The 909,314-nt window shown below is 66.8% G+C and carries 892 protein-coding genes, 6 tRNA genes, 14 pseudogenes and 2 riboswitches (2 of these 914 cut by a window edge); of the genes and pseudogenes, 402 read left to right on the top strand and 510 right to left on the bottom strand.

The window, feature by feature from the left end; translation table 11 throughout:
- A protein-coding gene (locus tag JF52_RS0110415) for a pyridoxal phosphate-dependent aminotransferase (protein ID WP_033106082.1) crosses the window boundary here: on the top strand, positions 1-708 show its 3' portion. 507 nt of this gene lie to the left of the window's left edge; 708 of the gene's 1,215 nt are visible here — the last part of the coding sequence; its start codon lies off the left edge, out of view; it ends in the stop codon at positions 706-708.
- A 6-nt stretch (positions 709-714) separates the two neighbouring features.
- Here JF52_RS0110415 and JF52_RS0110410 read toward each other — a convergent pair whose 3' ends face one another.
- The 51 genes from JF52_RS0110410 to JF52_RS0110160 form a co-directional block, all read right to left on the bottom strand.
- A complete protein-coding gene (locus tag JF52_RS0110410; protein WP_033106081.1) occupies positions 715-1,125 on the bottom strand; it encodes a VOC family protein in 411 nt (136 codons plus the stop codon).
- A 54-nt stretch (positions 1,126-1,179) separates the two neighbouring features.
- Complete coding sequence (locus JF52_RS0110405) at positions 1,180-2,325, bottom strand: UDP-N-acetylmuramate dehydrogenase (RefSeq protein WP_033106080.1); 1,146 nt, start codon at positions 2,323-2,325, stop codon at positions 1,180-1,182.
- Positions 2,326-2,338: 13 nt separating this feature from the next.
- A complete protein-coding gene (locus JF52_RS0110400; RefSeq protein WP_033106079.1) occupies positions 2,339-2,737 on the bottom strand; it encodes a MaoC/PaaZ C-terminal domain-containing protein in 399 nt (132 codons plus the stop codon).
- Positions 2,734-3,195 (bottom strand): FAS1-like dehydratase domain-containing protein, encoded by a 462-nt coding sequence (locus JF52_RS0110395; protein WP_033106078.1) that lies wholly within the window; start codon positions 3,193-3,195, stop codon positions 2,734-2,736. Before JF52_RS0110395 ends, JF52_RS0110400 begins: the two co-directional genes overlap by 4 nt.
- Before the next feature lie 45 nt (positions 3,196-3,240).
- A complete protein-coding gene (locus JF52_RS0110390; protein WP_033106580.1) occupies positions 3,241-4,047 on the bottom strand; it encodes a sulfite exporter TauE/SafE family protein in 807 nt (268 codons plus the stop codon).
- 145 nt (positions 4,048-4,192) lie between these two features.
- Positions 4,193-4,906 (bottom strand): 50S ribosomal protein L17, sunset domain variant, encoded by a 714-nt coding sequence (gene rplQ, locus JF52_RS0110385; RefSeq protein ID WP_033106077.1) that lies wholly within the window; start codon positions 4,904-4,906, stop codon positions 4,193-4,195.
- Between the two features lie 34 nt (positions 4,907-4,940).
- Entirely contained in the window at positions 4,941-5,930 is a 990-nt protein-coding gene (locus JF52_RS0110380) for a DNA-directed RNA polymerase subunit alpha (protein ID WP_033106076.1), read from the bottom strand.
- A 127-nt stretch (positions 5,931-6,057) separates the two neighbouring features.
- A complete protein-coding gene (gene rpsK / locus JF52_RS0110375) occupies positions 6,058-6,456 on the bottom strand; it encodes a 30S ribosomal protein S11 (RefSeq protein WP_033106075.1) in 399 nt (132 codons plus the stop codon).
- A 30-nt stretch (positions 6,457-6,486) separates the two neighbouring features.
- Positions 6,487-6,861, bottom strand: coding sequence for a 30S ribosomal protein S13 (rpsM, locus tag JF52_RS0110370; RefSeq protein ID WP_033106074.1), 375 nt, complete (start codon positions 6,859-6,861; stop codon positions 6,487-6,489).
- A gap of 155 nt (positions 6,862-7,016) precedes the next feature.
- A complete protein-coding gene (gene rpmJ, locus JF52_RS0110365) occupies positions 7,017-7,133 on the bottom strand; it encodes a 50S ribosomal protein L36 (RefSeq protein ID WP_033106073.1) in 117 nt (38 codons plus the stop codon).
- Positions 7,134-7,192: 59 nt separating this feature from the next.
- Positions 7,193-7,414 (bottom strand): translation initiation factor IF-1, encoded by a 222-nt coding sequence (gene infA, locus JF52_RS0110360; RefSeq protein WP_017201569.1) that lies wholly within the window; start codon positions 7,412-7,414, stop codon positions 7,193-7,195.
- Positions 7,415-7,571: 157 nt separating this feature from the next.
- On the bottom strand, positions 7,572-8,234 hold the full coding sequence (locus tag JF52_RS0110355; protein WP_033106072.1) for a DsbA family protein: 663 nt from the start codon (positions 8,232-8,234) through the stop codon (positions 7,572-7,574).
- Positions 8,235-8,428: 194 nt separating this feature from the next.
- Complete coding sequence (locus JF52_RS0110350) at positions 8,429-9,439, bottom strand: hypothetical protein (protein WP_033106579.1); 1,011 nt, start codon at positions 9,437-9,439, stop codon at positions 8,429-8,431.
- 208 nt (positions 9,440-9,647) lie between these two features.
- On the bottom strand, positions 9,648-10,496 hold the full coding sequence (map, locus tag JF52_RS0110345) for a type I methionyl aminopeptidase (protein ID WP_033106071.1): 849 nt from the start codon (positions 10,494-10,496) through the stop codon (positions 9,648-9,650).
- A 13-nt stretch (positions 10,497-10,509) separates the two neighbouring features.
- Complete coding sequence (locus JF52_RS0110340) at positions 10,510-11,106, bottom strand: adenylate kinase (RefSeq protein WP_033106070.1); 597 nt, start codon at positions 11,104-11,106, stop codon at positions 10,510-10,512.
- Positions 11,103-12,425, bottom strand: a complete 1,323-nt coding sequence (gene secY / locus JF52_RS0110335) for a preprotein translocase subunit SecY (protein ID WP_033106069.1) — start codon at positions 12,423-12,425, stop codon at positions 11,103-11,105. The genes JF52_RS0110340 and secY overlap by 4 nt, the downstream gene beginning before the upstream one ends.
- A 103-nt stretch (positions 12,426-12,528) precedes the next feature.
- The gene (gene rplO / locus JF52_RS17810) at positions 12,529-13,221 is read right to left on the bottom strand and encodes a 50S ribosomal protein L15 (protein ID WP_084595744.1); all 693 of its coding nucleotides are present in this window, start codon (positions 13,219-13,221) and stop codon (positions 12,529-12,531) included.
- The gene (gene rpmD, locus JF52_RS0110320; RefSeq protein WP_033106068.1) at positions 13,221-13,406 is read right to left on the bottom strand and encodes a 50S ribosomal protein L30; all 186 of its coding nucleotides are present in this window, start codon (positions 13,404-13,406) and stop codon (positions 13,221-13,223) included. Before rpmD ends, rplO begins: the two co-directional genes overlap by 1 nt.
- A complete protein-coding gene (gene rpsE, locus JF52_RS0110315; protein ID WP_152594856.1) occupies positions 13,406-14,098 on the bottom strand; it encodes a 30S ribosomal protein S5 in 693 nt (230 codons plus the stop codon). Before rpsE ends, rpmD begins: the two co-directional genes overlap by 1 nt.
- Before the next feature lie 20 nt (positions 14,099-14,118).
- On the bottom strand, positions 14,119-14,478 hold the full coding sequence (rplR, locus tag JF52_RS0110310) for a 50S ribosomal protein L18 (RefSeq protein WP_033106066.1): 360 nt from the start codon (positions 14,476-14,478) through the stop codon (positions 14,119-14,121).
- Positions 14,479-14,480: 2 nt separating this feature from the next.
- Positions 14,481-15,017, bottom strand: a complete 537-nt coding sequence (gene rplF, locus JF52_RS0110305; RefSeq protein WP_033106065.1) for a 50S ribosomal protein L6 — start codon at positions 15,015-15,017, stop codon at positions 14,481-14,483.
- Between the two features lie 6 nt (positions 15,018-15,023).
- Complete coding sequence (rpsH, locus tag JF52_RS0110300; RefSeq protein ID WP_033106064.1) at positions 15,024-15,422, bottom strand: 30S ribosomal protein S8; 399 nt, start codon at positions 15,420-15,422, stop codon at positions 15,024-15,026.
- Positions 15,423-15,564: 142 nt separating this feature from the next.
- Positions 15,565-16,155 (bottom strand): 50S ribosomal protein L5, encoded by a 591-nt coding sequence (gene rplE, locus JF52_RS0110295; RefSeq protein WP_033106063.1) that lies wholly within the window; start codon positions 16,153-16,155, stop codon positions 15,565-15,567.
- A complete protein-coding gene (rplX, locus tag JF52_RS0110290) occupies positions 16,155-16,514 on the bottom strand; it encodes a 50S ribosomal protein L24 (protein WP_033106062.1) in 360 nt (119 codons plus the stop codon). The genes rplE and rplX overlap by 1 nt, the downstream gene beginning before the upstream one ends.
- 2 nt (positions 16,515-16,516) lie before the next feature.
- Positions 16,517-16,885 carry a 50S ribosomal protein L14 gene (gene rplN / locus JF52_RS0110285; protein WP_033106061.1) on the bottom strand — a complete coding sequence of 123 codons (369 nt, stop codon included), beginning with the start codon at positions 16,883-16,885 and terminating at the stop codon, positions 16,517-16,519.
- A gap of 26 nt (positions 16,886-16,911) precedes the next feature.
- Complete coding sequence (rpsQ, locus tag JF52_RS0110280; RefSeq protein WP_036324786.1) at positions 16,912-17,220, bottom strand: 30S ribosomal protein S17; 309 nt, start codon at positions 17,218-17,220, stop codon at positions 16,912-16,914.
- Positions 17,220-17,537 (bottom strand): 50S ribosomal protein L29, encoded by a 318-nt coding sequence (gene rpmC, locus JF52_RS17805; RefSeq protein WP_033106060.1) that lies wholly within the window; start codon positions 17,535-17,537, stop codon positions 17,220-17,222. Before rpmC ends, rpsQ begins: the two co-directional genes overlap by 1 nt.
- Positions 17,537-17,956, bottom strand: a complete 420-nt coding sequence (gene rplP, locus JF52_RS0110270) for a 50S ribosomal protein L16 (protein ID WP_033106059.1) — start codon at positions 17,954-17,956, stop codon at positions 17,537-17,539. The genes rpmC and rplP overlap by 1 nt, the downstream gene beginning before the upstream one ends.
- Positions 17,956-18,705 carry a 30S ribosomal protein S3 gene (gene rpsC, locus JF52_RS0110265; RefSeq protein WP_033106058.1) on the bottom strand — a complete coding sequence of 250 codons (750 nt, stop codon included), beginning with the start codon at positions 18,703-18,705 and terminating at the stop codon, positions 17,956-17,958. The genes rplP and rpsC overlap by 1 nt, the downstream gene beginning before the upstream one ends.
- Positions 18,705-19,103, bottom strand: coding sequence for a 50S ribosomal protein L22 (gene rplV / locus JF52_RS0110260; protein WP_033106057.1), 399 nt, complete (start codon positions 19,101-19,103; stop codon positions 18,705-18,707). The genes rpsC and rplV overlap by 1 nt, the downstream gene beginning before the upstream one ends.
- 25 nt (positions 19,104-19,128) lie before the next feature.
- Complete coding sequence (gene rpsS / locus JF52_RS0110255; protein WP_033106056.1) at positions 19,129-19,410, bottom strand: 30S ribosomal protein S19; 282 nt, start codon at positions 19,408-19,410, stop codon at positions 19,129-19,131.
- Positions 19,411-19,422: 12 nt separating this feature from the next.
- Positions 19,423-20,262 carry a 50S ribosomal protein L2 gene (rplB, locus tag JF52_RS0110250; RefSeq protein WP_033106055.1) on the bottom strand — a complete coding sequence of 280 codons (840 nt, stop codon included), beginning with the start codon at positions 20,260-20,262 and terminating at the stop codon, positions 19,423-19,425.
- 21 nt (positions 20,263-20,283) lie between these two features.
- Positions 20,284-20,607 carry a 50S ribosomal protein L23 gene (gene rplW / locus JF52_RS0110245; protein WP_033106054.1) on the bottom strand — a complete coding sequence of 108 codons (324 nt, stop codon included), beginning with the start codon at positions 20,605-20,607 and terminating at the stop codon, positions 20,284-20,286.
- Positions 20,604-21,266, bottom strand: coding sequence for a 50S ribosomal protein L4 (gene rplD, locus JF52_RS0110240; RefSeq protein WP_033106053.1), 663 nt, complete (start codon positions 21,264-21,266; stop codon positions 20,604-20,606). Before rplD ends, rplW begins: the two co-directional genes overlap by 4 nt.
- A gap of 3 nt (positions 21,267-21,269) precedes the next feature.
- Complete coding sequence (gene rplC, locus JF52_RS0110235; protein ID WP_033106052.1) at positions 21,270-21,929, bottom strand: 50S ribosomal protein L3; 660 nt, start codon at positions 21,927-21,929, stop codon at positions 21,270-21,272.
- A gap of 8 nt (positions 21,930-21,937) precedes the next feature.
- On the bottom strand, positions 21,938-22,246 hold the full coding sequence (rpsJ, locus tag JF52_RS0110230) for a 30S ribosomal protein S10 (protein ID WP_030147986.1): 309 nt from the start codon (positions 22,244-22,246) through the stop codon (positions 21,938-21,940).
- A 703-nt stretch (positions 22,247-22,949) separates the two neighbouring features.
- On the bottom strand, positions 22,950-23,162 hold the full coding sequence (locus tag JF52_RS0110225) for a hypothetical protein (protein WP_033106051.1): 213 nt from the start codon (positions 23,160-23,162) through the stop codon (positions 22,950-22,952).
- 275 nt (positions 23,163-23,437) lie between these two features.
- Positions 23,438-24,628, bottom strand: coding sequence for an elongation factor Tu (gene tuf / locus JF52_RS0110220; RefSeq protein ID WP_033106050.1), 1,191 nt, complete (start codon positions 24,626-24,628; stop codon positions 23,438-23,440).
- A 184-nt stretch (positions 24,629-24,812) separates the two neighbouring features.
- The gene (gene fusA, locus JF52_RS0110215; RefSeq protein WP_033106049.1) at positions 24,813-26,927 is read right to left on the bottom strand and encodes an elongation factor G; all 2,115 of its coding nucleotides are present in this window, start codon (positions 26,925-26,927) and stop codon (positions 24,813-24,815) included.
- Between the two features lie 97 nt (positions 26,928-27,024).
- Positions 27,025-27,495 (bottom strand): 30S ribosomal protein S7, encoded by a 471-nt coding sequence (gene rpsG / locus JF52_RS0110210; protein ID WP_033106048.1) that lies wholly within the window; start codon positions 27,493-27,495, stop codon positions 27,025-27,027.
- A gap of 5 nt (positions 27,496-27,500) precedes the next feature.
- Entirely contained in the window at positions 27,501-27,869 is a 369-nt protein-coding gene (gene rpsL, locus JF52_RS0110205; RefSeq protein ID WP_033106047.1) for a 30S ribosomal protein S12, read from the bottom strand.
- Between the two features lie 209 nt (positions 27,870-28,078).
- Positions 28,079-31,981 carry an SCO7613 C-terminal domain-containing membrane protein gene (locus JF52_RS0110200; RefSeq protein WP_033106046.1) on the bottom strand — a complete coding sequence of 1,301 codons (3,903 nt, stop codon included), beginning with the start codon at positions 31,979-31,981 and terminating at the stop codon, positions 28,079-28,081.
- On the bottom strand, positions 31,981-32,220 hold the full coding sequence (locus JF52_RS0110195; protein WP_033106045.1) for a helix-turn-helix domain-containing protein: 240 nt from the start codon (positions 32,218-32,220) through the stop codon (positions 31,981-31,983). Before JF52_RS0110195 ends, JF52_RS0110200 begins: the two co-directional genes overlap by 1 nt.
- On the bottom strand, positions 32,220-32,696 hold the full coding sequence (locus JF52_RS0110190; protein WP_033106044.1) for a DUF2975 domain-containing protein: 477 nt from the start codon (positions 32,694-32,696) through the stop codon (positions 32,220-32,222). The genes JF52_RS0110195 and JF52_RS0110190 overlap by 1 nt, the downstream gene beginning before the upstream one ends.
- A 204-nt stretch (positions 32,697-32,900) precedes the next feature.
- On the bottom strand, positions 32,901-33,548 hold the full coding sequence (locus JF52_RS0110185; RefSeq protein WP_033106043.1) for a hypothetical protein: 648 nt from the start codon (positions 33,546-33,548) through the stop codon (positions 32,901-32,903).
- Positions 33,549-33,592: 44 nt separating this feature from the next.
- Positions 33,593-34,027, bottom strand: a complete 435-nt coding sequence (locus tag JF52_RS0110180; RefSeq protein WP_052166968.1) for a hypothetical protein — start codon at positions 34,025-34,027, stop codon at positions 33,593-33,595.
- A gap of 71 nt (positions 34,028-34,098) precedes the next feature.
- Positions 34,099-35,136, bottom strand: coding sequence for an MFS transporter (locus JF52_RS0110175; protein WP_033106041.1), 1,038 nt, complete (start codon positions 35,134-35,136; stop codon positions 34,099-34,101).
- Between the two features lie 100 nt (positions 35,137-35,236).
- On the bottom strand, positions 35,237-35,398 hold the full coding sequence (locus JF52_RS17630; protein ID WP_200880986.1) for a hypothetical protein: 162 nt from the start codon (positions 35,396-35,398) through the stop codon (positions 35,237-35,239).
- A gap of 93 nt (positions 35,399-35,491) precedes the next feature.
- Positions 35,492-36,388 carry a sugar ABC transporter permease gene (locus tag JF52_RS0110170; RefSeq protein ID WP_033106040.1) on the bottom strand — a complete coding sequence of 299 codons (897 nt, stop codon included), beginning with the start codon at positions 36,386-36,388 and terminating at the stop codon, positions 35,492-35,494.
- A gap of 1 nt (position 36,389) precedes the next feature.
- Positions 36,390-38,006, bottom strand: a complete 1,617-nt coding sequence (locus tag JF52_RS0110165; RefSeq protein ID WP_033106039.1) for an ABC transporter permease subunit — start codon at positions 38,004-38,006, stop codon at positions 36,390-36,392.
- 63 nt (positions 38,007-38,069) lie between these two features.
- Complete coding sequence (locus JF52_RS0110160; protein ID WP_033106038.1) at positions 38,070-39,299, bottom strand: sugar ABC transporter substrate-binding protein; 1,230 nt, start codon at positions 39,297-39,299, stop codon at positions 38,070-38,072.
- Positions 39,300-39,529: 230 nt separating this feature from the next.
- On the opposite strand from JF52_RS0110160, the gene JF52_RS0110155 reads away from it, so the two are divergent.
- Positions 39,530-40,018, top strand: a complete 489-nt coding sequence (locus JF52_RS0110155; RefSeq protein ID WP_033106037.1) for a YajQ family cyclic di-GMP-binding protein — start codon at positions 39,530-39,532, stop codon at positions 40,016-40,018.
- Positions 40,019-40,034: 16 nt separating this feature from the next.
- On the opposite strand, the gene JF52_RS0110150 is transcribed toward JF52_RS0110155, so the two are convergent.
- On the bottom strand, positions 40,035-40,685 hold the full coding sequence (locus JF52_RS0110150) for a response regulator transcription factor (RefSeq protein WP_033106036.1): 651 nt from the start codon (positions 40,683-40,685) through the stop codon (positions 40,035-40,037).
- A complete protein-coding gene (locus tag JF52_RS0110145) occupies positions 40,673-42,367 on the bottom strand; it encodes a sensor histidine kinase (protein WP_052166882.1) in 1,695 nt (564 codons plus the stop codon). Before JF52_RS0110145 ends, JF52_RS0110150 begins: the two co-directional genes overlap by 13 nt.
- 221 nt (positions 42,368-42,588) lie before the next feature.
- Here JF52_RS0110145 and JF52_RS0110140 point away from each other — a divergent pair, with 221 nt between their 5' ends.
- Together JF52_RS0110140 and JF52_RS0110135 are read left to right on the top strand one after the other, a co-directional pair.
- Entirely contained in the window at positions 42,589-43,863 is a 1,275-nt protein-coding gene (locus JF52_RS0110140) for a serine hydrolase domain-containing protein (protein ID WP_084595742.1), read from the top strand.
- 26 nt (positions 43,864-43,889) lie between these two features.
- A complete protein-coding gene (locus JF52_RS0110135; RefSeq protein WP_033106035.1) occupies positions 43,890-45,185 on the top strand; it encodes a serine hydrolase domain-containing protein in 1,296 nt (431 codons plus the stop codon).
- On the opposite strand, the gene JF52_RS0110130 is transcribed toward JF52_RS0110135, so the two are convergent.
- From JF52_RS0110130 to JF52_RS0110110, 5 genes are read right to left on the bottom strand one after another with little or no spacing between them, the layout of a single operon-like run.
- Positions 45,116-46,237 carry an alpha/beta hydrolase gene (locus JF52_RS0110130; protein ID WP_052166880.1) on the bottom strand — a complete coding sequence of 374 codons (1,122 nt, stop codon included), beginning with the start codon at positions 46,235-46,237 and terminating at the stop codon, positions 45,116-45,118. The genes JF52_RS0110135 and JF52_RS0110130 overlap by 70 nt on opposite strands.
- Positions 46,238-46,295: 58 nt before the next feature.
- The gene (locus JF52_RS0110125; RefSeq protein ID WP_033106034.1) at positions 46,296-47,690 is read right to left on the bottom strand and encodes an FAD-dependent oxidoreductase; all 1,395 of its coding nucleotides are present in this window, start codon (positions 47,688-47,690) and stop codon (positions 46,296-46,298) included.
- A gap of 37 nt (positions 47,691-47,727) precedes the next feature.
- Positions 47,728-48,789: a polyprenyl synthetase family protein gene (locus JF52_RS0110120; RefSeq protein ID WP_033106033.1), complete on the bottom strand. Its 1,062-nt coding sequence runs from the start codon at positions 48,787-48,789 to the stop codon at positions 47,728-47,730.
- Positions 48,790-48,809: 20 nt separating this feature from the next.
- A complete protein-coding gene (locus tag JF52_RS0110115) occupies positions 48,810-49,523 on the bottom strand; it encodes a ubiquinone/menaquinone biosynthesis methyltransferase (protein WP_084595800.1) in 714 nt (237 codons plus the stop codon).
- Between the two features lie 50 nt (positions 49,524-49,573).
- Positions 49,574-50,158 (bottom strand): hypothetical protein, encoded by a 585-nt coding sequence (locus JF52_RS0110110; protein ID WP_033106032.1) that lies wholly within the window; start codon positions 50,156-50,158, stop codon positions 49,574-49,576.
- Positions 50,159-50,442: 284 nt separating this feature from the next.
- On the opposite strand from JF52_RS0110110, the gene JF52_RS0110105 reads away from it, so the two are divergent.
- Both JF52_RS0110105 and JF52_RS0110100 read left to right on the top strand, forming a co-directional pair.
- Positions 50,443-51,714 carry an IS110 family RNA-guided transposase gene (locus tag JF52_RS0110105; protein WP_033106031.1) on the top strand — a complete coding sequence of 424 codons (1,272 nt, stop codon included), beginning with the start codon at positions 50,443-50,445 and terminating at the stop codon, positions 51,712-51,714.
- Between the two features lie 57 nt (positions 51,715-51,771).
- Positions 51,772-53,058, top strand: coding sequence for an isochorismate synthase (locus JF52_RS0110100; RefSeq protein ID WP_033106030.1), 1,287 nt, complete (start codon positions 51,772-51,774; stop codon positions 53,056-53,058).
- A 116-nt stretch (positions 53,059-53,174) separates the two neighbouring features.
- On the opposite strand, the gene JF52_RS0110095 is transcribed toward JF52_RS0110100, so the two are convergent.
- The 3 genes from JF52_RS0110095 to JF52_RS0110085 are packed head-to-tail and all read right to left on the bottom strand — an operon-like array spanning position 53,175 to position 56,062.
- Positions 53,175-54,029 (bottom strand): polyphosphate kinase 2 family protein, encoded by an 855-nt coding sequence (locus JF52_RS0110095; RefSeq protein ID WP_033106029.1) that lies wholly within the window; start codon positions 54,027-54,029, stop codon positions 53,175-53,177.
- An 18-nt stretch (positions 54,030-54,047) separates the two neighbouring features.
- Entirely contained in the window at positions 54,048-55,718 is a 1,671-nt protein-coding gene (gene menD / locus JF52_RS0110090; RefSeq protein ID WP_033106028.1) for a 2-succinyl-5-enolpyruvyl-6-hydroxy-3-cyclohexene-1-carboxylic-acid synthase, read from the bottom strand.
- Entirely contained in the window at positions 55,715-56,062 is a 348-nt protein-coding gene (locus JF52_RS0110085; protein ID WP_033106027.1) for a PLD nuclease N-terminal domain-containing protein, read from the bottom strand. The genes menD and JF52_RS0110085 overlap by 4 nt, the downstream gene beginning before the upstream one ends.
- Before the next feature lie 73 nt (positions 56,063-56,135).
- Here JF52_RS0110085 and JF52_RS16545 point away from each other — a divergent pair, with 73 nt between their 5' ends.
- A complete protein-coding gene (locus JF52_RS16545) occupies positions 56,136-56,852 on the top strand; it encodes a 4'-phosphopantetheinyl transferase family protein (protein ID WP_052166878.1) in 717 nt (238 codons plus the stop codon).
- On the opposite strand, the gene JF52_RS0110075 is transcribed toward JF52_RS16545, so the two are convergent.
- The 4 genes from JF52_RS0110075 to JF52_RS0110060 all read right to left on the bottom strand — a co-directional run bounded on the left by JF52_RS0110075 (position 56,755) and on the right by JF52_RS0110060 (position 63,907).
- On the bottom strand, positions 56,755-58,071 hold the full coding sequence (locus JF52_RS0110075) for a M1 family metallopeptidase (protein ID WP_033106026.1): 1,317 nt from the start codon (positions 58,069-58,071) through the stop codon (positions 56,755-56,757). The two genes, JF52_RS16545 and JF52_RS0110075, sit on opposite strands and share 98 nt — an antisense overlap.
- Complete coding sequence (locus JF52_RS0110070; RefSeq protein WP_033106025.1) at positions 58,068-61,997, bottom strand: Pls/PosA family non-ribosomal peptide synthetase; 3,930 nt, start codon at positions 61,995-61,997, stop codon at positions 58,068-58,070. The genes JF52_RS0110075 and JF52_RS0110070 overlap by 4 nt, the downstream gene beginning before the upstream one ends.
- 8 nt (positions 61,998-62,005) lie before the next feature.
- A complete protein-coding gene (locus JF52_RS17625) occupies positions 62,006-62,719 on the bottom strand; it encodes a hypothetical protein (protein WP_200880985.1) in 714 nt (237 codons plus the stop codon).
- Positions 62,720-62,932: 213 nt separating this feature from the next.
- Positions 62,933-63,907, bottom strand: coding sequence for a helix-turn-helix transcriptional regulator (locus JF52_RS0110060; RefSeq protein ID WP_033106024.1), 975 nt, complete (start codon positions 63,905-63,907; stop codon positions 62,933-62,935).
- A 108-nt stretch (positions 63,908-64,015) separates the two neighbouring features.
- Here JF52_RS0110060 and JF52_RS0110055 point away from each other — a divergent pair, with 108 nt between their 5' ends.
- Positions 64,016-64,966 (top strand): alpha/beta fold hydrolase, encoded by a 951-nt coding sequence (locus tag JF52_RS0110055; protein WP_052166876.1) that lies wholly within the window; start codon positions 64,016-64,018, stop codon positions 64,964-64,966.
- Positions 64,967-65,055: 89 nt separating this feature from the next.
- On the opposite strand, the gene JF52_RS0110050 is transcribed toward JF52_RS0110055, so the two are convergent.
- The 6 genes from JF52_RS0110050 to trxB (JF52_RS0110020) all read right to left on the bottom strand — a co-directional run bounded on the left by JF52_RS0110050 (position 65,056) and on the right by trxB (JF52_RS0110020) (position 70,062).
- Complete coding sequence (locus JF52_RS0110050) at positions 65,056-65,445, bottom strand: VOC family protein (protein ID WP_033106022.1); 390 nt, start codon at positions 65,443-65,445, stop codon at positions 65,056-65,058.
- 790 nt (positions 65,446-66,235) lie between these two features.
- Positions 66,236-66,658: an arsenate reductase ArsC gene (locus JF52_RS0110040; RefSeq protein ID WP_033106020.1), complete on the bottom strand. Its 423-nt coding sequence runs from the start codon at positions 66,656-66,658 to the stop codon at positions 66,236-66,238.
- Entirely contained in the window at positions 66,655-67,656 is a 1,002-nt protein-coding gene (locus JF52_RS0110035) for a metalloregulator ArsR/SmtB family transcription factor (protein WP_033106019.1), read from the bottom strand. The genes JF52_RS0110040 and JF52_RS0110035 overlap by 4 nt, the downstream gene beginning before the upstream one ends.
- Positions 67,653-68,765 carry an ACR3 family arsenite efflux transporter gene (gene arsB, locus JF52_RS0110030; RefSeq protein ID WP_033106018.1) on the bottom strand — a complete coding sequence of 371 codons (1,113 nt, stop codon included), beginning with the start codon at positions 68,763-68,765 and terminating at the stop codon, positions 67,653-67,655. Before arsB ends, JF52_RS0110035 begins: the two co-directional genes overlap by 4 nt.
- Positions 68,762-69,088, bottom strand: coding sequence for a thioredoxin (trxA, locus tag JF52_RS0110025; protein WP_033106017.1), 327 nt, complete (start codon positions 69,086-69,088; stop codon positions 68,762-68,764). Before trxA (JF52_RS0110025) ends, arsB begins: the two co-directional genes overlap by 4 nt.
- The gene (gene trxB, locus JF52_RS0110020; RefSeq protein WP_033106016.1) at positions 69,085-70,062 is read right to left on the bottom strand and encodes a thioredoxin-disulfide reductase; all 978 of its coding nucleotides are present in this window, start codon (positions 70,060-70,062) and stop codon (positions 69,085-69,087) included. The genes trxA (JF52_RS0110025) and trxB (JF52_RS0110020) overlap by 4 nt, the downstream gene beginning before the upstream one ends.
- A 128-nt stretch (positions 70,063-70,190) precedes the next feature.
- Here trxB (JF52_RS0110020) and JF52_RS0110015 point away from each other — a divergent pair, with 128 nt between their 5' ends.
- Positions 70,191-70,595 carry an arsenate-mycothiol transferase ArsC gene (locus tag JF52_RS0110015; RefSeq protein WP_033106015.1) on the top strand — a complete coding sequence of 135 codons (405 nt, stop codon included), beginning with the start codon at positions 70,191-70,193 and terminating at the stop codon, positions 70,593-70,595.
- 57 nt (positions 70,596-70,652) lie between these two features.
- Here the strand turns inward: JF52_RS0110015 and JF52_RS0110010 are convergent, their stop codons facing one another.
- On the bottom strand, positions 70,653-71,960 hold the full coding sequence (locus tag JF52_RS0110010; RefSeq protein ID WP_152594855.1) for an FAD-dependent oxidoreductase: 1,308 nt from the start codon (positions 71,958-71,960) through the stop codon (positions 70,653-70,655).
- An 83-nt stretch (positions 71,961-72,043) separates the two neighbouring features.
- Here JF52_RS0110010 and JF52_RS0110005 point away from each other — a divergent pair, with 83 nt between their 5' ends.
- The 7 genes from JF52_RS0110005 (at position 72,044) to JF52_RS16540 (ending at position 78,064) form a co-directional block, all read left to right on the top strand.
- Entirely contained in the window at positions 72,044-72,385 is a 342-nt protein-coding gene (locus JF52_RS0110005; protein ID WP_084595741.1) for an ArsR/SmtB family transcription factor, read from the top strand.
- Positions 72,382-73,554, top strand: coding sequence for an MFS transporter (locus JF52_RS0110000; RefSeq protein ID WP_033106013.1), 1,173 nt, complete (start codon positions 72,382-72,384; stop codon positions 73,552-73,554). The genes JF52_RS0110005 and JF52_RS0110000 overlap by 4 nt, the downstream gene beginning before the upstream one ends.
- A gap of 143 nt (positions 73,555-73,697) precedes the next feature.
- Positions 73,698-74,663 carry a PstS family phosphate ABC transporter substrate-binding protein gene (locus JF52_RS0109995; protein ID WP_234001306.1) on the top strand — a complete coding sequence of 322 codons (966 nt, stop codon included), beginning with the start codon at positions 73,698-73,700 and terminating at the stop codon, positions 74,661-74,663.
- Between the two features lie 23 nt (positions 74,664-74,686).
- Positions 74,687-75,643 carry a phosphate ABC transporter permease subunit PstC gene (gene pstC, locus JF52_RS0109990; RefSeq protein WP_033106011.1) on the top strand — a complete coding sequence of 319 codons (957 nt, stop codon included), beginning with the start codon at positions 74,687-74,689 and terminating at the stop codon, positions 75,641-75,643.
- A 74-nt stretch (positions 75,644-75,717) separates the two neighbouring features.
- The gene (pstA, locus tag JF52_RS0109985) at positions 75,718-76,557 is read left to right on the top strand and encodes a phosphate ABC transporter permease PstA (protein WP_234001305.1); all 840 of its coding nucleotides are present in this window, start codon (positions 75,718-75,720) and stop codon (positions 76,555-76,557) included.
- Between the two features lie 89 nt (positions 76,558-76,646).
- Positions 76,647-77,378: a phosphate ABC transporter ATP-binding protein PstB gene (gene pstB, locus JF52_RS0109980; protein WP_084595799.1), complete on the top strand. Its 732-nt coding sequence runs from the start codon at positions 76,647-76,649 to the stop codon at positions 77,376-77,378.
- Positions 77,375-78,064, top strand: a complete 690-nt coding sequence (locus JF52_RS16540) for a winged helix-turn-helix domain-containing protein (protein ID WP_052166875.1) — start codon at positions 77,375-77,377, stop codon at positions 78,062-78,064. Before pstB ends, JF52_RS16540 begins: the two co-directional genes overlap by 4 nt.
- On the opposite strand, the gene JF52_RS0109970 is transcribed toward JF52_RS16540, so the two are convergent.
- From JF52_RS0109970 to JF52_RS17270, 3 genes are all read right to left on the bottom strand, one after another.
- Positions 78,046-78,999, bottom strand: coding sequence for an arsenate reductase ArsC (locus tag JF52_RS0109970; RefSeq protein ID WP_234001304.1), 954 nt, complete (start codon positions 78,997-78,999; stop codon positions 78,046-78,048). The genes JF52_RS16540 and JF52_RS0109970 overlap by 19 nt on opposite strands.
- Entirely contained in the window at positions 78,996-79,313 is a 318-nt protein-coding gene (locus tag JF52_RS0109965; RefSeq protein ID WP_033106009.1) for an ArsR/SmtB family transcription factor, read from the bottom strand. Before JF52_RS0109965 ends, JF52_RS0109970 begins: the two co-directional genes overlap by 4 nt.
- Before the next feature lie 74 nt (positions 79,314-79,387).
- Positions 79,388-79,460, bottom strand: a tRNA-Met gene (locus JF52_RS17270).
- 109 nt (positions 79,461-79,569) lie between these two features.
- Between JF52_RS17270 and JF52_RS0109960 the strand changes: the two genes are divergently transcribed.
- Positions 79,570-79,905 (top strand): DUF4229 domain-containing protein, encoded by a 336-nt coding sequence (locus JF52_RS0109960; RefSeq protein WP_033106008.1) that lies wholly within the window; start codon positions 79,570-79,572, stop codon positions 79,903-79,905.
- A 4-nt stretch (positions 79,906-79,909) separates the two neighbouring features.
- On the opposite strand, the gene JF52_RS0109955 is transcribed toward JF52_RS0109960, so the two are convergent.
- Positions 79,910-80,878 (bottom strand): 1,4-dihydroxy-2-naphthoate polyprenyltransferase, encoded by a 969-nt coding sequence (locus JF52_RS0109955; protein WP_033106007.1) that lies wholly within the window; start codon positions 80,876-80,878, stop codon positions 79,910-79,912.
- Between the two features lie 129 nt (positions 80,879-81,007).
- Positions 81,008-81,463, bottom strand: coding sequence for an Lrp/AsnC family transcriptional regulator (locus JF52_RS0109950; protein WP_033106006.1), 456 nt, complete (start codon positions 81,461-81,463; stop codon positions 81,008-81,010).
- Between the two features lie 70 nt (positions 81,464-81,533).
- Here JF52_RS0109950 and JF52_RS0109945 point away from each other — a divergent pair, with 70 nt between their 5' ends.
- From JF52_RS0109945 to JF52_RS0109935, 3 genes are all read left to right on the top strand, one after another.
- On the top strand, positions 81,534-82,979 hold the full coding sequence (locus JF52_RS0109945) for a DUF6421 family protein (RefSeq protein ID WP_033106005.1): 1,446 nt from the start codon (positions 81,534-81,536) through the stop codon (positions 82,977-82,979).
- Positions 82,980-83,108: 129 nt separating this feature from the next.
- Complete coding sequence (locus JF52_RS0109940) at positions 83,109-83,747, top strand: SDR family oxidoreductase (RefSeq protein WP_033106004.1); 639 nt, start codon at positions 83,109-83,111, stop codon at positions 83,745-83,747.
- A gap of 171 nt (positions 83,748-83,918) precedes the next feature.
- Positions 83,919-84,986: a threonine aldolase family protein gene (locus JF52_RS0109935; protein ID WP_033106003.1), complete on the top strand. Its 1,068-nt coding sequence runs from the start codon at positions 83,919-83,921 to the stop codon at positions 84,984-84,986.
- A gap of 6 nt (positions 84,987-84,992) precedes the next feature.
- Here JF52_RS0109935 and JF52_RS0109930 read toward each other — a convergent pair whose 3' ends face one another.
- On the bottom strand, positions 84,993-85,592 hold the full coding sequence (locus JF52_RS0109930; protein ID WP_033106002.1) for an NUDIX hydrolase family protein: 600 nt from the start codon (positions 85,590-85,592) through the stop codon (positions 84,993-84,995).
- A gap of 77 nt (positions 85,593-85,669) precedes the next feature.
- Between JF52_RS0109930 and JF52_RS0109925 the strand changes: the two genes are divergently transcribed.
- Positions 85,670-86,323 carry an alpha/beta hydrolase gene (locus JF52_RS0109925; RefSeq protein WP_235272354.1) on the top strand — a complete coding sequence of 218 codons (654 nt, stop codon included), beginning with the start codon at positions 85,670-85,672 and terminating at the stop codon, positions 86,321-86,323.
- Here the strand turns inward: JF52_RS0109925 and JF52_RS0109920 are convergent.
- The 4 genes from JF52_RS0109920 to JF52_RS16960 form a co-directional block, all read right to left on the bottom strand.
- The gene (locus JF52_RS0109920; RefSeq protein ID WP_200880984.1) at positions 86,312-86,563 is read right to left on the bottom strand and encodes a hypothetical protein; all 252 of its coding nucleotides are present in this window, start codon (positions 86,561-86,563) and stop codon (positions 86,312-86,314) included. The genes JF52_RS0109925 and JF52_RS0109920 overlap by 12 nt on opposite strands.
- A gap of 68 nt (positions 86,564-86,631) precedes the next feature.
- Positions 86,632-87,891, bottom strand: coding sequence for an endonuclease/exonuclease/phosphatase family protein (locus JF52_RS0109915; RefSeq protein ID WP_033105999.1), 1,260 nt, complete (start codon positions 87,889-87,891; stop codon positions 86,632-86,634).
- 155 nt (positions 87,892-88,046) lie between these two features.
- Positions 88,047-88,991: a cation diffusion facilitator family transporter gene (locus JF52_RS0109910; RefSeq protein ID WP_033105998.1), complete on the bottom strand. Its 945-nt coding sequence runs from the start codon at positions 88,989-88,991 to the stop codon at positions 88,047-88,049.
- On the bottom strand, positions 88,991-89,275 hold the full coding sequence (locus tag JF52_RS16960; RefSeq protein ID WP_084595740.1) for an ArsR/SmtB family transcription factor: 285 nt from the start codon (positions 89,273-89,275) through the stop codon (positions 88,991-88,993). Before JF52_RS16960 ends, JF52_RS0109910 begins: the two co-directional genes overlap by 1 nt.
- 217 nt (positions 89,276-89,492) lie before the next feature.
- On the opposite strand from JF52_RS16960, the gene JF52_RS0109905 reads away from it, so the two are divergent.
- From JF52_RS0109905 to JF52_RS0109890, 4 genes are all read left to right on the top strand, one after another.
- Positions 89,493-94,250, top strand: a complete 4,758-nt coding sequence (locus tag JF52_RS0109905; RefSeq protein ID WP_033106565.1) for an Lhr family ATP-dependent helicase — start codon at positions 89,493-89,495, stop codon at positions 94,248-94,250.
- Between the two features lie 94 nt (positions 94,251-94,344).
- Positions 94,345-95,091: an EI24 domain-containing protein gene (locus tag JF52_RS0109900; protein ID WP_084595739.1), complete on the top strand. Its 747-nt coding sequence runs from the start codon at positions 94,345-94,347 to the stop codon at positions 95,089-95,091.
- Entirely contained in the window at positions 95,084-95,857 is a 774-nt protein-coding gene (locus tag JF52_RS0109895) for a DNA-formamidopyrimidine glycosylase family protein (protein WP_033105996.1), read from the top strand. Before JF52_RS0109900 ends, JF52_RS0109895 begins: the two co-directional genes overlap by 8 nt.
- 100 nt (positions 95,858-95,957) lie before the next feature.
- Entirely contained in the window at positions 95,958-96,365 is a 408-nt protein-coding gene (locus tag JF52_RS0109890; protein ID WP_033105995.1) for a transferase, read from the top strand.
- An 11-nt stretch (positions 96,366-96,376) separates the two neighbouring features.
- Here JF52_RS0109890 and JF52_RS0109885 read toward each other — a convergent pair whose 3' ends face one another.
- From JF52_RS0109885 to JF52_RS0109875, 3 genes are read right to left on the bottom strand one after another with little or no spacing between them, the layout of a single operon-like run.
- Positions 96,377-98,206 (bottom strand): PhnE/PtxC family ABC transporter permease, encoded by a 1,830-nt coding sequence (locus JF52_RS0109885; protein ID WP_052166873.1) that lies wholly within the window; start codon positions 98,204-98,206, stop codon positions 96,377-96,379.
- Positions 98,203-99,099, bottom strand: a complete 897-nt coding sequence (phnC, locus tag JF52_RS0109880; RefSeq protein ID WP_052166872.1) for a phosphonate ABC transporter ATP-binding protein — start codon at positions 99,097-99,099, stop codon at positions 98,203-98,205. The genes JF52_RS0109885 and phnC overlap by 4 nt, the downstream gene beginning before the upstream one ends.
- A gap of 39 nt (positions 99,100-99,138) precedes the next feature.
- Complete coding sequence (locus tag JF52_RS0109875) at positions 99,139-100,083, bottom strand: PhnD/SsuA/transferrin family substrate-binding protein (protein WP_033105994.1); 945 nt, start codon at positions 100,081-100,083, stop codon at positions 99,139-99,141.
- Between the two features lie 168 nt (positions 100,084-100,251).
- Between JF52_RS0109875 and JF52_RS0109870 the strand changes: the two genes are divergently transcribed.
- Both JF52_RS0109870 and JF52_RS0109865 read left to right on the top strand, forming a co-directional pair.
- Positions 100,252-100,983 carry a substrate-binding domain-containing protein gene (locus JF52_RS0109870; protein WP_084595797.1) on the top strand — a complete coding sequence of 244 codons (732 nt, stop codon included), beginning with the start codon at positions 100,252-100,254 and terminating at the stop codon, positions 100,981-100,983.
- Positions 100,984-101,003: 20 nt separating this feature from the next.
- Positions 101,004-101,720, top strand: coding sequence for a glutamine amidotransferase-related protein (locus tag JF52_RS0109865; RefSeq protein ID WP_033105993.1), 717 nt, complete (start codon positions 101,004-101,006; stop codon positions 101,718-101,720).
- 25 nt (positions 101,721-101,745) lie between these two features.
- Here the strand turns inward: JF52_RS0109865 and JF52_RS0109860 are convergent, their stop codons facing one another.
- The 3 genes from JF52_RS0109860 to JF52_RS0109850 form a co-directional block, all read right to left on the bottom strand.
- On the bottom strand, positions 101,746-104,286 hold the full coding sequence (locus tag JF52_RS0109860) for an ATP-dependent Clp protease ATP-binding subunit (protein ID WP_033105992.1): 2,541 nt from the start codon (positions 104,284-104,286) through the stop codon (positions 101,746-101,748).
- Between the two features lie 70 nt (positions 104,287-104,356).
- A complete protein-coding gene (locus JF52_RS0109855; RefSeq protein WP_033105991.1) occupies positions 104,357-104,818 on the bottom strand; it encodes a hypothetical protein in 462 nt (153 codons plus the stop codon).
- Positions 104,815-106,023, bottom strand: a complete 1,209-nt coding sequence (locus JF52_RS0109850; RefSeq protein WP_033105990.1) for a cation:proton antiporter — start codon at positions 106,021-106,023, stop codon at positions 104,815-104,817. Before JF52_RS0109850 ends, JF52_RS0109855 begins: the two co-directional genes overlap by 4 nt.
- Before the next feature lie 97 nt (positions 106,024-106,120).
- Between JF52_RS0109850 and purU the strand changes: the two genes are divergently transcribed.
- Positions 106,121-106,972, top strand: coding sequence for a formyltetrahydrofolate deformylase (purU, locus tag JF52_RS0109845; RefSeq protein ID WP_033105989.1), 852 nt, complete (start codon positions 106,121-106,123; stop codon positions 106,970-106,972).
- A gap of 24 nt (positions 106,973-106,996) precedes the next feature.
- Here the strand turns inward: purU and JF52_RS16955 are convergent.
- The 3 genes and pseudogenes from JF52_RS16955 to JF52_RS0109835 form a co-directional block, all read right to left on the bottom strand.
- Positions 106,997-107,128 (bottom strand): annotated as a pseudogene (locus tag JF52_RS16955) (transporter substrate-binding domain-containing protein); the annotation flags it as partial.
- 40 nt (positions 107,129-107,168) lie between these two features.
- The gene (locus JF52_RS0109840; protein ID WP_033105988.1) at positions 107,169-107,564 is read right to left on the bottom strand and encodes a type II toxin-antitoxin system VapC family toxin; all 396 of its coding nucleotides are present in this window, start codon (positions 107,562-107,564) and stop codon (positions 107,169-107,171) included.
- Positions 107,565-107,695: 131 nt separating this feature from the next.
- Complete coding sequence (locus JF52_RS0109835; protein WP_033105987.1) at positions 107,696-108,730, bottom strand: NAD(P)H-dependent flavin oxidoreductase; 1,035 nt, start codon at positions 108,728-108,730, stop codon at positions 107,696-107,698.
- Between the two features lie 45 nt (positions 108,731-108,775).
- Here JF52_RS0109835 and JF52_RS0109830 point away from each other — a divergent pair, with 45 nt between their 5' ends.
- Both JF52_RS0109830 and JF52_RS0109825 read left to right on the top strand, forming a co-directional pair.
- On the top strand, positions 108,776-109,063 hold the full coding sequence (locus JF52_RS0109830; RefSeq protein ID WP_033106561.1) for a DUF6412 domain-containing protein: 288 nt from the start codon (positions 108,776-108,778) through the stop codon (positions 109,061-109,063).
- An 89-nt stretch (positions 109,064-109,152) separates the two neighbouring features.
- Complete coding sequence (locus tag JF52_RS0109825; RefSeq protein ID WP_033105986.1) at positions 109,153-109,902, top strand: YidC/Oxa1 family membrane protein insertase; 750 nt, start codon at positions 109,153-109,155, stop codon at positions 109,900-109,902.
- Here JF52_RS0109825 and JF52_RS0109820 read toward each other — a convergent pair.
- The 4 genes from JF52_RS0109820 to JF52_RS0109805 form a co-directional block, all read right to left on the bottom strand.
- Positions 109,889-110,977: an alcohol dehydrogenase catalytic domain-containing protein gene (locus JF52_RS0109820; protein ID WP_052166871.1), complete on the bottom strand. Its 1,089-nt coding sequence runs from the start codon at positions 110,975-110,977 to the stop codon at positions 109,889-109,891. The genes JF52_RS0109825 and JF52_RS0109820 overlap by 14 nt on opposite strands.
- Before the next feature lies 1 nt (position 110,978).
- Positions 110,979-111,689 (bottom strand): phosphonatase-like hydrolase, encoded by a 711-nt coding sequence (locus JF52_RS0109815; protein WP_033105985.1) that lies wholly within the window; start codon positions 111,687-111,689, stop codon positions 110,979-110,981.
- Positions 111,686-112,846 carry a TIGR03364 family FAD-dependent oxidoreductase gene (locus JF52_RS0109810; protein WP_033105984.1) on the bottom strand — a complete coding sequence of 387 codons (1,161 nt, stop codon included), beginning with the start codon at positions 112,844-112,846 and terminating at the stop codon, positions 111,686-111,688. The genes JF52_RS0109815 and JF52_RS0109810 overlap by 4 nt, the downstream gene beginning before the upstream one ends.
- A gap of 489 nt (positions 112,847-113,335) precedes the next feature.
- Positions 113,336-114,478 (bottom strand): sensor histidine kinase, encoded by a 1,143-nt coding sequence (locus JF52_RS0109805; RefSeq protein ID WP_033105983.1) that lies wholly within the window; start codon positions 114,476-114,478, stop codon positions 113,336-113,338.
- Positions 114,479-114,706: 228 nt separating this feature from the next.
- On the opposite strand from JF52_RS0109805, the gene JF52_RS0109800 reads away from it, so the two are divergent.
- The 8 genes from JF52_RS0109800 (at position 114,707) to JF52_RS0109765 (ending at position 125,844) form a co-directional block, all read left to right on the top strand.
- Positions 114,707-115,366, top strand: a complete 660-nt coding sequence (locus JF52_RS0109800) for a response regulator (RefSeq protein ID WP_033105982.1) — start codon at positions 114,707-114,709, stop codon at positions 115,364-115,366.
- Between the two features lie 53 nt (positions 115,367-115,419).
- A complete protein-coding gene (locus JF52_RS0109795) occupies positions 115,420-116,715 on the top strand; it encodes a M18 family aminopeptidase (protein ID WP_033105981.1) in 1,296 nt (431 codons plus the stop codon).
- Between the two features lie 156 nt (positions 116,716-116,871).
- A complete protein-coding gene (locus JF52_RS0109790; protein ID WP_033105980.1) occupies positions 116,872-118,530 on the top strand; it encodes an HNH endonuclease signature motif containing protein in 1,659 nt (552 codons plus the stop codon).
- A gap of 36 nt (positions 118,531-118,566) precedes the next feature.
- Positions 118,567-120,012: a purine-cytosine permease family protein gene (locus JF52_RS0109785; RefSeq protein ID WP_033105979.1), complete on the top strand. Its 1,446-nt coding sequence runs from the start codon at positions 118,567-118,569 to the stop codon at positions 120,010-120,012.
- Positions 120,013-120,017: 5 nt separating this feature from the next.
- Complete coding sequence (locus tag JF52_RS0109780) at positions 120,018-120,569, top strand: cysteine hydrolase family protein (protein WP_033106559.1); 552 nt, start codon at positions 120,018-120,020, stop codon at positions 120,567-120,569.
- An 85-nt stretch (positions 120,570-120,654) separates the two neighbouring features.
- The gene (gene betT / locus JF52_RS0109775; RefSeq protein WP_200880983.1) at positions 120,655-122,796 is read left to right on the top strand and encodes a choline BCCT transporter BetT; all 2,142 of its coding nucleotides are present in this window, start codon (positions 120,655-120,657) and stop codon (positions 122,794-122,796) included.
- A complete protein-coding gene (locus JF52_RS0109770) occupies positions 122,793-124,265 on the top strand; it encodes an aldehyde dehydrogenase family protein (protein WP_033105978.1) in 1,473 nt (490 codons plus the stop codon). Before betT ends, JF52_RS0109770 begins: the two co-directional genes overlap by 4 nt.
- A 16-nt stretch (positions 124,266-124,281) precedes the next feature.
- On the top strand, positions 124,282-125,844 hold the full coding sequence (locus JF52_RS0109765; RefSeq protein ID WP_033106557.1) for a GMC family oxidoreductase: 1,563 nt from the start codon (positions 124,282-124,284) through the stop codon (positions 125,842-125,844).
- On the opposite strand, the pseudogene JF52_RS16315 reads toward JF52_RS0109765, so the two are convergent.
- Positions 125,845-126,552: pseudogene (locus JF52_RS16315) on the bottom strand (MBL fold metallo-hydrolase). It lies immediately after the preceding gene.
- A 32-nt stretch (positions 126,553-126,584) separates the two neighbouring features.
- On the opposite strand from JF52_RS16315, the gene JF52_RS0109755 reads away from it, so the two are divergent.
- The 5 genes from JF52_RS0109755 to JF52_RS0109735 all read left to right on the top strand — a co-directional run bounded on the left by JF52_RS0109755 (position 126,585) and on the right by JF52_RS0109735 (position 131,406).
- On the top strand, positions 126,585-127,076 hold the full coding sequence (locus JF52_RS0109755) for a TetR/AcrR family transcriptional regulator (protein WP_152594853.1): 492 nt from the start codon (positions 126,585-126,587) through the stop codon (positions 127,074-127,076).
- A gap of 117 nt (positions 127,077-127,193) precedes the next feature.
- A complete protein-coding gene (locus JF52_RS0109750; RefSeq protein ID WP_084595737.1) occupies positions 127,194-128,279 on the top strand; it encodes an alpha/beta hydrolase in 1,086 nt (361 codons plus the stop codon).
- A 67-nt stretch (positions 128,280-128,346) separates the two neighbouring features.
- Positions 128,347-129,234: a tryptophan 2,3-dioxygenase gene (locus tag JF52_RS0109745; RefSeq protein ID WP_084595736.1), complete on the top strand. Its 888-nt coding sequence runs from the start codon at positions 128,347-128,349 to the stop codon at positions 129,232-129,234.
- Positions 129,234-130,193, top strand: coding sequence for an amidohydrolase family protein (locus JF52_RS0109740; RefSeq protein ID WP_052166869.1), 960 nt, complete (start codon positions 129,234-129,236; stop codon positions 130,191-130,193). Before JF52_RS0109745 ends, JF52_RS0109740 begins: the two co-directional genes overlap by 1 nt.
- A gap of 1 nt (position 130,194) precedes the next feature.
- On the top strand, positions 130,195-131,406 hold the full coding sequence (locus JF52_RS0109735) for a kynureninase (RefSeq protein WP_033105977.1): 1,212 nt from the start codon (positions 130,195-130,197) through the stop codon (positions 131,404-131,406).
- A 161-nt stretch (positions 131,407-131,567) separates the two neighbouring features.
- On the opposite strand, the gene JF52_RS0109730 is transcribed toward JF52_RS0109735, so the two are convergent.
- Positions 131,568-132,053 (bottom strand): FBP domain-containing protein, encoded by a 486-nt coding sequence (locus JF52_RS0109730; RefSeq protein ID WP_033105976.1) that lies wholly within the window; start codon positions 132,051-132,053, stop codon positions 131,568-131,570.
- Positions 132,054-132,243: 190 nt separating this feature from the next.
- Entirely contained in the window at positions 132,244-135,753 is a 3,510-nt protein-coding gene (locus JF52_RS0109725; protein WP_033105975.1) for a proline dehydrogenase family protein, read from the bottom strand.
- 146 nt (positions 135,754-135,899) lie between these two features.
- Here JF52_RS0109725 and JF52_RS0109720 point away from each other — a divergent pair, with 146 nt between their 5' ends.
- Both JF52_RS0109720 and JF52_RS0109715 read left to right on the top strand, forming a co-directional pair.
- A complete protein-coding gene (locus JF52_RS0109720) occupies positions 135,900-136,790 on the top strand; it encodes a LysR family transcriptional regulator (protein WP_033105974.1) in 891 nt (296 codons plus the stop codon).
- A 92-nt stretch (positions 136,791-136,882) separates the two neighbouring features.
- Positions 136,883-137,239 (top strand): hypothetical protein, encoded by a 357-nt coding sequence (locus JF52_RS0109715; protein ID WP_033105973.1) that lies wholly within the window; start codon positions 136,883-136,885, stop codon positions 137,237-137,239.
- A gap of 143 nt (positions 137,240-137,382) precedes the next feature.
- Here JF52_RS0109715 and JF52_RS0109710 read toward each other — a convergent pair whose 3' ends face one another.
- On the bottom strand, positions 137,383-137,784 hold the full coding sequence (locus JF52_RS0109710; RefSeq protein ID WP_033105972.1) for a hypothetical protein: 402 nt from the start codon (positions 137,782-137,784) through the stop codon (positions 137,383-137,385).
- Positions 137,785-137,925: 141 nt separating this feature from the next.
- On the opposite strand from JF52_RS0109710, the gene JF52_RS0109705 reads away from it, so the two are divergent.
- Positions 137,926-139,317 carry an MFS transporter gene (locus JF52_RS0109705; protein WP_372959108.1) on the top strand — a complete coding sequence of 464 codons (1,392 nt, stop codon included), beginning with the start codon at positions 137,926-137,928 and terminating at the stop codon, positions 139,315-139,317.
- Between the two features lie 10 nt (positions 139,318-139,327).
- Here the strand turns inward: JF52_RS0109705 and JF52_RS0109700 are convergent, their stop codons facing one another.
- The 5 genes and pseudogenes from JF52_RS0109700 to JF52_RS0109680 all read right to left on the bottom strand — a co-directional run.
- Positions 139,328-139,834 (bottom strand): MarR family winged helix-turn-helix transcriptional regulator, encoded by a 507-nt coding sequence (locus JF52_RS0109700; RefSeq protein ID WP_033105971.1) that lies wholly within the window; start codon positions 139,832-139,834, stop codon positions 139,328-139,330.
- Between the two features lie 79 nt (positions 139,835-139,913).
- Positions 139,914-140,369 carry a MarR family winged helix-turn-helix transcriptional regulator gene (locus JF52_RS0109695; RefSeq protein WP_033105970.1) on the bottom strand — a complete coding sequence of 152 codons (456 nt, stop codon included), beginning with the start codon at positions 140,367-140,369 and terminating at the stop codon, positions 139,914-139,916.
- Between the two features lies 1 nt (position 140,370).
- Positions 140,371-142,086 (bottom strand): MFS transporter, encoded by a 1,716-nt coding sequence (locus JF52_RS0109690; RefSeq protein ID WP_084595735.1) that lies wholly within the window; start codon positions 142,084-142,086, stop codon positions 140,371-140,373.
- 149 nt (positions 142,087-142,235) lie between these two features.
- Positions 142,236-142,625, bottom strand: coding sequence for a YidH family protein (locus tag JF52_RS0109685; protein WP_033105969.1), 390 nt, complete (start codon positions 142,623-142,625; stop codon positions 142,236-142,238).
- Positions 142,622-143,071 (bottom strand): annotated as a pseudogene (locus JF52_RS0109680) (formylglycine-generating enzyme family protein); the annotation flags it as partial. The pseudogene JF52_RS0109680 and the gene JF52_RS0109685, both read right to left, overlap by 4 nt.
- Positions 143,072-143,213: 142 nt before the next feature.
- Between JF52_RS0109680 and JF52_RS0109675 the strand changes: the two are divergent.
- Positions 143,214-144,533: a VCBS repeat domain-containing M23 family metallopeptidase gene (locus JF52_RS0109675; RefSeq protein ID WP_033105968.1), complete on the top strand. Its 1,320-nt coding sequence runs from the start codon at positions 143,214-143,216 to the stop codon at positions 144,531-144,533.
- On the opposite strand, the gene JF52_RS0109670 is transcribed toward JF52_RS0109675, so the two are convergent.
- Together JF52_RS0109670 and fdhD are read right to left on the bottom strand one after the other, a co-directional pair.
- A complete protein-coding gene (locus JF52_RS0109670; RefSeq protein ID WP_033105967.1) occupies positions 144,478-146,853 on the bottom strand; it encodes an FdhF/YdeP family oxidoreductase in 2,376 nt (791 codons plus the stop codon). The two genes, JF52_RS0109675 and JF52_RS0109670, sit on opposite strands and share 56 nt — an antisense overlap.
- A complete protein-coding gene (gene fdhD / locus JF52_RS0109665; protein ID WP_033105966.1) occupies positions 146,837-147,730 on the bottom strand; it encodes a formate dehydrogenase accessory sulfurtransferase FdhD in 894 nt (297 codons plus the stop codon). The genes JF52_RS0109670 and fdhD overlap by 17 nt, the downstream gene beginning before the upstream one ends.
- A 50-nt stretch (positions 147,731-147,780) precedes the next feature.
- Here fdhD and JF52_RS0109660 point away from each other — a divergent pair, with 50 nt between their 5' ends.
- The 6 genes from JF52_RS0109660 (at position 147,781) to JF52_RS0109635 (ending at position 152,455) form a co-directional block, all read left to right on the top strand.
- Positions 147,781-148,983: a molybdopterin molybdotransferase MoeA gene (locus tag JF52_RS0109660; RefSeq protein ID WP_033105965.1), complete on the top strand. Its 1,203-nt coding sequence runs from the start codon at positions 147,781-147,783 to the stop codon at positions 148,981-148,983.
- A complete protein-coding gene (gene mobA / locus JF52_RS0109655; RefSeq protein WP_234001281.1) occupies positions 148,980-149,594 on the top strand; it encodes a molybdenum cofactor guanylyltransferase in 615 nt (204 codons plus the stop codon). Before JF52_RS0109660 ends, mobA begins: the two co-directional genes overlap by 4 nt.
- Complete coding sequence (locus JF52_RS0109650) at positions 149,587-149,847, top strand: DUF6457 domain-containing protein (RefSeq protein ID WP_033105964.1); 261 nt, start codon at positions 149,587-149,589, stop codon at positions 149,845-149,847. The genes mobA and JF52_RS0109650 overlap by 8 nt, the downstream gene beginning before the upstream one ends.
- 98 nt (positions 149,848-149,945) lie before the next feature.
- A complete protein-coding gene (gene fdhA / locus JF52_RS0109645; RefSeq protein WP_033105963.1) occupies positions 149,946-151,172 on the top strand; it encodes a formaldehyde dehydrogenase, glutathione-independent in 1,227 nt (408 codons plus the stop codon).
- On the top strand, positions 151,169-151,570 hold the full coding sequence (locus JF52_RS0109640; protein ID WP_033105962.1) for a GlcG/HbpS family heme-binding protein: 402 nt from the start codon (positions 151,169-151,171) through the stop codon (positions 151,568-151,570). Before fdhA ends, JF52_RS0109640 begins: the two co-directional genes overlap by 4 nt.
- A gap of 57 nt (positions 151,571-151,627) precedes the next feature.
- Positions 151,628-152,455 carry a helix-turn-helix transcriptional regulator gene (locus JF52_RS0109635; RefSeq protein WP_033105961.1) on the top strand — a complete coding sequence of 276 codons (828 nt, stop codon included), beginning with the start codon at positions 151,628-151,630 and terminating at the stop codon, positions 152,453-152,455.
- A 43-nt stretch (positions 152,456-152,498) separates the two neighbouring features.
- Here JF52_RS0109635 and JF52_RS0109630 read toward each other — a convergent pair whose 3' ends face one another.
- Complete coding sequence (locus JF52_RS0109630; RefSeq protein ID WP_052166868.1) at positions 152,499-153,500, bottom strand: GlxA family transcriptional regulator; 1,002 nt, start codon at positions 153,498-153,500, stop codon at positions 152,499-152,501.
- A 75-nt stretch (positions 153,501-153,575) separates the two neighbouring features.
- On the opposite strand from JF52_RS0109630, the gene JF52_RS0109625 reads away from it, so the two are divergent.
- The 4 genes from JF52_RS0109625 to JF52_RS0109610 all read left to right on the top strand — a co-directional run bounded on the left by JF52_RS0109625 (position 153,576) and on the right by JF52_RS0109610 (position 157,988).
- Complete coding sequence (locus JF52_RS0109625) at positions 153,576-154,208, top strand: isochorismatase family protein (RefSeq protein WP_033105960.1); 633 nt, start codon at positions 153,576-153,578, stop codon at positions 154,206-154,208.
- Positions 154,209-154,363: 155 nt separating this feature from the next.
- Positions 154,364-155,392, top strand: a complete 1,029-nt coding sequence (locus tag JF52_RS0109620; protein ID WP_033105959.1) for an iron ABC transporter substrate-binding protein — start codon at positions 154,364-154,366, stop codon at positions 155,390-155,392.
- Positions 155,393-155,469: 77 nt separating this feature from the next.
- The gene (locus JF52_RS0109615; protein WP_033105958.1) at positions 155,470-156,945 is read left to right on the top strand and encodes an ABC transporter permease; all 1,476 of its coding nucleotides are present in this window, start codon (positions 155,470-155,472) and stop codon (positions 156,943-156,945) included.
- A complete protein-coding gene (locus JF52_RS0109610) occupies positions 156,942-157,988 on the top strand; it encodes an ABC transporter ATP-binding protein (RefSeq protein WP_033105957.1) in 1,047 nt (348 codons plus the stop codon). The genes JF52_RS0109615 and JF52_RS0109610 overlap by 4 nt, the downstream gene beginning before the upstream one ends.
- A 30-nt stretch (positions 157,989-158,018) precedes the next feature.
- Here JF52_RS0109610 and JF52_RS0109605 read toward each other — a convergent pair whose 3' ends face one another.
- Both JF52_RS0109605 and JF52_RS0109600 read right to left on the bottom strand, forming a co-directional pair.
- A complete protein-coding gene (locus JF52_RS0109605; protein ID WP_033106547.1) occupies positions 158,019-160,634 on the bottom strand; it encodes an AMP-binding protein in 2,616 nt (871 codons plus the stop codon).
- Positions 160,635-161,110: 476 nt separating this feature from the next.
- Positions 161,111-162,376 (bottom strand): IS1096 element passenger TnpR family protein, encoded by a 1,266-nt coding sequence (locus JF52_RS0109600; RefSeq protein WP_033105956.1) that lies wholly within the window; start codon positions 162,374-162,376, stop codon positions 161,111-161,113.
- A 93-nt stretch (positions 162,377-162,469) separates the two neighbouring features.
- On the opposite strand from JF52_RS0109600, the gene JF52_RS0109595 reads away from it, so the two are divergent.
- Both JF52_RS0109595 and JF52_RS0109590 read left to right on the top strand, forming a co-directional pair.
- Positions 162,470-163,039 carry a type IV toxin-antitoxin system AbiEi family antitoxin domain-containing protein gene (locus tag JF52_RS0109595; RefSeq protein WP_033105955.1) on the top strand — a complete coding sequence of 190 codons (570 nt, stop codon included), beginning with the start codon at positions 162,470-162,472 and terminating at the stop codon, positions 163,037-163,039.
- Positions 163,026-163,967 carry a nucleotidyl transferase AbiEii/AbiGii toxin family protein gene (locus JF52_RS0109590; RefSeq protein WP_033105954.1) on the top strand — a complete coding sequence of 314 codons (942 nt, stop codon included), beginning with the start codon at positions 163,026-163,028 and terminating at the stop codon, positions 163,965-163,967. Before JF52_RS0109595 ends, JF52_RS0109590 begins: the two co-directional genes overlap by 14 nt.
- A 560-nt stretch (positions 163,968-164,527) precedes the next feature.
- Here JF52_RS0109590 and JF52_RS0109585 read toward each other — a convergent pair.
- The 7 genes from JF52_RS0109585 to JF52_RS0109555 form a co-directional block, all read right to left on the bottom strand.
- A complete protein-coding gene (locus JF52_RS0109585) occupies positions 164,528-165,337 on the bottom strand; it encodes a hypothetical protein (protein WP_052166960.1) in 810 nt (269 codons plus the stop codon).
- Positions 165,334-165,909: a hypothetical protein gene (locus tag JF52_RS17265; protein WP_033105952.1), complete on the bottom strand. Its 576-nt coding sequence runs from the start codon at positions 165,907-165,909 to the stop codon at positions 165,334-165,336. Before JF52_RS17265 ends, JF52_RS0109585 begins: the two co-directional genes overlap by 4 nt.
- 932 nt (positions 165,910-166,841) lie before the next feature.
- Positions 166,842-166,931 (bottom strand) — tRNA-Ser (locus JF52_RS0109575).
- 272 nt (positions 166,932-167,203) lie between these two features.
- Positions 167,204-168,850, bottom strand: a complete 1,647-nt coding sequence (cydC, locus tag JF52_RS0109570) for a thiol reductant ABC exporter subunit CydC (RefSeq protein WP_033105951.1) — start codon at positions 168,848-168,850, stop codon at positions 167,204-167,206.
- Positions 168,847-170,691, bottom strand: a complete 1,845-nt coding sequence (locus JF52_RS17800) for an ABC transporter ATP-binding protein/permease (RefSeq protein WP_033105950.1) — start codon at positions 170,689-170,691, stop codon at positions 168,847-168,849. Before JF52_RS17800 ends, cydC begins: the two co-directional genes overlap by 4 nt.
- Positions 170,688-171,728: a cytochrome d ubiquinol oxidase subunit II gene (gene cydB / locus JF52_RS0109560; protein ID WP_033105949.1), complete on the bottom strand. Its 1,041-nt coding sequence runs from the start codon at positions 171,726-171,728 to the stop codon at positions 170,688-170,690. Before cydB ends, JF52_RS17800 begins: the two co-directional genes overlap by 4 nt.
- A 15-nt stretch (positions 171,729-171,743) precedes the next feature.
- On the bottom strand, positions 171,744-173,156 hold the full coding sequence (locus JF52_RS0109555; RefSeq protein WP_033105948.1) for a cytochrome ubiquinol oxidase subunit I: 1,413 nt from the start codon (positions 173,154-173,156) through the stop codon (positions 171,744-171,746).
- A gap of 224 nt (positions 173,157-173,380) precedes the next feature.
- Between JF52_RS0109555 and radA the strand changes: the two genes are divergently transcribed.
- Entirely contained in the window at positions 173,381-174,763 is a 1,383-nt protein-coding gene (gene radA / locus JF52_RS0109550; RefSeq protein ID WP_033105947.1) for a DNA repair protein RadA, read from the top strand.
- A gap of 181 nt (positions 174,764-174,944) precedes the next feature.
- Here the strand turns inward: radA and JF52_RS0109545 are convergent, their stop codons facing one another.
- From JF52_RS0109545 to JF52_RS0109530, 4 genes are all read right to left on the bottom strand, one after another.
- The gene (locus JF52_RS0109545) at positions 174,945-175,361 is read right to left on the bottom strand and encodes a hypothetical protein (RefSeq protein ID WP_033105946.1); all 417 of its coding nucleotides are present in this window, start codon (positions 175,359-175,361) and stop codon (positions 174,945-174,947) included.
- A gap of 285 nt (positions 175,362-175,646) precedes the next feature.
- Positions 175,647-176,297: a hypothetical protein gene (locus tag JF52_RS0109540; RefSeq protein ID WP_052166866.1), complete on the bottom strand. Its 651-nt coding sequence runs from the start codon at positions 176,295-176,297 to the stop codon at positions 175,647-175,649.
- Positions 176,297-176,797 (bottom strand): amino-acid N-acetyltransferase, encoded by a 501-nt coding sequence (locus JF52_RS0109535; RefSeq protein WP_033105945.1) that lies wholly within the window; start codon positions 176,795-176,797, stop codon positions 176,297-176,299. The genes JF52_RS0109540 and JF52_RS0109535 overlap by 1 nt, the downstream gene beginning before the upstream one ends.
- Positions 176,798-177,042: 245 nt before the next feature.
- Entirely contained in the window at positions 177,043-179,571 is a 2,529-nt protein-coding gene (locus JF52_RS0109530; RefSeq protein ID WP_033105944.1) for an ATP-dependent Clp protease ATP-binding subunit, read from the bottom strand.
- A 262-nt stretch (positions 179,572-179,833) separates the two neighbouring features.
- Between JF52_RS0109530 and JF52_RS0109525 the strand changes: the two genes are divergently transcribed.
- The 4 genes from JF52_RS0109525 (at position 179,834) to JF52_RS0109510 (ending at position 183,821) form a co-directional block, all read left to right on the top strand.
- Entirely contained in the window at positions 179,834-180,124 is a 291-nt protein-coding gene (locus JF52_RS0109525; protein ID WP_152594851.1) for a hypothetical protein, read from the top strand.
- A 260-nt stretch (positions 180,125-180,384) separates the two neighbouring features.
- Positions 180,385-180,459 carry a helix-turn-helix domain-containing protein gene (locus JF52_RS16935; RefSeq protein ID WP_084595794.1) on the top strand — a complete coding sequence of 25 codons (75 nt, stop codon included), beginning with the start codon at positions 180,385-180,387 and terminating at the stop codon, positions 180,457-180,459.
- Between the two features lie 48 nt (positions 180,460-180,507).
- A complete protein-coding gene (locus JF52_RS0109515; RefSeq protein ID WP_033105941.1) occupies positions 180,508-182,391 on the top strand; it encodes a hypothetical protein in 1,884 nt (627 codons plus the stop codon).
- A gap of 74 nt (positions 182,392-182,465) precedes the next feature.
- Complete coding sequence (locus JF52_RS0109510) at positions 182,466-183,821, top strand: hypothetical protein (RefSeq protein ID WP_033105940.1); 1,356 nt, start codon at positions 182,466-182,468, stop codon at positions 183,819-183,821.
- A gap of 246 nt (positions 183,822-184,067) precedes the next feature.
- Here JF52_RS0109510 and JF52_RS0109505 read toward each other — a convergent pair whose 3' ends face one another.
- Positions 184,068-185,768 carry an HNH endonuclease signature motif containing protein gene (locus JF52_RS0109505; RefSeq protein ID WP_033105939.1) on the bottom strand — a complete coding sequence of 567 codons (1,701 nt, stop codon included), beginning with the start codon at positions 185,766-185,768 and terminating at the stop codon, positions 184,068-184,070.
- A gap of 68 nt (positions 185,769-185,836) precedes the next feature.
- Here JF52_RS0109505 and JF52_RS0109500 point away from each other — a divergent pair, with 68 nt between their 5' ends.
- On the top strand, positions 185,837-186,073 hold the full coding sequence (locus JF52_RS0109500; protein ID WP_033105938.1) for a DUF2191 domain-containing protein: 237 nt from the start codon (positions 185,837-185,839) through the stop codon (positions 186,071-186,073).
- Positions 186,070-186,519 (top strand): TA system VapC family ribonuclease toxin, encoded by a 450-nt coding sequence (locus JF52_RS0109495; RefSeq protein WP_033105937.1) that lies wholly within the window; start codon positions 186,070-186,072, stop codon positions 186,517-186,519. The genes JF52_RS0109500 and JF52_RS0109495 overlap by 4 nt, the downstream gene beginning before the upstream one ends.
- A gap of 35 nt (positions 186,520-186,554) precedes the next feature.
- Here JF52_RS0109495 and JF52_RS17935 read toward each other — a convergent pair whose 3' ends face one another.
- Complete coding sequence (locus JF52_RS17935; protein ID WP_152594850.1) at positions 186,555-187,052, bottom strand: BRCT domain-containing protein; 498 nt, start codon at positions 187,050-187,052, stop codon at positions 186,555-186,557.
- Here JF52_RS17935 and JF52_RS0109485 point away from each other — a divergent pair.
- A pseudogene (locus JF52_RS0109485) lies at positions 187,027-187,971 on the top strand (dicarboxylate/amino acid:cation symporter); the annotation flags it as partial. The gene JF52_RS17935 and the pseudogene JF52_RS0109485 overlap by 26 nt on opposite strands.
- Before the next feature lie 99 nt (positions 187,972-188,070).
- Here JF52_RS0109485 and JF52_RS0109480 read toward each other — a convergent pair.
- A complete protein-coding gene (locus tag JF52_RS0109480) occupies positions 188,071-189,837 on the bottom strand; it encodes a cation:proton antiporter (protein ID WP_033105935.1) in 1,767 nt (588 codons plus the stop codon).
- Between the two features lie 73 nt (positions 189,838-189,910).
- Between JF52_RS0109480 and JF52_RS0109475 the strand changes: the two genes are divergently transcribed.
- Together JF52_RS0109475 and JF52_RS0109470 are read left to right on the top strand one after the other, a co-directional pair.
- Positions 189,911-190,966 (top strand): LLM class flavin-dependent oxidoreductase, encoded by a 1,056-nt coding sequence (locus JF52_RS0109475; RefSeq protein WP_033105934.1) that lies wholly within the window; start codon positions 189,911-189,913, stop codon positions 190,964-190,966.
- An 89-nt stretch (positions 190,967-191,055) separates the two neighbouring features.
- Positions 191,056-191,283, top strand: coding sequence for a methyltransferase (locus tag JF52_RS0109470; protein ID WP_235272352.1), 228 nt, complete (start codon positions 191,056-191,058; stop codon positions 191,281-191,283).
- A gap of 285 nt (positions 191,284-191,568) precedes the next feature.
- Here the strand turns inward: JF52_RS0109470 and pheA are convergent, their stop codons facing one another.
- Positions 191,569-192,519: a prephenate dehydratase gene (gene pheA, locus JF52_RS0109465; protein ID WP_033105933.1), complete on the bottom strand. Its 951-nt coding sequence runs from the start codon at positions 192,517-192,519 to the stop codon at positions 191,569-191,571.
- A gap of 74 nt (positions 192,520-192,593) precedes the next feature.
- On the opposite strand from pheA, the gene pgm reads away from it, so the two are divergent.
- The 3 genes from pgm (at position 192,594) to JF52_RS18015 (ending at position 195,191) form a co-directional block, all read left to right on the top strand.
- Positions 192,594-194,255: a phosphoglucomutase (alpha-D-glucose-1,6-bisphosphate-dependent) gene (pgm, locus tag JF52_RS0109460; RefSeq protein WP_033105932.1), complete on the top strand. Its 1,662-nt coding sequence runs from the start codon at positions 192,594-192,596 to the stop codon at positions 194,253-194,255.
- A 358-nt stretch (positions 194,256-194,613) separates the two neighbouring features.
- On the top strand, positions 194,614-194,898 hold the full coding sequence (locus JF52_RS17790; RefSeq protein WP_033105931.1) for a hypothetical protein: 285 nt from the start codon (positions 194,614-194,616) through the stop codon (positions 194,896-194,898).
- Complete coding sequence (locus JF52_RS18015; protein ID WP_374058527.1) at positions 194,889-195,191, top strand: hypothetical protein; 303 nt, start codon at positions 194,889-194,891, stop codon at positions 195,189-195,191. The genes JF52_RS17790 and JF52_RS18015 overlap by 10 nt, the downstream gene beginning before the upstream one ends.
- 26 nt (positions 195,192-195,217) lie before the next feature.
- Here the strand turns inward: JF52_RS18015 and JF52_RS0109450 are convergent, their stop codons facing one another.
- Complete coding sequence (locus JF52_RS0109450) at positions 195,218-196,213, bottom strand: LacI family DNA-binding transcriptional regulator (RefSeq protein ID WP_033106543.1); 996 nt, start codon at positions 196,211-196,213, stop codon at positions 195,218-195,220.
- Positions 196,214-196,480: 267 nt separating this feature from the next.
- Between JF52_RS0109450 and galT the strand changes: the two genes are divergently transcribed.
- Both galT and galK read left to right on the top strand, forming a co-directional pair.
- The gene (gene galT / locus JF52_RS0109445) at positions 196,481-197,572 is read left to right on the top strand and encodes a galactose-1-phosphate uridylyltransferase (protein ID WP_234001375.1); all 1,092 of its coding nucleotides are present in this window, start codon (positions 196,481-196,483) and stop codon (positions 197,570-197,572) included.
- On the top strand, positions 197,569-198,765 hold the full coding sequence (gene galK / locus JF52_RS0109440; RefSeq protein ID WP_033105929.1) for a galactokinase: 1,197 nt from the start codon (positions 197,569-197,571) through the stop codon (positions 198,763-198,765). The genes galT and galK overlap by 4 nt, the downstream gene beginning before the upstream one ends.
- Before the next feature lie 114 nt (positions 198,766-198,879).
- Here the strand turns inward: galK and JF52_RS0109435 are convergent, their stop codons facing one another.
- A complete protein-coding gene (locus JF52_RS0109435) occupies positions 198,880-200,445 on the bottom strand; it encodes a nucleobase:cation symporter-2 family protein (protein ID WP_033105928.1) in 1,566 nt (521 codons plus the stop codon).
- A gap of 254 nt (positions 200,446-200,699) precedes the next feature.
- Between JF52_RS0109435 and galE the strand changes: the two genes are divergently transcribed.
- Positions 200,700-201,677 carry a UDP-glucose 4-epimerase GalE gene (galE, locus tag JF52_RS0109430; RefSeq protein WP_033105927.1) on the top strand — a complete coding sequence of 326 codons (978 nt, stop codon included), beginning with the start codon at positions 200,700-200,702 and terminating at the stop codon, positions 201,675-201,677.
- 188 nt (positions 201,678-201,865) lie between these two features.
- Here galE and JF52_RS0109425 read toward each other — a convergent pair whose 3' ends face one another.
- From JF52_RS0109425 to JF52_RS0109415, 3 genes are read right to left on the bottom strand one after another with little or no spacing between them, the layout of a single operon-like run.
- Positions 201,866-203,206 carry an MFS transporter gene (locus JF52_RS0109425; protein WP_033105926.1) on the bottom strand — a complete coding sequence of 447 codons (1,341 nt, stop codon included), beginning with the start codon at positions 203,204-203,206 and terminating at the stop codon, positions 201,866-201,868.
- Between the two features lie 32 nt (positions 203,207-203,238).
- Entirely contained in the window at positions 203,239-204,165 is a 927-nt protein-coding gene (locus JF52_RS0109420; RefSeq protein WP_033105925.1) for a polysaccharide deacetylase family protein, read from the bottom strand.
- Positions 204,162-205,301 (bottom strand): ROK family transcriptional regulator, encoded by a 1,140-nt coding sequence (locus JF52_RS0109415; protein WP_033105924.1) that lies wholly within the window; start codon positions 205,299-205,301, stop codon positions 204,162-204,164. Before JF52_RS0109415 ends, JF52_RS0109420 begins: the two co-directional genes overlap by 4 nt.
- A gap of 113 nt (positions 205,302-205,414) precedes the next feature.
- Here JF52_RS0109415 and JF52_RS0109410 point away from each other — a divergent pair, with 113 nt between their 5' ends.
- Positions 205,415-206,881, top strand: a complete 1,467-nt coding sequence (locus JF52_RS0109410; protein WP_033105923.1) for a carboxylesterase/lipase family protein — start codon at positions 205,415-205,417, stop codon at positions 206,879-206,881.
- Positions 206,882-207,055: 174 nt separating this feature from the next.
- On the opposite strand, the gene JF52_RS0109405 is transcribed toward JF52_RS0109410, so the two are convergent.
- From JF52_RS0109405 to JF52_RS0109380, 6 genes are all read right to left on the bottom strand, one after another.
- A complete protein-coding gene (locus JF52_RS0109405; RefSeq protein WP_033105922.1) occupies positions 207,056-207,583 on the bottom strand; it encodes a gluconokinase in 528 nt (175 codons plus the stop codon).
- Positions 207,573-208,811, bottom strand: coding sequence for a D-mannonate dehydratase ManD (gene manD / locus JF52_RS0109400; RefSeq protein ID WP_033105921.1), 1,239 nt, complete (start codon positions 208,809-208,811; stop codon positions 207,573-207,575). Before manD ends, JF52_RS0109405 begins: the two co-directional genes overlap by 11 nt.
- 179 nt (positions 208,812-208,990) lie before the next feature.
- Positions 208,991-209,965 (bottom strand): DNA-methyltransferase, encoded by a 975-nt coding sequence (locus JF52_RS0109395; protein WP_052166865.1) that lies wholly within the window; start codon positions 209,963-209,965, stop codon positions 208,991-208,993.
- Positions 209,944-210,993, bottom strand: coding sequence for a lipoyl protein ligase domain-containing protein (locus JF52_RS0109390; RefSeq protein ID WP_033105920.1), 1,050 nt, complete (start codon positions 210,991-210,993; stop codon positions 209,944-209,946). The genes JF52_RS0109395 and JF52_RS0109390 overlap by 22 nt, the downstream gene beginning before the upstream one ends.
- A 9-nt stretch (positions 210,994-211,002) precedes the next feature.
- Entirely contained in the window at positions 211,003-211,878 is an 876-nt protein-coding gene (locus JF52_RS0109385) for an alpha/beta fold hydrolase (RefSeq protein WP_033105919.1), read from the bottom strand.
- Positions 211,879-211,975: 97 nt separating this feature from the next.
- Positions 211,976-212,719, bottom strand: a complete 744-nt coding sequence (locus JF52_RS0109380) for a copper homeostasis protein CutC (RefSeq protein ID WP_033105918.1) — start codon at positions 212,717-212,719, stop codon at positions 211,976-211,978.
- Positions 212,720-212,761: 42 nt separating this feature from the next.
- Between JF52_RS0109380 and JF52_RS0109375 the strand changes: the two genes are divergently transcribed.
- Genes JF52_RS0109375 through JF52_RS0109365 form a run of 3 tightly spaced genes read left to right on the top strand, consistent with a single transcriptional unit; the run spans position 212,762 to position 216,473 of the window.
- On the top strand, positions 212,762-213,202 hold the full coding sequence (locus tag JF52_RS0109375; protein ID WP_033105917.1) for a MarR family winged helix-turn-helix transcriptional regulator: 441 nt from the start codon (positions 212,762-212,764) through the stop codon (positions 213,200-213,202).
- A 5-nt stretch (positions 213,203-213,207) separates the two neighbouring features.
- Complete coding sequence (locus tag JF52_RS0109370) at positions 213,208-214,533, top strand: MFS transporter (RefSeq protein WP_084595792.1); 1,326 nt, start codon at positions 213,208-213,210, stop codon at positions 214,531-214,533.
- Positions 214,534-214,571: 38 nt separating this feature from the next.
- Positions 214,572-216,473, top strand: a complete 1,902-nt coding sequence (locus tag JF52_RS0109365) for a BCCT family transporter (protein ID WP_084595732.1) — start codon at positions 214,572-214,574, stop codon at positions 216,471-216,473.
- 212 nt (positions 216,474-216,685) lie between these two features.
- Here JF52_RS0109365 and rocD read toward each other — a convergent pair whose 3' ends face one another.
- The 7 genes from rocD to JF52_RS0109330 all read right to left on the bottom strand — a co-directional run bounded on the left by rocD (position 216,686) and on the right by JF52_RS0109330 (position 225,051).
- A complete protein-coding gene (rocD, locus tag JF52_RS0109360) occupies positions 216,686-217,897 on the bottom strand; it encodes an ornithine--oxo-acid transaminase (protein ID WP_033105915.1) in 1,212 nt (403 codons plus the stop codon).
- Positions 217,894-218,808 (bottom strand): dimethylargininase, encoded by a 915-nt coding sequence (gene ddaH / locus JF52_RS0109355; RefSeq protein ID WP_033105914.1) that lies wholly within the window; start codon positions 218,806-218,808, stop codon positions 217,894-217,896. The genes rocD and ddaH overlap by 4 nt, the downstream gene beginning before the upstream one ends.
- Positions 218,809-218,979: 171 nt before the next feature.
- On the bottom strand, positions 218,980-219,981 hold the full coding sequence (locus JF52_RS0109350; protein ID WP_084595731.1) for an NAD(P)-dependent alcohol dehydrogenase: 1,002 nt from the start codon (positions 219,979-219,981) through the stop codon (positions 218,980-218,982).
- Between the two features lies 1 nt (position 219,982).
- On the bottom strand, positions 219,983-220,198 hold the full coding sequence (locus tag JF52_RS0109345; RefSeq protein WP_033105913.1) for a helix-turn-helix transcriptional regulator: 216 nt from the start codon (positions 220,196-220,198) through the stop codon (positions 219,983-219,985).
- Positions 220,198-220,632: a hypothetical protein gene (locus JF52_RS0109340; RefSeq protein WP_033105912.1), complete on the bottom strand. Its 435-nt coding sequence runs from the start codon at positions 220,630-220,632 to the stop codon at positions 220,198-220,200. The genes JF52_RS0109345 and JF52_RS0109340 overlap by 1 nt, the downstream gene beginning before the upstream one ends.
- Before the next feature lie 95 nt (positions 220,633-220,727).
- The gene (locus JF52_RS0109335) at positions 220,728-224,399 is read right to left on the bottom strand and encodes a proline dehydrogenase family protein (protein ID WP_033105911.1); all 3,672 of its coding nucleotides are present in this window, start codon (positions 224,397-224,399) and stop codon (positions 220,728-220,730) included.
- Positions 224,400-224,490: 91 nt separating this feature from the next.
- Entirely contained in the window at positions 224,491-225,051 is a 561-nt protein-coding gene (locus JF52_RS0109330) for an acyl-CoA thioesterase (RefSeq protein ID WP_033105910.1), read from the bottom strand.
- Between the two features lie 109 nt (positions 225,052-225,160).
- On the opposite strand from JF52_RS0109330, the gene JF52_RS0109325 reads away from it, so the two are divergent.
- Positions 225,161-225,667, top strand: coding sequence for a GNAT family N-acetyltransferase (locus JF52_RS0109325; protein ID WP_033105909.1), 507 nt, complete (start codon positions 225,161-225,163; stop codon positions 225,665-225,667).
- A 25-nt stretch (positions 225,668-225,692) separates the two neighbouring features.
- Here the strand turns inward: JF52_RS0109325 and JF52_RS0109320 are convergent, their stop codons facing one another.
- From JF52_RS0109320 to JF52_RS0109305, 4 genes are read right to left on the bottom strand one after another with little or no spacing between them, the layout of a single operon-like run.
- Positions 225,693-226,556: an alpha/beta fold hydrolase gene (locus tag JF52_RS0109320; RefSeq protein ID WP_033105908.1), complete on the bottom strand. Its 864-nt coding sequence runs from the start codon at positions 226,554-226,556 to the stop codon at positions 225,693-225,695.
- Positions 226,556-228,394, bottom strand: coding sequence for a cytochrome b/b6 domain-containing protein (locus JF52_RS0109315; protein ID WP_084595730.1), 1,839 nt, complete (start codon positions 228,392-228,394; stop codon positions 226,556-226,558). The genes JF52_RS0109320 and JF52_RS0109315 overlap by 1 nt, the downstream gene beginning before the upstream one ends.
- 2 nt (positions 228,395-228,396) lie before the next feature.
- Positions 228,397-229,371 carry an electron transfer flavoprotein subunit alpha/FixB family protein gene (locus JF52_RS0109310; RefSeq protein ID WP_033105907.1) on the bottom strand — a complete coding sequence of 325 codons (975 nt, stop codon included), beginning with the start codon at positions 229,369-229,371 and terminating at the stop codon, positions 228,397-228,399.
- Entirely contained in the window at positions 229,371-230,147 is a 777-nt protein-coding gene (locus JF52_RS0109305) for an electron transfer flavoprotein subunit beta/FixA family protein (RefSeq protein WP_033105906.1), read from the bottom strand. The genes JF52_RS0109310 and JF52_RS0109305 overlap by 1 nt, the downstream gene beginning before the upstream one ends.
- 155 nt (positions 230,148-230,302) lie before the next feature.
- Here JF52_RS0109305 and JF52_RS0109300 point away from each other — a divergent pair, with 155 nt between their 5' ends.
- Both JF52_RS0109300 and JF52_RS18010 read left to right on the top strand, forming a co-directional pair.
- A complete protein-coding gene (locus tag JF52_RS0109300; RefSeq protein ID WP_033105905.1) occupies positions 230,303-230,839 on the top strand; it encodes a MarR family winged helix-turn-helix transcriptional regulator in 537 nt (178 codons plus the stop codon).
- A 167-nt stretch (positions 230,840-231,006) separates the two neighbouring features.
- Positions 231,007-231,090, top strand: a complete 84-nt coding sequence (locus tag JF52_RS18010; protein ID WP_084595729.1) for a YdeI/OmpD-associated family protein — start codon at positions 231,007-231,009, stop codon at positions 231,088-231,090.
- A 186-nt stretch (positions 231,091-231,276) separates the two neighbouring features.
- On the opposite strand, the gene JF52_RS0109295 is transcribed toward JF52_RS18010, so the two are convergent.
- The 13 genes from JF52_RS0109295 to JF52_RS0109235 form a co-directional block, all read right to left on the bottom strand.
- Positions 231,277-232,053 carry an enoyl-CoA hydratase gene (locus JF52_RS0109295; RefSeq protein WP_033105904.1) on the bottom strand — a complete coding sequence of 259 codons (777 nt, stop codon included), beginning with the start codon at positions 232,051-232,053 and terminating at the stop codon, positions 231,277-231,279.
- A gap of 25 nt (positions 232,054-232,078) precedes the next feature.
- Positions 232,079-232,450, bottom strand: a complete 372-nt coding sequence (locus JF52_RS0109290; protein ID WP_235272388.1) for a type II toxin-antitoxin system VapC family toxin — start codon at positions 232,448-232,450, stop codon at positions 232,079-232,081.
- A 17-nt stretch (positions 232,451-232,467) separates the two neighbouring features.
- Positions 232,468-232,737 (bottom strand): type II toxin-antitoxin system VapB family antitoxin, encoded by a 270-nt coding sequence (locus JF52_RS0109285; RefSeq protein WP_033105902.1) that lies wholly within the window; start codon positions 232,735-232,737, stop codon positions 232,468-232,470.
- Between the two features lie 46 nt (positions 232,738-232,783).
- Entirely contained in the window at positions 232,784-233,668 is an 885-nt protein-coding gene (gene mmsB, locus JF52_RS0109280) for a 3-hydroxyisobutyrate dehydrogenase (RefSeq protein ID WP_033105901.1), read from the bottom strand.
- The gene (locus JF52_RS0109275) at positions 233,665-234,810 is read right to left on the bottom strand and encodes an acyl-CoA dehydrogenase family protein (RefSeq protein WP_372460292.1); all 1,146 of its coding nucleotides are present in this window, start codon (positions 234,808-234,810) and stop codon (positions 233,665-233,667) included. The genes mmsB and JF52_RS0109275 overlap by 4 nt, the downstream gene beginning before the upstream one ends.
- Positions 234,811-234,860: 50 nt before the next feature.
- Positions 234,861-236,363, bottom strand: a complete 1,503-nt coding sequence (locus JF52_RS0109270; RefSeq protein WP_033105900.1) for a CoA-acylating methylmalonate-semialdehyde dehydrogenase — start codon at positions 236,361-236,363, stop codon at positions 234,861-234,863.
- Positions 236,364-236,465: 102 nt separating this feature from the next.
- Positions 236,466-236,912, bottom strand: a complete 447-nt coding sequence (locus tag JF52_RS0109265) for a hypothetical protein (RefSeq protein ID WP_033105899.1) — start codon at positions 236,910-236,912, stop codon at positions 236,466-236,468.
- A gap of 323 nt (positions 236,913-237,235) precedes the next feature.
- Complete coding sequence (locus tag JF52_RS0109260; protein WP_033105898.1) at positions 237,236-238,630, bottom strand: hypothetical protein; 1,395 nt, start codon at positions 238,628-238,630, stop codon at positions 237,236-237,238.
- Positions 238,631-238,693: 63 nt separating this feature from the next.
- Positions 238,694-239,617, bottom strand: coding sequence for an aldose 1-epimerase family protein (locus tag JF52_RS0109255; RefSeq protein WP_033106537.1), 924 nt, complete (start codon positions 239,615-239,617; stop codon positions 238,694-238,696).
- A 23-nt stretch (positions 239,618-239,640) separates the two neighbouring features.
- Entirely contained in the window at positions 239,641-241,155 is a 1,515-nt protein-coding gene (gene araA, locus JF52_RS0109250) for an L-arabinose isomerase (RefSeq protein WP_033105897.1), read from the bottom strand.
- Between the two features lie 25 nt (positions 241,156-241,180).
- Positions 241,181-242,764, bottom strand: coding sequence for a xylulokinase (locus JF52_RS0109245; RefSeq protein WP_033105896.1), 1,584 nt, complete (start codon positions 242,762-242,764; stop codon positions 241,181-241,183).
- On the bottom strand, positions 242,761-243,495 hold the full coding sequence (locus JF52_RS0109240) for an L-ribulose-5-phosphate 4-epimerase (RefSeq protein ID WP_033105895.1): 735 nt from the start codon (positions 243,493-243,495) through the stop codon (positions 242,761-242,763). Before JF52_RS0109240 ends, JF52_RS0109245 begins: the two co-directional genes overlap by 4 nt.
- Before the next feature lie 119 nt (positions 243,496-243,614).
- On the bottom strand, positions 243,615-244,625 hold the full coding sequence (locus JF52_RS0109235; RefSeq protein WP_033105894.1) for a LacI family DNA-binding transcriptional regulator: 1,011 nt from the start codon (positions 244,623-244,625) through the stop codon (positions 243,615-243,617).
- Positions 244,626-244,708: 83 nt separating this feature from the next.
- Between JF52_RS0109235 and JF52_RS0109230 the strand changes: the two genes are divergently transcribed.
- The 6 genes from JF52_RS0109230 to JF52_RS0109205 all read left to right on the top strand — a co-directional run bounded on the left by JF52_RS0109230 (position 244,709) and on the right by JF52_RS0109205 (position 251,886).
- Complete coding sequence (locus tag JF52_RS0109230; RefSeq protein ID WP_033105893.1) at positions 244,709-245,755, top strand: LacI family DNA-binding transcriptional regulator; 1,047 nt, start codon at positions 244,709-244,711, stop codon at positions 245,753-245,755.
- A 107-nt stretch (positions 245,756-245,862) separates the two neighbouring features.
- The gene (locus tag JF52_RS0109225) at positions 245,863-247,200 is read left to right on the top strand and encodes an extracellular solute-binding protein (RefSeq protein WP_033105892.1); all 1,338 of its coding nucleotides are present in this window, start codon (positions 245,863-245,865) and stop codon (positions 247,198-247,200) included.
- Entirely contained in the window at positions 247,197-248,165 is a 969-nt protein-coding gene (locus JF52_RS0109220) for a carbohydrate ABC transporter permease (protein WP_084595727.1), read from the top strand. Before JF52_RS0109225 ends, JF52_RS0109220 begins: the two co-directional genes overlap by 4 nt.
- A complete protein-coding gene (locus JF52_RS0109215; protein WP_033105891.1) occupies positions 248,165-249,076 on the top strand; it encodes a carbohydrate ABC transporter permease in 912 nt (303 codons plus the stop codon). Before JF52_RS0109220 ends, JF52_RS0109215 begins: the two co-directional genes overlap by 1 nt.
- 38 nt (positions 249,077-249,114) lie before the next feature.
- The gene (gene arfA, locus JF52_RS0109210; protein ID WP_033105890.1) at positions 249,115-250,650 is read left to right on the top strand and encodes an arabinosylfuranosidase ArfA; all 1,536 of its coding nucleotides are present in this window, start codon (positions 249,115-249,117) and stop codon (positions 250,648-250,650) included.
- Between the two features lie 81 nt (positions 250,651-250,731).
- Complete coding sequence (locus JF52_RS0109205; protein WP_033105889.1) at positions 250,732-251,886, top strand: AI-2E family transporter; 1,155 nt, start codon at positions 250,732-250,734, stop codon at positions 251,884-251,886.
- A gap of 15 nt (positions 251,887-251,901) precedes the next feature.
- On the opposite strand, the gene JF52_RS0109200 is transcribed toward JF52_RS0109205, so the two are convergent.
- The gene (locus JF52_RS0109200) at positions 251,902-253,086 is read right to left on the bottom strand and encodes a thiolase family protein (RefSeq protein WP_033105888.1); all 1,185 of its coding nucleotides are present in this window, start codon (positions 253,084-253,086) and stop codon (positions 251,902-251,904) included.
- A 185-nt stretch (positions 253,087-253,271) separates the two neighbouring features.
- On the opposite strand from JF52_RS0109200, the gene JF52_RS0109195 reads away from it, so the two are divergent.
- From JF52_RS0109195 to cofC, 5 genes are read left to right on the top strand one after another with little or no spacing between them, the layout of a single operon-like run.
- A complete protein-coding gene (locus JF52_RS0109195) occupies positions 253,272-254,279 on the top strand; it encodes a putative F420-0 ABC transporter substrate-binding protein (RefSeq protein WP_033105887.1) in 1,008 nt (335 codons plus the stop codon).
- The gene (locus JF52_RS0109190; RefSeq protein WP_372959181.1) at positions 254,276-255,343 is read left to right on the top strand and encodes a putative F420-0 ABC transporter permease subunit; all 1,068 of its coding nucleotides are present in this window, start codon (positions 254,276-254,278) and stop codon (positions 255,341-255,343) included. Before JF52_RS0109195 ends, JF52_RS0109190 begins: the two co-directional genes overlap by 4 nt.
- A complete protein-coding gene (locus JF52_RS0109185; RefSeq protein WP_084595726.1) occupies positions 255,340-256,224 on the top strand; it encodes an ABC transporter ATP-binding protein in 885 nt (294 codons plus the stop codon). The genes JF52_RS0109190 and JF52_RS0109185 overlap by 4 nt, the downstream gene beginning before the upstream one ends.
- Positions 256,225-256,266: 42 nt before the next feature.
- A complete protein-coding gene (locus JF52_RS0109180; protein ID WP_033105886.1) occupies positions 256,267-257,127 on the top strand; it encodes a TIGR03620 family F420-dependent LLM class oxidoreductase in 861 nt (286 codons plus the stop codon).
- Positions 257,117-257,767: a 2-phospho-L-lactate guanylyltransferase gene (gene cofC, locus JF52_RS0109175; protein WP_033105885.1), complete on the top strand. Its 651-nt coding sequence runs from the start codon at positions 257,117-257,119 to the stop codon at positions 257,765-257,767. Before JF52_RS0109180 ends, cofC begins: the two co-directional genes overlap by 11 nt.
- On the opposite strand, the gene cofD is transcribed toward cofC, so the two are convergent.
- The 9 genes from cofD to JF52_RS0109130 all read right to left on the bottom strand — a co-directional run bounded on the left by cofD (position 257,752) and on the right by JF52_RS0109130 (position 269,993).
- Positions 257,752-258,771 (bottom strand): 2-phospho-L-lactate transferase, encoded by a 1,020-nt coding sequence (gene cofD / locus JF52_RS0109170; protein WP_235272351.1) that lies wholly within the window; start codon positions 258,769-258,771, stop codon positions 257,752-257,754. The genes cofC and cofD overlap by 16 nt on opposite strands.
- Before the next feature lie 40 nt (positions 258,772-258,811).
- Complete coding sequence (locus JF52_RS0109165) at positions 258,812-259,804, bottom strand: LLM class F420-dependent oxidoreductase (protein WP_033105884.1); 993 nt, start codon at positions 259,802-259,804, stop codon at positions 258,812-258,814.
- Positions 259,805-259,876: 72 nt separating this feature from the next.
- Complete coding sequence (locus tag JF52_RS0109160; RefSeq protein WP_200880980.1) at positions 259,877-263,083, bottom strand: DEAD/DEAH box helicase; 3,207 nt, start codon at positions 263,081-263,083, stop codon at positions 259,877-259,879.
- Positions 263,084-263,288: 205 nt separating this feature from the next.
- Positions 263,289-264,305, bottom strand: coding sequence for a glucose-6-phosphate dehydrogenase (coenzyme-F420) (fgd, locus tag JF52_RS0109155; RefSeq protein ID WP_033105882.1), 1,017 nt, complete (start codon positions 264,303-264,305; stop codon positions 263,289-263,291).
- A 29-nt stretch (positions 264,306-264,334) separates the two neighbouring features.
- Positions 264,335-265,117, bottom strand: a complete 783-nt coding sequence (gene cofE, locus JF52_RS0109150) for a coenzyme F420-0:L-glutamate ligase (protein WP_033105881.1) — start codon at positions 265,115-265,117, stop codon at positions 264,335-264,337.
- A 13-nt stretch (positions 265,118-265,130) separates the two neighbouring features.
- A complete protein-coding gene (locus tag JF52_RS0109145; protein ID WP_033105880.1) occupies positions 265,131-266,153 on the bottom strand; it encodes a TIGR03557 family F420-dependent LLM class oxidoreductase in 1,023 nt (340 codons plus the stop codon).
- 390 nt (positions 266,154-266,543) lie between these two features.
- Entirely contained in the window at positions 266,544-267,881 is a 1,338-nt protein-coding gene (gene accC / locus JF52_RS0109140) for an acetyl-CoA carboxylase biotin carboxylase subunit (protein WP_235272387.1), read from the bottom strand.
- Positions 267,882-267,948: 67 nt separating this feature from the next.
- Positions 267,949-268,464 (bottom strand): acetyl-CoA carboxylase biotin carboxyl carrier protein, encoded by a 516-nt coding sequence (gene accB / locus JF52_RS0109135; RefSeq protein ID WP_033105878.1) that lies wholly within the window; start codon positions 268,462-268,464, stop codon positions 267,949-267,951.
- Between the two features lie 5 nt (positions 268,465-268,469).
- Positions 268,470-269,993 carry a pyruvate carboxylase subunit B gene (locus tag JF52_RS0109130; protein WP_033105877.1) on the bottom strand — a complete coding sequence of 508 codons (1,524 nt, stop codon included), beginning with the start codon at positions 269,991-269,993 and terminating at the stop codon, positions 268,470-268,472.
- 105 nt (positions 269,994-270,098) lie between these two features.
- Here JF52_RS0109130 and JF52_RS0109125 point away from each other — a divergent pair, with 105 nt between their 5' ends.
- On the top strand, positions 270,099-270,842 hold the full coding sequence (locus tag JF52_RS0109125; protein WP_052166864.1) for an IclR family transcriptional regulator: 744 nt from the start codon (positions 270,099-270,101) through the stop codon (positions 270,840-270,842).
- A gap of 58 nt (positions 270,843-270,900) precedes the next feature.
- Here the strand turns inward: JF52_RS0109125 and JF52_RS0109120 are convergent, their stop codons facing one another.
- Together JF52_RS0109120 and JF52_RS0109115 are read right to left on the bottom strand one after the other, a co-directional pair.
- Positions 270,901-271,956 (bottom strand): zinc-dependent alcohol dehydrogenase, encoded by a 1,056-nt coding sequence (locus JF52_RS0109120; RefSeq protein WP_235272350.1) that lies wholly within the window; start codon positions 271,954-271,956, stop codon positions 270,901-270,903.
- Positions 271,925-272,527: an SDR family oxidoreductase gene (locus JF52_RS0109115; RefSeq protein WP_235272349.1), complete on the bottom strand. Its 603-nt coding sequence runs from the start codon at positions 272,525-272,527 to the stop codon at positions 271,925-271,927. Before JF52_RS0109115 ends, JF52_RS0109120 begins: the two co-directional genes overlap by 32 nt.
- Before the next feature lie 94 nt (positions 272,528-272,621).
- On the opposite strand from JF52_RS0109115, the gene JF52_RS0109105 reads away from it, so the two are divergent.
- Positions 272,622-274,072, top strand: a protein-coding gene (locus tag JF52_RS0109105) for an IS3 family transposase (protein WP_223309011.1) whose coding sequence is annotated in 2 segments (ribosomal slippage) — positions 272,622-272,997 and positions 272,997-274,072 — 1,452 coding nt in all. Because the reading frame shifts where the segments join, the coding sequence is not laid out codon by codon here.
- A gap of 13 nt (positions 274,073-274,085) precedes the next feature.
- On the opposite strand, the pseudogene JF52_RS0109100 reads toward JF52_RS0109105, so the two are convergent.
- The 7 genes and pseudogenes from JF52_RS0109100 to JF52_RS0109070 all read right to left on the bottom strand — a co-directional run.
- Positions 274,086-274,733, bottom strand: a pseudogene (locus JF52_RS0109100) (PEP/pyruvate-binding domain-containing protein); the annotation flags it as partial.
- A gap of 37 nt (positions 274,734-274,770) precedes the next feature.
- Positions 274,771-275,594 (bottom strand): annotated as a pseudogene (locus tag JF52_RS16310) (pyruvate, water dikinase regulatory protein).
- Positions 275,595-275,718: 124 nt separating this feature from the next.
- Positions 275,719-276,903 carry a thiolase family protein gene (locus tag JF52_RS0109090; RefSeq protein ID WP_033105874.1) on the bottom strand — a complete coding sequence of 395 codons (1,185 nt, stop codon included), beginning with the start codon at positions 276,901-276,903 and terminating at the stop codon, positions 275,719-275,721.
- Positions 276,903-278,093, bottom strand: coding sequence for a bifunctional 2-methylcitrate synthase/citrate synthase (locus JF52_RS0109085; protein ID WP_033105873.1), 1,191 nt, complete (start codon positions 278,091-278,093; stop codon positions 276,903-276,905). The genes JF52_RS0109090 and JF52_RS0109085 overlap by 1 nt, the downstream gene beginning before the upstream one ends.
- A 134-nt stretch (positions 278,094-278,227) precedes the next feature.
- Positions 278,228-279,127 carry a methylisocitrate lyase gene (gene prpB, locus JF52_RS0109080; RefSeq protein ID WP_033105872.1) on the bottom strand — a complete coding sequence of 300 codons (900 nt, stop codon included), beginning with the start codon at positions 279,125-279,127 and terminating at the stop codon, positions 278,228-278,230.
- 136 nt (positions 279,128-279,263) lie between these two features.
- Positions 279,264-280,808, bottom strand: a complete 1,545-nt coding sequence (locus JF52_RS0109075) for an MmgE/PrpD family protein (RefSeq protein ID WP_033105871.1) — start codon at positions 280,806-280,808, stop codon at positions 279,264-279,266.
- Positions 280,805-281,524 carry a GntR family transcriptional regulator gene (locus JF52_RS0109070; protein ID WP_052166863.1) on the bottom strand — a complete coding sequence of 240 codons (720 nt, stop codon included), beginning with the start codon at positions 281,522-281,524 and terminating at the stop codon, positions 280,805-280,807. The genes JF52_RS0109075 and JF52_RS0109070 overlap by 4 nt, the downstream gene beginning before the upstream one ends.
- Before the next feature lie 114 nt (positions 281,525-281,638).
- On the opposite strand from JF52_RS0109070, the gene JF52_RS0109065 reads away from it, so the two are divergent.
- Positions 281,639-282,097, top strand: coding sequence for a nucleotidyltransferase domain-containing protein (locus JF52_RS0109065; RefSeq protein ID WP_033105870.1), 459 nt, complete (start codon positions 281,639-281,641; stop codon positions 282,095-282,097).
- A complete protein-coding gene (locus tag JF52_RS16535; protein WP_052166861.1) occupies positions 282,094-282,468 on the top strand; it encodes a HepT-like ribonuclease domain-containing protein in 375 nt (124 codons plus the stop codon). Before JF52_RS0109065 ends, JF52_RS16535 begins: the two co-directional genes overlap by 4 nt.
- Positions 282,469-282,527: 59 nt before the next feature.
- Here the strand turns inward: JF52_RS16535 and JF52_RS0109055 are convergent, their stop codons facing one another.
- Together JF52_RS0109055 and JF52_RS0109050 are read right to left on the bottom strand one after the other, a co-directional pair.
- Positions 282,528-282,893: a VOC family protein gene (locus JF52_RS0109055; protein WP_033105869.1), complete on the bottom strand. Its 366-nt coding sequence runs from the start codon at positions 282,891-282,893 to the stop codon at positions 282,528-282,530.
- A 39-nt stretch (positions 282,894-282,932) separates the two neighbouring features.
- Complete coding sequence (locus JF52_RS0109050; RefSeq protein WP_084595723.1) at positions 282,933-283,997, bottom strand: EamA family transporter; 1,065 nt, start codon at positions 283,995-283,997, stop codon at positions 282,933-282,935.
- A 39-nt stretch (positions 283,998-284,036) separates the two neighbouring features.
- Between JF52_RS0109050 and JF52_RS0109045 the strand changes: the two genes are divergently transcribed.
- Entirely contained in the window at positions 284,037-284,567 is a 531-nt protein-coding gene (locus tag JF52_RS0109045) for a CGNR zinc finger domain-containing protein (protein WP_033105868.1), read from the top strand.
- A 377-nt stretch (positions 284,568-284,944) separates the two neighbouring features.
- Here JF52_RS0109045 and JF52_RS0109040 read toward each other — a convergent pair whose 3' ends face one another.
- Complete coding sequence (locus JF52_RS0109040; RefSeq protein ID WP_084595722.1) at positions 284,945-285,553, bottom strand: glucose-6-phosphate isomerase family protein; 609 nt, start codon at positions 285,551-285,553, stop codon at positions 284,945-284,947.
- A 98-nt stretch (positions 285,554-285,651) separates the two neighbouring features.
- On the opposite strand from JF52_RS0109040, the gene xylB reads away from it, so the two are divergent.
- The 4 genes from xylB to JF52_RS0109020 are packed head-to-tail and all read left to right on the top strand — an operon-like array spanning position 285,652 to position 290,103.
- Positions 285,652-287,259, top strand: coding sequence for a xylulokinase (gene xylB / locus JF52_RS0109035; RefSeq protein ID WP_084595721.1), 1,608 nt, complete (start codon positions 285,652-285,654; stop codon positions 287,257-287,259).
- Entirely contained in the window at positions 287,259-288,221 is a 963-nt protein-coding gene (locus JF52_RS0109030; protein WP_084595720.1) for an NAD(P)-dependent oxidoreductase, read from the top strand. Before xylB ends, JF52_RS0109030 begins: the two co-directional genes overlap by 1 nt.
- Positions 288,218-289,144, top strand: coding sequence for a shikimate dehydrogenase family protein (locus JF52_RS0109025; protein ID WP_033105866.1), 927 nt, complete (start codon positions 288,218-288,220; stop codon positions 289,142-289,144). Before JF52_RS0109030 ends, JF52_RS0109025 begins: the two co-directional genes overlap by 4 nt.
- Positions 289,144-290,103 carry a phosphotriesterase family protein gene (locus tag JF52_RS0109020; RefSeq protein ID WP_200880979.1) on the top strand — a complete coding sequence of 320 codons (960 nt, stop codon included), beginning with the start codon at positions 289,144-289,146 and terminating at the stop codon, positions 290,101-290,103. Before JF52_RS0109025 ends, JF52_RS0109020 begins: the two co-directional genes overlap by 1 nt.
- A 341-nt stretch (positions 290,104-290,444) precedes the next feature.
- Here JF52_RS0109020 and JF52_RS0109015 read toward each other — a convergent pair whose 3' ends face one another.
- From JF52_RS0109015 to JF52_RS0109005, 3 genes are all read right to left on the bottom strand, one after another.
- Positions 290,445-291,449 (bottom strand): ABC transporter substrate-binding protein, encoded by a 1,005-nt coding sequence (locus JF52_RS0109015; RefSeq protein ID WP_033105865.1) that lies wholly within the window; start codon positions 291,447-291,449, stop codon positions 290,445-290,447.
- A gap of 67 nt (positions 291,450-291,516) precedes the next feature.
- Positions 291,517-292,548 (bottom strand): ABC transporter permease, encoded by a 1,032-nt coding sequence (locus JF52_RS0109010; RefSeq protein ID WP_200880978.1) that lies wholly within the window; start codon positions 292,546-292,548, stop codon positions 291,517-291,519.
- Positions 292,548-294,050, bottom strand: a complete 1,503-nt coding sequence (locus tag JF52_RS0109005; RefSeq protein WP_033106523.1) for a sugar ABC transporter ATP-binding protein — start codon at positions 294,048-294,050, stop codon at positions 292,548-292,550. Before JF52_RS0109005 ends, JF52_RS0109010 begins: the two co-directional genes overlap by 1 nt.
- A 193-nt stretch (positions 294,051-294,243) precedes the next feature.
- Between JF52_RS0109005 and JF52_RS0109000 the strand changes: the two genes are divergently transcribed.
- Complete coding sequence (locus JF52_RS0109000) at positions 294,244-295,116, top strand: sugar phosphate isomerase/epimerase family protein (protein WP_033105864.1); 873 nt, start codon at positions 294,244-294,246, stop codon at positions 295,114-295,116.
- A 125-nt stretch (positions 295,117-295,241) separates the two neighbouring features.
- Here the strand turns inward: JF52_RS0109000 and JF52_RS0108995 are convergent, their stop codons facing one another.
- The 3 genes from JF52_RS0108995 to JF52_RS0108985 are packed head-to-tail and all read right to left on the bottom strand — an operon-like array spanning position 295,242 to position 297,928.
- Positions 295,242-295,661 (bottom strand): RbsD/FucU family protein, encoded by a 420-nt coding sequence (locus JF52_RS0108995; protein WP_033105863.1) that lies wholly within the window; start codon positions 295,659-295,661, stop codon positions 295,242-295,244.
- 22 nt (positions 295,662-295,683) lie between these two features.
- Positions 295,684-296,646 carry an aldo/keto reductase gene (locus JF52_RS0108990; protein WP_033105862.1) on the bottom strand — a complete coding sequence of 321 codons (963 nt, stop codon included), beginning with the start codon at positions 296,644-296,646 and terminating at the stop codon, positions 295,684-295,686.
- Positions 296,633-297,928, bottom strand: coding sequence for an L-fuconate dehydratase (locus JF52_RS0108985; RefSeq protein WP_033105861.1), 1,296 nt, complete (start codon positions 297,926-297,928; stop codon positions 296,633-296,635). The genes JF52_RS0108990 and JF52_RS0108985 overlap by 14 nt, the downstream gene beginning before the upstream one ends.
- Positions 297,929-298,053: 125 nt before the next feature.
- Here JF52_RS0108985 and JF52_RS0108980 point away from each other — a divergent pair, with 125 nt between their 5' ends.
- Complete coding sequence (locus tag JF52_RS0108980) at positions 298,054-298,914, top strand: fumarylacetoacetate hydrolase family protein (RefSeq protein ID WP_033105860.1); 861 nt, start codon at positions 298,054-298,056, stop codon at positions 298,912-298,914.
- A complete protein-coding gene (locus tag JF52_RS0108975) occupies positions 298,911-299,681 on the top strand; it encodes an SDR family NAD(P)-dependent oxidoreductase (RefSeq protein WP_033106522.1) in 771 nt (256 codons plus the stop codon). Before JF52_RS0108980 ends, JF52_RS0108975 begins: the two co-directional genes overlap by 4 nt.
- A 157-nt stretch (positions 299,682-299,838) precedes the next feature.
- On the opposite strand, the gene JF52_RS0108970 is transcribed toward JF52_RS0108975, so the two are convergent.
- Complete coding sequence (locus JF52_RS0108970; RefSeq protein ID WP_052166860.1) at positions 299,839-300,729, bottom strand: amidohydrolase family protein; 891 nt, start codon at positions 300,727-300,729, stop codon at positions 299,839-299,841.
- Between the two features lie 47 nt (positions 300,730-300,776).
- On the opposite strand from JF52_RS0108970, the gene JF52_RS0108965 reads away from it, so the two are divergent.
- Positions 300,777-301,475: a FadR/GntR family transcriptional regulator gene (locus tag JF52_RS0108965; protein WP_033106520.1), complete on the top strand. Its 699-nt coding sequence runs from the start codon at positions 300,777-300,779 to the stop codon at positions 301,473-301,475.
- Between the two features lie 148 nt (positions 301,476-301,623).
- Here JF52_RS0108965 and JF52_RS0108960 read toward each other — a convergent pair whose 3' ends face one another.
- Positions 301,624-302,292, bottom strand: coding sequence for a transaldolase family protein (locus JF52_RS0108960; RefSeq protein ID WP_033105859.1), 669 nt, complete (start codon positions 302,290-302,292; stop codon positions 301,624-301,626).
- Between the two features lie 102 nt (positions 302,293-302,394).
- Here JF52_RS0108960 and JF52_RS0108955 point away from each other — a divergent pair, with 102 nt between their 5' ends.
- The 6 genes from JF52_RS0108955 to JF52_RS0108930 are packed head-to-tail and all read left to right on the top strand — an operon-like array spanning position 302,395 to position 306,457.
- Positions 302,395-303,339 carry a ribokinase gene (locus JF52_RS0108955; RefSeq protein WP_033105858.1) on the top strand — a complete coding sequence of 315 codons (945 nt, stop codon included), beginning with the start codon at positions 302,395-302,397 and terminating at the stop codon, positions 303,337-303,339.
- Positions 303,340-303,359: 20 nt separating this feature from the next.
- Positions 303,360-303,758, top strand: a complete 399-nt coding sequence (rbsD, locus tag JF52_RS0108950; RefSeq protein WP_033105857.1) for a D-ribose pyranase — start codon at positions 303,360-303,362, stop codon at positions 303,756-303,758.
- A complete protein-coding gene (locus JF52_RS0108945) occupies positions 303,759-304,595 on the top strand; it encodes a GntR family transcriptional regulator (protein ID WP_052166859.1) in 837 nt (278 codons plus the stop codon).
- 27 nt (positions 304,596-304,622) lie between these two features.
- Positions 304,623-304,874, top strand: coding sequence for a hypothetical protein (locus JF52_RS0108940; protein ID WP_033105856.1), 252 nt, complete (start codon positions 304,623-304,625; stop codon positions 304,872-304,874).
- Positions 304,871-305,932: an L-cysteine desulfhydrase Cds1 gene (gene cds1 / locus JF52_RS0108935; RefSeq protein ID WP_033105855.1), complete on the top strand. Its 1,062-nt coding sequence runs from the start codon at positions 304,871-304,873 to the stop codon at positions 305,930-305,932. Before JF52_RS0108940 ends, cds1 begins: the two co-directional genes overlap by 4 nt.
- Positions 305,933-305,950: 18 nt before the next feature.
- Positions 305,951-306,457 (top strand): glycine cleavage system protein R, encoded by a 507-nt coding sequence (locus tag JF52_RS0108930; protein ID WP_033105854.1) that lies wholly within the window; start codon positions 305,951-305,953, stop codon positions 306,455-306,457.
- A 311-nt stretch (positions 306,458-306,768) separates the two neighbouring features.
- Here the strand turns inward: JF52_RS0108930 and JF52_RS0108925 are convergent, their stop codons facing one another.
- Together JF52_RS0108925 and JF52_RS0108920 are read right to left on the bottom strand one after the other, a co-directional pair.
- A complete protein-coding gene (locus tag JF52_RS0108925; protein ID WP_033105853.1) occupies positions 306,769-307,782 on the bottom strand; it encodes an aldo/keto reductase family protein in 1,014 nt (337 codons plus the stop codon).
- A gap of 59 nt (positions 307,783-307,841) precedes the next feature.
- Positions 307,842-308,522: a FadR/GntR family transcriptional regulator gene (locus JF52_RS0108920; protein WP_033105852.1), complete on the bottom strand. Its 681-nt coding sequence runs from the start codon at positions 308,520-308,522 to the stop codon at positions 307,842-307,844.
- Positions 308,523-308,709: 187 nt separating this feature from the next.
- On the opposite strand from JF52_RS0108920, the gene JF52_RS0108915 reads away from it, so the two are divergent.
- The 4 genes from JF52_RS0108915 to JF52_RS0108900 are packed head-to-tail and all read left to right on the top strand — an operon-like array spanning position 308,710 to position 313,131.
- Positions 308,710-309,930, top strand: a complete 1,221-nt coding sequence (locus JF52_RS0108915) for an aminotransferase class V-fold PLP-dependent enzyme (RefSeq protein WP_033105851.1) — start codon at positions 308,710-308,712, stop codon at positions 309,928-309,930.
- 44 nt (positions 309,931-309,974) lie between these two features.
- Entirely contained in the window at positions 309,975-311,288 is a 1,314-nt protein-coding gene (locus JF52_RS0108910; protein WP_033105850.1) for an ABC transporter substrate-binding protein, read from the top strand.
- Between the two features lie 2 nt (positions 311,289-311,290).
- Positions 311,291-312,241, top strand: a complete 951-nt coding sequence (locus JF52_RS0108905; protein WP_033105849.1) for a carbohydrate ABC transporter permease — start codon at positions 311,291-311,293, stop codon at positions 312,239-312,241.
- Positions 312,238-313,131: a carbohydrate ABC transporter permease gene (locus tag JF52_RS0108900; protein WP_235272347.1), complete on the top strand. Its 894-nt coding sequence runs from the start codon at positions 312,238-312,240 to the stop codon at positions 313,129-313,131. Before JF52_RS0108905 ends, JF52_RS0108900 begins: the two co-directional genes overlap by 4 nt.
- 16 nt (positions 313,132-313,147) lie before the next feature.
- Here the strand turns inward: JF52_RS0108900 and JF52_RS0108895 are convergent, their stop codons facing one another.
- Positions 313,148-314,698 (bottom strand): DUF4407 domain-containing protein, encoded by a 1,551-nt coding sequence (locus JF52_RS0108895; protein WP_033105848.1) that lies wholly within the window; start codon positions 314,696-314,698, stop codon positions 313,148-313,150.
- 170 nt (positions 314,699-314,868) lie between these two features.
- Positions 314,869-316,134, bottom strand: a complete 1,266-nt coding sequence (gene rlmN, locus JF52_RS0108890) for a 23S rRNA (adenine(2503)-C(2))-methyltransferase RlmN (RefSeq protein WP_033105847.1) — start codon at positions 316,132-316,134, stop codon at positions 314,869-314,871.
- Positions 316,135-316,249: 115 nt separating this feature from the next.
- Between rlmN and JF52_RS0108885 the strand changes: the two genes are divergently transcribed.
- Together JF52_RS0108885 and JF52_RS0108880 are read left to right on the top strand one after the other, a co-directional pair.
- Complete coding sequence (locus tag JF52_RS0108885) at positions 316,250-316,888, top strand: bifunctional 4-hydroxy-2-oxoglutarate aldolase/2-dehydro-3-deoxy-phosphogluconate aldolase (protein ID WP_033105846.1); 639 nt, start codon at positions 316,250-316,252, stop codon at positions 316,886-316,888.
- 2 nt (positions 316,889-316,890) lie between these two features.
- Positions 316,891-317,637 carry a sulfite exporter TauE/SafE family protein gene (locus JF52_RS0108880; RefSeq protein WP_033105845.1) on the top strand — a complete coding sequence of 249 codons (747 nt, stop codon included), beginning with the start codon at positions 316,891-316,893 and terminating at the stop codon, positions 317,635-317,637.
- A gap of 155 nt (positions 317,638-317,792) precedes the next feature.
- On the opposite strand, the gene JF52_RS0108875 is transcribed toward JF52_RS0108880, so the two are convergent.
- Both JF52_RS0108875 and JF52_RS0108870 read right to left on the bottom strand, forming a co-directional pair.
- Positions 317,793-318,626, bottom strand: a complete 834-nt coding sequence (locus JF52_RS0108875) for an SDR family oxidoreductase (RefSeq protein WP_033105844.1) — start codon at positions 318,624-318,626, stop codon at positions 317,793-317,795.
- A gap of 25 nt (positions 318,627-318,651) precedes the next feature.
- The gene (locus JF52_RS0108870; protein WP_033105843.1) at positions 318,652-319,431 is read right to left on the bottom strand and encodes an SDR family NAD(P)-dependent oxidoreductase; all 780 of its coding nucleotides are present in this window, start codon (positions 319,429-319,431) and stop codon (positions 318,652-318,654) included.
- Between the two features lie 97 nt (positions 319,432-319,528).
- Between JF52_RS0108870 and JF52_RS0108865 the strand changes: the two genes are divergently transcribed.
- Both JF52_RS0108865 and JF52_RS0108860 read left to right on the top strand, forming a co-directional pair.
- On the top strand, positions 319,529-319,888 hold the full coding sequence (locus tag JF52_RS0108865) for a DUF488 domain-containing protein (protein WP_033105842.1): 360 nt from the start codon (positions 319,529-319,531) through the stop codon (positions 319,886-319,888).
- Positions 319,885-320,610 (top strand): aminoglycoside 3'-phosphotransferase, encoded by a 726-nt coding sequence (locus JF52_RS0108860; protein WP_033105841.1) that lies wholly within the window; start codon positions 319,885-319,887, stop codon positions 320,608-320,610. The genes JF52_RS0108865 and JF52_RS0108860 overlap by 4 nt, the downstream gene beginning before the upstream one ends.
- 61 nt (positions 320,611-320,671) lie before the next feature.
- On the opposite strand, the gene JF52_RS0108855 is transcribed toward JF52_RS0108860, so the two are convergent.
- From JF52_RS0108855 to JF52_RS0108845, 3 genes are all read right to left on the bottom strand, one after another.
- Complete coding sequence (locus JF52_RS0108855) at positions 320,672-321,463, bottom strand: energy-coupling factor transporter transmembrane component T family protein (RefSeq protein ID WP_033105840.1); 792 nt, start codon at positions 321,461-321,463, stop codon at positions 320,672-320,674.
- Positions 321,460-322,917 carry an ABC transporter ATP-binding protein gene (locus tag JF52_RS0108850; protein ID WP_084595719.1) on the bottom strand — a complete coding sequence of 486 codons (1,458 nt, stop codon included), beginning with the start codon at positions 322,915-322,917 and terminating at the stop codon, positions 321,460-321,462. The genes JF52_RS0108855 and JF52_RS0108850 overlap by 4 nt, the downstream gene beginning before the upstream one ends.
- A 2-nt stretch (positions 322,918-322,919) precedes the next feature.
- The gene (locus tag JF52_RS0108845; RefSeq protein ID WP_033105839.1) at positions 322,920-323,561 is read right to left on the bottom strand and encodes an ECF transporter S component; all 642 of its coding nucleotides are present in this window, start codon (positions 323,559-323,561) and stop codon (positions 322,920-322,922) included.
- A riboswitch (TPP riboswitch) is annotated at positions 323,552-323,663 on the bottom strand. (Overlaps the previous gene by 10 nt.)
- Positions 323,664-323,767: 104 nt before the next feature.
- Between JF52_RS0108845 and JF52_RS0108840 the strand changes: the two genes are divergently transcribed.
- Positions 323,768-325,423: a D-alanyl-D-alanine carboxypeptidase family protein gene (locus JF52_RS0108840; RefSeq protein ID WP_033105838.1), complete on the top strand. Its 1,656-nt coding sequence runs from the start codon at positions 323,768-323,770 to the stop codon at positions 325,421-325,423.
- A gap of 25 nt (positions 325,424-325,448) precedes the next feature.
- On the opposite strand, the gene JF52_RS0108835 is transcribed toward JF52_RS0108840, so the two are convergent.
- The 3 genes from JF52_RS0108835 to JF52_RS0108825 form a co-directional block, all read right to left on the bottom strand.
- Positions 325,449-327,593 (bottom strand): ABC transporter ATP-binding protein, encoded by a 2,145-nt coding sequence (locus JF52_RS0108835; RefSeq protein ID WP_084595718.1) that lies wholly within the window; start codon positions 327,591-327,593, stop codon positions 325,449-325,451.
- Positions 327,590-329,317, bottom strand: coding sequence for an ABC transporter ATP-binding protein (locus JF52_RS0108830; RefSeq protein WP_033105837.1), 1,728 nt, complete (start codon positions 329,315-329,317; stop codon positions 327,590-327,592). Before JF52_RS0108830 ends, JF52_RS0108835 begins: the two co-directional genes overlap by 4 nt.
- 161 nt (positions 329,318-329,478) lie before the next feature.
- Positions 329,479-330,540: an enoyl-CoA hydratase/isomerase family protein gene (locus JF52_RS0108825; protein WP_033106515.1), complete on the bottom strand. Its 1,062-nt coding sequence runs from the start codon at positions 330,538-330,540 to the stop codon at positions 329,479-329,481.
- A gap of 108 nt (positions 330,541-330,648) precedes the next feature.
- On the opposite strand from JF52_RS0108825, the gene JF52_RS16920 reads away from it, so the two are divergent.
- Positions 330,649-332,343 carry an ATP-binding cassette domain-containing protein gene (locus tag JF52_RS16920; RefSeq protein ID WP_033105836.1) on the top strand — a complete coding sequence of 565 codons (1,695 nt, stop codon included), beginning with the start codon at positions 330,649-330,651 and terminating at the stop codon, positions 332,341-332,343.
- A gap of 125 nt (positions 332,344-332,468) precedes the next feature.
- Here JF52_RS16920 and JF52_RS0108815 read toward each other — a convergent pair whose 3' ends face one another.
- The 11 genes from JF52_RS0108815 to hemE form a co-directional block, all read right to left on the bottom strand.
- On the bottom strand, positions 332,469-332,918 hold the full coding sequence (locus tag JF52_RS0108815) for a hypothetical protein (RefSeq protein WP_033105835.1): 450 nt from the start codon (positions 332,916-332,918) through the stop codon (positions 332,469-332,471).
- 213 nt (positions 332,919-333,131) lie between these two features.
- The gene (locus JF52_RS0108810; RefSeq protein ID WP_033105834.1) at positions 333,132-334,454 is read right to left on the bottom strand and encodes a glutamate-1-semialdehyde 2,1-aminomutase; all 1,323 of its coding nucleotides are present in this window, start codon (positions 334,452-334,454) and stop codon (positions 333,132-333,134) included.
- A gap of 11 nt (positions 334,455-334,465) precedes the next feature.
- Positions 334,466-335,443: a porphobilinogen synthase gene (hemB, locus tag JF52_RS0108805; RefSeq protein WP_033105833.1), complete on the bottom strand. Its 978-nt coding sequence runs from the start codon at positions 335,441-335,443 to the stop codon at positions 334,466-334,468.
- Complete coding sequence (locus tag JF52_RS0108800; RefSeq protein ID WP_033105832.1) at positions 335,440-336,240, bottom strand: uroporphyrinogen-III synthase; 801 nt, start codon at positions 336,238-336,240, stop codon at positions 335,440-335,442. The genes hemB and JF52_RS0108800 overlap by 4 nt, the downstream gene beginning before the upstream one ends.
- Complete coding sequence (gene hemC / locus JF52_RS0108795) at positions 336,240-337,247, bottom strand: hydroxymethylbilane synthase (RefSeq protein ID WP_033105831.1); 1,008 nt, start codon at positions 337,245-337,247, stop codon at positions 336,240-336,242. The genes JF52_RS0108800 and hemC overlap by 1 nt, the downstream gene beginning before the upstream one ends.
- Positions 337,248-337,253: 6 nt before the next feature.
- Entirely contained in the window at positions 337,254-337,931 is a 678-nt protein-coding gene (gene hemQ / locus JF52_RS0108790) for a hydrogen peroxide-dependent heme synthase (RefSeq protein WP_033105830.1), read from the bottom strand.
- A gap of 51 nt (positions 337,932-337,982) precedes the next feature.
- On the bottom strand, positions 337,983-338,258 hold the full coding sequence (locus JF52_RS0108785) for a hypothetical protein (protein ID WP_033105829.1): 276 nt from the start codon (positions 338,256-338,258) through the stop codon (positions 337,983-337,985).
- The gene (locus JF52_RS0108780) at positions 338,245-338,652 is read right to left on the bottom strand and encodes a phage holin family protein (RefSeq protein WP_033105828.1); all 408 of its coding nucleotides are present in this window, start codon (positions 338,650-338,652) and stop codon (positions 338,245-338,247) included. Before JF52_RS0108780 ends, JF52_RS0108785 begins: the two co-directional genes overlap by 14 nt.
- 1 nt (position 338,653) lies before the next feature.
- The gene (locus JF52_RS0108775; RefSeq protein ID WP_052166858.1) at positions 338,654-339,094 is read right to left on the bottom strand and encodes a hypothetical protein; all 441 of its coding nucleotides are present in this window, start codon (positions 339,092-339,094) and stop codon (positions 338,654-338,656) included.
- Between the two features lie 123 nt (positions 339,095-339,217).
- Positions 339,218-340,702, bottom strand: coding sequence for a protoporphyrinogen oxidase (gene hemG, locus JF52_RS0108770; protein WP_033105827.1), 1,485 nt, complete (start codon positions 340,700-340,702; stop codon positions 339,218-339,220).
- A complete protein-coding gene (gene hemE, locus JF52_RS0108765) occupies positions 340,699-341,739 on the bottom strand; it encodes a uroporphyrinogen decarboxylase (protein WP_033105826.1) in 1,041 nt (346 codons plus the stop codon). The genes hemG and hemE overlap by 4 nt, the downstream gene beginning before the upstream one ends.
- Positions 341,740-341,822: 83 nt before the next feature.
- On the opposite strand from hemE, the gene JF52_RS0108760 reads away from it, so the two are divergent.
- From JF52_RS0108760 to JF52_RS0108750, 3 genes are all read left to right on the top strand, one after another.
- Positions 341,823-343,124, top strand: a complete 1,302-nt coding sequence (locus tag JF52_RS0108760) for a glutamyl-tRNA reductase (protein ID WP_033105825.1) — start codon at positions 341,823-341,825, stop codon at positions 343,122-343,124.
- Between the two features lie 200 nt (positions 343,125-343,324).
- Positions 343,325-343,573, top strand: coding sequence for a type II toxin-antitoxin system Phd/YefM family antitoxin (locus tag JF52_RS0108755; protein ID WP_033105824.1), 249 nt, complete (start codon positions 343,325-343,327; stop codon positions 343,571-343,573).
- Positions 343,574-343,591: 18 nt separating this feature from the next.
- Positions 343,592-343,849: a type II toxin-antitoxin system RelE family toxin gene (locus JF52_RS0108750; RefSeq protein ID WP_033105823.1), complete on the top strand. Its 258-nt coding sequence runs from the start codon at positions 343,592-343,594 to the stop codon at positions 343,847-343,849.
- Between the two features lie 80 nt (positions 343,850-343,929).
- Here the strand turns inward: JF52_RS0108750 and JF52_RS0108745 are convergent, their stop codons facing one another.
- Entirely contained in the window at positions 343,930-345,114 is a 1,185-nt protein-coding gene (locus JF52_RS0108745) for an IS30 family transposase (RefSeq protein ID WP_052166658.1), read from the bottom strand.
- A 480-nt stretch (positions 345,115-345,594) separates the two neighbouring features.
- Here JF52_RS0108745 and JF52_RS17255 point away from each other — a divergent pair.
- Positions 345,595-345,690: pseudogene (locus JF52_RS17255) on the top strand (HhH-GPD-type base excision DNA repair protein); the annotation flags it as partial.
- Positions 345,691-345,762: 72 nt separating this feature from the next.
- Here the strand turns inward: JF52_RS17255 and JF52_RS0108735 are convergent.
- Together JF52_RS0108735 and JF52_RS0108730 are read right to left on the bottom strand one after the other, a co-directional pair.
- Positions 345,763-346,146 (bottom strand): type II toxin-antitoxin system VapC family toxin, encoded by a 384-nt coding sequence (locus tag JF52_RS0108735; protein ID WP_033105822.1) that lies wholly within the window; start codon positions 346,144-346,146, stop codon positions 345,763-345,765.
- Positions 346,143-346,367 carry a FitA-like ribbon-helix-helix domain-containing protein gene (locus tag JF52_RS0108730; protein ID WP_033105821.1) on the bottom strand — a complete coding sequence of 75 codons (225 nt, stop codon included), beginning with the start codon at positions 346,365-346,367 and terminating at the stop codon, positions 346,143-346,145. Before JF52_RS0108730 ends, JF52_RS0108735 begins: the two co-directional genes overlap by 4 nt.
- 164 nt (positions 346,368-346,531) lie before the next feature.
- Between JF52_RS0108730 and JF52_RS17250 the strand changes: the two are divergent.
- A pseudogene (locus JF52_RS17250) lies at positions 346,532-346,627 on the top strand (HhH-GPD-type base excision DNA repair protein); the annotation flags it as partial.
- Positions 346,628-346,666: 39 nt separating this feature from the next.
- Here the strand turns inward: JF52_RS17250 and JF52_RS0108725 are convergent.
- Together JF52_RS0108725 and JF52_RS0108720 are read right to left on the bottom strand one after the other, a co-directional pair.
- Complete coding sequence (locus JF52_RS0108725; RefSeq protein WP_033105820.1) at positions 346,667-347,017, bottom strand: HepT-like ribonuclease domain-containing protein; 351 nt, start codon at positions 347,015-347,017, stop codon at positions 346,667-346,669.
- A complete protein-coding gene (locus JF52_RS0108720) occupies positions 347,014-347,457 on the bottom strand; it encodes an XRE family transcriptional regulator (RefSeq protein WP_084595717.1) in 444 nt (147 codons plus the stop codon). Before JF52_RS0108720 ends, JF52_RS0108725 begins: the two co-directional genes overlap by 4 nt.
- 120 nt (positions 347,458-347,577) lie before the next feature.
- Between JF52_RS0108720 and JF52_RS0108715 the strand changes: the two genes are divergently transcribed.
- From JF52_RS0108715 to JF52_RS0108700, 4 genes are all read left to right on the top strand, one after another.
- Entirely contained in the window at positions 347,578-348,150 is a 573-nt protein-coding gene (locus JF52_RS0108715) for an HhH-GPD-type base excision DNA repair protein (protein WP_033106512.1), read from the top strand.
- Between the two features lie 76 nt (positions 348,151-348,226).
- Positions 348,227-348,694, top strand: a complete 468-nt coding sequence (locus JF52_RS0108710; protein WP_033105819.1) for an SRPBCC family protein — start codon at positions 348,227-348,229, stop codon at positions 348,692-348,694.
- Positions 348,691-350,157 carry a phytoene desaturase family protein gene (locus JF52_RS0108705; protein ID WP_033105818.1) on the top strand — a complete coding sequence of 489 codons (1,467 nt, stop codon included), beginning with the start codon at positions 348,691-348,693 and terminating at the stop codon, positions 350,155-350,157. The genes JF52_RS0108710 and JF52_RS0108705 overlap by 4 nt, the downstream gene beginning before the upstream one ends.
- 14 nt (positions 350,158-350,171) lie before the next feature.
- Positions 350,172-350,594 (top strand): DUF1801 domain-containing protein, encoded by a 423-nt coding sequence (locus JF52_RS0108700; RefSeq protein WP_033105817.1) that lies wholly within the window; start codon positions 350,172-350,174, stop codon positions 350,592-350,594.
- A gap of 7 nt (positions 350,595-350,601) precedes the next feature.
- Here the strand turns inward: JF52_RS0108700 and JF52_RS0108695 are convergent, their stop codons facing one another.
- The 7 genes from JF52_RS0108695 to JF52_RS0108665 all read right to left on the bottom strand — a co-directional run bounded on the left by JF52_RS0108695 (position 350,602) and on the right by JF52_RS0108665 (position 356,998).
- A complete protein-coding gene (locus JF52_RS0108695) occupies positions 350,602-351,420 on the bottom strand; it encodes a serine hydrolase domain-containing protein (protein WP_084595716.1) in 819 nt (272 codons plus the stop codon).
- A 5-nt stretch (positions 351,421-351,425) separates the two neighbouring features.
- A complete protein-coding gene (locus JF52_RS0108690; RefSeq protein WP_033106510.1) occupies positions 351,426-352,811 on the bottom strand; it encodes a glycine--tRNA ligase in 1,386 nt (461 codons plus the stop codon).
- A gap of 87 nt (positions 352,812-352,898) precedes the next feature.
- Positions 352,899-353,564, bottom strand: coding sequence for a YdeI/OmpD-associated family protein (locus JF52_RS0108685; protein WP_052166856.1), 666 nt, complete (start codon positions 353,562-353,564; stop codon positions 352,899-352,901).
- Positions 353,565-353,666: 102 nt separating this feature from the next.
- On the bottom strand, positions 353,667-354,077 hold the full coding sequence (locus tag JF52_RS0108680; protein ID WP_033105816.1) for a type II toxin-antitoxin system VapC family toxin: 411 nt from the start codon (positions 354,075-354,077) through the stop codon (positions 353,667-353,669).
- Positions 354,074-354,337 (bottom strand): ribbon-helix-helix domain-containing protein, encoded by a 264-nt coding sequence (locus JF52_RS0108675; RefSeq protein ID WP_084595715.1) that lies wholly within the window; start codon positions 354,335-354,337, stop codon positions 354,074-354,076. The genes JF52_RS0108680 and JF52_RS0108675 overlap by 4 nt, the downstream gene beginning before the upstream one ends.
- 48 nt (positions 354,338-354,385) lie before the next feature.
- Positions 354,386-355,075, bottom strand: coding sequence for a GNAT family N-acetyltransferase (locus JF52_RS0108670; protein ID WP_033105814.1), 690 nt, complete (start codon positions 355,073-355,075; stop codon positions 354,386-354,388).
- Positions 355,076-355,177: 102 nt separating this feature from the next.
- Complete coding sequence (locus JF52_RS0108665; RefSeq protein ID WP_200880977.1) at positions 355,178-356,998, bottom strand: glycoside hydrolase family 35 protein; 1,821 nt, start codon at positions 356,996-356,998, stop codon at positions 355,178-355,180.
- 141 nt (positions 356,999-357,139) lie between these two features.
- Here JF52_RS0108665 and JF52_RS0108660 point away from each other — a divergent pair, with 141 nt between their 5' ends.
- Entirely contained in the window at positions 357,140-358,582 is a 1,443-nt protein-coding gene (locus JF52_RS0108660; RefSeq protein ID WP_084595714.1) for an MFS transporter, read from the top strand.
- 187 nt (positions 358,583-358,769) lie between these two features.
- Here JF52_RS0108660 and JF52_RS0108655 read toward each other — a convergent pair whose 3' ends face one another.
- Complete coding sequence (locus JF52_RS0108655; RefSeq protein WP_033105812.1) at positions 358,770-359,393, bottom strand: NADPH-dependent F420 reductase; 624 nt, start codon at positions 359,391-359,393, stop codon at positions 358,770-358,772.
- Positions 359,394-359,490: 97 nt separating this feature from the next.
- Here JF52_RS0108655 and JF52_RS0108650 point away from each other — a divergent pair, with 97 nt between their 5' ends.
- Entirely contained in the window at positions 359,491-359,964 is a 474-nt protein-coding gene (locus JF52_RS0108650) for a MarR family winged helix-turn-helix transcriptional regulator (RefSeq protein WP_033105811.1), read from the top strand.
- Positions 359,965-359,974: 10 nt separating this feature from the next.
- On the opposite strand, the gene JF52_RS0108645 is transcribed toward JF52_RS0108650, so the two are convergent.
- Positions 359,975-361,072 (bottom strand): PucR family transcriptional regulator, encoded by a 1,098-nt coding sequence (locus JF52_RS0108645; RefSeq protein WP_033105810.1) that lies wholly within the window; start codon positions 361,070-361,072, stop codon positions 359,975-359,977.
- Between the two features lie 172 nt (positions 361,073-361,244).
- On the opposite strand from JF52_RS0108645, the gene JF52_RS0108640 reads away from it, so the two are divergent.
- Together JF52_RS0108640 and JF52_RS0108635 are read left to right on the top strand one after the other, a co-directional pair.
- Entirely contained in the window at positions 361,245-362,543 is a 1,299-nt protein-coding gene (locus JF52_RS0108640) for a cytosine permease (RefSeq protein WP_033105809.1), read from the top strand.
- A complete protein-coding gene (locus JF52_RS0108635; RefSeq protein ID WP_033105808.1) occupies positions 362,540-364,081 on the top strand; it encodes an amidohydrolase family protein in 1,542 nt (513 codons plus the stop codon). Before JF52_RS0108640 ends, JF52_RS0108635 begins: the two co-directional genes overlap by 4 nt.
- Positions 364,082-364,174: 93 nt before the next feature.
- Here JF52_RS0108635 and JF52_RS0108630 read toward each other — a convergent pair whose 3' ends face one another.
- The 3 genes from JF52_RS0108630 to JF52_RS0108620 form a co-directional block, all read right to left on the bottom strand.
- Positions 364,175-365,110 carry a serine hydrolase gene (locus JF52_RS0108630; RefSeq protein ID WP_052166855.1) on the bottom strand — a complete coding sequence of 312 codons (936 nt, stop codon included), beginning with the start codon at positions 365,108-365,110 and terminating at the stop codon, positions 364,175-364,177.
- Positions 365,111-365,225: 115 nt separating this feature from the next.
- Positions 365,226-367,208: a M13 family metallopeptidase gene (locus JF52_RS0108625; protein WP_033106506.1), complete on the bottom strand. Its 1,983-nt coding sequence runs from the start codon at positions 367,206-367,208 to the stop codon at positions 365,226-365,228.
- A gap of 113 nt (positions 367,209-367,321) precedes the next feature.
- Complete coding sequence (locus tag JF52_RS0108620; RefSeq protein WP_033105807.1) at positions 367,322-367,882, bottom strand: DnaJ family domain-containing protein; 561 nt, start codon at positions 367,880-367,882, stop codon at positions 367,322-367,324.
- Between the two features lie 184 nt (positions 367,883-368,066).
- Between JF52_RS0108620 and JF52_RS0108615 the strand changes: the two genes are divergently transcribed.
- The 3 genes from JF52_RS0108615 (at position 368,067) to JF52_RS0108605 (ending at position 370,663) form a co-directional block, all read left to right on the top strand.
- A complete protein-coding gene (locus tag JF52_RS0108615) occupies positions 368,067-369,389 on the top strand; it encodes an MATE family efflux transporter (RefSeq protein ID WP_033105806.1) in 1,323 nt (440 codons plus the stop codon).
- Between the two features lie 113 nt (positions 369,390-369,502).
- Complete coding sequence (locus JF52_RS0108610) at positions 369,503-369,694, top strand: hypothetical protein (protein ID WP_084595787.1); 192 nt, start codon at positions 369,503-369,505, stop codon at positions 369,692-369,694.
- A 30-nt stretch (positions 369,695-369,724) separates the two neighbouring features.
- The gene (locus tag JF52_RS0108605; protein ID WP_033105804.1) at positions 369,725-370,663 is read left to right on the top strand and encodes a hypothetical protein; all 939 of its coding nucleotides are present in this window, start codon (positions 369,725-369,727) and stop codon (positions 370,661-370,663) included.
- Here the strand turns inward: JF52_RS0108605 and JF52_RS0108600 are convergent.
- Positions 370,629-371,246 carry a TrmH family RNA methyltransferase gene (locus tag JF52_RS0108600; RefSeq protein WP_033105803.1) on the bottom strand — a complete coding sequence of 206 codons (618 nt, stop codon included), beginning with the start codon at positions 371,244-371,246 and terminating at the stop codon, positions 370,629-370,631. The genes JF52_RS0108605 and JF52_RS0108600 overlap by 35 nt on opposite strands.
- 37 nt (positions 371,247-371,283) lie before the next feature.
- Here JF52_RS0108600 and JF52_RS0108595 point away from each other — a divergent pair, with 37 nt between their 5' ends.
- A complete protein-coding gene (locus tag JF52_RS0108595) occupies positions 371,284-371,916 on the top strand; it encodes a metal-dependent transcriptional regulator (RefSeq protein WP_033105802.1) in 633 nt (210 codons plus the stop codon).
- Positions 371,901-372,767 (top strand): SDR family oxidoreductase, encoded by an 867-nt coding sequence (locus tag JF52_RS0108590; protein WP_033106505.1) that lies wholly within the window; start codon positions 371,901-371,903, stop codon positions 372,765-372,767. The genes JF52_RS0108595 and JF52_RS0108590 overlap by 16 nt, the downstream gene beginning before the upstream one ends.
- 87 nt (positions 372,768-372,854) lie before the next feature.
- On the opposite strand, the gene JF52_RS0108585 is transcribed toward JF52_RS0108590, so the two are convergent.
- Positions 372,855-374,138, bottom strand: coding sequence for a type III PLP-dependent enzyme domain-containing protein (locus JF52_RS0108585; protein WP_033105801.1), 1,284 nt, complete (start codon positions 374,136-374,138; stop codon positions 372,855-372,857).
- Between the two features lie 137 nt (positions 374,139-374,275).
- On the opposite strand from JF52_RS0108585, the gene JF52_RS17475 reads away from it, so the two are divergent.
- Positions 374,276-374,416 carry a hypothetical protein gene (locus tag JF52_RS17475; RefSeq protein ID WP_160175049.1) on the top strand — a complete coding sequence of 47 codons (141 nt, stop codon included), beginning with the start codon at positions 374,276-374,278 and terminating at the stop codon, positions 374,414-374,416.
- A 71-nt stretch (positions 374,417-374,487) separates the two neighbouring features.
- Here JF52_RS17475 and JF52_RS0108580 read toward each other — a convergent pair whose 3' ends face one another.
- Positions 374,488-375,819 carry an HNH endonuclease signature motif containing protein gene (locus JF52_RS0108580; protein WP_052166853.1) on the bottom strand — a complete coding sequence of 444 codons (1,332 nt, stop codon included), beginning with the start codon at positions 375,817-375,819 and terminating at the stop codon, positions 374,488-374,490.
- Between the two features lie 247 nt (positions 375,820-376,066).
- Between JF52_RS0108580 and JF52_RS0108575 the strand changes: the two genes are divergently transcribed.
- Positions 376,067-376,858, top strand: a complete 792-nt coding sequence (locus JF52_RS0108575) for an HAD-IIA family hydrolase (RefSeq protein WP_033105800.1) — start codon at positions 376,067-376,069, stop codon at positions 376,856-376,858.
- A gap of 4 nt (positions 376,859-376,862) precedes the next feature.
- Positions 376,863-377,030 (top strand): hypothetical protein, encoded by a 168-nt coding sequence (locus tag JF52_RS17620; protein ID WP_200880976.1) that lies wholly within the window; start codon positions 376,863-376,865, stop codon positions 377,028-377,030.
- A 6-nt stretch (positions 377,031-377,036) separates the two neighbouring features.
- Here JF52_RS17620 and JF52_RS0108570 read toward each other — a convergent pair whose 3' ends face one another.
- The 3 genes from JF52_RS0108570 to pyrE form a co-directional block, all read right to left on the bottom strand.
- On the bottom strand, positions 377,037-378,206 hold the full coding sequence (locus JF52_RS0108570) for an anhydro-N-acetylmuramic acid kinase (RefSeq protein ID WP_033105799.1): 1,170 nt from the start codon (positions 378,204-378,206) through the stop codon (positions 377,037-377,039).
- 217 nt (positions 378,207-378,423) lie between these two features.
- Positions 378,424-379,326: an ROK family protein gene (locus JF52_RS0108565; RefSeq protein WP_033105798.1), complete on the bottom strand. Its 903-nt coding sequence runs from the start codon at positions 379,324-379,326 to the stop codon at positions 378,424-378,426.
- Between the two features lie 10 nt (positions 379,327-379,336).
- On the bottom strand, positions 379,337-379,897 hold the full coding sequence (gene pyrE / locus JF52_RS0108560; RefSeq protein ID WP_033105797.1) for an orotate phosphoribosyltransferase: 561 nt from the start codon (positions 379,895-379,897) through the stop codon (positions 379,337-379,339).
- A gap of 88 nt (positions 379,898-379,985) precedes the next feature.
- Between pyrE and JF52_RS0108555 the strand changes: the two genes are divergently transcribed.
- The 6 genes from JF52_RS0108555 to JF52_RS0108530 all read left to right on the top strand — a co-directional run bounded on the left by JF52_RS0108555 (position 379,986) and on the right by JF52_RS0108530 (position 384,310).
- A complete protein-coding gene (locus tag JF52_RS0108555) occupies positions 379,986-380,522 on the top strand; it encodes a YbhB/YbcL family Raf kinase inhibitor-like protein (RefSeq protein ID WP_234001439.1) in 537 nt (178 codons plus the stop codon).
- 28 nt (positions 380,523-380,550) lie between these two features.
- Positions 380,551-381,396 (top strand): exodeoxyribonuclease III, encoded by an 846-nt coding sequence (locus JF52_RS0108550; protein ID WP_033105796.1) that lies wholly within the window; start codon positions 380,551-380,553, stop codon positions 381,394-381,396.
- A gap of 241 nt (positions 381,397-381,637) precedes the next feature.
- Positions 381,638-382,900, top strand: coding sequence for a sensor histidine kinase (locus JF52_RS0108545; protein WP_033105795.1), 1,263 nt, complete (start codon positions 381,638-381,640; stop codon positions 382,898-382,900).
- A complete protein-coding gene (locus JF52_RS0108540; protein WP_033105794.1) occupies positions 382,897-383,562 on the top strand; it encodes a response regulator in 666 nt (221 codons plus the stop codon). Before JF52_RS0108545 ends, JF52_RS0108540 begins: the two co-directional genes overlap by 4 nt.
- A gap of 78 nt (positions 383,563-383,640) precedes the next feature.
- Positions 383,641-383,895: an AbrB/MazE/SpoVT family DNA-binding domain-containing protein gene (locus JF52_RS0108535; RefSeq protein WP_033105793.1), complete on the top strand. Its 255-nt coding sequence runs from the start codon at positions 383,641-383,643 to the stop codon at positions 383,893-383,895.
- 1 nt (position 383,896) lies between these two features.
- Positions 383,897-384,310 carry a PIN domain-containing protein gene (locus tag JF52_RS0108530; RefSeq protein ID WP_052166852.1) on the top strand — a complete coding sequence of 138 codons (414 nt, stop codon included), beginning with the start codon at positions 383,897-383,899 and terminating at the stop codon, positions 384,308-384,310.
- Between the two features lie 53 nt (positions 384,311-384,363).
- Here JF52_RS0108530 and JF52_RS0108525 read toward each other — a convergent pair whose 3' ends face one another.
- On the bottom strand, positions 384,364-384,936 hold the full coding sequence (locus tag JF52_RS0108525; RefSeq protein ID WP_033105792.1) for an NADPH-dependent FMN reductase: 573 nt from the start codon (positions 384,934-384,936) through the stop codon (positions 384,364-384,366).
- Between the two features lie 183 nt (positions 384,937-385,119).
- Between JF52_RS0108525 and JF52_RS0108520 the strand changes: the two genes are divergently transcribed.
- Together JF52_RS0108520 and JF52_RS0108515 are read left to right on the top strand one after the other, a co-directional pair.
- Positions 385,120-386,016 carry an ABC transporter ATP-binding protein gene (locus tag JF52_RS0108520; protein WP_033105791.1) on the top strand — a complete coding sequence of 299 codons (897 nt, stop codon included), beginning with the start codon at positions 385,120-385,122 and terminating at the stop codon, positions 386,014-386,016.
- Positions 386,013-387,131: an ABC transporter permease gene (locus JF52_RS0108515; protein ID WP_033105790.1), complete on the top strand. Its 1,119-nt coding sequence runs from the start codon at positions 386,013-386,015 to the stop codon at positions 387,129-387,131. The genes JF52_RS0108520 and JF52_RS0108515 overlap by 4 nt, the downstream gene beginning before the upstream one ends.
- A gap of 269 nt (positions 387,132-387,400) precedes the next feature.
- Here the strand turns inward: JF52_RS0108515 and JF52_RS0108510 are convergent, their stop codons facing one another.
- Entirely contained in the window at positions 387,401-387,991 is a 591-nt protein-coding gene (locus tag JF52_RS0108510; RefSeq protein WP_033106501.1) for a TetR/AcrR family transcriptional regulator, read from the bottom strand.
- A 150-nt stretch (positions 387,992-388,141) separates the two neighbouring features.
- Here JF52_RS0108510 and JF52_RS0108505 point away from each other — a divergent pair, with 150 nt between their 5' ends.
- The 3 genes from JF52_RS0108505 to paaZ are packed head-to-tail and all read left to right on the top strand — an operon-like array spanning position 388,142 to position 391,775.
- Positions 388,142-388,885: an enoyl-CoA hydratase/isomerase family protein gene (locus JF52_RS0108505; RefSeq protein WP_033105789.1), complete on the top strand. Its 744-nt coding sequence runs from the start codon at positions 388,142-388,144 to the stop codon at positions 388,883-388,885.
- Positions 388,886-388,911: 26 nt separating this feature from the next.
- Positions 388,912-389,724: a 3-hydroxyacyl-CoA dehydrogenase family protein gene (locus JF52_RS0108500; RefSeq protein WP_052166946.1), complete on the top strand. Its 813-nt coding sequence runs from the start codon at positions 388,912-388,914 to the stop codon at positions 389,722-389,724.
- A complete protein-coding gene (paaZ, locus tag JF52_RS0108495) occupies positions 389,721-391,775 on the top strand; it encodes a phenylacetic acid degradation bifunctional protein PaaZ (protein WP_033105787.1) in 2,055 nt (684 codons plus the stop codon). The genes JF52_RS0108500 and paaZ overlap by 4 nt, the downstream gene beginning before the upstream one ends.
- Here paaZ and JF52_RS0108490 read toward each other — a convergent pair.
- Positions 391,764-393,887, bottom strand: coding sequence for a RecQ family ATP-dependent DNA helicase (locus JF52_RS0108490; RefSeq protein WP_033105786.1), 2,124 nt, complete (start codon positions 393,885-393,887; stop codon positions 391,764-391,766). The genes paaZ and JF52_RS0108490 overlap by 12 nt on opposite strands.
- A 223-nt stretch (positions 393,888-394,110) precedes the next feature.
- On the opposite strand from JF52_RS0108490, the gene JF52_RS0108485 reads away from it, so the two are divergent.
- Positions 394,111-394,377 (top strand): hypothetical protein, encoded by a 267-nt coding sequence (locus tag JF52_RS0108485; protein ID WP_033105785.1) that lies wholly within the window; start codon positions 394,111-394,113, stop codon positions 394,375-394,377.
- Positions 394,374-395,468 carry a zeta toxin family protein gene (locus tag JF52_RS16525; RefSeq protein ID WP_052166851.1) on the top strand — a complete coding sequence of 365 codons (1,095 nt, stop codon included), beginning with the start codon at positions 394,374-394,376 and terminating at the stop codon, positions 395,466-395,468. Before JF52_RS0108485 ends, JF52_RS16525 begins: the two co-directional genes overlap by 4 nt.
- A gap of 8 nt (positions 395,469-395,476) precedes the next feature.
- Here the strand turns inward: JF52_RS16525 and JF52_RS0108475 are convergent, their stop codons facing one another.
- Both JF52_RS0108475 and JF52_RS18005 read right to left on the bottom strand, forming a co-directional pair.
- On the bottom strand, positions 395,477-395,752 hold the full coding sequence (locus JF52_RS0108475) for a hypothetical protein (RefSeq protein ID WP_033105784.1): 276 nt from the start codon (positions 395,750-395,752) through the stop codon (positions 395,477-395,479).
- A 78-nt stretch (positions 395,753-395,830) separates the two neighbouring features.
- On the bottom strand, positions 395,831-396,064 hold the full coding sequence (locus tag JF52_RS18005; protein WP_372460294.1) for a M23 family metallopeptidase: 234 nt from the start codon (positions 396,062-396,064) through the stop codon (positions 395,831-395,833).
- 50 nt (positions 396,065-396,114) lie between these two features.
- Here JF52_RS18005 and JF52_RS0108470 point away from each other — a divergent pair, with 50 nt between their 5' ends.
- The 7 genes from JF52_RS0108470 (at position 396,115) to JF52_RS0108440 (ending at position 401,180) form a co-directional block, all read left to right on the top strand.
- Positions 396,115-396,312, top strand: a complete 198-nt coding sequence (locus JF52_RS0108470; RefSeq protein ID WP_200880974.1) for a hypothetical protein — start codon at positions 396,115-396,117, stop codon at positions 396,310-396,312.
- A gap of 87 nt (positions 396,313-396,399) precedes the next feature.
- Positions 396,400-397,368 carry a 1,2-phenylacetyl-CoA epoxidase subunit PaaA gene (gene paaA, locus JF52_RS0108465; protein WP_033105782.1) on the top strand — a complete coding sequence of 323 codons (969 nt, stop codon included), beginning with the start codon at positions 396,400-396,402 and terminating at the stop codon, positions 397,366-397,368.
- Entirely contained in the window at positions 397,368-397,670 is a 303-nt protein-coding gene (paaB, locus tag JF52_RS0108460; RefSeq protein ID WP_033105781.1) for a 1,2-phenylacetyl-CoA epoxidase subunit PaaB, read from the top strand. The genes paaA and paaB overlap by 1 nt, the downstream gene beginning before the upstream one ends.
- Positions 397,667-398,743: a 1,2-phenylacetyl-CoA epoxidase subunit PaaC gene (gene paaC, locus JF52_RS0108455; RefSeq protein WP_235272346.1), complete on the top strand. Its 1,077-nt coding sequence runs from the start codon at positions 397,667-397,669 to the stop codon at positions 398,741-398,743. Before paaB ends, paaC begins: the two co-directional genes overlap by 4 nt.
- Positions 398,737-399,255 carry a 1,2-phenylacetyl-CoA epoxidase subunit PaaD gene (paaD, locus tag JF52_RS0108450; RefSeq protein ID WP_033105780.1) on the top strand — a complete coding sequence of 173 codons (519 nt, stop codon included), beginning with the start codon at positions 398,737-398,739 and terminating at the stop codon, positions 399,253-399,255. Before paaC ends, paaD begins: the two co-directional genes overlap by 7 nt.
- A complete protein-coding gene (gene paaE, locus JF52_RS0108445; RefSeq protein ID WP_033105779.1) occupies positions 399,255-400,373 on the top strand; it encodes a 1,2-phenylacetyl-CoA epoxidase subunit PaaE in 1,119 nt (372 codons plus the stop codon). The genes paaD and paaE overlap by 1 nt, the downstream gene beginning before the upstream one ends.
- Before the next feature lie 36 nt (positions 400,374-400,409).
- Positions 400,410-401,180, top strand: a complete 771-nt coding sequence (locus tag JF52_RS0108440) for an enoyl-CoA hydratase/isomerase family protein (protein ID WP_033105778.1) — start codon at positions 400,410-400,412, stop codon at positions 401,178-401,180.
- Positions 401,181-401,206: 26 nt separating this feature from the next.
- Here the strand turns inward: JF52_RS0108440 and pntB are convergent, their stop codons facing one another.
- The 4 genes from pntB to coaBC form a co-directional block, all read right to left on the bottom strand.
- Positions 401,207-402,637, bottom strand: coding sequence for a Re/Si-specific NAD(P)(+) transhydrogenase subunit beta (gene pntB, locus JF52_RS0108435; RefSeq protein ID WP_052166849.1), 1,431 nt, complete (start codon positions 402,635-402,637; stop codon positions 401,207-401,209).
- Positions 402,634-404,199, bottom strand: a complete 1,566-nt coding sequence (locus JF52_RS0108430; protein ID WP_033105777.1) for a Re/Si-specific NAD(P)(+) transhydrogenase subunit alpha — start codon at positions 404,197-404,199, stop codon at positions 402,634-402,636. The genes pntB and JF52_RS0108430 overlap by 4 nt, the downstream gene beginning before the upstream one ends.
- A gap of 171 nt (positions 404,200-404,370) precedes the next feature.
- Positions 404,371-406,527, bottom strand: a complete 2,157-nt coding sequence (locus JF52_RS0108425; RefSeq protein ID WP_084595709.1) for an ATP-dependent Clp protease ATP-binding subunit — start codon at positions 406,525-406,527, stop codon at positions 404,371-404,373.
- A 56-nt stretch (positions 406,528-406,583) separates the two neighbouring features.
- Positions 406,584-407,786, bottom strand: coding sequence for a bifunctional phosphopantothenoylcysteine decarboxylase/phosphopantothenate--cysteine ligase CoaBC (coaBC, locus tag JF52_RS0108420; RefSeq protein WP_033105776.1), 1,203 nt, complete (start codon positions 407,784-407,786; stop codon positions 406,584-406,586).
- A gap of 62 nt (positions 407,787-407,848) precedes the next feature.
- Here coaBC and JF52_RS0108415 point away from each other — a divergent pair.
- Both JF52_RS0108415 and JF52_RS0108410 read left to right on the top strand, forming a co-directional pair.
- Positions 407,849-409,102, top strand: a pseudogene (locus tag JF52_RS0108415) (peptide MFS transporter); the annotation flags it as partial.
- A 38-nt stretch (positions 409,103-409,140) separates the two neighbouring features.
- The gene (locus JF52_RS0108410; RefSeq protein ID WP_033105775.1) at positions 409,141-409,860 is read left to right on the top strand and encodes an NRDE family protein; all 720 of its coding nucleotides are present in this window, start codon (positions 409,141-409,143) and stop codon (positions 409,858-409,860) included.
- A gap of 5 nt (positions 409,861-409,865) precedes the next feature.
- On the opposite strand, the pseudogene JF52_RS17775 reads toward JF52_RS0108410, so the two are convergent.
- From JF52_RS17775 to JF52_RS0108400, 3 genes and pseudogenes are all read right to left on the bottom strand, one after another.
- A pseudogene (locus tag JF52_RS17775) lies at positions 409,866-409,970 on the bottom strand (AraC family transcriptional regulator); the annotation flags it as partial.
- Between the two features lie 59 nt (positions 409,971-410,029).
- Entirely contained in the window at positions 410,030-411,307 is a 1,278-nt protein-coding gene (locus tag JF52_RS0108405) for a glycosyltransferase family 4 protein (protein ID WP_033105774.1), read from the bottom strand.
- Between the two features lie 2 nt (positions 411,308-411,309).
- On the bottom strand, positions 411,310-412,551 hold the full coding sequence (locus tag JF52_RS0108400) for a glycosyltransferase (RefSeq protein WP_033105773.1): 1,242 nt from the start codon (positions 412,549-412,551) through the stop codon (positions 411,310-411,312).
- Between the two features lie 137 nt (positions 412,552-412,688).
- Here JF52_RS0108400 and JF52_RS0108395 point away from each other — a divergent pair, with 137 nt between their 5' ends.
- The 4 genes from JF52_RS0108395 to JF52_RS0108385 all read left to right on the top strand — a co-directional run bounded on the left by JF52_RS0108395 (position 412,689) and on the right by JF52_RS0108385 (position 415,774).
- Positions 412,689-413,276: a hypothetical protein gene (locus JF52_RS0108395; RefSeq protein ID WP_033105772.1), complete on the top strand. Its 588-nt coding sequence runs from the start codon at positions 412,689-412,691 to the stop codon at positions 413,274-413,276.
- Between the two features lie 101 nt (positions 413,277-413,377).
- Positions 413,378-414,736 carry a DUF2252 domain-containing protein gene (locus JF52_RS0108390; protein ID WP_033105771.1) on the top strand — a complete coding sequence of 453 codons (1,359 nt, stop codon included), beginning with the start codon at positions 413,378-413,380 and terminating at the stop codon, positions 414,734-414,736.
- A gap of 110 nt (positions 414,737-414,846) precedes the next feature.
- On the top strand, positions 414,847-415,014 hold the full coding sequence (locus JF52_RS17770) for a magnesium transporter (protein ID WP_234001573.1): 168 nt from the start codon (positions 414,847-414,849) through the stop codon (positions 415,012-415,014).
- A gap of 106 nt (positions 415,015-415,120) precedes the next feature.
- Positions 415,121-415,774 (top strand): Pr6Pr family membrane protein, encoded by a 654-nt coding sequence (locus JF52_RS0108385; RefSeq protein WP_234001572.1) that lies wholly within the window; start codon positions 415,121-415,123, stop codon positions 415,772-415,774.
- Here the strand turns inward: JF52_RS0108385 and JF52_RS0108380 are convergent.
- The 6 genes from JF52_RS0108380 to JF52_RS16910 all read right to left on the bottom strand — a co-directional run bounded on the left by JF52_RS0108380 (position 415,731) and on the right by JF52_RS16910 (position 425,454).
- Positions 415,731-417,107 (bottom strand): flavin monoamine oxidase family protein, encoded by a 1,377-nt coding sequence (locus JF52_RS0108380; protein ID WP_235272345.1) that lies wholly within the window; start codon positions 417,105-417,107, stop codon positions 415,731-415,733. The two genes, JF52_RS0108385 and JF52_RS0108380, sit on opposite strands and share 44 nt — an antisense overlap.
- 82 nt (positions 417,108-417,189) lie before the next feature.
- Positions 417,190-420,180, bottom strand: a complete 2,991-nt coding sequence (locus JF52_RS0108375) for an alpha-mannosidase (RefSeq protein ID WP_033105769.1) — start codon at positions 420,178-420,180, stop codon at positions 417,190-417,192.
- Between the two features lie 105 nt (positions 420,181-420,285).
- A complete protein-coding gene (locus JF52_RS0108370) occupies positions 420,286-421,920 on the bottom strand; it encodes a fucose isomerase (protein ID WP_033105768.1) in 1,635 nt (544 codons plus the stop codon).
- Positions 421,921-421,939: 19 nt separating this feature from the next.
- A complete protein-coding gene (locus JF52_RS0108365; protein WP_033105767.1) occupies positions 421,940-423,532 on the bottom strand; it encodes an FGGY-family carbohydrate kinase in 1,593 nt (530 codons plus the stop codon).
- Positions 423,533-423,634: 102 nt separating this feature from the next.
- A complete protein-coding gene (locus JF52_RS0108360) occupies positions 423,635-424,618 on the bottom strand; it encodes a LacI family DNA-binding transcriptional regulator (protein ID WP_033106494.1) in 984 nt (327 codons plus the stop codon).
- A 347-nt stretch (positions 424,619-424,965) separates the two neighbouring features.
- Positions 424,966-425,454 (bottom strand): nucleotidyltransferase domain-containing protein, encoded by a 489-nt coding sequence (locus tag JF52_RS16910; protein ID WP_033105766.1) that lies wholly within the window; start codon positions 425,452-425,454, stop codon positions 424,966-424,968.
- A gap of 51 nt (positions 425,455-425,505) precedes the next feature.
- On the opposite strand from JF52_RS16910, the gene JF52_RS0108350 reads away from it, so the two are divergent.
- Positions 425,506-426,534, top strand: a complete 1,029-nt coding sequence (locus tag JF52_RS0108350) for a lactonase family protein (RefSeq protein WP_033105765.1) — start codon at positions 425,506-425,508, stop codon at positions 426,532-426,534.
- A 28-nt stretch (positions 426,535-426,562) separates the two neighbouring features.
- On the opposite strand, the gene JF52_RS0108345 is transcribed toward JF52_RS0108350, so the two are convergent.
- The 5 genes from JF52_RS0108345 to JF52_RS0108325 all read right to left on the bottom strand — a co-directional run bounded on the left by JF52_RS0108345 (position 426,563) and on the right by JF52_RS0108325 (position 431,402).
- A complete protein-coding gene (locus tag JF52_RS0108345; RefSeq protein ID WP_033105764.1) occupies positions 426,563-427,432 on the bottom strand; it encodes a dihydrodipicolinate synthase family protein in 870 nt (289 codons plus the stop codon).
- On the bottom strand, positions 427,429-429,078 hold the full coding sequence (locus JF52_RS0108340) for a tripartite tricarboxylate transporter permease (RefSeq protein ID WP_033105763.1): 1,650 nt from the start codon (positions 429,076-429,078) through the stop codon (positions 427,429-427,431). The genes JF52_RS0108345 and JF52_RS0108340 overlap by 4 nt, the downstream gene beginning before the upstream one ends.
- Entirely contained in the window at positions 429,075-429,602 is a 528-nt protein-coding gene (locus tag JF52_RS0108335) for a tripartite tricarboxylate transporter TctB family protein (protein WP_033105762.1), read from the bottom strand. Before JF52_RS0108335 ends, JF52_RS0108340 begins: the two co-directional genes overlap by 4 nt.
- Before the next feature lie 54 nt (positions 429,603-429,656).
- Positions 429,657-430,625, bottom strand: a complete 969-nt coding sequence (locus JF52_RS0108330; RefSeq protein WP_033105761.1) for a tripartite tricarboxylate transporter substrate binding protein — start codon at positions 430,623-430,625, stop codon at positions 429,657-429,659.
- A gap of 111 nt (positions 430,626-430,736) precedes the next feature.
- The gene (locus tag JF52_RS0108325; RefSeq protein ID WP_033106493.1) at positions 430,737-431,402 is read right to left on the bottom strand and encodes a GntR family transcriptional regulator; all 666 of its coding nucleotides are present in this window, start codon (positions 431,400-431,402) and stop codon (positions 430,737-430,739) included.
- A gap of 114 nt (positions 431,403-431,516) precedes the next feature.
- Here JF52_RS0108325 and JF52_RS0108320 point away from each other — a divergent pair, with 114 nt between their 5' ends.
- A complete protein-coding gene (locus JF52_RS0108320) occupies positions 431,517-432,839 on the top strand; it encodes a cytochrome P450 (RefSeq protein WP_033105760.1) in 1,323 nt (440 codons plus the stop codon).
- Positions 432,840-432,856: 17 nt separating this feature from the next.
- Here JF52_RS0108320 and JF52_RS0108315 read toward each other — a convergent pair whose 3' ends face one another.
- From JF52_RS0108315 to JF52_RS0108295, 5 genes are all read right to left on the bottom strand, one after another.
- On the bottom strand, positions 432,857-433,282 hold the full coding sequence (locus JF52_RS0108315) for a heat shock protein transcriptional repressor HspR (RefSeq protein WP_033106492.1): 426 nt from the start codon (positions 433,280-433,282) through the stop codon (positions 432,857-432,859).
- Between the two features lie 177 nt (positions 433,283-433,459).
- Positions 433,460-434,446 carry a DnaJ C-terminal domain-containing protein gene (locus JF52_RS0108310; RefSeq protein WP_033105759.1) on the bottom strand — a complete coding sequence of 329 codons (987 nt, stop codon included), beginning with the start codon at positions 434,444-434,446 and terminating at the stop codon, positions 433,460-433,462.
- A gap of 6 nt (positions 434,447-434,452) precedes the next feature.
- Positions 434,453-435,133: a nucleotide exchange factor GrpE gene (locus JF52_RS0108305; RefSeq protein ID WP_033105758.1), complete on the bottom strand. Its 681-nt coding sequence runs from the start codon at positions 435,131-435,133 to the stop codon at positions 434,453-434,455.
- A gap of 2 nt (positions 435,134-435,135) precedes the next feature.
- Positions 435,136-437,019 carry a molecular chaperone DnaK gene (gene dnaK, locus JF52_RS0108300; protein ID WP_033105757.1) on the bottom strand — a complete coding sequence of 628 codons (1,884 nt, stop codon included), beginning with the start codon at positions 437,017-437,019 and terminating at the stop codon, positions 435,136-435,138.
- 145 nt (positions 437,020-437,164) lie between these two features.
- A complete protein-coding gene (locus JF52_RS0108295; RefSeq protein WP_033105756.1) occupies positions 437,165-437,626 on the bottom strand; it encodes a DUF3817 domain-containing protein in 462 nt (153 codons plus the stop codon).
- A gap of 239 nt (positions 437,627-437,865) precedes the next feature.
- Between JF52_RS0108295 and JF52_RS0108290 the strand changes: the two genes are divergently transcribed.
- Genes JF52_RS0108290 through JF52_RS16905 form a run of 7 tightly spaced genes read left to right on the top strand, consistent with a single transcriptional unit; the run spans position 437,866 to position 443,846 of the window.
- Positions 437,866-438,585 (top strand): DUF1684 domain-containing protein, encoded by a 720-nt coding sequence (locus JF52_RS0108290; RefSeq protein ID WP_033105755.1) that lies wholly within the window; start codon positions 437,866-437,868, stop codon positions 438,583-438,585.
- Positions 438,586-438,642: 57 nt separating this feature from the next.
- Positions 438,643-440,133: an ABC transporter substrate-binding protein gene (locus tag JF52_RS0108285; RefSeq protein ID WP_033105754.1), complete on the top strand. Its 1,491-nt coding sequence runs from the start codon at positions 438,643-438,645 to the stop codon at positions 440,131-440,133.
- 58 nt (positions 440,134-440,191) lie between these two features.
- Positions 440,192-441,154: an ABC transporter permease gene (locus JF52_RS0108280; RefSeq protein ID WP_033105753.1), complete on the top strand. Its 963-nt coding sequence runs from the start codon at positions 440,192-440,194 to the stop codon at positions 441,152-441,154.
- The gene (locus tag JF52_RS0108275) at positions 441,151-442,014 is read left to right on the top strand and encodes an ABC transporter permease (RefSeq protein ID WP_033105752.1); all 864 of its coding nucleotides are present in this window, start codon (positions 441,151-441,153) and stop codon (positions 442,012-442,014) included. Before JF52_RS0108280 ends, JF52_RS0108275 begins: the two co-directional genes overlap by 4 nt.
- Entirely contained in the window at positions 442,011-442,865 is an 855-nt protein-coding gene (locus JF52_RS0108270) for an ATP-binding cassette domain-containing protein (RefSeq protein ID WP_084595707.1), read from the top strand. The genes JF52_RS0108275 and JF52_RS0108270 overlap by 4 nt, the downstream gene beginning before the upstream one ends.
- A complete protein-coding gene (locus JF52_RS0108265) occupies positions 442,862-443,632 on the top strand; it encodes an ABC transporter ATP-binding protein (protein WP_033105751.1) in 771 nt (256 codons plus the stop codon). Before JF52_RS0108270 ends, JF52_RS0108265 begins: the two co-directional genes overlap by 4 nt.
- A 40-nt stretch (positions 443,633-443,672) precedes the next feature.
- Positions 443,673-443,846, top strand: a complete 174-nt coding sequence (locus tag JF52_RS16905; protein WP_234001555.1) for a helix-turn-helix domain-containing protein — start codon at positions 443,673-443,675, stop codon at positions 443,844-443,846.
- On the opposite strand, the gene JF52_RS17610 is transcribed toward JF52_RS16905, so the two are convergent.
- The 4 genes from JF52_RS17610 to JF52_RS0108245 form a co-directional block, all read right to left on the bottom strand.
- The gene (locus tag JF52_RS17610) at positions 443,789-444,013 is read right to left on the bottom strand and encodes a hypothetical protein (protein ID WP_033105750.1); all 225 of its coding nucleotides are present in this window, start codon (positions 444,011-444,013) and stop codon (positions 443,789-443,791) included. The two genes, JF52_RS16905 and JF52_RS17610, sit on opposite strands and share 58 nt — an antisense overlap.
- Before the next feature lie 29 nt (positions 444,014-444,042).
- On the bottom strand, positions 444,043-444,270 hold the full coding sequence (locus JF52_RS0108255; RefSeq protein WP_033105749.1) for an MFS transporter: 228 nt from the start codon (positions 444,268-444,270) through the stop codon (positions 444,043-444,045).
- 134 nt (positions 444,271-444,404) lie between these two features.
- Positions 444,405-444,803, bottom strand: a complete 399-nt coding sequence (locus tag JF52_RS0108250; RefSeq protein ID WP_033105748.1) for a PIN domain-containing protein — start codon at positions 444,801-444,803, stop codon at positions 444,405-444,407.
- A complete protein-coding gene (locus JF52_RS0108245; protein WP_033105747.1) occupies positions 444,788-445,039 on the bottom strand; it encodes a type II toxin-antitoxin system Phd/YefM family antitoxin in 252 nt (83 codons plus the stop codon). The genes JF52_RS0108250 and JF52_RS0108245 overlap by 16 nt, the downstream gene beginning before the upstream one ends.
- Positions 445,040-445,141: 102 nt before the next feature.
- Between JF52_RS0108245 and JF52_RS0108240 the strand changes: the two genes are divergently transcribed.
- Positions 445,142-446,512 (top strand): MFS transporter, encoded by a 1,371-nt coding sequence (locus JF52_RS0108240; protein ID WP_033106490.1) that lies wholly within the window; start codon positions 445,142-445,144, stop codon positions 446,510-446,512.
- Positions 446,513-446,533: 21 nt separating this feature from the next.
- On the opposite strand, the gene JF52_RS17765 is transcribed toward JF52_RS0108240, so the two are convergent.
- Positions 446,534-447,091 carry a MarR family winged helix-turn-helix transcriptional regulator gene (locus JF52_RS17765; RefSeq protein WP_235272344.1) on the bottom strand — a complete coding sequence of 186 codons (558 nt, stop codon included), beginning with the start codon at positions 447,089-447,091 and terminating at the stop codon, positions 446,534-446,536.
- An 88-nt stretch (positions 447,092-447,179) separates the two neighbouring features.
- Between JF52_RS17765 and JF52_RS0108230 the strand changes: the two genes are divergently transcribed.
- Positions 447,180-447,962, top strand: coding sequence for a MarR family winged helix-turn-helix transcriptional regulator (locus tag JF52_RS0108230; RefSeq protein ID WP_033105745.1), 783 nt, complete (start codon positions 447,180-447,182; stop codon positions 447,960-447,962).
- 97 nt (positions 447,963-448,059) lie between these two features.
- On the opposite strand, the gene JF52_RS0108225 is transcribed toward JF52_RS0108230, so the two are convergent.
- Both JF52_RS0108225 and dcd read right to left on the bottom strand, forming a co-directional pair.
- Positions 448,060-448,710: a hypothetical protein gene (locus JF52_RS0108225; protein ID WP_033105744.1), complete on the bottom strand. Its 651-nt coding sequence runs from the start codon at positions 448,708-448,710 to the stop codon at positions 448,060-448,062.
- Between the two features lie 60 nt (positions 448,711-448,770).
- Positions 448,771-449,376, bottom strand: coding sequence for a dCTP deaminase (gene dcd, locus JF52_RS0108220; RefSeq protein ID WP_033105743.1), 606 nt, complete (start codon positions 449,374-449,376; stop codon positions 448,771-448,773).
- A 115-nt stretch (positions 449,377-449,491) separates the two neighbouring features.
- On the opposite strand from dcd, the gene JF52_RS0108215 reads away from it, so the two are divergent.
- A tRNA-Gly gene (locus JF52_RS0108215) sits at positions 449,492-449,565 on the top strand.
- Between the two features lie 17 nt (positions 449,566-449,582).
- Here the strand turns inward: JF52_RS0108215 and JF52_RS17470 are convergent.
- Positions 449,583-449,756, bottom strand: coding sequence for a hypothetical protein (locus JF52_RS17470; protein ID WP_160175048.1), 174 nt, complete (start codon positions 449,754-449,756; stop codon positions 449,583-449,585).
- Between the two features lie 8 nt (positions 449,757-449,764).
- Between JF52_RS17470 and JF52_RS0108210 the strand changes: the two are divergent.
- Positions 449,765-450,127 (top strand): annotated as a pseudogene (locus JF52_RS0108210) (zinc-binding dehydrogenase); the annotation flags it as partial.
- A gap of 18 nt (positions 450,128-450,145) precedes the next feature.
- Here the strand turns inward: JF52_RS0108210 and JF52_RS0108205 are convergent.
- Both JF52_RS0108205 and JF52_RS0108200 read right to left on the bottom strand, forming a co-directional pair.
- Complete coding sequence (locus tag JF52_RS0108205) at positions 450,146-450,682, bottom strand: PaaI family thioesterase (protein ID WP_033105742.1); 537 nt, start codon at positions 450,680-450,682, stop codon at positions 450,146-450,148.
- Positions 450,679-451,290, bottom strand: a complete 612-nt coding sequence (locus tag JF52_RS0108200) for a TetR/AcrR family transcriptional regulator (RefSeq protein ID WP_033105741.1) — start codon at positions 451,288-451,290, stop codon at positions 450,679-450,681. The genes JF52_RS0108205 and JF52_RS0108200 overlap by 4 nt, the downstream gene beginning before the upstream one ends.
- Positions 451,291-451,455: 165 nt before the next feature.
- Between JF52_RS0108200 and JF52_RS0108195 the strand changes: the two genes are divergently transcribed.
- Together JF52_RS0108195 and JF52_RS0108190 are read left to right on the top strand one after the other, a co-directional pair.
- The gene (locus JF52_RS0108195) at positions 451,456-452,166 is read left to right on the top strand and encodes an SDR family oxidoreductase (protein WP_033105740.1); all 711 of its coding nucleotides are present in this window, start codon (positions 451,456-451,458) and stop codon (positions 452,164-452,166) included.
- 92 nt (positions 452,167-452,258) lie between these two features.
- Positions 452,259-453,197, top strand: a complete 939-nt coding sequence (locus JF52_RS0108190) for an SMP-30/gluconolactonase/LRE family protein (RefSeq protein ID WP_052166846.1) — start codon at positions 452,259-452,261, stop codon at positions 453,195-453,197.
- Here the strand turns inward: JF52_RS0108190 and JF52_RS0108185 are convergent.
- Positions 453,159-454,769 carry a molybdopterin-dependent oxidoreductase gene (locus tag JF52_RS0108185; protein WP_033106487.1) on the bottom strand — a complete coding sequence of 537 codons (1,611 nt, stop codon included), beginning with the start codon at positions 454,767-454,769 and terminating at the stop codon, positions 453,159-453,161. The genes JF52_RS0108190 and JF52_RS0108185 overlap by 39 nt on opposite strands.
- Positions 454,770-454,931: 162 nt before the next feature.
- Between JF52_RS0108185 and JF52_RS0108180 the strand changes: the two genes are divergently transcribed.
- From JF52_RS0108180 to JF52_RS0108155, 6 genes are all read left to right on the top strand, one after another.
- The gene (locus tag JF52_RS0108180; protein ID WP_033105739.1) at positions 454,932-456,125 is read left to right on the top strand and encodes a MalY/PatB family protein; all 1,194 of its coding nucleotides are present in this window, start codon (positions 454,932-454,934) and stop codon (positions 456,123-456,125) included.
- Positions 456,126-456,156: 31 nt separating this feature from the next.
- On the top strand, positions 456,157-457,248 hold the full coding sequence (locus JF52_RS0108175) for a PQQ-dependent sugar dehydrogenase (RefSeq protein ID WP_084595704.1): 1,092 nt from the start codon (positions 456,157-456,159) through the stop codon (positions 457,246-457,248).
- Between the two features lie 147 nt (positions 457,249-457,395).
- Positions 457,396-458,322, top strand: a complete 927-nt coding sequence (locus tag JF52_RS0108170) for an ABC transporter ATP-binding protein (protein ID WP_033105738.1) — start codon at positions 457,396-457,398, stop codon at positions 458,320-458,322.
- On the top strand, positions 458,319-459,131 hold the full coding sequence (locus tag JF52_RS0108165) for an ABC-2 transporter permease (RefSeq protein WP_033105737.1): 813 nt from the start codon (positions 458,319-458,321) through the stop codon (positions 459,129-459,131). Before JF52_RS0108170 ends, JF52_RS0108165 begins: the two co-directional genes overlap by 4 nt.
- Before the next feature lie 41 nt (positions 459,132-459,172).
- On the top strand, positions 459,173-460,444 hold the full coding sequence (locus tag JF52_RS0108160) for a sensor histidine kinase (protein ID WP_033105736.1): 1,272 nt from the start codon (positions 459,173-459,175) through the stop codon (positions 460,442-460,444).
- The gene (locus JF52_RS0108155; protein WP_033105735.1) at positions 460,441-461,094 is read left to right on the top strand and encodes a response regulator; all 654 of its coding nucleotides are present in this window, start codon (positions 460,441-460,443) and stop codon (positions 461,092-461,094) included. Before JF52_RS0108160 ends, JF52_RS0108155 begins: the two co-directional genes overlap by 4 nt.
- Before the next feature lie 86 nt (positions 461,095-461,180).
- Here the strand turns inward: JF52_RS0108155 and JF52_RS0108150 are convergent, their stop codons facing one another.
- The 8 genes from JF52_RS0108150 to JF52_RS0108115 all read right to left on the bottom strand — a co-directional run bounded on the left by JF52_RS0108150 (position 461,181) and on the right by JF52_RS0108115 (position 469,207).
- Positions 461,181-462,347 carry a thiolase family protein gene (locus JF52_RS0108150; RefSeq protein WP_033105734.1) on the bottom strand — a complete coding sequence of 389 codons (1,167 nt, stop codon included), beginning with the start codon at positions 462,345-462,347 and terminating at the stop codon, positions 461,181-461,183.
- Positions 462,348-462,416: 69 nt separating this feature from the next.
- On the bottom strand, positions 462,417-463,124 hold the full coding sequence (locus tag JF52_RS0108145; protein WP_200880973.1) for a substrate-binding domain-containing protein: 708 nt from the start codon (positions 463,122-463,124) through the stop codon (positions 462,417-462,419).
- A complete protein-coding gene (locus JF52_RS0108140; RefSeq protein WP_052166845.1) occupies positions 463,121-464,080 on the bottom strand; it encodes an aldo/keto reductase in 960 nt (319 codons plus the stop codon). Before JF52_RS0108140 ends, JF52_RS0108145 begins: the two co-directional genes overlap by 4 nt.
- Positions 464,081-464,091: 11 nt before the next feature.
- Positions 464,092-465,054 carry a Gfo/Idh/MocA family oxidoreductase gene (locus tag JF52_RS0108135; protein ID WP_200880972.1) on the bottom strand — a complete coding sequence of 321 codons (963 nt, stop codon included), beginning with the start codon at positions 465,052-465,054 and terminating at the stop codon, positions 464,092-464,094.
- Between the two features lie 33 nt (positions 465,055-465,087).
- Positions 465,088-466,494 (bottom strand): protocatechuate 4,5-dioxygenase subunit alpha/beta, encoded by a 1,407-nt coding sequence (locus JF52_RS0108130; protein ID WP_052166844.1) that lies wholly within the window; start codon positions 466,492-466,494, stop codon positions 465,088-465,090.
- A gap of 2 nt (positions 466,495-466,496) precedes the next feature.
- Entirely contained in the window at positions 466,497-467,471 is a 975-nt protein-coding gene (locus JF52_RS0108125) for an amidohydrolase family protein (protein WP_235272343.1), read from the bottom strand.
- 1 nt (position 467,472) lies between these two features.
- Positions 467,473-468,165, bottom strand: a complete 693-nt coding sequence (gene ligK / locus JF52_RS0108120) for a 4-carboxy-4-hydroxy-2-oxoadipate aldolase/oxaloacetate decarboxylase (protein WP_033105732.1) — start codon at positions 468,163-468,165, stop codon at positions 467,473-467,475.
- Between the two features lie 10 nt (positions 468,166-468,175).
- A complete protein-coding gene (locus JF52_RS0108115; protein WP_033105731.1) occupies positions 468,176-469,207 on the bottom strand; it encodes an amidohydrolase family protein in 1,032 nt (343 codons plus the stop codon).
- Positions 469,208-469,339: 132 nt separating this feature from the next.
- Here JF52_RS0108115 and JF52_RS0108110 point away from each other — a divergent pair, with 132 nt between their 5' ends.
- Positions 469,340-470,254 carry a LysR family transcriptional regulator gene (locus JF52_RS0108110; RefSeq protein WP_033105730.1) on the top strand — a complete coding sequence of 305 codons (915 nt, stop codon included), beginning with the start codon at positions 469,340-469,342 and terminating at the stop codon, positions 470,252-470,254.
- On the opposite strand, the gene JF52_RS0108105 is transcribed toward JF52_RS0108110, so the two are convergent.
- The 4 genes from JF52_RS0108105 to JF52_RS0108090 form a co-directional block, all read right to left on the bottom strand.
- Positions 470,245-471,120 (bottom strand): Fic family protein, encoded by an 876-nt coding sequence (locus tag JF52_RS0108105; RefSeq protein WP_033105729.1) that lies wholly within the window; start codon positions 471,118-471,120, stop codon positions 470,245-470,247. The two genes, JF52_RS0108110 and JF52_RS0108105, sit on opposite strands and share 10 nt — an antisense overlap.
- Positions 471,121-471,185: 65 nt before the next feature.
- Positions 471,186-471,614, bottom strand: a complete 429-nt coding sequence (locus tag JF52_RS0108100) for a MarR family winged helix-turn-helix transcriptional regulator (RefSeq protein ID WP_160175047.1) — start codon at positions 471,612-471,614, stop codon at positions 471,186-471,188.
- Positions 471,615-471,830: 216 nt separating this feature from the next.
- Positions 471,831-473,735, bottom strand: a complete 1,905-nt coding sequence (locus JF52_RS0108095; RefSeq protein WP_033106480.1) for an FAD-dependent monooxygenase — start codon at positions 473,733-473,735, stop codon at positions 471,831-471,833.
- Positions 473,736-473,834: 99 nt separating this feature from the next.
- A complete protein-coding gene (locus JF52_RS0108090) occupies positions 473,835-474,485 on the bottom strand; it encodes a nucleotidyltransferase domain-containing protein (RefSeq protein ID WP_033105728.1) in 651 nt (216 codons plus the stop codon).
- Positions 474,486-474,557: 72 nt separating this feature from the next.
- Here JF52_RS0108090 and JF52_RS0108085 point away from each other — a divergent pair, with 72 nt between their 5' ends.
- Positions 474,558-475,307: an IclR family transcriptional regulator gene (locus JF52_RS0108085; RefSeq protein ID WP_033105727.1), complete on the top strand. Its 750-nt coding sequence runs from the start codon at positions 474,558-474,560 to the stop codon at positions 475,305-475,307.
- Positions 475,308-475,416: 109 nt separating this feature from the next.
- A complete protein-coding gene (locus JF52_RS0108080; RefSeq protein WP_033105726.1) occupies positions 475,417-476,616 on the top strand; it encodes a 4-hydroxybenzoate 3-monooxygenase in 1,200 nt (399 codons plus the stop codon).
- 77 nt (positions 476,617-476,693) lie between these two features.
- Here the strand turns inward: JF52_RS0108080 and JF52_RS0108075 are convergent, their stop codons facing one another.
- From JF52_RS0108075 to JF52_RS0108060, 4 genes are read right to left on the bottom strand one after another with little or no spacing between them, the layout of a single operon-like run.
- Positions 476,694-477,260 (bottom strand): Dps family protein, encoded by a 567-nt coding sequence (locus JF52_RS0108075; protein ID WP_033106479.1) that lies wholly within the window; start codon positions 477,258-477,260, stop codon positions 476,694-476,696.
- Positions 477,261-477,320: 60 nt separating this feature from the next.
- Complete coding sequence (locus JF52_RS0108070; protein WP_033105725.1) at positions 477,321-479,873, bottom strand: glycoside hydrolase family 2 protein; 2,553 nt, start codon at positions 479,871-479,873, stop codon at positions 477,321-477,323.
- Positions 479,870-480,724 carry a tryptophan-rich sensory protein gene (locus JF52_RS0108065; protein ID WP_200880971.1) on the bottom strand — a complete coding sequence of 285 codons (855 nt, stop codon included), beginning with the start codon at positions 480,722-480,724 and terminating at the stop codon, positions 479,870-479,872. The genes JF52_RS0108070 and JF52_RS0108065 overlap by 4 nt, the downstream gene beginning before the upstream one ends.
- Positions 480,725-480,754: 30 nt before the next feature.
- Positions 480,755-482,038 carry a serine hydrolase domain-containing protein gene (locus JF52_RS0108060; RefSeq protein WP_033105724.1) on the bottom strand — a complete coding sequence of 428 codons (1,284 nt, stop codon included), beginning with the start codon at positions 482,036-482,038 and terminating at the stop codon, positions 480,755-480,757.
- Positions 482,039-482,137: 99 nt separating this feature from the next.
- Here JF52_RS0108060 and JF52_RS0108055 point away from each other — a divergent pair, with 99 nt between their 5' ends.
- Complete coding sequence (locus JF52_RS0108055; protein ID WP_033106477.1) at positions 482,138-482,449, top strand: DUF2470 domain-containing protein; 312 nt, start codon at positions 482,138-482,140, stop codon at positions 482,447-482,449.
- Between the two features lie 221 nt (positions 482,450-482,670).
- The gene (locus tag JF52_RS0108050; RefSeq protein WP_033105723.1) at positions 482,671-483,318 is read left to right on the top strand and encodes a biliverdin-producing heme oxygenase; all 648 of its coding nucleotides are present in this window, start codon (positions 482,671-482,673) and stop codon (positions 483,316-483,318) included.
- Here JF52_RS0108050 and JF52_RS0108045 read toward each other — a convergent pair.
- Positions 483,315-484,724 (bottom strand): ATP-dependent DNA helicase, encoded by a 1,410-nt coding sequence (locus JF52_RS0108045; protein ID WP_052166843.1) that lies wholly within the window; start codon positions 484,722-484,724, stop codon positions 483,315-483,317. The two genes, JF52_RS0108050 and JF52_RS0108045, sit on opposite strands and share 4 nt — an antisense overlap.
- A 92-nt stretch (positions 484,725-484,816) precedes the next feature.
- Between JF52_RS0108045 and JF52_RS0108040 the strand changes: the two genes are divergently transcribed.
- Complete coding sequence (locus JF52_RS0108040; protein ID WP_033105721.1) at positions 484,817-485,875, top strand: hypothetical protein; 1,059 nt, start codon at positions 484,817-484,819, stop codon at positions 485,873-485,875.
- A 4-nt stretch (positions 485,876-485,879) separates the two neighbouring features.
- Here JF52_RS0108040 and JF52_RS0108035 read toward each other — a convergent pair whose 3' ends face one another.
- The 17 genes from JF52_RS0108035 to JF52_RS0107955 form a co-directional block, all read right to left on the bottom strand.
- Positions 485,880-487,886, bottom strand: coding sequence for a cytochrome c oxidase assembly protein (locus JF52_RS0108035; RefSeq protein ID WP_084595698.1), 2,007 nt, complete (start codon positions 487,884-487,886; stop codon positions 485,880-485,882).
- A gap of 98 nt (positions 487,887-487,984) precedes the next feature.
- A complete protein-coding gene (locus JF52_RS0108030; protein ID WP_033105720.1) occupies positions 487,985-488,272 on the bottom strand; it encodes an HU family DNA-binding protein in 288 nt (95 codons plus the stop codon).
- Positions 488,273-488,753: 481 nt separating this feature from the next.
- Entirely contained in the window at positions 488,754-489,059 is a 306-nt protein-coding gene (gene rpsN, locus JF52_RS0108025) for a 30S ribosomal protein S14 (protein ID WP_033105719.1), read from the bottom strand.
- A gap of 2 nt (positions 489,060-489,061) precedes the next feature.
- On the bottom strand, positions 489,062-489,232 hold the full coding sequence (rpmG, locus tag JF52_RS0108020; protein WP_033105718.1) for a 50S ribosomal protein L33: 171 nt from the start codon (positions 489,230-489,232) through the stop codon (positions 489,062-489,064).
- Positions 489,232-489,468: a 50S ribosomal protein L28 gene (gene rpmB, locus JF52_RS0108015; protein ID WP_033105717.1), complete on the bottom strand. Its 237-nt coding sequence runs from the start codon at positions 489,466-489,468 to the stop codon at positions 489,232-489,234. The genes rpmG and rpmB overlap by 1 nt, the downstream gene beginning before the upstream one ends.
- Before the next feature lie 149 nt (positions 489,469-489,617).
- A complete protein-coding gene (locus JF52_RS0108010; protein ID WP_033105716.1) occupies positions 489,618-490,280 on the bottom strand; it encodes a DNA-3-methyladenine glycosylase in 663 nt (220 codons plus the stop codon).
- 4 nt (positions 490,281-490,284) lie between these two features.
- Complete coding sequence (locus tag JF52_RS0108005) at positions 490,285-491,988, bottom strand: TolB-like translocation protein (RefSeq protein WP_052166842.1); 1,704 nt, start codon at positions 491,986-491,988, stop codon at positions 490,285-490,287.
- Positions 491,978-492,781: a TIGR03943 family putative permease subunit gene (locus JF52_RS0108000; RefSeq protein ID WP_052166841.1), complete on the bottom strand. Its 804-nt coding sequence runs from the start codon at positions 492,779-492,781 to the stop codon at positions 491,978-491,980. The genes JF52_RS0108005 and JF52_RS0108000 overlap by 11 nt, the downstream gene beginning before the upstream one ends.
- Complete coding sequence (locus JF52_RS0107995; protein ID WP_235272383.1) at positions 492,774-493,712, bottom strand: permease; 939 nt, start codon at positions 493,710-493,712, stop codon at positions 492,774-492,776. Before JF52_RS0107995 ends, JF52_RS0108000 begins: the two co-directional genes overlap by 8 nt.
- Positions 493,713-493,813: 101 nt before the next feature.
- Entirely contained in the window at positions 493,814-494,233 is a 420-nt protein-coding gene (locus JF52_RS0107990; protein ID WP_033105714.1) for a Fur family transcriptional regulator, read from the bottom strand.
- Positions 494,234-494,242: 9 nt separating this feature from the next.
- Entirely contained in the window at positions 494,243-495,115 is an 873-nt protein-coding gene (locus JF52_RS0107985; protein ID WP_052166943.1) for a metal ABC transporter permease, read from the bottom strand.
- Between the two features lie 160 nt (positions 495,116-495,275).
- On the bottom strand, positions 495,276-496,106 hold the full coding sequence (locus JF52_RS0107980; protein ID WP_084595697.1) for a metal ABC transporter ATP-binding protein: 831 nt from the start codon (positions 496,104-496,106) through the stop codon (positions 495,276-495,278).
- Positions 496,103-497,020 carry a metal ABC transporter solute-binding protein, Zn/Mn family gene (locus JF52_RS0107975; protein WP_033105712.1) on the bottom strand — a complete coding sequence of 306 codons (918 nt, stop codon included), beginning with the start codon at positions 497,018-497,020 and terminating at the stop codon, positions 496,103-496,105. The genes JF52_RS0107980 and JF52_RS0107975 overlap by 4 nt, the downstream gene beginning before the upstream one ends.
- 179 nt (positions 497,021-497,199) lie before the next feature.
- Positions 497,200-498,879: a glycoside hydrolase family 13 protein gene (locus JF52_RS0107970; RefSeq protein ID WP_033105711.1), complete on the bottom strand. Its 1,680-nt coding sequence runs from the start codon at positions 498,877-498,879 to the stop codon at positions 497,200-497,202.
- A 113-nt stretch (positions 498,880-498,992) separates the two neighbouring features.
- On the bottom strand, positions 498,993-499,871 hold the full coding sequence (locus JF52_RS0107965) for a carbohydrate ABC transporter permease (RefSeq protein WP_033105710.1): 879 nt from the start codon (positions 499,869-499,871) through the stop codon (positions 498,993-498,995).
- Positions 499,871-500,764, bottom strand: coding sequence for a carbohydrate ABC transporter permease (locus JF52_RS0107960; RefSeq protein ID WP_152594868.1), 894 nt, complete (start codon positions 500,762-500,764; stop codon positions 499,871-499,873). The genes JF52_RS0107965 and JF52_RS0107960 overlap by 1 nt, the downstream gene beginning before the upstream one ends.
- A 59-nt stretch (positions 500,765-500,823) precedes the next feature.
- Positions 500,824-502,119: an ABC transporter substrate-binding protein gene (locus tag JF52_RS0107955; RefSeq protein ID WP_235272342.1), complete on the bottom strand. Its 1,296-nt coding sequence runs from the start codon at positions 502,117-502,119 to the stop codon at positions 500,824-500,826.
- Positions 502,120-502,251: 132 nt separating this feature from the next.
- Here JF52_RS0107955 and JF52_RS0107950 point away from each other — a divergent pair, with 132 nt between their 5' ends.
- Positions 502,252-503,472 carry an ROK family protein gene (locus JF52_RS0107950; protein ID WP_033105709.1) on the top strand — a complete coding sequence of 407 codons (1,221 nt, stop codon included), beginning with the start codon at positions 502,252-502,254 and terminating at the stop codon, positions 503,470-503,472.
- A 13-nt stretch (positions 503,473-503,485) separates the two neighbouring features.
- Here JF52_RS0107950 and JF52_RS0107945 read toward each other — a convergent pair whose 3' ends face one another.
- The 6 genes from JF52_RS0107945 to rhuM all read right to left on the bottom strand — a co-directional run bounded on the left by JF52_RS0107945 (position 503,486) and on the right by rhuM (position 509,384).
- A complete protein-coding gene (locus tag JF52_RS0107945; RefSeq protein WP_033105708.1) occupies positions 503,486-503,677 on the bottom strand; it encodes a hypothetical protein in 192 nt (63 codons plus the stop codon).
- Positions 503,678-503,718: 41 nt separating this feature from the next.
- The gene (locus JF52_RS0107940) at positions 503,719-505,050 is read right to left on the bottom strand and encodes a dihydrolipoamide acetyltransferase family protein (RefSeq protein WP_033105707.1); all 1,332 of its coding nucleotides are present in this window, start codon (positions 505,048-505,050) and stop codon (positions 503,719-503,721) included.
- 109 nt (positions 505,051-505,159) lie between these two features.
- The gene (locus JF52_RS0107935; RefSeq protein WP_033105706.1) at positions 505,160-506,140 is read right to left on the bottom strand and encodes an alpha-ketoacid dehydrogenase subunit beta; all 981 of its coding nucleotides are present in this window, start codon (positions 506,138-506,140) and stop codon (positions 505,160-505,162) included.
- Entirely contained in the window at positions 506,137-507,270 is a 1,134-nt protein-coding gene (locus tag JF52_RS0107930) for a thiamine pyrophosphate-dependent enzyme (RefSeq protein WP_033105705.1), read from the bottom strand. The genes JF52_RS0107935 and JF52_RS0107930 overlap by 4 nt, the downstream gene beginning before the upstream one ends.
- Positions 507,271-507,355: 85 nt before the next feature.
- Positions 507,356-508,423 carry a histidinol-phosphate transaminase gene (locus JF52_RS0107925; RefSeq protein ID WP_052166840.1) on the bottom strand — a complete coding sequence of 356 codons (1,068 nt, stop codon included), beginning with the start codon at positions 508,421-508,423 and terminating at the stop codon, positions 507,356-507,358.
- Between the two features lie 4 nt (positions 508,424-508,427).
- Entirely contained in the window at positions 508,428-509,384 is a 957-nt protein-coding gene (gene rhuM, locus JF52_RS0107920; protein ID WP_033105704.1) for a RhuM family protein, read from the bottom strand.
- A 94-nt stretch (positions 509,385-509,478) separates the two neighbouring features.
- On the opposite strand from rhuM, the gene JF52_RS0107915 reads away from it, so the two are divergent.
- Entirely contained in the window at positions 509,479-509,880 is a 402-nt protein-coding gene (locus JF52_RS0107915) for a phage holin family protein (RefSeq protein WP_033105703.1), read from the top strand.
- Between the two features lie 10 nt (positions 509,881-509,890).
- On the opposite strand, the gene JF52_RS0107910 is transcribed toward JF52_RS0107915, so the two are convergent.
- Positions 509,891-511,177 carry a hypothetical protein gene (locus JF52_RS0107910; protein WP_033105702.1) on the bottom strand — a complete coding sequence of 429 codons (1,287 nt, stop codon included), beginning with the start codon at positions 511,175-511,177 and terminating at the stop codon, positions 509,891-509,893.
- Positions 511,174-511,437 carry a hypothetical protein gene (locus JF52_RS0107905; RefSeq protein ID WP_033105701.1) on the bottom strand — a complete coding sequence of 88 codons (264 nt, stop codon included), beginning with the start codon at positions 511,435-511,437 and terminating at the stop codon, positions 511,174-511,176. The genes JF52_RS0107910 and JF52_RS0107905 overlap by 4 nt, the downstream gene beginning before the upstream one ends.
- Before the next feature lie 129 nt (positions 511,438-511,566).
- Between JF52_RS0107905 and JF52_RS0107900 the strand changes: the two genes are divergently transcribed.
- Together JF52_RS0107900 and purB are read left to right on the top strand one after the other, a co-directional pair.
- Entirely contained in the window at positions 511,567-512,103 is a 537-nt protein-coding gene (locus tag JF52_RS0107900; protein WP_033105700.1) for a low molecular weight protein-tyrosine-phosphatase, read from the top strand.
- Positions 512,104-512,129: 26 nt separating this feature from the next.
- Positions 512,130-513,512 carry an adenylosuccinate lyase gene (gene purB / locus JF52_RS0107895; RefSeq protein WP_033105699.1) on the top strand — a complete coding sequence of 461 codons (1,383 nt, stop codon included), beginning with the start codon at positions 512,130-512,132 and terminating at the stop codon, positions 513,510-513,512.
- A 23-nt stretch (positions 513,513-513,535) separates the two neighbouring features.
- Here purB and JF52_RS0107890 read toward each other — a convergent pair whose 3' ends face one another.
- Positions 513,536-513,913, bottom strand: coding sequence for a hypothetical protein (locus JF52_RS0107890; RefSeq protein WP_033105698.1), 378 nt, complete (start codon positions 513,911-513,913; stop codon positions 513,536-513,538).
- Complete coding sequence (locus JF52_RS0107885; RefSeq protein ID WP_033105697.1) at positions 513,910-514,569, bottom strand: acyl-CoA synthetase; 660 nt, start codon at positions 514,567-514,569, stop codon at positions 513,910-513,912. Before JF52_RS0107885 ends, JF52_RS0107890 begins: the two co-directional genes overlap by 4 nt.
- 297 nt (positions 514,570-514,866) lie before the next feature.
- Between JF52_RS0107885 and JF52_RS0107880 the strand changes: the two genes are divergently transcribed.
- From JF52_RS0107880 to JF52_RS0107850, 7 genes are all read left to right on the top strand, one after another.
- Positions 514,867-515,769 (top strand): hypothetical protein, encoded by a 903-nt coding sequence (locus JF52_RS0107880; protein ID WP_084595695.1) that lies wholly within the window; start codon positions 514,867-514,869, stop codon positions 515,767-515,769.
- Positions 515,770-515,966: 197 nt separating this feature from the next.
- On the top strand, positions 515,967-517,112 hold the full coding sequence (locus JF52_RS16900) for a LacI family DNA-binding transcriptional regulator (RefSeq protein WP_160175046.1): 1,146 nt from the start codon (positions 515,967-515,969) through the stop codon (positions 517,110-517,112).
- Complete coding sequence (locus tag JF52_RS0107870; protein ID WP_033106469.1) at positions 517,109-518,719, top strand: FAD-dependent oxidoreductase; 1,611 nt, start codon at positions 517,109-517,111, stop codon at positions 518,717-518,719. Before JF52_RS16900 ends, JF52_RS0107870 begins: the two co-directional genes overlap by 4 nt.
- Before the next feature lie 48 nt (positions 518,720-518,767).
- Positions 518,768-520,075 (top strand): ABC transporter substrate-binding protein, encoded by a 1,308-nt coding sequence (locus JF52_RS0107865; RefSeq protein WP_052166838.1) that lies wholly within the window; start codon positions 518,768-518,770, stop codon positions 520,073-520,075.
- A gap of 6 nt (positions 520,076-520,081) precedes the next feature.
- On the top strand, positions 520,082-521,056 hold the full coding sequence (locus tag JF52_RS0107860; RefSeq protein ID WP_084595693.1) for a carbohydrate ABC transporter permease: 975 nt from the start codon (positions 520,082-520,084) through the stop codon (positions 521,054-521,056).
- Positions 521,046-521,984 (top strand): carbohydrate ABC transporter permease, encoded by a 939-nt coding sequence (locus JF52_RS0107855; protein WP_200880970.1) that lies wholly within the window; start codon positions 521,046-521,048, stop codon positions 521,982-521,984. The genes JF52_RS0107860 and JF52_RS0107855 overlap by 11 nt, the downstream gene beginning before the upstream one ends.
- A gap of 99 nt (positions 521,985-522,083) precedes the next feature.
- Positions 522,084-523,562, top strand: coding sequence for an HNH endonuclease signature motif containing protein (locus JF52_RS0107850; RefSeq protein ID WP_033105695.1), 1,479 nt, complete (start codon positions 522,084-522,086; stop codon positions 523,560-523,562).
- Between the two features lie 39 nt (positions 523,563-523,601).
- Here JF52_RS0107850 and JF52_RS0107845 read toward each other — a convergent pair whose 3' ends face one another.
- Both JF52_RS0107845 and JF52_RS0107840 read right to left on the bottom strand, forming a co-directional pair.
- Positions 523,602-524,444 (bottom strand): sulfurtransferase, encoded by an 843-nt coding sequence (locus JF52_RS0107845; protein ID WP_033105694.1) that lies wholly within the window; start codon positions 524,442-524,444, stop codon positions 523,602-523,604.
- Positions 524,445-524,679: 235 nt separating this feature from the next.
- Complete coding sequence (locus tag JF52_RS0107840; RefSeq protein ID WP_327036962.1) at positions 524,680-526,104, bottom strand: coiled-coil domain-containing protein; 1,425 nt, start codon at positions 526,102-526,104, stop codon at positions 524,680-524,682.
- A gap of 217 nt (positions 526,105-526,321) precedes the next feature.
- On the opposite strand from JF52_RS0107840, the gene JF52_RS0107835 reads away from it, so the two are divergent.
- Positions 526,322-527,293 carry an acetylxylan esterase gene (locus JF52_RS0107835; protein WP_033105693.1) on the top strand — a complete coding sequence of 324 codons (972 nt, stop codon included), beginning with the start codon at positions 526,322-526,324 and terminating at the stop codon, positions 527,291-527,293.
- A gap of 3 nt (positions 527,294-527,296) precedes the next feature.
- On the opposite strand, the gene JF52_RS0107830 is transcribed toward JF52_RS0107835, so the two are convergent.
- From JF52_RS0107830 to JF52_RS0107810, 5 genes are all read right to left on the bottom strand, one after another.
- Positions 527,297-527,698 carry a (R)-mandelonitrile lyase gene (locus JF52_RS0107830; RefSeq protein WP_033105692.1) on the bottom strand — a complete coding sequence of 134 codons (402 nt, stop codon included), beginning with the start codon at positions 527,696-527,698 and terminating at the stop codon, positions 527,297-527,299.
- Between the two features lie 24 nt (positions 527,699-527,722).
- The gene (locus JF52_RS0107825) at positions 527,723-528,742 is read right to left on the bottom strand and encodes a zinc-dependent alcohol dehydrogenase family protein (RefSeq protein WP_033105691.1); all 1,020 of its coding nucleotides are present in this window, start codon (positions 528,740-528,742) and stop codon (positions 527,723-527,725) included.
- Between the two features lie 36 nt (positions 528,743-528,778).
- Positions 528,779-529,537 (bottom strand): SDR family oxidoreductase, encoded by a 759-nt coding sequence (locus JF52_RS0107820; protein WP_200880969.1) that lies wholly within the window; start codon positions 529,535-529,537, stop codon positions 528,779-528,781.
- Between the two features lie 542 nt (positions 529,538-530,079).
- Positions 530,080-530,952: an aldo/keto reductase gene (locus tag JF52_RS0107815; RefSeq protein ID WP_200880998.1), complete on the bottom strand. Its 873-nt coding sequence runs from the start codon at positions 530,950-530,952 to the stop codon at positions 530,080-530,082.
- A 2-nt stretch (positions 530,953-530,954) separates the two neighbouring features.
- Positions 530,955-532,460, bottom strand: a complete 1,506-nt coding sequence (locus JF52_RS0107810; RefSeq protein WP_084595689.1) for an MFS transporter — start codon at positions 532,458-532,460, stop codon at positions 530,955-530,957.
- A gap of 100 nt (positions 532,461-532,560) precedes the next feature.
- Here JF52_RS0107810 and JF52_RS0107805 point away from each other — a divergent pair, with 100 nt between their 5' ends.
- Both JF52_RS0107805 and JF52_RS0107800 read left to right on the top strand, forming a co-directional pair.
- Positions 532,561-533,436, top strand: coding sequence for a helix-turn-helix transcriptional regulator (locus JF52_RS0107805; RefSeq protein WP_033105689.1), 876 nt, complete (start codon positions 532,561-532,563; stop codon positions 533,434-533,436).
- 58 nt (positions 533,437-533,494) lie between these two features.
- Positions 533,495-533,965 (top strand): acyl-CoA thioesterase, encoded by a 471-nt coding sequence (locus tag JF52_RS0107800; RefSeq protein WP_084595687.1) that lies wholly within the window; start codon positions 533,495-533,497, stop codon positions 533,963-533,965.
- Between the two features lie 101 nt (positions 533,966-534,066).
- Here the strand turns inward: JF52_RS0107800 and JF52_RS0107795 are convergent, their stop codons facing one another.
- Positions 534,067-534,681 (bottom strand): LysE family translocator, encoded by a 615-nt coding sequence (locus tag JF52_RS0107795; protein ID WP_033105688.1) that lies wholly within the window; start codon positions 534,679-534,681, stop codon positions 534,067-534,069.
- 119 nt (positions 534,682-534,800) lie between these two features.
- On the opposite strand from JF52_RS0107795, the gene JF52_RS0107790 reads away from it, so the two are divergent.
- The 3 genes from JF52_RS0107790 (at position 534,801) to JF52_RS0107780 (ending at position 536,244) form a co-directional block, all read left to right on the top strand.
- Complete coding sequence (locus tag JF52_RS0107790) at positions 534,801-535,256, top strand: Lrp/AsnC family transcriptional regulator (protein ID WP_033105687.1); 456 nt, start codon at positions 534,801-534,803, stop codon at positions 535,254-535,256.
- A gap of 72 nt (positions 535,257-535,328) precedes the next feature.
- Complete coding sequence (locus JF52_RS0107785) at positions 535,329-535,691, top strand: helix-turn-helix domain-containing protein (protein ID WP_033105686.1); 363 nt, start codon at positions 535,329-535,331, stop codon at positions 535,689-535,691.
- Between the two features lie 82 nt (positions 535,692-535,773).
- Positions 535,774-536,244 carry a hypothetical protein gene (locus JF52_RS0107780; RefSeq protein WP_200880968.1) on the top strand — a complete coding sequence of 157 codons (471 nt, stop codon included), beginning with the start codon at positions 535,774-535,776 and terminating at the stop codon, positions 536,242-536,244.
- Positions 536,245-536,251: 7 nt separating this feature from the next.
- Here the strand turns inward: JF52_RS0107780 and JF52_RS0107775 are convergent, their stop codons facing one another.
- The 4 genes from JF52_RS0107775 to JF52_RS0107760 all read right to left on the bottom strand — a co-directional run bounded on the left by JF52_RS0107775 (position 536,252) and on the right by JF52_RS0107760 (position 539,959).
- The gene (locus JF52_RS0107775) at positions 536,252-536,842 is read right to left on the bottom strand and encodes a ClpP family protease (RefSeq protein WP_033105685.1); all 591 of its coding nucleotides are present in this window, start codon (positions 536,840-536,842) and stop codon (positions 536,252-536,254) included.
- The gene (locus tag JF52_RS0107770) at positions 536,839-537,483 is read right to left on the bottom strand and encodes a ClpP family protease (RefSeq protein WP_033105684.1); all 645 of its coding nucleotides are present in this window, start codon (positions 537,481-537,483) and stop codon (positions 536,839-536,841) included. Before JF52_RS0107770 ends, JF52_RS0107775 begins: the two co-directional genes overlap by 4 nt.
- Before the next feature lie 131 nt (positions 537,484-537,614).
- A complete protein-coding gene (locus tag JF52_RS0107765; RefSeq protein ID WP_033105683.1) occupies positions 537,615-538,670 on the bottom strand; it encodes an NAD(P)-dependent alcohol dehydrogenase in 1,056 nt (351 codons plus the stop codon).
- 38 nt (positions 538,671-538,708) lie between these two features.
- Positions 538,709-539,959 (bottom strand): trans-sulfuration enzyme family protein, encoded by a 1,251-nt coding sequence (locus JF52_RS0107760; RefSeq protein WP_052166837.1) that lies wholly within the window; start codon positions 539,957-539,959, stop codon positions 538,709-538,711.
- Positions 539,960-540,071: 112 nt separating this feature from the next.
- Here JF52_RS0107760 and JF52_RS0107755 point away from each other — a divergent pair, with 112 nt between their 5' ends.
- The gene (locus JF52_RS0107755) at positions 540,072-540,536 is read left to right on the top strand and encodes an Lrp/AsnC family transcriptional regulator (protein WP_033105682.1); all 465 of its coding nucleotides are present in this window, start codon (positions 540,072-540,074) and stop codon (positions 540,534-540,536) included.
- Between the two features lie 114 nt (positions 540,537-540,650).
- Here JF52_RS0107755 and JF52_RS0107750 read toward each other — a convergent pair whose 3' ends face one another.
- From JF52_RS0107750 to idi, 13 genes and pseudogenes are all read right to left on the bottom strand, one after another.
- Entirely contained in the window at positions 540,651-542,123 is a 1,473-nt protein-coding gene (locus tag JF52_RS0107750) for an MATE family efflux transporter (protein ID WP_033105681.1), read from the bottom strand.
- Between the two features lie 132 nt (positions 542,124-542,255).
- Positions 542,256-542,636, bottom strand: a complete 381-nt coding sequence (locus JF52_RS0107745; RefSeq protein WP_033105680.1) for a hypothetical protein — start codon at positions 542,634-542,636, stop codon at positions 542,256-542,258.
- Positions 542,637-542,775: 139 nt separating this feature from the next.
- Entirely contained in the window at positions 542,776-544,035 is a 1,260-nt protein-coding gene (locus tag JF52_RS0107740; RefSeq protein ID WP_052166835.1) for a ferrochelatase, read from the bottom strand.
- Complete coding sequence (locus tag JF52_RS0107735; RefSeq protein WP_033105679.1) at positions 544,032-544,511, bottom strand: pyrimidine dimer DNA glycosylase/endonuclease V; 480 nt, start codon at positions 544,509-544,511, stop codon at positions 544,032-544,034. The genes JF52_RS0107740 and JF52_RS0107735 overlap by 4 nt, the downstream gene beginning before the upstream one ends.
- Positions 544,508-546,010, bottom strand: coding sequence for an SDR family oxidoreductase (locus JF52_RS0107730; protein WP_033105678.1), 1,503 nt, complete (start codon positions 546,008-546,010; stop codon positions 544,508-544,510). The genes JF52_RS0107735 and JF52_RS0107730 overlap by 4 nt, the downstream gene beginning before the upstream one ends.
- Complete coding sequence (locus JF52_RS0107725; protein ID WP_152594840.1) at positions 546,007-546,897, bottom strand: prenyltransferase; 891 nt, start codon at positions 546,895-546,897, stop codon at positions 546,007-546,009. The genes JF52_RS0107730 and JF52_RS0107725 overlap by 4 nt, the downstream gene beginning before the upstream one ends.
- Positions 546,890-547,249, bottom strand: coding sequence for a lycopene cyclase domain-containing protein (locus tag JF52_RS0107720; protein ID WP_033105677.1), 360 nt, complete (start codon positions 547,247-547,249; stop codon positions 546,890-546,892). The genes JF52_RS0107725 and JF52_RS0107720 overlap by 8 nt, the downstream gene beginning before the upstream one ends.
- On the bottom strand, positions 547,246-547,578 hold the full coding sequence (locus JF52_RS0107715) for a lycopene cyclase domain-containing protein (protein WP_033105676.1): 333 nt from the start codon (positions 547,576-547,578) through the stop codon (positions 547,246-547,248). Before JF52_RS0107715 ends, JF52_RS0107720 begins: the two co-directional genes overlap by 4 nt.
- On the bottom strand, positions 547,575-549,098 hold the full coding sequence (gene crtI / locus JF52_RS0107710; protein WP_327036968.1) for a phytoene desaturase family protein: 1,524 nt from the start codon (positions 549,096-549,098) through the stop codon (positions 547,575-547,577). Before crtI ends, JF52_RS0107715 begins: the two co-directional genes overlap by 4 nt.
- Positions 549,087-549,158 (bottom strand): annotated as a pseudogene (locus JF52_RS17950) (hypothetical protein); the annotation flags it as partial. The pseudogene JF52_RS17950 and the gene crtI, both read right to left, overlap by 12 nt.
- Positions 549,131-550,012, bottom strand: a complete 882-nt coding sequence (locus JF52_RS0107705; RefSeq protein ID WP_033105674.1) for a phytoene/squalene synthase family protein — start codon at positions 550,010-550,012, stop codon at positions 549,131-549,133. The pseudogene JF52_RS17950 and the gene JF52_RS0107705, both read right to left, overlap by 28 nt.
- Positions 550,009-551,073, bottom strand: a complete 1,065-nt coding sequence (locus JF52_RS0107700) for a polyprenyl synthetase family protein (RefSeq protein ID WP_033105673.1) — start codon at positions 551,071-551,073, stop codon at positions 550,009-550,011. Before JF52_RS0107700 ends, JF52_RS0107705 begins: the two co-directional genes overlap by 4 nt.
- The gene (gene idi, locus JF52_RS0107695) at positions 551,066-551,602 is read right to left on the bottom strand and encodes an isopentenyl-diphosphate Delta-isomerase (protein WP_033106457.1); all 537 of its coding nucleotides are present in this window, start codon (positions 551,600-551,602) and stop codon (positions 551,066-551,068) included. Before idi ends, JF52_RS0107700 begins: the two co-directional genes overlap by 8 nt.
- A gap of 72 nt (positions 551,603-551,674) precedes the next feature.
- Between idi and JF52_RS0107690 the strand changes: the two genes are divergently transcribed.
- The 11 genes from JF52_RS0107690 (at position 551,675) to JF52_RS0107640 (ending at position 563,856) form a co-directional block, all read left to right on the top strand.
- Positions 551,675-552,217 (top strand): MarR family winged helix-turn-helix transcriptional regulator, encoded by a 543-nt coding sequence (locus JF52_RS0107690; protein WP_234001036.1) that lies wholly within the window; start codon positions 551,675-551,677, stop codon positions 552,215-552,217.
- Between the two features lie 44 nt (positions 552,218-552,261).
- Positions 552,262-553,068 carry an alpha/beta fold hydrolase gene (locus JF52_RS0107685; protein WP_033105671.1) on the top strand — a complete coding sequence of 269 codons (807 nt, stop codon included), beginning with the start codon at positions 552,262-552,264 and terminating at the stop codon, positions 553,066-553,068.
- A 52-nt stretch (positions 553,069-553,120) separates the two neighbouring features.
- On the top strand, positions 553,121-554,170 hold the full coding sequence (locus JF52_RS0107680; protein WP_033106456.1) for an NAD(P)-dependent alcohol dehydrogenase: 1,050 nt from the start codon (positions 553,121-553,123) through the stop codon (positions 554,168-554,170).
- A gap of 49 nt (positions 554,171-554,219) precedes the next feature.
- Complete coding sequence (locus JF52_RS0107675; RefSeq protein WP_033105670.1) at positions 554,220-554,852, top strand: TetR/AcrR family transcriptional regulator; 633 nt, start codon at positions 554,220-554,222, stop codon at positions 554,850-554,852.
- 103 nt (positions 554,853-554,955) lie between these two features.
- Positions 554,956-557,151: a beta-glucosidase family protein gene (locus JF52_RS0107670; protein ID WP_052166834.1), complete on the top strand. Its 2,196-nt coding sequence runs from the start codon at positions 554,956-554,958 to the stop codon at positions 557,149-557,151.
- A 64-nt stretch (positions 557,152-557,215) separates the two neighbouring features.
- Complete coding sequence (locus tag JF52_RS0107665; protein ID WP_160175045.1) at positions 557,216-558,490, top strand: MFS transporter; 1,275 nt, start codon at positions 557,216-557,218, stop codon at positions 558,488-558,490.
- 318 nt (positions 558,491-558,808) lie between these two features.
- Positions 558,809-559,846 (top strand): LacI family DNA-binding transcriptional regulator, encoded by a 1,038-nt coding sequence (locus JF52_RS0107660; RefSeq protein ID WP_033105669.1) that lies wholly within the window; start codon positions 558,809-558,811, stop codon positions 559,844-559,846.
- Positions 559,843-561,111 (top strand): extracellular solute-binding protein, encoded by a 1,269-nt coding sequence (locus JF52_RS0107655; RefSeq protein WP_033105668.1) that lies wholly within the window; start codon positions 559,843-559,845, stop codon positions 561,109-561,111. The genes JF52_RS0107660 and JF52_RS0107655 overlap by 4 nt, the downstream gene beginning before the upstream one ends.
- Positions 561,112-561,115: 4 nt before the next feature.
- The gene (locus JF52_RS0107650) at positions 561,116-562,012 is read left to right on the top strand and encodes a carbohydrate ABC transporter permease (RefSeq protein WP_033105667.1); all 897 of its coding nucleotides are present in this window, start codon (positions 561,116-561,118) and stop codon (positions 562,010-562,012) included.
- On the top strand, positions 562,009-562,851 hold the full coding sequence (locus JF52_RS0107645) for a carbohydrate ABC transporter permease (RefSeq protein ID WP_084595682.1): 843 nt from the start codon (positions 562,009-562,011) through the stop codon (positions 562,849-562,851). The genes JF52_RS0107650 and JF52_RS0107645 overlap by 4 nt, the downstream gene beginning before the upstream one ends.
- Positions 562,852-562,881: 30 nt before the next feature.
- On the top strand, positions 562,882-563,856 hold the full coding sequence (locus tag JF52_RS0107640) for a glycoside hydrolase family 130 protein (RefSeq protein WP_033105666.1): 975 nt from the start codon (positions 562,882-562,884) through the stop codon (positions 563,854-563,856).
- 25 nt (positions 563,857-563,881) lie between these two features.
- Here JF52_RS0107640 and msrA read toward each other — a convergent pair whose 3' ends face one another.
- A complete protein-coding gene (msrA, locus tag JF52_RS0107635) occupies positions 563,882-564,427 on the bottom strand; it encodes a peptide-methionine (S)-S-oxide reductase MsrA (protein WP_084595680.1) in 546 nt (181 codons plus the stop codon).
- A 145-nt stretch (positions 564,428-564,572) separates the two neighbouring features.
- On the opposite strand from msrA, the gene JF52_RS0107630 reads away from it, so the two are divergent.
- The gene (locus JF52_RS0107630) at positions 564,573-565,490 is read left to right on the top strand and encodes a DUF808 family protein (protein WP_033105664.1); all 918 of its coding nucleotides are present in this window, start codon (positions 564,573-564,575) and stop codon (positions 565,488-565,490) included.
- A 220-nt stretch (positions 565,491-565,710) separates the two neighbouring features.
- Here the strand turns inward: JF52_RS0107630 and JF52_RS0107625 are convergent, their stop codons facing one another.
- Positions 565,711-566,298 carry a protein-L-isoaspartate O-methyltransferase family protein gene (locus JF52_RS0107625; protein WP_033105663.1) on the bottom strand — a complete coding sequence of 196 codons (588 nt, stop codon included), beginning with the start codon at positions 566,296-566,298 and terminating at the stop codon, positions 565,711-565,713.
- Between the two features lie 247 nt (positions 566,299-566,545).
- On the opposite strand from JF52_RS0107625, the gene JF52_RS0107620 reads away from it, so the two are divergent.
- The 3 genes from JF52_RS0107620 to JF52_RS0107610 all read left to right on the top strand — a co-directional run bounded on the left by JF52_RS0107620 (position 566,546) and on the right by JF52_RS0107610 (position 570,268).
- Positions 566,546-568,303 carry an HNH endonuclease signature motif containing protein gene (locus tag JF52_RS0107620; protein ID WP_033105662.1) on the top strand — a complete coding sequence of 586 codons (1,758 nt, stop codon included), beginning with the start codon at positions 566,546-566,548 and terminating at the stop codon, positions 568,301-568,303.
- Positions 568,304-568,431: 128 nt separating this feature from the next.
- Positions 568,432-568,560: riboswitch (FMN riboswitch) on the top strand.
- Between the two features lie 74 nt (positions 568,561-568,634).
- Complete coding sequence (pnuC, locus tag JF52_RS0107615; RefSeq protein ID WP_033106452.1) at positions 568,635-569,351, top strand: nicotinamide riboside transporter PnuC; 717 nt, start codon at positions 568,635-568,637, stop codon at positions 569,349-569,351.
- Complete coding sequence (locus tag JF52_RS0107610; protein ID WP_033105661.1) at positions 569,351-570,268, top strand: J domain-containing protein; 918 nt, start codon at positions 569,351-569,353, stop codon at positions 570,266-570,268. Before pnuC ends, JF52_RS0107610 begins: the two co-directional genes overlap by 1 nt.
- A gap of 27 nt (positions 570,269-570,295) precedes the next feature.
- Here the strand turns inward: JF52_RS0107610 and pucL are convergent, their stop codons facing one another.
- From pucL to JF52_RS0107570, 9 genes and pseudogenes are all read right to left on the bottom strand, one after another.
- Positions 570,296-571,246 (bottom strand): factor-independent urate hydroxylase, encoded by a 951-nt coding sequence (pucL, locus tag JF52_RS0107605; protein ID WP_235272340.1) that lies wholly within the window; start codon positions 571,244-571,246, stop codon positions 570,296-570,298.
- A gap of 4 nt (positions 571,247-571,250) precedes the next feature.
- Positions 571,251-571,595, bottom strand: a complete 345-nt coding sequence (uraH, locus tag JF52_RS0107600; RefSeq protein ID WP_033105660.1) for a hydroxyisourate hydrolase — start codon at positions 571,593-571,595, stop codon at positions 571,251-571,253.
- Positions 571,592-572,089, bottom strand: coding sequence for a 2-oxo-4-hydroxy-4-carboxy-5-ureidoimidazoline decarboxylase (gene uraD / locus JF52_RS0107595; protein WP_033105659.1), 498 nt, complete (start codon positions 572,087-572,089; stop codon positions 571,592-571,594). The genes uraH and uraD overlap by 4 nt, the downstream gene beginning before the upstream one ends.
- A gap of 147 nt (positions 572,090-572,236) precedes the next feature.
- The gene (gene bcp / locus JF52_RS0107590; RefSeq protein ID WP_033105658.1) at positions 572,237-572,713 is read right to left on the bottom strand and encodes a thioredoxin-dependent thiol peroxidase; all 477 of its coding nucleotides are present in this window, start codon (positions 572,711-572,713) and stop codon (positions 572,237-572,239) included.
- Complete coding sequence (gene allB / locus JF52_RS17465) at positions 572,710-574,143, bottom strand: allantoinase AllB (RefSeq protein ID WP_052166935.1); 1,434 nt, start codon at positions 574,141-574,143, stop codon at positions 572,710-572,712. The genes bcp and allB overlap by 4 nt, the downstream gene beginning before the upstream one ends.
- Before the next feature lie 18 nt (positions 574,144-574,161).
- A pseudogene (locus tag JF52_RS17760) lies at positions 574,162-575,265 on the bottom strand (glycerate kinase); the annotation flags it as partial.
- Position 575,266: 1 nt separating this feature from the next.
- Entirely contained in the window at positions 575,267-577,063 is a 1,797-nt protein-coding gene (gene gcl, locus JF52_RS0107580) for a glyoxylate carboligase (protein ID WP_033105657.1), read from the bottom strand.
- A gap of 119 nt (positions 577,064-577,182) precedes the next feature.
- Positions 577,183-578,061, bottom strand: a complete 879-nt coding sequence (locus JF52_RS0107575) for a 2-hydroxy-3-oxopropionate reductase (RefSeq protein WP_033105656.1) — start codon at positions 578,059-578,061, stop codon at positions 577,183-577,185.
- Between the two features lie 51 nt (positions 578,062-578,112).
- Positions 578,113-578,916, bottom strand: coding sequence for a hydroxypyruvate isomerase family protein (locus JF52_RS0107570; RefSeq protein ID WP_033105655.1), 804 nt, complete (start codon positions 578,914-578,916; stop codon positions 578,113-578,115).
- A 367-nt stretch (positions 578,917-579,283) separates the two neighbouring features.
- On the opposite strand from JF52_RS0107570, the gene JF52_RS16510 reads away from it, so the two are divergent.
- Complete coding sequence (locus JF52_RS16510; RefSeq protein WP_160175044.1) at positions 579,284-580,159, top strand: endonuclease domain-containing protein; 876 nt, start codon at positions 579,284-579,286, stop codon at positions 580,157-580,159.
- A gap of 179 nt (positions 580,160-580,338) precedes the next feature.
- Here the strand turns inward: JF52_RS16510 and JF52_RS0107560 are convergent, their stop codons facing one another.
- From JF52_RS0107560 to aceB, 3 genes are read right to left on the bottom strand one after another with little or no spacing between them, the layout of a single operon-like run.
- Positions 580,339-581,181 (bottom strand): bifunctional allantoicase/(S)-ureidoglycine aminohydrolase, encoded by an 843-nt coding sequence (locus tag JF52_RS0107560; RefSeq protein WP_152594839.1) that lies wholly within the window; start codon positions 581,179-581,181, stop codon positions 580,339-580,341.
- A 24-nt stretch (positions 581,182-581,205) separates the two neighbouring features.
- Entirely contained in the window at positions 581,206-582,474 is a 1,269-nt protein-coding gene (locus JF52_RS0107555) for a DUF6986 family protein (protein WP_033105653.1), read from the bottom strand.
- Positions 582,471-584,093, bottom strand: a complete 1,623-nt coding sequence (gene aceB, locus JF52_RS0107550; protein ID WP_033105652.1) for a malate synthase A — start codon at positions 584,091-584,093, stop codon at positions 582,471-582,473. The genes JF52_RS0107555 and aceB overlap by 4 nt, the downstream gene beginning before the upstream one ends.
- Positions 584,094-584,232: 139 nt before the next feature.
- Between aceB and JF52_RS0107545 the strand changes: the two genes are divergently transcribed.
- The 5 genes from JF52_RS0107545 to JF52_RS0107525 all read left to right on the top strand — a co-directional run bounded on the left by JF52_RS0107545 (position 584,233) and on the right by JF52_RS0107525 (position 590,658).
- On the top strand, positions 584,233-584,988 hold the full coding sequence (locus JF52_RS0107545; protein ID WP_033105651.1) for an IclR family transcriptional regulator: 756 nt from the start codon (positions 584,233-584,235) through the stop codon (positions 584,986-584,988).
- A gap of 211 nt (positions 584,989-585,199) precedes the next feature.
- Positions 585,200-586,666, top strand: coding sequence for a xanthine dehydrogenase small subunit (locus tag JF52_RS0107540; RefSeq protein ID WP_033105650.1), 1,467 nt, complete (start codon positions 585,200-585,202; stop codon positions 586,664-586,666).
- Positions 586,663-589,044: a xanthine dehydrogenase molybdopterin binding subunit gene (gene xdhB, locus JF52_RS0107535; protein ID WP_033105649.1), complete on the top strand. Its 2,382-nt coding sequence runs from the start codon at positions 586,663-586,665 to the stop codon at positions 589,042-589,044. The genes JF52_RS0107540 and xdhB overlap by 4 nt, the downstream gene beginning before the upstream one ends.
- 11 nt (positions 589,045-589,055) lie before the next feature.
- A complete protein-coding gene (xdhC, locus tag JF52_RS0107530) occupies positions 589,056-589,901 on the top strand; it encodes a xanthine dehydrogenase accessory protein XdhC (protein WP_033105648.1) in 846 nt (281 codons plus the stop codon).
- Complete coding sequence (locus JF52_RS0107525) at positions 589,894-590,658, top strand: SDR family oxidoreductase (protein ID WP_033105647.1); 765 nt, start codon at positions 589,894-589,896, stop codon at positions 590,656-590,658. Before xdhC ends, JF52_RS0107525 begins: the two co-directional genes overlap by 8 nt.
- Here the strand turns inward: JF52_RS0107525 and JF52_RS0107520 are convergent.
- The 3 genes from JF52_RS0107520 to JF52_RS0107510 all read right to left on the bottom strand — a co-directional run bounded on the left by JF52_RS0107520 (position 590,642) and on the right by JF52_RS0107510 (position 594,284).
- The gene (locus JF52_RS0107520) at positions 590,642-591,820 is read right to left on the bottom strand and encodes an MFS transporter (protein WP_052166831.1); all 1,179 of its coding nucleotides are present in this window, start codon (positions 591,818-591,820) and stop codon (positions 590,642-590,644) included. The two genes, JF52_RS0107525 and JF52_RS0107520, sit on opposite strands and share 17 nt — an antisense overlap.
- Positions 591,821-592,226: 406 nt before the next feature.
- A complete protein-coding gene (locus JF52_RS0107515; RefSeq protein ID WP_084595676.1) occupies positions 592,227-593,741 on the bottom strand; it encodes an NCS2 family permease in 1,515 nt (504 codons plus the stop codon).
- 12 nt (positions 593,742-593,753) lie between these two features.
- The gene (locus JF52_RS0107510) at positions 593,754-594,284 is read right to left on the bottom strand and encodes a nucleoside deaminase (RefSeq protein ID WP_084595674.1); all 531 of its coding nucleotides are present in this window, start codon (positions 594,282-594,284) and stop codon (positions 593,754-593,756) included.
- A gap of 234 nt (positions 594,285-594,518) precedes the next feature.
- Between JF52_RS0107510 and JF52_RS0107505 the strand changes: the two genes are divergently transcribed.
- From JF52_RS0107505 to moaA, 5 genes are read left to right on the top strand one after another with little or no spacing between them, the layout of a single operon-like run.
- Positions 594,519-594,926 (top strand): TOBE domain-containing protein, encoded by a 408-nt coding sequence (locus tag JF52_RS0107505; RefSeq protein ID WP_033105646.1) that lies wholly within the window; start codon positions 594,519-594,521, stop codon positions 594,924-594,926.
- Positions 594,923-595,732 carry a molybdate ABC transporter substrate-binding protein gene (gene modA / locus JF52_RS0107500; RefSeq protein ID WP_235272339.1) on the top strand — a complete coding sequence of 270 codons (810 nt, stop codon included), beginning with the start codon at positions 594,923-594,925 and terminating at the stop codon, positions 595,730-595,732. The genes JF52_RS0107505 and modA overlap by 4 nt, the downstream gene beginning before the upstream one ends.
- The gene (locus JF52_RS0107495; RefSeq protein ID WP_084595672.1) at positions 595,729-596,580 is read left to right on the top strand and encodes an ABC transporter permease; all 852 of its coding nucleotides are present in this window, start codon (positions 595,729-595,731) and stop codon (positions 596,578-596,580) included. Before modA ends, JF52_RS0107495 begins: the two co-directional genes overlap by 4 nt.
- Entirely contained in the window at positions 596,577-597,707 is a 1,131-nt protein-coding gene (locus tag JF52_RS0107490; protein ID WP_052166830.1) for a sulfate/molybdate ABC transporter ATP-binding protein, read from the top strand. The genes JF52_RS0107495 and JF52_RS0107490 overlap by 4 nt, the downstream gene beginning before the upstream one ends.
- Before the next feature lie 36 nt (positions 597,708-597,743).
- The gene (moaA, locus tag JF52_RS0107485) at positions 597,744-598,838 is read left to right on the top strand and encodes a GTP 3',8-cyclase MoaA (RefSeq protein ID WP_052166829.1); all 1,095 of its coding nucleotides are present in this window, start codon (positions 597,744-597,746) and stop codon (positions 598,836-598,838) included.
- A gap of 9 nt (positions 598,839-598,847) precedes the next feature.
- Here the strand turns inward: moaA and JF52_RS0107480 are convergent, their stop codons facing one another.
- Together JF52_RS0107480 and JF52_RS0107475 are read right to left on the bottom strand one after the other, a co-directional pair.
- A complete protein-coding gene (locus tag JF52_RS0107480) occupies positions 598,848-599,261 on the bottom strand; it encodes a molybdenum cofactor biosynthesis protein MoaE (protein WP_033105645.1) in 414 nt (137 codons plus the stop codon).
- Positions 599,258-600,451 carry a ThiF family adenylyltransferase gene (locus JF52_RS0107475; protein ID WP_084595670.1) on the bottom strand — a complete coding sequence of 398 codons (1,194 nt, stop codon included), beginning with the start codon at positions 600,449-600,451 and terminating at the stop codon, positions 599,258-599,260. The genes JF52_RS0107480 and JF52_RS0107475 overlap by 4 nt, the downstream gene beginning before the upstream one ends.
- Before the next feature lie 92 nt (positions 600,452-600,543).
- Between JF52_RS0107475 and JF52_RS0107470 the strand changes: the two genes are divergently transcribed.
- The 7 genes from JF52_RS0107470 (at position 600,544) to JF52_RS0107440 (ending at position 605,194) form a co-directional block, all read left to right on the top strand.
- Entirely contained in the window at positions 600,544-600,792 is a 249-nt protein-coding gene (locus tag JF52_RS0107470) for a MoaD/ThiS family protein (RefSeq protein ID WP_033105644.1), read from the top strand.
- A 7-nt stretch (positions 600,793-600,799) separates the two neighbouring features.
- The gene (locus tag JF52_RS0107465; protein WP_033105643.1) at positions 600,800-602,089 is read left to right on the top strand and encodes a molybdopterin molybdotransferase MoeA; all 1,290 of its coding nucleotides are present in this window, start codon (positions 600,800-600,802) and stop codon (positions 602,087-602,089) included.
- Positions 602,082-602,552 (top strand): cyclic pyranopterin monophosphate synthase MoaC, encoded by a 471-nt coding sequence (gene moaC, locus JF52_RS0107460; RefSeq protein ID WP_033105642.1) that lies wholly within the window; start codon positions 602,082-602,084, stop codon positions 602,550-602,552. The genes JF52_RS0107465 and moaC overlap by 8 nt, the downstream gene beginning before the upstream one ends.
- Complete coding sequence (locus JF52_RS0107455) at positions 602,549-603,028, top strand: MogA/MoaB family molybdenum cofactor biosynthesis protein (protein WP_033105641.1); 480 nt, start codon at positions 602,549-602,551, stop codon at positions 603,026-603,028. The genes moaC and JF52_RS0107455 overlap by 4 nt, the downstream gene beginning before the upstream one ends.
- 117 nt (positions 603,029-603,145) lie before the next feature.
- Entirely contained in the window at positions 603,146-603,742 is a 597-nt protein-coding gene (locus JF52_RS0107450; RefSeq protein ID WP_033105640.1) for a dihydrofolate reductase family protein, read from the top strand.
- A 218-nt stretch (positions 603,743-603,960) separates the two neighbouring features.
- Positions 603,961-604,188: an RNA-binding S4 domain-containing protein gene (locus JF52_RS0107445; protein ID WP_033105639.1), complete on the top strand. Its 228-nt coding sequence runs from the start codon at positions 603,961-603,963 to the stop codon at positions 604,186-604,188.
- Positions 604,189-604,342: 154 nt separating this feature from the next.
- A complete protein-coding gene (locus JF52_RS0107440; RefSeq protein WP_033105638.1) occupies positions 604,343-605,194 on the top strand; it encodes a sugar nucleotide-binding protein in 852 nt (283 codons plus the stop codon).
- 12 nt (positions 605,195-605,206) lie between these two features.
- On the opposite strand, the gene JF52_RS0107435 is transcribed toward JF52_RS0107440, so the two are convergent.
- Positions 605,207-605,692: a MarR family winged helix-turn-helix transcriptional regulator gene (locus JF52_RS0107435; RefSeq protein WP_033105637.1), complete on the bottom strand. Its 486-nt coding sequence runs from the start codon at positions 605,690-605,692 to the stop codon at positions 605,207-605,209.
- An 88-nt stretch (positions 605,693-605,780) separates the two neighbouring features.
- Between JF52_RS0107435 and JF52_RS0107430 the strand changes: the two genes are divergently transcribed.
- The 3 genes from JF52_RS0107430 to JF52_RS0107420 are packed head-to-tail and all read left to right on the top strand — an operon-like array spanning position 605,781 to position 608,696.
- Positions 605,781-606,893 carry an LLM class flavin-dependent oxidoreductase gene (locus tag JF52_RS0107430; RefSeq protein ID WP_084595784.1) on the top strand — a complete coding sequence of 371 codons (1,113 nt, stop codon included), beginning with the start codon at positions 605,781-605,783 and terminating at the stop codon, positions 606,891-606,893.
- Between the two features lie 37 nt (positions 606,894-606,930).
- The gene (locus tag JF52_RS0107425) at positions 606,931-608,016 is read left to right on the top strand and encodes an LLM class flavin-dependent oxidoreductase (protein WP_033105636.1); all 1,086 of its coding nucleotides are present in this window, start codon (positions 606,931-606,933) and stop codon (positions 608,014-608,016) included.
- Positions 608,013-608,696, top strand: a complete 684-nt coding sequence (locus tag JF52_RS0107420) for an NADPH-dependent F420 reductase (protein WP_033105635.1) — start codon at positions 608,013-608,015, stop codon at positions 608,694-608,696. Before JF52_RS0107425 ends, JF52_RS0107420 begins: the two co-directional genes overlap by 4 nt.
- Before the next feature lie 68 nt (positions 608,697-608,764).
- Here the strand turns inward: JF52_RS0107420 and JF52_RS0107415 are convergent, their stop codons facing one another.
- Complete coding sequence (locus JF52_RS0107415; protein ID WP_052166828.1) at positions 608,765-609,265, bottom strand: mycothiol transferase; 501 nt, start codon at positions 609,263-609,265, stop codon at positions 608,765-608,767.
- A 74-nt stretch (positions 609,266-609,339) separates the two neighbouring features.
- On the opposite strand from JF52_RS0107415, the gene JF52_RS0107410 reads away from it, so the two are divergent.
- The 3 genes from JF52_RS0107410 to JF52_RS0107400 are packed head-to-tail and all read left to right on the top strand — an operon-like array spanning position 609,340 to position 611,362.
- A complete protein-coding gene (locus tag JF52_RS0107410; protein WP_235272338.1) occupies positions 609,340-610,377 on the top strand; it encodes an aminoglycoside phosphotransferase family protein in 1,038 nt (345 codons plus the stop codon).
- Positions 610,378-610,379: 2 nt separating this feature from the next.
- Entirely contained in the window at positions 610,380-610,865 is a 486-nt protein-coding gene (locus JF52_RS17755) for a type II toxin-antitoxin system TacA family antitoxin (protein ID WP_235272337.1), read from the top strand.
- The gene (locus JF52_RS0107400) at positions 610,862-611,362 is read left to right on the top strand and encodes a GNAT family N-acetyltransferase (protein WP_033105632.1); all 501 of its coding nucleotides are present in this window, start codon (positions 610,862-610,864) and stop codon (positions 611,360-611,362) included. Before JF52_RS17755 ends, JF52_RS0107400 begins: the two co-directional genes overlap by 4 nt.
- A 92-nt stretch (positions 611,363-611,454) precedes the next feature.
- On the opposite strand, the gene dnaB is transcribed toward JF52_RS0107400, so the two are convergent.
- On the bottom strand, positions 611,455-612,828 hold the full coding sequence (gene dnaB, locus JF52_RS0107395) for a replicative DNA helicase (RefSeq protein ID WP_033105631.1): 1,374 nt from the start codon (positions 612,826-612,828) through the stop codon (positions 611,455-611,457).
- A 528-nt stretch (positions 612,829-613,356) separates the two neighbouring features.
- Between dnaB and JF52_RS0107390 the strand changes: the two genes are divergently transcribed.
- Together JF52_RS0107390 and JF52_RS0107385 are read left to right on the top strand one after the other, a co-directional pair.
- Positions 613,357-614,385 carry a hypothetical protein gene (locus JF52_RS0107390; RefSeq protein WP_152594838.1) on the top strand — a complete coding sequence of 343 codons (1,029 nt, stop codon included), beginning with the start codon at positions 613,357-613,359 and terminating at the stop codon, positions 614,383-614,385.
- A 102-nt stretch (positions 614,386-614,487) separates the two neighbouring features.
- The gene (locus JF52_RS0107385; RefSeq protein ID WP_033105629.1) at positions 614,488-615,711 is read left to right on the top strand and encodes a chaplin family protein; all 1,224 of its coding nucleotides are present in this window, start codon (positions 614,488-614,490) and stop codon (positions 615,709-615,711) included.
- 189 nt (positions 615,712-615,900) lie between these two features.
- Here JF52_RS0107385 and rplI read toward each other — a convergent pair whose 3' ends face one another.
- The 10 genes from rplI to JF52_RS0107335 form a co-directional block, all read right to left on the bottom strand.
- Positions 615,901-616,353 carry a 50S ribosomal protein L9 gene (gene rplI, locus JF52_RS0107380; RefSeq protein ID WP_033105628.1) on the bottom strand — a complete coding sequence of 151 codons (453 nt, stop codon included), beginning with the start codon at positions 616,351-616,353 and terminating at the stop codon, positions 615,901-615,903.
- 11 nt (positions 616,354-616,364) lie between these two features.
- Positions 616,365-616,619 carry a 30S ribosomal protein S18 gene (rpsR, locus tag JF52_RS0107375; RefSeq protein WP_017829850.1) on the bottom strand — a complete coding sequence of 85 codons (255 nt, stop codon included), beginning with the start codon at positions 616,617-616,619 and terminating at the stop codon, positions 616,365-616,367.
- A gap of 59 nt (positions 616,620-616,678) precedes the next feature.
- A complete protein-coding gene (locus tag JF52_RS0107370; RefSeq protein ID WP_033105627.1) occupies positions 616,679-617,188 on the bottom strand; it encodes a single-stranded DNA-binding protein in 510 nt (169 codons plus the stop codon).
- Positions 617,189-617,193: 5 nt separating this feature from the next.
- Positions 617,194-617,562: a 30S ribosomal protein S6 gene (rpsF, locus tag JF52_RS0107365; protein WP_033105626.1), complete on the bottom strand. Its 369-nt coding sequence runs from the start codon at positions 617,560-617,562 to the stop codon at positions 617,194-617,196.
- Between the two features lie 149 nt (positions 617,563-617,711).
- Positions 617,712-617,915 (bottom strand): PIN domain-containing protein, encoded by a 204-nt coding sequence (locus JF52_RS0107360; protein ID WP_152594837.1) that lies wholly within the window; start codon positions 617,913-617,915, stop codon positions 617,712-617,714.
- Positions 617,916-618,066: 151 nt separating this feature from the next.
- A complete protein-coding gene (locus tag JF52_RS0107355; protein WP_152594836.1) occupies positions 618,067-619,488 on the bottom strand; it encodes a DUF6716 putative glycosyltransferase in 1,422 nt (473 codons plus the stop codon).
- Positions 619,485-620,357, bottom strand: a complete 873-nt coding sequence (locus JF52_RS0107350) for an N-acetylneuraminate synthase family protein (RefSeq protein ID WP_033105623.1) — start codon at positions 620,355-620,357, stop codon at positions 619,485-619,487. The genes JF52_RS0107355 and JF52_RS0107350 overlap by 4 nt, the downstream gene beginning before the upstream one ends.
- 71 nt (positions 620,358-620,428) lie before the next feature.
- Positions 620,429-621,877, bottom strand: a complete 1,449-nt coding sequence (locus JF52_RS0107345) for an acylneuraminate cytidylyltransferase (RefSeq protein ID WP_084595669.1) — start codon at positions 621,875-621,877, stop codon at positions 620,429-620,431.
- Complete coding sequence (locus JF52_RS0107340) at positions 621,874-623,301, bottom strand: polysialyltransferase family glycosyltransferase (RefSeq protein WP_033105622.1); 1,428 nt, start codon at positions 623,299-623,301, stop codon at positions 621,874-621,876. The genes JF52_RS0107345 and JF52_RS0107340 overlap by 4 nt, the downstream gene beginning before the upstream one ends.
- Entirely contained in the window at positions 623,298-624,278 is a 981-nt protein-coding gene (locus JF52_RS0107335; RefSeq protein ID WP_033105621.1) for a glycosyltransferase family 2 protein, read from the bottom strand. The genes JF52_RS0107340 and JF52_RS0107335 overlap by 4 nt, the downstream gene beginning before the upstream one ends.
- Before the next feature lie 148 nt (positions 624,279-624,426).
- Between JF52_RS0107335 and JF52_RS0107330 the strand changes: the two genes are divergently transcribed.
- Complete coding sequence (locus tag JF52_RS0107330) at positions 624,427-625,590, top strand: hypothetical protein (protein ID WP_033105620.1); 1,164 nt, start codon at positions 624,427-624,429, stop codon at positions 625,588-625,590.
- 70 nt (positions 625,591-625,660) lie between these two features.
- Here the strand turns inward: JF52_RS0107330 and JF52_RS0107325 are convergent, their stop codons facing one another.
- From JF52_RS0107325 to JF52_RS0107315, 3 genes are read right to left on the bottom strand one after another with little or no spacing between them, the layout of a single operon-like run.
- Positions 625,661-626,680 (bottom strand): LLM class flavin-dependent oxidoreductase, encoded by a 1,020-nt coding sequence (locus JF52_RS0107325; protein WP_033105619.1) that lies wholly within the window; start codon positions 626,678-626,680, stop codon positions 625,661-625,663.
- Positions 626,677-627,360 carry an alpha/beta hydrolase gene (locus JF52_RS0107320; protein ID WP_033105618.1) on the bottom strand — a complete coding sequence of 228 codons (684 nt, stop codon included), beginning with the start codon at positions 627,358-627,360 and terminating at the stop codon, positions 626,677-626,679. The genes JF52_RS0107325 and JF52_RS0107320 overlap by 4 nt, the downstream gene beginning before the upstream one ends.
- Entirely contained in the window at positions 627,357-628,271 is a 915-nt protein-coding gene (locus JF52_RS0107315) for a VOC family protein (RefSeq protein ID WP_052166827.1), read from the bottom strand. Before JF52_RS0107315 ends, JF52_RS0107320 begins: the two co-directional genes overlap by 4 nt.
- A 186-nt stretch (positions 628,272-628,457) precedes the next feature.
- Between JF52_RS0107315 and JF52_RS0107310 the strand changes: the two genes are divergently transcribed.
- Together JF52_RS0107310 and JF52_RS0107305 are read left to right on the top strand one after the other, a co-directional pair.
- Positions 628,458-628,808, top strand: a complete 351-nt coding sequence (locus JF52_RS0107310; protein WP_033105616.1) for a PadR family transcriptional regulator — start codon at positions 628,458-628,460, stop codon at positions 628,806-628,808.
- Positions 628,808-629,851 carry a DUF1700 domain-containing protein gene (locus JF52_RS0107305; RefSeq protein WP_052166826.1) on the top strand — a complete coding sequence of 348 codons (1,044 nt, stop codon included), beginning with the start codon at positions 628,808-628,810 and terminating at the stop codon, positions 629,849-629,851. Before JF52_RS0107310 ends, JF52_RS0107305 begins: the two co-directional genes overlap by 1 nt.
- A gap of 24 nt (positions 629,852-629,875) precedes the next feature.
- Here the strand turns inward: JF52_RS0107305 and JF52_RS0107300 are convergent, their stop codons facing one another.
- Positions 629,876-631,174 carry a glycosyltransferase gene (locus tag JF52_RS0107300; RefSeq protein WP_033105615.1) on the bottom strand — a complete coding sequence of 433 codons (1,299 nt, stop codon included), beginning with the start codon at positions 631,172-631,174 and terminating at the stop codon, positions 629,876-629,878.
- Positions 631,175-631,238: 64 nt separating this feature from the next.
- Here JF52_RS0107300 and JF52_RS0107295 point away from each other — a divergent pair, with 64 nt between their 5' ends.
- Positions 631,239-631,874: a TetR/AcrR family transcriptional regulator gene (locus JF52_RS0107295; protein ID WP_033105614.1), complete on the top strand. Its 636-nt coding sequence runs from the start codon at positions 631,239-631,241 to the stop codon at positions 631,872-631,874.
- A 15-nt stretch (positions 631,875-631,889) separates the two neighbouring features.
- On the opposite strand, the gene JF52_RS0107290 is transcribed toward JF52_RS0107295, so the two are convergent.
- From JF52_RS0107290 to JF52_RS0107280, 3 genes are all read right to left on the bottom strand, one after another.
- The gene (locus JF52_RS0107290; RefSeq protein WP_033105613.1) at positions 631,890-632,279 is read right to left on the bottom strand and encodes a DUF779 domain-containing protein; all 390 of its coding nucleotides are present in this window, start codon (positions 632,277-632,279) and stop codon (positions 631,890-631,892) included.
- Between the two features lie 69 nt (positions 632,280-632,348).
- A complete protein-coding gene (gene exaC, locus JF52_RS0107285) occupies positions 632,349-633,899 on the bottom strand; it encodes an acetaldehyde dehydrogenase ExaC (RefSeq protein ID WP_033105612.1) in 1,551 nt (516 codons plus the stop codon).
- 101 nt (positions 633,900-634,000) lie between these two features.
- Positions 634,001-635,329: a GAF domain-containing protein gene (locus JF52_RS0107280; RefSeq protein ID WP_033105611.1), complete on the bottom strand. Its 1,329-nt coding sequence runs from the start codon at positions 635,327-635,329 to the stop codon at positions 634,001-634,003.
- Positions 635,330-635,437: 108 nt separating this feature from the next.
- On the opposite strand from JF52_RS0107280, the gene JF52_RS0107275 reads away from it, so the two are divergent.
- Positions 635,438-635,776 carry a FitA-like ribbon-helix-helix domain-containing protein gene (locus JF52_RS0107275; protein WP_033105610.1) on the top strand — a complete coding sequence of 113 codons (339 nt, stop codon included), beginning with the start codon at positions 635,438-635,440 and terminating at the stop codon, positions 635,774-635,776.
- Positions 635,763-636,161 (top strand): PIN domain-containing protein, encoded by a 399-nt coding sequence (locus JF52_RS0107270; RefSeq protein ID WP_033105609.1) that lies wholly within the window; start codon positions 635,763-635,765, stop codon positions 636,159-636,161. Before JF52_RS0107275 ends, JF52_RS0107270 begins: the two co-directional genes overlap by 14 nt.
- A 39-nt stretch (positions 636,162-636,200) precedes the next feature.
- Here JF52_RS0107270 and JF52_RS0107265 read toward each other — a convergent pair whose 3' ends face one another.
- The 5 genes from JF52_RS0107265 to JF52_RS0107245 all read right to left on the bottom strand — a co-directional run bounded on the left by JF52_RS0107265 (position 636,201) and on the right by JF52_RS0107245 (position 641,776).
- Entirely contained in the window at positions 636,201-637,628 is a 1,428-nt protein-coding gene (locus JF52_RS0107265; protein ID WP_033105608.1) for a CCA tRNA nucleotidyltransferase, read from the bottom strand.
- Positions 637,629-637,720: 92 nt separating this feature from the next.
- Positions 637,721-638,005, bottom strand: coding sequence for a hypothetical protein (locus JF52_RS0107260; RefSeq protein WP_033105607.1), 285 nt, complete (start codon positions 638,003-638,005; stop codon positions 637,721-637,723).
- A gap of 25 nt (positions 638,006-638,030) precedes the next feature.
- Complete coding sequence (locus JF52_RS0107255) at positions 638,031-639,083, bottom strand: LLM class flavin-dependent oxidoreductase (RefSeq protein ID WP_033105606.1); 1,053 nt, start codon at positions 639,081-639,083, stop codon at positions 638,031-638,033.
- Positions 639,084-639,135: 52 nt separating this feature from the next.
- Entirely contained in the window at positions 639,136-640,680 is a 1,545-nt protein-coding gene (locus JF52_RS0107250; RefSeq protein ID WP_200880967.1) for a DUF7059 domain-containing protein, read from the bottom strand.
- Between the two features lie 19 nt (positions 640,681-640,699).
- Positions 640,700-641,776 carry an IS30 family transposase gene (locus JF52_RS0107245; RefSeq protein WP_033105604.1) on the bottom strand — a complete coding sequence of 359 codons (1,077 nt, stop codon included), beginning with the start codon at positions 641,774-641,776 and terminating at the stop codon, positions 640,700-640,702.
- 167 nt (positions 641,777-641,943) lie between these two features.
- Between JF52_RS0107245 and JF52_RS0107240 the strand changes: the two genes are divergently transcribed.
- From JF52_RS0107240 to trxA (JF52_RS0107230), 3 genes are all read left to right on the top strand, one after another.
- Positions 641,944-644,034, top strand: a complete 2,091-nt coding sequence (locus tag JF52_RS0107240) for a DUF6049 family protein (protein ID WP_084595664.1) — start codon at positions 641,944-641,946, stop codon at positions 644,032-644,034.
- Between the two features lie 131 nt (positions 644,035-644,165).
- Positions 644,166-645,137, top strand: a complete 972-nt coding sequence (gene trxB / locus JF52_RS0107235) for a thioredoxin-disulfide reductase (RefSeq protein ID WP_033105603.1) — start codon at positions 644,166-644,168, stop codon at positions 645,135-645,137.
- A gap of 63 nt (positions 645,138-645,200) precedes the next feature.
- A complete protein-coding gene (trxA, locus tag JF52_RS0107230; protein ID WP_033105602.1) occupies positions 645,201-645,524 on the top strand; it encodes a thioredoxin in 324 nt (107 codons plus the stop codon).
- 109 nt (positions 645,525-645,633) lie between these two features.
- Here trxA (JF52_RS0107230) and JF52_RS0107225 read toward each other — a convergent pair whose 3' ends face one another.
- From JF52_RS0107225 to JF52_RS0107205, 5 genes are all read right to left on the bottom strand, one after another.
- Complete coding sequence (locus tag JF52_RS0107225) at positions 645,634-645,969, bottom strand: hypothetical protein (protein WP_033105601.1); 336 nt, start codon at positions 645,967-645,969, stop codon at positions 645,634-645,636.
- A gap of 9 nt (positions 645,970-645,978) precedes the next feature.
- On the bottom strand, positions 645,979-647,421 hold the full coding sequence (locus tag JF52_RS0107220; RefSeq protein ID WP_052166825.1) for a sugar porter family MFS transporter: 1,443 nt from the start codon (positions 647,419-647,421) through the stop codon (positions 645,979-645,981).
- A 68-nt stretch (positions 647,422-647,489) separates the two neighbouring features.
- Positions 647,490-648,467, bottom strand: coding sequence for a ParB/RepB/Spo0J family partition protein (locus JF52_RS0107215; protein ID WP_033105600.1), 978 nt, complete (start codon positions 648,465-648,467; stop codon positions 647,490-647,492).
- Entirely contained in the window at positions 648,467-649,390 is a 924-nt protein-coding gene (locus JF52_RS0107210; RefSeq protein ID WP_033105599.1) for a ParA family protein, read from the bottom strand. The genes JF52_RS0107215 and JF52_RS0107210 overlap by 1 nt, the downstream gene beginning before the upstream one ends.
- Positions 649,391-649,491: 101 nt before the next feature.
- Positions 649,492-650,760: an IS110 family RNA-guided transposase gene (locus tag JF52_RS0107205; RefSeq protein WP_033104887.1), complete on the bottom strand. Its 1,269-nt coding sequence runs from the start codon at positions 650,758-650,760 to the stop codon at positions 649,492-649,494.
- A gap of 495 nt (positions 650,761-651,255) precedes the next feature.
- Here JF52_RS0107205 and JF52_RS0107200 point away from each other — a divergent pair, with 495 nt between their 5' ends.
- On the top strand, positions 651,256-651,789 hold the full coding sequence (locus JF52_RS0107200; RefSeq protein WP_033105598.1) for a hypothetical protein: 534 nt from the start codon (positions 651,256-651,258) through the stop codon (positions 651,787-651,789).
- Positions 651,790-652,363: 574 nt separating this feature from the next.
- Here JF52_RS0107200 and rsmG read toward each other — a convergent pair.
- Genes rsmG through rpmH form a run of 6 tightly spaced genes read right to left on the bottom strand, consistent with a single transcriptional unit; the run spans position 652,364 to position 655,439 of the window.
- On the bottom strand, positions 652,364-652,990 hold the full coding sequence (gene rsmG / locus JF52_RS0107195; RefSeq protein ID WP_033105597.1) for a 16S rRNA (guanine(527)-N(7))-methyltransferase RsmG: 627 nt from the start codon (positions 652,988-652,990) through the stop codon (positions 652,364-652,366).
- A gap of 31 nt (positions 652,991-653,021) precedes the next feature.
- Entirely contained in the window at positions 653,022-653,528 is a 507-nt protein-coding gene (locus tag JF52_RS0107190; protein ID WP_033105596.1) for a Jag family protein, read from the bottom strand.
- A complete protein-coding gene (gene yidC / locus JF52_RS0107185) occupies positions 653,525-654,595 on the bottom strand; it encodes a membrane protein insertase YidC (protein ID WP_033105595.1) in 1,071 nt (356 codons plus the stop codon). The genes JF52_RS0107190 and yidC overlap by 4 nt, the downstream gene beginning before the upstream one ends.
- A 3-nt stretch (positions 654,596-654,598) precedes the next feature.
- Positions 654,599-654,949, bottom strand: coding sequence for a membrane protein insertion efficiency factor YidD (gene yidD / locus JF52_RS0107180; protein ID WP_033105594.1), 351 nt, complete (start codon positions 654,947-654,949; stop codon positions 654,599-654,601).
- A complete protein-coding gene (gene rnpA / locus JF52_RS0107175) occupies positions 654,946-655,296 on the bottom strand; it encodes a ribonuclease P protein component (protein ID WP_084595662.1) in 351 nt (116 codons plus the stop codon). The genes yidD and rnpA overlap by 4 nt, the downstream gene beginning before the upstream one ends.
- Positions 655,297-655,301: 5 nt before the next feature.
- Positions 655,302-655,439, bottom strand: a complete 138-nt coding sequence (gene rpmH, locus JF52_RS0107170; RefSeq protein ID WP_033105593.1) for a 50S ribosomal protein L34 — start codon at positions 655,437-655,439, stop codon at positions 655,302-655,304.
- On the opposite strand from rpmH, the gene dnaA reads away from it, so the two are divergent.
- From dnaA to JF52_RS0107135, 7 genes are all read left to right on the top strand, one after another.
- Positions 655,438-657,153 (top strand): chromosomal replication initiator protein DnaA, encoded by a 1,716-nt coding sequence (gene dnaA, locus JF52_RS0107165; protein WP_372460273.1) that lies wholly within the window; start codon positions 655,438-655,440, stop codon positions 657,151-657,153. The two genes, rpmH and dnaA, sit on opposite strands and share 2 nt — an antisense overlap.
- 422 nt (positions 657,154-657,575) lie before the next feature.
- Positions 657,576-658,718 carry a DNA polymerase III subunit beta gene (gene dnaN / locus JF52_RS0107160; RefSeq protein ID WP_033105591.1) on the top strand — a complete coding sequence of 381 codons (1,143 nt, stop codon included), beginning with the start codon at positions 657,576-657,578 and terminating at the stop codon, positions 658,716-658,718.
- A gap of 51 nt (positions 658,719-658,769) precedes the next feature.
- Entirely contained in the window at positions 658,770-660,014 is a 1,245-nt protein-coding gene (recF, locus tag JF52_RS0107155) for a DNA replication/repair protein RecF (RefSeq protein ID WP_084595660.1), read from the top strand.
- On the top strand, positions 660,007-660,498 hold the full coding sequence (locus JF52_RS0107150) for a DUF721 domain-containing protein (protein ID WP_033105590.1): 492 nt from the start codon (positions 660,007-660,009) through the stop codon (positions 660,496-660,498). Before recF ends, JF52_RS0107150 begins: the two co-directional genes overlap by 8 nt.
- Before the next feature lie 119 nt (positions 660,499-660,617).
- Positions 660,618-662,690 (top strand): DNA topoisomerase (ATP-hydrolyzing) subunit B, encoded by a 2,073-nt coding sequence (gyrB, locus tag JF52_RS0107145; RefSeq protein ID WP_033105589.1) that lies wholly within the window; start codon positions 660,618-660,620, stop codon positions 662,688-662,690.
- A 61-nt stretch (positions 662,691-662,751) separates the two neighbouring features.
- Entirely contained in the window at positions 662,752-665,292 is a 2,541-nt protein-coding gene (gene gyrA / locus JF52_RS0107140) for a DNA gyrase subunit A (RefSeq protein ID WP_033105588.1), read from the top strand.
- Complete coding sequence (locus tag JF52_RS0107135; protein WP_033105587.1) at positions 665,289-665,693, top strand: DUF3566 domain-containing protein; 405 nt, start codon at positions 665,289-665,291, stop codon at positions 665,691-665,693. Before gyrA ends, JF52_RS0107135 begins: the two co-directional genes overlap by 4 nt.
- Positions 665,694-665,755: 62 nt before the next feature.
- Here JF52_RS0107135 and JF52_RS0107130 read toward each other — a convergent pair whose 3' ends face one another.
- Positions 665,756-666,466, bottom strand: a complete 711-nt coding sequence (locus JF52_RS0107130; RefSeq protein WP_033105586.1) for a VIT1/CCC1 transporter family protein — start codon at positions 666,464-666,466, stop codon at positions 665,756-665,758.
- Between the two features lie 104 nt (positions 666,467-666,570).
- Between JF52_RS0107130 and JF52_RS0107125 the strand changes: the two genes are divergently transcribed.
- From JF52_RS0107125 to JF52_RS0107085, 9 genes are all read left to right on the top strand, one after another.
- Complete coding sequence (locus tag JF52_RS0107125; protein WP_084595658.1) at positions 666,571-667,875, top strand: sensor histidine kinase; 1,305 nt, start codon at positions 666,571-666,573, stop codon at positions 667,873-667,875.
- Positions 667,876-667,927: 52 nt separating this feature from the next.
- Positions 667,928-668,623, top strand: coding sequence for a response regulator transcription factor (locus JF52_RS0107120; RefSeq protein ID WP_033105585.1), 696 nt, complete (start codon positions 667,928-667,930; stop codon positions 668,621-668,623).
- On the top strand, positions 668,620-669,618 hold the full coding sequence (locus JF52_RS0107115) for a DUF4097 family beta strand repeat-containing protein (RefSeq protein ID WP_200880966.1): 999 nt from the start codon (positions 668,620-668,622) through the stop codon (positions 669,616-669,618). Before JF52_RS0107120 ends, JF52_RS0107115 begins: the two co-directional genes overlap by 4 nt.
- Before the next feature lie 53 nt (positions 669,619-669,671).
- Positions 669,672-669,745, top strand: a tRNA-Ile gene (locus JF52_RS0107110).
- Between the two features lie 27 nt (positions 669,746-669,772).
- A tRNA-Ala gene (locus JF52_RS0107105) sits at positions 669,773-669,845 on the top strand.
- A gap of 52 nt (positions 669,846-669,897) precedes the next feature.
- Positions 669,898-670,287 (top strand): helix-turn-helix domain-containing protein, encoded by a 390-nt coding sequence (locus JF52_RS16885; protein ID WP_152594835.1) that lies wholly within the window; start codon positions 669,898-669,900, stop codon positions 670,285-670,287.
- Between the two features lie 90 nt (positions 670,288-670,377).
- Complete coding sequence (locus JF52_RS0107095) at positions 670,378-670,764, top strand: hypothetical protein (RefSeq protein ID WP_033105583.1); 387 nt, start codon at positions 670,378-670,380, stop codon at positions 670,762-670,764.
- Positions 670,764-671,477, top strand: a complete 714-nt coding sequence (locus JF52_RS0107090; RefSeq protein ID WP_052166824.1) for an RES domain-containing protein — start codon at positions 670,764-670,766, stop codon at positions 671,475-671,477. The genes JF52_RS0107095 and JF52_RS0107090 overlap by 1 nt, the downstream gene beginning before the upstream one ends.
- 245 nt (positions 671,478-671,722) lie before the next feature.
- Positions 671,723-671,998 carry a hypothetical protein gene (locus JF52_RS0107085; RefSeq protein WP_033105582.1) on the top strand — a complete coding sequence of 92 codons (276 nt, stop codon included), beginning with the start codon at positions 671,723-671,725 and terminating at the stop codon, positions 671,996-671,998.
- 101 nt (positions 671,999-672,099) lie between these two features.
- Here the strand turns inward: JF52_RS0107085 and JF52_RS0107080 are convergent, their stop codons facing one another.
- The 5 genes from JF52_RS0107080 to ectA form a co-directional block, all read right to left on the bottom strand.
- A complete protein-coding gene (locus JF52_RS0107080) occupies positions 672,100-673,167 on the bottom strand; it encodes a 3-deoxy-7-phosphoheptulonate synthase (RefSeq protein WP_033105581.1) in 1,068 nt (355 codons plus the stop codon).
- A 230-nt stretch (positions 673,168-673,397) separates the two neighbouring features.
- Positions 673,398-674,297, bottom strand: coding sequence for an ectoine hydroxylase (thpD, locus tag JF52_RS0107075; protein WP_033105580.1), 900 nt, complete (start codon positions 674,295-674,297; stop codon positions 673,398-673,400).
- A 146-nt stretch (positions 674,298-674,443) separates the two neighbouring features.
- The gene (locus tag JF52_RS0107070; protein WP_033105579.1) at positions 674,444-674,836 is read right to left on the bottom strand and encodes an ectoine synthase; all 393 of its coding nucleotides are present in this window, start codon (positions 674,834-674,836) and stop codon (positions 674,444-674,446) included.
- Entirely contained in the window at positions 674,833-676,179 is a 1,347-nt protein-coding gene (ectB, locus tag JF52_RS0107065) for a diaminobutyrate--2-oxoglutarate transaminase (RefSeq protein WP_234000669.1), read from the bottom strand. Before ectB ends, JF52_RS0107070 begins: the two co-directional genes overlap by 4 nt.
- An 85-nt stretch (positions 676,180-676,264) precedes the next feature.
- Positions 676,265-676,711 carry a diaminobutyrate acetyltransferase gene (gene ectA / locus JF52_RS0107060; protein WP_235272378.1) on the bottom strand — a complete coding sequence of 149 codons (447 nt, stop codon included), beginning with the start codon at positions 676,709-676,711 and terminating at the stop codon, positions 676,265-676,267.
- A gap of 300 nt (positions 676,712-677,011) precedes the next feature.
- Here ectA and JF52_RS0107055 point away from each other — a divergent pair, with 300 nt between their 5' ends.
- Genes JF52_RS0107055 through JF52_RS0107045 form a run of 3 tightly spaced genes read left to right on the top strand, consistent with a single transcriptional unit; the run spans position 677,012 to position 680,228 of the window.
- The gene (locus JF52_RS0107055; protein ID WP_033106428.1) at positions 677,012-678,142 is read left to right on the top strand and encodes an aminotransferase class V-fold PLP-dependent enzyme; all 1,131 of its coding nucleotides are present in this window, start codon (positions 677,012-677,014) and stop codon (positions 678,140-678,142) included.
- A 24-nt stretch (positions 678,143-678,166) separates the two neighbouring features.
- On the top strand, positions 678,167-679,774 hold the full coding sequence (locus JF52_RS0107050) for an amidohydrolase (protein ID WP_033105577.1): 1,608 nt from the start codon (positions 678,167-678,169) through the stop codon (positions 679,772-679,774).
- A 31-nt stretch (positions 679,775-679,805) separates the two neighbouring features.
- The gene (locus JF52_RS0107045; RefSeq protein WP_033105576.1) at positions 679,806-680,228 is read left to right on the top strand and encodes an NUDIX hydrolase; all 423 of its coding nucleotides are present in this window, start codon (positions 679,806-679,808) and stop codon (positions 680,226-680,228) included.
- Position 680,229: 1 nt separating this feature from the next.
- On the opposite strand, the gene JF52_RS0107040 is transcribed toward JF52_RS0107045, so the two are convergent.
- Together JF52_RS0107040 and JF52_RS0107035 are read right to left on the bottom strand one after the other, a co-directional pair.
- On the bottom strand, positions 680,230-680,691 hold the full coding sequence (locus JF52_RS0107040; protein ID WP_033105575.1) for an aminoacyl-tRNA deacylase: 462 nt from the start codon (positions 680,689-680,691) through the stop codon (positions 680,230-680,232).
- Positions 680,692-680,744: 53 nt separating this feature from the next.
- Entirely contained in the window at positions 680,745-681,242 is a 498-nt protein-coding gene (locus JF52_RS0107035; protein ID WP_033105574.1) for a hypothetical protein, read from the bottom strand.
- Positions 681,243-681,398: 156 nt separating this feature from the next.
- On the opposite strand from JF52_RS0107035, the gene JF52_RS0107030 reads away from it, so the two are divergent.
- Both JF52_RS0107030 and JF52_RS0107025 read left to right on the top strand, forming a co-directional pair.
- Positions 681,399-681,956 carry a peptidylprolyl isomerase gene (locus JF52_RS0107030; RefSeq protein WP_033105573.1) on the top strand — a complete coding sequence of 186 codons (558 nt, stop codon included), beginning with the start codon at positions 681,399-681,401 and terminating at the stop codon, positions 681,954-681,956.
- A gap of 34 nt (positions 681,957-681,990) precedes the next feature.
- The gene (locus JF52_RS0107025) at positions 681,991-682,887 is read left to right on the top strand and encodes a rhomboid family intramembrane serine protease (RefSeq protein WP_033105572.1); all 897 of its coding nucleotides are present in this window, start codon (positions 681,991-681,993) and stop codon (positions 682,885-682,887) included.
- Between the two features lie 193 nt (positions 682,888-683,080).
- Here JF52_RS0107025 and JF52_RS0107020 read toward each other — a convergent pair whose 3' ends face one another.
- Positions 683,081-683,320, bottom strand: coding sequence for a cell division protein CrgA (locus tag JF52_RS0107020; protein WP_033105571.1), 240 nt, complete (start codon positions 683,318-683,320; stop codon positions 683,081-683,083).
- Between the two features lie 78 nt (positions 683,321-683,398).
- Here JF52_RS0107020 and JF52_RS0107015 point away from each other — a divergent pair, with 78 nt between their 5' ends.
- From JF52_RS0107015 to JF52_RS0107005, 3 genes are read left to right on the top strand one after another with little or no spacing between them, the layout of a single operon-like run.
- On the top strand, positions 683,399-684,190 hold the full coding sequence (locus tag JF52_RS0107015) for a class E sortase (RefSeq protein ID WP_033105570.1): 792 nt from the start codon (positions 683,399-683,401) through the stop codon (positions 684,188-684,190).
- A 10-nt stretch (positions 684,191-684,200) separates the two neighbouring features.
- The gene (locus JF52_RS17605; protein ID WP_033105569.1) at positions 684,201-684,356 is read left to right on the top strand and encodes a hypothetical protein; all 156 of its coding nucleotides are present in this window, start codon (positions 684,201-684,203) and stop codon (positions 684,354-684,356) included.
- Positions 684,353-684,988 (top strand): anthranilate synthase component II, encoded by a 636-nt coding sequence (locus JF52_RS0107005; RefSeq protein ID WP_033105568.1) that lies wholly within the window; start codon positions 684,353-684,355, stop codon positions 684,986-684,988. Before JF52_RS17605 ends, JF52_RS0107005 begins: the two co-directional genes overlap by 4 nt.
- Positions 684,989-685,009: 21 nt before the next feature.
- Here the strand turns inward: JF52_RS0107005 and pknB are convergent, their stop codons facing one another.
- From pknB to JF52_RS0106970, 7 genes are read right to left on the bottom strand one after another with little or no spacing between them, the layout of a single operon-like run.
- Positions 685,010-686,752, bottom strand: coding sequence for a Stk1 family PASTA domain-containing Ser/Thr kinase (pknB, locus tag JF52_RS0107000; RefSeq protein WP_200880965.1), 1,743 nt, complete (start codon positions 686,750-686,752; stop codon positions 685,010-685,012).
- 39 nt (positions 686,753-686,791) lie between these two features.
- A complete protein-coding gene (locus JF52_RS0106995; RefSeq protein WP_084595649.1) occupies positions 686,792-688,513 on the bottom strand; it encodes a serine/threonine-protein kinase in 1,722 nt (573 codons plus the stop codon).
- Positions 688,510-689,967: a peptidoglycan D,D-transpeptidase FtsI family protein gene (locus JF52_RS0106990; RefSeq protein WP_033105567.1), complete on the bottom strand. Its 1,458-nt coding sequence runs from the start codon at positions 689,965-689,967 to the stop codon at positions 688,510-688,512. Before JF52_RS0106990 ends, JF52_RS0106995 begins: the two co-directional genes overlap by 4 nt.
- Positions 689,964-691,349: an FtsW/RodA/SpoVE family cell cycle protein gene (locus JF52_RS0106985; protein WP_033105566.1), complete on the bottom strand. Its 1,386-nt coding sequence runs from the start codon at positions 691,347-691,349 to the stop codon at positions 689,964-689,966. Before JF52_RS0106985 ends, JF52_RS0106990 begins: the two co-directional genes overlap by 4 nt.
- Positions 691,349-692,668 carry a PP2C family protein-serine/threonine phosphatase gene (locus JF52_RS0106980; protein WP_052166823.1) on the bottom strand — a complete coding sequence of 440 codons (1,320 nt, stop codon included), beginning with the start codon at positions 692,666-692,668 and terminating at the stop codon, positions 691,349-691,351. The genes JF52_RS0106985 and JF52_RS0106980 overlap by 1 nt, the downstream gene beginning before the upstream one ends.
- A 7-nt stretch (positions 692,669-692,675) precedes the next feature.
- Positions 692,676-693,182, bottom strand: a complete 507-nt coding sequence (locus JF52_RS0106975) for an FHA domain-containing protein FhaB/FipA (RefSeq protein WP_033106424.1) — start codon at positions 693,180-693,182, stop codon at positions 692,676-692,678.
- A 5-nt stretch (positions 693,183-693,187) separates the two neighbouring features.
- Positions 693,188-693,880, bottom strand: a complete 693-nt coding sequence (locus tag JF52_RS0106970; RefSeq protein ID WP_033105565.1) for an FhaA domain-containing protein — start codon at positions 693,878-693,880, stop codon at positions 693,188-693,190.
- A 244-nt stretch (positions 693,881-694,124) separates the two neighbouring features.
- Here JF52_RS0106970 and JF52_RS0106965 point away from each other — a divergent pair.
- Positions 694,125-694,207 (top strand) — tRNA-Leu (locus tag JF52_RS0106965).
- Between the two features lie 175 nt (positions 694,208-694,382).
- On the opposite strand, the gene JF52_RS0106960 is transcribed toward JF52_RS0106965, so the two are convergent.
- On the bottom strand, positions 694,383-695,753 hold the full coding sequence (locus JF52_RS0106960; protein WP_052166822.1) for an aminotransferase-like domain-containing protein: 1,371 nt from the start codon (positions 695,751-695,753) through the stop codon (positions 694,383-694,385).
- A gap of 194 nt (positions 695,754-695,947) precedes the next feature.
- Here JF52_RS0106960 and JF52_RS0106955 point away from each other — a divergent pair, with 194 nt between their 5' ends.
- The 9 genes from JF52_RS0106955 (at position 695,948) to JF52_RS0106915 (ending at position 705,997) form a co-directional block, all read left to right on the top strand.
- The gene (locus JF52_RS0106955) at positions 695,948-696,796 is read left to right on the top strand and encodes a nitrilase-related carbon-nitrogen hydrolase (RefSeq protein ID WP_033106422.1); all 849 of its coding nucleotides are present in this window, start codon (positions 695,948-695,950) and stop codon (positions 696,794-696,796) included.
- Positions 696,797-696,801: 5 nt separating this feature from the next.
- Positions 696,802-698,223, top strand: coding sequence for a dihydropyrimidinase (gene hydA / locus JF52_RS0106950; RefSeq protein WP_152594867.1), 1,422 nt, complete (start codon positions 696,802-696,804; stop codon positions 698,221-698,223).
- Between the two features lie 67 nt (positions 698,224-698,290).
- Positions 698,291-699,307, top strand: a complete 1,017-nt coding sequence (locus tag JF52_RS0106945) for a TIGR03842 family LLM class F420-dependent oxidoreductase (RefSeq protein WP_033105564.1) — start codon at positions 698,291-698,293, stop codon at positions 699,305-699,307.
- Between the two features lie 13 nt (positions 699,308-699,320).
- A complete protein-coding gene (locus JF52_RS0106940; protein ID WP_033105563.1) occupies positions 699,321-700,244 on the top strand; it encodes an ABC transporter permease in 924 nt (307 codons plus the stop codon).
- Positions 700,241-701,077 (top strand): ABC transporter ATP-binding protein, encoded by an 837-nt coding sequence (locus JF52_RS0106935; RefSeq protein WP_033105562.1) that lies wholly within the window; start codon positions 700,241-700,243, stop codon positions 701,075-701,077. Before JF52_RS0106940 ends, JF52_RS0106935 begins: the two co-directional genes overlap by 4 nt.
- The gene (locus tag JF52_RS0106930) at positions 701,074-701,841 is read left to right on the top strand and encodes an ABC transporter permease (RefSeq protein ID WP_033105561.1); all 768 of its coding nucleotides are present in this window, start codon (positions 701,074-701,076) and stop codon (positions 701,839-701,841) included. Before JF52_RS0106935 ends, JF52_RS0106930 begins: the two co-directional genes overlap by 4 nt.
- Before the next feature lie 75 nt (positions 701,842-701,916).
- Positions 701,917-703,068: an ABC transporter substrate-binding protein gene (locus tag JF52_RS0106925; protein WP_033105560.1), complete on the top strand. Its 1,152-nt coding sequence runs from the start codon at positions 701,917-701,919 to the stop codon at positions 703,066-703,068.
- A gap of 63 nt (positions 703,069-703,131) precedes the next feature.
- On the top strand, positions 703,132-704,463 hold the full coding sequence (locus JF52_RS0106920) for an aspartate aminotransferase family protein (RefSeq protein ID WP_033105559.1): 1,332 nt from the start codon (positions 703,132-703,134) through the stop codon (positions 704,461-704,463).
- A gap of 40 nt (positions 704,464-704,503) precedes the next feature.
- Entirely contained in the window at positions 704,504-705,997 is a 1,494-nt protein-coding gene (locus tag JF52_RS0106915; protein WP_033105558.1) for a CoA-acylating methylmalonate-semialdehyde dehydrogenase, read from the top strand.
- Between the two features lie 70 nt (positions 705,998-706,067).
- On the opposite strand, the gene JF52_RS0106910 is transcribed toward JF52_RS0106915, so the two are convergent.
- The 3 genes from JF52_RS0106910 to JF52_RS0106900 are packed head-to-tail and all read right to left on the bottom strand — an operon-like array spanning position 706,068 to position 708,815.
- A complete protein-coding gene (locus JF52_RS0106910; protein WP_033105557.1) occupies positions 706,068-706,994 on the bottom strand; it encodes a hypothetical protein in 927 nt (308 codons plus the stop codon).
- Between the two features lies 1 nt (position 706,995).
- A complete protein-coding gene (locus tag JF52_RS0106905) occupies positions 706,996-707,598 on the bottom strand; it encodes a response regulator transcription factor (RefSeq protein WP_033105556.1) in 603 nt (200 codons plus the stop codon).
- Positions 707,595-708,815: a sensor histidine kinase gene (locus tag JF52_RS0106900; RefSeq protein ID WP_033105555.1), complete on the bottom strand. Its 1,221-nt coding sequence runs from the start codon at positions 708,813-708,815 to the stop codon at positions 707,595-707,597. Before JF52_RS0106900 ends, JF52_RS0106905 begins: the two co-directional genes overlap by 4 nt.
- A 157-nt stretch (positions 708,816-708,972) precedes the next feature.
- Between JF52_RS0106900 and JF52_RS0106895 the strand changes: the two genes are divergently transcribed.
- Both JF52_RS0106895 and JF52_RS0106890 read left to right on the top strand, forming a co-directional pair.
- A complete protein-coding gene (locus tag JF52_RS0106895; protein ID WP_033105554.1) occupies positions 708,973-709,533 on the top strand; it encodes a hypothetical protein in 561 nt (186 codons plus the stop codon).
- Positions 709,534-709,631: 98 nt separating this feature from the next.
- The gene (locus JF52_RS0106890; RefSeq protein WP_033105553.1) at positions 709,632-711,677 is read left to right on the top strand and encodes an MMPL family transporter; all 2,046 of its coding nucleotides are present in this window, start codon (positions 709,632-709,634) and stop codon (positions 711,675-711,677) included.
- Positions 711,678-711,680: 3 nt separating this feature from the next.
- On the opposite strand, the gene JF52_RS16880 is transcribed toward JF52_RS0106890, so the two are convergent.
- Positions 711,681-711,854, bottom strand: coding sequence for a CsbD family protein (locus JF52_RS16880; protein WP_084595647.1), 174 nt, complete (start codon positions 711,852-711,854; stop codon positions 711,681-711,683).
- Between the two features lie 656 nt (positions 711,855-712,510).
- Here JF52_RS16880 and JF52_RS0106885 point away from each other — a divergent pair.
- Complete coding sequence (locus JF52_RS0106885) at positions 712,511-712,717, top strand: cold-shock protein (protein WP_033105552.1); 207 nt, start codon at positions 712,511-712,513, stop codon at positions 712,715-712,717.
- A 71-nt stretch (positions 712,718-712,788) separates the two neighbouring features.
- Here JF52_RS0106885 and JF52_RS0106880 read toward each other — a convergent pair whose 3' ends face one another.
- The 3 genes from JF52_RS0106880 to JF52_RS0106870 are packed head-to-tail and all read right to left on the bottom strand — an operon-like array spanning position 712,789 to position 715,449.
- Positions 712,789-713,457: an HAD hydrolase-like protein gene (locus JF52_RS0106880; RefSeq protein WP_033105551.1), complete on the bottom strand. Its 669-nt coding sequence runs from the start codon at positions 713,455-713,457 to the stop codon at positions 712,789-712,791.
- A 57-nt stretch (positions 713,458-713,514) separates the two neighbouring features.
- Positions 713,515-714,210, bottom strand: a complete 696-nt coding sequence (nucS, locus tag JF52_RS0106875; RefSeq protein ID WP_033105550.1) for an endonuclease NucS — start codon at positions 714,208-714,210, stop codon at positions 713,515-713,517.
- A gap of 9 nt (positions 714,211-714,219) precedes the next feature.
- Positions 714,220-715,449: an MFS transporter gene (locus JF52_RS0106870; protein WP_033105549.1), complete on the bottom strand. Its 1,230-nt coding sequence runs from the start codon at positions 715,447-715,449 to the stop codon at positions 714,220-714,222.
- A gap of 57 nt (positions 715,450-715,506) precedes the next feature.
- Here JF52_RS0106870 and JF52_RS0106865 point away from each other — a divergent pair, with 57 nt between their 5' ends.
- The 8 genes from JF52_RS0106865 (at position 715,507) to JF52_RS17230 (ending at position 723,934) form a co-directional block, all read left to right on the top strand.
- Positions 715,507-716,577, top strand: coding sequence for a LacI family DNA-binding transcriptional regulator (locus tag JF52_RS0106865; protein ID WP_033105548.1), 1,071 nt, complete (start codon positions 715,507-715,509; stop codon positions 716,575-716,577).
- 120 nt (positions 716,578-716,697) lie between these two features.
- Complete coding sequence (locus JF52_RS0106860) at positions 716,698-719,643, top strand: Na+/H+ antiporter subunit A (RefSeq protein WP_033105547.1); 2,946 nt, start codon at positions 716,698-716,700, stop codon at positions 719,641-719,643.
- Positions 719,643-720,227 carry a Na(+)/H(+) antiporter subunit C gene (locus JF52_RS0106855; RefSeq protein WP_084595645.1) on the top strand — a complete coding sequence of 195 codons (585 nt, stop codon included), beginning with the start codon at positions 719,643-719,645 and terminating at the stop codon, positions 720,225-720,227. The genes JF52_RS0106860 and JF52_RS0106855 overlap by 1 nt, the downstream gene beginning before the upstream one ends.
- Complete coding sequence (locus JF52_RS0106850) at positions 720,224-721,777, top strand: Na+/H+ antiporter subunit D (RefSeq protein WP_033105546.1); 1,554 nt, start codon at positions 720,224-720,226, stop codon at positions 721,775-721,777. Before JF52_RS0106855 ends, JF52_RS0106850 begins: the two co-directional genes overlap by 4 nt.
- Positions 721,774-722,382 (top strand): Na+/H+ antiporter subunit E, encoded by a 609-nt coding sequence (locus JF52_RS0106845; RefSeq protein WP_033105545.1) that lies wholly within the window; start codon positions 721,774-721,776, stop codon positions 722,380-722,382. Before JF52_RS0106850 ends, JF52_RS0106845 begins: the two co-directional genes overlap by 4 nt.
- Entirely contained in the window at positions 722,379-722,648 is a 270-nt protein-coding gene (locus JF52_RS0106840; protein WP_033105544.1) for a monovalent cation/H+ antiporter complex subunit F, read from the top strand. Before JF52_RS0106845 ends, JF52_RS0106840 begins: the two co-directional genes overlap by 4 nt.
- Complete coding sequence (gene mnhG, locus JF52_RS0106835; RefSeq protein ID WP_033105543.1) at positions 722,645-723,034, top strand: monovalent cation/H(+) antiporter subunit G; 390 nt, start codon at positions 722,645-722,647, stop codon at positions 723,032-723,034. The genes JF52_RS0106840 and mnhG overlap by 4 nt, the downstream gene beginning before the upstream one ends.
- A gap of 57 nt (positions 723,035-723,091) precedes the next feature.
- Positions 723,092-723,934, top strand: coding sequence for a DUF2510 domain-containing protein (locus JF52_RS17230; protein WP_033105542.1), 843 nt, complete (start codon positions 723,092-723,094; stop codon positions 723,932-723,934).
- A 17-nt stretch (positions 723,935-723,951) separates the two neighbouring features.
- Here JF52_RS17230 and JF52_RS0106825 read toward each other — a convergent pair whose 3' ends face one another.
- Positions 723,952-724,716, bottom strand: coding sequence for an alpha/beta fold hydrolase (locus JF52_RS0106825; RefSeq protein ID WP_033105541.1), 765 nt, complete (start codon positions 724,714-724,716; stop codon positions 723,952-723,954).
- Between the two features lie 109 nt (positions 724,717-724,825).
- Here JF52_RS0106825 and JF52_RS0106820 point away from each other — a divergent pair, with 109 nt between their 5' ends.
- Complete coding sequence (locus tag JF52_RS0106820; protein ID WP_052166821.1) at positions 724,826-726,121, top strand: MFS transporter; 1,296 nt, start codon at positions 724,826-724,828, stop codon at positions 726,119-726,121.
- A 68-nt stretch (positions 726,122-726,189) separates the two neighbouring features.
- Here the strand turns inward: JF52_RS0106820 and ehuA are convergent, their stop codons facing one another.
- From ehuA to ehuB, 4 genes are read right to left on the bottom strand one after another with little or no spacing between them, the layout of a single operon-like run.
- Positions 726,190-726,951 carry an ectoine/hydroxyectoine ABC transporter ATP-binding protein EhuA gene (ehuA, locus tag JF52_RS0106815; RefSeq protein ID WP_033105539.1) on the bottom strand — a complete coding sequence of 254 codons (762 nt, stop codon included), beginning with the start codon at positions 726,949-726,951 and terminating at the stop codon, positions 726,190-726,192.
- Positions 726,952-726,988: 37 nt separating this feature from the next.
- Positions 726,989-727,654 carry an ectoine/hydroxyectoine ABC transporter permease subunit EhuD gene (gene ehuD / locus JF52_RS0106810; RefSeq protein ID WP_033105538.1) on the bottom strand — a complete coding sequence of 222 codons (666 nt, stop codon included), beginning with the start codon at positions 727,652-727,654 and terminating at the stop codon, positions 726,989-726,991.
- On the bottom strand, positions 727,651-728,385 hold the full coding sequence (ehuC, locus tag JF52_RS0106805) for an ectoine/hydroxyectoine ABC transporter permease subunit EhuC (RefSeq protein ID WP_052166820.1): 735 nt from the start codon (positions 728,383-728,385) through the stop codon (positions 727,651-727,653). The genes ehuD and ehuC overlap by 4 nt, the downstream gene beginning before the upstream one ends.
- Positions 728,386-728,395: 10 nt before the next feature.
- Positions 728,396-729,286, bottom strand: coding sequence for an ectoine/hydroxyectoine ABC transporter substrate-binding protein EhuB (ehuB, locus tag JF52_RS0106800; protein ID WP_033105537.1), 891 nt, complete (start codon positions 729,284-729,286; stop codon positions 728,396-728,398).
- 238 nt (positions 729,287-729,524) lie between these two features.
- Here ehuB and JF52_RS0106795 point away from each other — a divergent pair, with 238 nt between their 5' ends.
- Entirely contained in the window at positions 729,525-730,286 is a 762-nt protein-coding gene (locus JF52_RS0106795; RefSeq protein ID WP_160175043.1) for a GntR family transcriptional regulator, read from the top strand.
- Between the two features lie 12 nt (positions 730,287-730,298).
- On the opposite strand, the gene JF52_RS0106790 is transcribed toward JF52_RS0106795, so the two are convergent.
- The 7 genes from JF52_RS0106790 to JF52_RS0106760 all read right to left on the bottom strand — a co-directional run bounded on the left by JF52_RS0106790 (position 730,299) and on the right by JF52_RS0106760 (position 738,611).
- Entirely contained in the window at positions 730,299-732,959 is a 2,661-nt protein-coding gene (locus JF52_RS0106790; protein ID WP_084595643.1) for a penicillin acylase family protein, read from the bottom strand.
- 208 nt (positions 732,960-733,167) lie between these two features.
- Entirely contained in the window at positions 733,168-735,036 is a 1,869-nt protein-coding gene (locus tag JF52_RS0106785) for a YhgE/Pip family protein (RefSeq protein ID WP_033105536.1), read from the bottom strand.
- Positions 735,033-735,701 carry a hypothetical protein gene (locus JF52_RS0106780; RefSeq protein ID WP_200880964.1) on the bottom strand — a complete coding sequence of 223 codons (669 nt, stop codon included), beginning with the start codon at positions 735,699-735,701 and terminating at the stop codon, positions 735,033-735,035. Before JF52_RS0106780 ends, JF52_RS0106785 begins: the two co-directional genes overlap by 4 nt.
- Before the next feature lie 17 nt (positions 735,702-735,718).
- Complete coding sequence (locus JF52_RS0106775; RefSeq protein WP_033105535.1) at positions 735,719-736,339, bottom strand: TetR/AcrR family transcriptional regulator; 621 nt, start codon at positions 736,337-736,339, stop codon at positions 735,719-735,721.
- A 132-nt stretch (positions 736,340-736,471) separates the two neighbouring features.
- Entirely contained in the window at positions 736,472-737,905 is a 1,434-nt protein-coding gene (gene argG / locus JF52_RS0106770; RefSeq protein WP_033105534.1) for an argininosuccinate synthase, read from the bottom strand.
- A 75-nt stretch (positions 737,906-737,980) separates the two neighbouring features.
- Positions 737,981-738,418 (bottom strand): PIN domain-containing protein, encoded by a 438-nt coding sequence (locus JF52_RS0106765; protein WP_268238572.1) that lies wholly within the window; start codon positions 738,416-738,418, stop codon positions 737,981-737,983.
- The gene (locus tag JF52_RS0106760; protein WP_229702722.1) at positions 738,381-738,611 is read right to left on the bottom strand and encodes an AbrB/MazE/SpoVT family DNA-binding domain-containing protein; all 231 of its coding nucleotides are present in this window, start codon (positions 738,609-738,611) and stop codon (positions 738,381-738,383) included. The genes JF52_RS0106765 and JF52_RS0106760 overlap by 38 nt, the downstream gene beginning before the upstream one ends.
- 62 nt (positions 738,612-738,673) lie before the next feature.
- On the opposite strand from JF52_RS0106760, the gene JF52_RS0106755 reads away from it, so the two are divergent.
- Complete coding sequence (locus tag JF52_RS0106755; protein ID WP_033105532.1) at positions 738,674-739,378, top strand: ZIP family metal transporter; 705 nt, start codon at positions 738,674-738,676, stop codon at positions 739,376-739,378.
- Between the two features lie 557 nt (positions 739,379-739,935).
- On the opposite strand, the gene JF52_RS0106745 is transcribed toward JF52_RS0106755, so the two are convergent.
- Genes JF52_RS0106745 through JF52_RS0106715 form a run of 7 tightly spaced genes read right to left on the bottom strand, consistent with a single transcriptional unit; the run spans position 739,936 to position 746,328 of the window.
- A complete protein-coding gene (locus tag JF52_RS0106745) occupies positions 739,936-741,033 on the bottom strand; it encodes a hypothetical protein (RefSeq protein WP_033105530.1) in 1,098 nt (365 codons plus the stop codon).
- Positions 741,027-741,815 (bottom strand): hypothetical protein, encoded by a 789-nt coding sequence (locus JF52_RS0106740; RefSeq protein ID WP_033105529.1) that lies wholly within the window; start codon positions 741,813-741,815, stop codon positions 741,027-741,029. The genes JF52_RS0106745 and JF52_RS0106740 overlap by 7 nt, the downstream gene beginning before the upstream one ends.
- Complete coding sequence (locus tag JF52_RS0106735) at positions 741,812-742,999, bottom strand: vWA domain-containing protein (protein ID WP_084595641.1); 1,188 nt, start codon at positions 742,997-742,999, stop codon at positions 741,812-741,814. Before JF52_RS0106735 ends, JF52_RS0106740 begins: the two co-directional genes overlap by 4 nt.
- A complete protein-coding gene (locus JF52_RS0106730; RefSeq protein ID WP_033105528.1) occupies positions 742,996-743,982 on the bottom strand; it encodes a VWA domain-containing protein in 987 nt (328 codons plus the stop codon). Before JF52_RS0106730 ends, JF52_RS0106735 begins: the two co-directional genes overlap by 4 nt.
- Positions 743,973-744,464: a hypothetical protein gene (locus JF52_RS0106725; RefSeq protein WP_033105527.1), complete on the bottom strand. Its 492-nt coding sequence runs from the start codon at positions 744,462-744,464 to the stop codon at positions 743,973-743,975. The genes JF52_RS0106730 and JF52_RS0106725 overlap by 10 nt, the downstream gene beginning before the upstream one ends.
- Complete coding sequence (locus tag JF52_RS0106720; protein WP_033105526.1) at positions 744,451-745,353, bottom strand: DUF58 domain-containing protein; 903 nt, start codon at positions 745,351-745,353, stop codon at positions 744,451-744,453. Before JF52_RS0106720 ends, JF52_RS0106725 begins: the two co-directional genes overlap by 14 nt.
- Positions 745,354-745,362: 9 nt before the next feature.
- Positions 745,363-746,328 (bottom strand): AAA family ATPase, encoded by a 966-nt coding sequence (locus JF52_RS0106715; RefSeq protein ID WP_052166818.1) that lies wholly within the window; start codon positions 746,326-746,328, stop codon positions 745,363-745,365.
- A 333-nt stretch (positions 746,329-746,661) separates the two neighbouring features.
- On the opposite strand from JF52_RS0106715, the gene JF52_RS0106710 reads away from it, so the two are divergent.
- Together JF52_RS0106710 and JF52_RS0106705 are read left to right on the top strand one after the other, a co-directional pair.
- Positions 746,662-747,186: a PadR family transcriptional regulator gene (locus tag JF52_RS0106710; protein WP_033105524.1), complete on the top strand. Its 525-nt coding sequence runs from the start codon at positions 746,662-746,664 to the stop codon at positions 747,184-747,186.
- Positions 747,183-747,938, top strand: a complete 756-nt coding sequence (locus JF52_RS0106705; protein WP_033105523.1) for an alpha/beta fold hydrolase — start codon at positions 747,183-747,185, stop codon at positions 747,936-747,938. Before JF52_RS0106710 ends, JF52_RS0106705 begins: the two co-directional genes overlap by 4 nt.
- A 2-nt stretch (positions 747,939-747,940) precedes the next feature.
- On the opposite strand, the gene JF52_RS17600 is transcribed toward JF52_RS0106705, so the two are convergent.
- The 3 genes from JF52_RS17600 to JF52_RS0106690 form a co-directional block, all read right to left on the bottom strand.
- On the bottom strand, positions 747,941-748,843 hold the full coding sequence (locus JF52_RS17600) for a hypothetical protein (RefSeq protein ID WP_200880963.1): 903 nt from the start codon (positions 748,841-748,843) through the stop codon (positions 747,941-747,943).
- A 111-nt stretch (positions 748,844-748,954) separates the two neighbouring features.
- The gene (locus JF52_RS0106695; RefSeq protein ID WP_033105521.1) at positions 748,955-749,680 is read right to left on the bottom strand and encodes a Pr6Pr family membrane protein; all 726 of its coding nucleotides are present in this window, start codon (positions 749,678-749,680) and stop codon (positions 748,955-748,957) included.
- A gap of 142 nt (positions 749,681-749,822) precedes the next feature.
- Positions 749,823-750,899 (bottom strand): IS30 family transposase, encoded by a 1,077-nt coding sequence (locus tag JF52_RS0106690; RefSeq protein WP_033105520.1) that lies wholly within the window; start codon positions 750,897-750,899, stop codon positions 749,823-749,825.
- Positions 750,900-751,060: 161 nt separating this feature from the next.
- Here JF52_RS0106690 and JF52_RS0106685 point away from each other — a divergent pair, with 161 nt between their 5' ends.
- From JF52_RS0106685 to JF52_RS0106645, 9 genes are all read left to right on the top strand, one after another.
- Positions 751,061-752,347 carry an adenylosuccinate synthase gene (locus tag JF52_RS0106685; protein WP_033105519.1) on the top strand — a complete coding sequence of 429 codons (1,287 nt, stop codon included), beginning with the start codon at positions 751,061-751,063 and terminating at the stop codon, positions 752,345-752,347.
- Between the two features lie 91 nt (positions 752,348-752,438).
- Positions 752,439-753,680 carry a lactonase family protein gene (locus tag JF52_RS0106680; protein ID WP_052166817.1) on the top strand — a complete coding sequence of 414 codons (1,242 nt, stop codon included), beginning with the start codon at positions 752,439-752,441 and terminating at the stop codon, positions 753,678-753,680.
- 305 nt (positions 753,681-753,985) lie between these two features.
- On the top strand, positions 753,986-755,410 hold the full coding sequence (locus JF52_RS0106675; protein ID WP_033105518.1) for a dihydrolipoyl dehydrogenase family protein: 1,425 nt from the start codon (positions 753,986-753,988) through the stop codon (positions 755,408-755,410).
- 115 nt (positions 755,411-755,525) lie between these two features.
- Entirely contained in the window at positions 755,526-755,825 is a 300-nt protein-coding gene (locus tag JF52_RS0106670) for a DUF427 domain-containing protein (protein ID WP_033105517.1), read from the top strand.
- A 28-nt stretch (positions 755,826-755,853) separates the two neighbouring features.
- Positions 755,854-756,723, top strand: a complete 870-nt coding sequence (locus JF52_RS0106665; RefSeq protein WP_033105516.1) for an ABC transporter ATP-binding protein — start codon at positions 755,854-755,856, stop codon at positions 756,721-756,723.
- Positions 756,720-757,406 (top strand): ABC transporter permease, encoded by a 687-nt coding sequence (locus tag JF52_RS0106660; RefSeq protein WP_033105515.1) that lies wholly within the window; start codon positions 756,720-756,722, stop codon positions 757,404-757,406. Before JF52_RS0106665 ends, JF52_RS0106660 begins: the two co-directional genes overlap by 4 nt.
- Positions 757,403-758,182, top strand: a complete 780-nt coding sequence (locus JF52_RS0106655; protein ID WP_052166816.1) for an ABC transporter permease — start codon at positions 757,403-757,405, stop codon at positions 758,180-758,182. Before JF52_RS0106660 ends, JF52_RS0106655 begins: the two co-directional genes overlap by 4 nt.
- Positions 758,183-758,227: 45 nt before the next feature.
- Positions 758,228-759,148 (top strand): ABC transporter substrate-binding protein, encoded by a 921-nt coding sequence (locus tag JF52_RS0106650; protein WP_033105514.1) that lies wholly within the window; start codon positions 758,228-758,230, stop codon positions 759,146-759,148.
- A 134-nt stretch (positions 759,149-759,282) separates the two neighbouring features.
- Positions 759,283-759,657 carry a hypothetical protein gene (locus tag JF52_RS0106645; RefSeq protein ID WP_033105513.1) on the top strand — a complete coding sequence of 125 codons (375 nt, stop codon included), beginning with the start codon at positions 759,283-759,285 and terminating at the stop codon, positions 759,655-759,657.
- On the opposite strand, the gene JF52_RS0106640 is transcribed toward JF52_RS0106645, so the two are convergent.
- Positions 759,654-760,889, bottom strand: coding sequence for an AI-2E family transporter (locus JF52_RS0106640; protein WP_033105512.1), 1,236 nt, complete (start codon positions 760,887-760,889; stop codon positions 759,654-759,656). The genes JF52_RS0106645 and JF52_RS0106640 overlap by 4 nt on opposite strands.
- 91 nt (positions 760,890-760,980) lie before the next feature.
- On the opposite strand from JF52_RS0106640, the gene JF52_RS0106635 reads away from it, so the two are divergent.
- Together JF52_RS0106635 and JF52_RS0106630 are read left to right on the top strand one after the other, a co-directional pair.
- A complete protein-coding gene (locus tag JF52_RS0106635) occupies positions 760,981-761,280 on the top strand; it encodes a chorismate mutase (RefSeq protein WP_033105511.1) in 300 nt (99 codons plus the stop codon).
- 4 nt (positions 761,281-761,284) lie between these two features.
- Entirely contained in the window at positions 761,285-762,352 is a 1,068-nt protein-coding gene (locus tag JF52_RS0106630) for a Gfo/Idh/MocA family protein (RefSeq protein ID WP_033105510.1), read from the top strand.
- 20 nt (positions 762,353-762,372) lie between these two features.
- On the opposite strand, the gene JF52_RS0106625 is transcribed toward JF52_RS0106630, so the two are convergent.
- From JF52_RS0106625 to JF52_RS0106605, 5 genes are read right to left on the bottom strand one after another with little or no spacing between them, the layout of a single operon-like run.
- Complete coding sequence (locus JF52_RS0106625) at positions 762,373-763,281, bottom strand: carbohydrate ABC transporter permease (RefSeq protein ID WP_084595633.1); 909 nt, start codon at positions 763,279-763,281, stop codon at positions 762,373-762,375.
- Positions 763,278-764,303, bottom strand: a complete 1,026-nt coding sequence (locus tag JF52_RS0106620; protein WP_327036960.1) for a carbohydrate ABC transporter permease — start codon at positions 764,301-764,303, stop codon at positions 763,278-763,280. Before JF52_RS0106620 ends, JF52_RS0106625 begins: the two co-directional genes overlap by 4 nt.
- Entirely contained in the window at positions 764,300-765,718 is a 1,419-nt protein-coding gene (gene ngcE, locus JF52_RS0106615; RefSeq protein WP_033105509.1) for an N-acetylglucosamine/diacetylchitobiose ABC transporter substrate-binding protein, read from the bottom strand. The genes JF52_RS0106620 and ngcE overlap by 4 nt, the downstream gene beginning before the upstream one ends.
- Positions 765,719-765,754: 36 nt before the next feature.
- On the bottom strand, positions 765,755-766,507 hold the full coding sequence (locus JF52_RS0106610) for a sugar isomerase domain-containing protein (protein WP_052166815.1): 753 nt from the start codon (positions 766,505-766,507) through the stop codon (positions 765,755-765,757).
- On the bottom strand, positions 766,504-767,448 hold the full coding sequence (locus JF52_RS0106605; protein ID WP_160175042.1) for a MurR/RpiR family transcriptional regulator: 945 nt from the start codon (positions 767,446-767,448) through the stop codon (positions 766,504-766,506). The genes JF52_RS0106610 and JF52_RS0106605 overlap by 4 nt, the downstream gene beginning before the upstream one ends.
- A 119-nt stretch (positions 767,449-767,567) precedes the next feature.
- Here JF52_RS0106605 and JF52_RS0106600 point away from each other — a divergent pair, with 119 nt between their 5' ends.
- The 6 genes from JF52_RS0106600 to JF52_RS0106575 all read left to right on the top strand — a co-directional run bounded on the left by JF52_RS0106600 (position 767,568) and on the right by JF52_RS0106575 (position 773,169).
- Positions 767,568-768,536, top strand: coding sequence for an N-acetylglucosamine kinase (locus tag JF52_RS0106600; RefSeq protein WP_160175041.1), 969 nt, complete (start codon positions 767,568-767,570; stop codon positions 768,534-768,536).
- A gap of 92 nt (positions 768,537-768,628) precedes the next feature.
- On the top strand, positions 768,629-769,531 hold the full coding sequence (locus JF52_RS0106595; protein ID WP_033105508.1) for an SIS domain-containing protein: 903 nt from the start codon (positions 768,629-768,631) through the stop codon (positions 769,529-769,531).
- A gap of 8 nt (positions 769,532-769,539) precedes the next feature.
- Positions 769,540-770,556, top strand: a complete 1,017-nt coding sequence (locus tag JF52_RS17750) for an ROK family protein (protein ID WP_084595782.1) — start codon at positions 769,540-769,542, stop codon at positions 770,554-770,556.
- Positions 770,553-771,503: a 1-phosphofructokinase family hexose kinase gene (locus JF52_RS0106585; RefSeq protein WP_052166812.1), complete on the top strand. Its 951-nt coding sequence runs from the start codon at positions 770,553-770,555 to the stop codon at positions 771,501-771,503. Before JF52_RS17750 ends, JF52_RS0106585 begins: the two co-directional genes overlap by 4 nt.
- Positions 771,500-772,402 carry a class II fructose-bisphosphate aldolase gene (locus tag JF52_RS0106580; protein ID WP_033105507.1) on the top strand — a complete coding sequence of 301 codons (903 nt, stop codon included), beginning with the start codon at positions 771,500-771,502 and terminating at the stop codon, positions 772,400-772,402. The genes JF52_RS0106585 and JF52_RS0106580 overlap by 4 nt, the downstream gene beginning before the upstream one ends.
- Positions 772,399-773,169: a DeoR/GlpR family DNA-binding transcription regulator gene (locus tag JF52_RS0106575; protein ID WP_033105506.1), complete on the top strand. Its 771-nt coding sequence runs from the start codon at positions 772,399-772,401 to the stop codon at positions 773,167-773,169. The genes JF52_RS0106580 and JF52_RS0106575 overlap by 4 nt, the downstream gene beginning before the upstream one ends.
- 225 nt (positions 773,170-773,394) lie before the next feature.
- Here the strand turns inward: JF52_RS0106575 and JF52_RS0106570 are convergent, their stop codons facing one another.
- The 5 genes from JF52_RS0106570 to JF52_RS0106550 all read right to left on the bottom strand — a co-directional run bounded on the left by JF52_RS0106570 (position 773,395) and on the right by JF52_RS0106550 (position 780,317).
- Complete coding sequence (locus JF52_RS0106570; RefSeq protein WP_033105505.1) at positions 773,395-775,869, bottom strand: CHAT domain-containing protein; 2,475 nt, start codon at positions 775,867-775,869, stop codon at positions 773,395-773,397.
- A 156-nt stretch (positions 775,870-776,025) separates the two neighbouring features.
- On the bottom strand, positions 776,026-777,603 hold the full coding sequence (locus tag JF52_RS0106565) for a S8 family peptidase (RefSeq protein WP_033105504.1): 1,578 nt from the start codon (positions 777,601-777,603) through the stop codon (positions 776,026-776,028).
- Positions 777,604-777,647: 44 nt separating this feature from the next.
- Positions 777,648-778,106: a hypothetical protein gene (locus JF52_RS0106560; RefSeq protein ID WP_235272336.1), complete on the bottom strand. Its 459-nt coding sequence runs from the start codon at positions 778,104-778,106 to the stop codon at positions 777,648-777,650.
- Positions 778,090-778,719 carry an RNA polymerase sigma factor gene (locus JF52_RS0106555; RefSeq protein ID WP_235272335.1) on the bottom strand — a complete coding sequence of 210 codons (630 nt, stop codon included), beginning with the start codon at positions 778,717-778,719 and terminating at the stop codon, positions 778,090-778,092. Before JF52_RS0106555 ends, JF52_RS0106560 begins: the two co-directional genes overlap by 17 nt.
- Positions 778,720-778,889: 170 nt before the next feature.
- Positions 778,890-780,317 carry an MFS transporter gene (locus JF52_RS0106550; RefSeq protein ID WP_033105502.1) on the bottom strand — a complete coding sequence of 476 codons (1,428 nt, stop codon included), beginning with the start codon at positions 780,315-780,317 and terminating at the stop codon, positions 778,890-778,892.
- Between the two features lie 75 nt (positions 780,318-780,392).
- Here JF52_RS0106550 and JF52_RS0106545 point away from each other — a divergent pair, with 75 nt between their 5' ends.
- Complete coding sequence (locus JF52_RS0106545; protein ID WP_235272334.1) at positions 780,393-781,103, top strand: ArsR/SmtB family transcription factor; 711 nt, start codon at positions 780,393-780,395, stop codon at positions 781,101-781,103.
- A 103-nt stretch (positions 781,104-781,206) separates the two neighbouring features.
- Here the strand turns inward: JF52_RS0106545 and JF52_RS0106540 are convergent, their stop codons facing one another.
- From JF52_RS0106540 to JF52_RS0106530, 3 genes are read right to left on the bottom strand one after another with little or no spacing between them, the layout of a single operon-like run.
- Positions 781,207-781,893 (bottom strand): hypothetical protein, encoded by a 687-nt coding sequence (locus tag JF52_RS0106540; RefSeq protein ID WP_033105501.1) that lies wholly within the window; start codon positions 781,891-781,893, stop codon positions 781,207-781,209.
- On the bottom strand, positions 781,893-782,798 hold the full coding sequence (locus tag JF52_RS0106535; RefSeq protein ID WP_033105500.1) for an ABC transporter ATP-binding protein: 906 nt from the start codon (positions 782,796-782,798) through the stop codon (positions 781,893-781,895). Before JF52_RS0106535 ends, JF52_RS0106540 begins: the two co-directional genes overlap by 1 nt.
- Positions 782,795-783,190: a GntR family transcriptional regulator gene (locus JF52_RS0106530; RefSeq protein ID WP_033105499.1), complete on the bottom strand. Its 396-nt coding sequence runs from the start codon at positions 783,188-783,190 to the stop codon at positions 782,795-782,797. Before JF52_RS0106530 ends, JF52_RS0106535 begins: the two co-directional genes overlap by 4 nt.
- Before the next feature lie 353 nt (positions 783,191-783,543).
- Between JF52_RS0106530 and JF52_RS0106525 the strand changes: the two genes are divergently transcribed.
- From JF52_RS0106525 to JF52_RS0106505, 5 genes are all read left to right on the top strand, one after another.
- A complete protein-coding gene (locus JF52_RS0106525; protein WP_033105498.1) occupies positions 783,544-783,795 on the top strand; it encodes a DUF4242 domain-containing protein in 252 nt (83 codons plus the stop codon).
- A gap of 36 nt (positions 783,796-783,831) precedes the next feature.
- Entirely contained in the window at positions 783,832-785,118 is a 1,287-nt protein-coding gene (locus JF52_RS0106520; RefSeq protein ID WP_033105497.1) for a class I SAM-dependent methyltransferase, read from the top strand.
- A gap of 335 nt (positions 785,119-785,453) precedes the next feature.
- Positions 785,454-786,839, top strand: coding sequence for a quaternary amine ABC transporter ATP-binding protein (locus JF52_RS0106515; protein ID WP_084595780.1), 1,386 nt, complete (start codon positions 785,454-785,456; stop codon positions 786,837-786,839).
- Complete coding sequence (locus JF52_RS0106510) at positions 786,839-787,801, top strand: ABC transporter permease (protein ID WP_033105496.1); 963 nt, start codon at positions 786,839-786,841, stop codon at positions 787,799-787,801. Before JF52_RS0106515 ends, JF52_RS0106510 begins: the two co-directional genes overlap by 1 nt.
- Before the next feature lie 52 nt (positions 787,802-787,853).
- The gene (locus JF52_RS0106505) at positions 787,854-788,777 is read left to right on the top strand and encodes a glycine betaine ABC transporter substrate-binding protein (protein ID WP_033105495.1); all 924 of its coding nucleotides are present in this window, start codon (positions 787,854-787,856) and stop codon (positions 788,775-788,777) included.
- Positions 788,778-788,920: 143 nt separating this feature from the next.
- Here the strand turns inward: JF52_RS0106505 and JF52_RS0106500 are convergent, their stop codons facing one another.
- Entirely contained in the window at positions 788,921-790,030 is a 1,110-nt protein-coding gene (locus JF52_RS0106500) for an MFS transporter (RefSeq protein WP_052166810.1), read from the bottom strand.
- A gap of 23 nt (positions 790,031-790,053) precedes the next feature.
- Between JF52_RS0106500 and JF52_RS0106495 the strand changes: the two genes are divergently transcribed.
- Complete coding sequence (locus JF52_RS0106495) at positions 790,054-790,386, top strand: tyrosine-type recombinase/integrase (protein ID WP_327036959.1); 333 nt, start codon at positions 790,054-790,056, stop codon at positions 790,384-790,386.
- A gap of 12 nt (positions 790,387-790,398) precedes the next feature.
- On the opposite strand, the gene JF52_RS0106490 is transcribed toward JF52_RS0106495, so the two are convergent.
- Positions 790,399-791,849, bottom strand: a protein-coding gene (locus tag JF52_RS0106490) for an IS3 family transposase (RefSeq protein ID WP_235272333.1) whose coding sequence is annotated in 2 segments (ribosomal slippage) — positions 790,399-791,474 and positions 791,474-791,849 — 1,452 coding nt in all. Because the reading frame shifts where the segments join, the coding sequence is not laid out codon by codon here.
- Positions 791,850-791,983: 134 nt separating this feature from the next.
- On the opposite strand from JF52_RS0106490, the gene JF52_RS0106480 reads away from it, so the two are divergent.
- From JF52_RS0106480 to JF52_RS17220, 8 genes and pseudogenes are all read left to right on the top strand, one after another.
- Positions 791,984-792,310, top strand: a complete 327-nt coding sequence (locus JF52_RS0106480; RefSeq protein WP_152594833.1) for a helix-turn-helix domain-containing protein — start codon at positions 791,984-791,986, stop codon at positions 792,308-792,310.
- Between the two features lie 329 nt (positions 792,311-792,639).
- On the top strand, positions 792,640-793,881 hold the full coding sequence (locus tag JF52_RS0106475; RefSeq protein WP_200880960.1) for an integrase catalytic domain-containing protein: 1,242 nt from the start codon (positions 792,640-792,642) through the stop codon (positions 793,879-793,881).
- A gap of 1,929 nt (positions 793,882-795,810) precedes the next feature.
- Positions 795,811-796,143 (top strand): hypothetical protein, encoded by a 333-nt coding sequence (locus JF52_RS0106465; protein WP_033105491.1) that lies wholly within the window; start codon positions 795,811-795,813, stop codon positions 796,141-796,143.
- Between the two features lie 125 nt (positions 796,144-796,268).
- Positions 796,269-796,784, top strand: coding sequence for a hypothetical protein (locus JF52_RS0106460; protein WP_152594832.1), 516 nt, complete (start codon positions 796,269-796,271; stop codon positions 796,782-796,784).
- Positions 796,785-796,919: 135 nt separating this feature from the next.
- Entirely contained in the window at positions 796,920-797,957 is a 1,038-nt protein-coding gene (locus tag JF52_RS0106455) for a peptidoglycan-binding domain-containing protein (protein WP_235272332.1), read from the top strand.
- Positions 797,954-798,610, top strand: coding sequence for an ABC transporter ATP-binding protein (locus tag JF52_RS0106450; RefSeq protein ID WP_327036958.1), 657 nt, complete (start codon positions 797,954-797,956; stop codon positions 798,608-798,610). Before JF52_RS0106455 ends, JF52_RS0106450 begins: the two co-directional genes overlap by 4 nt.
- On the top strand, positions 798,607-799,701 hold the full coding sequence (locus JF52_RS17595; protein WP_200880959.1) for an ABC transporter permease: 1,095 nt from the start codon (positions 798,607-798,609) through the stop codon (positions 799,699-799,701). The genes JF52_RS0106450 and JF52_RS17595 overlap by 4 nt, the downstream gene beginning before the upstream one ends.
- 66 nt (positions 799,702-799,767) lie before the next feature.
- Positions 799,768-800,709, top strand: a pseudogene (locus JF52_RS17220) (lipase maturation factor family protein); the annotation flags it as partial.
- A gap of 32 nt (positions 800,710-800,741) precedes the next feature.
- Here the strand turns inward: JF52_RS17220 and JF52_RS0106435 are convergent.
- The gene (locus JF52_RS0106435) at positions 800,742-801,548 is read right to left on the bottom strand and encodes a hypothetical protein (RefSeq protein WP_033105488.1); all 807 of its coding nucleotides are present in this window, start codon (positions 801,546-801,548) and stop codon (positions 800,742-800,744) included.
- Between the two features lie 134 nt (positions 801,549-801,682).
- On the opposite strand from JF52_RS0106435, the gene gnd reads away from it, so the two are divergent.
- Entirely contained in the window at positions 801,683-802,738 is a 1,056-nt protein-coding gene (gnd, locus tag JF52_RS0106430; RefSeq protein ID WP_033105487.1) for a phosphogluconate dehydrogenase (NAD(+)-dependent, decarboxylating), read from the top strand.
- A gap of 145 nt (positions 802,739-802,883) precedes the next feature.
- Here gnd and JF52_RS0106425 read toward each other — a convergent pair whose 3' ends face one another.
- Entirely contained in the window at positions 802,884-803,747 is an 864-nt protein-coding gene (locus tag JF52_RS0106425) for a helix-turn-helix transcriptional regulator (protein WP_033105486.1), read from the bottom strand.
- Positions 803,748-803,847: 100 nt separating this feature from the next.
- Between JF52_RS0106425 and JF52_RS0106420 the strand changes: the two genes are divergently transcribed.
- On the top strand, positions 803,848-804,615 hold the full coding sequence (locus tag JF52_RS0106420; protein ID WP_033105485.1) for an SDR family oxidoreductase: 768 nt from the start codon (positions 803,848-803,850) through the stop codon (positions 804,613-804,615).
- A gap of 40 nt (positions 804,616-804,655) precedes the next feature.
- Here JF52_RS0106420 and JF52_RS17460 read toward each other — a convergent pair whose 3' ends face one another.
- From JF52_RS17460 to JF52_RS0106385, 9 genes are all read right to left on the bottom strand, one after another.
- A complete protein-coding gene (locus JF52_RS17460) occupies positions 804,656-804,820 on the bottom strand; it encodes a hypothetical protein (RefSeq protein WP_160175040.1) in 165 nt (54 codons plus the stop codon).
- Positions 804,821-804,901: 81 nt separating this feature from the next.
- Positions 804,902-805,255, bottom strand: coding sequence for a TraR/DksA family transcriptional regulator (locus JF52_RS0106415; RefSeq protein ID WP_235272330.1), 354 nt, complete (start codon positions 805,253-805,255; stop codon positions 804,902-804,904).
- Positions 805,256-805,488: 233 nt separating this feature from the next.
- The gene (locus JF52_RS0106410; protein ID WP_052166809.1) at positions 805,489-807,168 is read right to left on the bottom strand and encodes a SulP family inorganic anion transporter; all 1,680 of its coding nucleotides are present in this window, start codon (positions 807,166-807,168) and stop codon (positions 805,489-805,491) included.
- Positions 807,165-807,533 (bottom strand): ArsR/SmtB family transcription factor, encoded by a 369-nt coding sequence (locus JF52_RS0106405; protein ID WP_033105484.1) that lies wholly within the window; start codon positions 807,531-807,533, stop codon positions 807,165-807,167. The genes JF52_RS0106410 and JF52_RS0106405 overlap by 4 nt, the downstream gene beginning before the upstream one ends.
- A gap of 122 nt (positions 807,534-807,655) precedes the next feature.
- Entirely contained in the window at positions 807,656-808,381 is a 726-nt protein-coding gene (locus JF52_RS0106400; protein ID WP_033105483.1) for a DUF2786 domain-containing protein, read from the bottom strand.
- Positions 808,382-808,700: 319 nt separating this feature from the next.
- Positions 808,701-808,850 (bottom strand): hypothetical protein, encoded by a 150-nt coding sequence (locus tag JF52_RS17455; protein WP_160175039.1) that lies wholly within the window; start codon positions 808,848-808,850, stop codon positions 808,701-808,703.
- Positions 808,847-811,177, bottom strand: coding sequence for a phosphoribosylformylglycinamidine synthase subunit PurL (purL, locus tag JF52_RS0106395; RefSeq protein WP_033105482.1), 2,331 nt, complete (start codon positions 811,175-811,177; stop codon positions 808,847-808,849). The genes JF52_RS17455 and purL overlap by 4 nt, the downstream gene beginning before the upstream one ends.
- A 78-nt stretch (positions 811,178-811,255) precedes the next feature.
- Positions 811,256-812,629 (bottom strand): plasmid pRiA4b ORF-3 family protein, encoded by a 1,374-nt coding sequence (locus JF52_RS0106390; protein WP_033105481.1) that lies wholly within the window; start codon positions 812,627-812,629, stop codon positions 811,256-811,258.
- A 104-nt stretch (positions 812,630-812,733) separates the two neighbouring features.
- Positions 812,734-813,327 carry a biotin transporter BioY gene (locus tag JF52_RS0106385; protein ID WP_033105480.1) on the bottom strand — a complete coding sequence of 198 codons (594 nt, stop codon included), beginning with the start codon at positions 813,325-813,327 and terminating at the stop codon, positions 812,734-812,736.
- Positions 813,328-813,414: 87 nt separating this feature from the next.
- Between JF52_RS0106385 and JF52_RS0106380 the strand changes: the two genes are divergently transcribed.
- The gene (locus JF52_RS0106380; RefSeq protein WP_052166808.1) at positions 813,415-814,017 is read left to right on the top strand and encodes a TetR family transcriptional regulator; all 603 of its coding nucleotides are present in this window, start codon (positions 813,415-813,417) and stop codon (positions 814,015-814,017) included.
- 3 nt (positions 814,018-814,020) lie between these two features.
- On the opposite strand, the gene JF52_RS0106375 is transcribed toward JF52_RS0106380, so the two are convergent.
- Positions 814,021-814,449 (bottom strand): type II toxin-antitoxin system VapC family toxin, encoded by a 429-nt coding sequence (locus tag JF52_RS0106375; protein ID WP_033105479.1) that lies wholly within the window; start codon positions 814,447-814,449, stop codon positions 814,021-814,023.
- Positions 814,446-814,682, bottom strand: coding sequence for a FitA-like ribbon-helix-helix domain-containing protein (locus JF52_RS0106370; protein WP_033105478.1), 237 nt, complete (start codon positions 814,680-814,682; stop codon positions 814,446-814,448). Before JF52_RS0106370 ends, JF52_RS0106375 begins: the two co-directional genes overlap by 4 nt.
- 237 nt (positions 814,683-814,919) lie before the next feature.
- Between JF52_RS0106370 and JF52_RS0106365 the strand changes: the two genes are divergently transcribed.
- Both JF52_RS0106365 and JF52_RS0106360 read left to right on the top strand, forming a co-directional pair.
- Positions 814,920-815,144, top strand: coding sequence for a DUF2188 domain-containing protein (locus tag JF52_RS0106365; RefSeq protein ID WP_033105477.1), 225 nt, complete (start codon positions 814,920-814,922; stop codon positions 815,142-815,144).
- Positions 815,145-815,368: 224 nt separating this feature from the next.
- A complete protein-coding gene (locus JF52_RS0106360; protein ID WP_052166807.1) occupies positions 815,369-815,905 on the top strand; it encodes a hypothetical protein in 537 nt (178 codons plus the stop codon).
- Positions 815,906-816,072: 167 nt separating this feature from the next.
- On the opposite strand, the gene JF52_RS0106355 is transcribed toward JF52_RS0106360, so the two are convergent.
- Together JF52_RS0106355 and JF52_RS0106350 are read right to left on the bottom strand one after the other, a co-directional pair.
- A complete protein-coding gene (locus tag JF52_RS0106355; RefSeq protein ID WP_033105476.1) occupies positions 816,073-816,453 on the bottom strand; it encodes a type II toxin-antitoxin system VapC family toxin in 381 nt (126 codons plus the stop codon).
- Positions 816,450-816,713, bottom strand: a complete 264-nt coding sequence (locus JF52_RS0106350; RefSeq protein WP_033105475.1) for a type II toxin-antitoxin system Phd/YefM family antitoxin — start codon at positions 816,711-816,713, stop codon at positions 816,450-816,452. Before JF52_RS0106350 ends, JF52_RS0106355 begins: the two co-directional genes overlap by 4 nt.
- Before the next feature lie 114 nt (positions 816,714-816,827).
- Here JF52_RS0106350 and JF52_RS17590 point away from each other — a divergent pair, with 114 nt between their 5' ends.
- Positions 816,828-817,004 (top strand): hypothetical protein, encoded by a 177-nt coding sequence (locus JF52_RS17590; RefSeq protein WP_033106391.1) that lies wholly within the window; start codon positions 816,828-816,830, stop codon positions 817,002-817,004.
- Between the two features lie 10 nt (positions 817,005-817,014).
- On the opposite strand, the gene JF52_RS0106340 is transcribed toward JF52_RS17590, so the two are convergent.
- Positions 817,015-818,538, bottom strand: a complete 1,524-nt coding sequence (locus JF52_RS0106340; protein WP_033106390.1) for an ATP-dependent DNA ligase — start codon at positions 818,536-818,538, stop codon at positions 817,015-817,017.
- A 302-nt stretch (positions 818,539-818,840) separates the two neighbouring features.
- Here JF52_RS0106340 and JF52_RS0106335 point away from each other — a divergent pair, with 302 nt between their 5' ends.
- Positions 818,841-820,520: an RNA-binding domain-containing protein gene (locus JF52_RS0106335; RefSeq protein ID WP_033105474.1), complete on the top strand. Its 1,680-nt coding sequence runs from the start codon at positions 818,841-818,843 to the stop codon at positions 820,518-820,520.
- Here the strand turns inward: JF52_RS0106335 and JF52_RS0106330 are convergent.
- The 7 genes from JF52_RS0106330 to JF52_RS0106305 all read right to left on the bottom strand — a co-directional run bounded on the left by JF52_RS0106330 (position 820,517) and on the right by JF52_RS0106305 (position 826,323).
- Positions 820,517-821,251, bottom strand: a complete 735-nt coding sequence (locus tag JF52_RS0106330; protein ID WP_052166806.1) for an SGNH/GDSL hydrolase family protein — start codon at positions 821,249-821,251, stop codon at positions 820,517-820,519. The genes JF52_RS0106335 and JF52_RS0106330 overlap by 4 nt on opposite strands.
- A gap of 127 nt (positions 821,252-821,378) precedes the next feature.
- Positions 821,379-821,549, bottom strand: a complete 171-nt coding sequence (locus tag JF52_RS17450) for a hypothetical protein (RefSeq protein WP_160175038.1) — start codon at positions 821,547-821,549, stop codon at positions 821,379-821,381.
- A gap of 49 nt (positions 821,550-821,598) precedes the next feature.
- On the bottom strand, positions 821,599-822,084 hold the full coding sequence (locus JF52_RS0106325; RefSeq protein WP_033106388.1) for a pyridoxamine 5'-phosphate oxidase family protein: 486 nt from the start codon (positions 822,082-822,084) through the stop codon (positions 821,599-821,601).
- 306 nt (positions 822,085-822,390) lie between these two features.
- A complete protein-coding gene (locus JF52_RS16505; RefSeq protein ID WP_052166805.1) occupies positions 822,391-823,131 on the bottom strand; it encodes an HIRAN domain-containing protein in 741 nt (246 codons plus the stop codon).
- A complete protein-coding gene (locus JF52_RS0106315; RefSeq protein ID WP_033105473.1) occupies positions 823,106-824,023 on the bottom strand; it encodes a HipA domain-containing protein in 918 nt (305 codons plus the stop codon). Before JF52_RS0106315 ends, JF52_RS16505 begins: the two co-directional genes overlap by 26 nt.
- Positions 824,024-824,212: 189 nt before the next feature.
- Positions 824,213-825,175, bottom strand: coding sequence for an alpha/beta hydrolase fold domain-containing protein (locus JF52_RS0106310; RefSeq protein WP_235272329.1), 963 nt, complete (start codon positions 825,173-825,175; stop codon positions 824,213-824,215).
- Between the two features lie 203 nt (positions 825,176-825,378).
- Positions 825,379-826,323, bottom strand: a complete 945-nt coding sequence (locus JF52_RS0106305) for a zinc-binding dehydrogenase (RefSeq protein WP_033105472.1) — start codon at positions 826,321-826,323, stop codon at positions 825,379-825,381.
- Positions 826,324-826,500: 177 nt separating this feature from the next.
- Here JF52_RS0106305 and JF52_RS0106295 point away from each other — a divergent pair, with 177 nt between their 5' ends.
- On the top strand, positions 826,501-827,121 hold the full coding sequence (locus tag JF52_RS0106295; protein WP_235272328.1) for a cupin domain-containing protein: 621 nt from the start codon (positions 826,501-826,503) through the stop codon (positions 827,119-827,121).
- Positions 827,122-827,217: 96 nt separating this feature from the next.
- Entirely contained in the window at positions 827,218-827,397 is a 180-nt protein-coding gene (locus JF52_RS0106290) for a winged helix-turn-helix transcriptional regulator (protein WP_084595621.1), read from the top strand.
- Positions 827,398-827,446: 49 nt separating this feature from the next.
- Here the strand turns inward: JF52_RS0106290 and JF52_RS0106285 are convergent, their stop codons facing one another.
- Positions 827,447-828,472, bottom strand: coding sequence for a LacI family DNA-binding transcriptional regulator (locus JF52_RS0106285; protein ID WP_033105471.1), 1,026 nt, complete (start codon positions 828,470-828,472; stop codon positions 827,447-827,449).
- A gap of 262 nt (positions 828,473-828,734) precedes the next feature.
- Between JF52_RS0106285 and dpdE the strand changes: the two genes are divergently transcribed.
- The 7 genes from dpdE (at position 828,735) to dpdD (ending at position 846,016) form a co-directional block, all read left to right on the top strand.
- On the top strand, positions 828,735-831,974 hold the full coding sequence (gene dpdE / locus JF52_RS0106280) for a protein DpdE (RefSeq protein WP_033105470.1): 3,240 nt from the start codon (positions 828,735-828,737) through the stop codon (positions 831,972-831,974).
- A complete protein-coding gene (dpdF, locus tag JF52_RS0106275) occupies positions 831,961-834,510 on the top strand; it encodes a protein DpdF (protein WP_033105469.1) in 2,550 nt (849 codons plus the stop codon). The genes dpdE and dpdF overlap by 14 nt, the downstream gene beginning before the upstream one ends.
- A gap of 867 nt (positions 834,511-835,377) precedes the next feature.
- Positions 835,378-838,383: a protein DpdH gene (gene dpdH, locus JF52_RS0106265; protein ID WP_200880957.1), complete on the top strand. Its 3,006-nt coding sequence runs from the start codon at positions 835,378-835,380 to the stop codon at positions 838,381-838,383.
- A gap of 13 nt (positions 838,384-838,396) precedes the next feature.
- Positions 838,397-839,056 (top strand): hypothetical protein, encoded by a 660-nt coding sequence (locus tag JF52_RS0106260; protein WP_033105466.1) that lies wholly within the window; start codon positions 838,397-838,399, stop codon positions 839,054-839,056.
- Positions 839,053-843,441: a protein DpdJ gene (dpdJ, locus tag JF52_RS0106255; RefSeq protein WP_033105465.1), complete on the top strand. Its 4,389-nt coding sequence runs from the start codon at positions 839,053-839,055 to the stop codon at positions 843,439-843,441. Before JF52_RS0106260 ends, dpdJ begins: the two co-directional genes overlap by 4 nt.
- 14 nt (positions 843,442-843,455) lie before the next feature.
- Positions 843,456-843,962: a phospholipase D-like domain-containing protein DpdK gene (gene dpdK, locus JF52_RS18000; RefSeq protein WP_033105464.1), complete on the top strand. Its 507-nt coding sequence runs from the start codon at positions 843,456-843,458 to the stop codon at positions 843,960-843,962.
- Positions 843,959-846,016: a protein DpdD gene (gene dpdD, locus JF52_RS0106245; RefSeq protein ID WP_033105463.1), complete on the top strand. Its 2,058-nt coding sequence runs from the start codon at positions 843,959-843,961 to the stop codon at positions 846,014-846,016. The genes dpdK and dpdD overlap by 4 nt, the downstream gene beginning before the upstream one ends.
- A gap of 20 nt (positions 846,017-846,036) precedes the next feature.
- On the opposite strand, the gene dbpB (JF52_RS0106240) is transcribed toward dpdD, so the two are convergent.
- Genes dbpB (JF52_RS0106240) through dbpB (JF52_RS0106230) form a run of 3 tightly spaced genes read right to left on the bottom strand, consistent with a single transcriptional unit; the run spans position 846,037 to position 849,525 of the window.
- Positions 846,037-847,167, bottom strand: coding sequence for a DGQHR domain-containing protein DpdB (dbpB, locus tag JF52_RS0106240; protein WP_033105462.1), 1,131 nt, complete (start codon positions 847,165-847,167; stop codon positions 846,037-846,039).
- Positions 847,160-848,398 carry a tRNA-guanine transglycosylase DpdA gene (gene dpdA, locus JF52_RS0106235; RefSeq protein WP_033105461.1) on the bottom strand — a complete coding sequence of 413 codons (1,239 nt, stop codon included), beginning with the start codon at positions 848,396-848,398 and terminating at the stop codon, positions 847,160-847,162. Before dpdA ends, dbpB (JF52_RS0106240) begins: the two co-directional genes overlap by 8 nt.
- A complete protein-coding gene (dbpB, locus tag JF52_RS0106230) occupies positions 848,395-849,525 on the bottom strand; it encodes a DGQHR domain-containing protein DpdB (RefSeq protein ID WP_033105460.1) in 1,131 nt (376 codons plus the stop codon). Before dbpB (JF52_RS0106230) ends, dpdA begins: the two co-directional genes overlap by 4 nt.
- Positions 849,526-850,501: 976 nt before the next feature.
- Here dbpB (JF52_RS0106230) and queC point away from each other — a divergent pair.
- Genes queC through JF52_RS0106205 form a run of 5 tightly spaced genes read left to right on the top strand, consistent with a single transcriptional unit; the run spans position 850,502 to position 853,629 of the window.
- The gene (gene queC, locus JF52_RS0106225; protein ID WP_033105459.1) at positions 850,502-851,197 is read left to right on the top strand and encodes a 7-cyano-7-deazaguanine synthase QueC; all 696 of its coding nucleotides are present in this window, start codon (positions 850,502-850,504) and stop codon (positions 851,195-851,197) included.
- Positions 851,197-851,832, top strand: a complete 636-nt coding sequence (queE, locus tag JF52_RS0106220; protein ID WP_033105458.1) for a 7-carboxy-7-deazaguanine synthase — start codon at positions 851,197-851,199, stop codon at positions 851,830-851,832. Before queC ends, queE begins: the two co-directional genes overlap by 1 nt.
- The gene (gene queD / locus JF52_RS0106215; RefSeq protein WP_033105457.1) at positions 851,829-852,212 is read left to right on the top strand and encodes a 6-carboxytetrahydropterin synthase QueD; all 384 of its coding nucleotides are present in this window, start codon (positions 851,829-851,831) and stop codon (positions 852,210-852,212) included. The genes queE and queD overlap by 4 nt, the downstream gene beginning before the upstream one ends.
- Positions 852,212-853,024, top strand: a complete 813-nt coding sequence (locus JF52_RS0106210) for a GTP cyclohydrolase I FolE2 (RefSeq protein WP_084595619.1) — start codon at positions 852,212-852,214, stop codon at positions 853,022-853,024. Before queD ends, JF52_RS0106210 begins: the two co-directional genes overlap by 1 nt.
- Positions 853,025-853,026: 2 nt before the next feature.
- Positions 853,027-853,629, top strand: a complete 603-nt coding sequence (locus tag JF52_RS0106205; RefSeq protein ID WP_200880955.1) for a VUT family protein — start codon at positions 853,027-853,029, stop codon at positions 853,627-853,629.
- A 106-nt stretch (positions 853,630-853,735) separates the two neighbouring features.
- Here JF52_RS0106205 and JF52_RS16295 read toward each other — a convergent pair whose 3' ends face one another.
- Positions 853,736-854,941 carry a hypothetical protein gene (locus tag JF52_RS16295; RefSeq protein ID WP_052166804.1) on the bottom strand — a complete coding sequence of 402 codons (1,206 nt, stop codon included), beginning with the start codon at positions 854,939-854,941 and terminating at the stop codon, positions 853,736-853,738.
- A 114-nt stretch (positions 854,942-855,055) separates the two neighbouring features.
- Here JF52_RS16295 and JF52_RS0106195 point away from each other — a divergent pair, with 114 nt between their 5' ends.
- Complete coding sequence (locus JF52_RS0106195; RefSeq protein ID WP_018023038.1) at positions 855,056-855,958, top strand: IS982 family transposase; 903 nt, start codon at positions 855,056-855,058, stop codon at positions 855,956-855,958.
- 12 nt (positions 855,959-855,970) lie between these two features.
- Here JF52_RS0106195 and JF52_RS17445 read toward each other — a convergent pair whose 3' ends face one another.
- Positions 855,971-856,525, bottom strand: a complete 555-nt coding sequence (locus tag JF52_RS17445) for an alpha/beta hydrolase family protein (RefSeq protein WP_033105456.1) — start codon at positions 856,523-856,525, stop codon at positions 855,971-855,973.
- A 201-nt stretch (positions 856,526-856,726) separates the two neighbouring features.
- On the opposite strand from JF52_RS17445, the gene JF52_RS17440 reads away from it, so the two are divergent.
- Entirely contained in the window at positions 856,727-857,566 is an 840-nt protein-coding gene (locus tag JF52_RS17440; RefSeq protein ID WP_052166803.1) for a restriction endonuclease, read from the top strand.
- A gap of 135 nt (positions 857,567-857,701) precedes the next feature.
- Here JF52_RS17440 and JF52_RS0106180 read toward each other — a convergent pair whose 3' ends face one another.
- From JF52_RS0106180 to JF52_RS0106170, 3 genes are read right to left on the bottom strand one after another with little or no spacing between them, the layout of a single operon-like run.
- Positions 857,702-859,273 (bottom strand): SIR2 family NAD-dependent protein deacylase, encoded by a 1,572-nt coding sequence (locus JF52_RS0106180; RefSeq protein ID WP_033105455.1) that lies wholly within the window; start codon positions 859,271-859,273, stop codon positions 857,702-857,704.
- 7 nt (positions 859,274-859,280) lie between these two features.
- Positions 859,281-859,586, bottom strand: a complete 306-nt coding sequence (locus JF52_RS17435; RefSeq protein WP_033105454.1) for a hypothetical protein — start codon at positions 859,584-859,586, stop codon at positions 859,281-859,283.
- Complete coding sequence (locus JF52_RS0106170) at positions 859,583-861,067, bottom strand: ADP-ribosylglycohydrolase family protein (RefSeq protein WP_033105453.1); 1,485 nt, start codon at positions 861,065-861,067, stop codon at positions 859,583-859,585. The genes JF52_RS17435 and JF52_RS0106170 overlap by 4 nt, the downstream gene beginning before the upstream one ends.
- Positions 861,068-861,165: 98 nt before the next feature.
- Here JF52_RS0106170 and JF52_RS0106165 point away from each other — a divergent pair, with 98 nt between their 5' ends.
- A complete protein-coding gene (locus JF52_RS0106165; protein ID WP_033105452.1) occupies positions 861,166-861,777 on the top strand; it encodes an NUDIX hydrolase in 612 nt (203 codons plus the stop codon).
- Positions 861,778-861,919: 142 nt separating this feature from the next.
- On the opposite strand, the gene JF52_RS0106160 is transcribed toward JF52_RS0106165, so the two are convergent.
- The 3 genes from JF52_RS0106160 to JF52_RS0106150 all read right to left on the bottom strand — a co-directional run bounded on the left by JF52_RS0106160 (position 861,920) and on the right by JF52_RS0106150 (position 864,765).
- The gene (locus tag JF52_RS0106160; protein ID WP_033105451.1) at positions 861,920-863,086 is read right to left on the bottom strand and encodes a GTPase family protein; all 1,167 of its coding nucleotides are present in this window, start codon (positions 863,084-863,086) and stop codon (positions 861,920-861,922) included.
- Positions 863,083-863,721, bottom strand: a complete 639-nt coding sequence (locus JF52_RS0106155) for a hypothetical protein (protein WP_152594830.1) — start codon at positions 863,719-863,721, stop codon at positions 863,083-863,085. The genes JF52_RS0106160 and JF52_RS0106155 overlap by 4 nt, the downstream gene beginning before the upstream one ends.
- A 195-nt stretch (positions 863,722-863,916) precedes the next feature.
- Complete coding sequence (locus JF52_RS0106150) at positions 863,917-864,765, bottom strand: hypothetical protein (protein WP_033105449.1); 849 nt, start codon at positions 864,763-864,765, stop codon at positions 863,917-863,919.
- Between the two features lie 307 nt (positions 864,766-865,072).
- On the opposite strand from JF52_RS0106150, the gene JF52_RS0106145 reads away from it, so the two are divergent.
- Positions 865,073-865,600, top strand: coding sequence for a helix-turn-helix domain-containing protein (locus JF52_RS0106145; RefSeq protein WP_084595615.1), 528 nt, complete (start codon positions 865,073-865,075; stop codon positions 865,598-865,600).
- A complete protein-coding gene (locus tag JF52_RS0106140) occupies positions 865,597-866,148 on the top strand; it encodes a PIN domain-containing protein (RefSeq protein WP_033105448.1) in 552 nt (183 codons plus the stop codon). The genes JF52_RS0106145 and JF52_RS0106140 overlap by 4 nt, the downstream gene beginning before the upstream one ends.
- A 51-nt stretch (positions 866,149-866,199) precedes the next feature.
- Here the strand turns inward: JF52_RS0106140 and JF52_RS17430 are convergent, their stop codons facing one another.
- Complete coding sequence (locus tag JF52_RS17430; protein WP_160175036.1) at positions 866,200-866,373, bottom strand: hypothetical protein; 174 nt, start codon at positions 866,371-866,373, stop codon at positions 866,200-866,202.
- Positions 866,374-866,402: 29 nt separating this feature from the next.
- Here JF52_RS17430 and JF52_RS0106135 point away from each other — a divergent pair, with 29 nt between their 5' ends.
- On the top strand, positions 866,403-866,681 hold the full coding sequence (locus JF52_RS0106135; protein WP_033105447.1) for a LysR family transcriptional regulator: 279 nt from the start codon (positions 866,403-866,405) through the stop codon (positions 866,679-866,681).
- Positions 866,682-866,691: 10 nt separating this feature from the next.
- Here the strand turns inward: JF52_RS0106135 and JF52_RS0106130 are convergent, their stop codons facing one another.
- Positions 866,692-867,774 carry a Fic family protein gene (locus tag JF52_RS0106130; protein ID WP_235272327.1) on the bottom strand — a complete coding sequence of 361 codons (1,083 nt, stop codon included), beginning with the start codon at positions 867,772-867,774 and terminating at the stop codon, positions 866,692-866,694.
- 532 nt (positions 867,775-868,306) lie between these two features.
- On the opposite strand from JF52_RS0106130, the gene JF52_RS0106125 reads away from it, so the two are divergent.
- The 14 genes from JF52_RS0106125 to JF52_RS0106060 all read left to right on the top strand — a co-directional run bounded on the left by JF52_RS0106125 (position 868,307) and on the right by JF52_RS0106060 (position 884,071).
- A complete protein-coding gene (locus JF52_RS0106125) occupies positions 868,307-870,550 on the top strand; it encodes a putative transposase (protein WP_033105446.1) in 2,244 nt (747 codons plus the stop codon).
- 21 nt (positions 870,551-870,571) lie between these two features.
- Positions 870,572-870,811, top strand: a complete 240-nt coding sequence (locus JF52_RS0106120) for an HtaA domain-containing protein (RefSeq protein ID WP_033105445.1) — start codon at positions 870,572-870,574, stop codon at positions 870,809-870,811.
- A gap of 277 nt (positions 870,812-871,088) precedes the next feature.
- The gene (locus tag JF52_RS0106115) at positions 871,089-871,835 is read left to right on the top strand and encodes a Rossmann-like and DUF2520 domain-containing protein (RefSeq protein WP_033105444.1); all 747 of its coding nucleotides are present in this window, start codon (positions 871,089-871,091) and stop codon (positions 871,833-871,835) included.
- A complete protein-coding gene (panC, locus tag JF52_RS0106110; RefSeq protein ID WP_033105443.1) occupies positions 871,832-872,674 on the top strand; it encodes a pantoate--beta-alanine ligase in 843 nt (280 codons plus the stop codon). Before JF52_RS0106115 ends, panC begins: the two co-directional genes overlap by 4 nt.
- Positions 872,674-873,117 carry an aspartate 1-decarboxylase gene (panD, locus tag JF52_RS0106105; protein WP_052166801.1) on the top strand — a complete coding sequence of 148 codons (444 nt, stop codon included), beginning with the start codon at positions 872,674-872,676 and terminating at the stop codon, positions 873,115-873,117. Before panC ends, panD begins: the two co-directional genes overlap by 1 nt.
- Positions 873,114-873,986 (top strand): 3-methyl-2-oxobutanoate hydroxymethyltransferase, encoded by an 873-nt coding sequence (panB, locus tag JF52_RS0106100; RefSeq protein ID WP_033105442.1) that lies wholly within the window; start codon positions 873,114-873,116, stop codon positions 873,984-873,986. The genes panD and panB overlap by 4 nt, the downstream gene beginning before the upstream one ends.
- Positions 873,987-874,088: 102 nt before the next feature.
- On the top strand, positions 874,089-874,544 hold the full coding sequence (locus JF52_RS16495; protein WP_052166800.1) for a nucleotidyltransferase domain-containing protein: 456 nt from the start codon (positions 874,089-874,091) through the stop codon (positions 874,542-874,544).
- Positions 874,541-874,900 (top strand): HepT-like ribonuclease domain-containing protein, encoded by a 360-nt coding sequence (locus JF52_RS0106090; protein WP_052166799.1) that lies wholly within the window; start codon positions 874,541-874,543, stop codon positions 874,898-874,900. The genes JF52_RS16495 and JF52_RS0106090 overlap by 4 nt, the downstream gene beginning before the upstream one ends.
- Before the next feature lie 9 nt (positions 874,901-874,909).
- Complete coding sequence (locus JF52_RS0106085; RefSeq protein ID WP_052166798.1) at positions 874,910-875,950, top strand: PfkB family carbohydrate kinase; 1,041 nt, start codon at positions 874,910-874,912, stop codon at positions 875,948-875,950.
- Between the two features lie 123 nt (positions 875,951-876,073).
- Complete coding sequence (locus JF52_RS17995) at positions 876,074-877,330, top strand: ATP-binding protein (protein ID WP_033105441.1); 1,257 nt, start codon at positions 876,074-876,076, stop codon at positions 877,328-877,330.
- Between the two features lie 190 nt (positions 877,331-877,520).
- The gene (locus tag JF52_RS0106075) at positions 877,521-878,948 is read left to right on the top strand and encodes a DUF3375 domain-containing protein (protein WP_033105440.1); all 1,428 of its coding nucleotides are present in this window, start codon (positions 877,521-877,523) and stop codon (positions 878,946-878,948) included.
- 19 nt (positions 878,949-878,967) lie between these two features.
- Positions 878,968-879,558 (top strand): DUF4194 domain-containing protein, encoded by a 591-nt coding sequence (locus JF52_RS0106070; protein ID WP_033105439.1) that lies wholly within the window; start codon positions 878,968-878,970, stop codon positions 879,556-879,558.
- Positions 879,555-882,926, top strand: a complete 3,372-nt coding sequence (locus tag JF52_RS0106065; protein ID WP_033105438.1) for an ATP-binding protein — start codon at positions 879,555-879,557, stop codon at positions 882,924-882,926. The genes JF52_RS0106070 and JF52_RS0106065 overlap by 4 nt, the downstream gene beginning before the upstream one ends.
- Positions 882,923-884,071: a Wadjet anti-phage system protein JetD domain-containing protein gene (locus JF52_RS0106060; RefSeq protein ID WP_033105437.1), complete on the top strand. Its 1,149-nt coding sequence runs from the start codon at positions 882,923-882,925 to the stop codon at positions 884,069-884,071. Before JF52_RS0106065 ends, JF52_RS0106060 begins: the two co-directional genes overlap by 4 nt.
- 19 nt (positions 884,072-884,090) lie before the next feature.
- Here JF52_RS0106060 and JF52_RS0106055 read toward each other — a convergent pair whose 3' ends face one another.
- Positions 884,091-885,323, bottom strand: a complete 1,233-nt coding sequence (locus tag JF52_RS0106055) for an MFS transporter (protein ID WP_033105436.1) — start codon at positions 885,321-885,323, stop codon at positions 884,091-884,093.
- Between the two features lie 123 nt (positions 885,324-885,446).
- Here JF52_RS0106055 and JF52_RS0106050 point away from each other — a divergent pair, with 123 nt between their 5' ends.
- Both JF52_RS0106050 and JF52_RS0106045 read left to right on the top strand, forming a co-directional pair.
- Positions 885,447-885,752, top strand: a complete 306-nt coding sequence (locus JF52_RS0106050) for an ArsR/SmtB family transcription factor (protein ID WP_033105435.1) — start codon at positions 885,447-885,449, stop codon at positions 885,750-885,752.
- Positions 885,753-885,782: 30 nt separating this feature from the next.
- Positions 885,783-886,988 (top strand): MFS transporter, encoded by a 1,206-nt coding sequence (locus JF52_RS0106045; protein ID WP_033105434.1) that lies wholly within the window; start codon positions 885,783-885,785, stop codon positions 886,986-886,988.
- 56 nt (positions 886,989-887,044) lie between these two features.
- Here JF52_RS0106045 and JF52_RS17585 read toward each other — a convergent pair whose 3' ends face one another.
- Complete coding sequence (locus JF52_RS17585; RefSeq protein WP_200880954.1) at positions 887,045-887,551, bottom strand: hypothetical protein; 507 nt, start codon at positions 887,549-887,551, stop codon at positions 887,045-887,047.
- Between the two features lie 353 nt (positions 887,552-887,904).
- Positions 887,905-888,534 (bottom strand): hypothetical protein, encoded by a 630-nt coding sequence (locus JF52_RS0106035; RefSeq protein WP_152594829.1) that lies wholly within the window; start codon positions 888,532-888,534, stop codon positions 887,905-887,907.
- Between the two features lie 227 nt (positions 888,535-888,761).
- Between JF52_RS0106035 and JF52_RS0106030 the strand changes: the two genes are divergently transcribed.
- The 4 genes from JF52_RS0106030 to JF52_RS0106015 all read left to right on the top strand — a co-directional run bounded on the left by JF52_RS0106030 (position 888,762) and on the right by JF52_RS0106015 (position 892,681).
- Positions 888,762-890,105, top strand: a complete 1,344-nt coding sequence (locus tag JF52_RS0106030; RefSeq protein ID WP_033105432.1) for an HNH endonuclease signature motif containing protein — start codon at positions 888,762-888,764, stop codon at positions 890,103-890,105.
- A gap of 186 nt (positions 890,106-890,291) precedes the next feature.
- Entirely contained in the window at positions 890,292-890,477 is a 186-nt protein-coding gene (locus tag JF52_RS0106025) for a DapH/DapD/GlmU-related protein (protein WP_372460252.1), read from the top strand.
- A gap of 107 nt (positions 890,478-890,584) precedes the next feature.
- On the top strand, positions 890,585-891,151 hold the full coding sequence (locus JF52_RS0106020) for a TetR/AcrR family transcriptional regulator (RefSeq protein ID WP_033105431.1): 567 nt from the start codon (positions 890,585-890,587) through the stop codon (positions 891,149-891,151).
- Between the two features lie 87 nt (positions 891,152-891,238).
- On the top strand, positions 891,239-892,681 hold the full coding sequence (locus tag JF52_RS0106015) for a DHA2 family efflux MFS transporter permease subunit (protein ID WP_234000317.1): 1,443 nt from the start codon (positions 891,239-891,241) through the stop codon (positions 892,679-892,681).
- Between the two features lie 168 nt (positions 892,682-892,849).
- Here JF52_RS0106015 and JF52_RS0106010 read toward each other — a convergent pair whose 3' ends face one another.
- The 6 genes from JF52_RS0106010 to JF52_RS0105985 all read right to left on the bottom strand — a co-directional run bounded on the left by JF52_RS0106010 (position 892,850) and on the right by JF52_RS0105985 (position 899,353).
- Positions 892,850-893,146 carry a DUF503 domain-containing protein gene (locus tag JF52_RS0106010; protein WP_033105430.1) on the bottom strand — a complete coding sequence of 99 codons (297 nt, stop codon included), beginning with the start codon at positions 893,144-893,146 and terminating at the stop codon, positions 892,850-892,852.
- 18 nt (positions 893,147-893,164) lie between these two features.
- Positions 893,165-893,917 carry an SDR family NAD(P)-dependent oxidoreductase gene (locus JF52_RS0106005; RefSeq protein ID WP_033105429.1) on the bottom strand — a complete coding sequence of 251 codons (753 nt, stop codon included), beginning with the start codon at positions 893,915-893,917 and terminating at the stop codon, positions 893,165-893,167.
- Positions 893,918-894,064: 147 nt separating this feature from the next.
- Positions 894,065-896,152: a glycoside hydrolase family 2 protein gene (locus JF52_RS0106000; protein ID WP_052166794.1), complete on the bottom strand. Its 2,088-nt coding sequence runs from the start codon at positions 896,150-896,152 to the stop codon at positions 894,065-894,067.
- A 2-nt stretch (positions 896,153-896,154) separates the two neighbouring features.
- Complete coding sequence (locus JF52_RS0105995; protein ID WP_084595613.1) at positions 896,155-897,069, bottom strand: carbohydrate ABC transporter permease; 915 nt, start codon at positions 897,067-897,069, stop codon at positions 896,155-896,157.
- Between the two features lie 2 nt (positions 897,070-897,071).
- Entirely contained in the window at positions 897,072-897,986 is a 915-nt protein-coding gene (locus JF52_RS0105990; RefSeq protein ID WP_033105428.1) for a carbohydrate ABC transporter permease, read from the bottom strand.
- Positions 897,986-899,353, bottom strand: a complete 1,368-nt coding sequence (locus tag JF52_RS0105985; protein WP_033105427.1) for an ABC transporter substrate-binding protein — start codon at positions 899,351-899,353, stop codon at positions 897,986-897,988. Before JF52_RS0105985 ends, JF52_RS0105990 begins: the two co-directional genes overlap by 1 nt.
- Before the next feature lie 112 nt (positions 899,354-899,465).
- Between JF52_RS0105985 and JF52_RS0105980 the strand changes: the two genes are divergently transcribed.
- Positions 899,466-900,479 carry a LacI family DNA-binding transcriptional regulator gene (locus tag JF52_RS0105980; RefSeq protein ID WP_033105426.1) on the top strand — a complete coding sequence of 338 codons (1,014 nt, stop codon included), beginning with the start codon at positions 899,466-899,468 and terminating at the stop codon, positions 900,477-900,479.
- 48 nt (positions 900,480-900,527) lie between these two features.
- Here JF52_RS0105980 and JF52_RS0105975 read toward each other — a convergent pair whose 3' ends face one another.
- Positions 900,528-901,013, bottom strand: a complete 486-nt coding sequence (locus JF52_RS0105975; RefSeq protein ID WP_033106368.1) for a single-stranded DNA-binding protein — start codon at positions 901,011-901,013, stop codon at positions 900,528-900,530.
- Between the two features lie 190 nt (positions 901,014-901,203).
- Here JF52_RS0105975 and JF52_RS0105970 point away from each other — a divergent pair, with 190 nt between their 5' ends.
- The 3 genes from JF52_RS0105970 to JF52_RS17930 all read left to right on the top strand — a co-directional run bounded on the left by JF52_RS0105970 (position 901,204) and on the right by JF52_RS17930 (position 903,831).
- A complete protein-coding gene (locus tag JF52_RS0105970) occupies positions 901,204-901,803 on the top strand; it encodes a PadR family transcriptional regulator (RefSeq protein ID WP_033105425.1) in 600 nt (199 codons plus the stop codon).
- Positions 901,804-901,860: 57 nt separating this feature from the next.
- Positions 901,861-903,585, top strand: a complete 1,725-nt coding sequence (locus JF52_RS0105965; RefSeq protein WP_033105424.1) for an ABC1 kinase family protein — start codon at positions 901,861-901,863, stop codon at positions 903,583-903,585.
- Positions 903,586-903,702: 117 nt separating this feature from the next.
- A complete protein-coding gene (locus JF52_RS17930; protein WP_268746244.1) occupies positions 903,703-903,831 on the top strand; it encodes a hypothetical protein in 129 nt (42 codons plus the stop codon).
- Here JF52_RS17930 and JF52_RS0105960 read toward each other — a convergent pair.
- Together JF52_RS0105960 and JF52_RS0105955 are read right to left on the bottom strand one after the other, a co-directional pair.
- The gene (locus tag JF52_RS0105960; RefSeq protein ID WP_033105423.1) at positions 903,825-906,002 is read right to left on the bottom strand and encodes a heavy metal translocating P-type ATPase; all 2,178 of its coding nucleotides are present in this window, start codon (positions 906,000-906,002) and stop codon (positions 903,825-903,827) included. The two genes, JF52_RS17930 and JF52_RS0105960, sit on opposite strands and share 7 nt — an antisense overlap.
- Before the next feature lie 20 nt (positions 906,003-906,022).
- On the bottom strand, positions 906,023-906,235 hold the full coding sequence (locus JF52_RS0105955) for a heavy-metal-associated domain-containing protein (protein WP_033105422.1): 213 nt from the start codon (positions 906,233-906,235) through the stop codon (positions 906,023-906,025).
- 443 nt (positions 906,236-906,678) lie between these two features.
- On the opposite strand from JF52_RS0105955, the gene JF52_RS0105950 reads away from it, so the two are divergent.
- The 3 genes from JF52_RS0105950 (at position 906,679) to JF52_RS0105940 (ending at position 908,768) form a co-directional block, all read left to right on the top strand.
- The gene (locus JF52_RS0105950) at positions 906,679-907,065 is read left to right on the top strand and encodes a DUF6153 family protein (RefSeq protein ID WP_152594828.1); all 387 of its coding nucleotides are present in this window, start codon (positions 906,679-906,681) and stop codon (positions 907,063-907,065) included.
- Positions 907,066-907,163: 98 nt separating this feature from the next.
- Positions 907,164-907,766 (top strand): DUF305 domain-containing protein, encoded by a 603-nt coding sequence (locus tag JF52_RS0105945; protein WP_033105420.1) that lies wholly within the window; start codon positions 907,164-907,166, stop codon positions 907,764-907,766.
- Positions 907,767-907,913: 147 nt separating this feature from the next.
- Positions 907,914-908,768 (top strand): F510_1955 family glycosylhydrolase, encoded by an 855-nt coding sequence (locus tag JF52_RS0105940; RefSeq protein WP_033105419.1) that lies wholly within the window; start codon positions 907,914-907,916, stop codon positions 908,766-908,768.
- A gap of 244 nt (positions 908,769-909,012) precedes the next feature.
- Here the strand turns inward: JF52_RS0105940 and JF52_RS0105935 are convergent, their stop codons facing one another.
- Positions 909,013-909,213 carry a hypothetical protein gene (locus JF52_RS0105935; protein WP_033105418.1) on the bottom strand — a complete coding sequence of 67 codons (201 nt, stop codon included), beginning with the start codon at positions 909,211-909,213 and terminating at the stop codon, positions 909,013-909,015.
- A 47-nt stretch (positions 909,214-909,260) separates the two neighbouring features.
- Here JF52_RS0105935 and JF52_RS0105930 point away from each other — a divergent pair, with 47 nt between their 5' ends.
- On the top strand, positions 909,261-909,314 hold the start of the coding sequence (locus JF52_RS0105930; protein ID WP_052166793.1) for an ArsR/SmtB family transcription factor. It continues 354 nt past the right edge of the window; the window shows 54 of its 408 coding nt (coding positions 1-54); the start codon lies at positions 909,261-909,263; its stop codon lies off the right edge, out of view.

Below are 909,314 nucleotides of genomic sequence, written 5' to 3'. Positions count from 1 at the left end.
ACCGCGCTCGTGTTCGTCTCGCCGTCCAACCCCACCGGCGCGGTCTACACGGCGGAGGAGACGAAGGCGATCGGCGAGTGGGCCCTCGAGCACGGCATCTGGATCGTCTCCGACGAGATCTATCAGAACCTCACTTACGAGGGCGTCAAGGCGACGTCGATCGTAACGGCTGTTCCGGATGCCGCAGCGCAGACGATCCTCGTGAACGGCGTGGCCAAGACGTACGCGATGACCGGCTGGCGCGTGGGTTGGATGGTCGGCCCCGCCGACGCGATCAAGGTCGCCGGCAACCTGCAGTCGCACCTGAGCAGCAACGTGAACAACGTCGCCCAACGGGGCGCGATCGCCGCGCTGAACGGCCCGCAGGATGAGTCGGAGCGCTTCCGCGAGGCGTTCGACCGTCGCCGGCGCCTGATCGTCGCAGAGCTCTCCAAGATCGACGGCGTGCGCGTGCCGAACCCGCTCGGCGCGTTCTACGTGTACCCCGACGTGCAGGGTCTGCTGAACCGCACGTGGCCCACTCGAACAGGGGGCGGCGTCACCCCGACGACGTCACTCGAACTCGCGGATCTGATCCTGGACCAGGCCGAGGTCGCGGTCGTGCCCGGCGAGGCCTTCGGCCCGTCCGGCTACCTGCGTCTGTCGTACGCGCTCGGAGATGACCAGCTGCTGGAGGGCGTGCAGCGCCTGCAGCGCCTGTTCGCGTAGTCCGCTCTACTCGCCGGCCGGTTGCTCCTGATATCCGACGAGCCAGCGGATGCCGTAGCGATCGGTCACCTGACCGTCGAAGTCGCCCCAAGGGCGCTTCTGCAGCGGGTCGACATCCGTGCCCTTCTCGGACAGCTGCGCGAACCACTGCTGCAGCACGGCAGGCTCCGCGGTGCCCAGAAGCGAGAACGTCGCACCGACGATGTGCACGGCATCCTGATCGGGGCCGGCATCCGAGCCGAACAGCTCGACGGCGCCCGAGAGCATCCCGTGCGCGATCGCATCGCCGGGTCCGTCGGTGCGGCTGAACTGCTCGTACGTGAACAGCGACAGGTCACCGCCGAACACCTCGTGGTAGAAGGTCAGCGCTTCGCGGGCGTTGCCGGGGAAGAACAGGTACGGGACGAGTCCACTCATGCGGGCGAGTGTAGCGCGACGCTCCGACGGCGCGACGCGCGACGGTCGGCGCCCTCAGAGATCGACGTCGATCAGCACCGGCTCAGGCTGCAGCAGCAGACCGAACTCCGACTGGACCCGCGCCTGGATGAATCGGGCGAGCTCGGCCAGTTCGGCGGCGGTCGCCCGTCCCCTGTTGGTCAGGGCCAGAGCGTGCTTGGTCGACACTCCCGCACGAGAGCGCGGTAGGCGGAACCCCTTCGAGATGCCGGCGTTCTCGATCAGCCACGCGGCGCTCACCTTCACGTCGCTGCGCGCGGATCGCGTCGGCGCGATGAAACCGTCGTATGCGCCGAGCGGGATGACGGTCACGGCATCCAGATCAGGCGTGACCGGCCATCTCGGACACTCGGGCGGCAGTTGGAGCGCGACCGATTCCGGCACGATCGCGTTCTGGAAGAACGATCCGGCACTCGCGGTGTCTGGATCGTCGGGGTTCAGCAGCATCCCCTTCTCCGCACGGATCCACAGGATCTGCTCGCGCACCCACTCGAGAGGCACCGGCTGCTCGGCCGCGTCGCCCGAAAGCCCGAGCGCACGCCGCAGCTGCTCGCCGCTCACCACCCGCCCGGCGGAGCCGACGTCTGCGAGGTCCACCGTCACGGACAGGATCACGGCACGTCGAAGCGGCACGCCGCCGTGGTGGTGCTTGAGCACGGACGTGCGGAAGCCGAGTCCGAGCTCGGCCGCCGGCACGGTCGAGACATCGCCGGTTGACTCGTCGATCAGCTCGACCTCGACGAGCGTCGATTGGATCTCCTGTCCGTACGCTCCGACGTTCTGCACAGGTGCAGCACCGACTGTGCCTGGGATGCCGCTCATCGCCTCGATGCCGGCGAGCCCGTGCTCGACCGTGTAGGCGACCAACCCGTCCCAATCGTGCCCGGCCTGCACACGCACGCGCGCGCGGCCCTCGTGCGGCGAAGGAAGCCGTTCGATGCCGGAGGTCAGCACCCTGATGACCACGCCGTCGAACGGCTCGTCCCCGGCGAACAGGTTCGACCCGCCGCCGAGCACGAACCACTCCTCACCGCGCGACCAGGTATCGCGCAGCGCGTCGATGAGCTCGGGCGTCGTCGTCGCATCCAGCATCTGCTCCGGTGCGGCGCCGGTGCGCAGCGTCGTCAGTTGCGCGAGCGGGATGGGAGTGATCTCGGTCATGTCGTCCCGCGCGTCAGAGCGCGATGCGCAACTGGGCTTTGACGAGGACTGTCGTGTCGGCGTGCTTCACCGTGAGGTCGATGCGCACGGTCTGCTCATCGACCGCTCCGACCTTGGCGAGCACCGAGACGTCGGCGCCGGTCTCAGGGTCGACCACGACCGGGCGGGTGAACCGGACGCCGTAGTCGGTGATCTTCGACGAATCGCCGAGAGCCGCCACGACCACTGATGACGCGAGGCCCATCGTCAGCATGCCGTGCGCGAGCACGCCGGGCAGACCGACGGATGCCGCGACGTCGTCACGGTAGTGGATCGGGTTGAAGTCTCCCGAGGCCCCGGCGTAACGGACCAGCGACTCGCGGGTGAGGTGGACGGTGCGCTCGGCGATGACGTCTCCGATGGTGTAGCTCACGCTGCGTCCTCGCTCTCGTCCGAACCGACCAGCAGCACACTCGTCGCCGTGACGACGTGCTCGCCGGCAGCATCCGTGATCTCCGCTTCGCTGGTGATCATCGCGTTGCCGGCCATCATTCGGATGCCGGTGACCTTGAGGCGCCCGGAAAGCTCATCGCCCGCGACGATCGGCCGCGTGTAGGCGAAGCGCTGCTCGGCGTGGATGATGCGCGCCAGCTCGATCCCGGAGTCCGGCTCTGCCAGCAGCTGCTGCAGAGTCTGATCCTGGATGACCATCGCGAACGTCGGCGGAGCCACCACGTCGGCGTAGCCGAGCGCGCGTGCCGCGTCGACGTCGGTGTGCAGCGAGGCATCGGCGAAGACGGCGCGCGCGAACTCGCGCACCTTCTCGCGACCGACCAGATAGGGCGGGGTCGGCGGGAATTCGCGGCCGACCAGTTCGGAGTTCACAGGCACGGTCCGATTCTACCGACCGGAACCCGCGGCCCGGCACTGCTGCAGTCAGCGCCGCCGCGATCGGAGGGCCTTGACCGCCATCTGCACGGCGATCACCACGAGGTATGCCGCGAACAGCATGTTACCGAGGAACGGGTCGATCAGCGTCGCAAGCCACGCGCCGAGCGCGGTCGTGGTACACGCCGAGACGCCGACGACGCCGGCTGCGAGCAGGTCGACGTTGCGGTGGCGGAGGTTGCCGATCGTGCCGGAGATCGCGGTGGGGATCATCATGAGCAGCGAGGTGCCCTTCGCCTCGAGATCGCTCGTGCCGAACACGAGCATGAGCACGGGGACGACGATCACGCCGCCGCCGACGCCGATGAGGCCGGCGATGATCCCGGTGAGCACGCCGACGACAGCGAGTCCTGCGCCGTTCAGCCAGCCGAGTTCGAAGACGGCTGCCCGCGAGGGGATGACGAGGAACAGGCTGATGATGACCAGCACGAGGAAGCCGACGAAGCCCCAGCGCAGCGCGCTCTGGGAGATGCGGGGCAGCAGCCGTGTGCCGATCTGAGCGCCGATCACGGCGCCCGCGGCGAGGATGAGGGCGGGAATCCAGGCCACGGATCCGGATGCGGCGTAAGAGATCACTCCGATGCTCGCAGTCGGAACAATGGCTGCGAGTGAGGTGCCGGCGCCGAGCCGCTGGTCGAAGCTCAGCAGCAGCACGAGCAGCGGAACGATGACCGTCCCGCCCCCGACGCCGAAGAGCCCGGACAGAAGGCCGGCGAGAAGGCCGATGGCGACGAAGGTCACATAGGCACGGGGGCCGCGGATTCGTGGAGCGAGTTCTTCAGAGGTTCCGGGCACCACGTCAGACTATCGCGCGCGCTGCCGGCATCTGGCATCCGGCATCCAGCCGACCGGCATCCGGCCGATGTCGCAGCGCGAGAAGGCCCGCCTTCCCTGAACGGGATGGCGGGCCTTCTCTGCGGAAGAATTCCGGGGCGGCGTGTTACTTGCCTGCCTCGACGAATCCTGCGGCCTCAGCAGCCTCGGCGGTGCGGAACCAGACCTCGGCGACCGTCGCGTCGTACCACTGACCGTCGGGACGGTGGAACTTCATCGAGTCCTTGTTGCCCTTGATGTCGAAGCCCTCAGGTGCGGAGCCGTCCTCGTTCGGAGCGGCGGAGTCGGCACCGAAGCCACCGTCGACGAGTGCAGCGGCGGCGGCAGTCTCAGCGGCTGCGCCCTCCTCCTGCGACTCGGCACCGGCGGCGGCAGCGTCATCGGCCTTCGGGGTCTCTTCGGCCTTGGGAGCCTTCTCGGCCTTCGGCTCAGCCTTGGCGGTCGCCTTCTTCTTCGGAGTGACGGGCTCGAGGACGAGCTCGATCACTGCCATGGGGGCGTTGTCGCCCTTGCGGTTTCCGACCTTCGTGATGCGGGTGTAGCCGCCCTCACGGTCGGCGACCAGCGGTGCGATCTCGGTGAAGAGGGTGTGAACGACCTGCTTGTCGCCGATGATCGACAGCACCCGGCGACGGGCGTGCAGGTCGCCGCGCTTGGCGAACGTGATCAGGCGCTCAGCGAGCGGACGAAGGCGCCTGGCCTTGGTCTCGGTCGTCTTGATCGACTTGTGGGTGTAGAGGGCCGCGGCAAGGTTGGCAAGCAGCAGACGCTCGTGGGCGGGGCCGCCTCCGAGGCGGGGACCCTTTGTGGGCTTAGGCATATTGATCTAACTCCTGGTCAGAATTTCGGGAAGGTCAGAAGGACTCGTCTTCGCCTGCGCCGTAGAAGTGGGCGCCGTCGAAACCGGGCACCGAATCCTTGAGCGACAGACCGAGCGAGATGAGCTTGTCGCGCACCTCGTCGACCGACTTCTGGCCGAAGTTGCGGATGTTCATGAGCTGCGTCTCGGACAGTGCCACGAGCTCGGACACCGTGTTGATGCCCTCGCGCTTGAGGCAGTTGTACGAGCGGACCGACAGGTCGAGGTCCTCGATCGGCATCGACAGTTCGCTGGAGAGCACGGGCTCAACAGGTGCCGGACCGATCTCGATGCCCTCGGCCTCGACGTTCAGCTCGCGAGCCAGACCGAACAGCTCGGTCAGGGTCTTCGCTGCCGACGCGACGGCGTCACGCGGAAGCATGCTGTTCTTCGTCTCGACGTCGAGGATCAGCTTGTCGAAGTCGGTGCGCTCACCGGCACGAGTCGCCTCGACGCGGTAGCTGACCTTGAGAACGGGCGAGTAGATCGAGTCGACGGGGATCTGCCCGGCCTCGGCGTACTCGTTGCGGTTCTGGGTCGCCGACACGTAGCCGCGGCCACGCTCGATCGTGAGCTCGAGCTCGAACTTCGCGGTGTCGTTGAGCGTGGCGATGACGAGCTCGGGGTTGTGGACCTCGACACCGGCCGGAGCCGAGATGTCAGCGGCGGTCACTTCACCGGCACCGGTCTTGCGCAGGTACGCCGTGATCGGCTCGTCGCGCTCCGACGAGACGACGAGCTGCTTGATGTTGAGGATGATCTCGGTGACATCCTCCTTCACGCCGGGGATGGTGCTGAACTCGTGCAGCACGCCGTCGAGGCGGATGCTGGTGACAGCAGCGCCGGGGATCGACGAGAGAAGGCTGCGACGCAGTGCGTTTCCGATGGTGTAGCCGAAGCCGGGCTCGAGCGGCTCGATGATGAATCGGCTGCGGTCCTCGGCGATCTTTTCCTCGGTCAGTGTGGGACGCTGTGCAATGAGCACTCTGTGTTCCTTTCGATCACATGCCCGCTATATGACATGTGGTGGGGTGAGGTGTTGAGTTTTTGAAGTCAGGTGCCCGCGAACGGGCTGTGCGAGGGATGCCGAAGCATCCCTCGCAGCAACCGGATCAGACGCGACGGCGCTTCGGCGGGCGGCAACCGTTGTGCGCCTGCGGGGTGACGTCCTGGATCGAACCGACCTCGAGGCCTGCGGCCGTGAGCGAGCGGATCGCGGTTTCGCGGCCGGAGCCCGGACCCTTCACGAAGACGTCGACCTTCTTGACGCCGTGCTCCTGCGCCTGGCGGGCGGCCGACTCTGCGGCCATGCCTGCGGCGTACGGGGTCGACTTGCGCGAGCCCTTGAAGCCCACTCCACCGGACGATGCCCAGCTGATGACAGCGCCGGACGGGTCGGTGATCGAGACGATCGTGTTGTTGAACGTCGACTTGATGTGGGCCTGGCCCAGCGCGATGTTCTTCTTTTCCTTGCGGCGCGGCTTGCGCGCGGCGGCCTTGGGTGCAGCCATGAAAGTGTTCTCCTATTCCCTGGCCGCTGCTTAGCGGGCCTTCTTCTTGCCGGCGACGGTGCGCTTCGGGCCCTTGCGGGTACGGGCGTTGGTCTTGGTGCGCTGACCGCGCACCGGCAGGCCACGACGGTGGCGGATGCCCTCGTACGAGCCGATCTCGACCTTGCGGCGGATGTCGGCGGTGACCTCGCGGCGCAGGTCACCCTCCACCTTGTAGTTGCCTTCGATGTGATCGCGAAGCGTGATCAGCTGCTCGTCGCTGAGGTCCTTGACGCGGATCGACTCGTCGATCTCGGTCGCCTTGAGGATCTCGACGGAGCGGGTACGGCCGATGCCGTAGATGTAGGTAAGGGCGATCACCACGCGCTTGTCGCGCGGGATGTCAACGCCGGCAAGACGTGCCATGCGGTTCTCCTGGGATGTGTAGAGGTGTGGAGCAGGATGTGGACCCGGGCCTCTCTCCCGAGGTGTCAGCTTGTTCGGTCCCTGAGCTTGTCGAAGGGCCGTCGAAGCGTCTTGATCCTGCCTTTATGTGTTCAGTTGTGAGTCGGATCCGGAGATCAGCCCTGGCGCTGTTTGTGGCGCGGGTTGCTCTTGCAGATGACCATGACGCGGCCGTGACGGCGGATCACCTTGCAGTGATCGCACATGGGCTTGACGCTGGGGTTGACCTTCATTGTGTTCCTGTTCGCTGTCTTCGTGCACGCCCGGTGGCGCGCCGTTACTTCTCGACCGATCAGCGGTAGCGGTAGACGATACGGCCGCGAGTCAGGTCGTAGGGGCTGAGCTCCACGACCACGCGGTCTTCGGGGATGATGCGGATGTAGTTCTGCCGCATCTTTCCGGAGATCGTTGCAAGGACCTTGTGCCCGTTGCTGAGCTCAACGCGGAACATCGCGTTGGGCAGAGCCTCGGAGATCACGCCCTCGATCTCGATGACACCGTCTTTCTTAGCCATAGCCTCGCTGACGCTTCTGCAGACCGGTCGATCTGCGGTGGATGAGTGATGTGGTGACGCACCGGACGGACATGCCGAGGCACGGCGCAAGGCACCAACGGTCTATCTTATCGATCCGGATGCGATCCGGCAACTTGAGCTGCGTGGGGGGCGGATCTCAGCCGAGCAGCTTCTCCATCTCGGTGATCTCGCCCGCCTGCAGGTCGAGGCGCTTGCCGTTGACCTCGACGGTCGGCGTGCCCTGGATGTCGTGGGCGTTCGTCTGCGCATCGACGAAGTCCATGTAGGTGCCGTCGGCGATGCACTCGGCCGCGGCGCCTGCTCCGGCTTCTTCGGCCAGAGCGGCGAGCTCGTCGTCAGAGAGGCCTGCCGAGTTCTCTTCAGGCTGGTTCGCGAACATCGAGTTGAAGAAGTCCAGTGTGGAGTCAGGGGCTTCTGCGGCGACGCAGTACATCGCGCTGCCGGCGCGGGTGGAGAACTCGGTGTTCTGCGACAGCCGGTTCAGGATCGACACGGGGTGGATGTTCAGCGTGATGTCGCCGTTGGCCGCCGCCGTCTGCAGCTGCTCGCCGTACGACTGCTCGAAGTCGCCGCAGATCGGGCACATGAAGTCGACGTACGTGTCGACGGTGTCCTCGCCGTCGCCGAATACGATGGCCCCGGTCTCCTCGTTGACGATCGCACTCTGCGGCGCGGTGCCTGGGTCATTGGCCTGGTTGTTGAGGATGACCACGAGTGCGCCGAGCGCCACGAGAACGACGACGACCGCGATCGAGATGCCGATCGCGAACCAGTTGGTGTTGCTCTTTGCTGCTGCCATTGCTGTTCGTTCTCCTGGTGCTGGATGCCACGGGCGCGGAAAAATGCTGTGGGGGACGCTTCTATCGTCCCTGCAAAGTCTATGCACCCGTTGTGAGCGCCCCCTCCCCCCACCCCTCACCTCGCCTCCCCGCCCAGCCCACCCAGCGACGAGACCGAGTTCGCGGCATGAGACCGAGCCGGCCCACATCGGTCTCATTCCGCTGGGTCGGTCTCGCGCGTCGCAGAACGCCATGGCTTTGCCCGCGACCGAACCCTGAGCGTGGCGAGCATCGCTGGCACCGGCGGCCGAACCATGCGCACGCCTGCGCCGTCCAGCGCGGCACGGAGCGGACTCACCTTCCAGGCGTCGCCAAGATCCCAGCGGCCCATTGGATGCTGATGGCGACGCAGCCTGTCTTCCCGACGCTTCTCGTCCCTGAGACGCCGGGCGGCCTCGGCCGGGTCGTCAAGTTCGTACTTGCCCCATCCGTCAGCTTCGCCGATCGCACCGTTCGACCGGAAGTAGAAGTCGCAGCGGTCGACATGACCCTCATAGCGGAATTCGCGCTGCAGTTCGGGCATCTCATACCCGCTCCACATGATGACAGCGCGGCTGATGCTCTCCGCGGGCGACTCGGACAATGCATTCGCGTGACCCCAGACCCACCGCATCCTTGCGCGGCCACGCGGATCCTCGAGCTCGCGGCCGCGTTCGATCAGAGCATCCAGACGCAGCGATCCGCCCTGAACGGCCGAGATCGACGCATCGGCGACGGCCAGAGCATCCGCGGGGTTCATCACCCGCGCCAGGTCGACCACGGTGTCGAGCAGCGATGTGACAAGGGTGGCACCGATCCGAACCACCCGGCGTGGGTCTCGGCTGGTGTGCACCCTGATATCGCCGTAACGCTGCGATGCCATGGCCCGCGGGTCATAGACATGGATGAACCTGCCCTCGCCGAACTGCGGAAGACCGTGGATCACTCCCGCCGACTCCAGGCAGAGGATGGCATCCGGATGGAGGCGAAGGTACGCGTGCACGCAGACCGCGTACTTCTGCCAGTCGTTGAGCGCCAGGTACTGCTTCTTGTCGACGTGAACGCCCTTGCGTACGCGATGCCACCGCGGCGCCTCCAGTCGAAGACCGAGCATCCTCGCGTCTTCACGGGTGTAGAGCGGCAGCGGGGAGAGTAGTTGTGCACGACCGGACAGCGTGTATGCCATGCGCACAGCTTGGATGCGCGGCATCCCTGCCATTGGCCGCCAACCCAGCACCTCTGCACAACTCGCCCGCCTGCGATTGCGTGCAGGCAGAGTTACTCGCGCCGAGTTCGCCCACGAAACCGAGTCTTCAGTGTGAGACCGAGTTCACGCGGCTCGGTTTCGCGCCGCCAACTCGGTCTCGGCGAAATCGTCCCGGGCGGGGCGGGGGCTACGCCAGGGGCGTGGGGGTCACGCCGAAGGGGGCGAGGCCGGCTGCACCGCCGTCGGGCGCCGTCAGCACCCAGATGCCGTCCGCGTGGCGGGCGACGCTGTGCTCCCAGTGGGAGCCGTCACTGCCGTCGACGGTCGAGACGGTCCAGTCGTCATCCTCGATGTACGTCGCCTCGCCGCCGGCTGTGACCATGGGCTCGATCGCCAGCACCAGTCCGGGCTTGACGTCCGGTCCGGGGTCGGGCGTGCGGTAGTTGAAGACGCTCGGCGCCTCGTGCATCTTGCGTCCGATGCCGTGGCCGACGTACTCGCGCAGGATGCCGTAGGTCTCCCCCGAGACCTCCGAGTCGCCCTGCGCCTCGATGTACCCCTGGATGGCCGCGCCGATCTCGCCGATGCTCCCGGCGGTCGCCATGGCTGCGATGCCCGCCCACATCGACCCCTCGGTCACGCGCGACAGCTCCTCGCGCATCGCGACCAGGGAGGGACGGGTCTCATCCGGAACGACCACCGTGATGGCGCTGTCGCCGTTCCAGCCCTGGAACTGCGCTCCGCAGTCGACCGACACGATGTCGCCGGCCTGCAGCACGCGATCACCGGGGATGCCGTGCACCACCTCGTGATTCACCGACACGCAGACCGTGTGGTGGTACCCGCGCACCAGCTGGAAGTTCGACTCCGCCCCGCGCGCACGGATGGTGCGGTTCGCGATCGTGTCGAGCTCGAGCGTCGTGACACCCGCCCGAATCAACGGCCGTACGGCGTCGAGCGCCGCAGCGGTGATGAGCCCCGGCTCGACCATGGCCTGCAGCTGCGCAGGCGTCTTGTAGATGGATCGGCGGAACATGGCGGTCAGGCGATCAGGCGGCGACGGCGAGGCCGCGGGCGGCCAGTGCAGCGAAGATGCGCTCCGTGATCTCGTCGAGCGATCCGACACCGTCGATCCGGTCGACGATGCCTCGCTCGCCGTACACGTCGAGGATCGGAGCCGTCTCCTTCTCGTAGATGTCCAGGCGGTGCGCGATGCCTTCGACGGTGTCATCCGCCCGGCCCTGCTCGTGCGCGCGCAGCTGCAGGCGTCCGATGCTCTCCTCGCGGGGGACATCCAGCAGGATGACCGCATCCAGCGACTCGCCGCGGTCGCCGAGGAACGTGTCGAGGTGACCGACCTGCACGGCGTTGCGCGGGTAGCCGTCGAGCACGAAGCCCGACGCCGCGTCGTCCTGGGAAAGCCGATCGCGCACGATCTCGCTCGTCAGCTCATCCGGCACGAGGTCGCCGCGAGCGGTGATCTCGCTGACCTGCGCTCCGAGGGTGGTGCCGCCCTTGATGTTCGCACGGAAGATGTCACCGGTGGAGACCACCGGGACATCGAACGCCTCTGCGATGCGCACGCCCTGCGTGCCCTTGCCTGAGCCCTGGGGCCCGACGATGAGAATTCGAGCGGATGCTGTCAACGGAGAAGCCCTTCGTAATGGCGCTGCTGGAGCTGAGCGTCGATCTGCTTGACGGTCTCCAGCCCCACACCCACGATGATGAGGATCGAGGCGCCGCCGAACGGGAAGTTCTGGTTGGCGCCGACGGTGGCCAGAGCGATCAACGGGATGAGTGCGATCAGGCCGAGGTAGATCGACCCGGGGAACGTGATGCGGGTGAGCACGAAGTCCAGGTACTCGGCGGTCGGACGACCGGCACGGATGCCGGGGATGAATCCGCCGTACTTCTTCATGTTGTCTGCGACCTCGACCGGGTTGAACGTGATCGCGACGTAGAAGTAGGTGAAGCCGATGATCAGCAGGAAGTACGCCGCCATGTAGAGCGGCTGATCGCCCGTGGTGAAGTTCTGCGAGACCCACACGACCCAGGCAGCCGGCTCTGAGCCGTCCTGCGGGGTGTTGAACTGCGCGATGAGCATCGGGATGTACAGCAGCGAGGACGCGAAGATGATCGGGATCACGCCCGCCATGTTCACCTTGATCGGGATGTACGTGTTCGTACCGCCGTAGGTGCGGCGTCCGACCATGCGCTTGGCGTACTGCACGGGGATCCGTCTTTGAGATTGCTCGACGAAGACCACGAGGCCGGTGACGACGATGCCGACGGCCAGGACCAGCAGGAACACTTCGAAGCCGTTCGACTCGAAGATCGCCCACATGGCCGCGGGGAACGTCGCGGCGATCGAGGTGAAGATCAGCAGCGACATGCCGTTGCCGATGCCGCGCTCGGTGACGAGCTCGGCGAACCACATGATCAGGCCGGTACCGGCGGTCATCGCGATGATGATCAGCAGCTGCGCCCACCAGACGTCGTTGGTCAGCAGCTGCTGACATGCGGCGATGTCGGTCGTTCCGAACAGCTGACCGCTGCGGGCCACGGTGACGAGAGTCGTCGACTGCAGCAGCGCGAGGGCGATCGTGAGGTAACGCGTGTACTGGGTCAGGCGGGCCTGTCCGGCCTGGCCTTCCTTGTGCAGCGCCTCGAAGTGCGGGATGACGACTCGCAGCAGCTGCGTGATGATCGTCGCGGTGATGTACGGCATGACGCCGAGCGCGAAGATCGACAGCTGCAGCAGAGCGCCGCCGGAGAACAGGTTGACCAGACTGAGCAGACCCTCGGTGCCGGCGTTGAGGCGCAGGCACTCCTCGACGTTCGGGAAGTTCACGAACGGGGCGGGCACGTGCGATCCGAGCCGGTAGATGGCGATGATCGCCAGTGTGAAACCGATCTTCCGACGCAGGTCGGGCGTGCGGAAGATCCGCGCGATAGCGCTAAACAAAGGCGTTCCTCCTGAAAGGTTGCCGTTCCGCGGAGGAAAGGCTGAAAGACCAGGGTAACGCACGAGAGGGGCCGGAGAATCTCCGACCCCTCTTGCGCAGTGGTTACTTGACGGATCCGCCCGCAGCCACGATCTTCTGCTCGGCAGAACCCGAGACCTTGTCGACCGAGACGGTGAGCTTCACGGCGATGTCGCCGTTTCCGAGAACCTTGACCTTCTCGTTCTTGCGAACAGCACCCTTGGCGACCAGGTCGCCCACGGTGACATCGCCACCCTTCGGGTACAGTTCCGCGAGCTTCTCCAGGTTCACGACCTGGTACTCGACGCGGAACGGGTTCTTGAACCCGCGCAGCTTCGGAGTGCGCATGTGCAGAGGCATCTGCCCACCCTCGAAGCCGACGCGAACGGTGTTGCGGGCCTTGGTGCCCTTGGTGCCACGACCGGCCGTCTTGCCCTTGGAGCCCTCACCGCGACCGACACGGGTCTTCGCGGTGTTGGCGCCGGGGACCGGACGCAGGTGGTGGACCTTGAGCACACCGGGACGGGATGCCGGAGCATCCGCCTTCGGCGCAGCCTTCTTGCTCTTGGGAGCAGGCTTCTTGGCAGCAGAGTCAGCCTTCGCGTCGGAGGCAGCGGTCTTGGCCGGTGCCTTCTTCGCAGCAGGCTTCTTCTCGGCAGCATCCTTGGACGCGGCAGCCTTCGGGGCAGCCTTCTCAGCCGCAGCCTTGGGAGCGGCAGCCTTCTTGGCGGGGGCCTTGGCGGCCTTCTCCTCGACGGCGTCGTTCTTCTCAGCCATTAGTCGATCTCCTCAACCTTGACGAGGTGTGCGACGGTCTTGACGTAACCGCGCGTCTGCGCGTCGTCGGGGCGGACGGTGCTGTCGCCGATCCGCTTCAGACCGAGGCTGCGCAGCGTGTCACGCTGATACTGCTTCTCGCTCACCTTGGACTTGATCTGGGTCACCTTGAGACGCTCGGCCATCAGGCACCTACCTTCGCTGCGGCCGCAGCTGCGGCCTTGGCCTCGTTGCGGATGATGATGTCCGGAACGACGGCGTCGTACTCGAGGCCACGGCGAGCCGCGACTGCACGAGGCTCTTCGAGGCTCTTCAGGGCCGCGACGGTCGCGTGCACGATGTTGATCGTGTTCGACGAGCCGAGCGACTTCGAGAGGACATCGTGGATGCCGGCGCACTCGAGGACGGCGCGCACCGGACCACCGGCGATGACACCGGTACCGGCAGCAGCCGGACGCAGCAGCACGACACCGGCAGCAGCTTCGCCCTGCACCGGGTGCGGAACCGTGGTTCCGACGCGCGGTACGCGGAAGAAGTTGCGCTTGGCCTCTTCGACACCCTTGGAGATGGCCAGGGGCACCTCGCGGGCCTTGCCATAGCCGACACCGACCAGACCGTTGCCGTCGCCGACGACCACGAGAGCGGTGAAGCTGAACCGGCGTCCACCCTTCACGACCTTCGAGACGCGGTTGATGGTGACGACGCGCTCAAGGAACTGGTTGTCGCCGCGATCGCGCGAGTTGCGATCACGACCACCCTGGTTGCGGTCACGGCCGCCGCGACGACCTTCGCGTGCGGGCTCTGCCTGAGTCGTGCCGGCAGCCGTCTCGGAGACGACAGCGGCCGTCTCGGGAGCGGCAGCAGCCGTTTCGGTCACTTCGTTCTCCTTGTTGTCACTCACAGTGCCAGCCCTCCTTCGCGGGCGCCGTCGGCGATGGCCGCAACGCGGCCCGCATAACGGTTGCCACCGCGGTCGAAGACGACCTCGGAGAAGCCGGCGGCCTTCGCGCGCTCAGCGAGGAGCTCGCCGACCTTGCGGGCCTTGGCGGTCTTGTCGCCCTCGAACGAGCGCAGCTCGGTCTCGAGCGTGGATGCAGATGCAACCGTGATGCCCTTGCTGTCATCGACCAGCTGGACGAAGACGTGACGAGCCGAACGGTTGACGACCAGACGCGGACGCGCTTCGGTGCCGACGACCTTCTTGCGAAGGCGTGCGTGACGACGCGCGCGGGCGTCAGACTTTGACTTGAGAGCCATGGTTACTTACCACTCTTTCCGGCCTTGCGACGCACGATCTCGCCGGCGTAACGCACGCCCTTGCCCTTGTACGGCTCGGGCTTGCGGATCTTGCGGATGTTGGCAGCTGCCTCACCGACAGCCTGCTTGTCGATACCACTCACGGTGACCTTGTTGTTGCCTTCGACCGTGAAAGTGATGCCGGCGGGCGGGTCGACCAGCACGGGGTGCGAGAAGCCGAGAGCGAACTCGACCGAGCTGCCCTTCTGCTGCACGCGGTAACCGGTGCCGACGACCTCAAGACCCTTGGTGTAGCCCTGGGTCACGCCGATGATGTTGTTGTTGATGAGCGTGCGGGTCAGGCCGTGAAGCGACCGCGACTCGCGCTCGTCGTCGGGACGGGAGACAACCACCTGGTTGTCCTCGACCGCGACCTCGATGGGGCTGGCCACGTTCAGGGTGAGTTCACCCTTGGGGCCCTTCACCGCGACCGCGCGACCGTCGACCGAGATGGTGACGTCCGAGGGGATCGAGATGGGAAGTCGTCCAATACGCGACATTTCGAATTACCACACGTAGGCGAGAACTTCTCCGCCCACGCCCTTCTGCTCAGCCTGACGGTCAGTGAGAAGACCGGAGGAAGTGGACAGGATGGCCACGCCGAGGCCACCGAGGACCGTAGGCAGCTCCGTGGACTTCGCGTAGACGCGAAGGCCGGGCTTCGACACGCGCTTGATGCCCGCGATCGAACGCTCACGGTTGGGGCCGTACTTCAGCGTGAGGGTGAGGTTCTGGCCGACGCGAGCATCGGTGACCTCCCAGCCGGCGATGTAGCCCTCCTGCTGGAGGATGTCGGCGATGTGCGTCTTGAGCTTGCTCGACGGCAGGGACACGGAGTCGTGGTGTGCCGAGTTCGCGTTGCGCAGACGGGTCAGCAAGTCTGCGACCGGGTCTGTCATTGTCATGGGTGTTTTCCTTTGTTCATGAGGTTTCGGCTGCCGTTACACGACAGACGACCTTCTATGATTCGCAATCTTCAATTGTAAGCGCATGCGGGACCCCCGCCCGCCCTTCGACAGGCGCAGGAAACGGCGGGGGTCCTGAGCATCACGCCTTGGCGTCGTCAGCCGTGAAGGGGAATCCGAGGTGACGCAGCAGAGCGCGACCCTCGTCGTCCGTCTTCGCCGTGGTCACGACAGTGATGTCGAATCCACGGACACGGTCGATCTTGTCCTGGTCGATCTCGTGGAACACGCTCTGCTCCTGGAGACCGAACGTGTAGTTGCCGTTGCCGTCGAACTGCTTGCCCGACAGACCGCGGAAGTCGCGGATGCGGGGCAGCGCGAGCGACACGAGGCGGTCGACGAACTCCCACGCGCGGTCACCACGGAGGGTGACGTGCGCGCCGATGGCCTGACCCTCACGCAGCTTGAACTGCGCGATGGACTTGCGGGCCTTCGTGACGATCGGCTTCTGGCCGGTGATCTTGGTGAGGTCCTCGACCGCGCCATCGATCACCTTGCTGTCGCGAGCCGCCTCACCGACACCGGTGTTGACGACGACCTTGACGAGGCCGGGGATCTGCATCACGTTCTTGTAGCCGAACTCGTCCTGCAGCTTCTGCTGGATCTCGGCCTTGTACTTCTGCTTCAGGCGCGGCTGGATCTTGCCAGCCTGCGCGGCAGTGTCGGTGCTCATCAGAGGTCCTTACCGCTCTTCTTCGCGTAACGCACGCGGACGGTGCGCTTGACGCCGTCCTTGGTCTGCTCCTCGACCCGGTGACCGACACGAGTCGGCTTCTTGGTCTCGGGGTCGACGACTGCGACGTTCGAGATGTGGATGGGGGCTTCGATGGTCTCGATGCCGCCCGTCTTGGTGCCACGCTGCGTCTGGCCGACGCGGGTGTGCTTGGTGACGTAGTTCACGCCCTCGACGATGACGCGGTTGCGCTCAGCGAGGACCTCGAGGACCTTGCCCTGCTTGCCGCGGTCGCCGCCGCGCTCGGGCTTGGCGCCCGAGATGACCTGAACCAGGTCGCCCTTCTTGATTTTCGCCATGATCAGATAACCTCCGGCGCGAGCGAGACGATCTTCATGAACTTCTTGTCGCGAAGCTCACGACCGACCGGTCCGAAGATACGGGTGCCACGGGGCTCCCCGTCGGTCTTCAGGATGACGGCGGCGTTCTCGTCGAACTTGATGTAGGAGCCGTCCGGACGACGGACTTCCTTCTTGGTGCGGACGATGACCGCCTTGACGACGTCGCCCTTCTTGACGTTGCCGCCCGGGATCGCGTCCTTGACCGTGGCGACGATGGTGTCACCCAGACCTGCGTAACGACGGCGTGAGCCACCGAGGACGCGGATCGTGAGCAGCTCCTTCGCGCCGGTGTTGTCGGCGACCTTGAGGCGGGATTCCTGCTGAATCACTATTACTCCTTCAGTAAGCCGGAGGCTTACTTGGCCTTCTCGACGATCTCGACCAGACGCCAGCGCTTGGTGGCGCTGAGCGGACGGGTCTCACTGATGACAACGAGGTCGCCGATGCCCGCCGAGTTGGTCTCGTCGTGCACCTTGCGCTTCTCGGTACGGCGGATGACCTTGCCGTAGAGCGGGTGCTTCACGCGGTCCTCGACCTCGACGACGATGGTCTTGTCCATCTTGTCGCTGACGACGTAACCACGCTGCGTCTTGCGGTAACCGCGAGCGTTCTCGTCGCGCACGTCGTGCGAGACGGGAGCTTCCGCTTCCTTCTTGGTGGCCATTACTCAGCCTTCCCTTCGGCGTCAGCCGAGGCATCCTCGGACTTCTTCGCCTTCGACTTGGACGCCTTCTTGGCCGGAGCCTCGACGGGAGCAGGCGTCGCACGGATGCCCAGCTCGCGTTCGCGGATCACGGTGTACAGGCGCGCGATGTCGCGCTTGACGGCGCGGATGCGGCCGTGGCTCTCCAGCTGGCCGGTGGCCGACTGGAAACGGAGGTTGAAAAGCTCCTCCTTGGCCTTACGCAGCTCCTCGACGAGGCGCTGGTCTTCGAACGTGTCGAGCTCTGCCGGAGCGAGCTCCTTGGTGCCGATCGCCATTACGCGTCGCCCTCCTCGCGCTTGATGATGCGTGCCTTGAGAGGCAGCTTGTGAATGGCTCGGGTCAGTGCTTCGCGAGCAAGTTCCTCGCTGACGCCTGCGACCTCGAAGAGGACGCGACCCGGCTTGACGTTGGAAACCCACCACTCAGGCGAACCCTTACCGGAACCCATGCGGGTTTCGGCCGGCTTCTTCGTGAGCGGACGGTCCGGGTAGATGTTGATCCACACCTTTCCACCGCGCTTGATGTGACGCGTCATCGCGATACGAGCTGCCTCGATCTGACGGTTGGTCACATAAGCGGGCGTGAGGGCCTGGATGCCGTATTCGCCGAAGGAGACCTTCGTGCCGCCGGTAGCGTGCCCGGTACGACCCGGGTGGTGCTGCTTGCGGAACTTGACCTTACGGGGGATGAGCATTATGCCGACGCTCCTTCTGCAACAGGTGCTTCGCCCCGCGGGCCACGACGACGGTCGCCGCCACGGTCGCGCGAAGGCTTCTGGTTGGCCTGCTCGCGAGCAAGCTCCTTGGCGGTGAGATCGCCCTTGTAGATCCAGACCTTCACGCCGATGCGGCCGAAGGTGGTCCGTGCCTCGTAGAAGCCGTAGTCGATGTTCGCGCGCAGCGTGTGCAGCGGCACACGACCCTCGCGGTAGAACTCCGAGCGGCTCATCTCGGCGCCGCCGAGGCGGCCGGAGACCTGGATGCGGATGCCCTTGGCGCCAGCGCGCTGCGCGCCCTGGAGACCCTTGCGCATCGCACGACGGAACGCCACGCGAGCAGAGAGCTGCTCGGCGATGCCCTGTGCGACGAGCTGAGCGTCAGCCTCGGGGTTCTTGACCTCGAGGATGTTCAGCTGGATCTGCTTGCCCGAGAGCTTCTCGAGGTCGCCACGGATCCGCTCGGCTTCTGCACCACGACGACCGATCACGATGCCCGGACGGGCGGTGTGGATGTCGACGCGGACGCGGTCACGGGTGCGCTCGATCTCGATGTTCGAGACACCGGCGCGGTCGAGCTGCGTCTTGAGCAGGTTACGGATCTTGATGTCCTCAGCCACGTAGTCGGCGTAACGCTGACCAGGCTTCGTCGAGTCCGAGAACCAACGCGAAACGTGGTCCGTGGTGATTCCGAGGCGGAAGCCGTACGGGTTTACCTTCTGTCCCATTACTTGCTCGCCTTCTTCTTGCTTTCGCCGTCGGCTGCCGTGGCAACCTCAGGCGTCGAGAGCACGACCGTGATGTGGCTCGTGCGCTTCTTGATCTGGAAAGCGCGACCCTGTGCACGGGGGCGGAAACGCTTGAGCGTCGTGCCCTCGTCTACGTACGCGTTGACCACGTACAGGTCCTGCTCGTCGAGGTACTCGCCGTCACGATCCGCCTTCACCTGCGCGTTGGCCATGGCCGACGCGACAAGCTTGTAGATCGGCTCACTGGCGCTCTGTGCTGCGAACTTCAGGATCGCAAGAGCCTCCTGGGCCTGCTTGCCCTTGATGAGCGCGACGACACGACGAGCCTTCTGAGGGGTCACGCGGATGTGTCGCACGCGTGCGATGGACTCCACCATTTCTCTCTCCTCTATCGTCCCCGCGTCAGCGGCGACGGCCCTTCTTGTCGTCCTTCTCGTGGCCGCGGAAGGTGCGGGTGGGCGCGAACTCGCCCAGCTTGTGACCGACCATGGTCTCGGTGACAAACACAGGAATGTGCTTGCGACCGTCGTGGACCGCGATCGTGTGACCCAGCATGGCCGGGATGATCATGGACCGGCGAGACCAGGTCTTGATGACGTTCTTGGAACCGGCTTCGTTCTGCACGACGACCTTGCGAAGCAGGTGCTCGTCGACGAAGGGGCCCTTCTTGAGACTCCGTGGCATCTTCTTCTACTCCTACTTACGCTTCTTAGACGCGGTGCGACGACGAACGATGTACTTGTCGCTTTCCTTGTTGGCGTGACGGGTACGACCCTCTGCCTGGCCCCAGGGGGTGACAGGGTGACGACCACCGGAGGTCTTGCCCTCTCCACCACCGTGCGGGTGATCGACGGGGTTCATGGCCACACCGCGCACGGTCGGGCGGATGCCCTTCCAGCGGTTACGGCCGGCCTTGCCCCAGTTGATGTTCGACTGCTCGGCGTTGCCGACCTCGCCGATCGTGGCGCGGCAGCGGGCATCGACGTTGCGGATCTCGCCCGAGGGGAGACGCAGCTGCGCGTAGATGCCGTCCTTGGCGACGAGGCGCACCGAGGCGCCTGCCGAACGGGCGAGCTTCGCGCCGCCACCCGGACGGAGCTCGATCGCGTGGATCACAGTACCGGTCGGGATGTTCTTCAGAGGCAGGTTGTTGCCCGGCTTGATGTCAGCCGATGCACCCGACTCGACGACGTCGCCCTGGTTCAGCTTGTTCGGCGCGATGATGTAACGCTTCTCGCCGTCGAAGTAGTGCAGCAGTGCGATGCGTGCGGTGCGGTTGGGGTCGTACTCGATGTGAGCGACCTTGGCGTTGACGCCGTCCTTGTCATTGCGACGGAAGTCGATGACACGGTACTGGCGCTTGTGGCCACCACCGATGTGACGGGTCGTGATGCGGCCCTGGTTGTTGCGACCACCGGTCTTCGAGAGCGGGCGCAGCAGCGACTTCTCCGGCGTCGATCGAGTGATCTCGGCGAAGTCAGCCACCGACGAGCCGCGGCGACCCGGGGTCGTGGGCTTGTACTTGCGAATAGCCATGATTGTCCTTTATCCCCCGGATCAGCCGATTGCCGTGAAGATGTCGATGGTGCCCGACTTCAGGCTCACGATGGCGCGCTTGGTGTCCTTGCGCTTTCCCGTGCCGAAGCGGGTGCGACGGGCCTTGCCGACGCGGTTGATCGTGTTGACCGACGCGACCTTGACGCCGAAGATCTTCTCGATGGCGAGCTTGATCTCGGTCTTCGTAGCACGCGGGTCGACGAGGAAGGTGTACTTGCCTTCGTCGATCAGCGAGTAGCTCTTCTCAGAGACGACCGGCTTCAGGATGATGTCGCGGGGGTCCTTGTTGAACGCCGACTGGAGGGCGCCTACCTGCTCGGTCATGCCGAGACCTCCTCGGTTGTGCCGGTCTTCGAGGCGATGAAGCCCTCGAGCGCGGCCTTGGTGAAGACGATGTCGTCAGAGACGAGCACGTCGTACGCGTTGAGCTGGTCGAACGTCAGCACGTGGATGTTCGCAAGGTTGCGAATGCTCTTCGTGGTGATGTCGTCGCCTCGTTCGATCACGAGGAGCACGTTCTTCGACGTGACGACCGTCGTGAGGAAGCTCACGGCAGCCTTCGTCGAAGGTGCACCGTCGATGCCGAAGGACTCGATGGCGTGCAGACGGTCACCGCGGAAGCGGTCGCTGAGCGAGCCCAGGAGGGCGGCCGCGATCATCTTCTTGGGCGTGCGCTGCGAGTAGTCACGCGGCTTCGGGCCGTGGACAATGCCACCGCCGGTCATGTGCGGCGCGCGGATCGAGCCCTGACGGGCGTTACCCGTGCCCTTCTGCTTGAAGGGCTTGCGGCCAGCACCGGAAACCTCACCGCGACGCTTGGTCGAGTGGGTGCCCTGGCGAGCCGCCGCGAGCTGCGCGACGACGACCTGGTGGATGAGCGGAATGTTCGTCTTGACGTCGAAGAGCGCGGCGGGCAGCTCGATCGAGCCTGCCTTCTTGCCGTCGGCCTTGAGGACGTCGAGCGCGAGAGACGAGTCAGCCATGGACTAGGCCCCCTTCACTGCGTTGCGGACGTAGACGATGCGGCCACGAGCACCGGGAACGGCGCCCTTGACGAGCAGCAGCCCCTTGTCGGTGTCGACGGCGTGGACCGTCAGGTTGAGAACGGTCACGCGCTCGCCGCCCATACGGCCGGCCATGCGCATGCCCTTGAAGACGCGGCTCGGGGTCGAGGACGCGCCGATCGAGCCGGGCTTGCGGTGGTTGCGGTGCGAACCGTGGGATGCCGAGACGCCCTTGAAGTTGTGGCGCTTCATGACACCCGCGGTGCCCTTGCCCTTGCTGGTGCCGACGACGTCGACCAGCTGGCCTGCCTCGAAGAGGCCGTCGACCGTGAGTTCCTGACCGAGCGAGTAGTCAGCAGCATCCGCAGTGCGGATCTCGGTGACGTGACGGCGCGGCGTGACGCCGGCAGCCTCGAAGTGGGCCGTGAGGGGCTTGTTGACCTTGCGCGGGTCGATCTGACCTGCCGCGATCTGAACGGCGTTGTAGCCGTCCTTCTCGGGGGTGCGGATCTGGGTGACCACGTTCGGTGCCAACTCGATGACGGTGACGGGGACGAGCTTGCCGTCCGCGTTCCACACCTGGGTCATGCCGAGCTTGGTGCCCAGCATCCCCTTTGAATTCTTTGCGTTGATGTCAGCCATGTCGATCCTCAGAGCTTGATCTCGATGTTGACGTCAGCCGGAAGGTCGAGACGCATCAGCGAGTCGACTGCCTTGGGCGTCGGGTCGACGATGTCGATCAGACGCTTGTGGGTGCGCATCTCGAAGTGCTCGCGGCTGTCCTTGTACTTGTGGGGCGACCGGATGACGCACACGACGTTCTTCTCGGTCGGAAGCGGCACCGGGCCGACGACAGTCGCGCCCGCACGGGTCACGGTGTCTACGATCTTGCGCGCCGACGAGTCGATGACCTCATGGTCATACGACTTCAGGCGAATGCGGATTTTCTGTCCCGCCATTGTCTGTTCACTCTCTTTAAGGCGTCTTACCGTCCTGGGCCGGGTGACCCAGGGGCATTGGACGCACGTCGACGCTGTTCGCGCCGGGCACCACTGTTCTTCTGTCAACCCGCGCGTATTTCTACGCACGGCAGAACCTCCGTGAGGAGGTGGTTGCTGTTCTGCCACCCGCGGCCTAGGTCCCTGCGCGCGATCTCCGAGGAGATGACGCCGCCTATGCACTGCCCTGGTAGTGATCCGATGGGCACACAAAGTGCACCGCCGGAATGTGGAACCTGTCTATTCTGCCAGCCGGATTTCACTTACGCAAACCCGGGCGTGTCGCGCGGTTTCGGAGGCCCGCCGAGCACAGCAGAAACGGGGTGAGGCATCCCCATGCCCCACCCCGTCTTGGGGAGTGTTCAGCGCGAGGGGGCGCACCGAACACGAGGGCTCCGGTGCGAAGGGACACCGGAATCCTCGTCGAAGGCGCGGCGGATCGACCGCCGCGGATGCGGGGCGAAGCATCGACGCTCAGATGGCGTACGACGCGTGATGGTCCCCAAGATCGTTCCCCAGTTCCTGCTCACAGCCGGAGCTGTGCATTTCAGTTCGTCGAACCCCTTCGACGAACCCGACCGCGAGATCCCCAGGCGGTTGTCCTCATAGTACACGGAAGGGACGACGCACCCGTGGTGCGCCGTCCCTTCCGGTGAAACTGCGTCTACTCGTTGCCGACGGCCTTGTCGGCGCCGTCGCGGATCTCGTCGATCTTGTCAGCGGCACCCGGTGCGAGCTTCTTGGCGAAGTCGGCGACGCCGTCGAGGACCTTGTCGCTCACGTCCTCTGCCTGCTCGCTCTTGACGACGTCAGCGATCTTGTCCTTGTTCTGCTCGTACAGGTCTTTGCCCTTGTTGACCATGTCGTCGATTCCCATTGCGGGTCCCCCTTGAGGTTGTGACGCCGGCCGAGTATGCCGACATCTCTTATTCTGCACGGCATCCGGCGCGAAGGGAACCCTGCGCTGCGCGCACCGACGACAAAGCAGCGCGCACCGACGACAAGGCTGCGCGCACCGACGACAAAGGGGCCGAGCCCGAAGGCTCGCCCCCTTTGCGAAGTGGTCAGGATGAGAGAGGTTTCGACTCGCTCCGCTCGCTCAACCTGAGTCGATGCCGCGTCAACGCGCTTCGCGCATTGACCCGGCCCGACTCACTTGATGATGCTCGTGACCGTACCGGCGCCCACGGTGCGTCCACCCTCACGGATGGCGAAGCCGAGGCCCTCTTCCATGGCGATCGGCTGGATCAGCTCGACCGTCATGTCGGTGGTGTCACCGGGCATGACCATCTCGGTGCCCTCGGGCAGCGAGATGACGCCGGTGACGTCGGTGGTGCGGAAGTAGAACTGCGGGCGGTAGTTCGTGTAGAACGGGTTGTGACGGCCGCCCTCTTCCTTCGACAGGATGTACGCGGTGCCCTGGAAGTTCGTGTGAGGGGTGACCGAACCCGGCTGAACGACGACCTGGCCGCGCTCGACGTCCTCACGCTTGAGACCGCGAAGCAGCAGACCACAGTTCTCGCCGGCCCACGCCTCGTCGAGCTGCTTGTGGAACATCTCGATACCCGTGACCGTGGTCTTCTGGGTGTTGCGGATGCCGACGATCTCGACCTCGGAGTTGATCTTGAGCGTGCCACGCTCGGCGCGGCCGGTGACGACCGTTCCACGACCGGTGATCGTGAAGACGTCCTCGATCGGCATGAGGAAGGGCTTGTCACGGTCGCGCTCCGGGTCCGGAACGCTGTCGTCGACAGCCTGCATGAGCTCGAGGATCTTCTCGACCCACTTCTCATCGCCCTCGAGCGCCTTGAGTGCCGAGACCTGGACGACAGGTGCGTCCTCGTCGAAGCCCTGGGCTGCGAGCAGCTCGCGAACCTCGAGCTCGACGAGCTCCAGGATCTCCTCGTCGTCGACCATGTCGCTCTTGTTCAGTGCGACGAGCAGGTACGGCACGCCGACCTGCTTGGCGAGCAGAACGTGCTCACGGGTCTGAGCCATCGGGCCGTCGGTGGCGGCGACCACGAGGATGGCGCCGTCCATCTGGGCTGCACCGGTGATCATGTTCTTGACGTAGTCGGCGTGGCCGGGTGCGTCGACGTGCGCGTAGTGGCGCTTCGGCGTCTCGTACTCGATGTGCGAGATGTTGATCGTGATACCACGCTGGCGCTCTTCCGGCGCCGAGTCGATGGAAGCGAAGTCACGCTGAACGTTGGTGTCGGACGGGTACTTGTCAGCGAGCACCTTGGAGATGGCTGCCGACAGCGTCGTCTTGCCGTGGTCGACGTGACCGATCGTTCCGATGTTCACGTGCGGCTTGGTGCGCTCGAACTTGGCCTTGGCCACTTGGTCCTCCTCAGGACGTTCGTGTAGAGATTGCCGAGCACTGGATTGTGACCGGTTCCCTACGGGGTTTGATTCTCAGTTTAGTAGAGAGAGCTTTGTGAAGTTGTGTGTTGTCCGGGGCCCGACCCTTCGACAGGCTCAGGGAGCTCGACAGGCTCAGGGAGCGGGCCCCGGACGGAAGGGCTTACTCGCCCTTGATCTTCTGGACGATCTCGTCGGCCACGGCCCTGGGGACCTCGGCGTAGGAGTGGAACTCCATCGAGTACACCGCGCGACCAGAGGTCTTCGAGCGCAGGTCGCCGATGTATCCGAACATCTCGGACAGCGGAACCTGTGCACGGACGATCTTGATGCCGGTGGCATCCTCCATCGACTGGATCTGGCCACGACGCGAGTTCAGGTCGCCGATCACGTCGCCCATGTACTCCTCGGGAGTACGAACCTCAACGGCCATGAGCGGCTCGAGGAGAACGGGGTTCGCACGACGCAGTGCTTCCTTCATACCGATCGATCCAGCGATCTTGAACGCCATCTCCGAGGAGTCGACGTCGTGCGCTGCACCATCGACGATGGTCGCCTTGACGCCCACGATCGGGAAGCCGGCGAGGACACCGACGTTCATGGCGTCCTGGAAACCGGCATCGATCGAGCCGATGTACTCACGCGGGATGCGACCACCGGTGACGGCGTTCACGAACTCGTAAGTCTTCTCGGCATCCAGGTCGAGCGGTTCGATGTTGAACTGGATCTTTGCGAACTGACCCGATCCACCCGTCTGCTTTTTGTGGGTGTAGTCGTACTTCTCGACCGACTTCTTGATCGTCTCGCGGTAGGCCACCTGGGGCTTGCCGACGTTCGCCTCGACGTTGAACTCGCGCTTCATACGATCCACGAGGATGTCGAGGTGCAGCTCGCCCATGCCCTTGATGGTCGTCTGACCGGTCTCGGGGTTGAGCTCCGTGCGGAAGGTCGGGTCCTCTTCAGCGAGCTTCTGGATGGCGACACCCAGCTTCTCCTGGTCGGCCTTGGTCTTCGGCTCGATGGCGACCTCGATGACAGGCTCGGGGAACGTCATCGACTCGAGGACGACCGGAGCTGCCGGGTCGGTCAGGGTGTCACCGGTGGTGGTGTCCTTCAGACCGATGACCGCGTAGATGTTTCCGGCGGTGACCGAGGGGACCGGGATCTCCTTGTTGGCGTGCATCTGGAAGATCTTCCCGATGCGCTCCTTCTTGCCCTTGGTCGAGTTGATGACCGCAGAGCCGGAGTCGAGGTGACCCGAGTAGACGCGGACGTAGGTCAGGCGACCGAAGAACGGGTGCACGGCGACCTTGAACGCGAGTGCGGCGAACGGGTCGTTCGCGTCGGGGTTGCGCTCGACGATCGTGTCGTAGTCCTTCGGGTCGTGCGCCTGGATGGCGCCGACGTCGAGGGGGTTCGGCAGGTAGTCGATGACCGCGTCGAGCATCGGCTGCACGCCGCGGTTCTTGAACGCCGAACCGCACAGCACAGGGTAGACCTCAGAGGCGACCGTCAGCTTGCGGATCGCGCCCTTGATCTCCGCGACGGTGAGCTCCTCGCCACCGAAGAACTTCTCGAGCAGCGCGTCGTCGGTCTCGGCGACGGTCTCGAGGAGCAGCTGGCGGTACTCGGCAGCCTTCTCCTTGAGGTCGGCCGGGATCTCCTGGATGTCGTACTTGGCACCCATGGTCACGTCACCCTTGGAGTCGCCCTCCCAGACGAGCGCACGCATCTCGACGAGGTCGATGACGCCGACGAAGTCGTTCTCAGCGCCGATGGGCAGCTGGATGACCAGCGGCTTCGCACCGAGGCGGTTGATGATCGTGTCGACCGTGAAGTAGAAGTCGGCGCCGAGCTTGTCCATCTTGTTGACGAAGCAGATGCGCGGGACGTTGTACTTGTCGGCCTGACGCCACACGGTCTCGGACTGGGGCTCGACGCCCTCCTTGCCGTCGAAGACGGCGACTGCGCCGTCGAGGACGCGGAGCGAACGCTCCACCTCGACGGTGAAGTCGACGTGACCGGGGGTGTCGATGATGTTGATCTGGTTCTTGTCCCAGTAGCAGGTCACGGCGGCAGACGTGATCGTGATGCCGCGCTCTTTCTCCTGCTCCATCCAGTCGGTCGTCGACGCGCCATCGTGCGTCTCGCCGAGCTTGTGGTTGACGCCCGTGTAGAACAGGATGCGCTCGGTGGTGGTGGTCTTGCCGGCATCGATGTGCGCCATGATGCCGATGTTTCGGACCTTGCTCAGGTCGGTGAGCACGTCTTGTGCCACAGGAGTGTCCTTTTCTATCTAGCTGTACGACTACGAAAGTTTGGGTGCTTCGACAGGCTCAGGTAGGGCGAGCCCGGTCCCTGAGCCTGTCGAAGGGTTACCAGCGGTAGTGAGCGAACGCGCGGTTCGACTCGGCCATCTTGTGAGTGTCCTCACGACGCTTGACCGCAGCGCCCAGGCCGTTCGAGGCATCCAGGATCTCGTTCTGGAGGCGCTCGGTCATGGTCTTCTCACGACGACCCTTGGCGTAGCTGACGAGCCAGCGCAGCGCGAGGGTGTTCGCACGGTGAGGCTTGACCTCGACCGGGACCTGGTAGGTCGAGCCGCCGACGCGGCGGCTGCGGACCTCAAGGGTGGGGCGCACGTTGTCGAGCGCCTTCTTGAGGGTGGCGACGGCATCCTGGCTGTTCTTCGCCTCGACGCCGCGGAGGGCGCCGTAGACGATCGACTCTGCCAGCGACTTCTTGCCGTCGACGAGGATCTTGTTCACCAGCGAGGTGACGATCGGAGCGCCGTATACCGGGTCGTTGACGACGGGGCGCTTGGGGGCGGGACCCTTACGAGGCATCTAACTCAACCCTTCTTCGCGCCGTAGCGGGAACGAGCCTGCTTACGGTTCTTGACTGCCTGGGTGTCCAGGGCGCCACGGACGATCTTGTAACGCACACCGGGGAGGTCCTTGACACGACCGCCGCGGACGAGCACCAGGGAGTGCTCCTGCAGGTTGTGGCCCTCGCCGGGGATGTAGGCGGTGACCTCGGCCCCGTTGCGCAGCTTCACACGAGCGACCTTGCGCATCGCCGAGTTCGGCTTCTTCGGGGTGGTGGTGTAGACGCGGGTGCATACCCCGGCCTGCTGCGGGTTCGACTTGAGCGCCGGCGCCTTGGTCTTGGTGACCTTGGGCGAGCGACCCTTGCGAACCAACTGCTGAATGGTTGGCACGTTCTCTCCTCATAATGCTGCACGGTGACAGCGTGATGGGTTTCACATCATGACCCACCGGCACGCCGGATCAGGCGTGCTTTTGGTGTGATGGGTATGCCGTGGGGGCAGACCGGTATGGACCGGCGCCCGTGTGCAGGCACGCCGAGACGTGCACACACCTGATCAAGTGTAATGCCGCGTAACGTACGCGGTCAAATGCCGCAACGTCACCGCAGATCTCGGATCCGCGCGACCACCGTGTCCGCATCTCCGCCTCGCCGTTCGTAGGTGACGGCGATGATGAGCAGCACGCTGCCGATCACGGCGAGCGTGATCCACCACGGCATCGATTCTATGCCCCGACCGATCTGCACGGAGAAGACGAACACGTTCTCGATCGGCAGCACGATCATGCCGAGGATGAACGGGGCCGCGAGTCGCCGTCCGGCGCCGACCATGATCGCGGCGAGCGCGAGCACCATGACGAGGATCGCCCGCCAGGTCAGAGGGTCGGTGAACGTCGCGACGATCGACGCGCTCATCATCGTGATGATCCCCGGCGCGAGCAGCGACCAGGAACCGCTCCGCCCGGCCGGCCAGGCGTTGAGCCCTCCCCGTGTGCTGTCTCGACCGCGCCGCAGCGCATGGATGCCGGCGAGCAGCAGGAACGCGCCCAGCGGCAGCGAGAACCACTCCACCCGCAGGTCGCGTGGGCTCCACGCGACCACGGCGGTGACGAATGCGATCGCGAACAGGAACCACACCGGTGGCAGCGCCGTGCGCTCCGCGCGGACTGCCGCGGCGAGCATGAGGGCGAGGAGACCGATCATGAGCGCCCACATCGACCAGATCGAACCCCAGTCGCGCTCGATCGCGCACCACGTGCCGGCGGCGAGCGAGAGGACCGCCGGTGCGAACACCCAGCGGGAGGTGCGCAGCGGCGAATCCGCACGCACCGACGCGCGGATGCCGCGCCCAGCGCACACGAGGATGATGGCGGCCACCGCGGCGACCGCGAAGCAGGCGGCGAAGAGGGCTGCTCCGTGCAGCGTCCCCAGATCGGCGCCGAGGCCCATCCTGATGCCCTGCACCGGACCTGCGATCGCCGCGACGCCCGCTGCGGCGAACGTCGCGGGGACGAGCGTGCGCACGCGCGCGGTGCGGGCGCGGCGACCCAGGCGCCCGCACCACGTCCCGATCCCGAGCAGCACGGTTCCCCCCGCGAGCAGCGCGAATGCCCGCCACGGCACTTCGACCGCCGTGCGCGCATCCGGTTCTACGAGGACGAGCAGTGCGAGGCTCGGCAGCACGGCGAGACCGAGTCCCGCTGCGTACAGACCGCGCACGTCGATCCCCCTCGCACTGAGCACGGCGGCGATCGTCGCCGCGCCGAGCGCGGGCGGCAGCAGATACGCCTCGAGCAGATCGACGCCGTTCATGGTCCAGATGCACCACAGCGCCCCGGTGAATGCCGCACCGGCCACCCACCATGCATAGCGGCGCCGAGTGAACACGGCACTCGCCGCCGCGCCGACGCCGAGGATCATGAGGACGAGGAACGTGGTGCCGAGCCCTGCTGCCTCCCTTGCGAGGGCGAGAACGGTGGCGATCGCTCCGGTCAGCAGCGCGGATGCCTCGATCGCCACGCGGGCGGCGGCCGAGGCATCCGCCGGCAGGCCGTTGTGACGCAGCGCGTCACGGATCAGCGTCGTGCTCGGCAGCACCAGCGCCACGATCGCGGCGATGACCGGAAGCGTGACCGGGGACGCACTGACCGCGAGCACCTGGGCTCCGAGGCACACGACGACGACCGCGACGGTGGGCACCAGCATCCCGCTCGCGAGAGTGCGCAGCACGATGTTGAGCCCCGGACGTCTGGTGAGCACGAGCGACAGGGCGAGCGCGAACATCAGCGCGGTCGAAAGAGCGGTCCAGCCGCTGCGCTCGAAGATCACCTGCACGATGCCTGCGGCGAACGGCACCGACGTGACGACGAGAACGGCGTACCAGTCGCGGGCGCGCACCCGCGGCAGGAATGTCACGACGATCGCTCCGACCAGGCCCGCGGTCGTCACCAGGCACAGCACGGCGATGCTGCCGAGGTCGGTCTGCGCCAGCGCCTGGGCGAGGCACACGAGCGCGTACGCGAAGCCGGCTCCGACGTGCAGGAATCGGATGCCGTGTGGCAGAGTCCTGCTCGCCAGCGCCAGCACGGCGATCGCACCGATGCCGGCGAGCGGCACGGTCTGCGGATCGATCCAGGAGATGAGGATGCCGACCGCGACGGCGGCGTGGATCCCGATGAGCAGGACGACGCGATGGGGCGTGAGCGGGTGGTTCACCGTGCCATTGGTCCTGCTCAGTGCGACCGCCGTGATGGCGGCGGCACCCAGCACGATCACGAGGCGGGCGACGAGAGGCAGGAGATCGCTGCACGCGAGGGTGAGAACGGTCAGTACCGCTGCGCCGATCGCGACGACGTCCGTGCCGGCCGCGAAGCCGCGCAGGGACTGATGGGGCTCACGCTCGCCGCCGGGCCGGCGGATGTCGTCGGATACGTGGATCCGCCGCGCGTGGCGGGTGTCGCGGTCGCGGACGAGACCGCCGAACAGGGCGAGCCCCGCAGCGATCCCCGCCATGCCGAGCAGCGGCGCCCAGTCTGACGGTTCGGCGAGCACGGCACCGCCGTCGCCGCTGGCCACGGCACCGCGGACGACGGCGCCGAGTGCCTCGATGGCAGTCGCGGCGGCGTACAGCACCGGGATCACCCCGAGCATTCCGACCACGACGATCCCGCCCGTCGCGAGCATCGAGCGGACGAGCGTGCGCATCCCAGGTGTCACCGCGATCAGGGCGATTGCGAACGCCGCCGCGGTCGGCAGCACCGCCGGCAGCCACTGCCCGGCCGAATGCGCCACGGGCGACGTGGTGGCGAGCACGAGAGCCGACGTCGCCGAGCCGCCGGCGACGAAGCTCCACCAATGCCCCAGCAGCTGACGCGCCGCCAGGACGGCGTGCAGCGCGATGAGCGCGAACACCGCGCTGAGGCCCAGCATCGCCACGACGGTGACGCCGAAAGAGAGGGCGCCGAACACCGACAGCGGCACGGCGCTCAGCACGGCGATCACCTGGAACACCGCGAGCGAGCGCTTCGCGATCCTCGTAGACGCAGCGGTCCTCGTAGACGCAGCGATCCGCGTAGACGCAGCGATCAGCGCCGTCGCAGCGATCAGCGCTGTCGCGAGGAAAGCCGAACCGAGGTGCCCGAGAGCTGCGACATAGCTCGACGAGGCGGCGTAGCCGAGCATTGCAGGCACGGTCGCGACGGCCAGCATGGCGGCCCATTGCCACACGCGGACCTGCGAGAGACGGCCTGCGATGAGCATCACGGCCCCGGCGACTGCCGTGGCGAGAGCGGCGAGCAGCCAGGTGACAGCGTCGCCGCGGCCGAGTTGCGCGAAGGCGTAGACATCGAGGCTCACGAACACGAGGCCGAGGCCGCCGACGGCCTCGGCGGAGAACTGCAGGCCGCGACGGGCGAGCATGTAGGCGCCGCCGAGGAAGACAAGGGTCACCAATCCCACGACGACGCTGCGGATTCCGCGGTCGGAGAGGTCAGGGTTCAGGAAGGTGAAGATGAGGGCGGCGATCGCGAAGAGCCCCGCCCCGGCGATCGCGAGCACCGACTGGACGGTGGCGCTGGAGCGCGGCAGCCGGGGTTGGGGGAACGCGCGCGTGCCGGGAGGTGCGCTCGGCGGAGCGGGAGTCGTCGTGAGTGCCGACGCGGCCGCGTCAGGGGATGCGGATGCCGGTGTGGCGGTGTCGTCAGGGGATGCGGATGCCGACGCGGCCGCGTCAGGGGATGCGGATGCCGGTGCGGCGGTGTCGTCAGGGGTCGCTGATGACTGCGGTGCGCGGCTCAGCACCGCCTCGCGTGCCCGCAGCGCGGCGGCCGCGGAGGTCGATGCCTCCCACAGCTCCGCTCCGTACGCCCCGCGAAGATCCGTGCCGCAGCGGATGCAGCATCCGGCGGCGAGCCCGTCCAGGCCGCAGACCGGACAGACGGTGGCATCGAGCAGATGCCTGGCCACACTCTCGCCCCAGCTGATCGCCTTCGTCGTGGTGTCCATCACTCCCCCGCTCCGGCTGAAGCATCAGCATCCGTGCCGGGGATCCACCGCAGGATGTCGCCCGGCTGGCATTCCAGCACCTGGCAGATGGCGTCGAGCGTCGTGAATCGCACGGCCTTGGCCCGCCCGTTCTTGAGCACTGCGACGTTCGCGGGGGTGATGCCGATCGCATCCGCGAACTCCTGCACGCTCATCTTCTTGCGTGCGAGCTGCACGTCGAGGTCGATCACGATGGGCATCAGACGACCTCGGACATGTCCTGCTCGAGCTCGAGCGCCTTGCGCAGCAGACCGCGCATCACGACGACGAGGAGAGCCAGCGCGATGCCGACGACGATGCCGAGGATCGAGACGAGCAGAATCGACGGGGACCCGGCTCTGGCAGCCATGATGATCACGTTCGAGACGACGATGATCAGACTCGCTGCGACCATCGTGCCGATGATCACGTCGACGTAGATGAACGCCTTCGAACTGAAGATGCGCTCGGTTCGCACGAGCGACAAAAGCCGCCAGATGCAGATGAGCACCACCTCCACGCACACGAGGAACACCACCGCGGCGATGATTCCGGGAACCTTGAGCTGCGCGAACTCGGGGAACCTGTCGGCCGTGGCAGCAGCCAGACCTGGGATCATCCACACCTGGGCGGCCACGAGGAGCGCGAGCATCACGGCGATCAGGGTCTTGAGCACTGCGGTCACACGTGGTTGCATCAGTCTGCCTATCGATAAGCGGCCGGTATCTATCGAAAAACGATAGCCTACCCGCGATTCGCCGATCAAGCGGGCCGCGTCGCTCTCACAGCGAACGCACGGGTGCCGAGCGTGCGGCGCGAGACCGACGTTGCGGCATGAGACCGACCGTGCGGGCCTCGGTCTCATGCCGCAGACGCGGTCTCGCCGGGCTGAGGGGTGGGACTACGGGGATTCGGGGTCGAAGGGCGAGTCCAGCGAAGACGTCAGCTCCTCCAGCAGCGCTTCGATCTGCGGTTCGACGTGCTGCGAGATCGCGGCCTGCACGTTGAGGCGGTGCCGCAGCAGGATGCCGCAGATCTCACGGCCGACCATGTTCGCGTACTCGTCGGCGAGGGCGACCTCCTGGCGCAGTGCTGCTTTCGCCTCCTCGGTCAGCGGAGGCAGCGGCGGCAATTCGACGCTCTCCTCATCGGCGAGGCCGGCGATCGTGAACAGGAAAGGCGCGCCAGGCACCGGATCAGGGTCGAGCGGCAGCCCCTCGAACTCCGGCTCGAGGTCTTCGGACGGACGATAGCTGCGCGCGCGATTGCGCGCAGCCTGCTGATCGAGCTCCTGCTGAAGCATCGGAAGATTGCGCGCAGTGTACTCGGCGACCGCGTGATCCACGATCGTCTTGATGCGGGTGGAGAGGCCGTGCTGCACACCGTGCGGCACGTTCGCGCCGATGCCGGCGGCAGAGAGGATGGGCGAGCCGAGACACCGCCGGCACGGTGCTATGCGCCCGCGATGCGTGGCGGGCTCCCAACGCGGCACCCAGCGCAGCCAGGCCTCGACGGCCTGGTCGACCTGCGTCTCTAGCGACCGCTGCACGTTTTCCAGAATAGGGTCATCCGCACGATAATCGCGTCTGCCGATCAGTTCTCATCGAGATCGTCGCGTTCCCACGGCCACCGCGGGCGCTTCGCGCGTGTGCGCCGCAACGCGACACCGGCCCAGCCGGCGATCGCCGCGGTCACGAGGATCACGAGACTCGCGCCGCCGGTGATCAGCGCGCCCATCACCGCGAGCGCGTTCACGAAGTCGCCGGTCACGACCAGGGCGCCGACTCCCGCTGCGATCAGATGCGCGAACGCCGTGGCGACCGAGATCGCCCAGACGGAGCGGAACTTCGGGTGAGCGATCCGTACCGCGAGGTACAGAACGGCGGCGAACACGGCGACCGCGATGATCATGCCGACGATGCCTGGTGCCTGCCCCGCCTCGGGGACGTCGATGATCTCGGCATCCGTCACGATGCTCAGCACCCCGAGGCCGAAGACGGCGATCGCGAAGAAGCCGATCGTCGTCATCGCCGTCGCCAGGACGGCCGAGACCCCCGCAGGCACGGGCCTGCGGGGGTCTGGCGAAGTGGTCTCCGTGATTACCTCGAGAGTGTGGGGCCGGCTTCGAGCGTGCGCTCGTACTCGCGCTGAGCCTCGATGTTGAGCTCGGTCTTGCGTGCACCGCTGCGAGCGACCCAAGCGCCGAACCAGATGGTGAGCTCGCGGCCGAACACGAATGCTGCGATCGCGAGGGGTGCGAGGAGCTGGCTGCCGACGAGCTCGTTGCCCTCCGACGTCGAGATCAGCCAGAACGGCGCCTCGAACAGCTGGCCGAGGATGTGCCCGGCGTACGCGAACAGACCGACGATGATCCCGAAGACGACCCAGAGTCCCCATCGGCCGCGGTTGATGACGGCGCCGAGCAGCCAGAAGCCGATGAAGAACACGACGACCGGAACCCAGAAGCCCCACGTGGTGAGCGGGGCGAGGGCGGCTTCGCCGATGTTCTCGCCGGTGACATCGCCGGCGAGTGCTCCGAGCCCGATCGCGGTGGCGAGGTACAGGATCGCGAACACGATCGTCGCGAGCAGCCCGATTCCGGCTGCCGTGCCACGGTTGCCGCGGTCGCGGGGCGGCTCGGGTGCCTGCACGAAGATCGGCTGCTGCTGCTGTGTGACCGGCGCGGCGACGATGGTCGGCTCCGAGGGGACGACGCGCGTCTCGGAGTCGTCTGCTACCGGCGGCAGGTATGCGGTGTCGGCGATGGAGTCTTCGCGTCGAGCATCGGCGTCGGATGTCGACGCGCGGTCTCCTGCGAACATGCCCGTCGCAGCCGCAGGTCCTGCGCCGCGGTCTTCGGCGTCCGCGCGGTGGTCAGCGCGCTGGTCGAAGGATTCGGACGGCTCATTGAGCTCGGGAGTCGCGAAGGTTCCGGGGTGAGATTTCTCGGCCTCTTCGAAGGCTGCGAGGTCGGGGTCGACGGCATTCCGGTCTGCGGCATCGCGCTCAGCCGAGTCGCGCTCACCAGGGACCTCGGCGCCAGCCGCAGCGGCGTCGGCAAGTCCCGCGTTCGCGCTGTCGACGACGTCGTCGACGTCTTTCGGCCGCTCGGGCTGGGGAACCTCGGGGTCACTCATGGGGGCGCCTCTCGTCGGATATGTGCAGTGAGAGGTTATCGCCGTCCGGTACCGCCTCCGCGGAGGCGTGCCGACGTGTCGCGTGACCGGCGGCGTCGGCTCAGCCCACGCCGGGAGCGACCGCGCGCAGGGTGTCGCCGACGTACCCGACGAGCATCGGCCCCATCGGGAGCGCCAGCCAGAGAAGCGCCGCGATGACGCCGGCGCAGAAGATCCCTGCGATCCAGCTCATCACCGGATTGCGACCGCCCACTCGTGCCATGGCTCCACGCTACGACTGCCGCGCGCGTGCGCGCAGATGACACGCTCGGGCGCTCGTGCAGTCGCGGCCTCGGCGCGCGGCCTCGGCGCGCGATCAGCCCTTCGTGGCGCCCGCCGTCAGGCCGCCGACGATGTACTTCTGCAGGAACAGGAACAGGATCATCACCGGGATCGCAGCCATCACGGCACCGGCCGAGAACGCCGACCAGTCCGCGTAGCGCGGATTGGAGACGAGCTTGGTGAGTCCGACGACGAGCGTCTGCTGCTCCGGATCGATCAGGATGACGCTCGCCACGACGTACTCATTGACCGTGCCGATGAATGAGAGCAGTCCGACGACGGCGAGGATCGGCGCGACCAGGCGGAGGATGATCGTGAAGAAGATGCGCGCGTGACCGGCGCCGTCGATGCGCGCAGCCTCGTCGAGCTCCTTCGGGATGGTGTTGAAGAAGCCGTACATCAGATACGTGTTCACCCCGAGCGCACCACCGAGGTAGACCAGGATGAGGCCGGTGTGGGTGTTCAGTCCGATCGCCGGGAACCAGTCCCCCAGCGTCGTCATCAGCAGGAAGATCGCGACCACTGCCAGAAGCTGCGGGAACATCTGCACCACGACGATCGTGACGAGGCCGACCCGGCGTCCTGCGAATCGCATGCGCGAGAAGGCATATGCCGCGCATGCGCCGATGAACACAGTGGTGAAGCCGGTGACGAGCGCGATCACGAGCGTGTTCAGGAACCACAGCCCGTAGGGGTTCTGCGGGTCGGTGAGGATGCGCACGTAGCTGTCGATGCCGATCGCGGAGAACAGCTGGTTGGAGCCGGTCAGCGTGCCGCGGGGGTTCAGCGAGGCCGAGAGCACGTACAGCAGCGGGAAGATCGCGAACAGGCTGGCCACGACGGCGACCAGATGGCGCCATCCGGTGTCGGCGAACCATGCGCCGAACGAGCGGCGACGCCGGCGCGTGAGCGGAGCGGGAGCGACGGTCATCTCAGTTCAACTCCTCGAGAGCCTTGGTCTTGCGGAAGCTGATGATCGAGATCGCCGCGACCACGATGAAGATCAGGATCGTGAACGCGGAGGCGAGCCCGTAGTCACGGGTCTGACCGGTGAAGGCCACCTTGTACACCATCGAGATCAGGATGTCGGTGTGCCCGACCGGAATCGACACATCGGCGAAACGCGGACCACCACCGGTGAGCATGTAGATGAGGTTGAAGTTGTTGAAGTTGAACGCGAACGACGAGATCAGCAGCGGCGCCACGGTCACGAGCAGCAGCGGCAGCTTGATCTGACGGAAGACCTGCCATGGGTTGGCGCCGTCCATGACGCCGGCTTCGTTCACCTCTTCCGGGATGCCCTGCAGCGCCCCCATGCAGACGAGGAACATGTACGGGAACCCGAGCCACAGGTTCACGATCAGCACCGACACCTTCGCCAGTACGGGGTCGGTGAGCCAGGGTATGGATGCTCCGCCGAAGACCACCTGGTTGAGGAAGCCGAAGCTCTCGTTCATCATCCCGGCCCACACCAGCGCCGACAGGAATGCAGGGAACGCGTACGGAAGGATGAGCAGGATGCGGTAGCCGTTGCGGAAGCGCATCCTGGTGTTGTTGAAGACGATGGCGAGAAGCAGGCCGAGGAAGAACGTCGTCGCGACCGAGATCAGAGCGAACGCGAACGTCCAGATCGTCACGGAGATGAGGGGCCCGCGGATCGAGCTGTCAGTGACCGCACGCACGAAGTTGTCGAAGCCGACCGTGATCTGCCAGCCGGGCAGCAGCTGCTCGCCGTCCTCGGCGGTGAAGGCACCGGTGCCGTTGTCGCTGTAGACGGTGCCGGAGCGCACGTCGGTCATGGTTCCTGCTGGTTCGTCGTACTCGAGCGTCGAGACGTAGAGGAAGCCGCTCTGGCCATCCGGTGTGCGGATCGCGCCGTCGTTGGGGTCGTCGCTGAAGTCGACAGACAGCTTCTCGACCTCGCTCGAGCGTGCGATCACCTGTGCGAAGCTCAGCGATTCCCAGCCCTCGATCGAGACCGCTCGGTCGCCGTCCATCTCGGCGCCGTCGACCTCCTGCAGCGGCTGCTCGACCGTGCCGACCGAGACGTCGCCGTCTTCGGGGTCGGTGACGAGGAGCCCGAGCGTGCCGAACTGCTCGACCACGGTGACGGGGAAGGTCGGCGAATCCTCGACGCGTTCCTGAGCGGACGCCATGAGGGCGGAGACCGCCTGATCCTTGCTGCCGTTGTGACCGGTGCCGTAGTTGGTGAAGCCGATGTAGCCCGTGTAGAGGAGCGTGAAGACCTGAAAGAGGATGAGGAAGATGATGCCGGGTGTGAGGTACTTCGCCGCGACGCGCTTGCGCGAGAAGTAGATGTAGTTGACCAGGATCGCCACCGCGACCACCAGGGCGAGCACGACCCATTCCTGGTGTGTGAAGAGCACGAAGGCCGCGTACAGCGCGACGGCGTCGACGACCGCGAGCAGCAGGATCTTCAGCAGCATCCATCCGATCCGCTGCGAAGCGGCCTCGGCGATGCTCGCCGCCTGCCGCTGCCGCCTGGTCGGCGGTTTCTGCGGCTCTGTGGTGGTGGTCGTATCCGTCATCTCTCGCCCATCGTCGTTCTGCCGGGGTGAGGCGTGCGCCTCACCCCGGCAGAAGGAACAGTGTTACTTGATCGCTGCCGTCACGTCTTCGACGAGCTTCTGCCACGTCGCGGCAGGATCCGCACCGTTGATGGCAGCCGCCTCGGCGACGCCCCAGAACTCCCAGACGGACCCCATCGCTGGGATGGCCGGCATCGGGACGGCGTCTGCGCCGACGGTCTTGAACCCGTCGATGATCGGATCCGCTGCTGCGGTCTCGGCTGCCGAGGTGAGGGCGGGGAGGATGTTGCCGGACTCGAACAGGGCGAGCTGGACGTCCTCAGTGCCAAGGTAGTTCACCAGGAAGTCGTTCGCGGCGACCTTGTTCTCGGACTCGCTGCTCACGAAGAAGCCCTTGACGCCGGCGAACGGCGAGGCCGCCTCACCGGTGGGGCTGGGGATCGGGTCGATCGCGACGTTGACGCCTGCGTCGACGGCGGCGCCGACATTCCACGGGCCGGTCAGCCAGAATGCGGCCTTGCCGTCGATGAACTGCTGCTTCGCGATCTCGCCGTCGATGTCGGTGTTCAGCGTGCCTGCGGCACCCTGCGCGCCGAGCCAGCTGGCGAATGCGGTGCCACCGTCGCTGCCGAGCTGCAAGTCGGTGGAGTCGTACGATCCGCTGTCGTCTGTGCCGAACACCGGTGCGCCGAACGCGGTCTGGAACGGGTACAGGTGGTAGGGGTTGCCCTCGACGCCCTGCTCGACGACGAACGGCTGGGCGAGGCCGGCGGCCTGGCCCTTGGCGATCATGTCGTCGAAGCCGGTCGCGGCCTCGGGGATCAGGTCGGCGTTGCGCAGCACGGCGATGTTCTCGACCGCGTACGGAAGCATGTAGACGGTGCCGTCGTAGGTCGCGGCCTGCAGAGCGACGGGCAGGTAGTCCTCGGCGCTGTCGCCGAGCTCGAGCGGTGCGACGACGCCGTTGGTGGACAGCTCGCCCAGCCAGTCGTGCGCACCCATCGTGATGTCGGGGCCCTTGCCGGTCGGGACCTGCTGGATGAAATCGTCCTTGATCGTGTCGACGTCCTTCGCCACGACCTCGACCTTGACGCCGGTCTTGTCCTCGTACGCGTCTGCCGCTCCCTTGAGAGCGTCGACGCGCTCGGCATCGACCCAGACGACGAGCGAACCCGCGTCGCCTTCGGCGTCTGCGGAGTCGTCAGTGGCGCCGGTGGCGCAACCTGCCAGCGTCAGCGTCGAAACGACGGCAATCGCGCCGAACGCGGCGATGCCCCTCATGTTCACCTTCATTGGTGTGTGCCTCTCTCAGTGCGTGATCGACCGGCACTGCCGATGGATGCACCGGTGCAGGCCGTTCGCGCCTGCAAACCTGCAAGCGCTTACAGTATGCATCGAATCACCCCAAGGATGCAACGCCTGAGTGCGCTGATATCAAGCCGTGATACTCGAGGGCCGATGCTGGTCTTCGTGGAAGCGCTTCCAAGATCGACGGTGAGATGCCGCATCGGTAGACTGATCCCATGGCAGACTCATCGTTCGACATCGTCAGCAAGGTCGACCACCAGGAGGCGGAGAACGCCCTGAACCAGGCGCGCAAGGAGATCGAGCAGCGCTACGACTTCAAGGGCACCGGCGCCTCGGTCGAATGGAGCGGCGAGTCCGTCCTGATCAAGGCGAACACCGAGGAGCGGGCGAAGGCCGTGCTCGATGTGTTCCAGTCGAAGCTCATCAAGCGCGGCATCTCACTGAAGAGCCTCGAATCGGGCGATCCGTTCGCCAGCGGCAAGGAGTACCGCATCGCCTCCACGCTCAAGGACGGCATCTCCTCCGAGAACGCGAAGAAGATCAGCAAGATCATCCGCGACGAGGGCCCCAAGAGCGTGAAGAGTCAGATCCAGGGTGATGAGCTGCGTGTGCAGTCCAAGAGCCGTGACGATCTGCAGGCGGTCATCGCGCTGCTGAAGGGTTCTGACCTCGACGTCGATCTGCAGTACATCAACTTCCGCTAGAGCCTCCGCGCCGGACTCATTCCCTGTTCAGATACTGCAGCACCGCAAGCACGCGCCGATGCGCATCGGAGTCGACCGCCAGCGAGAGTGCGGTGTAGATGCGCGAGGCGTGCTGCACGACGGCCTTCTCGGTGAGGAACAGCCGCGCCGCGATCGACGCGTTGCTGCGACCCTCCGCCATCAGTCCCAGCACCTCCTGCTGCCGCGGCGTCAACGCGCTCACCGCTGAGTCCGATCGGCGAGCGCGCGAGACCATGACCTCCACCACGTCCGGGTCGATGGCCGTTCCGCCCTCGCCGACACGGCGCAGGTCTCCCAGGAACTGACCGACGTCGGCGATGCGCTGTTTGAGGAGGTATCCGATTCCTCCCGTCTGGTCGGAGATCAACTCGACGGCGTATCGCCGCTGCACGTACTGCGACAGCACGACGACTGCCGTCCCCGGCAGCCGGGCACGGATGCGCAGGGCCGCGAGCAGGCCCTCGTCGGTGAAGGTCGGCGGCATTCGGATGTCGGTGACGACGAGGTCCGGTTGATGCATGAAGGCGACCTTCTCGAGCTCGTCGGCATCGGCTGCGACGGCCACCACATCGTGGCCGGCATCATCCAGCATCAATTCGAGACCCCGCCGCAGCAGCGCCTCGTCCTCCCCGATCACAACCCGCATGGGATCTCCGCTCGAATGGTCGTACCGTTGCCTCTTGCGCTCTCGATGTGCACCTCGCCGCCCATGGCTTCGACGCGCTCGACCATACCGGTGAGGCCGGAGCCCCGCCCGGCTCGTGCGCCTCCGTCGCCATCGTCGTGCACCTCGACGTCCAGGACATCGCCTCTTCGGCTCAGGTGCACGGCGATGGCGCTCGCTCGCGAGTGCTTCACCGCGTTCGCCAGCGCTTCCGCCACCACGAAATACGCAGTGCTCTCGACCACCGGCGGGCATTCGTGATCGACGACGCCGAGTGTCAACGTCGTCGGCACCGGCATCCGATCCACGAGGTCTTCGGCCGCCGCCGACAGCCCGCGCTGGGTCAGCGCGGCAGGCATGACCGAGTGCACCACCTCACGAAGCCCCGCCGCTGCCGCATCGATGCCCCTGCGCAACTCGGTGGCTCGCTCGCGCACCGCTGTCCCGCCGTCGCCCGCGTTGGCGATCTGCTGCGCCTCGAGCGCGAGGAGGACGAGTTGTACCTGGAGTCCGTCATGCAGATCCTGTGCGATGCGACGACGTTCCCGGTCGGCGACCTCGACGAGGCGCTCGCGCGAGGACTGCAGTGCGCGACGGCTGGCGAGGAGCTCGGCGATCAGCCGCTCACGATCGAGCGCGATGGCCACGACCCGGCCGGCGGTGCGGACCAGGTCGGGCTCGGCCATGAGCGCGGTGTCGTACGAGATCGCACCGATCCGGCGCCCGTCCAGTTCGACTGGCTCGACCTCGTGGCGCGCCTCGCGCGCCACTGTCACCTCGACGCCGTCGACATCGACATAGCCGTCGCGTCCGGGGACCCAGAACCAGACCTCGAGCGCAGGGTCGCCGAGCGCGCGGGAGAGCGCCGCGCCGATCGCCGGCTTGGTGCCGGCCTCACCCAGCCAGACTCCGAGCTCTTCGAGCTCAGCTGTTCTCGCCACACCTCCTCGCAGGATACCGAGTGCGAATGCGATGGGAACGCCGCAGAACATCAGCAGCTGCAGAGCGGCGACGTCCGGCGGCGCCCATGCGAAGACCGGGCGCAGGATGCGCGACGCGAACAGCAGCACGACGACGGCGGCGATCCCGTAGCCGTACAGCGGCACGAGAACGCGTCGTTCGGCTTTCGACGCATTCCTCAGCCGGCGCGCCAGCAGCAGCATCGTGCTGATGAGGACGATGAAGCCGACGACCTCCTGCACGGTACCGCCGAGTCTCGCGAGCTCCGGCGCATCCGCGAGGGCCATACCAGGGGCGGCAGGATCAGGCGCGAACAGGTATCGCGGGGCCTGCAGGAGCAGAGACGTGCAGTAGGCGACTGCCACCGTCGCCCGCGAGATCCGACCGCGCAGCCGGCCGGAGGGAAATGCCAGCAGCAGGTGCACGAATCCGGCGAGCGGCATGCTGCTGGCGATGGTGCCGAGCAGGACGAGCGACGGGATGTCGGTGTTCCCCGCACCGCCGAGGAAGACCCATACGCCGGTCAGCAGGATCAACGCACCCATGCTGTTGCTCGGTCGCCGGTACCAGGCGAGCAGGCCGGCGCCGAGATAGATCAGCACGTTGATCGGGAAGAGGGCGAGCGCCGGAGCGAACGGACCGCCCCACGGCAGCAGCTCGATGAGCATGAGCACGAGCAGCAGTCCGAGGCACAGGATCGCCAAGAGCGCCAGGCTGAAGGATCGCCGTATCGGCGCACTCGTTCCTGAGCCCATTGAAGATCCCCGGTCGTGGAAGGTGCGCGCATCTCGCGCTCGACGCAGTCTCATCATGGTGGCGGTCTCGGCGCAGACGCAAATGCGACGCGGCTTCCGCTCGGCCGGTTCGGAGAACTGGCGACGCAGGTCCCTACTCCGCCGGCCTGCGCCCGAATAGTCTCCCCAGTATGAGGTCTGCGCGCATGCCATCGGTCGCTCCGCGTTCGCGTCGGCGCGCACCACGTGCGACACTGCTCGTCGTTCTGGCCGGCACTCTGATCGTCACCGGGTGCACGACGGCTCCGATCGTGGAGAGCACTGCTCAGACCGAGCTCGCCGACGCCACGAGCATCCTGCTCGATGACCTCTCTCAGCAGGAGTTCGACGATCACGGGTTCACGTCGCTCGTCGCCCAGGTGATGGTGGACGGCCGTGTCATCGAGACCGTGGCGCTCGGCGACGCGATGACAGGATTCCCGATCACCGAGGACGGACGCTTCCGCAACGGCGCCGTCGCGATCATGTACATGGCCGCCACCATGCTCGCGATGGCCGATGCGGGCCTGATCGACATCGACGAGCCGATCTCGCGCTGGCTCCCCGACCTGCCGTATGCCGACCAGGCGACGCCGCGGATGCTGGCTTCGATGACCTCCGGCTACCCCGATCATGTCGCGAACGCGGACTTCCTCACGGCCCAGGCGGCGAATCCGTTCCGCGCCTGGAGCGAAGAGGAACTCCTCGCCTACAGCGCCGCGAGTCCGAGGCTCTTCGCCCCCGGCGAGAACTGGGACTATTCGCACGCCGGATACATCATCCTCGGCCACGTGCTCGAGAAGGAGAGCGGCAAGACGCTCGACGAGCTCATCGCGCAGTACGTGCTCGACCCGCTGAAGCTCGACGGCACTGTCGCAGACGTCACCGCGCACGTGCCGAGCCCTGTCGTGCACGGCTTCACCGCCGAGCGCGGACAGTTCGAGGACTCGACGTACTGGAATCCCTCGTGGACCCTCCCGCATGGCGCGATCGAAACGACCACGATCGGCGACATGACGAAGAGCTTCGACGCGATCGTGGGTCGCGGTGAGCTGCTCAGTGCCGAGTCATACCAGTCGATGATCGGGGCCGATCTCGTCGGCTTCGGCGCCCCGCTCGACGGCTGCCGCTCATGCCACACGCTGACCCCGCAGTGGTCGTACGGACTCGGTGTCTTCCTCCGCGACGACTGGGTCATGCAGACCCCGCTCTTCGGCGGCTACCAGGCCGCCGTCGCGACGCTGCCGGAAGCAGAATCGCCGATCGGCTCGGTCACGATCTCCGTCTCGGTCGTTCCGGGTGCCCAGACCTACACGGATGACGAGTGGGGCGGCAACCTGAAGAACTTCGCGGCCGACTTCGCGACCGAGCTCGCGGCGCAGATCGTCCCGGAGAATCCCCCACCCGCACCCACGACCGGGCCGTGAACGCCATGAGACCCAGGAGCGCAGCAATGAAGACGAAGAACAGAACGAAGACGACCACGTGGGCGGCGACAGCGCTCAGCGCCGTTCTTCTCGTGAGCGGATGCTCGTCCGGCGCCTCGAGCGCTCCGACCCCCTCCTCCGTCGCCACTCCTGCCGCGGATCCGTCGTACGCCGCGGCGCTGGAGTCGCAGATCCCCGAGGTCATGACGCAGAACGCGATCCCCGGGGTCGTCGTGAAGATCCTGTCGCCCGAGAAGGGCGACTGGACTGCGACCTTCGGCACCGCTGAACTCGGAAGCGACGTGCCGATGTCACTGGATGACGCGTTCCGCATCGGCAGCAACACGAAGACCATGACGTCGACCGTCATCCTGCAGCTGGTCGAGGAGGGCCTGCTCGCCCTCGACGACCCGATATCGGACTTCCGACCGGACGTCCCCGGCGGCGAGGACATCACGATCGCCCAGTTGTCGGAGATGCGCAGCGGGCTGTACAGCTACTCGTTCGATCCTGGCTTCAACGCGGCACTCGACCGGGAGCCGCAGAAGGCCTGGACGCCGGATGAGCTGCTCTCGATCGCGTTCGCGCATCCCGCGAACTTCGCACCGGGTGCGCAGTACGACTACAGCAACACGAACATCGTGCTGCTCGGACTGGTGATCGAGGAGCTGACCGAGATGTCGGCATCGGACGCCTTCCGACAGCGGATCTTCGAACCGCTGGGAATGACGCGCACCCTGCTGCCCGAGCCGTCGGACTCGAGCATCCCTTCACCGCACGCGCAGGGCTACCAGTTCGGCACCAACGCGGAGACCATCGATTCGTATGCAGTGCCTGCGGCCCAGCTCCCGGCCGCGCTGGACGGCACCCTCGCTCCCCTCGACCAGACGGATGCGAACCCGTCATGGGCGTGGACCGCCGGCGGAGCGATCTCGACACCCGACGACCTCGCCGTGTACGTGAAGGCGCTCGTGGGCGGCGGCCTGCTCGATGCGGAGACGCAGAAGCTCCGCCTGGCGAGCGTGCAGCCGACCGTCGCCGGACAGCCCGACGGCGTGGGCTACGGATGGGGGATCGCGCAGTTCGCTCCCGGAATCCTCGGGCACGACGGACAGCTGCCCGGCTACTCGTCGTTCATGGTCTACAACACGAACACTGAGGACACCATCATCGTGGCGGCCAATCTCTCCGCATCTCCGGTCGACGGCGAGACGGCAGCGGTCGTGGTGGCCAAGACGATCATCGCCACGCTCTACGGCGCGGCGGCCGTGCCGTCCAGCAACCCGGCCGCTCCACCGGCGACGGCGCCGCCCGCTGGATGATCCCGCGAGTGCACCCAGCCGGTGACCCAGCGCTCCAGCCGCGCGTAGGCATCGTCTCGCGCAGCCTTGCGCGAGAGGAACACGTCATGAAGAGCGCCGTCGATGCGTTCGATGGTCACCGATGAGCCGAGTCTGAGAGCTCGCCGGGCGATGTCGTCGACGACCAGCACCGAGTCGGCCGAGGTGAGCTCCTCCGACCAGCGGGACGGCATCACCGAGCGCGCCGAGAGCAGCACGCACACCGGCGACTGGATCGAGAGGCCGTCGCCGACCGCGCGGTGACCCCGCAGGATCGCGTGCAGCCAGCCGGCGTGCACCGGCATCGAAGGCACCGGCCGCCAGGCCGGATTCGTCTCGAACGCATCATCCGGATCCGCGGACTCAGCCTGCGCCCTGGCGTAGAAGCCCAGATCGATCTGCGGCGCGACGTCGAGGGGCCGCAACCGCGCCTGCAGCTCGACCACCGGTGCGAGCGCGGCGCGCAGCGGAGCGAGCTGGAACTCCAGCCACGGCGAGTTCAGGATGACGGCGGATGCGGCATCCGGATGCCGAGATGCCCACAGGCTCAGCACGAGCCCGCCCGTCGAGTGGCCCATGAGCACCAGACGACGCGGACCGCGCGAGGTATCCGCATCCTGCGCGATCACCTCGAGCGCCGCGGCGATGTCCTCATCGTAGGTCGCGAGGTCGGCGATGTATCCGGGCGTCTGGCCGTCGCGGAGGCTGCGACCGTACTTGCGCAGATCGAGCGCGAAGAACCGCGCGCCGCGTGACGTCCAGAAACGTGCCAGACGCTTCTGGAAGAAGTAGTCCGACCACCCGTGCACGTACAGCACATCGACGCCGTCGAGCAGGGGCGCGGCTTCGGCCGGTGCGGGCAGGCCGCGAAGACTGCGCACCGCCCGCTCCCATCGCCCCATCCGATGCGCGTCGTTGGCGGTCGGCAGCGCTCGCACGAGGGTCGCGACGACAGCACCCTCGTCATCGTCGCCGAGCGGAAGCGTGCGCTGCGCGAACTCGTCGCCCAGCACGTCCGGCACCCATTCGGTCATGCAAGCCACCATACTCAGTGGCTCGTGACGACCTCGGCGCCGTGGGGCGCAGAGAGCCTCACTCGCCGCGCGAGATCCGCACCATCTCGTCGCGCGGAACGACCTTCACACGCGCACGCTCGTGCGGCGCGCCGAGGGCGACCTCGTACTGGTCGAGTCGATGCCAGCCCTCGAGGTCCGTCCACTTGACGCCGCGTGACTCGAGCAGTGCGGGGATCGCCGCCTCTGACGGGTCCTCCGGCTGCCACCACGCACCCTGGTCGTTGACGAGGTGCTGCACGGTCTCCATGGCGTCGGATTTGGTGTGGCCGATGAGCCCCACCGGTCCGCGCTTGATCCAGCCGGTGGCGTACACGCCGGGCACCCGCTGGTTCGAGTCCTTCGCGAGCACCTGACCCTCGTGGTTCGGGATGACGCCGTGGCGCTTGTCGAACGGCACGTCCTTGAGCGGGGAGCCGAAGTAGCCGACCGCACGATAGAGCTGGCCGATCGCGATCTCGCGCAGTTCGCCGGTGCTTCGCAGCCCGCCGGAGCCGTCCGGCTCGGTGCGCTCGTAGACGATCGCTGCGACCTTGCCCTCGGCATCCGTCCTGATCTCGACGGGCTTGGCCCAGAAGTGCAGATGCAGGCGGCGGGATGCTCGCCCTTCGACAGGCTCAGGGTTCGAAGAATAATTGTTCACGGACGGACGCGTGCGCCACTGCTGCAGCACCCGATCGATGACCTTGACCTGCTTGTTGCTGGAGATCGCCGCGAGCGACGCCTCGTCGTAATCGAAGTCCTCGTCGTAGACGACCGTGTCGACGTCGCGCAATTCGCCGAGTTCGCGCAGCTCGAGGGGTGTGAACTTCACCTGCGCCGGTCCGCGGCGGCCGAACACGTGCACGTCGGTGACGTTCGAGGCCTCGAGCCCGGCGTGGACGTTGTCGGAGATCTCAGTCGGGAGCAGGTCCTCCGCATGCTTGGCGAGGATGCGGGCGACGTCGAGTGCGACGTTGCCGTTGCCGAGGACGGCGACGGATTCGGCATCCAGCGTCCAATCGCGCGGCACGTCGGGGTGGCCGTCGAACCAGCTCACGAAGTCGGCGGCTCCGAACGATCCTCGGGCGTCGATCCCCGGGATGTCGAGCTTCGTGTCGCGGATGGCGCCGGTGGCGAAGATCACCGCGTTGTAGTGCTTCTTGAGGTCGGCGAGGGTGATGTCCTCACCGAAGTGCACGTTGCCGAAGATACGGATGTCGCCGCGATCGAGCACGTCGCGGAGGGCGTTGATGACGCCCTTGATGCGCGGGTGGTCGGGGGCGACGCCGTAACGGACGAGACCGTAGGGCGCAGGCAGCCGCTCGAACAGGTCGATCGACACGTCGAAGGAGCGCTCGGTCTTCAGCAGGATGTCGGCGGCGTAGATGCCTGCGGGGCCCGCCCCGACGATGGCCAGGCGAAGCTTGGTCATGAGTGTCCTTTCGGATGCTGCGGCGATCGATTCACGATCAGCTGCTGCGGTCAGCGAGTGATTCTGCGAAGCGGGTCAGCGCTTCGCGCACCGTGCCCTTGGGCAGCGGTGCCAGTGCGTCGATGGCGTCGCGCGTCCAGGTGCGCGCGAGCTCGAGAGTCTTCTGCGTCACGGCGTGGTCGCGGAGCTCTGCCAACGGCTGGTCGAGGATCGCGGGGTCGGCACCGTCGGCGATGAGGGCGACGCCCTCGTCGATCTGCACCGCGAGGGCAGCGGATGCGGCATCCGTCTCGGCCTTGAGCAGCAGGTACGGCATGGTCGGCACTCCGGCGCGAAGGTCGGTACCGGGGACCTTTCCGGTCTCCTCCGGCTTGGCTGACAGATCGATCACGTCGTCCAGCAACTGGAAGGCGACGCCGACCTTCTCGCCGTAGAGGCGCAAGGGCTCCACGAACTCGGCCGGAGCGTTCGAGAAGATCGCCCCGCCCTGGGTGGCCGCGGCGATCAGGGAACCGGTCTTGTCGGCGAGCACCTGGATGTAGAACTCGATCGGGTCATCGCCCGGCTGTGCGCCGACGGTCTCGTGGAGCTGCCCCATCACGAGGCGCTCGAACGTGTCGGCCTGCAGACGGATCGCACGATCGCCATAGCGCGACATCAGCTGACTCGCACGCGAGAACAGGATGTCACCGGTGAGGATGGCGACGCTGTTGCCCCACACCGCATGGGCCGCCGGGACTCCGCGTCGGCGGTCGGCACCATCCATGACATCGTCGTGGTAGAGCGAGCCGAGGTGCGTCATCTCCAGCGCCTTGGCGATGTCGATCACGGCGGGGATGTTGCCTTCGCCCAGCTGCGCGGTGAGCAGCGTGAGCACCGGACGGATGCGCTTGCCTCCCGCTTCGTAGAGGTACCGGCTCGCGGCATCCGCCACGGAGTCGGCTACGCGCAGGTCTTCGGCAAGGCCGTTCTCGACGAGGTCGAGCCCCAGTTCGATCTGGTCGGCCACACGGCGGGCGGCGCGACCGATGAATACGCGGTCGCTGAAGCCGAGACGGCTCGCGAGTCGCGAACCCGGGGCGGCAGGGCTCGAAGTCACGGTTCCACCCTACCTGGGGCTCACGCCTTCTTCGGCTTGGAGGTCTTGGTCGATCCGGGGGCCTTCGCCTGCGTGGTCGCCGGCTTTCTCGCACGGTGCAGCGCGACGATGCCGAACGAGAGGTTGCGGTAGGCGACGTTCGTCCAACCGGCCTCCCGAATCCAGGCCGAAAGCTGCTTCTGGTCCGGCCAGTGCATGATCGACTCGTTCAGGTAGTCGTACGCATCTGCATTCGTGCCGGCCACTCGAGCGACCCTTGGCAGCACCTGCGCGTTGTAGAAGCGGTAGAGGCCACGGAACGCCTTGCCCGGAGGCGTCGAGAACTCGTTGATGACGAGGCGTCCACCGGGCTTCGTGACGCGCAGCAGTTCGGCGAGCGCCTTCTTCGGCTGCTGCACATTGCGCAGTCCGTACGACATGGTCACGGCGTCGAACTCGTCGTCGGCGAACGGCAGATTCATGGCGTCGGCCTCGACGAACGACAGATTCGGCAGATGGCCGTGGCGACGCTTCCCCTCGGCCAGCATGCCGGGCGAGAAGTCTGCGGCGACGACGTCGGCTCCGCTCATCGCGAGGGATGCGGATGAGGATGCCGTACCTGCGGCGAGATCGAGGATCCGCTCGCCGCGCTTCGGAGCGACCGCCCGGGTCGTCGCCGCGCGCCAGAACGCGTCGTTGCCGAACGTCATCACGGTGTTCGTGCGGTCGTAGCCTGCGGCGACCTGGTCGAACATGCCGCTGACGCGCTGGGGATCCTTGCCGAGGTCGGCGCGCTTGGACTGAGTCACTTGTCCAGTCTAGGTCGGTCGAGGTGCAGTGCTTCCAGGCGGTCGAGCCATACGTCGGCAGTCGCGTCGTCGAATGGGGCGACCTGTGCCCGCACCCGCGCCTCGAGGTCGAGGGTGAGTTCTTCGAGGTGCGCCATGACGTCGGCCGGATAGCCGTATCGGATGCTGTGCTCGGCCCATTCGTCCCGGTCGTCGACCCATGTGCCGCTCGGACCTTCGGCAGGGTCCCGATCCCGCTCGAGGCGGATGACATCGAGATCCATGTCTATGCCGGTGGCGAGCAGCGGATCGTTCGACCAGTGGATGTCCCAGCCCAGGTCGATGTAGACGCGCATGCCGAAGGGGTGGTCGCGGTTCACGGTGAGAGCGAAGTCGCCCGATGCCGGGACGAGGGTGACGTTCGGCGCTTCGGCATGGAACTGCGCACCGGGGCGGATGCTGTGCCATCCGATCGGCTGGCCGATCCAGTCACCCCGATCATCTGCTCCCAGATACACGCACTCGTGCCGCCAGTGCGTCTGACCGTCCCACTTGCGCCATTGGAAGATCATCTCGGCACCGGGTTCGGGTCGCGCGCTCACTGGACTACCTTTCTTGTGTCAGCGTTCTCCGATAGGGCGCTGATGCACCCCGGGTGCCGCCGGGCCATCGCCCGGCTCGCTCGACACTGTTGATGTCCAGCATGAGATCTGCGAGGTCTGGTGGCTGCCCGGGACGTGTGGACCGTCGATAGGGCTGAGCGCCAAACCCGGGATGACCGGGAGCGAGCGCCGATCAGTGAGCGAACCGGCAGACACGTCCCGGCTCCCATGGCACCGTGAGACGAGGGCGCCTCCCCACTGGGCTTAGCAGCAAGGAGGCTGACATGAAGTCTGCCAACACACCCGACAATGAACAAACCCTGTCCCTGCCCGACGACCCGCCCGGCGACGTCACCGCGGGTCTGGACTGGGCCCGCGACGATCACGCCGTTAGCATCGTCGATCACCGTGGCCGAGAGCTCGACCGATGCATGATCGAACACACCACAGACGGACTGCATAGCCTGCTGGCCTTCCTGGCCCGCAACAACGCCGCCGAGGTAGCAATCGAACGCCCCGACGGGCCCGTCATCGACGCGCTGTTGGACGCGGGCATCACCGTGGTCGTAGTCAGCCCGAACCAAGTCAAAAACCTCCGCCGCCGCTACGGATCCGCCGGCAACAAGGACGACCGGTTCGACGCTTACGTGCTCGCCGACACACTCCGCACCGATCGGGCCCGACTGCGCCCGCTGATTCCCGACCGCGACGACACGACCGCGTTGCGTCGGGCCTGCCGTGCCCGCAAGGACCTCGTCGCCCACCGCATCGCGGTCGGCAACCAGCTGCGCGCGCACCTGCGCAACGCCCTGCCCGCCGCCGTCGGCTTGTTCAAAGACATCGACTCGAACATCGCTCTGGCGTTCCTGGAACGTTTCGACTCCCAGGACAAGCTCGACTGGCTCACCCCCACCAGGCTCGGTTCCTGGCTGCGTAAGCAGGGATACTCCGGACGCACCAATCCCACCGTGCTGCACGCGAAGACCCTTACCGCACCGCGTGGCCCCATCGGCGAGTTCGCCACCGCTCTGGCCGCTATCACCGCCAGCTACGTCAAGGTCTTGCGAACCCTGCAAGACCAGACCCGCACCCTGGAAAAGCACATCGACAGGCAACTGAGCATCCACACCGACGCACACATCTTCACCAGCCTGCCCCGAGCCGGGCGCATTCGCGCCGCCCGCCTGCTCGCCGAGATCGGCGACTGCCGGTCCCGGTTCCCCACCCCGGAGTCGTTGATCTGCCTCGCCGGTGCCGCACCATCCACCCGACAATCCGGGAAGATCCGCGTTGTCGGCTTCCGCTGGTCCTGCGACAAACAACTCAGAGACGCCGTCACCGACTTCGCCGCCGACAGCGTCAAAGCCAACCCCTGGGCCGCGCACCTCTACCAACGAGCCCGTGACCGAGGCCACGACCACCCCCACGCCGTCCGCATACTGGCCCGCGCATGGCTCACCATCATCTGGCACTGCTGGCAAGACAACGTCCCCTACGACCCCACCAAACACCGCGCACTTCAGGCCTACCTCGACCCGAAAACCGAGGCGGCTTGACATAGGGCTTCTCATGCGTTCACTCTATGCACCGGATCGGACAACTATTCTGGAACGGTGAGCAGAAGCCTGGTCGTGCAGACCCGTGAGATCGATCCGGTGGAAGACCTTCTGGCGTATGCCCACCCCTCTGCTCCCCTGGCCTGGCTCCGTCGCGGCGACGGCATCGTCGCCGCCGGCGACGCGATGCCGACCTTCATCCGCATCCCGGCGGGAACGGCATCCATGCGTTCGGCGATGATGGCCGACGCCTGGCGCGATCTGGCTGCCGCGGCGGAGATCGACGACCCGATGAGCCTCCCCGGTACCGGGCTGGTCGGCTTCGGTGCGCTGACCTTCGATGAGGACTCCGCCTCCGAAAGCGTCCTCATCGTCCCCTCCGTCATCCTCGGCAAGCGCAAGGGCCGAGGATGGATCACGCGCATCGCGCCCGCGGGCGACGATCTGCCGCAGGATCGGCCGGATGCCACGCTCGAGCGTCGTCCCTACGGACCGCACTGGGCGGGCACTCTCGGCCCCGGGCAGCAGACTCCGAACGGCTATCAGGCGTCCATCCGCGCCGCGCTCGGCCTGATCGGCGCTGGCGAGATCAGCAAGGTCGTGCTCGCGCGCGATCTCGCGGGGACGGTGCCAGGCGGCAGCGACCTGCGCCGGCTCGTGAGAGAGCTGTCGGCGGGGTACCCCGACACGTGGACGTTCGCCGTCGACGGTCTGATCGGCGCGAGCCCCGAGACTCTCGTCACCGTGCAAGGTGGCACGGTGACCGCGCGCGTCTTGGCCGGGACGATCGGCCGTGGAGCGGATGCCGACGAGGACAATGCCGTGTCCGCATCGCTGTCGTCCAGCGTGAAAGACATCGACGAGCACGAGTACGCGGTGCAGAGCGTGCTGGTCTCGCTGCGCCCGCACACGAGGGCGCTGGCGTCGAGCGAGCAGCCGTTCCTGCTGAAGCTGCCGAACCTCTTCCATCTCGCCACCGATGTGGAGGGCGAGCTGTCCGACGGCGCATCCGCACTCGACCTGGTCGGGGCGCTGCACCCGACAGCCGCTGTCGCCGGCACCCCGACGAAGGCTGCGATCGCCGCGATCCGCGAACTCGAGCCCTTCGACCGCGGTCGCTACGCGGGCCCTGTGGGCTGGGTCGACGGCAACGGCAACGGCGAGTGGGCGATCGCGCTGCGCTGCGCGCAGTTCGAAGTCGGATCCCTGCGCGGTACGGACGAGGGCGAGACTCTCGGCGTCACGGCCTACGCTGGTGCGGGCATCGTGGCCGCGAGCGACCCCGAGACGGAGCTGCTCGAGACCAGGGTGAAGTTCCGGCCCTTGGTCGACGCCCTGGCCTGAGTCAGCTTGCCGTGAGGCTTCGTCTCGCTGCGCTCGCTCAACCCGTTTCGTCTCGCTGCGCTCGCTCAACGACCCGCACGAGGTCAGCTTGCCGCGAGGCTTCGTCCCGCACGAGGTCAGCTTGCCGCGAGGCGCTTCTTCTCCGCCTCGATGTCGAAGTCGGCGGTCGGCCATTGCGGGTCGATGTCCTCCAGCGCGGCCAGCAGCAGTTCCTGCACAGCCAACCGGGCATACCACTTGCTGTTCGCCGGCACGACGTGCCACGGAGCGACCTCGGTCGACGTGCGATCGAACACCGTCTGATAGGCCGCCATGTAGTCGGGCCAGCGGAGGCGCTCGTCGACGTCGCCCGGGTTGTACTTCCAGTATTTGTCCGGGCGCTCGAGGCGCTCCATCAGGCGCTCCTTCTGCTCCTCCGACGAGATGTGCAGCATCACCTTGACGATGCGGGTACCGGATGCCGCGACCCTGGACTCGAAATCATTGATCGCACCGAATCGGCGTTCGATCTCGTCCGCTGATGCGAGCTCGCGCACCTTTCCGATCAGCACGTCCTCGTAGTGCGACCGGTCGAAGACCCCGATGAAGCCCGGCTCCGGCAGACGCTGCTCGACGCGCCACAGGAAGTCGTGCGACAGCTCTTCGTCGGTCGGCGCCTTGAACGCCGTGAGCGCGATCCCCTGCGGATCGACGCCGCCGACCACGTGCCTGACGATCCCGCCCTTGCCTGCGGAGTCCATCGCCTGCAGCACCAGCAGCACCGAGTCGGTCGTGGTGCCCGCGCGGCTCTCCGCGTACAGCCGTTCCTGCAGCTCTCCCAGCGACTCGATGCCGGCGGCGAGGTCTGCCGTGCCGCTCTTCTTGTCGCCGTCATAGCCGGGATGGCTGTCAGGGTCGACGTCTGCCAGGCGGAATCCTTCGCCCACTCGCAGGATCTCGGATGCGTCGCCTGACCAGCCTCGTGTGCTCATGCGTACATCTTGCCCTGATCAGCGCGGCAGCGGCACCTCGATGAGCTGTCGGCCCCCGACGGGTGCCGTGAGTGCCTGGTTGAGCGCGGCGCGCGTCGTGATCCGCTGATAGGTCCAGCCGTATGCGAGCGCGAGCTGCTCAAGCTGCACGGTGTGCGGAGTGTAGAAGGCGCGGTCGAGGTCTTCGCGCGGTGCGGATGACGCGACCTCGAGCGCATCGAAGATCGTGCCACCGCCGTCGTTGCCGACGATGACCTGGATGCGCAGCCCCGTCTCGTCGGGCGGCATGAGCAGCGCACCGACGTCGTGCAGGAATGCAAGGTCACCCAGCAGCACCCTCGTCACACCGGCTGCGCCTTCGGCTTGACTGGCCAGAGCGATTCCCATGGCGGTGGAGATCGTGCCGTCGATGCCGGCCAGGCCGCGATTGGCGTGCACCGGCACCTTCTTACCGCCGAGCACCGCGTCTGCGACGCGCACCAACCGCGAGGATCCGAACATCAGGCGATCGTGCGGCCACGTCGCGCGCCACACGGCGTCGACGAGCAGTTCGCGATCGAGTGGACGCCGCACCGCCTCGAGTTCGGCGCGCACCGCGTTTCGGCGTTCGGCGAAGTCGGTCGATGCGAGTCCCTCCTGATCCGGCGCGGCTTCGCTGAGGTCGACGACGGATGCCGCGGATGCCTCCATCCACGCCCCCATCCAGGAACGATCAGCCTCGCCGGGGGCGACGGAGACGGATGCCGCGGACACCGTTCGTCCGTTGAGATCGAGCGCCTCGCCGCCCGAGCGCACTGCGACGACCTGGACGTCGTCGCGGCGCAGCAGCGCGGTGACCTCGCGGCTGAGGGTGGGATGGCCGAGCACCACGGCGCGCTGGATCCGACCGCCGAGGACGTCGTCGCGGAGCATCTCGCGGTAGCCGTGCACGATGTAGCGGCCGTATCGCGCTCCGCTGACGATCTCGGCGATCAGCGGCCACGTGCCGGCGTGGGCGATCTCCTCGGCCTCAGCTCCGGCATCCGCGCCCGCGATCACGACGGTGCGGAGGCCGCGGGTGAGAACGAACGGCTCCCCCGGCGTCGCCGTCGGAGCCGGACCGGGAGCGACCGCGGCTTCCCCCACCGCTGCGGCGGACAGCGGCTCACGCGACGGGAGGTTCAGGTGCACGGGACCGGCGACTCCCGGCAGGGCCGTGGGGACGGCATCCGCTCCCATCGCCGCGATGACCGCGCGCTCGGCGAGGCCGTCCCACGTGCCGTCGCCGGGTACAGGGGCATCGAGTGAGAGTCTCACGAACGGGTCGAACAGTCCCGGCTGGATCGTCGCCTGATTCGCGCCGACGCCGCGCAGTTCCGGAGGGCGGTCCGCGGTGAGCAGCAGCAGCGGCACGCCGGAGTGGAAGGCCTCCATGGCGGCGGGAAGCAGGTTCGCCGTCGCCGTTCCCGACGTGCAGATGACCGCGGCCGGAACCCGCGTCTCGCGAGAGAGACCCAGCGCGGTGAATCCGGCGACCCGCTCATCGATGCGCACATGCACGCGCACCGCGCCCTGACCGGCCAGGCGGGTGGCGGCGAGAGCGAGCGCCTGGGAACGCGACCCTGGCGAGATGACGATGTCTCGCACCCCGTGCGCGATGAGTTCAGCCAGAAGGGATGCCGCGGCATCCGACGCCGGCGACGCCGTCACGATCGCGGCTCAGCCGCCGGAGGGTCTGTCTCGTCGTCCAGGCGGGCGAGTTCCTCTTCGAGGCGGCGGATGCGCTCGTCCTGCTCTGTCTTGCCGAGGCTGCGCAGGAACTCCGGGTCATCGTCCGGCGCGGTCTGGTGAATGCTCTCCTGGTCGCGGCGGCGCCGACGCCCGAGGGCGAACCAGAGGATTCCGCCGAGCACGGGGATGAGCACCACGATGGCGATCCAGGCGGCCTTCGACGCGCCACGGTGCCGCGTCGCCGGCTGCACTGCGCAATCGACGATGCTGAACACCCAGAAGACGAGGGCCAGAAAACCCCCGACGATCAATAGTCTCGCCACAGGTCCAGTCTAGGCGGGTTAACCGCTGGTGGATTCCTGACTCGGGGCGCTCGGGGCGGCCTACGCTGAAGGCGTGAAGATCGAGGAGACCGCTCTGGGTCCGGTGCGGATCGCCTGGACCTCCGCGGTGGACGACGCCGACCTTCTCGGCGCCGTGCGTGTGCTGGGGCCGTCGCAGAGGATCCGCCACGACAGCATGGATGCCGTGCGGGCGCGCCGATTCGCCACCGGACGACGACTCCTCTCCGCGCTCGTGCACGGGCCGTCGGCCGGGGCCGTTCGAATCGAGAGCGTGTGCGACCGATGCGGAGGCGACCATGGCCGCCCCCGCATCGAGGGAGCGCCGTTCGCCGTGAGCCTCAGCTACGCCGGCGACATGGTCGTCGCCGCCGCCGTGGGTCTGGATGCGGCATCGGCCGTCGGCATCGACATCGAGCGCCGCACGTCGGATGTCGACTCGCCGATGCGCGAACTCACGCACCTGTTCGCACCGCACGAGCCGCCAGGGCTGCGCGAGTGGACCGAGATCGAGGCCGCCGTCAAGGCAGATGGGCGGGGGCTGCGCGTACCGCCTGCGGACGTCGCATTCGGCGAGCGCTCCCCGATGCTCCCTGGCGGTCGGGTCGTCCACGTTCCCGGTCGGCTCGAGCGCATGGAGGTCGCTCCTGCGCCGGGCCCTCCGGATCACATCGTCAGCGTCGCGGTCGTCGCTGCTGCGAGCGAGGCAGCGCCGGAAGCGGTGCGGCATCCAACCACGCATGGAACAGCTCCGCGAGCGGCGCCCCGGTGATCTCCTCCGCAAGCGCGATGAAGTCGCCCGTCGTCGCGGTCGTCCAGCGGAAGCGCTCGGCCCACGTGCGCAGCAACCGGAAGAACGACTCGTCTCCGACGGTCAGCCGCACGGCGTGGAGGGTGAGCGCGCCGCGCTTGTAGATCCGGTCGTCGAACATCAGATCGGGACCGGGCTCGCCGAGGATGATGTCCTGGTCGAGGCTCGCGAGGCGCCGGTGATGCGCCACGGCCTCGTCGTGCGTGCTGGCACCGCCGGAACGCTCGGACCAGATCCACTCCGCGTAGCAGGCGAACCCCTCGTTCAGCCAGATGTCGCGCCACTGCGCGAGGCCGACGCTGTTGCCGAACCACTGGTGCGCGAGCTCGTGGGCGACCAGTCGCTCCGAACCGCCTTCGCCGTCGGCGTGGTTCGCCCCGAAGATGCCGACACCCTGTGCTTCGAGCGGGATCTCCAGTTCGTCCTCGGTGACGACGACACGGTAGTCGGGGAGCGGATAGCCGCCGAACGTCTCCTCGAACACCCTCATCATCTCCGGCAGGTCGGCGAAATCCGCCAGGACCCGGCTCTCCAGCGCCCGCGGGTAATGGAGTTCCCCCACGACACCCGCGAATTCGAGCGGCGTGGCGACGTATCGGCCGATCTGCACGGTCGCCAGATATGTGGCCGTGGGGATGTCGCGATCGAAGATCCACGTCGTCCTGCCGCCGCGGGTCGAGCGCGAGGTGGTACCGCCCGCAACCACCGTGTACGCGGAATCGGTGGTGAACGTCAGCCGGTAGGTCGCCTTGTCGGACGGGAGATCGTTGCACGGGAACCAGGTCGGCGCCCCCGTCGGCTGCGAGGCGATGATCACGCCGTCCTCCAGCTCTTCCCAGCCGATCGTCCCCCACCGGGACCGGCGCGGTCGCGGAGCACCCGCATAGGCGATGGTCACCGCGAATGCGTCTCCGGCGGCGAGCGGAGTGCCGAGGGAGACCCGGAGCTTCCGATCGCTCTGGCGGAACGGCACAGACTTGCCGGAACCGAGCCGCACACGAGAGGCGCGCAACCCGACGAGATCGAAGGACAGCGCGCTGGTCGCGGCGCGGACGTGCCCGCGCACGACCGCTGTGCCGCTGAGGCGGTTGGTCGTCACCTTGTAGTCGAGCTCGAGCTCGTAGTGGTCGACGCTGATGTTCGCGTCGCCGCTCTGCGCGACGTACGGGTCGCCGCTCACAGGTCGGCAGCCTGGTACGCGCGGACCTTGACCGCTCGCCACGGTCCGATCGGGTTCCCGCTCCAGCGGCTGCCGACCGGAACCGTCTCACCGCGCATCACCAGGGACGCGGGTCCGACGGTCGCGTCGGCGCCGATCGAGGCGGCCGGCAGGATCACGCTGTGCGGTCCGAGGGTCGCACCCGCTTCGAGTGTCACTGTGTCGGTGCTCATCACTCGATCATGGAACAGATGCGTCTGAACCACACATCCCCGGTTCACGGTCGCCCCGTCGCCGAGTGTGACGAGGTCGGGCTCCGGAAGCCAGTAGCTGTCGGTCCAGACGCCGCGGCCGACCTTGGCACCGAGTGAACGCAGCCACATCGCGAGGATCGGCGTGCCCGCTGCCGCATTCGCGAACCAGGGTGCGGCGAGCATTTCCGTGAAGGTGTCGGAGACCTCGGTGCGCCAGACGAAACTCGACCAGAGCGGGTGCTCGCCGGGACGGATGCGCCCGACGATGACCCACTTCGCGATCGTGCTGATCAACGCCGCGAGCAGGCCCGCGAGCATGATGGCGGCGCCGGAGAGCACCACGGTCGCCACCAGCCCCCATGTCCCGATCATCGCGGCGAGCGCGAACAGGACGGCGACGCCGAGAGCGCAGCTGACGACCACGGGAACGATGCGGCACAGCTCCCACAGGGCGCGGGCGACGCGAAGTGCGCCGCGCGGCCGGTACGTGCGCTCGAGGTCGGCGTCGTTGACCACGCGGCGCAGCCTCATCGCCGGCGACCCGAGCCACGATGATCCCGGCTTGGATTTCTCGGGCGCCACCGAGAGCACCGCGACCAGACCGTCGCGCGGCACCCGGTGACCGGGACCGGCCATGCCGGAGTTGCCCAGGAAGGCGCGCTTGCCGATGCGCGCACGATCGATGCGCATCCATCCGCCCTTGAGCTCGTAAGCCGCGACCATCGTGTCGTCGGCGAGGAACGCGCCGTCGTCGATGGTCGTCATGGACGGGATCAGCAGCACCGTGGACGCCTCGACCTCGCGGCCGACCTTGGCGCCCAGCATCCTCAGCCAGATCGGCGTGAACAGGCTCGAGTAGATCGGGAACAGGATCGTGCGGGCGGAGTCGAGGAGCCTCTCGGTCGACCAGGCCTGCCATGCGACGCGGCTGCGGACGGCGTGGATGCCCTCGTTCAGACCGATCGACAGCAGCCGGGTGAGCAGCACCACCAGCGCGGCAAGAGTGAGACCGGCTGCGAGCGTCGCAGGAACCAGCCATGCGGCGACGACAGGGAGGGCGGCGAGAAGGGATTCGGATCCCCGGATCGCCTGTGCGATCACGAGCACGCCGACGCCGTAGGCGATGAAGGGAAGCAGGGCGAGTCCCGCGGAGGAAAGGCCGTAGACCCAGAGCCATCTGCGCGGAGCGAGCGGACGCTCCGGCGCCAGCGGGCTGGATGTTCCCCCCACGCGCACCGCGGGAGAGCCCGCCCATCGCTGGCCGGCCCTGACGCGGCCGAACACCGCCGAACCAGGGGCGATCTCGGCATCGCGGCCGATCTTCGTACCGGGGGCAAGGGTGCTCCGCGCGCCGATCGTGGCACCGGCACCGATGCGGATGCCGCCGATGCGCACGGTGTCGCCGTCGATCCAGTACCCGGAGAGATCGACCTCGGGCTCGATCGCCGCGCCCTCGGCGACGACGAGCATGCCCGTCACCGGCGGCAGCGCGTGCAGATCGACGTTCGGTCCGATCTTGGCACCGAGAGCGCGTGCGTAGTAGGTGACCCACGGCGCTCCGGCAAGGCCCACCGGATCGATCTGGTGGGCGATCTGCTCGGCCAGCCAGAGGCGCAGATGCACCCCTCCACCACGCGGGTAGTCGCCCGGTCGCACTCCCGCGAGCAGCAGTCTGGACAGGCCCGCCGACACCGCCATCCGTCCGAACGGGATCACGAAGATCAGCAGACCGAAGACGATGACCCACCATGGGGCGTCCGGCAGGAACTCGAATCCCGGCACGAGCTGCAGGAGCCAGCTGCCGGTGAGCAGCCACAGCGTCCAGCGGATGCCGGTGAGGATGAACAGCGGCACACCCGCGACGCTCTGCACCCACTGCATGATCCTCGGCGTGGGATGCGCCGTGCTGAAGGTCGCGGCGACCTCGTCCTCGTCGGAGGCCTCCTCTTCGACGGCATCCGCCATCTGCCGGAGCTTCGGCAGATCGTAGACGTCAGCCATGGTGAACTCGGGTGCGCGGACACGGATGCGGGAGACGAGCTGCGCGGCCGCGAGTGATCCGCCGCCGAGCTGGAAGAAATCGGCCTTCTCGTCGGCGGGCCGGATGCCGAGCACGGCCAGCCACTGCTCGGCGAGCCACGCCGCGGTGCCCGACAGCGAGGAGTCCGAGCCGGTTGTGTCTTCGAGCGGCCAGGGCAGCGCGGCCTTGTCGACCTTGCCTGACGTGCGCACCGGGAGGTCATCCATCACTGCGAGCAGCGGGATCAGCGGCGCCGGCAGCGTCTCGGCGAGCTCGGCGCGGGCGGTCTGACGGTCGAAGCCCTCGGCGGGGACGACGTAGCCGACGAGCAGCGGCACGCCGCCTTCCGAGCGCTGCACGACCACGGTGGCGGCGGAGACGGCAGACAGCGCCTGCAGAGCCGATTCGACCTCGCCGAGTTCGATGCGGCGTCCGCCGACCTTCACCTGGTCGTCGGCACGGCCCTGGAACAGCAGACCTGCGGGATCGGCGCGCACGAGGTCGCCCGACCGATAGGCGCGCTCCCAGCCGAGCGACGGCATAGGCGCGTACTTCTCGGCGTCCTTGGCGGGGTCGAGGTATCGGGCGAGACCGACACCTCCGATGATCAGCTCGCCGACCTCGCCGTCTGCGACGCGGTTGCCGTCCGCATCCACGACGGCGAGGCTCCATCCGTCCAGCGGCAGTCCGATGCGCACGGGACCTTCGCCGTCGAGCAGTGCAGCGCATGCCACGACCGTCGCCTCGGTCGGACCATAGGTGTTCCACACCTCGCGGCCCTCGGAGACGAGGCGAGCGACGAGTTCGGGCGGGCAGGCCTCTCCCCCGAAGATCAGGAGGCGGACGTTCTCGATGGCGTCCTGAGGCCACAGTGCGGCCAGCGTCGGAACAGTGGAGACCACGGTGATCCCGTGGCCGAGGAGCCAAGGCCCGAGGTCTTCTCCCGAACGGACGAGCGCGCGGGGCGCGGGGACGAGACAGGCACCGTAGCGCCACGCGAGCCACATCTCCTCGCACGACGCGTCGAACGCGACGGAGAGGCCCGCGAGCACCCGGTCACCCGGACCGAGCGGTGCATCCTGCAGGAAGAGGCGCGCCTCTGCGTCGACGAAGGCCGCCGCGGAGCGATGCGTGACGGCGACGCCCTTGGGCACACCGGTCGAGCCGGACGTGAAGATGATCCAGGCGTCGTCGTCGACCGTGGGCATGGGCGCGGTGCTGATCGCGCTCGAGCTCGGGTGAGGCGCGTCGCCGTCGAAGAGAGCTCTCGTCGTCTCAGATGCCGCGGACGCCCGCGGTTCGTAGACTCCTGCTCCGGTGATCACGCCGGCGACGCCGGCCTCTCCGAAGACGAGGTCCGCCCGCTCCTGAGGGTCGTCGGCGTCGACGGGCACGTAGGCGGCACCGGCGGCCATGATCCCGAGGATCGCGATGTAGAGCTCGCGGTCGCCAGACGGCATTCGCACGCCGACCCGGTCGCCCTTGTCCACGCCGTTCTCGCGAAGGCGTGCGGCGGTCTGCCAGACGAGCGCCAGCAATTCGGCGTAGCTCAGGGCGCCGTCGGCGTCTTCCAGTGCCGATGCCTGCGGATGCTGCTCGGCGGATGCTCGGAGGATGTCGATCAACGTACGCGAGGCGGTCGCGTCGCCGGAGTGGTCGAGATACTCCTGCATCGGCGGGTTCAAGCCGACAGAAGGGTGATCAGCTGCGCCTTGTTGAGCCGGGAGAATCCGGTGCGGCCCTCGGCGGCGGCGCGTGCGCGCAGCTGCACGACGGTGAGCGTCGACAGATCGGATGCTGCGGGTGCAGTGGCCTTCGGTGCCGCGGTGCGCGCCGCAGCAGGCTTGGCGGCGGGCTTGGTTGCAGCAGCGGGCTTTGTCGCGGCCGGCTTGGTCGCAGGCTTCGCCGCGGCAGGCTTGGTCGCAGCGGGCTTCGAAGCGGCAGGCTTTGCCGCAGCGGGCTTTGACGCAGCAGGCTTTGTCGCGGCCGGCTTAGTCGCAGGCTTCTCCGCAGCGGGCTTGGAAACGGGCTTCACGACCGTCTCGGCCTTCTCCGTTTTTTCGGCCTTCTTTGCCTTCGCCGCCTTCTTCGCAGCCTCGGCTTGCAGCTTCTTAGCGGCCTCGGCCTTCGCTGCCAGCTTGCTCTCGATCTTGTCGGCGGTCTTCTCGATGCGATCGATCGCGGCGACCGCCTTCTTCTCGACCTTGCGCGGGCTGCGTTCGACCTTCTTCTTCTTCGCCTTCGAGACGTCCTTGGCGTCGTCTGCGAGGGCGCGGAGCTTCTTCGCGTCCTTCTTCGGGAGCGTCTTGCTCAGCCGCTTGGCGTCCTTCGCAGCCTCAGCCGCGGCATCCAATGCAGCGTTCGCCGACTTCACGGCCTTGGTGATCTTCGCCATCTTCACTCCCTCATTCCGCATGTCCGCCGCGGGATGACGGCGTACTGCATGCGGCGCACATCGTACAGGGGCAAGAAGAACGGTACGGAAACTGTCGCCACACGGGTTCGCCCTTTCATCGGCCTGACACCGCTTCGGCTCGACGTCGCCTCCTAGCCTGAGGATGACGCCCAACCCTCTACCTGGTCCGCGGCCGGGCGGCTTCCGTAGCAATCATGCGAGGCGCTCGCGGTCTGTGAGGTGAGTGGCGAGCCGCTCGATGGCGCGCGCGAGTTCGGGCGGCTCGACGACAGACACGGGAGCGGTGAGCGCTATCTCGGCGACCGTCATCGCGAGTCGTCCGAGATCTTCGCTGCAGATCTGGACGACGCAGTGTTCTGCGTGCTCCTCCCTCAGAGTGTGGTCAGTCCACCGAAGGACGCCCTCAATCTCTGCGAACGGTTTGTGAATGGCGAGCGTCGCATTGCGATCGCGGGCAGAGCGGCCGATCGAGCTCGCGACAAAATCGGCCGCGTCTCCACCGGGAATCGTGCGAGGCGTGAAATGACTGCCGACCGGTCGCGGCTCGTGGATCCGGTCGAGTCGGAATGTTCTCCAATCGCGACGGTCTCCGTCCCATGCCACGAGATACCATCGACGCCCGGCTGTGACGAGCTGATGCGGCTCGACATACCGCCTACTGCTCTCGCCCTGGCTTTGTCGGTACTCGAATCGCACGAGCTCATGGTCACGGCAAGCGGCGGCGAACACGCTCAGCGACTCAGGATGGATGACCGCGTCATTCGCTGTTCGCCGCAGTGATGCGACGCTCGAGTGCAGCGCGGATACGCGTCGACGGAGTCTGTGGGGCAGCAGGGCTTCGATCTTTGCCAGCGCGCGGAGCGACGTCTCCTCGATCCCGCTGACGGCGGCCTCCGCGCCGTAACGCAATCCGATCGCTACCGCGACGGCCTCCTCGTCGTCGAGTATTAGAGGCGGCACGTGCGCTCCGGTCGCGAGCCGGTAGCCGCCGTACCTTCCCGAGATGGAATCGATCGGGTAGCCGAGCTCGCGAAGGCGGTCGAGGTCTCTTCGCACCGTTCGTTCGGTCACCCCGAGCCGAGCCGCGAGTTCTGCACAGGGCCAGAAGCGATGGGTCTGCAGAAGGGACAGCAGTTGCAAGGCCCTGCCCGTGGAATCCGTTCGCATGATCTCAGCTTGCCGAGGATCTAGGACGTCCGGTGTCCAGAATGCCTCGTACGTTCTGAGCGCAGCCGATCCGCAACGCGATCTGGCACCCAACTCATAGGAGTATCCGTGAACCTGTCCGCCTTCCCCGACCCCACCCTCATCCCCGTAAACGGCATCGAACTCGAAGTGTTCGAGGCAGGACGAGACAACGCCGGAAACCCCATTGTGCTGTGCCACGGGTGGCCGGGGCATGCCTCGGTATGGCGCCATCAGGTGTCGGCCCTCGTCGCCGCGGGGTACCACGTCATCGTCCCGAACCAACGCGGCTACGGCAACTCTTCGCGGCCGGACGATGTGACGGCCTACGATATCGAGCACCTGTCAGGTGACCTCGCCGCGCTTCTCGATCACTACGGATACAGCAACGCCACCTTCGTCGGTCACGACTGGGGCGCGAACGTCGTCTGGGGTCTGGCCCTGTTGCATCCCGACCGTGTGGACAAGGTCATCAACTTGAGCCTGCCCTACCAGGAACGCGGGGAGACGCCGTGGATCGAGCTCATGGAAGCAGTGCTCGGCGGCGACTTCTACTTCGTCCACTTCAACCGTCAGCCTGGCGTCGCCGACGCCGTCTTCGATGAGTACACCTACCAGTTCCTTCGCAACCTGTACCGGAAGAACGAGCCTCCTCGCCAGCCCCAGCCCGGTATGGCGTTCATCGATCTCGCTCGAGCTGAAACGCCACTCGGTGACCCGGTGATGAGCGACGACGAACTCGCCGTTCTGGTCTCCGCGTTCGAAGCCTCCGGATTCACCGGCGGTGTGAACTGGTACAGAAACCTCGACCGCAACTGGCACTTGCTGGCCGACGTGGACCCGATCGTCCATCAGCCGACCCTCATGATCTACGGTGACCGAGACATGATTCGGAAATCTGAGACGCTTGCAGACTTTGTGCCCAACGCCGACGTCGTCACTCTCGAGTGTGGGCATTGGATCCAGCAGGAAAAGCCGGCCGAACTCAACCATGCGATCCTGAGCTGGCTGCAGCAACAGGACACCGCACGCCGCCGATAGACAACGTACAAGCCGCTTGTTGCGGCCCCGGCTCCGGGGCTGCAACAACACCTGCCTTCAAGAAGCAGTGCAGAGGTTCTCGGCGACAGTTAGAACTCGTCCGCGACGACCTCTGCTTTGAACCCCGCGGAGTTCTCAAGCCAGCCTGCATAGTGATCTGTTCCACCCGCGTGCGGATATCGATCGTGATACAACGGCTGCCACCCATGTGACGTGGCGGTTGCCATGATCGCATCCACGACGGCGGCCGTGCCGGCCTTGAACGCGAGATGATTCATGCCCGGAGCCCGCCGGTCATGCGTTGGCCCGCTCAGGTTCGGTGACGTCGTCAACGTGACGTAAGCGCCACCTGCCGCCCAGGACTCACCGTCCTCCCACTCGCTCTCCCGCGCAAATTTCAGCTCGCGAAGCAACCAGCCCCATTCAGCGAGCGCGGGGGCATCGACAATCCAGATCTCCACATGGTGTATTCCCGCCACGTCGCCAGTCTCGCAGTTCGACTACCGAGTCCGGAAGTCGGTGCTCAGGGGTATCGCAACACGAGGCGGGGATACTCGGCACGGTCCTGCCGTAAACGATCATTCTGGTGTGTTCAGCATCGGCACCTTAAGGTGTTCTCACTGCCCGCGAACAGAAAAGGTGCGATGCTCCGACGATCTGCCGCGCTTGTCTCGGCCGCCCTGCTTCTGGCTATCGGACTAGTGGCCTGCGGTGCGCGCGAGCCCGAATCCAGGCCACAACCCTCGGCGGCGTGGGACGGTGGCCGAATCGACGAGGTTGCCATCGAGCCTGAGCCAAGAATGTCTTTGACGATCTCTTCCGGCGGCAACGCCCAGTTGGCGAACATGCCGGAGGGCCAATGGGAGAGAACCGACTCGGGAATCTGCTGGGACGACACAGGGGGTCTGTATTCGGGCCCTGCAACTTGGAGCTGGTTCGCCGAGAGCGGCATCGAGGTGAAGTTCGAAGACTCCGCGGTGATCTTCTGGGCATGGCCCGGCAAGTTCGGGAGCTATGACTGGTCAGCGTTCAAGATGGTGAATTGTCGAGGCGACCGAACATGGGGGATGTCACTGACCTGCGGATCTGCAGGCACTGTGGACCTTACGCCATGCAAAGTCCCATCTGATTAGACGTCTGCCGAAAACGATCGTTTCCGGCAGGTGCGCAGCGCGTCGGGACGGAACGCTCCTGACGTGTCCCGCGGGACGGATCTGCCGTCAGGTCGCGTCACCCACGTGATCTCCGGGCCTCGCGCCCTGTCTGCTGTCAGTTCCGACCGGAAGGGACCAGTTCACCCACGAGCGTCTCGATGCGCGCCCTGATCTCATCGCGGATCGGGCGCACCGAGTCGATGCCCTGGCCTGCCGGGTCGTCGAGCTTCCAGTCCTCGTAGCGCTTGCCCGGGAAGAACGGGCAGGCGTCGCCGCAGCCCATCGTGATGACGACATCAGAGGCCTGCACCGCTTCGGTGGTGAGCACCTTGGGCTGTTCGGCGGTGATGTCGATGCCGAGCTCGGCCATCGCGTCGACCGCGACGGGGTTGATCCGGTCGGCCGGCACGGATCCTGCGGAGCGCACCTCGATGCGATCGCCGGCGATGTCGCGGAGGAATCCGGCCGCCATCTGAGAGCGACCGGCATTGTGGACGCAGACGAACAGGACGGAGGGCTTGGTGGCAGTGTCGGTCATGAGGTCTCCTCGAGTAGTTCCTGGACAAGGGCACGCACGCGGGCGGTGATGTCATCGCGGATGGCTTCGACGCCTTCGCGCGAGGCGAGGGCCGGGTCACCGACAGCCCAATCGTCGTAGCGGACGCCGGGGATGATCGGGCACACATCCCCGCAGCCCATCGTGATGACGACATCCGCTGCCCTGACGGCGTCGTCGGTCAGCGGCTTCGGGAATCGCTCGGCGGCCGCGTCGCCCTCGATCTCGGCGAGCAGCGAGCGCACGTGCGGGTGGATGACGTCGGCGGGGCTGGATCCGGCCGAGCGCGCGACGACCCTGCCACCGGCGAGCTGATTGACGAGTGCGGCGGCGAGCTGCGAGCGGCCGGCGTTGGCGACGCAGACGAACAGCACCTGCGGGACTGCCGTGTCGCGGTCGCGGGTGAGATCGCTCAGTCGCTGCCTGGCGAAACGCTCTGCGAGCGGGATCAGCGCCGAGGTCACCCTGGCGGTGCGCGCGAGGGCTGTGTACGACTCGCGGACGACAGTGAGGACGACGGCCTCGTCCACCTCGGGAATGTCGGCGAACAGTTCATCAGCGAGACGGGTCACACGGGCGTCGAAGTCGGGCCGGAGCGACTCTTCCGATGCACCATCGGAAGCCGGACCGGCGACCGTAGCCGGCGCGAAGGAGTCCAACAGTGTGGTGACGGCGCGGCGGCGGTTCGGGTGGATCTTGTACCAGACCCAGGTGCCGCGGCGCTCGGACGTCAGCACATCGACGTCCTTGAGCACCTTCAGGTGATGCGACACGGTCGGCTGTGACACCTCGGCGAGCTCGGCGAGATCGCAGACGCAGGACTCGCCGCGGGGGTTGGAGGCGATCGCGGACAACATCCGCAGGCGCAGGGGGTCAGAGAGCGCCTTCAATGTGGCTGCGACGGATGACGCCGCGTCCTGCCCTATCGCGTGCGAGGCGACCGGACTGCAGGTGTCTTCAGCGGTCAAAGTGACCTTCATGATGGCGTCCTCACGTCGGCGTATGGAGCTGCGGCGTATGGATCGGTGTGGAACCAGCGCCTGGCTGCCCAGAGCGAGACGTAGACGAGCCCCACGAGCAAAGGCACTTCGATCAGCGGGCCGACGACGCCTGCGAGGGCCTGGCCGGACGCGGCACCGAAGGTGCCGATGGCCACCGCGATCGCGAGTTCGAAGTTGTTGCCGGCTGCAGTGAACGCCAACGTCGATGAGCGTGCGTATCCGAGGCCGAGAGCCTTGCCGGTGAAGAGTCCGACGAACCACATGACTGCGAAGTACACCAGCAGCGGCAGTGCGATCCGCGCCACGTCGAGCGGGCGGGAGGTGACCTGTTCGCCTTGCAGGGCGAACAGCAGCACGATGGTGAACAGCAGCCCGTAGAGGGCCCACGGGCCGATCTTCGGCAGGAACTTCTCCTCGTACCAGTCGCGGCCCTTTCGGCGCTCGCCGATGAAGCGGGACGCGAATCCGGCCAGCAACGGGATGCCGAGGAAGACGAACACGTTCAGCGCGATCGCCCCGACGGAGAAGTCCAGCCCCTGCGAGTCCAGCCCCAGCCATCCGGGGAGGACGGTGAGGTAGAACCAGCCGAGCAGTGAGAACGCGAAGACCTGGAACACCGAGTTGACCGCGACGAGCACGGCGGCGGCTTCGCGGTCTCCGCAGGCGAGGTCGTTCCAGATGACGACCATCGCGATGCATCGGGCGAGCCCGACGATGATCAGGCCCGTCCGGTATTCCGGCAGATCTGGCAGGAACATCCAGGCGAGTGCGAACATCAGCGCGGGGCCGATCAGCCAGTTCAGCACGAGCGAGGAGATGAGCAGCTTCTTATCGCCGGTGACCGCCGCGACCTTGTCGTAGCGGACCTTCGCCAGGACGGGGTACATCATCACCAGCAGGCCGAGAGCGATCGGGATAGAGATCCCGCCCACTTCAAGGCTCGCGAGCAGCGGCGATACGCCGGGAACGAAGCGCCCGAGGAGGATGCCGCCGACCATGGCGAGCCCGATCCACAGCGGCAGCCAGCGGTCCAGGGTGGACAGGCGTCGCGTCGTCGACGTCGGCGCGGGAACGGTTACAGCACTCATGCGAGCAGCGCCTCCATCTTCTCGGTGATAACAGTCTTCGGGTGTGCACCGATGAGGATGTCGTTGCGGACACCGTTCTTATAGAAACTCAGGGTGGGGATCGAGGTGACGCCGGCGGCCACTACCGCCGCCGGGTTCTGGTCGGCATCGAGCTTGACGATCTTGATCCGGCCGTCGTACTCGACTGCGAGCTGCTCCAACAGAGGTGCGATCTGCTTGCACGGGCCGCACCAGGTGGCCCAGATGTCCACGACTACGGGGAGATCCGCATCGAGGACCTCGGTCTGGAATGTGGCGTCGGTGACAGATGCGGGGCTTCTCATGCGAACACCTCCTCGGTCTCGAGTTCGAACGTGGTGCTCTCGTCCAGAGCGGATAGGTAGTGCTGGGCGTCCTGCGCGGCGGCGCATCCGGTGCCCGCAGCGGTGATGGCCTGACGGTAGGTGTGGTCGACCAGGTCGCCAGCCGCGAACACTCCGGGAAGGTTCGTGCGGGTGGAAGGATGTTCGACGAGCACATATCCGTCGGCGTCCGTGTCGATGATCCCAGTGACCAGTTCGGAGCGCGGGTCGTGCCCGATGGCCACGAATACCCCGGTTGCCGAAAGCTCGCGTTCTGCTCCGGTGACGGTGTCGCGGAGGGCGACAGCGTGCACCTTCTCGGCGCCGATGATGCCTGCGACCTCGCTGTTCCAGGCGACGTCGATCTTCGGGTGGTCGAGTACCCGCTGCGCCATGATCTTCGAGGCGCGGAACTCTTCGCGGCGGTGCACGACGGTGACCTTCGATGCGAAGCGCGTCAGGAACAGTGCTTCCTCCATCGCGGAGTCGCCACCGCCGACGACGACGATCTCCTGCTCGCGGAAGAAGAACCCGTCACACGTCGCACACCACGAGAGTCCGTGGCCGGTCAGCCGGTCTTCTTCGGGCAGTCCGAGCTTGCGATAGGCGGACCCCATCGTGAGGATGACTGCGCGGGCGTGGATCGTCTCTCCGCCGCCGGTCTCGACGATCTTGATCGGGCCGTCGAGATCGACGCGGATGGCGTCCTCGAGCAGGATGCGTGCGCCGAAGCGCTCGGCCTGCGCTCGCATCGACTCCATCAACTCCGGCCCCTGCACACCGTCGACGAACCCGGGGAAGTTCTCCACCTCGGTCGTCGTCATCAGTGCACCACCCGCAGTCACGGAACCCGCGAGCACGACCGGCTCAAGTCCCGCACGAGCGGCATAGACCGCAGCGGTGTACCCGGCAGGTCCGGAACCGATGATGACCAGCTCAACCTCTTGAATCGACATGTGTCTATATTGACATTCGTCGATACCGAAAGCAAACCATACAGAAGAGGAGTTCACCTGCCCGTCACCCGACGAGCGGATCATGCCAATGCAGCACACCCTCTTCCTTCCTCCGAGAAAGCCGCGAAATGACGACCCAGCCCAAGACCGTCCTGTTCATCTGCACTCACAACGCGGGGCGTTCGCAGCTGGGCGCCCACCTGCTCGCCCATGTCGGAGACAAGCACCTGGTGGCCACAAGCGCGGGGATCAACCCGGCCGAGGCGATCAACCCGGCGGTCGCGGCATCATTGCAAGAACTCGGCATCGACACGAGCGCCGCACATCCGCGTGCGGTGACGGCCGGAGATCTCGACGCCGCTGATGTCGTGGTACTGATGAAGCCGGGCCTGTCTTTACCAGGCCCGGTGCGCGGAGAACTCGTCGAGTGGTCGTTCCCTGATCCAACGAACTGGGAAGCCGACGGAGTGCGCGAGCTGCGCGATGCTGTCAATGAGAGCGTGCGCGGGCTCGCTGCGCGTCTCGCGGGCTGAGGACACGAACGGCTGGGCCCTCCTCCCCGGGGACCCCAGCCCTTCGTGACGTGACGATCAGCCGACGGTGACGGGACGCAACCCGATCTGCACCAAGGCCGGAGCCGGGGCTGCACAGCAGCTTCCCGCGTTGTCGTCGAAGTCGCCGGATCCACCGCACACGCCAGTATCGGGAAGGACGAGTTCGTTGCGTGCGGCGGCCTCGTGATCTCCCGCGATCTGCGCGGTGACGCTTCGTACCTGCTCGTATCCCGTCATCGCGAGGAACGTCGGCGCGCGGCCGTACGATTTCACTCCGACGATGAAGAAGCCCTGCTCCGGCTGGGCGAGCTCCCTGGCGCCGGTGGCCCCCACCGATCCGCATGAGTGGATGTTCGGGTCGATCTCCGCGGCGATCCCGGCGACGGCATCGAGAGCCGGGTCAAGGCTGATACGCAGCTCGCGCAGCATCTCGGTGTCCGGTCGGAACCCGGTCAGAGCGAACACATGAGCGACACCCGCGACCTCGCGTCCGTCCTCGGCGATGACCGTCAACGCCTCATCCTCTTGACTGATTTCCGCGACCCGGAATCCGGTGACCAGGTTCACCAGACCCTCATCGATCATCTTGCGGGCGCGCGAGCCGAGCGCTGCGCGCTCCGGGAGCTCATCGCCGAGCCCGCCACCGAAGACATTCGTCGCGCTCCCGCGACGCAGCAGCCACGTGACCTGGGTACCGGGCGATCGCCTGGTCAGTTCGCCCAGGCGCAGCACGGCGTGCGTGGCGGAGTGCCCGGCGCCCACGACGACGACATGCGCCCCGGCGAGCTCGGACACGTCGTCAGGGATGCGGTACGAGATCGAGGCCGACGCCGTCGACTCACCGAGCGCCGGGAATCCATCGCTGCCCGCCGGGTTGGGAAGACCCCACGTGCCGCTTGCATCGATGACGGCCCGGGCACCCAGGCGGAATTCATTGCCGTCTCGGTCGACCGCGTGCACGATGAAGGGCTGGCTCTTGCGTCCGCCGTCGACGACCTTGTCACGCCCTTGACGAGCGATGCCCGTCACGGTCGTGGCGTATCTCACCTGCTCCCGCAGAACGCCGGCGAGCGGCGCGAGGTATTCGTTCACCCATTCCGCACCGGTCGGGCACCCCGACGTTGGGGCACTCCAGCCAGTGGATTCGAGGAGACGTCGTGCCGCCGCATCGGTCAGTTCCGGCCATGCCGAGAAGAGCCGTACATGGCCCCATTCCGATACTGCCGCTGCGGGCCCCTCGCCACGCTCGAGGACAACGACGTCCACACCGCGTTCGGCAAGATGCGCCGCTGCGGCAAGCCCCTGCGGGCCCGCCCCGATCACGACAACTGGAAGCTCATCCATCACATCTCCTCAAATCGAAGTTCTTCGATACGAAAAGAGTTCCGCATCTATCGAAGAATGTCAATACGTGTCAGACTAGCCCCGTGAGCTTGCCAACCACCATCGAAGCGAACACCTGCTGCGTGCCGCGCATCACATCCTCGCTCACCGCTGAGGATGCGGAGCGGGTGTCACGCGTGTTCAAGGCGCTCGGCGATCCCACTCGGGTCAGGCTGCTGTCGTTGATCGCGGCCGGCGCTGGCGGCGAGGCATGCATCTGCGACCTCACGGAGCCCGTCGGCCTCTCGCAGGGGACCGTCTCCCATCACATGAAGCTCCTCACGGATGCCGGCCTCGTCACGCGGGAACAACGTGGCAAGTGGGCGTACTTCGCCCTCAACGACGGCGCTCTGGAAGCGGCCGCCGACGCGCTCCGCTCCGCATGACGGGAGTGGACGCGCCACCCCGCCTTGGTGGTCGGCTGGCCGCGCTCTCCGTAGGGCAGGTCATCAGCTGGGGCATCCTGTTCTATGCGCTCATCGTCGCGTCCCCTGCGATCGCAGCCGATACAGGTTGGCCCGTCGCCCTGGTGACCCTGTCATTCTCGTCAGGCCTGATCGCATCCGCGGCCGCGGGGGTGTTCGTCGGCCGGTGGCTCGATGCGCGCGGCCCACGACTCATCATGACCATCGGCAGCGTCGTCGGCCCCGCCGGGCTCATCGTCGTCGTGATGGCACCGGATCTCGCCGTGTTCACCATCGGGTGGGTCATCGCGGGCATCGCGCAATCAGCGGTGCTCTATCAGGCGGCCTTCACCGTCATCGCCCGCAGGTACGGGTCGCGCCGACGTGGCGCGATGACGATCCTGACCCTGGCCGGCGGTCTCGCCTCCACGGTCTTCGCCCCCATCGTCGCCGGTCTTCTCGCCGTGACGGATTGGCGAACGACGTTCTTGCTTCTCGCCGGAGTCCTGCTTGTCACCACCGTGCCACTGCACTGGTTCGGTCTCGAGCGCGCGTGGACACCGATGGCGCACGACGACGGCGTCCAGGCGCATACCGTGAGCACGGTCATCCGGACCCGACACTTCTGGATGCTGGAACTGTCCATGCTCGCCCTGGCGGCAGCGCTGTTCAGCGTCACGCTCGCCCTCATCCCGCTGTTCACCGAGAAGGGCCTGAGCTATGAGCTCGCAGCCTGGGCACTCGGCCTCCTCGGCGCAGGGCAGGTGATCGGCCGCCTCCTCTATGTCGCCATCCCGCACACCGCAGCCCCCTGGATCCCGCTTGCGGCCACGGCCGGGCTCAGCGTCGCGTTCCTCGCTCTCCTCGCACTCGTCCCTGGACCGCCGTGGCTACTCATCTCGATCGGCATCGCCGCCGGCGCCGTCCGCGGTGCACAGACGCTCGTGCAGGGCTCAGCCGTCGCAGACCGCTGGGGCACGCACAACTACGGGGCCATCAACGGTGTCTTCGCTGCGCCCATCACCCTCGTCGGTGCGCTCGGGCCCGCCCTCGGACCGCGCCTCGCGGTCGCGACCGGCTCCTACTCGGCCATGGCGCTCATCGCCGTCGCCCTCGCTGCGCTCTCGCTCGTCTTCGCCCGGTTCTCCTGACGCGGTAACTCAGGAGAGCTCTTCCACGTTCGTTCACCTCACGTTCACATAGATGACCTTCTATGAATACGTCGGATAGACAACCATCTATTTGAGGCGGTCCACTGGCTGCCTGACACGTATCTGAGATGAAGGAAGCAATCGTGCGAAAGACCACAGCAAAGATCTTCGCGTCCACGGCGCTGGTCGTCATCGGCGCGCTCACGCTGAGCGCCTGCGGGGGACAACCCGCGGAAGGCGACTCCGGCGGATCGAGCGGCTCCGCAAGCGGATTGTCCGGTTCGGTGACCACCGACGGTTCGTCGACCGTTGCCCCGCTCACCGAGGCGGCAGCCGACCTCTTCGGCGACGAGGAGTCCGGTGTGAACGTCTCCGTCGCAACGTCCGGCACCGGCGGCGGGTTCAAGTCCTTCTGCGCCGACGAGACCGACATCTCCAACGCGTCCCGTCCGATCAAGGACGAAGAAGCCGCGGAGTGCGAAGCCGCGGGTGTCGAGTACACCGAGATCGTCGCCGCCAACGACGGGCTCTCGGTCATCATCAATCCGGAGAACGACTGGGCTGAGGATCTCACCGTCGAGCAGCTCAACACCATCTGGGGCCCGGAAGCCGAGGGTGAGATCACCAACTGGAACCAGGTCGACTCAAGCTTCCCCGACCAGGCCATCACGCTCTTTGGTGCGGGCACCGACTCTGGGACGTTCGACTACTTCACTGACGCGATCAACGGTGAAGAAGGCGCGATTCGTACCGACTACAGCCCTTCGGAGGACGACAACATCACGGTCCAGGGCGTCTCGGGCGACGTCGGCGCGATCGGGTTCCTTGGCCTGAGCTACGTCGAAGAGAACGAGGGGGTCATCAAGGCCGCCATGATCGACGGTGTGATGCCGAGCACGGAGACCGTTCAGGACGGCACGTACACCCCGCTGGGGCGTCCGCTGTTCATCTACGTCAACAACGCCTCCTACGTTGAAAAGGAACAGGTGAAGGCGTTCGTCGACTTCTACGTCGCGAACTCGCTCGACATCGCCGAGCGCGCCCTGTTCGTCCCCCTTACCGAGGAGCAGGTCACCACGGCCTCGGACGAGCTCGCATCCCTCGGCTGATCCGCCCGCTCACGACGATTCTCATGACCACCGTCTCTGAGCGGACAGGGGGTCCGGCCACTGGTCGGGCCCCCGCCCCCTCCGCATCATTCGCTGGACGCCGCCGGCCCGGTGAGTTCCTCATCAAGCTCGGTTTGCGCGTGGCGGCCGGCATCACTGTCATCACGACGGTCGGCATCCTCATCGCGCTGCTGATTCCGTCGCTGAGCTTCTTCGCCGAAGTGCCCGTGCTCGAGTTCCTCTTCGGCACACGCTGGGCCCCCCGATTCGCCGACGCCTCGTTCGGTGTCCTGCCCCTGGTGACCGCCACGTTATGGACGACGGTGATCGCACTCCTCGTCGCCGTGCCATTCGGTCTCGGCGCCGCGATCCTCCTCGCGGAGTACGCCAAACCCCGCGTCCGCAAGATACTCAAGCCGTTGCTGGAGATTCTCGCCGGCATTCCTACCGTCGTCTACGGGTTCTTCGCCCTTCAGTTCGTCCAGGGCACGGTACTCCGCGACTGGCTCCAACTGCCGACGGGTGCGTTCAGCGTTCTCGCCGCTGGCCTTGTGATGGGTGTCATGATCATCCCCACCATCGCCTCGATCGCGGAGGATGCGATGTCTGCCGTTCCCAGCGCACTGCGACAGGGAAGCGCCGCTCTCGGCGCCAACCGTATGCAGACCACTCTCCGTGTTGTCTTCCCCGCGGCGCTGTCAGGCATCGTCGCCGCCGTCGTTCTGGGGATCTCCCGCGCGGTCGGAGAAACGATGATCGTCGCGATCGCCGCCGGCAGCCAGGCACAGATGGTGAGCAACCCGCTTGAGCAGGGACAGACGATGACTGGCTTCATTGCGAACGCCGCGCTCGGGGACTCCCGCGTCGGGAGCCTGGAATACAACACGCTGTTTGCCGTCGGGCTGCTGCTGTTCCTCATCACGCTGCTCATTAACTTCATCAGCATCCGCTTCGTGCGCCGATTCCGGGAGGCCTACTGATGTCCGCGCCGACAACCACCCCGCCCCGCGTGATCCACGCGTCCCGCCCACTCGCTACGGGCCGAAACGGAGAGATGCGCCCCACCGCGCTTCTGTTCCTTCTGCTGCTGTGGTTCTCGCTGTTCGTCGCGTTCGCGGTCCTCATCACCCTGCTGGTGACCATCTTCCTCACCGGACAGAACAAGCTCTCCTGGAACCTCATAACGAACTTCCCCTCCGCCGACCCTGAAGAAGCCGGAGCTCGCCCCGCCATCCTCGGCTCTGTCTGGGCGATCGGCACCACCGCTGTACTGACTCTGCCCCTGGGCATCGCCGCCGCCGTGCACCTGGAAGAGTTCGCCGACCGGAAACGCTGGTTCAACAAGTTCGTCGAGCTCAACGTGCAGAACCTCGCCGCTGTCCCGTCGATCGTCTATGGCCTGCTCGCTCTCGCGTTCTTGTCCATGTTGGGTGTCACCAACAAGAACATCGTCATCGGTGGGGCGCTCGCGCTGACGCTGCTCATCCTGCCGGTCATCATCATCGCCACCAGGGAAGCCCTCCGTGCCGTGCCCCGCGAGATCCGCGACGGTTCCCTGGCACTGGGCGCGACGCCATGGCAGACGACGTGGCGGCAGGTGCTCCCCGCATCCGTCCCCGGAATCGCCACCGGTTCGATCCTCGCCCTGTCCCGAGCCCTCGGCGAAGCCGCACCACTCCTCGTACTCGGTGCTCTCGTCTACATCACCTTCGATCCGAACGGGCTCCTCAGTGGTTACACCACCTTGCCGATTCAGATCTTCAACTGGACCGGGCGACCACAAGAGGGATTCCACGAGCTCGCCGGCGCGACCAGCATCCTTCTGCTCGCCGTTCTCATCCTTATGAACGCCCTCGCCATCTTCATCCGCAACAAATTCCAGAAACGGTGGTAACCATGAGCACCCCCACAGACGCTGCCACAGCGCACACCCACTTCCACGCCGCCGAATCACGACGCCTTGCCCACACCCCCAGCGGACTCATCCGCTGCGAAGACGTCAACGTCTACTACAGCGACTTCCGCGCCGTCACCGGTATCGGTCCCTCCGGATGCGGCAAATCCACCCTCCTGCGCTCTTTGAATCGGATGAACGACCTCGTCGACGGCGCCCGCGTCGAGGGCAATGTCCTCTTCCAAGAGGAAGACATCTACGCAAAGGGCGTCGACCCGATCGAGGTTCGCCGGCGCATCGGCATGGTATTCCAGAAACCGAACCCGTTCCCGAAATCCATCTACGACAACATCGCCTACGGCCCCCGCGTCACCGGTATGAAGGTCGACAACATGGACGATCTCGTCGAAGAAGCCCTCACCCGCTCGGCGTTGTGGAACGAGGTGAAGGACAAGCTCAAGCAGTCGGCGTTCGGTCTCTCCGGAGGTCAGCAGCAGCGACTGTGCATCGCTCGCACCATCGCCGTACGCCCCGACGTGATCCTCATGGACGAGCCCTGCTCCGCGCTCGACCCCATCGCCACATCCCGCATCGAAGATCTGATGTACGACCTGCGCCAGGACTACACGATCATCATCGTCACCCACAACATGCAGCAAGCGGCGCGCGTGGCCGACAGGACTGCGTTCTTCACGGCCCTCGCCGATGACACCACCGGCGACCGCACCGGGGTGCTGGTCGAATACGACCTCACCAAGAACATCTTCGAGCAGCCTCAGGATCAGCGCACCGAGGACTACATCAGTGGACGGTTCGGATGAGCGACATCCCCCGGACCGGCAACGCCCGCTTCGTCGTACACGGCAACAGCACCGATATCCTCCGGGGCAGCTTCGCCGAATTCCGGCACGCGGGAGTGCCGATCACAATCCACCCAGAGATCGTCGGCGCCCTCGCCGATCTCGCTCACGATGACGACGCCTCGCTCATCCTCGCCGGCGGCGAAGCCTTCGCGCAGCTCAGCGCCATCCTGCAGATCGCCCAGCCTGTGTGCAGCGGATCTATCTTCCTCGGTGTTTCCGATACCACCGCGACGGCGACGATAGCCGGCGCGATGAAAGCGGGAGTGCGCGGCACTGTGCGGTTGCCGATGACTCCACAGCGACTGCGTGACGTCGCGCGGCTGCACCCGCGGACCGGCCCGATAGAGCGAATCCTCACCATCGGCGAGTTGACTCTCGACATCCCACACCGCAGCCTTCGATGGCGAGACCAGGCGCTGCTCCTGCCCGCGCGGGAGTTCGAGCTCCTGCACCAGATCATTCGTGCATACCCGGAGAGTGTGAGCATCGACGCCCTCGCCCTCGCCTTCGGCTCCGACCTGGAAGACCCCCATGCCTCGGTACGGGTCGCGATGACGAAACTGCGTGCACGGCTGGCGGCGTTCGCCCCCGCACAAGCACTCATCGAGACCGTGCGGGTGGCAGGCTACCGGCTCGCGTCCTGACCATCGACTCCCAGCTCTGTCATCAGGTCGAGCACCCGTGCACGGATGTCATCGCGCACCGCGCGTAGGCCGGCGTCGTCGAGTTCCAACGGATCAGCCAGTTCCCACTCGAGATAGCGCCGTCCAGGAAAGACGGGGCACGCGTCCCCACACCCCATCGTGATCACGTAGTCGGCCGCACGCACGACTTCATCAGTGAGAGGCTTCGGGAACTCGCCCCACAGCTCGATTCCGGCTTCCTCCATCGCCGCTGCGACGCGGGGGTGAGCCGCTTCGGCGGGTGCGGAACCGGCAGTGCGCACATGGACTCGATCGCCCGCAAGATGCCGCAGGAACGCACCTGCCATCTGTGACCTCCCAGCATTCTGCACGCACACGAACAGAACTTCGGGCGTATCGCGCAAGACCAGTCCCTGTGCGGAGGCGAGGGCATCCAGACGATCGGCGGCGTACCGAGCCGTCATCGTCAGCAGGTGCTCGGGCACTCGCGTCCTCTGTGCCAACACGAGATAGCTCTGCCCCACATAACTCGCCACCGTCTCGCGACTGAACGTCGAGCTGAATCTGTAGGCCAAATCGGAGACCACCGTCGCGACTCCTCGAGGCAGCGCCACAGCGGGCCGCACTTCGGGCAGGTCGGCCGAGTCATTAGACAGCAACCGACCGAAGCGCACCCATGCGTCGGCAGACGGAACCCATTCGTCGCCATCTCGCTGCAGAAGACGCGTCAGACGCAGAGACTCCATCGCGGCCTCCACGACGCCCAACTCGAGATCGAGCGCGTCAGCCAATTCGGCCGCGGTGACACCGGATGCGACTGCGCTGAGCACCCGCAACGTGTCAGGGTTGCCCAGCACCGCGACCTGCGCGGCGCGTTCGCGCGCTGCCTGCGGGTCAAGTGGCCGCCCGACGCGATGCCGCGGCTGCTCGTTCATCTTAAGAAGTCTTCCACCGCCGCGCGTCGACCGGGATCAACCGAGAGCCACCCCAGTTTTCCTGCCTGCTCGCGCTTCAGAAACCCGTCGCTGACGAGAATGCGCACGTGGTGGGTCACGGTCGGCTGGCTCAGCATCAGCGTATCCGCGAGTTGTCCGACAGTAGCTCGTCCTTCTGCCGAGCCGAGAACAATGCTCAAGATCTGAAGTCGCGTAGGATCAGCTACCGCACGCAGCGTGCGCGCGAGTTCCTCGGCTGCGGTCCGATCGAGCGCGACCCGGCCCGTTGACTGCTTCACGGGTCGATTGGACATGAATCAAGTCTAGCGATTGCGTCCAGGCTGACCCTTCCGCCGCCATTCTCTACTTTGTGGTCGGTCTGAAGTAGACGCGACGGCGGGAGTCGAACCCGCAACGCTCTCAGGTATGAACTGGAGCCCGGGACCACCCGGATCGCCGCGATGTCATCGACGTTACCCGGCCGTGACATCTGTGACCAGGAACCGTGCCTGGGATAACCCTATGAGTCACCCGATGACGGCACGTTTCGCCGCGATCTAGACTGGAGGGATGAAGTTGCCACCCCTCCTCGTCTATTCCGTGCTGCGGTTGCTCGCGTTCCTCGTGCCACTCGCGGTGATGTGGTTCTTCTTCCCGATCATGCGAGAGCTCTGGTGGCTCACAGTGATCTTCGCCGCGCTGATCGGCATGAGCATCTCGATCCTGTTCCTGCGCGGACCCCTCTCGGGCGCGTCATCCGAGATTTATGAGCGCCGCGAGTCGCGCACGACGCAGGGTCGGTCGAGCGCCGCCGCGGAGGATGCCGACGCTGAGGATACTGCGCTCGACGACGCCGCGGACACCGCCTCCGGCACGAACCCGGGCACCTCCGCCAAGCAGGACTGACCGCTCAGCCGACGAAAGCCCAGTACAGCGCGCCCGCGTACAGGAGCGCGGTGAGTGACGTGAGGGCGAGGGCGACGACGAGCTCACGTGACTGACGGTACGTCCACACGATGATGATCGCCGGGAGGCCCGCGAGCAGCGCCAGCAGCGAGAGCCAGGCGATCGGATAGAGCAGCGCGATGAATGCGGCGATGAGGAACGGCACGACCATGAACACCGTGTAGACGATCTTCGTCGCGCGGCGGCCGATGAGCACGGTGAGGGTGCGTTTTCCGACCTCGCGGTCCTGGTCGATGTCGCGCAGGTTGTTGGCGAGCAGCACGGCGCAGGCGAAGAGCCCTGCCGCGACGGCGCCGAGCCATGCCTCCTGGGGCAGCTGGAACGCCTGCACCCACGTGGTGCCGAGCGTCGCGACCAGACCGAAGAACACGAACACGAACACCTCGCCGAGCCCGAAGTATCCGTACGGTCGTTTGCCGCCGGTGTAGAACCAGGCCGCGACGATGCACACGGCGCCGACGGCCAGCATCCACCACTGACCCGTGCGGATGACGATCCCCAGCCCGACGAGGGCTGCGAGCGCGAAGAACGCCAGACCGATGATCAGCACGCTGCGCGGACGCACACGGCCAGACGCAGTGAGACGAGCGGGCCCGACGCGATGGTCGTCAGTGCCCCGGATGCCGTCGCTGTAGTCGTTCGTGAAGTTCACGCCGATCTGGATCAGCACGGCCACCGCAAGGCACGCCAGAGCGATCACCCAGTGCAGCTCGCGATCCACGAGTTGCGCAGCACCTGTTCCGATGACGACCGGGGCGACGGCGAGGGGCAGTGTGCGAAGGCGTGCGGCGCCGATCCAGTCGCGAGCCGTGATCGGCGGCGCTTCGACGATGGGCCGGCGAGCCGGGTTGCCGCTGGTGCGAACCGGCTTCGGTCTGGATGCCGATGTCTTGCGCTTCGAGGATGCTGCCACCCTCGAGATCTTAGTCGGCGCCCCGATGCGCCTACGGGTGGGGGTTGCTGTCCTTGCCGTGACCGCGGCCGAGATCGCAGCCGGCCTTCAGCCGCTCGAGGATCGGTGTCGCCCTGGTGGTACTCGTGATCAGTCGGCGCTCTCGACTGCGATCGGGCGGTTCTCGTAGTACGTCTGCAGCACGACGGTGGTGTGGGTGCGCACGTTCGCCGCGAGGCGCACTTCGTTCACCAGCTTCTCCAGCGCGCGCGGTGACGCCACCCGCACGAACAGCATGTAGCTGGCATCGCCCGCTATCGAGTGGCACGCTTCGATCTCCGTGAACGACTCGAGCAGCTCTGGGGCGTTGTCGGGCTGACCAGGATCGAGCGGAGTGATCTCGATGAACGCCGACAGCGGCTTGCCGAGCGCTTCCGCATCGAGTATCGGACGATACCCGCTGATCACACCGCGCGACTCCAGCCTGCGCAGCCGCGACTGCACGGCCGAGCTCGAGAGCCCGACGGCCTCGGACAGCTGGGCCAGGGTCGCTCGGGCATCGCGCGAGATCTCCGTGATGATCTGACGGTCGACAGCATCCTCCATGGTGGAATAATATCTGCATAGTCACTATTTCGCCGGATATTTTCCGCTGAGCCATCGATCGGAGGTCCCGATGTCCACTCCTCTTCACAACACTGCCATCATCGGCGAGCCCGAGGTCGTCGAGGACGCCGCCCGCGCCGAGAAGAGCGACGCCTGGCGGACGCTGAAGAACGCCGCCCTCGCGCTCCGCGAGATGCAGGTCAAGGACGGTTCGATCCCTTCGACAAGCTCAGGGCACGACACCGCACACACCTCCGCAGGCGAGCACGTCGCAGCGATCATCGCCGGCATCCGCGCCCTCGCGCCGGCCTTCCCGCACGACGCGGAGTATCTCGCAGCATCCGTCAGTGACTTCGAGCGCTGGGCATCCGAGGGTTTCGGCGTGCCGGACTTCCTCGATTCGCTCGTGGCCTTCCAGCCGCAACGGCATCGCGTCGACGGCATCCGCCATCTCGTCGTGTTCCCGATGTACACGCAGAACGGTTCGCCAGACCGCCTCGTCGAGGCGCTCATCGTCGAGGCGATCTGGCCGGAGTTCATCGCCGAGCTGGAAGCCGGCGACTACGGCAACAAGCTGTTCGTCTCGCTTCGGCTGATCGATTTCACGCCCGGGTACGACACGAACTCGGCCGTGCTCTTCCCCGAGACCGTCGCGATGCGCGAGATCCCCACGTTCACGTGGGGCGCGATCTTCCAGGACCGCGAGGCCGCCCGTTATCGACGCGTGGTGAGCGCGGCATCCGAGATCACGAAGCTGGACCTTCCGGAGCCGGCGGCGCGGATGCTGGATGACCAGGACCTCACCGAGAAGACATTCGTGATGTGGGACATCATCCACGACCGCACGCACATGCGCGGAGATCTGCCGTTCGACCCGTTCATGATCAAGCAGCGGATGCCGTTCTTCCTGTACTCGCTGGAAGAGCTGCGCTGCGATCTGACGGCATTCCGCGAGTCGGTCGCGATCGAGCGCTCTCTCGCCCTTCGACAAGCTCAGGGGTCGGATGCGCTGTCCGAGACCGAGCAGCAGATGCTCGAGCATGCCGGACTCGTGCAGTACGCGGTGATCTTCGACCGCATCTTCCGCTTCGCGATCACCGGCTCGCGGGTACGAAACTACGACGGTCTCGGCGGGCAGCTGCTGTTCGCCTGGCTGCATCAGCGCGGAGTGCTGCACTGGACCGACACGCAGCTCGCCTTCGACTGGGCCGAGGTTCCGGATGCCGTGATCGCGCTCAGCGACGCGGTGAATGAGCTGTACTGGCGTTCGATCGACCGCCCGAAGACAGCGCACTGGCTCGCCGCGTACGACCTGGTGAGCTCGGTGCTGGCGCCGAATCCGGCGTCGATCTGGGCGCGCGGGCTGCCCGATGAGGTACTCGCCGGGCTCCCGAAGGGCTACACCGACCGGGTGCTGGACGACGAGTTCCCCCTGTCGATGTTCTTCGAGGCGCTCGAGAAGAAGATGCGACCGGTGATCGAGTCGACTGCGGGGATTCGAGCGTCTGATGCTTAGCTTCGGCGTGCACGTTCTTCGGAGAAGTGCAGCATCCTCGGAGAATTCGGGCCGATTCGTCCGAAGTACGTGCACTTCTCCGAAGTTGTTGCACGGCTCGGTGAGTTTGAGCATCGGAAGAAGAGCGTGATGACAGCGGACAGGCATGCGATTGTGCTTGCGGGCGCCACGAGTGCGGCCGGCCTGGCAGTGACCCGCGCTCTGGTCGAGGCGGGCGCACGGGTTGTCGCGACTGGGCGCTCAACGGATCGGCTGGCTGCGTTAGCGGATGCCGGCGCCGAGGTAGTCGTCGCGGATGCGACATCGCTCGCCGCGATGACGGACCTGGCCGCGCGGCTCGGGCAGGTCGACGGCGTCATCCCCCTCGTCGGCGGCTGGAGAGGGGGCGGGGGCCTCGCCGGGCAGTCCGACAAGGACTTCGATGCCCTGCTGCCTGCGCTGCAGGCCGTGCGGGCGACGAGTCGCGCCTTCGATCGTGCTCTGCAGGCGTCGGATGCCGGGCGCTTCGCGATCGTGTCATCCACAGCGGTCGCGCGCCCGCTCGCGGGCGGGGCGAACTACGCGGCGGTGAAGGCCGCGAGCGAGGCATGGGCGCGCGCCGTCGCGCACGGGTTCGAGAAGACCGCTCGGGATACCGGGGAGCCTCTGCGCGCGGCATCCGTCATCTTCCGCGCCAAGGCGTTGGAACCGGAGGCGCTCGCCGACGCCGTCGTCGCGCTGTGGGAATCGGATACGGCCGACCTCAACGATCGGGTGATCGAACTCTAGGAGTGGCGGTCCCGCACTGGGCTTCCGGTCGTGCCGAACACCATCGCGAAGAACGCGACGAACAGCATGTAGGCGCCGCCGATGATGCCGGTGGCCAGCACCGATTGCGGCCGTGCGCTTCATGGGTCAAAGCGTATTCTTCACCACCGACATCCGACATAGGCTTATCCGGTGACCACTCTGCATGACCCCGCGATCCGGGGATTCGCGTCGGACAACTACTCCGGCATCCACCCCGAGATCCTCGCGGCGATCGCCGCAGCGAACGACGGCCACCAGATCGCGTATGGCGAAGACCAGTACAGCGAGCGCCTGCAGGAGGTCTTCCGCGGCCACCTCGGCGACGGCATCCAGGCGTTCCCCGTCTTCAACGGCACCGGCGCGAACGTCGTCGGCCTGCAGTCGATGTTGCCGCGCTGGGGCGCCGTGATCACGGCATCCACCGCTCACATCAATGTCGACGAGGGCGGTGCGCCCGAGCGGATCGGCGGCATGAAGCTGCTCACGGTGCCCACCGACGACGGCAAGCTCACACCTGAACTCGTCGACCGTGAGGCCTGGGGCTGGGGCGACGAGCACCGCGCACAGCCGCTCGTCGTGTCGATCACGCAGTCCACCGAGCTCGGCACGCTCTACTCCGTCGACGAGATCCGCGCCCTCGCCGATCACGCGCACGGCCACGGCATGCACCTGCACATGGACGGTGCACGCATCTCCAACGCCGCCGCCGCCCTCGACGTACGCCTGCGCGCGTTCACGCGCGACGCCGGTGTGGACGTGCTCAGCTTCGGCGGCACCAAGAACGGCGCGATGCTCGGCGAGGCGATCGTCGTGCTGAATCCCGAAGCATCCGCAGGTCTGATCTACGGCCGCAAGTACAACATGCAGCTCTCGTCGAAGATGCGCTTCGTCTCCGCGCAGCTCATCGCGCTGCTCGAGGGCGACCTGTGGGTGCGCAATGCTCGGCACTCCAACGCGATGGCCGCCAGACTGCGGGCCGGCATCGAGGCGGGGCTGGATGCCGGGAGCATCCGGGGCGTCGAATTCACCCAGGAGACGCAGTCGAACGGCGTGTTCGCGACGCTTCCGGACGGCGTCGCCGACCGGCTGCGCGAGTCGTTCCGCTTCTACGACTGGGATGCCGCGCGCAACGAAGTGCGCTGGATGTGCAGCTTCGACACGCAGGAGTCGGACGTGGACGCGTTCATCGCGGAGCTCGGGCGACTGACCACGGCGTAGTCTGCGTCAGCGCAACAGGCCGAGACTGGCGAGGGCCATCCTGATGAGGGTGCCGCGGCCGCCCTCCATCTCGGCGGCCACCGCGTCCGATGCCGCCTCCTCCGGCGAGAACCAGGTGATCTCGAGGGCGTCCTGACGGGGCTCGCACGTGCCGGTGACCGGGACGACGAACGCGAGCGAGACCGCGTGCTGGCGATCGTCGTGGTACGCGCTGACGCCGGGAAGCGGGAAGTACTCCGCCACGGTGAACGGCAGCGGTTGCGGGGGAAGCAGAGGGAAGGCCATCGGGCCGAGGTCGTTCTCGAGGTGTCGGAAGAGGGCGTCGCGCACTGTCTCGCCGTAGCGCACCCGCCCGGAGACGATCGTGCGCGTCATCTCGCCGAGCGGCGTGGAACGCAACAGGATGCCGAGCTCGGCGACCTGTCCGGTGCCGTCAGTGCGCACGGGAATCGCCTCGACGTAGAGCATCGGCAGTCGGCGTCGAGCCTCTGCGAGCTCGAACTCGCTCAGCCATGCCGGATTGTTCGCGTCTGCGGGCAGCTCACTGAACCGGGAGAGGTCGTCGTCGCCCCCCTCGGGGTCAGGATCAGGTGTGCGCACCGACATGTCTCATTTCTACCAGTGTCTGCGTCTGCGCAGTTCTGCGGCGGTGCATGTCAGTGCAGGCTGGCAGGATGGATGCCGTGAGCGAGGAACTCAGAATCGACGCGGCTGCCACGCGCTGGGCACCCGAAGAACGCGCAGGTCTGCCGCTGCTCGTGCTGCTGCACGGGTACGGCGCCGACGAGCACGACCTGTTCGGGCTCGCGCCTTTCCTTCCCGAAGGCGTCGCCGTGGCATCCGTCGCCGCGCCCCTTGCGCCGCCGTGGCCTATGCCTGGCAGGTCGTGGTACGCGATCGACGGTCTGAACGGACGGGATCCGGATGCTGTGACGATCGCCGCCCGCGCATTTCTGCGGTGGCTCGACGTCGCGGCAGGCGACGCGCCGACTGTGGCGCTGCTCGGGTTCTCGCAGGGCGCCGCGGTCGCACTGCAGGCGCTGCGCCTCGATCCAGCGCGCTTCGGGGCCGTGGTCGCGCTCAGCGGCTACACCTCACCCGGTGATCTGCCGGAAGACGAGGCGCTGCGCGAAGCGCGGCCCCGCGTCTTCTGGGGCCGCGGTACGAACGACGACGTGATCCCGGCTCAGCTGATCGCCCACACGGCGCAGTGGCTGCCTGACCACTCCGAGCTCACCGGCCGCGTCTACCCCGGGTTGACCCACAGCATCTCCGAAGACGAGCTTCTCGACGTGCGCGTCTTCCTCGAGAAGTGGCGAGACGCCTCAGCTGGCTGAATCCGCTCCACCGCCGGGGTCGGCGTCGTCTTCCTGTTCCTCTGGCGGACGCTTGCGTCGCCCGACCGCGCCCAGCGCGATGGCGAACGCCACTCCGATGGCGATGCCGATCGAGATGCCGAGCCCCATGTCGTCGAGCGCTGCGCCCATGGCGACGCCGACGCCCATTCCCAGCGCGATGCCGGCGCCCCAGCTCATCCGCTGTCGCGCCTCTTGTCCGCTCATCCGGTCATCAGGCATGACTCCACGCTAGTCAGCGTCGATCAGCGCGGCATCCCCCATGAGGCGGATGCCGCGCTTCGAGCGGGTCAGCGCTGCCCGCCTCCTGGAACGTCCACGTCGGACCAGACGAGCCGGTGGTCGCTGGAGGGGAACGGGTAGACGCCGGTCAGGCGGGAGAGCGGATCATCCGATGCCGGCCAGAAGACCCCCGAGTCGAGGATCCGGATCTGGCGGCTGGGCAGCACGTAGTCGACGCGGACGTTTCCTGGAGGCTCGGAGAAGTCGGCCGTGTCCTGCGCGGGGTCGCCCACGTGCTCGAGGTTGATTCCGCCCTGCAGTTCGGTCGCCTCCAGTGCGCCTGTGCTGGTGTGCACGGATGCCGTGTTGACGCGAGGGCTATCCAGGAGCTGATCGATCGCACCGTCTGTGGAGTCGCCGTCGTTCGGGTCGGCGTTCTGGTCGCCGGCGATCACGAAGAGCTCGTTGCGGCCGAGACCGCCTTCCCCGCCCTGGTCGTCGACGATGTACGAGGCCGTCTTGCCGCCCGCGATGTAGTCGGCCCACAGCCGGATCTCGTCGTGGTTGCGTCGGCCGTTGCGATCCTCTGCACCGTCGAACGTCGGCGGAGTCGGATGCGAGACGAGGAAGTGCACGGTCTTGTTCTTCGACACCTCGATCGGCACGTCCCAGTGAGATTTGCTCGAGAGTGGGAATCGGGCGAGCTCCTCCGCGGAGTAGAAGTCGGCGGGCTCCGCCGTCGTGGGGTCGTCGGGGAGAAGCGCGCCAGGCATGTCCGCCCAGACGAGGTTCTGGAAGGTGCGGATGGCGTCCTGATCGATCGGGTACTTCGAGTAGACCGCCATCCCGTACTGACCGGGGAAGAGACCGAAGCCCCAGGCGTCGTCGCCGCCGGAGATCGCGCCGTCGTTGTTCAGGTCGAACCCACTGGGCACCCCCGTGTTGACCGGGGCGGAGTACCGATAGGCGTATTCGACGGGCTTCGCATCGTCGTGCGGCACCGACAGGTAGTTCTCCTGGAACAGCCGCAGCGCCTCACCGCCTGCGTCGTAGTCGAACTCGTTGATCAGCAGCACGTCGGGGTTCGAGCGCTGGATGATCTCGGCGACGGCATCCGCCTGAGGGTTGCCAGGGGCGGCGAGATCGGCGACGAGCGCGCCCTCGGTGCCGCGATTGAGCGAGGCGTTGAAAGTGGCGAAGCGCAGGTCGGAATCACTCGGCGCACGATCCGGCGGTGCGGCGACGGCAGGGACGGCGGTCATGACGGCAACGCCGACGACCAGGAGGGCTGTGAGAGCGGCCGCGCGGACGCGGCGATGCGTGATCATGCGCGCCAGGCTAGCCGGGAACCGTGACGTTCTGAAGACCGATCGGTGAACGGATGACGACCGCGACACGCCCGACGGTTGCATCGTTCGACACGCCCGGGTATCGTCGGGACGTCTTGTCCGCCGTGTTTGGAAGTTCGGGCTGGGCGCATTGACTATGCGTGCTTGACGGATTCCGATTCGTGCTCGCTGATGTGCTCGGTCTCGATTTGGAATGTCGAATGGTAGACGGAGACTTCGAAGTGGTCAGCCACGCAGTCCTTCACATCTTGGAGAACTTCAGCGGCGTGACCGTCCGTGAAGCAGGCGTCCTCGACCACCACATGCGCCGTGAGGGTGGGCAAGCCGGTTGCGACGGTAGAGGCGTGCACATCGTGAACGTCCTTGACGTGGTCAAGCTTCAAGATGTGCTCTCGTACCGCATCCAGATCCAGCCCCTTCGGGGTGAACTCCATCAGGACGCTGGCGGTCTCGCGCATGAGTTTGAAGGCGCGTGGCACGATCAGCGCGGCGATGAGCAGACCCGCGAGAGCGTCCGCCTGCATGAACCCGGTGGTGGCGATCACGATAGCGGCGACGATGACGCCGAGTGAGCCTAGAGCGTCGTTGAGCGCCTCAAGGAACGCGGCCCGCATGTTGAAGTTGGCTCCTCTGCTGGAGGAGAGGATGAGGATCGCGATGATGTTGGCAGTCAGTCCGATGACGCCGAACACCAGGAGCTCCGTCGCCGGAACCTCCGGGGGCTCGAACAGGCGGCGGACTCCCTCGATGGCGGTGTAGAAGCCCACCACGAGAAGCAGGGCGGCCTGACCAAGCGCGGCGATGACTTCGATGCGCCGGAATCCCCATGTCCGCTTGGAGCTCGCGGGCCGCAGCATCAGAGTTGCCGCGATAAGAGCCACCAGGAGACCCGAGGAGTCCGTGATCGCGTGAGCCGTATCGGTCAGCAACGCGAGGCTACCAGTCACGACTGACCCAACGGCCTGCGCGACGGCGATCATCGCCGTGATGCCGAAGGCGATCCACAGCTTCCGTCGGTAGTCGCCGGGAAGGCCCGCCTTCTCGTCAACAGCCGGCCCGTGGCTATGTCCTGCACCCATCAGAGGGTCTCCATTTCTTCTCTTCGTTTCTCACCGAGACCGCGCAGATGCGCGCACAGTTCGGCCCTAGTACCTGTTGCGTCCAAGAGTTCCTCCGCAGCGCCGATCAACGCGGAGATCGCCGCTGGCTCGGAAAGCGAATACCACGACGACCTGCCAGAGGGACGAACGGACACGAGCCGACACTCAAGGAGGAAGCTGAGATGTTTGCTCACCGTCGATTGGGCCAGACCAGCGCCGTCGCCTTCCCGTCGAACTTCCGAGGACGCATCATCGCCATCCATCGATGATGCCGACCGAGAGCGATGAAAGCTACCATCAGCCACAATCGATATCGATTCCCAGATGCAGTTGAGCCAATCAGCGCTTCACCGCCGCGGCACCTGGCTGGCAACTTCCACCAGCCTGCATGCCGAGCTCGCCCTCGACTCCACCGCGAATCTCACTCGTGCGGTGGGAGCAGTCAGCCCCGATGTCCCACCCACAGACGATGATGGAGTGATGAGCGACGCTTCGACAGGCTCAGCGCACCGGGTGCTCGACCGCTTCACCCCTGCCACACAGGACTGGTTCAGGGGCGCCTTCAGCGCGCCCACCCCGGCGCAAGCCGGCGCCTGGGACGCGATCTCAGCCGGCAGGCACGCGCTCGTCGTCGCCCCGACCGGATCGGGAAAGACGCTGTCGGCGTTCCTGTGGGCGATCGACCGCGTCTTCCGCGAGAGAACGGATGCCGGCGATGCCGCCCCTGCGAAGGGCACAGCGCGCACGCGCATCCTCTACATCTCACCGCTGAAGGCGCTGGGCGTCGACGTCGAGCGCAACCTGCGCTCCCCCTTGGTCGGCATCGGGCAATCCGCTCGTCGGCTAGGGCTGGCGGCCCCGTCTGTGAGCGTCGGCGTCCGCTCGGGCGACACCACCTCGAGCGACCGCCGCAAGCTCGTCTCCGACCCACCCGACATCCTCATCACCACGCCCGAATCCCTGTATCTGATGCTCACCAGTCGCGCGGGCGAGACCCTGCGCGACGTGCACACCGTCATCATCGACGAGGTGCACGCGGTCGCCGCGACCAAGCGCGGTGCGCACCTGGCCGTGAGCCTGGAGCGACTGGATGCCCTCCGCCGAGCCGGTCGCGAAGACACCTCCCCCGCGCAGCGCATCGGCCTCTCCGCCACCGTCCGCCCGATCGACGAGGTGGCCCGCTTCCTCGGCGGATCCGAGCCCGTCGAGATCGTCGCCCCGAAGGCATCCAAGACCTTCGACCTCTCGGTCGTCGTGCCGATGGCCGACATGACCAACCCGCCTCCCCCACCCGGCACTCCGCCCGCGAGCGACGACCCGGCCGAGTACACCGAAGTGACGGGATCCGTCTGGCCGCACGTCGAAGAGGCGATCGTCGACCGCATCCTCGAGAACAAGTCCACGATCGTCTTCTCGAACTCGCGTCGCCTCGCCGAGCGCCTCACCGGCCGGCTCAACGAGATCTACGCCGAGCGCACCCTTCGACAGGCTCAGGGACCGAGCGTGCCCGTCCCAGAGCGGGCGGGCCCGCCCGCCGCGATGATGGCGCAGGCCGGATCGACCGCAGGCGCGGACGCAGTGCTCGCCAAGGCGCACCACGGCTCGGTCTCGAAGGAGCAGCGGGCGCTCGTCGAAGAAGAACTGAAATCCGGCATCCTGCGCTGCGTCGTCGCGACGAGCAGCCTCGAACTCGGCATCGACATGGGCGCCGTCGACCTCGTCATCCAGGTCGAGGCGCCGCCGTCCGCGGCATCCGGCCTGCAGCGCGTCGGACGCGCAGGACACCAGGTCGGCGAGATCAGCCGCGCAGCGCTCTTCCCCAAGCACCGCGGCGACGTGCTCCACACCGCGATCGTCACCGAGCGGATGCTGGCGGGCAAGATCGAAGCCATCGCGGTGCCGCGCAACCCGCTCGACATCCTCGCGCAGCAGACCGTCGCGGCCTGCGCGCTGGCGCCGATCAGCGTCGAGGAGTGGTTCGAGACCGTCCGGCGCAGCGCACCCTTCCAATCGCTCCCCCGCTCCGCCTACGAGGCGACGCTCGACCTGCTCGCGGGCCGCTTCCCGTCCGACGAGTTCGCCGAGCTCCGCCCACGACTCGTCTGGGATCGGGATGCCGGCACGCTCACCGGACGACCCGGCGCGCAGCGCATCGCCGTCACCAGCGGCGGCACGATCCCCGACCGAGGGTTGTTCGGCGTCTTCGTCCCCGGCGAGGGAGCGGGAAGACGCGTCGGCGAGCTCGACGAAGAGATGGTCTACGAGTCCCGAGTGGGCGACGTGTTCACGCTCGGCACGACCAGCTGGCGGATCGCCGAGATCACCCACGACCGCGTCAACGTGCTGCCCGCGTACGGACAGCCCGGCAAGGTGCCGTTCTGGCACGGCGACGGCATCGGGCGCCCATACGAGCTGGGCGAGGCACTGGGCAAGTTCTCCCGCGAGGTGTCAGCTGCGGCCCCGGAGAAGGCCGCCCAGCGCCTGATCGAGGCTGGCCTCGACGAGCAGGCGCGCACCAATCTGATGGCGCATCTCAGCGAGCAGCGCGAAGCCACCGGCACCCTCCCGACCGACCGCACGCTCACGGTCGAGCGCGGTCGAGACGAGGTCGGCGACTGGCGCGTCATCCTGCATTCCCCGTACGGCATGAAGGTGCACGCGCCCTGGGCGCTCGCGATCAACGCGCGCATCAGGGAGCGACTCAGTGTCGAGGGATCGGCGGTCGCGAGCGATGACGGCATCATCGTGCGGATTCCGGATGCCGATGCCGAGCCGCCCGGCGCTGAGCTGTTCGTGTTCGACCCCGACGAACTCGAGCACGTGGTCACTGAAGAGGTCGGCGGCTCGGCCCTGTTCGCCTCGAGGTTCCGCGAGTGCGCGGCGCGCGCCCTGCTGATGCCGCGCATGAACCCGAACAAGCGCACGCCGCTGTGGCAGCAGCGCCAGCGCTCAGCGCAGCTGCTCGAGGTCGCACGGCGCCACCCCACCTTCCCAGTCATCCTCGAGACGCTGCGCGAAGTGCTGCAGGATGTCTACGACCTCCCGTCACTCCGACGACTCACGAACGCCATCGCCGAACGCAAGGTGCGCCTCGTCGAGACCGAACCGGCGCAGCCGTCGCCGTATGCGCGAGACCTGCTGTTCGGCTACGTCGGCGCGTTCATGTACGAGGGCGACTCTCCGCTCGCCGAGCGCCGCGCCGCTGCGCTGTCGGTCGATCCGGCGCTGCTCGGCGAACTCCTCGGAACCGTCGAACTGCGCGAACTGCTCGACCCCGACGTGCTCGCACAATGGGAGCAGGAGGCCCAGCGCCTCGACCCGGAGCGCCGCGTGCGCGGCCTGGAAGGCGTCGCCGATCTGCTGCGGATGCTGGGACCGCTCGATCCGGCTGAGGTCGCGGAGCGGCTGCAGGATCCGAGTGCGGAGTCGGGCAGCGCCGACGGGTCGTTGAGCGAGCGCAGCGAGACGAAACGGGCTGAGCGAGCGCAGCGAGACGAAGCTTCCCCCGAATCCGCCTCAGGTGCCATCGCGCAACAGCACCTCGACGACCTCGTCGCCGCCCGCCGCGCCATCCCGGTCACGATCGCCGGCACCGCCCGCGTCGCAGCCATCGAAGACGCCGGGCGCCTGCGCGATGCGCTGGGCGTCGCGCTGCCCACGGGCATCCCGGTCGCGTTCCTCGAACCGTTCGCCGATCCGCTCGGCGACCTGGTCGCCCGTTTCGCGAGAACTCACGGTCCGTTCACGACGGATGCCGTCTCGCTCCGCTTCGGGATCGGCTCAGCCGTCGCCCGTCACACGCTGCAGCGGCTGGAGAACACAGGGCGCCTCACCAGTGGATACTTCCTGCCGGCCCCTTCGACAGGCTCAGGGTCCGGTTCTTCGTCGGAGATCGAGTGGTGCGACACCGAGGTGCTGCGCCGGCTGCGGATGCGCTCGCTCGCGGCCATCCGCGGCAGCGTCGAACCGGTCTCCCCTGAGGCCTACGCGCGGTTCTTGCCGGAGTGGCAGCACCTCGGGCGCCCGCTCGAGGGGCTCGACGGCGTCGTGTCGGTGATCGAGCAGTTCGCCGGCGTGCCGATCCCGGCGAGCGCATGGGAATCGCTGGTTCTGCCCTCCAGAGTCCGCGACTACACACCGGCGTTGTTGGACGAGCTGACCGCCAGCGGCGAGGTCATCTGGTCGGGCCACGGCACGCTGCCGGGGCGTGACGGATGGGTCTCGCTGCATCCCGCCGACCTCGCGCCCTTCACGCTGCCCGAACCTGAAGACGAGATCGCACCCGACTCCCTCGAAGCGCAGCTACTCAGTGCGCTGGGAGCAGGCGGCGCCTATTTCGCCGCACAGTTGCGTGAGATGACCGGCGCCGAGAATGAGCAGTCGGTACTCGAGGCCCTGTGGAACCTCACGTGGTCGAGCAGGGTCACCAACGACACGTTCGCACCGATCCGGTCGCTGCTCGCCGGCGGCTCGCAGGCGCACCGGGTGACCCGCCGCGCGCCTCGCACGCGCACGTACCGTGACATGTCGCTGGCGCGCACACCCGCCAGGCCGGCAGCGGTCGGCGGGCGCTGGTCGCTGCTGCCTTCGACAGGCTCAGGGAGCGACTCCGGCGATGCTGCGCGCCGAGCGACCGTGAACGCAGGGCTGCTGCTCGACCGCTACGGCGTCGTCACCCGTGGGGCCGTACAGGCCGAAGGCGCGCCCGGCGGCTTCGCCCAGGCATACCGCGTGCTGGCCGGGTTCGAAGAGGCCGGGCACTGCCGACGCGGCTACGTCATCGAGAAGCTCGGCGCGGCGCAGTTCGCGGCATCCGCCACGGTCGATCGCCTGCGCACGTTCGCGGCCCTGGCCGATCCGCCACCGCGCAAGGCCGTCACGCTGGCCGCGACCGACCCCGCGAACCCGTACGGAGCGGCGCTGGCCTGGCCGCGACGCGAGGGCGTTTCGCATCGGCCAGGACGCAAGGCCGGCGGCCTGGTCGTCCTCGTCGACGGGGCGCTCGTGCTCTACCTCGAACGCGGCGGACGCACGGTGCTCGCGTTCGATGATGATCCGGAACTGCTGCGTGCCGCGGCATCCGATCTCGCCGTGACCTCACGTGCACGCAGGCTCGAAACCCTCACCGTGGAGAAGATCAACGGCGAGGCGATCTACGGCACCGACTTCGCGATGGCCCTGCAGGAAGCCGGGTTCGTGGCGACGCCGCGCGGCTTCGCGCTACGCAAGGCCATTTAGCGGTGAGACCGACGCTCCGGCGCGAAACCGAGCTGCGCACGCTCGGTCTCGCGCCGGAAACTCGGGCTCGCCGATGCGCCCTTACGCTATAGGCATGATCCGCGAGTTCTTCACCGGCGTCCGGATCCTCGGGCGCGGATTCGGCATGTGGCGCACGCGGCCGAAGCTGCTCGCGCTCGGACTCATCCCCGCAGTCATCGCATTCCTGCTGCTCGCGGGCGCGCTGATCCCGCTCGGGCTCACGCTCGGATCGATCACCGACTGGGCCACGCCCTTCGCCGATGCCTGGGTCAGCCCGTGGCAGGAACTGCTGCGGTTCAGCCTCGGCGCGGTCATCCTCGTCGCGGCGCTCGCGCTCAGCGGCGCCGTGTTCACCGCGCTCACGCTGACGATCGGCGACCCTTTCTACCAGCGCATCTGGCGCGGGATCGAACGCTCGCTCGGTGGCCCCGAACCGACCGGCGACACCGGATTGCTGACCACGATCGGCGAGGGCATCCGCCTTGTCGTCCTCGGCATCCTGGTGGCACTGCTCACCCTCGTCATCGGATTCATCCCCGTCGTGGGTGGGGTGCTCGCGTCGGTCATCGGCGTGATCCTTTCCGGTCGTCTGGTCGCACGCGAACTCACCGGACGAGCCTTCGACGCTCGCGGGCTGACCGCTTATTCGCGCTCGGCACTGCTGCGTTCCGGCCGGGCGCGAGTCATCGGCTTCGGCGTCGCGACGCAGCTGTGCTTCCTGATTCCGTTCGGCGCGATCATCACGATGCCGGCCGCGGTCGCAGGGTCCACGATCCTCGCGCGATCACTCACCGAGCGAGCGGCTCCGCCCGATGCCTGAAGGCGACACCGTCTTCCGCACCGCGCTGCGTCTCGATGAGGCGCTGGCGGGCGAAGTCGTCACGCGTTTCGACCTGCGCGTTCCTGCCTTCGCCACCGCCGATCTGACCGGCGACACCATCGGCGGATGCGTCTCACGCGGCAAGCACCTGCTGCTGCGCGTCGGCGAGATGACGTTGCATTCCCATCTGCGCATGGACGGCGCCTGGCTCCTCTACCGCCCGGGCGAGAAGTGGAAGCATCCGGACTTCAAGGTACGCGCGATCGTCGGCACTGCCGACCGGGAAGCCGTCGGAGTCGACATCGCAGAGGTCGAACTCATCCCGACCAGTGCCGAGGATCAGCTGCTCGGGCATCTGGGCCCTGACCCTCTTGCGGATGACTGGAACCCCGTCGAGGCGGCGCGCCGATTGGGCGCCGATGCCCGCAGCATCCACGTCGCACTGCTCGACCAGCGCAACGTCGCGGGCTTCGGCAACGAGTACGCGGCAGAACTGCTGTTCCTCCGCGGAATCCTGCCGACGACGCCCGCCCCCGAGGTCGACGTCCGAGCGCTGCTCGACCTGGGCACACGCACGATACGCGCCAACCGGCTGCGGGTGAACCGCACGTTCACCGGTGTCGATCGGCCGGGGCGGAGCACGTGGGTCTACGGCCGCGGGAACCGGCCGTGCAGGCGATGCGGAACGCTCATCCGTCGAGGTGAACAGGGCGCCGATCCGACGCGTGAACGCGTCACCTTCTGGTGCCCGAGCTGCCAACGGTGACACAGCGACAGACTCGAGCCCCTGCATCCCTGTTCGGGAATGAATTCGCCACTCCCGTGGTTGTTCATATATCCGGAGATGTCCGGACACGGGAGGAATCTTGGGTAAGAACTACATCGATATCGAAGACGAGCAGGGCTCGACCCTGCGGTATCGCAAGCACGTGAACGGGCGCGGTCTGGTCGCGCACGGAGCGAAGGTGCACCCGAAGGCTGTTGTCGAAGCCGGCGCCTATGTCGAACCAGGAGCGCGCGTGGGCGCGGGAACGAAGGTCGCCCGCGGCGCGTGGGTCGAACCGGATGCCGTCATCGGCGACAACGCCTACATCGACGCGCACGCCCACATCGGCCAGGGCGCTGCGGTCGGCGACGGCGCGCACATCGGCGTCCGCACCGAGATCGGCGCCGGCGCACGCATCGCCAGAGGCGCCAGGATCGGCGCCGACGAGATCGTCGCAGCCGGTCTGCGGATCTCCACCGACCGGAAAGGCCTCTGGCTGGCGGCCTGAGGCCACCGGCTCTACTTCAGAGCGCGCCGGATCAGGATCGAAGCCGCCTCGACGATCACGACCATGCCGATGATCACGAGAACATAGGCGAGCACCTCGTCGAAGTGACGCCCCTGCAGCGCATTCAGCAGCAGGAAGCCGATGCCGCCTGCGCCGACGATCCCGAGCAGGGTCGCCGAGCGGATGTTCTGCTCCAGCAGATACATCAGGTGACTGACGAGCGCCGGGACTGACATCGGCACAGTCGACGAGAAGAAGACCTGCGCACGTGTGCCGCCGGCGGCGGCGAGTGCGCGCTCAGGACCATTCGGCACCTCCTCCATCGAGTCGCCGATGAGCTTCGCGAGCAGTCCGACGCCGCCGATGCCCAGTGCAAGGGCACCCGCCTGCGGCCCGATGCCCGCAGCGATGATGAACAGGATCGCGACGACGAGGTCGGGGATCGCTCGGATGACGAGGGCGATGCCGCGGAACACGTTGCGCACCGTGCTGTTGGGCGCCACGTTCCGCGCCGACAGCGGTCCGACGATCGCCGAGATGATCGTCGCCATCAGCGTCGCGGCGAACGCGATCTGGATGGTCGTCACGACCGCCGCGAGCACATCCGACCAGTCCCTGCTGCCGAAATGCGGCGGCCAGATCGCACGGTCGCGCGTGGGGTCGACGATCTCGTTCCACGCGGGCGCGAACATCTTCGTGACATCCGGCGCGGTGTAGAGGAATGCGCCGACGACCGCGGCGATGCCGAGCCAGATCCACAGCGTGTTGCCGACGCGGGTGCGATCCCAGGGGCGGTGCATGGCTGCCTCGATCCGCGTATTGCGATCATGCGTCGTGGCCGTGCCGGTGCTGGTCGCGCCCTCAGCGGACGCCTTCCTGCGCGCGACGGCGCGAGCCACCGTGTCGCCCACGCTCTTGCCGGTCGGCCGGACGTTCAGCAGTCTGGAGCGCAGCAGCGAGGAGACGATCTCGAACAGCACGCACAGCGCAATGATGATCACGACGAGAGGGATCACACGCCGCATGCCGGCCGGACCGCCGTGCAGCGCGTCGTCCAGCTCGTAGCCGATGCCGACGACACCCACGACCCCGAGGATGACCGTGCCTCTGAGGTTGATGTCGGCACGGTGCAGCGTCACCGCGACCCATGCCGGGAGCACCTGCGGTACGACGCCCGACCAGAACTGCTGCGCCTTCGTGCCGCCGGCGGAGCGGATCGCGAGGCGCGGGCCCTCGTCGACCTGCTCGATCGCGTCTGCGAACATCTTCGAGATCATGCCGACCGAGTGGATTCCGATCGCGACGATCGCAGGAAGGGTGCCGGAGTTGAACCACAGGAACGCGAGCACCACGACGAAGACGATGTCGGGAATCGCCCGCGTGACCACGCCGATTCCGCGGCACAGCGCCATCACTGCGGCATTGGGCGTGGTGTTGCGCGCCGCTCCGTACGCGACCGGGATCGACAGCACGGCGGCGAGCGCGGTACCGGCGATGACCAGCGCGAGCGTGATGACGATCGTGAGGAACATGTCCCAGATCGGCTCGAAGCCGACCCACGTCGTGACGAAGACCTTCTCGCCGCCGCCCTGGACCTCGGCCGTGACATCCCATCCCGGCCACTGCATCGGCGTCGCCATGCTGAGGAATCGGGAGAGATTGGCACCGGTGGTCTCGAGGCTCTTCAGGCTGTAGTCGAGGCCGATGAACGACCAGACGCCGAGCCCGAGGACCGCGATGATGACGCCGTACGAGACGACGGTGGACAGCCGCGGCGCGGGGCGCGGCACTCGCGACAGGCGCTCGGCGAGGGCCGCGGGACGCTCGGCGAGGGTGGTCACGCCGGCTCCTCGTTGGCGAAGTCCTCAGCCAGCCGCTCGCGCGCTGCGGAGCGCTGGATCTCCTGCGCGAGAACCTGCTCCCGCGCCTCGGCGAGCTCGCTCTCCAATGCGGCGATCTCGCTCGTGGTCGTGGCCACACGGCCGTAGATCTCCATGACCTCTTCGCGGGTCAGGTCATCGGTGCGAGTGTCGAGGACGACGCTTCCGGCACGGAGGCCGATGATGCGGTCACCCCAGCTCAGTGCGAGATCGACCTGGTGCAACGAGCAGATGACCGTGAGAGAGCGCTCAGCCGCGATCTCGCGGATGAGCGACATGACCTGACTGCTCGACTCCGGGTCGAGCGATGCGACCGGCTCATCGGCGAGCAGGATCTCCGGATCCTGCATGAGCGCGCGGGCGATCGCGACGCGCTGCTGCTGGCCACCGGAGAGATTGTCGGCGCGCTGGTAGGCGAAATCGAGCAGGCCGACCCGGTCGAGGTGGCCGAGGGCCTTCTCACGCAACCGTCGCGGATAACTCAGACTGCCGACGCGCGGGCCGCGCAACGTGGCGAGCCCGCCGGTGAGCACGTTCTCGAGGACGGTGAGTGCACCGACGAGCTCGAACTGCTGGAAGATGAACCCGATCCGCCCTCGAAGTGCACGCAGCGCCTGCCCACGCAGGTCCGGCACCGCCTGACCGAGCGAGACGACTGAGCCGGCGGACGGCGTCTCCAGTCCGTTGACGTGGCGGAGCAGCGTCGACTTGCCCGAACCGGAGAGGCCGAGCAGCACGACGATCTCGCCCGGAACGACGGACAGCGACACCCCCTCCAGAGCCGGCCCGGCGGCTCCGGGATAGGTCTTCCCCAGATCGGTGATCTGGACTGCGGGGGCGTCGCTGTTCGTCATGTCATCTCTCCTGTGGCGCGTGCGAGTCTGCTGACCGGATCAGGCCTGGCAGGCCTCGACCTCGTCGGCGATCTCGGTGCACAGGGTGCGGATGAGGTCGTAGTACGCGTCGTCGACCGCGCCGAAGCCGAACCAGCCCTCGGTGAGGAACTCGTTGAGCTCGACACCAGCGTCGGTGAGGTCGGACTGCGTGCTGTCGGCGAGTGCCTCGACAAGCTGGTCCTGGACGTCCTGGGGCAGAGCGGCCTGCATCACGATCGGAGCGGCGGGAACCAGCACGCGCGTGACCTCCTCGAGCTGACCCGACTCGATCAGCGGGTCAGCGTCGATGTCCTGCGCGAAGCCGACCTGGCAGTCAGTACCCTCGGCGACCTTCTTGGCGTTGAGGTCGTGCTCCTCGCCGAAGAGTCGGTTCTCATCGGCGACCGTGACGCCGGCCTCGAGCAGCCCGCCCATGGGAACGGCGAAGCCGGAGGTGGACGTCGGGTTGACGAAGCACACCGGCTGGTCGGCGAAGTCCTCGAGCGAGGTCACGTCCGTCGCGGCCGGGTTCTTGACGGCGACCGAGAAGTAGCCCGGCTCGGCGCCTTCCTGGGTGATCTGTGCGCCGATCGGAATGATGTCCGCGCCGGCGTTCTGCGACTGGAAGTAGGTGAAGGCCGAGATCTGAGCGATGTCGATCTGGTCTGCGGCGAGGCCCTGCACGACAGCGGTGTAGTCGGTGGCCTGGAAGAGCTCGACCTTCTTGCCGGTGATCTCGGCGATCCAGTCGGCGATCGGCTGGGCGTCCTGGTCTGCGCCTTCGTGGTCGGGAAGCACGGCGAAGACGAGGGTCTCCGAGTCGCCCGAAGCGAACGTGCCCTCGGCTGCGGAGGCGTCGCCTTCGGTGTCGGAGGAAGCCGGGGTGGCGGCGCAGGCTGCGAGGCCGAACGCGAGGGTGAGGCCGGCTGCGACGGCGAGGCCGCGCTTGAGGGTGGACTGCATGGGGAAGACCTTTCGGTGACTGTGCAGGGTGATGATCGGCGGGACGGCCGACTGCGACAGTCAAAGCGCGGGAGAAGACGACGGCGGATCGAGAACGCAAAGGTCGCGTGATCGCGGAATGAATTCGCTGTGGCGTCGCTGCCGGTGGCGCACGGGTACCCTGAATCCATGGCGAAACAGCGGGGGCGCGGGGGCGCAGCGAAGCGCCCGGCGACAGGAAAGACCGCCTCGCGCGCGTCATCGCCATCCAGGAGGAAGCAGAACGCGCCTGCGAACAAGGTCGTGTTCGACACGCCTCGCGTCATCGAGGAGCCACGTGTGTTCCGTCTCGGCGCCGTCCCCGGCGCGACCCCCGGCAAGTGGATCGACACGTGGAAGCAGCGCCTGCCGCACGTGAGGCTGGAGCTCGTGCCGATCGATGCCGAGACCCAGCGCGCCTCGATCGACGAGTTGGATGCTGCGCTCATCCGCCTTCCCCTGAACGACGACACCCTTCATCTGATCCCGCTCTACGAGGAGATCGCCGTGGTCGTGGCATCCGCGGAGTCCCACCTGCTCAGCGTCGATGAGCTCGAGCCGACGGACCTCGCGGGAGAGGTGCTGATCACCCCGCTCGACGATGTGCTCGGGCCACTTGACATTCCCGGCATTCTGGCGCCGGAGTTCCCTCCGCTCGGCACCACGGCCGACGCCATCGCCACCGCCGCCACTGGCGTCGGGATCGTGATCGTGCCGATGTCACTCGCGCGGCTGCATCAGCGCAAGGACGCCGGTCATCGGCCGCTGCGCGGTGGACCGACCTCCACTGTCGCCCTCGCGTGGCCTCGAGGCCGGACGACCGACGATGTCGACGCGTTCGTCGGCATCGTGCGCGGACGAACCGCGAACTCCTCCCGCTGAGCGGCGATAGATTTATGTCCATGGCCCCGCTTCTCTACGTCTGCGTGCGCCCCGAGCGCGGCGCTGCAGACGCCGAGCACGTCTCGTTCCAGCGGGGTCTCGCGGTCGACGCCCTCGACCAGTTCGACCTTCTCGCCGCGCCGCTCACCGATGAGCTGCTCGCGCGCCACGACGGGTTCGTCATCGGCGGCTCGCCGTTCAACGTGACGAATGCCGTGAAGTCGCCGTTGCAGCGGCGCGTCGAAGCAGACCTCGAGCGCATCGCCGCCCGTGCACTCGCGAACGATGCGGCCGCCATGTTCACGTGCTTCGGCATCGGCGTCGTGACGCGCATGCTCGGCGGAGCGCTGACCCTCGCATACCCCGAAGCCACGCGCTCGACCGAGATCAGGACGACGGATGCCGGGGCAGCCGACCCCGTGTTCGGGCCCAGCGCCCCCGCGCTGAACGTGTTCACGGCGCACAAGGAGAGCGCGGTCGCTGTGCCGCCCGACGCGGTACTGCTCGCGACGAACGACGACTGCCCCGTGCAGGCCTACCGAGTCGGCACGCAGCTGTACGCGACGCAGTTCCATCCGGAGCCGAGTCCGCGTGACTTCGCCGACCGCATGACGTTCTACCGCGGCAACGGGTACTTCGATCCAGAGGCCTTCGACGCCGTGGAAGCAGAGATCCTCGCCGCCCGGGATGTGGGCGGCGAGGATCTGCTGCGCAGGTTCGCGGAGACCTTCGTCTGAGCGAGAGGCGCTGGACCGAGACGCGCTAGGCGACGGCGTGCGCCGCCGACTCCACGACGAGTGCGTCTTCGGCGGCATCCACCCGCACGACGCCGCCGTCATCCAGCGACCCGGAGACCAGCAGGTCGGCGATGCGGTCGTCCACCTCGCGCTGGATCAGCCGGCGCAGCGGACGCGCACCGAACTCGGGCTCGTAGCCGTGCTCGCCGAGCCACTGCACCGCAGCATCCGAGACGTCGAGGCGCATGTCGCTCTCCGCGAGACGTCCCGAGGTCGCCGCGAGCATGAGCCGCACGATACGCGCCAGCTCGTCCTTGGTGAGCTTCTGGAACAGAACGATCTCGTCGATGCGGTTGAGGAACTCCGGCCGCATCACCTCGCGCAGCTTGCCCATCACACGATCGCGCAGGTCCTTCATCGACGAGAAGCCGTTCGCCGAGGCATCCTGCGACGATACGAAGCCCAGCGCACCTGAGCGCGAAGCGAGGAACTCGCTGCCGACGTTCGAGGTCATCACGATCACCGTGTTGCGGAAGTCGATCGTGCGGCCCTGACCGTCGGTGAGACGCCCGTCGTCGAGCACCTGCAGCAGCAGGTTGAAGACGTCGGGGTGAGCCTTCTCGATCTCGTCGAACAGCACGATCGAGTACGGGTTGCGCCGCACGCGCTCGGTGAGCTGTCCTGCCTCGTCGTAGCCGACGTATCCCGGAGGGGCACCGATGAGCCGCGACACGGTGTGCCGCTCGCCGAACTCGCTCATGTCGAAGCGGATCACGGCGTTCTCGTCGTCGAAGAGCCGGTCGGCCAGCGCCTTGGCGAGCTCGGTCTTGCCGACGCCGGTGGGCCCGAGGAAGAGGAACGAGCCGACCGGACGACGTGCATCACCCATTCCGGTGCGGCTGCGCCGGACGGCGCGCGCCACTGCGGCGACGGCGTCCTCCTGACCGATCACGCGGGCGTGCAGGTCATTCTCCAGATCGCCCAGGCGCTCGCGCTCGCCCTCGGTGAGACGGCTGGCAGGGATGCCGGTGGCACGCGCGATCACCTCGGCGATCTCCCGCTCGTCGACGATCGCCGGTGCACCGGACTGCTCACCGGAGGTCACCGCGTCGATGCGCGCCTGCGTCTGCACGATCTCGTCACGCAGGCGCGATGCCTCCTCGTAGTGCTCGGCGCTGACTGCGGCGTTCTTACGGGACTCGAGATCGGCGAGCTCCGTCATGAGCGCAGAAGTGTCCACGGGCAGGCCCAGCTTCAGGCGCAACCGTGCACCGGCCTGGTCGATCAGGTCGATCGCCTTGTCGGGCAGCACACGGTCGGGCAGGTAGCGGGCGCTCATCGTCACGGCTGCGCGCAGCGCGGCATCCGTGTAGGTCACCCGGTGGTGGTCCTGGTACGCGTCCGCCAGCCCCTCGAGGATGAGCACGGCGTCGTCGATGCTCGGCTCGTCGACCTTCACGGGCTGGAAGCGGCGCTCCAGCGCAGGGTCCTTCTCGATCTGGCGGTACTCCTTGAGCGTCGTCGCGCCGACCATGTGCAGGTCGCCGCGTGCGAGACGGGGCTTCAGGATGTTGCCCGCGTCCATGCCGCCCTCACCTGATCCACCGGCGCCGACGACCGTGTGCGCCTCGTCGATGAACACGATGACCTCGTCCTTGTGAGCGGCGATCTCATCCATCGTCTTGGTCAGACGCTCCTCGAAATCACCGCGGTAGCGGGTACCGGCGAGCATGGCGGGCAGGTCCAGCGCGATGACCCGGCGCCCCTCAAGCTGGGCGGGAACAGTGCCGTCGACGATCGCCTGGGCGATGCCGTCGATGATCGCGGTCTTTCCGACGCCCGCCTCGCCGATCAGCACGGGGTTGTTCTTCGTGCGGCGGCTGAGGATCTCGATCGTCTGCTCGATCTCGTCGCTTCGTCCGATCACGGGGTCGAGTTCACCGGCGCGTGCGCGCGCGGTCAGGTCGATGCCGTACTTGTCGAGCATGCCGGTGCCGGATGCCGGCGCCTCTGCACTCGCGGGTTCGCCGCCGACCGGGGCGTCCACGTGCTCGCGCGCGGCGTCGGTGAGAGCATCCGCCGTCACACCGATCTGAGCGAGCACCTGACCCGCCGGCACGTCCTGACCGAGCACGAGCGCGAAGAAGACGTGCGCCGGCTCGATGTAGGTCGCGCCGGAGGAGCGGGCCACCTGGTAGGCGTGGAAGAGCGCGCGGCTCGCACTCGGCGTGATCGTGGCAGCGTCAGCCTCGGCACGCGCGCCGGGCGCCGGCAGCCGGGTCTCGACCGCGTCGATGATCTGGTTCGGCGTCACGCCGATGCGCTCGATCGCCTGTGCGACCGTGGCGTCTTCGACGATCGCGCGCAGAACGTGCAGCGCGTCGAGCTCGGTCTGGCCGCGTTCAAGTGCCAGCCGGCCGGCGTTCTGCAGGATCTCCTGCGTGCGCGCGGTGAGGAACCGGCTGAGGTCGATCGACCTGGTCTGCCGGGCTCGCTCGCCTGAGAGATAGCGCGAGAGGAACTCATCGAACGAGTTCGCGCCGTTGTCGCTGAAGTCGTTGGGCATTGCATTCTCCTAAAGTTGAGCGTGCTTCACTCAACTTCAACGCGACATGTATCGGAGTATTCCCTGCGTCTCAGAGATCGCGCATCAATTCGATCCGCTCGCGCAGATACGCCTCCAGCGGCATGTACGCGCCGGCGCCCGACCAGCGGACGGACGGCACGCCGTCACGCAGCGCGAGCGGGCCGGACGAGCCGCCGGCATCCACGGCATCCACATCGATGACCGACCAGCCGATGTGCACGACGTCGCCCTCGCCGAAGCCGCCCCGCAGCGCGAGTTGCCGCCGCGCCGCCCTCGCTCGAGCCGATTCCGCGGTGTAGCCGCGACGCCCTGGATCAGCAGCGCGCAGCACCTCTGCTGTCGCGAGCAGCTCGCGGTCGGTGAGCAGCAGCACTCCGATGTGCCAGGCCTCGCCCACGCGCACGATCCGCTCATCACGCCAGCGCGACGAACGCTCCTCGCCGAGCCCCTCCTTGGGTACGCCCACAAGCGACGCTCGCGCGGCGTCCAGGATCTCGGCCGCCGTGCTCACAGCTCCCCCTGCGGCAGTGCCTGTTCCGCAGCATCCAGTCGCGCACGATCGCCGCGCAGGATCATCGCGACGAGCGGATAGATCAGCACCGACAGCATGCCTGCTCCGACCAGGGCCGCCGCGATCGCAGAGTCGAGGACGCCTTCATCCACGCCGATGGCCGTGACGGCGACGATGATCGGCAGGCCCGTCGCCGCCAGCATCCCCAGCGCCGTGCGTTCGCGCAGGCCCGCCCCGCGCGAAGCCGACAGCTGGGCCGCGGCACCGCGGATCACGAGCAGCGCGATCAGGAACAGCGGCACCAGTGAAAGGGCGAGCGGCGAGGCTGCGAGCACGCCGAGCTCGAACGTGACACCGGTGTACAGGAAGAAGATCGGCACCAGGAACCCGAACGCGATCGCCTCGAGCTTGCTCTCCACGGCGGCGGCATCCGGCTCCGGTGCCCGCGCCATGATGATGCGCCACACTGCCCCGGCGACGAAGGACCCCAGCAGCATGTCGAGGTCGAGCACCACGCTGAGCCCGACCAGCCCGGCGATGAGCATCAGCACGAACCGCACCCCGAACTGGTCGGAGGTGTGCAGTGTGGCTGCGAAGAATGCGTGCAGGCGGCCGTGCGGGGCGCGACGCGCGATCAGGATCACGAGAGCGGCGAGCACGACGAACGTGAGCAGGATCGCTGCCGCCACCGGGGCACGGCGCGTGCTGAGGAAGATCGATATCGCGATCAGCGGCAGGAACTCCCCCACCGCACCGATCGCGGTGACGGTCTTCCCGAACGGGGTGCCAAGTTCGCGGGCATCGCGCAGGATCGGCATGAGGGTACCCAGCGCTGTCGAACTCAGGGCGATCCCGATCACGATCATTCCCGTGTCGGGTGCGATCAGGAATCCGATTCCGATGCCGATCATCAGGCCGAGCAGCCACCCGAGCGAGGCCCGCACGAGCGGGCGACCGGCGATCGCCCGGAAGTCGATCTCGCTGCCTGCCATGAAGAACAGCATCGCCAGCCCGAGATCGCTGAGCTTGTCGAGCACCTCCCCCGGTGCGACCCAGCCGAGCACGGCCGGCCCCACGATGATGCCGAGCACGAGCTCGAACACGATGATCGGCACTCGCAGCACCGGACGGATGCCGCGAGCCAGCAGCGGAGCGGCCACCGCGAGCAGCGGCAGCAGCACAAGCCCGATCTCGCTCGCAGTCACCCGCTCAGAGTATCGACACCACGGCCCTGCGCAGTGTCGATTCGTCACGGCACTCACTCACGCGAGAGAATCTACGAACACCTTGCAAGGAGCATCCATGTCTCAGCCCGACACCGCACGTCTGCTCATCGCCTGCGACGACCAGCCTGGAATCGTCGCCGCCGTCGCCGGCGTCCTCGCCGAGCACGGTGCGAACATCGTCTCGCTCGATCAGCACTCGACGGATGCCGCGGACGGACAGTTCTTCCAGCGCACGGTCATCCAGCTCGCGGGCCTCGCTGCCGCACGACCTGCGCTCGAGGCCGCGATCGGAGAGGTCGCGGGGCGATTCGGGATGGAATGGTCTCTGCACGACGTCGCCAAGCGGAAGCGGGTGGCGATCTTCGTCTCGAAGTACGACCACTGCCTCATGGAACTGCTGTGGCGCACGCAGCGCGGCCAGCTCGACATCGACATCACGATGGTGATCTCCAACCACCCCGATCTCGCCGAGTCCGTGCGCACCTTCGGAGTGCCCTTCGTACACATCCCCTCCGCCGACAAGGTGACGATGGAGCAGCGTCAGTTGGAGTTGCTCCAGGGCAACGTCGATCTCGTGGTGCTCGCGCGGTACATGCAGATCCTCACCGACGACTTCATCGTGAAGGTCGGCGCCCCCGTCATCAACATCCACCACTCGTTCCTGCCCGCATTCATCGGCGCGAACCCCTATGCGCGCGCCAAGGAGCGCGGCGTGAAGCTCATCGGCGCCACCGCGCACTACGCGACGGCCGACCTCGACGAGGGGCCGATCATCGAGCAGGACGTCACGCGCGCCTCGCACTCCGATTCCGCGGCCGACCTGCAGAGCCGTGGCGCCGATGTCGAGCGTCAGGTGCTCGCCCGCGCCGTGCAATGGCATGCAGAGGACCGCGTGATCGTGCACGGGAAATCGACCGTCATCCTGTAGGTCGACGGCACGCGCGCTGAAGTCGAAGGTCGCCTTGCGCTCGTCGGTGATCGACATTCCCGCCATGACCGCGTCGACCTGGTTCGACTGCAGCGCCTGTACGGCGGCGTCGAACCCGAGCTGGCGGCGCGAACGTCGTGTCGGTGCCGATCGGATGTTACGACCGGACAGCCGCGGTCATCCAGCCCAGCCTCGGTCATCCACTCACAACGTCGACGGCCAACCCACGAGATGCCGCGGCAAGTCGCTTGTTGTTCGTCCAGAGCTGTTCGGCGCCCGCGAGCTGTGCCGCCGCGAGATGCAGCGAATCCGGACCCTTGAGCCCGAATCTGGCCCGGAGTTCGGCTGCTTCAACGAACACGGACAGGTCCAGGTCGATGTGCACCATCCGGTCATAGACATCCGAGAACCGCTTTCGCATCTCGGCATCTCCGTCGCGCATCGGTTTCACCAGGCATTCATGCAGCACCAGAGGGCTCGCCACGAGCACCTCGCCGACGCCCCTCAGCCGTGCGCGAGTGCGATCCCCGCGTGCACCTTGGTCTTCCAGTGCATAGATGAGAATGCAGCTGTCGGGATAGATCAATCCCATGACTCCCGCGCTTGTCGAATCTGCTCTTCGATCTCTTCGGACGAACGCACCAGCCGCGCGGGCAGCGGGTGCGCATCGAGCCATTCGGCGAGCGTGGCCCCGGTCAACGGCATGTCGACAGGAGCAACCGATCACAGCCCCGCAACCAGCTCATCGAACACAGCGGTCGCGTCGTCCAGCCGGGCGAGCGGAGCGGCCTGCCCGAGCCACAGCGACTGCAACTCGCCGAGGTTCTGCTCCCCCGCCGCGGCGCGGAACTTCCCGGTCAGCCAGTTCTGCATGGGGAAGGGCGCGATCGTACCGCTCGCCTCGATCGCCCGCACAGCACGGTTGCGTGCACCACGGGCCAGACGGCCGCTCATCGCCCTGGTCAGCACGCTCTCACCAGCCGCCGTCTGGTTGATCGCCGCCCGGTGCGCGTCGGTCGCCGCGGACTGCGTCGTCCGGAGGAACGCCGTGCCGACCTGCACGCCCTGGGCGCCGAGTGCGAACGCCGCCGCGACCCCTCGGCGATCGGCGATGCCTCCTGCCGCGATCACCGGCACCGAGACGGCATCCGCCACCTGAGGCACGAGGGCGAACGTACCGACCAATGAGTCGGCAGCCGGCCGGAGGAACGAGACGCGGTGGCCGGCCGCCTCCGACCCCGACGCGATGATCGCATCGACTCCGGCGGCGTCCAGCGCGACGGCTTCCTCGACGGTCGTCGCGGTGCCGACGACGCGGATGCCGCGGCGATGAGCCTCTTCGACGATCTCGGCCGACGGCACCCCGAAAACGACGCTGAGCACGGCGGGGGCCGCATCCCAGATCGCTCCGAGCTGCTCATCGAGAGACGGCAGATAGCGCTCAGGACGTGCGGGAACGTCGACGCCCACGGCTTCGTAGAACGGCTCGAGCGCCTGCGCGAACACCGTGTGCTGCGGACCGGGTTCGACCTCGTCACCCATGGGGAGCCAGATGTTGAGGGCGAACGGCCGATCCGTCGCCTCGCGCAGCGCCGCCGCCGTCGATCGGATCCGCTCGCCGTCGTATCCATAGAGCCCATAGGCACCGAGACCGCCCGCAGCGCTCACGGCGGCGGTCAGCGAGATCGATGACAACCCACCGAAAGCTCCCAGAAGGATCGGATGCCGCACGCCGAGGATCTCACGCAGTTCACTCATGCCATCGAGGCTACGCTTCAGCAGCCCGCTGATATCCTCGATGACATGACGGACTGGATCGAGCAGCTCATGCAGCTCGTGCTGTCCGCCCTCGGGTTCGCAGGCATGCCCGATCTCGCGTCGCTGGATCTCGCGGCCCTCAGCCTCGCCGTCGCCCTGCTCGCCGTCGCGACGCTCGTCGTCGCCATCACCCTCGGCGTACTGCAGACCGGGGAGGGCTCGGCCCCTCATCCGCTACGCGCCATCGGCCGTTCCGTGCTGCTGTCTCAGAACGATCCGGATGCCGCAGGTCATCCCCGTCCCAGGGCCCCGGGAGTCGTGCGCGCCGTGTGACCGTCCGTTCGTGACGGGAACGCGGCGCATCTCTTGATGCATGCGCCGCAGGCGCAGCCGACATTCCCGCACACTCTGAACGGACCCTCTTGGACATCTATGCCTTTCCGCCGATCGCGGCGATCCTCGACGCCGCATACAGCGTCCTCACCGGCCTGGCCGATCTGCTCGCACCGTTCGCCGGCGCGGCGGCGGCTGCGGCCGCCGTCATTCTCATCACCCTCCTCATCCGCGCACTGCTCATCCCCGTCGGCATCTCTCAGGCCAGGGCCGAGCAGACCCGCGCCCGGCTCGCGCCGAAGCTGCGCGAGATCCAGAAGCGCCACAAGAAGAACCCCGAGCGTCTGCAGCGCGAGACCATGCAGCTGTACAAGGACGAGAACACCTCGCCGCTCGCCGGGTGCCTGCCGGTGCTGCTGCAGGCGCCGGTGATCGGCATCCTCTACACGCTGTTCCTGCGCACCGATATCGCAGGCCACGCCAATGATCTGCTGGCGCATGAACTGTTCGGCGCGTCACTCGGCACGAGCCTCGTGGGCATGCTGGCGACCGGCCCGTTCTCGCTACCGACGCTCCTCGTGTACGGCGCCCTGATCGCGATCATGATCGTCGTGGCCGAGATCACCCGCCGCGTGTTCCAGCCGGTCCCCGTCGACGACTCTCCGCTGTCATCGCCCGGGATGCTGCGCATGATGAGTGCGCTGCACTATCTCACTGCGGCGTTCGCCGTGTTCGTGCCGTTGGCTGCGGGACTCTACCTCACCGTCACGGTGGCGTGGACGCTCGTGCAGCGGGTGATCCTGCGCCGCCTGTACCCGCTGCCGGTCAACGCGGGTTGAGCGCCACGCGCAGCGGCGCGCCCGGTGCCGCCGCTGCGGCGAGCGCGGCATCCACGTCATCGAGCTGGTGCACGGCGCCGACCACGTCCGCGAACGGATAGGCGCGTCCTCGCCCGGCGAGGAATCCGACCGCCGACGCGAGCTCGGCACCGGTGTAGTTGTGCACGCCGGTCACCGTGAGCAGCCGCCGCACAAGGCTCTCGGCTTCCAGCGGAACCGGATCGGCGGGGAACACGCTGCCCACCAGCACGACGGCTCCGCCGACGTCCGCCGCCGCGATCGCGTCGGCGACGGCATGACCGGATGCTTCGATCACGATGTCCGCCGGCTCTGTCGCCTTCACAGCCGATGCGGCGCCGAATCGCTCCGCGAACGCCCGCCTGGACGGGGACGGGTCCACGATGGTGACATCGGCTCCGTCGTCGGCGGCGATGGCCGCCGCGGAGAGTCCGACGAGCCCCGCGCCGTAGACGAGCACCCTCATGCCCTCGAGGCTGCGCCCGGCCGCACCTCGGACGACGGCGGCCCACGCTGTGGCCGTGGCGCACGAGGCCGGCGCCAGCACAGCGGCCGGAAGCGCCTCAGGCACGCGCACGATCGTGGTTCCCGTGCGCAGGTGCACATGGCTCGCGAAGCCGCCGGTCAGCTCCCAACGCGGGCCGATCCGCTCGTGACCGTACTTCACCAACGTGCGACACTTCTGCGTCAGTCCCGCCGTGCACCGATCGCAGGTGCCGCACGACACCGTCACCGACCACACCGCGCGGTCGCCGATGCGCAGAGCCGCGCCATCCGCCGCCGTCGCACCGCCTTCGCCGATCGCGATCACCCGGCCGACGCTCTCGTGACCGAGCACCAGCGGCGCCGGCGCCGACCTATGGCCCTGGACGGTGTGCACATCGGAGCCGCAGATGGTCGACAGCTCGACGGCGATCAGCACGTCGCCGTGCCCGAGGCCTACGCCCGGCACCGCGACGGTCTCATGCTCCTGGCCGACGCCGAGCCAGACCTTCGCCGTCGCCGCGGGTCTCAGCGTCACGTCCTGCCGTTCATCGTGCGGCAGCAGCGTGCGCATGTCAGGAGGTCCGCGCGAGGGCGGTGCCGAGAAGTGCGCGCTCGTGAAGCGTCGGCAGCAGCGCGGTGACGTCGTCGAGCACAGCATCCGCTCCGGCGCGCTCCAGCGTCGCGCGAGCATGCGCACCGCTGAGAACGCCGGCGACGAAGCCGGCGCCGGCACGGCGGCCGGACTGCACATCGCTGCTGGTGTCGCCGATGACCGCCACGGCGGTGACGGCGGACGCCTGCGTGCGCAGCAACGCGGTGAGCACGAGGTCCGGTGCCGGACGGCCGCGACCAGCGTCGACCGGCGACAGAGCGATGTCGATCAGTCCGCGCCAGCCGAGTCCGTCGATCAGCGCGTCGCGCGTGACCGGAGCGAAGCCCGTCGTCAGTGCGACCTTGAGGCCCGCATCGCGCATCTGCGCGATCGCCTCGGCCGCGCCGGGGATCTCCGCCACGCCCTGCTCGGCGACGATCTCGGAGTACGCGCCCTCGAACGCCGCGGTGGCCGCGGTGGCTGCGACGACATCGCCACCGGACAGGTGCGTGAAGACGTCGATCTTCGACATGCCCATGGTGTCGCGGACGTACTGCAGGGCATCCGCCCACGGCATCCGCTCGGCGACGCCGGTGCGCTCGGCCGCGCGCTGGAACGCCTGCTCCACCACACCGTCGTCGAGCACGGTCGTTCCAGCCATGTCGAGGACGACGAGTTCGATAGCGGTCATGGGGTTCCTCCTTGTACGGGCAGCGGTGCCCGGTCGAATGCAGTGTCAAGAGTGCGTTCCGCGAGGCCGAGCCCGGTCGTCATCCCGATCCCCGTGGTGGCGGCGACCACGTGGAGCCCGGTTTCCGGCTCTTCGATGAGGAACTCGGTTGCGGCGGATGCGTAGACACCCTGCCAGCGCTCCAGGACCCGGAATTCGTCGACGTCGAACAGCGCCGACACCTCATCGAGGAACGCGTCGAAGGCGGCCTCGGGCTGGAAGGGTGCGGGCTGAATCGCCTTGGCATGCGAGTCGCCCAGGATGAGCGAGCCGTCTGGCAGCTGCGTGTACATCTGGTTGAGATCGAGAGCGGCGAGCTCCGGGCGTTCGGCGTGCAGCCGCTCTCGAAGCGTCGTGGTCTCCGGGAAGGCGGCGAAACGCCCGTAACGCAGCAGCGACCAGGCGGTCAGCAGCGGGGCGTCGAGGGTGCGCGGCAGAGGAGCCGTGACGCGCATCATGTCGAGCGCGCAGCGGACGACGCCCGCGCTCTCGGCCAGATCGGGCAGCAACTGGTCGATGTCGTGACCGGTGGCGACGACGACGAGGCCGGCGTCGATCGCGCCGCGCGTGGTCTGCACACGACCGGATGCCACCGCGGTGGCCGCGGTGCGGAATCGGAACTCGACACCAAGGGATGCGAGGTGGCGGACGATCGCCCCGGCGGCCTCGCGCGGGTCGGTCTGCAGATCGGGCGCGATGAGTGCGCCGCCGATCACGGCGTCGCGGCGCAGGGGTGCTCGCAGGCGCAGCTCGTCTGCGTCCAGCATCCGGATGTCGGCGTCCTGCCCGGATGCGGCTCTTTCCAGGACCGCGAGCTCGTCCGCCTGTCGTGCGGCGACCAGCGTGCCCGATTCGCGCAGCCAGAACCCGGCGTCCGTCGCGAGACGAAGCCAGATGTCGCGCGACGCGTCGGCGAACTCGCGGGCGAGCCCCGACTGCGCCCCGATGCAGATGTGACCGAAGTTGCGGATCGTGGCGCCGACCGGCGCATCGGTGCGATCGAGGACGATCACGCTGAGGCCCCGGCGGATGCCCGCGTACGCGGCACCGAGACCGAGAATGCCAGAGCCCACGACGACGAGGTCGGCAGCTTCGGAGGCCACGGGATGACGCGTCATGATGGCCTTTCCGGGTGTGGGGATCGGATCCACTGTGACACCCGCAAAACACACATGACGGCCGAAAGTGTCAACGTTCGACGCGCGTTCACCACCCCGACTCCCGGGTTAACGTTTGGGTTAACGTCAGGCAAACTCGCTCGCTGGGACCAGCAACGACGTCCTGGTCTGAGTGAATGCAACGCGATCGTGGCGATGCGACAGATGGGCGAGCTTAAATCGCGTCTGAGAGGAACGAGTATCGCTGGCGGCCATAGGCAACACGAGCGACACAGAAGATCAGCGACCGCGAGCGCGACAGCTTTTAACACCAGAATCGCGCTCGCGATCAAGCGCTGGGGACGCTTCTTCAGCCCAGGCGCTGGGGACGCCTACTTTGGGTGTTTCCCAACCTACCGAGACCCTTACCGCGCGAGAACGCCCAAAGGTCGAAAGAGTATTGGACTTTCGTCCAGACTCTGACCGGAGAGCAAGTGCAACCTTCGCTTTTCAACCGATCGGCAACGAGGCCGACACGATCCACTGGCCGTCGACAGCGCCGGCGTCGAATTCGCCGCTTGCACCGACGACACGCTCCGCCATCCTGTTCACTCCGGTACTACTGGAAGGAAGATCTCGCCTTGGAGTCGCCGGTAGCGGGCTGCTGATCGCCAGCGTCAGCGCCTCGTCGTCAACATCGAGTCTTATGCTTACGTCGCCGGGCCCCGCATGCTTCAAGATGTTCGTCGCCGATTCGCGAATGATGCGCGCGAGGATGATCTCACCGGCACGGTGAATGCGCTCGTCGCGTGGGTCTCCTTGGCAGATCACCTGATGGCCCGCGGCCTCGATCTCGCCGCGCGCCTCATCGATGGCCGTGGCGAGGTCGCCCGAGTGCACAGCAGACGAGCGCGGTCCGTCGTCTGCGAGCTCGATCACGAAACGCAGATCTGTCATCGCCGTCTTCGCAGCGACACGAATCGCCTCCTGCGAGTCACGGCTGCGTTCGGCATCGTCGAGCATCTGAACATGCAGGGCGACGACGGTGAGGTGGTGCGCGATGCTGTCATGCAATTCGCCGGCGATCCAACGGCGTTCGGCGAGGACCGCTTCGCGCTCGTGTTCTGCGCGCTCCGCGAGCTCCTGCTCCAGCCTTCGCCCCTTGTCCAGGGCGATTCGGAGAGCGAAACCGATCGCTCCCGCCACTATCGCGATGATCAGGTAGATGCCGACGTTGACCAGGACGTTCGTATCGCCGTACGCGACGATCGCGGTCGCCACCAGGAAGGCACCGATGTAGGACAGGATCAGCGCGGTTCGGCCCAACCGCATGACGAGTCCTACCGCCACAGCGGCAGCAAAGATCGACTCGGACTCCGTACCCGCGATGAACGACAGCGCGAACACGATTCCGAGCGAGATTGTGGCCACCCATGGCGACCAGAGATACAACGCGAACACGGTTGTGGTCGCGATGCTGAGAAGAGATTGAGAGAGGCCGGGCCCGTAGGAGAAGATGATGCCGGAGACGTCGACAGCGATGACGCCGCCGATGACCACGAGCATGACGACACGCTCGAGAACGCTCAGTGCTCCGACTCGCGTCAGCCGAGGAAAGCCAGAGCCATCCGGGAACCAACGACCGAAAGCCATAGTTCCAGTATCCCCTATTCGCCAGATGCGCTAGCCTTAGAGACCGAAAGCCTTTGCAAGCATTTGCCAGAAAGTCATAGTATTCACCACCAAGATTGGGTCTTACGTCGAATGTCTAGACCCATCTTCTCGGTGAACAAGCCGCAGCACATCTGACTACTGGACAGTCTTTTTTGGCCAAAGGTCTAAGACAACCGCGACAACCCTCCTGGCGGTTAGGCTTCTCCCATGCCGGAAATCCGTGTTCTCATCGTCGATGACGATCCGCTGGTGCGCTCAGCGCTCTCGCACTTCGTGTCGCGCGACGCAGAGATCGAGGTCATCGGCGAAGCCGAATCCGGTCTCGAAGCGATCGCCTTCGTGGAGCAGGACATGCCGGACGTGATCATGATGGACGTGCAGATGCCGGAGATGAACGGCATCGAGGCGACCGCAGCCATCGCACAGCGCTGGCCGGACATCCGCATACTGGCCGTGACCACCCTCGAAGGAAGTGACACCGTACTGCCGATGCTGAGCGCCGGCGCCTCCGGATACATGCTCAAGGACTCCAGCGCCGCGAGCATCGTCGCTGCGGTCCGGGAGGTGCACAACGGTGCCAGTTCCCTCTCACCACGGATCGCGTCCATGCTCATCGAACACGTTCGCGCGACCGAATCCGTTGGGTCCGACCAGGCCGAGCCTCTCGTCCCGCTCACCGAGCGCGAGACAGAGGTGCTGCAACGCCTCGCAGAGGGCATGTCGAACGCGGAGATCGCGCGCGCACTGATAGTTTCCGAAGGCACTGTGAAGGCACATCTCGGCAGCATCATGTCCAAGTGGCATGTCCGCGATCGGGTGCAGATCATCGTCGCCGCCGCGCATGCCGGGCTGGTCGCCTTCCGCTGACCTCTTCCTTCGCGCGGCTAGGATCAAAGGGCCCCGCAAGCAGAAAGCTCCTCATGCCCGCCACTCCGGTCGCTCTGACCCACGCCGAGGATCTCGCCGACTTCGTCGCAGCCTCTCCCTCCAGCTACCACGCCGCGGAAGAGGTCGCACGGCGGCTGGAATCGGTCGGATTCGCGCGCCTGGATGAGGGCGACGCGTGGCCGACGCAGGCCGGCGGCCGTTTCGTCGTCGTACGCGACGGCGCAGCGATCGCATGGGTCGTCCCCACAGGTGCAGCCCCCACCACCCCGGCGCAGATCTTCGGCGCGCACACCGACTCCCCCGGGTTCAAACTCAAGCCTCAGCCGACGACCGGCTCTCGTGGCTGGCTGCAGGCCGGTGTCGAGATCTACGGCGGACCGCTGCTGAACTCCTGGCTCGACCGCGAGCTGCGCCTGGCCGGGCGACTCGCACTCGCCGACGGCCGCGTCGTGCTCGCCGACACCGGCCCGCTGCTGCGGCTGCCGCAGCTCGCCGTGCATCTGGACCGCGGAGTCAACAACGGCCTGGCGCTCGACAAGCAGAACGAGACGCAGCCCGTGTGGGGACTCGGCGACCCGAGCGAAGAAGACCTGCTCGGCGAACTGGCCGCTTCGGCCGGGGTGAACGCCGCCGACATCCGCGGGTTCGACGCCGTCGTCGCCGACTCCGCGCGCGGAGCCGTGTTCGGCAAGGACAAGGCGTTCTTCGCGAGCGGACGGCTGGATGACCTCGCGTCGGTGCACGCCGGCGTCGTGGCGCTCGCCAGCGCTTCGATGGGCTCGGCGGCCGGAGAGCCCCGCGGCATCGCCGTGCTCGCCGCATTCGACCATGAAGAGCTCGGTTCCGCCTCCCGCTCGGGCGCCGCAGGGCCGTTCCTCGAGGACATCCTCGCGCGCATCTACGCCGGACTCGGCGCCGATGCCACCGAACAGCGCCGCGCGCTCACGGCATCCTGGCACCTCTCCAGCGATGTCGGACACTCGGTGCACCCGAACTACGCGCAGAAGCACGACCCCGTCGTGCAGCCTCTGCTCGGGTCGGGACCGATCCTGAAGATCAACGCCAACCAGCGCTATGCGACGGACGCCATCGGCTCAGCCGCCTGGGCTGGATGGTGCGAGAGCGCCGGCATCGCATCCCAGGAGTTCGTCTCCAACAACGCTGTGCCGTGCGGCTCGACGATCGGCCCGATCACGGCCACCCGTCTCGGCATCCGCACCGTCGACGTCGGCATCCCGATCCTCTCCATGCATTCCGCGCGCGAGCTCGCCGGGGTCGCCGACCTCGAAGCCTTGACACAGGTTGCGACGGCGTTCTTCGCGGCCTGAGCCACCAGGCACCAGGCCAGACCTTCGCCCTCACGGCTCCTCTGTGACGTCCCGACTATTCCTCCACAGATGGATGATTATGGGTGGTTGTCCACAGGTTGTGAATAGTGCCTGATCTGGGGTTTGAATGTCGGTGGCCCTGGGTTGAATGGGGGTATGACATCCCTGGTTCAGGAGTTGGAGAGCATCGATCGGTTGTTGGCCGATGCGATGGGTTCCTCCTGCGCGGGTGACGGTGCGGATGGCGGAGTACGCTTCGCGAACGACTCCGAACTGTTGGATGTGGTACAGGTGTTGGGGCGGGTGCAGCGCCGCCTGGATGGGGCGATCGTCGCGGTCACGGACCAGGTCGTGGGGCGGGATCAGGTTGAGCGGGATGCCCGGTTCTCGACCCGGGCGGGATGCCGGGATGCCGCCGAGTTGCTGCGGCGCACGCTGCTTGTGGACGGGCCTGCCGCACGAAGGTATGTGACCGCAGCCGGAGCGGTGCGCCGAGAGACGGACATCACCTCGGGGACACTATTGCCGGGAAAGTTCCCAGAACTGGCGGCGGCGTTGGCAGACGGATACCTGTCGGTGGGCGGGTTTTTGGCGTGCACGGTCCCGTTGCAGAAAGCGACCCGGATCGGTGTGACCGATCGCCTGGCGGCCGATGCCGTGCTGGCACGGTTCGCGTCCGGGCTGCCGTTGGACGGTCCGGATCATGACCTGAGCGATGAGAGCTCTGGGCGGGGGCCGTTGCCGACGACGGATGAGCTCGCCGCTCTGGCCGCGCATATTGTGGCCCGGTTGGATCCGGATGGTGCGGAGCCGTCGGATCGTGCGGGTAAGCGCCGGAGGCATTTCACGATCGGGAAGCTCCGCGACGGGTCCGTCCCGGTGCGCGGTGAGTTGCTGCCCGAGGTCGCCGCACAGTTGCAGAAACTCATCGACAGTCTGATGAACCCGAAAGCCGAAGACAAAGCACGCGGCGGAAGCAGCACGGTGCGATTCCGGCCCTCCGACGACACCGGCGACGGCGAACCTGAAGGCGACGGCGACGGGGAGGGTCTCAGCGATGCGGACTTTGATGCGAAGTACTCCTCCAGCAGCACCGAGTACGGTGCGCCGGTGGATTCGGATCGTGCGGACGGGCTCGAATCCCACAAGGTAGCCGCGCCGCCCGAGGACGCCGCGGACCTACGCACGCATGCCCAGAAACGTCACGACGCGTTCGCGACCGCACTGATGGTCGCTGCGGCGTCCGGGGGTATGCCCACGTTGGGTGGTGCCGCGCCGACGCTGGTCGTGTCCGTCACCGCGGAAGACTTCACCACCCGCACCGGGCGGGCCAGGGTCGAAGGCGCCGGATACGACGTGCCCCTCGGCGCCGCCGACCACGCCGCCTGCGCGGGCGGGGTGCAACGGGTGCTGTTCGATGAGAAAGGCGCGATCATCGCGATCGGGACCAGTGCGCGCCTGTTCACCGCGGTCCAACGCCGGGCGATCGTGCTCCGTGATCGCGAATGTCTCATCCCGGGCTGTGATGTGCCCGCAGAATGGTGCGAAATCCATCACGTCGATGAACACGCCCGTGGTGGGCCGACACATACGTCCAACGGGGTGCCGTTGTGTTGGCATCATCACCGCACCCTCGACGAAGGCATCTGGCACATCCGCATCCGAAACGGCAGACCCGAGATCCGAGGCCCAGGCTGGTGGGACCCCTACGCCAAATGGCGAGACCCACACCTCGACTACAAAGCCGTCGATGAAGCACTCAACAGCGAACGCGAGCGAGAGCGAGCGGACGAACCCTCCTGGAACACCTGGTAGCGCCCCTCACGGGCCGCTCGGTGCCAATATAGGGGCATGTCAGAGAAGATTGCGACAGCGCCGGGATTGATCGAGCGCGCCGGCATCGAGATCATCCCCGAGTCCGAACGCACGGCGAAACCGCGCGACCTGTTCTGGCCGTGGTTCGCGGCGAACGTGTCGGTGTTCGGCATGTCGTACGGGTCGTTCCTGCTCGGGTTCGGCATCTCGTTGTGGCAGGCCACCCTGGTGTCCATCATCGGCATCGTCGTATCGTTCGCGCTGTGCGGTCTGATCGCGGTCGCCGGCAAGCGTGGCTCCGCACCGACCATGGTGCTGTCGCGTGCGGCCTTCGGCGTGCAGGGCCAGAAACTTCCCGGCATCGTCTCGTGGCTCACCTCGATCGGCTGGGAGACGTCGCTCGCGATCACCGCCGTGCTCGCCACGGGGACGATCCTGAGCGAACTCGGCTGGACGACCGGCGATGACACCGCGGTGAAGATCATCGCGACGATCGTCGTCGCGGCACTCATCGTCGGAGCATCCGTGCTCGGTTACCACACGATCATGAAGCTGCAGTCCGTGCTCACCTGGCTCACCGGTGCGATGACGGTGCTGTTCCTGATCCTCACATTCCAGCACATCGACTGGGGCACGGCGTTCTCCCGACCAGACGGCACTGTTGCTCAGACGATCGGCGCGCTGGTCATGGTGATGACCGGATTCGGGCTCGGCTGGATCAACATCGCCGCCGACTGGTCGCGCTATCAGAAGCGAACGGCATCCGACGGGGCGATCATCGGGTGGAATACGATCGGCGGCTCTGTGGCCCCGATCATCCTGGTCTTCTTCGGACTGCTCCTCGCCGGTTCCGATGAAACTCTGCTGGACGCTGTCGGCTCAGACCCGATCGGCGCGCTCGCCGTGCTGCTGCCCGCGTGGGCGCTGTTCCCGTTCCTCATCGTCGCCATCCTCACCCTGGTGTCAGGCGCTGTCCTCGGCATCTACTCCTCCGGTCTGACGCTGCTGAGCCTCGGCATCCGCATCCCGCGCCCCGCAGCAGCAGGAGTCGACGGCGTCATCCTCACGGCCGGCACGATCTTCGTCGTCTTCTTCGCGACGAGCTTCATCGGACCGTTCCAGTCGTTCCTCATCACCCTCGGCGTACCGATGGCGTCGTGGGCGGGCATCCTCATCGCCGACATCCTGCGCCGCCGGAAGGACTACGACGACGAAGCGCTATTCGACTCGTCTGGTCGCTACGGCGCGTACGACTGGACGTCGATCATCACGATGGTCGTGGCGACAGTGATCGGATGGGGCTTCGTCATGAACCAGATCCCCGACACCCCATGGAACGACTGGCAGGGGTACTTCCTCGACATGTTCGGCTGGCGCGAAGACTGGGGCTATGCGAACCTCGGCGTGCTGTTCGCACTGATCCTGTCGTTCCTCGTGGCCTGGTTCGCGCGGGCCGCGAAGATCCAGCGGCAGGAAGCATGAACGCGATGGCCGAAAAGTGGCTCGTCGTCATCGATCCGCAGAACATCTTCGCCTCGCCCGACTCGGCCTGGGGGTCGCCGTTCTTCGCGGAGACGATGCCGCGCATCCGCGCGCTGGCGGATGCCTTCGGCGAGCGCGTGCTCGTCACCAGATGGATGCCGACGGCCGACCGCTCCACCTCATGGGGTGAGTACTTCGCCGCGTGGCCGTTCGCCGATCAGCCGCCGACCGATCCGTTGTTCGACCTGGTTGCGGATGCTGCCGGTCTCTCGAGCCGGCCCACCCTCGACCTGCCGACCTTCGGAAAATGGGGCGCAGAGATCGAGCAGATCGTCGGACACGGAGCATCCATCGTGCTCGCCGGCGTCTCGACCGACTGCTGCGTGATCTCGACGGCGCTGGCCGCGGCGGACGCCGGTGCTCGTGTCACCCTCGCGGCCGACGCCTGTGCAGGGTCATCGGCCGAGAATCACGCCGCGGCGATCACGGTGATGGGCCTGTATCCACCTCAGATCACGATGTCGACGACGGCCGAAGTGCTCGCCGGCCTCTCCTGAACGGTTTCTCCGGTCTTTGCTATCGTCAGTGCAGCACGTGACTGACGACGCCTTTGACTGAGCGATTCCTAACGAAACTGAAGTGATGCCTGAAGATACCTCGCCGCCCCTGCCCGTGATCAAGCGAAGCACTGTTCCACCACCTCGTTGGCCAGTGCTGATCGGCTCGGCGGCTGCGATTCTGGCCATCGCGCTGTGGGCGATCTTCGCTCCGGTTCAGGCCGGTGAAGTGATCGGCGTCATGGTCGGCTGGATCGCGACGAACTTCGGCTGGTACTTCGTCCTCACCGCAGCGATCGTGGTGGTGTTCGTGCTGATTCTGGCGTTCTCCTCTGTGGGGCGCACCAAGCTCGGCCCCGATCACTCCAAGCCGCAATTCAGCATGTTCACGTGGGCCTCGATGCTGTTCGCTGCCGGCATCGGCATCGACCTGATGTTCTTCGCCGTCTCAGAACCTGCTGCGCAGTACATGAATCCGCCGACGGGCGAAGGCGAGACCATTGCCGCCGCACGACAGGCGATCGTGTGGACGTTCTTCCATTACGGTCCGGTCGGCTGGGCGATGTATGCGCTGATGGGCGCGGCATTCGCTTACTTCGCCTACCGTCTCAACAAGCCGCTGACGATCCGGTCGGTGCTCTCTCCGATCTTCGGAAGGTTCACCAACGGCTGGGTCGGTCACAGCGTCGACATCTTCACTGTGCTCGGCACCGTCTTCGGTATCGCGACCACGCTCGGTATCGGCGTCGTGCAGCTCAGCTACGGAATGCACGTGCTGTTCGGAACTCCGGATGGCGTCTCGATGCAGATCGCACTGATCGTTCTCGCCGTGGCGATGGCGACGATCTCGACCGTATCCGGTGTGGAGAAAGGCATTCGCCGTCTCTCCGAGGCCAACGTCATCCTCGCGATCATCCTGCTGCTGTGGATCACCATCACCGGACAGACCCGGCGCATCCTCGATGGTCTCGTCATGAACGTCGGCGACTTCTTCGCCACGTTCCCGAGTCTGCTCATGGAGACGTTCGCGTGGGAGCGTCCTGATGCCTGGATGCAGGGGTGGACGCTGTTCTTCTGGGCATGGTGGGTCGCCTGGGCACCGTTCGTCGGGCTCTTCCTGGCGCGGATCTCGCGTGGCCGCACCCTCCGACAGTTCATCGTCGGCGTGCTCTTGATTCCCTTTGCGTTCATCGCGATCTTCGTCTCGATCTTCGGCAACTCCGCTCTCGAGATCATCCTCGGCGGCGATACAGCATTCGCCGAATCAGCAGTCAACACCCCGGAACGGGCATTCTTCGATCTGTTGCAGCAGTATCCAGCAGCCCCCATAGTGCTCGCAGTCGCGCTCCTGACCGGCCTGCTCTTCTACGTGACTTCCGCCGACTCCGGCGCCCTTGTGCTGGCGAATCTGACATCGAAGATGGAAGACCCCAGGCAGGACGCCGGCAAGCTGCTGCGCGTGTTCTGGGCGCTCGCCACCGGACTCCTGACCCTCGGCATGCTGCTGGTCGGCGGGGTTCCGACATTGCAGGCGGCGACGCTGATCATCGGCCTGCCGGTCTCACTGCTGCTGTATCTGGTGATGATCTCGCTTTACCGATCGCTCGGAGCAGAGAAGCAGCGCCGTGCCGGCTACCTCGCGACGATTCCAGGCCGCTTCGGCCCGACGCAGACGAACTGGCGTCAGAGGTTGCGCCGCTCGACCGTCTATCCGACGCGTTCGCAGGTGATCACCTACCTCGGCGACGTGGCGGCTCCGGCGCTGGAGGACGTGAAGGAGGAGTTGTGCGCGGCAGGAGTCGACGCCGTCATCGAGACCATCGACATCGACGGACTCGACATGCCCTCGCTGATACTCACTGTTCACTTCAACGAGGGTGAGGACTTCACGTACCAGCTCTATCCGGTCGCGCACGAGTTGCCCTCCTACGCCTATCTGAGCGTGAGCGGCGCCGGGCACTACTTCCGCCTCGAAGTGTTCTCGGCCATCGGATCGCGTGGGTACGACGTCTACGGTTACACCACCGACCAACTGATCACCGACGTGCTGAGCAGCTACGAGTCGCACCTGGAGTATCTGCGCCTCACCGCCGATGTGTCCGAGTCCGTCTTCACCGAGGCGCTGCCGGTGATCACCGATTGGCAGGACGATTTCCTTGATCCTGCGTCCAGCGGCGACGCCGCCGCTGACGGCACCGAAGAGACCACAGTGAAGGAGACACCATGACCGCCACACTCTTCATCGACGGCATCTGGACCTCGGCGATCGAGGGGGGAACCAGGGAGATCCGCTGTCCTGCCGATGGCTCGTTCGTCGCGGTCGTCGACGAGGCCACCGCAGCCGACGCGATCGCTGCCATCCAGGCCGCGCGTCGTGCATTCGACAGCGGCGTGTGGAGTGCGAAACCGGCTGCCGAGCGCGGCGACTTCGTGCTGCGCGTCGCCGCACGGCTGCGCGAGCGCAAAGAGGAGTTCGCCCGTGCTGAGGCACTCGACACCGGCAAGCGCATGGTCGAAGCGCGCATCGACATGGATGACATCGCCGCCTGCTTCGACTACTTCGGAAAGCTGGCCGCGCAGGATGCCGGTCGCATCGTGGATGCCGGCAACGCCGACGTCCTCAGCCGCATCGAGTACGAGCCGGTCGGCGTCTGCGCGCTGATAACACCGTGGAACTACCCGTTGCTGCAGGCCGCCTGGAAGATCGCGCCGGCGCTGGCTGCGGGCAACACCTTCGTGCTGAAGCCCGCCGAGCTGACGCCGCACACCGCGATTCTGATGATGGACGTGCTCGACGAACTGGGCCTCCCTGCGGGGGTCGCCAACCTCGTGCTCGGCGCGGGCGCCACAGCCGGTGGCCCACTGTCGACGCATGAGGATGTGGACATGGTCTCGTTCACCGGCGGCCTGGTCACAGGCAGGTTGCTCGCCGCGAACGCTGCAGCCACCGTGAAGAAGGTCGCGCTGGAACTCGGCGGGAAGAACCCCAATGTGATCTTCGCTGACGCCGACTTCGATGCCGCCGTCGACAATGCGCTGAATGCGGCGTTCCTGCACTCCGGGCAGGTCTGCTCCGCTGGGGCGAGGCTGATCGTGGAAGAGTCGATCGCTGAACGCTTCGTCGACGAACTGGTGCGACGTGCAGAGGGCATCCGCCTCGGAGGACCGTTCGATGAAAGCGCAGAGAGCGGGCCGCTCATCTCCGCCGCACATCGTGAGAAGGTCGACGCATACGTGCAGGCCGGCGTCGCAGAGGGCGCACGACTGCGCACCGGCGGAAAAGCGCCCGAGGGCGATCTGGAGGACGGCTTCTACTACCTGCCGACGATCCTCGACCAGGTGCAGCGCGGGATGTCCGTCGTGCGCGATGAGGCCTTCGGTCCGGTTGTGACGGTGGAGACGTTCTCCACCGAGGATGAGGCCATCGAGATCGCGAATGACACGATCTATGGTCTTGCCGGCGCTGTGTGGTCGCAGGATGCCGGTCGCGCTCAGCGCATCGCAAGGCGTCTGCGCCACGGCACGATCTGGGTCAACGACTACCACCCCTATCTCCCGCAGGCCGAGTGGGGTGGGTTCAAACAGTCCGGCTTCGGACGAGAGCTCGGTCCGACCGGACTCGCCGAATATCAGGAGGCCAAGCACATCTACCAGAACCTCACCCCCGCGGTGACCGGCTGGTTCGCCGAGCACTGATCAGGAGCTGATGAAGATGAAGACGACGCACACTTTCGACTACGTTGTGGTCGGTGGCGGGTCGGCAGGTGCGGCCGTCGCCGCCCGGCTCAGCGAAGACCCATCGATCACGGTCGCGCTGCTGGAAGCGGGCCCCTCCGACACCGACGAGCAGGTCGTGCTGCAGCTGAACCGCTGGATGGAGCTGCTCGAGTCGGGCTTCGACTGGGACTACCCGATCGAGCCGCAGGAGAACGGCAACTCGTTCATGCGCCACGCGCGTGCAAAGGTTCTGGGCGGATGCTCGTCACACAACTCCTGCATCGCCTTCTGGGCGCCGCGCGAAGACCTCGACGACTGGGCCTCGGTGCACGGCGCCACCGGCTGGGAGTCCGCCCGCACCTTCCCGTTGTACAAGAAACTCGAGACGAACGAGTTGCAGGGCGAGCTGCACGGCCAGGACGGCCCGGTGCATCTGATGAACGTTCCAGCGGTCGACCCGTGCGGCATCGCACTCCTGGATGCCTGCGAGCAGGCCGGCATTCCCCGAGTGCAGTTCAACACCGGCGAGACGGTCATCAACGGCGCGAACTTCTTCCAGGTGAATCGTCAGGCCGATGGCACGCGTGCGTCGTCGTCGGTGTCTTACCTGCATCCGATTCTCGATCGCGAGAACCTCACAATCCTCACCGGACAGCACGTCAAGGAGCTCACCTTCGACGACGCGGGCGCCTGCACCGGCGTGATCAGCGTCGACAACCCTTTCGCTCGTCCGTCGCACATCGCGGCCACGCGTGAGGTCATCGTCTCGGCCGGAGCGATCAACACCCCTCAGCTGCTCATGCTCTCGGGCATCGGCCCCGCCGATCACCTGCGCGAGGTCGGGATCGACGTGCGCGTGGATTCCCCCGGTGTCGGCGCGAACCTTGCAGACCACCCCGAGGGCGTTGTGCAGTGGGAGTCGAAGAAGCAGATGGCTCGCGAGTCGACGCAATGGTGGGAGATCGGCATCTTCACGCCGACCGAAGAAGGGCTCGACCGTCCGGATCTGATGATGCACTACGGCTCGGTGCCCTTCGACATGCACACCTACCGCGCCGGCTACCCCACCGCCGAAGAGATGATCTGCCTGACGCCGAATGTGACGCACGCCCGCTCGCGCGGCACCGTGCGGCTGCGCTCGATCGACTACCGCGACAAGCCGAAGGTCGATCCGCGCTACTTCACCGACCCCGAGGGTCATGACATGCAGGTGATGATCAACGGCATCCGCAAAGCTCGCGAGATCGTCGCGCAGCCGGCGATGGCGGAGTGGGCGGGGCGCGAGCTTGCCCCGGGTGCGGATGCTGTGACGGACGAGGAGCTCGCCGCGTACGTCCGCGCCACCCACAACACCGTCTACCATCCGGTGGGCACCGTGAGGATGGGGCCGGCCGACGATGAGATGTCTCCGCTGGACCCGCAGCTGCGCGTCAAGGGCGTCTCACGCCTGCGCGTCGTGGATGCCTCGGCGATGCCGGAGATCACCACGGTCAACCCCAACATCACGGTGATGATGATGGGCGAGATGTGCGCGCAGCTCATTCGCGACGGTGACTGATCAGTCGCTGCGGACCACGGACACGATGTCGGCCGGCGAGCCGTGCCATGGCGCGCCATGGCCGGGCAGCACCCAGGATGCCGTCACCTCTGCGAGCCGGTCGAGTGATGCCAGCGCCTCTGCGGGTTCGTCGGTGAACGGTGCAGGCTGGGCACCATCGCGCCCAGTGAGCACGTGTCTGGTGGTGAGCGCGTCACCGACGAACACGGCATCCGCCATCGGGATGTGCACCGCGATGCTCCCTGGGGAATGTCCCGGCATCCCGACGATCACGGGGGCACCCGGCAGATCGAGCACGTCGCCGTCGGCGATCTCCGTCGCTTCTTTGACTTAGATCGGCCGCAGGGCCTTCTTGCGGATGCCGTACGCGAAGAAGCCCAGCATCGGCCCGAGTTTCGCGGGCCCCATCGGCGTCTTCGGCTTCTCCCCTGTTCGCGCGCGTTCCGCGTCGGCAGCATGCACGAAGACGGGAACGCCGTGCTGGGCGCGCAATCGCTCGGCGAAGCCGATGTGGTCGCTGTCGCCGTGCGTGAGGATGAGTCCCTTGATGTCGGAGAGCGGTCGACCGAGGCTCGCCATCTCTTCCTGCAGGTCGCTCCAGTGCCCCGGCATCCCCGCGTCGATCAGAGTGACGCCGTCCGGCGCATCGACGAGATAGGAGGCGACGATGTCATTGCCCAGGCGGTGCAGGTGCGGTGCGAGCTTCATGGTGTCCTACCGATCCGTGGGATGATCTTGCGATGGCTATCTTACGTAGCCTGACGATGCAGGCCGTTGCCGATCGCGTCGGCGTGCGAGCACCCTCGCTGTACAAGCGGGTGCGCGACCGAGATGCACTGATCGCCGCGGTCGCCGAATCGGTGGTCGACGAGTTGTCGGCCGAACTCGAACGCGTCGAGCAGGACGATGCGCAGCCGGGAGGGCCCGACGACCTGCTGACCGGCCTGGCCACGACGTACCGCGCGTTCGCGCATGCGCATCCGGAAGGGTTCCGGCTGATGTTCACGGCTTCCCCTCCCCTGGCATCCCTCGACCGCGCGGCCGGCCCCGTCCTCCGCGCGAGCGCCGCGCGCGTCGGCGAAGACCACGCGCTGGACGCCGCGCGCCTTCTCACGGCGTGGATGACCGGATTCCTGCAGATGGAGCTCGCCGGCGCGTTCCGCCTCGGCGGAGACGTCGACCTGGCGTTCGACTACGGCCTCAGTCGCCTGCTCAAGGGCCTCGACGGCTGACCTCCTCGGTTCAGGTCCAGTTTCTGCCGCTTTCCCGGCGCCAGAACGACAGAAAGTGCGACCTGGACGAGCATCGTGGCACTCGCTACTGCCACACTGATCCGTGGAGGGGATTCCATGACCACGACCGCGCCTGCAAACGACGCGCCCGAAGACCGCACCCACGACGGCGATGACCGCCCGAAGCGGGCGCACGGACGCTGGTTCAAGACTCGCGTGGTGCTCGGCATCATCATCGCGATCGCGGTCGTCGTCGCGATCATCGGAGCGATCACCCCCTGGCCGTCAGCCATGGTGATCAGGGCCGTCTTCACGCAGGGCGGCGACGCCACCGCGGCGGAGATGGACAAGTACGTGCCCGACACCAAGCTCACCGAGAAGCTCGATGTCGCCTATGCCGATGAGGGCGTCGACACGACGATGGACGTCTTCACACCGGCATCCGCCACCGGCCCCCTGCCCACGATCGTGTGGATCCACGGCGGAGCCTGGGTCTCGGGATCGAAGGAGAACGTCGACCCGTACATGCGCATCCTCGCCGCCGAGGGATACACGACGATCGCCGTGAACTACACGCTGGGGCCCGAGGGCTTCTACCCGAAGGCCGTGCGTCAGATCAACGATGCGCTCGGCTACATCGACAAGAACGCCGATGAGCTCAACGTCGATACAACACAGATCGTGCTCGCGGGAGACTCCGCAGGCGGACAGCTGGCGAGTCAGATGGCGACGCTCATCACCAGCCCCGACTATGCCGAGATCATGGACATCGAGCCGAAGCTGTCAGCCGACCAGGTCGTCGCCACCGTGCTGAACTGCGGCGTGTACGACCTCGCGGCGCTTGCGCAGCTCGACGGCGTCATCGGCTGGGGCCTGAAGTCGTCGATGTGGGCCTACGCCGGCACCAAGACCTGGGCCGAGGACTCTTCCGGCGCGACGATGTCGACCGTGAACTGGGTGACCGAGGACTTCCCCACCACGTACATCTCCGGAGGCAACGGCGACGGTCTCACCTGGCTCCAGTCGATCCCGATGGCCGACCGGCTGAACGAGCTCGGCGTCGACGTGACGCCGCTGTTCTGGCCCGCTCCGCATGAGCCGCAGCTTCCGCACGAGTACCAGTTCCATCTCGACATGCCGGATGCCCAGACGGCCCTGCAGAAGACGATCGACTTCCTGGACGCGAACACCACGCAGCCCTGAGTCCGACCGCGCCGATGCGCACCCGGCACTGACGCCTGAACGATCGTTCGGGATATCCTCAGGGATCATGGGAACAGACGCGACTGACTCGGCCGGCACCACCGATCCCACCGGGAACGAGCGTCCCCTGGAGGATACGATCGTCACCGACCTCTCCGGTCGTATGACGTACGGGTCGTACCTGGAACTCGATCGGCTGCTGTCTGCGCAGCATCCGGTCAGCAGTCCGGAGCACCACGATGAGATGCTGTTCATCATCCAGCATCAGACCACCGAGCTCTGGCTGAAGCAGCTGCTGCACGAGATCAGCTCTGCCCGCACACTGCTCGCGAGCGACGACCTGCGCGAGGCACTGAAGCGGGTCGCGCGCGTCAAGCGCATCCAGGACGTCATGACCCAGCAGTGGTCGGTGCTCGCGACTCTCACCCCGACCGAGTACGCGCAGTTCCGCGGGGCGCTGGGCAATTCGTCGGGGTTCCAGTCCGTGCAGTACCGTGCGGTCGAGTTCGCCCTCGGCAACAAGAACGAGCGGATGCTGTCGGTGTTCCGCGATCATCCGGCCAACCTCGCGCTGCTGAAGGTCGAGTTCGAGCGGCCGACGCTCTACGACGAGTTCCTGCGCTTCGCGGCCCGGCGCGGGCTGCCGATCCCGACCGAGATCCTCGAGCGCGACGTGCGCGAGCCGTACCGTCCGCACCCATCGCTCGTGCCGGCGATCCGCGAGATCTACGAGAACCCGAACACCCACTGGGATCTTTACGAAGCGTGCGAGGACCTCGTCGATCTCGAGGACAACTTCCAGTTCTGGCGCTTCCGGCACCTGAAGACCGTCACCCGCACGATCGGGATGAAGCCGGGCACCGGCGGATCGAGCGGGGTCGGCTTCCTCCAGCGCGCGCTGGAGCTGACGTTCTTCCCCGAGTTGTACACGGTGCGCACCGAGATCGGCGGCTGATGCGGGTCGCGGTCACCTACCTCGACGGCGAGGAATGGCGTGACGGCGTCGTCGCCCACGCCGCATCCGGACTGCGCGTGATCCCCGAAGCGGACACCACCGGTCTTCCGCGCCTCGACGGCGTGATCACCGGCGGTTTCACGGATCACCACGTGCACCTGCAGCTCGTCGATATCGCGCCGCTCGCCGGCTCGGCTCTCGGCCGCGTCGTCGACCTGGGCGGTGATCCGTCGGTGCTCTCGGAACTGAGGATCGTCGAAGGCGTCGAGGTGCTGTTCGCGGGGGCCTTCCTCACCCCGCGGGGCGGCTATCCGTCGGACCGTTCGTGGGCGCCGGCCGGTTCGGTGCGCGAGATCGCGGACGAGGATGCCGCGGAGCGAGCCATCGTCGAGATGAAGGAGTCGGGCGCCGTGCGCATCAAGGTCGCGAGCAACCGGGCCGCGGGTCCGGTGTTCTCCGACACCCTGTTGCGGGCGATCGTCTCCATCGCTGCTTCCCATCGCATCCCGATCGTCGCCCATGCCGAGGGTCCTGGAGAGGCGCAGCGAGTGGTCCGGCTCGGCGCCGAGCGGCTCGCTCACGCGCCGTTCTCGGAGCGGCTCACCGATGCCGAGATCAGTGGACAGGCTGCGTCCGCCGCATGGATCTCCACTCTCGCGGTTCATGCCGACGAGGCGTACGGCATCGCGATCGACAACGTCCGTCGCTTCCGTTCGGCCGGCGGAACGGTGCTCTACGGCACCGATCTGGGCAACGGTCCGATGCCTGTCGGATTGAACCCGCGGGAGATCGGCGCGCTGAGGGAAGCCGGCCTCGACGACGCCGATCTGCTGCAGTGCCTTGCACCCGTCGATCCCACGACCGCAGGATCGCACCCGCTCTTCTACCCTGGAGCCACGCCCGACACGGCCGACCCGCTCCTCGCCCGTTTGCTCACTCCCGCTGATCTGGAGGCCTGACATGACCGATCTCCTCACCGAAGCCCAGGGCCTCGACGCGCATGACCCGCTCACGGCTCATCTGGACGCCTTCGTCGAGGCACCGGGCGTCAGCGCCTACCTCGACGGCAACTCTCTCGGCCGGCCGCTGCGATCGCTGCCCGAGCGCCTCGCCGAGTTCGTGAGGAACGACTGGGGCACGCGCCTCATCCGCTCGTGGGACGAGCAGTGGATGGACCTGCCGACCGAGCTCGGCGACCGCATCGGCCGGATCGCGATCGGGGCCGCAGCGGGCCAGACGGTCGTCGCCGACTCCACGACCGTGCTGCTCTACAAGCTCATACGTGCCGCCGTGGCGGCTCTTCCAAACCGTTTGGAAATCCTCATCGAGGAGGGGAACTTCCCCACCGACCGGTTCGTGGCAGAGGGCATCGCCGCCGAACGCGGACTGACCGTGCGCTGGCTCACGGCTGATCCAGTCCACGGCGTACAGGTCGAGGACGTCGCAGCAGCGGTGTCGGAGCAGACCGCGCTCGTCGTGCTCAGTCACGTCGACTATCGCTCGGGTGCGCTGGCCGACATGAAGACGATCACGGATGCCGTGCATGAGGCGGGCGCGCTGATGCTGTGGGACCTGTGCCATTCTGTCGGCGTGATCCCGATCGATCTCGATGCCTGCGGCGTCGACCTCGCGGTCGGCTGCACCTACAAGTACCTGAACGGCGGACCGGGCTCGCCCGCCTTCGCCTACGTGAACGCGCGTCATCACGGCGTGCTGCGCCAGCCCATCCAGGGCTGGATGGGCGCCGGAGACGTGTTCGCCATGGGGTCCGCGTACGCGCCCGCCGACGGCATCCGGCAGTTCATCAGCGGCACGCCACCGGTGCTGGGGATGCTGGCGATGCAGGGCATGCTCGACCTGATCGAGTCCGCGACGATGGACGCCGTTCGTGAGAAGTCGAAGACCCTCACCGACTTCGCCGTGCGGGCGTTCGACGATGTGCTCGCACCGCTCGACGTGCGACTGCTGAGTCCGCGCGACGCCGACAGGCGCGGCGGCCACGTGACGATCGGGCATCCGGACTTCGCCGAGGTGATGAAGACGCTGTGGGCCGACGGCGTGATTCCCGACTTCCGTTTTCCCGACGGCATCCGCCTCGGCCTGTCGCCGCTGAGCACCTCGCATGCGGAGGTGCTCAGCGGCGTGCTGGCCGTGCGCAACGCGCTGCGGTAAGGGTCGTTTCGACTCGGCTGCGCCTCGCTCAACACATTTCGTCTCGCTTCGCTCGCTCAACGACCCGCGGAAGCGCCCGTGTCACCAGTGCGGGTCGTTGAGCGGAGGGCGAAGCCCGAAGACGAAACGGGGTGAGCGAGCGAACGCGAGTCGAAGCCTTGTCAGCCGGCGACCGACCGGAGGAACCCCGTCACGTTCTCCTGCAGACGCAGGATGCGCAGTTCGCGTGCCGTCTCGCGGTCGAAGCCCTCGTAGGCGAGCGGCGGCAGCCGCCGCACGGTGTGCGAGCAGCCGAACTCGGCGCAGACCAGTGTGCCGATCGTGTCGCCCTTGCGACCGGCGGCGCCGGCCTTGCGGGCCGAATACAGCTGGACGTCGTGGCGGAGCGCGACGTCTTCGCACCACGAGCACTGCGCTCGTGAGAGCACGCGCTGCTCGGCGCGCTGCAGGAGCACCCCGGTGAGGGTTTCGTCGACCTCGGCGATGACGTAGGCACGCCGCGGGAACTTCGGGTCGGACCAGCCGAGGTAGTCGATCCGGTCGAAGTCGATCTCAGCGAAACCCTGGGGAAGCGAGAGGGAGGAGACCTCTTTGCGGGAGGCGTTGATGAAGGAGGCGCGGATGGCGCGCTCGTCGATGGGACGCATGGGAGGAACTGCTTTCTGATGTGAGGTGAGAAGGTCACGGCATCCGTCAGATGGATACCGGGTATGACGAGTCGCCGGTGACGGGGGTTCCGCCTCCGGCTCGTACTCAGCCTCTGCCGCCGGCGCTCGACGCGCCTGCAACCGCCTTCCGCGCCCTCAGGGCGCTCATCGAGAACAGCACCCGGCGAGTTTACACCTGCTGCCCCACGAGCGGAGCGATGTCGTGACGGTGCGGGGTGCCGAAGCGGTGCGACGAGATCGACACGGCCTGCTCGCGCAGGAACGGGAGCAGTTCGATCCTGCCTGCGGAGAGCACGGGCCCCGCGTACACGGCGACGGCGGGCGAGCCGCCCGTCGCGGCAGCCGTGGTTGCGAGATCTCCGCCGACGAGGCGGATACGCCCGCCGCCGGTCTCAGCGAGACGCACTGCGCGTGCGGCCCACGCGGAGGAGTCTTCGACGGCGACGACGATCCCGGCGCGTTCAGCCCATCGCGTGATCGAGGCGGGAAGCGCGGATGCCGTGCTGACATTGACGCGCCCGCCGGCGCGGACGCCGGCGGCGATCACTCGCACGGCCTCGGCGTCGCTCGCCTGCTCCAAACGGATCGTGACGGGCACGACGTCGTAGCGCAGCGCGTTCTGCTCGGTGGTCAGGGCGGTCACGTCGCGCACGACGCCGAACTCGTCCTGCCAGGCGGCGGCATCGGTCGAGAGGGCGCCCTGCAGCCAGGCCGCGGCCTCGTGGTCTCCCAGGGCGTCGAGCGCCGCACGGGAGACGGCGTCCTTCGGCGCCTCGGCCGTGACCGGGGCGTCCTCCCAATCGGAGAGCCCGATCAGGTAGCTCGGCCCTCCGGCCTTGGTGCCGGCGCCCACCGCGGCCTTCTTCCACCCGCCGAACGGCTGCCGCTGCACGATGGCGCCGGTGGTGCCGCGATTGACGTAGAGGTTGCCGGCCCGCACGCTCGCGAGCCACTGCGCGATCTCGTCGTCATCGAGCGAGTGCAGCCCGCTGGTGAGCCCGTAATCGATCGCGTTCACCATGGCGGTCGCCTCTTCGAGCGAGTCTGCCGTCATGACGCCCAGCACGGGGCCGAAGTACTCGGTGAGGTGGAACGGGCTTCCTGCCGCGACGCCCTCACGGATGCCCGGACGCCACAGCGCACCGTCGTCGTCGAGCCTCTCGGGCTCGACGACCCAGCTCTCGCCCGGCTCGAGCGTGGTGAGCACGTGCAACAGCTTGCCCTCGGCCGGGCCGATGAGCGGACCGATGCGCGTCGACTCCTCCCACGGCCGGCCCACGCGGTACGAGCCGACCGCATCGACGAGCTGGCGGCGGAACCGTTCGCTCTGCGCGACCGATCCGACGAGGATGACGAGGGATGCCGCGGAGCACTTCTGACCTGCGTGCCCGAACGCGGAGTAGGCGACGTCCTTCGCGGCGAGGTCGAGATCGGCGCTCGGCGTGACGATGATGGCGTTCTTGCCGCTCGTCTCCGCGAGCAGCGGGAGGTCGGGGCGGAAGCTGCGGAACAGCTCGGCCGTCTCGTAGCCGCCGGTGAGGATCACACGCTCGACCGCGGGGCTACTGACGAGCTGCGCGCCGAGGCCCTTCGACGGGCTCAGGGAGCGGTCAAATTGCACGTACTGCAGCACGTCCCGAGGCACGCCGGCCTCCCACAGCGCCTCGATCATGACGGCGCCGGAGCGACGCGCCTGACGAGCGGGCTTGATGATCACGGGGGAGCCGGCCGCGAGTGCGGACAGCGTGGATCCGGCGGGGATCGCCACCGGGAAGTTCCACGGCGGCGTGACGACGGTGAGCCCGACGGGCTTGTGCGTCGCGCCGTCGATGTTCTCGATGCGCTTCGCGCTCTCGGCGTAGTAGTGCGCGAAGTCGATCGCCTCGGAGACCTCGGGGTCGCCCTGCTCGAGCACCTTGCCGCACTCGGAGCCCATCACCTCGAGCAGCTCGGCGCGACGCGCCTGAAGAATGTCGCCGGCGCGGTGCAGGATCTCCGCCCGCCCCGCGGCGCCCAGCGCGCGCCAACTCGCACCGGCGGAGGCGGCCGTGGCGATGACCTTCTCAAGGGCGGCGGCGTCAGACAGCGTGTTCGCCCGAGCGGTCTCGTCGCCGAGCGTGGACGACTGCATGCGTGAGCGGATGGCGTCGCCCCAGTCGCGGTTGGCAGCGAGGCTCGGGTCGGTGTCGGGGGTGTTCGTGAACGAATCGCGCGCGGCCGCCGGCTGCGCGGCGGTGCGGTCCTGCGTGCGGTTGGACGCGGGGACGTCGGTGGGCATCGACTGGATCGACGCCAGGAACCGATCGCGCTCACGCGCGAACAGCACTGGTTCGTCGTCGAGCTCGAACACCGCCGACATGAAGTTGTCGGTCGACGCGCCTTCTTCGAGCCGGCGGATCAGATAGGCGATCGCGACGTCGAACTCTGCCGGGTGCACGACCGGCGTATAGAGCAGCAGCGAGCCGACGGTGCGGCGTACGACGGATGCCTGGGCGGTGGCCATGCCCAGCAGCATCTCGAACTCGATGCCGTCGGTGACCTCGCGGCGATTAGCGAGCAGCCACGCGAGCGCGATGTCGAACAGGTTGTGACCGGCGATGCCGATGCGCACGTTCTTCACGTGGTTCGGGCGCAGCGCGTAGTCGAGCACGGCCTTGTACGAGGCATCCGACGCCTGCTTGCTGCCCCAGGTCGCGAGCGGCCAGTCATGGGTCTCGGCATCCACGCGTTCCATCGGCAGGTTCGCGCCTTTGACGACGCGTACCTTGATCGGTGCGCCGCCATCCGCCACCCGGGCGGCAGACCACTCCTGCAGACGGATCATGGCGCCGAGGGCATCCGGCAGATACGCCTGCAACACGATGCCGGCCTCGAGCGCATTGAACTCATCGCGGTCGAGGATCGTGGTGAAGACCGCGATCGTCAGGTCGAGGTCTTTGAACTCCTCCATGTCGAGGTTGATGAACTTCCCGCCTCTGGCAGCGGCGATCCGGAACAGCGGGATGAGTGCGTTCGCGGCATGACGGACGGCCTCGTCGAACGCCCAGGGGCTGTGCGGTGCGACCGTGGACGACACCTTGATCGAGACGTAGTCGACGTCGTCGCGTTCGAGGAGGCGTCGGGTTCCGGCCAGGCGCCTGGCGGCCTCCTCCTCGCCGAGGATCGCCTCGCCGAGGAGGTTGATGTTCAGCTGCACGCCGTCGCCAGAGCGGATGCTGCGGATCGCCTTGCCGAGCTTGGCGTCGGTCGCGTCGACGATCAGGTGCCGCACCATGCCGCGCAGCACGCGGCGGCTGATCGGCACGACGATTCCGGGGAACGCGGGAGCGAGCGCCCCGCCGAGGCCGATCAGGCCCCGCAGCGCGGCGGGCAGGAACTTCGGGGTCAGCGGCACCAGGTCGCGCAGGTTGCGCGCAGCGACCTTCAGGTCTTCGGGGCGCACGACGCCGTCGACGAAACCGACCGTGAAGTCGAGGCCGTTCGGATCGCTGAGCACACCCGCGAGGCGCGCCGCCGACGTGTCTGTCGGCACCTCGCGACTCTCCACGAGCCAGCGCTGCACCAGGGCGATCGCGTCGTCGGCGAGTGCCGCGATCTCGGCGTGACCGGTCTCGGCGTGGACGGTCTCGGCGTGGACGGTCCGGGTGCGCCCGGTAGGGGTGGATGTCACGTCGGTCATCGGGTCTCCTCACTCCTGCGTGCAGCGACCACATCAGCGATTTCGCCGCACCTGCTCCTCTCAGTGTGGAGCCACCGCACCATTCGTGAAAAGCAAGCGTTTACGATGGATAACATTCGGTTCTGTCGATGAATGTGAGGCGCTCCATGTTCGAGCTCCGGCGATTGCGTCTGCTGCACGAGTTGGCCCTGCGCGGCACGATCTCCGACGTCGCCGCGGCGCTCGCCTACAGCCCGTCGACCGTTTCCCAGCAGCTCGCCCAACTCGAACGCGACGCCGGGGTGCCGCTGCTCGAACCCGACGGTAGGCGCGTCAGACTCACGATGCAAGGGCGTCTGCTCGCAGCGCATGCAGCGCGCGCCCTGGAGCTCGACGAGGCCGCTCGCGCCGAACTCTCATCCAGCTCGCAGCTCGAGGAACACGTTCGGATCGCGGTGATGCCGACAGCCGCCGAAGCACTGGTCCCCTCCGCGCTCACCCTCCTCACGGAGCGGATGCCGGCTCTGCGTCTCGAGATGGTGCAGATGGCACCGGAAGAAGCGCTCTTCGAGCTCCAGGCGCGCACGTTCGACCTCGTCGTCGCCGAGCAGTACCCCGGCCATACGCGTGCGCTGCGCGAGAGGATCGACCGCACTCTGCTCGGCCGGGATCCCGTGCGCCTCGCGATACCGCCGTCGTCTTCCGTGACCACTCTGGCCGAACTGCGCGACAGCGCCTGGGTCATGGAGCCCGAGGGAACGGCCGTGCGGCAGTGGGCCGTGCAGCAATGCCGCTCCGCGGGGTTCGAGCCCGACGTGCGCTTCGAGGCGACAGATCTCATCGCCCACGCTCGGCTGGTCGCCGCGGGCCATGCCGTCGCCGTGCTGCCCGACCTGATGTGGACCGGCGACCGTGCCTCGGTACGACTGGTGGAGCTGCCCGGATCCCCCGTGCGCGAGATCTTCGCCGCGACCCGCTCCTCGTCGCGCGACAGTGCATCCGTCGCCGCGGTGCGCGATGCCATGGCAGACGCTCTCTCCGCGCACCGACCCCGCTGAGCGGAATGTTTCTCCAGGTGTCGGCGCCTTTTCCGCCCGGCGATCATCCGCCCTATTCTTACGGGATCAGTCCACCGAGTCAGGAGCCCATCGTGTCCACGCCGCTGCACCGCCGTTCACCCCTCGAGGTGACGGAGCGCTCAGCGTGCATGTGCGACCACGATGACGTCTGCTCTTCTTTCACACCAGGACACGCGCTGCACCTGATCCAGGCGCGCCTCGCGTCGGCGACGCCGAGCGACTGGGTCGACGGGATCGTCGAACAGGCGGATGCCGTGACCGGCGAACTGCGCGTGCACACGCTCGACGGCGATCAGCACACGCTCTGGAACGCGTCGGGTGCGGCGCTCGAGGCACCCGAGGGCACGCCGGTGGCGCTGCACTCGCGATACCACGTGCTCGCCGTCGGGCGGGTGCAGTTCAATGTCGCCGTTGCGGCAACTCGCTGACGTTTCGACTCGCTGACGCTCGCTCAACGCGTTTCGTCTCGCTCCGCTCGCTCAACGACCCGCAGCGTTTCGACCCCAGCGTTTCGTCTCGCTCCGCTCGCTCAACGACCCGCAGCGTTTCGACCCGCAGGATGATGATGGCGTCAGGCGGTCGCCATCATCATGTTCTTCATGTCCATGCAGGCGTCCATGCACGCTTTGCAGGACTGGGCGCACATCTTGCAGACCTCGCTCTGAGCCGCGTGCTCCATGCAGGCGTCCATGCACATCTGACACATCGCGATGCAGGCGTCGAGCATCGACATCATCGCTGCCGGCGTCATCCCCTGCATCCGCATCATCGAACGCATCATGGTGTTGCACATGTCCGCGCAGTTCATGCATGCCGGTGCGCAGTCCATCATCTGCGTCGAGCAGACGGTGCACGCCTGCTCGCAGGCCGCACATGCATCCATGCACGCCTGCATGACCGCCATGTCCATCGCTTCCATGCCCGGCATCGCCTTCATGTCCGCCGACATGGCACCCATCATCATCGAATCCATCGCACACCGCTTTCGTCAGGGCTTTCGCCGTCGAGAAGCGGGCAGGAGACCCGCCTGACGCCAGCGTAACCCCGTACGGTCCGGGCGTCGATGGAAATCTCACTCGCCCACGTCCTGGCCGTTCCGCCAGGGCGTAGTCTCATCACCGTGCCAGCCTTCTCCTCGCTCCAGCGGCTCGTCATCACCGTCGCCGTCCTCGCATCGTTCGTGACGTTCCTCGACGGCACGGTCGTGACCGTCGCGCTTCCGGCGATCAAGGACGAGCTCGGCGGCGGCATCACGACCCAGCAGTGGGTGGTCGACGCATACCTCATCACGCTCAGCGCCCTCATCCTGTTGGCCGGTTCCTTGTCCGACGCGTACGGCCGAGTGCGCATCATGCGCATCGGACTCATCGCCTTCGGCATCGCCTCGGTCGCGGTGGCCGCGGCGCCCGAGCCGCTCACGCTCATCATCGCCCGCGCTCTTCAGGGGGCCGCAGGCGCGCTGCTCGTACCGAGCTCGCTCGCCCTCATCATGGCGACCATGCGCGGCGAACTGCAGTCACGGGCGATCGGCGTGTGGACCGCCTTCACGACCGGCGCACAGATCGCCGGTCCGCTCCTGGGCGGGTTGTTCGTCGACCTGCTGTCGTGGCGGTTCGTCTTCCTCATCAACGTCATCCCGATCGGCATCACGCTGATCCTGCTCGCTCGACTGCACCTGCCCGATCAGCCGCGCGGCGCGCGCGTCGACTGGTGGAGCGGGATGCTGTGCGCGGTCGGTCTCGGCGCCGTGGTGTTCGCACTCATCGAGCAGCCGAACTTCGGCTGGGGCTCACCCGCGATCTGGATTCCGGGGATCGCGGGCGTCGCACTGTTCGTCGCCTTCCTGATGCGCCAGCCCCGCTCGCCCGCACCGCTGATGCCGCTCTCGCTCTTCAACGCCCGCAACTTCGCCTGGGGCAACCTCGCCACCCTGTTCATCTACGCTGCGCTCTCCTTGAACGGATTCGTCATCGGCGTCTACCTGCAGGAGGGCGCAGGACTCCCCGCGACTGTGGCTGGGCTTGCGAGCCTGCCGATCACGGTCCTGATGATCCTGCTCAGCTCGCAGGCGGGCTCGTGGGCGGGCAAGCTCGGTCCGCGGCTGTTCATGACGGTCGGCCCCCTGCTGATGGCCGCCGGCGCGCTGCTCCTTCTCACCGTCTCGTTGGAGTTCAGCTACTGGTGGCAGGTGCTCCCCTCGATGATCCTCCTCGGACTCGGCCTGTCCCTCACGGTCGCGCCGCTCACCTCGGCGGTCCTCGGCGCCATCGACGAGAACCGCTCTGGCATCGCCTCCGCCGTCAACAACGCGATCTCCCGCGTCGCCGGTCTCATCGTCGTCGCGATGCTGTCGACGATCGTCGGCGGCACGCTCGACCTCGACGGATTCCACAATGCCGCATGGGTGACGGCGGCGCTGATGGCGCTCGGCGGAGTGATCTCGTGGATCGGCATCCGGCGACCGGTGCCGCAGCCCAGGGAAGCCGCCGATCAGCCGAGCAGCTGACCCGCGAGCGTCACCGCCCGAGCGCGCCGAGCAGCTCCACGAAGTGGTCGAGGTCAGCCGGCGACCAGGTGCGCAGCCGCTCGCCGATGCGTCCCTCGTAGCGAGCGCGCGCGATCGCGATGCGCTCCTGGGCGAGACCCGTCGCGACCAGCAGGCGCGCACGCCTGTCGTCTGGATCGGGGACGCTCTCGACGAGGCCGAGTTCCTCCAGCTGACGCACCTGACGACTCACGGCCGATTTGTCGGTCTGCAGCCTCTCGATGATGGCGCTGGCCGACGTCGCCTTGCCACTCGCGATCGAGGTCAGCACCTGGTAGCCGAGCGGCTGCAGGTCGGGATGCACAGTGACGGCCGCCTCGCGCCAGCTCACGCGGATGCGCGCGAAGAGTGTGCCGAGCTCATGCTCGACGCGGTTGACCGCCTGATCGAGTTCGCTGCCCTCGAGCGCCCCATCGGGCGCCTCGGGATCGGATGCTGCGGCGCCGGAAGCCACGGGTTCAGGGGACGACGCACTCATGCTCGCCAGTTTACGGCGAAGCCCCGCCGCTGCCCGCCTCGAGGGCGTGCGCTGCGGCGGGGCGTCTCCTTCACGCACTTCAGATCTCGGCGAGAAGGCGGAACACCTTCGATGCCGACTGGATCTCCTGCGGGGTGAGCGCGGCGAGCGCTTCGCGCATGCGGTTCGCATGGTCGGCTCTCAGCTCGCCGAGCGCCTCGCTCGCCTCCGGCGTGGCCGTGAGCACCCGCTGCCGTCCGTCGGTGTCATCGGGGCGCGATTCGAGGAGACCGAGGTCCTCCAGCATCCGCACCTGTCGGCTGACGACCGACTTGTCCATCTCGAAGCTCTCGGCGAGCTGATGCGCGTTCGCGCTGCCGGCTCGGGCGATGAAGCCCAGGAGTCTGTAGCCGGACGGCTGCAGCTCGGGGTGCATCCGCGCGGCCGACTCCTTCCAGAGCGACCTGGCGCGCGCGAAGATCAGGGTCAGCTGCCCCTGGAACTCCGCGAGCGCCTCGTCGACGTCACTCGGCACCGCAGTGTCGACGGCGGCCATGTCAGCGCCCGCTCTCGCGATCTTCACGCTCGAGCACGGTCACCGAGCCCGTGGTCGGCGAAGCCGAATCCGCCGCACCGATGCGGATGGTGCCGGTGGACGTCGTCGCTCCCACTTCGGCCTCTGCGAACTCGATCGCCGATTCCTCGGCCTGATCGCGCAGCTGCTCGGCGGCGTTCTTCGTCGACAGCGGCTTGTTCTTGATGAACGCGATCGCGATGATCGACAGCACGGCGAGCGGGATGGCGATGATGAAGGCTTCGGCGATGCCATGGCCGTAGGCGGACTCGACGATGGTGCGGATCGTCTCGGGCATTTCAGACATGTTGGGGACGTCGCCGGATGCGAGGTGCTTCAACGCCTCGATCTCGTCCGGGGTCGTGGGTGTGAACCCCTTCAGCCCGCTCGCGATGTAGGTGCCGACGCTCGTCGAGAGCACGGAACCCATGATCGTCACGCCGATGGTTCCGGCGATCGTACGGAAGAAGTTGACGTTCGACGAGGCTGCGCCCAGCTGCGTGGGAGGCGTGTCGTTCTGCACGATCAACGTGAGGTTCTGCATGACCATGCCGAGGCCTGCGCCGAGCACGAACATGTAGATCGCGACGAGCGGGAACGGCGTGTCATAACGGAGCGTGGCCATCAGGGTGACGCCGATGGCCGCGAGCACCGAGCCCGTGATCATCCACCCCTTCCACTTGCCGAACCGGCTCACCAACTGGCCGATGATGATCGAAGCGCCCATCTGGCCGATGATCATCGGGATCGCCATGAGGCCCGACTCGGTCGGCGTGGCGCCACGTGCGAGCTGGAAGTACTGCGCGAGGAAGACCGACGTGGCGAACATCGAGACGCCGATGGCGATCGATGCGATGACCGACAACGTGAACGTGCGGTTGCGGAACAGCGACATCGGCACGATCGGTTCCTTCACGAAGAACTCGACCGCGATGAATCCGAGGATGGTGACGCCGCCGATGACGGCGAGCATCACGCTCGTCGACGAATCCCACTCGAACTGGCTGCCACCCATCGACACCCAGATGAGAAGAGTCGAGACGCCGACCGCGAGCAGCACGATGCCGAAGTAGTCGATCGACACCTTCGTGCCCCGCTGAGGCTTGGGCAGGTGCAGCGTGAACTGCAGGAGGATCAGTGCCACGATCGCGAACGGGACGCCGACGAAGAAGTTGGCGCGCCATCCGAGAGTGTCGGTGATGAGACCGCCGAGAAGCGGTCCGCCGATCGTGCCGAGCGCCATGATGCCGCCGACCACGCCCATGTACTTGCCGCGCTCGCGAGGCGAGATGATGAGGGCGACGGCGATCATGACGAGCGACATCAGGCCACCGACGCCGATGCCCTGGATGACGCGCACCGCGATGAGCATGTTGGTGTCGGTCGAGAAACCGGCGATCACCGTGCCTACCGTGAAGAGGATGAGTGAGACCTGCACGAGGATCTTGCGATCCATGAGGTCGGCGAGCTTGCCCCAGATGGGCGTGGAGACCGCAGTGGCCAGCAGACTCGCGGTGATGACCCAGGTGTACTGGGACTGGGTGCCGCCGAGGTCGGCGATGATGACCGGCAGCGACGTCGACACGATGGTGCCGGACAGCACGGCCACGAACATACCGACGATGAGGCCGGAGATCGCGGTGAAGACCTCGCGCGCTGAGCGCTTGGTCTCCGGTGCGGAGGAAGTGTGGGAAGTCAAAGTGTGTGCTCCTGCGTAAGAAAGTTGATCTGGATCAACGATAAACGCATAGTTGCCTCAAGTCAACTGTAGCGTGAAGTCAACTAATCGGTCAGCGGGAACGGATGCCGACGGCATCCGCACCCGTTCAGCAGTCGCCGCTCGACCGCTCAGGAGTTGAGCGCGGTCACGATCACGACCGCGAGCGAGACCAGACCGATGGCGAACGCGATCACGGCAAGAATCGCGATCATCGAGGCGCCGGGAAGCACCCCACGATCGCCGTCACGAGCGAGCACGAGGTTCACGCCGCGATACCGGTGACGGGCGGAGATCCAGAGCATGGCCGCGAGTACCAGCCCGGCGACGCCGCCGAACGCCCACGCCGGATGACCGAACGCCACCGGGAGCAGACGCAGAGCGATGAGCGAGCCTGCGCCGAGGGCGAGTGAGGTGCGCCGCCAGGCGAGTTCGGTGCGCTCATTCGCGAGCGTGAAGCGCGCGTCCGGCTCAGCACCCTGGCCGTACACCGATGCGGGAAAGCGCCCGCGGCCGCTCACAGTGCCACCGTCCGGAATCCTGCGTTGCCCATCGACGAGTCCGGGGTGTTCTGCGAACGCGCCGAGTTGCGATAGCGGTTGCAGTACGAGATGTGGCACAGGTAACTGCCGCCGCGCAGCACCCTGGCGTCGCCACCGGCAGGACCGGTCGGGTCGGATGCCGGCGAGGAGAGGTAGTACGAGGCGTCGAAGCGGTCGGCGCACCACTCCCATACGTTGCCGACGGGTTGCCACAATCCGTAGCCGTTGGGAGTGAAGGTGCGCACCGGAGCCGTCGTCGCCCAGCCGTCCTCCTCGGTGTTGCGCATCGGGAACTCACCCTGGAAGATGTTCGCGCGCCAGCCTCCGGCATCCACCTCGTCGTCGCCCCACGGGTATTTCGCGCTCTCGATGCCCCCGCGCGCGGCGTACTCCCATTCGGCCTCGGTCGGCAGCCGTCGACCAGCCGCCGTCTCGATGCTACCCACGCTGCGGCGGCGCGCCGACTCGCGCGAGCTTTCCACAACGCGGCCGAGCGCCTCTGCGCTGATACTGTGACGTCGGTGGACGCTGTGTCCCTGGGGCCGGCCGAGCTGGAGAGAACTCGACATGAAGCGAATGTCACGGTGGCATCTGGCGCGGTTCGCGATGCTGGCCGCGGTCGCGGTGCTCATCGGGACGATCGCGCCTTCTCTCACGTCAGGCGCGCCCGCGACGGCTGCCACGGACGGCCAGATGGTGTACCCGGCATCGGGCACCATCCAGTCCAAGGTGGGCGACGGATGCCGCTCGGATTATCGCAATCATGACGGCATCGACATCTCGGGCCAGGGCGGCACGCCCGTCATCGCCGCCTACGACGGAGTCATAAAGACCCGCACCTGGAGCAACGGCTACGGCAACTACGTCGACATCCAGCATGCTTCCGGGTATGTCACCCGGTACGCCCACATGGTCGCGCCGGGGTCTGTCGCACCGGGCACGCAGGTCGTGCGTGGCCAGCAGATCGGCATCGTCGGCAGCAGCGGCAACTCGACGGGCGCGCATCTTCATTTCGAGGTGTGGCGGAACGGATCCGTGTACTCCTCGATCAACCAGGGCTTCGTCTGCCTGTCCGCCGTCGCACGGGGCGGCAAGATCCCGCTGGTCCTCCCCGGACTCGGCACTGCCGCGCCCGCACCGGTGATGTCGGGCGACTACAACGGCGATGGGAAGGCCGATCTCCTCGGCGTCGCCGCAGACAGCGACCTTCAGTTCCTCGCGGGCACGGGCAGCGGCTTCCTCAAGGGATCCGTCGTCACCAGCGCATGGGGAATCCACCGGCACCTGACGCGCACGGATCTCAACGGCGACGGCCGCTCCGACATGCTCGTCGCCCGCAGCGACGGAGTGCTCGAGTACTACGCGGGGAACACCAGCGGCGGATTCGGCGCCTACGGCACGCCAGGTTCGGGGTGGTACGGCATGCTGCACGTGACATCCGGCGCCGATTTCACCGGCGACGGCCAACAAGATGTTCTCGGCGCCTCAGCGAACGGCGTTCTCACGATCTATCGAGGAGACGGCACCGGCGCCCTCCCCGGACCGCATACGGTCGTCGGAAACGGATGGAACACGATCCGCTACATGGTCGGCGGCGAGTTCAATGGCGATCGGCTCGGCGACATCATCGCCGTCGGGAACGATGGCAACCTCTACTTCTACCCCGGGCTCGGCGGCCGGTTCGGCACCAGAGTCGCGGTCGGCAGCGGTTGGGGCGCTATGACGGCGCTCACCGGCGGCGTCGACTACAACGGCGACCGGAAGGCCGACCTGATCGCGCGCACCTCGACGGGCGAGCTCTATCTGTATCCGGGCGACGGCACAGGTCGATTCAATGCACGGATCCTCGTCGGCTCCGGCTGGGGCGGGTACCTCCAGATCGAGTGACGCGCACCTGGATGCTCTTCATGAGCGGCTGATCGCTCTGCGCGCTGTAGTCGGCATTGCCGACCAGTACGTTCATCTCGGGCATGTAGCCGGCTGCGCTTCCGCGAGGGGTGTCGTACGCGACCGCGCGGTACTGCCGCAGTTCGCGTTGCGTACCGTCCTTCGACGTCGAGACGATGTCGACCAGGTCGCCCTGCCAGATGCGACGATCGCGCATGTCGTCCTCGTGCATGAAGATGAGCTCGCGCAGGTTCTTCACCCCGCGGTACCGGTCGTTGTTGCTGTAGATCGTGGTGTTCCACTGGTCGTGCGAGCGCATGGTCTGCAGCACCAGCATGTCGTCTGAGGCGGGCCTCACGTCGTGCAGCGCGGGAGCGGAGAAGTCGGCCTTACCTGAGGCCGTGCGGAAATCGAGCTCTCGCGCCGGCTGAGGGATGCGGAACCCGTTCGGCTGACGCACGAGCTCGTTGAAACCCTCGAATCCGGGCAGCACCTTCGCCATCACGTCGCGGATGCGGTCGTAGTCGTCCGCATACCCTTCCCAGTCGGTCGCGCTGTCGGGCATGCTCGCCCGCGCCATCCGAGCGATGATGTCGGGCTCCGACAGCAGGTGCTCGGAGGCGGGCTTCTTCTTCCCGACCGACAGGTGCACCATGCTCATCGCGTCTTCGACCGTCTGCCCCTGGAGCACGCCGGCCTGCTCGTCGCGTTCGGTGCGCCCGAGGCACGGGAGGATGAGGGCCTTCTCACCGTGCACGATGTGACTGCGGTTCAGTTTCGTGCTCACCTGAACCGTCAGCCGGCATCCGCTCAGCGCCTCTGCGGTGTAGTGCGTGTCGGGCGCGGCCAGCACGAAGTTGCCGCCGAGACTCACGAACACCTTCACGGCGCCTTCGTGCATCTTGTGGATGCTGGCGACGGTGTCCAGCCCCGGCTCACGCGGCGAGGTGATCCCAAAAACCTCGTCGAGCTTGTCCAGCAGCCAGGCCGGCGAATGGTGGTTGATGCCGCAGGTGCGGTTGCCCTGCACGTTGCTGTGCCCGCGCACGGGTGCAGGCCCCGCACCCGGCCGGCCGATGTTGCCGCGCAGCAGCAGCACGTTCATGAACTCGCGGACCATGTCGACCGCGTGCTCCTGCTGGCTGATACCGAGGCACCAGCTGATGATCGCCTTGCCGGATGCGAGGTAGAGGGCCCCGGCTGCGCGGAGCTGCGCCTCGGTGAGCCCGGACTGCTGCACCAGCTCCGGCCACGGCGTCGCCTCCACGACCGCGCGGTACTCCTCAATGCCGTTGGTGTACTGCGCGATGAACTCGGTGTCGAGCGCTCCTGGGTCGACTTCGGCCGCCTCGAACACGACCTTCGCGATGGCGCGCATCAGCGCCATGTCGCCGCCGGGGCGCACCTGCAGGTCGAGGGTTCCGGTCTCGTGCGTCTTGAACAGCGCCATGTCGACGAAGTCGTGCGGCACGATCGTGCGCCTGGACGCAGCCTCGATCAGCGGATTGACATGCACCACCTGCGCACCGTTCTTCACCGCATCCGACAGCGCCGTCAGCATGCGCGGTGCATTCGAGGCAGCGTTCACGCCGAGCAGGAACAGCACATCGGTCTGCTCCCAGTCTTCGACGGTCGTCGTCCCTTTGCCCGACCCGATCGACGCTGTGAGCGCACGGCCGGATGCCTCGTGGCACATGTTCGAGCAGTCCGGCATGTTGTTCGTGCCGTACTCGCGGATCATCAGCTGGTACAGGAAGGATGCCTCGTTGCTGAGCCGTCCAGAGGTGTAGAACGTCGCCTCATCCGGACTGTCCAGCCCCCGCAGCTCCTCACCGATGAGCGCGAACGCGTCGTCCCAGCTGATCGGCGCATAGCGGTCGGTCTCCGGGTCGTAGACCATCGGCTCGGTCAGCCGTCCCGCGTTCTCCAGCTCGAAGTCGGTCCAGGTGGAAAGCTCGCTCACGGTGTGCTTCAAGAAGAAACCACTGCCCACGCGCTTGTGCGTCATCTCCCACGTGACGTGCTTCATACCGTTCTCGCAGATGTCGAGCTTCAAGCCCTTCTGATCGTCCGGCCACGCGCATCCGGGGCAGTCGAAGCCCTTGATCGGGTGGTTCATCGTGAACATCGCCAGCGCCCCGCTCACCGGACGCTTCGATTCCAGTAGCACCTCGCCGACCGACAGCGCCGCTCCCCAGCCGGCCGCGGCGTGCTCGTAGTCCTCCTGCGACCACGGCTTCGTCGTCACCGGACCGTATCCGCCCTGCCTCGGCTCGGACGACATCAGCCCGAAAGCGACGCCGCTATCGAGAGTGGTCATGAGCTGCTCCTTCCGTCACGAGTGCATCTTCGGATGCCGCCTGCTCCACCCGCACGCGATGCGGATGCGAATACACGTTCATGCTCCGGCCCCGGAGGAATCCCACCAGTGTCAGACCCGACTTCTCGGCGAGCTCGGCGGCGAGCGACGAAGGTGCGGAAACAGCGGCGAGAACAGGGATGCCCGCCATCACGGCCTTCTGCACGAGCTCGAAGCTGGCCCGGCCCGACACCTGCAGCGCGGCTCCGCGCAGAGGCAGCCGGTCATTCAGCAGCGCCCAGCCGACCACCTTGTCGACGGCATTGTGCCGGCCGACGTCTTCACGCAGCACGAGGAGTTCGCCGGTCGCCGCATCGAACAGCGCAGCCGCGTGCAGTCCGCCGGTCTTCTCGAAGACGTCCTGCTTCTCACGCAGCCGTACCGGGTACGTGACGAGATCCGCGGCATCGACGACCACGTCGTCGCCTGCGACGTCGTAGCGGGAGACGGTCTCCACCGCGTCGATGCTGGCCTTTCCGCACACACCGCAGGCACTGGTCGTGTAGAACGCCCGAGCGACGTCGGGCGCGGGCGGCGGCACGCCGGGAGCGAGCGTGACATCGAGCACGTTGTACGTGTTCTCGACCCCGCCGGTACCAGGACCTCCGCAGTGGATCGCGGAGTGGAACTCCGCGCCGGAGCCGATCACGCCCTCCGAGACGAGGAAGCCGGCGGCGAGTTCGACATCAGCGCCGGGGGTGCGCATCGTGACGGCCAGCGGGGTGCCGCCGACGCGGATCTCGAGCGGTTCCTCTACTGCGAGCGTGTCGATGCGACGACTCGTACCGTCGTCCAGTGCGATCCTCATCACCGACCGCCGTGTCGTGATCCGGCCCATGCTTCCGAGCGTACCCCCGCCCGTGCATCCGAGCGCTAGCGTGGGTCTCGATGATCACGATCGACGAGCACCGCGCGCGCATCCTCCACGCCGCCGGCCGCCTGCCCGCAATGGAGAGCGCCCTCACAGATGCGCGGGGCCTGGTGCTCGCAGCCGACGTGGTCAGCCGCTGGCCCACACCGCTCTTCGACAACTCGGCGATGGACGGCTACGCCGTCCGCGCGGCGGATGCCGTGGCCGGCGCAACGTTGCGGATCGTCGCCGACGTGGCTGCCGGGTCGGACGAGGATCCCATGCTCGGGGAGGGCGACGCAGCGCGCATCATGACGGGGGCCGCGATCCCTTCCGACGCGGATGCGGTCGTGCCACTGGAGCACACGGATCTGGGCACCGCGATCCGTGCCGTGGCGCCCGAGCAGATCACGATGCTCGTCGCGCCGGAACGCGGCGCGCACATCCGCCGCCGCGGCGAGGATGCGCCGAGCGGGGCGCTGGCCGTGGCATCCGGAACACCACTGGGCCCGTGGCAGCTCTCCGCCATCGCCTCGGCGGGATTCGAGCAGGTGGCTGTACACCCCGCCGCCCGAGTCGCGATCATCTCGACGGGCAGCGAGCTCATCGCACCATCCGGTACGCCCGCGCGCGGGCAGATCCCCGAGTCGAACTCCGTGCTGCTGAGTTCGGCAGTGCGGGATGCGGGCGCCGTTGTCACCAGCATCCGCATCGCCTCGGACGATCCCGCCGCTCTTCGGCATGCGCTCGACGAGGTGGATGCCGACGTCGTCATCCTCTCGGGCGGGGCGAGTGTCGGGGCCTTCGACGTCGTCAAGGCGGTTCTCGGCGGTGAGCACGGTGTGCACTTCGATCAGGTCGCGATGCAGCCGGGCAGGCCTCAGGGTTTCGGCGTGCTCGATTCGGGGCTGATCGCGTTCTGCCTTCCGGGGAATCCGGTGAGCGTTGCCGCATCATTCGAGATGTTCGTGCGCCCCGCACTGCGGCAGTTGGCCGGGTTCACCGTCGTCGACCGGCCTCGCGTTGTTCGCGCGGCCGGATCTGCGTGGGCCAGTCCCAAGGGGCGAGTCCAGATCCTTCCTGTGGTCTTCGACGAGCGGACGGTGCGGCCCGCGGCACGGGGCGGGAGCAGTTCCCACCTGGTGACCTCGCTCGCCGCCGCCACCGCGTTCGCCATCGTCCCCGCAGAGACCGCACGCGTGGAAGCGGGAGACGCCGTGACGGTGCTGGTCTTGTCATGAACGACGGTGCTGGTCTTGTCATGAACGTGCCTGCCACTGCGGCGCTCGTGCTGGCCGGTGGGCGGTCGTCTCGGCTGGACGGCGTGGCGAAGGCGACGGTCGAGGTCGACGGCATCCCGCTGATCGAGCACGTGTACGCCGCGGTCCGCGCGTGCACACCGATCGTCGCAGTCGGACCGGATGAAATCGGTCGCCCCGGCATCCGCGTCGTGCGCGAGGACCCTCCGTTCGGTGGGCCGGCAGCGGCGGTCGCTGCGGGTGTCATGGCACTCGATGGTTCGGATGCCGCTGAGACGTGGCTGCTCGCCTGCGATCTCCCCCGCGCGGGAGAGCTCGTCGCTCGACTCGCGAAGGTGCCGATCCCGGCCGGTTCCGACGCCGTCGTCGCCGTGGATGCCGATGGTCGGATGCAGTGGCTCGCCGGCCGCTACCGCGTCTCCGCCTTGAGCGGAGCCGTCGCGCAGCATCCGGAAACCGTCGGAATGTCGATGCGCAAGCTCTTCGAAGGTCTGCGCCTGCACCCGGTCGACGACGATGGCACCGCTGTCGACCTTGATACCTGGGCGGCCATCGAGGACTATCGAAGCACGCGAAAGGACGACCATGTCTGATGCACCCGAAGACCTCGATGCCTGGGTCACGGCGCTCGCCGAGTCGCTCGGGCTCCCTGCCGACCGGCATCCGGTCGGTCTCCTGCTCGACCTCACCCGCGATGCCGCGCACGGGGTCGTGCGCCCGGCCGGACCGTTGACGACGTATCTCGTCGGCCTCGCCGTTGCGCAGGGGATGACGGTCGAGGATGCCGTCGCACGCACCCGCGCGACGATCGACGAGTGGAAAGCGGACGAGTCTCGACCTACCTGATCGGGTAGGGGTAAACGGTTCGAGAGTAGGTATCGTCCTCGGCGCGACTGGGACAGTCTGGAGGTGCGGAGATCCTCCGCCTACGAGGAAGGACGAAGATGTCTGGAAACAGAGCGGTCGCCTACGAGGGCCCCGGCGTCGTGAAGGTGATCGACACCGACTACCCCGACTTCGAGCTTCATGACGGACCGGGAGTGAATCCCGCGAACGTCGGCCGGAAGATCCCGCACGGCGTCATCCTCCGCACGGTCGCGACCAATATCTGCGGGTCGGATCAGCACATGGTGCGCGGGCGCACGACGGCTCCCGAGGGACTCGTGCTCGGCCATGAGATCACCGGAGAGGTCGTCGAGGCCGGTCCGGACGTCGAGTTCATCAAGGTCGGCGACATCGTTTCCGTGCCCTTCAACATCTCATGCGGACGCTGTCGCAACTGCAAGGAGGGCAAGACCGGCATCTGCCTGAACGTGAACCCCGATCGACCGGGCAGCGCATACGGCTATGTCGACATGGGCGGCTGGGTCGGCGGCCAGGCCGAGTACGTTCTCGTGCCCTATGCGGACTGGAACCTGCTGGTCTTCCCCGACCGCGGCCAGGCGCTCGAGAAGATCCTCGATCTGACGATGCTGTCCGACATCTTTCCCACCGGCTTCCACGGCGCTGTCACTGCCGGAGTCGGCGTGGGCTCGACCGTCTATATCGCCGGCGCAGGGCCTGTCGGTCTCGCGGCGGCGGTCGGCGCGCAGCTGCTGGGTGCTGCCGTCGTGGTCGTCGGTGACATGAACGAGGATCGCCTCGCCCAGGCTCGCAGCTTCGGTTGCGAGACCATCAATGTCGGCGAGGGTTCGGTGCCCGACCAGCTCGATCAGCTTCTGGGTGTGCCCGAGGTGGATGCTGCGGTCGACGCCGTCGGCTTCGAGGCGCGCAGCGAGGGCCACGGGGCGAAGGCCAAGGAGGCCCCGGCGACCGTGCTCAACTCGCTCATGGATGTGACGGGAGCGGGCGGCGCCATCGGCATCCCCGGCCTGTACGTGACGGGAGATCCCGGCGCGGTCGACGAGGCAGCCAAGGTCGGATCGCTGTCGATCAGTCTCGGCACCGGCTGGGCGAAGTCGCTGTCCTTCACCACCGGACAGTGCCCGGTCATGAAGTACAACCGGCAGCTCATGATGGCGATCCTGCACGACAAGGCGCATATCGCCGCCGCGGTCAACGCCAAGGCGATCACGCTGGACGAGGCGCCGCAGGGCTACGCCGAGTTCGATGCGGGCGCCGCCACGAAGTACGTCCTGAACCCCAACGGATACATCAAGGAGCAATCATGACCACCGTCAACCTCGAAGACGCACGTCGCGTCATCGCCGCCGCCGAGAAGAAGGCCACCGAGATCGGCCAGCCCATGAACATCGCCGTCGTCGATTCCGGCGGCAATCTCGTCGCACACGTGCGGCAGGACGGCGCCTGGATCGGCAGCGTCAACATCTCGATCAACAAGGCCTGGACCTCGAAGGCCTTCGACATCTCGACGAAGGACCTGGGCGACAACTCGCAGCCCACGCAGCAGTTCTTCGGCATCCAGAACACGAACGGCGGCAAGGTCGCGATCTTCGCCGGCGGCATCCCACTCGTGCGCGATGGCGTGGTCGTCGGCGCCGTCGGCGTCAGCGGCGGCTCGGGTGAGCAGGACCACTCGGTCGCCGAAGCAGGAGTGGCAGCGCTCTGAGCATTTGCGAGAGCTCCCCGCCCGGACGGGTGGGGAGCTCTCGGGTAGGTTGGCGTCATGGACAGCGAAGATGCTTCCCCCGGAACACGCAGACTCCTGGTCGATCTTGACCGCACGGTCGCGGACCAGGCCGATCGCCACGCGCTGGAGCTCGAATCTCTGCTGGCGATCCTCAGGTCGCCGCGGCTCGATGACCGCTCGGCGAGATCGTCAGCGATCGACACAGCGGCGTCGGCGCTGGTGCGGCTGAGGACCGAAGCAGACGAACAGCGCAGTTCGATACTCGAACCGGTCGTCGGGGCGTTCGCGCGGTTGCGCAGCGACCTGCGCCCGTTGGAGCGGTTCGGTTCACTCGAGATCCAGTTCGTCGAACCGCCGGCCACCGGAAGGGCGCTGCCCAGCGAGGTGGCCCATGCCGCGCGGGCGATCGTGCGCAACACGATCCTCGGGCTGGTCGACGGGGGTGAGGTGAACCGCGTCCGCGTGCAGTGGGACTGCGACGGACTGAATCTGCTCGTCAGCATCCGGGACGACGGGAGCGGCAACCTGAGCGTGCACGATGAATCGCTGCGTCCGATCGCCGAGCGCGTCACCTCACTCGACGGCGTGCTGAGCGTCGATGCGACGCCGGGGTGGGGCTCATCGGTGGATGTCCGCCTCCCTCTGGATCCCCGTTCCGACACCAAACCGCTCGCAGCTGGAGCCCTGCTGACCGTGCGCGAGCACGACGTGCTGCGCCTCGTCACCGCCGGAGAGCGCAACCAGGCGATCGCCAGCCAACTCGGGATCAGCGCCAACACGGTCAAGTTCCACGTGTCGAATCTGCTGCGCAAGATCGGGGCCAGCACGCGGGCCGAACTGACCGCGCTGGCGCTGGCGCGTTAAGCCCTCCGGTTCCACCCGATCGCCACGAGAATCCTCGTGGCGATCAGACTGCGGAGCCGACCCTGCGCCGGGCATCGAAGCGGCGTCGGTACTCGGACGGCGTCGTGGCGTACGCGGCATGGAAGTTCTGCCGCAGAGTCACCGGACTGGCGAAGCCGCACCTTGATGCGATGGCATCGATGCCGAGATCGGTGAGCTCCAGCAGCCGTCGCGCCTCGTCCAGTCGACGCTCTCGCAACCAGGCCGCAGGTGTGTTGCCGGTGTTCTCCTTGAAAGCCCGGATGAAGCTGCGCAGACTCATCCGGGCAGCACGCGCCATGTCCACGACATCGATCCGCTCGTCGAGATGCTGCGTGGCCCAGTCGAGGGCCTCGGATATCGGGCTCAGCGAGTTCACCTGCGGAACCGGCCGGTCGATGTACTGCGCCTGGCCGCCACTGCGGTGGGGCGCGACGACGAGGTTGCGCGCCACCTGATTCGCGGCATCCGATCCGAGACGCGAACGGACGAGATGCAGGCATGCGTCGATGGCTGCGGCCGTGCCGGCAGACGTCATGACATCACCGTGATCGATGTACAGCACGGTGCGATCGACATCGGTCCCAGGGTGCCGGGAACTGAACTGGTTCAGCGAACGCCAGTGGGTCACGGCCGGCCGGGAATCGAGCAGACCACTGTCCGCGACAGGGAACGCACCGAGACAGAGCCCCGCGACCGATGCGCCATTGCCGTGCGCATGCTGCAGCAGTTCGGCGAGCTGTGCACTCGGAGCCCTCAGGTCGCTGTGCCAGGAGGCGATGACGATCACGTCCGCGCCGAGCGCATCCTCGAGGCCATGGATCCCGCCGATCCGATATCCCTCGTCGGTGGTGATGTCCGCACCCAGTTCGTTGAACAGGATCGTGTCCCACACCGCCAGGTGCTGGCGGGTCACTTCGCCGAACACCATCGGCGGGACGGAGAGATGGAACATCGTCGCACCGTCGAAGGCGTAGACCGCGATCCGCAACTCAGGCTTTGGCGTGAATTCATCGTCAGTATGCATACGTGCCAATTGTGCCACGGGTTCGAGTGAGGGAATCTGGATGACAAGACCCGCTCACACCCCAGGAGAATCATCATGCCCGCTCCACGCCGCGCCCTCATCGTCATCGACCCCCAGCAGGAGTACTTCACCGGACTCCTGCGCATCCAGCATCCGCCGCGCGAGGAGTCGATCCAGCGCATCGCCGACACGATCGACGCCGCGGAACGCGTCGGGATCCCGGTGGTCATGGTGCAGCACACGGCAGGAGACGACGCACCGGTGTTCAATCCGACGAAGCCGGAGTTCCGTCTGCACTCGTCGCTCGAAGGCCGCGACTCGACCGGGTGGAAGATGATCGTCAAGCAGTACAGCTCAGTCTTTCCCGGCACCGGCCTGCGCGAGTGGCTCGTCGAGAATCAGGTCGACACGATCACCCTCGTCGGATACATGACGAACAACTGCGTACTCGCCACGGCTGCCGACGCCGAGACCCGCGAACTCACGGTCGAGGTCATCTCCGATGCGACCGGAGCCATCGACATCGCCAACGAAGCGGGATCGGCCAGCGCGGAGACGGTGCACACGACGCTGATGGCACTGCTGAACTCGAGCTGGGCTGCCGTCGCGCCCACCGACGCCTGGGTCGAAGCCCTCGAGACGGGCGCCGTTCTTCGCCGGGGGAACCTGCCCGAATCCGCCGCCGAGGGCGCCTCCGCTCACGCCTGACGTCCGCTCGCAATGGCTCGCACTCGCCGGTGTGCTGAGTGTGGATGCCACGCCGGGGTGGGTTTGTGCGACTACGTGACGACTCCGAACTCAGCGGCGGGCTGCGTCTGCCTTAGGATTGCCTCACCTCTATTCCTGATCGAAGGACTGTCCCTATGCCTGTGCCTGTCCGCCACGCCTCTCTGGCTGTCCTCGCCGGGTCGGCTCTGCTCCTCTCCGGATGCGCCGGCGATGCGTCGGAGGAAGGGGGCGGTGGTGACGCGCTCGTGGTGTACAACGCCCAGCACGAAGAGCTCACCCAGGAGTGGGCGGAGGCGTTCACGGAGGAAACCGGCATCGAGGTCGTCCTCCGAAACGGCGACGACAGTGAGCTGGGCAACCAGCTCGTGCAGGAGGGTGCCGCGTCCAAGGCCGACGTCTTCCTCACCGAGAACTCGCCCGCGATGTCGCTCGTCGAGGAAGCGGGCCTGTTCGCCCCCGTCGACGAGAAGACTCTGGCACTCGTGCCGGAGGCCTATCGCCCGGCATCAGGAGACTGGACAGGGATCGCCGCCCGATCGACCGTGCTGGTCTATAACCCCGATCTCATCTCCGAAGCCAAGCTGCCCGCTTCTCTCCTCGACCTCGCAGAACCCGAGTGGGAAGGACGCTGGGGGGCCGCCCCCGCAAAGGCCGACTTCCAGGCCATCGTCTCGGCGGTGCTCGAGACGCAGGGCGAGGAGGGCGCGAGCGCCTGGCTCGAGGGCATGGCCCAGAACGCGACCGAGTACCGCAACAACATCGTCACGATGAAGGCGGTCAACGCGGGCGAAGTCCCGGTCGGCATCATCTACCACTATTACTGGTACCGCGATCAGGATGCCGCGGCGGAGGACAGCGGCAACACCAAGCTGCACTATTTCGGCAACCAGGACCCAGGCGCCTTCGTCAGCGTGTCGGGCGGCGGCGTCCTCAACAATGCCCAGCACCCCGCGGAAGCACAGCAGTTCCTCGCCTTCATCGCCGGTGAACAGGGCCAGAAGATCCTCGGCGAGGGCTACAGCTTCGAGTACCCCGTCGCGTCCGGCATCCCGGCGAAAGCCGAGCTGCCGCCGCTCGAGAGCCTGAACGCGCCCGTGATCGATCCGTCGACGCTCAACGGCCCCCGGGTCATCGATCTCATGACGGAAGCCGGACTCCTCTGAGCGCACGCGCGACCCTGCCACCGGTCGCCACACCCCCTCGGCGTCGCGCTCCCGGCGGTCTCGTCGCGCTCGTCGCCGTGCTGACGGCCGGCGCACTCGTCCCGGTGGGCTACGTCGTGCACGCCGCGATCGCGATGGGATGGACAGAACTCGCGACCCTCGTCATCCGCCCCAAGGTCGGAGAGCTACTCGTCAACACGGCGCTCCTCGCCGTGATCGGCGTGCCGGCCGCCGTCGTGCTCGGTGTGGGTGCCGCGTGGCTCGTCGAGCGCACCGCGCTGCCCGCGCGCCGGGTGTTCGCGGTCGCGTTCGCTGCACCGCTCGCGATCCCCGCTTTCGTGGCGAGCTACGGGTGGGCCAGCGCCATCCCGTCGATCAACGGGCTCTGGGGTGGTCTGCTCGTCGCCGTGCTCGCGTACTTCCCCCTCGTCTACCTTCCGGCGATGGCGGCTATCCGCGGCCTCGATCCGGCGCTCGAAGAGTCTGCGCGCGCTCTCGGCCTCGGTTCCTGGATGGTCTTCATCCGCGTCGTGCTGCCGCAGCTGCGCCTCGCGATTCTCGGCGGCGCGCTCATCGTCGCGCTGCACCTTCTCTCCGAGTACGGCGCCTTCGCCTTCCTCCGGTTCGACACCTTCACCACCGCCATCGTCGTGGCCTATCAGGCGACCTTCGCGGGCCCGAACGCCGCCGCACTCGGGATCGTGCTGGTCGTGTTGTGCCTCGTGCTGCTCGGCGCCGAGTCCCTCGCCCGCGGTCGCTCCCGCTATGCGCGAGTGGGCGGCGGCGCGCCACATCCGCCGGCCTTGCTGCCTCTGGGCAGAGCGGCATGGGTCGCGATCACGGCTTCGATCGCTCTGCTCGCGGCGGCGATCCTCGTTCCGCTCGCGAGCGTCGTGCGCTGGCTGCTCCGAGCCGATGCCGCCGAGTTCGGCGCTCTCGCCTCGGCCACGGCGCAGACATCCGGCCTCGCCGTCGCCGGGGCGCTGTGCGCGGTTCTCGTCGCGCTCCCGATCGCATGGCTGTCCGTGCGCCACGCCGGCCGGCTCTCCCGCGCACTCGAGGGCGCGGCGTACCTGGCGAGCAGCCTGCCGGCGATCATCGTCGCCCTCGCCCTCGTCGGCACGACCCTCGCGATCGCGCCCGCCCTGTATCAGACGGTCTTCACGGTGATCGCGGCCTACGTCGTGATCTTCCTTCCGCGCGCGCTCGTGCCTCTGCGAGCCGGCCTGGCTCAGGTTCCCGAGTCGCTCGAGGAGGCCGCCCGGTCTCTCGGCATCGCGCCGCTGCCGGCACGACTTCGCGTGACGCTCCCGCTTCTGCTCCCCTCGATCGGCGCCGGTGCCGCCCTCGTCGCCCTCGGCGCAGCGAACGAACTGACCGCCACGCTGCTGCTCGCGCCCACCGGCACTCGCACGGTCGCGACGAGCTTCTGGTCTGCGGCATCCTCGCTCGACTACCCCGCCGCCGCGCCCTACGCGCTGGTGCTGGTGCTGCTCTCGATTCCCGCCGTCGCCCTGATGTTCGCCCACGCAACCGGACGGAGTCTCCGATGACGCTTCACCTCAGCGGGATATCCAAGGCATTCGACGGCACCGACGTACTGCGCGACGTCGCGCTCGACGTGGCCGACTCCACGCGGCTGGCGCTGGTCGGCTCCTCCGGAAGCGGCAAGAGCACGCTGCTGCGCCTGATCGCCGGGTTCGAGCGGCCGGACGCCGGCACGATCTCGCTGGACGGCCGCGAACTCTCAGGACCTCGTTCGGCGGTGCCGGCGCACCGCAGAGGCATCGGCTATGTCGCGCAGGACGGCGCCCTGTTCCCGCATCTCTCAGTGGCGCGCAACATCGCGTTCGGCCTGCCTCGCTCCGATCGGACCGGCGCTCGGGTGCAAGAGCTGATGGAGCTCGCCTCGCTGGATCCGGCTCTCACCGCCCGCATGCCGCATGAGCTCTCCGGCGGGCAGCAGCAGCGGGTCGCGCTGGCGCGGGCCCTCGCTCAGCGACCCGGTGTGATCCTGCTGGACGAGCCGTTCAGCGCGCTGGACACAGGCCTTCGGGCCCACACCCGCAGCGCCGTGATCGACGTGCTCGAGCGTAGCGGCGTGACGGCGGTGCTCGTCACGCACGACCAGGAGGAGGCGCTCTCCTTCGGCCAACAGGTCGGCGTGCTCGCCGGCGGGACCCTGGTGCAGGCGGGCGAGCCCTCCGCAGTCTTCGATGCACCGATCGACACGGCCGTGGCGGCGTTCCTCGGCGAGGTCGTCGTGGTGGCGGCGGAGCGCGCGGGAGATGCCGTCGACTGCGCCTTCGGACGCCTCCCTGTGCGGCACGACCTCAGCCACGGCGCTGACCGGTTCGTCGCCATGCTGCGTCCGGATCAGTTGCGCGTCGATCCGGCGACGGACGGCGATGCCCGTGTGCTCGATATCCGCACGACCGGAGCGGTGGCGGAGCTGACGCTGAGACTGGGCGCCGTCGAGGTGACCCATCGGGTGCCCGGACGGGCAGCCGCACGATTCACGGTCGGCAGCCGGGCGCACGTGGTCGTCGACGGTGGCGCCGTGCTGTATCCCGTGGGCTCTCCGCGGGAGGGCTAGCGCGGCTCCGGCATCAGATCGACCGGTCGATCAGGCCACACGCATCCGCGTGATCCGGCTGCTCGCGAACGCATACGCGCGCCACGCGGCGATGCCGACGGCGAGCGAGAGGAGCGTGCCGAGCCACGGCGCGCTCTGCTCGAACGGCGGGTACACCTGCCAGTGCGTGAGATAGATGAACATCGAGGCCCCGGCGAGCGTGGCGACCGCAGACACGAGCAGACGCGGCATCCGGATCGTCGGCAGCCAGACGAGGATCAGGATCCCGATCGCGACGATACCCTCGCGCAGGGGGTCGCCGAAGAACCCGAAGGTGCTCGCGACGGCGATAGCGGACACCAGCCAGCGGCGTCCCACGGTATCTGCGCGAGCGACCAGCCAGCCCAGAGCGATGAGCCAGACCACCACGGGCGCGGCGTAGCGCTCCACGTGCTCGGCGTGCAGCCCGGCGATCGCGAAGCGGACGGCGAGAGCGATCGCCAGGCCCGTGATCGCGAACCCGAACGGCGCACGTCGCTCGAGTCGGTCGATGAACCGCACGGCGAACAGTGCTGCGAGCCCGACCAGGCTCCAGATCGCCGCCTCGAGGAACCAGAACTGCCACTGCTCGTTCCACCGTCCGTCGCCGGGGACGAGGTTGTTCACGAGAAGGGCGGTCGTCGGACGGTACTGCCCCGAGACAAGCGCCACGGCGGCGATCCAGAGCACCGCCGGCACCGCGATCTGCAGGGCGCTGCGGCACAGCCGGTGAACCCGCGTCGACCCCGGCACAGGTGCCAGCTGAAAACGCGCCAGGTTGTACCCGGCCACCGCGAGCAGCAGGTGGGCACCGCCCTTCAGCATGAACAGGTCGGCATGCGTGCCGACGATCAGCACGATCGCGAGCGCCCGGAGCACGGCCGGCGTCTCCATTCGCACCAGGCGCCGCGTGAACCGCGCCTGCCTGGTCGGCTTCCCTGTGGTCGGGTTCCCGGACGGTGTGGGAGCATCGCCGGGCGGCGCCGCCAGAGCAGCGAGCTCGCGCACCGTGAGCGCCGGCCAGTCGCGCGGGAGCACGCCGAGCAGCGATTCGAGCCGCAGCGACACCTCGATGTAGCTGAGCGAGTCGCCGCCGAGCCCGGAGAAGGAGTCGTCGAGTCCGACATCGGGTCGAGCAAGCAGCGCCGCGAACAGCTCACGCACTCCGTCAGGCGTCGGCCTGCTCCGGGGCCGCGGTCCGGATGCCGCGGCCGACTCGGCCACCGAGCGATCCTGCAGCTCGGCGAATGCCACGAGCGCTGCGCTGTCCGGCTTCCCGCTCGACGTTCGAGGGAACTCACTCACGGCGTACGCACCGATCACGTGGGCGGGGATGCCGAGAAGGGCGGCGGCGCGCTCTCGCGCGCTCTCAGCCGTGCGCTCCGATGTCGAGAACAGCAGCAGTCGTTCGCCGGCGCTCGCGGCGCGCGCGACGATCCCCTCCTCGGCGAGGAGGTGCTCGACGCGATCCAGATCGAGACGGAGGCCGAAGACTTTCACGAAGCGGTTCATCCGGCCGACGATCTCGTAGAGTCCATCGTCGCGAAGACGGGCGACGTCGCCCGTGCGCAGCTCATGCACCGTGCGTCCGAGTACGAATTCCTCCGGTGCCTCGGCGTAGCCGAGCATCACGTTCGGCCCCTCGTAGACCAGCTCTCCCGTGCTTCCGGGCTCGGCATCCGCTCCGTCGCCGGAGTCGATGCGGAAGGAGCCGCCCGGGATGGGGATGCCGATCGCACCTGCCGAGGACTCGGCGAGCTGTGGCGGGAGATAGGCCATGCGGGCGGTCGCCTCGGTCTGGCCGTACATGACGAAGAAGTCGAACCCGCGCTCCTCGCCGAGGCGGGCGAGGCGTCGAACAGCCTCGGGCGCGAGCCGGCCGCCTGCCTGCGTGAGGTAGCGGAGGCTGGGCAGGGATCGCTCCGAGAATCCGCCTGCTTCGAGGAGCTCGAAAGTGTAGGGCACGCCGGCGAACGAGGTGATCCGGTGCGCGGCAGCCTCCGACCAGAACGCCTCGCCGGAGACCGAGCGCTCGGTGAGCAGCAGGCTCGCGCCGGCGAGCAGGTGGCTGTTCACGACGGAGAGCCCATAGCAGTATTGCAGGGGGAGGGTCGTGGCCGCGCGATCGGCCGGCCCGAGGCGCAGGTACTCAGCGATAGCGGCGGCGTTGCTGCGCAGATTCTCGCTCGACAGGCGGACGAGCTTCGGCGACCCCGTAGACCCCGAGGTGCTGGCGAGCAAGGCGAGATCGGGGTGGAACCTGTGGCGGCTGCCTGGCCGAATCTCCTCGAGCGCCCGGTCGCGGGTCGAGTCGTGCGCTATGACATCCGGATCGAAGCGCGCAGCGAGGGACTCCCGATGACCGATGCTCGCCTCATCGTCGCCGCTCGCCACGAGCAGCACCGGGTGCCCTCCCTCGAGTGCGGCGAGGTAGGTGACGATCGGCTCGAGCGCGTTGGCCGCCGACATCATCACGAGGCGACGCGTCTCGCCGAGCCGGTCTCTGCGTTCGGCAACCCGGTCGGAGAGCTCGGCGTAACTCAGGCGTGCGCCGTCGACGATGAGCGCGGTTGCGTCGGGTTGACCACCGAGAAGGGAAAAACCACGAGCGAGCGGCTTCGGGAGCATGGCTGTTGATGCTTTCGGGCGGGTGAGCAGTGCCATCGGGAGTAGAGCTTCGGTGTAGTGCCTCGCAGCAACGCTCGGGGCAAAACAAGGTAAGCATAACCTAATACTGCTTCCCTCCCGAACGGCAACCTCGCCCGACGGTCGGCCGTGGGCAAAATGCCGGCAATTGCCTCTCCCGCCGCATGACGAAAGCCCCGACTTCCTCGTGTTCGCTAGGGAAGTCGGGGCCTTCGATTTGGCGGTGACGGTGGGATTTGAACCCAAAGAGGTTCGATCCTTCCCGATCCGTCTCGGTCGGACTCCCGCGGAATTCCGCCGTTTCGAGCCCTCTGGAATCTGCTCTCGATCCCGTTCAATCGGGCTCGATCGTGTTCGATTGTGGGCATTTCGTGGGCACGGATGCCGGGAGTGCCACTGGCCCGCCTGCCGCCTCCCAGTCGCGGACGGCCTGCGCAGCCCAGCACGGTTCCTCGAGTTCATTCATCGGAGGTGGCCATGCTGCGAGGCCCGCGGATGCCCTCGGCGGCGAGCACCTCACGGGCACGACCCAGTTGCCGATCGGAGGAGAAGAGGTCCCACTGCTCGGCGATGCCTTCGTCGTGGGCGAGGTCGCGGAAGCGGCGGAAGGCACCCTTGCCCTCGATCGCTTGCTCCAGTCGTTCTCGCAGAGACTGGTCGTGCTGTCGCTCGGCGAAGGCCGCCATGTCTCGCCAGCCTTCTCGTGAACCTACCCCGGCGAGGTAGATCCAACGGTCGGGTTCCTCCTCCACGTCGATCGCGGCATCCTCCCCGACCATCATCGGATCTGTCTCGTTGCCGCCGCACACCTCGCCTGTGCGAAGGTCGAGGTACGCGCCGGTCGACAGCTCAGGATCCCCTTCCAACAAGATGCTGAGCATCTCAAGATCGACCGGCAGCACCCGCCCCGGCAGGGGCTCGGCGCGCAGAGTGGCCAGCAGGTCCTCGGCCAGGATTCGATCGCCCGGTCCGCCGCGCCACGTGAGGCGGTTGATGACCGACAACGCGAGCGGCTCCGCATGTTCGTGATTGTGTTGGAGCGTCAGCAGCATCCCGGATCCCACTTGCTGCAAGGCGTCGTCGATGTCGCGTCCCGCGACCGCGGCGAGGAGGCGAGCGGCGTCCTTCGTGGCGAGAGCAGAGCGCAATTCCTGCGGGTCGAGTACCGGCACCTGCTCCAGTGCCGGCCACGCGTGCATCATCATCGGGTGCGATCGGGTCGGCCTCCTGGGCGCCGGACCGCTCACATCGTCGTCCGACCATCGCCGACCATACTGATCCGGGATGCTCCCCCAACCCCAGTACGACAGCGGAGCGGCGGGGCGGATACCCAACACCTCTAGCGGATCGACCTTCTCCGCCTCCACCACACAGCGGTGCGTCCAGCCGTCGCCGAGGTCGAAGGTGAACTGGAACTCAGCGCCCGGCTCCACGAGCCGAGCGACCTTCACTCTGGCCATGTCGATGGGCACCGTGAGCGGGCCCCCGATCGACGCCGCCAGCTCCGCGCCGGTCTCGTCGTCGGTGACCATCCGCCCGTCGGCGAGGGTGAACATAGACACATGCGACCGATCCCACCGGGCGAACGCATCATTGATCGCATTCGCGAACTGGAGGAAGGTGTGGGAGGGGCCAACGGCGAACACCCGGCCGGGCCACGGCCACAATTCAGTGCCCCGACCACCGAGCAGCTCAACCGTCACCGACAACCATGTTCGCGCCATACCTCGAGAATGTCACGAGCGATCGGCTCACCGCATCGCTCACACATCAGGGACTCGGATGTCAATACCTTCGTATTTTGCTAAGGTATTGACATGCCTGTCGTTACCAAGTTGGAGATGCTCCGCGAGATCGCGTTGGATCAGCACGGCTTTGTGACGACTGCGCAGGCCCTCACCGAAGGCGCCTCGCATCCGGAGTTGTCGACGATGGTCGCCCGAGGCCGACTGGAGCACGTGGCGCACGGTGTCTACCGGGTGCCGCAAGTCGCGGCGACCGAGTTCGACCAGTACCACCTCGCCGTGCTGTGGACGGGGGCGCCGGAGGCCTGCCTGAGCCACGACACGGCCCTCGCCGCCTGGGACATCAGCGACATCAACCCGAACCGCATCCACCTGACCGTCGGCCGCCACCGCCGCCTCCGTAGAGCAGGTGGGGAGACGTACGTCATCCACTACGAGGACCTCGATCCGTCCCAGGTCACGTGGTGGGAAGGTATTCCGATCGTGACGGTCACGACCGCGATCGATCAGGGCATCGCCTCGGGGGTGCCGACATACCTGTTGCGACAAGCCATCGAACGGGCCGGGCGCACCAGCCTGCTTCCCACGGCGGAGCGAGAACGGCTGGCCCAGCGACTGGAGGATCGCGATGGCCGAGCCTGACCGGGCGAACCTCGCTCAGGCGATGAGCGACCTCGACCCGAAGGACAGGGCTCCCGCCTCGGCTCGAATACTCAACGCATGGATCACTCAGGCACAGGGCCAGCTCGGATCGGCCGGCCCGCGACTGGGGTGGCTGGTCGCAGCCACCGTCGTCTCCGCGGCGCTGCAGCGCGCCGTGGACGATTCCGGGGCGCCGCTGTTCCTGCTCAAGGGCGGCACCATGCTGCAGTACCGACTCCCCGGAATGTCTCGCACGACCCAGGACATCGACGGCCTCACCCGTGGCGACATCGACGTGTTCCTCGCCGAGCTTGATGGTGCACTCAGCGAGCCGTGGGGGCCGCTCACACTCGTCCGTGACGACGTCGAGATCATCGACGTCCCCTACCTGGTCGTGAAGCCTCGCCGGTTCCATATCACTGTGCAATTGCGTGGGGTGACCTGGCGGCGCGTGCAGATCGAGATCGCGCCGGACGAGGGCGGCGCCGGATCCGCACCCGACACCTTCGCAGCGCCGTCCCTGGCGGGGTTCGGTCTGCCTACGCCGGACCGGATCGCAAGTCTGTCGATGAGTTATCAGATCGCGCAGAAGATCCATGCGTGCACCGACCCGCACCGTCCTCCCGTCTACATCAACGATCGCGCCCGCGATGTCGTCGACCTGCTGTTGCTACGCGACCTCGTCCGCGCCGCGGGCACTCCGTCGCCTGCGGAGATTCGCCGCGCCATCGAGGATGTCTTCGCCGCGCGCGCCGCCGAGGCGACGATCGCTGGGGTCCAGCCACGGGCCTGGCCGGCGACAGTCACCGCTCACCCGCACTGGGGAACCAGCTTCGCGAGGGCTGCCGAATCCGCCGCGGTGGACCTTACACTCACCGACGCGGTCGGACAGCTCGCCAGCTGGCTCGACGAGATCGCACAAGCCTGAACCCGATCACACACCCATGGCGGATCCGCAGTCCGGACGCCGCAAGGTCCGGGACTTCGGATTACCCATGCTCGAGCCTGCGAGAGGTCGACCTACCGTGGGTATCCGCACCACACGAACAAATGTGGGCAAACCGCCGGCACAGTCCACCGCGACGTCGTTGCCGGTCGCTCTCAATCCGTCCCGGTCGCTCTGAGTCGCCCCGAGTCGCCCGCACACGGGCAAGAACCGTGGAGAAGAAAACCCCTGACCAGGCCGTGCCCACATCCGAGAAGGAACGAGACCGAACCAAAAGGAATGAGCCGGATCGAAACCGCCAAGAGGAAGTCGATCCGGGCCAAAATGGAGGTGACGGTGGGATTTGAACCCGAATCGCTGACGCCCACTTGGATCGCGTCCAGTCCAGAACGCCGGAATTCCAAGGCTTCAGCCCTGTCCTTCCCCCTCCAAAACCTTCTTCACTCCATCTCGATCTCATACGTTCGTGGGTGAAATGGGGGAAAGCGGATCGTTCGATTCGCTTGCACAGTCGCCACGTGCGAGATCATCGTCCGGTCAACTCAGCGATCGAGCGCTTTCATCAGATCCGCAGCAAGAATGCTCACCGCGAGGCTCACCTGTTCGGGGTCACCTATGGCGTGCTCTGCCCGGCCAGCCATAGTGGACCCCGGCGCCTCCGGCCCGGACGCGAACACTCGCTCGAGCATGGATAGAGCGTCCGATGTCACGGCTTCAGAAACGACATCATTGAGCAGTACACGGAAAGTATCGACCAGATCCTCAGTGCTTATCGCGACGAGAATCCGGTAGATGTCATGCGCGTCTTTGTCGTCCCGTCGGCGTGGCGTCTCCAGTCGTTCGCTCACCTTGTGGAGCTTGGCGACGAGCAGCCCGGCTGTACCTGCGACGCGCACGTCTATTCGCCGACCGTCGTTGTCCGCAAGACCCGCGACGCTGAGAATTCCGTTATCCACGAGGGTCGCTTCCAACCCGACCGTGCGACGCATTGATCCTCGATCGTGCGGGCCGACAGTGACTCCACGCCGGCCCTTGCCCGCCACTTGGTCCGGCACCATCAAGTCAACGGGAATGCCATCGCGCGAGATCCAGGTTCCGGGATTGATGTTCGACGGGTCACGCACGAACCCAGCGACCGTCATCGCGTCCTCGATCAACGGGTTCGGCGAGAGTGACCGCGGATCGATCACGAGGTCCGCATCCGTGGTGAACTCAGCCAGCGCGACCTCGGCAGCACCTGTGCGCCGATAGATCGCCTGTGCGCCGACCAGGATGATTGATGGGAGGTGCCCACCCAGCGCCTCGAGTGCGTCCAAGAGCACGGTACGAGCGCGTACGGTTTCGATGTTCACGGAAGCCTCCATGCCGTCTCGTTCTCCGCCATCCAACGCAAAAGCTCCTCCCCCTCCTGCGGGTCACGCCCCGGCCCGTTCAGCAGATCGGCGGCGACCTGCACTGGTGCTGCCCTCCGCACACCGTCGTCGAGCACCCCCGTACCCACGAACGCCACCGAGTTGGGTTTGCGCGGCTCCAGGAGGATCACGTTCACTCCCGCATCCGTGGGGCGGAGCCCCCACGCCTCGGCGCCAAGAGGCGCATCCTCGACGTACACGAACATGGATCTGGTCGGCGCGACCGATGTCCATTCCTCGGATGCGGCCGCACCGGTCACCGCATATGAAGCCTCCGACTGCGTCAGGACACCGCGAAACGCAGCCAGTCCTCGTGGTGCGATGAATCGACTGACCACGTTCTCCGTGAGGAATGAGTAATCGCCCGCCCAGGAACGGAGCAGACGCTGCCAATCATGCACATCCCACAGACCGTCGTCGTTGCGGCCGGCGAGCCCCTCCCGGTCGAGGTACTCCAGAACCCGATAGGTCGCCCCGGTAGACGCCCCCGACGATTCGACGAGGTCGCGCACGCGCCAAGGCCGCGCAGAATCAAGCAGTGCCCGCACAACGAGGGCGGCCGGGTCACCTTTGAGCGTGCCACGTGGACGCCCCACGCCACGCCATGGATCCTTCGCTGCACCCCGATCAGCGAGAAAAACTCCTGGACTCACCGCAGAGAGCATCAGGTTTCCCGTCGCATCCACGTACGAGACCCCGGCGGTCTGCAACTGCTCCCTGACCTGGGGTGAGAGATACCGCGCAACAAGAAGCGGAATCGAACCCGACCCGGATGCACGCGTAAGAAGTTCCTGCGCCAGCACCTGTGCTTGCCGACTGACCAACGCCCCTTGCTTAGCTTCGATCTCGACACGCACTTCACGCCCGTCCGCCGCCGAGATCACAAACGCCGCATCCGCGCCCGCAGCTCCCCCGCCAGGTTCAGAGGCATGCCAGCCCGACGGAAGCCGATCTCGGATCAATCCGACAGCACGACGAACGAGCTGAGCCTGTGAGGCCGGTACTTGATCGGGCATGTCACACTTCTTTTCGGTATATCCCGCTGTTCCGTTGTTAACGGAATCGTGCAGTTACCCGAACATCATATCGCGAGACAGCGCCCATGCAACGGGGCGCGTCGACACGCGAGTCGTGATCGACTGACTGGCGCGCGTCGCGATCTCCGATAGCGAGCGATAGGCCCACCCCCGAGCGGGAGATCACTACTGACTGTGAGGCAGCTACCCACCGTCACCACGCGTCGAGGTGCACTGTGTCCGGCCCGGCAGTAGCCACGTCGTCCGCGGAATCACGCGGGCCTGAGGCACCGCTCGCTCGCCCGCGCGCATCACCGACGCCCCACACTCGAGCCGGATCCCAGTCTGAATCTCAAACAGAATGTGGGCAAACTGTGCGACCTTCGCGGCGCAGACATGGAAAAACCCCTGATAAACAGGGGTTTTTCTGGCGGTGACGGTGGGATTTGAACCCACGGTAGGGGTGAACCTACACAACATTTCGAGTGTTGCACCTTCGGCCGCTCGGACACGTCACCGCGGAAGAGTTTACGCGACGACGGGCTGCGGCGCGAATCGGCGCGTTCAGGGCACGAGACCGAGTCTGCGGCACGAGACATAGCGTGCGTGACTCGGTCTCGTGCTGCAAAGTCGGTCTCGCGGCCCGCCGGCCGCTCACCAGGCCGCAGCGACCCCCGTCGCGGCATTCGCACGAGGTGGTCCCCTTGGCCGCATCCGCACGAGCGATGCGGCACATCGCGACACCTCCCGGGGTGAACTCGTGCCCCGGCGAACCTCCGCAGATCACCGATCAGACCGTGCGGCCGCCCTCGATCCGCACGACCCTGTCGACAGTTCCTGCAGGCGGCTCGACGTGCGAGATCAGCAGCACCGACTGCTCCCCCGCCGCGCCGAGCAGATCGCGCAGCAGGGCATCGGATGCCTCTGGGTCCACCCCCGCGGTCGGCTCATCCAGCACGAGAACAGGGAATCCGCGCAGCAGCGCCCTGGCGAGTGCGATGCGCTGCGCCTGACCGCCCGACACCAGTGCACCCCTGTCGCCGACGCGCGCATCCAGGCCGCCGCGCTCCTGCACCCAGGCGCCGAGGCCGACCCGATCGAGCACGGCGAGCAGCTCGTCGTCGGTCGCGGCATCGCGCGCGAACAGCAGATTCTGGCGGATGTCCTCGTCGAACAGCTGCGGGCTCTGCTCGCACAGACCGACGATGCGCCGAAGGGCAGGGCCGGAGAGCGCCGCAGCATCCGTCCCGCCGATCGTGTACTCGCCTTCTGAGCGGAGGAATCCGACCAGCACCGCCGCGAGCGAGCTCTTGCCTGCCCCGCTCGGCCCCGACACGAGCACGCGCTCACCGGCCGCGAGATCGAGCGACGCTCCGCGCAGCGCCGGCGCGCCACCCGGCCAGGATGCCGTGACGTCGTGCAGGCGCAGCGCCGTGCTTGTCGGGGCCGCGTCCGTCCCGGCATCCGATCGCAGTTCCATCGGCACCGACGAGGGCAGCACGTCGACGATGCGCTGGGCGCTCGCCCGCACGCTGCGCCATGACGACGCCGCGATCGGCACGGCGCCGAACACCTCGAAGACCACCATCGGCACGAGCACGACGACCGCGAGCCAGGGTCCGTCGATCGCGCCGGTCGTCAGACCAGGGGCGGCGACGGCGATCGCCCACACCGACGCCACCCCGGCGAGCACCGACACGACGCCAGCGGCGACCGCCTGCGCCAGAGACGCGCGGGTGACAGCGCGCCGAAGCGCGCCGTCCGCGCGCTCGACGCGCATGCGAGCCTCAGGCTCGGCGCCGTAGGCGAGCAGCACGTCGAGGCTGCCGAAGTAGTCCACGACGGATGCCGAGAGCTCGGCGCGCAGCGATGACAGCTGCTGCTCCGCTCGCGCCCCGAACACCCATCCGAGTCCGATCGCGACCAGCGCCGCCGCAGCGAGGCACGCTGCAAGCGTGAGGGCGGCCGACGGCGACACGAACGCGACGAAGACCACCGCGCCGACGGCGACGACGCCCGTCACGGCGAGCGGCTGCACCACGCGCAGCGGCAGGTTCTGCAGGTTCTCGACATCGTCGACGAGCGCCGAGAGCACCTGTCCGCGATCGGTCTTCCCGAGGCCCGCGGGTGAGAGCGGGATGAGCCGGCGCACCATGTCGGAGCGCGTCGCGGCCAGCTGGCGCAGCGCCGCATCATGACCCGAGAGGCGCTCCAGATACCGGAACACCGCACGCGAGACAGCGAAGAAGCGCACGCCGACCACTGCGACCGACAGCGGCACCAGCGAGTCGACGATCGAGGCGCTGACGATCAGCCAGCCGCTGACCGCGAGCAGGCTCACCGCGGCCGCAGCCGAGAGCACGCCCCAGCTCAGCCCGGGCAGGAAGCGGCGTACGGGCGGCTGCGCGAGGCCGAGGATGTCGCGGAGGTTCGTCATACCCGCACCTCCAGCCGTGACCTTGCCGGCACCGTCACGATCTGATCCGCGATGCTACGAGCCGTGTGGCGGTGGGAGACGAGCAGCACCGTAGCTCCGGCATCCGCTCGGTCACGCAGCGCTGCCCAGAGCCGGGCCTCGGTGTCGGCATCCAGCGCACTCGAGGGCTCATCCAGCGCGAGCACCCGCGCTGGGTCGATTCCGTGCCGGTACAGGGCCCGCGCGACGGCGACGCGCTGCGCCTGCCCGCCGGACAGCCCGCTCCCCTGCACTCCGAGTTCCTGGGTCGGGTCGAGATCGGCCGCGCACGCGGCGTCGAGGGCATGGCGGATGCCGTCGGCATCCGGGTCCGCGTCGCCCAGCGCCACGTTCGAGGCGATCGTGCCCTGCATCAGCCCAGGCGCCTGCCCGGCCCATGCGAGCCAGTCAGAGGGGGCGAGGGTGCGGACGTCGTCGCCCGCGAACAGCGCGGTGCCGTCGAAATCCGCCGCGCCGCGCAGGGCTGCGAACAGGCTGGACTTCCCGGAGCCGCTCGGGCCTTCGACGAGGGTGACCGTGCCGGGGTGCGCCTCGAAAGAGACGGGTGGGAGGTCGCGGACACGGAGGCCGACGACATGCAGAGTAGCGGGTTCGACCTGGGTGGCTGACCCGGTTGGGGCGGCGGCTTCGGCCTGGATGGCCGCTTCGGCCTGGGCTGCGGCTTCGGCCTGGATGGCGGCTTCGGCCTGGATGGCGGCTTCGACTCGCTGCGCTCGCTCAACCCCTTTCGTCTCCGGGGCTGCGCTCCTCCGCTCAACGCCCCGCCGTGTGGAGTCCATCTCTACGCGGGTCGTTGAGCGAGCGAAGCGAGACGAAACGGGTTGAGCGAGCCGAAGGCGAGCCGAAACCTCATTGTCATGAGCAGCATCCAGCACCTCGAACACGTCCTCGGTCGCCGCCACACCCTCGGAAGCGGCGTGGAACTGCACCCCGACCTGCCGGATCGGCAGGAACGCCTCGGGCGCGAGCAGCAGCACGAACAGCCCGATCTCGAGCGGCATCTCCCCCGCGAGCAGCCGGAATCCCACCGTGACGGCGACGAGGGCCACGGCGAGGGAGGCGAGCAGCTCCATCGCGAAGCCGGAGAGGAACGAGAACCGCAGCACCTTCATCGTCTCGCGCCGGTACTGATCCGCTGTCGTCTCGATCTGCGCCGCGGCCCGTCGGTCGCGGCCGAACAGACGCAGGGTCGCGAGCCCCTGCACTGTGTCGGCGAAGCGCGCGGCGAGATGCTGCAGCGTCTGCCACTGCTTGCGCTGGACGGTGCGGGTGGCGATGCCGATGAGGACGAGGAACAGCGGGATCAGCGGCAGCGTGATCGTCGCGATCAGCCCGCTCGGCCAATCCCGCCACCACATCACAAGCACGATCACCGGCGTCGCGATGACGGTCAGCACGAGTTGCGGCAGATAACGCGAGAAGTAGGTGTCCAGCGCTTCCAGCCCATGCCCTGCCGTGACGGCGAGAGACGCCTGGTTGCGCTGTGCCAGCCACCCCGGTCCGAGCCGGCGCACGGCGCTGATCAACGCCGACCGCAGCTGCATGCCGGTACGGGCAGCGGCGGCCGTACCGGCGGCGTCGGATGCCGCGATCAGCGCGCCGCGCAGCAGCGCGAGTCCGAGCAGCCAGACCAGCGACCCCACGACAGAACGACCGGCCAGGGCGCCGGTGACGGCATCCGTCAGGAACCACGCGAACGCGATGACGACTGCCGTCTGCAGCACGCCGATCACCGCGGCGAGGACGAAGAAGCCCCGCGCGGCGCCGGCGTACCGCAGCAGCCTCGGATCGACGGGTTTCACGCGTGCGCCGCCTCCCCTTCAGACGCAGCCCCCTCGATCGATGCGCGAGTGACGCGCTTGCGGAACACCCAGTATGTCCAGCCCTGGTACAGCAGCACCAGGGGCAGGGCGACCAGAGCCGTCCAGCTCATGATCGTGAGCGTGTACTGGCTGCTCGACGCGTTCGCGATCGTGAGGCTGTATGCGGGGTCGATCGTCGACGGCATCACGTTCGGGAACAGCGCCGCGAACAGCATCACGACGGCGAACAGCGTGGTGGCCGCACCGAATCCGAACGCCCAGCCCTCGCGGCCGCGCAGGTTCGACACGATCGACAGCACCAGCGACACCGCGGCGAGCGCGGCCAGCACCAGCACCGCAAGCGAGAAGTGCGCGGTCACCGTCCACACCAGGAACACCGCCGCGACGACGAGCGTCACGATACCTGCGCGGAAGGCGAGTCGCCTGGCATCCGTACGCAGCTGACCGTCGGTCTTGAGAGCTATGAACGTGACACCGTGCGTGAAGAACAGCAGCAGCGTCACGAGGCCGCCGAGCAGGGCGTACGGGTTCAGCAGGTCGAACACCGTCCCGATGTACACACGCCGCTCGTCGAGAGCGACGCCCTGCACGATGTTCGCGAACGCGACGCCCCAGAGGAACGCCGGGACGGCCGAGCCGATCATGATCATGCGGTCGAAGCCCTGCTTCCACTTCAGCCCGTCGCGCTGGTGGCGGTACTCGAACGAGACGCCGCGCATGATGAGGGTGAGCAGGATGAGCAGCAGCGGCAGGTAGAAGCCGCTGAACAGCGAGGCGTACCATTCGGGGAACGAGGCGAACAGGCAGGCGCCGGCGACGATCAGCCAGGTCTCGTTGAGGTCCCAGACCGGGCCGATGGTGTTGATGATCTGCCGGCGCGTCACGTCGTCGGCGCGTTTTCCGAAACCGCCGAGGAACGGCAGCGACATGCCGACGCCGAAGTCGAAGCCGTCGAGCACGAAGTAGCCGACGAAGAGGAAGGCGATGATGCCGAACCAGAGTGTGGCGAGATCCATTTCGCGTCCTTTCGATCAGTACACGGCCGACGGCGCGGGTGCCGCCTCGTCATGGGTCTCGGTGGTGTCCGGCCCCTTCTGGGCCGCGCGGATGATCAGGCGCACCTCGACGACAGCGAGCGTGGCGTAGATCGCTGTGAACGCGATCAGTGAGATCAGCACCTCGAGCCCCGACGTGCCTGGCGAGACGCCGTCGCGCGTGCTCATCAACCCGAACACGATCCAGGGCTGGCGTCCCATCTCGGTGAAGACCCAGCCGACGATGTTCGCGAGCAGGGCGAGCGGGTACGACCAGATCGCAAGCTTCCACATCCACTTCGCCGGAGGCTTCTTGGCGCCCTTGCGCGTGACCCACAGGCCGACCAGCGCGATGAACGCGTGCAGCATGCCGAGACCGATCATCCAGCGGAACGCCCAGTACGTGATCCACAGCACAGGGGTGAAGTTGTCGATGCCGAGGTCTGCATACTGCACGGCGTACTGGGCGTTGAGGTCGTTGATGCCGTCGATGCAGGCGTCGAGCGTCTGCGTCGACAACAGCGACAGCAGGTAGGGCACGCGGATCGAGAACAGCTCCGAGCTGCCGTCAGGCGTGCCGAGCGTGAACAGGCTGAACGAGGCGTCGGCCCCGCAGACCGTGTCGAAGGTGGCCTCGGCCGCTGCCATCTTCATGGGCTGCGCGTCGTACATCGCGAGCCCGAGTTGGTCGCCGGTGAGCGCGACGCCTGCGGTGGCCACGAGCATGCCCCACAGACCGAACTTCAGCGAGATGCGCATCGTGTCGGTGTGCTGACCGCGCATGAGGTGCCACGCCGACACCGAGATGATGACACCGGCGGCGAACATGAACGCGCCGAAGATCGTGTGCGGGAACGCCGCGAGGGCGACCGGGTTCGTCAGCAGCGCCCAGATGTCGACGAGCTCGGCGCGGTTCGTCACCGGGTTGTACTCATAGCCGACCGGGTTCTGCATGAACGAGTTGGCTGCGATGATGAAGTACGCCGACAGGACGCTGCCGATCGAGACGCACCAGATGGTGGCCAGGTGCAGCTTCTGCGGCAGCTTGTCCCAGCCGAAGATCCACAGACCGATGAACGTGGCCTCGAAGAAGAAGGCCAGCAGTCCTTCGAACGCGAGCGGGGCGCCGAAGACGTCGCCGACGAAGCGCGAGTAGTCAGACCAGTTCATGCCGAACTGGAACTCCTGCACGATCCCCGTGACGACGCCCATCGCGAAGTTGATCAGGAAGATCTTCCCGAAGAACCGCGTCAGGTGCAGATAGTGGATCTTGCCGCTGCGCACCCACGCAGTCTGGAAGATCGCGGCCGAGACGGCCATACCGATCGTGAGGGGCACGAACAGGTAGTGGTAGATCGTCGTCAGACCGAACTGCCATCGGGATAGAACCAGTGGATCAAGCCACTCCATGGGAGGACTCCTTCTCTCGAAGGTGCACCGCATGCACCCGGGAGTGGGCCGGAAGCGGCCCGCAGATGAGACGTCGTTGGCGTTGATTCCAGTATCCCGCGCACCCGTTCCGCATGTGGGCGGAATGGGCCTCTGGGCGATAGGGATGTCGTATGCCGTCGATAGCGGCGAGGTATCGATACGTGGCGAACGTCGGTGTCGGATGCCGCGGCTAGCCTGTAGACATGGCAACCCGTCGTCCCGCCCCTGCAGCTTTCGTGTGCACCGAGTGCGGGTGGACCACGTCGAAGTGGGTCGGTCGCTGCGGCGAGTGCCAGCAATGGGGCACCGTGCAGGAACAGGCGGCGAAGACCGGCATCCTTCGTCAGATGACGCCGCTCGCGCCTGGAGCGGATCGCGCTGCGCGCCCCATCACCCAGATCAGCACGGTCGACACGCCTCGTCGTTCGAGCGGCGTCGGAGAGTTCGACCGCGTTCTCGGCGGCGGCATCGTTCCTGGAGCGGCGATCCTGCTCAGCGGAGAACCAGGCGTCGGCAAGTCCACTTTGCTGCTCGAGGTCGCGGCCCAGGCTGCGCGCGGCGGTCGGCGCGTGCTGTACGCGAGCGCAGAGGAGTCCCAGGCGCAGGTGCGGCTGCGCGCCGAACGCACCGGTGCGCTGCACGACGAGCTGTATCTCGCGAGCGAGACCGACCTCGCCACGATCCTCGGCCACATCGACGAGGTGAAGCCGCAGCTCGTGATCATCGACTCGGTGCAGACCGTGTCATCGTCCCTGTCCGACGGAGCGGCCGGCCAGCCCAGTCAGGTGCGCGAGGTCGCGGCGACGCTCATCCGGGTGGCGAAGGAGCGGAGCCTTCCGATCATCATCGTCGGCCACGTCACGAAAGACGGGCAGGTCGCCGGCCCGCGCATCCTCGAGCACCTCGTCGACGTCGTCTGCCACTTCGAGGGAGATCGTCAGACCGCGCTGCGGTTCATCCGCGCGCTCAAGAACCGGTTCGGCCCCACCGATGAGGTGGGGTGCTTCGAGATGACCGGCGACGGGATCGCAGAGGTGCCAGACCCGAGCGGGCTGTTCCTCGGCCACGGTTCGACCGAACCCGGCACGTGCGTCGCGATCTCGATGGAGGGCCGGCGCGCCCTGCCCGTCGAGGTGCAGGCGCTCACGGTCGAGTCCACCGCACCGAATCCCCGTCGCGTGGTGTCAGGACTGGATTCGGCGCGTGTGGCGATGGTGCTGGCGATCCTCGAGAAGCGCGGTCGCATCCCCACCGGAAAGCTCGACGTCTACGTGTCCACGGTCGGCGGCGTGCGGTTCACCGAACCTGCAGCAGACCTGGCCATCGCGATCGCAGTGGCGGGGGCGATCCAGCAGTTCTCCGTGCCGCGCACGGTCGCCGCGGTCGGTGAGCTCAGCCTCGCCGGCGAGGTGCGCGCAGTGACCCAGGCCGCGCAGCGGCGCTCCGAGGCGAAGAGGCTCGGATACGACCAGGTGTTCGATGAGCGGTCGAAATCACTGGATGCTGCGCTGAACGACGTGAAGTCGCGCAGTCGGTCGTCGCATCCTGCGAAGCGGCAGCGCGAGGTCGACGCTCCGCCGTTCTGACGCGCGGCCTCGTCTCTCCTTCGGCTACCTTTCGGCTACACCGGCGGGTCGTTGAGCGAGCGGAGCGAGACGAAACGCGTTGAGCGAGCGCCAGCGAGTCGAAACGTAACGAGCGATGGGAGCGCGCCGAAACGCGTTGAGCGAGCGCAGCGAGTCGAAACGTAACGAGCGATGCCCCTCGTCAGGCGTCGAGTGCGGCCAGCAGTTCGTGCGGCGATGCCTGCATCGGATGCGGCCCCGCGATGTCGAGGAACACCGTCGTGATCGTGTCGCTGTGCGTGGTCAAGAATCCGTGCAGCCACTGCGGCGAGTAGATGCCCACGCCAGGAGGCAGGTTCGCCGGCTTGTTCTTGGCATCGCTGAACAGTAGGAGCGCGACGTCTCCGGTGGCCGCATCGCGGTAGGTCCAGACCTCGCCGCCGTCGAGCGGGTTGTCGCGGTCCCCCGACCTCAGCAACGGCACGACCGTGATCCCGTTTCGCAGCGCAAGCGCCACGGCTGCCATGTCCTGCTTCTCGAGCGCCTGCGCGAGCGCTTCGGAGCGGAACTCCTCCGGTGCCGGCTTCCTGCCCGCACTCTTCGACTTCTTCGCTGCCATGCATCCAGCCTAGAGACTGAACACGGCGGGCAGAGTCGGATGGGGTGGAAACGATTGGGGCCCTTTCGAGTAGTCCAGTGGGGACTGGAGTATTCGAAAGGGCCCTCGAACTCTCGAACGGTGAAATGTCGAAGCGCTGGGGACGCTGTAACCGACGCCACTGGGGATGGCTTGCACCGAAGATCTCGAGAGTTGCTCCAATGGTATCCCAAAGTCACGCGCTCTGTGTGCACGCGTTCTGCGAAATGCGATCAGTGCCGTCGCATCCGATATCGACGAGCGCGCTCAGTAGAGCAGGATCTGCCGCGTCGCGACAGCCTCGAAGCCGCCGATAGACACCGCCACGTGGTACGAGGCTCCTCCGCCGGGAGCACGGGGACGATTCTCCTGATCGCACGTCGCGACGTCGGAGCGCGTGCGGTCCCACTGCACCGGCGTGGCGCTCGTCACGGTCTGCCCCGCGGCGAGCGTGACGACCATGCTGCTGGGGTCCTGCTGGCAATCCGTGGAACGCCACCACGTGTCACTGCCGCTCGACACCGTGAACACCTGGGTCGTAGATCCGACATCGATCGTGCAGTCCGAGTCGCCCTTGTTCGTCAGCGAGATGGAGAGCTGAGGGAGCACGCCCGAGGGATAGGTCTCGGCATCCGTCACTGCCTCGACGGTGACATCGCGCGCCTGGCACGGCACAGCGGTCGCCGGCTCTTCGGCGGTGGGCTCCGGCGACGGGGTGTCCGTCGCCGGGGTGTCCGTCGGCGTCGAGCCCGGGGTGGACGTGGATGTGGGTGCAGGCTCGGCCCCGGCATCCGTCCACGGCTGTGCGATGGCGAGCCAGACGCCGGCGGCTATCGCGAGGATCAGCAGGATCAGGCCACCGAAGATGGCGAATCGCCGCCGCCGGTACACGGCCGCTGTTCTCGGGCGCCCGGCCATCACAGGTTCTTCAGCATGCGCGTGTTGCCGAGCGTGTTCGGCTTCACGTGGGCGAGATCGAGGAACTCTGCGACACCCTCGTCCGGGCTGCGCAGCAGCTGGGAGTAGACGTCGGGGTCTACGACCTGTTCGCCGATCTGCGAGAACCCGCGACGGGTGAAGAAGTCGACTTCGAAAGTGAGGCAGAACAGTCGCTGCAGTCCCAGCGCGACCGCGCGCTCCTCGAGCCCCTCGACCAGTGCACGACCGACGCCGTGGTGCAGCCAGTCCTCGCGCACGATCAGGGTGCGCACCTCGCCGAGGTCCTCCCACATGACGTGCAGCGCACCGCATCCGATGAGTTCACCGTCGCGCTCGGCGACGACGAACTCCTGCACAGCGCCATAGAGCACGGCGAGGTCCTTGCCGAGGAGGATGCGTCGATCGACCAGCGGCTCCAGCAGTCGATGGATGCCGAGGATGTCGGCACTGCGCGCCGGCCGGACGGTGTACTCGCTCACCTCTCCACCCTAAACTCGCTAAGCCTCTTGGTCGGTATTCGCGCGCTGGGTGCCCGCCGACCTCGATCCGCCGGAAAACACAGACGAACACGGCCCGCCTCGGCGTGTGCGGGGACGGCTCGCCGCGGACACGCCAGGTCGTCTGGGTTTTCCCGCCACCCTGACCCCCGTGCACAGATACGAAGAAGGGCGGATGCCGAAGCATCCGCCCTTCTGTCCTCAGGCTCGCTGAGCCTGTCGAAGCATCACTCGCCCGAGGCGGCCGCCAGGTCGGGGCTCGAGGTGATCGCGCCGCCGGTGTTGATGCCGACCGAGACCTTCTCACCACGAGGGCCGGTCTCGAACTGGAACTTGCCGTCCGCAGCGTCCACCTTCACGTGGTCGCCGGAGTTCAGCTCACCGTGCAGGATCTTCTCCGACAGCTGGTCCTCAATCTCACGCTGCATCGCACGACGCAGCGGGCGAGCACCGAGTGCCGGGTCGAAGCCGATCTCGATGAGGCGCTCCTTGGCCGACTGCGACAGCTCCACTGTCATATCGCGGTCGAGCAGGCGGTCGCTGAGGCGCTTGACGAACAGATCGACGATCTGCACGAGCTCGGGCTTGGACAGCTGCGGGAAGACGATGACGTCGTCGACACGGTTGAGGAACTCGGGCTTGAAGTGCCGCTTGAGCTCTTCGTCGACCTTGCCCTTCATCCGCTCGTAGCTCGTCTGCGCGTTGCCCTCGATCTGGAAGCCCACCGGGCCGCCGGCGATCGCGGACGATCCGAGGTTAGTCGTCATGATGATGACCGTGTTCTTGAAGTCCACCACGCGACCCTGGCCGTCGGTGAGCCGGCCCTCTTCGAGGATCTGCAGCAGCGAGTTGAAGATGTCGGGGTGCGCCTTCTCGATCTCGTCGAACAGCACGACACTGAACGGCTTGCGGCGCACCTTCTCGGTGAGCTGGCCGCCCTCTTCGAAGCCGACGAACCCAGGAGGGGCACCGAACAGCCGCGAGACGGTGTGCTTCTCGCCGAACTCGCTCATGTCGAGCGAGATCAGTGCGCCCTCGTCATCGAACAGGAACTCGGCGAGCGCCTTGGCGAGCTCGGTCTTTCCGACACCGGTCGGGCCGGCGAAGATGAACGAGCCGGAGGGGCGCTTGGGGTCCTTGAGGCCTGCGCGCTGGCGACGGATCGTGCGGGAGAGCGCCGCGATGGCCTCTTCCTGCCCGACGACGCGCTGGTGCAGCGCCTTCTCCATGAAGACGAGTCGACTGGACTCTTCTTCCGTCAGCTTGAACACCGGGATGCCGGTGGCCTGTGCGAGCACCTCGGCGATCAGACCCTCGTCGACCACTGCTGCGGTCGCGACGTCGCCGGAGCGCCACTGCTTCTCGAGGCGCAGGCGCTCGGCGAGGAGACTCTTCTCCTCGTCGCGCAGCGATGCGGCCTTCTCGAAGTCCTGCTCCTCGGATGCCGCTTCCTTCTGCTCGCGAACGGCGGCGATCTTGTCGTCGAATTCGCGCAGCTCGGGCGGGCTGGACAGGATGCTCAGACGAAGGCGGGCGCCGGCCTCGTCGATCAGGTCGATGGCCTTGTCCGGCAGGAAGCGGTCGGCGACGTAGCGGTCGGCGAGGTTGGATGCTGCGACGATCGCGCCGTCGGTGATCTGCACCTTGTGGTGCGCTTCGTAGCGGTCGCGCAGCCCCTTGAGGATGTTGATCGTGTGGGGCAGGCTCGGCTCGGCGACCTGGATCGACTGGAAGCGGCGCTCGAGCGCAGCATCCTTCTCGAAGTGCTTGCGGTACTCGTCGAGCGTGGTGGCGCCGATCGTCTGCAGCTCGCCACGGGCGAGGAGCGGCTTCAGGATGCTGGCCGCGTCGATCGCGCCCTCGGCAGCACCCGCACCCACGAGGGTGTGGATCTCGTCGATGAAGACGATGATGTCGCCGCGTGTGCGGATCTCCTTGGTGACCTTCTTCAGGCGTTCTTCGAAGTCACCGCGGTAGCGGGATCCGGCGATGAGCGAGCCGAGATCGAGCGAGTAGAGCTGCTTGTCCTTCAGAGTCTCTGGGACGTCGCCCTTGACGATCGCCTGGGCGAGACCTTCGACGACGGCGGTCTTTCCGACGCCCGGCTCACCGATCAGCACGGGGTTGTTCTTGGAGCGGCGGGAGAGGATCTGCATGACCCGCTCGATCTCCTTCTCGCGCCCGATCACCGGGTCGAGCTTGTTGTCGCGGGCAGCCTGAGTGAGGTTGCGGCCGAACTGGTCGAGCACGGCAGATCCGCCCTGGGCGGCCTGCTGGCTGTCGTTCGTGGTCGCGCCGACAGCTGCGGGCTCGCGGCCCGGAGCGCCGGAGAGCAGCTGGATGACCTGCTGGCGCACCTTGTTGAGGTCTGCGCCGAGCTTGACGAGCACCTGAGCGGCGACGCCTTCGCCCTCGCGGATGAGGCCGAGCAGGATGTGCTCGGTGCCGATGTAGTTGTGGCCGAGCTGCAGCGCTTCGCGCAGGCTCAGCTCGAGCACCTTCTTGGCGCGCGGCGTGAACGGGATGTGGCCGGTCGGCTGCTGCTGACCCTGGCCGATGATGTCCTGCACCTGCTCGCGCACGGCGTCGAGGGAGATGCCGAGGCTCTCGAGGGCCTTGGCTGCGACGCCTTCGCCCTCGTGGATGAGGCCGAGCAGGATGTGCTCGGTGCCGATGTAGTTGTGGTTGAGCATCTTCGCCTCTTCTTGGGCGAGGACGACGACACGACGGGCACGGTCGGTGAATCTCTCGAACATTGTCAACTCCTTGGTTCGCACGGGGCGAATGCACTGACGCCAGACGGCTCTTCAGCGCCTGTACATCGAGAGTAACGAGCGATCGGGCCTGGTAAGCCCGTGTTCGCCGTCGGCATAGCGCGGTGAGAGCGACTGTCGCTGATCCGGCAGCAGGCGTTTCGGCGGTCGATGGTTCCCGTTCTGGCGACTGCCGCGTTCGCACTCCTGGCGACCGCGTTCGAAGTCGGTCGGCGCCGTATCAGCACTCGTGTTCGGAACGTCGGTGTTCTCATCCGATCCGGCGGTCGTGCGCGGATTCGTCGTCGGAAACGCCGAGGTGCCCGCGTTCGCCCAGAAAACCGACCCTATCGTCGATGCTGGATACGAGACGGTCTGGCTCACTGTCTTCGGGCTGCCCGTCGGCACACCTTGGCTGATGTATGCAGAGATCGCACTACCCGCGTTGGCGGTGATCGCGATCTGCACCGCCGTGTTCTGGTTGTCACTGCTGCTGCATGGCGACGGTTCGTTCGTTCCCTCACGCACGTGGCGGGGTCAGCCGCACTCGTCGTGATGGTGTCAGGAGTCGGCGCCCAGATTTTCGCAAGTGCAGCACGGACCTCAGTCGTTGAGTACCTGGGCGCCCAACTGGTCACGGCCGGTGGCAACGAAGCTGATCCTTCGTACGAAGGCGTCTCGTTGTGGATCCTCAACCTCGATCTCGCGCCGGTGGGATGGGCGCTAGGCCTGGCACTGGTGGCGGCAGCCTTCGAGTTAGGTCAGCGACTGCAGAAGGACACGGAGGGCCTTGTGTGACTCCCGCAGCTTCGTGCGATCCGATACTCCACGCTGCGCGCGATCTGCGATGCGCTCGACTGCGAGGTGGGCGAGTTGCTCGTGCTGACGTAGCGACGATCCGCCTTCGAATCGAACGGCTCATCGCGCTATCCTCGCCGCATGGCCCCTTCATTCGACGATCCCGAGTTCCGAGCACTGCTGGCCAAGGCGGGCGTGGCCCATCGACCGGGAATGGCGGCCGATCTGCTTCAAGAGATCACCCCGCTGCTGAAGGCCGACGGAGTCGATCTCGATGATCTCGACGGCGACGATATCGCGACCATCAACGCCGCGATGGAAAGAGCGATCGAGCGCTACAACCTGAGCCTGCTCACCCCTGTGGGCGCAGACCGCCGCCGGTCGCTCGGCGTCCTTCGCGCCTTCACCGCAGCGATCGCCGACGGCGACGATGCTCGTGCGCAAGCGATCATCGAACGCGTACCGCCCGAGGCGGACGGAACATCGCCATCCGTTTCGCAGGTGACCGGTGTCAGCCTCGGCCTGATCGACGATTGGTACGCCGACGGCGGCGCCCTTGCGGCGTTGCCGCGCGTACCCGTGCCCGCGTGGCACCGCAAGCAGTCCCGCGCCGCGGCATCCGATCTGCTCCCGCTCGCACGAAAGGGCCGGGCATTCGACGCCGTCGACGGGCTGATCCGCCGTCACCGCGGGCTGAGCACGCTGGAGGGTGGGGCGCTCGTCGTCGCAGCATCCCTGATCGCCGTCGCCGAAGCCGCGGGCGAACTGCTGGACGGAGTCGCCGAGCGGATGCTCGATGGCGCGCCTGCTCCGCAGACCGAGGACACCGGCGCCGCTCGCACCGCCGGATCCGCGTTCGTGAAGCCCGTCCCACCCGCCACGCCTGTGGATTTCAGGGACCGGCACCTGCTGCGGGAGTTCAGCCGCTGGCTCGAGGAGAGCCCGGAAGCCGCCAGCACGATGTCCGAACAGCTCTCGCAGTTCGAGGAGATCCTGACCGCCATGCGCGTGCTGGGACTCGATCTGAGCACCCCTGACGACTTCGATGAGATCGTGGACGTGCTCTTCGAAGCCTCCGAGGGAGAGGAAGGCCCCGACGGGGATGCCGCGGACGACATCCTCTTCGATCAGTTCGACGTACTGCACCTCTACGTGCACTTCCGCCTGGACGGCCACGATGCCGCGGCGTGGGCTGAGGCCCACACGACGATCGAGGATGCCCTCGACGAGCTCGGTCCAGTGGGTCCGAATCCCTTCGAAGAGGCGCTCAGTGCCGCACAGCGGATTCCCGTCGCCGATCGGATGGCCGCATATCTGGCACTGCCGATCGTCAACGCCGTCACCGACCTGCTGACCTGGATCGGGATGAGCCGGCCGGTCACGCCCGCCGGCTCAGTGCGACGAGCCGACATCGCGGACATCGCCCGCCTGATCGGCATCGACGCCGTGGGGGTTGCTCGCGTGGCCGATGACATCGCCGCCGACGGGCCGCGCCGCGTGCTGTCGATGGGTGAGCTGCCCGAACTGCGCGCGTGGTGGGGAGCTCTGCAGATTAGCGAGTTGATCGAGGTCACGGCGACGCGGGTGCGGCCCGGTGCGGCCGCCGAGCGGTGGCGGTCCGGGCAGGAGCCGCCGTTCGACGACGCCGAGAAGGTGATCGGAATGTTCCTGAACGAGATCGTCAACCCCGACGCGGCAGCCAGCAGATTCGAGCAGATCACCGCAGCGGATCTGCTGCACGAACTGGTCTTGGCGCTGTCGCCCGAGTTCGCGGAGGACTTCGTCGATGAGGACACGGATGGCTTCATGACCGCGGCAGTGCACGGGCGGATGCGGGGACTCGCGGCGCTCGGGATCGTCGTAGAGAACGCGGACGGCGAATCGTTCATCGTTCCCGAGCCGTTGCGCGGCATCGTCGCGCGCGGCCTGGTGACGTCGATGGTCGTGATGGATGCGCTGGACGACCTGGATGATTCGGATGACCTGGATGATTCGGATGACCTGGACGGAGAAGGCGGAGAGTGAGCGTCGTCGACGGCTCGCCAAGATTCTTCCGGCGGCCGAAGCGCGACGGTCATTCCGCCTGAGAGCATAGGAAGATGGCATCTCCCACCCCGCTCTCCCCGCTGCACGATTGGCTCGGCGCGCTCGACGAAGACGACATCCGCTCGCTGCTCGATCTCGCCGCGCGCGACGTCGCCGGTCTCGCCGACTGGCTCGAGACGCGTCGTGCTGCGGCCTCCGACGATCCCGGTGACCTGCTCGCGATCGTCAATCGCGATCTCGCACCGACTCGCCGGTTCTACGACTACTACCAGGCAAATCATTACGCCTCGAATGCGTACGACACTGTGCAGCTGCTCAGCGACCAGGCCGCGCAGGCGACGCCGGCGCTGATCCCGGTCATCGAGCGGGCGATCACGCTGACGACGCGGGCGATTCTGAAGTCTGACGATTCCTCCGGACTGCAGGGCGACCTGGTACGGACACTGCTCGACGCGCATGCCACGGCTGTGCGCTCAGCATCTCCTGCCTTGACGCAACCCGAGCAGACGCGCCTGGTGAAGTGGATCGTCAAGTACCGCTATGGCGGCACGCAGGACTTCTTCGATCCGGACATCGTCGCCTACGCGCCCGGGCTCAGCGCCACGAGCGTCGCGCAATACCGTAAGGCGATCGCCGGAATCGACCTCGGCGAGTCCGGCGGGTACCCCCTCCGGCGGTTGGCGGTGCTCGATCGCGACCGCGATGCGATCGTCGCCGCATCCGGGGGTGAGCCCACGAACGCGCTGGTCGCCAAGAGCCTCGTCGCCGATCTCGACGAGGCCGGGTTGCATGAGGATGCCGTCGCATATGCGCAGATGGGCGTGCGGCTCGACAGCCGAGGCTGGGACCGCACGCTCATCGATCTCCTGGTCGAGGATGCTGTCACCCGTAGCGCCGCGGATGAAGCCGTGACTCTGCGCCGCAGCTGGTTTGCGCGGTTCACGCAGTGGACGGCGTTCGATGCGCTGCGCGAGACCGCCTCGCACGCCGGCGTCTGGGAGGACGAGCGGCCGGATGCCGAGGAGAAGCTGTCGCTGAATGATCCGCGTGGGTTCGTGCGCTATCTGCTCGCTGAAGATCGGGGCGACCAGGCGTGGGATTTCGCCACGGCACGCATCGATCCGACCGAGGCCGCCGATGTATGGCTGAACCTGTGCAAGTACAGATCGGCGACCAGGCCAGCCGATACGCTGCCCGTGTATCGCGCCATCTTGCAGCAGACCCTGGTAGTGACGGACAAGCGCAACTACCGTTCGGCCGCCGAGATACTGAAGCGGATGCGGCATGTCGCGCAGTCGGCCGGTGCAGATCACGAGGCCGAGTTCACGGTGTTCCTGAGCCAGGTGGTCGAGCAGAATCGTCGTCGGCCGACGTGCATCGCGGCGTTCCGGAAGGCGAAGCTGATCTAGGCGAAGGAGCTGACTCAGTGGGATCGGCGCCATCTCCTCGGTAGTTTTCGGTGGTTGTCGGTAGTTCTCGGTGGTGTCGGTGGTGTCGGTGACTTCTCGGTATCGTCGTTGATCTCGCGGTGATCTCGCGGTGATCTCGCGGTGATCTCGGTAGTGTCCCGGGCTGCTTCCCGACAACGTACCGGCGGCTTCTCCGCCACCCCCGCGACTCTCCGACAGCATCCCGGCGGGTTCGCCGCAACGTGCTCACGCCGCCGCCGGGCGGAACCGTTTCGGTGGCGGGTCGGCGCCGAAACCCGGCCACGCTTGGGCGTACGTGTATGCAAGGACCAACCTCGGCTTGAGCACGAATTCTTCTCCACCCGGATGGTGCAACACGAAGTCGCCCTTGCCGTCTCGGGTGATCCACCATCCGCCGTTGTGCAGAGTCATGTGGTGATATCGGCACAGCAGAATGCCACGATCGATGTCAGTCCGCCCGTGATCCTTGGCCCATTCGTCGATGTGATGGGCTTCGCAGTAGGAGGCGGGTCGATCGCACCCTTGCCACCGGCATCCGCCGTCTCGAATCGCCAGCGAGATGCGCTGTTTGGGCGTGAACAGGCGCTGCTCACGGCCGACATCGAGCGGGTTCCCGCACGAATCGACGGTGACCGGCACGAATCCGCTCTCGCACATGCGCTGATCGCCGATCGAGGCCGGCATGGTGACCAAGCCGTCTTCAGTGTGCACGATCGGGGCGCGGCTTCCGTCGGCGGCGACGGCCTGCACGAGTCGCACTCCAGCCTGGCGCGTGCCGAAGACGCTTGCGGCGTCGGCGAGCACCCCGGCACGGAGCACGTCCATGATCAGGTCGAACGTCAGCTGATCGTTCGTGCGCTGGTCGTCGACGAGTTCAGCCGCTTTGGCCTTCTCCTCGGAGTCGACGAAGCGCGGTCCTCCACGGCGCGGACGCATCGCGGCATTGATGAACGCCTCGACGAATGCGCCGCTCTCCTCGTCGAACACAACGCTGCCGCGCTTGCGGCCCTCGGCGTCACGGTAGATGCGGAAAGAGCGCGCCTCGTACTGCGCCAGGAAGCGTGCTTCCGCTCCCTCGGGGTCAAGCTGATCGCGCAGCGCACGCGCGGCGCTGCGGAGTTCTTCCACCGTGCGCTGGCTCGCTTCGTCGATGAGGTGCTCTGCGGCGCAAGTCCATGCCTCACGCGCTTGCCTGGCGGCTGTCGGATCACCGGCAGCAGTCGCCGGCGGTTCGCCGAGCCCGCCGCGGATCGCGTCGAACTGTGACGCGGTGATCACCTGGGTACGCAGTGCGACGTGCAGCGGTTCATGCCACGGCGCGGCAGGCTTCGGGGATCGCGAGTCGGCCGAGCCGCCTCGTGGCTCTCCTGCGCCGGTCCCCCAATCGAAACCGTCGGCCTGAGAATCGCCCGCACCATTTTGATCTGCTCCAGGCGCGTCGCCCGCGCCGGTCGAACCATCAGTACCGCCACCGGCGGCTCCGTCGCGGTCGGAATCGCAATTGCCTGAGTCTTCTGCCCCAGCATCCCCAGCACCCTCCGACCCCGCTCCGTCGGCACCCCACTCGTCCTCTACTTCCGGCCCGTGCTCGAGCAGCGCGGCTCCCACGCGCACCTCGCGAGCGGCGTCACCCCTGGTGGAACCGGTGATGTGTCGTACGAGCTCGACCATGGAACGGTGTCCGCGTGATTGCGCAAGCCCGGAATGTCCGCGCTCTCGGGCGGACCGAGCAGCCCCGACGCCGATGGCGCTGAGCTTGATCTGCTCGAACAGCTTTGCGCCGTGCACCACTTCTTCGAGAATGGCGACGACCTCAGCATCCGTCATCCGGCCGATCGCGGCGAGCACATCATCGGCACACGAGTCGTCGGAGAGGTGCCCACGCAGGGTGGGGATCAGCTCCGCGATCTCGGTGAAATTTGCCATACTTCATACTCTCAGGGGCCACGGACATTGGAGGCAGACATCTGTTTTTGCGACGTATGATGATCTGTATGCGCACCACGCTCAACCTTTCCGACGCTCTCGCGCGCGAAGCGAAGTCGCGCGCAGCGACCGAAGGCCGCACGTTCACGAGCTTCCTCGAAGAGGCGCTTCGGGAGCACCTCGCGCGCGAAGCGCCAGATGCGTCCCCCATCCCCCTGCCCACTTATACGCCGAAGGCACCCGGGAGCCTCGTCGACCTCGATGACAAGGACGCAGTCTGGGACGCGTTGGACAAGAGCGCATGACGCTCTTCGTCCCCGACGTCAATGTGCTCGTCTATGCCTTCCGCACGGATGCGCCCGACCACGACGCATACGCCGGCTGGCTCAACGGCGCGTTGCGCACGGACCGCATCGGCGTCGCCGACACGATTCTCAGCGGCTTCATGCGCCTCGTGACGCACCCGCGGATATACGCGGAGCCGGCCCCCGCAGACGCAGCTCTGTCTTATGTGCGGCACTTGCTCAATTCTCCGAACACCGACTGGTTGCAGCAGGGCTCGTCTGCATGGGAGAAGTTCGACGTGCTGGCGTCCGACGATGCCGCTGTCCGCGGCAACCTCGTCGCCGACGCGCATATCGCTGCGCTCTGCCTCGCCAATCGCGCACGCCTGGCCACCAGGGATCGTGGCTTCGCGCGTTTCGATGGGTTGAAATGGTTCGATCCCGGCAAGGCGGATGCTGGACGCTGAGTGCGCGTCCTGTGACAAGACCCCGCGCGCGAACGTCAGGATATGCGGCGCTGTGCGATGAACGCTTCGAATGCCGGGATGAACTGGGCCTCGGTGATGATCGGGATGCCGTGCGCTCGCGCCGTCTTGGCCTTGCCCGACTGAGTCGCGGGATCCTCTGCGACGAGAGCGACGCAGTTCTTCGTGACACTTCCTGTGACGAACCCCGCATCCGCCAAAGCGCGCGCCCATTCTTCACGTGGCCTGCTCATCGTTCCGGTGAACACGACGCGGGCGCCGGGTGAAAGCGTGAAGTCCACTTCAGCCGCCGTCACGGACGCACTGCCACCAGCGCCACGAGCCTTCTGCGCAGCCACCCCGACCTGACTGGTCGGGCGAACGACATCGATGACAGGGGCAGCCGGAAGCTCCACCGGCGGCTGATCCAGAATCGTCGCGATCTGCGCGATCTCGCGGCGTTCTTGCTGGCTGATGACGCCGTCCGCGATCGCTTCCGAGTTCGACGCGGATGCGGGCACCGTCGAATCCAGCATCAGCTTCAACATCCTTCAGGTGATCGTCGTGGCCGCCGTCGTCGGCATCGCCGCCCTCAAGGCCGGCAAGAAGGCCGAGCCGTTCCTCGCCTTCACCGAGTCGCTGCTCAAGGTCATCCAACGCGTCGTGTGGTGGATCATCCGCATCGCTCCGCTCGGCACCTTCGGCCTCATCGGCTCGGCCGTGATCAAGTACGGCTGGGAGAAGCTCGCCTCGCTGGCGTGGTTCACCGCCGCCGTCTACATCGGCCTCGCCCTGGTGATCTTCGTCGTCTACCCGATCCTCGTCAGGGTCCACGGCCTCTCGATCAAGCAGTACTTCACGGGCGTGTGGCCCGCTGTGCAGCTCGGATTCGTCAGCCGCTCCTCGATCGGCACGCTTCCGCTCACCGAGCGCGTCACCGAGCGGAACCTCGGAGTTCCCGCCTCGTACGCGTCCTTCGCCGTCCCCTTCGGCTCGACCACGAAGATGGACGGCTGCGCGGCCATCTACCCCGCGATCTCCGCGATCTTCGTCGCACAGTTCTTCGGCATCGAACTGAACTTCATCCAGTACCTGCTGATCGTGCTCGTCTCGGTCCTGGGCTCGGCCGCCACCGCAGGCACCACCGGAGCGACCGTCATGCTCACGCTGACGCTGTCGACTCTCGGCCTGCCGCTCGAGGGCGTCGGCCTGCTGCTGGCGATCGACCCGATCATCGACATGGGACGCACGGCGGTCAACGTCGCCGGCCAGGCCCTGGTGCCGACGATCGTCGCCAAGCGCGAGGGCATCCTCGACGAGGAGCTCTACAACGCTCCGCGCGAAGGCCTGCCGTTCGCGGACGACTCTGACGAGGATGCCGCGGACGAGGATGCCGCGGACGAGGATGCCGCGGACGAGGACGCTGTGGAAGGCGAGCCCGCCACCACCCGCTGACCCGCCCTGCGAGACCGAGTTTTCGGCACGTGACTTCCGTTCCCACGGTATGTCTCGTGCCGCAAAATCGGTCTCGTCGTCCGGCGGACGGAAGCCAGGCTACGCCCGCCCCGGAAGCCGCATCGCCCCTCGCGTGTCCAGCGCCAACTCCTCGGCATCCATCGCGGTGATCAGCTCCCGCATGACCTCTTCGTCGATGTTCCCCGCATCGCGCTCCGCCAGGAGCACTTCGCGCCGCACCTGCAACCAGCCTCGTGACAGCGCCACCAGATCTTCGGTCGAGGGACGAGCAGCCGCCTCTTCCGCCTCCTGCGCCTGATCGGTGTCGGTCTCGACTCTGGTCATCCGATCCGCGAAGGCGTCGAACGTGCGCAGATCGATCTCGCCGTACTTCTGCTCCCACACCTTGCGCTGCTCGGCGAGGAACGCCTTGCCCGCCTCCTTGCTGCGCGCGCGCACTGAGGCGAGCGCGCGCACATCCGCCTCGTGATCGACGTCGCTCGCCACACCCAGGCGGCGGATCAGCAACGGCAGAGTGAGCCCCTGCAGCAGCAGGGTGCCGACTGTGACGATGAACGCCACGATGACGATCGCGTGCGACGGGCCGGTGGGAAGTGCGGCGATGTCCGCTGCGGCCAGCGCCGTCGCCAGGGTCACCACGCCGCGCATGCCAGCCCACGAGATGACGGCGTTGTCCTTCCAGTCCAGCGCTGGCTCGGTCAGCCTGACACGGATCTCGTCGGCCGTCTGCGATCTGCGTGGCGGTCTCGCCGCCCGATCCGGATGCCTGGCGGCGAACCGTTCTCGTCGCTCATCGTCGAGTCGCTCGCGGCGCGTCCACTCCCCCGACGCCACCGCTCGCTCCCACCGTTTCAGCCGTAGTCGCTGCATCCACACCGCGAACGCGTGCGCCGGATAGATATAGAGCGGACGCACCACCAGCACGACGAGCAGCACGGTGCCGGAGAGCCACAGGATGCGCACCACCGACTCATCGCCGAGATCCTCCAGCACGCGCCGGAACTGCAGCCCGATGTAGGCGAACACGAAACTCTCCAGCAGAAGATCCGCCGACAGCCACAGCGGCGCCTCCTGCTGCCTGGTCGTGTAGTCGGTGCGAGGAGCGTTGCATCCGACATACAGCCCCATCGCGACGACGGCCAGCACGCCCGATCCGCCGAGGTGCTCGGCGATCGCATACGCCCCGAACGGCACCAGCAGCCCGAACGTGCCGATAACGACGGGGTCGGCGACGCGCATGCGCAACTGGTGCAGCAGGACGCCGAACACGAGGCCTACGACGACGCCGATCACGACCGCGAGCACGAACTGCCAGATGCCGTCCCACACCGTGAGCGTCGCACCGGCGATGATCGCCGCGAACACCCGGTACAGCGTCAGCGAAGTGGCGTCGTTGATGAGGCTCTCCCCCGAGAGCACCGTCATGACGCGCCGCGGCAGCCCGAGCTTCCGACCGATGGCGGCAGCGGACACGGCATCCGGAGGCGCGACGATCGCGCCGAGCAACAGCGCCCCGGGAAGCGTGAGCGCAGGGAAGATGAGCCAGGCGACGAGGCCGGCAACGAGCGCGGTGAGCAGCACCAGCCAGATCCCGAGCCTGCGAATCTGCGGAAGGCTGCGCTTGAACCCGACGAACGACACATCCAGCGCCGCGGAGTACAACAGCGGAGGCAGCACGAGATTGAGCAGCACGTGCCCGTCGATCGTGATCTCCGGTATGAACGGCAGGAAGGATGCCGCGAGCGCGACGACCGTGACGAGTAGAGGTGCGGGCCAGCCGCGCCAACGAGCGATCGCCGCCACTATGACTGCACCGACAAGCACATAGAAGATCTCGGCGTCCATGTGCTGAATGTTAGCGATGCTGACAATGGGCCAAGACGGAATGCCGGCGCGATGGCCGAGGTTGCACTCCACGATGACTTCTGCAGCCCCCGCCCTCTCCGTCCTCGACCTCGTCCCGGTTCGCACCGGCCAGACCAGCGCGGAGGCGATCGCCGCTTCCCTCTCTCTCGCCGAGATCGCCGACCGTCTCGGCTACCGTCGATACTGGTTCGCCGAGCACCACAACATGCCGGCAGTGGCATCCACCACTCCCCCCGTGCTGATCGCCGCCGCAGCATCGCGCACCGAGCGGATGCGGCTGGGTTCCGGAGGTGTCATGCTCCCGAACCACGCGCCGCTGATCGTCGCCGAGCAGTTCGCCGCCCTCGAGGCCATCGCGCCCGGTCGCATCGATCTCGGCCTCGGTCGTGCCCCCGGCAGCGACCCGGTGATCACCCAGCTGCTGCGCACGACGGGCACCACCAGCGACGTCGAGCAGTTCCCGCGCTACGTGCAGGACATCTCCCTTCTGCTCTCGGGCGAGGGCGCGACCGTGCGGTTCACCTCCGGCGGCGAGTACACCGTGCATTCGACACCGGCGGCGACCGGCGCGCCCGTCGTCTGGCTGCTGGGCTCGAGCGATTACTCGGCCCAGCTCGCAGCATCCCAGGGCCTTCCGTATGTCTTCGCGAACCACTTCTCCGGCCAGGGTCTCGAGCGTGCGCTCGATCTCTACCGCACCGGCTACCAGCCCAGCGAGGCGCACCCCGAGCCACGCACCTTCCTCACCGTCAACGCCGTCGCATCACCGACGGCCGAAGAAGCCGAGGCACGTGCCCTGCCGCAGCTGCGCATGATGTCGCGCCTGCGCCTGAACAAGCCCCTCACCGCACTCGAGACGGTCGAAGAGGCGATCGCCGCAGGCATCGCCGAGGCGGATGCCACCACAGAGCAGATCGTGCAGGCGGCCCGAGAGCGATGGTTCGTCGGCACCGGAGAATCGGTCGCAGCCGAGGTGCGCGCGTTCGGCGAGAAGTACGGCGTCGACGAAGTCATGCTCTCGCCGGTGGCGGGCGCGTACGAAGCCGAGGCGATGGATTCCGCCGCCGGTCGCGCACAGACCCTCGAGCTGATCGCCGCGGCGCTGTAGTCGCGGCTCGGCCGGGGCCTGGCCTTATTCTCGGCCCGGGGGTACCGTCGGCAGTGTCGGCGATGCCGGCCATGTCGGAAGGGAGTTCGATGATGAGCACCACTGCGTCTGTGAACAGCAAGACCCGAGGACTCTGGGTCGCATACGGAACGAACGGGGTTGTCGGTAGCATCCGCCATTCGGATGACGGGTACGTCGTCGTCATGAGCGGGGCGGATGCCGAGACCGGCACCTACCCGTCACTCGAAGTCGCGAAGGGTGCGCTGTACTCGCACATGATCCCGGGCAGCGGTTGGCCGCGCTACCAGGAGCACTGAACGCGCTCACCCTTGCGGGTCGTTGAGCGAGCGCAGCGAGACGAACCGCGTTGAGCGAGCGCAGCGAGACGAACCGCGTTGAGCGAGCGCAGCGAGACGAACCGCGTTGAGCGAGCGCAGCGAGACGAACCGCGTTGAGCGAGCGCAGCGAGACGAACCGCGTTGAGCGAGCGCAGCGAGACGAACCGGCGACCGCCCCTCACTCCTCACCCGCGGGTCGTTGAGCGAGCGCAGCGAGACGAAACGCGTTGAGCGAGCGCAGCGAGTCGAAGCGGCGACCGCCCCTCACTCCTCCGGAGCACCGGAGAGCAGGTCGCGCAGCCAGTCGCGCGCCTCGACGAACACGTCGTCGGCGTAGCGGTCGGGATAGTGCACGATCTGCCGATCGGCACGAGGGTACGACCCGAGGAACACGACGCGCGGGCTGAAGCGGCGGATGCCGAGCAGGGCATCCGCCATCCGCTCGTCGTGCACGTGACCGTCGGCGTCGAGCACGAACCGGTATCGACCGAGCTCGTCACCGATCGGGCGCGACTCGATCAGCGACAGGTTGATGCCGCGGGTCGAGAACTGCTCGAGCATCTCGAGCAGGGAGCCAGGGCGGTCATTGGGCAGCTCGACGATCAGAGACGTCTTGTCGGCACCGGTGGGCATCGGCGGCGTGGCCGTGCGAGTGACGAGCACGAAGCGCGTGACGGCGGAGGTGTTGTCGCCGATCTCCGAGGCGAGCACGTCGACGTCGTAGTGCTCGGCGATCCCTGGAGGGGCGATCGCCGCCTGGGCCGGCAGCGTGCCGTCGAGCACGCCGATCGCGGATGCCACGTTGCTGGCGGCGGGGACGTGGGAGTGCCGCGGCAGGTGCTCGCCGAGCCATCCGTGACACTGCGCGTAGGCCACCGGATGCGCGGCGATCGAGGTCACATCTTCGAGCTTCGTGCCCGGCGCTGCGACGAGCACGAAGTTCACCTTCACCAGGTATTCGCCGACGATGCGAAGCCCCGGCAGCGTCGCGAGGGCATCCTGAGTGGTGGAGACGCCGCCCTCGATGGAGTTCTCGATCGCGATCATCGCCGCATAGCTGCGCCCCTCGAGCACGTCGGCGAGCGCCTCGCCGACGTTGAGCACGGGCCGTCGCTCCTGACCCCACGCCTCCGCCACCTGGTCGAGTGCTGCTTCCGTGAAGGTTCCCGCTGGTCCGAGGTAGCTGTAGGTGCGCCGTTCAGTCACGCGTTTCACCCTAGCCCTTCCATCGGCTGTGAGAACCGGGTGGCGATGATGCGCGCAGAGCGAGATCGGGGCAGACTGAACTCATGACGAGCCGTGCCGGCCTCCCCGCGGAGGAAAGTGACCTCATCGATGTCGACGAACTGATCGCCGCGTACTACGACCGCGTGCCTGATCCGTCGGTTCCCGCACAGCGCGTGGTGTTCGGCACCAGCGGGCATCGCGGCTCATCGCTGTCGAAGAGCTTCAACGAGCAGCACATCCTCGCCACCACCCAGGCGATCGTCGACTACCGCCGTTCGCAGGGGATCACCGGCCCGCTGTTCCTCGGCCGCGACACGCATGCGCTGTCCTTGCCGGCGGAGCGCAGCGCGATCGAGGTGCTGATCGCCAATGACGTCGACCTGCGTGTCGACTCCCGCGATTCGTACGTGCCCACCCCCGCACTCAGCCACGCCATCCTCACGTACAACCGAGCCCTTCGACAGGCTCAGGGATCGGCTGCGGATGCTGCGGGCCGGGCCGACGGCATCGTCGTGACGCCGTCGCACAACCCGCCGCGCGACGGCGGTTTCAAGTACAACCCGCCGCACGGCGGCCCCGCAGACACCGACGCGACCGGCTGGATCGCCGACAGGGCGAACGCCCTGATCGAGGGCGGTCTGGAAGAGGTGAAGCGCAAGAGCTTCGCCGACATCGATTGGGATTCGCTGCCCAACTACGACTTCCGAGGCGCCTACGTGCGCGATCTGTCGACGATCATCGACATCGACGCGATCAAGAAGGCGGGCGTTCGGATCGGCGCGGACCCACTGGGCGGAGCGTCCGTCGAGTACTGGCAGCTGGTCAAGGAGCTGCACGGTCTCGACCTCACCGTCGTGAATCCCGAGGTCGACCCGACGTGGCGTTTCATGACGCTGGACTGGGACGAGAAGATCCGGATGGATCCGTCGTCCCCGAACGCGATGGCCTCGCTGGTCGCCCGGCGCGGGGATTTCGATGTGCTCACCGGTAACGACGCCGACGCCGACCGGCACGGGATCGTCACCCCGGATGCCGGCCTCATGAACCCCAACCACTACCTCGCCGTCGCGATCGACTACCTCTTCTCGCACCGGGCGGAGTGGCCGAGGGATGCCGCGATCGGCAAGACCCTCGTCTCGTCGATGATCATCGACCGCGTCGCCGAATCGCTCGGTCGCCGCCTGCTCGAGGTACCGGTGGGTTTCAAGTGGTTCGTGCCAGGGCTGCTCGACGGCACCGTCGCGTTCGGCGGCGAGGAGTCGGCCGGGGCATCGTTCCTGCGGCGCGACGGGAGCGTCTGGTCGACCGACAAGGACGGCATCCTGCTCTGCCTGCTCGCCGCGGAGATCATCGCGGTCACCGGCAAGAGCCCGTCGGAGCGCTATGCCGAGCTGGAGCAGGCATTCGGATCATCCGCGTATCAGCGCGTCGACGCCCCGGCGACGCCGGAGCAGAAGGCCACGCTCGGAAAGCTCGCGCCGGATGCCGTGACCGCCACGACCCTCGCGGGCGAGAAGATCACGGCGAAGCTGTCGCATGCGCCAGGCAACGGCGCCGCGATCGGCGGGCTCAAGGTGCAGACCGAGCACGCGTGGTTCGCCGCACGGCCGTCCGGCACGGAAGACGTCTACAAGCTGTACGCCGAGAGTCTGCTCGGCGCCGAGCACCTCGCCGAGGTGCAGGAAGAGGCGCGCGCGGTGGTGTCAGCGGCGCTCGGCGCCTGAGCGCTGGTCGCGGCTTCGACTCGCTCCGCTCGCTCAGCCCGTTTCGTCTCCTCGCTGCGCTCGTCGCTCAACGCCCCGCACGTTCCGCGGGACGTTGGACGAGCACAGCCCCGCAGGACGTTGAGTGAACGCAACCCCGCGGGACGTTGGACGAGCACAGCCCCGCAGGACGTTGAGCGAACGCAGCCCGCGGGACGTTGAGCGAACGCAGCCCCGCGGGACGTTGAGCGAGGGCAGCCCCGCGGGACGTTGAGCGAGCGGAGCGAGACGAAACGGATTGAGCGAGCGGAGCGAGACGAAATCGCCCTCGCCCCGCCACCTCAGTCAACGATGGCGGAGGGGGCGCCGAGCAACTCGCGTGCTCGAAGCCGTGCGCAGGGCGCCCGATCCCATCCGTATCCCGGATGCGACGATCACGAAATTCGATGATCGCGTCACGGTCGACGGCATCGCGCATTGGGTCGAGCGCACCGCGCGTGCCGGTGCACTGTTCAGCGAAGTGCACGCGCCCTTCGTCCAGACCTCCCCCGTCGGGGGCACCGAAGATCTGGCCGTCGATGTGCGCATCGTGGCGGTTCGCGACGACGGCTCTGCAGTCACGCCGACAACCGCTTCACCGCCACCGCGAACTGGATCGCTCTGACTGGTGCGACGCTGCTCATAGAAGACACGTCGTGGCAGCTGCTTCCGTCGGACGACCCGCGCGCGTGGACCTTCGGCACCCGCACGACCCTGCGCGCGCTCGACGAGCCGGTCGAGCTCGGCAGTCCGGGCACGCACGGGCGCGTCGGCGGCGGTTACGGCGGCTCGCCTGGCGGTTCCCCTCCGCCTCACACGTCGAACGGTTCGAGCGTGACGCTCTCGTTCCGCGGCGCCGTCGCCGACGGGCGACTTACGGATGCCGAAGTCGTGGCCCTGCTCGGCACCGCGAGCTGAGGCTCATCGACCCCGTTCCGCCCGGATCACGCCCGATTGGTGCTGCTCCGCTCGATCAGGCTCGTGGGGACGATTCTCTGGGCATCGCCGTCGAGTGCGATACCGGCGCCTTCGGTCCCGGCACCGTCGATTCCAGTGCCTTCGATCTCCGCGACCAACGCATCTACGGCAGCGACGGCGAGCGCCCTGAAGTCTTGGCGAACAGTCGTCAAAGGCGGGCGGTAGTTCGCCGCATCGGGCACGTCGTCGAATCCGATCACGCTGACCTGATCAGGCACGGCGCGCCCCCGCTCCTCGAACCCGCGGACGAGGCCGAGTGCCATCTGATCGTTCGCGCTGAAGACAGCCGTCGCCTGCGTCAGAGCGCCGGCCGCAGCATGGCCGGACTCGGCCGACCAGTCGCCCCGTTCGACCGACTTCGGCGTGATCCCTGCCGCGCGCAGCGTCTCGCGCCAGCCGCGCTCGCGCTCCGCGGCGGCGAACGAGTCCTCGGGGCCGGCCAGATGCCAGACGTTCTCGTGTCCGAGTGCCAGGAGCCTGCCCGTCGCCGCTGCCGCGCCGCCGGCGTGGTCGCTGTGCACCACGCGGAACCCGGATGCGGCCGGCGCGTCGACGGCGACGAGACGAAGGCCCTCGGGCCGATCGTCGGCCCGGGTGAGCGCCGACGCCTCGTTCAGCACGATCGCGCCGTCGACGCCCTGATCATGCAAGCGTTCGAAAGCTTCGGCGACAGTGTCACCCGCCGTGACGAGCAGCAGCGCGTAGCCACGCTCTTCCGCCGCTTCAGCTGTGGCCTGCAGCATCCGCGAATTGCCTACGGTGGCGAGAGTCGTCACGACCAGGCCGATCGTCTGGGTGCGGCCGGTGCGCAGCGCCCTGGCAGCCCGATGCGGGCGATAGCCGAGTTCTGTCATCGCGTTCTCGACGCGGATCCGCGTTGCGGGGTCGACACGTGGACTGCCGTTGACGACTCTGGACACAGTCTGACCCGAGACGCCGGCGCGACCTGCGACACTGGCCATCGACACGCGCCCGGAAGACACGCGCCCCGACGACGCACGACCAGACGCGCGCGCGCCGGCTTTCGCGAGGCGATTCAGCTCATCCCACTCGTCCATCTGCACGCCCCTCCTGGCACCCCGGTGCACAACTCCTGCATGTTGACGTTACCACCGCGGGGAAGGTACCGTGTTTACGTGAACATCGAAGAATCTCCGGAGTTGCGCGCGACCGAGCTCACCGCCGGCGTCATCAAACGCTCCACCACGCTGGCCGACGGCCGCGACCTGATGTACTACGACGACCCGGGCACGGTCTTGGGCACCGACCGCGCCGTCGATGCCCGCACCCTCGACCCGCGCCCGGACACCGCGACGATGCGCCTCGACGTGCTCACGGGAGACTGGATCACAGTCGCCGCGAACCGCCAGAACCGCGTCATGATGCCCAGCGCCGACGCCGACCCGCTCGCACCGCAGACGCCGACGAACCCCTCAGAGGTTCCGTCGCTCTACGACGTCGCCGTGTTCGAGAACCGCTCCCCCGCGTTCGGCCCCGCTCTCGCCGAGGCCCTGGGCGCCGCGCCCCGCGCGAGCAATCCCCCGCGCGGGCTCGACGACCTCGAGGCGCTCGGCCTCGGCCGCACCCGCACCTCGGTCGGCCGCTGCGAGGTCGTGTGCTTCAGCCCCGACCACGCAGGGTCCTTCGGCACTCAGTCCGCCACTCGCGCCCGCACGGTGATCGAAGCCTGGGCGGATCGTACTGCGGCGCTGTCGCAACTGCCGGGAATCCAGCAGATCTTCCCGTTCGAGAACCGCGGAGAAGCGATCGGCGTCACACTGCCGCATCCGCACGGTCAGATCTACTCCTACCCGTACATCACGCCGCGCACCCAGCGGTTGCTGGAGAGCATCGACCGCACGGCACCCGACCTGTTCCAGCGGATCCTCGAGTTCGAGCAGGCATCCGAGCGGATCGTGCTCCAGGGCGAGCACTGGACGGCCTTCGTGCCGTTCGCCGCCCGATGGCCCGTCGAGGTGCACCTCATGCCGAACCGTCACGTCGCCGACTTCGCCGAGACCACGGAGGCCGAACGCGACGCGCTCGCCCCGCTCTACCTGCGACTGCTGCGCGGCATCGACGCGCTCTACGACACGCCGACGCCGTACATCGCCGCGTGGCATCAAGCTCCCGTGAACGTGGGACGCGACTCGGTGCGGCTGCACCTGGAGCTCACGAGCCCGCGGCGCGGCGCTGACAAGCTGAAGTTCCTCGCCGGCTCCGAGGCCGCCATGTGGGCGTGGACCGCCGAGATCCCGCCGGAGCAGTCCGCCGCACGGATCCGTGAGGCCATCGCACGCGCAGAGGAAACCGGCGCATGACCGCTCCGGACGACGCCACCGCCCTGTTCGAGCAGCTCACCGGACACGCTCCCGACGGCGTCTGGTCGGCGCCCGGCCGCGTCAACCTGATCGGCGAACACACCGACTACAACGACGGCTTCGTCCTGCCGTTCGCGATCCCGCACCGTACATATGCCGCGGTCGGCATGCGCGACGACGGGCGCATCCGCGTCGCCTCGACGTTCGCCGATGACGCACCGGTCGAGGTCGCGCTCGACGAACTGGCGGGTTTGTTCCCGACCCCGACGGGCGCCACGCCGGCGGTCGCCGAATGGGCGGCCTACCCGCTGGGCGTGGCCTGGGCGCTGCAGCTCGCGGACCCTTCGACAGACCCAGGGGCTGCGGGCTGTGGCGTCGACATCGCGATCGCATCCGATGTTCCTGTGGGCGCTGGACTCTCCTCGTCGGCCGCGATCGAGGGGGCGACAGCATCCGCCCTGAACGATCTCTGGAACGCCGGGCTCGACCGCACCGCACTCGCACGCATCGGCCGCCGCGCCGAGAACGAGGCCGTCGGGGCTCCCACCGGGATCATGGACCAGATGGCATCCATGCTCGGCGAGCCCGACGCGGCGATCTTCCTCGACTGCCGCACGCTCGACACGAACCTCGTGCCGGTCGGCATCGCCGAGGCGCGACTCGCAATCCTCATCATGGACACCCGCGTGCAGCACTCGCACGCGACGGGTGGCTACCGCGAGCGGCGCGCGTCGTGCGAGCGCGGTGCCGCGATCATGGGCGTGCCGTCGCTCCGAGACGTGTCGATGGGCGACCTCGCCCGCGCCGAGGAGCTCATGGACGATGTGACCTTCCGCCGGGTGCGCCACATCGTGACCGAGAACCAGAGGGTGCTCGATACGGTCAAGACGCTGCGCGAGAGCGGTGCCAGGGCGATCGGCGATCTGCTCGTCGCATCGCACGCTTCGATGCGCGACGACTTCGAGATCTCGGTCGCGGAACTCGACACGGCGGTCGAGGCGGCACTGTCTGCTGGTGCCATCGGTGCTCGCATGACCGGCGGCGGCTTCGGCGGTGCAGCGATCGCTCTGATCGAGCAGGCTGCCGTGCAGACGGTGTCGGATGCTGTGACCGCCGCCTTCGCGGCATCCGGTTTCATCCCTCCGCACCTCTTCACGGTGACGCCCTCCGCCGGGGCCCGCCGCGACGCCTGACCCACCGGTCCTGCGCCGTGCCACCAGCCCGTCTATTTCTGCCTTGCGTACGTTCCGGGCTCTCGAGACCGTACATTCGGCAGAAATAGACGCGCGTGAGAAGCGACGAGCGGCCTACTCGGCGTCGGCCTCGGCCAGAGCTCGTCGGATGTCGTTCCGGCTGCGGATCTTCCCCGTCTTGATCCCGTCGGTGATCACCACTTCCTGCGAGGCAGTGACGACGGGGACCTCTTCGCCGTCAGCATCCAGGATCTTGCCGTCCTTGATCGTGTCGCCGTCGAAGAGGGTCTCGTTCGCGATGAGGCGGGCGAGGTCCTCCTCGCGGATGACCCGTCCGGTCCCAGGGATGAACGCCGAACGCTCGGCCGACTTCCCGCCGAGATGGTTGAAGAGCAGGTTCAGCAGCACCGCCATGATTGCCGCGGAAGAGATGCCGGAGTGCAGGATGATGCCCACCCAGCTCGGCAGGGCGTCGTAGAAGCCGGGCATGACCACGGGGATCACGCCGAAACCCAGTGAGACGGCGACGATCACCATGTTCATGTTGCCCTCGTAGTTCACCTTCGCGAGCGTCCGCACGCCGGCGGCCGCGACCGATCCGAACAGCACGATGCCCGCACCGCCGAGCACGGGCGGCGGCACGGCAGCCACCAGCCCGCCGACGATCGGCAGCAGCCCGAGCACGACGAGGATCACGCCGCCTGCGCTCACGACGAACCGGGACTTCACTCCGGTGATCGCGACGAGTCCGACGTTCTGCGCGAACGCCGACTGCGTGAACGAGTTGAAGACCGGGGCGACGGCGGACGAGATCATGTCGGCGCGCAAGCCGTTGGCGATGCGCTTGGAATCGACCTTCGTGCCGACGATCTCACCGACTGCGATGATGTCTGCCGTGGTCTCGGTCATCGTGACGATGATCACGATGAACATCGAGATGATGCTGGCGACTCCGAACGTGGGCAACCCGAACGCGAAGGGCTGTGGCAGAGCCACGATGCCGCCGTCTGCGATGTTCGAGAAGTCGGCCCAGCCGACGATCCCGGCGAACACAGTGCCGAGCACGATCGAGATGAGGATCGCGAGGCGCGAGACCGTGGGAGACGCGACCTTGCTCAGCACGAGCACGACGAGCAGGGTTCCCATCGCCAGGCCGATGTTCTGCAGACTGCCCCACATCGGATCCTCGGGCGACGTGCCGCCCATCGCCCAGCTCGCCGCGACCGGCATCAGCGTGAGCCCGATCGTCGTGATCACGGTGCCGGTCACGACGGGTGGGAAGAACCGCACGATCATCGCGAAGAACGGCGCGACGATCAGTCCGGCGACGGATGCCGCGATCACGGCGCCGAACACACCGGGCAGTCCCTCGCCCGCGGCGAGGATCGCGGTCATGGTCGCGACGCCCGAGAACGAGACGCCCTGCACGAGCGGCAGCTGCGATCCGAAGAACGGAACACCCCACGACTGCAGGATCGTGGCGAGTCCGCCGATGAACAGGCACGATGCGATGAGCAGGCCGATCTCCGCCGGGGCGAGGCCGGCGGCGTTGCCGATGATGAGCGGCACAGCGATGATCCCGCCATACATCGTCAGCACATGCTGCAGTCCGTAGGCGAAAGTGGGACCGAGGCGGAGCCTCTCGTCTTCGGGTCGGCGGATTCTGGGCGTTCTCGACATTGATCTCTCCGTTGAGGTTGTCTGTCATGGATTCGCGGTTGTTTCCGAATCGTGGAATCCGATTTCCGCAACTGCGATAGCGGCGATGCTAGCACCGAATATCGAGGCGTGCCAGCGTGCGAGCGCTGCTGTGCGGCGGCCGGGCGGCGAGGCGGCCCGCGACCTCATCCTCGGCGCCCGGATCGCGCACGCCGGCGACGGCCGATCTGCGAGGATTACACAGGCGCATCGGCGGGATGCCCGGAAGGAGCCACATGTCCTGGATCGTCACCGGCGGAGCCGGCTACATCGGAGCGCACGTCGTGCGTGCACTCGCGGATGCCGGGCTCGCCCCGGTCGTGCTGGATGACCTGTCCAGCGGGGTCGCTTCGTTCGTGCCGGAGGGCGTGCCGTTCGTGCAGGGCAGCATCCTCGATCGCGACCTGGTCGAGAAGGCGCTTCGTGACCACCGGGCCGAAGGCGTCATCCACGTCGCCGGGTTCAAATACGCGGGCGTCTCGGTGCAGCGTCCGCTGCACACCTACGCGCAGAACGTCGAGGGCACGCGCGTGATCCTCCTGGCGTGCGAAGCCGCCGGCGTCAGCAACATCGTCTTCTCCTCTTCGGCCGCGGTGTTCGGCACGCCTGACGTGCCGCTCGTCGTCGAGGAGACCGAGAAGAAGCCCGCGAGCCCGTACGGCGAGTCGAAACTGATCGGCGAGTGGATGCTGCGCGATCAGGCGATCGCGACGGCCGAGTCCGAACATCCGCTGCGCCACACCTCGCTGCGCTACTTCAATGTCGTCGGGTCCGCCGATGAGAGCGTTTACGACGTCAGTCCGCACAACCTGTTCCCGATCGTCTTCGAGGCGCTGCTGGCGGGCAGGACTCCGCGGATCAACGGTGACGACTACGCCACGGAAGACGGCACGAACGTGCGCGACTACGTGCACGTCGGCGACATCGCGGCCGCGCACGTCGAGGCTGCCAAGCGCCTGGCATCCGGCGCGTCGATCGAAGCCGCCTACAACCTCGGATCCGGCGACGGCCTGAGCGTGAAGCAGATCATGGATGCGATGGTGCGCGTCACCGGCATCGACTTTACGCCTGAGATCGGCCCCCGCCGCGCAGGCGATCCCGACCGCATCGTGGCCACCGGCGAGCTCGCCGCCCGCGACCTGGACTGGAAGATGCGCTACTCCGTCGACGAGATGGTCCGCACGGGCTGGGAAGCGCGGCGCGCGGCATCCTGAACGAGCGCCGCCACGTCAAGACGCTTCGCCCCTGACCCACGAGGTGCTCCTTGGTGCCGCCTCCGTGGTCCCAAAGCGGCCACACGCGCCACCTCCCGGCAGAGGCGCCAGCACGAGGTGGTCCTTGGTACCGCCTCCGTGGCCCGGAAGCGACCACACGCGCCACCTCCCGGCAGCGGCGCCCGGCCTCACCCCGAAACTGTGACGAGATCCCGCGCGCGGATCGGATACAGGTAGAAGCACACCCACGCCAGTGCGGTGAAGCCCATCGGCACGACGGCCAGCATGATCCGGATGCCGCCGTCCACGGCATCCGGCTGGGCGTCGCCGAGCGCGGCGTCGAAACCGCTCGCATTCAGCACCCACGCGGCGACGATCGCCTGCAGCACCACCGATCCGCGCACGACGAAACCGTTCACGCCGAAATACACACCCTCGCGACGGTGCCCGGTACGCGCGGCATCGTCGTCGATGATCTGCGAGAGCACGACTTCGAGAAGCTGCAGCAGCCCGCCGACGCCGACGCCCACCGCGACGCCCACCAGAGCGGCACCGAGCACGGAAGAGGGCACCAGATACCCCAGCACCGCGACGGCGAACACCCCGACGGCCCACAGCACCGCCGTCCGCGGCGACGTGACCTGAACGACCCTGCTCCACAGCAGGATCGCCGGGATCGCGACGACGAAGATCACGGCGAGCAGGATGCTGCTCTCCCCTTCCGCTGCGTGCAGCGAGTACCGCACGTAGAAGGGGAGCGCGGCGAGGATCACGGCGATCGCCGTCTGCACGAACAGCGACCCGAGCACGTACGGCACAAATGCGCGATTAGCGAAGGTGTAGCGCAGCTGATCCGCCCACCGCATCTGCGTCTCGCCCGCGACGACCTCTCCTCGTCGCTCCAGCATCCCGCCGGCGAAGGACCAGACGAACAGCACCAGGCACACGAAGCCCAGCGCGATCGCCATGCCCGACCACCCGATGCTGTCGTACAGCAGCGGAGCACCGGCCGTGCCGAGGATCATCCCGACGATCGCGAACACCTGCCGCGGCACGTTTCCTCGCGAGCGCTCGGCCGTCGTGCGGAAGATCTCCGGGAACAGCGCAGAGATGTTCAGCACGACCACCACGAAGGCGATGTCGTACACGGCGACGACGATGAGGAACCAGGCGATCAGGCCACCGGCGGACAGCGCCGGCGGCATCCAGATCAGCGCGAACGCGACCACGAGCGGCACGATTCCGAGTCCGATCCAAGGGATCCGGCGTCCCCACGGCGTGCGGATCCGGTCGGACAGCGCACCGACCAGCGGATTGAGCAGGGCGTTCAGGATGCCGTGCGCGATCATCGCCACGGCCACCCACTCGGCCGGCACGGCGAGATGGGCGACGTAGAAATAGACGACGAAGGCCGAGAAGGTCTGCGCCATCAACTGGATCGGGAACCCGGATGCTCCGAATGCGACGGGCTGGGCGCGGGTGGGCGCAGCATCCAGTCGACGGTCGCGGATACGCGCTGCAAGGCTCATCGCTAAGGCTCCTGTCGGCGCTGCACGTTGCGTCAGACCATGTTGCGTTGCACACTGCGCAGCGCACGCCAGCTTATCCGGATGAGTCCCTCCTTCTCGATGGTCTCGTGGACGAGTGGATCGGCGAGCAGCCGCCGCTCGTGACCGCGTTTCGCCGCGCCGTAGTCGACCGCCGCGCGCAGCTCGTGCCCGTCGACCATCGGATGCAGATAGATCTCGGTCACCCCGGCGGGCACGGCGCGCAGCAGCGCCAAGAAACCGTCGCGGATCTGCTCGTACGTCTCCTCGTCGCCGGTGCCCTCGCCCGCCAACTCGAACGGATGCGTCCACAGGCGGTCGAGGATGACGATCCCGGCGGCGTCTGCGGCGGCCGTGGCACGATCGAGCGCAGGCTGCATCGCCGTGTCGATCCCGATGCCGTCGGCGACCCGTGGCAGCCGGAACGGAAGCCCGTGCCGGGCGGCGAGATCGAACACGGGGCCGAGGAAATCCCTCCCCGTGTACAGCCCGTAGACGGAGCCCATGTGGTTGTCGAGATGCGTGACATCGACGCCGGCTGCGAGCGCGGCGTCGATCTGAGCGCCGAGTTCAGCCGAGGCGTCTTGCACCGAAGCGCGCTCTTCCACGCTTCGCACCTCGGTCGGGAAGTAGCCGTCGCGGTCGACGAGGCTCGTCGCCGTACCTGTGAGCGGGCGCCAGCGATAGCGGCTCCACTCGCTGGTGAGCACGAGGTGCACGCCCACGCTCGCATCGGGATGCGCAGCCGCGAACTGGAGCGCTTCCGGCGCCCATGCGCACGGCAGCATGACCGTCGATGAATCGAGGTGACCGGCGACCAGCAGCTCGGTGATCGCCTCGTTCGCCGCGTGGCACATGCCGAAGTCATCCGCGTTGAGGATGATCGCGCGCGCTTCGCCGCCGAGTCCGAGTCGGGTGGTGAGATCCGATGGCGCCGTCATCGGGCGACCATGCCGCCGATTGAGGCGAACCTGGCGAACATAGATTCGCGAAGGGCGGATGCCGCCTGACCGATCGCGCCGACCATCGTCGCCTCTCGTCCGAACGCCGAGGGGACGAATCGCATTGCGAGCAGATGCGACAGCGCATCGGCGGCACGGTCGACTGCGGCCACGAAACACGGATGCGTCGCATGACCGGCGAGGACGAACGCCTCCGGATCGATCACCAGTGTGACGCTGCCCGCGACGATGACGAGGCGTCTGGCCAGTTCATCGACGATCGCCTTCGCCGCGGTGTCGCCTTCGGCACAGGCGTCGAGGTGCACCGGCAGCGGGTCGGACGGATCCCTGCCGTGCAAGAGGGCGAGATCACTCACGACATCGTCGTTGAGCACAGGGACGCCGATCGGCACCGGTGGTTGCGGGACGTACTGCACCTCGCCCGCGATGCCGGCCGCGCCGCGGCGCAGCACCCCGTCGAGCACGGTGCCGGCGCCGAGACCCTGGTCGATCATGAGGAGGGTGAAGCTCGAGAGATCCTGCCCGACGCCGTTGTCCGATTCGGCGAGCGCGGCGAGGTTGACATCGTTCTCGATGCGAACGGGACAGTCGAGATGGGCCACGAGAGCTGCGCGGAACGCGCCGCCGTCCGGTCCCTGGTCGTCTCTGATCTCGCCGTCGGGCGTGACGATCCCCGGCATCGCGACGACGACCTGTCGCAGCGGACCCTGCACGGCGCGTCGGCACTCGGCGATCAGTGCTGCGATGTCGGCGGCCCGCTCTTCGACGTGGCCGAGCGGCGCCTCGCTCTGGGCGCGTACTGCACCGGTCGGGTCGACGAGGGTGACGTGCATCGAGGCGTGATCGACGTGCACGGCAGCCGCGAATCCGAGCCCTGGGTGGAGGGAGACCCGGGTCGCCGCCGGACCGCGCGTGGCTCGGTCCACCCCAGCGGTTGCTACGGCGTGCCCAGCGTCGAGCATCCACAGGACCTGGGTGACGGCTGTCCGCGACAGCCCGGTCTCGCCCATCAGCTCCGCGCGAGTCAACGGCCCGCGTCGTGCCAACGCCTCCAGGATCGCTCTCGTATTCAGCGTTCGCAGCAGGGTCTGCGGACCGGCCAGAGGTTTGGTCACAACGTTTCCTCGTGCATCATCGGGGGACAGTATTGCACGGCGTGTCTTCGAAAGCGACACTTCGTGTCGCACCTGCCGGAAGAAGATCCTGAGCACCCCGATACTCTCTAGTCGTGACCGAATCGCCCACCGCCAGCACTGCTTCCGGCCGCGTGCGCGGCGTCTGGCGCGGCCACGGCACGCCCGCGGCATCCGCAGCCTTCCTCGGCATCCCGTTCGCCCGAGCGCCCATCGGCGACCTCCGATATGCGGCGCCCGCGCCACCCGAGCCGTGGACCGACGTGCGCGACGCCACCGAGTACGGCGCCACCGCGCTGCGCAGGACGGGCACCGACACGCTCATCCCCGAGCCCGCGATCGCCGGCGAGAGCACCCTGAACGTGAATGTCTTCACGCCTTCACTGGACGCGTCGCTGCCGGTGCTCGTGTGGATCCACGGCGGCGGCTACACCGAGGGCTCCCCCGCGAGCCCCTGGTACGACGGCAGCACCTTCAATCGCGACGGCGTCGTGACGGTGTCGATCTCGTACCGGCTCGGCTTCGACGGGTTCGGCTTCATCGAGGGCGCGCCCCACAACCGCGGCGTGCTCGACTGGATCGCCGCTCTCGAATGGGTGCAGCAGAACATCTCGGCGTTCGGCGGCGACCCGAACCGCGTGACGATCGGCGGGCAGTCCGCGGGCGGCGGTGCAGTGCTGGCATTGCTCGGGATGCCGTCGGCACAGCACCTGTTCCATCGGGCGCTCTCGATCTCGGGCGCGCTGGCGGATGTGCCGCTGGGCGAGGCGCGGGCGCGCTCGACACGGCTGGCTGCCCTCGCCGGCGTCGCCGCCGATGTCGACGGCTTCCGCTCCGTCGACGAGGCCGTGCTGCACGGTCTGCAGGGCAAGGCCGCGAGCGCCAAACGGGGGTTGGCTGCGATGACAGATCAGCTCGTGAACGGTCTGTCCTGGGGGCCCATGGTCGACGGCGAACTCATCGCGCGACCGACCGTCGACGCCCTGCGCGCGGGGATCGGCAGCGACAAGCCACTGCTGCTCGGTGCCGCGGATGACGAGTTCACGATGGTCGCCGAGCGCGAGCGCAACGCTCTGCGCCTGATCCCGGCGGCACTGCTGCTGCGTTCGTTCCTCCGCGATCGCAACGCGCGGCGCGCCTACCTCGAGGCGAACGGGCCGCAGCGCGCTCTCGGCACCGCGGCGATGGTCGGCCGCTACATCAGCGACCACATCTTCCGCATCGTCGTTCCCCGCGTTGCCGAGGCCAGGAGCGGCGCGGATGCCGCGACCTGGGCGTACCGGTTCAGCTGGGTCTCCCCCACCAAGGGCTGGGCGTGCCACTGCCTCGACGTGCCGTTCTGGTTCGACGGTCTCGACCGGGAGCGGGTGGATGCCCTCGCGGGGCCCCATCCGCCCCAGTCACTCGCCGACGAGATGCACTCGGCTGCCGTGCGCTTCATCACGGATGGGGATCCGGGCTGGCCGGCCTGGTCGACGGCGCCCGGCATCGCGCGGGTGTTCGACGGCGACAGGGCCGAGGTGGCCGAGGATGCGTACGACAGCGTGCTCGCGCTGCTGTGAGGCCGCCCCATCATCCGCACTGCTGATGGAAGAACAGTTTCGGGGCTTCCGGGCGACCTGAAGCCCCGAAACTGTTCTTTCTTCAGCGAATCGGGCGACCCCGACGCTTCAGTCAGCGAATCGGGGCGACCCCGACGCTTCAGTTAGCGAATCGAGGCGACCCCGAGGCTTCAGTCAGCGAGTCGAGGCCACGCCGAGGCGGTCGAGGATCTCGCGCACGATCTCCTCCGGCGTCTTGTCGACCACGACGACCATGCCTGCCTCGTCGGGCTCGAGCTCGTCCAGCGTCGCGAGCTGCGATTCGAGGAGCGCGGGCGGCATGAAGTGGCCCGTCCGCGCGGCCGCGCGACTGCCGAGCAGCTCCCTCGAGCCGTGCAGGTGCACGAAGAGCACGTCGGGCGCGGCCGCACGGATGCGATCCCGGTAGGCGCGACGCAGTGCACTGCAGGCCAGGACGAGACCATCGCTCTCGTGGGCGGCGAACCGGCCGCCCACCGCATCGAGCCACGACCAGCGGTCCTCGTCGGTCAGTGGCGTCCCCGCGTTCATCTTCGCGCGGTTGGCTTCGGAGTGCAGCGGGTCGGCGTCTTCGAAACTCACGCCGAGCGCGGAAGCCAGTGCGATCCCGACCGTGGACTTGCCCGCGGCCGAGACTCCCATGACGCAGATCAGGGGCTCGCCCGCTCCCGCCTCACCAGTCATGAACGGTTCCGTCAGCAAGGCGGTTGTACGGCAGGTACGCCTGCTCGTACGGGTACTTGCCCGCCTCGTCGACGTCGAGAGTGACGCCGAGGCCCGGCTGGTCACCCGGGTGCAGCATGCCGTTCTCCCAGGTGAAGGACTGCTGGAAGACCTCGTTCGTCTGGGCGGAGTGCTGCATGTACTCCTGGATCCCGAAGTTGTGGATGCTGAGCCCGAGGTGCATCGCGGCGGCCATGCCGACCGGCGAGATGTCGGTCGGTCCGTGCATGCCGGACTTGATCTGGTACTGGGCCGCGTAGTCCAGCGTCTTCTTCAACGCCGAGATCCCGCCCATGTGGGTGACAGCGCCGCGGACGTAGTCGATCAGCTGCTCGCGGATCAGGTCCTTGAAGTCCCACACCGTGTTGAAGATCTCACCGATGGCCAGCGGAGTGGTCGTGTGCTGACGCACCAGACGCAGCGCCTCCTGGTTCTCGGCCGGCGTGCAGTCCTCGAGCCAGAACAGGTCGTAGGGCTCGAGGTCCTTGCCGAGGCGTGCGGCCTGGATCGGCGTCATCCGGTGGTGTCCGTCGTGCAGCAGTGGCAGCTCGGGGCCGAACTCGTTGCGCACGGCCTCGAAGACGCCGGGCAGATGACGCATGTACGCGCGGGTGTCCCAGTCCTCCTCGGTCGGAGTCGCGCCGCGACGGGCCGGCTCGTGGTCGTAGCGGATGCTGCCATCGGCGGTGTCGGCGGCCTGCGACGCGATGCCGTAGATCGCCTTCAGGCCCGGCACGCCGGTCTGCACGCGAATGGAGCGGTATCCCTGCTCCTGGTGCGAGCGGATCGAGTCGAACAGTTCGGGCAGGCTCTTACCGGATGCGTGGCCGTATGCCATCAGCCCGGTACGGCTCGCACCGCCGAGCAACTGGTATACCGGCATCCCCGCGGCCTTGCCCTTGATGTCCCACAGCGCCATGTCGACCGATGCGATCGCCGCCATCGTCACCGGGCCCCGACGCCAGTACGCCGAGCGGTACAGGAACTGCCAGGTGTCCTCGATGCGGTGCGCGTCGCGGCCGATCAGCAGCGGCACGACGTGGTCCCTGAGGTAGCTCACCACTGCGAGCTCGCGGCCGTTCAGAGTGGCATCGCCGATGCCCACGTGCCCCTCGTCCGTCGTCAGTCGCAACGTCACGAAGTTGCGCCCCGGGCTGGTGACGATGACTTCAGCCTTGTCGATGATCATGGTTCCTCCTGGAATGGGTCAGTTCTCAGTGAAGTCGACGGTGTGAGAGGCCCTTGCCACAATATCGGTGTCGATGAAGCTCTGCGCGAGCAGCGCGATGATGGTGCTCGCCGTGACGCACGACGTCGCGGAGTTCACCGCCGTGGACGACGTCCTGGAACTTCAGGACGGCAGGGTGCTCAGAAGGTCGTGACCTCGGCGTGCGGCATCCGCTGCGTCATGACGTGCACGGCTTCCGGGTTGTCGTCGACGAGCACGGCTTCGCGGCCGAGGGCGGATGCCACCGCCCCTGTCGTGCCGCTGCCGGCGAAGAGGTCGAGCACCCGGTCACCCGGCCTGCTCGAGGCCTGCACGATCCGGCGGATGATGCCCTCGGGCTTCTGAGTCGGATAGCCGGTCTTCTCGCGCCCCGTCGTCGGCACGATCGTGTGCCACCAGACGTCGGTGGGCAGCTTGCCGCGCGCCGCCTTCTCAGCGGTGACGAGCCCTGGCGCCATGTACGGCTCGCGGTCGATGTCGTCGGAGTTGAAGACGTGCCCACCCGGCGTCTTCACGTAGACGAGGATCGTGTCGTGCTTGGTCGGCCAGCGCCTACGGGACTTGGCGCCGTAGTCGTAGGCCCAGATGAGTTCGTTGAGGAAGCAGTCGCGCCCGAACACGGCGTCGAGCATCACCTTGGCGTAGTGCGCCTCGCGGTAATCGAGATGCAGGTAGAGCGTGCCGTCTTCGGCGAGCAGGCGCCAGGCCTCCTCGAGTCTGGGCATGAGGAAGTCGCCGTAGTCATCGAAGCTGTCGTCGTAGCTGCGCAGCATGCCGCGCACGCGCTCGTAAGCGTGCCCGTGGAAGCCGTTCCGGATTTCCTTCCGCGCCTGCTGTTCAGAATTCCTCGAAGCCTCAACAGATTCACCGGTTTCGGCATCTGAACCCACGAGTTCGGTCGGTTCTTGAGGAGTTGTGAACGCGCGACGGGCGGTCACGACCTGGCGATTCTGCGCGCGGCCCGTATTGAACGGCGGGTCGAGATAGACGAGCGTGAAGGATGCCGAGGGCAGCGTCTTCGCGATCGCGAGGTTGTCGCCCTGGATGATCGAGACGGATCCTTCGACAGGCTCAGGGACCGGATGAGAGACTGTCACGGTACGCGGTGCAGCCATGCGTCGGTCGAGAACTTCGACTCCACTAGGGCCTCGGCATCGGCATACTCGTCGGCGGTGATCGCACCGTCCTCGGCATCCGTCAGCGATCGGAAAGTCGCCTTGAAGATCTCGATGATCTCGGCCCGGCTGAGGCCGGTCTGCGTGCGCAGCGGATCGACGCGTTTCGCAGCGGAGGTGGTGCCCTTGTCGCTGAGCTTCTCGCGTCCGATGCGCAGCACCTCGGTCATGACCTGGCCGTCGATGTCGTAGGAGATCGTCGCGTGGTGCAGCACGCCACCGTTCGCGAGGCGCTTCTGCGCCGCCCCGCCGATCTTACCGGTGGGGCTCGCGATGTCGTTGAGCGGCTGGTAGGTCGCGTCGATACCGACCGACTTCAAGGCCTGCAGTACCCAGTCGTCGAGGAACGCGTAGGAATCGGCGAACGTCAGGCCCTGCACGAGGGATGCCGGCACGTACAGCGAATAGGTGATGATCTGACCGGCCGCCATGAGCATCGCCCCGCCGCCGGAGATGCGTCGGACGACGTCGAAGCCGTGCTTGGCGGCGCCTTCGGGATCGACTTCATTGCGGTACGACTGGAAAGAGCCGATCACGACGGCCGACTCGTCCCACTCCCAGATCCGCAACGTCGGCCGGCGACGGCCCTCGCCGACGCGGGACGTGAGCACCTCGTCGAGCGCGAGATTCATGCGCGGCGAGACGGCTTTCTCGTGCACGATCTCCCAATCGAAGTCGCGCCAGCCCGGAGCAGTGACGAGTGCGCGGCGCACGGCGGTGCCGACCGATTCGGGGTTGAAGCCGAGCAGCTGGGCCCCCGCGGGCAGCGCCTCGCGGACCGCCGCGGCGATGGCCGTGGCATCCGTCTCGACAGGCAGTCCGTTGACCGCCGCGTTGATGTCTTCGAGAGCGCTGTCTGGTTCGAGGAAGAAATCGCCGGCGAGGCGGAAGTCGGTCAGTCGACCGTCCTCGACCTCGAGATCGACGACGACGAGCTTTCCACCGGGGACCTTGTACTCACCATGCACGAGTCCAGCTTATGCCGCAGCGCCATCGGCGGGCGCGGCGATGTGCTTGTCGAGCCAGGCGAGCAGGTCGGCGCGCACCTCGTCCTGCTGCAGTTCGTTGAAGATCTCGTGCCGCGCATCCGGATACACCAGCGTCGTGACGTCGGTGAGGCCCGAGCGGCTGCGGTACTCTTCGGCGAGCTTGTGCACGCTGTGCGGGCCACCTACCGGATCGTCGCGACCGACCAGCAGCAGCATCGGGATGTCGCGCCCGAGATCCTTCGCCGGCCGCCCGTACAGCTTCAGCGCCTCGACGGGGCCGAACAGCTTCAGCAGCGGCACGTTCGTGGTGAGCGGGTCGTCGTCGAACATCTTCCACACCGCGGCATCGCGGCTGAGCCATTCGTAGCCGGACGCCTCCGCGGCCTCCCATCGCGCGTTCAACGGTGCGGCGTTGAGATCGCGCGGCGTGCGAAGCGCCGAGCCGGAGAGGATCACGGCATCCCACGCCTCCGGATGATCGTTGACGAGCATCTGCGCGAGGAACGACCCCCAGGAATGCCCGAGCAGCACCAGAGGCAGGTCGGGATGCTCCTCGCGGATGATGCCGGTGAGCTGCCAGATCGCGTCCTTCGCGGCACGCATCCCGCCCTTGCCGAGCTTGCCGAGTTTCGCCGATTCGCCGTCGTGCTGGCGGATGCCGGTGCGTCCATGCCCGCGATGATCGTCGGCGTACACGATGAAGCCGGCACCGGTCAGCGCGGCGATCAGCGCCGAGTAACGGCCGGCGTGCTCGCCGACGCCGTGCAGCAGTTGCACGACCCCGCGGGACGCCCCCACCGCCTCGTGGACGTCGTAGACGATCGCGACGCCGTGCGCGTCGGTGAACTCCGAGGTCTGGGGCATGCGTCGAGTCTACGTATCAGGCGCGTCCGCGTCAGCGAGATGTCGGATGCACCGCAACCGCCGTTCATCCGTCGGCAGCCACCGCCGCCGCATCCGCTCAGATTCCGAGCGCCTCCCGCACGGCGAAGGCTGCAATGCGGTCGGTGACCTCGTAGCCTCCGACACCATCCGAGGCCGACCCCATACGGATGCCGGGCCCGTCGCCGGCGACAGCGCGCTTCGCCGAGAAGTGCAGCGCGTCGACACCGGTCGCCACGAGAGCAGAAGCACTGCCGGCCACCACGCCACTTCCCGCCATGACCTGGATGCGGCCGCCTGCGACCGTCACGAGTGCGCGCAGAGTCTCGACGCCCTCGATCGCGGTCGAGGCCCCGCCGGAGGTCAGCACACGCCGCAGACCGAGACCGATGGCACGCTCCAGCGTCGCCGCGGGATCGGCGGTGACGTCGATCGCACGGTGCAACGTGACCGAGGCCTCGCCCGCGGCGTCTCGCAGTCTCGCCATCGCATCGAGATCGAGTTCACCGGATGCATCGAGTGCGCCGATGACCACGCCGTCAGCGCCGTTGGCGACCGCCCATGCCACGTCGCGCACAGACACGGCGATCTCGTCCGGGTCGTAGTGGAACCCGCCGGCACGCGGGCGGATCAGCACATGGATCTCAGGGCCGTCCTCCCCCGCCGCCTCGCGTGCGAGTTCGAGTGTCGCCGGCGACGGCGTGAGGCCGCCGAGTGCGAGTGCCTGGGCCAGCTCGACGCGCGCAGCGCCGACCTCACGTGCGACGCGAACGCCGGCCGGGTCCTGGACGGCGAGTTCGAGTGCGATGTTCACGGCATCCATTCTGCCCCCATTCTCAGGAAATTTAGTTAGACTACCTAAGTAATGACTGAACCGGATGACCTTCTGCACGCGACCGCCACCGATCTGCGCCTGGCGACCTTCCGCCTCGCCAGGCGCCTGCGCCGCGAGCGCGCCGTCGACAGCATCAGTGACGCGCAGTTCGCCGTGCTCGCCTGCCTGCGCGGCAACGGCCGACTGCCGGTGGGCGAGCTCGCCCAACGAGAGCGCGTGAGCGCGCCGACGATGTCGAACATCGTGGATGCGCTGGCCGAGAGCGGCCACGTCGTCCGCGTGCCGAGCGACGAGGACCGGCGGCGCGTCTACATCGAGATCACCGACACCGGCACCGAGATCGTCGCCGCGACCGTGCAGAAGCGCGATGCCGCGCTGGCCGATGCGCTCGCCGAGTTCGACTTCACCGACGACGAGCTGCGCACGCTCCGAGAAGCGGCATCCCTGATGCGGAAGGTGGCAGAACGATGACCGCCATGTTCCGCTCCTTCAGCTCGTTCAACTACCGGATCTGGTTCCTCGGCGCTCTGGTGTCGAACGTCGGCGGCTGGATGCAGGCAACCGCGCAGGACTGGGTCGTGCTCACCGAGCTGACCGACAACGACGCCACCGCGATGGGCTTCACCATGGCGCTGCAGTTCGGGCCGCCCCTGGTGCTGGTCAGTCTCACCGGCTGGGTCGCCGACCGATTCGACCGGCGCAAGATCCTGCTGCTCACACAGACGGTACTGATGGGGCTCGCAATCGGCGTCGCGGCCCTGCTGCTCACCGGAGTCATGACGCTGCCGCTGATGTTCTGCTTCGCACTGGCCTTCGGCATCACGAACGCCTTCGATGCACCCGCACGCCAGGCGTTCGTCTCCGACATGGTCACGGTGGGCGATGCTTCGAACGCCGTGGCGCTGAACTCGGCGTCGTTCAACATGGCGAGGCTCATCGGTCCCGCCGTCGGAGGCCTGCTCATCGTCGCGGTCGGCACGGGCTGGGTGTTCGTGATCAACGCGGCGACCTTCCTCGCGATGCTCGTCGCGCTCGTGCTGATCCGCTCCCGCGAGCTGCTTCCCCGCATCAAGAACACCGGGCGCACGCGTCTCGCCGAGGGCTTCCGCTACGTCTGGGGCCGGAGCGATCTCAAGGTGACGTTCGTGATGGTGTTCCTGATCGGCGCGTTCGGCATGAACTTCCCGATCTACGCCTCGACCATGGCGTTGGAGTTCGGACGCGAGGCGGACGGATACGGTGTGCTCAGCTCGGTGCTGGCGATCGGCTCCCTCGCGGGTGCCCTGCTGGCCGCACGGCGGGACAGGGCGCGCATCCGCGTGCTGGTGATCGCTGCGGGCGGTTTCGGGCTGGCATCGATGATCTCCTCCTGGATGCCGAGCTACTGGAGCTACGCCGCGGTCCTGATCTTCGTCGGATTCTCCACCGTGACCATGCTCACCACCGCCAACGGCTACGTCCAGACCACGACCGACCCCGCACTGCGCGGACGCGTGCTGGCGTTGTACATGGCCGTCGTCATGGGGTCGACGCCGATCGGCGCGCCCATCGCGGGCTGGATCACGGATGTGGCGGGCCCTCGGGCATCGATCATGTTCGGCGGCATCGCGGGACTCGTCGCCATGGCGGTGGGTGTGACGTGGATGCTGGCCTCAGGGCGTCTGCACCGTCAGAAGAACACCCGCTTCCGCCTGACGCTGGATGAGACGCGGCCGATCTCCGTGATGCGCGCCGACCCCGTGGAGTTCAGTGACGAGGTCGCGGCCGCCACCACACCGATCCGTACCCTTCGCGCGGACTGAGGCTCCCGTTCTCCGCCGCGCATGACTAGCGTGGTGGGATGAGCGAACCGGAGAACGCAAACGGTCAGTACCGTCCCCCGTCGGCCTCGACCGCCTCACCGGATGCTGTGGCAGCGCCTCGCCGGTCTCTCCCCCCGGTGCAGCGCTGGGTGTTCTGGCCGGCCTCCGCCATCATCATCGTCTTCGTCGCCTTCACACTCATCGCGCCGGACATCGCCGAGGCACTGTTCAAGAACATCCAGACCACGATCGTCAACGCCTTCAACTGGTACTACGTGCTCATCGCCGCGGTCTTCGTCGCGTTCAGCCTGTACCTCGGATTCAGTCGCTTCGGCGACATCAAGCTCGGAAAAGATGATGACGAGCCGGAGTTCTCGCTGCTGAGCTGGTTCTCGCTCCTGTTCGCTGCCGGCATGGGCATCGGCCTGGTGTTCTACGGTGTGTCAGAGCCGCTGACCCACTTCGCCACCCCGCGTCCGGGCGTGACCGGCACTCCGGAGCAGCTGGCACAGGCCGCTCTCGGTCAGACATATCTGCACTGGGGCGTGCATGCCTGGTCGATCTACATCGTGATCGGCCTCGCTCTTGCGTACGCCATCCACCGTCGGGGCCGTCCCATCTCGATCCGGTGGACGCTCGAACCGCTGCTCGGCAAGCGTGTCGAGGGCGGGTGGGGCCACGCGATCGACGTCATCGCCCTCGTCGGCACGCTCTTCGGCGTGGCCACGTCGCTGGGTCTCGGTGTCATTCAGATCAGTTCCGGCCTCGGAGTCGCGGGTATCGCGAACCCCGATGAGACGACACAGGTCGTCGTGATCCTGATCATCTCCGTTTTCGTGCTGATGTCCGTCCTGTCAGGACTCACCAAGGGCATGAAGCTGCTCTCCACGGTGAATCTCGTGCTCGCAGGACTCCTCGTGCTGTATCTGCTCGTCATGGGACCGAGCGAGTTCCTGCTGCGCGACTTCGTGCAGTCGATCGGCTATTACATCCAGAACTTCGTCGGTCTCTCCTTCAATGTCAGCGCGTTCCAGGGCACGGCCGGCGAGGAATGGCAGGCGCAGTGGACATCGTTCTACTGGGGCTGGTGGATCTCGTGGGCGCCGTTCGTGGGCATCTTCATCGCGCGAGTGTCGAAGGGACGCACCGTGCGCGAGTTCGTCGCCGGCGTCATCCTCGTTCCGACGCTCCTCGGCATCCTCTGGTTCTCGGTCCTGGGCGGATCCGCGCTCGCGATTGAACTTCAGACGCCCGGGGCGCTGCTGAACGCCGACGGCGAGGTCGACCTGCAGGGCGCACTCTTCCAGATGCTCGAGTACGTGCCAGGAACACAGGTCGTCACGATCGGAGTCATCCTGCTCATCGGGATCTTCTTCATCACGTCGGCGGACTCCGGCGCGCTCGTGATGGGCATGATCGCGACCGGCGGGCAGCAGAATCCGAAACGCTGGATCCGCACGTTCTTCGTGCTGATCACCGCGGCACTCGCCATCGCACTGCTGCTCGCGGGCGGTCTGACCGCCCTGCAGACGGCGGCCATCACCATCGCTCTGCCCTTCAGTATCGTCATGCTGCTGATCTGCTGGTCGACGATGGTGGCGTTCATACGCGAGCGGCGCGCGTATGCGCGGGCAGAACGGGCCCAGCTCATCGACAAGATCGGCGACTACTACGGCCTCGAGGTCGAGGCACGCGACGAGACGGGGCTGCTCGGGGCGCAGCCGCGCTGGCTGAGAAACCTCCAGCGCCGCCTCGGGCTGCCGGTCGCGCCGACCACGCCGATCCGCATCCCGGTGGAACTGCTCAGCGCGGAGAGCCGAGCGGATGCCGGCCCTGCGATGCTCGACGTCGACGACCTGGTGTCGGCGGACGAGCTGTCTGCTCACGACGACCAGGACATCCCCTCGCACGGGGAGGATCAGGAGCCTCCCGTGCGCTGAGCACGGTCGACGGCTTCGACTCGCCTGCGGCTCGCTCAACCCGTTTCGTCTCGCTTCGCTCGCTCAACGACCCGCAGAGAGTTTCCTCGCGGGTCCTTTAGGGAAGGTGCGAAGCCCAACGACGCGCAGAATCCTCTCGCGGGTCGTTGAGCGAAGGCGCGAAGCGCCGAAGACGAAACGGGTTGAGCGAGCGCAGCGAGCCGAAACCGCTGCTAGCCCTCGAGCACCAGCCTCAGCTGCTCGAGCGCCCAGTCGATCTCGGTGCTGCGGATGACCAGCGGCGGCGCGATGCGGATCGTCTGGCCGTGGGTGTCCTTGACGAGCACGCCGCGGTCCATCAGCTTCTCGCTGATCTCCCGGCCGGTGCCGCGGGCGGGATCGATGTCTACACCGGCCCACAGGCCCGCGACGCGTACAGCCGTGACGCCGTTCCCGATGAGCTTCTGCAGCCCCTCGTCCAGGTGCGCTCCGAGCGTGCGTGCGCGCTCCTGGAACTCGCCCGTCTCCAGCATCTCGACGACGCGCAGTCCGACAGCAGCCGCGAGTGGGTTGCCGCCGAACGTCGAACCGTGCTCCCCCGGCCGGATGACACCGAGCACGTCGCGGTCGCCGACGACGGCAGACACGGGAAGGATGCCGCCACCGAGAGCCTTGCCCAGCAGGTAGAGATCGGGGACGACGCCTTCGCGGTCGCATGCGAACGTCTCGCCGACGCGGCCGAGGCCGGCCTGGATCTCATCCGCGATGAAGAGCACGTTCTTCTCGGTGCAGATCTCGCGGACGCGCGCGAGATAGCCCTCAGGCGGAATGATCACGCCGGCCTCGCCCTGGATCGGCTCGACGAGCACTGCCGCCGTGTCATCCGTGATGGCGGCGGCGACGGCATCCGCGTCTCCGAACGGCACCGCGTCGAAGCCGGGAGTGTACGGCCCGAAGTCATCGCGCGCCGACTCGTCGTCGCTGAAACTCACGATCGTGGTGGTGCGGCCGTGGAAGTTGCCGGCGGCGACGACGATGCGCGCCTTGCCCGGCGCGATGCCCTTGACCCGGTAGCCCCAGGCGCGGGCGACCTTGATGCCCGTCTCGACGGCTTCGGCGCCGGTGTTCATCGGCAGCACGATCTCCTTGCCGCACAGCCGTGCGAGAGCGTCTGCGAAGGGCTCGAGCCGGTCACTCATGAACGCACGGCTCACAAGCGTCACGCGGTCGAGCTGCGCTTTCGCCGTGGCCACGAGATCCGGATGCCGGTGGCCGAAGTTCACTGCCGAGTACGCCGCGAGCAGGTCGAGGTACCGCTTGCCCTCGACGTCGGTGAGCCAGGCACCCTCACCAGATGCGACGGTGACGGGCAGCGGACTGTAATTGCTCGCGACGTGCACCTCGGTGCCCACCGCAGCCGATCCCTGAGCCTGTCGAAGGGTCATGCGTCCGCCTCCGAGTCGCGGGCCGCACGCAGCTCGAGCGTGCAGCACTTGATACCTCCGCCGCCGAGTAGCAGCTCGGACAGGTCGACGGTGATCGGGTTGTAGCCGCGTTCGCGCAGCTGCTTCTCGAAGCCGGTGGCGCGGGGCGAAATGATGACGTTGTATCCGTCGCTCGCCGAGTTCAGTCCGAACACTGCGCCGTCCGCATCGGCGACGAGGATGGCATCGGGAAAGCGCTCCTCCAGGATCGCGCGACTGGCGTCGTCGAAGGCGCCGGGCAGGTACGCGATGTTCGCGCGCTCCGGGCCGCCGTTCGCTGCCCCCTCGACGGGGTCGAGCACCGAGATGGCGGTGTCGAGGTGATAGAAGCGCGGGTCGATGAGGTTCAGGGAGACGACCTCACGGCCGAACACCTCGCCCACCTCGCGGTGGCTGTCGCCCGTCGAACGGAAGCCCGTACCCGCGAGGATCGTGTCGCCGACGAGCAGGAAGTCGCCCTCGCCCTCGTTGACCTCTTCCGGCTCGACCGTGTCGAATCCGCCGGCGCGGAACCAGTCGGCGAACGCCGGAGCTTCTCCGGCGCGCTCCACGAAGCGGAACTTCGGCACGTAGGCGCGCCCGTCGATCACGAAGCCGCCGTTGGCGGTGTAGACCATGTCGGGGAAGCCCTCGAGCGGGTCGATCAGCTCGACCTCATGGCCGAGCTCCAGGTACAGATCGTGCAGCATCTGCCACTGCGCGACGGCCTTCGCGGTGTCGGTGGGCTTCGCCGGCTCCATCCACGGGTTGATCTTGTAGCTGACCGTGAAGTGCTCGGGCCGGCACATCAGGTACCGCCGGTGATGCGCAGTGCGCCCTTCGGCAGGCTCAGGGATCGGGCTGGGTGCGGTGACGGTTTCTGGCGTCGACATCTTGCTCCTCGAAGAGATGCGGCGGACGCTGTCCAGGGGCCCGGCGGAAGTTCGACCCGCCATTCAATGCTGACATTGGCAGGGAAGATGCGACGCAGGCACGCCAGTGTTCATTCTGACATCCGAGCCTGTGGATGCGCCAGCGACGCGTCCACCGGACACGACTTCTGCCTATTCCTCGCGACCGCGCACGACGACCTTGCCGACAGTGTGCCCGGACTCGAGCCGCGCGAGGCCGTCCGCCGCGCCGTCCCACGGGAGGATCTGCTCGATCACCGGCGTGATCCTCCCGTCGGCGGCGAGCGCCACCAACTGCTCGTTGATGTCGCGCTTCGACACCGCGGCGACGGGACGGATGCGGCGCCGCGATCCGATCGACAGGAACACCGCACGCAGCATCCGTGGGATCGGGCCGAGCACGTGACCTCCGTCACCCGCGACCATCGCGATGACGCCGGTCGGCGCGAGCAGCCGCTTCAGCTGGCGAAGCGGTGCACCACCTGCGATGTCGATGATCGCGTCGAAGGTCGCGGGGAGCGTCGACAGATCGGTCGTGCGGTAGTCGAAGGTGCGGGTCGCTCCGAGCGATTCCACCAGCGCGCGATTGGTCTCGCCGCAGGTCGCCCATACCTCCGCGCCACGAAGGGCGGCCAGTTGCACGGTGAAGGTGCCCACTCCCCCGGACGCGCCGATCACGAGAACGCGCTGTCCCTCACGGACACCCGCGACGTCGAGAGCCTGAACGGCGGTGCCGCCCGCGATCGGAAGGGTCGCTGCGAGCTCCGGCGCGAGCGCATCCGGTCGTGCGACGAGCCGATCGGCGCGCGCGGCGGCGTAGGGAGCGAGTCCGCCGCCGGCGTCGAGTTCCACCAGTACCTCATCTCCGATGAGAGCCGGGTCGACGTCCTCGCCGACCGCGACGACCGCACCTGCGACGTCGATACCTCTGATCGCCTGCTTGGGCCTGCGCAGGCCGAACACCGGCCGGAGCAGAAGCGGGTCGCCGAGCATCACCCGCACGTCGGCGGCATTGAGCGCTGTGGCGCGGATGCGCAGCAGCACTTCGCCGCGCCGCGGCTCCGGCGTCCGAACGGTCTCGCGCCGGGTGCCGCTCGCTGATCCGTACTCGTCGTTCAGCCAGGCGGGCATGCTCTTGGCGATGGTCGTGTTCATCTCAATCCTCCGGGTACTGGAAGAGGTCGTCGATGCCGACCTCGAATGCGCGGGCGATCTGAAAGGCGAGTTCGAGCGTGGGCGAGTATCGGCCCTGCTCGATGGCGATGAGCGTCTGCCGGGTGACGCCGATGCGGCCGGCGAGGTCGACCTGGGTGATTCCGGCTTCTTCCCGTCGTGAGCGGATGCTGTTGGTGACGAGCGTGGGCTTGACCATCAGATGAGCCCCCGGCGGTAGGCGATGATCCTCGCGATGCTGCCGATGAATGTGGAGATCGCGAAGCCGAGGAACATCGCGTTAGCGATCCAGAAGACGTCGGCGCCCACAGCGCAGAGCGCGATGACACCGAGACCTGCGATCACCAGCAGCGCGTGCTCGACGCGACCGCCCATCTGGTCGATGTCACGGTCGCGGACGTCGGTGGTGGTCGCGCCCTTCGGGTCTCGGAGCCCTGCGACGATCCCCCAGAGGATGCTGAGCACGATCGTGGCAGCGATGCTGATCCCGATCGCCCACAGCATGATCGGGAACCAGTCGACCGATGTGAGCGGCCCGCCGGCCGCCTGTTGGAGGACGACGACGATGTAGCCGGGGATGATGACGGTCGCGGCGATCAGCGTCGACCAGGTGTTGCGTTCCGTGTAGACCATGACGCACCTCCGATGTAAAAAATTCTTGACATCTTGAAGATACTGCCGTCACAGCATCCATGTCAAGAATCTTTTACATCGAGAAACGCGACCGCTCAGATGACGTCCGAGCTCCAGTCATCGGGGTTGCCGAAGCGGTGCGCGGTGATACTGATCGCCTGCTCATGCAGGAAGGGCAGCAGCTCCAATCGACCTGCCGATGTGACCTCGTCGTCGTAGACGGCGAGATCCGGATCGCCTCCCGTGGCCTCTGCCAGCGAGCGGTGCAGTGCGGCGACGGCGCTGCGCCCGCCGACGAGTCGCACCCGGTTGCCCGAGGCACGGTTCGGGTGGTCGGCGGGGAGGATCTCATCCGCGGACGGTTCCTCGCGTCGCAGCATCCGCTCGATCCACTCCTCGTCGCTCTCGACAGCGATGCGCGCGCCGAGGTCGCTGAGCGCACTGCGCACCGCGGCGGGAAGTCCGTCGGCGATGGACACGAAGAACCCGGCCCCGGAGCGGATGCCGGCGAGCACGACCCGCAGCACGTCCTGCAGCGGTGCGTCCGCGGTCGCGCGCACGATCACCGGGACCGGCCGGTAGCGGAACAGATTCCGTTCGACGCCGAGCTGCGACACGTCACGCACCTGACCGAATTCACGATCCCAGGCGACGGCATCCGAGAGCGCAGACTGACGCAGCCATTCGAAGCTCTCGAAGTCCAGCGAGGACTGCGCCGACTCGATGAGTCCCGAGATGCGGCTGTCGAGCCCCCGCAGATGCAGCGTGCTCGAGGCTCTGCCGCGAGGCAGCGAACGCCACGTTCCCAGGCCGATCAGGTAATTCGGTCCGCCGGCCTTCGCACCGGGTCCGACCGAGGAGCGCTTCCAGCCGCCGAAGGGCTGGCGCTGCACTATCGCTCCGGTGATTCCGCGGTTGACGTAGAGATTTCCGGCCCGCACCCGATCCAGCCAGAGTGCGAGGTCATCGGGATCCTGGGTGTGCAGCCCGGCGGTCAGGCCGTATGCGACGTCGTTCTGCAGGTCGATCGCGGCAGAAAGGGTCGGAGCGTGCATGATGCCCAATACCGGTCCGAAGAACTCCTCGCGATGGAATCGCGATCCCGGGTCCACTCCGAGGCGGATGCCGGGCCGCCACAGCCGTCCGGTCTCATCGCCGCCGACCAGAGAGGGCTTGATCAGCCACTTCTCATCGCCTTCGAGCTCTGACAGCGCCCAGGCGAGTTTGCCCTGCGGCGGTTCGATGACCGGGCCGACCTCTGCGAGCGGGTCGGTGGGCCAGCCGATGTTCAGCGAGCGCACCGAGTCCGCCAGCTGACGCGCGAAGCGCTTGGACCGGCCGATCGGGCCCACGAGGATCGCGAGCGACGCCGCAGAGCACTTCTGCCCCGCGTGGCTGAATGCGCTCTTCACGAGATCGGCGACGGCCAGGTCGAGGTCGGCCGACGGCGCGATGACGATCGCGTTCTTGCCGCTGGTCTCCGCGAGCAGCGGCAGGTCGGGGCGCCACGAGCGGAACAGCGCAGCGGTGTCCCACGAGCCGGTCAGGATGACGCGATCCACTGCTTCATGCCCGATGAGCTGCTGCCCCAGGCCCCCCTCCTCGACATCGACGAGCGCGAGGACGTCTCGCGGGATGCCGGCCTGCCAGAGCGCTTCGGCGACGACCGCTGCGCACCGCCTGGCCTGCGGCGCAGGTTTGAACAGCACGCCGGAACCGGCGGCGAGCGCAGCCAGCACGCCGCCTGCGGGTATCGCGATGGGGAAGTTCCAGGGCGGTGCGACGACAGTGACGCGGGACGGCGCGAACTCGGCGCCGGCGACGGCATCCAGTTCACGGGCCTTCGCACCGTAGTAGCGGGCGAAGTCGACGGCCTCGCTAACCTCGATGTCGGCTTCGGAGAACACCTTTCCGGTCTCGGATGCCGCGACCTCGATGAGTTCGCCCCGACGCGATTCCAGCGCGGCGGCGGCGCGCAGCAGCGTCTCGGCGCGCTCGGACGCGGGACGTGCGCCCCACGCGGGCGCCGCGGCGCGCACCCGTGCGATCGTCTGCTCCAGCACGGCGGCATCGTCGATCCTGGCGTCGCGCAGTGCGGCATCCCCGACCGTCGACGCCTCCATCCGGGCACGGATGCGGTCTGCCCACTCACGGTTCGCCGGAAGAACAGGATCGCTGTCGGTGGTGTTCGCGAATCCCGGCGCCCCGGCGGAGTCGGAGTCCACCTCGCGGCGGGAGTACACCGCCGTCTCGACGTACGCCTCACCGTCCGACCCATCGGAGCCGTCCGAGCCGCGTGCGATTCCGAGCACCGCTTTGGTGAGGTCAGCGTCGTCGCTCGGCGCGGCAGTCATCGGTCTCAGTGATTCGTGCACCGGCGTCTGCCGGTTCTGAATACGGAACGGGACGACCCGCAGTGTGCGGTCACCCGCACGATCCAGGGCCTGCAGGAATCGCCGCCGTTCCCGCTCGAACAGGATCTCGTCGGCGTGCAGCTCGAATGCAGCGGAGAGGAAGTTCTCCGGCGCAGCGCTCTCGTCGAGGCGCCTGACCAGGTAGCTGATGGCCACGTCGAACTCATGCGGTTTCACCACCGGCACATAGAGCAGCACCGGGCCGACGACGCGCGAGACGGCCTGAGCCTGCCCCTGCGCCATGCCGAGCAGCATCTCGAACTCGACGTCGTCCGTCACACCGCGTTCGCCGGCGAGCAGCCAGGCGTGCGCGATACCGAACAGATTGTGTCCGGCGACCCCGACCCGCACGGCGGCGGTGTTCTCCGGACGCAGGGCCTCATCGAGCAGCCGCAGGTGGTTCGCATCGGTGTCGAGCTTGGTGTCGTACGTGGCGAGCGGCCACCCGTGCATCACGGCATCCACTCGCTCCATCGCGAGGTTCGCGCCCTTGACGAGTCTGGTCTTGATCTTCGCGCCGCCGTGCTCGACGCGCGCCTTCGCCCACGCGGTGAGCTCACGCAGCGCCTCGAGCGCATCGGGCAGGTACGACTGCAACACGATGCCGGCCTCGAGAAGAAGCAGACGGTCGTCTTCGAGGATGCGGGTGAACACCGCGATCGTCAGGTCGAGATCGCGGTACTCCTCCATGTCGAGGTTGATGAAGGTGCCGTTCGATGCTGCAGTGAGATAGAGCGGCAGCAGGCGCGCAGCGACCGCGTCGACGATCTCGTCGAACGCCCACATCGACACGTGACTGATGACGGACGAGACCTTGACCGACACGTAGTCGACGTCGTCCCGCTTGATCAGATCATGGATGCCGTCGAGTCGGCGCTTCGCCTCCGCCTCACCCAGCACGGCTTCGCCCAGGAGGTTGAGATTCAGCCGCGCGCCCGTCTCCCGCAGCTTCTCGATGGCGGGGCCGAGCTTCGCCGGACGTGCGTCGACGACGAGGTGCCCGACCATCTCGCGCAGCACACGCCGGGCGATCGGCACCGTCGGTGCAGGGAGCACCGGGGCGATGCCGCCGCCGACGCGGACCGCGCCGCGGAGATACCAGGGCAGGAAGTCTGGCACGATCGGTGCGATCCGCTGCAACTGGGCGGCGGCGGCACTCAGAGATTCTGGCCGCATGACGCCGTCGACGAAACCGAGCGTGAACGCAAGCCCGTTCTTGTCCTGCAGCACGGCGGCCAGGCGTGCGGCTGCAGGATCGACCTCGGCCTCTGCCGCCTCGGCGATCCAGCGACGCGCGAGTTCGACCGCCTGATCGGCGAGTTGATCGGCTCCGCGCAGCGACGACTCTGACATGTGTTCAGCCTAGGAGCGCGGCCGCATCATGGCGCGGTGACACACAGCGGCCATCACGTTCGTTTCACGCGACGACGCTGCGTCCTCATGCTCACTCCCAGACGCTGAGGGCGACTGCTCTGGTCGAGGGAAGGGCGGATGCCGTCGCCCACTCGTGCACCCACGCCTCGACGTCCGGAAGGCCCTCTGGCCTGCCGACGGCGGCGAACAGCTCCTGGTGCGACAGGGTACCGCCGCTGCGCTTGAGCATCCGTGCGCGGATGATCGCTTTGGCGTAGATCTCGCCGTCGACCACGGCGCGATGCTCGAGATAGATCGCCTTGTCGTCATGACCGAGCAGGCGCGACTCGATGTCGAACCGTTGCCAGAGCTGCAGCGATTTGCGGAACGTCACGGTCTCCGCGGACACGACCGCGTACCAGTCATTGCGTTTCATCGCGTCGGCCATACCCGTGCGCACGAGCAGATCCCAGCGGCCGAGGTCGAACAGCGACAGATAGCGGCCGTTGTTCATGTGGCGCAGCACATCGATGTCGGTGGGAAGGGTCGTCACTCTGATCCGTCCGACGTCGCCGGGTGGGAGCTGCCCTTCTCGGCGCAGTCGACGGCGCGCACGCCACATCACGAGAAGGGTTCGCCAGATCACGTTCACGAGGAACGATAGTAGCCAGCGGCTTATGATCCGCGAACTCCTTTGTGGGAATCGAACAGCGACGTCGCTCGATTTCACCTTCGCCCGAGGCGCGCGTAGAGTCACGGGCATGAGCGCCGAAGCCCAGCCCGAAGTCATCATCCGTCCGGTCCGTGATGTGGATGCGGAAGCTCTGGGTCGCGTGCACGCGCAGTGCTGGCACGAGACCTACGACCACCTGATCAGCAAGGCTGCGCTCGAACGCGTCTCGCCCCGGCGCATGGCGGAGCTCTGGACGCACTGGGCTGCGCAGGGTGATGACTTCAGCATGAGCGCCGCGCTCGTCGACGGCGAGATCGTCGGCTTCGTCGGCTCGGGGCCTGCGCGCGACAAGGACGCTCCGGCGTTCCGCGAGTTGTACTTCATCTACCTGCTCGGCGAGTATCACTCCACCGGCCTCGGCCAGAAGCTCTTCGATGCGGCTGTCGAGAAGGACGAGCCGCTGTACCTCTGGGTCGCGGAGGACAACCCCCGCGCTCACCGCTTCTACGCGCGCAACGGCTTCGCTCTCGATGGCGCAAGCCACACCGAGCCGTTCCTCGGCGAGACGCTGACCGAAGTCCGCTTCACGCGCTGAGACGCCACGTGCGCCGAGGCCCGAGTCAGCGCGGAAGCGCAGTGGAATCGATGAACCGGAGCAGTTCTCCGGTGAACACGTCATTGTCGTCGCCGGCGATCATGTGACCGGCCGCGCTGACCTCGACGGCCTGCGCATGCGGAATCAGTGCGCGCATCTCCTGCATACCCTCATCACTGACGATGTCGGAATGCGCACCACGCACCAGAAGCGTCGGCGCGGCGATGTTCCGTGCGGCGGCCGCGGCGCGAGCATGCCGGACCTCTCGTTCCGGTTCGGTGCCACGTTGCAGGAACTGGGGATCCCAGTGCCAGTGCCAGCGTCCGTCGTCTTGCTGAACGAGGTTCTTCCGCAGCCCGTCGAGTGACTTCGGGCGCGCACGATGCGGGTTGTACGCGGCTATGGCGTCTGATGCCTCTTCCAGCGTCGCGAATCCGTTCGGCGCTCCGCGCATGAACTCCTGGATTCGCGATGCACCCGCTGGCTCGATGCGCGCGACGATGTCGACGAGCACGAGTCCTCGCGCCAGAGGGCCGCGCTCTCCCTCGGCGATCAGCGATGTCATCCCGCCCATCGAAGCACCGACGAGCACGGGTGCCTCCTCGATCTTGTCGATGATGGCGATCGCGTCGTCCACAAGCGCCGAGACCGCGTAGTCACCGCTCGGAGACCGGTCGCTCTCGCCGTGTCCTCGCGCGTCGAAGGCATATGCGGACCAGCCTGCCCGTGCCAGCCACTCGCCTGTTCCCCGCCAGGAGTGCCTGCGCTGGCCACCGCCGTGCAGCAGAAGCACGCTGCCCTTGGAGTCGTCACCGGCGGGCCAGTGGTCACCGATCAGCGCGATCCCGTCGTTGTCGACGCGTATCGGCTGCGGAGATTCCGTCGTCATCAGCGGGCGCTGACGTTGCCGAAGAGCTTGGCGATGGGTGCGAGGACCAACGGTCTGGCCGCGACCCATGCGGCGGCGATCACGACGAGGGATGCGACGAGGAACCAGAAGCCGGTCCAGTTGTCGGCGTAGGCGTTCGGATCGGTCGAGCCCTGCGCGGCGTACATGTGGTTGAGGTTGCGCAGCGCTCCGGTCGCGAACACGAGGAAGACGTGGATCGCGATGAACACGACGAAGTACAGCATCACGGGGAAGTGCAGCGCACGCGCCCACTCGACCGGGTAGGCCTTGTTGAGCTTGTCCGCGTTCTTCGGCCAGATACCGCTCATCCGCACACCGGTGATCGCGGCCAGGGGCGCGGCGATGAAGATCGTCACGAAGTAGGTGATCTGCTGGATCGAGTTGTAGTTCACCCAGCCGTTCTCGGTCGGCCAGTCCAGCGAGATGTACTGCAGCACTGCGGAGATCGCGTTCGGGAAGACTTCCCAGCTGGTGGGGATCACGCGCATCCACTGCCCGGTGACGAACAGCAGGATCACGAAGATGATGCCGTTGACGAGCCACAGGATGTCGAGTGACTGGTGGAACCACAGCGTCAGGCTGATCTTGCTCTTCGCTTTGCCCCGCGCAGTCCAGAACGCGGTCGGACGTTTGTCGTTTCGCACGCTGAGACCGGAGCGGATGATCAGCACCATCAGGAACACGTTGAAGAAGTGCTGCCAGCCCAGCCACCCCGGGAACCCGACCGGGGCACCCTCGGGCAGGTGGTATTCGCCGGGATAGGTCTGCAGGAAGTCCTGCATACCCGACAGGCTCAGCAGCCAGCGCACGAACAGCACAGCCATCGCGGCAGCGCCCAGCAGACCGATACCGCCGACGATCACCGCGCCAGCCCACTGCACCTTCGTGAACGGACCGATGCGCTTCGGCTCCGGCTTCGGGGCCGGACGCGTGAACGCGTTCTTGCCCGGGAATACCGTGCGCTGGAACGGCAGCGGAGTGCTGACATCGACCGTCGCGACGGTGGTGGATGCCGGGATGACCTCGGACGATGCCACTTCGCCGATCCCTGGGCCTGTCGAGCCGATCCCTGAGCCTGTCGAAGGGCTCGTTGTCGCTGCCGCAGCCCCGGACGCTTCGACAGACGCAGCGGCCGGAACAGCCACACCCGCGTTGGCGGCCGTACCGGCAGGAGGCCAGGGCTCGCCACCGGGCGTGCGGGGCAGGCCCCGGCGGAGGGCGTCACCTGCGGATGCTGCCGCGGGAGTCGAGGTTTCGATTGCGGATGCTGCCGCGGTTTCGACGCGCTCCGCTTGCTCAACCCGTTTCGTCTCGCCTTCGGCTCGCTCAACGCCCCGCGGGGCCTCGACCTTGGGGCCGGGAGCGGACGGTGCGGCGGGGGCGGACGGTGCGGCGGATGCTGCGGCAGGGACGGGCGCGGTGGCGGAGGCCGGGGGCCATGGTTCCCCACCCAAAGTGCGGGGTAGCCCGCGGCGCAGCGATGCTCCACTCGGGCCCGAACCCTGCTCAGCTTCCACCCGCTGGGCTTCCCCCGGCGGGGCCTGCTCCGGCGGGGCCGCCGCTTGCGGGGCCTGCTCCGGCGGGGCCGCCGCTTGCGGGGCCTGCCCCTGCGGGTCGTTGAGCGACGAGGGCGAAGCCTGAGGAGACGAAACGGGTTGAGCGAGCGCCAGCGAGCCGAAGCCTTCTTCAGCAGCGGACTCCTCAGCAGGCGCAGCATCCTGCGCCACAGCATCCGCGACCTCGACGTCACCTGCGGGGGGCCAGGGCTCGCCGCCGGCCACGCGCGGCAGGCCGCGCCTGAGCATCCGCGTCGCCATGGTTACTTCTTCCGTGCTTCGAGCGCCTCGACCACCTGCGGCACGATCTTGAACAGGTCGCCCACGATGCCGAAGTCGGCGACGTCGAAGATCGGTGCCTCGCCGTCCTTGTTGATCGCGACGATGTTCTTCGCCGTCTGCATGCCAGCACGATGCTGAATCGCGCCAGAGATCCCGACTGCGACATACAGCTGCGGCGAAACAGACACACCGGTCTGACCGACCTGGTGCGCATAAGGGATGTACCCGGCGTCGACCGCGGCACGCGACGCACCGATCGCGGCACCCAGGGCGTCGGCGAGCTGCTCGACGAGCACGAACTGCTCCTTCGAACCCAGACCACGACCGCCCGAGACGACCTTCGTCGCGCCACGCAACTCGGGCCGGGACGACTCCGCCTCCACGACCTCGATCGCCCCCGCGGTCGCGGCGGCTGCACCGGATGCCGCTACCTCCAGCGCCTCGACGGTCGGGGATGCGACGGCTTCGGTACGGACGTCCACGGCGCCCTGGCGCACGGTGATGACCGGAGCACCATAGGTCGCTGCGGAATCGACGAGATACGCGCCGCCATAGACGGAGTGGTGCGCGACGATGCCCTCATCGTCGCGGGAGACGCCGATCGCGTCCACCGACAGCGCGAGCTTCTCGCGCACCGCAAGGCGACCGGCGACATCGCGGCCGGTGATCGAGTTCGACACCAGCACGGCATCCGGCTGCACGTTCTTGAACGCGGCCTGCAGAGCGTCGACCAGCGGAACCGTGAGAGACCCGGCATCCGCAGCCGCGGTCAGCACCACCGACGCACCGGCGGCAGCCGCGGCATCCACAGCGCTCTGGGATCCACCCGGCACCAGCGCGACCGGTGACCCGATCGTCGATGCCGCACCGATGAGCGCAGCCGTCGAACTGGCCGCATCGCCCGCAGGCGTCACGTCCACGAGGACAAGGATCGAGTTGTCGGGGTAGCTCATCATCACACCAGCCTGTTCTGCACGAGGTACTCGACCAGCTTCGCGCCGGCGTCACCCTCATCGGTGATCTTCACACCCGCCGCGCGCGGGGGCTTCTCGGAGACCGTCGTCATGATCGTCCGCGGCGCCGCCGCCGGATCGGACGAGACACCGAGGTCGTCGAGGGAGAGCACCTCGAGCGGCTTCTTCTTCGCCGCCATGATGCCCTTGAAATTCGGGAAACGCGCATCCGGCAACGCCTCGGTGATCGAGATCACCGCGGGGAGCGAGAGCGAGACCGGCTGCGAGCCGTCGTCGGCAGCACGGGTGCCGGAGACACCGTCGGCGGTGATCTCGACGGCATTGAGGGCGGTCGCTTGGGCATAGCCGAGGTGCTCGGCGAGCATCGCGGGGATGACACCGCCGGAACCGTCGGTGGAGAGGTTTCCGGTGATCACCAGATCGGGCTCTGCCCGACGGATGGCCGCGGCGAGTGCCTCAGCGGTCAGTCCGAGGTCGGCACCGGCGAGTTGCTCGTCGACGACATGCACAGCGGATCCCGCGCCGATCGCGAGTGCGCGACGAATGGATGCCGTGGATGACTCCGGAGCCATCGCGAGGGCGACCACCTCGGTGCCATCGTTCTTGTCAGCAAAAGACAACGCGACTTCCAGAGCACGCTCGGTGATCTCATCCAGCACCACATCACCGGCCCCACGATCCGCCAACCCGGTCTCCAGATTCAGCTTGCGATCGCCATAGGTGTCCGGCACCTCTTTGACCAAGACGAAGATCTTCATCGAATGCTCCTCACGACTGGGGCCGAGTCTAGCGAGACGAGTACCTATGTAGCCAATCGAGCGCCCAAACTTCGATCGCAACCCAGGATGAGCGCCCTAATGTATACAGAGAGCGACATTCTTCGGTCCATCGCGCAAACGGTAGCGTAGACAGCATGACGCTCCCCCGCCCCCTGCCCACCGACCCGCTCGCCGAGGCGAAGCGGCAGTGGCTGGTGCACGGGTGGTCGGAGGCTGCGGACGGCATGACCGTTGTGACTTCGGTGATGCGGGCGCAGCAGCTGCTGTTGGCCAGAGTGGATGCCGCGCTGAAGCCCTTCGGCCTTTCGTTCGCACGGTTCGAGGTGCTGCGCCTGCTCGCCTTCAGTCGCGCGGGTCGGCTGCCTCTGTCCAGCGTCGTGGCCCGCCTGCAGGTGCATGCCACGACGGTGACGAGCACGGCAGAACGCCTCGTGCGCGACGGTCTGATCCTGCGCGAACCGCATCCGCACGACGGGCGCGCGGCGATGCTGGCACTCACCGATGAAGGTCGTGCACTCGTCGAACGAGCCACCACTGCACTCAACGACGAGGTGTTCAGCCACCCTGGGATGAGCTCGGCCGATGCGGCGGATCTCGTCGCGATCGTCGCACGCCTGCGCAAGAATGCGGGCGACTTCACGGAGCCCCGCCCTCAGCCGGATCCGCTCTGATGGCGCGACACCGCTGATGGCACGGTTCGTTCTCGAGCGCGCCTCGATCGTCTTCGACATCGACCTGGCGTGCCGGCACTCTGACCGCCGCGAGACCGACACTGCAGCACGAGACCGACCGCAGCCATGTCGGTCTCGCGCCGCAAACTCGGTCTCGAGGGCCGGAGATGGCCCGTCAGATCGCCGAGGCGAAGACCGAGGAAACGCGTGCGCGACGGCTGGAGAAGATTGTCGACGCGCTGGGCGAGTAGTCGCGACGTTTCGACTCGCTCCGCTCGCTCAACGCGTTTCGTCTCCGTCGCTCCGCTCCCTCGCTCAACGACCCGCAGAAGCACGATCCGCGCGGTCAATGATCCGACCCGCAGAAGCTCAACGACCCACAGAAGCACGATCCCTGCGGTCAACGATCCGACCCGCAGGCAGCAGGATCCGCGCGGTCAGCGGTGGGTGAAGTTCGGCGCCCGCTTCTCACGGAAGGCCGACATGCCCTCCTTCTGGTCAGCGGTGTCGAACAGTGCGGCGAACGCCTGCTTCTCGTGCACGAGGCCGTCGGCGAGCGACGTCTCCATCGCGGCATCCAGAGCGGCTTTCGCGGCGTAGAGCGAAGGCAGCCCCTTCGATGCGATCATCTCGGCGAGCGTCGTGGCCTCGGCGAGCAGATCGGATGCCGGAACCACTCGTGACACGAGCCCCGCCCGCTCCGCTTCCTCAGCGCCCATCATCCGGCCCGAGAGGATGAGCTCCGCGGCCTTGTAGTAGCCGACCGCGCGGGTCAATCGCTGCGTGCCGCCCATCCCTGGAATCACGCCGAGGTTGATCTCCGGCTGACCGAACTTGGCGGTGTCGGCGGCGAGGATGATGTCGCACATCATCGCGAGTTCGCATCCGCCGCCGAGCGCGAAGCCGCTCACGGCGGCGATCACGGGGGTGCGGACCGCGGCGAAGTCATTCCACGCACCGAAGTGGTCGGTCTCGCGCATATCGGCCGCTGACATCGACTCCATCTCCTTGATGTCGGCGCCGGCGGCGAACGCCTTCTCCGAGCCCGTGACGACGATCGCACCGATGCCGTCGTCGGCGTCGAACGCGACGGCAGCCGCCGTGACCTCCTGCGCAAGCTGCGAGTTCAGCGCGTTCAGCGCCTGAGGACGGTTCAGAGTGATCCACCCCACGCGTCCGCGTTGCTCGGCCAGGATCGTCTCGTACTCGGTCATGTGTTCCCCTCCACGGAAGATGTCACTAACGTCGGATGGCCGGAAGAATATCGGTCGCAGAGAAGTCGTCTCCCACGAACAACAGCCTCTCCCCCGTGATGACGGCGAGCGCATACGCGAAGCAGTCGCCAAAGTTCAGTTTCGCCGGGTGTCCTGAGCCACGACCATAACGACGATATGCCTCACGGGCGATCTGCGCCTGTTCCGCCGTGACCGGCTCCAGTGCGATGCCAGCGACAGTGCGCAGGTCTTCGAAGTCGCGCTGCGTGCTCACGGATCTGTTGTCCACGACGATCGAGGCTTCCAGCCAGTTCGCGACCGACACCCTACAGTCCTCCTGTATCAAGAGCTCCGCGCACGCCGTCGCATCTGCCTCACCCTGAATGACCGCCAGCATCGCTGAGCTGTCGACGATCATCGCGGCAGCCCGGTGGTTTCATCGTAGAGATCCTCGACGCGGGTGACGCCTGCTGCCGCAGTGCTTTCCTCCCGACGGTAGCGCGCACCCATCGCAAGGAGTCGTTGCATGCGACCAGCCCTGGCATTGTTGTCAGGATCCTCGCCGTGCTGCTGCAGAAGAAGACGGAGTGCCGCCTCTATTGCGCTCGTCTGAGTCGTGCCCGTGACACGGGCCGCCTCACGCGCCAACTCGTGCACGCGTTCGTTCTTGATGTTCAGACTCATGGTGTAATGGTACCTTGTCAAGAAGGTGTATGTCTACCGTCTTTGATCACACCTGTCCGTCGCGGATGTCGGTGATGATGCCGGAGAAGTCCCGACCGCCGCCGGAGCCCGCGGCGAATACGGCATAGATCTCCTGTGCGAGGCGCCCCATCCTCGCGTCCGTCGAGGTCTGTTCGATCGCCTGGAGGGCGAGTCCGAGATCCTTCGCCATCAGGGCGCCGGCGAACCCGGGCTGGTAGTCGCGGTTCGCCGGGCTCGTCGGAACCGGCCCCGGAACAGGGCAGTTCGTGGTGAGCGCCCAGCACTGTCCCGAAGCATTCGCCGCCACGTCGTACAGCGCGTCATGCGAGAGTCCGAGGCGCTCGCCGAGCACGAACGCCTCCCCCACCACGATCTGCGAGACCGCGAGGATCATGTTGTTGCACACTTTCGCGGCCTGCCCGAGCCCCGGCCCGCCGCAGTGCACGATGCGCTTTCCCATCGCCTCGAGCAGCGGGAGAGCAGCGGCGAAGTCGTCATCGGATGCCCCGACCATGAACGCGAGCGTCGCATTCTCCGCTCCGACCACTCCGCCGGAGACCGGCGCATCGACGTTGCGGTGGCCGGCGGCGATCGCCAGCGCGTGCGCGGCCTGCGCCTCGTCCACCGCGATCGTGGACGACTCGATGAACAGCGTTCCCGGTCGCGCCGCGGCCAGCAGCCCGCGCTCATACGCCTCGATCACGTGCTTGCCCGCCGGGAACATCGTGATGACGACATCCGCATCGGTCGCGGCATCCGGACCCGACGCGGCCAGCGCGAGGCCGACTGCTGCCGCGGCCTCGCGCGCAGCATCCATCACGTCGAACGCGATCACGTCGTGACCGGCGACGACCAGGTTGCGTGCCATCGGCAGCCCCATGTGCCCGAGGCCGAGGAATGCGATTCTCATGACGCCGCCTTGAGGGCGTCGCGTCCGACGATCATGCGCATGATCTCGTTCGTCCCTTCCAGGATCTGGTGCACGCGCAGGTCTCGCACGACCTTCTCGATCCCGTAGTCCTGAAGGTACCCGTAGCCGCCATGCAGCTGAAGAGCATCATTGGCGACGCGGAATCCGGCATCCGTCGCGAAGCGCTTGGCCATCGCGCATCGCACGGTCGCGTCCTCCGCGTGCTCGTCGACGGCGCGTGCGCCGTCCTCGACGAGCAGCCGCGCCGCATGCAGCTCGGTCTCCATGTCGGCGATCGCGAATACGATGCTCTGCTTCTCGGCGAGCGCCTCGCCGAACGTGAACCGCTCGTGCACGTAGCGCCGCGCCTGATCCAGTGCCCAGCGCGCACCGCCGAGCGAACAGGCCGCGATGTTGAGCCGACCGCCGTTGAGCGCGGACATCGCGATCGCGAACCCCTGTCCTTCCACGCCGAGAAGAGCGGATGCCGGCACCCGCACCTCATCGAAGATCACCTGCCGCGTCGGCTGGGCGTGCCAGCCCATCTTCTTCTCCGGCGCGCCGAAGGACAGACCCGCCGCGTCACCCGGGACGATGAACGCAGAGATGCCGCGGGCACCCGCCTCGCCGGTGCGTGCCATCACGACGTACACCGCAGCCTCGCCGGCGCCAGAGATGAACTGCTTCACCCCGGTCAGCACATAGTCGTCGCCATCGCGGATCGCGCTCGTGGCGATGGCGGCGGCATCGGAACCGGCTCCCGGCTCGGTCAGGCAGTACGCCCCGAAAGCCGTCATGCCGGTGAGCTCTGGCAGCCATTGCGCGCGCTGCGCATCTGAGCCGTAGGTGTCGAGCATCCACACCACCATGTTGTGGATGGAGATGTACGCGGCGACCGCGGGGTCGCCCTTCGCGAGCTCTTCGAAGATCGCGACCGTATCCACGCGCGACAGTCCGGTGCCGCCGAACTCCTCGTCCACGTAGATGCCGCCGAGGCCGAGCTCGCCGGCGCGCTGCAGCGCCTCACGGGGGAAGATGTGGTTCTCGTCCCGTTCGGCGGCGTACGGAGCGAGTTCGGTCTCGGCGAACTCGCGCACCGCGTGCAGGATGGCTTCGCGCTCCTCGGTGGTTGTGGTGATCATCGTCATCGGGGATCCTCTCGCCTTGTGGGCAGATCGTTGGTCGGTCGTCTTCAGTGCATGGTCGGGATGACGAAGCTCGCGCCGTCGCGCACACCGTGCGCAGGCCAGCGGCTCGTCACGGTCTTGGTCTTCGTGTAGAAGCGGAAGGCGTCGGCGCCGTGCTGGTTGAGGTCGCCGAAGCCGCTGCGCTTCCAGCCGCCGAAGGTGAAGTACGCGATCGGCACGGGGATCGGAACGTTGACGCCCACCATGCCGACGTTCACCCGGGCTGTGAAGTCACGGGCGGCGTCTCCGTCGCGGGTGAAGATCGCGACGCCGTTGCCGAACTCGTGATCGGATGCCATCGCCAGCGCCTGCTCGTAGTCGGCGGCGCGCGCGATCACGAGCACCGGCCCGAAGATCTCCTCGCGGTAGATCGACATGTCTGTGGTGACGTGGTCGAACAGGGTCGGGCCGAGGTAGAAGCCCTCCTCGTGTCCTGGGACGGTGAGCCCTCGTCCGTCGGCGAGCAACGTCGCGCCGGCGTCGATGCCCTGCTGGATATAGTCCTCCACGCGCTCGACCGCAGAGCGCGCCACGAGCGGACCGTAGTCGACGTCCTCGGCGAGTGCGGGCCCCACCCGCAGCTGACCGACCCGCTCCGTGAGCTTCGCGGCGAGCGCCTCGGCCGTCTCGTCGCCGACCGGAACGGCGACCGAGATCGCCATGCAGCGCTCCCCCGCCGAGCCGTAGCCGGAACCGATAAGCGCATCCGCGACCTGATCGAGGTCGGCATCCGGCATCACGATCATGTGGTTCTTCGCTCCGCCGAAGCACTGCGCCCTCTTACCGTGGGCGGTCGCCGTCGAGTAGATGTACTCGGCGATCGGCGTCGATCCCACGAACCCGACCGCCTGGATGCGCGGATCTGTCAGCAGGGTGTCGACGGCCTCCTTGTCGCCGTGGACGACGTTGAAGATGCCGGCGGGCAGACCCGCTTCGAGGAACAGCTCGGCCAGACGCACCGGCACGGAGGGATCGCGTTCGCTGGGCTTGAGCACGAAGGCGTTGCCTGCGGCGATGGCGGGACCCGCCTTCCACAGCGGGATCATCGCGGGGAAGTTGAACGGGGTGATGGCGGCGACGACGCCGAGCGGCTGGCGCATCGAATAGACGTCGATGCCGGTGCCGGCCTCGGTGGAGTACTCACCCTTCAGCAGGTGCGGCGCACCGGCGGCGAACTCGATCACTTCAAGTCCGCGCTGGATGTCGCCCCTGGCGTCATCGAAAGTCTTGCCGTGCTCGCTGGAGAGCAGCGTCGCCAGCTCTGTCATGTTCTTCTGCACGAGATCGAGGAAGCGCAGCAGCACACGCGCCCGCTTCTGCGGGTTGGTCGCCGCCCACGCGGGCTGGGCGGCCTGCGCATCGTCGATGACGCGACGCACCTCAGCCTCCGAGGCGAGTGGCACACGTGCCTGCACACTGCCTTCGCTCGGGTCATACACGTCGCCGAAGCGGCCGTCTTTCGGAGTGAGAAGCGATCCGCCTACGAAGTGGGGGATGGTACGAGTCATTATGCGATGTCCCTTCGCGCCGTCTTTGGCACGATGAACAGATTACTCTGACACCCGCAGGTTTACTAGGGTGTCCATGTATTTGCATGCGGACTCATCTGCTCAGAGATAGTCATCCAGGTGAAGTTGCCGAACGCCGCGATCGTGCGCGATGAACTGCGCGCGCAGCGGTATACCGAGCTCCTCTGCCGCAGCATCCATCGACCTCGCCCAGTGACGATCCGCCGGCGAAGCGGTCGCGTCTCCGACCCGCTCCCAGACGAGAACGATGCTCGCATTCGCTGTCGCCTCACGGATCGCATCAGCGCGGCTCATGAAGACGTGCGCCTCGGACACCCTGCCCAGATCCGCGATGTCGACGAGCTGATCGGGATCGTCGGGATAATCGTCGATCGGGATGATGGGTGAGCCGAGACATCCACGCTCGTCCATGAAGTGGATCCACATCTGCCGTCGGTTCGCGCCCCGCAGCAACAGCTGCAAGACGTCGCGAAGGTCGTCGTCGCGGTCAAGGACTCGGTCTCGGAGAGGACTGCTCGTATCGGTCATGAACCGATGATGTCGCCTCCAGAGCAGCGGTCTCAGCGTGATTCCGCGGACCTGTGGAAAGGTTCTGGCATCCGCTCGCCTGTGCAGAAACAGTCGATGTCTCGTGTTCCGCGGCCGTTCACCACCCGGTCACATTCGGCACGTACAACTGCAGATGCGCGGAAGAACTCAGACCGGATCGGGTAGTCAGAACTTTCCGCGCACCGGTGAGCGAAGCTCCCGAGACCCCCGCCGAATCGGGTCGGCGGGGGTCTACTCTTCCCCGTTCGAATCGCGCAAAGTGCGGCCATCGCCCGCTTGCCGGCGGGCGTTGCGTGGCTGGCTCAGTCCCAGGTGACGGTCGGGGTCTCCTGGGCGAAGTCGACCGACGGGGTGTCCATGTACCCGCCGAACAAGACCTCGAACTCCGAGGTCGTGCCGTCCTTGGTGCCCTGAAGCGTCATATCCACATCCGGGGTGTCATACGTCGAGACGAGCGTGGGCGTGGAGTAGTCGACCTCCGGCAGCATGCTGTCGAACGTCGCCTGACCATCGCCGGTGATCGTCCTGGTCACCGAGCCGTCGACCGGCGTGTAGCCGCTGAGGTCGATGTCGGTGATGTCCATGCCGCACGGCGTCGTGAGAGTCTTCATCGCCACGCACTCCTCGATCGCCGTGCGCACGAGTGAGCGGAACGTCGCGGCGCCGTCATCGGTGAGCACCGGGTAGATGTCCCAGAACAGCTCACTGTCGGCATCCGTCGTGAGCGTGAACGTATCGGTGTCGGAGTCGAGCGCGAACTGCTCGTAACCGAGCGCCAGCTGGTACGCACCGGGGAAGAGCGACGTCGAGGAATCGGCGGGTTCGACACCGTTCACGGTCAGGCCGAGACCGTCGAAGTTCGACAGTGTCGCCATGACCAGGCCGTCGCTGATCAGCCATCCGTCTTCGGAGGAGTTGTACGCCGTGAAGTCACGTTCGACCGTCTCGCCTCCGACGGCGAAGGATGCCGAGACCGTCGCCTCGTACTCGCTCGCGTCCTCAGACTCCTCGACGACGATGTCGGTGATCGGAGCGAGCTCGAGCGAGGCGCCGAGCACCTCGTCGGTGAGCAGGCTGTCGTCGGCGTAGGTCTCGACGAACGTGATCGCTGCCTCTGCGTCACCCTCGGACAGGGCGGTCAGGTACTTCTCCACCGCATCGGATGCCGTCGGGGCAGCACCACGGAGAAGATTCGGCACGATGATCGCGGCGGCGATCAGGAGTACCAGTACCGCGGCGCCGCCGATGATGCCGAACAACAGGCCCTTCGACATCGGCTTCTTCGGGGCGGCGGGCGCCGCCGAGTACGCACCAGGAGGATATCCACCGACGGGGTGTCCTTGGGCCGCGTTCGGGTCATACCCGGTGGCAGCCTGATACGTGGGCGCCGACTGCAGGGTAGGAGCACCCGGAAGCTCGTGACCACCCAGGGCGGTCTGCGGATGCGCGGGCGCGTCACTCGCGGGAGCAACGAACGCATCTTCGATCGGTGCGACCACCGGTTCCGCCGCAGGATCCACGCCGAGTTCCGGTGCAGGCTCGGCCACCGGCGCGAATTCGGGTGCGGCATCCGGCGATGCAGCATCGTCGGATGAGAATGTGCCGTCGAAGCCGTGCTGGCCCGCGGTTGCCTCATTCGCCGGCTCCGGCACGGTCGGCGGAGCGGGCTCAGGGGTCTCGGGCGTCTCGTTCGTCACGCTCTCATCGTATTGCCGGAGCGTCGGGTCACCCGTGGGCAGAGATGCCCATGAGTGGTGCCATCAGATCGCGCTGAACCGCCAGGATGCTGAGGCTTCGGCCCCCGGTTCGAGCACGATCAGGTCGACCGCGGAGTTGAACGCGTCGGGCGGGCAGGTCATCGGCTCGACCGCGAGGCCGATCCGGCTGCGCGCGGCATCGGTCGGCAGATCGGCCGTGTGCACTTGGACCCACGGGCAGCTCTCGTCCCAGGTGAGTGCGACACCGTGCCCGTCCGCTGCGACGACGCGCACCTCGGCGACGCCGTCGGTACGGGCGAGCTCGGTGAACGCGTGGTCGATGAACACGTCGCCGATCATGCGTGGCGTACGGAAGTCCCATTCCGGATGCGCGTCGACCGCGTCCACCGCGATCGGGCTCAGTCGGTCGGCCGTGACGGTGAGCACTTCGGATGCCGGGAGCGCGAGAGTCCAATCATCGACGCGCCCTTCCCCACCGACCAGATACGGATGCGGTCCGGTGCCCCAGGGCGCAGCATCCGTTCCGATGTTGCGCGCGGTGACGGTCTGATTCAGACCGTCGGAGTCGAGACGGAACTCGACGGCGACTTCGACGCGGAACGGGTAGCCGAGCTGCGGTTCGATCACGGCGACCAGCACGACGCGGTCATCTTCCACGACGCGGTCGGCGAACTCGGTCCACGCCAGCAGGCCGTGCAGTGCATGCCCGCGGGCGGGTTCGGTGATCGGCAGCTGATGCTCGGCGCCGCCGAACGAGTAGCGGCCGTCGACGATACGGGTCGGCCACGGCGCGAGCGTCGCTCCTCGGTATGCCGGGCGCACCTCGTCGGCGTCGAACGGCACGATGAGGTCGCGACCGTCGAACGTGAGTGCGCGCAGTGTGGCGCCGACGCTCGCGATGGCTGCTTCATATCCGTGCGCCGAGATGCGCAGTTGACGGCCGGATGCAGGGATGGGAGCGCTCATGTCTTCGACGATAGCGGCCTGATTCACAGCCCCTGCGCCAGCCGGTAATAGGCCTGGTTCCAGCGCACCTGCTGTTGGAACTCGGGCAGCGTCGTCTCGTCATCGATCACGAGCAGTTCGACCTCTGCCATCTCGGCGAAGTCGCGGAACGCCTCGAGTCCCACGGCGGTCGACATGACCGTGTGGTGCGCGGCGCCGGCCGTGAGCCACGCGGCGGCACTGGTGTTGAAGTCGGGGGCCGGCTTCCAGACGGCACGGCCCACGGGCAGGTTCGGCAGAGCCGCCCGCGGCTCGACGTTCTCGACCACGTTCGCGGTGAGGCGGAAGCGATCGCGCATGTCGCTCATGGCCACGACGACGGCGGGGCCGGGATCGGCCGTGAAGACCAGGCGCACCGGGTCGTCCTTGCCGCCGATGCCGAGCGGGTGGATCTCGAGCGTGGGCTTCGCCGTGGTCAACGATGGCGAGACCTCGAGCATGTGCGCGCCGAGAATGAGCTCGTCGCCGGGCGTCATGTCATAGGTGTAGTCCTCCATGAGGCTCGCGCCACCGGGCAGACCGGCGCCCATGACGTTCGCGATGCGGACGAGCACGGCTGTCTTCCAGTCGCCCTCCGCACCGAAGCCGTAGCCCTCGGCCATGAGTCGTTGCACGGCGAGGCCGGGGAGCTGCTTCAACGCACCGAGGTCTTCGAACGAGGTCGTGAACGCGCCGAAGCCGCCCTCTTCCAAGAACGAGCGCAGCCCGATCTCGATGGCTGCCCCGTCGCGCAGTGACTCATGCCGCTCGCCGCCCTTGCGGAGTTCCGGAACGACCTCGTAGAGCTCCTCGTACTCGGCCACGAGAGCGTCGATGTCCGACGAGGATGCCGCGGCGACGGCATCCGCAAGCTCGTTCACTCCCCAGGTGTTGACCTGCACGCCGAAGCGCAGCTCGGCCTCGGTCTTGTCGCCCTCGGTGACGGCGACGAAGCGCATGTTGTCGCCGAATCGGGCGAGCTTCAGGCTGCGGGATGCCGCGAGCCCTGCGGCCGCGCGCTGCCAGGTGCCGATCTCCCGCTGCACGCGCGGGTCGCTGGCGTGGCCGACGACGGTCTTGCGCGGCACGCCGAGGCGGGTCTGGATGTAGCCGAACTCCCGGTCGCCGTGGGCGGCCTGATTCAGGTTCATGAAGTCGAAGTCGATGTCGGCCCATGGAAGCTCGACATTGGCCTGCGTGTGCAGGTGCGCGAGCGGCTTCTGCAGGGCGTCGAGGCCTGCGATCCACATCTTCGCGGGGCTGAAGGTGTGCATCCAGGCGATCAGGCCGATGACGTTGTCGGCGGCGTTGGCCTCGAGCGCGATGCGTTTGATCGCGGCGGAGTCGGTCAGCACCGGCTTCCACACGATCTTCACGGGCACATCTGCAGCAGCATCCAGGGCCTCGGCGATCGTGCGCGACTGCTCGGCGACCTGCGCGAGCGTCTCGGGGCCGTACAGGTGCTGGCTTCCGGTGAGGAACCAGACCTCGTAGGCGTCGAGAGAAGTAGTCAAAGACATGGTGCGTGGTCCCTTTCGCGGGAGATCAGAGCGAGTCGACCGCGGCGGCCTCGATGGCGAGGCCGGCGCGATAGCGGGTGAGGTACGTGGCGAAGCCGACGACATCCGCCGGTTCCGGTGCGACGGTCGTGAGGGATGCCGCGGCGAACACCTGCTCTTCGAGGTAGGTGCCCAGATCCGCGGAGTCGGAGTGCGCGAGATACGAGGCCAGCACGGCGATGCCCCAGGCGCCGCCTTCGGAAGCGAGCTCCCCCACGGCCACCGGCGCGCCCAGCGCGCCGGCGAGGAAGCGCTGCGCGACCCCTGCCGTGCGGAACATGCCTCCGTGCGCGAACATGCGGTCGAGCTCGACGCCCTCGGCTTCGAGCACCTGCATTCCGAGGGCGAGCGTGCCGAAGACGCCGTAGACCTGCGCCCGCATGAAGTTCGCGAGCGAGAAGTCGCTGTCCGGGGTGCGCACGAACAGCGGCCGCCCCTCGTCGAGGCCGGCGATCGGCTCACCCGCGAGGTGGTTGTAGGCCAGCAGGCCACCGGCATCCGCTTCGCCGTCGAGCGCTTCGCGCAGCAGCGCGTCGAAGACCGCGTCGTCGTCGAGGGGTTGTCCGGCTGCTGCCGCGAACCGCGTGAACAGGCCCGCCCATGCGGCGAGCTCGCTGGCGCCGTTGTTGCAGTGCACCATCGCGACGGCGTCGCCTGCCGGAGTCGTCACGAGATCGAGTTCGTGATGCACGCTCGTGAGCGGGCGCTCCAGCACGACCATCGCGAAGATGCTCGTGCCCGCCGACACGTTGCCGGTGCGCGGAGCGACCGAGTTGGTCGCGACCATCCCGGTGCCTGCGTCGCCCTCGGGCGGGCAGAGGGGGATGCCGGGTCGCAGAACGCCGGTCGGATCCAACAGCGCCGCCCCCTCGGCGGTGAGCGAGCCGGCCGAGGCGCCCGCAGGGAGCACGCGGGGGAACAGTTCGCCAAGAGGCGAGGGCAGACGGTCAGCCGCGAGCACGGAGTAGGCGTCCAGCATCTCCGCGTCGTAGTCACGGGTCGCGGAGTCGATCGGGAATATGCCCGACGCGTCGCCGACGCCGAGCACCCTCTCGCCCGTGAGCTTCCAGTGAACGTAGCCGGCGAGCGTCGTGACGAAGTCGAGGTGCGGTACGTGCGGCTCTTCGTCGATCACCGCCTGGTGCAGGTGCGCGATCGACCAGCGCAGCGGGATGTTCACGCCGAGCAGGCCGGTGAGCTCGGCGGCCGCGACGCCGGTGTTGGTGTTGCGCCAGGTGCGGAACGGCACGAGCAGATCGCCGGCAGCATCCAAGGCGAGGTAGCCGTGCATCATCGCCGAGATGCCGATGGCACCGAACATGTCTGGGCGCACACCGTGGCGCTGCTCCGCGTCGCCGATGAGGTCGGAGAACGCCGTCTGCAGTCCGTGCCAGACCTCGTCCAGCGCGTAGGTCCAGAGGCCGCGCTCGAGGCGGTTCTCCCACGCGAACGACCCGGTCGCGAGCACCTCGGTGGCGTCGGAGCCGATCAGGCACGCCTTGATGCGGGTCGAGCCGAACTCGATGCCGAGGCTGGTGCGGCCTTCGATGATGTCGTCCTGGGTGCTCATCGTCGGGTGTCTCCGCTCTGGCCGTACACGTTCTGGTATCGGTTGTAGAGACTGTCGATCGACTCCTGCGGGATCGGGATGAGCGGACCGGCCTCACGCGCATAGTGCACGGTGCGGGCGACGTCCTCCACCATGACCGCGGCCTTCACGGCATCCTTCGCGTCCGTTCCGATCGTGAACGGACCGTGGTTCTGCATGAGCACGGCGCGTGAGCGGTGGCCGCTGAGCGTCTCGACGATGCCGCGCCCGATCGAGTCGTCGCCGATGATCGCGAACGGTCCGACCGGGACCGGCCCGCCGAACTCGTCGGCCATCGCGGTGATGACGCACGGGATCTCCTCGCCGCGCGCGGCCCACGCCACCGCGAAGGTCGAGTGGGTGTGCACGACGCCACCGACCTCGGGCATGTTCCGGTACACGTACGCGTGGGCGGCGGTGTCGCTGGACGGCGAGCGTTCGCTGCCCTCGCTGCCCGCGATCACGTTGCCGTCGAGGTCGCACAGGATCATGTTCTCGGGCGCGAGGTCGTCGTAACTCACGCCCGACGGCTTGATGACGAACAGATCGGCACTGCCGTCTTCAGACACCCGCACTCGGCCCGAGACGTTGCCGCCGGTCCAGACGATGAGGTTGTAGCTGACCAGCTCGCTGTGCAGACGGGCGACATCGGCCCGAGCGGCGGCGATGGCCGCATCTACCTCGGGTGTGAATACGGGGGCTTCGTTGCTCACGGGTTCCTCATCGGATGCTGGCGGGGACTGTGACCGGTCACAGTGGTGTGCTGAAAGTGTACGTGCGCGGCCGCGCGAGCGTCAAGGTTGTGCGCACGCTGCCGCAGTGCGGCGCGCGGTCAGCGCGGCCGGGCTACCGAATCTCGGGCGACGAGGACGGGCGCGATCGGCGCGAGGGCGGATGCCGCGGCATCCGATCCTCCGATCAGCGAGGCAACAGCGCGACGAGCGAGTTCCTCGAAATCCTGGCGCACGGTCGTGAGCCGTGGCCAGTAGTACGCGGCATCGGGGACGTCGTCGAAGCCGACGACGCTGATTTCGTCCGGCACGGCGACGCCCACCTCATGCAGGCCGCCGAGTAGCCCCAGCGCCATCTGGTCATTCGCCGCGAACACCGCGGTGACGTCGGCCGCGAGCACGGCCTGGGTGGCCTCGTATCCAGAGCGTGCGGTCCAGTCGCCGACCAGCATCAGCGCAGGATCGAGTCCGCGATGAGCCAGCTCGGCCGCGTACCCCTCGGTGCGAGACTCGGCTTCCAGCCAGTCGGCAGGGCCTGCGAGATGCGCGATGCGGGAGTGCCCGGCGTCGGCCAGTGCCCCGACCGCGAGGCGAGCCCCGGCAGCCTGATCGACGGAGAGACCACGGGATCCGCGACCCGCCGAATGCAGGGTGAGCACGGGGACCCCCACCCGCAGAGTGTCGAGAGCGCGAAGGGTGCGAGCGTGCGGGGCGACGACCACGATGCCCTCCACGCCCTGTGCCACGAGGTGTTCGACGGCGGAGATCACGGAGTCGTCATCGCCGGCGTCCGCGAAGGCCGCACTCACCCAGTAGCCCGCAGCACGCGCCGCGTTCTCGATCGCGGCGATGCTACGCGAAGGTCCGTACTGCAGCGCATCGGATGCGAGCACACCGAGAGTGCGCGATCGCCGCGTCCCGAGGGCTCGCGCCGCGTTGTTCATCCGATAGTCGAGTTCGTGCATCGCCTGCAGCACGCGGGTCTTGGTCTCAGGCGCGACATCGGGGTGGTCGTTCAGCACACGCGAGACGGTCTGCCGGGAGACCCCGGCGAGCGCGGCAACGTCACGGACGCCGACAGTGCGTCCGTGCCTCGAGGATACGTCGTTCATCGCCCCGAGTGTACGGCGCGCACGCCGACAGAGGCGCCACTCGCCGCTGCCGGGCCTCTCGCGCACGCCGTTACACTGACCGAATGACAGCGATGCCTCCCCCGCGCGCGACGATGAAGGATGTCGCCGCCCTCGCGGGGGTCTCGCCCAAGACCGTCTCCAACGTCGTCACCCGCACCGTCCCCGTCCGCGAGGAGACCAGGTCGAAGGTCGAAGCGGCGATGCAGCGACTCGACTTCGTTCCGAACCTCAGCGCCAGGGGCTTGAGGAAGGGGCGCTCCGGGATCATCGCGCTGGCACTCCCGGATCTCGCAACCGCCTATTCCGCAGAGCTGATGCAGCTGATCGTCGCCGGCGCGCATGATCGCGGGCTCGCTGTGCTGATTGAGGAGACGGCGGCAGAACCGGAGCGCGAGAGTGAACTGCTCGCACGGGCGCGCGCGCACCTCATTGACGGGCTCATCCTGAATCCGATCCGCTTGGAAGACAGCGTGATCCGCTACGCGGGCCGACTGCCACCGCTCGTCGTGATCGGCGAGGTCGAGCAGCATCGCGCCGATCACGTACGCATCGACAGTCGCCTCGCGGCCGCGGACGCCACCCGCCATGTGCTGGCGCGCGGCGCGAGACGCGTCGCGGTGATCGGTGCTGACGGCGACGGCTCGATCGCGACCGCGACGAGCCGGCTCCGCTTGGAAGGCGTGCACGACGCCCTGCGCGACGCGGGCATCGTGCCCGATCCATCGCTCGAGGTCAACCGCCTGCCGTGGGCGATGGCAGGCGGTGCGGATGCCACCCACATTCTGCTCTCCCGCAAGGTGGCATTCGACGCCATCGTGGCGTTCACGGATTCCCTTGCGGTCGGCGTACTGCACGCACTGCACGATCACGGCATCCGCGTTCCAGATGATGTGGTCGTCACCGGATTCGACGATGTCGAGATCTCGGAGTTCTCCTCCCCCGCCCTCACCACGGTCGCGTTGGACCGCGGGGAATTCGCAGAGGCAACCCTCGATCTGCTCGAGACGAGGATCGACGATCCCACCGCTGCGCCGCGATCCGTGACCGTTGCGCACCGCCTCGTGGAACGCGCGAGCACAGCACGACCTCCCGCCGGCTACCGCCCCTGAGGCGGCCCGCCGATCACCGACCACCGATTTGTCGATGGATGCTTGCGCGGCGGATTACATCGATGTAATGATGTAGGCGCCTACCCCCTGGTCACGAAGGAGTGACGATGACACCCCCGCTCGATCTGTCCCGCAGACAATTCCTCACCGCCAGCTCGCTGGCCGCCGGCGCAGCCCTGCTCGCAGGGTGCGCTCCCGGTCAAGTCAGCGCATCCGACACCCAGACTTTGCAGTTCTGGCACCTTCTGAGCGGCGGTGACGGCGTCACGATGTCGTCGCTGCTCGATGGGGTCAACGATGCACAGGATGCCTACCGGATCCGCCCCACGGTGCTCGCCTGGGGAACGCCGTACTACACGAAGCTCGCGATGGCGGGTGCCGGCGGCCGCGCTCCCGACGTCGCGATCATGCATGCCACCCGCGTCAACGGGTGGGCGCCCGGCGGGCTCCTGGACGACTGGGATCTCGACCGGCTCGCCGATCTCGGCGTCGACAAGAGCACCTTCCCCGCTCCGATCTGGGAGAAGGGCTTCGTCGGCGACCGGCTCTTCAGCGTCGCACTCGACGCGCATCCGTTCGTAATGATGTTCAACACAGACGTCTGCGACGCAGCCGGCGTGCTCGACACCGACGGGCGCCTGCAGGAGACGGCATCCCCCGAGGAGTTCCTCGATCAGCTCCGCACCGTCAGCGGCACGGCCGAGGGTCATGCGCTGTCGTACGGCTATCTCGGCGACGGGGCGCAGATGTGGCGGCTGTTCTACGGCCTCTACGCCCAGCACGGACTCGCCATCGAGCTGCCTCTCGGCGGCAAGGCCGTGATCGACAAGGATGCCGCGGTCGAGTCCCTCACGTTCATGCAGACTCTGCTCGACGGCGAGATCGCCGCCGCCCAGAACGACTACGGCTCCGCGATCGCCGAATTCGCGACCGGCAAGAGCGGCATGCTCTTCACCGGCGTCTGGGAACTGCGCACGATGCAGAACGCCGGCATCCCGTTCGACGCGGCGATGTTCCCCACGCTCTACGGCACCCCGGCCGTGTACGCCGACTCCCACTCGTTCGTCCTCCCCCGTCAGGCGAACGCCGACGAGACCAAGCGCGAACTGACCTATCAGTTCGTGGCGGATCTGTTGAAGGGCTCGATCGGATGGGCGGAGGCCGGACACATTCCGGCGTACCTGCCGGTCACCGAATCGCCGGAGTACGCCGATCTGATCCCACAGGCGCACTACGCCGAGGCCGCGGAGCACGTCGTCTACGACCCGACCGCATGGTTCACCGGATCGGGCTCCAGCTTCCAAGAGGACTTCGGTGCCGCCGTGCAGGGCGTGCTGCTCAGCGGGGATGACCCCGCGGCCGCGATAGACCGCTTCGAGTCGCGAGTGAACACCATGCTCGCTCAACCCAACCCGGCTGACCCCGAAGGGACGTGGAAGCCATGACCACCTCTACCACCGGTTCTGTCGCCGCCTCCGGCGCTGCCACGCGCACGATCGTCACAGGGTCCGCATCCGGCATCCGGGTTCGTCGCGCGGGGAGCCGCAATCGCGAGCAGCTCATCAGCTGGGCGTTCCTCGCACCGTTCCTCGTCGCATTCGCGCTGTTCCTCGTGTGGCCGATTGTGCACGGCATCTATCTCAGCTTCACCGACCAGTCCCTGACCGGCGCCGGTGGCGGATTCGTCGGATTCGCCAACTACGGCGAAGCCCTGACGGACCCGGTGATGTGGCAGTCGATGTGGAACACCGTGTGGTTCACGCTGCTGTCCACCGTCCCCCTCATCGTGATCGCGCTGCTCATGGCAGCCCTCGTCGACCGCGGCCTGCCGGGTCAGTGGCTCTGGCGGCTGTCGTTCTTCATGCCGTATCTGCTCGCATCCACCGTTATCTCGCAGATCTGGGTATGGATCTTCAACCCGCAGATCGGGGCGGCGAACAACATCCTCAAGGCCTTCGGGCTCGAGCCGCTCGCCTGGCTGCAGAATCCCGACACCAACATGCTGTCGATCGTCATCGCGACGGTCTGGTGGACGGTCGGATTCAACTTCCTGCTCTACCTCGCCGCCATGCAGAACATCCCCTCACAGCAGTATGAGGCGGCGTCACTCGACGGCGCAGGACCCTGGCGTCAGTTCTGGTCGATCACGCTCCCGCAGCTGGGACCGGCCACGGTGCTCATCCTCATCCTGCAGATCCTCGCCTCTCTGAAGCTGTTCGACCAGGCGTACCAGATGCTCGGCGGGGTGGCGAGCGACACCACCCGTTCGATCGTGCAGTACATCTACGAAGCCGGCTTCGTCAACTACCGATTCGGCTACTCGGCCGCGATCTCATACGTGTTCTTCGCCCTCATCGTCATCATCGGCGTCGCGCAGGCCCTGGTCTCGCGTCGTCGGAAGGAGCTGTGATGTCCACCGCCACCCTCTCTCACACCGAGACGATCACGGCACCCGGCGCGCGTCGCCACCGGCGCCCGCATCTGCCGGGCCAGAAGCCGTTCGGACCGCTGCGCGTCGCCGCATTCGCGGTGCTCGCCCTGCTCGCGATCGGCTGGCTGCTGCCGTTCCTGTGGGCGATCGCCACGGCGTTCAAGACCGAGACGGATGCCGCGTCAGGCGACCCGTCTTGGATCGGTGCGACCGGGCCCACCGTCGAGGCCTTCGCCGCGATCCTGTCTCAGGGCAACGTGTACACCTGGGCGTTCAACAGCCTGTGGACGTCGGCCGCTGTGACACTCATCACCCTGGCGATCTCCGCGCTGGCCGCTTACGCGTTCTCCCGCCTGGACTTCACCGGGCGCAAGTGGTTGTTCGTCGTGGTCATCGCGTCGATCATCGTGCCCCCGCAGGTGCTGATCATCCCGCTGTTCTACCAGATGCTGACCTTCAACATGATCGACACGTATTGGGGATTGATCCTGCCGCAGGTCGTGGTGCCGGCGATGGTCTTCATCCTCAAGAAGTTCTTCGACGCCATCCCGATCGAGCTCGAAGACGCCGCCCGCGTCGACGGCGCGAGCCGGTTCCGCATCTTCTGGTCGATCGTCCTGCCCCTGTCGCGCCCGATCCTCGCATCCGTGGCGATCTTCGTGTTCATCGGAGCGTGGAACAACTTCCTGTGGCCGTTCCTGGTCATCAACGACACCACGCTGATGACGCTGCCGGTGGGGCTTCAGACCGTGATCAGCGCCTACGGCGTGCAGTACGCGCAGGTCATGGCGCAGGCGGTGCTCGCAGCCCTTCCGCTCATCATCGTGTTCATCATCTTCCAGAAGCAGATCGTCAAGGGAGTCGCGACCAGCGGCTTCGGCGGTCAGTAGTCCGTCACCCCGGCATCCAGCCAGAAACAAGGAGAGCAATGTCCCACGCCCGTATCACCATCGACCGCGACTACACGATCGCCGACGTGCCGCGCAGGCTCTTCGGCTCGTTCGTCGAGCACATGGGCCGCTGCGTGTACACCGGCATCTACGAGCCGGGCCATCCGATGGCCGATGAGCGCGGCTTCCGCAAGGACGTGCTCTCGCTCGTCAAGGAGATGGGGCCGACGGTCGTCCGCTACCCCGGCGGCAACTTCGTCTCGGGCTATCTCTGGGAGGACGGCGTCGGCCCCGCCGCCGACCGCCCGACGCGCATCGACGGCGCCTGGCACACGATCGAGACCAACGCGTTCGGCCTGCACGAGTTCGTGGACTGGGCGCGTGCGGCCGACGTCGAGATCATGGAGGCGATCAACCTCGGCACCCGTGGCGTCGAAGAGGCGCGCGCACTCGTGGAGTACGCGAACCATCCCGGCGGCACGTACTGGTCGGACCTGCGCCGCAAGAACGGCGCGGCCGATCCGTTCGACATCAAGCTGTGGTGCCTGGGCAACGAACTCGACGGCCCGTGGCAGATCGGTCACAAGACTGCTGCGGAGTACGGGCGTCTCGCACAGGAGACCGCCAAGGCGATGAAGCTGGTCGATGACTCGATCGAGCTCGTCGCGGTCGGATCGTCCAACCGCGGCATGCCCACGTTCGGCACGTGGGAGCACACCGTGCTCACGCACGCCTACAACGAGGTCGACTACATCTCGATGCACGCGTACTACCAGGAGCACGACGGCGACGCCGAGTCGTTCCTCGCCGAGGCCGTCGAGATGGACGCCTTCATCGAGGGCGTGGTCGCGACGATCGACGCCGTGAAGGCCGCGGGCAAGCACACCAAGCAGGTGGACATCTCGTTCGACGAGTGGAACGTCTGGTACCAGTCGGGACTCGACACCGACGACCAGCCGCATCAGGTTTCGAAGTCGTGGCGCACGCACCCCCGCCTCATCGAGGACACGTATTCGGTGACGGATGCCGTCGTCGTCGGCACGTTCCTCAACAGCCTGCTGCGCCACGGCGACCGGGTGCGGATCGCCAATCAGGCGCAGCTCGTCAATGTCATCGCCCCGATCCGCTCCGAGGAGGGCGGGGCCGCCTGGCGGCAGTCGACGTTCTGGCCCTTCGAGCGGATGGCCCGGCTCGCCCGCGGGCAGATCCTGCGTCTCGCCGTTTCGTCATCGCAGATCAGCACCAAGAGATACGGCGATGTGGATGCCGTCGACGCGGCCGCGACGTGGGACGAGGAGACCGGCCGACTGGTCGTGTTCGTCGCGAACCGCTCGCTGGAGGAGTCGAACGACCTCACCGTCGATCTGCGCGGGCTGGGCAACCTTCGGGTCAAGAACGCCGAGACGCTGACGATCCCCGAAGACGGCGACCGATTCACCGCGAATCTCGAGAGCGCCCCCGACTCCGTACGGATGGTGCCGCTGCCCGGCGCCGAGATCGTCGACGGGGCGGTGCGGGCGAGCCTGCCGCCGCTGTCATGGTCGGTGATCGAGCTGGAGGTCGCGCGGTCCTGAACCGCTCGTCCAGGTCGCGGTTCTGTCGTTGTCCGTGCGGGGTAACGGCGCAATCGCGACCTGAGAGTTAACCTCGGGTGCATGGGACTGTTCCGAAATGATCCGCAACGAGTGCGACTCGAGTCGCGGGACGTCGAGCTGAAAGCGACTCGCGCGCCGTGGAGCCTCTGGGCAGACGGGTTCGGCAAGCTCGGCATCCGCGCGATTCAGATCATCGTCGTGGTCGCTGTCGTGGCCGGGATCACCTTCGCGTTCCAGCAGCTCACGCTCGTCACGATCCCGCTGATGATCGCTCTGATCCTCGCCTGTGCCTTCAATCCCGTGATGGGCTGGATGCGGCATCGCGGTGTGCCGTCGCTGCCGGCGACCGTGATCACCCTGCTCGGGATCGTCCTGATCCTGGGTGCGCTCGGTTGGCTGATCGTGTGGGCCGTTCTCGATCAGTGGGACGATCTCTACTCCCAGGCGGAGGAAGGCTTCCAGCGTCTGCTCGCCTGGTTGCAGACACTGCCGTTCGACTTCCTGCAGCCCGAGCAGATCGACGAGTGGGTCGACACACTCACCGAGTTCGTCACGAGCGCACAGTTCGGCTCCGGCGCGATCGCCGGCGTCAGCGCCGTCGCCAGCTTCGTGACCGGCCTCGTGCTGATGGTGACGATCCTGTTCTTCTTCCTAAAGGATGGCCCGCGGATGTGGGAGTTCCTGCTCCGCCCGTTCCGCGGTCAGGGCTATGTTCGAGCTCGCCGGATCGGAGACAAGACGGTCAGCACGCTCGGTTCGTATGTGCGCGGCACCGCCACTGTTGCGGCAGTGGACGCGATCGGCATCCTCATCGGCCTGCTCATCCTGCAGGTTCCTCTCGCCATCCCGCTCGCCGTGCTGGTCTTCCTCCTCGCCTTCATCCCCATCGTCGGAGCGACCGTCGCCGGAATCCTCGCCGCCCTCGTGGCGCTGGTGGCCAACGGCTGGCTGAACGCCCTCATCGTGGTCGGCATCGTCGTGCTGGTCAACCAGCTGGAGGGAAACTTCCTGCAGCCGGTACTGATGGGACGATCGATGAAGCTGCACGCGTTCGTCATCCTCGTCGCCCTGACCGTCGGCACAGTGCTGGGCGGCATCGTGGGAGCCATTCTCGCCGTGCCGATCACAGCCGCACTGTGGGGCGTGATCCAGGTGTGGGACGGTCCCCATCTCCCTGCGCGCTGGGCGCGACCGAAGTTGTCCGAGAACACCTGACCGGAAAGCTGGACGTCAGAGCCGCTCGATGATCGTCGCGTTCGCCATGCCGCCGCCCTCGCACATGGTCTGCAGTCCGTAACGTCCGCCGGTTGCCTCGAGGTGATCGACGAGCGTGCCGAGCAGGCGCGTACCCGAAGAGCCGAGCGCGTGCCCCAGCGCGATAGCGCCGCCGCGCGGATTCAGCTTCGCAGCATCCGCCCCCAGTTCCGCCGTCCACGCGAGGGGCACGGAGGCGAAGGCCTCGTTCACCTCGTACGCGTCGAGGTCGGCCATGGTGAGACCTGCGCGCTCGAGGATGCGACGAGTGGCGGGGATCGGCCCGGTGAGCATCATCATCGGGTCGTCGCCCACGACGGAGAACGCATGGAATCGCGCCCTGGCTCGGAGTCCCAGCGCCTCTGCGCGCTCCGCGCTCATCAGCAGGGCGGCGGATGCGCCGTCCGTCAGCGGTGAGGAGTTGCCCGGCGTGATACTCCATCCCAACTCCGGGAATCGCGCAGCGAGAGCATCGGTACGGAACGCGGGTTGAAGTCCGGCGAGCTTCTCGGCGGTCGTCCCTGGGCGCACCGTCTCATCGGCTCGTGCGTCCGGCGCCTCGTCGACGGCGACGACCGTGCTGTCGAAGAATCCGTCCGCCCATGCCTGTGCGGCGCGACGGTGCGATTCGGCCGCGAAGGCGTCGAGCCGGTCACGGTCGAAGCCCCAGCGATGCGCGATGAGCTCTGCGGAGACGCCCTGGTTCACCAGCCCTTCGGGGTAGCGGGCGCGCAGTCGCGGCGACATCGGAGATCCGCCCGCCGCGGACGACCCGAGCGGAACGCGGCTCATCGACTCCACGCCGCCGACCAAGACCGCGTCGTAGGCGCCGGCCATGATCCCCTGGGCTGCGATGTGCACGGCTTGCTGACTCGATCCGCACTGCCTGTCGATCGTCGCACCAGGGATGGATTCGTCGAATCCCGCGGCCAGCACCGCCTGTCTGGCGATGTTCATCGACTGGTCGCCGACCTGGCTCACACAGCCGAGGAGCACATCATCGATCTGCCGTGACTCCAGGCCGTTGCGCTCGAGGATCACCTTCAAGACCCCTGCCGCGAGGTCGACCGGATGCACCTCGCTCAGTGCGCCGCCGGGTTTGCCGCGCCCCACCGGGGTGCGGACGACGTCGACCAGAACCGCTTCGCTGCGTTTGCTCATGCACCCCATTGTGCCCTGTGCGCAGCACCCTCGGCGCGTGACGCAGCGAGCCGAAACCTGTCGGATCAGCAACAGGCACCTGCCGCTTCCGCTAGACTCGCCGCACACCTCGCCCGCATTGGCAGGGTTTCTCGGCCGGAATCTTGGCCGCTCGTCTTCACATTCGACTTGCGCTCAGGAGATCAATGCCCACGCTCACCGGCCGCCCCCTCGCGGCATCCGCCATTCTGCTCACTGCTCTCGTCGTCAGCGGGTGCTCCGCCAGTGCCCCAAGCACGGCAGCCGAAGATACCCCGAGCCCCGCTGCGGGTTCCGCCTACCCGCTGACGATCGACAACTGCGGCACCAGCGTCACCTTCGACGAAGCGCCCGAGGATGTCCTCGCGATCAAGTCGACCTCGATCGAGATGATGCTCGCGTTGGGCCTCGAAGACCACCTGATCGGCACTGCGTTCTCGGACGGACCGCTTGCAGCAGCATGGGCGGGTCGCGGCGCCGAGATCCCGGTGATCTCCGATAAAGTTCCCGGCCAGGAAGCGACGCTCGAGCTCGAGCCCGACCTCGTCTACGCGGGATGGGAGTCCAACGTCACCGCCGACGGGGCCGGTGATCGCGAAGTGCTCGCCTCGCTCGGGGTGAACACGTTCGTGTCGCCGTCGGCCTGCCAGGAGCCCGATTATCAGCCCACCCCGCTGACCTTCGATGACGTCTTCGCCGAGATCGAGCAGGTCGGCGCGATATTCGATGCATCGGATGCCGCGGCCGACCTCGTCACCGATCTGCAAGGCCGACTCGAGGCAGTCACCCCCGATGATCGCGGGCTGACCGCTCTCTGGTTCAGCTCGGGCAGCGACACCCCGTTCGTCGGCGCCGGCATCGGCGCACCGCAGATGATGATGGATGCCGCGGGGCTCACCAACATCGCGGAAGACGTGGACGAGACCTGGTCGAGCCTGAGCTGGGAGGCCATCGTCGACGCGAACCCCGATGTCATCGTGCTGGTCGATTCTGCGTGGAGTTCAGCGGAGAAGAAGATCGGCATGCTTGAGACGAATCCGGCGACAGCCCAGCTACCGGCAGTCGTGAGTGGCCGATACCTGATCGTGCCGTTCCCCGCTGGTGAGGCCGGCGTCCGCAATGTCGAGGCGGTCGAGTCCCTGCTCGCTCAGCTGGAGGCGATCGACCTGCCGTGACCGCCCTCACCTCCGATCAACCGGCAATCGCGCCCGATACCGATCGGCGCGGTCGTTCCGGCGCGCGTACCGGCGCGTGGACGGTCGCGTTGATCGTCGCACTCGCGCTCTCGATCGTGGTCAGTGTCACCCTGGGCCCGGCACAGATCTCCGCGAGCGAGGTGTGGGGCAGCATCCTGTCGCACCTGGGAATCGGGGAGTCGTCTCTGACGACGTTGCGCGACGGGATCATCTGGCAGCTGCGGATGCCGCGCGTGCTCGCTGCCGCCGCGGTCGGCGCCGGTCTCGCGATCTGCGGGGCGATCATGCAGGCGGTGCTGCGTAACCCGCTCGCTGACCCGTACCTGCTCGGCCTCTCCTCCGGCGCATCCTTCGGGGCTGTCCTGGTGATCGTGCTGGGGTTCTCGATCGCGCTGCCGCTCGCCGCGTTCGGCGGTGCGCTGGGCGCGTTGGCGCTGACGCTCGTGATGGCCGGTGCGATCGGGCGCATGACCGCATCGCGGACGATCCTCGCCGGCGTCGCCGTCTCTGCGGCGCTCGGCGCGCTGACCAGTCTGGTGATCTTCTGGAGTGCGACCGGCGACACCTACCGGGAGATCCTCGGGTGGCTGCTCGGGTCGCTAGCTGGGGTCACCTGGCCGATGGCGATCCTCGCGCTGGTGGCGATCGTGGTGGTGGGCGGGCCGCTGATGCTCAGCGCAGGCGCACTGGATGCCTTCGCCTTCGGCGACCGCGCGGCAGCCTCCCTCGGCGTCTCGGTAGAACGGACCCGCTGGATCCTGCTCGGCGCCACGGCCCTGCTGACCGGGTGCCTGGTCGCGGTGAGCGGTTCGATCGGTTTCATCGGCCTGGTCGTCCCGCACGCCGTGCGCCTGATCGTCGGTGCACGACACCGCGTGCTGCTGCCGTTATCGGCGCTGACCGGCGCGGTCGTCCTGATCTGGGCCGACACCCTGGCCCGCACGATCTTCGACCCGAGAGAGCTGCCCGTCGGCGTCGTCACTGCACTCATAGGTGCTCCACTGTTCGGGCTCCTGCTGCTGCGCTCCCGGAGGATCTCATGACTTCTCGTTCTCCACTTTCCGGCGCGCCCCTTCGCACCGACGGCGTCTCATTCAGTCGTGGCGGTCGGATGCTGATCGACGGTATCGACTGCACTGTCGAGGCCGGATCCCTCACGGCGCTCGTGGGCCCGAACGGTGCGGGCAAGTCGACACTGCTGCATCTGATCGCCGCGGCGGAGGCGCCGACGGCGGGCGCGATCGAGCTCGGGGGGACGGATGCTCGCTCGATGCGACGCCGCGCGCGGGCGCGCTACACCGCTCTCGTCGAGCAGCAGGCAGACACTGATCTCGATCTGAGCGTGCTCGACGTCGTCCTTCTCGGGCGGACCCCTCATCTCTCGGTGCTCGGCGGGCCGGATCAGGCGGATGCCGAGATCGCCCGTGCGGCACTGGGTCGTGCCGGGGCGGAGGCGTTCTCAGAGCGGCGATTCCAGGAACTGTCCGGCGGCGAGCGCCAGCGAGTGCTGCTGGCCCGCGCACTCGCGCAGAAACCGACACTGCTGCTCATGGACGAGCCGAACAATCACCTCGACATCCACTCGCAACTGCACACACTCGGGCTGATGCGCACGCTTGCCGATGACGGCATCGCGATCCTCGCGGCACTGCACGATCTCCCGCTCGCGGCCCGCTACGCCGACCAGGTCATCGTCGTCGATCATGGCCGGGTCGTGGCATCCGGCGCGCCGGCCGAGATCCTCACTCCGGAGCTCATTCAGCTCGTCTACGGGGTGCGCGCGGATGTGCTGGCGCATCCGGTGGACGGCTCGCCGTTGATCGCGTTCTCGCCTCTCGAAACCGACCCGACCAACAGAGTCGTCAGGAGAAGCGGTGGTGATGACGTGATCGTCGCGGCCTCTGGACCCAGAGGTCGCAGATAGGCTCGAGAGAGCGCCCTGATCTTCTCGCAGACTGGAGTTTCCATGAGCACGCCTGCCACCAAGCCCGACCTCGGACGTCTCGGTTTCTGGCGGGGTGGTCCGCTCCTGACACCCGAGATCGCTGTCGCGGCAGAGCGCTTCGGCTATGGCACGGTCTGGATCGGTGGTTCTCCCGCCGCTGACCTCACGCTGGCAAGCGAGCTTCTGGATGCCACGTCCGAATTGAAGGTGGCCACAGGCATCGTGAACATCTGGACCGCCCCGGCGGCGGAAGTCGCCGCATCGTTCCATCGCCTGGAGCAGTCGCACCCGGGAAGGTTCGTGCTCGGCGTGGGTATCGGGCACCGCGAAGCCCAGGGTGATACCTATCAGAAACCGTACTCGGCGCTGGTCGGCTACCTGGACGTTCTCGATGCAGAAGGAGTACCGGCCGATCGCCGCATGATCTCAGCACTCGGACCCAAGACGCTGAAGCTCGCGGCTGAGCGTTCGGCGGGAACCCACCCGTATATGACGACGCCCATGCACACGCGCTTCGCGCGTGACATCATCGGCCCGGATGCACTGATCGCCGCGGAGCAGAGACTCGTTCCCGATCTCGATACGGACGCTGCGCGAGCGGTCGGCCGCAGCTTCCTGTCGCGGTACCTCGCCCTGGCGAACTACCGTCGCACGCTCGAGCAGCACGGTTTCACGGCATCCGATCTCGACGATGGCGCCACTGACGACGCGGTCGATGCGCTCACGCCACACGGCACGGCTGCCGGGCTGGCCGCGGTCGTGCAGGGTCAGCTCGATGCCGGAGCAGATCATGTCTGCGTGCAGTTGCTGCCGGCGCGAGAGGACCCGATCGACACTCTGGAGCGACTCGCAGGTGAACTCGGCGTTGCACATGCGCGATGACGCATCGGTGATGTCGTGCGGGAGCGCGGCGCGCGTATGGACGGTGATCGTGCCGGTCAAGAGCACGAGGCGCGGGAAGTCGCGGTTCGACGTCGCTGAAGGCGAGCGCGAGGCTCTCGCCCTGGCGCTTGCGACAGACACCGTACTCGCCGCGATGGCTTGCGACGCGGTGGGCGAGGTCATCGTCGTGACCGATGACGATGACCTGCACCTGTGGCTGCCTGACATCGTGCGATTCGAGCCCGATCCGGATGCGGGGCTGAACGCGGCGATCGCCGTCGGCGCGGCAGCCGCATCATTCCAGTGGCGTGCGGCACTGCTCGGCGATCTGCCGGCGCTCACTCCTGACGATCTCGGCGAGGCGCTTCGCATGGCATGCGATGTGCCCCGCGGGGTGGTGGCGGATGCTGAGGGCGTCGGATCCACGCTGGTGACGGCGTCGGCGGGCCTCGCCTGGGAGTCGATGTTCGGACCGGGATCGTTCGCGGCCCACCGGGGGATGGGATGCGTCGCCGTCGATGTCTCCGCCCAGTCGTCCCTGCGTCGCGACGTCGACACGGCGGCCGGTCTCGCCTATGCGGCCGAACTAGGCCTCGGCGTGAATACCGCGGCGTGGCGCACCTCTTACCGCGCGGCCTGACGACGCTTCGGCCCGTGCACCTCGCCGGCCCGCATCGCGTCCTCCGCGAGCGCGGCCGACGTTTCGAGGTCCCGCATCCACAACGGCCGGACGACCGCAGTGATACCGGCCGCATCGACGCTGGCCGCGAGCGCGGAATCCTCCTCGGCGATCAGCCACGCATCGAGTAATCCTCCGCCCGCGCGCGCTCCGTAGTGCGCCGCGATCGCCGCCGCGCTCGAATCGACACCGATCGCCGCCAGGCAGACATCGGCCATGCCTCTGACCACGCTGCCGGCGATGATCGGCGACGTTCCGACGATGGGCGCCGCGGTAGCGCGCAATGCGTCCCGGATGCCGGGAACGGCGAGGATGGGACCGATCGAGACGACGGGGTTCGACGGGGGGAGCAGCACCAGATCCGCCTCGGCAATGCTCTCGACCACACCAGGCGCAGGCGACGCCTCAGCGACCCCTGGGTTCTCGAATCTCACCGGCGCCAGGGCCGCCCGATGCCTCGTCCACCATTCCTGGAAGTGCATCGACCGCTCGATGGAGCCTTCGCGCACAGTCACGATCGTGTCGACCTCCGCGTCGGTCATGGGCAGGATCCGCGCCCCCAGTGGCCATCGCTTTGCCATCCGGCCGATCACTTCGCTGGGTGTCGCGCCGTCGCGCAACCAGCCGGTGCGGGCGAGGTGCAACCCCAGGTCCAGGTCACCGAGCGTGAACCACGGCCAGCCAGCATCCCATTGGTGGAGCTCTGCACTGACGCGCTCCGATTCGCCCGCACGGCCCCACCCGCGTTCGGTGTCGTTGACGCCCGCGAGTGCGTAGACGAGGGAGTCTACGTCGGGTTGCAGCCGCACCCCGGTCAGCCACAGATCGTCGCCCGTGTTCGCAATGATGGTCAGGTTCGCATCCGCTCCCCTGCGTCGCAGCGCCTCGCGCACGCCCAGTGAGAACTTCGAACCGCCGACACCGCCGGCAAGCACCACCACTCGCGGAGCGTGGGTTTCGTTCACTGTGTCTCCGTTTCCTGTCGACGTGTCCGGTACCCGCCGATCAACTCAGTGCCGGAATGACCTCGCGCTCGAACAACTCGATTCCGGAGCGGTCGTACGCCGCCTCGGGGAAGTAGTGGATCGCGTAGCCGAGGCCGCGCGCCTGCATGTCGCGGAGTCGCTCGATGATCTGCTCCGGGGTGCCTACGCCGTGCGCGTGGTCGCCGCGGTAGTTGCGCATCGCCTGTGCCGTGCGATCTCCGAGGTGCGGGGCAAGTCGCGCCTCGATCGCTGCCAACCGATCCTCGACCTCTGCCTCAGTCGCCCCGATCACGGTGTTGTAGTTCGTCGATCGGACGATCGCGTCGAAGTCCGTGCCGACCTTGAGGGTGTGTTCGCGGAGGATGGCGCTCTTCGCGTCGAACTCCTCAGGATTCCCGCCTGCGAAGTTCGTGTACTGCGCGTACTTCGCGGCGATCTTCAGCGTGACCTTCTCACCACCGCCGGCGATCCACATGGGGATGCCGCCGTCCTGGAGAGGGAGTGGCCGCACGATCGCGCGGTCGACCTGGTAGAACTTCCCATCCAGAGTGGCCTCGCCTGTTTCCCAGGCCTGACGCATGATCTGGACGCCCTCGTCGAGGCGGCGGAGCCGGTCTCCCGCCGAGGGGAATCCGTAGCCGTACGCGCGCCATTCGTGCTCGTACCACCCGCCGCCGATGCCCATCTCGGTGCGTCCACTCGAGATGATGTCGACCGTCGACGCGACCTTCGCGAGATACGCAGGGTTGCGGTACGCCATGCACGTGCACATCTGTCCGAGGCGGATGCGACTGGTCGAGGCCGCGAACGCCGACATCAGCGTCCACGCCTCGTGCGTCGCCTCCTCGCTCGGAATCGGAGTCGTGTGGAAGTGGTCGTACACCCACAGCGACTCCCATGGTCCGGCATCCGCCGCCTGCGCGAGATCGCGCATCGTCGTCCAGTGATCAGCGGGGTCGATGCCGACGAGGTCAAATCGCCAGCCTTGGGGGATAAAGGTTCCGAAGCGCATGCGGCCAGCATAGCTATCTGCCTCGCGTCCGTGGACGCCGCCAGTGCGGGGATACCTTAGAGCCACCGGCGCTCAGCTCAGCAGTTCGCGGATGTCCTCGGCTGAGATCGAACCGGACCCCACGTTGCCGACGCCGTCGACCACCTGCGCGAAGAGCGCCGCTTTCGACTCACGCAGCGCGATGACCTTCTGCTCGATCGTCTCGGCCGCAACGATCCGGTAGACGAAAACCGGTCGGGTCTGACCGATCCGGTGGGTCCGGTCAACGGCCTGCTCTTCGACGGCGGGATTCCACCACGGGTCCAGAAGCACCACGTAATCGGCTTCGACGAGGTTGAGGCCGAAGCCGCCGGCCTTCAACGAGACGAAGAACGCGTGCGAATCGCCCTCACGGAAGCGCCGGATGACAGTCGGTCGGTCCGTTGTCGAACCGTCGAGGTACTCGGTCGTGATGCCCGCCTCCGATGCCCGTTCCCGCGCCCGGGTGAGGAAACGCGTGAATTGGCTGAGCACGAGAACCCGGTGCCCCTCGGCGGACGCCTCCGTGAGCAGGTCGACCAGCACGTCGAGCTTGGCCGACGGAGCGGTTCCTTCCCCGACCAGCTCCGGGTCGAGGGCGAGCTGGCGCAGCAGGGTGAGTGAACGGAAGATCTGGAACCGGTTCGCCTGGACGTCGTCGATCAGGCCGAGTACCTTCTGGCGCTCCCGCTGGAAGCGGACGTCGTAGAGCTTGCGATGCCGCGGATGCAGATCCACCGCGATCGTGTTCTCCTGCTTCGGCGGGAGCTCCGGCGCGACGACCCCCTTCGTACGGCGCAGCATGAAGGGGCGGATGCGTCGTTGCAGAAGCTCCAGCCGCTCGGTGTTCTTCTCCTTCTCGATCGGCCGCCGATAGAAATCGGCGAAGCGCTCTTTGCCACCCAGCAGGCCCGGCGCGGCGAGCGAGGTCAGCGCCCACAGCTCGCCGAGATTGTTCTCCATGGGCGTGCCGGTGACCACAAGGACGAAGGGCGCGCCGAGCGTGCGGGCTGCCCGGTACCCGAGCGATGCGGGGTTCTTGATCTGCTGCGCCTCGTCGAGGATCAGTCCCGACCAGGAGAGTTCGCGATACTCCTCCGCCTCTCCGCGGAAGAGCGCGTAGCTGGTGACGACGACGTCTGCTCCGTTCACGGCATCCGACAGACTCTGACCGCGACGCGTGCTCATCGCAGTAATCGTCACCACGTTCAGGGACGGAGCGAACCGTTCGCATTCGACCGCCCAGTTGCCGACGACACTGGTGGGTGCGACGACGAGGAAGGGCGCGGCATCCGCTCGCTCCTGGTGCGCACGCAGCATCATCGCGATCGTCTGCAGGGTCTTTCCCAGCCCCATGTCATCGGCGAGGATGCCGCCCAGACCGTTCCGGCGGAGGAAGTCGAGCCACGCGTAGCCGGCCTGCTGGTATGGACGAAGCTCCGCCTGCAACCCGACCGGAGGCGTGATCGGCTCGACACGCGCGTCGGTCGACAACGATCGCACCGCGAGCCACCACTCGGCTTCCGCCGCGGCGACGATGCCGAGCTCGCTCAGTTCGGCCCACAGATCAACCTGATACTTGCTGACGCGCAGGCGATCCACCGGTCGATCGGTGAGGGCTTTCGCCTCTTCGATGATGGCGCGCAGCGCAGCGAACTCTTGCCCGTCCAGCGGGAAGTAGGTACCGCTCGGCAACACGAACACCGGGTCGCCGACGCTGAGCGCCGTGAACAGCGCGGAGAACTCGACCTCCTCGCCGCCGACCGAGACTGCGACGCTCAGGTCGTACCAGTCCCCGTCGCGCTCCGAGTCGATCCCGACGACCGGAAGGTCTCCTGACCGGGAGAACGAGGGAAGCGCGGTGACTTCGACCACGCTCACATGCTCGAGTTCGCGCAGGCGCGGAAGCACTTCTCCCACCAGGACGGCGGCCGATGCCATACCCAGCGTACGATCGGGTGGCACCTCGTCTGCCCCGGAGAGATCCGCGGGGAAGAGCACTGCGGCGTGTCCGGCTGCCGCCTCGCGGACCTGGGCGAGCACCGCACTCTCGTGCGCGGTGTCGCGCAGGTGCACCACCGGGCGGTTCCAGCGCCATTCGACGTGCACCTGCGGATCGGCGAATGTGACGGCGAGGGTCAGCTCCGCCGGCCGCATCGGGGGAATGTCATACGAAAGGTCCGGCGAGGTCACCTCGATTTCGGCCTGCACCCGCGGCAGGTAGCTCTGTTCGAACTCGTCGCGCTCCTCGGGCGCGATGGTTATCGCTCGTTTGCGTCGCAACAACTGCTCGGCGACGGGAGTCAACGGCTCTGCAGTGCGGAAGAGTGTGATCCGCTGCGCTGCTCCGCCGGGGTCGGTGACACGTGCAGCCATCGAGACCGGCGATCCGAGCCATTTGATCCCTCCGGTCGTTGCTCCGGGGATGTCGACATCCGCCTTCATCCGCAGCGACCGGCCCTTGCGGGTGATCGCTATTCGCACATCGATGGGATGGTCGGCGAGTTCGATCGGATGCTGCGCCTTGCCCTCGGCGATCAGCGCGACGCCGTGTGCGCGCAATCCATTCAAGAGCTGCCAGGCCTCCGGCGACGCGATGTCTTCGAGCGACAGCCACTCGGTGTCGGCGGACGGGTAGTAATAGTAGTACGAGTTCTCTTGCGCCAGAGCGTGCAGAGCGCGCAAGCGTCCGAGAGGCTCGCGAGCAGGATGGCGAGGCGCGAGAGCGTCGACGAGTCTCCATCCCTGGTTGCCCTTTATCCAGTTGTCACGCGCGCCGCGCACGCCGGGCCGGATGGCGAGATACGGGCGGGAAGGCGCACCGGAGTGGCGCCAGCGATCGCGCGACGCGGGCGGACGCACCGAGAAGAAGAGGCAAGTATCGGATGCCGCATTCGGCTCGATCGATGGCAGAACCTCATCGAGCTCACGCTTCCAGGCGGGTCCCGGTGGGGGTGCAGGCTCTGCGTGGTCGATCTCCGACAGGAGCGTGATCATCGCCGCGACAGCATGCATGCACGCGGAGCCATCCGTAGAGCAGGTGCAGTTCCCGGACACGGCGCCGTCGTTGCCCATCGATAGCTCGAACCATTCCACGCGATCGGCTTGATACACACACCCGTTGGCGACGATAACTCCCGCGTCGACCTGGACTTCCTCGATCTGAACGTCGTTCGACGAGGCGATCCGGATGGCGGCGGACAGCGTGCTCGCGGAAACGAGCTCGCGCACGCGTTCGATCACCGACGGGGAGATGTTCACAGGCACCCTTTCACGCATCGAAGGGAGTGGACGCCCAGCGCAAGCGCACCGCTCCGCATAACAGGGTCGCACGACCAGCATCCGACCGGCAAACGGACGCCGAGCGGGTCTGGCTTTTCCGGCATCCAGGGGGCCTATCGCCGTTCAGACGGCGTCGCCGTCGTGCCTCTGGCCCTGCTCGGTCCCTGATCGCGGGCGCTCGCGCTCACAGGCCTCGCAGCCGCGGCGCCAGGTCGCGTTCGAACAGCGTCATGAAGCGTTCCTGGTCGTGGCCGGGGCCGTGGAAGACGAGGTGGTTGAAGCCCCAGTCGACATATTCCTTGATCTGCGCGACGACCTGATCCGGGTCGGTGCCTACGATCCACCGCTTCGCGACCTGCTCGATCGGGAGGGCGTCCGCGGCCTTCTCCATCTCGATCGGGTCGGTGATGTCGTGCTTCTGCTCCTTCGACAGCGACAACGGCGCCCAGAACCGGGTGTTCTCCAACGCCGCAGCAGTCGTCTCCTCGTAGGACAGTTTGATCTCGATCATCCGATCGATCTGCTCGAAACTTCGACCGCCAGCCGCCGCTCCCTCTTTCACCGCGGGCACGAGGCTGTCGACGTACAGTTCCCGGCCCTTGCCCGAGGTGCAGATGAATCCATCACCGGCGCGGCCGGCATACTTTGCCACCGTCGGTCCGCCCGCGGCGATATACACCGGGATGCCACCCTCTGGGACGTCATAGATGGATGCATCATGCGTGGAGTAGTAATCGCCGTCGAAGCTCGTCCGCTCCCCCGTCCACAGCGCCCGCATCAACCGGATCGACTCCCGCAGCCGGGCGAACCGCTCGCGGAACTCCGGCCACTCCTGCTCACCCGCACCCTGGAAACCGGTGGCGATCTCGTTGAGAGCCTCACCGGTGCCGACGCCGAGGAATACCCGCCCCGGGCTCAGGCATCCCAGCGTCGCGAAGGCCTGCGCGATCACGGCGGGGTTGTAGCGGAACGTCGGCGTCATCACACTCGTGCCGATCCGGATACGCTCGGTGCGCGCACCGACCGCCGCCGCCCACGCGATCGAGAACGGCGCGTGCCCACCCGTATAGCGCCACGGCTGGAAGTGATCGCTCACCGCCACCGACTCGAAGCCGTGCCGCTCCGCAGCGACCGCGATATCGACCAGCTCACGCGGAGCGAACTGCTCAGCGGATGCCTTATAACCCAGTGTCAGCGTCATTGACTGTCTCCTTCGTCCTCTGCAGTGTCTTACTCTGCGGCTGTGGCCGCACGGGCGGCTTTGAATCCCTCGTCGAACCCGATCCGGTGCGCCTCGTCGGCGCCCAGCCGGAACATGTCCTTCTCGGAAGATCTCACGATGCTCGAGGCGCCGGGAAGATCGAGATCGCCCACCAGTCGCCCCATTCCTCGGACGACGGCGACGGGGCATCCGCTGATCTTGCCCTTGACCAGGTCACCGGCGGCCGCCAACTCGTCCGCGACACAGGGCTGCGTCACGATCAGTGGCCGCCCTGCACTGTCGAGCTCGCCATGCAGCTGATCGAAGATGTGCACTCCCGCCGCACCGATAGCGACGTCGGTCTGCCCATCGCGCCACGGGCGCCCTAGGGTGTCGCTCACGATGATGCCGACGTCCACGCCAGTCTCGGCACGAATCTTCGATGCGATCGCACGGGCCGAGGCATCCGGGTCCAGAGGCAGCAGCAGGATCGTTCCTGGTTCAGTGTTGGAGGCATCCACGCCTGCGGCGGCACCTACGATTCCGAGCCGGTTCTGCACGATGCGCGTCACACCGCCGTCCGCGCGAGCACGTGTCGCGACGACACGAACGGTCTCGGCAGTGATCGCGGCCTCACGGTCGGCGGCGCGCACCGACCGTCCCTCGGCCTTCGAGATGATTTTCGATGTGACGACCAGGATGTCACCGTCGATCAGTTCGTCTCCGGCGGCGCCGATGGCATCCAGAATCATCCCGGGCAGGTCAGCGCCTGCGGCCACTTCGGGGATCCCTGCAAGTGCCCACACCTGCATCCGATCAGTCACGTCATTTCACCAGCTTCGGAAGGATCTCACGGCCGGCGATCTCGATCCACTCGCCCTGCGTCCGGGACCCGACGTTGTGCACATGCACCGCATCGAACCCGAGATCGAAGAATGACTGCAGGTAGGCGCGATGAACCTCGGCGTCGGATGAGACGGGGATGCGTGCGCGGATATCGTCCGCTGTGACGGAACGCGCGAGCTGATCGACGTCGAACGGAGAACGGATGTCACCTCTCGGAAAACGCAGACCGGTCATCGGCCAGTCCCGCAGCGCCTGGTTCATCGCCTCGTCATCTGCGGGCGCCCACGACAGTTGCGCATGGACCACCGTCTGCGTTGACTCGGTGGAACGTCCGGCCTCCCGCCTGCCCTCCCGAAAAGCATTGAGCAAAGCCGTCAGTCGCTCTGCCGGGGCAGCATGCACGACCATGCCGTCGAGCGTGCGCCCGGCGCGACGCGCCGTCATCGGTCCCCCGGCCCAGACCTGCATCAGTGGCGGCGTGGCGGGCATCGTCCACAGGCGCGACGACTCCAGCCGGAAGTGCGGCCCGGAATGCCTGGTGTCCTTGCCCTTGGCTGACGCTGCGAAGAGTTTGCGGATGACCTCTGCCGCGTCGAACAACCTCGCCGCGCGCTCGGAGGCCTCCGGCCAGTACTGGCCCACCACATGCTCGTCGATCGCGTCCCCCGCGGAGAGAATGAGCCGGTGCCGGTCCGGGTACAACGCTGCCAACGTCGCACTCGCCTGCGCCACCGTCGCCGGATGCATCCGATAGCCGGGCACGGCCGAAGCCGTCATCATCCCGGTGGTCTGCTGCCCGATCGCTCCCAGCACCGCCCATGCGAACGAGGCATTTCCCTGGCTGGGCAGCCACGGCTGGAAACGGTCAGCGACGACGGTGCCTGCAAAACCGCTCTTGTCGGCCGTGGCCGCCAGTTCGACTGCGGCATCCGGAGCAAACTGCTCCAGCGCGACAACATGATGAACTTCTCCGGGTGCGGAGCTCATCGACATCGAGGGCATACGGGAAGCCTATTGTGCACTAGACGGTGCAAGGCGCCCGATGAGGTGTCAGCCAAGCGCGGGCACCGCCTTCTCCATCCCCGCCACCAGTCGCGTCCAGGCGGAGTCACGGTCAAGTATCCTCGTGCGGCTCTTAACGGTCCACCGAGCAGGCTCGCGTACTCGTTCGATTCGAAAACGCTCATCCGCACGATCACCAGCTGCGGAGCGAACGCCGCTGACCGCCTCGCCACACCCTCGACGACCCGCTGCACGAAGACCTCTCGCGTAGTCGAATATGCCGCGATGCGGGTCGGCGCCCGTCGCTCTCGGCGCTCTCACGAGCCTGGTGATGTTCTGGAGCGCGATGCGGGACGTCAATGTTCAGGGCAAACAGGAGGGGTGCGCAGTTCAGTCTCGCTGCGCCATCAGCTGGGAAATATACGCGGTATTGAATTCCCCTGAACGGAAGCCCCTACTACCCAGAATTTCTGCCTGGAAACTGGCCGTGGTCACCACGCCGCCCACCACCAACTCATCAAGTGCCCGCAGCGTACGAGCGATCGCTTCCTCGCGATCCCGCCCCCAACAAATGAGCTTGCCCACCATCGAATCGTAGAACGGAGGGATCCGATAACCGGACTCGATATGGGAATCAAACCGCACCCCGAATCCACCGGGGGCCCGGAAACCCTCAACGGTGCCCGGATTCGGAGCAAAGTTCCGCCCCGGATCCTCAGCATTAATGCGGCACTCGATTGCATGGCCTGAGACCCGGATGTCTTCCTGCGTGAGTGACAACTTCTCGCCCCCGGCGATCTGCAGTTGCAACTTGATCAGATCCACTCCGGTGACCATCTCCGTTACGGGATGCTCAACCTGGATACGTGTATTCATTTCGATAAAGTAATATTTTCGTTCCACGTTATCGAACACGAACTCCACCGTTCCCGCATTCGTGTAGCCCACTTCGTGGCACAACGCGACCGCAGCTTCAGCGAGCCCCTCGCGCAACTGCGCATCCAGTATGGGAGACGGGGACTCTTCCACCAGCTTCTGGTTCCGACGCTGTGCCGTGCAGTCCCGCTCTCCGAACTGCAATACGGTCGTCCCATCAGACACGACTTGGATCTCGATGTGACGGATGTCGGTCAAATACCGTTCGATGTAGACTGACGCGTCACCAAACGCGACCTCCGCCTCCGCCATGATCTCGGCAAGGTCCTTCTCAAGCGTAGCCGCGTTCTCCACCACACGCAGGCCACGGCCACCACCGCCGGCAGATGCCTTGATCAGCATCGGGTAACCCACTTCGGACGCGACCTTGAGTGCTTCCTTGAAGTCGCTAATGGCCCCATCAGATCCAGGGACCGTCGGCACACCGGCTTTCCGTGCGATGCGCTTCGCTTGGATCTTGTCTCCCATCCGAGCAATCACCGACGATGAAGGACCGATGAACGTGACGCCTTCGGCCTCGCACAAGGCAGCGAAATCCGCGTTCTCCGCGAGGAACCCGTACCCGGGATGGATCGCGTCCGCACCGAATGCCTGCGCCGCACCCACAACCAGCTTCGGATCCCGGTAACTCAGCTTGGCATTCGCGGGCCCGATGCACACCGCCGCATCCGCGAGCTTCACCGGCAACGAATCCGCGTCCGCTTCGGAGTACGCGACGATCGACCGTATTCCGAGTTCTTTACATGCGCGCACGATTCGCAACGCGATCTCGCCACGATTCGCGATCAACACACTTCGTACAGCCACAACCACTCCTCATACCCGATGCCGAAATACCCCAACAAGCAATGGCTAAGCCTCAGGCTTGCCTGATCACGAACAGGGGCTGCCCGTACTCGACCGCCGCCTCGTTCTCTACCAGCACGCGAACGACCGAGCCCGAAACACGTGCCTCGACATTGTTCATGAGCTTCATCACTTCGACGATGCACAAGACCGTATCGGCCTGGACCGTGTCACCCACCTGGACGAAAGCAGGAGCGCCCGGTTGCGGTGACGCGTAGAACGTACCCACCATCGGCGCCTTCACCACGATCTCACCCGGTGCGAGCTCCCCCGCCCCCGAAGAAGACGGCGCTGCAGGAGAAGGAGCGGCAACCGGTGCAGGAGCCGGCGTCGCCGGAGCAGCTGGAGCCGGAGCCGCTGCGGGTGCCGGTGCGGTAACGGGGGCGGCATATTCCGCGGCCGGTGCGTTGCGGCTGTACTCGTTCTTCGAAACGAACAACTCAACATCTGCCACCTTGAGGGACAGCTCACGCACACCCTCAGTCAGGCTCGCCCACTCAACAATCGCCTTCAATTCGCGAATATCCATTCCACTCACTCCTTAACCAGGGCGATCTCTAGATCGCCAGTCTTCAATACCTGCGTGCCCGAATCAGAGCCCGCAAACAACGCCTGAATCAAACCCAACAGCGGCCGCGGCACCTCATCCGGGTTCCCACCAGACGCAACCGTCTTCTTCATCTCGTCGACCTGCGTACCGGCAAACATCGCTCTCAGCAGCAATTCGTCGATGCCTGCGTCCGGATACCTCTCCCGCAGCCCTGGCAGCATCGGTGGAATCGGAGCGGGCTCCGGCGGAATATCCGACGCTCCATTCGCGAGGATCAACTCCAGCACCTCCGGATCGATCGGTCCGAGGAGGCTGCCGTAGTAGCCGAGGGCGTACTTCTTCACTTCGTTCGGCACGATGCTGTATCGGTCACCCGTGATCACGTTCATCACCGCTTGCGTTCCCACGTGCTGTGCGAACGGAGTGATCATGATCGGGTACGCCAGTTCCTTGCGCACGCGCGCTGTCTCGACCAGGAGTTCATCGAGCCGATCGCTCATACCCGCCGCGTTCAGTTGCATATGGAAGTTCGACAGCATGCCGCCTGGCAACTGGTGCATGTAATGCATCCCGTCGTACTCCATCGGGGCACCAAGCGGCTTGTTCTCGATCTCTGCGATCTCGGTGATCCGATCACTGATCGCATCCACTCGAGCGTCATCGACGTTCACGACATACCCGAGGGCGCGCAGATCGCGCACCACACGTTGCGTCGAAGGCTGAGCTGTCCCGTTCGCGAGCGGCGCGATCGACGTGTGGAGCACGTCCGCACCTGCTTCCGCCGCTTCCAGGTACACCAGAGGCGCAAGACCCGTCATCGAATGCGTGTGGACCTCGAGCGGCAGGTCTCCCATGACCGCCTTCATCTTCTGCACGAGTACCCGAGTCCGCTCAGGGGTAAGCAGACCGCCGGCGTCCTTCAGCATGATCGCGTCGACATCTGCCCGCTCGATCAGTTCCTTCGTCTTCGCCACGAACAGCTCATCCGTGTGGACCGGCGACTCGCAGAACGACACCGCTCCGAACGTCGACGCTCCGAGCTTCTTCGCCCGGATCAGACCAGGAACGATGTTGTCGTAGTCATTCAGCCCGTCGAACGAGCCGATCACCCGGAACCCGTTCGCGTATAAGCGATCCACCCAGTTCTCGATGATGTCGTCCGCAAGGAAATCGAACGCCGCGATATTGCGTGATCGGATCAGTGCGCGGAACTTCATGTCGGGCGCCGCCCGATGCATCAGCCGCACGCGCTCCCACGGGTCTTCTTTCAAGTACCGGACGGAGACATCGAATTGAATCGGGGCGACGAGATCGATCTGTTCGAACCCTGCTGCGGCAAAATCATCCACCATCGACAGCATGTGGTCCGTGCGCATCCGCGTCGCCCACAGGCTCTGATGTCCGTCCCGCAAAGTCGTATCGATCACGCGGATCTCGCGCCCACTGTTCGCGGGGCGTCCGCCCAAACTCATGATCGACGCGATCGGTTCGCGGTCGGTTGCCGTCATCGCCACACCTCTTTGTAGACTAGGGTAACTTTCAGATGATGAAAGTCATTTGAACTTAACGCCAAAAGTATGAAAGCACTGTCCAGCTTTGTCAAGGGGAAGCCCATGGTCACCACCATCAAGTCCGTTGAACGTGCTGCGCATGTGTATCTCTACGTCGCCGAGAATCCGCGGGTCCTCGCATCGGACGTCGCACACCAGTTCTCCCTGACCGGACCGACGACGCACCATCTGCTCAGCACACTGGTGCAAGTCGGTCTTCTGCGGAAGGACTCGATGCGACGCTACGAACTCGGCACCGCCAGTGAACGCATCATGCAGAGTGCTCTGCGCCAGCTGCGCCCCTCGACCGAGATGCGCACAGCGCTGAACGAGTTCGCGCGCCAAACAGGTGAATCTTGTTACCTCACCGCCTGGCGAGGCGACCAGATCGCTGTCATAGCGGCAGTAGAAGGCAAACAGGCGGTGCGAGTGTCCGGCCTCGTCGTCGGGTACACAGAGAACATTCACGCACGGGTGGGCGCGAGAGTGATGCTCGCGTACGCCGACAAAGAATCGCGCGATTGGGCTCTCGCGGGCTATGACTACACCGCGGCGACTCCGAATACGCTGCGTACCCGCGAAGAACTCGACGTCGTGCTCGAGCAGATCCGGTCGACGGGGATCGCGCTTGACCGTGAACAGCTGCAGGTCGGGGTCTACTCGCTCAGCGCCCCCATTTTCGTGGACGGCGAAGTGCGAGCCGCGCTTTCACTCACCTCGCCCATCGACCGCTTTCAGCAGAACGAAGCGATGTACCTGGCGGCGATACGGCACTGCGCATCGCTCTCCCACTCGACGCAGACCTGACGCCGGGTGAGCCGCGCAGCGCGCCGGATGGTGCACTACGCGGCTCACGCTCCGCGCTTCAGTCGAACGTCACGATGACTTTGTCCGCGGCACCCGGAGTCCTGGCGAGCGTGAGCGCGCGCTCTACCTCGGCGAACGGCACCAGGTCACTGATGATGTGCTGATACTTCTGCCAATCGGCGATGATCGAATCAGTCACCGAGAAGATCTCGGTGGGGTATCCCATCGAGAGCCGAATATCGACTTCGCTCGTCAGCGCCTGTTGCAGATCCAGCTCAACTGCATCCTTATAGACAGCGACGATGGTGTAGACAGCACGATGTTTGACCGCTGACATCACGGTCTGGAACACCGCTGGCGCTCCCGCTGCATCCAGGTACACGTCTGTAGCCGGGCGAGGAGGCGCACCGTAGAACCCCGGCACCTCGCCGTGAAGCTCGCGAAGCCGCGCGACGACATCCTCTTCCGCCGAGTTGATCACGGCATCTGCCCCGACGGCCAGCGCCTTCTCGAGCCGTCTCGCCACTACATCGACGACGACGACATGCTCCGCACCTTTCGCTGCGAGCCCGATCGCCGCCCCCAGCCCGATCGGGCCGGCGCCGAACACCACGGCCTTCGTGCCTTGAGTCGCACCGGAGCGGTTCACGCCGTGATAGGCCACCGCCATCGGCTCGTTCAATGCAGCAACGCTCCAGGGAATCTCTGAAGGGATCACGCGAAAATCTTGTCCGGCGATAGCGTCAGGGAGGAGCAGGAATTCGGCCAGCGCACCCCGGGGCCCGCCATTGCCGATGACGCCGTCCTGCGCCATCGGGTTGATCACGACATGATCACCGACGGCGACACCGGACACCGATGCTCCGACCGCCACGACCTCCCCCGCGGGCTCATGGCCCAAAGGGGTCTCGGTGAAGTGAGGCGGCGCCCCGCCCATTTCCACATACAACGAGTCTGAACCGCAGATGCCGCACGCGCGTATCCGCACGAGAACATCTCCCGGCCCCGGTCGCGGCTGCTCCACGGTCACGCGCGACGCGACGCTCGGTGAAGTGACAATAATCGATTCCATCTCTTGCCCCTCAGGAGTTGAATGCAGGAAGCTCGACGGCACCGCTCGCTACCGCAGCGACGACGCCACCATCGACAAGCAGATCGATACCGGTCACGAAAGAACCGGCGTCCGAGAAAAGGAATTCGACGGCACCGGCGATGTCATCCGGCGAACCGAGCCGGCCGCTGCCGGACGCCTCGACCATCGCGCGCATGATCCCACCCGACTCTCCATCGAGCTCCTGTCGGCCCATCTTGGTGGAGATGATGCCGGGGCTGATGGTGTTGATGCGAGCACCACGAGCGCCCCACACCGTACTCGCTGACTGCACACGCAGTTGATTCGCACGCTTCGCGAACGAGTACGCATCTCCCGCGTGCAAGAAGGCGTCAACGGACGCGGCGGGAAGATCGAGCAGCTCGTCGGTTGCCGCCGACCGAAGCTGAGCTTCGACGTTCGGGTCGATCGGCGAGCGCAGGTAGGCGGAACTGCTCGAGATGACGACACCGGCCCCTCCCGATTGGATGACCTCGCCGAACTCGTCCAGCACGAGGGCCACTCCGAGCAGATCCACCGCGAGTACCGCAGCCGTCGGCGCCTGCGCGGGAGACAGACCGGCTGTGTGCAGCACATGCCTCACCGGGCCCCTACGTGTCAGGGTTGAGTGAGTCCACCGGTTTATAGCAAGTCCGCCTCGTGGGGCGAGTTGAAGGATCACCAATCTGATGAGTTTGAGTTCCCCGGTCGCGGTCGTCGCGGCCGATGATGGAGTCGTGAGCGCACCCTCGATCCCGGACGGGCCGACGCGTCGGCGTTCGTTCTCGCCGGGCCAGAAGTTGCAGTACCTGTCCGAGTACGAGGTCGCGTGCGAGACGGGTGAGGGCGCGGGATACCTGCGCCGACATGGCCTGTACTCGTCGCTGATCTCGGAGTGGCGCAAGCAGCGCGACGCGGGTCTGCTGGAGGGCAAGAACCCCGGCGAAGCGGTCGGTCGTCCCAGCGCCGCGCAGGCCGAGAACGCCCGGTTGAAGGCGCAACTGCGGAAGGCCGAGGTGGAGTTGTCGATGACGCGGACGGCGTTGGAGATCATGGGAAAAGCGCACGCGCTCTTGGGGCAGATCTCCGAGAGCGCGGACACCGACCCGCGGCGCGGGAAGCGCTCATGAACACCTACGTCGAACTGGCCGCCGCGGACGTGCCGACCCGGCAGGCGGCAGCCCTGACCGGCGTGGCGCGTGCGACCGCGACCCGCGCCGCCTCCCGCGCACGCCGACCGGACCCCGAGCCGCCGTCGGCTCGTCCTGCCCCAGCGAACAAGCTCTCGAGCGTCGAGCGGTCGCTGGTGCTGTCCACGCTCAACAGTGACGAGTTCGTCGACAAGCCGCCGTTGCAGATCTATCCCATCCTGCTCGAGCGCGGCGAATACGTGGGCTCGGTCTCGACCATGTATCGGGTGCTGCGCGAGCACACGCAGGTACGGGAGCGGCGCCGGCTCGCGACCCATCCGCCGCGGAAGGTGCCGGAGCTGATCGCGACCGCCGTCGGGCAGGTCTATACCTGGGACATCACGAAACTCGCCGGCCCTGTCAAAGGCACGTACTACGACGCGTACGTGATGATCGACATCTTCTCCCGCTACATCGTCGGCGCCATCGTGCACGCCTGCGAGGACGGCCTACTCGCCAAGGAGATGATGACCGACGCGTTCGGGATCCACGGCACCCCCGAGGTCGTGCACTCCGACGGCGGCCCCTCGATGACGTCGAAGACCGTCCGCACCCTGCTCGCCGATCTCGGCGTGACCGCGTCCCGCTCCCGACCGCACGTGTCCAATGACAACCCCTACTCCGAAGCGCTGTTCAAGACGATGAAGTACCTGCCCGTCTTCCCCGACCGGTTCGTCTCCCTCGCCCACGCACGGCAGTTCCTGGACGAATTCGTGCACGCCTACAACCACCACCACCGGCACACCGGCATCGGCATGCACACGCCCGCCGACGTGCACTACGGGCACGCCGACGCCATCGACCGCGACCGAGACGCCACACTCGAGGCCGCCCGCCGCGCCCACCCCGAACGGTTCACGACGCGACAGACGCGACCGAAGATCCTCGACCGAGACCCGGCCGCGTGGATCAACCAGCCACCAACCGACGAGATCCAACTCGCCGCCTAACACCCACCGGCCTCACTCGCCTTGACAAATTCCGCTCGGTGTCGACGGTGAACATGACTCCGGATGCTCCGATGTCGGAGCGCACCATCCGCTGCACGCCCACCGACAATGCGACGTCGTGGTGATCGAAGCCGTTGTGCACCCGGTAAGAGATCGCACGGTCGTTGTAGAGCGAGGAGAACACCTGCTTCACCGCCTGCAGGATGTTGTCGATGCCCGAGATGTTGAGGAAGGTCTCCTGCTGACCGGCGAAGGAGGCGTCCGGGAGGTCTTCTGCGGTGGCCGACGAGCGGACGGCCCAGGAGACGGCATCCGGGGTCGGGTCGTTCTCGACCAGGCGTGCGTACGCAGCGCGGATGTCGCGTTCGATTTCGGCGGGCAGGGGCTGCTGCTCGATCCATTCACGCACCGCGGCACCCACGCGCGAGAGCTGAGTGACATCATCGACGTCAATGGCTTCGACGGCTTCGCGGATGCGGGCGTCCAGGCCATTGGTTGTCAGGAACGCGCGGTACGCGTCGGCGGTCGTCGCGAAACCACCTGGCACGCGCACGCCGAGATCGGAGAGGTGGGAGACCATCTCGCCGAGAGAGGCGTTCTTGCCACCGACCTGAGGAAGGTCCGCCATGCCGACCTCGTCGAACCAGAGGATGTTGCTCATAGTGATGCCTCTTTCACTGGGTTTGTTAAAAGCACGATCACGCACGCAGCTTCATGGTCTGCATGATGACCGCGGACATCTCCTCGACGCTTTTGGTCGAAGAGTTCAGGAAGGGAACACGGTTTCGTCGATAGAGGTCTTCGGCACGGCGCAACTCGATGGTGCACTGCTCGAGGCTGGAGTACTGCGAACTCGGACGGCGCTCGTGACGCACCTGGCTCAGTCGCAGAGGCGTGGTGGTGAGTCCGAAGCAGCGAGCGCCGTACTTCGCGACCGCGCGCGGGAGTCCTTCAGCCGGGTAGTCGTCGTCTGTGAGGGGGTAGTTCGCGACGCGCAGACCGTGCTGCAGTGCGAGATACATCGTCGTCGGCGTCTTGCCACAGCGCGATGGGGCGATGATGACGACGTCGGCCTGGTCGAGAGCACGGGAGCTCTGCCCGTCGTCATGCTCGATCGCGTATTCGACGGCGCGCATCCGCGCGAAGTACCGGTCGGTGTCGCCGAGGCCGTGATAGTTGCCGAGCTGCTCGGATGCTGTCACGCCGAGCGCCTGCTCGAGCTCGGTCAGATGCCCGGCGAGCAGGTCGATGAGTGTGGCGCGGGATTCTTGGAGAATGCCGCGCAGCGCCGCCTGCTTGACAGTGATGAACAACAGCGGCTCTCGGCCCTGTTCCGCGTCGGCATTGATGCTGGAGCCTCCGCCTCCGTGAGCACGAAGGGGATCGTGTGCTTGAAGAAGCGGATGCCGGGAAAGTTCGCGAGGAGCGCGTTGCCGAGGGTTTCAGCCGTGACACCCGTGCTGTCCGAGACGAAGTATGCGGCGCGGGGAGCGGCGTCGTCTTGCGCTGCAGGGAGGGGGATAATTCAAAACTATGCAAGGTTCAACGCTTCTCGTGACCAAATCAAGGTGAAGGAATCGCGCTTCTTTCCTGCAGAGTAAGAGCCCGCGACGGCCTGGGCCTGTCGAAGGGCCGCCGTAGACTGCTTAACCCCGCTTCAACAGCGCAGCCAGTGCCTGCCCGCCACCGATGCACATCGTGACGATCGCGTATTCTCCCCCGGTACGCTGCAGCGTTAGCGCGGCCCGTAACGTCAGGATCGCACCCGTAGCGCCAACCGGGTGCCCCAGCGCGATCGCTCCGCCGTAAGGGTTCACCTGAGCCGGGTCGAGTTCCGTATCGCGAATCACTGCAAGCGCCTGTGACGCGAACGCCTCGTTCAGCTCGATTGTCGAGATATCCGAGGGCGTGAGTCCGGTCTGTTTGAACAGCTTCTTCAGCGCGAGCGTGGGCGCGTAGCCCATGATCTCCGGCTCAAGTGCCGCGGTGGTCACCGCCTCGATCGTTGCGAGAACGGGAGCACCCTCGGCGCGCGCATCTGTCTCACGCATCAGCACCGTAGCCGCAGCACCATCGTTGATGCCGGAGGCATTGCCCGCAGTGACGGTACCATCCTTGACGAAAGCCGACTGCAAGCAAGCGAGCGTCTCCAGAGTCGTCTCCGGTCGCGGGTGTTCATCGCGAGACACCTCAACGGGCTTACGGCCCGACGTAGTCACTGAAACGATCTCTTCAACAAAAGCAGCCTGAGCCTCGGAAGCCGCCGCCCTTCGCTGCGACTCGAGGGCGAAAGCATCCTGCTCTTGCCGAGTCACACCGAATCGAGACGCGACGTTCTCGGCCGTCGTTCCCATGTGCTTCTCGGTGAACGGATCCGTGAGCATCGCGATCGTGCCGTCGAGCAGTTGGCGATGTCCGAGCCGGTCGTTGAACCGCGCGTTGAAGTCATAGAACGGCATTCGCGTCATGTTCTCGGCACCGCCGGCGACAGCAACATCGATACCGCCCCACAGCAGCTCCTGCGCCGCCGACCAGATCGCCTGCAGCCCCGACCCGCACAGTCGATTCACCGTGAATGCCGGCGTATTGACGTCGAGACCGGCAGACAAAGCGATCCGACGCGAGATATAGGCATCCCCTGCGACCTGACCGATGTTGCCGATGACGACCTCGCCGACGCGGTCACCCGAGATACCCGAGCGCTTCAGCGCCTCAACCGTCGCCGCAGCACCGAGCTCATGCGCAGGAGTGTCCTTGAACGCCCCACCAAAACGACCCACCGGGGTCCGCGCCCCGGCGACGATCGCGATCTTCTCCCGCGAGGTAGACATCATCCCGCCGCTTCTTCAGCCCGCTCCAGCACATCGATCGCCGCAGTATCCGGCACGTACTCCTCGATGTGACGCTCATCCGGACCGTTGTACGCAGACAACGGCCTGATCAGCGCATTCGACGCCTGCTGCTCGAGGATGTGCGCGGTCCAACCGGTGATACGCGACGCGATGAACAGCGGCGTGAAGGTGAGGGTGTCGTAGCCGATGAGGTTATACGCCGGTCCCGACGGGTAGTCGAGGTTGGGGTAGATGCCCTTGCGCGAGACGAACTCGTCCTCGAGCGTCGAGTACAGCTCCGCGACATCCGGACGGTCGTAGTGCTCGACGAGAGTGTCGAGGGCTGCCTTCATCGTGGGCACACGCGAATCGCCGCGCTTATACACGCGGTGGCCGAAGCCCATGATCTTGCGCTTTTCGGCGAGCGCGGTGTCGAGCCAGCCCTTCACCTCGGATGCCGTACCGATCTCATCGAAGATGTGCATGACGGCCTCGTTGGCGCCACCGTGCAGCGGTCCCTTCAGCGCACCGATCGCGCCGACCACGGCCGAGTACAGGTCGCTCAGCGTCGAGGTGATCACGCGCGCCGTGAACGTGGACGCGTTGAACGAGTGCTCCGCGTAGAGGATCATCGAGCGGTTGAACGCGTCGACGACCTCCGGGGCGGCTTCTTCACCGAACGTCAGCCACAGGAAGTTCGCGGCGTAGTCGAGGTCATCACGCGACTCGACGGCCTCCTGGCCGCGACGACGACGCTGGCCGTAGGACACGATCGCCGGAAGAGCCGCGAACAGCTTGAGGCTGCGCTCGAGGTTCTCCTCCGGAGTGCCGACGGCATCCAGTACGTTGCTGATGCCGGCCGTCTCGATCGCGCCGATCACGCTGACCGCGGTGCGCACCTCGTCCATCGGGTGCGAATCGATCGGGAGGCGATCGATGGCCTCCTTCACCGCGGGGGCGAGCGCACGGTTCGCGCGCTCGGTCGCGCGGAAGGCTTCCAATTCCGAGGAAGTCGGCAGCTCGCCGTGCCACAGCAGGTAGGCGACGGCCTCGAACGACTGGGTCGCGGCGAGTTCCTGCACCGGATAGCCACGGTAGAGCAGGCTGTTCGTCTCGGGGTTGACCTTGCTGATCGCCGTCTCATCCGCGACGACCCCTGCGAGGCCCTTCTTGATGTCGTTGTCAGTCATACCGTGCTCCTTTGCAGATTGCGTTTCGTCACTTCGACTCACGGAGGCCCGCACTGAGCGAGCGTAGCGAGTCGAAGTGTCCTCAATGCGTTTCGTCTCGCTTCGCTCGCTCAACGACCCGCGGGTGCGACCGACTATCGGTCGACGGTGAAGTTGAAGACGCCGGAGTCGAAATGGTTGTACGACTCGTAGTCGATGAGGTCATACAGGTCTGCGCGATGCTGCATCTCGCCGAGCTTGCTCGTGAGATGCCCCTCGTCGTTCAGCGTATCGAGCGCACGACCCGCCGCGCCCATCGCGATGCGCAGCAGCGACACCGGCCAGATGACGATGTTCACGCCGACATCGCGCAGCTGGTCGACGCTGAACAGATCCGACTTCCCGAACTCGGTCATGTTCGCCAGGATCGGCACGTCCACAGCATCCCGGATCGCCGCGAACTCCTCGAGAGAGCGCATTGCCTCGGGGAAGATCGCGTCGGCCCCGGCATCCACCAGCGCCTTGGCGCGATCCTTCGCGGCCACGAGACCGTCGACGGCGGCGATGTCGGTGCGCGCCATGATGAGGAAGTTCTCGTCACGGCGCGCGTCGACGGCGGCACGGATGCGCTTCGCCGCCGTGCCGAGATCAACCACGGCCTTGCCATCGAGATGACCGCAGCGCTTCGGGTTGATCTGATCCTCGATATGGGCTCCGGCAAGGCCAGCGTCCTCGAGCGTCTGGATCGTGCGAGCCACATTCATCGGCTCGCCGAAGCCGGTGTCGGCGTCGATGATCGCCGGCAGCTCGGTCATCCGTGCGATCTGCTGACCGCGGCCCGCGACCTCGGTGAGCGTGGTGAGTCCGATGTCCGGCAGCCCCAGGTCGGCAGAGAGGACGGCGCCCGAGATATAGACGCCCTCGAAGCCTTTCTGCTCGATGAGGCGTGCGGAGAGCGGATTGAACGCGCCAGGGAAACGCAGCAGTTCACCGGTGGCGAGACGCTCGCGGAAGAGGCGGCGTTTCTCGGCGGGGGTGGTGGTGGAATACAGCATTAGAAGTCCTTTCGGTGGATCGCCGGACGCTTCGACAGGCTCAGCGACCGGCTAAGGCTCAGGCTCAGCGACCGGGTAAGGCTCAGGCTCAGCGACCGGCTGCGGCCCCGAGCCCTGAGCCCGTCGAAGGGCGTCATCAGAACAACCCCTTGGTGGTGGGCTCGGATGCCACGACACCCGGCTTCGCGATGATCGAGAGCTCGGCGACCTCAGCGGCGGTGAGCTCCGGCAGGCGCTGCACGAGCGACAGGAACCGCTCGATCTCCTCAGACGACAGCACCGGCTCAGCCAGCAGGCGGAACTTCGCGATGTAGTTCTCGCGGGCGAAGGGCCTGGCGCCGAGCGGGTGCGCATCCGCGACCGCGATCTCGTCGACCAGCGTCGAGCCATCGGTGAAGGTGATCTCCACGCGACCGCCGAACGCCTTCTCCGCGATGTCGTTGGAGTGGTAGCGACGTGTCCACTCGGCATCCTCGAGCGTCGTGACCCTGTTCCACAACTCGACGGTGTCCGCACGACCGGCACGCTCAGGAGCATACGAGTCGACGTGGTGCCAGCTGCCATCCTGCAGCGCCACGGTGAAAATGTACGGGATCGAGTGGTCGAGCGTCTCGCGCGACGCGGTCGGGTCGTACTTCTGCGGGTCGTTCGCGCCAGAGCCGATCACGTAGTGCGTGTGGTGCGAGGTGTGCAGCACAACGGACTCGATGTCATGCCAGGTGCGCCCTTCGACAGGCTCAGGGAGCGAGAAATATTCCTTGTGCAGCTTCCGCGCCAGGTCGATCCAGGCCTGCGCCTGATACTCCGCGGAGTGCTCCTTCGTGTACGAGTCGAGGATCGCGCGCTTCGCTTCGCCCTTGGGGGGCAGCGGCACTTCGTACGCGGCATCCGGGCCGTCCAGCATCCAGGCGATCACGCCGTCTTCACCTTCGTAGATCGGCGAGGGGCTGGTCTGGCCGCGCATGGCGCGATCGACCGCCTCGACGGCCATCTTGCCTGCGAACGCCGGGGCGTGCGCCTTCCACGTCGAGATCTCGCCCTTGCGGCTCTGCCGTGTGGCGGTGGTGGTGTGCAGCGCCTGCGAAACGGCCTGGTAGATCGTCTCGGCGTCGAGGCCGAGAAGCGTGCCGATCCCGGCGGCGGCCGAAGGGCCGAGGTGCGCGACATGGTCGATCTTGTGCTTGTGCAGGCAGATCGCCTTCACCAAGTCGACCTGAATCTCGTAGCCGGTGGCGATGCCGCGGACGAGGGCACGCCCGTCGGCCCCGGTGTGCTGGGCGACCGCGAGGATCGGCGGGATATTGTCACCCGGGTGGGAGTACTCCGCGGCGAGGAAGGTGTCGTGGTAATCGAGCTCACGCACGGCGACGCCGTTGGCCCAGGCCGCCCACTCAGGGCTGGTGTGCGCATCGAGCGGTGCGCCGAAGACAGTCGCGCCCTTGCCACCGGTCGAGACGGGGTGGCTGAACGCCTGGTCGCGGGCCGCGATGATCGGGCCTCGGGTGAGGGATGCTGCGGCGACGGAGGCATTGTCGATGATGCGGTTGATGATCATGTCGACGACGTCCTGCTCGACCTCGACGGCATCCGTCGCGACCTCGGCGATCTTCCATGCCAGCTGGTTCTCGCGGGGCAGGTCTTCTTCGCTCTTGTAGACGCGGACGTGGTGGGTGACGGTCATGGCTGTCCTTCGTTCTCGGTGCGCTCGGGGTTCTGAGCGATGTCTGGGTTGTGGATGCTCCCGAGGATGCTGGTGAGAGCGTTCCGCAGATGCACATGCGTGGCGTGCGCGGCGAGGTCGCCGTCGCGTTCGGCGAGGGCCTCGGCGATGAGCCGGTGCTCGGCGACGGATGCTTCGAGCCGAGCAGGGTTGTCGCGAGACAGCCGGCGCACTCGCACGAGATGCGTGCGCACGGTGCGCAGGGCGGCGGCGATGTAGTCGTTGTCGACCGCAGCATCCACCGCCCGATCGAAGCGCGCGATGAGCGCGTAGTAGCCGTCGCGCCCCGTCGCGGCATCGAGGGATGCTCCGGCATCCGCGAACTCGGCGGCAAGGCGCGCGAACAGCTCGGCGTCGCCGCGTGCGGCGGCGAGGCGGGCGGCCGACTCCTCCAGCGCGCGGCGGATCTCGAAGAGCGATCGGATGTCGTCGGCGTCGATGTCCGTCACAACCGTGACCCTCGGCGACTGCTGCTCGACCAGGCCGTCGGCGCTGAGCTGCTGCAGCGCTTCTCGCAGCGGCGTGCGGCTGACGCCGAGACGGGAGGCCTGCTCGACCTCGGCGAGAACTGTGCCTGGAGCGAGATCGCCGGACTGGATCTCCTCGAGCAGCGTCGCGTAGGCGCGATCACTCGCCCTGGTTCGCTCGGGAGTGGTGCCCTCGACAGTGGTGCTCACACGGCTAGTGTATACATAAATTGTCCATACGGGCACGCTCGCTCATTGCGAGCAAGAGAACGTATACAAATCACCCTCTGGTGCGCAGTCTCCCGAGAGCGTATATTTATATACATGGATGATCTTCGAACAATGCGCCTCGCTGCAGGACTCACCCAGGCCGAGCTCGCCGCACGCGCCGGAACGGCACGGCCGAACATCGCAGCATACGAGTCCGGCACGAAAGCCCTGTCACCGGAACTGCGAACCCGACTGATCAACGCCATGCGACCTCGGCCAAGCGAAGCACTCGCGGGCCGTGAGACAGAGGTCGCGCGGATCGTCGCAGCTTACGGGGCGACTCGCGTACGCGTGTTCGGTTCGACGGCGAAGGGTGACGACACCCCCGAGTCCGATCTCGACCTCCTCGTCGACTTCGGGACGAACACGTCTCTGTACACGGTCGTCGCAATGGAGGACGAAATCTCGGCACTGCTAGGAGTCGAGGTCGATCTGGTCTCCGGCCGGACTGCGAACGAGGAGATGAAACGCACCGCCTTCGATCTGCCGATGCCCGAGAAGGTCGCAGGATGACGGCGGATCCAGTGCGTCAGAACCGAGAGCGGGAAGCGAGGATCGAGCCGAATCTTGCCGCGATCGAGTCGCTCTTACGGCAGTGCGTTGACATCGCCGGCCGAGGCGAGAGCGCGTTCTTCGTTGACGACTTCGTCAACCGCTATGCGTCATATGCCGCACTGATCCAGATCGGCAACGCGGTGAAGGACCTCCCCTCGGCGTTTCGCGACTCGCATGCGGAAGCGAACTGGCGAGCGCTCATGAACACCCGCGACAAAGTCGGTCACATTTACGGCGAGGGCATCGACTGGCAGATCATCTGGAAGACCCTCGTGGAGAACGCGCCGGGCGACCTCGCCGCGGTCACCCGGATCCGCGACGCGCTGTGAAAGCCAGTTCCCCTGCTTCGAACTCGTTCCGCGGGCATCATGGCGATCTCCCCGGTCGCTCAACCTGCGTCAGTCACGCCTTCATACAGTCCGATCGAGTTGCCGTCTGGGTCACTGATCGCCGCCCACCAGCTCGTCTCGGTGATCGGCTGCTTCTCCAGCAGTACCGTCGCGCCGGCCTCGACGGCAGCGGCCATGGTCTCATCGATCGAATCGACCTCGACGTACGAGCGCGGCTGAGCGAAGTCGGCGCTGCGCGGGGCGAGCCCTCCCCCGCTGATCTTGTTCGGCGCCTGCCACATCGGATAGCCCTCGAACCCGGGCATCTCCGCGATCTCCCAGCCGAAGAGCCCCGAGTAGAAGGCTTTGGCGCGTTCCATGTCACCCACCGGGATGTCGATGTGCGTGATGTCTCCGTGTGCCATTTCGGTCCTATCCATTGATCCCTGAGCCCTTCGACAGGCTCAGGGGCCATTCGAAGGGTCCGGGCCCGTGCGAGCACCGGCACGGCCAGTTTCGTCCGACGTGCCCTCGACTTCAAGAGCATCCACGAACTGTTCACCGGGTGTGGCGAGTGCCGGATCCCCCGACTGCGCGGCCGCTGGCTCACCGAGCTTAACGACGACGACTCCGGCGAGCACCAGCGCCGCCCCGAGACCCTGCAGAAGGTTCGGAAGCTGATCGAGCAGCAGCCACCCGAACAGCAGCGCCGCCAGGACTTCGGCGAGCGCGATGAACGACGCCAGACGCGAGCCGAGCAGACGCGTCGACGCGATCCCGAGCACGTACGCCAGCGCGGTCGCGATGATCCCGATGGCGAGCACCGGCACGAACCACGGGACGGTTTCGAACCGGTAGGTGACGTCATCCGTGTTCCAGGCGATCGGAAGGATGCCGATCAGACCCGCCGCGGTCAGGCCGATCGCGCCGACGAAGAGGCCGGCTCCGGCGAGCACGAGCGGAGGGAGCCCCGTGTCGCTCTTCGCGGACAGGATGAAGTAGGCCGCCGCGCCCACCATCGCACCGAACGCCCACAGCACTCCGCCGATGTCGACGCTGCGCCCCGACAGCACGTCGAGCATGAGGATGAGGCCCACGAAAGCGATAAGTGCGCCCAGGATGCTGCGACCGGTGGGCTTCTCGCCCCGCCGCATCCACAGCCAGAGCACGACGGCGATCGGCGCGGTGTACTCGATGAGCAGAGCGAGTCCGACATCCATCACTGCGACGGCCTGGAAGTAGAACAGCTGCGTGGCCGTCACGGCGAGCAGTCCGTACGCCGCGATGACCCCCGCATTGCGCTGCATGAGTCGCCATCGTCCACGCAGTGCGATGACGGTGGGGATGAGCAGCACGAGCGCCGCGACCCAGATCCGCACGGTCACCGCTGCACCCGGCGTCCAGCCCGCATCGATCAATCCACGTGCCCAGGCGCCGGACATCCCGAACGCGAATGCCGCGCCGATCGCGAGCGGGAGGCCGAGCCGCAAGCCGGACCGGACGCGACTGTCATCTACCAAAGTGCTCATGATCAATGACGCTATCGGCCGCGGATGTAAGGTGTCAATATGCTCTTCACAGATGACACGGTCGAAGCGCTGCGCGCCGCTGTCCACCTCGCCAACACTGCAGAGGACCCCGACACGCTCGAGACGGGGCACGACTTCGAGGAGTTCCTCACGACCTTCCCGTACACGGGGCGTATCGACTGCGACGCCGACGAGTTGGCGGCCATCCGCAGCCTGCGACCACGGCTTCGCGGGATGCTGCTCGCTCCACGTGACGCGATGGTGGAAGAGATCAACGACGCACTGCGCGAGGTGACCTTCGACGCCCACGTCGTCCGCCACGACGGGGCGGACTGGCATCTGCACGCGGTCGCCGATGACCGGCCGCTCGCCGAGCGCATCCTCGCCGAAACAGCGATGGCGCTGCTCGACGTCGTCCGCGCAGAGGAGGGCAGCCGCCTCGCGGTGTGCGCCGACGAGGAGTGCGAGGGGATCGTCCTCGATCTCTCCCGCAACCGCTCGCGTCGGTACTGCTCCACGACCTGCACGAACCGCAACGCGGTGGCCGCCTACCGGGCGCGGCAGCGGTGACGGAATCGACCCTTCGACAGGCTCAGGGAGCGATTCCTCCGCATCAGGGAGCGATTCCTTCGCATCAGGGAGCGACGCCCCGCATCAGGGAGCGACGCCCCGCATCAGGGAGCGACGCCCCGCCTCAGGGAGCGACGCCCCCGCATCAGGGAGCGACGCCCCCGCATCAGGGAACGATTCCTTCACATCAGGGAGCGATTCCTCCGCATCAGGGAGCGATTCCTTCGCATCAGGGAGCGACGCCCCGCATCAGGGAGCGACGCCCCGCATCAGGGAGCGACGCCACCGGCTCAGGGAGCGACGCCACCGGCTCAGGGAGCGACGCCCCGCCTCAGGGAGACGCCCCCGATCACTGAGCCTGTCGAAGTGATCACAACCTACTCGGCCGCGCGGTATCCGGCGTGGTCGGGGTTGTCCTTCAGCGCCCAGCCGTCGCCGTCCGCGACGACGAGGTTCTTCATGCCGCCGGCCTCGGCGATGACGGCATAGTCCTGTCCCGCATCTGCGGCGTAGCAGAACAGCGTGACGAACGGCTCTTCCCCCACGTTCACGCTGCGGTGGATCCAGTGGCCGGGCACGTTGACGGCCTGGCCCGGCGCCAGCTCGACAGCCGAGGTCTGCCCGTCGAGCGTCTCCAGCAGCATCACTCCGTGCCCGCTCAGGCAGTAGTAGAGCTCGGCCCGGTCGGCGACGGCGTGCAGGTGGCCACGGGTCATGGCGAACTCTTCGCCGTAGCGTCCGGGCAGCAGGGTGCTGGTGCCGACGATCAGTGCGCCGGGGCCCTCCTGGTAGCGCTGGTCGTCGACCCAGTAGACCAGGTCATCCGTTCCGCGCTCGCCGACGGCATTCTGCCACGCCTGATCATCGCGGTAGACGCCATCCATGTCACCGAGATATTTCTCGTATCGGCGGGACCGCCCCTCGATTCCGCCCTGCGGCGAGATCTCCAGCAGGGTGGGGATGTCCACGGCGGGATGGATGCTCACGATGCTCTCCTACAACTTGTAACTACAGGACTTGTAATGACAGGTATACTCCAAAACAGCAGGATCCGGAAACGCAACCATCGAAGCAGGCACCCACTGTGATCATCGCCCACGACCTCGGTACCACCGGGAACAAGGCATCGCTGCACCACGACGACGGCCGACTCGTGGCGTCCACGACCGTCGGCTATCCGGCGCACTTCGCCGCCGGCGGCGTGGCAGAGCAGGACCCTCAGGACTGGTGGGATGCCGTGGTCTCGGCGACCCGCGACCTCCTCGCCCGCACGGAGACCTCGCCGGTGGATATTCAGGGGCTCGTCGTCAGCGGGCAGATGATGGGCGCGGTGCTGCTCGACGGCGACGGACGACCCGTGCGCCCCGCGATCATCTGGGCCGACACCCGCGCCGGCTCGCAGCAGCGCGAACTGGAACAGGCGCTCGGCGCCGAACACGCCTACCGGATGCTCGGACATCGCCTGAATCCCACGTACTCGGTGGAGAAGATCATGTGGGTGCGCGACAACGAGCCCGATGTCTGGTCGCGCGTGCGCCGCTTCTGCATCGCCAAGGACTACATCGTCCTCGGCCTCACCGGACGCCTCGCGACCGACCGCTCCGACGCCTCCGGCACGAACGCCTACGACCAGCAGACCGGCGACTGGTCAGACGAGGTGCTGGCCGCGGCACGCCTCGACCGCTCGCTGTTCCCCGAGATCCTCGACTCCACCGCGATCGCCGGTTCGCTCACGGATGCTGCCGCACAAGCCCTCGGTCTTCACACGGGCGTTCAGGTGGTCATGGGCGGCGGCGACGGCCCGATGGCCGCCGTCGGATCCGGCATCGTCGCACCGGAGGACGGCGCATACGTGTCACTGGGCACGTCGTCGTGGATCTCGTTCGCCTCGCACACGCCGCTGATCGACGCGGGCATGCGCACCTTCACGTTCGACAACGTCGTGCCGGGATCGTTCGTGCCGACCGCCACGATGCAGGCCGGCGGCGCTTCGATCCAGTGGATCAGCGAGGCGCTCTCGCCCGATCCCGCGAAGCCCGAGACGGCTCGGCTCACGGCCGAGGCCGGGGGCGATCTCGACACCGAAGACCTCTACTTCCTGCCCTACCTGCTCGGCGAGCGCTCCCCCATCTGGGACCCGCACGCCCGTGGCGCGTTCATCGGCATCGGGCGCCATCACACCCGCCAGCACCTCGTCCGCGCGGTGTTGGAGAGCCTCGGATACAACCTGCTCAGCAGCATCCACGCGTTCCGCGAGTCCGGCGCGACGATCGACCGCATCGACGCGGTGGGCGGCGGTGCGCAGAGCGACGTTCTGCTGCAGATCCTCGCGGATGTGTGGGGCGTGCCGGTGCGGCGGCGCACGATCGTCGAGGAGGCGAACAGCCTCGGTGCCGCCGTCACGGGTGCGGTCGGGCTCGGGCTCGCCGACTTCTCTGCCGCGCGCGAACTCAGCGAGGTGACGGCCGAGTTCGTTCCGGATGCCGGGCGTCACAGCGTGTACGCATCGCGGCACGCCCGCTTCACGTCGGCTTACGACGCTCTCGCGCCCTGGTTCGCCGCCGCGCCCGGTTCGTCGGGACGCTTGTCAGTCGAGAAGCACAGTCGTCGGTCGGAATCGACGGAATCGACCGACATCCGTGATTCCGTGCCGACATCCGTACCCGCCGACTCCGACCGCGGCGCACGCTGATGGGCATCATCCTGACCACCAGCCGCTCCTTCTCGGACGGCGACATCGATCTCGTCGCGCGAGCGACGGATGCCGGGCACGAGATCGTCCGAGGACCGGCGCACCACGAGCTCCAGACACTCGCCCCGCTGCTCGAGGCAGCGGATGCCTGGATTGCGGGCACCGGCCCGATCACGGGCGCGCATCTCGACGCCGCACCGGACCTCAAGATCATCGCGCGCTACGGCGTCGGCACCGAAGCGGTCGATCTCGACGCTGCTGAGGCCCGCGGCATCCTGGTCACCAACACTCCCGGCGCCAATGCGGATGCCGTCGCCGACCACGCCGTCGGCCTCATGCTGTCCACTTTGCGCTGCATACCCGACGGCGACCGGCGCGTGCGCGACGGTGATTGGAGTGTGCGACGCGGTCGCGAGCTCGGCGCCGCGACGGTCGGGATCGTCGGATTCGGCCGCATCGGCCAGGGCGTCGCACGACGGCTGAGCGGGTTCGGACCGCGCGTCCTCGCCGCCGACCCGTTCCTGCCGGCAGATCGCATCCGCGAACTCGGCGCAGAGCCGGTCGAGCTCGACGAACTGTTCCGCAGTGCCGACCTCATCACCCTGCACGCCCCGGGAGGGCAGCAGCTCGTCGCCGGGGCGCTGCTCGACAGCATCCGACGCGGCACGATCATCGTCAACACCGCCAGGCCAGACCTGGTCGACGAGCGCGAGGTCGCGCACGCCCTGCGCGACGGCATCCTCGCCGGGTACGCCGCCGATACGCTCGACGGCGACACCGCGGCATCCGCCAGCCCCCTGCTCGCGCCCGAACTCGCCGACCGCGTGATCGTCACGCCGCACCTGGGGGCGCAGACCACGCAGGCCGTCGACAACATGGGATCCATGTCGCTCGACGACGTGATCGCCGTTCTCGAGGGCGGCGAACCCGCCTTCCCCGTCTCCCGAAAGGCCGCATCATGACCGCTCCTTCGTCCGACTACATGGGCTTCGTCGGCGTCACGACCGGATCCTCGTCGATCATGAAGGTGTTCCCTCTGTGGGCGGACATCCTGGGGCTTCCGACCCGCACGCTCGTCGGGCACGATCTGCCGATGGATGCCACGCCGGCGCAGTACCGCGCGATGGTCGAGCAGATCCGCGACGACCCGCATCACCGCGGCGCCCTGGTCACCACCCACAAGATGAATGTGTATGCCGCGGCATCCGACCTGTTCGACGAGCTCGACCCGTTCGCGGTGTCGTGCTCGGAGATCTCGAGCATCGCCAAGCGCGGCTCACGCCTGTCGGGACGGGCGAAGGATCCGATCACGGTCGACCTCGCCCTGAACGATTTCCTTCCGGCCGATCACTTCGCGCGCACCGGGGCCGAGGTCGTCGTCCTCGGCGCGGGTGGATCGGGCACAGCACTCAGCTGGGCGCTCGCCGAGCGGGCCGACGCCCCGTCCCGCGTGATCGTCACCGCACGCGACGATGCCAAGCTCGAGCACCTGCGCGAGGTGCACCGCCAGCACGGCACCCGCGACGGATTCATCGAGTACGTGCGCACGGATGCTCCGGCGGACGCCGCTGCGATCGTCGCCGAAGCGCCTCCCGGATCGCTATTCGTCAACGCGACAGGACTCGGCAAGGATCGCCCGGGCTCCCCTCTGCCGGATGAGGTCGTCTTCCCCGAAGACGCGTACGTCTGGGAGTTCAACTACCGCGGGTCCTTGGAGTTCCTGCACCAGGCACGCGCGCGGGAAGCCGCACGCGGCCTGCACGTCGTCGACGGGTGGCGGTACTTCATCCACGGCTGGTCGCAGGTCGTCGCCGACGTGTTCGAGCTCGATCTCACACCCGAGATCGTCGAGCGGCTCGCGGAGGCCGCCGAGGGAGTGCGCTGATGATCCGCACGGTCCTTGGAGACATCGACCCTGCGCTGCTCGGATCGACGAACTACCACGAGCACCTCTTCCAGGTGAGCCCGCTGCTGCCCGGCGACGAACTCGACGACGAGGATGCCTCCGGCGCAGAGGCCGCGCTACTGAAGAAGAGCGGCTTCGCCTCGATGGTGGATGCCACCCCCTTCGGCCTCGGCCGGAATCCGGAGGCCATCGCGCGCATCAGCGTCGCGACCGGCCTGCACGTCGTCGCGACGACGGGCCTGCACCGCGAGGCGCACTACGGCGAAGAGCATCCGATGCAGGTGTGGACGGCCGAGCAGCTCGCAGAGCTCTTCATCGGTGAGGTGACAAGAGGGATGCCGGTGGACGACGCCGTCGTCTTCGAGAGCCCCGACGTTCCGCTCGCCCGCACCCCGCACGGCCAGCCGGTGCGCGCCGGGATGCTCAAGGGCGGCATCGGTTACTGGCACATCAGCCCGTTCGAGCGCACGACGCTCGAGGCACTGGCCGCCGCGCACCGCGCGACACAGGCGCCGATCATGGTGCACCTGGAGTTCTGCACCGCCGCCCACGAGGTGCTCGACCTGCTCGCGGCGGAGGGCGTGGCATCCGATCGGGTCGTCCTCGCCCACGCCGATCGGGATCCGGATGCCGGTCTGCACGCCTCGCTCGCCGAACGCGGTGCGTATCTGGGATACGACGGCTTCGCGCGACCGCGCACGCGCTCGGATGCTGAGCTGCTCGAGCTGACAGCCGCGGTCGTGGCACAGGTGGGAGCCGACCGCATCCTGCTCGGCGGCGACGTCGCCCGCCGCACCCGCTACATCTCTTACGGCGGCATGCCCGGCCTCGCCTATCTCGGCGACCGCTATCTGCCGCGCCTGCGGTCGCACATCGGCGCGGGTGCCGTGGAGCGGATGCTGGTCGCGAACCCCGCCAGGCTGCTCGATCTCGGGTGAAGTCCCGTTTCGACTCGTCGCTGCGCTCCTCGCTCAACGCTTTTCGTCTTCGGCGCTCCGCGCCTGCGCTCAACGACCCGACCGACTTCTGCGGGGCGTTGAGCGACCGACTTCTGCGGGGCGTTGAGCGAGCGGAGCGAGACGAAACGGGTTGAGCGACCGAAGGGAGTCGAAGCCAGGGCATCCCGCAACGCAAAGACGACTTCTGCGGGGCGTTGAGCGAGCGGAGCGAGACGAAACGGGTTGAGCGACCGAAGGGAGTCGAAGCCGTCACTGCCACAGCATCCCGCAATGCAAAGCGGCCCCCGCCCGAAGACGGAGGCCGCTCGCTCAGAAGAGGATCACTCGTAGAGGACCGCTGCGATGTCCTCGTCTTCGATGTTCTTGGCGTCGTACCAGTACGAGCCGGTGTCGTAGAACTCCTCGACCGAGTCGCCGTTGGCCGCGTCGTACGCGGCCTGGACGACCTGCTCGCCGATGCCGATCGGGTCCTGTGTGATGGCGCCGGCCATGGTGCCGTCCTTGATCGCGTTGATCTGCGCCGCACCCGAGTCGAATCCGATGATGGTGATCTTGCCCTTTTCGAGGTTCAGCTCGTTGACGGCGTTGACGACGCCGATGGCCGAGCCCTCGTTGGTCCCGTAGATGCCCTTGAGATCGGGGTAAGCCGCGATCATCGCCTTGGCGATGTCGGCCGACTTGAGGTGGTCGCCGTCACCGTACTGGATGTCGACGATCTTGATGTCGGGGTAGTCCGCCTCGATCTTGTCGACGAAGCCGTCTCGGCGCTCGACACCGGTGGAGTTGATCTGCGAGTGACCGACGATGGCCACCTCGCCCTCTCCGCCGATGAGCTCTGCCATTTTCTCGGCCGCCAGGGCTCCCGCGACCTTGCTGTCGGTGGCGGACAGGCTCAGGCCCACGTCGCCGTTGCACGGTGCGTCGAAATACACCACCGGGATGTCCTTCGACTTCGCCTGGTCGAGCGGGGCGACGCACGCCTCGGGGTCCAGAGCTGCGTAGGCGATGGCATCCGGGTTCTTGTCGATGGCAGCGGTGAGCATCTCGAGCTGCTGCGCGATCTCGGTCTCGGCAGCGGGGCCCTCGAAAGTGATCTTCACGCCCAGTTCTTCGGCCTTCTGCTCTGCGCCCTTCTTGACGGCCTGCCAGAACTGGTGCTGAAAGCCCTTCGAGACGAGGGCGATGTACATCTCGCCGTCGCCGCTGCCGCCGTCTGTGCCGCCACCCTCTTCGATGACGTCACCGCCGCCGCCGGCGCAGCCGGCCATGACGAGAGCGGATGCGGCCACGAGTGCCGCGAATGCGGTCTTCTTGCCAAATCGCATTGGAAACTCCATTATTCTGTGTGATTGCCGGCAGGGCCGACGCTGTGGTGGACAGGGAAGGAAACGATCAGGTTCGCTGGCGGTTGCGCAGCGAGTCGAGGAACACGGCCAGCAGCACGACGACGCCGACGACGACGTTCTGCCACTCGGTCTGGATCGACAGGATGCGCAGGCCGTTGACGAGCACGCTCATGATGAGCGCGCCGATCACAGTGCCGAGGATCGACCCGCGACCGCCGAGCAGCGAGGTGCCGCCGATGATGACCGCGGCGATCGCCTGCAGTTCGTAGCCGGTGCCGATCTGCGGCTGCGCGGAATCCAGACGGGAGGCGATGATGATGCCCGCGATACCGGTGAAGGCGCCCGCGAACATGTAGATGAAGATCGTCCAGCGGCGGGTGTTCACGCCCGACAGGCGCGTCGCCTCCTCGTTCGAGCCGATCGCGAACGTGTAGCGGCCGAGCAGCGTCTTGGACAGCACGATGGCCGCGATGATCGCGAGCACCGCCGTGATGAGGACCGCGTTCGGGATGCCGGGGATCAGCACACCCAGCGCGATCTTCTTGAAGTCCGGTGCGGATGTCGAGAAGTAGATCGGTGCGACACCGGAGATGACCAGGGCGAGACCGCCGGCGATCATCATCATGGCGAGCGTGGCGATGAACGGGGGCAGGCGCAGGAACGTGACGTTGAGACCGTTGACCAGCCCCATCAGCACGCCGGTCGCGATGCCGCCGAGGATGCCGACCCACACCGGGAGCCCCATGTTCGTGACGAACACACCCGTCATGACAGCGCACAGCGCCATCCCGGTTCCCAGCGACAGGTCGATGCCGCCCGTGATGATGACGAAAGTGGTGCCGAGGGCGAGGATGCCGATCACCGCGGTGGACAGCAGCACCGTGGCGATGTTGCTGAAGGTGAAGAAGTTCGGGCTGGCGATCGAGAAGAAGATCAGCAGGACGACGAGCGTCCCGAACGCGAGCGACTGCTGAAGCTGGCGCTTCAGGAAGCCCGCGACGTCCCGCTTGTCGGTGTCTTCGTTCACGGCCTGCTGGATGACGGTCGTCGTCTCTCCTGGCTGCTGTGGGGTGCTCATCAGTCTTCCTCCCCGTGGGCTGCGAGTTGCATGATCTTCTCCTGGCTGGCTTCTTCGTTGCGGAGCGTTCCGGTGATCCGGCCGTTCGCGAACACGGCGATGCGGTTCGCGACGCGCAGGATCTCCGGGAGCTCCGACGAGATGACGATGATGGACTTCCCGGCGTCAGCGAGCTGCTGCATGAGTCGGTAGATCTCTTCCTTCGCGCCGACATCGATGCCTCGGGTCGGCTCGTCGAAGATGAGGATCTCGCAGTCGCGCATCAGCCAGCGGGCGATGACGACCTTCTGCTGGTTGCCTCCGGAAAGCAGTTTGACGATCTGGTTCACCGACGGCGTCTTGACGCGCAGCTGCTCGACGTACTGCTTGGTCTGACTCTTCGCCTTGCCGTCGCCCATCCAGCCGAGCGCGCCCGCATAGTTACTGAGCGAGGCGAGGACGGTGTTGAACGTGACGTCCTGCTCGAGCATGAGACCGAGCTGCTTGCGGTCCTCGGAGAGGTAGCCGACGCCGCGGCGCACGGCGTCCTCAGGCTGATGGATCTTCGCGTCGCGACCGTTGATCCTGATCGTCCCCGCGCTACGCGGGTCGGCTCCGATGACCGCACGGGCGGTCTCGGTGCGACCGGCCCCCATGAGACCGGCGAAGCCGAGGATCTCGCCCCTGTGCAATTGGAACGACACGTCCTTCAGCAGCGTCTTGGTCGACAGATTCGCGACGTCGAGCACGATCGGTTCGTCCTGGTGCTCGCGGGCCGACGGACGCGTTCCCTCGTCGATGACGCGGCCGACCATCATCTCGATGATCTTCGGGACGCTGATCTCGCTCTTCTCGAGAGATCCGATGTAATGCCCGTCGCGAAGCACGCTCACCCGATCGGCGAGCCTGCGCAGCTCGTCCATGCGGTGCGAGATGTAGACGATCCCTGTGCCGTCGGACTTGAGCTGCTCGATGAGTGTGAACAGCGTCTCTGTCTCGCTGTCGGTGAGCGCTGAGGTCGGCTCATCCATGATGAGCACCTTGGCGTTGAACGACAGCGCCTTCGCGATCTCGACCATCTGCTGCTCGGCGACGGTGAGTTCGCCGACCTTCTGGCGCGGGTCGAGCCGGATGTTCAGGCGCTTCAGCAGTTCAGCGGTCTGACGGTTGAGCCGTCGTTCGGAGAGGAGGCCCACCGAAGTGGGCTCGCGGCCGATGTAGATGTTCTGCGCGACGGTGAGGTCGGGCATCAGGTTGAGTTCCTGGTGGATGATCGTGACGCCGAGCTGCTGCGCCTGGAGCGGACTGGTCAGCTCGACCGGCTGCCCCTCGAACGTGATGGTGCCCTCGTCGCGCGTGTAGATCCCGGAGAGGATCTTCATGAGCGTCGACTTGCCCGCGCCGTTCTCGCCGACGAGGACGAGCACTTCACCTGCATGCACTTCGAGGTGCACATCCTTGAGTGCCTGCACGCCGGGGAAACCCTTGCTGATGCCTTCCACCCGGAGGATGGGATCGCTCATGTGCTCACCTGCTCCCTTGAAGGTCGTACTCGGTTCCATCATGGAATCCATTTCAAACATCGGATCAATTGTGCCTGCCGGATCGCGTCAGCACAAGTTGTACCTAAATGTACCTAACCCGATCCGATCATGGTAGACCTGTAATAACAACTTCGTCACGGATTTGCGCGAACGCGCAGCGAAAGGGAACGACATGCTCATCGGCGCGCACGGACTCGTCTTCACCGGCACCTTCGACGACGCAGGCCTGCGGCGCGCCATCGAAGGTACGAAGCACGCGGGATTCGACCTGATCGAGATCCCGCTGATGGATGCCGCAGGCTTCGACTCGGCTCTTGCTGAACGGATGCTGCGCGACAACGACCTCGCCGTGACAGCATCCCTCGGCCTGACAGCGGCGACCGACCTCACCAGTGAGGACCCGGCGGTCGTCGTCGCCGGAGTCTCGATTCTCGAGCGCTGCCTGGATCATGTCGCGACGATGGGCGGCGATGTGCTGTGCGGTGTGATCTATTCGGCGATGGGCAAGTACATGACGCCGGCGACGGAGAAAGGCATCGCGAACAGCCAGAGGGCGATCTCGGAACTGGCCGCGAAGGCGGCGGAACGAGGCATCCGCCTCTCGCTCGAGGTCGTGAACCGCTACGAGTCGAACGTCTTCAACACCGGCCGGGGTGCGCTCGGCTACCTCGGCGGCGTCGAGGGAGACGTCAGCGTGCACCTGGACACGTACCACATGAACATCGAGGAGTCGGATTTCTTCCAGCCCGTGCACGACGTCTCCGAAGCCGGAAAGCTCGGCTACGTGCACATCGGCGACAGCCACCGCGGTTACCTCGGCACCGGCACCGTCGACTTCGCGACCTTCTTCCGCGCGCTGCACGACGTCGCATATGACGGACCGGTCGTGTTCGAGTCGTTCTCGTCTGCCGTGGTGAGCGCCGAGCTGAGCAACACCCTCGGGATCTGGCGCAACCTCTGGCAGGACTCCGACGACCTCGCCGCACACGCGAACCGGTTCCTCCGCGACGCGCTGCACGCTGTGAGGACGATCGACCTGCACTGATCCAAGATCGGACGCCTCCGCCGCGGGGCGTTGAGCGAGCGAGACGCCCGACCCCGTGGGTCGTTGAGCGAGCGAAGCGAGACGAAACGGGTTGAGCGAGCGCCAGCGAGTCGAAGCCAGCCAGCTCACGCAGAGGCGTGCCCCACGACGCCTTTGCGCAACAGCGCGTTGCCGTACTTGCGCGTCTCGCCCGTGCGCACCATGAGATACGCGGGCTTCGCGACCTCGTAGTACGCGAAGCGCTCGACGAAACGAGTGGTGTCGGCCGTCGTGCCGGCAGCATCCATCAATTCACGCTGCACGTCGAGAACCTCGCCGTCTGCGGATTCCATCAGGTCGAGCCCTGGCGCATCGTCGAGCGGGATCACGGTGCGGATCGCGGCCAGGACCTCGGGCGTCGTCGTGCCAGGCAGATCGATCACACGTTCGCCGAGACCCCAAGCGGGAAAGTGCGCGTCGGCGATCACGACGGCATCCGAGTGGCCCATCCGATCCAGATGCAGCAGCAGTTCGCCGATGAGCAACGGGTTGATTCCTTCGAGCATGTCTTGTTCCTCGATCTCGGATTCAGGCGGGGATGAGTCCGTCCGCGACAAGCTCCGCCCAGAACTCGTCGGGAATCGTGAGTGCGGCGAGTTCGGCGTTCTGCCGCACCTGCTCCGGGCGCGAACTGCCGAGCACGACCGACTGCGTCGCGGTGTCGCGCAGCGGGAACTGGATCGCCGCGGCGGGGAGTGGCACGTCGTGCGCGCGGCAGACGGCGACGATGCGCTGCAGCCTGTCCCAGACCTCGTCCGGAACGCCGCCGTACTCGTAGCGGTCGTCGCGCGTCGGTTCGGACTTCGCGAGCAGGCCGGAGTTGAAGACGGATGCCGCGACCACATCCGTGCGGCGCTCATGGCATGCGGGCAGCACGTCGGCGGCGGCCGGCTGCTCGAGCAGCGTGTAGCGACCGGCGATCATGATGATGTCGAGGTCGGCCTCGCGCACTGCGCGCGCCAGCGCGTCGGACGTCATCGATCCGATGCCGATCGCCTGCACGCCGCCTTCGGAGCGGACCGCCTCGAGCGCAGGGAAGGCCTCGGCGAGCGCGAGGTCGAGATCGTGCCGTTCCGGATCGTGCAGGAAGACGAGATCGATCCGGTCGAGCCCCAGCCGCTCTCGTGATTCGTCGAGAGATGCGCGGATGCCGGCATCCGAGAAGTCCCACACCCGCTGCAGCTCGTCCGGCACGAAGAAGTCATGCGCAGTGTCGAGGCCGCCGGCGAAGTCCGGGTTGGGCCGCAGAAGCCGCCCGGCCTTGGTCGAGAGAACGAACTCATCGCGCGGCTTGGTCTGCAGGAATGCACCGAGACGCTTCTCGGAAAGCCCGAGGCCGTAGTGCGGCGCGGTGTCGTAGTAGCGCACTCCGCTCTCCCACGCCGCATCCAGAACCGCCCATGCCTCATCGTCCGAGAGCTCGCGGAAGAGGTTGCCGACGTTCGCGGCACCGTATCCGAGCGTCGGCAGCTGCCTGTCAGTCGACGACATGCTCCCCCTTCCAGGTGTACTTCGAGATGGTCTCCGCCTTCATCTCCATGCTGACACCGGGCGCGGTGGGCGGCATGTACGAACCGCCCTGGATGTCGGTGGGCACGACGAAGTGCTCGTGCAGGTGATCGACGAACTCGATGAGCCGCCCCTCACGGGTGCCGGTCACGGCGACGAAGTCGAACATCGACAGATGCTGCACGGCCTCGCAGAGACCGACGCCGCCGGCGTGCGGGCAGACCGGAACGCCGAACTTCGCGGCGAGCAGCAGGTTGGCGATGTTCTCATTGACACCGGCGACGCGCACGGCGTCGATCTGCATGACCTCGATCGCCTGCGCCTGCAGCAGCTGCTTGAAGATCACCCGGTTCTGCGCGTGCTCGCCCGTCGCCACGCGGATGGGGGCGATCCCGCGGGCGATCTCGGCGTGACCGAGGATGTCGTCTGGGCTGGTCGGCTCCTCGACCCAGGCGGGGTTGAACTCGGCCAGCGCCTTCACCCATTCGATCGCCTCCGACACCTCCCAGCGCTGGTTGGCGTCGATCGCGATCGGGAAGTCGGGGCCGACGACCTCGCGCGCCTTTCGGAATCGGCGGATGTCGTCTTCGAGATCGGCGCCGACCTTGAGCTTGATCTGGGTGAAGCCGTCGGCGAGCGCCTCACGGGCGAGGCGTTCGAGCTTCTCATCGGAGTAGCCGAGCCATCCGGGGCTCGTCGTGTATCCCGGGTAGCCGGTCGCGAGCAAGTCGGCCTCTCGCTCTTCGCGCCCTTCGACGCCGGCGCGAAGGATCTCGAGGGCATCCTCGGGGGTGAGTGCGTTGGTGAGGTAGCGGAAGTCGACCAGCGCGACGAGCTCCTCCGGAGTCATGCGCGCCAGCAGCTGCCAGAGCGGCAGGCCGGCGCGCTTGGCCTTGATGTCCCACAGGGCGTTGGTCACGGCGCCGATCGCCATGTGCATCACGCCCTTCTCCGGGCCGAGCCAGCGCAACTGCGAGTCGCCGATGATCTCGCGGAACGTCGTGCCCATGTCGTCGAGCAAGGGCTCGATCTCACGACCGACCAGGTGTCCGGCGAGCGCATCGATCGCCGCGACCTGCACGTCGTTGCCGCGTCCGATCGTGAACACGAACGCGTGGCCCTCGACGCCGTCACCCGCGTCGGTGCGGATCACTGCGTACGCCGCCGAGTAGTCCGGGTCTGGGTTCATCGCATCAGAGCCGTCCAGGCTCAACGATGTGGGGAAGCGGATGTCGGTGGTCTCGAGTGCGGTGATGCGGCTCACGGGGATTCCTCTCCTCGTGCAGCACGAATATTCTGCACGGATCCCTTGGAGTGTAAACATCGGATGTCTATACTGTCAATCACACGTGCCGTCAGCAGACGGTTTCCCTGAGAGGCTGGAGAACCATGAAGTTCGCGCGGCTTGGCGCCCCTGGATCCGAGATTCCCGTCCTGGTCGACGGTGATCACCACTTCGACCTGCGGCCCGTGACATCCGATGTCGACGGCGATTTTCTCGCCGGTAATTTCCGTGAGCGAGTGGATGCGGCTCGCGCCGCCGGCGAGCTTCCCGAGCTCGAGGGCGCCGCGGATCTCCGCATCGGCGCGCCGATCGCACGCCCGAGCGCCGTCATCTGCATCGGCATGAACTACGCCGCCCATGCGGCCGAGTCGGGCTCCGAACCGCCGAAGATCCCGATCATCTTCCTGAAGACGCCGAACACCGTGGTCGGACCGAACGATGACGTCATGATTCCCCGAGGCAGCGAGAAGACCGACTGGGAGGTCGAGCTCGGCATCGTCATCGGCGCTCGCGCCGCGTACCTCGACTCCCCCGATGAGGCAGACGCCCACATCGCCGGCTACGTCGTCGCGAACGACGTGTCGGAGCGCGCCTTCCAGATCGAGGTCTCCGGTGGACAGTGGTCGAAGGGCAAGATCGCTCCCGGCTTCAATCCGACCGGGCCGTGGCTGGTGACCCCGGACGAGGTCGACGTCGACGACCTCAACCTGAAGAGCTTCGTGAACGGCGAGCCCCGCCAGGACTCGAACACCAGCGACATGATCTTCGACGTGCGCACGATCGTGCATCACCTCTCGCAGTACGTCACGCTCGAGCCGGGCGACCTGATCCTCACCGGCACGCCGCAGGGCGTTGCCCTGTCGGGCAAGTACCCGTACCTGAAGGCGGGCGATGTCGTCGAGATCGAGATCGACGGACTCGGACATCAGCGGCAGAGCTTCGTGGCATGGGAGGCGACCCGATGACCCTTCGACAGGCTCAGGGACCGGCTCTGGGCGGCCTCGTCGCGATCGTCACCGGTGGCGCCTCGGGCATCGGCGCGGCGATCGCCACCCGCCTTCACGCCGACGGTGCACAGATCGCCGTGCTCGACCGCGACACGTCCGGCGCCGACGAGCGCTTCGCCGCGTTCACGGCCGACGTCTCGGATCGCGCGAGCGTGGATGCCGCGGTCGCCGGCGTCGCAGACAAGTTCGGTCGCATCGACATCGTCGTGAACAACGCCGGCATCGGTGCCATCGGCGATATCAGCGCGAATGACGATGAGGAGTGGGCACGCGTGCTCTCCGTGAATGTCACCGGCATCGCACGCGTGACCGCGGCTGCCCTGCCCTGGCTGCGCAGGTCGCCCGCCGCAGCGGTGTGCAACACGGCATCCATCGCCTCTTCGACCGGCCTGCCGGCCCGCGCGCTCTACAGCGCGTCGAAGGGCGCCGTCTCGGCGCTCACCCGCGCGATGGCCGCAGATCATCTGCGCGAGGGCATCCGCGTCAACGCCGTGAACCCCGGCACCGCCGACACCCCCTGGGTCGGACGGCTGCTCGGCCAGGCCGACGATCCGGATGCCGAGCGTGCGGCCCTCGAGGCGCGCCAGCCGCACGGGCGTCTGGTCTCACCGGACGAGGTCGCTGCGGCTGTGGCATACCTGGTCAGTCCCGCTGCAGGCTCGACGACCGGCACGTTCATCGAGGTCGACGGAGGCATGGCGCAACTGCGCCTGCGCGCGGAGTAGTCGCCGAGGAAGGCTTCGACTCGTCGCCTGCGGCTCCTCACTGAACCCGTTTCGTCTCGCTGCGCTCGCTCAACGACCCGCAACGAACGGGGCGTTGAGCGGAATCGCGGAGCGACGCAGACGAAACGGGTTGAGCGAGCGCAGCGAGTCGAAGCCGTTAACTCAGTCGGTAGAACCGCTCGGCGTTTCTCCAGAGGATCGCGTCGCCATCGACGGCGCGTGAGGCAGCCCAGGATGCCACGGCATCCGCCCATGCGCCGATGGCCCCGGCATCCAGCGCCGCATCCGCGCCGCTGTTCCAACCGGATGCCGTGACCGCCGACACCGGCCAGTCGCTGCCGACCATCAGCCTCTCTGGTCCGAACGCCTCCAGCGCCACGTCGAAGAACGGCTCCGTCTGCTCGGCGCTCCACGACCCGCGGGCCTCGGCGGGCAGCCCGGAGAGCTTGCAGAACACCTGGCTGTGCGCGGCGAGCGCGGTCAGGGCATTCGCCCACTCTGCAGACGGCAATGATGGTGTCGCGGCCGTCCCTACCGCGGGCTTGCCGAGATGATCCAGCACGATCCGAAGCTCCGGCAACTCTGCCGCGAGCCGGATCACATCACGCAGCTGCCCCTCGCCGCGAACACACGCGTCGAAGGTCAGGCCTCGTTCGGCCAGAGCCGCGGCGCCCGCGCGGAACGCCGGCGTCGCGGCGAACCCGTCCGGCTCGCCCTGCAGCAGGTGACGCACGCCGACGACGAGCGGGCGCTCAGCGAAAGCATCCAGGTGGCGAACCGTCGCCGCCCCGCGATCCAGCCGGGCTCCGGCGACGATGCCGCGCACGCCCACCTGCTCGGCGAGTGAGGTCACCCAGTCGATCTCGTCGAGATACTGCGCCTCCAGACAGTCGGCCTGCACGAACACGAATCCTCGCTCGTCGCCGACCTCACCGATCGTGCCCGCGATCTCCTCCGCAGCGAAGCGTGCGCGCAGCGGGCCCTCCAGCCACGGATAGTCCAGAACGGACGGATCCCACAGGTGCAGATGTGAATCGAGAACGCGCATGGCACCATCCTGCCCCAGACATCCGATCAATCGCTAGGATGGCGATCATGGCTGTCACCGACGAGGCGATCGAGAAGATCAAGGCGATGATCGTGTCCGGCGAGTTGTCGCCCGGCGATCGTCTTCCACCGGAGAAGGAGCTCTCCGAGCGCCTCGGGCTTTCGCGCAACTCCATGCGCGAAGCGGTGAAGGCGCTCGAAGTCATCCGTGTGCTCGATGTGCGTCGCGGCGACGGCACCTACGTCACCAGCCTCGAGCCGCACCTGCTGCTCGAGGCGATCTCGTTCGTCGCCGACATGCACGACGATGATTCGCTGCTCGAGATCTTCGCGGTCAGGCGGATGCTGGAATCTCAGGCGACCGGGCTCGCCGCCACCCTCGGCACCGCTGAGGGAATCGAGGCGCTGCACGCGGAGCTCGACGGCATCGACACCGACGTCTCAGTCGATGCGCTGGTGGAGCACGACATCCGCTTCCATCGCGATATCGTCCGCATGGCGGGCAACGCCTACCTGGCCAGCCTCATCGAGAGCCTGAGCGGTCAGACCGTGCGCGCACGCATCTGGCGCGGCCTCACAGAGCAAGGCGCGGTCGAGCGCACGCTGTCGGAGCATCGAGGCATCGCCGAGGCGATCGCGCAGCGCGACCCGAACCTCGCCACTTCACTGGCCACCGCGCACATCGCCGGCATCGAGCGCTGGCTGCGCCAGGCCGCGGCCGTGACCGAGAGCGGCACCGAGGCGTAGCATCCACTCGCCGTCGACTTCTGCGGCCCGTCGCAATTCTGGCGGCCAAACGCAATTCTGGCGGCCCCTCCGCGCCTGCGTGGCCGCCAGAGTTGCACGTGGCCGCCAGAGTTGCACGTGGCCGCCAGAGTTGCAGCCCATGCACGGCTCAACCCCCGATGCGCCCCATGGCGGCGTCGAACTCCACGGCAGAACTGTCGCTGACCGGATGCTGCAGCACCTGATCCAGCACGTCGGGTGCCGCCGTGAAGTACGGCACGCCGGCAAGCCGCAGCGACACGATGTCGTCCGCTGAGCGCAGACTCGCCGCCAGCACGTTCGTCGTGCTTCCCGCGCACACGGCCTGCATCTCGGGGATCAGCGCGTCGCCGTCGACGCCGGCATCCCGCAGCCGTCCGAGATACGGCGCGATGTAGGCCGCTCCGATACTCGCCGCGGCGAGCGCCTGCGCCACCGAGTACACGGCGGTGATGAGAACGGTCGCGCCATCGGCGACCAGCGTCGACGCGACCGCGAAGCCCTCGGCGGTCGCCGGCACCTTCACCGCGACCCGATCGCCCAGTCCTCTGATCGTCGAGGCGTTGCGGAGCAACTCGTCCCGAGCGGTGCCCCAGGTCTGGAAGAAGATCTCCCTCGCACCCTCCGCCACCCACTGCGAGTACAGCGAGGGGATCTCGGCCGCCGCACGGCCTCCGCGCTCGAGAATCGTGGGGTTGGTCGTCACGCCGTGCACCACCCCGGCCGCCAGCAGAGCGGAGACGCGCTCGGTGTCGGCGCTGTCGACATACAGGCGCGGGGCGATGGCTGCAGCGGGCATGGGATCGGCTCCTTGTGACGAACCTGTCGTTACAAGTTCGGATTCGGCTAATGTAATGACAGGAAACGGCCCTGTCAAAGCGGGCCACGTCGAAGGAGCCACATGGCCACCCCCTCCCCCGAAGGACGCAACGGCGTCGTCATCGTCGGCAGCGTCACGGCGGATGTGACCACCTTCTCCCAGCGCCTACCCGCGCGCGGAGAGACGATCCTCGGCGACCAGTTCACGCTGATGCTCGGCGGCAAGGGCGCGAACCAGGCCGTGGCGGCCGGCCGCGCGGGGGCGCGAACGAGCTTCGTCGGCTGCGTCGGCGATGATCTCTTCCACGACCTGGTCGTCGACGGGCTGACGGATGCCGGTGTCGACCTCACTCATCTGCGCACGGTTCCCGGCCCCACCGGCGTCGCCCACATCCGCGTCGACGCCTCGGCGCAGAACGACATCGTGATGGTGCCGCTCGCCAACGCCGAGCTGAACACCGCGCAGATCGACGAGGCGCTCGATGCGCTCGCGCCGAGCACCTCCGTGCTGCTGACCCAGCTCGAGACGCCGTCAGCGCTGACCGCGCACATCACCGCCAGGGGCCGCGAGCTCGGCATGACCGTGATCCTCGACCCTGCCCCCGCCGCGCCGCTGCCGGCCGAGGTCTGGGCGAACATCGACATCGTCACGCCGAACGAGACCGAGGCCTCGATCCTCAGCGGCATCGAGGTGACGGATGCCGCGACCGCCGAGCAGGCCGGGCGCTGGTTCCTCGGCCACGGCGTCGCTGCCGCGGTCATCACGCTCGCAGCTCAAGGCTCCTGCGTGGTCACGGCAGACGGTGCGACGCTCGTGCCTCCGCTGCCGGTCGAAGCCGTCGACACCACGGCGGCCGGCGATGCCTACGCCGGCTACCTCGGCGCTGCTCTCGCGAACGGCGCCTCACTCACCGACGCCGTCCGCCTCGCCACGGCCGCCGGCGCACTCACCGTCACGAAGCAGGGCGCCTCGCCGAGCCTGCCCGTCCGTGCAGACGTGGACGCCTTCCTGGCATCCAGAGTCTGACGCCAGAACCAGGAGCCCCGATGCGCAAGACGTCGACAACGATCAATCCCGCTCTCTCCCGAGTCATCAGCGAGACGGGGCACACCGATCTCATCGTCGTGACGGATGCCGGGCTGCCGATCCCTCCCGGATCTGAGCGGATCGATCTGGCCTATCGACCCGGCGCTCCGGCATTCTTCGATGTGCTCGACACCGTGCTGGCCGAGATGGTCGTCGAGGGCGCGACGGTGTCGGCCGAGATCGCGGAGCAGAGTCCAGAGGTGCTGGCCGGGCTTCGTGACCGGCTGCCGGGCATCGAGATCGAACTCGTGCCGCACGTCGAGTTCAAGAAGCGGACGCACGGCGCCCGCGCGTTCGTGCGCTCCGGCGAGTTCACCCCGTACGCGAACATCATCCTGCATGCGGGGGTGGCGTACTAGATGTCCGCCACGGCCCCGGCCGGGGCGGCCGCAACCGACGCGATCGACCGGCACTCCGCAGCTCCCATGTACGACCAGCTGCGCCAGCTGATCATCGACGGCATCACCAGGGACGGCCTGCAGCCCGGCGATCCGCTCCCCGGCGAGCACCGGTTGTGCGAGCGCTACGGCATCTCGCGCACGGTCGTACGGCAAGCGCTTGCGCAGCTCGAGCACGAGGGGCTCGTCGAACGAGTCAAGGGCAAGGGCACCTTCGTGTCGCGCCCGCGCACGAGCGAAGCGCTGGTCCACACCCTGATCGGCCTGTTCGACGACGTCGAGCGACGCGGCGGACACGTGCACAGCGACATCCTGCGGCATGAGCGGACGGATGCCGATGCCGACGTCGCCGCAGCTCTCGAGGTGCCCGTCGGGTCTGCGGTCATCGCGCTGGAGCGACTGCGCCACGTCGACGGCGAGCCGTGGTCGCTCTCCACGACATGGATGCCGGATGCCGTCGGCGCCCTGACCCTCGACGTCGATCTGTCCGAGGCCTCGTTGTACCGCGTACTCGCCGAGCACGGCATCCGCGCGACCGACGGCGTCCGCTCGGCTGAAGCGACCGTCGCGACCCACGACCAGGCGCAGCGTCTCGGTGTCAGCGCCGGCTCGGCTCTGCTGCGGCTGCGCAGCATCAGCCGCGATGCGAACGGGATTCCGATCGAGTACTTCATCGCGCTGCACCGTGGCGACCGCTCACGCTTCGAGTTCCAGCTCCGCCAGGAGCAGTCGCAGGCGTCGCTGCTGCACGTCGACGGCGACGGTGGCACGTCACGAGCCGGTACAGTCTCTCTCTGAGGGCGATTGATCCCCTCGGAAGGGACGATGATGGTCGAAGAGCAGCCCCACCCGCATGACGATCCTGCACCACCGCTGGCTGACCTCAGCACCCGCCCGAGCCCGGTTCCTGGCCCCTTGACGAAGCCGGCGCCGGTCATCCGTCCGCCGAAGAAGCGCCGGCGCTGGGTGGTCCTCGCCGCCGTGCTGGTCGTGCTGGCAGGACTGATCGCCGGCGGCATCGCCTGGAGCAACTCCCTGCAGACAGCACCGCAGAGCTCGCAGTCGAACATCGCATGACCTCCTGGACCAGCACCGCGATCTCCCTGCTGGAAGCCGACGCCAACCGCAGCGCCGACACCCATCTGCACGTCTTCCCGCTGCCGGTCGAGTGGGGCATCGACCTGTACCTCAAGGACGAGTCCGTGCATCCGACCGGCTCGCTCAAGCATCGCCTCGCGCGCTCGCTGCTGCTGTACGGCCTGGTGAACGGACGCATCAACGAGGGCACGACCCTGGTCGAGGCATCCAGCGGATCGACTGCCGTGTCAGAGGCGTACTTCGCACGGATGCTCGGACTCGACTTCGTCACGGTCGTGCCCCGATCGACCAGTCCCGAGAAGATCGCGCTGATCGAGTTCTACGGCGGGCGCTGCCACTACGTCGACCGCGCGCCGGAGATGTACAGCGAGGCCGAGCGTCTTGCCGCCGAGTGCGGCGGGCACTACCTCGACCAGTTCAGCTACGCCGAGCGGGCGACCGACTGGCGCGGCAACAACAACATCGCCGAGAGCGTGTTCAGCCAGCTCTCGCGCGAGCGGCATCCGATCCCGGAATGGATCGTGGTCGGCGCTGGCACCGGCGGAACGAGTGCGACGTTCGGCCGGTATGTGCGCTACCGTCAGCATTCCACCAGGGTGGCCGTGGTCGACCCCGAGGGCTCGGCGTTCTACGGCGGCTGGAGCACCGGTGCCGCCGACTACACGACCGGCACGCCCAGCCGGATCGAGGGCATCGGGCGTCCGCGGGTCGAGCCTTCGTTCGTACCGGGCGTGATCGATGAGATGCTGCAGATCCCGGATGCCGCATCCATCGCCGCCATCCGGCTTCTCAAGGAGCGCACCCTGCACTGGGCAGGCGGCTCGACGGGCACGAACCTCGTGGGGGCGTTCCAGCTGATCTCGCGGATGCGCGCCGCGGGCAAGACGGGCAGCGTCGTCACGCTGATCTGCGACGGCGGCGCCCGCTACGCCGGCACGTACTATTCCGACGAATGGGTCGCATCCCAGGGGTGGGACCTCGCCGCGCACCGCGCCCAACTCGACCGGTTCCTGGAGACCGGCGCATGGGACGCGTGACGCGGCTACGCTGACGGCATGACCACTCTGATCCTCACCGTCGCCGGATCCGATCGTCCTGGCCTCGTCTCAGCCGTCGCCGACGTCGTCGACACTCACGGCGGCAACTGGGAGAACAGTCAGCTCGCGGAGCTGGCCGGGGTCTTCGCCGGCGTGATCCAGGTGTCGGTGACGCCAGAGCGCGAGGGTGATCTCACCTCGGCGCTGCGCGCCCTCGACGGCCTGCTCACCGTCGCCGTGCATGCGGGGTCGGATGCCGCGGCCGCCGCCGCACGGCCGATATCGCTGCAGGTCCTCGGCAACGACAGGCCTGGCATCGTCCGCGAGATCTCAGGGGTGATGCAGGCGCACGGCGTCAGCATCGAGAAGATCGGCACCGAGACGAAGGATGCCGCGATGGCCGGCGGCCGCCTGTTCGAGGCGTCAGTGACGGCCGAGGTGCCGGCATCCGCCGACCTCGACGCGCTGCGTGCGGATCTCGAGCGCCTCACGTCCGAGCTTCAGGTCGACATCACCCTGACCTGAGGTTTGGTCCGGCGGCTTCGACTCGCTCCGCTCGCTCAACCCGTTTCGTCTCCTCGCTCCGCTCGTCGCTCAACGCCCCGCGAGAGTGCCTCCGCGGGGAGTGCCTCCGCGGGGAGCGCCTCTGCGGGAGTGCTTCGGCGGGGAGCTTTCAGCGGGGAGCGCCTCCGCGGGGAGCACTTCTGCGGGAGTGCCGCTGCGGGTCGTTGAGCGAGCGGAGCGAGACGAAACGGCTTGAGCGAGGTGGTCGTTGAGCGAGCCGGAGGCGAGTCGAAACGCAGCAGCGACGAGTCGAAAGCGAGCGCCCCAGCTGTTCAGACCAGGCGGCGCTTCGGAGAAACCGAGTACGTGCCCTCCGGGTCGCGGTTGACCGTGTCGCCGAGGGCGGCGTCGATCGCGGCGAGCGTGTCGGCGTCGAGCGTCACGCCGGATGCCTTGACTGTCTCTGCCAGCTGCTCCGGGCGGGATGCCCCGACCAGTGCCGCCGCGACGTTCTTGTTCTGCAGCACCCACGCGATCGCGAGCTGCGGCATCGAGATACCGGCCTGCTCGGCGATGGGCCCCAGCTTCTGCACGGCGGTGAGGATCTCATCGCGCAGGAAGCCCTTGATGAAATCGGCGCCGCTGTGCGGGTCGGTCGCGCGCGAGCCGTCGGGCACGGGCTGACCCGGCAGGTACTTGCCGCTGAGCACTCCCTGCGCCATGGGCGACCACACGATCTGCGAGATTCCGAGCTCTTCGGATGCCGGCACGACCTTGCCCTCGATCACGCGGTGCAGCATCGAGTACTGCGGCTGGTTCGAGATGAGCTGCACACCCAACTGCTTGGCGAGGGCGTGGCCTTCGCGCAGCTGCTCTGCCGTCCACTCGCTGACGCCGATGTACAGCGCCTTGCCCTGACGGACGACGTCGGCGAACGCCTGGAACGTCTCCTCCAGCGGGGTCTCGTAGTCGAAGCGGTGCGCCTGGTAGAGGTCGACGTAGTCGGTGCCGAGGCGCGTGAGCGATCCGTTGATCGACTCGAGGATGTGCTTGCGGGAGAGCCCGGTGTCGTTCGGGCCCTTGGGGCCGGTCGGGAAGTAGACCTTCGTGAAGATCTCGAGCCCTTCGCGGCGCTGACCATCGAGCGCCTTGCCGAGCACGACCTCCGCGGCGGTGTTCGCGTACGTGTCTGCGGTGTCGAACGTCGTGATGCCGGCATCCAGTGCCGCGTGCACGGTCTTCACCGCGGCGTCGTCGCCGACCTGCGATGCGTGAGTGACCCAATTGCCGTAGGTGATCTCAGAAACCTTGAGACCGCTGTTGCCGAGATAGCGATAGTTGACCATGTCTCAACGCTAGCGGCTGACGAAACGGTGAGGGTCGGCTCCGTCGCACTGCGTCACGTCTACGCCGGAGCCTGATGCTTGCGCAGCCAGAACTCGGTCTGCGCGACGTGGCCGGCTGCGGCAGCCGAGGCGGCCACCGGGTCACGTGCCTCGAGCCCGCGCAGGATCGATCGGTGCCCCGCGTCCGAGAGCAGCTTGATCTGCGCGGCGTCGTCGGTGGTGAAGATCCGGTACGCCCGCGAGCGCGAGCGGAGCACGTCGAGCAGCGTCGCCAGCGCGTCATTGCCCGCGATGTCGGCGATCGCGGAGTGGAACTCGTTGTCCAGCTCGGAGAGTGCCTCGTCATCCGTGACCGCCTCCAAGCGATCGAGCAGAGCGTCCAGTCGCGCGATCGTCTCCGGGTCGACCCTGGCCGCCGCGAGGCTGGCCGCATGCGCCTCGAGAGCGCGGCGCAGCTCGTACAGCTCGATGATCGAGTCCAACGGCAGGAGGCCGACAGTGAGACCGAGCCCCTTGATCAGATCGGCGGCGTGCAGCTCGGAGACGTAGCTGCCGGATCCGTGCCGGGTGTCGATAACCCCGAGCGCAGAAAGGGTGCGGATGGCCTCGCGCAGGGGGCCCCTCGAGACGCCGAGCCTTTCGCACAGTTCGCCCTCGCTGGGCAGCCGGTCGCCCGGGCGCAGGTCACCGTCGGCGATCAACGCACGCAAGCCGTGCAGTGCCGTCTCCATCGCGCCCATGCGCCTGCTCTCTCTCGGGCGCCCGGTGTGCGCCGACCCACAGTCGGAGTCTGCCGTGCATGCTCCCGAGCACCTAGTTGTATTACGACTTTGCTAAATGTACGTCTCAGGATCGCCTTTCTGGGCACTGTGTGGCAAAGTTGTGCAACAAGTTTCCCCTTCAGATGATCTCCCCGAACGAGGCACCATGCAGCAGCCGACATCCACCATCGCCCCGGTGCAGCTTGCATCCGGCATGCGAGCCCGCGATGCCTGGCCTCTGGATCCTGCGATCATCCACCTCAATCACGGCTCGTTCGGCGCCGTGCCGACAGAGGTCGTCGAGCACCAGAACGGGCTGCGCGCGCAGGCCGACCGCAGCCCGGTCGGATGGTTCCCCCGCATCGCCGAGCATGTGGCGGATGCTCGCACCAGGGTCGCCCCGTTCGTCGGCGCCCGCGCAGAGGACACCGCGTTCGTGCCGAACGCCTCGGCCGCGGCGACGGTCGTCTACAACAGTCTCCGCCTGGCCCAAGACGACGAGATCCTCGTCACCGACCACGGGTACGGCGCGATCACGATGGGGGCGGCCCGTCTCGCCCGTCGTTTCGGCGCGCAGGTGCGGGCCGTGCACATCCCGTTGTTCGCGCCCACGGACGAGGTCATCGAACTCTTCCGCCAGGCGATCACCGGCCGCACTCGCCTGATCGTCGTGGATCAGATCACCTCCCCCACCGCCCGCGTGCTTCCGACGGCCGAGATCAGCGCACTCGCTCGGGAACACGGCATCCGCGTGCTCGTCGACGGCGCGCACGCGCCGGGTCTCGTCGCCGATGCCGCGACGGTCGGCGGCGGTGACTGGTGGTTCGGCAATCTGCACAAGTGGCCGTGCGCCCCGCGCGGTTCTGCGGTGCTCGTCACGGCTGATCCCGACCGTCAAGACCTCTGGCCACTCATCGATTCGTGGGGAGCGGCTGAGCCGTTCCCCGGCCGCTTCGACACGCAGGGAACGATCGACGCGACGACGTACATCAGCACCCCTGCCGCGATCGACTTCATCGAGCGCGAGTACACCTGGGAGCGCACCCGCACCACCATGCGTGAGCTCGCCGACGTCGGTGCTCGAATGATCGCCGATGCGGTCCAGCCTTACGTCGCAGATGACGCCCTGGTGCGGCTGCCCAGCGCAGTCGACTCCATGCGGCTGATCCGTCTTCCAGACGGACTCGGCAAGACCCGCGAAGAAGCCGACGACCTGCGCATGACGCTGTTCGACACCGTCGGCGTCGAGACGGCGTTCACGAGCTTCGAGGGCCGCGGCTACTACCGGCTTTCCGTGCACCTCTACACCGAGACGAGCGACTTCGAGGCGTTCGTCGAGCGCTGCATCCCGGAGATCCTCCGTGCGGCCGAGGCCGCAGCATCCTGACCTGAATACCCCCGAGAAAGCACCACACACGAAAGAGGTACGTCATGAAGCGCACTCGTCTGACGACGATCGCCGGCGTGGGCACAGTCGCCCTGCTGGCTCTGACCGCATGTTCCGGCGGCGGCTCCGATTCCTCCGCTGAGGGCGGCGACGTCGAACTGCAGATGGTCGAGAGTCTGACCAACCCCGCGCGCACCGAGCTGCTGCGCGGCCTGCTCGACGACTTCGAGGCCGAGAACCCCGGCGTCACTGTCAAGCTGGTCTCGCCGCCCACCGAGCAGGCAGACCAGACCATCCAGCAGATGCTGCAGTCCGGCTCCGGTGTCGACGTGCTCGAAGTGCGCGACATCACCGTCGGTCCGTTCTCGAACAACGGGTGGCTGTACGACATGACTGATGACCTGGGGAGCTGGGACGGCTGGGATGCCCTGACCGACAACGCGAAGGCCGCCGCCGAGGGCGACGGCGAGAGCTACTTCGTCCCGTACGGCTTCTACGGCCTATCGCTGTTCTACCGCACCGACCTCGTCGAGGAAGCCGGTTTCGACGGGCCTCCCGCCAGCTGGGAAGAGCTCCTCGAGCAGGCATCCGCCATCCAGGACCCGGCGAACAACACCTACGGGTACGCGTTCCGCGGCGGCCAGAACGGCAACACGAACGTCGTCGCCGCCATCGAGGCGTACCTCGTCGACGACCTCGATCCGAGCGATGCCTTCCGCCTCGAAGACGGTTCGACGATCTTCGCGGCGCCTGAAGCGCAGGATGCCGTCGACACCTACTTCGACCTGTTCGAGCAGGGTTCACCGCCCTCTGCCGTGTCGTGGGGCTACCCCGAGATGGTCGCCGGCTTCACGAACGGCTCGACCGCGTTCCTGCTGCAGGATCCCGAGGTCATCGCCACCGTGCAGGACTCCAACCTCACCGAGGACCAGTGGGACACCGCACCACTGCTGACCGGCCCTGACGGCAAGGCCGCGCAGCCCCTCGCCGTCGCCGGCTGGGGTGTCGCAGAGGCCGGCGAGCACAAGGATGAGGCAGTGAAGCTCGTCGAGTTCCTCTCCTCCGCCGAGCCAGCCACCGAGTTCGCACAGGCCAACAGCCTCGTGCCGATCATCGCCGCCGCATCGGACGACGAGTTCTATTCGACCGGCCCGTGGACCAGCTACGTGACGATGACCGAGAACCCCGACACCTACGTCAACGTGCAGCAGCCACGTGGTGTGAGCTGGTGGACGGAGTGGATCCAGAAGTCCGACCAGGACGTCCAGAACGTGCTGTTGGGCAACATGACCACGACCGAGCTGCTCGAGTCGTGGGACGCGTACTGGGTCGAGAAGTACGCCTCCGAAAAGGGCTGATCATGACCTTGCTGACGCGTGCGGGGCGCTCCACCGGTGAATCCGGTGGGGCCGCCCCGGCGCGGCCGGGGAAGAAGGTCTTCCGCAGTCGCCACGCCTGGACGATCCTCGGCTTCCTCGCCCCCGCCATCCTGTTCGTCTGCTGGTTCACCTACTACCCGATGCTGCAGGGCGTGCGGATGGCGTTCCACGACTGGAACCTGTGGGACCTCACCTCGACCCCGTTCGTCGGGTTCGACAACTTCACGCGCATCTTCAGCGATCCGGTCTTCCCGCAGGTGGCGTGGAATTCGGTGCTGTGGGTCGTCGGCTCGCTCGTGCCGCAGTTCGTCATCGGCTTTCTGATCGCCCTGGCCCTTCGTACCCGATTCCGCTTCCGCGGCGTCTATCAGGCGCTCGTGTTCTTCCCGTGGGCCGTGTCCGGCTTCCTGATCGGGATGCTGTTCCGCTGGATGTTCAACGCGGAGTTCGGCGTCATCAACGACCTGCTGATGAAGGCCGGGCTCATCGATGCGCCGCTGCCTTGGCTGGCCGATCCGAAGCTCGCGATGGTCGCGGTGATCGTCGCGAACATCTGGTACGGCGTGACGTTCTTCGCGATCATGATCCTCGCCGCGCTCCAGTCCGTGCCAGACGAGATGCTCGAGGCTGCGAGCCTCGACGGCGCCGGTAAGCTGCGCCAGTTGTTCTCGGTGATCATCCCGTACATCCGGATGACGCTGATGCTGACCGTGCTGCTGCGCGTGATCTGGATCTTCAACTTCCCCGACATCATCTGGGCGATGACGAGGGGCGGGCCGGCGAACCAGACCCACATCATCACCACCTGGATGATCAACTACACCCAGCAGGGCAACTACGGCATCGCCAGCGCGATCGGCCTGATCGTCGTCGGGTTCCTGTTCGTGTTCTGCGCCTTCTACCTGATGGCGATGAGGAGGGCGAACCGATGAGCGCCACCGCACAGATGGTCCTTCCGGCCGGCACACGACAGCGGCCGATCGGACGCCGCAAGAAGAAGTTCTCCACCCTCAGCATCCTGCGCTTCGTCGGACTCGCCGTCTGGCTGCTGATCACGCTGTTCCCGCTGTACTGGATCGCGCTGACCTCGTTCAAGGCGCCGGCCACGGTCAACGTGTACCCGATCGAGTACTGGCCGAGCCAGCCGTCGATGCAGAACTACGCGAACCTGTTCGAGACGAGCAGCTTCGGGGTGTTCCTGGCGAACTCCGCGATCGTGGCGCTGATCGCCGGTGTCACGAGCACGTTCATCGCGCTGCTGAGTGCGTTCGTCATCGCGCGCTTCGAGTTCCGCAGCAAGGGCGCGGTGCTGATCGCGTTCCTGCTCACGCAGATGATCCCGGCATTCATCGCGCTCGGTCCGCTGTACTCGATGATGGCCGACCTCGGCCTGGTCGACAACAAGTTCGGACTGATCCTCGTCTACGTGGCGATCTGCATCCCGTTCTCCACGGTGATGCTGCGCGGGTTCTTCGAGAACGTGCCCGTGGCGCTCGAGGAGGCGGCGATGATCGACGGATGCTCGCGCCTCGGTGCGCTGTTCCGGGTGCTCGTGCCGGTCATGACCCCCGGCATCATCGCGGCGTTCATCTTCAACTTCGTGAACTGCTGGAACGAGCTGTTCCTCTCGGTCGTACTCATGCACTCCGAAGAGAATCGCACCGTCCCCGCCGCGCTGAACGGCTTCATCTCGACGTTCAACGTCGACTGGGGTTCGATGTCGGCGGCCGCCGTCGTCACGATCCTGCCGACGATGGTGCTGTTCGCCCTCGCGAGCAAGTGGATCGTGCAGGGCCTGACGGCCGGAGCCGTGAAGGAGTAGACGCTCAGCCTGCCGCTCAGGTCGCCTGCGCGGCAGGCTGCGCGGCAGGCTGCTCTGTCACGATCGCAGCCCGGTCGCGGAAGCCTTCGGCGGTGACCTTGTCGAGTGCCACCTGTTTGCGGATCGCGACGGTGCGCTCGTACAGCGTCGGCTCGCCGAAGCTCGTGAGAACCTTCACGAGCACCGGCAGCAGTTCGATCATGAAGAACAGGGCGGCGATGAGCCAGTGCGCCCAGAGGATCGCCGGCTCCTTCTCGGAGAGGCGGTTCAGACCGCTGATCTGGCTGAGCAGCCCCGTGGCCCCTGCGTTGCCTCCTGCCACGGCATCCGCCCTCGCGTTGTAGGCGGCGAGCGCCTGGTCGTAACTGTCCCTCGCTGCCGGAAGCTGGGTCTGCGCCTGCTCCCGGTTCTGCGACTCGGACGCCGAGGTGTTCTCCTTCGCGGCGGTGCCCGCGGATTCCAGAGCCTCGTTCGCATCGCGCTGCTGCGCGGCGAGCGCGTCGTAGGTCTGCTGGGCCTGGGCGAGCTGCGCCTGTGCGGCGTCGGAGCTCGCACCCTCGCCGTTCACCCCGGTGCAGCCGGGCACCGTGCCTGCGCCCTCGCCGGTGAGCTCGCACTGGTAGAGCGCTCGTGCCTGATCGATGACCGCCTGCTGGTCGGACATCTTGGCGTTGAGGTCATCGACCGTCGCCTGGGCCGCCGACTCGCTGGCGGAGGACGAGTCGGTGCCGGCGACGATTCCGGTGGCGGCCTGATTCTCCAGCGTCGCGACGCGCTCGGATGCCGCATCCAGCGCGAGCTTCTCCGGCCCGGATTCGAGCCCCTCCTGGTCGGACTGCGCCTGAACGATGTTCGTCGCGGCGACCTCACGGGAGATGTCGTTGTGGAAGATCTGCAGCACGAGCGGTTCTGCGACCACGAAGCCGATGATCACGGCCATGATCACACGCGGGATGGCGAGGCCGATGAGCTTCCAGATGTTCCCGGTCGACGTCATCGTCGAGGTGAGGAACCGGTCGAGGTTGAAGATGATGAGCGCCCAGATGATCGCCAGCGGCACCGCCAGCCAGATCATCGCCTGCACGCCGGTCGTGAGAGCGAAGAGCATCGAGATCGCCGAGACCAGCGCAGTGCCTGCGAGCACGAAGAACATCTGCACGAAGCGCGAGGTCTCCCCCGGCACTCGGTCGAGGATCTCGCCGTCGGCGCCGCCCAGGATCGCGAGGATGCGCAGACGCGAACCGGGTGTGCGGACGCGACGCGGGCGGCGGATGCGCTTCTGGCGCTCGGGCTTCACGCGCGTGGCGGCGACAGGCGCGGCATCGGGCTCCGCGGGAGCCTGGCGCTGCGGCGTCGTTCCGATGAAGGGGTCGTCGTCGACGGAAGCGGCGGAGTCGCGATCGCTCTCGTCGTCGACGGAAGTCGCGTCGTCGGACGTGGATTCGGAACCCGTGGGTTCGAACTCGCGCAGGAAGTCGAGGTCATCGGTCTCGGCATCCGCGTCGCTGTCGAGGATGATCTGACCCTGCGAGTCGAAGCGACCCGGTCGATGGGCGGAGTAGGGCATCAGGACAACTTACGAAGTGTCGCCTGTGGACTCGGTGCGAAACCCCTGCGAGCGGCTCCCAGGAACCTGCGCCGACTCTGCATCATGTCAGAAGGATTCCCCGGCTCGCACGCGGTTCCGACCCGGCAAACCCTTCCGGCACCTGCGAGATGACCCGGCGCCCGCGGAGTTCACGCCATGGCGGCCGAGGCAGCTTCATCCTCTGTCGTCGCCACGAGCTGACCGCACGCACCGTCGATCTCCTTGCCACGGGTGTCGCGGAGGGTCGTCGGGACTCCCGCGTCATTGAGGCGTCGCACGAACTCGTTCGTGACCTCGCGGGTGGATGCCGTCCATACCGATTCGGGGGTCGGGTTCAACGGGATGGGGTTCACATGCACCCAGCCGCGGCCGCGTGCGTTGAGCTTCTCCGCCAGCAGATCGGCGCGCCAGCCGTGGTCGTTCATGTCCTTGATGAGCGCGTACTCGATAGAGACCCGTCGGCCGGTCTTCTCGTAGTACTCGCGCGCGGCATCCAGCGCCTCGTCGACCTTCCAACGGGAGTTCACCGGGATGAGCTCGTCGCGCAGGTGATCGTCGGGCGCGTGCAGCGACAGCGCGAAGGTCACCGGGATGTTCTCGTCGGCGAGCTTGCGGATCGCCGGCACCAGGCCGACCGTCGAGACGGTGATGCCGCGGGCGCTCATGCCGAGGCCGTGCGGCTGCTCGGCGACCATCGTGCGCACGGCATCCATCACGCGCTTGTAGTTGGCGAGCGGCTCGCCCATCCCCATGAAGACGATGTTGGAGACGCGCTCCATGCTGTGGTCGTCGGCCTTCTTGCCGCCGAGACCGCCCTCGGCGATCAGTCGGTTCGCGCGGACGATCTGCTCGACGATCTCGGCGGAGGACATGTTGCGTGTCAGTCCCGCCTGGCCCGTGGCGCAGAACGGGCAGTTCATGCCGCATCCGGCCTGGCTCGACACGCACAGCGTGATGCGGCCCGGGTAGCGCATGAGGACCGACTCGACGAGAGCACCGTCGTGCAGTCGCCAGAGGAACTTGATCGTGTCGCCCTCGTCGGTCTCGAGCCGGCGCACCTCGGTGAGCAGCGGCGGCAGCATGCCGGCGACGAGCTCTTCGCGCTGCGCGGCAGGCAGGTCGGTCATCTCGGCCGGGTCGGACGTGTAGTGCGTGAAGTAGTGCGTCGACAGCTGCTTCGCACGGAACCCGGGAAGGCCGAGTTCCTTGACCTTCTCGACGCGCTCTTCGACGCTGAGGTCGGCGAGGTGCACCGGTGGCTTGCCGCGCTTCGGGCTCGCGAACTGCAGCAGCGGACGCCCCGACTCGTCCTTCTTCTGCGTCCAGCCTTCGGTACGGGGGCGCACCTGCGGGGCGGCGGATGCCGTCTTCGAGGTGGCGGGACCCGTCGAGCGGATGCGGGAGGACTCAGTCATGTCTCCAAGGGTACGCGGTGGCGGGTGGGAAGCGGCTGGTGGCCGTGTCGGCAGACCTGTCACTACAGCCTGCGGGATGCACGAGAATGGAAGCATCACCGATCGAGGAGCACTCATGACCGACCGTCTCGCCCGCGCCCGTGCCACCGGCGTTCTCGCCGTGCTGCGCGCTCCCTCCCCCGAGCAGGCGCTCGATGCGGCCGATGCGATCATCCGCGGCGGCATCGCCGGTATCGAGGTCACCTACTCCACGCCGGATGCTCCTGCCGTGATCCGTGAACTCATCGCACGTCACGGCGACGCCGCATACATCGGCGCCGGCACGGTCACCACGATCGAGCAGGCGACGGCCGCGGCAGATGCGGGAGCAGAGTTCCTCGTGAGCCCTGGCACCCTACCCGACCTCACCCGGGCGATGCTCGACACCGGACGCGTCGTGATGACGGGAGCGATGACTCCGACGGAGGTCATGGGCGCGCTTGCGCTCGGTGTCGACGTCGTGAAGATCTTCCCCGCGTCCCTCGGCGGCCCCTCTTACCTCGGAGCCCTGCGCGGACCGTTCCCCGATGCACCGCTCATGCCCACCGGTGGCGTGAAGCCGGACAACCTCGACGAGTGGTTCGCCGCGGGCGCGGTGGCTGTCGGAGCCGGCGGCGACCTCGCGAACTCCGCATCGATCAAGGCCGGCGACTGGGCGGACCTCACGACGCGAGCCGAGGCGTTCGCGGCAGCGTTCGCCGCCCTACGCGGCTGAGCGTGCCCGACCTCCTCCCCTGGGCGTGGGCCGTCCTGGCACTCGCCGCACTCACGATCGGCCTCGCGAAGACCGCGATCCCCGGTGGCGGCATCCTGCCCGTCGCGCTTTTCGCCGCTGTGCTCCCGGCGCGCACATCGACCGCGGCCCTGCTGCTCCTGCTGATCGTCGGCGACATGTTCGCGCTGATCGCCTATCGGCGGCACGCGCACTGGCCGACCCTGTTGCGGTTGGCGCCCGCGGTCATCGCGGGGCTTCTGGCGGGTTTCGCCTTCCTCGCACTCGGAGACGACGGCATCGTGCGCCGCGCGATCGGCGTGATCCTGCTCGCCATGATCGCCGTGACGCTGTGGCGCCGGTGGCGTCAGCGAAGGACGGATGCCGCAGCGGCGGAGCACGGCGTCGTCGTGGCATCGACCTACGGCGCACTGGCCGGGTTCACGACGATGGTCGCCAACGCGGCGGGACCGGTGATGTCGATGTACTTCCTCGCGATGCGCACGCCGGTGCAGGTGTTCCTCGGAACATCGGCGTGGTTCTTCGCGATCGTGAACCTCGTGAAGGTGCCCTTCCTCGCAGGCATCGGCCTGTTCGACGGCCAGGTGCTGCTGATGGATGCTGTGCTGGTTCCGCTCGTCGTCGTCGGCGCGCTCGTCGGGGTGCGCGTGGCGCGCCGGATGAAGCAGCAGGTGTTCGACTGGATCGTGATCACCCTCACGATCGTCGGCGCCGTATACCTGCTGTTCTGAGCGATGTGTCCGGACACTTCGACAGGCTCAGTGACCGGAAATGCCGACTCTGTCCGGACACTTCGACAGGCTCAGTGACCGGAAAAGACACTTCGACAGGCTCAGTGACCGGAAAGGTCGATCCCTGAGCCTGTCGAAGGGTGAGACCCATCGCGTCAGCCGAGGAAGATGTCGGGGAAGAGCCGGTCGTCGGGCGTACCGGGCACTGCGGCGTAGCCGGAGAAGTCGGTCACACCGTCGGCCTCCAGCACGTCCTCCACGATCAGGCTCTGCCCGGTGTACTCGGCAGCGGTCTTCGTGAGCACGGCATATGCGGCATCCGCATAGATCTGGGGCGTGCGACTCGCGGCCATCACCTTGTCGCCGCCGAGCAGATTCTGCACCGCAGCGGTCGCGATCGTCGTTCGCGGCCACAGCGTGTTGGCCGCGATGCCGTCCGAGGCGAACTCCGCCGCGAGGCCGAGCGTCACCATGGTCATGCCGAACTTCGCCAGCGAGTAACCGGCGTGCGCGCCGAGCCACTTCGGCGTCGGGTTGAGCGGCGGCGACAGCGACAGGATGTGCGGGTTCGACGACTCGCGCAGCTGCGGGATCGCCGCGCGCGAAAGCATGAACGTACCGCGCACATTGACGTCCTGCATCAGGTCGTACTTCTTCGCACCGAGATCGAGCGAGCGCGAGAGATCGATCACGCTCGCGTTGTTGAGCACGATGTCGATGCCGCCGAACTCGCCCTGCGTCTTCATGACGGCCTCGGTGATGTCATCGTCCTCGCGCACGTCACCGACGATCGGCAGAGCGTTGCCACCGGCCGCACGGATCTGCTCGGCGGCCGTGTGGATCGTGCCCTCGAGCTTCGGATGCGGGGTGTCTGTCTTGGCGAGCATCGCGATGTTCGCGCCGTCCGCCGCCGCGCGCAGCGCGATCGCCAGACCGATGCCGCGGCTGCCGCCCGACATCAGGATCGTCTTGCCTGCGAGGTTGCTCATGCTGCTCCTTCTTCTGCGTTCAGGTCTACTTCGGTGCCATCCGGATCGCGCCGTCCAGGCGGATCGTCTCGCCATTGAGATAGTCGTTCTCGATGATGCTCATGGCCAGTGCCGCGTACTCGGCAGGGCGGCCGAGTCGTGCGGGATACGGCACCTGCTGCCCGAGAGAATCCTGCGCGGCTTCGGGGAGACCGGCGAGCATCGGCGTCTCCATGATGCCGGGCGCGATCGTGCACACACGGATGCTGTGACGGGCGAGCTCGCGCGCGATCGGCAGCGTCATGGCATGCACGCCGCCCTTCGACGCTGCATACGCGGGCTGGCCGATCTGTCCGTCGAACGCGGCGACGGATGCGGTGTTGATGATGACGCCGCGATCGCCGGAGTCATCGGTCCCTGAGCCGGTCGAAGGGCCGTTCTTCGCGATCACGGCGGATGCCTGCGAGATGACGTTGAACGTGCCCACGAGGTTGATGCGGATCACGCGTTCGAAGTCCACGAGCACGGCGGGCTTGCCGTCGCGATCGAGCACCTTCGCGGGCGGGGCGATGCCGGCGCAGTTCACGACGATGCGCAGCGGAGCCGCTGCGTTCGCGGATGCGGCGGCGGACGCGGCATCCGCGGGGCTTGTGACATCGCCAGCGGCGAACGTGCCGCCCAGCTCTGCGGCCAGCTCAGCGCCCTGAGATGAAGGAAGATCGAGCAGCGTCACGTGCGCGCCGGCTGCGGCGAGCGCGCGCGCGGTGGCGAGGCCGAGGCCTGACGCGCCGCCCGTGATAAGTGCTCCGGATCCCTGGACGTGCATGTGTTCTCCTTCGAACGAGTGTGCAACTCAGTTCCAGCATACGCAGTTCTCAGTTCCATGCTGGCGTCGCGATGCGAACAGGTGTTGGGTGGAGGGTATGCAACTGCGTCGCAAGCGAGCCTACGACAACGCCGAGGCGGCTGACGGTTTCCGCGTGCTGGTGGACCGGCTGTGGCCGCGAGGCCTGGCGAAGGAACGGGCCGAGATCGATCTGTGGGCCAAGGACACCGCTCCCAGCCCCGAACTGCGCAAGGCCTGGCACGCAGCATCCGACGATGACTGGGGCGTATACGCCGACCGCTATCGCGCGGAACTGGAAAATGAGACCGCACCCGCACTCGAAGAGCTCGCAGCCGAACTGAAGCAGCACGACCTCGTCACCCTCGTCTATGCCGCCCATGACGAGGAGCGCAACCACGCGGTCGTGCTCGAGCAGGCACTGAGCGAACTGCTGTGAGCATCCCCTCCGCGCACATCGAAGTGCCGCGGCGGGTGCGCGAGCTCGCGGGGCGCGCGGCGCTCGCGCCCGTGTGGCACAACAACATCGGCGGACTCACGTACCGCACCGACGATGGGCGCTTCATCAAGTACGGTCCCCTCGATGCCGAGGCGAACATGCGCGACGAGGCGGAGCGCATGCGCTGGGCCTCCCGGTGGACCCCGGTGCCAGAGGTCATCGAACAGGGAGAGGATGCCACCCACGAGTGGCTTGTCACGGTCGCCATTGCCGGCGAAAGCGCTGTCGTGGCCCGTTGGATCGCCGAGCCCGCAACGGCTGTGAGAGCCGTCGGGGAGGGTCTGCGAGCACTGCACGATGCACTGCCGACCGGCGAATGCGCATGGAGCTGGGGCGTACCCGCCCGAATCGCGAATGCCGAAGCACGCGGCATCCGCATACCCGAAGCGCTGCACAAGGCCCCGGCCGTCGATCGCCTCGTCGTCTGCCATGGCGACGCGTGCGTGCCCAACACCCTGCTCGACGCCGACGGGCGCTGGCGCGCGCACGTCGACCTCGCCGCACTCGGTACCGCCGACCGCTGGGCCGACATCGCGGTGGCATCCATGAGCACGACGTGGAACTACGGCCCCGGGTGGGACGAAGCGCTGATCGAGGCGTACGGCATCGAGCCCGACCGCGAGCGACTGGCGTACTACCGCGACATGTGGAATGCGACGTGACGGCTCATCCGATCATGTTCGAGGATGACGACACGGCGGGCGATGGTCGTGGAAGCGAGTCTCAGCTCCAGACGAACCGGAACGTGCCCAGCGCCACGGCCGCGGCGAGCGCGAGCGCCATGATCACCGCGCCACCGAGCAGCGCGACGCCGTCGCGCGCGTGCAGCTGCGACGGCCGGGACCAGGTGCGCTGGATGCCGGATCCGAACCCGCGCGCCTCCATCGCCATCGCCAGCTTCGTGCCGCGCCTGACCGCGAAGACGAGCAGCACGAATGCCATCGAGAAGAACCGCCTCAGCGCACCTCGATCGCCGACGCCGCGTGCACGGCGGGCGAGACCCATCGTGCGCCAGTCGTCGAGGAACAGCCCCAGCATCCGGGTGCCTGCGAGCACGCCGAGCACGAACCGGCTGGGCAGCTTCGCGACCTGCGCGAGAGCATCCGCCAGCTCGGTCGGGTCGGTGCGGCCGAACAGCAGGATCGTCGGCAGCCCCAGCGCCAAGACGCGCAGGCTCACCGCGATCGCGAGGCTGACGGAGTCCTCACTGATGGTCGCGAAGCCGAAGCTCCAGTAGATGCGTCCGGCCGGTTCCGCGTACAGCAGCATGCTGAGCCCGGCGACCGGCGCGAAGATCACAAGCGGAAGCAGACGCTTCAACACAGTGCCCCATCGCAGACCGGTGAGCGGCAGGCACAATAGCTGCAGCCCGATCGCGACGAGCCCGCTCACGACGTCGATCGACGCGAACAGCGGCACGGACAGCAGCAGCGCGAGCACCAGCTTCGTCACGGGATTCACGCCGTCGAGCCACGCGCCGCGCACCTTCTCCTCGATTTCGACGCCTGTGCTCACGAGGCCTGCTCCAGCACGATCCGATGCCCACCGAGGTGACGGATCACGCCCGCATCGTGCGTCACGGCGACGACCGAGGTGCCCGATGCGATCTCCTCCTGCAACAGCGCGACCAGCTCGATCCAGCCTCGCCGATCCTGACCGAAGGTCGGCTCGTCGAGCACGATCACCTCGGGGGATGCCGCGAGCACCGTCGCGACGGACAGCCGACGCTTCTGCCCACCCGACAGGGTGAACGGGTTCGCGAGAGCGAGATCCGACAGGTGCAGTCGCTCGAGCAGCGCGTCGACGACGGACGCGGTGCGCGCGGCATCCCAACCCAACGCCTTCGGTCCGACGCTGAGTTCGTCATGCAGTGTCTGGGTGAGGAACTGGTGCTCCGGCTCCTGGAAGACCGTGCCGATGCGCGTGAGCAGCTCGCGAGACGTCCACCGGAACGGCCGGCGCCCGCCGCGTCCCGCAAGAGGCGAGGCTGCGACGACCTCACCGTCCTGCTCCGGGATGAGACCGGCGAGCGTGAGCGCGAGCGTCGACTTGCCGACGCCGTTCGGGCCGGTGATCACGGTCGCATTCCCGCGCGGCACGCGAACGTCGAGCCCGGACCGGACGACGGTTCGCGACGTACGCGCGATCGCGAGTCCGGTCGCGGAGAGAACGGACTCGGCCGCATCCGGTGCCGCGGGAAGCACCGGCAGTTCGAGGGGCTGATCGGGCACCCACACTCCGGCGTCCGCCAGCGCTGGCCCATGCTCGGCGAACACCTGCGCGGGCGAGCCGTCCGCGAGAAGGCCGCCGTCGGCGGCGAGGACGATGACACGGGTCATCAGTCCCACCCAGACCGGCGTGCGATGTTCGACGACGATCAGCGTCGCGCCGGTGGCATCGACGACCCGCTCGACGCTCGCCCGCACCTCCGCGACTCCTTCAGGGTCGAGGTTCGCGGTGGGCTCGTCGAGCAGCAGCAGTCCCGGCCGCATGGCCAGCACACCGGCGAGCACCAGACGCTGCTTCTGCCCGCCGGAGAGTGCTTCAGTAGGGCGACGCAGCGGCACCTCCAGGCCCACGGCCTCGAGCGCCTCGGCCACGCGCGCGGGGATATCGGATGCCGGAATGCCGAGATTCTCGCATCCGAATGCGACATCGTCGCCGACCTTCGACAGCACGATGCCGGCATCCGGGTCCTGCATGACGAGGCCCGCCTGCCCTCGACGTGACTCGGGAGCCGCGCCATCGATCAGCAGCGACCCGGTGCGCTCACCCTCGTCAGCGTCGCCGAGCACCCCCGCGAGCCCGGCGAGCATGGTCGACTTGCCCGCACCGGATGCACCGAGCAGCAGCACGCGCTCGCCGGGCTCGATCGCGAAGGAGACGTCGCTGACGGCGGGACGCTTGCGCCCCGCGTAGCGCCAGCCCCAGCCCGCAGCCTGCACGCGGGCCGGGGTGGCATCGGTCATGCTCAGACCTCGCGCGCGAGTTCTCTGCCCGCGGCGAAGCGGCTGAGCGCTCCGGTCTTCGCCAGCGCGCGCACGAGCAGCCAGCCGACGACTCCGGCGAGGATCGCGCCGGACACGGCGACGCATACGAGGTAGATCGTGTTGAACTCGAGGGACTTGAGGATGTTCGGTGAGCCGCCGTAGAACAGCTCGAACACCCAGGCGGCGACGCCAGCGCCGACACCGGCGAGGGCTGCGACACCGAGCCCGAACCGGCGGTACAGGAACAGCGCGAAGATGAGCTCGGCGCCGAGGCCCTGCACGAGGCCGGACAGAACCGTCGAGACGCCCCAGACGTTGCCGATGAGCATCGAGACGATCGCGGCGACCACCTCGACGACGAGGGCTGCGCCCGGCTTGCGGATCACGAGGCCGCCGATGACGCCACCGATCAGCCAGATGCCGACCGCGACGCCGCCGAGCCCCGGTGTCACGGCATCCGCAGCGCCGAACCAGGCGCCGCCGACGACATTCCATCCCCAGAAGAGCAGACCGACCGCGACGCCGAGCACTGCGGCGACGACGATGTCGACGACGCGCCAGCGCCAGGGATTCGCGCCGGTGCCGGTGGATGTGGCATTGGGCGTGCGTGTAGACGTGCTCATTTGAACTCCTCCCTGCGCTGGCATGACCCAGATCAGGTTCGACGGTCGAAGCGCTTGTCGCTCCCTCTCAGCCCGGCTCGCCGGACTCCCGTGGTTGTGCTGACGATCATACTCAGGTTCCAGAACACCCGCACCGACGCGCACCGGCGACGATCCGTGGACGGCGCGCACGCGCGGCATGGCACCGGATTCGGTAGCGTGAACAGGTGACCATTGAAGACGCGACGCCCGAGACCGGGGCTCTCACCCGGCGTGAGTTTCGCGCGGCCACCGGCGCGACCGACACCGTGAGCCCGCCGGCCCCGCCCTTCAACGACGACGCGAACGCATCAGATCCGGATGCTGTCGACGTCGAGTCCGCTGAGGATGCCCGGGAAACCGCGCACGAGCAGACGATCGCGCCCGTTCCCGCAGACTTCTCGGTCGATGACGTCGACGCGGCGGCTGCGTCGGATGCCGACATCGATCTCGACGAACCCGCGGCATCCGCCGCTTCCACGGTGCGGTGGGCCGACGAGAGCCAGACGGCGACCGCCTTCGCCTGGCTCGATGTCGACACCGTGGAAGAGAGCACCCGACCTGCCGATCTCGATCAGATAACGATGCGAGAGGCCGGTCCGGATCTGCTTGCCGATGCGCGACTGCACCCGACGCTGCTGCGGGCGCGCTGGCTGGTGCCGATCGGCGCCGTCGCCGCCCTGGTGCTGGCGTATGCGGCGACCGTGCTCCTGTGGCCACTGCACGAGGTGCCCCCGATCGTCGAGGCCGCCGAGTTCGAGACGGTCGCCGCGCAGGTCGCGGCTCCCGCGTGGCCGGCCGCCGGCAGCGCGGGCGTAGGGATCGCAGGGATCTCATCGGTGGCGTCCTCTGCGGATGCCGTTTCGATCGCCAGCGTGACGAAGGTGGTCACAGCCCTGATGGTGCTGGATCGGATGCCGCTTCAGCTCGGTGAACAGGGACCCGAGTTCGCGTTCAGCTACAGCGACAACGTCGAGTACTGGGACTACCGCCGTGCAGATCAGTCGGCGCTGGACGTGCCGGTCGGCGGAGTGCTCACCGAGTACCAGATGCTGCAGGGAACGCTGCTCGGTTCGGCGAACAACTACGTCGATCGCCTGGCCCGCGACATCTGGGGCTCAGATGCCAGCTTCGCGGACGCCGCGGCGACGTGGCTTGCCGACCGCGGGCTCTCCGGCATCACGATCGTGACACCGTCGGGCTTCGATGAGGGCAACGTCGCCACTCCCGAAGCCCTGCTGCAGCTCGGCGAGCGCGCGATGCAGAACCCGGTGTTCGCGGAGATCGTCGGAACGGTCAGCACCGACATCCCGGGTGCCGGCGTCGTCACGAACACGAACGGGATGCTCGCGGACCCTGGTGTCGTTGGCATCAAGACAGGAACCCTCGTGGGGTGGAGCATGCTCACCGCGAAGGATGTCACTGTCGGCGACACCACCGTGCATCTCTACGCCGCCGTGCTGAATCAGGGCGATGACGAGGAGCGTCTCGCCGTGACCCGTTCCCTGTTCGCCGATGCCGAGACCGCACTCGAGACCATGGCACCTGCGGTTCCGGCCGGGACGGTCGTCGGCACGGTCGACACGCTGTGGGGTGCGAACGTCGATCTCGTCACGGACGAAGACGCGACGGTGCTGCTGTGGAACGGGGCTGCCGCCAGCGCCGGCGCGACGCTCGCTCTCGGCGAGCAGCGTGACGCCGGCGACGAGGCGGGCACGCTCAGCGTGAGCGGCCCGCTGGATGCCGTCGAGATCGGCGTATCGTTCTCAGATGCGCTGCCCGGCCCGAGTCCGTGGTGGCGTCTGACGCACCCGCTCGAACTTCTCGGGGTCGTGGCCGACTGACACGCAGCCGGCCACAACACCGAGATCAGAGGCCCGTCGACTCCTCGGCGTCGACATCGGCCACGCCTGCTGGAACGGCGTCCGGCTCGGCATCCCCGGTGACGACCACGGGGGTCGTGCCGGTCATGGCCTCCTCGGCATCGATGTCGGTCGCGGCCTGCTCGAACTGCGACTGGTACAGCCGCCAGTACGCACCCTGCGCGGCGATGAGCTCATCGTGCGAGCCCTTCTCCACGATGTCGCCGTGCTCCATCACGAGGATGAGGTCGGCGTCGCGGATGGTCGACAGGCGGTGCGCGATCACGAACGAGGTGCGTCCCTGTCGCAGCGCTGCCATCGCGTGCTGCAGCAGCAGCTCGGTGCGGGTGTCGACGGCGCTCGTCGCCTCGTCGAGGATGAGGATCGACGGCTTCGCCACGAACGCTCGCGCGATCGTGATGAGCTGACGCTCGCCGGCCGAGACGTTCGCCGCATCTTCTTCGAGGACCGTCTCGTAGCCGTCGGGAAGCGCATGCACGAAGCGGTCGACGTAGGTCGCCTTCGCCGCCTCCAGCACCTCTTCATCGGTCGCCGACGCACGGCCGTACCTGATGTTCTCCAGGATGGAACCGGCGAAGAGCCACGGGTCCTGCAGCACCATTCCGGTGCGCGAGCGCAGCTCGGACCGGGTCGCCTTGGAGATGTCCTGACCGTCGAGCAGGATGCGGCCGCCGCTGAGCTCGTAGAAGCGCATGATGAGGTTCACCAGCGTCGTCTTGCCTGCACCGGTCGGCCCCACGATCGCGACCGTCTGACCCGGCTCCACTCGGAACGACAGGTCGTTGATGAGCGGACGCTCCGGCGTATACGAGAACGAGACGTTCTCGAACTCGATGACACCCTTGCCCTCGACGAGGGCGGGTGCATCCGCGGCGTCAGGGTCCTGCTCATCGGCGTCGAGGAAGTCGAACACCCGCTCGGCCGAAGCGGTGCCGGACTGCACCACGGCCGCCATGCCGCCCAGCTCGCTCAGCGGCTGCGTGAACTGCTGCGAGTACTGGATGAACGCCTGCACGTCGCCGAGGCGAAGCTGACCGCTCGCGACCATCAGGCCTCCGAGAACGGCGATGCCGACATAGGTCAGGCTGCCGACGAAGGTCATGGCGGGCATGATGATGCCTGACAGGAACTGCGCCTTGAAGCTCGCCTGGAACAGCTCTTCGTTCTCGACCTGGAACTTGTCGAGTGCATCCTTCTCACGGCCGTAGACCTTCACCAGCGCGTGACCGGAGAACGCCTCCTCCACCCATGCGTTCAGGCGACCGACCTTGCGCCACTGCGAGCCGAAGGCCTTCTGCGAGCGCGGACCGATGACGCCGAAGATGACGCCCATGAGGGGCAACGCGACGAGGGCCACGAGGGCCAGCTGCCACGAGATGGAGAACATCATCACCAGCACGCCGACGACGGTGAGCACCGATGTCAGTGCACCCGAGAGGGACTGCTGCATCGCGGTGGTGATGTTGTCGATGTCGTTCGTGACACGCGAGATCAGCTCTCCGCGCTGCACCTTGTCGAAGTACGACAGCGGCAGACGGTTGATCTTCGCTTCGACCGATTCACGCAGGCGCCACATCGTTCGCACCATGATGACGTTGATGACGTAGCCCTGGATCCAGGTCAGCAATGCGGCGCCGACGTAGATCGCGAGCACGGCGACGATGATCCAACGCAGTCGCTCGAAGTCGATGCCCGCGCCGACCTGGAAGTCGGTGAATGCCGCGACCATGTTCGCGAAGTCATCTTGACCCTGCGACCGCAGGAGCTCGATGACCTGCTCCTGCGATGTACCGGCAGGAACGCCGCTGTCTCCGAGCGTCTTCGAGATGAAGCCCTCGTAGATGATGTTGGTGGCCTCGCCCAGCACCTTCGGTGCAGCGACAGTCAGCACGACTCCGATCGCACCGAGGATCGACACGAAGACGAACCAGAGTGCGGAGGGCTTCAGCAGACCGATCATCCGGCCGAAGCTCTTGCCGAAGTTGTCGGCCTTGCCAGGGGCGGGGGCGTCCCACCCTCCGGCATCCAGACGCGCCGCGTCGGCGAGCTCGGCTTCATACTGCTCTTCTGCGGTGAGCCCGGTCACTGACACTTCGACAGGCTCAGTGACCGACTTGTCTCGCGAACTCATGCGTCCACCCCCAGCTGCGATTCGACGATCTCTCGATAGGTGTCATTGGTGGCGAGCAGCTCGTCATGCGTGCCGACGCCGACCATGGTGCCGCCATCGAGGACCACGATGCGATCGGCGTCCATGATGCTCGAGACGCGCTGCGCGACGACGATCTTCGTCACCTCTGGCAGTTCACGCCACAGGGCCTGTCTCAGCCTCGCGTCCGTCGTGAGGTCGAGTGCCGAGAACGAGTCGTCGAAGATGAGGATGTCCGGCTGGTGCACGATCGCTCTGGCGATCGCGAGACGCTGGCGCTGCCCGCCGGAGACGTTCGTGCCGCCCTGGGCGATGCGCGACTCGAGGCCATCAGGCATCTCCTCGACGAAGTCGCGACCCTGTGCGATCTCGAGCGCATGCCACAGCTCTTCGTCCGTGGCCTCCTCGCGGCCGTAGCGCAGGTTCGACGCCACTGTTCCGGTGAACAGGAACGGTCGTTGCGGCACCAGGCCGATGGTCTTCCACAGCGCGTCGACGTCGGCTTCACGCACATCAGTCCCGTTGACGCGCACTGCGCCGCCCGTGACGTCGAACAGTCTCGGGATCAATGAGACGAGCGTGGTCTTGCCGGCACCGGTGGAGCCGACGATCGCGACCGTCTCACCCTTGTCAGCACCGAAGGAGACGCCGGACAGCACCGGGGCGTCGGCTCCGGGGTATGTGAACTCGACGTCTTCGAGAATGACCGTGCCAGGCGCGCTGAAGTCGGCGACGCCGTCGTCCGGACGGTGCATGCTCGACTCGGCGTCGAGCACTTCGCCGACGCGCTCGGCCGAAACGGCCGCGCGCGGGATCATCATCGCCATGAAGCTCGACATGATCACGCCCATCATGATCTGGCCGATGTACTGCATGAACGCGAACAGGGTGCCGACCTCGACGTTGCCCGCATTGATCTCGATGCCGCCGAACCAGATCACTCCGACGACGGTGACGTTGAGGATCAGCATGAACAAGGGGAAGAGCAGCACGAAGAGCGAGCCGATCTTGCGTCCGAGGATCATCAGCTCGGTGTTCGTCTCGCGGAAGCGCGCTTCTTCGATCGGTTCGCGAACGAAGGCGCGCACCACCCTGACGCCCGTGAGCTGTTCGCGCATCACACGGTTGATCGCATCGAGCTGCTTCTGGTTGCGACGGAACAGTGGAACCATGCGACCGATGATGAGCACGGCGACGATCAGCAGTGCCGGCACAGAGACGGCGATCAGCCAGCTGAGCCCGACGTCCTGCTGCACGGCCATGATGATTCCGCCGATCGCGAGCAACGGGGCGGTGACGAACATCGTCGCCCCCATCATCGCCAGCATCTGCACCTGCTGCACATCGTTCGTGTTACGGGTGATCAGCGAGCCTGCGCCGAACTGCGACACCTCGCGTTCGGAGAAACCGTTCACGCGGGAGAAGACGTCGGCACGGATGTCGCGTCCGACGCTCATCGCCGCCTTGGCAGCGAAGTAGGTGGCGACGATCGAGCAGACGATCTGACCGAGTGACACCACGAGCATGAATCCGCCGGTGCGCCAGATGTAGCCGGTGTCGGCCTGGGCGACGCCGTTGTTGATGATGTCGGCGTTCAGGCGCGGCAGGTAGAGGGTGGCGAGGGCGCTGGCGAACTGGAAGACCAGGACGCCGACGAGGAGCCATCGATATTTGGAGAGGTAGCGGACTAGGAGTTTTCCGAGCATGAAAGTGTCCTCGTGGGGATAGTGGCAGCGAGTGCCACAGAACAGATTGTCACGAAGCTCGGACATTCGAAACGACGAAGGAGGATTATCCGCTCAGGGCGAACGATCCGCTGGTCATCGCCGGATTCTGCACCGCGTGCAGCAATGGCCGGGTGCGCTTGTCAGCCGAAGAGCGGCACCTGAGGCGAGTACGCGCGGGCAGCGGCGCCGGCATCCGACTCCAACTCCGCAAGCGTCGCGGGCTGCCACCTCGGCGACCGGTCCTTGTCGACCAGCTGCGCACGGATCCCCTCCACGAGATCGGGGTGGAGGGCGGCGAACCAGAGCACGCGTCGGTACTCGCCGATCAACGCGTCGCGCAGGTCGCCCTCGCGCGCCTCGCGGACGGCGTCCAGCGTCACGGCGATCCCGGTCGGCGAGAGCTCTGCGAGCGTCGCAGCGGTATCGGATGCCGCGGACTCGGTGCGCTCGGACAGTCGCTGCAGGATGTCGCCGATCGTGTCCGCGGAGAACACCTCGTCGATCCAGGCTCGTTCGTCCGCGAGGGCCGATCGCTCAGGGGTCTCATCGAACAGCAGCACGAGCTCGGAGGGGCTGGTCGGGTCGGCGCGCTTGCCGAGGGCCTCTCGGAGCTCGTCGAGGTGTGCGGAGGGCACGTAGTAGTCCGCGAAACCGGCGTAGACAGCATCCGCCCCCGTCATCGTGCTGCCGGTGAGACCGAGGTACTCGCCGATACGGCCAGGAGCGCGGCCCAGCAGATAGGTGCCGCCGACATCCGGCGTGAATCCGATCCTGGTCTCCGGCATCGCCAGGCGGCTGCGCTCGGTCACGATGCGGACGGCGGCGTGGCCTGCGAGGCCGATGCCACCGCCCATCGTGATGCCGTCGGCGATGGCGACGACCGTCTTCGGGTACTGCGCGATCATGAGGTTCAGCGCGTACTCCGCGCGGAAGAAGTCGCCGACGCCGTGGTGCTGCCCGCTGGTGATCTGATCGTAGAGCCCGCGCACGTCGCCGCCGGCGCACAGGCCGCGGTCACCGGCCCCGTCGATGAGGACGATGTCGATGTCGGTGTCGTCGCGCCACCGGTCAAGGGCTGCGGTGAGCTGACGGATCATGTCGAGATCCAGCGCGTTGATCGCCTTCGGCCGATTCAGAGTGAGCCGTCCCAGTGATCCCTCGGTGCGGACGAGAACAGTGGGTGCCGCGGTGGTGTCAGTCACGAATGCCACGTTACCCGCCTGTTTCTTCACGCTTTGCACAGTGCCGACGCGAGATTCTGCGTGTTTTCCGACAAGATAGAGAGAACGCCCATCGCAGAAAGGCCCCGGATGCCAGACGGACAGCTGATCGAGTTCGATCACGTGACGAAGCGCTTCGGCGCTGTCGCCGCAGTGTCGGACTTCTCCGCGCGCGTCAACCCCGGTGTGGTGACGGGCTTCCTCGGTCCGAACGGCGCAGGCAAGACCACCACGCTGCGGATGCTGGTCGGCCTCGAGCGCCCGACCATCGGTACGACCAAGATCGGCGGCAAGCGGTTCTCCGAGCTGCGCGAACCCGCGCGCGTGATCGGGGCGATGCTCGAGAATCCCGGCTTCCGCGCCCGTCGCACTGTCGAGCGTCACCTGATCGCCGCGGCCAAGGCGAACAGCATCCCACTCTCGCGCGTCGGCGAGCTCATCTCGTTCGTCGGCCTCGGCGACGACGTCGAGACCCGCATCGCAGCCCTCTCGCTCGGCATGCGCCAGCGTCTCAGCGCGGCCACCGCACTCATCGGCGACCCGGGCGTGCTCGTGCTCGACGAACCGGCGAACGGTCTCGACCCCGAGGGCATCCGCTGGATGCGCACCCTCATCCGCGGCCTCGCCGACGAAGGGCGCACCGTGCTCGTGTCGTCGCACGTGCTGTCCGAGGTCGAGCAGACCGCAGACGAGATCCTCGTCATCGCCCGCGGCGAGCTGAAGTTCGCCGGCACGATGGAAGACCTCGCAGACCCCAGCAGCGGACCCGTCGTCGTCGACGCCGCGGATCGTCCTGCCCTTTCCGAAGCGCTGCGCGGCGCAGGGTTCGAGTTCGAGATCCTGCGCTCCGGCCTGACCGTGCGCGGCAGCGATGCCGCCAGGATCGGGGCCGTGACCGCCGGTGCCGGTGTGGCGCTGACCACACTGCAGCAACGCGGCCCGACGCTCGAAGACGTCTTCCTCGATCTCGTGAATGACCGGTACGTGCGCGTCGAGAAGCCAGCGACGAACGAGCCAGCGCTTTTCGAGATGCCCCACGAGGACGACGAGCAGCTTCCGCTCGGCTCTTCCGCCGAGCCCGTTTCGTCGCCGGCGACGTCATCTCCTGAGCTCGAGGACCAGGTGGCCGACGGTCCCGCCGATGCCGACGCCGAGGCGCCTGAACCCGACTCCGAGGGCGACGCAACGGGTGACTCCACTCGGATGGGTGAGCCTGCCGCAGGAGAGACGAGGCGCTCCGAGCGAGCCGCGCGCGTCGAAGCGTCGGCGAAACCGGGCGACGAGGACCGTCCGCTCCCCGGCATGGCCGGACTCGCGGCGGTCGCCAGCCTGTTCAACACCCCGTCATCCCGCTCTGCGGCTGATGAAGCGGCCGCTGACGGCAGCGATGCGGACGAAGCCGAGAGCGATCCCGCCCCCGAGTCGTCGTCCACGGGTGCGAGCGATGAGGCGGATGCCGAGAGCATCGACCTCGACGCGACGCGCGTCATCGACGTCGTTCCCGGCGCTGAGCAGACAGCATCCGACGTCGCCCCCGACGAGGCTGCTGCTGACGACGTGACGATCGCAGGCGACGAGGCCGCACCGTCGTCCGAGCCGGGCGAGGATTCCGACGTGACCGATGCGACCGACGAGTTCTTCGACGCGTTCACGGGCGATCCTTCATCCGACGATGATGATGCGCCCGACCTGTCATCCGGCGAGGCGTCGGAAGGCGGAGACTCAGAGCCCGACGCAGAGGACGGCGACTCGCACCACGACGAGTCCACCCGCGAGCGGCACTGATCAGACAGGACTGATCGGCGCCACCGATCAGGCGTTGGCGATCAGGCGCTGCCGGTCAGTCGCTGCCGATCAGACGCTGCCGATCAGGCGTTGGCGATCAGATGCTGCTGATCAGACGCTGCCGATCAGACCGGGCGCGGCCGGATGACCGGACGCTGTCGTCCCTTGACGACCGGTATCGGCGCCGTGCTCGCGATCTCGACGACGTCGACGGGCTCCTCTGAGACATCGAGGCGAAGCGCCTGCGTGAGGGAGAGGCCGTGCCTGGTCGTGAAGATCAGCCGCTGGAACTGCTCGTCGCCTTCGAGGTCGATGACCACGCTCGGCCGACGGCGACGGATGAGCACGAAGTCTGTCGTGGCCGCGGCCTTCCAGGTTCCGGCCGCGAGGATGCTGGGGATGTGCGTCCCTGGACCGGGCACGCCGCGCAACCACGTCCACGCATCATCGGTGAGCTGCACCTTGGTGATCGTGTCGCGCGCGACTCGCAGGTTCTCGCGATGGAACGTCGCAACGCGTTCGAGCGGGGAGAGCACAACCTCAAGCTGTGTCTGATCCAGCAGCAACGTCACCATGAACCCAGTCTGCCAGCGACGCCCTGCAAACTGTCTGCGACTTCCTCACAGGACGGCAACAATCCCGTTGTGCAATTCCGCCAGACGGCATTGCCCCGCACAGCTCCGGAGGAACGTCCGCCCGAGCACGGTTACGCGACCACGGGCACCCGAATTCTGAAGAAGCTCCGGAGTTATGCGGGCGGTTTCCGAGTCAGCGAGATTTGCACCTGTTCAGAGCCGAGCGGATGCCGCGGCAGCAGCCGCCGCAGGCAGCGCAGCCTCGATGCGGGACAGGGCCGCATCGTCGTGGGCTGCGGTGAGGAACCACGCCTCGAACACGCTCGGCGGCAGGGCGATGCCCTGCTCGCGCATCGAATGGAAGAACGGCGCGTAGCGGAACGCCTCCTGCGCCTGCGCCTCGGCATAGGTGCGCGGCGGGTTCTCGGCGAACACGACGCCGAACAGGTTCCCGGCGCGCGGCACGGCGTGCACGACACCCGCTTCGGTGAGGGCTGCATCCAGGGCGTCGGCGACACGAGCGGCCGCAGCATCCACCCGCGCATAGACGGCGGGCGTCGCGAGTCGCAGGGTCGCGAGCCCGGCCGCGACCGACAGGGGGTTCCCCGACAGCGTGCCCGCCTGGTAGACCGGCCCGGTGGGCGCGAGCAGCTCCATGACATCGGCGCGACCGCCGAGCGCGGCGAGGGGCATGCCTCCGCCGACGACCTTGCCGAACGTGATGATGTCGGGCAGATACTCCTCGCCGAGCGAGGCCTGCAGCGCCCAGTAGCCGGCGTGGTGCACCCGGAAGCCCGTGAGCACCTCGTCGAGGATCATCAGCGCGCCGTGCGCGTGCGCGGTGTCGGCGATGAAGCGGTTGAATCCGGGTTCGGGTTCGACCACGCCCATGTTCGCGGCCGCGGCCTCGACGATCACGGCGGCGATCCGGTCGCCGTGCTCCGCGAAGACGGCTTCGAGCGCGGCGCGGTCGTTGTAGCCGATCACGAGGGTCTGCGCGGCGATGGGAGCGGGGACGCCTGCGGAGCCCGGCAGCGCCAGCGTCGCTACCCCGGAGCCCGCCTCGGCGAGCAGTCCGTCGGAGTGCCCGTGGTAGTGCCCCGCGAACTTCACCAGGAGGTCGCGGCCCGTCGCACCGCGCGCGAGGCGGATCGCGGTCATGGTCGCCTCGGTGCCGGTGGAGACCAGACGGACGCGTTCGATCGGAGCGAGGTCGCCCACCCGGACGCGCTCGGTGATGAGGCGGGCGAGCTCAACCTCTCCCTCGGTCGGCGCCCCGAAGGAGAGCCCTCGGGTCGCCGCCTCCTGCACCGCGGCGACGACATCCGGATGCGCGTGCCCCAGCAGGGCGGGCCCCCACGAGGCCACCAGGTCGACATACTCTTCGCCGGCGGCATCCGTCACCATCGCACCCTTGGCGGATGCCAGGAATCGCGGCGTCCCGCCGACGGAGCCGTACGCCCGCACCGGAGAGTTCACTCCACCGGGGGTGACGGCACGTGCGGCGACGAACAGGTCATCGTTGCGGTCGTTCATGGGAGTCTCCCTCAGTCGCGAAGCCAGCCGGCGACCTCGGTCGCCCAGTACGTGAGCACGGCGTCGGCACCGGCACGGCGGATCGACAGCAGCGACTCGAGCACGGCGGCACGACGGTCTATCCAGCCGTTCGCACTCGCGGCTTCGATCATCGCGTACTCGCCGGAGATCTGATATGCCCACACCGGAATATGCACGGCATCGCGCACCTCGCGGAGCACGTCGAGGAAGCTCATCGCCGGCTTCACCATGACGATGTCTGCGCCCTCGGCCTCATCGATCAGCGCCTCGCGCAGCCCCTCACGACGGTTGCCCGGATCAAGCTGGTACGTGCGACGATCGCCCTGCAGCTGCGAGTCGACGGCCTCGCGGAACGGCCCGTAGAACGCGCTCGCGTACTTGGCCGCGTAGCCGAGAAGGAGCGTGTCGGTGAACCCCTCTGCATCCAGTCCTCGACGGATCGCGGCGACCTGGCCGTCCATCATGCCCGACAGCCCCAGCAAGTGCGATCCCGCCCGTGCCTGTGCAAGCGCCATCGCGACGTAGCGTTCGAGCGTCGCGTCGTTGTCGACCGAGCCGTCGTCGGCGAGAACGCCGCAGTGTCCGTGATCGGTGAACTCGTCCAGGCACAGATCGGTCTGCACGACGAGCGCGTCGCCGACCTCCGAGACCAGCGCGGACGTGGCGACGTTGAGGATGCCCGCGGGGTCATCCGCACCGGAGCCGGTCGCATCGCGCATGGCGGGAACACCGAACAGCATCACACCGCCGACGCCTGCTTCCGCCGCCTCGACCGCAGCACGACGAAGCGAATCGAGCGAGTGCTGAGCGACACCGGGCATCGAACTGATCTGCACGGCCTCTGAGATGCCCTCGCGCACGAACATCGGCAGAACGAGCTGCCGGGACTCCAACGAGGTCTCCCGCACCAGGTTCCGCACCGCCGACGATTGACGGAGCCGGCGCGGACGGATCTCGGGGAAGCTCACGGCGCGAACTCGTCGGCCGCGTGCGGAAGGGTGAAGTGCGAGACCGCGTCGATGAGTGCATCGACGGTCTGCTTGTCTGCGACCACTGTGATGGGCAGCCCGGCCTTGCGTGCGTCCTTCGCGGTGCGAGGGCCGATCGCTGCGAGCAGCGTGTCATCCGGGATGTCGGGGAACTGCTCGCGCACCTGCTGTGCGACCGATCCGCTGGTGATGAGGATCGCGTTGATGCGGCCGCTGTCGACATCACGGCGGATGCGCTCGGTGACGGGCACGCCGACGGTGCGATACGCGACGATGCTCGAGACCTCGTGACCGGCTTCGATGAGTGACCGGGTCAGCACTGGCTTCGCGATCTCGCTGCGCAGCGTCAGGATGCGACGGGGCGATGGCTCCAGCGCGAGCAGCTGCTGAGCCATGCCCTCGGCGGAGTTGTCCTCCTCCGGGACGAGCGCGACCTCGTAGCCGACGGCCTGAAGTGCTGCCGCCGTCGTCTCGCCGACCGCGGCGATCTTCGTCGACTTGGGAACCACCGCGCGATGCGCGAACAGCACATCGACAGTGGTGGCACTGGTGATCGTGAGCCAGTCGAACCCTCCGGCGGCGAGCTTCGTCAGTGCGTCGTCGAGCGCGGCCTGGTCGTTCGTCGGGCCGAAGTTGATCAGCGGCGCGACGACAGGAACGGCGCCCTGCGCCCGGAGGCTCGCGGCGACGCCGTCGCCCCAGGGGCCTCCTCGCGGAACGAGGACGCGCCAGCCGGTCAACGGCTTCTCATGATTCGTTTCGGGTGTGATGCTCATCAGGATTGCTCTCGGGAGACGAGTCCGGCCGCCCCTTGATCGAGCAGCCGACGGGCGACAGAAAGTCCGATCTCGCGTGCTGCGTGATTCGGGTCCGCACCATCGGCAGCATCCGCTCCATTGCCACTGCCGTTCAGACGAATATACCCCCGGCGCAGGCGTTCGGTGACGTCGAGGCCGATCCGCCTCTCCCCCTCGGGCGCGTAGACGACCGTTCGCACGCGTACCGACTCGCCCATGACGACCGCGTGCGCGGCCATCGGCGCCTGGCATCCGGCATCCAATCCCTCCAGCACCCCGCGCTCCACCGTGATCGCGAGCCTGGTCGCCTCGTCGTCGAGCTCCGCGAGGGCGGCGAGGAGTTCTGCCGGCGCGTCCGCCGTCGTCTCGACGGCGAGCGAACCCTGGCCGGGCGCGGTCGGCCACTCGGCGAGGTCGAGCTCCTCGCGTGCGAGGGTCACCTCGGATCCGATCCGCGACAGGCCGGCGGCGGCGAGGATCACGGCATCCAGCTCACCGGATTCGACCCGGCCCATGCGCGAGCCGATGTTGCCGCGGATGTCGACGACCTCGGCGCGAGGCGCGTGACGACGCACCTGGGCGATCCGCCGCGGCGAGCCCGTGCCGACCTTCGCGCCGGGGCGCAGCTCGTGCAGCGGTGTGCCGTCCCTCGAGAGCACGACGTCTCGAGCGTCTTCCCTGACAGGGGTCGCTGCGATGACCAGTCCGTCCGGCTCAGCCGTCGGCAGATCCTTGAGCGAGTGCACCAGGATGTCGCATTCACCGTTGAGGAGCGCCTCCCGCAGACGTGTCGCGAAGATGCCCATGCCGCCGATCTCGGAGAGCGATGCCCGGTTCGTGTCGCCTTCCGAGACGATGGGGATGAGCTCGACCTTGCGACCGGAGATCTTCTCGAGTGCGGTGGCGACGTGCCCTGACTGCGCCCGCGCGAGGGCGCTGCGGCGCGTGCCCAGACGGATCGGGCGCTGACGATTCGAAGTGGTCATGGCGGTCTACTGCAGAACGTCCGCGATCTCGTCGAAACGGAGCCTGCGTCCCGTGAAGAACGGGACCTCCTCCTTCACGAAGCGACGAGCCTCGGTGTAACGCAGATCGCGCATGAGATCGACGAGTTCGGTGACGTCGTCGGCCTCGAGGGGAAGGATCCATTCGTAGTCGCCGAGGGCGAAGGCTGCGACCGTGTTGGCGATGACGCCCGTGAACGCCGCGCCCTTGCGCCCGTGATCGGCGAGCATCTTGCGCCGATCCTCTTCGGGGGCGAGATACCACTCGGGTGTGCGCACGAACGGGTAGAGGCACAGCCAGCCCTTGGGTTCGACACCGCGCAGGAAACCGGGCACGTGGGCGCGATTGAACTCGGCATCGCGGTGCACGCCCATCACGTTCCAGACGGGCAGCAGCGTACGCAGCAGCTCAGTCCGGCGAAGACGGCGCAGCGCCTTCTGGAGTTCTTCGGCCGTGTCGCCGTGCAGCCACACGAGCAGATCGGCGTCTGCCTTCAGTCCCGAGACGTCGTAGAAGCCGCGGATGGTGACGCCGGAGTCCTCGATGTGCCCGGAGATCGTCTCCAGCTCGGTCGCATCGGTCTCAGCGACCGGTGCATCGGGATTGCGTCGCCATACGGCCCAGAGGGTGAAGCCGGTCGGGTTCTCTTCGCTCACGTCGGACATGCGTCCAGTCTGCCCCTTTCTCGAGGAAGGAGCGAATGCGGCCGACGGACGTCAGCGGGCGAGAGCGCGCGCGATCGCCCAGACGAGAGCGCCGGCGATCGCAGCGACCCCGACGGCCGCGGCAACAGCACCGACCGGATTGCGATCCGCGAACACGCGGGCCTTCGCCGCCCCTCGCACCGAGGCCTTCTCGATGCGACGGGGCAGGTTGCCCTTGACCTCGATCGCCGCGAGTGCGGCCTTCAGCTCGGCACGAGCGGATGCCACGGGGTCGGTGATGCCCGCAGGAACAGCGGTACGGGGCAGATTCAGTTCAGAGTTTGTCATCACCGGCATCCTTCACGATTCGAATATCGGTCGCGACGGCCTGGCCGGGGTTCTCCCGACGCAGCACCTTGCGGAATTTCAACAGTCCGAACACTGCGCACACCAGCACGCAGAGCAGGAGCAGTGCGAGCATTGCAAGCGCCGAGAGCCACACCGGCCACCACGACGACAGCCCGGCGACCGCGAACACGAGGATCATCGGGATCAGCCAGAACAGGAAGAACAGCGCGATCAGGAACCAGACGCTGCCGATTCCGGCGTCCTTCGCCGTGCGCGAGATCCAGACCTTCGCCGCTTCGATCTCGGCCTTGACGAGCTTGCTGACGAGTTCTGGAACGTCACCGAGCAGCGTCAGGAAGCTGTCGTCGGCGCGGTCACGGTATCCGCGGACCATGTCAGTTCCCGTTCGTCGTCTTCTTCGCCGCGGACCCTGTCGACGCGCTCGAGGAGGCGGCGCCCGTCTTGGCTGCGGGCTTCTTCGCGGCGGGCTTCTTCGCAGCCGCCTTCGCGTCTTCGATCACGTCTTCGGCCACATCGGCGACGTTCTCCGCCGCCTTCTTGGTCGTGGCGATCGCGGAGTCGAGCTTCTCGCCAGGAGTCGTCCCGTTGCCGACGGACCCCGCCACCTTGACGATCCCCGACCAGACGGCACCCGGAATCGCTGCGGCCTTGTCGCCCGCGAACGCGGTGAGCTTGGTGACCTGCTCCTGAACCGGGTCCAGGTGCCAGACCTTGAGCCACTGCGTCTTGATCTGCTCGTAGCGCTCGCGTCCGGCGCGCGTGCCGAGTACGTAACCGACGCCGAGTCCGACGACGAGTCCGATCTTCCCCTTCATGGGGTCTCCTCACGTTGTTCCGGTCAGGCCGCAGGATTCTGCCCCTGTCGGCCAGGTACCCAGCGTAACCCCATATGCCGATTTCGGCATCTATGCCTCAGGGGGTTGACAGCCAGAGTTCACTTACGTCCAGAGCAGTGCCCGGCGCAGGCGATCGGCCTCGTTCTTCGCATCCGGGACGACCTGGGCCAGGCCCGTTCCCGCGAGCCATGCCCCGACGACGGCGAGGCCGTCGACCTTCTGAACGGCCGCCCGCACCGCGACGCGGCGCTCGGCGGCTCCGATGAGGGATGCCGGCTGCGCCTGCGTGAATCGAGCCCGGTGCGAGTCGACGAGCATCGACTCCGGCAGCGGCACTCCGAGCATGTCGGCGGCCTCGCTCAGCGCGAGCCGAGCGGCCTCCTCGTCGTCGAGCCCAGCGGTGGCGGCGGGCTCTCCCTGAGCGCCGAACGACACCCGCACGATGTGGCGGCCGCCTGCCGTCTCGCGCAGCCACGACCACTTCGCGGTGGCGTGGGTGAGCGCCTTGGCCACATGGCTGCCCGGCATGGTGAGCACCCCGGTGCCGCGCGGCGCGGCATCGAGCGCCGGGGCGTCGAGCAGCAGGCTCACGATCTCGATCTCCGGGGCCGCACCCGCGGCGCCGAGCGCATCGATGTGGGTATCGAGCAGTGCACGGGCACTGGGCTCCGCGGTGGCGACGATGACAGCATCCGCTGTGAGCGTCTCCGTGCTGTCGTCCGCGTCATCCGCCGCATCCTCGCCTGCGGTGTCTGTCAGGAACGTGACGGTCCAGCCGTCGCCTTCCCTGACCGGGCTCTGCACATCGATCCCGGTGCGCACGACACCACCGAGCTCGACCAGGTCGTCCGCGAGCGCGTCCACGAGCACACTCATACCGCCGGCGAGCGCCTCCACGGCGGAACCGGGGGCCCGCTTCGCACGGTCGGCGCGGTCCGCGAGCAGCTGAGCGACGCCGCCTGAGAGCGAGCCCGCCCTGGTCATGGCCTCGTTGAGACCTGGCGCTGCGACTTCGATGTCGACGTCATCGGGATGCGCGGAGTAGACACCGGCGGTCACAGGGGCGACCAGTCGGCCCAGCACCTTGTCGCCCATGCGAGTCGAGACGAGCCTGCCGAGGCTGTGCTCCTTGCCGATCGTCAGCGGCGGTCGCAGCCGATCGACGTATGCGCGCCACGCTCCGCCCCAGCCGATGATCCGACGCACGTCGTCGGCGAACGGATTCGAGGGGATGCCGAGAATGCCGCCCTTTGGCAGCGGGGCGGGGGCGACGCCTGGAACGCCGACCAGCCATGCGCCTGCCGGGTTCGGAGTGACGACGCGGTCGGTCAGACCGAGATCGGCGAGCAGTTCGCGCACGTGCCCCCCGCGCGTCGCGTAGCTCTCTGCCCCGGCATCCACCACGATCGAGTCGAGTTCGGCTCGGCGGATTGCTCCGCCCAGGCTCTCTGCCGCTTCGAGCAGCGTCACCTTCATGCCGACTTTGGCGCACTCACGAGCGGCGACGAGACCGCCGATGCCGCCGCCGATGACGATGACGCGGCGCTCGGCGGCTCTGGCCGCGAGTTCGACCGGATCGTCCGTCATGCCTGCGCCGACTCCGCGCGCGAGTGCACCAGCTCCACGATGCGGGTGAGCTGGTCGGGGTCCGTCTCCGGCGGCACGCCGTGGCCGAGGTTGACGATGTGCGCTCGGGCAGCCCGACCGCGCTCGAGCACGTCGCTCACGTGCGCCTCGAGAACCTCCCACGGAGCAGCAAGCAGTGCCGGGTCGATGTTGCCCTGCACGGTGACATCGGGTCCGAGGATGCGTGCGGCCTCATCGAGCGGCTGACGCCAGTCGACACCGACGGCCGACGCGATGCCGTCGAGTCTCATGTCACCGAGGAAGGGTCCCGTGCCGACACCGAAATGGATCACGGGTATGCCGAGGTCCGTCACGGCCGCCTTGGAGTGCGGCGCGATGAACGCACGATAGTCGGCGGGGTTGAGTGAGCCCGCCCACGAGTCGAAGAGCTGCACGGTCGCCGCTCCTGCGTCGCGCTGCGCCTCGAGGAAGCGGCGGGAGATCCGTGAGAGCCAGCCGGCGAGCCGGTTCCAGGCTTCGGGGTCGGTATGCATCATGGCGCGGGCGCGCAGGTGCTCCTTTGAAGGACCGCCCTCGACCAGATATGCGGCGAGTGTGAACGGCGCACCGGCGAACCCGATCAGCGGAGTGTCGCCGAGTTCGGCGGTGACGATGCGCACGGCCTCGGCGATCGCAGTGGTGTCGAGCTCATCCGGATCGATTGCGGTGATCCGGTCGACGTCGGCGCGTGTACGCACCGGCTCGGCGAACACCGGCCCGCGGCCCGGCTCGATGACCACGTCGACGCCTGCCAGACGCAGGGGGATGACGATGTCGCTGAAGAAGACCGCCGCATCCACGCCGTGACGCCGCACCGGCTGCAGAGTGATCTCGGCCGCGAGGTCGGGGGTCAGGCATGCGTCCAGCATCCGTGTGCCGACGCGGAGCTCGCGATATTCGGGAAGGGAGCGTCCGGCCTGACGCATGAACCAGACCGGGGTCTGCTCTGGTCGATCTCCGGCGAGCGCGCGCAGCAGCGGGGCAGTGGATGAGGACATGCATCCATCTTCCCATCCGGTCTCTATGGGTGCCCGGTGTCCGCATCCAGGAGGCACTCCGAAAGGTTGCGTAGGATGTACCTGTGCTGCTGTGTGTGACGGCGAACCACAAGACCGCCTCTTTCGAAATGCTCGAACGACTGAGCCGCACCCCCGACGACGTCGCGCCGAACCTTCTGCGCCTCGCTCCGTGCGTGCAGGGTGCAGTCGTCGTTTCGACGTGCAACCGCTTCGAGGCGTACGTCGAGGTCGACGAACCGGTGACCGCAGCCGGTGCCGTCGGCGTCGAGGCGGTGCTCGAGGCGATCGAGCAGTCGGCGGGCATCCCCGCCGAGGAACTCGACGGGGCCTACGCCGTGCACTCCGGCCGCCGGGTCGCCGAGCACCTGTTCGCAGTGGCATCCGGTCTGGAATCCGTCGTCTCGGGTGAAGGCGAGATCGCCGGCCAGGTGCGCCGCGCTCTCACCACGGCCCGCAAGCACGGCACGACCTCCCCCGAACTCGAGCGGCTCTTCCAGCGAGCCAGCCAAGCGCAGCGCAAGGTCAAGAACGTCACCGCACTCGGACGCGCCGGGCGGTCGCTGGTGCGCCTCGCGCTCGAACTGGCCGACAGCCGCATCGCCGACTGGTCGGCCGAGCGCGTGCTCCTCGTGGGAACGGGTGCGTACGCCGCGGTGACGCTCGCGACGCTCCGTGAGCGCGGCGCGACGAACATCTCGGTGTACTCGCCCTCCGGCCGCGCGGAGCTCTTCGCCAAGAAGCACGACATCACCGCGGTCTCCGAAGCCGATTACGCGCGCATCGCGACGGCATCCAGCCTGCTCATCACCTGCACCACCGCGACCGAGCCCGTGCTCGGCCGGGCGCAGCTGCAGGGTCAGACAGGCGACGCGTCCGCCGGCTGCCCGATGGGCCAGCAGACCTCGCAGCTCGTGATCGACCTGGGCATGCCGCGCAATGTCGACCCCGACATCGCGAGCCTCGAGGGTGTCGCGCTGCTCGACCTCGAGACGATCCGTCTGCACGCCCCGCTGGAAGAACTGCAGGCGACGGATGCCGCGCGCACCGTGGTCCGAGAAGCCGCAGACACGTTCCACGTGGTCGGTGCGCAGCAGAGCGTGACGCCGTCGGTCGTGGCGTTCCGCACCCACATCCTCTCGCTGATGGAAGCCGAGATCGAGCGGTCTCGCGCGCGCGGCGACGATGGAGGCAGGGTCGAGCAGGCCATGCGCCACCTCGCCGGCGTGCTCACGCACACCCCGACCACGCGGGCGCACGAGCTCGCGGCTCAGGGACGAGGCGACGAGTTCGCCGCTGCGCTCGAGACGCTGTACGGCATCAGTGCCGACATCGCCGCGGACGCTCCGGCGGCCGAGTCCGCCTGACCGGCGGCGACGCTTTCCTCGGAGAAGTGCACCTTCTTCGGAGCGATCTGGCGTGATTCCTCCGCGCGAAGCGCACATCTCCGACGAGACTGCACGCGTGAGGCCCCACTTCGCCCTGCTGGTCGGGATGCTCCCCGACCAGCACGTTCGCTGACCATGTGTACATTGTGGTCATCTTGTACAAGTTGTACGATTGGTGTATGATCTCCGTCACCCTTTCCCAGTTCCGCGCGCGTCAGAGCGACCTCATCGCACAGGCGCAGCGCGAACCAGTCGAGATCACCTCGCGCGGAGCGGGTCGCCGCGCCATCGTCGTCTCTCCTGAGTTCTTCGACCGCGCGCTCGAAGCGCTCGAGGACCAGGCCGACACCTACGCAGCACGGGAGGCTCGCGCGGAGACCGAGCCCCGCATCTCCCACGAGGAGCTGATGGCCGAACTCGGGCTCTGAGGCCGTCAGACCCCACGCTTGTCCTACCAGATCACATACAGCCGCGCTGCGGCCAAGGCGTTCCGCCGTATCCATCCGCGGGATGCCGAACGCATCAAGCAGGCTATCGAGGAACTTGCCGCAGACCCCCGCCCGGAAGGGGCCATCGTGCTGGTCGGCGGCGACGGCGAGATGCGGATCCGTGTCGGCGACTACCGGGCCGTCTACGACCTCCACGACGACGAGCTCGTGATCCTTATCCTGCGCGTCGCGCACCGGAGGGAGGTCTACCGGTGAACATCTACCATCAAGGCATGAATGAGGATACGACCAAGCCATTCAGGGGCAATGTCAAGTGGTGGGAGCAACGCCGGGGTTCACGCGGCGAGTAGTAGCTCGTTGAGTCGGTTGGCTGGGGTCTGAAGCTCAAGGGTCGGGCGGGGGCGACGGTTCAGTGTCGCAGCGACTCGGCGGAGGTCTTCGGGGGTATGGGCGGAGAGGTCTGAGCCCTTCTCGAACCAGAACCGCAGCAGCCGGTTGGTGTTCTCGTTGGTCCCGCGTTGCCAGGGCGAGTGCGGGTCGCAGAAGTAGAGCGTCGTGTCCAACGCGGTCTGGATCTGGGCGTACTCGGCCAGTTCCGTTCCGCGATCCCAGGTGATCGAGCGGCGCAGATGCTCGGGCAGGTCGCCCATCTCTCGGATCATCGCCGCAGCGACGGTATCGGCGGTGTGATCTCCGGGGAGGTGGAGCAGGATCGTGAAGCGCGTCGCGCGCTCGACGAGAGTGCCGATCGCAGTCCCATCACACCCGATGATGAGGTCTCCTTCCCAATGTCCCGGAACAGCCCGGTTCTCGACCTCGGCCGGCCGGTCACTGATCTTGAACGCTTCCTTGTAGGGGCTGTTCTTGCGCCGATCGGATGTGTGGGCAACACGCTTGTTCCGTTTCAGGGAGAGCTTCTGCGCCAGATCTGCCCGCAGCTTTCCGCGGGTCTGGACGTAGAGGGCCTGGTAGATCGTCTCGTGACTCACCTGCATAGTCCGATCATCCGGGAAGTAGAACTCCAACATTGCTGAGATCAGCGCCGGGCTCCACCCCTCATCCATCCACACCTCGATCAACCGGCACAGCGCCTCGTTCTCGATCAGCGCGAACGGCTTCGGACGCCGCCTGGCCTGGTGCGCTCTCGTGTGCGCGACAGACGCGTAATACACCCCGTCCGGGCTCGTATTGCGCTTCACCTCCCGCCAGATCACGGACTTATCCCGACCGATTTCCGCCCCGATGCGGGCATAACTCATGCCCGCACGTCGGCCCATCTGAATCATCCCTCGCTCGTGCGCTGTCAGCATCCGCTCACTGATCGGCATCACGTCCGGCACCGGATCAGCAAGACCACCCGTCGCGCCTCTATCGATCGTCATGCCCCCAGACTGGGCCCACCACCGCGATGCCGACGCAGTCCCCGCGCCGACACTCGCCGCAGCACTCACCGTCGTCGCGCCAGCGCACACCAAATCAACGAACGCAGTACGAGTACCAGGCGGAAACAACTTGACCATGAAACGCTCCTTCATCAGAGCGTTGCTCCCACCATATGAATTTGCCAGGCATGCGGTGAGGGCGATCATTCTCGACGGTCAGGAAAACGTGTTGCTCTGCCGGTTTTGGCATTGCGTCGAGAGTTGCTCGAAGAGGCCGGCCTCACCGTGAACACCGACCCGCCTTACGTCTGGCGTCAGGAAGTCGTCACTGCGGATCCTGACGGGAAGATCGGAATCCTCAACGACTACGTCCTCGTGCGCACCGCTCACTTCGATCCTCGTGGCCTCTTGCCCGATGATGACATCGCTGCCGAAGGCATCGATGTCATGCGTTGGTGGGCGCTCTCGGACAGCGCCGCATACAGCGGACCGGACCTGTTTTCCCCTCGAGACCTCTCATCTCTTTTAAGCGATCTGATCGCTGGAGGTGTTCCCCGGACGCCGGTTCCACTCGGTCTTCGAGCCGATTCCGCGCCCGCCTGGTGCCACACTGGATGCATGGCCCTTCACATCACCGGAGACACCGCCGCCGACACCCTGCTGACGGAGAACCCGCTCGCTCTGCTGGTGGGGATGCTCCTCGACCAACAGGTTCGCTGACCATGTAGTGAACGAGTACCGGTGGGAAGTGACGGCCGAGTGGCCCCTCATTCGCCCGCGCGAAAATTACGGCAGCAGGGCACAATCCGGAGCGGATGCCGCGAGCCGGGCATCGAGAGTCAGCAGCGAGCACCGTGCCGCACGGGCGAGCACGACATACATGGCGTCATAGGCGCTGATGTTGTGCCGCAACGCGTACACAGCGGACAACATGGACATCATCGGCACCTGCTCGACGCCGAGCGCGTCGAACTCACGGAACGCGCGCGACGCCTGCTCATCGGTGATCTGCTGACTGAGGGACCATCCGCGGACCACGGAGGCGACTTCAGTCGTGAGATGCTGCGGCGCGAGCAGTTCGTGCCCGTCGATCAGCAGGGCGGCCCGCCGACCGGCTTCGGTTCCGAACAGGATCTCGGCGACCGCAGATGCGTCGACGACCAGTGTCATCGACCCGGCCGCTGCTCTGCGAGCACCAGCGCCGCCGGTTCGAGCGAGGCGACGTCACGGCTCGCGATCCGGTCCAGCAGTTCGGCTCGACTCGGACGCGTCGCGAGACGATCGAGCTCACGCAGCAGGTAGTCGCTCAGCGAGCGACCCTCGAGCGCGGCCTTCGCCTTGAGCGCTCGGCTCGTCTCATCGGAGACATTGCGAACCTGGATCGTCGTCATGCAATCAACATACGTCATATGCATCTTGCATGCAAGCATACCGACGCCCTTGAGCAGTCATCGGCCTTCACATGGTCGTGAACGCCTCACCGAAGCGCAACGCTGGTCCACAAGCGGATGGCCTCCTGTATGTTTTCAGCGCCACAAGGTGGCACCATGAAACCATGGCCCTTCACATCACCGGAGACACCGCCGCCGACACCCTGCTCACGAACAACCCGCTCGCGCTGCTGGTCGGGATGCTTCTCGACCAGCAGGTTCGCTGACCATGGGGTTCGTCCAGTGATGCAGATCTGTGGTCAATCATCGGTCGCTTCTACGAGGAGCGATGCGATCGCTGCACGCACGCGGGGAAGATCGACGTTGATGGTGGCCCACACCGCGTCGTAATCGGTCGCCTCGTAGTGATGTGCGAGCCGATCGCGCATGCGCTTGATGCTCGACCAGGGCACCTGCGGGTTCGCGACGATCGTTTCATCGCTCAGCCGCGCGACGTTCTCACCGATCTTGATGATGATCGATTCGGCCGCAAGTCCCGGTGTATTGAGATCGTCCGAGACGTACCACTCGTGGCCTCGACCGGCGAGTCGCGTGCCGTCGTCGCACAACCGCACGATCTCGCGCAGCGACCGTTCGTCCTTATCGTTCACGCGGCCACCGCTGACCGGAGGATCGGATGATCAGCGGGGAGCCCTCCGTCTGTGACCACGTCGACCGGAACCCCGAGCAGCTGTTCGGCTGCGAAGGCGAACTCGGCGATCGTCAGCAATCCGACGTCCGGTGAGCGGGCGACAAGGATATCGAGGTCGCTCTGCGTTGTGTCCGTGCCCTGCCCGGCTGAGCCGAACACGCGCACGTTGTTCAGCCCGTAGTCCGCAGCGAGCTCCTTGAGTTCGTCACGATGCTGTTCGAGCGCCTCGTGAGGCAAGGGGCGCATCGCCGAGCGCAACCTACCGAGCATCGCCGCCGACGGATTCCGCCGCCCAGACTCATAAGCGGCGACGTTTGGCTGCGCAACACCGCTGCGCCTCGCGAGCTGCGATTGGCTGAGTCCAGCCCGTTCGCGCAACTCGCGCAACGTTTCACTCATATCATGATGATATCGCGCCCATGGATTCCGGGCAAGGGCCCTGTCATGCAATCTCCGTCTCCGGAGACCAGCCCACTCGCGAGGCTGTTCCATCCAGCGTCGATGCGAGAGACTATGGACATGGCTCTGCACATCACCGGCGACCCGGCCGCCGACGAACTGCTCACCGACAATCCCCTCGCCCTGCTCGTCGGGATGCTTCTCGACCAGCAGGTGCCGATGGAGACCGCGTTCGCCGGCCCGTTCAAGATCGAGCAGCGCACCGGATCAGTGGATGCCGCCGCCATCGCCGCCATGGATCCCGAAGCGTTCCTCGAGGCGTTCAAGCAGACGCCCGCCGTGCACCGGTTCCCCGGCTCGATGGCGACTCGCGTGCAGACGCTGTGCCAGGAACTCGTCGACGCCTGGGGCGGGGATGCCGCAGCACTGTGGACCCGCGACGACCCTGACGGTGCGGAGGTGCTGCGCCGCCTGAAGAAGCTGCCTGGCTTCGGCGAGCAGAAGGCGAGGATCTTCCTCGCGCTGCTCGGCAAGCAGTACGGGTTCACCGGCGCCGGCTGGCGCGAGGCATCTGCTCCGTACGGTGAGGACGGCTCTTACCGTAGTGTCGCCGACATCGTCTCGCCTGACTCTCTGACGAAGGTGCGCGAGCACAAGAAGGCGATGAAAGCAGCGGCGAAGGCAGCCGAGTAGACCGGGTGCTTGTCAAGGCCGGTCGAGCGGAGGATCCGATGACGCAGACTGGTCGCAGGCGATCCTGGGAGTGCGCATGTCGAGAAACGTCCGAAGGATGAACTGTCCGCCCGATGCGGTCTTCCGCGTGCTTGCTGACGGCTGGCTCTACCCGAGCTGGGTCGTCGGCGCATCGCGCATGCGCGACGTCGACGCCGCGTGGCCGCAGCCGGGTGCGCAGCTGCACCACTCGGTCGGGGTGTGGCCCGCCCTGATCGACGACACCACCAGCGCGGTCACCTGGGATCCTCCTCATCGCATGGTGATGACCGCTCGTGGCTGGCCGCTCGGCGAAGCTCGCGTGATGATCGACGTCAAGCCGTTCGGGAGCGGATGCCTGGTCCGCATCCAGGAGGAGGCCGTCAGCGGACCGGCGAAGGCCATCCCCCGCGTCATCTCGGATGTGCTTCTGCAGCAGCGCAACGCCGAGACGCTGCACCGGCTGGCATATCTGACTGAGGGATTCGCACCGGCGAACGCGGCATCCGACTCGGAGACCACATGACACCCCGCTCCTTCGATGTCGACGCCACCGTCGTCGGGGCCGGGCCCAACGGCCTCGCCGCCGCTGTCACACTCGCACGTGCGGGATTGTCGGTGCGGGTCTTCGAGCGTGCGGCACGCGCCGGCGGCGGCGCGGCGACCGAAGAACTCACTCTGCCCGGCTTCCACCACGACGTGTGCTCTGCGGTGCATCCGCTCGCGTTCGAATCCCGCTTCTTCCGCGAGTTCGGACTCCCCCGACGCGTGCCCTTCGCCGTGCCGGAGATCTCGTTCGCTCATCCGCTCGATGAAGGCAGGGCAGGGATCGCCTATCGGGACCTGGAGCGCACGGCGGAGAACCTCGGCGCGGACGGCAGGGCATACGCGAGCCTGATGCGTCCCCTGGTCGAGCGCTCCACGAGGGTCGCCGACTTCACCGGCGACACCCTCCTGCGCATCCCTCGTGACATCCCCACCGCTCTGGCCTTTGGGCTGGCGGCGATGGAACAGGGCAGCCCGCTGTGGAACGCGCGCTTCCGTGAGGATGCCGCCCCGGCCATGCTCACCGGTGTCGCATCGCACACGATCCTGCCGTTGCCAGGTCTGGCCAGCTCCGGCGCCGGGCTCGCCCTGACCGCTTACGCGCACGCGAAGGGGTGGCCGATTCCGATCGGCGGAAGCCAGAGCATCATCGACGCCATGGTCGACGACCTCGTCGCGCATGGCGGTGAGCTCGTGACCGATCATGAGGTGACTTCTCTCGACGAGCTGCCTGCGTCGCGCGTGACGCTGCTCGACGTCACACCGCGCGCGCTGAGCAGGATCGCCGCCGAGCGGATGCCGGACCGTTACCGTCGAGCGCTCGGTCGCTTCCGCTACGGCAACGCCGTGGCGAAGGTGGACTTCGCGCTCTCCGCTCCGGTGCCGTGGTCGCATCCCGAGCTCGGTCGCGCCGGAACCCTCCATCTCGGCGGCACGAGGGCCGAGATCGCGGCTGCTGAGAACGCCGTCGCGCACGGCACCCTCTCGGATTCTCCCTACGTGCTCGTCTCGCAGCCCTCGCTGTTCGACGACACCAGGGCGCCTGCCGGTCAGCACACGCTCTGGACGTACACGCATGTGCCGGCTGCGTCGCGCGCAGACAGGTCGGAGGCGGTCATCCGTCAGATCGAACGGTTCGCACCGGGCTTCCGGGACACGATCCTCGGAATTTCGTCGCGCACGGCGCTCGAGGTGGAGGGTCACAACCCGAACTACGTTCGCGGCGACATCTCCTCCGGCACGCCGGACCTCGCCCAGTTGCTGCGGCGCCCCGTGCTCAGCCCCGACCCGTGGCACACGCCGATGAAGGGCGTCTACCTGTGCGGCGCGTCGACGACTCCAGGCCCCGGAGTGCACGGGCTGGCGGGATGGCACGCGGCGCTGAGTGCGCTGCGGAATGACTTCGGCACCACAGCACTGCCCGACCTGTCACCGCGCTTCTGACGGAGAATGAGTTCATGAAGCAGACCGGTTCCAACGTCGCCGCCCTCATCGCCGCGGCGGCGCCCGCCAGCAGGCGAAGGGATGCCGAGACGCTGACTGCGCTGATGCAGGAGATCTCCGGCCGCGAGCCCGCCGTATGGGGCACGATCATCGGCTTCGGCTCGTGCCACTACCGCTACCCGACCGGCACCGAAGGCGACATGCCCATCCTCGCGTTCGCACCGCGCAAGGCCGCCTCCACGATCTATCTCGACGACACGGGGCGGCACGCAGGTGCACTTTCAAAGCTCGGTCCGCACACGCTCGGCAAGGGATGCCTCTACATCAAGGACCTCGAGAAGGTCGATCTCGATGTGCCCGGCGGCATCCTCGAGAACACTCTCGCGTGGACCGAAGCCGGTGGCGACGACTACGCGACGATCACCGTCACTGACTGACTGACGTTCAGCGGACGCCGTAGCGCGCGACGATCTCCTCGGTGAGAGGCGGCCAGATGCGCTTGTGCTCATCGCTGAAGGCGACGCCGGAGAGGAACGCCGCGCCGAGGTCACCAGCCCGGTCGATGAACAGGAAACTGCCCTGCCCACCGAAGTGCCCTGCGGTCTCGGGCGGAAGACTGTCGCTCAACCAGTGCGGACTCTTCGCACCCTTGAGCTCGAATCCGAGTCCCCACTGGTTGTCGTCGAACGAGCCGTATCCGGGCACGACGCCACGCAGCCCGGATCGTGAGACCGAGAGCGCGAGGTCGCGCAACGCGACCGGGATCAACGCCGGTCGCAGCACTTCACGTGCGAAGGCCAGCAGATCTGCGATCGAGGCTCGATAGCCAGCGGACGGGCGACCGGTCACGTCGGTGTCATGCATGCCCAACGGCACGATGACTTCGCGGGCCAGCCACTCGGCGAACGGCATGCCGACGGACTCGCCCACGTGAGCTCCGAGTGCATCGAACCCGGCGTTCGAGTAGATGCGCCGCGTTCCGGGCGCTGCCTGCGTCTGGTCGCCCTCGAAAGGCAATCCACTGGTGTGGTCGAGCAGGTTCAGCAGCGTGGATCCCTCCGGCCCGACCGGCTCGTCGAGGTCGACGAGCCCCCGCTCGACGGCGATCAGCACGCCCCACGCAGATATGGGCTTGGAGACGGATGCCAGGGGGAGGGCGGCGCGCGGATCTCCCTGCACGGCGACGGCCTGCTCCGGGCCGGTCACCCCCACCAGCGCCGTGTGCGGGAAGCCGTCCGTCGCTGCGAAAGTCGTGGTCTCCACCGTGCTCAGGCGCCCTTGAGGCGCTCGGCCAGGTACTCGTGGAGCTTCTCGACGGGGATGCGCTCCTGCGCCATCGTGTCGCGATCGCGCACGGTGACAGCGTGGTCATCGAGCGAGTCGAAGTCGACCGTGACGCAGAACGGCGTGCCGATCTCGTCCTGACGGCGGTAGCGCCGACCGATCGCGCCGGCGTCGTCGAAGTCGATGGCCCAGCGTCCACGCAGCGAGTCGGCGACCTCACGAGCGAGCGGCGAGAGCTTCTCGTTGCGCGACAGCGGAAGGACCGCGACCTTGACCGGCGCCAGGCGAGGGTCGAGCTTCAGCACCGTGCGAGTGTCGGTGCCTCCCTTCGCGTTCGGCACCTCCTCCTCGACGTACGAGTCGACGAGGAACGCCATCATCGAGCGGGTGAGTCCGAACGAGGGCTCGATGACGTAGGGGGTGTAGCGCTCACCGGATGCCTGGTCGAAGTAGGACAGGCTCTGCCCGGAGGCCTCGGAGTGGCTCGAGAGGTCGTAGTCGGTGCGGTTGGCGACGCCCATGAGCTCGCCCCACTCCTTGCCGGGGAAACCGAAGCGGTACTCGAAGTCGATCGTGCCGGCCGAGTAGTGCGCCCGCTCGTCTTCGGGAACGTCGAAGCGGCGCATGTTGGCCGTGTCGATGCCGAGGTCCTCGAACCAGGCCCAGCATGCCTCGACCCAGTGCTCGAACCACTCCTGCGCCTCGGCCGGCGGCACGAAGTACTCGATCTCCATCTGCTCGAACTCACGCGTGCGGAAGATGAAGTTTCCCGGCGTGATCTCGTTGCGGAACGCCTTGCCGACCTGGCCGATGCCGAACGGCGGCTTCTTGCGGCTGGCTGTGAGCACGTTCGCGAAGTTCACGAAGATGCCCTGCGCCGTCTCGGGGCGCAGATAGAACAGTCCCGACTCGTCGTCGACGACGCCGAGGTAGGTCTTCACCAGACCCGAGAATGCCTTCGGCTCGGTGTACTGTCCCTTGTTGCCGCAGTTCGGGCACGGCACGTCCGCGAGGCCGTTCTCCGCCTTGCGGCCCTTGCGCGCCTCGAAGTCCTCGATGAGAGTGTCGGCACGGAAGCGCTTGTGACAGCTCAGGCACTCGACCAGCGGATCGGTGAACGTCGCGACATGGCCCGACGCCTCCCAGACACGCTTCGGAAGGATGATCGAGGAGTCAAGGCCCACCATGTCGCCGCGTCCGCGGACGAAGGTCTGCCACCACTGGCGGCGGATGTTCTCCTTCAGCTCCGTGCCGAGAGGACCGTAGTCCCACGCGGAACGCGAACCGCCGTAGATCTCACCCGCTTGGAACACGAACCCGCGGTGGCGGGCGAGGCTGATGACCTTGTCAAGACGGGACTGTTCGGCCACGGTGGCTCCAATGGTCGGGAGAGATTCGGATGCTGCGCGCGGACATGCCGCGGCATCCTCCATCCTATCCGCGCCGACGCGCCCGATTCAGCCCTCGACCGCGGCAGCGGCGGCAGCCGCGCGCACCAGCCATGCCGGGGTCTTTCCAGGTCGCGCGAAGGGCACGAGTCGCCCTGCCGCGCTCTCGGCCACGAGCTGCTCGGCCCGCGCGATGCGCGTCGCCGGACGCTTGGCGGTCGCGGTCCAGTGGCGCACCGCCTTGCGGTAGCCCGCGGCCGCGGCGTCGAGAAACGCCTGCGCTGCGGCAGACGATTCGAGCACAGCCTGCACCTCGGGCTCGAGCTCCGCGTCGTCATTCTCGTGAGAATACGTTCCGGTTCGCTCTGCGCTTCGAGCCTCGAACGCTCCGAGGCCGGCGGATGCCATCCTCCCCTCGGCCACGAGTCGTTCGACGTGCCCCACATTGACCTTCGACCAGGTGCTGCCTGCCTTGCGGGGCGTCCAGCGCTGGCGACGCCGGTCATCGTCGATGGGCTGCGACACCGAATCGATCCATCCGAAGCACAGAGCCTCGGGAACGGCATCCGCCCACGTCAGACCCCGATCGGCGACGTGCGCCTTGCGCACCTCCATCCACAACTCCGATTCGGAGGCGTGATGCCGTTCGAGCCAGGTGCGGAACTCCGCCGCGTCACGGAAGTACACCGCAGGCTTCTCCGCCGAACCCCCCGACTGCCCCGCCTCATCGTCCATGGGAACAGGATGCCACGAGCCTCCGACACCTGTTCAGCGGTGCCGCCCGACGCGGCCGTCGAACCCGATCGCACCTGCCACTCTTCGTCGAACCAGAGACTGTCAGGACGGCATGCGCGCGACGATGCCGATCTCCTCGGATGCGGAGGCCAGCCGCTCGTCGTAAGTCCATAGCTCGTCCGCCCCGACTGCCACCGCCGTCGCGAGGTGTATCGCATCGAGGGACCGCAGAACAGGAGGCCCGATGATGCGGGCGCTCTCGAGGATCGGACCGGTCATCGGCGCGATGCCGATACCCTCCATGGCGAGGGCTGAGGCGACCGAGATCTGTCGTGGGTCGTGATCATCAAGTCGCACCCGCAACGCTCGAGACACCTCGACACGAGCAAGGGCGGAGGCGATGAGCAGATGTCCTCCTGCGACTGCCTGTGTAAGCGCGGTCGAAAGTGCGCCCTGGTGCTCCTCCTTCGAGACTCGCTTGACGAGCGCGCTCGAATCCACGTAGATGCTCACAGGCGATCCTCACGCAATTCCTCGAGGATCTGCGCCATCGTCTTCCCCGGAGGGGGAACGATTGTCGGCGTCACGGGCCGGTACGGGCGCTCAGGTGGAATCACCCAATCCGGGTACGGCGCTCCACGCTTGGCCTCGCCGATCCCGAGATGTTCATCGACAGCGCGTCGGAGGATCTCCTGCTGGCTGACGCCCGTGCGCTGCGACTCGACGCGCAGCGCTGCTGCCGCTTCATCGCTCAAACGCAGATTCATCGCCATGGGAAAATGGTACCAGAGCCGCAGGCAACTGGTACCAGAACCTTACACTCACTCGGTAAACAGGTATCCCTGCTCCACATCGAAACCGGCGACCCGAAGTCCGCGCCCGAGCAGCTCTTCCATCTCGCCGCGCAACCGGAGGCGCCACTCGTGTGCCGCGTCGGGGTCCGAAACCCGCATCCCCTCGACGTCCGATGGGATCTCGAGCGTCGCCTCGACGGCCTCGGCCGCCGGGTGCTTCGCGATGTCGGCGAGCGCCCACTCGACGTCGAGCCGGTCGCTCTCGTCACCGGCGTCCCCGCCTCCGAAGATGCCGTACTGGTTCACCGCGTATGCGGTCACCCTGGCGCCCAGCACGGTGAGGAAGAAGTGCGCGTTGCGTGCGACGAGCGGGTCGAAGGTCCACGTGATCCGGCCGACCTCCCGCGAGAACGCCCATTGGCGCTGGTGCTCTTTGAGCTCGCGGCCCCATCCACGGCCGCGGTACTCGGGGATCAGCGCAGTGATGTGCGAGTGCATCGTGCGCTGGCCCGGGACGCCGAAGAAGGCGACGGATGCCCCGACCATGCGCTCCGATCCGTCTTCGTCGTCGAACAGCCCGACGACGTAGTTGCCGGATTGCTGCAGCGCGCGCAGCGTGCCGGCATCGATGACCCGCTCGGGCCCGCGGATGGAATCCAGCAGGGACTGCGCCTCGATGATGAGTTCAACGGTGTCCAGGTCACGTATGGTTCGCACGCACCCAGTCTGCCCCTCCTCCGCCTCGTTCGGAAACGAAGAAGCGGATGCGGAACCGGCTGAACCGGATCGCTGCCGCGACGACAGCCAGGCGAGCAGCGATCAGGACCCGACGAACTCCTCGGTCGGACCGAAGTCCGGGCTCTCGCGCACTTCGACCGTGGGCCCCAGCTCATCAGTGTCGAGCACGACGATCTCGTTCGCTCCCGCTTTCCAGAGCGGGCCCGGGGCATAGAGCGTCTGCTGCGGACCGACCTTCCAATAGCGGCCGAGCAGGAATCCGTTCAGCCAGACCATGCCCTTGGCGCCGCCGGGGAAGGCGAGCCACGCGTCCGCCGGAGTTTCGACGTCGATGGCCGCACGCGCGACGCCTGCATCGTCGGCCGCGCTCTTCGCCGGCACCTCGGCGGGGGCCACCGCATCCGCCGCTTCCCGCGCACCCGCGGAAGGCACCCCGTCGCGCGGAAGCGCACGGTGCGTCCAGCCGTGCACGTACCGGCGGCCGTTGATGCGCACCCCGTGCATGATGCCCTTGCCCTCGCCTGTGCGTGGGCCGTAGTTGATGCGTCCGAGGCTCTCGACCACGATCGTCAGCGTCGCCCGGCGCGCCGCGCCCGGTAGCGCCAGCGACAGCCGCCTATCGCGCTCCAGCGTTCCGATGCGCTCGTCGTCGATGAAGACCGTCGCGCGGTCGTGCAGCGTGTCGATGTCGACCGTCGCATCCGCCGGCACATCGATGTGCGCCTGGTACACGACGATGCCGTCCTCCACGCCGAGCTGTTCGAAGGTCTGCGGCAAGGGAGTGGACTCGCCCACCACAGGCAGCGATCCGGCGAACGCGCGCAACGAGGCCACCGGGCGCAACGGCGCCGCCTGAGCGGTCTGCATCGGTGCCGGTGCGGGGCGCTCCGGCAGCTCGCCGTCGTGGAACGGCGCGAACGCGGCGCGCAGCGCCTCGAACTTCGCGTTCAGCGCTCCGCCCTCGCCGATCGGCGCATCCGAGTCGTAGCTGGTGATGGTCGGCTGCAGCGCGCCGTCATGATTGGCGCCGTTCCACAGCCCGAAGTTCGTGCCGCCGTGCGCCATGTAGACGCTGACGGATCCACCGGCCGCGAGCAGTTCTTCGACCGTGCCGATCATGCTCTGCGCCGAGCGCACGTGATGCTGCTCCCCCCAGTGATCGAACCACCCGCCCCACAGCTCGCTGCACATGAGGGCGTCCTCTTGAAGACGCAGCTCCTGCGCGGTGGAGACACCGGTGCCGAAGGTGAACGTGGGCAGCGCGCCGGCCACCGAGCCGTGCGTGACCATGTCGGGGGTGATGCCGTCAGCCGTCGTCAGCAGCTCCACGATGCCGCGTGTGAGCAGCGCATCGCGCTGGTGCTCGAGGTATGCGCGGTCACTCCCGTATGAGCCGTACTCGTTCTCGATCTGCACGGCGACGATCGGCCCGCCGAACGCGGCCTGCAGCGGCACGATGCGCGGGATCAGCGCGTCATACCAGCGGTCGACGGCGGCCAGGTACGCCGGATCGCTCGTTCGGAGGGCGCTCACCCGTCCGGTCAGCCAGAACGGCAGCCCGCCGTTCGACCACTCGGCGCAGATGTAGGGGCTCGGGCGCAGGTAGACATCGAGTCCGACCTCACCCGCGAGTCGGATGAATGCTTCCAGGTCGCGCCAGCCGTCGAAACGGGGCTCACCTTCGGTGCGCTCGTGGAAGTTCCAGGCCACGTACGTGTCGACCGTGTTCGCACCCATCGCGGCGAGGCGGCGCAGGCGGTCCTCCCATTGGGCGGGATGCACCCGGAAGTAGTGCAGCGCCCCCGCGAGGATCCGATACGGCCGCCCGTCTCGGAAAAGCTGCCCCTGCCGTGATGTAATCGCCGGAGCGATGTCCGGCGACGACGAGGATGCGTGGTTCAAGAGGACTCCTGCGTGACTCTCGCTCCGACGCTGCGGAGTGCGGACGGATGCATGCGTGCGCAGCCGCGCATGACTCTACCGGACGGCCTCGATCTCGCTCCGACGCGCCAAACCCGTGCCGGGCTCCGATAGCCTTGCACGGTGGGAGACAGAGACGACAGAGCCAGGAAGCGCCTCTCCCGCACCCCGAATCGTGGCCTCACGGTCGCTGTGCTCGCCTTCGCCGGCCTCTGCGCGTCATTCATGTTCACATTGGTCGTGCCACTGCAGGCCGAGCTGCCCACGCTTCTGAACGCCTCTCGCGAGGACACCACCTGGGTCGTCACGATCACACTGCTCGTCGCGGCCATCGCGACCCCGATCTCCGGGCGCCTCGGCGATATGTACGGCAAGCGTCGCGTCATCGTGGTGCTGCTGGCGGCGCTCATCGTCGGCTCGGTGATCGCCGCGCTGTCCGGATCGATCGTCGGCGTGATCATCGGCCGCGCACTGCAGGGCGGCGTCACCGGCGTCATCCCGCTCGGCATCGCGATCATGCGCGACATCCTCCCGACGAACCGACTCGGCACCGCCGTCGCCCTGATGAGTGCGACCATGGGCGTCGGCGGTGCGCTCGGGATGCCGCTGGCCGCGTATCTCGCTCTGAACGCAGACTGGCACTCGCTGTTCTGGCTCGCCGCCGGTCTCGGCGTCGTAGGGCTCATCCTGGTTCTGCTGTTCGTCCCGGAGGACGTGCTTCTCTCCCCCGGTCGCCTCGACGTGCTCGGCGCCATCGGGCTCGCGATCGGGCTGACCGGCCTGCTGCTGTACGTATCCCGGGGAGCACAGTGGGGATGGACGTCGCCCATCGGGCTCACGCTCCTCATCGGCGGGGTGCTCGTAATGCTGATCTGGGGTTGGTATCAGCTGCGCACGAAGGATCCGTTGCTGGATCTGCGCGTGGCGGCACGGCCAGCCGTGCTCTTCACGAACATCGCCGCGATCGGCATGGGCTTCGCGCTGTTCGGATCGAACGTCACTTTCCCGCAGATGCTCGAACTGCCGGTGGAGACGGGCTCAGGCTTCGGCCTCGACATGGTCACCGCAGCCTTCATCGTCATGCCCGCCGGCCTGGTGATGATGATGATCTCGCCACTCTCCGGATGGCTCGAGCGCACAATCGGTCCGCGCCCGTTGTTCACCGGCGGCGCCTTCGCGATCGTGCTGGCATACGTCTACGTGCTCATCTGGTCAACCGAATGGTGGAACATCCTCGTCGCGAACGCGATCATCGGCGTCGGCATCGGGTTCACCTTCGCAGCCATGCCGATGATCATCATGCGCGCGGTCCCCGCGAACGAGACGGGTGCATCGAACGGACTGAACGCGCTGTTCCGCTCGGTGGGCACCTCCAGCGCGTCGGCGGTCATGGGTGCGGTGCTGGCCGCGATGAGCGTCGAGGTCGATGGCGTCGCCGTACCCACACGTGAGGCGTTCAACGTCTGCTTCTGGCTCGCCATCATCGCCGCCATCATCGCCGTGGTGCTGTCGCTGTTCATCCCGAAGACCCGCACCGCCGAACCGCGTCCGTCACTCCCGAACTGAACCACGCACTCCTACGCCGTCATCGCGTCGGTGCGGGGTCCAGTCGTCCATCCGTCGAGGCTACCTGGGTGCAGATGTCAGCAGGGATCACGGATGTCGGTCGAGATCTGCGGTTTTCGACCGACACCCTCCGTGATTTGGACTGACAAGTGTCCGAGCCCAAGGTCCGGACCGATCAGATTCGGAGTCAGGCGCGGACGGCGTAGCCGCCGGTCCAGCTGATCTGCTCGCGGACGGCGAGCACCATCTGCAGGAACCCGAGGGCCTCGAGCTCACGCGCGCGCTTCAGCGCACCGGCATCCGCGACCTTGAGGCCCCCGGCGACGATCACGTCGGCGAGGAGCTTCTTGGCCGCTTCGTCGTCACCGGCGATCTGCACGACCGTCGGCTCGCCACCGAGCTCGCCGGCCGCGAGAGTCGCGGCGAAGGTCGTGTTGAAGGCCTTGACGACCTTTGCCGCGGGGACGAGAGCTGCAAGCTCTGCAGCGGCAGAAGAGTCTGCCGGCACGACCAGACCGTCGAAGGTGGCGAAGTCGACCGGGTTGGTGATGTCGACGACGACCTTGTTCGCGAGCTGGTCGCCGTAGATGCCGGCGACCTCGGCCAGTGCCGGGTAGGGAAGAGCGAGAACGACGATCTCACCCGAGATCGCGTCGCCCACGACTCCGGCGGATGCATTGATGGATGCCGCGGCAGTGCCGGCCTTCTCGAGGTCGCGCGCCAGGATCTGCACAGTGGAGCCGCCCTTCGCGGCGATGCCGGCGATGGCCTGGCCCATGTTCCCTGTTCCGATGACGGTGATCGCAGTCATTGTGTTGCCTTCCTTTTGCGCCGTCGCACTTAGTTGCTTCGGCAATTAATATTCACAACCCACTTGCCCCGACAACTATTCCCGGCAGAATAGGACCATGGTCGCTTCCCTTCCCCGCATGACGCAGGAGCAGTCCCGAGCCTGGCTCGCACTGATCAGCACGGCCGAGCTCCTTCCGGCCGCGCTCGACGCCCAGCTGCAGCGCGACGCCGACCTCACGCACTACGAATTCATCCTGCTCAGCGCCCTTCAACGCGCGGGCGCCATGCGCCTGAGCGATCTGGCCGCAGCGACCAATGCGACACTCCCCCGCGCCTCGAAGGTCGTCAGCAGGCTTCAGCAGCGCGAACTACTCGAACGGGCGGAGAGCACGACGGATCGGCGCAGCGTGCTGCTCAGACTCAGCAGACAGGGCCGTCGACGGCTGGTGCTCGCGACACCTGAACATTTCGCCACCGCGCATCGACTGGTGCTCGATCGCCTCTCACCGGCGCAGCTCGACGCCCTCGCCGACGCACTCGAACCTGTGGTGCAGGCACTGGATCCGCAGCAGCGGTTCGGGCCCTTCTGAGCACCAGCTGTCAAGCATGGCGGCCCACGAGCGCGACCAGGAGCGCGGCGCGATCGAGGCTGTTCAGCGGATTGAGCCCCGTGAGACCCTCTATGCGCAAGACACGCTTGCGCACGGTGTTCTCGTGAACGTACAGCTCTGCCGCTGCCGCCGGCACAGCGCCGTCCCGATGGCACAGCACTTCGGCGGTGAGCAGCAACTGCGTGCGGTGACGCAGGTCGTATTCGCGCAGCGGGGCGATCACGTGGTCGACGAAGGGCGCGAGCTGGTCAGGAGTGAGTCGGTGAACGAGCCCGTGCCACGTCGCCAGATCGCGGGGGCCCGCGGCTCGGCCGAGTCGAGACGAGACCTCGACGGCTGCGAACGCCTCCCTGACCGCCGTCGCGGCTCGGTCGAAGCCGACCGGTCCGCTCCAGCCGAACGGTAATCCGACCTCGCGCGCTGCCGACAGCATCCCTGCGATCTTCTCCCCAGGAAAGACCGCGACCGCGTTCTGTCCGATATCGCCTTTCAACACGGCGTCGTCGATTGGCCAGGCGATGCGGCGAGCCACGACCACGCCGACCGTGTCGATCGACTCCGCACGTGCGCCGAACTCCTGTTTGAGCACCTGCGAACTCGCCTGGCCGCGCCGGACCATGTCGACGATCGCTCCGACTCGCGATCGTTCCCGCGCCTCGAGCTGGTGACGATTCTGTTCGTTCGCGAGCCGCTGGGTGATCTCGACGAAGGCGACGTCGGCGGGGATCGACAGCACCGCGACGCCCAGGGCATTGGCCGCGCCGATGAGCGCCGGCGGAACCTCATCAGCCACCACGCCGAGCGCGAAGCCGATCACCGCAGCACCCGCGGCGCAGACGGACTCCACGAATTTGCGTTGCGTGGCGACGTCGACGATGGATATCCCCGCCGTCAGCACCAACTCGTCCCCGCGAAGGTACGGACTTGGATCGACCAGATCCGACGGCAGAGACCACCGGATCACCCGATCGAGCCCGACCATCTCGCCGACCAGTGCCACGCGCGGTTCGTTCCATGCGAGCAGATCGGCGACGCGGACTGCGCTCGGGTCGCGCAGGTCAGGTGACTCCCCGGCGGGATATCTCATGTGCTGACGATATGGCTGCGTTGTTTCCTCATCGTTTCGCCCCGATTGCCGGGGGTGGCGGATACTCCACCTCGGGACGCGCGCATGGGGAGCCGTCACCACAGAATCCGGCGGCGCAACAGCGACGAAACATTCGAGGACTCCAATGGGCACCAACAGAAAGGGGTACCCAATGACCATCGCCTCCTCCCCACCCGTCACAGATGCCACCCCGACCACGGTCGACCGCGACTACCCGCTCTCCCGCGTTCCGTCACAGGCACGCCAGGGATGGTTCGGCGTCCTCGTCGTCGTCGCGGGATTTATCTTCTTCACCCCGACCATGGTCACCGGCGGCCAGGTCGCGGGAGCCTTCGGGTTCGGGCCGTTCCTCGGCCTCGCCGCGATCGCCACCGCGGTGCTCGCTCTCTACGTCGCCACCCTCGCTGCCGCGAGCGCACGAACCGGACTGTCGACCGTGCTCATCTCGCGGCTGGCCCTCGGCCGTGTCGGGGGCAAGTGGGCATCGATCGTGCTCGGTGGCACCCAGATCGGCTGGTACGGCATCACTGTCGGCATCTTCGCCAATTTGCTCGCCTCCGCACTCGGCTGGACCACTTCCTGGCCGCTGGCGATCGTCGGCGGCGCTCTCATGGCGACCACCGCGTACTGGGGATTCAAGGGCATCGAGGTGCTGTCCTGGATCTCTGTACCACTCATGTTCGCCCTGTGCATCTGGATCACCGTGCTCTCGATCGAAGAGGTCGGCGGAGTGCCGTCACTGTTCGAGACGACCGGCGATGGGTCCATCGCCCCAGGCATGGCGCTGACGATGATGATCGGCACGTTCATCTCCGGCGGCACGCAGATCGGCAACTGGACCCGCTTCTCCCGCAGCACCCGCGCAGCCTTCTTCACCTGCCTCGGAGTCCTCCTCGTCATCGAAAGCGCGATGCTCATCTTCGGTGGCGTCGGCGCGATCGCCTTCGGAGAACCGGACTTCACGGCCTTGCTGTTCACGATCGGGCTCGCCGGACTCGGCGTCTTCATGTTGACGTTCAATCTGTGGACCACGAACGACAACGCTGCCTACGCATTCGGCGTCGCCGGTGCAGAGCTGTTCGGCACGAACGACAAGCGGCCCTTCATCATCGGAGGCGTGATCATCGGCACCGCCCTCGCGGCGAGCGGCCTCGCCGACTCGATGACCATGTTCCTCGTCACTCTCGGCACCGTGATCCCCCCACTCGGAGGCGTCATCATCGGCACCTTCCTGTTCGTCTGGCGTCGACGCGACCCCGGGTCCGATGTCGCCACCGTCCCGCTGTTCGTCTGGCCCGGCATCATCGCGTACCTGCTCGGCACCGCGGCAGCCCTGTTCGGCACCATCACCGGAATCGGGAGCCCGGCGGTGCAGGGCGTTCTCGTCGCGATCATCGCGGCGCCTGTCTGCCATATCATCGCCCGGAGCCGGAATCGAGTCGCCAAGTGAACGCCACACTAATCCGCAATGCGGACATCATCACCATGGACGCGAACTCGCACGCGACTCCGATACGCCGTGATCTGCGGATCGCGGACGGCTGCTTCACCGAGATCGGCGTCGGCCTCACGCCGTTGCCCGGTGAGACGGTGATCGACGGGAGCGGGATGCTGATCACGCCGGGATTCGTGAACGCCCACACGCACTCCTGGGAGTACCTGTACAAGGGGCGGTACGACAACATGCCGCTGGAGCTGTGGATGGCCTACTCGTATCCGATCCTCGGCGGCAGCCCGATGACGCCGGATCTGATTCGACTCCGCACACTCATGTTCGCGATGGAGTCGATGAAGTCGGGGGTCACGACCCTGATCGACGATGTGCTCGAGACACCGGGACAAGACCTGGACCAGCTCGCCGCGGTGGTCGGTGCGTACACGGACATCGGCATCCGCGCCAATGTCTCTGGCCACATCATCAATCGACCGTTCGTCGACACCCTGCCGTTCGTCACGGACTGGCTGCCCGATGAACTCGTGCGCCAGGTCCGTTCCGCTCCGACGCTCACCGCGGCGGAGTACCTCGACTTCTCACGCGAGGCATTCAGGCGGCACCACGGATCCGCGGGAGGACGCATCCGCTACATGCTGGCTCCTTCCGGACCGCAGCGATGCACGGACGACCTCCTGGTCGGAGCGAACGCACTCTCGGCCGATTACGACGCCGAAGTGCACATCCATGTTCTGGAGACGAAGACACAGGCCGTAACCGGGGACGAGCTCTACGGTGGCCGAACCCTCGTGCAGCACCTCGACGAGATCGGCGCACTGAGCCCTCGCACGACCTTCGCGCACGGCATCTGGGTCACGGACGACGACATCGAGCGCATCGCGCGCGCCGGGGTGTCGGTGTCGCACAACGCCATCTCGAACCTGAAGCTCGGCTCAGGCATCCTGCCGTGGCGCGCGTATCAGGACGCCGGCGTGAACCTGGGTCTGGGCACCGACGGCTGCTCCTCCAGCGATACCCCGCGCCTCATGGAGGTGATGAAGATGACCGCTCTGCTACACAAGGTCAGCGAACCGGACTTCGAGCGCTGGCCGACGGTGCCGGAGGTGCTCGAGGCGGCGACGATCGGCGGTGCGCGCAGCGGTGTGCTCGACGGGTCCATCGGGTCCATCGAGGTCGGCAAGCGTGCCGACCTGGTCATGTTCGACACGACGACCCTCGCTTTCATGCCGACCAATCGTCTCGAGAACCACCTCGTCTACAGCGAGAACGGATCGTCGATCGTGCGCGTGATGGTCGATGGTGTGGTGACGGTGGAGAACGGCCGGCTCACCCAGATCGACGAGGACGAGGTCATCGCCGCCTTCCGGGAGGAGATGCCACGGATTCGGGAGGAGCAGGATCGCCTGGATGCGATCAACGACACCTTTGCTCCGACGTTCACCCGCATGCATCTCCAGTCCGCCGCGCGGCAGATGCCCGTCAACAGGTGGTCCGGGCACGCGCGCAGCTGGGTCGACACCCACGAGCACGTCTGATCTGCTCGGTGTCCCGGACTCTGATGGGCCGGGACACCGACGTCCGTTCCCTGTCACGAGCGAAGCCACGGTGCACGCCTGTCGGCTTCGGCCTCAGTGCGCGTACTCCATGAGCTCGAGTCCGAGCACGCGGAACGCATCGTGCACGCGCAGCCGGTGGGTGATCGAGAGGTCGTCGAAGCAGACGATCATCGCGTAGGCGATCCCCGACCGGGGACCGGCGAGCACGCCGGCTTCTGCGCGCACACCGCGCTCGCGCCCCGTCTTGTTGATGAACAGCAGCCCATGAGCGTCGTGGTCGTGAGCGAACGGGTCGAGCCCAGTGGATGCCGCGACCAGACTCAGATCGTGGTTCAGGCTCAGCCACTCCGATACCTGTGCGCTGACGGCGACATTGACCGCCGTGGAGTTCACGAGCGCGGAGAACAGCCCGGCGAGCTCCCGTGTCGTGCCGACCGCGAGATGCGGGGCGTCATCCGGCCCTCGCTCGTCCCGGAAGCGATCGAGCAGTGCCGTCTGAGAGAGGCAGAGCGACTCGAGACGCTCATTCACGCGGTCATCCCCGACGTGCGTGAGGAGGGCGTTCACCGCCATCGGATCGCCCGCTGCCGCCGCGAGCACGGCGAGGTCGACCAGCGGCAGCGCCGGCGCCCGCAGGTTGCGCCACACTCCTGCCGTCGTCACCAAGTCAGTCGCGGATCGATCGACGATCTCGAGCGGATCCAGCGTTCCTGCTTCGAACCCTGCGGCGACCTCGATCAGCAGCGGCACGACACCGAGCCCCGCGATCGGCATCGTGACGTGATCGTCGCCGGCCAGCACCTGGGCACCGCTGTCGAGATCCGTGACGTGCACCGAGACCTGTGCGCCAGCATCCGCCAGCTCCTCGAGCGCACGCACGGTGGCGACGAATGACCTGCGGCCCACGGCCGCACGACGCGGAACACGCCGACGGCTGCGCTGTGATCTGCGCAGCATCGCAGGCGGCGAAGTCCCTTCGACGGGCTCAGGGGCCGGGGGAGTGCCCACGCATGTTCCTTCCCAGGAAGGTCTTCAGGGGACGCTGCCGGGAGCACGCCCCCCCAGCAGCACTCGCTATCGTAACCCCGCTGACCATGCACGTGTCATGGTCTGTCGGCAAAGATCACCAGATCGTCACACGCTGTTCGCGGGGAAGGTGCAGCGCGTCCGCATCGGTCACCTCGAACGCGTCGTAGAAGGCATCGATGTTGCGCACGATCTGGTTGCAGCGGAACTCATTCGGCGAGTGCGGATCGATCGTGAGCAGACGGATCGTCTCGGCGTCGCGGCTCTTCTGCTGCCATACCTGCGCCCACGAGAGAAGAAGTCGTTGCACGCCGGTGAGACCGTCGATGACCGGCGACGGCGAGCCACCGAGTGACAGTTCGTATGCCTTCAGCGCGATGCCCAGGCCGCCCAGGTCGCCGATGTTCTCACCGATCGTGAGGGCGCCGTTGACGTGGTTCTCGGCCGCGAGCCCGACAGGCACCAGCGCCTCGTACTGGGCGATCAAAGCCTTCGTACGCTCCTCGAAGGCTGAGCGGTCAGCATCCGTCCACCAATCGTCGAGCTTGCCCGAGCCGTCATAGCGACTGCCCTGATCGTCGAATCCGTGACCGATCTCGTGGCCGATTACGGCGCCGATTCCGCCGTAATTGGCCGCGGCGTCGCGGGAGGCGTCGAAGAACGGGTACTGCAGGATCGCGGCGGGGAAGACGATCTCGTTCATCGAGGGGTTGTAGTAGGCGTTGACCATCTGCGGCGGCATGTGCCACTCATTGCGATCGATGGGTTTGCCGACCTTGTCGACGTTGCGGTCGTGCTCGAAGATGTTCGCGCGTCGGACGTTGCCGAAGATGTCCGCACCGTCGATCTCCAGCGTGGAGTAGTCGCGCCACACCTCGGGGTGGCCGATCTTCGGTGTGAACGCATCGAGCTTGGCCAGTGCCCGCTCGCGGGTCTCCGGGCTCATCCATTCGAGGGTCGTGATGCTCTGCCGGTACGCCTCAATGAGGTTCGCGACGAGCTCATCCATCGAGGCCTTTGCCGTCGGCGGGTAGTGGCGCTCCACGTAAACCTTGCCGATGGCCTCGCCCAGAGCGCCTTCGGTGACGGAGACGCCGCGCTTCCAGCGCTCGCGGATCGTCGGGACACCCGAGATCTCGGTGCCGTAGAACGAGAAGTTCTCCTGCACGATGTCGTCGGTGAGGTAGGGCGCGGCGGCGTGCACGACGTGCGCGCGCAACCACGACTTCCACTCGTCCAGCCGCTCCTCGGTGAGCAGCGTGCCGAGACCCTCGAGTGCGCTTGGCTGCGAGACGACGGCTTCGGCGAAGGGATGCGTTCCCTGAGCCTGTCGAAGGGTGGTCGGCACGACCGCGTCACGCCACGGTGCGAGGTCGACGCCGATCAGGCTCTGCAGTTCATCCCAGGTCTTGAGGTTGTAGGTGGCGACGGCGTCGCGGCTGGCGACGTTGTCCCAGTGATGCGAGGCGATCTGCTTCTCTAGCTCGAACGAACGCTCGGCGTCGCCCGCAGCATCCGCGATGCCGGCGAGCGCGAGCAGTCGCTCGAGGTGAGCGCGGTACGCAGTGCGGGTGGCTTCGAAGCTCTCGAGGCGGTAGTAGCTCTCGTCGGGCAGCGAGAGGCCCGACTGCACGAGAATCGGCAGGTAGCGCTCTGGATCACCCGGATCGCCGTCGACGTAGAGGCCGATCAGGTGCGCACGGCCGTCGCGCTCGTAGGCGCCGATCGTCGCGAGAAGAGAGGGGATGCTGTCGATCCGATCGATCTCGGCGAGAGTGTCGGCGAGCGGCGTGACCCCGGCGGCGTCGATGCGCGCGGTGTCCATGAAGCTCGAGAACATGTCGCCGATCTTGCGTGCGAGCGTGCCGGCCTCTGCGTCCTGCGACTCTTCGATGATCGTCCGCACGTCTTTCTCGGCCTGTTCGGCGAGCAGGTGAAACGATCCCCACCTGGCTTTGTCTCCCGGGATTTCGGTGCGCTCGAGCCACGAGCCGTTCACGTACCGGTACAGGTCGTCCTGCGGACGGATCTCGGAGCTGAATTCTTCGGTGGCGAGTCCTGCAGGGAGAGCATCAGTCATGGTGTCCACCCTAAACGCGCTCTCGGACACGCGAGCCCTTCAGATGGCATCGTCTGCGGCGCGATCGCCCGAGGGAATCGTGCGGAGAAGACTTTCCGGGTCTCGACGGCGTTCTAACCCCGGTTTTCCTTCTTGCGTCGACCGAACCGGCGCCGAGAGGGTTCCGGCGCGGCGACGGGTGCGGGTCGCGCGGCGCGGCGCTTGCGCCAGGCCTCGACCTCAGCATCCACGTCGCGCATCCGTGTGACGACCGGCGGGCCGCCCTGCAGTTGGCGGCGGGCGGCGATGATCCGCCTGTTGAAGTCCTCCAGCACCTCGCGCACGTCGCTCTCACGAGCGAGCTGATCGAGGTTCGCGTCGAGCTCGCGGTCCTCCACGCGCAGCAGCAGCGCAGGAGGGCCGAGGCCGGACAGATTCTCGGTCTCGATCTTGCGTCGGATCCACCAGTCGGGATCGTGGTGCGTGCCGAGGCCCTCGATGGGCTTACCCGCTCCAGGGAGATCGTCGAATTCACCGCGGCGGATCGCGAGCTGGATCGCCGTCTCGACGAACTCATGCTGATTCTCGGCGGTGAGCTGCGTCGGGGGCGCTTCCGGCTCGGCATCCATCTCGGCGTCCAGCTCGTCGCCTTGCCGCGCCCGGTATCGGGCGGCCGCGTCTCGAGGATCAGTCATCGTCCACCTCCGTCCGCATGCCGGTTCCTCCAGCCTACGACGGCGACGAACCGCGTGAACCCCGGCGTTGCTCCCACCACTTGACATTGCCGCGCTATGACCGGCGAAAATCTCCTTTCAACCCGCGGGACGAGCGTGCGAGCGTGAAGGCATCGGCCAGCCCTGCACGGCATAGGCTCGAACGGTGACCGCGCGCCAGACCCTCAATCGAGAGATCCTGCGCCTCGCCGTCCCCGCTCTCGGCGCGCTGGTCGCCGAGCCGGCGTTCCTGATGGTGGATGCTGCGCTCGTCGGCCACCTCGGCGTCACACCGCTCGCCGGCCTCGGCATCGCGAGTGCCGTGCTGCAGACGATCGTCGGGCTGATGATCTTCCTCGCCTATTCGACGACCCCGGCGGTCGCTCGACGATTCGGCGCGGGCGACAAGCAGGATGCCGTGAGCGTCGGGATCGACGGCATGTGGCTGGCGCTGGGCCTCGGCGCGGTGCTCGCCGTCGCGGGCGCACTCTCCTCGCCGTGGCTGGTGTCGCTGTTCGGCGCATCCGCCGAGGTCGCCGAGCAGGCCGACGTCTATCTGTCGATCTCGATGTGGGGCCTGCCCGCGATGCTCATCGTGTTCGCCGCGACGGGCCTGCTGCGCGGCATGCAGGACACCGTGACCCCGTTGTGGATCGCCGGGGCAGGGTTCGGTGCGAATGCGCTGCTGAACTGGCTGTTCATCTACGGCTTCGGCTGGGGCATCGCCGGCTCAGCCGCCGGCACGATCGTCGCGCAATGGGGCATGGTCGCCGCCTATGTGCTCATCATCGGCCGCCTCGCACGCCGGCACTCGGCATCCGTCCGTCCTCAGCGCGACGGCGTCCGTGGTTCGGCGCGCTCGGGCGGCTGGCTGTTCCTGCGCACCGTGAGCCTGCGCGTCGCCCTGCTCGTCACAGTCGGCATCGCCACTGGCATCGGCACCACCGAGCTTGCCGGCTGGCAGGTGGTGTTCACGATCTTCTCGGCCGCGGCGTTCGCGCTCGATGCGCTCGCGATCGCCGCACAAGCGCTGATCGGCAAGGGCCTCGGCGCGGGCGACATCCCCGGCGTGCGGCATGTTCTCGCCCGCACGGTCGCGTGGGGCGCGTGGTTCGGTGTGATCGTCGGCGGACTGATCGCGGCGCTGTCGGGTGTGATCGGGCTCGCGTTCACCGGTGACCCGGCCGTCGCGGCTCTCATCCAGCCGGCGCTGATCGTGCTCGCTGTTGCGCAACCGATCGCAGGGATCGTGTTCGTGCTCGACGGCGTGCTGATGGGATCCGGCGACGTGCGATACCTGGCCATCGCCGGCGGGCTCAACCTTGTGCCGTTCCTGCCCGCGCTGTGGATCATCACCCTCGTCGGAGTCGACGGCACCGCCGGGGTGACCTGGCTGGCTGTGGCTTTCTTCGGCGTCTACCTGCTCGCCCGCTTCGCGACGCTCGGCTGGCGTGTGAAGACCGGCGGGTGGTTGAGCGCATCGGTTTAGGCGACTCGATCTCCACAGGTGCGTTCGGATCGGGATCACCCACCGAACGCGAGTGGGCGCTGGCGCCTCTGGCATTCTGAGTGCGGACCGACGACAATAGAAGGGTGCTGACCATGAACGAACCGCAGGTATGGACGCTGATCGGCGTCTTCGCCACTGGCCTGTTCGGCATGATCACACTGATGTCCACGATGTTCGTGCGCATCATCCGCACCGAGATCCAGGGCGTCCATCATCGTCTCGACCGCCTCGACGCCGACGTCAACGCGCTGATGCGGCATACGTTCGGCATTCAACGCGACTGACACCCGTCTTCGGTGGGCCAAGATGTTCGTATGACCTCCGCATGGCCCGGCGACAGCGCCACCGTCGTGCGCTGGGTGCGATCCACCCTCCGGCGCGCCGCGCAGGACGCGGGTGAAGTCGCCCTGAAGGGCCTCGAAGACATCGAGGTGTCAGCCGCTCTCACCGGGCAGGATCTCGACCAGCTCACGCTGGATGCCACCGGCACGAAGCTCACGATCGGCTGGAACGCGCCGCCGATGCCCACTGACCCCGTCACGAACACCCCCGCCCCGAACACCCCCGCGCCAGAAGACAGCCCCGCACCGGACATCATCTCCCGCGAACCGGGCATGGTGCGCAGCTTCCGCTTCTCTGCCCGACCGATGCGGATCGAGCGCAGCCCGCTCACGATCGACGTGCAGGCGTTCGATATGCCGATCGTGTGGCTCACCGCCGCCGAGCCCGCAGAACCGGGTGTTCCCGAGAGCGCGCATTCGATCATCCCGGACGATGACCTCGGCGAGCTGCGAGGCACCTTCCACGCCTCCATCGCGAAGAAGGATCTGGTTCCGCTGATCAGGTCCGTCGCACGACCCATGCTGAGCGAGGGTGGCATCCACCTCGGCCGGTTGCGCATCGAGGTCGTACAGGATGGCGCAGACGGCATCCGCGTCACCGCATACACCGGCGTGCGCTGGAAACTGCTCCTGGCGTCGGCGCGAGCCGAGGCACGGATCGAGGTGACGAAGGATGCCGTCATCACGATCCGCGACCTGACGCTCGGCAGCCGCAACCTGCTGGTGAAGGCCGCGCTGCTGTTCGCCAGAAAGCATGTGCGCACGCTCATCGGCAGGCGGATCGATCTCAACGAATCGTTCACCGCAGACGGCACGAACCTTCGTCTGCGCGATGTGCGCGTCGGCACCGGCGAGCGGCTCAGCGTCGAGGGTCGATTCAGCTCGCGTACCGTCGGCACCACTCGTACATGATCACGGCGCCGGCGGCGCTCGCGTTGATCGAGCGCGTCGAGCCGTACTGGGTGATCTCGATGTGACCGGATGCCGCGGCGATCGCCTCTTCGGTGAGGCCAGGGCCCTCTTGGCCGAACAGCAGCACGCAGCGCTCCGGCAGTTCGGCCTTGTCGACGGGAACGGCGCCCTCGACGTTGTCGACCGCGATGATCGGGATGCTCTCGTCGGCGGCCCACACCGCGAACGCGGCGACATCCTCGTGGTGGACGACGTGCTGGTAGCGGTCGGTGACCATGGCGCCGCGCTTGTTCCAGCGGCGACGCCCGATGATGTGCACGGTGTCGGCGAGGAACGCGTTGGCGCTGCGCACGATCGAGCCGATGTTCATGTCGTGCTGCCAGTTCTCGATCGCGACGTGGAACGGATGCCGGTGCGTGTCGAGGTCGGCGACGATCGCCTCCATGCGCCAGTAGCGGTAGCGGTCGATCACGTTGCGGGTGTCGCCGTTCGTCAGCAGCTCAGGGTCGTACTGCTCCCCCACCGGCCACTCGCCATCCCAGGGTCCGAGTCCATGGGTGGTGCGCTCAGGGGTGTCGGTCACTCAGCCAGCGTAGTCGGGCCGCGAGTAGGCTGGACTCGTGGCATCCCCAGCGGCAGACGACTATCTGAAGACCGTCTATGCGCACACCGAGTGGCAGGATGCCCCGATCACTCCCTCGCAGCTCGCCGCGAAGCTGGGCATCGCCCCCTCGTCTGTGACGGAGATGGTGAAGAAGCTCGCCGCTGCGGGTCTCGTCTCGCACGTGCCGTACGGTGCGGTGCGTCTGACGGATGCCGGTGAGCAACGCGCGCTGTCGATGGTGCGTCGCCACCGCCTGGTCGAGACCTGGTTGGTGAGCGAGTTCGGTTACGGCTGGCACGAGGTGCACGACGAGGCCGAGGTCCTCGAGCACACGATCAGCGACCGGCTGCTGGAGGGGATCGACGAACGGCTGGGCCGGCCCCGCTTCGATCCGCACGGCGATGCGATCCCGGATGCTGCGGGCCATGTCGCGCGCGAACCGTTCGTGCTGCTCGCCCGGGCCCCGCTCGGCCACGAGGGCCGCGTGCTGCGCGTCTCCGATACCGACCCCGATCTGTTGTGCGCGCTGGAGGATCTCGGGCTCTCGGTGTCTTCCGTCGTCCGTGTCACCGAGAGCGGCGTCGAGGTCGACGGCGCCACCGCACAGCTGCCGGACGGCGCCGTCGACGTCGTCTGGCTCAGCGCGTAGCATCCGTCGGGGAATATTCGAATCACATCGACGATCGAGTCATCATCATCACAGGTGCCGGAAGCGGCTTCGGAAGGCTCGTCGCAGGTATGACCGCCGAGCTCGGGGCGCACGTCATCGCGGCAGACATCAACGAAGACAACCTCAAAGCGGTCGTGGACGAGATCCGCGCGAAGGGCCAGAGCGCCGAGTACAAGGTCGCAGACGTGACCGACAAGGAGCAGATGGATGCCGTGGCCGCTTTCGCGGTCGAGAAGTTCGGACGCATCGACGTCATGCTCAACAACGCCGGCATCATGCCGCTCGCATTCTGGTCCGACCACAAGAAGGCATCGAAGGCCTGGGACAAGGCGATCGACATCAACATCAAGGGCGTCGTCAACGGCATCACGGCCGTATACGACCAGATGATGGAGCAGGGTCGAGGTCAGGTCGTGAACATCTCCTCCATCTACGGCAACGCGGGGATGCCGGGATCCGGCGTCTACAGCGCGACCAAAGCCGCGGTGAAGATCATCTCGGACTCTCTGCGCATCGAATCGCATGGCAAGATCAAGGTCACCACGCTCAAGCCGACCGGTGTCCCCGGCACGAACCTGGCCAGCGCCGTCGTGAATGAGACCGCGATCTCCGGCCTCGCCGGGCAGAATGCGGCGCAGTACTTCGACAGCACCGAGAAGTTCATGAAGGGTGAGTTGCCTGCGGAGCAGACCGACTCCGACAGCATCGAGTATTGGGCTCTCACGCCCGAGGAACTCGCCGAGAATGTCGTTTACGTGATCAACCAGCCGTGGGGCGTGAACATCAGCGACATCACCGTACGCGCCAGCGGCGACGTGTTCATCCACTGAGTCGCTCGACACCGAAGGGTGGTTATCTCGCCGGCGCCGGCGACCGAGACGCCATGGAGAATGATCCGCGGATCAACGCCTCCACCATCAGAAGTAGGTCTGGATCAGGTCGACCACGAGATCGGAGTCGACCGATTCGACGACGGGCAGCACCGTCCACTTGTCGAAGGCAGTGCACGGGTGTGACAGCCCGAGGCGTACGAGATCGCCGATCGCGAGCTCGCCACCTTCTTCGAGGCGCACGAAGCTGTGCTGGTCGTTCATCGCCGAGACGGATGCTCCGGGCAGAGGCTGCCACGCGTCGCCGAGCCCTGCGCTCATCCCGCGAGGGATCGGGAGGCCCTCGTCGAACGGGAAATCGCGCTTGCCGCCGTCGATCAGGGCGAGGCCGGGCTCGGGGTGCGAGACGATGCGACCGACGCCGAACATGCCGGGGATGAAGCGGGGCTCATCGTCGCTCGCACGCGCCTCGTCGAACGGCGAGATGCCACGGTAGAAGCCATCGTCGTGAACGATGTACGCCCCGGAGCGCAGGGTGAACAGCGTGCGGCCCCCGCCGGGGCGCTCCGCCGCTTCCGCGCCGGCGCCCGCCTCTGCGAACACCTTGGCGACGAGATCGAAGTAGGCGCTGCCTCCCGCGGTGACATAGACGTCGCCGTCGTCATAGAGGTGCCCGATGCGCTCGTGCAGCTCGATCTGACGGCGCAGGTAGGTCTCGACCGCGTCGATCGCGCGGACGCTGCGATCGTGCGCGAGGCTTCCCTCATAGCCGGCGACGCCGGCGAGTCGAAGCACATCGGATGCTGCGATGCGCTCCGCGATCTTGATCGCCTCGCCGACCGTGCGGGCACCCGTGCGGCCACCCTCGCCGCCGAGTTCGACCAGCACATCAACGGGACGAGGCGCGTCGGCATCGCGCAACGGATCCTCCATCGCCTCCACCGTGGCGATTGAGTCGGCCCAGCAGACGAACCGGAACCCGGGATCAGCGAGCTCACCGGCGAGGTAGCGCAGGGAGTGCGCATCGACAGCGGCATTGGCGAGCATGATCGAGGAGACGCCGAAGGTGCGGGCAGTACGCACCTGCCCCATGGTTGCGAGCGTGATGCCGAGCGAACCGGCATACAGCTGTCGCTGCCAGAGCGAGGGAGCCATCGTGGTCTTGCCGTGGGGCATGAGCTCAAGGCCGCGCTCAGCGCACCACGTCGCCATCACGTCGGTGTTGTGGCGCATCGCCGCGTCGTCGAGAACCACCAGCGGCGTCCAGAACTCCGACAGCCGCGGGCCTGAGGCGAGGAACTCCGCAATCGTCATCCCGGCGGCCCGTTCCGGCAATCCCTTGTGCCGTGCCGTCAGCCGGGCATCACTCATCCGTCGTCCTTCCGCAATCATCGGCGCGTGGCGACGTGCAACTGGAGTTGCCGTCGACGCTCGCGCCGGTCACACTCGAAGCGTAGTCGCGACATCCACGTGTTCCGGAATCCTTGTCCTCCGAAAGGCGACACCCCGTGCTCGATAACCCGGTGCACGACAACTCCTCGTTCACCGTCAGCCCCGGATTCGACGTCGGCGTCGTGCGGGCGTCACACGACGTCGGCATCCCGGCGCTTGCGTGCCTGCTCCGCGCAGCATCCGGGGCCTCTGGATGAGTGAGTCCTGTTGGGTTCGGCGGGGTCCAGCAGCGCTCGCCGGGCTCGGAAGGCGGTCGGCGTGTCGTAGATCAGAAGGGTGCCTCGGACGGCATCCGGTCGGCGACGTCTTCGAAGGTGACATAGGTGGTGACGCCCGGTGGGCGATCGACGTAGATCCTGCCGGTGGGACTGGTCCATTCCAGCACTCCACCGCCGAGTTGTCGCACCTTCCACGGCGTCTGATGCTTGGTCACGTGATGTCGGCGGCAGAAGTCGGCCAGATTGGCGACGGTCGTCGCACCACCGTGCGCGTGATCGATCGTGTGATCGTCGTCGCACAGCCTTGCCACCAGTCGGCATCCGGGGAACCTGCAGCGCCGATCTCTGGCCCGCAGATACCGACGCATCTCGGACGAGGGGCGATACCTGTCGACTCCGAGCACCATCCCCGACGCCGGATGAGTGAAGATTCGATCGAAACCCGGTGCATTACCGGTCAGGATCCGCGCGGTCGCGGGGTCGACCGGTCCGACACCCTCCAGATGCGCGGGAGAGGCGATCTCATCGGGGTCGGTCAGGCTCAGCACGGGGACGGTGATGTCGACATGCGCGCGGATCTCGCCCAGCAGCCCGTCATCGGTCTCATGGCCGATCGGTGTTCCAGTCAGCACGAGGTCGGCGAGCAGATCGAATCGCAATTGATTCAACGTCCGCTCGTCAGCGAAGTCATCCGTCGCGGCATCCGAAGCGGCTCCGCGGGCCTCTTTCGCGACGCGAGCGTTCTCGGCCTTCACCTTCAAACCCATCTGCGTCGCTCTGTCGTGCATGCCGTTGACGATCGCGCTCGGTCCGAACAGGGTGAGTTCGCTCATGCCGTCGTCGCGCCCGCGCACCCACGTGCCGCGCTTCTCGCGCGCCTCGCGATGCCGCTCGGTGAACGAGCGTTCCCGAAAGCGCTCGGCCGTCTGCGCGGCGAATGGACGCAGCCTGTTCGGGGATTCGGTCTCGGCGCGCGCGACCACGATCGCTTCGTAACGCGCCCTGTTCTCAGCATCCTCGATCTGATCACCGGCATCCATGATGACCCGTACATGCGCCTGGGAGATGTGACCCGCGCCGAACGATGCCGCCGTCGCCGGGAAGCGCTCCTGAAGCATTGCTGCCGCGCCCATGTGCGATTCGATCGTGCGATCGCTCAACCGCAACGCGGCACCGATCTCGGTCGCGATCGCGCGCTGCGACATCTCACGCGAATCGACCGAATCGAACGGCTCATCATCCGCGATGCGCGACGCGGTCGCCAACAGCGCCGACTTCGTCGCCATCAGCTGGTTGATCGTCTGATCCACCGACGACAGCGTCGTGACGACATCTTCGAGCAGTGCGTTCAGCACCGGTGAAGTCATCGTCGAAATGTTCATATCTTCATTGAACTACTACCCTCAGACATTCGGTCATACGTACCCGAATCCCGCGGCAGTTCTGCTGCTCTGGGGCCGCCCGGACTGGCCTGGCAGGTTCCGGGCACATGCCCATCAAATGCGCGCGAGCATGCCTGATCGATTTCCGATCCGACGAGATCCCGAGCAGATGCTGCGCGACGGGCAAACACAGCAACAGCCTCCACGCCGCGCGAGCCGACAGGACTCACTCATCTAGGCTGAGCACATGGCTGAACGCTCTGAGATCGAATGCTGGCTCACCGACATGGACGGCGTGCTCGTCCATGAGAACGATGCCATTCCCGGGGCATCCGAGTTGCTCGCCGGGTGGGAGGCCGCCGGCATCCCATATCTGGTGCTGACCAACAACTCGATCTTCACCGCACGCGACCTCTCGGCGCGCCTGCGCTCCAGCGGGCTGAACGTGCCGGAAGAGCGGATCTGGACCTCGGCGCTCGCCACCGCGGCATTCCTGCAACAGCAGGTGCCCGGGGGCTCGGCGTTCGTCATCGGCGAGGCCGGCATCCTCACCGCCCTGCACGACGCTGGTTTTGTCATGACCGAGACGAACCCCGACTTCGTGGTCGTCGGCGAGACCCGCACTTATTCTTTCGAGGCGATCACGAGGGCGATCCGCCTGATCAACCGCGGCGCACGCTTCATCATCACCAACCCGGACGCCACCGGCCCGAGCGCTGAGGGCCCACTCCCCGCGACCGGCGCCGTCGCGGCGCTCATCACCAAGGCCACCGGGCGGGAGCCGTACGTGGTCGGCAAGCCGAACCCGATGATGTTCCGCTCGGCGCTGAACAAGATCGGCGCGCACTCCAAGCGCACCGGCATGATCGGCGACCGGATGGACACCGACGTGGTCGCCGGCATCGAGGCGGGCCTGCACACCGTGCTCGTGCTCACCGGCATCAGCGACCAGGTCGAGATCGAGAAGTACCCGTTCCGCCCCGACGAGATCGTGAACTCGGTCGCCGATCTGCTGCCGTCTGGTTCATCGGAAGGCTGACGCCATGGACCAGCGCGACCTGCTCTTCATCGTGATGATCCTGATCGGGGTCAGCACCCTGACTGTCATCATCGTGCAGTGGGTCCGCTCACGTCGGCGCCGCGGCCCGGGCGACGAGGAGCGCAGCGGCAACTGGTGGGAAGGCCCCTGGGGCGACGACCGGAAAGGCTGAGGCCGGTCAGCTCAGGGTCAGGCTGCGGACTTCTGCGACGGGTGGCGGCATCCGCAACGGCCCGATCCCCGGGGTGATCGTGCCGAGGATGCGCGGCTCGCGCGCCCCTGTTCCGCCGGGGATGACGGCCGGCACGCCGTGCATGGTGCACCAGCCGATCAGCGCGAACAGGATCGCCTCCTTGTTGTCCGCGGATGCGCCGAGCTCATCGGCGAGCACGACCTCGGTGTCCGGCAGCGCGGCGCGGAGCCCCTCCATGATGAGCGGATTGTGGCATCCGCCGCCCGAGACGGCGAGGAAGCCGACGCCGGCCGCGCGCACGTCGTTCGCAACCGTCTGCACCGTCAGTTCGGTGAGAGTGCGCACGAGATCGGTCACGCGCACGTCGCGGCCCAGAGACGAGGCGTGCCCCCGCACGTAGTCGAGGTGGAAGTGCTCCTTGCCGGTGCTCTTCGGCGCAGGCAGGGCGTAGTACGGATCGGCGAGCAGCGACGCGAGCAGTGCGTCGTCGACATCGCCGGAGCGTGCAATACGAGCATCCTCGTCGTAGCCGAGCGGGTCCAGGCCGTACTTCGCGATCACGGCATCGACGAGCGCGTTCGCCGGACCGATGTCGTAGGCCGAGACCGCACCTGCGCCGGCACCCTCTCCGACGATCGTGATGTTCGCGATGCCGCCGAGATTCAGCGCGGCCGATGTGCCGGCGCGACCGCGCAGCAGCAGTTCGTCGAGGAAGGAGACGAGTGGCGCGCCGTGCCCACCCGCCGTGATGTCGCGGATGCGCACGTCCGAGACCACCGGAGCGCCGACCGCTTCAGCGATCCACGCCGGCTGGCCGATCTGGAGAGTGCCGCGGGCATGGCCGTCGTCGACCCAGTGGTAGACGGTCTGCCCGTGGGTGCACACGGCATCGACGCCGCCGACGGATGCCGCAGCATCCGCCGCCACGTCTGCGAACGCCTGACCGATCAGGGTGTCGAGCTCGCAGACCTCGGCCAGCGTCGTCTTCGCAGGCGGCAGTGCGGCCACGAGTCGAGCGCGAAGCGCAGGGTCGTACGCAACACTGTCCTCGTGCAGCACGGTGCCGCGCACGGCGCCATCCGCCTCGCTGAAGTCGACGACGGTGACGTCGATCCCGTCGTGTGAGGTGCCCGAGAGCAGTCCGAGTACGCGCATCCCTCGAGCCTACGTCGGTCCCGCTGCCGCCGACGCCCCCGCCGACGTCCCCGCCGACGTCCCCGCCGACGTCCCCGCCCGCGGCAGGCTGTTCCAACTGTCGGAGGGCGGTACGCACGTCGGAGGTTTTCGGCCAATTCCTCCGACCTACGTCGCAGGCTCCGACGTGCGTAGCATCGTCGGCCGTACCGGGCCTCACCGGGCGACGTCCGCCGGATTACCTGAGCACGAGCGCGGCCGCGCCGATGAGCGGACCCTCGTCTCCCAGCCCGGAGCGCACCACCCGCGCGCGCCGAGAGTACTCGTGCGCGGCACTCGCGGCGAGCGCCTGCTGCACGAGCTCGATGTAGTCGTCGGAGACCCGAGAGAACCCGCCGCCGACCGCGATCATGTCGAGGTCGACGAGCGTCGCGGCATCTGCCAGCGCCTCTCCCACCGCGCGAGCGGACCGTTCGATCGCCGCACGCGCGGTCTGATCGCCGGATGCCGCGTCACGCGCGAGGTCCTCGCCGGTGGCGCCCGTCCATCCCTGGGTCTGCGCCCACGCGGCGGATGCAGGTCCCGAGGCGATCTCCTCGAGAGTCAGGCCGCCTTCACGGCGCACCTGCCCGAGGTGGCCGGCGTTACCGGAGGCACCGCGGATGTACTGCCCGCCCACGACGAACCCACCGCCGACCCCTGTCGACACGACGATCGAGAGCGACGAACGCGCCTCGCGGGTCGCTCCGAGCCAGGCTTCGGCGAGCGCGAGTGCACCACCGTCGTGCCCGAACACGGTGTGCACGTCACGTCCGAGAACAGCGGATGCCGCGTCACGCACCGCTCCGGCCAGGCCGTAGCCGCGCGCCTGGGGCATGTTGACCGGGACGATCGAACCGGTCGGGAGGTCGATCGGACCCGCACTGCCGACACCGGCGCCCACGAGCTCGGCGCCTTCCGGCAGCAGGGCGAGCGCATGCGCGATGACGGCCTCGACCGCAGCATCCAGAGACGCTGGTGTCGCGTCGCGGCCGGTGGCCTGCCTGCTGCGGCTGCCTGCGACCAGCATCCCGTCATCGCCGACGAGCGCGGCCTCCAGTTTCGTGCCGCCGACGTCGACGGCCAGTGCGTACCGAGTCATGCGCCGAAGGTCACTGCGGGTCGAGGCCGAGGTCGTCGAGGTCGAAGGCCGCCAGCCACTGCAACCCCTCCGCCTCGATCGCGGCCTGCGCGCCGGTCTTGCGATCGACGATCACGGCGACGGCGACGACCTCTGCGCCCTCGCGCCGCAGAACCTCGACCGCCTTGAGCGCGGACTGGCCGGTGGTGGAGGTGTCCTCGAGCACGACGACGCGCTTACCCGAAATGTCGGCGCCTTCGATCTGACGGCCGCGGCCGTGGTCCTTGGGCTCCTTGCGCACGACGAACGCATCCAGCGGGCGGTCGGTGCCGACCGACGCGTGCAGCACGGAGTTGGCGATCGGATCGGCCCCGAGCGTCAGACCACCGACGGCCGCGACGTCGAGATCGCCGATCAGATCGAGCATGATGCGGCCGATCGCCGGAGCGGCCCTGTGGTCGAGGGTGAGACGGCGCATGTCGACGTAGTAGGTCGCCTGCTTTCCGCTGGAAAGAGTGAAGTCGCCGTGGAATACGGCCTCATCCTTGATGAGGGCGAGGAGGGACTGTCGGTCTGCGTCGAGTGCGGTCACGGCATCCAGCTTAGAGCCGGTGGTACGACCTGCGCGGTGCGCCTATCGTGGGCCGTGACGTCATCATCCCCTCAGCGAAGGAGGCCCCTTGCTCTCGTACGATCCTTACGCCGAGCTCGCCATGCTGCGTGATTTCGCGCCGCTCGAACTCACCAGTCCCGATTTCGAACCTGGCGGGCCACTGCCGCTCTTCGCGTGGTCCGCCAGTCGCGGCGGTGAAGACCGCTCGCCGGCGCTGCAGTGGTCGACACCGCCCGCCGGCACGCGCAGCATCGCGATCTCGTGCTTCGACCCGGATGCCCCGACAGGATCGGGGTTCTGGCATTGGGCCGCCTACAACCTTCCCGCCTCGGTCACTTCGCTCGCCAGCGGCCTCGGCGATCTCGCCGCGCTTCCGCACGGAGCGACGGTGCTGCCGAACGAGTCCCGCTCCGAGCGGTTCATCGGCGCGGCCCCGCCCGAGGGCACAGGGGTGCATCGATACTTCTTCGTCGTGGACGCGCTGGATATCGATGCCCTCGAAATCCCCGCGGGATCCACCCCGGCGGTGCTGGGGTTCAACCGGCATTTCCACTCGCTCGCCCGCGGTGTGTTGATCGGCACGGCCAACCCCGCAGAGCGTTGAGCGTCGACCCCGCAACTAGGCTGGATGCATGCGCCTGGCCACCTGGAACGTCAACTCCATCCGCACCCGCGTGCGCCGCACGGTCGAGTTCGCGGTGCGTGAAGACATCGACGTGCTCGCGATGCAGGAGATCAAGTGCAAGCCCGAGCAGTTCCCCTACGCGCAGTTCGAAGAGGCCGGCTATCAGGTCGAGGTGCACGGCCTGAACCAGTGGAACGGCGTCGCCATTGCGAGCCGCCTGCCCATGACCGACGTGTCGACGGCGTTCGACGGGATGCCGGGCTTCGCGAAGGGCCATGAAGGACCGGATGCTCCGCTCGAGGCCCGCGCGCTGGGTGTGACCGTCGACGGCGTGCAGATCTGGAGCCTCTACGTGCCGAATGGGCGCTCATTGGACGACCCGCATTACGCGTACAAGCTGCACTGGCTCAACGAGCTTCGTCAGCACGCGGCATCCGCTCTGCAGAAGAACCCGAATCTGCCGCTGGCGCTCGTCGGCGACTTCAACATCATCCCGTTCGACTCCGACAACGGCGATCCGGACATCGTCGAGGGCGTCTCGACTCACGTCTCCCCCCAGGAGCGCGCCGCGTTCTTCGCCTTCCAGGATGCGGGCCTCACCGACGTCGTGCGCCCGCTGCTGCCCGAAGGCTTCACCTACTGGGACTACCAGCGGCTGAAGTTCCCGCGCAACGAGGGCATCCGCATCGACTTCGTGCTCGGCTCCCCCGCGCTCGCCGGCGCCGTCACCGGCGCATCGATCCACCGCAATGAGCGCAAGGGCGAGCAGCCCAGCGATCACGTGCCGGTGGTCGTCGACCTCGACTTCGGTGGTGCCGAAGACGATGACGACATGCCGATGATCTTCGCCTGACGGGTCTTTCCCCCATGACACCGGTGCGAACCGGGCCGGGCGCGGGCGCATAGCGCAGCGAGGGGCCACGTCAGGACAACGCCTTGCTGCGCTCGGGATCGGTGGTGGTGGGGTTGACGAAGACCTTGGTTGACATGCTGACTCCTTTGTCGGATTGTCGGTGCCGGGTGTCAATAGCAGAGCGGATCGAATCCGTCGCAGGGCGGATGCCGCAGCATCCGCTTCCCCGTACCGTTGAGGCATGTCTGCACCATTCCGCGCGCTCACCGCGCGCCAACGCCGATCCGACGCGCTGCTGGCCGCCGTCGTGTTCGTCGCAGGTGTCATCAGCGCCGCGCTCTCTGCGGCGTCTGAGATCTACGGTGACGAGCAGGCGCCGCTGTGGCAGGCGCTGGTGTACCTGGTGTTCCTGGCAGCGCCGCTCGCCCTGCGCCGCGTCTGGCCAGCACAGGTCGCGATCATCGTCTCGGTCGCCTACTTCGTCGCCGTCACCGTGCGGATCCCCGAGCTCTACGCCGGCAACGTCGCGATGTTCATCGCGCTTTACACGGTGGGGGCGTGGATGGCGAACCGCCGCGCGGCGATGATCGTACGTGCTGCGATCATCGCCGGCATGTTCGCCTGGCTGATGGTCACGATGTACCGCGACGCGATCGACACCGCCCGTGAGGAGGACATCATCGCGGGCGCGATGTCGCCGTACCTCGCGTTCATGATGCTGCAGCTGCTCGTGAACGTGCTCTACTTCGCCGGCGCCTACTACTTCGGCGAGCACGCATGGCGGGCGGCGATGCAGCGTCAGGCGCTCGAACAGCGCACGGCGGATCTCGAACGCCAGCGCGAGGTCACGGCCGCCCAGGCCGTGGCGCTGGACCGCGTGCACATCGCCCGCGAACTGCACGACGTCGTCGCCCACCACGTGTCGGTGATGGGTGTGCAGGCGGGAGCGGCGCGCATGGTGATCGACCAGGATGCCGGCACGGCGAAGCATATCCTCGCCGATGTCGAAGCCTCGGCCCGCGAGGCCATCAGTGAACTGCGGCACCTGCTGGAGACGCTGCGCTCCTCGGATGCCGCGGCAGACGACGCCGCGTCGACGGTCACCCTCGATGACATCGCACAGCTTGCTGAGGCATCCGATTCCGCCGGCGTGCCGACGGAGTTCACGGTGGTCGGCGATCAGCGATCCGTGCCTTCGGTCACGCAGGTGAACCTGTACCGCATCGCGCAGGAATCGCTCACCAATATCCGCCGCCATGCCGGCGCGGGAGCCACCGCCGACGTGCGCCTGCGCTATCTGGACAGCGGTGTCGAGCTCGAGATCGTCAGCACCGGCCGCACCGTGCTCACCGCACGATCGGGAATGGGACAGCTGGGCATGCGCGAACGCGCGCTGGCATCGGGCGGCACGATCGAGTCCGCACCGCGCGAGCGCGGAGGTTGGCGGGTTCGCGCGCACCTTCCCCTCTCGGCACCCGTCGCGCTGTCGGGAGCGACGGCATGAGCGATCCGATCCGCGTCCTCATCGTCGATGATCACGCGACACTGCGCGCCGGTTTCCGCACCATCCTCGACATCCAGTCCGACATCACCGTCGTCGGTGAGGCTGCCACCGGCGCGGAAGCCGTGGCGGCAGCATCCGCTCTCCGACCCGATGTGGTCACGATGGACGTGCAGATGCCCGACATGGACGGCATCGAGGCGACCAGACGCATCGTCGCCGAGCGCGAGGTGACGGCCGCGATCGCGATCGTCACGACATTCGATCGCGACGACTACCTGTTCGCAGCGCTGGATGCCGGCGCGAGCGGCTTCCTGCTCAAGAACGGCACCCCGGAGGATCTGCTCACGGCCGTACGCGTGCTGGCGGCCGGCGACGGGATGCTGGCGCCCGAGGTGACTCGCCGAGTCGTGCAGCGGTACGCCTCGACCGCGCCGCAAGCCCCGTCCACCACCCGCGGGGTCGCGCTCGTCGAGCCGCTCACCGACCGTGAGGCCGAGGTGCTGGCGCTGGTCGCCGAGGCGATGAGCAATGCCGAGATCGCGACGCGACTGTTCATCGGCGAGGCGACCGTGAAAACGCACGTCTCACGCATCCTGCAGAAGCTCGGTGCCCGTGACCGCGTGCAGGCCGTCGTGCTGGCGCATCGGCGCGGGCTGGCGTGACGCCCTATCCCTTCGCATTCGCATCGCGTAAGCTTATTCGCACGAAGTAAGGCGAATCGTCTGTGGGAAGGAATCACCATGTCCATCGCAACGATGACGAGCAAAGGGCAGTTCACGATGCCCAAGGACGTCAGAGACGACCTGAAGCTTGTGGCCGGCTCCAAGGTGATGTTCGTGAAGCTCCCGAACGGGCAGTACAACGTCGTTCGCAAGACGGGCGACGTTTCGGACCTGTTCGGCATGCTCCACCAGCCCGGCGTACCCGCGATGACGATCGAGGAGATGAACGATGCCATCGCCGATGGCGCCGCCGAGAGCGGCATGGACTCCTGACATGTTGACGCATGGCTCGATGACCGGCGTCGACACCAACATCATCCTTCGGGCAGTGCTGCAGGACCACGAGGTTCAAACGGCCATCGCCCAACGCACCCTCTCAGGATTCAGCCGCGAAGCTCCCGGCTTCATCTCGATTGTCACGCTCGCCGAGGTGTACTGGATGCTGGCCAGAGGGCGCCACTTCGAGAAACGTGCGTGCCTCGCGGTCATCCGGCGCCTCGTCGAGAGCGAGACCCTGGAGTTCGATGACGGCGAGGGAGTGGTGCGCGCCCTCCATCTCGCCGAGGATGGAGCAGACTTCGCGGACGCCCTCATACAGTCAACGATGGAACAGTTCGGTGCGACCGAGACGGTGACGTTCGACCGCTCGGCATCCGAGCGACTGGGATGGCGACTGCTCGAGGAGTAGACGACGAATGCCCCGGGGCACAGGGCCCCGGGGCATCAGTACATCAGTGAGAGTTACGCGTTCACGAGCTCCGCGGAGTGCTGCACGCGTGAGATGAGGCCGTTGAACGCCTCGAGGTAGCCGACCAGGAAGCCGGCCGTGCTGTCATCGGTGACCTGGCCGTCTTCGGTGAACAGGCCGGGGCGGTCCTGGATGAAGCCCTCCGGCTGGCCCATCGTGATCGCGCTGAAGTGGCCGAGGATCGCACGCAGGTGCTGCTGGGCGGCGGCGGTCGCGACGCCAGAGCCCGAGGTCCCGATGACGGCGACGGGCTTGCCGAAGAACGACATCTCGCCGTACGGGCGGGTCGACCAGTCGAGCGCGTTCTTGAGCACGCCGGGGATCGAGCGGCTGTACTCGGGCGTGACGATGATGACACCGTCGACGTCGGCGATGGCCTTCTTGAAGTCGGTCGCCACCTGAGGGAAGTCCGCGTCGAAGTCGGGCGAGTAGAAGGGCAGGTCCTTGATCTCGATTTCGACGAGTTCGGTGCCTTCGGGGGCGAGGTTCTGCAGCACGCGCGCCAGGCGACGGTTGATGGACGTGCTGGAGATGCTGCCGACGATGTATCCGATGGTGCGAGTCACAGGTGTGTTCCTTCTGTTCGGGCTCAGTCATGAGCCATGTGCATTCATCGTGCTCAACGCACCGTCCGGAAATTAAATTCCTTTGCATAGAACGTAAATGTCCGTCGCAGGGGGGATGCCGACGTGCCGAGGCGCCTCGTAGCGTGGAGGCATGCGATGCATTGAGCGAAGGAACGAGTCGAAATGACCTCAGGAACGCTTCAACTGACCGGCATAACGAAGAGCTACGGTACTCGCCTGGTGCTCGACGACGTCACCTTCCCGGTCGTCGCCGGCCACCTCACCGGCTTCGTCGGCGGCAACGGCGCAGGCAAGACGACCACGATGCGCATCGTGCTCGGGCTGCTCGCCTCCGACGGCGGATCCGTCACGCTCGGCGGCACCACGCTGACGCCTGATGCACGCCGCCAGTTCGGCTACATGCCGGAGGAGCGCGGGCTGTACCCGAAGATGAAGGTACTTGAGCAGGTCGTGTACTTCGCCCGCCTGCACGGATTCTCCAAGACGGATGCCACGTCGCATGCGACCGCGCTTCTCGAAGAGCTCGGACTCGGCGAGCGCCTGAACGACAACATCGAGGCATTGTCGCTCGGTAATCAGCAGCGGGCGCAGATCGCGGCATCCCTCGTGCACGATCCGGAGGTGCTGATCCTCGACGAGCCGTTCTCGGGTCTCGACCCGCTCGCCGTCGAAAAGGTCGCCGGCGTGCTGCAGGAACGTGCGGCGCGCGGGGTCTCGGTGCTGTTCTCCTCGCATCAGCTCGATGTCGTGGAGCGCCTGTGCGATGACCTGGTCATCATCGCAGGCGGAACGATCCGGGCTGCAGGACCCCGCGACCAGCTGCGCGAGCAGCACTCGGCCCCTCGATGGGAGCTGGAGAGCAATGGCGATGTCGGGTGGCTGCGCGAGGAGCCGGGCGTCACGGTCGTCGATTTCGAGGGCGGGAACGCCGTGTTCGACACAGACGATCCGGCCTCCGCGCAGCGCGTGCTCCGGCGCGCGTTGCAGGACGGTGACGTCAGCAGGTTCGGTCCGCAGCATCCCACCCTCGCCCAGATCTTCAAGGAGGTCATCCAGTGAACCCTTCGACAGGCTCAGGGACCGGTTACGGTTCGACCGTCTCCACCGGACAGGGCGTCTGGCTCGTCGCAGAGCGCGAACTGAGCACCAAACTGCGCAGCAAGGCCTATCTGATCTCGACCGGCATCCTGCTGCTGATCGCCCTCGCCGGCGTCATCTGGGCCGGTTTCTCCTCTTCGAACTCCAGCGCGACTCCCATCGCGGCGACCGGTGCCACGGCATCCGCTCTTTCCGAAGTCGACGGCTACGACGTGACCGAGGTCGCCGATCGGGATGAGGCCACCGCGCTCGTCGAATCGGGCGAGGTCGACGCCGCCGTGGTCGATGACCCGTCGTCGCCGACCGGCCTCGTGATCATCGCCGACAAGGAGGCGCCCCAGAGCCTGATGATGGCCCTCTCCGCGACTCCGGAGGTCGAGTTGCTCAACCCGGATGCCGCGGGCAGCGGGCCACTCCGGTACCTGCTCGGCATCGGCTTCGGTCTGGTGTTCATGATGTCGGCGATGATGTTCGGCATGCCGGTGGCCACCAGCGTCGTGGAGGAGAAGCAGACCCGCGTCGTCGAGATCCTGCTCTCCAGCATCCCGGCACGCGTACTGCTGGCCGGCAAGGTGGTCGGCAACACGATCCTCGCCATGTCGCAGATCGTGCTGCTGGCGACCGTCGGCACCATCGGGCTGATCGTCACCGGTCAGACCGGGTTGCTGGCGGGACTCGGCGGCCCGGTCGTCTGGTTCGCGGTGTTCTTCCTGTTCGGGTTCATCCTGCTCGCGGCCATGTTCGCCGCCGCAGGATCGATGGTGTCGCGCCAGGAGGACGCCGGCACCACCTTGACCCCGGTGATGTACCTGACGATGATCCCGTACGTCCTGGTGATCTTCTTCGGCGACAACCCCGTCGTGATGACCGTGCTCTCGTACGTGCCGTTCTCTGCCCCGGTCGGGATGCCGATCCGATTGTTCTTCAACGAGGCGGAGTGGTGGGAGCCGCTGGCCTCGCTGGCGATCATGCTCGTGGCATGCATCGTGGTGATCCTGATCGGCGCGAAGATCTACGAGAACTCCCTGCTGAAGATGGGCGCGCGGGTGAAGTTCCGCGAGGCGCTGCGGCGCTGAGGCGGGGTTTCCTCGCTCCGCGCAGCCGTGGAAGGAGGAGAGTGTCGGTCAACCTCGCGAATGACGGACACTTTTCTCCTTCGCTCAGCCGCGCGCGCTCGTCGAATCGGACTCGCGTTCGACAGGCCGTCACGGCGCGTCGGCGGATCGTCGCTCCGCGTCATTCGGAATATGCGCGCGCATGGAAGGGTTCGCGTAGCAGCAACCAGATGGGCGGTGTCGAGCGTGATCAGCTTGCTGCACTTCCCGGCGCTCAGCCCGCTTCGGGCTCAGCGCGTGCGCAGCCCGTCGAGGGCAATCGTGAGCACATCGTCCGCGAGCGCTTCCGCGCCTTCGGGCCCACCGGGCCGGTACCACTCGACGATCGAGTTGACCATGCCGAACAGCAGCCTCGTGGCGACCGCCGCTCCGACGTCGGCGCGCACCGTCCCCTCGGCCTGAGCGGCCCGCACCATATCGGTGATCTGATCGTCGAATCCGCGCCGCCGCTGGAGCGCCGCGCGTTCGACGTCGCTGTTGCCGCGCACCCGCAGCAGCAGTGTCACGTACGCGAGCTTGTCGACGAGCACACGCACCGCACCTCGAAGCACGTACTCGAGCCGATCGCCCGCAGAGCCCGCTGTCGCCCCCGGTTCACGCAGCACGGCTTCCAACGACCCCATCGCCTCGTCGAGGGCAAGCTCGAGCAGACGCTCCTTCGACGCGTAGTGGTGATACAGCGCGGACTTCGAGAGGCCGAGGCGTTCGGCGAGCGAGGCCACCGAGGTCGCGTCGTACCCGTGTTCGATGAAGACCTGCACGGCGATCTCGAGGATCTGCCGCTGGTCGTAGCCCGGTCGCCCTCGGCGTGCAGCGGGCATCGCTGCCGCGACTTCTTCGGACGATGGCACTGACACGCGTTCCAGTCTGACACCAGCGATTGCCGACGCCGCGCAACCTTGGCATAATAATTACTGAACGATCGGTCAGAAACTGCCGGGCCGGACCAGACGACGCAGTCAGGAGCGCACATGAACGAGGAACCCCTCGTCATCGAACGCAGCCCCGACCGCGTCGTCGCCCGGTTGAACCGCCCCGACAAGCGCAACGCGATCGACCGCGAGATCATCGACGTGCTGCATGCGCTGTGCGAGGAACTCGAGACCGAGCCGCGCATCCTGATCCTCACCGGCGTCGACGGCGTGTTCGCGGCCGGCGCCGACATCACCCAGTTGCGCGCCCGTCGCGCCGAAGACGCACGCCGCGGCATCAACGCCACCGCCTTCATCCGCATCCATGAGCTGCCGATGCCGGTGATCGCCGCGATCGACGGCTATGCACTCGGTGGAGGCGCCGAGCTCGCCTACGCGGCCGACATCCGCATCGCCACGCCAACGCTGAAGATCGGCAACCCAGAGACCGGTCTCGGCATCATGGCCGCAGCCGGCGGAACCTGGCGGCTGCGAGAGATCGTCGGCGACGGCCTGGCGAGCGAGATGCTGCTCACCGGGCGACTTCTCACTGCGGACGAGGCGCTGCGCGCCGGCCTCGTCTCCAGCATCCACGCCGCCGATGAGCTGCTCGTGGCAGCGCACGCGATCGCGGATCGGATCGCCGCGAACGATCCGCTCGCCACCCAGCACACCAAACGGGCCATGCGTGCACCGCGCGAGACGCATCCCGGTATCGACGGCGATCTGCAGGCCGAGCTGTTCGAGAGCCCGGAGAAGATGCGCCGGATGACCGAGTTCCTGGAGAGGCGAGGCCGACGGTGAAGGTGGGTGTACTCGGCGGAGGCCGCATGGGCGCAGGGATCGCGCATGCATTCCTGCTGGCCGGTTCCGATGTCATCATCGTCGAACGCGACGGCGCCGCGATGACGGCGGCGGTGCATCGCATCCACGAGAGCCTTGAGCGCTCCGTGAAGCGCGACAGCACCGAACGGACGCTCGACGACCTGAACGCGGCCCTCCGCGCAGGCACGGATGCCGGAATCCTCGCAGACCGTGACCTCGTGATCGAGGCCGTTCCGGAGGACCGTGCGCTCAAGTCCGAGGCGCTCGCCCGCGTGGAGAGCGTGCTGGCCGCCGATGCGGTGCTCGCCTCGAACACGTCATCGATCTCGATCGACGCCCTGGCTACATCGCTCACCCGTCCGCAGAGGTTCCTCGGTCTGCACTTCTTCAATCCGGTGCCGTCGTCGTCGCTGGTCGAGATCGTGTGCGGATCCGCGACGGATCCGGCACTCGCCGACCGGGCGCGCGACTGGGTGGAGACACTGGGAAAGACGCCGATAGTCGTCCGCGACTCCCCCGGCTTCGCGTCCAGTCGGCTCGGCCTCGTGCTCGCACTCGAAGCGATCAGGATGCTGGATGCCGGCGTCGCCTCGGCGGAGGACATCGACCGGGCCATGGAGCTCGGGTACCGGCATCCGATGGGCCCGCTGCGCACGACCGATGTCGTCGGCCTCGACGTGCGCCTCGGCATCGCCGAAGAGCTGTACGCGACCCTCGGCGAACGCTTCGCACCGCCGGCGCTGCTCAGGCAGATGGTCACGGAGGGCAGGCTCGGCCGCAAGAGCGGCCAAGGCTTCTACAGATGGGATGACGAATGAGCGAGGTTCTGCCCGGCTACGTCCAGGGCGCATGGTGGACGCCGGACTCGGACGCCGGTGCACTGATCGTCCGTGATGCCTCGACCGGCGAGGAGATCACCAGGGTCAGCAGTCAGGGCATCGATCTGACAGGCGCACTCGACTACGCCCGCACGGTCGGTCAGGCATCGCTGGGAGCGCTGACGTTCCACCAGCGTGCCGTGCTGCTCAAACAGTTCGCGCTCGCGCTCACCGAGCGCAAGAACGAGCTCTACGCCCTCTCGGCGCGCACCGGGGCGACGACGGCCGACTCCTGGGTCGACATCGACGGCGGCATCGGGGTGCTGTTCGCCTACTCCGGTAAGGGGCGCCGCGAACTGCCCAACGGCCACGTGTACGTCGACGGCCCGATCGAGCCGCTTTCGAAGGACGGCACGTTCCTCGGCCGCCATGTGTTCACGCGCTTGCCGGGCGTCGCAGTGCAGATCAACGCGTTCAACTTCCCGGTGTGGGGCGCGCTCGAGAAGTTCGCGCCCGCATTCCTCGCGGGGATGCCGACGCTCGTGAAGCCCGCGACGCCGACCGGCTATCTCGCCGAGGCCTTCGTGCGCATCCTCGTCGAATCGGAGCTGCTGCCGGACGGGTCGCTGCAGCTGGTCAGCGGCAGTGTGCCCACGCTTTTCGACGACCTGCGCCTGGGCGACATCGTCGGGTTCACCGGCAGTGCGTCCACGGCGGCCGGGCTGCGATCGCAGACTCCGCGGGGCGTGAGGTTCAACGCTGAGACCGACTCGATCAACGCCTCGGTGCTCGGCCCCGACGGGGTCGCGGGAACGCCCGAGTTCGACGCCTACGTACGCCAACTGGTGACGGAGATGACGTCGAAAACCGGACAGAAGTGCACGGCGATCCGACGCGCGATCGTGCCGACAGCATCCGCCGACGCCGTCATCGACGCGGTGCGCGCACGGCTCGAGGCGAAGATCGTGATCGGCGACCCGCGCGCCGAGGGTGTGACGATGGGCCCGCTCGTCTCGCTCACCCAGCGCGACGAGGTGCTGCGACAGGTGCAGGTGCTGCAGGATGCGGGTGGCCGGATCGTCGTCGGCTCCAGCGATGCGCCGGAGGTGCGCGGCGTCGACGGCTCCTCCGCGGCCGACGGTGCCTTCGTCGCCCCGATGCTGCTGCGCTTCGACGACGCAGGGGCGGATGCCGTGCACGAGGTCGAGGCATTCGGCCCCGTGGCTTCACTGCTGACCTACTCCACGACGTCTGAGGCCGCGTCTCTCGTTGCCCACGGCGGCGGATCGCTCGTGACCAGCGTCGCGACGCACGACCCTGAGTTCGCCGCCGAACTCATGACCGGCATCGCCGCCTCGAACGGACGAGTTCTGTTCCTCGACCGCGATGACGCGCGCTCATCCACGGGGCACGGATCGCCGATGCCCGGTCTCGTGCACGGCGGTCCGGGCCGCGCGGGCGGGGGTGAAGAGCTCGGCGGCATCCGCGCCGTGCTGCACCACATGCAGCGCACGGCCGTGCAGGGATCGCCCGACATGCTGACGGCGCTGACGGGTGTGTGGCATGTCGGGGCGACGGCCCGGTATGACGGCATCCATCCGTTCCGGAAGTCGCTGGCAGAGCTGCAGGTCGGCGACCGCATCGCCTCAGCGTCTCGTGAGGTGACGCTCGACGACATCGAGACGTTCGCCCACTTCACCGGCGACACCTTCTACGCGCACATGGACGAGCAGGCCGCCGCCGCGAACCCGTTCTTCCCCGGACGCGTCGCCCACGGCTATCTGCTCGTGTCGTGGGCCGCTGGGCTGTTCGTCGATCCTGAGCCCGGTCCCGTGCTCGCGAACTACGGGCTGGAGAATCTGCGCTTCATCACTCCGGTCTCGCCGGGCGACAGCATCCGCGTCGAACTGACTGCGAAGCAGATCACGCCTCGGGAGACCGATGAGTACGGCGAGGTGCGCTGGGATGCCGTGATCCGCAACCAGAACGAGGAGACGGTGGCGACGTACGACGTGCTGACGCTGGTAGAGAAGGAGCGCTCAGCCGCGTAACGCGAGCACGAACGGCAGTACCTCGCTCGCTCCCGCCTGCCGGAGGGAACGGGCGGCGACGGTGAGGGTCCAACGACTGTCGGCCTGGTCATCGACGAGCAGCACCGGCCCGTCGGGGATCTCGAGTCCATCCGCGCTGAAGCGCTCCCAGAGACCCGCGAGCCGGAACGCGCTGTTGCCACCCGGCTGTCCGGTGGGTCCGCCGTCGACCAGCGTCAGCGGGCCGATGAAGGGCAGCTTGCCGATCTCGGCGATCCCGTGCGCGAGCGAGTCGACGAGCAGAGGACGCGATCGCGACGGCATCGCGACGACCGCGACGGGTCGCTCGGCCCATCCCCACCCTGCGAGCACCCGCACGCAGCCGGCGAGCACCTGCGGGGTCACCGGGCCATCGGGCGCACCCGCTGCGAACAACGTACGCAGCGTGCCGCCCCATCCGAGGTCGGTGAGTCGGGCCAGCGCTCGTCCGCTGCCGGCCTGCTCAGCCGCAGGAATGCGACCCTTCACCGGAACCCCGAGTCGGTCGGCGCCCGTCGGCCACATGCGGCGCGGGTCGATCGCAACGCCGACCCGGTCGAGGGACTCGGATGCCGCAGATGTCGCCGCCTGCCCGATCTCGCGAGGGAACCACGCACCGGCGCAGTTGTCGCACCGCCCGCAGGGCGCGGCCGTGTCGTCATCGAGCGAACGCTGCAGGAACTCCATCCGACATCCGTCGGTCTGCTCGTATTCGAGCATGTACTGCTGCTCTGCGACGCGTTCGGCGGCGATGCGCTCGTAGCGGTCCCGGTCGTAGACCCAGCTCTCACCGGTGGCGACCCACCCGCCCTGCACCCGGCGCACCGCACCGTCCACATCGAGAACCTTGAGCAGCAGTTCGAGCGGGGTGCGACGGATGTCGACCATCGCCTCGAGTACAGGGGTCGAGATCGGCGCATCGCCGAGGGCTGCGATCACGCGCTCGGCGCGCTCCTGATCGGGCATGGATGCCGTGGCGAAGTAGTGCCAGATGTCGCGGTCCTCGGGTCCTGGTAGCAGCAGCACATCCGCGCTCTCGCTCGCTCGCCCTGCACGCCCCACCTGCTGGTAATAGGCCACCGGCGACGACGGCGCTCCGAGGTGCAGCACGAAACCGAGGTCGGGCTTGTCGAAGCCCATACCGAGCGCACTCGTCGCGACGAGCGCCTTCACCTCGTTGCGCTTGAGCATGCCCTCCGATTCCTCACGCTCATCGGTGTCGGTCTGCCCGGTGTACGCGCGCACCTCATGGCCGCGCTCGCGCAGCAGCCGGGCGGTGTCGACGGCCGCGGCGACGGTGAGCGTGTAGATGATGCCCGATCCTGGCAGGTCGTCGATATGGCTGAGCAGCCAGGCCAACCGGCGGGCCGCATCGGGAAGGCGCAGCACGCCGAGTCGCAGGGATGCGCGGGCGAGCGGGCCGCGGATCGTGAGCACACCGTCGTCGGCCATGTCGTCTCCCGTGCCCGCGACCCCGAGCTGCTCCTCGACGTCGGCGACGACCCGGCTGTTCGCCGTCGCCGTCGTGGCGAGCACCGGCACCTCCGCAGGCATCTGCGTGATGAGGTCGCGCAGGCGCCGGTAGTCAGGGCGGAAGTCGTGACCCCAGTCGCTGATGCAGTGCGCCTCGTCGACGACGAGCATGCCGATGCGGCGCACGAGCGCCGGCAGTTGCTGCTCACGGAAGGCGGGGTTGTTCAGCCTCTCCGGCGACACCAGCAGCACGTCGACCTCGTCGCGGTCGAGCTGGGCGAGCACGTCGCCCCATTCGTGCGCGTTCGTCGAGTTGATCGCCACCGCGCGCACGCCGGCGCGTTCGGCCGCCGCGATCTGGTCACGCATCAGCGCCAGCAGCGGCGAGACGAGCACCGTGGGACCGGCGCCCTGCCGGCGCAGCAGCAGGGTCGCGACGAAGTAGACGGCGGACTTGCCCCAGCCGGTCCGCTGCACCACGAGCGCCCGCCGCCGCTGGGCGACCAGCGCCTCGATCGCTTCGTACTGCCCCTCATGGAAGTCGGCATCGGGGCGGCCGACGAGATCGCGCAGTGCGGCGAGGGCGGCAGCGCGAATGTCGACGGCAGAGAGGGAGGCCATGCACCCACTCTGCCTCAGACGACGGACACCGGCCACCCGACGCCGCTTGACCTGACTGAGTTGGATCCTCCGTGGTGATCGCCACGGCGATCAAGCAGGAAGCAGCTGCGCCCAATGGACTGATCCAGCAAGCGCACGCGCAGGCCGGTCACACGACGACCCGGGCGCCCTGCCGGTTGTCGGAGGCCAGCGTATGCTGGAGATGTAGACGAAAGGGGATCCCATGGCCAAGGCAGCAACCGCCCCGGAGCCGGTGGATTTCGACCCGATGATCTACGACATCATGCGCGAGACGGCGACCGAGCTTCGCGGCGAGTACATCTGGCTGTCGGACCACGCTGACACGGCGGCTGAGCGTGACGCAGCGACGACCGCGCACATCACTCTCTGGCAGGACGTGAACAGCGTGTCCGGTCGGGATCTCGCGACGATCCAGGCGAAGACCGACGAGTACCGATCGCGTCTTCGTCAGCTGCGCGCGACTGCGTGAACTGGCGGGATGATCTCAGCGCGGCCGAGCTGCGCGAGATCTTCGATCGCAAGATCGCGCCCACGCTGACCGTCGGCGGCGCCGCTGAGCTGCACCCCTCTGTCGTGTTCGTGGGGGCGCAGCCTGGTGCGGGGAAGTCGCGCGCGATCGCCACTGTGCGCGACGATCGCCCCGAAGCCATGCCCGTTATCGGAGATGACTTCCGCGCCTTCCACCCGGACTATCGGGCGCTGATGCGCACCGAACCCTTGGCAATGCCCCATGTCACTGCGCAGGCGTCCGGCGCATGGGTCGGCATGGCGGCCGATTATCTTCGCGGCGAGCGGCGCAGCGTCATCCTCGAAACGACCATGCGGCAGCTTCCAGTGGTCGAGGCCACAGCGGCCGCGTTCCGCGCGCAGGGGTATCGCGTGGAGGCGCACGTGCTTGCGGTGCCCGGCGCTGTTTCCGCGCTCGGGGCCGTCAGCCGCTACCTAGGTGAGGCGGCCGGCAACGATCAGAACCGGTGGACGCCGTCTGCCTCACACGAAGCCGCGTACGAGGCCATGCCCGCGACCGTGGAGCAACTGGTGGCGCGCGGCCTCGTCGACCGCATCACTGTCACTACACGCGCCCAGGGCGTGCTCTATGAGCGTGCCGTGACGGCCGACGTCGCTCAGACGGTGGGCACTGAGGCGCGACGCGAGATTGAGGCCGGCCGCAGCCCCGCCTCGATGACTGCGCGTGAAGGCCGCGAATGGGTTCGTGAGTTCGTGGTCGCCGCGGCGCGAGTGTCACGGCTCCCCGAGGTAGCCGAGGATCTCCATGAGACGATGCGACGCCTCGCCGCCGCCGGCCCTGAGATCATCCGGCACACGCACGAGCCGGCCCTGCGCGCCGCTGCCCGCGAGGCCGTGGCCAGCGCGGAGATCCCAGGCGGCCGCCCGCGGAGCGCGACCGACCGCGATCATGCGAAGTGGTGGGGCGTCGACGTCGACCGAGGGCCCAGGCGCACCCCGGGAGAGATCGCGGCCCGCAGCGCCCAAGACGTCCAGGGAACAGCGATCGCGGCCGACGCCGCGAACAACCGGGGACTCGGCCGCGAGCGGTGAGCGCGGCGTCAGCCGAGCACGTATTGCTCGACTGCGGCCTTGATTGCCTCGAACTCGCCGCACTCGGCCGCCGTGGTGTCGCGCTGTGACTCTTTGTGGACGAAGGTACGAGACAGCCCCAGGAGTCGGCTCGCTTCATTGAGCGAGTAGCCGGCGTCCAGGAGATCCTGGATCACGAGCGCGTGCAGCCGCCGCCGCTCCTCCGCCTGATGCGCGCGCAGCGCAGCGAGACGAGAGCGCACGACCTGCGCGCTCGTGATTACATCCTGGTCGAAGACAGACATCCCGCGTCAGCCCTGCCTCACGCGGGCGGCTGGAAGCGCGTCACGCCCCAGCTGGCCGTCGCGTCGTCCCGGCGGAGCTCAATCGTGTAGTCCCCGAGCGAGGTGGGATGCAGATGCGGCTTGAGCTGCTCGAACCATACTGAGATGCAAATGCGTTCCATAGGAGCGGCCGGTGTGTCCGACCTCTCCGATCAGCTGGCCACCGGCGACGGTTTCTCCGTCCCGCACGAGCAGCTGGTGCAGCTGCAAGTACTGCGTTTCGGTTGCGGTCGCTGTGCGTGATGATGACGTGGAGCCCCATGGCACTGTCATCGACAGTGGAGACGGCGAGGTCCATCCCAGAGTGCAGGTATGCGTAGCCCGTGAGCGACGCATCTCGCATCCCCCGCGAGGATCAGTTGCGCGACCTGTTGCGCGGCAGGTTCAGGAGCCTGATCCGCCTGGAGGATTCGTTCCTGGTGGAGATCGAGATCAGCGGTGAGGCGCTGCGTTTCGAGCATCCCGATCCGTCTGAAGCGTACGGCCGGGCGCTCCTGGAACTCGTCTCCCGCTCCCGCTGAGGCTCGAAACCCGTACCCGGCGTGCGAGCCTGGCCCACTTATGGGATAATTACTGAACGTACGGTCAGGAAAGACGAAGGAGTCGCGATGACCATCCCTGATGTCGCGAGTGAGCTCTCCGCCGAGCAGCGCCGATTCGACGAGATCATCGCCGCGGATTCGCGCATCGAGCCGCGCGACTGGATGCCGGATGCCTATCGCCGCGCGCTGATCCGCCAGATCGGCCAGCACGCGCATTCCGAGATCATCGGCATGCAGCCGGAGGGCAACTGGATCACGCGCGCACCCAGCCTCAAGCGCAAAGCCATCCTGATGGCGAAGGTGCAGGACGAGGCCGGCCACGGACTGTATCTCTACTCAGCCGCGCAGACTCTCGGCATCACGCGCGACGAGATGACCACCCAGCTCATCGAAGGCAAGGCGAAGTACTCGTCGATCTTCAACTACCCCACCCCGACCTGGGCCGACATGGGGGCGATCGGCTGGCTCGTCGACGGCGCGGCGATCTGCAACCAGGTTCCACTTTGCCGGGCGTCCTACGGACCGTACGGGCGGGCGATGATCCGCATCTGCAAGGAGGAGTCGTTCCACCAGCGGCAGGGTTTCGAGATCCTGCTGTCGCTGATGCAGGGAACGGATGCGCAGCGTCGGATGGCGCAGGATGCCGTTGACCGCTGGTATTGGCCGAGCCTGATGATGTTCGGTCCTCCGGACGGCGACTCCCCGAACTCGGCGCAGTCGATGGCGTGGAACATCAAGCGATTCTCGAACGACGAGCTGCGCCAGCGCTTCATCGGGATGCTGGTTCCGCAGGCGGCGGCACTCGGCGTCACGCTGCCCGATCCCGAGCTGCACTTCGATGAGGAGACGCAGCAGTACATCGGCGGCGAGATCGACTGGACCGAGTTCTTCGAGGTGCTCGGCGGCAACGGCCCGATGAACACCGAACGGCTGCGGGCCCGGCGCGAGGCTCACGAGGAAGGCGCCTGGGTGCGCGAGGCCGCTGCGGAGTATGCGCGCAAGCAGGCCGTTCGCGCAGCGAAGGAGGCCGCGTGATGGTGAGCACCGAGACCGCATCCGAGACCTGGCCGCTGTGGGAAGTGTTCGTCCGCGCGAACCGCGGCATGAGTCATGTGCACGCCGGGTCGCTGCACGCGCCGGACGCCGAACTCGCCGTCCGCAACGCGCGGGATCTGTACACACGCCGTGGTGAGGGCACCTCGATCTGGGTCGTACCGTCAGATGCCATCACCACGAGCGATCCGGATGCCAAGGGCTCGTTCTTCGAAAGCCCGGCGGGCAAGAACTATCGTCACGCGGTGTACTACACCGCATCCGAGGGGGTGCCCCACCTGTGAGCGACTCCACCTCCCCCAGAGGGTCGTTGAGCGATGCCTTCCCCCGCGGGTCGTTGAGCGATGCCTTCCCCCGCGGGTCGTTGAGCGAGCGCAGCGAGACGAAACGCGTTGAGCGAGGAGCGCAGCGACGAGACGAAACGCCCACCGAAGTGCAGGCTTCGACTCCCTCCGGTCGCTCAACCCGTTTCGTCTCGCCTTCGGCTCGCTCAACGCCCCGAGAGGAGGCCGCCAGAGGCGAGTCGAAACGTCCCGCCCCGCACGTCACGGTCGACGAGGTCGAACTCGCCGCCGAACTCACGGGCGATACCGACACCACCGCGACTCCCGCCGTGGCCGAGTACGCCCTCTGGCTCGGCGATGACGCGCTGATTCTGTCGCAGCAGCTCGGCGGATGGATCGCACACGCGCCCGAGCTCGAAGAAGACGTCGCGCTCGGCAACATCGCCCTCGATCTGCTCGGTCATGCACGGTCGCTCCTGCACTATGCGTCCACAGCCTGGGCAGGCACCACCGACGGCCGCAGCGAAGACGATCTGGCGTACTTCCGCGACGAGGCGGACTTCCGCAGCGCCTGGCTCTTCGAGCAGCCCAACGGAGACTTCGCGCAGACGATCGCGCGGCAGCTCACGGCATCCGCCTACATGTTCGAGCTCTACTCGGCTCTTCGTGCATCGAAGGATGCGACGCTCGCCGCCGTCGCAGAGAAGGCGCTGAAGGAGGTCGACTACCACCGCGACCATGCCGTGCAATGGACGCTGCGCCTCGCCGGCGGTACCGAGGAGTCGCGACGGCGAATAATCCGCGCGCTCCGGGATGTGTGGCCGTACGTCGACGAGCTGTTCCGCGACGAACCTCTGATCGACGAGCTGGGCGGCATCGCGGCTCGCCCGTCCACTCTGCGCCCAGGGTTCGACGCGGCGATCGCCGCGGTCTTCACCGAGGCCGAACTCGACATCCCCGATGTGAGCGCGTCATCGGGCGGCGGCCGCCGCGGTCGGCACTTCCCCACCATGGGACATCTCCTCGCCGAGATGCAGGTCCTGGCGAGGCAGCATCCGGGGGCATCATGGTGACGAAGACGACCACGCGCCGCGCACACGCCTGGGCGGTCGCCGCCACGGTGACCGACCCCGAGATCCCCGTGCTCACGATCGAAGACCTCGGCGTGCTGAGAGACGTGACCATCGATCACGAGACGGTGATCGTCACGCTCACCCCCACGTACAGCGGATGCCCCGCGCTCGACGCGATGCGCGACGACGTGGTCCTCGCACTCACGGCGGTGGGCTTCGACGACGTCGAGGTGCGCACCACGCTGTCTCCGGCGTGGACGACGGATTGGATGACGGATGCCGGCAAGCAGAAGCTCCGCGACTACGGCATCGCCCCGCCGCACGCGCGTGCCGCAACCCTTCGACAGGCTCAGGGAGCGCAAGGCCCGGTCAGGCTGCAGCTCGCGGTGAAGTGCCCCCGCTGCGGATCGCTTGACACCCGTGAGGTCTCCCGTTTCGGTTCGACCTCGTGCAAGGCGCTCTTCGAGTGCCGCGCCTGCCTCGAACCATTCGACCACTTCAAGGTGCTGTGATGAGAACGACCACGCGCCGCCGCGGGCGCTTCCATGAACTCACCGTCTCCGACGTGCGGCCGCTGACAACTGAGAGCATCGAGGTCACGTTCACGGTCCCACCCGAGTTGCACGGCGAGTACGACTATCTTCCCGGGCAGTACGTCGCGCTGCGCGCGCGCGTCGAAGGCCATGAGGTACGGCGCAGTTACTCGATCTGCCGACCGCCGACCGTGCCGACAGAGGCAATGCCCGGCAGCATCAGCGTCGGCATCAAACGCGACCGCGGCGGGCTGTTCTCAGTCTGGGCACACGAGAATCTGAAACCCGGCGACCGTATCGAGGTGATGAGTCCAGAGGGCACGTTCACCACGAACCTCCCCGACCTCGACCATGCGCACGTCGCCGGCATCGCGGCGGGCTCCGGCGTGACGCCGATGATGGCTCTCGCGTCGCACGTGCTGGCGTCGTCGCCGACCGCGCGGTTCAGCCTGGTGTACACGAACCGGGCCACGCAGGACGTCATGTTCCTCGACGACCTCGCCGACCTCAAGGACCGCTACCCGGCTCGCCTCGCCCTGCACCACGTGCTCTCCCGCGAGCAGCGCACCGCACCGCTGCTGTCCGGACGCATCGACGCCGACAAACTGAACGCGATCCTCGACTCGCTGTTACCACCGGAGGCCGTCACCGAGTGGTTCCTCTGCGGACCGTTCGATCTCGTCGCCCTCTGTCGCGACACGCTCGAGAGTCGGGGGGTGCCGCCTGGCAGCATCCGCTTCGAACTGTTCACGAGCGATGCCGACGGCCCGCGCATCGACCGCGGGCGCCCGGTCGTCATCGGCGAGGGCGACGAGACGCGGCGCATCGAGTTCACCCTCGACGGGCTTTCATCAACCGTGGAGTCGCCGGTCGCGGCGAACGAGGCGATTCTGGATGCTGCGCTGCGAGTGCGCGGCGACGTGCCGTTCGCGTGCGCCGGAGGCGTCTGCGGCACGTGCCGTGCGCGGCTGATCGAGGGTGAGGTGCGGATGACTCAGAACTACGCCCTGGAGCCCGACGAGATCGAGCGCGGATACGTCCTGACGTGCCAGTCCCACCCGACGACGAAGAGCGTGGCCGTCGACTACGACTCCTGATCCGACACGACGCCCGACCCGAGCCGAGGAGCGAACATGATCGACCTGACCATCACCGACGACGTCGCCCACGTGGTCCTGAACGCTCCGTACAAGCGCAATGCGCTCGACGTCGAGGCGCTGACAGAACTCGGCGACGCGTACGACGCAGCCGAGGCCGCGGGCGTGCGGGCGCTCGTGCTCCGCGGTGAGGGTGCCGGATTCTGCGCCGGGCGCGACATCGCCGGCGTGGACCCGGCAACCGACGATGTGACCGGATACCTCAGCCGGCTCGTCACCCCGCTGCTGCAGAGGATGTCGGCGTTCCCCGCCCCGACGTTCGCAGCCGCGCACGGCGCATGCCTCGGCGTCGGTCTCGGCCTGCTGATCGCCACGGATGTCGTGTACGTCGCAGACACGGCGAAGATCGGATCGCCGTTCGCGGCGCTCGGCGCGACCCTCGACTCCGGCGGGCACGCACTGTTCTACGAGCGCCTCGGCGCGCACAAGACGCTCGATCTCGTCTACACAGGGCGGCTGATGAGCGGCACCGAAGCTGTGCAGTCGGGACTTTTCTCGCAGGTGCTGCCTGCCGCCGAAGTGATCGCGGTGACCGTTGCCGCAGCCTCCGCGGCCGCCGCCGGCGCGACGCAGGCGTTCCTCGCCAGCAAGCGCCTCGTCGCCAGGCTGCGCGACGAGCGCCTCGCGTTGTGGGATGCCGTCGCGGAGGAGAACGCGAACCAATCGTCGCTGCGCGACACCGACGACTACCGCGAAGGCTTCGCGGCGTTCCAGCAGAAGCGCCCGCCGCAGTTCACGGGGAAGTAGCTCTCGGCTGCGCCGGCACTACACCGCTACAGCGCCCGGAGGATGTCGTCCACCCGCTCCTTCGCATCGCCGAACAGCATCTGCGCGTTGTCCCGGAAGAACAGCGGATTCTGCACTCCTGCGTATCCGGACGCCATCGAGCGCTTGAACACGATGACGTTCTCGGCCTCCCAGACCCGTAGCACCGGCATGCCCGCAATCGGACTCGACGGGTCCTCTGCGGCGGCCGGATTCACGGTGTCGTTCGCACCGATCACGAGGACGACAGCCGTGGATGACAGGTCGTCGTTGATCTCGTCCATCTCGAGCACGATGTCGTACGGCACCTTGGCCTCGGCCAGCAGCACGTTCATGTGTCCCGGCAGGCGCCCGGCGACAGGGTGGATGCCGAACTTCACATCCACGCCGCGATCGCGCAGCTTCTGCGTCAGCTCGGCGACCGGATACTGCGCCTGCGCGACCGCCATGCCGTAGCCGGGCGTGATCACGACGGAAGACGCACCGGACAGCATGTCGGCCACCGAGGCCGCATCGATCTCGCGGTGCTCACCGTGATCGACATCATCCGAGCTCGGAGCGGCGATGCCGAACCCGCCGGCGATCACCGAGATGAACGAGCGGTTCATCGCCTTGCACATGATGTACGACAGGTATGCACCGGACGATCCGACCAGCGCGCCGGTGACGATGAGCAGGTCGTTGTTCAGCAGGAAGCCCGCGGCGGCCGCGGCCCAGCCCGAGTAGCTGTTGAGCATCGAGACGACCACGGGCATATCGCCGCCGCCGATCGAAGCGACCAGGTGCCATCCGAGCGCGAGGGACAGGGCCGTGACGACGATGAGCAACGCGAGGGACGGGGTGATGACGTACCAGACCGTCAAGGCGATGAACACGACGATCGCGCCGACGTTCAGCAGGTTCTTGCCCGGCAGCATGAGCGGCTTCGACGAGATGCGCCCTGAGAGCTTCAGGAACGCGACGATCGATCCGGTGAAGGTGACACCGCCGATGAAGATGCCGATGAACACCTCGGCGTGGTGGACGTCGGCGAGAGCGCCGGTGAGTCCGGGGGCGAACAGGTGACCGTTCCAGCCGACCAGCACGGCGGCGAGACCGACGAAGCTGTGCAGCAGTGCGATCAGCTCTGGCATGCCCGTCATCTCGACGCTGCGCGCCCGCCACAGGCCGATCACGGCACCGACGAGCATCGCGACGAGCAGCAGCACGAGGCCGACGACGGCCTGCGGCTGACCCCACGCCCCCTGGAAGGTGACCCAGATCGTGGCGACCAGCGCGATCGCCATGCCGACCATGCCGTAGGTGACGCCGGCGCGCGAGGATTCGTGCCGGCTGAGCCCCGCAAGGCTCATGATGAACAGCAATGCGGCGACGATGTAGGCGGCACCCGCGACGGATGCGGCGATCGCTGAGCCTGTCGAAGCGTCGATGGTGCTCACTTGCCGGCTCCCTTCGAGAACATGTTCAGCATTCGCCGCGTGACCGCGAACCCTCCGAAGATGTTGACGGATGCCACGAGCACGGCGAGCGCGGACAGGATCTGCACCACGATGTTCGGGGTCGCGATCTGCACGATCGCGCCGACGACGATGATGCCCGAGATGGCGTTCGTGACACTCATCAGCGGCGTGTGCAGCGCGTGCGACACCTTGCCGATGACGTAGAAGCCGACGACGACCGACAACATCAGCACGGTGAAGTGCTGCGGCAGCGGCGCGGGGGCGACGGCGTTGACGAGGAACAGCGCGGCGATGCCGGCGGCGATCAGGGCGACCTTCGCTCCGGCCGAGAGAGGCTTCTTCGCTTCGACAGGCTCAGCGAGCGAAGAGCTTCCGGTCCCTGAGCTTGTCGAAGGGCCCGGCGCCGCCGACACCTGCACGGGTGGTGGCGGCCAGGTCTCCTCGCCGTCGCGAACCACCGTGACCGCGCGTTGCACGACGTCCTCGAAGTCGAGGACGAGCTGCCCGTCCTTGCCTGGGGTCATCAGCTTCAGCAGGTTGACGAGGTTCGTGCCGTACAACTGCGAAGCCTGGGTGGGGAGGCGCCCGGCGAGGTCGGTGTAGCCGAGGATGATCACGCCGTTGTCGGTGACGACGCGCTGTCCGCCCACCGAGCCCTCGACGTTGCCTCCCTGCGCCGCGGCCATGTCGACGATGACGCTGCCGGGCTTCATGCTCGCGACATCCGCCGCCGTGATCAGCCGGGGCGCGGCTCGGCCGGGGATGAGCGCTGTCGTGATGATGATGTCGACGTCGGCTGCCTGCTCGGAGTACAGCTCGGCGGCGCGGCGATCATAGGCTTCACTGGTTGCCTTGGCGTAGCCGTCGGAGGAGACTTCCTTCTGCTCGTCGGGCACGATGACGTCGAGGTACGTCCCGCCGATGGACTTCACCTGGTCGGCGACTTCAGGCCGCGGGTCGGTCGCCCGCACGATCGCGCCGAGGCTGGATGCGGCACCGATCGCGGCGAGACCGGCGACACCGGCACCCGCGACGAGCACCTTGGCCGGCGGCACCTTTCCGGCCGCGGTGACCTGGCCGGTGAAGAACCGGCCGAACTCGTTCGCGGCCTCGACGACCGCGCGGTAACCCGAGATGTTCGACATCGAGCTCAGCACATCCATCGACTGCGCGCGCGAGATGCGCGGCACGGCGTCGAGCGCGAGCGCAGTGATCCCGCGGGTCGCAAGCGCCTGCCGGAGCTCCGGACGCAGGTTCGGGCTCAGCTGCGCGATGAGGGTGGCGCCGTCCGCGATGCGGGAGATCTCTGCATCGGTCGGCGCGTTCACCTTCAGCAGGATCGGTGACGCCCATGCCTCCACGGCGGTGACGACCCGCGCGCCGGCGGCCGCATACGCATCGTCGAGGTAGGCGGAGGCCACCCCGGCGCCGGCCTCGACCGCCACGTCGTATCCGATCTTGCGCAACGCGCCCACCGTCTGCGGCGTGGCGGCGACCCTCGTCTCATCATCCTGTTCACGCACGATGCCGATCTGCGTCATGACAGCTCCCGTCTCTCGCCGGCGGCAGACCGAACGGTCCGCCGGCAGCACACATGAGACGAGACTCTATCGACGACGCCTCAGCCGCAAGAGAACATTTCACCCCTGCGATCCGGAAAGATCTCCGGTTCTTGCCGTTTCGCCAACTCTCACCGGCGCGTCGGCAGCGGCCTACGCCGAGGTCAGCACGAGTCCGGCGCCGTCCGCGGCGACGTCCACCAGCACGGTGTCGCCGTCGCGCACCCCACCCGAGAGCAGCGCCGTCGCCAGCTTGTTCTGCACCTCGTTCTGGATGAGCCGGCGCAGCGGACGCGCCCCGTACACCGGGTCGTATCCGCGTTCGGCGAGCCACGACCGGGCATCGGGGGTGACCGCGAGCGTGAGGCGGCGGTCGTGCAACCGCTGCTGCAGTTGATCGACGGTCAGCTCGACGATCTGCGCGAGGTCGTCCTCCGACAGCGCCTGGAACATCACGATGTCGTCGAGCCTGTTCAGGAACTCGGGCCGGAACGACTGCCGCACCATCGCCATCACGGCATCCCGCTTGTCCTCGGCGGACATCACCGGGTCGATGAGGATCGGCGAGCCGATGTTCGAGGTCAGGATCAGGATGACGTTCGAGAAGTCGACCGTGCGCCCCTGGCCATCGGTGAGGCGCCCGTCGTCGAGCACCTGCAGCAGCACGTCGAACACCTCAGGGTGGGCCTTCTCGACCTCGTCCAGCAGCACGACGCTGTACGGGCGACGCCGCACCGCCTCGGTGAGCTGCCCGCCCTGCTCGTCCCCGACGTATCCGGGAGGTGCACCGACGAGCCGTGAAACGGTGTGCTTCTCGCCGTACTCCGACATGTCGATGCGCACCATGGCGTGCTCGTCGTCGAACAGGAACTCGGCGAGCGCCTTGGCGAGCTCGGTCTTTCCCACACCGGTCGGGCCGAGGAAAAGGAACGATCCGGTAGGGCGACCGGGGTCGCTGATGCCCGCGCGCGAGCGGCGCACGGCATCCGACACCGCCTGCACGGCATCCTTCTGTCCGATCAGTCGCCGCCCGAGCTCGCTCTCCAGATGCAGCAGTTTCTCGCTCTCGCCCTGCAGAAGACGGCCGACCGGGATGCCGGTCCACGCCGCGATGACCGCAGCGATGTCCTCGTCGGTGACCTGCTCGTTCACCATCCGGCCCTCGCCCGATTCGGCGGAGACGGCCTCGGCCTGCTCAGCCTCGGCGATGTCTCGCTCCAGGCGCTTGATCGTCTCGTACTCGAGCTTCGATGCCTTCGTGTAGTCGGCCTCGCGCATCGCGAGGTCTCGCTGCGTGATCGCATCGTCGAGCTGTTTCTTCAGCTCTCCCACACGGTTGAGGCCCTGACGCTCGCGGTCCCAGCGCTCCTCGAGGGCGGCGAGCTCGCGCTCCTGCTCCACCAGCTGCTCGCGCAGCGCGACGAGACGCTCCTTCGACGCGGCATCCTTCTCGCGCTTGAGAGCCAGCTCTTCGAGCTTCATTCGGTCGACCTGACGTTTGAGTTGATCGATCTCGACCGGAGACGAGTCGATCTCCATCTTCAGCCGCGACATGGCTTCGTCCATGAGGTCGATCGCCTTGTCGGGTAGCTGGCGGCTCGGCAGGTACCGGTTCGACAGGGCGGCCGCGGCGACGAGCGCGCTGTCGGCGATGGTCACTCCGTGGTGCGCCTCGTAGCGCCCCTTGAGTCCTCGGAGGATCGCGATGGAGTCCTCGACCGTGGGCTCGCCGACATAGACCTGCTGGAAGCGGCGCTCGAGCGCGGCATCCTTCTCGATGAACTCGCGGTACTCGTTCAGCGTCGTCGCACCGATCAGCCGCAGCTCACCGCGGGCGAGCATGGGCTTGAGCATGTTGGATGCCGCGACCGACCCCTCGCCGCCGCCGGCGCCCATCAGCGTGTGCAGCTCGTCGATGAACGTGATGACCTGACCGTCGGACTCGGTGATCTCCTTCAGCACCTGCTTCAGCCGCTCCTCGAACTGACCGCGGTACATCGCACCGGCGACGAGAGCGGAGATGTCGAGCGTGATGAGGTCTTTGTTCTTGAGCGACTCCGCGACGTCTCCTGCGACGATCCGCTGCGCAAGGCCCTCGACGACGGCCGTCTTGCCGACACCTGGTTCGCCGATCAGCACCGGGTTGTTCTTCGTGCGGCGCGTGAGCACCTGACTGACGCGCCGGATCTCACTGTCTCGCCCGATCACCGGATCGAGCTTGCCCTGCCGTGCGCGATCGGTCAGATTGATGCCGAACTGCTCGAGGGCGGACTGCTGGTCGTCTTGCTGCGGCTGGGCGGGATTGGCCATCGTGTCCTCCTGGACTGCTCCTCTTTAAAGTTGAGTGGTGTTGACTCAACTTTACCTCAACTGCGCGTTCTCTGCACCGCGTCCCACAGAGCACGGGCGACCTGGCGCTTCGACCCATCGGCCGATGCCACGACCGCCCCTCCCTCTCCGATGATCTCGATCGCGTTGTCGGCCTTCTCGAAACCGTGCTCGGCGTCTGCGAGGTTGACCGCGAGCAGGTCGACGCCCTTGCGCTCGCGCTTGCGGCGGGCGCGATCGCGGCGCTGCTCCGGATCGGACAGCGTCTCCGCCGCGAAGGCCACGATCGTCTGCCCCTGCGGGCGCGACGCGGCGAGCCCGGCGACGATGTCGGCGTTCTCGACGAGGTCGATGCGATCGAGGATGCCGGACTCCTTGGTGAGCTTCTGATCCGATGCTTCAGCGGGCCGGTAGTCCGCGACGGCAGCCGCCATGATCACGACGTCGGCGGATGCCGCGGCATCCCTCATCGCCTCACCCAGCTGCGCGGCCGTGCCGACCGTGCGCACCGTGATGCGCGGATGCCGCGCCTCGGCGAGCACGTCGGCCGTGATGTTCGCGGCGACCAGTTCGACTTCGGCGCCGCGGGCCGCGGCCTCGGCGGCGAGCGCGACTCCCTGCCGACCGCTGGAGCGATTGCCGAGGAACCGCACCGGATCGATGGGTTCGCGGGTGCCACCCGCCGACACGACGACGCGCATCCCCGTCAGATCCTCCGGCGCCAGCAACGAGAGGGCTCCTTCGACGATCACTTCGGGCTCGAGCATCCGCCCTGGCCCGGAGTCACCGCCGGTCAGCTCGCCGTCGCCGGGGCCGAGGATGCTGACCCCGCGCTCGCGCAGCGTCTGGATATTGGCCTGAGTGGCCGGATGCCGCCACATCTCGGTGTGCATCGCCGGGGCGATCGCGACCGGTGCCGTCGTCGCCAGCAGGGTCGTACCGAGAAGATCGTCGGCGAGCCCCGCGGTCATCTTCGCGATGGTGTTCGCGGTGGCCGGTGCGACGATGACGAGTTCCGCCGCCTGACCGAGCGCGACGTGCCGCACCTTCGCCACGTCATCGTGCACGCTTGTGGTGACGGGGCTGCGGCTGATCGCCTCCCACGTCGGCGCGCCGACGAAACGCAGTGCATCCTCCGTGGGGATCACCGTCACGTCGTGACCCGCCTTGATCAGCAGTCGCACCAGATTGACCGTCTTGTACGCGGCGATGCCGCCCGTGACTCCGACGACGATGTTCATGCTTCGATTCTGCCCTGAACGAAGACCACGCGGGCGGGTCACTCCGCTCAGCGAGAATCGACGGCGGCGCCGTGTATCTGTCGACGATCCTCGGGGCATGGATCGCCGACCGGCTGCTCGGCGCGGAACGCGTGCTCTTCCTCAGCGCGATCGTCATCGTGGCAGGACACGTCGCGCTTGCACTGCTGCCCGGTTTCGTCGGGGTCGGCGTCGGCCTCATCCTCGTCGCCATCGGGTCCGGCGGGCTGAAGGCGACGGCGACCGCAGTCGTCGGCACGCTGTACTCCGCAGACGACACACGGCGCGACGGCGGCTTCTCGCTGTTCTATCTCGGCATCAATCTCGGCGCCTTCCTCGGCCCGCTCCTCACGGGGCTGCTGCAGTCGACCATCGGCTTCCACTGGGGATTCGGACTGGCCGCTGTCGGCATGACGGCCGGCCTCGTGCAGTACTCGTTCGGTCGTCGCGCGCTTCCTGACGAGGCCCGGAAGGTCTCGAACCCCCTGCCGCGGCGCGGCTACCCGCTCGTCGGCGGCATCGCAGCGGCAGCGGTGGTCGTCATCGTCGTGCTCGTCCTCACCGGGATCATCCGTGCCGACAACCTCGCACTGGTCGTCATCATCACGGTCATCGCCGCGACGATCGCGTACTTCGCCGTGATCATCGGCAGTGGCAAGGTCACATCCGAGGAACGCAGCCGCGTGTGGGCGTTCGTGCCGCTGTTCCTCACCTCGGTGGCGTTCTGGTCGCTGTACCAGCAGCAGTTCACCGTGCTCACCGTGTACTCGGACAAGCGCCTGAACCGTGACCTGTTCGGCTGGGAGATGCCGGTGTCCTGGGTGCAGTCCATCAACCCCGTGTTCATCATCGTGCTCTCGGGCGTCTTCGCCTGGCTCTGGACGCGACTCGGTAAGCGGCAGCCGTCGACGCCGGTGAAGTTCGGGCTCGGCGCGATCGTGATGGGCGGCGCGTTCCTGCTGTTCCTGCCCTTCGCAGGGGGCGGCGAGAACTCGACACCGTTGCTCGCGATCATCGGCATCCTGTTCGCGTTCACCGTGGCCGAGTTGCTGCTCTCCCCCGTCGGGCTGTCCGTGACGACGAAACTGGCCCCGCAGGCTTTCCACACGCAGATGGTCGCATTGTTCTTCCTGTCCGTGTCGCTCGGCACGGCACTGGCCGGTCAGCTCGCGGTCTTCTACGATCCGACGAACGAGGTGCCGTACTTCCTCGTGCTCGGGCTCATCGCGGCCGCGGTCGGCGTGGCGATGCTGTTCGGCGCCAAGCCGGTGCTGCGCCTCATGAAGGGTGTGCGGTAGCCGCCTGCCCTTACCTCGCACCCCCTAGACTGGCGACCGTGTGCACCGTCGTGATCGATGTCGCTGAGCTCGCGACTGATGGATCCAGAGGGTCGCGACTGCTCGCGGTCCGAGACGAGGATCCGCAGCGCGCATGGGACTCGCTCGGCGAATGGTGGCCAGAGCGCTATCCGGGGGTGACCGGCATCCGCGATCGCCGTGCGGGCGGCGCCTGGCTCGCGGCGGACCAGAGCAGTCGACGCCTCGCCGTGCTGCTCAACCGGGCCGACGTGCTCGACCTCCCGGAGGATCAGGTGCTCACCCGCGGCACCCTGGCGCTGGAATCCGTCGCCGGCCGCTCTCCCGTGGCGCCGTTGCGGATGCACGGCTTCAACCTTCTCGAGGTGGGGCCGGATGCTGCGCGCGTACTGTCGTGGGACGGTGAGAGCCTCACCGAGACCCCCGTGCCGACAGGCGTGCACATGATCGCGCACGACGGACTCGATGACCCGGCGACCGCGCGCATCGCCAGATGGCTGCCGGAGTTCCGAGCTCACGCCGCCAGGTCGGACGATTGGGATGCTGAGTGGATCGAGCTGCTCGCGGCATCCGCTGCTCTCGACCCCACCGACGACGCGGCGATCATCCGTGACAACCGTCCGCACGGCTACCCGACGCAGTCGCTGCTGTACTGCCTGGCTGCCGTCGGCCATTCAGGGCTCGATGTGCGCCAGACGACCCTGCCGACACCGGCGCACTGGTCGCGCGCTGACGACTGAGCGGGTCAGGCGGCCGATTCGTCTGCGCACGCGAACTTCGCGCGATACGCCGTCGGCGTCGTGGCCAGTACCCGCGCGAAGTTCTGCCGCAGCACGGCAGCCGAACCGAAGTCGCGGGTCGGCGGTGACGCCGCGGAAGTCGAAGTCCGGCACGCCGTCATGCGCACTCTCAGCGCTGCGCGAGCACGCGCTCGTAGACCTCGATCATCGCGGCCGTGCGCGATGACTGGCGGAACGCCGCCGCGACGTCCGGATCGGGCGTCGGCGCGCGACCTGCCACGATGTCGGATGCTGCGCGCTGAAGCGTCTCGGTGAGCGCGGTGACCGACGCATCCGGCACTTCCCACAGCCCGCCGCGCAGCTCGCCGGCGATGTCCGGGTCGCTGACGACGGTCGGCGTGCCCAGGGTCGCCGCCTCGAACGGCGTCATGCCCTGCGTCTCGAATCCGATCGATGTCTGCACCACGGCATCCGCCGCGGCGATCCGGGCGAGAGTCTCGGCATACGGCAGCCGACCGGCGAACCGGATGCCGTCATGACCGCGCGCGATCTTCTCGGCGGCGCGCAGCTGCCCGCCGCCGCCGATCACCTCGATCTCGGCATCCACACGCGATTCGACGACCGCCTGGAGGAACGGCAGCAGCCGCTTCTCCGGGCTCATCCGCCCGAGCCACACGAAGCGCGGACGCCGGGTGCCGGGCGCGACGTTCGAGTCCCGCGCCGCGAGGGTCTGCGCCAGCAGCTCATCGTCGATGCCGTTCCACACCACGTCCACCGGATCGAAGACACCGTGCTGCTCGAGGCGGCGCGCGAAGTGGCCGGAAGGTGCCGTCACAGCGCTCGACCCCTGGGCGATACCCCGCAGGAACGCCCAGCCGTCGCTGCCGCCGACCGGACTGCCGATCCCCCTCATCGCCGCCCGCCGCCAGAGATTGAGCACCGCGAGCACAGGCTTGTGCAGCGGGGTGACGGCGGCCATGCCGACATCGACACGGTTGTGCATGGTGTGCACCACAGGGATGCCGTGGCGATGTGCGAAGCGATGCCCGATGAATGCACCCCAGAAGTCGGCCTGCACGTGCACGAGGTCGACGGGCGGCCGGTGCGCGAACGCCCGATCGAGGAATCGGTCGGTGCGTCTGCCTGGCCACGACATCGAGTACTCGCGGTCGACCGTGATCGGGACCGATGGCAGGTCAAGGTAGCCGGCGTCCGCGGCTTTCGGCCCCTGGCCCTTCGACCCCTGGCCCTTCGGCCCCTGGCCCTTCGGCCTCTGACCCTTCGGCCCCTGGCCCTTCGGCCCCTGAGCCTGTCGAAGGGGCATCGCCGGGGCGACGACGGTCACGGTGTGCCCCGCGCGCTCCAGATATCGTCGCTGCAGCCTCATCGACACCTGCGCGCCGCCGAGCGAGTCGAGGTGCTGATCGCCGAAGAAGACGATGTGCATGGTTACGCCGGCAGCGGTTCGTCGCGATAGAGCGCTTCGAAAGTGTCGAGCGTGCGATTGATGTCGTGCACCATGACGCCGTCGAGCGATGCCTGCTGCATCCGCTCGTACGCGGCAGGCTCCGCCGTGAGCACATCCGTGAGGCGTGCCGCGAGGTCGTCGGCGTCGCCCGGTTCGAACAGGTAGCCGTTCTCACCGTCGTGCACGAGGTGCGGCAGTGCGACGGCATTCGCTGCGACGATCGGCAGGGCCGACGCCATCGCCTCCATGGTCGCGATCGACTGCAACTCGGCGATCGAGGCGATCACGAACAGGCTCGCGCGAGAGAGCAGTGCACGCAGCTCCGCGTCAGTGGTGCGTCCGTGGAACGTGACGCGGTCGGCGAGACCGAGCTCGGCCGTGAGCCGCTCGAGGTTCTTGCGCTGATCGCCACCGCCGACGATGTCGAAGGTCGTCTCGAGCGACGGGTCGAGCTTCGTCATCGCCTGCAGGATGACCTCGACCTGCTTCTCGGCGGTGAGGCGGCCGACGAAGATGATGCGGTTCTTGTCACGCGGTGCGAGCACGGGCGTGTACTGCGTGCGGTCGATGCCGCAGCTGATCGGGATGACACCCTGCACCTCGACGGTGCGCTCGAGGAAGTCGGCGGCGCGACGTGTCGGGGTGGTGATGGCGCGCGTCAGGTCGAAGGTGCGCTTGGCATCGGCCCAGGCGAAGCGCAGCACCAGGTCGTCGATGAACTTCGGCATCGTGGTGTGATCGAGGATGTTCTCGGCCATCACATGGTTGGTGGCGATGATCGGGATGCCGCGCTCAGCCGCGATGCGCGCGAGTCCACGGCCGATCACGATGTGCGACTGGATGTGCACGACATCGGGCTGCACACGATCGATGACCTTGCGGGCATAGTGCTTGGTGCGCCACGGCCACACGAACCGCAGCCAGTCGTGCGGCGCCCACCGCACCGACGGCAGCCGGTGCAGCGTCATCGGCTCGCCCTCGATCACCTCGGTCTGGGGCTCCGCTCTGCGGTACTTCCGGTTCGGCGCAACGACGTGCACATCGTGACCGCGCTGCACGAGACCTGCCGCCAGCCGCTCGGCGAAGCGGGCCGCTCCGTTGATGTCCGGGGCGAACGTGTCGCATCCGATCACGATGCGCAGCGGTCGATCACTGCGTGACGGGGTGGGCTCGGGGGCGCTCGACGAGGCGATCTTGTCGATCGGAGCGTCAGAGGAGGTCACGAATGGCAGCCTTACGGTACGCGTCGGGGAAGAGCCCGGTTCAGGGCGCTGGCAACTCTACCCGAGCGGTCTGCGGGCGTTCGGGAGGCCAGCCGGAGTCAGGGTTCTCACGCAGACTCATCCTCTACCGTGGTGACATGCGCATCGCCAGCTCCGCAGACCCGCAGCTCTGGATCCCCGTGACCGACTCCTTCGGCTGGAAGGGGCGCCGTCACCGCAAGGCCGCATTGCGGATACTGATGGGCAATGCCGTGCAGGCAGGCGGCGGCACCCCGGCTCGCGGAACGCGCATCGGCGCGTGGGCGATCAGCCAACTCGCGCCGGCGATGATGAAGCGCGCGGACGGCCGCGTGCTGGTGTGGACATGGAAGTCCGAACCCGAACTCGTGGTCGCGATGGCGACGACGCAGGAACTGACGAACGACGTGCGCACGGCCAGGGCCATGATGCCGATGGAGTACGACGACACCGAGTCGTTCCCCACCCGACTCGGCGTCGGCGAGAAGCTCGTGATGTCCTTCCCCGAGCAGCCATCCGCACCTCCATTCGCCACGTACACGTGGGACACCGGAACGCACCTGGTCACGCTGACCGCCGTGGGCGGCTCCCGCGAGACGTTCGGCACGCTGATCCCCGCACTGGATGATCTGGCCCGCAGCATCCGCATCTCCGACGACCTGGAAGGCGGAGAGTCGCCCGACGTACTGCGAATCGATCCAGCCTGATCGGATCCACCCGCCGCACGGCCGTTCCTCCTCGCTGCCGACTGACCACCCGAAGAGCCGCTTCGTTCCTTCCGCGAGCCATCGCCTGCCATCATTGGCCGATGAGCACCACGTCGGCACGCCCGCCCTCCCGCACCGAGCTCTTGGAGCCGGGGCGGAGCGCTCGACGAGCGGCGCCGCGCGCGGATCTGGCTCTGCTTTCGGATGCGCCCCGCGATCCATTGGGCATCCTCACCGAGCAGGATGCCACTCGCCTGCCCGATCTCGTCCCGCTGCGGGCCGAGCGCATGGCAGCGAGTCCCTTCGCGTTCTACCGTGGGACTGCCGCTCTGATGGCAGCCGACCTCGCGGACGGGCCGCACTCCGGCATCCTGGTCGCCGCGTGCGGCGACGCGCACGTGTCGAACTTCGGGTTCTACGCCTCGGCGCAGCGCGCCCTCATGTTCGATCTGAACGATTTCGACGAGGCCGCGTGGGCACCGTGGGAGTGGGATGTGAAGCGACTCACCGCGAGCATCGTCGTCGGCGGTCAGGCATCCGGACGCTCGGATGCCGTGATCGAGCACGCCGTGCGCGCCGCCGTGAAGTCGTACGCTCGCGGCATGCGGACCAACACCGCGCTCAGCCCGACCGAGCGCTACTTCACGCACTTCGACGTCGAATCCACCAAGAAGATGCTCGATCGCGACGCGCAGCGCGCAATCCGCAAGGCCGTGAAACAGGCGCAGCGCCGCACCGGCGAACGCGCCGTGCAGCGCCTGACCGAGACGGGCACCGACGGTCGGCGACGCTTCGTGCACCAGCATCCGACCCTCAGCGCCGTCGGGCCTGAGCTGCATGACCTCGTCGACGACCTGGTCGAGCAGTACCGTCGCACCGCCAGCAGCGACGTCGCCCTGCTGCTCCAGCACTATGCAGTGTCGGACGTCGCGAGACGTGTGGTCGGCGTGGGCAGCGTGGGCACCCGCTGCTACCTCGTGCTGTTCGAGGACGGCGACGGCCACACCCTCCTCATGCAGCCGAAGCAGGCGTCACAGAGCGTGCTGGTGCAATACGGGCGCGTGGCGCAGCCGGCGGTGCTGACCGAGCTCATCGAGGCGTCCGGCGAGGGCGCCAGAGTCGTCGCGATGCAGCGGATACTGCAGGCGCTCTCCGATCCGTTCCTCGGCCATCTGCGCAGCCCCAACGGCGACTTCTACGTCCGCCAGTTCCACGACTTGAAGGGCGGCGTCGAGGTGGAGGAACTCGATGACGGGCCTTTCGTCACCTACGCCAGGGCGTGCGCCGCGACGCTCGCGCGTGCGCACAGCCAATCGGTGTCGGCGACGGAGGTCGCCGGCTACATCGGCGGAGGCAGGTCGATCGCCGACGCGCTGCTGTCATGGAGTCGCGAGTATGCGGCGGTCTCACTCGCCGACCACCGCGCGTTCATCGCGGCACGCAGACATCCCGCAGTCTGATGAACTACTGGTCGGCATCTTCACGATCGACGACGCCGCACGCATCCTCAAGCGCGCGGAGAGCGTGACCAGGGCGCTCGCACTAGGCGAGGTGCGTCCGCGGGACATCCGTGCGCGTCCTCACCCGTGAGCTGCGGGTGGGGCTTTCGCTCGGCGTGCTTCTCGGCCTGCTGGGCTTCGGGATCACCGCGCTCGTGTACGACTGGCAGATCGGGCTCGTGATCGGGTGCACGCTCCTCGCGGTGTGCTCTGTGGCAGCGACGATCGGCGGGATCTGAGCCGGCCGGGGCCCGTCAATCGGTGACCGCGAGTTCGACACCGGGGCAGTCCTCCGTAGAATCGCCGGATGACGTGGAACCGCGTCGAAAGGGGAGGCTGGCGGCAGTGAGGGCACGAACGATGTTCGGCGCACTCCGCCTTGTCACGGCGGCCGTGTGCCTCGCTGCGCTCATTCACCGGCTGTTCTGGGGCCTCAGTTCCCAGACCATCGCCGGACGCAACTTCTTCGCGTACCTCACCGTCGAATCGAACTTCGCGCTCGTCGTGCTGCTCGTGATCGGCGGGGTCATCGCTTTCCGCCGCGACGATGATCCGCGTTGGTTCAGCGTCGCCCTCTCACTCGTGCTCACGTGGACGATCACCGCAGGGCTCGCGTTCGCTCTCATCGTCTGGCAGGCCGGGCTCCGCGGCATCCGTGTCGACGTGCCATGGTCGGATCAGGTGCTGCATTTCTGGCTGCCGGCCTTCGCGGCGATCGCATGGACGCTCACACCGGGGCACCGCTCCGTGCCGTGGTGGATCATCCCCGGATCCCTTGTCTTCCCGCTCGTGTGGGGCGGCGTGACGATGTGGCGCGGGCCGATGATCGGCTGGTACCCGTACTACTTCCTCGACCTGCGCCAGGTGAGCGGGATCGGGGAGTTCCTGCTCACGAGCGCGCTCGCCCTGGCGATCTTCGCGCTCGTCGCCACCGTGCTCGCGGTGATCAGCCGGGTCAGCCCGTCGCGGCGGAAGGCAGGAAGAGTTCGAGCGACGTGAGCGCCGACAGCAGCGCGCCCTCCTCCTCGAGTTCGGCGAACTTCTCTGCGTCGTCTCCGCCGACGATCCCCACCAGCAGATTCTCTCCGGTGACCGGAAGCAGGTTGATCCAGGTGCGCACCGGCACCGTGTCCTCCCTCACCAGGCCACCGCCGCCCAGGCCATCGCCCACGACATGCCAGATCGTCGCCTCGGTGTCCCAGAACGGCTCGTCGTAGCGCAGCCAGATCGTCTCGACGTGCCCCATGCCGAGCGCGTTCAACGCACCGCGGTGCGTGAAAGGCAGCGGAGGGGCGAATTCGATACCCTCGCGCTGCAGCACACCGAGCGGAACCGTGACCACGACACGATCGAACGACGTCGACTCTCCTGTTCCGAGCCGCAGGCTGACACCTGAGTCGTCGTAGGCGATGCGGGTCACCGGCGAGGACAGGGTCAGCTGTGCATCCCCCAGCCGCTCCTGCACGAACTCCGTGAGATCTCCGATGAATCCTTGCGAGACGGCGAGCGGCAACGCAGGGGGGAACCAGGCCGAGAGCTTCTCCGCGTCGGCCCCCGAGGTGGTCGCTAGGTACGCGAGCAGCGCGGCGAGAGTCGGCTCTTCCGGGTCCGCGCCAGTCGCGGTGAGAGCCTCGGCCAGCGAGACATCGGCCGGGAGTGCCTGCGCCGCGGCGATCGCGGTCTCCAACGCAGCGTTCGCCGGCGGCTCGATCGCGCCCTCGGGCGAGCGCCACAGCGCCGTCGCCAATTCCACGGTCTCGGCGAGGGCGGTGTCATCGTCCGCCCCGACCAGCCACCCGCCGAGTTGCACGGGCAGTGGCCAGTCGTCTTCGACCTGGGAGTGGATGCGTCCGCCGACACGATCGCGCGCCTCGAAGACGGTCACCTCGACGTCGAGGTCGGCGAGGTCAGCGGCGACGGTCGCCCCGGCGAGGCCCGCACCGATCACCGCGATGCGCTCGCCTGCTTCCACGGTGGCACGCAGGCGCATCGCCGCGCTCTCACCGGAGTGGATGGCGCCTCGCATCGTGCCGGGGTTGTCGGCATCGGTCGCCTCGCCGGCGAAGTACACCCGCCCCTGGACCGGCTCGGCGAGGGTCTCACGCGTCGCCGACTGCACGCCGATGCGCGTATAGCTCACGGCACCACGCGAGAACGGGTCTGTCGCCCATGCACTGCGCATGCTCGCGGCGGGTGCGGGCACCTTCGTCGTCGGCAACGGAGTCGGCGTGCGCGTCGGGGTTCGCGTCGGCGTCGGCTCGGGCGTGCAGGAAACAAGCAGCACGCCGAGAGCGCCTGCTCCGGCGCCGATCAGCAGCTGGCGACGCGTCATCCTCATCGTGTGGCCAGACTACCCGCTCCCGGCCGGCTGCCACCTCGGCGCAGGAGCGGGAGGCCCCGCTGATCGCACGGATTCAGCGCACGATGCGGAGAGTGCGCACCTCGAAGGGACGCAGCTTCAGGTCGCCGCCGATGCGGGCGTCGTCCAAGGCGTCCTCGATCAGCGACACCTCACGGATCTCACGGTGATCGAAGTCGGCCGTGAGCGATCCCGAGACGCGTCGCCCCAGCGACTCGTACACGCGCACGATGACGTCGCCCGAGCCGTCATCCGCGAGCTTGACGCTCGACACGATGATGCCGTCTCCGCTCACTGACACGAGCGGAGCGACATCGGCACGGCCCCGCAGCACGGTGGACGGAGCGTTGAGCTCGATGCCGGCTCTGGTGGCCTCGGCGGGCCCGGCACCGATGACCATGCCGGTGGTGATCACGTGACGGCCGTGATCGGTGTCGGGGTCGGGGAACCGCGGGGCGCGCAGCAATGACAGCCGCACCGTGGTGGTCACCGAGTCGTCCTCCACCTCACGCATGGTGTCGTAGCCGTAGATCGAGTCGTTCACCAGAGCGACGCCGAAGTCGTCTTCGCGCACCAGTACGAAACGGTGCATCGAGGTCTCGAACTTCGCCGCCTCCCAGCTGGTGTTCGTGTGCGTCACGCGCGCCTGGTAGCCGAACTGCGTCTCGGCCTCGGTATGCGATGCCTGCACATCGAGCGGGAATGCGAGCTTGAGCAGCTTCTCGGTCTCGCGCCAGTCGATGTCGTTGACGATCTTGACGGTCCGCGAATCCGGTTCGAGCGTGAGGGTCTGCGTGATCGTCGACTCGGAGAAGGCACGCTCGATGACGACCTCGGCGACGCCATCGACAAGACGGGAGCGGATGCCGATCACATCGCGCAGATCGGTGGTGCGGTTGCGGTAATACCGATCGATGTCCCACGCGTCCCACATGTTCGGGAAGTCCTGGTGCAACTGCAGCAGGTTGGCGGCCTTGCCGCCTGCGACCGCCTCGCGACCGGTGGCGAGATCGACGGCCGAGACGATGAGCCCCTCTGCCGAGATCCTCACGCGCACCAGCGCGTTCGCCAGCACGATGTCATCGCCGGATGCGTCGAGGGAGACGGAATCAGCGGATGCCGCGGAGACCGTCGCTCCGAGCGGCGCAGGCCCTGCGACCGAGACCGGGGAGAACACCAGCGCACGGTCGCCTTCGCCTGCGAGGGAGCGGCGCGCAGCATCCGAGATCGCCTTCGCCCTCGCGATGACGGCTTCGAGCGCGATGACGGCTTCACGATGCACCCACGCGATCGACGTTCCCGGCAGGATGTCGTGGAACTCGTGCAGCAGCACGATCTGCCACAGCTCGTCGAGTTCGGCCTGCGGATACGGGGTGCCGTTGCGCACAGCATCCGTCGTCGCCCACAGCTCGGCCTCGACGAGCGCATGCTCCGCCCGGCGGTGGCGCGACTTCGTGCCGTGCTGGCTGGTGAGCGTGCCGCGATGCAGTTCGAGATAGAGCTCGCCGACCCAGACGGCGGGATGCGTCAGCTCAGCCTTCGCAGCGTCGAAGAAGGCATCAGGATGCTGCCACTCGACGCGTGCGCTTCCTTCGAGGTCGTTCATTCGCTTGGCGCGACCGACCATCTCGCGCGTCGTGCCGCCACCGCCGTCGCCCCAGCCGACCGGTGCGATCGAACGGGTGGCGACCCGGTTCTCCTTGAACTGCCGGGCGGCCTTGGCGACCTCCATGCCCGAGAGCTGCGAGTTGTACGTGTCCATCGGCGGGAAGTGGGTGAACACCTGCGAGCCGTCGATGCCCTCCCACAGGAAGCTGTGGTGCGGGAAGGCGTTCTGCTGGTTCCACGAGATCTTCTGCGTGAAGAACCACTCGAATCCGGCGCGGCGCATCAGCTGCGGCAGTGCCGGCGAGTAGCCGAAGCTGTCGGGGAGCCACACGCCCCTGGAGCGGATGCCGAACTCGCGCTCGAAGAAGCGCTGGCCGTGCGAGAACTGGCGCACGAGCGATTCACCGGTCGGCATGACCGTGTCGGATTCGACCCACATGCCGCCCAGCGGCAGGAAGCGCCCCTCGGCGATCGCGGCCTTCACGCGCGTGAAGACCTCTGGACGGTGCTCCTTCAGCCAGGCGTACTGCTGCGCACTCGACATGCCGTACTGGAAGTCCGGCTGCTCCTCGAGCAGCGACGTCATCGACGACGTGGTGCGAGCGACCTTGCGGATCGTCTCGCGCAGCGGCCACAGCCAGGCCGAGTCGATGTGGGCGTGGCCGATCACGGAGATGCGGTGCGCGCTGGCCTCTGCCGGTGCGGCGAGCACGTCTTCGAGCTGAGCACGGGCAGCGGGTGCCGTCTCGACGATGTGCTGAAGGTCGAGGTCGTCGAGCGCGTTGTCGAGCGCCTGCAGGATGCGCATGCGGCGCGGCGCGGTCGCAGGAAGTTCTGCCTGCAGCTCGAGCAGCACGTCGAGGTCGAGGGCGAGTTCGAACACGTCGGGCTCGAAGACCGCGAGATCCATCCGGCGAGCGCGGTACAGGGGCTCCTTCGATGAGGTGAGGATGTCGCCCTCCTGCGTGGGGAGGAAGGGGTGGTAATCCAGCAGCACCGGGTTGGACGCGGCCTCGAGGTACAGCTCGACCGGCTCATCGCCCGCTGCGACCTCGGCGATCGGCAGCCACTGATTGCGCGGGTTGAGGCTCTTGACCGGCGTTCCGTCGGCTCGATAGACGAGCGCTTCGCACTGGAAGCCGGTCATGTTGATGTCGAAGCCCAGATCGATGACGGCCTCGACACGGCGGCCCGCCCACTCTGCGGGCACCTGACCGGTGAGTCGGAACCAGGTGGTTCCCCATGCCGGTCCCCACGCCTCGCCCACTCGCGCCGGCGCGTACTCGAGTGCGAGACCATCGGATGGAGCGATGGGCTCGCCGGGGAGCTCGTGCGCCTGGACCGTCAGCGGGACGGGCGCCGAATGGATCGCGGGGCGGATGCGCTCTTCGAGGACGCGCTTGACGCGGCCGATGGTGAGCGAGGTGTCGTCATGCATGAGTCAGATCGTAACCCGCCGGCCGAGACCGAGTTTCCTGCACGAGACCGACCTCCACACGATCGGTCTCGTGCAGGAAACTCGGTCTCATGCGGGAGCGCGCGATCAGACCGCGACGTCGCCGATCAGGTTCACTTTGATGCCCATGCCGTCGAACATCGCCGCCTTCGCGATGAGGGCCTTGTCGGCGGTCTCGGCATCCGGCGCGTAGACGAGTTGGGCGTGGTTGGCCTTGTGGCGGGCCATGAACTGGTCGCGCGAGACGCCATGCAGCACGACGTGCGCGAGCGGCCATTCCTCGTTCGTGGCGGCCTTGCGGCGCTCGGTCTCGTCGACCGGCAGCTCGACGACGGATGCGCGGAAGATATCGGCCTGAAGGATGCCGTCGGCGATGAACACGCGGCTCAGCACCACTTCACCAGGCTTGGACACGCCGTTGAGAGTCGCACCGCCTGCGGGGAAGAAGACGTGCCCCTGACGCCACCCCTCCGCCTTGTCCCAGCCGCCGAGGTGCGAGGCGGGCACGGAGCCGGAGATCTCGTATGCCCAGACGAACTGGCCGTCGTACTCCTCGCCCCAGCGCACGTCGTGCAGGGTGTTGTCGGGCACGAGGCCCATGGCCCGCCACACGCGATCGGTGACCAGAGCGTCGACCGCGACGCCCTCGTCGGCCTCGTTGAAGTGCGGGAACGCGCGGGCTTCGTGGAGCACCCGCGAGCCGTCGCGCGAGGTCACCGGAGGACGCTCGGTGGAGTTCAGGATGCCTTCGGCCAGGTCGGATGCCGGGACGAGATCCTTCAGGCCCTGCTGGTACTGGATGCCGACAGCATCCAGACCGAAGTCGTCAGCGATGCGCAGAGCGGCGATGTACATCTTCATCTGCCACTGCACCTGCTCGCGGGTGAGCTCGGTGGCGCCGTCCTCGCCGAAGCGGAACGTCATGCCGTGGTCGATGAGCCAGTCGTACGCGGCGTCCGCCTCGTGCTCCTGCACCTGCAGCATCTCTGCGTACAGCGCTGACTGCGAGAGGCGCTCCTTGTAGATGCCGGTCTGGTTGAGCAGCTCATCGTCGAAGATGGCGTTGTACATGCCCATGCAGCCCTCGTCGAAGACGCCGATGATGGCCTTCTCATCGCGCAGCTGTGCGGCGAGCGCCTCGCCGAGCTGCTTCTCGGGGCTGTCCGGCAGCGCCGGAAGTTCACGCACGTGCGAGTAGTCATGGGTGATCGTGCCGGTCTCGATCCACTCCTTGATGGTCGCCTTGAACCACTCATCGGAGAAGTCGACAGACCAGGTCGACGAGTACGGCTTGCCCATCTTGGTGAGCCCCGCGTTCAGGCCGAGCAGGCCGACCAGTCCGGGCCAGTCCGGTGCGAAGTTCGCCGTCGTGAGGATGGGGCCCTCGTGCGTGCGCAGCCCCGCGAGCACGTGGTGCGAGTACTGCCAGTTGGCGATCGCGACGATCAGCGGCGCGTCGGTCGGAATGTTCTTGAAGACCTCCATGCCCATGCGCTGGCTCGAGATGTAGCCGTGGCCGGTCTCGGGGTCGACGTCGAACGCACGGATGACGTTCCAGCCGAGTTCATTGAAGACGCCGGTGACGCTGGCCTCAAGGGCGGCCTGCGTCTCCCACCCGCCGACATTGGCGGCCTCGCGCAGGTCACCGGAGGTGATCAGGTATGCGGTCTTCGGGGCGGATGCCGGGCGGGATGCCGCGGCGGGAAGGGTGTAGCTGGTCATGGTTCCTCCGGGGTTGGGGTCAGGCGCCGCGCTGATCGGCGGCGAGTTCGTGGGCGAGCTCTTTCGTGCCTTCGTACAGGCGCACGTAGCGGTCGAAGAGAGTGTCGTAGAAGGCGCGGAGTTCGGGGTTCGGGGTGATGGTCTGCGCGATCGGATTCCAGTCGGTGATCGCGGGTGCCGCTCCATCGGGTGCCACGGCGGATGCTGCGAGGAACGCCGCCCCGTAGCTGGCGCCGATCGTGGTCTGCGGCACCTCCTGCACGAGGCCGGTCACATCAGAGATGACCTGCAGCCAGAGCTGCCCCTGCGTTCCGCCACCCACCGCGACGATGCGGGTGATATCGGCGCCCGCGGCGCGCATGGTCTCGACGTTGTGGCGCACCCCCAGCGCGGTCGCCTCGAGTGCGGCGCGGTACAGGTCGCCCCTGCCGTGCTCAAGCGTGAGACCGGCGATGATGCCGCGAGCGTCCGGGTCTTGGATGGGCGTTCGCTCTCCCGCGAAGTACGGCAGGATCAGCAACCCCCTGGCGCCGGGGCCCGAGACCTCGGCCTCGGCGAGGAGCTCCGGATAGCCGGACCCGGTGAGGTCCTTGAGCCATGCGGTGAGTGCGCCGGAGGTGGAGAGCCCCCCGGCGAGGTTGCGCGTGCCGGGGAATGCACCGGCCGTGGTCCACATCGACGGGGTGCGCAGCGTCTGCTCGCCCGTGGCGACAAGGAACATCGTCGTGCCGTACATGAGCATGAGATCGCCGATCTCGTGAGCGCCGACGCTGACAGCCTCGGTCCATGCGTCGATCGTGCCGGTGATGACCGGAGTCCCTGCAGGGATGCCGGTCGACTCGGACGCCGCATCGGTCACTTCACCGGCGATCTCTCCCGCCCAGGTGAGTCGCGGCTGTTCGATCGTGTCGGCGTACCGCTGCCACCACGGGTCGTGCCAGGTCTCATTCTCGATGTCGTAGAGCGGAGACGTCTGGCTCGCCGACTGGTGGTCGAGCACATAGGCACCGGTGAGCATGCGAGCGAGCCAGGATGCCGGCATGAAGAAGCGACGGGCCTCGGCCCAGGCATCCGGCTCCTCGTCGGAGATCCACGCGATCTTCGCCCCACCCGCCTGGGAGGTCAGGGTCGATCCGCCGACGCGCGTGATCTCGTCGGTGCCGAGCTCGTCGGTCATGCGCGCGATCTGGGCGCCGGAGCGCGTATCGACGCCATAGAGGATCGCGGGCCGAACCGGTTCGTCATGCGCGTCGGCGAGCAGCACGCACGGGCCCATCCCGCTCACGCCGACGGCGGTGATCTCCACACCCGGTCCCTGAGCCGCATCCGGTCCCTGAGCCGCACCCGGTCCCTGAGCCGCATCCGGTCCCTGAGCCACATCCGGTCCCTGAGCCGCACCCGGTCCCTGAGCCTGTCGAAGGGCCGAGATCAGCTCATTCGCGATGCTCACGAACTCGTCCCACCAGATGCGCGCATCCATCTCGACCCACCCCGTGTGCGGGCGATCGACGTCGTGGGCACGTGTTGCGGATGCGGCGATCGTGCCGTCCGCCGCGACGAGGACACCCTTGGTGCTCGACGTGCCGATATCGACTCCGAGCGTGTACTGCATGGCGGTCCTCCTCGATCGCGGATCCTCTTGCAACTGTACGCGAAATCGATTTCACGACGCAAGCGCGAACAGTGCCCCGAGAGCGGGGCGCGCTCGTGATGCTCAGCGAAGAACGCTCGCCGCCTGCAGTTCGTTGCGCAGCACGACCGTGCGGGCCGGCTGCTCATCGCCGCCGATCCGCTCCAGCAGCATCTTGGCCGCCGTGACTCCCATGTGACGCGCCGGCAGCCGAACGACCGTGACAGCCGTCGGAGACAGGGTCGTGAAAGGCAACGAGCCGATGACCGCGACACCGACCTTCGGAGGCGTGAGCCCATGCTCCGTGAGCACCTGGATCGCTCCCACACCGATGAGGTTGTTGCCCGCGACGACCGCGTCCGGAGGCTCAGGCATGGCGAGCAGCTCTTCCATCGCCGCGCGGCCACCGTCGACGCGGAAGGTCGCGAAGCGCAGTAGTGCGTCGAGGTCGGCCTCAGGCTGCGCCTGCGTGAGCGCGGCCCGCCACCCGGCTGCGCGTTCGGCCGCCGTGTCGATGTGCTCCGGACCGCCGATGTAGGCGATCCGCTGATATCCGGCGTCGATCAGGGCCTTCGTCGCCGACGTGCCGGCAGCACGGTTCGCCATCACCACGCCGTCGACGTCGTACGTCGTGCTGCGGTCGACCGCCACCAGCGGTCGTCCTGTCGCCAGGATCAGATCGAGATCTGACAGCTCGGATGCGGTCGCGATGATCACGCCGGACATGTTCTCCGAGATCGCGATCTGCAGATATGTCGACTCCTTGTCGACCTGTGCGTCCGAGTTGCACAGCACGACCGAGTATCCGGCTTCAGAGGCGACATCCTCGACCCCGCGTGCCATCTCGGTGAAGTACGGATTCTCGATGTCGGGGATGATCAGACCGATCACCTCGGAGCTCTGCCTTCGCAGCGTGCGCGCTGTGCGACTCGGGACGAACTTCAGCTCTTTCGCGGCATCCCGCACCGCCTTCGACTTCTCGACGGAGACGCTCGTACCGTTGAAAACGCGCGAGACAGTCGCCGGAGACACGCCGGCCAGCTCTGCGACGTCGTAGATCGTGGCCATGCCCACCCTCACTGCATGCTCCGGTCGAACCGGGCGTGAAGCAACAGTATCGCGGGTGCGACGTTCTGTGGCGTAAATCTGAAATCGATTACAGTGGTCACGATCTCGCTGCGTCTGCGTCGCCGCTGCGCACCTACTGGGATGGCGCGGAGGAGCCGACAGTTGAGGAACATCGACATCCCCGGCAAGGGCTACACCGAGTTCTCCACCCCTACCTCGGCATGATCGACCGTCGCTTTGACGGTCTCTATCGATCCACGCGTAGCCATGAGCGATCCGATTGCGCATGCCCCAGATGACCGACCATTCGTCTCCGAAGAGATCGGTCGTCAACTCAGGTGCACGACTCACAGAGGCACCGCCTCGGCGAGCGCACGCTGACGCACGTATTCGGGCAGGCCTCGCACCGGCACCACATCGACATGGGTATCGAGAACTGCGGACAGCTCTCGTTCAAGCCTTGCCAACGTACCCAGGCCGAGCACACGCGGCGCTTCGACGAGTATGTCGACGTCGGATTCCGGCGTCTCCGCTCGTTTCGCTACGCTCCCGAAGATTCGAGCATCGACCACTCCGTACTTCGCGAGCACATCAGTCAGAGCTTGTCGCTGTTGTGCGACGCGCAACGCCAAGGGTCCAGGTGGTTTCTGACGCAGCAGTCGCGACACTTCGGGCTGGCTGCGTCCCACGACCTGGGCGATCTCACGTTGAGACAGACCTGCAGACGCAGCGCGGTGCGTGGCGTCGAGCAGCAGATCGCGAGAATATCGCTGAAGCGCGTCTGCGCGTGACGCTTCCCTGCTTATCTCGTTGATCAGTTGCGTCCGAGCGCCCATATAGCAAATGCTATCATCTTGAGTGCGCCAGGCTCGTTCTAGTATCGAAGGATGACCGACTCTCCGCTCGTCCTGGTCGCCAATGCGGGTGACGGAACCATCAGTTCCTTCCGCCTACGAGACGAGCTCCTCGAACGCGTCGCTGTCACCGACGGGCTCGAGGGATGCTCGACCTTCGCTGTCGACGCCGGGCGCGATCTCGTCTATGCCGGAGTCAAGGGCTCCCCCGCCGGCATCCTGACTCTCTCGTTGGATCGCGAGAGCGGGCAGCTCACGCCCAGGTCGCGCCTGGATCTGCCCGACGGAGGAATGAACTACCTCGCCCTCACGTCCGACGGCACCGGCCTGCTCGGTGCGTCATACGGCGGCGGCTACGGCGTCAGTTGCCCCATCTCCGACGGCAAGGTCGGCGAGCCGGTTTCGAAGATCGAGTTCCCGAATCTGCACTCCGTGCTGCCGAGTGCCGACGGCCGCTTCGCCTACTTCGTGTCGTTGGGCGCCGACCTCGTGGCGCAGTATGCGTTGGACGATGAATTTCAACTCACGCCGCTCGAGCCTGCGACAGTGACGGCCCCGGCGGGCAGCGGCCCGCGCCACCTCGTGCTGAACGAGGCACAGGATGCCGTCTACGTGCTCACCGAGTTCTCCGGCGAAGTGCTCCACTACGGTCGCGACACCACCAGCGGGGAGCTCACCCTTCGAGGTGAAGCCACTGCGTACGACACGACGAAGGATCTGCGGCACAGTGAGTTCGGCGCTGACCCGCTTGCGAACCATTACATCTGGGGCGCGGACCTGCACTTCGGCGCGGGCGGCAACCGCCTCTGGAGCTCGGAGCGCACCGAGAGCACGCTGGGCGCGGTGGCCGTGGCCGACGACGGATCACTGTCTGCTCCGGAGCGCTTCACTGCCACCGAGCCGCAGCCTCGCGGATTCGCCGTAAGCGCCGATGGCGCCTACCTCGTCGCTGCAGGTGAGCTTTCGACGACCGTCTCGCTCTACGCCGTGCGTGACGACGACCTCGAACTCCTTCAGCAGAGCGAGACCGGTCAAGGCGCGAACTGGGTTCGCTTCGTCTGAACTCCGGATTCCGCGTGAAGCGGACGACTCAGCGGTGTTTCTCGACGACCCGTCGCACATCGGCGCGCTCAGCATCCGTCGGCTCAGCGATGGCCATGCGGCAGTGCGCATCGGTGACACCGAGCACCCGATAGCCCTCTTTCATACGCGCCATGTCTCCGCCGATGAGCGACACGACCTCGTCGACATCCACCTGTGCCGCGACGATCGCCGCGGAGTCGCCGGAGCGTCCTGCGTCCGCCAGCGCACGGAACGGCTTCGGCGTGACCGAAGAGACTCCGGAGACGACGCCCTGTGCGCCGACGCCCGCGGCCGCGATCAGATCACGGTCGGCGCCGGTGTACAGCTCGAAGTCCTCCGGGACCACCGCGCGGTAGGCGGCGATCTCGTCCAACGACAGCTCGCTCACCTTCGCTCCGACGATGTTCGGCAGCGTCGACAGCCGCACGAGCAGCTCCGGCGTGACCGGGTTTCCGCTGCGCGCCGGGTAGACATAGACGTACAGGCGACCATCGCCGACGGCATCCGACACGGCCTGGAAGTAGTCGAAGACCGCGTCGTCGGTCGAGCGGAGGTAGTACGGGGTGAGCGCCGCGAACTCGGTCGCGCCGAGCTCGCGCGCGATCCTGGTCAGTCGTACGGCTTCGAACGCGCTGGGCTGACCGACGTGCACCACGACCCGCATCCGATCCGCGAGTTCGGCGAGAGCGGCCTCGACGAGAGCCGTGAACTCGGTCAGGTCGACAGCGGGGAACTCCCCCGTCGTGCCGAGCACGAACGCACCCTCGTTGCCCGACTCCCCCACGTAGCGGAAGATCGCGCGCGACCCATCGAGGTCGAGGCTCCCGTCGCGGTGGAACGCGGTCGGGATCGCGGTGAGGATGTCGTAACGGGTCACTTCTTGTTCTCCTTGGAGTTCTTGCGGAAACGACGCGTCTTGGGCGCCTGAGGGTTGCGCACGGTCGAGGTGAGCAGGTCGGGGTCGGCGGCGAGCTCGTCGTGCGCTTTGGAGAGCTGCGTGATGCTCGCGGTGTCGAGCACCGAGTCCGCGAACGACGCACGTTCAGCGCGCGGCTTGCGGGCGGCGCGGATCGCCGGCATGACGATCGAGAGCACCGCGAGCACGAGCAGGACGATCGCGATGGGGCTGACGACCTCGAAGAACGGCCGCGTCGGCAGGATCGCCAGAGTGCGCGCCAGGTTCTCCTCCGCCAGGGGACCGAGGAGAAGGCCCAGTACGACGGGACCCGCGGGCACCTGCATCCGCTTGAGCAGAACACCGATCACGCCGAACACGAGCATCGTGATCACCGTCGAGAGACTGTTCGATGTGGCGTAGGTGCCGATGATGCAGAAGATCAGGATGCCGCTCCACAGGTACGGCTGCGGCACGTCGAGCAGTTTCACCATGCCCTTCATGCGCACCAGGCTCAGACCCAGCGACAGCAGCGTGGCGACGAGCATGATGCCGACGATCGAGACGACGAGGTCTGGCCGGTCTGTGAACAGAGTCGGCCCAGGAGTGATGCCCCAGATGATCATCGAGCCGATCATGACCGCCATCACCGAGTCGCCAGGAATGCCCAGCGCCATGGTCGTGGTGAGCGATCCGCCGAGCGTCGCGCTGGACGCAGTGTCGGATGCTGCAACTCCTTCGATCGAGCCCTTCCCGAACATCTCCGGTTTCTTGGAGGCCTTGCGGGCGCGCTCCCAGCCGATGAGCCCGGCGATATCGCCGCCGGCGGCGGGGATGAGCCCCACGCCGAGTCCCACCGCGCCGCCGACTGCCGTCGCCCGGCCGCTCTGCGCGAACTCGACCTTGTTCGGCCACCAGCGACCGAGGCTCGAGATGGGACGCACATGGCTCTTACGATGCGTGAGCAGTTGATCGAACAGCTCGGCGATGCCGAACAACCCGATGATCACGGCGATGAAGTTCACACCCTCGACGAGATCGAGGGACCCGAAGGTGAAGCGCTTGTCAGCCGTTGCCGCATATGTGCCGACAGTGCCGAGCATGAGCCCGAACACGCCGGCGAGGATGCCCTTGAGCATCGACTTCGACGAGATGCCGATCATGATCGCGATGCCGAACACGACGAGCGCGAACAGCTCGGGCGATTTGAAGTAGTCGCGGGCGAAACTCGCGATCGGCACGGCAGCGACCGCGAAGAGCACGAGCGAGGCGAGGATGCCGACCGCTGACACGAGGGCCGACATCGTGAGGGCGAGGCCGGCCCTGCCCTGTTTGGCCATCGGATAGCCGTCGAGCGTGGTGGCGATGGATGCCGGAGTGCCTGGCGTGTTGATGAGGATCGATGGCACCCGGTCACCGAAGTTCGCGGCGACGTAGATCGTGAGCAGCACCGCAAGGCCCTGCACCGGCTCAAGCGTCATGGTGAAGCCGGCCGCGAGGGCGACAGCCATGGTGGCTGTGATGCCGGGGAACGCACCCACCATGAAGCCGAGCAGCAGGCCGACGAGCATGTACAGCAGGATCGAGATGTCGAGGAGCGAGTTCAGCCCCTCCAGCAGCGGGGTCATAGCGGGATCCTCAGCAGCATCCCGAACACGACGTAGATGAACGCCGTGAGCGATGCGGTGTAGATGATGAGACTCAGCCAGCGCCGGTGCCCGTACACGAGCATGAGGCCGGCCATGAGCAGGGCGGCTGCGATCGGGAACACCTCGATGCGGTAGCCGAACAGGATGACGCTGCCGAGCGACCACAGAGCGATGAACGCGATGGAGATCACGAGGGTCGCCGCGACCCGCATGACGCCTCCTGGCTGAATGCGCTCGATGTCCTCACGCCCTGACGGCGGGCGAGTGATCGCGATGACGAGGAGCACGATCGCCACGACGATTCCGGTGACGGCGAGCACCATCGGCCAGAAGCGCGCATCGATCTGCCCTGGTGCCGCCTCTCGCCGAAGCGAGATCTGCGTCGTCAACATCAGATAGCCGGCGGTCACGGCGAGCGCCACCACGGCGAATGCGATCTCGAGCGCACGGGATGGCGTCGCGCTCTGGTACTCGTCGCTGTCTGCGACTTCTGATGAAGACATGTGCTTCCTCCGGCTGTGCGGAGGTCGGAACTGACTCCGACCTCCGTCACGTGATCAGCCCAGCAGATCCTGGAACAGCGTGAACTGCTCACCGACGAACTCGGTGAACTCAGCCGAGTCGCGGTAGACGACGAGGTTTCCGGCGTCCTCCTGGAACTTCGTGTACGCATCCGACTCGACGGCCTCCTTGATGGCGGCCTCAAGTGTGTCGTGAACGTCGTCAGGGAGACCGGCGGGAGCGTAGATTCCGCCCCAGCCGCCGAAGACGATCTCGCTACCGATGGCCTCTTCCACAGTGGGCACGTCCGGTGCGTCCGGGTGACGCTCGTCGTTCATGACGGCGAGGATGCGCACAGCGGAGCCCTGCGAAAGAGCCTCACCGAGGCCTGAGACTGCGGCGACGGTCTCACCGGACGCCGCTGCGGCAACGGCGGGCGCACCACCGTCGTAGGGAACCGGCGTCACTTCGCCGCCGGTCTCGGTGCCGAGGGCGATGCTCGCCGCTTCCCAGATCGATCCTGCACCCGAGTTGGCGACGGTGACCGGTGCGGTCTTGGACTGGGCTACGAGATCCTCGAGCGTCTGGATGTCGCTGCTCGCCGACACGGTGATGACGCCGGGGGCGAGCATGATCTGGCCGAGCATGTCGAAGTTCTCGGGCAAGACATTCGCGTCCTGCGTCGTATTCAGCATCGCGATCTCTACGGGGCCGAAGCCGATCACATAGCCGTCTGGGTCCTGTTCGGCGACGTACTCCATGGCGAGCGCGCCGGCTGCGCCTGGCATGTTCTCGGGGATGACGCTGACGTCGAGGATCTTCTCGAGTTCGGTGGCGAGGGCTCGCGACGACAGGTCGGAGCCACCTCCTGGATTGGCTTGGATGATCAGCCGGATGTCCTTCTCGGGGAAGGAGGACGCGGCGTCGCCGCCCTCTTCGACCTTCGTGCATCCGGACATGACCAGTGCTGCTGTGGTGAAGACCGCGGCGGTTGCGAGCACGCGGTTCATTCGCTTGATGGGCATCTTTGCTCCTCTTTGAGTGCAGGTGGGGACCTTACCGACGAGCCGAGCGTAGCATTGTTGACTGTTAACAATCAACACGGAGCGCCGAACCTCGCACGTCCGAGCGCTGATTCAGGAGCGCCGCTGAGAGAGTTCGCTCAGCATCCGATCGCGCGCGCCGTCGAGGTGCTCGGTCAACACCGCCGCCGCCTGCTCAGGCGAGCCGGTGCGCATGACGTCCATGAGCTTGACGTGGTCACCAGAGGACTCGTGCAGGTCGTCGTCGTGGTTGATCGTCACTTCGAGCAGTGCCGCGAAGGTCGGCAGATACTGACTCCAGGCGCCCGCCAGCCGAGGATGGTCGGCCAGGGCATAGATCTGCGAGTGGAACTCGAGGTCTGCCGCGACGAAGGCGGCGTGATCTCCGGAATCCGCGGCTTCGCCCATGCGGCCGACGGCCGCCGCCATCGCCGTCCATCGAGCCGGGTCCTCGACCCTCATCGCGCGCGACAGCGCCAACTGCTCAAGGGCGCCGCGCAGACTGTAGAGCTGATCGACATCGTCCCGGGTGAGGCCGACGATGTACACCCCGCGTGGGCGCTGCACCTCGACCAGCTTCTCGAAGCTGAGTTGCATCAGCGCATCGCGGATCGGACCGCGACTGACGGCGAACTCCTCGGCCAGCGCTTCTTCGGTGATGCGCTCGCCCGGAGCTAGCTCTCCACGAACGATGCGCTGTCGCAGCACACCTGCGACCTGGGCACCAAGGGACTCACCACGCTTCACTGCCTGCGTCACGATGACCTCCTGTTGACTGTTGACAGGATACACACCGATCGCGCTCGCTAGCACAGTCACTCCTCTCGCGCGCCCCCTGGATCTGCGGCACTCCGGTCTGGCAACCTGGCTTCCATGCAGTCCGACGAGACACGATCAGCAGCCATCGATGTGCTTCATGATGACGCCCCCTCGCTCCTCACCCGCGGCTACGGCTTCGGCGCGAACATCTGGAAGCGGGTGCGCGGCGGCGCCAGATCAGCGCCGATGCGCCTGCTCGGCGACGACACACTCTTCGTGCGCGGAGCCGAAGGCGTCGACGCCTTCTACGACCAGCACCAGGTGAAGCGCCATGGTGCGATGCCGGCGATCGTTCAGGAGACGCTGTTCGGTCACGGTTCCGTCCACAGTCTCGACGGCGACGCGCACCATCACCGCAAGTCGACGTTCGTCGACGTCGCCTATGACGACGCGCAGGTCGCACGATTGCTGCCGCACCTCGAGCGCGAGTGGCAGCAAGAACTGGTTGCGTGGACGGGCGGCGGCACCCGGAGCGCATACGACGCGGCAGTGGGTGCGCTCGGACGCGCGATCATGCGATGGGCCGGGCTACCGGGGACGGCGGCGGCGAAGACGCGGTGGGCTGGCCGCCTCGCTCAGATCGTGGACGGGTTCGGAGTGCCGTACTCCCCCGAGTACCTGCTCGCGTGGATCAACCGGCGATGGTCCGACCGGCATGCGCAACGATTGATCGAGGCGGTGCGCTCTGGTGCGCTGACGGCAGCAGAAGGCACGGCGCTGTATGAATGGGCCGGCCACCGCGACCAGAGCGGTGAGCTGCTGCCTGCACGCACCGCAGGAATCGAATTGCAGAACAGCATCCGACCGATGGTCGCCGTCGCGCGTTTCGCGGCATTCGCGGCGAAGGAACTGCACGACCGACCCGAATGGCGTGAGCGCATCGCTGCCGAGGCCGCCGCACGTGGGGAACTGGTGAGCGGGCCTCTCGCGACGGCCTTCGCGCAGGAGATCCGCCGGACGGCTCCGTTCGTGCCGATGCTGCCCGGCCTCGCGATCGCCGACATCGAGCTCGACGGTGAACGTGTGGCCTCCGGGGGCCGGATCGTTCTCGATATTCTCGGCACCAATACCGATGAGCGATCGTGGGAACGCGCGGACGAGTTCGATCCCGAACGCTTCGTCGGCGTCGATGACTATGAGGCGCTCAAGGCATTCGTGCCGCAGGGCGGTGGCGAGGTGCCGTCCGGCCACCGTTGCCCAGGAGAGAAGCTCGCGATCGCCGGGCTCGCGGCTGCGGTCGCGGCGCTGAGCGACCCTCGCATCACGATCCTGGGGACGGGGCTCGGCGTGAACCTTCGACGCCTTCCGACCAAGCCGACCTCAGGCGCACGAGTCCTTGCCATGGACGCGGCGCCCGGGCGTTGCCCGGTTCACTGAGTTCAAGCGGCGAGGCGTCAGTCCTCGCCGCGTCCGCCCGGCCGCCACAGCACGATGTCGGTGGAGCGGCGGATGCGCCGACCGCTCGGAACGGGGACGACGCCGCTCGCGCCGGCGGCGAAGACACGCACGCCTGGGCGGTTCTCGCGTTCGGCACGCAAGGCCCCTTCGAGATCGACGACTCTGCGGCGCAGCATCCGCACCTCGTCCTCGAGATCGAGCAGGCGGGCGATCGCGGGCAGGCTCATGCCGTCGGCGGACAGGCGGGCGACCTCGCGCAGCTGAGCGATGTTGCGCGCGGAGTAGCGGCGGGATCCGCCGCGTGTGCGACCGGGGACGACGAGTCCGATCCGGTCGTACTGACGCAGAGTCTGCGGGTGCATGCCCGCGAGCTCTGCGGCGACGGCGATCGCGAAGATCGGGGCGTCCTCATCCTCGACCATCGCGATCACCTTCCTTCGTACCGTTCATTGCATTTCGACTCGCTGCGCTCGCTCAATGCGTTTCGTCTCGCCTTCGGCTCGCTCAACGACCCGCGGGGATCAGCCTGCGCCTTCGGCTCGCTCAACGACCCGCGGGGATCAGCCTGCGCCTTCGGCTCGCTCAACGACCCGCGGGGATCAGGCTTGCGCCTTCGCCATCAACTCCGCACGCGGGTTCTCCTTCGGCTCCAGGTCGTGGAACTTCTGCAGCGCTTCGCGCGCGGCGTCGTCCAGGTGCGTCGGCACCGCGACCTGCAGTTCGGCCAGGAGATCACCGGTGCCCTTCGACGATGCGACTCCCCGGCCCTTGACACGCAGGACGCGTCCCGACGGTGTGCCCGGTGCCACACGCAGCTTCACGATGTCGCCCGCCAGCGTCGGAACCTCGATCGTCGCACCGAGCGTCGCCTCGGTGAAGGTCACCGGCACCGTGAGGCGCAGATTCAGACCATCGCGCGTGAAGACCGGATGCGGACGCACCTTGATCTGCACGACGATGTCACCGCTCTCGCCGCCATCGGGTGAAGGACGCCCGCGACCGCGCAGACGGATCTTCTGCCCGTCTGCGACGCCGGCGGGGATCTTCACCTTGAACGGCTTGCCGTCTTCGCCCTGCAGAGTGATGGTCTCGCCCTGCACGGCGGTGACGAAATCGAGCGTGGTGCGCGCCGTGACATCGGCGCCCTTCTGCGGCCCACCGAAGCCGCGGTATCCGCCGCTCGTCTGACCGAAGCGGCCGGAGCCGAAGTTCCCGCCCTGACTCTGGTTGAACATCGCGAAGATGTCCTCGAAGTCGGCGTTGCTCTGGCCCCTCCCGCCCTGACCGAACCGGCTGAACACGTCTTCGAAGCCGCCAGCACCGCCGCCGCTCGCAGTGAACCGCGCACCCGAGCCCATGGCCCGGATCTCGTCATACTCCTTGCGCTGCTCGGGGTCGGAGAGCACCGAGTACGCCTCGCTGATCTCCTTGAACATCGCCTCGGCCTTCGCATCACCCTGATTGGAGTCGGGGTGGTACTTGCGCGCGAGTTTGCGGTACGTCTTCTTCAGATCCGCATCACTGACGTCCTTCGCGACGCCGAGCGTCTTGTAGAAGTCCTTGTCGAACCAGTCCTGGCTAGCCATGCGTGCTTAATCGGTCCCTGAGCCCGTCGAAGGGTCAGCGGGCACCGCGACGACGACCTTCGCCGGGCGCAGCTCGACATCGCCGAGGCGATATCCCACTTCGACGACCTCGAGGATCGTCGAGGATTCTGCTCCTGGAGTCGGCTGCTGGAAGATCGCCTCGTGGTGCTGCGGGTCGAATTCCTCGCCCTTCTCACCGTAGGCGACGACGCCGAGGCGCTCGACGACCGCGCGGATCTTCTCGCCGATCACGAAGAACGGCGTGCCCTCGACGAGATCGCCGTGCTGGGTCGCACGGTCGAGGTCATCGAGCACGGGGATCAGGCCCTTGGCCGCCTCGCCCTTCGCGCGGTCGATCTCGACCTGACGCTGCTCCTCGGTGCGCCGACGGTAGTTGGCGTACTCCGCCTGCAGGCGCTTGAGGTCGTTGAGCAAGGTGCTCTCGAGATCGGCGAGCACGGCGTCTTCCGCCGCGGCCTCGCCGGTCTGCTCGGCACCGAGGATGTCATCGACCGTGAGGTCGTCGATCGTCAGGTCGTCGTCGGATCCTTCGGCGGCAGCCGCCTCAGCGGCATCCGGATTCTCCTGCGACGCTGCGCCTTCCTGCGGCGACGGGCCGGATGCCGCAGCATCCGACCCCTCGTCCTCAGGAACTTCACCGTTCTCGTTGAAGTTCTTGTCCGTCATGGTTACTTCTCGGTTCCTGAGCCTGTCGAAGGATCCTCGTCGTCGACGACCTCGGCGTCGATGACGTCCTCGTCGTCCGAGGTGTCACCGGCCGGGGTCTCGCCGCCGGCGGCGCCCGCTTCGGATGCGGCATCCGCCTGCGACTGCGCGTAGATCGCTTCGCCGAGCTTGCCCTGCGACTCGTTCAGCTTGTCGAACGCCACCTTCACCGCGTCGTCGTCCTCGCCTGCGAGAGCCGTCTTCAGAGCATCGACGTCAGCCTGGACGGCGTCCTTGACGTCGGCGGGGAGCTTGTCCTCGTTCTCCTTGATGAGCTTCTCGATCGAGTACGACAGGGTCTCGGCCTGGTTGCGCTGCTCGAGAGCGTCTGCACGCTTCTTGTCCTCAGCGGCGTTCTCCTCGGCCTCGCGCACCATGCGCTCGATGTCCTCCTTCGACAGCGACGAGCCGCCGGTGATGGTCATCGACTGCTCCTTGCCGGTGCCCTTGTCCTTGGCGGACACGTGCACGATGCCGTTCGCGTCGATGTCGAACGTGACCTCGACCTGCGGGATGCCACGGGGCGCCGGTGCGATGCCGGTGAGCTCGAACGTGCCGAGCGGCTTGTTGTCGCGGGTGAACTCGCGCTCGCCCTGGAAGACCTGGATCGCGACGGACGGCTGGTTGTCGTCTGCCGTGGTGAAGGTCTCGCTGCGCTTGGTCGGGATGGCCGTGTTGCGCTCGATGAGCTTGGTCATCCGGCCGCCCTTGGTCTCGATGCCGAGGCTCAGCGGGGTGACGTCGATGAGCAGGACGTCCTTGCGCTCGCCCTTGAGGACACCGGCCTGCAGGGCTGCGCCCACGGCGACGACCTCGTCAGGGTTGACGCCCTTGTTCGCTTCCTTGCCGGTCTCGCGCTTGACGAGTTCGGCGACGGCGGGCATGCGGGTCGATCCACCGACGAGCACGACGTGGTCGATGTCGGCGACCTTGACGTTCGCCTCGCGGATGACGTCTTCGAAGGGCTTCTTGGTGCGGTCGAGCAGGTCCTTGGTGAGGTCCTCGAACTTCGCGCGCGTGATCGTCTCGGAGAGAGACACGGGGCCCGACTCGGTCAGCGACAGGTACGGCAGGTTGATCGAGGTGCTGGTCGAGGAGGAGAGTTCCTTCTTCGCCTGCTCCGCAGCCTCCTTCAGACGCTGCAGGGCGATCTTGTCACCCGAGACGTCGACGCCGGTGGTCTCCTTGAACTGCTTGATGAGGTGGTCGACGAGGCGCTGGTCCCAGTCGTCACCGCCGAGGCGGTTGTCACCCGAGGTCGAGCGCACCTGGATCGTGGAGAAGTCGTCGTCCTTGCCCACCTCGAGCAGCGAGACGTCGAACGTTCCGCCACCGAGGTCGAAGACGAGGATGAGTTCGTCTTCCTTGCCGCGGTCGAGGCCGTAGGCCAGAGCGGCGGCGGTGGGCTCGTTGATGATGCGCAGCACGTTGAGGCCCGCGATCTCGCCGGCTTCCTTCGTGGCCTGACGCTCGGCGTCGTTGAAGTACGCGGGGACGGTGATGACGGCATCCGTCACGGTGTCACCGAGGTAGGACTCGGCGTCGCGCTTGAGCTTCATGAGGATGCGCGCGGAGATCTCCTGCGGCGTCCACTTCTTGCCGTCGATGTCGTAGCTCCAGTCGGTGCCCATGTGGCGCTTGACGGAGGCGACCGTGCGGTCGACGTTCGTGACGGCCTGGCGCTTCGCGGTCTCACCGACGAGCACCTCGCCGTCCTTCGTGTATGCGACCACCGAGGGAGTGGTGCGGAAGCCCTCGGCGTTGGCGATGACCTTCGGCTCGCCACCTTCGAGGACGCTGACGACGGAGTTCGTCGTACCGAGGTCGATTCCAACAGCACGTGCCATGTGATTCTCCTTCTGTTTGAAGTCTGAGACGACCCGAAGCAAACCTGAGTCGCAATGGCTCAACTGTAAACCGCACCCTTGAAACTTGTCAAATGAAGTTGATACGACTGCACTCAACTTTGAGCGGAAGCGTGAGCTGTGCCGATCACTTGCCGCCGGGAGGGCCGATCGTCAGCAGGATCACGTAGAGCGCGACCACGGCGACGGCGATGAGCGCCACGAGAACCCACGCCCGGCGCAGGAACCAGCGCATCGTGCGGTCGTACCAGGTGCGGTCCTGCGGGTGCTCGCTCTCCTCGAGGCGCCAGTCGCCTTTGAGCCGCCCAGCGCGGTGCAGCCAGATCTCCATCGGGATGGTCGCATAGGGAACGATCGCACTCGCCACGGCGAGGATGCCGAGCCCGATCGACCAGCGCTGGTTGAAGGCCACGAGGATCGCCGTCGCACCATAGGAGAGGAAGACGAATCCGTGGATGCCTCCCGCGATCGTGACCACGATCGGCGGCGCCCCGACGGCTCGCGCGATCAATGCGCCGATCAGAAGGGTCCAGGTGATCGCCTCGGCGATGGCGAGGACTCGATAGAGGCGGGCAGGCGTGCGAAACATCGTGCTCCTTGCTGTTCGGGACTTCACAAGCCTACGCAGGTCGGCGGCGAAGCCACGTGCTGCCCTCTCATCCGAAAGGTTGATGTTCGACGTCCCGTGCGCTGATCGCCCCGCCGGAATAGCCGCGAGTGCTCATGCGTTTGAATAGGAGGCGCGGCGACTGCGACGCAATACCTCTGTTGCCCGCTGTGACGTCGCGGTCCGCGCGTCACCACCGTTTCTCCTAGCATCGAAGAGCCATGTCCACACCTGTGACCACACACGAAGACTACGTCCGCTGGCAGTCCGAGCGCCGCGACGCCGTGACGGCTCGGACGGGGAATCTCGCCCTCGTCGAGACGCGCTGGACCGGATCCGAGCGTCCCGACCTGGCGACCGAGCGCGCCTCGGCCTCCGTCACCGTGACCGCCCTCGAGCGCAAGGACCTCACCACGGGTGAGCCGGAGTACGGCCTGCGCGTCTGGGACGCCGAGTCGCCCGCGATCCAGGCGTTCGACCGCATCGACACCTACGAGTACGACCCGGACTGGGTGATCGACGCGCAGTTCACGCCAGTGGACACCGACCGCACAGTGCCCTTCGAGCACATCCGCGACAACGGCGGCTCACGCGAACTCGTCGTCCCCGGCGACATCACCTTCACTCGCGACGGAGTCGAGCACCGTCTGGCCGCGTTCGACGACGCAGGCTCGCTGCTGCTCGTGTTCGGCGACGCCACGAACGGCACGGAGACCTACGGGGCCGGACGCTTCCTCTTCGTGCCGCGCGAGACCGCGGAGTTCGGCAGCGAGGGCACCGTCGTGCTCGACTTCAACCGTGCATTCGTGCCGCCGTGCGGCTTCTCCGCGCAGTACAACTGCCCGATGCCGCCGGCCCAGAACCGGTTCACGGAGCCGATCCGCGCCGGAGAGAAGAACGTCGTCTTCACGGGCGACTTCGACATCTACGCCGCGCTCTGACCCGCACACACGACGCACACACGACGCACACAGCATCCCGAACACCAGGAGAACCTCTTGAGAAGACCACTCGCGCTCGCCGCGGCCATCGCCGTCTCGGCACTCGTCCTCGCCGGCTGCTCGTCGAGCGCCCCGACAGCCGAGGACAGCGCAGATGCCAGCATCCACATCGGCTCGCTCTACGAACCGCAGAACCTCAGCAACACGCAGGGTGGTGGGCAGGGCGTCACGGAGGCCTTCAACGGCAACGTGTACGAGGGTCTGTACCGGCTCGCCGACGACGGCGAGGTCGAGCCGCTGCTCGCGACGGATGCCGTGAAGAGCGAAGACGGGCTCACCTACACGATCACGCTTCGTGACGATGTCACGTTCCACTCCGGGAAGGCACTCACCTCGGCAGACGTGAAGGCCAGCGTCGAGGCCGTCACCGCCGAGGACTCGCAATCCGCCCGCGCATCCTCGTTCGCTGTCATCTCCGCTGTCGAGACGCCGGACGACGCGACTGTGGTCTTCACGCTCTCCGAGCCGTCGATCTCGTTCCTGTACAACCTCGCCTACATCTGGATCGTCAACGGCGAGGCGACCGACCTCACCACGACCGAAGACGGCACCGGACCGTACACGCTCGACGAGTGGAAGCAGGGCAGCACCCTGACCCTCACCCGCTGGGACGACTACTGGGGCGAGCCCGCGAAGAACGGCGAGGTCGTCTTCGACTATTACACCGACGCGACTGCGCAGAGCAACGCGCTCCTCACCGGCGAGATCGACCTGATCACCAGCATCCAGAGCCCTGACGCGCTGGCGCAGTTCGACAACGATGACTACACGATCAGCGAGGGCACCTCGACGACCAAGGAACTGCTCGCCTTCAACGACCGCGTCGCCCCCTTCGACGACCCGCTCGTGCGCAAGGCGATCTACTCGGCGATCGACACGAAGAAGCTCCTGAACTCGATCTGGGCCGACTACGGCACCTTGATCGGCTCGATGGTTCCGCCGACCGACCCCTGGTACGAGGACCTCACCGACGTCAACCCGTACGACGTCGACCTCGCGAAGCAGCAGCTCGCAGAGGCGGGGTTCCCGAACGGCTTCGAGTTCACGCTCGACACCCCGAGCTACGACCCGCACCCCGCCGTCGCGGAGTTCCTGCAGTCGCAGCTCGCAGAAGTCGGCATCACGGTGAACATCAACACCATCAGCGCCGACGAGTGGTACACGAAGGTCTTCAAGGAGCGCGACTTCGAGGCGACGCTGCAGGAGCACGTGAACGACCGCGACGTCGTCTGGTACGGCAACCCCGACTTCTACTGGGGCTACGACAACGCCGACGTGCAGCAGTGGGTCGCCGAAGCCGAGCAGGCGGCGACACCCGAGGAGCAGACCGCGCTGCTGAAGAAGGTGAACGAGCAGATCGCCGAGGATGCCGCGAGCGTCTGGCTCTACCTCTACCCGCAGATCGTCGTCGCCTCAGCAGACGTCACCGGATACCCTGTCAATGGCCTGAACTCGCAGTTCTTCGCCTACGACATCGTCAAGTCCTGACCCCATCTCAGCGTGTGCGGGTCGCGGACGGCGACCCGCACACCGACTGATCGCTCTCATGCTCCCCTATCTCCTCCGGCGCCTCGCGTTCCTCGTCGTGTCGCTCGTCGTCGCGATGATCGTGATCTTCGTGCTGCTGCGACTGCTGCCCGGCGATCCGGCGAACGCACTGCTGTCGGTGGACGCCACGCCGGAGCAGATCGCCGCGGCGCAGGCTCAGGTCGGCTCCGACCAGCCGCTCGCGCAGCAGTTCTTCACGTGGGCCGGCCAGATGCTGCGCTTCGACCTCGGCGACTCGTACATCAGCACGCTCCCCGTCGCACCGGAGATCGCATCCCGCCTTCAGATCACGCTGCCGCTCACCCTCCTCGCCTTCGCGCTCGCGCTCGTCATCTCGCTCGTCGTCGGCATCACCGCCGCCGTGAAGTCCGACCGCTGGTACGGTTCGGTGCTCTCCGGCTTCTCGCAGCTCGGCATCGCGGTGCCGGTGTTCTGGGTGGGCATCATCCTGGTGTGGATATTCGCGCTCGGTCTCGGCTTCCTCCCCTCCGGCGGGTTCCCGCGCGATGACTGGGAGGATCCGGCAGAGGCGCTGCGCGCCCTCATCCTTCCCGTGATCACGATCGCGATCGTCATGAGCGCCTCGCTCGCCCGCTACGTGCGCGCGGCCACACTCGACGTGCTCGGCAGTGACTACCTGCGCACCGCACGCGCCGGCGGCTCCGGCCTCGGCGAAGCGCTGCTGCGACATGGTCTGCGCAACGGTGCGGTCCCGGTCGTCGCGATCCTCGGCATCGAGCTCTCGACGACCCTGCTGGGCGCCGTCGTCGTCGAGAGCGTCTTCTCGCTGCCCGGCCTCGGCAGCATGCTGCTGACCGGTATCGAGCAGCACGACTTCGCCAACATCCAGGGCGTGCTCGTGGTGAGTACCCTGTTCGTGCTGCTCGTCGGCTTCGTCGCCGACATCGGCCAGCGCCTGATCGATCCGCGCCTGCGCGGCAGTGTGGCCGGCAATCGATGAGCGCCGTGATCGAACAGGAGTTGGAGGATGCTGCGCCCCGCCGCCGCGGCGGACGCCGAGCGACACTCGTGCTCGGGCTCTCGCTGACCGGGCTCGTCGTGCTGCTCGCGATCGTCTCGCTGGTGTGGCTGCCCTACCCGCCCTCCGACATCAGCGGCGGACGGCTCGAGGGGCCGAGCGCCGCACACCTGCTCGGCACCGACAAGCTCGGACGCGACCTGTTCACGCAGCTCATGATCGGCGCACGGATCGCCCTTCTCGTCGGCATAGGCTCGGTCGTCCTCGCCGCCGTGCTGGGTGTGCTCATCGGTCTCATCGCCGCGTTCGCCAGGCCGTGGGTGGACGATTCGCTCTCCGCCACGCTCGACGTCGTGATCGCCTTCCCCGTGCTGCTGCTCGCGATGCTCGTCGTCGCCGTGCAGGGCGCGTCCCTGTGGTCGGCGATCCTCGCGATCGGCCTCGCGATGTCGGCCGTCGTGGCAAGACTCACCCGCATCCTCGCCCGTCGTGTGCTGCAGGAGCAGTTCATCACCGCTGCGCGCACGAGCGGTACGCGCTGGCCCGGCATCGTGCTGCTGCACGTGCTGCCGAACATCGCCCCGACACTCGGCGTGAACCTCGCCCTGCAGTTCGGCGCGGCAGTGCTGGCCGAGGCGAGCCTGTCGTATCTCGGCCTCGGCGCGCCACCGCCCAACGCGTCATGGGGCCGGCTGCTGCAGGAGGCGCAGGGCACGGTGCTCACGGCGCCTGTCGGGGCGATCGCCCCTGGGATCGCCCTGGTCACCTTGGTGCTCGGCGTGAACTTCGTCGCCGACGGTCTGCGCGACTTCATCGACCCGACCCGCAGGAGGCGACGATGAATCTCCTCGACGTCTCCGGCCTGACCGTCTCTGCCGGCCGGCAGCGTCTGGTCGACGACGTGTCGTTCACGATCGCTCCGGGAGAGCGCGTCGGCGTGATCGGAGAGTCCGGATCGGGAAAGTCCGTGACCTCGCTCGCGGTCACCGGGCTCCTTGCTGACGCACTCACCTCGTCGGGGTCGGTGCTGCTCGACGGCACGCAGGTCGTCAGTGCTCCGGACAGAGCGCTTCGTCCGCTGCGCGGCCCGGTGGCCGGCATACTCTTCCAGGAGCCGCTGACGGCGCTCGATCCGCTCATGCGCGTCGGACGGCAGATCGCCGAACCGATGCGCCGCCACCTCGGCCTGCGCGGAGTCGCGCTGCAGGATGGCGTGCGCGCCGCACTCGAAGACGTGTCGTTGCCCGACCCGCGGTTCGCGAGGGCGTTCCCGCACGAGCTCTCCGGCGGACAGCGTCAGCGCGTCGCCACGGCGATCGCCCTTGCCGCCCGCCCGAGGCTGCTGATCGCTGACGAGCCGACCACGGCACTCGACGTGACGGTGCAGGACGAGATCCTCGCCCTGCTCGACCGCCTGGTAGCAGAGCGCGACATGGCGCTCATGTTCATCAGTCACGATCTGGCGGTCGTCAGCCGCATGACCGACCGGGTCGTCGTGATGCGCGGCGGGCGAGCGGTCGAGCAGGGGACGGTCGAGCAGATCGTCGGCGCACCGCACGATCCGTACACGGCGGCATTGGTCGCGAGCGCGCGGGCCCTGGATTCCGCCCTCGACGTGCCGGTCTCGCCGCCAGCCTCGCCGCCGGCCTCGCCTTCGGCCTCGCCGCCTACCGATGGAGAGGTGGCTCGATGAGCATTCTGGAGCTGCGCGGAGCCGGCTTCGCGTACGGCCACCGCACCGTGGTCGACGACGTCTCGCTCGACGTCTCGGCGGGCGAAGCCGTCGGACTCGTGGGCGAGTCCGGCGCCGGCAAGTCGACCATCCTCTCGCTGCTGCTCGGGCTCGCGACGCCCCGTACCGGCGACGTGCTCTTCGACGGCGTGCCGCTCGACCGTCGCGATCGTGGGCTCATGCGTCGCTTCCGCGCGGATGTGCAGACCGTGTTCCAGGACCCCTATTCGTCGCTCGACCCGCGTCAGCGCATCGACCGGATCGTCGCCGAGCCGCTGCGATCGCTCGGCATAGCGAGCGGTGACGAGGCGCGTCGCCTGGTGACGGATGCTGTTGCTTCCGTCGGCCTCGACGCCGATGTGCTGCGGCGATATCCGCACGAGTTCTCCGGTGGACAGCGCCAGCGCATCGCGATCGCGCGCGCCGTCGTGTCGAAGCCGCGGGTGCTGCTCGCCGACGAACCGGTGAGCGCGCTCGACGTCACCACCCGCATTCAGGTGATCGAGCTGCTGCAGACGCTCCGCCGCGAGAGCGGGCTCGCGCTCGTCATGGTCTCGCACGACCTCAGCGCTGTCGCGGCACTCTGCGAACGGACCGTCGTGCTGCAGAACGGCCGCGTGGTGGAGGCCGGCGCGACCGGCGACGTGCTGCACGACCCGCAGACCGATTACGCGCGCACGCTCGTTGCTGCGATTCCGCGCCTGCCGTCTGCGCGCGCCGCGGAATAGCCCCGGTCTCCGGCGGGCTACGTCACCGACGTGCGGATGGATGCCGCGAAGTCGATGCTCGCCGAAGCGAGATCGGTGTCAGACACGGCGGGTGTCAGACACGGCGAGGGAGCTCGGCTACGCCTCGGACGAGGGATTCAGCCGTGCGTTCCGCCGTCACGTCGGCGTGACGCCGTCGGCATGGCGGTCACAGCGCACCCACGTACCCGCCTGACGCAACCCCAGCTCACCCGCGTACGCGGTTCGAAAGCCCGAACAGCAGCGCCCCCACGATGCGAAGAAGAAACCCCACACGAACACGGCGATCCCGACACCGAGGACCGAGCCGGAGAGCAGGATGGTCGCGGCGACCGCCACCGCGATCACGGCGGGCGCGAGCACGGCGAACAGTCGGAACGAGCGGTCGATGATCAGTCCGATCGTGAGGTTTCCGACCAGGCCGCCGTGACCGTGACGGTTTGCCCTGCCCGACCCGGCGTGACGCCGAGCGCGTCGGCCATCTCGGTGAGCATGCCATTGGGCAGGAACTCTGCCGTGACGAGCAGGAAGCTCAGAAGCATCATGACGACGAGAGCGCCGTAACGGATCCGCTCGACGGGGGCGGAGACGTTCACGGGTATGGATGCGGTCGTTGTCATGGTCTCCATGCTGACAGGCGAGCGGATGCCGCACCCGACTGCCCGTCCGCGGCATCCGACCATTCGTCCGTCGTGTGGAGTGCGATGCCGACGAGCTGTTCGCGGAGTTGATGGCGTCGTCGTACGCGTGAGCGTCAGCCGAGCACTTCGACCTGCACGCCGGGCAACTCCCCGAATCGCGCGGCGCGATCAGTCGTGAGCAGGAGCCGTCCCGTCGCCACAGCGGTCGCCGCGATGATCAGATCGTGGGCGCTTCGCGGTCGACCGGTCCTGTGAACGTGGGCGAGCAATGAACCGTGCGCAAACGCCACATCGTCGTCGTAGGCGACGATCGGTACCGTCTCAAGCACGCGGTTGACGTTCAGAAGCCGCGAAGCTCTGCGGGCGTCGCTCGCGAGGTCCACGCCTGTGTAAAGCTCGGCGAGGGTCACGGCCGCGATCACGACGTCGTCATCTTCGCGGATGCCGGCGGCGATCCGCTCCCGCTCCGCGGCAACGAGCACACCGGTATCGAGGATCAGTCTGCGGGCCATGCGGGCGGATCCAACGTCACGGCCTCACGCGCAGCGGCGACGTCCCTGGCGAACTCGATGTCGACGGGCGTGGACAGCAGCATGTCGATCAACGGCCGACCGTTGCCGGTCGAGGCGGGAACAAGCTCGGCGATACGTCGACCGGCTCGCGTGATCACCACCCGTTCGCCGCGCTCCGCGCCATCGAGAAGCGCAGCAAAGGACCTGCTTGCCTCTGTTGCAGTCACCGTCTTCATAAAATCAGATTATCTGATTTTCATGACCGATAGGTGGCTGTCCACACGTGGCCTGCGGCGCGGCGCTACCTCTCGTTCACCGGATCCCGTCAGACTTCGAGCATGAGCGCTTCCGCACCGACGACCGACGGCCCCGAGCGATCCTCCCGCGGCCGTGGCGTTCTCGCCTGGGCTTTGTGGGACTGGGGATCCGCAGCATTCAACGCGGTCGTCACGACCTTCGTGTTCAGCACGTTCCTCGCCAGCCAGCTGTTCGTCGACCCCGAGATCGTGGCTGCCGCGGCCGGCGATACGAAGGACCCCGGACTTGTCGCGGCCCTCGCGGGAAACGCCAGCTTGGTCGGCTGGGCGCTCGCGATCGCCGGGGTCCTCATCGCGGTGCTCGCTCCGGTGCTGGGCCAGCGCTCCGACGGCACGGGACGCCGCAAGCTCTGGCTGGCCATCAACACCGGCATCGTCGTGCTCGCCATGGCCGCGATGGTCTTCGTCGTCGGCGCTCCCGAGTACCTGATCCTCGGAGCCACGCTGCTCGCGGTCGGCAACATCTTCTTCGAGTTCGCGGGAGTCAACTACAACGCCATGCTCGTACAGGTCTCCACGAAGGAGAACATGGGGCGCGTGTCGGGCTTCGGCTGGGGCATGGGATACGTCGGCGGCATCGTGCTGCTGATCATCCTGCTCGTCGGTTTCATCGGCCTGGTCTCCAGCCCCGGACCGCTCGGGATCACGACCGATGGCGCCCTGCACATCCGACTCGCGGTGCTCGCGTCGGCCCTCTGGTTCGGCGTCTTCGCGATTCCGGTGCTGCTGAGGGTCCCCGAGATCCCTGCACGTGAAGCGCAGAACCGCGTCGGATTCTTCCGCTCCTACGTCGTGCTCGCCGGCACGATCAAGAAGCTCTGGCACGGCAACCGGCAGGTGCTGATGTTCCTTGTGGCGAGCGCCGTGTTCCGCGACGGACTTGCCGGCGTCTTCACCTTCGGCGCGATCATCGCCGCGCAGGTGTTCGGCTTCTCCAGCTCGCAGGTGCTCTACTTCGCCGTGGCCGCCAACGTGGTCGCCGGCATCAGCACGATCCTCGCCGGACGTCTCGATGACGCCTTCGGCCCGAAGCGAGTGATCATGACGTCCCTCATCGGGCTCGTGGTCGCCGGCACCGCTGTGCTGTTCATCGGCGATGCGCAGATCGGCTTCTGGATCGCCGGCCTCATCCTGTGCATGTTCGTCGGTCCCGTGCAGTCCGCGAGCCGCTCGATGCTCGCACGCATCACGCCGGAAGGCCGTGAGGGCGAGATCTTCGGCCTCTACGCGACGACGGGACGCGCCGTGTCGTTCTTGGCTCCCACCCTGTTCGCCCTGTTCGTCGGCCTCAGCGGCGACACGCGCCTCGGCATCCTCGGCATCGTGATCGTGCTGCTCGTCGGCCTGGTGCTAATGCTCCCCGTGAAGGCCAAGCAGGCGGTCATCGAGTAGGGCGCGGGCCGGGATGCCGCGTCAGTTCCCCCAGTTATCGGCGAGCTTCGACAGCAGACGGGCGAGCTCGCTGGCCTCTTCATCAGTAAACGACTCGAGCGCCTTCGACAGCACCTCACGTCGCTCGCCACGCATGCCGCGGGCGATCTTCTGGCCGGTCTCCGTGAGGGCGATGCGGGTGCGACGTGCGTCGTCGGGGTCGGCCTCTCGCTGCACGAGCCCGCGCTGAACCCCCTGCTGCACGAGGCGTGAGGCGCGCGGCTGGTCGACGCCCACGGCCTCGCCGAGCGCGCTCACACTGAGCGGTTCGGATGCCGCGGCCAGAGCCTCCAGCATCCGCATCCACGCGGGTCCGCCCAGACGTCCCCCGGGTCCGCCGGCCCAGGGCGGAGGGACGATTCCACGACGGCCGAGCGGCGGGTGGTCGCCATGCCCATGGCCATGCGCGTGATGATCCCCCGGGAAATCTCCGCGCATCCCATGCGGACCGCCGCGTCCTGGGCCGTGGGGTCGTCGTCCGCGCAGACGCCCGAGGGCCTGCGCGATGATCTCGGCCGGGTCTGGATTGTCTGTGCTCACGCGTTCGATTTTACATGCGACTTGACATGTATCCGTATTGCATGTCACACTACATATACATGCACAGTTACACGCAAAGGACTTTCCCATGAACACCATCAACCCTGATGAGAACTCCCGCCCGTTCGGATTCTGGCTCAAGGCCGTCGATCGCCTCATGGCGGCCGAGTTCGCCTCCGCCTTCGAGTCCTTTGGGCTCACGCGCCGCGAATGGCGCCTCCTGAACGTCATCGACGGCACGGTTCCGGCCGACCGCCCGAAGAGCGATCGTCCGATTCCCGCACACAAGCTGACGCGGCTGATCGAGCTGGGCTGGGTGACGGATGCCGACGGCACGTGGACCCTGACCGACGAAGGCCGCACGGCCAAGGAACGCCTCGGCGGCATCGTCGACGGCATCCGCGCGAAGGTCACCGACGCGGTTCCCGCTGAAGACCTCGCCACCACAATGGCCACGCTCGAGCAAGTCGCCCGCGCATTCGGCTGGAACGAGGAGACGCCGCTCCCCCGCGGACGCGGACGTCGAGGCTCCGACCCTCGCGGATTCGGCCGAGGACGCGGTCGCGGGTTCGGCCCGCACGGCTTCGGATCCCGCGGATTCGGCAAGCCCGGATTCGGCCCGCAGTCCTTCGACCACGAGGGCCATGGCGCCCCTGACTACGACGGACGCGGACACTGCGAGCACGGCGACCGCCGGTTCGCGCACGATGCCGACCACGGCCACCGTGGCGGCCCGCACGCCCGCAACGGACACGAGTGCTACGAACACCGGGGCCACGGCCGCGGTCGCACGCACTTCGCACGCTTCGTGCAGGGCTCCTACGAGCGCGGCTTCGACGCGGGATTCACCCGCGGTCGCGACGCGCAGTGAGCGCTACGCGTCAACGAGGAACAGGAACGGGGGTTGTGAGCATTCACAACCCCCGTTCCTGTTCTTTCATCTCGCTGGGCGCGAGCTCGACTCGGTCTCAGGCGGACGGCGGGAGGATCGAGGCGATCGACAGCTCGGCAGTCGCCCCCTCGTGAGACGCCGATGCCGACGGCGCATTGCCGACGAGGATCCCGATCAGGACGATGGCGCCGATGAACAGCACCGCGAGCCCTGCGAAGATCGCGACGGTCCAGCCGCGGTAGCTGGTCCCTTCCGTGCCTCCGGCGGCCGGACTGACGTAGTTGCGGCTCGCCTCATCGCGGGCCGTGGCGGCACGCGAGGCTGCGGCTCGAGATTCGGCTTTCTGCGCAGCGGTCGGAGGCACGACCTCTTGCTTGTGGGCGGATGCCGAGGTCCACGTGTCGTTGGGCGCCCAGGTGTTCCGCTTGCGCAGTGCAGGCTCGGCCGCGGCATCCGCATTCTCTGACGGTGCCGGCGGGATGACCGGCGCCGCGCTGGGAGCCGGCGGCGCTGCGCCGAACTTGGGTGGCGGCGGCACCTCGAAGCCTTCGATGGCCGTCTCGGCGTCGGGAATCGCGATCGTCTCCGGAGCCGGAACCGCGAAGGGCTCCACGCCCGGCGCGGCGGGTGGCGGAACGGATGCCGCCGCTTCACCGCCCGATACGGGCGCGTCGGTGGTGGCATCCTCGCCGGGATCTTGCGGTTCTTCCGTGTTTTCGCCGCTCACGCTCTCGATACTACGTGTGACACGGCGATCCGCACCCGGCAGGGCGGCGATCTGCAAGAGTCAGCCGCCGACCGACCCCAGGGTGGTGTTGCCCACGTCGGTGCGGTGGAAGTTCTGGAACGAGCGGGATGCCGTCGGCCCGCGCTGTCCCTGGTACCGGTTTCCGTACGGGCCGGAGCCGTAGGGGTTCTCGGCGGGAGAGGTCAGGCGGAAGAAGCACAGCTGCCCGATCTTCATCCCGGGCCAGAGCTTGATCGGCAGAGTCGCGACGTTCGCGAGTTCGAGCGTGACGTGACCGGTGAAGCCGGGGTCGATGAAGCCTGCGGTGGAGTGCGTGATCAGGCCGAGGCGTCCGAGTGAGCTCTTGCCCTCGAGTCTCGCGGCGATGTCGTCCGACAGAGTGACCTGCTCGAACGTCGCGCCGAGCGCGAACTCGCCGGGGTGCAGGATGAACGGCTCGTCCGGTTTCACCTCGATCAGGTGGGTGAGGTCGGGCTGATCCTCCGACGGATCGATGAACGGGTACTTGTGGTTGTCGAACAGGCGGAAGTACCTGTCGAGACGCACGTCGATGCTTGACGGCTGGATCATCTCCGGCTCGTGCGGAGCGAGGCCGATCCGGCCGGAGGCGAGTTCTGCTCTGATGTCGCGGTCGCTGAGAAGCACGGGTACAGCCTAATGGCGCATCAGCGGTCAGATGATGCCGAAGCGATTGCCGAGCTTTGGCCATGGGCGGGAGTGCAGGTAGGCTTGCCTTCACCTGTTCTTGATGAGCAGGTTCGGGACTGTAGTTCAATGGCAGAACTTCTGCTTCCCAAGCAGATAGCGCGGGTTCGATTCCCGTCAGTCCCTCCACAAAAAGCCGGAACGCTTCAGCCCGCCACCCGTGCCACCACGATCCGGGCGGTCGCCTCAGGATCCATACGGTGCCCCACCGACTCCGGCACCTGCAGGTACTCGGCATCCGGCATCATCTCCGCGAGTCGGGATGCTGCGGTCACGAGGATCGGCATCGTCTCGACCCCGCACAGACTAGTGACCGGCATCCGCACACAGCGTTGGCGGCGAGAACCTCGAGAAGTCGCTTCGCGTCCTGCGCCCCGGCGGCAAGGCGATCGGCATCTCGGGCCCGCCCGACCCCGCATTCGCGAAGCGGATCGGCCTGAATCCGTTGCTCCGACTGGCGATCACGGCGTTGAGCGGCAAGATCCGCCGCCAGGCGAAGAAGCTCGGCGTCACATACGAGTTCCTCTTCATGAGCGCCAGCGGCGACCAGCTCCGCGAGATCGCCGAGCTCATCGACGACGGCACCCTGCGGCCCCTCGTCGGCAAGACATTCTCGTTCGACGAGACCCCGGATGCACTCGAATCGATCGCCAAGGGCGGTGTGAACGGCAAGACCGTCATCACCTCGTGAATCGGGGACTGAATCGGCTTACGCGGCCGGGCTCGGCGGCGGACCAGGCTGGATGATCAGGCAGGTGCTGGATGCTGTCGCAAGAACACGACCTTCGCTGTCGCGGATGTCCGCCTCGGCGAAAGAGGCGCTGCGCCCGCGGCGGGTCACCCATCCGTGCGCGGTCACCTGTCCGGTGTCTGCCGTGATCGGGCGGAGGAACGACACCTTGATCTCGAGGCTCGTGTAGCCGACGCCGGCGGGCAGCGTCGAATGGACGGCGCATCCGCACACCGAATCGAGCACGGTGGCGAAGACCCCGCCGTGCACCGAGCCGATCGGGTTGTAGTGCGATTCGTCCGGCACCGCCGTCATCACGACGTCTCCGTCATCGATCGTGACGAAGTCGAGCCCGATGTGACTGCTGATCGGAGGCGGCGGGACCTCGCCCGATGCGACCGCGCGCAGCTGCTCGAGACCGGTGCGCGAGAAGAGGTCGCGCTTGTCACGCCCCGGTACCCGGTAGTTGAGCGTGCGTGTTCGTTCGGTCGAGGATACGGCGTCGGAGTCGGTCATGAGTGCTCCCCGGGCAAGATGGCTGCGACCTGCGTGCGGATGCTCGCCAGGATCTCTGCAGTGCGTGCGTCGACGTTCAGGCTCGACCCTATCTCGAGGAACATGATGGCCGAGATCACCCGCGCCAACGACGGCGCCTCCGCGGTCGCCACCTTCGCTCGGTCGATCAGGATGTCGGAGCACACCTGCTCGGTCTGCGCCACGATCATGAGCGCTTCGGCGTGACGAGGCTCGGCAGGATCACCGAAGACCATCTCGCGCAGGTAGGTGCGGCCATTCTCCACTTGCGTGCGGTTGCAGTCGACGATCGCGGAGACCAAGGCCATGACGCCGTCCAAGGCGTTCGACGCGTCGGCCGCCGCAGCGCGCCCGCGTTCCAGAGCGTCGGTGTAGTGGGCGTTCTGCACCAGCAGCAATAGCTCACCCTTGGTCTTCGCATACAAGAACAGCGTGCCGGTGCCGATGTCGGCCGCTTCAGCGATCTGCTGCGTGGTGACCTCATCGACACCGTGCTTCGCGAACAATGCACCGGCGGCAGCAGTGATGCGCTCGAGTTTGGCCTGCTTGTTCCGCTCGCGCCGCCCGAGCGGCTGTGGAGCCACTGGCATTGTGATCCTCCTGGAATAGTGCATGACTGACCTCAGTTATGAGTGTAGTCAACACCGTATGGGCTCGGATATGAATCCGCCCATTCTCGCACGCAGGTGCGAGACGACCCGGCTCCGCGCCGAGGCGACGGGAGCCCACAGATCAGAACCAGAGAGAAGACCCGCATGACTTCATTGAACGGCGCCATCGTCCTCGTCACCGGCGCGAACGGCGGCATCGGAACCCACTTCGTCCGCGAAGCACTCGCCCGCGGCGCGGCGAAGGTCTACGCCACCGCCCGCAACCCTCGCGAATGGGATGACGAGCGGGTCGTCCCCCTCGCCCTCGACGTCACGGATGCCGAGTCCATTCGCGCTGCCGTCGAAGCCGCACCCGACGTGACCGTGCTGGTCAACAATGCCGGCGCATCCACGTCGTCCCCCGGCATCCTCACCCACACCGACGAGGAGATCCGCCGGAACGTCGAGACCAACTTCCTCGGTCCGCTTTTCCTTGCGCGCGCGTTCGCTCCCGTCCTCGCGGCGCACGACGGCGAGACGGCGATCATCGACATCCACTCGGCCCTGAGCTGGTACGCCGTCGCAGGCATCTACTCGGCGACCAAGGCGGCACTGTGGTCGGCGACGAACTCGCTCCGACTCGAGCTCCAGCCTGCAGGTGTCCAGGTCGTGGGAGTTCACGTCGGCTGGGTCGACACCGCGATGGCAGCGCACACCACAGACCCGAAGCTCGACCCCGCCGTGCTCGTCGCCAAGGTGCTCGACGCCACCGAGGCCGGCGAGTACGAGGTGCTCGCCGACGACACATCGGTGAACGTCAAAGCGGGTCTCTCGGCTCCGCTCGAGGCGCTCTACCCGCAGCTCGCCGCGAGGTAGAGCGACGACGCGGGCGATCCACCACTGATGCGCCCGCGTCACCGCGCCCGGCGTTGACTCGCCTACGCTGAGGCAGGAACGGAAGGGCGTCGATGACGGCTGAAACGGACCTGCTCCCCCACGGCTCGGCCGTCGAACGACCCGCCACCGGCGTCACCTGGTCGGAGGGGCCGCTCTGGATCCCCGACGAAGGAGTCCTGCGGTGGAGCGACATCCCGGGTAACCGCATCATGCGTTGGGAGGCGGCGACCTCCGAGGTGAGCGTTCATCGCAGCGACGTGGAGTTCACGAACGGCCGGATGCTGGACCGAGACGGCAGCGTCGTGCAGTGCTCGCACGGGCGGCGTCGGCTGGAACGGGAGCTACCCGACGGGACCGTCACCGAGATCGTCAGCCACTGGGGTGAGCATCGCCTGAACTCTCCGAACGACGTGGCGCTCGCGACTGACGGGGCTTACTGGTTCACCGACCCCGACTACGGCATCACTCAGCCGCGCGAGGGGCATCCCGGCATCCGCGAGTACGGCGGTTGCCGGGTCTTCCGCTCGTCGGATGCCGACGGCCTCACGTCCGTGATCGATGACATGGACCGCCCGAACGGGATCGCGTTCTCGCCCGACGGCGGCATCGTCTACGTCACCGACACCGGGCCAGAGCTGGGCGCACGGCGTGACCACCGGATCCGCGCGTACGACGTGGACGGGACCCGGGCAACCAACGGCCGAAGATTCGCCGCGATCGAGACGGGCGTACCCGACGGCATCGCCGTCGATGTGGAGGGCCGAGTGTGGTCGTCGGCCGGCGACGGCGTGCACGTGTTCTCACCGGAGGGGACGGAGTTGGCCTTCGTCCCTGTTCCCGAGGTGATCTCGAACCTCTGTTTCGGAGGATTCGATGGCACAGAGCTCTTCATCACAGCCACGACCAGCCTCTACCGCGTCCGCACGTCTACGAGGGCTGCCAGTTCTGACCCTGTCGACCTGCAGACTGTGTCAGCTCACGCGGATGAGCGAGCGCTGCCAGCCGGATGAGCCGTTCGGGGCGATGGGCGCGCGTTCCTCGATCTGGAGGTCGCCGTTCTTGTTGACGGCGCGAACGGCGACGTAGTGCGTGCCCGGTGTCGCGTCCCATTCCATGAACCACTGCACCCAGGTGTCGTCGTTGATGGGCGCCGACAGTGTCGCCGGCATCCATTCGCCCTCATCGATGCGCACCTCCACACGCTCGATTCCGACCGACTGCGCCCAGGCCACACCCGCGATCGGGATGCGTCCGGCCGGCACGGCCTCGCCGATGCTAGGTGTGTCCAGACGGGAGGAGAACTTGATCGGCGCCTCCGCACTGTACCCTCGCGGCGTCCAGTAGGCCTCGTCGTCGGCGAAGGTGGTGACCTTGAGCTCAGTCAGCCACTTCGTCGCCGACACGTAGCCGTAGAGCCCCGGCACGACCATCCGCACCGGGAACCCGTGCTCGAGCGGCAGCGGTTCTCCGTTCATACCGACCGCGAGGATCGCATCGAGCTCGTCGTCGACCAGGGCCGCGAGCGGTGTGCTCGCGGTGTATCCGTCGACGCTGCGAGAGAGCACCATGTCGGCGCCCGACTTCACGCCCGCCTTGCGCAGTACGTCGCGAAGCGGAACACCGAGCCACATCGCGTTGCCCACGAGCTCACCGCCGACCTCGTTCGAGACGCATGTCAGGGTGATCGCGTACTCGTCCACCCCCATGTCGAGGATGTCCTGGAAGCTCAGCTCGACGCGCTGGTCGACCATGCCGTCGATGACCAGTCGCCAGGTCTCCGGATCGATCGTCGGCACGGTGAGCGCGGTGTCGACCCGGTAGAAGTCGTCGTTCGGGGTGAACAGTTCGCTGAGCCCTGGGACATCGAGTTCTGCACCGTCGGGCACGGTCACCTTCGTGCGTGGAGCCGGAAGCTTGAGCGCCTTGCGGATCGACTCCACTGACCCCACCGCCATGCTCACGGTGCGGGCGGTGATGCCGACGACGACGGCGGATGCTCCGGCAAGTGCCGAGAGCACGAAGAACCGTCTCCGGTTGAGTTCCTTCGGGGCCCCGGGTGTGTCGACGACGAGGTCGACCTGAGCATCTTCGTCTTCTCGGTGATTCTCCACGGCGGCGGATGCCGATGCGCGCCATGCCCGCAGGCGTCGGACGAGGAGGACCAGCAGGAACGAGCCGGCGACCGTTCCGAGAACCGGCGGGAGGAATGCGAGCGGCGCCACCCCGGCACGGGTGACGATCGCGGCGGTCGACAGCACGCCGGCGATGACCAGTGCGATCACGCCGAGCGGAGGACGCACGAGCTGCAGAACACCGGCGATCGCCGAGGCGATGATCACGGCAAGGCCCAGCCCCGCCAGCAGGGCGATCTTGTCGTACTCGCCGAAGGTCGCGATCGCGAATTCCTTGAAAGGCTGAGGCACGATGTCGATCACGAAGCCACCCACCGCGAGGATCGGGCTGGCTGAACGCGCGAAGAGCAGCGCGAACAGCTCCGCCGTGGCGAGGAAGACCGCCCCGCCGATCACGCCCGCGAGTGCCGCCCACGCGATGAATCGTCGGTCACTGCTTCGCTTTGCCACGATCTCCTCCAACTCACCCGTGAAGGTGCTCCCCCGTTGTTCGGAGCCGGAGCAGAAACGGATGCCTCCGACGACAGACCCCCTGTCTCAGATCCTCGTTACGCTGGAAAATGGAGCGGCCAAGAGTGCGTTCTCCAGTCTCCGATCGAGAGGACGGCGCGAATGTCACCCCAGCACTTCGACGCGATCACGGAAGCCGACCTGCGCGAGGCCGGCAGCATGAAGTGGACGATGTTCCCCGACATGATCGGTGCGTTCGTCGCCGAGATGGACTTCGGCGTCGCGCCGGCTGTGCAGGATGCTGTCAACAAAGCGCTGGAACGCGGACTCACCGGCTACCTCCCGCAGCAGCTCGCCGACGATCTCGCCCGGGCGACAGCCGCCTGGTACGCGGATTCCTACAACTGGGAGGTGCCGGCCGAGCGCGTGCACCACGCTGCGGACGTGATCGCGGCGTTCGAGTTCGCGATCGAGCAGTTCACCAGCTCCGGTGCCGCCGTCATCGTCCCGACGCCCGCCTACATGCCGTTCCTGATGGTCCCGCAGATTCACGGCCGTCGGGTCATCGAGGTGCCGAGCGTGGAGATCGACGGCCGCTGGCAGATCGACCACGATGCGGTGACCGCAGCCTTCGCCGACGGCGGCGAACTGTTCGTGCTGTGCAACCCGCACAACCCCCTCGGCACCGTCTCGACGCGCGAAGAGCTCGAGCGCGTCGCCGACACCGTCGCCGCAGCGGGAGGGCGGGTCTTCTCCGACGAGATCCACGCGCCTCTGGTGTACTCCCCCGCCCAGCACATCCCGTACGCCTCCATCTCCGAGACGGCGGCCGGCCACACGATCACCGCCGCATCCGCGTCCAAGGCCTGGAACCTCGCAGGCCTCAAGTGCGCGCAGATCATCCTGTCCAACGATGCGGACGCGTTGCTGTGGGAGACCGCCGGCGGATGGGTCGGCCACGGCACGTCGACGATCGGCGCGGTCGCGAACGTCGGCGCCTACACCGCGGGCGCCGGCTGGCTGCGGGAGGTGGTCGAGTATCTCGACGGCAACCGCCGACTGCTCGCCGAACTCGTGGCCGAACACCTCCCTGGTGTGCGGATGACGACGCCGGAGGGCACTTACATCGCGATGCTCGACTTCCGCGGCACGGGGCTCACGGGCGACCTCGGCACCTGGTTCCGCGAGAACGCCGGCGTCGCGATGACCGACGGAGCAGCCTGCGGCGTCGCCGCCGTCGGCTTCACCCGCTTCGTCTTCGCGATGCCCCGGCCTCTGATGACGGAAGCGATCAAGCGGATAGCAGCGGCGCTGGCCGATCGCACCGCTCTGACATCAGCCGTTCCGGCCGGCTGAGCGGCGGCGAGAGCAGACAGAGGTGACCCGCATGGCGATGAATCGTTTCCTGAGTCTGATCCCACTGCTCATCGCCGTCTCCACGCTGACGGCGTGCACCGCGCCCGATGACTTCGCGAGTCCGGCGCCGTCTGCGAGTCCGACAGCATCCGGAACCCCGACTGCGTCAGAGACCCCGGCATCCTCCCTTGCCGCCACGGGCCTCGATGCCCCGTGGTCCGTGGCGTTCCACGGCACGACCGCGTTGGTCAGCGAGCGCGACTCCGCGCGCATCCTCGAACTCGACGGCGCGGGCGGAGCCCGCGAGGTCGCCGTCATCGACGGCGTGACCCCGGCCGGTGAGGGCGGGCTCCTCGGCATCACCGTCCACGATGCTTATCTGTACACGTACTACACGGCCGGCGACGAGAACCGCATCGACCGCTTCGCGCTGAACGGAGAGCCCGGCTCGCTCAGCCTCGGCGCTGCCGAGCGCGTGTTCGACGGCATCCCCGCCGCAGGCAACCACAACGGCGGTCGTATCGCCTTCGGCCCGGACGGCATGCTGTACGCGACGACCGGCGACGCCGGGGACGGGCAGAATGCGCAGGACCTCGAAAGCTCCGGCGGCAAGATCCTCCGGCTCACCGCCGACGGTGGGGTGCCGCAGGACAACCCGTTCCCCGACTCTCCCGTGTACTCGCTCGGGCATCGCAATCCCCAGGGCATCGCCTGGGGCGCCGACGGGACCATGTACGCCAGCGAGTTCGGGCAGAACACCTGGGACGAGCTCAACGTCATCGAACCCGGCGGCAACTACGGCTGGCCCGAAGTCGAAGGCATCGCCGGCCAGGACGGCTTCATCGATCCGGTGCAGCAGTGGGCACCGGAGGACGCCAGTCCCAGCGGCATCGTCGTCGCCGGAGACGTCATCCTCATCGCGAACCTCCGCGGCGAGCGCCTCCGAGAGGTTCCACTCGCCGACCTCACCACCTCGACCGAGCAGCTCGTCGGCGAACACGGGCGCCTGCGCGACGTCGTGCTCGCCCCCGACGGATCCGTCTGGGTGATGACGAACAACACCGACGGACGAGGCGCCCCCGGGCCGGACGACGACCGGATCTTCCCGGTCGACCTCGGCTGAGCGCTACAGCCAGCCCTTCTTCTTGAAGACGGCGTAGAAGATATCGCAGATCGGCAGCGCGGTGGGCCCGGAGGTCCATCCCATGCACGAGCAATAGGTACCTGGGGACGATGCGCACGCCGGGCCCCGCTCCGTAGCGTTGAGGTCATGATCACAGCAGAAGGCCTCACGAAGAGGTTCGGAGACAAGACCGCAGTGCAGGACGTCTCGTTCACCGTGCAGCCGGGCACCGTCACCGGCTTCCTCGGTCCCAACGGCGCCGGCAAATCCACCACGATGCGCATGATCGTCGGCCTCGACAAGCCCACCGCGGGCCGGACGACGGTGAACGGCAAGGAGTACCGACGCCTGCGCGCCCCGCTCACCGATGTCGGAGTGCTCCTCGACGCGAAGGCCGTGCACACCGGCCGTACTGCCAGGAACCACCTGCGGGCGATGGCCGCGACCCACGGCATCCCGTCGGCGCGGGTCGACGAGGTCATCGATCTCGCAGGTATCGGCTCGGTCGCCCGCAAGCGCGCGGGCAAGTTCTCACTCGGCATGGGTCAGCGGCTCGGCATCGCCTCGGCGCTGCTCGGAGACCCGCACACGCTCATCCTCGACGAGCCCGTGAACGGACTCGACCCGGAGGGTGTGCGCTGGGTGCGTCAGTTCGTCCGCTTCGCCGCGTCCGAGGGCCGCACCGTGCTGCTGTCGAGCCACCTCATGAGCGAGATGGCTCAGACCGCGGATCACGTGATCGTCATGGGCCGCGGACGAGTGCTGGCGGATGCTCCGCTGAACGAGCTCGTCCATGCCTGGACCGCCACCACCGTACGCGTCCGCAGTCCTCGGGTGGCGGATCTGGCATCCGCCGTCGCTGCCGCAGACGTCGAGATCGTCAGCACGAGCCCGGATTCCCTCGAGATCGTCGGACTGCCCGCATCCCGCATCGGCGACATCGCCGCCGACCGCGGCATCCCGCTCCACGAGCTCACGCCCAGCAACGGCTCGCTCGAAGACGCCTATCTCGCACTCACCGGCGAATCGGTCGAGTACCGTTCCGCCGAATATCCCGCAAAGGAACTCGCATGACCACCACAGCCGCACCGGCGATGCGCACACGAGCAGCCTCGCCGTACCGTCTCACCTTCGGGCGCCAACTGCGCAGCGAATGGATCAAGCTCTCGACCCTCCGCTCCACGTGGTGGTCGATCGGCATCACCGCCGTCGTCACGATCGGCGTCGCCCTGCTGATCGCGCAGTCGATGGACGTTCCCGGCTTCGAACCGATCCAGGCCGTCGTCTCGCCCGTGCAGTTCACGATGCTGCTCGCCGGCGTGCTGGGTGTCATCGCCGTCACCGGCGAGTACTCGACGGGGATGATCCGCTCCACACTCGCGGCCGATCCGGTGCGCGGCTCCGTCCTCGCAGCCAAGGCGATCGTCATCGCGGTGTTCCTCTTCATCGCATCGGTAGTCATCTCGCTCGCCGCAGCGCTCGCGGTGTCGCCGATCTTCGCGTCCAGGGATATGCCGTTCCCCTGGGGCACCCCGGCGGACTCGATCCTGCCGATCTTCGCCGCGGCCGTGTCGATGGCGGTGTTCGCCCTGATCGGCGTCGCGTTCGGCTTCATCCTGCGCTCCGGTGCGGGTGCGATCGCCGCGACCGTCGGGCTGCTGTTCATCCTTCCGATCGTGATGAACATCTTCGCGATGCCCGGAGACGAGTGGCGCTGGATCATCGATGTCTCGAACCACCTGCCGATGTCGGCCGCGCAGAGTGCGATCCTTCCCCAGGACGGCTGGGGACTTCCCGTCGGCGAGGCATATCTGACGCTCGGAGCATGGGTCGCAGCGGGGATGCTGTCTGCCTGGGCCGTGCTGCGCACCCGCGACGCGTGACAGCGCGACGCCGCGAAGCACCGACGCGTAGAGTCGAGGCCGTGTCGAACCAGCGCAGCCGCAGCGCCTTCTCCAGCGAGGAGGAGGAGCTGCGGCTTCCGCGTCCCCCTGGCATCATCCGCCGCTTCTGGGCGCGACATCCGGTCTTCGCCGACGTCCTCATCGCGGTCGTGTGCCTTCTCCTCTCGATCGCACCGGCGACGGTCTTCACCACGTACGGCACACCGCCCGATGGCGGCGCCGTCATCGCCAACATCGTCATCGTGGCCTTGGTCGTGGTCACCTGCGCTCTGCTGCTGCGCCGCCGCCAGTGGCCGGTCGTCGTATCCGTTTCCGCGTACACCGTGGCGATCGCCTACCTGTTCGTCCTGGACCCCACCGGGGGTCCCCTCCTTCTCGTGACCAGCTACGCGCTTGCGGTCTACCGCTCAACTCGCGCCGCCTGGATCGGGCTGGCAATCGGCATCGGCTCACTGACTCTGGTCTCTCTGCTCCTCCAGCTGACCGGAGCCATCACACTCCAGATCGCGCTGAACGGCGTCCTCGGTCAGCTCGTCCTCGCCCTCATCGGAACCCTCATCGGCGTGAACGTCGGCGGCCGCAAGCGCTATATCGAGGCGGTGATCGGCCGTTCCCGCCAGCTCCTGATCGAACGCGACCAGCAGGCTCAGCTCGCTGCTTCCGCAGAGCGCGCGAGGATCGCACGCGAGATGCACGACATCGTCTCGCACTCGCTGACCGTGATCGTCGCGCTGTCGGAGGGCGCTGCCGCCACCGGCGACCAGGATCGCGCCAGGGACGCCGCGACTGCGGCGGCCGCGACTGCCCGCGGTGCTCTCACGGAGATGCGATCGATGCTCGGAGTGCTGCGGGACGGCGCCGGCGACATCCCCCTCGCGCCGATGGAATCCGTCGCGCCGCACGCCACCGTGGCCACGGCGCAGAACGCGGGATACCCGGTCACTCTCACGACTGTCGGCGAACCGAAGGTGCCTGCGGCCGTGGACTTCGCGATAGGCCGGATCGTGCAGGAGGGCATCACGAATGCCATGCGTCACGCCCGGGGCGCGACGAGGATCGCGGTACACATCGACTATTCCACCGATCCGGTCGTCATCGAGATCGACAACGACGGCGTCACCGGCGCGGCCGGGACCGGCGGCTTCGGCCTGCGTGGTCTCAACGAGCGCGCAGCGCACCTGAACGGCTCGTTCCGTTCGGGCCCGGTCGGTGACCGCCGCTGGATGCTGCGTGCAGAACTGCCCGCAGCATCCGAACCGAACATCTCCGATCGACCTGAGGATGCCAAGTGACAGAGCCGATCCGCGTTCTTCTCGTCGACGACCAGGATCTCATTCGCGTCGGTTTCCGCCTGGTTCTCGAGGCCGAGGCCGACATGAGCGTCGTCGGGGAGGCCGGTGACGGCGAAGAGGCCATCAGACGGGCGAGAGAGCTCCGCCCCGACGTCGTGCTGATGGACATCCGGATGCCGGGGCTCGACGGGATCGCCGCGACGGAGGCGATCGTCGCGGCCATGCCCGACACCAGGGTGCTCGTGCTCACCACGTTCGATCTCGACGAGTACGCGTTCGGCGCCATCCGCGCCGGAGCGAGCGGATTCCTCCTGAAGGATGCCCAGCGGCACGAGATGACGTCGGCAGTGCGGGCCGTGCACCGAGGGGATGCTGCCCTGTCGCCGCGCGTAACGCGGCGACTTCTCGAACATCTCGGGCCGCGCCTGCCTGCGACGGACGCAGGCTCAGACCCCACCGCCGCCCTGACCGAGCGCGAGCGCGACGTGTTCCGCGCGATCGCCCGCGGCCTGACCAATGCGGAGATCGCTGAAGAACTGCACCTCAGTGAATCGACCGTCAAGACACATGTCGGCCGGGTGCTGATGAAGCTCGAGGCCAGGGATCGGATACACGCTGTGATCCTCGCGCACCGGTATGGGCTGAGCTGAGGAACTCGTTCAGGTCGCGATTTCTGCCGTTATCGCGCGTTCTGAGCGGCAGAAACTGCGACCTGAGTGCTCGTGGTCGGCTCGGCCTAACGTTCCAGCACGACGGCAAGTCCCTGTCCGACGCCGATGCAGATCGCGACGACGGCGACGCCCCCGCCACGTCGGCGCAGTTCGTGGGCGGCGTGACCGATGATGCGCCCGCCGGATGCTCCGAGGGGATGCCCGATCGCGAGCGCCCCGCCGTGGATGTTGAGCTTCTCGGGGTCGAGGTCGGGCCAGCCGCGCAGGCACGCCAGCGACTGCGAGGCGAACGCCTCGTTGAGTTCGACGAAGTCCACATCGGCCCAGGTGCGCCCGGCCCGGGCGAGAGCCTTGTTCGCGGCTTCTATCGGTGCGATCGGGAAGTCGTCAGGGTCGACGCCGTGCGCGCTGCGCCCGGTGATCCGCGCGAGCGGCTCACCGTCCAATGCGCCCTCTGCCCCGAGAAGCACTGCAGACGCACCGTCGTTGATCGACGAGGAGTTCCCTGCCGTGACGGTGCCGTCCTCCGCGAACAACGGTCGCAGTCCGGCGAGTTTCTCGATCGTCGATCCGTCGCGGATCCCCTCGTCACGCGTGAGCTCGGCGCCGGGAACCTGCACGACCTCCTCCGCATAGATGCCATCGGCCCAAGCGCGGGCTGCGAGTTCGTGCGAGCGCACCGAGAACGAGTCCTGATCCTCACGGCTGATCTGTGCAACCCGCGCCGCCTTCTCCGCAGCCTCGCCGTTGGAGATGGTCCATGGCGTCGGCAGCGCACGGTTCGTCATGCGCCATCCGATCGCGGTGTTCCACATCGTCTGATTGCCGCTGGCCGGGTACGGCTTCGCCGACTTCTCCACGACGAACGGGGCCCGGCTCATCGATTCGACGCCGCCAGCGAGAATGATCTCGGCATCACCGGATTCGATCGCGCGCGCACCCTGGATGACGGCCTCGACACTGGAAGCGCACAGCCGGTTCACCGTGACCCCGGTGACGGTCGTCGGAAAGCCCGCGAGCAGCGCGCCCATCCGCGCGACGTTGCGGTTGTCCTCACCGGCCTGATTGGCGTCGCCGAAGATGACGTCGTCGATGCGGGCGGGGTCGAGTCCCGCGCGTTCGGCGCTCGCACGCATGACCGTCGCGGCCAGGTCGTCGGGGCGCACACCCGCGAGCGCGCCGCCCGCACGTCCGAACGGCGTGCGTACTGCGTCATAGATATGAGTGGTCACGTCGACGGTCCTTCGATGAGAGCCCGGCGGCTCTGCCGGACGAGATCATTCTCGCAAGAGGCCTACCGATCACACCCGAGGCGGAACTCCGAACGCGTGGCGCTGCTTGATGGGCGCGGCGGCTTCGGAGGCGAAGAACGCCAGCATCTCGGCGGCGCTCTCCGACGAAGCGGATGCTGTCGCCACCGCCCCCGCGAAGACAGTGTCGATCGCGCAGTCGTCGGGCATGACCCCGAGGATGCGGATGCCCGGCTGACCGACGAGTTCACTGAGCTGCTGGAAACCGAGATCGACGTCGCCGTCCGCGAGCGAGCGTGCGACGGGGATGCCGGGCATCGCCTGCACGAGGCGGTCACTGAGCTCGGAGGTCAGCCCCCAGGCGTCGATCATGTCCACCAACGCCGTGCCGCTGGGGCCGGTCGAGTAGCCGATCCGTTTCGCAGCCCGCAGTGCCGCGCGAAGACCCGCAGCATCAGAGAACGCAGATCCGTCAGGTCGCACGGCGGGTTCCGACGAGTCGGAGCCGACCGCCACCGCGACCTGGGAGAGCACCAGCGGCGTCACCGTCGCAGCATCCACATGTCCGGCATCCGCCAGCTTCGTGAGCGCGCCGGCGGCGAGGAACACGAGGTCGAACGGCTCCCCTGTGGCGACGCGATCCGCGGCATCCACACCGCCGACCGACTCGATGTCCAGCTTCGGCAGTCCTGCGGCGACGGCCGCGGCCGCCAGGTCGGCGAGCACATGACGGGTCGCCATCGACGAGATGGCCTTCACGCGGCATCCTCGAACGTCTCGGCGTCGACCTCGGCGGCAGGACCGGGCGCATAGCGTGGTCCCGAAACAGTGGACGTGGAGATCAGCTCACCAGCGCGGGCCAGCAGGGCATCGTCGATCGGCAGCGACGCAGCGGCGTGGTTCTCATGCATGTGCGCGATGCTCGTCGTCCCTGGAATCGGCATGACGTGATCGCCACGCGAGAGGAGCCAGGCGAGCGCGAGCTGCGCCGGGGTGCATCCGGCCTCTTCGGCGAGCGCGCGCCAGTCCGGAAGCAGCGCTTCGTTCGCCGGCCAATGCTCGGGCTGGAACCGCGGCATGTTCCGGCGGATGTCCTTGGGCGCCAGCGCCGACGGGTCGCCGACCGAGTCACCCAGGAACCCGCGGGCGACCGGCGAGAACGCGACCAGTGCCACACCAGAAGAGCGCGTCGCCTCCAGCATCCCGAGTTCGGGGTTTCGGCTCCACAACGAGTACTCGTTCTGCACGGCGGCGATCGGCGCGACGACCTGCGCCTCACTCAGCCGGGAGACCGACACCTCCGACAACCCGATGGCGCCGATCTTGCCTTCGTCGACGAGCGAAGCCAGCGCGCCGACACTCTCGCCGATCGGCACGGTCCTGTCCCAGCGGTGCAGGTAATAGAGGTCGATGTGATCGACGCCCAACCGCGAGAGCGAGGCGTCCACCTGCTGTCGGAGTGTCGAGGGGCGTCCGTCAATGACCTTCACCCCGTCGATCATCGCCATGCCGGCCTTGCTCGCGAGCACGACCTCATCCCGGCGCCCTTTCAAGGCACGACCGACCAGCTCCTCATTGCGGCCGGCGCCGTAGAGCGTCGCAGTGTCGAGATGGGTGACGCCGCTGTCGAGCGCAGCGCGCAGCAGCGCCAGACCTTCGCCCTCGGACGGCGGGATGCCGTAGGCGTGACTGAGGTTCATGCACCCCAATCCCATACGGGGGAGCTTCACGCGAGCTGCTCCTCCAGTTGACCGAGCACGCGATAGCAGTCGATCACCTGACGAAGCGAGGAGTTCGGCTCTCGCCCCTCACGGATCGCCGCGATGAACTCACGGTCCTGCAGCTCGATGCCGTTCATGCTCACCGCCACGTGCGACACGTCGATCTGCTCCTCCTTGCCGGTGAAGAGGTCGTCGTAGCGGGCGATGTAGGTCGCCGTGTCGCCGATGTAGCGGAAGAACGTGCCGAACGGTCCCTCGTTGTTGAACGACAGCGACAGGGTGCAGATCGCGCCGGTCTCGCTCTTCAGCTGGATCGACATGTCCATCGCGATGCCGAGCTCGGGATGGATCGGCCCCTGCAGCGCATGAGCCTCGACGATCTTGCCCGCCTGGTAGGCGAACAGATCGACCGTGTGCGCGGCATGGTGCCACAGCAGATGGTCGGTCCAGGAGCGCGCCTCACCCTTGGCATTCGTGTTCGTGCGGCGGAAGAAGTACGTCTGCACATCCATCTGCTGCACGTTGAACTCGCCGGCGGTGATCCTGTCGTGCACGAGTTGATGCGAGGGGTTGAAGCGGCGCGTGTGGCCGACCATGGCCACGAGGGAGGCCGCTTCGGCCGCCTCCGCCGCAGCGAGGGTGGCTTCAGCATCCGCCAGCGAATCCGCCAGCGGGATTTCGACCTGCACGTGCTTGCCGGCGGCGAGCACTGCCTGCGTCTGCTCGGCGTGCAGACCGGTCGGAGTCGCGAGGATCACGGCATCCACATCGTCACGCTCGAGAACGCCCTCCAGCCCGACGACCGCGTTCGCGACGCCGTACTGCTCGGCGACAGCATCCGCCTTCTCCTGCGAGGTGGCGCTCACGACCGTGACCTCGGCGTCTTCGATGTTCTTCAAACCGTCAAGGTGCTTCATTCCGAAGGCACCACTGGCGCCGACGACGGCGACGCGGATCTTGTCAGTCATTCGCTCTCCCTTTCGCAGTCCGGTATCAGGATGTCAGGCGTTCGCCACGGCCGCGGTCTCCGCAGGCTCGGGGGCACGCACCTGGTCCGCGGGCTCAGCCACGCCTGCTTCGTCGTCGGCGAGGTCGGTCTTGCCGACCGGGTTGCTGAGAACGAGGTGGCCGACCGCGGTGTTGGATGCCGGCACGTGGTAGAACCGGTGGTTCATCTGGGGCGTTTCTCCCCCGAACTGGTCGTCCATCGCACCGCGCGCGATCAGCCAGTCGACGAGCTCGATGCCCTCGGAACCCGCCTCGTCGACGTACTCCATGTGCTGCCACTCGGTCAGGCCGAGCGGGTCCTCGATGAGGTGATCGAGGAACGCGTTGTCCCACTCCTCGTTGATGAGACCCGCGCGCGGGCCCTGCAGCTGGTGGCTCATGCCGCCGGTGCCCCAGATCTGCACATTGAGCTCTTCACCGTCCCACTTGTCGAGCGCGCGGCGCAGTGCGCGCCCGAGCTCGTAGCAGCGACGACCTGAGGGCACCGGGTACTGCACGACGTTGACGGCGAGCGGGATGACCCTGACCGGCCACTCCTCATCCGGGGCGTGATCGCCGAAGACCAGTGACAGCGGCACCGTAAGACCGTGGTCGACGACCATCTCGTTGACGAGGGTGAGGTCGAAGTCATCCTGAATGACCGACTGTGCGATGTGCGCCGCGAGCTCGGGGTACCCCTTGACGCCGGGGACCGGACGCGGGCCGTAGCCCTCGTCGGCGACGGGATACTCCGCACCAGTGCCGAGCACGAACGTCGGGATGATGGACGCGTCGAACGCGGTGGCGTGGTCGTTGTAGACGAGGATGACGACGTCGGGCTTCTGCTCCTTGGCCCACTTGCGCGTCCACTGGTAGCCGTCGAACACCTTCTTCCAGTACGGCTCCTCGGTCTTGCCGAGATCCATCGCGGCGCCGATCGCCGGCACGTGCGAGGTGAACAGCGCGGAGGTGTACTTCGCCGGTGCGTTCGGCCGGAACGTGTCTGCCTTCTCACCCGGTGCGGGCGGGGTCCAGCCGTCGAGGTCCTTGAGGCGGTTGCCCTCCGGACGGCGCCCGCCGCCGACCATCATGTCGCGATAGGCGGCCTCGCTCATCCCTGTCATGGAACCGGCCATCTGCTGGAAGCTCATCCCATGTGTCGCGCCGATCTTGCTGAGGAAGTAGATGTTGCCACCCTCATCGATCATGGTGTTCATGTCCATGTCGAGCACGGCCTGGCGCTGCCGGGCGTTGAGAGGCCACTCGTCGAGGTAGGTCTCCTGGTCGGCGAGGAAGCGCTCGCGGTTCTCGGGCTTCATCAGCGACATCGAGAACTGGTTCAGGTGATAGCCCTTACGAGCTTGCTCGGCGTCGTAGATGGTGGTTCCGGGAACGTCCTTGTACGGCTTGTCGAGTGCCATGATCATGCTCCTTCTTGCCAGTAGAGGCGGCGCGGATTGTCGACGAGCAGTTTCTGCTGCAGGTCGGGCGTCGTCGCGATCTGAGGGATGTAGTCGACCAGCAGCCCGTCGTCGGGCATGTGGTCCTTCAGGTTGGGGTGGGGCCAGTCGGTTCCCCACAGCACGCGGTCGGGGAATTCCTCGACCACGCGACGGGCGAACGGCACGACGTCGGTGTACGCGTGCTGCTCGCCATCGAGGGCGCGAGGCCCGGAGACGCTGAGGCGCTCGGGACACGAGACCTTGGTCCACACGTTCGGGTTCTCACGCATGAACCGCAGGAACAGCTCGAACTCCGGGCCGTTCGGATCCTTCGTGACGTCGGGCCGGCCCATGTGGTCGACGACGACGTCTGTCGGGATGCTGGAGAAGAAGTCGTAGAGCTCGGGAAGGTCTTCGGCTTCGAAGTAGATGACGACGTGCCATCCGAGCGGGGCGATCTTCCAGGCGATCTCCTGGAGGGAGTCTGTGGGCACGGCATCGACGAGGCGCTTGACGAAGTTGAAGCGCACGCCGCGCACACCAGCCTCGTGCAGCTCGGCGAGCTGGGCGTCGGTGACATCGCGTCGCACGGTCGCGACACCGCGCGCGCGGCCTTCGCTGCGGCGCAGCGCGTCGACCAAGGCGCTGTTGTCGGCGCCGTGACAGGTCGCCTGCACGATCACGTTGCGGTCGAAACCGAGGTGGTCGCGCAGGGCGAACAGCTGCTCGGCAGATGCGTCGCACGGGGTGTACTTGCGCTCGGGCGCGTACGGGAACTGCTCGCCGGGGCCGAAGACGTGGCAGTGCGCGTCGACCGCGCCAGCCGGCAGGCGGAACGTCGGCCTCGTCGGGCCGTCGTACCAGTCCAGCCAGCCCTCGGTCTTGGTGAAGGGGCCTGTTACGGTCCCTGAGCCTGTCACGATCCCTGAGCCTGTCGAAGGGTCGCCATGCGCCATGTCAGTCCTCCACGTATTCGAGGCCGGCGGCGGCCAGCGGCTCGCGCATGCCGTACAGGTCGAGTCCGAGCACGCCCTCGCGGAACTTCTGACGCTTGGACTCCTCATTGTCCTCGCGCTTCTGGCTGGCATCGGCCACGGCGCCGACGAGCTCGCGCGGCACGACGATGACGCCGTCGACGTCGGCGACGACGACGTCCCCCGGGTTCACGAGCGCGTTGGCGGCGACGACGGGCACGTTCACGGAACCGAGCGTGGCTTTGACAGTGCCCTTGGAGTTGATGGCACGGGAGAACACAGGGAAGTCCATCTTCTCGAGGTCGGCGACGTCGCGGACACCGCCGTCGATCACAAGGCCCTTGCAGCCGCGAGCCGTGAGCGAGGTCGCGAGCAGCTCACCGAAGAAGCCGTCTTCGCTCTCGGTGGTGCAGCCGGCGACGATCACGTCGCCTTCCTGGATCTGCTCGGCGGCGACGTGGAACATCCAGTTGTCGCCCGGCTGCAGCAGCACGGTGACCGCGGGGCCGCACAGCTTCGCGCCGTTGTATGCGGGACGGATGTAGGGACGCATCAGGCCGACGCGGCCCATCGCCTCGTGGATCGTGGCCACGCCGAACTGCGAGAGCCGGGCCACGTCGTCGGGGTCAGGTCGCTCGATGTTCGTGCGGACCATGCCGAGATTGTTCAATCGCATTGTGTTCCTCTCAGAGACCGCGGGCGGTCAGGGCGCGGTCGAGGCGCGGGTAGACGCGGCGGGCGTTGCCCTCGAAGACCAGCTCGCGCTGGAAGTCGCTGAGGTTCGTCGTCGCGTCGACATAGCGCTTGGTGTCGTCGAAGTAGTGGCCGGTGCGCGGGTCGATGTCGCGGACGGCGCCGATCATCTCGCTCGCGAACAGGATGTTCTCGGTGGGGATGACATCGGTCAGCAGGTCGATGCCCGGCTGGTGGTAGACGCACGTGTCGAAGTAGACGTTGTTCAACAGGTGCTCTTCGAGTTCGGGCTGGCCGAGAGCCATCGCGAGTCCGCGGAAGCGTCCCCAGTGATACGGCACCGCACCGCCGCCGTGCGGGATGACGAGCTTGAGGTCGGGAAAGTCCGTGAACAGGTCGCCCTTGAGCAGCTGCATGAAGGCGGTCGTGTCTGCACTGAGGTAGTGGTCGCCGGTCGTGTGGAACACGTCTGGCCGGCACGTCGTGCTCACGTGCACCATGGCGGGGATCTCGTACTCGACGAGCTTCTCGTAGATCGGGTACCAGGAGCGGTCGGTGAGGGCGGGCGCGGACCACTTGCCACCGGACGGGTCGGGATTGAGGTTGACGGTGACGGCGCCGAGTTCTTCGACGGCGCGGGTCAGCTCGGCGACGGTGGTCTTCTGGTCGACGCCCGGTGACTGCGGAAGCATCGCGCCCATGAGGAAGCGATCGGGGAACAGCTCGCTGACGCGGGCGACGAGGTCGTTGCAGATGCGTGCCCAGGTCTCGCTGACCGCGAGGTCGCCGATGTGGTGGGCCATGAACGAGGCGCGGGGGCTGAAGACGGTGATGTCGCTGCCGCGCTCGTTCATGAGCTTGAGCTGGTTGGCTTCGATCGTCTCGCGGATGTCGTCGTCGCTGATGTGCAGGGATGCCGGATCGGGCGCCTCGCCGTCGCCCTTCGTGAAGGCGATCTGCAGGTCACGCCAGGCGCCCAGCTGTGCGGGGGCGGTCGTGTAGTGGCCGTGGATGTCGATGATCAACGCGTGTCGTCCTTGTCACTCGGAGCTGAACTCGGATGCTGTCGCAAAGGTGCTGCTGGTCCCGACTCTAGGTCGGGTGCTGTATATAGTCCAATAGATGTGAAGCACGTTCCCCATAGAGAGGATCGATAGATGGCTCTGGCTGATCTGAACCAGTTGCGCACCTTCGTGGTGCTCTACGAGCTGCGCAGCGTGACGGCCGCCGCAGAGCGACTGCACGTCACGCAGCCGACAGTCAGCTATACGCTGCGGCGGCTGCGCGAGAAGTTCGGCGATGAGCTGTTCCGTCGCGAGGGGCACGACATGGTGCCGACCGCGAAGGCCACCGCCCTGTTCGCGCCGCTGCACGAGGCTCTCGCTCAGATCGATGAGACGGTGAGCGATCCGGAGGCGTTCGAGCCGGCCGGCTTCAGTGGCGAACTGTCGCTGGGGCTCACCTCGATCGGTGAGCAGACGTTCCTGCCCCCGATCATGGCCGCGCTCGCTCGCGCAGCATCCAGCCCGCACCTGCAGGTGGCGCGCCTGGACTCCGATCAGGTCGAGGACGGCCTCATCCGCGGCACGATCGACCTCGCGATGACCGTGTCGATGATCGGCAGTCCGCGACTGTGGCGCACGCATGTGCGCGCCGTCGAGTACGTCGCGCTGTCGTCAGGGCAGCATCCGCTCCCCGAGACGGGACCGGACATGTTCGCCGGACGCCACTTCGTGCGCGTCTCGGCGCGCGGCGGCCACGTGTTCCCGCTGCAGGCGCTCACAGAGCACGGTCTCATGCCCCAGGTCGCGCTCACCGTCGAGGAGTATGCGACCGTGCCGGCTGTGCTGGAGGCCACCGATCTGATCGTGCTGCTACCACGTCACGTCGCGGAGGTGTTCTGCGGCTGGTTCCCCGGCCTGCGGATCGCCGAGCTCCCCTGGCCGGGACAGAGCACGCCGGTGTCGCTCTACACGCGGCGCGAGGCCAGCCTGTCACCGGCGCAGCGGTGGTTCCGTTCGGTGGTGCTGGATGCTGTCGCAGCCGGTGAGTACCGGACGCGTCAGCGGTAGTCCTCCGCCACCATCCAGCGGTCCCGCATGCGAAACGCCGGGATCGTCTGCCGCTTCGCCTTGTTGGCCGCTGCCGCTCCGCTGATCCCCGCGGCACGCGCCCAGTCGGCGAGAGGAATCACGCGGCGGCTGCTGATGAGTGCGATGCGCTTGTGCAGCGATTCGAGAACCAGCAGTGCGAGCAACCTGGTCATGCCGTCGTGGGAACTGCTCTTCGCGTACTGCGCGAGCAACGAGTAGTAGTCGACCCTCCGATTGCGCGCTCGCACGATCACCGCGGGCAGCCCGATGACCTGCAACTGCTTGTTGATCAGCATCCGCCCGATTCGGCCATTGCCGTCGACGAAGGGATGGATGACCTCGAACTCGCAGTGGAACCACGCGATGCGCTCGAGGGGCGCCATCGACGCGTCGTCGTGGAAGCGCGTCAGGGCGTCGGCGACCAGATCGGCGACGAATGCAGGATTGGCGCCGAGATGCGCGCCCACCCGCACCCACTCGTCCGCATGCCGGAACCTCCCTGCCACGTCATCTCGGATGCCGGCGAGGAGCATGCTGTGCCAGCGCAGGATCAGGTCGACGGAGAACGGTTCGCGGTCGGTCATCAGCGATTCCGTGACGGCAGCGAGATTCTTCGCCTCGTACACCTCGCGAAGATCGCGCCGCGCCGCCGGCATGAGCCCGGCGAGGATGCGCTCCGTGTCGTGGAGCGTCAGCGTCGAGTTCTCGATCGCGTTCGACTGCTGCACGGACTCGGCCAGTTCGGCGCGGGCGATCTGGGCGAGTGCCTCGGGATGGCCCTCGACCGTCGCTCGATAATCAGCGATGACGGCCTCGAGCCGATCCCACGTCACGCGGTTGATCATGCGATCAATTTAGCGTGAATCGGACAGTAAATCCGCAACGATTCACGCAAAGCGCTCCCGGCCTTCTACCTCTCCAGCATCCGCCACAGTCCACGGAACAGCGCCGCAACCTCGTCCGCCTCAAGGTGCGCGGTGAGCTCGCGCTGCACGTCGACGACCAGCGGCGCGAGCCGCTTCCGCTCCCCGGCACCGTGCTCGGTGAGGGTGACGACGTTGCGCCGCGCATCACCCGCTGCACGCTGCCGGGCGATGAGGCCGGACTTCTCCATCCGGCGCACGAGGTCGGCGATCGTCGACCGATCGAGGTCGGCCTCATCACCGAGTTCGCGCTGACTCGCCTCCCCGAGTCGATCGAGGATCGTGAGGATGCTGTACTGCGTGCTCGTGATGTCAGGATCGGCCACGCGTGCCCAGGTCGACAGATGCAACTGCTGCGCCCGACGGATGAGATTGCCGACGTGCCGCTGCGGTTCGGGGAGGTCGGGCACGGTCATCACGGCATCCATCCTCTCAGGCCTTCCGACCGCTGCGCCTGTCGAAGCGTCCGAGGTGCCGCCGTCGACCCTTCGACAGGCTCAGGGCGCGACGGCGCACGGAGCGACGGCACAACGGCACAACGGCACAACGGCGCGACGGCGCGACGGCACAACGGCACAACGGCGCGACGGCGCAACGGCACAACGGCACAACGGCACAACGGCGCGACGGCCTCAGGCGGCGGATACGGTGGCCGTGACCGGCAGCAGGAACCCTCCGAAGAAGTCACGCAGCTCATCGCGCGCGGTCAGCGGCAGCACCTGCGCGACGTACTGGTCAGGCCGCACCACGATGACCGCGCCCTCATCGGCGATGCCCCTGAGCGCGAAGATGTCGTCGGCGTCGTCGGTCGCCCAGGCCTTCTCCCAATCCTGCAGGCCCAGCGGGCCGGACTTCGGGAGAAGGATCGACGGCAGTGCGGTGACGTCGACGTCGTGGTGCGAGCCGCGGAAGATCCCGTGCACGTCGATCACGCTGTCGATGTCGGCGTCCGCTGCCGTGAACGTGCGCACGGGCGAGTCCGCATCCTCTGCCAACCACGTCGCGAGATCGCGCAGCGCTGCGCCCGAAGAGTCGCCGAAGGCGTAGATGCGCCAGCGTCCGTCGGCGCTGTGGGAGTGCCCGAGCTGCATACGGCGGGCATCGGCCACGCGCCGCACTGGCGCGGAGTGGAATCGCGTGCCGATCTCGAAACCGCGCGCGAGGCTCTGGTGTTCCGACGATCCCGTGAGCGTCGACGGAGAGTACGTCGTCGCGAGTCCGGCGGTGTACCGGCCCTGGCGCGCGAACTCGGCCTGCATGTCGGCGGGCGAGACGCCGCCGCGCTCCGGGTGCTCCGGGTCGATCGCCGGCTGCGCGATGAATGCCGACCAGTGCTTGTCGAATGCGATGAGGTCGGCGGCGATCGCCTGACGCTCCTCCGAGTAGGTGCGCAGCAGGGCAGCATCCGAGCGGCCCTGCAGAACGGCGGCGAGCTTCCAGCCGAGGTTGAACGCGTCCTGCATCGACACGTTCATGCCCTGCCCGGCCTTGGCGCTGTGAGTGTGGCAGGCGTCGCCCGCGAGGAACAGGTGCGGTGTGGCATCCGCCGCGGACTCCGGCGACAGATCATCGAAGCGATCCGCGACCCGCTGACCGACCTCGTAGACGCTCGACCAGGCGACCTGCTGCACATCGATCGAGTAGGGGTGCAGAATCGCGTTCGCGACGTCTGCGAGCTGGGCGGCCGTCGCCTTGCGGATCTCCGCGTCGCCGGACTGCACCACACCGAGGTCTACGTAGCAGCGCACCATGTTGCCGCCCTCACGCGGGATCATCAGCAGGCTGCCCTTGCCGGCGGACTGCACGACGTTCTTGGTGCGCCAGTCGGGGAAGTCGGTCGTGGCGAGCACGTCCATGACGCCCCAGGCGTGGTTGGCCGCATCGCCCTCCAGGCGGATGCCGAGAGCGCGACGCACGTTGCTGCGCGCGCCGTCGCAGCCGATCACGTACTTGGCGCGGACGGTGAACTCCTCGCCCTCGGTCCGCCGCAGGGTCGCGATGACCGGATGCTCCGATGCGGTGTCCATCTCGTAGCCGATGAACTCCACGCCGTAATCTGCTTCGAGCCTGCTCGCGGACTTCGCCGCGTGATCGAGCAGGAACTGCTGCATGCGCGCCTGGTTCACGATCACGTGCGGGAACTCGCTCAGCCCCGCCGGAGTGTCGTCGACCCAGCCGCTGCGCGCGATCTTGGAGCGGTCGTCTTCGGAAGGGCCCCAGAACCGCACCTCGTTGACCCAGTAGGCCTCACGGACGAGCGCGTCGGCGAGACCGAACGCCTGGAACATCTCGACCGTGCGGCACGCGACGCCATCGGCCTGTCCGACCTCGAGCGGGCCCGACCGACGCTCGATGACGCGCGTCGTGATGTCGGGGAACGCCGCGAGCTGCGCGGCGAGCACGGTGCCGGCGGGCCCGGTGCCGACGATGAGCACGTCGACTTCGTTCGGGAGCTCGGCAGCGCGGTCCCTCGTCTGCGGCGCCGCGGGCACGACGTCCGGGTCACCGGGGCGGTATCCGTCGCGGTAGAACTGCATGGGATCTCCTTCGATCACTCCGGCTGTGGCGACACTGCCGATCCAAATTCGTTGGGGTACCAACGATAGCACGTGAAGGAGAGCCCAGGTGGATCGGCGTCAGTTCTTCTTGCGGTTCCAGCTGGCTTTGGCCGGGGCGAAGGGGCTGCGCACGTGGATCGCCCACGTCGAATGCGGGTGGATGCGCAGCAGTGCGGTCTCGTAGAACGACACCGCGTCTTCCGTGAGCGACGGCAGGACGGCATCCTTGTCCGTGGTGTCCTCCGCACGAGGACGAAGCGCCTTCCAGACCAGCTGCACCTCAGGAGCGCCGGTGGGGATGCCGTCGATGTCGAGCACCGCGCGGTCCCACGGCAGCGTGAGCCGCGGGTCACGCTTGTAGACCCAGGCCCGCGGGGCTCCGTCTTCGGCGTTGACCTGAAGAACCCAGGCATTCTGCGCATCGTCGCGGATGAGCACCGGTTGCAGATCGGCTTCCTGCGGAGCATCCGCGAACGGCACGATCTCATCCTCGCCCGGCACCCACGCGCTGAACCCCTCAGGGAGGTTCCCGACCAGTCCTCGGAGATCTGCAGCGACGACGCTCACGTCGATGTTCTCGCGCGCACGGATCGGATGCCCGAGCCACCGGTCGAGCGCGACGCCGCCCGACAGCCACCAGCGAACGGATGCCGCGGCGAGGAGCCGGGCGACCGCCTGGGGCTCGAGCGGCGCCCACGGCGTCGCGGCGGTGGGCGTGGAGGAGGGCATGGGACGAGGTTACCCGGCTCTGACCATTCGGCATCCGCTCACACCGTGACCGACAGGTGGCAGGCTAGCCGCATGGCGAACTCCCCCTCCGGCGACTCGATGACCGATCGGATCGTGCGCGTGCTCGACACCTTCACCACCGAGCGCACGATGCAGACCGCCACGGAGATCGCCGAGCGCACGGGATTGCCGGCATCCACTGCGCACCGCATCGTCGGCGACCTCGTCGCAGCCGGGCTGCTGGAGCGCGATGAGGACCACCGCATCCGCCTCGGCATGCACCTGTGGGAGCTCGCGCTGCGGGGCTCGAGCGCCCTGCGGTTGCGCCAGGCCGCTCTGCCGCACATGGAGCGCGTGCAGACGCTGATCCGCGAGCACACCCAGCTCGCCGTGCTCGAGCATGAGGAGGCGCTCTTCCTCGAGCGGCTCTCGCATCCGGATGCCGGCGCCAACATCACCCGCATCGCCGGCCGTCTGCCGGTGCACGCGTCATCGTCGGGCCTGGTGCTGCTGGCCCACGCCGATCCTTCGATCCGCGAGCGGGTGCTGGCCGGGCCGCTGCGTGCGGTGGCGAGGGAGACGGTGACGGATGCCGCGACGCTGCGCGCGATGCTCGCATCGATCCGGCGTCGCGGATACGTCGTCGCGCCGGGGTCCATCGAAGCGGTCTCCACCGGCGTCGCCGTGCCGGTGCGCGACCACGGTGAGGTCGTCGCCGCGCTGTCGGTCGTGCTGCCTCGTGAGAGCGAGACGGATACTGCGGTCGCAGCGCTGCTCGACGCCGCGAAGGCCATCGAGCGCGATCTCGGCCGGTCGCGCTGATTCCCGTTCAACGGGATTCTTCGGATCCTCGCCCGACGCTCAGGGCACACTGGTCGGCACGGGCTCGAAGTCGTCCGCCACCGCCGAAGCACCCGTCGAAGGAGACGCCATGGACGCAGCAGCAGCACCGCACCCGGAGAAGATCCGCACCCGCGTCGCAATCGTCGGCGCAGGACCAGCGGGCCTGATCCTCTCCCACCTGCTCGCGGATGCCGGGATCGAGTCGATCGTGATCGATCAGCGTTCCCGTGACGAGATCGAGCACACGATCCGCGCTGGCATCCTCGAACAGGGCACTGTCGACCTGCTCACGGCGATCGATCCGAACACGCGCGTGAACACGGTGGGCGACCGGCACGACGGCATCGAGCTGCGCTTCCAGGGCGAGGGACACCGCATCGACTTTCCGGGCCTCGTAGGCCGCAGCGTGTGGCTCTACCCGCAGCATGAGGTGCTCAAAGACATGCTCGCGCTGCGCCTCGGCGCAGGGCAGGATCTGCGCTTCGGCGTGACAGCGACCCGCGTCGAAGACATCGACAGCGAACGCCCTCGCGTGCTGACGACCACCGCCGCAGGCGAAGAGCTCACGATCGAGGCAGACTTCGTGGTCGGAGCCGACGGCTCGCGGTCGGTCGTGCGCCCGGCGATCACCGGCGACTCGCGCAGCGGATTCTTCCGCGAGTACCCGTTCGCGTGGTTCGGCATCCTGACCGAAGCGCCACCCTCGGCCGAGGAGCTGATCTACAGCAACTCCCCGAACGGCTTCGCCCTCATCAGCCAGCGCAGCCCGGAGGTGCAGCGCATGTACTTCCAGTGCGCCCCCGACGCCGACCCGAACGCCCTGAGCGAGGAGCAGATCTGGGAGACACTGCAGTCGCGCGTGCCGGGCACCACACTCAAGGAGGGCCCGATCTTCCAGCGCGACGTGCTGCGCTTCCGCAGCTTCGTCGCGAATGAGCTGCGCCATGGACGCGCCGCTCTCGTCGGCGACGCCGCGCACACCGTGCCACCGACCGGCGCGAAGGGCATGAACCTCGCCATCGCCGATGTCATGCTGCTCGCCCGTGCCCTGCGCGCGCTGCTGACCGAGAACGACGAGCGCCTCATCGACGGCTACGCCGAACAGGCATCTCGCCGAATCTGGAAGGCGCAGCACTTCTCGTGGTGGATGACGAGCATGCTGCACACCGCACCAGACGCCAGTGAGTTCGACCACCTCCGCCAAGCCGGAGAGCTGCGGTCGGTCGTCGAGTCCGAGGCCGGTCGCTCATTCCTCGCCGAGGCGTACACGGGCTGGCCGATCGACTGAAACCCACCGAGACTGCAAGACCACGCCGAGAATGCGGCGAGTCGCCGCTGTTTGGGCGTGGTCTTGCAGTCTCGCGGTCAGCGCGTGGCGGGCTTGCGGTTCTCGGCGCTGACCATCCAGGCGAACTGCTCGAGCTTCTCGATGATCGCGTGCAGGATGTCGGCGCTGGTCGGATCCGCCTCGTCGACGTCATCATGAACGTCGCGCATCGTGCCGACGACCGCCTCGAGCCGGACCGTGATCAGGTCGATGGTCTCACTCGTGTCGATCTCGCCCTGCGGATACTCGGGGAGAGTGGTGGTCGCCGCGACGACGTCGCTGCGACCGTCCGGCACCGCGTGCAGCGCCCGCATCCGCTCGGCGACCGTGTCGCTGAACTCGCGCGCCGCCTCGATGATCTCGTCCAGCTGGAGGTGCGTGTCGCGGAAGTTGCGACCGACCACATTCCAGTGCGCCTGCTTGCCCTGCATGGCGAGTTCGATCAGATCGACGAGCACCGCCTGAAGGTTCTCACCGAGCTGCGTCGATGCGACGAAGCCCTTCTCGGCGTTCTGCCGACGCGTGCTCTTCTCACCGGTCCCTCCGCGTGCCGCGCGGCGCGTGCTGGCGGGGTCCTGCTTACCGGATGCTTTCGTCGTTGCCATCATGGACACGACGGTAGCCGCGACCTGCGGGCGGCACCCAGGGCCTTGACAAGAGGTGCGTCACCTCACCAATTGATTGCCGGAGCGGGCGACCGAGTGGCTGATCACCGCATCCGCATCCGGTACCCACGCAGCAGCCCCGCCGATGCGGAACCGCGCCCGCTCACCAGGCAGCAGCGTCACGAGTCCTCGATCGACCGTGGCCGAAGGATCGAGTTTGTCTACCAGGAGCGTGAGATCGCGCACCAGGCCTTCGGCCGTGATCGTCACGTCGTACCCGCCGTGGTCATCCACAGCCTCCACCTCGGATGACAGCCGCGCCGCAGCCAGCGCGCTGTCGCGCGGCTCGGCGAACCACCACAGCCCACGCGCGCCCAGCGCCTCGATCGTCACCAATTCTCGTGCAGCATCGCCGGCTACGGCGAGCGATGCGGGCACGTCGATGCGCACCGTCTCGCGCGCTGCGACCTCGACGTGCACGGCATCCGACGCGAGAACAGCGCCGTCGAACCCGATGCGACGCATGACGACCTCGCCCTGCCAGGGTTCAGCCGCGTCGTTCGTAAGCACTGCGACCAGCCCGCCATCCGCGGGCTGCGCGGGATCCACCGGCTGCACAGGATCCACCGGCTGCACAGGATCCACCGGCTGCACAGACACCGTCCGGGGCGCGAACGCGTTCTTCAATGCGAAGTACAGCGGTTTCTCCCGCCCGTCGCCGTCGATCGCCGCCCACGACGTGACCGGCCAGCAGTCGTTGAGCTGCCAGACGATCGCGCCCGCGTTGTGCGGGGCGAGCGAGCGGAACCACTCCAGTGCGCACGTCACCGCGTTCGCCTGATTGAGCTGCATGGCCCAGTGCCACGTCTCGATGTCCCCCGGCACGCGGTAGTGCGAGATGAGACCGCCGGTGAGCTTGGCGTTGCCGTCGGCCGCCTTCTGGTGCACGATCATGCCCGGCGATTCCGGGGTGAGCGGATCGTCGCTGATCGCACGGGTCAGTGTGGTCCAGGTCGGCGGTCCCTGCCACCCGAACTCCGCGACGAAGCGTGGTCTGTGCTCCCGGTACGTGGGCCAGTCACGGCGGTTCCACTGCTCCCACAGGTGCATCGAGCCGTGCTCTTCGTCGTTCGGATGCGGGCCGGTCTGCGCACTTCCGTCCCATCCGCCACCGGGGCTGAACGGGCTGCCCGGCGCATACGGCACGTGCGGTGCGAGCTCGGCGATCAGTGCGGGCAGCAGCTCGTAGTAGTAGTGCGCGCCCCAGGTCCTGCCGTCCAGGATGCTCTTCCAGCCCCAGTCCTCGTAGCCCCAGGTGTTCTCGTTGTTGCCGGTGAGCAGCACGAGCGATGCCCGATGCGCGAGACGGCCGATGCTCTCACGCGCCTCGGCCTCGACCTCCGAGCGCAGCGGTTCCTCCTCGGCATAGGCGGCGCACGCGAACAGGAAGTCCTGCCAGACCAGAAGCCCGAGCTGATCGGCGAGGCCGTAGAAGTCCTCCGACTCGTAGATGCCCCCACCCCAGACGCGGATGAGGTTGAGGTTCGCGTCCTTCGCCTGCTGCAGTCGGCCACGGTAGCGGTCCCGGTCGACGCGGCTCGGGAACGCGTCGTCCGGAATCCAGTTCACGCCCTTCACATAGATCGGCTGGTCGTTCACGATGAGCGTGAACGGGGTGCCCGCAGCATCCGGCGTCGTGTCCCAGCGCAGGTCACGGAAGCCGACCCGGCGCGACGCCTCATCGAGCACCGTGTCTTCCGAGGACAGCGAGACCTCGACGTCGTACAGCACCGGCTCGCCGTATCCCGTCGGCCACCATCGCTCGACGGCGTCCAATCGCACGCCGGCCTGCACATGCTCGGCATCCGCTGCGATCTCGATGACCTCCGTCACGTCACCGATGCGTACCGTGACCGACAGCGGGACGGATGCTGCGCGCTCCAGCGCCGCGTGCACCCAGAGCACGCCGCCGGAGCCCTCGGGCTGCGCGTGCAGGCTCACCTGCGCGAGCCGCGCATCCGACCACGATTCCAGACGCGCCTCGCGCCAGATGCCGCTCGTGTACGTCGCGATGCCCCAGTCCCATCCGAAGCTGCACGCCGACTTGCGGATCGCGTCGTACGGCAGCGGGTACGGGCGCGGGCGCACGCCGAGGGCGATGCTCTGCGCGTTCGCGTACTTCACCGGACTGCGGAACGCGACGGTGAGCTCGTTGTCTCCCGCGGTCAGGACACGGGTGACGTCGAAGCGGTAGGAACGGTGCTGGTTCGCGACCTCGGCGATCACCTGGTCGTTGAGCGTGATCGTCGCGACAGTGTCGAGCCCGTCGAAGACGAGATCATGCCGCGCGGATGCCCGCAGCGCCTCGTCCGACAGCGAGATGGTCGTGCGGTAGGTCCAGTCGACCAGGCCGATCCAGGCGAGCGCCGACTCGTTGTCGTCGAGATAGGGGTCGGGAATGAGCCCGGCGCGCAGCAGATCGAGGTGCACCACTCCCGGCACCGTCGCGGGAATCGGATCAGCGCCGACCTCGGCGGGACCGGATGCCGCATGCACCTGCCACCCGACGGCGAGCGGGGTGCGGACGAGGCGAGAGTGCGCGGAGGTGGTCACTGATCAACTGTGCCGCGCCGAGCCCCCCGAAGTCCATCCCCGTGGATGCCGGCCTTCTCGGCAGTACGCGTCGTGCGTGCACGGAACCGCCACGCCGTCACCCCCAGCACCACGACCGCCAGCACGACGGCGGTGGCAGCGACGCCCGGTGCCGCCGGATCTTCGGACCATCGTCCGACCGCGATCCACACGAGACCCCATGCCGTGGCGACTGCCGGCGCCCAGCGCCCGCCGCGCCAGGCCGTGAACAGGGCGATGAGACCGGCGACGATCAGCGTGAGCACTCCGGGCACCCCGGGGGCCTGCACCCACGCATCCATCCCGACGGCGGCGAGCCAGGCGGCGAGGTTCGCCGCCGCCGCGACCGTCACCCACCCCAGGTAAAGACCGATCGTCCCGTCGACGAGCACGATCTCCGCGATCGTGCCGCGACGTGGCCGGCGACAGACCCGGACGAACGTCACCAGCAGCACGCCGAGCAGGATCACGATGATCACGAACGACTCCGCAATACGCCACGCCTGCACGCACATGAGCCACACGGCGTTCAGAAGAGCGGATGCTGCGACGCCGTAGCCGACCGCGCGATGAAGCGGCTTCGCCGCTTGGGACGGAACCAGCTGCCAGAGCGCGTACGCCACCAGAGCGAGGTAGATCACGGACCAGATCGCGAACGCGATCCCGGCTGGGGCGAGCACTGTGGCATCTGCGGCGAACGCACCGCCCGCCGCTTCCGGCATGGGCGTTCCGCCCAGCAGACCCGAGCCGAAGACCGCGGCGACGACCGCTCCGGCGACAGTCAGTGCGACGATGATGCGGCGGACGCGGTCAGACTTCTCCGTCTGGTGCATGCCCCCACACTAAACGTGACACCGCGACGACTACTCGGCGGGCGGCGGCGTGGCGCAGACGGCGGAGTCGGTGATCGCCTGGCGGTACTGCTCGGCAGTGAAGGGCAACCCGAACTCGGGCGCCGTCTGGCCGCTCGCCGCCGGCGCCTTCGAGGCGATGGCCGCGAGCTCCCAGGCGAGATACGCAGCGGGCGAGCCGCCCCCCGTCGAGTTGTTCAGCACGACGGCGACGGTGAACCCGGTCGTCGGGTCGGAGTATGCGGCAGTCGCATAGCCGGGGGTCCATCCGTGCTGACCGATCAGAGGACCGACGAGGTAAGCGCCGCCCGTCGCCTGATACCACGAGGGAGCACCCGCGTACGCAGGGAGGGGGGCCGAGAAGCGGGCCGGCTTGGCTCCTTCGTCGCGCAGTCCCTGTCGCGCCGTCGCCTGTACGTACCGGCCGAGGTCATCGATCGTGGAGACGGCGCCGGAATCGGTGAACCCGGTGCTCGAGGAGAGTGTCGTGATGTCGGAGCGCGCAGCGCAGTCGTAGCCGCCCTCGATTGCGGGCAGATAGGTGCCGCTGAGCGCGACGTCGCCTGGGGGTGCCGCCGTCGGGCCGGGGAGAGAGGTCCCGGCGAGCTCCAGCGGCTGCGTCACGTACTCGGCGATGAGCTGGGAAGCGCTCTTGCCGGAGGCCCGCTCCAGGGCGAGTCCGAGCAGAAGGTAGCCGGCATCCGAATCACGATAGGTCGTTCGCGGCTCCACGGCGTCCAGACCGAGGCCGAACGACGCCAGCTCCAGCGCCGGCCACACGCGCTCCGGCGTGTTGAGCCACATCCCCTTGACCGCTGTCTCGGACGAGCCTGCGCCGCTGGTGCCGTTGCAGAGGTCGAGCAGAGTCACGTCCTCCATCTGGGCGACTCCGGACACGTACTCGGGGACCGACGCGTCGAGTTCGACGACATCGTCATCCACGAGGCCGTACAGGACATCACAGGTCATCATTCGCGTGACATCGGCGATGCGGAAGGTCATGTCGGTCGTGATCTCGGACTGGTCCTCGACTGTCTGGGTACCGAGGCCGGTGACCCAGGTGCCGCTCCACGGCACCCACACCCCGACGATCGCCCCGGTCGAGCCGGTCGCGACCATCGCGTTCTCGACGGCGGCCTGAAGCTGGGCTGCTGTGTCATCCGGAAGGGCGGCATCGACCTGTTCGGGCGGCGTGTAGGAGAAGGAATCCTCGGACGAGCAGCCGGTCAGGACGAGCGCGAGCGCAGCGGCGCCTGCGGCGGCGGCACGCCAGCGGCGCGACGAGAGAAGGTGCATGAAGGTGGCTCCCGGAAGATCTATGCTCCCGAGTCTAAAGCGCACAACCTGAAACCCATCATCCGGCGCCGTCCCTCCGAGGAGACGTACAGTGATGACGTGCCTCACATCTTCGAATCCGACGTCGTCGCGGCGATCCTCCACCACATGAACGTCGACCACGCCGACGACAACATGCTCATCGCGCGCGCCAACACCTCGGCATCCGATGTCGAGATCACGAATGCCGTGATGACCGACCTCGACGGCTACGGCGGCGTCTGGCAGATCACCCGCGCCGGCATCCCGGAAGAGCTTCGTGTCCCGTGGCCGGGCGGCGAGATCTCCGAGCGGCCGGCCGTGCGCCGGGAGGTCGTGGCGCTCTACGACGCCGCGTGCGAGAGGCTCGGCATCGAGCCACGGCCGCACTAGCCTGTCGACCCCTGAGCGAGCCTGTCGACCCCTGAGCCTGTCGACCCCTGAGCCTGTCGACCCCTGAGCCTGTCGAAGGGTCTTCTGCGCCGACGCTTCGACAGGCTCAGCGAGCGAGGCTGTCGACCCTGAGCCTGTCGATCCCTGAGCCTGTCGATCCCTGAGCCTGTCGAAGGGTCGAGGGCTTCCTCTGCAGGTTAGGTTGCCCTTACACTGAGGGCATGGCTGAAATCCTTTCCTTCTCCGCCGCCCTGCGCGAGCGCTCCTCGAGTTCGCACTCGCGCAGCGAGCACGCCGGGTTCATGTCCGACCTGCTCAAAGGCGAAGGCTCGCGTGAGGACTACGCAGCCCTCGTCACGCAGCACTTCTTCATCTACGAGGCCCTGGAAGCCGCCGGTGAGCGGATGCGCAAGGATCCGGTCGCCGCGGTGTTCATCAGCGACAAGCTGACTCGCCTTCCCGCCCTCGAGGCCGATCTCGAGTTCCTCATCGGCCCGGACTGGCGGGGCAGCATCACGCCACTGCCGACGACACAGCGCTACGTCGACCGCATCAACGAGGTCGGAGCGACCTGGGTGGGCGGCTTCGTCGCCCATCATTACACGCGCTACCTCGGCGACCTCTCCGGCGGCATCTTCATCGGGCGCGTCATGCAGCGCCGGTTCGGCTTCGAGACGAACGGCGTCGGCTTCTACCTGTTCGACGACATCGCCGATCCCAACGCCTTCAAGGACGTCTACCGCGAACAACTGGATGCCGCGCCTTGGGACGCAGCGGAGCGCGAGCGCGTGATCGACGAAGTGCTGCTGGCATACAGGTTCAACACCGAGCTGTTCGAAGATCTCGACAGGGTGCGCGTCGCAGCTTAGGCGTTCGGTCCCTGAGCCTGTCGAAGGGCGGGCGTAGACGCCCGCTCCCACGCTTCCCGCATGAAGCGGCGCACATCCTCATCGACCCTGATGTCGCTCGGACGCAGCGGCCTGGAGAGGTAGAGGCCGTCGAGTGAGGTCAGGCGCGAGAGCGCCACATAGGTCTGCCCTGGTGCGAACGCTCCGCCGCCGAGGTCGATGACCGCCCGATCGTAGGTCTTTCCCTGGGATTTGTGGATCGTGACCGCCCAGGCCAGCCGCAGCGGGAACTGCAGGAACTCTGCGATCACGTCGCGGCTGAGCGTCTTGGTGTTCTGATCGTAGGAGTAGCGGAACCTCTCCCACACGGCCGGCTCGACATCGACGTTCTCGCCGTCGATCTCCACGCGCACCGATCCACCGAGGATGCGCTTCACCGTGCCGATCGTGCCGTTCACCCAGCGCGGCGGCTCGCCGCCCATGGAGACGTCATTGCGCAGGAACATGACCTGCGCACCGATCTTGAGCTTGAGCTCGGCATCCGCAGGATAAGAGGAATCTCCGCGCCCGAAGTCGCCGTTGATCTCGGCCCGCGCTGTCTGCTCCTTGCCGGCGAGCGCCGCGAGATGGCGTCGGTTGATGTTGTTGACGATGTCGTTGCGGGTGGCGAGCGTGATCATCGGCACCTCGCCGGGTTCGGGCTCGGGAGGTGTGCGCGCACCCTGCTCGTTCAGGACGCCGGCGATCTCCGCCGTCACCCGCCCGTAGCGCACGGCGTTCAGCATCGCCTTGAAGCCGTCATCGGACTGCCGGTGGATCTGCACCAGCTCGCGCACGTGCAGCTCGGCGCCATGTCTGCCGAGATCGATGAGTCCGTCGGATTCGCCCATCGTCGCCCCGGCCCACACCTTCGCGTCGAAGAACCAGAACGAGCGGTAGTGATCCTGCACGTAGCGCAGCTCATCGCCGCGCGGCGGCACGGGGGCAAGCTGGTACGGGTCGCCGAACATGACCACCTGCACGCCCCCGAACGGCTCGGCTCGCCGGCCTCTCGCCTGCCGCAGCGCGCGGTCCATGCCGTCCATGAGGTCGGCGTTGACCATCGAGATCTCGTCGATCACGAGCGTGTCGATGGCGTTGAGGATGCGGCGGGTGGCGTCGTTCTGCTCGATCTCGCTCTCGGCGATGAGACCGATCGGCAGGCGGAAGAGCGAGTGGATCGTCTGCCCCTCGACGTTCAGCGCCGCGACACCGGTCGGCGCGCAGATCGCGATCTGCTTCTCGGTGTTCCAGGCGAAGTACTGCAGCAGCGTCGACTTGCCCGTACCAGCACGGCCGGTGATGAAGACATGCTCCCTGGTGTCCTCGATGAGCCGATACAGCTCCTGCTGCTCGGACGAGAGGGCGGGAAGAGACACGACTCTCATGGTACGTGACCGTCGAAATGTCACGCTCCCTGAGCCTGTCGAAGGGTCGCGGCGCTCGGCGCTGTCTCAGGCCGCCCTCCTAGACTGGCGCCATGGATCAGCCCCAGCCGACGACGCCTCGGCGCCGCCGACTCTGGGTCGACCTCACGGCGCTGGCCGTCGTCGGCGTGCTCCTCGTCGGCGCGATCGCTGCCGGCGGAGCGGCACTGTACAAGGAGTACTACGGTCCTGGCGCCTTCGTCACGCGCTACCTCGACCTGTTGGCGTCGGGCCGCGCCGCCGATGCACTGCAGGTACCGGGCGTCGCCATCGATCGCGCGACCCTCGACGATGCCGGTATCGAGGAGACAGCATCCGAGGCGCTCCTGCGCCAAGCCGCTCTCGCTCCCCTCACCGACGTCGACGTCGTGGACGAGGTCACCGACGACGACGTCACCTCTGTGACCGTCTCGTACGTGGCAGGTTCCCACCCCGGCAAGAGCACGTTCGAGGTGGAGCAGGACGGCTGGGCCGGTGTGACCCCGAACTGGCGATTCGCCCGCACGCCTCTTTCGGCGGTCTCGCTCACCGTGCTCGGCTCCGACCGGTTCGCGGTCAACGGATTCGAGATCGACCGCCGTCAGGTCTCGTCCGCCGGGATGGAGGCCGCGCCGCTGGACCCTCTGCCGATGCTGGTGTTCACTCCGGGCGTGTACTCGATCACGGTCGACACTGCGATCTCCAGTTCTCCGGGGCTCAGCATCCTGGCCGACTCCCCGCTCACGCAGACCCCGGTCGAGATCCAGACGCAGCCGACCGAGGAGTTCCGCTCGGTCGTCCAGACCCGAGTCGAGGAGTTCCTCACCGAGTGCGCCACTCAGCAGGTGCTGCAGCCGACAGCATGCCCGTTCGGGCTCAAGGTGCAGAACCGCATCGAGGACCTCCCGACCTGGACCATCAGCCAGCAGCCGACGGTCACGGTCGAGCCGAGCGGCGCAGGATGGGCGATCCCCACGGCCGAGGCCGTCGCGCACATCGAGGTCAACATCCGTTCCCTCTTCGACGGCTCGATCGAGCATGTGTCCGAGGACGTGCCGTTCCGCGTGAACGGGACGATCGACATCCTCGCCGACGGATCGGCATCCATCAGGGTGGGATCCGCCGGAGAGTGAGCGGTCAGCTCTCGCGGGCCGCCTGACGCGCATCGCGATCGGCCATGGCCGCGAGTCGGGCGTTGTACTCCGCAAGCTCCGCGTCACCGGTGCGGTCGGCGTGACGGTCGTTGCGGCGCTGCACCTTGGTGTCGTCGCGACTCCACTGGATCGCCACGGTGATCGCGACGATCAGAGTGGGGATCTCACCGATCGACCAGGCGATGCCGCCGCCGATGTACTGGTCCTCCATAGGCGTCGGACCCCACGTGCGCGCCATCGACCCGAACCACTCGGCGACCATGAGCCCCTCCTGCATCATGATCGCGATGCCGAAGAACGCGTGCATCGCCATGACCGCGATCAGGGTGATCAGCCGTCCGGGATACGGCAGCCGATACGGCACGGGGTCGATGCCCACCAGGCTCATCACGAACAGATAGCCCGTGATGAGGAAGTGGATGACCATCCACTCGTGGCCGAGGTGCTCGTACATCGACCACCGGACGAGGTCGGTGAAGTAGAACGCCCACAGGGAGCCGATGAACAGGCCGGCCGCGACGAAGGGGTGGGTGATGACCCTCGAGAACCGCGAGTGCACGGCCCACATGATCCATTCGCGGCCGCCGCGGGTGCCGTCGTCGCGCTTGTGGATCGCGCGCAGCGCGAGGGTGATCGGCGCCCCGGAGACCAGAAGCAGCGGGATGGCCATCGTGAGCATCATGTGCCCGAGCATGTGCACGCTGAAGAGGTAGTCCTGGTACAGGTTGATCGGACCCGACGTGACCCACACGAGCATGATCAGCCCGAGCACCCAGAAGATCGTGCGGTGGATCGGCCACTTGTCGCCACGGCGGTGCATGCGCCAGACGCCGGCGAGATAGAAGAACAGTCCGAGGGCTGCGCCCACGACCCAGAGGATGTCGACGTCCCAGCCGGTGAACCACATGTCGATCGTGAACTCGGGCGGTAGCGGGGAGCCGGTGAGCAGTTCGGCGGGCGTCTTCAGGATCGCGGCGGTTTCGCCGGTCGGCGGGGGCGTGCGCGCGAGCGCCGCCGCCGCTCCCGAAGCGAGCCCCATCAGGGCGACTTCGCAGAGCACCAGCATCCAGAACCAGCGCGAAGCGCTCTCGCCGCTGAGGCGAGGGATCAGCCGAGCGCGATACCAGGCGCCCAGCAGGCCCATGCCGCCGAGCAGCACCGCCTTGGCGACGATGATGAGGCCGTACGGCGTCCAGAGCCCTTCCCAGCCGCCGAGGCTGACGGTCGAGCGCGCGATTCCCGACACGGCGACCACGAAGAACGCTGCGATCGCCAGCGACGAATAGCGGCGCACCAGGTCGGTGTGATCGATGCCCCCTGCGCGACGCAGCACGATCAGCAGAAGCAGCCCGCCCAGCCAGACGGCTGCGCCGACCGTGTGCAACAGGATCGAGTTGACGGCGATGGCGTGACCGGCGAGCGCGCCGGAATGGCCCTGATTCGCCATCGGGAGGAGGGCCGCCGCAGCGATGACCGCCGCGATCAGGGTGGATGTCCAGCCACGCCACGCGAACGCGAGGACCGTGACGAGTGCGCCCATGATGGTCGTGATCAGCCAGGCCTGGCCGAGCGGAAGCGTGAGCAGGAAGCGTCCGAGCTGCTCACCGAACTGCTGTTCGAGGCTGAGCTGCACGTTGAAGGCGCCGAGGAACGTGAGGAACGCGGTCACCGCGGACGAGATCGTGAAGACGGCTGCGCCGATGGATGCCGCATCCAGCGCCGTCTCGAAGGGCTTCTCGCCCGCACGCAGGGCGAACAGGGCGAGCACCATCGAGCCGATCATGACGGCTGCGCTGATGTTGTTCACCATTCGCGCGACCGGGAGCCCCCAGCGCACGAAGGGTCCTGGATCGCTGAGCAGCAGCGGCGCTGCTCCCCCGCCGAGCTGCAGCGCGACCAGGAGAGCGACGACGGCTGCGACGGCGAGGATCACGAGACCGGCCGCACGATACGCCGACGCGCGTGTGGTGCGCAGGCCGGGAGAAGTCACCCTTCCAGCCTAAGCGCGTACGGCGTGCGGCGCGGACGGCCGCGGACAGCACGAAGGCCGCCCCCATCGAGCAGGGGCGGCCTTCGAAAGGAGCTGTCTTACTTGACGGCTGCCTTGAGCTTGGAACCGGCGGTCACCTTGACGCGCTTGCCGGCCGGGATCTTGATCTCGGCGCCGGTCTGGGGGTTGCGGCCCGTGCGAGCTGCGGTGTCGACCTGCTCGAACGAGATCCAGCCCGGGATCGAGACCTTGCTGCCCTTGGCGACAGCGTCGGAGACGGTGCCGAAGAGTGCGTCGAGGACACCCGAGACGGTGGCCTGGCTCTGGCCGGTGGCGCTTGCGATGCTCGCGACGAGCTCGGTCTTGGTGATGGACTTGTCAGCCATGTCATCCTCCAGCGACGAAGTGTCGCATCGTTGTGGTTCGGGAAGCGGATGCCGCCCGCTGGTCGAGTGACCGCCTCGAATGTATCAACCACTGCCCACATTTCCGCGTCATTTCGCGGGTTTTGGGGTTTTCATAGGCGTGTCGCGTCACTTTCGTCACTCCAGTCACAGATTTTAGGGTGATTCGCCCGGGAGGTGGTGCTTGGGGCCGCCTCCCCGCGCCTGAAGCGACACGAAGCGCCACCTCCCCAGCAGAGCGGATGCCGCAACCACACCGCCACCCGCGAGGTGGCGCTTGAGGCCGCCTCCCCGCGCGTGAAGCGACACGAAGCGCCACCTCCCCAGGACGAGCGGATGCCGCAACCACACCGCCACCTCCCCAAGACGAGCGGATGCCGCGCCCACACCTCACGAAGGAGGGAGACCCCGGGCACGCAGAAGGGGCGAGGATCCGAAGATCCTCGCCCCTTGAAAGCGTTGCTTACCAGCTCGACTTGGTGATGCCGGGCAGCTCGCCACGGTGTGCCATGTCGCGGAAGCGCACACGCGAGATGCCGAACTTCGTCAGCATGCCACGGGGGCGGCCGTCGATGGCGTCGCGCGAACGGACGCGCACCGGCGATGCGTTGCGCGGCAGCTTCTGCAGGCCGACGCGAGCAGCCTCGCGGGCCTCGTCGGTTGCGGCCGGGTCGACCAGGGTCTTCTTCAGCTCGGCACGACGGGCGGCGTAGCGCTCGACGATGACCTTGCGCTGCTCGTTACGAGCGATCTTGCTCTTCTTAGCCATGTTTAGCGCTCCTCTCGGAATTCGACGTGCTTGCGGACGACCGGGTCGTACTTCTTCAGCACGAGACGGTCGGGGGTGTTGCGACGGTTCTTCTTGGTCACGTACGTGAACCCGGTGCCTGCCGTCGAACGCAGCTTGATGATCGGACGGATGTCCTGAGACTTCTTAGCCATTAGAGCTTCACACCCTTCGCCTTGAGGTCCTTGACGACGTTCTCGATGCCGCGGACGTCGATCACCTTGATGCCCTTGGCGGACACGTTCAGCGTGATCTTACGGCCGAGCGACGGCACGAAATAGGTCTTCTTCTGCACGTTCGGGTCGAAGCGGCGCTTCGTCCGGCGGTGCGAGTGCGAGATGGTGTGACCGAAGCCGGGAACAGCTCCTGTCACCTGGCACACTGCTGCCATGTGATTACTCCTTCATTACCGTGAGGCCGGACGGCCTCACCCAAGATCCCTTGTCTGCGCGCCGCACCTCTCGACGCTTCGACGAGCTCAGCGACCGAAGGAGGGAGACAGCACACGAACTACGCACAGGAGTGTGCGCAGACAAGGAGTCAGTTTAGCATGGCCTGCGCGTCGGCTGCGCCTCGCCCCCAGCGGAACACCGATACGGATGGGTCGCCCTCGATCCAGAACCTCCAGGGGAACGCGTGCGTGCCGGCGAGCCCGGCGACCCCGACGCGCGGCCCCGTCGCGATTCGGAAGGCGCCCCCTGCGAGCCACAGCTGGGCGCTCGCGCCGTGCAACCCGGTTCCGGTGATCGCATCGATCCCGTCGTGGAGCGGATGCCGGAGGCCCGACACCTGCCCGAATCGACCAGGACCGCGGGCGAGGTCGCGCCCTGATCTGCCCGATCGCTCGGTCGCAGCATCCGTGCCCTCGACCACCGAACCCGCACGCAGCAGCACACCGCCGGCGATCCCGTCCGGTCCGCACACGACGTTGACGCATGAGTGGATGCCGTGGCTGAGGTACACGTACAGATGTCCCGGCTCTCCCCACATCGTGGCATTGCGTGCGGTCATGCCCATCCGCGCGTGGGATCCGGGGTCTGCCCGCTCTCCTGTGCCGCGTCCGTGATAGGCCTCGACCTCGGTGATCCTCAGCCGTACCTCTGCGCCGCCGACCACTGTGCGCAGTTCGCCGCCGAGCAGCTTCGGTGCGACCTCGATCGGCAGCGCTGCGAGTTCGTCCCGGGTCGCGCGGCGAAGCGTCATGAGCTCAGAACCGCGGCGCCATCTGGCACCACGATGCGTCGAAACCGGTCAGCACGACCATCTCCTCACCGGAGCGCAGGTCGATCAGGTGCGTCTGAAGGGTCTTCGGCAGCGGCACGAGCAGGTCGTCATAGGGATTCTCGACCAGCGTCGGAGCGACGGTGATCGCGACGTACTGTCCGCTCGGCGACGGGCAGGCCTGCAGGATCGCGTTTCCCGAGGCGACGTCGAACAGCGAGGTCGCCGCACCATCGTCGTCGACCCGGATGATGGCCTGCCCCGTGGGGAGGCCGTTCGGATCCCGTGCGACGATGTGCCGCAGCGTGCCGCCGGGGTACGGCGTGATGGTCGTCGCCGGTCCGAAGTCGGGATCGGATGCCGTGATCGCAGTCTCCGAGCCGTCGGCGAGGTTCAGCGCAACGGTGCTGCCGTCGGCCCGCCGCACGATCGCGGTGTACGTGCCGCGCGAGATGCCGGGCAGGCTCACGGCGATGCCCATGTTCTGCGCCCCTGCGCCACCGGAACGGTCATCGAGGGAGAGCGTGCCGGCGAAGTCGATGAACAGCACCGCGGCCGAGTCGGGCACGAACTGCCATTCGGCGATGCTGGCCTCGGCGTCGCCGACCTCGATGATCTGCGGTTCGTCGTCACCGTCTATCGATTGGGTGACGAGCACGCTCGCACGCCCGGTGTCCTCGCTGAGTTCTCGGTCGGAATACGTGTAGCCGACCAGCCCGCCCCGCTCGGAGACCTGCACCGAGCTGACGTAACCGTCACCGGGCAGGGGCAGCTCGCGGACGTTGTCGCCGTCGTGGTCCATCACCAGGATCCGAGACCCGTCGTCATCTTCGACGGCGACGACGAGTCGCGTCGACGTCGAGCGATAGTCGTTGATGCGCGGATGCGAGAAGACGGGCACCGCATTCTCGCCGCTGAGGTCGGTGCGGAAGATCGAGTCGTCGTCATCGGAGCGGTTGAGCAGGAAGATCTTGGCAGCGGGCGTGGTGAACGAGGTCGACAGATCGGATGCCGGCCCTCCGCCGGCGCCCGTGGCACCGGCGACGCGCACGGTGTACTCCGTCGAGTCGTCGAGAGGGACGGTGAAGCGGATGCCGATGCTACGGCCCTCGGCGTCAACCGTGAACGGCACAGCGGGCTCGACCGTGACCTGTGACTCGTCGATCTGCTGCAGCGACTGGTTGGCAGTGAGGATCACTCGGCTGCCCGAGACGTCGATGGCCTCGGCCTCATCGACCTGGACGTCGCTGACCCGCGGGCCCTGGAGGAGGCTGACCGCACTGAGTCCCCCGACCACGACCCCGAGCACGGCGAGCACCGCGAGGATCGTGTAGAGGAAGCGGCGATCGGGGGTTCGTTGCTGCGGGTCGTTGAGCGGAGGCGACGGAGACGAAACGGGCTGAGCGACCGGAGGGAGTCGAAGCCATTCCCCCTCCGGCGCACGCGGGACCTCCGGCGGGTTCGGCGCTTCGTTTCGACTCGCTGACGCTCGCTCAACGCGTTTCGTCTCGCTGCGCTCGCTCAACGACCCGCGTGGGGAGGCATCCTCGGTGTCCGCACCCGTCCCCGAATGCTCCGCGGCCTCGCGCTCCGCCGGCTCTCGCTCCTCGGCCTCGCGCTCCGCGGCCTCGCGGGCGGCACGGGCTTCGGCGCGCGTCTGGGGCACCTCGGGATGATCCTCAGTACTCATACGGATCCTCTGGCTCGTCGATCTCGACCACCGAGGCCGGAACGACGCGGAGCGACCCGTCGCTATCGGCGGTGACCGTGCCGGTGACTTCGATCCACTGTCCTGTGCTGAACTGCCCTGTGCTGAACTGCCCCTTGCCGCTCTCGCCGGCATCGACGCTCACCGGCACTGCGGCGGGCTGGGCATCGATCACGCAGTGCGTGATGATCATGCGGGTGAGGTTCACGGCATCCGCGTCGGGGCCCCGCGTGACGAAGCCGGTCAGCGTCACGGTCGAGCCGTCGTACGCCTCCGGCCGGGTGGCGGTGGCGAAGACGCTCGACCACTCCCCGACCCCGAAGGCCGTGGTGTCCGCGACGCCGAGGGTCGGGGCGTCCGCAGCCGCGAAGACGGGGCCGGTCGCATCCGCCCGAGACGTCGCGAGCTCGACCGACAGCGACGCGGGCGGCAGCACGAGCGCCGCGATGACGACGCCGCTCGCGACGACTCCCGCCGAGACGACGCCGGCGAGCTTCAGCGCACGCCGGGGGGCTACGGCATCCGCTAGCGCATGTCCGTGGTCGTGACCGTGGTCCGTCTCCGCGCCCAATGGCAGCGTGCACGACCAGATGGCTCCGGCGAGCACGACGACCGCTCCGACGCACGCGAACCAGATCGACTCGGGGCTGATGTAGAGCGTGAGCCGGCCGGTGAGGCCGAGGCCGAGCGTCACGACCGAGATGACGACGGCCAGGCCGAGACCGAGCCAGCGCGTCGCGATGGCTCGCCAGCGGGGGCGGGTCTGATCAGCCAAAGACGTTCACCCCGATCCCGATCGCGAACGCGCTCATCACGACGACCGCGACGACGCCCACGAGGGTGCGGGTGGTGAAGGTCGTGCGCAGCAGTGCGAGCATCTTGATGTCGACCAGCGGCCCCACCAGCAGGAACGCGATCAGCGCGCCGGATGAGAATGTCGATGCGAATGACAGCGCGAAGAAGGCGTCGACGTTCGAGCAGATCGCCACCGTCATCGCGAGCGCCATCATCGCGACGATCGAGAGCACGGGGTTCGAACCGATCGCCAGCAGCATGTCGCGCGGCACGAGCACCTGCACCGCCCCTGCGAGCACGGAGCCGATGACGAGGGCAGGCATGACTGCGCGCAACTCGATCAGGAACTGCGTCAGGCTGCGGCGCGTGGGCGTGCCGTGCTCGCGCTGCACCCGCTCGCAGGTGGCGGTGAACTGCTGGGTGAGCAGGGCGTCGGGTGAGGGGTGGCGGCTGTAGATCCAGCCGATGAGGTTCGCGATCAGGTAGCCCCCGACGAGCCGAGCGACCAGGATGCCGCCGTCCCAGCCGAATGCGGCGTGGGTCGTGATGATGACGATCGGGTTCACGATGGGTGCGGCGATCAGGAAGGTCATCGCCTCCGCCGGCGCCAGACCGCGCATCATCAGACCACGAGCGAAAGGCACATTGCCGCACTCGGACACGGGGATCAGCATCCCGAGCAGCGAGAGCACCGCGCGGCGGGCCCAACCCCGAGTGGGCAACCAGCGCTGGATGAGATCCGGCGGCAGCCACACCTGCACCACGATCGAGAGCACCACGCCGAGCACGACGAACGGCAGCGCCTCGATCAGCACGCTCAACGCGAGTGTCAGACCGTCCTGCGCACGGCTGGGCAACGACGCCTGGAACAGCGCGGGCGCGAACCTGTCGATCAGGAACAGCGCGGCGATAACGACGACCCCGAGGCCGACGCCGATCCATGGCGAGCGAGGGGCGCGCTGGTTGCGACCTGACCCTGCAGCAGTCGACGCGCGCGGCGCGCTGACGGTGCTCACGCGGACGCTGATCCCTCAGCGGCTGCGCGCCGGTTCGCGCACGGAGTGCACAGTCCGAAGATGTCGACGACGTGCTCCGCCTCGCTGAAGCCGTGCAGCGAGGCGGTGCGCTGCGCCCAAGCCTCGACGTCTTTCGCCTCGATCTCGACGGTCAGCCCGCACGATCGGCAGATCAGGTGGTGGTGATGGCCTTCGGTCGAACAGGCGCGGTAGAGCGCCTCGCCCTCTGGGCTCTGCAGTGTGTCGGCGTCGCCGGCGGTGGCAAGACCCGACAGCGCACGGTAGACCGTGGCGAGACCGATACCGGTCTTCTCATCACGGAGCGTGGCGTGCAGGGTCTGCGCGCTCACAAAACCGCGCGCATCCGCGAGCGCTTCGCGCACTCGCTCGCGCTGCCAGGTATTGCGCTGAGCCATACCGAGAGTCTAGGCCGCGGCGCTTGTCACGGGCTGAGAGCGTCGCGTCACCCGCGCGCGCATGCGCTGCACCACCCAGCATCCCACGTAGATCAGGAACGAGATCGTCGTGATGTACGGGCTCACCGGCAGCGTTCCGGCGAGCGCGAGCAGGATGCCGCCGACCGCCGAGACGAAGCCGAACAGGGCCGCGAGCAGGGGCACGGTGAGCGGGCCGGCGGCCACGCGCATGGCCGCCGCGGCCGGCGTGACCAGCAGCGCCATGACCAGCAGCGCACCGATGATGTGCACGCAGACCGCGACGATCAGGCCGAGCAGCACCATGAACGCCAGGCTGAGCGTCCTCGTCGGGATGCCGCGGGCACTGGCCGCGACGTCGTCGAGCGAGTCGAACCGCAGCGGATTCCACATCACCAGCAGCCCGATGAGAACGAAGGCGCTGATGCCGATCAGCCAGCCGAGGTCCGGGCTGGACACCGAGACGATCTGACCCGTCAGCAGACTGAAACGGTTGGCGCTTCGGCCATCGTAGAGAGACAGGAAAAGGATGCCGAGGCCGAGGCCGAACGGCATCAGCACACCGACGATCGAGTTGCGATCGCGCGCCTTCGAACCGAGGATGCCGATCAGGATCGCAGCGACGAGGGCGCCGCCGAGCGACCCTGCCACCACGCTGCCGCCGAAGAGCAGGGCTGCGGCTGCACCGGCGAACGACAACTCGCTCACCCCGTGCACGGCGAAGGCGAGGTCGCGCTGCATCACGAAGACGCCGATCAGGCCGCCGACGACGCCGATCACTGCGCCGGCGATGATCGAGTTCGCGAGGAGCGCGACGAGTGCGCCGTAGTCCTGGAAGGAGAAGACGTCTCCCCAGTCGATCATCGGCGCGATCATGCGGGCACCCCCGCGCAGCATCCGAGCACCAATGCCGGCGCGGTGCCGGGCACCAACTTCGGAGAAGTGCAGCTATCTCGGAGAGATTCGTGCAATGCCTCCGAAGAACGTGCAGTTCTCCGCAGTTGTTGCACACCCGACGGCGCGATCATGCGACTTCTCCCGCATCGTGGTGCGGCTCGGCGTCCGGCACCCCGACGACGAGGCGGTCGCCGGCACGGAGCACGAAGACCGCTGTGCCGTACAGATCGCTGAGCACGCGGCTCTGCAGCACCTCGTCCGGGGTGCCGAGCACGAAGCGGCCGCCCGCGATGTAGAGGATGCGGTCGACTCTGCCCAGGATCGGGTTGATGTCATGCGTCACGAACAGCACGGCGGCGTCGCGCTCGCGGCGTTGACGGTCGATGATGTCGGTGATGCCGCGCTGGTTGGCGAGGTCGAGGTTCGACAGCGGCTCGTCGCAGAGCAGCAGCGTCGGCGCATCGGCGAGGGCCTGTCCGACCCGCAACCGCTGCTGTTCTCCGCCGGAGAGCAGACCGACGCGACGATCGGCGAAGTGCGAAGCGCCGACGCCGTCGAGTAGCGCGTCGACGCGTGCACGATCGCCGCGGCGCGCAATGGGCAGCCCGAACCGGGTGCCGTTCACACCGAGGGCGACGACGTCTCGGGCGCGCATGCTGGTGTCCGGAGGCAGCGGGCGCTGCTGAGGGATGTACCCGATGCGCGGATTGCCGCGGCGCACGGGGTGACCCGCGACGCGGATGCTGCCCGCACTAAGCGGCTGAAGGCCGAGGATCGCCCGCATGAGCGTGGTCTTGCCCGATCCTGACGGTCCGAGCACGGCGATGAATTCACCGGACTCGACGGTCAGATCAAGGCCGGACCACAGCTCCCGATGTCCCCGATGAAGCGCGGCACCGGTGATCTCGAGCACCGGCGCCGATCGGCCCGCGCTCATGCCGGTGTCAACCCCACTCATTTCTGGAGTGCGGCGTCGAGGTCCTGGATCGCATCACGCATCCACTCGGAGTACGACGATCCGTCCTCGAGCAGCTCGGTGAACGCGACGACGGGGATGCCTGCGGCCTCCGCCGCCTCTTCGACGCGCTCGGTCTCGGCGCCGCCGGTCTGCGCGTTGGTGAGCAGCGCCTTGACCCCGCCGCCCTCGATCACGTCGAGAGCGGCGAGCAGTGTGGCGGGTGCGACGTCGGCGCCCTCTTCCACCGTTTCGGCGAAGCCCTCGGGCGTCACGTCGACGAGACCGGCCGCCGTGGCGATGTAGCCGGGCAGCGGCTCGGTGATGAACACGGATGCGTTGCGTGCCTCGGTGCCGATCGTCTCGAGCTCGGCCCCGAAGCCCTCGAATTCGGTGCCGATCTCGGCCGCAGCGGCGGTGAAGTCGGCTTCGCCGTCGGGATCGATCTCGCTGAAATCCGCCGCGATGCCCTCGACGACGTGGATCATCGTGTAGGGGTCGAACCACACGTGCTCGTTGAAGCCCTCGGCATCGTCGTCCCCCTCATTGCCGGGATAGTCGTTGGAGAACGAAGCCGCCGTGAAGACGCGCACATCGGAGTCGGCGATCAGGGTGTCCATGAACGAGTCGTACCCGCCGCCGTTCTCGATGATGAGCTCTGCGTCCCGCACGGTCAGGCGGTCACGCGCGGATGCCTCATGCGAGTGCGGATCCTGCGAGGCGGACGTGATGATCGAGGTCACATCGACCCGATCGCCGCCGATCTGCTCGGCGAGCGCCCCGTAGACGTTGGTGCTGGCCACCACCTGGATCACGCCGTCATCCGCACCTGCATGGGCCGTGGGTGCGGCGGAGCATCCCGCGAGGACGAGAGCGGAGACGGATGCGAGCGCAAGTGCACCGAGAGGCTTCTTCATGCACTCGACTCTACACGCTAATGATAACCATTCTCATAACGGCGGTGAGCGCAGTGACGGCTTCGACCCGTCGCTGCGCTCAACACCCCGCAGAGAATCCTCCTGCGTGATATCCATGCGGGTCGTTGAGCGAGCGAAGCGAGACGAAACGGGTTGAGCGAGCGAAGCGAGCCGAAGCCTCAGGCCGGCGCGATCCAGGCCGTGGCCTCACCAGGCAGCAACTGCCCGTCAAGAGCGAGGCTCGAGAGCACGACGTTCGCAGCATCCGCCGCCAGGTCGAACGGTTCCTCCCCGAAGTTCGTCACGATCTCCCAGCCGTTCGGCCTCGCGAAGCGCAGTACGTCGGCGCGCCCGGTGTCGGTCCAGACCAGCGCTTCCTCCGCCTGCAGCAGATGGCGCAGGCGCAGCGCGTCACGGTAGAGCGAGAGCGTCGAAGACGGATCGGCCGCCTCGACATCGACGGCGTGCTCGGCGAACCAGGCCGGCTGCGGCAGGTGCGCACCGTCGGCGCCGAATCCGAACGAGGATCCGGATGCCGTCCATGGCAGGGGTACACGGCATCCGTCTCGCCCGAGACCGTCGAATGAGGCGCCGCGGAAGAACGACGGGTCCTGCCGCTGCTCGGCCGAGATCGCCGCGACCTCGTGCAGTCCGAGCTCCTCGCCCTGGTAGAGGTACGTGCTGCCGGGAAGCCCGAGCAGCAGCAGCGTCGCTGCATTGGCCCGCCGCGCACCACGTGCGCGATCGAGCTCGTCCTCCGGACCACCTGCCGCGACCCACTCGACACCCTGCTTGACCGGACGCCCGGCGAGCGGCGCGAGCCCGTACCGGGTGGCGTGCCGCGTGACGTCGTGGTTGGAGAGCACCCACGTCGTCGACGATCCGGTCGCCCGCGCCTGCTCGAGGTTGTCGGCGATGATGCGCAGGAACTGGTCGGCATCGAAGTCCGCGACGAGGAGGTCGAAGTTGAACGCCTGTCCGAGCCCCTCGGCTGAGGCGTACTTCGCGCGGCGCTCCGGAGTCTCGACCCAGGCCTCGGCGACCGCGGTGCGCGGCGGGTCGTACTCGTTGAAGACCTTCCGCCACTCGGCGTAGATCTCGTGCACCTCGTCGCGGTCGGCCAGCGGATGGCGGCCGGAGGACCGGTCGAGCAGCTCCAACTCGGCGCGGGACGGCAGCGGCTCGGTGAGATCCTTCGTGAGCATGTGTGCGACGTCGATGCGGAATCCGTCGACACCGCGGTCGGACCAGAAGCGCAATGTCTTCAGGAAGTCCGCGCGCACCTCGGGGTGATCCCAGTTCAGATCCGGCTGCTCGGTGGCGAAGCTGTGCAGGTACCACTGCCCGTCCTCGACGCGCTCCCACGCGGGTCCGCCGAATGCGGCACCCCAGTCGGTGGGCGGCTCAGCGCCATCGGGGCCCTCGCCATCACGGAAGATGTACCGCTCACGCGCATCCGAACCGCGGCCTGCGGCGAGCGCCTCCTGGAACCACTCGTGCAGGTCGGACGTGTGGTTGGGGACGATGTCGACGACGACGCGGATGCCGCGTTCGTGCAGCGCCGCGACCATGGCGTCGAAGTCCTCCAGCGTGCCGAGCCGCGGATCGACGTCGCGATAGTCGGCGACGTCGTAGCCGCCGTCCGCGAGCGCCGACGGGTAGAACGGACTCAGCCACACCGCGTCGATGCCGAGCTGCGCGAGATAGTCGACGCGGGAGACGATGCCCGGGATGTCGCCGAGTCCGTCGCCGTTCGCATCCGCGAAGCTGCGCGGGTAGATCTGGTAGACGGCGGCCTGACGCCACCACGCTGCTGTCTTCTCGTCTTCGCGGGTCTCGGTGAGAAGCGGATCGGTCATGACGGGTGGTGCTCCTTCTTTCTTGCGGTGGTCTTGCAGTGGTCTTGCGGTGGTCTTGCGGTGATGGTGCGGTGCGGGCCCTTCGACAGGCTCAGGGACCGGTGGTCATGATGTCAGCCCTTGACAGCGCCCTGCGTGACGCCCTCCATGACGAAGCGCTGCGTGAACAGGTACGCCAGGATCGCCGGGGCCATCGCCATCAGATACGAGGCGAACGAGACGTTGTAGTTGTTGCTGAACTGCGTCTGGAACAGGTTCTGGCGCACCGGGAGCGTCTGCAGCGCCGGGTCGGAGATGATCAATGACGGCATCATGAAGTCGTTCCAGGCGTAGAGGAACGCGAAGATGCCGACTGTCGCGCTCATCGGTGCGAGGAGCGGGAAGATCAGCTGCCAGAACGTCTGCCACGTCGTCGCTCCGTCGATGCGCGCGCTCTCCTCCAGCTCGATCGGGATCGACCGCAGGAAGGCGGTGAACAGCAGCACGCTGAAGCTGAGCTGGAACATCGTCGCGAGGATGATCACGCCCAGCGGGTTGTCGAGTCCGACGCGTCCGGTGAGCTGGATCTGCGGCAGCGCCACCACCGGGAACGGGATGAACATCGCCGCGAGCAGGTAGAAGAACGAGTAGCGGAACAGTCGCCGGTCCCAGTTGCGCACGATCGCGTACGAGGCGAAGGCGGCGAGCACGATCGTCGCGATCACGGTTCCCGCAGTCACCAGCAGCGAGATGGCCGCTCCGACTGGGAACTTCGTGAGATTCCATGCTTCGACGAACCCGTCGATGCTGAACGGCGCGGGAAGCGAGAAGGCGTTGCCGTCGACCGCCTGCCCCGTGGTCTTGAACGCCATCGAGATGGTCACGTACAGCGGCAGCAGCACGGTGACAGCGCACAGGATCAGGATGATCGTGCCCGACCAGTTGACGCGCTCCATACGCACGCGCGGCTTCTTGCCCGAAGTGGGGATGGTGGTGAGCGTCTGCGTCGACATCAGAGCGCATTCCTTCCGCGGGTCAGCGAGAGCTGAAGCAGGGATATGAGTACGGCGACGATGAAGAAGATCGTCGCGTTGGCCATCTGATAGGCGTAGTCGCCGCTGTTGAAGCCCGCGATGATCGTCATCGCGACGCTGCGGGTCGCGGTCCCTGGGCCGCCGTTGGTGAGGCCGACGATGATGTCGTAGGCGTTCAGGAAGCCCTTGAACCCGAGGATCACATTGATCACGACGTATCCCGCGACGAGCGGGATCGTGATGCGTGTCAGCTGCTGGGTCTTGCTCGCTCCGTCGATGCTCGCCGCCTCGTACACCTCGTTCGGCACCGAGAGCAGGCCGGCGATGTAGATCAGCAGCGCACCGGGAACGGCCTGCCATGCGGTCACCACCACGATCGCCACCCAGGCGAGGTCGGGGTTGGCCAGCAGACTCGTCTCGAGCCAACCGATGCCGGTGGCCGCACCAGCGGCAGGAATCGAGTTCGAGAACAGGAAGTTGAACACGTAGGCGATGATGATGCCCGAGATCACCATCGGGATCACGAAGATCGTGCGCAGCCCGGTCTTGAAGCGGATGCGGGAGGTCAGTCCCACAGCCAGGAGGAATGCGATCACGTTGACCACGATCACGGTGGCGATCGAGAAGCCGAACGTGAACAGGTAGCTCTGCAGGATCGCCGGGTCGCCGAACATCGCGATGTAGTTGGTCAATCCGTTGAAGCTCCACTCGCCGATGCCGATCGAGTCCGTGAAGCTGAAGAAGATCCCCATGACGGCCGGAAGAGTGATCGCGAGAGTGAACAGCACGATGGTCGGTAGCAGGAACAGGTAGTAGATCGGCTCAACTCTTCGGGTGTGCCGACGGAGCCTGCGCCCCTGCCCGGTGACGATGGCGGTCGTGTCCGTCGTCGGGCTGTTCGGCCGCGTGATGTTCGCGGATGCGGTGGTGCTCACGGTGCGGACTCCTCTGTCTCGCCGGCGGCCGCATCGCCTGTGGTCGGGATCGGCGCGCGGAAGGCGATGCGAGCCCAATCCGCGTCCATGGTGCGCAGCGTCGAAGTGGTCGAGGCGCCGAGCACCATCGCCTGCGCGTAGTTCATCACCGGGATCGTCTTGGGCACGAGCACCGATGGCCCCTGATAGATCTGCCCGTTCTCGTAGTAGTCGATCATCCCCTCGATGCGCGGATCATCCGGGGCCGGAGCATCCTTGGTCGGGGTGAAGCCGAGCTGCGACGCGTTGTAGGTCTCGATGTTCTCGGGCAGGTACAGATACTCGAGGAAATCGCGCGCCGCCTCCTGGTGCCGCGATCCCTCGGGGATCATCGCGCCGAGGTCCATGTTCACCCGGACGCCGAGGTCGGCCGGGTCATCGGTCATGGGCAGGGGGAAGGTGCCGAGCTCGAGGTCGGGCGCGGTCTTCGCGATCTCGCTGAACGCCCACGGCCCCTGCAGGTACATCGCCGCCTCGCCTTTACTGAAGGCGAGGTTGCCGTCGCCGTAGCCTCGGCTCGCGGCATCCGCATTCGTGTATTCGTCTGCGAGCTGCATCATCTGCGCCATGGGCTCGGCGAACTCCTTCTCGAACGAGACCTCGGAGTCCGGGCCGACCGCGGCGCCTTCGACCGCCATGGTGTCGAAGAAGTCGATCGTGTCGATAGAGCCGCCGATCGTGTAGTCGTACCAGCCCTGCCCCACGGTCCAGTCGTCCTTGAACGTGGCGTAGAACGGGTCGATACCCGCCCCTTTCAGCTGCTCGCAGAGCGCGATCAGCTCGTCCCACGTCTGCGGGACCTCGAGCCCCTGCTCCTCGAAGATCTCCTTGTTGTAGATCACGGAGGCCGCCATCACCGAGTAGGGCAGTGCGCTCGTGCGGCCTTCGCACGATCCGTACTGCTCCATGAGCGGCTGCAGGTCGTCCCGGATGCCGGCCGCCGCATCCGTGTCGGAGAGATCGGTGAGGGCGCAGCGCTGCACGAAGCGCGCGATCTCGTAGTTGTAGTTGCCGAGGATGAGGTCGGGCGGGTTGCCGCGCACGAAGCTGGCCGAGATGACGTCCGGCCCCGACGTGTCGATCTCCACCCGCACGTCGTCCTGAGACGAGTTGTACTCGGCGACGAGCTCGGTCATGAACGGGATCGCCTCGCGTTTGTTGAACGTGAAGCGGATCGTCTCCGCACCTGAGCCGGCCGCACAGCTCGTGAGGGCGGCCCCGACCATCGCGAGGCCGAGGGCCCCGGCGGTCATCCGCAACGCCCGTGTTCGTTTCTCAGACACCATCGTCCTCCCGATCCTGTAGATCCGTCCACTAAATCTAGCGAGCGAATCTATTCTGCTGAGAGGTACTCTCTCATTGGAACGTCAGGAAGGTCAAGGGGTGTGACAGAAGTCTCGAGAGGTCTCGGAACCGGACGCGCGAGCGTCGGCGCCGTGCTCGACTTCGCCTGGGATGCCGGCGACTTCACCGCCAGCGACGTCATGGCCAGCACCGCGCTCACCCGTTCCACCGCGATCGATGCGATCGACACCCTGGTCGGCGCCGACATGCTGCACGAACTCCCCAATGCCCGCGCCGCCGGGAGCTACCGCTCCGGGCGCCCCGCACGGCGTTTCGCCCTCTCCCCCGACCTCGGCGTCGTCGTCGGCATCGACGCCGGCGACACGCACCTCGCCGTGACCGTCGCGGATCCGATCGACCGGACGCTCGCGCATCACCGGGTGGAGATCTCCTCGGGCCAGTCGGCCGACGAGCGCAGGGCGACGATCCTCGAGCAGCTGCGTGCGGCACTCGACGAGGCCGGCATCCTCCGCGACCGTGTGCTCGCGCTCTGCGCCGGCGTCGCCGCCCCCGTGAACCGCGACGGCGTCTCGCCACCGCATCCCGACGGTTTCTGGGAGCGGACGAACCCCGGCCTCGCCGACGCACTGCGCGACTGGGCTCCCGTCGTGGAGATCAAGAACGACGCGCAGCTCGCTGCGATCGCCGAAGGCGCGGTCGGAGCGGCGATCGGATGCCGCGACTACGTCGCCCTGCTCGCCAGCGAGCGCTTCGGCGGTGGAGTCGTCGTCGACGGGCACGTGCTGCACGGTGCGCACGGCGGCGTCGGCGAGAGCATCGTGTTCGACCACATCGTGGGTGTCGGCTCGGCCTTCGGGCTCAGATACGCCGTTCAGGATCAGGTTCGCGCCGCGGTCGAGAACGGCGAGATCACGGTCGACAGCGCCCTCGGACACCTTGCCGGTAGGCGGCACATCGACCCACGCCTCGTGCTGACGCTCGCCGCCTCGGGAGACGCCGACGCCGTGCGTATCACCGACCGCGTCGGTGCGACCCTGGCGCGCGTCGTCGGAGTGCTCGGCAGCATGTACGACCCTTCGCGCGTGATCGTGTGCGGGGCGGTCGCCGAGAGCATCGAGCCCGTGCTCGCCGCAGCCCGGCGCATCCTCCCCGATGAGCTTCATCTGCCGGCGCCGGAGATCCTCGCATCAACGCTGGGCGCCGAGGTCGTCTCCGTCGGGGCCATCGCGACCGCACGTCGTGCGGCGCGCGAGCGGGCGGTGCCCCGACTGGCGGAGCAGCGGCTCAGCGAGCTCGCCTAGCGGCGATTTCTCGTCACTCCGAGGCATCTCGCAAGTCGAAGCGGTAGGCGATCCCATCGCTCTCGCGTTGCTGCCCCGCCACAAACCATTCCTGCCCCTCGGGAGCAGGATGCTCCTCCGCATAGGCGGCGAGTATCTGCTCTTCCACAGAGGACTGGGCCTGTCGCCCAACCCACGCGTTGAGGTCATCAGCAAAGTTTGACATCAGTAGACGCCCCTCCCTTGGTCGTTCAACGAGGTCTCACATCAGTCCACCAGCAGCGCGGGCTCTTCCAGGATGGAGGCGACGTCGGCGATGAAGCGGCTCATGCCGTCGCCGTCGATGACGCGGTGATCGAAGGACCCTGCGACCGTGGTCACGAACCGCGGACGCACCTCCCCGTCGACGACCCACGGCTTCTGGCTGATCGTGCCCATCGCCACGATACCGGCCTCGCCGGGGTTGATGATCGGGGTGCCGGCATCCATCCCGAACACTCCGATGTTGGTGATCGTGATCGTGCCGCCCTGCTGATCGGCAGGTGGCGTCTTGCCCTCGCGTGCGGTCAGGGTGAGGCGGTTGAGCGCCCGCGCGAGCTCTCGCATGTTGAGGTCCTGCGCGTCCTTGATGTTGGGCACGAGCAGCCCGCGCGGGGTCGCCGCGGCGATGCCGAGGTTGACGTAGTGGCGCACCGATATCTCGGCGCCGCCTTCGGTCTCGACCCAGGCCGCGTTGACCATCGGGTTGCGGCGTACGGCCCAGATCACGGCGCGCGCCACGATCAGCAGCGGCGACACCTTGATGTCGGCGTAGTCCGCTGAGGTCTTCAGGCGCTTGACGAGCTCCATCGTGCGCGTCGCGTCGACTTCCTTCCAGACCGTGACGTGCGGCGCGGTGTACGCGCTCTGCACCATGGCGGAGGCGCTGACCTTGCGCACGCCCTTGACGGGGATCGACTCGGTGCGCGCATCCGAATCGTGAGCAGCCGATGCGGCGACCCCGCGAGCGAGCCCGACCGGTGCGCTCTTCGGCGCCACGGTCTCCTCGCGCACTGCGCCCCACTCCGGAGTCTCGATGTTGCGGAACACGCTCGCCTGCGAGGCCTGCTTCACCACGTCGTCGCGGGTGACCTCGCCGTCAGCGCCTGTCGGGCTGACCGAGGACAGGTCGACATTGAGGTCGCGGGCGAGCTTGCGGATCGGGGGCTTCGCGATGACTCCCACCGACGAACGCACCGGCCGCACGGCGGCACGGGTACGACGAGAGGTCGCGCCGGCGCCGGTGCCGTAACCGACGAGTACCGAGCCGCCGGCCTCCTCCGCAGGAGCAGCGGGCTGCGGGGCTGCCGCGGGCGCAGCATCCGATACGAAGCTGATGATGGGGGTGCCGACCTCGACGGTCGTGCCCTCGCCGACCAGCAGATTGCCGACGACGCCCGCGTACGGCGACGGCAGCTCGACGAGCGACTTGGCCGTCTCGATCTCGCAGATCACGTCGTTGATCGCGACATCGTCACCGGGGGCGACCTTCCACGTGACGATCTCGGCCTCGGTCAGCCCCTCGCCGACATCGGGGAGGTTGAAGTTCTGCGTGCTCATTGCGGTGTGCCTTTCGCTCGGGCAAGCCATTTCGACTCGCTGCGCTCACTCAATGCGTTTCGTCTCACTTCGTTCGCTCAACGACCCGCGGGATTCGGCTCACTCAAGTTCAGTAGGCCAGTGACCGGTCGACGGCCTCGAGGATGCGGTCGGCATCCGGGAGGAAGGTGCCCTCGAGCTTCGCGGGCGGGAAGGGGGCGTCGTAGCCCGACACCCGCAGCACCGGAGCCTCGAGAGCGTAGAACGCGCGCTCCATCACCGTCGCGGCGATCTCGCTGCCGACACTCGTGAAGCCCGCAGCCTCCTGCGCGTAGACCACGCGACCGGTCTTGCGGGCCGAGTCGAGGATGGGTCCATAGTCGACCGGCGACAGCGAACGCACATCGACGACCTCGCAGCTCGTGCCCTCGCTCTCGGCGAGCGCGGCGGCCTGCAGGAGCGTCGTGACCATGGCCCCGTGACCGACCAGAGTGACATCCGTGCCGGTGCGCACCACGCGCGACGAGTGCAGCGGGGCCGCGGACTGCTCCAGTTCGACCTCGCCCTTCTGCCAGTACTTGCTCTTCGGCTCCAGGAAGATGACCGGATCGTTCGAGGCGATGGCCTCCTGGATCATCCAGTACGCGTCATTCGGCGTCGACGGCGACACGACCCGCAGACCAGGGGTGTGCGCGAAGTAGGCCTCGGGGCTCTCCTGGTGATGCTCGATCGCACCGATGTGCCCGCCGTAGGGGATGCGGATCACGATCGGCATCGAGAGCGCACCCTCGTGCCGGTTGGTGATCTTCGCCAACTGCGAGGTGATCTGGTCGAATGCCGGGAACACGAAGCCGTCGAACTGGATCTCGCAGACCGGGCGGAAACCCGCCATCGCGAGACCGATCGCCGTTCCCACGATGCCGGACTCCGCGAGCGGCGTGTCCAGCACGCGCTTCTCGCCGAAGTCGCGCTGCAGGTTCTCGGTGATGCGGAACACCCCGCCGAGCTTCCCGATGTCCTCGCCCATCAGCAGCACGCTCGGGTCGTTCTCCATGGCCTTGCGCATGCCGGCGTTGAGGGCCTTGCTCAGCGGCATCGTCTCGAGCGTCATGCGTGGGCTCCCGGCTGCTCGAAGGATGCTTCGTACTGCTCGCGCCAGGCGCGCTGCTCATCCATCAGCGGATGCGGTTCGCTGTAGACGTGATCGAAGATCTTGCTCGCCGGCGGCGACTCGATCGCGAGTGTGCGGACGCGGAGATCATCCGCAGCATCCGCAGCCTCGGCATCCACGTCGTCGAAGAGCGATCCGGCGGCGCCGCGCCCCTCGAGGAAGGTGCGCATGCGCGGGATCGGATCCCGCAGCTCCCACGAGCGCTCCTCGTCGCTGGTGCGGTACTTCGTCGGGTCGTCGCTGGTCGTGTGCGCGCCGAGGCGGTAGGTCTCCGCCTCGATCGCGCGGGGACCCTTGCCCGCGCGCGCCTCGTCGAGCGCGACGCGCGAGACGGCGTAGCTTGCGAGCACGTCGTTGCCGTCGACGCGGATGCTGTCGATGCCGTAACCGGCGCTGCGCTGCGCGAACGGCACCCGGGTCTGCGTCGCGACCGGAACGGAGATCGCCCACTGGTTGTTCTGCAGGAAGAAGACCGTCGGGGTCTGATAGCTGGCGGCGAAGACCATCGCCTCGTGCACGTCGCCCTGACTGGATGCGCCGTCGCCGTAGTAGACGATCACGGCTTCATCGCGCTCCGGATCGCCGGTGCCGGAGCGGTCCCCGAAGTTCAGGCCCATGGCGTAGCCGGTGGCGTGCAGCACCTGAGAGCCGAGCACGAGGGTGTACAGCCGCGTGTTGCCGTTGGCGGGATCCGTCGGATCCCAGCCGCCGTGCGAGATTCCGCGCATCAGCTTGATGATGCCGATCGGATCGACGCCGCGGATGCGTGCGACGGCGTGCTCGCGGTACGAGGGGAACAGCGTGTCCTGCGTGCGCGCTGCGCGGGCGGATCCCACCTGCGCCGCCTCCTGTCCGCGACTCGGCGGCCAGAGCGCCAACTGTCCCTGGCGCTGCAGGTTCGTGGCTTGATTGTCGATGGCGCGGATGACGACCATGTCGCGATAGAACTGCTCGAGCTCTGCATCACTGATTGCTTCGATCAGCGGCAGATACTGCTCGGCGGCAGGACTGGGCGCGAAGCGGCCATCCGCCTCGAGGACGCGGACAAGATCGGTCTCTGACGAGGTCACCGTCTTACGCTATCCGAGCCGGCATGCCCCGTCACGCATACCTAGGGCGCCCTCGTATCTGCCCGGAGCCCGGAGAAGCCGCTGGTCAGCGGACGGTGGACGCGACGTGGAGCACCCGGTCGATGGAGGGCTCCTCGCCGACGGAGATGCGGATGCCGTCACCCGAGAACGGCCTGACGACGATGTCGGCGGCCACGAACGCAGCGGCGATCTCGTCGGTGCGCTCCCCCGTGGGCAGCCACACGAAGTTGGCCTGGCTCTCCGGCACCGCCCAGCCCTGCGCGCGCAGCGCGCTCACCAACGCCACGCGGCGCTCGACGATCACCGCGACCCGGTCGAGGAGTTCGGCCTCGGCGTCGAGGCTGGCGATCGCGGCGGTCTCAGCAGCGGCCGTGACGGACAGCGGGATGCCGGTGGCCCTGGCCGCATCGAGAACCTTGGCGTGGCCGATCGCATACCCGACCCGGAGGCCGGCGAGGCCGTACGCCTTGGAGAACGTGCGCAGCACCACGACGTTCGGGTGCCGCTCGAACACGCGGGCGCCGAGGCCGTCGACCGCGTCCTCCGCCGTGACGAACTCGGCGTACGCCTCATCCAGAATGACCAGTACGTCGGCGGGCACCCTTGCGATGAACGCCGCGAACTCTGCGCTCGTGATGATCGGGCCGGTGGGGTTGTTCGGCGTGCACAGCAGAACGGCGCGGGTGCGATCGGTGACGGCATCCGCCATCGCGTCGAGATCGTGGCGACCCTCGGCGGTCAGCGGAACCTGTACGCCGGTCGCGCCCGCGACGAGAGGCAGCCCGGGATAGGCCTCGAAGGAGCGCCAGGCGTACACGACGTCATCGCCGACGGATGCCGCGGCCTGCACCAGCTGATACAGGATGGCGACGCTTCCGCTGGCGACATGCACCTGGTCGAGCTCGACGCCGTAGCGCGCCGCGAGGCGCTCGCGCAGACGGGTGGCAGTGGCGTCCGGATAGCGGTTGATCGGCGTGGTGTGCGCGAGCGCCTCGAGCACCGACGGCAGGGGCTCGAACGGGTTCTCGTTGCTGGAGAGCTTGAAGGCATCGGGGCCCGCCTGCTTGCCCTGCCGGTACGGCGCGAGGGCGGCGATCTCTGGGCGGATGCGGGGAAGGATCGGCTCGGTCACGAGGTCAGTCTAAGGACTCAGCGATCATGCGGGTGATGAGAGCGATCATCAGATCCTTCTCCTTGGGGTCGCTCATGGCAACCAGCAGAGTGATGGCTGCGAGCGCATTGTTATTGATGGTCGGTCCGTTCTCACCCGCGAGAAGCCCGTTGCGGCTGAGGAACGTCACGAAGAGGGCAGCACCGCTGCGCTTGTTGCCGTCGGAAAGCGGATGATCCTTGACCACGAGGTAGAGCAAGTTGGCCGCTTTCTCTTCAGCGCCCGGATATAGCTCCTGCCCCGCGAACCCTTGATAGATCGCGCCGATCACTCCGGCAAGCGCGTCTCCACGCTCGTTTCCAAACAGGACATCCGACTCGAAATCACTGCGCACCTGTGCGATGACCGATCGGGCTTCGTTCAGCGTCAGGACCCATTCTGGGGCGCGACCTCGCACGTCGCCGAGATCGCCCTCGTCATAGTCGCGAAGCAGTTGCAGTCCCGGCAGATAGCCTGCGACGACGTCGGCCACGCCAGCCACCAGCTGGTCGGTCGACCGGCTCAGGATCTTCACGACTGATCCCAGCTCATCGAGCCGACGCTCGTTGAGAGCTGCGCCCTCCATGACGTATCGGCGCAACACGTCGGTCGCCCAGCGCCGGAAGTACACACCTTCGGGCGACTTCACTCGATACCCGACCGACAGGATCATGTCGAGGTTGTAGTGCTCGACCTGTCGCTCGACAATTCGATCGCCCTCGGTGGCAACTGTCGCAAATTTTGCGACAGTTGGAATCCCCTCCAACTCCTCGCGCCGTGCATTACTCACGTGCTTGCCGATGGTCTTGACGTCGCGGCCGAACAACGACGCAAGCTGCTGTCGCGTCAGCCAGACCGTTTCACCGTCGGCACGAACCTCAAGGCGCGTCGCGCCATCCGGCGCTGTGTAGATCTCCACCTTTGGCATGCGGTTGGCGTTCATGACATCACGCTAACTGCTGCCACCGACAGCGCCGAGGAGTTCCGCTCGCACATCCGGTGACAACCAACACCCGACATGCGAGACTGAATCCACAATGCGCTTCATCATCAGAGTCGTCATCAACGCGTTCGCCCTGTGGGTCGTCACGCTGATCCCTGCGCTGCAGGTCGCGATCATCGCGTTCCCCCCTGGCGAAACGCTGCAGCTGGTGCTCACGCTGCTCGCCGTCGGCGCGATCTTCGCGCTGGTCAACACGATCATCGGCACGGTCGTGAAGATCCTGGCGTTCCCGCTCTACATCCTCACGCTCGGACTCATCGGCCTCATCATCAACGGCTTCCTGCTGTGGCTGACCGCGTGGATCACTTCCGGTTTCGGCTGGGGCCTGACCGTCGGCAGCTTCTGGTGGGGCGTGCTCGCCGCGATCATCATCTCGATCATCAACGCCGTGTTCGGCGGCATCCTCCGCCCGCAGAGGAAGCAGCGCCGCGACTGATCGCTGCGCGTCATTCCCGCCGCGCGACGTACTCGGTCGATTCGATCGCCACCGCCTCGTTGAGCTCGCGTGCCTTGTCGAGCCACGCGTCGAGCCGTACGTCTCCGGACTCGTCGACCATCTCGGCCGTCTCGATATAGCTCTTCATCAGATGCGCGGGGAGGAGCACGTCGAAGGGATCGCCGTCCCTGGTCACGACCAGGCTGTCCGGTGAACCTGTACCACCGGGCGACCCTCCACCGGCGAGGCTGCTGACCGCATCGTCGGTGTGCCTGAACTCGATCAGCAGTTGGTCCTCTCGGGCCGTCGGATGCACCGGGCTGCCGGCGGTCACCTGCACCGTCACGTCGAACTCGCTCTGCGATGACAAGTAGGCGGCGTTCATGGCCGACTGCGAGTGCGCATACACGTGCACCTCGTCACCGGGTTGCGCTCCTGCCGCCTCCAATGCCTCGACGGTCGCAGCGTACGATGCCGATTCCCGGCCGGTGTACAGGTCCAGGTTCGACTTCAGATCGAACGGCTCCTTCGGATCCAGGCTCGACTGCGTCCCCTTCGCGTAGAGCACGAAACGATTCGTGCCGTCGGCCATCGTGTACTTCTCGACCTTGAGTTGCGCACCGGTGGCATCCGGGAATCGTCGGAACGCCTCAGCCAGGCTCGTCGGAGGGGCGATCGCCGCGCCCGTCCTCACAGGCGTCACCGAGACGGGCCCGCCGCTTCCGGACAGTGTCGCGTTCGGTGCAAGCCGGCCGGTACCGGTCGCTGCGATCGACGCAGCCAGGAGGAAGACCCCACCCAGATTCAGGCCGGATCCTCCCGACAAGGCGGATGGGCCGAGGTAGAGCTGCTCGCCCAGCCCCGCGAACCGCTTCTCCTTCCAGCCGGCGAGCAGCCACTTCTCCATCTCGGCCACCCGAGGATCGGACGCCTCGAGCTGCGCGATGCGCGCATCAAGCGCGAACGCCTGCGCCGTGTCCTGAATCGCGAGCGCGGCCAGCTGCGCCCTGAGCTCGACGAGTTCGTAGACGTCGGCCATCAACAGGGTGTTGGACGAAGCGGTTCCGCACTCGTCGTGCAGCACGTCCACCCGCGCCGCGCTCGCCCAGAGCGACACGGTGTCGACCTGACCGCTGAGATTCGGTGTGCCGACGATGAAGCCGTAGGCGCTGCGGATCGCGGCAGCGGCATCCGCGAGGCTCGGCGCGATTCTGCCCATGGCCTCGGCCACCGCTCGTAGCGCCTCTGGGTCGACGGCGATCGCACCGCCGTGGGTGATGTCGATGCCGTCGCTCATGACCGGCCCGCCGCCTCGAGCTCCCACAGCCGGCTGTTCAGCACGCCCAGCTCGGCCGTGGCGCGGTCTCTCAGGTCGATGATGAGGGCATGCAGGGCACGCACGCCGTCGGCCTGCCAATCACTCGCTTCCACGAGGGGAAGCAGCCCGGCTCCGGCATCGTCGAGGGCGGCGATCGCCTCATTGACGGCGCGTTGCGCCGAGAACCACCTCCAGAGGTCGTCGGAGGCCGGGGACGAGGCCGCGATGATGTTCAGCATGCGCCAAGAATGCCGCGAGCCGCCCTACGGCGAAGCGGGCTGAGGCGCGAAGCGTGCAGAGCCGACCGACTGACGCGATGGTGCAGAAAGAGAGCGTGCGACTGTGCAGGAAGGATGCCGAGAGGCAGAATGGAACGCGTGACATCGCCCGAGCCCTTCCGCGTCATCTTCGTGTGCACGGGCAACATCTGCCGTTCTCCCATGGCGGAGGTGGTGTTCCGCGACCTCGCCGAACGACAGGGGCTCGGAGCTCGCATCACCTCGAGCAGCGCCAGCACCGGGGAATGGCATGTGGGCGAGCGTGCAGACGCCCGGACCATCGACGCGCTCGAACGCCGCGGATACGACGGATCCCTGCACCGCGCGAAGCCCTTCACCGCGGCATCCTTCGCCGACAACGATCTCGTCGTCGCCCTGGATCGCACCCACGAGCGCATCCTGCGCGAATGGGCGCGCGATGAGGACCAGGAGGGCAAGGTCACGCTGCTGCTGTCGTTCGATCGCGAGGCGGAGAACCTCGACGTGCCCGACCCGTACTATGCGGAGGCCCAGATGTTCGACGCCGTGCTGGCTATGATTGAGACCGCGACCCGAGGCCTGTTCCGCCAACTCGAACCCGCCCTGCGCTCCAGCCGTACGACGCCCCGCACGTTGCCCCAGAACTGAATTGGGGCCCGATCAGGAGGACTCCCCTGACTTCCCCGAACTCCTTCCCCGTCCAGCCGCTGAGCCCCCTCGACGGGCGCTACCGCCCGGCTGTCGCACCGCTCGGCGACTACCTCTCCGAGGCCGGTCTGAACCGCGCTCGCGTCGAGGCCGAGGTCGAGTGGCTCATCGCCCTCACCGACCGGTCGCTGTTCGAGACGTCGCCGCTGGCGGATGCCGACAAGGAGCGCCTGCGCGGCCTCTACCGCGACTTCGGGCAGAACGAGATCGACTGGCTCGCTGAGAAGGAGGCCGTCACGCGTCACGACGTGAAGGCCGTCGAGTACCTCGTGCGCGACCGCCTTCAGTCGCTGGGTCTCGACTCGATCGCCGAGTTGACGCACTTCGCGTGCACCAGTGAGGACATCAACTCGGTCTCATACGCGCTCACTGTGAAGCGCGCCGTCGAGGATGTGTGGCTTCCGGCATTCGACGGCCTGATCGCCAAGCTGCGGGAGCTGTCGGTCGAGCATGCGGATGCTGCGATGCTGTCCCGCACGCACGGTCAGCCAGCGACGCCATCGACCATGGGCAAGGAGCTCGCGGTCTTCGCATGGCGCCTTGAGCGCGTGCGCGCCCAGATCGCGGCATCCGAGTTCCTCGCGAAGTTCTCTGGCGCGACGGGCACCTGGTCGGCCCACCTCGCCGCGGATCCGGATGCAGACTGGCCGACGATCGCCCGCGAGTACGTCGAAGGTCTCGGCCTCGGCTTCAACGTCCTCACCACCCAGATCGAGTCGCACGACTGGCAGGTCGAACTCTATGACCGCATGCGTCATGCCGGCGGCATCCTGCACAACCTCGCCACCGACATCTGGACCTACATCTCGATCGGCTATTTCACGCAGATCCCGGTCGCCGGCGCCACCGGATCGTCGACCATGCCGCACAAGATCAACCCGATCCGGTTCGAGAACGCCGAGGCGAACCTCGAGCTGTCGGCGGCGCTCCTCGGCTCACTGTCGCAGACGCTGGTCACCAGCCGCATGCAGCGCGACCTCACCGATTCGACGACGCAGCGCAACATCGGCGTCGCGTTCGGGCACTCGCTGCTCGCGCTCGACAATCTGCGTCGCGGGCTGAACGAGATCTCACTGGCCCGCGACGTGCTGCTCGCCGACCTCGACGTGAACTGGGAAGTCCTCGCTGAGGCGATCCAGACCGTCATCCGCGCCGAGGTCGTCGCGGGCCGTTCGACGATCAGCGACCCGTACGCGCTGCTGAAGGAGCTGACACGCGGTCACCGCGTCGGGGCTGCGGAGCTGGCATCCTTCGTCGAGGGTCTCGAGATCGGGGATGCTGCGCAGCGGCGTCTGCTCGCCCTCACACCCGCGACGTACATCGGCATCGCCGAGCGCCTCGCGAAGTAGTGCGTCGGGCGGGACGGCGCGGCTCAGGACTTCGAGGAGTCCGAGCCGTCCGAGCCGTCCGAGTTCGGCTTCGCGTTCGAGCCGTCCATGCCGGGCTCTTCGTCATACAGAACCGGCCGGTCGAGCGTCTTGTCCTGGTAATCGCGCGGGTCGACCGCGAGGATCAGCATCGACATGATGAGCAGCGTGACGATGAAGGCGCCACCGCCGATGACGAGGCCGAGGACGATCGGAGTGAGGCCCTGATAGGAGCCGTTCGCGATCGACACGTTGACTCGAGAGGTGAACGCACCGGTCGACACCAGTGTGACCACGGCCGCGAAGATGCCGCAGGCGAGCGCGATCCCGAGCAGGTGCAGCGGGCGCAGCAGCTCTCGACGTTCGGCCTTCTTCTCGCTCATGAGGCTCCTCCATTCTCGACCGAGGCGCTCGTGGCGTCATCGGTGTCGGCATCCTTCGTCTCGTCTTCCGTCGCGCCAGTGCGATCGGGCGAGAAACCGGCGATCCCGAGGAACACGGCGACGATGGCGGTGTAGCCGCCGAACATGCCGACGGCCAGGATGATCCCGGTGAGCGTCAGTGCATCCGTGCCTTCGACCGAGTACTGCAGCGAATAGCCTGCCGGGATGAAGAGCAGGACCACCGCGAGCACGAGCCCGAGCGCGCCGATGGTGATGGCATCCTTCGCCGTCGGATCGGTACGCCGGGCACGGAGTCCGGCGACGAGCTCGACGAGACCGCTCGCGGCGGCCCAGATGATCACCACGATGAAGAAGGCTCCGTCGGTGCGCCAGGTGGGGATACCACTGACGACCGCCGTGAGCAGATCGATGACGCCGAGCAGGATGAGGGGCCAACGCGAGCCGGAGGGGACGGCGAGCCACGCGCCGAGCACGAAGATGAAGCCGCTCGCGGCGACGAATCCTCCGAACACGGCGAATCCGACGGCAGCCGAGTGATCGGGCGAGAACGTGATCATGAGCGCCGACGCCGCCGCGAAGAGCGCGCGCAGCAATTGGATGTTGCGCACGGTGAATGTGCGAGCTGGGGCAGACATGACGGTTCCTCGGTCTTCCGGGGTGGTATGTCCAGTCTACGCGTGAGGGAGGAGCCGGCGTGCCCGACCGCCCGCGGTGCTGCTGTCGGGTTCGGCGGCGTCCCCAGAACGCTCACCGAACCCGACAGTTCACGCAGGGGGCCCTGCGTCGGGTCCGACCTTCAGCGCAGAAGCGGACTCCGCCTGCGAAGACCTGACCCGTGACCCTGCACATGACGCCCCGGGCCCGGAGTGTCTGCGACTGGTCCTAAGCTCAAGGTACCGAGTGCTTCTTCACATACCTGGGGGAGGTCTGTGATGTACGAAGAAGATTCAACAGGCACGATTGATTTCGCGACGGCTCTGCGAGACGCGATCACCGCGCGAGGCATCACTCTCGCACGGTTGCGGGAGCGGTTGACCGCCAGCGGCAATCCTGTCTCCGCAGCCACCTTGAGCTATTGGCGCTCCGGAGCCAGGCGTCCGGAAGGCCCGCAGTCGCTCGCGGCCGTCGATGAGATCGAGTCGCTGCTGCACATGGATGCCGGATCGCTGCGCCGGCTCGTCGGTCCGAGCCAGCGCGTCGGCCCCATCGGCACGCCGCAGTATCCGCTTGCGGCCGCGCTGCTCGAGAGTGCGACCGCCGAGACGTTCATCGCACTGGGCGCTCCGGTCATGGACCCGGGACGCGATGTCTCCACCACGGCCGTGACAGAGGTGGGCGCCGACGGATTCGTGATCTCGCGCACCACCCGCACGCTGCTGCAGAGCACCGCCGGCACGATCACCAACGTGCCCTACCTCGACCTCACGCCCGGAGTTCGCACACCTGCTCCGATCTTCAGCGTCGTCGCGGGCGGTCGCATCTCACGAGTCCACTCGCACCCCAGCGGCGAGGTGCATGGGGCGATGTTCGAACTCGAACGGCCGTTGGGCCCGGCGCAGACGACGATGCTGGAATGGAAGCTGGAGTTTCCGCCCGAGTATCCGCCGAACGCCGAGACGGGCCACGGCGTCGCACGTCGCGCCCGTGAACTGGTTCTGTGGACCAGGTTTCACCCCGACGCGCTGCCCGACTGGATCGAAGAGGTCGAGGAGACGCCGACGCAGGCGATCGTGACCCCGCTCTTCCTCGACGGCGCCACGACCATCCATCAGGTCCGTCAGGCCTGGGGACCGGGGATGCTCGTGCTGCGCTGGGGTTTCGGCGCGCGCGAGTGATCGCGATCCGGCCGGCGGCATCCGGATAATACGGATTTGCGCTCACGCGCTGTGACGGCGCTGACTCATGTCGTCCAACTAATAATGCGCATTATCTGATTGACCGGTGCGCGCTCCACAGTCAGACTTCTGTCTCGTCACCTGCCAGTCGTGAGTCCCATGCGTTCGACAGGAATCCAGCAGATCGAGGAGGATCGATGCCGCGTCACCGCTTCACCCAGGCCGACGTCGCCGCGATGGCCGGTGTCAGCCAGTCGACCGTGAGCTTCGTCCTGAACGGGAACGCCCCTGTCGGCGTCCGAATCTCCGAGGAGACCCGCAAGCGCGTACTCGACGCCATCCGGATCACGGGCTACTCCGCGAACCCGGTCGCGCAGAGCCTCGCAGGTGGACGGAATCAGATCCTCGGCGTCTTCACCTACGAGACGACGTTCCCCCGCGGCGGCCGCGACTTCTACGGCCCCTTCCTGGTCGGCATCGAGCATGCCGCTGAGCAGGTCGGCGTCGACATTCTCCTGTTCACATCTGCCCGCGTCGTGGACGGAAAGCGTCGACTGTCACGCGACGGATGGCAACGGCTCGGAATCGCCGACGGCTGTCTGCTCCTCGGACAGCACGAAGATCAGGGGGAACTGCAGCATCTCCTCGACACGAACTACCCGTTCGTGTTCGTCGGCAAGCGCGTCAGCGAGGGACGGATGCTCCCGTACGTCGGCGCCGACTACATCGCTGCGACGGCGCGGCAGGTCGAACGCCTGATCGCAGCCGGTCACCGGCGCATCGGTTACGCCGGACCGCAGGGCGCGGACCAATCGACGCTCGACCGAGTGGAAGGCTACCGGCAGGCGATGAGAGCACATGGTCTGCCATTGCGCTTCGTCGACGTGCACGATGTGCCCGTCGGAGCGGAGGAGATCGCGGAGCGTCGGCTCACCGCGATCCTCGTCGCACCAGAGAACACACCGGACGAACTCGCACTCGCGCTGGAGGCGCGCGGCTTGCAGGTGCCCCGCGATGTGTCGATGCTGCTTCTCGGGCAGCCGATCCACCCTGGCGGCGCGGCGCTGGTCGGGGTTCACTGTTCCGCGAGAGGAGATGGGCGCCCGCGCCCTCGTGCTCCTCTCCCGGATCGTCGAACGCGAGGCCGCCACCGGACGCACTCCCGCCGCGACCGATCTCGACGACGACGACCTTCACCAGATCCTCGATTGCCCCGATATCGACGGCGATTCGCTGGCGCCTGCACGCGACGTCGACGATCGGGCGCAGGCGCTCACGACTTCCACCGACACGGCTCCGGCCGCGACCCCCGAAGGGACCTTCAGCGACCACGCGTGAACTGACCACCGACATCCTCATCGTCGGAGCAGGATTGGGAGGCGTCGCCGCCGCCCTTGCCGCCGCCGACCGCGGGTCGCACGTGATCCTGGCCGAGGAGTTCCCGTGGATCGGTGGCCAGCTGACCTCTCAGGCGGTGCCGCCGGACGAGCACCCCTGGGTCGAGGAGTTCGGCATCACCGCCCGCTACCGCGCATTGCGCGACGGCATCCGCGACGTCTACCGGCGGCGCTATCCGCTGATCGACGGAGCCCGCGATCGCGCCGACCTCAACCCCGGCGCCGGCTGGGTGTCGAAGCTGTGCCATGAGCCGCGCATCGCCGTCGGTGTGCTGGAGCAGATGCTCGCGCCACACCGCTCTGCCGGCCGGATCGCACTGCTGGAGCGCCGCCGCCCCATCGCCGCGACGACCGATGGCAACCGGGTGACCTCCGTCACGCTCACGTCCGAGATCGGGGAGGACGACGTGACGATATACGCCTCCTACGTGGTCGATGCGACCGAGACGGGTGAGCTTCTGCCGCTCACCGGCACCGAGTACGTGACTGGGTTCGAGTCCAGGGCCGAGACTGGAGAGCCCAGCGCTCCCGAGATCGCCCAGCCCGACAACGTGCAGGCTCTCAGCGTCTGCTTCGCCGTCGAGCATGTGGAGGGCGACCACACGATCGAGCGCCCCGAGCGCTACGATTTCTGGCGCGACTACACGCCGTCCGCTTGGCAAGGCCATCCGCTCCTGTCGTGGACGGCGCCCAACCCCCGCACGCTCGAGACAGACACCCGCGCCTTCAGCCCGAACCCGGGCGATGATGCCCTCGGCGTCGACGCCGACCAGTCGAAGAACGCCGGCGATCAGAATCTGTGGTTCTTCCGTCGCATCGCCGCGCGCGACCTATTCGCGCCAGGGTTCTACGAGAGCGACATCTCATTGGTCAACTGGCCGAGTATCGACTACTTCCTCGATCATGTGCTCGACGTCCCGCGCGAGACCGAACTCGAGCGCTACGAAGACGCGAGGCAGCTGAGCCTGTCGATGTTGTACTGGATGCAGACCGAGGCTCCCCGGGCGGACGGCGGCACCGGCTTCCCCGGGCTGAGGCTGCGCCCCGACGTGATGGGCTCCTCCGACGGCCTGGCCCAGGCTCCGTATCACCGCGAATCCCGCCGCATCCGCGCGCTCACGACGATCACCGAGAACGACGTCTCCTACGCGATCCGGGGCGACGAGGGCGCGACCCGCTACGAAGAGTCGGTCGGGGTCGGCATGTACCGGATCGACCTGCACCCGTCCACGGGCGGCGACACATACATCGATGTGGCATCCACGCCGTTCGAGATCCCGCTGGGCGCCCTCATTCCCCGACGCGTGACCAACCTGCTCGCAGCCAACAAGAACATCGGCACGACGCACATCACGAACGGCTGCTACCGGCTGCACCCGGTGGAGTGGAACATCGGCGAGGCCGCCGGGCATCTTGCCGCGTTCTGCGTCGCGAACAGCACCACCCCGCACACCGTGCACTCCGACACCGCGCAGCGCGAGGCGTATCAGGGCGAACTCGACGCCACGGGGGTCGAGCGGCACTGGCCAGAGGGCCGCGTCCACGCGTACTGAGATGCGACAACCCACCCGAACACCACGATTCACAGAATGAAGAGACACATGAGTCACCCGCAATCACGTAGACGTGCACACCTCGCGGTCGGCGCCGGCATCGCAGCCGCCGCCCTCACCCTCGCCGGATGCAGCGGCGGAGGAACCCCCGAGACCGAGACGCCGGACGAACCGGTCGAACTGCGCATGACGGTCTGGACGGCCGATGAGACACAGCTCGCGCTGTTCCAGGAGATCGCCGACGCGTACGTCGCCGAGAACCCCGAGCTGGTGTCGGGCGTGACGTTCGAGCCCATCCCGTTCGACGCGTACACGACGACCCTGACCACGCAGCTCGCCGGCGGTAACGCGCCCGATCTGGGCTGGATCCTCGAGAGCTATGCACCGGAGTTCGTGCAGAGCGGTGCGCTGGTCGACATCGCGCCGACGCTGCAGGAGGCCGAGGGTTACGAGTACGACGACCTGCTGGACTCGTCGCTCGCGCTCTGGCAGAAGGATGACGGGCTCTTCGCCTATCCGTTCTCGAACAGCCCGTTCGCGATGTTCGTGAACACCGACCAGCTCGCCGCAGCAGGTCAGCCGAACCCGGCTGACCTCGTCGCATCCGGAGACTGGACCTTCGACTCCGCGCGCGACATGGCGGCCGCGGCAGCGGCTGCTTCGGGGAAGCAGGGTCTCGTCGTCCGCGACTTCGACTACAAGGCCTGGGAGGTGCTCGCCTCGGTATGGAACGGATGGGATGCGGCGCCATGGAGCGAGGACGGCACGCAGTGCACGTTCACCGATCCGGAGATGGTCGACGCCATGACGTGGATCCACGACGCGGTCTTCACGGATGCTGCGATGCCTGGGCCCGGAGTCACCGCCGACTTCTTCGCCGGTGACGCGGCGATGACGATCACCCAGATCAGCCGCGCATCCGCTCTCGACGACTCATTCGCGTGGGACATCGTTCCGCTGCCTGCGGGGCCCGAGGGCCAGCAGAACGTGATCGGCCAGGCCGGTATCGGCGTCTTCGCGAATGCGAAGCATCCGACGATCGCGGCCGACTTCCTCGCGTACTTCACCGCGCCGGAGAACGCCGAGAAGCTCGCGACGTACTTCCCACCGCCGCGGGAATCGCTCCTCAACGCCGAGACGCTGGGCGCCGCCAACCCGAAGCTCAGCGAAGAGCAGCTGCAGGCGGTCGTCGTCGACGGCATCCAGGACGCGGTCACCAAGCCGACGCACGCCAACTTCGCGAAGCTGCAGGACACCGTGCGTGCTGAGCTCGACGCGCTGTGGACGGCGGATGCCGATGTCGAGGCCGTTCTCGAAGACACCTGCGGCGCCATCTCACCACTGCTGGAGGGCTGATACCGCATGACCACCACCGCCGCCAGCGGCGCGGCCGAGACCACGGAGCGGAGGGGACGCACAGAGCGTTCTCCCCGCCCCGCGGGTGTGCGCCGGCGCCGCTCGGCCGCCACCCGCGGCGACTGGATCGTCGGTTACACGATGGTCGCCCCGGCCGTGCTCGGGGCGCTCGCCTTCGTGATCGCACCGCTCGTCGCCGTGTTCTGGTTCTCGCTGCACGACTGGAACGTCCTGGCGAACACGTTCGTGTTCTCCGGAACGGAGAACTACGAGCGGATGCTGAGCGATCAGGGTCTGCATGATTCGCTGCTCGCGAGCCTGTGGTTCTCGATCGGCCTGGTCGTGCTGAACATCACGCTCGCACTGTTCCTCGCCGTGCTACTCAATCAGAAGCTGCCCGGGACCACCACGTTCCGCACCTTCTTCTTCTCACCGGTGGTCGTGTCGCTGGTGGCATGGACCATCGTCTGGAGCTTCCTGCTGCAGGCGGACGGCGGTATCAACGGATTCCTCTCGCTCGTCGGCGTCGACGGACCGAACTGGCTGCGCAACGACTTCACGGCAATGGTGTCCGTGATCATCGTGCAGGTGTTCAAGAACGTCGGCATGAATATGATCCTGTTCCTCGCCGCGCTCCAGGGCGTACCGGAGGAGATCATGGACGCGGCCCGCATCGACGGCGCAGGCGCGTGGCGCCGGTTCCGCTCGATCACGCTACCGATGATCAGCCCGACGATCCTGCTCGTCTCCATCCTGACGATCGTCGGCTCGCTCGAGGTCTTCGCCCAGATCGCCGTACTCACCGGCGGCGGACCGGGAAACTCCACGACCGTGCTCGTGTACTACCTGTACCAGCAGGCGTTCCGCTTCAACGACTTCGGCTACGCGAGCGGCATCTCCGTGCTGCTGTTCATGATCGTTCTGGTGCTCACACTCATCCAGTGGCAGACACGAAAGAGGTGGGTCTTCAATGAGACCTGACGCTCCCCCGGCCGACGTCGACCCGATCGACACGACGACCGTCGTGACCGGATCGGCCATCCCGCCGCGCCGCATGCGTGCCGGCAGTTCGCGCGCCAAGCGTCGGTGGGTCTCGATCGGGCTCGTCGTACTGCTCGCGATCATCAGCATCCCGTTCATCTTCCCGACCTGGTGGATGGCGACATCGAGCCTGAAGCCGATGAGCGAGATCCTGCGCAAGGTGCCGACGCTGTGGCCGGAGAATCCGAGCTTCGACGCGTACGGCGAGGTGTTCCGTCTGCAGCCGTTCGCACAGCAGTACTGGAACAGTCTCTACATCGCGGTGATTGTAACCGTCGGGACTCTGCTGGTCGCGGCGATGGCCGGATACGCGTTCGCGCGGATCCGCTTCCCCGGCGCGAACGCACTGTTCCTGGTGGTGCTGGTCGGACTGCTGGTTCCCAGCGAGGTGACGATCGTGCCGTTGTTCCGATTCGTGAACGGCCTGGGTCTGATCAACACGCACTGGCCGCTCATCGTGATCCCGATCTTCGGCGCACCCGCCGTGCTGTCGATCTTCATCATGCGTCAGTTCTTCCTCGGGCTCCCGACCGAGTTGGAGGAAGCCGGACGCATGGACGGCCTCGGTCGGTGGGGGATCTTCTGGCGGATCGCGTTCCCCCTGTCGCGCCCGGCTCTGGCTGCGGTCGCGATCTTCACGTTCCTGAAGTCGTGGAACCTCTACCTCGAGCCGATCGTGTACCTCTCGAGCAAGGACATGTTCACGCTGCCGCAGGCGCTCACGCAGTACGTCGATGCGTACGGCGGGCCGATGTGGAATGTACAGCTCGCCGCAACGACGTTGACCGTCGTGCCCGTGCTGCTGGTGTTCCTGTTCGCGCAGAAGCAGTTCGTCCAGGGCTTGGCGCACAGCGGGCTGAAGGGGTGAACGGTCCCATTGCGATACTCGTATATATGTTCCCCACTTTCTTATCCACAACCTGATGAATATCGTTCAAATGTCTGAGGTCGGGTGTTCAATGGAGGTATGCACAAGGTCGTGGAGCAGCTGAAAGGTCTCGAGGAGTCCCTCGACGCCGTGGTGCGCGGCGCCTTCGATGCTGAGATCATCCCCGATCTTTCGAACGCCGATCTCGCCGAGTTGCTGGTGGCCTGCGGGCGGATGCAGCGCCGGATCGAGGGCATGCAGGTCGAATCGACAGTGACAGTGGTCGAGCGATCGGCACCTATGCACGACGATCGGATCACGCTCACCTACGGATGTTCCAGTCCGACCGATCTACTGCGGATGCTGACCTTGTGTGACAATCACGCGGCACGACGCCTGGTGCGCGCTGCGCGGTGGATGCGTCGAGAGCGCAGCATCACCGAGGGCTGCTTCCTTCCGGGGAAATACCCGCAGTTGCGCGAGGCGATGGTCTCGGGCGACCTCGGCGTCGCGGGCCTGGTGGCAGCGATCGCGCCGCTGGAGCAGTCCGGACCGCGAATCCTCGAGGCAGAACTGCTGGAGGCCGACAGACAGCTCGGAGCGTTTGCCCGCGGGATCGACTCGGTGACCGATTCCGATTCTGATGCCGTCACCGCCGGCCCTCTTCCCACGCCGGAAGAGCTCGGTCTGTTGTCTCAGGCACTGGTGGCGTACCTCGATCAGGACGGCGCAGAACCCGAGGACCAGCGTGCGGCACGCAAGCGCGGTCTCTCGATCGGGAAGGTGCGCGAGGGCACAGTGCCTGTACGCGGCGAACTGCTGCCTGAGGTCGCGGGGCAGTTGCAGCTGCTGCTCGATGCGCAGCTGAACCCGCGTGTGGAGGCACCGGAGGACGCGTCGGGAGTGCACTTCGTACCATCCGGCGAGTTGCCCGACGAAGAGCTCGCGCGCACAGACGAGCGCACTCGTACGCAGAAGCAGCACGATGCATTCGCGGCGATCCTGAATGTCGCCGCACGCTCCGACCAGATGCCTACCTTGGGCGGCGCGGCGCCGACGCTGGTCGTCTCCGTCGACGCCGCCGACTATGCGACCGGCAACGGCTGGGCGCAGGTGCTGAACACTGGCGCACTCATCCCCGCGCGCGTGGCAGCACAGACCGGTTGCGCCGGCGGCATTCAGCGAGTGCTGTTCGATGACAACGGCCGTATTGTGTCGATCGGAACCTCGGCCCGCATCTTCAACGCCCTCCAGCGACGGGCGATCACGCTGCGCGACGGCGGATGCATCATCCCCGGCTGCACGATCCCCGCCACCTGGTGCGAGGTCCATCACGTCCAAGAACATGCCGACGGTGGACCGACGCATACCGATAACGGCGTGCTGCTGTGCTGGTGGCATCACCGGAACCTGCACCTGTCGGAGTGGCGGATCCGCATGCGTGACGGAGTCCCTGAGGTGCGCGGACCGCGGTGGTGGGATCCGGATCAGGTCTGGCGACGGGCGGGTAGAAGCGGATCACCCGCTGATAGCCGCCGACGCGCACATCAACGCGGTCGAAGATCTGCCACCACCTGACTTAGGCGGACTGCAGTCAGCGAGTGCTCGACCACGCGGCTACTCCCCTGTGGCTACCGGGCGACCAGGCGTGTTCGACCACTGGCTCCAGGAGCCGTGGAAGATCTTCGCGTCGATGCCCGCTTCGGCGAGCACAAGCGCGGTGTGTGCTGCGGTGATACCCGAGCCGCAATAGGCGGCGACCGGCGTGCCATCGCCGATGCCGGCATCCGCGAAATTCTTCTTGAGCGTCTTCAGGTCGAGCAGTGTTCCGTCACTCGCGACGTGCCTGCCGGTCGGCAGGTTCACGGCACCCGGGATGTGCCCGGCGATCGGATCGAGCGGCTCGGTCTCGCCGCGGAAGCGCTCCGGCGCGCGCACGTCGAGCAGCACACCGGATGCTGGGACCTCAGCCGCTTCGTCGATCGTGAGGCTGTCGCGCGAGACATCCGCGAGGGTCGCCGTGCCCGGTTCGGGGGTCACATCGCCCGTCTCTGTGTCTCCGCCGGCATCCTTCCAGGCCTGCCATCCGCCATCGAGCACCCGCACATCGACGCCGCCTTGACGCAGCAGCCACCACGCGCGTGCCGCAGGAAGGCCGCCCGCATCGTCGTACGCGACGACCACGTCACCGTCGTTCACCCCCCATCGGCGCGTAGCATCCTGCACCTGCGAGGTCGACGGCAGCGGATGCCGCCCCTCGTCAGGCCGGCCGTGCCGGGTGAGCTCGCTCTCGAGATCGACGAACACCGCTCCGGGGATGTGGCCCCTCAGGTACTCCTGCACACCCTCCGGCTGCACGCTCCCGCCAGGAACGCTCAGACGCCAACGCACGTCGATCACGCGCACGGCGCCGTCGCGCATCAGGTCGGCCAGCTCGTTCACACTCACCAGATGAGACATGGTTCCAGGCTACGGCGGCCCGAGGTCGTCGAGCGGCACTGGTCCACTCACAGGCACGTTCCAGTGGGGACTCGGACCTGCCGGCGAGGAGCCGCTGATCGGGCCCTGCGGAACGCGGTGAAAGGAGGAAAGTGTCGGCCCCGATCGAGGCAACCGACACTTTCCTCCTTTGACGCGCTGGGCGCGACGGTGCGACGGGTGCGACGGGTGCCAGAGAGTTCAGCCTCGGGACGAGTCAGGCCTTGGCGTCGTTCTCGTCCTCGTCGAGGTCGTCGTCCTCGTCGAAGTCGTCGTCGCCCTCGCCCTCGGGCGCGAGCTCGATGACCTCGTCGCCCTCCTCGAGCACGTCGACGTCGTCAGCGTCTTCGGTGTCGTCATCCGCGGCATCCGAACCGAGCACGCCGTCGGGGCGGATGAGCTCGCGCACCTCGGCCATGAAGCTGTTCAGCTGCTGCTGCTGCCAGCGGAGCTGACGCGTGCGGTCCTCGGCGTCACGCAGCACCTCGGTGGTGTGACCCGTGACCGTGCTGACGATCTTCTGCGCCTTCACGCGTGCACGCTCGAGGGTCTCGCGGGCGCGCACCTGGGCGTCGGCCTCGATCGCCTGAGCCTGCGAACGCATCAGACGCTCGTAGTCGTCGGCCTTCGCGGAGATGCGCTTGGAGTGCTCGAGGGATGCTGCGACCTGCTCGTTCGCGTCGGTCGTGATGCGCTCGGCGTGGGCGACGGCCTGGTTGTGCAGCAGCAGGAACTCCTGTTGCGCGTCGTCCTGCCGACGGGTCAGGGTCTCCTCGAACTCCAGCACGCGTGCGTTCATCTCACGCACCTCGCGCTCGGCATCCGCCCGCTGCTGGCTGGTCTCACGCGTGACCATCGAGCGCAGCGCCGCCGAGCCCTTCTCGGCCTCGGTGCGGACGGTCGCAGCCTCCTGCTCGGCCTGGATGACCTTCTCTGCGGCGTGCGCTGCCTCGCGCTGGATGGTCGCCTCGTGCGCGGTGTACTCGGTGTCGATCCGAAGGCGCACCTGATCTGCGTCGTGCTGCGCCTGCGCGGTGATGCGGTCCACTTCTGCGGCGAGCTCGACGCGGCGCGACTCCGCCTCTTCCCGCGCGGCTTCGAGCAGACGCTCGGCCTGCACTGCGGCATTCTGGATCAGGACGGATGCCTGCTCCTCGGCGACGCGCAGCACGGCCTCGAACTGCAGGCGTGAACCCTCGGTGTCCGCACCCGTCTTCGGGGCGTCCACGAGCTCGTTGGTGAGCGTGGCGACCTGCTGCTCGGCGTCATCGGCCTGCGCGCGGGCGGCGGCGAGATCTGCCTCCAGCGCCGCGATGCGGTCGTCGTTCTGCGCCTCGAGCTCCGCGATGCGTGCCTCACGCTCGGCGAGCTCCGACTCGAGCTGCGAACGAGCGGACTCGACGTCGCGGCTCACCCCCGCGCGGGCCTCAGCGAGCTCGGCATCCGCCCGCTGCACCTGCATCCGCAGGCCCGCCAGCGCGGCATCCACCTCACCGCGGTCGTATCCACGGAAACCGATCGTAAAACTGCCCTGTTCGCGACTCTGACCCTGCGCCAGCTGGTCGAAGAAATCGGCCCCGTGCTCGTCGACGTTGTTCTCGGCGGAGTTGCTCACAGGGAGTGCCTTTCTGGAGGTGCTCACCGAACGACCCTCGCGACGCGCAGCGTCAGTGGGGGAAGGCGACGGCTAGCAGAAATGGGGGGAGGATCGAGCTGCGAACTCGGTACTCAGCCTAATGAGTTCCCCACCTCTAGGGAACCGGGAGATCCGTATGAGCGCGCCGAGGCGGGTGCGGCGTCGCCGCCTCCCCCATCCGCGCCGATAAACTGCCGCCTACCCCGAGAAGAAGGATGCCGCGATGCCGCGTTTCGATCTGCCGCTGGAGGAGCTCCGCTCCTATCGACCCGATGTCGCGGAGCCCGCGGACTTCGACGACTTCTGGGAGCAGACCCTCGAGGAATCCCGCGCGGCCGCGCAGCCCATCCAGCTTCGCCGCATCGATTCCCCGCTGCAGTCGGTGGAGGTGTACGACGTGACCTTCAGCGGCTTCGGCGGCGATCCGGTGGGCGGATGGCTGCTGCTGCCCGCAGACACCGATGAGCCGTTGCCAGCGGTCGTGGAGTTCAACGGCTACGGCGGAGGCCGCGGCCTGCCGCACGAGCGCCTGGGGTGGGCGTCATCCGGCTATGCGCACTTCTTCATGGACACCCGCGGCCAGGGCAGCGCGTGGGGAACCGGCGGGATCACGGCAGACCCGCACGGCTCAGGCCCGGCGGCGCCGGGCTTCATGACTCGAGGGATCGAGGATCCGAGCAGCTACTACTACCGCCGCGTCTACACCGACGCCGTGCTCGCGATCGACGCCATCCGCTCCCTCGACCGGGTCGACGCTGCGCGCGTGGCCGTGTGCGGCGGAAGCCAGGGCGGAGGCATCGCGATCGCCGCCGCCGGACTCTCCACCGGCCTGATCGCCGCGATGCCCGACGTGCCGTTCCTCTGCCAGTTCGAGCGCGCAGTCGGCCTGACCGGACGCGACCCGTACAACGAGATCGTCCGGTACCTCTCGATCCACCGCGGCACCGAAGAGCGCGTGTTCGAGACCCTGTCGTACTTCGACGGCGTGAACTTCGCGCGCAGAGCCACGGCACCCGCCCTGTTCTCCGTCGCCCTGATGGATCCGGTCTGCCCGCCCTCGACGGTCTTCGCCGCACGCAACAGCTGGGGCGGAGTCGCCGACATCACCGAGTACGCGTTCAACGAGCACGAGGGCGGGCTGGGTCTGCAGTGGCAGAACCAGGCCGCGTTCCTCGCTGAGCAGCTCGCCGGCTGAGAACTAGCGGCGCCGATACTCCTCGTCGGTGACGTGCTCGAGCCAGGTCGTCGTCTCGGCCGGATCGTCGGCTCCCTCGAGCAGCGCGAGGTGCTGCATGAAGCAGTCCCCTGTCGCACCGTGCCAGTGCTCTTCACCCGGTGGGGTGTAGATGGTCTGACCCGGCGTGGCTTGCACGACGGTGCCGTCCCGGGTGCCGCAGAGCGCGACACCCTCGGTCACCCGAAGATACTGTCCGCGCGCATGCGAGTGCCACGCTGTCCGAGCACCGGGCGCGAAGCGCACCAGTCCGCCGGACATCCGTTGATCAGCATCGTGCGGAACGATGATCGGGTCGAACCAGACGTCGCCGGTGAACTGCTCCGGTGGGTTCTTGACGGTCGGGATGCGGGGTTCGATGTTCATGGGTCTCCTCTCGGCGTTCGTCAATCAGACCGTCAGCAGCACCTTGGTGGCGCGACGCTCATCCATCGCCTTGTACCCCTCGGCTGCGTCTTCGAGCGGCAACGTCAGATCGAACACGTCGCCGGGTGTGATCTTCCGCTCCCAGATGAGCTGGATGAGCTCGGGAAGGAAGCGACGCACCGGTGCGGGTCCGCCATGCAGGTGCACGCCGGAGAAGAACAGCTCCTGGCCTGGTAGCGCCACGTCGTGCGAGACGCCGACATAGCCGACGTGTCCGCCGGCGCGAGTCGAGCGGATCGCCTGCATCATCGACTCCTGAGTGCCGACCGCCTCGATCACGGAGTGCGCGCCGAGCCCGTTCGTGAGCTCCTTGATCTTCGCCACGCCCTCGTCTCCACGCTCTTCGACGATGTCGGTCGCGCCGAACTTCCGCGCCAGCGCCTGACGGTCGGCGTGCCGGCTCATCGCGATGATCCGCTCTGCGCCGAGCTCCTTCGCGGCCAGGATGCCGAGGAGCCCGACGGCTCCGTCACCGACGACTGCGACGGTCTTGCCCGGTCCGACCTCCGCGACGACGGCGGCGAACCAGCCGGTGCCGAGCACGTCGGATGCAGCGAGCAGCGCCGGGATCAGGTCGGCGTCCGGCTGTCCAGGGGTCGCGACGAGCGTGCCGTCGGCGTGCGGGACGAGGCTGTACTCCGCCTGCGTTCCGTACTGCCCCATCGGCACGACGTGCACGCAGCGGGACTGGTATCCGGCCCGGCAGATCTCGCAGGTGTTGTCGGATGCCATGAAGGATCCGACGACGAAGTCGCCGACCTTGATCGTGTTGACGTCCGCGCCGATCTCTTCCACGACGCCGACGTACTCGTGGCCCATCGGGGCCTCGTGCACCGCGTCGGTGCCGCGGTACGGCCAGAGGTCGGACCCGCAGATGCAGGTCGCTGCGATCTTGATGACGGCATCCGTCGGCCGGGCGATGGTCGGCCTCTCCCGCTCTTCCACCCGGACATCGCCGGGCCCGTACATGACTACTCCACGCATGTGGTTCTCCTTCTTACGGTCAGGTCTTGGTCTTACTCAGCCCCGCAGGGCGCGGATCCGCTCGAGGTCGGCGATGGTGTCGGCCGGCTCCGAGTCGACTGGCATGTTGTCGGCATCCTTCGCCCCATCCAGCTCCACATCCGAAGCGAGCGCGGCGAACAACGGGTCGAGGTCGGTCTGCGCCGGACCGCGCTCTGCCACGAGTTCCAAGGTCTTGCCGACGGCGGCATCCGACGTCAAGGCGGCCACCAGCACCTCGGCGATCTGTGATCGGGCGATCACGCCGTCCGCGGGGCTCTCCGCATGACGAGTGTCGCCCTGAAGGAAGTGCAGTTCGTGCTGGTCGTCGGCGTTGTAGTCGAACCATGCCGGGCGGACGATCGTGTACGGATGCCCGCTTGCGCGCACGAGCCGCTCGGCCCGCCGCTTCCAGTCGTGCGCTTTGTTCGAGCGATTGAATGCGCCGTCGCGGCCGGTCACTCCGATCGCGGTCATCTGCGCGATGCGCACCGGTCGGTCACCGATGGCCTCGAGGATGCCGCGCACACCGCCGTAGTCGACGGCGCGGTAGCCCGCCTCGTCGCCATGCGTGCCCTGCGTGAAGACGACGGCGTCGATGTCGCGGGCGGCATCGACGAGAGTGGACGGGTCGGTGAGGTCGCCGACGACGGTGTTCTCGCCGCCGACACGGCGGCTGAGGATGCGGATGCTGTGGCCAGCCGCCTGTGCGACGCGGGCGACGTGCCGGCCGATGCTTCCGGTTCCGCCGACGAGGAGGATGTTCAGAGTGGTCATGGTTCCCCTTGGTTGTCTCAGGTGCGGCTGCGGTCTTGATCTCGGCGAGGGCGCTCATGAAGCCCTCCGAGCATCCGCTGGCCCCTGCGAGCCGGTCTATTGCGATGCTGTCGATATCGACGCCGAGGATCTCTGCATCGATCGCTTCGGCGAAGCGCTGCTGGTGTCCGAGCGACGTCGAATCCTCGGCCGGTGTGGTGAGACTGACATCCATGACCACATCAGCCTCGAGAGTGAGAGTGACGTCCTGATGCGACGGCAGCGACCCGTACCACCCGGTCGCCTCGTAGGTGCCGTCCGTGTAATCCATTGCCGGTGTACCATCCGTCGCTGGGGCCTCGGTTGCCGTGGATGTCGGGGCCGGCGTCGCGGTTGCTGCCCCGTCGTCCGGAGCGGCAGAGCAGCCCGCGAGCCCTGCACCGAGGATCACGGCGCCGACGGTCGCCGACACTCCGGGGGCCAGGAACACATCTGTCGGCGCATTCGGGCGAATCCGCCCGACATCTGTGAATACGACCCCGGAGTGTCGCCCGCCGTGCGGGTCATGCTTCCGGGATCTCCCGTCCGAAGCTCTCGAGCGTGATGTCTGCGGGCTCAGGTCCGCGACGCACATCGGTATCGAGCGCATCGATGGACGAGAGCTGCTCCGCCGTGAGCTCGAAGTCGAAGACATCGAAGTTCTCGGCGATACGCGCGGGGCGCACCGACTTCGGCAGCGCCGAGCGACCCTGCTGCAGGTGCCAGCGCAGCATCACCTGCGCCGGGGACTTTCCATACGACGCGGCGATCGCCTTCAGCGTCTCGTCGTCGAAGGCGGATGCCCCGTTCGGGCGGTACGCCGTGATGCCGCCGATCGGCGACCACGCCTGCGTGATGGTTCCCGCCGCCGCATCCGCAGCCTGCACCGCGCGCTGCTGGAAGTAGGGGTGCACCTCGATCTGATTGATCGCCGGGACGATGCTCGTCTCTGCGGCAAGCCGCTGCAGGTGATCGACCATGAAGTTGCTGACCCCGATGGCGCGGACACGGCCGTCGGCGAGCAGTGTCTCGAGCGCCTTGTAGGCACCGGCGGTCAGGTCGAAGCGCGACGGCAGCGCCTGGTGCAGGATCAGCAGGTCGAGCTGGTCGACGCCGAGCTTGCCGGTCGACTTCTCGAAGGCGTGCAGGGTCTCGTCGTATCCGTAGTCGCTGATCCAGACCTTGGTCTCGATGAAGATCTCGTCGCGTGGGATGCCGGAGATGCGGATCGCCTCGCCGACCTCTCGCTCGTTGCCGTAGGCGGCTGCGGTGTCGATAAGGCGGTATCCGGTCTCGAGAGCCGAGCTCACAGCGGCGACGGTCTCTTCGGGTGCGGCCTGGAAGACGCCGAAGCCGAGGGCCGGCATGGCGACGCCGTTGTTCAGGGTGAGATTCATGGTCATGCTTCCAGTGTGCGGGTGGGTCGGGTGGAAAGGGAGGTGCTGACAGTGCCTCCCACAACGGGAATACGGGGTCTCGACGGGACGATCAGGGCCAGGACGAGGATCACCGCGACGCCGAGCAGGACGGCGGCGGCCGTGAGCGCCGCCGAAACCTCGCCGGTCAGTGCCGTCTCCGTGGCCTCGCCCTGGACGTCGGATGCCGCGGCCACCGCGACGAGTACGCCGAGGCCGAGAGACATCCCCACCTGATGGAAGGTGTTGACGACGCCGGAGGCCGCACCGGCATCCGCCGTCGTCGCGCCGGATATGCCGAACGTGGTCATCGGGGCGAACGCGAGACCCTGCCCGGCGCCGATGAGGAGCATGGGAAGCGCGACGCCGGTGACGTAGGCACTGTCGGGCGCGAGGCGACTGAGCCACAGCATCCCTGCCAGTGTCAGCGCGACGCCGACGACCAGCGGCCAGGTGTTGCCGACCCGCGCGACGAGCCGCGGGATCGCCATCGCGACGACGAAGTTCACCACCGTCATCGGCAGGAATGCCAGCCCTGCCTGCAGCGCGGTGAATCCCAGTACGCCCTGGAGGAACTGGGTCGTGAAGAAGAAGAACCCGATCATCGCGCCGAGGTAGGTCAGGCGCACGAGATAGGCGCCGGTGCGGATGCGGCTGCTGAAGAGGCGCAGTGGCATGATCGGCTGGGCGGCGCGCGATTCGGCGAGAACGAAGACGAGGAGGAGCGCTGTCGCCGCAGCGAACGACGCGAGCGTGAGCGGGTCGCCCCAGCCGGCGTCAGTGCCGTGCAGCAGAGCGAACACCAGCGCACCGATGCCGAGTGTGGAGGTGATGGCGCCGGTGGCATCGAAACGACCCGGAGATGTCGGAGTCTCGGGCAGGAACCGCGGGGCGAGCACGATCATCGCGATGCCGATGGGCACGTTGATCCAGAATCCAGCGCGCCAACTCAGCAGTGTCGCGGCGGCACCGCCGACCAGCATCCCGAGGCTTGCGCCGATCCCGGCAGTGGCGGCATACCAGGCGACCGCCCTGTCACGTGCCGCCCCCTCGAAGCTCGCGGTGAGCAGCGACAGCGCCGAGGGAGCGACGATCGCGGCGCCCACGCCCTGCAGTGCGCGCGCGGCGATGAGCATCCATGCCGTCGGGGCGAGGGCGATCAGCAGGGATGCGATCGAGAAGACGGCCAGACCGAAGACGAAGACCCGACGGCGACCGAGGATGTCGCCGGCCCTGGCGCCGAGCAGCAGAAGCCCGCCGAAGACGAGCGTGTAGGCGTCCTGCACCCACGCGAGCTCCGCGGGTGCGAGACCGAGGTCGACCGCCAGGGAGGGCAGCGCGGTGAAGATCACCGAGTTGTCGAGCAGGATCATGAAGTAGCTGACGAGGATGATCGTCAGGATCGCTGCAGTGTTCCTCGAGCCGGGGTTGTTCGTGCCGGGGTTGTTCGTGCCGGGGTTCCTCGTGCCGGGGTTCCGCGTTCTGGTCATGGATCCATTCCACTCGCGCCCGCACATTCCAGGCAGTGGCGCGTGTTCCCGGTACTGCCAGTGCCTCCCTCATCGCGGCGAGGCGGCGTACCTTCGGAGCATGGACACCCGCAGCGAAGTGCGCGAGTTCCTCTCCACGAGGCGCGCACGCATCACCCCCGACCTGGCAGGACTGCCCGCATACGGCGGCAACCGCCGCGTGCCGGGTCTCCGCCGTGAAGAGGTCGCGATGCTCGCAGGAGTCAGCGTCGACTACTACACCCGGCTCGAGCGGGGCGATCTCTCCGGAGCATCCGACAGCGTGCTCGATGCGCTCGCCAGAGCACTGCAGCTCGACGATGCCGAGACGGCCCACCTGTTCGATCTCGCCCGCACGGCGAACGCGTCGCCGGTGGTGCGCAAACCCCGCAAGAAGGCGGACGGTCTGCGCCCCAGCATCCAGCGTCTGCTCGACGCGATGACCGGCGCGCCCGCGCTCGTGCGCAACAACTATTTCGACTATCTCGGCGCGAACGCGCTCGGCCGCGCACTGTACGCACCGCTGTTCGCCGAGCACGAGCCCAACAGCGCGCGCTTCGCCTTCCTGAATCCCGCGGCGCAGGACTTCTACCCCGACTGGGAGCGCAACACCCAGGACCTCGTCGCGACGATGCGCGGCGAAGCAGGCCGCAACCCCTACGACAAGAGGCTCACCGATCTGGTCGGCGAACTGTCGACACGAAGCGAGCGGTTCCGCGTTCTCTGGGCGGCACACAACGTGAAGTACCACCGCACCGGGGTGAAGCGGATCAATCACCCGACGTTCGGTGAGTTCGAGCTGACCTACGAAGCATTCGAACTGCCGGCAGACCCTGGACTGCAGCTGTCGACGTACACCGCAGAGCCGGGGACGCCGTCGGAAGAGAAACTGAAGCTGCTCGCCAGCTGGGCGGCGACGGATGCCGCGGCAGAGGTGCCGGTGCACCCAGAGGCGTGAAGCGCACGAGCCCCGACCTCGAAACATTCCGGAATCATCGGCCTTCTACGCTTGAACAATGGCGAAGCACGCATCCGGCTGGAACCCCTCTGACGACGGCATCAACTTCCACACCCGCAAGTGGGTGCGTCCGGAGGATCTGAACGCGAACGGGTCGCTGTTCGGCGGCAGCCTGCTGAAGTGGATCGACGAGGAGGCCGCGATCTACGCGATCGTGCAGCTCGGCAATTACCGTGTGGTGACCAAGCTCATCTCGGAGATCAACTTCGAGGCATCCGCCCTGCAGGGAGATCTCATCGAGATGGGCCTGACCGCGACGCATTTCGGTCGCACCTCTCTCACGATGCGCGCAGTGGTGCGCAACATGATCACGCGCAAGCGCATCCTCACGATCGAGAAGATCGTCTTCGTCAGCCTCGGCGAGGACGGGCACCCCGTGCCGCATGGCTACTCGAACATCACCTACGATCGCGACCGCATGCCGCACGAGCACCCCGGCACCGGAACCATCAGGCTCCCCTCCGCCTGATCCGCGCACCCGGCGCCAGGGTCAACGCGGACGGACGGTCACGCTCTGCACCGAGATCCGCGCTCGAAGTAGGCGGTCATGTTCGGATCGTACGGCGTCGACTACGGCAGCAACTGCTCGACGAACAGGAAGACGCCGATACCGATCATGGCGACTCCCGAGATCTGGCTGACGACCCGCGCCGCGCTCGGACGGGATGCCAGGACGGCGTTCGCGCCGAACGCGACGGCGAAGTACACGGCGGCGCACGAGGCGGTGTGGACAGCGCCGAGCACCACGATCTGCAACGAGAGGGGCCACGCCGACGTCGCCTGGGTGAACTGCGGAAGGATGGCGAGGAAAAGGAGGAACACCTTCGGGTTGAGCCCGCTGATTCCGAACCCCTTCAACGCCCATCGCCCCGGGGAGGCCTCCACCAGTTGAGTGCCCTCACGGACGATCGCGGGCTGACGCAGTGTGGACACACCGAGCCACACGAGGTACAGGGCACCGGCGATAGTGAGGATCGCGAGTGCGAGCGGGAGGCGCGCGACCAGCGCACCGATGCCTGCAGCGACGATGATGGTCGCTGCAGCATGCCCCGACACCATCCCGAGCACCGCCGGAACCGGGCGCCGGCGAAGACCCGCGGAGATCGCGTATGCCCAATCCGCACCCGGTGTGATCACGAAGAGCATCGACACTCCCCAGAACGCCATGATCGCCGTCGCGGCCATCCGGGACCCTCCATCTCCTCGCGACTTTCGTCTGTCGCGTGGAAACTCTAGGTTGAATCAACCCGAATGTGTTTGCATTCCTCACTTGAATACGGCGATTGTGAGCAAGACTATTCACCATGGATGCGATTGACCGGAAGATTCTTGCTGAGCTGCAGAGTGATGGCCGGTTGACCATCACCGAACTCGCCGAACGTGTGCAGCTCAGCGTCTCGCCGTGTCATCGACGACTGCGCGAACTCGAGCGTTCAGGAGTCATCACCGGATACCGCGCCACACTCGACCCCGCGTCGCTCGGACTCGGCTTCGAGACGCTCGTCTTCGTCACGATGCGGGAGGCGACCCGCGACTCGATCGCCCTGTTCGAGGACGCCGTCACCGAGATCCCCCACATCACCCTCGCCCAGCGCCTGTTCGGCGACCCGGACTATCTGCTCCGGGTTGTCGCCACCGATCTGGCACACTTTCAACGGTTGTATGACGAGCAGCTCAGCGCGCTGCCGGGCGTGCACCGACTGAGCTCGACGCTCGTGATGCGCAAGGTGATCGATGACAGAGCGCTGCCTTTGGGCTGACCTTCTGCGGGACCCTTTCTGCTCTGAGCAGAACAGCGGTGACACCGACGAACGTCAGGGTTACCGTGAACCATGGCCGAGATCGTCCCGTTCCCCCGCACGCCCCACCCCTCTCGCAGCCCGCGCCCGCAGAACGGGCCGGAGCCGCTCTGGCGGCATCTGCTCGGAGATCAGCTCCGGCGCCGGCGGCATGAGCGTGAAGAGACCCTCACCGAGACAGCCGACAAAGCCGGTGTCTCACCGCAGTACCTCTCCGAGATCGAGCGCGGGCTGAAGGAGCCGTCCAGCGAGATGATCGCCGCGGTCGCCGGGGCCCTCGACACGACGCTCATCGAACTCGCCAGCAGCGTGGCCGATGAACTGCGTATGGCCTCGGTACCGGCATCCGCTGCCGTGTCAGTCGGCGCTCGCGGCGCGCTCGCTCTCGCCGCCTGAGTCGCGCATCTCACCCGCTCGGGTGAGGCGGTTCGCCCCGCGGAGGGATGGCCGCGACCAGGGGCCGCTTCACGATTGAGGCATGACACATCCGGACACGGCCGCATTCCCCGACTCTGCCTCAGACGACCGCTCCGCCGAGCCGCGTCGTGACGGCGCATCCGTGCGTCCCGACCGGCTCACGGTCGCGGGCGCGATCTCCCTGCTGACGATCTCGGCGTTGCATACCGTGGTGTTCGCCCTGCACCCGTGGTGGGGCCCCTGGATGGCCGGACCGTTCCGAACCACCCAGCTGCCGACGGATGCGGCGGTGCAGTTCTGGGGACTTCCGGGCGGCTTCGTCGTTCCCGGCGTACTGCTCGCGCTCCTCATCCTTCGGGCCGGCCGACGCGGCGACACCGTGCCGCTGTACATCGCGCTCACGCTCGGCATCTGGGCGCTCGTCTGCATCTGGATCGTCGGCCCGAGCGGCTTCCTGCTGCTGTTGATTCCGACCACTCTTCTGCTCATCGCGAGTCTCAGGTCGCGGCGTGGTGCCCCGCGTCGTGGGTGACGGCGCCCTACCCCCGCTCCCCCAGCACGGTGTCGATCAGCCCGTAGTCGAGCGCAGCGGATGCTGTGAACACCCGGTCCCGATCGGTATCGACGCGCAGCGCCTCGACGGTGCGACCGGTGTGCCTGGCGAGCACGGCCTCCATGTCGGCACGCACCCGCACCACCTCGTCGGCAGCGAGGATGAGGTCGGGGATCGCCCCGCGGGACTGGCCTGCGGGCTGGTGCAGCACGATGCGCGCATGCTCGAGCGCGGCGCGCTGCTCCGGCGCGCCGGCTGCCGAGAGGAGGGCGGCAGGGCCGATCGCCTGGCCGACGACCGTCGTCGCGATGGCGGGGCGGATGTGCTGCATCGTGTCGTAGATCGCGAGCGCCGCACCGGGGTCGCCGCCCTCGCTGTTGATGTAGAACTGGATGCCGGTCTCCGGACTGTCCGCGTCGAGATGCAGCAGCTGCGCGATCAGGGCGTTCGCGACCCCGGCGTCGATTCCGGTGCCGAGGTAGATCACGCGCTCCGCGAGCAGGTGCGAGTAGACGTCCATGACGCGCTCACCCCGCGGATGCTGCGCGATGACGTTCGGAATCGTGTAGCTGCTCATGACTTCGCTCCTTCCGTGGCGGATGCCGCAGCATCCGTCCCCAATCCGACCCGCGCGCGACGGCGCGGCATGACCTCTGCAACCGAACTGACGATCGCGTCGATGAACCCGTACTCCTCGGCCTGTGCGGCCGTGTACCAGCGGTCGTGCAGCGAGTCCTCGAAGATGCGCTCGGCCGGCTGACCGGTGTCATCGGAGATGAGCCCGAGCACGGTATCGCGCATCTGCCGCAGGTCATCGGCCTGCACCTCGATCTCGACGGCCGAGCCGCCGATGCCCGCCGACCCCTGATGCATGAGGATGCGGGCGTGCGGCAGCGCTCGTCGCTTGCCCTTCGTGCCGGCGGAGAGCAGGAACTGCCCCGCGCTGGCCGCTGTCCCGAGTGCGAGGGTGGCGACATCGTTCGGGATGAGGCGCATGATGTCGCGGATCGCCAGCATCGACGGCACAGAGCCACCGGGCGAGTGGATCCACAGGGCGATGTCGGCGGCCGGATCCTCAGCGGAGAGCGTGAGCAGCTGCGTCATCAGCAGCGTGCCGTTGTCGTCGTCGAGGGCGCCGTCGAGCACCAGGATGCGGTCGTGGAACAGTGCGCGTCTGGCCTCTGGGCCGAACTGCGGGATGGGGGTCTCTTCGCTCATGAGTTCAGCCTGCGCGGTGGGAGCGCAGCCGGCGCGGGAATCCGCTCACGGCGGTTCTGCCGTGGGCAGAGAGACTCCATTGCCCCCACCGCCGGACAGCGAACCGCGAGCAGGCCGCTTCTGATGAGCAGTTACAAGGCACGGCCGTTCGGCGTGACCACGGCGCGGCCCGAGAGCTCTCCGGCCTCGAGCCTGCGATAAGCCTCGAGCGCGTCATCCATGTCGAAATACTCGACATCCGGCGAGATCTGCCCTGCACGATAGAGGGCTGCGACCTCGTGCAGCTCCTCGATCGTCCCCCAGTAGGTGCTGGTGAAGTCGACCTCGTACGGCACCTTGAAGAAGCTCCACGCGTACTCTCCACCGGCGATGCCGACGACAGTGAGCCGGCCCTGACGGGCGACGGATGCCGCGGCGAGCGCGATCGTCGGTGCAATGCCGACGAAGTCGAAGACGGCATTGACGCCCTTGCCCCCGGTCAGCTCGCGAATGCGCTCGGCCTGACCTTCGCCGCCGGGAACGGTCACGGCGCCGAACTCCTCGGCACGCGCCATCGCCTCGGGCTTCATGTCCGTAGCGATGACGGTGGCTCCGGTGATCGCCTTGAGAATCTGCACGGCGACGAGTCCGAGGCCGCCGAGGCCGATGACGAGCGCCGTCTTGCCGCCGCCGGCCAGCTTCGGCAGCGACAGTTTGATCGCGTGGTACGGGGTGAGACCGGCATCCGCCAGTGGCGCAGCCGCATAGGGATCGGCGTCGCCAAGCGGAACGAGGTTGCGCGCCGGGACCGTCATGTACTGGGCCATTCCGCCGTCACGGCCGAGACCTGATGCCATGTACGGCATGTCCGCGACGTTCTCGCAGTAGGTGTCCTGGCCGCGCGAGCAGGGTGCGCAGTGGCCACAGCCGATCGGGCCGTAGACGAGAAAGGCATCTCCCTTGTCGAGACCGGTGACGCCCTCGCCGAGCTCTTCGATCCAGCCCGAGGTCTCGTGGCCGAGGATGTAGCTCGGCTCGAGCTGGGTCATCCCCATGCTCGCGTCGTAGTCCGCGTACACCGCGACGTCCGAGTGGCACGCACCGGCACCCGCGACCTTCAGCAGCACCTCACCGGGTCCTGGCGTCGGCTTGTCCACCTCGGAAAGGGTGGGCGGGGTCTTCCACTGCTCGAAAACGACTGCACGCATGATGCCTCCTGATCGATCGGACGTCTGTATCTTCGACGCTACTTACTTCGCACCGGATAAGACAATCCGCCTCGGCCCGCAGCGTGAGGCGCGGCTTCGACCGCGACGGCGGTGCTCGCACGAGCGAATGCCTGAGCCAGATCGGCGATGAGGTCGCCCGCGTTCTCCAGCCCGATCGACAACCGCAGCACATCGGCGTCCGGACGCGCGTCGGCCGGCACCGGTCGGTGCGTGAGCGCGGCAGGATGCTGGATGAGCGAGTCCACTCCGCCCAGTGACACGGCGTGCGTGAACAGCGCCACCGACGAGGCGACGGCACTCGCCGCGGCGTAGCCGCCGCTCATCCGCATCGCGACCATCGCCCCTGGGCCGCGCATCTGACGTTCCAGGATCCCCTGCGGGTCGCCGTCCAGCCCGGGGAAGAAGACCTCGTCGATCTCGGGCTGATCGATCAGCCACTGCACGATCTGCTTCGCGTTCTCCTGCTGCTGGCGCATCCTGACCGGAAGCGTGGTGAGGCCCCGGTGCAGCAGATAGGCGCCGAGCGGATGCAGCACCCCACCCGTCACCGAACGAACTCGGCGCAGCGCCTCAGCGGTCTCCTCGCTGCACGCCACGACGCCGGCGATCACATCACCGTGGCCGCCCAGGTACTTGGTCGCGCTGTGCAGCGACATCGCCGCGCCGTGATCGAGCGGATTCTGCAGCAGCGGAGTCGCGAACGTGTTATCGACGACCACTGGCACTTCCCCTGCCGCCGCGACGATCGCGGCGATGTCCACGAGCTCGAGCGTGGGGTTGGCCGGGGTCTCCACGACCACGAGCCCGGTGTCGGCCCGCAGCATCGATCGCACCTCGGACGAATGGCAGTAGGAGGTCTCGGTGCCGAGCAGGCCGGAGCCGAGCAGATGGTCGGTGCCCCCGTAGAGCGGTCGCACCGCGACGACGTGATGCTTGCCCGTCGCACTCGTGTGGGCGAGGATCACCGCGGTCATCGCCGCCATCCCCGATGAGAACGCGACGGCAGCCTCGGCGTGCTCCATCTCGGCGAGCGCCTCCTCGAAGCGTGCGACGGTCGGGTTCCACAGTCTCGCGTAGACCATGCTGCCGTCCTCGATCGGGCGACCGCCCGTCGCCATCGCCTCGTACGAGTCGCCGCCGCGCTCGATGTCCGGCAACGGATTCGTCGTCGACAGGTCGATCGGCAGGGCGTGCACGCCGAGCTCGGTGAGGCCGGCTCTGCCGCTGTGCACGGCCACCGTGTCTGGATGCAGATACTGGTCGGTCATGCTTCCACGTTGCCCGAATCCCAATTGAAATGGGAGAATTCGACAGCATCCGCCGACGATGCGGCAGAATCCACAATTTCCAGCAAACGGGTGCGGTGAAGAGGAGGCCGAGTTGACGAAAGCACAACTCGACGAGGTCGACCTGGAGATCCTCGCCGCGCTCAGCGCCCGCGCCGACCTCACCAACAAGGCCCTCGCACAGCAGTTGGGGCTCGCGGAATCGACCTGTGCGCACCGGGTGCGGAGCCTGCGTGATCGCGGGATCATCCGCGACACCCGCGTCCGACTCGATGCGGCTGCGCTCGGCTACCCGCTCGAGGCGATCATCAAAGTGCGCCTCGCGAACCACACCGGCGAGAAGGTCAACGCGCTGTTCGATGCGCTCGTCGCGACGCCGCAGGTGCTGCAGGTCTTCCACGTCGCGGGCGTCGACGACTTCCTCGTGCACGTCGCGGTGCGCGATGCCGTGGCCCTCCGCGACATCGTCCTCGAGCACATCACCGTGCATCCGGTCGTACGAGGCACGGAGACTCAGCTGGTCTTCGAGCTGCGCGACGGCCGCGGGGTGCTCGGGTAGCGGACACGGGCTCGACCCGTTCGTCTCGCGGAGACCCGCACTGAGCGAGCGAAGCGAGTCGAAGTGTCGCTCAACGACCCGCAGCCCGCGCCCACCCGGGATTCCGAAGCCGGGTCAGCGGCGCAGCAGCTTCTTCCACCGCCGCTGCACGACGATCGGCACGGGCTGGGTGACCACGGCATCCACGGTCAGCGAGCTGTTGTCCGGTCCCACGAGCGCGATGGGCGTGGTGAGCGTCGGCTCGAGGGGATCCACAGGCATCTTCGCCAGCGCGCGGTGCGCCTTCACATAGGCCGGGATCAGGATCACCACCGCGCCGACCCACGCCAGCGGGTTGCTCGCCGCGACGCCGCCGAAGCCGAAGACGGCACCGAGCACGACGGCTGCGCCGACGCGCATGAACAGTTCGACGATGCCGGTGATCGTCGGGATCATCGCCTGCCCGAGTCCCTGCAGAGCGCCGCGCAGAACGAACAGTACGCCCAGCAGCGCGTACGAAGAACCGTTGATGATGAGCATCAGGTGCGCGAGCTCGACCACCTCGTCCGACCCCTCGCCGACGAACAGCCGCACGAGGCGGGTTCCGAACGCAATGAGCACGACGCCGAGGATCACCGACGCGATGACGGCCATCCAGGTCGCCTGCTTCACGCCGGCGCGGATGCGGTCGGGCCGGCGACCGCCGAAGTTCTGCGCCACGTACATCGACACGGCGAGGCCCAGCGAGGCGAGCAGCGCCGTCGCGAGACTGTCGACGCGGCTCGCGGTCGTGTACGCCGCGACAGCCTCCGCCCCCAGCATGTTCAGCGCCACCTGCACGACCAGCGTGCCGATCGCGATGATCGAGGCCTGGAAACCCATGGGCAGGCCGAGCCGGAGATGATCGGCGATGTCGTCGCGGGTGACCTTCCAGTCCGCGCGCCGCACGTGCAGCATCGGCATCCGGCGCCTGACGAACTCGAGGCACAGCACCACCGACACCGCCTGCGACACGACGGTCGCCAGCGCGGCGCCCGCGACGCCCCAGCCCACGGGGCCGACGAGCACGATGACGAGCACGACGTTCAGCGCGCACGCGATCGTGAGGAACACCAGCGGCGTCTTCGAGTCGCCGATCGCGCGGATGATCGCGGAGAGGTAGTTGAAGAACATCGTCGCGCCGCCGCCGAGGAAGCTCACCTGCGTGAACAGCGTGGCCTCGGCGAGAAGTTCGGGTGGCGTCTGCATGAGCACCAGCACCGGCTCGGCGAGCAGTGGTCCGCCGATCGTGATGAGGATGCTGGCCGCCGCCGACAGCAGCGTGCCGGTGGCGACCGAACGCCTGACGGCCGCATGGTCCTTCGCACCGTACGCCTGCGCCGTCGGGATCGCGAACCCGCTCGTCATGCCCCAGGCGAAGCCGAGCAGCAGGAACAGCAGACTCCCGGTCGCTCCGACGGCGGCGAGCGAGTTCACGCCGAGCTCGCGGCCGACCACGATCGTGTCGACGACCTGGTAGAGCTGCTGCACGACGTTGCCGATGAGCAGCGGGACGGAGAACGACAGGATGACACGCCAGGGGCGGCCCGTGGTGAGGGAGGTGGCCATGCGGAGAAGAACTTCCGGAACGCGGGGAGGATGGGGGATCGGATGCCGGGAACGGCGAAGCGACCAGCTTATCGAATCGATTCGGCAACGGAAGACCTTCGTGAAAGAAGACGCCGCCTGCGCACCTTCGGTCTAGCGCTGAACGAGAACCGTGCCGAGGCCTGCGCCGCCGATGCCCTCTGCGCGGCGCGGGCGAGCGGGAGTCGGAGCAGCCGACTCCGGACGTTCGGGCCGGGCCGGCCGCCGGTCCAGCACCAGCCGCACGAGCGCTCCGATCACGAGCGCCGCGACCAATGCCCCGCCTGCGGCGGCGGTCGGGATCCACTGCCCGGAGAAACCCGCAGCGACGCTGAGCATCATTCCGACGATCCAGACGGCAGTCGCCCCGCCGCTCAACCCCACCGCTCCGCGCGCGAGCGCGACTCCGGCGATGATCGCGCAGAGAACGGCGATGCCCGCTCCGACGAATCCGACCGGCAGGAAGAAAGCTGCCAGTTCACGTAACGCACTCATTGACGACATATCGTCCAAACCCCCCGGTTCAGCCTCCGTATGTTCCAAAGATACGGAGCTTCCGCGGCGCCCGCATCCATCTCGAGGATGATGTTACTCAATCGGTCCCGGCGACACCCGGGTCGTGCTCCGTTCGAGGTCAGGGCTGCAGACCCGCGATCGCCGGAGAGAATCCGAGCCGCTTGTTCGCGCAGCATCCGGGTCGGCAGACATCGAACCACGGCCCCAGCGTCGTCGCGTTCGCGCGAGCCTCGACCGGCCGTCCGACGATGCGCTCCTGCACGAGATCGACGAGCGCGCCGACGAACGCCGGATGCGTGCCCGGCGTCGCGGTTCGAAGGCTCCACAGACCGAGGCGGTCCGCCGTCTCGATCGCCTCGGTGTCGAGATCCCAGATGACCTCCATGTGGTCGCTCACGAATCCGAGCGGCACGATCAGCACCGCGCTGCGGTGTTCGAGCGCCTCGAGCGCGTCGTTGATGTCTGGCTCGAGCCACGGCTGAGAAGGCGGGCCGGACCGCGACTGGTAGACGAGCTGCCACGAGACGCCCGGTGCGGCGGCGGCCATGACCTCCTCGGCGACGGCCAGGTGCTGCGCGGCGTAGCCTCCGCCGTCGACATCGGTGAACAGGCCCGCACCCGACAGCTCCGCATCCTGAGTGGGGATGCTGTGCGTGGAGAACAGCACCTCGACGTTCGATGCGTCATGCCCGGCCTGCGCCGCGGCCGCGATGCCGTCGCGCACACCCTCGATGAAGGGCTGGATGAAGCCGGGATGCGAGAAGAACTGCCTGACCTTGTCGATCTGGATGATCCCCTGCGTGCCACTCGCCTCGAGCGCGTCGGCCCAGTCCTCGCGGTACTGCCGGCACGACGAGTACGACGAGTACGCGCTGGTCGGGATCGCGATCATCCGGCGGATGCCGTCGTCCGCCGCGCTCTCGAGCGCCTCATCCAGGTACGGCGCCCAGTTGCGGTTGCCCCAGTAGACGGGCAGATCCAGGCCGGCTTCCGCGAGAGCGGCCTTCAGCCCCTGGCGAAGAAGGCGGTTCTGGTCGTTGATCGGGCTCACTCCGCCGAACCGGCGGTAATGGTGGGCGACCTCTTCCAGGCGCTCGTCCGGGATGCCGCGTCCCCGTGTCACATTGCGGAGGAAAGGCAGCACGTCGTCCTGTCCCTCCGGGCCGCCGAAACCCGACAGCAGGATCGCGTCATAGGCGACCGGTTCGACGACATGCTCCGGCCCGGACTGCGCCGCCGGGGATGCGGACGGCACCTTCGCGCCTTGCTCGAGATGCACTCCCGACGCCTTCGGGGGCTTGAGCTCGCGACGGCCGGATGCTGCGGACTCGACCGCCTCGGCGGAAGGATCGTACTGCTGCTCTGATTCGGTGCTCATGTTCCTGCCTCCTGTTGACCTGTGCTGCTGCGACCGGGGTCTGCCATCGCGACCTTCTCCCACTCGGCGATCGGACCGCTGACGACCGTGAAGCCCGGATGCGGGTCGGGGATCGGCACCCCGCGCCATCGCTCCCACACCGACGGACTGCGCCTCTCGAGCTTCGCCAGTAGGTGCGTCCATTCGTAGGCGAGCTGGCCGTCGTTCACCGGCATCGCCCGGCCGAAACCCGTCATCCGGATCTTGTCGCGTGTGAAGCGGTACCCGCGCGCATCCGCCTCGTCGACGATGGCACTGAGGTAGTCGCCGATCGCCGCACGCGGCTCGTCGGTCTCATGGAACCTTCTCAACTGCGGATGACGGGAGTAGCCCTTGCCCGGTTCGGAGATCACGGCCTGCGCGAGCAGACCCTCGCGCCAGCACGCCGTGAGCGCCTGGCGGTCGAAGTACTTCGGATGCACCGACCAGAGCCTCATGCCGCCTCCCCCGGAGTGCGCTCCGCCGTCGCACGCTCGGCCGGAGTGCGCTCGGCCGCCCGCAGGATGCTCTGCGCCATGCCGTTGAAGATCACGCCGTGGAAGGGCAGCAGCATCGCCCAGTACAACCGGCCCGTCAGCCCTTTCGGGAAGTACACGGCGCGCTGGCGGTAGAGGCTCCCGCCGTCGGCCGGCTCGACGCCGAGTTCGAGCCACCCTCGCCCCGGCATCCGCATCTCCGCTCGAAGGCGCAGTGTGCGCCCGTGCTCGACCGCCTCCACCCGCCAGACGTCGATCACGTCGCCGGTGTGCAACCGGGTCGGATGCCGGCGGCCCCGCCGCATTCCGACGCCGCCGACGAGCCGATCGATCCAGCCACGCGCGGCCCACGCCAGCGGGAAGGAATACCAGCCCTTCTCGCCGCCGATCGACTCGATCACGTCCCACACGGCTGCCGTGGAGGCGGCGGTGCGCCGCTCGCGCAGGTCGGTGAACACGGTGTGCCCTGCCCAGTCCGGATCGCTCGGGAGGGGGTCGCTCGGCGCGCCGGGCACTGTGGCGCTCTGCCAGCTCGTCTCGACCTGGCCCTCCTCCTCGCGCTTCAGCGCCAGCCGCACGGCCGTCCGGTACGGCAGCAGCCCTCCCTCTGGTGGTTCGATGTGCTCGTCGATGTCGTGCTCACTCATGACGCAGTCGTTCTGCAGCGAGGCGATGATCGGCACCGCGATCGAACGCGGAACGGGGCTCACCAGGCTCACCCACTGCGACGCGAGCCACGGCGTGAGCACCGGCAGCGCGGCGATCCCGCGCTGCGGGAGCCCCGCCTCGACCGCGTATCCGTTCATCATCTGGCCGTAGCGCAGTACATCGGGCCCTCCGATATCGAAGGTGCGGTTCAGGCCGTCCGGTAGGTCGACGGCTCGCACCAGGTATCGCAGCACGTCGCGGATGGCGATGGGCTGCACATGATTGCGCACCCAGCGGGGCGCGGGCATGTACGGCAGCACCTCGGTGAGGTGGCGGATCATCTCGAACGACGCCGACCCGGAGCCGATCACGATGCCTGCCTGGAAGACGATGGCCGGCACCTCGCTGTCGAGGAAGGTCTGGCCGACGGCGGCCCGCGACGAGAGGTGCTTCGACAGCTGCGCACCGTCGGGGTGCAAGCCGCCGAGGTAGACGATCCTGCCCACCTTCGCAGCCGTGGCAACCTCGGCGAACTGCTCTGCGTCGCGCTTCTCGGCATCCACGAAAGCCCGACCGGCACTCATCGAGTGCACCAGGTAGAACGCCGTGTCCACACCGTTCAGCGCGCGGCGGGTGGCGACGGCATCCGAGAAGTCGCCCTTGAAGACCGTGACCTGCTGCCGCCACGGCACGTCGCGCAGCTTCCATGGCGAGCGCACGTACACGCTCACCTCGTGACCTGCGGCGAGGAGCTGGGGAACGAGGCGGCCGCCGATGTATCCGGTCGCGCCGGTGACGAGCACACGGGTCATGCGAACAGTCCTCTCGTCGTGCAGAGAATGAGCAGCAGGGTGATCGCGAACCCCACGGCGTAGTTGATGAACAGGAAACGCCGCCACGCGCGGTTGACGTCTCCGGAGCGCGCGTCGTCCACGCGAAGGTACGGCGCCGCGCTGAGCAGGTACGGCAGCGCGGCGAGCGCCGCGAGGTTCGCCGGCCACGGCACGAGGAGCATGAGCACGCCGGCGACGACCCACAGCGCGAACGCGAACCAGACGGTCTTCGATGCGCCGAGCACCGTCGCGATCGACCCGATACCGGCCTCACGATCGGGCACGATGTCCTGCACGGCGCCGAACGCGTGGCTCGCCATCCCCCAGCAGAAGAACGCGATCATCGTCACGACGATCGGCGGAGTGACGTCGGTGCCGGCGAGCGCCATGGCGTACAGGGCGGGCGTCACGAAGTGCGTGCTGGAGGTGATCGAGTCGAGGAACGGAATCTCCTTGAACCGCAGGCCGCGCACGGAGTAGGCGACGACCGCGAACAGGCTCACCGCGAGCACCGCCCACGACATCGGCCGATGCGCCCCGAGGATCAGCAGTGCGATCACGAAGGGTGCGGCGAGCAGACCGGAGGCGAGCAGAGTGACGCGGTGCAGCCGAGGCGGCAGCTTCGCCCCTTCTGCTCCGCCCTTGCGGGGGTTGGCGAGGTCGGACTCGTAGTCGAAGACGTCGTTGATGCCGTACATCGCCAGGTTGTAGGGCACGAGGAAGAACAGGGTCCCGATCGCCAGCGCGACATCCACGCGTCCGGTCGTGATCAGGTAGACGGCGGCGAACGGGTAAGCCGTGTTGATCCAGCTCAACGGGCGCGAGGCCGTGAGCAGCGTGCGGCTCGTCGAGAGGATCTCAGACACCGCGGCTCTCCTCGCGGTGAGCGTTACGAGTCCGGCGGGTGCCGCCCTCGCCGCCGAGCATCTGCCACGCGCCGCTGAGCAGCAGGGCGCCGGCGATCGGGTACAGCAGATCCTCGATCGGTATCAGTCCGAGGCGCACGCCGGAGATCTGCGCGACGCCGTAGTCGAAGAAGCCGGCCGCCATCATCACGTTGTCGAAGATGACAGTGAGGACGACGAGGGATGCCGTGGCCACTGCCCAGGCCGACAGGTAGCCGGCGAACGACCCGTGTCGCCTCGCGTGCACAGCACCGAGTACGAACACCAGCAGGGCGACGACGATGAAGGGCAGCGACATGAGCAGGTAGGTCATCGGCTCCTCCGCTTCGCGTGCCGGTTCCGCAGATGCCGCAACCCGCTGAGCAGCACGAGCGTGAGGTAGCAGAGGAAGACGAGGAAGAGCAGCTCCTCGATCGGGAACTGCGGGGCGAGCAGGATGCCGGTGGCCCACCGCGAGTCGACATGACGGAACACACCAAGGCCGATGCCGACCGCATCCCAGACGGTGAAGAACGCCAGCCCGGCGAGCAGCCCGACCGCGGAGCGCGCCGGTGTGCGTGCGAACACGAGCCGGAAGCGCACATCGAGCAGGACGAGGCACGCGAGGGTCAGCAACAAGGACGCCGCGTAGACGAGATTCACGGTTCCTCCAGCGGGCCTGGGGAATGCTCGCCCCTCACGTGCTTGAGCACGAGTTCGGCGCTGATGAGGCACATGGGCAGTCCGACGCCGGGCACCGACGTCGCGCCCGTGTAGTAGAGACCGTCGACTCTGCGCGACCGCGTCACCCCGCGGAAGAAGGCGCTCTGGGCGAGGATGTGCGCGGGCCCCAGTGCGCTGCCGCGGAAGGTGTTGAACTCCGCCTCGAAGTCGGCCGGTCCGAAAGTGCGCTGCACGACGATCCTCGACTCCAGATCGTCGATACCCGCCCATGCGCCGATCTGCGCGATCGCTCTGTCGGCGACCAGGCGGACGAGCTCATCGCCTGAACCGTCCACGCCGCCGCGCCCGATCTCCGTGTCGGCCGGGAGCGGCACGAGCACGAACAGGTTCTCGTGCCCCTCGGGTGCCACGTCATCATCGGTCGCGCTCGGTTTGCACACGTACAGCGACGGCGCTTCAGGGATGCGGGTCGGCGAGCCGAAGATCGCGTCGAAGTTGTCGTGCCAGTCGTTCGAGAAGAACAGCGTGTGGTGACGCAGCTGCGGCAGGGCGCCTCGCACGCCGAGCATGACGAGCACGGCGCTGGGCCCTGAGACCTGCGCGTCCCAGCGCTTCTGCGGATACGAGCGGTCGGCTGGTTCGAGCAGGACTGTCTCGGTGTGATGCTCGTCGATCGCCGAGACGACGACGTCGGCGTAGAGCCGGTGCGCCTCGCCGTTGCGGGTGAACTCGACCGACCGCACGGCACCGTTCGCACTGGAGATCGCCCGCACATCGCTGTCGGCGAGAAGCTCGACGCCGTTCTCTCGCGCGATGTCGACGAGTGAGGTGACGAACGCGCGGAATCCTCCCCGCGGGTACTTCACGCCGTCGATGAGATCCATGTGGCTCATCAGGTGATAGAGCGCCGGAGCGTCGAACGGTGAAGTGCCGAGGAACACGGCGGGGTACGCGAGGATCTGCCGCAGCCGCAGGTCCTGGAAGCGGCGCGCGGCGAACGACCACAGCGACCGGAACAGCAGCGGCAGCACGGCGGGCGCGGCAGTCAGCACAGCTCGCGAGGTGAAATCCCGCCAGGACGAGAACGGGTTGTAGAGGAACGAGCGCACCGCCGCGCGGTACGTCTTCGTGGCGGATGCGACATACGCGCTGATCCGTCCTCCGGCGCCGCTCTCGCGGCTCTCGAAGAGAGCGGCGACGGCACGCTCGCCCGCCGGCACATCGATGGGCGCCTCCGGTTCGGCCTCCGTAGGTTCGCCGTAGATGCGATACCCCGGCTGCAGCGTCACGAGGTCGAGCTGCTCCGCGGTCGTGGTGCCCATCATCCGGTAGAAGTGCTCGAACACCTCGGGCATGAGGTACCACGACGGCCCGGTGTCGAACGTGAACCCGTCCCTCTCCCAGACGCCTGCCCGTCCGCCGAACGCACCGTTCTTCTCGAGGACCGTCACCTCGTGCCCGTCGCGTGCGAGCAGGCATGCGGTGGCCAGGCCGCTCACGCCGCCTCCGACGACGACGACCCTCTTGCCGCTCACGGACGCGCCTTCATCGCCAGGGCGCGCACCAGGATCCTGGCTTTGACAGGGTCTGGCACCCTGACTCTGGTGGTCATCAGCGCCGACGCGGGTGCCGCATCGAGGCGGTCGGTGAGCTCGCCGAACATCGCCCTGGCGGCCCAGACTGCAGGTCGGCACGCGGGGTCGAGAAGCGGGATGGCTTCATCGGCCACGCGGAGATCCTCGCGGATGGACGTGACAGCCTCGGACTTGGATGCCTCGGTGAGTGCCGGTGCAGGGCTCGTCGGAGCCACGGCCGGGAGATAGGTGCGTCCGAGATCGTCGTGATCGCCAGCGAAGTCGCGCAGGAAGTTGACCTTCTGAAACGCCGCTCCGAGGCGGCGAGCGCCCTCCCGCAGCCGCGCGCGGTCGCGGTCGTCACGCACTGTTCCGGCCTCGAAGACCGCGAGGCACATGAGACCGACGACCTCGGCAGACCCGTGGATGTAGTCGTCGAGCTCTGCTTCATCGAACACGGTCGCGTCGAGATCCCTGCGCATCGAGGCGAAGAACGGCGCGCACAGCCTCATCCCGATCCCGTGCTCACGGGCGGTCATCGCGAAAGCGTGGACGACGAGGTTCGTGCTGTAGCCCAGCCGGATGCCGCGCTCCGTCTCGGCCTCCAGATCATCAAGCAACGCCGCCCGCATCTCGCGGTCGACGCCCGCGCTCTCGGCGGGACCGTCGACGAGTTCATCCGTGATGCGCACGAGTGCGTAGACACGGGCGATGTGATCGCGCATCCCGCTGGGAAGAAGGCGACTGGCCCACCCGAACGACGTCGAATAGCGACGGATGACGACGCGTGAACTGGCGTTCGCGGTCGAGGTGTAGAGAGCGAGGTCGGTCGAGTTCATGACGTCCGCGCACCGCAGGTCGAGACGAGGTCGACCAGCTGATCGACCATGGGAGCGGGAAGCTGCGAATCGCGGATCAGCCGGTGCACCTCCGCGCAGCGTTCGGAGATGAGCGACTCGACGAACAGCGGTGCGCCTGACTCCTCGATGACGCGCCGAAGACTCTCACCCTCCGAGGCGCTCATCCCTTCGTCGCCGAAGTACGGTGCGACCGTGGCCCAGGCCGGGTCCGAGCGCGCGTAGGAAACGAGAAGAGTCTCTTTTCCCTCGCGCAGATCGCCGAACGTGGACTTCCCCGTCTCGCGCTCGTCACCGAACACCCCGAGCACGTCGTCGCGGAGCTGGTAGATCACGCCGATGCGACGAGCGATCACCGTGAGCTGTTCGAGAACGGCCGGCGGTGCGCCGGCGAGCACCGCAGCGAGCATGAGCGGCGCCTGGAACGAGTAGGCTGCGGTCTTCCGATCGGCCATGGCCAGCACATCGTCGGCAGTTGCGGATTCGAGCCGCAGGCTGAGCCACACGTCCTGGTGCTCACCCGCCGCGCTCTCGAAGACCGTCTCGTCGAAGATGTCGAGCGCGGCCCGCCGACGCGGCTCGTCCACGTCGAGCCCTGCGAGCACGGAATGCGCCAGGGTGAGCATGAGGTCGCCGGCGAGGAGGGCTGACGCCTCTCCCCAGGAGTGCGCCTCCCGTCTCGGCGCACCGCGCAGCAGCGCCTCGGATGCGAATCGTCCGGTGATGTTCATCTCGCCGCGGCGGACCAGATCCCGATCGATCACGTCGTCGTGGATCACGAGCGCGACATGCAGCAGCTCGATCGCGCAGGCGGCGTCCACAGCCGCGCGCTCTTCGGTGCCGCCGAGCGCCGCGTGCGCATCCAGCAGCAGTCGGGGACGCACCTTCTTGCCGCCCGACGCCATGCGCTCGAGCGCATCCCACAGTTGCGCGTACGGCGCGGAGAACGCCCGAGAGCGTTCCCTCCTGTGAGCGAGGATCTCCGTGAGCCTCGCATCGAACATGGCGGTGACATCATCGACACCGACGGCGGGATCACGCATTCTCGCCCTCCCCCTTCCCAGGCAGATGCGGCAGCACCTGCGGAAGATGCTCCACGAGCCAGGGGCTGAAGGCCCAGGGGGTGGCTGCAGCCGCGAGCGCCAGGTCGGATGCCGTCGTCCACTGCGCCTCGGCGACCTCATCGGGATTCGGAGACAGGGCGGAGGCAGCGGTGGCGATGAACACCGGGCAGTACTCGTTCTCCTGGATGCCGGAGGCGTCGCGGGCGATATAGCCGAAATCCGGTGCAACGCATTCGATCATGTCAACCTCGAGGCCGAGTTCGAACGCGGCGCGGCGCCGGACGGCATCCTCCAGGCTCTCGCCGGGGGCGGGATGACCGCAGAACGAATTCGTCCACACGCCGGGCCAGGTCTGCTTCGTCAGAGCGCGTCTGGTGACGAGAACGCGTCCATCGCCGTCGACGACGTGACAGGAGAACGCAAGATGCCGGGGCGTCGTGGGCCCGTGCGTCGTCGCCTTGCTCTGCGTACCGATCGGGGCGCCCGCATCGTCGACCAGAACGACCATCTCCACTGCATCCACCCCATTTCGTTAGCTAAGTGAGAGTTCAACTTATCACGAGAAATGTATGCTGAGACAGTGGCAGACCACGAAGTCCCTCAGGAGTCGGGCGTGCGCTATTTCTCGCGCGACTCAGACCTGGTCGACAGCTCGAACCTGACAGAGGCCGACATCGACCAGTGCGTCAGGGTCATGGAGGCTCTGCGTGGCTGGCAGGAGGCTGCCCGCACGCTCTCGGAGGCGTCCAAGCGCTACATGAAACTCAACGAGAGCGACATGCGCGCGATCCGGATGATCATCAGGTCGCAGCAGCAGGGGCGGCTCGTCACTCCCAAGGACATCGCTCACGAGGTGGGCATCTCCAGTGCATCGACGACGAAGCTGGTCGATCGGCTCGTGGCAGGAGGTCACCTCTTGCGCACCCAGCATCCGAGCGACCGTCGCACACTCTGCATCGAGGTCACCGAATCCACCCGGATCTCCGCTCACGAGACGATCGGGCGCCAGCACGCACGCCGGTTCGCCGCCGCCGCGGCGATGTCGCCAGGTGACCGCGAGGCGGTCATCCGCTTCCTCACGGCGCTCAGCGATGCGGACGAGCCTCAGGGCGAGCTCGCCTGAGTCACGTCCGAGCCGCACCGCAGCCCGAGTGCCATGATGGAAGCGTGGCCGCCCCTCTCGCTGAACTGACCCGGATGCCGAATCCACAGCTCGTTTATGCCGCCGACGGCACGCGGCTCGCGACATACACCTGGGGCGACATCGACGCTCCGGTCGTCGTCATCGTGCACGGCTTCGCCTCCAATGCGCGAGACAACTGGGTCCTCACCGGATGGGTGCGCGACCTGACGGGCGCCGGGTACCGCGTCCTCGCGCTCGACCAGCGCGGCCACGGAGCGAGCGACAAGCCGCACGAGGCCGCGGCGTACGCCATCCGCACGCTCGCGATCGACGTCGAAACCGTCATGGACGTCTACCTCGTCGAGGAGGCGTTCTACGTCGGCTACTCGCTCGGCGCGAGGGTCGGATGGGAGGTCGTCCGTGATCTTCCGCAGCGGATCACCCGCGCCGTGCTCGGCGGCGTTCCGGACGGCATCCCGCTCGAACGGCTCGACATCGGCCAGGTGCGCGCGTATGCCGACCACGGTGAGCCGGTTCAGGACCAGACGACCAGGAACTACATCGCCTTGACCGAGCGCGTCTCGGGCAACGATCTGCACTCGCTACTGGCACTGGCCGGAGGCATGCGGCAGACGCGCACTGTCGACCCCGACCCGTCGAACGCACCGACCCGCCCGATCCTGTTCGCAACAGGATCGAAGGATGCCATCATCGAGGGCTCCCGCGCCCTGGCGGATGCTGCGCCGCACGGGCGGTTCTTCGAGATCCCGGATCGCAACCACTTCAATGCGCCGGGTTCCCGCGCGTTCAAGGATGCGGCGCTGGAGTTCATCGGCGAAGCCGCGGACTGACCTCGACACTGCGCAGTCGCCTCTGCCTCAGCATCCGGTCTACGCTCGGATCATGACCACTGTGATCCCCGCCATCGTCGCGCCCTCCGCCACCGAGCCGCTCTTTCTCGGCACGATCGAACGCCGCGACGTCGGACCTGAGGACGTGCGCATCGACATCCGCTGGGCGGGGATCTGCCACTCCGACATCCACACGGTGCAGGGCGACTGGGGCGCGCAGCAGTACCCGCTGACGGTGGGCCACGAGATCGCCGGCACGGTGGCAGAGGTCGGCTCCGACGTGACGAAGTTCGCGGTCGGCGACCGCGTGGGTGTCGGGTGCCTTGTCAACTCCTGCGGCGAGTGTGAGAACTGCGCGGCAGGCAGCGAGCAGCACTGCCTGAAGGGTGCGATCGGCACTTATGGCGCCACTGACGTCGACGGCACGATCACGCAGGGCGGCTACTCCACCGGCATCGTCGTCACCGAGGACTTCGTACTGCGGCTGCCGGAGGCGATCCCCTACGAGAAGGCCGCGCCTCTGCTGTGCGCCGGCATCACCACATATTCGCCGCTGCGGCACTGGAACGCCGGTCCCGGCAAGCGGGTCGCCGTGGTCGGCCTCGGCGGGCTGGGCCACATGGCGGTCAAGATTGCGCACGCCATGGGTGCCGAGGTCACCGTGCTGTCCCGTTCGCTGAGCAAGAAGGACGATGCGCTCGCGCTCGGCGCCGACCACTACTTCGCCACCGAGGCCCCTGAGACGTTCCGTTCGCTGCGCTCGAGCTTCGACCTGATCATCAACTCCGTCTCAGCGGCCATCGACATCAACGCGTACCTGAAGCTGCTGGCGATGGACGGCACACTCGTGAACGTGGGCGCACCCGCCGAGCCCATGGCGGTGAGCGTCGGCACGCTCATCGGCGGACGCCGCTCGTTCGCAGGGTCCAACATCGGCGGCATCGCGGAGACCCAGGAGATGCTCGACTTCTGCGCCGAGCACGGCATCGCCCCGGAGATCGAGATCACTTCTGCCGATCAGGTCAATGAGGCATGGGCCAGGGTGCTGGCATCCGACGTGCGCTACCGCTTCGTGATCGACATCGAGACGCTGACGGCCTGACGCGCCCCTGCTCGCCCAGCGTCCCGGACGTATACGCGAAGATGGTGTGATGACCGTTCCCATCAGCATCAAACGCCGTGTCCGGATGCCTACCGCGGTCCGGAGACAGCAGATCATCGACGTCTCGACGTCGGTCATCGCCGAACGCGGATACTGGGGTCTGTCGCTGCAGGATGTCGCCGACTCGTGCGGGCTCACCGTCAACGGCGTTCTGCATCACTTCGGCTCGAAGGACGGTCTACTCGTCGCCGTACTCGATCATCGAGACAGGGTCGACGCCATCGCGCTCTTCGAGATCCTCGGCATCGAGATCCCCTCCGGGGCGTCGACGCTCGACGATCTCAGCGATGTCATCGTCAATACCCACTTGGATCTTTCGACGGTGTGCCGTGCGATCGTCGAGCGCAACGGCCTTCAACCTGAGATCGTCCGCCTGTACAGCGTGCTCGAAGCCGAGTCGATGAGCCCCGAACACCCGGCGCACGACTACTTCACCACCCGCCAGCAGAGCACCCTCGCAGCTTTCGCACGCCTCATCCCGCAGGCCGACGATGCGCATGCGATCGCCCGCCACCTGCTCGCCGTGATGGACGGCCTGCAGCTTCAGTGGCTTCATGAACCGGAGTCCGATCTGCTCGCACTCTGGGACGCCGTCGCCGCCGGCATCCCCGCGCTGCGCTGAAGTCTCTGTTCAGTCGCAGATTCGACCTGTTGCGCTGCACCACGATCGTGCTATCTTTACCGCGTACCTCGTAAGTATGAAGTAATAGTCTGAGGAGACGCAGATGTCATCCACACCATTCGACGCCGCCGTCCGGGCAGTCCGAGACGGGGCCGATGCCGCCGTCGAAGCGGTCGCACTGTACGCGCAGCATTCATCCGAAGAGCGCCTTTGGCTGCTCGATGGCGACGATCCTTTCTGGGAGGGACAGAGCGTCATGATGCAGGAGGGGTACAACGTGCACCCCATCGTGCACGGTTCGATCCCGAGACTGGGGATCCCGGGTCTCCGCTTCAGCGACGGCCCCCGTGGTGTCGTCGTGGGCAAGTCGACCGCCTTCCCCGTCTCCATGTCGCGCGGCGCCACCTGGGACACCGAACTCGAGCAGCGGATCGGCGAGGCGATCGGCGCCGAAGTCGCAGCCCAGGGCGGCAACTTCTTCGCAGGGGTCTGCATCAACCTGCTCCGCCATCCCGCGTGGGGCCGCGCTCAGGAGACCTACGGCGAAGACTCACTCCTGCTCGGGGAGATGGGATCCGCCCTCACCCGCGGCGTGCAGAAGCATGTCATGGCCTGCGTCAAGCACTACGCACTCAACTCGATGGAGAACGCCCGCCTGAAGGTCGATGTCACAGCCGATGATGCGACCCTCCACGAGGTGTACCTGCCGCACTTCCGTCGCGTGATCGAGGAAGGCGTCGCCGGTGTGATGTCGGCCTACAATTCCGTAAACGGAGAATGGGCCGGGCAGAACAAGCAATTGCTGACGGATATCCTGCGCGAGCGCTGGAACTTCAAGGGCGTCACCGTATCCGACTTCGTGTTCGGCCTGCGCGATGCCGCTCTCAGCCTCGAAGCCGGACTCGATGTGGAGGAGCCGTTCCGGCAGATCCGCGCCGAGCACCTCGAAACCGCTCTCGCAGACGGATCCGCCAGCTGGGCTGCAGTCGAGCGTGCCGGACTTCGCATCATCGCAACCCAGCTTCGCTTCGCCGCCGCACTGCCGGACGAGGTGCCATCCCGCGACGTCATCGCAAGCCCCGCGCACACGGCTCTCGCACGGGAAGCCGCCGCGCGCGGCGCCGTGCTTCTGCGCAACGAACCGGTCGAAGGCACGCCGGTTCTTCCGCTGAATGGCACGCAGATCCGTCGGCTGGCCGTCATCGGCCGCCTCGCCGACCTCGCCAACACCGGAGACCATGGTTCGTCCGATGTCCGCTCCCCCTATGTCGTCACGGCTCTCGAGGGCCTGACGTCCGCGCTGCCCGACGCCGAGATCGTGTACGTCCCGGACGATGACGCCGACGCTGCGGCGCGAGCAGCCGCGGACTGCGATGCGGCTGTGATCGTCGCGGGCTACACGGCCGACGACGAGGGCGAATGGGCCGATCCCGATGCGTTCGGCGCAGAACTCACTGCGCTGTTCCCGCCGCATCCGGACGGCGACGTCGCGATCGCATCCATGGCCGGCGCCGAGGCGATGGCCGGCGGCGGCGACCGCGAACGGCTCACCCTCCGGCCGGTCGACGAGGAGATCATCCGCGCCGTCGGCTCGGCCAATGCCCGCACGGTCGTCGTGATCGTGGCCGCCGGCGCGGTTATCACCGAATCCTGGAAGTCCAGCGTCCCCGGCATCCTGATGGGCTGGTACGCCGGGATGGAAGGCGGTAACGGACTGGCGGATGTGCTCCTCGGTGCCGCAGATCCTTCCGGGCGCCTGCCGTTCGCCATCCCCACCAGCGAAGACCACCTGCCGTACTTCGACCGGCATGCCACCGAGATCACCTACGATCGCTGGCACGGGCAGCGGCTGCTCGATCGCCTCGGCGTACCCGCCGCGTTCCCATTCGGGTTCGGGCTGTCGTACACGCAGTTCTCCCTCTCGGATGCTGCGGCAGAGTTCACAGGAGACGAGACGGCACGGGTCACCGTCGCACTGGAGAACACAGGTTCACGCGCCGGTCGCCACGTCGTGCAGGTGTATGCCCACCGCCCACAGGTCGGCGACCGCGTGCTGCTCGGCTTCACACCCGTCGCGCTCGAGACTGGAGAACGACGCGTGATCACGGTCCCGCTCTCACTCCGTCCGCTCGCCGTATGGTCACCGGAGGCCGACAGACTGATCACTCCGAACGGAGCGATCAGTCTTGAGGTGGCCTCTTTCGCCGGCGATCGCGATGCAGTCGACACCACTCTCGAACTGCCGGCCCCGGCGCTCGTCTGCCCCCGGACAGGGTCTCTCCCTGACGCAGGCGCTTGACGGCGCTCCCACCTCATGGCCCGCACTGTTCGGTCGCGGGTCGCAGCACCTTGAAAGGACGATGATGTCTTCCATTCCTGCAACACCCCTCGCAAGCGCCACCGCACCGGCGCCTGCTGACAACCCTCGATCCCCGATCCGGCTGGCGATCGCGATCATCCTCGGCAATCTGCTCTGGCTCGCCCCGTTCATCGCCGGGATCGGTGTCCTGCTGCCGGCCCGCCTGGAGCTGATCGCGCCCGATGAGAAGGTCGCAGCCATCGCCATGCTGTCGATGGTCGGCTCGGTCGTCGCGCTGGTGGCGAACATCGTGTTCGGCGCGCTGTCGGACCGGACCAGGTCGCGCCTCGGCCGGCGCACTCCGTGGATACTGCTCGGCTCCGCAGCGTGCGCTCTCTCCCTCTTCGCCCTCTCCGTCGTCGACTCCGTCGTCGCTCTCGTCGCGCTGTGGTGCGTCTTCCAGTTCTTCCTCAATGCGATCGTCGCTCCGCTGATCGCGATCATCCCGGACCGCGTGCCGGAGAAGAGACGGGGAACGTTCTCCGCCATCTACGGTGTCGGCAGCACGATCGGCGCCGGCGCTGCGGGGATCGTGGCAGCGCGCTTCCTCGGCGACACCGGAACCGGCTTCATCGTGTTCGGCGTCGTCGTGCTCCTCGCCGGCCCCGTGGTCGCCCTCATCGCACCGGATCGCTCGAACAAGGACGAACCTAAGCCTCCGTTCGACCGCGCCGCGATCCTGCACTCGTTCTCGTTCCCGCGCAAGGGCGCACGCGACTTCTACTTCGCACTCGTCGGAAAACTTCTGTTCGTTCTCGCGATGTACTCGATCACCGGATACCAGCTCTACATCCTCACCGACCACTTCGCGCTTCCCATGATCGCTGCGGCCGGTATGCTCGCGGCGATCGCCGGGATCCAGACCGTCGGGTCGCTGATCGCGGGCGTCATCGCGGGACCGCTGTCCGACCGCATCGGGCGCCGGAAGGCGCCGGTCGCCGCGGCATCCATCATCCTGGTGATCGCTCTGCTGGTCCCCGCGCTCTGGCACGACAGCTCGTCGATGATCGTGTTCGCCGTGCTCGGCCTCGGGCTCGCATTCGGCGTGTTCAACTCGGTCGACCAGGCGCTGAACTACGCCGTCCTGCCCGACCCGGCCACCGCCGCGAAGGATCTCGGAATCCTCAACATGGCGACCACCGGAGGGCAGATCCTCGGTCCCGTGGTGATGTCCGTGGCCGTGACGACCCTCGGCGGATACGGAGCGGGTTTCTATCTCGCCGCGGGAATCGCAGTGTTCTCCGCGATAACGATCATGATGATCCGCGGCACGCGCTGACACCGGCAGAATCCGTTCAGCGCACGTGACGCCGAAAACGGTGCGAGACACCCGCTCGACGAGTGCGTCTCCTACCGTTTCCGGCGTGCGTACAGGCTCAGATAAATCCTGACGCTCGGTCTCGGCCTCCCAAACGGGTCTTCGGCCGCGATCGCGGTGACCGCCTCGGCGGGCCTGAGGCGTCGACGTCGGCAATCGTGTCGCGGGAGATCTGCTCCTGCTCGTTGACACTCGTCGTCAAACCGGTTTACACTTTCGTCAAACCGGTTCACACGCGCCTCTATGCGCGTCCTCCGGTCGCAGCTACGAGGAGGTGGCATGAGCCGCACGACGATCGCCGATGTCGCTCGCGAAGCCGGCGTCACGAAAGCGACGGTCTCGCATGCCCTCAGCGGCAACCGGCCGATCTCGGACGAGACCCGCAGCAAGGTGCTCGCGGCAGCGGAACGCCTCAACTGGGTGCCGAGTCAGAGCGCGAGAGCGCTGGCGACCAGTCGAGCCAACGCGATCGCGGTGGTTCTCGCCCGTGACCCTGAGGTCATCGCCAACGACTCGTTCTTCCCCGCATTCATCGCCGGAGTCGAATCCGTACTGGCGCCGACTGAGACCGCGCTCATCCTTCAGGTCGTCCCCGACCGCGCGGCAGAGGAACGCGCCTATCGGGCGCTCAGTCGCGGTCGGGCGGACGGAGCGCTCCTGCTCGATCTCCGCACGGACGACTGGCGGGTCCCGCTTCTGGCCGAACTGAACCTGCCGACCGTGCTGGTCGGCGCCTACGACCAGCCGAGTGGCTTCTCATGCGTCCGCACCGACGATGCCGCTCCCGTGCGTGAGATCGTCGCAAAGCTCCGCACCGACGGTCACGAGCGCATCGCCCACGTCTCCGGGCCGCTCGACTACGTGCACTCGAAGGCGCGCGCGGACGCATACGTCGATGCCATCGGCGGCGGTTCGCTGCTCCGCGAAGGGGACTTCACCGCCTCGAGCGGCCGCGCTCTGACCGCCGAGCTGCTGGCGCTGCCTGACCGTCCGTCCGCCATCCTGTACTCGAACGACACCATGGCGATCGCCGGTCTGTCCTACGCCCGCTCACAGGGTCTCTCCGTTCCGCGCGATCTCGCTATCTCCGGATTCGACGATGATCATCTGTCTGCTCATCTCTCCCCGGCGCTGACGAGCGTCTCGTCCGATCCCGCCGCGCGAGGTCGCGCGGCGGCCCGCCTCCTGCGGGAAGGCATCCTCGGCGCGGAGCCGCGCACGGAGCTCGTCGACTGCAACGTCGTTCATTTCCGCGAGAGCACCGAATCCACAGCATCCACACCCGCACCACCCGAAGTGTCAAGGAGGACACCATGAAGAAGACACGCGCAGCAGCAGTCATCGCCGCCGTCGCACTCGTCGCCACCGGATGTTCGTCCGGAGGCGGAGGAGGCGGCGAGGGCGGAGCCGAAGGCACCGGACCCATCGACGTCTGGCTGTCCAACAACGAGCAGGAGGTCGCATGGGGCACCGCCGTCGTCGAGGCCTGGAACGCCGAGCATCCGGACGAGAAGGTGACGGCGCAGGAGATCCCGGCAGGGTCCTCCTCTGAGGAGGCCATCACCGCCGCGATCACCGCAGGCACCGCCCCCTGCCTCGTCTACAACGTCGCGCCGGCGGCCGTCTCAGGCTGGGTCAAGCAGGGCGGACTCGTCGACCTCAGTTCGATCGAGGGCGGCAGCGACTACATCAGCGAGCGGGGTGGGGACGTCGAGTCCTACGCGAGCGACGGCAGCTTCTACCAGCTGCCGTGGAAGTCGAACCCGGTCATGGTCATGTACAACAAGGCGCTGTTCGAAGCCGCGGGCATCGACCCCGAGGATCCGCAGATGAACACGTACGATGCCTTCCTCGAGGGCTCGCGCGCGATCGTGGATTCCGGTGTGCAGAGCGCCATCTGGCCGGCGCCGACGAGCGAGTTCTTCCAGCCGTGGTTCGACTTCTACCCGCTGTACCTCGCCGAGACCGACGGCACGATGCTCGTCGAAGACGGCAAGTCCACCTTCGATTCGGACGAAGGACGCGCCGTCGCCGAGTTCTGGAAGACGTTCTACGACGAGAAGCTCTCGCCCAACGAGGCATCCACCGACGACGCGATGTCGGCCGGGACCACGGCGATGCAGCTCGCAGGCCCATGGGCGATCCCGTCGTATGCCGAGACCGTCGACGTGGGCTTCATGCCGGTTCCGACGAGCGACGGCCGTGAGAGCCCGACGACGTTCGCCGACTCCAAGAGCGTGTCGATGTTCACCGCCTGCGAGAACCAGGCCACGGCGTGGGAGTTCCTCAAGTTCTCCACGAGCGTCGACAGCGACGGACAGCTCCTCGAGCTCACCGGGCAGATGCCGATGCGCACCGACCTCACTGGCACATACGGCGACTACTTCGAGGCGAACCCGAACTATGTCGCGTTCGCTGAGCAGGCCGAGGCGACGGCCGACGTGCCCAGCATCCCCAACTCTGTGGAGGCATGGCAGGCCTTCCGCGACGAGTACTCCGCAGCGGTGATCTTCGGCAAGGAGTCGATCGACGACTTCCTCAGCACCGCGACCTCGAAGATCGACGAACTCGTCGCCGAGTGACCTGATGACCGACAAGCGGCGGCTGCGCACCCGATTGCTGGGTGCGCAGCCGATCGGTGGCCTCTTCTCGCTGCCGTACTTCGTCTTCGTGATCGCGATCTTCGCGTATCCACTCGCGTTCGCGGTCTACATTGCGTTCCACGATTACTTCTTCACCGCACCCAACGTCGAAGTCGATCGGCCGTTCGTCGGGTTCGACAACTTCGTCACCGTGCTCACCGATCCGCGGGTGCTCGGGTCCTTCCGCAACACCCTGGTCTTCCTGGTCATAAACGTGCCGCTGACCGCCGTGCTCTCACTCGTGCTCGCGGCGGCGCTGAACACCGGCATCCGCTGGGTGGCCGCCTACCGGGTCGCGTTCTATGTGCCGTATCTGACGGCGAGCGTCTCGCTCGTCGGCGTCTGGATGCTGCTGTTCTCGGGCAACGGCCTGATCAACACCATCCTCGGTCCGCTCGCCCCCGAACCGTCCTGGCTCGTGAACAGCGGGCTGGCGATGCCGATGATCGCGCTCTACGTGACGTGGAAGCAGCTGGGCTTCTACATCCTGCTGTACCTCGCCGCTCTCCAGAACGTGCCGAAGGAGCTCTACGAATCGGCGGAGACCGACGGAGCCGGCGCCTTCAAGCGATTCCTGCACGTGACAGTGCCCGGCGTGCGCAGCGCCACCACGCTCGTGCTGATCCTGTCGATCATCACCGGCGCCAACCTGTTCACAGAGCCGTACCTGCTGACCAACGGCGGCGGCCCGGACGGGGCATCGTCCACGCCCGTGCTGCTCATCTACCAACTGGGTATCCAGCAGCAGAACCCGGACACGGCGGCCGCGATCGGCATGATCCTGGTGATCCTGGTCGGGATGCTGTCACTGGCCGCCAACCGCGCGACGAGGGAGAGATGATGAGACGCAGAAGTAAGATCCCTCGCATCCTGAGCATCATCCTGCTCACGATCGCAGCGATCGGGTTCGCCTTCCCGTTCTACTTCATGATCGTCGGCGCATTCCAGGAGAGCCCGACGAACGCCCCTGACGAGCTCTTCCCGACCAGCGGGTGGACCGTCGACAACTTCATCGCGATCGACTCGCGGATCGACCTGGCGGGATCGTTGCTGAACTCGCTGATCTTCACGGCGGGCGTACTGCTGGGCACCGTGGTGTTCGGCCTCCTGGCCGGATACGCGATCGCACGCCTCGACTTCCGCGGCCGCGGTGTGATCTGGGTGCTGATGCTGCTCGTCCAGATGGTGCCGTTCCAGTTGCTCATGATCCCGCTCTACGTGCAGATCACCCGCAACTACGGCCTCGGCGACTCCTACATGGGCATGATCCTGCCGTTCCTCATCAATACGACGGCGGTGTTCATCTTCGTGCAGTTCTTCAAGGCGCTGCCGGTGGAGATCTTCGAAGCGGCGCGGATCGACGGTGCAGGTGAGATCCGGCTGCTGACGTCAGTGGCGATCCCGCTCATCCGCCCCGTGCTGGTGACCGTCGTCCTCGTCACGTTCATCGGCCCGTGGAACGAGTTCCTCTGGCCGTTCCTCATCACGAAGGATGCCTCGCTTCAGCCGCTCGCGGTGTCGCTGGCGAACTACATCAGCAACGTCGCGCAGTCCACTGCCAACCCGAACGGGGCGATCCTCGCCGGCGCCACGGCGCTCGCGTTCCCCGTCGTGATCCTGTTCATCGTCTTCCAGAGGTTCTTCAGAGCCACCGACCTCGGCGCAGCCGTCAAGGGCTGATCAAGCACTGTCTAGCCAGAAAGGGCATCCATGTTCACCGGAGCCACCTTCCCCCTCGGCCCGTTCACCCCGTTCGAGGGAAACCCCATCCTGCGTCCGCGCGGCGACAGCTGGGAATCGTCCAACCTCTACAACCCGGCCGCGCTCGTCGACGCCGGCGAGGTCGTGCTGCTCTACCGTGCGCATGCCGACGACATCGTGTCGCACATCGGCATGGCCCGATCCGGGGATGGCGTGAACTTCACGCGCGAGGATGCGCCGATCCTCTCCCCCTCCGAGGACTACGAGCGCTTCGGGTGCGAGGATCCGCGGATCGCGCTGATCGACGGGACCTACTACCTCACCTACACCGGCTGGGATCGCCACAGCGCACAGTTGTGCCTCGCGACGTCGACGGACCTGCGCACCTGGACCAAGCACGGTCCGCTGTTCGAGGGCTTCGACACGTTCAAGACGATGGATCCACGCGGGTTCAACTGGTCGAAGGCCGGCGTGATCGTGCCGGTGAAGATGCACGGCAAGTGGTGGATGTACTTCGGCGAGGGCGCGATCTACTGGGCGACCAGCGACGATCTGATCCACTGGACGCCAGGCACCGCCGACACCGATCCGATGTACTCCCCGACTCCCGGCACATGGGACGAGGCCCTGGTCGAGATCGGCACCTCGCCCGTGCTGGCCGACAACGGACTGCTGGTCTTCCTCACCAACGGTGCGACGCGCACGGTCAATGACGACGGCTCGGTCGACGTCGACTACCGATGCGGCCAGATCGCCATCGACCCCGATGAGCCGACGAAGGTGATCGCCCGGCTTCAGGAACCATGGCTGCGTCCGCAGACGTTCGAGGACACCAACGGTCTCGTCTCGAACGTGACGTTCGTGGAGGGGCTGGTGAAGTTCAAGGATCGATGGTTCGCGTACTACGGCCAGTCCGACACGACTCTGGCCGTCGCGATCCACGACCCGGCTCAGCCGTGGGGGCGTGCGCTGCGCACGGCGTGAGGCCGGTCGCGCGGGGTGAGGCCGGTCAGGCGCTCGCGGCCTGTTCGCGCTTCGGCAGCACCCATCCCGCGCGCGGGAAATGGCAGGTGTACCCGTTCGGGTATGTGATCAGATAGTCCTGGTGCTCGGGTTCGGCCTCCCAGAACGGACCTTCCGGCTCGATCGTCGTGACCGCCTTGGCCGGCCACAGCCCGGATGCATCGACGTCGGCGATCGTCTCACGGGCGATCTGCTCCTGCTCGGGGCTCAACGGGAAGATCGCCGAACGGTAGCTCGTGCCGATGTCGTTGCCCTGACGGTTCAGCGTCGAGGGGTCGTGGATCTGGAAGAAGAACGCGAGGACGTCGCGGTACGTCGTCTTCGTGGGATCGAACACGACCTCCAGGGCTTCGGCGTGACCGGGGTGATTGCGGTAGGTCGCGTAGGCGTTCTCGCCGCCGGTGTAGCCGACTCTGGTGTCGAGCACGCCGGGCTGGCGACGGACGAGGTCTTCCATGCCCCAGAAGCATCCGCCGGCGAGGACCGCCGTCTCGGTGCCTGGTGTGCGGGTGATGGTTCCGGTATCGGTCATGATGGACCCTCCTCGGGTGATGATCTGTCACCCCTTGAGAACAGTCTCACCGCTTCGGGCATTCCGCACCACATCGAGGTTCCGGGCGACAGCGGCCAGGGCATCGGGCCAGTAGTGTTGCTTTCCTGAACATCTAGGGGGACGCATGTCGGTTGGTCTGCTCGCCGTCGTCGACGACATTCTGAGCGCTGCGATGAAGGCGTCGGCCAAGGCCGCGGGTGTCGTGATCGACGACGCCGCTGTCACTCCGCAGTACGTGCAGGGCATCTCGCCGGCACGCGAGCTGCCGGTGGTCGCGAAGATCACGCTCGGATCGCTCGCGAACAAGTTCGTGATCATCATCCCGATCGCACTGCTTCTGACCGCGTTCGCTCCGTGGGTGCTGCCGTTCCTCCTCATCCTCGGCGGCACGTATCTCTGCTTCGAAGGCGCCGAGAAAGTGCTGGAGTGGTTCGGGCTCAGCCACGGCCGCGCCGATGAGGGTGCGCGCAACGAGAACAAGCTCGTCTGGGGTGCGATCCGCACCGACCTCATCCTGTCGACCGAGATCATGCTCATCTCGCTGTCGAATCTCGAGGCCGGGCTCGACATCTGGATGACGCTCGCGATCCTCGCCGTGATCGCCCTGTTGATGACGGTCATCGTCTACGGCGCGGTCGCGCTGCTCGTGAAGATCGACGACATCGGTCTGAAGATGGCGAAGAACCCCTCGCGTCGCGTGCGCCACACGGGGACGCGGATCGTGCGTTCGATGCCGGCGGTGTTCCGCGTCATCAGCGTGGTCGGAACGGTCGCCATGTTGTGGGTCGGCGGCCACCTGCTGCTTGCGAACCTCGGCGAGGTCGGCTTGGTGTTCTTCAGCGACATGCTGCACGGCATCCAGGAATTCCTCGCGCCCGCCGGAGCAGTCATCGCGTGGATCGGCGAGACCTTCGTCTCAGCGGTGGCCGGGCTCGCCGTGGGACTCGTGGTCGTCGGGATCGTGCTTCTGATCGGACGGATGCTGGGCAAGGAGCCGAGCTTCCATGAAGGCGAGGAATCGCCGGCGACGGTGGGCGCGTAGTTCGCGATCTCGGCGGAGGGCTTTTCCGGCGGTGGGTGCGGGCGTAGCCTCGCGGAGCGGCGTGTGCGGGCCGCGGTCGCTGCGGGTGGGCGCATCGCTGCCGACGACCCCGCACCCCAATCGTGGACGATCGCGTCGCCGGACAATCACGGCGTTGACATCGCGGGCTGGGCGGACCTGGAGGCGTGATGCGCTCGCGTCTCTCGTGCCGGTCATCGTCTCAGACGAGAGGGACGAAGCTGTAGATCCCGGCATCCGCCCGTCTGTGCGGGAGGCCGTCACGCATGTCGACCACTGTCATCAGCCCTGCGATCGGCGCGACGAGGCGTCCGCCTTCGGCGAGTTGAGCCTCCAGCTGTGTCGGAACTGTCGCCGCCTGCGCTGAGACGAGGATCCGGTCGAACGGCGCTTCGTCGGGAAGGCCGAGGACACCGGGGACGGCTTCCCTGATCTCGGCGCGTGTTCCGGTCTCCGCGAGCCGCTCATTTCCGTACTCGACCAACTGCGGGACCAGCTCGACGCCGATGACGGCGCCCTCGTCGCCGGCCAGAACGCTGAGAATGGCGGTGGTCCACCCCGAACCGCTTCCCACATCGAGCACGCGGTCACCTGATTGCACGTCGAGCAACTCGAGCATCCTGGCCACCGTCGACGGCTGCGAGTTCGTCGCGTTCCAGCCGATCATCACCGGATGGTCGGCGTCTGCCAAGTGGCGCACTTCGGGAGGCAGGAACTCTGCACGCGGGGTGGATGACATGGCGGCGCGCACGCGGGCTTCTGTTGCGGGATCCACCCTGATTCCGGCCATGATCCGAACGTACGCCGGAGGACGGCGGGGCACCAGGTGACGTCGGTGTCAGTGACGCCCGAAGGCTCGGGTGCCTCGCGTTTGCGGCGCGCCGCTCGCCGCTCGCCGCTCGCACTGTCAGTTTTCGAGCGCCGATCGTGTGCGCACTCTTCCTCCACGGGTGTGGGGTTTCGGGTGGTTGTGCACAGTTCGTGAAGGTGGTCTGATCTGGGGTTTGAATGTCGGTGGCCCCTTGTTGAATGGGGGTATGAGATCACTGGCGGAGGAGTTGGAGGGCATCGATCGGTTGTTGGCCGATGCGATGGGCTCCTCTGGTGCGGGTGGTGATCTTCGCGTCGCTGACGACGCCGAGCTTCTGGATGTGGTTCGGGTGTTGGGGCGTGTGCAGCGGCGGTTGGGTGGGGCGGTCGTCGCGGTCACGGATCAGGTGGTGGGGCGGGATCAGTGCGAGCGTGGCGGGCGGTTGTCGACGCGGGCGGGATGCCGTGATGCGGCCGAACTGCTGCGGCGCACCCTTCTCGTGGATGGGCCTGCCTCGCGCCGGTATGTGGCCGCCGCGGGGGCGGTGCACCGTGAGGTCGACATCACCTCTGGTGCGTTGCTGCCGGGGAAGTTCCCCGAGCTCGCGGTCGCGTTGGCGGACGGGGTGCTGTCGGTGGGCGGGTTCCTGGCATGCACGGTCCCGTTGAGGAAAGCGGCGCGGATCGGGGTCGCGGATCGGTTGGCTGCGGATGCGGTGCTGGCCAGGTTCGCAGCCGGGCTGCCGCTGGATGGCACGGTGACGGTAAACGCTGAGCGGGCGCCGTTGCCGACGGTGGATGAGCTTGCCGCCCTGGCCGCGCATATCATCGCGAGGTTGGATCCGGATGGGGCGGAGCCGTCGGATCGTGCGGGCAAGCGGCGCAGGTTCTTCACGATCGGGAAACTCCGTGACGGGTCGGTGCCGGTGCGGGGCGAGGTGTTGCCGGAGGTCGCAGCACAGTTGCAGAAACTCATCGATTCGCTGTTGAACCCGAAAGCCGAAGACAAAGGCAGCAGCAGTACGGTGCGCTTCCGACCCTCAGACGACAGCGGCGACGGCAGCCGCAGCGCCGACGATCGCGACGGCAGCCGCAGCGGCGACGATCGCGACGGCAGCAGCGCCGATAGCGACGGCAGCGGCGATGACGAGCCCAACGGCGGTCGCGGCAGCGGCGGGGAGACCGGCGGCGCCCGCGAGGGCAGCGGCGACGATCGCGACGGCGGCAGCGGCGATGACTGGTTCGATGCGAAGTACTCCAGCAGCGCCGAGTACGGTGCTGGCGAAGACGTCTCGGATCGTGTGGACGGGCTCCCCGAGCACAAGGCGAAATCGCCGCCGGTGGAGTTGGCGGACATGCGCACGCACGCGCAGAAACGTCACGACGCGTTCGCGACCGCCCTGATGGTCGCCGCGGCCTCCGGAGGCATGCCCACCTTGGGTGGTGCGGCACCGACGCTGGTCGTCTCCGTCACCGCAGAGGACTACACGAACCGCACCGGGCGGGCCAGAGTCGAAGGCACCGGCTACGACGTCCCCCTCGGGGCGGCCGATCACGCCGGGTGTGCGGGCGGGATCCAGCGGGTGCTGTTCGACGACAAGGGTGCGATCGTCGCGATCAGCACCAGCGCGCGGTTGTTCACCGCGACCCAACGGCGGGCGATCGTGCTCAGAGACCGCGAATGCCTCATCCCCGGCTGCGACGTCCCCGCCGACTGGTGCGAGATCCACCACGTGCAAGAACACGCCCGCGGAGGGCCCACCCACACCTCTAACGGGGTTCCGTTATGTTGGCACCACCATCACACCCTCGATGAGGGCATCTGGAAGATCCGCATGCGAAACGGCCTCCCCGAAATCCGCGGACCCGGCTGGTGGGACCCCTACGCCAAATGGCGATCCCCCCACCTCGACTACCAAGCCGTCGACGAAGCCCTCGACCACGAACGCCACACCGAACCCGAATCCACATGGAACACCCCGTGACAGCGTCTCGACGCATTTCCGTATCGACCCGGTCGGCGACCCGCCGACGGCATCCGATCGCTTCGACCTGACCGTCCCGGGCTGAACGACCTCCTCCCCGACCTCGGGTAATGTTCCACCTGAACACACATGTGCTCCGGGGTCGGTGAAATTCCGAACCGGCGGTCATAGTCCGCGACCCGCAGCTCCTCGGAGCGGCGGTTGAACCGGTGGAACTCCGGTACCGACAGTCAAAGTCTGGATGGGAGAAGCACAGCGTGAGCTATGCGCGGCGACGCGCATGGAAGAGCGCAGCATCCTCCTCGGCAGCATCCATGCCGAACGGAGAACGATGGACATCCTGCGCTGGCTGGTCGACGCCTTCAACTCGCAATGGGTGCTGCCCGGCGGGCAGAGCCTGCTCATCCGCGAAGTCGTCGGTAACGTCTTCGGCCTCGCCAGTGCCCTCGGCGGCATGCGCCGCAAGATCTGGGCCTGGCCGGTCGGCATCGTCGGCAATCTGCTGCTGCTGACGGTCTTCCTCGGCTCCATCCTCAACCCAGCCCATTCGCTGCCGAACCTGCTCGGCCAGGCCGGCCGCCAGATCATGTTCATCGCGGTCGCGGTCTACGGCTGGATCCGCTGGCGCCAGGCATCCGCAGGCGGCGGGCAGGTGACTCCACGCTGGGCACCGAACAGCGCACGCGTCGGACTCGTACTCGTCATGATCATCGGAACGATCGCTCTGACGCCCCTGTTCCGTCTGCTCGGCTCGTGGGAACCGGTCTGGGCGGATGCCTGGACCTTCGTCGGATCGCTGCTCGCGACCTACGGCATGGCGAAGGGCTGGACCGAGTTCTGGCTGATCTGGATCGCCGTCGACGTCGTCGGCGTGCCACTGCTCTTCAGCTCCGGGTACTACGCCACCGGCTTCATGTACGTGTTCTACGGCGTCTTCACCGCCGTCGGATTCGTCGTCTGGTGGCGCGCGCACGCGAACGCCAAGCCGAAGATCGACACGATCATGCCCGACCCGCGCATAGCGAGGACCGACCAGAATGGAGAGTGATGTTCGACAGCCCGCTCTCCGCCTCGGCCTACGAGGTGCTCGGCGTCGACCCCACCGCCACCGCTGACGAGATCAAGCGCGCGTTCCGCCTGCGCTTGCGCCAGACGCATCCGGATGCGGGCGGCGATGCTGCCGCGTTCAACCAGGTGCAGCGGGCGTGGGAACTGGTCGGCACGGTCGAAGCCCGCGCCGCCTACGATCGCGGCCACGGCTTCTCGGCCGACGAGGTGACCTGGAGCGGTTGGCAGGCGCCTCCTGCCCGCACCGACACCCGTCCGAAGGCACGCTCCTATGGACACCCGGGCGGTTGGCGTCGCGAGCGCTACCTGTCATTGATCCGCGAATGGGCGGGCCACGGCGTCGAAGTTCCCGACCCTTACGACCCGGCGCTCGTACGCTCAGCACCGCATGAACTGCGCCGAATGCTCGCCGACGCCCTCGCCGAAGAGGAGACCGCGCGCACCGTTTCCGACCTCGGCATGGGCTTCACCGTGTGGCACGACGTCGCGACCGGCCCGGAGCCCGACGCGAAGCTCGATCACGTCATACTCAGCCCGTCCGGCCTGTACGGCGTGCTGTCCGAGGACTTCGGCGAGGTCGTCCGCTTCCGACGCGGCGAGATCATCGGCCCGGCCGTCGACGGCGCCGCACCCATCGCCGCTCTCCTCGCCCGCATGCGCGTCGTCGCACGTTCGGCCCGTGTCCGCTTCGGCGGAGCGATCGTCGTGCTGCCCGACGACGACCTCGACCAGGCAATCACGCCCCTCGGGAAGGTGCGCGGCGTCCCTGTGGTCGTCGTGCGCCGCAGCGCGCTGCACACCGTGCTGCGCCAGGGCGTGCCGGGCGCGCGCGACATCGGCGGCAACGAGCTGTTCGATGTGCGCACGCGCCTGCAGCACGCCGTGCGATTCGTCTGAGCGACGGGCTCAGATCGAGCCGAGCGCTCAGCAGAACGAGCTGACCGCCTCCCATGCCGACGCCACCTCGGCCTGACCCTCACGGGTCACGGCCGCTTCGATCAGGCCGTACGAGCGATCGGAGGCGAAGAACACCTCGTTGGGGTTGTCGAGACCGTACGGTTCGAGATCGACGACGAAGTGATGCTTGTTGGGCATCGAGAAGCGGATCTCCGCGATCTCAGGATGCGCTGCGAGCACCGCACGGCCCATATCGAACAGCGTCGCCTGCAGCGCAGCCGAGTATTGCCGCGTGAACTCCTCCAGCAGGATGCGCTTCACGTCCGCGTAGATCTCATTGAAGTCCAGATCGCGAGCATCGGCATCCTGGGCGTACCGCCAGCGCGCCGAGACGTCGGTGGCGAGGATGCGGTCGGTGGTCTCCTTGAGCGACGTGTATCGGTCCTTCGGGAACCCGACGAATCCGGACTGCGTGGTCTTGAGCACCGTCAGTCCCTTCAGCCCGGCGATGATGTGCCGCTCCGCCCCCCCGGCGACGACGACGGCCGTGCGCGTCTCTTGCCCCGAGCGGACGAAGGAGTGGTCGTGCCCTTCGCCGTCGACCTGGATCCGGTCCCACGCGTAGCTCTCCGCGAGCCAGCGACCGCCCTTGACCCAGTCGAACGAGCTCGTGAAGTGATCGGAGAGCCGCAGCAGGAACGCCTCGGGCGAACCGATCCCCTCCCGCGCGAAGCAGAACACGGTGTTCTTCTGGGTGTCGGTAGCGACGACGTGACCGTTGTCGCCGTCGAGGTGCGCGGCCTGGAAGTCGCCGCGCAACTGCGAAGTGACATTGAGGTCCTCGATCGAGTGCCGGTCACCGTCTCTGGTGACCTTGACGACGCGGACCTCGGCCTTGCCGTACTGGTTCGGGCCGAGAATGATGCCGTCGTCCGGCGTCGCGGTGGAGGTCTCGGTGCGGGTCATGATGTCGGTCATCGTTCTAACTTCCTCGGTAGGTCGAATATGCGAAGGGGCTCAGCAGCAGCGGCACGTGATAGTGACGCTGCTCGTCATCGACGACGAACGTGAGCACGACTTCGGGATAGAAGGTGGGGGTGTCGGTGCGGGCGAAGTACCCGCCGGTGTCGAAATGGAGCCGGTAGGTGCCGGCGGGCACGACCTCGGGGCCGAGCTGCTTGGCGCGGCCGTCGGAATCCGTGACGCCCTCGGCGAGCAGCATCCACTCACCGTCTCTGAGAGCGGAGAGCACCACCGTGACGCCCGGTGCCGGAAGCCCCTGGACGGCATCGAGCACGTGGGTCGTGATGTGCGACACAGCAGTCATGCGGTGATGGTTCCTCTCAGTCGGAGCAGTGCGATCTCTCGCAGTTGCCCGGCGATGATCCGCTCTTCCGAGGCTGGATCGTGCTGCAGACGTTCCCGCAGACTCGACAGGATCTCGCCCGCCGATCGCCCGGCCGCGCGGATCAGGAAGACCCGGCCGAAGCGCTCCTCGTACGCGAGGTTGCCGTCGCGAAGCGCCTGCTGCACGTCGGCATCGGACGGGTCGACCCCGGCCTGCTCGGAGCGCGACAGCGTCGCCTCCCTGCTGTCGCCCCCCGCACGTTCACCGATCCGAGGATGGTGCGCGAGAGCCGAATCGATCTCCTCGGCCGTGAATGGATCGGCGGCCTGCGCCGCCTCCGTCACGAGAGAATCGACCGACTCGTACGGACGGCGATCGACGATGTCTTCACACCATCGCGTCACATCGATGCACGGCCTGAGCGCGGCGACAGCGTCGCCTCGCTCCGCCAGATTGAATTGCTCAAGCAACATCGCTTGATCTCTTTCTCTTGCGTGCTGGCATCCACGGTGTAAGGAATACGAGCGAATGTCTCTCGTATCGTGGAACTGTTATTTCAGCATACGACAATCATAGAACGGGATGCTGGAGCTGGCAAGCCCTGCACCCCAGTTCAGCGGTCATTTCAGCAGTTCGTCCCTGAGCCGCGCGACGTGCCCCTCAGGGTTCACGTTGTACTCCACGGACGAGATGACCCCGTCGGCGTCGATCACCACCGTCGTGCGGATCAGGCCGTCGAACGTGCGGCCGCTCACGGTCTTCTGACCCCACGCACCCCATTCCTTCGCGACAGCGGAATCCTCGTCGGACAGCAGCGGGAAGCTCAGCTGTTCGGCCTCCGCGAACTCCGCGAGCTTCGAGACCGGATCGGGCGAGATCCCGAGCACTGTGTACCCAGCACCCTGGAACGACCCGAGGTTGTCGCGGAAGTCGCACGCCTCGGTTGTGCAGCCAGGCGTGAACGCCGCCGGATAGAAGTAGACGATGACTGGTGCACCGCGCAGCTCGGACAGCGTGCGCTGGGTTCCGGATGCATCGGTGAGCGTGAAGTCCGGAGCCTTCTGGCCGACCTCGAGCTCTTCGGTTGAGTTGATCATGCGGTTTCTCCATTCTCGATAGGTTCGGCGGTTCTCCGACTGGCCGGGTCTTCCCGTCGCAGCAGCCGGCCGCGAGGGGCGTCGCTCTCGACCCGCGCTCCGGCGAGGTAGGTCGTTCGCACGATACCCGTGAGCTGCTGGCCGTCGTAGGGGGTGATCGGATGCCGGTGCGCAAGGCGCTTCGCATCGACGGTGAACGTCTCCTCCGGGGCGAAGACGGCGAAATCGGCCGCGCCGCCCTCGATGATGCGGCCCTTGTCGACCAGACCGACTCTTGCCGCCGGTTTCTCGGCCATGAGCGACACGACCTGCTCGAGCGAGTACCCGCGCTCGCGCGCGTGCGTCCACACGAGCGGGAGCCCCAGCTGCAGTGACGCGATGCCGCCCCACGCCAGCGAGAAGTCACCGTCGCCGGCGAACTTCATCTCAGGCGTCGACGGCGAATGATCGGAGACGATGTAGTCGATCGTCCCCTCCGACAATCCGCGCCACAGCTCGTCGCGATTGTCGCCCTCGCGAATCGGCGGACAGCATTTGAATGCTGTGCTCCCGTCGAGGATGTCTTCGGCGGTGAGTGTCAGATAGTGCGGGCAGGTCTCCACCGTGAGGTCGACGCCATCGGCTCGAGCCGCCGCGATCCGTCCGAGCGAGTCGCCATTGGAGAGGTGCAGGATGTGTGCGCGTATGCCGGTGTCGGCCGCGCCCTGGATCACCTCGGCGATCGCCGCATCCTCCGCCGAGCGCGGGCGCGAGGCGAGGAACGGCGCGTATTCGCGGCTCCCCGGCTGCACCGACTCCTCGATGATGTGCGCATCTTCGGCGTGCACGACCAGCAGCGAGTCCAGCCCTGCGAGCACCGCCATCGCGTCGCGCATCTCGACGACAGACACCTCAGGGAACTCATCGACCCCGGAGGGAAGCAGGAAGCATTTGAACCCGTAGACGCCCGCGTCGTGCAGTGGAGCGAGCTCGGCGATGTTGCCGGGGATCACCCCGCCCCAGAATCCGACGTCGACGAAGACGCGCCCCTCCGCCACGGCGCGCTTCTCATCGAGCGCAGCGACCGAGACGGTGGGAGGGATGCTGTTGAGCGGCATGTCCACGATCGTCGTGACCCCACCGGCCGCGGCCGCCCTCGTGGCGGATTCGAAACCCTCCCACTCGGTGCGACCCGGTTCGTTGACGTGCACGTGCGTGTCTACCAGGCCGGGCAGGAGCACCTCGTCCGCGGCGAGTTCGACGATCCGGGCGGCGCTGAGCCCGGCATCCGCAGGAGCGACCTTGGCGATTCGGCCGTCGCGCACCCCGATCTCAGCGGAGGTGATCGCACCGTCGATCAGGGCGCGACCGCGAAGAACGAGGTCATAGCGGTGCGCGCCTGCAGTATCGGGTCCTGCAAGATCGAGCTCTGCAAGATCGAGCTCTGCGATGATCGTGCGCACCAAGCCCTCGGCGAGCTCTTCAAGCAGCGGACCGGCCTCAGCCATGCTGCGCTCGGCGTCTGGTTCGAGCTCGGACAGTGCGCGAGCTCCGGCGAACCCGGCGTCCGCAATCGCATCGGCGGACAGCGTCGTCCGCCCGCAGACCGCGTACACCGGCAGGCCGGCAGCGGCCGCCGCACGTGCGACGCCGACCGGGGTCTTGCCCATCAGGCTCTGCTCGTCGAGGCTGCCCTCGCCGGTGATGACGGCATCCGCCCCCTCCATCTGGGAGGCGAGGCCTGTCATTTCGAGGACGACGTCGACTCCCGCGCGCCTGGTCGCGCCGAGCGCTATGGCGGCGAATCCCACGCCGCCGGCGGCACCAGCCCCCTCTCGGGAAGCGGCGTCGGCCGCAGCGACAGGGAACCCGCCCGCGGCAGAAAGCACCTCGACCAACCGCGCAAGACCCGCCTCGAGCGTCGCGACGTCGTCGGCACTCGCGCCCTTCTGCGGCCCGAACACCTCTGCAGCGCCGGTCGGCCCGGTGAGCGGATTGTCCACGTCGCTCGCCAGGATGATCTCGGCGTCGCGCAGCCGTGCATCCAACCCACTCACGTCCACGGAGTCGAGGCGCGCGAGTGCCCCGCCACCCGCCCGCAGTTCTGAACCGTCCGCGTCGAGGAACCGCACGCCGAGCCCCTGCAGCAGACCGGCCCCACCGTCGGTGGAAGCGCTGCCTCCGATTCCGAGCACGATGCGTCGGCATCCGGCATCCAGAGCCGCGCGGATGAGCTGGCCGGTGCCGAGACTCGTCGCCCCGAGCGCATCCTTACGGCCACCGGGTAGCAAGTCGAGGCCAGAGGCGCGCGCCATCTCGACGACCGCTTCTTCACCGCGCACCGCGAACTCCGCCTCGATCCGCGCACCGGTCGGTCCGGCGACCAGAGCAGTACGGGAGGAGAATCCTGCGGCGAGCACGGCATCCAGAGTGCCCTCACCGCCGTCGGCGACCGGAACGGTCACGACCTCGATCGTCGGGTCGGCGCGCCGCGCTCCCGAGGCGACCCTTTCAGCCACCTCGGGAGCCGTCAGCGACCCTTTGAACTTGTCGGGGGCGATGACCAGACGCATCTCAGACCTTCGCGAGCGAACGGATAGCGGTCGGAGCATCCTCGGATGTGACGGCGAGCTCGCCGAACTCGTTGACGTTGTCGAGTTCGGTGCCCATCGGAATGTTCGTCACGCGCTCGAGGATCGCTTCGACCACGACGGGAACCTGATACTGCTCGATGAGAGACCGCGCCTCAGCGAATGCCGCGGCGAGGTCTTCGGGGCGCTCGACGCGGATCGCCCGGCATCCGAGTCCCTCTGCGACCTTGACATGATCCACACCATAGCCGTTCGCCGTGCTGCCCTCCACGTGCGGGGAGTTGATGTTCTCGAACGCCAGCGACACCTCGAAGTCCATCTCGAAGCCGCGCTGGGCCTGGCGGATCAGCCCGAGATAGCTGTTGTTCACGACGACGTGGATGTACGGCAGCTTGTGCTGCGCCCCCACCGCGAGCTCTTCGATCATGAACTGGAAGTCGTAGTCGCCCGACAGTGCGACCACGGTCTCGCCCGGCTTGCCGCGGACGACACCGAGAGCGGCAGGCCCCGTCCATCCGAGCGGACCGGCCTGCGCCGCGTTGATCCACTTGCGCGGACCGAACACATGCAGCAGTTGCGCGCCGGCGATCTGCGACAGCCCGATCGTCGTGACGTAGGTGGTGTCCTTGCCGAAGGCGCGATTCATCTCCTCGTACACGCGTTGCGGCTTCATCGGCACGTCGTCGTAGTGCGTCTTGCGCTGCAGCGTGGCCTTGCGCTCGCGGCTCTCATCGGCCCATGCCGAGTAGTCCGGCAGGGTTCCCGACATGCTCCGCTCGCGCGCTACTTCGAGGAACGCGTCGAGGGCGGCACCGGCATCCGACACGATCCCGAGGTCAGGCGCGAAGACGCGACCGATCTGCGTCGGCTCGATGTCGACGTGCACGAACGTACGCCCCTCGGTGTACTTGTCGACGCTGCCGGTGTGGCGGTTGGCCCAGCGATTGCCGATGCCGATCACGAAGTCCGACGCCAGCAGCGTCGCGTTGCCGTAGCGGTGCGAGGTCTGAAGACCCGCCATCCCGGCGTTCAGCTCATGATCGTCGGGGATGGTTCCCCAGCCCATCAGAGTCGGGATGACCGGGATGCCGAGCACCTCCGCGAGCTCGACCAGCTGAGCGGACGCGCCGGCGTTGATGATGCCGCCACCCGCGACGATGACCGGATGCGCGCTCGCGGTCAGCATGTCGATCGCCTTCTCGGCCTGACGGCGCGAAGTGACGGGCTTGGCGATCGGCAGCGGCTCGTAGGCGTCGATGTCGAACTCGATCTCGGTCTGCTGCACGTCGATCGGCAGGTCGATGAGCACCGGACCAGGCCGCCCCTCGCGCATCAGCTGGAACGCCTTCTGGAAGGCACCGGGAACCTGAGCACCCTCCATCACGGTCATCGCCATCTTCGTGAGGGGCTTGGCGATGGTCTCGATGTCGACGGCCTGGAAGTCTTCCTTGTGCAGCTTCGCGACGGGCGCCTGGCCGGTGATGCACAGGATCGGCAGCGAATCGGCCCAGGCCGCGTACAGCCCCGTGATCATGTCGGTTCCGGCGGGGCCGGAGGTGCCGATGCAGATGCCGATGTTGCCGTCGGCGGCGCGGGTGTAGCCGTCGGCCATGTGGGCTGCGCCCTCGACGTGGCGGGCAAGGGTGTGCCGGATGCCGCCGTTGGCGCGCATCGCGGAATAGAAAGGGTTGATGGCGGCCCCTGGCAGGCCGAACGCCTCGATGGCGCCCTCCTTCACCAGGATGGCCACGGCGGCATCTGCCGCGCGCATGCGAGTCATGAGATTCTCCTTGAGAGTGATCGGTCCCTGAGCCTGTCGAAGGTCCCTGAGCCTGTCGAAGGTCCCTGAGCCTGTCGAAGGGCCCGACGCTTTGACAGGCTCAGCGGTCGGGGTGCGGGTCAGGCGCGACCGGCGAAGGCCGCGGTCAGCTTGAACAGCCCGGAGTGGTCAAGGCCGGCGTCGCCCTGCTGCACGGCGGAGCCGACGAGCTGGGCCACGTGGGCGCCGAGCGGGATGGTGATGCCTGCCTGTCGTGCGGCGGCGGTGATGATGCCCATGTCCTTGTTGTGGAGGGCGAGGCGGAATCCGGGCGAGAAGTCGCGATCGAGCATCTTCTGGCCCTTCTGGTCGAGCACCTTGGATCCGGCGAGTCCGCCGCCGAGCACCTTGAGCGCAGCATCCGTGTCGACGCCGAATGCCTCGAGGAAGATGATGGCCTCGGCCAGCGCCTGGATGTTCACGGCGACGATCAGCTGGTTGGCCGCCTTCACCGTCTGCCCGGCGCCTGCAGGCCCGACGTGCACGATGGTCTTGCCGACCGACTCGAGCACCTTCAGAGCGTCGGCGAAGTCCTGTTCGGTGCCGCCGACCATGATCGACAGCACGGCGTCGATCGCACCCTGCTCACCCCCCGAGACGGGAGCGTCGACGGCGCGGAGGCCCGCGGCGATCGCCTCGTCGGCGAGCTCCTTCGCGACGTCGGGGCGGATGCTGGATGCGTCGATCCACAGCGCTCCCTTCTCGGCGTGCGCGAAGATGCCCTCTTCGCCGCGGACGGCGGCTGCGACATCAGGGGAGTCCGGCACCATGGTGATGATGACGTCGGCGCCCTTGACTGCCGCGGGGATGCCGTCGGCGCCCTGGCCGCCCGCGGCGACGAGTTCGTCGATGCGGTCTTTGCTGAGGTTGTAGCCGGTGACCGAGTGTCCTGCGGCGATGAGGTTCTTGGCCATGGGAAGGCCCATGATGCCGAGGCCGATGACTGCGATGCTGCTCATGATGATTCCTTCGTGTGATGCGGCGACGATGCCGCGGAAGTGGATGTGTTCTCAGCGCGTTCTGCCGGCGGCTGCTGCCGCCCATGCGAACGCGGTCTCGATGGGCGCCTTGTACTCGAGGCCGATGTAGCCGGAATAGCCGAGCTCTTGGCTGCGTGCGATCCAGGTGTCGATGGGTAGGGCGCCCGTTCCGGGGGCGCCGCGGCCGGGCGCATCCGCGATCTGGATGTGACCGAACGATGCGGCGTGCTCTTCGATGACCTGGGGCACATCGTCGCCGTTCACGGCGAGGTGGTAGAAATCGGCGAGCAGGGCGAGGTTGCGCGCGCCGGTCGAGGTGCGGACGTGGTCGATGACGTCCAGAGCGTCCGCCGCAGTGCGCAGCGGGTACCGCTCTGCGCCGCTGACCGGCTCGACGAGCACGGTGCCCCCGACTGTCCCGACGGCTTCGGCCGCGGCCGCGAGGTTCTCGATCGCCACGGCATCCTGAGCGGCGGGATCGACCCCGTCGATGCGGTTGCCATACAGCGCGTTGAAACCCTTGGTGCCGAGTTCGCGTGCGATGCCGACCACGACGGCCAGGTTGTCGCGGAACTCTTTGCCGCGTGCGGGCCACGAGACCAGTCCGCGGTCGCCGTTCGGCATGTCGCCGGCGTTGAAGTTGAGGCCGGTCAGCTGCACGCCTGCGTCGCGGATGGCGGCGATGAACGCGTCGACCTCGTGGTCGAGCGGTACAGAGGTGGAGAACGGCCACCAGAACTCGACCGCGTCGAATCCGGCGGCCTTCGCCGCGGCGGGGCGCTCGAGCAGCGGGAGCTCGGTGAGAAGGATCGAGCAGTTCACCGTGTACGTCATTTCGACTCCTTCGTCTTGTTTGTGTCTTTCCGTATTGTGGAAGAAAACTTCTGCTACACGAAAGTCTACGGCGCGCCGGGCGAGGTGTCAACGATGGGATCCGTCAGGCGCGGGTGGCTGAGCGCGGGTGGCGCGCGCCGCCTGCATTGCCGGAACGCTTTCGCGGGTTCATCGCGTCTCGAACCCGCGAAAGTGTTCCGGTACGACCGCGGGCGGGATGTAGACGACTCTTCCTGCACGAGATGAGCAGAGGCGGGGGTTGCTCACATTCTCGGAGAACTCGGGATGCCGTGTCGCGCAGCTCCGTCAATATCGACGGATGCGACACCGTGTCAGACTTCCCCGCCGACTGGGCGACAGGTTCTCCGTGCGCACTGCGGAAGCCGTCGGCCTCCGCCCCGGCCGGTACAGCACTCCCGATCTGCACCGGCCGTTCCGCGGCATCCGCTCGGTCGAGGTGCCGACGACGTTCCATGACTTCGTCGACTGTTACGTGCCACGACTGAAGCCGGCCCAGCGATTCGGGGGCATGACGGCAGCCCGCGACTGGGGCCTGCCGATGCCGACGAAATGGACGTCGAAGGAACCGCTCGACATCTTCGTACCGTGGTCAGGGGCTCCGCCGAAGACACCGGGAGTCCGCGGTCGGCGCATGCGCGAGGATCGCGCTGAGACCCGCACCCTCCGCGGACACCCTGTCATCGATCCAGTCGCCGCGCTCTTCACCTGCGCTGCGACCCTGACCGTGACGCAGGCGGTCATCGTGCTCGACGCACTGCTGACAACGGCATCCAACTATCCCGATCTCGGGCCGGGGAGGCCGCTCAGCACGCGCTCCGAGATCACCCGTCGGCTTGAGGAATGGGAGAGGTTCCGCGGGCGCGCGACGATTCGCGCTGCGCTGCCGCAGGCTCGTGAACTCGTCGAATCTCCGAAGGAGACCGAGACCCGGCTGCTGCTCATCGACAGCGGGCTGCCCGAGCCCGTCGTGCAGCACGAGGTGTGGGTCGACGGGCAGTTCCTCGGACGCACCGACCTCGCATATCCGGAGTGGAAGATCGCGTTCGAGTACGAGGGAGACGGCCATCGTACGGACAAGGACCAGTGGCGCAAAGACATCCAGCGGCAGCGCTGTCTCGAAAGCGCGGGCTGGATCGTCATCCGCCTCACCCAGGCCGACCTCGATGAGCCCGAACTGCTGATCGCTCGCGTCCGGAGCGCGATCGCCTCACGTAGCAAGTGACCCGCGCCGCCCGCCCGCCGTCGCCCAGATCCGCCCGCCCGCCGGGACGCGGGAAGAGTTTCCTGGGTTCCGCCGCGAACGAACCCGGGAAACTCTTCCCGCATCTGCCATTCGGCGGCCTGGCGACGGTCGAGAGCTCGCCCGGCTCGCACCGGGCGCGCGGTGCGCCGGGCGCGCCCTCACCCCCAGGGACGCGGATCCCCGCCGCGGGTCAGCATGACCTGGCGGTTGACGTCCTTGTACAGCAGATAGCGGAACGGCCCTGGTCCGCCCGCGTAGCAGGCCTGCGGACAGAACGCGCGCAGCCACATGAAGTCGCCGGCCTCGACCTCGACCCAGTCATCGTTGAGGCGATAGACGGCCTTGCCCTCGAGCACGAAGAGGCCGTGCTCCATGACGTGCGTCTCGGCGAAGGGGATCGATCCTCCGGGCTGGAAGGTCACGATGTTGACGTGCATGTCGTGCGACAGATCATCCGGATCGGCGAAGCGCGTCGTCGCCCATGCCCCGTCGGTGTCCGGCATCTCACGCGGCGTGACGTCCTGATCGCGCGTCACGAACGACTTCGGCAAGGCGATGCCTCCCGCGCGCTCGTAGGCCTTGCGGATCCAGTGGAACGACGTCAGCTCCGCACCCTCGTTGGCCAGCGACCACGTCTCCCCGGGTGCGAGGAACGCGTAGCCGCCCTCGGCGAGCACATGTCGCTGTCCCGCGATCGTCACCGTCAGCTCGCCTGCGGTCACGAACACCACGCCCTCGACGCCCGCCTCGGGTTCGGGGTGGGAAGCGCCGCCGCCCGGCTGGATCTCGACGATGAGCTGCGAGAACGTCGTGGCGAATCCGGCGATCGGGCGGGCGATGATCCACGAGCGCGTCTTCGTGAAACCCGGCAGGTTGCTCGTGACGATGTCGCGGAAGACGCCCTTGGGGATGACCGTGTACGCCTCTTTGACGATGGCGCGATCCGTGAGCAGCGTGGTCTGGTCCGGCAGGCCGCCGGCCGGTGTGTAATAGCTCATGATTCTCCTTCGAATTCTGGGGGCGCGTCAGGCGCGCGCGAGCGCGTGGTCTGAGAGCCTGGGATGAGCGAGCGCGGTGAGCGCGTCGACCCGGATGCCGATGTCCGCAGCCACCTCGTCGGCGTCGATGGCTCCGCACTGCACGCCGCGGAGCACGAACCACGCCAGCGCCCGCGCAGTGGCCGGCTCGTCCATGACGGCACCCTCCTCTTGCGCGAGGTACGTGCGCAGCCGCGATGCCGAGTCCGGGTAGCCGTGTCGGTAGAAGGCGTACGTCGCGAGATAGCGCGTCGGCAGCTGATGCGGGTGCAGGTCCCAGCCCTGGTAGAAGCCGCGTTCGAGCGAGCGCCGCACGAGTCGCGCGTGCAGCGACCATGCCTCCGCCGCGCGCTCGCCCACCGGCAGGATGTTGGTCGAGCCGTCAGAGAGTCGGATGCCGGTGCCTGCGACCGCGAGCTGCATGACCTGCTTCGCGAGATCGGCGGCCGGATGCTCCATCGACTGATACTCCGCGGCGATGCCGAGCGAGGCACTGTAGTCGTAGGTGCCGTAGTGCAGACCAGAGATGCGGCCCGGGGCGACGACGGGCAACTGCGCCAGCGGCGAGCGCCCGTCGGCCCCGAGCACGAGCTGGGGCGTCTCGACCTGCACTTCGAAGCGCAGACGTCCGGCATCCAGTCCGTGTGCACGCTCGAGAGCCGCCACGGCGATGACCATCGCCTCCACCTGCGCGGTCGTCGTCACCTTCGGCAGGGTGAGCACCAGTCCGTCGGGCAGACCGCCGGCCTCGAGCAGACCGCCGATGAACCGATCGAGAGTGCGAAGGCCGCGGGCACGCGTCGGCTTCTCGAAGCATTTGAAGCGGATGCCGATGAAGGGCGGAGCCGACCCGGATGCCACGGCATCCGACACCTTCGACGCGGCCATCGCGACATCCGCGTCTTCGACGTCGCCGCGATCACCGTAGCCGTCTTCGAAATCCAGCCGCAGATCCTCGATCGGTTCGGTCGAGAGCTTGCGCGCCACCCGACCGGCCACTTCGCCGATGAGACCGGGCTCGATTCCTACCTGCGCGGCGAGGGCCTCCATCCCACCTGCTGCCTCGACAGCGGCGAGCGCCTGCGCACCCCACTGCGCGGCGAAATCCGGCGTGAACTGATCCGCGGGAACGTAGACCGTGTGCACCGGCTGGCGCGCACCGCTGTCTCCCGGGTAGACGGTGTCGAGAAGGTCGTCGGTCGTGGCGAGGTGTTGATCGATCCTCGCCAGGTCGTCGTCGCTGAGTCCACTTCTCATGCGTCCACCCTTGCCGCGGCATCCGTGAGCAGCTCATACGCCGGCAGCGTCAGGAAGTCGACGTACTCGTCATCGAGGCAGATCTGCGAGACCAGGCGAGCCGCCGGCTGGTAGTACTGCTCGAAGTCCGCGTCGCTCACTCCGGCGGCGAGCTTCGCGACCTCTTCGGCCAGCAGACGCTGCACGAGATCCGCGGTCACCGCCTCTCCGGTGTCGGCGAGCACGGTGCCGTTGCGCAGCTGCTGCCAGATCTGCGAACGCGAGATCTCGGCGGTCGCGGCATCCTCCATGAGGTTGTTGATCGCGACGGCGCCATTGCCGGAGAGCCACACCGCGGTGTACGTGACGGCCACGGCGAGGTTGGTGCGCAGACCGGCTTCGGTCGCGCTGCCGGATGCCGACGCCACATCGAGCAGGTCGTCAGCGGCGACCGAGACTTCAGGACGCTGGCGATCGAGCTGGTTGGGACGCTCGCCGAGCACCCCGTCGAACACCTCGCGGCAGATCGGCACGAGGTCGGGATGCGCGACCCAGGATCCGTCGAAGCCGTCACCGGCCTCACGCGTCTTGTCGGCACGGACCTTGTCGAAGGCCGCCTTGGTCGCCTCCACATCGTTGCGGTTCGGCACGAATGCAGCCATGCCGCCCATCGCGACGGCACCGCGCCGGTGGCAGGTCTTCACGAGAAGCTCTGTGTAGGCGCGCATGAACGGTGCGGTCATCGCGACATCCGCACGGTCGGGCAGGGTGAACGCCTCACCCTGGTCGCGGAACACCTTGATCAGGCTGAAGAGGTAGTCCCAGCGTCCGGCGTTCAGGCCCGAGGCGTGGTCGCGCAGCTCGTAGAGGATCTCGTCCATCTCGAAGGCCGCAGGGATCGTCTCGATCAGCACCGTGGCGCGGATCGTCCCCTGGGGGATGCCAAGAGCATCCTGAGCATGCACGAACACATCGTTCCACAGACGCGCTTCGCGGTGGCTCTCGAGTTTGGGCAGGTAGTAGTACGGGCCGTGCCCGTTGGCGATGAGCTGGCGGGTGGTGTGGAAGAAGTGCAGCCCGAAGTCGACGAGCGACGCGCTCGCACGTTCGCCGTCGATCAGCACATGGCTCTCGGAGAGGTGCCACCCGCGCGGGCGGGCGACGACGGTGGGGCGATGCACATCCGTGCGCAGCGCATACGGCTTGCCGGCGGGCGAGGTGTACGCGAGCGTGCCTCGGGCGGCATCACGGAGGTTCCGCACGCCCTCGACGACGTTCTCCCAGGTGGGGCTCGAGGCGTCCTCGAGGTCGGCCAGCCAGACGCGAGCCTCGGAGTTCAGGGCGTTGATCGCCATCTTCGCAGGTGAGGCGGGGCCGGTGATCTCCACTCGGCGGTCCTGCAGCGCAGCCGGCGCCGGGGCGACCTGCCAGTCCCCTTCGCGGATGTGCGCGGTCTCGGGGAGGAAGTCGAGATGCCCGGTGCGGGCGACCTGGTCACGGCGCAGCTGGCGGGCGACGAGCAGTTCGCGCCTGCGGGTGTCGAACTCACGGTGCAGGTCTTCCACGAAACGGAGTGCCTCTGCGGTGAGGATATCGTCCGCCGCGTCGATGCGGGGCTGACGTGTGATCTGGATGGTCATGCGACCCCTTCTGTCATGTGGATAATAACCTCCACAATACGGAAGTTTCAAGAGCGCATGCGATTCGTTGATGGGATAGCCTGATCGGGAAGTCGTTTCCACCATGTGGATAAGTGTGTCGAATTCGAGAGGTCTCTCAATGCCCGCAGCAGCATCCGACGGAGTGAAGTCCGTCACTCGCGTCTTCGATCTGCTTGAACTCATCGCCGACGCCGGGGGCGACGTCACCCTCAGTGAGCTCTCCGCATCCGCCGAACTGCCGCTGCCCACGATCCACCGCCTGCTGCGCACGCTCGTCTCTCTCGGATACGCCCGTCAGCTCGCGAACAGGCGCTACGCGCTCGGACCGCGGCTCGTGCGACTCGGCGAAGCCGCCAACCGCAAGTTCGGTCGGATCGCGATGCCGCAGCTCAAGGACCTCGTCGAGCGCCTGGGCGAGACGTCCAACCTCGCCACGATCGACGGTGACCGCGTGATCTACGTGTCGCAGGCGCCGTCTCCGCACGCGATGCGCATGTTCACCGAAGTGGGCCGCCGCTCGTACCTGCATTCCACCAGCGTGGGCAAGGCGATCCTCGCGCAGATGAGCGACGACGCCGTACGCGAAATCGTCTCGCGCACCGGGATGCCGCGTGACACCGAACGCTCCATCGGGACCGTCGATGCCCTGCTCGCAGACCTCGCGCTGACGCGTGAGCGCGGCTACGCGATCGATGACGAAGAACAGGAGATCGGCGTGCGCTGCTACGCCATGGCCGTGCCGGACATGCCCACCCTCACCGCGGTCTCGGTGTCGGGCCCCGTCGCCCGCGTCGACGAGGGGTTCGCCGAGCGGGCCATCCCCGTGCTGCGCGAGGTCGTCGCCGAGATCTCCGCGCTCTCCAGCACGTCCTGAGCCGATCTCGCCCCGTCGGGCGGAGATTCTGATGCACTTGACCGCACCGGACGCGCGGCCTATCCTTTCCATGGAACAGAATAGTGTTTCCGAATACTGGAAACAGGACAATCTGTTTGGCCCCCACCCGGCAGCGTCGGGCGCTTAGACTCGCATCATCGGCTCTCGGCGCCCGTACACGCAACACCGCCGGATCTGAGGAGATCCACCTATGAATGACATCGCCGTCAACGTCAACGGGAAGAGCCGCCCCCTCGCGGGCACCCCGTCGCACACCACCGCCCTGGACTGGCTTCGCGGAGCCGGACTCTCCGGCGCCAAGGAAGGCTGCGCCGAGGGAGAGTGCGGTGCCTGCGCCGTCATGCTCGCCACTCCTACGCCCGAAGGCGGCACGGCCTGGACGCCGGTGAACTCCTGCCTCGTGCCGGTATACGCACTGAACGGTCAGGAGGTCGTCACCTCTGAGGGTCTTGGCAGCCCCGATGCACTGCATCCTGTCCAGGAGAAGCTCGCCGAGGCCGGCGGCTCGCAGTGCGGCTACTGCACGCCGGGTTTCGTCTGCAGCATGGCAGGCGAGTACTACCGCGACGGTCGCGAGGCTGTGGACGAGAGCACCGACGAGGACTGCCCCGTTCACGACGCCGAGCACGGCCCGAACGGCTTCGACCTGCACGCGCTCAGCGGAAACCTCTGCCGGTGCACCGGCTACCGCCCGATCCGCGACGCCGCGTACGCGCTGGGTTCGCCCGAGAGCGACGACCCGCTGCTGCAGCGCCTTGCCGACCCCGCGCCCGTCCCGGTCGCCACAGCCGCGACAGTCGACGGCTCGCGCTTCATCCGTCCGGCATCCTTCGACGAGACCCTGCGTCTGATCCGCGATGAGCCGGATGCTCTGCTCGTCGCAGGTTCCACGGATTGGGGCGTCGAGGTGAACATCCGTGGCTCGCGCGCGCCCCTCGTCGTCGCGATCGAGCACCACGAGGAACTGCGCACGCTCGCCGTCACCGACGACGAGATCGAGATCGGCGCCGCCCTGCCGCTCTCGGAGATCGAATCGCGCCTCGGCGGCACGGTGCCGCTGCTCGCACAGCTGTTCCCGCAGTTCGCCTCCCGGCTGATCCGCAACCGCGGCACCATCGGCGGAAACCTCGGCACCGGATCGCCGATCGGCGACACTCCCCCCGCGCTGCTGGCCCTCGGAGCCCGTGTGGTGCTGGCATCCGCAGACGGCGAGCGCGAGGTCGACCTGGCCGAATACTTCACCGGCTATCGCCAGTCGGTAAGACGTCAGGACGAACTCATCCGGGCCGTCCGCATCCCCCGGCCGCTCGCAAAGGTGACCTCGTTCCAGAAGATCGCCAAGCGCCGCTTCGACGACATCTCCAGCGTCGCGGTGGCGTTCGCGCTCGACATCGAAGGCGGCTCAGTCACGGCGGCGAAGATCGGGCTCGGCGGCGTGGCCGCCACACCGTTGCGCGCCCGCGCGACCGAGGAGGCCCTCGTCGGACAGCCGTGGAATGTCGCCACGGTCCGCGCAGCATCCGCAGTGCTCGGCAGTGAGGGCACGCCGATGTCGGATCACCGCGCGAGTTCGGAGTACCGCGCGCTCATGCTCAACACCGCGCTGCTCAAGCTCTACAGCACGACAGTGATCAACAACAAGGAGGTGCCGGCATGAGTGCTCTCGCCGACCGTCCGGAAGGCCCCGTCGTCGGAAAGCCCGCCCCGCACGAGAGCGCCGCCCTGCATGTGACGGGCGCCGCCATGTACACCGACGATCTCGCCGCGCACACGGCCGGCGTGCTCACCGCGTGGCCGGTGCAGTCCACGAACGCGCACGCCAAGGTCACGATCGACGTCTCCGGCGCATACGAGGTGCCGGGTGTCGTCCGCGTGCTCACCGCCGCCGACGTCCCCGGCGTCAACGACGCAGGCATCAAGCACGACGAGCCGTTGTTCCCCGATGAGGCGATGTTCTACGGCCACGCCCTGGTGTGGGTGCTCGGCGAGACGCAGGAGGCCGCCCGCCTCGGCGCCGCCGCCGTCAAGGTCGAATACGAGCCGCTTCCGTCGCTGATCACGATTCAGGATGCCGTCGACGCCGGATCCTTCCAGGGCACAGCCCGCACGGTCGAGCGCGGGGACGCGGCATCCGCTCTGGCCTCGTCTGCGCACGTCTTCGAAGGCGAGACGGAGTTCGGCGGTCAGGAGCACTTCTACCTCGAGACGCAGGCGTCGTTCGCGACGATCGACTCGGAGGGCCAGTACTTCGTGCAGTGCTCGACGCAGCATCCGTCCGAGACGCAGGAGATCATCGCCCACGTGCTCGATCTCTCCTCGAACCAGGTCACCGTGCAGTCGCTGCGCATGGGCGGCGGGTTCGGCGGCAAGGAGATGCAGTCGCACGGTTTCGCGGCGATCGCCGCGCTCGGTGCCAAGCTCACCGGGCGGCCGGTGCGGCTGCGCCTGAACCGCACGCAGGACATCACGATGACCGGCAAGCGGCATCCTTTCCACATCTCGTGGAAGGTCGGCTTCGATTCCGACGGTCTGCTGCAGGGCCTGGATGCCGTGCTCACCTGCGACGGTGGATGGAGCCTCGACCTGTCCGAGCCGGTGCTCGGCCGCGCGCTCTGCCACCTCGACAACGCGTACTGGATCCCCAACGTGCACGCGCTCGGCCGGATCGTGAAGACGCACAAGGCGTCGAACACGGCGTTCCGCGGATTCGGCGGCCCGCAGGGCGTCTTCCTCATCGAGGACATCCTGGGCAGAGTCGCGCCCGCGCTCGGCATCGACGCGCTCGCGCTGCGCGAGAAGAACTTCTACCAGCCTGGTCAGAGCACGCCGTACGGTCAGCTCGTGAAGGATGCTGATCGCCTCGGCACCATCTGGAATCAGCTGCACGACGAGGCAGACGTCGACGAGCGCCGCGCCGAGATCGCTCGGTTCAACGCTGGTAGCCCGCACGCCAAGCGCGCACTCGCGATGACGCCGATCAAGTTCGGCATCTCGTTCAACTTCGCCGCCTTCAACCAGGCCGGTGCCCTGGTGCACGTCTACAAGGACGGCTCTGTGCTGATCAACCACGGCGGCACCGAGATGGGTCAGGGTCTGCACACCAAGATGCTGCAGGTCGCCGCGACCGCACTGGGCCTCGAGATGCATCAGGTGCGCCTAGCTCCGACCCGCACCGACAAGGTGCCCAACACGTCGGCCACGGCGGCATCATCCGGAGCCGACCTCAACGGCGGTGCCGTCAAGAACGCGTGCGAGCAGATCAGGGAGCGGATGGCCGCGGTCGCCGGGCGGCTGCTGAACGTCGACGAACGCGATGTGCGCTTCTCCGGCGGCCTGATCACCGGCCTCGGCAACACGTCGCAGACCCTCACCTTCGCCGAGGTGGCCGAAGCCGCCTACCTGCAGCGCGTGCAGCTGTTCGCCGCCGGCTACTACCGCACCGAGGGTCTGCACTGGAACCCCGAGATCATGCAGGGCTCCCCTTTCAAGTACTTCGCCTACGGGAGCGCGGCGACCGAGGTCGAGGTCGACGAGTTCACCGGTGCGTACACGGTGCGCCGCGTCGACATCGTGCACGACGTGGGCGACTCGCTCTCGCCGATGCTCGACATCGGACAGGTCGAGGGCGCGTACGTGCAGGGCGTCGGCTGGCTGACGCTCGAAGAGCTGCGCTGGGACACCAGCGACGGTCCGAACCGCGGCCGCCTGCAGACGCAGTCCGCATCGACGTACAAGCTTCCCAGCTTCTCGGAGATGCCTTCGGAGTTCAACGTCCGACTGTTCGAGAACGCGCGCGAGGACGGCGCGGTGTATGGCTCCAAGGCCGTCGGAGAGCCGCCGTTCATGCTCGCGTTCAGCGCGCGTGAGGCGATCCGCGAGGCCGTCGGCGCGTTCGGGCCGCAGGGCCACATGGTCGAACTCGGTTCCCCTGCGACGCCGGAAGCCGTCTTCTGGGCGGTCCGCGCCGTGCAACAGGCCGCGGCAGAGGCGGCGCCCGCTCGCGCCGGCGCCCACGAGCTCGCCGCCGTTCGCTGATCGGACGCGGGATGGACTGGCTCGACGCCCTTCAGGATCTGCGCACGCGGCGCGTTCCCGCCGTCGTCGTGACGTTGGCGCTCGTGCGGGGCCACGCGCCACGCAACGGCGGCGCGAAGATGGTGGTCTCCCCCGACGGCGTGTTCGGCACGATCGGGGGCGGAAACCTCGAGGCGACCGCGATCGATCGGGCGCGGGAGATGCTTGCGTCCGGTTCGGCCGAGCCCGAACTGCTCACGCTCACGCTCAGCGACAAGGCGACGACGGAGTACGGCGTGCAGTGCTGTGGAGGAGAGGTCACCATGATGCTCGAGCCGATGCGGGTCGTGCCCGTGGTCGCGATCTTCGGGGTGGGGCACGTCGGGCTCGAGCTCGCGCGCATCCTCGCGCGGCACGAGATGGATCTGCACCTGATCGATTCGCGTACCGAGATGCTCGCACCCGCGCGCGTGGGCGAGCCGGGTCGAGAGGGCGTCTTCGCGGATGCTGTCGCCAGGGTCCGCATCACACACTCCCCTGTTCCCGAGGCGGCGCTCACGACGTTGCCGGCCGGCGCCCACGTGCTGGTGATGACGCACGACCATGTCGAGGACCTCGCCGTGGTCGACCAGTCGCTGCGCACCGACGGCATCCGCTCGATCGGCTTGATCGGCTCGTCGTCGAAGTGGGCGCGCTTCCGCAAGAAGCTCACCGAGCTCGGGCACGGTGACGCAGAACTCGCCCGCGTGACCACGCCGATCGGCGTGCCGGAGGTGTCGGGCAAGCAGCCGGCGGTCATCGCGGTCAGCGTCGCGGCCCGCATCCTGCAGCTCATCGACGAGGCCGCGCCGGTCGCCGTGGCGGAATCAGATGACTGAGACGCCGCATGCTTCGGCGATCGTCACCGGGGCCGGCAGCGGAATCGGACGCGCGATCGCCCGAGCACTCCTCGTTGCCGGCTTCGGCGTGACCCTGGCCGGCCGGCGCAGCGGGCCTCTCGCCGAAGCGGCCGCGATCAACGGCATCCCGCACACCGACGCCCTCATCGTCGAAACCGACGTCACTGACCAGACGCAGGTGGAGCGGCTCTTCGCCCGCCATGTCGAGCGCTTCGGCCGCCTGGATGTGCTGGTGAACAACGCGGGGGTGTTCGGTCCGAACGCCGACATCGGCGACCTTGCTCCTGCCGGGTGGGAATCGACGCTTGCCGTCAATCTCACCGGCGCGATGCTCTGCGCAGGAGCGGCGTTCCGCCAGATGAAGACGCAGTCGCCGGCCGGTGGACGCATCATCAACAACGGATCGATCTCCGCGCAGACTCCGCGCCCGCGCTCGGTCGCGTACACGACGACCAAGCACGCCATCGCTGGGCTCACGAAATCCATCGAACTCGACGGGCGTGCGCATCGGATCACGGCCACGCAGCTCGACATCGGCAACGCGCGCACCGAGCTGATCGACCGGCTGGTCTCCGACGGGGCACTGCAGGCGGATGACTCACGTCGACCCGAGCCGACGATGGATGCCGGTCACGTCGCCGACCTCGTCGTACAACTAGCGGGAATGCCGCTCGAGGTCAGCGTTCCTCAGCTGACCGTCACCGCAGCCGGCATGCCGTTCATCGGCCGCGGCTGACCGATCGAGTCGAGCCGCGCACGAACGCCAGCGGAAAGGTCAGCAGCGCGAGCGCCGCAGCCGCGAGCAGCGCCGGAGGGAACGAGAACGCCGACGCGAGCAACCCGACGACCACTGCACCCAGACCGGTGCCGGCGTCGAAGCCGATGTTCCACACGGCGCTGGCGACCACCTGGTCCCGCCGCGGCACCGCGGCGAACGCTGCTCCGAGGGTGAGGTTCTGCAGCGCGCCGTAGGCGATGCCGATCAGTGCCATTCCCGTCAACAGCATCCCTTCTCTCCCGCTGCCGGCGGCCGCCCACGCTGTGGCGACAAGCCCCAGGATGGTCACGAGCACGAACGGCCACATCAACCGCTGCGCACCGACACGATCGGAGAGGTGCCCGACACCCCACCTGGTGAGCGCCGCCAGTCCCGTCAGTAGCAGCAGCCCGATCGTCGTGATCACAGCCGAGACGCCGAACTGCGGCACGAAGGTGATGAGCGCTCCGCCTGCGAGGGTGACTCCGAGCAGCAGGAACATCGGCGGAAGCAGCCCGAGGTATCGGCGCACTCCGCGGTGCGCGACGCCCGCCGGATCGGGATGCGGCGGCAGGCTGTCGACGCGTCGTCCCAGCCGCACCGCCGCGAAGACACCCAGCACCGGTGCGGTCGCCAGCAGGAAGACGAGCCAGAATCCGAGCTGCTCGGCGATCCACGGCGCCGCCGGAAGCAGGAGCACCTGGGGACCAGCGATCCCGAGTCCGAATGCGCCGATCGCCCTGCCGCGCCGCGCGGGTTCGACGAGCTCGGCGACGGCGCCGCTTCCGCACACGGTCAGCACGGCGAAACCGGCGCCTCGCACGGCAGCGAGGAACAGGATGAGCGGCAGGTCTTCGGAGAGCAGATGCGCTGCCGCGGGCAGCCCAAGCAGCAGCATGCCCACCACGAGCACCCGAGTCCAGCCGAATCGGCGCAGTGCGGCGGGGACGAACAGCTGCGAGAGGACGGTGAAGAGCATGAAGACACCGGTCACGAGTCCGGCCCCTGCTTCGTCCGCTCCTCCGCGCACCGCCCACAACGGGGCGATCGGCATCAGCAGGGCGTATCCGGAGAATCCCGCAAGGACCATGCCCAGCAGTGCGGGCATGCCTGGCGCGCGCCACACCGAGTTCTGCTGCATCCGCCCATCCTTTCATCCGCCCGTCACCGGCCCCCCGGCTCGGGTGGCCCACCGCAGGCGTCGCGGGCGCTCCCGACGCCGGAAGACTTTCGCGGGTTCCCGCACGCTCGAACCGACGAAAGTCTTCTCCCCACGCCTCCACCGACCCGCCACCCGCCACCCGACGCCGCCACCGACCCGCCACCCGGCTCCGCGCCCTGGCCCGGGCCCGGACCCCCACCCGACGCCGGAAGGCTTTCGCGGGTTCCCGCACGCTCGAACCGACGAAAGTCTTCTCCGCACCGTCCGGATGCCACGACCGATCCGGATGCCGCGACCGATCCGGATGCCGGGGCGAAGGGAAGCCGGGAACGCAACTGCGCCCGGCACCGCGCGACGCGGAACCGGGCACAGAGCGGATCGCACCTCAGCCGGCGAGCAGCTGTTCGATCGGACCTCGGACGAAGTAGAGCATGAAGCCGACCGAGACGATCCACATCAGCCAGTGCACCTTGCGGGCACGACGCGAGAGCGCGTTGATCAACGTCCACGCGATGAACCCGACGCCGATGCCGTTGGCGATCGAGTAGGTCAGCGGCATCGTGACGATCGTCAGGAACGCGGGGAGGACGACCGCGAAGTTGTTGAACTTGATCTCCTTGATCTGCGCCATCATCATCGCGCCGACGACCACGAGGGCAGCGGAGCCGACCTCGATCGGAACCGTCAGCGTCAGCGGTGTGAAGAACATCGAGAGCAGGAACAGCACACCCACCACGACCGAGGCGAGCCCCGTTCGGGCTCCCTCACCGATGCCTGAGGCGCTGTCGACGAAGACCGTGTTCGATGATGACGACGTCGCACCACCCGCGACGGCGCCGAGGCCCTCGACCACGAAGGCCGAACGCAGACGCGGGAACGTGCCGTCCTTGTAGGCGAGGCCGGCGTTCTTGGCGAGACCGGTCATCGTGCCCATCGCGTCGAAGAAGTTCGTGAACAGCAGGGTGAAGACGAGCATGGTCGCGGCGAGTGCACCGATGCGACCGAACGATCCGATCAGGTCGAACTGGCCGACCAGGCCGAAGTCCGGAATCGTCACGAGCGCGCTCGGGAGTTCGGGGATCGTCATGTGCCATCCGCCCGGATCCTCGACGCTCGGGCCGAGCTTGAGGAACGCCTGCGAGATGATCGCCGCGATCGTCGCGACGACGATGCCGATCAGGATGCCACCGGGAACCTTGCGAGCAACGAGGACCGCGATGGTCACCAGTGCGAACAGGAAGATGAGCGTGGGCACGGATGAGATCGAACCGCTGTCACCGAGCTGCACCGGCGGGCCGCCCGGAGTGCGGGTGACGAAGCCCGCATCGACGAAGCCGATGAAGGCGATGAAGAGGCCGATGCCCACGGTGATCGCGGCCTTCAGCGGTGCGGGCACTGCATTGAAGATCGCGGTGCGGATGCCGGTGGCGCCGAACAGCACGATGAGCAGGCCGTTGATGACGACGAGACCCATGGCCTCGGGCCAGGTCACCTGACCGACCACCGCCACCGCGAGGAACGAGTTGATCCCGAGGCCTGCGGCGAGCGCGAACGGCAGCCGGGCCACGACGCCGAAGAGGATCGTCATGACGCCGGCGGTGAGGCCGGTGGCCGCGCCGATCTGCGCGGCCTGCAGCGCATTTCCGGCGACGTCCTCGGTCCCGCCCAGGATGAGCGGGTTCAGGATGACGATGTAGGCCATCGTCACGAACGTGACGATGCCTCCGCGGATCTCTCGTCCGAACGTGGATCCTCGGCGGCTGATCTCGAAGAACCGGTCGACCCGGTTCCTGGGTTCGGCGTCGACGGTGGTCGTCGCGCCCGTGGGCAGCGGTGGGTGCACGACGGTCTGCGTGGATTCGTCCTCGGACTCGCCGCGGACGGATGTGGTTGAAGTCATCGTCGGATCCGATCAGTAGTCGACACGAGTGGTCGTCTGGTTCCACTCGGTGAAGGCGGCGACCCGCTGCTCCGGAGGAAGGGGTTCCTGTGCGACCGGCATGATGGCCCTGTCTTCGCTCGTGCCCTCGAAGTACTTGTAGAAGACGGCGTCGTCGAAGCCGGCATCGGCGGCGTCGTTGCGGTCAGCGGCGAAGTACACCTTCTCGACGCGCGCCCACAGCGACGTCGCCAGGCACATCGGGCACGGCTCGCAGCTGGTGTAGAGCACAGCGCCGGTCAGGTCGAATGTGCCGAGCGCCTGGCAGGCGTTGCGGATGGCCGTCACCTCGGCGTGCGCAGAAGGGTCGAGGTTGGCAGTGACGCGATTGACGCCTTCGAAGACCTGTCCGTCGGCCGAGACGATGATGGCGCCGAACGGGCCGCCTTCGTTCCGGACGTTCTCAGTCGCGAGATCCACGGCGCGAGCCAGGTACTCGGCGGGTGTCGGGGCGGTGTCAGCAGCTGACGATGCCGTGGACGGGGTGATACCGATCGTGTCCATGTGGGAGAGCTTCCTTGCGTCGGACGCTGATACGACGAGACCTGCCGGGTGTGTGTGCGTGATCCTCGTCGATCCGCTGGCTTCTGGTTTTCTTCCCTGCCCGTTGATCACGGGTTGCGGGGCTTTACGACAGTAACAGCGAAACCGGCACTCGTCCACCTTTTTTGGAATTGCATTTCCACAATGCGAGATTCACTGTTGTGATTCCGCAGATGCGGGGCTATTCTTCATCTCATGACGCAATTTCGGATCAGCGAGGCAGCCGGCCTTCTCGGCGTGAGCGATGACACCGTGCGCAGGTGGTGCGCCGACGGCATCCTCTCCGTCTCGCGTGACGAGTCGGGACGCCAGGTCGTCGACGGCGCCGAGCTCGCTGCCCATGCGAAGGTCATGGCCACCGAGGTCTCAGACGTCGGCGATGTGCGCCGCAGCGCCCGCAACCGCTTCACGGGACTGGTGACGAAGGTCGAGATCGACGGGCTCATGGCGCAGGTCGAACTCCAGTGCGGCCCCAATCGCGTCGTGTCGCTGATGTCGTCCGAGGCGGCCCGCGAGATGCGGCTCGACGTCGGCTCCAAGGCCGTAGCGGTCATCAAGGCCACCATGGTCATCCTCGAGACCGACAAGGAATCGCGCCCGTGATCACTGCCCCCCTCCGACGCGCGGCCGCGATCGCCATGCTCGTCGGCGCCCTAGGACTCGCAGGTTGCACAGGCAGCACGACGGATGCCGGACCCTCAGCCGGCACGGACGCATCGGGCTCCGACGAGCCCACCGGCGAGCTCACGATCTTCGCCGCCGCGTCGCTCTCCGGAGCCTTCGACGAGCTCGCGGCGCAGTTCGAGGCGCAGCATCCGGAAGTCGACGTCCTCCCGATCAGCTACGACGGATCGTCCGTGCTGGCGACGCAGCTGATCGAAGGCGCATCTGCGGACGTCTTCGCCTCGGCTGACGCGCGGAACATGACCAAGGTCGCCGATGCAGGGCTGGCCGCCGAGGCAGAGGACTTCGCGACGAACACGATGCAGATCGCCGTGGCGCCTGGCAATCCGGACGACATCGACGGCCTCGGTGCTCTCACCGACGACGAACTCATCGTCGTGATGTGCGCTGCCGAGGTGCCATGCGGTGCCACCGCGCACACGCTGCTCGATGCCGCGAGCGTCACCGTGACGCCCGCGAGCGAAGAGCAGAACGTGACAGCGGTGCTGGCGAAGGTGAAGTCCGGCGAGGCGGATGCCGGCCTGGTCTACCGCACGGACGTCGCGGCCGCGGGAGACGCGGTGGATGCCGTCGACATCGAGGGCGCTGAAGCCGCGACGAACGTCTATCCGCTGACGGCGTTGACGGATGCCGCGAACCCGGGCGCGGCGGCGGCCTTCATCGCCTTCGTGCTGTCGGATGCCGGGCAGAGCGTGCTCCGCGACTTCGGATTCGGTGCGCCATGAGCGTTACGGCAGAAGCCGTGACACGGTCGGCATCCGGTCCATCGCGGTCGGGATCGGCCCTCCGGCGCATCCCGCCGTGGCTTGCCGTCCCCGCGGCGCTCGGCGCCCTTGTGCTCGTGCTGCCGTTCGTCGCCCTCCTGACACGGCTGGACTGGGCAGGCGTTCCTGCCGCGATCACCTCCCCGGCGGCGATGCAGGCGCTCACGCTCTCGCTCTCCACCGCGTCGATCGCGACCGTCATCTGCGTGATCCTCGGTGTTCCGCTCGCCCTCGTGATCGCGCGGAGCCCGCAATGGCTCGCAGCGATCCTGCGCACGTTGACGACCCTGCCGCTCGTGCTTCCGCCGCTCGTCGGCGGCATCGCGCTGCTTTCGCTTCTGGGGCGCAGCGGCATGTTCGGCGGGGCATTGGCTGCCGCCGGACTGCAGATTCCGTTCACGACCGCGGCGGTCGTCATCGCGCAGGTGTTCGTCGCCCTCCCGTTCCTGGTCATCTCGGCCGAAGGAGCGCTTCGCACCGCGGGCACCGGCCACGAGCTGGTCGCGGCCTCACTGGGTGCGGGCCGGTTCACCGTGTTCCGCCGGGTCACGCTGCCGCTGGTCGCACCGGGACTCGTCGCCGGCACCGTGCTCTGCTTCGCCAGGGCTCTCGGCGAGTTCGGCGCGACGGCGCTCTTCGCCGGAAACGCTCCCGGCGTCACCCGCACGATGCCGCTCGCGATCTACACCGCCTTCAACGGCGCAGGCGTGCAGGAGGACACCGCGATCGCGCTGTCGCTGCTGCTCATCATCGTCGCGGTCGCGGTGCTCCTGCTCATGCGCGGCTGGCGTGCGGATGCCGTCCGATGACGCTCGAGGTCGACATCCGCGCCCGCGTCGGGAGCTTCACACTCGACGCGACCATCACCGCCGCAGAAGGCGAGGTGCTCGCCGTTCTCGGACCGAACGGCTCGGGGAAGTCGACGCTGCTCGGCGCGATCGCCGGGCACCTCGACAATCTCGGCCGTCACGCCGAGGTATCGGGTCGGATCGCTCTGGACGGTCGCGTGCTCGACCGTTCGGTGCCACCGGAGCGCAGGCGGATCGGTCTGCTCGGGCAGCACACCACGCTCTTCCCGCATCTGAGCGCGCTGGAGAACGTCGCGTTCGGACCACGTGCCCAGCGGATGCCGCGCGCCGAGGCCGCCGACGTCGCCCGCGGGCATCTGGCGGACGTCGGCCTCGCCGACCTCGCAGACCGACGGCCTGCGCAGCTGTCGGGTGGGCAGCGTCAGCGCGTCGCGCTCGCCCGCGCCTTGGCGGCGTCACCGGACGCCCTGCTGCTGGACGAGCCCTTCGCGGCACTCGATGTGCAGACGTCGGCGCAGGCGCGGCGCCTGGTGTCTGAGCTCCGCGATCGCGTCAGCGTGCCGATGGTGCTGGTGACCCACGACCCGATGGATGCGGTCATGCTCGCGTCGTGCACGGTCGTGCTGCAGGAGGGACGCGTGGTGCAGGAGGGTTCGACCAGGGACGTCCTCGGCCACCCGAACTCGCCGTTCGTCGCGGCCATCGCCGGTGTGAATCTCGTCTCGGGGGTGGCGGATCGCGACGGGGTGCTGCAGACGGACGGCCGGCACGCATCCGGGACGGACGCGAGCACGCGCTGGATCGGACGCGGCGAAGCACTCGTTCCCGGCGAGGCCGGCACGGCGGTGTTCTCCCCCGGTGCCGTCCGGATCCACCCGGATGCGGCGTCGCCATCGACCGGTCGCAGGAGCAGCTCGACACCGACCGACGGCCCTCCCAACACCTGGACCGGAACCGTTTCCCACTTCGAGGCGATCCCCGGCGGAGTGCGCCTGTTCACTGCCGAGCATCCGGACATCGCCGTCGACTGCTCATCCATGGTCGCCGTCGATACCGGGGTGCGTCCCGATGCCGTGCTGACGTTCTCGATCCACGAGCAGGATGTCTCGGTGCGCCGCTCGCTCTGAGCGGGTGCTACCGTTGCCCACACGAGAGGGACGGCGATGGCGATCATTCCGATTCCCGCACCAGAGCGGGCGACAGGGGCGTCGCGCCTGCCCTCGACCGGCGGGCTGGTCGACCGGTTCGACCGTCCGATGCGCGACCTGCGGATCTCGGTGACCGACCGCTGCAACTTCCGCTGCGTCTACTGCATGCCGAGAGCGGTATTCGGTCGCGATTACGCATTCCTCGATCGTGATGAACTGCTCAGCTTCGAGGAGATCGAGCGGATCGCTCGGGTCGCAGCGGCCCACGGCGTGCGAAAACTCCGTCTGACCGGCGGTGAACCGCTGCTGCGCCGCGGCATCGAAGAGCTCATCTCACGTCTCGCCGCGCTACGCACACCGGACGGCGAGAAGCTCGAGATCGCCCTCACCACGAACGGGTCTGCGCTGACCGTGAAGGCGCAGGCGCTGAAGGATGCCGGACTCGGCCGGCTCACCGTCTCCATCGACTCGCTCGACGACGAGCTCTTCCAGCGGATGAACGACGTGCGCTTCCCCGTATCGCGCGTCCTCGACGGTCTCGACGCAGCCCACGCGGTCGGGCTCGGACCCATCAAGCTGAACATGGTCGTCAAGCGCGGCCTGAACGACGGCGAGATCGAGGCGATGGCAGCCCACTTCAAGGGCACGCCCTACACGCTGCGCTTCATCGAGTACATGGACGTCGGCACGTCCAACGGCTGGTCGCTCGACGAGGTGGTGCCGTCGGCGGAGATCGTCGAGCGGATCAGCGCGCAGCATCCGCTCGAGCCGGTGGGTGCCACGGTGACGGGCGAGACGGCGCAGCGCTGGCGCTACACCGACGGTTCTGGCGAGATCGGCGTGATCTCGTCGGTGACCAACACGTTCTGCGGCACCTGCAACCGCGCGCGCATCTCCACCGAGGGCAAGCTGTTCACCTGCCTGTTCGCCACAGAAGGGCACGACCTGCGCGCACTGCTGCGCGACGGCGCCGACGACGAGCAGCTCGCAGCGGCCATGGCGTCGATCTGGGGGGCGCGGGATGACCGGTACTCCGAGATCCGCTCGAGCCTCACGCCAGAGCTGCGCGCCTCGCGCCAGCGGGTCGAGATGAGCTACATAGGCGGCTGAGCCGGCAGGTCAGAGACCGACCCACTCCGAGACGCCGTCTTCGTAGTGCTGCCGCTTCCAGATCGGAACGCCGCGCTTGATCTCCTCGACCACGAGCTCGCAGGCGCGGAACGACTCGGCACGATGACCACCGGATGCTGCGGCATACAGCGCGATGTCGCCGATGCGCAGATCGCCTACCCGATGCGCTGCCGCCACCAGGAGCCCGGTCTCGGCACGTACGCGTTCGACGATGTCGGCGAGGAACCGCGCAGCATCCGGATGCGCGCGATAGTCGAGCGAGCGCACCGAGCGCCCGCCGTCGTGATCGCGTACGACGCCGCAGAATGTCACGATGGCACCGTGCTCGTCGGAGCCCACCGCGGCCCGGACGGCCGCCTCGTCGATCGGGTCCTCTGAGATCAGCGCGAAGGTGGTCGTCATGAGGTCACTGTCTCCATCTGTGCGGCATCGAGGCTCTCCGCATCCGGAACGGCATCCCCGATCACGTCTCCACCGACGGCGACGTAGGCCTGGATCCCGCCGGCGAGATACGTCACGCGGAATCCGCGCTCGATCAGCGTGCGCGCGGCGCGGCGGGAACGCGGGTCGCGCTCGCAGTAGATGACGACCGGCTCATCGCTCGGGCCTTCCGGGTCCTCACCTGCGTCGAGGCGGCCCAGCGGCAGCAGCTGCCCACCGGCGATGCGACGCGCTCGTGCTTCGTGCGGCTCGCGCACGTCGAGCAGCCGCACCGGTCGGCGCTCTCTCATCCACTGCAGCAGCTCGGCTGCCGACGTGGTGGCCGCGTCATCGGCTGCCGGTTCGCTGCGAACTCCGCAGAACTGCTCGTAGTCGATGAGGTCGGTCACCGGCGCACGCATGTCGTCAGCGGCATATGCGATCTCACGCGTGCGGGCCGTGAGCGCGTCGTAGAAGAGCACCCGGCCCAGCAGCGGCTCGCCGATCCCGACGACGAGCTTGATGACCTCGGTCGCCATGAGCGATCCGATCGCCGTGCACAGGCTCGGCAGCACCCCGCCCAGCTCGCACGAAAGCGTCTCGTCCGCGGGGGGCGGCGAGGGGAACAGGTCGCGGAAGGTCGGCCCTTGGTCACGCCACGCAACTCCGACCTGCCCGTGGAAGCGCAGGATGCTGCCCCAGACGAGGGGCTTGCCCGCAAGCTCCGCGGCGTCGTTGGCAAGATAGCGCGTCGGGAAGTTGTCGCTGCCGTCGACGATGAGGTCGTAATCGTCGAGGATCGCGGGGAGGTTCTGCGAAGTGAGTCGTTCGCGGTGGATGATCAGCTCGCGCTCCGGGTCGATCGCCCGCACTGTGTCGGCGAGCGAGTCGACCTTGGAACGCCCGATGTCGCCGGTGCCATGGCTGAGCTGACGGTGAAGGTTCGAGAGCTCGACGACGTCATCGTCGACGACCCCGATGGTGCCGATGCCGGAGCCGGCGAGAACGGGAACGATCGCACTGCCGAGCCCGCCGGCGCCGATCACGAGCACGCGGGCTGCGGCGAGCCGCCGCTGCGCATCCTCACCGAACCCGGGCAGCATCAGCTGGCGGCTGTAACGTGTGATGCGCTCGGGCTCCAGCGCGGGGCCCGGCTCGACGAGCGGGATCATGGTTGCAATAGTACGCGTCGATCTCCGCCTGCTGACGATGAGTTTCCACGATACGAAGATCGAATTCCACACTCTGAACTAGAATGGACAGTATGGCAATCGTGACGGTGCGATACTTCGCTGCCGCCTCTGAGGCAGCGGGTCGCGAGCAGGAACAGCTCGATCTCGGCCCCGATCCCACTCTCGGCGGGCTGCGCGAGGTTCTGGTGCGCAACTACGGCGAGCCGATGGCGCGAGTGCTCCGATCCGGCTCGTTCCTTCTCGATGGCGTCGTCCGTCGCGAACCCGACCACCCCACCGGCGCACAGGTCGATATCCTTCCGCCGTTCGCGGGAGGATGATCGACCCATGACCTCGAACCCAGCCACTCCGGCGGAGCACGCCGACACCGTGGCACAGCTGCTCGCCCCCGTCATCGACAGCCTTGCCGATGACGCGCGATCCGAGTTGATCGCGCTGAGCCCCGGCACAGCATCCGGCCGTGTCCTGTCGGCGGATGTTCGGAGCCCGATCACCGTGCCGCCGTTCCGGAACTCGCAGATGGACGGATATGCCGTCCGCGCCGCCGACCTGGCGTCAGCCTCCGCCGATGCTCCGGTGGCTCTTGGCATCGGCGCGACCAGCGCCGCCGGCGATGCGGTGCACGAACATCTCTCCGGAACCGCGGCGCCGGTGATGACGGGTGCGCCGATCCCGTCGGGAGCGGATGCCGTCGTGCCGATCGAGATCGCCGATCCGCCGCGCTTCATCGGGATCGGCAGCGGGGCCGTCGAGACTCCTGCGGACACGACCGTCCGCTTCCACGCCCCGGTGCAGGCCGGTTCGTTCGTGCGCGAGGCCGGTGCAGACCTCGCAGCAGGTTCGACGATCCTGCCCGCCGGCACGCGGCTCGGCCCTGCGCAGTTGGGGTCGCTGGCCTCCGCCGGTGTCACGGAGGTGCAGGTGCGTGCGCGTCCGGTCGCGCTGCTGCTCTCCACCGGCCATGAGTTGCGTGCACCTGGCGACGAACTCGAGCCCGGGCAGATCTACGACGCGAACACCGCGTCGCTCACCGCGGCGATGGAGGAATCCGGCGCGATCGTGCAGGTCGCGTTCGCTCCGGACGACGCCTCCGCCGTGCTCCGCGCGATCGCGCAGCATCCGGATGCCGACCTCATCGTGACGACAGGCGGAGTCAGCGCCGGTGCCTTCGAGGTGGTGCGCGATGCTCTCGAACCGGCCGGCGTGCGGTTCGGGAAGGTCGCGATGCAGCCGGGTGGTCCGCAGGGGCTGGGCAATGCAACGGTGGCGGCCGCCGAGGGCGAGCGCACGGTGCCGGTCATCGCCTTCCCCGGCAATCCGGTCTCCGCCCTGCTGTCGTTCGAGATGTTCCTCCGCCCGATCCTGCGCAGGGCCGCCGGGCTCGATCCCTCCCGTCGGGTGCAGCGAGCGCCCCTGGCCGAGGCGCTCAGCTCTTCGCGCGAGAAGCACCAGATCCGCCGCGGCGGATTCCGCGCAGACGGTAGCGTCGAGGTGGGAGCCCCAGGATCGCACCTGCTGCACGACTACGCGCGGGCGACGGTCCTGGTGCACGTTCCGATCGGCGTCGACGCGCTCCCTGCGGGCGCCGAGGTCGAGGTATGGAGAATCGATGAGTGACCTGACGCACCTGCGTTCCGACGGCTCGGCCCACATGGTCGACGTCACCGACAAGGCGGTCACGCGACGCGAGGCGCGCGCGCAGGCGGTGCTCGTGACGACGGAAGAGGTCGTGGCGAAGATCGCGGACGGCTCGCTTCCCAAAGGCGAGGCGCTGGGAACGGCGCGTCTGGCCGGCATCATGGGCGCCAAGCAGACGTCGAACCTGATTCCGCTCTGCCACCCTCTGCCGCTGACCAAGCTGTCGGTCGACCTCGAGCCGCTGGGCGACCGGGTGCGGATCGTCGCGACGGCGGTGACCAACGGCGTCACCGGCGTCGAGATGGAGGCGCTGACCGCCGCGAACATCGCGGCACTGACCCTCTACGACATGATCAAGGCCGTCGACAATCGCGCCGTGATCACCGACGTGCTCGTGCTCGCGAAGTCGGGCGGCAAAAGCGGCGACTGGTCTCGCGAATGAGCCGGACGGCAGCGGTTCTCGTCGCCTCGACCCGCGCGTCGTCGGGCGTCTACGAGGACCGCACCGGTCCGGTGATCACCGATTGGCTGCGTGCCCGCGGATTCGAGGTGGCAGGGCCGGTCGTCGTGGCGGATGCTGCGATCGCCGAGTCGCTCGCGGAACTGCTCGCGCAGCATCCGGATGTGCTTCTCACCACCGGCGGAACCGGCGTCTCACCCGATGACCGCACGCCGGAGGCGACGACGGCGTTGCTGGACATGGAGCTGCCCGGCATCGCCGAGGAGGTGCGCCGGCGCGGGGCTGCGGTCGCGCCGACCGCGATCCTCAGCCGCGCGGTCGCGGGCGTCGCCGGGCGCACGCTCGTGATGAACCTGCCCGGATCCAGCGGCGGCGTGCGCGACGGGCTCGCCGTTCTCGGCGACGTTCTCGATCATGTGCTCGACCAGATCTCCGGTGGGGACCACTCGGGGCACTGAACGCCCTGCGCGACCGACTCGGGGTTGTTCGTCTCAGGCAGTTCGCGAGGATGTTGCTGGCGATGTCTTGTGGTTACGCTCGATCCAAGCGCAGAGCACAAGAGTTTGGGAGCTGACATGACTTTCGTATTCAGTGACATGGCGATCTCCGCCGACGGGTTCGCATCCGGATTGGGCCAGACGGCGCAGAAGCCGTTCGGCGACTGCCTGATGGACGATCTGCTCCGCTGGCGGTTCGAGGGCGCCGAGGAGAACGCGGCCGAGATCGACGACATCGTGAATGCCGGAGCGTTCGTGATGGGACGCAACATGTTCGGTCCCGACCGGGGTGAGTTCGACCAGGACTGGACCGGGTGGTGGGGTCCCAATCCGCCGTATCACGGCCCCGTCTTCGTGCTCAGTCACCACACCCGCGAGCCGCTCGAGATGGAAGGCGGCACGACGTTCACTTTCGTGACCGACGGCATCGAAGCCGCCCTCGAGCAGGCGAAAGCAGTCGCGGGCACCGACGGGCGTGTGTCGATCGCGGGAGGAGCGACCACCGTCAACCAATATCTCAGGGCCGGACTGATCGACGAACTGCGCACCCATATCTCGCCGGTGATCTTCGGAGAGGGCGAGCGTCTCTTCCTCGATGTGCCAGCGCAACCCATGAGCATCGTCTCGGCGCGCGCATCCCGGCTCGTCACGCACATCACGTACCGGATCGGATGAGTCATGGGGCGGAAGTACCGGCTCCCATGACGACGGCAGCCGGTCGCGGCGTGCGCGCGAGCACTGCGTACCCCGGGGTGACCCCGGAGAGAGCGGAACACATCGTGAACCACTCGCCTCGTCCGCAAGCCAACGCACGGCGCCACGATAGCAAGGAACACCGACATCCGGACGGCGCCTGCAGCATCCGCCACCAGCCGGCCGGTTAGCATTCAGGAATGACGAACGCTGATCAGATCGACGACGTGCCCATCGGGGGCGAGGTCATCCGCCTCGGACAGTTCCTCAAGTTCTCCGGCCTGCTCGACTCCGGCGGCAACGCCAAGGAGGTCATCATCGACGGCTACGTGAGCGTCAACGGCGAGGAGGAACGCCGCCGCGGCCGACAGCTGCACGACGGCGACCTCGTCACGTTCGAGGGACGCACGGTCCGCGTTCGCCCGTGAGGCCGTGACACCCGCCGTGCGTGCGGCGGCCCACCGAAGCGCTCAGCCAGACCCTTCCAAGCGTCGGACAGGGCATGGCCGAGCCGTGCGAGTGCAGCGGTGTGCGTCACCGTGGCCGACCGGCGGGCGCCCGTCATGTGACAGATTGGAGTCGATGAACTCGCTCCCCGATCCGCTCGTCGCACCGCCCGGCCGCACGCTCCTCGTGGGCTTCGGGAAGCTCGGGCAGAGTCTTGCGCCGCGGCTGCTCGCCGACGGCGGAGAGGTCATCGCGCTGCGACGCAGCGACGATGCGCTGCCCGAGGGCGTCGACGGCATCCGCGCAGATCTTGCGTCTCCCCTGCAAGCGGGTCTGCCCGCGGTCGACGCGATGGTCGTCACGCTGCCACCACCCGGCGGCGTCGACGGTTATCGCACGGCGCTGGCCCACCTCGCGGATGCTCTCCCCCACGCTCCCGCACGCACGGTGTTCGTCTCATCCACCGGCGTCTTCGACGGCGCGGCATCCGCGCACCCCATCACCGAGCGCGACGAACCAGCGCCGGTAGGCGAACGTGCGCGCGGTCTGCGCGACGGCGAGCGCGCGGCGATCGAGCTGTTCGGTGCGGTGATCGTGCGACCGGCCGGAATCTATGGCCCTGGCCGGGGCTTCCTTCTTCGGCAGGTGAAGCAGCATACGGTCCTGAACCACCGGCGACGCACGAACCGCATCCACGAGGACGATCTCGTGCGCACGCTCGACCTGCTGCTGCGGATGCCGGAACCGCCGCCCCTCGTGCACGCCGTGGATGCGGCATCCGCCCCGCTGGGTGAGGTCGTCGGGTACATCGCGGGCACGCTCGGCGTCGACGCACCGCCCGACGACGCGTCGGCCGGACCGACCGGGTTCGTGCACGACGGATCGCTGCTGCGATCGCTGCTCGGCCGCCTGGAGTATCCGACGTATGTCGAGGGGTACTCCGCGATGATCGCAGCATCCGCACGTCACGAGTCACCGCCCGAGTGACCGGGCGTCGGATCACGCCGCAGGTGCGGGCGGGCCGTCCACGCCGAGGTGCCGCTGGAGCGCGGCGGAGATGTCGTCGAGGTTCGCGAGCTGCTGCGGGCTGAGAGCCTCGATGAAGAGCTCGCGCACCGCACGCAGGTGCGGCACGGATCCGGCGCGAAAGGACTCACGACCGGTATCGGTCGCTGTGACATCCACTCCGTGCACATCGTCGGTGCACGGGACGCGCCGGATCAGGTGGCGCTTCTCCATCCGCCCCAGATGATGCGAAAGCCGGCTGCGTTCCCATCCGATGAGCGCCGCCAGCTCAGCTGATCGCAGCGTGTACTGCGGCGCCTCCGTCAGCGCGAGCAGCACCTGATAGTCGCCGCTCGACAGCGACGATTCGCTCTGCAGGCGACTATCGAGACGCGTGCGAAGCACCTGCGCCGTCTCGATGTAGTCGCGCCATATGCGCAGCTGTTCCCTCGTGGGCATCGTGCGGTGGTTCTGGGCCATCTGGACTCCTCGGAATAGACACGTCAATACCCATGTTGCAGCATTGACACGTCAATCCGGATCCGCCGGGACGAGAAGGATGCTGATCATGGCGATTCGAATCGGTGACATCGAGTTCGGACTGAACTCCTTCGGCGATGTCGCCACCGAGGGCGGACGAGTGATGTCGGATGCTGAATCGCTGCGGCTGCTCGTGGATGAGGCGCAGCTGGCGGAGTCCGTCGGCCTCGATGTGTTCAGCATCGGCGAGCACTACCGGGAGGGCATGGTCGATGCCGCCACTCCGGTGATCCTCGCCGCGGCCGCCCAGGCCACCTCGACCATCCGCCTTGGAACATCGGTCACCGTCCTGTCGACGCAGGATCCGGTGCGGCTCTATCAGCAGTTCGCCACGGTCGACGGTCTGTCGGGTGGGCGTGCGCACCTCGTGCTCGGGCGCGCATCGGCGATCGAGTCGTTCTCGCTGTTCGGCTACGACATCGCCGAGTACGAGCAGATCTTCGACGAGAAGCTCGAGCTGTTCCTGCGCCTGATGCGTGAGGACCGCGTGACCTGGAGCGGGCAGTATCGCGCGCCGCTGGAGAACGTGCGTCTGCACCCGCGGATGCCCGATGGTGGCATCCCGGCCTGGATCGGCATCGGCGGAAGCCCCGACTCGGTCGTGCGCGCGGCCAGCAATGGCCTGCCCCTCATGATGGCGATCATCGGCGGACGCCCCGAACGGTTCGCCGGGCACGCCGAGCTGTACCTTCGTGCACTTTCGCAGTTCGGCCAGCCGGAGCTTCCGATTGGTCAGCACTCCCTCGGATTCATCGCCGACACCGACGACGAGGCCAAGAACACGCACTGGAAGCACTGGCAGCCGGTCGTCACCGCGATGAGCAAGGAGCGCGGCTTCTACGCCCCCACCCACGAACGGTACGAGACCGAGGTCGACACCGGCGCACTGTACGTCGGGTCGCCGGAGACGGTCGCCCAGAAGATCGCGCGCATCGTCCGCGCCAACCACCTGTCGCGCTTCGATCTGAAGTACGACGTGCTGCACCTGCCGCGGGATGCGCGTGAGCACAGCATCCGCCTGTTCGGTGAACGCGTCGCGCCTCGAGTGCGCGAGCTGCTCGAAGACGACCCCGGCGAATGGCACCTCACCGGGCGCACACCCGCAGAGATCGTCAACGGCGGCAAGGCCGCCCACGCCTGAGCCCACCAGACCTGAGATCCACACGAAGGAAGAGACCATGAGCGACTTCACCGACCTCGAGTTCGGCATCGATACGTTCGGAGACCTGCCCCGCGACGACCAGGGGACAGTCGTCTCGTATGCTGCGGCCATCCGCGCCACTGTCGCGGAAGCCGTACTGGCCGATGACCTGGGCATCGAGGCGGTGGCGATCGGAGAGCATCACCGCCCCGAGTTCGCGATCTCCTCACCGGAGACCGTCCTGGCAGGCATCGCGACAGCGACCGAGCGCATCCGGCTCGGCTCGGGCGTCACTGTCCTGTCGTCGGACGACCCGGTGCGGGTGTTCCAGCGGTTCGCCACTCTCGACGCGCTCTCTAACGGGCGTGCGGAGATCATCCTCGGCCGCGGATCCTTCACCGAGTCGTTCCCGCTGTTCGGCTACGACCTCTCGGACTACGAGCTGCTCTTCGACGAGAAGATCGACCTGTTCCACGCCCTGCTGGATGAGAAGCCGGTCACCTGGGAGGGGACGACGCGCGCTGCGCTGCACGAGGCGGATGTCTTCCCGAAGACCGACTCGGGCCGGCTGCGCACGTGGGTGGGTGTCGGCGGCTCGCCGCAGTCGGTGATCCGCACGGCGCACTACGGGTTCCGGCTCATGCTCGCGATCATCGGCGGGGCGCCGGCCCGTTTCGCCCCGTACGTCGACCTGTACCGGCGGGCGACCGAGCAGTTGGGCACCACCGCCCACCCGGTGGGCATGCACTCCCCCGGCTTCATCGCCGAGACGGATGAGGAGGCGATGGAAGCGTTCTACCCCGGGTACAAGGTGATCCGCGACCGCATCGGAGCACTGCGCGGTTGGCCGCCGCTGCGTCGCTCCGAGTTCGAGGCCGACGTCGAGAGCGGATCGCTGTACGTCGGCTCGCCGGAGACGGTCGCCAGGAAGATGGCGGCCGCCATCCGCACGCTGGATGTCGGTCGGTTCGACCTCATCTACACGGCCGGCGGCGCCATGGCGGCAAGCGCACGGCTTCGCGCCGTCGAGCTGTACGGCACGAAGGTGATCCCGATGGTGCGGGACCTGCTGGCGGAGACGCCCGCACCGCCAGTGACGGCCGGCACGGCATTCCGGTCATGAACGCGGCGGATGAGAGCAGGCCGACCGTAGGCATTCTCGGGGCCGGCAAGGTCGGCACGGTGCTCGCCCGTCTCGCGGTCGCCGCCGGGTACCGGGTGCTGATCTCGGGCTCCGGCGACCCGGAGCGGATCGCGCTGACGATCGACGTACTCGCGCCGGGCGCGACCGCCGTCGGCCCAGAGGAAGCAGCCCGGAATGCGGACATCGTCGTGCTGGCGCTGCCGCTCGGGAAGTACCGTCGTATTCCCGTGGCGGAACTCGAAGACAAGCTCGTGGTCGATGCCATGAACTACTGGTGGGAGACGGACGGGATCCGCGACGACCTGAACGACCCGCGCACCTCGACGAGCGAGATCGTGCAGGAGTTCCTTCCCGGATCGCGCGTCGTGAAGGCGCTGAACCACATGGGCTATCACGACCTCGAGGAAGAAGCCCGGCCGGCCGGCGAAGACGGGCGCAAGGCGATCGCGATCGCGGGTGATCGCGAAAGCGACGTCGCGCAGGTCGGCGGCTTCATCGATGCGTTGGGATTCGATCCCCTCATCGCCGGGAACCTCGCCGCTGGCGCACTCTTGGAGCCGGGGATGCCGACGTTCGGCGCCGATCTTCCGATCGAGGAACTGCGCACGCTCATCGAAGTCGCCGCCGAGTCGTCCCCCGCCAGGGCCACGAACGTCTGAGGTCCGGCTCTTCGGCTGGGCACCTTCTCTTCGGCTGGGCCCCGCCTCGTCAGTTGCGCGCGACCTCTTCAGCTGCGATCGACGCCGGAATCGTCGGGGTTCTCGGCGAGAGCACGGAGTACGTCGAGCTGCCCTGTGTTCCAGGCGAGTTCGCTGAGGACGTGCGTGTAGAGGCTCAGCACCGTGCGCGGGCTGCGCCCCGTGACGACGTCGGCAAGATTGAGAGCTGCGAGATTGGATCGCGAGTGCTGATGGACCTCTTGGCAGTGCTCGGTGACGGATGCGATGCTGTCGGACTTGCGAGCCTTCCACGAGTTCGCTGTCGCGAACGGAAGGCCGAGTTCGGTGCGGGGCCGCCCGGTGATGGCTTCGCCGAACCATACTCCCTCGACGTAGGCGGTGTGTCGCACGACGCCGAGGAGCGAAGGTCGACCCGGCACGTGCACCGCGCGAGCCTGTTGTTCTGAAAGGCCGTCGAGACTGCTCAGGATGAGCAGACGGTACTGCTCGATCCGCCTATCGAAGTCCTGCCGCGTGGTGAAACCGGAGTCGATGTCGTCCTTGTCCATGGTTCGATCATCGCGCTGGTCGCCGACAATGCGCGCACCGCGTCGGAGTCACGGGGGCTGGCCGTCACGTTTCCGTGATCATCCACCCGGAGGACACGTTGGTGCGTGAGCACGTTGTCGGTGATCGAGTCGTAGCCATAGACGACAAGTTCAACGAACGGCACGGCGAGATACGCTTGGTCGCGAGTCCTTGGCTCCGAGGAGTATTCGTTTCGGTCGCGACGAAGCGGTGGGGAGGAAAGATGATCGATATCGACGAGCCCCTGGTGGCCGAACTCATATCGGAGCAGTTTCCACACTGGAGCACACTGCGAATTCGCGCGGTTCCGCAACAGGGGTGGGACAACCGGACGTTTCGCCTGGGAGATGACCTGTCCGTACGGTTGCCCAGTGGCGAGGCCTATGCCGCGGCTGTCGAGAAAGAGAAGCGCGCGCTCGACTTCCTCGACGGGAAGCTTCCGGTTCTTGTCCCCGGTGTCATGGCAGTCGGAGCGCCAAGCCAGGACTACCCGCTTCCCTGGTCCGTACGTCGGTGGTTGCCCGGCAACACGATCGACGAGAGTTCGCTGGTCGACCCGGTCTCCTTGGCCGTCGATCTGGGCTCCGTGTTGCGCGCACTGAGATCCCTCCCGACAGGTGCGGGCGCCTCAGCGGGACGACATTCCTTCTACCGCGGCTGTCACCCGAGCGTGTACAGCGATCAAGTGCAGCTTGCCCTCGAACGTCTGGGAGACGACGTCGATGCGGAGCGGTGCCGAGAGATCTGGCTCGCCGCGACGACGTCTGCGTGGGAGTCCGAGCCCGTCTGGTTTCACGGAGACATTGCCACCGGCAACCTCCTCACAGAGGAAGGAAGACTCTCGGCAGTCATCGATCTCGGCACATGCGGGATCGGCGACCCCGCATGTGATCTCGTCATCGCGTGGACCTACTTCGATGGCGAGGCGCGTGCGGCGTTTCGCGAGTCGGTCGCCCTCGATGATGCAACATGGCAACGCGCACGAGGATGGGCCCTCTGGAAAGCACTTGCAACCATGTCGGGCCAGTCCGGCCCAGACGCCGGGAGAGCTCAGCAGCGCGTGCTGGCCGAAGTCCTCTCCACAGTGCCCTAAGTATGTCTCCCGTTGAGACCCGAGCGCATCCAGCCAGCGACTCTGCGAAGTCCGTCCGCAATGACGTAACAGTCAAAGCACCGTCAGACGCTGATGAAGACTTTTGGTACGCGCGGGCTGGCGGGGAAGGAGGAGTTGACATCAAGAACTTCGTGTACATACGATGTACGTACACGAAGGAGACTCCGATGTCTGAGTCTGTAGTCGGCAATCGACTCGCCAAGAATCAACGGATCAACCTGCGCGCAACGGATCGGCAAGAATCACTGCTCCGTCGCGCTGCCGAGGCCACCGATCACACCCTCACCGAGTTCATACTTGGGAGCGCCGTGGACCACGCCGAGCGTGTCTTGGCTGATCGTCGCTGGTTCGTCGCCACCGAGGAGCAGTTTGAGGAGTTCACTCGACTCCTCGACGCGCCTCTGCCGTCGACGACGAAGTTTGAGAAGTTGTTCGCTCGACCATCCGTTTTTTCGGATGAGGTGTGACAAACTTCAGCACCCCGCGAAAGCTTGAGAAGAGCGATCCCAGAGGTACATTCCACAGTGGAGCACCCGAGCTTGACGAGTGGTTCGCCCGCTTTGCCTGGGAAAATCAGGCGGCAAACAATGCAACCACCTATGTGGCATGTCACGGTGATCGAGTGGTTGGGTTCTACTCGATCACCATGGCCGCCGTAGCTCGCCATGAGGCCCCTTCTCGCGTTGCGGAGCGACGGCCCACCCAGATTCCATGCATCCTCCTCGCACGACTCGCCGTAGACGAGGATTTCAACGGCAAAGGCCTCGGTTCGGGATTGCTCCGCGACGCCTTGCGCCGCTCATTCCACATCAGTGGGAGCATCGGGGCAGCCGCTGTGTTGATCCACTGTCGTGACGAGAGCGCTAAGAACTTCTACCTCCACCACGGGGACTTTCTCCAGTCGCCGGTCGAAGATCTGCACCTCATGATCCCGATGAAGGCCCTCCGTCAATTCGCGGAGTGAATCATCTCCTCAGCTTCGGCGAAGTCGTCTATCCACTCCGTGATAGATAGATATCGCACCTCCGGCTGCCCGCGGACCACGCGGAACCTACATCAGTTGAAGTCCCCGCCGGTCGCCATATCCGCGAACCGCGAGTAGTGACCCTGGAACGCGAGGTTGATCGTCGCGGTCGGGCCGTTGCGATGCTTGGCGACGATGAGGTCGGCCTCGCCCGGACGCACGTCCTTGTCGTAGACGGAGTCGCGGTGCAGCAGGATCACCATGTCGGCGTCCTGCTCGATCGAGCCCGACTCGCGCAGGTCGCTGATCTGCGGCTTCTTGTCCTGACGCGCCTCTGAACCACGGTTCAACTGCGACAGCGCGATGACCGGAACCTGCAGCTCCTTCGCGAGCAGCTTGAGGGCACGGGAGAACTCCGAGACCTCCTGCTGGCGCGACTCGACGCGCTTGCCGCTCGTCATCAGCTGCAGATAGTCGATCACGACCATGCGCAGGCCCTCGCGCTGCTTCAGTCGGCGACACTTCGCGCGGATCTCGACCAGCGTCATGTTGGGGCTGTCGTCGATGAAGAGGGGGGCGTCGTTGATGCGCCCGCGGGTCGCGGCGACCGTGGTCCAGTCGCGCGGGTCGAGTGTTCCCTTACGCATGTGCTGCAGCGGAATCGCGCCCTCTGCACTGAGAAGACGCATCGCGATCTCGCTCCTGCCCATCTCGAGGGAGAAGAAGACGGTCGGCTGCTTGTGCCCGATCGCAGCTGCACGCGCGATGTCGAGCGCGAGCGTCGACTTGCCGACGGCGGGCCTCGCCGCCACGACGATCATCTGTCCGCCGTGCAGACCGTTCGTGAGTTCGTCGAGCTCTTTGAAGCCGGTCGGCACACCCGTCATCGAACCGTCGCGGCCGCTGGCCGCCTCGATCTCCTCCATCGCGGCATCCACCGCGACCGTCAGGGGCACGTAGTCCTCAGTGGTCTGGGTGCCGGTCACGGCGTAGATCTCGGCCTGCGCGTTGTTGACGAGGTCGGTCGCGTCGCCCTGGCCGTCGTACCCGATCTGCACGATGCGCGTGCCCGCGTCGACCAGGCGGCGCAGGATGGAACGCTCGGCGACGATGCCCGCGTAGTACCCCGCATTCGCGGCGGTCGGGACGATCGAGGTCAACGTGTGCAGGTAGTCGGCGCCGCCGGCGCGGCCCAGCTCACCGGTCTTGATCAGTTCATCGGTGACGGCGACCACATCGGTGGGCTCACCGTGCGAATACAGCGAGAGGATCGCCTCGAAGATGAGCTCGTGCTTGGGGATGTAGAAGTCGGCGCCCTTGAGGGTCTCGATCACATCGGCGACAGCATCCTTCGAAAGGAGCATTCCGCCCAGGGCACTCTGCTCGGCGAGGAGGTCGTGCGGCGGCGTGCGCTCCGGCTTGCGCTGGCCCCCGAGGCGCTCCTCCGAGATGTCGGCAATCGACACTGTGCTCCCTTCGATGCGCTTGCTGCTGGTGCGGCGCGGGATGTGTGATCTCCGGTTGCCGTACGACGGCGGGTGTATCCGCGGTTGCACAGAGCGAACCACGTACCTCCGACATCTCGTCGCTCGTCCACGCTAGAAGGGCGCTACAGCACCCGCAACACAGCCTGTGGATAACTATGTGGAGAACGTGCGGAGAACCTCGGAGTGTCTGTGCACAACGGATGTGGATAACCCTGTGCTGCATCCCGGTGTCAAGGTTTTTAAACCCGTATGAACTGGGCTTTTCTCACTCCCCAGGCTGTGGATGACAATCTGTTTAAACTCCCGATTGAAGGTTTGCCCCACAACGACGGGGTGTGTACAACCTGGGGAGAAGTCAAGCCCGATTTTTCCCGGGCGCGTCAGGTGGGCGCCCCTCCAGAAGGGGCAGGTCAAACCTCAATAAGCTCTGGACACGGATCATCGACACGAGTATCTTCGGGCAAGACGCATCCGCGTCGAGAACGTTCCTTCGAGGGGGAGGTGAACGTGACCGCGACTGCACCCCGTCGGATTCTGAGCGGCGTCGCCTGGGGCACCTTCGGCGTGCTCGCCTGGGCCACGCTCACTGTTCTGATCGGCGGTGGCGCCGCGCACGCCGAGGAAGAGCTGCAGGCTCCGCTGAGCCCCCTGACCTCGCTCGTCGGCTCGACCGTGGACGACGTCTCTTCTCTCGCGACTCCGATCGTCGCGCCGGTGGTGGAGACAGTGGTGGAGACGGTGGTCGCACCCGTGGCGCAGCAGACTGCACCGCAGATCGTCGAAAGCACCGTCGGGGCCGTCGTGTCGACGCCGATCGTCGGTGATTCCGTCCGGCCTGTTCTCGACTCCGTCGCCCCGATCACGACGGGGGCCGTCGAAACCGTCGCCTCTCCGCTGACCGGCGCGCTGCAGAACGCCCCGGTCTCGACACTCACCGAGCCGGTGCTGCACACACTCTCCGGCATCGCGGACGGGACAGTCGGTGAAGTCCTGACCGACCTCGGGATCACAGACGCCCTGCGGGAGGTCGTCGGAGTCGTGGATGCGACCGCCGATCTGATCGGAGGCACGGCGGCCAGCACAGTGCCTCCCGTGCTCGGCGCTCTGACCCCGCCGGCAGCATCCGAAGTGCCCGACACCGAGCCCGTGGCGGAAGCGCCCGTTCGCGAGGACGAGTCGGAGACTCCCTCGTCCTCGCGCGACGACGATGCGGTCGTCCGCGCTGCTTCCGAACATGCCACCGGTCGGATGTCGGCTCACGTCTTCGAACAGCTCAGTGCCGCGGCATCCGATGCTGCCGTTGCGGAACCGGATGCCGTGGCATCCACGCGACCGCACGAGAACCATCAGGCGCCACCCGCCAGTCTGTCCACGCCCCTGCCCTCAACCGGATCGGGCGGCGGCTCCCACAGTGACGCTGCGCGCCTCGGCGACTCCGCATTCGACCCGCTTCATACCTGGAAGCGAACTCTCGGCGCACCCGATGACGCACTGCCGTCATCACCGGTCGCCGGCACCGACGTCTCTCCTGACTGACCGGGGTCTCGTCATCCCTCGTGGATGACCGACGTGTGCTGCGCGCGCACATCCGATCGCGCGCATCCAACCGACCCCATTTCAGTCAGGAGCTGAATCATCATGCATAAAGTCATCAAGCACGCCCTCTGGGGCGTCGTGGTAGCCGGCGGGATCACCCTGCTCGGCGCAACATCCGCCAACGCGGCGGAAACCGACGGAGAGGACGGCATCCTCTCCGGAACCCAGGCGATCATTCCCGTCTCGGTTCCCGTCGACATCGTCGGCAACGCGGTATCCGTGCTCGGCATTTCCACCGTGGAGGCGCCAGCGCCGGCACCTGCGCCAGCAGAACCGGCGCCAGCACCGGCACCAGCACCAGCGCCCGCACTCACGACGAGCGGCGCTGAGGGCGTCGCATCCGGTACGCAGGCCGTCGTCACGGTCGACGTCCCGGTGAACGTCCAGGACAACGCGGTGAGCGTCCTCGGCTCGTCCTCAGCGGAAACCCCTGCCGCCGCATCCCAGAGCGATGCTCCGGCGGCAGAGGCGGCATCCATCACCACATCGGGTGCGGATTCGCTGCTCGGCGGCACTCAGGCGCTGCTCCAGGTGAACGTGCCCATCACGGTCACCGGAAACAGCGTCGCGGTGCTCGGCACCAGCGACGTCGCGACTGCGGAGGACGCGGCGACGCCCGCCTCCTCTGCGGACGGCTCGTCGACGGCTTCCGTACCGGATGCTGTCACCGACGGATCCGATTCGATCGCCGGCGGCACTCAGGTGATCGCCCCGATCGCCGCACCGATCACGGTCACCGGGAATGCGATCAGCGTACTCGGCACCAGCACCGTCACCGGGGGCGGCACCAGCGCCCCTGGTGACGTGCCGGCCTCGGGTGGCGACATCGTGACCTCGGGTCTCGACTCGGTGCTCGGAGGCACGCAGATCGCGGCGCCGATCAGCATCCCCATCACGATCGGCGGCAACGCCATCTCCGTGATCGGGACGAGCACCGTGACCGACCCTGGGCCGGGCACGACGCCGACCGATCCCGGAACTGACCCTGGGACCGACCCGGGAACCGATCCCGGAACTGACCCGGGAACGGATCCGGGAACCGATCCCGGAACTGACCCGGGAACCGACCCTGGGACGAACCCTGGCACCGACCCGGGAACGAACCCCGGCGTCACGCCGACGGGGAGCGGTCAGGGCTCGACGATCGTCGCCTCGGGTGAGCGCCTCGCCACCACCGGCGGCGGAGACGGGTTCATACCCGCCGCCCTGGCGATCCTGCTGATGGTGTTCGGAGGAGGTCTGCTGCTCCGGCGCCGCATGGCCTGATCGCCGCGCGCCATAAGGCACGGCACGAGTGGCCCGGCGGGTCGACGTCCTCAACAGGAGCCGTCGACCTGCCGGATCGCGCTGCCATCATGCCGGCGCCGCACGCACACGGCATCCGGATCATCGTCGCAGGAACGCAGAACGCCCCCTGTCCCGAAGGACAGAGGGCGTTCCGAAAGGTGTTGCGGACTACTTGGCCGCGACGACCTGGAGGGTGATGACGGCCACGACGTCTTCGTGCAGACGCACGGTCGCCTCGTGGTCACCGGTCGACTTGATCGGCGAGGTGATGGTCACCTTGCGCTTGTCGATCGTGCCGAGACCGGCAGCCTCGACAGCGTTCGCCACGTGCTCGGTCTTGACCGAACCGAACAGGCGTCCGGCGCCGCCGGCCTTGACGGCCAGGCGGACCTTCGTGTCCTCGATCTTGTCCTTGAGAGCAACGGCCTCGTCGCGATCGTGGATCGCACGCGACTTGCGTGCGGCCTGGATCGACTCGACCTGCTTTGCGCCACCACGGGTCCACGCCGTAGCGAAGCCCTGGGGGATGAGGTAGTTACGGGCGTACCCGTTCTTGACCTCGACCACGTCGCCGGCGCTTCCGAGCCCGGCGACCTCATTCGTGAGAATCAGCTTTGCCATGTCGATACCCCTTAGCGGCCAGCGCCGGCGTAAGGCAGGAGTGCCATCTCGCGTGCGTTCTTGATCGCCGTGGCGATCAGACGCTGCTCCTGCACCGAAACACCGGTGATACGACGGGCGCGGATCTTGCCGCGCTCCGAGACGAACTTGCGAAGGGTTGCGACGTCCTTGTAGTCAATGACGCCGACCCGGATCGACTTCGCGGGAGCGGTGGGCTTGCCACCCTTCCGCGGCTTGCGGCGGTCGCCGCTCGACTTTCCAGCCATGGTTATTCCTTAAGATGTGTGCTTCGACCCTTCGACAGGCTCAGGGATCGAAACGGAGTTTAGAAGGGGGTGTCGTCGCCGAAGCTGCCAGGAGTGCTCCAGGCATCTGCGCTGGTCGAGGAACCGGGCGTTGACCACGGCTCCTCCGACACCTGCTGCTGCTGCGCGGGGCGCTGTCCTCCACCGCCGCCACCGGCACCGCCGGAAGCGGCACGGGTGACCTGTGCCGTCGCGTATCGCAGGGACGGGCCGATCTCGTCGACCTCGAGCTCGATGGCCGTGCGGTTGTTGCCCTCACGGTCCTGGTAGGAGCGCTGGCGAAGACGACCCTGCGCGACAACACGCATGCCCTTCGTCAGTGAACCCGCCACGTGCTCGGCGAACTCGCGCCACACGGACGCACGGAGGAACAGCGCATCGCCGTCCTTCCACTCGTTCGCCTGACGGTCGAAGGTTCGCGGCGTCGATGCGATGGTGAAGTTCGCCACCGGCAGCCCGTTCTGCGTGTAACGCAGCTCGGGGTCGGCCGTGAGGTTTCCCACCACGGTGATGACGGTTTCGCCGGCCATGAGCCTTAGGCCTTCGCTGCCTTGGCAGCCTTGCGGGCTGCCTTCTCCTCGGAGCGCTTGGCTTCGAAAGCGACCATCGCCTGAGCTTCTTCTGAGCGAAGAACCTTGGTGCGCATGATCTGCTCGTTCAGGCCCAGCTGGCGGTCGAGTTCCTGCGTGGCAGCGCTCGTCGCGGTGAAGTTGACGACGGCGTAGATGCCCTCGTTCTTCTTCTGGATCTCGTATGCAAGACGGCGCTTGCCCCAGATGTCGACCTTGTCAATCGAGCCACCATCGTTGGTGATGACCTTCAGGAACTTGTCGAGCGTAGGGGCTACCTGGCGCTCGTCGATCTCGGGGGTCAGAATGACCATGAGTTCGTACTGGTGCGTCACTTACCCACCTCCTTCGGACTAGAACGGCTTCCGGGCATTTCCCGAAAGCAGGAGGGTGTGTGCACGTGCCCGGCCGTGCGCGCAGGATGCACGCAGAAGACAGACAACCTGGACAGTCTAGCGGAGGCGCGGGCGTGTCGCGAACAGCATCAATCGACCGACCCCCGCGAGACCACCCAGCGATGCACGAATGCCGGCTCGATGGCGGCGATGCTTTCGAAGTCGGCGTCGTAGTGCACCACGCTCACGCGCCGGCCGTCCGTGCTGTACCGAAGCGCGGTGGCGGCGATCTGCAGATCGACGGCAAGGCGCGCCACCTCAGCATCCGGCTCGAGGAAGATCTTCGCCTTCATGCTCGCATCCGCGAAGCCCCACCCCTCGCGCACGTGCCAGAAGAGTTTCCCGGCTTCAGATGCACCTCGACCCGCGAAACTCTTCCGGCAACAGCTCCCCGGCCAGGACCCCACGAAAACGTTCAGACAACCGCCGGCGAACGGTCCGGCCTCAGCGGCGGATCGGGTCGTGATGCGGCGTCGGCTCGAGCGTGTAGTCGGTCGTGGCGTCCGACCACGTGTCCTCCCCGGCCTTGCCGCGCGCCCGGCGCATCGACAGGATGCCGTTCACGAGCGGTGCACCGATGCCCAGCGCGACACCTCCGAGCAGCGAACGATCCTCGCCCGCGAGCACGCTCTTGCGGTGCCACGCGGCGTGGAGGGCACCGCCGCGACCGGTCGGCACGACCTTCGCGCGCAGGCGCCCTTCGCGGCGCAGCGCGACGAGTTCCTCGACGCAGCGCCACCAGTTCGTGTGCGATTCCGGATGGAAGTAGTTGTCGCGCTGCCAGCCGGCGAGCGGATGCCGGAACCTGCGTCCGACGACCTCCTCGGCCCCGCCCAGCAGCCCGCTGCCGGTGAACACCGTGTTGAGCAGGGCCTTGTGCACGCCGAATGTGTCGAGCGCGATGACGGGGACCTTCTGCGCGAGCGCCTCGATCGCCGCGGTCGAGCTGACGGTCACCAGTCCCTCGGCACGTGCGAGCGCCGTCGACATCGGTTCGTGCGAGATGACGAGGTTGCCCGGTCGGTCGGAGAGCAGATCGGCGTAGGCATCACGCTCCAGATGAGCCTCGGCCTCGCCAGGGCGCGAGCGCAGCTTGACGACGACGCGCTTGGCCGGATCCGCGACAGCCGCAAGGCGCAGCATCTCGGCGATCTGCTCGCGCTCATGCCGCGCCGCCGGAACCAGTGCCTGGGCGGCGAACACGAGATCCGTGCCACCCTGTCCTGCGATCGGCGCGGCGGCCTGCGCGGCGACCGCGCGCGCGGCCCGTGAGGCGCCACCCGTCGACGCACCGACCAGTTCGCGCTGCGAGACGCGAACCGACCCTGCTGTGACAGCATCCGGCGCCATCTGCGCGAAGGGAAGGACAGCGAGCGCGGTCGGCACCTGGATGCCGATGCGGCGGCCGAGCTCAGCGAAGGCGCGCTCCTCACGGTGCGAGTGCACGACCATCAGATCGCTCTCGCGCCGGTACTCGAGCGCACCGCGCTGCGCCGGGATCGACATGCCCGGAAGCCCGCTCACCACGACCGGCCGGTTCTCCAGCCGGTCGATCTGGCGTGCGATCAGCCGCACGAACGGTCCACGTCCGGAGAGCACGACCACGTCCGGCTGGTGTCCCCTCAGCCATCCGTGCACCTCGTCGAAGCCGAGCCGCGTGGTGTCCGCAGCCGTGAAGCTCGTACCCGTGAGGGCCGTCTGTTCCTGGGCGGCGCTCACCGTGAGCGGGGTGCGCACCAGCAGCATGTGTCGGCGGATGCCCCCGACACCCGACAGCAGCGACGCCGACCACTTCACGAAGGAATCGGCGTCGGCGATCGCGACGACGCGCAACTCGGCCGTGCTCACAACCGTGCTCATGCTCATGCCGGAACGCGACGCAGCTTCGCCATGGGGGCCTGCTCGCCGGGGAAGACGCGCTTGACGCCGTCGCCGAGTGCCGTCTCGATCACGCGGATGTCACGCACGAGGTGCGAGAGTCCTGTCGGCTCGAGCGATGCGGCGTGGTCGGATCCCCACATGGTGCGATCGAGCGTGATGTGCCGTTCGACGGCCACTGCGCCGAGCGCTATGGCCGCGAGCGAGATCTGCAGTCCGCGCTCGTGTCCGGAGTATCCGATCGGCACACCGGGGTAGCGGTCGCGGAGCGTCGTGATGACGCGGAGGTTGGCCTCCTCCGGCTCCATCGGATACGTCGACGTCGCGTGCATGAGCACGACCCGGTCGGTGCCGAGGGTCTCGAGCGCGCGATCGATCTGCTCGATCGTCGACATGCCGGACGAGAGGATGATGGGCTTGCCCGTCTCGCGCAGTGCGGTGAGCAGTTCGAGGTCGGTGACGCTGGCCGAGGCGACCTTGTGCGCGACGACGTTCAGGTCTTCCAGGAATGCGACGCTGGGCACGTCCCACGGCGATGCGAACCAGTCGAGCCCGCGCAGCGTGGCGTGGTCGCCGACCTCCACGTACTCATCGCGGCCGAACTCGACGCGGCGGCGGTAGTCGAGGTAGGTCATGGTGCCCCACGGCGTCTCTCGCGGCACGTCGCGCATGTGCTCGGGAGTGGCGATCTCGGGGGTGCGCTTCTGGAACTTCACCGCGTCAGCGCCGGCCTCCGCCGCGACGTCGATGAGTCGCTTGGCGATGTCTACATCGCCGTTGTGGTTCAGGCCGATCTCAGCGATGACGTAGGCGGGTCGACCGCCTCCGATGACACGTGATCCGATGCTGACAGTCATGGTGCTCCTCCGGTCGTCGTACCCCTCATTCCTGAGTACGCCGCGACTGTGAACATCACGCGAACCCGCGGTTACCGGGGCCGGTCGGCTGTCAGAACGCGCTCGATGAGCTCGCGCACCGCGCCTTGCCCGCCCGACTTCGACAGCACGACCCTCGCCGCAGCGCGTACCTCGGGATGCGCGTTCGCGACCGCAACGGGCCAGCCCACGATGCGCATGGCCGGCAGGTCGTTGACGTCGTTGCCGAGATACGCGATGTCGGCGAGGGCGATGTCGTTCTCGGCGGCCCATGCGGCGAGCGCCTCTTCTTTGTCGTCGACGCCGTGCAGCACCGGAACGCGGAGCTTGTCGGCTCTGGCCCTGACGACCGGATTGACCTCGGTGGAGAGGATGAGCATCGGGATGCCGGCACGCCTGAGCCGCGCGACTCCCATCCCGTCCTCTCTGCTGACACGCACCTGCTCGCGGCCTTCAGCGTCGACCATGGCGGTGTCGTCGGTGTGCACGCCGTCGAAGTCGGTGACGACGGCCGTGACCGCGATGCTCTCGCACTGGTCCACGAGTGGGGCGAGAGCGGATGCCGCGGCGAGCTGCTGCTCGTCGTCGATCTCGATCGCCGTCAGCTCAGGGACCTCGACGATCCCGATCCGGCCGAAGAAGCGATGCCTGGCCCGGCGGAAGCCGCCCGCCTGGAACACGTAGAAGGCGCCGGTCTCGAGGTAGTGCGGTTCGCGGTCCTGGCGGCGGGGGCGGTGGGCGGCGTCGTGGTTGATCGCCTCAGCGGCAGCGTCGCCGTCGCCGTCGCCGCCGGAGCCGGAGCCGGCGCCGCCGCCGGAGTCGGCACGCCGCCAGAGGAAGCCGTACGTCTCGTACGCCGAGAACATGCTGTCGTATCGGCCCGAGCGCACCCCGTCGACTGCGACGTCGATGCGGTCACTGGGGATGAACGGCGACGTCGCCTGGATGAAGACGACGACATCCACCAGCTCGCCCGCGTCTTCCAGCGCGTCGAGCACGTGCAGCACGGCACTCTCGGATGACGCGGTGTCGCCCGAGATCTCGGCAGGACGGCGGATGACGCGCGCCCCTGCCGCGATGCTGAGTTCGGCGATCTCGTCGTCGTCGGTCGAGACCACGACCAGGTCGACCAGCTCGGCGGCTGCAGCCGCCCGCGCTGCGCGCTGGATGAGCGGGATGCCGCCGACGCGGCGGAGGTTCTTGCGCGGAACTCCCTTCGATCCGCCGCGCGCCGGGATGACCGCGACGGTGAGGCCGCCGAAGGGTTCCTCCCGCTTCGACAGGCTCAGCGATCGGGCCTCGTGGCGAATCGGTCCCTCAGCCGGAGACGATCCCTCAGCCGGAGACGAACCCTGAGCCGGAGACGATCCCTGAGCCGGAGACGATCCCTGAGCCGGAGACGGTCCCTCAGCCGGAGACGATCCCTGAGCTGGAGACGATCCCTCAGCCGGAGACGGTCCCTGAGCTTGTCGAAGGGTCGGCACTTCTTGTGATGAGGTCATAGCCCGCGCGCCACCTTCCATACCCGTGCGGCGCGGCGGCGCGCACCCTTGATCGTCAACCGGATCTCCTCGGCCCTGCCCACCCCCCCGACCGAGCGCAGTGCACGACGCACGATCGGCTCGGCGGGCGCGCCGGGCAGCCGGAGCTCGATGAGCCGTTTCCGAGCGAAGTAGCGGTCTCGCTCTGGCTGATCGAGCCGGCTGAGCAGCTCTTCGGCCCGAGGCCGCAGGTGCGCGGCGATCTTCGGCTGCATCGCATACCCGACGGCGTCGATCAGCAGCTGCAGTTGCGCCGGGTCACGGTAGCGGTCGTCCGTACGTGTGAGCGCGTCGACGATCGTGGCCGGCACGCGGTTGCTGTTCTCATACGGGGTGAGCCTGCGCAGCACCGTCTGCGTGCCGGACGACGCGACGGGCCGGCCGAACAGCGCCTGCACCGTCGGGAGCGCGGTCGAGAACCCCGCGACGACACCGGCGACATCCAGGCGTTCTGCGACGAGCTCGGCCGACTCGACGCCGCGGTACTCGACGAACTCGGCCCCGTGGCTCTCGGCTCGTTCCCGCACGGCGTCGGTGACCAGCGACGGTGCGGACGGATGCGGCTTGAACACGATGCGCCGCGGATGCCACGCCGCCGCCCGATCGATCATGTCGCACTGCATCGCGATCTCCTCCGCGGCCGATACGAGGCCGAGGGCGGACAGGTACTGTCCGAGCACCAGCGCGGTCGGTGTGCCGTCGGCGAGCGCGTCGAGCTGCGGGTCTGCTGCAGTGGTCTCCAGCAGCACCTTGCGGAACGCGGCCGGGGGCACCGGCATCCGCTCTGCACCACCGGCGCCGCCACGAGACCGAGCCTGCGGCACGAGACGTGGCATGCCCGGCTCGGTCTCGCGCGGCGGAGTCGGCCTCGCCGCACCGAACACGAGCGGCTCGACGCCGGGTACGACGTCGGCGTACACGACGCGGCCGACCCGTTCGACGACGGTGCGCGGCAGCTTCACGCGCATCGGCGAATACGTCATCAGTCCGTCGCCGATGACAGTGATGCTCGCATTGGGGAACAGCGAGAGCAGGGTGCGCGCGGGGGCGACCTGCGGACTCTGCACGAACAGTTCCAGATCGTCGTCGAGGTTCCAGGCGCGCGCCAGGAGGCGGTTCAGGATCGGAAGATCAGCTGCGACCGGATGCCAGGAGCTCGGATGCCGCGGCGACAGGATCTCGTCGAGAGGCTCGATGCGGTCGAAGCGCGCGCACAGCGACCGCAGGTTCGGCTGCTCGTGGATCGCGAGGCTCGTCTCGGGTATCCGCGCGGAGTTCACGGGTACGAGCACGCGCTCCTGCCCCGCTTCGATGATCCCCTCGTCGAGTGCGGCTGCCGCCGTCGTGAGTCCGTACGCGCTGTGCAGGACGAAGAGCTGGGTCATCTCGCGTGTCCCGCCTCACGCAGAGTCCGCGCGAGCACGCGTCGCTTGGATCCCTCCAGGCGGTCGAGCGCATGCGCGACGTCTGCCGGTTGGAGGGTGGTGAGCAGGTCGCGGATGCTGCCGCGCATCTCGCGCCGCAGCGACGGGGCCATACGCCGGGACCGCACGATGTGATGCGAGCTCAGCGCGAGGGCCGTACGAACCACTTTCGGCATGAAGAGGTCTGCCTCGGCATCCTGCTCCACGATCTGCACCACCTGCGCGAGCGCGCGCGGGAAGTCGAGCTGGCGCCGATCTCGCACCTGGGTGAGCGAGGTCGCGATGCCGCGGCGGTAGAGCAGGGTCGGCGCATCGACGACGGCGAATGACGACGCCTGCAGGTGCAGCCGCCAGATCCATGGGCGGTCCTCGGCGGTGAAGAGACCATCGGGGAACGCGGCGAGGCCCTGGTCGAGGATGCGCCGGTGGAACATGCCCGCCCACGCGTACGGGTAATCGACCATCGTCGTGTCATCGGCGGGAAGGATCGCGTCGCGTGGCGATGCGACGGCGCCGCGCCAGGCGAAGGGGGCGCGCACGACCCTGCGTGCGGATCCGGTGACGCGCACGTGGTCGGTGCGGAGGAAGTCGCATCCGAGTTCGCGCAGCCTCGAGGCGAGCACCTGCAGGCGGCGCGGCTGCATCCAGTCGTCGCCGTCGATGAAGCAGAACGCATCGCCCTCGACGTGCGCGAGCCCCTGATTCCGTGCGCTCGCCAGCCCGACCGGTCGTGGATTGACGAGCACCTCGGCGTGCGCGAACCGCTCGGCGTAGCCGCGCATCCGATCGCCGGTGCCGTCACTGGATCCGTCATCCACCGCGACGAGCTTCAGCGAGGCCGGATCGTCGAACTGGCGCAGCAGCGTCTCGAGGGTCGTGCCGATGTAGGGCGCAGCATCCTTCGCGGGAAGGATGACGGTGACGAGCGGTGTGCGCACTGGGCTCCCGGTGGGTGGATGGCGTCCGGAATCGTCGCATTCGCACCTTGCGGTCTGGTGGCGTCGGGGTGAACGGCGAGTGACGCCCCCACATGTTCGAGAGGTGCACGGTTGTGGCGCGCGCCCGGGTTAGCGTAGGCGGGTGAGCATGCCCTCTCCTCAACCGCTGAGCTTCGACGCCCGCGCCCTCACCGAGCCTGTCGACCCGCGTGCGGTGCGCGCCTTCAGCGCCGCAGCGCGGGCAGGAAGCGCCTCGTCGACGTCCGCGACGAAGGTCATCACGATCGTCGTCGCGTCGTTCATCTCACTGGTGTTCCTGACCATCCTGATCCCCACCGTGTCGTTGCTCATGGCCGGTATCAGTCGAGGCGGGCCGCTCTTCATGCTGTTGCCCGTCGTGATCATCGCGGTGATCGTGATCGGCGGAGGGCTGCTGGTCTGGTTCTCATTCCGCAACCGCAGAATCGCGAACTATCGCCTCAGTCGTTTCGCCGCCGCGAACAACATGACCTACGCAGGTGACGTCGACGATCCGCCGCTGCCCGGCATGATCTTCACTCTCGGTCGGGCGCGCAAGGCTGATCAGCTCGTCCGCGGGCACAGCCCCCGTTTCGTCGAGTTCGGCAACTACCAGTACACGACCGGTTCGGGTAAGAACTCGACGACTCACAAGTGGGGCTACGTCGCCGTCAAACTCGATGTGCCGCTGCCCAACATCGTGCTCGACGCCCTCGGCAACAACGCGGTGTTCGGCACGAACCTTCCGGCATCTTTCCAGAAGGAGCAGAGGCTCTCGCTCGAGGGGGACTTCGACAAGTACTTCACGCTGTACTGCCCGGCGGGCTACGAGCAGGATGCCCTGTATCTGTTCACGCCCGACATCATGGCGCGCTTCATCGACAATGCAGCGCAGCTCGACGTCGAGATCGTCGACGACTGGCTCTTCCTCTACACGAAGCGCGAGGCGTCGACGCTCGACCCGAACACGTGGGCGTGGCTGTTCGGCGCTGTCGGTGCTCTCATCACGAAGTTCGACCAGTGGGCCAGGTGGCGAGATGACCGCCTGCTCGAAGAGCAGGGCCGCCCCTACTCTTCCGCCGTCGCCGGCGACCAGGCGGATGCCGGGATGACCGGCGGTGCGCCGATGGCCGGATCGAATACGCTGCCGTTCGCGCCCCCCGCCGGGATGCTGACGCCGCCGCCAGGGGTGGCCAGGCAGGGGCGTCGGCTGAAGCGGAGCGGGCCGTGGGTCGCGATCCTGGTCGTCGCGCTGTTCGCCGTGGGGTGGATCTTCCTGCGGGTGCTCGCGTAGCACCCGTCTCGCGGCTGTGGCGCGCGGGCGACATACGGGTGACGCGCCGGCAGACGACACTCGGGGGGCGTTACGCGAGCGCCTTGCGAACTGCGGGCAGCACCTCGGTCGCGAGAAGCTCGATCGAGCGCAGGGTGTCGCGCTGGCTGATACCGCCGAGGCCGACCTGCGCGAGGAAGCGCGTGTGGCCGAGCATCTCGTTCTCCCACAGGATCTTGTCGACGATCTCGGCGGGGCTGCCGGCGAACAGCGCTCCGCCGGGGTTCGCCCAGGTGTCGAGGGTTTCGCGGTCGAGGTGCCCGCCGCGCGGCATGTTCTCGGCGAAGTACGCGGCGTAGTGCGGGAAGAATGCGTCGCGTGCGGCCTGCGTGGTCTCGCCGGCGTGGAAGTGCGAGGTCACGCCCAGCTGCGGCGCCTCGTGGCCCGCCGCGGCGGCGGACTCGCGGTGCAGAGCGGCGAGCCCGCGGAATCGCGTCGGGGCACCAAGGATCGCAAGGTACATCGGCAGCCCGAGGGATCCTGCCCGGGCAGCGGATGCCGCAGTGCCGCCGACCGCGATCCACACCGGTAGCTTCTCCTGCTGCGGGCGCGGGTAGACGCCGGCATCCCGGAGCGGAGCCCGAGTCGTTCCCGACCAGGTGAGCTCGCCGCTCTCGCGGGCAGCGAGCAGAAGATCGAGCCGGTCGTCGAAGTACTCGTCGTAGCGCTGCAGATCCTGACCGAACAGAGGAAACGACTCGACGTAGGCGCCGCGACCAGCCGTGATCTCTGCGCGGCCGCCGCTGAGCAGGTCGAGCGTCGCGAACTCCTCGTGCAGTCGCACGGGGTCGGCGCTCGAGAGCACCGTGACGGTGCTCGTCAGGCGGATGCTCTCGGTCTCACGGGCCGCGGCGGCGAGGACCATCTGCGGCGACGAGACCGCGAAGTCGGGACGGTGGTGCTCGCCGACGCCGAACACGTCGAGGCCCGCCTGGTCGGCGACGCGCGCCCACTCCAGAAGCTGCTCGAGACGCGCGGAGGGGTCGGTGAACCGGCCGCCCGGGGTGCGGCTCAGCTCGCCGAAGGTGAAGATGCCGATCTCGAAGGTCACAGCGTCGGCTCCGCGAGTGAAACAGGCCCGGCCGCCTGAGACTGGTCGTGCGAGAGCTGCAGGGCCAGGAACGCCTGCACGTCGGCCAGCTCCTCCTGGTTGATGCCGTGGCCGAGGCCGGGGTACTGGCGGGCGTCGAGGGTGGTGTGTCCGGGCGCCCAGGCGTCGGTGCGCTCCACAGCTGCGGGCGCGATCACCTGGTCCTCAGCCCCGCGGCCGAGGAACATCGCCGGGCGCGCGTCGCGCAGCGCAGCATCCGCCGGCTGCTCACCGCTCGCGACGAATCCGCCGAGGACCACCGGCGCGAGCACGCGCTCCGGCGCGGTGCGCAGCAGCTGCGTGGCCATGAGGCCGCCCTGCGAGAAGCCGATCGGCACGATCCGCGTTCCGTTCGGCACCGCGGCGTCTACCCACGACCAGATCGCGGCGGTCGCGGCATCCAGAGCGTCTGCGTCAGGATGCCCTGGCGTCACGATCCGGAACCACGCGTAACCGCCCGGCATCACCTCGATCGGCGCTCGAAGCGAGGCCCACGGCAGTCCGTCGGGAAGAGCGGACGCCAGGGCGGTGAGGTCGCGTTCATTCGAGCCGTACCCGTGCAGGAAGAGGGCGACGGCCGGGACGTCGCCGGGGAAGTTCTCGGAGGCGATGGCGTTCAGGTTCACGGCTTTCAGAGTCATCGTCCCAGCACCTCGTCGACGTCGGCGCCGGGCAGGGCGATCGTGACCTGCGTGTTCCACGGGTCGGCGATGGTGACGGCTCGGCCGTCGTCGGCGAACTGCAGTCCGCGTGCCTTGAGGCGGGTGACAAGCGCATCGAGGTCTTCGCGGTCGGGCACGGTGATGGCGACGTCGCCGAGGCCGAGTTGCGAGCCCCGCGGGCCGGCACCCGAGCTGTTCCAGGTGTTCATGGCGACGTGGTGGTGGTAGCCACCGGCCGAGGCGAACAAGGCGCCCGGGTAGGTGGCGACGGTGGTCTCGAAGCCGAGGGCATCGACGTAGAACTCGCGGGCGGTGGCGATGTCGCCGACCTGCAGATGCACGTGGCCGACGGTTCCCGCCTGCTTCGCCACGGATTCGATGACATCCTCGCGGAGGTGCTGCTGAAGATAGGCGTTCGGGTCGAGATGCAGAGTCGACATCTGCAGCTCGCCGTTCACGTACTGCCACTCGTCGCGGGCGCGGTCGACGTACAGCTCGATGCCGTTGCCCTCGGGGTCGGTGAAGTAGAACGCCTCGCTGACGAGGTGGTCGCTGGATCCGGCGAAGTGTCCGCGATTGTCCTGCGCGGCGCGGAGCACGGTGGCGGCGAGTGCGGGGGCATCGTCGAACAGGAAGGCGGTGTGGAACAGGCCGGCCTGACGGGGGTCGACGGCCGGGAGGCCAGGAGTCAAGACGAGTCGCACCATCGGCGTCGTGCCGCGGCCGAGTACGCGGTGCACCTCGGTGCCGCGGCTGCGCTCCTCGATCGGGTCGAGCGCGAGGGCGTTCGTGTAGTACGACGACATGGTCTCGAGGTCGCCGACGCGAAGGGTGACGGCATCCATCGCGGTCTGCGCATTCAACGTACGGTCTGTGGGGGTCGCGGTCATGGTGTCTCCTCTGCGGACGTATTTACTTGCAGGTGCAACCAATCGTGATGCAGGAGTATTCCCTCGGTGCCGGCACTGGCACCGAGAGCGCGACACGGGTCGATTCGCTCTCTGCCGCCTTTCCCGCGGTACTGTGCAGTGCGTGGTAGTGTGCGATGCATCGAAGTAGAGGCAGAAGGAGCGCCGATGGACACGACTCAATTACTCAAGGGCGTGCTCGACGTGGCGGTGCTGGCCGTGCTCCGCCAGGAGGACGGCTATGGATACGACATCGTGCGTCGCCTCCGGGATGCCGGTCTCGGTGACGTCGGCGACGCATCTGTGTACGGCACGCTGCGCCGGCTCTACGCCGCCGGCTCGCTGTCGAGTTACGTCGTCCCCTCCGACGGTGGCCCGCATCGGAAGTACTACGCGATCAACCCCCAGGGCGTGAAGTCGCTCGACGCGCAGAAGGCGAGCTGGACGGACTTCGCCAACGCCATGACCGGGTTGCTCGCAGCAGCGCGCACAGAACCCAACGCAATCGGAGAGAAGTGATGAACAGCCTTGAGACCTCGCTCGATGAGCGCATCCGCGCCTTCGCCGACGCCGTGCGCACGCACCTCGACGACCTTCCCGCCGACGAGCTCGATGACATCATCGTCGGACTCACCGCCGACCTCGCCGAGCAGGCCGCCGACGGCGGCGGAGTACTCGAGCTCGGTGATCCGTCCGCCTACGCCGCAGAGCTGCGGTCGGCTGCCGGTCTGCCTGACCGGTCGGATGCCGTGAAGCACGAGACCGTGCGCGCGAGAGTGTCCCGACGCCTCGGGTACATCGCCGACAGCATCCGCCGCAACGCCTTCAGTGTGTGGCTGCTCGACCTGCTCGTCGCTCTGCGTCCGGTCTGGTGGGTGCTGCGAGGCTTCGGAATCTACGGGGTCGCGCATGCACTGTTCGGGTCGCCGTCGTTCGGCGGCACTGGATCGGTCCTGCCGGACACTCTGTTCGGATGGCTCATTCTGCTCGCGATGATCATCGTCAGCGTGCAGTGGGGTCGCGACCGCTGGCTGCCTCGGAACGCGCTGCGGCACATGCGCACCGTGGCCAGCGTGATCGCGGTGCTCGCGCTGCCGTTCGCCCTCGCCTCGGTTCTGATTCCGCGGGTCGAGTACGTCGACAACGGCGCCTACCAACAGCCCGGTCTCCTGCTCGACGGGGTTCAGGTCGGCAACATCTTCGCGTACGACGAGAACGGCGAGCTCATCGAGCGCGTGCAGCTCTACACCGACCAAGGAACGCCCCTGAACCTGTTCGGGGGAACGATCGAGGAGGGCGTCGACGGCACGTGGCAGGGCTTCGGGTGGGACGGCGACAACCCTGTCCGCGTACCGTTCCGCGACGCCCGTGAGGCCGAGGTCTGGAACATCTATCCGCTCAAGGAGGGCAGGGTCGATCCGAACACCAGCAAGGTCCGCACGTCGACGGTCAGGGATGCGGCGGCACCGTTCCTGCGCGCACCCGGCCTCCTCACGCCGTCGCCGACACCCTCACCGACCGATGCTCCGATCGACGGGATCACGCCGACTCCGAAGCCGTGACCGACGCGGCAGGTGAGCGCACCATCATCCGGCCGCGACCCACCCTCGCGACGACGCGTCGAGCACATCTCCGAGCGTGCTCAACGCATCGGTTTCGCGCATCGCCGATCCGATCCGCTCGGCGTTCGCGCGATAGGTCGGATCCTTCAGCACCTTCCCCACGGCGCGTCCGACCTGCTCAGGGGTGACGGTGCTCGCTCGCAGGTTCACCCCTGCCCCCGTCCATCCGACCCTCGCCGACACCTCGACCTTGTCCTCGGTCTGACCGGCCACGACGATCGGCACGCCGTGCGCCAGCGCCTGCTGCACTCCGCCGTACCCGCCGTTGGTCACCATCACATCGACCAGAGGAAGCAGGCGATCGTACGGAAGATAGTCGGCGACGCGTACGTTGGCGGGCAGGTCCGCAGGCAGCGCCTCCACCGGACGCCCGCCGGTCGAGACGACCACGAGTACGTCGGATGCGGCGAGCGCGGTGATCGTCGGCATCACGATCTGCCCGAAGTCCGAGTTCGCGATCGTCCCCTGAGTGACGTGCACGACAGGCCTCGAGCCGTCGAGGTCCGACCACCAGGCGGGCAGCGTCCGTTCGGACTTCGGCGACGGCAGCGGCCCGGCGAAGTGCACGGTCGAGGGCAGATCGGAGCGGGGGTACTCGAATTCGGGCACGGTGAACTGCACATAGGCGTCGGCGCGCCCCGCCCAGTCGAGCACGAACCCGCCGAGTTCCCGGCCGACCTCGCGTCGGGCCATGTCATCCGCTTCGCGTTGGATGCCGCCGAAGACCACCTGTTCGGCGATCGTGCGCAGCACCGCGTTGCGGATCCGGCCGATCGGCCCTGGCATCGGGGTCACGCCCAGGCCGAACGGAGCGGCGTCTCGACTGCGGGCACCCAGCGGGAAGATCCCCAGCACCACGACCGGCGGACGTTCGCGCTGCGGCAGCAGCTGCAGCAGCGCTCCCCCGACGAACAGCGGCTCGGTGAGCACGGCGTCGATACTCCGCTCGGCGAGTTCGGCCCGAACCGCCCCCAGCTGCGCCGCACCCGGCCGTACGAACAGATTGCTCATGTCGAATCGCAGGGCTGCAGGGCCCGTGAGCCCGATCCGGTCCGGGAATGCGGAATTCGCATCGTCCAGGTCCACGTCGGCCTCCGTCGGCAGGGCGATGAAGCGCGCGCCGGCGGCCGAGACCTCTGCCGCGTACCGAGGACTCGTGAGGAAGCCGACCTCATGGCCGCGCGCGATCAGATGACGGGTGATCTGCAGCAGCGGCATGACATGACCGTGCGCCGGCGTGCACGTGATGAGGTAACTGGACATGGCGGGTTCTTTCCCTAAGATTGAATGTACTCCCGTAGTATTCATCACCCCGTGAGGAAAGTCAATGACGGATGCCGTGCCCCGCGCCTATCGATCCGAGCTGCGAGCACGACAGGCCAAGGAGACGCGGGCCCGTATCGTCGCGGCATCCGCCCGGCTGTTCGCCACGCAGGGCTATCAGGCCACCACGATCGCGGCCATAGCGCGCGATGCGGGCGTCTCAGCAGAGACGGTCAAGGCGGCCGCGGCGAAGGCCGAGCTGCTGATCGCCGCGTTCGAGGTCACCTTCTCCGGGTCGGAGTCTGCTGAGTCCCTCGCCGACACCGAAGTCGGCGCCGGGGTCATGGAACTGCCGGACGACGTCTTCCTCGATGCCGTCCTCGCTCAGATCACGACGGCCAACTCCCGCGGCCACGCGCTGTGGTCCGTGCTGCTCGGCGCCGCATCCTCCGATCGGGTCGTCGACGAGGCGCTGCGGAACATCCTCGAGCACCGCGCGGCCGACTTCCGTCTGCTGGTGTCGGAGTTCGTGCGCCGCGGCATCGCGACGGATCTCATCGATCCGGATGCCACGGCCGACGTGCTCTCGTTCCTGCTGTCGCCCGAGAGCTATCAGCAGCTGGTCGTTCAGTCCGGCTGGACCGACGAGCGCTACGGCGCCTGGCTTCGAGGCGCGGTGCTCGCCGAACTCGCTCACTGAGGCTGCGGCCCGAGCTCAACCCAGCCCGAAGTACTCCAGCTCCGCGTCGTTCAGCATGCGGGAGCGGATGAGGAAGCGCATCCCGGTCGGACCCTCCACGCTGAACCCCGCACCACGACCCGGCACGACGTCGATGGTCAGGTGCGTGTACTTCCAGTATTCGAACTGCGATTCGGACATGTACACCTCGATCCGAGCATCCAGCCCGGCGTCGATCTCGCCGAGCAGCACATCGCTCGGCCCGGTGATGAACATCCCGATCGGATAGCACATCGGGCTCGAGCCATCGCAGCATCCGCCGGACTGATGGAACATCAGCGGGCCGTGCTGCACGGTGAGCTCACGAAGCAGGGATGCCGCGGCATCCGTCACGTCGACCCGCTGGTAGGTGCCGATGCTGACCATGTCGTGCTCCTCACGTGGCTTTCGGGCGGGCGCCAGCGGCGGCGCCCGCCCGAAATCTGTTCAGTCGGTTCAGAAGAAGCCCATGGGGCCCTCGGCGTACGACACGAGGAGGTTCTTCGTCTGCTGGTAGTGATCGAGCATCTTCAGGTGATTCTCCCGCCCGATGCCGGACTGCTTGTACCCGCCGAACGCGGCGTGCGCCGGGTACTGGTGGTAGGTGTTCGTCCACACGCGACCCGCCTGAATGGCACGTCCCGCGCGGTACGCGGTGTCGCCGCTGCGCGTCCAGACGCCGGATCCCAGGCCGTACAGGGTGTCGTTGGCGATGTCGATCGCGTCGTCGTAGCCGTCGAAGCTCGTCACGGCGAGCACCGGCCCGAAGATCTCCTCCTGGAAGATGCGCATGTCGTTCGTGCCCTCGAAGACGGTCGGGGTGACGTAGAAGCCCTCGCTGAGATCTCCTCCGAGATCGGCGCGCTCTCCACCGGTGAGCAGCTTCGCCCCGCCCTGCTTGCCGATGTCGATGTAACTGAGGATCTTCTCCAGTTGATCGTTCGACGCCTGCGCGCCGATCATCGTGGTCAAGTCGAGCGGGTTGCCCTGGACGATCTTGCCGACGCGGTCGAGACCGTCAGCGAGGAAACCGTCGTAGATCGAACGCTGGATGAGCGCACGCGACGGGCAGGTGCAGACCTCGCCCTGATTCAGCGCGAACATGGCGAAGCCCTCGAGCGCCTTGTCGTAGAAGGCGTCGTCCGTCGAGCGGGCGACATCCTCGAAGAACACGTTCGGGGACTTCCCTCCGAGCTCCAGCGTGACCGGGATCAGGTTCTGCGAGGCGTACTGCATGATCAGGCGGCCGGTCGTGGTCTCGCCCGTGAACGCGATCTTGCGGATCTTCTTGTGCTGCGCGAGCGGGGCGCCCGCCTCGATGCCGAAGCCGTTCACGATGTTGACGACACCGGCCGGCAGCAGGTCGCCGATGATCTCGAACAGGAACAGGATGGATGCCGGCGTCTGCTCCGCCGGCTTCAAGACGATGCAGTTGCCTGCGGCGAGCGCTGGCGCGAGCTTCCACACCGCCATGAGGATCGGGAAGTTCCACGGGATGATCTGACCGACCACTCCGAGCGGCTCCTGGAAGTGGTACGCGACCGTGTTCTCGTCGAGCTGGCTGAGCGTGCCCTCCTGCCCGCGCAGCACGCCGGCGAAGTACCGGAAATGGTCCACGGCGAGCGGGATGTCGGCGGCCAGGGTCTCGCGGACCGGCTTGCCGTTCTCCCAGGTCTCGGCGACCGCGATCTCCTCGAGATGCTGCTCCATGCGGTCGGCGATCCTGTTGAGCACGATGCTGCGCTCGGCGGGGCTCGTCCTGCCCCATCCGGCGAATGCCTGCCACGCGACCTCGACGGCGCGATCGATGTCTTCCACCGTGCCGCGGGCGACCTCGGTGAACGGCTTGCCGTTGACCGGACTCACGTTCTCGAAGTACTGGCCCTTGACGGGTTCCACGAACTCGCCGCCGATGTAGTGCCCGTACCGCGGGCGGTATTGCGCAACGGCGCCGTCGGTGCCGGGCGCTGCGTAGGCGGTGGATACGGTCTCTTCGACGATGGTCATGTGCGTCTCCTTCGACGGGCAGCTGCACTGCTGCGGGCTTTGCGTCGAAGGTAGGCCGCGCAACGTTGCATGACGGTGCGTCACGTTGCATCCGGTTGCGCTCAGTCGCGCTGGAGCTTCTCGATCCGGCTCACGAGTCCTGTGCGGCGCGGCGAGCGCGCGGGCAGCATCTCGAGGCACAGCCGCAGGGCCTCTTCGTCCTCTGCGCCCTCGGGGATGTCGGCGTAGGCGAGAAGGACGTCCACGCTGGCCTCTGTGAGCATCGCCTCGCGGAGCGCTGCGCGGATGCCGGCGCGCATCTCCTCCACTCCCGGGGCCGTCGACTCGGGAAGCACCGGTCCTCGATACGAGCTCAGGGCGACGCGATGCGCACCACGGTCGAGCAGCGACAGCACGTTGTGCGCATCGGTCTCCAGCGGCACACCCAGTCGGTATGGCCTGGATTCCGGCACGAGCTCGGGCGCGGTGGCTTGGAGCACCTTGCGCAGGCGCACCATCTCGGGTCGCAGTGTGTCAGGCGACGCCCCCTCGCCGTACACGAGTTCCGCAAGGCGATCGGCGGACATGCCCTGTCGGTGGGTCGCCAGCATGAGCAGGATCTCGGCGTGCCTGGCGCTGAGTTCGACGACCGACTCGGCATCGTCGGCGAAGATCTCGAGCCGTGCGCGATCTCGTCCGAGCACCCGCAGCATGGCTCTGGTCGGGGTCGCCTTGCGCGCGTGCCGGCGGGGCGGCGGGGGCGCGGTCGTGCTGCGGGCCCTGAGCCTTGCGACCAGCAGCTCTGACTCCACTGCCCTCGCCGTGGCATCGACCAGCAGCCGGGCCTGCGGTGTCGCGACCTCGGGACCCCCTGTGACGTCGATCACGCCGAGAATCCTCTTCGTCTCCGGATCGAGCACCGGTGCCGCCGTGCACGACCAGGGATGCACGAGCCGGTTGTAGTGCTCCGCCTGATGTATCTGCACCGATTCACCGAGCTGGAGCGCGGTGCCTGGCGCTGACGTCCCGACAGCGTCCTCTGACCAGTCGGCTCCGGCGACGAAGCCCATCTCACCACTGAGCACTCTCTTGTCCAGGTCGCCCTCGACCCAGAGCAGACGGCCCGCATGATCTCCGACGGCCACGATCACGCCTGACGCCGCCGGATCACCGGGAAGCAACAGTCCGCGGATCATCGCCATCGCATCGGCGAGCGGATGCTCCAGTCGGTACCGTTCGAGCTCTTCCGCGTCGAGCGCAAGAGGAGGAAGGCCTTCGGCCCCGACGCGCTGCCGCCAGGACCGCTCCCACGAGTCGCGTACCAGAGGGCGCACGTGCTCGAGACGTCGATCTTCGAGGTTGCCTGCCACGAGCTCCTCGTGCGCACGCTCGATGATCAGACGCGATGCCTCGGCGGAGACGTCACGCGATGCTGACCATGATGATGACAAGGCTCTCCTGTCTTCGGTGACGGAGCGTGGTCTCAGTGTACGGCGATGTGAGATCCGCAGGCCGGTTCTGAATCTGCGGTGCTAGCATTATGCCATCAGGAGGTCGCCATGGCTGCCATCACGATCCGGAATCTGCCCGACGAGGTCGTCGAAGCGCTCAAGCGGCGCGCCAAGAAGAACTCGCGGTCGATGGAGGCCGAGGTACGAGATGCCCTCACACGACTGGCAGATGGCGACGACGTCGGTAGCGGGATGGAAGGGCGACTCGCGCGACAGGTGCATGCGCACCGTTTCTCCGTTCCGGGCAGCGAGATCATGGCTCGAATCGAAGCGAACCCACCGACCGAGGAGGAACGACAGGCCGCGAGGAGATGGGCCGAGGAGCTGTACCGCTTGAGAGACGACGACCCGCTCATCGACCCGTGGGAACGCTATGCAGCTCCTTGACACCTCGGTGCTGATCACCTTCGGGGAGTCTGCGCTTCCTGACGATGCGACCGTGTTGAGCGCCATCTCCGAAGCAGAGTTGCGGTTCGGTATCGAGCATGCGCCGTCACCACAGGAGCGAAGGTCGCGCACAACCCGATTCGCGCGAATCGAATACTCCGTCGCCGCAGGCTGGGCGCCATTCGATTCGGCGGCTGCAGCAAGCTACGGCCACCTTGCCGCGCTCGTCGCGAAGACCCGCCCATCACACGCACGCAGCAAAGACATCATGCTCGCCGCACACGCCCACTCCCTCGGCGCCGTGTTCGTGACATTGAACCCTAAGGATTTCGAACTCGTCGCAGATGAAGTCGAAGTCATCGTTCCCGAGCTGCGGACGCCCTGAGCGCGCCGTTCACCCCAGCGCCGTTCACCTCAGCGATGTTCAGCCGCGCGCTGACCACCACGCGCGCAGGCGCTGCTCTGCGACATCCGATCCGAGCACGCCCTCGTCGAGGCGCAGATCGAGCAGGAACTTGTATGCCTCGCCGATCTCTCGGCCCGGCCCGATCCCGAGGATCGTCTGGATCTGATTGCCGTCCAGCTCGGGGCGCATGGCGTCGAGCTGCTCCTGCTCGCGCAGGTCAGCGATGCGCTTCTCGAGGTCGTCGTACGCGCCGGCGAGGCGCGATGCCTTGCGCTTGTTCCGCGTGGTGACGTCGGCGCGGGTGAGGATGTGCAGGCGCTCCAGCAGATCGCCGGCATCGCGCACGTAGCGGCGCACCGCGGCATCCGTCCACGTCCCCTCGGCGTAACCGAAGAAGCGCAGATGCAGTTCGATCAGGGTGGCGACGGCATCCGTTGTGTCGCCGTCGAAGCGCAGGGACTGCAGGCGCTTGCGCGCCATGCGCGATCCGACGACGTCGTGGTGGTGGAACGTGACCGCTCCCCCTGGCTCGAGCTTGCGGGTGCGGGGCTTGCCGATGTCGTGCAGCAGCGCGGCGATGCGCAGCGGTACATCCGGCGCAGCATCCGGATGCCGGGCGTGCTCGAGTTCGATCGCCTGGGTGAGCACGGTCAGCGAGTGCTCGTAGACGTCCTTGTGGTGATGGTGCTCGTCGACCTCGAGACGCAGCGCGCTGACTTCGGGCAGGAACTCCTCGATGAGCTCGGTGTCGACCAGCACTCGGATGCCGCGCGCGGGGTCGTCCGTCTGCATCAGGCGCACGAACTCACCCTGGATACGCTCGGGGCTCACGATCTTGAGCGTCGCGCGCAGGCGGCCGATCGCCTCGAGCGTGTCGGCCTCGATCTCGAACCCGAGCTGCGCACTGAAGCGGGCTGCGCGCAGCATCCGGAGCGGATCGTCGCCGAAGCTCACGTTCGGGTCGGTGGGCGTGCGCAGGACGCCGGCGACCAGGTCCTCCACACCGCCGGTCGGGTCGACGAGCTTCACTGCGGGCACCTGCAGCGCCATCGCGTTGACCCGGAAGTCGCGGCGCACCAGGTCGCCTTCGATCGTGTCGCCGAATTCGACGGTGGGCTTGCGGGTGACGCCGTCGTAGCTGTCGGCGCGGTAGCTGGTGATCTCCACCTGCTCGCCGCGCACCTTGGCGCCGATGGTGCCGAAGGCTCGGCCGATGTCCCACTGCGTGGATGAGATCGGCGTGACGATCTTCAGGATCTCGTCGGGAGAGGCGTTCGTCGTGAAGTCGAGGTCGTTCACCTCTCGTCCGAGCAGTGCGTCACGCACCGGTCCGCCGACGACGGCGAGCTCGAACCCGGCGGCCGCGAAGGCGCGAGCGACTTCGGCGACGACGGATCCCTCGGCGAGCGCGCGCAGGCGTTCGAGCCCTTCGGCCATGTTCAGCATGGATTCCAGGTTACCGGGGTGCCTGGCGCGGTACGCGCGCGTCGAGCCTCGTCGCCGAGCAGCCGAACCGCATGCAGCGGCTCGGCGCCTGCTTAGCGGCCGGTGAGGTCGCGCATCTCCCTCGCGTTGCGGCGGATCATCGACATCAGGCTCGTAGACATGACGAACGCGCCGACGGCGGCGATCCCGATGAGGATCCAGATGCCCTGATCGGGATCGACGAGCCCCAGCACATAGACGGCGATGGCGGCCACGGCGAGCGCGATCCCTTCGACCAGGGCGATCGTGACGAGCAGTCGTGTCTGGCGCCGCTGGTGCTGGCGCTTGAGCTCCTCGACGCGAGGATCGTTCGAACTGGCGTTCAGTGAGTAGCTCATGCCGGAAGCGTAGCGGTGCTCCCGCTCAGGCCGGGTCGCCCTGTACAGGCCCCTCGGTGTTCGGCTTCCATCCCAGCGCCGGTGCGACATGCTCGGCGAACGACTCGAGCACGTGCAGGTTGTAGTCGACGCCGAGCTGGTTGGGGATGGTGAGCATGAGGGTGTCTGCGGCCATCACGGCCTCATCGGCGCGGAGCTGCTCGATGAGTACATCCGGTTCAGCGGCGTACGTCTTGCCGAACGTCGAACGGAACCCGTCGATGATGCCGACCTGGTCGCCGTTCTCGGCGCTGCGCAGACCGAAGTAGGCGCGATCCATGTCGTTGACGATCGGGAAGACGCTGCGACTGACCGAGACCCGCGGCGTACCGGTGTGCCCGGCAGCCTTGTATGCCGCGCGATACAGGTCGATCTGCTCACGCTGCAGCTCGTGGAACTGGGCGCCGGTCGCCTCGGTGAGCAGCGTCGAGCTCATCATGTTGAGCCCCTTGCGACCGGTCTCCTCGGCGGTGGCGCGCGATCCCGATCCCCACCAGATGTGATCGCGCAGCGTCTCCGACCGCGGCTCGATCGCCAGGTAGCGCCCCTCGCCGACCTGCTTCGGGTCGCCCTGCACGACGCCGGCACCGTCGATCGCCTCCAGGAACAGGTCGAACTTGTCACGGGCCAGATCGGCGCCGCGCGGGTCCTCCGATCCGACATACCCGAACGCCTCGTAGCCGCGCAGCGCGGTTTCGGGTGAACCACGGCTCACGCCGAGCGCGATCCGGCCCCGCGCGATGAGGTCGAGGGCTGCGGCCTCTTCGGCGAATTGCAACGGGTTCTCGTACCGCATGTCGATGACTCCGGTGCCGACCTCGATGCGCTCGGTCTTCGCGGCCATCGCCGCCAGCAACGGCATGGGAGACGCCGCCTGACGTGCGAAGTGGTGCACCCGCACGTACGCGCCGTTGACGCCGAGCTGATCGGCACCGACCGTGAGGTCGATCGTCTGATGCAGCATGTCACCCGCGGTGCGTGTGCCGGAACCGGGCACAGGTGCGTAGTGCCCGAACGAGAGGAATCCGAAAGCCTTCATGGTTTCATGCAACCGAATGGATGCCGGCGGCATTCCCATCCCTTCGACAGGCTCAGGGAGCGAGCGGCACGAGGAATCCGTCGAGTACAAGCCGACGGATGCGGGGCTCGAGATCGTTCCACAGGTCCACGAGCGGCACGTCGAACATGTCGGCAAGCGCAGAGACGATCTGAGTGACGCTCAGCTCGCCGTCGCACGCTCCGACGAATCCGGCGAGCGCTGAGTCCACCGACACCGTGCGGCCGAAACCACCGCCCTGGCGCAGCTCGATCACGCTCGGGTCGTCGTCGCCCGGCATGTAGTGCCGCGCCTCGGTCACGTCGGCTGCGGTGACGAGCGTGTGCGGGATGCCTCGTGTCAGCGAATCGTGCGCGTCGAGGCCGTCGCGCAGCGCCCGGCCTGGCGCCGAGAGCGACTGCGGCACCGTCTCGAAGCGGCGCAGGCGCGCACCTGGGTCGTTCGCTGAGCCCGTCGAAGCGCCGGTGCGACGCAGCAGCACGTACCCGAAGCCGATCGCGGTGACCTCTCGCTCTGCGAAGTCGTCGAGCCAGGCCTCGAGCATCGCTCCGAAGGCGTCTTCACGTGGAGTGGTACCGCCGTCGCGGATCCACAGTTCGGCGTACCCGAGCGGGGTGAGCTCTTCGCGCTGGATCACCCAGGCATCCAGCGCGGGGTCGATCCAAGACTCGAGCCGATCCAGACCGGCAGCAGCGGGACGCGACTCCCAGTTTCCGAGCAGCTGGGCGATGCCGCCGGGCGTGAGGTGCGCGGGAACGTCGCGCACGAACTTCTCGACCAGGGCGTCGCCGATCAGCCCGCCGTCGCGGTACTCGTACGCGGTCAGGCCCTCGACGCGCGGGGTGATGACGAAGGGCGGGTTCGAGACGATCAGGTCGAACGCCTCGTCCGCGACCGGCTCGAACATGCTCCCCTGGCGGAACGTCACGTTGCTCACGCCGTTCAGCCGCGCGTTGAGCTCCGCGAACGCGAGTGCCCGTGCCGAGATGTCCGTCGCGACGACCTCACCCGCATGACGAGAGACGAGAAGGGCCTGGATGCCGCATCCGGTGCCGAGATCCAGCGCACGGCCGACCGGGACAGGCACGATCAGCTCGGCGAGCGTGCGCGACGCCCCACCCACGCCGAGTACGTGGTCCGGGGGCAGCGCGGTGCCTAGCGCGAGTTCATCGAGGTCGCTGGCGATCCACCACTCGCCGATTCCCTCAGCATCCACGAACGACTGGGGACGGATCAGCGCCGAAGGCGTGAGGTCTTCCTCATCCTCCGAGAATCGCGCCATCCCCAGACCGATGAGCCCTTCGAACCCGAGGCGCGGCAGCGCGTCATCGACCAGCGTGATCGGCTGCGGCATCCCGAGCACGAAGAGTCGACCGAGCGTCGCCAGCGCGCCCACATCTCGGGCGATCGCGCGCAGCACCGGTTCGCGCACGCCGCGACCGAGCGCGTCGTCGGCTTCTTCACCCCACAGGCTGCGAAGCGGCTCGGAACGGAAGTCGGCAGCATCCAGATCCGCCGCCAGCGCGGCGACGAGAGATGGATCGGGCGTGGGTGGGAGCGCGTCGGACACGGCCGTCACTCTACGCGCCTCCCGGGTTCTAGTTCGAGGTGCAACGTGGTGTGGCTTGGCTTGAGCATAGTTCGTTGAAGATCTCGGCGGGGGTTGCCCAGCCGAGGACTCGGCGGGGTCGGTTGTTGATCTCGGTGACGATCTCGTCGAGGTCTGTTTGGGTGAGGTCTTCGAAGCTGGTGCCTTTCGGGAGGTATTTGCGGATGCGGCCGTTGAAGTGCTCGTTCGTGCCCCGCTGCCATGCCGAGTACGGGTCGGCGAAGTAGGTCGGGATGGCGAGGGCGTCGGCGAGTTGGTAGTGGAACGCGAACTCGGACCCATTGTCCGCCGTCACGGAGCGGACGGCGTGGGCGGGTAGCGGCGAGTACACGCTCAGCTGTGCGTCGATGGTGGGCGCGGCGGCGATGGCGGGGATCTTCACGGCCTGCAGGTACCGGGCGCGGCGTTCCACGGTGGTGTGCAGCCCACCGGTGCCGCGCAGACCGAGGACGCTGTCGGATTCCCAGTGCCCGAACTCGATACGGTCCTCGACCAGGGCGGGGCGCTCGTGGATCGAGGTGCGCCACTTGATCCGCTCGGAATGCACCCGCCGGCCCTGTCGGCGGCGGCGCTTGCGCTGCCCGCGAGGCAGGTACTGCCAGAGCTTTCGGTGCTTCTGCTCGGGGGCGTAGATCCATGCGTAGAGCGTCTCGACTCCGACGCGCATCCGTGCATCGTCGGGGAACTCGAGCGGCAGCCGCCCGGAGATCTCCGCCGGGGTCCACCCGCGCCGAAGTGCGGAGATCACCCAATCCACGAGCTGGTCGTGGAGCATCCGGTACGGCTGGTGCGAACGCGCCGTGCGGGTATCGGCGTGCAGCTGCGCCTGCCCGCCCAGATATAGCCGCTCGTGCGGGCCGCGGGTATCGAGTCGGTTGCGCAGGTACGGGCGCAGGTTCGCGTGATCATGTTCGGGCTGCCACGATCCGCGGCGGCGTTCCCGGCTGATGGTGGAGCGGTGCACGCCGATCTGGCGGGCGATCTCCGCCAGGCTGGTGCCCTTCTCGAGCAGCCGCTCGATCTCGATCCGGTCTTCAAGAGTCAGATGACGGTAATGTGCGGTCAAGGAAGCGCAACCCTTCAGGTCGTGAGTGTGAATAACCACAACCTACGAGGTGTTGCGCTTCCGTTCAGAACTCGGGCCTTCAGGGTTCCCCTACCCCACCGGCCTAGAATCACAGGGTCACAACTCACGGGCTGACCCGCCGCGGTGCCCGAGGAAGACCAGAGACGTTGATCAGCCCCCGATTCAGCCGTCGCGTGCGCGCGCAGCGCCGTGCACACGGTGTCCGTGCACACGGTGTCCGTGCACACGGTGCCGTCGTGTTCGCGCTGGCCGCCGCGCTCATCCTCGCACCGCAGCTGACGGCCCTGACACCCGCCGTCGCCGACGAGGACGTGCCGGATGAGGGGACGATCGTGCTCTCACTCTCCGCGGGTGTCCACGGAGTCGCAAAGCCGGGTGCCTCTCTGATGACCACCGTCACGGTCGACAACGGCACGCAGGACGAACTTGCGGCCGGGCAGGTCACGCTCGAACTGAATCGCACTCCCGTCGCCGACGGCGCCGCGCTCACCGCCTGGCTCGACTCCGGAGAGGCGCCAGGCGCGTTCGCGTCGCTCGGCACCGAGGAATCCGAGGCAGTCGCGGCATCCGAGACATCCGCGCTTTCCGTTGTCACTCCGGCCGGCGTGCTCGGGAACCTGCCCGCGGGTGTCTATCCGATCAGGGTCAGCCTCGCTGAGGACGCCGGACCTCCCGCACCACCGACCACCGCGCAGAGCGTGCTCATCATCGATGGCGGCGTCGCGGCACAGGTGACGGTGCTCGTACCCGTCACGGCGACACCGGCCGAAGGCGGTCTGCTCACTGCGGACGAGCTCACAACACTGACGGCGCCTGACGGCGCGCTCACCGCTCAGCTCGACGGCATCGCCGGCACCTCGGCGGCACTCGCCGTCGACCCGCTGATCCCCGCCGCGATCCGCGCTCTCGGCACTGCCGCGCCGGCGAGCGCACTCGACTGGCTCGACAGGCTCGAGGCGCTCCCCAACGACCGCTTCGCGCTTCAGGCCGGGGATGCGGATGCGACGACCCAGTCCCGCGCGGGGCTTCCAGGTCTCCTGACGCCGCTGCCCCTCTCGTCGTATCTCGAGCCTGTGAACTTCGCCGCCACGACGACGCCGACGCCCACCGCTACTCCCACCCCCTCCGCATCACCGACGCCGACGGAACCGGAGCTTCCCACCGACGCCGAGCTGATGTCGATCGAAGGCCAGTCGCCCGCTGTGCTCTGGCCGACGGCCGGCGTCGACACGGCCGATCTCTCGACCTTCAACACGTGGATGGCGACGGATGCGACGACGATCCTGCCGTCGACATCGATCGCGGCATCTTCCGGGGCCGTGGCGGATATCGACGGCAATCGCGTGCTCGTGATGGATTCGGCCGGCTCCGCCGCTCTCTCGGATGCCGCCGCAGAGACGGACGACGGCGCCCGCGAGCACGACATCGCGGAGGGGATCGCGCATCTGGCGCTCACCGGCCCCGCAGCATCCATGCTGGTGGGACTCGATCGGAACGAGACCCGCACTGCCGAGGCTCTGCGCGAGACCATCCTCTCGGTCTCGTCGATTGCCGAGCCCACGGGCTTCAGCGCCCTGCGCACGACCTCGCCGCAGTCGGCGACCCTCCGAGTGTCGGAAACGGATGCGGCGGCATCCTCCGACCGCGCAGCCCTTCTGAACACATTGATCGCCGATGAAGCACGCCTGACCGCCTTCGCGACGATTCTCGAGGATCCGCTCGTGCTGCTCTCGCCCGAACGTCTTCAGATGCTGCGGGTGCTCGGTGTTCGCGACGCGTCGGAGTATGCCACGGCGGTCTCCGCCCATCGGGTCGCGTCGACGACGACACTCGATGCGGTCGGCGTGCAGGAGCCCAGTCCGATTCAGCTGTTCACCTCAGCGGCGCCGCTGCCGGTCTGGGTGCGAAACGATCTGCCCTGGCCGGTCAATGTGCAACTGACAGCCACGCCGTCCGACGCTCGCCTCGATGTGCAGCCATCCACTCCAGTCGAGGCCCTGCCGGCCAGCAACACGCGCGTCAAGGTCCCTGTGGAAGCGCGGGTCGGCAGCGGCGAGCTCAGCGTCGACTTCGCCCTGAGCTCGCCGACCGGTGTGAGCATCGGCACGGATCAGACCGCGATGGTCACGGTGCGCGCCGAATGGGAGAGCATCGGTCTCGTCATCCTCGGCGCGGTCATCGGACTGCTCCTCCTGCTCGGCATCATCCGCACCATCGTGCGGCGGCGCAGGGGGTAGAGCGCGCCGGTGCGCGCCCGGCCGCCGCGCGGGCAGGTTTTCACCAGGCGGTAGAGGACACGGGCGCGGGAATGCCGCGCGGTTACCATTGGTTGAAGCATCCGAGGCAAGAAATCTAAGACGGGGAGCACATGCGTCAGGTCATCATCATCGGTTCGGGTCCTGCAGGATTCACCGCCGCAATCTACGCCGCGCGCGCCAATCTGAAGCCGCTTCTCATCGCAAGCACCGTCGAGGTCGGCGGCGAACTGATGAACACGACTGAGGTCGAGAACTACCCCGGCTTCCCTGAGGGCATCCAGGGCCCTGAGCTGATGGCGAAGTTCCAGGAGCAGGCCGAGAAGTTCGGCACCGAGGTCGTCTACGACGACGTCACCTCCCTCGACGTGAACGGCCCCGTCAAGAGCGTCACCCTCGGCAGCGGCACGACGCACGAGGCCGCGACGATCATCTACGCGACCGGATCGGCGTACCGCAAGCTCGGCATCGAGGGCGAAGAGCGACTCTCCGGCTACGGCGTCTCATGGTGCGCGACCTGCGACGGCTTCTTCTTCCGCGAGAAGAACATCGCTGTCGTCGGCGGCGGCGACTCGGCGATGGAGGAGGCCACCTTCCTTACACGCTTCGCTTCGAAGGTGTACGTGATCCACCGCAAGGACACGCTGCGCGCCTCGAAGATCATGCAGGAGCGGGCGTTCGCGAACGAGAAGATCGAGTTCATCTGGAACACAGAGGTCGAAGAGATCACCGGTGGCGACAGCGTCAACGGCGTGAAGCTGCGCAACACCGTCGACGGCACGAGCAGCGAACTCGCCCTCGACGGACTTTTCGTCGCCATCGGAAACGACCCGCGCACGCACCTGATTCATGACAAGCTCGACCTCACCCCCGAGGGCACGATCTGGGTCGATGGCCGCTCTTCGCGCACCTCCGTTCCGGGCATCTTCGCCGCGGGCGACGTGATCGACCCGACCTATCGCCAGGCCATCACGGCTGCCGGAACCGGAACCATCGCGGCTCTCGACGCAGAGCACTTCCTCGCGGATTTTGACGACGCCTCCGTGGAGTTCCCCGCGGCGGAGGCGGCGGAGATCATCGTCTGACGGGAACACTTTCCATTCCTGCGCTGTTGTAGCGGGTGAAACTTCAATCCAAGGAGAAATCTGATGACTGCCAAGGTAACGAGCCAGGCGACCTGGGACCAGGATGTGCTACAGGCCGAAGGCCCCGTACTCGTGGACTTCTGGGCCGAATGGTGTGGACCGTGTCGCATGGTCGCGCCGGTGCTCGACCAGATCCAGTCGGAGAACCCCGACAAGATCACGATCGTCAAGCTCAACGTCGACGAGAACCCCGAGCTCGCCATGAAGTACCAGATCACGTCGATCCCGGCGATGAAGGTCTTCCAGGGCGGCGAGGTCAAGACGACCATCATCGGCGCGAAGCCGAAGCCCGCGCTCGAGAAGGATCTCGCCGCTTTCATCGGCTGATCCCGCTTCTCTTCAGGCCCGTCTCTCCATTCGGAGGGGCGGGCCTTTTTGTATGCACTTCACGGCATGCGATCCGGACCGGCCATGACGGGAACGCCGGTGACGTGATTCACTGCACGTCGGCGACCGTCGTGTCCCATTTGCGATGTCGAGTCTCGACGCCCAGAAGGCGCCAGACCGCAGGCGTCAGCGCCGGGTACTCCAGTGCGATCTGGCGCATCACACGGTAGTTTCGCGTGGCGTTGGGGCGCACGCCGTCGTTCGCAGCGATGTTGTCGGCCCGCAGCAGGTACACGACGAGTTCGTCCACGCTGGGAAGATCTTCCATGAAGTCCCACGGATCTTCACCGCTCAGAAGGCGTTCCTGGATGAGCACAGCCAGCTCATCCGCTGCCTCAGCCCTCAGCACTTCGAGGCTGGCACGGCGCGGAACGGCTTCTGACATGGTTCAAGCCTACGCGCGCTTACTGCCGCCTCGGCGCGGAAGATTCACAACATCCGTCATCGTCTCGAGCTCGCGGCCCTTGGTCTCGGGCACTTGGTAGAAGACGAAGAAGAACGACACGACGGCGAAGAATGCATAGAACCCGTAGGCGAACGTGAGGCCGATCTCGGCGAAGGCCGGGAACGTCGTAGAGATGAAGAAGTTCGCGATCCACTGCGCGGCCGCGGCGACGGCGAGGGCGCCGGCACGGATGCTGTTCGGGAACATCTCCCCCAGCAGCACCCAGACGAGCGGACCCCAGGTCGCACCGAAGAACACGACGAAGCCGTTGGCGCAGATCAGTGCGATCAGCGACCACGGTTGCGGGAGCACGACACTGCCGTCCTGCAGCGTACCGAACGAGAATGCCACCGCCATCATGCCCAGCGTCACGGCCATGCCGATGGACCCCGTGAGCAGCATCGGACGTCGGCCGACCTTGTCGACGAGAAGGATCGCGACGATCGTGACGACGATGTTCGTGATCGAGGTGATCACCGATGTCATCAGGGCCTGGGACTCGTCGAACCCCACGGACAGCCACAGCGTCGTCGAGTAGTAGAAGATCACGTTGATGCCGACGAACTGCTGGAAGACGCTCAGCAGGATGCCGACCCAGACGATGGGTTTCAACCCGAAGCGATCCCCGCGCAGGTCGCTCAGAGACTCCTTCTTCTCCGCATTCAGAGTCGAGCGGATCTCTTCGATCTTCACGTTCACGTCAGTCTCGCCGGTGAAGTCGAACAGCACCTGAGACGCCTTGTCGATCTGCCCACGAGCGACCAGGAACCGTGGCGATTCCGGCAGGCGCAATGCCATGACGCCGTAGACGATGGCCGGGATCGACTCGACCATGAACATCCAACGCCAGGCGTCGATCCCGAACCACAGCACATCCGCCGCGGAACCGGCGATGCTCGCCAGGAGGGCGTTGGAGAGCAGCGCGGTGAAGATACCTGTCACGATCGCGAGTTGCTGCAGAGACCCGAGCCGGCCGCGTACCTTCGCCGGTGACACTTCGGCGATGTACGCCGGGGCGATGACGGATGCTGCACCGACTCCGATGCCGCCGATCACGCGCCAGACGATGAGGTCGATGACTCCGAATGCGAAGCCCGAGCCGATCGACGAGGCGAGGAACAGCACCGCGGCGATCACCATCACGGGGATGCGTCCGAGCTTGTTCGCCAGGCTTCCGGCGAACCACGCTCCGACCGCGCAACCCAGTAGTGCAGACGACACGGCGAAGCCCTGCAGCGCGGGGCCGAGGTCGAACGCTCCGGCGAGAGCATCCACTGCTCCGTTGATCACGGCGGTGTCGAAGCCGAACAGGAAACCGCCGAGTGCGGCGGCGATGCTGATTCCGACGACTCTGGCGCTGAAGCGTCCGGACGTGCTCTTCTTCTCTGACATGTGCCCTCCCCCGTCTGTGCTCACTCTAGGAGGTCATGCAGTCTCACCGCGATGACACGGTCAGATATTCAGGATCCGTAGCCTTCTTCGCCGAGTTCGGAAAGGATGCGGTTGAGATCCTGAATTGATGCGAATTCAATCGCCACCTGGCCTTTTCTTGCCCCAAGACTGATCTTAACCCGGGTGTTGAGCCGGTCGCCGAGCTTTCCCGAGACCTCGTCGAGGTAGGCCCGGCGTGCGCCAGGCTGCGGCTTGGGACTCTTCGTCCCAGCGGAGGGCGAAGATTTGGCCGCTTCCTCAGTCGCGCGGACGGAGAGATCTTCGTTGATCACCTTGTCTGCGAGCTTCTGCATCGCCTCGGGACTGTCGAGCGAGAGCAGGGCCCGCGCATGACCGGCCGAGAGAACGCCGGCGGCGACACGCTGCTGCACGGGAACAGGCAGCTTGAGAAGCCGGATCGTGTTGCTGATCTGCGGACGCGAACGGCCGATGCGCGTCGCGAGTTCTTCCTGAGTGATGCCGAAGTCCTCGAGCAGCTGCTGGTAAGCCGAAGCCTCTTCCAACGGGTTGAGCTCCGAGCGGTGCAGGTTCTCGAGCAGCGCGTCGCGCAGAAGGTTCTCGTCGGCGGTCTCTCTCACGATCGCCGGGATCGCATCGAGGCCGGCGTCGCGGGCAGCGCGCGTGCGGCGCTCCCCCATGATCAGTTCGTACTCGCCGTCGGTGTTCTTGCGCACGATCACCGGCTGCAGCACGCCGAACTCACGCACGCTGTGCACGAGCTCGGCGAGGTCGTCCTCGTCGAAGTGCGTGCGCGGCTGCCGCGGGTTCGGCACGATCAGCTTCGGGTCGATCTGAATCAAGTGGATGCCGGGCACCGCAGCAAGATCGGGGGCGTCTGCGGGCAGCTCGTCGGTCATTGTGATCGTCATGTCTGCGGCTGGTCGCAGAGATGCGCCGGGGAAGAACACGTCGACCGGACGCTCCGACTGATCCGCCGTGGGGATGAGTGCGCCGATTCCTCGGCCCAATCCGGTGCGCTTGGCCATCAGTTCTCCTTGCTCTGCGTCTTTTGCGACGCGATCTCTACAGCGGCCTCGCGATATGCGATCGCTCCGGCGGATGTTCCGTCGTACGCGATCACCGTCTGGCCGAAACTCGGCGCCTCCGACACTCGCACCGAACGCGGGATGACCGTGTGCAGTACCTGATCGGGGAAGTGCGTGCGCACCTCATCCGCCACCTGCTGCGCCAGTCGCGTGCGCCCGTCGTACATGGTGAGCAGGATCGTGGAGAGGTGCAGGTCCGGATTGAGGTGCTTCTGGATCATCTGGATGCTGCCGAGCAGCTGACTCAGACCCTCGAGTGCGTAGTACTCGCACTGGATCGGGATGAAGACCTCGGATGCCGCGGTGAATGCGTTGATCGTCAGTAGCCCCAGTGATGGAGGGCAGTCGATGATGACGAAGTCGACGGCGTTCTCGTCCAGGTATGCATTGAGGGCGTTGCGCAGTCTGTGCTCGCGGGCGACCTGGGAGACGAGCTCGATCTCTGCTCCTGCGAGATGGATCGTGCTGGGCGCGCAGAGGAGGTTCGGTGACTCCGGACTCTGCTGAACGATTTCTGCCAGAGGAACGTCATCGATCAGGACGTCGTAGACGCTCGGCGTCTCCGCGTTGTGCGGTACGCCGAGGGCTGTCGATGCGTTCCCCTGCGGATCGAGATCGATGACCAGAACCCTGGCGCCGAAGCTTGCCAGAGCGGATGCGATGTTGACCGCGGTCGTCGTCTTACCGACCCCGCCCTTCTGGTTCGAGACCGTGAGAACACGCGTGTTCCCGTCGAACTGGACTGATGTCGCCTCCAGCGCACGTCGGCGCGCGCTCAGATCAGCGATTTCGCGTGCCAGTGGAGTGTCTACCCCGAAAGTACTGTTCGGTGCTGCCTTTTCAGACTGTTTCACGTGAAACATCCACTCCTTTCGGGACCGTGTTCCACTCTAATCCGAAAATGGATGGTGACTGGGCAGGCCGAAGGCTCCCGGCGGAGCCGGGATTGCATGTGACGTGGGGTTCAGGCGGCGGGTTGTAGGGTGACGTGGTAGCCGAGAGCTTCGAGCTGGCGGACGTGGACGCGTTTGACTGTCTCGGTGTTCACGTGCCGGTCGTGGTGGTCCGGCCCCAGGTCGATGTAGCGGGCGTCGGTGTCGTTCAGAAGATGCCAGATGATGACGAGGATGGATCTCCCGACGGCGACGAGAGCCTTCTTCCTCCCGCGGCGTCGGGCCAGGCGTCGGTAGCGAGCGCCGAGGAACGTGTTCGTCTTGCTGGCGCTTATCGCTGCTTCGCCGAGGGCTCGTGCGAGGTAGCGGTTGCCGTGCCCGGTGGCGCCGTTGCCCATGGTCTTCCCCGCTGAACTCTTCACTCCGGGGGCGAACTTCGCCCAGGACGTCAAATGTCCGGGGGTGGGGAACCGGGTCATATCGACCCCGATCTCGGCGATGATGATCGCGGCCGCTGTTGCCCCGACGCCGGGGATCTCATCGAGCCGGGCGGCCGCGTCACCGAAAGGGACCAGGTGCTCGCCGATCTGCTCATCGACGGCGGCGATATCGGCGTTGATCTGATCGATGCGGCTCAGCATCCGCGCGAGCAGGAACCGGTGATGCTCGTCGAAGTGGCCGGTGAACGCGTCCTCCAGCGCGGGGATCTTCCTGCGCATGCTGGACCGGGCCATCTGGGCGAGGACTCTCGGGTCTTGCTCCCCGGCGATCAGAGCCGCCATCATCTCCCGCCCGGAAACCCCGAAGATGTCGGACGCGACGACGGAGAGTTTGATGCAGGCGTCTTCGAGGAGCTTCTCGACCCGGTTCTTCTCCGCGCCCCGTGAGCCGACCAGATCGATCCGGTACCGGGTCAGATCCCGCAGCCGACGGATCGGACGCGGGGGCACGAAACTTGGCCGCAGCATCTGCCGTTCCGCGACTCTGCAGAGCCAGACCGCATCCAGCACGTCGGTCTTCGGGCGGCCAGGCAGGTGCTTGACGTCTTTCGCGTTGACCAGCCACGGCTCCAGGCCGTGTGCTTCCAGCAGGTAAAACGGTGGCCGCCAGTAGTCGCTGGTCGCTTCCATCACCACCCGCTCGATGCCTAATTCCACCAGCCGGTTTGCCAGCTCGGTCAACGACCGGGTCATCGTCGAATGCGTCGTGACTTCCTGCACCCGCCGCTTGCCGCCGGCGGGTGAGGGTAATCGGACGCAGCAGACCACTTCGGCCTTGCCGATATCCAACGCCGCGACCCGCTGGATGATCTGCTCGTCATCTTCAGACTGCGCAAACACTGTTCTCACTTCCCATCGATCGGTGCTTCCATGAAGCGACCGCCCGAGGGAACCACGGGGAGGAACAGCGAATCTAATCCTCGTGCTCGACCGCTTTACAGCGGCTGGCGACAGTGAAAGTGCCCATCACGTGGTGCCCACCGTCCGGCTAATCGACGGCCTCAAGGGACCATAGAGACAACGACGTCAACCGGGCGGCCGCACCCCATTTTCAGCCCCGAACAGGCGCCCCGACAAGGGGCACCCAGGCTAATCGCTGGGACGGACGTTGCGAACCGACGTGCACCTGTGGAGGCGAAACTGCCGGGGTGCGGGATGCCGACTCTCTCGCAAAGCGGGTACCCTCCCGCAAGCTGGGACCCCTCCCGATGCTCGTTCGCTCGGCATCTCGCACCCCTCACCCATACTTGAGTCAGGGTGCTCCCGCCCTGCGATGTTTCACATGACATCTGCGAATCAGAACGTGCACGAGACGGGCGGAAGTACAGTGAGGACATGAGTGAGCAGGGGCGGGCTTCATCGCGTATCGACGCGGCTATCGTCTGGACAAGCGTGGGAGTCATCACCTCGTTCGCGACATTGGCACTCATGCTCGGCGTTGCCATGGTCAGCTTGGGGGCATCCGATCCCGACCCCACCGAGGGCGTATACGGCTACGGGTTGGGCGCGATAGGGCTGGGCGTCTGGGTCGGGCTCGTCATCGCCTCCGGCCGCATGCTCCGCAAGTCGACCTCAAGAGGTCTACACGCGATCCTCCCCACTCTGGTTAGTGCTGTGTGGTGCGGGTTTGCAGTCGCGGCGCTCAGTACCGCGTTGGATATCACGAACACACTCTTCTCTCTGGTGTCGTCATGGGTCGCGCCGATGTGGATGCTGTTGGTGATCTCGGTCACCACAGCCGGAACCATCCCCATCGCCTTCGCGCTCCTCATCACCAACGTGGTTCTGCGCGTGGTTCGTGCTCGCCGCACCGCAGCGCCGCGACTGACGCTCCATGTGGGGCAGCCCGATGTTTCACGTGAAACATAGCGTCCATTCCCCGAGCACTGACCTGAACTCCCCTGGTTACGATGGCGGCGGACGCGAAGCCGACGGAACGAGCATCGAGTCGACTGCGAAGCAGAGACGCTCCGGATTCTGTCAAGAGTCGCATCCAGAACACGACTGCACATCGGCACATCCCTGATGAATCCAGACGACCGAGTGTTTCACGTGAAACATCACTGGTCGCAGCTTCTGATCGCGTGGTTGAGCTCGCTCACTAGCGCCGGCGGGGTGTTCATGGATGCCGAAGGAGCAAGCAGCAATAGGCCGCGACACCGGCGTGGCTCCTCCTCTGTCGAGACAGCTCACGTCCAGTCCCGTCACCAGGTTGCAAAATCAGCTCGTTTTGGCCGTGATGTTTCACGTGAAACATGCGCACCCGAGTGAGTGGCAGAACTCGCTCCCGCTCCGTGCAGGACAGGGCGCAGGGATGCCGGATGAACGAGCATCGGGAGGGGCCGCCGCTTGCGGGGAGAGTACCCGTTCTGCGAGAGAGTCGGGCATCCCTGCGCCCGAAAGTACGGACATCCCCGAACCGGTCAGAACCAGTCAGAACCAGTCAGCCCCGAACTGCCGCCCGAACCACCCGCGTCGTCTCATCAAGCACGCCTTCACCCAGAACTTCGACGCGCACGTCACTGAGCCGGTACTTCTTAATCTGCTTGGCAGCGGCGTCGATCTCAGCCGGCGCGTTCACGCCCTTGAGCAGCGCGAGTTCTCCCCCGTCGCGCAGTAACGGCGCCGTGAGGGGGATCAGTGTGCGCAGCGCACTGACGGCGCGTGCCGTGACGAAGTCGAATGTTCCAATCGCGCGTACTTCTTCAGCGCGTGCCCGCAGCACTTCCACGTTGTCCAGACCGAGCTCTTCAACTTGCTCGTTGAGCCAGGTGACACGCCGCTCCATCGGCTCCACCAGCGTCCACCTCACGTCCGGCTGCGCGATCGCGAGGACAATGCCCGGAAGGCCAGCACCGGAACCGATGTCTACAGCCATCCCGTGGAAGATCGGCGCAGCGATAGCGCTGTTGAGAACGTGGCGGGTCCACAGACGAGGAAGCTCAAGAGGTCCGATCAGACCACGTTCTTCGCCCTGCGCTGAGAGAGCGCTCGTGAATCGACGAGCGAGCTCGATCCGTTCGCCGAACAGTGTCGCGGCAGCATCCGGCTCCGCCTCGAGCGAAGTCATCCCGCTCCCCCACGATGTTTCACGTGAAACATCAGCGACGACGGATCACCGTGTGGCGATCCGCGCCGTCGCCGTATGACTCCGAAACCAACTCGCGGTCAGCGACGATGTCATGCACCAGCTTGCGCTCGTAGCTGGACATCGAAGGAAGCGACGCCTGCGATGCACCCTCGTCGAGCTTCACGACCGCAGCATCCACCAGCTTCTCGAGCTGCCGGCGACGTGCATCACGCGATCCACCGACATCGAGGATCAGGCGCGAGAAGGAACCAGTCTTGCTCTGCACCGCGAGGCGGGTGATCTCCTGCAGAGCCTGCACAGTGTCAGGGTCTGCGAGCACGGAGATCTCCTCTCCCTCAGCGTCGACCGAGACATAGGCCCGTCCCTGACGAACGTCGAGGTTCAGATCTCCATCGATGTCTGCGATGTCGAGAAGCTCCTCAAGGAAGTCCGCAGCCACATCGCCCTCATGCTCGAGCTGCTCGACAGTCGGCTCAGAACGATCAACGGCTCGCTCGACGACGTTCTCACCGGTCATGCGTTGGGGCCCTTCTTCTTGGCTCGCTTCTTACCCACGGGCTGCTGGCGCTTCGGAGTGTTCTGCTTCGCCTTCTCGGCCTCATCCAGCATCCGCTTCTGCTCCGCCTCGTAGACCGACATGGGCACGACCTTGCCAGAGGAATCGATCGCCTTGCCTTTGCGAGCGAGACGCTCTTCGCGGGCCTTGGCTGCTTCGGAGCCAGGAGTCGGCATCTCGCGGATGACGAGGAACTGCTGCGCCATGGTCCACAGGTTCGAGATGAACCAGTACACGACCACACCGAGCGGGAAGAAGACACCGGAGAAGATGAAGCCCAGCGGCAGCACATAGAGCATGATCTTCTGCATCTGGTACGCCTGGCCGGTCTTGGCCTCAGGCGAAAGGTTCTTCGAGATGATCTGCAGCTGGGTGAAGAACTGCGATCCGATCATCAGTACGACGAGGATGACCAGCAGCACGATGGCGATCGTGTTCTGGGTCTCCACCGCCTGGCCGAGTGTCCCGTGCAGCGATACCGACCCGAAGATCGTGGCGTCATAGAACTGCTTCGTCAACTCGGGGCTGAGCAGCCCGACACCGCCGAGGTTGTTCTGTGCGTGCTTGGTGACGTCGTTGAGCACGCTGAACAGCGCGAAGAAGATCGGCATCTGGACGATCAACGGAAGGCAGCTCGACATCGGTGATGTGCCATGCCTCTTGTACAGAGCCATCGTCTCGCGGCTCATCGCCTCACGCGAGAGCTGATCCTTCTTGCCCTTGTACTTCTCCTGGACCTTCTTCATCTCAGGAGCGATTTCCATCATCTTGCGCTGGCTCTTGATTTGCCGCACGAACAGGGGAAATACTGCGCCACGAACAACAATGACCAGGCCGACGATAGAGAGGATCCACGTGATACCGGATGCCTCCGGAAGTCCCATGGTGGTGAACAGCCAGTGCCAGGCGACCAGGATGAGCTCAACAGCCCACTTCAACGGCCAGAGGATGGTTCCGAGCAGGTCGAAGCCACCCCCGCCGGAATCGGGAGCAGGTGTCGCAGAGGCGAGCAGAAGGTCAAGACCCACTGATCAGTCCTTTCGGGAAGGTACGACGAAACCTCGAGCGGTCAAGTCGTATCGGAAATGGTCGTGAGGACGAACGTCGTCGACGCCGCCTTTGGTCCAGGGGTTGCAGCGCAGGATCCGCCATGCCGAGAGCACCGCTCCCTTCACCGCACCGTGCTGCTGCACCGCACCTACAGCGTAAGCCGAGCAGGACGGGTAGTACGCGCAGACGTCTCCGTAGAGAGGCGAGATCACGGCGCGGTAGCCGGCCAGAAACCCGAGGACGAGATTCCGCGGCACGAGCGGGATGCTTCGCAAGACGTCGTCGCCATGCAGATGCGCCGAGCCGATGGCGTAGGAGGGAAGTGCACTCATACCGACGCTCGTTCGCGACTCAGACGCGCCAGGCACCGGGTCACATCGGCATCGAGCTCAGCGAAACTGGCGGTCGCGGATGCAGGAAGGGCACGGATGACGACATCCGTGCCCTCGGGAACGTCTGCGATCACCCGTGCGCACACGGCTTTGAGCCGTCGACGCACGGTGTTGCGGATCACAGCGGTGCCCACCTGCTTGCTGATGATGAACCCGAACCTGGGTTCACGTGCCTCACCGGTCACCAGCATGGAGGTGACGACACGGGCGCCCCCGCACCGAACACCGCGACGGACGACCGATCTGTAGTCGGTGCCTCGCGTCAGTCGGAACGGACGGGCGAGCACGAGGCTTACGCCGAGAGCTCGGTGCGGCCCTTCGCGCGGCGAGCAGAGAGGATGCCACGGCCGGCGCGCGTGCGCATACGGGCGCGGAAACCGTGCTTCTTGGCGCGGCGGCGGTTGTTGGGCTGGAACGTACGCTTGGTCATGGGATCACTCCGGGAACGCTGTCACCGGATGTGTACGACCGGAGACATAGGGAACTGCCCGATTTCGGACATAAGTCAACCGATTAAGGGTACTTCTTACCGGCGCAGAGGGCAAATCTCCACGCCACGACCGGTTCGAGCATCAAGACTCCGCACGGCAATTATCCACAACCTCGACACTCGCGGGCTCCGCAACACACCCGAAGTTTTCCACAGGCAGGTTGCCGTTCACAGCGCGGATGACTACCGTGGCATCCGAAGTTATCCACAGGGGGGAACAGCCGATCAGGCCTACCCTCCGCGAGCCCTTGCCCGGAGCAACATGTCCTCTCCTGCCCAGCCCGACGTTCCGATCTGGGCGCAGGTGGCGGATCTCCTCGACCACGACGACCGCGTCACACCCCAATTGCAGGGGTTCCTCAGTCTCGTGGTTCCAGCCGGGGTCATGGGTGCGACCCTCTACCTCGACGTGCCGAACGACCTCACTGCGGCGCAGATCAACAAGCGCCTTCGCATGCCGATCATGGAGGCACTGACTCACCTGGGTGACGAGGTCACCGCATTCCGCGTGGTCGTGAACCATGAGCTCGCCGAGCAGCCCACTGCGCCGATCGTCGTCGCAGACTTCAGTCGGTCCGACATGCCACGCAGCGAATCGCCCATGGAACAGCCAACGCCGATGCGCCATGAATCCAGGCTGAACCCGAAGTACACGTTCGACAATTTCGTGATCGGACAGTCCAACCGTTTCTCGCACGCGGCCGCGGTCGCCGTCGCCGAGGCGCCGGCGAAGGCGTACAACCCACTGTTCATATACGGCGACTCCGGCCTCGGCAAGACTCACCTACTCCACGCGATCGGCGACTACGCGCAGTCCCTCTACACGGGGGTCAAGGTCCGATACGTCTCCAGCGAGGAATTCACGAACGACTTCATCAACTCGATCGCCAACAACCGCGGCTCCGCATTCCAGGCCCGGTACCGTGACGTCGACATCCTCCTCATCGACGACATCCAGTTCCTTCAGGGTCGCGCCGAGACGCAGGAGGCCTTCTTCCACACCTTCAACACGCTGCACGACCACAACAAGCAGGTCGTGATCACCAGTGATGTCGCACCGAAGCACCTCACCGGTTTCGAAGATCGGATGCGCAGCCGCTTCGAGTGGGGCCTGATCACGGATGTCCAGGCGCCCGACCTCGAGACGCGCATCGCGATCCTCCGCAAGAAGGCGCAGAGCGAGGCCCTGCACATCCCCGATGAGGTGCTCGAGTACATCGCGACCGTGGTGTCGTCGAACATCCGCGAACTGGAAGGCGCGCTCATCCGCGTCTCTGCCTTCGCGAGCCTGAATCGGTCGTCGCTCGACATCTCCCTCGCCCAGACCGTGCTCCGCGACATCGTCGACACGGCGGAGGACAACATCATCTCGCCGACCGACATCATCACGGCGACCGCGCAGTACTTCAAGCTCACGGTCGACGACCTGTACGGATCGAGTCGTTCGCAGCAGATCGCGACCTCTCGCCAGATCGCGATGTATCTCTGCCGCGAGCGTACGAACCTGTCGTTGCCGAAGATCGGGCAGCTGTTCGGCAATCGCGACCACACGACCGTGATGTACGCATACAAGAAGATCAGCGAGCTGATGAAGGAACGTCGCTCGATCTACAACCAGGTCACCGAGATCACCACGCAGCTCGGCCGACGCTGACAAACATCCTGTCGGAGAGTTGACAGGGCCGCGACGCATCAGATAAATGCCGGTTTACACATGTGGATAACTTGTGGATGAATACGTGTCGAGTTCGGGACGAATGTGTGTCGATCGCGACATCCTGTGGATAACTCCGAATCACATCGATGTCACCCACACCCTGTTTTAGTGCGGATTCCTCACTGATTCCACATCTCACACGCATGTAGTTCCTTACTCGCGATTGATATCCACCGAGTTATCCACAGTTTCCACAGCGGTTAACACCATTAAGGAGTTAACCCTCTGAGAGCCGGATCCGATCACCTCAAGAACGGGAGAAGTCGTCGTATGGCGCATCGCTGCTGTGGGGATACGATGGGAACCCCTGACGGGGGTCCACCCGTCTCAGTTCTTGTGATTACGACGAGGGAGCGCCCGTGAGGTTCCAGGTCAACCGCGATGTCTTCAGCGAAGCTGTCTCATTCGTCGTCAAACTGCTGCCCCAACGCAACCCGCAGCCGATCCTCGCCGGTGTCCTGATCGAAGCAGGCGAGCAGGGGCTCACACTCTCGGCATTCGACTACGAGGCATCCGCCCGCACGACGATCGAGGCGACGGTAGACACACCTGGCACGATTCTCGTTCACGGCCGACTGCTCTCCGACATCGCCAGCCGACTGCCGAACGCACCGATCGAGATCGCCGTCGAGGAGGACGGCGGCATCACGGTCACCTGCGGATCGGCACGGTTCACCCTGGCTGCCATGCCGGTTGAGGAATATCCCTCGATTCCCGAGGTCTCCGGATCTTCCGGCGTGGTCCCTGCAGACGACTTCGGCACCGCGATCGCCCAGGTGGGCTTCGCAGCGTCGCGCGATGACGTGACTCCCGTGCTCACCGGTGTGCAGCTCGAAGTGTCGGGTCACAATCTCATCCTCGTGGCCACCGACCGCTACCGGGTCTCCCTTCGTGATGTGCCCTGGGACGGCGACGCTCCCGAGCAGACTGCGCTGGTCCCCGCCCGCACGCTGACCGAGGTCGGCAAGACATTCGGGCACGCCGGCACGATCCAGGTCTCGTTCTCGGGGGAGGGCGATCGTGAGATCATCGCGTTCACCGCGGGCAACAAGACCGTCACCTCCCTCCTGATCAAGGGCAATTTCCCGCCGGTTCGTCGGCTGTTCCCCGAGCAGACCGAGCACTACGCGGTCGTCAACACCGTCGACCTGATCGAGGCAGTCCGACGCGTCGCGCTGGTGCTCGATCGCGCTGCTCCGCTGCGTTTCACCTTCACATCCGACAGCGTGACGATGGATGCTTCGGGCAGTGAGCAGGCGCGCGCATCCGAGTCGGTGGATGCCCATCTCTCCGGCGGCGACGACGTGATTCTCGGATTGAACCCGCAGTACCTGACCGAAGCGCTCAGTGCGGTCAAGAGCGAGTTCGTACGCGTGACGTTCACCTCGAGTGACAACGCGAACAAACTCAGCCCGGTGCTGATCACCAGCCAGACCTCGGTCGACCAGGTGGGCAGCGACTCGTTCAAGTACCTTCTCCAGCCCAACCTTCTCCTCCGCTGACCTCTGTCGCCGGCCCGGCGTCTTGTCCGTGGCAAAAGGTAGGGTGAACCCGTGATTGTGGAGCATCTGAGCCTGGTGGATTTCCGCAATTATGCGACCGCTGAACTCGCCTTGCTCCCTGGGCCCAACGTTCTGGTCGGCCGAAACGGTCAGGGCAAGACGAATCTCGCGGAAGCCGTGGTCTTCCTCGCGACGCTGGGTTCGCATCGGGTATCGTCGGATGCGCCGATGGTCAGAGACGGTCAGGAATATGCCGTGATCCGTGCGCGTCTCTCGGTCGGCGAGCGAAAAGTGCTCGCCGAGGTGCAGATCAACAGGCAGGGTTCGAACAAGGCGCGCATCAACGGTTCGCCCTCGAAGACACATGAGCTTCCGCGCTACGCGCACGTCGTGCTGTTCGCCCCGGAAGATCTGCAGATCGTGCGCGGTGATCCGTCGTCCCGACGACGTTTCGCCGATCAGCTGCTCATTCAGCGCACTCCGCGGATGGCCGGCGTCCTCGGAGACTACGACCGTGTGCTCAAGCAGCGCACCGCGCTGCTGAAGTCGGCCCGTGCCCGCGGCATCCGCGGCGAAGCCCTCGCGACTCTCGACGTCTGGAACGACAAGCTCGTCGCGCTCGGATCCGAGATCATCGATCAGCGGCTGCGCCTCGCGACCGATCTGCAACAGCCGCTGGCCGACGCATACACGGCGATCGCCGGTGCGGATCACTCCCCGCAGATCGAGTGGGCGCTGTCGGTGCGAGGCGGTGACCCGGAAGAGGGCGAGGTGGGCTCGTCGGATTCACGCGGCGAGATCGCCGAGATGTTCCGTGCGGCCCTGGAGGCGAAACGCACGCAGGAACTCGACCGCGGACTGACTCTCGTCGGTCCGCATCGCGACGATCTGCTGCTGAGGGTGCGCTCGCTCCCGGTCAAGGGGTATGCCTCGCACGGAGAATCCTGGTCGGTCGCACTCGCGCTGCGCCTGGCATCCGCCGAGCTGCTGCGCGCGGAATCGCCCGCCGGCGACCCGGTGCTGATCCTCGACGACGTGTTCGCCGAGCTCGACGCGGATCGGCGACAGCGGCTCGCCGGTCTCACGGTCGGCTACGAGCAGGTGGTGGTGACCGCCGCGGTCGAGGAGGATATTCCAGAGGCGCTGCATCGTCATGTCGTTCGCATCGACGCCGGAACGATCACAGACGACCGCGCCGGTTCTGACGAAACCACTCCCGAGAGCACTCCCGAGAGCAATAACGAGAGCAGCACAGACAACGGCCCAGACAACGGCGAGGAGGACGACGGTGAGTGACGCGGCATCCGACGTCCCCGAGACGGTCGCGACCTACCTGCGCCTGCGCGGCCTGAAGCCGAGCTCGAAATCCTGGAAGCGCAAGCGTCGCATCCGTGACGACGATGACAACGCCCCGTTCACACCTGGGCGCGACCCCGGTGTCCTCGGCGCCGTGCTCGACAAACTCAGCCGGGAGTCCGGCTGGGAGATCACGCTGGCTCGCGAAGACCTGGTCAGGCAGTGGGCGGATCTCGCCGGTTCGGACACCGCGAAGCATTCCGAACCGGTGTCGTTGGAGAACGGGATGCTGACGGTCAAATGCGACTCGACGGCCTGGGCGAAGAACCTCCAGTTCATGCGGGCGACCATCCTCACCGAGATCGGCAGACGCTACCCGCAGGCGGGTGTGAACAACCTTCGATTTATCGGGCCCGACGTCCCCTCTTGGAAATGGGGCCCGAGAGCCGTCCCAGGGCGTGGTCCACGCGATACCTACGGGTAGGGCACCAAGCGAGGCATCCCGATCGATTTCAGGGCCACACACGGCCGTATAGCCACATCATCTCCTCCCGAACAGGCTAGACTGGGGATTCGAGATATCGATGTGGAGAATCACCTCTGATGACGCCTGAAACCCCTGCTGACGAGCCTGAATCGACAACCGGGGGCACCCCCGAAACTGAGCGAACCATCAGCCCGAAGCAGAAGCAGCAGGGTGAGTACGGCGCAAACGAGATTCAGGTCCTCGAAGGTCTCGAGGCCGTTCGCAAACGCCCCGGTATGTACATCGGCTCCACCGGGCCCCGAGGACTTCACCACCTGGTTCAGGAGATCGTCGACAACTCGGTCGATGAGGCGATGGCCGGACATGCCGACACGATCCTCGTCACGCTCCTGGCCGACGGCGGAGTCCGGGTCGTCGACAACGGCCGAGGCATCCCCGTCGACCCGCACTCCTCAGACCCGAGCAAGTCGAGTGTCGAGGTCGTGCTGACGATCCTGCACGCCGGTGGCAAGTTCGGCGGTGGCGGGTATGCGGTCTCGGGCGGTCTGCACGGTGTCGGCTCGTCGGTCGTGAATGCGCTCTCCACGCGTTTCGACATCACGATCAAGCGTCAGGGCCACATCTGGAACCACAGTTTCAGTCACGGCGGTGTTCCGCAGGAGCAGGGACTCATCCAGGGCGCTCAGACCGAAGAGACCGGTACGGACATCACGTTCTGGCCGGACCCCGAGATCTTCACCGAAGGCGTCGAGTTCGATTACGAAACTCTGCGCACGCGGTTCCAGCAGATGGCCTTCCTGAACAAGGGCCTGAGCATCGAACTGCGCGACGAACGCGAGGGCGCGACCTACGAGGTGGAAGAAGAGGGCACCACTGTCACCAAGCAGCGGGCCGACCTCTTCCTCTATGAGCGGGGCCTTGTCGACTACGTCGAATACCTGAACAAGGTGCGTCACGCCGAGGTCGTCAACGACGAGATCATCGACTTCGAGTCGGAAGACCTCGAGCGCAAGATCTCGCTCGAGGTCGCGATGCAGTGGACGACGGGCTACAGCGAGAACGTCTTCACCTACGCGAACACCATCAACACGCATGAGGGCGGTACGCACGAAGAGGGCTTCCGTGCGGCACTGACGACACTCGTCAACAAGTACGCCCGCGCGAACAACCTACTCAAGGAGAAGGACGACAACCTCTCCGGTGACGACGTGCGCGAGGGCCTGACAGCCGTCATCTCGATCAAGCTCGGCGAGCCGCAGTTCGAGGGACAGACCAAGACAAAGCTCGGCAACACCGAGGCGAAGGCGTTCGTGCAGAAGGTCGTCGGCGATCAGCTCGGTGACTGGTTCGACCGCAACCCCGCGCAGGCGAAGAACGTCATCCGCAAGGCGATCGATGCCGCCACCGCTCGCATGGCCGCCCGCAAGGCGCGCGAGACCGCGCGCCGCAAGAGCGTCTTCGAGTCGGCGGCGATGCCGGACAAGCTGAAGGACTGCACCAGCAAGGATCCGTCGATCAGTGAGATCTTCCTCGTCGAAGGTGACTCCGCAGGCGGATCGGCCGTGCAGGGGCGCGACCCGCACACGCAGGCGATCCTCGCTCTTCGCGGCAAGATCCTCAACGTCGAGCGTGCGCGCCTCGACAAGGCGCTGGGAAACCGCGAGGTCCAGGCGATGATCCAGGCCTTCGGCACCGGCATCGGCGAGGACTTCGACATCGAAAAGGCGCGCTATCACAAGATCGTGCTGATGGCGGATGCCGACGTCGACGGCCAGCACATCACCACGCTGCTGCTGACGCTGCTGTTCCGCTACATGCGCGGACTCATCGAGGCCGGATTCGTCTACCTCGCGATGCCGCCGCTGTACCGCCTCAAATGGTCGAACCAGCCGCACGAATACGTGTACTCGGATGCCGAGCGCGACGCCCTGCTCAAGCACGGGGTGGAGAACGGCAAGCGCATCCCGAAGGACAACGGCGTGCAGCGCTACAAGGGTCTCGGCGAAATGAACGCCAAGGAACTGTGGGAGACCACGATGGATCACACCACCAGGACCCTCCGCCAGGTGACCATCGAAGACGCCGCATCCGCGGATGAGATCTTCAGTGTGCTGATGGGCGAGGACGTCGAATCCCGACGCAGCTTCATCCAGCGCAATGCGAAGGATGTCCGCTTCCTGGACATCTGACCCGCAGGAACTCTGAGCGAGGACCGGATGCTTCGACAAGCTCGGCAAACGAAAGAAACACATGACTGACGAAGACCGCCCCGACGCGACACCCTTCCACGAGCACGGCAAGATCGACCAGGTCGATCTGAAGTTCGAGATGGAGCGCAGTTATCTCGACTACGCCATGGCCGTCATCGTCGGTCGTGCGCTGCCGGATGTGCGCGACGGCCTCAAGCCCGTGCACCGTCGTGTGATCTACGGCATGTACGACGGCGGTTACCGTCCTGACAAGGCGTTCTCGAAGTGCGCTCGCGTGGTCGGCGAGGTCATGGGTCAGTACCACCCGCACGGTGACACCGCGATCTACGACACCCTCGTGCGTCTCGTGCAGCCGTGGGCGCTGCGCTACCCGCTCGCTCTCGGGCAGGGGAACTTCGGTTCCCCCGGCAACATGGGGGCGGCGGCTCCTCGGTACACCGAGACGAAGATGGCGCCACTCGCGCTCGAGATGGTGCGCGACATCGAAGAGGAGACCGTCGACTTCTCCCCGAACTACGACGGTCAAACCCAGGAGCCCGACGTTCTTCCGGCCCGGTTCCCGAACCTGCTGGTCAACGGGTCGGTCGGCATCGCGGTCGGTATGGCCACCAACATCCCCCCGCACAACCTGCGTGAGGTGTCGGCCGCTGCGCTCTGGGCGCTGGACAACCCCGACCTGCCTCGTGAGGAGCTCCTCGAGGGACTCATCCAGCGCATCCCCGGTCCTGACTTCCCGACCGGCGCGCAGATCCTCGGATCCAAAGGCATCCACGAGGCGTACCGCACCGGACGCGGCTCGATCACGATGCGCGCGGTCGTCAACGTCGAGGAGATCCAGGGCCGCACATGCCTCGTGATCACCGAACTGCCGTACCAGGTGAACCCCGACAACCTCGCGGTGAAGATCGGCGACCTCGCCCGTGACGGCAAGATCACCGGCATCGCCGACATCCGCGACGAGACCAGCGACCGCACCGGTCAGCGCCTCGTCGTCGTGCTCAAGCGGGATGCCGTCGCCAAGGTCGTGCTGAACAACCTGTACAAGCACACCCAGCTGCAGGACAACTTCGGCGCGAACATGCTGGCGATCGTCGACGGCGTGCCGCGCACGCTCGCGCTCGACGGGTTCATCGCGAACTGGATCGCGCACCAGATCGACGTGATCGTGCGCCGCACCACTTTCCGCCTGCGCAAGGCGGAGGAGCGCATGCACATACTGCGCGCGTACCTCAAGGCGCTCGACGCGCTCGACGAGGTCATCGCCCTCATCCGCCGCTCCCCCACGGCCGATGACGCGCGCGAAGGGCTCAAGTCGCTTCTTGACATCGACGACGACCAGGCCGATGCCATCCTCACCATGCAGCTGCGTCGCCTCGCGGCTCTGGAGCGGCAGAAGATCCTTGATGAGGCCACCGAGCTCGAGCTCAAGATCGCGGACTTCAAGGCGATCCTCGCCGATGAGGCCCGCCAGCGCACGATCATCCGCGACGAGCTGACCGGCATCGTCGAGCGCTTCGGCGACGACCGTCGCACCCACGTGCTGCAGGGCTTCGACGGCGACGTCTCGATGGAAGACCTCATCGCCGAAGAGGAGATGGTCGTCACCGTCACGCGCGAGGGCTACATCAAGCGCACTCGCAGCGACAACTATCGCTCGCAGCACCGCGGCGGCAAGGGAGTCAAGGGCGCGCAGTTGCGGGCGGACGACATCGTCGAGCACTTCTTCGTCACGACGACGCACCATTGGCTGCTGTTCTTCACGGACAAGGGTCGTGTCTACCGCACGAAGACGTACGAGGTGCCGGAGGCCGGCCGCGATGCGAAGGGACAGCACGTCGCGAACCTCCTCGCCCTGCAGCCGGACGAGAACATCGCGCAGGTGCTCGACATCCGCGACTACGCGGTGGCCGACTACCTGGTGCTCGCGACCCGTGACGGCCTGGTGAAGAAGACGCGCCTGACCGAGTACGACACCAACCGCCAGGGCGGCGTCATCGCGATCCGTCTCCGCGAAGAGGACGAGCTGGTCAGTGCCCTGCTGGTCGACAACACCGATGACATCCTGCTCATCTCCCGTCATGGCATGTCGCTGCGCTTCAACGCCACGGATGAGGCGCTGCGCCCGATGGGACGCGCCACCGCCGGCGTGAAGGGAATGAGCTTCCGCGGCGAGGACAATCTGCTCTCGGCATCCGTCGCCGACGAGAACGCGTTCGTGTTCGTCGTGACCGATGGGGGCTACGCGAAGCGCACCGCCGTCGGCGCGTATCGCGTTCAGGGACGCGGCGGAATCGGCATCAAGGTCGCCAAACTCAACGACGATCGGGGCACTCTCGCGGGTGGTCTGATCGTGTCCGAGGACGACGAGGTCTTGGTGGTTCTGTCCAGCGGCAAGGTGGTACGCTCTGCCGTGGCCGAGGTGCCCGCCAAGGGCCGTGACACCATGGGAGTGGTGTTCGCCCGGACATCCGAGAAGGACCGGATCCTCGCCATCGCACGTAACGGGGAACGCCGCATCGTCGAAGAACTGGACGAGGCTGACCCCGACACTGAGACCCCTGAGGAAAGCAACGACGTATGAGCACAGTAGCCGACAAGCTGGCGAAGAAATCGACGCGTAAGACCGGCGGCAAGCAGGTCCGCCTGCGTTTGGTCTACGTCGATTTCTGGTCGGCTGTGAAGCTGTCGTTCCTTGCCGCCGTCGCGCTTGCGATCGTGACCATGGTCTCGTTCTTCCTGATCTTCCTCGTGCTGCAGGCGACCGGCATCATGTCGCAGACAGACGAGTTCGTCGGCAACATCACCGACGGATCGGTCTCGCTCGCCTCACTCATGGGACTGCCCCAGGTGATGGCGTTCGCCGCGGTCGTGTCGATCCTGAACCTGATCGTGGTCACCGTGCTGGGCGCCGTCGGCGCCGGCATCTACAATCTGGCGGTCAAGGTCACCGGCGGGCTGCTGGTCGGCTTCACCTCGAACTGACTTCTCGACGCGCTCGACGATCGAGCGAAGGGACGGATGCCGCGGCATCCGTCCCTTCGTCATCAGACGACGCCCGCAGTCCCGAGCAGTGTGCCGATCAACCAGGTCGCGGCCAGCGCGAGCGCTCCGCCCACCACGAGGCGGATCGACGGCCGAAGCGGCGACGATCCTCCGATTCGCGCGGCGACCGCGCCTGTCACAGCGAGGGCGATCAGAACGGCGACGAACGTGACGGGCACGCGCCACTCGTGCGGGGGGAGCAGGATGGCCAGCAGTGGCAGCAGGGCGCCGAGCGTGAACGCGATCGCAGACGACAGGGCCGCGTGCCAGGGGTTGACCAGGTCTTCCTGATCGATGCCGAGTTCGACCTCGAGGTGGGCGGCGAGTGCATCGTGCGCGGTGAGCTCTTCTGCGACCCTGAGCGCCGTCTCATCGCTCAGCCCTCGGTCACGGTAGAGGCCGGCGAGTTCGGCGAGCTCAGCATCCGGCATCGTCCGCAGCTCTTCGCGTTCCTTCGTGATGAGCGCCCTCTCGCTGTCACGCTGGCTGCTCACCGACACGTACTCGCCGAGCGCCATCGAGACCGCGCCGCCGACGAGACCGGCAAGGCCGGCGGTCAGCAGCGCCGCGTTGTCAGTGGTCGCACCGGCCACGCCGACGACGAGGGAAGCGACGGACACGATCCCGTCGTTGGCACCGAGCACCCCGGCACGCAGCCAGTTCAGCCGTTGTCCGAGTCCAGCGCCGTGCGGTTCTCCCTCATGTGCCGTCATGGCTCCAGTAAAGCAGATCAGATCGTCGCAGTAGGGGAAACCCGAACGGAGCTCTCCGGGTGACACGGTGTCGCGGCCTACGGCCCGCGGCCTACGTTTGAGGCATGACCACTCAGACTGTCCCCTCCGCGGTGTCTCCGGCTGTCCCCTCCGCGGTGTCTCCGGCGCCGGCGAAAGCGCCGCCGCTGCGGCTGTTCTTCACGATCCTGCACCTTGCAGCGCTCGGCGTGCTCGGCGGCGGCGTCATCGGAATCCTGGCCGCCACCTTCGGAACCGGCCTGGCCCTGCTCTTCGTCCTCGGAATCGGACTGCTGTTCCTGGTGGGCTTCGTCTACGCCCTGTTCGGGCTCGGCTGGTTCGAGATCGTTCGCATCAGAGGACTGTACGGCCTCGATGTCCCCGACCTGCAGCCTCGCCGCCGTCAGCGGCCGGGGTTCGGAGGGTGGCTCCGCTCGCTCGGTCGCCAGAGCATCGACGGGCGCATGTGGCGGGCGGTGGCGAGCTTCGTCATCGCGTGCATCTTTGGTGCATTCGTGCTGCGATTGTTCTGGGCCCTGATCTTCTCCGCGATCACGATCTTCGCTCCACTCGGCGCGGCGGAGACGATCTCCATCCCGCTCGCGTTCGGTGTCGGACAGATCGGCGTCGAGTGGGCCGTGCTCGTCGGCATCCTCGGTGCTCTTGCCGCGGCGGCCGGAATCATCGGCCTCGCGCTTCTGCACCGCACGATCAGCCGCGCACTCGTCGTTCCCAACCGTGAGGCCGAACTGACCGAGCAGGTGCGCACGACCAGTGCACAGCGGGAGGGCGCGGTGCGCGCAGCCGACGTCGAGCGCACCCGCATCGAGCGCGATCTGCACGACGGCGTCCAGCCCCGGCTGGTCTCGGTCGGTATGACCCTGGGTCTCGCCCAGCAGAAGATCGACGACGACCCGGCGGCGGCCAAGCAGCTGATCGGTGAGGCGCACACCTCGACGAAGGCGGCGATCACCGAGCTGCGGCAGCTCGCCCGCGGCATCCATGCGTCCGTGCTCGACGATCGCGGCCTGGATGCTGCGCTCTCGGCGCTCGCCAGCAGATCTCACATCCCCGTGCAGCTCGATGTGCGCATGGACGGACGCTGCAGCCGTGACGCCGAGGCGGCGGTGTACTTCTCGATCGCGGAATCGCTCACGAACGCCGCGAAGCATTCGCGGGCCAGTGAGTGCCGCGTGATCGTGCGACTGCGCGAAGGCGGTGTGCTGTGGGCGCGGGTCGAGGACAACGGCATGGGCGGCGCGCAGGTGCAGCCCGGCGGCGGACTCGACGGCATCTCCAACCGGGTGCTGGCGGCGGGCGGCACGTTCCGCCTCGACAGCCCCCAGGGCGGACCGACCTCGCTGGAGGTGAGTGTGCCATGCGCATCCTGATCTGTACGCATCTCGACCAGCAACGTCACTTCGCACCGAAAGGACAGATCTCATGCGCATCCTGATCTGTGAGGACTCCGTGCTGCTGCGCGAGGGCCTCGTGCGACTGCTCGAGGACTCCGGCCACGAGGTCGTCGCGGCCCTGCCGGACACCGAGGGCCTCACCGACGCGGTGCGGACGACGGACCCCGAGTTGTGCATCCTCGATGTGCGACTGCCTCCGACGTTCACCGACGAGGGCATCCGCGCGGCGCTCGGGCTGCGGAAGACGCATCCATCGCTGCCACTTCTCGTGCTCTCGCAGTACGTCGAGGAGCGCTACGCGAGTGACCTGATCGCTGCGCAGGGCGGCCCACTCGGCTATCTGCTCAAGGACCGTGTCGCGGATGTGGCCGAGTTCGTCGCCTCGGTCGAGCGGATCGCGGAAGGAGCATCCGTTCTCGATCCGGAGGTCGTCGCGCAGTTGCTCACCCGTCGCAACCGTGACGACCGGATGCTGCAACTCACCGAGCGCGAGCGCACCGTGCTCTCGCTCATCGCCGAGGGCAAGTCGAATCAGACGATCGCGGGGCTGTTGTTCCTCTCCGAGGGCAGCGTCGAGAAGTACATCACGTCCATCTTCCAGAAGCTCGGCCTCGAACCCGAAGCCGGCAACCGCCGAGTGCTCGCAGCGCTCGCCCACATCGAGAACACCGGCAGCGGCAACGGTCCGCTCGGGAACACGCCACAGACAGGAGCGGCACGATGAACGCCGAATCAGAGAACAACCAGGGCGGGCACGACGTGCCCCTCAGCCCGCCGCCGGCGGAGCAGGCGCCGTTGACGAATGCCGCGGCTCCTGGTGGGCCGGCTCCGGGTGGGGCGGCTCCGGGTGGGCCGGCTCCTGGTGGGCCGGCTCCGGGCGCTCCGGCATCGGCCAGTTCTGCACAGGGCCCGCAGACTCCGCGCGGCTCGGGGGCACGAGCGGGTGCGATCGCGATCGCCGTGTTCGGCGGCGTCGCTCTCCTCGCGACCGGAGGCACGGCGGCAGTCGCTGCCGTCAACGATGCGAGTGCCCCGGTCGATTCCCGTCAGCAGATGGATGCCTCGGGCATCACTGGTATCGATCTCGATGTCGGCGGTGCGGCGGTGCGGGTTGAGTTCGGTGATGTCGAGCAGGCACAGCTGGAGCTCTCCGGCAGTGGCGATGACCGTTGGAGTCTGTCGCGCGACGGTGACGAACTCGTCGTGAACAGCCCGGAGATGAACTTCGGGTGGTGGTTCGGCGATTGGTTCAACGACGACCAGAGTGTGGTTCTGACCCTGCCCGACGAGCTGCGCAGTGAAAGGCTCGATGCCGACGTCTCGCTCGGCGCAGGAAGTCTCGATGTACAGGGTGACTTCGGTGACATCGACGTCGAGGTGGGCGCCGGCGCACTGTTCATCACGGGATCGGCGGACACCATCGAGGCGGATCTGAGTGCGGGGCGCGCCGAGTTCGAGCTGGCTGACGTCTCCACCGCCGATTTCTCGATCTCTGCAGGACGGCTGGAGGCTGAGCTCACCGGGACAGCACCGCGTGACGTGCAGGTCGATGTGAGCGCGGGATCGCTCGAACTGACACTGCCTGATGAGGAGTACGACGTACGTCAGGATGTCAGTGCCGGATCGCTCGACAACGGGCTGCAGACGTCGTCGAATGCGCGGAATTCGATCGTGGTCAGCGTCTCTGCCGGCAGCGCGGTTCTGCGGCCGGGTGACTGACCGGCGTCGATTCGGATTTTCCGTCGATCTCCGGTAAAGTCTTGGAGGTTGACGGGGCTATAGCTCAGTTGGTTAGAGCGCTTCACTGATAATGAAGAGGTCCCAGGTTCAAATCCTGGTAGCCCCACTTTTCACCTCAACTAAACACCCTCGCGGGGCCTTAGCTCAGTTGGTAGAGCGCCTGCTTTGCAAGCAGGATGTCAGGAGTTCGAATCTCCTAGGCTCCACAGGATAGAACGCCCGGTCGTTGCTCACGCAGCTGCCGGGCGTTCTGCATTGTTGGGCAACAAAACCCGGGTCGACTTGATTTTTCTGCGTTGCGAGATGTCGTACGAGGTGTCGGAGCTACCCGATGGCATCGCTTCAAATAGTAGTTGGCTAACGTTCAACAAGATCACCGAGCACGCCCCGGGGGCGTCGGTCGCGCGGCGGCTGGACGTGTCGGACTCCAAGGTGAGCTACTGGCGCCGGGGTGAGCGACACCCCACTACTCGCGAGGCAGTGCACGTTGCCCGCGCATGCGGGCGGAACCCGCTGGAAGCCCTTCTCGTCGGCGGCCACCTCGATGCGGACGACATCGCTGGTGCTGTCATTGTCGTCCATCACACCATTGCCGATTACAGCGACGTCGAGCTGGCGCAGGAGATAGTGCGTCGCTCCAAGCCGTGAGCTCGCGGCAGTCGTGCGATGATACCTGGGGTGGGATCGTAGTTGGTATCTAGCCTGTCCTCATGACTGGGATGGTGGTATCCTAAGGTCATGATCACAGTGATCGAAGCAGCAGGGCTGAAGGCCTACAACGACTCGATCCGGCACGCCACTGCTGAGATCGTCGACGACCTACGTGTCGCCCTCGGCGCAAAGCTGGTGGCCTACATCGCGGGCGTCTCCGAGACCCGGACCGTGCGCGAGTGGGCCGAAGCTGCTCGCCGCCCGACATCCGCGACCGAAGAACGACTGCGCCTGGCGCACCGCGTTGTGACCCTCATCGGCCAGAGCGAAGGCGACGCTGTCGTTCCCACCTGGTTCCAGGGGATGAACCCCCACCTCGCCGACCGTTCGCCGGCGCGCGTGCTGCACGAGGACCCCTTCGAGGAAGCAGGGCCCCGAGTGCTCGCCGCGGCGCTTGCTTTCGTCGGCGCCTGATGCCGGCTGCTCAGATCGCAGTCGTCGACGCCGGAGGTGTTGCAGTCTGGCGCATCGGCCGAGCTCCTGACCCCTGGGCGTGGGTTGACCACCAGTACTCCGGTCGTAACCGCTGGGACGATGCAGACGGCGTGTTCAGGACGGTCTACGCGGGCGACAGGCTCTACGGCTGCTTCGTCGAGGTGCTCGCATACGCCCGTCCTGACCTCGGCGCTGACGACACTGACCTTCTGTCCGGCATCACCGAGGATCCCGAGGACGCCGCCGAGTTCCCGGTGCCCACTCCCGGATCGATTCCCCGGGAGTGGATCGGCGGGCGCCTGGTGGGCGCTGCCCGACTGACAGGTCCGTTCGCTGACGTACGCGTGTCCGAAACGGTCTCCGCACTGCGTCCGACGTTCCTTCAGTTGGCACTCGACCTCGGCTATCCGGACTTCGACGCTGCCGCCCTCAAGAGCGCGCAGCCGCGTGATCTCACGCAGCAGGTCGCCGATCGTCTCTATGCGCTCACCACGAACGAGGGCGCACCAGTCGTCGACGGTGTGCGCTTCGCGTCACGTCACGGTGATGAGCTGACGATGTGGGCGATCTTCGAACGTCCTGGAGACGATCCGTCGAGCGCGCACCTGCACGGCACCTACGCGCGAGTGGTCGACATCGATGATCCAGACCTGACGCGCGCCATGGAACTGCACAATCTGGTGTGGCGTTGAGTTACCGCCCCTGCCCGAACATCTCTGAGCTCACACACGTTATCCGGCTCTGTGGAAGTAGGGCGAAGGCAAGCAGCCGTCAACTCACCAGGATAACTCGTCAGGACGGGTGACGTTGGGTGTGCGTGCTGTTCTCGCGATGCGGGTCGCGCGGGCTCAGCCGCAACTGACTATTGAGTACTGCCCCGTCGAGGTGTTGGTCTTGCGCAGTTCGCCGTTCCCTGCAATCGACGTAGGATCGAAGTGTGCTGATCGGTCTGATGCGTCCTGTGGAAACCCACTCCGCCGACGTCGAGGCCGCAGATCTCGCCGGCGTCCAGACACAGCTGGCCACGCACCGGCCGGAGGGGTTCGACCTCATCTCAGCTCCTGTCGTGATGATCAAGGGCGCCGCGATCCTCAAGGCGAAGGGCACATTCCAGAGCCGCGACCGCATCGAGCAGATCGAGGCCGACGATATGGACGCGTTGCTCGCCAAGGTCCCTGAAGGATGGCAACTCCTGAACGTTCGCGCCGCCTGAAGCCCCGGCATCCAACAGTTCAATGCCGGTGGGAGCTTTTCGCATGCTCCTAGCGTTCGTGACGTGCGAGAACCTCCTATCGACGCCGGCGCACAGCTCGCTCACGCGCGGCGTCGCCGCACCCCCTCCGCCAGCTGTGTGAGGGCAGACTCCGTGGCATCCCATCCCATGCAGGCATCCGTCACGCTCTGCCCGTAGACCAGACGGCTGCGGGTGGACACATCCAGCTTCTGCGCACCGGCGACGAGGTTGCTCTCCAGCATCACGCCGGCGATCGCCGTGCCGCCTGCGGCGATCTGCTCGCCCAGTTCCGCTGCCACGATCGCCTGGCGCAGGTGGTCCTTGCCGCTGTTGCCATGGCTCGCGTCGATGACCACGCGCGGTGCCAGCATCGCCGTATCCAGCCGGCGGGCCGCCTCCGCGACATGAGAAGAGTCGTAGTTCGGTCCGTCGGCGCCGCCACGCAGGATCACACCGGTGTCGGGGTTGCCCGTCGTCGCCACCAGACTCGCGCGACCATCCGCGCCGATGCCGAGGAACGCCTGCGGGGCGGATGCTGCGGCCGCAGCATCCAGCGCCACCTGAAGCCCGCCGTCCATGCCGTTCTTGAAGCCGATCGGCATCGACAGACCGGATGCGAGTTGCCGGTGGATCTGGCTCTCGGTGGTGCGCGCGCCGATCGCGCCCCACGTGATGAGGTCGGCGGTGTACTGCGGGCTGATCGGCTCGAGGAACTCCGTCGCGCACGGCATCCCGAGCGCGGTGACGTCGCGAAGGAACCCGCGTGCCATGCGCAGCCCCTCCTCGATGTCGTGGCTGCCGTCGAGGTGCGGGTCGTTGATCAGTCCCTTCCAGCCGATCGTCGTCCGCGGCTTCTCGAAGTACGTGCGCATCACGATCAGCAGGTCGTCACGGTGCTTCTCGGCCTCACGCACCAGCCGTCCGGCGTACTCGAGCCCTGCGGCGGGGTCGTGGATCGAGCAGGGTCCCGCCACGACCAGCAGGCGGTCGTCCTCGCCGGACATGATCGCGCGCACCTGGTCGCGCGTGCGCGAGACCAGCGCGGCGCGCTCCACCCCGACCGGCAGCTCGGCGGCGATGTCGCCGGGGGTGGGAAGAGTCGTGAACTGAGAGACGTGCAGATCGGATGTCGCATCAAGAGTGTTCATGGGTCCTGTCCTGTGATCAGGCGGACCCCGGATGCAGAGCCCGCCGATGAAACGGCGAAAGCCAGAGCAAATGCTCTGGCTTGTCGGCTCTGAAGGTGTGGTGTGCGCTAGATCAGCGCCGGCCCCTCCAGAGCCGACTCGAAATACGCATACCAACGGGTTGTCATGCGAAAGACACTACCCCATGTGCGCGGGCGTCGGCGCCCGACGCCCGCGCACATGCCGTCCGATCAGCCCAGCGGCGTGAAGTCGCGGTTCGCGATGTGGCCCGGGCGCGGGCTCTTCGCGGCGAACGGATCGACGAGCGCGTTGTCGACGCTGTTGAACACCATGAAGACGTTCGAGCGGGCATAGGGCGTGATGTTGTTGCCGGAGCCGTGCATGATGTTCGAGTCGAACCACAGCGCGGAACCTGCGGCCCCGGTGAACTGGTCGATGCCGTACTCGTCGGCCATCGCCGTGATGGCGACGTGGCTCGGCACGCCCGCCTCCTGCGCCTGCAGCGACTGCTCGTGGTTGTTGTCGGGCGTCTCGCCGACCGCCGGTACGAACGTGCGGTGCGACCCCGGCATCACCATGAGCCCACCGTTGAACGGGTAGTTGTCGGTCAGCGCGATCGACAGGCTCACGGCGCGCGGCACCGGCATGCCGTCCTCCGCATGCCAGGTCTCGAAGTCGGAGTGCCAGTAGAACCCGGTGCCGGTGAAGCTCGGCATGTAGTTGATGCGCGTCTGGTGCAGGTACACCTCTGATCCGACGATCTGCCGCGCCCGGTCGAGCACCTTCGGATCGCGGGCGAGGGCCTCGAGCACCGAGCTCAGCTTCTCGATCTCGAACACTGACCGCACCGTGCCAGTGGTGCGCTCGGCGATCATCCGCGGGTCGTCCTTCAACGCGGGATCCGCGGCGAGCCGGTCGAGCTCACCGCTGTAGAGGGCGACGTCGTCGCTGGTGATGAAGTCGTCGAGCACCGTGTACCCGCGCCGGTCGTGGGCCTCCAGCTCGGATGCCGTGAACGGGCCGTCGCCCTCCGAACCCCACACGGCAGGCTGACTGCGGGTGATGAAGTCCGTGGGAGTCGGCAACCGGGTCGGGAACAGGTCCTCTGCGGTCGTCGTCGTGGTGGTCATGCTTCGTTCTCCTGTCTCTCGTTCGGGTGGTGAAGCCGTGCGCGGGAGCGCCGGCCGGGTGGGAGGTGTCGCATTGTGCTGCTCGGACGAACCGTATGCCGCACAACGCGCCACCTCCCGCAGGTGGTCGGTGCCGAACGGCCCGGTCACGCGGGTTCGGTGACCAGCGGATACACGCCGTTCTCGTCGTGCACCTCACGCCCGGTGACGGGCGGGTTGAACACGCACACGACGCGCATCTCGGTGCGAGGCCGCACCTCGTGCTTGTCGTGGTCGTTCAGCAGGTACAGCGACCCGGGCGCGAGCTGGTGCGTCTCACCGGTGCCGAGATCGGTGATCTCTCCCTCACCCTCCACGACGAACACCGCCTCGATGTGGTTCGCGTACCAGAACCGGCTCACGGTGCCCGCGTACAGGGTGGTCTCGTGCACCGAGAAGCCGACCTTCTCCTTCGCGAGCACGATGCGCTTGCTGCGCCAGTTCTCGGTCTTGATGTCGGCGTCGGTGTCGGTGATCTCATCGAGTGTGCGGACGATCATGCGGGGGTGTGCTCCTTGCTCTGTGCGTTGTGGTGGTCGGCGACGTCGCCCTCGGCGCGATCGGCGTCGTGATCGATCGTGTGATCGGCGGCCTGCGGGTCGGGCTCGCCGAGCACGGCGCGCACCGACTCGTCGATGATGCGCAGTCCGCGCTCGAGCTCGACGTCGGTGATGGTGAGGGCCGGGAGGATCTTCATGACCTCGCCCTCAGGACCAGAGGTCTCCATGAGCAGCCCGCGTTCGAACGCCGCCTGGCACACGGCATCCGCCAGCTCTCCGGAGGGGAACTGCAGACCGCGGGCGAGGCCGCGACCCTTGGCGATGAGCTCGTGCTGCGGGTAGCGCGCGACGAAGGTGTTGAACCATCCTTCGACCCGCGCGCCCTTCGTGATGGTCGAGTCGCGCAGCTCGTCATCCGACCAGTACCGGCGCAGCGCCGCCGCAGCCGTCGCGAATGCCGGGCTGATGCCTCGGAACGTGCCGTTGTGCTCCCCCGGCTGCCAGACATCGAGGTCGGGGCGGATGAGGGTGAGCGCCATCGGGATGCCGTAGCCGGAGATCGACTTCGACAGGCAGACGATGTCGGGAACGATGCCGGCCTCTTCGAAGCTGAAGAAGTCGCCGGTGCGCCCGCAGCCCATCTGGATGTCGTCGACGATCAGCAGGATCTCGTGCTGCTTGCACAGCGCCGCGAGCTGACGCAGCCACTCCGCGCGTGCCGCGTTGATGCCGCCTTCGCCCTGGACGGTCTCCACGATCACGGCGGCCGGGGTGTTGAGTCCGCTGCCGGAGTCCTCGAGCAGACGCTCGAAGTAGAAGAAGTCGGGGTAGTCGCCGTCGAAGTAGTCGTCGTACGGCATAGGCGTCGCGTGCACGAGCGGTACGCCGGCTCCGCCGCGCTTGAGCGAGTTGCCGGTGACGGAGAGAGCGCCGAGGGTCATCCCGTGGAAGGCGTTCGTGAAGTTCACCACCGATTCGCGGCCGGTCACCTTCCGCGCCAGCTTCAGGGCCGCCTCTACCGCGTTGGCGCCGCCGGGGCCGGGGAACACGACCTTGTAGTCGAGGTCACGGGGCTTCAGGATCACCTCGTCGAGCGCCTCGAGGAAGTCGCGCCTGGCCGAGGTGAACATGTCGAGCGAGTGCACGATGCGGTCATCAGCCAGGTAGTCGAGCAGCACGCGCTTGAGCTCAGGATTGTTGTGCCCGTAATTCAGGGCGCCGGCGCCGGTGAAGAAGTCGAGGTACTCCTTGCCGTCCTCGTCGTACATCAGGCTGCCGACCGCGCGATCGAAGACGACGGGCCATGAGCGGGAGTAGCTGCGAACCTCTGATTCCAGCTGCATGAAGATATTCATCTTGTGGGTGTTCTCCTCCTTGATAGATCACGTGCGGGGAGTGCACGCCGCCCCGGGTGGGCGGAAGTGACGGCTACATCGACGGGCCGATCTCGTAGAGCCGTTCGGGTTCGTGATGCGCGGCATCCGACGGGTGCGTCAGATGTGCGCTCTCGAAGAGCGGGGTGACGACCATCGGCGCGTCGTTCCAGCGCTGGGCGAGGCTGCGGAACGTCTGCTGCGAGGCGGCGTTGTCGTCGGTGATGGTGGTCTGCAGGCTGCGCACCGGGGGGAGCGCCGTCTGATCGTGGAGCAGGTCGTCCAGCATCCGCCCGGCCAGGCGGAGCCCGCGGAAGCGTTCGTCGACGGCGACCTGCCAGATGAACAGGCATGAGGGATCGGACGGACGGCGATAGCCGATGACGAAGCCCGCGGGCTCACCGCCGATCAGTGCGATCCTGCACGTCGATGCGAAGTCGCGGGCGTAGAGCACGTAGGCGTACGACGAGTTCAGATCGAGCGTCTGCGAGTCGCGCGCGATGCGCCACAGCTCGATCCCCTCGTCGACGCGAGGCGGACGGATCAGGCTCGTCTCACCCGACCGCGCATCGATATGCGTGGCCTGAACTGACGTGCTCGGCTCGAGTGAGCCGGGGGAAGTCAGAGCGTGTCACCGTCCCGGATCGGGGTGTGCAGCTCGAAAGAATTCATGTCCATGGTGTGTGATCTCCGCTGGGTGAAACAGCTTCGGTCCGTCTTCCACACTGTCATGCACGCCGGTCGACCTCAAATCCATCACGGCCTGATCGCCGTTCGCGAGGCGCTGTGGGATGCTGGGCGCATGAGCTTGCCGCACGATGATGTCGACCCCGATGGCCTCCTGGAGTACTCGGTCGTCTTCACCGACAGATCCCTGAACCACATGTCAGCGCGCTTCATCTCGGTGATGCAGCAGACCTTCGAGATCCTCGGTGCGGCGTACAACGCGCACACCTCGGCCATCGTGCCCGGCGGAGGCACCTACGCGATGGAGGCGGTCGCACGCCAGCTCGCGACCGGCCGCCGCACCCTCGTCGTACGCAACGGACTGTTCTCCTACCGGTGGTCGCAGATCCTCGAGACCGGCGGTGTCAGCGATGACGTCACGGCGCTCGCCGCGCGACCGGAATCCGACGACATCCAGGCGACGTGGGCGCCGGCGCCGATCGACGAGGTGGTCGCGGCGATCCGCGCTCGCCGCCCTGAGGTGGTCTTCGCCCCGCATGTCGAGACGGCTGCCGGCATGATCCTTCCCGACGAGTATGTGCGGGCGCTGGCGGATGCCGTGCACGAGGTCGGCGGTCTGCTCGTGCTGGACTGCATCGCCTCCGGAGCGATGTGGGTCGACATGAAGGCGCTCGGCGTCGACGTGCTGCTCAGCGCTCCGCAGAAAGGGTGGAGCGGATCGCCCTGCGCCGGTTTCGTCATGCTCAGCGAGGCGGGAGCGGATGCTGTGCGCGAGCGGGTCTCGACGAGTTTCGCCGCCGATCTCGGCAAGTGGCTGTCCATCGCCGACGAGTACCGTGCGGGTAGAGCGGCGTACCACGCGACCATGCCCACCGACCCGCTGACCCACAACCTCGCCGCGATGATCGAGACTCGCGACCGCGGCTTCGAGGCGTTGCGGTCCGCGCAGATCGAGCTCGGCACGCGGGTGCGGGAGCTCCTCGCAGAGCGCGGATTCCCGTCCGTCGCGGCAACCGAGTTCGCCGCACCCGGCGTCGTGGTCGTGCACACGGATGACACCGCGCTGAAGTCGGGTGCGGCGTTCAAGGAGCAAGGGCTGCAAATCGCGGCCGGAGTGCCGCTGCACTGCGACGAACCGGAAGGTTTCTCGACGTTCAGGATCGGGCTGTTCGGCCTCGACAAGCTCGCCGACGTCGACGGGACCGTGTCCAGGCTCGCCGCGGCGCTGGAGTCGATCGAGCGCTGACCCGATCCCTGCCAGACTGACGCCATGACGACAGTCTTCACCGGCCGCATCCGCCCCCTCGCCGGAGACGCCGACGTCGGCGCGGATGTCGAAGTCGAGGCGCTCGCCGTCGAGGACGGGCGGATCATCGCGCTCGGCGCCGCCGCCGCGCTGCAGGCGCAGCATCCGGATGCCGACACCGTGGCGCTGGGAGGCTGGGTCATGCCGGGGCTGATCGAGCCGCACGGGCACCCCGCGTACTCGTCGATCCTGCTCTCGGACCTCGTCGTCGACATCCGGCCGGTCACGATCCCGGATGCCGCGGGTGTGCTCGCGGCGCTGAAGAAGGCCGTCGCGGATGCTGAAGGACAAGCCGTGTTCGCGAACGGCTGGGATGCGCTGCTGCAGCGCGGGCTTCCCGACCCCGACATGCGCTGGCTCGACGAGCTCGCAGGAGACGTTCCGCTCGTGGTCATTCACAACTCCGGGCACTCGGCGTACTTCAACAGCGCGGCCGCTCGTGCGGCCGGCGTGAATCGGGACACGCCTGATCCCGCAGGTGCCCACTTCGCCCGCGACGCGAACGGCGACCTCGCCGGCGTCGCCTTCGAGGAGGCAGCCGTCGAGCAGGTCGTCGCCCCCATGCTCACTCGTGCGCAGCAGCACCTGCCCGAGCTGCTCGTCGCACACCTGCGCGATCTGTCGCGCCGCGGCATCACGACGGTCTCTGATCTGTCGTGGAACCCCGACCTGAATCCGCTCGTCCAGGCACTGCACGCGCAGGGTCAGTTGCCGGTGCGCCTCCGCTGGTACGAGATGTCACGACCCGGCGGCACGGCAGCACCGCGCGGCGATGACGATTCGATGTTCCGCCAGACCGGTGTGAAGACCTGGTCGGACGGCTCCCCCTGGATCGGCAACATCGCGACGTCGTTCCCCTACCTCGACACCGACGCGACGCGCGGCCTGGGCCTGGAACCGCACCACGTCGGCACGGCGAACTACACCGCGGAGCAACTGCTGGCGATCGCGGAGCCCTATGCGGCGGGCGGGTGGCAGCTCGCCTGTCATGCGCACGGCGACCGCGCGATCGACTCGACCCTCGACGTATACGAGCAGATCATCACCCGGCACGCGCTGACCGATCACCGCTTCCGTCTCGAGCACTGCGGCGCCATGACGGCCGCGCAGTTCACGCGCGCAGCATCCCTCGGGGTCACCGTCAGCCTGTTCGTCGACCACATCACCTACTGGGGCGAAGTGCTCGTCGACGACCTGTTCGGCGCCGTGCACGGCGGTGCATGGGCGGATGCCGGCGCGGCGTTCGCTGCCGGCCATCGCGCGACGTTCCACAATGACGGCTGGGTCACACCGAATGAGCCGTTCCGCAACATGGCGGTCGCCGAGACGCGCACCACGCGCTCGGGATTCCGGATGCCGGGCGGCACACCCGTCACGCGCGCCCAAGCCCTCGCGGGTCAGACGACGAACGCCGCCTGGCAGCTGTTCAGCGAGCACGAGGTCGGATCCCTCGCACCCGGCCTGTTCGCGGACTTCATCGTGGTCGACCGCGATCCGGTGACCGTTGCGGCTGACGAACTCGCCGAGACGGTGGTGCGGGCGACGTACCTCGCAGGCGCGAAAGTGATCTGACGACCGCGGCAGTCACAGTAGTGTGAGGCGCATGGATCTGCGTGTCGCAGCATATGCGGTCGTCACCGATGACGACGACAGGGTACTGCTCGCGCGGTGGACCGAGGGTCGACGCAACGCATGGACGATGCCCGGCGGTGGGCTCGAAGCCGGGGAGGACCCGGAAGACGCCGTTCGCCGTGAAGTCCGCGAAGAGACCGGCTACACGGTGCACGTGCAGGAGCTTCTCGGCATCCATTCCCGGGTGATCCCCGCCGGCAGGCGGGTGAAGCGATCGGATGCTCCGCTGCACACCCTGCGGATCGTCTACCGCGCCAAGATCAGCGGCGGCAAGCTGCGCTTCGAGGAGAACGGCTCCACTGACATGGCGGGGTGGTTCACGCTGCCCGCGGTCGCGGAGCTCCAGCGGGTCAAACTCGTCGACATCGCGCTGCGGATGGCCGAGATCCTCTGAATCAGTCGGGCGGCTCCTCAGGAACCGTGATGTCGGCGACCGTCGCGCCGTAGGCGGTGATCAGATCATCCGCGTCGACGAACAGGCTGTATCCGTGCGCACCCGCACCCATCGCGACGCGCTGGCCGACGATCGATTCGTCGGCGTAGATCGGCCAGTCGGTGGTGCTGCCGATCGGGACGATGGTGCCGCGCTCGTATCCAGTTGCGGCCAGTGCGAGCTCGGCCTCTGGCAGGCGCAGCTTGTTCACGCCGACGACGGCGCGCAGCTTCGGCCACGAGATCGATCGTCCGCCGGGGACGAGTGCGAACAGGTAGGTGTCGTCTGTGCGCTTGACGACGAGCGTCTTGACGATGCCGGACGGGTCGAGCCCGAGCAGTGCGGCGGCTTCATGCAGGCTGTTCGCCTGAGGCCGCTCGCGGATCTCGATGTCGAGACCACGCTCCGCCGCGGCATCCCGCACGCGCGAATGCGGATCAGCCCCGTCAGGGACTGATCCGCCGGAGCCGGCGTGGCTCACGCGTCGGGGGCTGAGAGCGGGTCGTCAGCGACCCAGAGCTCGTCATCCGTGCGCAGTGCCTGCCATGCGGCGTAGAGCACTCCGACAGCCGCAGCCGCGCCGAGGATGATCGCGATGACCGAACCGACGCCCGGGCCCTGCTTCTTCTTCACGATGCGTCCGCCCGTGAACTCGAGGCCCTGACGCTTGGCGTTCGCGACGTCCCACGCGGAGAGCGCGGAACCGACGACGCCGCCGACGATCGGGACGACCTTGTCGTCCACGACGTGGCGACCGAGCTTCACGCCGCGGTTCACGGTCGGGGCGACACGGCGGTTGTAGGCGTCCTGCACGACAGGCAGCACCTGCTCACGACCGACGTTGCCGAGCTGACGACTGGCCTCGCGTGCGACCTCGGCCGCATGGCCGACGACCTCCTGCTGGGATTCCCACAGCTCGGTGGCGTTGTCGCGCAGACGGCGCAGTTCTTTCTTCCGCTTGCGGGTGAGGCTCACGATGTTCTCCTGTCGACTTGGAGTACGGGTTCCCCATCTTGCCAGACGAGACTGGATGCCGGCAGTGATTGTGCCGACCCTTGTCATCCGGAGCCGCACGCGCTAACGTCACCGCGCTTCCGGCCAGCACACTGCAAGCTCTGCGACAATGGGGGCATGGCTCAGCACTCTCACGTCGCAACCCTGCACACCAACCACGGCGACATCGTCGTCAACCTCTTCGGCGACCACGCCCCGAAGACGGTCAAGAACTTCGTCGGCCTGTCCGACGGCACCCAGGAGTGGACCGACCCGGCGACCGGCAAGCCGGGCGAAGGCGCCCTGTACACGGACGTCATCTTCCACCGCATCATCCCGAACTTCATGATCCAGGGTGGCGACCCGCTCGGCAAGGGCGTCGGCGGCCCCGGCTACAACTTCGACGATGAGATCAACATGGAGCTCAACTTCAACGAGCCCTACATCCTCGCCATGGCCAACGCAGGTCTGCGTCGCAACGCGATCACCGGCAAGGCCGAGGGCACCAACGGCTCGCAGTTCTTCATCACGACCGACCCGACACCGTGGCTGCAGGGCAAGCACACGATCTTCGGTGAGGTGGCCGATGACGCCTCGAGGAAGGTCGTCGACGCCATCGCCGCCGTTCCCACCGCGGCCGGCGACAAGCCGCTCGAGGACGTCGTCCTCCAGTCGGTCGACATCGCCGCCGTCTGAGTTCAGACGTCTCAGACTTCTCAGGCCGATCCGGATGACGACACCCGAGTTCGCGAGCAATCGTGACAACTTCTGCTACCGCCATCCGGATCGGCAGAGCTTCGTGCTCTGCCAACGGTGCATGCGCACCATCTGTCCCGAGTGCCAGACGCAGGCGGCCGTCGGCGTCATCTGCCCGGAGTGCATGAAGGCCGAGCGCGGCAGCCGCACTCCAGCGCAGAAGCGCGCTCAGCGGCAGTGGAGCGGACGGCCTCGTGCGCGCGGCTCGCTCACCGCCGTTCAGTCCGGTCGCCCGATGATGACCTACGCGATCATCGCTGTGACGGCATTCGTCGGCCTGCTGCAGCTCATTCCCGGCTTCGACGTCACGGGTCTGCTGCTGTTCCACGTCGGCTATCTCTTCCCCGACCTGTCGGGATTGCCGTTCCAGCCTTGGCGTCTGATCACCGCGGTGCTCGTGCACAGCGGCATCTGGCACATCGGCCTGAACATGCTGGCGCTGTGGATGATCGGCCGCAGCCTCGAGCCGATGCTCGGGCGATGGCGCTTCCTCGCGCTCTACGTGCTCGGGGGTCTCGGCGGCTCCGTGGCCGTCGGCATCATCTCGCCGGGGACGGCTACGGTCGGCGCGTCCGGGGCCGTGTTCGCGTTGTTCGGGGCCCTGCTCGTGATCGGCCTGCACCTCGGCGCCAACATGACCGGTCTGTTCGTGCTGCTGGGCATCAACCTCGTGATCGGGTTCGTCCCCGGCTTCAACATCGCGTGGCAGGCCCACGTGGGCGGTGCGGCCGTCGGCGCTCTGGTCGGTCTGATCGTCCTGCGCACGCGCAAGCGCAGTCAGCGCAAGTGGCAGATCCTCCTGCTGATCGCCCTCGCCGCCCTTCTCCTCGCCGCGGTCTTCATCGTCCCACCCATCCTCGTCGGCGTCTGAGGATGCACCTGGCCGGGCACCTTCACCCCCGGTCAGGAGTTGTTAACACCTTTATCCCCCGTTGTGAATAACACCCGTGTAATTCATCCCCAGGCTGTGGATAACTCTGTGTACAACTTCTTCCGGTGTCTGGTACGCAAGCGAAAAGGCCCTCGCAGATGCGAGGGCCTTTCGAAGATCAATGGATGCCGACTCAGCGCCACCGCGTCGTCATCAGGAATCCGATCAGCGCGATGCCGAGTCCGATGGCGAGGTTCCATGAACCGATGCCGGGAACCGGGAACTGCATGCCGGAGATGTAGAACACCAGGATCCAGGCCAGGCCCAGCAGCATGAAGCCGAGCATCACGGGCTTGAACCACACGGCGTTGGGCGCAGCCTCGCCTTCCGCGCGCTCGACAGCGGGTTCTTCGCTCTTACGGTCTCGTGCCATGGGGTCAGTCTACCCAAGACGGCGATGACTGCCTGCTCCGAGGGAAGGTGTCCATCCAGGCGGGATAAGATCGCGCCTATGAGTGCAGCCGGGTCATCGACGCGCACGCGCACTCGGCATCCTCGGCGGCGCTCGCGGGCCACGTTCACCAGCGTTCTGGGTGAGCTGTTGCTGACCGCCGGTGTGCTCGTCCTGCTCTTCGTCGCGTGGCAGATGTGGATCGGCGACATGATCATCGGTGCGCAGAGCAACAACGCGGGCAACGCGGTCTCCGCGACCTGGGAGCAGCAACCAGCCCCCGAGCCTCCGCCTGTCGTCGAGAACGAAGACGGCGAGTCCTGGTTCGAGCCACCCGTGCTGCCGCATCCGGCCGCGGGGGAGACCTTCGCCCAGCTGCGCATCCCGCGGTTCGGCGACGAGTACAACGTGGCGATCGCGGGCGGAACCACGCGTCCCGTCACGCTCGACAACGGCTGGATCGGCGTCTACGACCAGTCGGTGATGCCGGGGGAGGTCGGCAACTTCTCGGTGGCCGGCCACCGCACCACGTGGGGCGCTCCGCTGAACCGGATGGACAAGCTCCGTCTCGACGATGCGATCGTCGTGGAGACGCAGGAGGGCTGGTACACGTACCGCTTCCGCACGCTCGAGTACGTGCAGCCGAACGAGGTGGACGTGCTCCTCGATGTTCCGCAGGTACCCGGAGCCGCCACGGGAGAGCGGTATCTCACCCTGACCGCATGCTCGCCCCTGTATTCGCTCGCCGAGCGCATCGTCGGATACGCCGTGTTCGAGGGGTTCCAGCCTCGCGCCGAGGGCGCCCCGGATTCGATGGCTTCCGTCGATCAGATCGCGTCCCCGTCCCTGTAAGGAGGATCAGATGTACGCAGCGCTCTGGCGCATCCTGCCCGGCCCCTGGTGGTTGCGCCTTTTCATCGCGCTGATCGTGGTCGCCGCGATCGTGTACGGACTCTTCTTCTACGTGTTCCCCTGGGTGAGTCCGCTCATCACGCCCGGTGAGGTCGACCTGGAGTGAGCGTGCGGGTGCTGGTCGTCGACAATCACGACAGCTTCGTGCACACGCTCGTCGGCTATCTGCGAGAGCTCGGTGCGGCCGTCGAGCTGATCGAGGCGGATGCCGCTGATGCGGCGGGCTTCGCCCGCCTCCTGCCCGACTTCGACGCCCTGCTGCTCTCGCCAGGGCCGGGCAGACCCGAGGACGCAGGGGCATCGGTCGAGATCGTCGCACTCGCCGCCGAGCGAAGGATGCCGCTGCTCGGCGTCTGCCTCGGACATCAGGCGATCGGCGCCGCGTTCGCCACCGCGGTCACAGAGGCACCGGAACTCATGCACGGCATGGTGTCCGCGGTCCTGCATGACGGTTCGACATTGTTCGACGGCATCCCGTCGCCTTTCGATGCCGGGCGATATCACTCGCTCGCGCTCGCCGAGGCCGAACTGCCGACAGCTCTCCGGGTGACCGCGCGCACGGCATCCGGCACCGTGATGGCGATCACGCACAGCGAACTTCCGATCCAGGGAGTGCAGTTCCACCCCGAGAGCGTGCTCACCGCGCACGGCTACCGCCTGCTGGCGAACTGGCTGGCGCAGGTCGGATCAGCGGATGCCGTCGAGTTGTCGGCCCGGCTGCATCCGCTGGCCGGCTAGCCGGCCAGCGGATGAGCGTGGTTACTTCGCCGCGCCGGTGCAGTACCGCAGCTGCACCTCGGAGTGCACCGGAACATCGCCGGGTGCGGCGGACATCGACGCGATGGTCGCAGGGTCGGTCGCGGCGCAGTCGGCCATCTCGGTCGGGATCGCAGTCAGGCCGAGTTCCTCGAGCTCCGCGCTGGCGGCATCCAGCGTCCAGCCCGTGACATCGGGCAGCGTGACGCTGCCGCTGGCGACGATGAGATCGACGACGGTCTTCGGCGCGATCTCCGCCCCGGCCTCGACACTCGACTCCAGCACCGTGTCGGCGGCGCTGTTCGGATCGTTGCGCTGAATCACGGTGCCGAGCTCGAGACCCTCCTTGGCCAGGGCGTCCTTGGCCGCAGCCTGCGAGAGTCCGATGAGCGTGGGAGCCTTGACGGTCTCGGTGCCGGAGGAGACATAGATCGTGACGCGCTGCCCGGCCTCGACGGACTGCCCGCCCTCCGGGTCGGTGCGGATGACATTGTTCTCGGTGATCGAGGCGCTCGCTTCGTAGACGAGCGTCGACTGCAGGTCCAGATCTTCGAGATCTTGTTGTGCGCGTTCGTACGACACGTCGATCAGGTCGGGAACGGTGCGCGACGAGGTGGGGATCTGCTCGCCACGAGGCATCATGAGCACCCAGACCAGCACGGAGATCAGCAGCACGGCGAGCAGGGCGACACCCGCCCAGATCCACACCACCGGCGGCCCGGACTGCGTGCGCGTCATCGTCGTGTCGCTGCTGAGCTGTCGCAGTGACCGCGCGGTCTCCTGCGCCTGGCGGGGGCTCGGGCCGTACAGTTCGCTGGTGAGCGCGCCGAGCTGTTTCTTGCTCGGGGCCTTGCCCGCGACGGCGTCGTCGAGCGCGGCGCGGAAGTGCGCGGCATCCGGATACCGCTGATACGGATCCTTCGCCAGCGCACGCAGCACGATCGGGTCGAGGGCGCCGGGGGAGCTCTCGTTCACCTCGGTGGGCGCCAGCGGCGTCTCGCTCACGTGCTGGTACGCGACCGCGACGGGTGACTCACCGCGGAACGGCTGACGCCCGGTGAGAAGCTCGTAGAGCACGACGCCGGTCGAGTAAAGGTCGGCGCGCGCATCGACCGGCTCGCCCTTGGCCTGCTCCGGCGAGAAGTACGCCGCCGTGCCGATGATCTGCGTGGTCTCGGCGACCGTCGATGAGGAGTCGGACACCGCGCGGGCGATGCCGAAATCCATCACCTTGACCTGGCCGGCCGGGGTGACCATGACGTTTCCCGGCTTGATGTCGCGGTGGACGACGCCGGCCCGGTGCGAGTAGTCGAGCGCCTCGAGGATGCCGTCGACGTAGCGCACCGCATCCTCGACGGGAACCGGCCCCTCGGCGATGATCTCCTTCAGCTGGCGGCCCTGGACCAGCTCCATGACGATGTACGGCTCGCTGCCGGCGGAGCCGACGGCGGGAGCGCCATGCGGAGCAGACGTCGGATCGCCGGCGTCGTACACGCGCACGATCGACGGGTGCGACATGCGCGACGCAGCCTGCGCCTCCAGGCGGAAGCGGGTGCGGAAGGCCGTGTCGCGTGCGAGATTCGGATCGAGGATCTTGATGGCGACCGCGCGCCCGAGCGTGACGTCGTAGCCGCGGTAGACCTTCGCCATGCCACCGTGTCCGATGAGCTCATCCACGCGATATCGCTCAGCGATGATGCGCGGCTCTGCGGTCACTGGTGACTCCCCCTGGTATGACAACGGCATGGACTTCCTAAGGTTACCCTCAGCCCCCTGAAACGGCTCTCAGCCTTCGGGGAGGATGGAGGCCGGCTGAATGGTCACGGAGAGCGGCGGCGACGAGGGCGTCACGCGCTCGTCCGTGCTCGCGCACGTCGCGGTGTACGTCGCGATCAGCTGCTGGCCCTCCGCGTCGGCGACGGTCACCTCGGCACTGCGCTGCGTCGGCGGGAAGTTCGGACCCCCGGAGACGAAGGTGCCGTTGGTGAGCTGCACCGTGTAGCGGGTGAGGTTCGTGCCGCTGGGGCAGACGAAGTCGCTTCCCCACGAGAGGGTGACCGTCCCACCGGCGACAGGGTCGCCGGAGATCGCGGGAGCATCCGCCGGTGCGGGCAGCGCAGCGCGGTCGCCGTAGGTGGTCAATGTGACGGTCTGATCGACCGCGACGTTCCCGAGCGGCTCGACCTTGTAGACCTTGCCCACCTGGTCGTCGGATCCGGCGGGATCACCCGGTACGCAGGTGATGTCGCTGAAGCCGTTGTCCGTCAGGGTCGTGGTCGCGGCCGCGCAGTCGAGGCCGACCAGGTTGAGCGATGCCACATCGACGCGATCCGGCTCAGGAGGCGGAGTGGGCGTCTGCGAGGTCGGCTTGGGCGTCGGCGTGTTCGCCGAGGTGGTGGTGGTCGTCGGGTCGGGTTCGGGGTCGCCCTGGTTCAGCAAGGCGAACACCGTGCCGGCGAGCACGATGGCGATGAGCGCGATCAGTGCGATCAGCGGCCACGTCCAGGGGCTGCGTTTCTTCTTCTTTCCCTCGACATCGGTGCCGTCGCCGTCGGCGGGCAGCGCGGCGGTGGTCGGCAGGATGCGCGTGGTGCCGTCATCGCCGGTGGCGGTGAGGATGCGGGTGGCGTCATCGCCCGCGATGCCACCGGTCGCGATGGCGGGAACCGCGATCGCTGCGGAGTTCAGGTCGCCTCTCCGCAGTGCCTGCGCTGCACGAGCCACAGTGGCCGACGACGAAGGCCGGTCCGCCGGCTTCTTCGCGATCATCGCCATCACGAGGTTCTGCACCGGGATCGGCACGGTCGGCGGAAGCGGCGGCGGCTGCTCGTTGATCTGCGCCATCGCGATCGCGACCTGCGATTCGCCAGTGAACGGACGCTTGCCTGCCAGGGACTCGTACGCGACGATGCCCAGCGAGTAGGTGTCGGTCGCCGGCGATGCCGGGTGCCCGGAGGCCTGCTCAGGCGACAGGTACTGCACGGTGCCCATGACCTGACCGGTCGCGGTCAGCGGCACCTGGTCGGCGATGCGGGCGATGCCGAAGTCGGTGATCTTCACCCGGCCGTCCGGCGTGATCAGCAGGTTTCCCGGCTTGATGTCACGGTGCACGAGGCCGGCCGCGTGCGCAGCCTGAAGAGCGGATGCCGTCTGCGCGACGATGTCGAGCGTCTTGTCGGCGCCCAGGGCGCCGTCGCGCTCGAGCAGTGTGGAGAGGGCCTCACCGGGGACGAGTTCCATGACGAGGAACGCGCTGCCGTTCTCCTCGCCGTAGTCGAAGACGCTGGCGATGCCCTCGTGATTGACGAGTGCGGCATGACGGGCCTCGGCGCGGAAGCGCTCGAGGAAGCCCGGATCCCCCATGTACTCGTCCTTGAGGATCTTGATGGCGACGGTCCGTCCGATGACGTGGTCTGTCGCTTCCCAGACCTCGCCCATGCCACCGATCGCAATACGCGACTGAAGCTCGTATCGACCACCGAACGACACACCCTGCGTCGGCCTCATCTGTTAAGCACCGCCTCAATGACCTTCTTCGCGATCGGGGCGGCGAGCGTGTCACCGGATCCCGACTGTCCCATTCCGCCGCCGTCTTCGACGACGACCGCCACAGCTACCTGTGGATTGTCCGCCGGTGCGAAACCGGTGAACCACAACGTGTACGGCTCGTCGCCATCGTTCTCGGCCGTCCCCGTCTTACCGGCGACGTCGATGCCGTCTATTCTTGCACCCGTCGCGGCGCCGTCCGCGACGCTCGCCGTCATGGCGTCGGTCACATCGTTCGCGACGTCCGCCTCCGTGGCACGACCGAACTCGCTGTTCTCGTACTGACGCACCACTGACAGGTCATTCCCGATCACGGCATCCACGAGCCGGGGGTTCATCACCACGCCGTCGTTCGCGATTCCGGCCGAGACCATCGCCATCTGCAGCGGAGTCGCGGTCACCTGACCCTGCCCGAATCCGGTGAGCGCGGTCTGCGCGTCGTCGAGTCCGCGCGGGTAGCGGGAGGCCGTCGACTCGAGCGGCGTGGAGAAGCTCTGGTTGAAGCCGAACTTCTCGGCCATCTCGAAGATCTTCGCATCGCCGAGCTCGACCGCGAGCTCGGCCATCGGGATGTTGCAGCTGAGGCGGATGGCATCGGCGATCGTCACGGTCGAGCCGGATCCGCACGTGCCCCCCGTGGCGTTCGAGACCTGAGAGGACGAGCCGGGCAGCGCGTAGCGGGCCGGGTTCGGAAGAGTCGACTCGGGCGTCCAGTCCCCTGTCGCATAGGCGGCCGCGGCGACGAGCACCTTGAACGTCGAGCCGGGAGGGTTCAGGTTGCCGCGGATGGCGCGGTTCTGCAGCGGGTTCGGCTTCAGCGCGTCGAGTGCGTCGTACGCGGCCTCTGCCTGTGCGCCGCTGTGCATCGCGACTGCGTTGGCGTCGTAGCCGGGGGTGGAGACCATCGCGAGGATGCGTCCCGTCGCGGGTTCGATGGCGACCACGGCGCCCTGCAGTCCGCCGAGTGCCTCGTAGGCCGCCTTCTGGGCCGCGGCATCCAGAGTCAACTCGACGCTGAACCCGGTCTGCGCCTGGCCGGACACGATCCGCTCGATCTCGGCGAGGAACGCGCTCGCGCCGGTGCCGGACAGATCGCCGTTCAGCGCGTTCTCGATGCCGGTCGATGACTGCAGCGCCGGGTTGAAGAACCCGGTGACACTCGACCACATCGGTGAGTCGGTGTACATGCGCTGGTACTGGAACTCGTCTTCGCTGGCCACGGAGTACGCGATCTGCACGCCGTCGGCGATGATCGACCCGCGCTGGATCTCGTAGCTGTCCAGCAGCGAGCGCGTGTTGCGGTCGGCCTGCCCTAGCTCGTCGGCCGCGACGACCTGGATCCAACTGGTCGCGGCGAACAGCGACAGGAACATGAACAGCATCACGATGCTGAGTCTGCGGAGCTCTTTCGTCATCCGATCACCACCCTGGGCTGGCGGCGTACGCCGTCGGAGATGCGCAGCAGCAGCGCCACGATGAGCCAGTTCGCGACCAGCGACGATCCGCCGGCGGCGAGGAACGGCGTGGTGAGTCCGGTCAGCGGGATGACACGGGTCACGCCGCCGACCATGATGAACACCTGCAGGGCGATCGTGAACGAGAGTCCGGTCGCGAGGAGCTTGCCGAAGTCGTCCTGGCCGGCGATGCCGATCCGCATGCCGCGGCTGACGAACACCATGTACAGGGAGAGGATCGCGAACAGGCCGATCAGCCCGAGCTCTTCGCCGAGGCTGGGGATGATGTAGTCGCTGTGCGCCAGCGGGGTCACGGTCGGGCGTCCCTGACCGAGGCCGGTGCCGATCAGGCCGCCGTGTGCGAGACCGAAGATGCCCTGCACGAGCTGGTAGCTGCCGCCTGCGGCATCGACGACCGCGGGGTTGAACGCATCGAGCCAGTTCGTGAAGCGGCCCTGCACGTAGCTGAGGATCTGGGTGGCCACGGCGACGCCTGCGGCGACCATGACGAGGCCGATCAGCACCCAGCTGGTCTTGCCGGTGGCGATGTAGAGCATCGCGATGAACATGCCGAAGATCAGCACTCCGGTGCCGAGGTCGCGTTGCACCACGATGATGCCGAGTGAGATCAACCAGACGACGATGACGGGTCCGAGCTCGCGCATGCGCGGCCAGGTGATGCCGAGGAAGACCTTGCCGACCGAGGTGAGGCTCTCCCGGGTGCGCACCAGGTAGCCGGCGAAGAAGATCGCCAGGCAGATCTTGGCCAGCTCACCCGGTTGGAAGGCGAAGATGCCGCCGATGGTGACCCACACGTCGGCGTTCGAGCCGGATGCTCCGAGTCCAGGCACGAACGGCAGCAGCAGGAGGAGGATTCCGGCGAGGCCGAACAGGTACGTGTAGCGGAACAGCACCCGGTAGTTGTGCAGCAGGATGACGATCGCGATGGCGCCCGCGAGCGAGATACCAGTCCAGGCCAGCTGCTTGGTCGAGTACGCCTCCCACCCGGTGTTGTTCAGCGCGATGTCGATCCGGTAGATCATCGCGATGCCCAGGCCGGTGAGCAGCGTCGCGATCGGCAGGACGAAGGGGTCGGCATCGGATGCCACGACGCGAAGCACGAAGTGCAGGGCGAAGGCCAGCACGGCGAGCCCGCCGCCGATGAACAGGATGAAGGGGTCGATCAGCCCGAGCGCACCGAGTTGCACCAGGCACAGCGCGGCACCGCTGATCGCGCAGGCGAACAGCAGCAGCCAGAACTCGCGGTTGCGCTGCGTCTGCGGCAGTCGCATCCGCTTGAGTGCTTTGATGACCGCGGTGTCGGCGGTGACGTCGGTGCTCATCATCCGGCACCCCCTCCGCTCGTCGCGGTGGGCGTGGGAGTCGGGCTGGGTGCGGGAGGCGGCGTCGGGGCCGGGGTCTCGCCCGTGACGGCCTCGGAGCCGGCCCGCAGGCGGTCGACGATCGCCATGGCATCGGACAGAGAGCGCGCGTTGATCGTCCGCTCCACCGAGGCGCGCTGGTACGGCGGCAGGTCGGCGAGCAGGATGCCGGTGTCCTCGAGCTCGGTCGACAGCGAGATGGGGCCGATGTTCTGCTGGACACCCTGGAAGATCACGACGCTGTCTTCGTCCGCGCCCACGAAATAACGCGTCTGTGTCCAGCTGTAGGCCAGCATCCCCGCACCGGTGAGCGCGAGCAGAACGACCAGGAGCGCGGCGAACCAGCCGACCCGGCGGCGCTTCGCGCGGCGGCGATCTTCCTCGATGAGTTCCTCGAGGTAGTCGGCGGCCGGTTCGAAGTGCGATGGTTCGTTCGCGGCCTGGCGCACGGGGTGCAGCCAGTTCGTGCGTCCGACACGGGCGGCGGGGATCAGCACGCCGGACGGAGTGGATGCCGCGCCGACGATCGTCGCGGTGCCGGAGGAGACCGGGTGCACGCCGCCCACTTCGACGAGCACGACCGTGACGTTGTCGGGGGCGCCGCCGTCGAGTGCCTGCTTGAGCAGGTTGTCGGCGGTGCGTCCTGGCGGAAGCCCGAGTCGCATGGCCTTGAGGATGTGCGGCTCGTCGACGACGCCGGAGAGACCGTCGGAGCACAGCAGCCAGCGGTCGCCAGGGAGCGTGGGCATGACGAACATGTCCAGCTCGGGGTCGTGGTCCATGTCGCTGAGCACGCGCATCAGCACGGAGCGGCGCGGGTGGTAGCGCGCCTCCTCGGGGGTGATGCGGCCGGAGTCGACCAGCCGCTGCACGAAGGTGTGGTCGGCGGTGATCTGGGTCAGTTCGTCGTCGCGGTACAGGTAGATGCGCGAGTCGCCGATGTGGCCGATGACCGCGTGATCCTCGACCATGATGATCGCGCTGACCGTCGTGCCGAGTCCGGCGAGCTCCGGGCGCTCCTTGGCGGCGCGGATGAGGTCGCCCGCTGCCGTGGTGACGGCGGCTTGCAACGACGCCTGGGCCTCGTCGACGTCGGGGAAGGAGTGATCCAGGCGCTCGAGCCGCTGGATGGCGATGCTCGACGCGACATCGCCGCCCGCGTGGCCGCCCATGCCGTCGGCGACCGCGAAGAGGTTGGCGCCGGAGTACCCGGAGTCCTGGTTGTTGGAGCGCACCTTCCCGGTATGGGAGATCGCGGCGCTCGAGCCTTCGAAGACCATGCCGGCGTCAGGCTCGCAGCTCGAAGGTCGTGGCGCCGACCTTGACGGCGTCGCCGATCTCGATCGAGACGGGCGCTCCTGAGATGCGCTTCCCGCCCAGGTAGGTGCCGTTGGTGGAGTCGAGGTCCTGGATGGCCCAGGTGTCGCCGCGCAGCAGCAGGCGGGCGTGGTGGCTGGAGGTGTAGTCGTCGCGGATGACGAGACCGGATTCGCTGGAGCGGCCGATCGTCATCGGATCCGTGCCGAGGGGAAGCTCGAGGCCTGCCTTGGGGCCGGAGGTGATGACGAGCTTGGAGACGCTGTTCACCCTGGCGGCGCCACCGGCGCGCGGTGACGCCTTCGGCTTTGCCGGGGCGGGGGCCGCTGCGGGCGAGCCTGCGCCGGCTTCTGCGGGGAGCTTGCGCACCTTCACGCCGAACAGGTCCGCGCGCAGCGAGTACACGACGCCGAACACGAAGAACCACAGCAGCACCAGGAAGCCGATGCGCAGCAGCAGGAGGACGAGCGGGCTCAGTTCAGTCATCGATTCGCCCCCGACGGTCGGTCGGCGGACACTGGTACGACCCGGAAGACCAGGTCGGTGCGCCCGATCGTGATCGTCGTGTCGGTGGGCAGCGGTGCCTCGCGCACCTTGGTGCCGTTGACCTTCGTGCCGTTCGTGGAGCCGAGATCGCGCATCATGGCGCGCTCGCCGTCCCACAGGATCTCGACGTGCTTGCGGCTCGAACCGGCATCCGCGATCGTGATGTCGGCATCGCTGCCGCGGCCGATCACGCTGCGCGCCTTGGTGACCGAGTGACGGCGCCCGTCGACGTCGACGACGGCCTGCCAGCTGACGCGGCCCTCTGCCGTACCGGAGTTCACGCGGACGGTTCCGGTGGCGACCTTCTCGTCCGCTTCGAGTGCGATCGAGACCGGGCCGGAGAAACTGTAGCCCTGGGCCTTGGCGTGGGCGTTCATCAGAGCGTGCAGCTCTTCCGTGAGTGCGCCGCCCAGCCCCTGCATCCGTTCGAGGTCGTCGGCGCTGAGGCGCACGACGTAGCTGTTGGGCGTGATGATGCGGTCGCGGCTGACGACGGCGGCCTTGATGTCGGCTTCGCGGCGGAGCGCCGATGCGATCTCCACCGGCTGGATGCCGCTGCGGAAGGTCTTGGCGAATGCGCCGTTAACGGCGCGCTCAAGACCCTTCTCAAAGCTGTCAAGTAGTCCCACTGGGCTCCTCTGGCATGGCGACGGTAGCAACATCGTAGCCAGGTGACCTGTATATGCGCCTCTCGGCCGCCATACGGGCGCGAGAATTGACCCGCTGCATGAGAAGGCACTTGCCTGTTCCCTTCTCACGCAGCAAAAACATTCTCGCCGGATGAGGTCGGCCCGGCGCATGGTCGGGCGAGTTCTTCGACGGCGAGAGTGCGTGATATCCTCGTGAAGTTGACTTCTTCGGAACGAGACACTCGCGCGAGTGGCGGAATGGTAGACGCGCTGGCTTCAGGTGCCAGTGTCCTTACGGGCGTGGGGGTTCAAGTCCCCCCTCGCGCACGCGAATGAAATGGCCCCTGACCTGGGATTTTATCTCTCGGGTTGGGGGTCATTCGCGTCGGAGATGCGAGAAGCCGGTCACCGGGTGTCCGACGAAATGCCGATGAGGATCTTCGTTCGCCCGCCGCAACTCACGATGCTCGCTCGTTTAGGGTTTTCGCGTATCCGGGGCAGATCATGCCCAGCGCGCGGTGAGCGTGTGCACGCCGTTCGCACTCGATCGCACCGCAGATCCGATGGCATCGGCGATCGGGGAGACATCCTCACGGATCGCACCGGCCGTGACACGGATATGAGCTGGCTGAAACTCATTGCGTGGCAGGAACGGTGTGCCGCCTGCGACGCGGATGCCGGATGCGGCGAGCTGCAGGATGGCATCCTGCTCGTCGTCCACCGCCAGCCAGGTGTTGATGCCGTCCGCCGCCGGGGCGCTGACCCCGACGGCGGCGAGGGCGGTGGAGAGCTCGTGCTGACGTCGTGCGTACTCGGCTCGGGCGGCGCCGACCTGGGCGATGCTGGTGCCGTCGACGAGCAGTTCGTGGAGGATGGTCTGCAGCATGCGGCTCGTCCAGCCGGGGCCGAGCATACGGCGTGCCACTACCCGATCGATGATCTTCGATGGCCCGCCGAGAGCGGCGATGCGCAGATCGGGGCCGTGCGATTTGGAGTAACTGCGCACGTGCAGCACCCGATCGGCGATCCATCGGCCGAGGCTGACATCGTCCGCCAGGCTGATCTCACCCGAATGGTCGTCTTCGATGACGATCATTCCGCTCGCCGTCGAACTGGCACGCACCAGAAGGGCGAGTTCGTGGGCCCGGTCCTCGGTCATCGATGCACCGGTCGGATTGTGCGCTCGAGGCTGCAGCAAGGCGGCGACCGGCGACTGCGCGAGAGCGGCCGCGAATGAGCGGGGTATTGGGCCGTGAGCATCGACGGCGACGGGGACAGCGGACAGGCCGAGCTGATCGAGGAGGTCGAGGAACGGCGGGAACGTGGGACTCTCGACGATGACCCGGTCACTGAAACGTGCGATCTGCTCGAGACTGCGGGAAATCGCATCGAGGGCGCCGTTGACGACGGTGAGCGCTTCCGCGCGGTACGGCCACGAATCGTCGAGAACGGTGAGCAATTCGGGGATGACCGGAAGATCCTGATAGGTGGAGGTCACCGCCCGTTGCGAGACCCGGGCGAGTGCGGGACCGAGCGCTGGGAGAAGATCGGGATCGGGTGTGCCGCGGGACAGGTCGATGCGTGCGGGCAGGTCACGGCCCGCCATCACCTGGCTCCGAGCGGGCAGCCAATCCTGTCGTGGCCCCCGCACGAACGTGCCGCCGCGTCCACGGGAGACGATGATCCCCGCAGCCCCTGCGGCTCGCCAGGCCTGACTCACCGTGGCAGGGCTCACCCCGAGTTCTGCAGCGATCTCACGCACCGTCGGAAGTCGATCCCCTGCGTTCAGTCGACCCGTCGTCACGAGCCGGCCGAGAGCGGCAGCGATGCCCGCGGGATTGCGCTGTTCGATCTCATCGATCAGAGGATGCATGGGGCAAAGCTCGCATATCTATTGCTTGGAAGTCTCTGGCACGTGAGGATCATTAACACTTGCGTCACACGAGGAAACAGAACAGAAATGTTCACGTCTAAGAATAACAAAACCGGACGACGTCGTCCTGGTTTCGACTTAACCGCATCGGTGCCGGCTCGAACGGCCGTCCCGAGCTGAACGTGGAGGTCACGATGACCGTTGTACGAGCAGCCATCACCCAGACGACATGGACCGGCGACAAGCAGTCCATGCTCGACAGGCATGAGAGATTCGCGCGGGATGCCGCGGCCGACGGGGCGCAGGTCATCTGCTTCCAGGAACTCTTCTACGGCCCGTACTTCGGCATCACCGAGGACATCAAGTACTACGACTTCGCCGAACCGGCGGATGGGCCCATCGTGCAGCGATTCGCCGCCCTCGCGAAGGAACTGAAGCTGGTGATGGTGCTTCCCATCTACGAGGAGGACCAGCCGGGGGTGTACTACAACACCGCGGTCGTCGTCGATGACGACGGCACCATCCTCGGCAAGTACCGCAAGCACCATATCCCGCACCTGGAGAAGTTCTACGAGAAGTTCTACTTCCGCCCCGGAAATCTCGGCTATCCGATATTCGATACAGCGGTCGGTCCTATCGGCGTCTACATCTGCTACGACCGGCACTTCCCTGAGGGGTGGCGTGAACTCGGCCTGGCCGGAGCCCAGATCGTCTTCAACCCGAATGCGACCAAGCCCGGTCTCTCGAACCGCTTGTGGGATCTGGAGCAGGCGACAGCGGCCGCCGCGAACGGCTACTTCGTCGCGGCAGCCAACCGCGTCGGGCGCGAGGACAACGAATACGGTGACGAAGCCGTCACCTTCTACGGCACCAGTCAGTTCCTCGATCCGCAGGGCAACTTCGTCGGAGAACGCGGCAGCAGCGAGCACGAAGAGCTCGTCATCCGCGACCTCGACCTCGACATGATTCGCGAAGTGCGCAACAACTGGCAGTTCTATCGCGATCGTCGCCCAGACAGCTACACCCTGATCACAGCACCGTGAGGACGATCATGAAGACACTCATCAAGAACGGAACCGTGGTGAATGCCACGGGAACAGCGACCGCCGATGTCCTCATCGACGGCGAGACGATCGCGGCCGTGCTCGCGCCGGGGTCCACACTGCTCGGCTTCGACATCGAGCGAAACGTGGACACCGTCATCGATGCCGCGGGCAAGTACGTCATTCCCGGCGGGATCGATGCGCACACGCACATGGAGATGCCCTTCGGCGGAACCTTCGCGAGCGACACCTTCGAGACAGGGACCAGGGCCGCGGCATGGGGCGGCACGACGAGCATCGTCGACTTCGTCGTGCAGTACCCCGAGGAGAGTGTGATCGATCGGTATCAGGCCTGGCATGAGAAGGCCGCCGGCAACTGCGCGATCGACTACGGCTTTCACCAGATCCTCTCGGATGTGCAGGACAGCTCACTCACAGCGATGGATGAGCTCATGAATGAGGGAGTGACGAGCTTCAAGCTCTTCATGGCCTACAAGGGCGTGTTCCTCTCGGATGACGGACAGATCCTGCGCGCATTCCAGCGTGGCGCCGAGAACGGCGCGATGATGATGATGCACGCAGAGAACGGCGCCATGATCGACGTGCTCGTCAAACAGGCGCTCGAAGCAGGCAACACCTCGCCGTATCATCACGGCATCACCCGCCCGTGGCAGGCAGAGGAAGAGGCCACGCATCGCGCGATCATGATTGCTGATCTCACCGGTGCGCCCCTCTACGTCGTGCACGTCTCGGCGAAACAGGCCGTCGCACAGATCGCCGCTGCGCGCGATCGCGGGCTCAACATCTTCGGCGAGACGTGCCCGCAGTACCTCTATCTCTCGCTCGAGGATCAGCTGGGCGCCGAGGGCTTCGAAGGTGCCAAGTGGGTGTGCTCGACGCCGCTGCGTTCGAAGCATGAGGGACACCAGCACCACATGTGGCAGAGCCTGCGCACGAACGACATCCAGATGGTCTCGACCGACCACTGCCCGTTCTGCATGAAGGATCAGAAGGACATGGGCATCGGAGACTTCTCGAAGATCCCCAACGGCATCGGCTCGGTCGAGCACCGCATGGACCTGATGTACCAGGGCGTGGTGACCGGCCAGATCTCGCTGCCGCGTTGGGTCGAGCTGACCTCCACGACTCCTGCGCGCATGTTCGGCATGTACGGCAGGAAGGGCGTGATCCAGCCGGGTGCCGATGGCGACGTCGTCATCTACGACCCGAACGGGCACACCTCGATCGGCTTGAACAAAACCCATCACATGAACATGGACTACTCCGCATGGGAGGGCTTCGAGATCGACGGCCACGTCGACACGGTCCTCTCCCGGGGACGAGTCATCGTCGACGACAAGCAGTACATCGGATCGAAGGGCGACGGCAGGTACATCAAGCGCGGACTCTCGCAGTACCTGATCTGACACTTCGACAGGCTCAGCGACTGACAGCTCCCGGCCCGGGACGCAGTCACCGAAAGAACGGATTCACATGGATTTCGGAGCAGTACTTCAGACCAACCCGCCGTCCGCGCGCACCGTGCAGCTGGCCAAGCTCGCCGAGGCGCACGGCTTCAGTCACGTCTGGACCTTCGACTCGCACCTGCTCTGGCAGGAGCCGTACGTGCTGTACAGCCGCATTCTGGCAGAGACCGACAAGGTTATCGTCGGTCCGATGGTCACCAACCCGGCGACGCGCGACTGGACCGTCACGGCATCGACGTACGCGACGCTGAACGAGATGTACGGCAACCGCACCATCTGCGGCATCGGCCGGGGGGACTCCGCCGTGCGTGTGACGAACGGAGCACCGACGACGCTGAAGACGCTGCGGGAATCGATCCACGTCATCCGCGAGCTCGCGAACAGCCGAGCGGTCGAGTACAACGGTGCCACCCTGCAGTTTCCGTGGAGTAAGGGGTCGACACTCGACGTGTGGGTCGCAGCTTACGGCCCGTTGGCGCTCAAGCTCGCGGGTGAGGTCGGTGACGGTTTCATCCTGCAGATGGCAGACCTCGATGTGGCCGAGTGGATGATCAGCACCGTTCGCGCGGCGGCCGAGAAAGCCGGCAGGGACCCGCTGTCGGTGAAGTTCTGCGTCGCGGGCCCGATGTACATCGGCGATGACCGGTCGCACATGCGCGATCAGTGCCGCTGGTTCGGCGGCATGGTCGGCAACCACGTCGCCGACATCGTCGCCAAGTACGGCGAGGGCTCGGCCGTGCCGAAGGCGCTGACGGACTACATCAAGGGCCGTGAAGGCTACGACTACAACGAGCACGGTCAGGCGGGAAACTCGCACGCCGACTTCGTTCCCGACGATATCGTCGAGCGCTTCTGCCTGCTCGGCACGGCTTCGGAGCACATCGAGAAGCTCAAGGCGCTCGCCGAACTCGGCGTTGACCAGTTCGCCGGTTATCTGCAGCACGACAACAAGGAGGAGACGCTCCGCGTCTACGGCGAGACCGTCATCCCCGCGCTCAGCGAGCACATCGTGGCGAAGGCATGAGAAGAGCGGGCCGATGACCGACGAACGCACGTTGGCGCCGGCACTGCGCCGACGTCGATCGAGACCCTCCAGGGGACTCGCACGATGGGGAGCGGGTGTGCTCGGCATCCTCGCTGTCGTGATCATGTGGGAGCTCGTGAAGCTGCTCGTGCCGGCCGACGGGCTCGTGCTGTTCGGAGTGCGGGTGCTTCCCCGCACGAGCGATCTGGCGATGCCGCACGTCTGGGACATGCTCACCCGGCTCCTCGCCCCTGTCACGGCTGCGGAAGGGGCGCGTCCATTGTGGCTGGAGGTCGCAGCCGCGGCGGCTCTCACCCTCGGCATCGCAGCTGCCGGGTGGCTCATCGCGCTTGTGGTGGGGGTGGCCCTGGCCCTCGCCATGCAGCGGTGGCGAATCGCGGAGTGGAGCCTGCTGCCGTGGATCGTCCTCAGCCAGACGATCCCGCTCATTGCCTTCGCCCCCGTGGTGCGCAGCTGGGGTTCCCGTGTCGAGATCGGCTCGTTCGAGTGGCAGGACTGGATGTCGGTGGCGCTCATCGCCTCGTATCTCGCCTTCTTCCCGATCGCGGTCGGCGCGCTCAGAGGCCTGCAGTCGCCGGACACGATCCACGTCGAGCTCATGCACAGCTACGCTGCCGGCTGGTGGACGACGCTCATCCGTCTTCGCCTGCCCGCGGCCGTCCCATATCTGCTGCCGGCCCTGCGGCTGGGCGCTGCGAACGCCGTCATCGGCGCCGTGGTCGCCGAGGTGTCGACCGGGCTTCAGGGCGGCATCGGCCGCATCCTCATCCAGTACGCCGGTCAAGCCAGCGGGGATCCGGCCAAGGCATGGGGTCCGATCTTCGGAGCCGTCGTGCTCGGGCTCGTCGCCGCAGGGTCGATCGCCGTTCTCGGCGCACTGCTGGGTCGCTATAGAAGAGTCGAGGTCAACGCATGACAGAGCACGTGCACGCAGACGGGGGCCGCAGTGCGATCGATGCCGTCCGCATCAGCGGTGTCGACAAGGTCTTCGAGACCCGCGGCGGCCAGGTGGCCGCGCTCGAGGGGATCGACCTGACGGTCGCGGCCGGCGAATTCGTCTCGCTCATCGGGCCGTCCGGATGCGGGAAGTCGACGCTCATGCGTCTCATCGCAGACCTCGATCAGCCGAGCGGCGGAAGCGTGTCCGTCTTCGGCAAGTCCGCCAAGGATGCGCGCATCGCGCAGGACTACGGCATCGCATTCCAGCAGGCAGGACTGCTCCCGTGGCGCACCGTCGCCGAGAACATCGAACTGCCGCTGTCCCTGCATGGCAGAGGAAAGATCGAACGCTCGGATCGAGTGGCGGAGCTCATCGAGCTCGTCAGCCTCGGCGACTTCGCAGATCGCTATCCCGACCAGCTCTCCGGGGGCATGCAGCAGCGTGTCGCGATCGCACGTGCGCTCGCGGAGAAGCCGCGCCTGCTGCTCATGGATGAGCCCTTCGGTGCGCTCGACGAGATGACCAGGGAGCGGATGCAGTCCGAGCTCGTGCGGATCTGCGCCGAGACGGGGGCCGCCGTCGTCTTCGTCACGCACTCGATCCCTGAGGCGGTGTTCCTGTCTGACCGCGTCGTCGTGATGTCGCCGCGGCCGGGGCGCATCCAGCAGGTGGTCTCGATGGCGCTCGCGGACGATCGCTCAGAAGGTCTGCGTGAGCAGCACGAGTTCTTCGACATGATCACCGCCGTGCGAGAGGCCCTGCATGACGGATCGCCCGTGGCGGCTGTGCGCGGAGTGGAGAATCGATGAGGAGCCAGGGCGCCGAACTCACCACGCGCACGCTCGCCCCGATCGTGCTCGGCCTCATCGTGCTGGGGGCATGGCAGCTCGCGGTGACCGTCGGCGGCGTCGATGACTATATGCTGCCGAGCCCTGCATCCATCATCGGACAGTTCGTCGAGTTCGCCCCGTCCATGCTCTCGGCGGGGATCGTCACAGGCACGAACGCGCTCGTCGGCCTCGTCGTGGGCTCGATGCTCGGCATCCTGATCGCGATGCTCGCAGCCGCGGTGCGTCTGACCGACTGGATGCTGGCGCCGATAGTCGCCGCGCTCGCCGTCATCCCGATCGTGGCACTGGCGCCCGTGCTGAACACGATGTTCGGCTCCGACTCGCAGTTCGGTCGGCAGGTGATCGCGGGACTGGCCTCCTTCGTGCCCGTGTTCATCAACACGCTGCGAGGCCTGCGCCAGACGCTGCCGGTGCACCGCGATCTCATGACCGTATACGCGGCGAACCCCGGCCAGGTCATGCGCACCGTCACCCTGCCGACGGCGACGCCCTTCGTGTTCACCGGCATCCGCATCGCCTCTTCTCTCGCCGTCATCTCCGCGCTCGTCGCCGAATACTTCGGCGGACCGCGCGGGGGCCTGGGCGGGCTCATCTCGACGTCTGCGGCATCCAGCGCGTATCCCCGAGCCTGGGCGTATGTGCTCGTCTCGATCGTGCTCGGTCTGATCTTCTACCTCGTGGCGCTCGGTGCCGAGCGGGTCGCAGTGAGAAGGCGCGGCTGAATCCACCTCACGTCCTCACGTCCGCCGGACGCGATGGCATTCACAGCGATACCAGCACCTCAGAAAGGGACCGATATGAAACACAGCACACGTCGCGGCGCCAACTTCGCGGCAGCGACAATCGCGACAGCGCTCGTCCTCTCGGCTTGCTCATCGACACCGAGCGATGAGCAAGGAGAGGCAGCCGAAGGCGAGGCCCTCACCGAGGTGAAGCTGCAGCTGCAGTGGCTGCCCCAGGGCCAGTTCGCCGGGTACTTCGCCGCTGCGGAGCAGGGATATTTCGAAGAGGCCGGCTTGGACGTCGAGATCATCCCCAGCGGTGGTGACATCGTGCCGCAGGATGCTCTGGCCAACGGCGATGTCGACTACGCCATCGCCTGGGTGCCCAAGGTGCTCGGCTCGATCGAAGCAGGTGCCGACGTCACCAACATCGCGCAGATCTTCCAGCGCTCTGGAACGCTGCAGGTGTCGTGGGCCGACTCCGGCATCGACTCCGTCGCAGACTTCGAAGGCAAGAAGATCGGCAGCTGGGGGTTCGGGAACGAATGGGAGATCTTCGCGGCGATGGCGGCGGAGGGCTTGGACTCCTCGACCGTGGAGATCATCACCCAGGACTTCAACATGAACGCGTTCCTGTCCGGAGACATCGACGCGGCGCAGGCCATGACCTACAACGAGTACGCACAGCTGCTGGAGACTGTGAATCCCGACACCGGAGAGCCGTACACGGCGGAGGACTTCACCGTCATCAGCTATGAAGACACGGTCGGTGCGATGCTGCAGGACGCGATCTGGGCGGATACGGAACGGCTGGAAAGCGACACCGAGTACCAGCAGACGACCGTCTCGTTCCTCAAGGCGGTCATCAAGGGCTGGAGCTACGCCGCAGAGAACCCGGAGGAGGCCGCGCAGACGACTGTCGACGCCGGCTCCGGCTGGGGCATGAGCCACGAGCTGTGGATGGTCAACGAGACCAACAAGCTCATCTGGCCCGCCCAGAACGGCATCGGCTACATCGATGAAGCGGCATTCTCCGCGACGGTCGAGGGCGCGCTGAGCGCCGTGAACGAGACCGGTGCCAGCCTCATCACCGAGCAGCCGCCGGCATCCGCCTGGACGAACGAGTACATCGAGCAGGCACTCGCGGAGCTCGAAGAGGAGGGCGTGGACGTGAAGGGTGAAGGCTTCACCCCGATCGACGTCGAACTGCTCGAAGGCGGCGCCTGAGTGCCCATGGCCGGGCGAGGCGAGTCGCCCGGCCACATGACCACTCCGTCCACACCACCAACTATGAAAGGACGCGTGATCGCAGTGAACGACCGCACCACCTCGAATGAGCGCGTGATCGGGCTCGACCGTGCCCATGTGTTCCACTCCTGGTCGGCTCAGGCAGGGCTCGCCCCGCTCGTGATCACCGGCGGCTCCGGCTGTCGCGCCTGGGACGATGAGGGCACCGCATACCTCGACTTCTCCAGTCAGCTCATCAACCTCAACATCGGGCATCAGCACCCGGTGGTAACCGCGGCGATCGCCGAGCAGGCAGCGGTGCTCACGACGGTCGCACCTGCGGCAGCCAACCTGACGCGTGGCGAGGCGGCCAAGCGCATCGTGGCGCGCGCACCCGAACGCTTCGAGAAGGTGTTCTTCACCAACGGCGGTGCCGACGCCAACGAGAACGCCATCCGCCTCGCCCGCCTGCACACCGGGCGTGACAAGGTGCTGTCGACTTACCGCTCGTATCACGGGAACACCGGCGCGGCCATCGTCGCGACCGGCGACTGGCGCCGGATGCCCAACGAGTTCGCGCGCGGGCATGTGCACTTCTGGGGTCCCTACCTGTACCGCTCCGAGTTCTGGGCTACGACACCGGAGCAGGAATCGGAGCGGGCGCTGCAGCACCTGGAACGGTTGATCCAGGGGGAGGGCCCCGCAACGATCGCCGCCGTGCTGCTCGAGACGGTGCCGGGCACCGCAGGGATCCTGCTGCCGCCGCCGGGCTATCTGGCCGGTGTCCGCGAACTGTGCGACCGCTACGGCATCGTGCTCATCCTCGACGAGGTCATGGCAGGATTCGGGCGCACCGGACGATGGTTCGCGTTCGACGGCTACGACGTCGTTCCCGACCTGATCACCTTCGCCAAGGGCGTCAACTCGGGGTACGTTCCTGTCGGCGGGGTCGTCATCTCCGATGAGATCGCCGCAGAGTTCGACGATGTCGTCTTCCCCGGCGGGCTCACCTACAGCGGGCATCCGCTCGCGATGGCATCCATCGTCGCCGCGCAGGATGCCATGGCGAATGAAGGCATCGTCGACAACGCCGCTCGAATCGGCGCCGATGTGCTCGGGCCCGCGCTGCACGAGCTCGCGCAGAAGCATCCGATCATCGGAGAGGTGCGCGGTGAAGGAGTCTTCTGGGCCATCGAACTCGTGGCGGACCGACAGACGCGCGAGCCACTGGCGCCGGCGGTGATGGCACGGATCAAATCCGAGCTGATGGCGCGCCGACTGCTCGCCATCACCCAGGACAACCGCATCCACGTCGTGCCGCCGTGCATAGTCACGGACGACGAGGTCGCCGAAGCCGTAGTCGTGTACGACGAGGTCCTCGGCCTGCTCGCCTGAGCCGGCGCACGTCACCACTTCTCTCAACAAAGGAAAGATCATGACCACGACCCTCAACCACTGGATCAACGGTGTCGAGAACGAAGGTGCTTCGACGCGGACATCTCCGGTCTTCAACCCCGCGCGCGGCGAGATCAGCACACAGGTGCGACTTGCGAGCACTGCGGATGTCGACGCGGCCGTCGCATCCGCTGCCGCGGCGTTCCCCGCCTGGCGTGACGCCTCGCTCGCGAAGCGGCAGAGCATCCTGTTCAACTTCCGCGAGCTGCTCAATCAGCGAAAGGGCGAGCTGGCCGACATCCTCACGGCTGAGCACGGCAAGGTCACCGCGGATGCTCTCGGTGAGATCGCCCGAGGGCTCGAGGTCGTCGAGTTCGCGCTCGGCATGCCGCATCTGCTCAAGGGCGATTACAGCGAGAACGTCTCCACCGACGTCGACGTGTACACGATCCGGCAGGCGCTCGGAGTCGTCGGCATCATCAGCCCGTTCAACTTTCCGGCCATGGTGCCGCTGTGGTACTTCCCGATCGCGATCGCGGCCGGCAACACGGTCGTACTGAAGCCGAGCGAGAAGGACCCCACCGCTGCCAACTGGATGGCCGCGCTCATGACCGAGGCGGGGCTCCCCGACGGCGTCCTCAACGTCGTGCACGGTGATAAGGAGGCCGTCGACGCGCTGCTGGAGCATCCCACGGTCCAGGCGATCTCATTCGTCGGATCCACGCCCATCGCGAAGTACATCTACGAGACCGCCGCAGCGCACGGCAAGCGGGTGCAGGCGCTCGGCGGCGCGAAGAACCACATGCTGGTGCTGCCTGATGCCGACCTGAACCTGGCCGCGGATGCCGCCGTTAACGCCGGCTTCGGCTCGGCCGGTGAGCGCTGCATGGCGATCAGCGTCATCGTCGCCGTCGAGCCCGTCGCCGACGAGCTCATCGAACGCATCACCGCGCGCATGGCCGGTCTGCGGGTCGGCGATGGGATGCGCGGGTGCGACATGGGACCGCTCATCACCGAGGCGCACCGCGACAGGGTCGCCTCCTACATCGACATCGCGGCGGCCGACGGTGCCACAGTCGTGGTGGACGGGCGCGATGTGGAAGCCGACGGCGAAGCATCCGGATTCTGGCTCGGCCCCACCCTGTTCGATCGGGTGTCGACCGACTCGGCGGTGTACCAGGACGAGATCTTCGGCCCAGTGCTGTCGATCGTGCGGGTGGACAGTTATGAGGAGGGTCTTCAGTTGATCAACGCCTCACGCTACGGCAACGGCACCGCGATCTTCACGAACGATGGCGGCGCGGCCAGACGATTCCAGAACGAGGTTCAGGTGGGCATGGTCGGCATCAATGTGCCGATCCCCGTCCCCGTCGCATATCACTCGTTCGGCGGATGGAAGGACTCCCTCTTCGGTGATGCGAAGGCGTACGGACCCGCGGGAATCGCATTCTTCACGCGCGAGAAGGCGGTGACCTCACGCTGGCTCGATCCCTCTCACGGGGGAATCAACCTCGGATTCCCGCAGCACGACTGAGGAGACGCCATCGAACTGTGCATCACGCTCTCAGCGCCAGTTCGCGGAGTCGCTGATTCGAGAGCGCACGTCAGCGCACACGAATCCCGAGCTGCGCGAACGGGATGCCGCGCACCACGCGCCGCCACGGGTGCTCGCCCAGCGTCCACAGCATCCGCCCCTCCGGGTCGAGCGCGAGATCCTCGCAGCCGATCGGCAGGGGAACCTCGCTGCGTTGGAGCGCGTCGTCATCGCCGTCCCACAGCGCACCCGGCTGCAGACCGCGCGACTGCGAGACGAATCGCCGCGAGCCCCACTGCACGGCACCCTGCATCCGGGCGATCTGCGGGGCGCTCCGGTCGATGGCGACGAACGACCCGTCGATGTCGCTGGGGATCGTGAACTCGCCGATGCGTCCGAGCTTGTCGCCGCGGTACTCGCCGATGAGCACGCGCGGCAGCGACGTGCCCTCGGAGTCGAACACCCGACCGAGGAACGAGCACCGCAGCGGTACCGGATGCACGCGCGTGCGGACCGCCGCCAGCGCCACCGCGCCGAAGCCGCGGCCTCGCGCTCCGACCACTCGCCGCGCCGCCGCACCTCGCAGTCGGCGCGATTCGCCGAGGTCGAATTCCCAGATCCCTTGCCCCGTGGCGGCGACGAACAGGCGATCGCCGAACCAGGCGAGGCCGCCGGCATGGATCTGGGCGGGGACGAGTTCGCCGTCATCGCCCTCGATCGTGAGGGCGACGTCCAGATGTCGCGAACGCTCCAGATCGATGAACGTCACACGCGACGCGAGATGCTGACCCGACTTGTCCTTGCGGAACCAGCTCACAGCAAGGGTTCGCCGCCCCTGCCACGTGCCGAAGTCGACGCCCTGCGGATACCACTTGGTCGTGTAGGTACGAGCGCTGAGCCACTTCAGCTCGACGACACCACGGCGTCGATGGCGCATCGGGCGCCACATCGACCCGAAAAGCCCGGAGAACCCGAAAAAGCCGGAGAGACCGAACATGTCAGATCCAGCCTCGCTCTTCCGCCATCAGCACTGCCTGCTGGCGCGTGGTGACGTGCAGCTTCCCCAGCACGGTCGAGACGTGATTGCGCACAGTCCCAGGGGCGAGCGACAGTGCGCGCGCGATCTGTCCGGTCGTCTCTCCGCGCCGACCCGCCCGCAGCACGTCGAGCTCACGATCGGTCAGAGGCGAGCGCTCGTCGCTCAGCGCGTCGGCCGCGATCTCCGGGTCGACGTAGCGCGCACCTGCCGCGACGCGCCTGATGACCTCTGCGACCTCGTTCGCACCGCGCGATTTCGGCAGGAATCCGGCGACTCCGGATGCCAGCGCTCGCCGCAGTACGCCGGGCCGAGCATGCCGCGTGACGACGACGCAGCGGATGGACGTCTGGCGCCGCAGGCGCTCCGCGACCTCGACCCCGTCGAGCCCCGGCATCTCCAGATCGAGCAGGCAGACGTCCGGCGTCAGCCGGATGGCCTCGGCGAGCGCCTCCTCCCCGTCGGTGCATTCCGCCACGACGTCGATGTCGTCCTCCAGTCGCAGCAGAGCGGCCAACGCCGAGCGGATCATCGCCTCGTCATCGGCCAGCAGTACACGGATCATCGCGCATCCTCTCCCGGCGTCCCGGCCGGAACGGTCACGACGACCGCGAAATCCTGCTTCCCCCGTCGCACGTCCAGGGTCCCACCCGCTTCCGCTGCTCGCCGCCCGATGCCCTCGAGCCCCGAGCCGTCATCGGACGCCGGATCCCCGGCCGAGTCGTTCACGATCTCGTACCGCCAGGACTCGCCGTCCTTCTTCAACGAGAGCTGCGCCCACTTGCCGCCGCCGTGGCGCAGGACGTTGGTCGTGGTCTCGCGGATGACGGGCCCGAGAACGGATGCCGGAGCTCGATCCGCCCCCGCATCGACGCTCGCCTCCGCGGAAGTGCCGGCGGCACGCAGCAGATCGACGGCGTTGGCGATCTCATCGGTCAGCGCGGCCGTGCGGAATCGCAGCGCCAGGTCCCGCGTGCCTTGCTGAGCCTCGGCCACACTGCCTCTTGCAGCGCGCAACTGCTCGAGCGCAGCATCCGGATCCTTCGCCATGAGGCGTTCGGCGAGTTCGAGCTGCAGGGCGATGACCTGCAGATGGTGGCCCTGCAGATCGTGCACGTCCGTCGCGACCCGCAGGCGCTCCTGCGTGGCGGCGAGACGGCTCTCGGAGGCGCGCGCCCGATCGAGTCGCACCAGCACATCCCACCACCACAGGGAGGCGACGGTCATGGCGGGCAGCATCGCCGAGAACAAGGCCAGCGGCCCGAAACCCGCCGCTGCTCCGTCGTCGAACATGCGGAAATCGACCACGGCGAGACCGATGATCACGACAGTGGCGGCGAGCATCGCACGCATGCGCACCCCCGGCTGCCAGTTGAGCAGCAGAAGCGATTGCAGTACGGGTACGGCGGCGACCGTCCACAGCCCGGACACCGTGCCGGCCAGGATCGCATAGGCCACGGCCACCAGGAGCGGGAGGAGTTGTCGGCGCCACCGCACCAGCCCGGCGGTGTCCGTGCGGTGACGGTAGTCGATCATCAGTGCCACGGTCGAGACGACCCAGACGAGTCCGCCGATCGAGATCGCGACGGCGGCGGCGGCCGACGGGCGGATGCCGGCGCCGAGGATGAGGAGCACAGTGTTCGCGACGATGAAAAGTTCGAAGAACAATAGGGCCGAGATCGTGTAGTACCAAGTGGCGGTCACTCCCCTGGCCAGTCGTACGGAACCCTTCGACGCGGCGGCATCGGAGCCGTCGGGAGCGGATGCGGACGAACGGACCATGTCGTCCACATTACGGCCATGACACATGTCACCCATCGATCGTGCGAACACCCCGGGAAGCGGTGACAGCGGGGCACTTCTGCGCATCGCGCGGATCCGATGGACTGGAGTCTCAGCCGGGCAGACGCCCGGGCAGTCGCAACGACAGGAACATCCCATGAACCTCATCGAGACCTTCCAGAACCTGGTCGCTCAGGTGCCCGAACTGGTGCAGCCCCTCATCGTCGCCCTGGCCGGCGCGGTGCCCTTCATCGAGGGCGAGGGCGCGGCGAGCATCGGCATCATCGGCGGCATCCATCCGGTGATCGCCGCGATCGCAGGCATCATCGGCAACTTCCTCTGCGTGCTGGTGCTGGTGCTGCTCAGTTCCGGGGCCCGCAATGCGGTCGTCAGCCGCAACCACGCGCGCAAGGCGCGTCTGGCCGCTGCCGGAGGTGCGACGACGGGAAGTGTCACCGTTGTCGACGCAGAGGACGAGGCCGACGGCAGCCGCAGCGCCGCCCGCAAGGTGAAGTTCCGTCGTGCGCTCGACCGCTACGGCGTCCCCGGCGTCAGCCTGCTCGGCCCGCTCCTGCTCCCCACGCAGTTCACGGCGACGATGCTCGCGGCATCCGGTGTCAGCAAGGCCCGCGTCCTGATCTGGCAGGCGGTCGCGATCATCGGATGGACCACGATCCTCTCTGTGTTCGTCGGCAGTGTCGTCCACGCCGTCAGCTGACTGGCTGGACGCAACGCCTCGTGCGGGCGAGATGTCCAGAGCGCATGATCAACCTTTCGAGCGATGTCGGGATCGGGCCTCGCTGATGGGCTGGATGCATGACAGCTACTCGCCCGCGCCTCCCCGACCGGCTCACATCCCGGCGGGGAGCCTGGATATCCCTCGGCATCGTGCTCCTCACCTTCGTGGCCCTGTTCGGGCTCTTCAGCCGTATCGACGGCCCGACCGGAAACGAGACGGCACCGCCGGACTCCGAGTCGTCGCAGGTGAGCGCGCTGCTGGAGGAGTTCGCGAATGCGGATGAGCAGTCGGTGCTCGTGGTCGCCTCTCGAGCGGATGCCGCAGACCTCTCCCTCGCAGACATCACCGCGCTGGAGGACATCGTGCCGGCGCTCGACGCGCACACCGGTCTGGAGTCCTCTGCACCGACCGTGAGCGATGACGGCGCGGCCGCGGTCATCGTCGCGCCGATCACGGTCGGCGCCGACAACGCTGAGACCGCCGACATCATCAAGGACCTGCGCACCGAGGTGGGCGACAACACGCCCGCCGGCCTCACGCTGCAGGTCACCGGAGGGCCGGCATTCGGCGCGGATGTCACGAGCTCCTTCGACGGCGCAGACTTCACACTGCTGCTCGTCACGATCCTCATCGTCGCGGTGCTGCTGATCGTCACCTACCGCTCCCCCATCCTCTGGCTGCTCCCGCTGGTGATCGTCGCGTTCGCCGACCAGCTCGCCGGCAAGGTCACCGGCGCCGTCGGCAACCTGCTCGACCTGCAGTTCGACTCGGGGATCATCAGCGTGCTGGTCTTCGGTGCCGGCACGAACTACGCGCTGCTGCTCATCTCCCGCTACCGCGAGGAGCTGTTCGTCGAAGAGAACCACCGTGCAGCATTGAGCACCGCGTGGCGCAAGACGATGCCGGCCATTCTCGCCTCGAACATCACCGTCGTCCTCGCGCTGCTCACGCTCGCGCTCGCCGTGATCCCCGGCACCCGCGGCCTCGGCATCTCCTCCGCCGTCGGTCTGCTGATCGCGCTCGCCGCGGTGCTGTTCGCTCTGCCGCCGCTCCTGGCGGTGTGCGGACGCAGGGTGTTCTGGCCGTTCGTGCCGAAGCCCGGCACGAACGCGGAACACGGCAAGGTGTGGAAGGGCATCGCCACCGGCGTGATGCGTCGTCCGTGGCTGAGTCTCGGCGCCGGTGTTCTCGTGCTGACGGTGATGGGCGCAGGTCTCGTGGGAACGACCGTCGGGCTCGATCAGGTCGAGAAGTTCCGCGTGCAGTCCGAGTCGGCGGCCGGTCTCGAGGTGCTCGGCGATCACTTCCCGCCCGGGGAGTCCCAGCCGATCTTCATCGTCGCGAACTCGGCAGAGGCCGACAGCGTGCTCGACAGCGTCGACGATGTCGACGGCGTGGTGCGTGCGAACCCGATCGGTGAGACGACCGACGGCGCGCTGACGAAGATCATGGTGACGGGCGAGTACGCGCCGGGAACACCCGAGAGCCTCGACCTCGTCACCGAGCTGCGTGACATCGTCCACGACGTGCCGGGTGCGGATGCCGTCGTCGGCGGTGCAGTGGCGACGGATCTGGATGCCAGGGCCGGAAACCAGCAGGATCTGCTGCTCATCGCCCCGCTCGTGCTCGCGGTGAGCTTCATCGTGCTGCTCGTGCTGCTGCGGTCGCTGGTCGCACCGGTGGTGCTGCTGCTGATCAACGTCGCGAGTGCAGCGGCGGCGATCGGCGCAGGCTCCTGGTTGAGCCGGGTTCTGTTCGATCAGCACGCGCTGGATCTGCAGGTGCCACTGCTGGCGTTCCTCTTCCTCGTCGCGCTGGGCATCGACTACACGATCTTCCTCGTGCATCGCGCCAGGGCCGAGGCCGAGAGCCACGGCACCCGTGAAGGAATGGTGCGGGCGGTCTCGCACACCGGCGCCGTCATCACCAGCGCCGGGATCGTGCTCGCAGCGGTGTTCGCGGCGCTCGGCGTTCTGCCGCTGGTGACTCTGGGCCAGCTCGGGCTGATCGTCGGGGTCGGCGTGATCATCGACACGCTGGTCGTGCGCACCGTGATCGTGCCGGCGGTGTTCGGGGTGCTCGGTGACCGGATCTGGTGGCCACGTCGCCGCCCGCCGCTCTGACGCTCAGTTCTCGAAGGCGTCCTTCGCCTTGTCCCCGGCCTTCTTGAGATCGGCCTTGGCCTGTTCGGCCCTGCCTTCGGCTTCGAGCTTCTCGTTGTCCGTGGCCTTGCCGGCGCCCTCCTTGAAGTGACCGGCGATGTCCTCGGCGGTGTGCTTCGCCTTGTCTCCAATGCCCATCGATCCATTCCTTTCGTCGGGGATCAGGTGATCCGTGTGAGCGACTCTCACACCGACTGGAAGATTCGGCGACGGGGTTGACGGGCGCGACGGCGAACGTTAGGAGCGAGCGGATGGCGCGTCAGCCCATGATTCGGGCTGGAGTCAGTCGCGGTTCGAGCGGGATGAGATGCCGGAGGCGAACTCCGTGCTGTGCATCCCATCCCGTCCCGAAACCTGCGGTCCCCGCGGGACGGGGTGATCGTCGTCCTTCTTCCCCAGAATCCGGATCTCGGCTTTCCCCAAAGCCCGACGATCAGCGCATGCAGTGGGCCCACTCGAGTAGGTCAGTCCCCAATGATCCATCCGCGGGAGCCACTATCGAGTCATCCTCCCACGGTTTTTCAGATTTGTCCCCCAAATGGGGGACAAGATTCATGGTTTGGGGTTAGGGTGTTTCGTGACGCACCCTCCGGTCGTCTTTGGCCCTCACCGCTCCCCCCGCGGTGAGGGCCGCACTATTCGACGGCCCTTTTCCCTGCGTGCACCCGGTGTGACGCTCGTGCAACATTTGGGTTACCTTCTGCTTCGGGCTGTTCCGCTCCGGCGCTGCACAGATATTGTGGGCATCGTCGGGGCACCCTGCGTCGACACACATTTCAGCAGAACGGCAGTACATGAGTACCCAAGGCACGGTCAAGTGGTTCAACTCGGAGAAGGGCTTCGGCTTCATCTCCCCCGATGACGGCGGCGCTGACGTCTTCGCGCACTACTCCGCCATTGAAGCAAGCGGCTACCGCTCACTCGACGAGAACCAGCGCGTCGAGTTCGAGGTTGCACAGGGCCCCAAGGGCCTGCAGGCCGAAAACATCCGCCCCATCTGAGGCCGATACACACGACGCTCCCCGCCGGGCGCACGTCAACAGCGCGCTCCCGGCGGGGAGCGACGTGCTCTCTACGTGAGAAGCAGGGCCCTGAGCGCGTCCGCGTCGGCAGCTCGGGACACCGCGCCGTCGCCCTCTGAGGCCTCGCCGAAACCCCACTCGGCGAAGATGACGGGCACACCGTGCTCAGCCGCGCCCTCCACATCGTGGTGGCGATCTCCGACGAGTACCGGGTTCGAGGTGTCGACACCCGCGGCCTGCAGCCGCTCCAGCGCCCAGCCGACCACATCCGACTTGCTGTCGCTGCGCCCGACCGTGCCGCTGCGCGCACCGGAGACGGCGGCGAACAGGCCGAGCAGATCATTGTGCTCGAGGATCGCGGTGACCTGATTCTCGGGCTTCGTGCTCGCGGTGGCCTGGGGGATGCCTGCGGCTGCGACCGCGCGGATGACATCGGGGATGCCGTCGTAGATGTCGACAGACGCGGCATAGCCGTCGCGGGCGGCGAGCGCGCGGTAGCGCGCAAGAGCATCCTCGGCCTGGGTCGCGCTCAGCCCCGCAAGGCTCTGGAAGGACTCGTACATCGGCGGTCCGACCCAGCGCGGCAGCGAAGCCGGGTCAGGTGCGGGCTGGCCGAACGACGCGAGCACTTCCATGAGACGAGGGAAGATGCCGGGGGTCGCATCGGCGATGGTGCCGTCGACGTCCCAGAGCACGCAGGAGTAAGGGGAGTGAGGCATCCTTCAAGCCTATGGGCAGCCGCCGGGTCGGCCGTACGCCACATCGCTCCGGAGCCGTCAGAACAGCCGCGGGACTCCGGACTCGATGCCCTTCATGTCGTCGTAGTCGAGAACCAGGCAGCGGATGCCGCGATCCTCGGCGAGCACGCGCGCCTGGGGCTTGATCTCCTGGGCGGCGAACACACCGTGCACGGGCGCGAGATGCGGATCGCGGCCGAGGAGTTCGAGGTAGCGGGTGAGCTGCTCGACGCCGTCGATGTCGCCGCGGCGCTTTATCTCCACCGCGATGGCAGCGCCCGCAGCATCCCGCACCATGAGATCGACAGGGCCGATCGCTGTCGGGTACTCGCGGCGAACCAGGGTCGCGCCCTCGCTGATCCGCTCGACCTGTTCGGCGAGCAGGCGCTGCAGATCGGCCTCGACGCCGTCCTTCTGCAGGCCGGGGTCGATGCCGAGCTCGTGTGCGGAATCGTGCAGCACCTCATAGATCTGCACGCGCAGTGCGTCGCCGGTCTTCTTGTGGGTGACGCGCCACACGTCGATGACGCCGGCGCCGGCCTCTTCCTCATCCGGGATCTCTGTGACGAGGGTGCAGGGAGGGCTCATCCAGTTCAGCGGCTTGTAGCTGCCGCCGTCGGAGTGCACGAGCAGACTGCCGTCCCCCTTGTGCACGAGCAGACGCGTGGCGAGGGGGAGGTGGGCATTGAGCCGGCCGGAGTAGTCCACGGCGCAGCGGGCGATGACGAGACGCACTCGACGAGCCTACTTCGTCGTCGAGCGCTCGGCGTTCGCCTTCAGCGGCCGGGCGGCGCCGGATGCGAATCCGGATGCCGCGACCAGCGCGACGAGGATGAACAGTGTGTTGAGCAGGCCGATGTGCTCACTGATCAGCCCGAGGATCGGCGGCCCGCCGAGGAACGCGACATAGCCGATCGTGGCCGCTGCGCTCACTCGCGCCGCAGCCTTGGCGGGGTCGTCGGCCGCCGCGGACATGCCGAGCGGGAAGCCGAGTGATGCGCCGACGCCCCACAGAGCCGCGCCGACGAAGACGAGGGGGAGTGTGGGCGCGAGGATGAACAGCAGGATGCCGCCGGTCGCCGCCACCGCGAGGATGCGCAGCACCAGCACGCGGCCGAAGCGGTCGACGAGCGGACCGCCGAAGATGCGCACCGTGGTCATCGCCACCGAGAACACCGTCAGCGCTGCGGCGCCCATCGCCGCGCCGCCGCCGTGGTCTTCGCTCGTGCCGAGTGCGAGCCAGTCGTTGGCCCCGCCCTCGGCGAAGGCCATTCCGAGCATCACGACGCCGAGGGCGTAGGTGCGCGGCTCGCGCCATGCCGACAATGCCACGTGCATGCGCTCGCGCCAATGCGGCTTCTCGCCGGACTCGGCGGGGTCGAGAGTCGCGTCACGGTTCGGCACGTTCGCGATGCACACGAACGCTGCGACGAAGATCAGCGCGGCGACCACCGTCGCGTGGAATGCGACCGTGAGGTGCGTGGTGGTGGCGACCCAGCCGAGGCCGGCTCCGATGACGGTGCCGAAGCTGAAGAACGCGTGGAACAGCGGCAGGATCGTCTTGCCCGCCTCCTGCTCGATGGCGGTCGCCTCGACGTTCATCATGACGTCGAGGCATCCGTTGCCGTACCCGAACAGCGCAAGGCCGATGATGACCACGGGGAACGACGCGAACACCGTCGTGCCGACACCGATCAGGACGAGACCGATCGCGAGGGTGATCATCAGCGCCAGCATGCCCCGGCGCGCGCCGATGCGCGCCATCACTGCCGGGCTCGTGGAGATTCCGAGGATCGACGCGATGCCCATGCCGAGCAGCAGCAGGCCGATCTGCGCGTTGTCGATGCCGAGGGCGATTTTGATGTCGGGCACGCGCGACGCCCAGGTCGCGATCGAGACGCCGCTGGCGAGGAAGATCGCGAAGATTGCGCCCCGCCAACGCACGTACTGCGAACGGGTGAGGGCGTGGTCCATGCAGAGAGCGTATCGAATCGATTCGATTTTCGGAAATGGTCGAGTTATCCTCGGATCATGACGTCGTCCTCAGCACCTGCGCCACGTCGCGCGACGCTCGCAGACGTCGCGCACGCTGCAGGCGTGTCGACGTCCACGGCATCCGTCGTCTTCAGCGGCCGCACGAGGGTCTCGGACGCGACGCGAGAGCGTGTGCTGGCGGCAGCGGCCGATCTCGGATATGCGGGTCCCGACCCGCGCGCGGCATCGCTTCGTCTCGGACGCAGCGGCATCGTCGCCGTCGTGCTCGAGGGGCACCTGCGGACCGCATTCCTGGACCCCGTGACGATTCCGATGATGGACGGGCTGACCGACGGCCTCGCCTCGCTCGGAGCGGGAGTGCTCCTGCTGCGCGACGAGCCGGGGGAGGGCGAGGTCCCCGCGCTGGCGACGGCACCGGTCGACGCCGTCGTGCTCATCGGATGCTCCGGAAGAACCCGCGCGTCACTGGAGATCGTCCGGGCCCGGGGCCTGCCGGTCGTCGTGATCGAGGGAGACGCGGGGGAGGGGATCCCGCAGATCACGCTCGACAATCGTGAGGCGGCGGCGGAGATGGCCAGGCACATCCAGGGTCTCGGACACGAGCGCGTCGCCGCCGTGACGCTGCCGTTGGACAGCGATCGCATCCGCGGGCGGGTCACCGACGAGCGACTGGGACGCGCGACGATCGACGTCACCATCGAGCGACTGGCCGGTGCGCGAGACGTCTACCCCGATCTGCCCGCGGTCTCGGCAGGCAGCAGTTCGATCGACGACGGCGTGATCGCGGGACGGGCGCTGCTCAGCGACCCTGCCGCCCGTCCCACCGCGATCCTCGCGCAGAGCGACCTTCTGGCTGCGGGCGTGATCCGCGCGGCGGAGGACCTCGGTCTTCGAGTGCCGGATGATCTCAGCGTCGCCGGCTTCGACGGCATCCGCGTCGACGGCATCGGACCGCACATGCTCACGACCATGGTGCAGCCAGCCGTCGAGAAGGGCAGAGCGGCGGGGGAGCAGGTGGCCCGGATGCTGCGCGGCGAGTCGCCGGAATCGATGCATCTCACCTGCCGATTCCGCGCCGGAACGACCACCGCTGCCCCCACCATCTGACCGCAGAGGCGAGATCCGACCGCACTTGCAGAATCCATGGAGGGCATGAACCGGTAAACTCGAAGAAACCCCCCGCCCGCCTGTGCCGCAAGGCCTCGACGAGCCATTGAGGAGCCGCTTATGCTGTTGCTCCTTGCCGTGTTCCTTCTCGGGGCTCTTCTTCTCCCCGCGTTGGTACGTTGGCTCGGGGCGCGAGCGTTCGCGATCGGCGCTCTCATTCCCGCTGCGGCATTCGTCCAGGCGCTGGTGATGACGCCGCAGGTTCTCGACACCGAATCGGTGCCGTTCGAGAGCGTGGAGTGGATCCCTCAACTCGGCCTGAACCTGTCGATGCGCATGGATGTGCTGGGCTGGGTGCTGACTCTCATCGTCACCGGTGTCGGGGCTCTGGTGCTGCTCTACTGCCGCTGGTACTTCCACGACGAGGCGGGTGAGCTCGGCCAGTTCGCCGGTGTTCTGCTCGGCTTCGCCGGTGCGATGTACGGGCTCGTGCTCACCGATGACCTCGTCATGCTCGTGATGTTCTGGGAAGTCACCAGCATCCTGTCGTACCTGCTCATCGGCCACTACCGCCGTCGCGCGGTGAGTCGTCGTGCCGCGCTGCAGGCGCTGCTGGTCACCACGCTCGGCGGACTCGTGATGTTCGTCGGCGTCGTGCTGCTGGTCGTCGACACCGGCACGTCGAGCATCACCGAGATGCTCGAGCTCGCCCCCACCGGCCCGCTCGTGAACGCCGCGGTCGTGATGCTGTTGATCGGCGCGCTCAGCAAGTCGGCGATCTTCCCATTCCACTTCTGGCTCCCCGGCGCGATGGCGGCGCCGACGCCGGTCAGCGCGTATCTGCACGCCGCTGCCATGGTCAAGGCCGGCATCTACCTCATCGCGAGGTTCGCTCCGATCTTCGCGCTTTCCGAGCCCTGGCGTCCGATCGTGATCTCGTTCGGCGTCTTCACGATGCTGCTCGGTGGAATCCAGGCTCTGCGTGAGACCGACCTCAAGCGCATCCTCGCCTTCGGCACGGTCAGCCAGCTCGGCTTCTTCACCGTCATGGTCGGCTACGGCACGCAGGCGACAGCACTAGCCGGTCTGGCGCTCGTGGTCGGGCACGCGCTGTTCAAGTCGGCGCTGTTCCTGATCGTCGGCATCATCGACCGTCAACTCTCCACCCGCGACATCGACGAGCTGTCCGGCGTGGGCAGGCAGGCCCCGGTCATGGCCACGATCGCGTTCATCTCCGTCGCGTCGATGGCGGGCATCGCCCCCACCGTCGGCTTCGTGGCGAAGGAATCGGCGCTCACCGGGCTGATCGACGATGCGCTGGGCGGCTCGCCGTGGGCACTCGTCGCCCTGATCGGCGTGATCCTGGGTTCCATGCTCACTGTGGCATATGGGGTCCGCTTCCTATGGGGGGCGTTCTGGAGGAAGCGCGACGTCATCGGCGCGCGCATTCCGGACACGGAATGGCCGGACCCTCCGGTGGGGTTCCTGTCGGCTCCGATGATCCTGGGCGGCGCGACCATCGCCCTCGGCATCGGCGCCCCGGCGCTCGACACCGCACTGTACGGCTACGCGGTGACCGCCGTGCCGGGCCTGAGCGCTGACGGAACGGCGAGCGAAGGTCCTGGGCACCTGGCACTGTGGCACGGGTTCGAGCCGGCGCTGGGCATCTCGGTCCTCACCGTCCTGCTCGGATTCGGGCTGTTCGTGCTCACGCGACGTACAGGCTGGGACCGCAAGGCGCGTCTTCTGAAGTTCACGGCCGCCGACGTCTACTTCGTGGTGATGCGCGGCGTCGACCGGCTCTCGGTCATCACAACGACCCTCACGCAGCGCGGTTCGCTGCCGGTCTACGTCGGCACGATCTTCATCGTGTTCGTGGCCGCGGAGACCACGGCGCTGCTCGCCAGCGACGTCGATCAACTGAATCTGTCGGCCTGGCACACCCCGACCCAGATCGCCGTCGCGCCGATCATGGCGATCGCCGCCGTCTTCGCGGTGCAGGCGCGAAAGCGCTACACCGGTGTGGTGCTCGTCTCGGTCACCGGCCTCGGCATGGTCTCGCTGTTCGCCACGAGCGGTGCCCCCGACCTCGCCCTCACCCAGATCCTCGTCGAGACCGTCACGATGGTCGCCTTCGCCCTCGTGCTGCGCCGGCTGCCGTCGCGCATGGGCGAGCACAACGCCTCTGTCTCCCGCATTCCGCGCGCCGTGCTGGCGATCGCTGTCGGCGTCACGATGGCCTTCATCGCCGTGGTCGCGACGCAGGCACGCATAACCGACCCGATCTCGATCTCGTTCCCCGAACTCGCCTACGAACTGGGCCGCGGGAAGAACGTCGTCAACGTCGCGCTCGTCGACCTGCGCGGCTGGGACACGATGGGCGAGCTCTCCGTCCTCGTACTCGCCGCCACCGGCGTGGCATCCCTCGTGTTCGTCACCCACCGCGCGGACATGCTGTCCCAGCGACCGTCGTTGCCCCAGCGCATCAGGCGGAAGGCCCGCATCGCGCCGCTCGTCGAGACGACCGACGGCATCCGCTTCCAGACCACCGAGAACCGCAGCAACCCGCGGGCATGGCTCATCGGCGGCCAGCAGATGAAACCCGAGAACCGATCGATCCTGCTCGAGGTGATCGTCCGCATCCTGTTCCACACGATCATCGTCGTCTCGATATACCTGCTCTTCGCCGGGCACAACGGGCCGGGCGGGGGCTTCGCCGGCGGACTCGTCGCGGGCATGGCACTCGTCATGCGATACATCGCCGGCGGACGCTGGGAACTCGGTGCCGCCGCGCCGACCGATGCCGGTCGCCTGCTGGGTGCCGGACTCATCCTCGCCGTCGGCACCGCCGTGCTCCCGTTGTTCTTCAACCTCGCACCTTTGAAGAGCTCGTTCTGGGAGTGGGAGATCCCCGGCCTCGGCCACATGGAGTTCGTCACATCGACGATCTTCGACGCGGGCGTCTACCTGGTCGTCATCGGGCTCGTGCTCGATGTGCTGCGCAGCCTCGGTGCCGAGGTCGACAGGCAGTCGCAGGAGATGCGGTCGCGGGGGGTGAGCGTCTGATGGATGTCTCGCTGACCCTCATCATCGTGATGGCGGTGCTCTTCGCCTGCGGCGTCTACGCGATGCTCGAGCGCAGCCTGACCCGCGTGCTCATCGGATTCCTGCTGCTGGGAAACGCCACGAACCTTCTGCTGCTCATAGTCATGGGAGTGCCGGGCAACGCGCCGTTCTTCGGCACCGAGGGCGACTTGAGCGATCCGCTCCCGCAGGCGCTCACGCTCACGGCGATCGTCATCACCTTCGCCGTCTCGGCATTCCTGCTCGCTCTGATCTACCGCTCCTGGCAGCTCGGCCAGGCCGACACGGTGGAGGACGACGAGGCCGACCTCGCTCTGCGTGCCCGCACAGATGAGGACGAGGACGTCATGGACGACGAGGACGACGTCGCCGACGAAGAAGCCACCACCGACTTCGTGGACGTGCGCACCTCGCCGATCACCGTGCTGCACATGCGCGATCATGCATCGATCCAGGACGACGCCCCGATGGATCGGCCGTGGGTACCGCGCTCGCGCCCTGAGCCCGTCGAAGGGCACGAGAACGCGCCCGACGCATCCTCCGACGATGAGGGGAATCGCACATGAACGCCCTAGTCCCCCTGCTCGTCGCCCTCCCGCTCCTCGGCGCCGCGATCACCCTGGTGTTCGGCCGCAGCCCTCGGCTGCAGGTGTTCGTCACCGTCGCCGCGCTCGCGGCGGTGGCCGTCATCGCCGCCGTGCTGCTCATCGCGGTCGACGGAGGCTCCCCGCTGGCCGTCTCGGTCGGCGGATGGCCGGTGCCGTTCGGCATCGTGCTCTACGTCGACCGGCTCGCCGCCCTGCTGGTGCTGATCTCCAGCATCGTGCTGCTCGCGGTGCTGCTCTTCTCCATCGGCCAGGGCGCCGCAGACGGGTCGGATGAGACGCCGATCTCGATCTTCAACCCGTCGTACCTGATCCTCGCGGCCGGTATCTTCAACGCCTTCATCGCCGGTGACCTGTTCAACCTGTACGTCGGGTTCGAGATCCTCCTCGTGGCGTCATACGTGCTCATCACACTCGGAAGCACCGAATCGCGCATCCGCACCGGAGCGGTCTACATCGTCGTCTCGCTCGTCTCGTCGATCCTCTTCCTCGCCTCGATCGCGATGATCTACGGCGCCCTCGGCACAGTGAACATGGCGCAGATCGCCGAGCGGATGGCAGAGCTCCCGCAGGAGACGCAGCTCGTGCTGCACCTGATGCTCGTGGTCGCGTTCGGCATCAAGGCGGCCATCTTCCCGGTGTCGTTCTGGCTGCCGGACTCCTATCCGACAGCGCCAGCGCCCGTCACGGCGGTGTTCGCCGGATTGCTGACCAAGGTCGGCGTCTACGCGCTGATCCGCACCGAGACGCAGCTGTTCGCCGACAACAGCATCGACACCCTGCTGCTGATCGTCGCGCTCGCGACCATGATCATCGGCGTACTCGGCGCCGTGGCGCAGGCCGAGCTGAAGAGGATCCTCTCGTTCACGCTGGTCAGCCACGTCGGCTACATGATCTTCGGATTGGCGATCGCGACACCGGCGGCGATCGGTGCGACGGTATACTACATCGTTCACCACATCGTCGTGCAGACGACTCTGTTCCTCGCCGTCGGACTCATAGAGCGCAGAGCCGGCAGCACGTCGATCCTCAGGGTCAAGGGGCTGCTGAAGGCGGCGCCGCTGCTCGCCGTGCTCTACTTCGTGCCGGCCATCAACCTCGGCGGTCTGCCGCCGTTCTCCGGGTTCATCGGCAAGTTCGCGCTCTTCGAAGCCGCGGCATCCGTCGGCACTCCGATCATGATGGTGCTGATCTTCGGTGGCATCGTCACCTCACTGCTCACCCTCTACGCACTGATGCGCGCCTGGAACCTGTCGTTCTGGCGCGAGGAGGAGGACTCGGCCGAGACTGACGGACGAATCGAGTACCTCGCAGGCGCGCCGGCCGCCGACGAGCAGCAGGAGCGCCGCCGCATCCCTCGGATCATGACGCTCGCGACCGGGGGGATGGTCGGCGTGACGCTGCTGCTGACGATCTTCGCCGGTCCGCTGTACGCGCTGTGCGATCGCATCGGCGACGCGCTGCTGCAGCCGGTCAGCCTCGTGCAGTTGGAGGAGGAGGTGGCCCCGTGAGTCCCGAGACCCAGCGTCATCGTCTTCACGACGTCTGGCTTCAGCTTCCGTTCCTCGCCTGGCTCATCGTGCTCTGGATGCTGCTGTGGAACCAGTTCACCCTGCTCTCGTTCGTCACCGGACTCGTCGTCGCCGTCTTCGTCACCCGCGTCTTCCGTCTGCCGACAATCGAACTCTCGGGGCGCGTCAACCTCTGGTACGGCGCGCTGTTCGTGGTGCAGTTCCTGTTCGCCGTCCTCCGCGGTGCGATCGCGGTGTCGGTGCAGGTGTTCGACTTCCGGCGCCAGCCGGGTGCGGCGATCATCGCGGTGCCGCTGAAGTACGCCGATGACCTGATCATGACGCACGTGTCGGTCACGTCTTCGCTGATCCCCGGGTCGCTGGTGGTCGAGACGGATCGCGATCGCCGGGTGCTCTACCTGCACATCATCGGCGTGCGCACACGAGCCGACGCGGATGCGCAGCGCGACGGGATCCTGCGCTGGGAGAAGCGGATCGTGAGGGCGCTCGGCAGCCCAGCGCAGTATCGTGCCCTGAAGGCCGACGAGCGCGCGGGAGCCGATGAGCGCGCGGGAGCCGATGAACGCGCGGGAGGTGGGCGATGAACATCCTGATGATCGTGATCATGGCTGTCTTCAGTGTTGCTGCGATCCTGACGCTATTCCGCATCATCCGCGGTCCGTCGATCCTCGACCGCGCCGTGGCATCCGACGTCCTCCTCACCGAGGTGATGTGTGTACTGGGCGCCGAGATGGCGATCAATGGGCACACACGCAGCATTCCGGTGATGCTCATCATCGCCGCCATCGGGGTGTTCGGATCGATCTCAGTCGCTCGATATGTGGCGCGAAGGGACAACACGACATCATGAACGTGTTCGACATCGAGATTCCGAATGCCGTCATCGACGTGACGGTGCTGGTGTTGATCCTGCTCGGCGCGGTGCTGTGCCTCTCCGCCGCGGTCGGGCTGCTGCACTTCCGCGATGTGCCCTCCCGCCTGCACGCGGCGACCAAGCCGCAGGTGCTCGGAGTGATCCTGATCTGCCTGGCCGTCGCGCTCGCGCAGCGCTCGGTCGGCGGCATCCTGCTCGGCCTCGCGCTCGTCGCACCCATCGTGCTGATGCAGTTCGCGACCGCACCGCTGTCCGCGCATATGGTGGGGCGCCAGGCCTATCGCAACGGCACGACGGAGGAGCGGCGGCTCGTCGTCGACGAGCTCGCCGAGTCGAAGCAGACCCCACCGGGGGCCGGGTAGTCCGAGCGGCGAGTCCGAAGTATCGTGGGCCGGAACGCGGACGACGGAGGGGGACGAGTGAACGCACAGCCGGGTTGGTATGACGCCGAGGTGCCTGGCGTGCAGCGCTGGTGGGACGGTGCGCAATGGACCGTGCATCAGCGCGGGGGCGAGTCGGTGTGGGCCGCGGCGCAGCCGATCCAGCACGCAGCATCCGCCGCTCCGATGGGCTGGTTCCCGGTGGCGGGCACTTCGGATGTGCGGTGGTGGGATGGTGCGGTGTGGACGCCATACCGTCTTCGAGATGGCAGGCCACGCCCGGATGCTTTCGCAATCGAACCGGGAAGCAACGGATTCGCACTCGGGATCGTCTTCATCGCGCTGAGCATCTCGCAGTTCAGCACCTCTCAGTTCATCGACGGGCAGCCCTTCTTCGCTTTCACACCGATGTTGTTCCTGGTCGTCGGTGCACTCTGGCTCATCGGAGGGTTTCGCACTCGCCAGCTGACCAGGCGCCCCGCTCCGTCGACTCCGCCGGTGTTCGATCCTTCGATCCGCCCGCTCCCCGGCGAGGTCGAAGGAGCCGGGGCGGGCTGGTTCGCAGTGTCCGGTTATGTGACCCGATGGTGGACCGGAACCCGGTGGAGTCCCTACGTCGGACAGAAGATCGGCGTTCGACCGACCCAGCACGGTGAGCGTTCGTACCGTGTCTCACTGATCGTCGGATGGGTCTTCGCCGTACTCGGCGTGATCGGCACTGTGCTCGGGTTCGTGCTGATCTACGCGCTGGATCGTTGGGTGGGCGTGGCCTTCGTCGTCCCCGGGCTGATCGGCGTGTTGGTCGGAGCGATCGCCCTGCCGATGACTTATGTCCGCCGGTACACCATGATCCTCCCGCCGCAAGCTCCACCGCTGAGCTGAGCGGCGGCGCGCTCGAGTCACAGCGAGCGGGCGAACTCCGAGATCAGGTCGGCGGCGAGGGCCGCATCGCTGATAAGTGTGCCGTGGCCGTGGTCGGGAATCTCCTTCATCTCGGCACGTCCGGGCACGAGAGAGACGATCTCGCGGCACCAGACCGCGGGAGCGAGGGGGTCGCGCTCACCGCGCACCACGAGCACGGGGCACTTCACCCTGGCGTACGCCTTCTCGGGTTCGTGCACCACGGTGGCGCGGATCTTCCGGATCAGATGCGGACCGCCGCGCAGGTACTCGCGCGCACCGCGCAGCAGCACGATCGGGCGCTCGCCGATCAGGTCGCGCAGCAGGTACGTCGCCTGTTCGCGGATGCTGCGCGTCGCACTGTTCACCGTGGGGCCGGCGAGCACCAGGCCGTCGACGAGCTTCGGATGCCGCGCCGCCAGCTCCGCGCCGATCTGGCTGCCCATCGAATGGCCGATGATGACGGCATCCGTCACGCCGATGCTGCGCAGGAACGCCGCGATCAGGTCGGCGTGGCGCGCCATGGTGAGGGTACGCTCGGGTTCGGGCGCCTCGCCGAACCCGGGAAGGTCGAGGGCGATGATGCGTCCGGGCAGGCGCTCGATGAAGTCGAGGTAGACGCTGCGGCCCATTCCGATCCCGTGCACGAGCACGTACGGACGCGCGCCGGTGCCGAAGTCCTCGGCGATGAGGGTCGCGCCGCCGTGCTCGAACTCGATGACGGATGCGGGCACGCCCTCAGGAGCGAGAAGACGGGAAGGCATGGAACGACCCTATCGAGGGATGCTGACCGTGAGCGACGCGCGAAGGCTGTGTCCGTGCCCTGTGTGAAACTGGCATGTGCCTTCGCAAGACCCGTCTCCGACTGCCTCCGTGAAACCGCGCGTGCGCGACCGCCTGGCGCAGACATTCTCCGACCCGGTGCTGCGCGCACTCGTCACTGCGACGGCTGTGTCGCGCATCGGCCGAGGTGTCTTCCTCACTGTCACCGTGCTGTTCTTCACCCTGATCATCGGGTTGAGCGCCGGCGAGGCCGCAGTGGTGCTCGCCGTCTCCAGCGCCTGCGGAGTGCTCGCCTCGTTCCTGGGTGGATGGCTCGCCGACCGATGGAGCGCGCGCCGACTGGCGTTCGTCTTCGAGACCCTCGGAGGGCTGCTGCTCGCGACCTACGCCTTCGCCGACTCCTTCGTAGCTGCCCTCGTGATCGCGAGCCTCGCCGGCTTCTTCGACACGATCGGGTATTCGGCGCGTTCGGCGATTATCGCCAGAGGGTTCGCACCGGAACGACGGGTGCATGCCCGTGCCGTGCTGCGCACGGTGACGAATCTGTCGATCGCGATCGGCTCGGGCATCGCCGCAGTGGCACTGGCTCTCGGAACCGCCGAGGCGTACCGGATCGTCATCGTCATCGCCGGCGTCATCGGCGTGCTCGGTGCATTGCCGCTGCTGCGACTGCCGGCATCCGTCGATGCGCCGGTGCGCGAAGTGGACGCCGTGCTCACGGAGACGGGATCCATCGACACCCACGGCACGGCCGAAGCCACGCTCGCCGCACCGAAGGACTGGCGCCGCCGTTCGCCATGGCGCGACCCGCGCTACCTGCTGCTCTCATTCCTCTCGGCGGTGTTCGGCATGCAGTTCGGCGTCGCCGAGCTCGGGATGCCGCTGTGGGTGACCCAGCGGACGAACGCTCCCGAGTGGGTCGTCGCGCTGCTGCTGATCGTCAACACCTCGCTCGTCGTGCTCTTCCAAGTGCGCGCGTCGCGCGGCACCCACGACGTGCGTATAGCGGGCAGGGTGACGATGATCGCCGGATGGCTGATGGCCGCGGCCTGCGTGATCTATGCGCTCGCGGCAGGGCTGCCGGCCTGGGTCGCGATCGTCGTGCTGATCGTGGCCGCCGTCACCCACACCTTCGCCGAGATCCTCTCCCAGGCGGGAGCGTGGGGGCTCAGCTTCGAGCTCGCCGATCCCGTGCGTGCCGGGGCCTATCAGGGCGTTTTCGGCATGGGGTTCTCGCTCGGCGCGCTCGCGTCGCCGATCGTCGTGAACGCGACCGCGATCACGTTCGGCCTGCTCGGCTGGGTGATGCTCGGTGGGATCTTCCTCGCCGCAGCCTTCGGCATCTGGATGATCTCGCGGCGTGCGGCCGCCGTCGTCGACGCCTGAGCTGCGCGCAGCCGAGCCGCGCGCAGCCGAGCCGCGCGCAGCCGAGCCGCGCGCAGCCGAGCCGGAGCTCAGAGCACGGCGGAGAGGAAGTCCCTGGTCCGCTGCTCCTGTGGGTTGCTGAAGATGTCCTCCGGCTTGCCCTCTTCGACGATGCGTCCGCTGTCGAACATGAGCACGCGGTTGGACACGTCGCGCGCGAACTGCATCTCGTGCGTCACGATCAGCATGGTCACGTCGGTCTCACGGGCGACATCGCGCAGGATGTTCAGCACCTCGCCGACCACTTCCGGGTCGAGCGCACTGGTGACCTCGTCGAGCAGCAGGATCTCGGGCTCCATCGCCAGCGCCCGAGCGATCGCGACGCGCTGCTGCTGACCGCCGGAGAGCTGGGTGGGGTGAGCGTTCTCCTTGTCGGGAAGGCCGACCTTTTCGAGCAGCGCGCGGCCTCGCTCGATCGCTTCCTTCTTGGAAAGACCGAGCACGTGCACGGGTGCCTCGATGATGTTCTCGATCACCGTCATGTTCGGGAACAGGTTGAACTGCTGGAAGACCATGCCGATGCGCTTGCGCATCTCGTTCTTGTGCTTCTCCTTCAGCTCGACCCGCTTGCCGCCCTGCGAGTAGTGCGTGAGCGGCTTGCCGTCGATCAGGATGTAGCCGTCGTTCGCCTCCTCCAGCGTCATGACGAGGCGGAGGATGGTCGTCTTTCCCGAGCCGCTCGGGCCGATCAGTGTCACTCGATCCCCGCGCCGAACGGTGAAGTCGAGATCGTGCAACACGACGTGGTCGCCGAATCGCTTCTCGACCTTGTCGAAGAGGATCGCCGGCATCTCGCCGTCATCGAGCGTGATCGCACCGGTATGGGTGTCAAGCGGTGGTGTACTCAAGACGTTTCTCCAATCGCCTGGCCAGCAGCGAGCTCAGAAGGCTTGCGACCAGATAGATGAGTCCGGCGATGATGATCGCCTCGACGAAGCGGAAGTTCTTACTGCCGTACAACTGCGCCTGGCGCACCATTTCGACGACGGTGATGACCATGAGGAACGGAGTGTCCTTGAACATGGAGATCACGTAGTTGGCCAGGGCCGGCAGTGTGGAGCGCAGCGCCTGGGGGATGATCACGGCTGTCCACGTGCGTCCGGGTGACATCGACAGCGCCGTCGTCGCCTCCCACTGGCCGGGAGGGACCGCATCGATTCCGGCACGGTAGACCTCGGCCATGTACGTGGCGTAGTGGATACCGATGATGATCGTTCCGAGCACGAGAGGCGGGACAGTCGTGAACACGTAGTACGCGAAGAGCAGCTGCACCACGAGCGGGGTCATGCGCACGAAGTTCATCAGCAGAGTGATGACGGCGGCGACAGGACGCGGTGCCGTGCGGCGGCCGAGCGCGATCACGAGCCCGAGGATGGCGGCGATGATGCTGCCGATGATCGTCACGACCAGCGTGACCGTGAGGAATTTCTCCAGGATGTCGGGGAACGCCGCGATGGCGTGGTCCCAGCTCCAGAAGCTGTTGTCGTCGTTCATGCGGCTTGACCTGCCCCCTTCATGTCGGGGACCGGAGTGGTGGTGATGGAGTCACGCCACTTCCCGCCCTGCCCCAGACGGTGCTTGGCACGCGTCTCGAGCGCGTTCATGCCCAGCGTGAGCAGGTAGGCGATCGCGAAGTAGATGAGCAGACCGAGACCATACGCGAAGTACACGTCGGTCTGCACGCGCAGCTTGTTCAGCTCGGCTGTGAGGTCGACGATCGTGATCAGGTAGACGACCGCAGTGCCCTTCAGCAGCTGGATCAGCAGGTTGTTCAGAGAGGGGAGCATGAGCGCCCAGGCCTGCGGGAAGATCACGCGCCACATCCGGTGCGTGCGGGAAAGGCTCAGCGCCGTGGTCGCCTCCCACTGGCCGGCCGGCACCGAGTTGATCGAGCCGCGCACGACCTCGGCACCATAGGCGCCGTAGTTCAGGCCGAGGGCCAGGATGCCGGTGAAGACGGCGGGCATCTCGATCTCGAAGGGCGGCAGCGGCAGCACGAAGAAGAAGAAGAAGAGCTGCACGAGCAGCGAGGTGCCGCGGAACAGCTCGATGACGACGCGCGCGAAACCGCGCAGCAGGACGTTCTCGAATCGTGCCAGCAGCCCGAGGCCGATGGCGACGACGATCGCCAGGAGGGCGCCGCCTGCCGTCAACTGGAGTGTGATGAGCACTCCGTCGAAGAGTTGGGGCAGCGCCCTCCAGAGCGCTTCGAAATTCTCAGTCACAGGAGTCGGATCAGCCCAGCTCGCCGGAGCAGAGCTGCTCGGTGGTCAGGTCGGCCGGGGGAAGGTTCTCAGCGGTGAAGCCGAACGGCTCGACCAGGTCGAGGTACTTCGTCTCGTCGCCCGTGATCTTGGCGAGTTCCTCGTTGTAGGCCTCGAGCAGCTCGGTGTCGTCCTGACGGAACACCGTGGCACCGGCGCCGATCTGCTCGACCCCGTCGATCTCCTGCACGAAGGCCTCGGTGGTCTCGACGTCATCCATGCCCTCTGTCATCCAGTTGAGCGAGACCGCGGTCAGGGTGAACGCGTCGGCGCGACCGGACTGCACGATCTCGATACCGGCCTGGGCGCTGTCGACCGGCACGGTGTTCGCGATGCCGAGATCGGTCGCGTAACCCTCTTCGATCGCCCCGGACTGCACCGCGAGAGTGACGTCGCCGGCCGCGGCGACCGAGTCGAGGTCGCTGAGGTTCTTGGGGTTGCCCTTGGGGACGACGAGGGTGGTTGTGTACATGATCTCGGGATCGCTGAACGCGGCCTCTGCGCAGCGCTCAGGGAGGATCGACATGCCGGCACTCACGGCATCCCAGCGGCCGGCGTTGAGCCCCGGGATCAGTGAGTTCCAGTCGACTTCCTCGACTTCGATCTCGTCGATGCCGAGATTCTTGAAGATCTGCTCGTGCATCGCGATGGTCGCGCCGGTCGGCTCGCCGTCTTCCACCCACGAGTACGGCTGCTCGGAGGCGATCGCAAGTGTGATCTTGCCCTCTTCCTGCGCCTTCTCGAGCGTGTTCATGCCCTCGGTGTCGTTGCCGCCCCCTGCTGAGCACCCGGCGAGAAGGCCGAGCGTCAGGGTTCCGACGGCGGCTGTGGCGATGCCGATCCGTGTCGTTCTCTTCGTCATGATGTCCTCGCGTTCCGTATGAGTTCCGTATCCGGGCGCTCTGCACGGGCGCCGTTGACCGTGCCCCAGACTATGGAATCTGTCGATGGATGTACAGTCAGGCGCGCTGATTGTCGACAAGTATACAAAAACGTGATCATGAGGCAGACTGAGGAATCCTGACTCGACTTCGCAGAATGACGCGGAGGATCGACAATGAGATGTTCGCGGTTTCGCGCGACGGCTGGAAGGGATGCACATGGCTTCACACACCCCTCGCGCGGTTTCGCCGATCTCGATGGTGCGCGTCGCTCGACCGTCGACCGTCGACCTCATCACCGCCGAATTGCGCAGTGCCATCTTCACCGGAGCGCTGCCGGTGGGCAGCCCCATCGGTGAGGTCGAGATGTCGTCGCAGTTGGGGGTGAGCCGCAGTCCGCTGCGGGAGTCCACGCAGCGACTCGTGCAGGAGGGGCTGCTCACCGCGTCCCCGGGCCGCGGCATGCGCGTGAGCATGATCGGACCTGAGCACGTCGCCGACGTGTACGACGCACGGCTCGCGATCGAGGGCCAGGCGGTGCGCCTGATCATCAGGTCCGGCGCCGCGTCGGTGCTGGACAGGCTTGAGCGCGCGTACGATGCCCTGGTCGCGGTGAGCGAGGGGACGGATGCTCGCGCCATCGGCGATGCGGACATCGAGTTCCACCGGGAGCTCGTCGACTCGGCCGGCAGCCGCAGGCTGACGCAGTACATGGCGACGCTCGCGATCGAGACCCGTATCGCCAGCTTCAGCGACCCGGGTGGCTATACCGTGCGCCGTTCTGTCTCCGACACATATCGGCAGCTGCTCGACGCGCTCGCCGCGGGCGACGTGGCTGCGGCTTTCCTCGCGCTCGAGCAGCAGTTCGCCGAAGCCGTCGACCGGCTGACCGGCAAGGACGACGATGTCGAGACGGTCGAGACTCCCGCCGACGTGGAGCCGCCCGCGATCGGACCGATCGAGATCACTGAAGAGGTCTGAGCGCGCTGGTGCTCAGCCCTTCGGCCGGAGCACCAGTGTGTCGACGGTCGCCTCATCCACGGCATCCGCAGTGAACGCCCACGGCGTCTGGATGCCGCGTGACCAGTTCTCGGTCTGATCGACGTAGTGCGGGTGGAACGCATGTCCGGAAGCACCGGTCAGCTGATTCCACGTCGAAGCGTCGAAGTCGGACAGGTCGATCACCATCCGCATGGATGGCACAGTGGTCGTCGCATATCCCTCACCGAGCTCCCAGCCCGTGGCATTGACGACAGAGGGTCCGCCGCCGACGGGATAGGGCCCGCGGTTGAACAGTGCTTCGATCGGGGCGATTCCGGATGAGCCGAGGGTCGCGTTCTTCAGGGTGATGGCGTGCAGGCTGCCCCAGTTCCAGCGCGAGACGGCCGAGCCCTGCAGCCCGGCGAGCTCGGTGTAGGCCTGTTCGGCGGAGAAGGCGAGCATCTCCTCCATGCCGGAGACGTCGAGCTTCTCGTTCTTCCAGAGCGGGTCGGTCGGGTCGTCGAGCAGTGCGGAGACCACCGTGAACAGGCGGGCCTGACCGTCGTGCGGCAGCGGCTTCTCACGCTGCTCGAACAGGTTCAGCACCAGGTTCGACCACAGCACGTTCGCGTAGGCGGCCGCCGCTGAATCCGCGTTGTTCTGCGCGTCCCAGGTGCGCAGAAGTGCGACGGCTTCTTTCGGGCCGGTGCCCTCCACCTCGATGTCGGCCATGATCGCCGCGAGCTTCTTGCCTATCCACATCTCGTTGTCGTTCTGGATGTCGCGCATGTCCTGCGCGGTGAGCGGTGCTGCCGCAGCGCGGCGTTCGATCATGTGGGTGATCCGAGCCGCACGGTAGCCGTAGTCCCAGTCGCGGGAGAGGAAGCGGTCGTAGTCGTCCGTGACGATCGCGTTGTTCGCCGTGACGATGTAACCCGAGCTCGGATTGTAGGAGACGGGCAGCTCCTCGAAATCGATGAACCCGGTCCAGTCATAGCTGCTGTCCCACCCGGGCTGCGGGAGCCATCCGTCGCCTGCGCCCCGGATCGGCAGGCGGCCGGGCGCCTGGTATCCGATGTTGCCCTCGACGTCGGCGTAGATCAGGTTCTGCGCCGGCACATCGAACAGCGATGCTGCATACCGGAAGTCGTCGAAGTCCTGAGCCGTGGCGAGAGCGAAGATCGCGGTCGCGGTGCTGCCGGCATCCAGCGCCGTCCAGCGCAGGCTCACGGCGTACTCACCCGAGAGTGCCGCTGACGCATCCGTCTCTCCCTGGGTGAGCGCGTCGCCGTCTGCCGCGACCTGACCGTCGGCGACGGCGGTGAAGTCGTCGGTGAGGCCGGAGATGATCGGACCGTGCACTGTCGAGCGGATCGTCAGATCGATGTCGTCTCCGCCGGCCACCTTGACCGTCTCCTCGCGCACGTCGAGGGGCACCAGTGCCCCGTCGCGCCAGTACTCATCGCCGTCGACCTTCTCGATGTAGAGGTCGGCGACGTCGGTCGTGAGGTTCGTGAAGCCCCAGGCCACCTGTGCGTTGTGGCCGATCACGATGCCAGGCAGGCCGGAGAACGAGAAGCCTCCGACGTCGAACGGGCATTCGTCGGTGACCGCTGAGCACCGCAGCTGCACCTGGTACCAGACAGACGGCAGCGATGACCCCAGGTGCGGATCATTCGCCAGCAGAGGCAGCCCACTCTCGGTGAGCTCGCCGGAGACGACCCATGAGTTCGAGCCGATGCCCTCGCCGACATCTCCGATCAGCATGCTCGCCGCCGCGACGACGCTGTCGGCCTCCTGCCATTCGATCGTGGACACCGCGGTCTGCACCTGCGAATCCTCGGTCGTGCCTGTTTCGGTCGAGAAGGCGGCGGGCGCGGCATCCGTTGCCGCTTCCAGCGCGGGCACCGTTGAGAGCTTGGGCACGATCACCGGGTTCTCGTCGAACGGATATGCGGGGTAGAGCTGTTCGAGCAGTTCCACGCTCTCGGCCGGGGCCGTGGGGTCTCCGACCTCGGCGATCAGCAGCGCGCGCTCGGTCTCGTCCTCGATGTTGGTGCGGAGGTCCCAGGCCATCGCCTTGAGCCACGCCACTGAATCGGCGGGCTCCCACGGCTCGACCTCGTAGTCGGGGTTCTGTATGCCGAGAACGGCATATTCCAGCGAGAGGTCGGCACCATCACGCGTTTCGAGGTAGGCGTTCACGCCGTCTGCGTATGCCTGGTAGTAGGCGAGCGTGGTCTCGTCCATCGCCTCGACCTCCTGCTCGGCGACATCGCGCCAGCCGAGGGTGCGCAGGAACATGTCGGTCGGGGCCTGTGATTCGCCGAACATCTCGGCGACGCGGCCGGATGTCACGTGCCGACGGAAGTCCATCTCGAAGAAGCGGTCCTGCGCGTGCACGAAGCCCTGGGCATAGAACAGGTCGTGCGAGGAGTCGGCCGTGATCGTCGGTACGCCGAGGTCGTCGCGCTGCACGGTGACCTCTGCGGTCAGCCCATCGAGTTCGATCTCGCCGGCCGTCTGAGGGAAGGACCGCTGGATCGTCCAGACCACGAAGAAGGCCGCAGCGACCGCGATCACGAGCAGCCCGGCGACGACACCGAAGGCGATGCGCCCGATCCTGACTCCCAGACGGCGGGGTGCAGGCGGTTCGACAGGTTCGATCGTCATTGAGCGTTCTTTCAGGGTCGTCGGCGGGATCCGGTCTCACCGTTCCCAGGAGCGCGTTTCGGGACGCGCTCTGGAAGCCTAGCCCGATCGATGCGTTTCAGCACGCTGCGCGGCAGATGCCGCAGTGGGCAGCGCCGGTGGAGGAAGAGTGCGGATGCCGCGGCATCCGCACTCTCGATCGCCATTCCGCGAGCTCACCCGACTGCGCTCACCCGATCAGGCTCGGCTGCAGATCGCGCAGCGTGCGGCGATGCGTCATGCGCGTCACGCCGATCATCGCGAGCAGCAGCGCGCCGACCAGCCACATCGCAAGCACGGCCAGATCCCACCACGCACGCTGGAAGTTCCCGCCGTACATGAGCTGGCGCATCGCATCCACGACGTAGCCGAGCGGCAGCACATGGTGCAGCGCCGCGAGAGGCGCGGGGAGCGTCTGCCACGGGAACGTGCCACCCGCCGTGACCAGTTGCAGCACCATGAGCACGAGCCCCAGGAACTGACCCACCGACCCCAGCCAGACGTTGAGCGCCAGGATGATCGCCGCGAACGTCGCTGACGCGAGCACCATGACCCCGAGCGTGCCGATCGCGTTGTCGAAGCGGAAGCCGAGTGTGATGGCCAGAATGCCCATCAGGCCCACCATCTGCAGCGCCCCGAGGGCCGCGGGCGTGAGCCAGCCGGCGAGTGTGATGCGGATGGGGGAGTGCAGCGCGGTCACCGCACGGCGAGACACCGGCTTCACGATCAGGAACAGCGCGTAGATGCCGATCCAGGCCGCCAGCGCCGCGAAGAACGGCGCGAGCCCCGCGCCGTAGTCCTCGGCAGAGGCGACCTTGTCGCTCGAGATGCGGAGCGGATCGGAGATCGTGTCCGCCTGGGCCTTGCGCAACTCCGGTGTGGATGCCGGGATCTGCTCGACCCCGTTGGCCAGGCCGTCGCGCAGTTCGACGGTGCCATCGGCGAGTGTGGCGAGACCGTCGCGCAATCGGACGGCGCCGTCGTTCGCCGCGGCAGCACCGGTAGCCGCCGTGCCGGCGCCGGTCGCCACGGTGTCGGCGCCGTCGGACAGTGTGCGTGCGCTCGAAGCGAGCGTCGCCGCGCCCGCGGCGAGCTGGTCGATCCTGCCCACGGCATCCTGGACCGTCGCGTTGCCCTGCTGCAGCCGCTCTCCGAGCGGATCGAGCTTGGCGAGGACCGTGTCGATCTCCGCCTGCGTCAACCCCTGGGATGCGAGCGTGTCCGAGATATCGGTACGAATCTGCGGCAGGGTGTCTGCGGCATCCTGCACGATGCCGCCTGCCTGATCGGCGACATCGGCGATCTGCTGGTTGCCGTCGCTCACCTGCTGCGCGCCGTCTGCGAGCTGAGAGGCGCCGCTCGCGAGTCGGGCCGTTCCGCTCGCGAGCTGTGCGGTGCCGTCTGCGAGCTGTGCGGTCCCTTCGGCGAGCGTGGCGCTGCCGGCGGATGCCGTCGCCGCACCGTCCGCGAGTTGAGAGGCGCCGTCGGCTGCGTCGGACAGCGAATCGCGCACGTCGCTGAGCCCGGTGAGAAGACGCTCTGCGGCCTCGCTTCCGACCATCTTCGCGACGGAGCTGCGGATCTTCTCCACGGCCTGCGTGCCCATGGACGAGGCCAGGTAGTTGTTGGCGTCGTTGGTCTCGAGCTCGATCGTGGCCTGGTGGGGGTCCGTGCCCGAGGCTGAAGTCAGCGCCGCGGAGAAGTCGGAGGGGATCGTCACGGTGAAGTCGACGGTGCCGTCGTGCAGCGCGTCAGCCGCGGCATCCGCCTTCATCTCCTGCCAATCGAAGGCATTGCCCTCGATGAGGTTCTCGGCGACTTTCTGGCCGTAGTTCACGGTTTCGTCCGTGCCGTCGGCATCGGTGCTGGTGGCGCCCTCGTCCTGCACGACCAGCGCGACCGGCACCTCGGAGAACTTGGCGTACGGGTCCTGATTGGCCCAGAGGTAGAGGCCGCCGTAGAGGATCGGCACGCACATGAGCGCGATCAGCGCGATGATGCCCATGCGGCTCGCGGTGAGGCGCCGCAGCTCGGCGGCGATCATGGGGATGACCTTCATCGCGCGTCTCCTTCCTCGTTGGTGCTGTCAGGGATCATGGCGGTCTCGGGTCGCTCCAGCATGAGGGGCGGAATCGGCCCCGAGGCGTTGATCGCCTCCAGCTCGTGCATCCGCTCGAGTGCCACGGCCGCTGAGCCGCCGATGATGACGAGCATGGCGTAGCCGCGGTCGGCGAACTCCGATGCGATGCGCCACCACCCGTCAGGGCTGCCGCCGTGGCGGTCAGGCGAGACGAGCACGATCCCCTCGGTGCCCTTGCGCAGCACGGCGAGCTCGCACATGATGCGCACGCGCGCGGCCGGATCGACGTTTCCGATCGGCACCGATGCGAGTTCGGCGTAGCCGAGCTGCCTGAGCCAGCGGCGGGCATGGATCGGCGTCGCCCCTGTGCCCGCGAACATCAGCTCCTCGCCGACGACGCCGGCCACGGTGATGTCTGCGTGAGGGTCGCTCACGTCCGGAGCATCCACCAGGGCGACCGCCCGGCGCAGGCGGCGGTTGTCGATGTCGCCGTCGACTGTCACCCGACCAGTGGCTGGGGTCATCCTGCCGCTGGCGACCAGACCGAGCACGGTGGGGCGCTGCTGCGTCTCGGCGAGAGCGAAGCGCACGGCGCCGGTGTGGAACTCGAGACTCGTGGTCGGCAGCGCCTGACCCTTGCTCACTTCGTGAAGCGTGATCCTCATGCGTCGACCTCTGCCGCGACGATCTCTGGATGGGCGGCGAGCAGTGCGTCGGCTTCGCGCCAGGAGAGCCCGGCGATGCTCAGTACGGCGCGCACGGCGGTGGCCGCAGCATCCGGGCCGATCAGGTCCACGCGCACGACGGCACGGGCGGTCTCCTCGATGAGTCGGGCGAGTACGTCGCCGGGCACATCGGTGCGCATCGTGCCGGTGCGGCGCCCACGCTCCACGAGCTCCGACACGGTTCGGCGCAGCGGCCCCAGCGCGGTGCCCGTCTCAGCAACGTGCGCATCGTCGAGTGCGATGGCGGTGACGGTCTGGATGTGTGCGGCCTCGTGCCAGAGTCGGGAGGCGAGCTGGGCGAGTGCGATGCGGGTGTCGTCGTCGAGCGACTGCGCGGCGATCGCGTTGAAGCGCTGCGCGCCGATGCGGATCAGCTCGGCGATCAGGGCTGAGCGGTCGTCGAAGTGTCCGTACAGCGCGCGACGCGAGAGTCCCGCAGTACGGGCGATCAGGTCGACTGATGCGTTCGGGTCCTGCGCGAGGGCGGTGCGGGCGGCGACCAGGATGCTCTCTCGGTTGGCCTGTGCGTCGCGGCGGGGTGCGCGAGGTTCTGTCATACGACCCAGTTTACAATCTTGCACACTTATGTGCAAGATCGGTGTCTCTGGAGTGCGTGTTCGTCGCTGCCGGGCGCGTGAGACGACGGAGGGGGCGGATGCCGCAGCATCCGCCCCCTCCTGAGAAACGTGTCAGTCGGTGCCGGAGTCGAACGCCGCGCCCTCGGACGCCGTGTCGACGGCATCCGCCAGCTTGTCGTCGCCGTGCTCGACAGAGCCGGTGATCTCGGATGCTTCGCCCGCGGTGACGCGTCCGACGAGTTCGCCCGTCGCGCCGCCGACGAGGCCGAGGCTCGCGTACTGCTCGAGGCGCGAACGCGAGTCGGCGATGTCGAGGTTGCGCATGGTGAGCTGTCCGATGCGGTCGACGGGGCCGAAGGCGGCATCTCCGACTCGCTCCATCGACAGCTTCTCGGGGCCGTATGACAGGTTCGGCGAGACGGTGTCGAGGATCGTCCAGTCGTCACCGCGGCGCAGGCGGATCGTGACCGTGCCGGAGATCGTGAGGCCGACCCAGCGCTGGATCGACTCGCGCAGCATGAGCGACTGCGGCTCGAGCCAGCGTCCCTCGTACATGAGGCGGCCGAGGCGGCGGCCCTGCTCGTGGTAGGTCGCGAGGGTGTCTTCGTTCAGGATGCCGTTGACGAGGCGCTCGTAGGCGATGAAGAGCAGCGCCATGGCCGGGGCCTCGTAGATGCCGCGTGACTTGGCCTCGATGATGCGGTTCTCGATCTGGTCGCTCATGCCGAGGCCGTGGCGTCCGCCGATCGTGTTCGCCTCGTTCACCAGGGCGACCGGATCGGTGTACTCGACGCCATTGAGGGCGACCGGACGGCCGGCCTCGAACGTGACGGTGACGTCTTCGGTCTCGATCGCGACCGACTGGTCCCAGAACTTCACGCACATGATCGGGTCGACGGTCTCGAGCGAGACGTTCAGGTGCTCGAGGGTCTTCGCCTCATGCGTGGCGCCCCAGATGTTGGCGTCGGTCGAGTACGCCTTCTCGGCGGCGTCGCGGTACGGGAAGCCGTGCTCGACGAGCCATTCGCTCATCTCCTGGCGTCCGCCGAGCTCGGTGACGAAGTCGGCGTCGAGCCAGGGTTTGTAGATGCGCAGGCGCGGGTTGGCCAGCAGTCCGTAGCGGTAGAACCGCTCGATGTCGTTGCCCTTGTAGGTGGAGCCGTCGCCCCAGATGTCGACGCCGTCCTCCTTCATGGCGCGCACGAGCATGGTGCCCGTGACGGCGCGGCCGAGGGGAGTGGTGTTGAAGTACGTCTTGCCGCCGGAGCGGATGTGGAAGGCGCCGCACTGCAGCGCGACGAAGCCCTCTTCGACGAGAGCTGTCTTCGCGTCGACGATGCGGGCAATCTCGGCGCCGTACTCGAGGGCGCGGCCGGGGATCGACTCGATGTCGTCCTCGTCGGGCTGGCCGAGGTCGCCGGTGTAGGTGCAGGGGATCGCGCCCTTGTCGCGCATCCATGCGACGGCGACGGAGGTGTCGAGTCCTCCGGAGAAGGCGATGCCGACGCGCTCGCCGACGGGCAGGGACTGGAGGACCTTGGACATGGCGTCCATTCTATCGGCGCGCGGCGTGGCGCCCGTTCGGGCGACTGGATGCTGCGCCGATCGCCCGCTCGCAGGTCAGACGAGCTTCACATCGACTCCGAGTGCCTGATACGTCGGAACGGCGCGTCGGTCGCAGGACAGCAGACGGATTCCGGACTCCCGTGCGGCCAATGCGACGAGCCCGTCGTAGACGGCTCCGCCGGCGATACCGGATTCGGCGAGAATCGAAACGGCCCGGACCGATACGTGGGAATCGAGTGCGACAGAATTCGGGAAGGCTCGCTGGATCATCTCCGCGGCCCTCGGTGCTGTCACACGGGATGCTCCTGGCAGCCTGGTGAGCACTGAATACGTCTCGGCCGACGCATGTCCGGCCAATCCGCGGGTCAGATGGCGCGTCATTTCACGCAAGGTGTCGTGGCGGGGATCATCCCTCAGCATCAGCGCGATCGCTGCACTCGTGTCGAACAGAATCTCAGCGCTGGTTGCCAAGGCGCAGTTCCCGAATGTCATCATCGGTCAGGGTGGGGCCACCGGTGATGACGAGCAGGCCGTCCTTCTCGACGACGTTGTCGTGCGTCTCGACCTCGATGCGGATACCAGTGCCGTCCATGATCAGATCGACTGGCCCGGGAATCATCCCAAGACGCTCGCGCAGAGCTGCGGGGATCACGATCCGTCCTGCCTTATCCATGGTTGCCTTCATGCCATCAGAATACCATTGGAATGGTGCGGGCGACAGTGCCAGGGTGATTCGAGGAGGTGCGCATGATCCAGGCGGTGCTGTGGGGTGCGGTGGCGGCCGCGCCGCTGTTCATCGGCGCAGTGCTCGCGCTGCTGCGCAAGTGGCCGCCGAAATGGCTCGGTATCGTGCTCGGATTCGGCGCCGGAGCGCTGATGGCATCGATCGCCTTCGAGCTGTGGGAGGAGGGGCTGAACCTCGGCGGTCCCATTCCGCTCGTCGTCGGCGTCGCCGCCGGTGCCCTCTGCTACTACGTCGCCGACCGCATCGTCGAGCGCCGCGCCTCCGCTTCACAGGGGTCGGCCGGCGGCCCACTCGCGGTCGGCGCCCTGCTCGACGGCATCCCGGAACAACTCGTGCTCGGCATCGGACTGGCCTCCGGTGAAGGTGTCAGCGTCGCCCTCGTCATCGCGATCGTCGTCTCCAACCTGCCCGAGTCGATCGGCTCGGCCGCCGACCTGCTCGACGGCGGCATGAAGCGATCTCGTGTGCTGTCGCTGTGGGCAGGCGTCGCCGTCGTCTGCGCGATCGCGACGATCGCCGGCTACGCACTCGCGGATGCGGTGAGCCCCGAGTTCCGCGCCGGAGCCAGCGGCTTCGCTGCCGGAGCCCTGCTCGTCATGCTCGTCGACTCGATGGTGCCCGACGCGCAGTCCAAGGCGAAGGAGTCGACGGGCCTCGCCACCGTTCTCGGATTCGCGCTCGCCGCAGGGCTGTCGCTGGGGGCGTGAGACCGAGCATTCGGCTACTGCCTCCCGTACTTGCGGAAGGCATTCTGCTTGGACGTCCGCAACGCGACGCCGATCATGGTCCATGAATCACCGGCTTCACGAGCCGCCGCAACTGCGGAGCGAAGTCGGGCATCTGCCGTCCCGACCGCATCACGCGCTGCCGCGATCTCACGGAGGTGCCTTGCGTCACGCATCGTTCCCGTGCCGATGATGTCGATGAATGCATCGATATCTGTGTCATGGATGCGAGGTGGACTGGTCTTTGACATTGGGGGACTCCTCAGAGGAATCGATAGCGACTTGGTCGAAGTATGTCGGCGTCCGGGATTCGGTGCTTTCGCGCACTCTGCGCGATCCGAACACCGTCATCATATCGTTTACGCGTCATAATCGTCAATGTTTTGATGACGTAACTGTCTGGCCAGATTGCCCATACCCTGATTCAAGTCGTCGGTGCCTACAGCCAAAGGCACTAACGAACGATCGGTGGAGAACCACGTTGGTACTCGACCTGTGGAGTGCGAGTTACGGGTGGCGGCCACCGAAAGGGCCGCGGCTCAGGACCCGGGGTACTCCTGCATCCGTGTCTCGAACTCTTCCCGGTCGGCCTCGCTGAGCAACTGGGGCGCGAGGAAGTAGATCTGCAGCCCCTCCAGAGGCTCGCCCGTGCGGGCGCTCTGCGCCTCGCGCTCGCCGGCGAACTCTCCGGTGGGGTCGTTGGAGAGGTCGTAGAGCACGGCGTAGAAGCGCAGCGGATCCGGATAGTTGTCGGAGTAGTACTCCCACGTGTTCTGCTCACGCGGATCGGCGCTGCCGTAGAACTTCTCCTGGATGGCGTCGTCCATCCCCGACGACGGCTCATTGAACGAGTACAGACCGTACATGCCGTACTCGGTGACGACCTCTTCGATGACGTCCATCACGGCGACCTTGCGGTCGTAGTCCTGGATGGGCTCGTTCGTCATCCACGGCACTGACGTGTACTGCACCAGCATCGACTCCCCGCCGTAGCCGTTGCGCTCCGGACGGAGGTTCTCGGTACCGGCCTCGGTCCACGTGTAGCCGAACTGCGTAGACAGGCGATCGCGGATCTCGGCCAGCATCTCCTCGCTCTGCGCCCGCACCTCCTCGAGCGAAGGCTGCGCGAGGACCGTGCTCGAGGAGGTGTCCTTGATCCCGGGGTACGCCTCCTCGTGCTTCTGCTCCTCGGTCTTCTCACCTTCATAGTTGCCTGACGCCGAGGTCTGCAGCGCGCTCATCGCACCGACGGTCGCGACGTTGAGCATGAGGGTGACGATGAGAGCGGATGCCGCGAGTACCCGCCCGCGGCGTGAGAACAGTGCAGCGATCACGACGGCGAGCACGACGAGCTGCAGCGTCAGCATCGTCACGCCGTACAGCGCGTCCGTGCCGCCGGACAGCAGCGTGCCGAGCAGCACGACCGCGAAGAGGATCGCCGCGACCAGAGCGACCCAGCCGATCACGTTCGCCGGCTGTTTATCCTGCGTCGCCTCGGCCGTGCTGATCACCGGAGCGCCGGAAGGCGGTGCGGTCTGCACGCGCTTGGCGCCGTGATAGCCGCCGGGCGGCGGCACGGGAGGTGCGCCCTCGGTGCCGGCGATGTAACGCGCGCGCTGCTTCTCGGGCTCTACCATGGCTTGTCCGTCCCGCCGCCGGGGCCGTCTTCGTCGCCCTGGTTCTGCTCGCGCTCCTCGGCGCCCTGATCGAGCTTGTCCTGCAGCTCGTCGAGCTTGTCCTGGTCGGGCTGCTGCGGCTGCTCCTGCTCTTCGCCGTCGCCCTCCTGGGGCGGCGACTGCTGCTCCTGGGCCTGCTGCTGCTTCTCCTGCAGCCGATCGCCGAGTTCATCGAGGGTGTCGCTCATGCTGCGGTCGGGATCGGGGGACTGCGAATCGGCCTCTTCGCTGTTGCACTCCTCCGGCGTCTCGGCCGTGATCTGCAGCGCCTCGCCGTACAGCTCCGCCCCACCGGGTCCGTCGCCCCCGTTGACCGCAGCATCGCCTTGGCGTTCGATCACGATCGCCAGGTTCACCCGCACCGCGCACACCTCGAGGCCGTGAGCCAGGGGCAGAGCCTCTTCGAGCTTCACGCGAGCACCGTCGAGATCTTCGGATCCTGCCAGCGCGGTGCCGACGTTGTACGGCGCCTTGTACGGCTCGAACCAGTTCAGGAACTCCTGGCCCTCGGCCGCCGCCGTCGAACCCGCGTAGTCGGCGACGACATAGGTCGTGATCGCCTGGTGTGCGAACGCGTACATGCTCAGCAGCTTGCCGACGAACAGCAGAGCCGCGATCGTGAGGGGCAGGGTCCCGATCAGGGCCCAGCGGCGGATGCGCCGGCGTCGACGGTTCGCCGCGAGCAGAGCGGCCGCGGCATCCGCCTGCGTCGGTGCGCCGGACTGTGCAGGTGCATCCGTCATGCGTCACCTCCGGGCTGCTGGTCACGCGGGGGGACGCTTCGACTCGCTGGCGCTCGCTCAGCGCGTTTCGTCTCGCTTCGCTCGCTCAACGACCCGGGGGCGGCGCGTTTCGTCTTGCTCAACGACCCGGGGGTAGGGTGCTCGGGCCGGGTGGCGAGGCCGCGCATCTGTGCGATGAGGATCGTGGCGCGGGCGATCTCGACACCCAGCAGCAGCACCATCACGAGGGCGAAGATCCAATACAGCTCGATGACATTGCCGACCGACCCCCCGATCCCTGAGCCTGTCGAAGGGTCGGTGTAGTTCGTGGTCGTGGTCGGCGCTTCCGGGAGCTCGATGTCGGCGTCGGCGGAGCGCAGCTGGTACGGCACGCCGAGGTCGTCGGCGATCGTCTGCAGGTTGCTCTCGTCGATCACCGACATCGCCTGCTCGCCCTGATACTCGATGTAGTCGCCGCCCTCTTCGGATGCCGCGAAGCTCCCGGAGGTGACCTTCATCGGGCCGCCCTCGCTCGTGCCGTAGCCGAGCACCGCCCCACCGTCGGTGAACTCGGCACTCGCCGAGAACGACTCGGGTTCGGTGCTGACGGTCTGCTCGCCGTCGCCCAGGTAGAACACCATCCGCGAGCGGTCGGGCGACGCCTCGGCTGCCGCCTCCAGTGTCTCCTCGACCATGGCACTCGCGATGCCGATCGAGCTGCCCCGCGACTGCGCGGTGACCTCGGGACGCAGAACCTCGAGCGAGGAGATCAGTGCCGTGGCATCGGTGGTCAGCGGGAGCCGCAGCTCGGCGGCCGCGTCGAAGCTGATCAGCGCGAAGCGCGCCCCCGGGTACTCGTCGACGATCGACTGCACGTCGGCGCGTACGCCGTCGAGCCTCTGACCGTCGCCGTCCCAGTCCTCCGCCACGATGCTCGCGGTGGTGTCGACGACGATGAGGATGTCGGTGTCTGTTGCGAGGGTCTCGGTCGCGCCTCCTGGAATGCCGGGGCGCAGCAGCATCATGAAGCAGGCCAGCAGCATCAGCAGTCGCAGTCCCCAGATGACCGGTGGGGCGCCGGTGCCGGCATCCGCTGAACCGGCCTGAGGACGCACCGCCTTCACCAGCATCCAGACGACGACGAAGGCGACCGGTGCGAACAGCAGCACCAGCAGGAAGATGTTGAGTACGGGTTGGAAGATCACAGTCTGACCCTCCACAGCAGCACCACGAAGCCGAGTGCCGCGACCAGCAGCACGGCGATCCATGGGTTCGGGTTGTCGGTCCACACGACCTGCGCCTGACCGCGCAGCTCTGTGGCCTCCTGCTCCTGCACGTCCTTGATGATGTCGGAGACGGTCGTGGTGTCGCGCAGGCCGTATGCCTTGCCGCCGGTCGCCTCGGCGGCCGCGACGAGTTCCGCACTGATGTCGGTGTCGACGCCCTGCACCGGGTTGAGCGCGAAGACGCGCACACCGGCGGATGCCGCATAGTTCGACGCCTCCTCGAGAGTCACGATCGAATCGCCGTTCACCTCGTTGTCGGTGGCGAGGATGATCGAGCGGGAGCGCTCGTCATCCTGGTGATCGAAGCGCATGGCGCACGATGCGAGACCGTCGCCGATCAGCGAAGCGCCTGGTCCGTTGAGCGTGCCGATCCAGTGCTCAGGGATCTCCTCCATGTAGTCGAAGCTCTCCCTGATGCTCTGCAGATGCGTGCGGATGAAGTCGTAGTCATCCGTCAGCGGGAAGATCTGCACGGGTGAGCTGTTGAAGATCGTCAGGCCGATGCGCTCGCCCTCGAACCCGTCGAGCAGCTCCTCGAAAACGCTGAGCACCTCGACATCGACCTCACTCATCGACCCCGAGACGTCGAGGCAGAGCATGATGTCGCGGCTGGTGTTGACCGGTTGGATCGTTTCCGAAGACATCGGCCGCGCTGCGACGATCCCACCGACCACGCTGGCGAGAACTCCCAGAGTGAGCACGCCGACCAGAGCGATGGTGCGGCGCCGCACCGCATGCTGGAACGACGGCAGTGCGCGCAGCCGCTCCGCCCGTGCGATTGGGGCGCTCTGCTGTTCGCGGTGGCGGGTATTCCGGCGCAGGCCGATGAGAAGTCCGACGCCGATCGCGATCACGATGACGGCGACCGCGATGGGGATGACCCACCAGTTCGCTAGTGCCATGAGCCGACCACCTTGTGCGCGGCCTCTGCGCCGGCGACCGGATCGACCGCCGGCCCCTTGCGGAAGATGCTCGGGTAGTAGTGCCGCTGCAGCGCATCGATCAGCGCCGGCGGCACACCGAGCCGTATGAGATCGTCGAGGGCGAGCACCGGGGCTTCCAGGCCGCTGTACTCGTTGACGAACGTGCGCACGACGCGGCTGAGTTCGAGATTGGCGTGACGGGCCGTGAGCGACCCGCCTCGGTAGTCCGCCTCGATCTGCGCGATGCGCTCGTGATACTCCTGCCGCAGTTGCGTGAGCACATCGGCGGTCAACGGCACCGATGTCTGCGTGTCGCCGTACAGGACCATGCCGCGTCGAGGCTTCGTGAGGAAGAGCAGTAGCCATGCGCCGAGGATGAGCAGCGCGATGATGCCGAGCGCAAGCAGCATCCATCCCCAGCCGTACTGCGCGGGAGGGTAGAGCTCGTCAGTTCCTGACATCGGCCCTCCGGTTCAGCATGCGCAGCAGCTGAGGCACCGCGTCATCCTGAGTCTCGAGGGCGGTGTGGCTGATCTCGAGGCGATCGAGCAGCTCGTTCAGTCGCGCGGTTTCCGCCTGCGTCTGGGCGATGAGTTCGCCGAGCACCTCGCGGTCGCCGTGCACGAAGTCGGGAACCGCCCAGCGGGTGTTCACGTCGGCGCGCTGCCGTGAGCTCGGGTCCCTGAGCCTCTCGAAGGGCAGCACGGGGTCCGCGTCGCGGAGCGTGACCCACAGCACGTCGTGCTGCACTCGCAGGCGGCGCAGCATCCGCTCGGTGTCATCGGTGATCGGCGCGTCGTCGGTGATGATCACGACGATGCAGCGGCGCGCGATCGTGCGCGCGACATAGGCGAGAAGAGCATCGCGATCGCTGGGCGCGCGGCCCTCGGTGGTCGCCTGGTCGATCGTGCGGAGGGCGTGCTCGAGGGCGCCCTCGCTTCGCCCTGGTGCCCGCCGGCGCACGCGCTCCGCATCGCCGTGGACGATGCTGAAGTCGTCACCATGGCGCAGGGCGAGGATGCCGAGAGCCCCGGTGGCGAGGATCGCGAGGTCCTTCTTGGGCTTCTCATCGTGGGCGAGCGCCGTCATCGAGCGCCCGGTGTCGACGACGAACAGCACGGTGTGCATCCGGTTCGCGCGGTGCCGCTTCACGAGTGGAGTGCCCAGGCGTGCGGTGGCGCGCCAGTCGATGTCGCGCACCTGATCGCCGTACTCGTACTTGCGCAGGTCCTCGAAGTCGAGGCTGCGCCCGTGCAGCAGCGACGCGTAGGCGCCGTCGAGCGCGTGCATCGACTTCTGCGACGAGTGGATGAAGAGCTTGCTCTTCACCTGTGTGATCAGGCTGGCCATCAGCAGCGACTACGGCGTCGGCACGGCGGCGAAGATCTGGTCGATGATCTCCTCGCTGCGGATGCCCTCGGCATCCGCCTCGAACGTGAGCAGCACGCGGTGGCGGAGGATGACGTGGCGGAGGGTGCGGATGTCTTCCGGGAGCACGTGCGAGCGGCCGTTCAGCAGGGCCAGCGCGCGGGATGCCTGCAGGAACGCGATGCTCGCACGGGGGCTCGCGCCGTACTTGATGTAGCGCGCGCGATCCTCGCCGATGTACGGGCCGGGGTTTCGGGTCACGTAGGCGATCGAGACGATGTAGTTGCGGATCGCGGCGTCGACGTAGATGCGACTCGCGACATCCTGCAGCAGCTGCACGTCTTCCAGCGACACGGCACTGGCGACGTGCCGGTCGGGGTCGAGCACGCCGGAGTCGATGCGCCGCAGGATCTCGAACTCGTCGGAGGGGCTCGGGTACTCGACGATCTCCTTGAGCAGGAAGCGGTCCATCTGCGCCTCTGGGAGCTCGTAGGTACCCTCCTGCTCGATCGGGTTCTGCGTCGCGATCACGAGGAACGGCTTGGGCAGGTGGTGCACTTCGCCGCCGATCGTCGTCTGGTGCTCCTGCATCGCCTCGAGCATGGCGGACTGCGTCTTGGCGCTGGAGCGGTTGATCTCGTCGAGCAGTACGAAGTTCGCGTGCACCGGACCCAGCACTGTGCGGAACGACCCGGTCGCCGCGTCGTAGATCTGGTTGCCGGTGATATCGCTGGGGAGCAGGTCGGGTGTGCACTGGATGCGTTTGAAGCTGGCCTTCACGGTGTCGGCGAGGGTGGATGCCGCGGTCGTCTTGGCGAGGCCGGGCACCGACTCGAGCAGGATGTGGCCGCCGGCGATGAGCGAGACCAACAGGCTCGTGCGCAGTCGCTCCTGGCCGACCATCTTCGCGGAGTATGCGTCGGAGACGACCTTCAGCACGTTCGCGGCGCGGGTCATCTCCGCGTCGGTCGGCGTGGAGTCCGGGCCGGCTGCGGGAGTGGCGCGCTGAGCGGACGGCGCCGGCGGTGCGGACGGCTGAGGTGAGGGAGCCGCCGCGGGCGCGGGTGGCCGCGGGGGCGGAGGTGGGGAGGCTGCCCCGGAAGCGGCGTTCGACTCGGTCATCACTGTCTCCTCGCATGCGCGGGGGAACGGTGCTCCGATCTCCCCCGCAGACCAGCGTAATCGCAGCATCCGACTCGGACAGCCCGAGAGCAAGGGCAGAGATCCCCATCTCGGTGAATCCCGAACAAATACTTGTATCGTCCTATATATGTGTGGTCTACTAATGTCATGCAACTGCGTCACGCCATTCTCGGCCTCCTCGACATCGCACCCCAGAGCGGCTACGACCTCGGCCGGGCATTCGCCGGGTCCGTTGCGCACTTCTGGCACGCCGACCAATCGCAGATCTATCGCACCATCGACCGGCTCGAGACCGACGGCGCCGTGGCGACCGAGCTGATCGTCCAGACCGGACGCCCCGATCGCCGCGTGCATGAGCTGACCGATGCCGGACGCGCAGAGCTGCGTGCCTGGTTGCACTCACCGGTCGAGGCGCCCTTGCCCAAGGAGCCGTTCCTGGCCCGGCTCTTCTTCGCCGAGTCGCTCGGCGTCGAGGGCGTACTCGCGCTGCTCGACGAACGGGCAGATGCCGTCCGTGCCGAACGCGAGCAGCTCGCCGAGATCCCGAGAGCGACGCAAGGACTCGGTGCCGTGCTGCGCACAGCGACCCTCGACGCGGGGCTGCGAGCGGCAGAAGCCGAGCTCTCGTGGCTCGCGGATGTGCGGATCTCAGTGAAGAAGGAAATGCCATGACCGAGAGATACGCGATAGAGCACGGCCCGCGCACTGGCGAGTCGATCATCCTGCTGCACGGGGGCAATGTCGGCAACTGGATGTGGGAGCCGCAGGTCGACGGTCTCGCCGGTCGTCATGTGATCACCCCGGATGTCGTGGCCTTCGGCTCGCGGTCAGGGGAGCGTTGGCCGGGGCTCGGCGGCGCAGCCGACGACCTCGCTGCGATCATCCGCGAGCGGGCGATCGGCGGCAGAGCGCACGTCGTCGGCCTGTCGATGGGCGGCGTGATCGGCGTGCATCTTGCCATGCGGCATCCGGATGTCGTCCGCTCCTGCATGGTGACCGGCGCGGCGATGACCGGGGTGGGCGGAGTCGAGCGTCGGCTGGCGGAGCTGCAGTTGCGTTCGTGGCACAAGCGCTGGTTCTGGAGCATGCAGGCGGCGATGTTCCGTATTCCGGCCGACACACGTGAGCTGTTCGTCTCCGACGGGATGGGCGTCGACAAGGATGCCGCGACGCGGATGTACCGCGAGATCTTCGACGGTTCGATGCCCGATGGCCGCTCCGGATACACCGGTCCGATCCTCGCGATCGCCGGCGGGAGGGAATCCGGGAGCGTGGCTGCGGCGTTTCCGGCGCTCGCGGCGGCGATGCCGCAGACGCGCACCTGGACGGCACCGGGGATGCGTCATGTGTGGAGCATCCAGGACCCGGAGCTGTTCACGAAGACGATCATGGATTTCGTCGACCGCGATGTCGTGCCGGTCTGAGCTCAGATCGAGTCGCGCGGGGCCTGGATAGCGGATCCCGCAGTGCCATCGCTGTAGGCGACGCGAATCATCGGATTGTCGAGGCCCGCGCTGAGAAGCGCTCCGCCCAGGGAGATGCTCGCCCGGCCGCCGGAATCGAATGTCACCGAACCGGCGCGGGAGGCGCCGTAGGAGGCGGATGCTGTCGCACCCGGCTGTCCTGACAGTGAGAGCGTGTAGCTGGACAGGATCCTGATGCCGAGCAGTCCGATCACGTGGTTCTCGCTGATGCCCGTGAAAGCGAGAGACTGCGGGGCCGGGGCCGGGGCGGGTCCAGGCGCTGGTGCGGGCGCGGCTGGTGCCGGTGCTGGTACCGGGCCGGGCGCGGCGGGAACGCCGGGAGTGTCTGCGCCCGGTGTCGCGGTGGACGGATTCGACGAGCCGGGAGCGTCGGGCGTCGTGCCGCGCAGTGCAGGCGGACTCCCCGGCGGGCCCTCTACGGAGTCGACGTCCTGGTCGTCGACGGTCTCAACGGCCGGTGCATAGGGTGCCTGCTGAGAGACCTCATCGCGGTCTGACATCGCGCTGCACCGGTCGCTCCGCTCACCGCTCTCACTGAGTGCGAGCGGCACGCACTGCGCGCTCATCGCATCGCGCCCCGAGATCGCCTCAGCGCCGGATGCCGTGAGCGCGGTGTCGTCGCGCAGACCCAGCGAGAGCGCCCCCGCGGTGATCACGCCTACGATCACCAGGGCCGCGATGCTCACGAGCAGCCACGGAGCGATCCGCCGTCTTCCAGCGGATGCCGACGTCGATGCGCGGGCGCCCTGCACCGGCTGCGCGGCAGGCAGAGCGACCTCGGCTGCGTAGATCCGATTATCGCGACGCCGGGCACTCACCACGGGCGTCGGCACAGATCCATCCACACTCACACCCTATCGATCACACGAGAGCTTCTCCCTCGAGGGCTTCTCCCTCGAGGGCTTCTCCCTCGAGGGCTTCTCACTCGAAGGGTTCTCGCACGAGGGCGGCGCGCTCTATACCGCGCGTGACTCGCTGATCGGGTCGCGCACTCCGCGGGAGCGGATGCCGCGGCGGCGTCCCATCCAGATGACGAGGGCCGCCACGCCGATGATCGCGGCGGCGATCCCGATGATGTAGCCGACCACACCGCCGTAACCGCCCTGGATGTTCGGATCCAGGAAAGGGTACGGATACCAGTAGTGGTTGCCATGGGCGGGGCCGATGATGAAGTTCGCCCTGATCAGCGTGTACACCGCCCAGACGATGGGGAAGGCGGCGGCGGTCAGCATGGCTACCCACGGCAGTGCACGGCGCCGCGGCGCGAACAGCACGTCGGCGAGCAGGAACAGCGGGATGATCACGTGCAGCGTCTCGTTGGTCCAGACATCCGAGATACCGGCGATCGCGATGTTGCGCAGCAGCAGGTTGTAGACGATGCCCGTCACGATCATGTAGGTGCTCGCGCACAGCAGCAGCGTCGCCAGCCACGCGGGCTCCGGTGCCATGCTGTGCCTCGTGCGCAGCATCCAGATCGCCGCGATGATCAGCACGACAGCGGCGATGAGGTTCGACAGGATCGTGAAATAGCTGAAGAAGTTCGCCACCACGGTCGGTATGTGACTCGCCCATGGCGTCTCAGCGGCGAGGGCATTCCCGACCGCGAGCGAGAACTGGCGGATGATCGCCGCGAGCCCGAGCACGGCCGCTGCGAGACGGGCGTATGGCCACCACTTGTTCATGATTCCTCCGCGATCACTGTAGCGAGCGCGTCACGTCACGCGAAGAGCGTCGCAGAGATGCGTGCGGAAAACATCGATCACGCTCACCGCGCCGCGCGTCGCCGCATCCGTGTGACGAGAACGCCGAGCAGGCCCCCGGGTTCTAGTTCGAGGTGCAACGTGGTGTGGCTTGGCTTGAGCATAGTTCGTTGAAGATCTCGGCGGGGGTTGCCCAGCCGAGGACTCGGCGGGGTCGGTTGTTGATCTCGGTGACGATCTCGTCGAGGTCTGTTTGGGTGAGGTCTTCGAAGCTGGTGCCTTTCGGGAGGTATTTGCGGATGCGGCCGTTGAAGTGCTCGTTCGTGCCCCGCTGCCATGCCGAGTACGGGTCGGCGAAGTAGGTCGGGATGGCGAGGGCGTCGGCGAGTTGGTAGTGGAACGCGAACTCGGACCCATTGTCCGCCGTCACGGAGCGGACGGCGTGGGCGGGTAGCGGCGAGTACACGCTCAGCTGCGCGTCGATGGTGGGCGCGGCGGCGATGGCGGGGATCTTCACGGCCTGCAGGTACCGGGCGCGGCGTTCCACGGTGGTGTGCAGCCCACCGGTGCCGCGCAGACCGAGGACGCTGTCGGATTCCCAGTGCCCGAACTCGATACGGTCCTCGACCAGGGCGGGGCGCTCGTGGATCGAGGTGCGCCACTTGATCCGCTCGGAATGCACCCGCCGGCCCTGTCGGCGGCGGCGCTTGCGCTGCCCGCGAGGCAGGTACTGCCAGAGCTGTCGGTGCTTCTGCTCGGGGGCGTAGATCCATGCGTAGAGCGTCTCGACTCCGACGCGCATCCGTGCATCGTCGGGGAACTCGAGCGGCAGCCGCCCGGAGATCTCCGCCGGGGTCCACCCGCGCCGAAGTGCGGAGATCACCCAATCCACGAGCTGGTCGTGGAGCATCCGGTACGGCTGGTGCGAACGCGCCGTGCGGGTATCGGCGTGCAGCTGCGCCTGCCCGCCCAGATATAGCCGCTCGTGCGGGCCGCGGGTATCGAGTCGGTTGCGCAGGTACGGGCGCAGGTTCGCGTGATCATGTTCGGGCTGCCACGATCCGCGGCGGCGTTCCCGGCTGATGGTGGAGCGGTGCACGCCGATCTGGCGGGCGATCTCCGCCAGGCTGGTGCCCTTCTCGAGCAGCCGCTCGATCTCGATCCGGTCTTCAAGAGTCAGATGACGGTAATGTGCGGTCAAGGAAGCGCAACCCTTCAGGCCGTGAGTGTGAATAACCACAACCTACGAGGTGTTGCGCTTCCGTTCAGAACTCGGGGGCGACGGCATCCGCACACCCCTTCGGTAGGATGGAGAAGCCCGATCGGGCGCAGCTACGCGGCAGAAGACCCAGGGGGTTACCCATGCCAGGAATCGTGATCGTCGGCGTCCAGTGGGGCGACGAGGGCAAGGGCAAGGCGACCGACCTGCTCGGCGACCGGACCGACTGGGTGGTGAAGTTCAACGGCGGCAACAACGCCGGGCACACCGTCGTGGTCGGCAATGAGAAGTACGCGCTGCACCTGCTGCCCTCCGGCATCCTGTCGCCCGGTGTCACTCCGGTGATCGGCAACGGCGTCGTCATCGATCCCGAAGTGCTCTTCGACGAGCTCACCGCTCTCTCCGCCCGCGGCATCGACGTCTCGAAGCTCCGGGTGAGTGCGAACGCGCACCTCATCACGCAGTTCCACCGCACGCTCGACAAGGTGACCGAGCGCTTCCTCGGAAAGCGAAACATCGGCACGACAGGGCGCGGCATCGGCCCTGCCTACGCCGACAAGATCAATCGCGTGGGCATCCGCGTGCAGGATCTCTTCGACGAGAACATCCTGCGCCAGAAGGTCGAGGGCGCGCTCGATCAGAAGAACCACCTGCTGGTGAAGGTCTTCAACCGCCGTGCGGTGACGATCGACGAGATCGTCGACGAATTGCTCTCCTACGCGGAGCGGCTGCGACCGATGGTCGCCGATACCGGACACCTGATCGACGAGGCGCTCGAGAACGGCGAGGTCGTGGTGTTCGAGGGTGGCCAGGCGACGATGCTCGACATCGACCACGGCACGTACCCGTTCGTCACGTCGTCGACCGCGACGGCGGCGGGCGCAGCATCCGGATCCGGAGTCGGACCTGGGCGCCTCGACCGCATCGTCGGAATCGTCAAGGCATACACGACGCGCGTCGGATCGGGTCCGTTCCCGACCGAGCTGTTCGACGACAAGGGCGACTGGCTGCGCTCCGCCGGCTTCGAGTTCGGCACCACCACCGGCCGGCCACGCCGCGTCGGCTGGTACGACGCGCCGATCACGCGCTACGCGACGCGCATCAACGGCATCACCGACCTCGTGCTCACCAAGCTCGACATCCTCACCGGGCTCGAGAAGATCCCGGTCTGCGTCGCGTACGACGTCGACGGCGAGCGGTTCGACGACGTGCCGGTGAACCAGACCGACTTCCACCACGCGAAGCCGATCTACGAGGAGTTCCCCGGCTGGAGCGAAGACATCTCCACCGCCCGCACGTTCGAGGACCTGCCGCAGACCGCGCAGGAGTACGTGCTCGCGCTCGAGAAGATGAGCAAGACGCGCATCTCGGTGATCGGCGTCGGCCCTGAACGCGATCAGGTGATCGTGCGCCACGACCTGCTCGATTGAGCGTGACGCCGGCGTGGGAGGTGGCGCTTGTGGCCGCTGAATCGCGGTGGAAGCGGCGCGAGGCGACACCTGCCGGGGCGAGGAGACAGGCGTGACGCAGTTCTGGGTCGGCGGATACGGCGCCGACATGGGTGGGGATGCCACCGGCATCGGCCTGCTCGAGGGGGACGAGGGGCGCGAGCCCGGCACGCTCGCCTACCGTGGCGCCGTGACACGGACTGCGTCTCCTTCCTGGCTTGCGCGGCATCCGTCTCTCGACGTCGTCTACGCGGCGCTCGAGAGCGACGGTACGGTGCAGGCGTTCGTCCGCACCGGCCAGTCGGCTCTTGCGCCGATGGGCCGCCCGGTCGCGGCGGGCGATTCCGTCTGCCACCTCGCGGTCGCCCCGAGCGGTTCGTATCTGATCGCCAGTTGCTACGGCGACGGCCGGGTCGTGCGCATCGACCTCTCCGCGGACGGGCCGCTCGTGAAGCCGACGATCGCGGCTCGTGCGCTCGATCCTTTTGACCCGGATGCTGCGCAGGATGCCGCAGGAGACGACGCTGCGCAGCCCTCCGCGCAGGAGATCGCCGCGGCAATGCTGCGCAGCGGTTCGATGACGTTCGAGGAGCCTCCTGCCGCCGTCGTGGAGCCGCCGCGTTCGGGGCTGCTGCTGTTCGACGACGTGCTCGGGTTCAACATTCCTGCGCCGCCGGAGCCCGAAGCGGCGGTCGAAGAGGATGAGCAGCCGGCTCGTTCATCCCGTGCGCACGCCGCGGCCTTCCTGCCGGACGGACGCATAGCGACCTCCGATCTCGGGTTCGATCTCGTGCGCATCTGGCGCCCGACGCAGGGCAGGCTGACGCTGGATCACGAGATCGTGCTGCCGATGGGCACCGGTCCTCGGCACATGGTCGTCCACCCGAGCGGGCACCTGCACGTGGTGACCGAGTACTCCTGCGAGATCTTCACGCTCGCCGTGCAGCCGGACGGCCGCTGGGCGCTCGCCGCAGCGACCACGGTGACTCCGGCGGCCGAGATCGGCACCGACTTCCCCGCAGAGCTCGCCCTCTCCAGAGACGGCGAGACCCTGTACACCGCGCTGCGGGGCAGTAACACGATCGCCGCCCTTCGCGTGCGCGGCGCCGGCGAGACGGTCGACCCGCTCGCGCTCGCCGAGTCAGGGGTGGACTGGCCCCGCCACCACCTCGTCCACGATGGCTCGCTTCTCGTCGCCGGACAGCGCTCGAATGAGATCAGCGTGCTCGACCTCGACGATCGCATGGGCGCGCCCCGCGGCATCCGGCACCGCACGTCGGCGCCGGCGCCGACCAGCATCTTGCTCGCGCGCTGAGCCGGTGCACGTCCCGCCGATACACCTGTCAGTCCGGATCACGCCCGTATGTCGAAACCCGGCCAGATCGACTGACATCCGTGATCGACGCTGACAAGTGTGAGATCGGCGCGCAAGCAGCATGCCGATGAATTCTGTTGCGCCCGTCGGAGGTTGTTGCGTCTGACGGACTTTTCGGACGAAAACCTCCGACGGGTGTCGCATCCTCCGCCATACGTCACGAGGCGCGCGGGAACAACCCCGGTGACATCGCGTTGCATCTCGACAAGACTGGTGCAGTACCGGTTCCGACGGAGGGCGACGCTATGCCGACAGAAGAATACGACCTGATCGTCCTGGGGGGAGGCCCCGTAGGCGAGAACGTCGCGGACCGAGCGGCCCAGGGCGGACTCACAGCGATCATCGTCGAGAGCGAGCTCGTCGGCGGCGAATGCTCGTACTGGGCGTGCATGCCGTCGAAGGCATTGCTGCGATCCGCACAGGCGCTGCGCGCGGCCCAGCATGTGGCGGGCGCTGCCGAGGCGGTCACCGGAACGCTCGACGTGCGTGCGGTGCTCGCCCGCCGCAACTCGTTCACGAGCGACTGGTCCGACGACGGCCAGGTGAAGTGGCTCAACTCGGCCGGCATCGACCTCGCCCGCGGCCACGGCCGCATCACTGGTCCACGCGAGGTAACCGTGACGACCGACGACGGCACCATGAAGGTGCTGAAAGCCCGCCACGCGGTCGCGATCAGCACCGGAACGGATGCGGCGATCGCGCCGATCGACGGACTGGCGGATGCTGCGCCCTGGACGAGCCGTGAGGCGACGAGCGCGCAGGAGATCCCGGCATCCCTCGCCATCATCGGCGGCGGAGTGGTGGCTGTCGAGATGGCCACCGCCTACGCCGGTCTCGGCGCGAAGGTCACACTGATCGCCCGCAGCGGACTGCTCGAGAAGATGGAGCCGTTCGCGGGCGAACTGGTCGAGAAGGGGCTGCGCGCGCTCGGCGTCGACATCCGCACGAACACCCGCACGACCCGCGTCGCGCGAGACGCTGCGGGAGTGACTGTGACGCTCGACGATGGCACGGAGATCGTCGCAGAAGAGGTGCTCGCCGCGACCGGCCGAACTCCGCGCAGCGGCGACATCGGACTCGAGACCGTCGACCTCGAGCCGGGCAGATACATCAAGACCGACGAGACCCTCCGCGTGCCAGGCAGCGACTGGCTGTACGCCGTCGGCGACGTCAACGGACGCGTACTGCTCACCCACCAGGGCAAGTACCAGGCCAGGGCCGCAGGCGATGTGATCGCGGCGCGCGCGAACGGCGAAGACATCGACGACGCCGCGTGGGGTCGCCACGTCGCGACCGCCGACCACGCCGCCGTTCCCCAGGTCGTGTTCGGAGAGCCGGAGGTCGCATCGGTCGGCCTGACGGCGAAGGCCGCCGAGGATGCCGGATACCAGACCCGCGTGATCGATCAGGATCTCGGGGCGATCGCCGGCTCCAGCCTGCGTGAGGACGGGTACAGCGGACAGGCCCGCATGGTCGTCGACACCGAGCGCGACGTCATCCTCGGGGTGACCTTCGTGGGTCCGGATGTCGCGGACCTGCTGCAGGCGGCGACCGTCGCGATCGTCGGTGAGGTACCGATCTCGCGGATGTGGCACGCGGTGCCCGCGTATCCGACGGTCAGTGAAGTCTGGCTGCGGCTGCTCGAGCAGTACGGGCGGGATTCTGCCTGAGCCGGTTCGGGCAGCTTTCCATCCATCTGGCGCACGGCTGCGAACAACCGAAGAATGTGCCACATATGTCTGACCCTTCCCATACGCTCGAAACCGAATCTGAGGAGACATCACCATGAAGGCTGTACTCGCAGGAACCGTGATCGCCGAGGCCGACCAGAGCGATCTCATCTCGATCGAGGGCAACTGGTACTTCCCGTTGACCTCTGTGGCGCCGGGAGTGCTCGTGCAGAGCCCGACCCCGTACACCTGTCCGTGGAAGGGCGAGGCGCAGTACTACTCGCTGCAGGTCGACGGTCAGACGCACGCCGATCAGGCGTGGGGCTACCCGAACCCGTACCCGACCGCCTTCGAGCGCCTCGGCAAGGACATCTCCGGACACATCGCATTCGGACCGGACGTCGAGGTCGGATGATAGACCGAGCAACGGAAGCAGGGCAGGCATGATCGAGTTCCGATCGGTCACGAAGAGGTTCCCGGATGGCACGCTCGCCGTCGAGGACTTCAGCCTCGTGCTGCCGTCACGCAAGACGACGGTGTTCGTCGGATCATCCGGATGCGGCAAGACGACTCTGCTGCGCATGATCAACCGCATGGTCGAGCCGAGCAGCGGCGACGTCGAGATCGACGGCGAGAGCGTGCTCGACAAGAACCCGGTGAATCTGCGGCGCAGCATCGGCTACGTCATGCAGAACTCCGGACTCATGCCGCACTTCACGGTGATCGACAACGTCGCCACAGTGCTGCGCCTGACCGGCACCTCCAAGAAGGATGCGCACGAGCGCGCCCGCACGCTCCTCGACACCGTCGGACTCGACCACGCGCTCGCCGACCGCTACCCGAGCCAGCTCTCCGGGGGGCAGCAGCAGAGAGTCGGAGTGGCGCGCGGCCTCGCGGCCGATCCGAACATCCTCCTCATGGACGAGCCGTTCGGCGCCGTCGACCCGATCGTGCGCGCCGACCTGCAGCTGGAGCTCATCCGGCTGCAGGTCGAGCTCGACAAGACCGTCGTCTTCGTGACGCACGACATCGATGAGGCGTTCCTGCTCGGAGACCAGGTCGTGATCCTCGACAAGGGCGCCCGCATCGTGCAGGTGGGCAGCCCGAGCGAGATCATCGAGAATCCGGCCGACGACTTCGTGACGGCATTCATCGGCGCCGAGCGCGGCAAGCGGGCACTGAGGATCAAGCAGACCTCGCACGGCCGGGTCGTCGTCGATTCAGAGGGGCGCACTCAGGGCGCGCTCCTCGATGACGAGGCCCCGGCGGATGCTGCGTCAGAGGTGCGCGCCGAGGGGGCCGGAACCTCGTGAACTGGATCGCCGACAACTTCGGCCTCATCCTCGAGTTGACGCTCGCGCATCTCTGGCAGAGCGCGATCCCGATCGTGCTCGGATTCGTGCTGTCTCTCCCGCTGGGATGGGTCGCCTGGCGGTACCGACTCGTGCGTGGTCCAGTGGTCATCCTCACCGGGCTGCTCTACACGATCCCCTCGCTGGCTCTTCTCATCCTGCTCCCCGCGCTGATCGGCATCTCCACGCGCGACCCGGCGAACCTCATCATCGGCCTCACGATCTATGCGATCGCGATTCTCGTGCGGGCTGTCGCCGACGGCCTGGATTCGGTCGATCCGGCCATCCGTCAGTCTGCGACCGCGATGGGCTACGGCGGGCTCCGCCGGTTCTGGACGGTGGACTTCCCGCTCGCGGCGCCGGTGGTGCTCGCGGGGCTCCGCGTGACGGCGGTGAGCACGATCTCACTCGCCACGGTCGGCATCCTCGTGGGCGTGGAGAACCTCGGCTACCTGTTCACCAACGGCCTGCAGCGGCGCATCATCGCCGAGGTGTTCGCCGGTGTGCTCGCGGTCGTCGTGATCGCCCTGCTCATCGACCTTCTCCTCCTGCTCGCCGGGCGTGCGCTCATGCCATGGACCCGTGCGGTCAAGACTCCGAATGCCGCTCGCCGCCCCGCCCGCATCGTCAGGGCGGCCGCATGAATCTGTTCGCCGAGGCTCTCGCCTGGCTGTTCTCCCCTGAGCGGCTGGAAGGTCAGTATGCACTGCCCGTCCTGCTCGGACAGCACCTGTTCTACACGGTCGTCTCGGTGGTGATCGCGGCGGTGATCGCCGTCCCGGCAGGCTGGCTCATCGGCCACACCGGCCGCGGGCGCGAGGTGGCCGTGGCGATCTCCGGCGCGGCCCGCGCCGTGCCGTCGTTCGGACTCATGGTGCTGCTCGTGCTGCTGCTGGGTGTGCTGCGCGTACCTCAGGCTGCGACCATCACGTTCGTGCTGCTCGCGATTCCCTCCCTGCTCGCCGGTGCCTACACCGGTCTCGAGGCCATCGACCGCCGCGTGATCGACGCCGCCCGCGCCACCGGCATGACCGAGTGGCAGATCTTCTGGAAGGTCGAGGTGCCGCTCGGGCTGCCCCTGCTGGTCGGCGGCCTGCGCGCTGCGACCCTGCAGGTGATCGCCACGGTCACGATCGCCGCCTACGTGAACCTCGGCGGGCTCGGCTGGCCGATCATCCAGGGCATCCCGCTGCGCCGCTTCGACCAGGTGCTCGGCGGGGCCATCCTCGTCGCCGTGCTCGCACTGATCGCTGACATGCTGCTCGCGCTCGCCCAGCGGGCGGCGGTTCCCGCCGGCATCCGCGTCGCGTCCCGCGGGTCACGGACGCCGCGAGCGGCCCGCCGCGCAGCATCCGCCGAATCGCCTTCCGCCTCGGAGGACTCGGCCGCGACCGCACCCTCCTCAGCCTCCCCCACTTGACCAGCTCCCCACCAGGAACAGCACTCCCCACCAGGAAGGAACATCATGTTCACCGCACGAAAGTCACGCCTCGCCCTCATCGGCGGCATCGGGCTCGCAGCCTCGCTCGTGCTCGCCGGCTGCGCGAGCAGCAACCCGCTCGACACCCCCACCGAAGACGGCGGCGAGAGCGCCGGCTCCGACACGATCGTCATCGGATCGCAGGCCTACTATTCCAACGAGATCATCGCCGAGATCTATGCTCAGGCGCTCGAGAACGCCGACTTCACTGTCGAACGCGAGTTCAACATCGGTCAGCGCGACGCCTACATCCCCGATCTGGAGTCCGGCGCGATCGACCTGTTCCCCGAGTACACCGGCAACCTGCTGGAGTTCTACGACGACTCGGCCGACGTCACGAGCCCTGAGGACGTGTACACGGCGCTCCAGGACGCGCTGCCGGATGGACTGACGGCCCTCGACTACGCCGAGGCCAGCGACCAGGACACCTACACCGTCACGAAGGAGTTCGCCGCGGCGAACAAGCTGACCTCGATCGCCGACCTGGCCAGCCTCAGCGAGAAGGCCACGATCGGCGGCGCACCGGAGTTCGAGCAGCGTCCGTACGGGCCCGCCGGCGCCAAGGAGCTGTACGGCGTCGACCTCGCGTTCTCCGCGACCGGTGACACCACGCTGGAATCGCTGCTCGCCGGCGAGATCCAGGTCGCCGACATCTACAGCGCAGACCCTGCCTTCGAGACCGAGGACATCGTCGCGCTCGAAGACCCGGAGAACCTGATCCTGGCATCGAACGTCGTGCCGATCGCCTCGAGCGATGTGGCCGATGAGATCGCCGACGTCATCAACGCGGTCAGCGCCGCGCTCGGTGCCGACGACCTGGTCGCGCTCGGAGTGCAGAGCACGGTCGACGAGAAGTCGCCCGAGGAGATCGCCACGCAGTGGCTGACGGACAACGATCTGCTCTGATCACGCAGGATCGACACACGCAGGATCGACACACGCAGGATCGAGGGGTCTTCCGGTGCATACCGGGAGGCCCTTCTGCGTGCGCGGCACGCGGCGCCTGAGACAATGGAGCCCATGGCCATGGACTCACGCGCATGATCTCGAAGCGCGATCTCGCTCAGCGACTCGACATCCCTCTGGAGATGGTCGACCGTCACGGCCTCGGCGACGGCATGAGCGAGGCGGAGTTCGCCGCGCTCGAGCAGGATCCGCCCGTATGGCTCACCCAGTCGCGGGCGAACCGCAAGAAGGGCGCCCGTCCGGTGTGGGCGACCCTGACGTGCGACGTGTGCGGATACACCGAGACGACCAGGCCCAAGAAGTGGTGGCCGGAGTTCACCTATCTGATGTGCGGCCACCATTCGATGGGCGAGCTCCCGAAACCGGCATCCGGTCACCACCGCGGTGAGTTCGACGGCGTCGGGAGCCGGTTCGTCGGGGTGGTCGATCAGTCGATCGAGGGCGTCTAGATCCTGGAGTCCTGGCGCGGAATCCAGATCTTCTTGATGATGATCAGAATGGATGCCGCGACCGGCACCGCCACGAGCGCTCCGAGCAGTCCGAGCAGTGTTCCCCCGACCAGGGCGCCGATGACGACCAGCGAACCGGGGATCGAGATCGCCCTGTTCATCACGCGCGGTGTCAGGAAGTACGACTCCACCTGCATGTAGACGAGGTAGACGACCGCGAAGATCAGCGCGAAGACGATGTTGTCCCCGAACAGGGCGATCCCGGTACCGATCACCCAGAACAGCAGCGACCCGACAAGCGGGATCAGCGTGATGAGGAACGCGACGACGGCCAGCAGCAGCGGGAACGGCAGCCCGAGCGCCGTGTACAGCACGAGCACGACCATGGCGTTGATGAACGCCAGAGTCACCATCCCCATGACGTAACCGCCGACCGAGTCGGTGATCTGCGTGCTGATGATGTCGGCGTTGGCCCGGTCGCGCGCCGGCACGAGGCGCAGCATCGCGGCCTTGATCCCGGGCAGCGTCGCCACGAAGTAGATGATGAGCACCAGCACGATGACCGCGCCGGAGATGCCGTTGGCGATGGATGCTCCGACCTGCAGCGCGCCTCCGCCGATCGCGGCGATGTTGCCAGGGTTCGTCAGGAACGCCTGGACATCGCCCACCATCGACTCGAACTGGTCGCCGAACTGATCCTCCAGGGTCGCGTAGAGATCGCTGCCCTGGAAGTCCGCGATCATCCCTGGGACGTCCTTCACGAAGGATGTGATCTGCGTCACGACGACGGGGACGATCGACCAGATGATCAGGCCCAGCGCGACGATGAGTGTGAACAGGACGATCAGCACGCCCCATCCGCGACTCAGACCGCGGCGCTCCAGGAAGCGCACGGCAGGGTCGAGGCCGAGGGCCGCGAACAACGCGAGCGCGATGTAGATGATGACCGTCGAGAGGTTCGACAGCGCGAGCCCGAGCAGGATCGCGGCCAGCCCGCCGAGGGTGACGAGGAAGCCGAACACGAACGGCCGCTCGATGCGGGTCCAGAACGAGCGATTCGACGCGACCGGTTCGACGACTGGCTTGGTCTTGATCTCCGGTTCTGCAGGTGGCTCCGCCTTGATGGCCTTCTGCTTCTTCGGCTTCGTCTTGGTCGCTGCTTCGGCCCGGCGGGTGACCGGCGCCTCGGCGGCGGAGGAATCGTCGGATGCCGCAGGCTCATCGATACTCATGCGCTCACTCTAGAGCGTGGAAACCCGCCCATCGGGAGCCGCTCCCTGGGCCCTTCGCGATATCGTCGTACCTGCGACCTGGAGGAGACACATGACCGACGCAGAAGACGCCCGCGCCGAGCTGCTGCGACTGCGCGGCAGTATCGACAACATCGACGCCGCGCTCATCTACATGCTCGCCGAGCGGTTCCGCGCGACCCAGCAGGTCGGCGTCCTCAAGGCAGAGCACGAGATGCCCGCATCCGATCCGAAGCGCGAGGAGCAGCAGGTCGCACGTCTGCGCGCCGTCGCGGAGGAGGCGCATCTCGACCCCGAGTTCGCCGAGAAGTGGTTCAACTTCGTCGTCGCGGAGGTCATCCGCCACCACACCGAGGCCAAAGAAGGGCGCTGACCGGATGACTCGGCCGGCGATCGATGACAGGGATGCGCGGTTCCGGCTCGGGATCATCGGTCATGGGATGTGGCCTTCCACGTACCTCATCCCCGGCGCGCGCCAGTTGGATGGTGTGGATGTCGTCGCCGTGTGCGGTCGCGATTCTGCGCGGGCAGCCGAGTTCGCCGACGCTCACGGCATCGAGCGTTCCTACGACTCGATCGATCGGATGCTGACTGTCGAGGATCTCGACGGCGTGATCATCGCGAACCCTCCGCCCCACCACGAGTCCGCAGTCCGCGCCGTGTCGGGTTTCCGCGCCGCCGTTCTCTGCGAGAAACCCCTCGCCCTGGAGGCGGACAGCGCGCGCCGGATCAGGGATCTGCTCGTCGACAGGCCGGCGCTCACCGGGTTCACATTGCGATGGCAGCCGCTGTTCCAGCAGCTGCGCGAGGCCGTCGTGACGCAGGCCGTCGGCGCGGTTCGGCACGTGCGCATCCGCTACCTGCAGTCTTCGGCGGCCACGCCCGCACGCGGGTGGGACTGGCATTTCGACGCGGCCGACGAACCGCTCGGCGTCATCTCCGACCTCGGCCCGCACGCCATCGACCTCGTGCGGTGGATGGTCGGCGATGTGACCGAGGTGTCGGCGTTCGCACGCACGACGATCGGCGAGCGGCCGGATCCCGGGTCGGGTCGGGATCGCCAGGTCACCAATCACGACGACGCGGACGTCCAGCTGGCGGCGCAGTCGGGCGCGACCGCGTCGCTGACGATCAGTCGCGTCGCCCCGGATGCCGGGGTGCCGGGCGGGATCACGATCGAGGTCCTCGGGGACGCGGGATGGATCAGGGTCGACTCCAATGAGCCGGATGTCGTGATCGGCACAGCATCCGGAATCGAACGACGGCCTGTGCCGGTGCGGTCATTCCAGGACGGCGCCGGCGCGCAGATCGGGGACTTCGTCCGCGTCGCGCGCGGTGAGCACGTAGACGGGCTGCCGAGCATCGACGACGGCTATCAGGCACAGCTCGTGATGGATGCCGTCGCGCGGTCCCTCGACGCGCGCGAGTGCATCCATCTGGGTTGAGTCCGTCCGTGGGAGGCGCGCTACTTCGAAGTCCCCTGCGACACCGAACCCTGCAGCTGGCGCTGGAAGAAGATGTACACGATCAGCACCGGGACGATCGTGATGATCACGGCGGCGAACATCTCACCGAAGTCGAGCGCGTACCCCGCGGACGAGGCGTAGGACGCCATGCCCTGTGAGAGCACGTACTTGCTCCTGTCGGTGTTCAACGAGATCGGCAACAGGAACTGGTTCCACAGGCCGAGGAAGTTCATGATCGCCACGGCAGCCATCCCGGGCTTGGCCATCGGCAGCATCACCTGGAAGAAGGTGCGCCATTCGCTCGCACCGTCGACGTATGCGGCCTCCTGGATCTCATAGGGCAGCGACTTGAAGAACGAGAACAGGAAGAACACCGTGAACGGCAGTGCGAACGCGACGTACGTGATGATGAGGCCGGGCAGCGTGTTCAGCAGCCCCATGCCCTGCAGGATGAAGAACAGCGGGACGATCGCGAGGAAGACCGGGAAGGTGAGTCCGGCGAGCATCAGGTAGTAGATCACCCGGCTGCCCGGCACCGAGAACCGTGCCAGCACGTACGCGCACATGGCGCCGAGCACCATCACGAGCACGAGCGAGACACCCACGACGATGACCGTGTTGATGAACATGCCGCCGAAGTTGTTGCCCACCCAGGCGTTGATGTAGTTGTCGAAGCTCCAGTTCGCAGGCAGGCCGAACGGCGATGCGAAGATCTCCTTCGTGGTCTTGAAGGAGCCGATGAGGGTCCACAGCATCGGCATGATCACGACGAGCGACCAGATGATCAGAACCACGTGGGATGCTCCGCCGACGGCCTTGTCGCCCTTGGTGGATTTCGTCCTCAAGGCGGTCGGCCGAGTCCCCGACTTCGGGTCGATCGTGACCGCTGCGCGCGTGTCGAGACTCATGAGCGCCCTCCTTCATCCTTGCCGCCGATGAGGCGGAACACGCCGATCACGATCGCGGCGAACAGCAGCGTGATCACAGCGAGGACCACACCCATCGCACTCGCCAGGCCGAACTGGCCCTTCTCGAACGCGGTGCGGAACAGGTACTGGCTCATCACCAGGGTGCTGTTGCCTGGACCACCGGTGGAATTGAGGCCCACCATGTAGACGAAAGCATCCAATGCCAGGATGCCGAGATAGATGTAGGCAGTCTGCACGTTGTCGCGGATCTGCGGGAGAATTATCGAGGTGACAGTGCGGAACCGGCCGGCCCCGTCGATGCGCGCGGCTTCGAGGGTCTCAGATGGAACCCCCTTGATCGCGGCGATGAACAGCACCATGTAGAAGCCGACCATGCTCCAGACGATGACGAAGATCGTTGCGCCCATGGCGGTGCGCGCGTCGCCCAGCCACGCGAAGCCGTTCGTGTCGACCCCGATCACCCCGAGAAGACCGTTCAGCAGGCCGCTGGGCGTGTAGATCATGTTCCACAGGATCGCGATCACGATCGCGGGGATGACATACGGGAAGAAAGACACCACGCGATAGAAGCTCGAGCCCGTCAGGCCGCGTACTTGACCGTGGCTCGGGCCGCCGACGGTGATCATGCTCGCGAAGATCAGGGCGATCACGATCGTGATCAGCGGGACGACGATCGCGAGCAAGACGTTGTTGCCCATGGCCTGAAGAAAAGTCGGGTCCTGGAACAGCTTCACGAAGTTGTCGACGCCGACGAAGTCCATGTTCGGCGAGAAGCCGGTCCAGTTCGTCATCGCGTAGTAGACGGCCTGGATGAACGGCGAGATGACGAAGATCAGGAAGATCGCGACCGGAAGCCCGAGGAACACCAGCAGGAACGACACATAGTCGAACGTCATCCTGCGGCGCAGCCCCGCACGGGGCGCCTTGCGGCGTCCCGTGCGGGCGGTGACGACGGCGCTGGTGTCCAGCGCCGCGTCGAGGCCAGGAGCGTTGAGGGTCACTTGATCTCGATCTTCTCGATGGAACTGTCGTTGCGAATCTTGTCGGTCAGGTCCTGCAACTGCTTCGTGATGTCTGCGACCGTCATCTTGCCGTCGAGGAACGAGTTCCAGATCGGCAGCTGGTCGGAGTTCATGCCGTACAGGTTGAATGACTGGATCGTGAACATGCCCGACCCGGCCGACGCGATCATCTCCCCCTGCGACACGAGCGCCGTCGAGCCGAAGCCGTCCTCGGGCACGATGTCCTTGACGACGGTCGGGGCGAGCTTCTCCTTCGAGAAGGCCGACGCCGCCTCCTTCGAGAGCATCGTGCGCAGCAGCTCCTTGCCCCCGGCGGGGTTCTTCGCCTTGGACGGCACGATGAAGGGTTCACCGGCCTCGGCCCGCATGAAGCCGGCAGGCGTGGTCGCCTTGTCGTCCAGGGGCATCTCACGCACGCCCTTCATCTGGAAGTTCTCGGCCGTGGTCTTCTTCATCTCGTTCTCGATCCACGACCCGGACGGGTACAACAGCGCCTCCTGGTCGAGGCTCCACTGCGCCTGAGCCTCGGTGAACTGCGTGCCACCGCCACCGGGCTTGACGTAACCGGCCTGGATCAGCTCGTACAGGACGGTGAGGATGGACTGCAGAGTCGGATGCGACCAGCATCCTTCTTCGAGGTTCTCCAGCGGCAGGCGCACATCGTCGCCGGACTGGATGATGGCAGAGTCGACGACGAAGGTCTGGTAGTAGGTCGCCGCTTCCTTGCCCCAGAGGAACAGGTACTTGCCCTGTGCCTTCGCCGCCTCGCCGAGGGCCTTCAGATCCTGCCAGGTCGTCGGCGGCTCCCAGCCGTTCTCCTCGAACAGGCTTCCCGAATACCAGATGCCGTACGTGGTGAACACGTAGTTGATCGCCGCGAACTTGTCGCCGAAGGTGCCTGGGGCCTTCACGCCGTCGAACAGGGTGTCGGCGATCTTCGTGCCCTCGAGGTTCTCGGCCTCGAGCACGTCGCTGAGGTCCTCGAGCTGGTCGAGGATGGTGTTCCAGCCGATCGAGTTCGCGCCGGAGTTGTCGACGAGATCCGGCGGGTTGCCGCCCACGAACCGCGGCTGCAGCTCCTGTGCGATCTTGGTGGAGGCGGAGACCTTGGCGGTGACGCCGTCCAGGCCCTTGTTGCCGGCCATGATCTTGGCCGCGTTCTCGACGTAGTCGACGCCGTAGCCGCCGTCGAAGATGACCGCGTCGACCTCGGTGTTGGCTGCGACGCCGAACGGGTTGTCCGCGGTGACCTCGCCCTTGGCGCCGCCTCCGCCTCCGCCGCCACCCGGTGCTGCGCAGGATGCGAGGGACATGCCAAATGGCAGCAGCAGCGCCGTCGCTGCAGCGCCGCGCAACAGGTTGCGACGGCTGATGGAGGTTTGTGTGAGTTCCATCTTCGTACCTTTCATTGTGGTGATCAGTGTTCGGGTTCAGGCGCCCCGGCGCATGCGACCGCGATAGCGGTCTTCCAGGACGGAGTTGTGCTCATCGCCGCCGGGGATGTTGGCGGAGATGTACATCGGGGGAGTCTCGCCGCGGTCGGCGATGGTGCGTGCGACGCCGAGCGTGAGCAGCTGGGCGATGAACGCGGCGGTGATCGATGAGATGGCTCCGGCGCCGATACCGCCCGTGACTTCGAGGGTCGTGTCGCCGTAGGGGGCGAGGTTGTCGATCACGACGTCGGCGACGTCGGCGAGGCGCTTGCCGGACGGATGCTTCGGTTCGACGCGCATGGTGTGCTCCATGCTCGTGACCGCGATCACGCTGTGTCCGCGCTCCTTCGCCCACAGCGCTGCCCCGACGATCGATCCGTTCACACCGGAGTTCGAGGCGATCATGAAGACGTCGCCCTCGCCCACCGGGACCGTCGCCATCAGCTCGTCGACCAGCCAGGGTTCGCGCTCCAGTGCGCTGGTCAGAACGTCCACTTCGCGATCGCCATGCATCACGAGGTCGCGCAGCGCGAACTTGTTGGTCGGGATGAGCCCGCCCGCCCTGCCGGAGATCTCCATCGCGAACGCCTCGGAGTGACCGGTGCCGAAGGCGTGGATCACTCCGCCGGCATCCAGCGCCGCGACCATCAACTCGACCGCGGGATCGAGGGCGCCGGCTTCGGCATCCGCAGTGAGGCGGGTGAGGCGATCGTTCGCCTCACGGAACAGATCGGACGGTGTCGCGGTCAACTCGCAGCCTCCTGGATCTCGGACGGGGATTCCGGCGGCTCATCGCCCGAACGCTGGTTCAGCGTTCGCGGTCGGCGATGTGCGGACACTGCTGTCGCGGTGGCGGCAAGCCGCCGCGTGGCCGGATCGAACATCTGCTGTGCGATGAGTAGGTAGAGCAGGTCGATCACGAAGAGCTGCGAATGCTTCACCGACATGTCGTCCGGTCGCAGGTAGCCGACGGGTGCTGCGGTGGTTATCGACACGTCTGCCACGTCGGCGATCCAGCTCTCGACGTCGTGCGTGATCGCGACGGTGAGCGCTCCCACGGCTCCGGCCTGCGTGAGCATCTGCACGGTCTCGTTGGTCTGCCCGGTGCTCGACACTCCGATCGCCACGGAGCCCTCGTCCTGCAGCGCGGCACTCGCCAGGCCGTCATGCACATCCGACCACGCGTGCGAGTTGATCCCGATGCGGTGCATCCTGCGCTGGAACTCCTGGGCGATCCCCGCACTGCCGCCCAGGCCGTAGATGTCGACGTGCCGGCTCGCGGTGATCGCGCGCGCGGCCCGGCCGACGGCATCCAGATCGATGCCCTCCCGCGTCGTCTCGAGGCCGCTCACGTGCACGTTGAGGAGCGTGCGCAGAATCTTCTCCGGTGAATCCGTCGGCTCGAACTCGGCGCCGATGTCGGTGATCCAGGCATGCTCGGCGGACGCGTGTCCGAGCTCGGTCGCGATCGCGACGCGGAACTGCGTGTACCCCGCGAAGCCGAGGGATCGGCAGAAGCGCGTGACGCTCGCAGGCGAGCTTCCCGCCCGCTCGGCCAGCTCGGTGATCGTCAGTTCGGCCGGGGTGGTCGGGTTGGAGATCACCAGATCGGCGATCTTCGACAGCGCGGAGGGCATGGCGTCGCGACGCTCGGCCAAGCGGGCGACGATCGCGCCATTGCCCGTGCTCATGCTGCGTGGCACCATTGCCCCCAGAACTCGTCGCAGTAGGTCTGCGTTGCGTTGAAAACTATTCTCACCGTCGAGGAACGTCAAGTTAGGGCGAATAACAAATGGGTCACAACACTCTGATGCTGGGACTTGACGCCGGCGGGACGTCGACCAGAGCAGTGCTGATGACGAGCCAGGGGGAGTGCGTCGGGTACGGCGTCGGGGGTCGAGGGAACCCGATCGCCACGGGTCCTGATCTCGCCGCGCAGGGGGTGCTGGATGCCGTCGCTCTGGCGCTCGCACCGTCATCTCGCGCCCTCGCAGATGTGTCGGTGATCACGGTGGCGATGGCCGGGCAGAAGGCCGCGGAGGGCGAAGGAGCGTGGCTCGGTGATCGACTGGCCGCGGAAGGGTTCGCCGGCAGACTCACCTTCGAATCCGATCTCCTCGCGACCTACTTCAGCGGCTCGGTGGAGCCTTTCGGCTATGCGATCGTGGCGGGAACCGGCGCGTGCGCCGTCCGTGTCTCGGGCGGACGGATCGCGGGGACTGCCGATGGGCTCGGATGGCTGCTCGGCGACCGCGGAAGTGGCTTCTGGATCGGGCGTCGGGTGGCGAGGGCGGTCGTTCGGGACCTCGACGACGCCGGTCCGGCGACGACGCTGACCGGCGCAGTGCTCGAGCATCTCGACATCGTCGAGGACGCGACCCGCAGAGAAGGGCGCTCGCGCACACTCGAGAATCTGGTCGGTGCGCTCTACGGCGCCAGGCCGATCGAGCTCGCAGCCCTCGCACCGCTCGCCTTCGCGGCTGATGACCAGGTGGCCGAGAGCATCCTCCGTCGAGCGGGCGAGCACCTCGCCGATTCGTTCGCCGCGGTGCTGTCCGGCCCTGGACCTCTCGTCGTAGGAGGAAGCGTGCTCTTCCGTCCGAGTGCCGTCAGGAATGCCTTCATGCAGCGCCTCGGCGATGCCGCGGCCGGTCTCGAACTGCTTCCGGTCGTCGACGGGGCGGTCGGTGCGGGCGTGCTCGCGCTGCGTGCCGGCGGCGCTCGACCGTCGTCTGAGATGCACATCAGGCTCCGCGAGTCGCTCTCGCACTTCCGCTGATGCCGACTGGTGCCGCGTCATGCTCGCACGATACTCTATGATCGAAAGCAGAAGCAATCAATCAAAATAAAGCATTCGGAAGGCTCGATCACATGACCGACTCGGTCCCCGGCGCGTTCATGCGTGCGGAGCTCCTCTCCCAGCCCGAGACCTGGGCGCGCGCCGCCGACATGCGCGACGAACAGAAGGTGCTGCCAGCGGCCGGCGCACGGGTGGCCGCCATCGGCTGCGGAACGTCGTGGTTCATCGCGCAGTCGTATGCCGCTCTGCGGGAGACCGCCGGCCTCGGCGTCACGGATGCGTTCGCGGCATCCGAGGCGTTCCTCGACCGTGACTACGACGCCGTCGTGGCGCTCACCCGTTCGGGAACGACCAGCGAGGTGCTCGAAATCACCGAGCAGATCAAGGGCCGTATCCCGGTCATCGGCGTGATCGGCGACCCGACCTCGCCCCTGGTCGATCTGGTCGATGAGGCCGTCCTGATGCCGTTCGCCGACGAGCAGTCGGTCGTGCAGACGCGCTTCGCCACCACAGCGCTCACCCTGTTCCGCTCCTCGCTCGGCCTCGATGACGACGTCGCGCGCTCGATCGCGGATGCTTCGACCGTGCTCGCCGAGACCGATGACGCCGCGCTCGCCGAGGCGGAGCAGTACACGTTCCTCGGCCGCAACTGGACGATCGGCCTCGCGCACGAGGCCGCACTGAAGATGCGCGAGTCGTCGCAGTCGTGGACCGAGTCGTACCCGTCGATGGACTACCGGCACGGCCCGATCGCGATCGCCGCTCCCGGCCGCATCACCTGGCAGTTCGGCGTCGCACCAGATGGGCTCGCGGGCCAGGTCGAGGCGACCGGTGGCCGCTTCGTGCAGCACGACGTCGACCCGCTCGCCGACCTCGTGCGTCTGCACCGCGTGGCACTGGACCGTGCCGTGGCCAAGGGCCTCGACCCTGACCAGCCGCGCAACCTCACCCGCTCGGTCGTCCTGGACGCGTGATGACGCGGATGGAAGAAGAGTTTCCCGGTTCCAACGACCTGCGAAGCCGGGAAACTCTTCTCGCATCCGGTGGGCGGCGGGCCGCAGGTGGAGTAGAAGACGCGGCACGCGGCATCGGCGCAGGGGCGGCGGTGCTCGCCTTCGACGTCGGGGGCACGGACATCAAGTCGGCGATCTTCGATGCGGACGGCACGGCTCTCGGGCTGCGCCGCACGCCGACGCCGCCGCTGGGCGATGATCCGGCCGCCGCGCTGATCGAGGAGCTCGCTCGACTTTCCGAGGAGCTGCGGGCGCAGCATCCGCTCGTCGTACCGGCAGCGCTCGGCTTCGTCGTGCCGGGGATCGTCGATGCGGATGCCGGGATCGGCGTCTTCGCGAGCAATCTGGGTTGGCGTGATGCACCGCTTCGTGATCTTGCGGCGGAGCGGCTGAAGCTGCCGATCGCGTTCGATCATGATGTGCGCTCGGCGAGCTGGGCGGAGCACCGGCTCGGCGGCGCACGGGCGCACGACGATGTCGTGGTGCTGATCATCGGCACCGGGATCGCGGGCGCCATCCTCGTCGGCGGCGAGCCGTACACGGCGGGCGGCTACGCCGGTGAGATCGGGCATTCGCCGATCGCCGACGGGCCGGAATGCGCGTGCGGCGCGCGCGGCTGCCTCGAGGCGATCGCGTCGGCGGGGGCCATCGCCCGCCGCTACGCCGCCGAGACCGGCACCGTTCCCGACGGAGCCAGGGACGTCATCGCCCGCGCGGCCGCCGGCGATGCGGTCGCCGCGCGCATCTGGGACGACGCGCTCGACGCGCTCACGATGTCGCTCGCGCAGCTGACCGCGATGTTCGCACCCCAGGCGATCGTGATCGGCGGCGGTCTCTCGCGCGCCGGCGGTGCGCTGTTCGACGAGCTTCGTGCGCGCCTGGCGGCAAGACTCAGCTTCCATCGGATGCCGGAACTGCTGCCCGCAGAACTCGAGGGCGACGCCGGGCTCCTCGGCGCAGCCCTGCGGGCGAGGGAGCTGGCGTGATCCTGACCGTCACCGCGAACCCCGCGCTGGACCTGACGTGGGAGATCGACCGCATCGAGATCGGCGGCGCGCACCGTGCCGACACCGGCGTTGTGCGTGCCGGAGGCAAGGGCCTCAACGTCGCCAGGATCGCTCAGGCGCAGGGCTTCGAGGTCTGCGCCGTGACGACCTGCGGCGGGGCGACCGGCGCAGAGCTGCGCGATGAACTCGACGCGAGCGGGGTTCCGCACGTGCTCATCCCGGTCGCCGCCCCCACCCGCCGCAGCGTCGCGTGGGTCGATCGTGCACTCGGCGACACCACGATCGTCAACGAACGCGGCGCGAACCCGAGCGCGCAGGAGTGGTCGGCGTTCACAGCGGCGGTGCGTGGGCGGGTCGCCGCGGCATCCGTGCTCGTGATCTCGGGCAGCTTCCCTCCCGGGGCGCCGTCAACGATTCTGCCCGAGCTCATCGCGGCGGGCGCAGGGCGTCCCGTGATCGTCGACACCTCCGGACCTGCGCTGCTCACTGCGGCGGATGCCGGAGCATCCGTCCTCAAACCCAACAGGGCCGAGCTCGCCGAAGCCACGGGCATGGCCGATCCGATCGAGGGGGCTCGCTCCCTCATCGCCCGCGGGGCGGGGCTCGTGCTGCTGTCGCTCGGCGACGATGGCATGTACGCGGTCACGGCCGATCGGATGCTGCGTGCGCGGTTGTCCGAGCCGCTCGCAGGCAACCCGACCGGAGCCGGTGATGCGGCAGTCGCCGCCGCGGCGACGCTGCTGGCCGACGGCGAGGATGACCCCGAGCACATCCTCTGCCGTGCGACCGCGTGGTCGGCCGCCGCGGTGCTCATGCCTCTCGCTGGCGAGATCCACCCCACCTGGCGCGACCTCGAACGCGCGCTGATCCTCGATGGCGACTCACCAGTGCCCGCCGCACCACACGACCCGGAAGAGCCCGTATGACACTCGTCTCCGCCGCCGAACTCGTTCGCGCCGCCGCCACTCAGAACCGCGGGATCGGCGCCTTCAACGTGATCCACCTGGAGACGGCAGAGGCGCTGGTCGCGGCATCCGCTCAGGCCGGACTTCCGGTCATCCTGCAGATCTCGCAGAACTGCGCGAGGTATCACGGTGCGCTCGAGCCGATCGCCCTCGCGACGCTCGCGGTGGCCCGCCGCGCCGAGACCCCGGTCGCCGTGCACCTCGATCACGCCGAGAACCCCGAACTCGTGGACGAGGCCATCGCCCTCGGATTCGGGTCGGTCATGTTCGACGGCGGTGCGCTGCCCTACGACGACAACGTCGCTCTGACCCGTGCTGTCGCCGCCCGCGCGCATGCCGCCGGCGTGTACGTCGAGGGCGAACTGGGCGAGGTCGGCGGCAAGGACGGAGCACACGCGCCGGGCGTGCGCACCGACCCCGACGAGGCCCGCGCGTTCGTCGCCGAGACCGGGGTGGACGCATTGGCCGTCGCGGTGGGGTCGTCGCACGCGATGACCGATCGCAGTGCATCGCTCGACATCGCGCTCATCGGCAGGCTGCGATCCGCGCTGCGGGACAGCGGCCGAGATGGTGCCGATGTGCCCCTGGTACTGCACGGATCGTCCGGCGTCGCGGATGCTGTCATCATGGATGCTGTGCGCGCAGGCATGACGAAGATCAACGTGTCCACGCATCTGAACGGCTTCTTCACGCGGGTGGTGCGGTCCGTCCTCGACGCCGACGAACGCCTGGTCGACTCGCGCAAGTACATCGCTCCCGGCCGCGCGGCGGTCGTCGACGAGGCGGCGCGGATGCTGAGACTGTTCGCGCTGCAGGGCGCTGCACCCGAGACTTCCGCCGCGTCTGAGGAACCGGCGTGAAGCGTGCAGCGCGGCTGACCGCGATCCTCGACCTGCTCGCCGCCCAGGGCGAGGTGAGCGTCGACGAACTCGTCGAAAGGCTCGATGCCTCCCCGGCGACGGCGAGGCGCGACCTCGACAGCCTCGCCGAGCAGCGACTGCTCACCCGCACGCACGGCGGCGCGGTGGCGCAGTCGGTCGCCTACGAACTGCCCGTCCGCTACAAGAGCCACCAGCGCACGCAGGAGAAGGACGCCATCGCGCGCGCAGCATCCGCCCTCGTCACGACCGGAGCCGTCGTCGGGCTCTCCGGCGGCACCACGACCACCGCGATCGCGGCGGCGCTCGCCGCCCGCGCCGACCTCGGCGAGTTCACCGTCGTCACCAATGCGGTGAACATCGCCGCTCAGCTCGCGACCAGGCCCGATATCAAGGTCGTCGTCACCGGTGGCGTGATCCACTCCCGCAGTTACGAGCTCGTCGGTCCTTTCGTGGAGCAGCTGCTCAGCGGCATCCGGCTCGACATCGCCTTCATCGGCGTGAACGCACTCTCCGCCGAAGACGGTGCGAGCACCCACGATGAGCGCGAGGCCGCCGTGAACCGGATGATGGCTTCGCGCGCGGCCCGGGCCATCGTGGTGGCCGATTCGAGCAAGATCGGCCAGGCGGCATTCGCGTTCGTCGGCGGGCCGGAACTCTTCCCGACGGTCATCACGGATACCGGGATCGCCGACGCCGATCGCGTCGGTCTGGATGCCGTCGGGCACACGGTCGTCATCGCCCGCTGACCTGCGGGCGGAGTGGCTGCCGTGCATCGAACACACGAGGGGTGCGCGCGAACTGATCGCGCGCACCCCCGAGTTGGTCGGTGTCTGTCGTCCGCGTCCCCACACGCAGCCCCAGTGACCGGCGCCCCCGTGCGCTCCTTGACCCTCCCGGAGCGCTTCGCCTGACACCTTCCACATATCAGGAGCGATCAGTGCCCCTCCTGATACATCGGAACCGGAATTCGCTCAGAAGCCGCTGCCATGGCACTGGAACGGAGTCCGGTGGCCGGTCGCCTCTGATGCCGCGGCCAGCGCGACGGCCGGGCTCTCGTCGCGGCTGAGGCCCAGGTGAACTGCGGCCAGGAGGGTGCTGGCGATGTCATCGGAGACGACGGCGGGGGCGGCGATCACGCTCCTCGTCCCCGCGTGCAACCACACCCGCGTCATCCCGAGCGCCTCCTCACCCCACCGCACCGACGAGTGCCCCAGCTCGCAGGCCGAGAGCACGACCGTCTCGGGTGGGTGCGGTATGAGATCGACGTCGTACCCGAACAGCGTGCCGTCGGCGAGCTCGAAACCGGCGAACAGCGGGTTGTCGACGGCGTGGTGTCCGTGAGCGGCGATGTGCAGCAGGTCGACGCGTCCGGCGAGATCCGTGACGGCATCGACTCTCGCGTTCTCGCCGATGAGTACGGCAGGGTCGGGCCAGGCGGATGCTGCGGCATGCACCTCTTCGACGGCGCGGGGAACGCGCGGTCCGCCGACGAAACCCACCGACCTCATCGGCGCCGCCGTCGGACGCTCCTGCATCCATCGCGACACTGAAGTGGCGAGAGTGAACGGCCGGGCGTGATTGGTCGGCAGCATCGCCCACGGGATGCCGGCGAGGAGACCGGGCACGGTCAGCACGAGGCGACGGGTTCCGATCGCGATGCGCAGCGGACCGAGCAGTGCCTCGTCGAGGCGCAGCATCCGATCGTCGAGCGCGCGAGCGACGACCTCTGCCATCGGACCGCTGCGGATGGCGGCCGACACGTCGAGGTCTGCACGCAGTCCGTCGGAGGCGCGCTTCACGTCGGGCCAGTCGAGGTCGACGATGCGGCTGGCGTCGGCGGTCGTGACGAGGCACAGCAGAGACGCTCCGGTGAAGACGTACGACAGCACTGCGGTGTCCGGATCGAGCGAGGCCCTCAACTCGTCGAGAGTGACCCGTGGACGCAGATCCCCGGCGCCCGTCTCCGTCCACTGGCGATCGCGCACTCGATCACGAAGCGCGCGCACGCGGGGATCGGTGGTCCATTCCGTCCCGGAGAGATCTGTGCGCAGCATCCGCAATGTCGCCAGGTCGTCGGCGAGATGACCGTCGCGCGGCGGGCGCACGGGAGCCACCTGCTGACTGAGGTGGCGTGCGCGCTCGGACCAGTCGAACAGGATCGCCGGGTCCCGGCTGTCGCCGGCGGCTGCGAGTCCTCGGAAGATCAGACCGGTGCCGTGCATCGCGAGCGACACCTGCAGGTCGAGCGCGCCGAACGACCGCTGCCAGTCGGAGAGCAGGTCGAGTCCGTGGGCTGCATGCCGACGGGCCTCGGTGGAGCGTCCGTGCGCCTGCGCGCGAGCGGCGCGCACTTCGGCGGCGCGCAGACGCAGCGGGGTCGGGGAGTCACGCGCAAGACGGGGGAGGCGCTCAGCCGCGTCCGGCTCGCCGCGCTGATCGGCGGCGAGAGCGGCGCTGAATCGTACAGCCGTGGCCTCGGCGGGGAATCCGCAGGCGCTCAACGTTTCGACGGTCGCGGCGAACTCTGCGGCGGCCGGGAGAGCGGCACTACGCCCGCCCCGGAGATCGTTGGCGAGCGTCCTGGCGAGCCGGGCATCGAGGCGGATGGCGTCGCTGCGCGCGGCCCAACTCTCTGCACCGAGCGCGCGGAACCGGCGGGCAGCCGAGCGGGCGACCCCCTCCGCCCGCGCAGGATCGTGTCGCACCAGGGAGCGGGCGAGGTGATACTCCGCCTCGGCCTGCGACTGGCGCATCCGAGCGGCGCCGAAGGTCGTGGCGACGCTGTCGAGCAGGCGTTCCGCCTCGTCGACGAGGCCGGCGTCGCGCAGCACCTCGGCCCGATCGAGGTCGCTCATCGCCGCGCCCTCGGGGGAGCCGGCGGCGATCACCGGGCGCGATCTGGCCATGAGCTCGAGCGCTTCGACGAGGTCGCCGCGCAGCAACGCGGTGTAGCCGAGATTGTGGCGCGCTTCTGCCGCCGCGGCCGCGTCGCCTTCGGCCTCGTAGATCGTGACCGCCTGTTCGAGATCGGCGGTGGACGCGGCGAACGCCCGTCGGTGCATGTGCACGAGGGAGCGATTCAACAGACAGTTGGCGCGCGCTGTTCCGCTTAGGCTGGTGATCGCCCGAGTGAGCATCTCGTCGGCGTCGTCCAGGCGCCCCGCGCGCGTGAACAGAAGGCCCAACTGGCCTGCGACGATCGCCTGGGTCTCCGCACTCACACCGTCGCGGTCGAGTGCTTCGCGGCACAGCGCTTCGGCCCGCGCCGCCTCGCCGGTCTGCGCGAGCACATAGGCCATGGTCCCCGCGATCCGGGACTGCAGATCGGCCCCGGCATCCGTCGCCCTCGCTGATGCGCGCTCGAGGAGTCGGCGCGCCGCTGCGTACCGCTGCGCGTTCGAGGCGTCGCGTCCCCGCTCATACAGCTCACGCGCAGTAGTCCCCATTGCCTCAGGATGCCGTGTTCGCGGCCCGCGCGGAAGCCGCGGCCCCGGTACAGATGTCGGCCCAAAAGTACAGATGTCGGTTCAAACACGGTGTTTCGACCGACATCTGTGAAAATCCACTGACATCTGTACCGCGATCAGCCGAGCGTCAGCGACCTACCCGAACGGCGCGACGGGCGGCAGCTCTTTCAGCACGGCATCCGTCGCCTTCTTCACCACTGCTGCGGGTGCGCAGCCGTCGTGCGGGAGGTCATCGAGCCTGGCGGCGATCTTCCCCGCCACGTACGGCGCAGCGAACGACGTGCCGCTCCAGGCCGCGAAACCGCCGCGATAGTCGTCCGGATCGATCGTCTCGCGGGGCAGGTCGCCGACGTCATCCCTGGTGACGGCCTGCGTCCCGCCCGTGAAGGCGGGAGTCGTCGAGACGACAGCGGCGCCGGGCGCGAACACGCGCACCCATGGCCCGACGTTGGAGAACAGCGCCAGAGATCGGCGGGAGGGGTTGAGCGCCCCGACCGAGACGAGCGGGACGGCTTTGTCGGTCGACAGGCCGTTGTCGGCACCCGGCCACGCCCACAGCGACGCGGGGAACGACGGGCGATCGATCGCGTCGTTGCCGGCCGAGCACACGACCACCATGCCCAGTCGGCGCGCCGTGCGCAGCAGCTCGTACAACAGCAGCGAGAACTGTCCGTCCTTCGGAGTCTCGTGGTAGTAGCCGAGTGACAGATTCAGCACGTCGATCGGCCGACCGCCCTCTGCTCCCTCCACGAACCGCCGGTGCAGCTCGACGACGGCCGCAAGGGCCCGCAGGAACGTCGTCTCATCCACCACTCCGAGTGACCCTGCGATGCGGATCGAGAGGATGTCGGCATCCGGAGCGGTCTGGCGTACCAGACCCGCGATGAACGTGCCGTGCCCTGCCACCGCATCGATCTCGCCGTCGAGCTGCCCGTAGAGGTCGGGGTAGACCTCGGGATCGTCAGCGCCGGTGAGGCCGATCGGTGTTCCATCCAGCTCGACCGTCCTGGTCACGATCGAATCGGGCAGCCACTCGTGCGCCCCGCATCCAGTGTCGAGCACCGCGACGACCGCCCTGCGCCCGGTCTCAGGGTCCGCAGTGCGCACCGGTGCGGCGCCGATCCAGGCGATCGGCTGCCTGCCGCCACGACCCGGTTCCATGTAGTCGTCGCTGCCGACCGCGCCCGCGCCGCGCACCGGATTGGATCGGGTGAACGGGTTCGTCCGCGTGAAGGGGTTCGTGCGCGTGAACGGATTCAGCCCGACGGGATCGATCGCGAGCACGTGCTCGAGGCCGGCACGCGGCATCGGATCGCGGGTGATCTTGCGCGCGCGCTGGAGCACGCGCCAGGCATCCGGCGCCACGGGCGATTCGCCCGCACCCGGCTCGTCCGGTGTCGTGAGTCGGGCGCGATGCAACCCAGGAACGTCGGGGAGAGTGTTCGGGCGTCGCCCAGCACGCAGCACGTCGTCCTCTTCGACCTGCAGCCGCCATCCGAAGGCCCCCGCGGCCTCCATCAGTGCCTTGAGGTCGCGATCGTAGGCACCGTTCTCGTCATCGGGATGCTCGGTGATCAGCATCCGATCCGGCAGGTAGGCCGTGGGGAACGCGCGGATGCCCTCGACGGGATCCACACCGGGATCGAGTGCCGCACCACGGGGGATCGACCCCTCGGCGCGGTCCTGCCAGCTCCAGCCTCTCGGGTGCTCCATTGCTCTCCCTCTCTACTGCGTCAGCGCCGGACTCGTCGTCGCTCTCAGACTTCGAACTGCGGCGTGAGCAGATCCTTCGCAGCTCCGGTGCTGACGAGCAGCGCACGGCTGAGCCCAGGGGGGATCTCATCGAATGCGCACCGTCCCTGCTCGTCCGGTACGGCCGTCCAGGTGCGCTCGTCCGGTCCTTCTCCCTGGATCAGACGCAGCTCCGTGGCGTCGGCATCCACCCATCCGTCCACTCGGCGCCGACCGCTCGCCGTGCGGCTGATGTGCAGCACGATGCTTGCTGCACCGTCGCTGAACTGCAGCGTGGTCGTGTCGCTGTCGCCGCGAACGGCTGCGTGCGCATTCTCCATCAGCGTCAGCAGCGCGTACTCGCGCGAGACATCAGCGACCGCGACTGCGGCGATCGTGCGGTCGACGAGGCCTTGCGGCATCGGGTCGATCTCGTCGATCGCTGTGCGCAGAAGCGCGAACAACTCTTCATCCGAGCGGCTCATCATGACCTCCCTCGGCCGGTGCGAGCCCCGTGCGCACCAGCTCGGTGCGCAGCTTCACGAGGCATCGTCTGCGAGTCGGGCCGATGCTGCCGATCGGCATGTCGAGATCGGTGGCGATCGAGGCGTAGTCCGGTCGGTCGTCGAAGGCCACGATGCGCAGCAGGCGCCGGCAGCGTTCGTCGAGCGTGCCGACGGCGGTCCAGATGCGCCGAGCCTCATCGGATGCCGCGACCTCGTCCTCGGCCGATTCCTGTGGTGGAAGCATCGGCTCGAGCAGATCGTCAGCCGTGGCATCCGCTCGTCGGTGGCCCTTGCTCACGCGCCACGCTTCACGGCGCGCGGTGACGGTGAGCCAGCCGGAGACCGCCCGGCCGTCCGCGATCCGCTCGTGCCCTCGCACGAGCGCGAGCCACGTCGACTGCACCACGTCTTCGGCGAGTGAGCGTTCGAGCCCGTATGCGCGGACGACGTGCCACAGCACGGGGGTCATGAGACGCACCAGGTCATCCATGGCGCGCCTGTCTCCGGAGCGCCAGTCGGCGAACAGATCAGCTGCGCGTTCCCAGCGCGCGGATCCGTCGCTGACGGCGCCTGCGGGCGAGGCGTCGGTCATGAAGATCATTGTGCTCACATCTACCAGGAGCGCGGCAAGGGATCGCTGATACATCGTGCGCCTAGCGCGGTCGCGAGGTTCGGTCGCGAGGTGGCGCTTGTTGTCGCTTGACGGTCATGGAGGCGGCACCAAGCGACACCTGCTGGGGCTCGACCGTGTCGCGCCTAGGCTCACTCGAACTGACGGGCGTGCGCCGACCATCCGGCCTCGACGGGAAGTGCGCGCAGCCCTCGATTCGCGACGGCGAGCAGCACCGAGATCACGCACAGGACGGATGCCGCGACCAGCGTGTTCTCGCGTCCGATCGCAGCGAGTCCGAACCCGGCGATCAGCGGTGCGAGGGGCATCGCCCCCATGCCGAGGACGGCGGATGCGCTGTTCGCCCGGCCGAGCAGTTGGGTCGGCGTCGCGACCATGAAGTAGCCCATCAGAGCGGCGTTCACCGCAGGGACGAAGAACACCGTCGCTGCGAGCACGACCACCAGTGCCAGTGGTTCGCGGGCGGGGATCATCCCGAAGACGCCAAGGGTTGCGACGCCGAGTCCGCCGATGATGACGACGCTCGCGCGGATCCGTGACACCAGCAGAGGGGCGAGGAGGGCGCCGACGAGCATGGCGACCCCCGCGCCGGTCGCGAGCAGGCCGATCGTGATGGTCGAGTGGCCCGCCTGTTGCAGTGCGTAGATGACGGTCGTCATCGCCGTGCTGAATCCGAGATTCACGATGGTCGCGACGAACAGGACGCCGCGCAGATCGCGTCGGGAGAACAGCCACCGGAATCCCTCGGCGATCTCGCGCAGCGCGTTCGGGCGGCCGATGGCCGCGGCTGCGGCCGCGAGGCCGACCTCGGATGCCGCGGCATCCGCCTCTCGTTCTGGAAAACCCAGACCATCTGGCGTGGCGTCGGCGCGTCGCGGCGCGACATGCCGAAGACGCGCCGAGTCGTCTGCGTTTTCCCTCGGGTGGCGCCTCGCGGAGCCGGATGCTGCGGCGCTCGAGGCTGCATCATCGGGGGCGGAGCGGCGCAGCATCCACGCCGTCGCCACCGCGATCACGTGGCACGCGGCCATTGCTGCGCCGATCAACCACGCGCCCGCCGCGAGCAGCACACCGCCGAGCGGCCCGCCCGCGAGCTGCAGCACGGCGTCGCGTCCCTGGTTCGCGGCCTGGGCCCTGCCCATCGCGTCATCGGGCACGATCTCCTTCAGTGCGCTCTCGCCTGCGATGTCGAAGAATCCGGCACGCGCGGCGAGGGCGACATCGATCACCAGCAGCGTCACGAAGGTGAGCGCATCGGTCAGGGCCAGAGCGGTGAACGCGCCAGCGAGCACGACGCCGGTGGCCGAACCGATGATCATCATGACGATGCGGCTGTGCCGGTCGGCGAGCACGCCGCCGAACACGGTGGTGATGGTGCGGATCGTCATGCCGACCGCGCTGATGATGCCGGCCTGCGCCGGATCGTTCGTGACGAACAGCGCGATCAACGGGATCGCGAAGCCGAAGAGCGCGGAGGCCAGGCCCTTGGCCGTGTCGCTGATCAGCCACGTGATGTAGCGGACGTTGCGGGTCAGGCGGTGAGCGATTGCGGTCGTCATGTGTTCGAGAATAGATCCGCAAGAGATATTGCGCAACTAAGATTGCGCAATATCTGTTGTGGATAGACTCAGTGCATGGCAGACGAGAAGGATTCGGTGAACGAGCAGCCGTCCGTGCCGGCGCCTGAGCAGTCGTCCGTGCCGACGCCTGCGAACCCGGCGCCTGCGAACCCGGCGCCCGTGGACGACGTGCGTCCGGACGAGCCGCACGCCGACGGGGTGCACTCCGATGCGCGGCATGCGACGACCGCGATGCTCAAGGCGTATGCGCACCCGCTGCGCCGTCGCATCGCCAAGGCGGTCGCAGGACGCGGTCACGCTCGTGCAGCGGACGTCGCCGCCGATCTCGGAGTCGCCGCCAACAGTGTCAGCTTCCATCTGCGCGTCCTCGCGGACGCCGGCCTCATCGAAGAGGCGCCGGAGCACGCCCGTGACAAGCGCGATCGGGTGTGGAAGGCCACCGAGGGGTCATGGAATGTCGGGTCCCCTGAGCATCCGATCGCCGACGAGGAGCTCGGCGGAACGTTGATGATGGCGCTCGCCGACGACCATGTCGACATGGTGCGCAGGGTCGTGGCGTGGGCTCCGGAGTACGTCTCCGGTCGTGACCCGGTGGTGCACGGCACCTTCGCGCAGGCGAACCTGCGGCTGACAGAAGCCGAGTTCAAAGAGCTTGAGCGGCGGATCCACGAGCTGATCAGAGAGGTCGAGGACGCTCACGACCCCGACGATCCGGACACCCGCATCTGGGGCCTCGACATCGTCGCCGCCGACGACACGATCTGACGCGGCCCGTTCACAACTCCTCAGAGAACACGAGAATCGGCCCGAGCGAGGCGCATTTGACGCGGATCGGGCCGATTCTTGAGGAGTTGTGAACGCGCGGGTACTACGGCTTCGCCCGACGGAACGCCAGGAACGAGATCCCCGCGAGCACCGCGACCGCGACCAGGCCCCACAGTGCCAACCCGAGCGCTCCGAAATCGAGGATCCCGATCCACACCTGCTCCCACAGTTCGAGCCGCGTGATGAGGTAGATGATCCCGATCAGCGAGAGGCCGACCGCGACTCCGACGACCGTGATCACCACGGCCCCCCAGCTCTTGTAGATCGTGGCACCGGTGAAGCCGACCACGAAGAAGAACAGGGCGAGCGTGAAGTAGACGATGAATGCGCCGAGCGGACCGGCCTCCCACAGCCACGGCAGGTGGAAGACGTAGCCGTTCACGCCGTAGCCGTCGGTGAGCAGCTCGATGGCCCCTCCGATCAGGAACAGCACGCCCATGAACGCGCTACCGAGCACCGCGGTGATCAACGTCCCGACGAAGAACTCGCGCCTGGTGATGCTCATCGCCTGTGAGAACGGGAAAGTCAGCGTCATCGCCGTCATGCCGACCGCGAAGAACACCCACAGCGGAGCTTGACCGCCGCCGCCGTACTTAGGCTCACCACCGGGGATCATCGCGTAGATCAGCACTGACAGGAGCGTGGCGCCGGCGAGAACGATCAGCGGCACCCAGATGAAGGTCTGCTTGTTGATCAGCTGCAGTCGGACGACATTGAGCGTGCGGGACATCAGCGGACCTCCTGGTTTTCTGCGCCGTTTTCTGCGCTGGCCTTCTGGGTGAGGCGGACGATGAGCTGTTGAAGCGACACGGGTGCGAGATCGAGACCGGATGCCGTGACCTGTGCGCGTTCCTCGGACGACAGCGCGCCGAGCACGGTGACGGACGCCACTCGTCCGAGCTGGTCGCGGTGCAGCACTTCGCGCGACGCCACCCAGGCGTCGACCTCGGCCGAATCACCGACGACGGTCACTGCGCGATCGCGCACGGCATCCGTCTCCTCGTTCAGAAGGATCTTGCCGTCATCGATCACGATGACCCGCTCGATGAGGTTGGCGACCTCATCGATCAGGTGCGACGACAGGATGATCGTACGCGGGTGCTCGGAGTAGTCCTCGAGCAGGCGGTCGTAGAAGATCTGCCTGGCGACCGCGTCGAGACCGAGGTACGGCTCGTCGAAGAACGTGATGTCGGCGCGCGAGGCGAGACCGATGATCACGCCGACGGCCGAGAGCTGCCCGCGGGAGAGCTTCTTGATCGTCTGCTTCATCGGCAGCTGGAATTCCTTGATCAGCTGCTCGGCGAGCTCCTGATCCCAGTTGGTGAAGAACAGCGACGCCGCTTTGAACGCATGGCGAGGGGTCGCGTCATCCGGGTACTTCTGGCTCTCGCGCACGAAGCAGATCCGGCTGAGTACTCGAGCGTTCTCGTACGGGTGCTCGCCGAACACCTTCACGTCGCCGGATGTGGCGAAGTTCTGCGCGGTGAGGATCGACATGAGTGTCGTCTTGCCTGCGCCGTTGCGACCGAGCAGACCGTAGATGGCGTCGCCCTCGAGCGACAGCGACACGTTGTCGAGCGCGCGCTTGTCCTTGTAGTGCTTGGAGAGGTTGTTCACCTCGATGACAGCGGTCATGCGGGGTTCCCTTCGGTGGTGGATGCGGATGCCGCGACTGCAGCGCGCTCGCGCAGCAGCGCGGCGAGGTCGTCGGCGCCGAGGCCCAGCGTGCGGGCTTCGGCGAGGAGGGGATCGATGTAGCGGTCGGCGAAAGCGGAGCGCCGCTCGCCGAGCAGAAGCTCGCGGGCTCCGGTCTGCACGAACATGCCGATTCCGCGGCGTTTGTACAGCACTCCCTTTTCGGTGAGCATGGCGACTCCTTTCGCGGCGGTGGCGGGGTTGATCCGGTAGAAGGCGGCGAGCTCGTTCGTCGACGGAGCCTTGGACTCCTCCTCGAGCGAGCCGTCGAGGATCGAGTCCTCGATCTGCTCGGCGATCTGGAGGAAGAGCGCCTTGCCTTCTTCGATCACTGATGCCTCCTGGTTGTCAGTTGGTTGCTTACTCGACTAACTAACCATAGAACCTGGAGTGCGTCGAGCCTTGTGGCGATGGACGTGATTCGTTCCGCCCGCATAACTCCGGAGGATTCTTCAGAATCCGCGGATTCCGAGCAGCGCGGGTGCCTGTCGGCGAAGAATCTCCGGAGTCATGCGCGGATCGCAGGCGAGAAGTGTGGACCCAGGCGTTAAGCAGTCGTCCGGAGGGTCCGCGAACTGCCGTAGCCGCGCGCATCGGTTCGGCGTAGCATCCGACGTATCGGGCCGCTGGGGCGCCTCATCAGATCGCGCCTACCTTCGCGACTCCAGACGAAGGGAATGGGATCATGCCGCTGTACATGGACGTCCACACGCTCGGCGATGCCGTGAGCATGGAGGACGTCGCCAAGGCGCACGCCGCCGACCTGCAATTGCAGGATGAGCATGACGTGAAGTACCTGCGCTATTGGGTCGACGAGCCGGGCGGGAAGATCTTCTGCCTCGTCGACGCACCGGATGCCGAGGCCGCGAACACCGTGCACAGGGAAGCGCACGGGCTCGTCGCCGACGAGATCCATCTCGTGAAGGAGGGCGCGTAGCGGCGGCGCGCAGCACAGCCCGCGTACAGTGGGCGGGTGCCAGAGTTCGCCTTCAGCCGGCTTCGCCGTCACCCCGACGTGGAGGCGACGAACCTCCAGGCCTGGGATGCCACCGACGAGCTTCTCGTCCAGCGTGCGCTCGCCGTGGATCTGCCGGGCGACGAGATCGCGGTGATCGGTGACGAGTACGGTGCGATCACACTCGCGTTGACGGATGCCGGGCGCATCGGCATCCGCGTGCATCAGGATCTCGTGACCGGAAGGCGGGCGCTGACGCGCAACGCCGAAGAAATCGGCCTCGAAGGATTCACCTCCCACGAGCTGGATGAAACGCTGCTGTCGGGTGCGCGGCTCGTGCTGCTGCAGCTGCCGAAGGCGCTCGCCGAGCTGGAGGAGATCGCGGATGCCGTCGCCCGCTGGGCCGCAACCGACGTGGTGCTGGTCGCCGGGGGGCGAGTGAAGCACATGACCCTCGCGCAGAACGAGGTGCTCGGACGCCGCTTCGCCGAGGTGCAGCCGCAGCGCGCCGAGCGGAAGTCGCGCCTGGTCGTGGCATCCGAGCCGCTGCCAGCGCCGGATGAGCCGCCGTATCCGCAGCGGGCGCAGCATCCGGGGTTCGGGCTCACCATCGTCGCGCACGGCGGGGCGTTCGCCGCGAACCGGATCGACATCGGAACCCGCGTGCTGCTCGGGGTGCTGGAGGGGATGCTTCGGGGCGGGGAGGGAAGGCTTCGACTCCCTTCGGTCACTCTACCCGTTTCGTCTCGCTTCGCTCGCTCAACGACCCACCATGGGGATCCCGCGCCGACCGAACCTTCGCGGGTCGTTGAGCGAGCCGAAGGCGAGACGAAACGCGTTGAGCGAGGAGCGCAGCGACGAGTCGAAGCGGCCTCCACCGTCATCGACCTTGGCTGCGGCACAGGAGCGCTCGCCGCGTACTACGCGCTGAACCACCCCGAAGCCAAGATCACGGCGACCGACCGCTCGGCGGCAGCCGCGGCATCCGCCCGCGAGACGATGATCGCGAACGGCGTCTCCGACCGCGTGACGGTGACGCACGACGATGCCGGCTCCGAACTGCCGGACGGCAGCGCCGACCTCATCCTGCTGAACCCGCCGTTCCACCTCGGCGCGAGCGTGCACACCGGGGCGGCGACGCGCCTTTTCGAAGCCGCGGCGAGACTTCTCCGCCCCGGCGGCGAACTGCTCACCGTGTTCAATTCGAGCCTCGCGTATCGCCCGGAACTGACGAGGATGATCGGCTGGACCGAGCAGCTGCATCGCACCTCGAAGTTCACCGTGACGCGCAGTATCCGCCGCTGACACGCCAACACTCAGATTGTCGACATTCGACAGAATCCCCGTTCAGGCAATAAAAAGGTACGACGTCAACGTGGACGAGATTTGCCCCTGACCGGCCCTTTTGTTACGTTGAAATGTAGGCCTTTCGGCTTATAGACCAGTCCGCGGTCACGTCCTTCCTTCGATGAGCTGTGCTGCGAAGAGGCGTGGGCGTACGGTCGATGTTCTTTGCGCGGATCCGAAATCCGTTGCCTGAGCCGCCAGTGCAGAACTGTCGAAGCGGCCCCGTGATCATCACCCGGGCGCAACCGAAGTCGGCTCCGAGACCCGAAGAATCGGAAGCCACCGGGGGAAACGTGACCGAAACCGCTCTCGAAGCGCGCCATCTTTTCAAGGTGTTCGGACGTAATCCGAACCAGGCTGTCCGCCGCCTGAAGGCGGGCGAATCCCGCACCGACATTCAGGATGCCGGAACCGCTGCCGTCATCGACGCCAGCTTCACCGTCAACCGCGGTGAGATCTTCGTCATCATGGGACTGTCCGGATCGGGCAAGTCCACCATCATCCGCATGCTCAACGGCCTGCACGAGATCACCGACGGCTCGGTCGTCGTGGGCGGCGACGAGATCGCCGGAGTGCCCGCATCCCGCCTGCGCGAGATCCGCCGCGAGAACGTGTCGATGGTGTTCCAGCACTTCGCTCTGCTGCCGCACCGCACGGTCGCCGACAATGTCGCTTACCCGCTTGAGCTCAAGGGCGTGCCGAAGGCCGAGCGCCTTGCCAAGGCCAACGAGGTCATCGCGATGGTCGGCCTCGACGGCTGGGGCGACAAACTTCCCTCGCAACTGTCCGGTGGAATGCAGCAGCGAGTCGGCATCGCGCGGGCGCTCGCTGCAGACACCGAGATCCTCCTGATGGACGAGGCGTTCAGCGCCCTCGACCCGCTCATCCGTCGAGAGATGCAGGAGCAGCTGGTGGAGCTGCAGGAGAAACTGCAGAAGACGATCGTCTTCATCACGCACGACCTGAACGAGGCGATGTTCCTCGGCGATCGGATCGCGGTCATGCGCGACGGCCGCATCGTGCAGATCGGTACGCCAGAAGACATCCTCACCGACCCGGCCAACGACTACGTCGAGCAGTTCGTGCAGGATGTCGACCGCGCACGCGTGCTCACGGCAGCCAACGTCATGGAGCGTCCACGTCCGGTCGTCGCAGACACCGCCGGCCCTCGGACGGCGCTGCGCCAGATGCGTGACGCCTACATGTCGGCGGCATACGTCACCGGCCGCGACCGCAAGCTGCTCGGCATGGTCACCGACCGCGACGCCGTCAAGCTCGTTCGCAAGGGTGAGACTTCGCTGAAGTCGATCCTCAAGCCCGTGCCGCAGAGCGTGCCTGAGGACGAGGTGCTGATGAACCTCTTCGTCCCCGCCGTCGAGTCGCAGCTGCCGCTCGCGGTCGTCGACGCCGAAGGACGCCTGACCGGTGTCATCCCGCGCGTCACGCTGCTCGCAGCTCTCGGCCCCGGCCCGAACTCGACGGAGGAGATCACCTTGCCGCTTCCGCCCGTCTCGCACGCCGAGATCGCCGCGGTGCTGGGAGAGGCGGCCGATGCCGTGGCTCCTGCCGCAACGACCGGAGATGCCGCCCGGGTCGTTGAGCGAGCCGAAGGCGAGACGAAACGGGCTGAGCGAGCGCGAGACGAAGCCGAACCGCAGACCGAAGGAGAGGTGCGCTGATGGACGGTTTCCGCATTCCGATCGGCGAGTGGGTCGCCGCCGCCGTCGCGTGGGTCAAGGACAACCTCGAGGGCGTGCTCGACTTCATCTCGTTCATCGTCAAGTTCCTCGTCAACGGACTGACCGATGTACTTCTCAGCACGCCGATCGTCGTGCTGATCATCATCGCCGCGCTGATCGCCTGGGCAGTGCGCTCGATCTGGATGGCAGTCGGTACGGCGGTGTCGTTCGCGCTGATCCTCAGCATGGGGCTGTGGGTCGCGGCGATGCAGACGCTGTCGCTCGTGGTCGTCGCCGCGCTCATCGCGGTGGTCATCGCGATCCCGCTGGGCATCTGGTCGGCGCGCAACGCCACGGTGCGCACGATCATGAAGCCGATCCTCGACTTCATGCAGACGATGCCGGCCTTCGTTTACCTCATCCCTGCGATCGTGTTCTTCAGCATCGGCGTCGTGCCCGGGCTTGTCGCCACGGTGATCTTCGCCCTGCCTCCCGGCGTGCGTATGACCGAGCTCGGCATCCGAGGCGTGGACTCCGAGACGGTCGAGGCCGGACACGCGTTCGGTGCGACACCGGGGCAGATCCTGCGCGGCATCCAGCTTCCGCTCGCGATGCCGACCATCATGGCCGGTGTCAACCAGGTCATCATGCTCTCGCTGTCAATGGCGGTCATCGCCGGCATGGCCGGGGCCGACGGCCTCGGAAAGCTGGTCGTTCAGGCCATCTCGACCGTGAACATTGGCAAGGGCGTCGAAGCCGGCCTCGGCGTCGTGCTGCTCGCCGTCTTCCTCGACCGCGTCACCGCGGCGCTCGGCACGCCGAACGAGCACACCTCCTCGCTGCTGGGCATGATGGCTCGCCGTCGCGGTGCGCAGCAGGCGGGCAAGGCGGATGCCGCGGCAGAGGCCGAGCGCGCGGTGGCGTCGCCGCACCGCGCACCCATCGGCGGCGGAGCCGCATAGACCCATCCCTCACCCATACGAAACGCAGCAGAACATACGGAAGGAAAGCACCATGAAGAAGTTCCGGCATATCACAGCCGCCGTGGCCCTGGGGGCCGTGGCATCCCTCGCCCTCGCCGGTTGTGCGACGGGCAATGAAACCGCAGGCGGAGACGGCGGCGGTGACAGCGAAGGCGGAGACAAGGGCACCATCACCCTCGGCTTCATCCCTTCGTGGACCGACGGCCTCAGCATGGCCTACCTGGTCCAGGACCAGCTCGAGAAGCTCGGCTACACGGTCGAGCTCGAGACACTGACCGAGGCGGGCCCGCTGTACACCGGGCTCGCACAGGGCGATGTCGACATGTTCCCGTCGGCATGGCCTGAGGTCACGCACGCGGAGTACATGGAGACCTACGGCGACGACCTCGAAGACCTCGGCGCGTACTACGACAACGCCAAGCTCACGATCGCCGTGCCCAGCTACATGGACATCACCTCGATCGAAGACCTCAAGGGTCAGGCCGCTCGCTTCGACGGCAAGATCATCGGCATCGAGCCGGGCGCGGGCCTCACGGGCGTCACGCAGGACTCGATGATGCCGGAGTACGGTCTCGATGGTGAGTACACCCTCGAGACGTCGTCGACCTCCGGCATGCTCACCGTCCTCGGTGAGGCCATCGATAACAAGGAGGATCTCGTCGTCACGCTGTGGAAGCCGTTCTGGGCGAACAGCGAGTACGACGTCAAGGAGCTCGAAGACCCGCTGGGTGCGATGGGTGAGGCCGAGACGCTGAACTTCATGGCGCACAAGGGCTTCGCTGAGGAGTTCCCCGAGGCCGCTGAACTCGTCAAGCAGATCAAGCTCGACGACGACCAGTACGGTTCGCTCGAGGACCTCGTCGTCAACGAGTTCGAAGAGGGCCAGGAGGCCGAAGCCGTCGACAAGTGGCTCGAGGAGAACGGCGACCAGTTCGACTGGGTCGTCAAGAAGTAATCACTTCTCGCGTCTGGGGGCGTCGCGGCTTCGGCCGCGGCGCCCTCTTCGTTGCGCCGATCGTTGCGCCGACGCCCCCTGTCTGCGCCGACGCCCCCTCCCGCAATTGCGAGGGGCGTGGGCGGCATGAGGGGGCGCCGAGGTCAGATCTCAACCTCGGCACGCAGCCGCTCCTCCTCGAGGTGTGCGCGCACCGCCCTCACGCCGGGGAGGAACAGGCTGGCGACCGCCGCGATGCCCAGCCCGATCAGGGCGACCGTGACGGAGGCGCCGAGCGCATCCAGCACGCTCGCCTGACTCCAGTCGCCGCCGACCTGAGCGAAGAAGATCGTCGTAGAGACCGCGATACCGGCAGTCGCACCCAGTTGCTGGAAGGTGCTGTAGGTGCCTGATGCGGCTCCGGCGTCCGCGACTGGAATCGTTGCGAGGGCGACGTCGATGAGAGGAATGATGATGAGCGAGAGGCCGAGGCCTGCGGTGAGCATTCCGCCGACAGCATCCCAGCCGGTGAAACCGACGCCGGTCGCGCCGAGCACTGTGGATGTCCACCAGATTCCGATCGCCATGAGCACGCACCCCACGGCAATCAGGGCCTTGCCCAGACGACCGGTGAGCGGTACCGCCACGCCAGTGCCGAGCATTGCGCCGACGCTGAACGCCAGCAGGTTGAGTCCGGCGGTGAGTGCGTCGAATCCGAGAGCGAGCTGCAGGTACAGGATGAACGGCAGTGTGAAGGCGTTCATCGCACCCTGGAACATCGCCTGCGTGATGAGTCCGGCGCTGAAGCCGCGGTTGCGGAACAGTTGCAGTGGCAACAGCGCCGAACCGTCCGTGCGCTGGCGTCGACGCGAATGGGCGACGAAGACAGCCAGCAACAGGACGCCGACTCCCACCAACAGCCACAACCAGGCCGGCCACCCCAGTGATCGTCCTTCGATGAGCGGGATCATCAGGCACAGCAGCGCCGCTGTCAGTAGTGCGACTCCGGCGAAGTCGGTGCGCATAGGCCGATCTGATCGGGTCTGCGGGACGAAGCGCTTGCTGAGGGCGAAGATCACGATCCCGACCGGGACGTTGATGAGGAAGATCGCTCGCCAGCCGAGCCCCCATGCGTCAGCATCCACGAGCCAGCCCCCCAGCACGGGGCCGATGACGGCGGCAAGGCCGGAGACGGCTCCGATGAGTCCGAAGATCGGTGCGCGCTCGCGCCGCGCGTAGACCGCCTGAACGGTGGCGAGAAGCTGGGGCACCATGAAGGCGATGGATCGCTGGAGTTTTGGAGCAGTACCTCGATGAGGTGCGCCCTGCGCTCTCCTTGAAGGCGTCGCCCGCGCTGTGGGTGACGGAGCGAGGGACGCGTTTGAGCAGGCGAGCAGCGAACGAAGCGTTCTGCGCGGCGCGTGATATGGCTGATCTTGACCCGGCACTTGATCTGCACTCCCTTCGACACTCCTATGTGACCCACCTCATTGAGTTCGACTACCCGGAGCGCTTCGTTCAGGAGCAGGTGGGGCATTCGTTCTCTTCGACGACTGCGATCTATGTGGGAGTCTCCAACGAGTATCGAAATCGGTTGCTGTCGCAGTCCGGAATTTGTCAAGGCGAGTGAGGCCGGTGGGTGTTAGGCGGCGAGTTGGATCTCGTCGGTTGGTGGCTGGTTGATCCACGCGGCCGGGTCTCGGTCGAGGATCTTCGGTCGCGTCTGTCGCGTCGTGAACCGTTCGGGGTGGGCGCGGCGGGCGGCCTCGAGTGTGGCGTCTCGGTCGCGGTCGATGGCGTCGGCGTGCCCGTAGTGCACGTCGGCGGGCGTGTGCATGCCGATGCCGGTGTGCCGGTGGTGGTGGTTGTAGGCGTGCACGAATTCGTCCAGGAACTGCCGTGCGTGGGCGAGGGAGACGAACCGGTCGGGGAAGACGGGCAGGTACTTCATCGTCTTGAACAGCGCTTCGGAGTAGGGGTTGTCATTGGACACGTGCGGTCGGGAGCGGGACGCGGTCACGCCGAGATCGGCGAGCAGGGTGCGGACGGTCTTCGACGTCATCGAGGGGCCGCCGTCGGAGTGCACGACCTCGGGGGTGCCGTGGATCCCGAACGCGTCGGTCATCATCTCCTTGGCGAGTACCTGGGGGCCGTGGCATTGCACGATGGCGCCGACGATGTAGCGGGAGAAGATGTCGATCATCACGTACGCGTCGTAGTACGTGCCTTTGACAGGGCCGGCGAGTTTCGTGATGTCCCAGGTATAGACCTGCCCGACGGCGGTCGCGATCAGCTCCGGCACCTTCCGCGGCGGATGGGTCGCGAGCCGGCGCCGCTCCCGTACCTGCGTGTGCTCGCGCAGCACCCGATACATGGTCGAGACCGAGCCCACGTATTCGCCGCGCTCGAGCAGGATGGGATAGATCTGCAACGGCGGCTTGTCGACGAACTCGTCACTGTTGAGCGTGGACAGCACCAGCGACCGCTCGACGCTCGAGAGCTTGTTCGCTGGGGCAGGACGAGCCGACGGCGGCTCGGGGTCCGGTCGGCGTGCGCGGGAGGCGGCGCGGGTCGCGGTCGCACGCGCCACGCCGGTCAGGGCTGCCGCCTGCCGGGTCGGCACGTCCGCGGCGGCCAGTTCGACGTAGGTGTTCATGAGCGCTTCCCGCGCCGCGGGTCGGTGTCCGCGCTCTCGGAGATCTGCCCCAAGAGCGCGTGCGCTTTTCCCATGATCTCCAACGCCGTCCGCGTCATCGACAACTCCACCTCGGCCTTCCGCAGTTGCGCCTTCAACCGGGCGTTCTCGGCCTGCGCGGCGCTGGGACGACCGACCGCTTCGCCGGGGTTCTTGCCCTCCAGCAGACCCGCGTCGCGCTGCTTGCGCCACTCCGAGATCAGCGACGAGTACAGGCCATGTCGGCGCAGGTATCCCGCGCCCTCACCCGTCTCGCACGCGACCTCGTACTCGGACAGGTACTGCAACTTCTGGCCCGGCGAGAACGAACGCCGACGCGTCGGCCCGTCCGGGATCGAGGGTGCGCTCACGACTCCATCATCGGCCGCGACGACCGCGACCGGGGAACTCAAACTCATCAGATTGGTGATCCTTCAACTCGCCCCACGAGGCGGACTTGCTATAAACCGGTGGACTCACTCAACCCTGACACGTAGGGGTCGTTGCACACGCGTTACGGCCTGACTTATGAGGAGGACGATCGATGAGAGACATGGAGTACGTCTGGCACCTGCGTGCGAAGATGGCCGAACGCGGCATGTTCGCCACGACGGACCTGCAACCCCTTTTGGCTGAGAGAGGGATTTCGCTGTCGCGAGAGCAGACGTACCGGCTCGTGACGCGAAAGCCCCAGCGGCTGAGCCTCACGATACTGGTCGCGTTATGCGACATTCTCGAGTGCACACCCAACGATCTCGTCGAGCCTCAGATTGTCGAGGTCTCCTCACGGAAGGTTGCGGGAGAGGCTGATGCCGCCGCGGAGCGACGTCCGATTACGGGCCGCCGCACGACGATCAATCGCCCTGGCCACGCCCGTTGACGGCTCTACCTGAGCATCCCTGCTCGAACTGCGGGCGGATTGCTCAGCGAATCAAACGCCTGCCCGACGGGGGAGGACTATGCCGGGGGTGTTACAACGACAGCCGCAAGGAATCGTGTGGACGATGCGGGAGACTCCGGACCCCGGTGAAGCGCACCACCGAGGGTCTTCCGCTCTGCAGCCATTGTGCAAGGCCGAAGCGTGAGTGCACCTCGTGCCGACGTGCCTCAGCTTTTTTGAGCGCGTGGGATGGCTTGGTGCCTCAGCTTTTTTGAGCGCGTAGTACCCCACTGGGTGCAGGCTTGCCTGATGTGGAAGGCAAGATTCCGATGGCCGCGAGGCGACACGTTACGAACAAGCTCCGGGCCGCGTACGCGCGGGCGCCGAAGCGGGACAAGGCCAGGATCCTCGATGAGGTGATGGCGACCACGGGGATGGGGAGGTCAACGGCGCGGCGGATGCTGACGGGTCCGGCCCTGCCCGACCCTGTGGAGCAGCTCGATCGGCGGAAGCTGCGCTCGAAGGAGTACAGCGACGAGTCGCGGCTGCTGCTGGCGCATGTGTGGGCGCTGATGGGGTGCCCGTGCGGGAAGTACCTGGTGGTGATGCTCGAGCTGTGGCTGCCGTTGCTGGCGGAGGCCGGGGACCTCGACAAGCCGTTCGCCACCGCGCAGACGCTCGCTGAGCTCCGCTTGATGAGCGCGGCGACCATCGACCGGTATCTCGCGCCCGCGCGCAAGTCGATGCAGTTGCGGGGCATCTCGACGACGAAGCCGTCGCCGCTGCTGCGCAACTCGATCGGGCTGAGCAAGGTCGGTGATGCGCCGGCCACGGTGCCGGGGGTGATCGAGGCCGACACCGTCGCGCACTGCGGGCCCACGTTCGTCGGCGAGTTCGCGCGCACATTGACGATGACGGATCTGGTCACCGGGTGGACCGAGAACGCGTCGATCCGTAACAACGCGTCCAAATGGATCGTGCAGGCCGTCGCCGATCTTGAGGGCATGTTCCCGTTCCCGCTGCGCGTTTTCGACTCGGACAACGGATCCGAGTTCATCAACCATGACGTCGCGGACTGGCTGCAGGAGCGCGATATCGCGCAAACCCGGTCGCGGCCCTACAAGAAGAACGACCAGGCGACCGTGGAGTCCACGAACAACCACGTCGTCCGCAAGCACGCGTTCCACTGGCGCTACGACACGCCCGAGGAGCTGATCCTGCTGAACGAGCTGTGGCCGCTGGTGTCGATGCGGTTGAACTTCTTCACCCCGACGAAGAAGCCCACCGGCTACGCCACCGCCGCGTCAGGGCGCCGCGTGCGCCTCTACGACAAGCCGAGAACCCCGTGGCTACGGGTGCTCGATTCCGGGCTGCTCACCGACGAGGACGCGGCGGCCGTGCAGGCCCGGATCGCGGGAGTCAACCCGGCCGACCTGACCCGGCGGATCAACCAGATCCAGCTCCGGTTGATCGAGCTTTCCCGCGACAAGACCGAAGCCCTTGCCACCGCACGAGGTCTCGACATGGCATCCTTGGAACCGTCGATCCGTCGACTCCAAACAACGAAATGACCGCAAGCCCTCGCGCTCACCATATGTGAGGCACCAGCTCACCTCTCGCGCTCACTTTTAGGTGAGGCACCTCGCGTGCGGCCGTGTTTCCCAGGTCGCACAGCTCGTCGACGGTAACTCGATATGTCGGCATTGCTATCAGGCGCCCAGGAAACCGTGCGGTGGATGCGGGGAACTCCGTGAGGTCGCGGCCCGTGCGCAAGACGGCGTCACCGATCTGTGCCACCGCTGCTACCGCACTCCTGATAGACGATGCGGGGTCTGCCAATTCGTCCGCCCGGTGCACGCCACTTGGCCGCTCGGGCCCATCTGCGTCACTTGCTACCGGAGCGTGCTCCGCGATCCCCAACCCTGCAGTCGGTGCCGGCAGACCAGGGCTCTGATCGGGCGCTCAATCGAGGATGGGCTGATATGCGGTACATGTGCTGGCAGCCCACGAGACTACTTGTGCGTCAAGTGCGGTGCAGCCGGTGAACAACACTTCAAGAACCTGTGCAAGAGATGCTCCGTCGGCGTCGCGGCCGAACAGATCCTTGCCTCAGTGACAGGAAGGGCGCCCTTAGCACTCGCTGGGCTGCCCGCCGCCCTAGCCAATCACGGCAGGCCTGACTCGACCATGCGATGGATCGACCGCCCGATCCCTAAAGCCCTGCTGAAGTCACTTGGCGCCGGGGAGACGGTCACCCATTCGAGCCTGGATCGCTGCCCACCTGGGCAGGCTCGGGAACATCTCCGTTCGCTCCTTGTCGCCGCTCGAGTTCTCCCGTCCCGCGACGAGCACGCTGATCACCTAGCCACGTGGATTGACGAGTACATCGCAGCACTTCCTCGGCATCACCCCACGCTCATCACGCCCTATGCCCACTGGATGGTGCTCCGACTCGTACGGCGCCGTGCACGAAAACGTCGAACATCCGTTGGCGTCGCCTACACCGCACGCGAGCGAGTGCGAGCCGCAGCACGCCTACTGCGTCACCTCGACCATCGAGAGGAGACCATCGCAGATCTCAGCCAAGCCACCCTCGATGAATGGATCGCAGGTAACAGAAGCCGGGCAACTACTACCTCCCCCTTCATCCGATGGCTCAACGACCGCGGCATCACCAATCAACTCCTCGTCGTCACGCCGAAGGGATCGAAGCCGACCCTTGTAAACCCGGAGGACGTGCAGCATGCCCAGATTCACGACCTGCTGGCCGCTCACAGCCCCGAAACTGAGCTGCCTGAACGAGTCGTTGGTCTTCTCGTTCTTCTATTCGGAGCACGTCTGGAACGCATCCACCGACTCACCACCACAAATATCACCCGAACGGACGGCCGCCTCCACCTCGCGCTATCCGACCATCCAACCGAGCTCCCCGCAGAACTCGCCGTGCTCGTCGAACAACTTGCGGCGGCTGCAGTGATGGCGCCACGGGCGCTCACACTTGCCGGCGATGCGCACTACCTCTTCCCTTCGACGCGTCGACCGCACGCTCCGTTGCACCCGAGCACACTCGCAAGAAGGCTCGATCGCACGGGGTGCGACCGCAGATCACACGTAACACTGCGATGGTTGCCCTTGCCGCCGACCTGCCCGCCGCAGTCATCGCGGTCCAGTTCGGCCTCACTCCTCAAGCTGCTACGACTTGGGCCCAGCACTCACGACGGGACAGCATCGAGTACCTCGTCGCGCGAGACGCAGACGCAGGCGCGGGCAGATAGGCCCTAGCGCGCGGGCAACGTCGCGGGCATGGTTATGCGATCTTTAGAAAGGAGATTACCGACGGGACCCCCGGAGAGAGTCAGGCCCCCTTACGCGCACGATTGTCGCTATCTCCTGGTGAACAATCGATGAAGCTTTGCTTGCGTATCTTGTGACGGCGCACTCGTTTCCTACGATGGGGAGTGCGCGCAGCCCCCATTCACATCTCTCTCAAAGGATTCAGAATGACTCGCAAGATGACTCGTACAAAGTCGATGATCGGTGCGCTGGGCGTTGCCGCCGCGCTCGGCGTCAGTGTGTTCGCTGCAGCTCCCGCCATGGCAGCAGAGGCCTCCGTCGGCGGTTACAGCTGCTCGGTCGCTGTGAAACTGACCGCCAACTCGACCCAGAACACATTCATGCGTCTCAACGCCGGTGGGCAGGCAAAGACCGACACGAAGCCCGGCAATTCGGTTGCGTCGGTTAAGGTGCTCTACTCCTCGTTCGGAGCGACCACGTCCGGCGGTGCCAGCACCGGCGGCACGATTTACTCGCTGGCGAACGGCTGCGATTACTAGGTCGCTTGTTGCCGGGATGATCGGGCGGGACCTGTCACTTGCCGACAGTGCCCCGCCCGATCATCGCGTTTGTGGATGGAGAGTGGGAGATGAAGTCTCGTAGGAACACGAAGAAGGCGTTCGGCGTGCTGGGCATCGCGGTCGGGCTGGTGATGCTGGCAGGATGCTCTGCTGCTGGCCCCGATCCTGAGCCCGAAGCCTCCAGCAGCACATCGTCGCAGCAACAGGTCAGCGATAGTTTCGCCGAAAAGTTCCCCGACTCGCAGGTGCTTGCCGATTGCCTGAACGAGAAAGGCTGGGACGTCACGCTAAATGAGGCCACGGGTGGCGTCGGGTTCGAGGGCACAACGGAGCAGGTGGACCAGTACGAGATTGATCAGGCCGAATGCGCTCCCGAGGACGATAGCATCCCTCTGGAAGACTTCACCAGCGAGCAGTGGACTGCGTTGTACGAGATGGAGCTCGAGACCACCGAGTGCTTGCGGGCCGAGGGCATTGCGATCGAGGGCGCGCCGTCGGAGCAGGTCTTCATTGACCGGTACACGAGCGCGGACCCGTGGATGTCGTACGCATTTGTCGGCGACGTCGGCTCAGACCGGTGGGATGAGCTGAACAGGCTCTGCCCCCAACCGGCGATGTGACGGCTTCCCATCGGTCATGGCGTCCAGGTGGTCAGCTGTGCGAGAAAGTATTCATGACCACGACGATGCTCAGGGAGACGCATGCGGCGCAGTGATCCTGGTTCACCGGGGCGTCGATCTCGATGGCCTGGGCTCGTGCTCGCCGGCGTTCTGCTCCTTGCGCTAGGGGCCGGGTCCGCGTGGGGCGCGCTGACCGTCCTGCGCCCGGCGGAGGACCCGCTGGAGGTCACAAACTTCACTTTCGTCGAAGTCGTCGAGGGCGAGGTAGGTGCGTCGGTGACGTTGAACACCGTCGCGAAATGGACCCCGGAGCCCGTGGGCGTGAACCGTGCCGAGGGCGTGCTCACCTCCGTCGAGGTGAGCGCGGGCGACGAGGTTTCCCAGGGTGCGACGCTCTATACGGTGGGTTTGCGGCCGGTCGTGATCGCTCAAGGCGAGGTCCCGGCCTTCCGGACGATCGCGCTGGGCATCGAGGGGCCGGACGTGGAGCAACTGCAGGTGATGCTCGGCGCACTCGGACACTACGGCGGGACGGCCGATGGCAAGGCAGGCGCGGGCACAGTCGCGGCGATCAAGGCGTGGCAGGACACTCTAGGCCTGGAGATGACGGGCGAGGTCGGCGTAGGGGATGTCATCTTCGTTCCTTCGCTGCCGATGCGGGTCGCCCTGGACACAGAGATCGTCGACCGCGGGGCGTCCCTGGGTGGCGGCGAAGAGGTGGTTCAGGGTCTGCCGAGCGAGCCGGAGTTCTGGATCCCGGTGACCGACACCCAGGCGGGCATGCTGACGACCGGGACCCGCGTCGAAATTACTTCTCCCGATGGCGGGGCGTGGGAGGCGCACGCTGGCGACCAGAGGCGCGACGAGAACGACGCTGTGACGGTCGCGCTTACCGGGATGGAAGGCGGATCGATCTGCGGCGACGGATGCGGGCAGGTTCCCGTCATCGGGCAGGCCACACTGTCATCGCAGATCATCACCGTCGAGAGCGTTAAGGGGCTCATCGTCCCGTCGGCAGCGCTCATCACACAGGCGGACGGGCAGATCGCGGTGATCGACGACGAGGAGATGATGGCCCCCGTCACCGTGGAGGCATCCGCGAAAGGAATGTCCGTGATCACCGGCGTGGAGACGGGCACGCGCGTCCGTGTGCCCGCGACGGCAACTGAATGACGGGCATGGACGAGTCATACGCGCTCGAGGCCCGGGATGTCACCTTCGGATACGTCCCGGGGAGCCCAGTTCTGGATCGATGGTCGGCGGGGTTTCCCACTGGGTCGATGACGGCACTAACCGGCCCATCTGGTCGGGGGAAGTCGACCCTCTTATACCTCCTGGGCCTGATGCTGCATCCCGGAGACGGCGAAGTCCTCCTCGACGGACGCCCCACTCGACCGTTGTCGGATGCGAAGCGGGCGCATCTACGGGCAGAGCGGTTCGGTTTCGTGTTCCAAGATGCCGCACTGGACGCGACCCGCACCGTCCTCGACAACGTGATCGAGACCTCCTTCTACCGCGCCGACCGCCGGAAGGAAGCGATCAATCGCGCATTGGAACTCCTGGACCTGTTCGGCGTCGACGTGCCCCCGCGCCGCAAACCCGGCCAGGTCTCAGGCGGGCAGGCGCAGCGGATCGCGTTGTGCCGTGCTCTGCTGAACGAGCCCGGCGTGCTGCTCGCCGATGAGCCGACCGGCAACCTCGATCCCGTCACGACGGATCTCGTGGTCTCCGCGCTGCGCGACCACGCCCGATCCGGGGCTGCAGTGATCGTGGTCACCCATACCCCGCACGTGGCAGAGGCATGCGACCGAGAGATCCGGCTGTGAACGCGGGGATCATCCGCGAAGCTGCAGCCTCGGCGCGGTCGCAGCCCGTCGCATCCGTGGTGACTGTGCTGATGATCGTCGGCATGATTCTCGCGGTCATGCTCACCACTGGCCGGACCGTCGGTGCAGAACAGCAGGTCTTAGGCTCTATCGATTCTGTCGGCACGCGGTCCATTACCGTCAGAGCAGACAGCACGGCAGGCATCACGACGGACGTTCTGGATCGGATCGCGCACATCGAGGGCATCGAGTGGGCGGCCGCATTCTCGGCCGCCGTGGACGCGACCAACGCTGCGCTTTCGGACGGCACACGGGTGCCCGTCCGCTACCTCTACACCACCCAGTTGGACCCCCTCGGGATCTCCGGCACGAGTGCACTGCCCGGCGAGCTCGCGTGGGCATCGCCTATGGCTCAGGACCGGCTCGGCCTCCCCGAAACTGCAGGCGGCATCGCCCTCACCAACGGAGCGTCCTACGCGGTCACCGGGTCCCTGGACGTCCCGGACTTCCTCGCCCGATTCGAACCGGCCGTGTTCATACCCCAGCCCGACGCAGCGGGCACAGAGCCGGTGAACATCCTGGTGGTCATCGCGGAAACGCCTGAGCTCGTGGCTCCGGTCAGCGAAGCGGTCAGCTCCGTGCTGGCACCCGAGGACAGCTCGAAGGTCACCATCGACACCAGCGAGACCCTCGCGCAACTGCGCGGCCTGATCCAGGATCAGCTCGGCAGCTTTTCCCGCGGCCTGGTACTCGCGCTTCTCGGCCTGACAGGAGGGCTGGTGGCGATTCTGCTCTACGGGCTCGTAATGATGCGACGCAAGGACTTCGGACGACGCCGAGCCCTCGGCGCGACCCGCAGCCTGATCGTCACCCTGCTGCTCGCCCAAACAGCGATCCTCGCGGTCATCGGTATCACCATCGGCACGGCGGCGTCCACGATCATCCTGCGCATCAGCGGCGACCCGCTTCCCGGGTTGGCCTTCATGGGAGCGCTCGGCATCCTGACCCTCGCCACCGCGATGATCGCCGCGGCGATCCCGGCGATCATCGCCAGCAGGCGCGAGCCCATCCGTGAGCTCCGCGTGCCCTAAGCCGGGCCCGTAGCCGCTGGATCAAGATCGACGAATATCGCGCATCTCAATATCGCCATTCCGCCAGTCAAGATCCGTGGAGGACGGGAATGGCGCGACCTCACCGCACTGACGTACCACCACGAGACGCAGCCGATGCCGGGTCCGCTGAGCCGCCAGGCGCATCTGCTTCCTCGCTGGTTCCACAAGGGCGAGGTGCTGGGCAATCACTTCGCGCAGCTGGTGGTTCCGTTCTTCCTGTTCGCTCCGCTTCTCGGGCTCTGGATGCCGGGACCAGTGCCGCTGATCATCGGCGGTGTCGCTGGCGTGCTCATCATCGTGACGCAGGTCTGGCTCGTCGTCACGGGCAACTTCGCGTGGCTGAACTGGGCGACGATCGTGCTCGCGTTCTCGGCGATCGGGGTGCCAGGCGCTTTTATCCGTGCACCTGCCGAAGGCTCGGGCACGCTCCCGCTCTATTGGATCGTGATCACCTCAGCCGTCGGCATCCTGTATCTCGTCCTCGGCTGGCCCGCGCTTCGCAATCTGTTCGCCCATCGGCAGCTGATGAACGCGAGCTTCAACCGATGGCAGCTCGCGAACGCCTACGGCGCGTTCGGCACCGTGACGAAGGAGCGGATGGAGATCGTCATCGAGGGCACTTTGGACGAGGACCCGGATGCCGCGACCTGGCGCGAGTACGATTTCAAGGGCAAGCCCGGTGACGTGCACCGCGTGCCGCGGCAGTTCGCGCCCCACCATCTGCGCCTCGACTGGCTGATGTGGTTCCTGCCGCTCGGGCGCTCATTGGATGACTGGTTCACGATGCTGCTCGCGCGGTTGCTGCAGGCGGATGCTGCGACGCTGGCGCTGCTGCGGAGCGACCCGTTCGCAGGCCAGCCGCCGCGTTGGGTGCGGGCGGTGTCGTACCGCTACCGCTTCGCGACACGCGAGCAGCGCCGGCAGAACGGCGTGGTGTGGGTGCGCGATCGGCGGCGCGTGATCGTGGGCGCCGCAGAGTTGCCGTGACTCTCGTCACTCACTGCCGAGGTCCTCGTCGGCTACGATGCGTCGCGCTTGGGCTGCCGCATGGGCTCCGGCTCGGGCGCACGCTCTGCAACAGGTTCCGGCTGCGGCACCGGCGTCGGACCAGCCGTGATCTCTCGGGCGACCTGCTTCTCGAGCACCGTCACGGCGTCATCGGAGAGCAGGATCAGTCCCTCGAGCTCTTCGCGCACGCGCTTGTAGGCGACGTTGCGCTCGGCCTGGGTGGCCGACTCGTCGATGGCGACCTTGAGCAGCTTCTGAGCGCGGTCGAGGCGCTTGCGTTCGGCTTCGCTGAACGACGAATCGCGCAGGCGCCTGGCATCCTTCTCGGCGATCTCGAATGCGACGGCGTAGTTGCCGACGGCATCCAAGTATTCGGAGACACGCTGCTCGCTGACCTTGGTGTCTGCGGATGCCGGACGCAGCGCATCCGCTGTCTTCTTGGCCCGCAGGAACGCCGCGGTCAAGGGCTGCCGGCCGTCGCTCATTGCAGGGAAGGCGATGAGTTTCGCGACGTCGAGCTCGTAGTCCAGCCACCGCGCGGTGATCTCGTCGTGCTCGGCGAAGAGCCGCTCCAGCAGCTGGTCAGGCGACACCTGGGCGTCGGACGCGATCTCCCGTGATCTTTTCGACGGGGCGATCTGGCCGCGGGCGGCGAATTCTGCGGCCTTGAGCTCGCCTTTCAGACGCAGCGTCTCGAGGCGTCGCTCGTGCCGGCGCTTCGCGCCCTGCTCCCACGCCTTCGCAGCCCCGCCGGCCATTCCCATGATCGGGAAGATGAGCCACCAGAAGTTGCCCGCCCACTGCCAGAACTCTTGCATGATGGCTTCAGCCTACTGCGGTGGAGCGACGGGAATCCGCTGGGATGCGGCGGGTGCTGGCGTCCCGTCGGTCGCCGTGTCAGGATGACCACGACTCGGCTCACCGCGGGCCGAGCGGAACGGCAGGAGCGGATATGCAGCTGGCCATGATCGGACTCGGCAGGATGGGCGCGAACATCGTCCGGCGATTGATGCGCGATGGGCACGACTGCGTCGTCTACGACGTGAACGCGGATGCCGTGGCCGCCCTGGTCGCGGAAGGCGCCACCGGCGCCGACAGCATGGCCGATCTCGCCGCGAAGCTGACCCCGACCCGCGTCGTCTGGATGATGGTGCCCGCCTCGCTCACCGGGCAGGTGGCCGAAGAAGTGGCGGCCGTTCTGGACAAGGGCGACATCCTGATCGACGGCGGCAACTCGAACTACCGCGATGATGTGCGCCGGGCCGCGAAACTGCGCGAGAGCGGCATCGAGTACGTCGACATCGGAACGAGCGGCGGCGTGTTCGGCCTGGAGCGCGGCTACTGCCTCATGGTCGGCGGCAGCGACAAGGCGTTCGAGCACATCGAACCCGTGCTGCGCACGATCGCTCCTGGCGTCGGCGAGATCGACCGCACTCCAGGGCGCGAGGGCGACCTCACCCCCGAGGAGCAGGGTTACCTGCACTGCGGCCCGTCCGGCGCCGGACACTTCGTGAAGATGGTGCACAACGGCATCGAGTACGGCATCATGGCGTCGATCGCCGAGGGCCTCAACCTGCTCGAGAACGCGGATGCCGGTGTGCGCGAAGCCGAGCATTCGGCAGAGATCGCTCCGCTGGAGGAGCCCGAGTTCTACCAGTTCCCGATCGACACCGACAAGGTGACCGAGCTGTGGCGACGCGGTTCGGTGATCTCGTCGTGGCTGCTCGATCTCACCGCGGCCGCGCTGCACGCGAACCCCACGCTCGACGGACTGGCCGGCCGGGTCTCGGACTCCGGCGAGGGCCGTTGGACGGTCAAGGCCGCGGTCGACGTGGGTGTCCCTGTTCCGGTGCTCGCGGCGTCGCTGTTCGAGCGCTTCTCCTCACGCGACGAGGACAAGTTCGCGAACCAGGTGCTCTCGGCGATGCGCCTGCAGTTCGGCGGGCACAAGGAGCGCCCTGCCGGCGACGTGCTGGAGGCAGGTGCTCGCAAGGCCGACGCCGGCTAGAACCGGGCGGCGCTGCGCGCCTGTCGCGGCACAGTTGTCGGCTCAGATCACAGATGTAGGTCGAGAACGGCTGTTTCAGCAGACATCCGTGATCTTGGACTGACATCTGCACTCCGCAGAGAGGCCGCAACGAGCCGTCAGGCCCTCAGACCTTCCGAACCCGCTCATCCGCCCCGAACCGCTGCGCCCCGAGCACTCCGAGCAGCCGGATCTTCTCCTCGTCCTCGCTACGGGGCGCCGCGGTGAGCACGAGCAGCGCCTGACCGCGGTCTTCGGTGAAGAGCACCTGGCAGTCCACTTCGATCGGGCCGACCTCCGGGTGGACCAGCGTCTTGTGATCGGCGAAGCGCTGGGCGACCTCGTGCCGTTCCCACAGTTCGCGGAACTCCTCGCTGCGACGTGACAGTTCGGCGACCAGCATCCCTGCGTGCGAATCCGGGCCCATGGCGCCGTACGCGGCGCGCAACCCGGCGACCTGCGCTCGGCTGTTCCGCGCGTGATCTTCCGAGGGGTAGTGGGCTCGCGCCTGCTCCGGTCGCATGAACCAGCGGTACGGCTCGTAGCGCTCGAGCCCTGCGGCCCCTACGTTGTCGCCGAGCAGCGCCGCGGCCAGGGCGTTCTGCACGAGCGTCTCGCCGAGGGTAGAGATGATCAGCGCCGGAGTGTCGTGCAGCCGGTCGAACACGCGCTGCAGCGCCGGCGCGACGTGGTCGGACGGCGTGATCCGGTCGGGCACGGCGTGACCTGCGGCGCGATAGAGGTAGTCGCGTTCGTCGGCGGTGAGACGGAGCGCGCGGGCGAGCGAGCTGAGCATCTGTGTACTCGGCTGCGGTCCGCGCTGCTGCTCGAGTCGCGTGTAGTAATCGGTCGACATGAGCGCCAGCTGCGCGACCTCTTCGCGGCGGAGTCCTGGCGCACGCCGGCGCACACCTGCCGACAGTCCGACGTCGCCGGGCTGCAGCTGCTCCCGGCGCCGACGGAGGAACACGGCGAGGGCTTCACGATCCATTCCTCCATCATGCGCGCGCGACGCCCTGGTATCCAGGGATCGCCGGTCCCCCGATAACCGCTCTCTGCCGGGCTCCACTCACACGATCGACACTCGAAGCATGCGAATCAACGGAAACACCATCTTCATCCCCGGCGCGACCAGCGGTATCGGCCTCGCCCTCGCGCTCCGCCTCCACGAGGCCGGCAATCAGGTCGTCATCGGCGGTCGCCGCACCGAGCTTGTCGCGGACATCGCCGCGCAGCATCCGGGAATCGACATCGTCCGGATCGACACGACGGATGCCGCATCCATCGCCGCCGCGGCGCATGAGGTCATCGCGAAGCATCCGGAACTCAACGTGCTCGTCGCAATGGCTGGCATCATGCGCGTGGAGGACTGGACCACACCGGGCAGCTTCCTCGAGAACGCCGAGGCCACGGTGACAACGAACCTGCTCGGACCGATCCGGCTCATCTCGGCGTTCATCGAGCATCTGCTCACGCAGCCGGATGCCACCGTCATGACCGTCTCGTCGGGGCTCGCGTTCGCCCCTCTGCGCGTCACGCCCACCTACAACGCGACGAAGGCGGCCATCCACCAGCTCAGCGAGACGCTACGGCTGCAGTTCGCAGGCACGAGCGTCAGCGTGGTCGAGCTCGTGCCACCGTCGGTGCAGACCGAGCTCATGCCCGGGCACCAGGACGATCCGTTCGCGATGCCGCTCGATGAGTACATCGACGAGACGATGACTCTCTTCGAGACGCAGTCGGATGCCACCGAGGTGCAGGTCGAGCGCGTGAAGTTCCTGCGGTACGGCGAAGCGCGCGGGGATCAGGCGCATGTCATCGCCGCGCTCAACGGATTCGCCGCGCACGCCGCGCGCTGAGTCCCAGAAGCACGGTCACGTGGCCGTTGGCCGCGCCCGCTCAGGCGTCGGCATCCGTCTCGTCGGTGTCGTCCTGGTCCTCTACCTGGGCGGGCGGGAGGTCGTCGAGATAGGTGCGGTCATCGTTCGCGTCGCCCGTCCCCTTGTCGAGACCGGTCTCGATCGGGTCGTCCATGCGGGGCTCGCCGGTGTTCGGATCGCTCATGAGGTGCTCCTGTTCGTCGGATGTCCGCTCAGCGTCGTCCGGCGGGCCGACGGCGACCAGAGGGTTGACAAACGCACGTCGTCAGCGCCCGAGCTTCTCCGCACAGGGCACGCAGAGCGTGGCGAACGGCCTGACGCGCAGCCGCGCGATCGGGATGCTGCGACCGCAGTTCGCGCAGACGCCGTAGTCGCCGGCATCCATTCGGGCCAGCGCGTCGTCGACCTGCTGCAGTTCGTCGCGGGCCGCGTCGAGCAGCCCGCTCAGGCGGGACCACTCGGCAGACAGCGGCACGCCCTCCGGATCGTGCTCGTCGTCGTCGCTCTGGCTGCTGCGATCGTGCGTCAGCTCGGCGAGCGTGGCGGAGAGCGACTCTGTGCGAGCGTTCGCCTCGCGGCGCAGCACCTCCAGCAGGGTGCGCAGCTCGGTGTCGGTCACGGTCTCAGGGTATCGCCGCGCCTCGCGGTACGGATGTCAGCCGGCGCGGAATCACGGATGTCAGTCGGAATCACGGATGTCAGTCGGAAACCGGCCCTTCAGGCTGACATCCGTGATCTGGGCTGACAAGTGTGCGGATCGCGCGGGGGCGGGTGCGGGGCGGGTGGGGGCGGGTGCGGGTGCGGATCGCGCGGGTGCGGGTGCGGGAAAGGTCACGACTCAGTCGACCCGCATCACTGGGACGTGGACGCGGCCGGACCCTGCTCGCGCGAGATGTGACTGCGAGCGTGGGCGATGGCGTCATCCAATGCGGTGAAGAGGTGACGGTGATGGCGCAGCGAGGTCAGGACCCCGATCGTGCGGAACAGGTCCTCGTGCACCGGCTGCACCCCCTTGATGAGCACCGTCACGCCTCGTCTTTCGAGGGACTGCACGATGTCCTGCAGGGCATGAGCTCCGCTCGCGTCGACGTGCTCGAGCTTCGACATGCGCAGGATGACGACCGTGGCGCCCCGCATGCGTGTGATCTCCTCGAACACCCGATCGGCGGATGCGAAGATCAATGGCCCGTCGATGCGCACGACCGAGATGCGCTCATCGCCCGACTGCGGGACACCGGCGATCTCCTCGCGCTGCACGCCCGCGCCACGCGAGAGGTTGCGGATCGCGAAGACACCCGCGAACACGATTCCGATCACGACGGCGATGATGAGGTCGAACGACACCGTGACGATGGCCGTGACGATGAAGGCCGCGGCATCCGATCTGGCCGAGCGCAGGATCGACCGCATCGTCGCCCTGTGCACCATCCGGTAGGCGGTGAGCATGAGCACGCCGGCGAGGCCCGCAAGCGGGATCATTCCGACCGGCCCTGACAGCACGAGCACGAAAAGCAGCAGCACGACCGCGTGCACGATCGATGCGAGCCGGGTGCGGCCGCCCGAACGAACATTCACGGCGGTGCGTGCGATGGCTCCGGTCGCCGGCATCCCGCCGAACAGGCCGGAACCGATGGATGCGATGCCCTGACCGACCAGCTCTCGATCCGGGTCGTAGGGTCCGGTGTCTGCGAGGGACGAGGCGACGCGCGCCGAGAGCAGCGACTCGATGGCTGCCAGCGCCGCGATCGTGAGGGCGGGTCCGAGCAGTGGCGCCGTGCCGTCGACCGTCAGTGCCGGGAAGGATGGCATCGGCAGCCCGTCTGGCAACGCGCCGATGACGGCGAGGGGGCTGTCGATGACGAGGCACAGGATCGTCACGACCGCGATTCCGACGAGGGATCCGGGGATGCCGGGATGCAGGCGCTGCGCGACCAGCATGCACCCGATCACGATGAGGGCGGCGCCGACCGCCCATGGCACGTACGTCCAATCGGCGCTGCCCACAGCCTGGACGGCGGCGACCAGGGCGTTGGAACTGTGGCTCGCAGCATCCGCCTGTCCGCCTACGGTGAGCGACGGAACCTGCTGCAGGAAGATGATCACCGCGATACCGAGCGTGAAGCCCTCGATCACGGGCCACGGGATGATGCTGACAGCGCGTCCGAGGCGCAGAGCCCCGGCGGCGAGGACGATGACGCCGGCCATGATGCTCACGAGAGCGACCGTGCCGACGCCGTGCTCGGCGACGATCGGCAGCAGCACGACGACCATGGCTCCAGTGGGTCCGGAGACCTGGACGTTCGATCCGCCGAAGATCGCTGCGAGCACGCCGGCGATGACCGCGGTGATGAGCCCGGCCTCCGCGCTGACACCCGAGCTGACGCCGAATCCCAGAGCGAGGGGGAGCGCGACGATGCCGACCGTGAGACCGGCGACGAGGTCGCCCTTCCACGTGCGGCGCAGATCTCGGTAGTCGGTGCGGGACGGCAGCAGGCCGCGGATGTATGCCGCGGCTCGGGTGGTGGGTGTCACGGACGGGCCTGAGCGAGTGCCGGCAGCCCGTCGACCTCGTCGATTCGCTCTCCGTCGGAGCGCACGATCTCGAGCAGCAGCGCCCTGGCGACGGCGAGCATCTCAGCGGTGCGGCGATCGGCCAGGCGGTAGTAGACGTGGCTGGCGCGGCGTTCGGACACGACGAGCCGGTGGCGGCGCAGTACTGACAGGTGTTGAGAAAGATGCGAGGCCTCGAGCCCCGTCTCTTTGCCGAGGCGGGCGACGCTCACTTCGTCCGAGTCTGAGAGCAGTTCGAGGATGCGGATGCGGAGCGGATGGGCGAGCCCTTTGAACAGGTTCGCCTTCACCTCGTACAGCGGACGGTGTGCATCACTTAGTGGCATGATAAATCCATCATATCGCCTGAATGTCGACCCTACTTGACGACAACGACAGCGACAGCGACAGCGACAACGACAACGACAGCCACAACGAACCCGGCCTGCTGCCGCTCGCTCGCTCGCCCTCAGCCCGACAGGCCCCGCCCGGCCGTGACCGCGCTTTCGCCGGTGTTCGCCTCGAGACCCGATCGATGTCCGTGAGTGAAGGCCGAACGATCGGCGCCCTGGCGCGCTCGTCCCCGACGATGCGGGATCGCGTCGACCACGGCATCCACCTGATCCTGGCGATCCGCGAGGACGAGCGCTGTGCCCGACCCTTCCTCCTCAAGGATCGTGGCGCGACTCTCGCGTAGACGCTGGGCGGCACCGATCCCGAACCCGCGGATGAATCCGCTGCGCGCGCGCCGCTTCTCGCTCTCGGAGTGCCATCGGTACAGCTCGCGGCGGCTCGCCCACCATTGCCGCATCGCGACCATCGCCTGCACCTCGAGGCTCGCAGTGAGAATCTTCGCCTGCTGCACGTCTGAGGTGAACCCGACGAAGTACAGGATGAATCCGCCGCCCGGCCGCTCGGACTGCATCGGCCTGATCGAGCCGAGTGCGAACGCGACGTTGCCGCCCAACTCGCGGATGTCTCGTGCGTAGGAGCCCGTGAAGACCATCTGCTCCTGCACGATCTCCTCGCGCTCCTGCCCGAGTTTCGCGCGCCGCGCATCGAGCCGCGCCTGTTCGATGCCGTACTTCACCATCAGCCGCTCGGCGTGCTCGGTCAGCGCCTCAGCCTCTTCCGGCGTCGTGCTTTCAGCCTTCGCCAGCAGCTTCGCGATCAGGTCCAGTTTGGATTCGCTCATCGTGTTCTCCCTTGTCTGCGATCCCGTTCAGTCTTCGCGGACAGTCCGACATTCCAGCACACGAAGGTGTGAAAGGTGGATTTTTCGGTGGAAGGCGGATGCTGTGGAGGAGGAGTCGGGGCTGCGGGGCGTGACGTTTCGACTCGCTACGCTCGCTCAACGCGTTTCGTCTCGCTCCGCTCGCTCAACGACCCGCTTGCTCGCTCGACGACCCGCTTGCTCGCTCGACGACCCGCTTGCTCGCTCGACGACCCGCTTGCTCGCTCGACGACCCGCTTGCTCGCTCAACGACCCGCACGGACGTTCGGCCGACGTACGCTCAGCCGAAGAGCAGCGACAGCACGGTCGCGCCGCCACCGCCGAGGATCAGGGCGATGATCGTCGTCCAGGCGATGATGCGGATGCGCCGGTTGCGCGTCGCGTTGAGGTCGCCGTAGTCGTCATCGCTGTGCCGCTCGACGTCACTCACACGGGCTCCGAGACGGTCGGACCGAACGCCGCCGGCAGTGTTGCCTGCGAGCGCTCGCGCAGTTCGGCCGCCGAGACCGTGAACAGTCCCGTCACCTCGAGGTCGGAGACCGTGTCGGTCACGCCGATGCGCAGCACCGGGTATCCGCGTCCTTCGCACAGGCCCTGGAACTTCACGTCATCTTCGCGAGGAACTGTGACGATGACGCGGCCCGTCGATTCTGAGAACAGAGCGGATGCAGCATCCACCCCGTCACGGTCCATGAGCTCGGTCAGCCACACGCGGGCGCCGATGCCGAAGCGCATGACGCCCTCGGCGAGGGCCTGGGCGAGTCCGCCCTCGGACACGTCGTGGGCGCTGGAGATCAACCACTCATCGCGCGCGGCGGCGATGAGTCCTGCGAGTCGCTTCTCGCCGGCGAGGTCGACCTTCGGGGGCAGACCGCCGAGGTGGTTGTGTACCGTCTCGGCCCAGGCAGAACCGGACAGCTCGGTCGAGGTGGTGCCGAGAAGGTAGATGTTCTGGCCCTCGTCCTGCCACGCCGAGGGGATGCGGCGGGAGACGTCGTCGATGATGCCGAGAACGCCCACCAGTGGGGTGGGGTGGATCGGGGTGTCGCCGGTCTGGTTGTAGAACGAGACGTTGCCGCCTGTGACGGGGGTGCCGAGTTCGTAGCATCCGTCTGCCAGGCCGTCGACCGTCTGGCCGAACTGCCACATGACCTCGGGGTTCTCGGGGGATCCGAAGTTCAGGCAGTCGGTGATCGCGGTCGGGGTTGCGCCGGTGACGGCGACGTTGCGGTACGCCTCGGCGAGGGCGAGCTGCGCGCCCGCGTACGGGTCGAGCTGGCAGTAGCGGCCGTTTGCGTCGGTGGAGATCGCGAAGCCGAGGCCCGACTCCTCGTCGACGCGGATCATGCCGGCGTCGTCGGGGAAGGCCAGGGCTGTGTTGCCGAGCACGTAGTAGTCGTACTGGTTGGTGATCCAGCTCGTGTCGGCGAGGTTCGGCGATGCGACCAGGTTGAGGAACTGCTCGCGCAGCACCTCGGCGTCGTCGGTGCGGGGCAGCAGCTCCGCAGCATCCGCCTGCAGTGCGTCGATCCACGTCGGGTAGGCGACCGGACGGTCGTAGACGGGGCCGTCGACCGCGACCGTGGACGGGTCGACGTCGACGATGCGCTCGCCCTGCCAGTCGATGACGAGGCGACCGTCTCCGGTGACCTCGCCGAGCACGGAGGTCTCGACCTCCCACTTGTTCACGACCTCCATGAAGGCGTCGAGCTTCTCGGGGGCGACGATCGCCATCATGCGCTCCTGCGACTCCGACATGAGGATCTCCTCAGCGGTCAGGGACGGGTCACGCAGCAGCACGTTGTCGAGCGAGACCTTCATGCCGCTGTTGCCGTTGGCCGCGAGCTCGCTCGTCGCGCACGAGATACCGGCGGCACCGAGGTCCTGGATGGCCTCGACCAGCTCACCCTTGTAGAGCTCGAGGCAGCACTCGATGAGCACCTTCTCGGCGAACGGATCGCCGACCTGCACCGCGGGGCGCTTCGTCGGGCCGCCGTCGTCGAACGAGTCGGATGCGAGGATGCTGGCGCCGCCGATCCCGTCGCCGCCGGTGCGGGCACCGAAGAGGACGACCTTGTTCCCGACGCCCTCAGCGTTCGCGAGCTTGAGGTCCTCGTGGCGCAGCACGCCGACCGCCAGCGCGTTGACGAGCGGGTTGGCCTGGTAGACGGAGTCGAAGACCGTCTCGCCGCCGATGTTCGGCAGGCCGAGGCAGTTGCCGTAGAAGCTGATGCCGGCGGTGACGCCGTGCACGACGCGGGCGGTGTCCGGGTGGTCGATCGCGCCGAAGCGGAGCGCATCCATCACGGCGACGGGGCGAGCGCCCATCGAGATGATGTCGCGGACGATGCCGCCGACGCCGGTGGCCGCTCCCTGGAACGGCTCGATGAAGGAGGGGTGGTTGTGCGATTCGGCCTTGAACGTGACGGCCCAGCCCTCGCCGACGTCGATGACGCCCGCGTTCTGGCCCATGCCCACCATGAGGCGTTCCTTCATCTCGTCGGAGACCTTCTGGCCGAAGCGGCGCAGGTAGTTCTTCGACGACTTGTAGGAGCAGTGCTCCGACCACATGACCGAGTACATGGCCAGCTCGCCCGAGGTGGGACGGCGGCCGAGGATCTCGCGGATGCGGGCGTACTCGTCGGGCTTGAGTCCCAGCGCCGCGTACGGCTGCTCCTTCTCGGGAGTCGCCTCGGCGTTGCTCACGGAGTCGGGGACGTGCTGACGAGTGGATGCTTCGGGGGTGGGGGTGGTCACGCGCACTCCAAGATCAGGGCCGGCGGGGCGTGGTCAAGTCTACCGGCGGTTCCCGTGCGTGAATCTGTGCGCAACCGGCTAACGCAGCGCCTCGCGTGCGAACGGCCTCAACAGCGGGCTCTCCTCGTCGAATCGGTGCAGGCGTGGTGCGTCCCCGAGCTGATTCAGCACTCGCTGCGTCCAGAAAGTCGCGTGACCGATGTCCTGCTCGGTGAAGCGCCACCCGCTCGATGACTGCCATCCGCACATCTCCAGGCCGAAGGCGACGGAGCGCCACCGGTCTTCGCGCGGTGTGCCGTCGGCTATCGCGAGGAGCAGCAGAACCGCGGCATCCGTCTCGGCATCGCTGAGCTTTCGATACAGGCCCTCGGCGATCAGTCGCAACTGTGCTGGGGCATCGCCGAGCGCCTTCTTCGCCGCCGCGCTCAGCAGCAGGCGGCCCTTCTGCACACGCACGAGCCCGATGCGCTGCGCCGTCTCGCGCAGCACGGCGATCGGAGGAGTGACGTCTTCGCGGTTGCCCTTGCCGATCCAGTCGGTGATCCAGCCGAGTTCGGTCATGCCGGCGAGCACTGTGGACTGCGGCATCCACCCTGCGGCGGTCAGGTCGAGGCCATCGGCGCCGACCGCGTCCATCAGCCATGCGAACGGGCGGATGATGCGCGCCGCAGTGTCGGCATCGATCGCACTGGGACCCAGCACGCCGGTGTGCTGCAGATGCTGACGCAACTCGGAGCGGATCGGCGGTGGCAGCTGCGACGCGAAATCGGCGATCGGTGAGGTCTCATCGACGTCTCCGCGCCGTCGATGCGCCTCGACCTTGACGAGCCCGGACATGTCGTTCGGTGAAATTCCTGAAGCGCGAGGATTGAACATCAGATTCAGCTCGGACTGCACGCCGACGAGGTCGAACATTCCCGGCTCGCGGGGCGCCCACGGCCCGACCGTGGTGTCGATCCAGTCGACGATCGACTCGTGCTCCGGATGCTGCGTGTCGGCCGCGATCGCGATCTTCTCGGCATACCCGCCCACACCGCCTGAGTCTTCGAACGGTCCGCGATTCGCGCCGTCGAGCAGCACGACCGTGGTCAAGTGGGGCTCGGACGGCAGCTGCTCGATGACGTCCAACCGATGGATCCATCCGTCGCCGAAGTCGTACTCGTACCAGAGCGTCCTCCCGCCCTGCAGCACGTCGTCGACGGTGAAGTCATCTTCGGAGAGCGTGCCCTCATCGCTCTCGAAATCGAGTGCCTCCCACCGGCGCGACGGATGCTGAGCGCGATCGTAAGGGTCGGCATCTGTGAACGCGTGCAGGTGTGACTCGCGCCACCCCATGATCGTCTGCAGCGCGAGGTGCAGCATCCGAAGGCTGGCGCTGCCTTCGATCTCGAACGTGCGCCAGATCTCCGGCTCACTGCCGACGAGGCTCGAACGCAATCGATAGCGGGTCATATGTCAAGCGTAGAACTCGGGTCGGACATCAGGCGAGTTCGGTCGAGCGCCTGCGACGGATGCCGTTGGTGCCGGTGGCTCTTGCCGGTCGCACAGTGCGTGGCTCAGCTGCGCTCGCCCGACCGATCCACGATGCGCCAGGTAGCGGGAAGGAGCCCCGCCATCGCGACGATCTTCACAGCGTCTCCGATGAGGAAGGGCAGCACGCCGAGAGCGAAGGCCGTGGCGAGGTCGATGCCGGCGAAAGCGGCGAGCCACGGCACTCCAAAGGCGTAGATCGTGAGCGACCCGACGGCGGCGAGACCGAGCGTCGACCACACAGAGCGGTCGGAGCGGCGGCGGGCGAGCGCCCCGACGATCAGCGCCGCGACGACGTAGCCGACGATGTAGCCGAACGACGAGAATGCCCAGCCGGATGCACCGTGCGCGAACAGAGGCACGCCGATGAGGCCGAGCACGAGGTAGACGCCTGCGCTCGCCGACCCGCGCAGCGGACCGAGCGCCGCGCCGGTCAGCAGCACCGCGAAGGTGGCGAGCGAGATCGGCACCGGCGTGAACGGCAGCGGGATCGTGATGTAGCCGGCGACCGTGATGAACGCCGTGCCGATGAGAGTCAGGACGACATCGCGCATTCGTGTGCCGGGAATGAGGTCTGCCAGCACCGGGAAGGTGCGGCGCGGGGCTGCTGCGGTTGACATCGGTCTCCTTGGGGCTTCCTTGATTGCTTCCTGAACAGTGCTCACTAGAACAGTGTTCACCTGAACGGTGTTCTGTAGAGTAGCAGCATGAATGCCGTGCCTGCATCCGCCCGCAATGACCGCACCGGCGTCGTCGACGCGGCGATGCGTGTGCTCGCCGAGAACGGACTGCCCGGCCTGTCGATGCGGCGGATCGCCGACGTACTCGATGTGCAGGTGAGCGCGCTGTACTGGCACTTCCCGAACAAGCAGAGCCTGCTCGCGGCGGTGAGTGAGCGGATCGTCGCGCTGGGTGGCGAGACCCCGGATGCTGCGCCCGATCTCGCCGCCATCGCGAAGACGCTGCGAGAGAAGCTGCTCGCACACCGCGACGGTGCTGAGCTCGTGTCGAGCTCGCTCGCGCTAGGGCTGCTGGAGCTGACGAGTCGAGTGCGGCTCGTCGCCGCGGCGGAAGCCTCGGGGCTCGACGCTGCGTCGGCGCAGATCGCGGCCGACACCGTCGTGCACTACGTGATCGGCTACACGTTCCACGAACAGCAGCGCGTTCACGCCGCTGTGGTGGGGGCGGCGGATGCTTCGGCCGATCTCACACCGGCGCAGGTCGCGGACCAGGTCGACGCTTTCGATGCCGGGTTGAAGATGGTGGTGGCAGGCGTTCGGTCCGCCGCCGGTGCCCGTAGCGGTCGTTGACCTTCAACGGCGACGGGCCCTGTCCCACGGGCTGGCGAGATCGATGCCCGTGCCGACGAAGTCGGTGAGGTTGCGAGTGGCAAGCGTGCCGCCGGACACCGCGGCGATGGCCGCGATCTGCGCATCGGCGATGCTGATGGGGGTTCCGGCGGCGGTGCGTGTCGCGATGACGGCTCCGTACGCGAGAGCTACGGCCGTGGTGAACGAGAGGATGCGCTCCTCGAAGCCGTCCAGCGCGAGTTGGAATGCTTCCGCAAGTCGGTTCCGACGGGCGCCCGCCGGGAGCAGTGCGATTCCGGCCGCGATCTCGCCGACGGTGATCGTCGTGGTCCAGATCTCTCCACGCGGAATCTCATCGAGCCAGGCGACGACGTCCGGATTCGGCTCCGCGCGCATCATCTCGGAGATCACGTTCGTGTCCAGGATGATCACGTCAGATCGACGGGTTCGGGGAACTCGGTGCGGGCGGGAATCTCAGGCGCGCCGGCACCAGCGAAGGTCGTCGTGAGGAAGCTGCCGAATCCGCGTTCGTTCTCGGTGCCCTTCGCTGCGGCGGTCAGAATGGAGCGAACCTCGGCCTCCATCGACCGACCCTCTCGTGCCGCGCGCAGCTTGAGTGCACGCACGACGACGTCGTCGAGCCCGCGCACTGTGATGGTCGACATGGTGCCTCCTGACGGCATTGCTGTCATTGCTGTCACAGTTTACCTCCAGAGCGTCGTCGGCCGACTGTATCGAGTCAGGGCACCGTGCTGGATCGAGTGTGGATAACCTGACGCCGATCTGATCGACAGCGGTGACCTGCGTGGCTCCGCTAGCCAGCATCCGCTCTACAGGCAAGGGGGTTCGCCGTGCGCCGGGGCTGTCGTAGACAAGAAGTGAACACGACGTAAGGAGACGAAATGGCTGCAGGCGACATCGAGACGTTCCGCCAGGACGGGCTGTGGTTCAACCGCATCGAAGGTGAATCGCGCACGCTCGGCCCCGGGTTCGAGAAGGAGAAGGAAGCGATCGCCGCGGGGCGTGAAGCCGCCGTCGCGCGGCAGGTCGAGCACAACCTCAAGTTCTCCGAGGGCCCGACCGACGACCGCGCGGCCCACGGCACGAACCCCCGCGACCTCGTCTGAGCCCGATCGGCACGCCCGCACGGTGTCGCCGATGCGCGCGGGTGGAGGTGGCGTTAGTGGCCGCCTCTGCGCTACTGAAGCGGCACCAAGCGACACCTCCGGGTTGCGCGGGGGATGCGCGCGGGTGGAGGTGGCGTGAGTGGCCGCCTCAGTGGCGCAGAGGCGGCACCAAGCGACACCTCCGGGCTGGGCGGGAGGATGCCGCCAACGCGTAAGGTCGTCACGTGTCCGCATTCGCCCTGAAGTACGCCCTGATCGCGCTGGCGATACTCGTCGTCGCAGCCGGAGTGTGGTGGGCGATGAAGCGTCCGAACCGTTCCAAGCGGGCGCCGTCCCGCGTGCGGATGCCGATCTTCGTCCCGCTCGCCGGATGGCTGCTGCTCGCGGTCGGATTCCTTCTGGCGCTGAGTGCGTTCACGTCCCGCTACACGGCCGATCTGCTGCCGATGCGCATCGCCTCGCTCGTGATCGGCGCCGGCGGGGTGTTCTTCCTGGTCATGTACAACAACTGGTACGTCGATGCCCGGTCCGACGAGGTGCAGTTCCGCACGATCCTCGGCCGTGAGCGCGTCATCAAGTACATCGACATCGTCGACTACCGGATGCGGGACATCAACGGGCAGCCGAACTTCCGGGTGCGCTCGGCATCCGGCGTGAAGTTCAGCATCAATCCGCGGCTGTTCCCCGTCGAGCCGCTGTTCGACGCCATCCGGTTCCGCGAGCGCACCGGCCGCTGGCCGCTGGTGGGCGAGCCGCGCTAACGCGTCCGCGGGAGGTGGCGCGTGTTGCCGCCTTCGCGCGTTTTCAGCGACCTTTTGCGACACCCTAGGCGCGCGCACCCGCCTCAGTGCGACCGTCCACGAAGCGCGCTGCTGCTGGCGCTGCGCCGCGTGGCGCAGCAGGTCGCGTCAGCGGAGCGGTTCGGTCCCTACTGAACCTCTTCGAGGGGGATCCCGTGACGCTCCGCCGCGGCGCCGAGTTCGTTGTCGAAGGTGAGGATGCCGGAGATTGCGCTCTTGATGCGGACCGCGGTCGCGAGGTGCAGGGCGTCGAGCGTGCGGAGTCCGCTGTGCATCGTGATCGCGTCTTCGAGGATGCCGTCACCGAGCGAGACGAGTGCCACACGGTCGAGTAACTCCTGTGCAGCATCCGCGCTGACCATGCGGCGATCAGCGACGGCATGAAGTTCGACGGCCAGAAGCTTGGATGACACGAACTCAGTGTCGTCGGCGAACAGCTTTCGGATGCTGTCGGTCTCGGCCTCATCGATCAAGACCTTCGCGGCGGCGGAGGTGTCGAGGTAGATCACAGGCGATCCGCTCGCAGGTCGTCGAGGATCTCGCGGCTGGTCTTGCCCGACTTGACGGCGGGTAGCCGAAGCGCGCCGTTGGCCTTCGGCACTGTCACCTGGCCGCTCGCGACGAGCTCGGCCCAGGTATCCTTCGCGGGTGGTGACAGTTCGGCGATCGGCCGCCCGCGATCGGTGACCGTGAGCCGCTCGCCGGCAGCGACACGCGCCAGCACTCGCGCGGTCTGTTGGTTGAGTTCGGTCTTCGTCACATCGGCCATCTCCCCAGAATACGCCTGAACTACTAGAAGTACTAGTTCACATGCTTCTGTGGTCATTCTTACGGGTATCGCCGACATTCAAACTCGTGGATGCTGCGCGATTACGCTGGACTCATGAACAAGAGCAACGTGTGGACAATCGTCGGTGTCGTCGTCGCGGTCATCGTCGCATGGTTCGTCGTCAGCGCGTTGTTCTCGGTGCTGTGGTTCATCGCCAAGCTCGCCCTCGTGGTCGTGGTCGCCGTGGTCGTGTATCTGGTGCTGCGCGGGGCATTCAGCAAGCAGGAGTAGCCCGCCCGACTCACCCCCGCAGCAGCGCTCGCAGGGTCTGGATGCCGTCGGCCTCCGCCGCGGTCTTGTCGGGGCGGTACCTCTTGACTCGGGCGAAGCGCAGAGCGATGCCGCCTGGATATCGGGGCGAGGTCTGCACCCCGTCGATCGCGATCTCGACGACGAGCTCCGGTCGCAGGAAAACGGTGTTCGCCGTCCGCCGCGTCTCGTACGCCGGGAAGGTCTCGGTCTGCCACTGCAGCAGTTCGTCCGTGAGTCCCTTGAACGTCTTGCCGACCATCACGTAGCCGCCCGGTTCGCCGAACTCGCCGGATGGGTCGTAGGCGCCAAGGTGCAGGTTCGAGAGTTTGCCCCGCCGGCGCCCCGATCCCCACTCCGCCGCGAGCAGCACGAGGTCGTAGGTGAGCAGCGGCTTTACCTTGATCCACGACTTGCCGCGCCGTCCGGCCGTGTAGGTCGATCCGATCGCCTTCACGAGCACGCCCTCGTGCCCTGCGGCGAGGGCTTCGCGAGAGAGCTGCTCAGCGGCATCCGCATCGGAGGTGATGATTCCCGGCATCCGCCACTCGCCTGCGATCCGATCCAGTTCCTGGAGCCGCTCGGAGAGGGGCTCGTCGATGAGGTCGCGGCCGTCGACGTGCAGCAGGTCGAAGAACCACGGCCGCAGCACGACATCGCGGGCGACATCGGCGCCGAAGCGCGACATGGTCTGCTGGAACGGGCGCGGCCCGCCGTCTTCGTCGAGTGCGAGCGTCTCTGCGTCGAGGATGAGATCGGTGGTGGGCAGTCCGCGCACGATCTCGACGATCTCGGGCACGCGGTGGGTGATGTCGGCGAGGCTGCGGGTGTAGACGCCGACGTCGTCGCCGTGCCGGTGCACCTGGATGCGGGCGCCGTCGAGCTTGTATTCGACGGATGCTTCGCCGGTGAGTTCGAGCGCGGCCGTCGCGGTCGTGGCGGTGCCTGCGAGCATCGGCGACACAGGCCGGCCGACCTGCAGGCCGACTTCGTCGAGTTGCTCTGCGGTGCCGGTCAGCGCGAGAAGCGCGGTGTCGCCGAGGTCGCCGGAGAGCATGGCGGCGCGGCGCACGCTCGCGACCGGGCGGTCGGAGGCGCGGGCGATCGCGTCGAGCAGCACTCCGCCGAGCGCACCGGTGCGCAGCTCGCCGAGCATCGCGCGTGCGAGGAGGTCCCACTCCTGGGCAGTCGCGCGGGATGCAAGGTCGGTGAGCAGACGCGTGCGGGCGGCGGCTGATCCGGCCCCGGATGCCGCGGCAAGGGCCTCGAGCGCACGATCGACGTCGGTGATGCCGAGGGCCGACTCGTCGGCGTGAGCGACCACGAGCGCAGTGAGGCCGCGCCATCCGACGCCCAGACGCCCCTGGCGCGGAGTGGCGAGCAGCAGCCCGATCAGCGCGGGGATCTCGTCAGGCCCGGCGCGTTCGAGCAGCCGGGCGAGGGCGTCGGTCTTCGCCAGTCGCGATGACGTGGCCGCGACCGCCTCGGCGGTGTCTGTGAGCTCGGAGAGCTTCATGACGGCATTCTCGCACCGGGGTGCGACGTTCGGGTCAGACGGTGAAAGGCCGCGCCGCAGGGTTGCGAGGGCGGCCGTGTCCGCCGGCATCCGAAATTCGTCGTCAGCGCGCAGGCGGCGCGAACGCCCGACTGACGATGCGGCGGAGCACCTCACAGCGTCGTTCGTGATCCCGGGGACTCGGATCGGTGGAGTTAACGTCCCTCTGACGAGGTTCACCGGGATTTGGAATATGGAATGGAAAGTTTGGATGACATGAGAGCACCTGCCTAAATTCCATAACTTATGGGAAACTCTTCCATATGACGCCAAATGAGCTGCAAGAGATCATCGACCGCGGGGAGACTCTGGCCGTCGAGTTCAAATCGGACAAGGGCGGCTTCAGCGACGACAAGATCGCCGAGGCGGTCGCTTGCCTCTCAAACGGCGGCGGAGGACTCTTACTGATAGGCGTCGAGGATGACGGAGTAATCACGGGCGCGCGTAGTCGCCATGGTGACAACACCGATCCGTTGCGGCTGCAGGCAGTCATCTCGAACAAGACGGTGCCGCCGGTCGTCACCGACGTCGAAACTGTGATGATCCACGAGAAGGCGATCATCACCGTCCGAGTCCCCTCGGCACCCACGGTGGTTGGTACATCGAAAGGGCTGTATGTCCGACGCGGACTCGGGGGAGATGGCAAACCTGGATGCCTACCGTTTCTCGCTCACGAGATGCTCGCTGAGCGTATCGAGCGTGGCGAGACTGATTTTTCGCTGATCGCTGAGCCACTGGCGACGCTTGACGATCTAGACCCGATTGAGTTTGACAGGATGAGACGTCTAGCAGGTGCGAGCTCCGGGAGTGTGCTGGCCAGCCTCGCGGATTTCGAACTCGGTCGAGCGCTGGGCGTGCTCGATGGACGCCCAGACGTACCTGTTGTCCGTCGAGGGGCGCTGTTGTTGTTCGGACGCCCCGAGAGCATTCGGCGCTTCATACCTACGCATGAGACTGCCTTTCAGGTCATGGACGGAACAGCCGTGAAGCAGAATGTGTTCGCGCACGATCCGCTCCTGAAGTCCGCTGAGGAGCTCTTTGCCCAGTTACAGCGATACAACGAGGAAGAAGAGATCGATATCGGCCTCACTCGCGTAGCAGTGCCTCGAATTCCGCCAGTGGCAGCCCGCGAACTAATCGCGAATGCGCTGGTGCACCGCGACTACACGGTGCAAGGAGCGGTCGCCATCCGGCTGAATGAAGACGAGCTGAACATCACGAATCCGGGAGGATTCCCCCGTGGAATCACGCTGGACAACTTCTTGACCAATTCAAGACCGCGCAGTCGAACTCTCTCTGAAGCGTTCCAGCGCGCGGGCCTCGTCGAACGCGTGGGGCGCGGTATCAACCGAGTCTTTGAATGGTCATTGCGGACCGGACGGACTGCGCCGGATTACGCACGAAGCGACAGCTCGCAGGTAGCAGTTTCGGTGGCTGTGGGGCGCGCTGATCTCGCGTTGGTGAGGTTCATTGTCGAGCATGACGAGCGAAGCGGTCGAGCTTTCGCACTTGAGGAACTTCAGATTGTGCACGCGTTGCTTGACGATCCTCGGTTGACGCTTGGCGAACTATCCAACATCACCCAGGCGAGCGATGTGGCGACCCGCAGCACCTTGACAAGACTTATTGAGGGCGGGATTGTCGAGTCCAGGGGTGATGGTCGCGGTCGTCGATACACGCTCACAGCCTCTTCGTATCGTCAGCTCTCGACAAAAGCAGGCTACGTAAGAGTGCGCGCGTTCGACTCGGTGCAGCAAGAGCAGATGGTTCTCACCTACGTGCGTTCACATGGCAGCATTACACGGCGTGAGGCGGCTGAGTTGTGTTCGATCTCTTCGGATGCTGCGAAAACGCTGTTGGTTGGCATGCGGACACGAGGGACACTCGAGATGCGCGGCGAACGCAGGGGTGCACGGTACGAGCTGGCGTCGCAATCCGACTAGGCCTGGACGACGCCCCAGTGCGGATGCCGCGCCACGGCCACCCGCGCGGTGAGATCGGTCAGCACCCGAGACTCCGCAACGGAGCCCAGCCCGAGCATGCGTGCCACCTCCAGCGCAACAGCCGCGTGCCCGGCCGCGTTCGGATGGAATGCATCGTCGAGCAGGCCCCACGGCATCCCCTCGTTGCCTGGGCCCGTGCCGATCGAGAACTCGGCGAAGAGGCGGAACTGGTCGACGAGGATGACATCGTGAGTCGCGGCGACAGCGCGGATCTGCTCCGCGAACTCGCCGATGCGCGACCGGTCGGGCGAATGCTTCACGTCGATGAACGGCGGCGTCTGCAGCACCGGGATCGCACCGAGCTCACGCACGCGTGCCACGAATGACGCGATGCCTTCCCCGAACTCCGCAGGCGAAACGATCGGGTCAACCCACACGGTCGAGCAGTCGTTCGTGCCGATCATGAGCGTGACGACATCCGGTCGCCACGTCGCCACCCGGCGTTCGAAATCGTCGAGGATCAGCGGGATGCGCCATCCGCTGATCCCGGTGTTGATCACGGCATCCTGCACGCGACCCAGATCCCCGCGGATCAGCTCGTGCAGATGGTCGACGTAGTTGCGCGCGCCGCGCGTGTGCAGAAGCCCGTGGGTGATCGAGTCGCCCGTGAGCACCCAGGTCAGCGGAGCATCCGAGGCCAGCAGAGCTTTCAGCTGCGTAGCATCCGTCATCGACTCACCTCCAGCTCGCCGTCGATGAAGCGTGGGCGGGAGATGGAGGCGTCGTAATACACATCGCCGACATTATCGAACGTGTTGACGTTGTAGGTGGCGAGCAGCCTGTTGCCCTGGCGCAGGGTCAGGCGGGATGCTGGCTGTGATCCTCGACGTCGGGTTCTGCCCGGAGCAGGTCAGCGACTTCCTCCTCCGGGCGGGGCGCGATGTTCTCGTCGAGCTCGATCTCCGGCACGGCGGCCTCGCTCGGGCCGGGGATGTGCTTCCGGTGTGGGTGGTCGTCGTGCGAATTCATGGCGGCTCCTTCGTTCTGTGGCAGCCTGTGGACGTCGTGCCCGTCAGGCTCAGAGATCCACCTTGCCGCTTTCGCCGCCGTCGTAGCGCTCCCCGGTGATCTTCGACTTCACGAAGCTGAACGCGGTGGCGATCTTCCCGCCCGGACTGTCCCAGTACTCGGCCGAGTCCGCGCTGAACTTGAGCACGCCGACAGCGGGGTCGTCCGGACCATCGGGGAACCAGGCCTCGACGACTGGGTTCCACAGCTCGTCGATCTTCTCGCGGTCCTCGACGAGTCGTGCCGTGCCCGAAAGCGAGACCCACGCGTCATTCGAGCTGAGCGAGACGTTGGCTTGCGAGTCAGCGGCGAGATCCCTGATCGGCGACGAGTTCTTCGAAACGAGGAACCACAGGTCGCCGTCGAACTCCGCCTCCTGCACCGTGAGCGGGTGCGCGACGAGCGTGCCGTCGGTGTGGCGGGTGACGAACATCGCGAATCGGAACTTCTTGACGAGTTCTGCGACCTTCGTGCGATCATCCGTGGCGTCAGTCATGGCGTTCACCTTTCTCTTCCGTTCCATCTGTCGCAGTCAACGATGCTCCGCCCTTGCCTTCGTGGGAACGGGGTTGATTAGCAAGTCGATCCCGGGATAGGGACAGCCGCAGGCGGTCGCGTATCAGGCGATACCCGGGTTTCGTGGCCGCGGCAGTCTGATTGACCTCGGGACGCCGCCCTCGGATGGACCCAGGTTACGCGCCGGATTCTGAGGTTGGTACTCCGCCTGGATAAGAGAAGCCACGCCTGGCGCGAGAGCTCAGTCGTGGCTTTTCGATGGTCGGGGGTACCGCACCGACCGTCCTCACTTGCGGCGTTCGAAGTTGCGGTTCGCTTCAACGCGGCAGAGCACACGGACGTGCGCGGGCGCGTCTGCATTCACTCGCTCTGCAACTGCCCGAAGAGTCCAGCCAGATTTCACGAGCGCGTGCACATCCCCGCACAGCCAGTCCGGGACATATCCGAGCTTGGTGCCTTCAACGGTGTCAATCAGTACGGCTTTCGGGTTCGCCTCGTTGGACTCGTCCAGCTCGAGCACGAGATCGGCGCCATCCCGAATGGTGCTGATTGCCGCGTCAGCATCGGGCGAGTACCGGATACCTGAGATGAAGAATCGGCTCGAGAAGCGATCGTCGTCATCCACCGGCATATCGACGACGTGAAAAGTGTCGGTGGCGCGGCCAGCGCCCGTGCGGGCGAGGACTTCAAAAGGGATGTCATTCGCCGAGTATTCGGACAGACCAAGCCAGCCCAGATACTTGTCGTACCCACGGCGATCGGCTGACAGAATGCGGTTCGCGAAGAACGCTGGGATCTCGTCCGAAACGTAGACCCCATCGAAACTCGGGAACTCATCCAAATGCACGAACCCGTCAACGTTAGCTGCGTCGGGGAGGTAGTGGAATGCGATGCGCGCATGGGGAAGGGCGTCGATCTGACCAACCTTCGAAAATCGACGAGTTTCGGGATTCTGCCACACGAGGATCAGTGCGCGGCGGCTCGCCGTGAGATCGATCTGATCAGAACCCAGGAGTTCGGTAGCCATCGAGCAACCTCCTTCGATTTGTGTAAAGCAGGGAAGACACAAACCTACGTGATACATCAGACATTACGTCACTGGGGACCAGATCGATGACAGCCTCGGCGGTTTCCAGGTCAAATGCGTCGAGGCGTTCCCACCAGTACACCCGTGCCTCTGGCGAGGCACGCTCGAGTGCTGACATCGCAACATCCGTCAGCAAAGGACGTCCAACGAAATGCGGACTGGTTCCGCGTCCGAGCCAGCGTGAGAGGTGTGACTCGTCGGCCAGCATTCGTGCGCGGCGGTCATCGCGTTCTTGAAAACCTAACGCGTTCCCGTGATCGAAGGATGGCGCAAGCCAGCGTTCGCCTCCACGTCGGATCGCTCCCCAGTTCTCATGGTGACGGTCACGGCCTGAAACGAGTGCGTCGCAGAGGAGGTAGCCCGCGAAGGTGTCGTATGCATCGAATGGCTCGCCGAACTCACGCGGACCCGGGATGCCTGCGAGCGCGACTTCGATCGCCGAAAGTGTGTAGCCAGGATTCTCCCCGCGAATGCTCTGCTCATAGTCCTCGAAGCGGGCGCTGAGGAGTTCGTTGCCGTGAGTGAGACGCTCTGATTCATCGTGCAACATCGACCGCGAAGCGGTTGCGCGATTGCCGTCAAAGATCGCAGGTCGCACTTCGGCAGTCGGCATTCCGAGCTGGGCGGCGACGTGCTGAACGATCCACTCCGCCCAATCCTCTCCGCTGACCGTTCCGTCGCGAACGTCGGTGCGGGCGATCTTGACGAGCCAGCGGCGATCGTCGCGGGCAATTCGTATCCAGTTCTTGTCCTTCGATCCCATCTGTTCTTCCGGATCGTCGATGTCCAGGTCAGACATGTTGAGCTCGACAGGATCCCAGGTCGGAGACATGGTAAGACGCTATCGCTTGCCGGGGACTTCGGCCGACTGAACAGCATTTGCACTGAGGACCCGCCGCGGACGTGAGCGCGGCGACCATGACATCCGCGGCTTCGCCTTGAGTGGGAACCTCATGGATGCGACGGTCGTGGCGGTCGATGTCAGTTGCCCGCTGGGGCGATCGCGCGAGCGCGCCCGTGGCTACGCCGTGAACCCCGCGCTGCGAAGCGCGTTCACCTGCTGCCGCCAGAAGTCCTTCACGACTTCGGTCTTGGTGAACATCTGATCGAACCCGTGCGTCGCGCCGGGCACGACGTACAGCTCGCAGGGCACCCCGGCCGCGTCGAGCCGTCGCGCGTACTCGGCGTCTTCGTGATGGAAGAGATCGATCGCTCCGACCCCGATCCACGCCGGCGGGAGGCCAGTGAGGTCTTCCCGACGCGCAGGGGCCGCGTAGGGAGAGACGCCGGGCCGTCCTGGTTCGCCGCCGGTGTAGGTGGTCCATCCGTGTCGGTTGTTCTTGGTGTTCCAGCCCCGGTGATACTTCGCGTCAGCGTGCGATCTGAGAACAGTGCGGTCGTCGAGCATCGGGTAGACCAGCAGCTGGAACTCGGGCTGCACTCCGCCCTGGTCGAGGGCGTACAGGGCGAGTCCTGCCGCGACGCCTCCGCCGGCGCTTGCTCCGCCGATGGCAAGCCGCGTCTGGTCGATGCCCCACTCCTCACCGCGGGTCGCGAGCGCCTGCAGTGCGGCGTAGCAATCCTCGACCGAGGCCGGTGCCGGGGCATCCGAGCCGAGGCGGTAGCGCGCCGACGCAACCGCGATGCCGAGTTCTCTGACGAAGGCGATGCTGCTGCGGTCGTCCTGCTCGGGCGTGCCGAACAGATGGCCGCCACCGTGCATCCACAGCATCGCGGGAACCGGACCGACGGTGACGGCAGGACGGAACAGGCGAATCGAGACCGTCGGAGAGATCACGATCTCTTGCACGGTAACGTCGGGGCCGGGATCGATGCCGCGCGGCTTCGCCTTTCGTATGAGCTTCACCATCCGCGGACCGGACGGTACGTTCGGCACGAAGCGCGCGAGCGCGAGCTCAGGGTGATACGGAGACTTCGACATCGGATCCTCTCGGACCGGGATCAGGAGCGGTGCGTGCTGCATCGATAATCCTCCACCCGACGTGACGACGGCGGCGGCGCGCGCCGCGCGTGTGGAAGAGCCCGAGGGTAGTCGAGTCGCCCGTCACGACCCAGGTCAGCGGGGCATCCGAGGCCAGTAGGGTCTTCATCCGCGGAGCATCCGGCGGGTTGTCCTTCTGAGCCGAAGAGGCTCCCGAGGCCGTGGGGGCCCCGGGAGCAGGTGAGTCAGTCGGCGACCTTCGCGACCAGTCGTCCGACGACAGTGCCGTCGGTGAGCTGCTGGATTCCGGCGGGAATCTCCTCGAAGTCGATCTCGGTGATCGTCGGCGTCAGCTTGCCCGAGGCCATGAAGCGCATGGTCTCTTCGATGTCATCCTTGCTGCCGCCCATCGAGCCGTGCAGCTGCTTGCGGCCGAGGATGAGCGAGTAGGTGTCGATGGTCGATTCGAGCTTGCCCATGCCGACCTGCACGACGCGTCCGCCGCCGGAGGACTTTACGGTCTTGAGAGCGTCTGCGGTGGTGACACCGAATCCGGCGTAGTCGATGATGACGTCGAGTTCGACGTCGGTGAATTCGGTGATCGATTTGGCGACCTTCACGGCGCCGGCTTCGCGGGCGCGGTCCCAGATCGACTCGTTGACCTCGGCGACGTAGACCTCAGCGCCGCGCAGGTAAGCGACTCGGGCACCGATCTGGCCGAGGCCACCGAAGCCGATCACGCCGACCTTCATGCCCGCTTCGACACCGGCGGTCGAGAGGGCGCCGACCGAGGTCATGCCCGCGTCGGTGGCCGCCGCAGCCTGGTTGAAGCTGACCTCATCGGGGATGGCGACCAGTGCATCGCTGGTGACTTCGGTGCGGTCTTCCCAGGCGCCATTGACGGTGTAGCCCTGGCCGAGCATGGGCCAGACGGCGACGCGGTCGCCGACCTTCCAGTCGGTCACGCCTTCGCCGACCTCGCTGATGATGCCTGCAGTCTCGTGGCCGGGGACGACGGGAAGCTCCTTCATTGAGGACAGCCACTTCTCGTCCTCGAGGATGCCGACGTCGGAGTGGCAAAGACCCGCCGCCTTCACATCGACGACGACCTTGCCGGGTCCGGCCGTCGGTTCTTCGATGTCGACTCGCTCAAACGGCTTGTGTGTGCCAACGAACTGCCATGCGCGCATGGAAACTCCTTAGAACTGCGTTTCGGGAGCGGGGGTTTCGGGCTCCCTCGTCCTTCCAGGGTAGGCACTGGAGCGCACATGAGGGACGGGGTTCGCCGCGAGCAGAATATGCATATGAAAGGAATATTCACGGGCCGGGGAGCCCGAGACCTTCGCGACCGGGCGCGACGCTGGATCATGAACAAGAGCACCATCTGGACCATCGTCGGCGTCGTCATCGCGGTGATCATCGCGTGGACGTTGGCCAGTCTGCTGTTCAACGTTCTCTGGTTCGTCGTGAAGCTGCTGGTCGTCGTGGTCGTCGCCGTCGTGGTGTACCTGGTGCTGCGCGGGGCGTTCGGTCGAGACGAGTGGCTTCAGCCATGCCTGTATGGTGGCGCCATGACTGACTTTGATGTGGTGCAGGTCGGCGGCCTCGACTCCTGGGACGAAATCGAGGGTGCGGCACCGGGAAAGCTCTTCGTGGAGAAGGATCTCGCCACGAAGTATCTCGGCCTGTCCGTGAACTCGAATGCCGCCGGTTCGGAAGCATCGCTATGGCACACGCATTCGCAGCACGAAGAGCTGTACGTCTTCCTCACCGGTCGCGGGCAGCTCGCACTGGATGATGAGGTCGTCGACATCGAACCCGGCACGATTGTTCGTGTCGGAACAGGAACATGGCGGGCGTGGCACGCGGCAGCAGACAGCGCCGAACCCCTGCGCTGGCTGTGCATCCGGGCAGGAGGATCGACCCTCGGCGAGATTGGCCGCGACGGCGAGCTCGACCGAGAACGCCCGATGCCCTGGTCGAAGTAGCACCCGCGTTCGTCGCGTGACCCGACGCGTTCGGATGGAACGCGTCGTCGAGTAAGCCCCACGGCATCCCCTCCTTCCCAGGGCAGGTTCCGGGCTTTGGACCGCGACGCCCTGATCACTCGGACAGTCACCCCGACCGTTCCTGTCACGGTCAACTACGCGCTCACCGACCTCGGTTTCTCGCTTTATAAGACCACGCGTCAGCTCAGAGCGTGGGCACAGGAACACATAGAGGCCGTCCAGGCCAATAGCGACGGCTACGACGTGCAGCCCTGATAGCGCGAGGTATTGCGAAGCGGTCGCTCACCCGCTGCGATCCGGCGGCTCAGTTCAGGTGCATCCGCAGTGATACTGGTAGTTCGATTTCGCGAACGGCTTCGTCGGAGCCTGAGTCATCCAACCGGTCAAGAATCAGCCGAGCTGCTGTGCGCCCCAGTTCTCGCGGGTCGTGATCGATGACGCTGATCGGCACCGGGGACAGCTCGGCCAGTTCGAAGTCGTCGAAGCTCATGAGTTCTGGGAAGTCCGTCGCCATTTTGGCTCCACCCCGCAACTGCTGGCTGATCTCCTTGACGGCACCGATCGCGTTGCGGTTGTTGGCGCAGAATATCGCGGTGGGCGGGTTCTTCATTCCGAGCAGTGCGCGGGTCGCATCGCGGGCCTGATCGACGGTCTGCTGCCCGGCGGCGATGAGCGCCGGCTCGATCGTGATGCCGCGCTCTTCGAGAGCGCGGATGAAGCCGGCATGCCGGCGCTCTCCGGTGAAGATCGAGAGCGTGTTGCCGAGATATCCGATGCGTGTGTGGCCGGCGTCGATGAGGGCGACGGTTCCGCGATAGGCGCCGTCGTCGTCGGCGAGCACGACGCTGTCTGCGTCGAGTCCGTCGACCCGGCGCGAGGCGAGTACGACGGGCACGCCCTGGCTCTGCGAGTGCGCGAGGTGCAGTGAGGTGGAGCTGGCGGGCACGACGATGAGCCCGTCGACGCGTCGTCCGAGGAAGTCGCCGACGAGCTCCGCTTCGCGGACCGGATCCTCCGATGTATTGCCGAGCAGGATGCGCCGCCCGGTCAGCGCGGCTTCCTCTTCGACGCCGAGCGCGAAGGTGCTGTAATACGGGTTGGCGATGTTCGTGATGGCGACGCCGATGAGCCCGCTGCTCTGGCCAGGACGGATGCTGCGCGCGTTCTCGTTGCGGTGGTAGCCGAGCTCGGCCACGGCGTTCATCACTCGCTGTTGCACGTCGGGCTTGACGTTGACGCCACCGGAGAGCGTGCGTGAGACCGTCATCGGGCTCACACCCGCGCGCTGCGCGACCTCTTTGACGGTCGGACGGGGAGTTCGTGCGTTCATGCCCTGCCCCTCGATCTGTCGTGGTTCCCAAGGGAACGTTATCAACCCGGAGCACCGACTCGATGTTGCTGGCAGCGACCAATAGATGTTGTCGGCAGGCGTCTGATAGCGCGCGCGTTGTGGCGCTTGGGTCATTCTTAGTCGCTATTGTGAGGGCATCCGTAGTTGGAGCGCAGGCAAACGGCTGGACGATACTTTATCGTTCGTGTGAAGTACCGGCGAGTCATGTGCCGACTCGCCCGTGAAACGGGGGCAGTGGCGAATGCAGGTCGGAAACTTCGTGACTTTCGCTGGCGCGCCCGGTATCGGCCGAGTCGGTGAAACGCGCGACGCCGAAGTGAGGGTTGATTTTTTTGAATCAGTGGCAGAGCCTGTCGCCGAATCAGTATGGAAGTCTTTATCCGACACGTCCCGAGTTCAACTTGACGATGAAACACGGGTCTTCTTTCAGGATGGGAAAGGTCGCTGGAGGACCGGCCGAGTCATCGGCGCAAGAGGCGTGCTTTACTACGTCAAAGTCCCAAACGTGGATGGGCGTGTGGAGATCGACGAGTGGAACCTCTACACGCGATGGGATAAAGCGCCGCACGATCCGTTGCAGGTACTGCTCAGTGGAGCCAACGAAACCCCACGCTATCGAGATGCCCGCGAACCTGTACGGCGACTGCTGCTTGAGGAGCGGGCGGCGACGGCATCAGCTACAGGGATCATGTCAGCCGGAGTGAAGATTCATGCACACCAGGTCAGTGCTGCACTCCGAATCATCCGTGACCCCGTGCAGCGGTACTTGCTCGCGGATGAGGTCGGCATGGGGAAGACGATCCAGGCCGGACTCGTGATGCGTCAACTGCTCATCGACAAGTCCGGGCGACGCATTGGTGTTATCGTGCCGGACGCACTCATCGCCCAATGGCGTTCGGAACTCCGGGAAAAAATCCATCTAGATGACTTTCCGTTGGCCCACGGTGTGGCGCCGTACGAAATTCTGGGACACTCGGAGGTCTCGCGTTGGCGCGACTTGGGCGACGTTGATCTGCTCGTAGTCGACGAGGCGCATCTTCTGGCGAAAACCAACGATCCAACCTCGTTTCCTTACCGCGAATTGGCGGTGGTTGCACACGCTGCACCTCGAGTCCTAATGCTCTCAGCGACTCCATTCGCGCGCAACTCCACCACTCATCTTGCATTGCTGCACCTCCTTGATCCTCAATTATTTCGCTGGGAGGAGCAAGAGCAATTCAATGCACTACTCGCAGCACGGAGAGAACTCGCATTCGCTGTCTTTGGCTTGGATTCTTACCCGGACCCAGACAACCCTGAACTGCTCGCCCTCCAGTTCGATGAGATTCGAGCACTGATTCCGGGTGACGAGGTACTTCAGGAGACGATGGCACGCGCGATGGCGGCGTTCGCACCCGCCGGGATAAGCGCCGACCAGGTCGATGAGGAAGAACTCCACAGTTCCGTTGAAGCCGTTCGTACCCACATTTCAGAGACCTATCGTCTTCACCATCGAGTGATCCGTAACCGGCGGCACGGGATCGCGCGACAAAAGTTGGACGACGACGGTTTGTTGACGCCGTTCGAGTTCACAGGACGGACGCGCCCAAAGGTTATCCGCCTGCAAGGGTCCGAGGAAGATGGGGCAGGTGCGCGGGCGATTGCAACGTGGGCGGCCGGTTGCGCAGCAGCAGTCCTTGACGACGATGTCGACCCGGCGCTCTACGGCCCCGTGCTAGGAGTATTGGTTTCGCGGGTCGGCGGGCCGGTCGACGACCTTGTCCATGCGCTGGAATATCGCATGGGGGGCAACATTGACGCTCACGGGTTGGACGCCGCCGAACGTTCCATGCTGGACGCTGCGCCACTCCTTGAATACGAGGCACGCATTCTGACCATCCTCACAGAGGCGCGTAGTGACGATGGACTTACTACGCTCGCCAGTACTCTCGGTCAGATCAATCCGTCCTCGCGCGCCGTGGTCTTCTGCGGGCGGGGAACGCTCGCGGAGGCACTCATTGGCGCGGTTCGTGGTGCCCCCGGATTTGTATCGCGTGTGTTTGGGCATCTCTCACAGCAATCCGAAACAGAACGTGAATCCGCGGCGAACGAATGGCGGACATCAGGCGGGTTGCTCGTCGTCGACGAAAGTGGTGAAGTCGGGAGGAACTTCCAGGATGCGTCGCTCGTTTTCCACGCGCGGCTCCCATGGAGTGCCAACGCCCTCGAGCAGCGAATCGGTCGAGTCGATCGATACGGTGACGCCGCCGCCGCTCAGCAGTTCGTGATCGTTGCGGGTGAGCGGGGCGATATCCCCGACTCCTGGCTTCGTGTCCTCGCAACTGGATTCGAAATCTTTAGCGAGTCGATCTCGGCACTTCAAGAGGCAGCCGACCAGATTGCACTTGAAGCTTGGGTAGCGTGTGCGATGACGGGCGTTGAGGCCTTCCTCGAGCGCATTGCCCCTACCCAGGAGCAATTGCGTAAGGAGCGGAGTCGAATCAACGAGCTCGACGCACTCGAGTCGAGCTTCGGTATTCAGTCGGACGGCGAATCCATGGCGGCAGCGATCGCGACCTACGAGGAGAAGCCTCGAAATCTCGAGGACGCCTACCTTCGGCTGGTCACCGGTGTCGACGGATTTCGACTGACATCTTCGCGCGCCAAGGATGGATCCCTGACCTTTGGCCGCGACTCGCTGGAGCAGCCCTTGTTTAGTTCGCGTTTACTTCGACGGTTGATGTCGGTGGATGCTTCGCGAACGGGATCCTTCGACCGCTGGAGACTTCGCCCCGGCAAGCGGCTGTTTCGTCGTGGTAATCCGTTCATTGACGGTATCGAGAGCCTTCTTGAACTGGATGATCGTGGCCAGGCCGTGGCGATGTGGAGGCTCGATCAGCGGTGGCGAAACGAACCGTTGACGTGCTTCGGATTCGACTTCCTCATCGAGGCAGATCTCGACCCGATGATTCAGTTGCTCGAAAGTGACCCCAACGTCGAGCCTGTAGTCCGCCGGCGCGCGGATGCAGCGTTTCCGCCGCAGCGCCAGCGCGTGTGGATTCCCGTAAATACTCAGGAGCCGATCTTGAATCCCAAGTTCATCGCGTACTTGGATCGCCCGTTCGAACAGGGCCCGGATCAGAACCTGAACTATCAAAAGATTCCTGCACTTCACTCGCTCCTGGGCGGAGAACAGAATCTCGCCCTCATCGCTGGTTCGTGCTACGAGGCAGCCCAGCGCCACGTCAACGTCTTGGCTGACGTTTCAGAGGCATCCGAAAGTGCTGCGCTGAAGGTGCGCCGCGAGACGGAGGTTGTCCTCGCGCAGAGTCGGGCTCGGGCAAAGGCCGCGGGACTTGTCGGCGACCCCTCGGCTCTTGAGTTCGAGTTTGCGATGGGTCGAGCCCTTGAAGCCGGGGTGGTGGATCCCGTGGTTCGTCTGAGCGGCGTGACATGCGTCGTCGTTGCGGCGCAACCGTGGGGGGCATATGTCGAGGGATGACATTGCGACCGCGCAGACCGCGCTGGACCTGTGGCCGGCTTCTGAAGTGACGACGGGCCGAGCGATTTCAGACGCTTGTCAGCGACTGCTTGATGCACTCAGTGGCCTGGCGGTGGGGTCGGCAGGCTGGCGGGATGTCGCGGCGCTCACCAGACAGGTTCTCCTCATCGCACGCGAGACCTACGGTGGAAGCCCTGCCCTGTCTGTCCCCATCACCTCCCCTTGGCCCACCACGACGCAGTGGGAAGGCTTGGAGTGTCAGGCGACAAGCCTTGTTGACGGAAGAGCGTCGATTCGGGCTCTTGATTGGGAGCCGCCTGCTACGCCAGAGGGCGGAGACGTGGGACTCGACGCGGCTCGAAACGAGGTTCGCGCCGTCTATCGAGACAAAGTTCCTGACGAGCCGAACCCAATTGACGCGGACCCGTTCTGGACGGAAGCACACCACTATTCCACGTATCGGGGCGAGCCTCAGCGACAAGCAGCCCGTGCAGCGGTGCTGAATGACGAAGGATCCGTCGTCGTTGCACTGCCTACTGGTCGGGGGAAGACTGCAGTGGCGTGGAGCAAAGTTCTCTTGTCGACCCGTGGAGTAACCGTCATTGTTGTCCCGACAGTCGTCCTTGCTCTCGACATGGAGCGGCGAACTCAGCAGATGGCACGAAATAGGGGTATCCAACTCAGTCCACTTGGACGATTCGCATACGTAGGCTCGCTTGATCCCGATACCAAATCGCAGTTGCGAGATGCCGTGAGATCGGGAACCCAACGGCTTCTCTACACGTCTCCAGAAGCCTTCGTCTCGGGACTCGCGCCGGCGGTACTTTCTTGTGCCGAGGCGGGCCTCCTTCAGCAAATCGTGGTTGATGAAGCACACCTCGTCGATCAATGGGGCACGGACTTCCGACCCGAGTTTCAGACCATGCCAGGTCTGATCCGGGACGCGCACGCGAATGCGCCGAGCGCACGCAAGCCATCCGTTCTTCTCCTCAGCGCGACGCTCGCGCAGCGATCTGTTGACCTTCTGCTGCATCTCTTTTCTGTGGGCACTTCCCCAACCGACCTCGTTTGGGGATCAGAGTTGCGTACCGAGCCGGCTTACTTCATCAGTTCAAGTGATAAGGAAGCGGCGCGGCAGGCAGCGGTGCTCAAAGCGATCAGTTGTCTACCGAGGCCCCTCATCTTGTATGTCACCAAGGTTGAGGACGCGGATGGCTGGGTGCAGCACCTGAGGGCCGCCGGCTTTAGCAGAGTTGGATCTGTGACCGGCAAGTCCTCGGATGAGCAGCGACGAATGGTGATGGAGCGATGGCGAGGTGCTGATGGGGCGATGACGGGGTATGACGTTGTCGTGGGCACAGCAGCGTTTGGGCTTGGCCTGGACATGCCTAACGTGCGTACCGTAATTCACGCCTGCTTGCCGGAAACGATCGATCGTTACTATCAGGAGATCGGACGATCCGGGCGTGATGGCAGACCCTCCATTGCCTACCTTGCTGTCGGCCCGGGGGATCGTCGGATCGCTGAGCGGTTGAGCGAAGTAAGGATGATCGGCGACGATCTGGGGTGGACCCGGTGGCAAGAGTTGCTGCGGCGGGGGGACGCCCTCGGCAACTTGCGCTATCGGGTACCCAAGAGTGCCCTCCCGTCCCACCTGGACAAAGGGTTCGATCGCAGCGCGCAGTGGAACGTGCGGACGCTGACCCTGATGGCACAGGCAGGGATCATCGAGATGCGCGTGCCCCAGTGGAAGCCTGATCCGAGCGTGACGAGCGAACTCTTGGAGACCGCGCGCGCCGAGTTCTTCAAAGAAGTTGAGGACTATGTCGAGTTTGAGTTCAAGAATGGTGAACTCCTTGGTCGGAGCGGTTGGACGTCGGCACTTGGCAAGGTTCGGTCCGAGGTGCGGGCCGCCCAGCGGAAGGCGCTCGAGTCATCTCTAGAACTTGCGACAGCCAAAGAGTGTGTGGGTCGAACCATCGCAAAGCACTATCGCGTCGCGATTCGAGGGGCGTTGCTCACTACTCAACCCGCGTGTCGGGGGTGCCCATCCTGTCGTCGTGATCCGTTGTCAGCACCACTCACCCCGCAAGATCCCGTGCCGACCATTCCTGAACCCCGGCCATCGCGCGATGCGCTTGCAGGTTGGCGTGTCGGTAGCCCATCACTATTCATCTGGCATGAGATTGGCGAAGATTTGGATTCGCTGCTTTTGCGAATGGCGCAGCATGGGGTACTTGTCTTCGCGGGTCTGAGTCCAGCGGAAGGAATGCGACTGCAACGGGCGGCCGCACACATCCCGATCATTCTGGATGAAAGCGATGCGATTGCACCCCTGGCACTCACGTATTCGGGACCCATCGTGTTCGTTCTCAACGAAGACCGCATAACCGATGACGTGATGGAACGGGTTAGGTTGGGCCAGGTGTCATACATCGTCGGCCCGAAAGACACCCCCGACCCTGATCGTCCAGGTTGGCTGCGTCGCGATGCGCAGGACGCGATCTCAGTCCGTGCTCTCATGAAGGAACTCTGACGTGGAAATTCTGAACCCGAGTCCAGTGCTCTGCTTACCTCAAGCGATGTGGCTCACTTATCAGGTGATCATGAATGCGCCTGGGCTCGATCAAGACCAAGTGCTTTCCGTCGTTGTGCCAGACTCGCTCCGATCACGAACACCGCAGGACGGGGCGCATAGTCGGAGAGCCTTAACCGGACTCCGGGAGTTGGGCCTCGTAACTGAGGACGACACGGGAATGCTGATGGCAGACCGGCTATCGAGCGCCTCCGAGTTTCTCCGCATTCTCCGCCACCGCATAGTGGTCCCACCCTCCTCGGTCAGTACAGATTATGTGGGAGCGCCAGACCTTCGTGCCGGGCTCATTTGGTTGATGCGTCAATCACCATTCGCTCCGCTACACCAGGACGCGGTACAGGTCGAGATGCCAAAGGGGCTTTTCACGAACGACACACGCTGGAACGGATTCCGCTGGTGGAGTCAGGCGCTGGGATTCAGTCAACCTGCGTTGGCGGTGCTGTCGAAGGTGCCCGATCAGAAGGCAAAGATCGTGCCGGACCCGACCGAGGCAGTCGTGGATGCGATTTGCTTTCCGTTTGGTGAACCCCTGCCGCGGAACACAGCACTCCCAATCATGCGACTGTTGGACTTCCTAAGAGCGGAGTTGCCAGTGCTCCCGGGACACGCGAGTGCCACATACGACGGGCTGAAGGACGCGGATGATCACGGTGTTCGGGTGCTTGGCCTAGCACTGTCAAGTGCGGAGCAGCGCGGAATCCTCACAATGGCGTATCAGTCGGACCCGTCCGGGGTGGTGGCGCTCCCCGATGCACACGACTTTGGACGCAGTCGGTATGTTTCAACTGTGACGATCAGGGCAAACGAATGATGAACTCACAGGTCAACTATGTTTGCTGGTCGCCAGAGGTTGTCTCGTCGACGATCCCAACAGAGGCTGCGACTCCCTCTAACGAAGTGCTGCTGGCAACGCACGCACCACTGCGCGTAACGCGTCGAATCGGTTCCGGAGGCAGCAACCAAACGTCCAATCTCATCAGCGAACATCAGGTCCTCGAGGAGTTCCTAACCTCGAAGCCGAACAACGGTGTCCTGGTCGCGACTGTTCTCGGTGAGTCGGGCGCGGGCAAGTCTCACCTCGTGCGATGGGTGAACGCGAAGATCCCGCGGACGGTGAACAGGCACGTCGTGTATCTCCAGAAGACTGAGACGAGCCTCAAGGACGTAATCGAAGCACTGTTGGTGGACCAGAGGGATCCGGAGTTTGAGGAGATCCGTCGTAAGGCGTCCAGTCTCGGCAGCGGCATGACGCTGGACGAGATGGAGCACAAGATTCTCGCTGAACTTGCAGAGGCCCTTCGGAGTGCCCGAGCAGAGAATCCGTACGCAAGAGCCCTTGTGGGCGACGATGGCCTTCGCTTGTTCTTCACCGACCCTCTCTTCGAGAAGCACCTACTCCGTGAGGGTTCTTTTGTTCGTCGGCGGGCCCGCCATGCGCTGAGGGGTCGCGACGCAGACGAGGGTGACATACCTCTGGAGTTCACGGCGCAAGAGTTGCCGCTCGACATCGATGACTATGCCAACATCCAAGATGCTGCCGCAGCCACGCAACGTCTGTTTCGCCGACTCGTCGGTGCGCAGTCGATGCAGGCTGAGGCCGTACGCCTGATCAATGAAAACCTCGACGTCGCGGTGATGAAGGCAGCGAGCCTCGCCGTGGGGGACATCGGGCACGCGTTCAAGATGATCCGCGAGAAGCTCGTGGGGGACGAAATTATCCTCTTGATCGAGGATGTTGCTCTAATCCAGGGAGTCCGACGCGACCTTCTTGATGCGGTGATCGAGGTCGGGGTTATTCAGGGCGTTGAGCGATACGCGACAGTGCGAACGCTCATGGCTGTCACCCCAAGCTACTATCGCGAACAGTTGCCTGAGACGTTTCGACGACGCTCCGAGGCGTCGTCTCCCATCTATGAGGTAGATGTTGATCTGGAGAGCAAAACGGCGACGGAGGATGATTTGATCGACTTCGTCGGCCGGTACTTGAACGCGGGTAGAGTCGGAAAAGCCAGGCTCGAAAGCGAAACACCTGACGTAGCGAACGCGTGTACCTCTTGTCAGTTCCAATTGTCTTGCCACTCGACGTTCGGAGCATCTCGGCAGGAGTACGGACTGTACCCCTACAACCGGGCAGCGATTCTGCGAGCAATCCGTGCTTGCGTCGAGCCGGACTCGGGGCGCGGCGGCTCATACTTCAATCCGCGTAAAGTGCTGTCGCGCGCGGTGCGACACGTCTTGACCGAGAACGCCTCCACGATTAGAGCGGGAGCTTTTCCGCCATCCGACTTCCTCGCCGACGAATCCGCCAAGAGCGGACTGCCTCGTCTGCCGGTCCACATTCGCGAGCAAATCGAGGACGAGTTCTCCGGTGGCGAGTCGGGACGACTCGAGGCGCTCGTGACATTCTGGGGTCGGGTTGGAGCAGAGCCCGTTTCGGATGGCATTCTGACCGCGTTCTCGCACCCGGCGTTGCCTGTCGAGATCTACGATCTCGAGATGCGCACGATCGATGATGGATTGCTGCCACACGCGTCTGCTGTCGAGAAGACCAGTGAAATGCGCCCCTCGGTCCAAAGTCAACTTGCAGCGATCGAAGCCTGGTCGCAAGGCAAGCCACTTCCTCAGCGTATCGCTGCGGAAATGCGCAGCATTTTCCGCGAATCTTTACTCGCGCGCATCGATTGGTTTGACCCCGTAATCAAGGAACCAGATTCCGCAGCGGTCACGAGGGCGGTCCCGAATAACTCACGCAGTATCTCCATTGAGGGAGCAGCAGCCGAGAGTCTTGCCAAGGGCACTACGCCGTTGTTGCGGCTCGAGAGATCGGCTCGAATGGCCGTCACCTTCAAGGGGCTCACATTACTAAACGCCGGCTTCCCTGAACGAGCAAGCGATGCGTTGCCTCGTGTGGATGGAATAGTGGTGCCGATCATCGCTGCCACGAAACAACGGATTGTCGACGCCCTCCAGGTCTCCGATGCAGAACTCACCGGTGCGATGGCGTCGCTCCTTCGAGGTGCGGCGGCTTGTGGCATGGTTCCGCAGAAGCCGACCGAGCTTGACATTGTGTCTGCGAGTCTTTGGCGGGACACGGCCCCAAGGACCGATAGCGGGTCGCGGTTGTCCGAATGGACAACCGCGTATCAGGAATACGTCGCAGCGAGGAGTGTTGTGATAGACCGGTTCCTGGGCGGCGTTGGAGCAGCGCAGGGAGTGACCGGGGCCGTTCACGCTATCGACTTTATGCGTTTGTCAGAGATCGCTAAGAAGTCCAGAAAACTGGCGCTCAGTGATACCGATCTTGAGGTGCCGGAATGGTGCCAGGAATCCGAGAGCAAACTCCGGGCCCTAACTCGCCTGTCTGGCCGGCAGATGGCGCACTGGCAGGGTCTCATCGACACAATACGAATTCACCTGCCTGGTGGATCGTTCGCGGACGCGATCGACGCTATCGAGTCGGCCGTACGCGAGGGGCAATCGCAGGGCCTCGTTCCTGTTCCGGACCTTGCAGTTCTTCCAGCGAAGAACACAGCAGCGCGGTCGCTCGACTACAAGTGCATCATCGAAACTGAACGACTTCTTGTGACTGGCTCGGCTTTGACTGGCGCGAATCTGTATCAGGCTGTCGGGGCGACCGTCGGTGGTGACCTTCAGGCGATATCCGACTACCTCGAGTTCAGCGCTCAATGGGTGACGGCGGGAATCGCGCGGGCCGGGAGCAGCGGCGGCCAAGCCGCGGATGTCGATGACTCGCTGGACGAAGTCATTGCTGAGTGGTTCCGTGTTGTGGGAGAGGTTGAGATTGGTGAGTAGTAGTGCGGCGACCATGTCACTGACGGACCAGGCGCGGCGTCTGGCGGCCCTTGCGCGCGCCAGGCGGGAGTCCGAAACTGATCTGCAAGATCAACTACGACTACAAGGCCAAGTCTCGAAGTTGGCTGACGAGATTGGCGCGCTGAAGACAATATTGAAGACCCATCGGGAGTTGGCGGCCATTGGCGTTCCGGTAGCGGAACTGCCCGACTTGGCAGTCGCCCCGAGCGAACTCCGCGGCTATATTGACCGGATTGGTCGACCTAACTGGCAGTACCTGAGCGCACGGGTCACGTCGCTTTCCAAGACGCATGCCAAGGCGGCTGAAGCAGATGCGCAGTCTTGGACGTCCTGGGCAATCGGCGAGATCGCGCGCCTGCCTCGCGAACTGGTCCCGCGCTTGGGAGCCGAGCGGAGCGCAACGGAGTCTCGCTTGACGACGCTTGAGCGGCTCGCGAGTAGGCCTCCCACTCTCAGTTCACCGGCGGAGTTCCGGATGCTCTTGGGCCGTGTCGCAGATGACCTTGAGAATGTGGAGAGCGCCGGTGTTGACGCCGTCTTGTCCCGATTCATCCAGGGGCGTATTCGCCTGTCCGACCTCAGCGATGATGAGTTCGAGTTGTTGAGGTTGGACGAGACGGTCCGAGACCAGTTGTACCTGTCGCTGTCATGAGCCTTGATCCGTGGGCAGGCGTTCCCGAAATCCTCAGCCGGCTGGAAGACCGCGAACTGCCCCTGCTTTCGTGGGGCATTGTCGACGGATTCTTGAGTAAGCGCGATGTCGAGAATGTAATTGATGCCCAACTTGACGTGGACGCCGCTCAGGCCGACGTGCCACTTCACTCGGTGGACGGGTATCTGCAGCGTTTGCTCGACACAGGTCTCCTTCATCGCCTCCCTGATTCCACACCGAAGTATCGGACCCGCCTTGCTGAAACGCTTCGACTGCTTCGGACGCTGCGACAACTGTGGCAGCCGAACGACACTTCCATTCCTGGATGGTGGCGGCAGTCGAGCAGCCTCGTTGCCGACTATCGCCTGCGCGTCACACCACGTCGTTACCCCCGGCGCTGGATCACTGCCGATGACGCGGTCGCATCATTGGCCACCACTTTGGGCTGGTCGAGTGGCGGCGCCGGCGTTCTGAAGCGCATGATCGGTGACGGCCGACTCGCCACGTTCCAGGTGGATGCGACAGCCTCGATTCTTGAGGGTCTCAGATCGCCTCGTCTTACGGGCCGCATCGTGACGGCCGGGACCGGTTCCGGCAAGACACTCGCTTTCTACATTCCTGCCCTTCTCGATATCGCGGCCACTGCCGACGTGAAGCGTTCGGGCCCGCACACGCTCGCGCTCTACCCACGGAATGAACTGCTTCGCGATCAGGCACGTGAAGCATTGCTAATGGCGAGTCGCGTTGGGGGTCTGAACGGAGCGGGAACGCGCCCCGTCCGTATTGGCCTCCTTTACGGCAGCACGCCGAATGCGCGCGATCTTGACGGAAATCGCGGGCGTGCGGGGTGGAAGCGCAAGGCTGCGGGATGGGCCGCTCCTTACTTTCCGTGCCTGACGGATGGGTGCTTGGGCCAAATGGTGTGGCTTGACACCGATCGTCGAGCGGGCAATGAACAACTGAAGTGTGATACGTGCGCGGTCGAAACCCTCCAGGGGGCGCTCGCCATTACAAGAGATTCGATCCGGCAGCACCCACCCGACATCCTTTTTAGTTCGACCGAGATGCTCAGCAAGCAGTCCACCAGTTCTGGGCTCGGAAGAGTCCTGGGCTGGAGAGGACCGACTGGCACTCGGATGATTCTCCTCGACGAGACACATACATATTCGGGTGTGCACGGGGCGCAGGTCGGCCTGATGCTTCGTCGTTGGCGTCACGCAAACCGGCAGTGGAACGTCGAGAGTCCCGTGATCGTCGGCCTCTCTGCGACGCTGCGCGACGCCGGCGACTTCTTCTCGAATCTAACAGGGGCCGGCCGGAGTGACGTCGAGGTCATCGCGCCGTTGCCCGAGGAGCTTGAAGCGACCAGTCGCGAGTACGGAATCGTCCTACGCGGAGATCCCGTATCAGGCACCGCGCTTCTTTCGACGTCAATCCAGACGACCATGCTTGTTGAGCGAATGCTGGACACCATCCCTGGTGTATACGGCTCCGTCACGTTCGCATTCACAGATGACCTGGATTCGATCAACCGCCTATACGACAATCTTCGAGACGCAGAAGGGCACTCTCCACGAGGCCGAGCGAGAGGCACCGTACTGGCCAATCTCAGAAGCCCCCGCGAGCCACAGGCGGGGCCGCGATACCTTGATGGCCAATCGTGGGATCTGCCGGCACACCTGCAACGTCTGGATCGGGGTCTCAGTATCGCGAGGACTACCTCGCAGGACTCAGGCGTCGATGCCAGCGCTGATGTCGTCGTGGCGACGTCGTCTCTGGAAGTCGGGTTCAACGATCCGCGGGTGGGCGCCGTTATTCAGCACAAGGCCCCCCGAGACCTCGCGTCTTTTCTTCAACGTCGCGGGCGAGCAGGACGCCGCCTTGCCATGCGTCCCCTTACCGTCGTCGTCTTGTCCGACTACGGCCGCGACAGAATCGCCTATCAAACGTATGAGAAACTGCTCGATCCAGAAATCGACGCGCGGTCGCTCCCGATCAACAACCGCTTCGTCATAAAGATGCAGGCCACCCATGCTTTGCTTGACTGGGTGTCTCGCAGGACAGGGGCTGACACGAGGAAGGTACTGACGCCGCCAAAGGATTCGCGATGGCCAAAGACCGACGAGGTACAGAAACTGCTTGCGACGGTCATTGGTGACGCCTCGCTGCAGGAGGAACTGGCCGAGCATCTTGCTCGCGCACTCAGGCTGGCTCCCGATGAAGCGCACGCGGCGCTCTGGGAGGAGCCACGTTCGTTGATCCTCTCCGTCATCCCGACTGCACTCCGGCGGCTTGAATCCGATTGGATACCTTTGTCGGGGCAAACCGACGCGGGTGCCATCCCCTGGACTCCGCTCCCGGAGTACATGACGGACACGCTTTTCGGAGCGCTTAACACTCCGGATGTCGCGTTCGACCTCCCCCCAAACTTCGGTGACGATCACCCGACAATGCCCATCTCTCAAGCGCTGCGTGAGGCCGTTCCCGGGCGGGTGCGTCGACGATACGGGTACGCACATGCGTCTCTGAGCACCTGGCTCTCGATACCGGACGCCGGTTCGGGGCTGCCCCTCAATCGTGTCGTCGCGAAAGGCCACGCGCTCGGCCAATGGTCGACGTCGAATGGGGAGACATTCACGGTCGTTCGTCCTCTCGCGCTGAAGCTCGTCGCTCCGCCGCGAGCGGTTGCTGACACCTCCAACGCACAGCCGCTTTGGCGTTCTGCGTTCGAGGTCCCGGAGACTGCGCTGTATCGCATGGACCTGCCGACGCCCTCGGTATGGTCGAGTCTCATTCGTGGGTGTTCGTTCGCCCTCCATGTGGGCGGAGGCCCACTCCGGGTGCGCCGGATGGCCATCGGTTCAGACGGAGAACTGACCAACCGCGACGGCTCCACAATGCCGTTGCACGTGCGTTACGAGCACGGGGGCTTGCCAGCGGCGCTTGGCTTCGAGTTGGACGTCGACGCGATGGTGATCGATGGGGCCTTGCCTAGCAATCCCCGGGATTACCTTGGGGACTTCTCGGAGTCACCCGTTGGCCGGACGCTTCTCTTCCGGCGAGTTGTGCTCGAGGATGAGCGGCTTGACGATGTAGCCAACGCTTTCCAAAGGCAGTGGCTCACCGAAGGGTATCTCCATGCGTACGTGCAAGCGGGGCTCTCAACCGATGACGTCAAGCAAGTGCCGGCCGATCTCACCGGGGGCAGATGGTCGGCCGACCTTCAACAGTTTCTTACGCTCGCGTATAGAGCCGACAATGCTGGTCAATTGGGGCAGACGCGCACATTGACGGCACTGACCGCTCTCGCGGCCAATCCGCTCGTCCAATCCGTGATCGAGGAACACGCAAGGTTGCTCGTGGCTGCTGATGTACTGGGGTCGACTTCAACCCTGCTGGATCGGGTTTTCGTCGACACGATAGCGAACGCGGTCCTCACCGCGGCAGAGGAGGCGCTTTCCGACTCGCAGGACGGCGATCTAGCCGTTGACGTCGTCCTGTCGCCGTACGACAGGTCGTTCCGGATCCTCGTGTCGGAGACGTCGATCGGCGGGCTTGGGCTCATGGAGAAGCTGCACCGGGATTATGCGCTAGACCCGCGCCGATTCTGGGACTCAGTCACACGCGCGACCACGGCAACCGAGGCCGAGGATGTCGACGAATCGATGCAGTCCATCGTGGCTGCCCTGATTTCGCCGGATAATGCGATCTCGCGAGGAGTCCATAAGTTCCGCGCAGCGGACGGAATCGATGAGACGGACGGTGCGCTTCGCGAACTCCTCGCGTCGTGGACGGATTTGGAAGGGCCCCCGTCTCACCTCCTTGTGTCGACGCTTGCAGCGCGAATGCTGCGACCGGGATCTTCAACCGCGATTGATCAGATCGTGGCAGCACTCACAGCGGCGTGGGTTCGCGAAGAACGCAGACTCGGGATCGAGATCGACGCGCGAACACTCACCTACCACGCGTCGCGTGGTCAACTCGGAGTCGATCTGGGGCCTCTCAGCGCTGATGCTGCTTTCTCGCTCCTGTGGCTGCGGGGGCCTCAGGCGCGTAGTCAACGTCTTGAGCATTGGCATCCCTACCAGTCGAATGTCACTATCGAGCGGCGCATCGTCGAGCACGTTGTGCGCCAGAACACACCGGTCGTCGACGTAACGAAACCGGACTGGGTCGTCAAATACTCACGTGTCCTTGAGAGCAACGGCCGGGTTCTCCTGAGCTCCCCGTATATTTCGAGAACGCATCTCGCGACCGGGCTTCGAATTGCAGTCGTAACGCCGGTGGAGCGAAACGGCCTCCGAACCTATGCGCGCGTGATTGCGTTGCGGCAACGAAATGGCGTCGTGCTTGCGGAGTTGTCGCTTGCGGAGGAGTTGCAGTGAGCGGAAGAAGAAGGATGGTGCGAACGCGACCACGAAACGGCCTCGCGATCGGTGATGTGCTCACGGCTGCGATCGTTTCTGAACTGTGCTGGCCAAGTGAGGAGCTTTGGTTGGTGACTGGGTGGGTGACGGACATCCCCGTGATAGACAACGCGGAGCGGCAGTTTGACTCGGTAATGGGAGGCGAGCCTCGATCGCAAATGACTCTTAGCGAAGTGCTGGGTACCCTGACCAAGCGTGGCACACAGCTGCACGTCGCACTTCGCGAAGAGGATCACAATCAAACGTTCATAGATCGTCTGCGGCGGACGAGCGCGACAGACTCGCTACACGTCTACTCGAGCGCCGACCTACACGAGAAAATGATGGTGGGCTGGTCTTGGGTACTGAAAGGATCTATGAACTTCACCTGGAATGGCGTTCAGCGGAACGAAGAGAGTCTCGAGTTCGAGGTTGATCAGGCCGAGGCAGCAAGGCAGAGGCTTGAGCTGCGCACTAGGTGGATCGGTGGATCGGCATGAATTCGATCAGCGATGATGAGTTCACTACGCGATTCTTTTCAGCCCCGAACACTGCATGGCCAGGGCACGACCCAAACGTCCAAACCGCCGCGATCCTAGAACCGTTCCTCGCCGCCCTGACAAGGAGAGGCGAATGCCCGGTCATCTTGCCAAGGCGTGAGGAAACATGGACGGCGGCCTGCTACTACGTCATCTGCTGGGACATTGCACATGCTGGACGGGTCCGAGCGATGCTCGATGCCGCAACGTCGAACTATTGGGCACCGTTCGATGGGCGCGTAGCGCGATTGAACGGAGAGGATCCGGTCGACGCCGCGGTCCTTGACCTCGTCGGTCAAGGAACGACTTTTGTCTTGCGCCCGGAGCCGAGGACTGCTGGCCCGATCTACAAGGCATTCGCTCGCCTCGTTCGATCGCTCGATGGCGTGCCGCTTCGAAGCCCCACCCATCCAAGACCGATCGGTCGGATGCTTCGTGAGTTCGACTTGGCACTCACGAGCGGTGCAGCGGAGACGTCAGCGCAACTCCTCCAGGAGATCGAAACGGTTGGTGGTATATCCCACGAAAACGTAGCGTTCCTCCAAATTCGTCGCATGGCGCGGTTGGGTAGAGACGCCGAACTCCTCGCACATGGCTCCCTCCCGACCCTTGTATATGCGGAGCCTCCGCAACTGGTGCGAGAGGGTATTCTCGGCGCGTGGATGCGGGTGCATCTAGACCGGCCGATTGTTGAGCGAAACATCGAAGATGTTTTCAACAGAATTCGCCAGGCGAATCCTGACATCGCCATGCTCGTCGACACACGAATGGCGCGAACACTCGATCCCGACGCGGCGACTCTCGGCGGATTGGTCGCCCTCGCAAGGGGCGATGCCGGATTGACGGCCGCGTTCGCGTCAAACAGATCTATCGATGAGCCCGTTCGTCGACTTCTCCTCCAGTTCGGAGAACGCAACCTTCCGCACGTCATCGAGACGGGCCACAACTCGAACGTCGCCGAGTCTGTGACTTCACTTGATGTTGATGTTGATCTCGAACCCGAAGCCGTAATTGAAGCCGAGCCAGAGACCGAAGTCGATGCCGAGTTGCATGTCGAGGCAGACAGCGCGGCTGACGGTGCGCAAAAGATCGCCTCTTGGATCGATTGGGCTCGCGCGACAGGGACTGGCACACCTGTCATGATCGAGATGGATCAGGCGCGATCGTGGCCGGCGGTGTCGACCATCGACTCAGAACTCGCTGAGGTCATCGATGATCTTGATTGGCTCGCGACCGACGATCTCTTGTCAGGAGTCGCTTACTTTCTTGAAGTAGACGACATCGATCGGCCGGCGCCGAGGAGCGCAGAAGCCTTGTTGCGCAGATACTTGCTCAGCGATCGTTACGCGCCGCATGATCTCGGTGCGATCTGCTCTCTGCTCGAGGTATTTCTTCGTGGCGCGCCCGGCTTGGCGAGGTATCGAGAGGTACTCGGCGATGTTCGGGCTACTTCGGATCAGTGGGTGGCAATTGGAACGGCTTCACGAGCCCTTGACATGGCAGACGCCGTTGCGCTTGGCCCTACCGTGGATTTCGCAGCGCGTTCCGACTTTGTAACCACGTTGCTCTCACCGTTGAATCAACAAAAGCGTCGATTGCATGACGCAGTCCGCGGACTTGCCGGACTTGTAACCTCCGACGTCGGCTTGGACTTCGACTGGTCTGTTCCCAACTCAAAGGAGGAAGCCGGCCCGGATGTTGTCCCGGCGGTCACTTTGCGGATCTTGCTCTACAGCTTGGACGAGGGAACGCTTTCGCGGGTGCAGAGCGCTATTAAGCAGACGTGGCCAGGGGCGAGCGTTCGTACTTCCTCAGACAAGGACGGAAGCCCGATGCTCAAGCAGCACGCGAGAAATTCGGAACTCATTATCGTCGCTACAAGGAGAGCCGCCCACGCGGCGACCGGGTGTATCGCTGACAATGCTGGAGCGGCACTGATCCGCTACCCCGACGGCGCTGGGTCCGCATCGATGCTCCGAGCGGTCGCGGAGGGCGTCGCGGAATTGACGGAATGACTTCGGGTCCTGACGCCGGCTCAGCCCTGAGTAGTGAGTGTTCCGGAGTTGCGCACAACCCGGAGTAGATGGCTCGTCAGCAGACGCACATCGGTCGGCGTGTTCTGGATGCCGTTCCAACGGCGCACCTGGTCTGACCCAAAGTTCCAGGTGCCGTCAGTCCACGCGCAGTGTTCACGCAGATCAATGAGTATGTCTTCAATGCCCAGGCCGGGCAGTTCTGCCGCAGGAACCCCTTCGGTCAGCGAATCCATGACGTAGCCGAGGGACTGGATGCCCGCCCCGTGCGTGAGGCGCGACTTTCTGGGTGGAAGTTCCCACGCTCGTGGGAAGACGCGTGCGACTGCGCCCCAGAAGTGGTTGAGATGCATCAGGATTGAGGGGATGTCACCGGTGCCGTTTTCAGGATTCCGGTACTGATATAGAGAGCCCTCGTAAAGGCTATTCTCGATCATCTTGAGGACACTGTTGTCGCGGATGTAGCCGTTTGCCATCGTTGGTGTGCTGATCCGTCCCGTGAACGGTCCCTCGCCGCCACCGGCTCCGAAGTTCAATAGGTTTAGCACGGAAGCCGGCAACCGGCGGCGGGCGTACGCGGCGGGCAGTTCCGCTGACGTTGTCGGGAGGAGTTCGTAGATCAGGCCCTTGGGCAGGGGTCGAGTGTTGTTCACGAGGATGAACTGCGATCGCTGCTCAGCTTCGTCCTTCGCGATAAATCCGACAGCCGCCACGGGGAACTCCTTCACGTCAGCGTCGCGAATCGCCGCGCTGCGTTGCTGGCCGTCGACCAACCATGCGGGCTTTTCGTCATCCGCCAGTTCGGAATCGATCGGAATTACCAAATGTCCCACAGTCGAGTAAGCGCCGTCGGCGACGTCGGCATCCAACGCCTTGAACTCTACCCGCGCGTCGAACGCGAGGACGATTGCATTGGGCAGGAGCGCAGCATCGGTCTCGAGGTATCGACGTATTGCGCGAATGTGCGAGAGAACCTCGGGACGTTGGTAGCCCGCCAGAGTCTGATCAGTGCGGTGGACGCGACTTACCGCGGCGAACTCGTGCACCTGCTTGCCGTCGACGCCAAACGCGAAAATGAACTGGTTGCCCTGACGAATACGGATCGCGGGGAGCACAATCTTCTGCTTAGACATAGGTAGGGGAAGCGCTCCGGTCGGTAAGGGCAGTTACTCTGCCAGCGAGGACGGTCAGGTTGTGGAATCCGCGGCGCTTGTTCCGCTCGGTTCCGCGAAAGATTGCGACTTCGATGCCATGTGTTCGGCATAGCCGACATCGGCAGTCAACCCATGGTGCCGCGACAAGCGTCTGTTCGTAGGCGGGGAGGTAACTCTTCTTCGTCCCTCCGATGACTGCCTCATAGTTCCCGAGCGCTTCGAGGGCGGAGTCGATACCCGGACGGGAACCGTCCATTGCTCGAAGTGCTCGAAGTGCTCGCCGCTCAGCCGCGATCGCGTCTTGTTGCGAGACGGTCCCGGCAAGGATCGCGCGTCGAAGCGCGGGATTGCCGTCGACTTGCGGCACCCGAATCGCGACGTATGCACCATGCGGGGTATGGAAGTTGTTTCGATCGTCCATGAATGCTTGCCGGAACGGCGAGGTGCTATCGAAGCTCGATACGCCAAGATGTGAGAACTCGTCCATGGCATCGACACGTGTCAGGCCGAGGAGATGTAGTTCGGTCGATCGATGGCGGACCTTCTCGATCTCGCGAAGGCACTCAAGCACGTCCTTCGTCTTGAGGGGAACCATGCCTCCGAGTGCGATGCGGGTGTAGCCGGATTCTTGAAGTCGCTTGACACTGTCGGCGTAACTGGCAGGACTCCACCCCTGCGCGGCGCCAACGGCTGCAATCTGGGAGCCCCGTTCCTCGACTCGCCGTAGGAAGTCGGCCGCGAGTTTCTGGGTCAACTCGCGTCGCCGGATCCAGGCCGGATCTACGCCTTCGAGTCCAGCCGTGGCCTCGTAACCGAAAATGATGTGGTCGACGCTAACCCCCTCATCAAATCCGCACTCTTCATAGAAATCGAGAGTTTCGTCGACGGTGACGGGCGGAACCTCCTCTGTGACGTAGTTGAACGCCCCATTGTCGCCGAGGGTAGCGATGCCTTCCGGCAGTCGGAAGAAGCGTCTGACGCCCATCCGGTACAGACGTGCTCGCTGTGAGGAGGTGTATTTTCCGGCCCCTGAGGCACTGCCATCGACGATCGCCTTACTAACGAGAATGCCGTGGTACGGCGGTGAGTCGAGGACCTCGTGTGCGTAGCGGTCGTCACGCTGGCGGACACGCGTCGGCAAATACTCGTCGTGCTCGAAGTCGTACGTCGGGCTGACGAGGTCCTGGCTGTCGGGAAAGTAGAACTTCAACGCGCCGCCGATCTCTCGGCAAGATAAGCACGGGCCAGGAAGTTTGAGAGAGCGCTTATGTGTCGGGGTGTGTTCTGGAGTTCATTCCAGGGAAGACCGAGATCGGTCCATGAGCCGCTTGTCCAGTGGCACATGGGCGCGATTCGACCGACTTCCAGACGTGCCTGAGCCGCGGCATCCGCAGAGTCAATATCCACATGCGCCATGACGCGCTCCATTAGGCGTCCCATTGCGCGGATTCCGACACCACCCATGAGGCGTGATTCCGTCGGGTTCTTGCCCCACGCCACAGGGAACGTGTCACGGACCGCGTTCCAGTAAACGAGGAGGGCGCGTCGGATCCCTTCGGTGTCGGTGGTGCCGGCGGCGATGTTCCGATATGGGAAGAGCACTCCCGACGGAGACTCAACGGACTCCCGCAACGCTTCGACGAGTCCGGTGTCGGTCACAATCGCACTGGGGCGACTCTCGGTTGCCGTCGACGCACGTCGAACCAGTCCGTAGAAAGGCGATTCTGGGTCGGAGTTGAGCATATCTACGAGGGCGGATGGCAGTCGTCGGGTGGACATTCGCGACGACGGTACGCGTGCGATCTCGGGTAACAGTTCTGTGACCAGCCCGACGGGCAGGGGTTGTACGGTATTGACCCTTAGGAACTGCTCGCGCTGCACCTCGAGATCGTCGGTAACGAAGCCGGCGACGGGGACTGCAAGTCGTCGATTGCGGGTCCGAGCGAGCGCGAGACTTCGCTGCTGACCGTCGACGATCCAAGCCGGGCGAGGTCCGCCCTCACCGTTGACGATAGGAATCTCCAGAGTGCCAGCGGTCGCGAGTCCGTCACTCACGGCAGGGCCTCGGCTGGACTTGAAACGAACTTCCCGAGGCAACGCGAGGATAAGACCGTTGGGGAAAAGGACGTCGTCGCTGTCGAGATACTCCTGAATCTGATTTACATGCTTGCGCTTTTCTGGACGTTGGTAACCGATGAGCTTGCCTGCTTCATCCCGTGAGATCCGTGCCACATCCGCGACTTGATCCACTTCTTCTGCCGCAAGGGTGAAGAGGTAGAGCGGGATCTCTCCCTGGACTACTCGTAGAGCCCGTCGCTCAATCCATTCGTGTGTCACGATGCCCTTCCTCGAGCGCTCTCGAACAGTTGCACGAAGCGCTTCTGCTCACATGCGTAACCGTTCTCTCTCAGCGAGCGGAGCGCCCGAGTCTTGCTAATGTCCGGTTCCTGAACGCGGATAAGACGGACCGCTTCTAGGACTTCCTGGTCCGAAAGTGGGGTCCGATCGTAGCGCTCGTGTCGGCCAACACTCATTGTCCAGTTATACCAAGACTCACGATCGCGGGATGAATCGATCATTGTGGTCGTCAACCGCTCCATCCATGCGACAGCGGTCCGCATGTTCAGTGCACCGAGAGTGCCACCTAGCGCCGATCTCAGGCTGGCATCTGCTGGCAACCGTAGGGTGGGTGCAATTGCGGCTGAGCCGCCGATTACGAGTACCGGGTTCGTGACCGCCGTCTTTGCGACGGTCGACGCAAGCACGTCTGAGTATCGTTGTGAGAGAACGAAGAGTGTCGGGACGCCGATAGGAAGTTCGCCTCTAGACCCGTTCCACTCGTTTAAATCGTCCCACCACGTTCGTTGCTGCGTGGTGGAGCCCAAGACCGAGTCTGGCTGATTTGAACTGAATGTCGCGCCATAGGCCGGGGCAAGGGATGAAACGCGGCGTAACCCGAGCCCAGCCGATGCAACGTAGGTCGTCGGCTCGAACCTCGCAGCGCGTGAGGCATCCTCGAGACGCGGAAGTTGAGACCACGCGTCTCCTTGATATAGATCCCGCAGGGGAATAATGGCCTCAGCGGAGTCGATTCGTTGCGCCCACGCAGACACTCTTGAACCGAAGCTAGTTAGCGAGCGAAGTCGCCTGTGGTCGGGAACCGCGAGAGACTTGCGATCTGTGCATGTCACGACGATCGTGAGTTCCTGCGACACCTGACACCACCTAACTGCGTGTGTTTCGATGTTACTGTATTCGACAGTTTCGATCTACTATTGCGATGCGTATAGATCTCAGAAGAGCGGAGGCTCACATGTCCAAGCGCAAGGCAGTTGTTCTCCTCAGCGGCGGTCTCGACTCAACGACGGTGCTCGCGATCGCGAGGAGCGAGGGTTACGTACCGTATGCGCTCAGCTTTCGATACGGTCAGCGTCATGCTGTCGAGCTTGAAGCCGCGAAGCGGGTAGCGGCCTCTCAAGGCGTTGCCCAGCACGTTGTCTGTGATATCGACCTGAGGACGTTTGGAGGATCGGCGCTCACCTCAGCGACGGAGGTACCCAAGCACGAAAGCGCGGAGGACCTCTCGTCTGAGGAGATCCCCGTCACGTACGTGCCGGCTCGGAACACGATCTTTCTCTCCTTTGCCCTCGCGTTCGCCGAGGTCGTCGGGGCGACCGACATATTCATCGGTGTCAACGCGCTCGACTACTCGGGCTACCCGGACTGTCGACCCGAGTACATCGAGGCGTACGAGACGATGGCGAACCTCGCGACACGTGCAGGTGTCGAGGGTGCGCGACTCAAGATCCACACCCCTCTGAGTTCGATGACCAAAGCTGACATCGTTCGGGCGGGTACGGAACTCGGAGTTGACTACTCGCTGACCCTCTCCTGCTACGACCCTGACGAGCAGGGACGGTCATGCGGGCACTGCGACTCTTGCCTGCTGCGGATCCGTGGATTCCAAGAGGCTGGGCTGTCTGACCCGGTCGCATACCAAAAAGCCTGATGTCCTACAAAGTCAAGGAGATCTTCTACACCCTCCAAGGCGAGGGCATGCACGCCGGTCGTCCAGCCGTCTTCTGTCGATTTAGCCTCTGCAACCTCTGGACCGGGCGCGAAAGCGACCGTCCTCGGGCGATTTGTCAGTTCTGCGATACGGACTTCGTGGGCACGGATGGTCCGGGCGGCGGCAAGTTCGCATCGGCCGACGATCTTGCCGATGCCGTTGAAGCCGCTTGGCCGGAAGATTGGACCTCCAATCGGATGATCGTCTGCACGGGTGGCGAACCGCTGCTCCAATTGGACGAGGCAGCCATCGATGCCTTTCATCGTCGCGGCTTCTACGTCGCCGTCGAGACAAACGGCACGCGAGTTCCTCCCGCCGGCATTGACTGGCTATGTGTTAGCCCAAAGATTGGGTCCGAACTGGTGGTGACGCGTGGGGACGAACTGAAATTCGTCTATCCCCAGAAGGGCGTGGATCCCTCAAGCTTCGAGCACCTTGATTTCGGAACTTTTAGGGTTCAGCCGATGGATGGCCCCGACGTCGTCACGAACACCGCGCTGGCTGTGGACTATTGCCTGGAGCACCCGATCTGGCGGCTCAGTTTGCAGACACACAAGTACCTAGGAATCGCATGACCCTTTACGCCGAACTATCCCGTGAATTCTCTTTCGAATCTGCCCACTACCTACCCAATGTCCCCGACGGGCATAAATGTGGTCGTATGCACGGACACTCATACACGGTCGAGGTACACGTGCGCGGCGCCGTCGATGGAAAGACCGGTTTTGTCCAGGATTTCGGGGAACTCTCCGCTGCCTTCGCGCCGATCGGCAAGCAACTCGACCATCGCCTTCTAAACGATATCAATGGTCTTGAGAACCCAACCAGCGAGCACCTCGCGCACTGGATGTGGGACCGGCTCGCCAACGAACTTCCGCTTCTCCACTCGATCGTGGTGAGTGAAACGCCCCGCTCGCGGTGCACGTATCGCGGCGAGTCGAACGGAGTTGGCTGATGCTGCCCGACCTGGCGCAGGCACTGCCCGATATCCAGGATGAGGCCGACGCCCGCGGGATCGCTTTGGATGCCGTCGGAGTCTCGGGTGTTCGCACCCCAATCCGTATAACGGACGGCGAGGTGGACGCCATGGGCGTGGGCTCGGCGGAGTTCGTGGTGTCCTTAGCGGGAGATCGACGCGGCACACACATGAGCCGGATGGTCGAGACGCTCGCAGTCCAGCTCCGTGAGTTTGATCCTCGCTGCGCGCGCGCCTTGATCGTGTCTGCGGCGGATCGGCTCGACGCGTCGAACGCCCGAATCTCGTTCGACCTCGCAGTTCCATTCGAGGTTCGTGCGCCAGTTTCGGCGGTGCCCGCCTGGCAGACCGCCGATGTCAATTTCTCGATTGAGAGTTCACCAACGTCGGTAACGATGACGACGACCTTAACGACTCACGTCACGAGCCTGTGCCCATGCAGCAGGGCCATTAGCGACTATGGTGCGCACAATCAGAGGAGTGCCGTCACGCTGTCAATCACCGGCGAGGCCGATGAACTCTATCCACTCACCCTCGGCGAGATCTTCTCGCTGGTGCGTCAGGTCGGCTCGTGTCCCATTTACCCCGTGATCAAACGACCGGACGAGCGTTGGATCACGATGCAGGCATACGACCACCCTGCGTTCGTTGAAGACATGGTCCGGGACGTGTCCTCGACGTGCCGTGCCCGTGGCCTTGGGCACTCGATCCACGTCCGTAACTTCGAGAGCATCCACAGCCATGATGCGGTTGCGTCGCTGTCGTGGGTACCCGGCACCACCCAGGAGTAGTTGTGAACGCCAGAATCCATGAACGTCGTAATCTGATCCGCGGGGTCAGCGCGCTCGCCGTCTACGTCGCAGCGATTGTTGCCGCGAACGTCCTCTCTGCCTACTTCGGTCTCGTTCCAGTAGGCTTCGGGCTTCTCGTGTCCGCAGGAACCTACGCCGCCGGGTTTGCCCTCCTTTCCCGCGATTTCGTCCACACCTACCTCGGAGTGCGAGGCGTGCTCGTTGGCATTGCGGTTGGAGTGATCCTCTCGTGGTTCCTTGCGACGCCGGCGCTGGCTATGGCATCGGCCGTCGCATTCCTTGTTGCGGAAGTCGCTGACATGCTCGTGTTCCTTTGGATCCGGCCTCGAGGCTTTGTTCGGGCCGCGCTAATCTCTAATTGTGTGTCCGCGCCGATCGACACGATTCTCTTCCTCTGGATCGCCGGATTCCCGCTCATCTTTGAGAGCATCGTGGGACAGATGGTCGGCAAGGTTCTTTGGGCGACCGTTGTACCTCTGGCGATCTTTGTCGGGGTGCGAGCCGTCTTGCGGCGGCGGGCTCGAACATCTGACTTCGAAGCTGTCGAAACAGCAACCAACTCGACGGATCCAGTCCGCCCCTAGCGAGAATGCCTGTCGTGTCTTCCGGGCTGTGTCGTCCAGAACTACTAGCGGTGGAAGACAATCGAGCCAACCTCGGTCGTGGGCCCCCATTCGGGGGCCCGTGGCCTTACATCGTCTCGATGTCCGCGTTGGGCGCGAGGCCATTCTCGTCTAGATACCTCAGCGCGCGTTCGATGACATCGAGTTTTCGCTTCAGTTCCTTTAGCAGTGGCGCCGACTCGTCGGAGAACTCGTCAAGTCGCTCGCGTTCACGCCGAACCTGGATCTCGGTCTCAACGAGGTTTCGCCATACGGCCGGATCTTGTTTGAGTTGTTGCTTCTGCCGCAAGATCGCAGCAGCGAGTTGGCGCTCAATGACCGCCTCGAGTGTTTCTGCGGTGATCCCCGGACTGGCAAGGCTGAATGCGATGCCGCCGCCACCTGCAGCGACGAGGGTACCCGCGGTGAGGAGACCACCGATCATGCCACCCGGCCCGAACGTCGCTAGTGCACTTGTCACTAGCGCAGCCCCGGCGAGACCCGCACCTGCCGCGAGCGCCAGGCCACCGGTTGCCACAACGATCGCTGCGGCCCCTGCGCCCAAGAGGCCCCATTTGAACCAGTTCATGCGACGGCCGCTCAGCGTCTCCTGGGCGAGCTTCGCAGAGTCGAACACGTCAGCGCCATACTGGCTCCCCAGTCCCATCTCGGCGGCGAGGTCTTCCATGGCGGCCTGCTGCTTGTCCTTCGGGATGGTGATCTCGAACGGGCGAATGATGTTCTCCGCCGCAAGCACCGTCAACGCGACCACCGCTTTGTCCTTCGGGAGATGGCTGCTCGGGACAGGCTCCGGTACAGGAGCATAGGGATCGGATAGGTCGAATGCGAGTTCGGCGAGGGTAGAAGGCATTGGCCGCTTCAGATGCTCATTTCGCTGCCGGATGCCTTCAACTACTGTCGCCTGAACCTGTCGGAGCGCGCCGGTATAACGCTCCCGTAGGTCGCCCTCGAGTCGCATCTTGATCAAGTAGGCATACCGCAACGCCAGAAGGACAAGGCGTTCCGTGTCATCGAGAGGGACGTCTAGCGCCATCTCGACGCGCGTCAACTCCTTGGACTTGGAGCCGAAAAGCGCGTAGCCGATAGCCTCCGCAACGCGGACGTCGGATAGATACTCCACTGCAGCATGAGCCTGGGGCATCACCTTCTTTCCGTCCACCCGGAAATCGATCAGCCACGGGAAGGAGGATGACACGCCCCGACGGGCTGCCACAGAGTCGTTGGCATTCCAGAAATTCACCCACCAGGCCAGGTTCGTCGGCGGTTCGGTCATCGACTCCCGCAGTTTGTCGACGTTGAAGTTTCCATTTGCTAGATGAGTGAGTCCGATTGGCTGTGAACGGCGTGGAGGCTGTTAATCGTTGGCAGAGGGTGTTAAGCCCAATGTGTGAATACCGACCTCAACACCCTCCTGATCACACTTTACGTCCATCTCGATGACCGGATCCTGCCCGCGATCGGCTTCACCCGGGACCACCACCCCGGTCGCAAGCCCGCGTTGAACGATGTCGAGCTGCTGTGTCTACTCGTCGCGCAGCACCTGCTCGGGATCTCCTCTGACCGGAAATGGATCCGATACGCCCGCACCCACTTGAAGAGCATGTTTCCGGCGCTGCCTGGCCAGTCCGGGTGGGGCAAGCGCGTCCGCCAATCCACCGGGCTGCTGTCCGCGGTGATCACGGAGCTTGCCCGCGATACCCCGTCATGGAACGAAGTCACCCGGCTGATCGATTCCACCCCACTGCCGTGTGGGAAGTCCCGCGAGACGGTGAAACGCTCCGACCTTGCCGGTGACGCCGGCTACGGGTACTGTGCCTCACATTCCCGGTTCTTCTGGGGCTTCCGCCTCTACCTGGTCTGCACACCGGACGGGATGCCCGTGGTCTGGGGACTCGCGAATCCGAAGATCGGTGAACGCGAAGCCGCGGCAGCGATGCTCGACCACGACCGCCACCTCATCCAGCCTGGACAAGTCATCATCGGCGACAAAGGCTTCGCCGGGCGCGAGTTCGAAACCTTCATCACCGAGGACCTCGGCGCACACCTGATCCGTCCCGATCGCAAGGACGAGAAACCGAGGTTCGGGAAACTCGGCGGGATCCGACAATGGGTCGAGTCCGTGTTCGACACGCTCAAAGGCCAACTCACCCTCGAAGACCACGGCGGACGCACCATCGCTGGTGTTTACTCCCGCGTCGCCGCACGGCTCCTCGCCCTCGCAGCCGGAATCTGGCACAACTGGCTCATCGGAGCACCCGTCAAACGCTCACTCATCGCCTACGACCACTAAACCCAATCGGACTCACTCATCTAGGGGGCTCCCGATGGTTACCATGCCGACTACGTCGAGGTCTACAGGCAGCCGACGTAGGAGGTCGGCCGCGATCACAGAGCCAAGGCTGTGGCCGACGATAACGATCTTCCCGGTGAGGGGAAGCTTAGAGAGGATGCGCGCCAGAACCTGGGAGCGTATCCGAGGAACGTTGAGGTAGTTGTGCGCTTGCTTGAAGATCGGCAGTCCGAGGGCCGCATCGATGACGACGTCACTTCCGATCTGACCGCTACCGCGATCATGACGACCAAGCCTGAACTCGATTGCCCCTTCTCTTCGCTCAAAGTCCCGGCGATTCCTTGCGGCAGCCTCGCGGACAGGTTGCTTGATCGTCACCGCAGGCAGCGGAACCTCATCGTCCGCGCCCTTCAAAGCGTGGGCGAACTTCGGAGCGATCACCGGGATGGTGTCCAGATCGGGGTACTCGACGCGCGTCAGTGCATCCGCGAGACAGGACTTCCAAACGTCGTTCTGGTCACCATCCCCAACGCCATGAAGGAAGAGCAGTGTCGGTTGGTTCGTCAAGGGAGGCTCCGTTGCTCTTGCCCTCGGCGTCACGGGTCGAACGCGAGGGTCTTCGGACAGAATAGCGATTCCTTCTCGTTCACCAAGCCGCTGGTTTTCGGCGCCTCCAACTTGCCGTGTCTCGGACTGTCCGCAGATTCCTGGCACGAACTGGCCCCATCGATCCGATGGGTGTATCTGAAGTCAAGTTACGGTAAACCCATGGTGGTGTTTTCCTGGCAAATGGCGGAGGAACTCGCCGCTGCGCACATGCGAGCACTCGGGTTCGCTCAAGTTCGGCGCATGCCCGACGGGATCGACGGCGGGATCGACGTCACCGCGACCAATGCAGTCGCGCAAGTCAAGTACCACGCCGCTCCCATCGGCGGACCTGACGTGCAGCGTCTTCGGGGTGCGGCACCCGTCACCGAGCACCTGTTGTTCTATTCCAGTTCGGGGTATACGTCTGCTGCGGCAAAGGCCGCTGAACTCGCGAAGGTTTGCCTCTTCAGCTATTCGACGGCGAACGTAGTGGAGGCGGAGAACGAGCCTGCACGCTTCCTGCAAGCCCGCCTCGTAGGAGACACTTCCGAGGTCGCTATGGCCGAACTTCTCCCCGCGCAACTTCGCGCCACCGTCTACGGCCGGTGGTTTCCGAGGTATGTGGCGGAGTTCAATGTGGTTGTCCAAGACGTGACCTCCGGGCGGATGACCGTGAGCGAGGAGGAAGCGCAGAGGATCTTTGATCAGGCTAACTCTCTCCTGGCGGTCAGCGCAGATTTCGAAAGGCTGAATACGCTAATAAGCGGCAACTCAGGCGTTAGGGAATCGCTGAACGGCTCCGACTGGGTTTCTGTTCGCCTTTACGCCGCTGATCTGTCGGAGATAGTCAGAGCGATCGAGACACAGTTGCGCATCGACCCGAAGCAGGCGCGAAGGCTTAATGGAGCCCAAGCGCGAAAGCTCAAGAGCAAGACATACGAGCTTTTTCGGATGGTGGCAGGAGAGCCCGCGCCATTCGTGGCGACCGTGGACTCAAGTTTTGTAGACAAGGCGAAGTAACGTGATCCGACCGTGGCGGGGCTGCATAGGGCGTGGCGCAGATGCGACTTGTCGGGTTATGTGTCGAGATTGCGGTGGGCGAGTGAGATCAGGGCGCCGAAGCCTGCTCCACCGTGCAGCGGAGCGCAGCAGTGGCTACTCCAATCCTTCAGGAAACAGACCCCACGAGGTCTCCAGCGCTCGCTCGCCGTAGCCCAGATCATCCAGCATCCTCTCGACAACAGGCCACGAGCGACTATCGCGCCCGACGTTCGACACGGCATTCATCAGGGACTCCAGCGCGCGCCGCACTTCCAGGTCGGCACCATCAAGTGCCGTTTCATATCCCTTGGCCAGTAGATACGAGTTCGAAGTCGCACCGTAGGCGAGCATCGCGTCGAGGAAGATCTCCAGCATCCGAGGCGAGTCGAACGTGACGAACTCGAGGTCTTTGCCCCACAGACGACGCGTGACCTCGTCGTCGCTCAGCGTGAGTACGGTGCCGAACTGTGAGTCGCGATCGGGCAATGCGCGGCGTACGTCGTGCACGATCTCGTGGAAGTGCGCATCCCCCATCCCGAATCCGACGAAGAGCAGATGCCGTGTCATGAGGGTCGCTTTCACGAGCGAGCTGAGCGCGGCCCGATCGGAGTTGAACCCCAGGTAGTCGTCGCGGGTGAGGACGATCGACTCCGGTTTGTCGACGCTCCCGTGCAACTTCAACAGCCATCGCTCGTTGTCGTCCATCGGGCCGGGGATCACGCGCCGAGGCCGCTGCCCGTCGGCCGCGGCCCACTCGAACAACTTGTCGTAGTTGAGCGTGATGGCCTGCTCGGCGTCGAGCGCCGCGAGAAGGGGCGGAGCGAGTCCGTACCGCGGCTTGTCGACCGCCCGCACGATCTCGTCGGTGAACATTCTCGAGCGACTGGCGTCTCCACGCTCGAACTCCTGACGGACGTACGCGGCCTGGTCGAGAACATCGTGCTTCTCGACGAGTTTCTTGACCAGATCATCGTCGAGTCCCGCGACCCGGGCGAGACGAGTGATGAGCCCGGACCAGTCGGGCGCGCCGGCCGACATGCTGATGCCCGAGCCCATAAACGGGACCAGCCGCGAACTGCGCGCTATCTTGCCCAGCTTCTTCGCCTTCGCCAGATTCTCTCCGAGCTCGGGCCAGTTCTCCCGCTGATCGCGCCTGATCATCTGCGCGAGCGCATATGCCTGCTGGTCGCGCAGCACGATCGCGACGTCGACGTCGTACTTGTCGGCGGCTATGCGACTCTGCTCGTCGATCACTCGATACAGCTCGCCGCGAACTTTGCCACCCCCGCCGCCACCCGCTCCGAACAACGGCACCGCGATCAGACGCTTCTCTCTGCGGGAGCGGGGGCTTGTCACATGCCGGAAAATCGTGAGCCCTGCGCTCACCCGGAAGAACTCCTCGAGCCGCGGGATGATGTCGGATGCGTGCTTCACGCCTGAGTATGGAACGGCCGTGAGGATCGTCTTCGGCTCGTCCTCGATGTCAGCGCGGTCCAGCAGCGGCAGCGTGTATCGCGCTTCTGACTTGAAGTCCGCCACGTGCTCTGGGTCCAGGCGATGCGCAGCGTCGGGCGCCGAGTTCACCCAGCCGCCGTCCTTGCGCAGCCGTCGATCTGTCGCATGTAGGTACGCGTCGCAGGCGAACCGACGGATATCAGCTTGAACCACGAACACATGACCTGTCATGGCCTGATCATGGCACTCGCTTCGGCTTGCGGGAAGGCTCAGCCGCGACGAACTTCTCGCCGTTCGGGCCTTCCATGCCGCGGTAGGTGAAGATCCAGAATCCGTCGACCTGCGTCTCGCTCTTGCACTCATAGACGGCGAACAGGCTGAACTGATGCGGTTCGCTCAGCGGCGTCTTCGACACTGCGCCCGTGAGCTTCTTGCCGGACATCACCGCGGGCAGGTCGCCGGTCTTCAAGCCGTCGCGTGGGCCGCCGAAGTACGCGCAGTACAACGACGGATCCTGATTCTTCGCGGATTCGTGTGTGGTCATGATGTCTCCTCTTCATGGTCGTCGTTCATGATGCGGCTAACGGCGTCGCGCAGGAACCGATGCGGGGCGAACTCCGGCAATGCGCTGCGGATGTCGTCCCATGCGCGGTCCAACGGGATGCCGAGATGTCGAGCGCCGTACAGCGTCGATACCGCCGCGGTTCTGCTGCGCCCCTCGGCGCAATGCAGGAAGACGATCTTCCCCTCCGCGCGAAGTGCGGCGACAGCATCCGCCGCGTCGACCAATACGAGGTCGAGGTTCGCGTTGCGGGCAGGCTGGTCGATGAGCCAGACCTGAACGCTCTCGACCTCCTCCGAGATCTGCGCCACGCCGATGCGGCACAGCGACACGACAGCGTCGATATCGATGGGCAGGCGGTCGAGAGTTGCGAGGGATCCGATCCACACACCGTCGTCGTGCGGATGCCGTGCAAGCGTGCCGGACGCTTCGACAGGCTCAGCGACCGGAATGCGCGGCGTGGGCGGGTAGCCGGGTTGCGCCAGGAGATCAGCTGTCGGCCAGCCCTCGCCGTCCGCCAGGCCTCCCCGCGCTGCGAGTGCCGCCTGGCGAACGAGATCGTTCGCGGTGTACCAGGGCCAGCCGTGCAGCTTCCGCTTCCAACTCAGCGGGACCGCCGATCCGCCCCACAGCGCTCCAGCGAGCGAGCCCGCGATCGCAGCCACCGTGTCGGTGTCGTTCCCGCCGCGGATCGCGCGTTCGACGGCATCCTTCAGCGAGGCTGCGTCGGCGACTGCCGCGAGTGCGCCCTGGAAGGCCCGCACCACCCAGCCATTGCTCTGCGTGAAGTCACGCGGGTGTGCACCTGGTGCCAAAGCCTCGTCGATCAGGGCGCTCCAACGCGCGGCATCCAAATCCTCGAGCAACGCGAGCTGCCCGCGCACGTCGAGCTCGCCGGTGAGGATCGCGTGGCGGATCGCCGCCGACCAGATGATGCACGCGGAGGCACTGTCAGGTTCCCAATGGGTGAGTTCTGACACTGCTCGCGCGGCCGCAGCGACGTCGGTCGCCGGTCTGTTCAGGTAGCCGAGCGCCAGCGGCCCGGTGCGCATCAGGGCCCCGTTGCCCGCGCTGCGGCCCGTCCTTTCGTGGAGGGTACGTGACGCCGTGCGGACATCCTCTTCGGAGAAGCTCTCAGGTACACGGGACAGTACTGAGCGGGTTTGCGCGCCGACATCTTTCGCCGTGCGGGCCCATTCGATCCATCGTTCGGCGATCTCCTCGCGGGAGGCGACGTCGTCGAGGCGATCACCGCGGGCCAGCACGTCGAGGATCGGGACGGCCATGCTCGTGTCATCTGTCCACTCGCCAGGTCCGTGCCCGAACGCGCCCTGTCCGAACGTCAGGATCATGTCGTCAGGCAGTGCAGGCCCGAACTCGTACTGAGAACCGAGCGCGTCGCCGGCGGCCGACGCCAGCACGGCGCCGACCGCCCTGTCGAGCTGGATGCTTGTGAGACTCATGGCCTCTCCTCTGATTAAAATCATTTCTGCGTTAAATCTATTGAGATGATCATGCACCTGGCCACCGACATTGCGCAAGAGTGCGTAAAATATCGCTCATGACATCGAGGCCGTTGGAGTCGTTCCCCCGTCCCTCGATCGCCGTCGACACCGCGGTTCTGACCGTGGTCGATCGTCACGTCGCAGTGCTGCTGCTTCCTGAACTCGACTCTCTTCCCGTCCGTCTTCCGGGAACCTTTCTTCACGAGGGAGAGCTATTGGCGGATGCCGTACTTCGATCGCTGCGCGAGAAGACAGGCGTGCGCGGACTGGCGCCGCGACAGTTGCACGTGTTCGATGCCGTGGATCGGGATGATCGGGGGCGGGTGCTCAGTGTTGCATTCGTCGACGTCGTGGGGTCGGGTCTGCTGCCGCCAGATGCCATGCTCGTTTCAGTTGACGATCTCCCGCGGCTCGCTTTCGACCACGATCGCATCGTCGCGTTCGCAGTAGATGCGCTGCGACGGGAGTATCTAGAGAGGCCTGATCCACGTGGATTGCTGGGTGATGCGTTCACGCTCAGTGAGTTGCGCTCGGTGCATGAGGTGGTGCTGGGGGAGGAGCTGCTGCCGGACACGTTCCGACGGGCAATGCTGCCGAATTTGGTGGCCACCGGAGAGCTGTCTCGGGAAGGTCGTGGACGGCCGGCTGAGCTGTATCGGCGGGGTTGAGCGCGAATGCGGGGGCGGATGCCTGCGGGCTACTGCGACTAAACATAGAGTCGGCGGGATCGCCGACGGTGTGTCCTGCAACGCTTGTGGCGATGCAGTTCTAAGAATCGGTTGCGGAGATGGTCCTGCGCGCCGTGGCGATTCACGACTTGGTAAGTCGCTGCTCGCCCATCTTGCGGACTACGTCGAAGAATCCGGGCACATAGTCACCCCACGCGGCATTGACAGCGTTCAGATCCAACTTTCCGGTGTGCACCTGTTCACACAGGCGCATCCAGCCTTCGCCAGTGGCGGCGGTCAAGGCTGCGGCGACGCCGGCGTTCACGACGCTGCCCGCCCCCGGGATCAGCTTGAGGAAGCTGCTGGCGAGCGCCCTGCCCGCAAGTTGCACTCCTAGTTGCGCCAACGCTCCAGCAGAGAGCAGAGCCTTGATCTCGAGGTCGTAGATGGTCGCGATTCGTCCCATCATCGCGAGTTGGATCGGCGCCAGAATCGCTGCATCCGCGACAGGAACGGGAACCGCGGCGGCCGCGGCGGCCGCGGTTGCGGCACCGGTGACGACTGATCGGGCAAGTTCGCGCTTCCAGGGGAGATTGAGCCGCTGTGCGATACGAAAGGCATCCTTCTCGTTTTCGGGAGCGAGCGCGAGTGTCTCCGTGACGAGTTCACCGAGGCCATACCCCGAACCCTTTCCATCTCTGTCGCGTGTCGAGGTAGGAATCACTCGCTGGTACGGGATGTGGATGGGTTGATCATTCTCATCGGTGGGCTCTTCGAGCCAATCGATGAACTGCTGGACCCCCTTCGACAGGGTGCGTTTGCCCGGGATGACGGATTTTCCCCAGTCGACCTTCGTGAGCACGAGGATCACGGGGAGACCTGCTGCGTCGAGCTCACGGATCATTGCAATGTCTGCGGAGGTGAGGCGGTCGTCGTTCGCCTTCACGCAGTACCAGACGACTGCGATCTGCTGGTTTGCCGAATGACTCGCGATGACCTTCAGATGGGCGCCGAGCTGTTCCGCTGGCGGCACCGGTGATCCGATCTCGAATCCCTCGACGTCCCAGATGCCAAGAGAATCGTCGTGGTAATACTGGACGCCACGAGTCACCGGAAGACCCTTGCCGACTTTCGCCCAGTCGCGGCCGAAGACGGCGTTGACGAGTGAGGACTTGCCTACGCCCGAGCCGCCGATGACAGCGAGATTAAAGCGGCCGTACCGAGACTTCGCCTCTGCGGTCGCGTCGAGGAACGGTTTGTCATCGATCTCTGCTGCAGCCCGGCCGGGCCGCTCGGTCTCGCCGCTCATTCCGGCTCCTTGCCGTTCGCGTACGTGAACTGGAGTGTTACACCAGGGTCGATAGCGGTGATGATGTTCGTGTAGAACGACTTCGCTTGTTCCTCCAGCACCGGGCGCATCCCCTCGATGTGCGCAGCGACGGCCTCGTCGGTGAGGATCGATTTGACCACCTCGTTCTTGTCGATCGCTGGAGTCGCCCAACTCAGTATCCCGTTCTTCTCATCCGCGATGGAGAAGTCGGGATTGTCATAACCAAGGAAGACGAACTCGGGGATCGATACGCGATACGTGTCGTCGCCGATCGGTTCGATAGAGACGTCGCTGCCTTCGATTCCGAACTTCGCGTCGTATTCGTACTTCATGAGCATGGTGCGATCGGTGAACGGGATGTCGAAGAGACCAAAGAACTCTTGAGCGTCAGACTCCGTCTTGACGTCGGTCATCCCCGCCGTGGCGAGGATGATCTGCTCTTCACGCGTGATCGAACGAATCACTTGGGTAGAACGTTCTTCGGTCGCACCGAGGACCTTGCCGAGCATCACGCCTCCGAGCCCAGCCACCCCGATCAGAAGCAGGATCAAGACGATCAGAAGGACCTTCGCCCACAAGGGCGTTTTGGTGCGCGCAACGGTTGTGGTGCTCATGGCTGCCCCTCGGGGGTTGGTCGGATGGTCGTATTCGTGCGTCTGCATCCGACGCATTGCTTCAGCTTTGCGCACGCGCAGATAAACGGACGTCAGGTGCGACAGGAGCTCGGAGCGTGTCGCAGGCGGATTACTCATTCACCAATCTGGAACGTGGTGAGCGACATCCCCACGGCCGCCCACCACGCTTATTCCCTACGGGTTGACGAACACCTCGTCGGCCAGCATCCCCGGGCGAACACGGATCAGCGCCGTCTCTCCGTCGGGAACGAGGAATGCCTGCGACCCGGTCGCAGATGCGCCGTTGTACAGCTCATCGAGACCGAAGCCGTCAGCGAGTGAAACGAAGTTGTCGAAACTGTTGACGACGTTGCCGGCGCTTGTGACTACGTCGACGCTGACCTCGGCCGCGAGGCCCGATTCATCACCGGTGTACGTGACCGTGTAGTTCACGATCTCGTAGTGCGATCCTGCCGGTGCGGCCTCATTGAACGTGTTGCCCTCGGCGACCGCAGCGGCACCATCGGCAGTGTGGCTGTTCACGACGACGGTCCAGTCGCCGGAGCTGATCTGCGAAGCGAGTGGGTACGGGTTCTCGCGCGTGCCCTGTTCGGCGGCATCCACCGGCTCTTCCTCATCTGCCACTGCGGCTTCTTCATCCGCGGGCTGCGTGACGGTGGTGTCGGTATCGCCGAACTCGTCGGCGATGGCCTCGCTCGCCACGCCGGCCATCACCGCGAAGAAGACCACGAAGCCGACGATCGTACCGATGATCGACACGATCAGGCCGACGACGCCCATCCACTTGCGATCGCCCTTGAGGAACAGCGAGACGATGCTGAGCACGAACGCGATCGGCAGCAGGATCCAGCCGACGATCAGTGCACCGGGGATGCACGCGAAGATGAATCCCACGATGGCGACGATCATCGCGACCAGTGCGACGATGTTCGTCTTGCCGGATGCGGGCGCTGCTGCATCGGAAGGAGGCAACGGAGGTGGCAGCTGCTGCGGAGCAGGGGCTGCGGGGTTGGGTACGGACATGTGATTCTCCTTGTGGAGTGTGCGTGAAGCACCGGCCTGCCCCACGACGAATGCCGTAGGACGCCGATTCGCACGCACGCCGAATAGTGCCCTGATCAGGGCGCGAGTCGGGAGTTCGGGTAGAACTCTTGGTCCGTGCGGACCGGCTATTTCAGACCATAGAGAAGGGGTCAGACATTGGTCTGAGACCGCCGGGCGAAAGGTCGATGCCGAAGTGGCGTGGGCGGCCTCCTGTCGCTGCAGTGGCGAGGTTCAGACAAACGTGATGAACGTTCGATTTTTTCGAATTGGGGAGTAGCATGGGCGTATGAGCACCTCGACTGATGTGCCCCGCGGCGCACGCAAGGCACAGACCTATCTCCCTGAGGCAGAGGGCCGCGGTGAGCTTCTCGATTTTGCGGAGTTGCTGCGCGAGCTCGAAGGGTATCTGGCAGAGAACTCGTCTAGGGCCGCACTTGTCGACCCTCACGGGAACAACCGCCCGATCCCGGATGAGATCTTCCGTATCCTCGACCAGGTGACGAATGCGCTCGCAGCGGGCGAAGGAATCACGATCGTTCCACAAGGCGCGACGATGACGACGCAGCAGGCAGCAGATTTCCTGGGGATCAGCCGCCCGACGCTTGTCCGCCTCTTGGAAGCCGGTGACATCCCCTTCGAAAGGCCTGGTCGTCATCGTCGCGTCCGACTTGAGGATCTGGTTTCATACCAAGCAAGATTCCGTGCCGAACGTCAGGCCGCTCTCCGCGAGCTGCAGCGGACCAGTCCCACCGCGAAGATCCGGATCGGAGACCCGAACAGCGTGAAGCGGTTGAAGGAGCTGGACGCTGAGTGAGCTTTCCTGCGTTCTTCGACACGAATGTCCTGTACGGGGCGCTGATCAACGACTTCATTCTCGAACTCGCTGATCGCGACCTGTTCCGGCCACTCTGGTCGAAGGGTGTGATGACCGAACTCTCGAAGAACCTGGTCGCGAACGGCGAGGATCCGCACCTCGTAGAAAAGCGCATCTCCACGATGGAGCACTACTTTGCTGACGCGATGGTGACGGGCTACGACGATCTCGTTTCGACGATGACGAATGATGAGAAGGATCGACACGTGCTCGCGGCCGCGGTTCGCGGTGGTGCGGAGGTGCTTGTCACGTTCAACTTGAAAGACTTCCCTGCGGACTCAGTTGAGCCGTTCGACCTCGAAGTCGTCCACCCCGATGATTTCCTCCTGGATCAGCTCGACCTCTACCACGCGCCGACTTTGCGCGCCCTGGTCGAACTCGTCGAGGGGTATGACTCCCCGACGATGACGATCGACGACTTTCTGCTTGCGCTCATCAGAGCCGGCGTGCCGAAGTTCGTGGAAGCCGTTCGCGCCAGGCTCTACTGAATCCTCACCCCACATCCCCGAACTCCATGACCCCACCGACTACAGTCGCGGTCACTGCGCCTCCTCGACAGCATCCAGCACATGCGTGATCGCACGGTCGCCGATCGCATGCGTGGCGACCGTGCAGCCCGCGCGGTGTGCGCCGACGATGTAATCACGCAGTTGGGAAGGCTCGTGCAGCAGCACACCGAAGTTGTCGGCCTCGCCGTGGAAGCACGCGTGCATCGCCGCCGATCGCCCGATGAACGCCGACGGTGTCGCGGCAGATCTCCTCGCTCGAGCGGCAGGTGGGAGCCGCGCTGTTCCGGCGGATGCCGAACGGGATGATGACGACCTACGCCGGTGAGCGCCTCGAACCGATGGCCCGCGACCTCGTTCGCCGTGGCCGGCGCGAACGGGATGTCATGACCGGGATCGTGCAGGAGCAGTGCTCTTTCATCGTCGCCGCCTCCGGAGACAACTCGGCGATTTCGTCGCGACGCACGTCCCCGATCTGTATCCGGACGGGACGTACACCGCCTGAGCACTGTTGACGCAGCCCTGTCAGTCAGGCCTCATCTGAGCCTGGATACGTCGGTCGAGGTCGTCGAGTTCGGCGAGCAATTCGGAGGCGACCCACACCCGATCGCGCTTGCGGCCTGTGATCTCCTGGATGAATCCTGCCTCGGTCAGCCTGGCTATCGCCCGGTAGGTCTGCTGTTCAGAAGATCCTGAACGTTGCTCGATCTCGTCGGCGGCCATCACTGGGTGGTCGTAGAAGGCGGGGATGAGGGCTGCGACCGCAGAACCTGCGCGCGGACGGAGCTCTGCATTCCACTCACCCGGCAGCGCCTTGATGCGCGCAATGGACTCCCGAGAACAGGCGGCCGCAGCGCTTGCCGAGCGTGCGAATAACTCGATCAGCGGTGCCGGGCGTCCCTGCCGATAGTCACCGAGAGCGACGAAATAGTCGTCGCGCATTGCCAGCAGGCCACTCGCGAGTGGGACGACGGCGTTCCGAGTGACGCCACGTCGTCGGAGAACAGCAGACACGAGCGCACGGCCGATACGACCGTTGCCGTCTGTGAACGCGTGGATGGACTCGAACTGGGCATGCGCGATCGCGGCCTGCACCATCACAGGTATGTCGTCGCGATTGAGGTAGTCGATGAGATCTTCCATCAACGCCTGCACTCGTTCAGGGGCGGGAGGAACATAGAGCGCGTCGCGCGGCGAATGGTCGCTGCCGCCGATCCAGTTCTGCATATCTCTCACGCGACCGGCGTAAGAGGCTTCGTGAGGATCGTCTCGCATCAGCGCGCTGTGGGCAACAAACAAGTCTTCAAAGATGAACCTTCCACGTTCCGCCGTTGCGGTGACGAGGCCGTGCAGCGCAGTGCTCGCGGCCACCATGCTCGTCGCGGAGGAATTTGAGCGGTTGCCTGTCAGCGCCTTCGCGTAATCGACGGCGCTTGCGGAAATTCGCTCGATCTTCGAAGATGCGACCGATTCCGTCCGAATCATGAAGCGGCTCAGCGCTGCCGAGTGCCCTTCAGCGTCCGTGTCGGCCTGCGCGACGGCGAGGAGAGCTTCCTCCGAAGTGACGATCGTCGTTACTGGCGGAATGTAGTCAAGCGCCGCGATCATCGGGGGGATCGTCGCATCGACAGTTGACAGCGTCCGATCGGCTCGGGTACCGCCTCGAACCTGCTGTCGCCATGGCAGTGCCTCGACACCGTGGGCCGGCCACGAGGCGTGGGATGGCGAACTGTCCTCGGGGTTGCTCATAACCTGAGTATCGCATTCCTTACTAAGGTTTAGGGAGTATAAACACGAGTTAGGCGCTCCGGATAAGGGTTGACGTTGGTCGCGACTGGACTCGTCACATACGTCGTATCAGTGCTGCTCAGGCGAAAGGCGGTCAAGGTTGTTGGCGACGTCCGCGCATCCACTTCCGCTGACCCGACCCGCATAGCCTCCCGGTCCGAGGCATCCCACGGCCCCGACACAGCCAGCGGAATCTCGGTCATGAAGCGTCGCTCGGTCTCAGGACTCCTGACATAGTCGGTTCGTCCATGTAGGTGGGTGGCGGTTTCCTGCGGTTCTGGCATGTTCTCGACGCCCCGACTGGGCAATAATTAATAAGACGTTTGGCTGGGTCTTCTGGTAGAATGGCGGGGTGATCACGTCCCAGCTGCCGTTGCCGTTCGCGCCGGCTGGCGCGGTGGAACTGGGTCGTGCGGCAGCACTGGTCGAGGATGCCGATGGTGGTCGGGTGTACGTGCATGGGTTCCTCACGCAGGTGTGGTCGGCCGGTGATGATGCGGGGCGGCGTCTCGCGGCGGTGCAGCTGGTGCGCACCCAGGCGGCGGGCGCGACGCAGGTTGCGGCCGCGTTCGGGATCGCAGTGTCGACGTTGTGGCGGTGGCATGGCCAGGCAGAGCAAGGCACCGCTGAGCTGGTGTCGCAGCGTCGAGGACCGAAGGGCCCATCGAAGCTGACCGGCCCGGTCGTGGCCGACGTCCGATCCCGACGGGCTGCCGGTGGCACGATCCGGCAGATCGCCGCTGCCGTGCAGATCGCTGAGGGTAGCGTCCGTCGCGCCCTCTCACCGGAGTTCGACACTGTCGGAACCGGCGACGCGCCTGCTGCAGCGCAGGCGGCGGCCACCGAGAGCACGCCCAGCACGGTCGAGGTCGGCGAGGACGACGAGTTGGTCGTGTTGGCTGAGCCGACCGCTCGTCACGGTGAGCGGGGCTTGGCGCGCGCAGGCTTACTGGGCGAGGCGCCTGCGGTGTTCACGCCCGCCGCGAGGGTCCCGCTGGCAGGGCTTTTGCTTGGCCTGCCAGCACTGGCCGCGACCGGTCTGCTGAGCTGCGCGAACGATGTCTACGGGCAGCTTCCGGCCGGGTTCTACGGGCTATCGACGATGTTCCTCGAGGGCGTGTTCCGTGCCCTGGCCGGACAGCCGCGCGCTGAGGGTGCCGCACGGTTCGCCCCTGCCGATCTGGGCCGGGTGCTGGGAATGGACCGGGCCCCGGAAGTGAAGACCATCCGCCGCAAGATCAACCAACTCGCCGGGCGGGGCAAAGCCGCCGACCTGCTCGCCGCGATGGCCACCACCCACCTTGCCGCTGGCACCAACGCTGATGCGGTGGGTGTGGTGCTCTATGTTGATGGGCACGTGCGGGCCTACCAGGGGACGAAGAAGATCGCAAAGACCCACCTATCCCGGCTACGTTTCCCGGCACCGGCGACGGTGGAGACGTGGGTGAGCGACGCCGCTGGCGACCCGGTGCTGGTCGTGATGTCCGAGCCCGGCGCGTCCCTCGCGATGGAGTTGCGGCGGCTGCTGCCCGAGCTGCGTACCGCGGTCGGGGATGACCGGCGTGTGCTGGTCGGGTTCGACCGCGGCGGCTGGTCCCCGGCCCTGTTCGCGCACATGAACGCCCACGGCTTCGACGTCCTCACCTGGCGCAAAGGCCACACCCCCGACATTCCCGAGTCTGCCTTCGATGCCGTCGACTTCGTTGACGAGAACGGGCGCGAACACGCCTGGACCCTGGCCGACACGATGATCGATCTGCCCATCACCGGGACCGACAACACCGTCACGATGCGGCAGATCACCCGCCTGGACACGAAGAACGCCAAGGCCAAGCAGGTGCATCTGCTCACCACCCGCACCGACTTGCCCGCGCCGGAGATCGTCTACCGGATGGGCTCGCGGTGGCGACAAGAGAACTACTTCCGATACGCCCGCATCCACCTCGGCCTCGACGCGCACGACTCCTACGCCAGCGTCGCCGATGACCCTGACCGATCCGTCCCGAACCCCGCGAAACGCACGGCGCATCTGGTCGCACAGAACACGGCCGCCAGGGCTCAGCGAGAACGCGCTCGCACTGACGCCGCGTTCCTCGAAGCACACACCCCTGCCCCCGGACAAGACACCGTGGTCATCACGAACACGGCCCACAACACGCTCACCGCCGAGCTGCACGCCGCCGAAGAGGAACTGGCCACCGCTCGTGCGCGTCACCGCGGGACGCCGACTCGGGTTCGCCTGGGCGACCTCGCCCCCGGGCAGCAGGTCCTGGATACTGAAACGAAATTGATCCACCACGCGATCAAGATCGCCGCGTTCAACACCACCACCACCATCGCCCGCGACATCCGCATCAACACCCGTTACGCACGCGCCGACCAAGAGGCCTACACCCTGACCCGGCAGATCCTCGCCAGCGTCGGCGACATCATCCCCAACACGACCGCCGACACGCTCACGATCCGCCTCGACCCGCTCCCGACCAGACGAGAAACCGCCGCGGCCGCTGAACTCTGCCAGCACCTCACCACCACGAACACAACCTACCCCGGCACCACGCTCCGCCTCCGCTACGAGATCAAAGACCACGCCTGACGACCCAAGAACTATTGCACCATGTCAGGAGTCCTGGGTCTCGGGGATCCGTTCGGCGACGATGCAGACGGCTCCTGGCTGCTCGCCATCTCACCCGGCGGGCAGGCGGTGGATGCTTTCGCGCTCAGTGCGCCGCGCGATGAGGGTGACACCGTGGTGTTCGAGCACGTGACGCTGACCCCCGCCGGGGTCGAGCTGTTCGGCGGATCTTATGTCGTGGGGGAAGCGTTCGACCCGATCACCGTGCGTCGGTCGGTGTGAGCGGGGCGAACCCGCGGTCCTGACGCTCGTGGCGGACGCTTCGACAGGCTCAGCGACCGGTTCAGCGACCGGTTCAGCGACCGGTTCGGCGACCGGGGGTGCGACGCTGTGACGGATCTAGAAAATGCAATATGCCAATCTATGCAGCGGAGAACCTGCCAACAGATCCAGATAAGAAGACCGCTGGGTGGTCAAGTTGCTCTCCGATTTGGCGCGACACGCCGTGCAGGCGGATACTCATGGCATCTGAGCCGTCCGATCCCGGCCCCGAACCACCATGAATCCAACCGCTCTCGCGCCCGAAACGACCATCGCCATCATCGGCGCCGGTCGCCTCGGCGGCGTGCTCGCGAGCGCGCTGCGTGCGGCGGGCCTCACCGTTCACGGGCCCCTCCGCCGCGACGACGAGATCCCCACGGCAGACATCGCTCTCCTCTGCGTCCCCGACTCCGCGATCCCCGAAGCGGCAGCGGCCGCCCGTAGATCGGCGACCCGCGTCGCCCACGTCTCGGGCGCCACCCCGCTCGACGACGTCGACTTCAGCATCCACCCGCTCCAGACCTTCACCGGCGCCGAGTCTCCCGACGTGTTCCACGACATCGGTGCAGCCATCTCCGGCCGCACTCCGGCAGACAAGAACACCGCTGAACAACTCGCGCGAACCCTTGGCGCCCGTCCCTTCGGGGTCGACGTCGCCCACCGCGCCGGCTACCACGCAGCAGCATCCTTTGCCTCGAACTTCGTGCTCACCGTGCTCGACGCGGCAGAGCAGCTCGCAGCATCCGCCGGCATCCGAGGCGACGAAGCGCGCGACCTGCTCGCTCCGCTCCTCCGCCGCACGGTCGACAACTGGCAGCGCAACGGCTCGACAGCATCCCTCACCGGACCGATCGCCCGCGGCGACGAGGCGACCGTCGCCCGTCAGAGGGGCGCGATCGACGAAACCGACCCCGAACTTGTGCCGCTCTTCGACGCGCTCGCCGATGCCACCCACGCGATCGCCCGTCAGAAGGCGGCGGTATGAGGATCCTCCGGACGATCCCCGAGATACGCGCAGCAGTCAGAGAGGCGAGGGGAACAGTAGGGCTCGTCCCCACCATGGGCGCCTTCCACGACGGCCATGTCTCGCTGATGCGCCGCGCGCGGGAGCAGAACGACCTCGTCGTCGTGTCGCTCTTCGTCAACCCCACCCAGTTCGGCGCGAACGAGGACCTCGGCAGTTATCCCCGCGATGAGCACGCAGACGCCGCGCGCGCGGAGCTGGAGGGCGTCGACATCCTCTTCGCCCCCGAAGCGACCGAGATCTATCCCGACGGCTTCGCCACCAGCATCCACGTCTCCGGCGTCACCGAGATGCTCGACGGCGCGAACCGTGGCGCCCACCATTTCGACGGCGTCGCCACCGTCGTCGCCAAGCTGTTCGGCATCGTCCGCCCCGACGTCGCCTACTTCGGACAGAAGGATGCGCAGCAGATCGCCGTCGTCCGCCGCCTCGTGCGCGACCTTGACCTCGACGTGCGCATCGAAGCGTGCCCGATCGTGCGCGAGGCCGACGGACTCGCCATGAGCTCGCGCAACGTCTACCTCGACGCCGACGCCCGCGTGCAGGCCACGGCCCTCAACCGGGCGCTCGACGCAGCGGCCGCGCTGCATGAGTCGGGCGAGCGCAACGGCGACAGCATCCTCACCGCCGCCCGCCGGGTACTCGAAAACGCAGGCATCACGCCCGAGTATCTCGAGCTCCGCGATGCTCTCACAATGCAGGCCGTCACGCGCGTCGAAGGCGACACGCTCCTCGCCGTCGCCGCCCGCGTGGGCGCTGCCCGACTGATCGACAACCACATCCTGAAACGGAGCGCCTGATGCGTCGCACCATGCTGAAGTCGAAGATCCACCGCGCCACCATCACCGGCAGCGACCTCAACTACGTCGGCTCGATCACGATCGACCCCGACCTGCTCGAGGCCGCCGACATCCTCGCGCACGAGCAGGTGCACGTGGTCGACGTGAACAACGGGGCACGCTTCGAGACCTACACGATCGCCGGAGAGCGCGGATCCGGCGTCATCCAGGTCAACGGCGCCGCCGCGCGCCTCGTGCACTCCGGCGACACCATCATCGTCATCTCTTACGCCGATTACTCGCGCGAAGACCTGCTCGACTATGAGCCGGTCGTCGTGCACGTCGACCGGGCGAACCGGATCATCCAGGTCGACGACGTCGTGGATCGGCTGTTGACCGAGGCCTCTTCTTCGGTAGGAGCAGGCGCGTGCGATGCACTGAGCGACCGGAGGGAGTCGAAGTGAGCGTGCACGCCGCGACGCGCAAGCGGGTCACCCTGGCGAGCCTTGCCGAGAAGAAGGATGCCGCAGATCCCATCGTCATGGTCACCGCCTACGACCACCCCGGCGCGCAGATCGTCGAAGCCGCCGGCGTCGACATCGTGTTGGTCGGCGACTCCGGCGCGATGACGGTGCTCGGCTACGACAGCACTGTGCCGGTCACCGTCGACGAGATGCTCATGCTCACTCGCGCGGTTCGGCGGGGCCTGACGGTTCCACTGCTCGTCGGTGATCTGCCGTTCGGATCGTACGAGGCATCCGATTCGCTCGCGATCGCCACGGCGCAGCGCTTCATCAAGGAGGCCGGCTGCGACCTCGTGAAGATCGAGCGCGGCGGCACCTCGGTCGAACGGGCGCGCGCTCTCGTCGCCGCCGGCATTCCGGTGGTGGGGCATGTCGGTCTCACCCCGCAGACCTCTACCGCCCTCGGCGGATACCGCGCGCAGGGCCGCACCGCCGACGCGGCGCGTGCGGTGATCGATGACGCGCTGGCCCTGCAGGAAGCCGGGTGCTCGCTGCTCATCATCGAAGCCGTGCCGTCGGAGGTGACTGCCGCACTCTCGCCGCTCATGCGGATTCCGGTGATCGGGATCGGCGCCGGGGCGGATGCCGACGGGCAGGTGCTCGTCTTCCACGACCTGCTCGGGCTGTACGACGGGGGAGCTGCGAAGTTCGTCAAGCGCTACGCGGACCTGCGGGCGGATGCTGTCGCCGGGGTCGCGGCGTATGCGGAGGACGTGCGGTCGGGGGCGTACCCGGCGGCCGAGCACTCGTATTCGATGGCTGCGTCAGAGGCGGCGGAGCTGCGGGAGATGCTCGTTACTCAGGTTTAGGGTGGCTAAACCTGAGCAAGGATGCGCTCATTCAGGGTTGCCGTGCCGTCACGACGATGTATCGGATAAACTTGTACATATTCATGTACAGGAGGTGCGGGCATGGAGGTCCTCTCAGTCGCCGACGCGCGCGCCGGTCTGTCGCGTCTCATCGCGGGACTGCGTGACAACCCTGCTGCCGCTCCTGTCGCCATCGGGTCGCACCGCAAGCCCGAGGCGGTTCTGCTCTCGGTGGACGAGTACCAGCGAGTTTCCGATCGCGAGCCCGCACGAATCACCGTCGAGCGTCTACGCCAGCTCGGCCCGCTGATTGAACGCCTTGCACAGGCGGCGCACCTCCGCGACGTCCAGGTGTACGGATCGGTGGCGCGTGGCGATCAAGCCGCGGACAGCGACCTCGATCTTCTGGTCACTGCCGACGATGCGACGCTGTTCGACATCGCCCAGTTCGAGATGGACATCGAGATGCTTGTCGGCGTCCCCGTCTCTGCAGTTTCCGTTGCCTCGCTCGACAGGAAACGCGATGCACGCATTCTGAACGAGGCGGTGCTGCTGTGAAACCGGTCGAGCGCATTCCGCGTTGGCTCGACGATCTTCATGCGACGCTCGGCACCGCGTCTGAATTGGCGGCGCGTGGGCGCGAGGCCTTCGACTCGGACCCAGCCGTCTCGTTGGCCTTCGAGGCGCTCTCCAACAGAGTCGGCGACCTTGCAAAGCGTCTTATCGCCGCCGACCCGGAAGGCTTCCGGGGCCCGATCTGGCGGCAGGCGGCTCGGCAGCGCGACTTCGTCGTGCACCATTATGACCGGATGGATGCCGACCTGCTCTGGCGCACCATCACCGAGAGTTTCCCAAAGCTGGCCGAGGCCGTGCGAGTGGCAGATGCTTCGATGAGCGCGGATCCCGATCGATAGGCTGTCCGCATGCGCAGCCGTGCCGAGACCGATGACCGACTCGCGCGGGATGCGCACCGCCCGCGAGTGATCCACACCGGACAGGCGCTGGTCGACCTGGTCATCGAAGTGGCAGACCTCCCCGCGCGCGGGCAGAACCTCATGGCCGATTCGGTCGCGGAGTACGCTGGCGGTTCCGTCACGGTGTTGCTCGCGGCGGCGCGCCTGGGCGCCGAATGCTTGCACGCTGGAGCGATCGGCGCCGGTCCGTACGGCGATCTGATCCGCGAGGCGCTGGATGCCGACGGCATCGCAGCATCCGCTCCTCCGGTGACCACGCAGGACACCGGGGTGTGCGTCGTGCTGATCGAACCCTCAGCGGAGCGCACCTTCGTCACGACGCTGGGGGCGGAGCGCGAGATCACGGTCGAGTCGCTCGCGAGCGCCGACGTGCAGCCGGGCGATCTCGTCTGCGTCACCGGATACTCGCTCGCCGTCGCGCAGACTCGGGAACCGTTGCTGGCCTGGTTGAGGACACTTCCTGAGGATGCCGTCGTCGTCCTCGACCCTGGAGCGGCTTTCGCCGAACTGCCCGCCGACGTGCGCGACACGATGCTCGCCCGCACCGACGTCTGGACCGGCAACGCAGAGGAGGCGACCGATCTATTGGCCGCACGGTCGGTGTCGGTCGAAGCATCCAAGGCCGGAGCATCCAAGGCCGGAGCATCCAAGGCCGAAGCATCCGCTCGCGAGATCGTGGGCCAGGCCCGCGCGCTGAGTCCGCTGCTGCGCGCCGGAGCCGTCACCATCGTGCGAGACGGCGCCGAGGGGTGCGCGGTGCATGCGCACGGCGAGAGCTCCTACGTGGCGGGCTTTCCGCAGACGCCCGTCGACACGAACGGTGCCGGCGACACCCACACCGGCGCCCTGCTGGCCGGCATCGCCGACGGCGCGACATGGGTGGATGCGTGCCGCCGTGCCAACGCCGCAGCTGCGATCAAGGTCACCCGCCGTGGGCCGACGACGGCTCCGACCGCAGACGAGGTCGAGGAGTTCCTGCGCGGGAAGTGAAGCTCATCGATGGGGTGCTCCATCTTTTTGCTCTCTAGGAGCTCCCCATTCTTCTCTTTAGATGTTCGACTTTCTTATCTTTGAAACGTCGACTTTCTTATCTTTGGAGTCTAGAGTCGCCCTATGCCTACGTACCGGCCGAGAGTCATTGACGTCCAGCTTTCGCATGCGCTCGCACACCCGGGCGCGGTCGTACTCGAAGGCGCCCGCGCCTGCGGGAAGTCGGCGACAGGACGAGAGTTTGCGAATAGCAGCATCCAATTTGACACTGATCCTGCGGCACTGCAACTCGCAGAACTGGACCCCGCCCGTCTCCTCGACGGAGCGCGTCCACGGTTCATCGATGAGTGGCAGCTTGCCCCTGCTGTATGGAATCAAGTGCGATCCGCCGTCGACACGCAAGACGACGGGTCCTTCATCCTGGCCGGGTCCGCCGTGCCCGCCGACGATGTGACACGGCATTCGGGAGCAGGTCGAATGCTCAGGCTGCGGATGCGCCCGATGGCATTGAGCGAGTCAGGACACTCCTCTGCTGAGATTAGTGTGGGCGGAGTATTCGACGACCCTGCGAACCGGGTCTCAGGGGCTTCTGCGCTCAGCGTTTCGGATCTCATCGAGGTTGCCGCACGTGGTGGATGGCCCGGACTGCAGAGTTTGCCGCTCGCGCAAGCACTGGATCGCACTCGCGCCTACCTCGATGGCGTGACACGCATCGATCTGCCGCGACTGGATTCGGAGCCGCGCCGAGATCCCGCTGGCGTGATGCGCATCATCAGGGCGCTGGGGCGAAACGTCGCCACGGAGGTCGCGGTCGCTGCACTCGCACGCGACGCATCAGCAGGGGGGGAGCAGATGACCAATGCCACGGCGCAGGGCTACCTGGATGCGCTCGCGCGCGTCTTCGTTCTTGAAGAGCAGCCCTCATGGGGACCTCATCTGCGCTCGCGGGATCGTGTGCGCAAGGCAGCGAAGCGGCACTTCGTAGATCCTTCGCTCGCTGTCGCCGCTGTCGGCGCCAATGCAGATCGGCTTCTGCGCGACCTTGATTACTTTGGTCAGGTGTTCGAGTCACTGGTCGTTCGGGACCTCCGCGTGTACGCCGATGTGCACGACGCGATCGTCCACCATTACCGGGACAGCGCAGGCCGCGACGTCGACGCGATAATCGAACGGCGCGACGGGAGCTGGATTGCTGTCGAAGTCAAGCTCGCGGCCTCTCGCGAGGAAGATGCTGCCGCGTCCTTGAAGCGATTTGCCGCCAACCTGGATACTGCTCGTACCGAGCCTCCCTCCGCCATGATGATCATCACTGGCGGCCAGTACGGGTACACCCGGGCGGATGGCATCCACGTAATCCCGATTGGAGCGTTGGCCGCTTAGGTTCACGCTCGCTCCCTTAGCCCATCGATCGCCTCGCTTCGAACGGCCGCCTGGTCATCGTCGGAGCGGTCGCCGGATTCCCGCCCGCCGACTTCGGCATGCGCCTCATGGCACCTCTGACGAGAGTCCGGCATTGTCGGTCGTCGGGGTTGAGTTCGGAACCGTCCACGCTCGCGGATACGCTTCTGGGGTGGACCACGACGAGATCGAACAGCTCGCCGAACGGCATGGAGCATGGCGGCTGCTTCGCAAGACGAACGCGCCCCTGATCCTTTCCTTTCTCGGGACTCACCTCATCGATGCCAACCGCGGCGCAGTGGCGCAGAGCGAGCTGGTCAGCCTGCTCGACGATCACCTGTACGCGATCCATCAGTCCGCGCCGGATCGCTACCCGCGGGAGCCGATCGAGTACCTGGAGGAGTGGGCTGCAGCCGACGACGGCTGGTTGCGCCGTTTCTACCCTTCGCGCGCCGAGGAGATCCACTACGAGGCGACTTCCACGCTGGAGAAGGCCTATCGATGGGTGGGCGAACTGCGCGAGCGCACCTTCGTGGGCACGGAGTCGAGGCTTCACACGCTCATCGCCCTGTTGCGTGACATCGTGCACGGCTCCGACGCGGATCCTCAGGTGCGCGTCGCCGAGCTCGCGCGACGCCGTGACGAGCTCGATCAAGAGATCGCACGAATCGAACGGGGAGAGTCGCAGGCGCTCGACGAGATCGGGGTTCGAGATCGCTTCCAGCAGTTCTCCTCGATGTCGCGCGAGCTGATGAGCGACTTCCGTGAGGTCGAGGAGAACCTGCGCCGGCTGGACCGCTCGGCGAGGGAGAAGATCGCCGCCTGGAACGGAGCCAAGGGCGAGCTCCTCGGAGAGCTCGTCGGCGACCGCGCCGACATCGCGTCGTCCGAGCAGGGGCGCAGCTTTCAGGCGTTCTACGATTTCCTGCTCTCCGAGCAGCGTCAGGATGAGCTCTCCACACTGCTCGGTGCGGTGAGTGAGATGCCGGCGGTCGAGACGGACCGGCGGATGCGTCTGCTGCACCACGACTGGGCCGAGGCCGCGGAGCGCACGCAGGTGACGGTGCGGATGCTGTCGGAGCAGCTGCGGCGTTTTCTCGATGACCGCGTGTGGTTCGAGAACCGACGGGTGCTCGACCTCGCCCGCGCCATCGAAGCCGCGGCGATCGCGGTTCGGCAGGATCCGCCCGATGCCGGTCTCGAGATCGACGAACCCGGCGTCCCGATCGTGATGGCCTTCGAGCGTCCGCTGTACCAGGTGAGACCGGACACCGCCGTGAACAGTCTGCTGGGACCGGTCGATGAGGGACCGCTCGACCTCGACGTGCTTCTCAGCCAGCGCCATGTCGACGTCGAGCGCCTGGCCGACAACATCCGTGCGGTCGTGCCTCCGCACAGCGCGGCCGAGCTCAGCGACATCCTCGCGCTCTACCCGATCACTGAGGGAGCGGCGGAGGTGATCGCGTACCTCGGTCTCGATGCGCAAGACGATCTCGAGCTGAGCATCGATGCCGAGCAATCGATGTCGGTGGTCTATGAGGGACTGGACGGGGTACGCCGCCGGATGACTGTTCCGCACGTCACGATCACGCGCTCATGAGAGCCGAGGAAGCCAGCCTATGAGAAGCCCCGAAGAGCACGCCACGGCGTCATCCGTCATCGCACTGATGCGCGGCGTCGTGTACCGCGAGCGCGACGAGAGCACGTGGGCCGCATTGGAGCGCCATGGTGCAGCGGTGCGCGACCATTTCAACGACATCGCCGTCGATGTCGTGTTCGACGAGGTCGAGGGCTTCGCGTATCTGCGGGCACACGACGATGCCGAGGGCGAAGAGCCGTTGCCCCGACTGATCCGCCGTCGATCCCTCACCTACCAGGCGAGTCTGCTCGCGGTGCTGCTGCGCCGGCGACTCGCCGAGTTCGAGGCGACAGGGGGCGAGGGCCGACTCGTGCTGTCGCAGGAGCAGATCGGCGACATGCTCAGCGTGTTCTCGAAGGACTCCACGAACGAAGCGCGTTCGCAGGATCGTGTCGCAAGCACGGTCCGGCAGCTCAAGGATCTGGGCTTTCTGCAGGAGCTGCGTGGGCAGTCCGATGCGTGGGAGGTCAAGCGCGTGCTGAAGGCCTATGTCGACGCGCAGACACTGGGCGACTTCGAAGCGCGGCTGACGGAATACGCTCGCGCGATGGACGGGGAGGACTCGGAATGAGCGATGCGCTCTTCTCCGCACTGGATGTGGACACGGGAGACGATGCCTTCCCCGGCTACCGTCTGCACCGAGTCGAGGTCTTCAACTGGGGAACGTTCGACCGACAGGTGTGGGACCTGGAGCTGGATGGGCGCACAGCGCTGCTGACCGGCGACATCGGATCGGGCAAGTCGACCATCGTCGACGCGATCAGCACTCTGCTGCTGCCCGCGCAGCGCATCGCGTACAACAAGGCCGCCGGCGCCGAGGCGAAGGAGCGCAACCTGCGCAGCTACGTCGAGGGGCACTACAAGTCAGAGCGCAACGAGCAGACCGGTGCGTCGCGTCCTGTGGGGTTGCGCGATCACACGTCGTACTCGGTGATCCTGGGCTCGTTCCGCAACGAGGCGTACGACGAGACCGTCACCCTCGCGCAGGTGTTCCACCAGAAGGATCGCGCCGGACAGCCCGATCGCTTCTACGTGACGGCATCCCACACCCTCGCGGTCGATCCGGACTTCTCCGACTTCGGCTCCGAGCTGACCGCCCTGCGCAAACGGCTACGGCAGCAGGGCGCCGATATCGACACCAGCTTCCCCGACTATTCGAGGCGGATGCGCCGGCTTCTCGGCATCCGATCGGAGCAGGCGATGGACCTGTTCCATCAGACCGTCTCGATGAAGTCGGTGGGAAACCTCACCGACTTCGTGCGCAGCCACATGCTCGAAGAAGAGGACTCCGCAGAGCGGGTGCGCGCGATCATCGAGCACTTCGAGAACCTCACACGTGCGCATGAGTCCGTCCAGCGCGCGACGGCGCAGCTGGCCGTGCTCGATCCGCTCGTCGAAGCCGGCGACCGGTACGACGCGGCCATCGATCGTCGAGACGACCTCACGGCGTCTCGCGCGGCCGTCGACCCCTACGTCGCTGAGGCGATGCTCGTCGCCCTTGCCGACGAGAGCACACGCGTCGAAGGTGCACGCACGAAGGCAGGCGAGCAGCAGGAGCGGATGCGGGCCGCGCGGCAGGCGCTCGTACCTGAACGCGACCGTCTCATCGCCGAGCGTGCCGGCGCGGGCGGCGACCGGCTCGTCGAGATCGACCGAGCGCTGCCGCGTCTCGACGAAGAGTTGGACCGTCGTTCAGAGGCGCGTGCACGATATCTGTCCCGTCTGGAGGATGCCGGGCTCGATCCGGTGACGGATGCCGGCGGGTTCGCCGTGCGTCGCGTCGACGCCGAACGCGCCAGAAGCGAAGCGGAAGCCGCGCGCGAAGGCGTGGGCGCGCGCCAGGAGCCGCTCGGTCGCAGGCGGTTCGAACTCGACGCCGCGCTGACCCGCACGAACGATGAGCTCGCGATCTTGCAGGGGCGGCGCAGCAACCTCGACAGCAAGCTGCTCGCAGTGCGGGATCGGCTCTGTGCCGGTCTCGGTCTCGACGAACAGCAGGTGCCGTTCGCGGGCGAGCTGATCGACGTCGCAGACGTCCATGAGGGCTGGCGCGGTGCTGCGGAGCGGGTGCTCGGCGGATTCGCCACGATGATGCTCGTCGCCCAGAGCGACTACGACGCCGTCTCCCGCTGGGTGAACGACACGCACCTCGGTGCGAAGCTGCGATACCTGCGAGTGCCGGATCGGCAGGTGCGCTCGGTGCCGGCCCGCGCCGATGAGGCCCTTCGGCTGCGAGACATCCTCGAAGTCGAAGAAGGCCCCTTCGCGGCATTCGTGACGGGTGAACTGCAGCGCAGGGGCGAGCACCAGCTCGTGCAGTCGGCCGCCGAACTGCGAGGTGCCGACCGTGCGGTGACGCGCGCAGGGCTCGTACGCGACCGGGATCGGCACGAGAAGGACGACCGCTTCGCCATCGACGATCCACGCAACTGGGTGCTCGGACGTACGAGCGAGCGCAAGCTCGCCGCGCTGCGCGACGAGGCGGCGGAGTACGAGTCGGAGCGGGGCGAGGTGCTCGCCTCGCTGGCCGCGCTGCAGCGCGAGGAGAACGAGCTGCAGTCGCGACTGCGCGCCCTCGACGCGCTTGCCGACGTCACTCGCTGGAGTGATCTGGACACCGAGTCCAGCCAGGCGGAGATCACCGCTCTGCACGACGAGCGGTCGAGGCTGATCGCGGGATCGAACAAGCTCGAGGAGATCGAGAAGGCGCTCACGCGCGTCGATGAGCAGGCGGTGCGCCTCGACGAAGACCTCGAGGCAGGAGCTCGCGCCATCGGTGATCTCGACGGCGAGGCGGCCAGACTCACTGAGCGGACTCAGCGTGAGCAGCGTGCACTCGAGCCGCTGACAGCATCCGAGATCGCCGCAGCGCGGGAGCGCTACGGCGCGCTGGATACGCTGCTCGCCGACAAACGATCGCGTCGTACGCTCGAGGGCCTGGAGACGCTGCGCAAGCGACTGGCAGACGAGATCGCCCGGCTCAGCGACGCCGTGCAGCGTGAGATCAACGGGCACATCACGAGCGTGCAGGCGAAGATGCACGAGATGCTGCGCAACTGGCCGGAGCTGCGTGCCGAGCACGATGCGGAAGTAGGTGCCCTCGGCTCGTTCAGGGAGTTGCACAGCCGAGTCCGGGCCGACGATCTGCCGCGGTTCGAGTCGGAGTTCCGGCACCAGCTCAACACGAACGCCGTCACCGAGCTGGCAGGGTTCCACAACTGGCTTCGTCGGCAGGCGGATGAGATCCATGCGCGAGTCGATCGGATCAATGAGGCGCTCGGCGCGATCGACTACCGCCCGGGACGTGTCATCCGGATCATCGCCGACCCCACGGTCAATCAGGAGATCAGAGACTTCCGTGCCGACCTGCGCGCGGCGACCAGCGACCTCGTGGATCCGGAATCCGGCGATGCCGAACGTCGGTTCGAGCAGGTGCGAGCGATCATCGAGAGGTTCCGCGGCCGAGAAGCGCACAGCGATCGGGACCGCATATGGACGAGGTTCGTGACGGATGTGCGCAACTGGTACCTCTTCGCGGCCTCCGAGCAGGATCGCGACACCGGCGAGGAGTTCGAGCACTACACCGACTCGGACGGCAAGTCCGGCGGGCAGAAGGAGAAGCTCGCCTACACGATTCTCGCCGCTTCGCTCGCCTATCAGTTCGGACTCGAATGGGGCGTGCAGAAAGCACGCGACTTCCGTTTCGCGGTCATCGATGAGGCCTTCGGGCGGGGCTCGGATGAGTCGACTCGTTATGCGCTCAAGCTCTTCGGCCGGCTTGGTCTGCAGCTGCTGATCGTCACACCGCTGCAGAAGGTGCACGTCATCGAGCCGTTCATCAGCGCGATCGGATTCGTCGACAACCCGACCGGCGCACGCTCTCGCGTGCATACGCTCACGATCGAGGAGTATCACAAGCGGCGCAAGGATGCCTCGTGAGCGCCGCCGCATCATCGTGGACGACGCCTTCCGACGTCGCAGCGCGGGTGCGCAGGCGCTGGACCGACGGCACGCTGCTGCGCGTTGCGGTCGAGGGGGAGTTCGCGCCGATCGAGCTGCCGCTGCGCGGGCCATCGTCGTCTGACCTGGGCGACCGGGTGGATGAGGCGCGTCGGTGGGCGAACGAACTGATCCGCGCCTCGCGCGACGGGGCGCACTTCGAGCTCGTGTTCGGCGAGGTCGGTGGCCGGCACGTGGGGAAATCGCGCATCCCGATGCGCGCGGTCATCTCCACCGCGCAGCAGGCGTGGGCGCTTCTCGGCGTGGGGGCGGAGGTGCGGCGTTTCGTCTCGTTGTTCGGACAAGCTCCGGCTCAAGCGCGGGGCTGGGTGCTTCAGCATCCGCACGCGGCGCTCGCCGCAGCCGATGACTGGTCCGAGATTCTGGCGGCGCTCGAGTGGATCAGCCGGGAAAGCGGTGCAGGACGGTTTCTACGGGAGGTCACTGCGCCGGGAGTCGACACGAAGCTCATCGAGCGCAGGCGAGGCGTGCTTGCCGGCATGCTCGGCGTTCCGGCCGGTGCGGATGCTTTCACGCAATCGCTCGGCTTCGCACGGCGACCCGCCACAGTCAGGTTGCGCTTCGATCCTCGAGTGTTCGGATTCCCCAGCGGATTCACGGAGGGTGTCTTCCGGCTCGACGAACTCGATTCGGCCGTCTCGTCGGCGAGTCAGGCCCTGATCATCGAGAACGAAGCGACGTATCTCGCCGCACCCATTCCTGAGAGCGGCGTCGTCCTGTGGGGCAAGGGGTACGACGCCGGTAATCCTGCGTCCCTGCGCTGGCTGAGGGATGTTCCCGTCGCATATTGGGGCGACATCGACACGCATGGCTTCGCGATTCTGAACCGCGTGCGATCACGGCTGCCGCAGGTCAGGTCCGTGCTGATGGACTTCACCACGCTGCACGCACATCGTGAGCGATGGGGTCGGGAGGAGAAGCCGACGAGCGCTGCGCTCACGCACCTCGCGCCGGAAGACACCGACGTCTATGCGGCGCTGGTCACCGATCGGCACGGCGAGCGGTTGCGGTTGGAACAGGAGCGGGTGGACTGGACGTGGGCGCTGGAGCGCCTGCCGAGATGATTCGCTCTGCACGCTATCCTCACTCGGGCATGCGCACCCTGAACACCAGCGCGAGCAGCGAGAGCGCGATGACGACCACGCCGTAGCCTACGCACACCGCGCCGAGCCCGACGACGCCCACCAGCATCCCGGCGATGACGGCGGGGATGCCGAACGCGAGGTACGCGAGAAGGAAGATGACCGCGAACGTGTCGGCGCGCTCCGTGGCGGGGATGCGCGGCGCGAGCGATGCGATCACGCCCGAGAACGCGGTGCCGAAGCCCATTCCGGTCACGCCGGCGGCGATGAGATAGGCCGGGAGCGAACCGAGCGCGAGGGCGCCGAGCGACATCGCCGTGCCGACGGCGAGGGCTGCGGTGCCGAAGATCGTGATCGTGCGGGGCGAGCGCTTGCGCAGGAGGAACGCCGTGATCGCTCCGACGCCGGTGAGGATCGCGACGCCGAGTCCCTGCCAGATGTGCGCGACGCCGCCGAGCTCGCCCCGCACGATGTTCGCGCCGAGGGAGAGGAACAGTCCGCCGGTCGCCCAGCCCGCGACGATGGCGGGGGCCGCGCGCCAGAAGTCCGCCCGGATCGCCTGCGGAACCGACAGGCGGAACTGCAGCGAAGCCCAGACTCCCGGCTTCTTCGGCGCGGTCTCCGGTGCGAAGAAGAAGAGCACCGCGAGGATGACGTAGGCGGCGGTGAGCGGCACGAAGACATCGAGCAGCGGTTCGCCCATGATGTCGAGGGCGGCTCCCGACAGGAGCGCGCCGGTGGCGAGGCCGATGCCGGGTGCGAGCGCATTCCACAGCGCCGCGGTCGACGCGCGGGCGGGGTGTGCGAGGTCGAGCACCGCAGCCGAGAGGGCCGAGAGCAGCAGTCCACTCGCGATGCCCTGGGTGATGCGCGCCATGAAGAGCAGGGCCACGGAATCCGCGTGCGAGAAGAGCAGCATGCTGCCGGCCAGGAGTACGAGCCCGACGATCGCGACCGGACGGCGGCCGACGTGATCAGACAGCGCCCCGGCCGTGAGCAGCGTGAGAAGAAGTGCGATGGCGTAGACCGCGAACACGGCGGTGATCACGATCGGGGCGAAGCCGATCTGCTCGGCGAGAACCGGATAGAACGGCGACGGAGCGCTCGCGCCGGTCATCATCAGGATCTGCGCCACGACCGCCAGCGCGAACCCGAACCGTGCGCGGGTCGTGCGTGTGATGGGCGCGGCGGCCGGACCGGTCTGCCGGACGGTGATCGGTTCGGTCGTGGTCATGCGCGCTCCTCGAGTTCGAGAATCTTTCGGTTCGAATCTTTCGGTTCGAATCTTTCGGTTCGAGAATCATCGAACTATCGGAGCGTACTCGACCATCGGCAATTGTTCAACTATTATCGAACCATGCCCGGTGATCTGCAGCATCCGGAGCGCTCCGACATCAACCTGACGGACGTGCTCTTCGCGCTCAGCGACCCCGAGCGCCTCGCGATCGCACGCCAGCTCGCGGCCGGCCCGCTCGACATGGCCGCCTGCCACGCCACCGACCCGAACCTGCCGAAGTCGACCAAGTCGCATTTCATGAAGGTGCTGCGCGAGGCCGGCGTCATCCGCAACGAGCCCAACGGCAGACGGCGGATGCTGACGCTGCGGCGCGACGACCTCGATGCCCTGTTCCCCGGGCTGTTGGATTCGGTGCTGCAGAGCTGAGGCATCCGCGCCCCACCTAGGCTGGTGCATATGCCCAGCACGACCACCGTCGCCCCGGCCGTGCGGCGCGCACGCGTCGGCGTCGCGATCCTCTTCCTCACCAACGGCGCGCTGTTCGCCAACATCCTGCCGCGCTACCCCGAGATCAAGGTGCAGCTCGGCCTCGACGCCGCAGCCTACGGGCTCGCGATCGCGGCGTTCCCCGCCGGCGCGATGGTCGCAGGGCTCGGAGCCGCCGTGCTCATCCGCCGCTTCGGGTCGGCGAAGGTCGCGGTGGTCGGCACGATCCTCACCAGCCTCGGCATCCTCGCGGCGGGCCTCGCGCCGTCGGCCGTGTTCTTCGCGCTCGGCCTCTTCCTCGGCGGAGCGGCGGATGCGATCACCGACGTCGGCCAGAACGCGCACAGCCTTCGCGTGCAGCGCGGCTACGGACGCTCGATCATCAACTCCTTCCACGCGATCTGGTCGATCGGCGCGGTGCTGGGCGGATCGATGTCGGCCGTTGCGATCGCGCTCGCTCTGCCCCTCGGCATCCATCTCGGCATCTCGGCCGTCGTGTTCTGCCTGCTCTCGCTCGTCGCGCTGCGCATGTGCCTGCCGGGGCGCGACGACGTGACGGAGGAGGAGGCGATCGCCGGTGGATCGGAGATCAGCGGTGCGCTGCGTCGCGGCATCTCGGGGAAGACCGTGTTCGTCATCTCCGCGCTCGTGCTGCTCTCGATCGCCGGCGCCATCGTCGAGGATGCCGGAATGTCGTGGGCGACCCTCTACCTGGGCGCGGATCTCGCCGCCCCGGCAGCGATCGCCACCACCGGATATATCGCCCTGGTCGGCGCGCAGTTCATCGGACGGATGATCGGCGACCGCATGGTCGACCGCTTCGGGCAGCGTGCCGTCGCGCGGGCCGGTGGACTCCTCATCGCCGTCGGAATGGGTCTGGCCCTGGCTTTCCCGACGATTCCAGGCACGATCCTGGGCTTCGCGGTCGCCGGGTTCGGCAGCGCCACGCTCATCCCCGCCGCGATGCAGGCCGCCGACGCGCTGCCGGGACTGCGGCACGACGCCGGCCTCACGATCGTGTCGTGGCTGCTGCGACTGGGTTTCCTGCTCTCGCCTCCGTTCGTCGGATTCATCGCCGACAATGCGGGGCTGCGCGCGGGGCTGATCGTCGTGCCGATCGCCGGGGTTGTGGCGATCGTGTGCGCCGGGGTGCTGGAGCGGCGACGGACCGCTTGACCGGCTGAGGGGATGCGGCACGTGGTGCGCGGGTCGAGAGCACGAACGCGAGTCGGTCAGAGCAATGCAGCATGGGCGAGCCTCCTCACGGCCGGCGTGAACTCGCTGAACGATTCGGGGCGGCCCGGTAGCTCAAGCCGGTCCAATGTTCTGTCGACGATGGCTGCGATGTTGTTCTCGGAGGACAAGGCGTCATCTCCGGGATACTCATGCCAATAGCGTTCGGCGCCGTAGTCCCCGTAGTCCCCGTAGTCCCCGTAGTCCCCGTAGTCCCCGTAGACCCCGTAGTTCCCGTAGCCCCCGTAGCCCCCGTAGTTCCCGTAGCCCCCGTACGGGGCCGCATGGCGCTCGAGTACTGCGACGCCGCGCGCGACGACGTCCACCACGTCCGCGCGCGATTGCGCCGAGCCGTCGGCGATCGACAGCAGCGTCAGCGCGATGATCAGCTGTGATTCGTGGCTGTCCTGGGAGTGGAGATAGCCGGATTGACCAGCGCCGCGTGTTGCGTGGTTCGCGAGATGAGGGACGAATCCGGTCGGACGGGCGCGGAGCGCTTTCGCCATGTTCGTGAGGATGATACGTCCCTTGAGACGCCGGAGAAGTCGGAGCTCGCGCGCGGTCGATAGAAGCGAAGCGCCAATGGACTCATCCGATCCGCGCGCGGATGCGAGTCGAACGTGAAGCTCGGACGTCCACCCGAGCGCCTGTTCCACATCGCGAAGAGCATCGTCGGACAACCAGCCGTTCTCCGACTGCTCCAAGCCATCTGAGCCGATGCGATCGATGAGAGCTCTCAGTCCTGCGGACAACGCGGCGGCGTCGGCCTCGCTGAATACCGGCCGATCCAGCAACCCGGTCTCCCGAAGGTGCGCGCGCAGCGCAAGGCGCCGAACAGGTGGGAGTGCCCGCAGCAGTCCTACCAGCAGGCAGCCGGACGATACGCCATGCCCGAGATCGACGACCAGTGAACGGTCGAAGCGCGGCGTACGACGCCGTACTGGTCGGCGAGCTCTGTGTTCACTTCGCGAACGCTCAATGAGGCGGTCGATGTCTGCCAGTTCACGTTGACCGGAACTGTGCTCGTGCTCGGACTCGTGCTCGTGCTCGTGCTCGGACTCGTGCTCGTGCTCGTGCGATCGTGCGCAGCGCTCACCGGAGTGGGGGCTGGATCGTCGTGCTCGATGATGGCGACTTTCGGTTCGCCCACGGCGGGAGCTCGCGTGTGAAGACGGTGCACTTCGAGATCATGGGGGACGCCGGGGAGGGTGAAGGAACGTGAGAGATTCGGTTCGTCGTCAAAAGGGGATCTCCCGTACGAGCCCCAGAGCAGCGGTTCGTACGCCTGCGGCAGACGGAAATCCTCGACATCGTCATCGGTCAGTGAATCTTCGCCGATAGAGAGCAGGAAGGCATTCGCGAGCCATGCATCCGGTGCATCGCTGGGCACTTCGATGATGCGATTCAGCGTCGGTTTGCCCGGTGCGCTGATGAGGACCGTCACCGCAGATGCGGAGGGGTGTACGTAGCCGTCGTAGTAGCTTCTCATGCGATGACGATAAGGGTGGAGTGGATGCTGGGCCCCACCCGGATACAGCAATCGGGGACAGCGTCCGGCCAGATCGTGCTGTGGAGGATGAGTCGGTTACAGATTCGTATATAGATGCGAATACATGGTTGAGCGGTGCGCGTCGGCGAGCGCGCGGATCGAGACGATCTCAACATAAGTTCGAATTAATGTTCGACAAAGACGGAACACTGCGGTATCGTTGAGTTATGTCGAAGCTGACCGGTCTGCACGAGGCGATCTCCCGCCTCGACGAGGTGTGGGCGGATGCTGGCGACTCGAACGATCTTTCGAGAGAACAGCTGATCGCGGTTACGAATGCGATCGGCGTACTGCAGCGTCGGCTGGATGCTGTGCATGTAGGTGTCGCTGCTGGGATCGCGAGTGAGTCCCGCGCAGAGTTGGGTGCGGATTCCTTGGCGAAGCAGCACGGGTTCCGCTCGCCGGCGAAGCTGATCGCCGCGTCCACCGGTGTATCGACCGGCGACGCCATCCGACTGATCAAGGTGGGCGAGGCGACGGCGGCGCGGACTGATCTGCTCGGTGCCCGGTTGCCCGCGAAGTATCCGCTGGTGAGCGAGGCTTTGGAAGCAGGAACTCTCAGTGCGCAGGCGGCCGCGTTGATCATCGCGGTCCTAGAGCGGTGTCGCATCGCTGCCGGGCCCGGGCGCACGGCCGAGGGCGAGAAGCTCCTGGTCGACGCTGCTCCCGGTCTCGGGCTCGACGAAGTCCGCCGGCTCGGCGTGCGGATCGAAGCGTGGCTCGACCCTGATGGTGTCGAACCGCGGGAGGACGAGCAGCGCGGCAAGCGTTCGCTGACGTTCTTCGAGCGCGGCGGACGGTTGCATCTCAACGGCAACTTCGACGTCGAGACCGGTGCCCCGATCGTCGCAGCACTTCGCGGATACGTGAGCGCCGCATTCGCAGCCCGTAAGGCCGCACCCGATCCGGATGCTCCGGATGCCGACCGTCGCACGGTGCCCATGTTGCAGGCCGACGCGCTCGCCCTGTTCTGCGCGCACGTGCTCGGCTGCAAGAGCGAGAAGCTTCCCCTCGCGGGAGCCACCGTCGTCGTCCGGATGCACGTCGACGACCTGGATTCCGCCACGGGAACCGCCACGATCGACGGCATCGACCAGCCGATCAGCGCAGCAGCGGCCCGACGGATGGCCGCTGACGGCGGCGTGATCCCGTGCGTTCTCGGCGGCGACAGCGAGATCCTCGACTGGGGTCGGAAGAAGCGCTTCTTCACGAAGGCGCAACGCCTCGCTCTCGCCGAGCGTGACGGCGGATGCGCCATGTGCAACCTCTCGCCCGAAATGGTCAAGGCGCACCACATGCGATGGTGGAAACGTCATCACGGTCGAACCGACCTCTCCAACGGGATACTCCTATGCGATAGCTGCCACCATCGCATCCACGACAACGGATGGGACATCCGCATCGACGGCACAGGTGTGGATGCACGGGTCTGGTTCATCCCACCGGTTCACGTCGATCCCGCTCGCACCCCCAGGCTCGGCGGACGCGCACGCTTCGACATCGCAGCCTGAGCCGTGGACCGGAAGCATCTCGCACGTCGAAGGTCTGATGCCTGAGCGGCTGGCCCCGCTCGCTATCGCAGGCCGGACGATCCAGACTGGTCACGAAACGCAACGCAGGAGGCGCACCTTGGACATCGAAGATATTCTGGCCGAGCCACGCTCAATCACGACCTCGCAGCGAGCCGCCGCGCTGACATGCATCCCGCCCCGGTGGCGATCGGACGCAACGTCTGGATCGGTGCCAACGCCACGATCCTCGCGGGCGTCACGATCGGAGACGACGCGGTCGTAGCTGCAGCATCCGTCGTCACCAAAGACGTGCCGGCCCAGGCCATCGTCGTCGGATCGCCGGCTCGCGTCGTGCGCTCCGTCCCCGACTGACCTCAGCGTCGGATACGAAGCCGGCCGCTCGCGCGTCTTGCGGGCGGATGCCGTCGCCCGAGGTTTCCTGCTTGCCCTCCAACCAGAGTGAGTGTACAGTCACTCATATGCCGACGACCCGCAGTTCGATCCTCTCGACCGCCGACGCGCGACGGCCCGTCGTCGCCGCCGCGGCGCTGGCGGAGTTCGCGCGCGGGGGCTACTACGCCACGACCGTCGCCGATGTCGCCCGCGAAGCGAAGATCTCCCCCGCGTACGTCTTCAAGCTCTACTCCGGCAAGGAGGCGCTCTTCATCGCCGCACTCGAGGCGTGCTTCGATGCGATCATCGCGGCTCTCGAAGAGGGGGCGGATGCTGCGGGGGAGCAGACGCCCGACGGCATCCTCGACGCGATGGGAGACGCCTACGCGCAGCTGATCAGCGACCGCACGCTGCTGATGCTGCAGGTGCATGCGCAATCCGTCGCCGACATCCCGGTGGTGGGTGAGGCGCTCCGCGCCGGCCTCGCACGCGTGACGAATTTCGCGAAGAGTCGCTCCGGCGGCGCCGATGACGACGTGCAGCGCTTCATCGCCTACGGGCAACTCTGCCATCTGATCGTCACGACGCAGCTCGAGGGGCGCCCGGAGGATTGGGCGAAACTCCTGACCAAGGGGATGAGCCACCCGGCGTGATCGCGCCCGGTGCTGTTCCCGTTCTTCTGTGCCCTAAAGAGTGAGTGATGAATCACTCATGCACCACCGACCGAAAGGAACGACACGATGAACATGCTCTCGACCACCGCTCGACCCGCCGCCGCCGCTCGACCCGCCATCACCGCACCACGCAGTTCACGCCGCTGGCTGGCGCTCAGCATCCTCGCGCTCGCCCAGTTCCTCGTCGTACTCGACGCCTCGATCGTCAACATCGCCCTCCCGGTGCTCGGCCGGCAACTCCGCATGGACACCGCTGCGCTCACATGGGTGATCACCGCGTACGTACTCGCCTTCGGCGGGCTGCTGCTGCTCGGCGGCCGTCTCGCCGACCGATACGGTCACCGCCGCGTCTTCCTGATCGGCACGGCGGGTTTCGTCGCAGCATCCGCCTTCGCCGGCCTCTCGTTCTCGAGCGAGATGCTGCTCGCCGCGCGCGCGGTGCAGGGAGCGTCCGCCGCGCTTCTCGCCCCGGCTGCGCTGGCGCTGCTCACGCACCTCTTCCCTGATGCGAAGGAACGCACCAGGGCTCTCGGCGTCTGGGGTGCGGTCGCAGGTATCGGCTCGGCGGCCGGGGTGCTGCTCGGCGGCATCCTCACCGCGACGCTCGGCTGGCAGGCGGTGTTCTTCGTCAACGTGCCGATCGGCGTCATCGTGCTGGTCGCGATTCCCGTTCTCATCACCCGTGACGGCGCGCGAGCGTCCGGACGTCTGGATGCTGCCGGCGCGATCATCGTGACCGCGGCGCTCGTCGCTCTCGTCGGTGCGCTCAGCGCAGTGGAGCGGCTCGGATTCCTGCACCCGCTGCCTCTGGTGCTCTTCGCGGTCGCCGTCGTGCTGGGGGTGGCGTTCGTGGTGGTCGAGCGTCGCAGCGCCGAATCGCTCGTGCCGCTGGGGGTGTTCCGCAACCGCGATCTCGCGCTCGGCAACATCGTGATGCTGCTGGCCGGTGCGGCGATGGTCGCGCTGTTCTTCGCGCTGTCGGTGTATATGCAGGCCGTGCTCGGCTACGACGCGCTCACTGCGGGCCTGAGCCAGCTGCCGCTCGCAGGTGCGCTCGTGCTCGTCGCGGGTGCGGTGCCTTCCCTGATCGGACGCCTCGGCACCAGGCCGGTGCTCGCCACCGCACTGCTCGTTCTGGCCGGCGGCCTGGTGTGGCTCGCGTTCGCGCCATCGGATGCTGTGTTCCTGACGCAGCTGCTCGGACCGACGCTGCTCATCGGTGTCGGCCTCGGTGGCGGGTTCGTCGCCACGACGCAGCTGGCCGTCGAAGGAGTCGAAGGCGGTGAAGCGGGGCTCGCCGGCGGGCTCATCAACACCAGTCAGCAGATCGGCGGCGCGGTCGGGCTTGCCGTGCTCGGCACGATCGCCGGGCTCAGGACGGCGGCACTCGAAGCCGGCGGCGCGTCGACCGCGGATGCGCTCACCGGTGGATTCTCGTGGCTCTTCCTCGGTGCAGCTGCGCTGTCGATCATCGGGGCCGGAGTCGTGGCGGTCTGGCGGCGGCGCTGAGCCGGGCGGCCCCGTTGAACCGGGCGGCCCCGTTGAACCGGGCGGCCCCGTTGAACCGGGCGGCGGCGCTGAGCCCGGCGGCAGCGCTGAACCGGGCGGCGGCGCTGAGCCCAGCGGCCCCGGACTGAGGCTCGCGCGTGCTGTCTGGTTCAGGCAGGCGTGCGGGCCTCAGTCCTCGCTCGAATGCAGGCCTCTTCGAGTCGCCAGCAGAGTGACTTCGGGATGCTCTTCCGCCAGCATCCGCTCTGCACGATCCAAGACGTCCCGGACATGCGCGATCTCCGCTCCGACCACCGACAGGCCGATCGCCGTGCGTCGGTGCAGGTCGTTGGCGCCGACCTCGGCAGCCGCCGCCTCGGTGCGGCGCGACAGGTCGGCGATCAGCGGCCGGATGACGCTGCGCTTCTCCTTCAGGGAGTGCACGTCACCCAGCAGCACGTCGAACTCGACCCAGCCGATCCACATGCCTTCACCTGTCGCCGGTCAGGGCGCCGTGTAACCGCCGTCGACGAGGTGGTAGCTGCCGGTGATGAAGCTCGCGGCGTCGCTCGCGAGGAAGGCGATGAGGTGCGCGACCTCGTCGGCCTGTCCGAGCCGGCCGATCGGATGCTTCGACACGAGGAACTCCTTCGCATCGGCATCCATCTGCGCCAGCAGGGGAGTATCGATGAAACCAGGTCCGACCGAGTTCACCCGCACGCCCTGCGCTGAGTACTCCAGCGCGGCCGTCTTGGTCATGCCGACGACGCCGTGCTTGGCGGCGACGTATGCGGGCGAGGTGGCGAAACCGACGCTACCGAGGATCGACGCGATGTTCACGACCGAGCCGCCGCCGTTGCTGAGGATCGACGGGATCTGCGCCTTCATGTTGCGGAAGACCGCGTTGAGGTTGATCGCGATGACCTTGTCCCAGTCGTCGTCGCCGTACTCGGCGGTCGGCGCGGCGGCGCCACCGATGCCGGCGTTGTTCACTCCGATCCGCAACGGCGCGAGTGTGTTCGCGAGCTCGATCGACGAGGCGATCCACGCGGTGTCGGTCGCGTCGCCGGCAGATGCCTCTGCGACACCGCCCGCCGCGCGGATATCGTCGACCACGGACTGGGCGGCCTCTGCGTTCAGGTCGTTCACGACCACCGATGCGCCGTTCTGCGCGAGCAGCATCGCGGCGGACTTGCCGATTCCGCTGCCTGCACCGGTGACGATCGCCGAGCGGTCCGAAACGTCGTACTGAGCCATGAGACGGCTCCCTCCCGAGCGGGCACTTCACCGGGAGCGCTTCTCGGGCGGTCCGCTCTCTTCGACTCTACGTCGCCTGGATGGCCTCGGCGCGGGGTTGACATCGGGGAGCAGGCGCTCCCTCGCCTCGTGTGCGAGTCGCCGCGGTCAGGCGAACTCGTCCGTCCGTGCACCGCGGCGGTTCGGCGCTTCGACCTCGGCCGCATCCAGATAGGCGCGCGCGACCACCGTCTCGTCGACATCCGTCGCCCAGATCAGGAACCTGCCGGCTCCAACCCGCGAGGGCACGTCGAGCCGCACAGCACCCGAGAGCTCGAAAGGTTTGACGTCGAGCCGCGACGTCGAGACCACGTCGGCCGCCCGTGCAGCATCCATCGGCGACCCGGCAGAGACCCACGCGCCATGAATCGAGAGCGAAAGCGGGGCATCTCCGTGATGCGAGACATGAACTCCGAGTTCGAACCCGGCGACCGGCAGCGCGAGATCTGCGCCGGCGCGTTCCGGCACGAGATCCAGGACGAACACCGTGTCGGCGTTGACATCGGCAGGGTCGCATCCGCCCCAGTCCTTGGTGCGGCGATCCTCGGTCAGCAGACCGGCGCATTCGTGTTCGACGTCGGAGAACTCCGTGTAGACGTAGCCGGAGTAGCGATCATGCCGGCGCAGCTCCTGTGTCTCCCATCGCAGATGCCAGGCGCGCTCGAGGCTCGTGAAGCCCTCGCCGTACTCGCTGTTCAGGATCGGCACGCCTGTCCGCGGGAACGAGGAAGACCCGTAGAACGACTTGTCGACGGTGAAGTCCGGTCCGAGCCGAACGGGAAACTCTTCGCGGGTTCCGTCGGCGAGGTCGGCGACGACCTGTTTCCAGGTCGCGATGTCGGGCTCGTAGTAGTGCCAATCGACGAGGTCGCTCTTCACATGCGCCCAACCGGAGTTCTCGACGATGGGTCGAGAGTCGTCCAGCGCCCGCAGCAGATCGTACGCGCGCTCGGCGGCCTCGGTCCTCGACGCGCTGCCCGGGATGTCCCAGTCGAGGCCCCATTCTTCGTTGTATAGACCCCAGATGATGATGCTCGGGTGGTTGCCGTCACGTTCAACCATCGCCGGAAGCTGTGCTTCGAAGGCATCTGCAGCGGCATCCGAGAAACGACTCGGGCAGGCGGGCTCCGCCCAGACGAGCATTCCGGTGCGATCTGCCTCGTGCAGCCAGATCGGATCTTCGAATTTGAGGTGCTTGCGCACGAGGTTGTAGCCGAGCTCGCGGGAGAGCGCGATGTCACGGTGCAGCGCCTCGGCGTCGGGCGCAGTGAGGCCGGTGTCGGGCCAGTAGCCCTGATCCAGCACGCCGCGCACGTACAGGCGGGATCCGTTGAGCACGAGCTCCTCGCCGCGCGTCTCGATGCGCCGGAGCCCCGTTGTCGCGATCACTCGGTCGGCCGTGTCCCCGCCGCCGACGACGATCTCGACGCGATACAGATGCGGATCAGCCGGTGACCACAGCCGCGGTTCCGCGATCTCGATGCGCGCAGACGCCTGCCCTGCAGCATCCGTCGTCATCTCGACCACGGAGCCCGGCAACTGTGCGCGCACGACCGTTCCGGCGACGAGGTCGCCCGCCAGCGACACGGCCACATCGATCCCCGTCAGGCTGTCTCCACGCAGCGACACGGCACGCGCGTAGGTGCGCCCGCGGGCCTCGAGCCAGACCGACTGCCAGATCCCGGAGGTCGGTGTGAACGAGACCCCGTCATAGTCATCACGCGGAATGGATCGCTGCTTGCCATGCGCGATCGCGCGCTTGTCGGCCGGGGCGTCGACCTCGACGATCAGCTCAGATGCGACACCGGGCACCACGAAATCGGTGACGTCGAACTCGAACGACTCGTAGCCGCCGACGTGCTCGCCGACAAGGCTGCCGTCGATGCGCACGACGGCGCGGTGGTGCACGGCGCCGAAGCTCAACACGACACGGCGTCCGCCCCATTCGGCGGGAACGACGACCTGACGGCGGTAGACGCCGCGCTCCAGCCAGGTACGACGCACCCCCGAAGCCGCGCTCTCCCACGCGAACGGCACAGTGATGAGCGACCGGATACCTTCGGCCTCGAAGTCCCAACTTCCGTTGAGGTTCACCCAGCGCTCGGAGCGGTCGCGATCGGGCCGCGGGTATTCGGGACGGGGAACCGACTCGGTGCCCGGTGCAACGAGGGTTGATTCGGTAGTGGAAAGAGACACATTCAGCCTTTCACGCTGCCGGCGAGGATGCCGTTGATGAAGTGACGCTGGAGCACGATGAAGAGCACCAGCAGGGGGATGAGGGCGATGGAGCTCGCCGCGAGGAGTTCTCCGGTGACCGTCGCGTAGTCGGCGCCGATCCGGTTGCCCGTGATGTTCTGGGCGAGCGTCGAGAGCACGACCTGCAGGGTCGCCATCCGCTCGGAGCTTGCGACGATCACCGGCCAGACGAAGTCGTTGTAGATGTTCATGATCGTCAGCACCGCGAGGCCGGCGAGCCCCGGACGGATGACGGGCACCACCACACGCCAGAAGATGCCGAACTCGCTGCATCCGTCGACGCGCGCGGCATCCAGCAGTTCATCCGGCACCGCGCTGATCACCTGTCGCATCCAGAAGATCGCGAACGCGTCCACGGCTCCCGGCAGGATCAGTGCCTGATACGTGTTCACCCAGCCGAGGGCCTTCATCTCGAGCAGTAGCGGGATGATCAGCACGATCGTCGGCAGCATCAGTGTGATGAGAACCGTGCCGAAGATCAGGTTTTTGCCGATGAAGTCGTACTTGGCGAACGCGAAAGCCGCGAGAGGCGCGAAGAACAGCGTGATGCCGCCCTTCACGACCAGCACGATCGCGGTGTTGAGGAATCCGTTCGCGATCGGCACGTCTTGGAACATCGCCGTGAAGTTGTCGAGAGTGAAGGTCGACACGTCGAAGCCGAGCGGGTCGCGGATGATGTCGTTCGGCTGCTTGAACGACGAGACGATCGCCCACGCGACCGGTGCGAGGAATGCGACGAGCAGGATCATCAGGAACAGATGGGTCCCGAGGCGCAGGTGCGGTCGGCGGCGCGTGCTTCGCGGTGCGGGAACGGATGTCGTGGCATTCGTCGCGGTACGAGAGAGGGTGTCGGTCATGATCAGTCCTTCGCTCGCAGCATCCGTACGAAGAAGAGCGAGAGCACCATCACCAGGATGACGAGCAGGAAGGAGTTCGCTGCTCCTGTGCCGAGGTCACCGCGGGTGATGTGGTTGTAGAGGTAGTAGCCCGCCGTCGTCGTGGAGTTGTACGGGCCGCCCTGTGTGACGACGAAAGGTTCGGCGAACATCTGGAACACGGCGAGCGTCTGCAGCACCACGGCGAACATGATGGTGCGGCGCAGCAGGGGAACGGTGATGCTCCACAATTGTCGGAGCTTGGATGCCCCGTCGAGCTCCGCGGCCTCGTACATCGAACTGTCGATGGACTGCAGACCGGACAACAGGATGATCACGATGAATCCCGTCGTCTTCCACAGGAACAGCAGGGCGAGCGTGGGCTTCGCCCACTCACTCGTCGTGAGCCATCCGATGTCGGGAAAGCCGAAGACGCCGAGCATCGCGTTGATGGCGCCGTACTGCTGGTCGAAGAGGACGACCCAGATCTGTGCGACCGCAACGAGCGGGGTCACGAAGGGGACGATGAACGCGACGCGGTAGAGGCCTCGCAGCTTGAGCTTCGCGGAGTTCAGCAGCACCGCGACGAGCACTCCGAGCACGATCTGGATCGGAACGATGAGCAGCCACAGGACGGCGGAGTTGCCGAGCGAGCTCCAGAAGGCCTGGCTCGTGAGCAGGTACGTGTAGTTGCCCCAGCCCACCCACTCCGCAGCACCCGAACCGTGCCAATTCGTGAAGCTCAATCGCGCCGTGAAGATCAGCGGATACACGCTGAAGGCGAGGAAGATCACGATGAACGGCAGCACGAAGAGGTACGGCGCGGAGCGCCGCCTCAACCGTGCCGTTCGGTTACGGGCGTGCTGGGATGCCGCGGAGGGGAGGGCTGTGGTCGTCATCACTGCCTGTCGATGAGGTTCGTCTGGATGCTGTCGGTCGAGCCGCTGATGACCTCGGCGGGCGTCATGTCGCCGTCGAGCATCTTCTGGATGTCGTTGCCGAGGTAGTCGACCGCGCTGTTCCACCATGACGGGATCGACGTGCCGCTGGGAATCTGAGCGCCTGCGGTGGTCGCGACCTCCCAGAGGTCCTGGCCGCCCAGTGCGTCGAGGGGCTGGAAGAGCGGGTTCTCGGGATCGGCGGCCGGCAGGTAGGCGGGGATCGACGTGTTCAGTCCGGTCGGGTAGATGTCGTTCACACCCCACACGGCGGTATAGCCGGCCTCGTCGTACATCAGGAACTCGTAGAACAACCACGCCAGCTCGGAATTCTCGCCCTCCTTGGGCAGGACGAACGACGAGCCGCCCATCGCACCGCTGCGGGCTCCGCCATCCTCCCAGGCGGGAAGCTCCATCGCACGCCAGTCGCCGCTCGTCTGCGGGAGCAGTTGCTGCGGGGCGAAGTCGAACCAGATCGCCCACGGGTAGAAGACCTGGTTGCCGTTCTCGAGCTCCGCGATGTCGGTCGGGGTCAGGTACTCGGCACGTGTTCCGAGGCCCTCCGACTGGACGGTATCGAGGAAGGTGAGGATCTGCTCGTACTCCGGGCTATCGAGGCGCAGTTCGCCCTCGGCATCCGCGATGGATGTTCCGAGCTGGCTCGCGTACATCTCGAGCTGGAGCTGACCGAGGAATGCACTCTGCTCGAGGTGGATCGGATGCGCCTCGGGCACCTTCGCCTGGTAGGCGCGGGCGGCATCGAGGAGGTCATCGTAAGTTTCGATCGCCGTGGCATCCACTCCGGCCGCTTCGAGCGCGGTGGCGTTGTAGTAGAGCAGGCCGGGGTTGAGATCGTACGGCACGCCGTAGATGCCGCCATCGACCGTGGTCGCATCGATCTTCTGCGGAGCGATGTCGTCGGCATAGGGCTCGAGCACGTCGCTGAGATCCCAGAGGTGGTCGGCGAAGCCGCCGATCATGGCGTCGTCGAGGAAGACGCCGTCTGGGACGTCGGTGCCGGTGATCAGCGTGTTCTGCAGCTTCGCGTTGATGTCGACGGCCTCGTGGTTGACCTTGATGCCGGGATACTTCTTGTTGAAGTCGTCGATCACGTCGTCGAAGACCTCGAACAGGTCGCCGGAGCGGTCCCAGATCGTGATCTCGCCTTCCGGCTGGTCCGCTGTTGGGGCCTGCAGGCGATCGGATGCCGCGTCGTCGCCGGATCCTGCTGTGATGTCGGGGCCGCAGGCCGTCAGTGCCAGAGCGGTGACGGCGACGGCGCACACTGCGGCCAGGCGAAGGCCCGGCCGTTTCGAGTAGCTGTTCATGGACACTCCTTTGTGTTGATGTGCTGTGGTCTGTGCAACATGCTGCGTTGTTTGCCAACGTATGCAAACTGTAGCCGACGTTTGCGCACGTTGCAAACGATAAGATGAGAGCATGCCGGCCACACTTCGCGACGTCGCAGAGCGTGCACAGGTGTCGATGCGCACTGTGTCGAACGTCGTCAGCGGATACACGCATGTGAGCGAGCGGATGCGGACGAAGGTGCTCGCAGCCATTGAAGAACTCGATTACCGGCCCAATCCGGTGGCGCGGACATTGCGTACCGGTCGTACCGGGATGCTGGCCCTGGTCGTGCCGGAGATCGACGTTCCGTACTTCAGCGAGCTCGCGCGAGACGTGATCGACGCCGCGGCCGAGGTCGGCTATCGCGTGATGATCGATCAGACCGGACACGATCACGAGCGGGAGCGGCAACTGCTGACAGGGGAGGGCCGAACGATGCTGTTCGACGGGCTGCTGTTCAGTCCGCTGGTCACGAAGTCCGAGCTTCTCGACATGCACGGTACGACGCGGATGCCGCTGATACTCCTCGGTGAGCACGATTTCGACGGCCGCTACGATCACGTCGCCATCGACAATGTGGCGGCGGCGCGGGACGCGGTGGGACATCTCATCGATACGGGCCGGACGAGGATCGCTGCGATCGGCTCTCAGCCTCTCGAGGAGTATGCGACACCGCTGCAGCGCTCAGCGGGTTATGAGGCCGCGCTAGCGGATGCGGGATTGGATCTTCGTTCGGAGTACGTGATCACCGCCGCGCACTACAGCCGTGCAGACGGTTATGCGGCGGGCACGGCGCTGCTCGCCCTGGATCCTCGCCCTGACGCCATCTTCTGCTTCTCGGACTTGCTCGCCTTCGGTGCGATGCGCGCCGTCTTCGATGCCGGCCTCCGGGTGCCGGAAGACGTCGCGGTGATCGGGATAGACGACGTCGACGAAGGCCGCTACTCGCGCCCGTCGCTCAGTACGATCTCGCTGGACACGCAGTTCATCGCACGCGAGTCGGTGCGGCGGATCATCGATCGAATAGAAGACCCCGCGCTGCCGGCGACCGAGATCGTCGCACCACACACCCTCGTCGTGCGGGAGAGCACCGCCGCGGAGTGAGCCTGACTCACAGGCGGTTGAGATGCTTTCGCGGCAGCTGCCTCCGGCTCAGAACGGCGTCTCGTCAGCCGTCGACCACTCGGTGTTCGGCGACGACCACGAGTCGGCTGTCGCCGCCGCGGGGGCTGCACCACCTGCCGCAGCCGTGACCGGCGCGCCGCCACCGCCCGAGCGATCTCCTCGGACGACCTGCGCGGTCGCGTACTTCAGCGAAGGGCCGACCTCGTCGACCTGCAGTTCGAGGCTCACGCGGTTGTTGCCCTCGCGGTCCTGGTAGCTGCGCTGCTGCAGGCGCCCGGTGACGATCACACGGCTGCCCTTCGTCAGGGATGCGGTGATGTTCGTCGCCAGGTCGCGCCAGGCGGAGCAGCGCATGAACAGCGCGTCGCCGTCTTTCCACTCGTTCGCCTGGCGGTCGAAGTTGCGCGGCGTGCTGGCGACGGTGAAGCTCGCCACCGCGACGCCGGAGCCGGTCTGGCGCAGCTCGGGTTCAGCGGTCAGGTTGCCCACGATCGTGAGGATGGTCTCGTTCATGTTCTTCACTCCGGTTCCGTATGCTCTTCATCTCGGTGTCGAGACTGCCTCATCGGTGAGACGGGATCAGAGTATTCCCGGCATCCGACATCGGGCCGGCGCCACGCATGATCCGAGACCACCCCTTCCCGAACGACACTGAACGATATATCGTTAACGCACCATCGTTCGTTCGACCCTGGAGGACAACATGAACAGCTCATTCCCCACCGGCCCCTTCGGCGGAGGCGGCTCCGGCGCAGGCTCAGGCTCACCGTTCGGCGGCGCAGGCGGTCCGGCATCCGCGATCTTCGATGCGATGGATCAGCTGCGCAAGTCTTTCGAGCAGCGCACCGGCGGTGGCCCTTCCCGCATGGCGCGCGGCGACGTGCGCGCGGCAGTGATCACGCTGCTCGCCGAGGAGCCGATGCACGGCTACCAGATCATCAACGAGATCGCCGAGCGCTCCGGCGGCTCGTGGAAGCCGAGCGCAGGCTCCGTCTACCCGACCCTGCAGCTGCTCGCCGACGAAGGCCTCATCACCGCAGAGGAGCAGAACGGCCGCAAGACCTACTCGCTCACCGGCGCGGGTCGCGAAGAGGCCGAGATCGCCGCCGACAAGCCGGCTCCGTGGGAGGCGTTCTCGTCCCGCGAGCACAGCCACCTCACTGCTCTGCCCAAGGCGGGGATGGATCTCGCCGGCGCCGCCGCTCAGGTCGCCCGCACCTGTACGCCGGAGCAGGTGCAGGAAGCGGTCACCGTGCTCGACGAGGCGCGTCGTAGGCTGTACGCGATCCTTGCGCAGGACTGACTCGCCCCGCACCGCCCGGTCGGGCATCCTGCCGAACCCGGGCGAGAGGATGACGCGATGACGGATGCTGCCGGCTCAGCGCATCGTACGACCCACCGCGCCCGCTACCGCCGCATCGTCTCGTTCGCAGCCCGCGAGTTCATCAAAATCTGGTGGTTCGAGCTGGTGTTGCCCAGGCTCGGCTTCTCACGCGTCGCCGAACGCACCCGCGCGCCGCGGATGCAGAGCTTCGCTCGCCGTTTTCACGTGCTCGCCGTCGACCTCGGCGGACTCATGATCAAGGTCGGCCAGTTCATGTCGTCGCGCCTCGACGTGCTGCCCCCTGAGATCACCCAGGAGCTCGCAGGGCTGCAGGACGAAGTGCCCGCCGTGCCGTATCCCGACATCAAAGCGCTCGCCGAGGCCGAGCTCGGGGTCTCGCTCGAGCGCGCCTTCGCCTGGTTCGATGAGCGGCCCCTTGCCGCGGCATCCCTCGGCCAGGTGCATCGTGCGCGACTGTCCGATCTCGACGCCGCCGACACCGGGCTGCGCGATGTCGTCGTGAAGGTGCAGCGCCCCGGAATCGACGAGATCGTCGCGACCGACCTCACGGCTCTTCGCCGCGTGGCTGGGTGGGCGAGCCGCATCCGCCTCGTCTCCTCGCGTGTCGATGCGCCAGCGCTCGTCGAGGAGTTCGCGGCGACCTGCCTCGAGGAGATCGACTATCTGCACGAGGCCGCGAATGCCGAGCGCTTCGCGGAGAACTTCGCATCCGATCCTCGCGTCGGCACCCCGCAGATCGTGTGGGAGCGCGTGACGCGTCGGGTGCTGACGCTGTCGGATGTCACGGCGATCAAGATCAACGACACCGCGGCGCTTCGGCGGGCCGGAATCGACCCGAGCAGGGTCGCGGATGTCTTCGCCGAAGTCATGTTCGATCAGGTGTTCACGCACAGCTTCGTGCACGCCGACCCGCACCCCGGCAACATCTTCGTGACGCCATTGGCTGCACCGGAGACGGATGCTGCGCCCGCCGCTTCTGGTGAGGGCAGGTCGTGGCGGCTGACCTTCGTCGACTTCGGGATGATGGCGGAGGTGCCGGACAGTCTGCGCGACGGGCTGCGCACGTTGCTCGTCGCCGTCGCCGGGCGCGACAGCAAGGGGCTGGTGAAGGCGGCGCAGGAGATCGGCGTGCTGCTGCCGTCGGCCGACACCCTCGAACTCGAACGCGCGCTCGCGGCGCTCTTCGATCGGTTCGGAGGGATGGGATTCGTCGAACTCAGCAAGGTCGATCCGAGCGAGTTCACCGGCTTCGCGAACGAGTTCGGCGACACCATGCGCTCCCTGCCGTTGCAGCTGCCCGAGAACATGCTGCTGCTCTTCAGGGCGGTCTCGCTGACATCCGGCATGTGCAGCGGGCTCGATCCCGAGTTCAACGTGTGGGATGCTGCGGAGCCGTATGCCGCTCGTCTGATCCGTGACGAGAGCGGCAACGTCATCCAGGCCTTCGCACGTCAGGCGGTCTCGACGGCCGCGACCACCTGGCGTCTGCCCGCGCGCATCGACGACGTGATCACGCGCATCGATGACGGCACCGTGACGTTCGACACCTCCCGACTGGAGCGCCGTCTCGACTCGCTGATGCGCATCGGTCGTCGCGCCGTGGCCGCGCTGCTTTTCGGCGGCCTGCTCATCGGCGGTGCGGTGCTGCTCGTGCCGGCCGCGCCGCTCGGGATCGTGCTGATGGCGGGGTCGGCAGCTCCGCTGCTCTACGCGCTGTTCGGAGGCGTCGGGCGGCGGTGAGCACGCTGCCGCCGGCCGCCGCTCACGCTTTGTCGTGAACACTCACCCGGGAACAAGGCTCTACGGAACCACCGGCCGGTGCCGCGCGGGCGCCCCGGACGACAGAAGGTGCAGATCGTGATCGTTCCCGAAGTCCTCGTCACGGCGTTCCGGCGGGCGACGCGTGCGAACGCACCCTTCCTCAGCGTCGACTCCGCACGCCGAGCGATCCTCAGCGTCGAGTCGCCGCTGAGGCGGCGTCAGTGATTGTCGAGGATGGTCCGGGTGGTGGTGTCGGGTCGGAGGTCGAGTCGGCGCAGCAGTTGTGCGTTGAGTGCGACGACGATGGTTGACAGCGACATGAGGATTGCTCCGACGGACATCGGCAGGACGAACCCGATAGGTGCGAGGACGCCAGCGGCGAGGGGAACGGAGATGAGGTTGTAGCCCGCAGCCCACCACAGGTTCTGTTTCATCTTCCGGTACGCGGCACGGGAGAGTTCGATGACGGAGAGGACGGAGCGGGGGTCGTCGCTGGCGAGGATGACGCCAGCCGAGGCGATCGCGACGTCCGTGCCTGCGCCGATCGCGAGACCGACGTCGGCCTGCGCGAGGGCGGGGGCGTCGTTCACCCCGTCGCCGACCATCGCGACCTTGCGACCTTCCTTCTGCAGCTCCTGGACCTTGGCGGCTTTGTCCTCGGGACGAACTCCCGCGAAGAACCGGTCGATTCCGAGGTCTTGAGCAACGGTGTGCGCGACGGCTTCCGCGTCTCCGGTGATCATGACGACCTGCACGCCGAGCGCGTGGAGCGCGTCGACGGCTTCACGGGACTCGGATCGCACCTCATCGGCGAGCTTGAGAGCACCGATCACTTGCCCATCCTGCACGACGTGCAGGATGATGGCGCCGTCTTGTCGCCAGCTGTCTGCGACAGCCAGCTCGCCCGCGTTCTCCTCCGTGAGCAGGTGCGGTCCGCCCACCCGAACCGTCGTCTCATTGACGGTCGCAGTGACGCCAACGGCCGGGGAGGAGGTGAAGTCGCGGCTCGCGGGTACGGTGAGGTTCTTGTCGGCGGCCGCGCGGACGATGGCTTTGGCGAGGGGGTGCTCGCTGTCCGCCTCCGCGGCGGCCGCGAGGGCGAGCACCTGGTCACGGTCGCCGCCATCGGGTACCGAGACCTCGCTCACGACGGGCTCGCCCCTGGTGAGCGTCCCGGTCTTGTCGAACAGCACGGTGTCAACGGTGCGCATGCTCTCCAGCGCGAGCCGATCCTTGACGAGCACACCGCCCCGCGCGGCACGTTCGGTGGCGATGGAAACGACGAGCGGGATGGCTAGACCCAATGCGTGGGGGCACGCGATCACGAGAACGGTGATCGTGCGCACGACGGCGGCATCGGGGAAGCCGAGCACGGTCCACGCGAGGGCTGTGATTGCGGCTGCTCCGAGGGCGAACCAGAACAGCCATCCCGCTGCCGTGTCCGCGAGCCGTTGCGCTCGGGACGATGAACTCTGCGCCTCGGCGACCAGGCGTTGGATGCCGGCGAGGGTGGTGTCGTCTCCGGTCGCGGTGATCTCGACGCGAAGCCCGGAGTCGGTGGCGACGGTGCCCGCGGTGACCAGGTCGCCGGCGGAGCGGGTGACGGTGGCGGATTCGCCGGTGACCATGGCCTCGTCCATGGATGCCCTGCCATCGACGATCCGCCCGTCGGCGGGGATGCTGCCACCGGGCCGGATGACGACGAGGTCGCCGACGACGAGGTCGGCGGGTGAGACCGAGACGACCTGACCGTTTTCGATGCGTTCGGCCTCATCGGGCAACAGCGCAGCCAACGAGTCCAGCGCGGAGGTGGTCTGGGCGAGGGAGCGCATCTCGATCCAGTGGCCGAGGAGCATGATGACGATCAGCAGCGCCAGCTCCCACCAGAAGTCGAGCTCGTGGTGGATCAGTCCGAGGGTCGCACCCCAGGAGGCGAAGAACGCGACGGTGATCGCCAGCCCGATGAGGAGCATCATGCCGGGCTTGCGGGCGCGGATCTCGCTGACCGCGCCGACGAGGAAGGGCCGGCCGCCCCATACGTACATGACGGTCCCCAGTACCGGGGAGATCCAGGCGAGAGCAGCAATATCCGGGAGGGTGTATCCGAGGATCATCGCGAACATCCCCGACAGTGCCACGGTGGGCACCGCGAGGATCAGCATCATCCAGAACAGTCGGCGGAACTGCCCCACGTGATCGCCGTGACCGCCGGCGTCCATATGCCCGGTGTGCTGCGCATGTTCGTCGTGGCCGTTCCCGTTTTTCGAGGGCTCGTGCGTCGCCGTCGTGGCGTGGTCCGCATGCTGCTGCTGCTGCGGGGCGTCGCTGGGGCCGGTGGTCGGCGTTTCGTGATGCGCGGTGGGGTGTTCAACGTCATCGTTGTGCGAGTTGCTCATGAACCTATCCTCCTCGGGAATCACCGGATCCGGACCGCCTCGTACCCGGCTTCGTCGACCGCAGCGAGAACCGCGGCATCATCGAGCGGCTGATCGCTGCTCACGATGAGCTTCCCGCCCTGGGCGGTGACATCGATATCGGTAACGCCCGCGATCTGGCCGACCTCGCCGCGAATGGCAACCTCGCAGTGCCCGCAGCTCATCCCGGTGACCTGATACTCGCTCGTGCTCATGATGCAACCTTCCTCAAAACGGATACCCCAACGGGGTGCTGCTAGGCTCAACGGTATACCCACTGGGGGTATTCCCGTCAAGTATTGCGACGGAGACGAAAATGACGTCACACGACTCGGATGTGCTCATCATCGGAGCGGGGGCGCGTCGTCGATTTGGCGCACCGTCGGCAGCCCGGCGAGTCCGGTATCGGTCATGTAGACCCGGCATGCAAGATCGGTCGTCGTGGACCCGCTCCAGCAATATCGTCGGCGATCCAGCGAAGATCACCTCCCGTCAGCGCACCCACGGGCGCACCAGCCGTGGCCGCTCCGGAAGAAGACGCAAAGAGAAGAGTGCTATCTTATGCTCGGATCGGAGGTCGAGCATGCACGTTGAACGCCGCGGATTGCACCCGCAGCTGTCGCTTCGGACCGCATTGTTGCTCGCGAGCGCCGTTCTCATGATCGTCGTCGGCCTTCTCGGCATGCACACCTTCAGCTCCAACGCAGTCGGTCACGGCACCGCCGTGGGCGCGCACTCGTCGTCCGCGGTTGATCAGGCAACGCCGATCGCTGGTCATACTGACGCTGTCGCTGCTTCCGCTACCTCAGCGGAGCCCACAGTGTGCGATGACGCGTGCATGACCGGATCGACGGGCGGTCGCTCGAACATGCTCTCCGCGTGCATCCTCGCGCTTTTTGCCGGCCTTCTCCTGTTGCTGCGTCCGCTGTTCGCGCAGCGGCTCAGCCCTCCACTGATGGTTTTGATGTCCCGGCTCCGCCCCGAGGTCGAGGACACGTTGAGCAGGGCACCCTCCCTGACGTTCCTCTCGATCAGTCGCACCTGAGCAGTCGAATGCCGGCATCGTGCCGACATGCAGTCTCGCAGCCTCATTCTGGACGCTGCGTGACAGACCCCTCATACGACTCATTCGAAGGAACAATCATGAAGAAGCTTCCCCTTGCGCTGGGCACGAGCGTGCTCAGCCTGGCCCTCGTCCTCACCGGCTGCACCGACGCCTCCGCGCCCGTAGATGGGGCCACAACCTCCTCGGAAGCGCCGGACTCGACGGCGACCGAGGCGGATGAGATGTTCGTCACGATGATGATCCCGCACCACGAGCAGGCCGTCGAGATGTCGGACATCGTGCTCGCCAAAGACGACCTCGACCCGCAGGTGGCGGAACTGGCTCAGCAGATCAAGGACGCCCAAGGCCCCGAGATCGACCGGATGCTCGGCTGGCTGGAGGACTGGGGCGTCGAGTACGACCCTGACGCTTCAGGCGGCATGGATCACGGCTCGATGGGCGGCTCGATGGACGGTATGATGTCCGAGGAGGACATGGCTGCACTCGAAGAGGCGGACGGCGCGACAGCTAGCCGCTTGTTCCTGGAGCAGATGATCATGCACCACGAGGGTGCCGTCGACATGGCTGAGACCGCGCTCAAAGACGCCCAGAACCCGGACGTGCTCGAACTTGCGCAGCAGGTCATCGACGATCAGACCGCGGAGATCGCCACGATGAAGGATCTCCTCACCCAGATCTGATCGCCCGGGTGGGCCGGACCCGAACCGGCCCACCCGACTTTCACACCACGGCATGTGCCGTGACCGCTGTGCGTGCCGCCGCACACACCCGACGCCGCATTCTCGCTGGCGTACCACTCGCATTCGCTCACCTCTCACCGGAGCCCCATGAACCGCCGCGCTCTTGCCCTGACCGCTATTTCCATTGCTGCTCTCACCCTCACGGTGACAGGATGCACACCCCAGACCGACACCACCAACGCGGTACCGCCGAGTATCGAACATATCCACGGCATCGCAGCCGACCCCCGTGGCGAGGACCTGTTCATCGCCACGCACGGTGGCATCTTCACCCTCACGGAGACCGGCGAGATGACCGGACCGATCGGCGACCACGACTTCGACGCGATGGGATTCACGCTCTCTGGCGACACGCTCTTCGCCTCAGGTCATCCCGGGACGACGACCGCGGAGGAGCTTGGCGCACCGAACCTCGGCATCATTCGCAGTGACGACTTCGGTGCGACATGGTCACCTGTCGCATTCAATGGCAGCGCCGACTTCCATGTCCTCACCGCAGCCCCTGATGGCATGCTCTACGGATTCGCTTCCACCGAAGTCGAACTTCTCGCCAGCGCCGACGAAGGACGCACATGGACATCCAAAGCATCGTTCACCGCCGCCGACCTCGCGGCCACTACCGACGGGCTGTACGCGGCAACCGAGGAGGGCCTGCTGATCAGCACCGACAACGGCGGGACTTTCGACCCGGTCGAAGGCGCACCCGTGCTCTACACAATCGACGCGAGCCCGGACGGCACACTCGCCGGCGTCGGTACCGACGGTGTTCTCTGGTCCTACGGCGCTGATGGTGACTGGCAGCGGATGGAACCGCTGGAGGGCGTCGCGCAGGCCTTCAGCGCCATCGATTCGGAGCGCTTCGTTCTCGTCGACGACCGCGGAATCGTCGAAGTCACCCGCGATGAATCCACCATCCTCGCCCCAGCCCGCCCGGCGGACTGACGACACCGATCAAGGGCATCGCGCATGGACAGACCTCGCAAACCCGTTCCGCGACATGACGTTCTTCATCGCGTCCGCTACCACCTCTCAGGTTGATCCCGCTCATCATCTCTTGGCGATCGGCGAGACGTGCTCGTTCATGGACAGGAGCCAGCTCCACACGCACCTGCTCGGCTGCGCCCCAACAATGTGTGCCGGTGACGGCGCTCAGCTGACCGTGGGCGCTCACGCGGGCCGAGGATCGCTAGTGTCGCTGCGCAGGTGCCTTCTGGTAATCGAACATTCCTGGTGCATTCTGTGTGTCGTTCAGGCGGTAGATCACACCATCGTGATCGATGACGGGCTTGGGCAGGCCGTCCGGCTGAAACGGGCACAGAACAGGCTGCCCTTCATCGGTGGATGTGGGTCCATCGTGCAATACCGCAACGTACGTCTTGATGGTCATCCTTCGACGGTACCCGTTCGATCCAACGAAAATGCTATTATCTACGCATGAATGCAGATAATAGGGTTTGCGGTCGGATGCCTGAGAGCGACTTCGTCGAA

The organism is Microbacterium profundi (genome assembly GCF_000763375.1).
Taxonomy (GTDB): domain Bacteria; phylum Actinomycetota; class Actinomycetes; order Actinomycetales; family Microbacteriaceae; genus Microbacterium; species Microbacterium profundi.
This window is presented reverse-complemented; position numbering and strand designations above follow the sequence as displayed.

Bases quoted from the DNA above. Each gene is read 5' to 3' on its own strand.
- JF52_RS0110410 (WP_033106081.1), bottom strand. From the start codon at position 1,125: ATGAGTGGACTCGTCCCGTACCTGTTCTTCCCCGGCAACGCCCGCGAA.
- JF52_RS0110405 (WP_033106080.1), bottom strand. From the start codon at position 2,325: ATGACCGAGATCACTCCCATCCCGCTCGCGCAACTGACGACGCTGCGC.
- rplQ (WP_033106077.1), bottom strand. From the start codon at position 4,906: ATGCCTAAGCCCACAAAGGGTCCCCGCCTCGGAGGCGGCCCCGCCCAC.
- rpsK (WP_033106075.1), bottom strand. From the start codon at position 6,456: ATGGCTGCACCCAAGGCCGCCGCGCGCAAGCCGCGCCGCAAGGAAAAG.
- rpsM (WP_033106074.1), bottom strand. From the start codon at position 6,861: ATGGCACGTCTTGCCGGCGTTGACATCCCGCGCGACAAGCGCGTGGTG.
- rpmJ (WP_033106073.1), bottom strand. From the start codon at position 7,133: ATGAAGGTCAACCCCAGCGTCAAGCCCATGTGCGATCACTGCAAGGTG.
- infA (WP_017201569.1), bottom strand. From the start codon at position 7,414: ATGGCTAAGAAAGACGGTGTCATCGAGATCGAGGGCGTGATCTCCGAG.
- JF52_RS0110355 (WP_033106072.1), bottom strand. From the start codon at position 8,234: ATGGCAGCAGCAAAGAGCAACACCAACTGGTTCGCGATCGGCATCTCG.
- JF52_RS0110350 (WP_033106579.1), bottom strand. From the start codon at position 9,439: ATGGCATACACGCTGTCCGGTCGTGCACAACTACTCTCCCCGCTGCCG.
- map (WP_033106071.1), bottom strand. From the start codon at position 10,496: ATGTTCCGCCGATCCATCTACAAGACGCCTGCGCAGCTGCAGGCCATG.
- rplO (WP_084595744.1), bottom strand. From the start codon at position 13,221: ATGGCTGAGAAGAACGACGCCGTCGAGGAGAAGGCCGCCAAGGCCCCC.
- rpmD (WP_033106068.1), bottom strand. From the start codon at position 13,406: ATGGCCGAGCGTCTCAAGGTGACCCAGATCAAGTCCAAGGTGAGCGAG.
- rplR (WP_033106066.1), bottom strand. From the start codon at position 14,478: ATGGCTCTCAAGTCAAAGTCTGACGCCCGCGCGCGTCGTCACGCACGC.
- rplF (WP_033106065.1), bottom strand. From the start codon at position 15,017: ATGTCGCGTATTGGACGACTTCCCATCTCGATCCCCTCGGACGTCACC.
- rpsH (WP_033106064.1), bottom strand. From the start codon at position 15,422: ATGACAATGACAGACCCGGTCGCAGACTTGCTGACCCGTCTGCGCAAC.
- rplE (WP_033106063.1), bottom strand. From the start codon at position 16,155: ATGAGCACCGACACTGCCGCGCAGGCTGGCAAGATCCAGCCGCGCCTG.
- rplX (WP_033106062.1), bottom strand. From the start codon at position 16,514: ATGGCGAAAATCAAGAAGGGCGACCTGGTTCAGGTCATCTCGGGCGCC.
- rpsQ (WP_036324786.1), bottom strand. From the start codon at position 17,220: ATGGCCACCAAGAAGGAAGCGGAAGCTCCCGTCTCGCACGACGTGCGC.
- rpmC (WP_033106060.1), bottom strand. From the start codon at position 17,537: ATGGCGATCGGCACCAAGGAGCTCGCTCCGGCAGAGCTCGACACGTTC.
- rplP (WP_033106059.1), bottom strand. From the start codon at position 17,956: ATGCTCATCCCCCGTAAGGTCAAGTTCCGCAAGCAGCACCACCCGGGT.
- rpsC (WP_033106058.1), bottom strand. From the start codon at position 18,705: ATGGGACAGAAGGTAAACCCGTACGGCTTCCGCCTCGGAATCACCACG.
- rplV (WP_033106057.1), bottom strand. From the start codon at position 19,103: ATGGTGGAGTCCATCGCACGCGTGCGACACATCCGCGTGACCCCTCAG.
- rpsS (WP_033106056.1), bottom strand. From the start codon at position 19,410: ATGCCACGGAGTCTCAAGAAGGGCCCCTTCGTCGACGAGCACCTGCTT.
- rplB (WP_033106055.1), bottom strand. From the start codon at position 20,262: ATGGCTATTCGCAAGTACAAGCCCACGACCCCGGGTCGCCGCGGCTCG.
- rplW (WP_033106054.1), bottom strand. From the start codon at position 20,607: ATGACCGAGCAGGTAGGCGCCCTCCAGTCGGCGTTCAACAAGGACCCC.
- rplD (WP_033106053.1), bottom strand. From the start codon at position 21,266: ATGGCTGACTCGTCTCTCGCGCTCGACGTCCTCAAGGCCGACGGCAAG.
- rplC (WP_033106052.1), bottom strand. From the start codon at position 21,929: ATGGCTGACATCAACGCAAAGAATTCAAAGGGGATGCTGGGCACCAAG.
- rpsJ (WP_030147986.1), bottom strand. From the start codon at position 22,246: ATGGCGGGACAGAAAATCCGCATTCGCCTGAAGTCGTATGACCATGAG.
- JF52_RS0110225 (WP_033106051.1), bottom strand. From the start codon at position 23,162: ATGGGAATCGACGACATGGTCAACAAGGGCAAAGACCTGTACGAGCAG.
- rpsG (WP_033106048.1), bottom strand. From the start codon at position 27,495: ATGCCTCGTAAGGGTCCCGCCCCCAAGCGCCCCGTCGTCAACGACCCG.
- JF52_RS0110200 (WP_033106046.1), bottom strand. From the start codon at position 31,981: ATGGACACCACGACGAAGGCGATCAGCTGGGGCGAGAGTGTGGCCAGG.
- JF52_RS0110195 (WP_033106045.1), bottom strand. From the start codon at position 32,220: ATGCCCATCGTGATCGACCTCGACGTGCAGCTCGCACGCAAGAAGATG.
- JF52_RS0110190 (WP_033106044.1), bottom strand. From the start codon at position 32,696: ATGCAACCACGTGTGACCGCAGTGCTCAAGACCCTGATCGCCGTGATG.
- JF52_RS0110180 (WP_052166968.1), bottom strand. From the start codon at position 34,027: ATGACGACGATCGGCTTCTTCGCGATCGCCGTCTTCGGCCTCGGGGTG.
- JF52_RS0110175 (WP_033106041.1), bottom strand. From the start codon at position 35,136: ATGAGTGACCCCGAGGTTCCCCAGCCCGAGCGGCCGAAAGACGTCGAC.
- JF52_RS17630 (WP_200880986.1), bottom strand. From the start codon at position 35,398: ATGGCACGAGTGGGCGGTCGCAATCCGGTGATGAGCTGGATCGCAGGG.
- JF52_RS0110170 (WP_033106040.1), bottom strand. From the start codon at position 36,388: ATGACCGTCGCTCCCGCTCCGCTCACGCGCCGGCGTCGCCGCTCGTTC.
- JF52_RS0110165 (WP_033106039.1), bottom strand. From the start codon at position 38,006: ATGACGGATACGACCACCACCACAGAGCCGCAGAAACCGCCGACCAGG.
- JF52_RS0110160 (WP_033106038.1), bottom strand. From the start codon at position 39,299: ATGAAGGTGAACATGAGGGGCATCGCCGCGTTCGGCGCGATTGCCGTC.
- JF52_RS0110155 (WP_033106037.1), top strand. From the start codon at position 39,530: ATGGCAGACTCATCGTTCGACATCGTCAGCAAGGTCGACCACCAGGAG.
- JF52_RS0110150 (WP_033106036.1), bottom strand. From the start codon at position 40,685: ATGCGGGTTGTGATCGGGGAGGACGAGGCGCTGCTGCGGCGGGGTCTC.
- JF52_RS0110140 (WP_084595742.1), top strand. From the start codon at position 42,589: ATGAGGTCTGCGCGCATGCCATCGGTCGCTCCGCGTTCGCGTCGGCGC.
- JF52_RS0110135 (WP_033106035.1), top strand. From the start codon at position 43,890: ATGAAGACGAAGAACAGAACGAAGACGACCACGTGGGCGGCGACAGCG.
- JF52_RS0110130 (WP_052166880.1), bottom strand. From the start codon at position 46,237: ATGACCGAATGGGTGCCGGACGTGCTGGGCGACGAGTTCGCGCAGCGC.
- JF52_RS0110125 (WP_033106034.1), bottom strand. From the start codon at position 47,690: ATGACCAAGCTTCGCCTGGCCATCGTCGGGGCGGGCCCCGCAGGCATC.
- JF52_RS0110115 (WP_084595800.1), bottom strand. From the start codon at position 49,523: ATGTTCGACCAGGTCGCCGCAGGCTACGACCGCACGAACACCGTGATG.
- JF52_RS0110105 (WP_033106031.1), top strand. From the start codon at position 50,443: ATGAAGTCTGCCAACACACCCGACAATGAACAAACCCTGTCCCTGCCC.
- JF52_RS0110095 (WP_033106029.1), bottom strand. From the start codon at position 54,029: ATGAGCACACGAGGCTGGTCAGGCGACGCATCCGAGATCCTGCGAGTG.
- JF52_RS0110070 (WP_033106025.1), bottom strand. From the start codon at position 61,997: ATGCAGGAGTATCTCGACCACTCCGGCGACGCGACCGCCTCGCGTACG.
- JF52_RS17625 (WP_200880985.1), bottom strand. From the start codon at position 62,719: ATGGCGAAGATCACCAAGGCCGTGAAGTCGGCGAACGCTGCATTGGAT.
- JF52_RS0110060 (WP_033106024.1), bottom strand. From the start codon at position 63,907: ATGCGAACGGATTCCACGGGCAGGGCCTTGCAACTGCTGTCCCTTCTG.
- JF52_RS0110040 (WP_033106020.1), bottom strand. From the start codon at position 66,658: ATGACCGACACTGCCACCAAGCCCTCCGTCCTGTTCGTCTGCGTCCAC.
- JF52_RS0110035 (WP_033106019.1), bottom strand. From the start codon at position 67,656: ATGAAGGTCACTTTGACCGCTGAAGACACCTGCAGTCCGGTCGCCTCG.
- arsB (WP_033106018.1), bottom strand. From the start codon at position 68,765: ATGAGTGCTGTAACCGTTCCCGCGCCGACGTCGACGACGCGACGCCTG.
- trxA (WP_033106017.1), bottom strand. From the start codon at position 69,088: ATGAGAAGCCCCGCATCTGTCACCGACGCCACATTCCAGACCGAGGTC.
- trxB (WP_033106016.1), bottom strand. From the start codon at position 70,062: ATGTCGATTCAAGAGGTTGAGCTGGTCATCATCGGTTCCGGACCTGCC.
- JF52_RS0110015 (WP_033106015.1), top strand. From the start codon at position 70,191: ATGACGACCCAGCCCAAGACCGTCCTGTTCATCTGCACTCACAACGCG.
- JF52_RS0110010 (WP_152594855.1), bottom strand. From the start codon at position 71,960: ATGGATGAGCTTCCAGTTGTCGTGATCGGGGCGGGCCCGCAGGGGCTT.
- JF52_RS0110000 (WP_033106013.1), top strand. From the start codon at position 72,382: ATGACGGGAGTGGACGCGCCACCCCGCCTTGGTGGTCGGCTGGCCGCG.
- pstC (WP_033106011.1), top strand. From the start codon at position 74,687: ATGACCACCGTCTCTGAGCGGACAGGGGGTCCGGCCACTGGTCGGGCC.
- pstA (WP_234001305.1), top strand. From the start codon at position 75,718: ATGCGCCCCACCGCGCTTCTGTTCCTTCTGCTGCTGTGGTTCTCGCTG.
- JF52_RS16540 (WP_052166875.1), top strand. From the start codon at position 77,375: ATGAGCGACATCCCCCGGACCGGCAACGCCCGCTTCGTCGTACACGGC.
- JF52_RS0109970 (WP_234001304.1), bottom strand. From the start codon at position 78,999: ATGAACGAGCAGCCGCGGCATCGCGTCGGGCGGCCACTTGACCCGCAG.
- JF52_RS0109965 (WP_033106009.1), bottom strand. From the start codon at position 79,313: ATGTCCAATCGACCCGTGAAGCAGTCAACGGGCCGGGTCGCGCTCGAT.
- JF52_RS0109960 (WP_033106008.1), top strand. From the start codon at position 79,570: ATGAAGTTGCCACCCCTCCTCGTCTATTCCGTGCTGCGGTTGCTCGCG.
- JF52_RS0109950 (WP_033106006.1), bottom strand. From the start codon at position 81,463: ATGGAGGATGCTGTCGACCGTCAGATCATCACGGAGATCTCGCGCGAT.
- JF52_RS0109945 (WP_033106005.1), top strand. From the start codon at position 81,534: ATGTCCACTCCTCTTCACAACACTGCCATCATCGGCGAGCCCGAGGTC.
- JF52_RS0109940 (WP_033106004.1), top strand. From the start codon at position 83,109: ATGACAGCGGACAGGCATGCGATTGTGCTTGCGGGCGCCACGAGTGCG.
- JF52_RS0109930 (WP_033106002.1), bottom strand. From the start codon at position 85,592: ATGTCGGTGCGCACACCTGATCCTGACCCCGAGGGGGGCGACGACGAC.
- JF52_RS0109920 (WP_200880984.1), bottom strand. From the start codon at position 86,563: ATGCCTGATGACCGGATGAGCGGACAAGAGGCGCGACAGCGGATGAGC.
- JF52_RS0109915 (WP_033105999.1), bottom strand. From the start codon at position 87,891: ATGATCACGCATCGCCGCGTCCGCGCGGCCGCTCTCACAGCCCTCCTG.
- JF52_RS0109910 (WP_033105998.1), bottom strand. From the start codon at position 88,991: ATGGGTGCAGGACATAGCCACGGGCCGGCTGTTGACGAGAAGGCGGGC.
- JF52_RS16960 (WP_084595740.1), bottom strand. From the start codon at position 89,275: ATGGATGGCGATGATGCGTCCTCGGAAGTTCGACGGGAAGGCGACGGC.
- JF52_RS0109905 (WP_033106565.1), top strand. From the start codon at position 89,493: ATGAGCGACGCTTCGACAGGCTCAGCGCACCGGGTGCTCGACCGCTTC.
- JF52_RS0109900 (WP_084595739.1), top strand. From the start codon at position 94,345: ATGATCCGCGAGTTCTTCACCGGCGTCCGGATCCTCGGGCGCGGATTC.
- JF52_RS0109895 (WP_033105996.1), top strand. From the start codon at position 95,084: ATGCCTGAAGGCGACACCGTCTTCCGCACCGCGCTGCGTCTCGATGAG.
- phnC (WP_052166872.1), bottom strand. From the start codon at position 99,099: ATGACGAACAGCGACGCCCCCGCAGTCCAGATCACCGATCTGGGGAAG.
- JF52_RS0109875 (WP_033105994.1), bottom strand. From the start codon at position 100,083: ATGCAGTCCACCCTCAAGCGCGGCCTCGCCGTCGCAGCCGGCCTCACC.
- JF52_RS0109870 (WP_084595797.1), top strand. From the start codon at position 100,252: ATGGCGAAACAGCGGGGGCGCGGGGGCGCAGCGAAGCGCCCGGCGACA.
- JF52_RS0109865 (WP_033105993.1), top strand. From the start codon at position 101,004: ATGGCCCCGCTTCTCTACGTCTGCGTGCGCCCCGAGCGCGGCGCTGCA.
- JF52_RS0109860 (WP_033105992.1), bottom strand. From the start codon at position 104,286: ATGCCCAACGACTTCAGCGACAACGGCGCGAACTCGTTCGATGAGTTC.
- purU (WP_033105989.1), top strand. From the start codon at position 106,121: ATGTCTCAGCCCGACACCGCACGTCTGCTCATCGCCTGCGACGACCAG.
- JF52_RS0109840 (WP_033105988.1), bottom strand. From the start codon at position 107,564: ATGGGATTGATCTATCCCGACAGCTGCATTCTCATCTATGCACTGGAA.
- JF52_RS0109835 (WP_033105987.1), bottom strand. From the start codon at position 108,730: ATGAGTGAACTGCGTGAGATCCTCGGCGTGCGGCATCCGATCCTTCTG.
- JF52_RS0109830 (WP_033106561.1), top strand. From the start codon at position 108,776: ATGACGGACTGGATCGAGCAGCTCATGCAGCTCGTGCTGTCCGCCCTC.
- JF52_RS0109820 (WP_052166871.1), bottom strand. From the start codon at position 110,977: ATGCGCACGCTGCTGCCGCACGATGAACGGCAGGACGTGACGCTGAGA.
- JF52_RS0109815 (WP_033105985.1), bottom strand. From the start codon at position 111,689: ATGACCGCTATCGAACTCGTCGTCCTCGACATGGCTGGAACGACCGTG.
- JF52_RS0109810 (WP_033105984.1), bottom strand. From the start codon at position 112,846: ATGACGCGTCATCCCGTGGCCTCCGAAGCTGCCGACCTCGTCGTCGTG.
- JF52_RS0109805 (WP_033105983.1), bottom strand. From the start codon at position 114,478: ATGGCTTTCGGTCGTTGGTTCCCGGATGGCTCTGGCTTTCCTCGGCTG.
- JF52_RS0109800 (WP_033105982.1), top strand. From the start codon at position 114,707: ATGCCGGAAATCCGTGTTCTCATCGTCGATGACGATCCGCTGGTGCGC.
- JF52_RS0109795 (WP_033105981.1), top strand. From the start codon at position 115,420: ATGCCCGCCACTCCGGTCGCTCTGACCCACGCCGAGGATCTCGCCGAC.
- JF52_RS0109790 (WP_033105980.1), top strand. From the start codon at position 116,872: ATGACATCCCTGGTTCAGGAGTTGGAGAGCATCGATCGGTTGTTGGCC.
- JF52_RS0109785 (WP_033105979.1), top strand. From the start codon at position 118,567: ATGTCAGAGAAGATTGCGACAGCGCCGGGATTGATCGAGCGCGCCGGC.
- JF52_RS0109780 (WP_033106559.1), top strand. From the start codon at position 120,018: ATGGCCGAAAAGTGGCTCGTCGTCATCGATCCGCAGAACATCTTCGCC.
- betT (WP_200880983.1), top strand. From the start codon at position 120,655: ATGCCTGAAGATACCTCGCCGCCCCTGCCCGTGATCAAGCGAAGCACT.
- JF52_RS0109770 (WP_033105978.1), top strand. From the start codon at position 122,793: ATGACCGCCACACTCTTCATCGACGGCATCTGGACCTCGGCGATCGAG.
- JF52_RS0109765 (WP_033106557.1), top strand. From the start codon at position 124,282: ATGAAGACGACGCACACTTTCGACTACGTTGTGGTCGGTGGCGGGTCG.
- JF52_RS0109755 (WP_152594853.1), top strand. From the start codon at position 126,585: ATGGCTATCTTACGTAGCCTGACGATGCAGGCCGTTGCCGATCGCGTC.
- JF52_RS0109750 (WP_084595737.1), top strand. From the start codon at position 127,194: ATGACCACGACCGCGCCTGCAAACGACGCGCCCGAAGACCGCACCCAC.
- JF52_RS0109745 (WP_084595736.1), top strand. From the start codon at position 128,347: ATGGGAACAGACGCGACTGACTCGGCCGGCACCACCGATCCCACCGGG.
- JF52_RS0109740 (WP_052166869.1), top strand. From the start codon at position 129,234: ATGCGGGTCGCGGTCACCTACCTCGACGGCGAGGAATGGCGTGACGGC.
- JF52_RS0109735 (WP_033105977.1), top strand. From the start codon at position 130,195: ATGACCGATCTCCTCACCGAAGCCCAGGGCCTCGACGCGCATGACCCG.
- JF52_RS0109730 (WP_033105976.1), bottom strand. From the start codon at position 132,053: ATGCGTCCCATCGACGAGCGCGCCATCCGCGCCTCCTTCATCAACGCC.
- JF52_RS0109725 (WP_033105975.1), bottom strand. From the start codon at position 135,753: ATGACCGACGTGACATCCACCCCTACCGGGCGCACCCGGACCGTCCAC.
- JF52_RS0109720 (WP_033105974.1), top strand. From the start codon at position 135,900: ATGTTCGAGCTCCGGCGATTGCGTCTGCTGCACGAGTTGGCCCTGCGC.
- JF52_RS0109710 (WP_033105972.1), bottom strand. From the start codon at position 137,784: ATGGATTCGATGATGATGGGTGCCATGTCGGCGGACATGAAGGCGATG.
- JF52_RS0109700 (WP_033105971.1), bottom strand. From the start codon at position 139,834: ATGAGTGCGTCGTCCCCTGAACCCGTGGCTTCCGGCGCCGCAGCATCC.
- JF52_RS0109695 (WP_033105970.1), bottom strand. From the start codon at position 140,369: ATGGCCGCCGTCGACACTGCGGTGCCGAGTGACGTCGACGAGGCGCTC.
- JF52_RS0109675 (WP_033105968.1), top strand. From the start codon at position 143,214: ATGAAGCGAATGTCACGGTGGCATCTGGCGCGGTTCGCGATGCTGGCC.
- JF52_RS0109670 (WP_033105967.1), bottom strand. From the start codon at position 146,853: ATGACCACTCTCGATAGCGGCGTCGCTTTCGGGCTGATGTCGTCCGAG.
- fdhD (WP_033105966.1), bottom strand. From the start codon at position 147,730: ATGGGCCGGATCACGACACGGCGGTCGGTGATGAGGATCGCACTGGAC.
- JF52_RS0109660 (WP_033105965.1), top strand. From the start codon at position 147,781: ATGATCACGATCGACGAGCACCGCGCGCGCATCCTCCACGCCGCCGGC.
- mobA (WP_234001281.1), top strand. From the start codon at position 148,980: ATGAACGACGGTGCTGGTCTTGTCATGAACGTGCCTGCCACTGCGGCG.
- JF52_RS0109650 (WP_033105964.1), top strand. From the start codon at position 149,587: ATGTCTGATGCACCCGAAGACCTCGATGCCTGGGTCACGGCGCTCGCC.
- fdhA (WP_033105963.1), top strand. From the start codon at position 149,946: ATGTCTGGAAACAGAGCGGTCGCCTACGAGGGCCCCGGCGTCGTGAAG.
- JF52_RS0109640 (WP_033105962.1), top strand. From the start codon at position 151,169: ATGACCACCGTCAACCTCGAAGACGCACGTCGCGTCATCGCCGCCGCC.
- JF52_RS0109635 (WP_033105961.1), top strand. From the start codon at position 151,628: ATGGACAGCGAAGATGCTTCCCCCGGAACACGCAGACTCCTGGTCGAT.
- JF52_RS0109630 (WP_052166868.1), bottom strand. From the start codon at position 153,500: ATGCATACTGACGATGAATTCACGCCAAAGCCTGAGTTGCGGATCGCG.
- JF52_RS0109625 (WP_033105960.1), top strand. From the start codon at position 153,576: ATGCCCGCTCCACGCCGCGCCCTCATCGTCATCGACCCCCAGCAGGAG.
- JF52_RS0109620 (WP_033105959.1), top strand. From the start codon at position 154,364: ATGCCTGTGCCTGTCCGCCACGCCTCTCTGGCTGTCCTCGCCGGGTCG.
- JF52_RS0109610 (WP_033105957.1), top strand. From the start codon at position 156,942: ATGACGCTTCACCTCAGCGGGATATCCAAGGCATTCGACGGCACCGAC.
- JF52_RS0109605 (WP_033106547.1), bottom strand. From the start codon at position 160,634: ATGCTCCCGAAGCCGCTCGCTCGTGGTTTTTCCCTTCTCGGTGGTCAA.
- JF52_RS0109600 (WP_033105956.1), bottom strand. From the start codon at position 162,376: ATGGCGCGAACATGGTTGTCGGTGACGGTTGAGCTGCTCGGTGGTCGG.
- JF52_RS0109595 (WP_033105955.1), top strand. From the start codon at position 162,470: ATGCCTGTCGTTACCAAGTTGGAGATGCTCCGCGAGATCGCGTTGGAT.
- JF52_RS0109590 (WP_033105954.1), top strand. From the start codon at position 163,026: ATGGCCGAGCCTGACCGGGCGAACCTCGCTCAGGCGATGAGCGACCTC.
- cydC (WP_033105951.1), bottom strand. From the start codon at position 168,850: ATGACGAACCTCCGCGACATCCTCGGCCTCGCGCAGCCGCCCGTACGC.
- cydB (WP_033105949.1), bottom strand. From the start codon at position 171,728: ATGGATCTCGCCACACTCTGGTTCGGCATCATCGCCTTCCTCTTCGTC.
- JF52_RS0109555 (WP_033105948.1), bottom strand. From the start codon at position 173,156: ATGGAGTGGCTTGATCCACTGGTTCTATCCCGATGGCAGTTCGGTCTG.
- radA (WP_033105947.1), top strand. From the start codon at position 173,381: ATGGCAACCCGTCGTCCCGCCCCTGCAGCTTTCGTGTGCACCGAGTGC.
- JF52_RS0109545 (WP_033105946.1), bottom strand. From the start codon at position 175,361: ATGGCAGCGAAGAAGTCGAAGAGTGCGGGCAGGAAGCCGGCACCGGAG.
- JF52_RS0109540 (WP_052166866.1), bottom strand. From the start codon at position 176,297: ATGGCCGGGCGCCCGAGAACAGCGGCCGTGTACCGGCGGCGGCGATTC.
- JF52_RS0109530 (WP_033105944.1), bottom strand. From the start codon at position 179,571: ATGTTCGAGAGATTCACCGACCGTGCCCGTCGTGTCGTCGTCCTCGCC.
- JF52_RS0109515 (WP_033105941.1), top strand. From the start codon at position 180,508: ATGGCCCCTTCATTCGACGATCCCGAGTTCCGAGCACTGCTGGCCAAG.
- JF52_RS0109510 (WP_033105940.1), top strand. From the start codon at position 182,466: ATGGCATCTCCCACCCCGCTCTCCCCGCTGCACGATTGGCTCGGCGCG.
- JF52_RS0109505 (WP_033105939.1), bottom strand. From the start codon at position 185,768: ATGGCAAATTTCACCGAGATCGCGGAGCTGATCCCCACCCTGCGTGGG.
- JF52_RS0109500 (WP_033105938.1), top strand. From the start codon at position 185,837: ATGCGCACCACGCTCAACCTTTCCGACGCTCTCGCGCGCGAAGCGAAG.
- JF52_RS0109495 (WP_033105937.1), top strand. From the start codon at position 186,070: ATGACGCTCTTCGTCCCCGACGTCAATGTGCTCGTCTATGCCTTCCGC.
- JF52_RS17935 (WP_152594850.1), bottom strand. From the start codon at position 187,052: ATGCTGGATTCGACGGTGCCCGCATCCGCGTCGAACTCGGAAGCGATC.
- JF52_RS0109480 (WP_033105935.1), bottom strand. From the start codon at position 189,837: ATGGACGCCGAGATCTTCTATGTGCTTGTCGGTGCAGTCATAGTGGCG.
- JF52_RS0109475 (WP_033105934.1), top strand. From the start codon at position 189,911: ATGACTTCTGCAGCCCCCGCCCTCTCCGTCCTCGACCTCGTCCCGGTT.
- JF52_RS0109470 (WP_235272352.1), top strand. From the start codon at position 191,056: ATGATGAGCACCACTGCGTCTGTGAACAGCAAGACCCGAGGACTCTGG.
- pgm (WP_033105932.1), top strand. From the start codon at position 192,594: ATGACGAGCCGTGCCGGCCTCCCCGCGGAGGAAAGTGACCTCATCGAT.
- JF52_RS0109450 (WP_033106543.1), bottom strand. From the start codon at position 196,213: ATGGCCAGTGTCGCAGGTCGCGCCGGCGTCTCGGGTCAGACTGTGTCC.
- galT (WP_234001375.1), top strand. From the start codon at position 196,481: ATGTACTACGACGACCCGGGCACGGTCTTGGGCACCGACCGCGCCGTC.
- galK (WP_033105929.1), top strand. From the start codon at position 197,569: ATGACCGCTCCGGACGACGCCACCGCCCTGTTCGAGCAGCTCACCGGA.
- JF52_RS0109435 (WP_033105928.1), bottom strand. From the start codon at position 200,445: ATGTCGAGAACGCCCAGAATCCGCCGACCCGAAGACGAGAGGCTCCGC.
- galE (WP_033105927.1), top strand. From the start codon at position 200,700: ATGTCCTGGATCGTCACCGGCGGAGCCGGCTACATCGGAGCGCACGTC.
- JF52_RS0109425 (WP_033105926.1), bottom strand. From the start codon at position 203,206: ATGAGCCTTGCAGCGCGTATCCGCGACCGTCGACTGGATGCTGCGCCC.
- JF52_RS0109420 (WP_033105925.1), bottom strand. From the start codon at position 204,165: ATGACGGCGCCATCGGATCTCACCACCCGACTCGGACTCGGCGGCGAA.
- JF52_RS0109405 (WP_033105922.1), bottom strand. From the start codon at position 207,583: ATGACTGGTGAGGCGGGAGCGGGCGAGCCCCTGATCTGCGTCATGGGA.
- manD (WP_033105921.1), bottom strand. From the start codon at position 208,811: ATGATCATCGACAAGGCTGAAGTCATCGTCACCAGCCCGGGGCGCAAC.
- JF52_RS0109395 (WP_052166865.1), bottom strand. From the start codon at position 209,965: ATGGCTGCACCGCGTACCGTGACAGTCTCTCATCCGGTCCCTGAGCCT.
- JF52_RS0109385 (WP_033105919.1), bottom strand. From the start codon at position 211,878: ATGCCCCAGACCTCGGAGTTCACCGACGCGCACGGCGTCGCGATCGTC.
- JF52_RS0109380 (WP_033105918.1), bottom strand. From the start codon at position 212,719: ATGGATGCCGTGAACATCGCACTCGAACTCGCCGTCCAGGACCCGGCC.
- JF52_RS0109375 (WP_033105917.1), top strand. From the start codon at position 212,762: ATGACTGAACCGGATGACCTTCTGCACGCGACCGCCACCGATCTGCGC.
- JF52_RS0109370 (WP_084595792.1), top strand. From the start codon at position 213,208: ATGTTCCGCTCCTTCAGCTCGTTCAACTACCGGATCTGGTTCCTCGGC.
- JF52_RS0109365 (WP_084595732.1), top strand. From the start codon at position 214,572: ATGAGCGAACCGGAGAACGCAAACGGTCAGTACCGTCCCCCGTCGGCC.
- rocD (WP_033105915.1), bottom strand. From the start codon at position 217,897: ATGACCCTTCGACAGGCTCAGGGATCGGCTGCGGTGGGCACCGAGGTG.
- ddaH (WP_033105914.1), bottom strand. From the start codon at position 218,808: ATGTCGACGCCAGAAACCGTCACCGCACCCAGCCCGATCCCTGAGCCT.
- JF52_RS0109350 (WP_084595731.1), bottom strand. From the start codon at position 219,981: ATGAACACGACCATCGCCAAGAGCATGCCCGCCTGGCTGAACGACGAG.
- JF52_RS0109345 (WP_033105913.1), bottom strand. From the start codon at position 220,198: ATGGTCAAGCCCACGCTCGTCACCAACAGCATCCGCTCACGACGGGAA.
- JF52_RS0109340 (WP_033105912.1), bottom strand. From the start codon at position 220,632: ATGGTCTACACGGAACGCAACACCTGGTCGACGCTGATCGCCGCGACC.
- JF52_RS0109335 (WP_033105911.1), bottom strand. From the start codon at position 224,399: ATGTCAGAGTCGTCGCTGCGCGGAGCCGATCAACTCGCCGATCAGGCG.
- JF52_RS0109325 (WP_033105909.1), top strand. From the start codon at position 225,161: ATGAGCGCCGAAGCCCAGCCCGAAGTCATCATCCGTCCGGTCCGTGAT.
- JF52_RS0109320 (WP_033105908.1), bottom strand. From the start codon at position 226,556: ATGACGACGGAATCTCCGCAGCCGATACGCGTCGACAACGACGGGATC.
- JF52_RS0109315 (WP_084595730.1), bottom strand. From the start codon at position 228,394: ATGGCGACGCGGATGCTCAGGCGCGGCCTGCCGCGCGTGGCCGGCGGC.
- JF52_RS0109310 (WP_033105907.1), bottom strand. From the start codon at position 229,371: ATGATGAGCTACCCCGACAACTCGATCCTTGTCCTCGTGGACGTGACG.
- JF52_RS0109305 (WP_033105906.1), bottom strand. From the start codon at position 230,147: ATGAAGATCTTCGTCTTGGTCAAAGAGGTGCCGGACACCTATGGCGAT.
- JF52_RS0109300 (WP_033105905.1), top strand. From the start codon at position 230,303: ATGACGCTCCCCCGCCCCCTGCCCACCGACCCGCTCGCCGAGGCGAAG.
- JF52_RS18010 (WP_084595729.1), top strand. From the start codon at position 231,007: ATGGCCCGTCAGATCGCCGAGGCGAAGACCGAGGAAACGCGTGCGCGA.
- JF52_RS0109295 (WP_033105904.1), bottom strand. From the start codon at position 232,053: ATGACCGAGTACGAGACGATCCTGGCCGAGCAACGCGGACGCGTGGGG.
- JF52_RS0109290 (WP_235272388.1), bottom strand. From the start codon at position 232,450: ATGCTGGCGGTCATTCAGGGTGAGGCAGATGCGACGGCGTGCGCGGAG.
- JF52_RS0109285 (WP_033105902.1), bottom strand. From the start codon at position 232,737: ATGAGTCTGAACATCAAGAACGAACGCGTGCACGAGTTGGCGCGTGAG.
- mmsB (WP_033105901.1), bottom strand. From the start codon at position 233,668: ATGAGAATCGCATTCCTCGGCCTCGGGCACATGGGGCTGCCGATGGCA.
- JF52_RS0109275 (WP_372460292.1), bottom strand. From the start codon at position 234,810: ATGATCACCACAACCACCGAGGAGCGCGAAGCCATCCTGCACGCGGTG.
- JF52_RS0109270 (WP_033105900.1), bottom strand. From the start codon at position 236,363: ATGACTCGTACCATCCCCCACTTCGTAGGCGGATCGCTTCTCACTCCG.
- JF52_RS0109265 (WP_033105899.1), bottom strand. From the start codon at position 236,912: ATGACCGATACGAGCAGTCCTCTCCGAGACCGAGTCCTTGACCGCGAC.
- JF52_RS0109255 (WP_033106537.1), bottom strand. From the start codon at position 239,617: ATGAGCGCTCCCATCCCTGCATCCGGCCGTCAACTGCGCATCTCGGCG.
- araA (WP_033105897.1), bottom strand. From the start codon at position 241,155: ATGTCTTTGACTACTTCTCTCGACGCCTACGAGGTCTGGTTCCTCACC.
- JF52_RS0109245 (WP_033105896.1), bottom strand. From the start codon at position 242,764: ATGAGCACCCAGGACGACATCATCGAAGGCCGCACCAGCCTCGGCATC.
- JF52_RS0109235 (WP_033105894.1), bottom strand. From the start codon at position 244,625: ATGAACGACGTATCCTCGAGGCACGGACGCACTGTCGGCGTCCGTGAC.
- JF52_RS0109230 (WP_033105893.1), top strand. From the start codon at position 244,709: ATGACAGCGATGCCTCCCCCGCGCGCGACGATGAAGGATGTCGCCGCC.
- JF52_RS0109225 (WP_033105892.1), top strand. From the start codon at position 245,863: ATGACACCCCCGCTCGATCTGTCCCGCAGACAATTCCTCACCGCCAGC.
- JF52_RS0109220 (WP_084595727.1), top strand. From the start codon at position 247,197: ATGACCACCTCTACCACCGGTTCTGTCGCCGCCTCCGGCGCTGCCACG.
- JF52_RS0109215 (WP_033105891.1), top strand. From the start codon at position 248,165: ATGTCCACCGCCACCCTCTCTCACACCGAGACGATCACGGCACCCGGC.
- arfA (WP_033105890.1), top strand. From the start codon at position 249,115: ATGTCCCACGCCCGTATCACCATCGACCGCGACTACACGATCGCCGAC.
- JF52_RS0109205 (WP_033105889.1), top strand. From the start codon at position 250,732: ATGGGACTGTTCCGAAATGATCCGCAACGAGTGCGACTCGAGTCGCGG.
- JF52_RS0109200 (WP_033105888.1), bottom strand. From the start codon at position 253,086: ATGAGCAAACGCAGCGAAGCGGTTCTGGTCGACGTCGTCCGCACCCCG.
- JF52_RS0109195 (WP_033105887.1), top strand. From the start codon at position 253,272: ATGCCCACGCTCACCGGCCGCCCCCTCGCGGCATCCGCCATTCTGCTC.
- JF52_RS0109185 (WP_084595726.1), top strand. From the start codon at position 255,340: ATGACTTCTCGTTCTCCACTTTCCGGCGCGCCCCTTCGCACCGACGGC.
- JF52_RS0109180 (WP_033105886.1), top strand. From the start codon at position 256,267: ATGAGCACGCCTGCCACCAAGCCCGACCTCGGACGTCTCGGTTTCTGG.
- cofC (WP_033105885.1), top strand. From the start codon at position 257,117: ATGCGCGATGACGCATCGGTGATGTCGTGCGGGAGCGCGGCGCGCGTA.
- JF52_RS0109165 (WP_033105884.1), bottom strand. From the start codon at position 259,804: ATGCGCTTCGGAACCTTTATCCCCCAAGGCTGGCGATTTGACCTCGTC.
- fgd (WP_033105882.1), bottom strand. From the start codon at position 264,305: ATGACGCTGACACTGGGTTATAAGGCATCCGCTGAGCAGTTCGCTCCG.
- cofE (WP_033105881.1), bottom strand. From the start codon at position 265,117: ATGCAGGTGTGGGCACTTGCAGGGATCCCCGAAGTGGCCGCAGGCGCT.
- JF52_RS0109145 (WP_033105880.1), bottom strand. From the start codon at position 266,153: ATGCCCTCGATGTCGATGAGCTCCGCACCCGGAGAAGTTCATCATGTT.
- accB (WP_033105878.1), bottom strand. From the start codon at position 268,464: ATGGATATTCGCGAATTGAAGGCGATTGTTGAGTGGGCGAGCCTGACT.
- JF52_RS0109130 (WP_033105877.1), bottom strand. From the start codon at position 269,993: ATGACGGCAACCGACCGCGAACCGATCGCGTCGATCATGAGTTTGGGC.
- JF52_RS0109125 (WP_052166864.1), top strand. From the start codon at position 270,099: ATGGTCACCACCATCAAGTCCGTTGAACGTGCTGCGCATGTGTATCTC.
- JF52_RS0109090 (WP_033105874.1), bottom strand. From the start codon at position 276,903: ATGTCTACCTCGCGGGAGAAGATCGCGATCGTCGCCGGGGCGCGGACC.
- JF52_RS0109085 (WP_033105873.1), bottom strand. From the start codon at position 278,093: ATGACTGACAACGACATCAAGAAGGGCCTCGCAGGGGTCGTCGCGGAT.
- prpB (WP_033105872.1), bottom strand. From the start codon at position 279,127: ATGCTGTATTCCACCACCACCCCCGCCGAGAAACGCCGCCTCTTCCGC.
- JF52_RS0109075 (WP_033105871.1), bottom strand. From the start codon at position 280,808: ATGACCGTCACCCACCACGTCCGCGTCTACAAGAGCGAAGAAGACCTG.
- JF52_RS0109065 (WP_033105870.1), top strand. From the start codon at position 281,639: ATGGATGATCTTCGAACAATGCGCCTCGCTGCAGGACTCACCCAGGCC.
- JF52_RS16535 (WP_052166861.1), top strand. From the start codon at position 282,094: ATGACGGCGGATCCAGTGCGTCAGAACCGAGAGCGGGAAGCGAGGATC.
- JF52_RS0109055 (WP_033105869.1), bottom strand. From the start codon at position 282,893: ATGGCACACGGAGACATCACGCACATCGACATCCCGGTGGGTGACATG.
- JF52_RS0109050 (WP_084595723.1), bottom strand. From the start codon at position 283,997: ATGAGCACTTTGGTAGATGACAGTCGCGTCCGGTCCGGCTTGCGGCTC.
- JF52_RS0109045 (WP_033105868.1), top strand. From the start codon at position 284,037: ATGCTCTTCACAGATGACACGGTCGAAGCGCTGCGCGCCGCTGTCCAC.
- JF52_RS0109030 (WP_084595720.1), top strand. From the start codon at position 287,259: ATGGGCATCATCCTGACCACCAGCCGCTCCTTCTCGGACGGCGACATC.
- JF52_RS0109025 (WP_033105866.1), top strand. From the start codon at position 288,218: ATGACCGCTCCTTCGTCCGACTACATGGGCTTCGTCGGCGTCACGACC.
- JF52_RS0109020 (WP_200880979.1), top strand. From the start codon at position 289,144: ATGATCCGCACGGTCCTTGGAGACATCGACCCTGCGCTGCTCGGATCG.
- JF52_RS0109015 (WP_033105865.1), bottom strand. From the start codon at position 291,449: ATGCGATTTGGCAAGAAGACCGCATTCGCGGCACTCGTGGCCGCATCC.
- JF52_RS0109010 (WP_200880978.1), bottom strand. From the start codon at position 292,548: ATGAGCACCCCACAGCAGCCAGGAGAGACGACGACCGTCATCCAGCAG.
- JF52_RS0109005 (WP_033106523.1), bottom strand. From the start codon at position 294,050: ATGAGCGATCCCATCCTCCGGGTGGAAGGCATCAGCAAGGGTTTCCCC.
- JF52_RS0109000 (WP_033105864.1), top strand. From the start codon at position 294,244: ATGCTCATCGGCGCGCACGGACTCGTCTTCACCGGCACCTTCGACGAC.
- JF52_RS0108995 (WP_033105863.1), bottom strand. From the start codon at position 295,661: ATGCTCGAAGGAATCAACCCGTTGCTCATCGGCGAACTGCTGCTGCAT.
- JF52_RS0108990 (WP_033105862.1), bottom strand. From the start codon at position 296,646: ATGTCGTCGACTGACAGGCAGCTGCCGACGCTCGGATACGGTGCCGCG.
- JF52_RS0108980 (WP_033105860.1), top strand. From the start codon at position 298,054: ATGAAGTTCGCGCGGCTTGGCGCCCCTGGATCCGAGATTCCCGTCCTG.
- JF52_RS0108975 (WP_033106522.1), top strand. From the start codon at position 298,911: ATGACCCTTCGACAGGCTCAGGGACCGGCTCTGGGCGGCCTCGTCGCG.
- JF52_RS0108970 (WP_052166860.1), bottom strand. From the start codon at position 300,729: ATGCGCGTTCTCGATTCACATCTGCACCTGTGGGATCCGTCCGTTCTG.
- JF52_RS0108965 (WP_033106520.1), top strand. From the start codon at position 300,777: ATGGCTGTCACCGACGAGGCGATCGAGAAGATCAAGGCGATGATCGTG.
- JF52_RS0108960 (WP_033105859.1), bottom strand. From the start codon at position 302,292: ATGCCCGCTGCAGCCATCGCCCCGCGCCTGTATGTCGACAGCGCCGAC.
- JF52_RS0108955 (WP_033105858.1), top strand. From the start codon at position 302,395: ATGGCCACCCCCTCCCCCGAAGGACGCAACGGCGTCGTCATCGTCGGC.
- rbsD (WP_033105857.1), top strand. From the start codon at position 303,360: ATGCGCAAGACGTCGACAACGATCAATCCCGCTCTCTCCCGAGTCATC.
- JF52_RS0108945 (WP_052166859.1), top strand. From the start codon at position 303,759: ATGTCCGCCACGGCCCCGGCCGGGGCGGCCGCAACCGACGCGATCGAC.
- JF52_RS0108940 (WP_033105856.1), top strand. From the start codon at position 304,623: ATGATGGTCGAAGAGCAGCCCCACCCGCATGACGATCCTGCACCACCG.
- cds1 (WP_033105855.1), top strand. From the start codon at position 304,871: ATGACCTCCTGGACCAGCACCGCGATCTCCCTGCTGGAAGCCGACGCC.
- JF52_RS0108930 (WP_033105854.1), top strand. From the start codon at position 305,951: ATGACCACTCTGATCCTCACCGTCGCCGGATCCGATCGTCCTGGCCTC.
- JF52_RS0108925 (WP_033105853.1), bottom strand. From the start codon at position 307,782: ATGGTCAACTATCGCTATCTCGGCAACAGCGGTCTCAAGGTTTCTGAG.
- JF52_RS0108920 (WP_033105852.1), bottom strand. From the start codon at position 308,522: ATGGGCGCGATGGAGACGGCACTGCACGGCTTGCGTGCGTTGATCGCC.
- JF52_RS0108915 (WP_033105851.1), top strand. From the start codon at position 308,710: ATGCAGCAGCCGACATCCACCATCGCCCCGGTGCAGCTTGCATCCGGC.
- JF52_RS0108910 (WP_033105850.1), top strand. From the start codon at position 309,975: ATGAAGCGCACTCGTCTGACGACGATCGCCGGCGTGGGCACAGTCGCC.
- JF52_RS0108905 (WP_033105849.1), top strand. From the start codon at position 311,291: ATGACCTTGCTGACGCGTGCGGGGCGCTCCACCGGTGAATCCGGTGGG.
- JF52_RS0108900 (WP_235272347.1), top strand. From the start codon at position 312,238: ATGAGCGCCACCGCACAGATGGTCCTTCCGGCCGGCACACGACAGCGG.
- JF52_RS0108895 (WP_033105848.1), bottom strand. From the start codon at position 314,698: ATGCCCTACTCCGCCCATCGACCGGGTCGCTTCGACTCGCAGGGTCAG.
- rlmN (WP_033105847.1), bottom strand. From the start codon at position 316,134: ATGACTGAGTCCTCCCGCATCCGCTCGACGGGTCCCGCCACCTCGAAG.
- JF52_RS0108885 (WP_033105846.1), top strand. From the start codon at position 316,250: ATGACCGACCGTCTCGCCCGCGCCCGTGCCACCGGCGTTCTCGCCGTG.
- JF52_RS0108875 (WP_033105844.1), bottom strand. From the start codon at position 318,626: ATGAGCAACCTCGCAGGCAAGACGATCCTGATGTCGGGCGGCAGCCGC.
- JF52_RS0108870 (WP_033105843.1), bottom strand. From the start codon at position 319,431: ATGCACGTCCAGGGATCCGGAGCACTTATCACGGGCGGCGCGTCAGGC.
- JF52_RS0108865 (WP_033105842.1), top strand. From the start codon at position 319,529: ATGCAACTGCGTCGCAAGCGAGCCTACGACAACGCCGAGGCGGCTGAC.
- JF52_RS0108850 (WP_084595719.1), bottom strand. From the start codon at position 322,917: ATGACCGATGCCACCCCGGCCCGCGTGCAGGCTGCGGGCTGGGGCTGG.
- JF52_RS0108845 (WP_033105839.1), bottom strand. From the start codon at position 323,561: ATGAGCACGTCTACACGCACGCCCAATGCCACATCCACCGGCACCGGC.
- JF52_RS0108835 (WP_084595718.1), bottom strand. From the start codon at position 327,593: ATGAGTTCGCGAGACAAGTCGGTCACTGAGCCTGTCGAAGTGTCAGTG.
- JF52_RS0108830 (WP_033105837.1), bottom strand. From the start codon at position 329,317: ATGCTCGGAAAACTCCTAGTCCGCTACCTCTCCAAATATCGATGGCTC.
- JF52_RS16920 (WP_033105836.1), top strand. From the start codon at position 330,649: ATGCCAGACGGACAGCTGATCGAGTTCGATCACGTGACGAAGCGCTTC.
- JF52_RS0108815 (WP_033105835.1), bottom strand. From the start codon at position 332,918: ATGGTGACGTTGCTGCTGGATCAGACACAGCTTGAGGTTGTGCTCTCC.
- JF52_RS0108810 (WP_033105834.1), bottom strand. From the start codon at position 334,454: ATGAACGACCGCAACGATGACCTGTTCGTCGCCGCACGTGCCGTCACC.
- JF52_RS0108800 (WP_033105832.1), bottom strand. From the start codon at position 336,240: ATGAGCATCACACCCGAAACGAATCATGAGAAGCCGTTGACCGGCTGG.
- hemC (WP_033105831.1), bottom strand. From the start codon at position 337,247: ATGACCACTTCGAATCGTCAGCGCCCGATCCGTCTGGGCACGCGCCGC.
- hemQ (WP_033105830.1), bottom strand. From the start codon at position 337,931: ATGTCCGACGTGAGCGAAGAGAACCCGACCGGCTTCACCCTCTGGGCC.
- JF52_RS0108785 (WP_033105829.1), bottom strand. From the start codon at position 338,258: ATGACAAACTCTGAACTGAATCTGCCCCGTACCGCTGTTCCTGCGGGC.
- JF52_RS0108780 (WP_033105828.1), bottom strand. From the start codon at position 338,652: ATGGTCCGCGGATACCGTGACCGCGCCGACGACAGCTTCCTGACGCTG.
- JF52_RS0108775 (WP_052166858.1), bottom strand. From the start codon at position 339,094: ATGAAGGGGAAGATCGGACTCGTCGTCGGACTCGGCGTCGGTTACGTA.
- hemG (WP_033105827.1), bottom strand. From the start codon at position 340,702: ATGACGGACGATCCGGTCGAACTCGCGGCCAGAGCCGCCGAGCGCCGC.
- hemE (WP_033105826.1), bottom strand. From the start codon at position 341,739: ATGTCCTCATCCACTGCCCCGCTGCTGCGCGCGCTCGCCGGAGATCGA.
- JF52_RS0108755 (WP_033105824.1), top strand. From the start codon at position 343,325: ATGATCTCCGTCACCCTTTCCCAGTTCCGCGCGCGTCAGAGCGACCTC.
- JF52_RS0108745 (WP_052166658.1), bottom strand. From the start codon at position 345,114: ATGGTCAAGTTGTTTCCGCCTGGTACTCGTACTGCGTTCGTTGATTTG.
- JF52_RS0108735 (WP_033105822.1), bottom strand. From the start codon at position 346,146: ATGACACTGGTCGTCGACGCATCTGCGGTCGCCGAGATCCTGTTCGGA.
- JF52_RS0108730 (WP_033105821.1), bottom strand. From the start codon at position 346,367: ATGACGACGATCCAGGTTCGCAATGTCTCCGATGAGACGAGCCGAGCG.
- JF52_RS0108720 (WP_084595717.1), bottom strand. From the start codon at position 347,457: ATGAGTGAAACGTTGCGCGAGTTGCGCGAACGGGCTGGACTCAGCCAA.
- JF52_RS0108715 (WP_033106512.1), top strand. From the start codon at position 347,578: ATGGCTCTGCACATCACCGGCGACCCGGCCGCCGACGAACTGCTCACC.
- JF52_RS0108710 (WP_033105819.1), top strand. From the start codon at position 348,227: ATGTCGAGAAACGTCCGAAGGATGAACTGTCCGCCCGATGCGGTCTTC.
- JF52_RS0108705 (WP_033105818.1), top strand. From the start codon at position 348,691: ATGACACCCCGCTCCTTCGATGTCGACGCCACCGTCGTCGGGGCCGGG.
- JF52_RS0108700 (WP_033105817.1), top strand. From the start codon at position 350,172: ATGAAGCAGACCGGTTCCAACGTCGCCGCCCTCATCGCCGCGGCGGCG.
- JF52_RS0108685 (WP_052166856.1), bottom strand. From the start codon at position 353,564: ATGGACGATGAGGCGGGGCAGTCGGGGGGTTCGGCGGAGAAGCCTGCG.
- JF52_RS0108675 (WP_084595715.1), bottom strand. From the start codon at position 354,337: ATGGCGATGAATCTGCGTTTGAGCGATGAAGCGGCAGCAGCGCTGCGC.
- JF52_RS0108655 (WP_033105812.1), bottom strand. From the start codon at position 359,393: ATGACTGCGATCACCGTCATCGGAACAGGGAACATGGGCCAGGCCATC.
- JF52_RS0108650 (WP_033105811.1), top strand. From the start codon at position 359,491: ATGGTCGCTTCCCTTCCCCGCATGACGCAGGAGCAGTCCCGAGCCTGG.
- JF52_RS0108645 (WP_033105810.1), bottom strand. From the start codon at position 361,072: ATGAGATATCCCGCCGGGGAGTCACCTGACCTGCGCGACCCGAGCGCA.
- JF52_RS0108640 (WP_033105809.1), top strand. From the start codon at position 361,245: ATGACCATCGCCTCCTCCCCACCCGTCACAGATGCCACCCCGACCACG.
- JF52_RS0108625 (WP_033106506.1), bottom strand. From the start codon at position 367,208: ATGACTGATGCTCTCCCTGCAGGACTCGCCACCGAAGAATTCAGCTCC.
- JF52_RS0108620 (WP_033105807.1), bottom strand. From the start codon at position 367,882: ATGACTGATCCTCGAGACGCGGCCGCCCGATACCGGGCGCGGCAAGGC.
- JF52_RS0108610 (WP_084595787.1), top strand. From the start codon at position 369,503: ATGAACGAACCGCAGGTATGGACGCTGATCGGCGTCTTCGCCACTGGC.
- JF52_RS0108605 (WP_033105804.1), top strand. From the start codon at position 369,725: ATGACCTCCGCATGGCCCGGCGACAGCGCCACCGTCGTGCGCTGGGTG.
- JF52_RS0108585 (WP_033105801.1), bottom strand. From the start codon at position 374,138: ATGAGTGATGCCCGGCTGACGGCACGGCACAAGGGATTGCCGGAACGG.
- JF52_RS0108580 (WP_052166853.1), bottom strand. From the start codon at position 375,819: ATGAACATTTCGACGATGACTTCACCGGTGCTGAACGCACTGCTCGAA.
- JF52_RS0108575 (WP_033105800.1), top strand. From the start codon at position 376,067: ATGGCTGAACGCTCTGAGATCGAATGCTGGCTCACCGACATGGACGGC.
- JF52_RS17620 (WP_200880976.1), top strand. From the start codon at position 376,863: ATGGACCAGCGCGACCTGCTCTTCATCGTGATGATCCTGATCGGGGTC.
- JF52_RS0108570 (WP_033105799.1), bottom strand. From the start codon at position 378,206: ATGCGCGTACTCGGACTGCTCTCGGGCACCTCACACGACGGGATCGAC.
- JF52_RS0108565 (WP_033105798.1), bottom strand. From the start codon at position 379,326: ATGACTCGGTACGCACTGGCCGTCGACGTCGGCGGCACGAAACTGGAG.
- JF52_RS0108550 (WP_033105796.1), top strand. From the start codon at position 380,551: ATGCGCCTGGCCACCTGGAACGTCAACTCCATCCGCACCCGCGTGCGC.
- JF52_RS0108545 (WP_033105795.1), top strand. From the start codon at position 381,638: ATGTCTGCACCATTCCGCGCGCTCACCGCGCGCCAACGCCGATCCGAC.
- JF52_RS0108540 (WP_033105794.1), top strand. From the start codon at position 382,897: ATGAGCGATCCGATCCGCGTCCTCATCGTCGATGATCACGCGACACTG.
- JF52_RS0108535 (WP_033105793.1), top strand. From the start codon at position 383,641: ATGTCCATCGCAACGATGACGAGCAAAGGGCAGTTCACGATGCCCAAG.
- JF52_RS0108530 (WP_052166852.1), top strand. From the start codon at position 383,897: ATGTTGACGCATGGCTCGATGACCGGCGTCGACACCAACATCATCCTT.
- JF52_RS0108520 (WP_033105791.1), top strand. From the start codon at position 385,120: ATGACCTCAGGAACGCTTCAACTGACCGGCATAACGAAGAGCTACGGT.
- JF52_RS0108510 (WP_033106501.1), bottom strand. From the start codon at position 387,991: ATGCCCGCTGCACGCCGAGGGCGACCGGGCTACGACCAGCGGCAGATC.
- JF52_RS0108505 (WP_033105789.1), top strand. From the start codon at position 388,142: ATGAACGAGGAACCCCTCGTCATCGAACGCAGCCCCGACCGCGTCGTC.
- JF52_RS0108500 (WP_052166946.1), top strand. From the start codon at position 388,912: ATGGGCGCAGGGATCGCGCATGCATTCCTGCTGGCCGGTTCCGATGTC.
- paaZ (WP_033105787.1), top strand. From the start codon at position 389,721: ATGAGCGAGGTTCTGCCCGGCTACGTCCAGGGCGCATGGTGGACGCCG.
- JF52_RS0108490 (WP_033105786.1), bottom strand. From the start codon at position 393,887: ATGGCCTCCCTCTCTGCCGTCGACATTCGCGCTGCCGCCCTCGCCGCA.
- JF52_RS0108485 (WP_033105785.1), top strand. From the start codon at position 394,111: ATGGCCAAGGCAGCAACCGCCCCGGAGCCGGTGGATTTCGACCCGATG.
- JF52_RS0108475 (WP_033105784.1), bottom strand. From the start codon at position 395,752: ATGTCTGTCTTCGACCAGGATGTAATCACGAGCGCGCAGGTCGTGCGC.
- JF52_RS18005 (WP_372460294.1), bottom strand. From the start codon at position 396,064: ATGACAGTGCCATGGGGCTCCACGTCATCATCACGCACAGCGACCGCA.
- paaA (WP_033105782.1), top strand. From the start codon at position 396,400: ATGACCATCCCTGATGTCGCGAGTGAGCTCTCCGCCGAGCAGCGCCGA.
- paaB (WP_033105781.1), top strand. From the start codon at position 397,368: ATGGTGAGCACCGAGACCGCATCCGAGACCTGGCCGCTGTGGGAAGTG.
- paaD (WP_033105780.1), top strand. From the start codon at position 398,737: ATGGTGACGAAGACGACCACGCGCCGCGCACACGCCTGGGCGGTCGCC.
- paaE (WP_033105779.1), top strand. From the start codon at position 399,255: ATGAGAACGACCACGCGCCGCCGCGGGCGCTTCCATGAACTCACCGTC.
- JF52_RS0108440 (WP_033105778.1), top strand. From the start codon at position 400,410: ATGATCGACCTGACCATCACCGACGACGTCGCCCACGTGGTCCTGAAC.
- JF52_RS0108430 (WP_033105777.1), bottom strand. From the start codon at position 404,199: ATGACGCAGATCGGCATCGTGCGTGAACAGGATGATGAGACGAGGGTC.
- JF52_RS0108425 (WP_084595709.1), bottom strand. From the start codon at position 406,527: ATGGCCAATCCCGCCCAGCCGCAGCAAGACGACCAGCAGTCCGCCCTC.
- coaBC (WP_033105776.1), bottom strand. From the start codon at position 407,786: ATGAACATCGTCGTCGGAGTCACGGGCGGCATCGCCGCGTACAAGACG.
- JF52_RS0108405 (WP_033105774.1), bottom strand. From the start codon at position 411,307: ATGCACATCGTCTTCTTCGGCGATCAGCACCTCGACTCGCTCGGCGGC.
- JF52_RS0108395 (WP_033105772.1), top strand. From the start codon at position 412,689: ATGCGCATCGCCAGCTCCGCAGACCCGCAGCTCTGGATCCCCGTGACC.
- JF52_RS0108390 (WP_033105771.1), top strand. From the start codon at position 413,378: ATGAGCACCACGTCGGCACGCCCGCCCTCCCGCACCGAGCTCTTGGAG.
- JF52_RS0108380 (WP_235272345.1), bottom strand. From the start codon at position 417,107: ATGACGCGTCGCCAGCTGCTGATCGGCGCCGGAGCAGGCGCTCTCGGC.
- JF52_RS0108375 (WP_033105769.1), bottom strand. From the start codon at position 420,180: ATGCATGACGACACCTCGCTCACCATCGGCCGCGTCAAGCGCGTCCTC.
- JF52_RS0108370 (WP_033105768.1), bottom strand. From the start codon at position 421,920: ATGACCAGCTACACCCTTCCCGCCGCGGCATCCCGCCCGGCATCCGCC.
- JF52_RS0108365 (WP_033105767.1), bottom strand. From the start codon at position 423,532: ATGCAGTACACGCTCGGAGTCGATATCGGCACGTCGAGCACCAAGGGT.
- JF52_RS0108360 (WP_033106494.1), bottom strand. From the start codon at position 424,618: ATGGCCACGATCTACGACGTCGCAGAGCTGGCCGGCGTGTCTCCGGCG.
- JF52_RS16910 (WP_033105766.1), bottom strand. From the start codon at position 425,454: ATGGGCGCTCGGACGCAACTGATCAACGAGATAAGCAGGGAAGCGTCA.
- JF52_RS0108350 (WP_033105765.1), top strand. From the start codon at position 425,506: ATGACCGACTCTCCGCTCGTCCTGGTCGCCAATGCGGGTGACGGAACC.
- JF52_RS0108340 (WP_033105763.1), bottom strand. From the start codon at position 429,078: ATGACCCCGCTGCTGGAGGGGCTGAACTCGCTCCTCGACATCTCGATC.
- JF52_RS0108335 (WP_033105762.1), bottom strand. From the start codon at position 429,602: ATGTCTTCATCAGAAGTCGCAGACAGCGACGAGTACCAGAGCGCGACG.
- JF52_RS0108330 (WP_033105761.1), bottom strand. From the start codon at position 430,625: ATGCCCATCAAGCGAATGAACCGCGTGCTCGCAACCGCCGCGGTCTTC.
- JF52_RS0108320 (WP_033105760.1), top strand. From the start codon at position 431,517: ATGCAGTCCGACGAGACACGATCAGCAGCCATCGATGTGCTTCATGAT.
- JF52_RS0108315 (WP_033106492.1), bottom strand. From the start codon at position 433,282: ATGGTCGAGGATGAGGACGCCCCGATCTTCGCGATCGCCGTCGCCGCA.
- JF52_RS0108310 (WP_033105759.1), bottom strand. From the start codon at position 434,446: ATGGCTAGCCAGGACTGGTTCGACAAGGACTTCTACAAGACGCTCGGC.
- JF52_RS0108305 (WP_033105758.1), bottom strand. From the start codon at position 435,133: ATGACGGACAAGAACTTCAACGAGAACGGTGAAGTTCCTGAGGACGAG.
- dnaK (WP_033105757.1), bottom strand. From the start codon at position 437,019: ATGGCACGTGCTGTTGGAATCGACCTCGGTACGACGAACTCCGTCGTC.
- JF52_RS0108295 (WP_033105756.1), bottom strand. From the start codon at position 437,626: ATGTTTCGCACGCCTGCCCGCCTCTATCGAGTCCTCGCCATCGCCGAG.
- JF52_RS0108290 (WP_033105755.1), top strand. From the start codon at position 437,866: ATGTCCACACCTGTGACCACACACGAAGACTACGTCCGCTGGCAGTCC.
- JF52_RS0108280 (WP_033105753.1), top strand. From the start codon at position 440,192: ATGCTCCCCTATCTCCTCCGGCGCCTCGCGTTCCTCGTCGTGTCGCTC.
- JF52_RS0108275 (WP_033105752.1), top strand. From the start codon at position 441,151: ATGAGCGCCGTGATCGAACAGGAGTTGGAGGATGCTGCGCCCCGCCGC.
- JF52_RS0108270 (WP_084595707.1), top strand. From the start codon at position 442,011: ATGAATCTCCTCGACGTCTCCGGCCTGACCGTCTCTGCCGGCCGGCAG.
- JF52_RS0108265 (WP_033105751.1), top strand. From the start codon at position 442,862: ATGAGCATTCTGGAGCTGCGCGGAGCCGGCTTCGCGTACGGCCACCGC.
- JF52_RS16905 (WP_234001555.1), top strand. From the start codon at position 443,673: ATGCCGCGAAGTCGATGCTCGCCGAAGCGAGATCGGTGTCAGACACGG.
- JF52_RS0108255 (WP_033105749.1), bottom strand. From the start codon at position 444,270: ATGACAACGACCGCATCCATACCCGTGAACGTCTCCGCCCCCGTCGAG.
- JF52_RS0108250 (WP_033105748.1), bottom strand. From the start codon at position 444,803: ATGGCCCGCAGACTGATCCTCGATACCGGTGTGCTCGTTGCCGCGGAG.
- JF52_RS0108245 (WP_033105747.1), bottom strand. From the start codon at position 445,039: ATGAAGACGGTGACTGCAACAGAGGCAAGCAGGTCCTTTGCTGCGCTT.
- JF52_RS0108240 (WP_033106490.1), top strand. From the start codon at position 445,142: ATGAGCGCTTCCGCACCGACGACCGACGGCCCCGAGCGATCCTCCCGC.
- JF52_RS0108230 (WP_033105745.1), top strand. From the start codon at position 447,180: ATGAACACCATCAACCCTGATGAGAACTCCCGCCCGTTCGGATTCTGG.
- JF52_RS17470 (WP_160175048.1), bottom strand. From the start codon at position 449,756: ATGCCGGTCACTAGTCTGTGCGGGGTCGAGACGATGCCGATCCTCGTG.
- JF52_RS0108205 (WP_033105742.1), bottom strand. From the start codon at position 450,682: ATGACCGACTCCGACGCCGTATCCTCGACCGAACGAACACGCACGCTC.
- JF52_RS0108200 (WP_033105741.1), bottom strand. From the start codon at position 451,290: ATGCCAGTGGCTCCACAGCCGCTCGGGCGGCGCGAGCGGAACAAGCAG.
- JF52_RS0108195 (WP_033105740.1), top strand. From the start codon at position 451,456: ATGACTTCATTGAACGGCGCCATCGTCCTCGTCACCGGCGCGAACGGC.
- JF52_RS0108190 (WP_052166846.1), top strand. From the start codon at position 452,259: ATGACGGCTGAAACGGACCTGCTCCCCCACGGCTCGGCCGTCGAACGA.
- JF52_RS0108180 (WP_033105739.1), top strand. From the start codon at position 454,932: ATGTCACCCCAGCACTTCGACGCGATCACGGAAGCCGACCTGCGCGAG.
- JF52_RS0108175 (WP_084595704.1), top strand. From the start codon at position 456,157: ATGGCGATGAATCGTTTCCTGAGTCTGATCCCACTGCTCATCGCCGTC.
- JF52_RS0108170 (WP_033105738.1), top strand. From the start codon at position 457,396: ATGATCACAGCAGAAGGCCTCACGAAGAGGTTCGGAGACAAGACCGCA.
- JF52_RS0108165 (WP_033105737.1), top strand. From the start codon at position 458,319: ATGACCACCACAGCCGCACCGGCGATGCGCACACGAGCAGCCTCGCCG.
- JF52_RS0108140 (WP_052166845.1), bottom strand. From the start codon at position 464,080: ATGGGATTGGGGTGCATGAACCTCAGTCACGCCTACGGCATCCCGCCG.
- JF52_RS0108135 (WP_200880972.1), bottom strand. From the start codon at position 465,054: ATGACTGACAAGATCCGCGTCGCCGTCGTCGGCGCCAGTGGTGCCTTC.
- JF52_RS0108130 (WP_052166844.1), bottom strand. From the start codon at position 466,494: ATGGCACTCGACAAGCCGTACAAGGACGTTCCCGGAACCACCATCTAC.
- JF52_RS0108125 (WP_235272343.1), bottom strand. From the start codon at position 467,471: ATGGCGCATGGCGACCCTTCGACAGGCTCAGGGATCGTGACAGGCTCA.
- ligK (WP_033105732.1), bottom strand. From the start codon at position 468,165: ATGCGATTGAACAATCTCGGCATGGTCCGCACGAACATCGAGCGACCT.
- JF52_RS0108110 (WP_033105730.1), top strand. From the start codon at position 469,340: ATGGCTCTGGCTGATCTGAACCAGTTGCGCACCTTCGTGGTGCTCTAC.
- JF52_RS0108105 (WP_033105729.1), bottom strand. From the start codon at position 471,120: ATGATCAACCGCGTGACGTGGGATCGGCTCGAGGCCGTCATCGCTGAT.
- JF52_RS0108100 (WP_160175047.1), bottom strand. From the start codon at position 471,614: ATGACCGTGCCCGACCTCCCCGAACCGCAGCGGCACGTCGGCAATCTC.
- JF52_RS0108095 (WP_033106480.1), bottom strand. From the start codon at position 473,735: ATGCAGTTCTACCGCGACGGATACCGCCCCGGTGACCCGGACGTCGTG.
- JF52_RS0108090 (WP_033105728.1), bottom strand. From the start codon at position 474,485: ATGCCCTCCTCCACGCCCACCGCCGCGACGCCGTGGGCGCCGCTCGAG.
- JF52_RS0108085 (WP_033105727.1), top strand. From the start codon at position 474,558: ATGGCGAACTCCCCCTCCGGCGACTCGATGACCGATCGGATCGTGCGC.
- JF52_RS0108080 (WP_033105726.1), top strand. From the start codon at position 475,417: ATGGACGCAGCAGCAGCACCGCACCCGGAGAAGATCCGCACCCGCGTC.
- JF52_RS0108075 (WP_033106479.1), bottom strand. From the start codon at position 477,260: ATGGCAACGACGAAAGCATCCGGTAAGCAGGACCCCGCCAGCACGCGC.
- JF52_RS0108065 (WP_200880971.1), bottom strand. From the start codon at position 480,724: ATGCACCAGACGGAGAAGTCTGACCGCGTCCGCCGCATCATCGTCGCA.
- JF52_RS0108060 (WP_033105724.1), bottom strand. From the start codon at position 482,038: ATGCACCTTCTCTCGTCGCGCCGCTGGCGTGCCGCCGCCGCAGGCGCC.
- JF52_RS0108050 (WP_033105723.1), top strand. From the start codon at position 482,671: ATGGCTGAAATCCTTTCCTTCTCCGCCGCCCTGCGCGAGCGCTCCTCG.
- JF52_RS0108045 (WP_052166843.1), bottom strand. From the start codon at position 484,724: ATGAGAGTCGTGTCTCTTCCCGCCCTCTCGTCCGAGCAGCAGGAGCTG.
- JF52_RS0108040 (WP_033105721.1), top strand. From the start codon at position 484,817: ATGGATCAGCCCCAGCCGACGACGCCTCGGCGCCGCCGACTCTGGGTC.
- JF52_RS0108030 (WP_033105720.1), bottom strand. From the start codon at position 488,272: ATGGCTGACAAGTCCATCACCAAGACCGAGCTCGTCGCGAGCATCGCA.
- rpsN (WP_033105719.1), bottom strand. From the start codon at position 489,059: ATGGCTAAGAAGAGCAAGATCGCTCGTAACGAGCAGCGCAAGGTCATC.
- rpmG (WP_033105718.1), bottom strand. From the start codon at position 489,232: ATGGCTAAGAAGTCTCAGGACATCCGTCCGATCATCAAGCTGCGTTCG.
- rpmB (WP_033105717.1), bottom strand. From the start codon at position 489,468: ATGGCAGCAGTGTGCCAGGTGACAGGAGCTGTTCCCGGCTTCGGTCAC.
- JF52_RS0108010 (WP_033105716.1), bottom strand. From the start codon at position 490,280: ATGACGCTTCGCCGCGCGACCCGGGACGAACTCGCAGCGCTGCCGATC.
- JF52_RS0108005 (WP_052166842.1), bottom strand. From the start codon at position 491,988: ATGAGTACTGAGGATCATCCCGAGGTGCCCCAGACGCGCGCCGAAGCC.
- JF52_RS0107990 (WP_033105714.1), bottom strand. From the start codon at position 494,233: ATGGCTCAGCGCAATACCTGGCAGCGCGAGCGAGTGCGCGAAGCGCTC.
- JF52_RS0107985 (WP_052166943.1), bottom strand. From the start codon at position 495,115: ATGATCGACTGGGGAGACGTCTTCTCCTTCCAGGACTACGGCGCACTC.
- JF52_RS0107980 (WP_084595697.1), bottom strand. From the start codon at position 496,106: ATGAGTGGGGTTGACACCGGCATGAGCGCGGGCCGATCGGCGCCGGTG.
- JF52_RS0107975 (WP_033105712.1), bottom strand. From the start codon at position 497,020: ATGAAGAAGCCTCTCGGTGCACTTGCGCTCGCATCCGTCTCCGCTCTC.
- JF52_RS0107970 (WP_033105711.1), bottom strand. From the start codon at position 498,879: ATGACCGATCCGCTTCTCACCGAGACCCGCGAAGACGAGAAGACAGCA.
- JF52_RS0107965 (WP_033105710.1), bottom strand. From the start codon at position 499,871: ATGTCGACGCAGACGCTCACCACCATCCCCACTTCGGGCAAGAAGCCG.
- JF52_RS0107955 (WP_235272342.1), bottom strand. From the start codon at position 502,119: ATGACCGCCGGGGCCCTCGGCCTCGCGATGGTCGGGGCCGCCCTCACG.
- JF52_RS0107945 (WP_033105708.1), bottom strand. From the start codon at position 503,677: ATGTCAAACTTTGCTGATGACCTCAACGCGTGGGTTGGGCGACAGGCC.
- JF52_RS0107940 (WP_033105707.1), bottom strand. From the start codon at position 505,050: ATGAGCACGCAGAACTTCAACCTCCCCGATGTCGGCGAGGGGCTGACC.
- JF52_RS0107935 (WP_033105706.1), bottom strand. From the start codon at position 506,140: ATGACGCTCGAGACGATGCCGCTGAGCAAGGCCCTCAACGCCGGCATG.
- rhuM (WP_033105704.1), bottom strand. From the start codon at position 509,384: ATGAACGCCAACCGCATGCCAAAGGTGGAGATCTACACAGCGCCGGAT.
- JF52_RS0107915 (WP_033105703.1), top strand. From the start codon at position 509,479: ATGCGCTTCATCATCAGAGTCGTCATCAACGCGTTCGCCCTGTGGGTC.
- JF52_RS0107910 (WP_033105702.1), bottom strand. From the start codon at position 511,177: ATGAGCGACGGCATCGACATCACCCACGGCGGTGCGATCGCCGTCGAC.
- JF52_RS0107905 (WP_033105701.1), bottom strand. From the start codon at position 511,437: ATGCTGAACATCATCGCGGCCTCGTCCCCGGCCTCCGACGACCTCTGG.
- JF52_RS0107900 (WP_033105700.1), top strand. From the start codon at position 511,567: ATGGAACGCGTGACATCGCCCGAGCCCTTCCGCGTCATCTTCGTGTGC.
- JF52_RS0107890 (WP_033105698.1), bottom strand. From the start codon at position 513,913: ATGAGCGAGAAGAAGGCCGAACGTCGAGAGCTGCTGCGCCCGCTGCAC.
- JF52_RS0107885 (WP_033105697.1), bottom strand. From the start codon at position 514,569: ATGTCTGCCCCAGCTCGCACATTCACCGTGCGCAACATCCAATTGCTG.
- JF52_RS0107880 (WP_084595695.1), top strand. From the start codon at position 514,867: ATGTACGAAGAAGATTCAACAGGCACGATTGATTTCGCGACGGCTCTG.
- JF52_RS16900 (WP_160175046.1), top strand. From the start codon at position 515,967: ATGCCGCGTCACCGCTTCACCCAGGCCGACGTCGCCGCGATGGCCGGT.
- JF52_RS0107865 (WP_052166838.1), top strand. From the start codon at position 518,768: ATGAGTCACCCGCAATCACGTAGACGTGCACACCTCGCGGTCGGCGCC.
- JF52_RS0107860 (WP_084595693.1), top strand. From the start codon at position 520,082: ATGACCACCACCGCCGCCAGCGGCGCGGCCGAGACCACGGAGCGGAGG.
- JF52_RS0107855 (WP_200880970.1), top strand. From the start codon at position 521,046: ATGAGACCTGACGCTCCCCCGGCCGACGTCGACCCGATCGACACGACG.
- JF52_RS0107850 (WP_033105695.1), top strand. From the start codon at position 522,084: ATGCACAAGGTCGTGGAGCAGCTGAAAGGTCTCGAGGAGTCCCTCGAC.
- JF52_RS0107845 (WP_033105694.1), bottom strand. From the start codon at position 524,444: ATGTCTCATCTGGTGAGTGTGAACGAGCTGGCCGACCTGATGCGCGAC.
- JF52_RS0107835 (WP_033105693.1), top strand. From the start codon at position 526,322: ATGCCGCGTTTCGATCTGCCGCTGGAGGAGCTCCGCTCCTATCGACCC.
- JF52_RS0107830 (WP_033105692.1), bottom strand. From the start codon at position 527,698: ATGAACATCGAACCCCGCATCCCGACCGTCAAGAACCCACCGGAGCAG.
- JF52_RS0107825 (WP_033105691.1), bottom strand. From the start codon at position 528,742: ATGCGTGGAGTAGTCATGTACGGGCCCGGCGATGTCCGGGTGGAAGAG.
- JF52_RS0107820 (WP_200880969.1), bottom strand. From the start codon at position 529,537: ATGACCACTCTGAACATCCTCCTCGTCGGCGGAACCGGAAGCATCGGC.
- JF52_RS0107815 (WP_200880998.1), bottom strand. From the start codon at position 530,952: ATGAATCTCACCCTGAACAACGGCGTCGCCATGCCGGCCCTCGGCTTC.
- JF52_RS0107810 (WP_084595689.1), bottom strand. From the start codon at position 532,460: ATGACCAGAACGCGGAACCCCGGCACGAGGAACCCCGGCACGAACAAC.
- JF52_RS0107805 (WP_033105689.1), top strand. From the start codon at position 532,561: ATGGACACCCGCAGCGAAGTGCGCGAGTTCCTCTCCACGAGGCGCGCA.
- JF52_RS0107800 (WP_084595687.1), top strand. From the start codon at position 533,495: ATGGCGAAGCACGCATCCGGCTGGAACCCCTCTGACGACGGCATCAAC.
- JF52_RS0107795 (WP_033105688.1), bottom strand. From the start codon at position 534,681: ATGGCCGCGACGGCGATCATGGCGTTCTGGGGAGTGTCGATGCTCTTC.
- JF52_RS0107790 (WP_033105687.1), top strand. From the start codon at position 534,801: ATGGATGCGATTGACCGGAAGATTCTTGCTGAGCTGCAGAGTGATGGC.
- JF52_RS0107785 (WP_033105686.1), top strand. From the start codon at position 535,329: ATGGCCGAGATCGTCCCGTTCCCCCGCACGCCCCACCCCTCTCGCAGC.
- JF52_RS0107780 (WP_200880968.1), top strand. From the start codon at position 535,774: ATGACACATCCGGACACGGCCGCATTCCCCGACTCTGCCTCAGACGAC.
- JF52_RS0107775 (WP_033105685.1), bottom strand. From the start codon at position 536,842: ATGAGCAGCTACACGATTCCGAACGTCATCGCGCAGCATCCGCGGGGT.
- JF52_RS0107770 (WP_033105684.1), bottom strand. From the start codon at position 537,483: ATGAGCGAAGAGACCCCCATCCCGCAGTTCGGCCCAGAGGCCAGACGC.
- JF52_RS0107765 (WP_033105683.1), bottom strand. From the start codon at position 538,670: ATGCGTGCAGTCGTTTTCGAGCAGTGGAAGACCCCGCCCACCCTTTCC.
- JF52_RS0107760 (WP_052166837.1), bottom strand. From the start codon at position 539,959: ATGACCGACCAGTATCTGCATCCAGACACGGTGGCCGTGCACAGCGGC.
- JF52_RS0107750 (WP_033105681.1), bottom strand. From the start codon at position 542,123: ATGGCCACCTCCCTCACCACGGGCCGCCCCTGGCGTGTCATCCTGTCG.
- JF52_RS0107745 (WP_033105680.1), bottom strand. From the start codon at position 542,636: ATGAGTGCGTTACGTGAACTGGCAGCTTTCTTCCTGCCGGTCGGATTC.
- JF52_RS0107740 (WP_052166835.1), bottom strand. From the start codon at position 544,035: ATGAGCACCGAATCAGAGCAGCAGTACGATCCTTCCGCCGAGGCGGTC.
- JF52_RS0107735 (WP_033105679.1), bottom strand. From the start codon at position 544,511: ATGAGGCTCTGGTCGGTGCATCCGAAGTACTTCGACCGCCAGGCGCTC.
- JF52_RS0107730 (WP_033105678.1), bottom strand. From the start codon at position 546,010: ATGACCCGTGTGCTCGTCACCGGCGCGACCGGATACATCGGCGGCCGC.
- JF52_RS0107720 (WP_033105677.1), bottom strand. From the start codon at position 547,249: ATGACCTACCTGCTCATGTCGCTGCCCTTCATCGTCGTCGCCCTGCTG.
- JF52_RS0107705 (WP_033105674.1), bottom strand. From the start codon at position 550,012: ATGAACTCGACCGACCTCGCTCTCTACACCTCGACCGCGAACGCCAGT.
- JF52_RS0107700 (WP_033105673.1), bottom strand. From the start codon at position 551,073: ATGCGTGATCCCGCCGTCGGTGTCGATGATGTCACCGCCATGTTCGAT.
- idi (WP_033106457.1), bottom strand. From the start codon at position 551,602: ATGGTCGTTCTGGTCGACGATGCGGGCGCCCCGATCGGTACGCAGAGC.
- JF52_RS0107680 (WP_033106456.1), top strand. From the start codon at position 553,121: ATGACCACTGTGATCCCCGCCATCGTCGCGCCCTCCGCCACCGAGCCG.
- JF52_RS0107675 (WP_033105670.1), top strand. From the start codon at position 554,220: ATGACCGTTCCCATCAGCATCAAACGCCGTGTCCGGATGCCTACCGCG.
- JF52_RS0107670 (WP_052166834.1), top strand. From the start codon at position 554,956: ATGTCATCCACACCATTCGACGCCGCCGTCCGGGCAGTCCGAGACGGG.
- JF52_RS0107665 (WP_160175045.1), top strand. From the start codon at position 557,216: ATGTCTTCCATTCCTGCAACACCCCTCGCAAGCGCCACCGCACCGGCG.
- JF52_RS0107660 (WP_033105669.1), top strand. From the start codon at position 558,809: ATGAGCCGCACGACGATCGCCGATGTCGCTCGCGAAGCCGGCGTCACG.
- JF52_RS0107655 (WP_033105668.1), top strand. From the start codon at position 559,843: ATGAAGAAGACACGCGCAGCAGCAGTCATCGCCGCCGTCGCACTCGTC.
- JF52_RS0107650 (WP_033105667.1), top strand. From the start codon at position 561,116: ATGACCGACAAGCGGCGGCTGCGCACCCGATTGCTGGGTGCGCAGCCG.
- JF52_RS0107645 (WP_084595682.1), top strand. From the start codon at position 562,009: ATGATGAGACGCAGAAGTAAGATCCCTCGCATCCTGAGCATCATCCTG.
- JF52_RS0107640 (WP_033105666.1), top strand. From the start codon at position 562,882: ATGTTCACCGGAGCCACCTTCCCCCTCGGCCCGTTCACCCCGTTCGAG.
- msrA (WP_084595680.1), bottom strand. From the start codon at position 564,427: ATGACCGATACCGGAACCATCACCCGCACACCAGGCACCGAGACGGCG.
- JF52_RS0107630 (WP_033105664.1), top strand. From the start codon at position 564,573: ATGTCGGTTGGTCTGCTCGCCGTCGTCGACGACATTCTGAGCGCTGCG.
- JF52_RS0107625 (WP_033105663.1), bottom strand. From the start codon at position 566,298: ATGGCCGGAATCAGGGTGGATCCCGCAACAGAAGCCCGCGTGCGCGCC.
- JF52_RS0107620 (WP_033105662.1), top strand. From the start codon at position 566,546: ATGAGATCACTGGCGGAGGAGTTGGAGGGCATCGATCGGTTGTTGGCC.
- pnuC (WP_033106452.1), top strand. From the start codon at position 568,635: ATGGACATCCTGCGCTGGCTGGTCGACGCCTTCAACTCGCAATGGGTG.
- JF52_RS0107610 (WP_033105661.1), top strand. From the start codon at position 569,351: ATGTTCGACAGCCCGCTCTCCGCCTCGGCCTACGAGGTGCTCGGCGTC.
- pucL (WP_235272340.1), bottom strand. From the start codon at position 571,246: ATGACCGACATCATGACCCGCACCGAGACCTCCACCGCGACGCCGGAC.
- uraH (WP_033105660.1), bottom strand. From the start codon at position 571,595: ATGACTGCTGTGTCGCACATCACGACCCACGTGCTCGATGCCGTCCAG.
- uraD (WP_033105659.1), bottom strand. From the start codon at position 572,089: ATGTTGCTTGAGCAATTCAATCTGGCGGAGCGAGGCGACGCTGTCGCC.
- bcp (WP_033105658.1), bottom strand. From the start codon at position 572,713: ATGATCAACTCAACCGAAGAGCTCGAGGTCGGCCAGAAGGCTCCGGAC.
- gcl (WP_033105657.1), bottom strand. From the start codon at position 577,063: ATGACTCGCATGCGCGCGGCAGATGCCGCCGTGGCCATCCTGGTGAAG.
- JF52_RS0107575 (WP_033105656.1), bottom strand. From the start codon at position 578,061: ATGAGCAGCATCGCAGTCATCGGCCTCGGCATCATGGGCCTTCCCATG.
- JF52_RS0107570 (WP_033105655.1), bottom strand. From the start codon at position 578,916: ATGACGTACACGGTGAACTGCTCGATCCTTCTCACCGAGCTCCCGCTG.
- JF52_RS0107555 (WP_033105653.1), bottom strand. From the start codon at position 582,474: ATGAGAAGTGGACTCAGCGACGACGACCTGGCGAGGATCGATCAACAC.
- aceB (WP_033105652.1), bottom strand. From the start codon at position 584,093: ATGACCATCCAGATCACACGTCAGCCCCGCATCGACGCGGCGGACGAT.
- JF52_RS0107545 (WP_033105651.1), top strand. From the start codon at position 584,233: ATGCCCGCAGCAGCATCCGACGGAGTGAAGTCCGTCACTCGCGTCTTC.
- JF52_RS0107540 (WP_033105650.1), top strand. From the start codon at position 585,200: ATGAATGACATCGCCGTCAACGTCAACGGGAAGAGCCGCCCCCTCGCG.
- xdhB (WP_033105649.1), top strand. From the start codon at position 586,663: ATGAGTGCTCTCGCCGACCGTCCGGAAGGCCCCGTCGTCGGAAAGCCC.
- xdhC (WP_033105648.1), top strand. From the start codon at position 589,056: ATGGACTGGCTCGACGCCCTTCAGGATCTGCGCACGCGGCGCGTTCCC.
- JF52_RS0107525 (WP_033105647.1), top strand. From the start codon at position 589,894: ATGACTGAGACGCCGCATGCTTCGGCGATCGTCACCGGGGCCGGCAGC.
- JF52_RS0107520 (WP_052166831.1), bottom strand. From the start codon at position 591,820: ATGCAGCAGAACTCGGTGTGGCGCGCGCCAGGCATGCCCGCACTGCTG.
- JF52_RS0107515 (WP_084595676.1), bottom strand. From the start codon at position 593,741: ATGACTTCAACCACATCCGTCCGCGGCGAGTCCGAGGACGAATCCACG.
- JF52_RS0107510 (WP_084595674.1), bottom strand. From the start codon at position 594,284: ATGGACACGATCGGTATCACCCCGTCCACGGCATCGTCAGCTGCTGAC.
- JF52_RS0107505 (WP_033105646.1), top strand. From the start codon at position 594,519: ATGACGCAATTTCGGATCAGCGAGGCAGCCGGCCTTCTCGGCGTGAGC.
- JF52_RS0107495 (WP_084595672.1), top strand. From the start codon at position 595,729: ATGAGCGTTACGGCAGAAGCCGTGACACGGTCGGCATCCGGTCCATCG.
- JF52_RS0107490 (WP_052166830.1), top strand. From the start codon at position 596,577: ATGACGCTCGAGGTCGACATCCGCGCCCGCGTCGGGAGCTTCACACTC.
- moaA (WP_052166829.1), top strand. From the start codon at position 597,744: ATGGCGATCATTCCGATTCCCGCACCAGAGCGGGCGACAGGGGCGTCG.
- JF52_RS0107480 (WP_033105645.1), bottom strand. From the start codon at position 599,261: ATGACGACCACCTTCGCGCTGATCTCAGAGGACCCGATCGACGAGGCG.
- JF52_RS0107475 (WP_084595670.1), bottom strand. From the start codon at position 600,451: ATGATCCCGCTCGTCGAGCCGGGCCCCGCGCTGGAGCCCGAGCGCATC.
- JF52_RS0107470 (WP_033105644.1), top strand. From the start codon at position 600,544: ATGGCAATCGTGACGGTGCGATACTTCGCTGCCGCCTCTGAGGCAGCG.
- JF52_RS0107465 (WP_033105643.1), top strand. From the start codon at position 600,800: ATGACCTCGAACCCAGCCACTCCGGCGGAGCACGCCGACACCGTGGCA.
- moaC (WP_033105642.1), top strand. From the start codon at position 602,082: ATGAGTGACCTGACGCACCTGCGTTCCGACGGCTCGGCCCACATGGTC.
- JF52_RS0107455 (WP_033105641.1), top strand. From the start codon at position 602,549: ATGAGCCGGACGGCAGCGGTTCTCGTCGCCTCGACCCGCGCGTCGTCG.
- JF52_RS0107450 (WP_033105640.1), top strand. From the start codon at position 603,146: ATGACTTTCGTATTCAGTGACATGGCGATCTCCGCCGACGGGTTCGCA.
- JF52_RS0107445 (WP_033105639.1), top strand. From the start codon at position 603,961: ATGACGAACGCTGATCAGATCGACGACGTGCCCATCGGGGGCGAGGTC.
- JF52_RS0107440 (WP_033105638.1), top strand. From the start codon at position 604,343: ATGAACTCGCTCCCCGATCCGCTCGTCGCACCGCCCGGCCGCACGCTC.
- JF52_RS0107435 (WP_033105637.1), bottom strand. From the start codon at position 605,692: ATGGCCCAGAACCACCGCACGATGCCCACGAGGGAACAGCTGCGCATA.
- JF52_RS0107430 (WP_084595784.1), top strand. From the start codon at position 605,781: ATGGCGATTCGAATCGGTGACATCGAGTTCGGACTGAACTCCTTCGGC.
- JF52_RS0107425 (WP_033105636.1), top strand. From the start codon at position 606,931: ATGAGCGACTTCACCGACCTCGAGTTCGGCATCGATACGTTCGGAGAC.
- JF52_RS0107420 (WP_033105635.1), top strand. From the start codon at position 608,013: ATGAACGCGGCGGATGAGAGCAGGCCGACCGTAGGCATTCTCGGGGCC.
- JF52_RS0107415 (WP_052166828.1), bottom strand. From the start codon at position 609,265: ATGGACAAGGACGACATCGACTCCGGTTTCACCACGCGGCAGGACTTC.
- JF52_RS17755 (WP_235272337.1), top strand. From the start codon at position 610,380: ATGTCTCCCGTTGAGACCCGAGCGCATCCAGCCAGCGACTCTGCGAAG.
- JF52_RS0107385 (WP_033105629.1), top strand. From the start codon at position 614,488: ATGCATAAAGTCATCAAGCACGCCCTCTGGGGCGTCGTGGTAGCCGGC.
- rplI (WP_033105628.1), bottom strand. From the start codon at position 616,353: ATGGCAAAGCTGATTCTCACGAATGAGGTCGCCGGGCTCGGAAGCGCC.
- rpsR (WP_017829850.1), bottom strand. From the start codon at position 616,619: ATGGCTGGAAAGTCGAGCGGCGACCGCCGCAAGCCGCGGAAGGGTGGC.
- JF52_RS0107370 (WP_033105627.1), bottom strand. From the start codon at position 617,188: ATGGCCGGCGAAACCGTCATCACCGTGGTGGGAAACCTCACGGCCGAC.
- JF52_RS0107360 (WP_152594837.1), bottom strand. From the start codon at position 617,915: ATGAAGGCGAAGATCTTCCTCGAGCCGGATGCTGAGGTGGCGCGCCTT.
- JF52_RS0107355 (WP_152594836.1), bottom strand. From the start codon at position 619,488: ATGAGCATGAGCACGGTTGTGAGCACGGCCGAGTTGCGCGTCGTCGCG.
- JF52_RS0107350 (WP_033105623.1), bottom strand. From the start codon at position 620,357: ATGACTGTCAGCATCGGATCACGTGTCATCGGAGGCGGTCGACCCGCC.
- JF52_RS0107345 (WP_084595669.1), bottom strand. From the start codon at position 621,877: ATGACCTCATCACAAGAAGTGCCGACCCTTCGACAAGCTCAGGGACCG.
- JF52_RS0107340 (WP_033105622.1), bottom strand. From the start codon at position 623,301: ATGACCCAGCTCTTCGTCCTGCACAGCGCGTACGGACTCACGACGGCG.
- JF52_RS0107330 (WP_033105620.1), top strand. From the start codon at position 624,427: ATGCCCTCTCCTCAACCGCTGAGCTTCGACGCCCGCGCCCTCACCGAG.
- JF52_RS0107320 (WP_033105618.1), bottom strand. From the start codon at position 627,360: ATGACTCTGAAAGCCGTGAACCTGAACGCCATCGCCTCCGAGAACTTC.
- JF52_RS0107315 (WP_052166827.1), bottom strand. From the start codon at position 628,271: ATGACCGCGACCCCCACAGACCGTACGTTGAATGCGCAGACCGCGATG.
- JF52_RS0107310 (WP_033105616.1), top strand. From the start codon at position 628,458: ATGGACACGACTCAATTACTCAAGGGCGTGCTCGACGTGGCGGTGCTG.
- JF52_RS0107305 (WP_052166826.1), top strand. From the start codon at position 628,808: ATGAACAGCCTTGAGACCTCGCTCGATGAGCGCATCCGCGCCTTCGCC.
- JF52_RS0107300 (WP_033105615.1), bottom strand. From the start codon at position 631,174: ATGTCCAGTTACCTCATCACGTGCACGCCGGCGCACGGTCATGTCATG.
- JF52_RS0107295 (WP_033105614.1), top strand. From the start codon at position 631,239: ATGACGGATGCCGTGCCCCGCGCCTATCGATCCGAGCTGCGAGCACGA.
- JF52_RS0107290 (WP_033105613.1), bottom strand. From the start codon at position 632,279: ATGGTCAGCATCGGCACCTACCAGCGGGTCGACGTGACGGATGCCGCG.
- exaC (WP_033105612.1), bottom strand. From the start codon at position 633,899: ATGACCATCGTCGAAGAGACCGTATCCACCGCCTACGCAGCGCCCGGC.
- JF52_RS0107275 (WP_033105610.1), top strand. From the start codon at position 635,438: ATGGCTGCCATCACGATCCGGAATCTGCCCGACGAGGTCGTCGAAGCG.
- JF52_RS0107270 (WP_033105609.1), top strand. From the start codon at position 635,763: ATGCAGCTCCTTGACACCTCGGTGCTGATCACCTTCGGGGAGTCTGCG.
- JF52_RS0107265 (WP_033105608.1), bottom strand. From the start codon at position 637,628: ATGCTGAACATGGCCGAAGGGCTCGAACGCCTGCGCGCGCTCGCCGAG.
- JF52_RS0107260 (WP_033105607.1), bottom strand. From the start codon at position 638,005: ATGAGCTACTCACTGAACGCCAGTTCGAACGATCCTCGCGTCGAGGAG.
- JF52_RS0107255 (WP_033105606.1), bottom strand. From the start codon at position 639,083: ATGAAGGCTTTCGGATTCCTCTCGTTCGGGCACTACGCACCTGTGCCC.
- trxB (WP_033105603.1), top strand. From the start codon at position 644,166: ATGCGTCAGGTCATCATCATCGGTTCGGGTCCTGCAGGATTCACCGCC.
- trxA (WP_033105602.1), top strand. From the start codon at position 645,201: ATGACTGCCAAGGTAACGAGCCAGGCGACCTGGGACCAGGATGTGCTA.
- JF52_RS0107225 (WP_033105601.1), bottom strand. From the start codon at position 645,969: ATGTCAGAAGCCGTTCCGCGCCGTGCCAGCCTCGAAGTGCTGAGGGCT.
- JF52_RS0107220 (WP_052166825.1), bottom strand. From the start codon at position 647,421: ATGTCAGAGAAGAAGAGCACGTCCGGACGCTTCAGCGCCAGAGTCGTC.
- JF52_RS0107215 (WP_033105600.1), bottom strand. From the start codon at position 648,467: ATGGCCAAGCGCACCGGATTGGGCCGAGGAATCGGCGCACTCATCCCC.
- JF52_RS0107210 (WP_033105599.1), bottom strand. From the start codon at position 649,390: ATGTTTCACGTGAAACAGTCTGAAAAGGCAGCACCGAACAGTACTTTC.
- JF52_RS0107200 (WP_033105598.1), top strand. From the start codon at position 651,256: ATGAGTGAGCAGGGGCGGGCTTCATCGCGTATCGACGCGGCTATCGTC.
- rsmG (WP_033105597.1), bottom strand. From the start codon at position 652,990: ATGACTTCGCTCGAGGCGGAGCCGGATGCTGCCGCGACACTGTTCGGC.
- JF52_RS0107190 (WP_033105596.1), bottom strand. From the start codon at position 653,528: ATGACCGGTGAGAACGTCGTCGAGCGAGCCGTTGATCGTTCTGAGCCG.
- yidD (WP_033105594.1), bottom strand. From the start codon at position 654,949: ATGAGTGCACTTCCCTCCTACGCCATCGGCTCGGCGCATCTGCATGGC.
- dnaA (WP_372460273.1), top strand. From the start codon at position 655,438: ATGGGATCACTCCGGGAACGCTGTCACCGGATGTGTACGACCGGAGAC.
- rpmH (WP_033105593.1), bottom strand. From the start codon at position 655,439: ATGACCAAGCGTACGTTCCAGCCCAACAACCGCCGCCGCGCCAAGAAG.
- gyrB (WP_033105589.1), top strand. From the start codon at position 660,618: ATGACGCCTGAAACCCCTGCTGACGAGCCTGAATCGACAACCGGGGGC.
- gyrA (WP_033105588.1), top strand. From the start codon at position 662,752: ATGACTGACGAAGACCGCCCCGACGCGACACCCTTCCACGAGCACGGC.
- JF52_RS0107135 (WP_033105587.1), top strand. From the start codon at position 665,289: ATGAGCACAGTAGCCGACAAGCTGGCGAAGAAATCGACGCGTAAGACC.
- JF52_RS0107130 (WP_033105586.1), bottom strand. From the start codon at position 666,466: ATGACGGCACATGAGGGAGAACCGCACGGCGCTGGACTCGGACAACGG.
- JF52_RS0107125 (WP_084595658.1), top strand. From the start codon at position 666,571: ATGACCACTCAGACTGTCCCCTCCGCGGTGTCTCCGGCTGTCCCCTCC.
- JF52_RS0107120 (WP_033105585.1), top strand. From the start codon at position 667,928: ATGCGCATCCTGATCTGTGAGGACTCCGTGCTGCTGCGCGAGGGCCTC.
- JF52_RS0107115 (WP_200880966.1), top strand. From the start codon at position 668,620: ATGAACGCCGAATCAGAGAACAACCAGGGCGGGCACGACGTGCCCCTC.
- JF52_RS0107095 (WP_033105583.1), top strand. From the start codon at position 670,378: ATGATCACAGTGATCGAAGCAGCAGGGCTGAAGGCCTACAACGACTCG.
- JF52_RS0107090 (WP_052166824.1), top strand. From the start codon at position 670,764: ATGCCGGCTGCTCAGATCGCAGTCGTCGACGCCGGAGGTGTTGCAGTC.
- JF52_RS0107080 (WP_033105581.1), bottom strand. From the start codon at position 673,167: ATGAACACTCTTGATGCGACATCCGATCTGCACGTCTCTCAGTTCACG.
- thpD (WP_033105580.1), bottom strand. From the start codon at position 674,297: ATGACCACCACGACGACGACCGCAGAGGACCTGTTCCCGACCCGGTTG.
- JF52_RS0107070 (WP_033105579.1), bottom strand. From the start codon at position 674,836: ATGATCGTCCGCACACTCGATGAGATCACCGACACCGACGCCGACATC.
- ectB (WP_234000669.1), bottom strand. From the start codon at position 676,179: ATGCAGCTGGAATCAGAGGTTCGCAGCTACTCCCGCTCATGGCCCGTC.
- JF52_RS0107055 (WP_033106428.1), top strand. From the start codon at position 677,012: ATGAGCTTGCCGCACGATGATGTCGACCCCGATGGCCTCCTGGAGTAC.
- JF52_RS0107050 (WP_033105577.1), top strand. From the start codon at position 678,167: ATGACGACAGTCTTCACCGGCCGCATCCGCCCCCTCGCCGGAGACGCC.
- JF52_RS0107045 (WP_033105576.1), top strand. From the start codon at position 679,806: ATGGATCTGCGTGTCGCAGCATATGCGGTCGTCACCGATGACGACGAC.
- JF52_RS0107030 (WP_033105573.1), top strand. From the start codon at position 681,399: ATGGCTCAGCACTCTCACGTCGCAACCCTGCACACCAACCACGGCGAC.
- JF52_RS0107025 (WP_033105572.1), top strand. From the start codon at position 681,991: ATGACGACACCCGAGTTCGCGAGCAATCGTGACAACTTCTGCTACCGC.
- JF52_RS0107020 (WP_033105571.1), bottom strand. From the start codon at position 683,320: ATGGCACGAGACCGTAAGAGCGAAGAACCCGCTGTCGAGCGCGCGGAA.
- JF52_RS0107015 (WP_033105570.1), top strand. From the start codon at position 683,399: ATGAGTGCAGCCGGGTCATCGACGCGCACGCGCACTCGGCATCCTCGG.
- JF52_RS17605 (WP_033105569.1), top strand. From the start codon at position 684,201: ATGTACGCAGCGCTCTGGCGCATCCTGCCCGGCCCCTGGTGGTTGCGC.
- pknB (WP_200880965.1), bottom strand. From the start codon at position 686,752: ATGCCGTTGTCATACCAGGGGGAGTCACCAGTGACCGCAGAGCCGCGC.
- JF52_RS0106995 (WP_084595649.1), bottom strand. From the start codon at position 688,513: ATGAGGCCGACGCAGGGTGTGTCGTTCGGTGGTCGATACGAGCTTCAG.
- JF52_RS0106990 (WP_033105567.1), bottom strand. From the start codon at position 689,967: ATGACGAAAGAGCTCCGCAGACTCAGCATCGTGATGCTGTTCATGTTC.
- JF52_RS0106985 (WP_033105566.1), bottom strand. From the start codon at position 691,349: ATGAGCACCGACGTCACCGCCGACACCGCGGTCATCAAAGCACTCAAG.
- JF52_RS0106980 (WP_052166823.1), bottom strand. From the start codon at position 692,668: ATGGTCTTCGAAGGCTCGAGCGCCGCGATCTCCCATACCGGGAAGGTG.
- JF52_RS0106960 (WP_052166822.1), bottom strand. From the start codon at position 695,753: ATGCATCCTCTGATCGATGAGATCGAACAGCGCAATCCCGCGGGCATC.
- JF52_RS0106955 (WP_033106422.1), top strand. From the start codon at position 695,948: ATGACCGTTGTACGAGCAGCCATCACCCAGACGACATGGACCGGCGAC.
- JF52_RS0106945 (WP_033105564.1), top strand. From the start codon at position 698,291: ATGGATTTCGGAGCAGTACTTCAGACCAACCCGCCGTCCGCGCGCACC.
- JF52_RS0106940 (WP_033105563.1), top strand. From the start codon at position 699,321: ATGACCGACGAACGCACGTTGGCGCCGGCACTGCGCCGACGTCGATCG.
- JF52_RS0106935 (WP_033105562.1), top strand. From the start codon at position 700,241: ATGACAGAGCACGTGCACGCAGACGGGGGCCGCAGTGCGATCGATGCC.
- JF52_RS0106930 (WP_033105561.1), top strand. From the start codon at position 701,074: ATGAGGAGCCAGGGCGCCGAACTCACCACGCGCACGCTCGCCCCGATC.
- JF52_RS0106925 (WP_033105560.1), top strand. From the start codon at position 701,917: ATGAAACACAGCACACGTCGCGGCGCCAACTTCGCGGCAGCGACAATC.
- JF52_RS0106920 (WP_033105559.1), top strand. From the start codon at position 703,132: ATGAAAGGACGCGTGATCGCAGTGAACGACCGCACCACCTCGAATGAG.
- JF52_RS0106915 (WP_033105558.1), top strand. From the start codon at position 704,504: ATGACCACGACCCTCAACCACTGGATCAACGGTGTCGAGAACGAAGGT.
- JF52_RS0106910 (WP_033105557.1), bottom strand. From the start codon at position 706,994: ATGTTCGGTCTCTCCGGCTTTTTCGGGTTCTCCGGGCTTTTCGGGTCG.
- JF52_RS0106905 (WP_033105556.1), bottom strand. From the start codon at position 707,598: ATGATCCGTGTACTGCTGGCCGATGACGAGGCGATGATCCGCTCGGCG.
- JF52_RS0106900 (WP_033105555.1), bottom strand. From the start codon at position 708,815: ATGGTCCGTTCGTCCGCATCCGCTCCCGACGGCTCCGATGCCGCCGCG.
- JF52_RS0106895 (WP_033105554.1), top strand. From the start codon at position 708,973: ATGAACCTCATCGAGACCTTCCAGAACCTGGTCGCTCAGGTGCCCGAA.
- JF52_RS0106890 (WP_033105553.1), top strand. From the start codon at position 709,632: ATGACAGCTACTCGCCCGCGCCTCCCCGACCGGCTCACATCCCGGCGG.
- JF52_RS16880 (WP_084595647.1), bottom strand. From the start codon at position 711,854: ATGGGCATTGGAGACAAGGCGAAGCACACCGCCGAGGACATCGCCGGT.
- JF52_RS0106885 (WP_033105552.1), top strand. From the start codon at position 712,511: ATGAGTACCCAAGGCACGGTCAAGTGGTTCAACTCGGAGAAGGGCTTC.
- JF52_RS0106880 (WP_033105551.1), bottom strand. From the start codon at position 713,457: ATGCCTCACTCCCCTTACTCCTGCGTGCTCTGGGACGTCGACGGCACC.
- JF52_RS0106870 (WP_033105549.1), bottom strand. From the start codon at position 715,449: ATGGACCACGCCCTCACCCGTTCGCAGTACGTGCGTTGGCGGGGCGCA.
- JF52_RS0106865 (WP_033105548.1), top strand. From the start codon at position 715,507: ATGACGTCGTCCTCAGCACCTGCGCCACGTCGCGCGACGCTCGCAGAC.
- JF52_RS0106860 (WP_033105547.1), top strand. From the start codon at position 716,698: ATGCTGTTGCTCCTTGCCGTGTTCCTTCTCGGGGCTCTTCTTCTCCCC.
- JF52_RS0106855 (WP_084595645.1), top strand. From the start codon at position 719,643: ATGGATGTCTCGCTGACCCTCATCATCGTGATGGCGGTGCTCTTCGCC.
- JF52_RS0106850 (WP_033105546.1), top strand. From the start codon at position 720,224: ATGAACGCCCTAGTCCCCCTGCTCGTCGCCCTCCCGCTCCTCGGCGCC.
- JF52_RS0106840 (WP_033105544.1), top strand. From the start codon at position 722,379: ATGAACATCCTGATGATCGTGATCATGGCTGTCTTCAGTGTTGCTGCG.
- mnhG (WP_033105543.1), top strand. From the start codon at position 722,645: ATGAACGTGTTCGACATCGAGATTCCGAATGCCGTCATCGACGTGACG.
- JF52_RS0106825 (WP_033105541.1), bottom strand. From the start codon at position 724,716: ATGCCTTCCCGTCTTCTCGCTCCTGAGGGCGTGCCCGCATCCGTCATC.
- ehuA (WP_033105539.1), bottom strand. From the start codon at position 726,951: ATGCCGGCGATCCTCTTCGACAAGGTCGAGAAGCGATTCGGCGACCAC.
- ehuD (WP_033105538.1), bottom strand. From the start codon at position 727,654: ATGAACGACGACAACAGCTTCTGGAGCTGGGACCACGCCATCGCGGCG.
- ehuB (WP_033105537.1), bottom strand. From the start codon at position 729,286: ATGACGAAGAGAACGACACGGATCGGCATCGCCACAGCCGCCGTCGGA.
- JF52_RS0106795 (WP_160175043.1), top strand. From the start codon at position 729,525: ATGGCTTCACACACCCCTCGCGCGGTTTCGCCGATCTCGATGGTGCGC.
- JF52_RS0106790 (WP_084595643.1), bottom strand. From the start codon at position 732,959: ATGACGATCGAACCTGTCGAACCGCCTGCACCCCGCCGTCTGGGAGTC.
- JF52_RS0106785 (WP_033105536.1), bottom strand. From the start codon at position 735,036: ATGAAGGTCATCCCCATGATCGCCGCCGAGCTGCGGCGCCTCACCGCG.
- JF52_RS0106775 (WP_033105535.1), bottom strand. From the start codon at position 736,339: ATGACAGAACCTCGCGCACCCCGCCGCGACGCACAGGCCAACCGAGAG.
- argG (WP_033105534.1), bottom strand. From the start codon at position 737,905: ATGTCCAAGGTCCTCCAGTCCCTGCCCGTCGGCGAGCGCGTCGGCATC.
- JF52_RS0106765 (WP_268238572.1), bottom strand. From the start codon at position 738,418: ATGACATTCGGGAACTGCGCCTTGGCAACCAGCGCTGAGATTCTGTTC.
- JF52_RS0106760 (WP_229702722.1), bottom strand. From the start codon at position 738,611: ATGAAGGCAACCATGGATAAGGCAGGACGGATCGTGATCCCCGCAGCT.
- JF52_RS0106755 (WP_033105532.1), top strand. From the start codon at position 738,674: ATGATCCAGGCGGTGCTGTGGGGTGCGGTGGCGGCCGCGCCGCTGTTC.
- JF52_RS0106745 (WP_033105530.1), bottom strand. From the start codon at position 741,033: ATGGTAGAGCCCGAGAAGCAGCGCGCGCGTTACATCGCCGGCACCGAG.
- JF52_RS0106740 (WP_033105529.1), bottom strand. From the start codon at position 741,815: ATGACGGATGCACCTGCACAGTCCGGCGCACCGACGCAGGCGGATGCC.
- JF52_RS0106730 (WP_033105528.1), bottom strand. From the start codon at position 743,982: ATGGCACTAGCGAACTGGTGGGTCATCCCCATCGCGGTCGCCGTCATC.
- JF52_RS0106725 (WP_033105527.1), bottom strand. From the start codon at position 744,464: ATGTCAGGAACTGACGAGCTCTACCCTCCCGCGCAGTACGGCTGGGGA.
- JF52_RS0106720 (WP_033105526.1), bottom strand. From the start codon at position 745,353: ATGGCCAGCCTGATCACACAGGTGAAGAGCAAGCTCTTCATCCACTCG.
- JF52_RS0106715 (WP_052166818.1), bottom strand. From the start codon at position 746,328: ATGACCCGCGCCGCGAACGTGCTGAAGGTCGTCTCCGACGCATACTCC.
- JF52_RS0106710 (WP_033105524.1), top strand. From the start codon at position 746,662: ATGCAACTGCGTCACGCCATTCTCGGCCTCCTCGACATCGCACCCCAG.
- JF52_RS0106705 (WP_033105523.1), top strand. From the start codon at position 747,183: ATGACCGAGAGATACGCGATAGAGCACGGCCCGCGCACTGGCGAGTCG.
- JF52_RS0106695 (WP_033105521.1), bottom strand. From the start codon at position 749,680: ATGAACAAGTGGTGGCCATACGCCCGTCTCGCAGCGGCCGTGCTCGGG.
- JF52_RS0106685 (WP_033105519.1), top strand. From the start codon at position 751,061: ATGCCAGGAATCGTGATCGTCGGCGTCCAGTGGGGCGACGAGGGCAAG.
- JF52_RS0106675 (WP_033105518.1), top strand. From the start codon at position 753,986: ATGCCGACAGAAGAATACGACCTGATCGTCCTGGGGGGAGGCCCCGTA.
- JF52_RS0106670 (WP_033105517.1), top strand. From the start codon at position 755,526: ATGAAGGCTGTACTCGCAGGAACCGTGATCGCCGAGGCCGACCAGAGC.
- JF52_RS0106665 (WP_033105516.1), top strand. From the start codon at position 755,854: ATGATCGAGTTCCGATCGGTCACGAAGAGGTTCCCGGATGGCACGCTC.
- JF52_RS0106655 (WP_052166816.1), top strand. From the start codon at position 757,403: ATGAATCTGTTCGCCGAGGCTCTCGCCTGGCTGTTCTCCCCTGAGCGG.
- JF52_RS0106650 (WP_033105514.1), top strand. From the start codon at position 758,228: ATGTTCACCGCACGAAAGTCACGCCTCGCCCTCATCGGCGGCATCGGG.
- JF52_RS0106645 (WP_033105513.1), top strand. From the start codon at position 759,283: ATGATCTCGAAGCGCGATCTCGCTCAGCGACTCGACATCCCTCTGGAG.
- JF52_RS0106640 (WP_033105512.1), bottom strand. From the start codon at position 760,889: ATGAGTATCGATGAGCCTGCGGCATCCGACGATTCCTCCGCCGCCGAG.
- JF52_RS0106635 (WP_033105511.1), top strand. From the start codon at position 760,981: ATGACCGACGCAGAAGACGCCCGCGCCGAGCTGCTGCGACTGCGCGGC.
- JF52_RS0106630 (WP_033105510.1), top strand. From the start codon at position 761,285: ATGACTCGGCCGGCGATCGATGACAGGGATGCGCGGTTCCGGCTCGGG.
- JF52_RS0106625 (WP_084595633.1), bottom strand. From the start codon at position 763,281: ATGAGTCTCGACACGCGCGCAGCGGTCACGATCGACCCGAAGTCGGGG.
- ngcE (WP_033105509.1), bottom strand. From the start codon at position 765,718: ATGGAACTCACACAAACCTCCATCAGCCGTCGCAACCTGTTGCGCGGC.
- JF52_RS0106605 (WP_160175042.1), bottom strand. From the start codon at position 767,448: ATGAGCACGGGCAATGGCGCGATCGTCGCCCGCTTGGCCGAGCGTCGC.
- JF52_RS0106600 (WP_160175041.1), top strand. From the start codon at position 767,568: ATGCTGGGACTTGACGCCGGCGGGACGTCGACCAGAGCAGTGCTGATG.
- JF52_RS0106595 (WP_033105508.1), top strand. From the start codon at position 768,629: ATGACCGACTCGGTCCCCGGCGCGTTCATGCGTGCGGAGCTCCTCTCC.
- JF52_RS17750 (WP_084595782.1), top strand. From the start codon at position 769,540: ATGGAAGAAGAGTTTCCCGGTTCCAACGACCTGCGAAGCCGGGAAACT.
- JF52_RS0106580 (WP_033105507.1), top strand. From the start codon at position 771,500: ATGACACTCGTCTCCGCCGCCGAACTCGTTCGCGCCGCCGCCACTCAG.
- JF52_RS0106570 (WP_033105505.1), bottom strand. From the start codon at position 775,869: ATGGGGACTACTGCGCGTGAGCTGTATGAGCGGGGACGCGACGCCTCG.
- JF52_RS0106565 (WP_033105504.1), bottom strand. From the start codon at position 777,603: ATGGAGCACCCGAGAGGCTGGAGCTGGCAGGACCGCGCCGAGGGGTCG.
- JF52_RS0106560 (WP_235272336.1), bottom strand. From the start codon at position 778,106: ATGAGCCGCTCGGATGAAGAGTTGTTCGCGCTTCTGCGCACAGCGATC.
- JF52_RS0106555 (WP_235272335.1), bottom strand. From the start codon at position 778,719: ATGACCGACGCCTCGCCCGCAGGCGCCGTCAGCGACGGATCCGCGCGC.
- JF52_RS0106550 (WP_033105502.1), bottom strand. From the start codon at position 780,317: ATGACGACCGCAATCGCTCACCGCCTGACCCGCAACGTCCGCTACATC.
- JF52_RS0106545 (WP_235272334.1), top strand. From the start codon at position 780,393: ATGGCAGACGAGAAGGATTCGGTGAACGAGCAGCCGTCCGTGCCGGCG.
- JF52_RS0106540 (WP_033105501.1), bottom strand. From the start codon at position 781,893: ATGTCCCGCACGCTCAATGTCGTCCGACTGCAGCTGATCAACAAGCAG.
- JF52_RS0106535 (WP_033105500.1), bottom strand. From the start codon at position 782,798: ATGACCGCTGTCATCGAGGTGAACAACCTCTCCAAGCACTACAAGGAC.
- JF52_RS0106525 (WP_033105498.1), top strand. From the start codon at position 783,544: ATGCCGCTGTACATGGACGTCCACACGCTCGGCGATGCCGTGAGCATG.
- JF52_RS0106510 (WP_033105496.1), top strand. From the start codon at position 786,839: ATGGACGGTTTCCGCATTCCGATCGGCGAGTGGGTCGCCGCCGCCGTC.
- JF52_RS0106505 (WP_033105495.1), top strand. From the start codon at position 787,854: ATGAAGAAGTTCCGGCATATCACAGCCGCCGTGGCCCTGGGGGCCGTG.
- JF52_RS0106500 (WP_052166810.1), bottom strand. From the start codon at position 790,030: ATGGTGCCCCAGCTTCTCGCCACCGTTCAGGCGGTCTACGCGCGGCGC.
- JF52_RS0106480 (WP_152594833.1), top strand. From the start codon at position 791,984: ATGGAGTACGTCTGGCACCTGCGTGCGAAGATGGCCGAACGCGGCATG.
- JF52_RS0106475 (WP_200880960.1), top strand. From the start codon at position 792,640: ATGGCCGCGAGGCGACACGTTACGAACAAGCTCCGGGCCGCGTACGCG.
- JF52_RS0106465 (WP_033105491.1), top strand. From the start codon at position 795,811: ATGACTCGCAAGATGACTCGTACAAAGTCGATGATCGGTGCGCTGGGC.
- JF52_RS0106450 (WP_327036958.1), top strand. From the start codon at position 797,954: ATGACGGGCATGGACGAGTCATACGCGCTCGAGGCCCGGGATGTCACC.
- JF52_RS0106435 (WP_033105488.1), bottom strand. From the start codon at position 801,548: ATGCAAGAGTTCTGGCAGTGGGCGGGCAACTTCTGGTGGCTCATCTTC.
- gnd (WP_033105487.1), top strand. From the start codon at position 801,683: ATGCAGCTGGCCATGATCGGACTCGGCAGGATGGGCGCGAACATCGTC.
- JF52_RS0106425 (WP_033105486.1), bottom strand. From the start codon at position 803,747: ATGGATCGTGAAGCCCTCGCCGTGTTCCTCCGTCGGCGCCGGGAGCAG.
- JF52_RS0106420 (WP_033105485.1), top strand. From the start codon at position 803,848: ATGCGAATCAACGGAAACACCATCTTCATCCCCGGCGCGACCAGCGGT.
- JF52_RS17460 (WP_160175040.1), bottom strand. From the start codon at position 804,820: ATGAGCGATCCGAACACCGGCGAGCCCCGCATGGACGACCCGATCGAG.
- JF52_RS0106405 (WP_033105484.1), bottom strand. From the start codon at position 807,533: ATGCCACTAAGTGATGCACACCGTCCGCTGTACGAGGTGAAGGCGAAC.
- JF52_RS0106400 (WP_033105483.1), bottom strand. From the start codon at position 808,381: ATGAGCGAATCCAAACTGGACCTGATCGCGAAGCTGCTGGCGAAGGCT.
- JF52_RS0106390 (WP_033105481.1), bottom strand. From the start codon at position 812,629: ATGACCCGCTATCGATTGCGTTCGAGCCTCGTCGGCAGTGAGCCGGAG.
- JF52_RS0106385 (WP_033105480.1), bottom strand. From the start codon at position 813,327: ATGTCAACCGCAGCAGCCCCGCGCCGCACCTTCCCGGTGCTGGCAGAC.
- JF52_RS0106380 (WP_052166808.1), top strand. From the start codon at position 813,415: ATGAATGCCGTGCCTGCATCCGCCCGCAATGACCGCACCGGCGTCGTC.
- JF52_RS0106370 (WP_033105478.1), bottom strand. From the start codon at position 814,682: ATGTCGACCATCACAGTGCGCGGGCTCGACGACGTCGTCGTGCGTGCA.
- JF52_RS0106365 (WP_033105477.1), top strand. From the start codon at position 814,920: ATGGCTGCAGGCGACATCGAGACGTTCCGCCAGGACGGGCTGTGGTTC.
- JF52_RS0106350 (WP_033105475.1), bottom strand. From the start codon at position 816,713: ATGGCCGATGTGACGAAGACCGAACTCAACCAACAGACCGCGCGAGTG.
- JF52_RS17590 (WP_033106391.1), top strand. From the start codon at position 816,828: ATGAACAAGAGCAACGTGTGGACAATCGTCGGTGTCGTCGTCGCGGTC.
- JF52_RS0106340 (WP_033106390.1), bottom strand. From the start codon at position 818,538: ATGAAGCTCTCCGAGCTCACAGACACCGCCGAGGCGGTCGCGGCCACG.
- JF52_RS0106335 (WP_033105474.1), top strand. From the start codon at position 818,841: ATGACGCCAAATGAGCTGCAAGAGATCATCGACCGCGGGGAGACTCTG.
- JF52_RS0106330 (WP_052166806.1), bottom strand. From the start codon at position 821,251: ATGACGGATGCTACGCAGCTGAAAGCTCTGCTGGCCTCGGATGCTCCG.
- JF52_RS17450 (WP_160175038.1), bottom strand. From the start codon at position 821,549: ATGAATTCGCACGACGACCACCCACACCGGAAGCACATCCCCGGCCCG.
- JF52_RS0106325 (WP_033106388.1), bottom strand. From the start codon at position 822,084: ATGACTGACGCCACGGATGATCGCACGAAGGTCGCAGAACTCGTCAAG.
- JF52_RS16505 (WP_052166805.1), bottom strand. From the start codon at position 823,131: ATGGCTACCGAACTCCTGGGTTCTGATCAGATCGATCTCACGGCGAGC.
- JF52_RS0106315 (WP_033105473.1), bottom strand. From the start codon at position 824,023: ATGTCTCCGACCTGGGATCCTGTCGAGCTCAACATGTCTGACCTGGAC.
- JF52_RS0106310 (WP_235272329.1), bottom strand. From the start codon at position 825,175: ATGCAGCACGCACCGCTCCTGATCCCGGTCCGAGAGGATCCGATGTCG.
- JF52_RS0106305 (WP_033105472.1), bottom strand. From the start codon at position 826,323: ATGCGCGCATGGCAGTTCGTTGGCACACACAAGCCGTTTGAGCGAGTC.
- JF52_RS0106295 (WP_235272328.1), top strand. From the start codon at position 826,501: ATGAACAAGAGCACCATCTGGACCATCGTCGGCGTCGTCATCGCGGTG.
- JF52_RS0106285 (WP_033105471.1), bottom strand. From the start codon at position 828,472: ATGAACGCACGAACTCCCCGTCCGACCGTCAAAGAGGTCGCGCAGCGC.
- dpdE (WP_033105470.1), top strand. From the start codon at position 828,735: ATGCAGGTCGGAAACTTCGTGACTTTCGCTGGCGCGCCCGGTATCGGC.
- dpdF (WP_033105469.1), top strand. From the start codon at position 831,961: ATGTCGAGGGATGACATTGCGACCGCGCAGACCGCGCTGGACCTGTGG.
- dpdH (WP_200880957.1), top strand. From the start codon at position 835,378: ATGATGAACTCACAGGTCAACTATGTTTGCTGGTCGCCAGAGGTTGTC.
- JF52_RS0106260 (WP_033105466.1), top strand. From the start codon at position 838,397: ATGTCACTGACGGACCAGGCGCGGCGTCTGGCGGCCCTTGCGCGCGCC.
- dpdJ (WP_033105465.1), top strand. From the start codon at position 839,053: ATGAGCCTTGATCCGTGGGCAGGCGTTCCCGAAATCCTCAGCCGGCTG.
- dpdK (WP_033105464.1), top strand. From the start codon at position 843,456: ATGGTGCGAACGCGACCACGAAACGGCCTCGCGATCGGTGATGTGCTC.
- dpdD (WP_033105463.1), top strand. From the start codon at position 843,959: ATGAATTCGATCAGCGATGATGAGTTCACTACGCGATTCTTTTCAGCC.
- dbpB (WP_033105462.1), bottom strand. From the start codon at position 847,167: ATGTCTAAGCAGAAGATTGTGCTCCCCGCGATCCGTATTCGTCAGGGC.
- queC (WP_033105459.1), top strand. From the start codon at position 850,502: ATGTCCAAGCGCAAGGCAGTTGTTCTCCTCAGCGGCGGTCTCGACTCA.
- queE (WP_033105458.1), top strand. From the start codon at position 851,197: ATGTCCTACAAAGTCAAGGAGATCTTCTACACCCTCCAAGGCGAGGGC.
- queD (WP_033105457.1), top strand. From the start codon at position 851,829: ATGACCCTTTACGCCGAACTATCCCGTGAATTCTCTTTCGAATCTGCC.
- JF52_RS0106210 (WP_084595619.1), top strand. From the start codon at position 852,212: ATGCTGCCCGACCTGGCGCAGGCACTGCCCGATATCCAGGATGAGGCC.
- JF52_RS16295 (WP_052166804.1), bottom strand. From the start codon at position 854,941: ATGACCGAACCGCCGACGAACCTGGCCTGGTGGGTGAATTTCTGGAAT.
- JF52_RS17440 (WP_052166803.1), top strand. From the start codon at position 856,727: ATGGTGGTGTTTTCCTGGCAAATGGCGGAGGAACTCGCCGCTGCGCAC.
- JF52_RS0106180 (WP_033105455.1), bottom strand. From the start codon at position 859,273: ATGACAGGTCATGTGTTCGTGGTTCAAGCTGATATCCGTCGGTTCGCC.
- JF52_RS17435 (WP_033105454.1), bottom strand. From the start codon at position 859,586: ATGACCACACACGAATCCGCGAAGAATCAGGATCCGTCGTTGTACTGC.
- JF52_RS0106170 (WP_033105453.1), bottom strand. From the start codon at position 861,067: ATGAGTCTCACAAGCATCCAGCTCGACAGGGCGGTCGGCGCCGTGCTG.
- JF52_RS0106165 (WP_033105452.1), top strand. From the start codon at position 861,166: ATGACATCGAGGCCGTTGGAGTCGTTCCCCCGTCCCTCGATCGCCGTC.
- JF52_RS0106160 (WP_033105451.1), bottom strand. From the start codon at position 863,086: ATGAGCGGCGAGACCGAGCGGCCCGGCCGGGCTGCAGCAGAGATCGAT.
- JF52_RS0106155 (WP_152594830.1), bottom strand. From the start codon at position 863,721: ATGAGCACCACAACCGTTGCGCGCACCAAAACGCCCTTGTGGGCGAAG.
- JF52_RS0106150 (WP_033105449.1), bottom strand. From the start codon at position 864,765: ATGTCCGTACCCAACCCCGCAGCCCCTGCTCCGCAGCAGCTGCCACCT.
- JF52_RS0106145 (WP_084595615.1), top strand. From the start codon at position 865,073: ATGAGCACCTCGACTGATGTGCCCCGCGGCGCACGCAAGGCACAGACC.
- JF52_RS17430 (WP_160175036.1), bottom strand. From the start codon at position 866,373: ATGCACGCGTGCTTCCACGGCGAGGCCGACAACTTCGGTGTGCTGCTG.
- JF52_RS0106130 (WP_235272327.1), bottom strand. From the start codon at position 867,774: ATGATCGCGGCGCTTGACTACATTCCGCCAGTAACGACGATCGTCACT.
- JF52_RS0106120 (WP_033105445.1), top strand. From the start codon at position 870,572: ATGTCAGGAGTCCTGGGTCTCGGGGATCCGTTCGGCGACGATGCAGAC.
- JF52_RS0106115 (WP_033105444.1), top strand. From the start codon at position 871,089: ATGAATCCAACCGCTCTCGCGCCCGAAACGACCATCGCCATCATCGGC.
- panC (WP_033105443.1), top strand. From the start codon at position 871,832: ATGAGGATCCTCCGGACGATCCCCGAGATACGCGCAGCAGTCAGAGAG.
- panD (WP_052166801.1), top strand. From the start codon at position 872,674: ATGCGTCGCACCATGCTGAAGTCGAAGATCCACCGCGCCACCATCACC.
- JF52_RS16495 (WP_052166800.1), top strand. From the start codon at position 874,089: ATGGAGGTCCTCTCAGTCGCCGACGCGCGCGCCGGTCTGTCGCGTCTC.
- JF52_RS0106085 (WP_052166798.1), top strand. From the start codon at position 874,910: ATGCGCAGCCGTGCCGAGACCGATGACCGACTCGCGCGGGATGCGCAC.
- JF52_RS17995 (WP_033105441.1), top strand. From the start codon at position 876,074: ATGCCTACGTACCGGCCGAGAGTCATTGACGTCCAGCTTTCGCATGCG.
- JF52_RS0106070 (WP_033105439.1), top strand. From the start codon at position 878,968: ATGAGAAGCCCCGAAGAGCACGCCACGGCGTCATCCGTCATCGCACTG.
- JF52_RS0106065 (WP_033105438.1), top strand. From the start codon at position 879,555: ATGAGCGATGCGCTCTTCTCCGCACTGGATGTGGACACGGGAGACGAT.
- JF52_RS0106055 (WP_033105436.1), bottom strand. From the start codon at position 885,323: ATGACCACGACCGAACCGATCACCGTCCGGCAGACCGGTCCGGCCGCC.
- JF52_RS0106050 (WP_033105435.1), top strand. From the start codon at position 885,447: ATGCCCGGTGATCTGCAGCATCCGGAGCGCTCCGACATCAACCTGACG.
- JF52_RS0106045 (WP_033105434.1), top strand. From the start codon at position 885,783: ATGCCCAGCACGACCACCGTCGCCCCGGCCGTGCGGCGCGCACGCGTC.
- JF52_RS17585 (WP_200880954.1), bottom strand. From the start codon at position 887,551: ATGGCGAAAGCGCTCCGCGCCCGTCCGACCGGATTCGTCCCTCATCTC.
- JF52_RS0106035 (WP_152594829.1), bottom strand. From the start codon at position 888,534: ATGAGAAGCTACTACGACGGCTACGTACACCCCTCCGCATCTGCGGTG.
- JF52_RS0106030 (WP_033105432.1), top strand. From the start codon at position 888,762: ATGTCGAAGCTGACCGGTCTGCACGAGGCGATCTCCCGCCTCGACGAG.
- JF52_RS0106025 (WP_372460252.1), top strand. From the start codon at position 890,292: ATGCATCCCGCCCCGGTGGCGATCGGACGCAACGTCTGGATCGGTGCC.
- JF52_RS0106020 (WP_033105431.1), top strand. From the start codon at position 890,585: ATGCCGACGACCCGCAGTTCGATCCTCTCGACCGCCGACGCGCGACGG.
- JF52_RS0106015 (WP_234000317.1), top strand. From the start codon at position 891,239: ATGAACATGCTCTCGACCACCGCTCGACCCGCCGCCGCCGCTCGACCC.
- JF52_RS0106010 (WP_033105430.1), bottom strand. From the start codon at position 893,146: ATGTGGATCGGCTGGGTCGAGTTCGACGTGCTGCTGGGTGACGTGCAC.
- JF52_RS0106005 (WP_033105429.1), bottom strand. From the start codon at position 893,917: ATGGCTCAGTACGACGTTTCGGACCGCTCGGCGATCGTCACCGGTGCA.
- JF52_RS0105995 (WP_084595613.1), bottom strand. From the start codon at position 897,069: ATGACCGACACCCTCTCTCGTACCGCGACGAATGCCACGACATCCGTT.
- JF52_RS0105990 (WP_033105428.1), bottom strand. From the start codon at position 897,986: ATGACGACCACAGCCCTCCCCTCCGCGGCATCCCAGCACGCCCGTAAC.
- JF52_RS0105985 (WP_033105427.1), bottom strand. From the start codon at position 899,353: ATGAACAGCTACTCGAAACGGCCGGGCCTTCGCCTGGCCGCAGTGTGC.
- JF52_RS0105980 (WP_033105426.1), top strand. From the start codon at position 899,466: ATGCCGGCCACACTTCGCGACGTCGCAGAGCGTGCACAGGTGTCGATG.
- JF52_RS0105975 (WP_033106368.1), bottom strand. From the start codon at position 901,013: ATGAACGAGACCATCCTCACGATCGTGGGCAACCTGACCGCTGAACCC.
- JF52_RS0105970 (WP_033105425.1), top strand. From the start codon at position 901,204: ATGAACAGCTCATTCCCCACCGGCCCCTTCGGCGGAGGCGGCTCCGGC.
- JF52_RS0105965 (WP_033105424.1), top strand. From the start codon at position 901,861: ATGACGGATGCTGCCGGCTCAGCGCATCGTACGACCCACCGCGCCCGC.
- JF52_RS0105960 (WP_033105423.1), bottom strand. From the start codon at position 906,002: ATGAGCAACTCGCACAACGATGACGTTGAACACCCCACCGCGCATCAC.
- JF52_RS0105955 (WP_033105422.1), bottom strand. From the start codon at position 906,235: ATGAGCACGAGCGAGTATCAGGTCACCGGGATGAGCTGCGGGCACTGC.
- JF52_RS0105950 (WP_152594828.1), top strand. From the start codon at position 906,679: ATGATCGTCGTCGGCCTTCTCGGCATGCACACCTTCAGCTCCAACGCA.
- JF52_RS0105945 (WP_033105420.1), top strand. From the start codon at position 907,164: ATGAAGAAGCTTCCCCTTGCGCTGGGCACGAGCGTGCTCAGCCTGGCC.
- JF52_RS0105940 (WP_033105419.1), top strand. From the start codon at position 907,914: ATGAACCGCCGCGCTCTTGCCCTGACCGCTATTTCCATTGCTGCTCTC.
- JF52_RS0105935 (WP_033105418.1), bottom strand. From the start codon at position 909,213: ATGACCATCAAGACGTACGTTGCGGTATTGCACGATGGACCCACATCC.